Here is a 918,490-nt window from a genome sequence, read left to right on the forward strand (position 1 = left end):
GCAGGAGTTGCGGTACGCCCCCATGCCGAGATCGGGAGCCACGAGGCCGTGGGTGTGCAGCTCGGCGTTCTGCACGTAGATCGCCCCGGCATCGCCCCCGTTCCCCGCGTCGATGCGGTAGTCGGCGCCCGTGTCGAACCGGCCGCGGGCATCCCGCCGCACGTGCAGCCCGGCGAGGAACTCCGGCTCCGACGCTGAATACCCTGTCGCGAGCACGAGCCCGCTCGTCTCGAGCGTGAACTCTCGGTCCTGTTCCTGCTGGCGGAACCGCAACGCGTAGGCTGAGCCCTTCCACTCCGCCGATTCCAGGGCCGAGTTCGTCAACAGCTGTGTGGCGACAGGCCCCTCGAGGCTCTTCACGTACAGCAGGTCGTAGATCTCGTTGATCAGGTCTTCGTTGATGCCCTTGTACAGGTTCTTCTGCTGGGCGATCAGCTCGTCGCGCGTCTCGGTCGGCAGGGCCTGGAAATAGGCGCTGTACTCGGGCGAGGTCATCTCGAGCGTGAGCTTGGCGTACTCCAGCGGGAAGAACCTGCCCGAGCGGGTCACCCAGTTAAGCGAGTACCCGTGCGCGTCGATGTTCTGCAGCAGGTCGAAGTAGATCTCGGCGGCACTCTGGCCGCTGCCGACGATGGTGATGCTCGGCATCCGCTGCAGGTCAGCCTTGCGGGCCAGGTACTCGGCGTTGTGAAACACGGGGCCGGCCAGCCCTGCGCAGCTCGTGGGGATGGTGGGAGCCGTACCCGTGCCGAGCACCAGGCGGCGGGCGCGGAAGGTCTCTCCCCCGGCGAGGCGCACCCGGTACATGCCGTCGGTGTCGACCTCGACGGTCTCGACGGTGGCGCCGAACCGGAGGCTCGACAGACGGTCGGCCACCCACTGGCAGTACCGGTTGTACTCCGAGCGAATCGGATTAAAGTTCTCCCGGATGTAGAAGGAGTAGATGCGGCCTACCTGCTTGAGGTAGTTCAGGAACGAGAACGGCGAGGTGGGGTCGGCCATGGTCACGAGGTCGGCCATGAAAGGCACCTGCAGGGTGCTGCTCTCGAGCATCATGCCGGGGTGCCAGTCGAACCGGGCAGACCGCTCGAGGAAGAGGCCGTTGAGCTCGGCGAGGGGTTCGGTGAGAGCCGCCAGGCCGAGGTTGAATGGGCCGATGCCGATGGCGACGAAGTCGTAGGTCACGTGGTCGTCACCCCGGCGCTCAGACATGAGCCTGCTCCAGCTCGGACTGCATAAACCGGCTGCCCTGCCAACGGATGAGATCGAAGATCACTCGAAGGTCGCCCGGCGTCGTGTCCGCGTTCAGCAGCGTGACCTTGAGGTAGTGCTCCCCGTTCACCGTGGTGCCGGCGATCACGGCCTCGCCCGAATCGAAGATCGCCCGTCGCACCGCGAGGTTCATGCGGTCGATCAGGTCGTTTCGCGCCTCCGGCTGTTCCGGCAGGCCGGCGGGCACGTAGCGGAACACGAGGGTGCTCAGCACGGGCTCGACGACCACCTCGAAGTCGTCGGCGGCGCTCAGCTCCTGCCAGGTCGCCCGGGTGAGGTCGATGACAGTGTCGAGAAGGTCGCCGATGCCGTCGGCGCCCATCGTGCGCAGGGTGAGCCAGAGCTTGAGGGCATCGAAGCGGCGCGTGGTCTGGATGCTCTTGTCCACCTGGTTGGGCACCCTCAGGGAGGCGCTGCGGGGGTTGAGGTAGTCGGAGTGGTGCGTCACGTGGGAGAACATTGCGCCGTCGCGCAGCAGCAGGGCGCTCGAGCTCACCGGCTGGAAGAACGTCTTGTGGTAGTCCACGGTCACGGAGTCGGCTTTGTCGATCCCGTCGAGCAGGCCGCGGTGTCGGTGCGAGGTGAGGAGTCCCCCGCCGTAGGCCGCGTCCACGTGCAGCCACACGTCGTTCTCGCGGCAGGTGAGGGCGATGCGTTCGAGGGGGTCGACGCTGCCGAAGTCTGTCGTGCCGGCCGTGGCCACGACGGCCATCGGGATGTTGCCGCTCGCCAGGCAATCGGCAATGGCGGCGCGCAACGCGTGAACGTTCATGCGCCTGTCCGCGTCGACGGGCACTGAGACGACGGCCTCGTAGCCCAGCCCGAGCGTCGCCGCGGAGGTTCGAATGCTGAAGTGGCTCACGGCGGAACTGAAGATGCGCAGTCGGGAGAGCGTGTCGGGGAGGCGCACGTCGGCATCCGCTCCCTCGATCTGCAGTCTTTCGTGCACGCGGTTGCGGGCGATGAGCAGGGCCTGCAGGTTGGACTGGCTGCCACCGCTCGTGAAGATGCCGTCGGCCGCCGGGCCGAGACCGATGCGGTCGGCGGTCCACTGGATGAGGTGGCGCTCCATGAGCGTGGCGCCGACGCTCTGGTCCCAGGTATCCATGGAGGAGTTGACGGCCGAGAGGATGGCCTCGCCCACCAGGGCGGGAATGACGACAGGGCAGTTGAGATGGGCCGCGTACTTCACGTCGTGAAAGTACACGGCGTCGCGCAGGTACAGGCGCTCGACCTCCTCGAGGGCCGCGGCCGGGTCGGCCAAGGGCGCATCGAGGTCGACCGCGCCCACGCTCGCCTGCAGCGCCTGCGGGGTGATCCCTGTGAAGGGCCGAACTGTGCGACCGAGCTGGGCGCGCACGGCCGCGACTCCGGCGAGAACCTCACGCTCATACCTGTCCCTGTTTCGAGCGTTGAAGAGGTGTTTCGTGATCGTGGCGGCCCTGGACGGGTCGATTTCGTGCGCAACGGACACAGAGTTCTCCTTCGTGTGGATGGGCGACGAAACGCACCATCCCGCTAATAAGTTAGGACAGGCTTACCTTACTTATCTCCCCGAGTGGGCGTCAAATTGAGCGGTCACGCTCACCGCCGCCAGAGCCAGAAGAAGCTCCGACCGCCGCGGCATCCCCGCGCTGCGATCGCGTGCACCTGTGCACGAGCTCAGTAGGATTACCTGTCATGGTGCCATCCGTCGAACTCAAAATGCTGACCGCCAACGACCGTGAACTCATTGAGTACGCGCGACAGGTTATTGATGCGAACACGGACGCAGGTCCCGACGAAGATGGTGCGCACACCATGGGCGCCGCGGTGCGCGACGCCGACGGCCGCATGTTCGCCGGCGTCAATCTCTACCACTTCACGGGCGGTCCCTGCGCCGAGCTGGTTGCGCTGGGCACCGCACGGTCGAACGGTGCACGGAACATCACAACCATTGTCGCGGTGGGCAATCACGGCCGCGGTGTGGTCGGGCCGTGCGGGCGCGACAGGCAAGTACTCTTCGACTACCATCCCGGAATCCGGGTGCTGCTCCCCACGGCGGCGGGCCTGCGCGCGGCGACCATTGAGGCGCTCATGCCCTTCGCTGCCACGTGGACGATTGAAAACGGCACCCAGGAATTCGATGAAGCACGCTTCGCATAAGTAATCAACCCCATCCCGGCTCGCGACGACCAACACCGGGCCCTCCCGCCGGCCCACCCTCGCGCCTCGACCCTCCGCCGGTCGAGGCGCGAGGTACGAGCGATCGAGGCCACGCGAGACGCTCCTCAGACCCTAGTGCGGTCCGAGGGTCGGGTCGCGGGGTCTCGATCGCTCCTTCGTCGCGCCTCGACCAGCGGAAAAGGTTCTCCTCCACAGGTGAGAATCTTTGGGAGTTTTTCACAGAATGCCCCGATCAGGGCTGTTTAGGGCCCGTGAATGTCGGTGGTCGCTGGGAAAGTTAAGCCATGACCACTTCAACGGACCTTCTCGTGGAGAGTACGGCGGCACTCGCCGATACGTACTCTCACTCCTTGGGCGGTGGAGTCTGTTCGGAGGAGGAACCCAACGCAGGGTTGGACCTGCAGCGGATGACCGACGGGGGTTTGTTGGCCGTGTTGAACTCGAATTTCGAGGTGGTGAGACAGGCGCAGGCCCTTTTGGTTCGAGCAGCGGGTGAGCTGGACGACCGCTTCGACCACGACTCGGGCATCGCCGCCAGAACCGGGAACCGAAACGCCGCCGCCGCCCTCACCGATATCGGTCACATCTCGATGGCTGAGGCCGGGCGGTTGGTGAGGGTGGGGAAGGCGACGAAGCCCCGGATGAGCCTGATCGGTGAGCACCTGCCACCGGAGTACGCGGAGGTCGCCCGGGCAGTCAATGCCGGGGAGCTCACCGTGGATTCGGCGCTGTACATCACGGCGAACCTCGAGCAGGCCGCCCCTCGGGCCACGACCGAAGACCTCGACGCGGCGGAGAAAGAGCTGGTGGAGTTCGCGGTAACCAACCCGGTCGACTCGGTGCGGAAGCTGTCGATTCGCTACCGGGACGCCCTCGACGTGGACGGGGTGGAACCCCGTGAAGAGGTACTCGTGTCGCGGCGGGGGTTGAAGCGGATGGTGCTGCCCAACGGCATGAAACGCTACGTGCTCGACGCCGACCCGGTGTCAGCGGCGTACCTGGACACCGCGATCGACGGGATGACCAGCGCGGAACTGCGCAAACCCCGGTTTGAAGCCAAGGAAGATCCTGACGGGTGTGGTGACAACCACGACATCATCGGCGACGGCCGCACGATGCCGCAACTGAACTTCGATGCCTTCATCGACATCGTGCGTCACGCCCTCTCCTGCAAAGCGGGACTCGGGGCTCTCGATCACACGACGATCATCGTGAGGATGAGTCTCGAATCCCTGCAATCAGGGCTCGGTGAAGCCCAACTCGACGGGATCGAGCAGCCAATCTCCGCCGGAACGGCCCGAAGGATGGCGGCGGAGGCGTGTTTGATCCCGATGGTCCTCGGTGGCAAGAGCGAGGTGCTCGACTTCGGCCTCCGAAAACGGCTCTTTACGACGGCGCAGAAGCTCGCGGCCATCGAGAGGGACGGCGGGTGCGCCACGGCGGGCTGTAACAGGCCTCCGAGCTATGCGGAGGGTCATCACATTCGTTGGTACAAAGCGCATGACGGACCCACGAACCAAGCCAACTGCGTGATGCTCTGTAGTGCGTGCCATCATCGGATCCACCGCGAAGGCTGGGACGTGGTGGTCAGAGACAACGTGGTGTACTTCATCCCACCGGCCAGTGTCGATCCGAGGAGAACTCCGCGACGAGGCGGCCGACCACCGGTCCCGACACCGAAAGGACACGACGGACCCCACTACAAGCGGTGAGGGCCCGACCAGCGGCGAGGCAGGGTCTGGTAGCAAAGAGACACCTGCGCTAGCTCTCCCTTTCCGTTGGTCGAGCAGCGGGCCCGCTTTTGGCCCGCGCCCGCCGAGACCTCGTGAACTGGTCTCGCAAGTCACCTCACGAGGTCTCGATCGCTCCTTCGTCGCGCCTCGACCAGCGGGACGGACTCGACCAGCGGGAGGGACTCGACCAGCGTGGAGCGCGACGCGCCAGAACAGCCGATCATTCGTACCTGGGCTGCTAGGCCTCGCGGGGCCGCAGGTCGACGAGGGTGCGCACGGCGCTGACGAATGTAACCCCGAGGAGCACGAGGCCCGAGCCCACGCCGGAGATGAGAGCCACGGCATCCGCTTGATGAGTGGCAAAGCCGACCCCCAGTCCCGCGAGGCCCAACGCTGTCATGGCGACGCCGATCAGCAGGACGGCCGCGTTGTCACGCATCCACCACTGCGCGAGGGCGACAAAGTGAACCCCGACAACGAGGGCGATCCAGCCGAGCACTGCGGCGGGTTCCAGCAGGCGGATGATCGCGAGTCCTCCGAAGAGGGCGAGCGCCTCAAGCGCCACAACAATCAGAAAGAGCGTGTTAAATCTCGTCGGGTCGGGAGTCAGGGAACCGCTCCGGAGGGCACGCTGGGTGAGATAGAACCCGGCTGCGATGACCAGCGCCATCGCGGCTGCCGCCACGATTGCCCCAGGCGCCAAACTAGGGCCAACGGGCTGACATTGATGACGATGAAGACCACGCCGAAGGACGCACCGATCACATCGCCAACGTGAGTTCCCTGCGACCATGCTCTCATCGACACGATGTGCCTTTCGTCGAGTGCGCCTGACGGCGCCCTCCAAGCCTGCCTCATTCGCCTGCACGGCGGGAAGTATTAGCCGGCGGCGAGCTCGCCGGGGTGCGTGAAGCGCCAGCCGGCACCGGGGTCGGTCACGGGCCCATCGAGCACGAGCGGCACGGTGACGTCCTTGTCGCCCACGGAGAAGTCCACGTCGCCCACTGAGTCTCCCGCTGCGCCAATCTGGATACTCTTGGCCGTGATCGTGCCGGCAATCGGAGTGTCCGACCAGACGAGAGCGGAAGCCTGCTCCAGTGCCACGGCGTTAGTCGTCTGACCCCAGGGGGTCGTGTAGCTGCCGTAGACGGCGCCCTTCTCGGCAAGGGTGACGTTCTGGAAACCCGGCGTGACGCTCTCGATCAGGGCCGCGATGGACTCGTTCAGTTCGGAGTGCGTGTCACCGCCGAGGAGAACGCCCACCACGGTGACGGTTTCATCACCCACCTTCAGATCGGTGGAGAAGAGCAGGCACGCACCGGCAACATCCGTCGTGCCGGTCTTGATGCCGTCGACACCGCCGGTGCCGAGAAGCTTGTTGGTGTTCGTGATCCGGCCGATCGTGGGCAGCACGGCCGTGGGAAGAGACACGATCTCGGCAAGGGCGGGGTTTCCCACCACGAGTTTGGCCAGCTCAACGAGGTTCGCGGGGCTGCTCACGCTCTGCGACGAGATTCCGCTCGTGTCTGCCACCACAGTGTCGGTGAGGCCCTGGGCCGTCAGCCACGCATTCGCGGCGTCAAGGTACTCGCTTTCGGAGCCGTAGGCCCAGACCGCGAGCGAGGCGGCGTAGTTATTGGCCGACGGCAGCAGCATGGCTTCAAAGGCCTCCCGCTGGGTCAGCACCATGCCTGAGACGACGGGCGCGACCGATCCGTTCTCGGCGAGGGATTCGTAGTACAACGCGATGTCGGCGTCGGTGAAGGTGATATCGGGACCGTCCTCGTCGGCGCCGAGCGGCTTGGCGTCAAGAACCACGAGGGCCGTCACCATCTTGGCGATGCTCGCGATGGGAACGGACGCCTGATCGCCGTTGCTCGCGAGGACGCCCGGGAAGCCCACTGCCCCGATCGCACCGGCACCGAAGCCCGGCCACTGGGGGGCTGCCGCCGGCTGGGTGAGCGCCGCTGGTTCGGTGACTTCGGCCGCGGAAGCCGGCACTGGAGCCAGTCCGGTGGCGGCGAGGTAGCCGAACCCCATCAGGGCTACGAGCACGATTCCAAAGACGGCGAGGCGCCTCCGGCGGTAGATCACACGGCGGGTCGGCATTCGTCAATCCTATAGACGCGGGCGGCCCACGGGGCGCCGACGAGCGTTACGGGCGCAGAGCGTACAGGGCTACAGCACTCGCCGAGGCGACATTGAGGGAATCGACCCCGTGCAGCATGGGGATGGTCACCACGGTGTCCGCCGCCGCGAGGGCGTGGGTGCTGAGTCCGTCCCCCTCGGCGCCGAGCACGAGTGCGACGCGCTCCGGCGGGTCGACGGCGAAACGATCGAGTGACACCGCCTCGTCGCTGAGGGCGAGGGCAGCAAGATGGAAGCCCGCGGCGTGCAGGAGCGGCGCGGCCTCGTGCCACTCGGGCAGGCGCGTCCACGGCACCTGCAGGACTGTCCCCATGCTCACCCGCACGCTGCGGCGATAAAGAGGGTCGGCGCACCTGGGGGTGATGAGCACGGCGTCGGCGCCGAGCCCGGCCACCGAGCGAAAGATTGCCCCGACGTTCGTGTGGTCGACGATGTCCTCGAGGATCACGATGCGGCGCGCATTTGTGATGATGTCGGCGACCGACGCCAGCGCCGGGCGGTGCATCGCTGCAAGGGCGCCCCGGTGCAGGTTGTACCCGGTGAGTTTTTCCAGAACTTTGGCGGCCCCCACGTAAACCGGCACGTCCGGCCAGGCCTCCAACAGCCGCTCCGCGTCGGGAAGCCACTGTTCCTGCACCAGCAAGGATCTTGGACGATGGCCGGCCGCGATCGCCCGCCCGATCACCTTGGGTGACTCGGCGATGTAGAGACCGCCCGCTGGCTCGGAGACCCGCCGAAGGGCGACATCCGTCAGACGTGAATAGTCACTGAGGTCGGGCAGATCGAGGTCGGTGATGGGGATGATCTGCACGAGTGGAACGCCTTTCGAGGGGTGGTTGAGTCCAGCCTGACAGGTCAGGATTCAAATACCGAAAACAGACGAGTTTAGAATCGACATGAGGGCCCTGCACAGTGCCCGCAAGGATGGAGCAATCATGTCGGCCGATCTGCTCCCGCCCGCCACGACCCTGGCCGGCGAGACCCGCGACGTGAGCGACGACGTTCTGCTGTCCGTCGGCGATCTCGCGGATGCCGTCGTGGCCAACGACCAACTCGACGCCGTGGCCGCGATACTGCGAAATAAGCAGACCGTGGTGCTCACGGGAGCCGGTCTCAGCACCGATTCCGGAATCCCCGATTACCGGGGCGAAGGCGCACCGGTACGCAACCCCATGACATTTCAGACCTTCGCGAGCAACGAACGCGCCCGCAAGCGCTACTGGGCAGGCAGCCACCTGGGCTGGCGCCATTTTCGCGCCGCTCAGCCTAATCTCGGCCATGACTCGCTCGTGCTTCTGGAACAGTCGGGCATCGTCTCCGGCATCATCACCCAAAACGTCGACGGGCTCCATACCAGGGCCGGCTCCCGCCATGTCGTCGAGTTGCACGGCTCGATGGACCGGGTCATCTGCCTTGTCTGCGGGCAGGCCTTCGGACGCGACAGCGTGGCGGCCCGGCTCGAGGAAGCCAACCCGCTTCTCAACACGCCCGAGGCCGTGCGCCTTGCCCCGGACGGGGATGCCGACGTCGACGACATCGACGGCTTCAGCATTCCGGCGTGCACAGTCTGCGGCGGGATGCTGAAACCGAATGTGGTGTTCTTCGGTGAATTCGTGCCCGCCGAACGGTTCGCGGCCGCCCAGTCGCTCGTGCAGGGCGCCGACGCCCTCATCATCGCCGGCTCGTCGCTCGCGGTGAACTCCGGCATCCGCTTGCTCGAGCAGGCGCGCCGCCGCAAACTTCCCATCATCGTGATCAACCGCGGAGCGACCAAGGGCGACGGCCGCGCGGTGCTCAAGCTCGACGCGGGAACCTCGGAGACCCTGGCCGGGCTCGCCGACAGGCTGTGCCCATGATGTCACCGTCCGCGCGGCATCCGGCGACCACCCTGTCGATCGTGCGACACGGGCAGACCGAGTGGAACCGGCAGCAGCGCATTCAGGGCAGCACTGACATCCCCCTGAACTCGATCGGGCGCGCCCAGGCCGCCGAGACCGGGGTGAGGTTGCGCGAGCGCGAGTGGGATCTCGTCGTCAGCAGCCCGCTCGTGCGTGCCGAGGAGACGGCTCGCATCATCGCTGGTGAGCTCGGCCTGCCGCGGCCACGGGTTGACGACGGCTTCACCGAACGCCACCACGGAGACATGGAAGGACTCACCTTCGCCGAGCGACAGAAACGCTTTCCCGACGGAGTGTCTGTTCCCGGGCTTGAGACGCGCCAACAGGTGCTCGATCGAGTGCTTCCGGCGTTGGCCCGGCTCGCGGAGGGCTCCGAGGGACAGTCCATCCTGGTGATCAGCCACGGCGGAATCATCGGAACGCTGCTGAGGCATTTCACGTCAGGTGAGCGCCCGAGGCACAACGAAATCATCGCCAATGGTTCGGTGCACGACTTCGCCTTTCGCAACGGGCGCCTCGAACTGACCTACTTCGAGGCGACCCTGCGTGCGGTCAACGAGTCTTTTGACGTTCTCCGGTAGCACTGGCCTGTTCGGTCAGGGCGGCGAGAAGCCTCTCCGCTGACAAGTGCCAGGTGAAGCGGCCAGCCGCCGCAACGGAACGAGCGGAACGAGCGGCCCACTCCCCCGGCTCTGCCAGCCGTCGCACCGCCTCGACGAATGCGCCGGGGGCCGTCGGCTCGACGTACACGGCCGCGTCGCCGCCGATCTCGCGAAAGATCGGAATATCGCTGACGACGATCGGGATACCCACGCTCATCGCCTCCACGAGCGGAATGCCGAATCCCTCGTCGAGCGAGGCCGTCACCAGGGCAGTCGCCGATCGCAGCACGGCACCGTACTCCTCGTCGGTCACGCCATTATGAAAGATCAGCCGCGCCTGGGGCGCGAGGGTGCGCAGCCGGGCCTGTTCAGACTCCGACACTCGACTCATCAGGTGCAGTTCGTGTTCAGGAAGCTCGGCCACCGCCCGCACGAGAGTGTCGACATTCTTGTACGGCATAAAGGACCCCATGTACACCAGGCGCCCGGTTTCGGGAGTCCGACGGCGCACGGGCGGATCGCCCGCAGCATCCGGCGCATTGGGAACAACGATGACGGGTCGCGTCGTGAGGTGATGCGCGGCCATGAGCGCCCCCGTGGTCTCGGAAACCGTCACCACGGCATCGGCGCGGTTCAGCAGCATCCGTTGCGGCCACCACGACAGGTGATAGAGGCGCCACAGCAGTCGGATCGCCCCAGGAAACTCGCGCGGGGGCGTGCGATTGCGGTAGTAGATCAGGTCGTGCACTGTGAGCAACAAGCGATAGTTGCGGCCCCACGAGCCCATGGTCTGCATGGGGCTGAAGACGACGTCGGGGTTGAGTCTGTTCACCTGCATGGCGACAAATGGTTCACGGATGCTCGTTGGCGCGCTCACGAGCTGCCACGGCAGGGTGGGCAGCAGGTCGAGTTGGCGGTGGTCGCTGATCAACATGGTGAGCGGATGCAGCTTGGCCAGCTCGGTCACGAGCCCGGCCGTGTAGCGGCTGATACCGTCGTGCCGGTCGGTGCGGGTGTACCGGCAGTCGAACACGATCTTCATGCGGACTCCGGGAGCGAGAGAAAGCGACGCAGCTCCGCCGCAGCCGGTGCGGGCATTTCGTAGTGGATCAGGTGCCCCACGTCGTGGACGACCGCGAGCGTTGCCCGCGGAAAGAGCGTCTGCAAGCGGTGCTGGGCCGGCAGAGGGGTGATGTCGTCTTTGTCCGCTGCGATGAGCAGGGTGCGCTCAGGAATGTTCGCGGCGAATTCGCTGACGTCATGCCCGACGGATGCCGTGAAGGCGTCCAGAACCACGGTACGGTCGGCGAACGCCGAGAAGTACCGGTCGTGCTGGTTGTGGATCCAGCGCCGGAGTTGTGGCTCGTGGGTCTTGGTCATCGTCACACTCATGATGCGCACGATGACCCTGTTGCGCAGCAGGGCGAACCCCAGCCGTTCCGGCAGCGTCGCCGCCGCCCAGTAGTAGAACACCGCGAGCCGTGTCAGGACCCCGCGCGGCCCCGACAGCGCCGGCGCTGCGATGGGGTTGACGAGTACAACGTCGTCGGCGCGCAGCCCGCCGGCCAGAGCGGCCGACGCCACGATGGACCCAAAGGAGTGCCCCAGAATGACCAACCGGCCCGTGGGCGCGAGAACGCGAACGAATTCACGCAGCCACAGAGCATATCCGTCGAGGTCGTGACGGATGCCGACGAGCGGCTGGGACGCCCCAAACCCGGGCAAATCCGGCGACACGATTCGAGCCCCGGACAGGTGCGCCACGACCGGTTCGAGGCCGTGGTGGTCCCCGCGAAAGCCATGCACCATCACGATGGTCGTGGCCGAATCTAGATCGCCGTAATCCCACAGAGCCGTCGTGCTCCCGCACACGCTGAGCGTACGAGCCGTCACGGGGATCCGGTCGAGCAGGTCGGCGTAGGGCGAAGGAACGATCATCCGTGAAAGTTTATCCGGCCACTTGCGGTTCGTCTGGACAGACACCGAGTACCTGGTTCTAGACTCGGACTATTAACCGCTTTCACGGCGCCCGCCGTGGGCCGGGAGGAACTCCGTGAGCTTTACCGCACCGATCCAGCTGCCGGGGCTGACTCTGAATCCGCTCTGGTACCGCCGCTCAGTTTTCTACGAGGTGATGGTGCGGTCATTCGTTGACAGCAACGGGGACGGCTCAGGAGACCTGGCTGGGCTGGTTTCCAAGCTGGACTACCTGCAGTGGCTCGGAATCGACGCGATCTGGATCCCGCCATTCTTCACGTCGCCCTTACGTGACGGCGGCTACGACGTGGCCGACTACCGAACGATCCTGCCCGAGTTCGGCACGCTCGAGGAATTCAAGGACCTCGTGACGAAGGCTCACGAGCGCAACATGCGTGTCGTGATCGATCTTCCCCTGAATCACACCTCTGACCAGCACGATTGGTTCCAGCAGTCGAGGGAGGATCCCGAGGGCCCCTTCGGCGACTTCTACGTGTGGAGCGACACCGACGACAGGTACGCCAACATTCGCATCATCTTCACCGACACTGAGGAGTCGAACTGGGCTTTCGACCCGGTGCGGCGCCAATTCTTCTTCCACAGGTTCTTCTCGCACCAGCCCGACCTCAATTTCGAGAATCCAGCCGTGCACGAGGCCATCTTTGAGGTCGTCAGATTCTGGCTCGACCTCGGGGTCGACGGTTTTCGGCTGGACGCCATTCCGTATCTCTATGAGTCCGACGAAGGAAACGGCGAGGGCGAACCGCCCACGCACGAATTCATTCGGCGCCTGCGCGCCATGGTCGACAGGGACTACCCCGGCCGCGTCATGATCGCAGAAGCCAACCAGTGGCCGCGTGAGGTCGCCGCGTTCTTCGGCACCGAGGAAGAACCGGAATGCCATATGGCCTTCGATTTTCCCGTGATGCCTCGGATCTTTTACTCCCTGCGGTCGCAGCAGGCCAACGAACTCGTGCGCGTGCTCTCGGAGACCACGGACATTCCTGAAGGCTCCGGCTGGGGCGTCTTCCTGCGAAACCACGACGAGCTCACCCTCGAAATGGTGAGCGAGGAATACCGCCAGGCCATGTACGGCTGGTACGCGTACGACCCTAGGATGCGCGCGAACATCGGCATCCGTCGTCGTCTCGCTCCCCTGCTCGATAACTCCCGCTCCGAACTCGAACTGGCCCACGCCCTGCTGTTCGCCCTGCCCGGCAGCCCGTTTCTCTATTACGGCGACGAGATCGGTATGGGCGACAACATCTGGCTGCCCGACCGCGACAGCTCCCGCACGCCCATGCAGTGGACGCCCGACCGCAACGCCGGCTTCTCCGATGCCGACCCTGGCAAGCTCTACCTGCCGGTCGTGCAGTCACTCGTCTACAACTACACACAGACCAATGTCGAGACGCACCTCGCGCAATCCGGTTCCCTCCTGCACTGGATTCGCAACGTGATTCACGTGCGCAAGAGCCACCCGACTTTCGGCCTCGGCGCCATCAACGTACTCACGACGAACCACGAATCGGTCCTCGCCTTCACGCGAACCTATACCGGGTCGGGCAAAATGTTCGGCGACCAGCCAGAGACAGTACTCTGCGTCTTCAGTTTCTCGCACAACCCCGTGGCATTCCAGATCACCGAGCCTGAAATGAAGGGCACGCGCCTGTACGACCTGTTCGGCGGAGCCGTCTTTCCGACCTTCGATGAGGACGGCGGCCTCACCCTAACACTCGGCGCGCAAAGCTTCTACTGGCTGCACTGCGGTTAGCTGTACTGAGCGGTTAGCTGTACTGAGCCGTTAGCTGTACTGAGCGGTTAGCTGTACTGAGCGGTTAGCTGTACTGAGCGGTTAGCTGTACTGAGCGGTTAGCTGTACTGAGCGGTTAGCTGTACTGAGCGGTTAGCTGTACTGAGCCGTTAGCTGTACTGAGCCGTTAGCTGTACTGAGCGGTTAGCTGTACTGAGCGGTTAGCTGTACTGAGCGGTTAGCTGTACTGAGCCGTTAGCTGTACTGAGCCGTTAGCTGTACTGAGCCGTTAGCTGTACTGAGCCGTTAGCTGTACTGAGCCGTTAGCTGTACTGAGCCGTTAGCTGTACTGAGCCGTTAGCTGTACTGAGCCGTTAGCTGTACTGAGCCGTTAGCTGTACTGAGCCGTTAGCTGTACTGAGCCGTTAGCTGTACTGAGCCGTTAGCTGTACTGAGCCGTTAGCTGTACTGAGCCGTTAGCTGTACTGAGCCGTTAGCTGTACTGAGCCGTTAGCTGTACTGAGCGGTTAGCTGTACTGAGCGGTTAGCTGTACTGAGCGGTTAGCTGTACTGAGCCGTTAGCTGTACTGAGCGGTTAGCTGTACTGAGCCGTTAGCTGTACTGAGCCGTTAGCTGTACTGAGCCGTTAGCTGTACTGAGCCGTTAGCTGTACTGAGCCGTTAGAACACAGACTCGCCGGCCTTCTCCCTGGGGAACGAGCGAAGGTCGGCGTCCACTCCGAGGTTCAGCCGACTTCTATGAGCGTGCGCTCGATGCTTGCCAGACGCGTGTCCATGGCGTCAAGACGCGAGAGCAATTGTGCGTTGAGAGCGGCGCTCGCGGCCAGGGCGTCCCGAAGCTCGACGCCACCCGAAGCATCCGCTTGCCGGCGTCGAAGTTTGAAGTACTGGTCGAAGATGGAGTAGGTGATACCGCCGATGATCGCGACGATGGGAATCCAGTACACCGATAGTTCCATGAGTGATCCTTAATCGTGTCCGGCACCGGCAGCGCCGACAGCCTGGGTTATGGTTTCGATGTTCAGCGTGAGGTGGAACGGCACGAGCGAGACGTGCTTGAGGGCCGTGCCCTCGGAGGAAAGCTCCAAGGATGTGGTGACAAACCCGCTCGCCTCAAGCTTGGCCAGATGCATGTAGAGCAGCGCCCGGGACATGCCGACCCTACGCGCCAGTTCGCTGACGTGCACTCGGCCGCTCGTCAGCTCCGACAGGATCGTCATACGTTGCGGGCTCGCGATCGCAGCGAGAGTCGCACTCAGCTGTTCAACATTCACAACATTTCTCCTGACAGGTGTAACTATATTATTACACCCTGCAGAAAGCAACGCAAGCGACTAGCCGGCTCGGGGTCCGTCGCTGAGATTCAAGCGGGCGACGAGGAGGTCCGCGGGGGTCTCGGGGTCGGGTAAGGAAATGGCGAACTGGTTACCGCTGGTCAACTGCACGACGAGTCCGGGTCCCGTGCCCAAAATAAGCGCCGATCGTCCAGGCATGATGCGATAGCCCCAACCTCCCCACTGCATCGGTACCAGATCGTCAGCGAATACCGACTCGATGGCCTTTAGAGGAATCGCTTTGATGCGGATGCCCAGCCACGACACCACGCGCAGCCCACGTTCGTCGACGGTGACGTGAATCCGCACGAAGGCCAGAACGAAGACCAGCACGGCAGTGAGGATAACTACGGTCGACACGATCGCAACGGCTGAGCTGCCGGTGCGGATGGGTTCGTCCCATATGGGGATCAGGGTGACGGCTCCCGCGGCGACTATGACGAACGCTGCGACGCCCACAAACAGCCGACTAGTGATGGTGACCGCCCAGGGTCCGACCACGGCCGGGTCACTCATCGGGCGGGCAGTGTTCTTCGATCGCGGGATCTACTTCCAAGCTCATCTCGTTGGCGAATGCGCTAGGGAACCAATTTTGTCTGGGCCAATTCTCAACGAAAAACTCCCTCGACGGCGCCGGCTCGTTCACGATACCGAACGACGCGTAGCACGGCACGAGAAACTTCGTCAGGTAGTCGTAGACATACCCTAGCTGCGCCGCGGACATGGCAGACATGGGTTTCACCGGATGCTGGGCGTGGCAGATAAAGTTGCCCACGGCCTGCGCCTCGGTGGCGACGCTCGACCCGATGGAGGTCACCGGACCGTTCAGATCCGGACTGCTGCGGCCTTCGTCGATGGGCACCCCGTTGGCTTCGAAGCACTCTCGAAGCACCGAAACCGTGGTGTCCTTGTCGATGAACCCGACGAAGGTCGCCTCGGGGCGCACCGCATCCGGGTACGTACCGACGACAAGCGCCCAGCTCGCCTCGAGGTCTGCGACACGCATTTCCTCGATGCGCTCAGGCGTCAGCGGCTCCGGCGGCGGCGACGGGCCAAGGTCGGGCATCGGGAACGCCGTTGTTGTGCTCGTGGCTGCAGACCCGGCGCTATCGTGCGCCGGCACGGAAGCGCACCCAGACGCCAGAACTACCAGCCCAGCGGTGAACGCCCCGACGAGAATTGCCTGTGATCGTGCGCGTAATGTCATAGTTACCCCCACGGGGAGGTTAGCAGCACCGCCGTGCCGGGCGTCATGCACGGGCGGTGTCGGGGGTCGGCCGTAGGGTGGGGGTATGAGCAATTGGAGCGATCGACTCGCCGTTTTTGATTTGGAAACCACCGGCATCGAGGTGGAGACCTGCCGCATCGTGTCGGCTACCGTCGCGGTGCTCAATGCGGAGGGTGAGGTCGAGCAGAGAATCGATTGGCTCCTCGACCCTGGAATCGAGATTCCGGAGGGTGCCACGCACGTGCACGGCATCACCACAGAGCACGCAGCCCTCAACGGACAGAGCGCGGCGGAGGGCGTGGCTGAGATCGTCACGGCCCTGCGCGCCCACCTCGCCGAGGGACTTCCCGTCGTGGCGTACAACGCCCCCTACGACCTAACGCTGCTCAATCGCGAGGCCCGGCGCTACGGAATCGCCCCGCTGATTTCTCCCCGGCCCGTGATCGATCCGCTCGTGATCGACAAGGGCGTCGACAAGTACCGCAAGGGCAAGCGCACTCTCGCGATCACGTCTGCCTTCTACGGCGTGACCCTCGACGACGCTCACGACGCGGGAGCGGATGCCATAGCTGCCGGCCGGGTAGCCCAGGCGATCCACCGGGCGCACTCAAGCGCTCTCCCCACCACGCTCGAGGACCTGCACGCCGCGCAGGTGACCTGGTACCGCCAGCAGGCCGAAAGCTTTCAGGACTACATGCGCCGCGGCAGGGACCCCGAGTTCGTGGCCGACGTGCTCTGGCCGGAACGCTAGACCGAACGACGACACAAAAGGCGACCAACACAAAAGCGACCAGCACTGTGCTGGTCGCTTTTTGTCGTGCTGGGGGCAGGTGTTATTTGCCGAAGCCCTTGTAGCGGGAGTTGAACTTCTCCACGCGTCCGGCGGAGTCCATGATGCGCTGCTTGCCCGTGTAGAACGGGTGCGACTCGGAGGAGATTTCCACGTCGATGACCGGGTAGGTCGTGCCGTCTTCCCACTCGATGGTCTTCTTGCTGGAGACCGTTGAGCGGGTGAGGAACTTGGCGCCGGATGCGAGGTCGCGGAACACGACTGCTTCGTAAACGGGGTGGATGTCAGACTTCATGATTTCCTTATCGCACGTCAGGTGAACAGACTTGTAACTGGTCACAGTGCTATCTAGTTGGTGATGTGTACAAAACTGGCAGGCCAGATGGCCCTTGAAAACTTTAGCAGATGCCACGCAAGAGCGGGCGATCGTGCCGGCTGAATAGCGCTCAAGATGCTAAATCGCCCGGGCCGTGTAGCGGCCCTCTGCCTCCTGAAGGTCGATCGTGAGGTCGAATGTGGTGCTGAGCGCCTCGGCGGTCAGAGCCTCTGCGATCGGGCCGGCAGCCACGACAGTTCCGTTCTTGATGAGCAGAACGTGGGTGAACCCGAGCGGAATCTCTTCCACGTGGTGCGTGACCATGATGATGGCCGGGGAGTGCGGCTCCTTGGCGTAGCCGCTCAGCAGCTGGAGCAGTGCCTCCCGTGCGCCCAGATCGAGGCTCGCAGCAGGCTCGTCGAGAAGCAGAATTTCCGGATCGGTCATCACCGCTCGCGCGATCTGCACCCGCTTCTGCTCTCCGTCGCTCAGAGTGCCGAACTTGCGCTGAGCCAGATGATCGAGCTTCCACTCAACGAGAACGCGCTGCGCGCGGCGTTCGTCGATGTCTTCGTACTCTTCGTTCCAGCGGCCGGTGACCGAGTATGCGGCCGTCATGACGACATCGAGCACCTTTTCGCCAGCCGGCACACGGCGCGCCATCGCCGTGGAGGCGAATCCGATCCGGGGACGCAACTCAAACAGGTCCGTGCCGCCGAGCGGCTCCTCGAGCACTTCGGCTGTGCCGCTGGACGGGTGGATGATTGCGGCGGCGATCTGCAGGAGGGTGGTCTTTCCCGCACCATTGGGTCCGAGAATCACCCAGCGCTGATCGTCATCGACACTCCACTTCACTGAGTCGAGGATGGTTGTGCCAGCCCGGACGACGGATACGTCGGTGAATTGAAGAACGTTGACCATTAGGCCATGTTATCGGGCGCCGCCCGGTCGCCGAGCACGTCCGCGGCTCGGCGACCCTCGGTTACAGCAGTGAGGCGTATATCTCCCGGGTACGGGTGGCGATCTGTGCCCAGCCGAACTCACGCTCGGCCCGGAGCCGCCCTTGGCGGCCCATCTCTGCCGCCCGAACCGGGTCACTGACCACCTCGGTCAGAGTGCGCGCGAGATCCGCCACAAAGGCGTCAGGGTCGAGGGGCGTGCCTGTGCCGTCCGTCATCTGTTCGATGGGAACGAGGCGACCCGTCTCACCGTCAGCGACGACCTCGGGGATACCCCCCGTTGCCGTGCCCACGACAGCCAGGCCGCAGGCCATCGCCTCAAGGTTGACGATGCCGAGGGGTTCGTAAATCGACGGGCACACGAAGACGGTTCCCTGGGTGAGTACGGCCGAGAGCTCGTGCTGCGAGAGCAGGCGGTTGATCCACACCACTCCCGAGCGCTCCTTCTGCAGCGCTTCAACGCCCGCGGTCACCTCGGCCAGGATGCCCGGAGTATCCGGCGCCCCGGCGCACAGCACGAGCTGAACATCCGCAGGCAAGCCGGCGGCCGCCCGCAGCAGGTACGGGAGCCCCTTCTGACGGGTGATGCGACCCACGAATACCACGGACGGACCATCGGGATCGATCCCCAGGGATCGCACGAAGTCGAGATCTGCTGTGGGCTTCCAGCGCTCCAGGTCGATCCCGTTGTAGACCACGTGCACGCGAGCCTCATCGAGGGCAGGGTAGCTGCGCAGAATGTCGCGGCGCATTCCCCCGCTCACCGCGATCACAGCATCTGCTGCCTCAAAGGCGGTTTTTTCGATCCAGCTCGACACGCGATAACCGCCGCCCAGTTGTTCGGCCTTCCAGGGGCGGAGCGGCTCGAGGCTATGGGCGGTGACCACGTGAGGGACTCCGTGAAGTAGCTTGGCGAAGTGTCCCGCGCCATTGGCATACCAGGTGTGGGAGTGCACCAGATCGGCGCCTGAGACGTCCTGAGCCATCTGCAGGTCCACTCCCAGGGTGGCCAGCGTGGGGTTTGCCTCCGTCAGGGTGGACGGCACGGCGTATGCATGCGTATCGACATCCGTTCGCGGTCCACCGAAGCACCGCACCGTCACGTCGATGTCCTCTCGGAGCGCTCGCACGAGCTCCGTGACATGCACGCCTGCCCCGCCATAGATCTCGGGCGGGTATTCCTTGGTCAATAGATCCACTCGCATGCAGCAAAGCTAGCGCAGCCCGGGGCGTCACACTTGCACATGTGGCGCACGGACACAGGGCGTGGTGCCCTACTCTGTACACATGAAGGCCAAGAAGATCTTTGGAATAGTTCTCGCTGGTGGTGAGGGAAAGCGGCTGATGCCGCTGACCGAGGACCGCGCCAAGCCCGCCGTGCCTTTTGGCGGCCACTACCGTCTCATTGATTTTGCGCTGTCGAACCTGATCAATTCCGGGCTGACCCAGGTGGTTGTTCTCACCCAGTACAAGTCCCACAGTCTTGACCGGCACGTGTCCCAGACCTGGCACGTATCGGGCGGGCTCTCGAATTCGTACATCGCGTCGGTGCCTGCCCAGCAGCGCCTCGGTAAGCGCTGGTTCAGCGGTTCGGCCGATGCCATCCTGCAGAGCCTCAACCTGATTCACGATGAGAAGCCCGACATCGTTGTCGTCGTAGGTGCGGACCACGTGTACCGCATGGACTTCAGTCAGATGATCGACGCTCACATTGCGTCAGGAGCGCAGGCCACCGTCGCTGCAATTCGCCAGCCCATCGGCCTGGCGGACCAGTTCGGCGTGATCGAGGTCGACGCTGCCACACCCGACCGCATCTCCGAGTTCCGGGAAAAGCCCAAGAATGCCGTGGGACTTGCCGACGCTCCCCACGAGGTGTTCGCGTCCATGGGCAATTACGTCTTCAACACCGATGCGCTCATCGAAGCGGTACTCCGCGACGGAGAGCGCACGGACTCGAGCCACGACATGGGAGGGGACATCATTCCCGATTTCGTGGCCCGCGGCGAGGCCGGCGTCTACGATCTCCAGCGCAACGACGTGCCAGGGTCTACCGATCGGGACCGCTACTACTGGCGGGACGTGGGAACCATTGACTCGTTCTTCGAGGCGCATCAGGACCTGATCTCCGCCCTGCCCGTTTTCAACCTGTACAACCAGGAATGGCCGATCTTCAGCCAGCAGCTCAACTCCCCACCCGCGAAGTTCGTGCGCGACGCACGCGGTGCCCTCGGTACCATGATCGACTCCATAGTGTCCCTCGGCTGCGTCATTTCGGGTGCGCACATTGAGCGCAGCGTCCTCGGACCTTGGACGGTGATCGGCTCCGGTTCCGAAGTCGTGGACTCCATCGTCTTCGACAGAGTGCAAATTCTGGCGGGTGCCGTCGTGCACCGCGCTGTGCTCGACAAAGAGGTCGTCGTCGAGGCAGGCGCCACGATCGGCGTCGACAGGGCTCGCGACCTCGCGCGCGGCTTCAGCGTCACCGAATCGGGAATCACCGTGGTGGGCAAGGGCGTACGCGTACAACCGTGACAACCGCAACACGCTTTCTCGTCGTTCTTGACGTGGACTCCACGCTGATCCAAGATGAGGTCATCGAGCTGCTCGCCGACGCGGCAGGTTCTCGCGAACTCGTTGCCGACGTCACCGAGCGCGCCATGCTCGGTGAACTGGATTTTTCGGAGAGCTTGCGGGCGCGGGTGGAGACCCTACAGGGTCTCCCCGAGAGTGTCTTCGCCGACGTCGGCCGCCTCATCCGGCCGACGGACGGCGTGACTGAGCTCATCGCCGGCCTGCATTCCCACGGATGCCGGGTGGCCGCGGTGTCCGGCGGGTTCCACGAGCTGCTCGATCCCCTCGCGGCGCGCCTTCACCTCGATCATTGGCGCGCGAATCGACTCGAAGTCGTAGGCGGGCTGCTCACCGGCCGCGTGACCGGCGCCGTCATCGACGCCGAGGCGAAGGCCTCCGCTCTGCGGGAGTGGGCCACCCTCGAGGGCGTGCCCCTCACCCGCACCGTCGCTATCGGCGATGGAGCGAACGACCTCCGTATGATGGCCGTCGCCGGCCTCTCCATCGCCTTCAACGCCAAGCCCCGCGTGCGGGCCGCCGCCGACCTCGCCATCGACAGCTGCGACCTCAGCCAGGTGCTGCCCGTATTGGGCCTGCGCGGCTGAGGCCTCGCTGGCTGAGAACTACTGGGGGCTAGTGCCCCATGCCCAGGCCGCCATCAACGGGAATCACGGCACCCGAGATGTACCCCGCGTCGTCTCCTGCCAGCCACGTCACGACTCGAGCGACCTCGGTCGGGGTGGCGAACCGACCCGCCGGAATCGACTTCTTGTAGTCGGCCTGGGTCGCCGCCGGGAGTTCTGCCGTCATATCTGTCTCGATGAACCCCGGAGCTACGACGTTCGCCGTGATGCCCCGCGAACCCAGCTCCCGTGTGACCGAACGGGCGAGACCCACCAGGCCGCTCTTTGAGGCCGAGTAGTTCACCTGTCCGGCGGATCCGTACAGTCCCACGACACTGGAAATCAGCACGATGCGACCGAATTTCGACTTCAACATGCCCTTGGATGCGCGCTTGACTACACGGAAGGCACCGCTGAGATTGGTATCGATCACCGACGTGAAATCATCGTCGGACATTCGCATGAGCAGCATGTCCCTGGTGATGCCGGCATTGGCCACGACAACCTCGACCGCGCCGAGGGCAGCCTCGATCTCCGAGAAGGCGGCGTCGATGGAGGCCGCATCCGTCACATCTGCACGAACCGTCAGGCTGCCTTCTGGCCCCTGCCCCGAACGCGAGGTCACCGCGACTCGGTGGCCCTGCGCGAGAAATTCCTCCGCGATGGCGAAACCAATGCCGCGGTTGCCCCCGGTGACGAGAACAGTTCGTGTCATAGTCATGCAATTTCCTTCTCTGCTGGCGAGGCAATAGTTTCACCCGTTGATTCACAGCTTAAGGCGTCCCCGTAGTCACGTAGTGAGACGTAAACTAGACGTAGCGGACAGTCACCCGCTGTAGCGGAGCGCATCCCGACATGAAGCAGCAGTCGATCACCTCACTTCCCGTCTCCCCCGAGGCGGAACGTCGCAGCCGAATGATCAAATACTCGGTGGCCATGGGAATCCGGGTGATCTGTATCGTGCTCATGCTGTTCGTGCATGGTTGGTGGTTGCTTTTGTGTGCCATCGGGGCCATTGCTCTTCCCTACTTTGCCGTGATCGTCGCGAACGTGCACTCGTCGCCGAACGGAGCCCCGGTTCTGCGGCCCGGTGGGCTCGAAATCTACCGCGGCGACCCATCAGCGCATGAGCGCACCCCGGACGCTCAGTGATCGGACTGGGTGCCCCGCTCGAGTCCGCGACGTGTTCGCGTGCCGGGTGTCGCTCCGCTGCGCTGTGGCGCCTCGACTGGCGCAACCCGCGCATCCACAGCGAGGACAGAGTTAAGACGTGGCTCGCCTGTGACGATCATGTGGAGTATCTGCGTGAGTTCTTGACCACACGGGACTTCCCGCTCGCTGTACGCCCCCTCACCGAAACGGATGATCCCGCATGAACGGCTGGAAATTCGCGTTCACCCGGCGCTGGGCAGGCTATCTGGCCCTGACGATGCTGTTCGCCGCCGTGTGCGCCGGACTCGGCGTCTGGCAGCTGGCGCGACGCGACGAAGCGCTCTCCGAGTTGTCGAAGATCGACGCGAACTTTGATTCGTCCCCGATCCCTATCGCCGAGGCCCTACCCAGCCTCGACGCCTTCGCCGAGTCCCAGAAGTGGCTCCCGGTCACTATGACGGGCACGTACCTCGTGGAGGACGAACTCCTCGTGCGCAACCGCCCGCTCAACATCCGCCCCGGGTTTGAGGTGCTCACTCCCCTGCGCCTGGCCGATGGCACCGTCTTCGTTGTGGATCGTGGCTGGCTCCCGACCGGGGACCGGCAAGATGCACCGGATGTCGTGCCCGCCCCGCCGACGGGTCAGGTCACCGTCGTCGTGCGACTGAAGGCCGGTGAGCCCACCCTCAACAACCGAACTGCGAGCGGCAACCAGATTGCCACGATCAACCTGACGGATGTTGCCGGTCGCCTGGACACTCCCACCTACACCGGTGCCTACGGCCTCTTGGACTCGGAAAACCCTGCTCCCCTGGAGGATCGCCCCACCGCTGTCGTCAAACCGGTCAGGGACGAAGGTCCCCACCTGTCGTACGCGTTCCAGTGGTTCGTCTTCGGGCTGCTGGCCTTCGTCGGGCTGGGCTGGGCCCTGCGGGAAGAATACCGCTCGGTGAACGCCGAAGACCCCGCCGAACGCGAACGTGCCGACGAGCGGGCACGTCGCCGGGCTGCCAAGCCGCGCAACGACGCCGAGATCGAAGACGAGCTCCTCGACCGCCAGACGTAGCCCGCGCGCAACCGCGTCAAGAGATCGTCTCGCGGGGTCTCGACACGCTCGCTGGCGCTCCCTGCTCGACCAGCGCTTGGATCGAGCGTGTCGAGATCACTGGGGATGCTCGCCCTTCCGCTGGTCGAGCAGCTGGCGCTCACTGCTTGACCAGCGCTTGGATCGAGCTCGTCGGGGTCACTGGGGATGCTCGCCTCGTTGAGAGTGCGCGGCAGCGAGATGAGTCTCGCCAGGGCGCGCTCCGGCCGCTAGGAGAGCTCGATCAGATCGAGGTAGTCCTTGTTCCAGTGGTCTTCGGTGCCCTCGGGCATGATGAGCACGCGCTCGGGGTTGAGCGCCTGCACGGCGCCTTCATCGTGGCTGACCAGCACGACGGCGCCGGCGTAGTGTGCCAGGGCGTCGAGGATCTCCTCACGGCTCGCGGGGTCGAGGTTGTTAGTGGGCTCATCGAGAAGCAGCACGTTGGCGCCGGAGACCACGATCATGGCCAGCGCCAGACGGGTCTTCTCGCCGCCCGACAACACTCCGGCCGGCTTGTTTGAGTCGTCACCGGTGAACAGGAACGAGCCGAGAACTCGACGTGCTTCCATTTCGGTGATACTAGGCGACGACGACACCATGTTCTCGAGCACGGAGCGTTTCACGTCGATGGTTTCGTGCTCCTGCGCGTAATACCCGATGCGCAGCCCATGCCCTGGTTCGATGGTCCCGGTGTCCGGAATATCCACACCCGCGAGCATGCGCAGCAGGGTGGTCTTGCCGGCACCGTTGAGGCCGAGGATGACAACCTTGGACCCGCGGTCGATCGCGAGGTCGACGGCGGTGAAGATTTCGAGTGAACCGTAACTCTTCGACAGGTCGCGGGCCATGAGCGGGGTACGCCCACACGGCGAGGGCTCGGGGAAACGCAATTTGGCGACGCGTTCCACGGCACGCACGGCGTCCAGCCCCGAGAGGAGCTTCTCTGCCCGTGCGACCATCTGGTGTGCAGCAGCTGCCTTACTCGCCTTGGCGCCGAACTTGGCGGCCTGCAGCTGAAGCGTCGATGCCTTCTTCTCGGCGTTGGAGCGTTCCTTCTTGCGGCGATCGGCGTCGGCCGTGCGCTGCAGCAGGTAGTTCTTCCAGTTCATGTTGTAGATGTCGATCATCATGCGGTTGGCGTCGAGGTAGAAAACCCGGTTGACGGTCTCGCCGACCAACTCGATGTCGTGGCTGATGATGATGCAGCCGCCCTTGTAGTTCTTCACGAATTCCCGCAGCCACGCCACTGAATCCGCGTCGAGGTGGTTGGTGGGCTCGTCGAGAATCATCATTTCAGCGGCGGAAAAGAGAATCCGGGCCAGCTCGATGCGGCGCCGCTGGCCACCCGAGAGGGTGCTCAGCGGCTGGTCGAGAATGTGGTCGGGAAGTTTCAGGTTGCTCGCAATGGATGCAGCCTCAGCCTCTGCCGAGTAGCCGCCGAGGCCGTTGAATTCGTCGGTCAGCCGACCGTACTTCTTCATGGCCGCGGCGCTCACCTTGGGGTCGGCGCTGGCCATGGCAAGGCTGGACTCCTGCATGCCGAGGGCGATAGTTCCGAGACCGCGTGCGTCGAGAATTCGAGTGCGCGCCAGCATGCTGGGATCGCCGGCCCGGGGGTCCTGAGGCAGATAGCCGATCTCGCCGGAATGGCTGATCGACCCCTTGGTGGGATTGGTTTCGCCGGCCAGGGTCTTCGTCAGCGTGGTCTTTCCGGCGCCGTTGCGCCCGACGAGACCGATCTTGTCGCCGTGGGCGACACGGAAGTTCACGCCCTCCATGAGCACGCGAGCTCCAACGCGAATTTCGAGATCTTGCACGTTGAGCACAGCAATAGTCCGTTCAGGGGGGTGGTGGGAGTGTGTGGATCAAGTGGTCCAACTAACCAGTATATTTGCCTTCCACGCCGCCGCGCGTCCACTCCTCTACAGGAGGGCCCCGTGCAACGTCTTTTCCAGCCATTCCCGGTAGGCGGAGACGGACCAGCCCACCTCCAAAACGAGGGTCCGAAACGCCTGCGGATGCCCAATGGCCCAGATGGCCGCAGCGCTCTCGTGGTCGCTCAGCCCCGCCCGCAATCCCCGACGAACGCGCAACGCCGCCGCGACCTCGCTATAGCCGAGCAGCCGCGTGACGTCCTGCCGGCGGGCGAACTTCGCTACGTCAGGGTCGACGACGGCGGCCTCGTTCACAACACGCAGAACTCCCGCGGTGCGCTCGTTGACGACCGAGCACCACGCGGCCAGAATTCGGATGATTTCAGACGCGTTCCGGGCGCCGTCAATCTTGTCGCGCATGGACGCGGAAACCAGGTCAGGAGCATCGGACTGCGCGGCGACACGTTCCAGAATGGCGGCCAGAATCTCTGCCTTGGACCCGACTGAGTTGTAGATCGTCTGCACGGCGACGCCGGCCTCGGCCGCGATGTCTGCAATCGAGGTGGCGACATATCCGTTGTGCACCATCAAGCGACCGGCGGCCGAGACGATCTCTGTTCGCGTGGCATCCGCTTGCAGGGCCCGACGGGTGGGAACCTGATTATCATTCATGTCGCTAGAGTAGCATTCCAGTCGTTAGAATGAACTTATAGTACAGTCCCAGCCCGGGTCCGAGCGTCCTTAAGAGACAAAACCCCGTTTGCCAGGCAAACGGGGTCGTCCATCAGGAACTCTGACTACATCGAGAAGCCGAGGGCGCGCATCATGTCGCGTCCGTCATCGGTGATCTTGTCCGGGCCCCACGGCGGCATCCAGACCCAGTTGATGCGGAACTGGTCCACAACACCGTCGAGCGCCTCCGCCGTCTGCTCCTCGAGCACATCGGTCAAGGGGCAACCCGCCGACGTCAGGGTCATGTGGATGATGAGGGCGTCATTTTCGTCGTCCCAGCCCAGGTCGTAGATCAGTCCAAGATCCACGACGTTGATGCCGAGTTCCGGGTCCATGACGTCTTTGAGCGCCTCTTCGATTTCATCGAAGCGTGCCGGGCTGAGTGTCGAAACCATGCGTCTAGCCTACGTTCGAAGGCGTGAGAAAGCGATCGTAGCCTTCGTCCTCGAGACGGTCGGCGAGCTCCGGGCCGCCCTGTTCGGCGATACGGCCGTTGACGAACACGTGCACGAAGTCGGGCTTTATGTAACGCAGGATCCGGGTGTAGTGCGTGATGAGCAGCAGGCCAAGGCCCGTGTTCTCCTTGGCGCGGTTGACACCTTCGGAAACGATTTTCAGCGCGTCCACGTCGAGGCCTGAGTCGGTCTCGTCGAGGACGGCGAACTTGGGCTTCAGGAGTTCAAGCTGCAGAATCTCGTTGCGCTTCTTCTCGCCACCGGAGAAGCCCTCGTTGACGTTGCGCTCCGCGAAGGACTTGTCCATGCGAAGAGCGGCCATGGATTCGCGAACGTCCTTGATCCACTTGCGGATGGGCGGTGCCTCGCCCTCGATGGCCGTCTTGGCCGTGCGGAGGAAGTTGGTGACCGTGACGCCGGGAATCTCCACGGGGTACTGCATGGCGAGGAACAGGCCGGCACGAGCGCGCTCGTCGACGGTCATCGTGAGCACATCGGCACCGTCAAGGAGGATGGAACCGCTCTCGACCTTGTACTTGGGGTGCCCGGCGATTGTGTACGCGAGGGTGGACTTGCCGGATCCGTTCGGACCCATGATGGCGTGAATCTCGCCCTCGTTGATCACGAGGTCGACTCCGCGCAGAATCTGCGTAACGCCCTGGTCGGTCTGGACGCTGACGTGCAGGTCTTTGATCTCAAGAACTGACATGTGTGTAAGGTTCGCTTTCTGGTGTGAAGCTGAAAAGGAAAAGGGCACGGGGCCCGATTGTGAGGTCTAGACGGCCACGATGACGGAGGGGTCGATGTAGATGTCGCCGTCGATCAGGTCAACCTGATAAACGGGAACCGGCTCGTAGGCGGGAAGCGTGAGCGGCTTACCGGTTCGGAGCGAGAACATGGACCCGTGGGCCCAGCACTCCAGGGTCTCGCCCTCAACGAAACCCTCCGACAAGGAAATATCTCCGTGTGTGCAGGTGTCGCCGATGGCGAACACCCCGCCGTTCGCGTCGCGAACGAGTGCGATGGCGACACCGTCGATGTCGACCTTCACGGCCTGGTTGGGCTCCAGCTCGTCAAACGCACAAATCTTCGTGGCAGCCATGATTACTTTCCGTCCGTGCTGAGGAGTTCGGCCTCGATGGCCAGCAGCAGCCGCTGCTCAAGTTCCGGGGCGCCGATGCGCGCAACGATGTCCGTGAGAAATCCACGCACGACGAGTCGACGAGCCTCTTCCTCCGTGATGCCGCGTGACTGCAGGTAGAACAACTGCTCGTCATCGAACCGACCGGTCGCACTCGCGTGACCGGCCCCGACGATGTCACCGGTTTCGATCTCGAGGTTAGGAACCGAATCGGCGCGGGTGCCCTCGGTGAGAACCAGGTTGCGGTTCTGCTCGTAGCTGTCGGTTCCGGCGCCCTTGCTGCCGATCAGCACATCGCCGATCCAGACTGTGTGCGCACCGGTACCCTGCAGCGCTCCCTTGTAGTTGACGCGGCTGCGGCTGCGTGGCGCGTCGTGAAAGACGTACACCTGCTGCTCAAGGTGTTGCCCGGCGTCTGCGAAGTACAGGCCGAGCGCGTCGATGTCTGATCCGCTGCCGGCGAGGTGGATCGACGGGTTCACCCGCACGATTCGCCCTCCCAGCGAGACGACGACGTGCTTGAGGCGGGCGTCGCGGCCGACGGAGGCGAAGTGGTTGCTGAGGTGCACAGCCTCGTCATCCCATTCCTGAACGGTGACGACAGTGAGGTTCGCCGATTCACCGAGGATGATTTCGACGTTCTCGGTGAGACGAGCCTCTCCGGAGTTCTGCAGGATCACCGTGGCTTGGCTGAAGGGCTTGGCCTCGATGATGACGTGCGCGCCGCGCGGGCCGTTTCCGAGTGCGGAGCGGGTGACCGTGATCTCCTTGGGCTCCTCACCGGTGACGGTTACGGCGAGGGCCTTCTCGAAACTCGTCCAGGCGTTCGCCGAGGCGCGTTCCTCCGGCGAACCGGCCGAACCGATTCGGCTGTCGTCGCGATCGACCCAGTCGACGGTGACGTCGGCGTGTTCCGTGGACTCGACGGCGTACGACGAACCGTCTAGCCCCTCGGCAAGGAGGTCGGCGAACTTCGTGATCGGAATGTACTTCCAGACCGCTTCGCGACCGGTGACGGCCTCGAAGTCTGCCACGTCTGTGCTCTTGAATCGGGCGGAACGGGTCTGAACCGGAACGTAGCCGAAGCGTCCATCCGGGTTCTTGACGGCCGGTTCCGGTGTGGCTGCTGTGGGCATGGCTGTTGAAGCGCCTTGGGTTGGCGCGATAGCTGCGGACATTTAGCCGACAGATCCTTCCATGCCCATTTCAATGAGCTTGTTGAGTTCGAGGGCGTACTCCATTGGGAGCTCCCGGGCAATGGGTTCGATGAAGCCGCGCACGATCATGGCCATGGCCTCGTCTTCGGGCATACCGCGGCTCATCAGGTAGAACAGCTGCTCTTCGCTGACTCGCGACACTGTCGCCTCGTGGCCCAGCTGGACGTCGTCGACACGGATGTCGATGGAGGGGTACGTGTCGGAACGTGACTTCGTGTCGACGAGGAGCGCGTCGCACCGAACCGTGTTGGCCGAGTGGTGCGCGGTAGCGTCCATTCGAACCTCGCCGCGGTATCCGCTGCGTCCGCCGCCGCGAGCGATGGACTTGGAGACGATCGACGACTGGGTGTACGGGGCCATGTGGATCATCTTGGCGCCGGCGTCCTGGTGCTGGCCGGGGCCTGCGAAGGCCACCGACAGTGTTTCACCCTTGGCGTGCTCGCCCATCAGGTAGATGGACGGGTACTTCATGGTGACCTTGGAGCCGATGTTGCCATCGATCCACTCCATCGTCGCGCCTTCACCGGCGGTTGCCCGCTTGGTGACGAGGTTGTAGACGTTGTTGGACCAGTTCTGAATGGTCGTGTAGCGAACGCGCGCGTTCTTCTTCACGACGATCTCGACCACGGCGGAGTGCAGGGAGTCTGAGGAATAGATCGGGGCGGTGCAGCCCTCGATGTAGTGCACGTAGCTGCCCTCGTCGGCGATGATCAGCGTGCGCTCAAACTGGCCCATATTCTCAGTGTTGATGCGGAAGTAGGCCTGTAGCGGGATTTCGACGTGCACCCCTGGTGGCACATAGACGAAGGATCCGCCGGACCAGACCGCAGTGTTCAGCGCCGCGAATTTGTTGTCACCGGACGGGATGATCGTGCCGAAATACTCTTCGAAGAACTCCGGGTGTTCCTTGAGCGCCGTGTCGGTGTCCATGAAGATAACGCCCTGAGCTTCGAGCTCCTCGTTGATCTGGTGGTAAACGACTTCGGATTCGTACTGGGCAGCCACACCCGACACGAGGCGCTGACGCTCCGCCTCGGGGATTCCCAGCTTCTCATAGGTGTTCTTGATGTCGTCGGGCAGGTCTTCCCACGTTTGCGCCTGCTTCTCCGTGGAACGCACGAAGTACTTGATGTTGTCGAAGTCGATGCCCGACAGATCCGCTCCCCAGGTGGGCATGGGCTTGCGCTCGAACAGCTGCAGGGCCTTCAGGCGTCGCTGCAGCATCCAGTCCGGTTCGGACTTCAAATTGGAGATATCCGTGACGACCTCGGGGGAAACCCCTCGTCGGGCGGATGCCCCGGCCTTATCCGAGTCGGCCCATCCAAATTCGTAGGTACCCAACCCCTCGAGATCGGGGCGGTCTAGCAGAACATCCGACATACTTACCTCTTTCCTACCCACCACAACCCGGATATCAGTCCGGTCATTCCCCCGCTAGGCGGAATGGATGCGTGGACAGCTACATTGCGAACCTAGAATATTCACGGACCACGTTTTTTTCGTGAGCGGCCAATTGGCATGCACGACAAAACCGTGGAGACCCCGATTCTACAGGCTGCGCGTGTGGATTGTCGTGCTTGCCGGGGTATTCACATGCGCACATCTCGCGAAACGCACAACAGAAAGCTGAACCGGTGAGTCGGATATCTTCATGGTTGCCCTCGGTCGTCGACGGGCGTATCCGCGTCATTGCGTGGATCTATCTGTGGGCCCAGATCCTGCTCGTGGGAACTGGCGGGCTTGTGCGCCTGACGAGTTCAGGCCTAGGCTGCCCGACGTGGCCCAAGTGCACGGCCGATTCCCTGGTGAACACTCCCGAGATGGGGATCCACGGAGTTATCGAGTTCGGTAACCGTTTATTGGGCATCGCCCTGGGCGTCGTGGCCATCGTCGCATTTGTCGCGGTTGTGCGTCTTCGTCGGGATCGACCTGACCTCTTCCGGCTGACCCTGCTCGCTGGTCTCGGGATTCCGGCCCAGGCCGTGATCGGCGGTGTCAGCGTGCTCACGCAGCTTAACCCGTACGTTGTCGGCATACACTTCGTGATCTCGGTGGCCCTGGTGGGCCTGTGCACGGCCTTCCTCTACAGGGTCTACACGGGGAACGGCGCCCGCGTGCTCGTCGTGCCCCGCGGTTTCGCCGCGCTGGCGCACGTGACCAGTTTTGTGGTGCTTGTGACGATCCTGGTGGGAATCCTGACGACAGGGTCGGGACCGCACGCCGGTGACGCCGACGCGCCACGAAACGGTCTCGACTCCGAGTTCCTGCAGCATGTGCACAGCTGGCCTGCCTACCTGACTGTGATCCTGACACTCGCGCTGGTCGTTGTCGCGGTGCGCCGCCGACTCCACGTCGCGCGCTGGGTTGCCGTGCTCCTCGGCGTCGAGATCATTCAGGTCATTGTCGGCCTCGTGCAGTCCCACCTCGGCCTTCCCGCCCTCCTGGTGGGCATCCATATGGTTCTCGCCTGTGTTCTCGCCGCTGCCATGACCGCCGTCCTATTGGACATGAAGCAGGTCGTCGCCTCCCGGCCCGTCGAGGTTTCTCCGTCGCGAAATTCAACGTCGATCCCCGGCTAACCTGCCGAAAAAGTTTGGCTGAAATTCTCCGCGAAAAGCCGAACGGCATCCGCTGTCCCGGTGTATTCTCCATGCATGCATCTCGTCGAGAGGGCCGTTTGGGAACCGCCAGACGATGAAGCTCGTCTGGTGGAATTCGGACCGCCCATATTTGGGTTCGTGCCGCAACCTCGTTTGCAGGAGCGTGGGTGGAGTTGGTGCACGTCACACGGCGTCACCCTCGAAGCCGAGGCGCACTATTGGCTGGCCGATCGAACCGGTAATTTCTGGTTCGAGGATTCCCCGGGTGGCCCCGTAGGCATCGCCGAACTGCGCGGCTTCGTCTTCACCGATCGCCCAGGGTCAACGAATCGGGGCGGTGATCCGATTCGCGACGCCCTTAATCAGCACCTGCAGTACGTGGTGATGAACTATACGAAAAACCCGCACGAATTCGGATCCAAGGAATGGGCCGATCTGCACACGCGTCAACAGCATCAGGTGGAACAGTCCCTGGCCCAGAAGGCAGACCTGCCCGTTGACCACAAACTCTACCCGGCCATCGCCGTGACCGTTGCGGAGTTCCGGGCCACGACAGCCGCAATCAGTGGCCGCGTCGTGACAGTCGTCATCCACGAGTCCGACAACGACAAGATCGAGCCGGTGCTGACCAGGCGCCTGTGACCGCCCTCGCCTGGCGAGCGGCGCCCGCTACTCAGGGTCGGCTGGCTACTCAGGGTCGGCTGGCTACTCAGGATCGGAGATGAAGCCCTCACTCTTCATCCATTCGAAGGCCACCTCGGCCGGCTCCTGCCCGTCGACGTCCACCTTGCGGTTCAGGTCGCGCAGAACCGCATCGGTGAGGCTGGGAGAAATTTGGGCGAAGATGTCCTCAAGCTGAGGGTATTCCTTCAACGATTCCGTGAAGAACACCGGGGCGACGTTATAGGCCGGAAAAAAGCCAAGGTCGTCTTCGAGCACGGCCAGGTCCAGGGCATCGATGCGGCCATCGGTCGTGAAAACCTCGCCGAAGTTGCAGGCGCCGGTGTCCGTCGCACTGTAGATTGCCCCCGTGTCGTAGATACCCACATTGCCGTCGGGAACACCGTCGGCAGTTCCCCTGGCGAGCCCATAGTGCTCGAGCATGGGATTCAACCCGTCGGGGCGGGAGTTGAACTCGGCCTCAACACAAAACGTGCGCTCCTCAACGGGCAGCGTGGCGAGCTGAGACATGGAGGTGATGCCGCCGAGCTCGGTCACAGCTTCTGAGCGAACGGCCATGGCGTACGTGTTGTTCATCGGCGCCGGAGCACCCCACGTGACGCCGTTCTCGATGTCGATGTCGTACACGGCCTGCCACTGCTCTTGCTGGTTCGAAATCGTCTCCGTCTGGCCGAGGTACGTGAGCCAGGCCGTACCGGTGTATTCCCAGAGAATGTCTGCCTGGCCGGACAGAATCAGCTCGCGCGCCGGCTGACTCCCGGGCACGTTGCTGAGGTCGGTGACGGCGAAACCGGCAGCCGAGGCGGCGATCACGGCAATCTTGCCCAGAATGAGCTGCTCCGTGTAGTTCTTGCTTGTCACGGTGAGATCGGCGCCGTCGAGCCCGTCGATAGGCGTGATCGAGCCCGGACCGACGTCGGGCACGTACGACGTGGCCGGCTGCAGGCCGCATCCGGACAGCGCCAGGCCGGTGGCCGTCAGCGCGGCAGCGGCGAGGGAGAGGCGACGGACACGCGCGCCCGGTCGCAGAAGGTCGGCGAACATCTAAATTCCTTTCGGACGTGCGACATGCTCAACAACGCGACCGACCCAGTCGATCAGCAGCGCCAGCAGGGCCACGAGCACGGAACCAGTGACGAGCACCGAGGTGAGCTTGAGGTTCACTCCCGTGGTGATGAGAATGCCGAGGCCGCCGCCGTTGATGAAGGTGGCCAAAGCCGCGGTTCCCACCAGCAGCACCAGAGCCGTTCGAATGCCCGCGAGCATGACCGGCACGGCGAGGGGCAACTCGACCTTGAGAAGTACCGCCGAGGCGCTCATGCCCATGCCGCGACCCGCCTCGACCAGGCGAGCGTCCACCTGCTGCAGTCCCACCATAGTGTTGCGCAGCACCGGCAGTACGGCGTACAGAACGAGCGAGACCGTCGCGGCCCAGAAGCCAAAGCCCAGCCAGAACGCCAGAAGGACGACAACGCCCAGCGCCGGAGCGGCCTGACCGAAATTTGCGACCACAAGCACGGGGCCGGTGAGAAATCGCAGGGGCCGGCGGGTCAGGAGAATTCCCACGGGTATCGCCACCACGAGCACGATCAGGGCAGCCAGCAGCGTGAGCTGCAGGTGCTCCACGGTGTATCCCCACAGTGCTGCGGGGGCGAGGGTATTGAGCTCGACTGCCGAGAGGTCGGCCGTGAGCAACCACGCGACCAGGGCAGCCAGACCGACAACAATTCCGACGAGCTGGTAGACGAGTCCCCGCCAGGACAACCACACCAGTTGTGCCGGAGAAACCACGCCGGGATCGGACTCGTCCGTCAGCGCGGGAGCCGCACTCACGGCTGACCCGGTTCCTCGGCCACAATCGGCGACGGGAAGACGCCGGTGTTGAGTCCGACCGGAGCATCCGCCGACACCTCGGCGGCGGCGCCCTGCGCTTTGGTGATCGCCTCCATGATGGTGTTGACGTCGATCACGCCCTTGAACATGTCCCGCCTACCGGTGACCAGGGCTGCTCCCGCACTTGAAACAAGCATGGTGTCGAGAGCGTCGTTGAGCGTCGCGCGGTGGCCGACAACGGGGAGTTTCGGGTCCGGAGAGCTGTCGATGGTGTCGAGTCGAGCCAGCTGACGGCGGGAGAGCCACTGAATGGGCCGCTGGCGATCGTCGACGATGACGGCGTGACCGTGCCCGGCCGTCGTGACGCGGGACAACACTGCCGCGGCCTTCTCGCCCGGTTTGCCGACCACAGCTTCCGCCAGTCCGACCTCCGCCACCCTGGTCAGAGTGAGTTGCTTCAGACCGGCACCCGAGCCTATAAAATTCTCCACGAATTCGTTGGCCGGGTCGCCCAAAATCCGCTCGGGGGTGTCGTACTGCACGAGCTGGGCACCCTCGTTGAAAATGGCGATCCAGTCGCCGAGCTTGACGGCCTCGTCAAAGTCGTGAGTCACACACACGATGGTCTTCTGGAGCTCCTCCTGGATGCTGAGCAGCTCGTCCTGCAGACGCAACCGCGTGATCGGGTCCACTGCGCCGAAGGGTTCGTCCATGAGAAGAACCGGCGGGTCGGCGGCAAGCGCCCTGGCGACGCCCACGCGCTGCTGCTGGCCGCCGGAAAGTTCCTTGGGGTATCGATTGCGGTAGAGCGCGGGATCCAGAGAAACAAGTTCCAGGAGTTCGTCGACACGCGCCGCGATGCGCGCCCTGTCCCAACCGAGCATCTTGGGAACGATTCCGATATTGGTCGCCACGGTCATGTGGGGAAACAGACCGCCCGCCTGGATGACATAGCCGATGCCTCGGCGGAGTTCGTCACCGTTCATGTCTGTCACGTCGTCTCCGTCGACGACGATTCGGCCCTCTGACGGTTCGATCAACCGATTGATCATCTTGAGCGTCGTGGTCTTCCCGCATCCGGAGGGTCCGACGAGCATCACGATCTTTCCCGCAGGGATCTCCATCGTGAGGCCATCGACCGCCGGCTTGAGCTGTCCGGGGAAACGCTTGGTGACGTGGTCGAGCAGAATGCTCGCGCCGGTGACTTCCACGGGGAGCACGGTTTCGTTCACTGGTTCAAACACGGATACCTCGCGGAGTAGTGAGTCGACCGAGGCCGACAATGAGAAGGTCAAGAAGAAGAGCGAGCACGACGACGCCGATAACGCCCGTCCAGACGGACTCGAGGGAATTGGCACCCCCGAGACGGGACAGCCCCGAGAAGATGAAGCCCCCGAGCCCGGGGCCGAGGGAGTACGCGGCCACCGCAGCGATTCCCATCACCATCTGGGCCGAGACCCGGATACCGTTCAGGATGACGGGCCACGCAATGGGAAGTTCAACCTGCACCAGGGTACGGAAACGGCTCATCCCGATGCCGCGCGCCGACTCCACGATCGACGGCGCAACCCCGGACAGGCCGACCACGGCGTTTCGCAGGATCGGCAGGCTCGCGAAGAACGTCACGACGATGACCGCCGGCGCAACCCCGAACCCGATCGGCGCAATCAGCAGCCCGATGAACGCGAAAGACGGAATCGTGAGCCCGATGGCCGACACCGAGTTGGCTACCGACGTGAATGCGGTGCTCCGATACACGAGAGCTGCCACGAGAACGGCGATCACAGTCGCCAGAATCAGGCACTGCACCACCAGACTGAAGTGCTGCCAGCTGGAGAACAGGATCTGATCGAACCTGTCCCCGATGTAATCCAACACGTTCACACCCATTTCGCTTCGATGACAGATACGCCACCGTCACGTCAGCTGCAGCGAGGGCTCAATCTCACTCTATACGCTCCCCCAGATCTGGGGCTTGACAATTCCCTCAGGTTTGGTACGAGGCCTTCCTCAAGAAAGGCAGAGGATCCTGAACGGGCAACAGTTCCTAAAAAGGCAGCAGCGGATCGATGCCGACTGCCACGAACAGAAGGGTGAGATAGGCGATGGATCCGTGGAAGACCCGCATCGGCGACACGTGCTCGTGACGGATCGCGAGGTTGTAGAGGCGGTGGGTCTCGTAGATGAACCAGCCACCGGTCACGAGGGCCACAAAGGTGTACGTGAGCCCCATGCCCGCAATCGGAATCAGCAGCAGGGAACACGCCACGGTTGCCCACGCGTACAGAATGACCTGCAGCCCCACCTGCGCGCGACCGCGCACGACGGCGAGCATCGGCACGCCGGCGGCCTGGTAGTCGGCGCGGTACTTCATTGACAGCGGCCAGTAGTGCGGCGGCGTCCACAGGAAGATGATCATGAACAGGATTACAGGGGGCCACGACAGGTCGCCGGTGACGGCGGCCCAGCCGATCAGAACGGGCATGCAGCCGGCGATGCCGCCCCACACGATGTTCTGCGGCGTGCGCCGCTTGAGGATCATCGTGTAGAACACTACGTAAAGCAGGATGGCCCCGAAAGACAGCGCCGCGGCGAGCACGTTCGTGAAGATAGCAAGCCACGCGATCGATGCGACCCCGAGGGCGTAAGCAAAGACGAGCGCCTCGCGGTCGCTTAGTTCCCCGGTGACGAGAGGGCGGTTCTGCGTGCGGTGCATGACCCGATCAATGTCGCGATCGAGGTAACAGTTGAATGCCCCGGCGGATCCCGCGCTCAGCGCGCCACCGATCAACGTCGCCAGGACCAGCCACAGGTTCGGGATGCCCCGCTCCGCCAACAGCATGGTCGGTGCCGTCACGACCAGAAGCAACTCAACGACCCGCGGTTTAGTCAGCGAGAGATAGGCCTTGAGCGTGCGCTTCAGCGTACGCGGAGTTGTTTCCATGGTCTGAAGGGCGACGTCCATTAATCCTCGAATGCTAGGCAGTACCACCAATCTTAGGTCACCGGACGATCCTTGCCTGCAAATGACATGTCACGTCATTTCGAACGTGCCGAGGCATTCGTCCGTATACTGATAGTGCTCCCCACAGTGAAACAGTAGTTCGGTGAGCCCCCGGGTGGGAGATGGCCGCGTGTAGCAGGCCAACTCGCTGGGGGTGACATTTCGCATTCGGTTCCGCGACAGACATACGCAACGCCGCGGTGCGAGACGGTTTGCCGACAATTGCACAACTATTAAAGGATGGGTTGAGCTCAACCCGCCTTCGCTTCAATGAAGGGTTACGTGACGTGGCAGCTTTCCAATGGGATTCCGTTGACGATCAGGCGGTTAATACCGCGCGAATTCTTGCGGCGGATGCCGTGGAGAAGGTTGGGAACGGGCACCCCGGTACGGCCATGAGCCTCGCGCCCGCCGCCTACCTGCTCTTCCAGAAGGTGATGCGTCGCGATCCGGCCGACAACGATTGGCTTGGCCGGGACCGCTTTGTTCTCTCGGTGGGCCACAGCTCTTTGACCCAGTACATCCAGCTGTACCTCGGCGGCTACGGCCTCGAACTGGATGATCTCAAGGCCTTGCGCACCTGGGGATCCAGGACTCCTGGCCACCCGGAGTTCGGTCACACCGCCGGCGTTGAAATCACCACGGGACCGCTCGGCCAGGGGCTCGCCTCCGCCGTGGGCTTCGCCTACGCGTCACGCTTCGAGCGCGGATTGTTCGACCCTGACGCAGCCGTCGGCACGAGCCCCTTTGATCACTTCGTGTACGTGATTGCCGGCGACGGGGACCTGCAGGAGGGCATCACCTCGGAGGCATCTTCCCTCGCCGGACACCAGCAGCTCGGCAACCTGATTGCCATCTACGACAGCAACCAGATCTCAATCGAAGACGACACCAACATCGCCTTCACCGAGGACGTCGCCGCACGCTACGGCTCCTACAACTGGCACGTGCAGACGGTCGACTGGAAGAAGACCGGCGAATACGTTGAAGACGTCGCTGCCCTCAACGATGCCATTACGGCCGCGCAGGGTGTCACCGACAAGCCGTCCCTGATCATCCTCAAGACGATCATCGGCTGGCCGAGTCCCAATAAGCAGAACTCCGGCAAAATCCATGGTTCAGCGCTCGGGGCCGAAGAGCTCGCCGGCGTGAAGACGGTGCTCGGCTTCGACCCGGAGAAGACCTTCGATGTGTCCCCCGACGTCATCGCACACACCCGCCTTGCTCTCGAGCGTGGAGCTCAGCAGCACGCTGACTGGACCGTTCAGTTCGACGTGTGGGCCGCGGAGAACCCGGAACGCAAGGTCCTGCTGGACCGTATCCTCACCGGTGACCTTCCCGATGGCGTCGAAGAGGCACTCCCCGTCTTCCCGGCCGGAACGGCCGTGTCGACGCGTGCAGCGTCCGGCAAGGTGCTGGGCGCCCTCGGCCCGGTCATTCCGGAATTGTGGGGAGGCTCGGCCGACCTCGCCGAGTCGAACAACACCACGATCGCCGGTGCCGCGTCGTTCGTCCCCAGTGAGCACTCGACGGCGGCCTGGACCGGCAACAAGTACGGTCGCGTCCTCCACTTCGGCATTCGCGAACACGCGATGGCGGCGATCCTCAACGGCATCGTGTTGCACGGCAACACGCGGGCCTTCGGCGGAACGTTCCTGATCTTCAGCGACTATATGCGCCCGGCGGTGCGACTCGCAGCGCTCATGAAGGTTCCGTCGATCTTCGTCTGGACCCACGACTCGGTGGCTCTCGGCGAGGACGGTCCCACCCACCAGCCGATCGAACAGCTCGCCACCCTGCGCGCCATTCCGGGCCTCGACGTGGTTCGCCCCGGAGACGCGACCGAAACCGCCTGGGCCTGGAAGACGATCCTCGAGCGTCGCCAGGGTCCGGCCGGAATCGCCCTGACCCGTCAGAACATTCCGGTGTTTGAGCGTGGAGAGGGCGCGGCGTCCGGCGAGACCTTCGCCTCGGCCTCACACGTCGCCCAGGGCGCCTACGTGCTCGCTGAAGCACCGGGCGGGACGCCTGACGTTATTCTGATCGCCACCGGCTCCGAGGTGCAATTGGCTGTCGAAGCCCGCACCACACTCGCAGCCGACGGCATCAACGCCCGCGTAGTGTCCGCGCCCTGCCTTGAGTGGTTCGAGGAGCAGCCCGCGGAGTACCGCGAATCCGTTCTGCCGAAGAATGTCACCGCGCGGGTATCGATTGAAGCCGGAATCGCGTTGACTTGGAGTAGGTACGTGGGTGATCGCGGTCGCAGCATCTCGATCGAGCACTTCGGTGCGTCGGCCGACTACCAGACCCTCTTCCGCGAATTCGGAATCACCACCGAGGCCGTCGTGGCCGCGGCCAAGGAATCCATCGCGCACTAGACGCCAGTGTGATTCCCAGACTCACACGCAAGACACAAAACGCAAGACGCAAGACGCAAGACGCAAGAACAGAACAGCACCTCCTGGGCGAGGAATCCCTCGCCCAGGACGCACGACAGAGGAGATTTACGACACATGACTGAAATCACCACCCCCCTCGCCCAGCTTTCCGCCGCCGGCGTGAGCATTTGGCTCGACGACCTGTCCCGCGAACGAATCGTCTCAGGCGGGCTGCAGCAGCTCATCGACAACAGCAACGTGGTCGGCGTCACGACCAACCCCACGATCTTCGCCGGCGCCCTCGCCAACGGTGACGCCTACGCCACCCAGGTCGCCGCCCTCGCCGCCGCCGGCACGAGCGTTCCCGACGCAGTCTTCGAGATCACCACCGACGACGTCACCGCCGCGAGCGACATCTTTCGCCCCCTCTATCACAGCACCGGCGGGGTTGACGGCCGTGTGTCCATCGAGGTCGAGCCGGGCCTCGCCCGCGACGCCGCTGGAACCATCATTCAGGCCGCCCAACTGTGGGCCAAGGTCAACCGGCCGAACGCGATGATCAAGATTCCGGCCACCGTCGAGGGCCTCGAAGCCATCACCGCGACGATCGCCAGGGGCATCAGCGTCAACGTGACACTCATCTTCAGCCTCGAGCGTCACCGTCAGGTCATCAACGCCTACCTCACCGGGCTCGAGCAGGCCAAAGCCGCCGGACTGGATATTTCCACGATCCACTCCGTCGCCTCGTTCTTCGTCTCACGCGTCGACACCGAGATCAACAATCGCCTCGACGACATCGGAACGGATACGGCCCTCGCGCTCAAGAGCAAGGCCGGCGTCGCCAACGCCCAGCTCGCCTACGAGGTCTTCGAGCAGGCATTCAGCAGCGAACGCGCACTCGGGCTGATCAAGGCCGGCGCCAACAAGCAGCGCCCGTTGTGGGCCTCCACCGGGGTCAAGGATCCCACCCTGCCCGACACGCTGTATGTCACAGAGCTCGTCGCTCCGGAGGTCGTCAACACGATGCCCGAGAAGACTATGCTCGCCGCAGCAGACCACGCTGTCGTTCCCGCCGACTCGGTGACCGGCTCCTATGCTGCCGCCAACGCCGTGCTCGATGCCCTCGCGGCCGTCGGAGTGTCCTACACCGACGTGACGCGCGTTCTCGAAGAGGAAGGCGTCTCGAAGTTCGTCGTCTCCTGGAACGAACTGCTCGAGACGGTCGCGGGCGCACTCGCCGCAGCCGAGACCTCGGTCGTCCGTTGAGCTTCCGCATTTCCGTCAGCGGCTCCGCCGCCGACGCCGTTCGCAGAGTCGTGCCTACCCTCGTCGACGACCTTGTTGCCTCCGGCATCACAGCGCTCGACCCCGCCCTATGGGGTCCCGAAGCCGAAGCAGAGGCCGCCAAACGTCTCGGCTGGACAGAGTCCGTCTCGATTTCCCGGCCGCTCGTCGACGAGATCTCTGCACTCAGGGACACCCTGCGCGCCGCCGGAGTGACGCACATCGCCCTCGCCGGCATGGGAGGGTCCTCGCTCGCCCCCGAGGTCATCACGAACACTGCCGGTGCCTCACTGACCGTGCTCGACGCGACCGACCCCGGCCAAGTGCTCGCCGCGCTGGCGGACAACCTCGCGTCGACGGCACTCGTGGTTTCGTCGAAGTCGGGATCCACCGTTGAAACCGACAGCCAGCGTCGCGTGTTCGAGCGGGCCTTCCTGGCCGCCGGCATCGACCCGGCCGAACGCATCATTGTGGTGACAGACCCCGGATCGCCGCTCGAGGCATCCGCTCGGGAGGCCGGGTACAGGGTCTTCACTGCCGACCCCAACGTTGGCGGCCGCTACTCCGCGCTGACGGCGTTCGGACTCGTTCCGTCCGGACTCGCCGGTGTCGACATCGGAAAACTGCTCGATGAAGCCGACGCGATCTCCCTCGCGCTCGCAGTCGACACGCTCGACAACCCAGGACTCGTGCTCGGCGCCGCCATCGCTTCCGCCAGCCCGCGCCGGGACAAGCTCGCCATCGTGGCCGACGGAACCCACATTGTGGGCTTCGCCGACTGGGTTGAACAGCTCATCGCCGAGTCGACAGGAAAGCTCGGAACCGGAATCCTGCCGGTCGTTCTCGACCTCGATGCCCCGGAGCTGGCGGCCAACCTGCCTGACGTGCAATTGGTTCGCGTTGTTGCCGACGCCGGCCAGGAGATCTTTGTCGACCACGACGGCGCAGACGAGATTCGCGTCAGCGGAACCCTCGGCGCGCAGTTCCTGGTCTGGGAATATGCGACGGTTGTGGCGGGTCGCCTTCTGGGTATCAATCCGTTCGACCAGCCCGATGTGGAATCCGCCAAGATCGCCACCCGCGGTCTGCTGGACGAACGACCGGCGCCCGAGCCCGCAGCTTTCATCTCCGACGGCATCGAGGTACGTGGCACCCCTCACGTGATCGGGGCCGCGAGCGACCTCGCCTCGGCCATCGACGCCCTTCTGGAAGAGCTTGGACCGGACGGATACGTGGCCGTGCAGGCCTACGTCAACCGACTCGCTCTCCCCCAACTCGTCGAGATCCGCTCGAAACTCGCCACGCTCGCCAAACGACCGATCACCTTCGGCTGGGGCCCGCGTTTCCTGCACTCCACGGGCCAGTTCCACAAGGGCGGCACGGCGACGGGTGTCTTTTTGCAGATTCTGGCCACACCGCCGGAAGACCTGGACATTCCCGATCGCCCCTTCACGTTCGGTGAGCTCATCCAAGCCCAGGCCAGCGGTGACGCGAGCGTGTTGGCCGAGCACGGTCGCCCGGTGCTCACTCTCACGCTGACCGCACCGGACGCCAACCTCGCGACGCTCTTCCGAGCGCTCGACTAGTCCGGAACCTCCCTCCCCCACGCATTCGTCCCTTAGGAGCTGCATGTCCCCGGTGGAAATCACCCCGGAGTTTAATCCGTTGCGTTCACCCTCCGATTACCGTCTGAATCGCATTGCCGGGCCTTCAAGCCTCGTGATCTTCGGCGTGACCGGAGACCTGTCGCGGAAGAAGCTCATGCCCGCCGTCTACGACCTGGCCAATCGTGGCCTGCTCCCGCCCGGCTTTGCGCTGGTCGGGTTTGCACGCCGCGACTGGGACCATCAGGACTTCATGCAGGTCGTGCACGATTCAGTGAAGCAGTATGCCCGCACCGAATTCCACGAGGATGTGTGGGCTCAACTTGCCGAAGGCATCCGTTTCGTGCCCGGCACGTTCGACGATGACGACGCCTTCGAGGTGCTTAAGGACACGATCGCCCAGCTGGACCGCGAACGCGGAACAATGGGAAACCACGCCTTCTACCTCGCGATTCCCCCGAAAGCTTTCCCGCTCGTCACCGAGCAGCTACGCCGCTCTGGCCTTGCCGAGCAGAAGGATGGCCAGTGGCGTCGCGTCGTCATCGAGAAGCCGTTCGGCAGTGACCTGAAGACAGCGCGTGAGCTCAACGACGTCGTCGAATCTGTGTTTCCTCCGGACTCCGTGTTCCGGATTGACCACTACCTCGGCAAAGAGACGGTTCAGAACATCCTCGCGCTGCGCTTTGCGAACCAGATGTTCGAGCCGCTGTGGAATGCCAACCACGTGGAGCACGTGCAGATCACCATGGCCGAGGACATCGGAGTGGGCGGCCGGGCCGGGTACTACGACGGCATCGGCGCGGCACGCGATGTGATTCAGAATCACCTCCTGCAGCTTCTCGCGCTCACCGCGATGGAGGAACCCATCTCTTTCGAGGCCGCAGACCTGCGCGCCGAGAAGGAAAAGGTGCTGGCCTCCGTGCATCTACCAGAAGACCTCGGTCTCGGTACCGCGCGCGGGCAGTACACGGGCGGTTGGCAGGGCGGTGAGAAGGTTGTCGGTTTTCTCGACGAAGACGGCATGAACCCGGAGTCAATCACCGAGACCTACGCCGCCCTCCGCTTGACCATCGACAACCGTCGCTGGTCGGGTGTTCCCTTCTACCTGCGCGCTGGAAAGCGCCTCGGACGTCGTGTCACCGAAATTGCCGTGGTGTTCAAGCGCGCCCCGCAGTACCTCTTTGCCGAGAGCCAGACTGCCGAGCTCGGGCACAATGCACTGGTGATCCGCGTGCAGCCGGACGAGGGTGTCACCATCCGCTTCGGTTCGAAGGTGCCCGGCGTCGGCATGCAGGTGCGGGACGTCACAATGGACTTCGGTTACGGCCACGCCTTCACCGAGGCGAGCCCCGAGGCCTACGAACGCCTGATCCTGGACGTTCTGCTGGGTGATCCGCCGCTCTTCCCCCGCCACGAAGAGGTTGAACTCTCGTGGAAGATTCTTGACCCCATCGAGGAATACTGGGCAACCCAGGGCCAGCCCGAACAATACCGGCCCGGCACCTGGGGGCCCCCGTCCGCCGATGAGCTGCTGGGCCGCGACGGCCGTAAATGGAGACGCCCATGATCGTCGATCTGCCCGATACCACGACCGCCAAGATCTCCAAGGCGCTCGTACGGATACGCGAGGAGGGCGGCGCTGTCGCCCTCGGACGCGTGCTGACCCTTATCATCTCGTCGACCATGGGACACGAGGAGGAGGCCATCACCGCCGCCAACGACGCCTCACGCGAGCACCCCATGCGCGTGATCGTCGTCTCGACTGAGGGACCCGACACACCCCAGATCCAGACCACGCCCCGCGTGGACGCTGAAATTCGCGTCGGAGGCGACGCCGGGGCCAGTGAGGTCATCGTGCTTCGTGTGTACGGAGCTGCCGCCAGCGACCCCGAGAGTCTCGTGACGGGCCTCTTGCTCCCCGATGCCCCCGTGGTGGCTTGGTGGCCCGGGCTGGCACCCGAGGTTCCGGCCGACTCCCCTCTGGGACGGATCGCCTACCGACGGATTACGGACGCGTCGGCGCAGCCCGACCCGCAGGACGCTTTGCAGCGTCTGCGGACGAGCTACCGCCCCGGCGACACCGACTTCGCGTGGACACGTCTCACGCTCTGGCGCACCCAACTCGCCGCAGTACTCGACCAGCCGCCCTACGAGCCCGTCACGTCGATCCACGTCACGGGCGCCGCAGACTCACCCTCCACGACTCTGCTGGCCGCGTGGCTGCACATGCAGTTGAAGGCACCCGTCGGCTGTGAGCTCACATCGGGCCCGCACGCCAATGGCCTGTACGGAGTGAACCTGACACGCGCCGGCGGGGTCATCTCCCTCGAACGGGAGATACCCGGCATCGCCACTCTGATTCAACCTGGACAGCCCGTGCAGGACCTCTCACTGCGTCGCCGCAGTCTGCGGGACTGTCTGGCGGACGAGCTCCGCAGGCTCGATCCCGATGACCTGTATGGTGAGGTCATTACGCGCGGCCTTCCACTTCTGGAAGACGTGGTGAACTCAGAGACCGGAGTGCCAGCGTGACCAACGAACGACGAGTTCTGGTTCACCAGAACAAACAGGCTCTGGCCAGCTCTGTCGCGGCTCGATTCATCACCAAGATGGTGGACATCCTGCACGAGGAGGGTGAGGCTAATGTGATTCTCACGGGCGGCTCCGTGGGTATCGCGGTGCTGGCTGCCATCAACGAGTCTGCGGCCCGCGACACCATTGACTGGGCTCGAGTGAGTTTCTGGTGGGGTGATGAGCGCTGGGTTCCACGCGCTCACCCCGACCGCAATGAGGGCCAGGCGCGTACGGCGCTGTTGGATCATCTCGCCATTCCAGCCGCGAACATTCACCCCTTCTCCGCCTCGGATGAGGGACTCTCCCTCTCCGAGGGCGCCGAGCGCTACGCGGCTGACCTCGCCGAACTCGCTCCATTAGGAGCCCTGTTGCCGCGATTCGACATCGCGTTCCTCGGGGTGGGGCCAGACGGCCATGTGGCCTCACTCTTCCCACACGGCGCAGGCATCCGGGAGAACGAGGCGAGCGTCATCTCCGTGCTCAATTCGCCCAAGCCCCCGTCCAAACGGCTCTCCCTGACCCGCCCCGTTCTGAACTCCTCGGATCGGGTCTGGATGGTCCTGGCCGGTTCAGACAAGGCCTCCGCCCTCGGGCTCGCCCTGGCAGGTGCAAGCCGGGACGAAGTGCCCGCTGCCGGGATCAAGGGGCGAAAGCGCACGGTTTTCTTTGTTGACAACGAAGCCGCTGCCGAGGTTCCTGAGAGCCTCATCGCTCCATCGTACTGATCGTCCCAGACAGAAAAAGGCCCGACCACGAGGTGTGGTCGGGCCTTTTCTTTAGTTCGTGGGGCTCAGCTTGCCGCGGCGAACCCGCAACTGGTTGAGAGCCTCTTCGAGGAGCGACTCCGCCTCGTCTTCAGTTCGGCGTTCCTTCACGTAGGCCAGGTGAGTCTTGTAGGGCTCAAGCTTGACAACCGAAGGCGGGTTTTCTTTGTCACGACCGGCCGGCAGCCCTGACGACGGGCAATCGATGGTGACCGGGATTTCTTCGTCAGGCAACGTGGCCGCGAAGTACCGAACGGTTTCGTTGCCGAGGGCATCCCAGTAGGACACCTTGATGCGATCGGCGTGGAAACCACGGTCCTGCTCCCCCATGGGGCCAGCTCCCACCCGTGAACCACGAATTGCACTTCCGCCAGATGCCATTTTGTTCCTCCCATTGAACGATGTTGTACGTGCCCGACCGGAGCCGAGCCAAAAACCTGCCGGGCCTAAACGAACTTAAGCGCCGGTGTCGAACTTGGTGATCAGGCCGAGAACCACGATGCACGTGATCCAGAGCAACCCCAGGATGACCGTAATGCGGTTAAGGTTGCGCTCCGCAACACCGGACGCCCCGAGGTTCGACGTGACCCCGCCGCCGAACATGTCGGACAGCCCACCGCCCCGACCCTTGTGCAACAGAATGAGCATGGTGAGCAGGAGACTCGTAATTCCTACGAGGACCTGCAACACAACCTGGAGAATCTCCACACGAAACCTTTCACAAATGCGATGGGCGCAGTAAGTCCCACCAAGACTCTGGTAATTATAGCGCGACAAGAACACTGCGGGTGGCTCCCCCAAGGGAGGAGCCACCCGCGGGACTAACGGCCGACGTGCTTCTGGAACCGCACGATGCTGGAGAATTCGGCGATATCGAGGCTTGCGCCTCCCACGAGAGCGCCGTCCACATTGGGTTCGCGCATGTACGCCGCGATGTTGCCCGACTTGACCGACCCGCCGTAGAGGATTCGGGTTTTGTCTGCAACGTCCTGGCCGAGGGTCTCCTGCAGCACGGCGCGCAGCTGGGCAGCAACCTGCTCGGCCTGCTCAGGCGTTGCCGCCTGACCGGATCCGATTGCCCAGACCGGCTCATACGCCACAACGATGTCCGCGGCATTGGACACGTTCGCCAGTGCGGCGCGCAACTGGGCAACGGGAACTGCGCTCGGGCCGTGCAGTTCGAGATCCGCCGCGGTCTCCCCCACGCAGATGATCGGCACGAGGTTGTGCTTCAGTGCGGCCGCGATCTTGGCCGACACCTGCTCGTCGGTCTCGTTGTGAAGAGTGCGACGCTCCGAGTGGCCGATGATGACGTACTGGCACTCGAGCTTCGCCAGGAACGCGCCCGAAATCTCCCCGGTGAACGCGCCGGATTCCTGAGCCGACACATCCTGGGCGCCGAAAGCGAGGTCGAGCTTGTCGGCTGAAATAAGCGTCTGCACGGATCGAAGATCGGTGAACGGCGGGAAGACTGCAACCTCGACGGCCGTGAAGTCGTGCCCGGCGTCCTTGAGGTTCCAGGCCAGTTTCTGCACGAAGGCAATGGCCTGGAGGTGGTCCAGATTCATCTTCCAGTTGCCGGCGATGAGGGGCGTGCGTCGAGCCAAACCGTTAACTACCATCCGAGGACCTCCAGTCCTGGCAGGCGCTTGCCCTCGAGAAACTCGAGGCTCGCGCCGCCGCCGGTTGAAATGTGACCGAACTGGTCATCTGTGTATCCGAGGATGCGCACGGCCGCGGCGGAATCTCCGCCACCGACCACGCTGAGGCCGGACACCTCGGTGAGAGCCGCGGCAATCGTGCGGGTGCCTTCGGCGAATGCCGGGATCTCGAACACGCCCATCGGGCCGTTCCAGAAGACGGTCTTCGACGTGCGGATGATCTCCGCAAACGCTGCGGCCGTGTCCGGCCCAATGTCGAGGCCCAGCCCGGCTGCGCCGAACGGAGTGTGTTCGATCGCATCGGCGGCTGTAATGACGTGCTCCGCGTCCGCACCAAATTTCGATGCCACAACGACATCGGTCGGCAGAACAATCTTGACACCCAGACGGTCCGCCTCGGCGAGGTAACCGCGCACGGTGTCCAACTGGTCTGTTTCCAGCAGGCTGGCACCGACGGAGTGGCCCTGGGCCGCGAGGAAGGTGAAGAGCATTCCACCGCCGATCAGGAGCGAGTCGACGCGCGGGAGCAGGTGACCGATGACTCCGAGCTTGTCGGAGACCTTCGAGCCTCCGAGGACCACCGTGTAGGGCGCCTCCGGCTTTTCGGTGAGACGGTCGAGCACGTCGAGTTCTGCCGCGATGAGCAGACCCGCAGCGCTCGGCAGAATCGCCGCAAGGTCGTAGACGCTCGCCTGTTTGCGGTGCACGACACCGAAACCGTCGGAGACGAACGCGTCGCCGAAAGCCGCGAGCTGAGCCGCGAACGCTTCGCGTTCCGAGTCAACCTTGCTGGTCTCTCCGGGGTTGAACCGGAGGTTCTCCAACACGACGATGTCACCGTCCGCGAGCCGGGAGACAGCATCCGCTGCGGCCGAACCCACGGTATCCGCGGCGAAAGCCACGGGGCGTCCGACGAGCTCACTCAGCCGTGCCGCAACCGGGGCCAGGCTGTACTTGGCGTCGAAAGCTCCGTCAGGGCGCCCGAGGTGAGAGATGATCACCACGCGGGCGCCCTGGGCAAGCAGCGCCGTGAGGGTTGGCAGCGACGCCCGCACGCGGCCGTCGTCTGTGATCTGGGCGTCTTTCAACGGAACGTTCAGATCGAAGCGGACGATGACCCGCTTGCCCTGGAGCGCGCCCAGGGAGTCGATCGTGCGAAGTGTCACTGCGCGGCCGGCTAGAGGCGCTCGGCGACGAACTCGGTGAGGTCGACGAGGCGGTTCGAGTAGCCCCACTCGTTGTCGTACCAGGAGGCGACCTTGACCTGATCGCCGATGACCTTGGTGAGCCCGGCGTCGAAGATCGACGAGTGCGGGTCTCCGACGATGTCACTCGACACGATGGGATCCTCGGTATAGCTGAGGATGCCCTTCAGGGGGCCCTCGGCCGCGGCCTTGTACGCGGCGTTGACCTCGGCGACCGTGACGGGACGGGAGACCGTGACGGTGAGGTCGGTGATCGAACCGGTCGGGACCGGAACGCGCAGAGCGTAACCGTCAAGCTTGCCGACGAGCTCGGGGATGACGAGGCCGAGGGCCTTGGCGGCACCGGTGGACGTGGGAATGATGTTCGCGGCGGCGGCGCGGGCGCGGCGCAGGTCGCTGTGGGGGCCGTCCTGCAGGTTCTGGTCTGCGGTGTACGCGTGAACCGTGGTCATCAGGCCACGCTCGATGCCGAAGTTGTCCAGCAGCACCTTTGACAGGGGCGCGAGGCAGTTCGTGGTGCACGAGGCGTTGGAGATGATGTTGTGCAGGGCCGGGTCGTAGGTGCCCTCGTTCACACCGAGCACGAGAGTGGCAACGTCTGCTCCGGTTGCGGGCGCAGAAACGAGAACCTTCTGGGCACCGGCTTCGATGTGCTTCTGCGCATCGACGGCCTTGGTGAAGCGACCGGTGGATTCGATTACGATGTCGACGCCGAGTGCGCCCCAGGGCAAGTTGGCCGGGTCGCGCTCGGCCAGCACCTTGATCGGCTTGCCGTTGACGATGATGAGGTCGCCGTCCACCTCAACGGTGGCGTTCAAGCGTCCCCCGACGGAGTCGTACTTGAGCAGGTGCGCGAGGGAGGCAGGGTCAGACAGGTCGTTGACGGCGACAATTTCGATGTCGCTGCCCTTGGCCAAAGCTGCACGGAAATAGTTACGGCCGATGCGGCCGAATCCGTTGATGCCGATTTTGACGGTCACAAAAAACTCCTGGGGATACTGATGGCACACGCGGTGCCGTCGTCGGGTGGTTATGGGGGTGTAATTATGAGCTAACGAGCGATGGCGCCCCCACGGTGCGGGGACGCCGACTCGTTAAGAGGCCAGCACGCTACGAGAGTAGCAGGAGGCCGTTCGTCTTCTCACGAGCGACGGTGAAGCGCTCCTGCACGTTCGCCCAATTGGTGATGTTCCAGAACGCCTTGACGTAGTCTGCACGCACATTGCGGTAGTCGAGGTAGTAGGCGTGCTCCCAGACATCCAACATCAGCACGGGCACGATGCCGGCGGCGAAGTTGGACTGCTGGTCGAAGAACTGCTGCACGATCAGCTGCTGGCCGATGGAGTCCCAGGCGAGGACAGCCCAACCGGAGCCCTGCACGCCCAGCGCCGCCGCAGTGAAGTGTGCCTGGAACTTGTCGAAGGAACCGAAGAAATCATCGATCGCCGCCGCGAGCTCGCCGGTGGGCTTGTCTCCGCCATTCGGGGACAGGTTGGTCCAGAAGATCGAGTGGTTGACGTGGCCGCCGAGGTTGAAGGCGAGGTCCTTCTGCAGCTTGTTGACGTTGGCGAGGCTTCCGGAGTCGCGGGCTTCCTTGAGCTGCGCGAGTGCGGTGTTCGCTCCCGTCACGTAGGCCTGATGGTGCTTGCTGTGGTGCAGCTCCATAATGGCGCCGCTGATGCTGGGCTCAAGCGCCGAGTAGTCATAGTCGAGCTGGGGAAGGGTATATTCAGCCATTGCTTGTCTCCTCTTGAGTGATGCCTGCGGACGATTCCGCCGCAGGCGTTGTAAGCGACTTTTTCAGTCTAGTCAGGTGGTTTGTTCAGACTCTGAATGCGTCTTCAGACGTCATTTGGGGGACGCGTCATCCGGGTGCACGTCGTCGGGGTGCACGGGAAAAGGAACGTCAGTTCCGGGAATTCCCCTGTCGACAGCTTTCTTGTCCGCCATCGCGAGCAGCCGCCGAATGCGGCCGGCCACGGCGTCCTTCGTCATGGGCGGATCGGCGTGGTGGCCGAGCTCGTCCAGGCTCGAGTCGCGGAAGCTCAGGCGCAACTCGCCGGCGTACCGCAAGTGCTCGGGAATGTCCTCGCCAAGAATGTCCATGGCGCGCTGAACCCGTGCGCAGGCGGCAACTGCGGCCTCGGCCGACCGGCGGAGGTTGGCATCGTCGAAGTTGACCAGGCGGTTCGCGGTCGCGCGAACCTCCCGACGCTGACGCAGTTCCTCCCAGCTGAGCACTGTGTTCTGTGCACCCATGTGCACGAGCATCGCGCCGATGGCGTCGCCGTCGCGGATGACGACACGATGCACGCCACGAACTTCCCGTGCCTTGGCCGCGATGCCGAGTCGACCTGCTGCGCCGACGAGCGCCATTGCCGACTCGTTGCCGGGGCAGACGATCTCGAGGGCCGCAGAACGTCCAGGGTCGGTCAGGGTGCCATTGGCCAGAAACGCACCACGCCAAACGGCAGCGATTTCTTCCTTCGAACCCGTTGTCAGTCGATTCGGCAGGCCTCGGATCGGCCGTCGGCGGGCGTCGAGGAGCCCGGTCTGTCGAGCAAGGGTTTCGCCGCCCTCGATGACACGAACGAGGTAGTGATTCGTGCGTCGAAGTCCCGACGCCGCGATGACCTGAACATCGCTTCGAACCCCGTAGAGCTCGGCGAGGTCTTTCCGTACGCGACGGGCGAGGATCGCCGTATCAAGTTCCGACTCGATAGCGATGCGGCTGCTGATCAGGTGAAGTCCGCCGGAGAACCGGAGGATTGTTGCGAGCTCGGCCGCGCGTACGGTGGTTTTGGATACCTCAACGCGGGAGAGTTCGTCTTTAACGTCGGCGGTGAGTGCCAATCGTATTTCCATTCTGTTGTTCGGGCGGTGCTGGGGCGGCCGCTGGGTGACCAACGGCCGTGCGAGGCAGTGGCGCCCTTGCTTATTCGCGTCCGAGGTCGCGGTGTTTGATGTTCACCACAACGCCGGGAAGTTTTTCGAGCCGGGATCCGAGCTCCCTGGCCATGGCGACGGAACGGTGTTTACCGCCCGTGCACCCGATACCAATGGTCGCATGCCGTTTGTTCTCCCGCTGGTAACCGGCGAGCACGGGTTCCAACGCGGCGGCATAGCGATCGATGAATTCGCCTGCTCCTTCCTGGGCCAGCACGAAGTCACGCACCTCGGCGTCCTGCCCCGTGTGCCCTCTCAGTTCGGGGATCCAGAAGGGGTTCGGCAGGAATCGAGCATCGGCGACCATATCGACGTCCGTTGGAAGGCCATACTTGAAGCCGAAACTCATGATCGTGACCTGCACACCAGCCGTGCCTTCGGCCGCGAACAGCTCAGTTGTCGCCGTGGCAAGCTGGTGAACGTTGAGGTCCGACGTGTCAATGACGATATCACTGGACTCACGAACCACGAGGAGCCGGGCGCGCTCCGCCGAAATCCCATCAAGCAACGTTCCCTCGCCCTGCAGCGGATGCGGACGTCGCACGGACTCGAATCGACGCACGAGCACATCGTCCCGAGCCTCGAGGAAGACAACGCGAACCTGAATGCCACTGCGCAGGGACTGCACGGTCTCACGAAAATCTCCGAACAGGTCCCGGCCACGAATATCAACGACGGCTGCGATTTTCGGCAGGTTCGTGCCGGCGCGCTCAACCAGTTCCACGAGCGGCCGAAGCATTTGCGGGGGAAGATTGTCGACGACGTACCAGCCGAGATCCTCGAGCGCGTTCGCCACGGTCGAGCGTCCCGCCCCGGACATTCCCGTGACGATCAGCAGTTCCTGCTTGTCGGGATCCGTTGTCATTCTCAAATGCGCCTTCGGTCGAAGTTGATCAGACTCTCAAGCCTACCGATCAGGCGGGGCATTTATGCCCGCAGGTGGTGATGGATCGTGGCAGCGAGCTGCGGACCGACGCCCCGAACCTCCGAAATCGACTCCTCGGTGGCCTCTTTCAGCCGTGCAACGGATCCGAAATGCTGAAGCAGCACCTTGACCCGCGCGGGTCCGAGTCCAGGTATCTCACTCAGCACACTCGAAATATCCTTCTTGCGGCGGGCACGCTGGTGGGTGATGGCAAACCGGTGCGCCTCGTCACGAATACGTTGGATCAGAAAGAGGGCATCGCTGTTACGCGGGAGAATGACCGGGTAGTCGGAGTCGGGGAGCCAAATTTCTTCCAACCGCTTGGCAATCCCGCAGAGCTGGATGCCCGTGACGCCCGAATCGGCCAGCGCGCGCGCCGCGGCCGCTACCTGGGGCTGCCCGCCGTCCACGATGAGCAGATTGGGCTGATAGCGGAATTTCTTGCGCTTCTGTTCGATCTGCTCCAGTCCGGTCGGTGAAGCCGGGTCCGGTTGCTGCTCATCGGACTCCGCGCTCGGTGCGAGGTAGGCCAGGCGGCGCATCAGCGTTCGGTAGATGGAATCGGTGTCGTCGGTGGATTCCGGAATGCTGAAGCGGCGGTAGTCGTCTTTTCGCGGGAGTCCGTCTTCGAAGACCACCATCGACGCCACAATATTGGTGCCGCTCAGGTGGGAGACGTCGTAACACTCCATCCGCAGGGGAGCAGCGGGCATGCCCAGAGCCTCCTGGATGTCTTCCAGAGCCTTGGATCGCGCCACAAAGTCGGAGCTTCGCCGAGTCTTGTAGAGCATGAGGGCTTGCTTGGCATTCTGCGCCGCGGTCGCGAGCAGGGCGGCCTTCTCCCCGCGTTGCGCGGCCACGATGCGCACCTTGCGCTGCGAGATGCCGGCGAGCCAGGTTTCCATCGCCTCTGCGTCATCGGGCAGTTCCGGCACGATGATCTCGCGCGGCGGGACCGCGGCGCCGGTGTAGGCGGTCTGCATGACCGAGTCGATGAGGTCTCCGGTGGAGACATCGAGTTCCTTGTCGAGCATCCAACCGCGCACGCCCCTCACTCGACCGCCCCTCACGATGAACATCTGCACCGCTGCCGCCAGCTCATCCTGCTCGATCGCGAACAGGTCGATATCGACGGTGTCGCGGAGTACAACGGCGCTCTTCTCAAGGATGGCCGTGAGCGCCGTCACTTGGTCGCGGCGCTTGGCCGCGACCTCATAGTGTTGCTCCGCGGCGGCTTCCTTCATCTCGGCGGTGAGCTTGTTGATGAGCTTTCGGTCCTGCGATCCCATGAAGCTGACGAACTGGTCTACCCGCGCCCGGTGTTCCTCTACCGACACATTCTGCGAACACGGGCCGAAACAGCGGCCGATTTGGCTCGCAAAACAGGGTTTTCCACTCTGCATCGCCCGTTTGTAATTGGCGTTGTTGCACGTTCTGATCGGGAAGGCCTTGAGCATGAGCTCGATGGTCTGCTGCACCGCCCAAACCTGGGGGTACGGGCCGAAGTACCGTGCACCACGGATGCCGGCCGTGCGGGTCATCAGCGCCCGCGGAGCTTCGTCTGCGAGAGTCACCGCGAGATAGGGGTAAGACTTGTCGTCCTTGAATTTCACGTTGAACGGCGGATCGAACTCGTTGATCCAGGTCCACTCCAGTTGCAGGGCCTCGACCTCCGTGCCCACGACCGTCCATTCGAGAGCTGATGCGGTTGTGACCATGCGGCGGGTGCGCTCGTGGAGACTGTGGAGGGGCGCGAAATAGTTCGCCAGCCGGGCGCGCAGATTCTTCGCCTTGCCGACATAGAGCACGCGCCCGGAATCGTCGCTGAAACGATAGACGCCGGGGGTCGTGGGGATCTCGCCGGTCCTCGGGCGGTAGCTCAATACATCAGCCATGATGCTGGACGACGGGTCAACCCGCGGCCAGAACCTCCTTCAGGAACATGCCGGTGTGGCTCTTCTTGACCGTCGCCAGGTGCTCCGGTGTGCCGGTCGCGAGGATCCTACCGCCGCCGGAGCCTCCCTCTGGCCCCAGGTCGATGACCCAGTCCGAGGACTTGATGACGTCGAGGTTGTGCTCGATCACGATGACGGTGTTTCCCTTGTCGACGAGGCTATTCAGCACGAGAAGCAACTTGCGCACGTCTTCGAAGTGCAGTCCGGTGGTGGGTTCGTCGAGAACGTAGACGCTCCGGCCGTTGGAGCGGCGCTGCAGCTCGGTGGCGAGTTTCACTCGCTGCGCCTCTCCACCGGAGAGCGTCGTGGCACTCTGCCCGAGGCGAACATAGCCCAGGCCCACCTCGACCAGCGTCTTCAGGAATCGGTGGATCGACGAAATGGGCTCGAAAAAGTCGGCGGCCTCGCTGATGGGCATGTCGAGTACTTCGGCGATGTTCTTGCCCTTGTAGTGCACGGTGAGGGTGTCCCGGTTGTAGCGGTCTCCCCCACACACTTCGCAGGCGACATAGACGTCGGGCAGGAAGTTCATCTCGATCTTGATCGTGCCGTCTCCGGAACAAGCCTCGCAGCGGCCCCCCTTGACGTTGAAGCTGAACCGGCCGGGAAGGTATCCCCGGGCCTTCGATTCGATCGTCTCGGAAAACAGGGTACGGATCTTGTCGAAGACGCCCGTGTACGTGGCGGGGTTGGAACGCGGGGTGCGCCCGATCGGGGCCTGGTCCACATGGATGACCTTGTCGAGGTGGTCAAGGCCGGTGACCCGGGTGTGCTTGCCGGGCAGTTTTCGTGCTCCGTTGAGCCGGTTGGCGAGCACCCGGTACAGGATGTCGTTGACGAGGGATGATTTGCCCGAACCGCTCACGCCGGTCACGGCGGTGAAGGTGCCGAGCGGGAATGTCGCCGAGACCTTTTGCAGGTTGTTGGCCGAGGCCCCGGTTACGGTGATCACTCGTTCGGGATCGATCGGCCGACGTGTCGTGGGCGTCGCGATGGATTTGCGGCCCGCGAGGTAATCGCCGGTGAGGGAATTCTTGTTGGCGAGCAGGTTCTCGTACGACCCGGAGTGCACGACGTGGCCGCCGTTGACGCCGGCGCCCGGTCCAATGTCCACGATCCAGTCGGCGGTCTTGATGGTGTCTTCGTCGTGCTCGACCACAATGAGGGTGTTGCCGAGATCGCGCAGGGTGATCAACGTTTCGATCAGACGGCGGTTGTCTCGCTGATGCAGGCCGATACTGGGCTCGTCGAGCACGTAGAGCACGCCGGTGAGTCCAGAGCCGATCTGGGTCGCCAAGCGGATGCGCTGCGCCTCGCCGCCCGAGAGTGTGGCGGCTGCGCGGGCGAGGTTGAGGTAGTTGAGTCCTACCCGGATGAGGAAGTCGAGACGCGCGCGAATCTCGCGGAGCACCTGCGCGGCGATGGCCGCCTCCCGGTCGGTCAGGACGAGCTCGTCCATGAAGACGCGCGCGTCGCTCAGGCTGAGCGCACAGACGTCGGCGATGCTCGACCCGTACACCGTGACGGCGAGCACCTCCGGCTTGAGGCGTGTTCCGCCACAGACGTGACAGTCGACCTCCCGCAGGTATTCCGCCCAACGCTGGCGCTGGGTATCGCTCTCAGCCTGAAGGTACTGGCGCTCGATGTAGGGCACGACACCTTCGAAACCAGAGGTGTAGCTCATCTCGCGGCCGTAGCGGTTCTTCCACTTCACCCGCACCTCGAAGTTGTCACCGCGCATGACGGCGTTCTGAACCTCGGGAGTGAGACCTGACCACGGGGTGTCGAGAGAGAAGTCGAGGTCGCGAGCGAGCCCGTCGAGGAGCTTCTCGTAGTACTGGAACAGTCCCTTGCCCTGTGTTGTCCAGGGCAGCACGACGCCCTCGGCGATGCTGAGGTCGGGGTCGCCCAGCAACAGGTCTTCGTCGACAGACATGCGGGTGCCGAGGCCGGAGCACTCCGGGCAGGCGCCGAACGGAGCGTTGAACGAGAACGTGCGGGGCTCTATCTCGGTGAGCTGCACGGGGTGGTTGTTCGGGCACGACAGCTTCTCGGAATAGCTCTGCCACGCGGCATCGCCCTCACGGTCGATGAAGTTGATCTGCACGATGCCGTCGGTGAGCTTGAGAGCTGTTTCGAGGGAATCCGTCAGGCGGCTGAGCAGTTCCGGGCCGGCGACGAGGCGGTCCACGACAACTGAGATGTCATGCTTCTGTTGCTTCTTCAGGGCGGGTGGTTCGCTCAATTGGATTTGCGAGCCGTCGACGATAGCCCGGGAGTACCCCCCGCCGGCGAGTTCCTGGAAGAGATCGACGAATTCGCCCTTCTTCTGGGACACCACGGGGCTGACCACCTGGTACCGAACGCCAGCGTCCAGCTCCATGAGCTGGTCCGCGATCTGCTGCACGGTCTGCGACTGGATGACTTCACCGCAGACGGCGCAGTGGGGAACACCGATGCGTGCCCAGAGCAAGCGCATGTAGTCGTAGATTTCGGTGATGGTGCCCACCGTGGAGCGCGGGTTGCGGTTGGTGGACTTCTGGTCGATCGAGACAGCCGGGCTCAGGCCCTCGATGAAGTCGACGTCGGGGCGGTCGACCTGCCCGAGGAACTGGCGGGCGTAGGCCGAGAGAGATTCCACGTACCGACGCTGGCCCTCGGCGAAGATCGTGTCGAAGGCGAGCGACGATTTTCCGGAACCGGAGAGACCGGTGAACACGACGAGCGAGTCTCGAGGAATCTCGAGATCGACGTTGTGGAGATTGTGCACGCGGGCGCCGCGAACACTGAGCTTGGAACCGTTATTTACCTTCGTAATCGACACTCACTGAGTCTACGCAGCGCTGCTGACAGTCCCGTACAGGTATGGATCCTCCGGCGACCTGCCGAGTATGTATATACTCAGTAATTATTATTAGTTCGAATTGTCGGAGGCCGTATGTCCGTTCGCCAGAGTCTGCTCGCCATCCTCGATCAGGGACCGTGCTACGGCTACCAGTTGCGCGCCGAATTCGACCGGCGCACCGGGTCGACCTGGCCGCTCAACGTGGGCCAGATCTACAACACCCTCGACCGGCTCGAGCGGGACGGGCTGGTGCAGAAGGCAGATATCGACGCCGACGGTCAGAACTACGTGGAGATCACGGCTGCCGGACGCGCGGAGGTGGCCGAGTGGCTCGGCTCCCCCGTCGTGCGCACCATGGCCACCCGTGACGAACTCGCCATCAAGCTCGCGATCGCCGTCACACTGCCGGGCGTCGACATCTCTCGGGTCATCCAGGTGCAGCGCACCGCAACGATGCGTACCCTGCAGGAGCTGACCCGGACGAAGAATACGACTGCCGACCCTGAGTCTTCTGAGGAACTGGCGTGGTTACTCGTGATCGACTCCCTGATCTTCGCGGCAGAGGCCGAAGCGCGCTGGCTCGACCATTCGGAGAGCCGGCTCACTCGGGCGCGGGCCGCCGGCTTCGCTGCCCCGCTTCCACTCAACACCGACGTGCCCAAGCGCGGTCGCCCCGCGAAGACGGCGCAGCACAACGCATGACCGGCCGCGCAACAGAAGGTGACACGCTGCTGCAGCTCGACGGCGTGTCGATGCAGTACGGGCGCGGCGAGACCGCGATCACGGCGCTCTCGGGGGTTGACCTCACGGTACGGCGCGGTGAACTCGTGGCGGTGATGGGGGCATCCGGTTCGGGCAAATCGACCCTGCTCACCGTTGCCGGCGGGCTCACCCCGCCGACAGCCGGTGAAGTGATCGTGGAGGGTCATTGGCTGAGCCAGCTCTCCGCCAAGGAACTCGCCACGCTGCGTCGGCGAAGCCTCGGTTTCGTTTTTCAGGACTTCAACCTGATTCCCTCGCTCACCGCCCTTGAAAACGTGAGCCTGCCGCTCGAACTCGACGGATGGACCTCGAAGAAGGCGCGGCACCCCGCTCGGGATGCCCTCAACCTAGTCGAACTGGGTGACCGAGCCCACCATTATCCGTCCGACCTGTCGGGCGGCCAGCAGCAGCGGGTGGCGATCGCCCGGGCCGTCGTGGGCGGCCGGTCGTTGATCCTCGCCGACGAGCCCACCGGAGCCCTCGACAGCACCACCGGCGAACTCGTGCTGCGGATGCTGCGTTCCCGGGTGGATGCCGGCGCCGGCGGCATCCTGGTGACCCACGATGCCCGGCACGTGGCCTGGGCCGACCGAGTCGTCTTCCTGCGCGACGGACGAATCGTGGATGAGTCGCGCGCCTCCGCGGTGTCGAGCCTGCTGCCCGGGCCCTCGGCATGAGCCGCGAACGGGGCTCCCTCTCGGGCGGACGTTCTGGTGGGCGTTTCGGTGGGACAAGGATCGCGTTCCGGATCGCCCGTCGCATGGCCGGCCAGTCCCCCGGCCGCAGCGCCCTGGTTGTCCTCCTCGTCGCGATCCCCGTGCTCGGCATGGTGGGAATCACCACCGTCGTGGCGAGCAACGAGGCCACCCCCGCCGAGCACGCCGTTCTCGAGCTCGGGTCAACCGAGGCCCGGGTACGAATCGTGTCCGCTCCCCAAACGACTCTGACACAGAGCCCGCTGAACGACGCGTATTGGAACCACAGCAACGACGGTGTTATCACGGACGGTCCGTCCCCGGAATCCGCCCCGATGACCGCGGCATCGTTGTTTCCTGCGAGCACGCGACTGCTGTCGATCAGGTCGACGGCCGTCGTTGCCGAGACGAAAAACGGTCTCGGCTCCTTTCCGGCCGTACAGGGACAACCATGGGACCCCGCGTTCGCGGGAAAATGGAACGTCACGGCGGGTGCCGTGCCCACTCATGACGACGAGATCATGGTGACTCCCGCCACGCTCGACCGCCTCGGAACGGCGATCGGATCGACCGCAACGTTCACCGCGCCCACCGCCGGGGCGTTCACCATCGTGGGCACACTCCGCAGCGCCAGCCTTGACGACGCGGCTATCGCGTTCTACGGACTGCCCGGCGTCTTCGACGGCGCCCTGCCCGACGATTCCGACCTGATGACTGAGTGGTACCTGCCCGACACCGCCCTGACATGGACAGAGATCGGCGAACTCAACAAACAAGGAGCCACCGTGCTCTCGCGCGACGTGCTCCTCGACCCGCCACCCAGAGGAACCTATGACGAGGGCTTCGACCGGTATGGGTCTGCTTCAGGCACGATCAGCGTCTTCATCACACTGCTGGGCGGGTTTGCCCTGTTCGAGGTGGCTCTCCTCGCTGGTGCCGCCTTCACGGTAGGCGCCCGAACCCAACAACGCACGCTTGCTACTCTCGCCAGCACAGGCGGCGACCGTCGCCTGTTCTTTCGCGTCGTCTCCTATGGCGGCGTCATTCTCGGCACTCTCGGTGCAGCCGTGGGAACAGCGCTCGGCCTCGGTGCCGCGTGGCTGTTCATGTGGTTCTCGGCGAATGGCAGCGCTAGCCGGTATCCCGGCTTCCACCTCGATGTGATCTCCCTGCTGGTCATCGCAGCCGCCGCTGTTCTGGCCGGCTGGTGCGCGGCTGCGGTTCCGGCTCGCGCTGCCGGCAAGATCGATGTTCTGGCGGCGCTCCGGGGTGCCCAGCGACCGCCCAAACCCACGCGACGCCGCCCGATCGCCGGGATCGCCCTTTTCGTTCTGGGAGCGGTGGTCACTGTCGTCGGAGGCCTTGTGCAGGTCAACGCATATGCTCCCGTTTACCGGCAGGTATCGTCCAATGTGGGCATCGGGCTCATCATCGCCGGCCCGGTGCTCATGCAGATCGGTGCCGTGTTCATCGCTCCGCTTATTCTGCGATGGGCCACTCGGTCGGCGTCACGATTCGGCCCGGGTGCGAGGCTGGCAACCCGCGATGTCGCTCGCAACCCCGGTCGCAGCGTTCCCGCCCTTGCGGCCATCATGAGCTGTGTCTTCGTAGCCTCGTTCGCGATGAGCCTCGTGGCCACCTTCGAGGTGAATTCTACGAAGGGGTACAGCTTCTCGGCCCCCCTCCACACCGCTGTGGTGAACCTCAACGCGTACGTCGACACGCCACCCTACGGCTATGAACTGCAGCAGACGGGGCCCGAGGTCGTTGCCGCCTTGAACAGTAGTTTTCCGGCGCAGGGGGCGCGGCTCCTGAGCAGCGCAGCAGAACCACCCTCGGCCTATTTCTACTCCGAGGGTGAGTCGAATCCGGACGGCAGCGCTATCGCCCCGCCCGCCGACGCGCCCGTTTTTCCTTACCCCCGAATCGACCCAGAGACGGTGTGCCCCAGCGACGCCGGCCGTTACGGTGCGAGTCCGGCGGAGACGCCCACCGACATCCGCTGCCCCACTCCCTCCTACCTCGCCACCATGATGTCGGTCCGAGATGATCACATCTGGGTCGGCGACAGCGCCGACCTCGCCGCCATACTCGGCGAGCCGGTCTCCACGGAATCTTCGGCAACCCTGGCTGCGGGCGGCGCGGTCAGCACCTATGACCAGTACCTCGTTGACGGAACGATCACCCTCGACTGGAGGCCCACTCTCGACTCGGCGCAGGCTCCCCAACGCAGCACCACGCTGGCTGGAAGCGTGCAGAAACCCCAGCATCCACTGCCCTACGCGATCTTCATGCTCGAGTCCACGGCGGACGCGTTGAACATGGACCATCGGCCATCGCTGGTCATGAGCACCCTCGGCGCCGCGCCCACCGTGGCACAGACCGACTCTGTGACGGGGGCAGTCGCTGCGGTGTCTTCGTACCTTGAGGTGGAGGTGGAGGAGGGTCCGGAATTGTATGGGGCGGCCTGGAGCTGGGCGCTGCTCACCCTCACAACCATCATCGCCCTGGTCACAGCGACGATCACCATCGGGCTCGCCCGAGCGGACGGGCACCGAGACAACGCGGTGCTCACGTCGCTCGGGGCCTCACCCCGAGTACGGCGGGCGTTCGGCTTCTGGCAGGCGGTGGTGATCGTGGGCCTCGGCAGCGTCATCGGAGTGCTGCTCGGCCTGGTGCCGTCACTGGCTCTCTCGCTGACCCGCGACACGTCGGGACAGTCACTGCTGCCGTTCGCCCCGCCGTGGCTGCAACTGGCGCTGATCGTCGTGGCACTGCCGGTGGTCGTGGCGATCGGCGCGGCCCTCACCGCGAGCGGCAACCGCACCCGGTTCAGCAATCGGTCCGCGTTCGATTGACCCCCCGGCAGCATCCGCGGTCGTGGCACTCATCCCGCCGCCCGGCACTCGTCTGAACGGGTGCCGGGCGCGCAAACGAGTGCCGCGAGGGTGCGGGCCTACTGCAGGTGGCCGGCCTTCTCCATCTGGCGGAGTTCACGTTTGAGCTCGGAGAGTTCGTCACGGAGGCGCGCGGCCAGCTCGAACTTCAGTTCACCGGCGGCCTCGAGCATCTGGGAGTTGAGGTCGGCAATGATCGACTCGAGATCGTTCGCGCCGTTGGCGGCCAGCCCCACCCGGCGAGTGGTCGACGAGCCCTTGCGCCGGGCGTCACGCCCCGCCAGCAGCTCGGCGGTGTCGGCCTCCTCACGGGCGAGCACGTCGGTGATGTCGGCTATGCGCTTGCGCAGCGGGGTGGGGTCGATGCCATGCAGCGTGTTGTACGCGACCTGCTTCTCGCGCCGGCGGTCGGTCTCGTCGATAGCCTTCTCCATCGACGCGGTGAGCCGGTCGGCGTACATGTGCACCTCGCCCGACACGTTTCGGGCGGCGCGCCCGATGGTCTGGATGAGCGAAGTGGCAGAGCGGAGGAAGCCCTCCTTGTCGGCGTCGAGGATGGCCACGAGCGACACCTCCGGCAGGTCGAGCCCCTCACGCAGCAGGTTGATGCCCACAAGCACGTCGTAGATGCCCGCCCGCAGCTCCGTGAGCAACTCCACACGCCGGAGTGTGTCGACGTCGGAGTGCAGGTAGCGCACCCGAACCCCGGCCTCGGTGAGGAAGTCGGTGAGGTTCTCGGCCATCTTCTTGGTGAGGGTCGTCACCAGCACACGTTCGTTGCGCTCGGTGCGGATCTTGATCTGTTCGAGCAGATCGTCGATCTGGCCTGCGCTCGGCTTGACCACGATTTGCGGGTCGATCAGGCCGGTCGGGCGAATGATCTGCTCCACGATGCCGTCGGCGATTCCCATTTCATACTTGCCCGGCGTCGCGGACAGGTACACGGTCTGGCCGACCCGATTCTTGAACTCGTTGAATTTGAGCGGGCGGTTGTCGAGCGCACTGGGCAGCCGGAAACCGTGTTCAACCAGAGTGCGCTTGCGCGAGGAATCCCCCTCGTACATGGCGCCGATCTGTGGCACCGTCACGTGCGACTCATCGATCACCATCAGGAAGTCATCTGGGAAGTAGTCGAGCAGGCAGTGCGGGGCCTCCCCCGCCTGCCGGGCATCAATGTGCCGCGAGTAATTCTCAATGCCGGAGCAGAAGCCGATCTGCTCCATCATCTCGAGGTCGAACGTCGTGCGCATGCGCAGCCGCTGGGCCTCGAGCAGTTTGCCCTCGCGTTCGAGCTGTTCGAGACGTTCGGCGAGTTCTGTCTGGATGGTGCCGATCGCGCGCTGCATCACGTCGTTGCTCGCCACGTAGTGGGAGCCAGGAAAAACGGCCACGGAGTCGAGTTTGCGCACGATGTCCCCGGTCAGCGGGTGCAGGCTGTGCAGGGCCTCGATTTCGTCGCCGAACATCTCGATGCGAATGGCGAGCTCTTCGTACATCGGGATGATCTCGATCGTGTCGCCGCGCACGCGGAAGTTTCCGCGGGAGAAGTCCACGTCGTTGCGCTGGTACTGCATGGCGACGAACTTGCGCACGAGCCAGTCCCGGCTGACCTTCTGGCCCACCTGGAGGGCAACCATGGCCTCCATGTAGCCTTCCGGCGTGCCGAGGCCGTAGATGCACGACACCGTGGACACCACAATGACATCACGGCGGCTGAGCAGGGAGTTCGTGGTGGAGTGGCGCAGCCGCTCCACCTCCTCGTTGATCGAGGAGTCCTTCTCGATGAAGGTGTCGGTCTGCGGTACGTAGGCCTCCGGCTGGTAGTAGTCGTAGTACGACACGAAGTACTCGACCGCGTTGTTGGGCATCAGCTCGCGAAACTCATTCACGAGCTGGGCCGCGAGGGTCTTGTTGTGCGCGAGCACGAGCGTGGGCCGCTGCACCTGCTCGATGAGCCAGGCCGTGGTCGCCGACTTACCCGTACCCGTGGCACCGAGCAGAACGATGTCGGTTTCACCCGCGTTGATGCGGGCGGTGAGGTCGGCGATCGCGGAGGGCTGATCGCCGCTCGGGGTGTACTCGCTGACGACCTCGAACGGGTTGACTGAGCGCGTGGGTTCCATAGGGATATTCTACAAAACGCCACCGACAGCACGCCGTGCGCGCTCCCAGACTTCGTCGGCTTGAATCAGGGTCTGCTCGATCGTTCCCGTGTTGTCGATCACGACGTCGGCAATAGCCAGGCGTTCCTCATCGCTGGCCTGGGAGCGGATGCGAGCGGATGCTTCGGCGTGGCTGAGAGCGCGTTGGCTGACCATCCGTTCGATCCGGGTGTCTGCCTCGGCGTGCACGACGACGATGAGGTCGAAGGCCAGCCGGCGGTCCGCCGCCGCTTCAGCCAGCAGGGGCACGTCATACACCACGATGGCGTGCGGGTCTTTCGCTCCCGCCTCCTCGATGAGCTGCTGCGTGCGGCTCCACACCTGGGGGTGCGTGATGACGTTGAGACGTTCCCGACTCTCCGCGTCGGTGAAGATGATCGCGCCCAGGGCGGCCCGGTCCAGACTCCCGTCGGATGTCAGCACCGCGTTGCCGAACTCAGCGGCGATGGCGGCTAGTCCGGGTGTGCCGGGCGCTACAACCTCACGGGCGAGCAGGTCGGCGTCGATATGCACCGCTCCGCGTTCAGCGAGGCGTGCCGCGACGGTGCTCTTGCCCGACGCGATCCCGCCGGTGAGTGCAATGAGATACATCCGAGCAATGCTATCGGTCACTGACCGCGGGCAAAACCGGTAATTTTCGCGACACGCCGCGCAGGACGCCGTGGGGTTACCCCAGCCGGTTCGACACCGCGTGTCGCAGAATCACCGGTTGTGCGTACGGATGAGGAAAAAAACAGGCCGCACCCCAAGGGGTACGGCCTGTTTTCGTCGTGCGTGGTGCTGGTAGTGCTTCGGTGCTAGTTGCCGCCGGACAGCTTCTCGCGGAGGGCCGCGAGTGCTTCGTCGTCGGCGAGCGTGCCGGCGCCAGCCGACTCGCTCGAGAAGGCAGAGCCGGCCGGAGCGACGTCGCTGGGGGCAGCGATCTCGTCGTTCGCGGAAGCAACCTGCTTCTTGTGGGCTTCCCAGCGAGCCTGGGCTGCAGCGTAGTCCTGCTCCCACTTTTCGCGCTGCTCGTCGAAGCCTTCGCGCCACTCGTTGGTCTCGGAGTCGAAGCCTTCGGGGTACTTGTACTGACCCTTGTCGTCGTACTCGGTGAGCATTCCGTAGAGCGCCGGGTCGAACTCGGTGCCCTCGGGGTCGACACCATCGTTGGCCTGCTTGAGGCTCAACGAGATGCGGCGACGCTCGAGGTCGATGTCGATGACCTTGACAAAGACCTCGTCGCCGACAGAAACAACCTGCTCGGCGAGCTCGACGTGCTTGCCGGACAGCTCGCTGATGTGCACGAGACCCTCGATGCCCTCTGCAACGCGAACGAACGCGCCGAAGGGAACGAGCTTGGTGACCTTACCCGGTGCAACCTGGCCGATGGCGTGGGTGCGGGCGAATACCTGCCACGGGTCTTCCTGCGTTGCCTTGAGGGACAGCGAGACACGCTCGCGGTCAAGGTCAACCTCGAGGATCTCGACGGTGACTTCCTGACCGACCTCGACGACCTCGCTGGCGTGCTCAATGTGCTTCCAGCTGAGCTCGGAGACGTGAACCAGACCGTCAACGCCACCCAGGTCGACGAACGCACCGAAGTTGACGATCGACGAGACGACGCCCTTGCGGACCTGTCCCTTCTGGAGGTTGTTGAGGAACGTGGTGCGGCTCTCGGACTGAGTCTGCTCGAGCAGCGCACGACGCGACAGCACAACGTTGTTGCGGTTCTTGTCGAGTTCGAGGATCTTGGCCTCGATCTCCTGGCCCAGGTACGGGGTCAGGTCGCGAACGCGGCGAAGCTCGATGAGCGAAGCCGGCAGGAAGCCACGAAGTCCGATGTCAACGATGAGTCCACCCTTGACGACCTCGATGACCGAACCGGTGACAACACCGTCGGCCTCCTTGATCTTCTCAACATCGCCCCATGCACGCTCGTACTGAGCGCGCTTCTTCGAGAGGATGAGGCGGCCTTCTTTGTCTTCCTTCTGAAGAACGAGGGCCTCGACCAGGTCGCCGACCTTGACAACCTCGGAAGGGTCAACGTCGTGCTTGATGGAGAGTTCGCGGGAGGGGATGACACCCTCGGTCTTGTAGCCCACGTCGAGGAGAACCTCGTCGCGGTCGATCTTCACTACGGTGCCTTCGATGAGGTCGCCGTCGTTGAAGAATTTCAGAGTCTTTTCGACCGCGGCAAGAAAGTCTTCAGCAGATCCAATGTCGTTGATGGCGACCTGCTTGGGTGCCCGTTCGGTCGTTGCGATTGTCATGTAGTAGTTGCTCCAGGATGGGCATTAATTAGGCCACACGCGGCAAGAAAACTGATGTGATGCAAAATGGGTGTTCCGCGCGTGGCAGCGGATAGTTCGTCACAAACGTGACATTTCATCCTAGCTATCAGACGTGGTCCGGGGCAAGCCGAGCCGACCGCGCCGAACCGTGAATAATGGCGCGAAGCGCGGGTTCGAGGTGCGAATAGGAGAAGCGATAACCACTCTCGAGCAGTCGCTCCGGAATCACCCAGCGACTCTTCAGGACGAGTTCGGTCTCGGTTCGAATCATGGCCGTTCCGAACTCGAGCAGCCAGCGCGGTGCCGGCAGGCCTACGGGCACCCGCAGCAGCCGTCGGAGCGTGCGCATCACCGTGCGGTTATCAGAGACCTCAGGGGCAGAGAGATTAACGACGCCGTCGATCTCGGGATGTTCGGTAAGAAAGCGGATGGCGCCGCGCACGTCCTCGATGTGGATCCAGCTGAATCGTTGCCTGCCGTGTCGGGTACCTACCTCATGAAAGGTTCCCGCCGTCCGCCGCGCGGCGGAGGCGAACCAGCGACCGTCCAGGTGCGGCCCGCCGAGGCCAGCCTTCACCAGGCGCATGAGGGGGCGCAGGGCGCTTCCGTCGTCGAGGACGATCGCCATCCGCAGGGCCACACGTCGTGTGCCGGGCAGGTCGGCTCGGAAGAATTCCGCCTCCCAGGCGGTGGCAATAGACACTGAGAACCCCGCTCCGATATTTCCGGACGCCTCGGTCATCGCGCGGTCATCAGCATGCCGGTAGATCGTTGCCGTCGAGGAATTCAGCCAGACGGGGGGCGGTACGGCGCAGGCCTGCACCGCGGTTGCCAATTCCCGGGTGGTCTCCACACGCGAACGCAGGATCTCCGCTCTGTTGGCAGACGTGTACCGGCAGTTCACGCTCTTGCCGGCCAGGTTGATGAGCAGGTCGGCACCGTCGAGGAGGGTGGTGATGGCGGCGGTCTCTCCCCACGCCGCGTCCTGCCCCTGACGCCCGACAATGTCGACCACGTCGCCGTTCGCGCGGAACGTTTCGGCGAGGTATCGCCCGATGAAGCCGGAGCCACCGGCGATGACAATGCGCCTGCTCATGAGGGTGCCTCCCCGGGTTGAATCGAATACCGGAAAGATCCGACGTATTCGTACACCCTACCGACGAGCGGAAGGTCGACCGTGAGCCGCACACGCTGGCGGTCGGCGAGATCGTCGAAGCTCTCCCGGAGGTGGACCGTGGGCGCGCAGAAGCGCGGCACCGGCAGGCTCCGCCCGAAGAAGCGCACGGCGACCTGCGTGGAATCCAGATGCAGGGCCTCGTCGACGATACGGGCACGAAGACGCGTTTCCATGCGCCCGCTGCGCCCGAGGGTGTCGCGGAGACCCTCGGCATCCGTTGAGATGGAATCGACCATGTGCCGAGGGCCGGCCGCGAAATCGAAGCGCCGAACGGCCGCGACCAGGCCAGCTCCCGGCCGGTTGACCACGCGGAAAGCGACGTCGTGTTCCCAGACCGGGAACAGCACCCCCTCGCGGGCCAGCAGAGCCAGCAACGGCCAGAGCCACCGCCGAGGGGTCCCTACAGTGTCGAACGAGCCCCAACCGAGACCGTGGTGGCCAACGGGGATAGCCGAGAAGTAGGCGACCAAACGCGGATGCAGACCGGTGAGGTCGCCGCAGAGGGCAACCTCGTACGGCGAGCGACCGACCACTGGGCTAGTTCAGCAGGGCGGAGCGGAGGGTGTCGAGTCCGACCCCGCCGAGATTGAGCGCCCGGCGGTGGAAGTCCTTGATCGAGAAGGCGGCGCCTTCCCGGGCTGCCGCCTCGTCGCGAAGCTGCTCCCAGATGCGCTGTCCCACCTTGTATGACGGGGCCTGGCCGGGCCAGCCGAGGTACCGGTTGACCTCGAACTTCACGAAGCTGTCGTTCATGTTCACGTTCTGGCGCAGGAAGTCGAACGCGTAATCAGCGGTCCACACGCCCTTGCCATCGGGGCGCTTCTTGCCCAGATGCACTCCGATGTCCAGGACCACGCGAGCAGCGCGCATCCGCTGTCCATCGAGCATGCCGAGACGGTCGGCCGGGTCGTCGAGAAAGCCGAGCTGCTCCATCAGGCGCTCAGCGTAGAGCGCCCAGCCCTCGGCGTGGCCCGACGTTCCGGCGAGCTGGCGACGCCACGTGTTGAGTGTCGCGCGGTTGTAGACGGCCTGACCGATCTGCAGGTGGTGACCCGGAACACCCTCGTGGTACACGGTGGTGAGCTCACGCCAGGTGTCGAATTCGGTGATGCCGACGGGCACAGACCACCACATGCGGCCCGGGCGCGAGAAGTCGTCGGTGGGACCCGTGTAGTAGATTCCACCCTCCTGGGTGGGGGCGATCATGCACTCGATGGTCTTGATCTCGTCGGGGATGTCGAATTGGGTCTTCGAGAGCTCTGCGACGGCGTGGTCGCTCGTCTCCTGCATCCACTTCTGCAGGGCGGCCGTGCCGTGCAGCTTGCGGCTCGGGTCGGTGTCGAGAAAAGCGATGGCCTCGAGGACGCTCGCCCCGGGCTTGATCTGGTCGGCGATGCTCTCCTGCTCGGCCACCATGCGGCCGAGTTCTTCGATGCCCCAGTCGTAGGTTTCGTCGAGGTCGATCGTCGCGCCGAGAAACTGGCGCGATTGCAACGCATACAGGTCACGGCCGATGGCGTCCTCCTCGGTGGCTGCGGCGTCGAGTTCGCCCCCCAGGAAGTCACCGAGCTTGCGGTAGGCGGCCGCGGACACGCGCGCGCCGGCATTCAGGTCGTTCGCGAGCGAAGCGGGCAGGTTGCCGCTCTTCAGGCTGGCATCGGCCGCGAAGTGTGCAAAGAAGCCATCGTTGGCCTGGTGCCGTCGCACCTGCGCGAGTACCTCGCGAACCTGGCGCCGGGCTGGCGTGACCCCCTTCTCAATTCCCAGGCGAAGAGTCTCGATGTAGCCGTCGATCGCGGCCGGCACCGCGCCGAGGCGAGAGGAAATGTTCGACCAGTCTTCGACCGTGTCAGTGGGCATGAGGTCGAAGATGTCACGGATGCCCTGGGCCGGGGATGCGATGACGTTCAGGTCCCGCAGCTGCAACTCAGCATCGGAGCTCTCCACGTCGAGAGCAAGGGTACTCCGAAGGTCGGTCTTGGTCACCGTGTCCACGTCGTCTACGGCGGTGGCCGCATCCAGCAGGGTGATGACCTGTTGTGCCTCAGCGATGAAGCGCTCGTGGCCGGCCGGAGAGAAATCGCCGAAGCGTCCGTCTCCCTCCGTGCGGCCGATGTAGGTGCCCACCGTGGGGTCGAGATCGACGAGGGTATCAACCCACGCCTCGGCGATCTGGTCGATTGCCGTGGCAGTTCGCGCAGTGTCGTGTGTCATGGCTAGAGCCTAGGACACGCGACGAGGGCACCTGCGGAGGAATCCCCACGTTCGCGGTCTCTCTCGCAGGTCAGGGAGCCGCGCGCAGGCGGAATTCGCGGAGCCACGAGGGAATCTCCTCGGCCGGCAAGGGTCGTGAGAAGAGGTAGCCCTGGCAGAGGTGGGTGCCGATCCGTTGGAGCTCGACCATCTGCTCGACGGATTCGACCCCTTCGGCAATCACATCGAGATCGAGGGCGCGCGCGAGGCTCACAATGGCCTCGACGATCGACAGCGAGCGTGGGTCATGTCCGACCAGCGGGTCGATAAACGATTTGTCGATCTTCAGGGTCTGCACGGGCATCGTGCGGAGATAGCCGAGGGCGGCATACCCGGTACCGAAATCATCGACAGAGAGCTGAACCCCCAGGGCATGCAAGGCGTGCAGCGTGTCCAGCGCAGTCTCAAAATCGTGAATCACCATGGATTCGGTGATCTCGAGGTGTAACGAGTGCGGATCCAGCCCCGTCTTTGTCAGCACCTCGAGCACATTCCCCAGCAAACCGGGATCCCTGAGCTGCACAATCGACAGGTTCACGGCCATCGTCAGCCCGCGCCCGTGTTCCTCCATTTCCAGCCAGCGCATGGCTTGCGCGGCAGCCTCGCGCAGAACCCACTGCCCGATCGGAACGATCAAACCGCTCTCCTCCGCGATGGGGATGAAATCCATGGGAGGTATCAATCCCCGGGTGGGATGATGCCACCGAATAAGTGCTTCAAAACCGGAGACGTCTCGTGTGGAGAGTTCGATAATGGGCTGGTAAAAAACGCGGAGCTCCCCATTATCGAGGGCACGGGCGAGCTCGAGTTCGAGTTTGAATCGGTCGGACGATGCCTGATGGGTCTCTGCGGCGTAGAGACTGGATTGGCCGCGCCCCGAGGTCATCGCCTGGTACATGGCACTTTCAGAATTGCTCAGCACGTCAGCGACATTCTCGTGTCCCTCGGCCACGACGATTCCCACGCTGACGGTCATGAAGATGTCCCGCCCCTGGATGACGAACGGTTCCGTGTCGAGTCGCACGATCCGATCGACCAGCCGTTGGGTGTTTGGCCACGTGAGATTTTCACAGACGATCACGAATTCTCCGCCGCCGAAACGGGCCAGAATGTCGGTGGCGCGCACGATGGAGTGCATGCGTCTGACGAGCTCCAGCACGATGCGGTCGCCCACGGTGCGACCGTACGCATCGTTGATCTGCTTGAGCTTATCCAGGTCGAAGAACAGGACGCCGACCGGGCAGCCGGACACTCGGGCCCGGGCGAGGGAATCCTCCAAGGTCGACGCGAGCAGACGCCGGTTGGCGAGACCAGTGAGCGGATCATGCAGGGATTGAAACTCCAGAAGTTGCTCCGCCTGGCGTCGACCGGTGATGTTGCGCAGCTGGACGAACGAGGTCGGGGAGGCCGGATCCGCGTGCGGAACAGAGAAGATGGTTTCTTCCACCCACAGAATCTCCCCGCCCGGGCGAACGCAGCGGACCTCAGTCTGGGATCCTTCCGCCCCGACGAGCAGGCGCTGCGCTGGCCCGAGGGGGTCCTGGTCTAGGAAATCCGACAAGGAATGACCGAGGATTCCGTCCTGGTCGCGGCCCAGTAGCTCGCAGGTCGCGGGATTCACTCGCAGGAATCGTCCGGCCACGTCGACGATCGCCATGCCGATTAGCGATCGATCGAACCCCAGTTCACAATTAGCCTCGGCAAGGTTCAACTTGGCCACCGCGACGTGCATGTCCGTGACATCGAGCATGGTGCCGAGCACGCGCCACGGGGACCCGTCGAGCACGTAGCCCACGTTGGTGCGCGACCGCACCCAGCGAATTTCGCCAGAGGGCCGCACGATTCTGAACGCGATGTCCGTGGCAGTTCCGCCCACATTCACCTCGTCGATGGTGGCCTCGACCCGCTGCCGGTCCTCTGGATGCACCGCGGCGAGTACAAGGTCCGTGGACGGTTTCTGGTCGTCGGAGAAGCCGAAAATCCGTCGAAATCCCGCCGACCACTGTCGCTCGCCCGTCGCCACCTCAACCTCGAAACTGCCCGCATCACTCGACGATTCCACGAGGGCTGCCAGCATCCGAGAGGCCGTTTCGACTCGCTGGCGATCTGAAATATCCCGAATCGCGCTGGAGACGAGAACGCCTCCGGCCGTACTGAGGGGGCTGAGGCTCACCTCGACCGGGAATTCCGATCCGTTCTTGTGCTCGGCGTGAATAGACAGGGTGGATGCCATCGGCCGAAAATGCGGAGATTGCGCATACGCGTCGACATGTCTTTGATGGTGCCGCCTCAGGCGAGCCGGAATGAGCATTTCGATATTCTCACCGAGGAGTTCTTCCCGCGGATACCCGAACAGGCGCTCGGCCTGCGCATTCACGAGGACGATTTCGCCGTGTGAGTTCGTGACGACCATGGCGTCAGGGGCAGACTCGACCAGAAGGGGGATGTCCTGTGCGGACACGCTGCGGATCGGCGCGCCGGAGGGATCGGGCGGTGTCACGTGGGCAGTACCCTCTTCTGAATTCCCTGGCGACACGGCCTTGGTCCTTGTATTCCCCGGCGGTGACTGACCGGCAAACCGCGTGGTCTGCCGGCGTCAAACGCGCTGAAAATCACGTTACACGAGCAGGCGGTCTACCGGTATTTTTTCTGAATCAGTGCGCAGCGTCGTCCCAGTTGGCACCCCGGCCGACCTGCACGTCGAGCGGCACCAGCAGTTCGACTGCAGTGCTCATTCGGTGGGTCACCACATCCCGGAGCGCGTCCCACTCCCCAGGGGCCACGTCGAAAATCAACTCGTCATGGACCTGGAGCAACATGCTTGATTCCATGTTGTGCTGCCCGAGATCACTGGCAATTCCGTTCATGGCGATCTTCATGATGTCGGCGGCGGATCCCTGAATCGGAGCGTTGAGCGCGGCGCGTTCGGCGTTTTCCCGAAGCGCGCGGTTGGGGCTGTGCAACTCAGGGAACGGGCGACGTCGACCGAAGATCGTTTCGGTGTACCCATCGACCTTGGCCTGTTCGACCACGTGGCGCAGGTAGTCACGCACCGCCCCGAATCGGGCGAAGTAGTCGGTCATCAGCTGCTTCGCCTCCTTCGATTCGATGCGCAGCTGCTTCGACAGGCCGAAGGCGCTCAGCCCGTAGGCAAGCCCGTAGGACATCGCCTTGACCTTGCTGCGCATTTCGGAGGACACGTCTTCCGGAGCGACGCCGAAGATCCGCGAGCCAACGAAACGGTGCAGGTCCTCCCCCGCGTTGAACGCTTCGATGAGTCCGGCATCTTCCGACAGGTGCGCCATGATGCGCATCTCGATCTGCGAGTAGTCGGCCGTGAGTAGACATTCGCTGCCGGCGCCGGCCTGGAAGGCGGCACGGATGCGGCGACCCTCCTCCGTGCGCACGGGGATGTTCTGCAGGTTGGGGTCGGTCGATGAGATGCGACCTGTGGAGGATCCGATCTGCACGTAGGTGGTGTGGATGCGACCGGTCGGATCGATTGCCTTGTCCAGGGTTTCCACGATCTGGCGCAGCTTCGTGGCGTCGCGGTGTTTCAGGAGCAGGTCGAGGAACGGATGCGGGTTGCTCGCCTGCAGATCGGCGAGGGCACCGGCATCCGTTGAGAAGCCCGTCTTGTTCGAGCGGGTTTTCGGCATCTCCAGCTGAGTGAAGAGAACATCCTGCAGCTGCTTGGGGGAACCGAGATTGACCTCGCGGCCGATCTCCGCATAGGCGCTCGTGGCGAGCAGTGCGGTCTTCTCGCCCAACTCGTGGGACAGCGTTGATAGCTGGTCGTGGGAGACGGCAACGCCGGTGAGCTCCATGTCGACCAGGGCCATCAACGTGGGCATCTCGATGTCGGAGAGTACGCGGAGGGATCCCGAATCGAGTGTCTCGATCACGGCGGCCGCAACGCGCAGGGTGTACCAGGCCTGCATCGGCACGCCACCCCCGGCCGACTCATCCGGTACCAGCTGGTTGGGGTCTGTGACAGGAAGTTCTTCCTGGAGGTAGCGGCTGACAAGGTCGGCCAGGGTCTTGTCCGGTGCGCCCGGCCGCATGAGCCAGCCCGCCACGAGAGTATCGATGACAAGCCCGGCGAAGGCGACGCCGCTTCGACGCAGGGCCTTGATCTGGTTCTTCGCGTCGTGCATGATCTTGGGAGCGTCGCTGGCGAGCCAGGCTTCCACCGGCGCGTAGTCGGCGCGGCCAGCCTGCCACGGCAGGTTGATGGTCTCCGTGAGGCTGGACAGACCGAAGCCGATCGCCTTGCCCTCGTAGGTCTCGACGGTGAAGCCCAGCCCCGCAGGGGCGGCAGCCGTAGATCGCGCGATCCAGGCCGCGAGTTCCTCGTCTAGCAGGTCCTGCGCGGGGGGCGCGACGGGCGCTGCGGGAATCTCTTCCGCAGCCGGGCTCGATTCAGGTCCAGCGGATGCTGAAGGCGCCTCTGCGCCCTCGATCTTCAGAACCCTGTCAAGAAGGGTCTTGAACTCGAGGCGGGTGAAGACATCACGTACGGCATCCGCATTCATCGGCACGCGCGTGAGGTCGTTCGGACCGACAGGCAACTCCAAGGTCGTGATGAGGTGATTCAGGCGGCGATTGCGGATCGCGTTCTCCTTCTGCTCTCGCAGGTTGTTACCGACGACACCCTTGATTTCGTCTGCGTGCTCGAGGATTCCGTCGAGGCTGCCATACAGGCCAAGCCATTTAACCGCCGTCTTCTCGCCGACCTTGGAGACGCCGATCAGGTTGTCGCTCGTCTCTCCCACGAGGGCCGCGACATCCGGATACTGGCCGGGGTCCACGCCATAGCGCTCACGAACTCGTGCCGGGTCGTAGCGCGTGAGGGCAGATACACCCTGGCTGGCCGGGTACAGCAAGGTCACCTTGTCATTGACCAGCTGGATTGTGTCGCGGTCACCGGACACCACCAGCACGTCAAATCCCGCTTCGGCACCCCGCACCGACAGGGTCGCGAGGATATCGTCGGCCTCGAAATCCTCCTTGGTGATGGTCGTGATGTTCATGGCCGCAAGGGCTTCCTGCAGCAGGGGGATCTGGCCGAGGAATTCCACCGGAGTGGCATTGCGCGTGCCCTTGTACTCAGGGTACTCGCGGGTTCGGAAGGACGCGCGTGAGATGTCGAAGGCCACGGCGATGTGCGTGGGCTTTTCGTTGCGCAGCAGGCTCAACAGCATGGACAGGAAGCCATGAATGGCATTCGTGTGCTGCCCGTCCCGGGTCTGGAAGCTGTCCACGGGCAGGGCGAAGAACGCCCGAAACGCCAGGGAATGGCCATCGATGATCATGAGGGTAGGCTTTTCTGAATCCAACACGCTCCCAGCCTACAAGCGTCATCGGCCCGGAGCCTGGCACTACGACCAAAGGTGATCATGACAAATCGGACCGAAGACGCACTCGCCTGGGTGATGGAGCGCGGCTGCGGCGCCCTCGCCGACAAGATGGGGCTTGAATTCACCGAGTTCAGCGTTGATCGGGCTGTCGCACGGATGCCCGTGCACGGCAACACGCAGCCGGCCATGCTGCTGCACGGCGGCGCCTATGTCGTACTCGGGGAGTCTCTCGGATCGATGGCCGCAAACCTGCACGCCGGCGTCGGCAAGCTCGCCGTGGGAATCGAGATCAACGCCACGCACAATCGTTCGGCTACGGCAGGCTGGGTCACCGGGGTCTGCACGCCGATCCACCTCGGTCGTACCCTGACGACGCATGAAATCGTTGTGAGCGATGATCAGGGCCGACGCTGTTCCACGATCCGCATCACGAACCTGATCAAGGAAATGCCCGCCACAACCTAGCCCCGCACGGCTGAAAGGGCGGTTGGCCCCACCGATTCGGTGGGGCCGACCGCCCTTTCAGACCTCGAGCGGAGCGCTACTTCTTGGCGCTGAGCTGCTCGATGATGGCCTGTGACACATCGTGCATGGTGAGGCGACGATCCATCGACGCCTTCTGGATCCAACGGAATGCCTCTGGTTCGGTGAGCCCCATCTTCTCGTTGAGCAGGCCCTTGGCCCGGTCGACGAGCTTGCGGGTCTCAAAACGCTCCACGAGGTCGGCGACCTCTGCCTCGAGGGTGATGATCTGGCTGTAGCGCGACAGGGCGATCTCGATCGCCGGCAACAGGTCGTTCGGGGTGAAGGGCTTGACCACGTACGCGAGGGCTCCTGCCTCGGTCGCCCGTTCGACGAGCTCCTTCTGACTGAAGGCCGTGAGCAGCACGACGGGGGCGATGTGCTCCTTCGACAGGCGCTCGGCAGCGCTGATGCCGTCGAGTTGAGGCATCTTCACGTCCATGATGACGAGGTCGGGGCGAAGTTCCCGTGCAAGGGCCACCGCAGTCTCTCCGTCACCGGCTTCGCCGACAACTTCAAAGCCGTTGTCACGGAGAATTTCGACGATGTCGAGGCGGATAAGGGACTCATCCTCCGCGACGACAACGCGACGGGGAGGGGTGGGGGTGCTGTCTTGGTCGGTCACGACCAAAAGCCTACGGTATTCTGGAGCTGTAGATGTGAGCCGGTGTGGCGGAATGGCAGACGCGGAGCACTCAAAATGCTTTGTTCGAGAGGACGTGTGGGTTCGAGTCCCACCACCGGTACCGTGCAAAATACGTGAAACCCCCGATAAGACGGGGGTTTCACCTATTTAACGTGCCAGAGAATGTAGCCAGGACCGCGGCCACCACGTCGGATTGCGCCCGGGTCGGATCGAAAACGAGCCATTCGAGCCCCACCAGCAGTGTGGCGCCGAAGACTCCGCTGGCCATGAGATTGGTCGTTTGCGTGTCGGATTCGTCGGGCAGTGCCTCAGCGATGGCGACGGCGAATTCGGCCAGGGCCTGGTGCCGGAAGGCAAATGATGATTCCTGCCAGGACCGGTCCGTGCGGAACAGTTCACCGGCGATGACCTTGGCCAGAGCTGTGTTGGCGGCGATGCGCTCGAGCAGAGTGCCCACGAGCGCCTCGATGGCCTCCCACCCGCGTCGGCCCACGCGGGCCGAACGCAGGGCGTCGGTCAGACCGGACATGCCCTCGAGAAGCAGGCCTTCGAAGATCTTGTCCTTCGACGCGAAGTTGTAATACAGCGTGCCCTTAGCCACGCCCGCCCGCTCGGCCACATCATCCATGGTCGTACCTGTGATGCCGCGCTCGGCCGCCAAGGCGAGTGCCGCGTCCAATATGGTTCGTTTCGTGCCGGTTTCGCGGGGCATGTCGCCGTCTCCTTGATTCTGTACTGACTAGTCAGTATATTGGGCTGACGCCTTGGTGCACCGACGCACGTCTGATATTTCCGCAACGGGCGCACCATCCGCAATTCAGAAACAGGTCTCAGGCCCATGCGCGTCATCCTCACTTCGGTCACCAAGGGTTCCCACGATTCCTCGCTGCCGCCCACAAGCCTTGAATTCGCCAGCGGCACCGTCACACTCGCTCGAGCGGAGACCGAGCGCCGCCCTACAGTGCTGGGCCTGATTGCGAGTGGGCGCATGCGTGCGGATCGGGGCGCGGTCACGATCGACGGAGTCTCGGACTACTCGGAAATGCGCAACCGCATCGCCCTCGTCGACGCACCCGGAGTCTGCGAGCCCGCCGACGATGTCACCGTGGCCCGGGTCGTTGCCGAGGAACTCATGTTCGCCGGGCGTTCTAGCAGTCGGGCGAGCGTTCTCAGTGTCCTGGACAGCCTGGAACTGCGAGACGTCAGCCGCTCTGCCCTTGCTGACCTGGCCCCGAGCCGCCGCATCCGCTTGCTCACTGAGCTCGCGGTCGTGCGCGAGGGCGTCGAAGCGCTCGTGGTCTGTTCCCCCGATCGGCACGGGGGCGACCCGTTGGAGTGGTGGACACTGCTCGAGGGCCTGGCCACGCGGGGCTACGCCGTCCTCGCGATCGCAGGAGACGCCTCCGCACACGCCATCGGCGGCCTTCTGCGCGAAGGAGCGGATGCCCGATGAAAATTCTCGCAATGGTTCGCGCCGAGGTCGCGCGACTGACCTCCACGCTGATGTCCAGAATTGCTCTCGTCGCACTTCTCCTGGTTCCCGTGCTCTACGGAGGGCTCTATCTGTGGGCCAACCAAGACCCCTATGCGGGACTCGACCGGGTGCCGGTCGCTCTCGTGATGACCGATGCCGGCGCAGACGTCGAAGGCGCACCACACAACTACGGCGACGAGGTCGCTACGCAGCTCGTCGACGACGGCAGCTTTCAGTGGCACCGGGTTTCCGCTTCCACCGCGAAGGCCGGCGTTGCCGACTCGACGTACGACTTCAGCGTCACGATTCCGGCAGATTTCTCCACCGCCATTGTCTCGACCGCCGGCGACGCACCGCGCCAAGCAACGATCACGCTCTCGACCAACGACACGACGAGCTACCTGGCCTCAACGATCGGCAACCAGGCCGCCAAGACCCTCCGTGAGGCGATTGTGCAGAAGGTCAACGAGCAGGCCGCGTCGGGCTTCCTCATCGGTCTCTCTGACGTGCGGTCGAACCTCGTCACGGCGACTGACGGGGCTGCCCAGATGACGGACGGGGCTGACTCCGCGGGACGCGGAGCGGCCCAGCTCGCGGATGGGGCCGCACAGCTCGCCGCCGGGGCGCACAGCTTCACGGCCGGGCTCGACGAGCTCGCCGACGGCACGGGGAGAGTCTCCACTGGCGCCGACGACCTCGCCGGCGCGACCGAGGCCGTTGCCGCAGGGACCGCCAAGGTGTCCGACGGCGCGATAACGCTCGCGGAAGGCACCGAACGAGTCGCGAGCGGAACCGAAGAGGTGTCCCAGGGTGCTGGCACCATCTCGTCGGGACTCACCCGCCTCACGGCGGCGCAGTACGCGGCAGAGCAGGCCGGGTCGGCCACGTCAGATTCCCTCTCCACCGCGCGCGCCGACATCCGTTCCCAGCTCGAACAGGATGGCCTTATGACCTCGGAGATTGACTCGGTCGTGGCGCGTCTAGACGAGCCCACGGCCTCCCTTGCCGCCACCGGCACACTCCTGCAGGGCCTGGGAGTCCAGTCAGATCGCCTTCAGAAGGCCGGAGCGTCTCTCTCGGCGGGCGCAACCCAGGCGGCGTCGGGCGCGGCCCTGACGCAGGCCGGCGCCGTCACGCTGCGCAACGGTGCGACGCAGACAGCCGCTGGCGCATCCCAAACGTCGGAGGGCGCGCAGGCGCTCAGAGTCGGCTCGGCGGCCGCCCACACGGGCGCCGTGCAGGCGGCTGAAGGGGCCGGCGACGCCGAGTCCGGCGCCGTCAGTCTCGAAGCGGGCGCGCAGACCCTGCGTGAGGGCCTCGGCGAGCTCAAGTCCGGTGCCGCAGACCTTCGCGACGGGCTGCAGACCGGCGTCGACCAGATACCGGAGTCCGACTCCGGCTTGCGCGGCCTGCAAGGCGCGACGATCGCAGACCCCGTGGACCTCAACACCGCGGCCGTCACGTCGGCCGGCACGTACGGGGCCGGCCTCGCACCCTTCTTTGTCAGCCTGGCGGGTTGGATCGGCATCTACGCCCTCTTCCTGATCGTCAAGCCTGTCTCACGCCGCGCGATCACCGCCCTGCACTCGCCCATCAAGATCACCCTCGCCGGCTGGCTCACCCCAGGGCTGCTCGGCATGGTGCAAATGGCGGCTCTCTTCGCGATCGTGGCCGGGGTGCTGCACTTCACGGTGCACAATCCGGTGGGCACCTACGCCATGATGGGGCTGGCCGCCCTGACGTTCGCGGCGATTATCCTTGCACTCAACGTGTGGCTCGGCAGCGTCGGGCAGTTCATCGGGCTCGTACTGATGGTGGTGCAACTCGTCACGGCCGGGGGCACCTTCCCCTGGCAAACCCTGCCCGCTCCGTTGGATTGGCTGCACCATGTCGTTCCGATGAGTTATGCCGTGGACGGCATCCGCCAACTCATGTACGGAGGAAACCCGACAACGGCCTGGGCCGACGCGGGTGTGCTGCTGCTCTGGCTCGCGGGCGCGCTGGTGCTGACGGTGATCGGAGTGACGCGCATGACCCATTTCCGCACGCTGCGCGACTTACGGCCGAGCCTCATCGGCTAGCGTGCCGGACGGCCCGGGGTAGAAGGGAGGTCAGGCAGAAGAGCTCCTGTGACTTTCCCTGCGCCCTCCCGAAGTCCGGAGATTGGCTCGCGGGGTCTCGACTATGCGCCGCAGACGGGGCTGCTCGACCAGCGGAAGGGGGGAATGCCGTAGACGGCGTTCCTCGATCAGCGGAGGGGGCGCCGGGGATGGCGCACGAGAAAGGCCGCGGTCCGTGTCGAATCGACACGGACCGCGGCCTTCAGCATTCGGAGAACGAGGCGTCGGTTAGCTCTTCACGTAGGCCGGTGCGACCTCGTTGTGGGCGTCGCCGACACGGTGCACGCGAATGTCGTTGGTGGAACCGACGATTCCGGGAGGGGAACCGGAGATAACAACGACCTTGTCACCGATTTCGGCGAGGCCCTGACCGAGCAGGATATCGTCGACCTGACCGAACATGGCATCCGTGTGAGTCACCGGATCGACGAGGAACGTCTGCACGCCCCAGGTCAGGGCCAGGCGACGACGGATGCCGGGGTCGGGAGTGAAGGCAAGCATGGGGATCTTCGAGCGCAGCCGCGACATACGCCTGGCCGAATCTCCGGACTCCGTGAAGATGCAGAGGAATTTCGCGTCGACGAACTCGGCGACCTCGATCGCGGCGAGCGTGATGGCGCCACCCTGCGTGCGGGGACGGTTGGTGAGCTTTCCGATGCGCTCGAGTCCGTGAATCTCGGTGGATTCGACAATGCGCGCCATGGTCTGCACCGTGACAACGGGGTACTCCCCCACGCTGGTCTCGCCACTGAGCATCACGGCGTCCGCGCCATCGAGAACGGCGTTGGCGACGTCGGAAGTCTCCGCGCGGGTCGGAACCGGGCTCAGAATCATGGATTCGAGCATCTGTGTGGCCACGATGACCGGCTTGGCCATGCGGCGAGCGATCTCCACGGCCTGCTTCTGCACGATCGGGACGGCCTCGAGGGGCAGCTCCACGCCGAGGTCACCGCGGGCGACCATGATGGCGTCGAAGGCGTCGATGATCTCTTCGAGGTTCTCGACGGCCTGCGGCTTCTCGATCTTGGCAATGACGGGAACCCGGCGGCCTTCCTCCGCCATGATCTCGTGCACGCGCAGGATGTCCTCGGCGCTGCGCACGAAGGAGAGGGCGATGAGGTCTGTGCCGAGGCGAAGGCCCCAGCGCAGGTCCGCTTCGTCCTTCTCGGACAGGGCAGGCACGTTGACGGCGACGCCGGGCAGGTTGATGCCCTTGTTGTTCGACACCGGACCGGCGACGATCACCTTGGTGGTGACGACGACGCCATCCGTTTCGACGACCTGCACCTTGACCTTGCCATCGTCGATGAGCAGGAAATCGCCGGGGCTGACATCGTTCGGCAGGCCCTTGAACGTTGTTCCGGAGAGTTCCCTCGTGCCGAGAACGTCTTCGGTGGTGATCTTGAAGATGTCCCCGACGGCGAGGTCGTAGGGGCCGCCCTCGAACTTGCCGAGGCGGATCTTGGGACCCTGGAGGTCAACCATCACGGCGATGGCGCGACCAGAGTCGTTGGCTGCCTTGCGCACGTTGGCGTACACGCTCTCGTGCACCTGATAGTTTCCGTGGCTCAGGTTCATACGACAGACGTCAACGCCCGCGTCGATGAGCGCCCTGATCTGCTCGTAGCTGGCTGCTGCCGGCCCGAGGGTTGCGACGATTTTGGCGCGTCTCATGCTGGTGGATCTCCGGTTTCCGCGCCCGGGGGCGCATTGTGAATCTGTAGTGACGTGCGGGAGGACGAGGAACTAGAAGGAGAAGGAGTGGTCGGTGGGTTTAACCGGCGCCGGAAGGTGGGTTTCCCCTTCGAGGAAGGTGTCGACGGCGGCAGCCGCGGCGCGGCCCTCGGCGATCGCCCACACGATGAGGGACTGTCCGCGACCGGCGTCACCGGCCACGAATACACCCTCCCGGCTGGTCTGGTAGTCGCCGCCACGTTCGACAGTACCCCGCTCACTGAACGGAAGCTGCAGCTGGTGGCGAAGATCGTCTGACTCCGGACCGGTGAACCCGAGGGCCAGAAGAACGAGGTCGGCCGGGATCTCGCGCTCTGTGCCCGCCTTGGGCACCCGTCGGCCGTCGAGGTACTCGGTCTCGGCGATCCGAATGGCTCGCACCTCGCCCACGTCGTTGGCCAGAAATTCGACCGTCGACGCGAGGTACTCACGCGTGCCGCCCTCTTCGTGCGCGCTCGAGACCTCGAAGAGCGTGGGAGTGAGGGGCCACGGCTGAGTGTCCGGACGGCTGGTGCCGGGCTGCTTTCCGATCGCGAGGTTGGTAACGGATGCCGCGAGCTGGCGGTGGGCGGTTCCGATGCAGTCAGCGCCGGTGTCGCCGCCGCCGAGAACGACGACGTGCTTGCCCTCTGCCGTGATCTGGTCGGCGATTGCTCCACCGGCCCCGATCTTGTTCTGCTGCACGAGGTACTCCATAGCGAAGTGCACACCCGGCAGGTCACGCCCGGGAATGGGCAGGTCACGCGGAACCATGGCTCCCGTGGCGACCACGACGGCGTCGTAGCGGGCGCGCAGGTCGTCCCAGGTGATGTCCACACCGATGTTGACGCCCGCCCGGAAGCGTGTGCCCTCCGCTGTCATCTGCGCCAGGCGAAGCTCCAGGTGCTTCTTCTCCATCTTGAAGTCCGGAATGCCGTAGCGCAGCAGGCCGCCGATCCGGTCGTCACGCTCGAAGACGGCCACGGTGTGGCCGGCGCGGGTGAGCTGCTGGGCGGCGGCGAGGCCGGCCGGGCCGGATCCGACGACGGCGACGGTCTTGCCGGTGAGTCGTCCGGGAGGCTGCGGCTGTACCCAGCCCTTCGCGAAGGCCTGGTCGATGATGGACACCTCGACCTGCTTGATCGTGACGGCGGGCTGATTGATCGACAGCACACAGGACGATTCGCAGGGCGCGGGGCACAACCGCCCGGTGAACTCGGGGAAGTTGTTCGTGGCGTGCAGGCGCTCGATGGCCTGTCGGCCCTCGTCCCGCCAGACGAGGTCGTTCCACTCCGGAATGAGGTTGCCGAGTGGGCAGCCCTGATGGCAGAACGGAACGCCGCAGTCCATGCAGCGCCCGGCTTGGCGCTTGAGCACTGCAGAGTCACCCTGCTCGTACACCTCTTTCCAGTCCATCAGACGGATCGAGACCGGGCGACGCGCCGGAAGCTCACGCTCAGTGGCCTTAAGGAATCCCTTCGGATCAGCCATTGGTTACCTCCAAAATTCGGTTCCAGACAACATCGCCATCGGGGTCGAGACCCTCGTCGACGGCCGACTGCCGGGTTGCCAGTACGGCCGCGTAGTCGCGCGGCAGCACCTTGACAAATGTGTTCATGGTTTCTTCAAAGTTGGCCAGCATCCGCTCGGCCAGGGTCGACTGGGTCTGTGCGTAGTGCTGGGCAAGCAGGTCGCGAACGATCTCGCGGTCAGCGCTGCCCAGTGGCGACAGGGTGAGTTCTCCCGATTCGAGAGCCGACAGGTTCACACGGTCGGAGTTGAGGTCGTAGATGTACGCCGTACCACCAGACATGCCGGCGCCGAGGTTCCGGCCGGTGCTGCCGAGGATCACGGCAAGGCCACCTGTCATGTACTCGAGGGCGTGGTCGCCCACTCCCTCGACAACCGCGGTCGCTCCGGAGTTGCGGACCAGGAAACGTTCGCCGACCATCCCGCGAATGAACATGCTCCCCTGGGTCGCGCCGTAGCCGATGACGTTTCCGGCGATGACGTTCTCTTCGGCGGGGAACACACTGTTGCGGTCGGGAAGCACCACGATTTGGCCACCCGACAATCCCTTGCCCACGTAGTCGTTCGAGTCGCCCTCGAGACGCAGGGTGATGCCGCTGGGCAGGAACGCCCCGAAGGACTGCCCCGCCGAACCGCGCAGGGTCACCTCGATCGACCCGTTCGGAAGGCCGTGCTGGCCATGGCGCAGCGTCACCTCATGGCCGAGCATCGTGCCCACTGCGCGCTCCGTGTTGCGAATCGGCAGGTCAATGGTGACGTTTCCACCGTGGTCCAGCACGCTTTGGCTACGACGGATGAGCTCGTTGTCGAAGTGCAGTTCAAGCTCGTGTTCCTGGCCCCGCTGGTGCTGGCGGGGCTCGGATTCGGAGAAGTCCGGACCCACCAGGATGGGCGACAGGTCGAGTCCGGAGGCCTTCCAGTGTTTCAGCGCCCGGTTCACGTCGAGCAAGTCGCGGTGGCCGATGACCTCGTCGAGACTCCGATAGCCGAACTCGGCGAGGTATTCGCGGACCTCCTGCGCGATGAACTCGAAGAAGTTGATCACGTGTTCGGCTTTGCCCGTGAAGCGCTTGCGCAGCTCGGGGTTCTGCGTGGCCACGCCCACCGGGCAGGTGTCGAGGTGGCAGACACGCATCATGATGCAGCCCTCTACGACGAGGGGAGCGGATGCGAATCCGAACTCCTCTGCGCCGAGCAGTGCCCCGATAATGACATCGCGACCCGTCTTAAGTTGACCGTCGACCTGCACGACGACGCGACTGCGCATGCCGTTGAGCATGAGCGTCTGCTGCGTCTCGGCTAGGCCGAGTTCCCACGGCGTGCCCGCGTGCTTGAGCGAGTTGAGCGGGCTCGCGCCGGTGCCTCCGTCGTGACCGCTGATGAGGATCACGTCGGAGAGCGCCTTGGCCACGCCGGCCGCGACGGCGCCGATACCGGACTGGCTCACGAGCTTGGTGTGGATGCGGGCCTTGGGGTTGGCGCGCTTGAGGTCGAAAATGAGCTGTTTCAGGTCTTCGATCGAGTAGATGTCGTGGTGGGGCGGCGGCGAGATGAGTCCCACGCCCGCCGTCGCGTTGCGCGTGCGCGCGATCCAGGGGTACACCTTCGTCGGCGGCAACTGACCTCCCTCGCCGGGTTTGGCACCCTGTGCGAGCTTGATCTGGATGTCGTCGGCGTGTGTGAGGTACATGCTCGTCACGCCGAACCGCCCGGAGGCAACCTGCTTGACGGCGCTGCGGCGTGCCGGGTCGAGCAGGCGATCGAGGTCTTCACCGCCCTCGCCGGTGTTGGAGCGGCCGCCGAGTTTGTTCATGGCGATGGCCAGGGTTTCGTGCGCCTCTTGTGAGATCGACCCGTAACTCATTGCACCTGTGGAGAAGCGCTTCACGATGGAGGCGACGGATTCGACCTCGTCGAGGGGAACCGGACGGCGCGACCCCGTGTTGAACGTGAACATGCCACGCAGCGTCATGAGCGATTCGGACTGGTCGTCGACGAGCTTGGTGTACTCGCGGAAGATGTCGTAACGCCGCGTGCGCGTGGAATGCTGCAGCCGGAAGATCGTCTCCGGGTTGAAGAGGTGCGGGGCACCGTCGCGCCGCCACTGGTACTCACCGCCCGTGAGCAGTCGTTCGTGGGCCGTGACAGCTGCGTCCATCGGGTAGGCGATGGCGTGGCGCTGCAGGTTCTCCGCTGCAATCACCTCGATGCCGACGCCGCCGAGCTTGCTCGTGGTCCCGGTGAAGTACTGGTCGACGAAGTCTTGGCCCAGGCCGACGGCTTCGAACGCCTGGGCGCCGGCGTACGACGACACCGTGGAGATGCCCATCTTGGACATGATCTTCAGAACGCCCTTGCCGAGCGCCTTGATCACGTTGCTGACGGCCTTCTCGGGCGTGACGTTGGTGATCATGCCGCTGCGAACGAGGTTCTCGCACGTTTCCATCGCGAGGTAGGGATTGACAGCGGATGCGCCGTAGCCGATGAGCGTGGCCACGTGGTGCACTTCGCGAACGTCACCGGCCTCCACGACGATGCCGACCTTCATGCGGTTTTCGGTGCGGATGAGGTGGTGATGAACCGCCGCGATCATCAGCAGGGAGGGGATGGGCGCGAGGTCCTTATTGGAATCGCGATCGGACAGCACGATGAAAAGTGCACCGTCATCAATGGCTTCATCGACCTCGCGGCACAGCGCTTCCAGCCTGTTCGCGAGGGCGTCGGGACCTTCCTCGAAGCGGTAGAGGCCACGGATGGTCGTGGTCGTTCGGCTGCCGACGGCGGGATCGATGTGCTGGATCTTGGCGAGTTCGTCGTTGTCGATAACCGGAAAATCGAGAACCACCTGGCGGGCGTGTTCGGGTCCGGCGATGAGCAGGTTGCGTTCCGGCCCGAGCCCGAGTTTGAGCGAGGTGACGACCTCTTCCCGGATCGAGTCGAGCGGGGGGTTTGTCACCTGCGCGAACTGCTGCGCGAAGTAATCGAACATGAGTCGCGGCCGCTCGCTCAACACTGCGATCGGGGCATCGGATCCCATCGCTCCGAGGGGCTCCGCACCGGTGCGCGCCATCGGCGCGAGCAGGATGCGCACTTCTTCTTCGGTGTAGCCAAACGTGCGCTGGCGACGCACCACGGATGCCGGCGGGTGCACAATGTGCTCCCGTTCGGGCAGGTCCTTGAGATTGATGCGTCCGGCGTCGAGCCATTCACCCCACCGCTTGCTCGCGGACAACTCGTCCTTGATTTCGCCGTCTTCGATGATGCGTCCGGCGACGGTGTCGACGAGGAACATCTTGCCGGGGCGCAGACGCCCCTTACGCACGACGCGGGCTGGGTCGATGTCGAGCACACCGATCTCGCTCGCGAGTACGACGAGGCCGTCATCGGTAATGAGGTAGCGGCCGGGGCGCAGGCCGTTGCGGTCAAGCGTTGCACCCACCAGGGATCCGTCGGTGAAGACGATCGCAGCGGGGCCGTCCCACGGCTCCATGAGCATGGAGTGGTACTCGTAGAAGTCGCGGCGCTGCGCATCGAGTTCCGGCTGGTTTTCCCAGGCTTCCGGCATCATCATCATCACGGCGTGCGGCAGGGAGCGTCCGGAGAGGCTGAGAAGCTCCACGACCTCGTCGAAGGAGGCGGAGTCGCTCGCGCCGGGGGTGACAATTGGCAACAGGGGTGCGAGGTCGCCGAGTTCCAGAGACTCGAGCTGGGACTGTCGCGCGCTCATCCAGTTGCGGTTGCCCTGAACTGTGTTGATCTCGCCGTTGTGCGCGATCATGCGGAACGGCTGCGCGAGCGGCCACGACGGGAACGTGTTGGTGGAATAGCGGGAGTGCACAAGCGCGAGGGTCGACGCGAAACGTTCGTCGGACAGGTCGGGGTAAAAGGGCTCAAGTTGGAGAGACGTGACCATGCCCTTGTACACCAGGGTGCGGCAGGAGAGCGAGGGGAAATACAGCTCGAGTTCCCGCTCGGCGCGCTTGCGCAGACGGAAGGTCTGCCGGTCCAGGGCGATCCCACTCAGGTTCTCGCCCAGCTCAGTGGTGAGGGCGCTCTTGACAAAGAGCTGCTGGATGGCGGGCATAGCGGCGCGGGCAAGGTTGCCGAGCTCATCGGGACGCACCGGTACTTCACGCCAGCCGATGACGTCGAGGTTCTCCTCGCCGGCCTTGCGGTTGATCGCACGCTTGATGCTCGTGCGCGCGGTCGGATCCGTGGGCAGAAACACGTTTCCGACGGCATATTGCCCGACCGGGGGTAGATCGAAGTCAGTGACGGCGCGAAGGAACGCGTCGGGAATCTGAGTGATGATGCCGGCGCCATCGCCCGTACCGGCGTCGGAGCCGACGGCGCCGCGGTGTTCGAGGTTACGCAGCGCGTCGAGAGCGAGCGCGATGATGTCGTGGCCGGCGGTGCCGCGAAGGGTTGCCACCATGGCCAAACCGCAGGCATCGTGTTCCGCGGCCGGGTCGTACAGACCCTGCTTTTCGGGCACCATACTGAACTTGGAAGAGAGAGCTTTCTGCGTCATTGAGACCGTCCTCACGAAATGACTGGCAGGGAGGGACGACGCTGGCCCGCTGGAGGGAAAAAGACACGGTAACCCGGTCCGGGAAACGTACCGCGGACCGGGTGAGGCGGTTGCCTGGCTGGGTTACGTGGTGAAGAGGCGCTACCCGCGAGTGCTTGTGGCTGTGGGCGCGTTATGTGCATCGGACCCGTCGGCGTCATCGCCGTGATCCTCGAGGTCCGAATCAGTGTCTTGTGATTCTACCTCAGGGTCAGGTGCTTTCCATTCCCGGCCGGGTACGTAGACGTTCAGTTCCAGCCCGGGATGCGCGCGCCGCTGCACGAGGAAGATGATGATTCCGAGTGCAATGGCTGCGAAGGCGGCCCAGATATTCGTGCGAATACCGAAGAAGTACTCGCTCGGGTCGACGCGGATGGACTCGAAGAAGCTGCGGCCGACGCCGTACCAGATGAGGTAGACGGCGAACGCCTTGCCCCAGCGGAGGTTGATCCGACGCTCAAGCATGAGAATGACGATCACGCCGAGCACATTCCAGATCATCTCGTACAGGAACGTGGGGTGGAACAGGGTGTCAACCGGCAGTCCGACGGGGTATGCCGGGTTGGTCGACTCGATCTCGAGCCCCCACGGCAGAGTCGTCGGCAGACCGAAGAGCTCGTGGTTGAACCAGTTTCCGAGGCGGCCCGTGGCCTGGGCGATGAGCATGGCGGGCGCAACGGCGTCCACGAACGACCAGAAGCGGATACCAGACAGCCGGCAGCCGATCCACGCGCCAACGGCGCCACCGATCAGAGCCCCGAAGATGGCGTTCCCGCCGTTCCAGATCGCGAAGACCTCCCAGGGGTTTGCACCCTCGAAGAAATAATCATTCGGGTGGGTTAGCACGTGGTAGATGCGTGCTCCCACGATGCCGAGCGGTACCGCCCAGAGGATGATGTCGAGGACGACCCCCGGCTCACCTCCGCGCCTAGTGAGGCGATAGGAGGTCATGGCCGTGGCGAGAACGATTCCGGCCAGGATGCAGAGGGCATATGCGTGGATGCGGAACGGTCCCAGATCGGTGAAACTCCACTCGGGACTCGGGATGCTCAGAGGCATAGACAACTCAGTATTACCTTCCAGAAAGTGTGGATCACGCGACGAGCAGAAGCTGCCCGACCGTCAATTTATCTTAGATCGAGCGGATGTTTTGTGCGCCCTGTGACAGGGCATGGGCGAGTGCGCCCACGGCAGCGACTCCCCCGTCGGCGAGGGCCTTGACGAGGGCGGAACCCACGATGGCCCCGTCGGCGTAGGCGAGGATCTCGCGCACCTGCTCTGGCGTGGAGATCCCGAGGCCCACGCAGGCGCTCGTGCATCCCGCGGCACGCAGACGTTCGACAAGAATCTGCGCCGCCGAGTCCACGCCGGCGCGAGCGCCAGTCGTGCCCATCGTCGACACCGCGTAGACGAATCCACGGCTCGCCTCAATGGCCTGAACGAGCCTGGCGTCCGACGAGGAGGGTGCCGCCAGGAAGACGCGATCCAGCCCGGTCCGTTCACTCGCGGTCATCCAGTCGCCAGCCTCATCGGGAATGAGATCGGGCGTAATCAGTCCGGCGCCGCCGGCTGCCAGCAGGTCGTCCGCGAAGCGATCGACGCCGTACTGAACAACGGGATTCCAGTACGTCATGACGAGCACGGGTGCCTTCACCTGTGCGGTGATGGCCGCCACGGCTTCAAAGCCGTGGTGCAGGCGGAATCCGCCGGCAAGGGCGCGCTGGGTCGCCGTTTGGATGACGGGGCCGTCCATGACGGGATCGGAGTAGGGCAAGCCGAGCTCGATCACATCGACCCCGTTGGCCGCGAGGGCCACGGCCGCGTCGATGCTGTCGCTCAGAGTCGGGAACCCAACGGGAAGATATCCGATCAGGGCGCCGCTCCCGGCCTCGCGGCGCAGGGCGATCGTCGTCTCGACAGCGCTCGCCACGCCATTCGCTGCCGGGCTCGAAGTGTTGGTCATGACTGCGTCGCCCCTTCGTCGAGCAGCTCGAAGTACCGAGCTGCTGTTTCCATGTCCTTGTCGCCACGTCCGCTGAGATTCACCAGAATGGTGGCGTCGGGACCGAGCGTACGGCCGAGCTCGAGGGTACCGGCGAGGGCGTGCGCGGACTCGATGGCGGGGATGATCCCCTCCGTGCGGCTCAGCAGGCGTAAGGCCGACATGGCCGCATCGTCTGTGACGGGGAAGTAGGTTGCCCGCCCGATACTCGAAAGCCAGGAGTGTTCAGGGCCGACGCCCGGGTAATCGAGGCCCGCCGAGATGGAGTGGGACTCAACGGTCTGGCCATCTTCGTCCTGCAGCAGGAAACTGCGGGCGCCATGCAACACTCCGGGGCGACCCTTCGTGATGGTGGCCGCGTGGCGTGGTGTCTCGACGCCGTCTCCGGCCGCCTCATAGCCGTAGAGGGCCACGTCTGCGTCATCGAGGAAGGCGTGGAAAATGCCCATCGCGTTCGACCCGCCGCCGACACACGCCGTGACGGCATCCGGAAGGGCGCCGGTGAGGTCGAGGACCTGTTGGCGGGCCTCTTCACCGATGATCTTCTGGAAGTCGCGAACCATCGTGGGGAACGGATGCGGTCCGGCGACAGTTCCAAAGATGTAGTTCGTGGTTTCGACGTTCGTCACCCAGTCGCGCATGGCGTCGTTGATCGCATCCTTGAGGGTGCGTGAGCCGGTCTTGACCGGAACGACCTCGGCGCCGAGCAGGCGCATGCGCGCCACGTTCAAGGCCTGGCGTTCGGTGTCGACCTCACCCATGTAGACGACACATTCGAGCCCGAACAGGGCCGCAACGGTTGCCGTGGCCACCCCATGCTGACCGGCGCCGGTTTCGGCGATCACACGTGTCTTGCCGATGCGCTTGGTGAGCAGTGCTTGGCCGAGCGCGTTATTGAGCTTGTGTGAACCCGTGTGGTTGAGGTCTTCCCTCTTGAGGATGATGCGTGCACCGCCGGCGTGCTCGGCGAATCGAGGCACCTCCGTGATGATGGACGGCCGCCCGGTGTAATTGCGGTGCAGCTCCATGAGCTGGGCCGCGAATTCGGGGTCGTGCTTGGCAACGTCATATTCCGCGGTGAGCTCGTCGAGAGCTGCCACGAGGGATTCGGGAACGAAGCGTCCCCCGAATTCGCCGAAGTAGGGGCCGGACTGTGAACTGAGAGACATCTATACCGCCAAAAACTCAGAGAGGGTGCGGATGGGATCGCTCGTGACGAGCGCTTCGCCGACGAGCACGACGTCGGCGCCAGCGGCGCGATAGTGCGCCACGTCTGCGGCCGTCTTAACCGCAGATTCTGCGACCCGAACGACACCGGAGGGGATGCGGTCGGCCAGCGCCCCGAAGAGGTCCTGGTCGAGCGTGAAATCGGAGAGGTTGCGAGCATTGACGCCGACCAGGCTCGCACCGATGTCGAGGGCACGACCGACCTCGTCGGCGCTGTGCGTCTCGACGAGTGCGGTCATCCCCAGTTCGCGGATGAGTTCCTGCAACGACAACAACGTCTTCTGCTCCAATGCGGCCACGATGAGCAAGACCATGTCGGCTCCGGCCGCCCGGGCCTCGAATACCTGGTAGGCGGTGCCGATGAAGTCCTTGCGGAGCACGGGGATGGTCGCCGCGGCACGAACCTCTTCGAGGTCGGCGAGAGTGCCGAGAAAACGGCGCCCCTCGGTGAGCACACTAATGGCACTCGCTCCGCCGGTCTCGTAGGACACCGCCAGAGCTGCGGGGTCGAGAATGTCGGCCAACGCCCCACGGGACGGACTGGCGCGCTTGATCTCGGCGATGATCTTGACGCGATCAGCCGGCGCGAGGGCCGCGAGCGCGTCGAGGGCAGCAGGACGGGCCAGCGCATCGGCCTCGACCGTCGCGAGTGGTCGACTGAGGCGGCGTTGTTCGGCGTCGGAGACCGCGCCTGCCAGAAGCTCGGAGAGCACTCGGCTAGTGACCGTGGGGCGCTGCGGTCAGTTCTCCCACGCCGTAGCCGGCCTTGGCCATGACCCAGCCCACAATGGCTCCGACGATGAGCAGCGCGAAGGATGCCCACACGAGCCACACGAGCTCGAAGAAGAAGGCTGTTGTGCCGATGGTGAAGGCAAGCAACATGATGGTGACTGCGGTCCACGCCGCCGGTGAGTGGCCGTGGCCGGGGTCTGACACGTCGATGCTCATGAATCTCCTTTGTGCGGTGACGAACACTTCTATTCTAGCGGGCGGTCCCGGTTGTTCTCTGCGGTGGGGTCTTCGCCACGGCTGAGTTCGTCCCAGTCGACGACGGGGTCAGGGGTCTGGCTTTCGGCCGCGGGGTTTCCGCCCGCCGGTGCCATCCTCGTGGTCTGATAGCGGCTGGTGGGGCCGGGCCAGCGGCCCGACGTGACGATGATTCCCACGCCGGCCAGCAGCATCACAAACGACGCGCCGAGCGCCAGATACGGCCACGGCGTGGTTGTGGCCGCCTCGACTGCCGCGAGAATGGAGTCAGTGCCCGCAACGCCTGTTGCTGCGGTGACGACGGGCGAGCTGGCCAGGGCGGGGTTCGCGATGACCTGGATCGTGGACAGGAACACCGACACACCGATGAGCACCTCAAGGGCACCGAGCACCACACGCACAATGCGACCGGCGATGGCGAGGGCCCCTGCGAGGGCGAATCCGGCCAGGGCCAGAGCCGTGATCGCCGGGGAGGCCTCCGAACCGTCGACAGCGAGCCTGAGCGAGTCGGCGCCGGAGGCACTCACGACGGCATTCACCCACACCTGGGTCCACGCCAGGAGGGCGAGCGTGCTGGCCACCAGGACCACGAGGATGAACGTGAGCTTGATCCGGCGCGGGGAAGGTGGGCGCCGTGACGTTGCGGAGGGCACGAGTTAGAACACCCGCTTCATGGCATTGGCCACGGCCACGGCACGCAGGGGCGCGGCCGCCTTGTTCTGGGATTCCTGGTACTCCGATGCGGGGTCGGAATCGAGCACGAGCCCTCCCCCCGCCTGCACTCGCGCGACGCCGTCCTTGATGGTTGCGGTGCGGATGGCGATGGCGAGGTCGGCATCACCGGCGAAACCGAAGTACCCGACGACTCCGCCGTACACGCCACGCTGGGCGGGTTCGAGGGCATCGATGATTTCGAGGGCTCGCGGCTTGGGCGCGCCGGAGAGCGTTCCGGCCGGAAAGGCGGCCTTGAAGACATCGATGGCGGTCTTGTCGGGGAGCAGATCCCCCTCGACCGAGGACACCAGGTGCATGATGTGGCTGAAGCGTTCGATGCGCTTGAACTCGGTCACCTCAACTGAGCCGGCCCGACACACCTTCAACAGGTCGTTTCGGGCCAGGTCCACCAGCATCAGATGCTCGGCACCCTCCTTGGCATCCGCTGCCAGCTCTGCGGCGAAATCGGCGTCGGCCTCGGGAGTTGTGCCGCGCGGCTTCGATCCCGCGATCGGGTGGGTGAAAACACGACCGTTCTGCACCTTGACCAGCGCCTCCGGCGAGGAACCGACGATCGAGTACGGTTCGCCCGTCGACGACTCGAGGCTGAGCAAGTACATGTAGGGGCTCGGGTTCAGGCTGCGCAGCACCCTGTACACGTCGATGGGGTGCGCCGTGCATTCCTGGTCGAAACGCTGGGAGATAACGACCTGGAAGACGTCGCCGGCCACGATGTGTTCCTTGGCCGTGCCCACCGAGGCGAGGAAGTCCTCGCGGGTCGTGCGGTTCGTCGGGTAGGCCGGTGTTGCGAGGTCAACCTCGGCAAGCCAGGCCTCGCTAGGCGCCGCCAGCCGTGTCTGCAGTGCATCGAGTCGCACGTGAGCGGCGTCCCAGAGCTCGTCGGGCGTATTGGTGCCGTCGTTGAGCACGTTCGCGATGAGCTGCACAGTGCCGTACTTGTGATCGAGCACGACGAGGTCGGCCACGAAACTGAAGGATTGCCCGGGCACGTCATAGTCGGCCGGCGGCTGGTGCGGCAGGTTTTCGATCTGGCGGATGGCTTCCCAGCCGATGAATCCCACCAGGCCCCCGGTAAGCGGAGGGTGTTCGGGCAACCGCGGTGTCTGCCAGCGCTCGAAGAGATAATCGAGGGCGGCGAGGGGCGCGAGCGTCAGCGCGGAGCCGAGGGCGCGTTCGGCGGCCACGCCATAGTCGATCCAGCGGGTCTCGTCTCCCTCCTGGGTGAGCACGCCGAAGGACGACACCCCCACGAAGGAGAACCGAGACCAGATGCCGCCCTGTTCCGCGGATTCCAGCAAAAAGCTACCAGGCTGGCCTGCTGCGAGCTTGCGGTAAATGCCCACCGGAGTCTCTCCGTCGGCGAACAGCTCGCGGATGACCGGAATCACCCGGTGGGCCCCGATCAGGGCGCCGAATTGCTCATGAGTCGTTGAGCCGGCCGTGGGGCGATCGCCGCTCATTCGGTGGGCCTCTCCATCGTGACAACGTCGAGTTCGCGACCGTCGAAGCACGTGCGGGTGCCCGTGTGGCAGGCCACTCCCACCTGGTCGACCTTCACGAGAAGCGTGTCGTTGTCGCAGTCGAGGGCAGCTGAACGCACGTACTGCGCGTGACCGGATGTGTCGCCCTTGCGCCAGTACTCCTGACGGCTGCGGGACCAGAAGGTCACGCGCCCCTCTGTCACAGTGCGTCGCAGCGCCTCGCGGTTCATCCAGCCGAGCATAAGCACCTCGCCGGTGTCCCACTGTTGGATCACGGCGGGCAGCAGTCCCACGGAGTTGTACACCGCGGCGTCGAATCGGGGTTCGTCGGTCATGATCGCACCAGCATTCCGGCACTCGCCAGCTCTCGCTTGACGTCGCCTATCGTGAGTATCTCGTCGTGGAAAACGGATGCCGCGAGCACCGCGTCTGCGCCCGAGCGCACCGCAGGCGGAAAGTCTTCGACCCGGCCGGCGCCGCCGGAGGCGATGACGGGTACCCGGCTGTTCGCCCGCATCAGGGAAATCAGCTCGGTGTCGAAGCCCTGCTTCGTGCCGTCGGCGTCTATGGAGTTGATGAGCAGCTCCCCCGCGCCGAGCTCGATGGCCTCCCGCGCCCAGGCCACAGCGTCGATGTCGGTCTCGGTTCGCCCACCGTGCGTGGTCACGATGAAGCCGGACTCTGTGCGTTCGCTGCGCTTCACGTCGAGCGAGAGCACGATGACCTGCGCGCCGAAGCGGTCGGCGATCTCGGCGATAAGCACGGGGCGCGCGATGGCGGCGCTGTTGATCCCCACCTTGTCGGCACCGCTCGCTTGCAAACGCGACACGTCTTCGACGCTGCGGATGCCGCCGCCCACCGTGAGCGGGATAAAGACCTGCTCGGCGGTGGCGCGCACCACGTCGTAGGTCGTGGAGCGGTTGTCTACTGTTGCCGTGACGTCAAGGAACGTCAGTTCGTCGGCACCCTGCTCGAAGTAGAGCCGCGCAAGCTCGACCGGGTCGCCAGCGTCACGCAAGTTTTTGAAGTTGACACCCTTCACGACGCGGCCGTTAGCCACGTCGAGGCAGGGGATGACGCGAACGGAGAGACTCATGCTGACTCCAGCTGATTACAAACGGGCGTTGTGGATGGTCGTGACGAGGATGGCGCGGGCACCGAGAGCATAAAGGGAATCCATCACGTTGTTCATGTCGAGGCGGGCAATCATCACCCGCACGGCGACCCATTCCGGGTCGTGCAACGACGAGACGGTGGGCGATTCGATGCCGGGGGCCATCTCGCACGCCGCATCGAGCAGGCTGGAGGGGATGTCGTAGTCGAGCAGCACGTACTGGCGGGCCACGAGAACGCCCTGCAGGCGGCGCAGGAGGGTCGCGATGCCAGGCTTGTCGTTCTCCGAGCTGATCAGAACGGCCGTGGACTGCAGAATGACCGGCCCGAAGATTTCGAGGCCGGCCTTCTTCAGGGTCGTGCCGGTGGACACGACGTCGGCCACGGCATCCGCTACACCGAGCTGAACGGCGGATTCGACGGCGCCGTCGAGGGGAACGAGAGTCACCTTCACGTCGAAGCCAGCGAGGAACTTCTCCACGAGGCCCGGGTAGCTCGTGGCGACACGCAGGCCCGTGAGATCGGACAGCTCACGGAAGCGGCCGGCCGGCCCGGCGAAGCGGAATGTGGAGTCGCCGAAGTCGAGGCTCGCAATCTCGAGGGCGGTCGAGCCGGAGTCGAGCAGCAGGTCACGCCCGGTGATTCCCACGTCGAGGGCGCCGGAGCCCACGTAGGTAGCGATGTCGCGGGGACGCAGGTAGAAGAACTCCACCCCGTTGTTGGGGTCGGCGGCGACAAGGTCACGCGGGTCGCGGCGACCGCGGTAGCCGGCCTCCGACAGCATTTGGGCGGCGGTTTCGGCCAATGAGCCCTTATTAGGCACGGCAATTCTCAGCATGGCAACACTCTCTGGTCAACTAATGACGTGGTGATCTAAAGACGGTTTCGGATTCGGGTTCTGCACGGGGAGCGAATGGCTCACCTCAGTTCGCGGATCAGAGATGTCGGTAGACGTCGGCCGGGGTGAGGCCCTTCGCGATCAGGAGAACCTGAAGGTGGTACAGCAGCTGGGAGATCTCGGCCGCCGTTTCTTCGTCGCTCTGGAATTCCGCGGCCATCCATACCTCGGCGGCCTCTTCGACAATTTTCTTGCCGATGGCGTGCACGCCGGCATCGAGCTCACGCACGGTACCGGACCCCTCGGGGCGGGTCAGGGCCTTGTCGCTCAGCTCAGCAAAAAGGTCATCAAAAGTCTTCACTGCTCTAGGTTACTCGTGCCCGTGGTGGTGCCGGGCCGCGCTGGAGCGCAGCAGGGCGATCTGGGCGGCCGGATCGTCGGCGCCGAAGACACTCGAGCCGGCCACGAACGTGTCGGCTCCGGCGGCCGCGGCGATCTCAATGGTCTGCTCGGTGATGCCTCCGTCCACCTGCAACCACACGTCTAGACCACTGGATTTCACCGCCGCCGACAGGGTTTCGAGCTTCGGCATCGTCGACGCCATGAAGCTCTGGCCGCCGAAGCCGGGTTCGACGGTCATCACCAGAACCTGGTCGAATTCCGGCAGCAGCTCGAGGTACTGCTCCACGGGGGTGCCGGGCTTCAGGGCCAGGCCCGCGCGGGCGCCGATCGCGCGCAGCCTGCGGGCGAGCCCCGCGGCATCCGCTGCCGCTTCGGCGTGGAAGGTAACCGAGTACGCACCGACCTCCGCGTAGCCAGGCGCCCATTTGTCGGGGTCGTCGATCATGAGGTGGATGTCGAGCGGCAACGGCGAGACCTGCTGCAGCCGGTCGACCATGGCGAGGCCGAAGGTGAGGTTGGGCACGAAGTGGTTGTCCATGATGTCGACGTGCACGAGATCGGCGGTGCGAATGCGCCCGAGCTCTCGTTCGAAATTGGCGAAATCGGCGGCCAGGATGCTCGGATTGATGCGTATGGGCATGGTTTAAGCCTAGACGAACGGATGCCGCGGGTCTTGCGGCGCGACCTCACAGGGCGGACAGGCCCCCGCCGATGAGAGCCGCGCCGATCACCAGCAGCACCACGCTCATGATCGCGTCGTTGTGGCGAACCAACGTGACCCGCAGTTTCTCCATTCGGCCCCGTATCCGGTCGGGGGCTGCAAGAAAGGCGACCACGGGTGTGGCAACGCTCAGACACGCGATCGCCGTGTACGCGGCCCCCACGGCGAGAGTTGCGCCAAGCGGCAAACCCGCGCTGCCGATCGTGATGCCTGCCCCGACACCGAGAAGAAGCTCCTTCGGATTCGCCACCGACAGGGTTAGCGCCAGAAATGCGGCCCGTGTGGGCGAGCTGCCCTCGATCGCGCCCATCCAGCCGGGGAGGTCCACCTCGTCCGCTGACCGGGGTCTCCCCCGCCATTTCGCAACGGCGAGCACCATGAGCGCAGCCCCCACGACAAGGCGCAGCACGCCCACGAACGGTGAGCCGTCGTCGCTGCGTTCCACGAGATCACTCATCACCGCGAAAAGGCCCACGACGACGCCCACGCCCAGAAGCCGGCCAGCGAGGAATGTCAGGCCGGCGGACGAGCCGGCCGGGGACAACAGCACCAGCAGTACCGCGATGAGCGGCAGGGGGCTCAGTGCGACCGCCACGGCGACGGGAAGCGCCGCCCCAAAAGCATCGAGCATGGCCGCTACTCCGTGACTCGCTCGTGTGAGCGACGCTCCACGCGTCGCCGCTCGTCGTCGTGGGCCCCGCGGAGCAAATCGAGGACGGTGGCGGATGTGCGGTGGCCGGGATTCACGACGGCGATCCAGCCGAGCGCGCCGTAGACCGGGTGCGGCATGATGGCGTCGGTCGCGCTGTAGTCCCCCGGTGCGAAATCATGTGGCGTTTCGCCGGTGAGTTCGGTGAACTTCGCCCGCCCGACGTGTACGTTCACTCGCCATCGGTAGGGGTCATCGAGGTTGGACTGCTCGTCGCCGGGGTAATCCTTCGTGACGATCGTCGCGTACGGCTGCGCGTTCTGGGGCACCTTCCCGTCGGGCGCATAGTAGAAGAAGTGATCGCCCCAGGCGACTTCGGGGTACTCGCTCCCCGCAGTGGGTGCGAGGTCCAGCACGCCGTCGAACGCTTGGACTGTCTCCACGAGCTGGCTGATCTTCATGATCACTCGGCGTTGGTCGCTGGTTCGAAGACCACGATGGCCGTCTCCGTCGGGCGGCGGCGGGCATTCTCGTCGAGATTCTTGTCGAGCGACCTCCACCGGTCCCAGAGCGAGGCCCGTTCATCGCCCGACGCGGCGCGGGCCACGACAAGTCGGGAGTCGTCAGCGAGTTGAACCTCTGCGTGGGGATGTGCCTGAAGGTTCAACCACCAGGCGGGTTCGCCCTCGCCCCAGCCGTTCATCGCCATTGTCACAAGTTTCGGGCCGTCCTCGAAGTAGCCGAGGATCACGGACCGCTCCTGACCGCTGTGGCGTCCGATCGTTGTCACCCGCATGGTGCCCCAGCGCTCGGCGCTGGCGGGCCACAAGCCACGACGCCCGCCCGACACCCTGTAGATCGCACGGTGAACTTTCCAGGCGAGCACGATGAACCATCGGGGTGGCAGCCACGGAGTCCGGGTCTTCGTTTGCGGCCTGCGGCCGGGTGTCGACATGACGATTGCATCCCTTCACTGCGCGGATGGTGAGCAATCGTTCCGCTCGCGTGACTGTACAACCGTTGCATCCCATAGGACAGGGGCGAGGCACGGCGGGTCTGCGACACGGAGCCTAGGAATATCACGGATGGATCCTCAGGGGTCGCGCTTCCTGGGTACGGTCAATTTCGCCCCGAGCGAGCTCGACTCGCCGGAGGAACTTGAGCCGGCCGGTTTGTAAGTATGCCGCGCGGGGCATCCTTCGTGGCGCCCTAGGCGGGAAGGTTACGGCGCAGGCGCAGCACTCCGTCGGTGTGGGTGAACGGCGTTCCGTCGGCGCCGGTGGCCTCGCGGTCGACGAGCTCTTTCGTGACAACGGTCCACTGGCCCTCGGGGAGCTCAAGGAACGCGAGCACATCGTCAGGGGTCGGGAGCGGCTCGGCGTCGGCGCCGTGCGACGACCCCGACGGGAATGCCGCATGCCCGACGATGAGTAGCTGGCCACCGGGAGCGACGGCGGCGGCTGCCCGGCGCAAAATCTGTTCGCGCGGCAGCTCAACCGGAGACTGCAGGAACTGCGCCGCCACGAGGTCGAAGGTCGCGTCGGGGTTCCACGCGGCGAGATCCGCCTGCACGAAGCGGATGCGGTCGGCCAGCCCCGAGGCTGCGGCCCTGGCCTCGCCGCGGGCCAGCGCCGTGGCGGAGATGTCGACGGCCGTGACCTGCCAGCCGCCGTGAGCCAGCCAGAGCGCGTCGCCGCCTTCCCCACTGCCGAGGTCGAGGGCGGTGCCCGGCTCGAGCCCGCCGGCCTCGCGTTCGAGGGCTGCGTTGGCGTGCCCGCTCCACATCTGGCCCGTTTCGGCGCCGCGTTCGATGTAGCGTCGCTCCCAGAATGACGTCGGGTCTTCGGACGGGTCGACGTGCTGCTCGTTCCCCTGCTTGCGCTCATGCGGCTGGGCGTGGCCGTGCGGTTCGCCGTGGCTGTGTCGTTCGGGGGTCATGTTGGTCCATTCTTCCAGAGCCACGCGGATGTCGTCCGCCACGAGTTCGGCGTTGATCGCGACGGCTGCCGTGACGCCGGAGCCGGCCGCCACCGGAACGAGCGCGGCGGGGTTGGACGTGTTGCCTGCGGCCCAGACGCCGTCGACGCTCGTCTTTCCGGAGGCATCCGTTGTCGTCCAGAGGCCGGCGGGGGTGTCACCCTGTTCGGCACCGAGCTGGCGCAGCGGCTCGTCGAGGGCGACCATTCGCGGCTCGGCGAAGAGCACGTCGAGCTCGATGCGGGTGCCGTCGGCGAGTTCGAGGCCCGCGAAGGCTCCGTTCGCCGTCGTGACACCGATGACGACGCGGTCGTCCACGACGATGCCGCGCGCGTCGAGGGTGAGCCGATCGGGGTCAGGGATGGGGCCGGCCAGGCCTGAGAACACCGTCACTGTCGGCGAATACGCCCGGAGCATATGTGCCTTGTGCAACCCCCGCACGGATGTCGTGAGCACGCCGATTCTCGAACCGCGCGCCTCGTAGCCGTCACAGAACGGGCAGGCCACGACGCCGCGTCCCCAGTGTGCGGCCAGACCGGGGATGGGCGGCAGCTCGTCGTGGATGCCGGTCGCCACGAGGAGGCGACCGGCACGAATGCGAGCGCCGGTCTCGGTGACGAGTTCGAAGCCGTCCGCTGTCCTGCGCGTTTCGACCACGCGCGCGGCCTCGATCACTCCGCCAGCGGCCCACACCTCGCGGCGACCGTCGTCGACAAGGCTGAGCGGGGAGTAGCCGTCGCGACTGAGTACCCCGTGCATGTGCGGCGCCTCCCGGTTGCGCGGCTCCCCCGCGTCGAGCACGAGCACGCGTCGCTGGGCGCGCGCGACGATGAGCGCGGCGCTGAGACCGGCGGTGCCGCCGCCGATAATTGCAACGTCCCAGAGTGTGCTGGGCTGGTCATCCTGAGGTTTTGTCGTCATGCATACAGATTGATCCCGAACTAGAATAAGAGCAAGAATACATGCCGAATTAGCAAGAAGGGACTGGTCTTGGCCGACGCATCGCTCGACCTCATTGGATCACGCCTGAAAAGCTGGCGACAGAAGCGTGGCATGACCCTCGACGAGCTGTCGGCCGCGACCGACATCTCCGCAAGCACCATCTCCCGGCTCGAGTCGGGCAAGCGTGCGCCGAACCTCGAGCTCGTGGTGCCCATCGCCCGCGCCCTGCGACTTGAACTCGATGACCTGGTTCCCCGGTCGGTGCCGGACCCCCGCGTGCCACGGATTACGAAACGAGTAGGCGAGGTCACGTATGTCTCCCTGTCGCCCGATTCCTCGCCGGTTCAGACCTACAAGGTGACTCTTCCGGCCACACCTCCCGGAACGCTCGTCGTGCCGGAGCTTCGCGTCCACGACGGCTACGAGTGGCTGTACGTGCTCGATGGCAGGCTGAGGCTCGTGTTGGGTGAGCACGACGTCGTTCTTGGGCCCGGCGAGGCCGCGGAATTCGACACTCGCACGCCCCACTGGCTCGCTGCCTCTGGCATTGGTCCCGTGGACCTGCTGACCATCTTCAGCAAGGAGGGCAAGCGGATCCATCTGCGCGCCCGCCCGACGCCCAGCGGGAACAACAACTAGCTCGCGCCACGCGGATTCACGGGTACCGCGAATTGTTCATGTACTCCCTACTCACGCGTTAGGCCTACATTCGGGCAACAGCTGCCGTGTGCACTTCTTCAGAACGGGCACTCACTGACCTCGGAGAATGGGATGTTCCACGGGTCTGCGTAGGTGAGTGGCTTCGTGGTCAGCGTGGGTTCCGTCAGGGGGATGGTCGGTCGAATGCGGGTTTCGGGGTGAGTGGCATAGTGCCTGCCCGCCGGGCTGGTCCAGTTGAGGGTTCCGTCCTCGCCTTGGACCACTGACCAACCTGTTTCGTGTTTGACCCGGTGGCTGGGGCGGCACAGGGAGGAGAGGTTCGAGAAGACGGTCTCTCCGCCGTGTTCCCAGGCGATGGTGTGATCAATGTCGCAGGCGGCGGCTCGTCGGTTGCAGCCGACGGCACGGCACGTGCCGTCGCGTAGTCGCAGCCAGTTTTTCAGGTCTTCCGGGACCTTGTACTTCGTGCGTCCGAAGGAGAGGACAGCGCCGGTCTCCGGGTGAACGAGGATACGAGTGAAGCTGGTGGCCGTTCCGGCGAGGCGCCGGGCGGTCTCCGCGTCGATCGGCCCGAACCCTTCCAGGGTGCCGGGTTCCTCGCTCTGACCCAGCAGGGTGAGAACGGGGACGGTGACGAACACGCTCGCGCGGACGCCGGCACCGAGCCCGGTCTCTGTCACTCCTTTCAGGAGCAGGTCCGTGGCGGCGTCGGTGCGAAGCTGCGCGAGGGTGCGAGCTTCGTCGTGCACCTTCAGGTTCTTCGCCAAAGATTCGACCCGGTCGGCGATGGCGGCCGCATCTTCGTTGCTCAGCGTCATCTCGAGGTACCCCATACCGTCACGACCTGGGCCGACCCAGAAGTTCCGATCGGCAAGGGCCTTCTGGTGCCGGATAGCGATGGACTCCGGGTGAGTGAACTCCCGCACCTTCACGGCCTTCCTCCGCAGTTGCGGGACGGTGAGGGTTTCACTGTTGGTCAGGGCCTCGTCTTCGAAGGCCTTCCAAGCCTCCGGTGGCAGGGAGACGGCGTTCTCCATTACTACCTCGGCGTGGCGGTAGCTGATGTCACCGCGTCGGAGGGCATCTCGGGTGGCGGGGAGCCGGTGTTGCAGCAGGTCGCTTTCGAACATCAGATTGCGGGCGACACCGCTGGGCAGTTTCAGCAGGGCGGCCAGCTCAGCGACGAGGCCTTCGTGGGCGGCTTTCTGCGGCGACCACTCGGTGTCTCGTCGTCCCCGCGCGGTGAGGGGGAGTCCAGCCTCGGCCGTGGCGTCGGTCCACTGCCGGAGCTTGTCGATCACTTCCGCTCGAGCGGCCTGGGCGAAACAGACCATCCGATCGAAGCTCAGGATCGCGTCGAGGAGCAGGGTTTGAGTGTCGTCGGCGACGGCCTTCTCCTCCGCCAAGACGGCGAGGGCCTGATCGACTGGTTCGGGCGGGGTATTCCCCGCGGCCTCCTCCAAAGGAGGAACTTCATCGTTTTTCTCCATAAGATAATTATCCCACGAACCACAGACAGATTCGAGAAAACCTGAGCATTGTGGATAACTCATCCGAAGTTGATTCTTCCTTCCGCAGTCCGGGGAATGGCTCGCGGGGTCTCGACGGGCGCGGGCCAAAAGCGGGCCCGCTGCTCGACCAGCGAGGGGGGTGTGGCAGCCGAAAGGGCGGAGCGCGGCGAGGCGCGGCGAGGCGCGGCGAGGCGCGGCGAGGCGCGGAGCGCGGCGGAGCGCGGCGGAGCGCGGCGGAGCGCGGCGGAGCGCGGCGGAACGCGGCGGAACGCGGCGGAACGCGGCGGAACGCGGCGGAACGCGGCGGAACGCGGCGGAACGCGGCGGAACGCGGCGGAGCGCGGCGGAACGCGGCGGAACGCGGCGGAGCGCGGCGGAACGCGGCGGAACGCGGCGGAGCGCGGCGGAACGCGGCGGAACGCGGCGGAGCGCGGCGGAGCGCGGCGGAGCGCGGCGGAGCGCGGCGGAGCGCGGCGGAGCGCGGCGGAGCGCGGCGAGGGAGGCGGGAGCAGTGAGCGGGAGCGGTGAGCGGAAGGCGAGAGTCGAGAGCGGAAGGCGAGGCGGGAGGGGGAGAACGGGGGAACGGGGGAACGGGAGCGGGAGCGGTGAGCGGTTGTCAGGCCTCGGCCACCAGGGTGAAGTGCTCGACGACGGGAAACGGGTGTCGCCCGTCGCGTTGTTTGACGATGGCGGCGTCATCGTGAGTGACGATGGCCGGGTGTGAAAAGGCCCCGCCGGTGGATTTCGGCGGGGCTTTCATCGTGATGGTGACGTGGTGGTCGTCAGGGGTGACGCGACCTCATTCGCTGTTCTCGGTGATCGCCGATTGTGCGGCGGCCAGGTCGACGATTGCTTTGTCGGCGGCGTAGGTCGCGATCAGCGCGGCGACGGCGAGGTTGTTGACCGCCCGTGGATACCCCCTCGAGGCGAGGTGGATCGCTTGGATGGCGTCGTCGGAGAACAGCGGGTCTGACCGGCCAGCGAATTTGAGGTGTTGCCGGATGTAATCGGTTGTGTCGGCGGCATTCATCCCGGTGATTGTGTAGCATGTGGAAATGCGTTGATCCAATGCCGCGAGCACGGCAAGTTTCAGGCGGCGCCGCAGGGTGGGTTGGCCGATGAGGAGCATCGCGAAGTGCGACCCGGTATCCATTGCCACGTTCGTCAACATGCGTAACGATTCCAGGTCGGTGTTGGTGAGCAGGTGCGCTTCGTCGATGACGACGACGGGCAGGCGGGCTCGTTCGTCGAGTTCCCCGGCGAGTAGCGCCGCGGTTTGCGAGGACAGCACTCCGGAGAAAAACGCCGGGGTCCCGCCAAGCGCCGTGACGATCTGAGTGTGGATTCCACGCATCGTGATCGTCGGGTCGGGGATGTAGATGATCTGGTGCCGGGAGGGTTCCAACTGGGCCAGGGCCGCGCGGACGGCGACGGTTTTCCCGGCGCCGACTTCACCGCTGATCACGCCGAGCTGGCGTTGGCTGACGCACCAATCGATGCGGGCGATCGCTTCCCGGTGCGAGGGGTGCGGGTGCAAGGCCTGCGGCGGAATATCGCGGGCGAAGGGCATACGCGTGAAGCCGTAGTGCGATTGCAGGGTGTCGATACTCATCGGGCGGCCTCCGAAACTGTCGGCACGAAGACGACCTTCCTCGCCGCCGGGGTGGATGCTTTCACGAAACTAATCGGTTCCCCAGCCATCGTGCCCTTGTGCCGGGTCTCCACCAGGCGCAGGTAGTCAATGCCGGAGGCCGCATTCCGGGCACCGGTGTCGGCCTCGTCAGCCGCCGCGGTCGCGGCCTTCTTGTGAACGTGCCGGCGAATTTCACTCAGTACGGCGATGCCGGCCGGGACGCCGTTCCCGGCCGAGACGGTGATCAGCCCGGCGAGGTCGAAGGGGTCATAAACCAGCTCCACTCGTTTGCCGACGAGGAGCTGATCCACTTGATACGTGTTGGACTGCAACGACACCGTCGCGGACTTCGTCACCGTGCGGATCGCCGACCACTGGAACGCCTCCGCAATGACGGTTTTCTCCTTCCGCACCGGGCGTCGTCCCGCCCAGCCGGCATCCCAGCGCTGCACCGGTGTTTGCCCTGTCGTCGAATGCGTGGCCTGGTGATAGACCATCTCCACCCACGACGTGAACAGAGCATTCATCTCTTCCAGCGTGGTGACCATGCTGCCCACCCCGGCATCTACTACGCCGGTCGTGGTATCGACGGTGGTGATCTCGGTGAGGAACTGCGAGTTGACGGTGTTGAAGAACCGCTCGATCTTTCCGCGGCCCTGCGGCCGATACGGCTTCGAATGCGTCAACCGGATTCCGAGGCGCGCGCAGGTCCGCGAGAGCGACTCATCAACAAAAGCGCTTCCGTTATCGACGTAAATCGTCCCGGGAATTCCGCGCGCTTCCAACGCCGGGCGGAGGGCCGCGGTGAGGCGGACGGAGTCTTCGGCGTAAGCCCACCGGCCCGCCGTCACCATCCTGGAGTGGTCGTCGAGGAACGCGAACAGATACGTCTTCCGCCCATTGATCCGCGGCCCGTGCAACCCGTCACCGACCCATATTTCATTCGGGTAGTCCGCTTCAAACCGGCCGAAAACCTCCCGCACCCCGGTCGAAAGTTCCAGCGTGCGGAAGTGCCGCAGCAGCGTCGACTCCGACGGAGCATCACCGAGCGTGTCGATCATGATGCGCCGCACCTGCGCCGAGGTGCGGGCGGGCCGCTCCCTCTTCAACGTCGCCGCCAACGACAAGATCTGCGCCGGCGTCACCGCGCCCTGCGCCCGGCCTCGGGGTCTCAACGCGTCGAACCCTCCGCGCCGCCACTGCCTGATCCACCGATCAAGAGTGTCCTTGCTGACCGTCACCGTCCCGCCGAATGGACCCGGATGCACCAGCCCTGCCAGCGCTCGAACCATCGGGCCGCGCTGCCGCGTCGTCACACTGTCATCGGCGGCGTCCCGGATCAGGTGGTAACGAAACAGCGCGATCTTCTCCGTCCGTCCGCGGCGCACCGCCGAAGCAGACGGCGGTCCCGCCGGCGGCGGCGGGACGAGCAAAGCATCGGCTGGCTCCGCTGGGGAAGCCCGCGGCGAAACGGGGAGCAATGCCGGGGAAAGTGCGGGCATGAAGAGTCCTCTCAAACAGTGAACACACCCATCACAGGGATATGGCAGGCGCTCCTGCCACTGTTGCCGCCCACCACGGACGGCATAAGGGCCAGTTGGTGTTGGGGACCGCCGCCCACCAGCTCCGGCAAAAAAACAGCCCGTTGGTCTGAGCGATCGCCACCTGAACCCACGCCACCGTGACGGTCGCGACGAACCGGCGAGCCAGCCCCCGTGCATACGCCATCAACGCCGACAACGCCTCACCCGAAAAAGTCCCAGCAGGCCTTGGCCAGACGACCACCGCATCGGGAGCATCCCGCACCAACAACCCCGTGAACCGTTCACCCATCGCCGCGGCCGAAGCGGCGAAAGCACGCAACCAACCACGAACCGTCGAAACCGGTCTTCCGCAGTCCGCAGCGATCCTCCGATGACCCCAACCCAAAGCAGTCTTCGCCTCGATCGCCGCCGCAATCACCTCGGCGGTATCTGCTCGCCGCGCGGCCAACCGCACCTCCAGGAGCACATGCGTGCCCTGGCAGGCCGTGCACCGAGACCGACGCGGGCGAAGGCCCCGCGGCACCCAATCTGTGCCGAGGCCCTCACGGATCACACGCGCCCGAGCCCACCCCCACGGGCGCAAACGGCCACCACAATCGGGGCAGGCAACCCGCCCGACCCGAAGGTCCAACTCGACAACAACAGAATCATGACTTACCGTGAGCATCAGCGCGGCCTTACGCGTTAGAACGGCCCGGCGTGATCCTTCAAGATTGCACGCCGGGCCATTCGTCTATCCGGACATCGTCAGCCTGACGCCGCCGACAACCAGAAACCAAATCCAGGCGCACTAAACCCATCGTCACCGACCCCGACGCCTACGTCGTCACCCCACGAGACGCACAACAAACGGGTCGTAGAGGGGGTGCAGGAGGGTTCGCCATTCCTGGTACTGCGGCGACTCCCGGAAGCCGACGGTGTGGTCCTCGAGGCGCGCCCACTGCACGATCAGCAGATAGGTATGAGGCCGCTCAAGGCAGCGCGAGAGCGTCAGCCCCTCAAACCCCTGCATCGCTGAAATAATGAGTTTGGCCTGGGTGAAGGCGGCTTCGAAACCCTCCTCCTGTCCGGCACGGACAGGCGGGAGCGCGTGCTCAGTGATCATGGCTCAACTCTGGCAGCGCCGGGAACCTCAGCACCGGCGGGAATGCCGAGAGCCACAAAGTGTTCGTAGCGCTCCTGCCAGCTCAGCGCAGACGTGCCGTGCGGCCCCCCGGACTCGACACCGTTCACATAGCGCTCGAGTTCAGTGAGGCACACGTCCCAGCCCGCGGCATTGCGCGCAGCCTCGTTTTCGGCCTCCAGCACATTCGTGAGCACGCGGTCCACCTGCTGGTCTGAGACGGCACGCAGTTCGAACCGAAGTTCATTACCGCCCCACGTGAACGAGAGAAGGCGGGGTGGCTCGATGGCCAGAACGGTTCCCACACTGTTCGGCATATGCGGGTCCCCGGCAAATCCGACGACCCCACCCACCCGGGGCTCCACAGTCAGTTCGCTCGGAAACCACGTCCGGGACTGCTCGGGCTTGGTCAGGGCGTCCCACATTCGCACGACAGAATGCGGCAGCGCCCGCTCGATGCGAATGGCGGGGCGCCCGTCGTGGCTGATGAAAATCGTGGTCTCCATCAACCCACTATGCAGCTACTCAGTATGACGCTCAAGCAGGGTGATGAACATGGCGTCTGTGCCGTGACGGTGCGGCCAGAGCTGCACGCTCGACGGGTCCCCCGCGAGGTCGAGCTCGGAGCTGCTCAGCGACTGCACGACGGCCGCAGTGTCGAGGGCGCTCACCTTTCCGGCCCACTTCTTCAGGGCTGTCGCCACGATGCTACGCGTCTCCGCTGTGTGCGGCGAGCACGTGACGTAGGCGAGGATTCCGCCGGGCTTGAGGGCGCCGAGCGCGGCGTCGATGAGGCCGGACTGCAGACCGGCGAGCTCGGCGACATCCTTCGGCTGCTTGCGCCAACGTGCCTCCGGGCGGCGACGCAGGGCACCGAGGCCGGTGCAGGGCGCGTCCAGCAGGATGCGGTCGAATTCTTCAGGGTGCTTCTCGGCGATGCGGGTGCCGTCGAGCTCCCACACCGGTATTTTCTCGGGGATGGCAGCAAGTGCGTTCCGAACGAGCGTGGCACGGGCGGGCACGAGTTCGTTGGCGACCAACTCAGCGCCATGACTTCGCGCCTCCGCGGCGAGCAGGGCTGCCTTGCCGCCGGGGCCGGCGCACAGGTCAAGCCATCGCTCTCCCGGCTTCACGGCGCGGGCGCGGCTGAGGCTCAGGGCCGCGAGCTGCGAACCTTCGTCCTGCACCCGCACGCGCCCGCCTGCCGCACTCATCAGGTGGTACGGGTCTCCCCCGGCAAGAACGAAGCCGGTGGGCGAGAAAGCGTCGGGCTCGCCGAGTTTGTCGGTATCGTCCTTCGACGTGAGGCCGGGCAGCGCCACCATGTTGACCTTGGCCGGCACGTTGTCGGCCACGAGCAGCTCGACGAGTTCGTTCTCGCGGCCCTCATTGCGCAGCGACTGCCGAAAGGCCCTCACGACCCATGACGGATGCGAGTGCTCGGCAGCGAGGCGATCGTCGTCGTTCCCGGCATCGGCCAGCACCCGTTCGAGCCATTCCTCGGCGCTCGATCGCGAGATCGTGCGGAGCACACCGTTGGTGAAGCCGGTGGCGGAACGTGAGCCGACCTGCTTCGCGAGGGAGACGGATTCGTTGACGGCCGCGTGCGTGGCCACCCGGGTGGCGAGCAACTGGTGGGTGCCGAGGCGCAGTACATCGAGAATCGCCGGGTCGATCGCGGTTACGGCGCGTCCGGCCGCGAGGGCGATCACCCTGTCGTAGAGACCCTGCATACGAAGTGTGCCGTAGGTCAGCTCGGTGGCGAGGCCCGCATCCGCCGTGTTGAGCGCCGCCCGCTGGATGCGCGTGGGCAGCAGCAGGTTCGCGTAGGCATCGGATTCACGAACTGCGGCGATGACCTCGTAGGCCACGCGCCTGGCCGGCTGCACGAAGTCGGTCGGCGCGCCCCGGGGTGCTCGCGGCTCGCGGCTCTGCGGCTGACGACTCTGCGTATCACTCATGAGGCGACCACCTCCGTCGCTGCCAGGCCACGCCACCAGTCGAGTGCATTCATTGCTTTCTTTCCAGCCGGTTGCACGGAGACGAGCTCAAGGGCATCCGTCTGCGTGCCAATCAGCACATGCTTGTCGCGCTGCAGGATCGCGCCTGCGGGAATCTGTGCACCGTACGCCGGTGCCACCTCAAGAAGTTTAAGCCTCGCATCGTCAACGAGGGTAAATGCGCCGGGTTCCGGCGTGACCCCGCGAATCTGGTTGTATATCTCCACAGCGGGCCGGTTCCAGTCCACGCGGGCGTCGTCCATCGTGAGTTTGGGTGCGAGCGTCACCTCGCCGCTCTGCTCAACTGAACGCGCGGTGCCGGCAGCGAGCTCGTCAACCACCCGAACGAGCAGGTCCGCACCGCTGTGACTGAGGGACTCGAGAAGCATTCCCGAAGTGGAATGCGCTCCGACGGGCTGCGAGAAACTCCCGAAGACCGCTCCGGCGTCGAGTTCCCTCACGAGCTGAAAAACTGCCGCGCCGGTGTCGACGTCGCCAGACATCACCGCGCGCTGCACCGGAGACGCTCCACGCCAGCGGGGCAGCAGGGAGAAATGCAGGTTGATCCAGCCGAGCCGTGGGAGCGACAACAGCGGCTCGCGCACGATGCCGCCGTAGGCCACGATTACCCCGAGGTCGGGCCGCAGTGCCGCGATCTCGGCGGTCGCCTCATCCCCCAGTCGGTTGGTCTTGATCACGGAGTAACCGAGTTCCTCGGCGGTCCGGGCCACCGGAGAGGGCGTGAGCACGCGCTTGCGGCCGAGCGGGGCATCCGCTCGAGTGATCACGGCCTCGATTGTGTGCTCGGTCGCGGCCAGGGCCGTCAGGCTCGGGATCGCGACGTCGGGCGTACCCGCAAAAACAAGTTTCATTTACAGGAGCTCCGGGTCATCGAATCGAACTCTCAGTGTAGGCGTCTGCTGGAACGAGCCGGATTTAGTGGGGCGGCGACGCTTGGCCGCATTTCGTACCACGGATGCCTTGAGCGCGTGGGAGACGTCGTCACCCTTGGCGTACGCGAATCTTACAATGGCTCGAACCAGGGGCGCTTCCGCGTCGACTGGACCCAGCACGTCCACGCCGGGGTTCGTCCCCAGGTCCGTGAGGGCTGCGTCGACGTCGGCGGCAGTTCCAGTCACCGACGCCACACGCACCGCCGGTGGGAAACGCAGTTGGCGCCTGTCGGCGAGTTCCGAGCTCGCGAACGACTCAGGTTGCCAGGCGTTGAGGGCGCGGGCGAGAGCCCCGCCTACCCCCACCAGGACCACGGGAGCGCCGGGCGCCGCCAGGGCGGCCGCATTGGACCACCAGCGCAGGCAGTCCTCCCCCACCCGCAGGGACTCGCGGGCGAGCATCCGCTCGCCATCGAGAATGAGGATGGCGCGGTATCCCCCGGTGGGAATCGGTTCCGCACCACGCGTGGCGATCACGAGCGCGGGCTGTGCACCGAGGGTCTGCACCGAGTGTTCACCGTCCGCGATGATGATTCGGGCGCCGGGAAAGGCGCGCCCGAGCTCTTCCGCCGTGCGGCCCGTACCCATCGTGACGACTCGTAGTTTGTGGCCCTCGCAGTGCACACAGGTCCAGGCCGCGGCGAGTGCCCCACACCAGCGGCAGGCCGGCACTGCTCGGGCCGACGTGAGACCCAGCGGCCCCTGGCAGGTCGTGCAACGTGCGGCCTTCTTGCAGGTCTGGCAGGCGAGCATAGGCGCGTAGCCGGGACTGGCGACCTGCACGAGCACTGGGCCGTGCGTCAGCGCCTCCCTGGCGGCGTTCCAGGCCGCGGTCGGAATACGCGCTGCGCGCGCCTGCTGGTCGGATTCGGACTGGAAATCGGAGGGGATGATGCGCGGGTGACGGCTGGTCGCGGGGTGAACCTCTCCCAGCCAGCCGAGCTCGACGAGCCGTTGAGTCTCCACGCTGCGGGAGTGACTCAGCAGCACGAGACCGCAGTCGGCGGCCTCCCTGCGAACGAGGGCGGCGTCGCGTGCGTGCACGTAGGGGCTGAGTGGCTCGGCGTAGAGGGGGTCACCGTCATCAAAGAGGGCTATGAGCCCCAGGTTTGCCGCCGGAGCGTACACAGCCGACCGGTTGCCGAGAATGATGCGAGGAGCGGTGCCGAGGCAGGCGAGGAACGCCCGGTACCGGTCGGGGTTGCTTTGCCGGGCATCGACCCGGCTGACGGACCCCGCCGGAGCCAGCCGGTCGAGGGCCGCCTGCACCTGATCCTGGTCACGGAAGTCCGGCACGCAGAGAATCGCGGTCTTGCCGGTGGCGAGCGTGGCCACGCCGAGTTCGGCGAGCGTCAGCGCCCAGTGCCCGATGGTGCCGTGCCCGCTGGTACTGCTGTCAGCTAGCTCCACGAGCTCGGGGATGGCGGCCACGGCCACCCGCTGGCGTTCCACAATGACTGTGTCGAGCCGTCCCGTGGGGTAGCCGACGAAGGCGGGGGTGGCGAGGGACGCGCCGGTCGGTGCCGGTTGCCGTGGCTCGACAGGCTCGACAACCGGTCCAGAAACGACCAGCGAAGTCTGCGCTGCCAGCCAGGCCTTCTCGACGCGTACTTGGCGGGGCGGTACGGCCAAGCGGATGATATCGCTCGCGTTGCCCGCGGCCCTGTCAGCCGCTCGACGCGCGAGCGCCCAGACCTCGGGCATCAGCACCTGGGCCGAGGAGACCACGGCGTCCAACGGGCTCAACGTGCCGCTGAACTGGTCACTCGGCGCGGTCGCGGAGTCCACGACCTCGATCAGGTAACCGTCGATGATGCGCCCGCCCGAGCGGAATGGAACCCGCACCCGCACGCCGGGTAGCGCGGTTTCGGCGAGTTCCTCCGGGATGCGGTAGTCAAAGAGGTGATCGAGCTGCGGGAGGGGTGAGTCGATCAGTACACGGGCTACGAGGCCGGAACGCGTCATAATGCCTGCCTCACTCTTTCGGTTGCCGCGCCCCAGGATCGCCTCGCGAGGTCTCGATCGCTCCTTCGTCGCGCCTCGACCAACGGGAGACTACAGGCCGGCAGCGCTCCGCAGGTCGTCCACGCGGTCGAGGCGCTCCCAGGTGAAGTTGGGAAGTTCGCGACCGAAGTGCCCATAGGTGGCCGTCTGCTGGTAGATCGGTCGGAGCAGGTCGAGGGAGTTGATGATCGCAGCCGGCCGAAGGTCGAACACCTCGCGAATGGCCGCGGTGATCTCGTTGTCGGGCAGCACCCCAGTTCCGAACGTTTCCACGTACAGGCCAACCGGAGAGGCCTTACCGATCGCGTACGCGACCTGCACCTCGAGCCGTTCGGCAAGTCCGGCTGCCACGGCGTTCTTGGCCACCCAGCGCATGGCGTACGCGGCGGAGCGGTCAACCTTGGAGGGGTCCTTGCCGCTGAAGGCGCCGCCGCCGTGACGGCTGGATCCCCCATAGGTGTCAATGATGATCTTTCGGCCGGTGAGCCCGGCATCGCCCTGGGGTCCGCCGATTTCGAAGCGGCCAGTCGGGTTGATCAGAGTGGTGAGCGCCGACGAATCCAGGTCGATCAGGTCGAGGACCGGGCGAATGACGAGTTCGTCAACCTCGACGCGCAACTGCTCGGTGGACACCGACGGTGCATGCTGAGTGGACACCACGACGGTTTCGACGGTGCGCGGAATGATTCCGTCGTAGCCGATGGTGACCTGGGTCTTGCCGTCGGGGCGCAGGTAGTCAAGTTCACCGGACTTGCGCACGAGCGCGAGCCGCTCGGCGAGCCGGTGTGCGATCCAGATGGGAATCGGCATCAGCTCCGGCGTCTCGCGGGTGGCGTAGCCGAACATGATGCCCTGATCACCGGCGCCCTGACGGTCGTAATCGTCGAGGCTGGACTGCTCACGAGATTCGAAGGCGTTGTCCACGCCCTGAGCGATGTCGGGCGACTGGCCGCCGATTGAGATCTCAACGCCGCAGGAGCGACCGTCGAACCAGACGTCGGAGGAGTCGTAGCCGATATCGGTGATGCACTTTCGAACGATCGACGGTATCTCCACATAGGCCTCCGTCGTCACCTCGCCGGCAACGTGCACCAATCCCGTGGTGACGAGAGTTTCTACGGCCACGCGGCTGTGCGGATCTTCCGTGAGGAGAGCATCCAGGATGCTGTCCGAGATCTGGTCACAGATCTTGTCGGGGTGACCCTCGGTGACTGACTCGGAAGTGAAGAGGCGAAGATCGCTCATCTGGCCTGTCTCTGTAGATAGAAGTAAACGAAAGAAAGTGTGGGAGGTGATCTAGGCGATCACGTCAAGAATGCAATTGGCCACCGAGATTTTACTTCCGGAGGCCTCTTGTACTATAACTCCGAGGTGGTCCAGCATCAGTATCGTGTTGCCGTCTGTTGCGAACCCCTGGGTCCAGCCCACGCGGTTGACCACGAGGAAGTCGCAGCCCTTGCGCTCAATCTTGTCGCGTCCGAGAGCGAGCAGGCGGTCGGCATCCGCTTCGGTTTCCGCGGCGAACCCCACGATCACTTGGCCGGGCGTGCGGTGTTGCGCCAGGCCGGCGAGAATGTCCGGGTTTTTCACGAGCTCGAGGCTCAGCGTGTCACCGACGTCCTGCTTCTTGATCTTGCCCTCGCGAACGGAGTGCGGCCGATAGTCGGCGACGGCGGCCGCCATGATGATGACATCGGCCTCGCCCGCGGCCTCACGCATGGCCTGGTTGAGTTCCAGGGCGCTGCCCACCCTGGTTAGGCTCACACCGGTGGGTTCCGCCACTTCGAGGTTCGCCGCAACGAGGGTCACGCTGGCACCTCGGTCACGGGCTGCTTCCGCGAGGGCAACGCCCTGCTTGCCACTGGAACGGTTGCCGAGAAAGCGCACAGGGTCGAGTGGTTCGCGGGTACCGCCGGCACTGATCAGCACGCGACGCCCCGCAAGATCCTGGGCGGGTTTCTCCACGTACGTTCCATCGAGCACGGAGAGGGCCACGGCCACGATGGTGTCGGGTTCCTCCATGCGTCCGGCCCCGATGTCTTTTCCGGTGAGGCGCCCCACGCCCGGTCCCACCACGACGATGCCGCGCTCGCGCAGGATCTGCACATTGGCGACAGTAGCGGGGTTACTCCACATCTCTGTGTGCATGGCCGGGGCGATCACGAGCGGGGCGGTGCTGGCCAGAATGGTATTTCCCAGCAGGTCGTCGGCAAGGCCGGCCGCGAGCTTCGCGATGGTATTGGCGGTGGCTGGCGCTACCACGATGAGGTCGGCAGATTGGCCGATGGCCACGTGCCGCACCTCTGCGACTCCCTCGTAGAGTTCCGAGTAGACGGGATGCCGGGAGATGGCCTCGAGGGTCGGCTTGCCGATGAAGCGCAGCGCGGCCGTGGTGGCCACGACGTGCACGGAGTCCCCGTTCAACACAAAAGCGCGCACGATGTTGACGGCCTTGTATGCAGCGATGCCGCCGGTGATACCGACGACAACGGTGCGGGCTGTCTTCATCGTGCGCGCTTCCGCGGGCACGCTGCTACTCGACGATGGGACGAGAGGTGAGCTTGTCCTCGTTGATTTCGCGCAGGGCGACCGAGAGGGGCTTGTCGTCGACGGTGGAGTCAACGAGCGGTCCGACGTTGTCGAACAGGCTTCCTTCATGCAGGTCGGCGTAGTAGTCGTTGATCTGACGAGCGCGCTTGGACGCGAAGATCACGAGGGCGTACTTGGAATCGACCTTGGACAGCAGGTCGTCGATGGGCGGGTCAATGATGCCAGTGGGCTTGTTGGCCATTGATGTCACACTCCTTTTAGAGCAATTTCAGCTGGGAAATAAGAAAACGGGCGCTACGAGATTGGAGTCGCAGGGCGAACCTGCATCAAGTCTACGACCTCGCGGGCCGCTTCGGATGCGTCAGCGTTCACGATGCGGTAATCGAACTCCCCCTGGGCCGCCAATTCAAGCTTGGCGGTTTCCAATCGGCGGGCCTGTTCGGCGGGATCCTCGGTGCCGCGACCGATGAGCCTGCGCACCAATTCTTCCCACGTTGGCGGCAGCAGAAAGACCAGTCTCGCGTCCGGCATGGCCCGACGCACCGCCCGTGCCCCCTGAATGTCGATCTCGAGCAGCACGCTGTTTCCCGCGGCGATGGCTTCCTCGACGGGTCCACGCGGGGTGCCGTAGCGATAGGCGTTGTGCACAGTGGCCCATTCGAGAAGTTGTTCGGTCTCGATCATCCGGTCGAATTCCTCGTCTGACACGAAAAAGTAGCTCACGCCCTCGACCTCGCCGGGGCGGGGTGCCCGAGTCGTGGCAGAAACCGACAGGTGAACGTCGGGATAGTTGTCTCGGATGTAACCGGCGACAGTCCCCTTGCCCACGGCTGTCGGCCCGGCGAGCACGATCAATTTGGAGTCGGGCTGACCGTGCCTGGTCGTGGGGCGGTCGGACAGGAAGTCACGCAGCCTGTCGCGCTGGTGACGACCGAGGCCACCGAGGCGCTTGGACGGCGATATCTCGAGGCGGTGAATGATGCGCTGCATCTTGGTGACGCCGATCGCCGGGATGCTCACGAGCAGTTCCGTCACGCGGAGGCGACCTTCGACCCCGATGGGATCTTTAAGCGCCGCGCCGAGGACTTCGAGCGCGGTGCGCTCCCCCGAGGCGACCTGCGCCTTCACCTTGGCGCGCGCTCGGCGCGCGGCAACGGCGGCGCGCGATGCCGCGACCCTGTCGACTTCGGGCGGGGTGGGACGGTTTTCAGCCACGGACGGCTCCTACTTCAGTGACGCGGCGCTCAATTGCCTCCGCGAGCCGGACGGGACCGGCCGAAAGTACACTACGGGATTCACTCACGATAACGCCTCCGGCGTATTCGCCATATATCGAGATCAGATCCATAATATCCCCACCCTGGTGTCCAAAACCGGGTGCAAGCACGGGGGGCAGCCCCTGGGCGGGCGCAGCCGACGTATCGATGCCAAACAGGGCCAAATCGAGGGTTGCTCCGAGAACGACCCCGAAGGACCCCAGTGCGTCGGTCGTCGACCGCGCATTCCTCTCGGCGACGTCATCGAGCACGGCGCGGGCGACGCTGCGCCCGGCGTACTCTCCGTGGGCGACAACGGCCTGCTGGATCACAGCGGCCTCCGGGTTTGAGGTCGCCGCGAGCAGAAAGAGTCCCTTTCCATGCCGGGTGGCCACCTCGAAGGACAGGTCGAGAGATCCGACGCCCATGAACGGATTCACTGTGATGGCATCGACCTCGAGGCTCGAGCCCGGGGTGAGCCAGGCATCCGCATAGGCCTCGACGCTCGTGCCGAGGTCGCCGCGCTTCACATCGGCGATCACGAGCAGGCCTGCAGCGCGGGCATCGGCCAGCACGCGTTCGAGGGCGACGTACCCGGCCGAGCCGAATCTCTCAAAGAACGCGATCTGCGGTTTGACGATACCGGCCTGGCCGGCAGCCGCGGCGACGACCGTGCGCCCGAAGGACTCGGCACCCTCCGCGGAGTCGGGCAAGCCCCAGTCGGACAACAGCCAGGTGTGCGGGTCGATGCCCACACACAACTGGCCCCAATCGGTGAACGCCCGCGCGAGGCGATCACCGAACCTCAAGGTCGGCTCGGAATCGGCCGCGACAGGCCCCGGCGTCACAGCAGCGCCGAACGCTGATCGGCGTACTCCTGCAGCGAGGTCACCTCAAAGCCGCCGCGGATGGCGTCGATCGAGGCCACCGCCGCGCTGAGCTCAGCGATGGTCGTGAACAGCGGCAGGTCGCCGGCCACGGCCGCGGCGCGGATCTCATAGCCATCTGCCCGGGCGGTACGACCGCCCGGGGTGTTGATGACGATCTGCACCTCCTCGCCACGGATCAGCTCGACGATCGACACGTCGTCCTCGCCGGACTTCTCACTGAACTTGGTGACGACGCGGGCACGGATTCCGTTGCGCTGCAACACCTCGGCAGTGCCTTCGGTCGCAGCGATCTCGTAGCCCAGCTGCTGCAAGCGCAGCATCGGAAGGATGATCGCACGCTTGTCCCGGTCGGAGACCGACACGAAAACGGTTCCGCTCAACGGGATGCCGCCGTAGGCCGCGAGCTGGCTCTTGGCGAAGGCACGGGGGAAGTCGCGGTCGATCCCCATCACCTCGCCGGTGGAGCGCATCTCCGGGCCGAGGATGGAGTCCACGACGTTCCCCTCGGGGGTGCGGAACCTGTTGAACGGCAGTACGGCCTCCTTCACGGCGACCGGGGCTTCCATCGGCACTCGGGAGCCGTCGATTTCTGGCAGCTGGCCGGAGGCCTTGAGCTCGGCGATGGTCGTGCCCACCATGATGAGCGCGGCGGCCTTCGCGAGGGTGATGCCGAGGGCTTTGGCCACAAACGGCACCGTGCGAGATGCACGAGGGTTGGCTTCGAGCACGTAAAGCACCCCGGCGCCGATCGCGTACTGCACGTTGAGCAGCCCGCGAACGCCGATCCCCTTCGCGATTCCGAGGGTCGCCTCGCGAACCCTGTCGATCTCGGCGCGCCCGAGGGTCACCGGGGGCAGGGTGCAGCTCGAGTCACCGGAGTGGATTCCGGCTTCCTCGATGTGCTCCATGACACCGCCGATGTAGAGCTCGTGACCGTCATAGATCGCGTCGACGTCGATTTCGATCGCGTCGTCGAGGAACCGGTCGACGAGAAGCGGATGCGACGGGCCGATGATGCCCTGCCCTTCCATCCGGGCGAAGTAGTCGGCGAGGGACAGGGAATCGTAGACGATTTCCATACCTCGTCCGCCCAGCACATAGCTCGGGCGCACCAGCACAGGATAACCGATTTCTTCGGCGGCCTTCACTGCGCCGGCATAGTCGACCGCCACACCGTTGCGGGGAGCGAGGAGGCCGGCCGCATCGAGGATTCCCGAGAACAGTCCGCGTTCCTCGGCGAGGTCGATGGCATCCGGCGTCGTGCCGAGGATGGGAATACCCTCTGCCTCGAGGCCCTTGGCGAGACCCAGGGCGGTCTGACCGCCGAGCTGCACGACGACGCCCACGAGTTCGCCACTCTGGCTCTCGGCGTGGATCACCTCAAGCACGTCCTCCAGGGTCAGGGGCTCGAAATACAGGCGGTCAGAGGTGTCGTAGTCGGTCGAGACAGTCTCAGGGTTGCAGTTGATCATGATCGTCTCGTACCCGGCGTCGGAGAGAGCGAACGAAGCATGCACGCACGAGTAGTCGAACTCGACGCCCTGCCCGATACGGTTCGGACCGGAACCGAGGATGACGACCTTCTTGCGGTCGCTCGGAACGACCTCTGTCTCCTGGTCGTAACTGGAGTAGTGGTACGGAGTGAGGGCGGGGAACTCTCCCGCGCACGTGTCGACAGTCTTGAACACCGGACGCAGGCCGAGGATGTGACGCACTGTGCGCACATCCGCTTCCCCGAAACCACGGAGCTCGCCGATCTGGGCGTCCGAGAATCCGTGGTCCTTGGCATGCAACAGCACGTCACGGTCGAGGCGCTCTGCGCGGGAAACCGCGTCGGCCACCTCGTTGATGAGCACGATCTGATCGAGGAACCACGGGTCGATCTTGGTGGCCTCGAAGACCTGCACGATCGTGGCGCCCTTCCGAAGCGCCTGCTGCACTGTGACAATGCGGCCGTCCGTGGGGATTTCCGCCTCGATCAGCAGTTCGTCAACGGTGCGCGTCTCGACTCCCCAGTGAAAGGACGAGCCGCGCTTTTCAAGGGAGCGCAGCGCCTTCTGCAGGGCGGAGGAGAAGTTGCGACCGATCGCCATCGCCTCACCGACCGATTTCATGGTCGTGGTCAGTCGCGGGTCGGCGGCCGGGAACTTCTCGAACGCAAAGCGCGGAACCTTGACGACCACGTAGTCCAGCGTTGGCTCGAAGCTCGCCGGAGTGACGCCGGTGATGTCGTTCGGGATCTCGTCGAGGCGGTAGCCGAGGGCCAGCTTCGCGGCGATCTTGGCAATCGGGAATCCGGTCGCCTTGCTCGCGAGTGCCGAGGAGCGCGAGACGCGGGGGTTCATCTCGATGACGATGATGCGGCCGTCGGCCGGGTTGATGGCGAACTGGATGTTGCAGCCACCGGTGTCGACGCCGACGGCGCGGATGATGTCGATGCTGATGTCGCGCAGGTTCTGGTACTCGCGATCGGTCAGGGTGAGTGCCGGGGCGACCGTGATCGAGTCGCCGGTGTGCACGCCGACCGGGTCCACGTTCTCGATGGAGCAGACAACGACGGTGTTGTCGGCCGTGTCGCGCATCATTTCGAGCTCGTATTCCTTCCAGCCCAGAATGGACTCTTCGAGAAGCACCTCGCTCGTGGGGCTGTGGTGCAGGCCATCGCCGACGATCCGGCGCAACTCCACCTCGGTGTACGCGAAACCGCTGCCGAGCCCGCCCATGGTGAACGAGGGGCGCACGACGAGCGGGTAGCCGAGGTCGTCGGCGAACCCGACGGCCTCGTCTACGGTTCGGGCGATATGCGAGCGGGCGACGTCCGCGCCGGCGTCGAGAACGAGCTGCTTGAAGATCTGGCGGTCTTCGCCCTTCTGGATGGCCTCAAAGCTCGCGCCGATGAGCTCCACGTTGTACTTCTCGAGGATGCCACGCTCGTGCAGCTGGATCGCCGCGTTGAGTGCGGTCTGGCCGCCGAGGGTGGGCAGGATAGCGTCGGGACGCTCCTTGGCAATGATGGTTTCGAGGATCTCCGGGGTGATCGGCTCGATGTAGGTGGCATCGGCAAAGTCCGGGTCGGTCATGATCGTGGCCGGGTTCGAGTTCACAAGAATGACCCGCACGCCCTCGGCGCGCAGAACGCGGCAGGCCTGGGTTCCGGAGTAGTCGAACTCGCATGCCTGGCCGATCACGATCGGGCCTGATCCGATGACAAGGACACTGTTGATATCGTCGCGCTTGGGCATTACTTGCCGTCTCCTGCTCCGGCGGCCGCGTTTCGTTCGACCACCACGTCCCTGAACCGATCAAAAAGATAATTCGCGTCGTGCGGGCCGGCGGCGGCCTCCGGGTGGTACTGCACCGAGAACGCGGCAATGTCGAGGCAACGGATGCCTTCGACCACCTGGTCGTTCAGGCTGTAGTGGCTCACTTCGACCCGGCCGAACCCGGTGCGCGACTCGCTCACGCCCTCGATGGGCATGTCCACGGCAAAACCGTGGTTCTGCGAGGTAATCTCCACGCGGCCGGTGGCCTTGTCGAGAACCGGCTGGTTGATGCCACGGTGGCCGAACGGCAGCTTGTAGGTGCGGAAGCCGAGGGCGCGACCGAGAAGCTGGTTGCCGAAGCAGATTCCGAAGTACGGCACTCCGGCCCGAAGCACCTCCTGCAGCAGGGTGACGTGCGCGTCGGAAGCGGCCGGGTCCCCCGGGCCGTTCGAGAAGAACACTGCGGATGGCTTCAGGGAGAGCACGTGTTCCGCGGTGACGGACTGCGGCAGCACCAGTACCTCGAGGCCGCGCCGGGCCAGGTGGTCGAGAGTGGACTTCTTCACGCCCAGGTCGAGCACGGCGACTGAGCCGATGCGTTCCCCGACTGCGGGAATCGAGAACGGTTCGACGGTCGAGACCTCGTCGGAGAGGTTTTGACCCTTCATCTGGGCTCCCGAGCGCACGCGGTCGAGCTGCTCGCCGTCGGACAGCTCCAGTGTGTCGCCCGAGAAGATGCCTGAACGCATGGCGCCGGCCGAGCGGATGTGCCGGGTGATGGCGCGAGTGTCGACGCCGGAGATACCCACGATCCCGCCGCCCTCCAGGTCGGAGTCCAGGGTGCGCATTGCGCGGTAGTTCGAGGCGATGCGGGCGGGGTCCCGCACGACGAAGCCGGCGACCCAAATGCGCCGGGACTCCATGTCCTCGTCGTTTGCCCCCGTATTGCCGATGTGCGGGGCAGTCATGAGCACGATTTGACCGGCGTAGGACGGGTCCGTCAGGGTCTCCTGGTAGCCGGTCATGCCGGTGGCGAAGACGATCTCACCGAGGGTCTGGCCCTCGCTGCCGTAGGCGCGACCCTCGAACCGCTTGCCGTCTTCGAGTACGAGAACGGCCGGAGCCGTCCGTTTGATTGCCTTGTAGTCGGCGACTGAAAACACCACGCTACACCTCACTTTCGTCGCGGTCAGCGGGGCCGGTGGCCCCTGCTGCAATGGATCGGATCGCGTCGACCAGGCGGACGCGTTCACTCGGGTCAATGATTCTGAAGTAGCTGTCCACGGACCGGCCGGCCTCGGCCGGCGCATTGAGTCCAGGAGAGACTGGCGGCAGCTGCCAGCCGAGGAGCATGAGGCCGTCTTTCTCGACGACGCGGTCGATGGCCCAGGTGGCCGGCGTCAGGATGTCGATGGCACCGACGGGCACGAAGACCGACCTGGAACCGGTCAGATCGAGAGTGACCCCTGCGTCCGTCGCCGTAATTTCGGCGCGCGCCCGAAAGCCGAGGCCGGGGATGAACAGTCGCTCGAGCGGGGTGTCCCGAGGCGTCGTTGCGACGTAGTATCCGCGAGCGACTGCCAGCACCTTGCCCGGGGCGCTCGGAAACGGGTAGCCCGCCACAATGGCGGAATCGCGCTTGCTTCGCTTGCGCCAGCTGCGGTACATGAGCGTGAACACGCTCAACAGCACAACGACCACGATCACGGTGGGAAGAAGCCTATCCATGGTTGTGCTCCAGGCTCTCTGCGCGGGCGTTCTGCGCGACTTCGGCGGCGTCCAGAAGCACCCCGTCGAGCAGGGTCGCGTATCCGCGGTGGAAGGTGGCCCGAACGAGCCCGGGGAGGGTCATCGACAGGTACGGGGAGTTAACGCTCGTGCCCGACAGGTCGGCGCGGCCGAAGACTCGGGTCGCTGCGGGGTCGTACAGCGTGAGTTCAGCGGGGGCACCCTCGACGAGGCCCTGCCCCTGATTGGTCACCCGTCCGATGCGTGCGGGCGTATGGGACAGCACACGGGCGACGTCCGCCCAGCCCAGCAGCCCGTTCGACACAACGGATGCGTGCACGACCGACAGCGCGGACTCAAGCCCGACCATGCCGTTCGCGGCCGCATCCCACTCGCAGTCCTTCGACTCGATCGGGTGCGGGGCGTGGTCCGTGGCCACGATGTCGATCGTGCCGTCCGCGAGTCCGGCGCGCAGCGCTTCCACATCTTCGCGGCGGCGCAGCGGCGGGTTGACCTTGAAACGTGCGTCGTAGCCCACGACAAGGTCTTCGGTGAGCAGCAGGTGGTGCGGCGTGACCTCCGCCGTCACGTTGATGCCGCGGGCCTTGGCCCAGCGGATGACGTCGACAGAGCCGGCCGTCGAAACGTGGCACACGTGCAGGCGCGAACCCACGTGCTCGGCGAGCAGAACGTCGCGGGCGATGATGGATTCCTCGGCGACGGCCGGCCATCCCACGAGCCCGAGCTGGCCGGACAGTGCCCCCTCGTTCATCTGCGCCTTCTCGGTGAGGCGCGGCTCCTGGGAATGCTGGGCGATCACCCCGTCGAAGGCCTTGACGTATTCGAGCGCGCGCCGCATGAGCAGCGGGTCTGACACGCAGAAGCCGTCGTCGGAGAAAACGCGCACGCGCGCTCGACTCGTGGCCATGGCACCGATCTCGGCGAGCTGCTGTCCAGCGAGGCCCACCGTGACAGCGCCGATCGGCTGCACATCGACGTAGCCGGCACGCTCACCGAGGGCGAGCACCTGCTCGACAACCCCGGCCGTGTCCTGGGCCGGCGAGGTGTTGGCCATAGCGAAAACGCTGGTGAATCCGCCGCGGGCTGCGGCCTGGCTTCCGGTGAGCACGGTTTCGCTGTGCTCGTAGCCGGGCTCACGAAGATGGGCGTGTAGGTCGACCAATCCGGGTAGGGCCACTAGGCCCTCGGCGTCGATCACGGTCGCCCCGGCACTCGACAGGCCGGTTCCGAGCTGCTTCATACGGCCGTTGGCGAGCACGATGTCGGCGCGCGAACCCTCGGGCAGCGAAGCACCCCGAATCAGGTATGTCTGGGTCTTGCTCGACTCAGCGGGCATCATGAATCCTCTCGGTCACCGGACAACAGCAGGTAGAGCGCGGCCATGCGAACGGAAACACCATTGGCGACCTGCTCCAGCACGGTCGAGTTGACCGAGTCGGCAGCCGCTGACGATATTTCCAGCCCACGGTTCATCGGTCCGGGGTGCATCACAATGCTATCCGGGCGAAGCCGACTAAATCGCGCGTCGTCAAGCCCCCAAGCGCGGGAATACTCCCGGCTGTTCGGGAAAAACGCGGCACTCATGCGTTCGGCCTGAATCCTGAGCATCATCACCACATCCGGACCGCTGTCGATTGCCTCATCGAGGTCGAACCCGAACGTGGCCGGCCAGCCGGTGGTATCGGCCGGTAGCAGTGTGGGCGGCGCCACGAATGTGACCTCGGCGCCCAGGGTCGGCAGCAGCCACAGGTTGCTGCGTGCGACTCGTGAGTGCAGCACGTCACCGACGATCGTGACCCGCACGCCGTCCAACCCCTTCCCCCGCGACGCCGCGCCGTGGATCCGGCGCCGAATGGTGAAGGCGTCGAGCAGGGCCTGCGTGGGGTGCTCGTGGGTACCGTCCCCGGCGTTGATGATTCCGGCGTCGATCCATCCGCTCGCCGCGAGCACCTGGGGCGCTCCCGACGCCGGGTGCCGGATGACGACGCCGTCGGCGCCGATCGCGGCGAGAGTCTGCGCGGTGTCTTTCAGGCTCTCCCCCTTGGACACGCTCGAGCCCTTGGCGCTGAAGTTGATCACGTCGGCACTGAGCCGCTTGGCGGCGGCCTCAAAGGAAATGCGCGTTCTCGTGGAGTCTTCGAAGAAGAGATTCACGACCGTCTTGCCGCGCAGGGTCGGGAGCTTCTTCACTTCGCGCTGGGAGACATCCGCCATGTCCTCGGCGATGTCAAGCAGCTCGATGATACGGTCCCGGCCGAGATCACGGGTGGACAGCAGATGTCTCACTGGTCGCGCCCTCCTTCGATGGAGACGAATTCGTCACCGTCGGTCTCCTCGAGGTGCACATTGATGCGCTCCTCAGTGGAACTCGGCAGGTTGCGCCCCACGAAGTCGGCCCTGATCGGGAGCTCGCGGTGGCCGCGATCCACCAGGACGGCCAGCCGTACGATCTTTGGACGACCGTGGTCGCCGAGCGCGTCGAGCGCGGAGCGGATGGTGCGCCCCGAGTAGAGCACGTCGTCCACCAGCACGACCGTGGCACCATCGATGCTCCCTGGAACCTGCGTGCGCGACGGGGTTCTGGTGCGGGTGTGGGACAGGTCATCGCGGTAGAGCGTCACGTCGAGGGAGCCGACGCGCACGTGCGGTGCGGCAGGTTCGATGCGCGCTATCGTTTCCGCGATGCGGCGCGCGAGCACGACGCCCCTCGTGGGGATACCGAGGATGACGAGATTGTCAGGGCCCCGATTGGACTCCAGGATCTCGTGGGAGATTCGAGTCAACGCGCGGGTGATGTCAGCCTGAGTGAGCACAATGTGTTCCAACAGCCGACCTCCTTCCCCGTCTCACAGGACGGCTGTTAAAGGATGTCTAAGTAGGTCCAGCGTAGCGGAACCCGCCGGCCCCGCCGTTACCGGTCGAAGGCTGCGGCGACGAACTGCGCGAACTCGACCGAATCCGTGAGGCTGCCCTCGTATGGCACCCCGTCCACGAGCACGGTCGGGGTTCCGGAGATCGCCGGCAGGTCCGAGCCGGGAATGGGACCGGTCGTGGCCTGCTCGGTATTCGCCTGCGACCAGGTGGCGTACTCGCCGTCGGCCACACACTCGGCGATGCTCTCGCTGCCGGTTGACAGCGACACCAGTTCGTCGTCGCTGAGACCCGCAGAGTTTTCGGCCGGCTGGTTGGCGAACAGCGCCGCCAGATAGTCCAGGGTGGACGTGGGGTTCAGAGTCGCCTCACAGGTCAGCGCGGATGACGCACGCGTCGAGTAATCCGTGCCGGCCGACAATCGATCCAGGAACGTGAGCGAGTGCAGCCGCAGGGTGATCGCGCCATTGGTGGCGGCCAGTGCCAGGCTCGGACCGTTCGCTTCCTCAAACTGCTGGCAGTACGGGCACATCGGGTCGAAGTACACGTCAACCGTCACCGGCCCAGTGCCGACTGTCAGAAATCCGGCATCGAAGTCGGCCGTCCCGACCTGTCCGGTCGGGAGCGGCGCGGCAGTCTGGGAATCTCCGACCGAACCCGGCTGGGAGGCGGAGTTGTTCGCGGCGAACAGACCGCCGATCGTCGCCGCGAACGTGATAATCAGCACGATGACCAGTGCGACAATGGCCGTCTGTACCCAGCCGATGATGACTCCGGCCAAGGCGATGCCTCGACCGGACTCACCGCGAGCCTTGATCTGACCGAGGGCGATGTAGCCGGTGACGATACCGACAACGCCGATGAAGAATGACGACGCGAGGGCAACGATTGCCAGGCTGTTCGTCTTCGGCGCTTGTGCGAAGGCCGGTTCCTGCTGGTCTGGTGCGGTGCTGGTCATGAGCGTCCCTGCATGGAGAGGTTAGGCGGATGGAGCCGTCTGGGCGATCTTGCCGAGCAGTCCGTTGACAAAGCCCGCCGAGTCATCCGTTGACAAGATCTTGGCCGCTTCTACGGCCTCGTCGATCGCGACGGCGTGCGGCACTGCGTCGTTGTAGAGAATCTCCCAAATACCGATGCGCAGGATCGCGCGGTCGATATTCGGCATGCGCGCGAGCGACCAGCCCTGCGAGTAGGTTTCGATCAGTTCATCGATCTCCTCGCGGTGGTCGACGACACCGTCCACAAGTTCACGGGCGTAAAGCCAGGACGCCACTCGGGCCGGCTCGCTCGCCGCGCGCTGCGCCTCGGTGGCGAGCGACTCGGGAATGGTGATTTGGCGCACATCAGCGGCGTAGAGAATGTCGATGGCGCGCTTACGAGCCTTGGTACGGGCGCTCACTAGTTGACGCGACCGAGGTAGTCGCCGGTGCGGGTGTCGACCTTGACTTTGGTACCCATGTCGAGGAACAGCGGAACCTGAATCTGGAAACCCGTCTCGACGGTGGCAGGCTTAGTGCCGCCGGTGGAGCGGTCGCCCTGCAGGCCGGGCTCGGTATAGGTGATCTCGAGCACAACGGATGCCGGCAGCTCGACGTAGAGCGGGTTGCCATTGTGCAAGGCGACTGTTACGGCCTGACTCTCGAGCATGAAGTTGCTCGCGTCTCCAACGACGGCCGAGGACACGTGCAGCTGGTCGTAGTCTGCCACGTCCATGAAGACATAAGAGTCGCCGTCGGCGTACAGATATGTGAAGTCGCGACGGTCCACGTTCTCGGTCTCGATCTTGGCGCCGGCGTTGAACGTGCGATCGACGGTCTTGCCCGACACGACGTTCTTGAGCTTGGTGCGAACGAACGCACCACCCTTGCCCGGCTTGACGTGCTGGAACTCGATGACGGCCCAGAGCTGGCCGTCGATGTTGAGGACGACGCCGTTCTTGATATCAGCGGTAGATGCCATGGGAGGTTCAATCCGTTCAATTATAAAATCGTTCAATTGTTAAAGTGCGCGGCCGATTCGGCCTCAGGAGAGTCTACGCGACCGAGCCTCAGGCACCAAAGAGAGTGAAGTAATCAGCGCTCTCGAGTGACGTAATCCAGCGCGAGCCGGTACGAGTCAAACCCGAGGCCCGCAATCACGCCGGTGGCGATGGCGCTCACGACGCTCGTGTGCCGAAAGGTCTCCCGCGCGTGCGGGTTTGAAATATGTACCTCGATGAGCAGCAGTCCGGCCTTGGTCACCAGGGCCGCGGCATCCCGGAGGGCGTAGCTGTAGTGCGTAAACGCAGCCGGATTGATGATGACGGCCACGCCGGTGTCCACGGCTTCGTAGAGCCAGTGGATGAGTTCGGCCTCATCGTCGGTCTGGCGCACATCCACGGTCACGCCCTCGGGCGCCGAAGCACTGAGCAGCAAGCGGAGGTCCTCAAGATTGGCTGACCCGTAGACATCCGGTTCCCGGCTACCGAGTCGACCGAGATTGGGGCCATTCAAAACCAGAACTGTGCTCATGCTCCCAGCCTAGGGGCGACGTGGCCGTTATCCGTCGACGCCATCGGAGAGCACGCACACGCCGTCATCGTGGGCCACGAACATGCCGGTGATGGCCATGACCTTGCCGAAAGCAGTGCTGAGCTCCCTGGCCCAGGCCTGGTCCGGTGCGGTCAGGCCAGCGGACCCTGGGCGCTCCAGAGCGAGTATCACGCTGCCTCCAGGCCCTCTCTCGTTCAGCATGGCCCCAATTCCGGTCGCGAGGGGAGTCATGCCGCCCGGCTCCGGTCGAAGTGGGATGCCCTCGATCGGAATCAGGATGGGAAGCTGATGACCGTCAGCATCGAGGAGCATGAGCCAGAGCTGGTATCGAATTGCCCTGCCGACGAGTTCGAAGACCCGCTCTCGTGCCTGCTCGACGGTGTGGATCGGTAACGCATCGTGGAAGTTCAGTCGTGTCGTCATGCCACCAGAGTGGCGCGGTCTCGCTGGGCGTAAGAGTTATCCACAGGTCTTCTTGTCCTGATTTACTGTGAAAGATCCGGGGCCCTCCCGCGCGACACACGGGTGCCCATAGACTGGCGGTCTGGTGACCTCGTACGGTCGCCGCCGACGACCAGCGCAGATCGAAGGACTCGATGACCGGCCCATGGATTACGTCCGCGTCCAAAGCGAGTGCCGAGGAGCGGGTGGTCGAGAAGGCCCACGCATCCGCCGTGTCGGACAGGATCATAGGTGCCGGCGTTCGCAAACTTGTGCAGGACTCCTGGCAGCGGTCTCTCTCCCTCAGTCTGGATCCCACCAGCGTCGCGCCCGAGCCTTCACTCAGCGACGTGGAGCTGCGTGACCTGCGCAACCAGCATCCGCTTTCCGCCGTTCTCCCTGTCGTACACAACCTGCTGATCAGACACGCCTTTGATTCGAAGCTCATTGTTGCGATCGGCGATGAATCCGGCCGCCTGCTCTGGATCGACGGCGACCGCGTACTGCGCGTCAAGGTGGAGGAGATGCTGTTCGTCGAGGGAGCGGATTGGTCGGAACGGCGAGTCGGAACGAGCGCCCCCGGAACCGCCCTCGCTCTCAACCGGGGCATCCAGATACGGCGGGCCGAACACTTCAACCTGCTGGCGCATCCCTGGAGCTGCACGGCCGTGCCCATCCATGACCCGGATACGGGCAAGATCTTGGGGGTCATCGACATCACCGGAGGGGACGAGGCAGTCGCTCCCCAGACTCTTCCGCTCGTGGAGGCCGCGGTTGCGGCGATGGAAGCCGAACTGCGCATCCAACGCCTCGGGCTCGCCCCGCGCGGGTCAACGACGATACGGCCCACCCCGGTGATTGTGGCCGCTCCGCAACGCATCAGTGCCTCGGTGAGTCTGAACATTCTCGGCAGCGACAACGGACATCTCGAGGTGGGCAGCCTCTCCACCGACCTCAGCCCGCGGCATGCCGAGATTCTGGCCCTCCTCGCCTGGCACCGCGAGGGGCTTTCCGCCGATCGCCTCGCCCTTATGCTGAGCGACCAGGGAAATGCGGTCGACACTCTCAGGGCGGAAATGGTTCGAGTGCGAAAGGTGCTCGAACTCTTCTCCCCCAGAGTCGTCATCAGCTCACGCCCGTACCGGCTCGAGACGCCCCTGGAACTCGACGCGCAGCGCGTGCTGGCCTTCCTGGAACGCGGCGCTCACCGCGTGGCTATGGGCGCGTACCGTGGCCCCGTCTTGCCCAATTCTGTCGCCCCCGGCATCATCGAAATCCGCTCCGAGGTCAGTGCCCGCCTGCGGGAGGCCATGCTGACGGATGCCGCCGTTGACGTCTTGCTCGACTACGCGCGCTCCGAAGAGGCCACCTGGGACACCGAAGTCTGGCGCGCGTGTCTGGAGCTTCTCCCCGCGCGGTCCCCGAAGCGCGCCGCGGTGGTGGCCCGCCTTCAGCGCATCGACGACGAACTCAGTCCCTCGGTTCCCGCGCGCCGCCGCCCCTGATTCGCCTGTCCACACGACTCGCAACTTATCGCAACGTTTGTCTTCCTAGACTGACAACCAGGGCCGCGGAATGCGGTCCTCCCGACATCGTCGTCGAACTAGGAGTGTCATGACCGTATACGCAGCCCCCGGAACACCGGGCGCAAAGGTTAGCTTCAAGCCCCGCTATGAGAACTGGATCGGCGGAGAGTGGGTGGCACCCGTCAAGGGCGAGTATTTCGAAGACGTCACCCCCGTCAACGGCCGCCCGTTCACCGAGGTCGCCCGTGGTACGGCAGAAGACATCGAGCTTGCCCTCGATGCGGCTCACAAGGCCGCTCCGGCCTGGGGCAAGACCAGCGCCACCGAGCGCGCGGCCATCCTGAACCGCATCGCCGACAAGATCGACGCCAACCTCGAGCTGCTCGCAGTTGCCGAGTCCTGGGACAACGGCAAGCCCATCCGCGAGACCCTCAACGCGGACATTCCCCTCGCCGCCGACCACTTCCGCTATTTCGCGTCGGCAATTCGCAGTCAGGACGGCGACCACGCCCAGCTCGACGGCGACACAGTCTCCTACCAGTTCCATGAGCCGCTCGGCGTGGTCGGCCAGATCATCCCGTGGAACTTCCCCATCCTGATGGCAGTCTGGAAGCTCGCTCCCGCCCTCGCCGCCGGCAATACCGTTGTGCTCAAGCCGGCAGAGCAGACGCCGGCATCCATCCTCGTGCTGATCGAACTCATCGGCGACATCCTCCCCCCGGGAGTCGTGAACATCGTCAACGGTTTCGGCCTCGAGGCCGGCAAGCCACTCGCGTCATCCAAGCGCATCCGCAAGATCGCCTTCACGGGAGAGACGACCACGGGTCGTCTTATCCTGCAGTACGCCAGCGCTAACATCATTCCGTCCACCGTCGAGCTCGGCGGCAAGAGTGCGAACATCTTCTTCAAGGATGTCGCCCAGGAAAACGACGCCTTCTACAACAAGGCTCAGGAAGGCTTCGCGCTCTTCGCCTTCAACCAGGGCGAGGTGTGCACGGCTCCGAGCCGTGCCCTGCTGCACAAGCCGATCTACGACAGCTTCCTCAGCGACGCCGTCAAGCGCACGAGCCTCGCGATCCAAGGCAACCCGCTCGACACCGAGACCCAGGTCGGAGCGCAGGCCAGCAACGATCAGCTTGAGAAGATCCTGTCCTACATCGACATCGGAAAGAAGGAAGGCGCCAAACTCGCGCTCGGCGGCGAGCGTGCCGATCTGGGCGGTGACCTCAGCGGCGGCTACTACGTGCAGCCGACGGTTTTCGAGGGAAACAATAAGATGCGTATTTTCCAGGAGGAAATCTTCGGACCGGTTCTCGCTGTCACGAGTTTCGAGGACTACGACGACGCCATCTCCATTGCCAACGACACCATCTACGGACTCGGTGCCGGCGTCTGGTCCCGCAACGGAAACGTCGCCTACCGTGCCGGTCGCGACATTCAGGCCGGGCGCGTGTGGGTCAACAACTACCACGCCTATCCCGCCGGTGCCGCGTTCGGTGGCTATAAGAGCTCGGGAATCGGACGCGAGAACAACAAGCTCGCGCTCGATCACTACCAGCAGACCAAGAACCTGCTCGTGTCCTACTCCGAAGACGCACTGGGCTTCTTCTAAAGCCTGGCTTCATTGAGGCCGAACCTGCTTTTCCTGCCCGGGCTGCCTCACAGCAGCCCGGGCTACCGTGGGGGCTGTCAACGACGACTGTCGTTGACAGCCCCATTTTTCACCCGAGAAGGGCCTGCAATGTCAGTAACACTTGCCACGGAATCCGTCATGGCTCTCGTCACGATCGCCGGGGAGAGCCTCCCCCGAGTTGAGCTCGCACCGGTCGCCGTCGACCTACTCCGTAGTCTGTGGGATGAGCACGGCCCACTCATGTTCCACCAGTCCGGCGGCTGCTGCGACGGCAGCTCCCCCATGTGCTTCATGGCCGGCGAGTTCATCACATCAGACCAGGACGTGCTGCTCGGCCGCCTCGACATCGGCCCGGCCGGCGGGCCCGGCCAGGTCATCGACTTCTGGATGTCCGCCGAGCAATTCGCCTATTGGAGCCACACCTTTCTCACCGTGGACGTGGTGCCAGGACGAGGCAGCGGCTTCTCCGCCGAAGCTCCGCGTGGTGTGCGCTTTCTCATCCGGTCCCGCCTGATGGAGACCGAAGTACCTTTCGCCTAGCTCCCGATCGCCTGGTACGCCGAGAAGAGCAGCGACGCGTCCGGGCCCTCCATGATGGTGGGCTTGCCGATGTCATCGAGCACGACGAAGCGCAGCATCCCACTGCGGGTCTTCTTGTCGCGCTGCATCGTGGCGAGCAGGGTGGGCCAGCGACCGACCGGGTAGGTCGTCGGCAGGGTGAGGGACTCCAGAATACGTCGGTGCCGGTCGACGGCCTCGACCGAGAGCCGGCCGCTCAGCCCGGCGAGTTCGGCGGCGAACATCATTCCAACGCCGACGGCGGCTCCGTGGCGCCACCCGTACCGCTCGGCGTGCTCCACGGCATGGCCGAGGGTATGGCCGTAGTTGAGAATCTCCCGCAGGCCGGACTCCTTGAAGTCCTGCCCCACGATGCGGGCTTTCATCTCGATGGACAGTTCGATCAGCCGGCGAAATTCGGGCGTGGTCGGATCCGTGGCCACGTCAACGTCGGCCTCGATGATGTCGAGGATTTCCGGAACCTGAATGAAACCCGCCTTGACGATCTCGGCGAAGCCGGCCAGAATCTCGTTGCGGGGCAACTGCTCAAGAAGGTCAAGGTCGCAGATCACGGCGTTGGGTGCCCAGAAAGTTCCCACAAGGTTCTTGCCCTCGGCGGTATTGATTCCGTTCTTGCCACCCACGGCCGCGTCGACCATGCCGAGCACACTGGTGGGAATCTGCACGAGCTTGACGCCGCGCAGCCAGGTGGCGGCCACGAAACCGGCGAGGTCTGTCACAGCCCCGCCGCCGAGGCCGATCACGGCGTCGGTGCGACTGAAGTCGGCCTGACCCATGACCTGCCAGCAGAAGGCGGCTACTTCCACACGTTTGGCCGGCTCGGCGTCGGGCACCTCGGCGATCATCACCTCGTAGCTGCCGAGCAGGCTCTCACGCAGGGCCACGGCGCGGGCGCCGAGTGTGGACGTGTGCACGATGAGAACCTTGCGAACCTCGGTGCCCAGCTGTTCGGCCACGGAATTCACCAGGCCGCACCCAACGTACACCGGGTAGCTGTCGTCACCGGAAACCGTGATGACAATCGTTCCGGGCACGGTGGCCAGCGGCGCGGCGGCCCCAGGTACGTGCGTGGTCACTGCTGATGTGGCTGATTCGGTCATGATCTCTTTCTAACCCAGGTCACTATCTCATCGGCGATGGTGCTGATGGGACGGTGTGACGTGTCGAAGTGAATTGTGGAAAGGGCCTCGTAGATCGGGCGCCGCTGCGTGAAGATTCGTTCCCAGTCGGCGATTCCACCGCTGAGGAGTGGTCGCTTCTTGCCGCCGATACGCCTGCTCGCGGCGCGCGCGTTCACGCTGAGGTAGACCACAGTGTGCTCGGCCAGATCCGCCTGGGTGGCGGAGTCGAGCACGGCCCCGCCACCCAGCGACACGACACCCGTCTGGCTGAGGGCATCAGCGACGATTCCGCGCTCGATCACCCGAAAGTAGTCCTCGCCCTCGCGCGCGAAAATTTCGCTGATCGGTCCGTAGCGCGCCACGATGAGCTTGTCCGTGTCCACAAAGGGCACGCCGAGTCCACGTGCAGCCCGGCGGCCGATCTTGCTCTTCCCCGCTGCCATCGGGCCGATGAAGACGAGCGGATAGGGCGAACGCTCGTCGCCCGCGGGGATGTCTGCGGACATGGCTAGAGGGACGCGTCGCTCGACGCACCGGTCTTCAGGTTCACCGGAATATGCGCGAGGTAGGACTCCAGATTTCGACGCGTCTCGTCGATGGAGTCTCCCCCGAACTTCTCCAGCACTGAGTTGGCGAGCACGAGGGCGACCATCGCCTCGGCAACGACTCCAGCGGCCGGAACAGCGCACACGTCGGACCGCTGGTGGTGCGCGGGCGCCGCCTCGCTCGTGGCGACATCCACCGTGCGCAGCGCACGGGGAATGGTCGCGATGGGCTTCATGCCCGCCCGCACCCGCAGGACAGTTCCTGTGCTCATGCCGCCTTCGGTGCCGCCGGCCTTGTCGCTCGCGCGCTGGATGGCGCCGTCGGACTGAACAAGTTCGTCGTGCGCTTCCGAGCCGCGGCGAGTGGTGGTGAGGAAGCCATCGCCGACCTCCACCCCCTTAATCGCCTGAATTCCCATGAGAGCGGCAGCGAGCTGGGAGTCGAGTCGTCTGTCCCAGTGCACGAAGGAACCGAGGCCGGGCGGCAGATTGTAGGCGAGCACCTCGACGACTCCGCCCAGGGTGTCACCGTCGCGATGAGCCGAATCGACCTCGGCAACCATTCGAGCGGATGTCTCGGCGTCGAAGCAGCGCAGCAGGTCGGCGTCTAAGGCGTCCACGTCACTCGCCCGCGGAAGCGCAGCGCCGTCGGGTACGCGAACAGGGCCGATGGACAGCGTGTGGCTGACCAGCGTGATGCCCAGTTCGGCTAGGAAGGATCGCGCGATCGCGCCGAGCGCCACCCGCGCGGCTGTCTCGCGGGCGCTCGCCCGCTCCAGCACCGGACGTGCCTCATCGAAGCCATACTTCTGCATCCCGACCAGGTCTGCGTGGCCAGGACGAGGGCGGGTGAGCGGAGCCCCGCGACCGCGCGTCGTCGACCCGGCCGGCCCCTCCGCGGGCACATCGGCGCTCATCACGTCGACCCACTTGGGCCATTCCGAATTACCGATTCGCAGGGCGACCGGTCCACCGAGAGTGAGACCATGGCGCACGCCACCGGAGAGAGTGAGTTCGTCCTGTTCGAATTTCATGCGTGCACCCCGGCCGTAGCCCAGTTTGCGGCGCGCAAGATCGAGTCGGATCGCATCTAGTGTGACCGGGATTCCAGCGGGCAAACCCTCGACAATAGCGATGAGTTCGGGGCCGTGGGATTCTCCGGCGGTGAGCCAACGAAGCATGGTTCCTATCCTTCCACAGGGTCACGGCTGAGCACGCCGCGCATGGCAGCCAACACGTCGTCTTCGCCGGCCAGTGGAATAAGCGGGTCGCCAGAGACAAAGATCCTGTCCTGGATGAGGGCCTGGTGCAGCAGCATTCCGAGGCCGGAGATCACGGTGCCTCCGCTCTCCTGCCATGAGGTCGCCAAGGCGCTGGGCCACGGCGAATAGGCCACGTCGAAGAGCGGCACGTTGCGGCGCAGCTGCGGCGGAAATTCTCCCGAAAGGGCACTTCCGCCGGGAAGCGTGCTGATCACGAGGTCGCTCGTCGGGCGTGCACGCGCCAAGTCATCGAAGGCGGACACCGTGACAGTGAGTCCGAGGGTGCGACCCAGCTCGGTGAGTGGCAACGCCTTGGCGGTGTCTCTCACGATGACGTCGACTCCCTCTGCCCCCAGATCGGCCGCGGCCAAGAGCGCGGAACTAGCCGTGGCGCCGGCGCCGAGCAGGGTCACGTGCACCGCCCGCGTGAGGCCGTGCTCGGCCAGTGCGCGAACCAGACCCGCGACATCAGTGTTGAACCCCGCCAGGGTGCGACCGCCGGCTGCCGGCTTGATCAGCACAGTGTTGACCGCACCGGTCAGTGTGGCCACGCGATCCAGATCGTCGATGAGCGGCAAGACCTCGTGCTTGAGCGGCATGGTCAGGGACAACCCCAACCATTCAGGTCCGAGAACGTCAATGAAACTCGACAGCTCACCCGCCCGCACCTCATGCGCCTCGTAACGCCAGTTCAACCCCAATTCCCGATAGGCGGCCCGATGCAGCGCGGGTGACCGCGAATGCAGGATGGGGGAACCCAGAACCGCGAGTCGGCTCACGGCGAGTCGGCTACCCACGGTTCGCCCGCATCCAGTCCTGCCACGTGACGACGGCTGCCTCGTGTTCGGCGAGGGTGGTGGAGAACACAGTTTCACCGCTGTCCAGGTTCACCGTCACGAAGAACAGCCAGGGCCCGTCAGCGGGGTGGATTGCGGCATCGATGGCCAGATCACCGGGGTTTGAAATCGGACCGACCGGCAACCCCGGGTGAACGTACGTGTTGTACAGGTTCGACGCATCGGCGCGTTCGGCATCCGTTGTCGTGACGAGGTGAGTGTTGCCGGTGCCGTACGCCACTGTGGCGTCCGATTGCATCAGCCCACTCGACCACTGTGCGGGATCGTTTCGGTTGAGGAAGACACGAGAAACCTTGTAATAATCGTCGCGAAGACCCGCCTCACGCTGGATAAGGGAGGCCAGGACGATAGTGGACCACCGGTTCTCCACGGCAACGCCCGCGGCATCGAGCGCCTGAAACTGACGGTCGACGAGGGTCTGAAGGGCATCATCCGCGGAGATTCCCGGCACAAAGGTGTACGTCGCCGGAAACAGGAAGCCTTCCAGATTGGTGGCTTCGGCCGGCAGCCCGAAGGAACCGATGTCAGCGGCGGCGGCTTGCAGGTCGGCCAGCGGGATATCCGTGCCCTCGGTCATGAGCTGCAAGATATCGGCAGCAGCCGTCCCTTCGGGGATCTGCACCGTCTGCTCCAGCTTGTTGGCTGAATCCAGCAGGGCGTCGAGTGCTGAGCGTGAGCTCATCTGGGTCTTCAACTGGTAGGCACCCGGTTGGAATACAGGCTCGGGAGACTCCGTCAACAGTGTGGCGTAGAACGCATCGAAGCTCTGCACGACGTCCTGGCTCACGAGGGTCTGCGCGACATCGCTGCCCGTGTCACCATCGTGAATCATCACGATGACGTCCTCTTCCCCAGCGCCCGCGTAGTCGGCCGGACCCTGTACCGCGTTGATGAGCTGGGTTATCGGGCCCTGCAGCGCAAATGCTCCGGCGGCGAGGAGTGCGACGATCACCAGGAGCGCGATCAGACATCCCCAGGTACCCTTGCGGCTTTTCCGCTTTTCGCGCTGCGGCTCGGCCGCGAGTTCGGCACGGCGTCGCGTGCGCCCGGCCGCGCGCTGATGGGCCCGGTCGCCCGTGTGCGCCTCGTCAGATTCACTGTGTGAGGGTGCGAACAGGTTCGCGTCGCTCGCCGAGTCTGCCTCAGGCTCACGAATCGGCTCGACCGCGGAAGCATCGGGCTGGGCTGCAGGCTGGGATTCCGACTGAGGTTCCGACTGCGCTGAGGGTGACTGCGGCGCTTCGCCGCTGAGGGCGATCTGTTCGGCCTCTTCCTGCGCCTGCTGAGCCGCTCTCAGGGATCTGCGGGAGGGCAATGGCTGGTCTCCGGGAATGATCGGCACTGGTTAGGGCCTTCCGGTCAGGTCAACGGGCGAGCCGGCCGGCCTGCCCGATGAACGCTCGCTGTCGAGCGCATGCTGCAAAATTATAGTCGCGGCCACCTGATCGACGACCGGACGTTGAGTTTTGGCCGGCCGGCCCGATGCCCGCAAGGCGGACTGCGCAGAAACCGTCGAGAGCCTCTCGTCCACGAGCCTGACCGGAACGGCAACAGCGCGCGCAAGGATCTCGGCGAAGTCGGTGGCATCGTCGGTGGAAGCCGTGCGGTTTCCCGACAGAGCCAGAGGCAGTCCGACAATCACTTCGACGGCGTCGTATTCGCTCACGATCGCGACCAGGCGTGCCACGTCGGTCACACCCGCGTGGTCCCGACTCACTGTCTCCACGGGCATGGCGAGCATTCCGTGGTTGTCGCTGCGCGCGACCCCGATCCGAACCTTGCCGACGTCAACTCCGACGCGCACTCCCGACCGCATGACCTAGTGCGAGACGGTCGCGATGACCGCAGCCAAAGCCGCCGCGATGGCCTCGACGTTGGTGCCGCCGCCCTGGGCAAGGTCATCTTTTCCGCCGCCACCTCCACCGAGGATTCCGGCCACCTGCTTGGCCAGCGCGCCGGCCTTCTGCCCGGCATCGCGCGCGGCCTGGTTGGTCGCCACGATCACAACCGGCTTGTCTGCCACGATGGCGGCGAGAGCCACGACTGCGGGAGCGGCCCCCAGCCGCTCCCTCGTGGACGTCACCAGCAGGCGCACGTCATCGGCGGAATTCAACACGCCCAGGTTCTGGGCGACCACCGTCACGGCCCCAGCCCGAGACTGGCTGGCGACGAGGGCCGGCACCCTCTCGGTGAGAGCGCGGGATTCAAATGCCGCAATCTTCTTCTCTGCAGCCTTCAGGTTCTGCACGAGATCGCTGATGCGCTCCGGCAACTGCTCCCGCGGCGTCTTCAGGCTCGCGGTCAACTGCGACACGAGGGCACGTTCCGTCGCGAGGTCCCTGAAAGCTTCGAGGCCTACGAGGGCCTCGACGCGACGGTTCGTGGAACCCACGGACGCCTCGCTGGTGAGGTTGATCATGCCGATCTCGGCGCTGCTCGTGACGTGGGTGCCCGCGCAGAGCTCACGAGACCACGGTCCGCCGATATCAACGACGCGCACGCGGTCGCCATATTTCTCGCCGAAGAGCGCCATGGCGCCCAGCGCCTTCGCCTCAGCGAGGGGCAGCTCCCGGGTGGTGACGGGAAGATTGTCCCGGATGGCGTTGTTGGAGATTTCCTCGATCTCGCTGCGTGTCGCGAGCGAAAGCGCCTGGTTCCACGAGAAGTCGAGTCGGAAAAATCCCGCTTTGTTGTACGAACCGGACTGGTGCGCGTTAGGGCCGAGCACCTGTCGCAGGGCCGCGTGCAGCACGTGCGTGCCGGAATGCGCCTGCCGGGCACCGCGGCGCCAGTCCGGGTCGACGATGCTCGTGGCGTGGTCGTCCACACCGACCTCGCCGGATCGCACCATGACGGTGTGGCTGATGAGCCCCTTGACGGGCTTCTGCACATCGAGCACCTCGAGTTCGAAACCCGCGCCCACGATGAGGCCCCTGTCGGCGTCCTGGCCACCAGACTCCGCCCACAGCGCGGTCTCAGCGAGGATGACCTCAGCCGTTTCACCCGCGACGGCGCTCGTGACGGACACGCCGTCCACGATGAGGCCGAGAACGCTCGACTCGTGCTGCAGGGCGTCATAGCCGGTGAAGAGAGTCTCTCCCTCCGCACGAAACGGGCTGTACACCCCAAGATCGGCGAGGTGCGTTTTTTTGGATTTCGCGTCAGCCTTGGCCATGGTGCGCTGCTTCGTCATCAGAGCATCGAAGGCCTCACGATTGACGCTGAGGCCAGCCTCTTCCGCGATCTCGAGGGTGATCTCGATCGGGAAGCCATACGTGTCGTGAAGTAGGAACGCGGTCGGCCCGGCGAGCTCCGTCTTGTTCGCGGTCTTGGTCTTTGCCACGGCGAGGTCGAGCACCGCGCTGCCGCTCGCGAGGGTACGCAGGAAGGTCTCCTCCTCGGAGTAGGCGGCCTGGCTGATGCGGCCGAAATCCGTCTGCACTTCGGGGTAAGAGGAGCTCATGGCGTCGCGGGACGCCGGCAGCAACTCCGGCAGGCTCGTCGAGTCCACGCCGAGCAGGCGCATGGCCCGCACACTGCGGCGCAGCAATCGACGCAGGATGTATCCACGTCCTTCGTTGGACGGCATGACGCCGTCACTCATGAGCATGAGAGAGGAGCGCACGTGGTCGGCGACGATGCGCATGCGCACGTCGTCGTCATGGTTGGCGCCGTAACGGCGCCCGGAGAGCGCTGCTGCTCGATCGAGCACCGGGCGAACCTGATCGATCTCGTACATGTTCTCGACGCCCTGCTTGAGGAAGGCGACGCGCTCGAGTCCCATACCGGTGTCGATGTTCTTTTTCGGAAGGTCACCGAGAATCTGGAAATCGCTCTTTCCAGTGCTTTCCCCACGCAGGTACTGCATGAACACGAGGTTCCAAATTTCGACATAACGATCGTCGTCTGTCGCCGGGCCGCCGTCGGCGCCGTAAGCGGGACCGCGGTCGAAGAAGATCTCGGAGCAGGGGCCCGCAGGGCCGGGCTGACCGGTCGACCAGTAGTTGGATTCCATGCCGAGTCGCTGGATCCGGTTCTCCGGCACGCCAATCGCGCGCCAGTAACGAAATGCCTCGTCGTCGTCGAGGTAGATGGTGACCCACAAGTCCGATTCCCGGAAGCCGTACCCACCCTGGTTCTCCGGGGTGGTCAGCAGCTCCCAGGCGAAGCCGATGGCTTCCTCTTTAAAGTAGTCCCCAAACGAAAAGTTACCGTTCATCTGGAAGAACGTGCCGTGCCTCGGCGTCTTGCCGACCTCTTCGATGTCGTTCGTGCGGATGCACTTCTGCACACTCGTGGCACGAGTGTACGGCGCCGGCACCAGCCCGGTGAGGTAGGGAACGAACGGCACCATGCCCGCAACAGTGAACAGAAGAGTGGGGTCGTCACTGACCAGGGAGGCGGACGGCACAACTGTGTGTCCGCGATCGGCGAAGAAGTCGAGCCAGCGCCCGCGAATGTCGGCAGTCTGCATGGTGTCCGTAGCCTTGGTGGTTCGTGAATATCGAAAAGTCGTGGAGCGGATGCTCCCGGTTGTTATGGGCGCTCGACCTCGTCGGCATCGCCCAGGGCGGCGTGAAGCTCGGCTTCCCGCTGGCGGTACCCGTCTGAGATTGCCTCGCCGAACTCGCGCGCCTTGGCATCGAGGTCGGTGAAGAACTGCTTGCCCTGCTGCGATTTGTTCACCTCATGGGCGACAACGAAACCGGCGGCGACACCCACGACCAACCAGACGAAATTCTTCACTGTCATGCTCCCTCAACTTGGATGAACAACCTTCAGCGTATCGGTCTACGTTGCGTTGCGTCGGGACCTGGACGGCCTGCCGACACGAAAGGCGGCGCGCACCCCGGCCGAAAAACCGGCGAGTTTGATGAGCGGGCCGCCGACTGTCGCCGCAAACAGGGCGACGAGGGCGGAAATGTTGCCTGTGGCATCGGCCACATTGCTCGTGATCGTGTCGACTCGTGCCAGCTGCTTGCTCGTCTGCGCGATAGTCTCGGTGGTTTCCGAGAGGAGCGGAGTAACGCTCTGGCTCAACTCGTGGATGGCGCTGGTGGTCTCATCGAAAACGCGGCCGAGCTTCACGAGCGGAATGGCGATGACCGCCACGAGAATCGCGAATACCCCAGCGGCGATGAGCCCGGCAATATCTCCACCTGACATACCCGTACCAACCGTTTCCTGATCATGAGAATACAAAAGGGCGGATCACCCGGAGGTGGTCCGCCCTTTTCGCGTAGAGAACTACTGAGCGAGCTCAGGTTCTATCGAGCTGCACTGTGCTATCGAGCTGCGTAGTACTCAACAACGAGCTGAACTTCACACGTCACGGGGATCTCGATGCGCTTCGGGCTGCGCACGAGGCGGGCCTGCAGCTTGTCGAGCTCAACCTCGAGGTACGGGGGAAGCTTGGGCAACAGGTCCACGTGTCCGCCGGCGGCGGCAACCTGGAAGGGCTCCATGCCCTCGCTGCGAGCCTTGACGTGCATGAGCTGGCCCGGCTTCACTCGGAAGGAGGGCCGGTCAACGAGCTCTCCGTCAACGAGGATGTGACGGTGCACGATCATCTGGCGAGCCTGAGCCGTGGTGCGGGCGATCGCGGAGCGAACGAGGAGGGCATCGAGACGGGTCTCGAGGATCTCGACGAGGTTCTCACCGGTCAGTCCCTGACGACGACGAGCCTGCTCGAATGCAATCTTGAGCTGGGCCTCGCGGATGCCATACTGGGCACGTAAGCGCTGCTTCTCGCGCAGGCGGACGGCGTAGTCCGAGTCTGTCTTGCGCTTGGTGCGGCCGTGCTCACCCGGTGCATAGGGGCGCTTCTCGAGGAAGCGGGCTGCCTTCGGCGTGAGGGCAATGCCCAGCGCGCGCGACAGGCGGGTCTTACTGCGGGTACGTGACTTTGTAGACACGGTTTCCTTTCAATCGGACTCAACAAGGGAATACCAGGGCGGCTGCGCACACAGAGGTGGCAGGCGTCATGGGAGATCAGAGGATTGTGTGCCACGGGGACCTCGGCTACAGAGGAAAACCCATCCAAACCTGGAAACGGACGCAGCCGCATGCCGAAACCAGATTGTAGGCAGTGTTCAGATTAGCACAGTCTTGGGATGGGGCGGCGGAGGCGGGTTATCTGCTCCTCGCTCAGACATTGAGACTTTCCGGGGCCTCGCGCGAAGGACATGCGCGAGGCCCCGGAAAGCCTCAAAACTCACAACCCCGCGAACAACCCCGCGAACAACCCCCCTCCGCCGCAGGTTCAGTGCGGGAGTGTCCAGTTATTCGCCTCTGACTATTTTTCGGATTTTGTGGAGGCGGGCGGTGATTTCTCGCTCGTGGCCGTGTTCCGTCGGCGTGTAGTACCGAGTTGATTTCAGCTCGGTCGGGGGGTACTGCTGGGCGACCACGCCGAGGGCATCGTCGTGTGGGTAGCGGTAGCCCTGGCCGTGACCGAGGCGTTTGGCGCCAGGGTAGTGCGCGTCGCGCATGCCCTTAGGGACGCGGCCCATCTTGCCGGCGCGCACGTCGGCGATGGCGGCGTCGAGAGCCATGTACGCGGCGTTGGACTTCGGGGCGGTCGCGAGGTGCACGACGGCCTGGGCCAGAGGGATACGGCCTTCGGGCATTCCGATGAGCTGGACTGCGTCGGCTGCCGCGACGGCGATCAGGAGGGACTGCGGGTCGGCCATGCCGATGTCCTCCGACGCAAGGATGATGACGCGACGGCAGATATAGCGCGGGTCCTCACCGGCTTCGATCATGCGAGCGAGGTAGTGCAGGGCCGCGTCTACGTCACTGCCGCGCACAGACTTGATGAAGGCGCTGATCACGTCGTAGTGCTCGTCTCCGTTGCGGTCATAGCGCAGGAGGGCGCGGTCGACGGCGAGCGAGACGATGTCGGTGGTAATCACGGGCTTGCCGCTGGCGCCGGGCTCGAGGGTTGATTCGGCCGAAACGGATGCCGCCTCGAGCGCTGTCAGGGCGCGCCGGGCGTCACCGGAGGCGAGCCGGATGATCGCGCCGCGGGCTTCTGGGTCGAGTTCGAAGCGGTCGGCGAGGCCGCGTGGGTCGGTCACGGCACGGTCGACGACGATTCCGAGGTCGTCATCGCTGAGGACTTCGAGGGTGAGCAGGAGCGAGCGAGAGAGCAGCGGGGAGATGATCGAGAAGGACGGGTTCTCGGTGGTTGCTGCCACGAGGATGATCACGCCGTTCTCGACGCCGGGGAGCAAGGCATCCTGCTGGGCCTTGGAGAAGCGGTGGATCTCGTCAAGGAAGAGCACGGTGGACAACCCGTAGAGGTCCCGGCTGGTGCGCGCCTCCTCCATGACCTGGCGCACGTCGCGCACGCCCGCTGTCACGGCCGAGAGTTCGACGAAACGGCGTCCGGAGCTGTGCGCGATGGCCTGGGCGAGCGTGGTCTTGCCGGTGCCGGGCGGTCCCCAGAGTATGACGGACACGCTTCCGCGTTCCCCCGTCTTGTCGCTTGCGAGGCTGACCAGGGGAGAACCCGGCGTCAGCAGATGGCGCTGCCCGGCCACCTCGTCGAGGGTTTTGGGGCGCATTCTTACGGCGAGTGGCGTTGCGCCACTGCGCAGACCCGGTTGAGCATCCGACATTCCTCCAGCGTAGTTTGTGCGTAGAGTTCTACGAGGTCCGCGCAGACGTGCGCACCTGTTTACCTGTCTCCCGGAGGATCCCTGTGGCACAGAATTACAAGCACGAGCGCGAAGCACGTGAAGCTCGGGCACGCACGCGGGCCTACCAGGCTCGCCGCGAAGTCAACTCCCAGCAGCAGAAACGACGCCGCACGGACAACGTCATCGCCGGTGGGAGCCTCGTAGTTGTGCTCACGTTGCTCGTCGTGGCCCAGGTGCTCTACTTCAGCGGCGGCCCCGGCACACCGGAGCCCACAGACTCGGCGGCATCCGCTACACCAACGGCCACGCCGCCGACTGTCGCGAACAGCGGCGATGTGCCCCCGAGCGCGATCGCCGAAGGACGGTCGTGGGTCGGCGACCTGACGGTGAATGACGTCACCCTCGGGATCGAACTCGACGGTGCCGCTGCACCACAGGCCGTAGCTTCCACGATCTCCCTGGCCCAAAGCGGCTTCTATTCGGGCACGTCCTGCCATCGCCTCACGAACGGCGGATTTTTCGTGCTGCAGTGCGGAGATCCGTCCGGCGACGGCACCGGCGGGCCCGGCTATACCTACGGCCCAGTCGAGAACGCCCCGACCGACAATCTCTACCCGGCCGGCACCCTCGCCATGGCACGTCAGGGAGACAGCGCCTTCAGCATGGGCAGCCAATTCTTCATCGTGTACGAAGACACCACCATCGGTGCCGACACCGCCGGCGGGTATTCGGTCATCGGCACGGTCACCAGCGGCCTCGACCAGCTGAAGGCCGAGATTACGGATGCCGGCGTGGCCGATGGAGCCACCGACGGCGCCCCCGTGGTTCCCACGACGATTACCGGCATAACAGTTCAGTAGGATCACGCAAACTCGGCTCGAGCTTGCAATAGGCTTAGAGCAGTATGCATTGGTCCCCTCCGGGACCCACGACGAAAGCAGCAAGGTGAGCCTCTTGACTACGACAGATCAGCAACCATGGGGTCGCGTAGACGAAACCGGCACGGTTTACGTGCGTGAAGCGTCTGGCGAGCGTGCGGTCGGCCAGTATCCCGACGCGACTCCCGAGGAAGCACTCGCGTACTTCGAGCGTAAGTACGTGGAACTCAATGGACAGGTGACGCTGCTCGAGCAGCGCGCCAAGGGCGGTGCCCCCGCTGCGGATGTCGCCAAGTCCGTTGCCAACCTGACGACCGCGGTGGCCACAGCCAATGCCGTCGGAAACCTCGCCGCACTCGCCGAACGCCTGTCCGCCCTCGGCGGCGCCGTGACCGAACTCACCGAGCAGCAGGGGGTCGAGACGAAGGCTGCAGCAGCAGCGGCCGTGGCCGAACGCGCCGCTATTGTCGACGAGGCCGAGCGCCTGGCCGCGGAGGATCCGGCTAAGACCCAGTGGAAGCAGACCAGCGCCGCCCTCGACGCCCTGTTCGCCAAGTGGCAGGCGCACCAGCACGATGCCCCGCGCATTCCGAAGGGCGAGGCCAATGACCTCTGGAAGCGTTTCCGCGCGGCACGGACAACCATCGAGCAGAACCGCAAGGCCTTCTTCGCCGAGCTCGACAGCGCACACAAAGATGTGCGCACCCGTAAGCAGAACCTGATCGAGCAGGCCGAAGCGCTGGCCGACAAGGGTGCCGATGGGGTATCTGCGTACCGCAACCTGCTCGAGGAGTGGAAGAAGGCGGGACGCTCCGGCAAGAAACAGGACGACGCCATGTGGGCGAAATTCAAGGCCGCTGGAGACGTGCTGTACTCAGCGAAGTCAGAGGTCGAGGCTATCGACAACGAGGAGTACGACGCCAACCTCGTTGTCAAGCTCGAACTCGTCTCCGAGGCTGAAGCCCTGCTCACGGTGACGGACCGCGTCAAGGCTCGCGACGCCCTCAGCACCATCCAGCGCAAATGGGACGCCATCGGCAAGGTCCCCCGCGACCAGGTCAAGCCCATCGAAGACCGCCTGCGCAAGGTGGAAGCCGTGGTGCGAAAGCTCGACGAGGATCACTGGAAGCGCAACAACCCCGAGACGAAGGCTCGTACCGAGGGCCTCGCCGGCCAGCTGAACGATGCCATCGCCAAGCTCGAAGCCGAATTGGAAGCCGCCCATGCCGGCAAGGATACCGCCGCGATAACCGAGGCGACCGAGGCGCTGGAAGCCCGCAAGGCCTGGTTGAAGGCCATCGGCCAATAACGGCGGCCTCGCAGAAGCCACTCGGCAACCAGCCACTTTTCCACAGGCCGGTCGCAATGCCGTCTCTCCACAGATTCTGAGGTTTTACACCGAGAATCCTGGAGCGGCGGCATTCTTTGGTTATGAAAATTTCCGGGTTCACGAACTTAGGGTCGCTCAGCACGGCAAACCCCGCGTGCTCCCGCATGCCGGCAACGCTCTCCACCGCCGACCTGCCGCTCGCCGAGCTCATGTGCGCCCGGCTCGACGGCGAGGTTTACCCGCTGGGCGAGTGCTGGTGCCCGATCGACGAAATCGACTCGCCCAACCTTCGAGCCGCCTCCCTCGCTCCCCTGCTCCCCCGCCGGGCGATCATCGAACGACACAGCGCCGCGTGGGTTTACGATCTCTGCCCAGAACCCGCACAGCACGAATTCTGCGTGGACCTCGGAGCTCGGACACACGCCCAGCCGTCGCCGCGCAGGCACCTTCGGGAGGTGGTGTGCCCCACCGATGACACCGCGGAGCTGGGCGGCGTACGCGTGACAACACCGATTCGCACCGCCATCGACTTGGCCAGATGGGCGGCCCCGAATGCCGACGACCATCTCCTGCCGCTGCTGTTCGCCCTGCTGCGCTACGGCGGCTTCACCGACACGACTCAAGCCAGAGCCCGGTGTGAGGCGAGGTCGATACCTCATCGAGGCATTGCGCTCCGTCGGCTGGCCGCCGTCGAAACCCTGCTTCGAAGCGACTAGCCGTCGCTCACCCGATACACGTCGTAGACGGCGTCGATGCGGCGAACGGCGTTCAGAACGCGGTCGAGGTGCGTCGTGTCACCCATTTCAAACACGAACCGACTCAAAGCCAAACGGTCACTCGACGTGTTCACCGTCGCAGACAGAATGTTGACGTGGTGTTCGGACAACACGCGCGTCACGTCTGACAGCAGTCCCGAACGGTCCAGAGCCTCGATTTGAATGTGAACGAGAAAGAGGCTCTTCGATGTGGGGGCCCACTCCACGTCGATCATGCGTTCAGGTTCTTTCAGCAGGGACTGCACGTTGTGGCAATCCGCCTGATGCACTGACACGCCGGCTCCGCGCGTCACAAAACCCACGATCTTATCTCCGGGCACCGGAGTGCAGCACCGAGCGAGCTTGACAAGGATGTCGGGAGCGCCACGAACCAGCACACCGGAGTCGCTGGTGCGTGGGGCCTGCGTGTGACCGCGTGGGGCGACAGGAAAGTCGCTGACGTCGCTTTCCTCGATCGTCTGAACACTTGAGACGACCTTTTCGAGCACGGACTGTGTCGACACGTGCCCTTCGCCAACCGCCGCGTACAGGGCAGACACGTCTTCGTACTTCATGACCGCGGCGACTTCCGCGAAGGAATCCTGGTTCATCAGCTTTTGCAGTGGCAGATTCTGCTTGCGCATGGCACGTGCGATCGCATCGCGACCCTGCTCGATCGCCTCGTCTCGGCGCTCCTTCGTGAACCACTGCCGTATTTTGTTGCGCGCGCGCGGGCTCTTGACGAAGTTGAGCCAGTCCTTGCTGGGTCCCGAGTCCGGGTTCTTGGACGTGAAGACCTCGACGACGTCTCCAGTGTTCAGCGTGCTCTCGAGGGGCACGAGCCGACCGTTCACCTTCGACCCCATGGTTCGGTGACCGACTTCGGTGTGCACGGCGTAGGCGAAGTCAACCGGTGTCGCCCCGGCGGGCAGTCCGATGACGCGCCCTTTGGGCGTGAAGACGTAGACCTCTTTGGCCCCGATTTCGTAGCGCAAGGAATCCAGAAATTCCCCGGGGTCGGCGGTTTCGGCCTGCCAGTCCGAAATGTGGGCGAGCCATGCCATGTCGGTGTCGCTCTTGGGCCCGACGCCGGAGCTCTTGCCGTTGACCTGCTCCTTGTATTTCCAGTGCGCGGCCACCCCGAACTCGGCGCGTTGGTGCATTTCCTGGGTACGGATCTGGATCTCGACGGGTCGTCCGCTGGGACCCATGACTGTGGTGTGCAGTGACTGGTACAGGTTGAACTTGGGGGTCGCGATGTAGTCCTTGAAACGGCCCGGCAGGGGTGTCCAACGCGCGTGGATGGACCCGAGCACGGCGTAGCAGTCACGCACCGAGTTAACGAGGACGCGAATGCCGACCAGGTCGTAGATCTCGTCGAAATCTCGTCCGCGAACCACCATTTTTTGGTAAATGGAGTAGTACTGCTTCGGCCGGCCGGCAACCTTGCCGCGGATTCGAGCGGATTTAAGATCGTCATTGATGGTGTCTATGACGTTTTGAACGAATTCTTCACGCTGGGGGGTGCGCTGACGCACCAAGGATTCAATCTCGGCGTAGAGCTTGGGATAGAGCACGGCGAACGAGAGGTCTTCCAACTCCCACTTGATGGTCTGTATGCCGAGACGGTGCGCGAGGGGAGCGTAGATCTCCAGTGTTTCCGTGGCCTTGCGGACCGCAGACTCAGCGGGAACGAACCCCCACGTGCGGGCGTTGTGCAGACGGTCTGCAAGCTTGATGATCAGAACGCGGATGTCTTTTGACATTGCCACGATCATCTTGCGAACGGTCTCCGCCTGGGTCGAGTCACCGTACTTGACCTTGTCGAGCTTGGTGACACCGTCGACGAGCATGGCGATCTCGTCGCCGAAGTCACCTCGAAGTTCCTCGAGCGTGTACGACGTGTCCTCGACGGTGTCGTGGAGCAGAGCGGCGGCAATCGTCTTCGTGCCGATCCCGAGGTCCGCCAGAATTTGGGCCACGGCGACCGGATGTGTGATGTACGGCTCACCGCTGCGGCGTGTCTGGCCCTCGTGTGCACGTTCCGCCGTGGTGTAGGCCCGTTCGATGATCGACAGGTCGACCTTGGGATGGTGGAGACGCACGGTCTTGATCAGGGTGTCCACGGCGCCGACCGGCTGCGCACGGGAGAAGATGCGGGGCACAAGGCGGCGCAGTGACGCTGGGGACGGGGTCGTCGTCTCGGTCATCGTCACACCTCAATCCAGGGCTGGGTACATCAATTATGGCCGAACGACGACGTTTCGAGAAACGCGCCGTCCGGCCATCGGAGCACCCGCTACGCCGTCACCGACTCCGAACCGGCACTGGCCGATTGGGAACTAGTTGACTGAGCGCTCGCCTTGGCCGCCAACGCCTTCTTGTCGCGCTTGTGCGTTGCCGGTTCCCGGGTGCGCAACTGGGAGTACAACGGAGCCGCGATGAAGATGGTCGAGTAGGTGCCCACCAGGATACCGATCAGCAGGGCGAGCGAAATGTCCCGCAGGGTTCCGGCTCCGAGCACAAACGCACCAATGAACAGGATCGACGCCACCGGCAAGGCCGCGACGACAGAGGTGTTGATCGACCTGACAAGTGTCTGGTTCACGGCCAGATTGACGGAGTCCGCGAACGTTCGCCGGGAGCCAGGACCGTCCTCGCTGGTATTCTCGCGAATCTTGTCAAAGACCACCACGGTGTCGTACAGCGAGTAGCCGAGGATGGTCAGGAAACCGATGACGGCAGCCGGGGTGATCTCGAACCCAATGAGTCCGTAGATCCCGGCGGTGATGACCAGGTCGTGCAGCAGGGCCACCATGGCCGCAGCGGACATCTTCCAGGTGCGGAAGTAGATCGCCATCACGGTACCGGCGAGTACGAGGAAGACAACGAGGGCACGCAGGGCTTGCCCGGTGATGTCCGCGCCCCAGGACGGGCCGATGAAGGATGCGGCGACTTCTGTCTCCGGTACCTCGTAGGCAGTGGCGAGGGCGGCTCGCACGGCGCGGGTATCATCGCTGGTCAGCTGGTCGGTCTGCACCCGAACCTCGCTCGCTCCCACTGTGGACACCTTGGGCACGGCCTCCGGAACAATGCTCGCGATGGCATCCGTTGCGACGGTCTGATCCTGGTTGCTCACCTCCGAGATCACAAATTCGCTGCCACCGGTGAATTCGATACCGAAGACGAAACCGCCCCGGACGAACGGCCCGACGACCGAAATGAGGATCATCACGGCGGCAATCGTGTACCAGAGTTTGCGGCGCCCCACGATGTTGAACGAGCGTTCGCCCGTGTAGAGGTCATTTCCGAATTTCGCGAAGCTAGCCATCAGGAGTCCTTCCCATCGTTCGACGATTCAGTCGAGGATCCCACGAGCTCGGATGCCTTGCGCTCAGCAATGGTCTGTCTCTTGGCCGCTTCCTTACTTGAGGCCGAGGATTTGGTGCCCGGCACGGCGACGGAGGGCACAAATCGGGCGCGTCCGCGGTACACGGCACCCAGAGCCCGCGGGTCGAGCCCGCTGAGTGTGTGTCCCTCGTTGAAGAAGCGCGTTTTGGCGATGAGCTGCAGCATCGGGTGGGTGAACAGGCTCACGACGAGCAGGTCCACGATGGTGGTCAGACCGAGTGTCAGCGCGAATCCTCGCACGTTGCCGACGGCGAGCACGAACAGCACTGCGGCGGCGAGGAAGTTCACGACGTCGGAGGCGACGATAGTTCGGAAGGCACGCTTCCAGCCTGCCTCGACGGATGACTCGAGTCCTCGGCCGTCTCGCAGCTCATCCCTGACGCGCTCGAAGTACACGATGAAGGAGTCCGCCGTGATGCCGATGGCCACGATCAAACCGGCGACACCGGCAAGGGACAGCCGGTAGCCTTCACGCCACGACAGGATCGTGATGAGCAGATAGGTGATCACGCCGGCCACGACAAGCGACGCGACGGTGACCAGCCCGAGCAGACGGTATTGGGCAAGCGAGTACATCACCACGAGGATCAGGCCGATCAGACCCGCGATCAGACCGTTGACGAGCTGGGTGGAACCCAGAGTCGCACTGATCGTGTCCTGGCTCTGCACGGTGAAGCTGATCGGCAGTGCGCCGAACTTCAGCTGGTCGGCGAGTGCCTTGGACGATTCCTGGTCGAAGTTTCCGGTGATCTGGGGCTTGTCGGTCACACCCTGCACGCGTGGAGCCGTGATGACCTGACCGTCCAGAACAGCAGCGAACTGATTTTGCGGGGGCTGGAGAGCGATCAGTCGGCTGGAGACGCCGAGGAATTCGTCGGCTCCGCGTCCATTGAACTCAATGTTCACGACCCATTGGCCCGTTGGAGTTCCGCTCTGACCGACTTCCTGGCCGTTCGTCGCGTCGGAGATGTTGGCGCCGTCGACTTCGACGGGACCGAGGATGTATTTGGCAGAGCCGTCGGCCTCGCAGGTGATGAGGGGCTGGTCTGTGGGTGCCACGTTGTTCGTGTCGATCTTGGCGCAGTCGAAGGCCTCGTACTGGGCCTGGAGCGCCGGTGTGACGTTGTTGAGGTCACTGCCGTCCGTCGGTGCGACCTCAGGCGTGGTGGAGAGATTGGGATCGATCGTGGCTTCGGGCACTGGCGTGGCCGTGCCGTCCGCGCCGATGGCTGCTGTCGTCGGTGCCCCGGCAACTATGACGGGCCGGAATTCGAGTTTCGCGGATGACTCAATGCGGTTGATCGTCGCGTCGTCGGGCGTGCCCGGGATCGACACGACGATGTTCTGGCCACCCTGTGTGTTGATCTCAGATTCGGAGACGCCGGCCGAGTCGATGCGCTGGCGGATGATGGACACCGCCTGGTCGAGCTGTTCTTGGGTGACAGTCTCCCCCTCTGCGACCTGGGGCTCGAGGATGATCTGCGTGCCGCCCTCGAGGTCGAGGGCAAGCTTCGGGGCCCAAGAGCCGCTGCCGTTGAAAACACCGACGGCGTTGAAGGCAATGAGGCCGACAATCAGCACGCCAAGCCAGGTGAGGGAACGCCAGGCCTTCTTGGACGGGGACGACTTAGCCACCTAGGAACTCAGCTTTCTATGCTCGTGCCCACGCCGAAAGGCGTGGGCACGGTGAGGGGTGTGTTACGCGTCGCCCTTTTTGGGCTGGTTGTCAGTGTCGTCGCCATCGACGCGCTGCCCGAATTCGGGCTCGCCCATCGACTCGATCGAGGGGCTGTCCTGGAGGATGTCCTCGGCCGTCTCTGGCACAACCGGCTCAACCACACGCGCGATTGTCTGGCGGTGGATGTTGACGATAGTTCCGGGCGCGATCAGCAGCGCAACCTTGTTCTCTTCCTCGTCTATCGACACAATGGTGCCGTACATGCCGAAGTTGGTCATCACGTCTGCGCCGGCAACCATGGTGGCCTGCAGGGCTTCCTGATCACGCTTGCGCTTGCGACCGTTACGGAACATGAAAAATACGAGCATCGCCAAAACCGCGAGCATGACAAGAGTCAACGGATCCATAAAACTGTGAGACCTTCCGATTGCGGCCCGAGGGCCGAAGCTTGTGTGGGTGGCTCCTTAAGAGCCAACTTGAATTATAGGTCATCCAGCGTGAGGTCAACCTGAGGATTCCTCAAGCCGAAGTGACGCCACGCCTCGGCAGTGGCCACTCTCCCTCTCGGAGTGCGCGTGAGGAAGCCTATCCGCACGAGGAAGGGCTCGACGACAGCTTCGATGGTCTCGGATTCTTCACCCACCGAGACCGACAGTGTATTCAGGCCCACCGGGCCTCCCCCAAACCGCGTGAGAATAATCTTCATGACCTCACGGTCGAGGCGATCGAGCCCGATTTCATCGACGTCATACAGCTCGAGAGCCGCATGCACGGCTGCTAGATCGGCCCCGCCGCCGTGCACGAGGGCGTAGTCCCTCACACGTCGCAGCAGGCGATTGGCGACGCGCGGGGTACCCCGGCACCGTCCGGCGATCTCGGCTAGAGCGCGGGGTCCGATGTCGAGGTTGATCAGCTTCGCGGCTCTCGCGAGTACCTGCTCAAGTTCGCTATCGGCATAAAACTCTAGGTGGGCGGTGAATCCGAAACGGTCACGCAGCGGGTTTGGCAGCAAACCGGAACGAGTGGTCGCGCCCACAAGCGTGAACGGCGCCAGCTCGAGCGGCACGGATGTGGCCCCAGCTCCCTTGCCCACCATGATGTCGATTCGGAAGTCTTCCATCGCCAGGTACAGCATCTCCTCGGCAGAGCGAGCCATGCGATGGATCTCGTCGATAAAAAGCACCTCGCCCGGGATGAGGGAGGATAGTACGGCGGCTAGATCCCCGGCGTGCTGGATGGCCGGCCCGCTGGACATTCGCAGCGGACGATTGCCCTCGTAGGCGATGATCATGGCAAGCGTGGTCTTGCCCAGTCCGGGAGGTCCAGCAAGCAGAATGTGGTCTGGCGTGCGGTTCTGCATGGTGGCGGCGGTCAGCATGAGCTGAAGTTGCCCGCGCACCTTGTGCTGGCCAACGAACTCGCCGAGGCTCGCCGGGCGGAGGGCGCCCTCGAAGGCGAGTTCAGTCTCACTTTCCAGTGTGGGTTTGGTGAGCTCAACGCCCGGATCTGTCGTCATGAGCGATGTCCCGGATTCTGGGCCGGACCGAGCCGACCGAGGGCAAGTCGAAGCACGACAGCCACCGTGAGGGGAGCCGCTTCTGCCGTGTGCGAAGCCGAGTCAGCCGGAACGGCCAACTCCGTGAGTGTTTCCTCCACAGCCTCGGCCGCCACGCGTTCGGACCATCCGAGTCCAATGAGTGCTGCCTGCACGCTCGCGGCAACGGATGCCGATCCCGTCGGGCGCGAAGAAGCGGATGCCGTGGCCGTGACGGCAAGCTTGCCCGCCAGACTCAGAACGATGAGCTTGGCCGTCTTGGGTCCGATACCACTGACCTTGCGAAACACTCCATCGGCATCGTCGGCCACCGCTTGCGCGATCTGGTTGGGGGTGAGCACGCCGAGCACGCCGAGGGCTGACTTCGGGCCGACTCCGGTGACGCCGACGAGGAGTTCGAAGACGGAAAGCTCTTCCGGCGTGGGAAAACCGTACAGGGTTAGCGAGTCTTCCCGCACGATGAGCACTGTGAGCAGCCGCGCCTCGTCGTTCAACCGCAGCGACAGTGCCGTGGCCGGGGTGACCTGAACGCCGAGGCCCACTCCCCCGACTTCGATCACGACCGTCGAGCCGACGGCGGACAGGACGAGGCCACGTACAGAAGAGATCACCGCTTAAGACTACGGGGCACGACAGACACGGGCGTGCCCCGCTCCGCGGCGCGCCATGCCTTTTGTGCCGGAGTGAGGGGCCCCGCGGGCGACGCGGCCGCGGGGATCTTCGCGGGAGCGCTCGAGACGGCGCCCACGGCACCGGCGATGCCGGTGCGCCAGGCATGGCAAATTGCCAGGGCGAGGGCGTCCGCGGCATCCGCTGGCTGGGGAATTTCGGTGAGCCCGAGGATGCGGGCGACCATCGTGCCGACCTGCTTCTTGTCGGCCGATCCGTAGCCGGTGATCGCGGCCTTCACCTCACTGGGAGTATGCAGGGTGACGGGGAGCCCACGACGAGCCGCCAGCAGCAGGGCTACCCCACTGATCTGGGCGGTGCCCATGACGGTGCCCACGTTATTCTGCGCGAAAACGCGCTCGATCGCGACGAACTCGGGCCTGTGCCGATCGAGCATGTCCTCGATGCCCTCGCTGAGCAGCAACAGGCGCTTTTCGAGCGGCATGTCGATCGGACTGCGCACCACGGTGACGTCGACGAGCGTCGCCGAGCGATTTCCGGCAACGTCAACGACACCAACGCCGCACCGGGTGAGGCCCGGGTCGATCCCGAGCACCCGAACGGCCATCGGCGCTACTCCGAGTCGGCGTGAAGTTCGGCCTGAACGTTGGCGGGCAGATCGTAGTTGCTGTAAATGTTCTGCACGTCGTCGAGGTCCTCCATCGCGTCGATGAGGCGAAACACCTTCCGGGCGGTCTCGGCGTCGACTTCGACCTTGAGCGACGGGATGAACGCGATGTCCGCCGACTCGTAATCGATGCCCGCCGTCTGCAGCGCCGTGCGCGTGGCGACGAGGTCGTGTGCCTCGGAGAGAACCTCGAAGGATTCGCCGTCGTCGATGACTTCCTCGGCCCCGGCATCGAGCACGGCCAGGAGGATGTCGTCCTCGGTAATTCCGCCGGCCTTCTTGACCACGACAACTCCCTTGCGGTGGAAGTTATAGGCCACACTGCCCGGATCGGCCATGGCACCACCGTTGCGGGCCATGGTCGTGCGCACTTCGGCGGCCGCGCGGTTCTTGTTGTCGGTGAGGCATTCGATCATGATAGCGACACCGTGGGCCGCATAGCCCTCGTACATGATGGTCGTGTAGTCGACCTGCTCGCCCGACAGACCGGCACCGCGCTTGACTGCGCGGTCGATGTTGTCGTTGGGAACTGAAGTCTTCTTCGCCTTCTGAATCGCGTCGACCAGGGTGGGGTTACCAGAAAGGTCTGCGCCACCCATGCGCGCGGCCACTTCGATGTTCTTGATGAGTTTCGCGAAGGCTTTGGCCCGGCGAGAGTCGGTGACGGCCTTTTGGTGCTTCGTTGTGGCCCATTTGGAATGCCCGGACATGAATCTCCCGTTGTGTTGCTCGCTCGTTGTGACGTGAGGCTGGACTGCTGACTCTGGCACCGCAGTGCAACCCTTATTCTAGCCCGGGGTCATCGCTTCCTCCCGGAAGCGGTCGCCCGTAGCGGTCGCGTCGCGCTCAGGCGTTGCTGTCGGCGTGAATGAGTTTGCTGAGGGTGTGCAGGTTGCGAGTCGTGGTGGTATCGCGGTACTTCGGTTTTCCGCTCTTCTTGCTGAAGTGACTCTTCACGCCCACGGCCTTGCGAACCTCCCAATAGAGCACGCCGTGCCCCAGTTCGATTCGTTCGTCTGCGGCGTCGAGTTCACGGGCGTGGCCGGCGAGTTCGGTGAGCGCCGCGGGCTCGGACGCGAACATCACGTAGGGGTGCCAGCCGTCGCGTTCAGCGTCGAACGGGTAGGCGCGAATGATGCGGTCGAGACTTTCAGCCTCGACGAGAACGATGTACGCGTCGTAGTCGAATCGTTCGTGCAGCGCAGCCTCGATCAGAGCCTTGCGCTCGGCGATATCTGCGGCGAGGTCCTTCGGGTCCACGGGTTCGGTTCCGGTTCGAAACAGCACGTTGCCGCTTGCGAGAATCGTCTTCACCTCGGAGAACCCCAGCTCGCGAAAAAGGTCCGCCAGATCTGTCATGGCAATCGTGATGCCATTGACATTGATACCCCGTAGGAGCGCTACATACTTCGTCATCGTTGACTCATTTCCAAAAGCATCGTTGCCAAACCCTACCGACACAGCAGCCTAATGACGAAAAGCTGTGGCGCGAACCTTTCGGAGAAAGTATTCGTGGAAGCGGTATTCTCCGGTGATCTCGGGGTGGAACGAGGTGCCGAGAAGGTTTCCCTGTTCGACGGCGACACACCGACCATCCGAGAGTGTGGCCAGGGGTCGCGCGTTCGGGCCGACCGTTTCGACGACGGGGGCGCGAATGAAGACGGCGTGCACGGGTGCGAAACCGAGTTCCGGAACCTGCAGATCGGTCTCGAATGACGCGTTCTGTGACCCGAAGGCGTTCCGCCGCACGCTGATGTCCAGTCCGCCGATGCTCTTCTGACCCACGATGCCGTCGAGGACAGTGTCCGCGAGCATGATGAGGCCGGCGCACGTGCCGTACACCGGCAGGCCGGCGCGAACAGCGGCTTGCAGCGGGTCGAAGAGATCGAACATTCGGGCAAGTTTGTCCATCACGCTCGACTCGCCGCCCGGAATGACGAGCCCACTCACGCGGGCCAGCTCTTCGGGGCGACGAACGAGCTCGACTCTGGCACCGAGCGTGCGCAACACGTCGGCGTGCTCGCGAAAATCGCCTTGCAGGGCGAGCACGCCGACCGGTGAATCCTGGTTCATGACCGTGTCTTCCCGAGCGATGCCGAAGACCGACGCCTCACGAAGGAGCGAGCTACCAGCCACGCTCGGAGAGACGGTGCGGCGCGGCGAGGTCAGACACGTTGATTCCCACCATCGCTTCGCCGAGTCCGCGCGATACCTGGGCGATGACCTTGGCATCGTCATAGAACGCGACGGCCTTCACGATCGCTGCGGCACGCTGCTCAGGGTTACCGGACTTGAAGATTCCGGAGCCCACGAACACGCCGTCGGCGCCGAGCTGCATCATCATTGCGGCATCGGCAGGAGTCGCGACTCCACCGGCCGTGAACAGCACGACGGGGAGCTTGCCGGTGGCCGCGATCTCGGCAACGAGCTCGTAGGGCGCCTGCAGTTCCTTGGCGGCGACGTACAGCTCGTCCTTGCCCATGGACGACAGCCGTGCGATTTCCCCCTTGATCGTGCGGATGTGCTTGGTCGCCTCTGATACGTCACCGGTACCGGCCTCGCCCTTGGAGCGAATCATCGCGGCACCCTCGGTGATCCGTCGAAGCGCCTCCCCGAGGTTGGTCGCGCCACACACGAACGGCGTGGTGAAGTTCCACTTGTCAATGTGGTTCTTGTAGTCGGCCGGACTCAGTACCTCTGACTCGTCGATGTAGTCCACGTCGAGGGCCTCGAGAATCTGGGCTTCGACGAAGTGTCCGATGCGTGCCTTTGCCATCACCGGGATGTTGACCTCGGCGATGATGCTGTCGATCAGGTCAGGGTCGCTCATTCGGGCGACGCCTCCCTGCGAGCGGATGTCGGCGGGTACGCGCTCGAGGGCCATGACGGCGACGGCGCCGGCGTCTTCCGCGATGCGAGCCTGGGCAGCGGTGACGACGTCCATAATGACGCCGCCCTTGAGCATTTCGGCGAGTCCGCGCTTGACGCGGCTCGAGCCGAACTTTTCGGCGGAGGTGTTTTCAGTCATGATATTGATCCTATTCCTTGAGCTGAGTGCTTAAAGCCGGGCCGGGAGCGCCGAACGGGCGCCTCTCCCGGAATGGAGTTATTCAGTGCCGGGAGGCCAGGCCTCGGCCACTTCGCGGCGAGTTTCACCGAGGAGCTTCGGGATGGCTTTTGTTCCGGCGATGATCGGAAAGAAGTTGGAGTCGAGCGCCCACCGCGGCACGATGTGCTGGTGCAGGTGTTCGGCAATTCCGGCACCCGCGATGCGGCCCTGGTTCATACCGATATTGAAGCCATCACACTTTGAGACAGCTGTGAGTACCCGCATCGCGATCTGTGTCAGCGTGCCGATTTCAGCGATTTCTTCAGGGCTCGCTTCGTCGTACGTCGCGATGTGGCGATACGGACAGACGAGTAGGTGCCCGCTGTTGTACGGAAACAGGTTCAACAACACGTACGCGTGCGTGCCGCGGGCCACGATCAGGGCCTTCTCGTCGTCCATGTCCGGTGCGAGGCAGAACGGGCAATCGTCGGGATGCGGCTGCTGACCGTCCTGGATGTAGACCATGCGGTGCGGTGTCCAGAGCCGCTGGAAGGCATCCGGAACGGCGGCGAAGTCTGACGAGTTCTCGATTAACGGGTTGTCGAGCTCGAGGCTGTCCTCATGGCTCGCCTGTCCGGCGGTGCCGTCTGCATTCGTCATCTTAAGCCTTCTCCGCGGCCTGATGCGACTCGAGGGCAGACTCGGGGGATGTCGTCACCTGCGCACGGGTTTCGATCGCCTCCAGGATGCGTCGAATGGCATCCTCGACCGGAACTCCGTTCAGCTGAGTGCCGTCGCGGAAGCGAAAGCTGACGGCGTTGTTCGCCTGGTCTTCCTCCCCCACGATGAGTTGGAACGGCACCTTGGCCTTGGTGTGCGTGCGGATCTTCTTCTGCATGCGATCGTCGGAATGATCGACCTCTGCGCGAACGCCGGCGGCCTTCAGCGTGCCGATGACCTCGTCGAGGTACGCCCCGTACTGCTCGGAGACCGGAATGCCGACAACCTGCACGGGCGAGAGCCAGACCGGGAAGGCACCGGCATAGTGCTCCGTGAGCACCGCGAAGAAGCGCTCGATCGAACCGAACAGGGCCCGGTGAATCATCACGGGGCGCTGGCGTGTGCCGTCGTTTGCCGTGTACTCGAGGTCGAAACGCTCGGGAAGGTTGAAGTCGAGCTGGATGGTGGACATCTGCCAGGTGCGACCGATGGCATCCTTGGCCTGAACCGAGATCTTCGGTCCGTAGAAGGCGGCTCCACCGGGGTCGGCGACAAGGTCGAGTCCGGATGCTTCGGCGACCTGTCGCAGCGTCTCCGTCGCTTCGTCCCAGGCATCGTCGCTGCCGACGAACTTCTTCGGGTCTTTGGTAGACAGCTCGAGGTAGTAGTCCTCAAGGCCGTAGTCGGCGAGCAGCTGCAGCACGAAATTGAGAGTGCTGGTCAGCTCCTCCTTCATCCCTTCTTTGGTCGTGTAAATGTGGGCGTCGTCCTGGGTCATGCCGCGCACCCTGGTGAGGCCGTTGAGCACGCCAGACTTCTCATAGCGATAGACGGAACCGAATTCGAACAGGCGCATCGGCAGCTCGCGGTAGCTGCGACCGCTGGACTTGAAGATCAGGTTGTGGAACGGGCAGTTCATCGGCTTGAGGTAGTAGTCGACGCCCTGACGGGTCACATGGCCGGTCTCATCCCGTTCCTCGTCGAGGTGCATGGGAGGGAACATGCCCTCGCGGTACCAGTCGAGGTGGCCGGACGCCTCGAAGAGGGTCGACTTGGTGATGTGCGGAGAGTAGACGAAGTCATAGCCCGCTTCGGTGTGCCGCTGACGAGAGTAGTTTTCCATCTCCTGGCGGATGATGCCGCCCTTGGGATGGAAGACGGCCAGCCCGGATCCGATTTCTTCGGGAAAGCTGAAAAGATCGAGTTCGGCACCGAGCTTGCGATGGTCGCGCTTTGCGGCCTCCTCCTGGCGGGTTTGGAAGGCACGCAGCTCATCCTTCGTGGGCCAGGCGGTGCCGTAGATGCGCTGCAGCTGCGGGTTCTTCTCGGAGCCACGCCAGTACGCGGCGGCCAGGCGGGTGAGGGAGTAGCCGTTGCCGATCATGCGGGTGTTGGGCAGGTGGGGACCCCGGCAGAGGTCTTTCCACACCGTCTCCCCAGTTTTCGGGTCGACGTTGTCGTAGATCGTGAGTTCGGCACCGCCGACCTCAACCGCCTCATTGTCACCGGAATCGCTGGTCGAGCCTGTGGAGACGCCGCCCTTGAGGCCGATGAGTTCGAGCTTGTAGGGCTCGCCGGCGAGCTCGGAGCGGGCCTCGTCGTCCGTGACGACGCGCCGCACGAAGCGCTGTCCCTGGCGGATGATGCGGTCCATCGCCTTTTCCAGAGATTTCACGTCTTCCGGCGTGAACGGCACCGCAACATCGAAGTCGTAGTAGAAACCGTTTGTGACGGGCGGGCCGATGCCCAGGCGTGCGGCGGGGTTGACCGTCTGAACGGCCTGCGCCAGCACGTGGGCGGCCGAGTGGCGCAGAATGCTGAGTCCGTCGGGCGACCCGATCGTCACCGGTTCGACGACATCCGTCGTCTCCACCGTGGTGGCCAGATCCTTCAGCTCGCCGTTGACGCGCATGGCGACAACGGATCGGTCGGTGAATAGCGCGAAGCCGTCAACCACGTGTGTAACTCCCTGTTTATTGCGGACCCCTTAACTTTAGCGGCGCATGAGAGCGCGGCGGGCCAGCGGGTACAGCAGCGGGTACAGCAGCGGGTACAGCAGCGGCCCCCGCCGAAGCGGGCGCCGGGTACGAATCGACGGGGTCAGACGACGCGCGAATGATCCACGACAAAGTCGGGGCCCGGGAACACGATCGTCTCGTGGCCATCATCAAACCGCACCAGATACGGCGGCCCACCATCGGTGCCGCGAATCTCCCTCACCTCACCGTGCCGGTCGGGTGTTTCCACGGTTTTACCGCGGATGATTATTCGATCTCCCTGTGAAGCGCGCATGGCATCACCTCCTGGCGGCCAAGGTACGCCCGAGGTGAGCGGTGCACAAGGTGCAAACCGACCCGGTGCCGAGTCGCCAGGCCCTGGGTTTAGGGGCGCCAGACCATGAGAACGACCACTGCGACCAACAGAAGCGCGGCGATTCCCGAGCCCATCGCGATCCGCGAGTATGCGGCCACCTTCGTGGCGACCCCGGCACCCTCACGAGCGGTGAGTTCCTCGGCGGCGGACTGCAGGGCGGGGACAACGAGGAATAGGTTGATTGCGAGGGCGATGGCGTACAGCACGATGGACAGCCAGACCCAGGTAGCGGCAAAAACGTACCCGCCCATGCTGAGCGCCCCAAATCCGAGCACGGCGACGAGGAGGGAGAGGAGGCTAAAGATCGATACCGACTTGGCCAGAACTGCCACCGGGCCGGACTGGCCTGCTCGAACGAGCCGCATGGCGGTCATCGGCAGGATCGCCATCGGCCCGACGATAAAAACCGCGGCGACGATGTGCAGGGTGTTGATCAAAGTATCCATGCCCACAGGCTAGAGCACCGCGGCTACTCGCCCGTTCCTTCGATCAGCACAGGCGTCCATCAGCCCGGGATGTCGATGAGTACCTTGCCAATGACGGCGGCCTGCACGGCCGCGTGCGCGGCATCCGTTCGGTCGAGTGCGAACCTGTGCAGGGGCAGCCCTCCCGATTCACCGACGGAGAGCGCGCCGTCGGTGACGGCGGCACTCACGTCCGCCACTGCGCGCGCCTTTGAGACGGGATCCACCGTGTAGACGAGCACGAATTGGATGCGCGTGTTGGTGACCATGTGTGCCCTGATGGGCAGCGTCACCTGCGATCCCCCGTTGTCGGAGTAGATGGCGACGACCCCGTTCGGTGCCATCACGTTGGCCGTCCACTCGGAATTCTCCGCCGCGGCGACTTCCACCACAATGTCGACTCCGTTGGGAGCGAGGGCGCGCACGCTTGCGGCAGCATCTTGCGTACGATAGTGGACCACGTGATGCGCTCCCGCCGCCCGCACGAGCGCCTCTTTGGCAGCGCTGCTGACCGTCGTGATGACCGTCGCGCCGGCCCAACGGGCGAGCTGGATGGCTGCGTGCCCGACAGCTCCGGCTCCGCCTGCCACGAGCACCGTGACTCCACCGAGCGCGCCGGGCGCCAGCCGGTTCGAGCCGAGCGCAGAGATTGTGAGGCAACGGTGGGCAGTCAGGGCCGGGATTCCGAGGCTCGCCCCCAGATCGAAGGAAGCCTCGTCCGGTAGCGGCACAGTGTGGCTTGCCGGGAGCACCACGAACTGCTGGGCGGTGCCGTTGGCGCGCTGCCACGCTGCTTCCCAGATCCACACGCGCTGGCCAACGGCAAGTCCCTCGACGCCGGAGCCGATCGCGTCGATGATTCCGGCGCCGTCCTGGTTCGGAACGATCTCGGGGAAAGCGAGTGGTAGGCCGGGGGCTGCTCCCTGGCGCGACTTCCAATCCGTCGGGTTCACGCCGGAGACCCTCACGCTCACCCTAACTTCGCCGGCACCGGGTGTCGGGATCGGCCGTTCGACCACGTGAAGCACGCTCGGGCCTCCCGTGCGGGTGTAGATGACGGCCTGAGCCACGGGATCTGCTGCGTTCATTGACGTTGTCCTCGCCTCGATGTGGTGTTCACGATCCAGACTAGGCAACCGCCCTTAGTTTTCTGCGTCCCGCAGTCAGGATGGCGAGACCGGCGAGAAGCAGGCTGACCCCGATCACGGTCGCCACGCTGAAGTTTTCGTGCAGCACGACGATTCCGAGGATGGTTGCGGTCACGGGTTCGAGGAGCGTGATAGTGGCCACCCGGGCGGCAGGAAGGGACTGCAGTCCCTGCGCGAAGAATGTGTACGCAACCGCCGTTGTGATCACGGCGAGCCACAGCGCCGTGGCGAGCCCGGCCGGCTCGGTCAGCCAGGTGACATCGCTCACGACCAGGACGGGCAGCAGGCCGAGGGCGGCAATGCCGAAGGTCGCGCCCATCGTGCTCGCCGGATCCCACCCCCGGTCGAGCAGAGCCTTACTGCTCAGCGTGTACACGGCGTAGGAGGCACCGGCGGCAATCGATCCGGCCAGCCCCAGAGCCGTCAGCGACCCATCGAGACCGGAGAGGACCCCTGAGAGCACGAGGACTCCCGCGGCCGCGACGGCCGTGGCGACCGCCCACCGCCCGGTCGGACGTCGGCGCAACACGAGCCATTCCAACAGCCCGGTGAGTGCGGGTGCCGACCCGAGGGCAACGAGGGTGCCCACCGCGACACCGTTTTCGCCCGTGCCCAGGAAGAAGGCCGGCTGATAGGCAGCCACGCCCAGGGCGCCCGCGCAGACCAGCGCTACGGAGCCCCGCCTCGGCCACCGCACCACCCGTGCGTGGGAGGAAAGTTTAGAGCGTGGGCGCCAGATAGCGAGCATCGCGAGGATCGCTCCCCCGAGAACGATTCTGGCAGCGCCGAGGGACACGGCCGAGGCATCCGCTGCGCCCAGCGCCTGCGCCGTGCCCGTGGTACCGAAGCACACCGCTGCCGCAACCACGAGCCAGGTCGACAGGGCGACACCACGTGTTCGTTGCACAGGTCAACACTGGCACACGCGCGACTTTGTGTGCCAGCCGTCCAAGCCGAGGAAGACACCTTTTCGCTCTCCGAAGTCCGGAGATTGGCTCGCGGGGTCTACTAGGAGCGTGGGTCAGTAGTACCAAACTTTAAAACGCCGGTCGATTTCCCGGGCTTGGGGTGGTGGTCTGGGAAAATTGCTTATGAGCGATTCTGATGGCCTGTTCCCCGCGACGGAACTTGAGCACGTTGACGTGGTCGTGGATGACGGCGTTGAGGCTGGCGGTGGCGTGAACAAGCGGTTTCGGGCTTTCGAGCCGAATGCTGTGATGTTGGTGCCGCCGGATTTGGGTGAGTGGTTGCCGCAGAATCACCTTTCCCGTTTCATCGCGGACATCGTCGAAACTCAGCTGGATCTGAAGAAGTTCTATGCCTCTTACGCGAAGTCGAAGGGGCAGCCGCCGTATGACCCTCGGTTGATGGTCCGGGTGCTCCTTTACGGGTATTGCGTCGGGGTTCGTTCGTCACGCGAGTTGGAGCGGGTGTGCGTGGACGTGGTCGCGTTTCGCTGGTTGGCGGCGCAGCAGGCACCTGATTTTCGTTCCATCGCCCGGTTCCGCAAGCGCCATCTCTCCAGTCTGGGAAACGTGTTCTTGCAGGCATTGGAACTCTGCCGCGCGGCCGGAATGGTCTCACTCGGGCAGGTCGCGTTGGACGGCACGAAGGTGCGCGCGAATGCGTCCCGGCGCAAGGCGATGAGTTACGCCCGGTTGACGGAGAAGCAGAAGGTCCTCGCCGACGAGGTGTCTGCACTGCTGGCTGACGCGGACGCGATCGATGACGCGGAGGATGCTCGTTTCGGAAAGGACAAACGCGGTGATGAGTTGCCGCCGGAGCTTGCCCGGCGGGAGTCACGCTTGGTGAAACTGGCCGAAGCGCGCGCGGCCTTGGAGGCCGACGCGGCCGTCCGGGCGCGGAAAGAGGCCGAGAAGAAGGCCCGGGACAAGGGCGACGATGACGACATTGCTGCGCAGAAGGGTGATGATGCGGCGAAGAACGCGGTCGTGAGGCCGAAGGCTCAACGCAACTTCACCGACCCGGATTCACGGATCATGAAGACCGCCGACGGGTCGTTCCACTACGCCTACAACGCACAGGCCATCGTTGATGCCGACCATCAGATCATCGTCGCGACGACGCTGACGAATATTGGCGTGGATGTTGAACAGGTCGTGCCGCTGGTCGAGAAACTCCACGCCACGACCGGCGTCCTGCCCCGGCAGGTCCTGGCGGATGCCGGGTATTGTTCCGCAACAAATCTGGACTACGCGAAGACTGTTGAAGATGGCAGCGACGGCCGGACCGAGTTTTTCATCGCGACCGGCCGGGTCAAGCACGGCGAGCGTGTTCCTGAAGTTCCTCGGGGCCGGATCCCGGCCAATGCGACGCTGCGGGAACGCATGGCGCGGAAGCTCAAGACGAAGAAGGGCCGCGCGGTTTATGCGCGGCGCAAAGCGATCGTGGAGCCCGTGTTCGGTCAGATCCACACTCGGCAGGGCAAGTTTGTGTTGCTGCGCGGGTTGGAGCAAGCAGCGCACGAGTGGTATCTGATCGCGGCCTGCCACAACCTGATGAAGCTGCACACCATGCAAACCAAGGCGCTTCTGGCCACGCCGGCCGCGCTGATAGCTAGCCCGGCAACCTAAAGAGCAGGGCGGAACCGCCCTGACGGGCCGCGGCAACAACCTCGCCTGAACCACCAACGCGACCGTGGCCCTCTTTTCAATCGGCACAACCACAATCCCTGCGCCACAGGCCTTGATTGCCAGGCCAGCACCGCCCAACCCATCCCGAGGCTTGGACCCGTATTTCGCGGCACCAACCGTAAATAGGCGTTACTGACTCACGCTCCTAGGGAAATACGGCGCCTCTCCCCGTCTCGCGGCCGGGTCGAGTGTCGGTGGTGCCTGTCACACTTCTCTCATGACAACCCCTATTGAAGTTGTTTTCGTTGATCTGGCCGGGGCGTTAGCCCGGTCAGATACGTCCGCGAGAGCGTTCGCGGAGCTGTCCGACGACGGGTCGGAGAGCACCCACCGGGCCATCGCCCGCCACCTGCGTGAGGTCACCGCGGCCTACGCCCTCTCGGCGGCGAACATGGCCAACCGATCCGACTGGACACTCGGCAGGGAAGGACTGTCACGAAAGAAGGGCTACAACAGCCCCGAAGACTACGTACAAGCCCTCGGCGGCGGAGGCGGAGGCACCAAGGCGGATACCCGCCGCCTCATCGAGGCCGGCACCATGGCCACCGAAGCCGAAGCCGCCAGGGACAGGCAAGAGCAAGCCGATGTGCTGGCTCTCGAGCACCCGGAGGCCCCGCCGGTGGAGGTGCACCGGCCGTGGTTCGCTCCACTGGGCGACGCCGTCACCGACGGCACGCTCAGCGCCGAAGCCGCCACGGCCATTCGCCGGGGCTTGGGCGAGGTCGCGATTGGTGTCACCGAGGAGATGCTCGCTGACGCGGTCGTCGCCCTGATCGCCCAGTGCCGCATCCTCAACGCCGACCAGGCCGCGAAGGCCGCGAGGCACTGCCGGGACTCGATCGACGCCGCCGGGATCGCCTCCCGCGCCGACGCCATGCGAGCCCGGCAATACCTCCGAGTGTTCGACAAGCCCGACGGCATGCTTCACGGGAGCTTTGAGCTCGACCCGGAGAACGGGGCGTACTTCAAAGACTTCCTGCAGCAGGTCATCGGGCCCCGCACCGGCGGCCCGCGGTTTGTGGAGAAGGGTGAGAGGGAGCGGGCGCAGCGCATCATCGACGACCCGAGGTCCACCGACCAGATCGCCGCCGAATCCTTGATCGAGGTGATCAAGGTCGCCGCGGGTGCCGACCCCGGCACGATCTTCGGCCGCATTCGGCCCTCGGTGAAACTCGTGGTGACGGAAGCGCCGGCGCCCGCAACACCTTCCTCGGGGCTGGTGCTCGTTGGAGACGGGTTCATCGAAGGAACATCCGTCGCGGTGACCACGGCCACGATCGACAGGACGGTGTGCAACACGGGCTTCACCCCGGTGTTGTTCGGCCGCGACGGATCGCTGCTCGATGTCGGACGGGAGCAACGGCTCTTCACAACTGCGCAACGCGTGGCGCTGGCGCTTCGGGACGGCGGGTGCATGTGGAAGGACTGCCTGAAACCACCCAGCTTCTCCGAAGCCCACCACCTGCACCTCTGGAAGGCAGAAGGCGGACTCACCAACCTCGACGAAGGCATCCTGCTCTGCAGCCCCCATCATCTGAGGCTGCATAACGATGGGTGGAGGATCATCCGCATCGGAGCGGACTTCTGGCTGATCCCGCCGCCGGCCGCCGATCCCGCCCAAACCCCGATCCAACTGGTGAGTAAATCACCACTGAAGTTGGGGTCGCCACTCCGGCTCCAGGCATAACGGCACCGCAGCGGCATGAGACGCGAGCGTCCGGAGAGCGGCTCGCGCGATCTACTAGGGCAACGCGGCGCATTCCCCATCCCGCTGCCTCGCTCCTCGACCAGCGGAATGGTTGTGGGTACAAAAAAACCCCGGCTGACCGGGGGTTTTGTTGTGGGCGATACTGGGATCGAACCAGTGACCTCTTCCGTGTCAGGGAAGCGCGCTACCGCTGCGCCAATCGCCCATATCTTGACAGAACAAGAATGGAGGTGGATACGGGATTCGAACCCGTGTATACGGCTTTGCAGGCCGCTGCCTCGCCTCTCGGCCAATCCACCGTGTTGGGTTCACTCCAAATGAAGTGGAACCGGCCTTTCGGCCGATTCCATATCACTCGAGCGGATGACGAGATTCGAACTCGCGACCCTCACCTTGGCAAGGTGATGCGCTACCACTGCGCCACATCCGCACTGCTGTAAGCGTTTTTGCCTACTCGATGACTATAGCGGCTCGTTGCGACAGAATTCAAACTGAGACTCCATCGGCGTGTTGCGCATGACGAATCGAGCGTCGTCAGACGCCTCGATGTGCGCGGGACGCTCGGTCTGGGTTAGTATCAGATGTCGCAGTAGATCATGTTCGGTTTTGAGATGATCATATGGCTTCTGGGCGATTGGCGCAGCTGGTAGCGCGCTTCCTTCACACGGAAGAGGTCGTGGGTTCAAGTCCCGCATCGCCCACAGAGAGAAACCCCCGGTCATCCCGGGGGTTTTTGTGCCCGCTGACCCGCCCGAATGAATCGCCGACAGCGGATGCGCAAGACTGGGTGCATGGCCGATTTCACTGTGCGCGGCGGCGTCGGCCGCGTTGACGCCGAGATCGACATCAAGCGATCCAGGTTTTTGTGCCGCCTCGTGAGAATCGAAACCGAGGATGCTGCGCGTGCTGCTATCGACGACGCACGCAAGGAGCACTGGAGTGCGCGTCACCACTGCTCGGCTTTCGTACTCGGACCACATGAAGCACCCAACCAGGTGCGTCGTGGGAATGACGACGGTGAACCGTCGGGAACGGCCGGTCGGCCCATGCTCGAGGCGCTGTCCGGGCGCGGCTTCGTGGACTGCGTGGCCGTGGTCACCCGCTATTTCGGTGGCACCCTTCTCGGAGCCGGCGGCCTTGTGCGCGCCTACTCCGAGGCCGTTCTGACCGCAGTCGACGCGGCCCAGTCGCGGGGCCTGGTCGTGAAGCGCGAGCGCCGTGAACTATTCACGCTCGCCCTCGCCCACGCGGAGGCCGGGCGCATCGAAGCCGACTTGCGCCAACGCGGAGTCGTTATTCTGCGGACAGACTACGGGGCTGACGCTGTGCTGCATATCGCTGATGACGACGCCGCGCGACTCACCGCGGTGGTCGCCCAGATAACGGCCGGAAGGGCGGACCTGGAGACTCAAGGCCACGAATGGGTGGACGTCGAACTGTGATTCGGGTGTGGCCGCTCAGGCCGGCTAGGCAGCCACCAGGACCGCGGCATCTTTCAGGAGACGGCTTTTCGCCACGTGCTCGACCAGGATTGAAATGTATTGACGAACGGGCCTGCCAACGAACTGTGCATACTCAAATTCGACAAGGTTTTCGATTCGATCACGGGACACCAAGGGAAACTGTGCTTCCAGACGTTCAATCACCTTGAGGATGTTCTGCCGTTCGGTATGTGGGTCCATGGAGACATTGTCTAGCACGGTGCCCCGCGTGCATACCCCGATTACAGGTGCCCCCAAAAAAAACACACGCTCGTGGACGTGGTTACGGTAGCGCGGTCCTGGCTCCCTGGATAGGTCGTCGGGCACTCTGGGGCCATGGCTTGTCCGCCGTGGCCGACTGTCCCCGCAGCATGCGGTGGGAATTCAGCGATCCCCCATACGGTTGCCAGAGAGGAAGCAACCGAAGGAGACGCACATGTCACAGATCGCGATTATCGGCGGGCACGGAAAAGTAGCCCTCCACCTGGCCAGAATTCTTACCGGCACCGCTACCGGCAGTAGCACCGGCGCCGCCCACGCCGTCACCAGTTTCATTCGCAACCCGGACCACGCCGCCGCCGTCAGCGCCACCGGTGCGACTCCCCTATTGGCGGACGTGGAAACCCTCGCGGCGGAGGAACTCGCCGACAAACTCGCCGGATTCGATGCCCTTGTCTGGTCGGCCGGCGCCGGCGGCGGCAGCGAGGAGCGCACCTATGCCGTGGATCGCGACGCCGCGATCAGGTCCATGGACGCGGCCCGTCAAGCCGGGGTCAAACGCTACATCATGGTGTCATTCAAGGGATCCCGGGCGGACCACGGAGCGTCCCCTGACGACAGCATGTTTGCGTACTACGAGGCCAAGGCAGCGGCCGACGACTACCTGCGCGCGACGGACCTGTCCTGGACGATCCTGGGTCCGAGCAGTTTGAACCTCGACGCGGCGACGGGACTTATTTCCGTTGGCTCACACCTGCCGGCGGGAGAGACGTCGAGGGAGAACGTGGCCCTCGTTGCGGCCGCCGTGCTGGAGAACCCGGCCACGTCGGGACGCTTCATCGAGTTCAACGACGGTGACACGCCCATTGCCACGGCCATCATGGCCGGCTGACCCGTCACCGTTGACCGCGCTTTGCGCCCGGTCATACGATGGAACGCAGCCGGTTAGGCTCTGATTCGCGACGCGACCGATGGAGAGGTGACATGAGGCGCAAGAACCTAGTCATCCTCACCGTCGCCGTGACGACGGTTGTTCTGATGGGCGTCGGCTCCCTGGCCGCCGTGCACCGGAACGATTCGATCGTCGCCGCGCAACACGGCTACAACGTGGCACTCAGCGCCTACCACTCCGCTCAGGATGAGGCGTCCGCCGACCTGAAATCGAGCCAGGCGGCCATCGCGTCCGCCCGGGAGACACTTCAGACCAGCGCCGGGCACGTAGCCAGCGAAGAACCCCGAACGGCACTGGCGACCGCATTGACGGAAGCTGAAGCCCGATTGGTTGCTGAGGCCGACAGACTGTCCCTGGCAGAGCGCACGGCAGCATCCGCTCCCGAGTCCGACAGTTCCCTCTTTGCACCCGGTGACGGACTTACTCAGGCAGCCACCACGCTGTCACGCCTGTCGGTCAAAGCGGATTCTCCCACCATCGCCGAAACACTTGTCGCGCCGGAACAGGCCGTGCTCGACTCCATGGCGGCGTGGCGGAGCACCCTGTACACAAACCACGTGCAGGCGGTCGGGTGGATCCCGGAGTTGGACCAATGCCTGGGCTCCGTGGATATCACCGCCCACTATGCGGGCGTTGCCGCCATCGCGGAACACTGGTCGTGCGGCGGCAAGAATTTTCCCGACGATGCGGGGACCGTTATCGCGTTGACGGGGGTGCATTCCGGTATCTATCGCGTGGACGGCATCGTTGCAATGCTCAACAGCTCGAGGAACGGCGTGGGAGACCTGCCCCGGGGACACGACCTGCTGTACCAGACGTGCCAGAACGGCCAAGGTGCCACGATGTCATTCACCGCTCTCACCAAGATCGGCTGAATCCTCGGATGCGGTCGTCAATCTGAGGTGCCGAACCAGGTCGTGACCCCGGGCGAATAGAGCACCGAGTCCGGGGGGCGGTCGCTGAGACCGGGAAATCCCGCCACGGCAAGCAGGGTGTCGTCCAGGCGCACGAGATCCGCCCGGTAGAGCGCCCACATCTCGTGATGGTTGCGCAGCCGCACCGTGCGGCCGCGCACCCGCGTGAAGAGGGCCCACCGCGCCGTCAGGAACTCGGCCAGGGGATCCCCCACCAGCGCGTCGGTGCGCGGCCGCACCACGATCTCGGAATGTGCCGCGGCGGCCAAATGCCGCCGCGACGAATAGTGATATTCCCCGGCCGTGACCTGCAACCTTGTGGCAGACCACTTATACGGAATGGAGAACAGGGCGCGGGCCGCCAGCACCGCGGCCAGCCGACTCGCCTCGAGGGACACGAACACGACGCCACGCCGGCCGTATTCGTCCACGGCGTACAGACGCACGTTGACCTCGACGAAGTTGCCGAAATAGGGCACAGGCGGGCTACCGAGGAGCGTCGCGCGGTCGAGCACGAAGGGGATGAGCCCAACCCAGCTTGTTCCCTCGAACTCATCGGGCACGAGACCGGCCGGCAGGAGCGGGGCCACCTGCGCGGCGTTGACCCGCCAGTGCAAGAAGACGATCTGGGACCAGCGCTGGCTCGCCGACGCACGACCGGCCAGGGGCGGAGCGATGGCAGTGATCGGCTCAACCGCAGCATTCATTCGTGGGGCTCCCCAGCTCGACGTGACCTCACCGTAACGATACTCGGTGCCGATGCGCGAGGCTACGCCGAGGCCGGAGGCTGCGCCGAGGATACAGCCGTCATCCAGCGTTCCCGCAGGCGGCCTGTGTAAACATGAGCAGGCAAACAAACCGCTCCGGCGGCACAGACCCGCTCACGCGGCAACGACTGACACGAGGGGGGCGCATGACCGGTTCGACGGTACTTGACCTGTTCCTCATCGTTCTGCTTCTCGGTTCGCTCGTGAACGGCTACCGCAGCGGGCTGGTGCGCAGCCTCAGCGGCATCATCGGCGCGATCGCTGGCGGAATCGCCGCATTCTTCGTGGTGCCTCTCGTGGGCACCTGGATTCCCGCCCCGGAATGGCGCACACCGGCCGCGCTCGGCGCCGCCGTCATTCTCGTGGCGGTCGGCTTCTCGCTGGGCGCTTCCGTGGGCAATTCCATCGGACGAGTCGCCCACCGTTCCAAACTCGGCATCATCGACCGTCTGCTGGGCGCCGGCTTCAGCGCGGTCGCCTCCGCCCTCATCGCGTCAATGGTTGCCTTCAGTGTCGGCGCACTCGGTGTGCCTTACCTGTCGCCGGCGATCGCGTCCTCCAGCGTGATCAGTGGAATCGACAACCTCACACCCGATCCCGTCAAGAGCCTGCTGGCACAGCTCCGCTCCGCCGCGGTTCAAGAGGGTCTCCCACGCATCGTCGATGCCTTCTCCGGGCCCGCTCCCGCGACAGCGGATGCCGACACCAGCAGTCCCGCGTTGGCCGTCGCCGCGCAGTCAGTCATGCGCATCACCGGCACCGCCTACGCCTGCGGCCAGAGCCAGTCGGGAACGGGGTTCGTCGTCGCGCCGAATCGCGTCATCACAAACGCCCACGTCGTCGCCGGAGTAACAGAGCCCGTGATCGAATCTCCGGCCGGCGAGGCGCTGCCCGGGACCGTCGTGTACTTCGATTCCGTCAACGACCTCGCTGTCATCGCCGTGGACGGCCTAGAGGAACCCGCGCTGCCGCTGGGTGACGACCTCTCCGTCGGCAGCAGTGCGGTGGCCCACGGATATCCTTTCGGTGGTCCTTTCGTAGCTGACCCTGCGCGCGTGCTGTCGCTGGGCACCCTCAGCGTCGCTGATATCTACGGCCAGGATCCGACTCCGCGCCAGGTCTACACACTCGCGTCTGACGTGCAGCAGGGCGAGTCTGGCGGTCCCCTTCTCAGCGAATCCGGTGAGGTGACCGGCGTGATCTTCGCGAAGTCCGCAGACACCGACAACGTTGGATACGCCCTTGCCCTGGAGGAATTCGCACCGGTCGTCGCCGAGGCTCCCGGGCTCACCGCATCCGTTTCTTCGGGCACCTGCATCCGCGGCTGACGTCCGCACACGCTGTCGTCCGCACACGCTGACGTCCGCACACGCTGTCGTCCGCACACGCTGACGTCCGCACACAGAAAGGGCCTGCGGGATCTTTCGGTTGTTTCCCGGAAGATCCCGCAGGCCCTTGTCAGTGCGCTGAGCGGAACTAGACGCGGTCCAGTGCGTATCCTTCTTCGCCGTGCACGATGGTGTCGATGCCGGCCAGCTCGTCTTCGTTCTTGATGCGGAATCCGATCGTCTTCTCGATCACGAGGCCCAGCACGTAGGCGATCACGAAGGAGTAGATCAGAACTGTGAAGGCCGCAATGACCTGCGTCGCGAGCTGTCCGAGGTTTCCGCCCCCTGTGAAGAGGCCGGTGTCGATCGCGAAGAAGCCCAGGTACAGAGTACCGATGACACCTCCGACGAGGTGGATGCCCACAACGTCGAGGGAGTCGTCGAAGCCGAACTTGAACTTCATCTCGATGGCCATCGCGCAAACGGCACCGGCAATGAGACCGAGCAGTAGCGCCCAGCCGGGCTCGAGGTTGGCGCACGCCGGGGTGATGGCGACGAGGCCGGCGACGGCACCGGATGCAGCTCCGACGGACGTGGCCTTGCCGTCCTTGATCTTCTCGACGATCATCCAGCCGAGAATGGCAGCTGCGGTGGCACCGAAGGTGTTGACGACGATGATGCCCACGTTGGCCAGGCCGTTGAGCCACTCGGCACCGGCGTTGAAGCCGAACCAGCCGAACCAGAGAACGGCGGCACCGATGAGCACCAGCGGAACGTTGTGCGGCTTCGTGATGCCTTTCTGGAAGCCCACGCGCTTGCCGAGGACCAGGGCGAGTGCGAGTGCTGCCGCACCGGCGTTGATGTGCACTGCGGTACCGCCGGCGTAGTCGATGACGCCGGGGAGGCCGAGCGTGTTGCCGAGCTCCATGATCCAGCCACCGCCCCAGACCCAGGCCGCAACCGGGAAGTACACGAGCGTCGCCCAGACACCGGCGAAGATCATCCAGGAGCCGAATTTTGCCCGGTCGGCGACCGCACCGGAGATCAGTGCAACCGTGATGATCGCGAATGTCGCGCCGTAGGTTGCGCCCAGAAGGTCGGTATTGGCCGTTTCGCCCGTGGCGAGGGCGCTCAGCCCGAAGTCAGAGAACGGGTTGCCGGCGAATTGCATCGGCCCGTCAACGACGCTCATGTTGAACCCGTAGAGGATCCAGAGCACGCTGATCAGGCCCAATGCGCCAAAGCTCATCATCATCATGCTGACGACGCTCTTGGCCTTTACCAGTCCGCCGTAGAAGAACGCGACGCCCGGAGTCATAAACAGGACCAAGGCGGTAGCCATGATCCCCCATGCAATGCTTCCCGTATCCATAGATTGTCCTCACACTCTCGATTTGCAGGGTGTACCCCGAGGACTCACTGCTCGATGTGCCGCATCGGGTACTTTTTTAGTATCCGGCGAGGACGTTTCAACAAACGTTCCTATGTGTTTCGAGAATGTTACGCGATCGGCCAGCATGTTAAGACCGTGTTTCGGGCCGCAGGCTCTTCTAGTCGGCGTGGGGCGGTAATTCGCCCGTGGTCAGGGCTACCATCCGGGACTGTGACCGCTGGTACTTCTTGCGGTAGCCTCCGGACATCATCTCGGCGTCAAAGACCTCGTTGAGCGGGAGGCCGCTCGCGATGATGGGAATCTCGGCGTCGTACACGCGATCAATGAATGCCACGAGCCGCAGGGCATCCGTTTGGTCGGTGAGGAGGAAGACGTCGGTGAGGGCGATGATCTCCACGTCGCGAATCATCTTCACGTACTTGGACGGGTGCACCGTGCCGAGATGCCGCATGAGGGCTCCGAAGTTGTCTTCGGTGAAATTCGAGTGCCGTTTCTGCAACACCGTGACCATGTGCTCGAGATCTTCCTTCTCGACCGATGTCGCCTGGCCGGAGGCATTGCGACGACGGTAGTCGAGTCCGTCGATTCGCACAGTTTCAAAGTTCGACGACATGGCCTGGATCTCGCGCAGGAAGTCCGCCGCCGCGAACCGCCCCTCGCCGAGGGAGTTCGGCGGCGTGTTGGAGGTGGCGGCGACTCGAGTTCCGGTGGACACCAGCTCACCGAGCAGGCGCGTCATCACCATGGTGTCCCCCGGGTCGTCGAGCTCAAACTCGTCGATGCAGATCAGTTTGGCGCTCCGAAGCTGTGTGATGGTCTCCTGGTAACCCAGGGCCCCCACCAGCGCCGTGTACTCAATGAAGGTGCCAAAGTACTTGGGCCCGGGAGCCTCGTGCCAGAGCGCCGCGAGCAGATGGGTTTTGCCCACGCCGAAGCCACCGTCGAGGTAAATGCCCGGCAGTTCGGCCTTCACCTTGCGGCTGCGCGAGAAGAAACCACCGGGGCGCTGAACGCTCCACAAGGCACTGAAGGTGTGCAGCTTATCGACAGCACCGAGCTGCGAGGGGTAGTCGTGGTCCGGGCGGTAGGACTCGAAGGACGCGTGTTCGAACTGTGGCGGTGGAACCAATTCAGCGACGATCTCGGCTCCGGTGATCTCCGGAGACCGCTCGCCGAGCCGAGGCACCTGGGTGTGCGTGTGCTGTGCAGGCTGAAAGTGGTTCTGTGGCGTCATGGCGAAATACACTCCGAATGTGAACGGCGCCCACACCGCGTAGATTTAGCGGGGGGGCAGATGATAAGCCTAAACCGCGTCCACTGCCGGTCAGACGTCTACGCAGTCCCCCTTCTGGAGGTTTTATGTCCATCGCGCTCGATCCGACACCGAAATTCGCCGATTACGCCCACCCCGAACGATTGGTCTCCGCCGACTGGCTCCAGGCCAACCTCCGCACACCCGGACTCGTTGTCGTCGAGTCCGACGAAGATGTGCTCCTCTACGAAACCGGACACATCTCCGGCGCCGTCAAAATCGACTGGCACACAGATCTGAATGACCGGGTCACTCGTGACTTCATCGATGCCCCGACATTCGCAACCGTACTCGGCGACAAGGGCATTTCCCGCGATACGACAATCGTCATCTACGGCGACAAGAGCAACTGGTGGGCCGCCTACGCCCTCTGGGTGTTCACGCTCTTCGGTCATGAAGACGTGCGCCTGCTCGATGGCGGACGCGACAACTGGGTGGCAGGCGGCCGCGAGCTGACAACGGATGCCGCCACCATCACGCCCGCTGCCTACCCGGTCGTTGAGCGCAATGATGCTCCCATCAGGGCCTTCCGCGACGATGTGCTCGCACATTTCGGCAACCCCCTCATCGACGTGCGGTCCCCCGAGGAATACAGCGGAAGCCGCACCACCATGCCCGCATACCCCGAGGAGGGCGCCCTCCGCGGCGGACATATCCCGTCTGCGGCGTCTGTGCCGTGGGCTCGCGCGGCGGCGGCCGACTCCACATTCAAGACGCGCGCCGAACTTGACGCCATCTACAAGGGTGAAGCCGGACTCACGGAGGGCGACAACGTGATCGCCTACTGCCGCATCGGTGAGCGATCGAGCCACACCTGGTTTGTACTGACCCACCTGCTCGGTTTCGAAGGTGTGCGCAACTACGACGGTTCATGGACTGAGTGGGGAAATGCCGTGGGCGTGCCCATTGCACTCGGGACCGATCCGGGCGAGACTCCCCCGGCCCGCCGATGACTGAAAGCGCCCTTCCGACACAGCTGGCCGATATCCGGGAGGATTTTCTCGCTCTCGAACAGCGTGATCGACTCCTCTTGCTGCTGGAGTTCTCCAATGATCTGCCCGAGCTGCCCGAGCACTACAAGGACCACCCCGACCTTTTTGAGCGGGTGATCGAGTGCCAGTCGCCCGTGTTCATATTCGTGGAGGTCGATGAGGAAAAGAAGTTCCATCTCTATGCCACGGCCCCGCGGGAGTCGCCGACAACCCGGGGTTTCGCGTCGATTCTGGTTCAGGGCCTCGACGGGCTGACTCCCGAGCAGGTGCTTGCCGTTCCGGATGACTACCCGCAGTCGATTGGCCTCACCGAGGCCGTTTCGCCCCTGCGTATCCGTGGCATGTCTGCCCTGCTGGCGCGTTCCAAACGCCAGCTACGGGAACGAACAGCACCCTAGGAGCGTGGGTCAGTAGTACCAAACTTTAAAACGCCGGTCGATTTCCCGGGCTTGGGGTGGTGGTCTGGGAAAATTGCTTATGAGCGATTCTGATGGCCTGTTCCCCGCGACGGAACTTGAGCACGTTGACGTGGTCGTGGATGACGGCGTTGAGGCTGGCGGTGGCGTGAACAAGCGGTTTCGGGCTTTCGAGCCGAATGCTGTGATGTTGGTGCCGCCGGATTTGGGTGAGTGGTTGCCGCAGAATCACCTTTCCCGTTTCATCGCGGACATCGTCGAAACTCAGCTGGATCTGAAGAAGTTCTATGCCTCTTACGCGAAGTCGAAGGGGCAGCCGCCGTATGACCCTCGGTTGATGGTCCGGGTGCTCCTTTACGGGTATTGCGTCGGGGTTCGTTCGTCACGCGAGTTGGAGCGGGTGTGCGTGGACGTGGTCGCGTTTCGCTGGTTGGCGGCGCAGCAGGCACCTGATTTTCGTTCCATCGCCCGGTTCCGCAAGCGTCATCTCTCCAGTCTGGGAAACGTGTTCTTGCAGGCATTGGAACTCTGCCGCGCGGCCGGAATGGTCTCACTCGGGCAGGTCGCGTTGGACGGCACGAAGGTGCGCGCGAATGCGTCCCGGCGCAAGGCGATGAGTTACGCCCGGTTGACGGAGAAGCAGAAGGTCCTCGCCGACGAGGTGTCTGCACTGCTGGCTGACGCGGACGCGATCGATGACGCGGAGGATGCTCGTTTCGGAAAGGACAAACGCGGTGATGAGTTGCCGCCGGAGCTCGCGCGGCGGGAGTCACGCTTGGTGAAACTGGCCGAAGCGCGCGCTGGCTTGGAGGCCGACGCGGCCGTCCGGGCGCGGAAAGAGGCCGAGAAGAAGGCCCGGGACAAGGGCGACGATGACGACATTGCTGCGCAGAAGGGTGATGATGCGGCGAAGAACGCGGTCGTGAGGCCGAAGGCTCAACGCAACTTCACCGACCCGGATTCACGGATCATGAAGACCGCCGACGGGTCGTTCCACTACGCCTACAACGCACAGGCCATCGTTGATGCCGACCATCAGATCATCGTCGCGACGACGCTGACGAATATTGGCGTGGATGTTGAACAGGTCGTGCCGCTGGTCGAGAAACTCCACGCCACGACCGGCGTCCTGCCCCGGCAGGTCCTGGCGGATGCCGGGTATTGTTCCGCAACAAATCTGGACTACGCGAAGACTGTTGAAGATGGCAGCGACGGCCGGACCGAGTTTTTCATCGCGACCGGCCGGGTCAAGCACGGCGAGCGTGTTCCTGAAGTTCCTCGGGGCCGGATCCCGGCCAATGCGACGCTGCGGGAACGCATGGCGCGGAAGCTCAAGACGAAGAAGGGCCGCGCGGTTTATGCGCGGCGCAAAGCGATCGTGGAGCCCGTGTTCGGTCAGATCCACACTCGGCAGGGCAAGTTTGTGTTGCTGCGCGGGTTGGAGCAAGCAGCGCACGAGTGGTATCTGATCGCGGCCTGCCACAACCTGATGAAGCTGCACACCATGCAAACCAAGGCGCTTCTGGCCACGCCGGCCGCGCTGATAGCTAGCCCGGCAACCTAAAGAGCAGGGCGGAACCGCCCTGACGGGCCGCGGCAACAACCTCGCCTGAACCACCAACGCGACCGTGGCCCTCTTTTCAATCGGCACAACCACAATCCCTGCGCCACAGGCCTTGATTGCCAGGCCAGCACCGCCCAACCCATCCCGAGGCTTGGACCCGTATTTCGCGGCACCAACCGTAAATAGGCGTTACTGACTCACGCTCCTAGTCGGCTGCCCCTGGGCTGGCCGGACTCCGCAGCGAGAGCTTGGCCAGCCAGGTGGCGATCGCCGCGTTCCACCGATCGCGGTCATAATTCCACAGTTTCGTGTGCCTCGCCACGCCGAATGGTACGAACGTCACGATGTCGGTGCGGCTCGTGGCGAGGGCGCGCGATCCGGTCACCGGCACGAAGCCGTCGTCGTTGCTGTGCAGGAGCAACATGGGAAGTTCGAGCTCATCCGCCCGGGCCACGAAGTCGAGCCGGCGAAAGTCGATGGGGAACGCCTGACCCGTAATGAGTCCGCCCCAGCGTCCGCCCATCACACGCATCGACAACCGGGCGATCACGGCAGGAAGCCCCATCGCCACGCCCTGGAATGCCACGACATCGGCCCAGTCGATCACCGGTGATTCGAGCACGACCCCGCGCAACAGGCCACGGTGACGGCTGCGGGTGGCGGCTTGCAGTGCAATCGCTCCGCCCATCGACCACCCCATCAGAACCACCTGGCGCGCACCGCGACCCGCGGCAAAATCTATCGCCGCGTCCACGTCGAACCACTCAGTGTCACCGAGCGAATACCGTCCGTCCCCACTCTGGGGTGCCTCTGTGTCGTTCCGATAGGAGATGAGGAGAGAGTTGTACCCAGCTTCGCGAAAGACCGGAACAGCCCGCAGCGCCTCCGGCCGGGTCACGGCTCTGCCGTGCACCTGGATGACCCAGCGATCGCTGTGCTCCTCGGCCGGGATCAACCACGCCGGGGCCAGGGCCGAGACGACCGCACGAGAAGGAAGGTCCAGGGGAATCGTGACGTTTTCGAACGGGAAGCCGAGATCCTGGGGGCTGAGGTACAGCCATCCGCTCAATCGCCCCTTCACCCGGGGTGCCAGCGCCCCGTAATCAACACTGAGGATGCGCCTCGTAACTCCAGCGCCGTCTCGTGCCAGAAGCTGGCCGAGACGGGCATGCCCCGTATCTCCGGTGAAGAAGAAACTGTATTCACCGGGCAGTACCGAATCGGCATTCGCCTCAAGCGTGATCGTGCCAGCCGTCTCATCGACCGCCAGCACTGTCGTGTCGTCCTCACGTTTTCTCGGCGGCGTCACCACGGTCCGAGCCATCACGCCGGCTATGACAGCCCCGGCCGTTGCGGTGGCAATGCCCACAGCACTGGCAGCGATGCCCGCCATCGCCACACCGCGGAGAACACCGCTTCCGGACCCACTTTTGTCGCTCACGCACACCTCCGGCTCGTTCGGCGTGCCTCGCAGACAACACCCAGAAAAAACTCTAGTCTGCAGACGTGCCCGAAACTGAGGAATCGCTCCCGCCCGAGTTCGCAGCTGCCCTGCAGGCGATCCGTCGCGCCACGAGCCGAGCCGAACTCCTCGTCACCGAGATACCGGCTCCCGGACGACTGGCGCCGTATTCCATTGCGCTGTCCGCTGATATCAAACCGGTGCGCCACGGCAGCGACTCGGATCAAGGCACCGGCCGCTTCATTCTGCTCTACGACCCCGACGAGCCGGAGGGGTGGAACGGTCGCTTCCGGGTGGTGTGTTTCGCGCAGGCGCCGCTCGAGACCGAGATCGGCCTCGATCCGTTTCTCGCCGAGGTCACCTGGGCCTGGCTCGTGGACGCCCTGAGCACGCGGGGCGCCCGGTATACGGCAGCATCCGGCACGGCCACCAAAATCATCTCGTCGGGTTTCGGAGAACTCGCCCACCAGGGTGACGGCGCGCAGATCGAGCTCCGTGCCTCGTGGACGCCACTGGATCACAACCTGACCGCGCATGTGGAAGGGTGGGGCGAATTGCTCTGCATGATTGCGGGCCTCCCGCCCATGGGAGAAGGAGTGAGCACGCTCTCCACTCGCCGCGCCGCAGCCCGGCGAGCCGCCCGTGATGGAGGCTGATCATTCCAGCAGCAGACCAGGAATCACACCAGATCATGAATCACGCGAGACAATGATTCTCGCGAGACAATGAATACAGCACGCTCAAGGGTTGAGCACAGCGAGAAGCAGGGTATGAACTCGACACACAGCGTTATCGACACTCGAGAGGCCTACCTGGCCGCCACTGCTGACTTGGCAGCCGGGAACGGCCCCTTGGGGGTGGATGCGGAACGAGCGTCCGGTTTCACCTACTCACAACGTGCCTATTTGATTCAGATCTTTCGGCGCGGGGCTGGAACCTTTCTCTTCGACCCGCCCATGATCGGCGACTTCAGCGAACTCAACGCAGCCCTCGCCGACGAGGAGTGGATCCTGCATGCGGCCAGCCAGGACCTGGCCTGCCTCCGGGAGGTCGGCCTCAATCCCGGCCGCATTTTCGACACCGAACTCGCCGCCCGGCTGCTGGGCCTACCGCGGGTAGGCCTCGGCACCGTCGTCGAGGAGCTTCTGGGTATCCATCTCGCAAAGGAACACTCGGCCGCGAACTGGTCGACCCGTCCGCTCCCCGAATCCTGGCTCGTCTACGCGGCGCTGGACGTGGAACTACTCCCCGACCTGCGCGACCAGATGGTCGACTTGCTGGTGGAATCCGATAAGACGGACCTCGCAGCTCAGGAATTCCTGGCCGTTCTTGAGAAACCGGCCGCCGCGGCACGCGTCGATCCCTGGCGCCGCCTGTCGGGCATCCATTCCCTTCGTGGCCAGCGCAACCTGACGGCGGCGCGCGAACTTTGGATCGCCCGCGACGACCTCGCCCGAGAGTCCGATGTCTCACCCGGCCGGCTCGTGCCCGACGCCTCCATCATCGCAGCGGCCCGTGTGCTGCCGACGACCCGGCAGGCGCTGTCTGCCCTCCGGGAGTTCACGGGCCGCGCGAGCCGCAACGAGCTGGACCGCTGGTGGGCGGCCATCCAGGCCGCACAGACCAGCACCGATATGCCGCAATCCAAACCGCACACCGACACATTGCCCCCACCCCGGGCCTGGGCCGAACGCAACCCCGAAGCGGACACACGTTTCCGTGCAGCCCGCGCCGCCCTCACCGCGTTGACCGAAGAACGGTCCATTCCCCTCGAGAATCTGCTCACCCCGGACTACCTCCGGCGTGTGTGCTGGGCGCCGCCGATTCCCGCCGACGCGGCCTCCGTTGGTGAGGCCCTCGAGTCCCTCGGGGCACGTCCGTGGCAGATTGACGCGACTGCACAATTAATTGCAGATGCTTTTGTAGAAGTGCTACAAGTCGAGGACGAGGCAGAGGAATCCGAGTCGTAGGAACAATCAAACGATTCCGCTCTTAAATACTGCCCCTCTAGGATCGGTGGAGACCTGATCTGAATGATGGAGGCATTGTGGCCGAGAGAGCAGAAGTCGTCTTTGTGGATGGGGTTCGCACCCCGTTCGGACGCGCTGGCGAAAAAGGAATGTACTGGAACACCCGGGCCGATGACCTGGTGGTGAAAGCGATAATCGGTTTGATGGAACGCAATCCGGGAGTCCCAGGCGAGCGAGTGGACGATGTGGCCATAGCCGCGACTACCCAGACGGGTGACCAAGGCCTGACGCTCGGGCGCACGGCAGCGCTCCTCGCGGGCCTGCCGAAGTCTGTCCCCGGCTTCGCGATCGACCGAATGTGTGCCGGCGCCATGACGGCGGTGACCATGATGGGCGCGTCCATCGGCTTCGGTGCGTACGACCTCGCCATCGCCGGCGGAGTCGAACACATGGGGCGTCACCCCATGGGCTCCGGCGTTGACCCGAACCCCCGCTTCATGTCAGAGCGGCTCGTGGGAGAGGACGCCCTCATTATGGGCGCCACCGCGGAGCGTATCCACGACCGCTTTCCCGCGTACACGAAGGAACGGTCAGACCGCTACGCCCTGCGCAGTCAGCAGAAGGTGGCAGCGGCCTATGCGGCTGGCAACATCCAGGCCGACCTCATCCCGGTGGCCACCCGCAGTGATTCCGGCTGGGGCCTGGCCACCCAGGACGAGGCTCCGCGACCCGAAACGACCCTGGAAGGCCTCGCGGCCCTGCGCACCCCGTTTCGCGCCCACGGACGCATCACGGCCGGCAACGCGTCAGGGCTCAACGATGGCGCGTCCGCCTGCATCCTCGCCAGCGGCCAGACGGCCAAGGAACTCGGGCTCGGCGTCAAGATGACCATGGTGAGCTTCGCGTTCGCCGGGGTCGAGCCGGAGGTGATGGGCCTCGGCCCGGTTCCATCCACCGAAAAGGCTCTACGCAAGGCGGGACTCAGCATCACCGACATCGGCCTCTTCGAACTCAACGAGGCCTTTGCCGTTCAGGTGATCTCATTCCTCGACCACTTCGGCATCGACGATGACGACACCCGGGTGAACGAGTACGGTGGCGCGATCGCCATCGGGCATCCGCTCGCCTCGTCCGGCGTGCGTCTGATGAACCAACTCGCGCGTCAGTTCGAATCCCACCCTGAAGTTCGGTACGGCCTCACGTCCATGTGCATCGGCCTGGGACAGGGCGGAACCGTCATCTGGGAGAACCCGCACTTCAACACGAAGGGAGCGTCGCGATGACCAACTACAACACCCTCGATTTCTCACCCCTGCTCGACATCTCCGCCGACGAGGTCGTGACGCACTCTCTCGTGCGCGACGTGCCGCTCAGCGGTGGTCGGGTTCTCGCACTCGTCACCCTCGACAATGGGCGCGACCATACCCGTCCGAACACACTCGGCGCGATCTCACTGCTGGAATTCGCGACGACGATGGACGCGCTGAAGGCCCGAGCCGAGCGCGGTGAGATTCACGGCGTCGCCGTGACCGGGAAGCCGTTCATCCTGGCCGCCGGCGCCGACCTCAGCAAGGTGGCGGAGATCCCCTCCCTCGCCGTAGGCAAACTCCTCACCCAGCTGGGACACCATGCCTTCGGCAAACAGGCCGACCTCGGTGTTCCATCGTTTGTTTTCATCAACGGCCTGGCGCTCGGCGGCGGACTCGAAGTCGGACTGAACGCGACCTATCGCACGGTTGACGCGACGGTCCCCGCTATCGCTCTGCCCGAGGTCTTCCTCGGCCTGATCCCAGGATGGGGCGGATCGTATCTGCTGCCGAACCTGATCGGCATCGAGAATGCCCTCAAGGTCGTCATCGAGAACCCGCTGAAGAACAATCGCACCCTCACCGGAGCGGATGCCCTCAAGCTGGGCATCGCGGACGTCATGTTCCCGTCCGCGCGCTTCCTCGAGAAGTCCATCGCCTGGGCCGACGACGTCATCGCCGGCAGGGTCAAGGTCTCCCGTCCCAACGAGCCCGGCAAAATCGAACGCATCGTCAAGTGGGACGTTGCAGTCGGCATCGCCCGCAAGATGCTCGAGGGCCGAATTGGCACGGTCGCCCGTTCCCCCTACGTCGCGCTCGACTTGCTCCGGGCGGCGAAATCCGGAACACGCGACGAGGGCTTCGAACGGGAGGACGAGGCACTGGCCGAACTCATCTCGGGTGACCAGCTGCAGGCGAGCATTTATGCCTTCAACCTCGTGCAGAAGCGCGCCAAACGACCCGCCGGCGCTCCCGACAAGGGGCTCGCCCGTCCCATCACCAAGGTCGGTGTGATCGGCGCCGGCCTGATGGCCAGCCAGTTCGCCCTGTTGTTCGTGCGGCGACTCCGCGTGCCCGTTGTCATCACCGACCTCGACCAGGCCCGGGTCGACAAGGGCGTCGCGTACATCCACGGCGAGATCGCGCAGTTGGAAGGCAAGAAGCGCATCTCGCCCGACGAGGCCAACCGCTTGCGCCACCTCGTGACCGGCACGACCGACAAGGCCGACTTTGCGGACGCTGACTGGGTGATCGAAGCTGTTTTCGAGGAGCTCGGGGTCAAGCAGGATGTCTTCGCCGAGATCGAGAAGTACGTGTCTTCCGAGGCCGTGCTGGCCACGAACACGTCCTCGCTGTCCGTGGAACAGATCGGATCGAAGCTCGCTCACCCCGAGCGGCTTGTGGGCTTCCACTTCTTCAATCCGGTGGCCGTGATGCCGTTGATCGAAGTTGTGAACACGCCGTCGACCAATGCGAGCACCCTCTCCACTGCCATGGTCGTTGCCGGAAAGCTGCGCAAGAACGCCGTAATCACCCGCGACACCCCCGGGTTCGTGGTGAACCGGGTACTGGCGAAACTGCTCGGCGAGACCATGCACGCTGTAGATACCGGAACTCCTTTCGCGGTCGTGAACGGGGCTCTGGCCCCGTTCGGCCTGCCGATGAGCCCGTTCGAGCTCCTTGAGCTCGTGGGGCTCAAGGTGGGCGCACACGTGCTCGACACGCACCACGCCGCGTTCCCGGACCGCTTCTTCGAGAGCCAGAACCTGCACCGCCTGGCGGAGCACGGCAAGATCCTCGAACGTGACTCAAAGGGGAATGTCACCGGGTTCGACAAGGGCGCCGTCAAGATCGTTGCCGGAGGAACCACTCCGATGACCGCGGAGCAGATTCTCCGCCGCGTCGAGGACGGCCTCGCCGATGAAATCAAGCGGATGCTCGATGACGACGTGGTTCATGCCGCCGAAGACATCGACCTCTGTATGATCCTCGGCGCAGGCTGGCCCTTCCAGATGGGTGGAGCGACGCCGTACCTCGACCGGGTCGGCGCGAGCGAACGCGTCTTCGGGGCAACGTTCCACACTCCCGAGATCCGCGGCGTCGGGTCTAGCGTGGCCGCTTCGAACGTCGTCGGCTAGCGCCGCAACGGAATGGGGCCGTTCCGGACCGCTGCCCAGGGGCAGGGGTCCGGAGCGGCCCTTTTCTGTGACTGAACACGAGTCAGCAGGGATACCAAACGAGCGTGCCTCAGAGCACGAGCGTGCCGATGATCAGGACTCCCGCCACGGCCGCGAATACCGCGGCGAGGGCCAGAGAGCGGTTGATTCGTCGGCGGCTCACCGTCCCCTTGCGAAATCCTGCTCGGGACACCCGTTCGAGATTGGGAAAAAGCGCCGGTGACGGCGGGTCCTGTGGCGCCGGGCCTATCGGGTCGGTTGCAGTCGGCGTCGGCCGTCCATCATCCTTGCTGTTCTCCATGACTCAGGCTACCAACCCGGCCCGGAGCGCTACTCGCGGCGGGTCACCGAAATCGACCCGGTGTCGGTGTGATCGGCCGGCAGCGGACGGGCGTGCGGTATCTTGCTACCGAGAACCATGGCCACCACGTCTCGGGCGATGTGCTGGGGAGTGAGCCCAGCGGCCTCGAGAATCTCACCACGCGAGGCATGATCGATGAACTCGTCCGGAAGGCCCAGTTCGGTCACCGCCGTGTCGACACCGGCCGCACGCAGGTCCTGCCGAATCCTCGTGCCGATTCCACCGACCCGAATACCGTCTTCGATGGTGACAACGAGTCGATGGCCGCGCGCCAACTCGATGATGCTCGTGGGCACGGGCACGACCCAGCGGGGGTCGACAACGGTCGCCCCAATACCCTGGGCGGCGAGCCGATCGGCCACGTCGAGCCCCGTCGCGGCCATCGGCCCCACCGTCACGATGAGCACGTCCTGCTGGGTGGCCTCCTGCAGAATGTCTACGCCGTCCGCGAGCCGGCGAATCGGCTCGAATTCCACGCCGACGCTGCCCTTCGGATACCGCAGCACCGTGGGGCCATCCTCAACGAGCACGGCCTCCCCCAGCTCCTCGCGCAGTCGGATCGAGTCGCGGGGTGCGGCGAGGCGGATATTAGGAACGACCTGCAGAATCGCGAGATCCCACATGCCGTGGTGGCTCGGCCCGTCCGGTCCAGTCACGCCCGCGCGGTCGAGAACGAAGGTGACGCCCGCCTTGTGAAGGGCCACGTCCATCAGCACCTGGTCGAAGGCGCGGTTGATGAACGTGGCATAGAGGGCGACCACGGGGTGCAGGCCGCCAAAGGCCAGGCCGGCAGCGGATGTCACGGCGTGCTGCTCAGCGATCCCCACGTCATGCACCCGGTCGGGAAAACGCTCTGCCATCTTGTGCAGCCCGGTTGGCCGCAGCATCGCGGCCGTGATGCCCACCAAACGCTCGTTGTGCGTAGCGAGTTCAAGGAGCTCGTCGGCAAAGACCGAGGTCCAGGACGCCGCGCCCGGCTCGGCGAGGGACTCCCCGGTCTCCGGGTCGATCTGGCCGACGGCGTGAAACTGGTCGGCGACGTCCTGCACGGCGGGGTCGTAGCCCTTGCCCTTCTGCGTGATGGCATGAACGATGACGGGCGCGCCGTAATTCTTGGCCTGCGTCAGTGCCTCCCGCATGGCCTCCACATCGTGTCCGTCCACCGGTCCGATGTACTTGATGTCGAGGTTGGAGTAGAGCGCCTCGTTGTTCGTGACCTTGCTCAGGAAGCCATGCAGACCGCCGCGCACGCCACGGTAAACCGCGCGTCCAGGGGCACCGAGCTTGTCAAACACCTGGCGGCTGGCGTTGTAGGCGTCACGGTAGCTGGCCCTCGTGCGCACGGTGTTGAGGAAGCGGGCCATGCCGCCGATCGTCGGGGCGTAGGAACGACCGTTGTCGTTGACGACGATGATGAGTCGCCGCGTATTGTCATCGCTGATGTTGTTGAGCGCTTCCCAGGTCATACCACCCGTCAACGCGCCGTCACCCACCACGGCGACGACGTGGCGGTCGGTCTGGCCCGTCATCTCGAAGGCGCGGGAAATGCCGTCCGCCCAGGACAGCGAGCTCGATGCGTGCGAGCTCTCCACGATGTCGTGCACCGATTCGGAGCGCTGGGGATACCCGGCGATCCCTGCTGACAGTCGGAGCTTACTGAAGTCCTGGCGGCCCGTCAGGAGCTTGTGAACGTACGACTGGTGTCCGGTGTCGAAGACGATGGCATCCGCTGGGGAATTGAAGACTCGGTGGATGGCGATAGTCAGCTCGACAACTCCGAGGTTCGGACCGAGGTGGCCGCCCGTCTTCGACACCTCACGCACGAGGAAGTCACGGATCTCACCGGCCAGCTGCACGAGCTGGCTTCGAGAGAGTCCATCAAGGTCGCGAGGACCGGAAATCGTCTCCAGCAGAGTCATCCACTACACCTTTCGTCGTCGCGACATGCTCGCGATGTGCCTGGGGCCACACAAAGACAGGCGGCGCGCAGACTCGAATGAATTGAGTCTACGCGCCGCCCGAGGGGTGATGATTTGGTGCTATGCAACCAACGAGCGGAGCACGTACTGCAGAATTCCACCGTTGCGGTAATAGTCGGCCTCGCCCGGCGTGTCAATGCGCACGATGGCATCGAACTCGATGGTTGCCTTGCCTGCGGCCGAGTTCTCACTCGGAGTCGCCGTCACACGAACCGTCTTCGGTGTCGTGCCGTTGTTGAGCTCGTCAATCCCCGCAATGGACACAACCTCTGTGCCGTCGAGGCCCAGCGACGCCCAGCTCTCGCCAGCCGGGAACTGCAGCGGGACGACGCCCATACCGATGAGGTTCGAGCGGTGGATACGCTCAAAGCTCTCGGTGATGACAGCCTTGACGCCGAGGAGGCTCGTGCCCTTGGCCGCCCAGTCACGGGACGATCCGGAACCGTACTCCTTGCCACCGAAGATCACCAACGGCGTTCCGGCCGCGTGGTAGTTCTGCGCGGCGTCGTAGATGAACGCCTGCGGGCCGTCGGCCTGCGTGAAGTCGCGGGTGTAGCCGCCCTCCACGTTGTCGAGCAGCTGGTTACGCAGGCGGATGTTCGCGAAGGTTCCGCGGATCATGATCTCGTGGTTTCCACGACGCGAGCCGTAGGAGTTGAAGTCACCACGTGCCACACCGTGCTCGACCAGGTAGGCACCGGCCGGGCTGTCGGCCTTGATGTTACCGGCAGGGCTGATGTGGTCGGTCGTGACGGAGTCGCCGAGCTTGGCGAGAACGCGAGCTCCCACGATGTTGGTGACCGGGGTCGTCTCGAGCGTCATGCCGTCGAAGTACGGGGGCTTCCGCACATAGGTCGACTCGGTATCCCATTCGAACACCTCACTGTCCGGTGTCGGTAGCGCGCGCCAGCGCTCGTCGCCGGCGAAGACCTCTCCGTATTCCTTGGTGAACATGGCGGTGTCGATCGAGCTGTCGATCGTCGCCTGAACCTCGGCGGTGTCGGGCCAGATGTCCTTGAGGAACACGTCCTTGCCGTCGGTTCCTGTGCCCAAGGCGTCCTTTTCGAAGTCGAAGTTCATCGATCCGGCGAGGGCGTAGGCGATCACGAGCGGCGGGCTCGCGAGGTAGTTCATCTTGACGTCGGGGCTGATGCGACCCTCGAAGTTACGGTTTCCCGAGAGCACAGCGGTGACGGCGAGATCGTTGTCGTTGATCGCGGCTGACACCTCGTCGATCAGCGGACCGGTGTTACCGATGCAGACCGTGCAGCCGTAGCCGACCGTGTAGAAGCCAAGGGCTTCGAGGTCGCCCGTGAGGCCGGCCTTCTCGTAGTAGTCCGTGACGACCTTGGAACCCGGAGCCAGTGTGGTCTTGACCCACGGCTTGGACTTCAGGCCCTTCGCGACGGCGTTGCGGGCGAGGAGGCCCGCGGCGAGCATGACGCTCGGGTTGGACGTGTTGGTGCACGACGTGATTGCCGCGACGGCCACCGCTCCGTGGTCCAGCGTGTAGCTCGCACCATCCTTGGTGGTGATCGGGATGGGGCGTGAAACGGATGCCGGCGCGTGGCTCACGTGCTGGTGCGACACCTGGTGGGCGCTGATCTCGTCCTCGGCGGTGAACCCGATGGGGTCGGACGCCGGAAAAGTACCCTCTATTGCGGCATCCACGCGGGTCAGGTCCTGCGTCGCGTAGTTCTGCAGGTCCAGCTCGAACTGCGACTTCGCGAGGCTGAGCTCGACGCGATCCTGGGGGCGCTTCGGTCCGGCGATCGAGGGAACGACGGTGCCGAGGTCGATCTCGAGGTACTCGCTGAAGACGGGCTCCGTGTCCGCGTCGTGCCAGAGGCCCTGGAGCTTGGCGTACGCCTCGACGAGCGCGACCTGCTCCTCGCTGCGGCCGGTGAGGCGCAGGTAGCCCAGAGTCACATCGTCGATCGGGAACATGGCTGCTGTCGAGCCGAACTCGGGGCTCATGTTGCCGATGGTGGCGCGGTTCGCGAGCGGTACCTGGGCGACGCCCTCCCCGTAGAACTCGACGAACTTGCCGACGACGCCGTGCTTGCGCAGCATCTGCGTGATGGTGAGCACCACGTCGGTAGCCGTGACGCCGCTCGGGATCGAGCCCTTGAGCTTGAATCCGACAACCTTGGGGATGAGCATGGAGACGGGCTGGCCGAGCATGGCAGCCTCGGCTTCGATTCCGCCGACGCCCCAGCCGAGCACGCCCAGGCCGTTGACCATGGTGGTGTGGGAGTCGGTGCCGACGCAGGTGTCTGGGTAGGCCTGAAGCACACCGTTCACCTCGCGGGTCATCGTGACTCGCGCGAGGTACTCGATGTTGACCTGGTGCACGATTCCGGTTCCCGGCGGAACAACCTTGAAGTCGTCGAATGCGGTCTGGCCCCAGCGGAGGAACTGGTAGCGCTCGCTGTTGCGCTCGTACTCGATCTCGACGTTGCGCTCGAGGGCGTTGTCGCTGCCGAAGAGGTCCGCGATGACGGAGTGGTCGATGACGAGTTCAGCGGGCGCGAGCGGGTTGATCTTGTTCGGGTCGCCGCCGAGTTCCGCGACTGCCTCGCGCATGGTGGCGAGGTCGACGATGCAGGGCACGCCGGTGAAGTCCTGCATGATGACGCGGCCGGGGGTGAACTGAATCTCCGTGTTCGGCTCGCTCGTGGGCTCCCATTCGCCGAGTGCGCGGATGTGCGCCTCGGTGATGTTGGCGCCGTCTTCGGTGCGGAGAAGATTCTCCAAAAGCACCTTCAGGCTGTATGGCAGCTTCTCGTAGCCAGCGACCTTGTCAACGCGAAAGACTTCATAGTCCGTCGAACCGACGCGCAGGGTGTCTTTTGCTCCAAAACTGTTTACCGCAGTCACGATGCCCTCTCCTTCGTGGGAGCCGACGGGGTACCGACGGCAATCCTCAATCCTTGTGGCCGGACACACCATCGTGCCAGCAAGGTAAGCCTAACCAGCGCGTGCCGGGGCCAACCCGTTCCATCAAGAAAGTATCTTGATGTCGAGATAACTCTAGCAGGACAGAGACCCGTTAGACGGCCGTGTCAGCTTTGCGATACACCGATCGCACCATGAGCCAGGAAACGACCAACAGGGGCGCATACAGCGGCAGGCCCATGAGAAGTTTCGTGGTGGCCAGCAACTCAACGTTGTCGGCAAGATAGAGCGGAAGCTGCACGGCCAGACGAGCCAGAAACAGGCCCGTCCAGCACAGGGTGAGGATTGTCAGCACCCGACGTTTGGAAGGGTTCGCACGCCAGGCGATGCCGTCACCCATCAGAAAACCGACCGCAAGCCCCACAAGAGGCCACCCCACGAGCACTGAAATGAGCAGCGCAGCCCCGTACCCGGCGTTGGTATAAAGCCCCACCAGGAAGAAGTCGGACGCGCGGCCAGAGAATAGGGCGAGCGCCACGCTGATGCCTGTGCCGACGAGTCCGCCGATGGCCGGCGTCATGGTCTGCTTAGTGACGGCCCGCAGGGCCACGAAAATGAGCCCGAGCACGAGGGGTGCGATCAGGGCGGGAAGCAAGGTGCGAATCGGATCAGGTGACGCGTCGGCCGACGGATCGATCGTGAGCGTATAGGTAACCAGAAAGACCAGTCCGGGCAGCACCGCCTCAAAGAGACCCCGGACGCCGCCCATCGCGACCATCAGGGCTCGACCGCTGATCGGCTCCCCCTCTGCCGCCGAACTGAAGCCGGCTCGCCGCGCGGCCGCCGCCATGCCGTCGGCGAGAACACCCGATACCGAGGGCTGCGCGCCCTGCCCGTCAACATGCCCCGGCTGGTCAGGAACCGCAGCGGCAGAACCGGGAACGTCGGAATCGGGCGTGGCCGGATCGGGTTTCTGCGTCATGGGAATAGCCCTGTTCTGGGGGTCGGCTAGACGTCGACCGGAGCGGTCGCCCCGGAGGGTGTCGACGGCATACGAAGGGGAATCAGGTCGCGCGGGGGCATCGGAGTGGAGCCACGAACCACGACAATACTGCGGAACAGGTCCTCGACCTGCGCCGCGGCTTCCGGATCGATGGCACCCTCGCCGGCAATTACGCCGCGCAGGAACCATCGAGGGCCGTCGACGCCGATGAAACGTGCGAGTCGGCTGCTTCCGGCGGCGTCCTGTCCGGCCGCGACTGGAATCTCCGCGACAAGCTCCGGACCGAAAGGTCCTTCACGTGGCGTCGTCGTGCCCCCCTGTTTGCCGATCTGATCGGCGATCTGGTCACGAATTTCGTGCCACAGGCCGCTCGAGCGCGGTGCGGCGAACGGCTGCACCTGAAGGGTCGAGCCCGCGAAATCAAGCCCAATGGCGACGACACGCTTGCTGCCCTCTTCGATTTCCAGCCGCAGATGAAGGCCTTCCCGCGGGAGAATCTTGATGCCGCCGAGGTCGACGTACGGTCGCACAGGGTTGGCTTCGGCCTCGTCAAACGGCCCCTCGGTTTCGCGGTCTTCCGGCGCTGACTTGTCCTGGGGTTCCGGAAACTCGTCCGGGTTCACGATGTCGCTCATCGAGTGACTCCTGTCTGTTTGGATTGTGAGGAGGCCGAGTCCTCGGCGGCCGACAGGCCGGTCGAACCGAATCCTCCCTCGCCGCGCAGGCTGCCGGGCAACCTGTCAACGGGGATGAACGTGGCACGCACAACGGGCATGATGATCAGCTGGGCAATCCTGTCGCCCACGGCCACGCTGAAGGGTGCGATGAGATCAGTGTTGAGCAGAGTGACCTTGATTTCACCGCGATAGCCGGCATCCACCGTTCCCGGCGAATTCACGATCGTAATCCCGTGTCTGGCTGCGAGTCCGCTGCGAGGTACGACGAAGGCCGCAAAGCCGTCCGGGAGGGCGATGCTCACTCCGGTTCCTACGAGCGCCCGAGCCCCCGGTGCCACTATCAGGGCTTCTGCTGAGTGAAGGTCAGCTCCGGCATCACCGGGATGCGCATATTTGGGGAGGACGGATGCAGTGATCAGTACTTCGGTGCTTTGTGCCACGTGTCGAGGGTAGTCCAGAACTCTGATCGAATAGAGACATGCCTCAATACCGAGAAAAACTCTGGGCCTCTCCGTGGTCCTTCATCGTCACCGCACTTGTGATGCCGGCCAGCATCCTGGTGCTGGCCCCGATCTCCATGTTTGCCGGGTTCGTCACGGCGGCGGTGCTCTACGGCGGCTGTGTGACGCTGCTCATCATCGCGTCGCCGGTGGTCAAGGTGGAGGACGGTGTCATCACCGCAGGGCCGGCGACCATTTCCGTGGATCTCGTCGGCCAGGTCGAGCCTTTCAGCGGGCCGGAGGCCAGCCAGGAACGTGGCCCGCGCCTCGACGTGCGCGCGTGGATGCTGATTCGCGGCTGGGTGGACCCACTCGTGAAGATTCCGATCGTGGATGAAACTGACCCCGCACCGTACTGGCTGGTTTCCAGCCGGCACCCACAGAAGCTGGCCGCCGCGATCAATGAATCGCGACGACCTGCTGCAGGTTCTTAGGAGTCGCACTCCAGGCAGACGGTGCCGAGCTTGGTCTCGTGTCCCGCCTGCGAACGGTGCTTCACGAGGAAGCACTCAACACAGGTGAATTCGTCGGCCTGCGGAGGCAGGACGACGACATCGAGGTCCAGGTCGGACAAATCTGCACCTGGGAGGTCGAACCCGCCCGGGTTGTCGGAATCGTCGTTGTCGACGCTTCCCGACATCTTGTCGGGCACGCGTTCTTTGAGGGCCTCAATCGACTCAGAGTCGTCTTCGGTCTTCCGCGGTGCGTCGTAGTCGGTTGCCATGCCCATCCATTTCAGTAACGCCGATAAACGAAATCAGCGGGCACAGTTTGCAACAATCCGGGGGAAATAGCAACTCGCACGCCTCACTTTTCGGTCGGCACTGTCATCAACTTGCGGCACGCCCGGCGTATTCCCCGTAAAAAGCACCAAGACATGCGATTCTTGCAGCTAACGGTAATCGCGAGAGGGCTTGCGCCATGCAGGAATTGAAGGTCATTGGGGTTGAGAACGGTGCGCTGCTTGCAGCGTCAGAAGACGGCGACCGTTTTCGGATCGCCATCGACGAGGTTCTCCAGTCCAAGCTTCGTCAAACCCAGACGGAGGCGTCCACCGCGCCCAAGCTCTCACCCCGCGAGGTGCAGGCGCATATCCGGTCGGGAATGTCAGCGGAAGACGTGGCCGCGGTCACCGGAGCGTCACTGGACTACGTTCGCCGATTCGAGGGGCCCGTTGTGGCTGAACGCGAATACATGGTGTCCTGTGCCCTCAGCGTTCCGGTGCACACGGCAATAGACCCCGACCCTGTAGGTGAAGACGCCAACTTCGGCGGTGTCATCCGTGACCGTCTTGCGTCCCTCGGCGCCTCCAACGAACGCTGGGCCAGCTGGAAAGAGCCAGGCGCAGGCTGGATCATCAAATTGTCGTTCACCGCCGACGAAATCGACCACGACGCCCGTTGGGGCTTCGAACCCAAAAAGAACGCCCTGTCCCCCGTGGGCAACGAGGCGATCGCTCTGTCCCAGCAGGGGGAACTCAAGGGTTCACTCATCCCGCGACTGCGCGCCGTGGGGTCGGAAACAAGCAACTCCGATGTCTCCAGGTTCGACAGCGGGGCATTCACGTTCAAGGAGTCCCTCGCGGACGAGATCCTCAACGACACAGCGCCCATCGACCCCATCCCGTACGCTCGCAATCTAGATTCGCGCACGCTAGATTCACGCACCCTGGATTCACGCAACCTGAGCTCGTCCGAAGCTGTGTCCAAGGCCGCCATCAAGAGGGCGGCTGAACCGTCCGTGAGCATGAGTGAAACGGCTGATCTGCTTGAGTCCCTTCGCCGTCGACGGGGTGAACGCGAAGCTGCCGCCTCTGACGACGACGGATCGGCACGGTCGGCAGGCTCCAGTGGTCGCCGCCGCATCGAGCCCCCCGGAGAACCGACCGCATCTGACTCACGTTCCGCATCCAGCGCTGGGACCGGCGCTGGGTCGGCGAACGACGATGCGACGCCTCCCCGTCGGGGCGAGACCACCCAGAACATCTGGGCAAGCCAGTCAGCGAATCAGGCGGCAGCAAAGGCGCAGGCTCGCACCACTGGCAATCACGGCAAACGCGGTCGCGCATCCATGCCGAGCTGGGATGAAATAGTCTTCGGAGCACGGACGGACGACGATCTGGCGTAGCTGCACGTCCCTCGGCGCTGTAACCGGAGCGCTGTAACCGGAATCGCCCTAGACCGGCTGGTCACCCCGATGTAGAGTCATCTATAGAACACTTGTCCCCTTTACGATTTCAGTGAGATAGCGATTGCTCCATTGCAGACGGTCATGCGCCACTTAGATATGGGCATCTCACTGAAATCGTAAGGGGGACACTTGTTCTAATATGCTGATCGAGGTGATGGCTGGTGCCCCCGATGAATGAACCTGTCACGGTCTGGACGAGCGAGGCAGGGTCACCGGTGCGCGTAATGTGGCGCTCACGACGCTTTCGAGTCTCCGACACGCCGACCGCACTCGTCGGCACATCGGATTGGTGGAAGCCGTTCGAGCCGTACAGCTACGGGATAGGCCACCCGCCGCTTGATATTGCCGGCTGGCGATTTCAAGCGACGGCAGATGATGGGGAAACCCATGTCTTCGATGTGAGCCAAGACGACAGCATGGGCACAGAGAGCAGCATGGGCACAGACGGCATGGGCACAGACGGCGGAGAGAATCGGGGCGGCAACGCCGATGGCGGCCGTGACCCCGAATCGCGCAGCGCCGGCCGCCTGTGGCGGCTGGTGCGTATCTTCGACTAGAAGGAATCCCGGCCATGCTCACACCCGCATCCCCACACGCATCCACGCCCAAATCCACGCCAGCGGCCGCCACCATATCCGTGGCGGACCTGCGGCGGTGGCGCCTGAACAGCCAAAGCCTCGCTTCCGGAACAGCCGACGTGGTTGCCGGCGGAGTTGCCGGTGCCGTGGCTGCCACCCAACGGCTGCTGGCAGTGCAGGCCCAGGACTATCCCGCCAGCAAGTGGGCATTGGGGGCGCGCTCCCCCGGCACGACGGCCGCCCACGTGGAGGAGGCACTCAACACCGGGCTCATCGTGCGTTCCTGGCCCATGCGGGGTACCCTTCACCTCGTTCCGGCACATGACCTGCACTGGATGTTGCGACTCAGCACCCGACGGCTCGTCATCGGCGCGAAGACCCGCCAAGCACAACTCGGCCTGACAGAGCAGATTCTGGAAGCCGCACGAGCCCTCGCAGTCGATGCGCTGACCGGTGGCCGCGAACTGAGCCGGGCCGATTTTCTGGCGCTCCTCGAGTCCAGGGGAATTGACACCGGGGAACAACGCGGCTACCACCTGATCTGGTTTCTCGCCCAGACCGGGACGCTGTGCTGGGGTCGCCAGGTGGGAACGCAGCAGGTGCTGGTGTTGCTCGACGAATGGGTGCCCGATGCCCGGACACTCGAGGGAGACGAGGCCCTGGGTGAGTTCGCTTTGCGCTACTTCACCGGGCATGGTCCGGCGACCCTGGCGGATTTCGCCGGCTGGTCCCAGCTCACCCTGACCGACGCACGAATCGGTCTTGCCGTTGCTCGACAGGATCTGGTCGAGTTCAGCGTCGACGGGGTCAGCCATTTTCTCCTCGCCCGTTATGACACGGGCACGCGGCCGCGCCAGCGCAGCGCAATCATGCTCCTGCCCGGCTTCGATGAGTACTTCCTGGGTTATCGCGACCGAAGCGCCGTGATCGGACCCGCCGACGAACAGCGGGTGACCCCGGGAAAGAACGGGATCTTCCGCCCACTCGTCGTTTTCGAGGGACGCATCATCGGCACGTGGCGTAAGCGAGCATCCGCTGGCGCGATCCGAGTGACAGCCGAGCTGTTCCGTTCTTTCACCGGCCGGCAGCAGGCGGGCCTGAGGCGATGCGTTCTCGACTACGGTCGCTTTCTGGGCGTCGAGCCGATTCTTGTACCCGCTCCCGCGGCACCGTCCTGACAGGAACTGTCCCGGCGAACGCCGCGGCGGCAGGTTAGCCTAGAGAGTGCGAATTACGACAAACCTGCGGATCTCCCGGCGGCTACCCTTTCTGCAGACCATCAAGACGTCGGTGGCCGTGGCCCTCGCATGGCTCGCGTCCCAGTTGCTCCTGCCGAGCGACTTGCCGATATTCGCGGCCATCGCGGCCCTCCTCGTCGTGCAGCCGAGCGTGAACCAGACTCTGGGCCGGGCAATCGAGCGCACGTCGGGGGTCATCGGCGGGGTGATCATCGCGTCGACCATCGGCTTCTTCCTCGGCCAGTCGAGCTGGGTTGTACTCGCGACCGTCATCGTGAGCATCACGGTCGCGTGGGCCCTGCGGTTGTCTCCGGTGTCGGCGAGCCAGATCCCGATCAGTGCGATGCTCGTGCTCGCACTCGGCGCCACGACACCGGGCTACGCCCTGGATCGCATCTATGAAACGTTCATCGGCGCGGGCATCGCCCTCATCATCAACGCGGTCATCGTGCCGCCCGTTCTGATCAGGCCGGCGAGCGAAGCGGTCGGTCTGCTCGCGCGCGAGGTCGCGGAGACTTTCGACCGAATAGCCCACGCACTGCGCACACCCCAGCGCCCGGCGGACCTGATGGAGCTCATGATCAAAGCGCGCCTGCTTCGACCCATGTTGGAATCCGCCCACAAGGCAATCCTGCAGGCTGAGGAGAGCCTCATGCTCAACCCTCGCAAGGCGAAGCTTCGCAAGGCCCTCGACGCCGACCACGAAATGACCGAACGGCTGCCTACTCTCGTGACCCGCGCCATCGGCATGACGCGAGCCCTGCACGATCACTACGATGTGTCGCTACAGTACGAGCCGAGCGTACAGGCTTTCTCAGAGGAGCTGGCCCGTGCCGCGCACGACCTGCGGCTGTTGGCGCGCGTGGAGGGCGACACCACGGCAGTGCCGGAGGCACCGGCACCTGAGGTGCTCGCCCTGACTGCGCCCCTGCGCATCGTGACCCCGCACCCCGACCACTGGATCCTGATCGGCTCCCTCATGGAAGACCTTCGCCGTGTGCGCGAGGAGATCGTAGGCGATTAGCCGGGACCTACAGCACCTTGGAAAGAAAGTCCTGGGTGCGAACCTGCTGCGGGTTGCCGAATAGCTGCTCGGGGGTTCCTTCCTCCACGATCACGCCGTCGGCCATGAAGATCACACGGTCGGCGACCTCCCGCGCGAAGCCCATCTCATGGGTCACGACAACCATGGTCATGCCTTCACTGGCAAGATCCCGAATCACCTGCAGCACCTCTCCCACCATCTCGGGATCGAGGGCACTCGTGGCCTCATCAAACAGCATGATGTCAGGGTTCACGGCGAGCGACCTGGCGATGGCCACTCGTTGTTTCTGCCCACCCGAGAGCTGCGCGGGGCGCGCCTGGGCCTTGTCGCTGAGTCCGACTCGCTCCAACAGCCGTTCCGCGGTCGCACGAACCTCCTGCCGAGTGCCCTTTCGGAGCTCGACGGGGGCGAGCATGATGTTCTGCAATGCGGTCATGTGCGGAAACAGATTGAAGTGCTGGAAGACCATCCCGATGTGTTGGCGCACCTCGTTCAGGTTCACGTTCTTGTCCGTCAGGTCGTAGCCATCGACGACCACGGTGCCCGCCGTGATCTCGTCAAGTTTGTTGAGACAACGTAGGAAGGTTGACTTACCTGAACCCGAGGGGCCGATGACACAGACCACCTCGCCCTCCGCGATCTCCACGTCGAGTCCCTTGAGTACCTCGTTGGAGCCAAACGACTTGCGCAGGCCGCTCACTCTGATTTTGCTACTGACACTCGCGGGAGTGGTGGCACTGGTGCTCATTTGTTGAACCTCTTGTCGAGCTTGTTGGAGAGCGTGGTGAGAAGGGTGATGACCACGAAGTACAGCGCCGCCACGATCAGCAGCGTTTCACCGGTGCGGAAGTTTGCCGCGTAGATCTGCTGGCCCTGGTACGTGAGTTCGGCAAAGCCGATCACCGCCAAAAGCGAGGTGTCTTTGAGGGTCATCACGAACTGATTGATGAAGGAGGGAGTCATGATTTTCACGGCTTGCGGCAGCACAATGCGACGCATCGTCGTGATGTAGCCGAGGCCGAGGCTGCGCCCGGCTTCGGTCTGGCCGGGATCGACCGATTGGATGCCGCCGCGCACGATTTCGGTCATGTAGGCACCGGCATTGAGGCTCAGGGTGAGCACGCCCGCCGTCAACACATCGATCGACTGGCCCGTGAGCTGTGGCAGCCCGAAGTAGAAGAAGAACGCTTGCACGAGCAGGGGCGTGCCGCGAAAGATGCTCACGTACGTCGTGGCGATGGCCCGCAACACTCTGAAGGGCGACACCTTGAAGAATCCGAAGACAACACCGAGGACAAGAGCAATCAGGATCGAGAGCCCGGTGGCGAGCAGGGTAAGTCCGAGCCCTTTCATCAGGGCCGGCATGCTGTCGCTCAACAGACCGAAGAAACCTGTGGTGGAGGCCGACGCCGGCTGTTCCAAGTAGGTGTCCAGAATTCGCTGGTAATCACCGGTGGACTTGAGTTCGGCCAGCCCCGCATTGAACGCGGCCAGCAGCTCAGCATTCTGCCCCTTGTTGACGGCGAATCCGTACGAGCTGCCCTGTTCCTTCTCCGTCACCGACATCAGGCCGTTGTTCTGGTTGATGCCATAGGCGAGCACTGGGTAGTCGTCAAAGACGGCCACGGAGTTTCCCGCCTTGACGTCGTCGTACATGGTGGCAGAATCTGCCAGCGCCTTCACTGCGAAGCCGTACTGGTCCTTGATCGAGTTCGCGAAGGTCTCACCTTCGCTGCCACGCTTCGCGACGACGGTCTCGCCGCGGAGGTCGTCGTACCCGGTAATCGTGGTGTCACCCTCGGCCACAGCCATCTGCACGCCGGAGTCGAAATACGGGTCAGAGAAATCGAAAATCGCCTGGCGCTCGTCGGTGATCGACATTCCGGCAATGACGCCGTCCACCTGGTTGGACTGCAGCGCCTGCAGTGCGGCATCGAACCCCAGAGACTGGATCTCAACGCTGAAACCCTGCTGAGCGGCGATGTCGCGAATCAGATCCATGTCGATGCCGGTGAGTTCGCCGTCTTCACGGTATTCGAACGGCGCGAAGGTCGTATCCGTGGCGATGACGAAGGTCTGACCCGCCACATCCGCTCGCGGCGCAACGGCTGCCGCCGCACCTCCGACTCCGACAAACATTGCCAGGACGGCCAACAGGGCCGTCAGTCCAACGGCAAGCTTCCTCACCGAGAAAGTGTGGAACGTGTGCACAGTCGAATCGATTCTTTTGATGCGGCACCGGCCCGCAGAATTGCGGCCGGGCAGAAGGAAAAGGGAGTAGACGCCCCCTCCCCGCTCAAAAATCGTACCCCGCGGTGTGGCGGGCGCACAAAAGGGGCCCCGCCGAAGCGGAGCCCCTTGAGGAAACTGAAGTTACGCGTTGAGCGCGGCCTGCAGCTCGAGCGTGATGGTGACCTTGTCGCCGAGCAGCATGCCGCCGGTCTCGAGGGCCGCGTTGTAGGTGAGGCCGAAGTCTTCGCGGTTCACCTCGGTCTTGGCCGTCGCGCCGAACTTGTAGTTGCCGTAGGGGTCTCCGCCGAAGCCACCGAATTCGAGCTCGAAAGTGGCCGGCTTCGTGACGCCCTTGATGGTCAGGTTTCCGTCGACGAGGAACTCGCCCTTGACCTCGCGCAGGCCCGTCGACGCGAAGTCGATGGTCGGGTAGGTCTCGGCGTCGAAGAAGTCGCCGGTGCGCAGGTGGCCGTCGCGGTTTGCTTCGTTGGTGTTGATGGAAACGACCTTGGCGGACGCCGTGACGGTGCTCTCGAGCGGGTTCTCTCCGGTGACGAATGTCGCGTCGAAGTCGTCGAAGGTTCCCTTGACCTTGCTGATCATGATGTGGCGAATGCTGAATGTGACTGCGCTGTGCGCCTTGTCGATGGTCCAGGTGCCGGCCTTGTAGCCGGGGATGGTGATGGTGTCGCTCATGCGTTCTCCTCGAGGTTGTGGGCGCATGATTTGTCGCCCTCGGATACATGCAAGCGCATGGATGGTGCCATTATTCCGAAAAGTCCAAGAATTCATCAAACCGTTCCCTACGATCTCACACCCGACTGGCAATACACTCGGCAGCGAGAGGGGTGTGGCTCGTGAGCATCAACGACATTGCCGGGAACGCGGTCCTGATCGCGGCCGGAGGTCGGAGTATCCTGCTGCAGCTCGCTAATCCCGCCATCGGCCACGGCGTCGCCAATCACAGTGATTTCGCCACTCGGCCCCAGGACCGTCTCAACAACACGCTCAGTTTCGTCTACGCGATAGTTTTCGGCACCCCGGAGGAGGCGGCTGTGGCGACGCGTCGGGTGAATCACGCCCATGTGCCCGTGCATTCTCTCGGCACCGACACAACTCCCGCTTACAACGCGTTCACCCCGCAACTCCAGCTCTGGGTCGCAGCCACCCTGTACGACTCCGCCGTGCTGATGCACGAGCTGGTTTACGGTCCGCTGAGCGATGAGCTGGCAGATGAGTTTTATGACGAGTACCGCAAGCTGGGGGCCGCCCTGCAGGTGCCGGTCGCTCTGTGGCCCCCGACCCGGGCTGCATTCCGCGTGTATTGGAACGACAGCCTGGCTGCCCTGACAACGGATGCCGCCACCCGGGCCGTCGCCCACGAGCTGCTGCACACGCGGAAGGCCCCGCTCTGGATGCGCGCCGGGCTTCCCCTCGGTCGCCTCATGACGGCCGGGCTCCTGCCCGAGAGTGTGCGCGAGCTGTTCGACCTGCCGTGGTCGCCGACACGGCAGGTTCGCTTCGATCGGGTGCTGCGCCTGACGCGCGCGCTGTATCCCGCCCTCCCCCGAGGCATCCGTCACTGGCCCAAAAATCACTACCTGCGTACCCTGCGAGAGTCCATGCGCACCGCGGGCGTCCCTGCACTCGGGCGCGCTCGCTAGACTGGCGCTCTCTCAACACCGAGGTTTTCAATGACGCAACATTCGGCTTCCGACGCCCCCTCCGATCTCGACAGCATCGACCGGCAAATCATTGCCGAGCTCAGCCGCGACGCGCGGCTCTCGATGCGTGCTCTCGCCGTGCAGGTGCACATCTCACGGACCGCTGCCCACACGCGGGTGCACAGGCTCGTGACCCGGGGCGTGATCACGGGTTTCGGTGCCCAAACCGATCGCAAGTCCCTCGGCCTGCACGTGTCAGCACTCGTGGTGGTGAAGATCGGCGATGTGTCCTGGGGCGATATCGCAGCTCGACTCGCGGCGCTCCCCTACGTGGAGAAGGCACAGGCCGTGAGTGGAGACATCGATATCATCCTCACTGTCAACGCGCCGTCGCACGAGCTGCTCAGCCAGGCCATCCTGCGGGATATCCACAGCATGCCCGGTGTGGTTTCAACCAGGTCGCACCTGATCCTCGAAGAAATATCCGGCCATATGCCCGGAACCGTCCCGGACGTTTGGCGATAAAACAGTCGTAATTACTTTCCGTATGGCAGTGCTTCGACGTGCTTTTTGCCAATCGTTCACTTCTGTTCTGACGATGCTTCCCTCGGAGGGAACAGGGCGCACCATTGCGTCATGAGCCTCAATGTCGAGAGCACGCGGATCCCCACCGTGCTGGCACCCCCACCCCTCCGGTTGATCGATGACGCCGGCCATGCAGTCGATGACAGCCAGACCGGCGGCTTCGAACTGCCCTCCCACGAAACGCTGCTGAGCCTCTACCGGCAGATGGTCATCGCCCGCCGATTCGACGTGCAGGTCACCGCGCTCACCCGTCAAGGACGTCTCGCCACGTACCCCTCCGCGCTGGGCCAGGAGGCCTGCGAGATCGCGGCAGTGGCGTGCCTCGACGGCGGCGATTGGCTGTTCCCCACCTACCGGGACAGCATTGCCCTACTGACGCGGGGTGTGAAGCCGGAAAACATCCTCGCTTCCTTCCGTGGCGATTGGCACAGCGGCTATGACTACCACGAGCACCGCATCGCGCCCCAAGCCACCCCGCTCGCCACGCAGGCTCTGCATGCCGTGGGGTTAGCCACTGCTGCGAAGCTCAAGCGTGACAGCACAGTGGCGCTCACCCTTCTCGGCGACGGCGCCACGAGCGAGGGCGACGCGCACGAGGCGTTCAACTTCGCCGCTGTCTGGCAGGCACCCGTCGTTTTCCTGGTGCAGAACAACCAGTTCGCGATCAGCGTTCCCCTCGACAAGCAGATGGCGTGCCGCACCATCGCCGACAAGGCGATCGGCTACGGTATGCCTGGCTACTTCGTAGACGGCAACGACGTGGCCGCGATGTTCGCGGTGACCTCCGCGGCGGTCGACCATGCCCGCTCTGGCAAGGGGCCCACGTTGATCGAGGGCCTCACCTACCGCATCGAGGCGCACACCAACTCGGACGACCCGAGCCGGTACCGGAACGCCGCCGACGTCGACGTGTGGCGCGGCCGCGACCCGATCGAACGCCTCGAGAAATTCCTCGTCTCGGAGGGAGCACTCTCGGAGGCCGACCGTGCCTCCATCACCGAGGAGGCCGAAGACGTGGCCGCGGCCACTCGCGCGTGCATGACCGTCAAGGCCGTGGTCGACCCCCTCGAACTCTTCGACCATGTGTATGCGAACCCCCGCCCGGCCCTGGCCGAACAGCGGGCTGCCCTCGCCGAGGAATTAGCAGACGACGAGATGAGCGCTGAACGATGACCACACTGATACCCGGAATGGCCACCCGTACGCCGGAAACTCTCACCATGGCATCCGCCCTCAACGCCGCCATTCGTGACGCCATGGTGGAGGACCCCACCGTGGTGCTCTTCGGCGAAGACGTGGGTCCCCTCGGCGGAGTCTTTCGCGTGACCGACGGACTCTACGCCGAGTTCGGCGAAACCCGAGTGAGCGATTCGCCGCTCGCCGAGTCCGGAATCGTGGGCACCGCCATCGGCATGGCCATGTACGGCATGCGGCCCGTCGTCGAAATGCAATTCGACGCCTTCAGCTATCCGGCCTTTCAGCAGATCGTTTCGCATGTGGCGAAGATGCGTAACCGCACGCGAGGCAAGATACAGCTCCCGATCGTGATCCGCATCCCTTATGCGGGAGATATTGGCGGCGTCGAGCACCACTCCGACTCGTCAGAGGCCTATTGGACCTCGACTCCGGGCCTCACTGTCGTCTCCCCTTCGAACCCCGCCGACGCGTACTCCATGCTTCGCGAGGCCATCGCGAGCGATGACCCTGTGATCTTCATGGAGCCCAAGAGCCGGTACTGGAGCAAGGCCGAGCTCAGTCTGCCGGTGCAGACCGCTCCGATGACGAGCGCCGTCGTGGCGCGGGACGGCACCGATGTGACCCTGCTCGCCTACGGCCCTACAGTGAAAACGGCTCTCGCCACTGCCGTCCTCGGTGCCGCCGAGGGGCTGTCGATCGAGGTCATCGACCTGCGCAGCCTCTCCCCTTTCGACGATGCCACCGTGAGCGCGTCGCTCCGCAAGACCGGTCGCGTTGCCGTCGTTCACGAGGCCGCCCAGTTCGGCGGTTACGGCGCCGAAGTGGCCGCGAGACTCACCGAACGCAATTTCTTTTATCTGGCGGCGCCGATCCTGCGCATTACGGGATTCGACATCCCCTATCCCTCGCCCAAGCTCGAGGAGTATTTCCTGCCGACGCCCGACCGAATTCTGGCTGCGATCTCTCGCTGGGAGTGGAACTGATGCACAACGACTTTCTGCTGCCCGACCTCGGCGAAGGGCTCACCGAGGCCGAAATCGTCTCCTGGCTCGTGGCCCCCGGCGACACGATCCGCATCGACCAGCCCGTCGTCGAGGTGGAATCGGCCAAGTCCGTCGTGGAGTTGCCATCGCCGTTCGGTGGCATCGTCGAGAAGGTCTTCGGAGAGCCCGGCCAGACCATTCATGCCGGGCAGGTGCTGCTGACAGTATCGGATTCTGCCGAGAGCACCTCGACCGCTGCGCGCAGACCCGAAGCGGATGCCGCGGTGCCGGTCGACCCCGGAGAGAACACGGATACCACCGAATCCACGGAAACATCAGGGGCCGTGCTGATCGGCTACGGCACCACTGTGAGCACCCGGCCCGCCCGCAGGCCGCAGGTGGGCCGTTTCGGGTCACAGGCCGAGAGTCCAGTGACGGCGCCCCCGGCGCCGGCGATGACCGTGACGGCGGTACCGGCGGCGGTACCGGCGGCGGTACCTATTGCAGCGCCCTCCGATGCACCGTCACCGATCAGGCGCTCCCCTGTCGTGTCACCGCTGGTGCGCAGGCTCGCGCGGGAAAACGGTTTTGACGCGAGCCAGCTTCGTGGGAGCGGACGTGACGGGCTCGTCGTACGGGCCGACGTGGAAACCCGCGTGCGCGAGCTGAGCCCACAGACCATCCCGGTGCCCCCACCCACCACGGCCACTCTCGGTTCCGTCCCCGTGGCGATATCCGCTGGCGCTGCGGTGGAGAACGTGCGAATTCCCATCACCGGGCTGCGCAAGGTCGTGGCTCACCGGTTGGCCACCTCCCGCCGAGAGATTCCCGAAGCAACTATCTGGCTCGATGTCGACGCGACAGAGCTGTTTGTCGCTCGCGACCGACTGCTGACCGCGACTGGTGAGCGTTTCAGCGTCACCGCCCTCATCGCACGGTTCGTGCTGGCGGGCCTGCGACGTTATCCCCTGTTAAACTCCTCGGTCGACACGGCGAGCCAGGAGATTCTGCAGCACGGAGCGATAAACCTGGGAATTGCCGCACAGACCTCGCGCGGGCTCATGGTCCCCGTTGTGCACGGCGCTCACGCGATGACCACGCGGCAGTTGCGGGATTCTATTGCCGACCTCGTCGTTCATGCCGCAGACGGCACATTCGCCCCGGCGTCGCTTGCCGGCGGCACGTTCACGCTGAACAATTTCGGTGCCCTCGGCGTCGACGGGTCCGCTGCCATCATCAACCACCCCGAGGCCGCAATTCTCGGCATCGGGCGCATGATCGAGCGCCCGTGGGTCGTGAATCACGAGCTTGCCGTGCGCACGGTCGTGGAACTGTCGATGGTCTTCGACCATCGAGTCTGCGACGGCGGGACCGCGGCAGGGTTCCTCACCTTTGTGGCCCAATGCATCGAGAATCCCGTGGCACTCCTGGCAGAAGTCTGACCCGCCGGAGTCGGCGTCGGAATCGCAGGTTAACCTGCGATTCCGACGCACCCCGGCCCATGGATTCGTGACTGATCAACAGTATTGACACCCCTCGTTAAGGTGACATATATTCAATGTGTTACCCCGGACCCTGGTAGCGCGTCCACTCACCACAGCCAGGGAGTGCCATGTCCAGTACCATCAGCGCCCCCAGTCTCGTCAGAGACCCGACCGGGATCACGCCGTGACCGCCACCGAGAAGGAGCCGAGTTCCCCCGACGACCAGGTCGGCGGTCACCTTCTTCTCGAAAAAGTGGCGGCCGGTGACGCACTCGCCTTCGGCTCCCTCTATGACGCCTTCGTCGCCGAGACGTATGCCATCTGCCTGCGCAACCTGGCCAATCGGGCGGCCGCGGACCGGGGCATGGCCGCTGTCTGGACCTATATCTGGAGCCACGCCGCAGCCCTCAATCAACAGCCCGGTTCAACGAGATCCATCGTGCTGTCCACGGCGTGGGCCATCACGTCACAGCGCAGCCGCAGCCCCCTTCGTCGCCTGACCCGCAGATCCACCCAGACGCGCTAATTCCGGCCCCGGACCGCTAGGCCCCGCCCGCCGGAAGGAGGCCGAGGAACTGGACGGCGAGAATTAGGCACGCCAGGTTGACGGTGAAGAACACCCCCACCCAGATGATTCCGGGCAGATGTGTGAGCCGCGCCAGCTGGTCGGCGTCCGAGGCGCCTGCCGACCGGCGGTGACGCGACTGCTGCAGCTCGATCACGGTGCGTACGGCCCCGAGCAGGAGGAACGCGGTCAGGAGCAGTGCGAAAATGCTCTGCACACTGGGCGACCCGAACCATGACACCGTGAAAATCACAGTTCCAGTCACCGCGACGGACCAGAGGCCGAACCAATTACGAATCTGCACAAGCACCAACACGAGCGCCGCGAGCAGCGCCCAGAGCAGCCCGACGTCGTAGCCACGCCCCAGCAGCACGGCCGAGCCCAGCCCGAGCAGCGCCGGTGCCGGGTAGCCGGCGATCAGCGTGAAAACCATGCCGGGGCCTCGCGGTCGCCCGCGGCTCACCGTGAGGCCTGAGGTATCGGAGTGCAAGCGGATGCCGCTGAGCCGCCGACCGCTCAGTGTGGCGGCTGCACCGTGCCCGCCCTCGTGCACGATGGTGACGCCGTGCCGTGCAATCCGCCAGCTGCCTGGCACGAAGACGATGACAGCCGCCGCCACGATCGTGATCCACGCCGTACCAATCGGAAGCGGAGGGTGGGTTTCGATCATTCGTTCCCAAATCTCCTGCAGCACAGTCATACCCTCACCCTAGGCGGGCCGCAGCTAGAGAGGGATCCGCACGGCGCCCGTGCAGAAGTATCGGTCGTACGCATGGACTTTCGGCCCTACTGCTGGAACAACGGCCACGCGAGGATGAGTGAAGACCCCCGCACCGTGCGAGCGTGAGAATGAAAGGTCGGCCATGACGAACTCCCCGGTTCGAGTTTTCATCCTGGATGACCATGAACTCGTGCGTCGCGGCCTGCGCGAATTGCTCGAGGGTGAGGGCTTCGACGTCGTCGGAGAGGCCGGTCTGGCCCACGATGCCCTCCGTCTCATCCCGCTCGCCCGCCCCGACGTGGCCATCCTCGATGCCCGCCTGGCCGACGGCACGGGCATCGAGGTCTGCCGCACTCTCAGGTCGGGTGATCCGTCGTTCACGTGCCTGATCCTCACCAGCGACGGTGCCGAGCAGGCCCGACTCGGCGCGGCGCTAGCCGGCGCCGCCGGTTACGTGCTCAAGGAGATCTTCGGCACCGTGCTCATCGACCGAATCCATCGGGCTGCCGCAGGCGAGACCCTGTTCGACCCTCTTGTCGCCGGCAGGATCATCACCGACCTGACGACCACGAGCGCCCATGATTCTCCCCAGGCCCGGCTGACGGCACAGGAGCGCCGCGTACTCAGCCTGATGAGCAGCGGTATGACCAACCGCGAGGTGGGGAACAGCATGTTTCTGGCCGAAGCCACGGTCACAGGCTACGTGGCGTCCCTGCTGGAAAAACTTGGTTTTCAGCGTCGAAGCCGCCCTGCTGCCGCCGTGGCGATGGGCCCGGCCGGCCACCGTTCGTGACGATGGGCACCGGCGCCGACCACGACAAACGCGCTCCCTCGCCGAGCGCGCTCTTGACCTCGAACCGGCCACCGCACACGCGCGCCCGCTGACGAAGATTCTCAAGCCCGCTGCTGCGCACCGGGTCGCTGAATCCGCGGCCGTCGTCGACGATGAGCAACCTCACCCGGCCATGTTCAGCGTTCACGGAGATCTTGATCGTCGTTGCTCCCGAATGCCGGGTGACGTTGCTGAGGCCCTCAGTGATCACCGCGAGCAGATTTTCGCTCAGCGCCTCACCGAGGTCGGCGTCGATCGGCCCCGACAAGCGAATGTTGGGCGCGAATGTGAGGGAACGGGTGCCCTCGGCGATCACTTCAAGGATGCGGCTGCTCATCGTGGCGGACGTTTGCGAGGCTCCGCGCAGCGAGTAGATCGTGTCTCTCAACTCGTGAATGGTGCTGTCAAGCTCAACGGTGACCGCGGCGATCCGGTCGAGGGCCACGGGGTCATCGGTGAAGCGTCGCAGGCTCTGCATGCTGAGGCCTGCGGCGAAGAGCCGTTGAATGACCAGGTCATGCAGGTCACGGGCGATTCGGTCACGGTCCCCGAAGACGGCCTGCTGCTCTCGCATCCGGTGCACGTTGGCCAGCTCGAGCCCAAGCGCCACGTACGATCCGAACACAGCGCTCATCTCGACATCCGTCGGACTGAACGCGCCCGAACCGAGGGGCCGGGCCAGCAGGAGCACGCCCTGACCGACCCCTGGCGGGCCGAGGGCCACAAGCAGCGTTGGACCGAGCTCAGGCCACGCGCCGTTCTCTGCCGCAACTTCCGGGTCGATGACTTCACTGAGCAGGGGCAGAACCGTTGATTCCCCGGTGCTGCGCACCTCGGCGAGGGCACACGAACTCATGACAATGCTGCGACCGACGAGAGCGGATGCGCCGTCTCCGACACCCGCGGCGCAGAATACCTTTTCGGCTTCGTCGGTCGGCAATCCGATGAGGGCGAGGGAAGCCCCCGATTCGATCATGGCGCGTTGCGCCACGGTGTCGAGACCGCTTTCGCCGTCGTCGTCGAAGGACCGGAGCAGGTCGCGCGCCATATCGGCGCAGGCCTCAAGCCAGGCGCCCCGGCCACGAGCTTCCTCGAACAGCCGCGCGTTTTCGATGGCTACGCCCGCCGCCGCCGCCAGGGCAACTGCCAGCTCCTGGTCTTCAGGGGTGAAATCACCCCCGCCTTCTTTCTCGGTGAGGTAGAGATTGCCGAAGACCACGTCGCGCACTCGAACCGGAACGCCCAGGAACGACACCATTGGCGGGTGGTTCGCGGGAAAGCCCGCAGCGGATGGGTGTTGCCCGAGATCGTGGAGGCGAATCGGATGCGGTTCGCGAATCAGCAGGCCCAGGACCCCCTTGCCCACCGGCAGCGCTCCGACCTTTTCGATCGTCTGCTCGTCGAAGCCCACCGTGACAAAGTGGCTCAGGCTCTGGTCCGCCCCGATCACGCCGAGGGCACCGTACTGCGCCCGCAGTAGCGTGCACGCCGACTCGACAACGCGCTTCAGAACGGCCTCGAGGCTCAAGTCTTCAGCGATGGAGACAACCGCGCTCACGAGGCCGCGAATGCGCTCCTGGGTGAGCAGCAGCTCATCCGCTCGTGCCACGAACTCGCGCAACAGGTCTTCAATGCGCGTGCCGCTGGGGTGCAGCGCCGTCGAAAAGGGCGATTCGACCGGCTGATCTACCATGGCAAGCTTCCGTACCTTCGTCGAACCGCGGCACGATCGTCGCGCTGCGATGGGGCTGACACTTCCTGCCACTACCTTGGCATGGAAGTTGTACCCCCAGCGACGTTTCCCGCAACGGTGAAGCGCCGGTCAGGCAGAGGTCACTCCACTCGAACGGGAACCAGGCTCACCTGCGTGCGCTCACACCCCGTGCACCTGATCAGGTAGACCGGCAGCGAGGTTCGCTGGGAGTGCGCCGGATTGGGAGTCAGTCGAGCCTGTGAACGGCAGTACGGGCAGGTGAAAGTCATGAAAGCGCCTTTCTGATCATCGGCGTGGCGAGGCTCGCCACGGCACGCTCAAACGTGGAGAACACTGACCGTTCGCTGAGGCGGAAGTTCGAGACCTCGAAGGAATCGTCAAACCGCTCAATGAAACCGAAGATGGCTCGCGGGTCGCCCGCGGCAATGGTGCGATCACAGACCCGCCACTGCGTGCGGGACAGCTCGGTGACGCCGATCTCACGGCCTCGCGTGTCGACATCCGCACAGGAGCTGAGTCGATCTCGTGTCTGGGTCATGACTCTAGAATTGCGGGCCAACGGCGAGCGGGACAGGGCCTAAAGTCACCTCGTGTTGCCCCCTCGCCAAACATACCTGCAGCCGGTTTTTCTCAGGCCACCAAGAGGGCCTCCGCTAGGACGGAGCGGCCACTCGCGGCCGCTTTTTGCGTGCGAGGAAGGCGTCCATCCTGGCGAACTTCGCGGGCGACTCGAACAGGATCGCCTGCGCCGCGTTGTCGACAATAGGATGTGCCTCCGCCGGGGCGTGGAAGACCTCTTTCGCCAGCCGGGTGGCCAGGGGATCCTGCGCTCCAATGCGATCGGCGAGGGCGTGTGCGGCCGCGAGCAGATCCGCCGGTTCGTGAATTTCCGTGACGAGGTGCACCGCGAGCGCCTCCTCGGCTCCGAGGACGCGCCCGGCGAGGATGATTTGCTTTGCAACGGGTTCGCCGACGAGCTGTTGCAGCCGCCACAGGGCGCCGGCAGCCGGGAGAATTCCCAGCGCGGTCTCGGGGTTGCCGAGGCGCACCGTCGTCGATGCTATTCGGAAGTCCGCGGCGTAGGCCAATTCGGCTCCCCCACCAAGCGCCCAGCCATCGAGTGCAGCGATGACGGGCATGGGCAGGCGCGCAATGCGCGAAAAGAGGCCCGAGTTGATCCCCTTCAGGGCGTCGGCACTTCGACGCTCCCTCAGCTGCGCGATGTCGGCGCCAGAGGCGAAGACTCCGTTGCTGCCGGAGAGGATGAGCATGAGCGGATGCCGCTCAAGCTCATCGCACACGGCGTGCAGCTCATCGATCATGGTCTGGTCGATGGCATTGCGCACGTCAGGGCGATTCAGCTGCACATGCAGGCGATCGACACCGCGTTCGATGAGCAGAGTCGTTGGCGCGCCAGCCACGGGCTTAGAAGAAGTCATCGGGGGTGCCGGCCGCTTTGGTGACCTCGTCGGTGCCTACGCGGGCGGCGTTCAGTTTTGCCATGGCGACCCGGAGGCCGGACTCCATCTGGGCGGACCACACTTCGATCTCGCGACGAGCCACATCCGCCGCATCCGCCCGTGCCAGGGCCTTTTCCTTTTCGGCACGCTCGTTTTTGACCTGCTGGATACTCAGCGTGATGCCGTAGTACGCGGCCACCATGGAGGCGATGGGCGTGGCGATCACAGCGAGAGCGTTGATGCTCTCACTCGAGACGCCGACAATGATCATCACGATGAAGGCGAGGGCGAGGGCCCCCATACCCACGAGAACCACGAGGGCCATGTTCTGCGGCCTGACGCCCCTCACCACGGATGCCGCCGCCCCATCGCGAGGCGCGGTCGGCACCGTAGTTACCGAGGGCGTGAGAGTCGGCACCGCGCCGGTGGGTGGCCCTGCGGGCTGGCCGAGGTTGAGCACCTTCGTCTCGGCCTCAGACGGTGTGCGGGTGGGCTTCGCTGTGGGCAGGTCAGTCATGTAGTACTCCGTCATCCGTGTGGTGTCCGTCGCCCCATTGTGGTGCGCGGTGCGCAGTGGGTCAAGAAAGGGGCGGGTCGGATTCGCTCAGAAAGACACGCTTGTACGTGCGGCCGTCCGGCAGTTGCACAGTCTGGCTCGACAGCTTGCCGCGAGACACCTGCAGGTATACGGCCTGCGCGCTGACGCCCAGTCGCGCGGCGGCCTCGGCCACGGACAGCCCGGGCAAGTCTGTCGGCACGCTGCTCGGCCGTGCCGATCGCTTGCGCCCAGCCAGCAACCTTGCGGCAATCTCCTCGTCGGTGCCCGACCAACGCCAGCGCGCAGCGGCGGGCTTGAGCCCGGAGGCGTCGGCGATCTCGTCCCAGCCCACGCCCTCAGCCAGAGCCTCGCGCACGCTGGTGAGCGTCACCTGGTCGGCCTCGAGCTGGTGCAGCAGCCGACGAACGGCGCGCAACCGATCGAGAGGGGTCGATGCGGGAGCACGAGCACTGTCAGCCACGGCCAGCAGGCCAGCGAGTGCGTTGACCGAGGCGAGTGCGGCACGGGTCTCTGGGGCGAGAAAATCGTTCACAACGGAACGGACCATCTGGCGTGCCACCTTTCACAACGGGTGCATTCATCTTGTCAGACCGCGGGCGCCGTGCGGTTTCCTGCAATCTCGCAACCCTGCACAGGGAAGAGTTCTCTCGAGCACAAAGCCCTAGCCAGCACAGAGCCCTAGCCAGCACAAAGCCCTAGCCAGCACAGAGTTCTAGCCCGATGCGGAGCTGGCCGTATTGGCGCGGTGGGTGGCGGCGGGACGCCAGGTGCGGGTGGGGTCGAAGAGTACCGGGCCTCGCACCTCGGGTCGGCCTCGCACCATGCGGATTTCCCATCCGGAGGTGTCGATGGTGGCGTGGTGGTACCAGCAGAGCAAAGTTCCGTTGTCTATGTCGGTCTTTCCGTGGTGCTGCCACGGGATCACGTGGTGAACTTCGCACCACGCGGCCGCTACCGTGCACCCCGGTATGACACATCCGCCGTCCCTCGCGGCGATGGCCCGGCGCTGGGCGGTGGTGAAGAACCGCTTCTTTTCACCCAGCCGCAGTACCTCGCCGTCTTCGCCGAGGAACACGTTCTGGTAGCCGCCGGCGCACATCTTCTGCCTCACGGTGCGGAGTGAGATCGGCGCCTCGACCCCGTCGACCCACCCGACACCGGTCCCGCTCTTCAAATCTTTGGCGTTTACGTGCACCATCACCACGGGTGCCGCCCCTCCCATAGTGGGCGTCTTCGCGTCGCGCGCCTTCGACTCAAACACGCCCCGGAGGATGTCCGCTCGTTTCTCACCGCCGGTGCGCGGGTCGTCGAATTCTTCCGCCCCGGGAATCAGCTCCCCGGCCTCGATCAGGGCCTGCTGCTCTTCACTCGGAAACGCGGGAGCGGCGTGGGCCGAAAGGAACGTGTTGAAGATACCGTCCATGATGCCCTTGAGTTCCGGCGTCACCCCGCCCCGCAGCGGATACAGGCCGGCCTTGAACCGGCCAAACCCGACGGTGCTCTTCGCCGCCGTCGCATCGTCACTGGGGGCGGCGCCGTCGGGGTCGAGGCGGGCTTCCCATTCGTGGGCCTGCGCCCGGATCAGGTCGGCGGAGAACGCGATCCCCGCCCCCGGCAGTCCCTCGGTCTCGGGCGTGATCGCTCCCGTCGCCGACGCCACCAGCGCCCGCTCCGCGCGATCCAAAACCTCCGGAGCAACCCGCCGCGACAGCGGCTCGAGGGCCGTCACAATCACCTCCGCCGCATCCACCCCCAACTCACCCGACGCGAGCCCCTCGGCGACCGCCGGATGTTGCACCGGGATCTCCTGCCCGAGCAGCCCGCTGGCGGAGTGGGCCGCGCCGCTGACCAGGCCGCCGAGCCGCATCCGCCGCTTCGCTTCCGAACCCGAGATGCGTGTCACGGCGGTGATCAACTCGTACTTACCGCGGCACCCGTTCTTATACGCCAGCGACTCATGACCCAACGCCGAATCCGCCCGCGCCGCCACATCTGTCGCCGACGCCACCCTCGCCCCATCCGCCCGGCGCCCCAGCTTCTCCACCGCCGCCATCACGGCCAGAGCCTCATCCCCGGTGAACTGCTGGAAATTCACCTCCGCCAACGCAGCAGCTACCGAGGCGTCTGCCCTCTCCAGTAGGGCGACCACCTCGGAACCTGACTTCTGCATCGTTAACATGCCCCCATTCTCCCATTAATCGAACACAAAAGCGAGAAAAACTCACGAGTAGCATTTATAGAATCGTAATTTATTTCGACTAGTTCGAACCGCGAATCAGATGTTGCGGCCACGCGCGTCTACAGGCCACGTGGCGACGATCTGGCCCTCCCGCATCACCACATATGCGTCGGCGAGGTTCACGGCGTTGCAGACGTGGTTGGGCACGACACGCAGTCGGGTACCGGGAGCGCACTCGAGACCGGTGATCGTGACGTGGTGTTCGGAGATCGCCGACAGCCGAGCCTCGGGGTGGTCGAGCAGCCGGCCGAAGCCGGTGGAGAAGGCTCCGCGGTCGGCGGCGAGCGCCTTGCTTCCGGCGTCGGCCACCACGCGCTCGGGAGTGCGCGACACCACTGTCGCCAGCACCGTGAGCGCAATGGACTCTGGCGAACACGTGCCCAGTTCCCACTGCTGGGCGTCACCGAAGACATAGACGCCGGGCCGCAGGTCCGTGAGAACCGAGGCGTCCGCGAACTCGACCGACGGCGTTGAACCGCCGCTGACGATACGCGCCGTGATTCCCTCGCCTGCCAGGGCTGCCACGGCCGCTGCCAGCGCATGCATCTCATCCGCTGCGGCCGCCTGACGTTTCTCCGGGGAATAGCTGTGGCCGGGAAAGGTGAAGACCCCCACCACGTCGAGCCCCAGCCCGGCCGCGGCCGACGCCACGTGCCCGGCTTCAGCCGCGGACACCCCGCTGCGATGATGACCGGAATCGATCTCGACGAGCACCGAGAGGCGATTCGTGAGTCCCTCCGTGCCGCTGGCGAGTCTGGCGGCACCCTCCACGGAATCGATTCCAATCAGGAGGGGTGTGATCTGAAGAATCTCTCGCAGGCGCCGGGCCTTATCGTCGTCCAGCCAGAGCGGGTAGGCGATGAAGATGTCAGTCATGCCGGCCGTGGCAAAGACCTCCGCCTCGGAGATCGTCGCGACGGTAATGCCGATCGCCCCCGCAGCCACCTGCCGCCGCGCGATCTCCACGGATTTGTGCGTCTTCACGTGCGGGCGCAGGGCGAGCCCGGCGCGCGCCGCGAAAGCGGCCATACCGGCGATGTTGTCGTCGAGGCGCTCCTCATCGATGACGAGCGACGGGGTGGGAACGTTCTGAGCAGCGGTAGACACAGTTCCAGCCTACTGAGCACGTGACGTCACGCGCCCAGAGTCCTAACGCGCGCGAATCGGTCAGGACGGCCCGAGTACAACAACAGCGTGGCCGGCGAGCACAATCGATTCCGAGTCACGCCGCAAAACCGCGGTGCCGTCCGTTGCGAAGGCGATCAGCACGGGTCCAACACTCGCTGGCAGGGACTGCGGCGAGGCCCCAAAGTTGACCAGAATTCGAGTCTGGCCGCGCCGTAGCCGCAACCAGGCATCCGCTTCGCTGAATTCAACGGTGGTGCGGGTGAAACGGGGATCGGTCACATCTGGATTCGACCGGCGGACGGCGGCGAGGGCGCGATAAAACTCGAGAATGCGTGCGTGCAGCGGATGCGTGACCTCGTGCCAGTCGAGCTTGGAACGTTCGAACGTGGCGGGATCCTGTGGATCGGGCACCACGGACGGGTCCCAGCCCATGCGCGCGAACTCCGCGATGCGCCCCCGGGCCGTCGCCTCGCCGAGCTCGGGCTCGGGGTGCGAGGTGAAGAACTGCCAGGGCGTGCTCGCGCCCCATTCCTCCCCCATGAAGAGCATTGGAGTGTACGGTCCCAGCAGCGTGAGCGTGGCGGCGATGGCGAGCTGCCCGGCATCCAGTTGGGCGGCGAGTCGGTCGCCGACGGCACGGTTGCCGATCTGATCGTGGTTTTGGGAGGAGACGACGAGGCGCCAGGTCGGCATCCGCTCGGTGTCAATCGGTCGCCCGTGCACCCGTCCTCGAAAGCTTGAATAGGTTCCGTCGTGTAAGAACCCGGCCCTGAGCACTTTTGCGAGGGCGCCAAGAGGTTCAAAGTCCGCGTAATACCCCGTGGTCTCTCCCGTGAGAGCCACGTGAACGGCGTGGTGGAAGTCGTCGCTCCACTGCCCGTCGAGCCCGTAGCCGTTGGCCTCCCGCGGAGTGATGAGACGCGGGTCGTTGAGGTCGGATTCGGCCACGAGGCTGAGGGGTCGCCCGGTCGCCGCGCTGAGGGCGGCCACCTCCACGGCGAGTTCCTCGAGCAAGTGGATGGCGCGGTGGTCGCGGAGGGCGTGCACGGCGTCGAGGCGCAGCCCGTCCACGTGGTACTCGCCCAGCCACATCAGCGCATTGTCGATGATGTACCGGCGAACCGGCCCGGAGTCGGCGCCGTCGAGGTTGAGTGAGGATCCCCAGGTGGTACCGGCCTCCATGCTGAGGTAGGGACCGAACTGCGGCAGATAGTTGCCACTCGGGCCGAGGTGGTTGTACACGACGTCCTGGATCACGCCGATGTTGGCGGCGTGGCAGGCGTCGACGAACCGCTGGTAGGCCGCCGGCCCGCCGTACCCCTCGTGCACGGCGTACCAGAGCACACCGTCGTAGCCCCAGTTGTGCGCGCCGTTGAAGGCGTTCACCGGCAGAACTTCGATGAAGTCGACGCCGATCGATGCGAGGTGCGGCAACCGGGTGACGGCCGCGTCGAGCGTTCCCTCCGGTGTGAAGGTGCCCACGTGCATTTCGTAGATGGTGCTGCCGGCGAGCTGTCGCCCGGTCCAGCCCGTGTCGGCCCAGACATGGTCGGCCGGTTCGAAGGTGCGGGAGAGTTCGTGGACGCCCGACGGCTGGCGGCGAGAGCGCGGGTCGGGAAACGTTCCGCCGTCGTCGACGCGAAAACCGTAGTCCACGTCGAGGCTCGTCACGACGGATGCCCCCGGTCGCCACCAATCGTCATCGCCCCGTCGCATCTCGTGCGCGGTCTCCTGCCCATTCACGCGCAGCACGAGGTGCACCTCTCGCGCTGTCGGTGCCCACACCGCGAAGCGCTCGTCGATCATGATCTGGTCCCTTCGTGCGCCAAGAGGGCGACTGGGTAGCGTCCGAGCAGATCGGACACGGGCAACACGCCGCCCGGGAATCGTTCGCCGGTGAGAACGTTCACGTACGGGCGCTCGGCGAGCACAATCCTCGTGTCGCGCCAGCCTCCGGCGGATTCGAGGCCGACCGGCAGCCGGGTCGCCACCGTGACGGCCCCGCCGCGGTCGAAGGCAACCACGTGGTGCGCCGCTGCGCCGAATGCCGCCACGGGCGCGTACCGGGTGAAGAGACCGGGCCGGTCCCGGCGCAGGCGCAGCGCCCTTGTGGTGACAAGCAGCTTGGCGGCGCCGGTCTCGTCCACGGGCGGCAGCCATCCGCTGTCGACGCGCGCCAGGAAGTCGCGCCGCACATCGAAGTCGACCGCACGTCGATTGTCGGGGTCTACGAGCGACAGCTCCCAGAGTTCGCTGCCCTGGTACACGTCGGGCACGCCGGGCGCCGTGAGCTGCAGGAGCTTGGCTGCGAGGGAGTTGCTCCAGCCCGCCTGCCGCACGCGCCCGACGAACGCTGCGATCAGGCCGCGCAGGTCGTCGTCGTCATGGGTCGCCGTGACGAGGCGTCGCAGGGCCGTCTCGAAGGCTGCGTTCGGGGCAGTCCACGTGGTCGATGTGCCGGCCTCACGCGCGGCCTTCTCGGCGTATGCGCCGAGGCGTTCCGGCGAGATCGGCCAGGCCCCCACGACGGCCTGCCAGAACAGGTTCTCGAACGGCGGGTCATCGAGCGGTGCCGCGGCGCGAAGCACGTCGAGGGTTTGTTCCCACTCTGCCGGAATCTCCGCGAGCACGTCGAGGCGGGCCCGCACGTCTTCGCCGCGCTTGGTGTCGTGGGTCGACAGGGTGGTCATCGACGCGGGGAAGGCCGCCAGCCTGTGCTGCTGTCGACGGTGAAACTCCGTTGCGTCGATGGCGAATTCGTCGGGGTCGGCGCCCACCTCGTTGAGCGAGGTCAGCCGGCTGAAGCGGTAGTAGGCGGTGTCTTCGACGCCCTTGGCCATCACCATGCCCGAAGTCTGCTGGAAACGCACGGCAATCGGATGCCGCGGATCGAGCAGCGCGGGTAGCAGCCGGCCGATCTCTCTGCCGAGTTCGGGCCGGTGGCTCACGGCAAGCCGGGCGGATTCGTGCAGCTCGTGTGCGCCGAGTGGAAGGTACGACCGATAGACCGGAAAGCAGGCGAGCAGCTCTGCCAGAGCGTCCGCAGTGTCATCCGACGGCTCCTCCACGAGCCGGGCGAGCCGCAGCACCTCCGAGCGCAAGATACCGTCGGCGATCACGCGCTTGTTGTCGTGCACCAGGTCGGCCCACACCGGCGGCACACCGTGCAACCGGGCTTCCAGGGCGTCGAGGGTTTCCCGCCCGGCCGGGTCCACGAGAACGCGGTCGAATTCGGCGAGGGCGTCGTAGCCCGTGGTTCCGGCGACGGACCAGCTCGTGGGCAGTTGTTCGTCGCCCTCGAGGATCTTCTCCACGAGCACGTACGCGCCGCCCGTGGCCTCGCGCAGCCGGTCGAGGTAACGGCTCGGATCGGCGAGCCCGTCGGGGTGGTCGACCCGCAGGCCGTCCACGAGGCCCTCCCGCACCCAACGCACGATCTCGGCGTGCGATTCGTCGAACACCCAGGGAATCTCGGCGCGAAGTCCGGCGAGGCTGTTCACGGCGAAGAATCGACGATAGTTCAGTTCGGCGTCGGCTCGGCGCCAGTTCACGAGCTCGTAGTGCTGCCGCGCGTGGATGGTGGCAGCGGTTGCCCCGTCCGCCGCGGTGCCCGGCGCTATGGGGTACCGATTGTCGTAGTAGTGCAGCTCGTCGCCCACGAGCACGAGCCGGTCGAGCTCGTCGGGTGCGTCCCCGAGCACCGGAATGCGCAGTCTGCCGCCGCCGAAGGACCAGTCAACGTCGAAGGCCTCCGCGTAGCGCGAGCCTTCCCCGTGGCGCAGCAGGTCCCACCACCAGGAGTTCTGCGCCGGGGTGGCCACTCCCATGTGGTTCGGCACGATGTCGACGAGCACGCCCCGCCCCGCATCCGCCGCTGCCCTCGCCAGCCGGGCGAGGCCTGCCGTCCCCCCACGAAGAGGGTCGATGCGAGAGTGGTCGACCACGTCGTAGCCGTGGTCGGAGCCGGTCTCCGCCTGAAGCAGCGGCGAGAGATAGATCCAGTCCGCGCCGAGGCTCGTGGCGTATTCGACGACGCCCGCCGCCGCCACCAGGTCGAATGACTCGCGTATCTGCAGCCGGTAGGTCGAGACCGGAACTCTCACTGCACGAACCCGTGGCGGGTCTGCAGCGTGGGCAACGTGATCGTGCCCGTGAGACTCGCGAGCGAGGCGGCCACCGAGTGGTCGGGTGCCGAAACGGGCGGCGTATAGGCCCGGAGCACGACGAGGGACCGGGATGCGATCGTTTGGATGGCGCCCGCCGGCCGTGGAATCTCATCGGCTCCCTCCCCGGCGGTGTCAACCACGATTTCCCATTCCGCCGCGTATTCTTCGGGCGGCAGGGTGAATTCCACGTCGTCGGCATCGGCGTTGAAGCAGAGCAGGAAATTAACGTCGGTGATCTCGTGCCCACGAGCGTCGCGCTCACGGATGCCCTGTCCGTTGAGAAACTTGACCACCATGCGGGCGCGGTTTTCGTCCCAGTCCTCCGGCTGCATCTCTTCACCGTCGGCGTTGAGCCACACGATGTCGGGGAGCGACTCCCCCGCCACACGCCTGCCCGGACGCCCGTCGAAGAACCTGCTGCGGCGAAAAGTGGGGTGGTCACGTCGGAGGCGCGAGATGGCCGCCGTGAACTCGATCAGGGGCTGATCGGCCTCATCCCAGTGAATCCAGCTGATCGGCGAATCCTGCGCGTACGTGTTGTTATTGCCCGTCTGCGTGCGGCCGAGCTCGTCGCCATGCAGCAGCATGGGCACACCCTGGGACAGGAGGAGGGTGGCCAGGAAGTTGCGGTGCTGACGCGCACGGAGGGCGCGGACTTCCGGATCCGTCGTGGGACCCTCGACACCGGAATTCCAAGAGCGGTTGTGGGATTCGCCGTCCTGGTTGTCCTCGCCGTTGGCCTCGTTGTGCTTGTCGTTGTAGGACACCAGGTCGGCCAGGGTGAACCCGTCGTGGGCGGTGACGAAGTTGATCGATGCCACCGGCCGGCGGCCGGAATGTTCGTAGAGGTCGGCAGACCCGGCGATACGGCTCGCGAATTCGCCGAGCGTCGACGGCTCGCCGCGCCAGAAGTCGCGAACGGTATCCCGGTACTTGCCGTTCCATTCCGACCACTGGGACGGGAAATTCCCGACCTGATATCCACCGGGGCCCACGTCCCAAGGCTCGGCGATCAATTTCACCTGCGACACGATGGGGTCCTGCTGCACGAGCTCAAAGAAGGTGGACAACTTGTCGACGTCGTAGAGGTCCCGTGCCAAAGCCGAGGCCAGGTCGAATCGGAAGCCGTCGACGTGCATCTCCGTGGCCCAGTAACGCAGGGAGTCCATGATGAGCTGGAGCACGTGCGGATGCCGCACGTTGAGGGTGTTGCCGGTCCCCGTGTAGTCCATGTAGTACTGCTTGTCATCGTCCATCAGACGGTAGTAGGCCTCGTTGTCGATGCCCTTGAACGACAGGGTCGGACCGAGGTGGTTGCCCTCCGCGGTGTGGTTGTACACGACGTCCAGGATCACTTCAATGCCGGCGGCGTGCAGGCTGCGCACCATGCCCTTGAATTCCTGCACCTGCTGGCCCAGGTCGCCCGTGGACGAATACGTGTTGTGCGGGGCGAAAAACCCGATCGTGTTGTAACCCCAATAGTTGTTCAGGCCTTGGTCCACGAGCGTGCTGTCGTTGACGAACTGGTGCACGGGCATCAGCTCGACCGCCGTGACGCCGAGTTTTTGCAGGTGGTCGATAACGGAGGGGTGCGCCACGCCGGCGTAGGTTCCGCGCTGTGACTCTGGCACGGCCTGCTGCAGCTGGGTCAGGCCCTTCACATGCGCCTCGTAGATGAGAGTCTGGTTGTACGGCGTGCGCAACGGGCGGTCACCGGCCCAGTCGAAGAAGGGGTTCACGACCACGCCGAGCATCATATGAGAGCCGGAGTCATCGTCATTTCGGGAATCCGGGTCGCCGAAGTTGTAGGAGTACAGCGAAGGGTCCCAATCGATTGCGCCGCAGGTTGCTTTGGCGTAGGGATCCAGCAGTAATTTGTTCGGGTTGGCTCGGTTGCCCGCTGTGGAGTCCCCGTCGCCATAGACTCGGTAACCGTAGCGCTGGCCCGGCTGGGCAAGGGGCAGGTAGCAATGCCAGATATAGGCTGACGACTCGCGGATCTCGACGCGGGTCTCCACCCCCAGGTCGTCGATGAGACACAGCTCGACGCGGGTCGCTGCTTCGCTGAACAGAGCGAAGTTTGTTCCGCTCCCGTCAAACGTCGCGCCGAGCGGATAGGCGGTTCCTGGCCAGGTTTCCATGAGACTCCTCGAAATGGAGATCGGACGTGGGACACCCCTGGTGCCCTTCCAGTACGCTACCTCCTTCGGGACACATTCCCGACCGTGTCGCTATCTGGCGGGGGTGGCGGCGCGGCGGGAACGCCACCAGGCCAGCGCCCGGACGAGGATTCGCTTCATGAACGCGGCGACCCTGTGAGCGGCGGGAAACTCCGTGCCCAGGCAGGCCACACCGAGGAAGACGATCAGCCACCCCGGACCGGGCAACGGAATCAGGATCACGCCGACGACGATGATCACAGTGCCGAGCAGTGCGACGGCCAGGCGATAGATCCAGCGCAGGCTCGGATACTTGTCCACCCAGACGCGGCACCGACGCAGGAAGACCCGCAGCGGATGCCGGGATTGTGTCCCCTCGGCGACGGAGCGTTCGAGCTGGTCAGTCATGGGTTCAATCTAGGGGCTCAGTCTGGGAAATCACACGGTCTCACGCCGCGACCGCCAGACTGGACACGATACGACATCACCCCGTCGACAGGAGTCCTCATGACCGAACACGACCTCATTGCCCTGTGGGGCAAAGCGCGCTGGCACATCATCATCTCCCAGCTCGCGCCCACCTTCCTGCTCACCTCTCTGGTCGCGCTGTTGATGCTCGGTCTGGGAGACGCCGACCTCACCGTGCGCCTGGCCGCCGCAGGTATTCTGCTGGCCTCTGGCGTACTCGGCGCGCTCGTGCAGATCGGTACTGCCAGCGAGGGCCTCGCTATCGTCGCGGACCTGCGCACGGCGGGCACCACGTCGGCCCTGGCCAACCGCATCGTGGCGTCGGCGCCGTGGCTCAACGTGGTGCGGTTCCTCACCCCGACCGTCTTCGTGGTCGTCTACCTGGCGCTGCTCACGGCTCTGTTCCTGCCGCTCTGACGGGACGCCTGGGCCGCCCCCGGATGCTACTCGACTCCGTCGACGTACAGCCAGGCGCGGCCCAGGCGGATGAATCTGCTCGTCTCGTGCTGCCGCACCCGTTCGCCAGCAATGCGGCTGTAGGCGGTGAACTCGACTACGCCCTCGTTATCGAACGGCCCGCCCTGGTCCAGTCGGGTCCACACGGCCTCGGCGTCCAATTCGAGGGAACCTGGACGAGTCTGCGGATGCCATGTGGCCAGCAGGTGGGCGGAGTCACCCACGGCGAAGGCCGAGTAGCGCGAACGCATGAGCAGTTCGGCCGTCGGGGCCATCGCGTCGCCGGAATGGTACCGCTGGCAGCAGGCGGCATAGGTGTCGCCGCTGAGGCAGGGACACCGGGACGGGAGCGAAGAGGCCATCAGTCAAGTATCTCGCGAACGAGAAGCGGATGCTGTGCTCCATTTCCCACAGGAATGTTCCGTCGAGGCAATGTGGAAACTCATGTCGGAAGATTAGTGGACACGGCCCTAAGACTTAAAGCAAAAAACCCCGACCAAGTCGGGGTTTCTATGCTTTGGGTGGATCCGAGGGGATTCGAACCCCTGACCCCCTGCATGCCATGCAGGTGCGCTACCAGCTGCGCCACGGACCCGGATTGTTGTTTCGAATTGCCCCGAAACAACTTGTTTAGACTACTGCATAATTCGGCAGACGCGAAACCGAACTACTCGTGGGCCTCCGAAGAGGCGAGTTCGAGCGGTATTACCGGGCAGTCTTTCCAGAGGCGCTCGAGGGAATAGTACTCGCGCTCCTCTTCATGGAAGACGTGCACGACGAGGTCGCCGAAGTCAACGAGCACCCAGCGACCGGCGGCACGGCCCTCACGTCGCAGGGGCTTGTGTCCGGCCTCGATGAGCTTGTCCTCAATCTCGCCCGCAATGGCGATCACGTTGCGCTCTGAGCGCCCGGTGACAATGAGGAAGATGTCGGCAAGCGGCAGCGGGTTGGACACGTCGAGTGCGATCAGGTCCTCGCCGGCTTTGGACTCGGCTGCGGCGACGGCCACCTTGAGCAGTTCGCGAGAGTGGGCAGTTGCGGTCATTGAATAAATCCTTGGTGTTGAGACATCGTGAAATAAGTAATCGTACTGGTGAAAAGAACGGGTGATGCTAGAAAATTTGGAGGAGGTGTCCGACGAACAGCAGGGCGCCCACACTCACGGCGAGAGCGGCGGTGGAGACCACCAGCACGACAGGAAGGGAGACGCCACGTTTCTTGGGCGGTGTCATCACGTTGCGCGTCGACGCGTGCGTGCTGACCGCCCGACTGGCGCTGACCGGAGCGTTTTCGCCAGGTCCGAACTCATCGAGCTGGTCCATCATCTGGTCGACATCTGCCGAGTCGAAATGGTTGGGATGCTGACCAGTTTCGCCGAGGCTTCTCGGAAGGTCGAATGATCCCGTGATCAGGATCTCCCCGGTATTAGCCAGCGGTCCAGAAGTATTTCCCTGGTTGGGAATCGACGGCAGAATCAGCGCGTTCGTCGTGGTGGGGATTCCTCCGGCCCCCACGCCCAGGGACACGAGGTCGTCGAGAGACTGGGTGGGCCCTGCGGCGTCGACCACAGCGCTGTCGCCCGGGTCGATGGACCAGTGACCGACGGGAGGATGCAGGCTGGTCGATTCGGGCGTCGGCGGCGCAACCGGAATCTCAACTGATACCGGAATTGAAGCCGGCACTGCTGTCGAAACCGGCACCGGAGTCGAAGTGGCACGGGCCGTGTCGGCTGGGCGATCTTCGAACGCTTCCGCCTCGAGCTCCAGCGCATCCGCTGCCTCTGCGGCGTTGAGAGCGCGCAGCTCGCGTCGGGTGAGAGAACGTGTCGCAGTCGCCGGATCCACAGCAGACGCCGCACCGGCGTCACTGGCACGAGGTGCGAAGGCCGTCAGCGAGGGGGCTACCGCGGCGGGAGGCGTGGCGACCGCTGTTGCGGTCTGCTGGGCAGACTCGGCGGCGGCGGCCGACTTCGCGGCACTGCCCCGAAGCTTCTGCGTCGGACGGGGCTTGCGGACCGGCTCGGCTGCGGACTTGTCGGACTTGGGCTCTACGGGACCGTTCTCGCCAGCCGGAGGCACTGCAACGTCGGCAGTGGAGGGTTCAGCCGTCGGCGCGGTCTCAGCAGAATTCGCCTGCTCCAACGCCTGGGCCGCTTCGCGCGCCTGCCGTCGGGTCAGTGGCGGCTGGCTGTTGCCCAACGTCATACCACGCTCCGATACAGATGGTGCTTTGAGATGTACTGGACGACCCCATCGGGGACCAGATACCAGACCGGGAAGCCCCGTTTTACCCGTGCCCGGCAGTCAGTAGACGAAATGGCCAGAGCCGGGACCTCCAGCAAGCTTACGTCTTGGTTCGGCAATCCCGAAACGCTCAACTCATGTCCCGGACGACTCACAGCGACGAAGTGCGCGAGCTCCCAGAGCTCCCGCACGTCTTTCCAGCCCAGAATCTGGCTGATCGCGTCGGCACCCGTGATGAAAAACAGCTCGGCGTCCGGGCGTTCGGTGTGCAGATCGCGCAAGGTGTCGATCGTGTAGGTGGGTCCCTCGCGGGTGATGTCTACGCGGCTGGTGGTAAAGCGGGGGTTCGATGCCGTGGCGATCACCGTCATCAAGTAGCGGTGTTCACTCGGGGTTACCCCTGACTTTTGCCACGGTTCACCGGTGGGCACGAAAATGACTTCGTCGAGGTCAAAACTTTGCGCGACCTCGCTGGCCGCCACGAGGTGACCGTGGTGAATGGGGTCGAACGTGCCACCCATCACCCCGACGCGCGGGCGACGACGCTGCGTCATGCGGAACTGCTCACGTGGTGCCGTCGCCGGCTAGTGGCCGCTGTGACCGGAAACGCCGCCATGCGCGGCAGCATAAGCATCGGCCTTGGCGCTGTGACGGTTTGCCACGTCGCGGAAGCTCCACAGCACGACACCGAGGGCGATGAACAACACGAGGGCGACGGCCGGGTACGCCAGCAGGGGCAGGGGTAGCTCCACGTGACCGACTTCGGTCAGAACTGCGGTCACAAACGACATGGGTTCTCCATTCACACAAAAAGTAGGGCTTTCGCCACCGGCATTAGTCTAGTGCGGCCTAGGCTCGAACCTGGCCCGACCCACGCACGATCCACTTCGTGCTCGTGAGTTCTGTCAGGCCCATCGGCCCACGCGCATGCAATTTCTGCGTGGAAATGCCGACCTCGGCTCCGAAGCCGAACTCGGCTCCGTCCGTGAATCTCGTGGACGCGTTCACCATGACGGAAGCCGAATCCACCTCGTTCAGAAAACGTTCGGCGTTGCCGAGATCGTTGGTGATGATGGATTCAGTGTGGCCGGTGGAATAGCGACGGATGTGCGCGATCGCCTCCTCGAGGGAATCCACGATGCCCACGGAAACGTCGAGGCTCATGTACTCGGTGCTCCAGTCCTCGTCGGTGGCGGCCACGGCTGCGGGGTACAGCGCCCTCACTCGGGCGTCCGCGTGGAGGGTGACACCGGATTCCCTGAGCCGGTCGAGCACGCCGGGGAGTACGCGAGCGGCGGCGGCGCGGTGCACGAGCAGTGTTTCGAGAGCGTTGCACACGCTCGGACGCTGCACCTTGGAGTTGTGAACGATATCGATCGCCCACTGTTCGTTGGCGCTCTCATCGAGGAAGATGTGCACGACGCCCGAGCCCGTTTCGATGACGGGAACCTTGGCTTGGGTAACCACCGTGTTGATCAGGTTGGCGCTCCCCCGCGGAATCAGCACGTCGACGTAGCCGCGGGCCTGCATGAGTTCGGTTGCGCCAGCACGCCCGAACGGGTCGATCGTCTGCACGGCCTCGCGGGGAAGTCCCACGGAGGCGATCGCGTCCTGTACGAGCGCCACAAGCACACGATTGGTATTCTCGGCGGCCGAACCGCCGCGCAGCACCACGGCGTTGCCGCTCTTCAGGGCGAGCGCCGCAAGATCGACGGTCACGTTGGGCCGAGCTTCGTAAATGACACCAATCACGCCGAACGGCACGCGGACTTGACTGAGCTTGATGGCGTTGGGCATGGTGCTGCCTCGCACGACTTCACCCACAGGGTCGGTCAGAAGGGCAACCTGAGCCACCGCATCGGCGAGGGCCGCAACTCTGGACTCGTCCAGGGCGAGCCTGTCGAGCAGACCCGCGGTGAGGCCGTTCTCCGCGCCGGTGGCGAGGTCGTCACGGTTCGCCTCGAGAATCGACTCGACGTGCGCGCGAAGGTGGTCCGCGAGCGCACCGAGGGCCGCGTTCTTCAGCGCGGTCGGTGCGGAGGCGAGCACGATGGAGGCGCTGCGTGCGCTTTCGAGGATGGGGGTGAGCTGGACATCGGGAAGTACAGGCTGCAACATCCGCTCAGTTTACCAAACGCGGGCAAACGGCGCGGCGGCAGGCTCAAACCAGGTACCCACACCCCCGCCGCGCAGTGCCTCTGCCGCGAGCGTTGTGGCCGTCACGAGCACGCCCGTGCCTGCCGCAGCGGCCAGCCGTGCCGCCGAAACCTTGGTGCTGGCTCCCCCTGTGCCCACGCCGTTCACTGACGTCGAGCCGAATTCCATGCCCGGCAAGGAATCACCCGAGGCGACGTAGGAAACCCGCTCGGCTCCGGGCAGGTCGGGCGGCCGCGTGTAGAGGGCGTCCACGTCGCTGAGCAGGAGCAGTAGGTCCGCGCCGACCAGCGCGGCCACGAGGGCCGCCAGACGATCGTTGTCGCCGAAGCGGATCTCGTGGGTCGCCACCGTGTCGTTCTCGTTCACGATGGGCAGGATTCGCAGGTCGAGCAAACGGTCCATGGCACGCCGGGCGTTGCTGCGCGGCGTCGGGTTCTCGAGGTCGCCGGCGGTGAGGAGCACCTGGCCGGCGACGATGTCGTATCGATCCAGGCTGTTCTGGTACTGCGAGATGAGCAGACTCTGTCCCACGGAGGCTGCAGCCTGCTGGGTGGCCAGATCCGTGGGCCGGTCGCTCAGCCGCAGGTATGGCATCCCCGTGGCGATGGCGCCCGACGACACGAGCACCACTTCGGCGCCACGCGCATGGGCAGCCGCGAGGGCGTCGACGAGGGGTGCGATCTGGTGGGAGTTGTCACCGCTTATCGATGAGGACCCCACCTTGACGACGATGCGCGCCGCAGAAGATATCTGCTCACGCGACAGTGAATTCACGGCGGTAACGCCCTCCCGGCCCCGGATCAGCACGATTTGGCGGCCGTGGGAAGCCTACAGGAGGGCGCGCGCCCGGTGCACGACGGCGGGCCGGGGCGCACCCGGACACACGCTCGTCGTTCAGGACGGCGTCAGAGCAGCGCGCGCTCGTCTTCGCCGTCGACGGGCTCGAACCAGGTTCCCACGTGTTCGCCGCGCAGAGCCGCGCCGGCGAGCTCTGTCGACGTCACGAGCACCGCAGTGCCCGCGTTCGTGGCCAGGCGTGCGGCCACGACCTTGGTGCTCGCTCCCCCGGTGCCCACGCCAGTGGCTCCGCTCGAGCTGAACTCGAAGTCGGTCAGTGGGTCGTCGGCGGCGATCACGTCGAGCTTCTCCGCGCCGGGAAGGTGCGGGGGCTTGGTGTAAAGCGCATCCACGTCGCTCAGCATCACGAGCAGGTCGGCACTGATGAGCGTCGATACGAGAGCCGCAAGGCGGTCATTGCTACCGAACCGTAGGCCGTACACGGCAACCGTGTCGTTCTCGTTCACGACAGGCAGAATGCGCAGATCGAGCAGCCGGTTCAGTGCACGACGAGTGTTGCTCCGGTGCGGCTCGTTGAGCAGGTCACCCTCCGTGAGCAGAACGGTTCCCGCTGCGATCTCGTAGCGGTCGAGGCTCTCCTGATACCGGAAGATGAGCACGTTCTGGCCAACAGCCGCTGCCGCCTGCTGCGTTGCGACGTCATTGGGACGCTCTTCCAGATCCAGAAACGGCATGCCGGTGGCGACGGCCCCCGACGAGATGAGCACGACTTCAGTGCCTCGGCCGTAGGCCTCTGCCAGTGCGTCCACGAGTGGCGTGATCTGGTCAGAGTTGTCACCACTGATGGATGAGGAACCTACCTTGACCACGATGCGTTTCGCGGATGCGACCTGGTCCCGCTTTAAGCCAATCACTGCTAATCCTCTTTCGTCGTGCCGTTGGTTTCTGCTGGAGTGCCGCCGGAGCGCACGTCTTCGTTCTGTTCTTCTTCACCGGTCTGCCACATGCCGGCCTCGCGCTCGCGAACCATTTCGGCCCGAGCAGATGCCTTCGCGTCCATGCGCCCGAAGTAGGCCTCACGACGTTCGTTGCTCGTGCGGCGCTTGGATTCGTCAATGCGCGTGTCGGTGCCGCGCGGGGCCGTGATGAGTTCGGCCGTCGACGTGAGTGTGGGCTCCCAATCGAAGACCACACCGTGGCCGGGTCCGATGATCACGGTGGACCCGGCGATGGCGCCGGCCTTGTACAGCTCGTTTTCGACCCCGAGCTTCGCGAGACGGTCGGCGAGGAAGCCGATGGCTTCGTCATTGGTGAAGTCGGTCTGCTGGATCCAGCGTTCCGGCTTTGCGCCGAGAATGCGGTAGATGTTGCCGAACGATCCGCCCTCGACCCGCACTGTGAAGCCGCCATCGTCGACGGCCTTGGGGCGGATGATGATGCGCGGTTTGCGGGCCTCGGCCGCTGCGGTTTCGATGCGACCCTTTTCCACCGTCTCGGCCAGCGAGTAGCTCAGCTGCTTGAGACCCTCATGGGTGACGGAGGAGATTTCGAAGACGCGGTAACCGCGTGCCTCGAGGTCCGCCTTGACGAAGGCGGCGAGTTCGCGGCCTTCCGGAACATCGATCTTGTTCAGCGCGATGAGCTGGGCACGCTCAAGGAGCGGCTTCTGCCCCTCCGGAACGGGGTACGCGGAGAGTTCGCCCAGGATCACGTCAAGGTCGCTGATCGGGTCGCGGCCGGGTTCGAGCGTTGCGCAGTCGAGCACGTGCAGAAGCGCGGTGCACCGCTCCACGTGGCGCAGGAATTCGAGCCCCAGGCCCTTACCCTCGCTGGCGCCCTCGATCAGCCCAGGCACGTCGGCGATCGTGTAGCGGGTCTCGCCCGACTCCACGACACCGAGGTTCGGGTGCAGAGTAGTGAAGGGGTAGTCGGCGATCTTGGGCCGGGCCGCGGACATGGCCGCGATGAGGCTGGACTTGCCGGCGGACGGGTAACCCACGAGGGCCACGTCGGCGACTGTCTTCAACTCGAGATAGACCGAGCCCTCGAAGCCGAGGGTACCGAGCAGAGCGAAACCTGGCGCCTTGCGCTTGGTCGAGGCGAGCGCCGCGTTGCCGAGGCCGCCCTGTCCGCCGGGCGCGACGATGAGGCGCAGCCCTGGTTCGTTCATGTCGAGGAGCTCGTTGCCCTCTGCGTCTTTCACGACGGTGCCCAGCGGAACCATCAGTTCGCGCATCTCACCGTTGTAGCCGTTGCGGTGGTCGCCCATTCCGGGCCCACCATTGTCGGAACTCCGGTGAGGTGAACGGTGATAACCCAGCAGTGTCGTGGTGTTCGGGTCTGCGACGAGAACGAGGTCTCCGCCGCTGCCGCCGTTTCCTCCGTCAGGTCCGGCGAGAGGTTTGAACTTTTCGCGTTTTACCGAGACACAGCCGTTTCCTCCGTTACCCGCTCGCAAATGCAGCGTCACGTGGTCAACGAATGTCGCCATGAATGGCCCCTTTCAGGTGGCGCGAAATTTAAGTCTGGAAACACGTAAGGGCGGACCGAGGCCCGCCCTTACGTTCAAAGCTGGATGCCTACTCGGCAGCCACCACGATATTGATGACCTTGCGGCCACCCTTTGCTCCGAACTGAACGGAGCCGGCTTCGAGGGCGAAGAGAGTGTCGTCTCCGCCGCGGCCAACGTTGACGCCGGGGTGGAAGTGGGTGCCGCGCTGGCGAACGATGATCTCGCCCGCTCCGACAACCTGACCGCCGAAGCGCTTCACGCCGAGGCGCTGGGCATTGGAGTCACGACCGTTGCGAGTGGAACTCGCACCTTTTTTGTGTGCCATCTGTTCTTCTCCTGGCCTTAGACGATGCCGGTAACCTGAACGCGAGTGAGCTCCTGACGGTGCCCCTGACGCTTCTTGTACCCGGTCTTGTTCTTGAACTTCTGGATGACGATCTTCGGGCCGCGAAGGTCGTTGAGGACCTCGGCGGTGACCTTGATCTTGGCCAGCGACGTCGAGTCAGAGGTGATCTTGTCGCCGTCGACGAGAAGCACGGCGGCCAGCTCGACGTTGCCGTCCTTGTCAGCCTTGATTCGGTCCATCGTGACGATGGTACCGACCTCTACCTTCTCCTGCCGCCCTCCGGCGCGCACAACTGCGTAAACCACTTTACGTACCAATCTCTGGGAGGCCGCGAGGCCCCGATTCCTAATTACTGGAACAGTAATTACTGGAAAAATACTGCCTGAAAATATCAGGCTTGGAAATTTGCTGGGATGAACGGGCCGGGTTGGCCCATCGAAATCAGAAAACCGTGGTGATCATGTCGAAAATATTCAACGCACACCAAGGGATGACTTTACCTGATCCCACACCCGTGGTCAAACTGTAGCCACGGCGAGTCGCCGCAGAAAGCACTCGTAAACTTTCACCATGGCCGTACTTATTGACCAGCCTAGCTGGCCCGCGCATGGAACTGTTTGGTCGCACCTCGTAAGCGACCTCTCACTGGACGAATTACACGCCTTTGCACTCAGCCACGCCATCCCCCGTCGGAGCTTCGACCGTGACCACTACGACGTTCCTGCTGCCCGCTACGACGATCTGGTGGCGGCTGGCGCCCTGCCGGTGACCTATCGGGACCTAGTAACCCGATTGAGCGAGAGCGGCCTTCGGGTGAGCGGGAGGGAACGCCGCGGCCTCTGATTACGTCAGCGCCAGTACACGTCGAACCCGACGACGCTACGACGGATCTCACCGGTTTCGAGGCTGACGAACAGGGTCGTCGCCTCTTGGGCTTGCGCGTTCGCCGGATACTCGTCCGACGTGAGCACCTGGCGATTCGGCACGATCTGCACGGCCACGTACTGGTCGTTCGGCGACAGTCCGAAGCCCACGATAGACTCCTCGTCCGAGGCGGGCTCGTAGATCACTCTGCTCCGCACCTCGGGTCCCGTCCCCGTGACGAGCGTCAGCCTCTGCTGCACCTGGCCCGTCACCGGGTCGAATTCCGCCATCCGCTGCACGTAGCCGTCCCCTCCGGTGAGAAATCGCATCTCGTCGGTGTAGCGCGTTGTGCCGTCGACGGCCTGGGGAATGATCGCAGCCTCCGTGCCGGTGGACAGATCGAGCACGAACTGGGCGCTCTGGTCGGAGACCGCGATACGCAGCCCGTCCGGGGCCACAGCGGCCAGGCGGGAGTACTGGCCGATCGGAATCGGGTCTGCAGTTCCATCGCGGTTCGTGCGCGGATTGACCAGGAGCAGGGTCGTGTCGTAGAGCTGCGCGACCAGTTCGGTACGACCTGCCATAAACGACCAATCGACAACCTGCAGCGGCTCACCATCGAGACCGATCACCGGGTCAGCGACGCCTTGGCCGAGGTCGAGCATGAAGAGGACATTTTCGTAGCGCGGTCCCGGGGCATCGGCCGCACTCGTGAATCGGAATCCCAGCAGGTTGTCGGCCACCGCCCCGTGGAGATCCTCGATCTGCCCGATACCGGGAACCGTCAGCAGGGAAGCTGCACCGCCCTCGTCGACCAGGCTGAGCACGCTCGCCCCCGCGTCGTCCAGGGAGACCACTGCGAGCCGCTCCCCGAAGGGGACGAACTCCAGGATTCGATCGGCTTGGAAGGCCACGGCGCTGTCCGGGGACCCGATGGTCGTGCGCACAATGCGGTCCGGCCCGGCGTCGTCCCGACTCAGGTACAGGAGAGGCGGCTCTTCAGTGCGGAAGCCGCCCTCAAAAGTGGACGTGCGATCTGTCGCGACCCCCGTCACGTCCCGCACGCTCACGGTGTAGTGAGTGTCGTAGGCGAGGGGTTGAGCGAACGAAATCACGATAGAGTCGCCGCTTGTCTGCACGGAAAAGGGCCGGGCAGGGCTGAGCGTCACTTGGTTCGCGTCCACCTCGTTGATCGGCTGGTTGGCCGACAGCACCAGGCGGGCATTGGCTTCCGAGACCACCTCGGTGGCGTCGACGTCGAAGGCTGTCAATCGCGGGCCACTGAGCAGGTTCACGGCGACCAGAACGAGGCAGACGACGGTGAGTGCGGTTACGAGCACCATGAGGGTGCGTCGAAACCGGCGTGGGTCGGCGTGGGTGGAGACATCGGGGTCTGCCCCCGCAGGGTCCACCGCGACGGGGTCGGCTGCGCTAGTAGACATAGGGGTCGTTCGGCTCGTCGACGGGCAGGATCTCCGCGGGAGAGATGGCGAGTGGGTCTGTGCCCTGCACTGCCGGGCTCAGCAGCAGCGTTCCCGTGACCTGCACCCAGTCGTCAACGTCGTAGCTGGATTGCCACCCCGGAAGATAGACCGGCACCCCGATCGGCTGCGCGTCTACCGCACAGCAGGTCACGACGAATCGCGCCACATAAAACACGTTCTCCGGGTCACCCTGGTCTGGCGTGATGAAACCCACGACACGGGTGGTCTTGTCGGCGTAGAACGAGGGCTCAGAGGATTGGCCCAGCAGCGACACCCACTCCCGAATCGTCAGATCTTCGAAGTCCCCGGTGCCGATCAGGGCGGCGGCCGCGTCCTCACTACTGCCGAGCCCGCCCGAATTCACCTCGCGCTGCGTGGCGGTGGCCGCCGTGAGAGTGGTCGGCGGCACGACTATGGTGGCCACACCGATGACACCGAGCAGCACGATGCCTACTGCGGTGAGAGTCGTCTCCGCTCTGCCGGTCTGCTGCACCTCGAAGTCGCGGCGCCGCACGAATCCGGCGACAACGAGCACGAGCCCGATCGCTGCCATGACGAGTGTGAAGAGGAAATAGCGCGGATGGATATACAGCCCCAGTTGGCCGCTCATGCCCAGCCACAGCGTCGCCACGACCGCCACCAGGCTCAGCACTACGCCCTGCCAGCGCTCGGCCCAGTAGCGGATGTCTGTAGACCGGAGGCGAAAGGACCTATGCAACATAATTCACCAGCAATCCAATCGCGGCGCTCATCAGGCCGACTACCGTCGTGATTTGCACGAGGGTCCGGGTCGTGAAGGTCGTTCGCATCAGGGCGAGCATCTTGACGTCGATCATGGCTCCGAACGTGAGGAAGGCCACAATGCCCCCAGGCAGGAAGGTGCTCCCGAAGCTCAGCACAAAGAAGGCGTCCACGTTGGAACAGACCGCCACAATGAAGGCGAGGGCCATCATGGCGAGCACCGACCACACCGGATTACTTCCGAGGGCGAGCAACACCGAGCGGGGCACGAAGACCTGGGTGAGCGCCGCCACGAAGGAGCCGATGAAGAGGGCCGGCATGATCACCGACGTTTCACGGATGAAGATCTCGGTCGTGCGGCTCACCTTGCTACCGTGCTCGTGGTCGTGCGAACCGCCCGCCGGAATGGCACATGCCGCCGCGAACGCGGGCGTCAGAAGGCTCTCGGGATCGGGATGCCTGCTGTATAGCCAGCCCACCACATTGGCGATGAGGAAACCGCCCACCAGACGCGCCACGAGTATGCCGCTATCGAATCCGAAAGCCTGGTGAGTCGTAATGATCGTGATCGGGTTCAGAATGGGGGCGGCGAGGAGAAAGGTGATGGATTCCGGAACGGTGAAACCACCCCGCATGAACCCCCGGGCCAAGGGCACGTTACCGCACTCGCAGACCGGGAAGAACATTCCGAGCAGCGAGATGCACGCCCGTCGGGGCAGCGGCTGGCGGGGTAGATAGCGGGCCAGCACACCGTGAGGCAACCACACCTGCACAACGGACGAGAGAAGAATACCGAGCAGCACGAACGGAACGGACTCGATGATCACGCTCAGAGCGAGAGTCAATGTGTCCTGCGCGCGGTCGGGAAGGACCCAGGCGTCGAAGCCCTGGCTCAGGATACGAACCCCGAAGACCCCGATGACCAGGAGCAGGCCGATCACGAGACCGGTCGGCCAGGGCCTCGAGGCTCGCCGGGTTGGGTCTATCACGGGGCCGCGGTCTCTCGGACAACGAAACGGGTGGCTACTGTCACGGGGTCGTTCCCTGCTGGTCTCTGGCACCGCGCACACGGTTCCGGGGCAGACCGGAGCCGTGCACGCGTGTCGCTGGTGGGGCTAGTTCTTGGTGTCGCGTGCTGGCAGGACCACCGGTTGCACCGTCGACCCGCCTGCCGTGGTGACCCGCCGACTACGCGAGCGTCCCTGCCCGGGCTGCTTGGGCTCTGGGAGCGATTCCAAGACCGAGTCCAGCAGCTGGTCGGTGACCTGCTTGCTCGCCCGACGGTTGTTCCTCGAGGACTTCCGGATCGGGATGTCGAGGATCGCCACGGATTCCGAATCCAAACCGTCACCGACGGAGTGTGTCGCAGGCTCGAGCGCCGCCCCAGGCTCAGGAGTCAGTACAGGCTCAGGAGTCTGTACGGGCTCAGGAATCACGATGGACTCAGGGGTGATGACAGGTTGCTCATCGACGGCGGCCGGTGCCGCGGCCTTCATGGCCTCCGTGATCACGGGAATCGAGCCCGTGCGGGTGATCGTGCGGGCCGCTATCAGCGCGAGGGCGTTCTTGGCGTCTTCGGTGATTCCGTGCGTGCCATTGCCGGCCTTGACGGAATCGACTGAGCCTCCGCCATCGCGGGACCCGCCGGTGTTGCCGGCGTTTCCGGCGTTTCCGCTCGACGCGTGATGGGCACTGCCGTGACCGTTCTGACCGCCGTTTCCGCCGCCGTTTCCGCTGCCGTTCGACTTGCTGCGGGGACGGCGTTCCTGGGGAGGCTGCGCCGTCTGGCGGTGCTTGGTGACAGGGTCGTGGTGAATGATGATGCCCCGCCCGGCGCAGGCTTCGCAGTTTTCGCTGAAGGACTCGATGAGGCCGAGCCCGAGCTTCTTGCGGGTCATCTGCACGAGGCCCAGCGATGTGACCTCTGCCACCTGGTGCTTCGTCCGGTCGCGACTGAGACATTCGATCAGACGCCGTGATACGAGGTCTCGGTTGGACTCCAACACCATGTCGATGAAGTCCACGACGATGATCCCGCCGATATCACGCAATCTGAGCTGGCGCACGATTTCTTCGGCGGCCTCGAGGTTGTTCTTGGTGACTGTCTCCTCGAGGTTGCCGCCGGAGCCAACGAATTTTCCGGTGTTGACGTCGACAACAGTCATGGCCTCGGTGCGGTCGATCACGAGGGAGCCACCGGACGGCAGCCACACCTTGCGGTCCAGGGCCTTCTCGATCTGCTCCGAGATGCGGAACTCGTCGAAGGCGTCGGTCTCACCGGCGTGGTTCTCGACCCGTTCCACGAGGTCGGGAGCCACCTGACCGAGGTAGGTCTCAATGGTGCGGCGTGAGTCGTCACCGGACACCACCATGCGGGCGAAGTCCTCGTTGAACACGTCGCGCACGATCTTGATCAGCAGGTCGGGCTCGCTGTGAAGTTCTGCGGGGGCCGCGGCGGTCTCCACGAGCGCGGAGATGGCCGCCCACTGTGCGGTGAGGCGGTTGACGTCCACGGTGAGCTGCTCGTCAGTGGCCCCCTCGGCGGCGGTACGCACGATGACGCCCACGTTCTCAGGCAGCACCTCCTTGAGGATCTTCTTGAGACGCGCGCGTTCGGTGTCGGGCAGCTTGCGGCTGATGCCGTTCATCGATCCGTTGGGCACGTAGACGAGGTACCGGCCCGGCAACGAGACCTGGCTGGTCAGCCGAGCACCCTTGTGACCGATCGGGTCCTTGGTGACCTGCACGAGGACCTTGTCGCCGGGCTTGAGCGCGAGCTCGATGCGCCGGGGCTGATTGGCTGTTCCCGAGTTCTCGGCGGCCGCATCCCAATCGACCTCGCCGGAGTACAGCACGGCATTTCGACCGCGTCCGATGTCGACAAACGCAGCCTCCATGCTCGGCAGCACGTTTTGCACGCGACCGAGGTACACGTTTCCGATCAGGGACGCATCCTGATTCTTGGCAACATAGTGTTCCACCAGCACGCCGTCTTCCAGCACGCCGATCTGGATCTTGTTGTGTTTTGCGCGCACGACCATGAGCCGATCAACGGATTCACGACGGGCGAGAAACTCGGCCTCCGTGATGACAGGGCGACGGCGGCCGGCGTCGCGGCCGTCGCGGCGTCGCTGCTTCTTGGCCTCAAGGCGCGTGGAGCCCTTGATGCGCTGCGGCTCTGTGATGAGCTCGGGCTCGCGCGGGGCGCGCACCTTGACCACAGTGTTTGCGGGGTCGTCGGTCCCAGAGCGTCCTTCGTCACCCGTGCGGCGACGAGCACGCCGACGGACTGTCGTCGTCTCCTCGTAATCATCATCGTCGTGGCTGGTGGTGCCGCGATTGTCGTTGCGGTCGTCCTGACGGGTGCCCACGCGTGCGGGAAGCGGCTGAATGTCGGGAGCCTGGAACAGGAGCGATGTCGACGGGCGGCGCACGGGCGGCGCCGCGACGGCCTGTTGTGTGGGCGGTTCGACCTGCGAGGGATCGGGCTGCGATGGATCGGGCTGCCCTGTCGACGGGTCGGGAGAGACGATGTCGGTCACTGTGGTGTCCTGATTCTGCGCCAGCGCAAGTTCCGGCATCGTTGCCGGTGCCTGCTCGGTAGCGGGGTCGGTGGACGTGCTGAGCGCGTCCACGTTCTGACGTGTATGGGGGGACAGCTCCGGTTCGCTCGCTGCAGGTTCGGAAGGCGCCGTGCGTATTGTCGGCGTTTTCCGCGTGGCGCGGCGCGAGCCAAAGAGACCCCGGCGTTTCTTGTTTTCGTTTTCTTCCACCATTGCTGGTGTGCTCCTTGACCGGTGTAGGCGACCGCGCCACCCATCCGGCTACTCTCTCGTGCGACATTCTCGCCTGAGCGAACCTGCCGCGAATTTTTTTGACTGCGTGCGCAACCGGCTCTTGGCTCTGGTTGCTACTACCTTGGTCGTGCGACCAATCACTCTGGAACTGCGCGAAGTGTGTGCATCTGGGCAGGTACTGCCCAGCAAGACTAATCTGGCGTCTGCTTGAGCGCGGCTCAACGACTAAGTCCGATTATCGCATGTATTCACCAGGGAAGCGCGCGGGGCCCGTGACATAATCCGAGTGTGCCACTGCCAGAGCGACATCAGCGCCCCACGGGGCTAGCCATCTTCCTCATCATCGCCGGAGCCGTTGGCTTCGCTGCCGCTTTCGCGCTGACTCTTGACAAAGTGCACTTGTTGGAGGATTCCAACGCGCAGCTCTCCTGCAATTTCAGCGTCTTAATCGGCTGCAGCACGAATCTCTCGTCCTGGCAGGGCTCGCTCTTCGGCTTTCCGAACCCGCTGATCGGACTTGCTGCCTGGAGCGTTGTCATCACCATCGGCGCCGCCATCCTGGCCGGAGCGCGATTCGCGCGCTGGTTCTGGATCGGTTTCAACGTCGGAGTAACCGGGGCACTCATTTTTGTGATCTGGCTGATCGGGCAGAGCATCTTCGTGCTGGACGTGCTGTGCCCATGGTGCATGGTGACGTGGTCCGTGACGATTCCGAGTTTTCTCGCCGTCACGTTCTATAACCTGAAGACCGGACATATACCCGCTGCGGCATCCGTTCGGCGGGTTGCGGAACACGCCTATTCCTGGTTGTTCGTGATCACCATCGCGTGCTACATCGCGTTTGCAATCCTCGCCCAGGTGAACATGAACGTGCTGGCCAGACTTTAGGCCAGCACGCGCATGCTCTCTGGCTGCTCTACTCCGGTCGGGCCGTGGCTTAGTTGAACCACAGAGCGAGTTCGCGGGCGGCCGACTCCGGCGAGTCCGAACCGTGCACGAGGTTCTGCTGCACCTTGAGTCCCCAGTCGCGACCGAGATCGCCGCGGATTGTCCCCGGGGCGGCCGTTGTGGGATCGGTCGTGCCAGCCAGGGCACGGAAACCCTCGATGGCACGGTTTCCCGTGATGCGCAGCGCCACGATCGGACCGCTCTCCATGAATTCGACGAGCGGCTGGTAGAAGGGCTTGCCCTCGTGCTCGGCGTAGTGCGCCGCGAGCAGGCTGCGGTCTGCCTGTACGAGCTTCACATCGACGAGGGAATATCCCTTCGCCTCGATGCGTCGCAGGATTTCCCCCGTCAGGTTGCGCGCGACGCCGTCGGGCTTGATCAGGACGAGAGTTTCTTCGATCGGGTTCATGAGGGTTCCTTCTGGTTGTCTATCCGGGTGCCGTTGATCATGCAGTAGGCCCACATGGCGGCAAAGAGCGCGCCGACAAAAAACATGGCGGGTGTGATGAAGCCGGTGGCGATGACGATTGCCTGCAGTGCCCAGCCGACCGGGTACGACCAGCTGTAGCGCAGCAGACCGATCAGCGCGACGAGGGCGAGAACCAGCAGTGCTCCCCCACCGAGAGCTACGAACGGCGGTATCGAGCTCAGGCCGTAGGTCACGAGGGCCGCGAGGAACACGACAATGGTCTCGAATCCGAGCACGATCGACGCCAGCGAGCGCTTCACCGAACGAGGGCCGCCCCGGCGGGCCCGGGGAGCAGAGTCCTCGGGCTGCACGGAATCGGAATCGGTCACTTCGTCATCCATTCGCCAGCTTCGGCCAGCGTCAGGACCTCACCGACGAGAGTGATCGAGCCTGTCACGATCACCGCCCGCTTGGGCTTTTCGGCGGCCCATTCCCGGGCATCGTCGAGCGCTTGCGCGGGGTCGTCAAAACGGAAGGTGGTCTCTTCACTCGTGCACTCCGCGACCATGTCGGCCAGAGTATCAACCGAAACCGACCGTTCCGAGTTCGATTGGGTCACATGGAAGCGGGCCACGCGCGGCGCGAGCGCTTCGACGATTCCCCGCGCGTCCTTGTCGGCCAGGATTCCCACGACCGCGACAATCTCGTCAAAGTCGAAGTATTCCTGCAGCGCGGCGGCCAGGGCCGCCGCGCCGTGCGGGTTGTGGGCCGCATCGACGAGCACGGTGGGGTCGGTACCCACCAGCTGGAGGCGTCCGGGCGAGGTGGCCGTGCCGAGGCCTTCGGCGAGCAGGTCCCCGACGAGCGCTTGCGATCCGCCGCCCAGGAACGATTCGACGGCGGCGATCGCCAGTGTGGCGTTCTGTGCCTGGTGCGTGCCGTACAGCGGCAGGAAAATTTCGGAATACGTTCCGGCGATCCCCCGCACCGAGATGAGCTGGCCGCCGACGGCGACCTTGCTCTCCAGGAGTTCGAACGCCTCTCCTTCCACAGCCAGCGTCGACTCGGACAGTCCGGCGGCGCGCTCGATCTCCGAGCGTGCCGCGGTGAGCTGCGCCGCCGACACGACGGCGGCAGCCGGCTTAATCACTCCGGACTTCGTACGGGCGATCTCGGCAATGGTGTCGCCCAGGCGATTCATGTGGTCGAGGGCAATCGGAGTGAAGACGGCTACCTGGCCATCGGCGACGTTAGTGGAATCCCACTCGCCGCCCATACCCACTTCGATAACCGCAACGTCGACCGGAGCGTCGGCGAAGCAGGCGAAGGCCAACACGGTCAGGGCTTCGAAGAAGGTCAACGCGACGTCACCGGCGGCAAGGAGTTCAGAGTCCACCATGGCCAGGTACGGCTGAATATCCTGCCAGTTGGCGGCTAAGGTCTCGTCTCCGATGGGCTGGCCGTCTATCACAATCCGCTCGTTCAGCCGGACGAGGTGAGGGCTCGTCAGCAGTCCCGTGCGCAGACCGTAGGCACGCAGGATACTTTCGGCAATGCGACTCGTGCTGGTCTTTCCATTCGTACCAGCCACGTGAATGATCGGGTACGAGGTCTGCGGATCGCCCAGCAGGTCCATCACCCGTCGGGTGGGCTCCAGACGCGGCCGCGGAGCTGCCTCGCCCACACGCTGCAGGAGCGCCGCGAAAACGGCGTCACCGGCTTCGCGCGACACGTCGTCGGGCTCGGAGGGTTCGTTGAGCTCGCTCTGTTCCTCGGGTTCGCCGAGGTCGCCGAGGGAGGTGGCGTCGAAGTCGCCCGGTTCGGTGGAGTTCGCGTTCGGATCAGACATTGTCGACTCCGTTCACGCGGGCAACGGCCACCAGGACCGGTCCGCGGTTGACATAGTGGGCCGCTTCGAACCGCACGTAGTGCTCCACCGGGGCGCCGACGAAGGATTCCAGCCATTCCGACGGGATGGCCGTCGGCACCTCGCCCTGCGAGGGACGGTGGGTCGTCAAAGCGATCGCGAGGGTGTCCCCGGCCACGTTCACGTTCGGCGCGAGGTCAAAGACCGCCGCGTCGTCTTCGTCGAGGAAGACCAGGTTGAGGCGGATGCGGTCGCTCACGTCGAATCCGGCGGACTTTCGGGTGTCCTGCACGGCGCGGATCATGTCCCTGGCGAACCCTTCTGCCTCGAGCTCGGCCGTGGTGGCAGTGTCGAGGAGCACGAAGCCACCACCGGGAAGAAGCGCCAGAGCGGTGCCCGTGTCGCCGGCCGCTCCGGCCTGCAGCGACAGCTCGTACTCGCCCTCGGCCAGTTCGATACCGCCGGCGGTGACGACGCCGTCGGTTTCGTTCCAGTCGCCGGCCCGCGCGGCCTGGATGACCTGCTGCACGCGCTTGCCGAGTCGGGGGCCGGCCGCACGTGCGTTCACGACGAGGCGGCTGGTCACGCCGTAGTTCGCGGCGCTGTCATCGGCGAGTTCGACCAGGTCCACGGTCTTCACATTGAGTTCGCTGCGCAGAATGCCCTCGAACTCGGACAACGGCCCGGCGTGAGCGGTGACAACGGTCAAAGTGGCCAGCGGCAGGCGCACGCGCAGGGAAGCCTGTTTGCGCAACGACAGAACGGTGGAACTGATCAGCCGCACCTGGTCCATGGCCTCGACCAAATTATCGTCTGCCGGGAAGAGCTCGGCGTCGGGCCAGTCGGTGAGGTGCACGCTGCGGCCGCCGGTCAGACCCTGCCAGATGCGCTCTGTGACGAGCGGCAGCAGCGGGGCCGTGACCCGGCACACGGTCTCGAGCACTGTGTACAGGGTGTCGAACGCCTCTCCGTTCGAGACCCCGCCCCAGAACCTGTCGCGCGATCGTCGCACGTACCAGTTGGTGAGCACGTCGGTGAAGTCCCGCACGCGGGAGGTGGCCACAGTGCTGTCGAAGGCCTCGAGGTCGGCGGCGACGTCCACGATCAGGTCCCGCGTCTTGGCAAGCAGGTACCTGTCGAGCACGTCGGTTGAGTCCGTGCGCCACTTCGCGTCGTACCCCACGGAACCGTCGGCTCCCTCTGCACCGGAGGCGTTGGCGTAGAGCGAGAAGAAGTACCAGGTGCTCCAGAGCGGCAGCATGACCTGTCGGGCCGCTTCGCGGATTCCTTCCTCTGTGACGATGAGGTTGCCGCCGCGCAGCACAGACGAGCTCATCAGGAACCAACGCATGGCATCGGAACCGTCGCGGTCGAAGACCTCGTTGACGTCGGGGTAGTTGCGCAGTGACTTGCTCATCTTCTGGCCGTCATTGCCGAGGACGATGCCGTGGCTGACCACATTCTTGAACGCCGGGCGATCAAACAGCGCCGTCGACAGGACGTGCAGCAGGTAGAACCACCCGCGGGTCTGGCCGATGTACTCCACGATGAAGTCGGCCGGGTTGTGGCTGTCGAACCACTCGCGGTTTTCGAACGGGTAGTGCACCTGGGCGAAGGGCATCGAGCCGGAGTCAAACCAGACGTCGAGCACGTCTTCGATGCGTCGCATCGTGGACTGGCCCGTCGGGTCGTCCGGATTGGGACGCGTCAACGCATCGATGTACGGGCGGTGCAGGTCGGTGGGACGCACCCCGAAATCGGCCTCGAGCTCGTCGAGGGACCCGTACACGTCGATGCGCGGGTAGTCGGGGTTATCGCTCTTCCACACCGGAATGGGCGAGCCCCAGTACCGGTTACGGCTAATCGACCAGTCCCGGGCATTGCCGATCCACTTGCCGAACTGGCCGTCCTTGACGTTGTCGGGAACCCAGTTCACCTCCTGGTTGAGGTCGACCATGCGGTCGCGGAAATCGGTGACGCGAACGAACCAGCTTGAGACGGCCTTGTAGATGAGGGGGTTGCGGCAGCGCCAGCAGTGCGGGTACGAGTGCTCGTAGCTGGCCTGGCGAAGCAGGCGTCCCTGTGCCTTGATCATGGCCGTCAGCGGCTTGTTCGCGTCGGACCACAGCTGGCCGGCCACCTCGGTGACCTCGGCGAGAAACTTGCCGCCGTCGTCGAGCGACAGGATCACGGGGATGCCGTAGGCCTGGCAGACCGTCTGGTCCTCCTCGCCGTAAGCCGGAGCCTGGTGCACGAGTCCCGTGCCATCGGAGGTGGTGACGTAGTCGGCGACCACGAATTTCCAGGCGTTCTGGGTGCCCCAGACACTCTCGTCGGCGTAGTAGTCGAACAAACGGTCGTAGGAGACTCCCTCGAGCTCGCGACCGCTGACGGTGCGGGAGACGGCGGCTACGGCGTCCGCCGCCGCCTCGTAGCCGAGGTCCTTGGCGTAGTTGCCGACGAGGTCAATCGCGATGAGGTATTCCGCGCCCAAGACCTGGACATCTCCGAGCCCCGCGCCCTCGCGCAGCACCTCGGCGTCTGGCGTGCCGTTGGGTCCTGCGGGCACGACGGCGTACTCGATATCGGGGCCCACGGCGAGCGCGAGGTTAGTCGGCAGGGTCCAGGGCGTCGTCGTCCATGCGAGGGCGCGAACCGCGGTGAGGCCGAGGCTCTCCGCCTTGGCCCCCACGAGCGGAAAGGTGACCGTGACCGTCTGGTCCTGGCGCATCTTATAGACGTCGTCGTCCATGCGCAGCTCATGGTTCGACAGGGGTGTCTGGTCGCGCCAGCAGTAAGGAAGCACGCGGTACCCCTCGTAGGCGAGGCCTTTGGTGTGCAGCTCCTTGAAGGCCCAGATCACCGATTCCATGAAGGTGATGTCAAGGGTCTTGTAGTCGTTCTCGAAGTCCACCCAGCGCGCCTGCCGAGTAACGTACTCTTCCCAGTCCTTGGTGTATTCCAGCACGGAGTCGCGAGCGACCGCGTTGAACGCCGCCAGGCCCATCTTCTCGATCTCGCTCTTGTCGGTGATGCCGAGTTTGCGTTCGGCTTCGAGCTCGGCGGGGAGGCCGTGGGTGTCCCAACCGAAGCGCCGGTGTACCTGCTTGCCCCGCATCGTCTGAAACCTGGGAAAGAGGTCTTTCGCGTAGCCCGTGAGCAGGTGGCCGTAATGCGGCAGACCGTTTGCGAAAGGTGGCCCGTCGTAGAAGACCCACTCCGGGGCATCCGCTCGGTTGTCGATGGACGCCTGGAAGGTGCCGTCTTCCTTCCAGAAGGCGAGCACCTCAGACTCAAGCGCCGGGAAGCTCGGAGAAGGAACGATATCGGCACCGGGCACCCGCGAACTCTGCGGGTCCTGCGCTGCCGACGGATGCTGGGACTTGGGATACACGATGCTTCTCCTGGTGGGGACGGGTTGGGGTGCAACCCTGTGCCACGAGGACGAACGATTCGGGAGGGAATCGCCGCGGTACCACCTCGCTTGCCATTCACGGGCCGGGGTGATGAAGATTCCCGTGAATGACCGCTTGTTCAAAGGCTGTGACGGGCCCGACCCGTTCGGCTCTAGTGGGTCGTCTCCCGAAGATGACGACTGTTCTGCCGAAGACTCACCGGTGATGGCCGGATCATTGTCGTTCTGCAGTGATTCTACGGGACCTGTCCTGCGTCGTCCACCTCGGGCCTGCCGGGGAGCCGTTCGCATATCATAGACGTCGGTCCTATTTGCGTCTGTAGCCGATAGAGAAACAGCTTGTCCCGGCCGAACAAGTCGTGAGAGAGACACTATGCCCACTCGGAGCACCTTTCGTCGGAGCCCCCTTCTCCGAAGCCTCCGCGTCGTGGCGCCGCTGCTCGCCGTCGGACTCCTCGCCACTTCGTGTTCGTCAACGTCCGGGCAGAAGCCGGCCGGCGATCCGGTGAGCGGCGGCACCCTGACCTATGCCTCCGGCGATGCGGAGCCCACATGCCTCGACCCGCACGTGGGAGGCAATTACCCGCAGGGGCTCATCAGCGGGCAGTACCTCGAAGCGCTCGTGTCCCGCACCACCACGGGCACGGTCATCCCGTGGCTGGCGGACTCCTGGACAGTGAGTGATGACGGTCTGGCCTGGGACTTCACGCTCCGGGACGGAGTGTCCTTCACCGACGGCACGCCCTTCACCGCCGCGGCGGTGCAGGCGAACGTGGCGCACCTGCAGGACCCGGCGACAGGGTCGTCAACCGGGTATCTTGCCCTCGGCAAGGTCACCGGAACCGAGGCCGTGTCGCCCAGCGTCGTTCGCTTCGTGCTGAGCGAACCCGACAGCGCCCTGCTCGAGTCCCTGTCTCAACCGTGGCTCGCCATGGAATCCCCCACCGCCCTGCAGCGCAACCAGGACGAGAACTGCGCCGCGCCCGTGGGAACCGGACCCTTCATCGTGGAAAGCTGGGTGAAGCAGAGCGCGATCACCCTCGTTCGCAACGATGACTACTCGTCGCCGCCCCAGGACGCGAGCCACGAGGGGGTCGCCTACCTCGACGCTATCGTGTGGCGCTTCATACCCGACTCGGCCTCCCGCTACGCGGCCCTCCAGGCCGGCGAGGTCGACGTGATCGACAACGCCCAGCCGGACACGATCACGCAGGCCGAACTGACCAAGACCATCCAGCACATCGACGCCCCGCGCCCCGGCGCCTCAAACCGCATCGAGCTCAACTCGGGCAAGGCGCCCTTCAACGATCCCCTCGTTCGGGAGGCCTTCATCCGCTCCGCAAACGTGGACGATGCGGTGTCGAGCCTATTCATGGGAACGACCGATCGCTCCAACTCCGCCCTGTCGAGCGTGGAGGCCCGTGCGCTGCAACGCCCCGACCTCTTCGAATACAGCCCGGCCGCCGCCGACCAGCTGCTCGATGCCGCCGGCTGGACGTCCCGTGACTCGGAGGGCTACCGCGTGAAGGCAGGCGTTCGATTGTCCGTCGAGTTTCCCGTGAGCACGAACCAGTCCATCCCCGCCGAGCAATCCCTGTTCGAGCAGCTTCAGGCGACCGCGAAGGAAACCGGCTTTGAGGTGAACCTCGCCCCGATGGACCTGTCGAGCTGGTACGGCGCCCTCGCCGCCAACGAGTACGACGCCGTCAGCGCCCCCTACTCCAAGGTGGGCCCGGACGTGCTGCGGATCCTGTATCACTCGGACGGGATCACACCGGCGCCGAGCGGGTATTTCGCCAATCTCGCGCAGGTCGACGACCCCGCGATCGATGCCCTGCTCACCGAGGCTGCCCAGGTGTCTGACGCCGACCGGCGCGCGTCCCTCTACACCGACGCCCAGGAGCGCATCCTCAGCGGCTATTACATTTTGCCGCTGTACGATCAGCAGAATCATTTTCTGCTCAGCACCGCCGTCGAGGGGGCTCGCGCGCTTCCGACGGTGTCGACACCCACGTTTTATGACGCGTGGCTGAACCGATAGCGACGGGGCTGACGGGCCCGATCGATACGGCCGGGCGCGGCGCCGCACGACACGCACCGTGGCGACGTCTCGAGTGGAGACGTCTTCGGTGGCGACGGCTGCTGGGCAGTGTCCTCGGTGCCGTCGGCGTGCTGTGGGCGGTTGCGACACTGACGTTCTTCGCTGTCCGGCTGATTCCGGGCGACCCGGCGCAGGCCATCCTCGGCGGACCGGGATCACAGGCGTCGCCCGAAGCTCTCGCGGCCGTGCGGGCGGAGTACGGACTCGACCAACCGCTCGTCGCGCAGTACCTCGCGCAGCTGGGTCGGCTGGCCACGGGCGATCTCGGCAGGTCGTACGCCCTCAACATGGATGTCGCGCCGCTCGTGCTGGCCCAGCTCGGCGGAACGCTGGTGCTGGCGGCACTTTCCCTCGCGCTCGCTTGGCTGCTCGCTCTGAGCCTCGCACTCTGGTCCACTCGCGGCGGCCGGTTGGCGGCGCGAGTAGGGTCCGGGCTCGAAATCGTGGCCGCAGCGCTCCCACATTTCTGGCTCGCGACCTCCCTCATCGTGGTCTTCAGCATCTGGTGGGGCGTGCTGCCCCCCATCAGTACCGCGGGCCCCGCCGGCCTTGTGCTGCCCGTGGTGACCCTCGCCATTCCCCTCGCGGGCTTCCTCGGCCAGCTCATGCGCGAATCCCTGCTCACGGCCCTCGAATCGCCCTTCGTGCTTTCTGCCAGAGCCCGTGGAGAGAGCGAACGCGGCGTGCGGTGGATCCATGCACTTCGTCATGCCGCCCTACCCGCGATCAGCCTGTCCGGCTGGGCGTTCGGGTCGCTGATCAGCGGGGCCGTGGTGGTGGAAACCATCTTTGCCCGAGCGGGGCTCGGCCGCACCCTGCTCAACGCCGTCACGGTTCGAGACGTACCTGTCGTGGTCGGTGTGGTGATGATCGTGGCCGTCGGCTACATCCTGATGACCGTGGCGACCGACGCTGCCTCCCGAATCATCGACCCGAGAGAGCGACGATCATGAGCGAACTCGAAATTCGTGTCAGGATACCGCGGTCCGGCCACCGCAGACTCGGCGCGACAGAGGCAGCCACGGGCGTGCTCGCCCTGTTCGTCGTGGTCGCGGCCGTGGTGCCTCAACTCGTCGCACCTGGCAACCCGCTCGCCATCGACCCCCTGGGCGCCTTCCAGCCGCCGTCATGGCCGCATATCTTCGGCACCGACGAGTCGGGCAGAGACCTGTACACACGGGTGGTGCACGGCACGCGCGACTCCCTCACGATCGGGCTGGCCGCCACCGCGATCGGGCTGGGGCTGGGCGTTGTACTCGGCACGATCGCGGGACTCTCCGGCCGCCTAGTGGACTTCACGGTCAATCGTTTCCTCGAGGTGCTCTTCGCCTTTCCCGGACTCCTGCTGGCCCTCGTCTTCATTCTGGTGTTCGGCCCGGGGATCGCCACGGCCACCATCGCCGTGGGCCTGTCAACAGCCCCCGGGTATGCCCGCATCATCCGATCCCAGATCATCACCGTGCGCTCGTCGGCTTTCGTCGAGGCAGCCATCGTGCAGGGTCTCGGCCCCGGCCGCATCCTGGCCAGACACATCCTTCCCAATATCCTCACTCCCCTTCTCGTGCTCGGCACCCTGGGCATCGGGCAGGCGATCGTCTGGGCCGCGACGCTCAGCTATCTCGGCCTCGGTGCCGAGCCCCCGGCGGCAGAGTGGGGCGCCATGCTCTCGGCGGGGCGCACCTACATCACCTCTGCCTGGTGGATGAGCTTCTTTCCCGGCCTCTTCATCGTGCTCACCGCAGTGACGGCCACTGTGTTGGGCCGAAGCATCGAACGACGGATGCGCCACGCATGATGACCCAGACCGCGCTACCGTTATCGGTGCGCAACCTGAGCGTCACCTTCGGATCGACCCCGGTGGTGCGATCGGCTACCTTCGAGATCGCTGCCGGCGAATGCCTCGCCATCGTGGGCGAATCCGGCTCCGGTAAATCGGTGACGGCACGCAGCCTGCTGGGACTCGCCGGCGCGAGCGCACGCGTCAGCGCCGACGAGCTGTCTCTGGGCGGACGCTCGGTCCTCAACCTCTCGGAGGCCGCCTGGCGCAGGCGCCGCGGGCACGACGTGGGACTCGTGCTGCAGGACGCGCTTGTCTCCCTGGATCCGCTGCGCCCCATCGGCCGGGAAATCGGCGACTCCCTGCGCCTGCACACGACGATGAGCGCGGCGGCCCGAGGGCGCCGGGTACTCGAGCTACTTGACGCCGTTGGCCTGCCGGATCCGCACCTGCGCGTGCGGCAGCGCTCGGGCGAGCTCTCCGGAGGAGAACGCCAGCGCGCCCTCATCGCCGCGGCCATCGCCCTCGACCCACCGCTGCTCGTGGCCGACGAACCGACTACCGCGCTCGACGTGACAGTGCAGGCCCAGATCCTCACGCTGTTGGACGACATCAAGCGGCGGGGAACCGCCGTACTCCTGATTAGCCACGACCTCGCCGTGGTCAGTCGCATTGCTGACCGCGTGGCCGTGATGAGCGAGGGAACCCTCATCGAGACCGGGCCGACAGGGCTGGTTCTGCGGTCTCCTCGCAATGAACGAACCCGGAGAATGATTGCCGCCGTGCCGGCCGACAAGCCGCGTGGTACGCGGCTGGCCCCCGGGAGCCGGCCGCCGGCAACCCCCGCTTCCGCAGAACGCCCCACTTTCACCCCCGCCGACCGTGAGATCGTGCTCGCCGCGCGCGGGCTGGCCAAGGAGTTCACCCGGCCGGACGGCACCCGCACACGGGCGGTCGACGACGTGTCGTTCGAGCTGGAACGGGGCACGACTCTCGGAATCGTGGGAGAGTCCGGCTCAGGCAAGACCACGACCGCGCGGCTCCTGTTGGGCCTCGCGCGGCCCGACCGCGGGGATGTGCGCATGCTGGGGCAGGCATGGAGCACACTCAGCGAGAGTGCGCGACGGCCGCTGCGGGCATCCGTTGGTGCGGTCTATCAGGACGCCCTGAGTTCCTTCGATCCCCGCCACTCGGTGGCCGACATCCTGCGAGCGGCCACGGGCGAGAGCGGATGGCGGCGGGCCGGCTCGAGCGCGCGAATTCTCGAACTTCTCGACAGCGTGGGCCTCGCGCGGGGCGTGGCCGACCGGCGTCCGCTCCAGCTCTCCGGCGGCCAACGCCAGCGCGTGGGAATCGCCAGGGCCCTCGCCAGCCGCCCGCAGATACTCATTTGTGACGAACCCGTTTCTTCTCTGGATGTGAGCGTGCAGGCGCAGGTTCTCGACCTGCTCGACGAGGTGCAACGCGAGCTCGGTCTGAGTCTCGTGTTCATTTCGCACGATCTCGGCGTTGTGCAGCACATGAGCGATCGGGTGGCGGTGATGCAGTCCGGTCGTCTGCTCGAGATCGGAGACTCCCGTCGGGTTTTCACCCAGCCGACGCACCCGTACACGAGGCAACTCCTGGCGTCTGTGCCGCGGTTACCCTGACCGCGGTTGTGTCCTCCGATTTTGCTCCGTGCTTTCTGTCGATATTTCTATCGTGTAACGATACGTCCAGCCGCTTCTCAGGCGAGGCCGCGTACCGTTACACGCGGAGTCCCCCCACTCCGAACGATGCCCCGGCACCTTGACAGCCTCCCCCCAGGCGAGAGGTGTCGGGGTGCTTTCGTTGTGACCGAGGCTCGAACACGGCATCCGGTAGATTGAAGGGGCACACTCAGGCACCTCAACAAAGACACGGTGCCGCACATACCGAACCGGAGAGTCATGACCCACGCTGACCGCGTCCCCGAAAAGCCCGCCCTCGAAGGGCTCGAAGCCAAATGGGAGGCCAAGTGGGATGCCTCCGGCACCTACCGCTTCACCCGCGAATCCGCGAGCCGGGAGTCGATCTACTCGATCGACACGCCCCCGCCGACTGCCTCCGGCTCCCTTCACATCGGCCACGTTTTCTCGTACACCCACACCGATGTGGTCGCCCGCTTCCAGCGCATGCGCGGCAAGAACGTGTTCTACCCGATGGGCTGGGACGACAACGGCCTCCCCACCGAACGCCGCGTGCAGAACTACTACGGCGTGCGCTGCGACCCCACGCTTCCGTACATCGCTGACTTCGTTCCGCCGTTCGAGGGCGGCGACGGCAAGAGCACGAAGGCCGCCGACCAGGTTCCCATCGGCCGCCGCAACTTCATCGAACTGTGCGAGGTGCTCACCAAGGAAGACGAGAAGCAGTTCGAAGAACTGTGGCGTACCCTCGGCCTCAGCGTGGACTGGACCCAGACCTACCGCACCATCGGCCACGAGGCCCTCTTCACCTCGCAGCTCGCCTTCCTCGGCAACGTCGAGCGCGGCGAGGCCTACCAGGCCATGGCCCCGACCCTGTGGGACGTCACCTTCCGCACCGCTGTCGCCCAGGCCGAGCTCGAAGACAAGGAACAGCCGGCCGCCTACCACCGGGTGTCGTTCCACCAGCCCGACGGCCAGGTCATCGATATCGAGACAACGCGCCCCGAGCTCTTGCCTGCCTGCGTCGCCCTCGTGGCACACCCCGACGACGAGCGGTACAAGCATCTCTTCGGCACGACAGTGACCACCCCCGTCTTCGGCGTGGAGGTGCCCATCCTCGCGCACCATCTCGCCCAGAAGGACAAGGGCAGCGGAATCGCCATGATCTGCACCTTCGGCGACGTGACCGACGTGGTCTGGTGGAGAGAGCTCGACCTTCCCAATCGCGCCATTATGGGCTTCGACGGCCGCATCATCGCCGACGCACCCGACGTGATCACGTCAGAGACCGGCCTCGCCGCCTACGCGCAGCTCGCCGGCAAAACTGTGTTCGGCGCCAAGGCCGCCATGGTGACCCTGCTGCGCGAGAGCGGCGAGCTCGTTGGCGAGCCGAAGCCCATCGTGCACGCCGTGAAGTTCTTCGAGAAGGGCGACAAGCCCCTCGAAATCGTGTCGACCCGCCAGTGGTACATTCGCAACGGCGCCCGCGACGAGGCCCTGCGCGCCCGCCTGCTCAAGCACGGGTCCGACCTGCAGTGGCACCCCGAGTTCATGAAGGTGCGTTACGAGAACTGGGTCAACGGCCTCACCGGCGACTGGCTCATCTCCAGACAGCGGTTCTTCGGCGTGCCCCTTCCCGTCTGGTATCCCCTCGACGCCGACGCTAACCCGCTCTTCGACGCGCCCATCGTCGCGACTCGCGACCTGCTGCCCGTCGACCCGACCTCTGACGTTGCCCCCGGCTACACACCGGATCAGCGCGGTCAGGCCAACGGCTTCGTGGGCGAAGTCGACGTGATGGATACCTGGGCCACATCGTCCCTGACCCCCCAGCTGGCCGGCGGATGGGAACGCGACCCTGAACTGTTCGACCTCGTCTTCCCCTATTCCCTGCGCCCGCAGGGTCAGGACATCATTCGCACCTGGCTTTTTTCCACGCTCCTGCGCGCGGAGCAGCAGCACGGCAAGTCCCCCTGGCAGCACGCCGCCCTCTCCGGCTTCATCGTGGACCCCGACCGCAAGAAGATGTCGAAGTCCAAGGGCAACGTGGTTACGCCGGCCGACATGCTCGTCAAACACGGTTCCGATGCCGTGCGCTACTGGGCAGCTTCCTCTCGCCTCGGTACTGACGCGGCCTTCGACCCTCAAAACCCGACTCAGATCAAGATCGGCCGTCGCCTCGCGATCAAGATCCTGAACGCAAGCAAGTTCATCCTCGCCTTCGACGGCGCAGCAGATGCCGAAGTGACCGAGCCGCTCGACCAGAGCATGCTCGCCGGGCTCGCCCTTGTGGTGGGTCAGGCCACGAAGGCCTTCGAGAACTACGACCACGCGCGCGCACTCGAGGTGACCGAAAGCTTCTTCTGGACTTTCTGCGACGACTACCTCGAGCTCGTCAAGGAACGCTCGTATGGCGAACCCGATGCGCGCCAGGCTTCGGCCGTCGCTGCCCTGCGCACCGCGCTCTCGACGCTGCTTCGCCTTTTCGCTCCGTTCGTTCCGTTCGCCACCGAAGAAGCATGGTCGTGGTCTAACGAGGAATCGATCCACCAGGCGTCCTGGCCGGTGGTTTCCGAGCTCGTCTCCGACGACTCCGCCGCCCCCCACGGCAACATCGCGCTGCTGGATTTGGCCAGCCGAGCGTTGACCGGAATCCGGCGCGGGAAGACGGATGCGAAGGCCTCCCAGAAAACCGAGGTCGAGTCTGCTGTAATTAGGGGAACGGCACCAGAGGTCGGCCTGCTCGCGCTGGCCGCCGCTGATCTCAAAGCAGTTGGTCGGATCGATGAACTAGTTTTTGTTGAGGGCAGCGAGTTGGCTGTGACCGACATCGTGTTCGCCACCGTGTCGGAAAGTTAGGAGCACCGGATGTCAGTACAGGTACGCCCGCTGGGCGACAAGGATTTCTTTTCATGGCTGGGCCTGTTCGAGGGTTACAGCGAGTTCTACGAGAATGAGCTCACCGATGAGAAGGCTCTGCAGGTGTGGAGCTGGATCATTGACAAGAACCACCCGCTCACCGGCGCCGTCGCCGTGAACGACGACGGCGCCTTTGTGGGTCTTGCGCACTACCGACCCGTGCCGCAGACTCTGAGCGCCACGACCGGTTTGTACCTCGACGACCTGTTTGTGGCAGCGGACGCTCGCGGTGCCGGAGTGGGTCGCGCCATCATGGACTTCGTTAAGCGTTATGCCAAGGACCACAACCTCAGCCGCATCCGTTTGATCACTGCGGCGGACAACGCCACGGCACAGATCCTCTACGACCAGGTCGGTACGCGCACCGACTGGGTCACGTACGAGATCGCGGTCTAGACATGCAACTCGGAACGCGCTGGGCCTTGGGTGCTACGGTTCCCGCGGGCCTGCCCGACGTGGTTGAAATCGCCCTGCAGGCGGTCGAGGGCGACCTCGCCGCGGTGGAGGCCGATACCTCGAGCTGGCGCTGGACGCTGACCTGGCTGGAGGGCAAGCCGGTGATCGAGCTCGACGACGGCACCGTCATCCGCTACAACGCTCTGGAAGACAGCGCCACGATCACGCAGCCGATCGCGAGCGACGAAGACGAAGACGACTGGATCTAGCCCGAAATCCACTCCCACAGGGCGGCCGTTCCCAGGCCGCCGGCTATGCTCAGGGCCGCGAGGGACAGCTCCCCCGGCGTGGCGTCGGCACGGGCTTGCTGCAACAAGCGCAGCACGAGCAGGGCGCCGGATGCACCGTAGGGATGTCCGAAGGCGAGAGCCCCGCCCTGGCGGTTCGCGCGTTCCTCAGGCACCCCGATAAGATCGAGCGAGGCGAGCACCTGGCTCGCGAAGGCTTCGGTGAACTCGACCCGCTCCAGGGCATCCGCCGAAAGCCCCTGTCGACGCAGGAGGGCACGAGCCGCCTCACCGCCTGCGATCCCCAGCACGTTGGGATCGGTTCCCTGCGACAGGGCATCGACAAAGCCCAACACGCCATGCCATCCCCTGATCTCGGCAGTCGCACGATTAGTCACCAGCACCACCACGGCACCGTCGGCATCGGCACAGGCGTTTCCGGCCGTCACTGAACCCCCGGCGGAGAAGGCCGGACCGAAGCGCGCGAGCAGGGCGGGCGACAGAGTGCGGCGCGGGCCTTGATCTTCGCGAACCAGTCCGGCCGGGGTGACCACCGGCACGATTTCGTCGGCGAAGGCACCGGCATCCGTCGCCCGCGTTGCCCGCTCGTGGCTGCGGAGCGCGAAAGCGTCCTGACGGGCGCGGCTGACGGCGAAACGGGAAGCCACGGTGTCGGCCGCGACTCCCATGTCAGGGTCGCCGATCGAGTCGGGCGCGAAGCGGACGCGATCGAAGAAGTCCGGCGCGCCCGGTGTCGACGTCAGGCGGTTCGCGCGCAGCGGCGCGGTACTCGTGCTGTCGACGCCCCCGGCGAGGTAGGCCGTTCCTGCGCCTGCGGCGACCAGGCGGCACGCGAGCACTATGGCCTCGAGGCCGGAACCGCACTGCCTGTCGATGGTTTGGGCCGGCACTGTCACTGGCAGTCCGGCGAGGAGAGCCGCGAGGCGGGCCACGTTACCTCCACCGCCGACAGCGTTGCCGATGATCACGTCGTCGATGGAACGGGCATCGAGGCCGGAGTCCGCCACGACGGCCGCGAGAACGGGGGCGAGCAGCGCATCCGCCGTCACGCCGCGCAGAGCGCCATTCTTACGCGCGAAGGCCGTGCGCCGGCCGAGCACGACGACGGGATCGCGTGCCGGGTCCCGGGGCTCATTAGTCAAGGGGTCGCGCACGCGGGTCGCCCTCGTCGATCCAGTGGCGGAGCAGGCCGCGGCTCAGCTTGCCGACGCGGGAAAGCGGAAGTTCCGTCAGTAGGTAGTACCCCCGGGGGCGCAGGGCTGTGGGAAGCGCGGCTGCCGCGGCGCGCAGGGTAGCGGAACTCACGCGACTGTCAGCGAGAATGGCGGCCACGACGCGGGAGCCGCGCGCGGCATCCGTCGCCCCGGTGACGATGACGGTGCCGACGCCGGCAACTCCCTCGAGCGCTGCCTCCACCTGCTGCGGATAAACATTGTGACCGCCGGTCACGATCATGTCGCCCCGGCGTCCGAGGTGATGGAGCGTGCCATCGGCGGCGAGGAATCCCTGGTCGCCGACCGTGCACCACTCAGCATCGTGGCGGAATGCTCTCCCGTCGTCGCCCCAGATATACCCTCGGCTCACGAGCGGACTGCGCACGAAGATCGTTCCCGCCTGCTCGGGGCCCACATCGTGCCCGGCAGCGTCGCGGATGCAGACGGCAACTCCGGGGAACGGTCGTCCCACGTTGGTTTTTCCGACCACCGACGTCTCCCCCGGTCCTTGAGCGGAGGCGCTCACAAAGCTCAACTCGGCGGCACCGTAATACTCGTAGATCGTGGCACGCGGCGCCCAGTCGACGAGCAGGCGACGGGCGACGGGATCGAGTTTTGCGCCGCCGCTGACAATTTTCGTAATGGACGTTCCCACTATGTTCGACGCGGTGCCGCGCTCGGCGATCAGTTTCAAGGCCGAGGGAACGGCCACGAGCCGGGTCACGCCGCGGTCCCGGATACAGGCGAGGGCCTGGCCAACGTCAAAACCCGGCAATGAGATGACAGTTCCGCCCGCGTGAAGCGATTCCATCAGGGCGTAGAGGTTGAGTCCCGCCGAGAACACGCCGGGTACGAGAGTACGATCGTGCTCGGTCACGTCGAAGAAATCGACGCTGGTGTGCAGCGGCCACGATCCGCGGGTGCGGCTGAAGGCCTTGGGCAGGGAGGTGGTGCCCGAGGTGAAGCCGTAGAGAAAGACGGAGTCAGCGGGGCCGTCGCTGAGCCGCTCCCTCGTACCCGAGGTGGCCCGCGGGGACGACGGGGCGGGCTGGAAATCTTGGAGACGCCGTTCGACGGCGTGACGCTGCACGGACGGCCACGCCGCATCGAGCACCGCGCAGCTTCCGTTTCCCGAGAGGGCCGCTGTCAGCTCGATCACGAATTCGGTGCCGTTGGCCAGGCACAGCACGGAGAGCGCCGCCGTCTCCCCGACGCGGGCCGACGCCCGTGCCGCGAGATCGGCGTAGCTGAGCCGATCGGGGCCGACCTCCACGGCGAGTGCGGCCGGTCGCTCGACGGCCCAATGGGTGAGCTGGCTGAGGAAGGGCATCGGTGTGGGGGCTAAGCTCGCTCGATGGCCCGGTGAGTGCGGGTGTCGGTCACGTCGGTCATCTTCCGAGCCTAGGTGCAAGCGCCCAACTAGGGTGGAGACATGGTTGAAACCGCTAATCCCTTCGTGACCGCGAGCACGCTCCCCTACCAGCTACCCCCGTTCGCAGCGATCAGGGAGGAGCACTATCGCCCGGCATTCGAACTCGGTTTCACCGAGCAACTCGCCGAGATCGCGGCCATCACGACGACAACGGATGCCGCGACCTTCGAGAACACGATCGTGCCGCTCGAGCGCAGCGGCCGAATACTCGACCGCGTGGCCGCCGTCTTCTTCACGAAGAGTTCGTCGGATTCGAACGATTTCACGAATGCTGTCGAGGAAGAATTGGCGCCGCTCCTCGCCGCCCATGCGGATTCCATCCGGCTCGATCCTGCCCTGTACGCGCGGATCGCTGTGCTCCACGAGGCGAGGGCTTCCCTCGGACTCGACGCCGAAGCCGTGTATCTGATTGAACGGTATTTCGCGGAGTTCACGCTCGCGGGGGCCGGACTGTCCGACGCCGACAAGGCCACCCTGCGCGAGTACAACAAGCGCCTGTCGACGCTCACCACGCGCTTCGAGAAGAACCTACTCGCCGACACCAACGAACTCGCCGTGGTTGTCGACACGCTCGACGAGCTGGACGGACTCGCGTCTGGCGAAATCTCCGCGGCTGCGGCGGCCGCTACCGAGCGCGGTGTCGACGGCAAATACCTGATCACCCTGGTGCTGCCCACGTCGCACCCGTATCTCGCGGACCTCACGAATAGATCCGTGCGCGAACGCTTGCTGGCCGCATCGCGTGCACGCGGCATCCGTGGCGGCGACAACGACAACCGCTCCCTCGTCATCGAAATCACCCACCTGCGTGCCGTGCGCGCCCGACTGCTCGGCTTCGCCAGCCACGCGGCGTACGTGACGTCGGACGAGACAGCGAAGACCCCAGACGCCGTGGCGGACATGCTCGGGCGGCTCGCACCGGCGGCCGCCCGCAACGCACGGGTCGAGCAGGCAGACCTGCAGGCCTATGTGGCCTCCACCGGTGCGAACTTCGAGCTCGAGGCGTGGGACTGGGCGTTCTATACGGAAAAGGTGCGGCAGGAGAAGTTCGCCGTGGACAAGGCCGCCATGCGCCCGTACTTCGAGCTCGAGACCGTGCTGCACCAGGGCGTATTCTTCGCCGCAGAGAAGCTGTACGGCGTGACCTTCGAGGAACGGCCCGATCTCGCCGGGTGGCATCCGGAATCCCGTGTGTTCGAGGGGACCAACGCGGATGGCTCGCCGGTTGGCCTCTACGTCGGCGACTTCTACACCCGCGATTCCAAGCGCGGGGGCGCCTGGATGAACCCGCTCATCTCGCAGTCGACCCTGCTCGGAACCCCGACGGTGGTCTGCAACAACCTGAACGTGGCCAAGCCGGCCGCGGGCGAGGCTACCCTGCTGAGCTTCGACCAGGTCGTCACGCTTTTCCACGAGTTCGGACACGCCCTGCATGGCCTGTTTGCCCAGGTCACATACCCGAAGTTCGCCGGCACCAACGTGTACCGCGATTTCGTGGAGTTTCCCAGCCAGGTGAACGAGATGTGGATGCTTTGGCCGAAGGTGCTCGCGAACTTCGCCCGGCACTTCGAGACCGGTGACGCCATGCCGCAGGTCCTTGTGGATCGCATTCAGTCATCCGCTACGTTCAACGAGGGGTTCTCCACGAGCGAGTATCTCGCCGCGGCACTGCTCGACCAGGCCTGGCACCGTATCGACGCCGACACTGTCGTGACGGATGTCGCACAGTTTGAGGCTGCTGCACTTGCCGAGGTCGGTCTCGACAATCCGGCGGTTCCCACGCGCTATGCAAGCACCTATTTCGCGCATACCTTCTCGGGCGGCTACGATGCGGGCTACTACTCGTATATCTGGAGTGAGGTGCTCGATGCCGACACCGTGGAGTGGTTCCAGGAGAACGGCGGTCTCACCCGCGCGAACGGCGACCGTTTCCGCAGTCGCCTCCTTGGGGTGGGAGGCAGCAAGGACCCCCTCGAGGCCTACAGCGACTGGCGCGGGCGTTCCGCGAGCATTCAGCCTCTCCTCGACCGTCGCGGCCTGAACTAGTTGTACCGAGCCATCAGGTTGGTGACACGCGGTTGAGTCCGCAAGATTGGAGAACAGTCGGAAGGTCAGGGCCACAGCCGAACGGGGTCCACGCTGCCGGGACCGTAAAGGATTCTGCTGGCGTCTGGAGGCGTGGCGCCGCTGACGCGGTAGGCCCGCCGGACGGCACGCTCAACCTCAAGATGCACCTCGAGGGTGTCCATGCGAGTTCTGAGCACTCGACAGGCCAGCCAGAGTACGGTGCGGTCTGCGTCGGTCATCGCGGGGGAAGCGACATCCATGTTGAGCGAGAGGTAATCCGTGATCGCGAGGAGCGCCATACGGGCACTGGTCGTGGGAGATGAAGTTGTCATGCCCACACACTGGCACCGGGGCCGATACGTGATTCTTGATCTTCCATTTCTGTGCAGAGATCCCGAAAGCTCCGGGCTGTGTAGGAAGAATCCAGCGTTTACACGGCCTGCCTGCGCGTTCGGCCCCAGCCAAGCCAGAGCATCACGATGCCGCCCACAACGAGGCCCCAGAACGCCGACCCGATGCCGAGCACCGAGATGCCCGACGCGGTCACAAGAAACGTCGCGATGGCCGTGATGCGGTGGCGCGGTTCCTCCAGCGCGCCCGTGAGGCTCGACACGAGGGCGCCGAGCAGGGCAAGGCCCGCAACGGCGACGATGAGCACGGGCGGGGACGCCGCCACGAGCGCCGCCGCGAGCCCCGCGCACAGTCCGAGTATGAGGTAGCCCACGCCCGAAGAAACGGTAGCGATCCAGCGCTTGGCCGGGTCGCGGTGCGCCTCAGGGCTCGCCATCAGGGCGGCCGTGATCGCCGCGAGGTTGATACCGTGTGCACCGAAGGCGCTGCCCACGACTGTGGCCAGCCCGGAGGTCAGCAGCACCGGGCGAGGCGGGACCTGATACCCGAAGGTAGTCATCACGGCGAAGCCCGGCACGTTTTGACCCGCCATCGTCACAACGAACAGGGGAAGCCCGAGGCTCACGATAACGAGCGGGTCGAAGACCGGTGCAGTGAACACGAGAGCAGGGGCGGCCGTGGGGGCGGTCGCCCAATCGGTTCCCGCCGTCACCGCGATGCCAATTCCGGCCGCGACCATGGCTGCGGGTACCGCCCAGGACGGCGCGACTCTATAGAGCACCAACCACACCAAGATAACGGGAATGGCCAGCACCGGTTGCTCGATTGCCGCGGTGATCGGGGCGAGACAGATCGGGAAGAGAATGCCGGCGAGCATCGCACCAGCGAGCGGCTTGGGGATACTCGTGATGGCCCGGCTGAGCGCCGGCCAGAGTCCGCTCAGCACAATGAGAGCCCCGCACACCAGAAAGGCCCCGATTGCGGCCCCGAAGTCGTCCGTGACCGCACCGGCCGCCACGAGCAGGGCCGCGCCAGGTGTCGACCAGGCGAAAGAAATCGGCACCTTGAAGTACCAGGGCAGGGCGATGCAGACGGCACCGACCAGCACGCAGAGAGCGAGCAGGCCCGACGCAGCCTGGGCATCCGTTGCACCCACGGCGCGTAGCCCTGCGAGCACGAGAACGAAGGAACTCGCGAACCCGGTCACGGCCGCTACGATACCGGTCGCCACCGGTTGGAGAATTCCCCTCATTCCCGACCGCCTGGTCGCCGGTCGAACCACCGTTGGTCGAGGCGCGAGGCACGAGCGATCGAGACCCGGCGAGACAGTCCTGCAAGCCGAGCTCGGCAAGAGGATCGACTCGCGTGGTCTCGATCGCTCCTTCGTCGCGCCTCGACCGGCGGGACCGTAGCCAGCTCGACCAGCGGAGAACCTAGGCGGACTTGTCTTCGCGCAGTTCCGAGTGCAACACGAGGGTAGGCGCCGCGTTGTTCAACACGGAGTCGCGCGTGATGATGACCCTGGCCACGTCTTCACTCGACGGAACCTCAAACATGATCGGTCCGAGCACCTCTTCCATGATGGCGCGCAGTCCACGGGCTCCGGTCTTGCGGAGCACAGCGAGGTCGGCAATGGCCTCGAGTGCTGGCTGTTCGAAGTCGAGTTCGACCCCGTCGATTTCAAACATACGCTGGTACTGGCGCACGAGGGCGTTCTTCGGCACAGTCAGAATCTGCATGAGAGCGACCTGGTCAAGTTGAGTGACCGTTGTCACGACAGGCAGTCGACCGATGAACTCAGGAATCAGGCCGAATTTGTGCAGGTCTTCCGGGAGCACCTCGCTGAAGAGGTTCACGTCGTCGCCCTTGCTGTGCAGCGGGGCTCCGAAGCCGATCCCCTTCTTTCCGGCGCGGGAGGAGATGATGTCTTCGAGGCCGGCGAAGGCGCCGGCCACGATGAACAACACGTTGGTCGTGTCTACCTGGATAAATTCCTGATGCGGGTGCTTGCGCCCGCCCTGCGGCGGAACCGACGCGACAGTTCCTTCGAGAATCTTGAGCAGGGCCTGCTGCACGCCCTCACCAGACACATCGCGGGTGATCGACGGGTTCTCGGCCTTGCGGGCGATTTTGTCGATCTCGTCAATGTAGATGATGCCGGTCTCGGCGCGCTTTACGTCGTAGTCGGCGGCCTGGATGAGTTTGAGGAGGATGTTCTCCACGTCTTCACCGACGTAACCGGCCTCGGTCAGCGCCGTGGCGTCGGCAACGGCGAACGGAACGTTGAGTTTCTTGGCCAGGGTCTGGGCGAGGTAGGTCTTGCCGCAGCCCGTGGGCCCGATCAGAAGGATGTTGGACTTGGCGATCTCGACGTCGTCGTGGATCGCATCCGCTGCCGTGAGGGTTGCACGCGAGCGAACACGCTTGTAGTGGTTGTAGACGGCCACGGCGAGGGCGCGCTTGGCAGGCTCCTGACCGATGACGTATTCCTCGAGAAAACCGAAGATTTCCTTGGGCTTGGGGAGGTCGAACTCACTCGTTCCCTCTTCGGCGCCGGCCTCAGCGAGACGTTCCTCGATGATCTCGTTGCACAACTCGACGCATTCGTCGCAAATGTACACGCCAGGGCCCGCTATGAGCTGCTGCACCTGCTTCTGGCTCTTTCCGCAGAATGAGCACTTGAGCAGGTCGGCGCTTTCGCCTATTCTGGCCATGAGTCAGCCTCCTCCATCGGTATCGCTGCAATTGAGCCTAGCCTGTGCCCACGACACTTGCGCGCAGGTGAAACACAAAGCGAAACGGCGCGCCCCCGAAGGTGACGCGCCGTTCGCATGATTCTGAAGCGGATGCTATTTGACGAGCATCGGCAGGTTCTTGCGGCTGGTGAGAACCTGGTCGATCAGGCCGTAATCGAGAGCCTCTTTGGCATTGAGGATCTTGTCGCGGTCGATGTCCTTGTTGACCTGCTCAACACTCTTGTTGGAGTGGTGGGCGAGAGTTTCTTCCAACCAGACGCGCATACGCATGATCTCGGCGGCCTGAATCTCGATGTCCGACGCCTGTCCGCCACCCTGGCCACCCACGGAGGGCTGGTGGATGAGGATTCGGGCGTTCGGGAGCGCCAGGCGCTTGCCCGCCGTTCCTCCGGCAAGCAACACGGCGGCAGCAGATGCCGCCTGGCCGAGGCACACCGTCATCACGTGCGGACGAATGTACTGCATCGTGTCGTAGATCGCTGTCATGGCCGTGAACGAACCACCGGGCGAGTTGATGTACATCGTGATGTCGCGGTCGGGGTCCTGGCTCTCGAGCACGAGGAGCTGGGCCATGACATCGTCAGCCGAGGCGTCGTCGACCTGCACACCGAGGAAGATGATGCGGTCCTCGAAGAGCTTCGCGTAGGGGTCCTGACGCTTGTATCCGTATGCCGTGCGCTCTTCGAACGTCGGCAGGATGTAGCGGGACTCAGGCATGTTCTTGGTAGAGGCACCCATGGAGCTGTAGGCGTTCGAACCACCGAATGTGGGCATATTCATCATTATTTTTCCTGTTCGCTTCGGCGGACTACTTGGTCTCGGCGGTGGCTGTGCCGCCGCCGCCCGTGACGTCGGTCGCAGAGGCGCGCAGGTGGTCGACGAACCCGTACTCGAGGGCTTCCTGGGCGCTGAACCAGTTGTCGCGGTCACCGTCGGCGTTGATCTGCTCGACGGTCTTTCCGGTCTGCGACGCGGTGATCTCAGACAGACGCTGCTTCATGTCGAGGATGAGTCGAGCCTGAGTCTGGATGTCGGCAGCCGTGCCGCCGAATCCGCCGGAGGGCTGGTGCAAGAGCACGCGGGCGTTCGGCGTGATGTACCGCTTGCCCTTCGTGCCCGACGTGAGGAGCAGCTGGCCCATCGAGGCCGCCATTCCGATGCCCACAGTGACGATGTCGTTGGGTACGAACTGCATCGTGTCGTAGATCGCCATGCCGGCGGTAATGGAGCCGCCGGGAGAGTTGATGTACAGGAAGATGTCGCGCTTCGAGTCTTCTGCCGCAAGCAGCAGGATCTTGGCGCAGATCTCGTTGGCGTTTTCATCCCGAACCTCTGAGCCGAGCCAGATGATGCGGTCCTTCAGCAGTCGGTCAAAAACACCGGTGTTTGGTGTCGGGTCGGCCATTTCGCGCTCCGTTTCAGTTGTCGCTACCTGATAAATGTATCTGAGCAAGCCAGCGAAAACGGCCGTGTTCGCCCTCGGCAGATTGCACGTGCCCCACACGCCTCCCACCGCCGCAAAATCGACGGAGATCCCGTCCACAAACAGCCCTCTGGAGCCGTTTCAGCCCCAATTGGTCTGAAATCTCCGTCGATTTCGCAGGGAGAGGGGCGGACGGATGACGAAAGGGCCGGATGTCGCATGATATCCGGCCCTTTCTGCATACGAGGAGTGCTACTTGGCGGCAGCGTCCTCGGTCGGTGCCGCTTCTACGGCCTCGGCCGCGGCATCCGTCGTCTCGGTCTCGTCCGCGGCACCGATGATCGGAGCGGTGAACTCGGCGAGGTCAACGGGCTTGCCGTTGGAGTCGACGACCTCGGCCTTGCCCAGGGCGATGGCGAGGGCCTTGTTACGGGCAACCTCGGCCACCATCGACGGGATCTGACCGTTGGTGTTGAGCGTCTGCACGAACTCGCTCGGGTCCATTCCGTACTGGCTGGCGCCCTGGATCAGGTACTGCGTGAGCTCGTCCTGGCTCACCTTGACCTGCTCGGCTTCGGCGATCGTGTCGAGCAGGATCTGCTGACGGAACGTCTTCTCGCTGGCTTCGGTGACCTCGGCGCGGTGCACGTCGTCTTCGAGGCGGCTCTCGCCCTCGAGGTGACGGTTCACCTCGTCTTCGATGATCGCGGCGGGGAGCGGAACCTCGACGGACGCGAGGAGGCTCTCGATCAGACGCTCGCGCGCCTGGCCACCCTGGCCGAAGACCTTCGAGCGCTCAACCTGTGTCTTGAGGCTCTCGGTGAGCTCGGCGATGGTGTCGAACTCGCTGGCGATCTGGGCGAAGTCGTCGTCGGCGGCGGGAAGCTCTCGCTCCTTGACGGCGATGACGGTGATCGTGATCTCGGCGGTCTCACCCTCGTGGTCTCCGCCCATGAGGTCGGAGTTGAAGGTGGTGGTCTCGCCGGCGCTGAGGGAGTCAAGCGCCTCGTCGATGCCGGCGATCAAGTCGCCGGAGCCGACCTCGTAGGAGATGCCTGCCGCGGTGTCGACCTCGGTGCCGTCAATGGCGGCAATCAGGTCGATCTGGGCGAAGTCGCCGGTCTTGGCGGGACGCTCGACGGTGATGAGCGTGCCGAAGCGGCTGCGCAGCTTGTCGAGTTCCTCGGCGACCTCGTCGTCGTTCACCTCGACGGCGTCAACCGTGAGCTTGATGCCGTCGTAGGACGGGATCTCGATCTCGGGGCGAACATCGACCTCGATGGCCAGCAGAAGGTCTCCGGAGAAGTCCTTGTCACTGGGCCATTCGACGATGTCGGCCTCTGGACGACCGAGGGGACGCAGCTTGTGCTCCTCGACGGCCGTGCGGTAGAAACCGTCGAGGCCCTCGTTGACGGCGTGCTCAAGCACGGCCGACTTACCGACGCGCTGGTCGATGATGGGCGGCGGAACCTTGCCCTTGCGGAAACCGGGGATATTGATGTCCTCGGCAATGTGCCCGTAGGCGTGGGTGATGGCTGGCTTCAGCTCGTCGGGGCTCACCGTGATGGTGAGCTTCGCGCGCGTGGGGCTCAGTTTTTCGACCGTGGACTTCACTCGGGACTCTCCTGTGTATTGAAACGGTGTGCTGCGGGTAATGTCGGGGCGACAGGAATTGAACCTGCGACTTCTCGCCCCCAAAACGAGCGCTCTACCAAGCTGAGCTACGCCCCGGATCCTGTTCGACCCGTTGGTACTGAAATGCTGGGGAACCAAACTGCCCACAGGCAGATTGACCTCAGCCAGTCTAATGCACGGCTTTCGGCCGCATGCGCCCGCACTGGCATCCGCCACCCTGTTTCGTGTACTACGCTGTTCGAGTGCCCAACATTACGGGCCTGGGGATGTAGCTCAATGGTAGAGCCTCAGTTTTCCAAACTGATGGCGCGGGTTCGATTCCCGTCATCCCCTCCACATTCCGCGGCTAGAAGAACGCGTCAGCTATGTTCAGCGCCGCCGGTGTCATCAACACGATGAACAGCACCGGCAGGATGCAGAAGATCAGCGGGAACAGCACCTTCACGGGCACCTTCATAGCCTTCTCTTCGGCTGCCTGCCTGCGCTTGACGCGCATCTCCTGGGCCTGCACGCGCAGTACATCCGCGATGGCGATTCCATAGGCATCCGCTTGCACAACCGATCGGGCGAACCGGCGCAGATCCGGTGACGACGTGCGACCGGCCAGCTCGTGGTAGGCATCCCGGCGGCTGAGTCCCATGCTCATGTCTTGCAGCGTGCGGATCAGCTCCCCCGCGAGGGGACCCCTGCCCGAGGTTCCCACCTTCGCCATCGCTGCCTCGAAGCCCAGGCCCGCCTCGACCGAGATGGTCATCTGATCCAGGGTGTCGGGAAGTTCGAGTTGGATCTTCTCCTGACGTTCCTGCGCCCTGCTGTACAGCAGGAGGTCGGGAACGAAGAAGCACAGTGCCAGGAGGGCCGTGCCCAGCAGCAGGCGCACCGGCACGGGGTCTGCGGCGATCCACAGTCCCGCGAGCACCAGGCCCAGAACCGTGAGGATCGGCTTGACGAGGAGCATCCGTTCGATCGTCCACCCGACCGGCCGGCCCGCAAGGGCAAGCTGGCGTTCGAGAATATCGAGGTACGCGGGCGGGGCCAGCCTGCGAACCGCGAGTGCCAGCGTCTGGGTCATATTTCGCGGGACGTTACCCCCGGGAGCGGATGCTCTGAGCGGTCGCCCGGCGGCCACCAGGATGCCGACCAGGGCACCCGTGCCACTGGACACGGCCGCGGCGGCCAGAAGAGCGAGTGCATACATCGACATACTCCTAAAACTTGACTCTGACGGCGGCCATCATCCACATCGACCCCACCGCCATCAGGACAACGGCGACCACGAGGGCGACATAACCCCAGATGCTCACGAAGAAGCCGGCGAAATAGGTCGGCTGCGCCAGGAGAAGAAATAAGAACACTCCGACGGGCAGCAGCAGAAGCACCCAAGCTGACATCTTCCCTTCCGCGCTGAGCGCACTCACCTGGCGCCGGATCTGGTTGCGCTCGCGGATGGTGCGGCCCACCTGATCGAACACGTCGGAGAGCCTTCCGCCCACCTCCCGGTTGATGGCAATCGCCTGGGCGACCCACTGAAAGTCCTCGTTGCGCATACGCACGGCGGTGGCTTCCAGCGCGTCGGTGAGGTCCCTGCCGAGCCGCGTCTCGTTCACGACTCGCGCGAATTCCTGGCTTGACGGCTCCTCGGCCTCATGGGATACAGCGTCGATCACGCGCAGCAGGCTGTGCCCTGAACGGAGTCCGCCCGCCAGGAACATGAGGGTGTCGTCCAACTGGTTGGCGAATCTGGCCCGGCGTCGGCTCGTGCGCACAGAAAGCAGCACGGAGGCCCCCACCGGGGACAGTGCGGCGAACACACCCATCAGCACCACGGTGGCGACGACCCCCTGCGCAACCAGCATGCCACACCCGGCGAGAACCACGGCCGCACACAGCACCATCAGCATGAAGGAGGGCGGATTCATCCGAATATTCGCCTGTTCCAGGCGCGCCGCATCGAACGGGGTCGCGCGCCGACGGCTGATGACACCGTCGATCATGCTCACAGTGCGATCGGTCACGCGTGACAGCTGCGAGACGTGCACGGCGCCGACCGCGCGCCGTCTGGACAGCGACACCCGCGGTGCGGGTGGCCAGACGACAACGAAGACCACAACGAGCATGGCCAACAGAGCCAGCGCGTACCCCGCGTAGACGAGCATGTCGCTCACCTGACACCACGCCCCGGCGTCCGACCGGTGGCCACGGATCCGAAGATCTCCGGCGGAACATGAATCCCCAGGTCCTGGAACCGATCCGCGAAGCGCGGACGGATGCCTGTCGCCTGCGCGTGCCCGAGGAAACGCCCCCCAGGGTCGACGCCGGCGGCATAGTCGAAGGTGAAGGCATCCTGCAGGGTGACGATGTCGCCCTCCATCCCCTGCACCTCAGTGATGTGAGTCACGCGCCGAGTGCCGTCCTTGAGCCGCGAAATCTGCACGATAACGTCGACGGCCGATGTGATCTGCTCCCGCACTGCCCGGAGAGGCAGGTCCATGCCCGCCATCAGCACGAGCGTTTCCAGGCGTGCAATCGCGTCGCGGGGAGTATTGGCATGCACTGTCGAGAGTGACCCGTCGTGACCGGTGTTCATGGCCTGCAGCATGTCGAGGCTCTCGCCGCCACGACACTCTCCGATCACGATTCGGTCGGGGCGCATCCGCAGGGAGTTGCGCACGAGGTCACGAATGGTTATTTCCCCCTTGCCCTCGATATTCGACGGGCGTGCCTCGAGTCGAACGACGTGTCCCTGTTGGAGCTGCAGCTCCACCGCATCCTCGATCGTGACGATGCGCTCGTCGGCGGGGATGAAGGAGGACAGCACGTTGAGCAGTGTTGTCTTTCCGGTGCCGGTCCCCCCCGAGACGATGATGTTGAGGCGAGCCTTCACGCACGCCTCGAGCAGGGTGGCCATGTCGGCCGTCATCGTGCCGAACCCGATCAGGTCGGAGATCGTGAAAGGGTCCCTGGAGAACTTGCGAATGGTGAGCGCAGAGCCGTTGACGGCGAGCGGCGGGATGATCGCGTTCACCCTGGAGCCGTCGGCAAGTCGCGCATCGACCATGGGCGAGGACTCGTCGATGCGCCGCCCGACCTTCGTGACGATGCGTTCGATGACGCGGCGGAGCTGCTCCTCCGACGTGAAGCTCGCATCGCTATGCTGCAGGCGCCCGCCGCGTTCGACGAAGATCTGGTCTGGCCCGTTCACCATGATTTCAGTGATCTCCGGGTCGTCGAGCAGGGGCTCAAGCGGGCCGAATCCGAGCACGTCGGCATCGATTTCGCGAATCAGGCGCGCCCGTTCCTCCGAGGTCAGGGGAACCTGGTCCCGCGCGACGATCTCGACCAGCTCCGCACGGGCATACGAGTGCAGCTTCTCCTCTGTGAGGCTCGAGTCGTTCATGCGCGAGCCGATTCGCTCGAACAGCTCCTGGGCCGCTCGTTCCTTGAGCTCCGCGAGAGCGTGCCGCGGAGCCGTCGCCGCCGGCGGCTCGCCTGGCGGGCCGGACCGGGTCCCGATGGGCTTCGGCGTCGTTTCGATCGCTGACAGAACGGATGCCGATGGCGTGGCCTCTGCGGGTCGGGCGGCGAAATCCGAGTCGGCCGGACGCGTGCCCCGGCCCCGCAGGGCGTCCATGCGGTCGGTGAGTTTCATGGGCGGAACGTCCTCCTTTTCAGCAGACCGTGCGGGTTGACCGTGGGCCGGCCGACGCTCGGAAGCCCCCCGCACCGGGCGATGAGGGCGAGGAGCGCCCGTGCCGCCGGCGTTCGCGGGTTCGCCTCGATCACGGCGACACCGCGGTTCGTGCAGATCGCTACCGATCGCGACCGGGGAATGCTGACGTCCACGGCCATGCCGAGAGTGGCCTCCACGTCGACGCGCCCGATTCCGCTCTGGTTGTCGACGAGGTTCACGACGATATGGCGTGCGGGCGGCGTGATTCCCAGGCTCGTCAGCACGCCCAGCTCGGTGCCGAGGGCGCGCACGCTCGGTACAGCCTGGGCGCACACGGCAACGCCATCCGTGGCCCCCTCTATCATGGCCAATGTGTGCTCGCCCAGTCCCGGAGAGGTGTCCACGATGACGAATCGAAAGATCTCGCGCAGCTGGTCGATGAGGTGGGCCAGCTGCCGGCCCGTGACTCGGTCACCGTCGACGGGGGACGCGGCCCCGCATACTACGTAGAACCCGCCGGGGTGCAGGGTGAGCATCGTCTTGAGCAGCAGGGCATCCGCGGTGGGCGCCGGCCCGACCAGGTCCGGAAGGGTGTGGACCGGATGGAGGTCGAGCACGGTCGCCACATCGCCGAACTGCACGTCAGCGTCGACCAGCACGACAGCGAGCGGGGCGGCCCGGGCCAGGCCGACAGCGAGGTTCGCGGCGATCGTGCTCTTGCCCACGCCGCCCCGCGGCGAAAACACCGTGATCACGCGAGCGGATGTCGGTGTGTCGCTCGGCGCCCCGGCGGTTTCGTTCAGGACGACGGTGCTCACGGGAAGACGACGCCACCGTCGACCGAGCGCGATCCGGTCTCGTCGGCTTCCTCTGGTTCCAGCGTGAGCCAGACACTACCGAACTGCTGACCCCAGACCAGGGTTTCCACGTCGGCGGTACTGCGGGCCAGGGTGACCATGAGGGTGGCGACCGGATCCGTCGACGTGGCCGAGGCATCCGCTTCGCTCGCCCCAGGCGTGACCGACGTTCCCGGCTGCACCCTAAGAACAAGCACCTTGTGGAAGACCTGGCGCGTCACCGGCAGGTCCGTGCCGCTGCGGTCCACCGTGGCAGAGATCAGCACACCCACGGTGTCGCCGGCTACGATCTCGCCGCCGACCACGTTCTGCGCGGGGAGGGCAACTGTCACGGCCTGCATGCCCTGCGGCACCGGGACGCCGCCGCGCACGGTCCGGCTCGCCGGGTCGATGAACCGGCTCCCGAGCAGCTGCTCCCCCGGCATGAGGGCAACATCGCTCACGAGGCCGGTGAGGTCGGCCAGATCGCTCACCCGACCGGGCACGGCGGCAAGGGCTGGGATCTGCTTCACGGCCACGAGCTCGCCAAGGTCCGCGGCCGGTGTGCCCGCGGGGATCTCCGTCGTCACGACGAACGAGGGCACAAAGGCGGCACCGTCAGCGGCCCGGGCGTCGCCGCCGTTCACATAGCCGGTCAGGATGACCGCGCCGCCGAGGGCGATGACAATGGCAAGAAGGGCACCGAGGAGTCGGAATTTCATTGTGGTCCTATTTCGTGAGGCGGATTGCGGATGCGCCGAGGTCGGGTCCATCCAGGTCGGTGATCGAGCCGTCGAGGGAAACCCAGTCCACGAAGAAGCCCTGCACCCCCCGGCAGGACCCTGTGCAGCTCGGCGCCGATGGGTCGGCGTGGTATCGTCCGGAGGCACCGCCACCGGAGAAGTTCCACCCGGTGACAGTGAAGGCCGCGAACCCGTACACGTGGTACCAGGCGCCGGAGCCTGACCCGCCCGCGCCGTCGTAGACGGGGATCAGGATGGTCTGCCCCAGGAGGCCGGCAAGAGTCGAATCGCACGCGGCGAGATACTCGTTACCGGAGTCGGACGCGGTGCGTCCCACAGCGGAATCTACGAACATGCCACACTCACCCAGTGTGGGAACGAGCCAGCCGAAACCTCCGGGAACCGCCGCCCCCGACGGGGAGGTGCAGTTCGCCGTTGTGCCGAAGTCGAGAAGCACGCGGGCACCGCTGACATGACCGGGCACATCGCAGACAGACAGCGCGAGGGGCAGCGCCACCCGGGCAGCCCCCGGATAGCCCCATTCCGCCGTGGCCGCGGCTCGAACGGACGAGGAATCGTGCCCGATGAACGTGGCGAAGGGATGGCTGATGGTGGCGGCGCCAGTAGCCGCCACCCGCGTGCTCGTGGTGACGGTCACCGTGCGGGTTGCCGGAAAGGTCGGAGTGAGGGCGGTCGCTGCCCCGTCGTTCGCGTTCGCGTCGGCGTAACTCGACGCGATCGACGCCGCTTCGCCGCAGCCCACGCCCGCGCATTCCTGGGCGATCGCGAGGGCTGCGGCATCCGCGCCGTTCTGCAGCTGCGCCCGTTCAGCGTAGAGCGCGCCCACATCGAGAGCGATCGCCATGAAGCCGAGCAGCGGGATCAGCAGCAGGGCGAACATGACCGAGGACGAACCCTCGTCGCCGCGCAGGCGATGCATCACCCGCCGCATCGCATGGCCCCCGTTCCGCTGAGTGTGAGGTTGGGGCCGAACCAGCCGGTCATGAGGGCCACGTCGTAGGTGATTCGAACGTGCACGGTGTCTCCGGCCGCGCAGGTGGGGCTGGGGGTGATTGCGATCTGTGCGCCCGTGATGGCGGGGGTGACGGAGGGGGCGGCGGCGCTCGCCGCGGCGCGGGCGACGGCGGGGCTTTTCTCGATCGCCATCACCCTGGCGCCTTCGCGCGCGGCGTTGGTGAGTGAGATCTGCACGTTGTAGAGCCGGCTGAATTCCATCAGTCCGAATACGAGCAGCAGCAGCACCGGCAGCACAAGCGCGAATTCGAGGGCGGCGGCGCCACCGTCGTCGCGCAGGCGTCGGAGACGCAGCATGGGGTGCCCTTCGGGTGGAGTGGAACGGCGGAAGGCAGCGACCGTTCTTGCGGTCGCTGCCGTCCAACCGGGCAGAAATGCGGGTCGACTAGGCCGTCGTCTTGATCTTGGTTCCGACGACGTCGAACATCGCGTCGAGGTTTGTGCCGATCAGCGCGACCGCGGCGATGATCACGACGGCGATGAGGGAAACCATGAGGCCGTATTCCACCGCGGTGGCGCCCTCGTCTTCCGTGCGCATGCTGTTGATGAGTGCCTGGGCCTTGGTGAAGAGCTTCATGGTGCATTCCCGTTCTGTGTGGCGCCGGTAGTGGATGCCCGGTCGATAGGGAAAAGTTATGCCGCTCACGGAATACAGCCGTAGTCCCACTATGGGTGCCAGTGGTTTTTTGGGATCTGCGCCTGATCAGCTGAGGTATATTCACCTGATCAATGGGAAAAAATCGCCTATTTTAGTGAGGCATTCTCGTATGCAATCTGAGGAATACTCGAGGGATCTCAACGCCCTGTTTTACTGGGATGCGGGGTGCTCCGGTCTCCGTGCTCATGGTCGCTCCCGGGCTGAACGATCGGCCCGCGTGGCGTGCCGGCCGCGCGCCCGTCAACTCTTCCCTGGTTCTACGGAGGTCACCTGGGGCGATTCTCGCGCCCTCTATACAGAACTGTCCACCCCCACAAGACGGGCGGCGGATCGCCGGCCGTCAGTGGCTGTGCGCCGTGTCGAAAACCCGGGGACCGCTCCCGATCGAGCCCGGTGCGCTCTGCGCCGCGGGCGGGCTGCCGGCCGTTTCGCCAGGCTCGACCACGACAAATTGACCCATCATGCCGGCGTCTTCGTGCGCGAGCATGTGGCAGTGGTACATGTATGGGAAGTCGGGATCGGTGTCGGAACCGAACTGCATGATGAGTTCATAGCGAGTGCCGGGCTCGAGGTAGATGGTGTCTTTCCATCCCGACAGTTCGGGAGGTGGCGGCCCACTTCCCACCCGCAAAATCTGGAACTGCACGGCGTGTACATGAAAGTTGTGCGGCATCGGCATCGTGTTCTCCACGGTCCAGACCTCTGTAGAGTCGGCCGTAATGGTCTCGTCAATGCGTCCCATATCCATCAGGCGGTTGTTGATGTTCATGCCGTTGAGTACGAAGGACCGTTGCTGGCTCGCGTCACTCTGAGCGAGCCTGTCTGCGGGCACCAGGGCGTCGGGCACGGTTCCGACGGCGGCGAGCGCATCTGCCGCGCGCAGCTCGAGAACGTCGAGCGTGTCTGCGCCGGCATTCTGCTCGTTCACACGGGCCGAGAGACCGAGTTCCGGCGGGGTGGACTGAAGTGTCACGGTCTCTCCAGGCACCATGTTCACGAGAACCTCCGCCCGCTCCCCCGGTGACAGGCGGATGCCGTCCATCGGCGCAGGCGCCTCCAGCAGGCCGCCGTCGGTCGCGATCAGGTCGAAGGCACGGGAATCGTCGAAGCCGAAGTTGTAGACCCGCGAACTGGAGGCGTTGAGCAGCCGCAACCGCACAACATCCGTCGTCACGTCCTGGTACGGACCGAGCGTGCCGTTCACGAGCACCTGGTCGCCGAGCGGGCCGATGTAGCCGCGCACGTCGGTGGCGATTTGACCGGCGTCATCGAAGCGGCGGTCCTGAACCATGACGGGGATGTCGTCAACTCCGTACTCGGCGGGCAGGTTCAGGGCCCGCTCCGCGTCGTCGTGCAGAATGATCATGCCGGCGAGCCCCATTTCCACCTGGTGCTCCGTCTCACCGTTGGCGTGCGGGTGATACCAGAGGGTGGCGGCGGGCTGCTCGATGGTGAAGTCGGGGTGCCAGCTGTCTCCGGGTGCCACGAGCTGGTGCGGGCCACCGTCCATGCGGGCCGGCAGGTGCATGCCGTGCCAGTGCACCGTGGTGGCCTCCGCGAGGTCATTGGTGACGTTTATCTGCACGTGCTCGCCCCGGTCGGCCACAATCGTGGGCCCCAGATAGCTCTGCCCGTACCCCCAGGTGTCAGTGTCGACTCCGCTGCTGAACTCAGTCGACCCGGCCTGGGCGGTGAGATCGAAGGAGCGGGTGCCATCGGCGTCGACGGTCGAGGGGGCGAGCGGAGGAATGAGCAGGGGGTTCGCGAAGTCCACCGTGCCGACGGTGTTCATCACGCCGGCACCAGGGTCGCCGGCACACCCGGCCAGGGTCAGGGCGATCGCGGCCAGTCCGGCCACGGTGATGGCGGTCGATCGCGGGCGGCGCGTGCGAGCGTTCACCGTCATAGCGCATTGTGGGTGAATCGGCCGGCGAGCAGGGTGGCGGCCACCGGCATCCGCCTCACGTCGTCGACGGATGCCGTGAGCGGGTCGATCTCGCACACCGCGAGGTCGGCCGCATCGGCGACGGCGATGCGGTGACGCCCACGAGCGGATGCTGCAAGTCCGGCCTGCCGGCTAATGGACTGCTCGGGATGCCACGGCTGCCGCCCATCGCGGCTGCGACCGACGGCGGCTGCGAGGGCGACCCACGGGTCGAGCGGGGCAACCGGGGCGTCGGAGCCGAGGGCGAGGGTGGCCCCGGCGCGCAGCAGGCTCGCGAGTGGGAAGGCCCGCTCGGTGCGGCCCGCCCAGTAGTGGTCGGCCACGTCGCGGTCGTCCATTGCGTGCTCTGGCTGCACGCTCGCCACGATACCGAGGCTGGCGAAGCGCGCTACATCGGCGTCGGCGAGCAACTGCGCGTGCTCGATGCTGCCCCGACACCCGATGGCTTCGAAGGCGTCGAGGGCGAGACGGTTGGCGTGGTCGCCGATGGCATGCACGGCCGGTGTCAGTCCCGCGCGCGAGGCCGTGAGCATGCGCTCGAGCAGTTCGTTCTGCGGCACTGTCAGCAGCCCGTGACCGGAACCGTTCGGGTAGTCCTCGAAGCAATACGCCGTGCGGGTGTTGAGGGAGCCGTCGGTGATCACCTTGTACGGGCCCACACGCAAGAGCCCGCCGGTGCCCGGCACCGGGTCGCCGGAGCGCAGGCCCAGCCCAATTGCCCGATCAAGATGCTGGCTGTACACACCGAAATCCACTCGCAGAGAGTCGAACCCGCTCGCGAATCGCCTCGTCCAGGGGTCGAGGTTCCAGGTCATCTCGAGGTCGACGACGCCCACCACGCCACGCCCCGCTGCCGCACGAGCGGCATCGTGCACCCAGGCATCTGTCTGGGCGTCGGAAACTGTGTCGAGTGCCCGCACCACGTCGAAGGCCTGCTCTTCCTGCAGCAGCCCCGTGGGGTGCCCGGCAAAGCCGTAGCGCACCAGGGCCGCCGAGTTGAGCCAGCAGCTGTGCAGGTCGCCGCTGATGAGCACGACGGGGGTCGAACCCGACACAGCGTCGAGCACTCCCCTCGTGGGCTCGTCGTTCCACAGCCCATCGCGAAAGCCCGAACCGACGAATGTCTCCGCCCCCTCGACACACGGCTGTGCCACAGCGGATGCCGACAGCATCCGTTCGCCCACCATGACGGCCGCCTCCGCCGCGCTGGCCGCGCGGGAAAGATCGAGCCTGCGAGCAGTCTGCGCCCATTGGGTGAAGTGCACGTGGTTGTCCCAGAGTCCGGGGATGATCCACCGTTCGCCCAGCTGCACCGTGTGGTCGGCCCGTTCGGTGGGCGCGATGTACCCGATACGGGAGATCTGACCGTCGACGACCTGAACGTCGACGATGTCGTCGCTGCCGGGCAGGCGCGCGCCGCGCAGAATCAGGCTTGGCATGACGGGCACCAGTAAAGTTTGCGGGCGGACATTTCTTCGATCACGATGTGGGTTCCGCAGACGCGGCAGGGCAGCCCCTCGCGCTTGTACACCCAGTGCCTGTCGGCTCTGTTCTTCATGGCGCTCACGTAGTCGGAACGACCGAGGTCGTCCATGGTCATCATCTGACCGGTTTCGACACCGATGTGCAGGAGGTGGGCCCAATCCTGCCAGAGGGCTCGAACGGCTTCGTCGCTCAGCACCTTGCCTGGGGTGTGAGGATTGATGCCGGCTCGAAAGAGCATCTCGGCTCGATAGACGTTACCGATGCCGCTGACCACGGCCTGGTCCATCAGCAGACGGCCGATCGGGGTGGGCTTGCGCCGAATCACGCTCGTGAAACGTTCCTCGGCCTCCGGGCCGCTGTCGAGTTCGGGATCCGGCCCGAGTCGGTTCATGGCCACGAGGGTCTGGGCGGGGTTGAGCACCACGCAGGCTGTGGGGCCGCGGAGGTCGGCGCACACGGTGTCGGTGAGCAGGCGCACCCGCACCTGGCCGATCGGCTCTGGCGGAAATGTCTCGAGGTGGTTGAGTTCCTTTTCCTGCTCGGACATTCGCACCCTGGTGCGCCGCGGCGCGCCGATGCTGTGCAGCGAGTTCTCGCCGGCCGTGTCGAGCACGGCCTCGTCGAGGATCGTTCCCCGCTGGTTGGTCTGGCCCATGCGGCCGTTCGCCGAGGCGATCGTGGCGTCGAGCAACAGGTCGCCCGTGAAATCCCAGGCGCCGTAGAGGCCCAGATGGATGCGCAGCCAGAGGTCGTGGTCGAACTCGAGGAACATCTGCTTGCCGATGGCGCGGGCATCCGTCAGGGTGCGCCCGTTGAGAACGGCCGCGCCCTCCACGAAACGCCCCTGCGGCGACGACAGCCGAACGGTGTGGCCGACAAAGTTGCGTTGGAACTGGCGCGTGATGCGGTGGACGGAATGACCCTCAGGCACGGTTAGTGTACGACGCCCTTGCCCGCGATGTCCCCGGTGGTTTCGTACTCGGCCAGCTGATTGATGCGGCGCGCGTGGCGCTCTTCGTCGGAGAACGGCTCGGCGATGAAGGCATCGATGAAGTCCGTCGCCTCTTCGATGGTGTGCTCGCGCGCGCCGATCGATATCACGTTGGCGTCGTTGTGCTCTCGGGCGAGACGCGCGGTGCTGAGATTCCAGACGAGCGCGGCGCGCGCGCCGGTTACCTTGTTGGCCGCCATCTGCTCGCCGTTGCCCGAGCCGCCGAACACCACGCCGAGGGCTTCGATGCCCTGTTCCCGGTCGTTGACCACGGCCTGCGCGGCATTGATGCAGAAGGCCGGGTAGTCGTCGAGCGCGTCATAGCTCGTGGGCCCGTGGTCGATGACCTCGTGGCCTGCGGCGCGCAGGTGCTTGATCAGGTGATTGCTGAGGTCCAGACCGGCGTGGTCCGTGGCGATATGGATGCGCATAAGAGCAGTCTATTTACGTACGGGGCACAGCGGCGACGGGGGTGAGGTCGAAATTCGGTTCGCGGGTGCGGCTGCGCTTCAACTCAAAGAATCCGTCGAAGCTCGCGGCGGCGACGATTCCGTCCCAGAGGGCGAGTGCCTGGTCTCCCATCGGGGCCGGGGAGATGACGGGGCCGAAGAAGGCCACCCCGTTGATGTCGATCACGGGCGTGCCCACGTCTTGTCCCACCCGGTTGATGCCGTCGAAGTGACTCGCGCGCATCTGAGCGTCGAATTCCACGGAGTCTGCGTGGGCGGCGAAGTCCGCCGGCAGGCCGGCTGCGGCGAGCGCGAGAGGAATCACTTCATCGGGATTCGTGTTACCGCCAAGGTGGATCTCGGCGCCGAGAGCGTCGTACAGGGCCTTGACCATCGGCTGCCCGTGCAGCTCCTGTGCCGCCTGGGCAAGTCGGGTGTACTTGAGGGCCCTCGGGAAGAAGGCGCGATATTCCTCGCTCACGTCCTGGTCTTCGTTGAGCACGGCGAGGCTCATGACGCGCCACTCCACATCGAGGTCACGCAGGCGGGCGACTTCGTCCACCCAGCGGGAGGTCATCCAGGCCCAGGGGCACGAGGGGTCGAACCAAAATTTCACGGAATCAGCCATAGCCACAGCCTAGGCGCAGAATCTGAGTGGGGGTCGATTAGGCGTCTACCCCCCACGCAGGTAGTGTGGACAGGTCAAAAAAATCTGTCACGTGCAGTACAGCTCTACGTCGCAAGCAATTGATCTCCATGGGAGAAACCCAAATGCCCACAGACCGAAGTAAGTCCACATTGAAATCCGGTGCCACCAGCACCGCTGGAAAGTTCACTAAGCCGCTTCTCAGGCGCCGCCTCAAGGTTTCCGACGTCAACGTCGTCGACAAGCCCATCATGAAGCGCGCCCTCGGCGGCACCATTGTCGGTAACACGATGGAGTGGTACGACGTGGGTATCTTCGGATACCTCATCACGACAATGGGGCCGGTATTTCTACCCGAAGCCGACACATCCGTTCAAACTCTCTTCCTTCTCGGCACTTTCGCAGCAACCTTCTTCGCCCGCCCGCTCGGCGGCGTGTTCTTCGGCTGGCTCGGAGACCGAATCGGCCGCCAGAAGGTGCTCGCCACGACCCTCATTCTGATGGCAGCGTCCACGTTCGCCGTGGGCCTGCTGCCTGGCTATGCTCAGGTCGGCGTGTGGGCGGCCGTGCTGCTCGTGTTCGTGAAGCTCGTGCAGGGATTCTCCACCGGTGGCGAGTACGCCGGCGCGACCACCTTCGTGAGCGAGCATGCCCCCGACAGCCAGCGCGGCTACTTCGCGAGCTTCCTCGATATGGGAAGCTACCTCGGCTTCGCTATCGGTGCGGCGCTCGTGTCCATCTTGCAGGTCACTCTCGGTCAGGACGTCATGCAGGACTGGGGCTGGCGCCTGCCGTTCCTCGTGGCAGGTCCACTCGGCATCATCGCTATCTACTTCAGGATGAAGATCGACGAGTCCCCCGCCTTCCAGGCCACGCTCGACGCCCAGGAAGAAGCTAACAAAAACCCTGTCGGCGCCACGGCGGCGACCCCCAAGGGACCGCTCGCCATTTTCAAGGCGTACTGGCGCAACATCATCATTGCGATGATCCTCGTCGCCGCAGCGAACACCGTAGGCTATGCCCTCACCTCGTACATGCCCACGTACCTCACCGAGAACAAGGGATACGACGAACTGCACGGAACGGCGCTGACCATCCCGATCCTGGTGGCGATGGCGCTGTGCATCCCGCTCGCCGGCAAACTATCAGACCGGGTCGGACGTCGTCCAGTGCTGTGGATCGGTGCCATCAGCACGGTTGTGTTGGCGTACCCGGCGTTCCTGCTCATCGGTGTCGGTTCGATCAGTGCCACGCTCTTCGGCCTCGCTCTCATCGCATTCCCGGTCACGTTCTATGTGTCCAACCTGGCGAGCGCGCTGCCGGCGCTGTTCCCGACCGCGAGCCGTTACGGAGCGATGGGTATCTCCTACAACTTCGCGGTGGCCATCTTCGGCGGAACAACGCCGTTCATCATTGCGGCACTTATCGTGTCGACCGGCAACGACATGATGCCGGCCTATTACCTGATGGGCACCTCTCTCATCGGCGCGATCGCGATCTTCTTCCTGAAGGAATCGGCGAACCGGCCGCTTCCCGGCTCCATGCCGAGCGTGAACACCGACGAAGAGGCGGTCGACCTCGTGCGTGACCAGGATGACAACCCGCTGCTGGATCACGATGAGATGCCGTACGACGCGACGTACGAGCCGCCCACGTCGTCTATTCCCGTCCAGGAACCGGCCAAGGTCTAAGCCCCCAGGTCTAAACACCGCGCGTCTTGCGACAAAACGGATGGTCGTCTCCACCTCACCCCGTGGAAACGGCTGTCCGTTTTCTTCGTGAAGCGCTCTCAGCCTGCCCACGTAGAATTCTCTGATGATCACTGCGCCTGACACCGTACCGACTGCCACCCCCGCGGGTGTGGACGAGACGGTCGCCGACGGTGCCGTGACGGTCGCCGACGGTGCCGTGAAGGAGTTCGCCGATTTTCCCGGCCTAGACCCGCACGACATGGCCGTCACCCTCCGCGTCCTCGCGTCCCTCAGCGACGTTGACCCCGAAGATCCCGACTTCGTGACCGTGCGCCAGGCCACCGCGAAGATGTTCAAGTCCGTGAAGATGGCGCGAAGGGGCGAGAAGCGCGCGGCCATCAAGGAGGCAGACCGAGAAGTGATCGCGGCGACGGCTACCGGCGCCCCCACGCGCATCGACGACGAGACCCGCGGGGCCCAGCTTTCCCTCGGCACGACGGCACCCTCCGCCGGGGAGCTGCTGGTGCCGCGAGCCTGCTACATCTGTAAGCAGAAGTACACCCTTGTCGATGCGTTCTACCACCAGCTCTGCCCGAGCTGCGCGCTCATGAGCCACGCCAAACGTGATGCCCGCACGGACCTCACCGGCAAGCGCGCCCTGCTCACCGGCGGGCGCGCCAAGATCGGAATGTACATCGCTTTGCGTCTGCTGCGTGACGGAGCTCACACGACAGTCACCACGCGCTTTCCGCGCGATGCCGTTCGCCGATTCGCCGCGATGCCCGACTCGAAGGATTGGCTGCACCGGCTCCGCATCGTCGGCATCGACCTGCGCGACCCGGCCCAGGTGATCGCCCTCGCCGATTCGGTTGCTGCTCAGGGCCCGCTCGACATCCTGATCAACAACGCGGCGCAGACCGTTCGACGTTCGCGCGGCTCGTACTCCCCCCTCGTGGAAGCCGAAGACTCTCCTCTGCCCGACGGTCCGCTGCCGGAGATAGTGTCGTTCGGTCACACAAACGACGCGCATCCTCTCGCCCTCGCTGCCTCGGTCTCGGGGCACCCTCTTCTCGCCGCGGCCGCTGGTGCGGGCGCCCTGACAGCGGATGACTTCACCCGGCTAGCCCTTGCGGCCGGGTCGAGTTCCCTGGAAAAGCTCGCTGCCGGCACCGCGATCGACGCGGGCGGGCTCGTTCCAGACCTGCACGAGGTGAACAGCTGGACGGCGAACGTTCAAGACGTGGACCCGCTTGAGATGCTCGAGGTTCAGCTGTGCAATACGACCGCGCCATTCCTGCTGGTGAGCCGGCTGCGGGCGTCGCTCACGGCATCCGCTGCCCGCCGAACCTATATCGTCAACGTGTCGGCGATGGAGGGTGTGTTCGGCCGCGGGTACAAGGGACCCGGCCACCCACACACCAACATGGCCAAGGCGGCGCTCAACATGCTCACCCGCACGAGCGCGAAGGAGATGCTCGACGACGGCATTCTCATGACGAGCGTGGATACCGGTTGGATCACGGACGAACGGCCGCACCCCACCAAGATCCGCCTCGCCGAGGAGGGCTTTCATGCCCCGCTTGACCTTGTGGACGGCGCGGCGCGGGTATATGACCCGATTGTGCGCGGCGAGGCCGGCGAAGACCTGTGCGGCGTCTTCCTGAAGGACTACCAGTCCGGCGCCTGGTAGCTAGGCTGTCGGCATGGCCACAGTTATTCTCGTGCGGCACGGCCGCACCACCGCGAATGCCACGGGCATGCTGGCCGGGCGTACCGCTGGCGTGGTGCTCGACCAGGTCGGGCGCGAACAGGCCACGACCACGGGTCTGCGTCTGGCCACGGTTCCCGTCGTCGCACTTGTCTCGAGCCCGCTCGAACGTTGCCTCGAGACATCCCAGCTGATCCTCGATCGCCAGACCGGCATTCTCACGACCACTCTTGAGCCGAACCTCACGGAGTGTGACTACGGCCAGTGGCAAGGGCGTGCCCTCGGTGAGCTCGCCAAGGAGAAGCTCTGGTCCGTCGTGCAGTCCCAACCGTCGGCTGCGGTATTCCCCGGCGGCGAGTCACTGGCGGCGATGCAGGCTCGGTCTGTCGCCGCGATCAGGCGTCTCGACGCGGCGTTCGAGGCCGAGCACGGGCCCGGCGCCGTGTGGGTGGCGGTGAGCCACGGCGACATCATCAAATCAATCGTGGCCGACGCGCTCGGCATGCACCTCGACCTCTTCCAGCGGATTAATATCGGGCCCGCGTCGGTGTCGATCGTGCAGTACGGAACCAGCCGACCGACGGTACACGCCACCAACACGGACGCGGGCGACCTCTCGTGGCTGCGTTCGACCGCCCCGTTGACGGACGCGCCCGTGGGTGGCGGGGCAGGTACTCAGGTGCCGGACACCGCACACTCGTAAAATATCCCCATGCCCACAATCGTCCATAAGTTCGCCTGGCCCGATCGAGTCGTGGTCGGCACCGTCGGTCAACCAGGGTCACGCAAGTTCTACCTGCAGGTTCGCACCCGATCCGACATCGTCAGCATCGCCCTGGAGAAAGAGCAATCGGCTCTGCTGGCCGAAAAGATCGATGAGATCCTCGACCAGCTCATGAATCACGAGGGCAATCCGCTAAGCATTCCGGCCACGACACCTGTCGAACTCGTTGACAACGACCCGCTCGAGCAGCCCGTCGACGAGCAGTTCCGGACCGGAGCCCTCAGCCTGGGCTGGGATCCCTCGACGGCGCAGGTCGTGATCGAGGCGTATCCCCTCGTGGAGTCAGAGGAAGACGCCCCCGACACCGACCCAACCGAACCGGTGGAAATGCTGCTGGTGCGACTTCCGGTCGGTACTGCACGAGCATTTGCCAAGCGCACCCGGGAGATAGTGGGCGCCGGCCGCCCGATGTGCCCCTATTGCGGTGACCCGATGGACCCGGACGGTCACGCCTGCATTCTCGGCGAACACTGATGGCGCGGGAGGCCGACCTTGATGTGACTGAACTCACCCTCAGGGGCCGCATCACCACGGCCTCCAACGCGACCTTCCTCGGGAGCATCGGTGACACAGCGGTCGTCTACAAGCCCATAGCCGGGGAACGGCCCCTGTGGGATTTTCCCGACGGAAACCTCGCGCGTCGGGAGGCCGCCGCATACCTCGTGTCTCAGGCCTTCGGCTGGAATGTGGTTCCCCGCACGTGGTTGCGCAACGGCCCGCGGGGCTTCGGAATGGTGCAACTCTGGAAGGAACCCGACCCGGAGCAGGACGCTGTGGATCTCGTCGACGCGGAGGATATGCCCGACGCGGGGTGGCGCCATGTGCTCGACGGCACGGACGAAAACGGTCGCACGGTCTCACTCATTCACGAGGACTCGCTTGCCCTCCGGCGGATGGCCGTCTTCGACATCGTCGTCAACAACGCCGACCGCAAGGGCGCCCACATCCTGCCGATGCCGGACGGACACCGCCACGGTGTCGACCACGGCCTCACCTTCCACGTCGATCACAAGCTGCGCACGGTGCTCTGGGGCTGGCTCGGCGACGCTCTCACTTCCGACGAGATCGCCGGTATCGACCGCGTGCGCGCGCAGCTCTGTGGCGAGCTCGGTCACACCCTCGCGGAACTGCTGACGCCCGGTGAGATCGACGCCGTGGCGACTCGCTGTGACAGATTGCTCTCCGAAGGGACGTTCCCGGCTCCCGAAGGCGACATGCCCGCCGTACCCTGGCCGATCTTCTAGTCCGACAGTCCCTCGTGGAAGCCGTCGCGTGACAGCCCGAAGGGGAAAAATACCGAGGTCCACGCTTGGCATAGTGGGACTCGTTATGGCGTCACTGCTTCGTCTGATGCGCGGGCGTGGCGTGCGCGTCGACCAGTCGCGTCGATGCCGGTTGCTTCTTCGGCCACACTGTGTGCCCGAGGGCCCACAGCACTTCGATCGAAAGGACCAGGAGGAATACGCTGTTCAGCTCATTGAGCGGGCTGGTTCTGGACTCGGCGTCGACGACCACCGTCAAAAGCCAGATGGTTCCCCAAGCCACGGCTACGGCCAGTGCCGTGCGCGCGACATCCTTCCAACACTCGATGGCATAACCTCGCCCGTGAAGCTTGATCGGCTGCGGTCCGTTTGCGAAACGGTGGGCGAAGTGGCGGTCCGCCCACGTGATCATTTTATGCCCGTAGGCCACGGAGAAGCCGAGGTAGATTGCGGCGATCCCGTGGAAGATGGTCGCCGTCGCCCCCGATGTGAGGTCTATGGCTGTGACCACGAGCAGGATGACATCGACCACCGGGGTCGTGGCCAGCAAGGCCACTCCGGTCTTCTTCAGACGCAGCACATATCGGGCGATCAGGCCCAGCACGATCAGAACCCAGAAACCGACTTCGCAGGCGATAATGATGGCAATGATCATGCATCTCCCTGTCGATACGCTGTCCCCTCAGATGAAATTAGCACAGTCGTGCTAATTTCGGATCATGTCGAGAGAAACCTACCGGGACGCTCGCAAAGTGCAGCTCGCTCAGGCGGTGTGGCAGGTCATCCTTGACCGGGGAATCAGCGCCGTCTCCGTCCGCGCTGTCGCGAACGAGGCCGGCGTTGTGGTGGGCTCGTTACGTCATGTTTTCCCGACCCGGACTGAACTCCTGCAGTTCTCCGCCGAGCTCATGGTGCAGCGCGCCACCGATCGTGTTCTCACTGTTCGCGAAGGCTCGGACCCAGCGAAGTATGCGCTCGAGGTCCTCAAGAACTTCCTGCCTCTTACCGCTGATAGTCGCGCGGAACTCGAGGTCAATATCGCGCTGATCGCGGAAAGCCCCGCGCTGCCGCAACTCGTTGCCATCAGGAATCGCGCCTACCAAGAACTGGGGAACGCCTGCCTTCGACTGACCGAGAAGTTGGCCTGCAGACCCAGCGACCCCGCACTGGTAGAGACCGCGCGCCATCTCCACGCCGTTCTCGATGGCCTTGCCATTCATCTCCTCATGGAACCGCCCGACAACGACAGCACCTGGGCAACCGAGATTCTCAAGAACGAACTCGCACGCATCAGCAGAAATCCCTGATCTACCCTTACGTCGGAATCACACGCGATCAGTGCACACCAATCACCGGCAAGTCCCCTAACCCGGGCAGTGCCCCGCAGCAGAGAAGGCCACTGAGACAGATCACGGCTGATCCACGCAACTGGCCGGATCTTGGCAGCAACGCCCGTGATGACGGCGACACAGCCGGGGCAAGGCCAGGCTGGTTCACACCAGTCGAACGTGAGCACCTCGCCGTTCTGCATCTCTCAGACCTGTCCCATCGCGTGGTCCTCGGTTCCCTCCTCGCTCCAGGTTTCACACAGAAGCGCGCCGAAGGATCGCTCTGACCGTGCTGTCGAGGCCCGTGAGCGAATGAGCCAGAGTCGTCTCGGGATAAGACCGGGCACCATTCCAGTCGGAGGCCACGAGGGATGTCCCGACAAACCAATGCCGATTTCGGACTTCGCCATTCACCTTCAAGACGATGCGGCCAGCGGTCGGTAGAGGGCTTCCAGACTTGTCGACGGTTTCGGGCCGAGACGAGATGCTGAGTTCGGCCGCCTGCGGATGCGCCTCGAAATCGCCGTCGTCGAAGGTCGTGAAGCTCTGGTGAGCCTGCCCGTCGATAAGCATGCGGCGGATCACCATCCACTCGGCGTAACTGGGCACGCAATCTCGCGCAAAGCGATTGTCACGAGCAATATCAACCCTGACGTCCTCACCGTGTTCCACGTAAGAGGATGATGTCCAACCGAACGCGTCCTGGTCGAACTCGATGTGGCTCTCGTTGTGCACGAGAGCGCCACCAGGAACCTGAAAGCAGGTGACCGTTGTCAGGGTGCGATCAGACAGCTCCCGGACTATGGCGCCGACCGGGACGCCATCGATGTGGAAGCTTTCAAAGCTGAAGAGCATCCCTCACCCTATCGAGCAGGAAGCGCTGCTCACCACTCCGACGTTTCAGCGCAGAACTGCGAGGGAGGAGTGAAGGTGTGGGCAAGCAGTCGCTCAGCAGCCGAATCCTTTGACATGGGTGGCAAAAAGCCCGAACTGGGCAGTCCCGCGAGGGAGCTCGGTGATTACCTGCCTACCCGCCAAACGAGGGCTGGCACAGAATGCGAACTCATAGTATTACGCGTCACTGCCCGGCTGAGCCACATCCGGTCTAGGCACCGAGGGCTCCTGAAAGAGGGAGTAGTGAGATGACTTCAACTCAATTGACTGAGACTGACACCATGCGTGGGGTCGGCGGCGCGCTGTTCGCCAAAACTCTCATGATCATCGGCGGCTTCTTTTGGGCTCTCGAGGGTCTCGCCGGCATTTTCAACGGCAACATCTTTCGTCCCGTCGCCAACTACTACGACATCAGTGGCACAACGTGGGGCTGGGTGCACCTCTCATTCGGCATTCTCGTACTCCTCGCCGGTTTCGCCGTTATCGTGGGTCAAACGTGGGCACGGGTCACCGGGATCATCCTCGTGTCCATCTCGGCGATCCTGAATTTCGTCTTTATTCCTTGGGCTCCGTTCTGGGCGATCACGATCGTCGCGTTCGACATTTGGATCATCCACGCGCTGGCGGTGTACCGGCCGCTGAGCAGGGACACCGACTAGCGGAATCGCGGATTGGCAACGTGGGCAGCGATGACGACCCTGGCAGATTTATCCCGGTCCCGAAAGCTACAGCTACAGCGCGCAGTCCTTGGTTTCGGCGACGGGAATGCTCCACGGGTCTGCGTAGGTGAGTGGCTTCGCGGGTGGTGCCGGTTCCATCAGGGGGATGGTCGGTCGGATGCGGGTTTCGGGGTGGGTGGCGTAGTGCCTGCCCGCCGGGCTGGTCCACTGGAGGGTTCCGTTGTCGCCCTGGGCCACTGACCATCCTGTTTCGTGTTTGCCCCGGTGGCTCGGGCGGCACAGGCTGGAGAGATTCGAGAAGACGGTTTCTCCGCCGTGTTCCCAGGCGATGGTGTGATCAATGTCGCAGGCGGCGGCTCGTCGGTTGCACCCGGGTCCCCCGGTGGTCGAGCCTGTCGAGACCCCGTCGCGTAGTCGCAGCCAGTTCTTCAGGTCGTCCGGGACCTTGTACTTCGTGCGTCCGAAGGAGAGAACCGCTCCGGTCTCCGGGTGAACGAGGATACGAGTGAAGCTGGTGGCCGTTCCGGCGAGGCGCCGGGCGGTCTCCGCGTCGATCGGCCCGAACCCTTCCAGGGTGCCGGGTTCCTCGCTCTGACCCAGCAGGGTGAGAACGGGGACGGTGACGAACACGCTCGCGCGGACGCCGGCACCGAGCCCGGTCTCTGTCACTCCTTTCAGGAGCAGGTCCGTGGCGGCGTCGGTGCGAAGCTGCGCGAGGGTGCGAGCTTCGTCGTGCACCTTCAGGTTCTTCGCCAAAGATTCGACCCGGTCCGCGATGGCGGCCGCATCTTCGTTGCTCAGCGTCATCTCCAGGTACCCCATACCGTCACGACCTGGGCCGACCCAGAAGTTCCGGTCAGCGAGGGCCTTCTGGTGCCGGATAGCGATGGACTCCGGGTGAGTGAACTCCCGCACCTTCACGGCCTTCCTCCGCAGTTGCGGGACGGTGAGGGTTTCACTGTTGGTCAGGGCCTCGTCTTCGAAGGCCTTCCAGGCCTCCGGTGGCAGGGAGACGGCGTTCTCCATTACTACCTCGGCGTGGCGGTAGCTGATGTCACCGCGGCGGAGGGCATCTCGGGTGGCGGGGAGCCGGTGTTGCAGCAGGTCGCTTTCGAACATCAGGTTTCGGGCGACACCGCTGGGCAGTTTCAGCAGGGCGGCCAGCTCAGCGACGAGGCCTTCGTGGGCGGCTTTCTGCGGCGACCACTCGGTGTCGCGTCGTCCCCGCGCGGTGAGGGGGAGTCCAGCCTCGGCCGTGGCGTCGGTCCACTGCCGGAGCTTGTCGATCACTTCGGCTCGAGCGGCCTGGGCGAAACAGACCATCCGATCGAAGCTGAGGATTGCGTCGAGGAGCAGGGTTTGAGTGTCGTCGGCGACGGCCTTTTCCTCCGCCAAGACGGCGAGGGTCTGGTCGACTGGTTCGGGCGGGTTACTACCCGCGGCGTCCTCCAAAGGAGGAACTTCATCGTTGTTCTCCATAGCATTATTATCCCACGAACCAGAGACAGATCCCCTTTACGATTTCAGTGAGATAGCGATTGCTCCATTGCAGACGGTCATGCGCCACTTAGATATGGGCATCTCACTGAAATCGTAAGGGGGAGACAGATTCGATAAATACTCACAGTTGTGTATAACTTATTCGAAGGTGATTCTTGCTTCCGCAGTCCGGGGAATGGCTCGCGGGGTCTCGACGGGCGCGGGCCAAAAGCGGGCCCGCTGCTCGACCAGCGAAAGGGGCGACCAGTGGAAGCGGGTGACCAACGGAGTGGGGCGACCGGCGAGAAGGACGCGTGACCTGCGGGAAGGAGGGGAACTGCGGGAAGGCGGGGTGACCGGCGGGAAGGCGGGGTGACCGGCGGAAAGGGGGGCGTGACCTGCGGGAAGGAGGGGAACTTCGGAAAGGCGGGGTGACCGGCGGAAAGGGGGTAGCTACGGATCAGTGGGGCGCAGGGGTGAGCCAGTGGATGCTACGGCCGTGCGGCTGCGTGAAGGCCACGGGTGTGCCGTCGAGGGCCAGCACGAAGTCAGACCTCGCGACGGGCGGTTCGGTCAGGCGTTCCAGCACGCCGGGCACGACCCCCTGCCCCTCGTTCGACAGCCATCGCGCCGGCAGACCGGCCATAGTTTCGGCAAACCGACCGCGCTCCAGCTCGTCGAGGTACGCGAGCACGGCCGTGTGGAACACCACAACTGTTGCCTCTGCTGGCGCCTGGGCGACGAGCGCTGTCACCTGCTCGTTCAGGTCACCGCGCACGATCCGCACCGGCTCACCTCTGGCCACTTTAACCGCGGCAAGGAGGCGCTCCCGCCTGTCCGCGTGTTCCGGCCAGATCAGCGCGGTAAGCCAATCCACGTCGTGCTGCCGAGTCACATCGAGTGGATTCAGATCGATGCCGGCGCGCCACACCACCTCCGGTAGTGCAGCGGGCAGCGGAACCGGGCCCGACGCCTCACACTCAAGAACGACGGGGCTCTGGCCTGCCGCTGGGTGCAGCATCCGCTTCACGGGACCCGCGGCAAAGACGTAGCGATAGCTGTAACTGTCGGGATGCAGGCAGAGGCCAGCGGATGCGCCCACCTCGATGAGCGCGAGCGGCCCCTGGAGCTGAGCGAGGGCCGGGAGCAAAACAGCGCAGCGCGCGGCCTCGTTGGTCTGGGTCGCGTGCGACAGGCACGTCTCTTCGACTCTGGCCCAGTTCGCGGCGAGCCAGGTTGCGAACGCCGGGTAGTCCCCCACCTCGGCGCCGCAGAATCGGGCCGCGCTGAGAACGAGGTTCGGTTGCCGCTTGGGTGCCGGCAGGCTGTCGATCAGGCCGATAACAGTCGGGTCGCCCGCGACACCCAGAGCCCACGCCTCGTAGCAGGCACTCATGCCGGTGGCCTCCACCTCCGCAAACTGGCGGTAGCGCTCAGAAGTTGATGCTTTCGGATCGGTGCTGCTTCTCATGGCACCAGCGTAATCACGGATAGGCTGGTCGTTCGTGCAATGGCGCCACGAGCGCCTCACAATCGTGAAACCGAAATGGAGAACCTGTTGCCAGGAGAAAACCTCACCCGCGTCGAGGCCCAGGAGCGCGCAGCGCTTGTCACCGTCCACAGCTACGACGTGACCCTCGACCTCACAACCGGCCCGGAACTCTTCGCGAGCACCACGACCGTGAAGTTCGCCGCCACCGCCGGTGCCTCCACCTTCATCGATGCGATCACGCACACAGTACACAGCGTGACCCTCAACGGCGTCTCCCTCGACCCGGCAGCCGTGAGCGACGGCATCCGCATTCAGCTGTCCGATCTCGCCGCCGAGAACGAGCTCACGGTTGTGGCCGACGCCATTTACACGAACACCGGCGAGGGCCTGCACCGCTTCGTCGACCCTGTGGACAATGAGGTCTACCTCTACAGCCAGTTCGAGGTGCCCGACTCCCGGCGCGTTTTCACGGTTTTCGAGCAGCCGAACCTGAAGGCCACGTTTAAGTTCACGGTCACCGCACCCGGCGCCTGGCAGGTCATCTCCAACTCCACGACGCCCGAGCCGACGGATGCCGAAAACGGCAACAAGACGTGGGCATTCGAGCCCACCCACACGATTTCGAGCTACATCACGGCCCTCGTGGCCGGGCCGTACGCCGTGACGCGCAGTGAGCTCACGTCGAGCGACGGCCGCGTCATTCCCCTCGGCCTGTTCAGCCGCAAGAGCCTCTTCGAGTACCTCGACGCCGACTACATCTTTGAGAAGACGGTTCAGGGCTTCGCCTACTTTGAAGAGAAATTCGGCTACCCGTACCCGTTCGACAAATACGACCAGATGTTCGTGCCGGAGTTCAATGCGGGCGCGATGGAGAACGCTGGCGCGGTCACATTCACCGAGACCTATATCTTCCGCTCCAAGGTGACCGACGCCATCAAGGAACGTCGCGTCGTCACCATTTTGCACGAGCTCGCGCACATGTGGTTCGGCGACCTCGTCACCATGACCTGGTGGAACGACCTGTGGCTCAATGAGAGCTTCGCCGAGTGGGCGTCAACGATCGCCACCGCAGAGGCCACCGAGTGGACCGAAGCCTGGACAACGTTCGCGGTGATGGAGAAGAGCTGGGCCTACAAGCAGGACCAGCTTCCCTCCACACACCCCGTGGTCGCCACGATCCGAGACCTCGACGACGTGCTCGTGAACTTCGACGGCATCACCTACGCCAAGGGCGGCTCTGTACTGAAGCAGCTTGCCGCCTGGGTGGGCATTGAGGCCTTCTTCGCCGGCGTCGCCTCGTACTTCCAGAAGCACCAGTGGGGCAACACCGAGCTGCGTGACCTGCTCGTCGAGCTCGAGACCGCCAGCGGCCGCGACCTCAGCGGCTGGGCGGGCCTGTGGCTCGAGACCTCCGGCGTGAACACTCTGCGCCCCGAGATCACCGTGGACGACGCGGGCATCATCACCGGCTTCGCCGTGCTGCAAACCGCGGCCGCCGACTACCCCACCATTCGCCCGCACCGCCTCGCGATCGGGTTCTACAACCTCGATGCCGCGTCGAAGCTCGTACGTACCCACCGTGTCGAGCTCGACGTTGACGGCGCTCGAACGGATGTTGCCGAGCTGGTCGGTCAGGCCCGTCCCGATCTCGTGCTGCTCAACGACGACGACCTGACCTACGCGAAGATCCGTCTCGACGACGCCTCGCAGACCGTTGCCCTCGAACACCTCGCCGCGATCGAAAGCCCGCTCGCCCGGGCACTCGTGTGGGGCTCCGTCTGGGACGCCACCCGCGACGCCGAAACCAGCGCCCGCGACTTTGTGCGCCTCGTGCTGAACAACGTGGCCACCGAAACCGAGTCGACCACCCTGCGCACGGTGCTCGGCCAGGTCGTGCTCACCGCGTCGTACTACGTGGCAGAGCCGCACCGTGCCGCCGTCGTCACCGAGGTCGGGGATGCGCTGTGGGCACTCGCCCAGGGCGCCACGGCCGGCAGCGATGCCCAGTTCCAGTTCGTGAAGTTCTTCGCATCCGTTGCCCAGACACCCGCGCAGCTCGACACCGTCGCAGGCCTTCACTCGGGCACGACGGTTCTCGACGGCCTCACCGTCGACACCGACCTCGCGTGGGAGCTGCTCACCGCCCTCGTGGCGGGTGGCCGCGCAGAAACGACCGAGATCGATGAGGCGCTCGCAAACGACAACACGGCGACGGGCGCCCAGTCGGCGGCTCTCGCTCGAGCCGCGATTCCCACCGCAGAGGCGAAGCAGGCCGCGTGGTCGTCGCTCATCGACGTGGACACGGCCGCGACCACCATCGTGCGCACTACGTCGGCCGGTTTCCTGCGCGTGAACGACGCGTCGCTTCTCGCGCCGTTCGAGGCGAAGTACTTCGACATGCTGCAGTCGGTATGGGAAGCACGCAGCTTCTCCATCGGCGAGAAGCTCGTGATCGGCCTGTACCCCTCACCGCTCAACAGCCAGGCGCTCGCCGATGCGACCCGGGCGTGGCTCGACGCGAACGCCGAACCGGCCGCCCTGCGCCGCCTCGTGGTGGAGAACCTCGCCGGCGTGGAGCGCTCGCTCGCCGTGCAGGCGCGCGACGCCGAGTAACTCCCGGCAGCAGGCCTGAGGCCCTCGTGAACGCTCCCAGTGAGCGCCCACGGGGGCCTCAGGCTTTGTGGAGGGTACGTCTGCGTAGACTGGCCTCACTATGAATTGGGATACTTTCTGGGCCGGTGTGGCCAGCTTCTTTGCAACCGAACCATGGGCAAGCATCTGGCAGAAGTCCATCGCCATCGTGGGAATCATCCTGCTCGCGCTCGTGCTGCGCTGGGTCCTCACCCGCGTGATCGACCGCGTGGTGCAACAAATCGTCTCCGGGGTCAAGAAGAACCAGAAGGTCGACGATACCCAGGCGCTCAACGTATCGCCGCTCGCGGCCGTACGGGTGGTGCAGCGATCCCGAACCCTCGGCGCCGTGCTGACCAACATCGTCAACGTCTTCCTCCTCATCGTGTCGATGCTGCTCATCGTCACCACGCTCAACCCTGACATTCTCGGTTCTTTTGCCCTGCTCACGGCCGCGCTCGGTGCCGGCCTCGGTTTCGGCGCCCAGAACATCGTGAAGGACATCCTCAACGGGCTGTTCATGGTGGTGGAGGACCAGATCGGCGTGGGCGACATTGTCGACGTGGGATTCGCGTCCGGTGTCGTGGAGACAGTCGGCATCCGTATCACCCAGGTACGTGACGTGGACGGCACCCTCTGGTTCGTGCGCAACGGGGAAATCCTGCGCGTGGGCAACATGTCTCAGGGCTGGGCACGGGTCATCATCGACCTCGCCATCCCCTACTCCTCCGACGTGGAGGCCGTGCAGACCGAGCTTCTGCGGGTGGCGACGGCCCTGGCCTCGAGCCGCAAGTGGCGCGCGTTCATTCTGGAGAAGCCTGAGATCTGGGGCCTCGAGTCCATCTCGGCCGAGGCCCTTGTCACCCGCCTCGTCGTTAAGACCCGGGTCTCGGCCAAGTGGGACTTCGCCCGTGACCTGCGCCTGCACATGAAGAAGGCCCTCGACGGGGTGGGGATCTCCCTCACCCCGCTCAACAGCGTGATCATGACAGGGTCCGACGGCGCGATCGACGCCTCGATCGTTCCGGACGCCAACACTGTCGACGCCGCCGAGGAGGCCGCCGCCGCTGTTCCGGACGCTGTCGCCGACGTACGCACCGCACCGGTGCCCGTCAAGCGTGGCCCGCGCGCCCCGCGCAAGCCCAAGGGCACGCTTGCTGAAAAGCCCGTGACCCAGCCGGTTCCGAAGCCGCCGGCCAAGGCGCCACCCCGCGCACCCGCGAAACCCCTCCCCACGGCACATACCGCACCAGATCCCCAGACACGAAGTCAGGACAGCAACGATGACTAACGACGCAGCAGGAGTTCACCTCCGCGACGGCGAGAACGGCGCCGCGGTCATCCGGACGTTCTATGACGAGGTCGGGGGGCGGGTCTTTTTCGAGAAGCTCGTTCACGAGTTCTATCGGGGCGTCGCCACCGACCCCGTGCTCAAGCCAATGTACCCGGAAGAAGACCTTGGCCCGGCCGAGCATCGCCTGGTGATGTTCCTGGAGCAGTTCTGGGGCGGCCCCGGCACGTACAGCGAACAGCGCGGCCACCCGCGACTGCGGCAGCGCCACCAGCCCTTCAAGGTGAACCCGGATGCACGCGACCGCTGGCTCGGCCACATGCGCGTGGCCGTAGACCTCGCGGAGCTGCCACCGCTGCAGCGTGAGACACTCTGGGACTACCTCGAGCGGGCCGCCCACGCAATGGTCAACACCTTCGACGAGTAGCGCTAATCGGCAACGAGAAGGGCCCCGCAGCGCGGGGCCCTTCTGTCGTGCACGTGCCTGACGAGAGCTAGGTCAGCGGCGCCGTCTGCGCCACGATGACGGCGGCGGTCTCCTGGCCCACGCGGATGGCTCCATCGACGTGTTGGAAGCCCTTTCCCGCCATGTCGCTGCACGCGAAGGAGATCGGCCCGACGGGAGTGCGCAGGTCGGCGCCGTAACGCGCGAGGCCGCCGAGGTCGAAGCTCGCAGCGTAGGCGCCCCTGGTCCATTCCTCGGTGCCCCAGTCGCTCTCGTAATACACGACGGGGTTCATTGCCTGCTCCCCGTAGTAATGAGAAAGTGACTCGAGAATGCGCGTCTTGCGCTCCTGGGCTGTGAGGGCGAAGACACCGTCGGCGTTTTCGTCAGACACGAAGCCGACCAGAGTTCCCCTGGGGTCTTCGAAGTTGGTGTTGTCGTAGGCCTCGTGCACCAGCTCGTACGGGCTGAATGCGGTGCCGGAGAGGCCGTCAGCGCGCCAAAACGGCGTCTCGTAGACGGCGTGCACCTTGATGACGAAACCCATCGACAGGTGCTGGTGCAGTTGGTGCTGACGGCGCGGCAGGGGCGGGTCGAAGCTGATCCGGCTGATCAGCACGGGCGGAACCGCCACGATAACGAACCGGGCATGCACCTCAAGGTCGTCGGTCACGGCCACGACGCCCTCATCGTTCGATCGGATGCTGCGCACCGGCTGCCCGAGGTGCACATCCGCCCCGAGCCGCTCGGCGAGAAGTAGCGGCACCTGCTGCAGGCCGCCGACCACGCGTTCGTCGAGGATGAAATCGGCGTCGACGAGGTTACTGAACGACCCGGCGCTTGCGGCCATGTGCAGCGCTTGCAGGGTGGAGAAGGCGTGCGCAGGCTTGGTGAGCATGGCACCGGCGATGAACATGCCGATGTTGTCGCGGGCCTCCTGATCGTCTGTCTCGGCTTCGAGCCAGGCGCTGAACGACACTGCGTCCAGCTCGGCCGCGCGCGGGTGCTCCCACGGACGGTCGGGGTCCATCTCCGCCACGAGAACGTCGAGCTTTTCGATGAGCGTCACGATGGCCAGCTCCGTCGCTGCGGGCACCGGAAAGATTTCGCCTTCGAAGCGTGTCACGGCCCCGGCTTTGTTCACATAGATGCTCTTCCCCTCGCGGTACCGCGGGTAGGTTGCGAGCCCGAGTTGCGCCAGCGTGTCCTTGAGCGCGGTCTGGTCCGGCGACACCCACTGGCCGCCGATCTCGAGCATGGCACCGTCAACGTCGTCGGTCCACAGGCGGCCGCCGACCCGATCGCGGGCTTCAAGCACGGCCACTGTGAGCCCGGCGGCCACGAGGTCACTCGCTGCGGTGAGTCCGGATGCGCCGGCACCGATGATGACGACGTCGCGTTCGATCTTTGTCATGATTTCTCCTGTGGGATGAGCGTGTACTTGGTGGACAGGTATTCATGGATGCCCTCGAGCCCGCCTTCGCGGCCGAGACCCGACTGCTTGACGCCTCCGAAGGGTGCCGCCGCGTTGGACACAAGCCCCGTGTTGAGCCCCATCATTCCGGTGTCCAGCTGGTCGATCATACGCTGGCCGCGCTTGAGGTCTTGTGTGAATACATAGCTGATGAGCCCGTACTCAGTCGCGTTGGCCATCCGCACAGCTTCGGCCTCGTCGGCGAACGTGATGATACCCAGCACCGGACCGAAGATCTCCTGGCTGAGCAGGGCACTCTGCGAGCTGAGGTTGCTGAGCACAGTCGGCTCGAAGAACGACCCGACACCCTGCGGGCGAGAACCGCCGGCGCGGAGCACGGCTCCACGGTCGAGGGCATCCTGCACGAGGGCCTGCGTGTTGCGCACCGCCGTCTCGTTGATGAGCGGCCCGATGTTCACGCCGGTCTCTGTGCCTCGGCCCACGCGCAGCGCGGCCACCCGATCGGTGAGTCGCTGGGCGAACTCTTCCGCCACCGACTCGTGCACGATGAAGCGGTTGGCGGCTGTGCAGGCCTGCCCCATGTTTCGAAATTTGGCGAGCATCGCCCCCTCGATGGCGAGGTCGAGATCGGCATCGGCGAAGACCAGGAACGGCGCGTTGCCGCCGAGCTCCATCGAGGTTCGGAGCACTCCCTCTGCCGACTGAGCGATGAGCTTTCGGCCCACGGCCGTCGACCCGGTGAAACTTAACTTGCGCAGGCGCGGGTCCGCGATGATGGGAGCCGAAACGGCCTGGGAGTTCGACGTCGTAATCACGTTCACCACCCCGGCCGGCACCCCGGCGTCTTCGAGCAGCTGCACGAAGAGCAGCGTGGTGAGCGGAGTGAGCTCGGCGGGTTTCACCACGACGGTGCAGCCCGCGGCGAGTGCCGGAGCGATCTTCCGCGTGGCCATGGCGAGAGGAAAGTTCCACGGTGTGATCAGGAAGCATGGGCCAACGGGTCGCTGGGTGACCACCATGGTTCCGGTGCCCTCCGGCGTGTGCCCGTAGCGGCCGGAGATGCGCACGGCCTCTTCGCCGAACCAGCGCAGGAATTCGCCGCCGTAGGTGACCTCGCCGTTGGCTTCAGCGAGGGGCTTTCCCATTTCGAGCGTCATCAACAGGGCGAAGTCGTTGCGGCGTTCCTGCAGCAAGTCGAAGGCGCGCCGCAGGATCTCTCCGCGCACTCGGGCGGGAGTGCCCGCCCACTTCTCGGCCGCCGCAACTGCGGCATCGAGCGCGCGCATGCCATCCGCCGGGCTCGCGTCGGCGATGCTCGTGAGCACGTCTCCGGTGGCCGGATCGATCACGTCCAGCAGGTCACCACTCCCCTGCTCCCAGACACCATCGATGTAGAGGCCGGCGGGTACGCGGGCCAGCAGTTCCGCCTCGCGGGCGGAGCGGGTCGTCACGCCGATCACAGTGCACCCAGGGCGTCGGTGACGACCTGCAGACCTTCGAGCAGCAGGTGGTCCGGAATACTCAAGGGCGGCAGGAAGCGGATGACGTTGCCGTAGGTACCGCAGGTCAGCACGACGACGCCCCGGGCATGGGCCGCCGCCGCGACTCGGCCGGTGAGCTGGGCGTCCGGTTCCCCGGTGGAGGGGTCGACCAGTTCGATGGCCATCATTGCGCCGCGTCCGCGCACGTCCCCGACTCTGGCGTCGGCGAGCTGGAGGGCTCCGAGGCACTCCGTCATGATCGCGCCGATCTCGCGGGCACGGCCCACGAGATTGTCGCTCTCGTAGCTCTCGATCGTAGCGAGCGCCGCAGCGCAAGCGAGCGGGTTGCCGCCATACGTTCCGCCGATGCCTCCGGGCTGCGGGGCATCCATGATGTCGGCGCGTCCCGTGACGGCGGAGAGCGGGAGCCCTCCGGCGATTCCCTTGGCGAGCACGATCAGGTCTGGCACGATGCCCTCGTGATTGCTCGCGAACATGTCGCCCGTGCGGGCGAAGCCGGTCTGAACCTCATCGGCGATGAACACCACATTGTTGGCGCGGCACCAGTCCACGAGGGTAGGTAGAAAGCCGGGGGCCGGCACGATGAAGCCGCCCTCGCCCTGGATGGGCTCGAGGATGATGGCGGCCATGTTGCCCCCGCCGACCTGCTTCTCCATCTGCAGGATCGCCCGCTTGGCGGCTTCCACGCCACTGAGTCCGCCGTCGCGGTAGGGGTACGACATCGGCGCCCGGTAGACCTCCGGGGCGAAAGGCCCGAAACCATCCTTGTACGGAATGTTCTTGGCGGTGAGCGCCATGGTGAGCGTGGTGCGACCGTGGTAGGCGTGGTCGAAGGCGACGACGGCCTGCTTGCCGGTGAAGGCCCGGGCGAACTTGACCGCGTTCTCCACGGCCTCAGCGCCGGAGTTGAACAGTGCCGTGCGCTTCAGGTGGTCGCCGGGCGTGAGGCGGTTGAGTGCCTCCGCGACCTCGATGTAGGAGTCGTAGGGAGACACCGTGAAACACGTATGGGTGAACTGGGCCAGCTGGGCCGCCACAGCGGCCACAACCCGCGGAGCACTGTTTCCGACGCCGGTGACGGCGATGCCGGATCCGAGGTCGATGAGGGAGTTTCCGTCGGCGTCGATGAGCACACCACCGCCAGCGGCCACGATGTAGGCCGGGAGGGCCACACCGACGCCGGCCGACACGGCCGCGGTCTTGCGCGCGCTCAGCGCCTGGGATTTCGGTCCGGGAATGGCGGTGACGAGGCGACGTACCTGGGCCAGGGACGGGCCGCCGAGCGGTGCGTCGGTGTCAGAAACACGGGGAAGGTCAACGGTTGTCATGGCAGCTCCTAGCGGTAGACCGGTAACGCGTGGCACTCCCGGCCACGACGCCAATGCGCTCAGGTTAGGCCGCGGGCCGCTGGGCAGGGCGGGCCGTGACGTATAGTCTGAGCACTAATATTCACCATCGCGTACACCGTGCGCTCGTCCGATGAAGGGCCGCCGTGCTTCCCACCCTGCGCCGTCTGCTGGGGCGACCCGATCTCGCCCTCACACTCCTCACCCCGGATGGGCAGCTCCCTGCCGGCACGGTCGACCGGGTCGTCGAGTGGGTACACAGCTCCGACCTGCTCGACCCGACTCCGTTTCTCTCGGCGGGCCAAATGCTGCTCACGACCGGCACCCAATTCGCCTCCGACACAACCGAGGATGCCGCCTACCGCGAGTACGCACACAGGCTCGCCGCCCACGGGCTGGTGGGGCTCGGGTTCGGTACGGAGGTCATCCGCGACGGTACGCCAGAGCCGCTCGTGGCCGCTTGCCTCGCCGAGGGCCTCCCCTTGGTGGAAGTTCCCTACGCCACACCCTTCATCGCGGTCGCTCGCACGGCAGGGGATCTGATCGCAGAGGACCGTTATGCCCGCAATATCTGGGCGCTGAGCGCTCAGCGTGCAATTTCGCTCGCGGCCCTCCGCCCCGACGGGCTGAGCGCCACGCTGAGTGAGCTCTCCCGCCAACTCAATCACTGGGTTGCGTTGTTTGACGCGAGCGGCACGCTCACCAGGGTGTTCCCTCGCGACGCGTTTGCCGGCGCATCCGCTGCCTCGTTCCCCACCGTTGCCGCCGAGGCGACGAGCCTGCTGCGCCGGGGCCAGCGGTCAAGCGTCACGATCCCCATCGGCGAGGATACCCTCACGCTTCAGACCCTTGGCCGACGAGATCAACTGCGCGGGGTGCTCGCCCTCGGTGGGGCCAGCCAGCTTGACCAGGCCGGACAGGGTGTTGTCACCAGCGTGATCGCGCTCGCCGGGCTGGCGCTCGAGCAGAACAATGCCCTGGACCGCGCGCGCAGGCACCTGAGAGCGGGCCTCTGGCACAGCCTGCTCAACGGAGACACCGATCTCGTGGCCAGCATCTCGGCCGAGATGTGGGGCCCACTACCCGGAGGACTCGTGCGCATTGCGGTCATTGACGCTCCCCCGGAACGACTCGACACGATCACCGAGTTCCTGGAGATTCGAGCGGAGGACCAACCGGGGAGGCTCTTCTTCGCTCACCACAACGGGCGAGTGTCCCTGTGTCTCGATCGCACTGGGGAGCCGGTGCTGCACGAACTTGTCGCATCCTTCGGCGTGCACATCGGTTTGTCAGACCCCAGCGACTACGGAACTCTGCCGTCCGCGCTCAGCCAGGCGCTGCGTGCGCTCGAGCGAGCGAATGAGGGGCCGCCCGCCGTCGTGGAATTCGACCTCATCTCCAGGCAGGGTGTTCTGGCGTTTCTGGCCCGAACTGATGCCCGCGACGTGGGCCGCGCGACTCTCACTCCGATCACGCGATTCGACGCCGCGCATGGCACCGATCTTCTCGGCACGATGAGGGTGTGGCTGGAGCACAACGCGGAGTACGCCGCGGCGGCTGCGGCCTTGGGGATTCATCGACACACAATGCGCAGTCATATGCGCCAGGCGGAGCAACTTCTCGGGCGAGACCTCTCCTCGTTTCCGGCCCGCGCCGACATCTGGGCCGCGCTGCTGGCCGCCGGGCCTCAGCCGAGTGAGGTCTGACGGCGCACGAGAATGTGCCCGCGACTCGTGCTCAGCCGGGTCCAGGGCCCGACGGAAAACAGCCGCACCGGTTCCGTCTCGGGAAGAAATCCGAGGCTGAAGGCGGCAAACGCCGCGCCCGCCGGCACGACGCCTGCTCCGTCGACCGGTCGGCCCCAGACCTCGGAGCGCACCCGGTGCACGATCTGCTCCCCTGTGCCGGCAGGGATGACGGACGCGACCTCGTCGATTCCGGCGCGCGCGGCGGCAACGAGGGCCGCGGCATCCGCTTCACCCTGCGACTGCCAGCCGCTCTTCGGTGGCGAGATTCCGGCCCAGGACGCGCGACCGGTTTCGATCGGCACGGCCACGACAACAGGGGCCGACCGATCGGCAACAGTGGAGGACAACCGGGCGACGCGGTCGAGAAGCGACCGCACGGTAACGACGACGTCGAGGGGGGTACCGCCGGAGGTAGGTGCGGCAAGCGCAAAGGTGCGCAGGCCGAGAACTGTCGCGCTCGAGTCGAGCAGGCCCTTCGGGTAAAGCACGGCCGTGTAGACCATTAGTACCGAACCGGACACGATCAGCCGAACGGAACCGTCATCGACACGCATCGCACGGGACAAAAAGACTTGGAGGTCGTCGAGGGACAGGGAATCCGGGAGAGAAAATTGCTGGCTCATCTCCTCCTAAACTAGCAAGGTCCGACTAAACCCATGACCGCCTCGCGGCGCACGCCTGAGGAGGCCCCCTTGCAGAAGCCCATGGAAGGCCTGCTGGCCGCGCTGGATCTCACGGACACGGGCGCCCGCACAAACGAGGACATCTTCACGGGACCGTCGCAGTGGATGCCGCTTGGCCGCGTTTTCGGTGGACAGGTGCTGGCGCAGTCCTTAGTGGCTGCCATGCGCACGGTGCCCGATGATCGCCACGTGCACTCCATGCACGGCTACTTTCTGCGTCCCGGCGACGTGAACCACCCCATCACGTTCTCGGTGGAGCGAATCCACGACGGGCGGTCGTTCTCAACCCGGCGTACGCAGTGCTACCAGAACGGACTTCCGATTCTGTCGATGATCGCTTCCTTCCAGGACGAAGACGAAGGACTCGAACACCACATCCAGATGCCGACGGATATTCCGGATCCGGAGTCCCTCCCGACCGCCGCCGACGCCCTCCGACACATCGACCATTCCGTTGCCCGCTACTGGGCCAGTGAACGTCCCTTCGACATGCGTCATGTGCCATCGCCGATCTATCTGACGGTAAAGGGTGAACACACCTCTCGGCAGGCTGTGTGGATGAAAACGTTCGGCAAACTGCCCGATGACCCGGACCTGCACCGCGCGGCGCTCGCCTACGCGAGCGACTACTCAATCATGGAGCCCGTGCTGCGCCGCCACGGCACGGCCTGGTCGACTCCGGGGCTCAAGGTCGCGAGCCTGGATCACGCAATGTGGTGGCATCGGTTCGGGCGGGTCGACGAGTGGGTGCTGTACGTGCAGGATTCCCCCTCCGCCCAGGGCGGGCGCGGTCTCTCCACTGGCAGCATCTTCAGTCGGGACGGCCTATTGCTGGCGACGGTTGCCCAGGAAGGCATGCTCCGTGTTCCCAGCAATGAGGAGTAAGAATTCACTATGACTCCTGCGCGCAATCTGAGCCGTCGTTCCGTGATCGTCTGGGGTGGTGCAGGCGCGGCGGCGGCGGCCACGGTCGCCCTCGTCGGGTGCAGCACAGGGCCGTCGACAGACACTACGACGTCGAATGAGCCGCCCACCGAGATCGCCCAGCTTGCGGACATTCCCGTGGGTGGATCGATCGTCGTGATGCTGGCCGGCAAGCAGGTGGTGCTATCGCAACCCGAATCGGGCACGGTGAAGGCCTTCAGCGCGGTCTGCCCGCATCAGGGCTGCATCGTGGCGCCCCAGGAGAAGGAACTCGATTGCCCGTGCCACGGTTCCCGCTTCGATGCCGCGACCGGCGAGGTGCTCGAGGGCCCGGCCACGAGCGCGCTGTCGCCAGTTGAGGTGACCGTGGCCGGGACATCCGTCATGTCGGCCTAGCGGCACGCCCTCTCGTGGGCGTGCACCGTCAACGGCGCGCGAAGACGATCGGTGCGTCGAGGTACGGCGTCCAGGCCGCACGCTCCACATCGTTGATGCGCCGCGGACGCTCGCTCGCGGCATCCACGAGCACAATCGTGGTGTTGGCGCGGGCGTACAACTTCTCTTCGCCGTTTCCCGCCGGGCTCCACACCTCGTAGCACACGTCGAGGCTTGCTCCCCCGAGCTTGCCGATCCAGAGTCGCACGTCGATCGGGTCGCGCAGGTACGGGATCGGCGCCAGGTACTCGATTTCCTGGCGCCCGATCAGCGTGAGCGTCGCCGCGCCGGGGCGGCCGTCCAAAACCGCGGTGCTCGCTCCGACGGCTGTCGAACCCGTGTCGTCGTTCACCCAGAACGCGATGATGCGGGCCTCTTCGAGCAGGCGCAGCATCTCCGCGTTGTTGACGTGACCGTACGCATCCAGGTCCGACCAGCGCAGCCGAATCGGGACGTGCAGTTTCACCGGCGCTCCCGATCTAGTCGCGCGTGAGCTTGCGATAGGCGGAACGGTGCGGCTTGGCCGCATCCGGGCCCAAGCGCTCGATCTTGTTCTGCTCGTACGACTCGAAGTTGCCCTCGAACCAGTACCAGTTGGAGGGATCCTCGTCGGTGCCTTCGTAGGAGAGGATGTGCGTGGCGACGCGGTCCAGGAACCACCGGTCGTGTGTGATGACCACGGCGCAGCCGGGGAACTCCAGGAGCGCGTTCTCGAGCGATCCCAGCGTTTCCACATCCAGGTCGTTAGTGGGCTCATCGAGGAGCAGCAGGTTGCCGCCCTGCTTGAGCGTCAAAGCAAGGTTGAGACGGTTGCGCTCTCCACCGGACAGCACACCGGCCTTCTTCTGCTGGTCGGGCCCCTTGAACCCAAATGTGGAGACATACGCGCGCGAGGGGATCTCGGTCTTGCCCACCTGAATGTAGTCCTGGCCGTCGGAGACGACCTCCCACAGGGTCTTGTTCGGGTCGATGCCCCCGCGGTCCTGATCGACGTACGAGATGTTGACGGTGTCACCGATCTTCAGATCGCCGCTGTCGAGCGGCTCCTTGCCCACGATGGTCTTGAACAGTGTGGTCTTACCTACACCGTTCGGGCCGATGATTCCCACGATGCCGTTGCGCGGCAGGGTGAAGCTCAAGTTGTCGATCAGCACGCGGCCGTCGAACCCCTTCTTGAGCTTCTTGGCGTCGATCACCTGGGCGCCGAGCCGTGGCCCGACGGGGATCTGGATTTCTTCGAAGTCGAGCTTGCGCGTGCTCTCGGCCGCCGCGGCCATTTCTTCGTAGCGGGCCAGGCGAGCCTTCGACTTCACCTGACGACCCTTGGCGTTGGAGCGCACCCACTCGAGTTCGTCGGCGAGACGGCGAGACAGCTTGGCGTCCTTCTTGCCTTGGACGAGCAGACGCTCCTGCTTCTTCTCCAGGTACGTCGAGTAGTTACCCTCGTACGGGTAGAGGTGGCCGCGGTCGATTTCGGCGATCCACTCGGCCACGTGGTCGAGAAAGTACCTGTCGTGAGTCACGGCGAGAACGGCACCCGTGTACTTGGCGAGGTGCTGCTCGAGCCACAGAACGCTTTCGGCATCGAGGTGGTTAGTTGGTTCGTCGAGCAGCAACAGGTCGGGCTTCTGCAGCAGCAGTTTGCACAGCGCCACGCGGCGCTTCTCTCCACCGGAGAGGTTGGCAACGGATGCGTCCCCCGGCGGCGTGCGCAGGGCGTCCATCGCCTGCTCGAGCTGGGAGTCGAGGTCCCAGGCGTCGGCGGCGTCGATGGCCTCCTGCAGGTGGCCCATCTCTTCGAGCAGGCTGTCGAAGTCAGCATCGGGCTCTCCGAGCGCGAGGCTGATCTCGTTGAAGCGGTCGACCTTGTCCTTGATCGGGCCGACGCCCTCCTGCACGTTCTCGAGAACAGTCTTGCTCTCGTCGAGCTGGGGCTCCTGCATCAGGATGCCCACGCTGTATCCCGGAGACAGGCGCGCCTCTCCGTTGCTGGGGGTGTCGAGGCCCGCCATGATCTTGAGGATTGTGGATTTTCCGGCACCGTTAGGTCCCACCACGCCAATCTTGGCGCCGGGGAAGAACGACATGGTGACGTCGTCGAGAATGAGCTTCTCTCCGATCGCCTTTCGAGCGCGGACCATTGAGTAAATAAATTCGGCCATAGTGTTTACCAGTCTATTTGGCGCGTGACACTCAGAAGACACGTTCCGGAGCCCAGTATCGGGGCGACCATGCTGTGATAACCACCTGAAGCCGGCCCGTACTGCCCGATGAGGCACTCCCCGTTGAACTGCACGGAGAATTGCACGAAGTCGGCAGCGAGGTCCACGTGCGTGCGATCGAACGTGAGCTGCATGGCGGACTTGTCGAACCCGCCCGCCACCAAGGCGTCAATGTACGCGCGCCCGTCGGCCGGATTCGTGGCAGCAACCGCATTCGCAATCGAATCGAAGTAGCCGAGGTTAGCGCTCGCGCTCAGTTCCGGCTGCAGTGCTGGCGGCGGCGGAGGCGTTGCGGTAGCCGATGCGGACGGCGATGCGGTGTCGGTGGCCGTGGGGCTGGGTTCGCCCGCACCGGCCGTGCAGCCCGCGAGGGGTATGGCCAGTAAGACGACGGCGATCCCGGCGAACAACCGGTGACGGCGAACGGATGCTGGCATGCGCATGGGCGCCCTTCCACGTCCACGTCTGTGGGCGTGCTACGAGTCTAGGGCGGCAGGGCTGTGCTCCACCGTGGAGGTGCCGTCAGGTGCTACGACCCGGGGTGAACTGCTCGTGCCGATCTGGTCACCCCGGGTCGCACACACCGAGTGTGCCCCCGGCAGACAGAACCTGCCCACGGGCATCCGTTTTGGTGGACAACCGCGCTCGCGAGGGGTCGTGGAGGACTAACCGATGATGTACTCGGCGTAGGACTTGCGAATCTTGTTGACCTTCGGCACGGCGACGGCCATGCAGTAGCCCTGGCCGGGGTTCTTGGTGAAGAAGTCCTGGTGGTAGTCCTCGGCGTCGTGGTACACCCCGAGAGGCTCGATGGTCGTGACGATGCCGCTCCCCCACCACTCCGTGGCGCGCGTCCGGGCGGTTTCGAAGAGCTGCTTCTGCTCGGTGTCCGCGTAGAACATGGCCGAACGGTACTGGGTGCCCGTGTCGTTTCCCTGGCGGTTCAGCTGGGTCGGGTCGTGCAGGGTGAAGAACACGTCGAGGATGACGCTTGCCGGGATGACCTCGGGGTCGAATGTCACGGCCACGGCTTCAGCGTGTCCGGTTCGCCCCGTGCAGACGGCCTCGTAGCTCGGGTGGGCCGTTGCGCCGCCCGTATACCCCGATACCACGCTGCTCACTCCGCGTAGAACCCGATACACAGCGTCGAGACACCAGAAACACCCACCAGCGATCACAAAAGTTTGCACGCACCTAGAGTAACTCCATGAGCTTTGTCGCCGCTGAAAACCGATACTCCGCCATGCCGTACCGCCGAACAGGGCGGAGCGGGCTGAAACTGCCCAGCATTTCACTGGGGCTGTGGCACAATTTCGGCCACGAACGCCCGGTCGACACCCAACGCTCCATCGTGCGCCGCGCCTTCGATCTGGGCATCACTCACTTCGACCTGGCCAACAACTACGGGCCTCCCCCCGGTGCTGCCGAAACGAATTTCGGCCGGATCTTCGCCCAGGACTTCCGCGCTCACCGCGACGAGATGGTCATTTCGAGCAAGGCTGGCTATGACATGTGGGAGGGTCCCTACGGCGAGTGGGGCTCCCGCAAGTACATGCTGTCCTCCCTGAACGCGAGCCTCGGCCGTCTCGGCGTGGACTACGTCGATATCTTCTACTCGCACCGCCCCGATCCGAACACCCCCATCGAGGAGACCATGGGTGCACTCGCCACGGCCGTCAAACAGGGAAAGGCCCTGTACGCTGGCATCTCCAACTACGACCCGGCGCAAACTCGGGCTGCGGCCGCCGCGCTCGCGGAGCACGGTGTGCCGCTGTTGATCCACCAGCCGCGCTATTCAATGTTCGACCGTCACATCGAAGACGGCCTGTTTCCAGTACTCGACGAACTCGGCGTGGGCAGCATTGTCTTCTCCCCGCTCGCTCAAGGGCTGCTCACCGACCGCTACCTGGACGGATCGGTTCCCGCCGGCTCCCGCATCGCCACGAGCCGCTTCCTCTCCGAGAAGGCGCTTTCCGAGACGTACCTGGGTCGGGTGCGTGCCCTCACCGACATCGCAACGGCCCGCAACCAGACGTTGGCCCAGCTGGCCGTCACCTGGATTCTGCGTCAGAGCCAGGTGACGAGCGTGCTCGTCGGTGCGAGCAGTGTGTGGCAGCTCGAGCAGAACGTGGCGGCCCTCGGGGCACCGGACCTCAGCGCAGAGGAGATCGCGGCCATCGAGCCGCACGCCGTGCACGGCACCTCCCTCTGAGTCGCGTCGGTCCAGTGTCAGTGCCCCTTCGTAGAGTCAGCTGTACCACTCGCGGGCGGCTGACTCTTGGAGGACACCATGTTCGAACCCGTTCTTGCCTCGGTTGCAACGGCGACCGTTCGCGGCCTGAGCCTCGTTCCCGTGAAGGCAGGCCTCTGGAGGGTCGCCAACCGGTCGGGCACGATTCTCGGTCACATCGAACGCCAGTCGGATGCCGACGGCGACCGTTTCGCGGCGCGACGCCTGGTTTTCGCATCCCGAATGGTGGACCTCGGCGTGTTCTGCCGCATGGACGACGCGGCAGACTGCTTCCGGTGCTAAGCGGGTTCACTGTCGAGAATATTTGCCATGTGAGAAGGCACGCCGAAGCCTTGCACAGAATCGTGATCTTGCGCAGGTAAAGTGCGGCTCATGGAATTGTGGAATAAGTTCGTTACCTGGCTCACGGCCGTTAGCACCGAGCCCGTTGTTTTCAGCGCCTTGGTGTTCCTTCTCTCGATCGTCGCGGCAAGCGTGATCACCGCGCTGATCTTTCGCGCGACCCTTCGACGGATGCTTGACCAGCGCGACCGCGAGATCCGCACGGCCGCCATCGCGACGCTCGTTGATGCCGCAACGGAGGCATCTGTCTGGAATTCGCTGACACCGCAGGAACAGGTCATGAGCGACCGCGCCGTGGGGCAGGCCGACATCCAGGTACGTCTGCTGCCCGTGAAGGGTTCCGGGGTTGCCGCAAATTGGTCGGCTCATCAGCTCGCCGAACTCAAGCGCACGTCCGCCACCTTCGGTTACCAACTCGAGCCAGCGCTCCTCGAGTTTCGCGACCGTCTGATCGACTGGCAGAAGCGGCCGGCGCGTGCACGCAAGATCTTCCAGGGCGATCTGGACCGATGGATTCTGCAGAATTCGCACTCCGATAAGAGCCTGCTCGCCGAGCAGGATGCTTGGGTGGCGCAGCAGCACCATGACCAGTACACCTCGTCAGCTGCCACGCCGAAGTCCCGTGGCTACGAACCGATCACCGCGGCACCGCTGAGCGACGGCTCGACCGGAGTTCCCACCGCGGCCTACACACCGCCGACTGGCGCGGCCTCGACGGAGACGCAGCGCTTGCTCGACGATGTTGACGCACTCGCCGTGCGCCCCGACCCGATGAGCCGCCCCACACAGGCGCCCACGGCCTAGCCCGGCTTCATCGCGCCTCGAGCAGCGAGACCGCCGGACGAAACCACGCGAGACGAATCACGGTCCCGACCAGCGCTCATGTGCTCGATTCAGCGAACCAGAGACGTCGCGTGCCACCAGTCATCGAAGAGCGACGGTGGCACGCGGCGTTTGTGCTCAGTGGCGAAGTACCGAGCCTCGATGGCCTCGGCGGTCGCGGACGCGACGTTCTTGCCCTCGAGGAAGTCGTCGATGGCCTCGTAGGTGAGACCGAGATTTGCCTCGTCGGTCTGGCCGGGGTTGTGATCGAGCAGATCTGCTGTCGGCAGCTTGAGATACAGGTGCTCCGGAGCGCTGAGCTCGACTAGGAGCGCCCTGCCCTGACGCTTTGTCAGCCCCGAAAGCGGAAGCACGTCGGCTCCGCCGTCGCCGTATTTCGTGAAAAAGCCCGTGACGGCCTCGGCGGCGTGGTCCGTGCCCACGACGAGCAATCCGTTCTGTCCGGCGAGCGCGAACTGCGCAATCATGCGGGACCGAGCTTTCACGTTGCCCTTGTTGAAGTCAGACATAGAGCCACCCGTGCTGCGCGCGTATTCCTGCTCGAAACCGACGACGGCCTGCTCGATGTTGAAGGTCACAGCGGATGTCGGCTGGATGAACTCCAGAGCCAACTGAGCATCCTCTTCGTCACGTTGCACGGCATACGGCAACCGAACGGCCATGAACGAGGCATCGCGCCCTTCGGCTGCCAGCTCCGCGACGGCCAGGCTGCACAGCCGACCGGCCAGAGAGGAATCCTGTCCCCCGCTGATACCGAGTACGAGTCCCCGTGCACCGGAGGACAGGAGGTAGTCCTTGAGAAAAGTGACCCGCCGGCGAATTTCGGAGGCCGGGTCAATGGTGGATGAGACGTGGAGCTCCGCGATGATTCGCGCCTGAAGTTCTCGCATATTTCAATCTACCAAAGCAGGGCACTACCGCGCGGCCCCTGTTCCCCTCGCGCGTCGCGCGCTGGTCGGCTGGGCCTCTGCAGGGCTACACTCCGCTCATGACACAACAACAGCCGTTCACGGTCATTCGCATATACCCCGACTTCGAACTTCGCCACTATCCCAAATATGTGCTGGTGCAGGCCGCAATCGAAAGCAATTTCGCCACCGGCGCGAACCTCGGGTTCCGTCCGCTCTTCCGCTTCATTACGGGCGACAATGCGACGTCGACAAAGTACTCCATGACGGCGCCGGTGATTCAGGAGGAGAAGGGGGCCACCTCCCAAGTCGTGAGCTTCGTCCTACCGGATGGAGTGGACGAAGCCACAGTTCCGCTCCCTCGGGACGGCACTGTCACGATCACGCGGGTAGCGCCCCACGAGGCCGCCGTCCAGGCATTCTCCGGCGGCTGGAAGGAAAAACGAGTCAGGGAGCGTGCCTCTCGTCTACTCATCGCCGTTCGGCGAGAAGGGCTTTCGCCCCGCGGCACGCCGTACTTCGCTCGCTTTGATCCACCCTGGAAGCCCGGATTTCTCAAGCACAACGAGGTTCTCGTGCGCCTGGATTCGACAGAGTGAGCCGCACTCTGCGATGGGCGTGGAGTCTGGTGCCCCCGGTTGGAATCGAACCAACGACAAGCGGATTAGAAGGCCGCTGCTCTATCCACTGAGCTACGGGGGCAGGAACGTTCAAGATTACCGCAGTCGGCGGCCGTCCGGTGTCACAGCGCCTTGGCGGCCGCAACGAGCACTTGGGCGAGGGACGGAACGCCGGCGGCTCGAAAGACCTCGGTGCCGTCCTCCTTGGAGATGATCACCGTCGGTGTGTTGCGAATCTGACTCGCCTCGGCCTCGTCGCCGTGGGCAGCCACATCGAGTTCGATCACGGTGGCATTGGGCAGCAGACGATGGGCTTCGGCCAGCACAGCGCGGGTCTGAGCACACGGCTCGCAAAATGCCGCCGAAAAAAACGTGAACTGCATGAAATTACGCCTCCTGCAAATTGGGCAAGACCATGCCTGCCCCCGTCAGTTTACGAGCTTTGGCCGGCGCATTCGGGTGCGCGGTTAGACTTGTCCCATGATAAAAAGCAAGGACCGGCTGGTTTGGATCGACTGTGAAATGACCGGTCTCGACCTGGACACAGACGAATTGGTCGAAATCGCCGTCGTCATCACCGATTACGACTTGAACGTTCTGGATCCGGGTCTCGACATCATTATCAAGCCCGACGCATCCGCTTTGGAGAACATGGGCGACTTCGTGCGCAACATGCACACCACGTCGGGCCTGATCGAGGAGATCCCGAACGGCGTGAGCGCGGCCGAGGCCGAGTTCCAGGTGATCGAATACATTCTGAAATTCATTCCCGAAGACCAGAAGGCTCCGCTCGCCGGAAACTCCATCGGAACGGACCGGGCTTTTCTCACGCGCTACATGCCGCGGCTCGACAAGCACCTGCACTATCGCAACGTAGATGTCTCGTCGATCAAGGAGCTGGCACGCCGCTGGTACCCCCGTGTGTACTTCAACGCGCCGACAAAAGACGGCGGACACCGCGCCCTCGCAGATATTCTCGAATCCATTCGCGAGCTCGCGTACTACCGTCAAACCGTGTTTGTAGCCGATCCTGGACCCTCCAGCGACGAGGCAAAAACCCAATCTGAGGACGTTGTGCAAAACTTCGGCGCTCAGGTGTAATAGAATTCATGAGTTGCCCTTCTTCGCAAGAGGAAGGGACGCATGGTGGGTATAGCTCAGTTGGCAGAGCGCCTGGTTGTGGTCCAGGAGGTCGCGGGTTCAATCCCCGTTACTCACCCCAATGTTTTAGAAGAAGCTGTGCTTCTGAGCGGTTCGAGGCGGATGCTGCAGCTCGACGCGTCCGAATTCGAACGTCTCGTGGTGGACGAGCTCGATCTCCTGCCGGACGATATGGTCGACGGCCTCGACAATGTGATCTTCGTAGTCGAGGACCGGCCCGAAGACGGCACGCTCGATATTCTCGGCCTCTACGACGGAGTCGCCCTCACCGAACGCGGTCAGTACGGATTCGGCGAGATGCCCGACCGGATCGTGGTGTACCGGGAACCGCTGCTGGCGATCTGCGAAGACATGGACGAGCTGCGCGACCAGATACACGTCACCCTGGTGCACGAGATCGCGCACTTCTACGGCATTGACGACGACAGGCTGCACGAACTCGGCTGGGGTTAGACACCTGCGGGTTAGCCTTGGCGCATGAGCAGATTTCGTCCAGGCAGATTCATCGGCGTGCTGCTCGGAACCGTGGCCATTCTCGCGGTCGGCGTCTACGGGCCCGCCACACTGCTCGGCCCCCTTCCCGCGGCCACGGTGACGCTGCTTCCCCCACCCGCCGCCGAAGCAAACGTGAGCCCGCCGGCGCTTCCCGTGGCGGGCACGAGTGCCGTCGCGGCGCTGACGGTGAACGATTCCGGCACCATTGAAGCGCCGACCGCAGCGCTGCCGCCCATTGCTACCGGTGGAAGCGCCGAACCGCTGCCCCTCGCCTCCATCGCCAAGGTCATCACGGCCCTCGTCGTGCTGGACGCCAAGCCTCTCGCCGCCGGTGAAGCCGGGCCCGCTGTCACGCTCACGACGGCTGACTATCAGGGCTATCTCGACTACACCGCGAACGGTGCGCGTGCCGTGACGGTTTTCCAGGGAGAAGTGTGGAGCGAGCAGGAGCTGCTGCAGGCGATGCTGCTCGGCTCGAGCAACAACCACGCCGACACGATCGCCCGCTGGGCCTTCGGGTCGGTCGATGCGTATGTGACGGCCGCCAACACCTGGCTCACGAAGCAGGGTTTCGAAGACACCAGTGTCGCCGACGCGACAGGCCTCGACGATGCGAGCGTCGGCACAGGCGCAGATCTTGCCACCGTCGCCGGCTTGGCCGCCGGAAGCCCGGTGATCTCCGAGATTCTCGAGAATCCGGCATCCGCTCTCGCCGGCCGACGCGGTGTGGACAACACCACGGCGTACCTGCCGGAAGAGGGCATCACGGGTATTTCCCGCAGCTACACGGATGCCGCGGGTGTCTGTTTCCTGTTCACCGCCCGGATCGTGGACGGGGACCAAACCTTCGCCTTCTCTGGCGCGATCGTGGGCGAGCCGGACTACGACACGCTTGATGCTGATCTGCTGGCCCTGATGGCCAGCGCACGTGACGGAGTGGGCGACCTCCCCGTCCTCAAGCAGGGCGACAAATACGTGAGGTTCGACACCGCCTGGGGCCCATCGGCTGCGGGAGTTGTGGGCGTGTCCAAGACCCGTTACGCCTGGCAGGCCGCCACGCCGACCGAACCTGATATCACCCTCGACCCCGTTGTCAGCGGACGTGAAGGCAAGGTCGTGGGCCGCATCGCCGTTACGGGAACCGCCGGTGAGGCGTCATCCGCTCTCGAGCTGGACAGCACGATCAGCGCCCCAGGGCCGGGCTGGCGCCTGACTCACCCGATCCCGCTCATCACGGCCCTGATCGATTCCCGCGGCTAAACCTCGCGCTCAGCGCGCCTTCAGCCGAATCGTGGCGCGCGATTGCGGGACCTCGCGAAGGCAGTACTCGGCCCAGTCGGATTGCCACTGGTCCCAGTGCGCCCGAAACAGCTCGCCGTCACGGGTGAGGGCGCGGTGCTTGCGCAGCGCGTCGTCGGCATCGAGCCACACACGAACGTCGCTGAGCGCCTCCGCTCCAGCAAACAGGGAGCCGCAGCCCTCCACGATCAGGGGCCGGTCACGGTCAACGGATGTCCACTCCGCAGGTTGCTCGGTGGCCCAGTCGAAACGCTGCCAGGCCGCGGGCAAGCCGAGGCTGCGGGGCACGAGAACCTGGGTACGCAGGTGTGTGATCGCGGCCTGCAGCCCCTGCCAGCCGGGATAGATGTCGTCAAGACGCACCAGAGACGGTGCGCGCGTTGTCGGCCAGTCTCGCCGCACGGCGTCGGCGAGCGTGCTCTTCCCCGCGCCGCTCGGGCCGTCGATGAGTACAACGGAGTTTGTGGGTGCGGCCGCGATTCGTCGCAGCACGGGCGCCAGCAGATCAGGCGAGGACAAAGCTCCACGTTCCCGCCCACACCGCGACCGCGATGGCCGTGCCCGCGATCAGAAACCCAAGGCCGACCAGCGCAGCGTCGGCGGCACCGAAAACCGATACCCGAGCCCAGGTGCGGGGCTCGTTCGAACCGAATCCGCGGGCCTCCATCGCCGTGGCCAGCTTGCTGCCCCGCCGCACCGAGATCACCAGCAGCGCGAAGGCCGGACCGATGAAGCGGCGAAACGCCCCGGCGACTCCCCCACCGTCGCCCACGCCGCGGGCGCGCCGTGCGAGTGTGAGGGAATGCCAGTCCTCGATGAACATCCCCACGAGTCGCAGGCCGGCCAGGCCGCCGAGCACGAATCGCGCCGGCAACTTCAGCACCTGAGCGAGGCCGTCGGCGAGGTCAGTGGGGTCGGTCGTGGCCAGGAGAACGATCCCCGGCAGACCGATGGCCAGCACGCGCAGTCCGATCGCCAGTCCAAGGGCCAGCGAACCGTCGGTCACGCTGACGAAGCCGAACTGCCACAGGGTCGCACCCGAATCCTGGCCATAGAGCACCGTTGTGACGGATGCCATCGGTGCCGCGATCCACACCGGCGCCGTGCGCAGCCAGAACTGCCGCGCGCTCAGGCCGCACCAAAACAGGAGGATGGCCTCGAGAACAAGTGCCACTCCGGCCGAAATCCAGTCGATCGAGAGGAGCAAGGCACAACTCACGATCAGGGCGACAGCCAGTTTCGCCACCGGATTCAAGCGTGCGACCGCGCTCGGACGGATCGCGGGAGTGAGTAAGCTCATCAGGCTGTCACCAGGCTGCCCGCCGTGGTAGCCCCGAGCACGTAGTTAACGTCGGCGAGCACTTCGACGAACTGTTCGTCGTGCGTCACAGCCACGAGCGCAGTTCCCTCATCGAGCAGTTCGGCGAGCAGCAGCACGAGTTCTTGCCAGGTACGGGAGTCCTGGCCGAACGTGGGCTCGTCGAGCACGAGAATACGCGGCCGGGTGGCCAAAACAGTCGCCACCGACAGGCGTCGCTTTTCTCCGCCGGAGAGGGTGAACGGGTTGGCCTCGGCGAGGTGGTCGAGCCGCAGCCGTTGCATCAGCTCGTCCACCCGCGCCCCCTGCTCGGCGGCGCCGATGCCCAACGCGCGCGGCCCGATCAGCAGGTCGTCCCGCACGGTTGCCGCAAGAAATTGGTGCTCGGGGTCCTGAAACACGGTGCCAATACGGGTGAGCAGTTGCCTGGACTTCCACCTAAAGGGCTCGGTGCCGATTCCCTGGGCCAGGCTATCGTCGGCGCTCAGCTCACCGCCGGCGGGTGCGAGCAAACCGGCGAGCGTGAGGGCGAGGGTGGATTTCCCGGCGCCGTTCGGTCCAGTGACAGCGGTGGCCCGGCCGGCATGAAGGTCAAGGGTCAGGTCGCTCGCGACGACCGAGGCTTTACGCCGCGCGAACGGGATACGGCCAACCGCAAGTCCGCGGGCTCGCAGCAACAGCTCGGGCGTCGACGTCGCCGGTCTCGCCGCGCGAGCGGGTGCCCGCAGCGCCACGTGCGGCACCCACACGCCCGCACGGGAGAGCCGCTCGCCTTCCTGGGCGAGCACCTGTTCCGTCGGCCCGTCGGCGAGCACGCCCCCTGCAGGGTCGAGCACGATCACCCTGTCGACCACGTGCTGCCACACTGCCACCCGATGCTCGATCACCACGAGAGTTGCTCCCGACCTGTCGAGCCCGCGCACCACGGCGTCGCGCACCTCGATCACGCCTGACGGATCCAGGTTGGCGGTCGGCTCATCGAGAAGCAACAGTCCGGGCGCCATGGCGAGAACGCCGGCCAGCGCCAGCCGCTGCTTCTGCCCGCCACTGAGAGCGGATGTGGGATGGTCAAGCGGCAGGTCGAGGCCCACGGCGGCGAGGGCCGCGCGCACCCGGGGCCAGATCTCCCCCCGGGGCACGGCGAGGTTCTCGCAGCCGAACGCCACGTCGTCGCCGATGCGGGCGAGCACGACCTGGGAATCCGGGTCCTGCAGCACGAGACCGACGCGGCCGCGGGCATCCGCTGCTCGTCGCCCGTCGATGAGCAGCTCACCACTGGAGTCGCCGTCTTCCTCGTCGCCGAGAACGCCGGCGAGGGCGTGCATGAGGGTGCTCTTGCCGGCGCCGCTCGGGCCGAGCAGGAGCACGCGCTCCCCCGGGGCGATATCGAGGTCGAGCGCTGACACGGCAGGTCGGCTGCGTCCTGCGTGCCGCCAGCCCCACCCGCGCGCTATGATGTGCGCCGGGACGAGTCGGCCTGATTCGGTAATGTGTGCGGGCATCCGCTGTTACTGGGCTGCTGCGGCGGCGGACTGCGCATTTCGCCCGCTGGCAAAGCGGCTGAGAGCGCCGGTTCGTGCGAGTCCGCGCACGGCCAGCCAGGACAGCAGTCCCGCGAGCACCGTGCCGGAGACTACAGCCGAGACAAAGTAGACAGCCTTGGGTCCGAAGTCGAGTGCTGCGGCGCTCGAAAACGTTGTGTCGAGCAGGCCGACCGCGATTCCGGCACCGGCACCGGTGAGCAGTGCGACTCCGAGCCGGAAGTTGGCATAGAGGAACAGGGCCAGCACGAGCTCGGCTCCAAGGCCTTGTACCACACCCCAGATCAGCGCGGAGAATCCCCACTGAGTTCCGATCAGCATCGAGACGACTGCGGCAATCACCTCGGTGTAGAGGGCCGCTCCCGGCTTGCGGATGACGAGTCCGCCCAGCACCCCGGCGAACAGCCAGCCGCCGGCCAGAATCCCCTCAAGGCCGGGCGTGAACGCGAGCAGTGCGCTGAGCGGCGACCAGGCGAGGCCCCAAGCCCAGAAGATGACGCCGCAGGCCACGCCGATGACGCTTGCCACGACGATGTCAACGACGCGCCACCGAAAGTTGCGGGGCGTGCGAGGCGCGGATGTTTTCGAGCCCAGGAGGGTGGGTGTTGCGTGCATAGGTCGTGCCCTTTCCGTGGATGCACGCGTGCGAGGACGCGTGCAGGTGTGGGGCACGGGTACGAGAAGTCTCCCTGCGTCGGCATGATCCGCATCAGGTTCGACGGTCGAAGCTCTACAGCTTCCTCTCAGCCCGGTTCACCGGACTCCCGTGTTCGCCCTCAGTCTAGCTCAGCGCTTAGACTCACGGAATGGGGTCTTGGTCATGAGCATGCTTGTCGTGCTCGGCGCGGCCGCGCTCATGCTCGTCCTGCTGCGTGCGTCTCTGATGCGCCGTCGCCGAATAGCCCAGGGTCTCCCGGTGCACGGACCGTGGCATTGGCCCCGAAACTGGCGCCTCCGTCGGCCACGCTGGTTGCGCGCTCGCGGGTGACCCCGCTCGCGGCCTACTTCTTGAGGGCGCGAATGAGGTGGGAGAGTGCCCGGCCCGAGACGAGGATGAACGGCACCGCCACAGCCAGAAGTGCAATCACGTTCGGCTCGAAACGAGCTGTGCCGGCCGACTTCACGTAGGCGCCGATCGGCAGGGAGGCCCCACCCCCGCCACCACCGGAACCCTGATCGCCGGCGTCTCCGCCGCCGAAGCCATACCAGGCGAGGGCCACCGGAATCAGGGTCACACCGTCGATCTGCACCGGATCCCCATAGGCCGCCTTGACACCGGCGGAACGGAACGTGTCTGCGAGCTTTTCGGGGAGGCTAGTCATGCGATCAGGCTACCCTCTCATCACTGTTCACGCTGATCACTTTTCGAGCGCAGGCTTGATCAGCGAGGCCGGGCCCACCATGCCCCGGCCGAACCTGGCCGTCACGGTATCGACGGCGAGCTCAGCGCCGCGCCAGTCTTCGTCGGGGTCCCAGAGCGCGAGGCCCTGACTGTTGGCGTCGGAGAGTTGCTCCATGCGCACACCGATCAACCGAACGCGGATCCCCTGTGCGGCGAGAACCTCGAACGCGGCAACCGCCTCGTCGTAGATGCGCCGACCCACGTTCGTCGATTCTGCGAGTGTGCGAGATCGGGTGACGGTGCTGAAATCCGTGTAACGCAGCTTGAGCACCACGCGACGGCCCACGAGGCCACCCTGTCGAAGGCGCACGGCCACGGCATGGGACTGTCGCAGCAGTTCGCTGCGCAACGCCGCAGCATCCGTCACATCATGTTCGAAGGTGACCTCGTGCCCGACGCTCTTCTCCTCGCGCTCGATTGTGACCGAGCGCGGGTCACGCGCCCAGGACAGATCGTGCAACTTGCGCCCGGAGGCCTCACCGAGGGCCCTCTGCAGCACCGGCAGTGGGGTCTGGGCGATGTCGCCGATCGTGCGCAGGCCCAGTCGTACGAGTGCCTCCTCTGTCGTGGCCCCCACGCCCCACATGGCCTTCACGGGGAGCGGATGCAAGAAGGCGAGAGTGTGTTCCGCTGGCACGACGAGCAGGCCGTTGGGTTTGGCCAGGCCGGATGCCAGTTTGGCGATGAACTTCGTGGACGCGGCACCCACCGAACACACCAGGCCCGTTTCGGCGAAAACCCGGGCTCGGATCTGCTCCCCAATGTCCGCCGGCGAACCGTGCAACCGACGCGCACCCGCCACGTCGAGGAAGGCCTCGTCGATGCCCAGCCGCTCCACAAGCGGGGTCACATCGTCGAAGATGCTCATGACGAGATCGGAATAGTGCTTGTAGGCGCTCATGTGCGGCTCGAGTACCACTGCCGCCGGACACTTGCGCAGGGCAAGCGCCATCGGCATGGCCGAGTTCACGCCGTAGCGGCGGGCGATGTAATTGGCGGCCGTCACCACGGACCGCCCGGAGCGGTGCCCGACGATCACAGGCTGGTTGGCGAATTCCGGGTGGTCGAGTAGCTCGACGGACACGAAGAACGCATCAAGGTCGATGTGCAGGATCGTGGCTGTGGAGTCGTCGACCGGTGTGGTCGTGACCTGCCGCTCGCTGCCGTCCTGCTTACCCATGCAAAAACTCTAACCCGGGGTGCCGCCCCTCGTGTAGCGCAGGAAGCGGTAGTCGAGCCCAGTTTCCGACGTACGCCACCCACTGTGCGGGTCGGTGTAGTCGACGACCCATCCGGATTGGATTTTCGGGGCAGTCGTGTCGCCCGCGAAGTCCTCGTTAATCTCGGTCACCTCGAGCGCGTCGGCCTGGTTCAGCGCCTGGTCGAAGACCTCCCTGCCCCCGATCACCCAGATCTCCTGCCCGTTGGCGGCGACGAGAGCGTCATCGAGGGCATGTACGACGACTGTGCCCATCGAATTCCAGCCCAAGGATCGGGTGAGCACTATATTCAGCCGCCCTGGAAGCGGTCGAAACCGTTCGGGAAGCGACTCCCACGTCTTCCGCCCCATAATCACCGCTCCGCCCGCGGTAAGCGCCCGAAAGCGCGCGAGATCCTCAGGCAGCCGCCACGGAAGCACGCCGCCCGCGCCGATAACGCGGTTGCGGCTCTGCGCCCACACGAGCGTGACCGTCACCTCGCCCTCACGGATTCGACGGAGATTTCGATCGTTTTCGACCGGTTGCGCACCGGACGGGCAGGTTTCGGCCGAATTCTCCGTCGAATTAGCAGGGATGTCACGGTGCAGACCTACGCGAGGGTCGTGCCGAAGGCGAGACCGAGCAGGTAGGTGACGCCGGCTGCCGCGAGTCCGATGGCGAGCTGGCGCAACGCGCGTCTAAGGGGCGGGCCGCCCGAGAGCAGACCCACGACGGCTCCGGTGGCCAGCAGTGCGATTCCCACGAGCACCGTCGCGAGGGCGATCGCGGGCAGGCCGCTCATGCCGAACAGGTAGGGAAGCACGGGCAGCAGGGCACCGGAGGCGAAGAAACAGAAACTCGACGACGCGGCCCCGATGCCGGTTCCGATGGCCTCGTGCTCGTCGACAGTCGGCATCACCGCGCGGGTGTCGGCGGCCTCGAAGGGATTCGTGGCGACCTCGGCCGTGCGCAGTACCTGCTTGGCGTGCAGTTCGGCCTTTTCGGGCGACATACCCCGTGCCCGGTATACCAGAGTCAGCTCGTTGGCCTCGAGGTCGAGCCGCGTGAGCACGCTCTTCTCCGTGGGCGTGGGGCTCGACGCCTCGAGCAGCTCGCGCTGCGAACGCACAGAGACGTATTCGCCCGCTCCCATCGACAGCGCGCCGGCCAGCAGGCCGGCGAGGCCCGTGAACAGGATCGTGGCGGCCGGAACACCGGTGGCACCGATTCCGAGCACGAGGGCCAGGTTGCTGACGAGCCCATCGTTGACGCCGAAGACGGCCGCACGGAAACTGCCGGAGAGGCGCTTGCGGCCGCGGGCGGCGAGCCCACGCACGACCTCCTCGTGGATACTCTCATCGGCGGCCATAGCGCCGGTCGCGTCATGGTCTTTGTTGTACGGCGAGCGTGATTCGGCACGCTGGGCAAGGGCGAGCACGAACACCGATCCGAAACGGCGGGCCAGGAAACCCAGCATTCGGGTGCGCAGGGCGCCGTTCTTTTTCGGTCCCACCTGGTCTCCGAGCAGCCGGCGCCAGTGTGCCTCGTGCCGGCCTTCCGCCTCGGCGAGGCTCAGCAGGATGGCGCGTTCCTCGCCCGCCCGCCGAGCCGCGAGATCGCGGTAGACCGCGGCTTCGGCAAGTTCGTCGGCCAGGTACTGACGCCATCGACGGATGTCCGCGGGCGTCGGCTCTCGCCGCGTTTCCACATCGTTCATGACGCGGGTGCCACCTCCAGGAAGCCCTGCGGTATCTTGGCGGAGTCATGCGGGCCGGATCCGTCGAGGCCATAGAACGGTTCCTCGAACGCCACTTCCCAGACCGCTTCGCGCACGGTGGTCGGCACATAGAACGACGACCCGGTCAGCTCTCCCGGTGCCACGATCACGCCAATCGGGTCTTCCACGAGAGACTCCGGGAAACGGGTTCGATCGAGGCGAACGATCACCTGCACTCCCACGCCGAAGGTCACGGGCGCCGCCTCGGGATCGCGTTTCTTCCACATGTCTATTCGCCCGATTCCACCGGCTCGACGGACCCGGCGCGCTCCAGAACGAGTTCGCGCACACGAGCGGCGTCGGCCTGGCCCTTCATGGCCTTCATGACCGCGCCAATCACGGCGCCGGCGGCCTGCACCTTGCCGTCGCGGATCTTGGCGAGCACATCGGGCTGGCTCAGCAGTGCCGAGTCGATTGCCGCAATCAGGGCGCCATCATCGGAGACAACAGCCAGGCCGCGGCTCTCAACGACCTCGGCCGGTGTACCCTCGCCGGCGATGACCCCCTCGAGCACCTGGCGGGCCAGGCGGTCGGTGAGCGTTCCGGCCTCGACGAGTTCGATCAGGGCGGCGAGCTGGGCCGGCTGCACGAGCGAATCGGCTGCGACGCCCGCGGCGTTGGCGAGACGGGCGATTTCACCTGTCCACCACTTGCGCGCGGACTGGGCGGATGCGCCGGCGGCGACGGTCGCCTCGACGGCGTCCATCAGGTCCGAGTTCACGACGTCCTGGAACTCGAGGTTGGCGAAGCCCCACGCCGCCTGCAAGCGCTTGCGGCGAGCGGCCGGAGGCTCGGGCAGGGTGAGTCGAAGTTCTTCGACCCACTCGCGCGACGGCGCCATAGGCACGAGGTCGGGCTCCGGGAAGTAGCGGTAGTCATCCGCGTCGCTCTTGGGACGCCCTGCCGAGGTGACGCCGGTGTCTTCGTGCCAGTGGCGGGTCTCTTGCGTGATGGTTCCGCCGGCGTGAAGCACGGCCGCCTGGCGCTGGATCTCGTAGCGAACCGCGCGCTCGACCGAGCGCAGCGAGTTGACATTCTTCGTCTCGGTGCGCGTGCCGAGAAGGTTGGAGCCGCGCGGACGCAGCGACACGTTGGCGTCGCAGCGGATGTTGCCCTCTTCCATCCGCGCGTTGCTCACGCCAAGGGCTTTCGCGATCTCACGCACGGCGGCCACGTAGGTACGCCCGATTTCCGGGGCATCATGCTCGGCACCCTCAATCATCTGCGTGACGATCTCCACGAGCGGCACGCCCCCGCGGTTGTAGTCCACGAGCGAGTAGTCGGCGCCCTGGATGCGGCCCGTGGCCCCGCCTTTGTGGGTGAGCTTGCCGGCGTCGTCCTCCATGTGCGCACGTTCGATCTCGACCGTGACGATGCGTCCGCTTTCGAGTTCGATGGTCAGCGACCCGTCGTGGCAGATCGGGTCGTCGTACTGGCTCGTTTGGAAGTTCTTCGCGGTGTCGGGGTAGAAGTAGTTCTTGCGTGCGAAACGAGAGTGTTCGGCGATCTCGCAGCCGAGGGCGAGGCCCAAGCGGATGCTGGATTCAATCGCCTTCTGGTTCACCTGCGGAAGTCCGCCCGGCAGGCCGAGGCAGGTCGGGCAGGTGTTCGTGTTGGCGCCGGAACCGAACTCGTTGGCGCACCCGCAGAACATCTTGGTCTTGGTGTTGAGCTCGACGTGCACCTCGAAGCCGAGCACCGGCTCGAACAGCTCGAGGGCCTTGTCGAAGTCCATCAATGCGGCCTTCTTCATCAGACGGCTCCCTCTGTGATCGCTGAAAATGCGGTGCTCGACGCGAGCGCCGGTGCCTGGTCGAGCATGGTGTGGCCCCATGACGCCTCGAGCAGCTGCTCGATGGCGGCGCCGACAGTGTAGAGGCGGGCATCCGCTTTGGCCGGTGCCATGATCTGCAAGCCGACGGGCAGGCCGTCCTCGGGGGCGAGGCCGATCGGCAGGCTCATACCGGGCACTCCCGCGAGGTTGGCGGGAATGGTCGTCACATCGTTGAGGTACATCGCCATTGGGTCGTCGAGCTTCTCGCCGAACTTGAAGGCCGTGGTGGGCGCGCTCGGCGACACGAGAACGTCGACCTGGGCGAAGGCCGCCTCGAAGTCGCGCTGGATGAGCGTGCGCACCTTCTGGGCGCTGCCGTAGTACGCGTCGTAGTAGCCGGTGCTCAGGGCGTAGGTGCCGAGGATAATGCGGCGCTTGACCTCGGGGCCGAATCCGGCCTCGCGAGTGGCGGCCATCACGCGCTCGCTCGTGAGCGAGCCTTCGGCCGGGTTAACGCGGATGCCGAAGCGCACCGAGTCGAAGCGGGCGAGGTTGCTCGACGCCTCCGCGGGCAGGATCAGGTAGTACGCGGCGACCGCGTACTCGAAGTTCGGGGCGGATACCTCCACGATCTCCGCGCCGGCGGCCGACATCAGCGCAAGGGTCTCGGTGAAGCGCTGGCTGACGCCGGCCTGGAAGCCGTCGCCGGAAAGCTCTTTGATCACTCCGACGCGCACGCCCTTGAGCGCACCGTCTGCCAGGCCCGCGCGCGCGGCAGCGGCCATGGACGGCCAGCTGTCGGAGAGCGACGTGGAGTCGAGCGGGTCGTGTCCGCCGATCACGTCGTGAAGCAGCGCGGAGTCATACACCGTGCGTGACACGGGGCCGACCTGGTCGAGCGAGGACGCGAGGGCGATCGCGCCGTAGCGGGACACTCCGCCGTAGGTGGGCTTCACGCCGACGGATCCGGTGACGGCTGCGGGCTGACGAATGGAGCCCCCGGTGTCGCTTCCGAGGGCGAGCGGTGCCTCGTAGGCGCTCACGGCCGCGGCAGAGCCGCCGCCGGAGCCGCCGGGAATCCGGTCGCGGTCCCAGGGGTTGCGAGTCACGCCGTAGGCGGAGTGTTCCGTGGAGGAACCCATCGCGAACTCGTCCATGTTGGTCTTGCCGAGGGGAACCAGGCCGGCCGCGCGGAGTCGGGCCACGACGGTCGCGTCGTAGGGCGGAATCCAGCCCTCAAGAATCTTTGACCCGGCGGTGGTGGGCATGTCCTGCGTGGCGAGCACGTCCTTGATGGCGATCGGCACACCGGCGAGGGGGCCGAGCGCCTCGCCGGCCGCGCGCTGCGCGTCGATGCGGGCGGCCGTGGCCAGGGCGGCATCGCCGGCGACATGCAGGAACGCATGCAGGTCGGTGTCGACGGCAGCGATGCGGTCGAGGTGGGCACGCGTGGCCTCCACGGAGCTGACCGAACCGTCGGCGAGCAGCGTGCTGAGGTCGGCGGCCGAGAGCTTGATGAGGTCTGCCATGGTTACTCTCCGTCCAGGATTGCGGGCACGCGGAACTTGTCGCCGTCACGGTCGGGAGCACCCGACAGCGCCTGCTCGATGGTGAGCGAGGGCACCACGACGTCAGGGCGGAAGACATTGGTCAGCGGCAGGGGGTGGCTCGTGGCGGGGATGTCAGCCGTGGCGACCTGTGACACCTTCTCGACGGAGGCGACGATCTGGCCCAGGTCGTGGGTGAGATTCGTGATCTCCTCGGGGCTGAGGTCGATCCGGGCAAGGCTTGCCAAGTGGGCAACCTGCTCGGCCGTGATTTCAGACATGGAACTCCGATTGCTAATAGACGTGGATGCCTAATTCTATTCGGAGGCGTTGGTGACCAGCGCCGCGTTGTTCGTTCCGATCAGCGCCATATTGCGCAGGGACTCGCTCCCAGCAGTGAAATAGTCGTTGTGACCCCACGATTTGCTGAGCTCCCGACCGGTCACGGTGTCGGTGCCGCCGTCAACGGCAAGCGTGCGCGCCCCGTACGATGTCGCACCGGGGTCACTCCCGAAGAATCCGCTGTTAACGGCCGGATCCCAGTCCGCTTCTCCCACGTAGACGTTGCCGTCGGCGACGTCGAGCCTGTCGATGGATTGGGCGGAGCTGCCGGGAGACCCCACCATCACGAGCGCATCCACCTCGACAGACCCTCGTGAGAGAGCCTCGAGGGATACCAGCGTTCCGTAAGAATGTGCGAACACCGACAGGAAGGGCTGACTATCCCCTCGACTCGAACGGATACCGTTCCACGAGTCTTCGAGAAAATCGGCACCGACCTCAGCGCGGTCGAGCCCACCCACGCTGAACAGGCTTGGCGTTTCGTAACCGATCCACGCAATGGTCGCGATGCTCGGAACTGACGTGTGGTGTGCCGCCGCCTGCTCGCGCAGCACGTTCTTCTGCTCGGCGTAGAGGTCCTCTGCGGTGTGTGACCAGTTCACGAGTTGCTCCTGCACGCCGTAGTTCATGCCCGGCACGAGGTAGCTCACGAAGTCTGCGGTGTCCGGGTTGCCCAGGGCGATCGCGGCTCGCCCCCCGTCGGCGAGGTCCAAAAGCACGAGGGTGCGGGCCGGTGCCGCACAGGGAGGCAGAAGCGCCTGCTGAATCTGCTTCATGATCGAGAGCTCGCGGTTCAGGGTGGAACGGGACGACCTCTCTTGCACCTCGGTCAGCTTGCTGGTCGCCGAGGAGACCGCATCCCCCAGATATCGCAGGTTGGCCTGACCGCGTTCCACGAGCGGCACGCCATCGAGGTTTCCGACCAACTGGGGAACATCTGTCGCGAGTTCGGCCCGCGCGGCCGCGTCAAGCCCCTGCCACCAGCCGGTCACGGCAGCGGCAGCCGGCGGCGACGTCAGGATTGTGTCGATGTGTGTCGGGTGGGCCGCTACAAAGGCCACGAGTTCCGCCGGTGTCAGCCTCGCCAGGCCGTCAAGAGCGGCGATTCCGGTTGCGGGACGTGCGGCGAGGACTTCACCGTCAACGCTCACCGACACTCGTGACTCGGTCGAGACCTGGCGCCAGAGCGGAACCGCACGGGGGTCGACACCCTGATCCGGGGTGATGGCGCCGGACGCGCTCTGTAAGCTCACTGAAACGATTTCCGGCGCACCGAGAGTCTCGTTCGCGCCCCCGAGGGCCAGCGAAATGAGAACCGTCACCATGTCGTACAGCGTTACATCCCCTCGCCCATGCCGCTGCTCCGTGCCGCCCACCGGCCGCACTTATATATATCGATATCAGCATACTGGCGACTCGGGCAGAAAAAGTAGCCCACCTCCCTCTATCTGGTTGCCGAGCGCCTAATATCTGCTCCTTCCAGTCGTACCGAACAGATGTGAGGGCGTCTACGTGACGCCCTCAGGAATGGCTTCGAGCCGACGCGGAATGGTTGAATGGAGTCAATTCGGCTCGAACTCGCCTGAAATTGTCTCACGCGGGCGCCGTACCGGGGCCGAGGGGGCAATGCGATGGTGGGGCTGCGTCTCAACGTACCGTTTCGTCGGTTCTGGCTCGCGTCGACGGTCTCCGATTTCGGGAGCTACCTCACAACCCTCGCCCTCTCCGTGCTTGTGCTTCTGACTCTCGGAGGGTCGCCGCTCGACCAGGGGATGGTCAACGCGGGTCGCTGGGCACCGTATCTTCTGTTCGGGCTGTTCGCGGGAGTGTGGGTCGACCGGTTTCGGCGCAGGCTTGTCCTCGTCGTCGGCGATGTCGGACGCGGCGTGCTGCTCACGACAGTGTGCCTGCTCGCTTTGGCCGGGGTGCTCACGGTTCCGGTGCTCGTCGGTCTGATTTTTGCGTTCGGTGTGCTCGCTCTGCTCAGCGATGCCGCGCATCAGTCATTTCTGCCGCAGCTGGTGCCGCGGGCCACCCTGGTGCGTGCGAATTTCCGACTGCAGCAGAGCGAGACAGCGGCGCAGCTCAGCGGTAGCGCCGTTGCCGGGGCGCTCATCGCCGCCATAACAGCCCCATTCGCCCTTCTCATCGACGCGCTCACGTACTTCTTTTCCGGATGGGTTCTGCTGTCGCTGCGCCAGGTCGAGTCGAACCGGCATCCCCCGCGCGCGGCAACATCGACCGTGTCTCGAATCAGCGAAGGCCTGCGTTGGGTCTATGGACATCCCCGCCTCGGCCCGCTGGCAATCGGTTCCCCCATCTGGTTCATCGGCTCGGCCGTGCTGGGCACGGCACTCCCCGCACTTGTTCTGCTCGAGCTGGGGCTGGGAGCTCTCGGACTCGGCCTGATCCTCGGCTGTGCGGGGGTCGGAACGGTCATCGGCTTGTCGTTGTCGCTGATATTGGATCAGCGGTTCGGAACCGGACGAGTGATGGTGAGTATGCGCCTGCTGCAGCCTGTCGCGGTCGCCGGGATAGCGCTGTCGCCGACCATGGCGGCAGGTAAGTCGATTTCGTCCGGTGCGGTCGGCCCGAATCCCGCCGACTGGCCAGCCAGTCTGTGGCTTGCGGTGGCCGCCGTGGCAGTCGGACAGTTCGTATTCGGGCTCGCGATGGGTGTCGAGGGACCGCTCGAAGTCAGCTACCGGCAAGCGGTCACACCCGACCGGCTTCTGGCACGCATGAGCGCGACGATGCGATCGGTCAATCGGGGCATGATCGTGGTCGGGGCGATCCTCGGTGGCGCACTGGCAACGGCGGCGGGCGCAGGCGCGGCACTCTGGTCGGCCGTCGTGTTGATGGTCGTGGCCGGTCTCGTGCTTGCCTTCTCGAAGTTCCGCACGGCCCGGATCGAGCACGATGCTCTCTCCGACGTCGAGGCTCTGGCCTGACAGCGGGGCGAACGTCACCGTCGCTTCGGCCTGGCGACAGATCGGCGGCGTCGCGGTTCAGCGGTAGTGCTGCTCGCCGCGCGCGGCCTTCTCCACCACGTCACGGATTCGTGCCGCCCTCACCGAGGGCGTCTTGATGCTGCCGAGACGAAAGTAGATGCGGAACCGATCGACGCGCGTGAGGCTGGCGACGTACGCAGCCGCCACCGGGTCGGCATCGAGAGCCTCCTGCAGGTCAGGCGGAGCGACGGCATCCTTCTGCCGATAGGCGGCGTCCCAACGGCCATCCGCTTGAGCTCGTTCAATCTCCGCCACTCCGGCTGGACGCATGCGGCCCTCCTCGATGAGGCGCGCCGCGTGTTCACGGTTGATCTGCGACCACGGGCTGTTCTTGCGGCGAGGCGTGAAGCCCGTGAGCGTGTAGTCGTCGTCGAGGCGGTTCGTCTGGCCATCGATCCACCCGTAGCAGAGAGCCACGTGCAGGGCCTCCGACCAGGTCATTCCGGGCGCAGAGGAACTCTTCTTGCGGAGTTTCAGTCGCACGCCGCCCACATCAGGCCGGTCGGCCAAGTAGGCTTCCCACTCCTCGACTGTGACGTCAAGCACGATTCTGTCTGCCATCCCAACCATGAAATCATCATACGGACTGGGGCGCTGAGCGTCTTCAGGCAGCCGGGCGCTCCCCCGGTGATTGGACCGGCTCACTCTGGCTTCGCTGGACAATCGCACTGCCGCTCGGCCATGATCAGACTCATGGGGGAAGCACCAGGCACGAAACAAGGAAACGCCTCGGGCGGCATTGGGCTCAGGCAGGCGGCACCTCGGGACCGCCGGAGGGTCTCGCCGTGACGAGGTTCCGCGGTGCCGGCATGGCGGCCCTCGCGGTTGCACTGGCGCTTGTCGTCGCCGCCTGTGCGCCGGCACCCGGAGAGCAGGATGATTCGAGATCGAATCCGCCGCCCCCGACCGATTCGGGAAACGGCAGGGAATCCGCTGCCATTGCATTGGTCGACATCTGGCGCGTGTCAGGCGCCGCAGACGAGGAAGTCGACACCTGGTTGCGCCTCGACGTGCCGGAGTTTCAGCTCTGGCGAGACTGCGGCATGATTCAGGGCTCGTGGCGAGCCACGGGGAGCCTCTTCCTGGCCTCCACGTACGGTGCCAGCGGCGAGTGCGCTACCGGAACCACACTGCCCCGTGTGCCCTGGCTCGAGTCCGTCTCGGGGTATCGTGCGGCTGGTGAGGGGTGGGAACTCCACGATCCGCAAGGCACGACGCTCGCGACGCTGACCCGCGATGGTGCCCCGGATCCGATCCCGACCGCCGCAGATTTCTACACCGAACCGCCCGTGATCACAGACGCGACTCGGGAGGCTTTGCGACAGCCAGTTCCTCTGGCGGGCAGCCTCACTCCTGCCTCACCCGAAGACCTCGCCGCACGGTGGGTCCCGGAGTCCGACAGCGGCACAACCGATGCGCATGTGGTCTTCGAAGCGGATGGCACGTGGACAGGATCCGACGGCTGCAACGGTGGACAGGGCCGATGGGTCGCCGATGGAGCGGGTGCGCTGCTGACGACGTCCGGCGTGTCCACGCTGATGTCGTGCGACGGTGCCCCCGTGCCGTATTGGGTGACCCAGGCCAGTTGGGCCGTCTTCGACGACGGATGGCTGCGCCTGCTCGACATGCACGGCTCGGAGCTTGGCCGACTCCAGCAGGACTAGACGTTGTGGATCGTGGCTGGTGGTCTCACGACTGGCTCCACAACCGCACGGGTAGCGGGGTCGGTGGCGTAGTGCGATGCCAGACAGGGATGACATGTGGTCGTTCGAGACACGCACCGGGCCGGTCGGTGATCGGACGTGCCGCACGCTCTCCTGTGGTGTGGCAGTGTTGGTAGAGGAAGTCAACCAGGGGAAGGACCTGCTGATGGACTTGGGAACGGTAATTCTGATCGCCATTTTGGCGGCCGTGCTGATAAGTGTCGTTGTCACCCTGCTGCGCCGCGAACGCTTGACGCGTCGCCTGTCGCATCACAACGGTCCTGAACACGGTCACGATCAGACCACCGCCCGGGCGACCGCTCAAGCGGCGCACATGGGTCGGGGCGGCGGCTGGCCTCAGGGCTGAGACAACCTCCCGGTACTGTCGTCCGGTTCACTCGGCGGGCGGCTCGGGGACGGGCGGGAGCCCGGCCGGACCCTCCGTCACCAGGATGCGAAACTCCTCGGCGTCGAGGATGCGGAGGCCCAGCGTCTCCGCCTTGGCGAGTTTGGAGCCTGCACCCGGGCCCGCAGCCACGAAGTCGGTGTTCTTCGACACGCTCGACGCGCTCTTGCCGCCGGCTGCGATGATGGCTTCCTGAGCGCCCTCGCGTGTGAAGCCCTCGAGCGAGCCCGTGGCGACCACTGTCAGGCCGGAGAGCACTCCCCCTGCGGCGACGGCAGCGCCAGGTCCCGGATGGCCGGGAGTCTCGAATTGCACGCCCGCAGCGGTCCACTGCTCGATGATGTCACCGTGCCAGTCCACCTGGAACCAATCCAGCACCGCGTCGGCGATGATTCCGCCGACGCCGTCGACCTCGGCCAGCTCTTCGCGGGTTGCCGCGCGGATGGCAGAGAGCGAGCCGAAGTGGTTGGCGAGGGCCCGTGCAGCAACGGGACCGACGTGACGGATGTTGAGACTCACCAGAATGCGCCACAGGGGCTTGGTCTTCGCCTTGTCAATCTCGACGAGAAGCTTGAGCGCACTCGCGGCCGGTTGAGGGCCGGTGAGCCCCCGCTTTTTCTCGGCGGCTGTGGGATTGCGTTGGAAAGGCATCCGCTGTTTGGCCGTGCCGACGTCGTCTTCCTTGGGCAGGCCCGTTTCGGCGTCGCGCACGATCACCTGGATCGGCAACAGATCGGCGAGTTCGAGGTCGAAGAGGCCGGCCTCTGTCGGCAGGGGCGGCTCGATCGGAACCGTCGGCTGAGTGAGGGCCGCCGCCGCCACCTCTCCGAGTACTTCGATGTCGAGGCCGCCCCGGCTTCCGATGTGCTCGACGCGGCCGCGCACCTGGGCTGGGCAGCTGCGCGCATTGGGGCAGCGCAGGTCAATGTCCCCCTCCTTGGCGGGAGCGAGAGGCGTACCGCACTCGGGGCAGTTGACGGGCATCACGAATTCGCGCTCGGTGCCGTCGCGCAACTCCACCACGGGGCCGAGCACCTCGGGAATAACGTCCCCGGCTTTGCGCAGCACGATGGTATCGCCGATGAGAACACCCTTGGCACGCACCACGTCCTGGTTGTGCAGGGTGGCCTGACGCACTTCGGAACCGGCGACGCGCACCTTGTCCATCACGGCGAACGGCGTGGCCCGCCCGGTGCGCCCGACACTCACGACGATATCGCGCAGCTTTGTGTTGACCTGCTCCGGCGGGTACTTGTACGCGATCGCCCAGCGGGGCGCGCGGTTCGTCGCTCCGAGCTCGGCGTGCAGCTCGAGTTCGTCGATCTTGATGACAATGCCGTCGATTTCGTGCGAGACACTCGCCCGGTGCTCGCCGTAGTACTCGATGAAGGCCGCGGCCTCCACGGCGTTCGAAGTCACACGGAAGTATTCGCTCGTGGGCAGTCCCCAGCCGGCGAGAATTCCGTAGACCTCCGACTGCTCGCTCGCGGCCGGGCGCTCCCAGGCGCCGATGCCGTGCACGAGCATACGCAGCCGCCCGAGCCTGGCCTTCATAAGCCGCAACTGCGCGGGTGTCTTGGTCGCGGCCTTCTGCCGAAGCGATCCGCTTGCGGCGTTGCGAGCGTTGGCGAACACGCGTTCGCCCGCCTCTACCTGCTGGGCGTTGAGCTCGGCGAAGGACTTCACCGGAAAGAAGACTTCACCGCGCACCTCCATGAGCTCAGGATGGCCGGTTCCGGCCAGACGTTTGGGGATGCCGGGCACGAACTCGATGTTCTCGGTGACGTCTTCGCCGACCACCCCGTCGCCGCGCGTGGCGGCGGTCAGGAGAACGCCGTTCTCGTAGCGCAGGTTGATCGCGAGGCCGTCGATTTTGAGCTCGCACAGGTAATGGACCGGGCGCCCGGAATCGCGCTCGACCTTCTCGGCCCACTCGAGGAATTCCGGTACCGAGAACACGTTGTCGAGGCTCAGCATCCGCTCGGCATGGTGAACGGGGTCGAAAAGCGTCGTCTCCGCGCGTCCCCCCACGGTCTGGGTGGGGCTGTCCTGGCTCTGCAGCTCCGGAAACAGCCGTTCAAGCTCTTCGAGACGCCGAACGAGTTCGTCGTACTCGGCGTCAGAGATCGCCGGCTCGTTGCGACCGTAATACGCGTCCCGGGCCCCGAGGATTCGTTCGGTCAGACTTGCTGCTTCATCGGCCGCAGCGGGCAACGATTCGTCGGCGTGCAGCGATGCTGTGACGGGCTCAGTCATGCGTCAATTCCGCCATGATTCGATTCGGGCGTCAAGCGTCTGTGACGGCGGAAACCGGCACCGCGCTGACCGTGCGGTCAATCGTGCACTGGCCGAGCACCCGCGTGCCCATGTACACGACGGCGGTCTGGCCGGGCGCCACACCGGTGAGCGGCTCGTGCGGACGGATCATGAATTCGACGCGCTCGCCGTCACGAACCACTTGGGCCACGGCAGCAACGGGGTCGGCGTGGGCACGAATCTGCACGTGGCATTCAAAGGGAACCTCGGGGTTCAGCGGAGCGAGCCCCGCCCAGGTGTAGCTGTCCCCGGCGATTTCCTTTACCGCGAGCGCCTCCTTCGGGCCCACAACGACGGTGTTCGTGATCGGGCGAACCTCAAGCACGAAGCGTGGCTTCCCGTCCGCCGCTGGCGTGCCGATGGAAAGGCCCTTGCGCTGTCCCACGGTGAAGGCCACCGCGCCCTCGTGCTCGCCAAGTTTCTTGCCCTCGCGGTCGAGGATATCGCCGGTCGCCGGAGCCACACGCTCGGCGAGCCAGCCGCGGGTGTCACCGTCGGGGATGAAGCAGATGTCGTAGGAGTCAGGCTTGTTCGCCACCGAGAAGCCGCGCTCCGCGGCCTCTGCACGCACCTCGGCCTTGGATGGTGTCGCCCCGAGCGGGAACATGGAGTGCTGCACCTGATCGGCCGTGAGAACGCCGAGCACGTAGGACTGATCCTTGGCCCACGCCGCGGCCCTGTGCAGTTCCTTATTGCCGTCGGCGTCGAGGACGATGCTCGCATAGTGGCCCGTGCACACGGCGTCGAACCCGAGGTCGATGGCTTTTTCGAGCAGGGCGGCGAACTTGATCTTTTCGTTGCAGCGCATGCAGGGGTTCGGGGTTCGCCCGGCGGCGTATTCGGCGATGAAATCGTCGACAACGTCGAGCTTGAAGCGCTCGGAGAAATCCCACACGTAGTACGGGATTCCGATGATGTTCGCGGCCCGCTGGGCGTCCATCGAGTCCTCGACGGTGCAGCAGCCGCGGCTTCCGGTGCGCAGCGTTCCGGGCATGCGACTGAGGGCCAGGTGAACCCCGACCACCTCATGCCCTGCCTCGACCGCGCGGGCTGCTGCCACGGCGGAATCTACACCGCCACTCATTGCTGCTAAAACCTTCACCGGTCAAGTGTAATCAACGTAGGTGCCGCAGGCGAACTAGCTTCCCGGAACCCGGTCGGCCATTCCGGCACGCGCGGCCTGAGCGTGGGCGGCCGGCAGCGCCGCAAGCAGCGCGTCCACGTCGGCATCCGTCGAGGTGTGCCCGAGCGTGATGCGCAGGGCCCCACGCGACTCAACCTCCGAGCGAGCCATGGCCCGCAAGACGTGCGACGGCTCCGGCACACCGGCCTGGCAGGCCGACCCCGTCGACACTGAGATTCCCGCCGCGTCAAGCAAGAACAACAGCGAATCGCCCTCGCACCCCGGAAAGCTGAAGTGCGCGTTGCCGGGCAGCCGGCCGCCCCGGCTCGTGTCTCCGTTCACGATGACGGACGGCACAAGGCGCGTCACCCCCGCGATCACCCGGTCACGCAAAGCCGCGAGCCTCAGGTTCTCGCCGTCCAGCCCGGCACCGAATGCGGATGCCGCCACCGCGAACGACACCGCGGCCGCGACATCCTGGGTGCCGCTGCGCACCTGGCGCTGCTGTCCCCCACCATGCAACAGCGGAACGACTGTGGTCTTGCGCCCGAGGATGAGGGCGCCGATTCCCACCGGGCCGCCGATCTTGTGCGCCGACACGCTCACGGCACTCACCCCGGCGCGGCCGAGTGCCCTGAAATCCAGCGGAAGGTGCCCGTAAGCGGACACGGCGTCCACGTGAACCGGGATTCCATGCGCCGCGGCGAGCGCCGCGATCTCGGCGACAGGCTGGATGGTACCCACCTCGTTGTTGGCGGCTATCACCGTGACCAGTGCCACGTCGAGGGGGTTCCGCGCGATCGCCGCGTCGAGGGCGTTCAGATCAATTCGACCCAGGGCGTCAAGTGGAATCCACTCGACTACAGCGCCGTCGTGCTGGCGAAGCCACTCCACGCTGTCGAGAGTGGCGTGGTGTTCCCCCTCGGCCACCAGTATGCGCGGGCGGGGCGCCCTGGCCCAGAAGAGGCCCTTGAGGGCGAGGTTGATCGCCTCGGTGCCGCTCCCGGTGAAAACGACCTCTATCGGGTCGGAGCCCACGCTCGCCGCCACACGCTCGCGCGCTTCCTCGAGCATCCGCTTCGCGTTCTGGCCCTGACTGTGAACGGATGCCGGATTGCCCACGACTCCCATGGCGTCGGCGCAGGCGCTGATCGCGCCCGGCAGCATGGGCGTTGTGGCCGCGTGGTCGAGGTAAACGACCATCGGGTGCCTCTTTTCTACTCTGGATGTGTCGGCGCCAGCCCGCCTTGGTCGGAACGCGCTCTCACACTGATTACTCTAGATTGCATGACTCACGCCGATCCTCTGCGCAATCTCGGCGTACGAATCACCTCCACGGGCGGTGAGCTGCGCGTCTGGTCACAGAACGCAGACGCCATTGACCTGTGTATTTTCGATGACACCGACCCCAACTGGATCATCAAAAGCATTCCCATGACCAAAGACATCCACGATGTGTGGTCGGCAAAGTCCCGCACTCTGTCTCGCGGTCGCCGTTACGGTATCCGCGTGTCCGGTCCCGCCGGTGCGCGGAATTCGTTCCACCCTGAAACAACTCTCCTCGAACCGTACTCGCGTGGCCTGGTGCGCGTAGGCGCCGACCGCTGGCAGTCCTCCGTCGTGGACGACAGCTTCGACTGGGCGGACTCCCGCAAACCCGCCATCCCGCTAGACCACACTGTGGTCTATGAGGCCCACGTGCGCGGCATCAGCCGTCTCAACAAGAAGATCCCGGCCGCACTGCGCGGAACATACGCCGGCCTGGCCCACGAAGCGACGATCGCCTATCTCAAGGACCTCGGCGTCACGTCGGTCGAGCTGTTGCCGGTGCAGGCTTTTGTCTCCGAGCAGCGGCTGATCAAACAGGGCCTCATCAATTACTGGGGTTACAACACCCTCAACTTCTTCTCACCCCACGCCGACTACGCCACCCAGGCCGCGCAGTCCGGGGGGCCGGAGGCCGTGCTGCGCGAGTTCAAGGGCATGGTCAAGCTTCTCCATGATGCCGGGCTCGAAGTGATCATGGACGTTGTGTACAACCACACCGCCGAGGAAGGCCCGAACGGGCCGGTCACGAGCCTGCGGGGCATCGACAACTCGGAGTATTACCGCCAGACCGCCGCGGGCGAGTACATCGACGTCACCGGATGCGGCAACACCGTGAACTTCGGTCACGACGTTCCACGTCGCCTGGTGATGGATTCCCTCCGCTACTGGGCCAACGAGGTGCAGATCGACGGGTTCCGGTTCGACCTCGCCGTAACCCTGGGACGCGACGAGGGTGTCGTCTACGACCCTGAGCATCCGCTACTCACAGGTATACGCGACGACCCGGAACTCGCGGGAGTCAAACTCATCGCGGAGCCCTGGGACGTGGGTCAGGGCGGTTGGCAGACGGGCAACTTCGCCACGGGCTGGTCGGAGTGGAATGACCGCTACCGCGACCGGATGCGAGACTTTTGGTTGAGCGACATTCGCAGTATGCGCTATTCGGGCTCGGCGGGCAGCGGCATCGGCCGCTTCGCGACCCGCGTGGCCGGATCGTCGAATACCTTCTCGACCGACCGGGGACCACTCGCCTCGCTAAACTTCATCACCGCTCACGACGGCTTCACTCTGGCCGATCTCACCGCCTACGACACGAAGCACAACCTCGGAAACGGGGAGTCCAATCGCGACGGCACCGGCAACAACAACTCCTTCAACCACGGCGTGGAAGGTCCGACCCGGGACGTAGCGATCCTGAAGACCCGTCGCAAGGCCATGCGCAACCTGCTCGGCACCCTGCTGCTGTCTGCCGGAATACCCATGATCACCGCCGGTGACGAGTTCGGCCGCAGTCAGCGGGGCAACAACAACGCCTATTGCCAGGACAGTGAGCTCACCTGGTTGAACTGGGACTTCGACGATTGGCAACAGGACCTGCACCGAGTGAGCCGGCGCCTGCTCGAGCTGCGACGCGAGAACCCCGCCCTGCGCCCGGTGCGCTTTGGCCGTTTCGGCGAGACCACGCTCAGCGCAAGCCAGCTCGACTGGTACAACGCTGCCGGCGAGTCGATGTCGCACGATGACTGGAACTCCCCGGAAGCTCGCACCCTGCAGTACATGGCCGCGAGCACACCGGAGCACGAGGACTTCAACCGCATCCTGCTAGTAGTGCATGCCCGCGAGCAGGACGCCACGGTCACGCTGCCCCAGCATGAGGGCGTCGGCGCCTATACACTGCTGTGGGATTCCAGCCACGACGACCTGCGTGACGCCGTCATCGAGCACAAGCCCGGCACGACGCTGCACATGACGGGCGCTTCGATGCAGCTGCTGCGGGCGCACAACACAATCACGTCGCCGCCCCGTAAGCGCAAGGGCAAGCGCTGAGGAGGGCCGGGCCATCGGCCCGGCCCTCCTCAGCTCGGTTCCGTCTGGCCTACGTGGCGATCGCGACGAGTCCCATCTCCGCGGGACTGATGAGCAGCGCATTTCGCGGCACGACCCGCACTGTGTACCCGAAGGCCCCCGCCCGGTCCAGCTCCACGGTGCCCGTGAACAGGTTCGGTGCCCCTCCGGCCGCCGCCTCGACCATATCAGCGAGGTCGGGCGCCGCAGCGGGCAGGAGCGCCTGGCTCTCGGTGTCGCGCAGCTCGTCGCCGCCGAGGCTCTTGCCGTAGACGACCTCCACCGTCACATCCGAGGGGAGCAGCCCGTTGAGTTGCACGTGGGCGCGCAGGTGCAGCTCGTCGCCCACCTGGGGCACGGCGCTTACTCCCCCGGACTCGACGTGGGTCACGGCCACTGCCGGCCACTTGGACACGACCTTGCCCTTCCAGGCAGCCAGTTCGCGGGCGGCACGGTAGTTGTGCTTGGACATGAGGCCCTCATAGTGGCCCGCAGGACGATAGAGCCGTTCCACATATTGCCGAACCATGCGGTCGGCGCTGAGCTCCGGGGAGAGCGTGGCGAGGGTATGCCGAATGTTGCCGACCCACCGCTCGGGCACGTCGTCAGAGTTGCGCTCGTAGAACGTGGGCGCCACTTGGTGCTCAATGAGGTCGTAGAGAGCTTCCGCCTCGAGACGATCGCGTTCCGCAGCGTCGCCGGCGGCATCCGCTGACGGAATTGCCCAGCCGTTCTTGCCGTCGTAGTATTCGGGCCACCAGCCGTCGAGTATCGACAGGTTGAGCGCGCCGTTGAGGGCGGCCTTCATGCCCGACGTGCCGCAGGCTTCGAGCGGACGCAGTGGGTTGTTGAGCCACACGTCCGTGCCCGGGTACATCAGCTGCGCCATGGCGATGTTGTAGTCGGGCAGAAACGCGATCCGGGTGCGCAACTCGGGGTCGGCGGCGAACTGCACGATCTTCTGGATGAGCCGCTTGCCCTCCTCGTCGGCCGGGTGCGACTTGCCGGCAATCACGATCTGGATCGGTCGGTCGGGGTTCAGCAGCAGGGCGCGCAGCCGTTCCGGGTCGTGCAGCATGAGCGTGAGCCGCTTGTACGTGGGCACCCGGCGGGCGAATCCGATGGTGAGCACATTCGGGTCGAAGACCCGGCCGATCCAGGCCGGCGGCAGGCCACCTGGATTCTGATCGCGCCAGGCGTTCGTGAGGCGCCGGCGGGCATCCTCGACGAACTGCAGCCGCATCTGCCCGCGCACCGACCAGAGGTCTTGGTCGGAGACCTCGGGAGATCGCCAATTGGCGGTGGAGGTGTCGCTCGTTCCGAGCCGGTTCTGGGCGAGGGCCATCAGTGCGGGATCGGTCCAGCTCGGCGCGTGCACCCCGTTGGTGATGGACCCGATCGGCACCTCGGCGGCATCGAACCCGGGCCAGAGCCCGCTGAACATTCGACGGCTGACCTCGCCGTGCAGGGTCGACACGCCGTTTGCGTGCTGACCGAGCCGCAGCCCCATGATGGCCATGTTGAAAACATCGGGCGACCCGCCCTCATAGCTCTCCGCGCCAAGCGCGAGCAGGTCGTCCACGGCGACACCGGGAAGTAGGTCGGTTTCGAAGTACCGGCGCACGAGCCCGCGCTCGAATCGGTCGATTCCGGCGCCCACCGGTGTGTGAGTCGTGAAGACGGTGCCCGCGCGGGCCACCTGCAGAGCCTCCTGAAAGCTCAATCCCTCTCCGATCAGGCTCGAAATACGCTCGAAGCCGAGGAACCCAGCGTGACCCTCGTTGGTGTGGAAGACCTCGGGTTCAGGGTGTCCGCTCAGGGTGCTCCAGAGCTTCACGGCCCTGGCGCCGCCGATTCCGAGCAGCAGCTCCTGCAGCAGGCGGTGCTCTCCGCCCCCGCCGTACAGACGGTCCGTCACGAGCCGCAGGTCGTCCGGGTTCTGGGGAATGTCTGTATCCAGCAGCAGCAAGCGGATGCGGCCGACCTTGGCCTGCCAGACGCGTGCGTGCAGCGTGCGGTCGTCGGGCAGAGCAAGCGAGACCTGCACGGCGGAGCCGTCGGCCCGGCGCAAAACCGAGAGCGGCAGCCCGTCGGGATCGAGCAGGGGGTAGCTCTCCATCTGCCAGCCGTCGGGTGAGATCGCCTGGCTAAAGTAGCCAGCGCGATAAAACAGCCCCACGCCAACAAGGGGAACTCCGAGATCGGAGGCGCTCTTCAGGTGATCCCCGGCCAGGATGCCGAGGCCGCCGGAATACTGCGGCAGTGCCGCGGCGATGCCGAACTCCGGCGAGAAGTAGGCGATGGCCGCCGGCTTCTCCCCCGTGAGTCCCTGGTACCAGCGCGGCTTCTCGAGGTAGTTTCGCAGGTCACCGCGAATCGCGTGCACGCGCGCAACATAGTCGGCGTCCCCGGCCAGGTCGGACAGGCGCCCCGGATCCACGGCACCGAGCAGAGCAACGGGATCGGTGCCGATCTCGCGCCACAGTTCTGGGGCGATGTGTTCGAAGAGTTGACGGGTGGGCTCGTGCCAGGACCAGCGCAAGTTGCCGGCAAGCTCTTCTAGAGCAGCGAGCGCCTCGGGCAGCACGGCACGGACGGTAAATTTACGTATCGCCTTCACGAGTTACACCATAGGCGCGCAGTGTGTCCGTTGTGTAACCGATGCGGGCACAATCGCCAATTTTTCACGCTACGGTCATGGTGTGGCTAAGACAGTAGGATCCAAAGACCTTCCGAAGGCGGCACCGACCCGCATCGGTCGCATTCCCGTGCTCGATCTCTCCCCCCAGCTGAATGACAATCTGTGGCCTGCGCGAGCCTTCGCCGGCGAGGTGGTTCCGTTCGGTGCCACCGCCTTCAGGGAAGGGCATGACCTTATCGGTGTGTCCCTGCATCTGGTTGCACCGGACGGCACCGAGACTGTACACCCCATGGATCTCGGGGCACCGGGCACCGACCGGTGGGAAGTTCGGGTGCCCCTGCAGCACCAGGGAGACTGGCGCTACAGAGTGCGCGCTTACGCCGACGACTTCGCGACCTGGGAGCACAACGCCGGCATAAAGATTCCGGCCGGCATCGACGTGGATCTGATGTTCCTGATCGGGGACCAGCTGCTGACCTCGGCGGGAACGGATAAGTCACGCACCGCCCCAGAACGCCGGGCTCTTCTGGCCGCGGCCAAGACATTGTCCGATGCGAAGAAGCCGATCGCGCTGCGTCTCGCCGCCCTCGAGTCCGAGAAGCTGCGGGCAGCGCTTCGGGCCCGCCCGATCGCGAGTCTCGACTCGTTCTCGGCGGAACGCACCGTCATCGTTGAGCGAACGCGCGCCGGCGTGGGCTCCTGGTACGAGTTCTTCCCGCGCTCCGAGGGCGCCATCCAGGCCGCTGATGGGTCCTGGTCCAGCGGCACATTCCGCACCGCCGCCAAACGCTTGCCCCAGGTGGCCGCGATGGGTTTCGACGTGCTCTACCTCCCGCCAATCCATCCGATCGGAACGGCTTTCCGCAAGGGGCCTAACAATTCGCTCACAGTCGGTCCGAACGATCCGGGGTCGCCCTGGGCCATCGGTTCGGCCGACGGCGGCCACGATGCCATCCACCCTGACCTCGGCACTGTCGCCGATTTCAGCTATTTCCTCGGTCGTGCCCGCAAGGTGGGGCTGGACGTGGCCCTCGACTTCGCGCTACAGGCTTCTCCCGACCACCCCTGGGTCGCCGAGCATCCCGAATGGTTCACGACGCTGCCCGACGGCACGATCGCTTATGCCGAGAATCCGCCCAAAAAGTATCAGGACATCTACCCGATCAACTTCGACAACGATCCGGCGGGGATTCGCGCGGAAGCGCTGCGCATTCTCCGGCACTGGATCACCCTCGGCGTCACCATCTTCCGCGTCGACAATCCCCACACGAAGCCGCTTGATTTCTGGGAATGGCTCATCCGCGAGGTCAACGCAGAGCACCCGGATGTCGTCTTCCTCGCCGAGGCCTTCACCCGCCCGGCGCTGATGCAGGCTCTGGGCAAGGTGGGGTTCCAGCAGTCGTACACGTACTTCACGTGGCGCAACACGAAGACCGAACTTGAGGAGTTCCTGCACGGCCTGGCCACCGAGACGGCGGATTTTCTGCGCCCGAACCTCTTCGTAAACACCCCAGACATCCTCACGGAGTACCTGCAATTCGGCGGACCGGCTGCCTTCAAGATACGCGCGGCCCTCGCTGCCATGGCCGCACCCACCTGGGGTATGTACGCCGGATTCGAGCTCTGTGAAAATGTTGCGCGCGTGGGCGCGGAGGAGAACATTGACAACGAGAAGTATGAGTACAGACCACGGGATTGGGCCGCGGCCGAAGCCCGCGGTGCGTCGCTGGCGCCCTACGTGACGAGACTCAACCACATCCGCTCGGAGCACCCGGCGCTGCGGCAGTTGCGCAACCTCGACATTCACGCGAGCGACGACGACTCCATTCTGGTCTTCAGCAAGTACCTGCCGGCCGGGTTCACGGGAACGGGCGCGGATGATGCGATCATCGTCGTGGCGAACGTGGACCCGCATTCCGTTCGTGAAACCACCGTGCACCTCGACGTGACGCGCTTTGGCCTCGAGCCGGGTGCCACCTACGACGTGAACGATCTCATCACCGGTGCGACCTACACCTGGTCCGCGGACAATTTCGTTCGACTCGACGCATTCACCGAACCGGTACACATCCTGCGGGTGTTGGGCCAGAAGCCAGGAAAGGCACGCGCATGACCGAGCAGCCCCAGGACAGCAAGAAGACAGCAGCCAAGGCTGCCCCCGCCAAGGCCAAGGCCCCTACGTCGAAGGTGCCCGCCAAGAAGGGCAAGAAGACCGCCCTCAAGACTGTGGACCCCACCTTCGTGGCCCCGCACATTCTCGAGTCCATCGCGGCCGGAACCTACTACAACCCGCACGAGGTCCTCGGACAGCACGGAATCGAACAGGCCGGCGTCACCGACCCGGTCACCGTCATCCGTGCCCTTCGCCCCCTCGCCACGGAGGTGCTGGCCGTTCTCTCGACGGGAGCGCACGTGGAACTAGTCCATATCGGGCACGGCGTTTGGCAGGGCATCAGCACTGTCGGTTTTCAGGACTACACCCTCGAGGCCCGCTATGAAACGGCACCGGCGTGGATCGCGGACGACCCCTACCGCTTCCTGCCGACTATCGGCGAGTTGGACCTGCACCTGATTGGTGAGGGCCGCCACGAGCGCCTGTGGGACGTGCTGGGCGCACACTACGGTGAGCGCCAGGGGGTGCACGCCGCAGTTTCAGGCACCGCATTCGCTGTGTGGGCGCCGAACGCCCGCGCGGCCCGAGTGATCGGCGACTTCAACGGCTGGGGCGGTGCCACTTACACGATGCGCAACATGGGCAGCACGGGCGTATGGGAGCTTTTCATTCCAGGGCTCGAACTGGGATCGAACTACAAGTTTGAGCTGCTGACGCACTCGGGCGCGTGGATACAGAAGGCCGACCCGATGGCGCAGTACGCCGAGGTACCGCCAATGACAGCCTCTGTCGTGACCCAGTCCTCTTACGTGTGGGCTGACAACGCGTGGATGACAGCGCGCGCCGCGACAGACCCGCACGACCGCCCGATGAGCGTCTACGAGATGCACGTGGGCTCCTGGCGTCCGGGGCTCAGCTACCGCGACCTCGCGGATGAACTCATCGGATACCTTAATGAGCTTGCCTACACGCATGTGGAATTCATGCCCCTCGCCGAGCATCCCTTCGGCGGTTCCTGGGGCTACCAGGTCACGGGCTACTACGCCGCGACCAGCCGTTACGGCACCCCCGATGACCTGCGCTACCTGATCGATCGGCTGCACCAGGCCGACATCGGCGTGATCATGGATTGGGTTCCCGGCCACTTTCCCAAGGACGACTTCGCCCTCGGCCGTTTCGACGGCCAGGCGCTCTACGAGCACGCCGACCCGCGCCGCGGGGAGCAGAACGACTGGGGAACCTACGTATTCGACTTCGGTCGCCCCCAGGTACGCAACTTCCTTGTGGCGAATGCCCTGTTCTGGCTTGAGGAATTCCACATCGACGCCCTGCGAGTCGACGCCGTCGCGTCCATGCTCTATCTGGACTACTCGCGCGAAGACGGCGAGTGGGAGCCCAACCAGTACGGCGGCAACGAGAACCTGGAAGCCATCAGCATGCTTCAGGAGATCACGGCCACCGCGTACAAGCGCAACCCCGGGGCCATCATGATCGCCGAAGAATCGACCAACTGGGGCGGCGTCACCGCAGCCACCTCCGGCGGTGGGCTGGGATTCGGCTTCAAATGGAACATGGGCTGGATGCACGACTCCCTCGAGTACATGCACGTGGACCCGATGTACCGGTCGTACCACCACAATGACATCACCTTCTCATTCGTGTACGCCTTTAGCGAGAATTTCCTGCTCCCCATCAGCCACGACGAGGTCGTTCACGGAAAGGGCTCGCTGATCAGCCGCATGCCCGGCGACTCTTGGCAGCAGCTCGCGAACGTTCGCGTGTACCTCGCTTTCATGTGGGCACACCCGGGAAAGCAACTGCTGTTCATGGGCCAGGAATTCGGGCAGCGCTCCGAGTGGAGCGAAGACCGCGGCCTGGACTGGTGGATGCTCGACCAGCCGGCCCACCGTGGCCTGTTCAACCTCGTGGGGTCCCTCAACCGGGTATACCGGGCGAACGCGAGTCTGTGGGCCCGTGACAACGAGCCAGGCGGGTTCGACGTGATCGATGCCGGCGCGCATCAACAGAACGTGGTCTCGTTCCTGCGCTGGGACAACGACGGCCAGCCGATAGCGTGCTTCTTCAACTTCGCCGGCCAGCCGCATGTCGACTACAGGGTTGGCCTGCCCTTCGCCGGCCAGTGGGACGAGATTCTGAACACGGATGCCGCCGAGTTCGGTGGATCCGGAGTGGGCAACTTCGGTGGCGTGCACGCCGGCAACGAGCCGTGGGGCGGTCGTCCGGCATCGGCCAATGTGACCCTGCCGCCGCTCGCCGGCCTCTGGCTCAAACTGCGCCGGTAGCAGCTCGCCCGCTCACAGACGAGAAGCCGGTCACCCACACGGGGTGCCGGCTTCTCGGATCTGGAGTAAGTGCACTGGGAATCAGTACCGTACTGAATCAGTACAGGAGCGCGGTCAGACGCTTGCGGGTGGGTGCTACGCGGGGGTCTTCCAGGCCGACGACCTCGAAGAGCTCGAGGATACGCTCACGGATGGTGTTGCGACCGGCCGGATCCTGGGCAGGGAAGAGCGTGAGCAGACGATCGAAGGCGTCCTCCACGTGTCCGCCTGACAGGTCTAGGTCAGCTACGAGCAGCTGGGCATCGAGATCCTGCGGGGCTGACGCAGCTCCCCCGCGAATGTCGTCAAGGGTTTTACCCTGCAGACGACCGAGGAGACTCGCCTGTGCCAGCCCGGCGACAGCCATGGTGTCGTTGGGGTTTTGGGCCAGGGCCGTGCGGTATTCCGCTCGAGCAGTCTCGTAGTCACCGCGCTCAATGGCCTCGTAGGCCTCGACGTGGTGCGGTGGCAGCGGCTCCTCGACCGGCTCGGCTTCTGCTGCCGGTGAGTCAGCGACCTGCGCGCTACCCGTGACGCCCTGTTCCGCCGCGACTTCCAGCAGGCGTGCGAGAACCTCGCGAATTTGCGCCTCCGGCAGCGCGCCGTTGAAGAGCTGCACGGGCTGGCCGCCGATCACGGCGGCGACCGTGGGAATGGACTGTGCCTGAAAGGCCTGCGACAGCTGGGGGTTGGAATCCACGTCGACCTTGGCGAGCACGAATTTGCCCGCATACTCCGTGACGAGTCTTTCGAGTACCGGCGTGAGCTGTTTGCATGGCTCGCACCACTCCGCCCACAGATCCACCAGCACCGGAACCGTATTCGACAGCTCCAGTAGCTCACCGAAGTTCGCGTCAGTACCGTCGAGCACGAGGGCCGGAACCGGCACGGTTGCGCCTGGCGTTGCAGACGATCCGGTCCCGGCTGCACCGGACGTCGGTGCCGCCGGGCGATTCACGAGCGACGACAGGTCGACGGCACCGCGCAGATTGGATCCGGAAGGGGGCATAGGGGTCATGGAAGCTCCGCAGATGAGATTATTCCCTGGGTACTCCCCAGGAGAGTGATTTTGTCTGTCGACCCTACCGCGGGCACATAGAACAGAAGTTGGTCGCTGAGGATGTTCTGAATGCCCTTCGCGGAGGACGTGATTCCGGACAGCGCCTTGCTCGAAGCGCCGCTGGGGTTCACGGTGGCTTCACCCGAAACCACGGTGACAGTCTCGGTTTCATTGACGTTGACGGCCACGATCGCGCCCGAATCATTCGTGGCAAGCGCCACCGTGCGCCCGGGACCGGCCGCCGTGGCGAAGGCCAGGGTGGCCGTGACTGCCAGTTCTGCCGTGCGGTCCGTGCGGCTCTTCACGAATTGCGAGAGGAACTCGTCGCCTTCGGTCTGGAATAGTGCATACGACGCACTCGCTTCACCCTGCAGCAGAACATCGGCGTACGCCGTGGCGACCTGATCCGGCGGGAGCATGAGCAGCTTGCTGTCGGGCGCGATCGCCGGCGCGCCGATTGTGGCGGGTGCGACGTGCGGCGGCTGAGCGTTGGCTTCCAACCCAATCATGTACTCCACAAGATAATTCGCCCTGGGCGATTCCTGCCTGAGGATCAGGGTCGTAGGGGGAACGGTCTTATCGTCCTCCTGGATGATCGCCAACACCACGCGCGGCCAGGACTCCGATTGCTGCGGCAGGGTTACCGAGAGCGGCGGTGTGCCGATGATCGGCGGAGCGGCCACTGCCGGATCGACAGCTCGAATCTTGTAGTTGGTCAGTCGCTGTTCCAACGCCGTACCGGTGAACCGAGTGGCGATGGAGTCGGCATTCAGAGTGGCGTCGGCCTCTGTCGTCAACGTGCCGATGTCAGTCACGATCCGTTCCAGCTGAGGAACGGTGACGGCGGCGGGCGGAACTTCAGTTGCCGTGTCGGCCTCGTCCGTGGATTCCGGTGTGGGCGTGGGGGTCGACGAGACAGTACTTCCCGCAGTGACCGGCGCGGCAGGCCAGAAGTCCGCGGAACACCCACTGAGAAGCAGCCCGGACACCAGAAGCATAGGAACGACAGCGATCATCGGCCGGCGGGATCCAGTGATGTCCCCGGCTTTGAGTGCCTTCGGTAGGGGAACGCGCGGCAGCCGCGGCATTCGTGGACCACGCGGCAGATTGCGGCGCGGACGCCGGGAGCGCCTCAGGTGGAGCAATGCCAGGATGTAGAGCACGAGGCCGAGAAAGAGCAGTGCGGCCCCGCCCACGAGAAGTGGGCCGGCCCACGGAGTGGAGTTGTCTGCGGCCCAGGACAGCGTGATGTCGCCCGGCGCGGGTGCCGTTCCATCAGAGGCGACGAGTACCGAAATCCCCTCGGGGAGATTCAGGGTGTGGGTGAGCGACGACGTGCCGCTGAACTCTTCGAGCCACAGGTCAGAACCGGCGGGATTCGTGACGGTCTCAGCGACCGGAGTCGCGCTAGAGCCATCGGCGTTGGTGCTCTCGGGCGTGACGACGGCGTCTGTGACGACGGACGTCAGGTCCTGACCGGTTTCCCCGGCGCTCACCACAGCGTGCGCGTCGTTGCCGATCCAGGCTTCAATGTCTGCGGTTCGCCCGTAGGCAAGGAAAGTTGTTTCTGCACCGCTGACGCGAATCGTCTGGTTGCCCGGGAACGATGCGAGCGCACTCGAGTCGATCACCGTATACGGGGTTGCGCCCTCAACGGTCGCACTCAGCGAACTGGTCGCGGGTTCGAGAAAGACGGTCCGCTGCGCAATGCCGAGACCGATCATCACGGCCGCGAGAACGAATGCCACGATGGCAAGAACAAATCGCACGTATCATCCTTCCGTGTTGCCAATCGGTCAGTGTGGGCACGCCCACACTACTTCCGAGTCCGATCGCAACAGACACGAATTTCCACGATACTTGGTCCTCCTGACAGCTGCCTAATAGTGCGCAGATTGCACTGTTTGTGTGGTGCACCCACGATTCATGGAGGCAGACTAAAGTTGCATCGGCCTCCCGGACTCGCGTCGCGCCCGACTCCAGTCACGTGGAAGCCCCATTTTTTGAGGAGAAACCGTGCCCAACGACGAATCTGACTTCACCCAGGTCTTCCGTGGCTACGACAAAGACGAGGTAGCCAAGGCCCTGCAGGGGCTCCGTCGCGACCTGATCAAAGCCAACACCCACAGCGCGGAATCCAGCAAGGAAGTGCGGCGCCTGTCCGCCCAGATCGACGACCTCAACGCCACAATCGACGAGGTCGGAAGCCCGACGTTCTCAGGTCTCGGCGCAAAACTCGAGAACACCCTTCGGGTGGCGGAGGAACAGTCCATCCGCGTCATCGCCCAGGCCGATAACGACGCCGCGCGGTTGCGAACCTCGACGGCCATCGAGATCGAGAATCTTCGGCGCGAGTCTGCGGAGCAAGCGGCCCGAACGCTCTCGGACGCGGATATTCGCGCCCGTCGCGTTCTCGACGATGTACGTGTGGAGGCGGACGATCTGGTGGCCCGCACCCAGGACGACTACGCCCAGCTGACGCAGGACGCCCGCAACGAGGCGACACTCGTTCGCGGCGCGGCGGCCTCCGAAGCGGCCGAGACGCGTTCCACTCTCACGCGCGAGGTGGCTGCCATCCGAACCGCCGCAGATCGTGACGCGGCCGATGTGCGCCTCGCCGCCCAGCAGGAGGCGACGGAGGCGCACGAAGTCGCCGCAGGCCTGAGCGAAGAAACTGAGCTGGCCCGGGCAACCGTCGCACTGGAGATAGACCAGCAGCGCGCCGACGTGGCCCGCGAAACCGAACAGGCCCGCATAGAACTGGCGGACGAAACATCGCGTGCGCGCATCACGCTGGCTCAGCAGACTGAGCAGGCGCAGGTCGAGCTGGCCGACGAAATCGACCGGGCCCGAACCGCCCTGAAGAACGAGCTCGACGACCTGCGCGCGGCATCCGCTGCCGAACGACAGCGCGCTGTCACCGAGCTCGAACGCGACATCTCCCAGCAGCGCACGGCCCTCGCCACAGAAACGGCTGCCGCTCGCGCCGACCTCGCTGCGGATATCGAGCAGGGAAATACCGCCTTCGTGCGCACCGACTCGGAGAACCGCTCCGAGCTGGCGACCGAACGTGAGCGGGCGCAGCGCGAGCTGGACGCTCACATCGCGCTGTCCCGGCAGCACACAGATGCAGAGGCGGCCCGGCTGGCGCAGGACGTCGCCCAGGCCCGCGCGGACCTCGACGTGGAGCTGACGACCCTGCATGACGACTGCGAGCAAGACCTGCTGTCGCGACACCACACGGCCGCGGCACAGGCCGCGGCCCTACAGGAAGACGCCTCGCGCCAGCTCGCCGACACCACCGCGCGGCTGTCGGAGCTTCGCGCCCTCAACGACCAACTGGACACCGGAGCCCGCACGGAAGCCCGAGCGCTCAAGCAGGAGTCTGATGAAGCCGCCACCGCCATTGTTCGCACGGCTACGGAGAAGGCAGCCGCGATCCTTGCCGACGCCGACGCGCGGGCGAAAAGGCTACTTTCCGACGCAGAAGGCCGACTCGCCCAGATAAGGATTGAGCGCGACGCGGTAGCAGGCTACTTTGAGAGCCTGCGCAGCGTGTTGACACAAGCGGAGACCATGGCCAGCGACGACGAAGCGACAGGCAGCTCCACAGACAGCGCCACGACGAACAACGCCAGAACGAACAGCGACAGAACACCTAGTGAAAAATAAGTGACCAGAGGAGCCCACCGGTGAAGATTCAAAACGCGTTCCGCTTTGGACTCGTCGGCACACTCGGCGTCGGTCTCGGGCTCCTCATCATCACCTCGGTGATCACGCTCCAAACGATCATCACGTACATCGGGGCTGCACTGTTTCTCGCTCTGGGCCTCGACCCTGCCGTGTCATGGCTGGGTAAGCGGAAGTTCCCGCGCTGGGCTGCGATCCTCACGGTGCTGGTCGCCGTCGTGGGCATTCTGACGGCCGTCGTCTTTGCGATCGTGCCTATCATCGTGGATCAGGTCGCCAAGCTCTCCAAAATCGTCCCCGACCTGATCAAGGCCGCGAACTCGCCATCATTCATCGAGGACGTACAGAAAAACTTTCCCACGCTGGACATTCCCGTGATCGTGAAATCCATCACGGACTTCCTAGGAGGGAACGTTCAGGAGATCACGACAACGATCGTGCAGTCGGGCCTGGCGCTGATGAGCGGGCTGTTCGGCGGCCTCATCATCCTGATCCTGACGCTGTATTTCACGGCCAACCTGAACAGCATGAAACGCGCCACATACCAGCTGGTTCCGGCGTCCAAACGAGAGCGCTTCACCGACCTGAGCGAGCAGATCTCCCAGTCGGTGGGCAAGTACGTTGTCGGGCAGGTGGGGCTGGCTGCGTGTAACGGCGTGCTCAGCTTCATCTTCCTGTCCATCATCGGAGCGCCATTTCCAGCGCTCCTCGCCTTCATTGCGTTCCTGTTCTCCCTGGTACCGCTCGTCGGCACGATCACCGGTTCCGTCATCATCGTGGCCATGTGCCTGATCCCGGGCATTGGCAGCTCGACACTCACGGCTCTCGTGGCAGCCATTTACTACCTGATCTACATGCAGGTGGAGGCATACGTTCTGAGTCCGAACATCATGAAGAGAGCCGTCTCAGTGCCCGGTGCCGTCGTGGTGATCGCCGCTCTCGCGGGCGGGTCACTCCTGGGCATCCTCGGCGCCCTGATAGCGATTCCCGTGGCCGCATCCGCCATCCTCATTGTGAAGCAGGTCGTCATCCCCCGGCAGAACGAGCTCTAGCCGGCTGTCGTCACGAGCGCCATTCGGTCGGCAGCGGAAGCGCCGCCGGGTTGACGACGGCCACGATCTCGTCGAGAACGCGCCGGGTCATGTTTTCGCCCACCCAGAGGTGCTTGCCACCCTCGACCGCAATTAACCGCGTCTCGGGCACGACCGCGAAACGCTCACGGGCCTCGGCCGGCTGCAGGTAGTCGTCGTGCTCGGGGATGATGGCCACGAGACGGCGGTCCTGGTGGGCCCACGCGGCCAGCTCGACATCCGTTGCCCGGTGCAGGGGTGGAGACAGCAGGATGGCACCCTGAATCGGGTGTTCGAGTCCGTATTTGAGGGCAAGCTCGGTGCCGAAGGACCAGCCCACGAGCCAGGGGTTGGGCAGTCCCCGGGTGGCGACGAAGTCCATGGCCGCGGCCACGTCGGCGCGCTCCCCCATGCCGTCGTCGAAGCTGCCGTCGCTCGTGCCGCGGGGCGACGTGGTGCCCCGCGTGTTGAAGCGCAAGACAGCGAGTCCGGCAAGGGCCGGAAGGCGTCCTGCGGCCTTGCGAAGAATGTGAGAGTCCATGAAGCCACCGGCCGTGGGCAGCGGATGGAGCGTCACGAGTGTGGCGATCGGCGCCCGGTCGATCGGCGTGGCCAACTCACCGACGAGGGTGAGTCCGTCACTCGTCGTGAGTTCGATATGTTCCCGAGTCGCGGGCAGTTCGACCGACCCTCGAATTTCGATCGGGTTCAGGGCTGATGCGTGATCCATGTGGACTCCTTGGCCGTACGGACTCTGCCGGAAAACGGCTATGTGATCTTCCAGCAGTGAGTGTGCCAGTGACGGCGGTTTGAGATGTCGGCGGCATCACCCAGAACTCCGTCGGCGCGCCAGGCGACGACATGCGCCGTTCCCGGTTCGACGGGCAGCGAGCAGCCAGGACACAGGTAGGTCTTCAGGGACTGCTTCGCGGGCACCGGCTGGACGTGCCAGAGGCCGTCCCTGCGCACCTCGCTGCGGCGCCAGCCGTCGAGCAGGCGGCCGAGGCCCGTGTCGTCCTCGTCGTCGCGAACCGGTGGCTTGCGGCCACGGGGTCGATTGCTGCGGGCCATGAGCTCAGTCTACGGCCGTGTCCGAGCGTGCTCAGAAACGGGGCGGACTTAATACCAGCCGGAGGCCTGTGATTTGGACCAGGCGCCGCACGGGCTGCCGTAGCGGTCAACGATGTAGCCCAGGCCCCACTCGATCTGGGTCGCGGGGTTGGTTTCCCAGTCAGCGCCGGCAGAGCCCATCTTCGACCCTGGCAGCGATTGCGGAATGCCGTAGGCACCGCTTGAGCTGTTCATTGCGTTGACGCGCCATCCGGACTCCTTCTGCCAGAGCGAAACGAGGCAGCTGTACTGGTCTTCGCCCCAGCCTCGGGCCTGGACGGCACCGTAGGCGTAGGCCTTGGCCGTGCCGGGGTCCGGAACGGCGGCTGACGGGGCCGTGAAGCTCTTGGCGGCCTCCGGTTCCGCCACAGGCGTCACGGGCACGGGTTCGGGCTTCACAATCGCCGTCACCGTGTACCCCTCGCGGGTGACGGTGTTGGTGTACGCACCCTCGACGGAGACGGTCTGCGGCGGGGCGTCGGCGTAACGATCGCCGGCCGGCTCGACACCGGCCACCTGGAAGTACGGGGACGCGGTCGCGCCGGAATACGGATCCACAACTGTCACGAGCACGAAGGCACACGCCGCGACGAAACCGAACAGGAAGTGAGACACCCTGACGGGCTTACGGGTTCTCCGAACGGCTGCCCTGGTCGAAACTCTGACGGGGTCGATAACGCTCAGATGCCTGCCCATATGGTAGTCACCCTAGCCGACGATTTGGTAACGACCAAATAACGGCCGAGGGTTTACGCCGACGTGTTGCTGCGCGGAGCCCGGTCAGCTGTCATCGAACGGCCAGCATCACGTCGATCACACCGTCGAGAACGACATCCACCTGCGCCTCCCGGTAGCCGCCACGTTCGGCGCGGAACACGGCGGTGCGAACCTCGTCGACGCTCATCGAGCGGCCGTCCCGCAAATACTTCACGATCTTGTTGCTGAAGCGGTCCACGTCCGACTTCTTGTAACCGACACTGAGAAAACTTGTGCGGGCGAAACGATGCCCCGGCGCCCGACTCAGCCGGGCCACGAGAACATCCGTGGCCGAACGAGCCTCCAGCAGCCACGCCTGTTCACCCATCGCGCCGAGTGCGCGTTCACGTTCCCGCGCTGCGAAGGCGTCCTCAAGCCGTTCCAGGGCCGCGTCCACGTGCTGGGGCGAATACCCGCCCTTCTGCATGGAGAAAGCCGTGTGACGGATGCTGGCGGCCGTAAGCGGCACGGAATCGTCGTTGGCGTCGTAGGCCTGCCGAGCGGACGCGAGAAAGTCTTCGACCTGCTCGAGGCTGTATCCGAGGGTCTTCTTGGCTGATCGCGGAAAAGTTGTGCTCACCGAGTCATTCTCCCTTAACCACGCCGCGAGCCGAAAACAGCCGGTTCACGCGAAGACCAGATATAGGGCGTAGGCCGCGCAAGCGGAAGGCAGGATGGAGTCCAGCCGGTCCAGGAATCCGCCATGCCCCGGAAGCCAGGAACTCATGTCCTTGATGCCCAGATCTCGTTTGATGAGAGATTCGGCCAAGTCGCCGAAGGTTGCCGTGAACACGATAATGCCACCGAAGATGATGCCGAACCACCAGGGCTGGTCCAGCATGAACAGGGCAAGCAGAATGCCGGCCATAGTGCAGATCAGGGCGGCGCCGAGGAATCCTTCCCAGGTTTTCTTGGGGCTGATCGTCGGCGCGAGCGGATGCTTGCCGAAATTCAGGCCGCTGACGTACGCCCCCGTGTCGGCAGAGATCACCAGCAGCAGGAACGCGAGGGTCCACCACTGTCCCCCGGGCTGGGCGACGAGGAGCACGGCGAAGCTGGCTAGGAACACGACATAGACCTGGATGAGAACCCCGGCACCCATGTCGCCAAGTACGGCGCGGGCCGGTGCCCGATGAGCGGGGAGAACCGCCAAAGCGATCCGCCAGAGTGCGATCACCAGGATTCCGGCCAGAGTCGCCAGCCATTGGCCCGTGGGACCGAAATAGAAGGCCGCCGGCACCACACTGACAGCGGCAATCACAACGGGGATGCGCGGCACATTCCGTCCGGCATGACGCAACGCCTGGGCAAGCTCGAAGGACGTGAATCCGATGATCACGCCCGCAAAGATCATGAAAAGATCCTTGACGAAAATAAGGCTCACGAGCATGGCGCCACCGAGCACGAGTCCGATGAGAACGGCCAGGATCAGGTTGCGTCCAGTGCGGGCCTCGATACGCTCGCTCGTGGCGTCGAGGCTGGCGCGGGTGGCTTGCACCTGACGCTCGAAATCGGCCTTTGTTGACTGCACCTGACGCTCAAAGTCCGCCCTGGTGGACTTGACCTGCGCCCGAAACTCGGCGCGACTAACGCCGTGCCCACGCTTCGGTGGTCGATGGCTGCCCGGCTGGTCCGTCATGTGAGAACGCTTCCTAGATCTCGAGCAGTTCGGCTTCCTTGCGCTTGAAGGCATCGTCGATGCCGTCAACATGGCTCTTCGTGATGAGCTCAAGTTCCTTTTCGGCACGGCCCACTTCGTCGTCGCCGACCTCGCTCTTCAGCGCGTCGAGTTCGTCCTTGGCCTTGCGCCGAATGTTGCGCACGGAGATGCGCGCATCCTCTGCCTTGGCCTTCACAATCTTGACGAATTCCTTACGACGCTCTGTCGTGAGTTCGGGCAGAGTAGCGCGGATGGTGACGCCGTCATTTCCGACGTTGGCACCCAGGTTCGGAGTGTCTCGAATGGCAATCTCGATGTCGCGCAGTGCACTCTTGTCGTACGGGGCGATCAGGAGCGTGCGCGCCTCCTGGTTTTGCAGTGAGGCGAGCTGTTCGAGCGGCGTCGCGGTTCCGTAATAATTCACCAGGATCTTAGCGAACATTTGAGGGTTCGCCCGTCCGGTACGCACGGTTCCGAAGTCGTCTCTGGCGGCTTCAAGTGCCTTCTGCATACGCGCAGTGGCATCGGACAGTACATCCGCAATCACGGTGACTCCTTCTTCGGTGGTAAGGGAATTCTAGTTTGAGACGCGGGTACCGAGATCGGCACCCAGAATAGCAGCGGTCACGTTGCCATCGGGTGCCATACCGAAGACCTGCATCGGCATGTTGTTGTCCATGCACAGGCTGAAGGCGGTCGAATCGACGACCTTCAGGCCCTTCTGCAGGGCTTCCTGATACGTGATCTGGTCGATCTTGTGCGCGTCGGGGTTGGAACGGGGATCATCCGAATAGACACCGTCTACGCCGTTCTTGGCCACGAGCACGACGTCAGCGGCGATCTCGAGGGCGCGCTGCGCGGCGACGGTGTCTGTGGAGAAGTACGGCAGACCGGCGCCGGCGCCGAAGATGACGACACGTCCCTTTTGCAGGTGCCGCTCGGCGCGGCGTGGAATGTACGGTTCGGCCACCTGCGTCATCGCGATCGCGGACTGAACACGCGTTTCTGCGCCGGCCTGCTCGAGGAAGTCCTGCAGCGCCAAGGCATTCATCACGGTGCCGAGCATCCCCATGTAGTCTGCGCGTTCCCGGTCCATACCGCGCTGGGAAAGCTCTGCGCCGCGGAAGAAGTTACCGCCGCCGACGACAATGGCGACTTCGACCTGCTTGGCGCCCTCGGCGATTTCTCGTGCCAGTGAGCTGACAACGTCTGGATTCACTCCTACGGCCCCGCCGCCGAAAGCTTCTCCGGAAAGTTTGAGGAGGACCCTGCGCTTTTTACCCGTGTCGATCATGTGGTGCGAGACCTTCCGTACGATGTCTGTCAAATCTACCGGGTGTACCTGGAGGGCACACACAAACGGAGACCGGATCGCTTGCGCAATCCGGTCTCCGTCAGTTGTTGTTAGGCGCCGACCTTGAACCGGGCAAAGCCCGAAACGGTCAGTTTGGCGTCTGCGAGAACCTTGCTCACAGAAACCTTGTTGTCTTTTGCGTAGTCCTGCTCGAGCAGGGCGACCTGCTTGAGGTAGGCCTTGACGCGTCCCTCGACGATCTTCGGGAGAGCCGCTTCCGGCTTGCCCTCGTTCTTCGAGATCTCAGTGACGATCTTGCGCTCGGTCTCCACGAGGTCAGCGGGAACATCGCTCGCCGCGAGGTACTCGGGGTTGGCGAACGAGATGTGCTGCGCGATGGAGCGAGCCGTCTCGGCGTCGTCTCCCGAGTAGCCCAACACAACGCCGACCTGTGGGGGCAGGTCCTTGCTGGTCTTGTGCAGGTAGATCGAGAACAGCTCACCGTTGACGGCTGAAACCCGGCGAAGTTCGAACTTCTCGCCGATGATTGCGGCTTCGCCGTCGATGAGGTCTGCGACGGTCTGCGTGCCACTGGTGGCAGCAAGGCCTTCGTCGACCGTGGTTGCGCCAGCGGCGGCGATCGCGTCGAGAACCTTGTCGGCGAGGGCGACGAACTTGCCGCCCTTGGCGACGAAGTCCGTCTCGCAGGCGAGCTCGATCATGTAAGCGGTGGTGCCGAGTTCCTTGGCTGCGACGAGGCCTTCAGAGGTGGAGCGGTCAGCGCGCTTGGCGTTGCCCTTTGCACCCTTGAGACGCAGGATCTCGATGGCCTTGTCCATGTCACCGTCGGCTTCAACGAGCGCGTTCTTGGTGTCGACCATTCCGGTGCCGAGGTTCTCGCGGAGAGCCTTGACGTCTTCGAGTGTGAAGTTTGCCATACCGGATTCCCTACTTGTTCTCGTCTGCGGCGACTGCAACGGCAGCCGCAACATCGGCGTCGCCGACGGCGTCAGCGATGGTGACTGCGGGCTCGGCAGCAACGGGCTCAGCAGCGGCTTCGACGACAACGGCCTCATCGGCTGCTACGTCGACGACGACTGCTTCGTCAGAACCCTTGAGGAGCTCAGCTTCCCACGCGGCGAGGGGCTCGACTTCGGCCTCCGGCTTGGCGTGACGCTGAATGAGGCCCTCGGCTGCGGCGTCCGCGATGATGCGGGTGAGCAGGCCAACGGAACGGATGGCGTCGTCGTTGCCCGGGATCGGGTACTGAACGTCATCGGGGTCGCAGTTGGTGTCGAGGATGGCGATCACGGGGATGCCAAGCTTGCGTGCCTCGTCAATGGCGAGGTGCTCCTTGTTGGTGTCGACAACCCACAACGCGGAAGGCGTCTTGGTGAGGTTGCGGATTCCGCCGAGGCTCTTGTGAAGCTTGACGAGCTCGCGCTTCTTGATGAGCATTTCCTTCTTGGTGAACCCGCTCTTGGCGGTGTCCTCGAAGTCGAGCTCTTCGAGCTCTTTCATGCGAGCCAGACGCTTGGAAACGGTCTGGAAGTTGGTGAGGAGTCCACCGAGCCAGCGCTGGTTGACGTAGGGCTGGCCTACGCGCGTCGCCTGCTCCGAGATGGATTCCTGTGCCTGCTTCTTCGTTCCGACGAAGAGGATGGTGCCGCCGTGGGCAACCGTCTCCTTGACGAAGTCGTAGGCCTTGTCAACGAACCCGAGCGACTGCTGCAGGTCGATGATGTAGATGCCGGAACGCTCGGTGAAGATGAAGCGCTTCATCTTCGGGTTCCAACGGCGGGTCTGGTGCCCGAAGTGCACGCCGCTGTCGAGCAGCTGGCGAATGGTTACGACGGCCATGAGCCGTTCTCCTTGTCCGGCGCGCGTGCGTGACAGCACGAAACGCCAATCGGTTTGTGCGAGGATCGGTCGATCTTCGCTCCTGGTGCCCGGCACACGCCCGCCCCTGCCTTCTCACAAGCGGGGACCGATGGGACATGGCGGCCTGGTGGGCACGCGTAGTCAGCGCACGAGGCGCTGCTTGGAGTAGCTTATCACCCGTTCCCGGCGAACAGCGCGCGCTTCTCGTCCTCCACAGGCGACGGCACCGGCGCCCACCGCACGAATCCCGGCGGCAGCGACTGGCAGGCGCCGCCTGGCGTGCATAGTGTGCGACATGTTCACACGCTTACTCTGGTCAAAGTCGTGCCGGACCGTCGCCCTGGTGCCCCTTATCCTCGCGGTAACGGGGGCGGCCGTGCCGACCACATGGACGTGGCCGATATCGGCGCCGCACCACGTGGGGGCAGGCTATGTCGCGCCTCTGACCCCGTACTCGGCGGGCCATCGTGGCATTGACCTCTTGGCGGAAGCCGGCACACCGGTGTTTGCCCCCGACGATGGCGTCATATCCTTCGTCGGCCACGTCGTGGACCGGCCGGTGATCTCGATCTCCCCGGGAGATGGCTTGATTGCGAGCCTTGAACCAGTGGAGGCGCTCGTCATTCTCGGCGAGCATGTGGCCAAGGGACAGCAGATTGGGGTTGTCGCGACCGGCGGTCACTGCGCCGAGGTCTGCCTGCACATCGGCGTGCGTACACACGGGTTCTACGTGTCACCCCTCACGTACCTGGGGGGTGTTCAACGTGCGATCTTGCTTTCGGTGCCCTGAAGGCTCAGGCACGGGGATGGGCAAGCCGATAACTCTGTTTGAGCCGCTCGGCCGAGACGTGGGTGTAGATCTGCGTCGTTCCGAGGCTCACGTGGCCCAGCAGCTCCTGCACGGCGCGAAGGTCGGCGCCACCGTCGAGAAGGTGCGTGGCCATGGTGTGGCGCAGCGCGTGCGGGCCGGCGGGACCGTTGCCTGGCACTTCGCCGAGCAGCGCCGCGACGAGCCGGTAGACCCCGCGCACACCGAGGCGCTGTCGCCGCGACCCAATAAAAAGAGCGACCGGTTCCTGAGTCGGCGCTTGCGGCAGAACCGCCCCGACGCTGGTCGGGGCGGCGGACAGCAGTGGGCGCGCCGACCGGAGGTATTCCACGATCGCCCTGTGGGCCGGCACCCCGAATGGAACGACGCGTTCTTTGGCGCCCTTGCCGGTGACGCGCACGGTGAGGCGGTCCAGGTCCACGTCGGCAACGTTGAGGCCCACGAGCTCGGAGACTCGGAGGCCGGATGCATAGAGCATCTCCACGACCGCCAGATCACGCACTGCTCCGGCGGCGCCTCCCGAGGCACGCACCTCAAGAGCCTCCAACAGCAGTTGCATCTGACCCCGATTGATCACTCGGGGCAGTGTTCGTCCGGGCTTTGGCGTGCGCAGGCGCACGCCTGGATCGTTCGTGCTGCCGCCCGTGCGCGCGAGCCAAGCTGTGAAGCTTCTGGCGGACGCGGATCGTCGCGCGAGGGTGGCGCGGGCCAGTCCTGCCTGCGTTCCCACCCACAGCCACTCGCGCAGCAGTTCCAGGGTCAGATCGCGGGTGTCGTCGATGAACCGATCGGCGGCAAACACGGCGAGCTGGCCGAGGTCGGTGCGGTAGGCGCGCACAGTGTGCGTGGAGTAGCCGCGCTCGACCGCAAGAAAAACCAGAAAATCCTCGACGGCTGCGGTGAGATGCACGCGTTCAGTCTCCACTGCATGGACCGATTCACCTGCACCCACGCCCATCCCCACTCCGGGTATCTCTCCGCGGGGTGTCATGACGAATGTCGGGAGAACTTCTCGGCGCGTTCCTCGGGCGGGAGCCCCTCGATCACGTCAAGATACGCGGCCGGGAAGTGCGTAGCGGCGGCGAAGTCACCGATGGGAACCGCGGAGTGCACGACCTGGTCGGCGTAGACGTGTACGAGAGCCAGGGACTGCCCCCCGTCGACGCCGGTGAGCTCCCGTTCCGGTGCGCTGAGATCCATCGTGTAGCAGGTCGCCGCGGCGACCGACACGGGGATGCCAGCGAAGAGACCGTGCGTCGAATAATGCAGATGACCACCGAGGATTCCCCGGATGTCCGATCCGCGCACGACGTCCGCGAGCCTCGACTGCTCGCGCAGCTCAAGCACGCTCATCAGCGCAAGTGGGGTCGGGACAGGCGGATGATGCAGAGCCAGCACCGTGCCGTTCGGTGCCGGCTCGCGCAGTTCTCTGGCCAGCCAGTCGAGCTGAGCCGGCGACAGCTCACCGTGGTGATAGCCCGGAACGCTCGTGTCAATGGCGATTATGCGCAGACCGTTGACCATGGTGACACGATCGATCGGCTCGTCGGAGGTGGCGCTCGTCGGCTCTCGAAGCAGCTCGGTGCGAAAGGGCTCGCGCTTGTCGTGGTTACCCATCACCCAGATCACGTGCGCGCCCCAGGCCGCGGCAGCCGATTCCACGATGTCTCGCACGCGCCGGTACGCCTGGTCTTCCCCCCTGTCGGCCACGTCGCCGGTGATGACGAGAGCGTCAGGCCGCAGACCGGATCGGTCGAGTTGGGCGAGCGCGCGGTACACCGTCGAGTCGGTGTCGATAGTGCCGTACAGCAAGGCCCGGTCGCCGAGGAAATGTGTGTCGCTCAGATGAACGATCAGGTGTGTGGCGGGCGCGTGCTGGCCCAGCTGAACGGCTGACATGGCGTCCCTTCGTCGGTTGCACCAGACTACGTGCTGCCGCCGACTCAGACCTCGTAGTACCCTGTGCAGCGGTGAACGGGAGGTTTACCATGGCGCCATGACAGCCGGACCGCACGCCTACGAGCCCGCACTCGAGCGGGCCAAGACCCATGCCCTGGAGTGGCTCACATCCCTTCAGAGCCGCCCGGTTGGGCCCCAACAGGATGCCGACGAACTCGCGGCTGTTTTCGGACGCCCCTGGCGCCGTCTCCCACCGACCCCGCGGTGGTGATCGACGAGCTCGCGGGCTGTGCAGGGCCCGGTTTGATGGCCATGCCGTCAGGTCGCTTCTTCGGCTGGGTCATCGGCGGCACGCTACCGGCAGCTCTCGGCGCCGATTGGCTCGTGAGCGCCTGGGACCAGAACTCGGGCCTGAGATTCGCCACCCCGGCCATGGCGGCGGCAGAGGAGGCCGCGGCCGGCTGGCTTCTCGACCTACTGGGGCTGCCGCTCACGGCCGATGTCGGTTTCACGACCGGGGCAACCATGGCCAATTTCGTCGGCCTGGCATCCGGTCGGCAGCGGGTGCTCGAACGCGCCGGATGGGATCTGCCGAAGGTCGGGCTCTTCGGAGCGCCCCGGGTGAGGGTCTTCGTCGGTGAGGAGCGACACGGAGTGATCGACCTTGCTCTGCGATACCTCGGCCTCGGCGCGCCGACGGTGATTCCCGTCGACGCGCAGGGACGGCTTGAGTCGGAGGCCCTCTCACAGGCGATGACCGAGGTGGACGGTCCCGCAATCGTGTGTCTGCAGGCCGGCAACCTGCATTCGGGAGCATTCGATCCCATCGCCAAAGCGGTGCGGATCGCGCACACTCACGGCGCCTGGGTGCACGTCGACGGCGCTTTCGGCCTCTGGGCGGCCGTGAGCCCGTCGCACCGGGTATACCTCGACGGCCTGAACACGGCCGATTCCTGGGCGACGGACGCCCACAAAACCCTCAACGTGCCCTACGACTGCGGGGTTGCGATCGTCTCTCGGCCCGAGGTCATGCGCGCGGTGTTCGGCCTGCACACGAACTACCTGATCCAGGCCGAGGGCGGGCCTGGCGACCCGTTTGAGAAGGTGCCCGAGCTCTCCCGTCGGGCCCGGGGCGTGCCGGTGTGGGCGGCACTTCGCTCGCTGGGCCGTTCGGGTACCGTCGAGCTCGTGGAGGGGCTGGCTGCCCACGCGCGTGCCCTCGCGGACGGACTGGCGGACATGCCGGGAGTGGACGTTGTCAACGATGTCGTGTTCACTCAGGTCTGCGTGGCCTTCGGGAGCGACTCGCGCACCCGGCAGGTCACGGCCCGCCTCATGGCAGACGGCACCGCTTGGATGTCAGGGTCCCGTTGGCACAACCGCGACGTGCTGCGTATCTCGGTGAGCAACTGGTCGACCGACGCCGCCGATGTCGCCGCTTCCCTCGCCGCCGTCGAACGCGCCTGCGGGGAGTGACCCGCAGTTCAGGTGGCACGCAGCCAACCGGTTTCGCGCTCGCGGACCGAACCTTCCAGATCGAGGGCGCCGAGGGCCCCGCGCACGCCAGTGGACGACAGGCCCGAGCGCCGCGCGATCTCCGTGACGCTCCGTGGCGAGCGACCACTGAGCGCGTCGAATACTCGGATCTGGTCGCTCGTGCGACCGCCCCCGCCCGCGAAAGTGTCGGTCCCGTCGCTTGCCGTGAAATCGAGGGGCACCTGCACGGTGCGCTCGCCCACGAGCTCGGCCATCTCGGCCGGTGTGGTAACGCAGACGGCATCAAATTCACGGATCAGCCGATGGCAGCCCGCCGAGGTCGGTGAGGTGACCGGGCCGGGGACGGCCCCGAGCGGACGCCCGAGTGCGGCGGCATGTCCGGCAGTGTTGAGTGATCCCGAGCGCACCCCGCTTCGAGCACGATCGTCGCAAGGCTCGACGCGGCAATGAGTCTGTTGCGCTGCAGAAAACGCCATTTTGTGGGTGCCGCACCGCAGGGCAGCTCAGACACCACCGCTCCGTCGGCGGCGATGCGACTCAGGAGTGCGTCATGGCCGCTGGGATAAAAGCGATCCACTCCCCCTGCGAGGAACGCCACCGTGAGCCCGTCGCTCGCGAGGGCCGCCCGGTGCGCCATGCCGTCGATGCCGTAGGCCGCTCCAGACACGATGGTGAATCCCCGGTCGACGAGTCCCGCGGCGGCCTCCATGGCCACGTGTTCGCCGTAGCCTGTCGCCGCCCGCGCGCCAACGAGCGCGACCGAATTGGCGAGCCCCGTGAGGGCCGCCGGCCTGCCACGCCACCACAGCGCGAGGGGGGCATGCGCACCAAGATCGTCAAGTTGCAGCGGCCACAGCTCGTCGTGCGGCAGCAACAGCCCCGCTCCGACACGATGAGCCTGTTGCAGGGAACGCACGACCTCTGTGGAGCTCAGCCGTGGGCGCCACCGGAGCAGGCCCTGCTCGAGGCCGCCGCCGAGTTCGTCTTCGGCATCGTCGAATCCGTGCTGACGCAGGAGTTCGGCGAGCCGGGCGGGTGTCCAGGATTCCACTACCGCCGTCAGCGCGTCCCGGGCGCCGAGACTGCCCACGAGCACGCCAGCCAGACCGTCACCCGGTTCGACTATGCCGCTCCACGCGGCGCGAGCGAAGACATCCGCTGCCGCCGCCACAGAATCGAGCCCGGTCTCCGCGCCGCCGCGCACACCCTCGGCGAGCGCACACAATTGTGCTTCAGTCATGCCGTACATGTTCATGCTGTCATTCCCTTTCTCAGGTAGAGCGCGAGTCCTACGTGTTCGGGACCGGGGCGACCGGCTCCTTCAAGGTCCGCGATGGACCAGGCCACTCTCAACACCCGGTCGAAGCCGCGCATGGTGATTCCGCCGCGCTCAAGGGCGCGTTCCAGCGCGGCGGTGGCTTTCGGGTCGAGGCGTACCTGCGGACCTCGCAGCCAAGGGCCGGGAACCTGGGAGTTGAGCTGCCAGGGAGTGTGCCGGAGGCGTTCCGCGGCGGCCGCGCGCGCGTGCACGACTCGGGCACGCGCCTGCTCGCTGGTGATACGCACGGTATCGGATGCGAGCCGCAGCTGGGCGGCAGTGATGCGCGTGACACCGAGCTGGATGTCAATCCGGTCCAGAAGCGGCCCCGAAATACGCGCCAGGTATCGGCGACGGGCGTTCGGCGGGCATGCGCATTCGAGGTCGCTGGCTCCGTACTGCCCGCACGGGCAGGGGTTGGCCGCCATCACAAGCTGGAATCGGGCCGGAAAGTGCGCGGTCGCGTTGGCGCGGTGAATGCTGATGACGCCAGACTCAAGTGGTTGCCGCAGGGCATCCAGCACTGGCGCGGCGAACTCGGGCGCTTCGTCGAGAAAGAGCACCCCATGGGAGGCGCGCGCGGCGGCCCCGGGCCTGATCTGCCCCGTACCGCCGCCGACCATGGCCGCGGCGGTGATCGTGTGGTGCGGAGCTTCAAGCGGCGGGCGCGTGACGAGCGCGTGGCCGAGCCCGCGACCGGTCAGAGACCGCATGGAACTCACCTCCAGTGAGGCCGCCGCGTCGAGGTCGGGCAGGAGGCTCGGTAGACGGGCCGCGAGCATCGTCTTGCCCGCCCCGGGAGGCCCGAGCATGAAGACATGGTGGCCACCGGCCGCGGCGACCTGCAGGGCGAGGATGGCATCGTCGTTTGCGATCACATCCACGAGGTCCAGAGACGGACCGGCGTCGTCCGAGTCGTTGGTCGGCAGGATCACCTCGACCTCGCGCGGCTGCAAGGGTGCGCCATGCCAGATCGCGGCGTCTCGCAGCGAGGCGACAGCAATGACTCGCACACCCGGCACGAGCGCGGCCTCGGCGGCGTTCCCGGCGGGCACCATCACGGTGCCGTGCCCGAGCCGCACCGCTGCCACGACCCCCGGGAGGAGGCCCGGAGTGGGCCGCAGCCTGCCGTCGAGGGCCAGCTCCCCGAAGTGAACCACGGACGCGACGGATTCTGCCGATACGACCCTGTCGGCCGCGAGGCAGGCGAGGGCGATGGCAAGGTCGAACCCCGCCCCGTGCTTCGGCAACGCGGCGGGAGAGAGCGCGATCGTCAAACGGTGGTTGGTCAGCGGGCAGCCCGAGTTCGTGGCCGCGGCCCGCACACGCTGCGTCGCCTGGGAGAGGGCCGCATCGGGGAGCCCGATAATGGTCATGGCTGGCAGCTGTGCGGAGATGTCGGCCTCCACTTCGACCATCGCGCCGGTCAGGCCGAGCAGGGCAACCGCGTGAGTGCGAGCGAGCGGCATCAGAACACGCCCCGCAGGTGTTCGAGGACCGGTTCCTGGCCTCGGACCGCGATGACCGCCACGGCGTCCACTCGAATCCGCTCTGGCCACACCTGCGCCTGGGCGCACCACAGGCCGGCCAACCGCCTCATGCGCGTGAGCTTCTCGGGGGTGATGGCTTCGAACGGATGCCCGTAGCTGGTGCTGCTGCGCGTCTTGACCTCGACGAAGACCACCTGCTGCGCCCGCTCGACGATCAGGTCAACCTCGCCGTCGGCGCACCTCCAGTTGCGCTCCACGATGCGGTATCCGGCGTCCACCAGGTAGCGGGCAGCGCAGTCTTCGCCGTACCTGCCGAGTTCGTCTTTGTGTGCCACGAGTGCCTCCGGACACCACAGTGGCCTCCAGCTGCAATCGGCGACGGCTCACCGCGAACATCCGTGCATTGCTGCCCCCGTCGACCTGTTGGGGAGGAGGAAGCAGTCCACGACGAGTCACAGCCCCAGCGTCGCCAACTCCGTGTCCATGCGCTCGGCCAGTGCCCGGTAGCCGGCGTCGTTGGGGTGCAGGCCGTCGCTCGCCATCCACTCGGGGTGGCCCTCGATCCAATTCGAGGCGCCCGGGATGTAGTCAGCGTCGATGACGGCGGCGGCATCCTTCACCCAACCGATGATCGTGTCGACCGACTCCGGCCGGTCATCGGTATACCAGAACGGTTCCACCACGATGAAGCGCGCCTGCGGAAGTTCCGCCTTGAGGGTCGTGAAATCCTCCGTGATCGCCGACTTGATCTCGGCGGAGCGTGCCGGCATCGAGAAATTGTCGTTGAGCCCCATGGTCACGAAGACGATGTCGGGCTTCGAGTCGATCACCTGCTGCACCACACCTGTTCCGGGCGCGCCCTGACGGTTATTGACGAACCCGAGGCCGTTGACGCTGGGGTTCACCTCGTTCCAACCGCGTTCAACGGAGACCGTCGTGGACCAGCGCAGCGAGGGATCGGAGGCACCCGTGCCAAGAGTGTAGGAGTCCCCGTAGAAGGCGACGGTCTGTCCGCCAGCAAATTGCTCCACGGGAGAAGGCAGTGACGGAGCTGCCATCGATGCCACGAGCGCCACGAGCCCGGCGACAGCAGCAGTGATGGCGCCGGCGGTGATCCAAGTGCGCGTGCGACGTTTCATAGCTGTGGTTCGTAACTCGTGGTGACTTCGCTTGGTCGAATCAGCGCACCAGAATTGGCGTCGAACTCGTGGGGGCGGCGAAGCGGGCATCCGTTTCACGGACCACTCGAAGCACGTTCTGCCCGGCAAGCGCCGCAAGTTCCTCTGCCGTCCAGCCGCGGAGGGCGAGTTCGGTGAGCAGCCCCGGGTAACCGTCGACCCCCTCAAGGCCGATCGGAAATTCCTCGGTGCCGTCGAAGTCACCGCCCAGGCCGATGTGGCGGATTCCCGCAACACGTCGGGCGTGCTCCACGTGATTGGCCACGTCGGAAATAGTGACGCGCGGGGCAGGCCCGGTCATCGCCCCCTCGGCCCACGCCGCATAGTCCGCGGACAGGAACTGCGGAACGAAGGTGACCATGAGCACTCCCCCATTGGCCGCGAGACGGCGGAGCACGTCGTCGGGCACGTTGCGCGGGTGGTCATGCAGGGCAGAGCACGAGCTGTGGCTGAAGATCACGGGCGAGTCCGTGGTGTCGAGGGCGGCGTGCATGGTGGCCGGCGAGACGTGGGACAGGTCCACGAGCATGCCGAGCCGGTTGAGCTCCCGCACGTAGTCGACTCCGCGGGCGGTGAGGCCATCGTGCTCGGCGGCATCCGTTGCCGAATCGGCCCACGAGGTGTTGTGCACGTGAGTGAGGGTGAGGTAGCGCACTCCGAGCCGGGCCAGCACGCGCAGCACCGCCGGAGAATCGTTGAGGCAGTGGGCTCCCTCAGCCCCCAAGAGCGAAGCGATCAGGCCGTTCGCCCGCGCCTCTTCGATGTCGGCCGCGCTGCGGGCGAGCATGAAGGTGTCGGGGTAGCGGCCTGCGAGCCGGTGCACCCAGTCGATCTGCTCCAGCGTGCCCTGCACTGCTTCCGCGCCAGCCAGCTTGTCGTTCACGTACACCGACCAAAACTGGCCGACTACCCGGCCTGTGCGCAGCCGAGCGATGTCGGTATCCGTGCTGAGCCCTGCCTCGAGGCCCTCCACCGAATAGTCGCGGGTGTCCCGGCATTCCCACGCCCAGTCGTTGTGACCGTCGATGACGCTCGACAGTTTCAAGGCCGCCTCGACGACGGCTGCGGCTGACGCTGCGGAGATGGATGCGGCGGTGGAGGTCATGCGAAAACGGTATCAGCCGCCCCGCCGCCAACCGGTAGTCTGGCGCTGAACGAGGGGGTTCGCAGTGCGACGACGAACGTCAGGCATCGGTGAAGGGTGTGACGATTGCGCCGACTTCGTGTGGGGCGGGGGCGCGCCGTGAACTCAGTCCCTGCTCGAAACGGGATGCTCCGGGGACCGTCCGCATATCGCCTCTATTGGGTGGCGATGGGAGCAGCTGCCATTTTTATGGTCGCCATGGTCATCCTCATCATCACCCTGATCGTGGGGAACGGCTTCCTGCAATCCGATACTCTGGCCGCCAACACATTCTGGGTCGCCTGGTTCTGTACCATGATGCTGTTCCCGGCTGGACTGGGCTGGACCCAAATCGTCGGGACCCGGGAGGTCGGGGCCGGGTACACCACGCTCGGGGCTTTCGAGTATGTGGAACGTCGAGATCCGCACACCGGCAGGGTCCTCCGGGCAGGCGGGGCTGCTATCCCTCCGGGCACTTTTACTCTCAAACACGCCCGGGCCTACGCCGCCGCCCACCCGGTCATTCCTGCGATCGACGAGCTGCCAGTCCTCCAGCGCACACGCGAGGAAACGGCTTCACCCCGGGTGAGCAGCCTGCTGCGCGCTCCGAAAGTCGCTTTCAGCCCGTGGCGCAGGGGGATCGTCGTTATCGGGGCACTCCTACTTCCCTACGTCCTCTATCTCGCTATCTCCGCGGCCGCAGGCGTCCTGCTCCAACTTCTCTGGATGGTCATGATGGGTGCTCTCCCTCTCGTGATCATGTTCGCCACCATGAGCAGCATCGTTCGCTCCCAGATTGCGGCTGTGCACGACCTCTACCCGTCGGCGTTGCTGGTGCCGGGGATGAGTTCCGACGAGCTGCGCTCCACTGCACGGGCCATGCATCTCTCGCCGCTGCCGATTCGCACCTTGATCCTCTGGGCGATTGACGAGAGTGGAGTCGGCCTGTGGCAGGGCGGGGCCACCCCGGTACGCGCGTTCCACCTGACCTGGGCGGACATCGCCGAGGTTGCGACCACAACCGTGCCCAACCCGAATAGCCGTCCCCGGTCCGCGATCACCTTTAACGTCGACGGCTCCAGCGGCAGAACTTACCGCCTCCCCTTCCACGTCTCCGGGTGGCTCGATGCCTTCCCGGAGTTTGAGCACGTCAACATCACCACGGTTGCCGACATCAACAGGAGATTCTTCACCACTGCACCACGCTGACGCCTCGACGATCCAGTGTGCTGCAGCCACTCCTCCCGCCGCTCTCAGGCCATCGTGAACAGCCGCCGCACGACGCGGCCCTCGGCGAGGGCATCGAGGCTCTCGTTCAGGTCGCACAGCGGCCGGGTATCAGTGTGCAGGAGCTCCACAGGCAGCCTGCCTGCCCGCCACATGTCGAGGTATGCGGGGATGTCGCGACTCGGCACGGAGTCTCCCATGTAGCAGCCGAGGAGCCGACGCCCCATGCCGGCGAATTGCAGGGCCGAGGTCGTGATCGTCTGATCCGGATGGGGCAACCCGACAGACACAAGGGCACCACCTCGGGTGAGGAGGGCGAGGCACGCTTCCATGACCCGGGAGTTGCCCACGGCCTCGATCGCGAGGTCGACGCCGTCGCCGGCGTGCTCCGCAACGAGAGCGACAGCCTGGTCTGGTGTCCCGGCTGCAGTGGCCCCGCAGCGCAGTGCAAGATCCTGCTTGTCGGGCAGCGGGTCGATCGCGATGATCGTCGTGCCGGCGACCTGCGCGGCCGCCATCACGGCCATCAGGCCGACCGCGCCGAGCCCGAACACGATCACGGACTGGCCGGCGGCGAGCTGGCCCGTGTTGAGCACCGCCCCGATACCGGTCAGCGCGGCGCAGCCGAACATGGCGGCCACATCGAAGGGCACGTCCCGCTCGATCACCACGGCCGATTCGCGCGCCACGACGGCGTACTGCGAGAAGGCCGACACTCCGAGGTGATGATTGACGCGCTCGCCGGTCTCGGAGCGAAGCACAGCGTCGCCATGCAACAGGTCGCCCGTATTATTCGAGGCCGCTCCCCGGTGGCAGAGCGCGGGCCGCCCGGCTAGGCAGGCCCGGCATCCTCCGCAACTCGGCACAAAAACGAGTACCACGTGGTCGCCCACGTGCACGTCGTCGACGTCAGCCCCGAGGGCGGCGATGGTTCCGGCCGCCTCGTGTCCGAGGGCCATCGGCAGCGGACGGATGCGGGACGCATCGATCACGGACAGATCCGAGTGGCACAGACTGGCGCGTTCGACCTTCACCAGCACTTCACCGGCCCGCGGCGACGGCACCGGGAGACGCTCCAGGGTGAGGGGCGCACTCTCGGAATAGGGCCAAGACAAACCACTGGTACGAAGAAGTGCGCTGAGCATCGTTGCTGTCGTCATACCATCCAACCTAGCCGCGGCCGCGCCGCGCCGGTTCCGCGGCGTACGCTCGGGACATGACTTTTCGCGATGCCAGTGTCGATTTCGGGATGCGCATGACGAACGGCGTACACCGTGCCCTGCTCGCAGTTTCGGGCGGACGGCTCGGGTGGACCATCGGCCCGATGCCGGCAGTCGAATTGCACACCATAGGCCGTTCCAGCGGTGAGCGACGGTCGACAATGCTGACGGCGCCGGTGCACGGTGAGGGCCGTTACGTGCTCGTGGCCTCCAAAGGCGGAGACGACCGCAATCCCAACTGGTACCTCAACCTCGTGGCACACCCCGAGGTGGAATTGACGATCAGGGGTGAGACACTTCCGATGCGGGCACGAACCGCAACACCTGCCGAGAAAGCTGACCTCTGGCCGAAGATCGTGGCCGCTTACTCCGGGTACGCGGCCTACCAGACCAGGACCACCCGGGATATTCCCGTGGTCATCTGCGAGCCCCGCTGACGCGCAGTCGGTCGAACCGCCGCGAAGGCGGGTGGTGCGTCGGATGCACCAGGCGCAACCCACGAACCACCCGCCCTCACGACACGATGACGCTTAGATGACGGCGGCGAGTTCCTCGGCAACGGCCTGGGGGTAGGCGGGTGCCTGGACTCCGGCCATCTCCTCGAGCACGCGGATGACCTGGCAGCTGTAGCCGAACTCGTTGTCGTACCAGACATAGAGGATGACCTTGTTGCCGGTGGCAATCGTGGCGAGCCCATCGACGATACCTGCACGGCGCGAGCCGAGGAAGTCGCTTGAGACGACCTCCGGCGAGTCGATGTAGTCGATCTGCTTGTGCAGCTCGGAGTGCAGCGACATGGTCCGCAGGTACGTGTTGACCTCATCCTTGTCTGTGCCGTTCTCGAGGGTGAGGTTCAGGATCGCCATCGACACGTCAGGCGTGGGAACGCGAATGGCGTTTCCGGTGAGCTTTCCGGCGAGTTCGGGCAACGCCTTGGCGACGGCCTTCGCGGCTCCCGTCTCCGTGATCACCATGTTGAGGGCGGCCGAGCGTCCGCGGCGATCGCCCGAGTGGAAGTTATCGATCAGATTCTGGTCGTTGGTGAACGAGTGCACAGTCTCGACGTGACCGTCGATGATGCCGAAGCGATCGTTGATGGCCTTGAGCACCGGGGAGATGGCGTTCGTGGTGCAGGAGGCCGCCGTGACAATCAGGTCGTCGGCGGTGATCGAGCTGTGGTTGATGCCGTGCACGATGTTCTTGAGCGCGCCCTTTCCGGGTGCGGTCAGCAAGACGCGGGCGACTCCGGGGCACTTCAGGTGCTGGGACAGCCCCTCAGCGTCGCGCCAGCGTCCCGTGTTGTCGACGACGACGGCGTTGTGGATGCCGTACTCGGTGTAGTCGACGGATGCCGGATCGCTTGAGTAGATGACCTGGATGAGCGTGCCGTTGGCGAGGATGGTGTTGTTCTCTTCGTCGACGGTGATCGTGCCCTCGAACGGACCGTGCACCGAATCGCGGCGCAGCAGGCTCGCGCGCTTGACCAGGTCGTTCGCCGATCCCTTGCGCACGACGATGGCACGCAGGCGGAGGCTCTGGCCGCCGCCTGCGTGTTCGATCAGGATTCTGGCCAGCAGACGGCCGATTCGACCGAATCCATACAGGATCACGTCAGTGCTCGTGCGCTCATCCAGTCCGTGGCGGTCGACGATGTCGGCCAGTTCGATGCGCAGGAATTCCTCGAGCGAGTGCTCCTCGGCGTCTTGCCGGTACGCGACCGCGAGCCGGGCAAGGTCGATCGAGGCGGCCCCGAGGTTGAGACGCACGAGGGTCTGCAGAACCGGCAGCGTCTCTTCGAGCGGAAGCTCGACATCCGCTATGTGCCGGGCGAAGCGATGAGCTTTGAGCAGGCCGATGACCGACTTGTTGATCAAGCCGCGACCGTACACACTCGTCACGACATTGTTGTCGCGATACAGACGACCGATCAGGGGAATCATCGCCTCAGCGAGTGCCTCCCGATCGATCCACAGTTGACGGGCACGATCTGTTGGCTGATTCACAGGCTGCTTTCCTAAACCATCGTTGGTTTTCCGCCGCACGGGTGGAGACGGATTGGTACTTATTCGTCGAGCGCCAATTCTTTCGGGAGCTCAAATTCCTTGGAGGCGAGTTCTTCCACATTGACGTCTTTGAATGTGAGCACACGCACCGATTTCACAAAGCGATCCGAGCGGTAGACATCCCAGACCCAGACGTCCTTCATGTTCAGTTCGAAGTAAAAATCGTGTTCAGTGTCGCGGCGCACGAGGTCGACTTCGTTCGCCAGGTAGAAGCGCCGTTCCGTTTCAACAACGTACTGGAACTGGCCAACCACGTCTCGATATTCGCGGTACAGGGCCAACTCGACCTCGCGGTCGTAGTCCTCAAACTCGTCTTCTTCCATGGTGAGCCAATCTTACGCCGAGTTTTTGAGCCACGATTTGCGGTGTAGGGCAGTCGCGCCCAACCGCCCGATGGCGCTCATATGCTCCGCACTTCCGTATCCCTTGTTGCCCGACCAGCCGTAGCCGGGAGAAACGGCATCCGCTTCGATCATCAGTCGGTCCCTGTGCACCTTCGCGATGACGGATGCCGCGGCAACAGACCCGCAATCGCGGTCCGCCTTGACCCGCGTGACGACCTGCAGCGGTGTCTTCAAGGCCTTGTTGAGCCAGTCATCACAGCCATCGAGCAGCACGACGCTGCCCGAGACGTTCACCCCCGCGGCGTACAGCTCGGCAAGGGCGCGTTTTCCGGCGAGGCCGAGACAGGCGATGATTCCGAGCTCGTCGATCTCCTGAGCGGATGCGAGACCGATCGCCGAATGCATCGCCCAGGCGCTTGCGAGTGGTGCGAGCAGCTCTCTTTTGGGCTCACTGAGCATTTTTGAGTCGCGTAATCCGGCCGGAATGGGGGTAACACTCCCATCGATTGCGACGAATCCCACGCCCACCGGACCGGCGAGGGCACCGCGCCCGACCTCGTCGCACCCGATCACGAACCGGGCCCCGCCTGCGAGCAACGCCAATTCCACGTCGAGGTGAGGGTCGGAGACGCCCACCTACTGGGCCGCGTCTTCGACGCCGCGGAAGACGTCAGGATAGTCATCAAGCCAGGCCCACCGCGCGAGGGGCCAGCTGATCACGAGCGCACGCCCAACGACGTTGTCGATCGGAACATAGCCCTTGCCGGGTGTTTCCCCGTTGTAGCGGGAGTCCTTCGAGTTGTACCGATTGTCGCCCATCATCCACAGGGAGTCTGCGGGAATGACGACGTCGAAGTCATCCTTGGAGACCTTGGTTTCGCCCTGCGGCAGCAGCACGTACGGCTCGGCGAGCGGCACGTCGTTGACGCTCATCTGGCCGAGTGCATTGCAGCAGACGACGTGGTCGCCGGGAAGCCCGATGACGCGCTTAATGAGGTGATCGTTGCTGTCCGGCGCGGAAAGTCCGACAACCGACATGAGCCAGTCGGCACTAGCAACGATGGGGTTCTGCTGTACCTCCTGCTGCGGAGGCAACCAGCCACCCGGATCACGGAACACGACAACATCGCCGTGATCGATCGGTATGAAGCGCGGTTCGAGCTGGTTCACGATGATGCGGTCATAGACCTGCAGGGTGTTTTCCATCGACCCCGAGGGGATGTAAAACGATCTGATCAAGAACGTCTTGATCAGGAAGGAGATGAGGAGCGCGACCACGAAGATGATGATCAGGTCGCGGATGAACAGCAAGACGCTCTGCTTTTTGGTTTTCTTCTGACCGGGTCGTGCGCGTAATCGTGATCCCATGCGAGTCGATCGCGTGGGCACCGCTTCTTCTGTCATTAAACCGCCTGAGCTCCCGATCAGTTTACGTGATGGGGAGCTCAGGGCAGAATCCGGTGAACCGGGGCTAGCTGGTGAGAGTTAGCGCTTTTCCTTGATCTTGGCCTTCTTGCCGCGCAGGTCGCGCAGGAAGTACAGCTTGGCGCGACGAACGTCTCCGCGGGTGACGACCTCGATGTGGTCGATGACCGGGGAGTGCACCGGGAAGGTACGCTCGACGCCGATCTGGAAGCTGACCTTGCGCACGCAGAAGGTCTCGCGCACGCCTTCGCCGGAACGGCCAATGACGATGCCCTGGAAGACCTGGATACGAGAGCGGGTGCCTTCAATAATGTTTACGTGAACCTTGACGGTGTCGCCGGCGCGGAACGCGGGGATGTCCTTCTTGAGGGAAGGAGCATCCACGAAGTCGAGAATATGCATAGTTTGTCGCTCTCTGTATCCGCCACAGGTCGAACACGGTTTGTGCGGGGAACGCGTAACGCGAAACACCCGCAACCGGTAGGTAGGTTTGTGTCGATTAGTAGCAGCTCCCCTGTGGCAGAGACTTGCCGCGGCACAATCGCCTATTCTGTCATAATCCCGGGCGAGTCGCAACGCAGCGCCCAGCCCACGCCCGCGCTATGACTGGTCGTTGGGCTTCTCACGGATGACGATGACCTCTGGATCAACCGCGCGCCCGAAGGGAGGCGGCGCGGGATTGACCCGGTCTGGGCGCGGCGGCACACGAGCACCCTGCATCGGCGGCACAAAGGCGCCGGCTCCAGCGGCGGTCTTTTCGATCAGGTCGACCATGGCACGAACCCTCTTGCGGGCCGCGTCGAACAGGGCCCAGACGGCGTACCAGAACGCTCCGATACCCACGACCACCACGAGCACGGAGAGCCAGCCGGAGGAATTCTCTGAGAAACCAAGGGTGATGATCAGAAGGTGCCACACACCCAGCACGCCGACGTCGAGCCACGACAGCGCCCGTTCCTCACGTACTTCGCGGCGGGCATAGACGAGACCACTCACGGCGAGAAGGCCAAGCCCGAGCAGCACGGCGCCGAAGAAGATGCCGAGAACGGCCCACCCTCCGGTCCCGAAGATCGACGATCCGATCAGGAGCCACAGTGGGAGCACGATAACGGCAGGAAACTGCCAACGAAAGAAGGTGCGGCGTATGAACACCCCTCCAGAGTATCGATGGTGCCTGTACGACCGCTAGACGTTCGCTGTGGGCTGACGGACCTAGATCAGGAGGCGGGCGGCAGAAGATCGGGCCGCACGCGGGCGGTGCGTTCGAGCTGCTGCTCGCGGCGCCAGGCTGCGATGGCTCCATGATTGCCGCTCAGAAGAACCGGCGGCACCGGGAGTCCGCGCCACTCGGAGGGCTTGGTGTAGCTGGGGTATTCCAGCAGGCCGTCTTCATGGGATTCCTCCACGAGACTCTGCGGGTTGCCGACGACGCCGGGAATGAGGCGCCCGACGGCTTCGATCATGGCCATCACAGCCACCTCTCCCCCGTTGAGCACGTAGTCGCCGAGGCTGATCAGGCGCACGCGACCGCGCGTGGCGTAGTGGTCGACGACCCGCTGGTCGATGCCTTCGTAGCGGCCGCAGCCGAACACGAGGTGCGATTCCTCGGCGAGTTCCCGGGCGGTGGCCTGGCTGAACTGCTCACCTGCGGGCGAGGGAAAGATGATGACGGGACCAGCCTCGGCATCCGCTGTTTCGGCGGGGAGGGGAGGGCCGAGGATCGCGTCGAGGGCGTCGCCCCAGGGTTCCGGCTTCATCACCATGCCGGCACCGCCGCCGTAGGGGGTGTCGTCGACCGTGCGGTGGCGGTCGTGAGTGTGGTCGCGCAGGTTGTGCACGCCGAGTTCGATCAGACCCGACTGCCGAGCCTTGCCGAGAAGGGACAGATCCAGCACATCGAAGAACTCGGGAAAAATCGTGACGATATCAATGCGCATCCTTGAATTCTAGACGGCGACCTCGATGAAGCCGCCCACGATGCGGGTCTGGAACGTACGGAGGAACAGGTTCGGATCGGTGAAGCATTCGCCCGTGCCGAGGTCGTAGACCTCCTTGTGCAGGGGCGAGGCTATCGTGGGCCGGTCACCCCTGGACCCGACGATGCCACGGGCCATCACGTAGGCGTCGGTGTGGGGGTCGCGGTGGCAGACCGCGTAAACCTCGGAGGGCGAGAGCAGGAAGAGGGCGATCTGTTTCATGCGCACGAGAGCGGCCTCGCCCCACGACGGCTCGAGGTCGGTCACGGCGCAGGCGCGCTCCCAAACCGGGGCGGGCTGTGCGACTGTGTCCGTCGCGGTGCCAGAGAGTGTCATGGTCATGTCGCGCTCCTTCTCGGTGGTGTGTCCCTCACGCTAGGCGGGGCGTATTTCCACGAGCAGCGTCGAATGTTTCGCCGGGGTGAAACCCGCCTCACACCGGTTCCGGCAGTCTGTGGGGGTTTTGTTCTCTCGGGGATACATAAGCGACACGACGGAGAAACTGCTGCGCCGTACGCTCGGCATCAGCCCTGAAAGGATGCCGATGACTTCTTCGACCAGCCCCACCCCCCAGGCCGTCCAGCGTCGCGTGATCGTGATCGGTGGCGGTCCGGCAGCACACCGCCTCACCGACGCGCTCCACTCCCGCGACACGGAGCACACGCTCTCCGTCGTGGTGATGGCCGAGGAAGCGCACCTTCCGTACGACCGCGTGGCGCTCAGCCAGCGGCTCGCCGGAGCCGTTGACCTTACTCTGGAGCCGAGCGGAGTCTGGGATACCGAACACATAGCGCTTCGCGTCGGCGAACGCGCCTCGGCGATCGACCGGGCGGCGCAGACCGTGACGACGGCCTCCGGCGAGGTCGTCAGGTATGACAACCTCGTGCTCGCCACCGGGTCGAGCGCCCCCGTGCCGGAGATGCCGGGTTCCGCCCACATCCGTGTGTACCGCACCGTCGACGATGTGGACGCCCTCGTCGCCGAACTCGCTGCCCTGACAAAGTCGCTCGGTCGCGCGCCGAAAGTGGTCGTAGCCGGCGGCGGGCTGCTCGGCCTCGAGGCGGCCGGCGGGCTTCACAGGCTCGGTGCCGAAGCGGCCATCGTGCACTCCGGTGGCTGGCTCATGTCCGCGCAGCTCGACGAAGGCGGCGGACAAGCCCTCGGCCGGCTCATCGCCGCCCAGGGCATTGAGCTGCACCTCGGAACCCGCGCCCGCACCATCCTCACGAATGATGACGACACCGCCGTCACCGGCCTGCAGCTCGGCAACAGCAGGACCATCCCGGCCGACATGGTGATCTACGCGATCGGAATCTCGCCGCGAGACGAGCTTGCCCGCGCGGCCGGGCTCGGCATCGGCACCCGCGGCGGCGTCAGCATCGGTGACGATTGCCGAACGAGCGACCCGAGAATCTGGGCCATCGGCGAGGTGGCGAGCTGGAACGACCGCTGCGTGGGACTGGTGGCCCCGGCCAACGCGATGGCCGAGGTCGTGGCCGACCGACTGCTCGGCGGCGAGGCGCTTTTCACCACCGTGGACGACGCGACGAAGCTCAAGCTCTCCGGCGTCGACGTGGCGAGCTTTGGTGACGCCCTCGGCACCACGCCGGGCGCACTCGAAATCGTCTATGCCGACCCCGCACGTGGCCTGTACCAAAAACTTGTCGTGTCCGACGATGCCAGGACCCTGCTCGGCGGCATCTTCGTGGGCGACGCTACCCCCTATTCCTCGCTGCGTCCGATGGTGGGCCGTGAACTCAGCAGCGAACCCGCCGCGTACCTCTCCGCCGCCGGCGCGGAAGCCCCGGCCGGCGACGACCTACCTGACGACGCCCTGGTGTGTTCCTGCAATATGGTGACCGCGGGAGCGGTTCGGGTGGCTGTGCGGGGCGACGAGCACACCGACGCGTGCACCGAGCTGGGCGCCCTGAAGACGTGCACGCGCGCGGGAACCCAGTGCGGTTCGTGCGTCCCGCTCGTGAAGAAGCTGCTCGAGGCCGAGCTGATCGCCTCCGGCCAGACCGTGTCCCGCGCCCTGTGCGAGCACTTCGAACTGAGCCGCCAGGAACTCTTCGAATCGGTACGCGTGCTCGGCCTCACCTCGAGCGACGAGATCTTCACCCGGTTCGGCACGGGACGCGGCTGCGACGTGTGCAAGCCAGCGGTCGGTTCCATCCTCGCGAGCCAGAACACCGCGTACATCCTCGACGCCGGGCGAGGCACCCTCCAGGACACGAACGACCGGGCCATGGCCAACATGCAGAAGGACGGCACGTACTCAGTGGTTCCCCGCATCCCCGGCGGCGAGATCACGCCCACCAAGCTTGCGGTGATCGCGAAAGTCGCACTCGACTTCGACCTCTACACCAAGATCACCGGCGGCCAGCGCATCGACCTGTTCGGCGCACGCCTCGAGCAACTCCCCGAGATCTGGCGCATCCTCGTGGATGCCGGCTTCGAATCGGGGCAGGCCTACGGCAAGGCCCTGCGCAACGTGAAGTCATGCGTCGGTTCCACCTGGTGCCGCTTCGGCGTTCAGGATGCCGTGGGGCTCGCCATCCGCCTCGAGCTGCGTTATCGGGGGCTGCGGGCACCTCACAAGTTCAAGTTCGGTGTCTCGGGCTGCGCGAGGGAATGCGCGGAAGCACGGGCCAAAGACGTAGGGATCATCGCCTCCGACAACGGCTGGAACATGTACGTGGGTGGAAATGGCGGCTTCCAGCCCGCCCACGGCCAGCTGCTCGCGACCGACCTCGACGAGGCCACGCTAATCAGCTACATCGACCGTTACATGATGTATTACATCCGCACGGCTGACCGCATGCAGCGCACCGCCCGGTGGATGGAAGACCTCGACGGCGGCCTCGAGCACGTGCGCGATGTGGTGATCAACGATTCCCTCGGGCTGGCCGCGGAACTCGAGGAGGCAATGGCCGCTCACGTAGACAACTATGAAGACGAATGGGCCGCAACCCTCGCCGATCCGGAGCGCCTGCGCCGTTTCCGCTCCTTCGTCAATGCCCCCACCCAAGCCGACCCGAGTATCGCGCTCGTCAGCGAACGTGACCAAATACGTCCTGCGACTCCCGAAGAGCGGGCCGATTCAAGTACGGTGATTCTCAGTGGAAGCCGTATTCCATTTCGAGGAGAATAAGTGATGAACGCCCCTGATTCAGGAACGCCCGGACGGGTAACGCTCGTCGGCGGCGGCCCAGGGTCGGCCGGGTTGCTCACTGTCGCCGCCGTGCGGGCGCTGCTCGAAGCCGAGGTCGTGCTCTACGACCGCCTCGCGCCGACGGACGATCTCCCCACGCTCGCACCCAACGCCCGGTTGATCGACGTGGGCAAGTTGCCCGGCAACCACGCCATCTCCCAGTGCGACATTGAGAAACTCATTGTGAGCCACGCCCTCCAGGGCTCCCGGGTGGTGCGTCTGAAGGGCGGTGACCCCTACATCTTCGGCCGCGGCAGCGAGGAAGTACTCGCCTGCCACACCCACGGGATCCCCGTGACCGTGATATCGGGCGTGACGAGCGCCATCGCGGTGCCAGCGGCCGCCGGTATCCCGCTCACACACCGCGGTATGAGCCACGCCTTCACCGTAGTCTCCGGACACGCGCCCCTCACCGACCGTGAGTTGGAAGGCCTCGTGCTGCTCGGCAGCACAATAGTGGTTCTCATGGGCGTCGGCACGCTGCCGACGCTCACGCAGGGCCTGCTCCGTCACGGTATGACCGCCGAGATGCCCGTCGCGATCATCGAGCGCGGCTTCAGCGCCACCCAACGCACCACGATCGCCAACCTCGGAACGATCCTCGGCGAAGCTGCGCGCGCGAGCGTCGCCTCTCCCGCCGTGCTCGTGATCGGCGAGGTCGTGCGTCTCGCCTTCACGGGTGACACCAGTGCCGAAGACCTGATCAGCCGAGCCGGCGAGTTCGCGGCGACCAGCTGATGTCCTCAGGCACGACAGGCACACCGAACACCACCGGGCACCCGAACCACTCTGACAAGGCCGGACCTGCCGAACCATCCGAGCTGTCCACCGCCGCGTTCCAGCCCAACCAGCTCGAGGGCTTTCGGATCGGCGTCACGAGCGACCGTCGCTCCAGTGACCTCATCGACGCCTTCGAGCGTCGCGGCGCCCGCGTCGTTCACGCGCCGACCCTGCGCATCGCGCACTCGCAGCAGGACGGTCCGCTGCTGGACGATACCCGGGTGATGATCGCCGCCAGACCCGACGTTCTGCTCGCCACCACGGGCTACGGCGTACGCCGCTGGTTCGAGGTGGCCGAGGCCGACGGGCTCGGGCACGCCCTCACGGAGGCGCTCGCCGATACAAAGATTCTCGTGCGCGGTCCGAAGGCGCGCGGCGGCATCCGTGCCACCGGCCTCAACGACTCGGGTATGAGCGACTCCGAAACGACAGCATCCCTCGTGACGAAGGTGCTGGAAGATTTCCCGCCTGGGCTCACCATCGGCATCCAGGTGCACGGTTTCACCGACGAGGCCCAGCTGGACCGGCTGCGCGCGGTGCACAAGCGTGTCCTGATCGTGGCCCCGTACCGCTGGATCGCCGTTGACGACACCGACGAACGCGTGTACAAGCTCGTCGAAGCCATCTGCGCCCGCCAGCTCGACTGCGTCACCTTCACCAGCGCACCCTCTGTCCATGCGCTCTTCGGCGCGGCCGAAGGCATGGGCATGTATCCCCAGCTCGTCGCCGCGCTCCAGACGCAGGTCGTGGCCGGGGCAGTCGGGCCCGTCACCGCGGCGCCGCTCGAATCCGCCGGCATCGTTCCAATCCAGCCCACCCGTTTTCGCATGGGCGCTCTCATCAGGTTGGTCTGTGAGCACCTCGAGCAGAACGCGATCGTGCGCGTCGACACGCAGAACGGACCGCTCGCCCTGCGGGGCTCCATCGTGGAGATCGGCGGGGATCGCATTCCCCTGCCGCCGACCGCCCTGGCCATCATGCGGGCGCTCGTCACGGCCCGCGGCGCCGTGGTGTCTCGCGAAGCGTTGACGCTCGCACTGGCCGCGCCCTCCGACGACCACGCCATGGAGGTGTCACTGAGCCGCCTGCGGCAGACCCTCGGAGTTCCCGGGCTCGTCGCCACCGTCGTGAAGCGCGGATACCGCCTCAACGTGTAGCGGCGCGGGCACAAAAAATCGCCCACCGCACGAGCATGCGACGGGCGATTCCTCGGTATCTAGGCCTTGAGGTCTTCGCCAGGGGCGTCGTCGACAACGACGTTCGCGGCATCCGCTTCCGCCGCAACTTCAGTCTCAGCTGGCGCCGGCTCGATCTCGTCGGGCTCCTCGGGCAGCTCTTCGAGCAGTCCAGGGGGCGGCGTGATCGTGACCGTGCCGGACTTCACGTCGACGACCGGAACTATAGCCTTGACGAAGGGGATCATCACGTCGCCGCCTGGCGTTTTGACGATCAGCAGGTCCTGGGCGGGCATGTGCTCGAGGCGGGAGATCGTGCCGATCTTCTCGCCGTCGCGCATCACGGCGAGGCCGATCAGCTGGTGGTCGTACCAGGCGTCTTCCTCGTCGGACTGCTCCGCGGCATCTGACTCGATCCAGAGGATCGCCTTGGCGAGGCCTTCTGCGGTCGTGCGGTCGGGAACATCCTTGAAGAAGCCGACGGCGTGCTGGTTGTACCAGCGCAGTTCGACGAGTTCGAGGGTCTTCCCGTGCCACGGGGTGCCGGTGGGCACCTGGAGGGTGAACACGGCACCCGGGACAAAACGTCGTCCCGGGTCGTCCGTGAACAGTTCAAGCTTGATCGCTCCCTTGAGCCCGTGGGCCTTCGTGAGTCGCCCCACCCGAAGCTGATTGCGTGTTTGCGTGCCGTCGTCGACCGAGTTCATGGGCGGGCCCTAGAAATCGATGTCGACGACGTCAACGCGAACGCGCCGGCCATCGGCCAGAGCTGCCACGAGGGTGCGCAGGGCCTTGGCCGTGCGACCAGCACGGCCAATGACCCGGCCGAGGTCTTCGGGGTTCACACGAACCTCGAGCACCTCGCCTCGCGGCGAGTTCTTTTCAGCAACATGCACATCGTCCGGGTGATCTACGATTCCCTTGACGAGGTGCTCAAGTGCGGGAGCGAGCAAGATTTACGCCTTGGTCTCGTCGGTTGCCTCTGCGGCAGCCTCGGTGGTTTCTTCGACCTTGGCAACAGGCTTCTCAGCCTTGGGCTTCAGAACCGGCTTCTTCTTCTCGTCGGCGACGAAGGGAGCCTTCGGCTCCTTGATCTTGACGGTGTTCTTGGCGTTCTTGTCACCCTTGAAGATGCCCCAGTCGCCCGTGAGCTTCAGGAGGGCAGCAACCTGCTCGGTCGGCTGTGCGCCGACGCTGAGCCAGTACTGCGCACGCTCGGACTTGACCTCGATGACCGAGGGCTCCTGCGTGGGGTGGTAGATGCCGATCTCTTCGATGACACGGCCATCGCGCTTGGTGCGCGAGTCGGCAACGACGATGCGGTAGTACGGTGCACGGATCTTGCCCATGCGCTTCAGACGGATTTTGACAGCCACAATTCTCCAGTGTTAATTCGATGATTGGCGAACCATAGGCCGTGAGCGTGGGGGCACACTCGGCATAAGCTCTAAAGGATCTTCCTACACCGGGATAGAGGGCGGGGCATAGTGATCTCGACTGATCATTCTGCCAGACATTGCCCGCTTTGTGATAATCGTAAGATGACGTGTACGTTCCGGCGCGTCTGAAGGAGCAAGAGTGGCACTCGAATTCGCCCGATCGGGCCGATCGACCGTGGGCATCGAATGGGAGATCGCTCTCGTCGACCGCACCACGGGCGATCTTGTCTCGATCGCCGACGAGGTGCTCGACGCCCTCAGCACGTCCGACGGGGCCAAGCACCCCACCATCACGGGTGAGTTACTGCTCAACACCATTGAGGTCGTCTCAGGCGTGCACAACACTGTGGCGGGGGCCGTAGCGGATGTCGCTGGCCAGGTGGCCGAGGTACGCGCCGTCGTCGCGCCGCGTGGCGTCGATCCCATCTGTAGCGGCTCACATCCGTTCGGGCAGTGGTTCAACCAGACCGTCACGGACAAGGACAGATACCACAAGCTCATTGACCGCACCCAGTGGTGGGGCCGCAACATGATGATCTGGGGCATCCACGTGCACGTGGGCATCGAAGACAAGAGCAAGGTCATGCCCATTCTGAACGGCATGCTCACGTATATCCCGCACCTGCAGGCCCTCTCGGCCTCAAGCCCATACTGGGCGGGCGTGGAGACCGGGTACGCCTCGAACCGTGCCCTGATGTTCCAGCAGTTGCCCACCGCGGGCATCCCCTGGGACCTGCCCGACTGGGAAGCCTGGGAAAGCTACGTCGACGACATGACGGTCACGGGCATCATCGACGACGTGACCGAGGTGCGCTGGGACATCCGTCCGGCCCCGCGCTGGGGCACGATCGAGGTGCGGGTCTGCGACGGCGTGTCGACCACGCAGGAGCTCGGTGCGATCGCGGCCTTCATCCAGTGCCTCGTGGACTGGATGTCGACCACCCTCGACTCCGGAAAGAGCGTGCCCACCATGCAGCCGTGGTTCGTGCGCGAGAACAAGTGGCGCGCCGCGCGCTACGGGCTCGACGCCGAGATCATCCTCGACGCGGCCGGAGCCGAACGGCTCGTCACCGACGACGTGCGTCGCCTCATCGACACGCTCACCCCCACCGCGGAGCGGCTGGGGTGCCTGGACGAGCTGCTCGCGCTGCACGACATCATCGACAACGGCGGCAGTTACCAGCGCCAGCTCCGGGTGGCAGCAAATGCCGACGGCAGCCTGCCCGCCGTCGTGGCCGCGCTCAGCCGCGAACTCGAGCACGGCCTCGGAGTCTAGGCTTCGATTCGCTCAGGTCGCGGGGACGGGCGCCAGCACGTTCTTGGAGTCGCGCCAGGCCAGCCAGTCCACGGCGTGCGTCAGGTCGTAGTCGGGCCCAGAGACACCGATCGTGAACAGGCGAGCGCCGAGGTCGTAGAGCTCCTCCGCCTGGGCGACCGTGCGGCCACGGAGTTCCACGGAAATCTCGATCTCCGACATGTCCCGACCTACCCTCTCGCACCACTCGCCGAGCACACCGAGCTTGTGCTCGAGCACCGTCGGGTCGGCGAACGAGTGCCAGATGTCCGCATGCTGCGCCACGATGCGCAGGGTCTTCTTCTCGCCTCCCCCGCCGATGAGCACAGGGATCTTGCGCGTGGGCGCCGGGTTGATCGTCGCCCAGCGCGCCTCGATGCGGTTGAGACTGTCGTCGAGGGCGTTGAGACGCGTGCCTGGAGTACCGAACTCGTAGCCGTACTCGTCGTAGTCGCGCTCGAACCAGCCGGCACCGGTGCCGAAAATGAAGCGGCCGCCGCTGATGTGATCAATGGTGCGAGCCATATCGGCCTGCAGGTCTGCGTTGCGATAGCTGTTGCAGTTCACGAGCGCGCCGATTTCGATGGTCGACGTCTGCTCGGCCCAAGCAGAAAGGATCGTCCACGATTCGAAGTGCAGGCCGTCCGGTTCACCGCTCAACGGAAAGAAATGGTCCCAGTTGAAGGCCACGTCGGCGCCCAGTCCCTCGACGGCCTCCACCGTCTCGCGGATCTTCGAGTAAGAGGCGTGCTGCGGAGCAATCTGCACACCAAGGCGAACGGGCGTGAAAAGTGGCACAAGGAATCCTTACGTAGAGGGCGCTGTGGTCGACGTCGTGACCTGTTTGCGTGGCTCCTGGCCGGCCTTGAGGGCAATGGTCTCGCCGGCGGCGTCTTGCAAAACCAGAGTGTCGCCGTCGACCGACGCCGAGGTGGCGTTGGAGAAATAGGTCGGCAGGGCCTTACCCTCACAGCCGATGAGCGTGCTCGGCCCGGCTGTCGTGGTGAGGGTTCCATCGGCTGCGAGCTCCCAGGTGCCACGCACCACATTGCATCCGTCGGAGGCCACCCACGTGCCGTCGTCGACGACAGTGAGGAACGGCTCGGTCGGCAGGGTCTCGGCGGGGTCCACCAGCCAGGTGCCCACGATGGTCGAGGAGGTGCCCGCCGAGCCTGTGGGGCTCGAGCTGGAGCCCGGCGAGCCCCCTGTTGCACAGGCTGCCAGCAGGGCCAGCGCGCCGAGTCCTAGCAGGCAGCTACCGATCACGGACGCGAGGCGCCCCGGGCGGATTGTCGTGGATGCAGGCATGTGACTGACCTCCATTGGTCGGGCAGAGCGGGGGCGGAGCTGCTTGTGCGGTCGAGTTTAGCGCCCCAACATCTTCTGCAGGGCGGCCATTTCTTCCTCGCTCGGTCCGCCGGCCTTGCCCTTTCCAGGCTGTGCGCCGCCGAGCCCGAACCCGGACCCACCGCCGGACGAGGCCTCGATCGCGGGCTTCTCCCCCGCGGCCAGAGCTGCCAAGGCGGCGTTCTCTGCGGCGCGCTTGGCCGGGTTACCAGACTTCGAGCCCTTCTTCTTCTGCTGCACCTTGGCCTTGCCGCCGTAGCCGGCGCCCGGGATCGGGCCCATGCCGGGAATGTTGGGCATGCCGCCCTTGGCGACGGTCTTCATCATCTTGGCGGCCTGCTCGAAGCGCTGTACGAGCTGGTTGACCTCGGTGACTGTGGACCCCGAGCCCTTGGCGATGCGGAGGCGCCGAGACCCGTTGAGGAGCTTCGGCGTGGTGCGTTCGACCTTGGTCATGGACTGGATGATGGCCTCGGTGCGCACGATCTCGCGCTCGTCGAAATTCTCGAGCTGCTGCTTCATGGCGCCGGCTCCGGGGAGCATGCTCATCATCTTCTTGATCGAGCCCATGTTGCGCAGCTGCTGCATCTGGCCGAGGAAGTCGTCGAGGGTGAAGGTGTCTGTCGCGAATTTCTCGGCGACCTTGCGCGCCTCGTCTTCGTCGAAGGCGCCCTGCGCCTGCTCGATGAGGGTGAGGATGTCACCGAGGTCGAGGATGCGGCCGGCCATGCGGTCGGGGTGGAACGGTTCGAAGTCGTCAAGACCCTCGCCGGTGGACGCGAACATGATCGGTCGGCCGGTAAGTGAGGCCACCGACAGAGCCGCGCCACCGCGGGCGTCACCGTCGAGCTTGGTCAGCACGACGCCGGTGAAATCGACGCCGTCCTGGAAAGCCTTCGCCGTGGCGACGGCGTCCTGGCCGATCATCGCGTCGATCACGAAGAGCACTTCGTCGGGATCGGTGGCACGACGGATGTCGGCTGCCTGCTTCATCATTTCGGCGTCGACACCGAGGCGTCCTGCCGTGTCGATGATGACCACGTCATGAAGCTTCTGCTGGGCGAACTTGACGCCGTCGCGGGCGACCTTGACCGGGTCACCCACCCCGTTGCCGGGCTGCGGTGCGTAAACGGCGACGCCGGCCTGCTTGGCGACGACCTCGAGCTGGGTGACGGCGTTGGGGCGCTGGAGGTCGGCGGCCACGAGCACTGGAGTGTGGCCGTCTTTGGCGAGCCACTTCGCGAGCTTGCCGGCGAGGGTGGTCTTACCGGCACCCTGCAGGCCCGCGAGCATGATGATGGTCGGCGGCTTCTTCGCGAACTCGAGGCGACGCTGCTGGCCACCCAGAATCGTGACGAGTTCGTCGTTGACGATCTGCACGACCTGCTGTGCCGGGTTGAGCGCCTTGTTGACCTCGTCACCGAGGGCACGCTCGCGCACGCGTCCGGTGAAGTCTTTGACGACCTCGAGGGCAACGTCGGCGTCGAGGAGCGCGCGCCGAATTTCGCGAACCGTGCCGTCAACATCCGCTGCACTGAGCTTGCCCTTGGTGCGGAGATTCTTGAACGTCTCGGCCAGGCGATCTGAGAGGTTTCCAAAAGTAGCCATGATGCATTCAGTTTACGGGATGGCGGGCTCTCCCGAATCAGCGTGGCATGCTGTCATGCAGCCCCCAATCGTGATCAACGCCTGTCAGGAGATTGCATGTCCGTTGTCGTTATCGCCACCCTTGTCCCGAAGCCCGGTCGCGTTCAGGATGCCCTCGACGCATTTGCCGGCGCCTCGCCTCTCGTACACCAGGAAGAGGGCTGCGAACTGTACGCTCTGCACACGGACCAGGCCACGCTGATCATGGTGGAACGCTGGAGCACGCCCGACGATCTCGCCGCCCACGCGACCGGTGCCGCGATGGCCAAACTCAACCGGTTGATGGGCGACGCACTCACCGCACCGCCCGAGGTGACGATCGTCGCGAACGTGCCACTCGGCGACCCGCTTCTCGGCACCATCCAGTAGCGCCACGTCCCACCTCGTGCTGGCAAAAGCTGCACGCGCGGCCGGTATCGCGGCCGCGCGTGCAGGTTTAGGGCGCACGAGGTGCCGCACGAGCAGGTTTAGGGCGCACGAACCGCGGTGCGGCCCCTTCGCAGTCGTGAGATAGCTAGTTTTCGATCGAGATCTGCACCGTGTCGCCGTTGATGTCGATCGCGACGATGAGCAGCGAGTCGGTGTCGTCGGGGCTGATGGAGTACTCGAGCAGGGCGAAGTGCTCGTCGCCGCCGGTGTGGTGCGGGTGGAATCCGACGCGCTGCAGGCGCAGCGAGCGCAGGAAGTCGATCTGCTGGTCGCCGGAGTCCCAGATGATGGCATCGGCGAGCGCCTCCGGGTCCATCTCTTCTACGTGCTGGTCGATGTAGGTCGAGGTGGGGGTGGCCTTCGTGGTGAGCTCGGCCACGAGAGACTCGCGGGCGGCCGAATCGAGGTCTTCGATGTTGTTGATCATCGCAGCGGCAATGTCGAGGGCCTCGCTCGTGACCGAGTCCTCGTCGGGCGAGCTGAGGTCGATCTCGATGTCCTGGTCGCCGAGTTCAGCTGTCTCCGACCAGTAGACCTCGCCGGCGTCGTCGCTGCCGAGAATCCCGAAGAAATCGTGCTCCATGGTCATGTCGTCCTCTTTCTAGAATTCGTGAATGGTCTGGGCCATCGGTCAGCCGATGAGTTTCTGGGCGAAGACGTGCGGGGTGAAGCCGGTGAGGTCGTTGATGCCCTCGCCCTGCCCCACGAGCTTGATCGGGATTCCGGTGCGCTCCTGCACGGCGAGCACGAAACCCCCGCGGGCCGAGCCGTCGAGCTTTGTGAGCACGAGTCCCGTTACCCCGGCGTGCTGGATGAAGGCCTCCGCCTGCGCGAGCCCATTCTGCCCCGTTGTGGCGTCGAGCACGAGGAGCACCTCGGCGATCGGCGCCTGCTTTTCGACCACCCGGCGAATCTTAGTGAGCTCGTCCATCAGCCCGCCCTTGGTGTGTAGGCGTCCGGCGGTGTCAATGATGACAATTTCGATGCCCTCGTTCTTGGCCTTCTCCACGGTCTGAAAGGCAACGGATGCTGGATCCTGCCCGACCATCTGCGGCTTCACGATCTGCGCCCCGGCGCGCTCTGCCCACGTGGCGAGCTGGTCCACAGCCCCGGCCCGGAAGGTATCGGCCGCGCCCACGATCACGCTTCGCCCGTAGGTGTTCAGGAACTTGGCGAACTTGCCGATGGTCGTGGTCTTGCCCACGCCGTTGACTCCCACGACGAGCACGACTGCCGGGCGTTCGCTCAGGGTAAGCGTGGAGTCGAGGAGGGACAGCCGTTCCTCGATGCCTTCCCGCAGCATCCGCTGCAGGTCTTTGGGGTCCGTCGTGTTGTATTTGGCCACCTTTGCGCGCAACTCCGCCACGACGACCTCGGTGACGTTTGGTCCAAAGTCGGCCTTGATCAGGGCGTCTTCGAGGTCTTCCCAGGTCTCGCCGTCGATCGTTTTCTTCGCGAACATGCCGCGCAGAGCGCCGGAAAGTGACCAGGGGGTGCGTTCTGCCATACCTCTAGCCTAGGGCGCGGACGGCCCCGGTACCGTGCAGCTGCCGCATGACTACCGAGCTCCCGATCGACGTTCGCAACCGTGACCGCTCAGAGGAGGTCCGGGCCGGGGTGCACTGCCGCCCGACACGAGCGGGTCCACGGCCCCTTGCGGGCACAGCGAACGAGCACCGGGAACCATGCAGGAAGGCCCCCGCACCACCATCGGTGCGGGGACCTCCCTCCTGCGCTACCTGGTGGTTGCCCGCGTCGTCAGCCAGGCTCCCGTACCGATGTCGGTGACCGCGGCGATTCGGATCGTGTAGTCGGTCTTACCCGTCAACCCGGCGATCTTCACGCTCGTGGCGGTGCTCACACCGTCGCCCACCGTGGTCCAGTGCGTTCCGTCGGCGGACGTCTTGATCACGTAATCGGTGATCGGGAAACCGCCATCAGTGATGGGTGCCGTCCAATTCACCTGTACCGACTTGCCCAGCACCTTGACGACAGCTCCGCGGGGCGCGGAGGGCGGTGAGGCTGTCGACGCTTCGACCGGCGTGGAGTAGGCGCCGAGCCCCGACGCTGATGTCGCTCGGACCCGCACCTGATACTGCGTAGCCGGGGTGAGTCCGGTGATCGTGGCACCGGGGGTGGCCGTCACGTTGTCGAAGAATCTCGTCCACTCCTGGGTCCCGGCGACTCGATACTGCACCCTGTAGTCGGAGACGGGGCTGGTACCCGCAGCGGACGGCGCCTCCCAGTCCGCACCAATCGTGGTGCCGTTCACTGGCGTGAGTGATACCTCGGTCGGGGAACCTGGAACCACAGTGGGCTCGGGGTCCGGTCCTGGGTCTGTACCCGGGTCCGTCACGGAGAGATTGGCGAACGGAACCTTCACGACTGATGTCGCGAGGTCGACCGTCGACGGCGCTGTGCCGAGCACGTTCCACAGTTCGACTTTCACTGTTCCGCCGACCAGTGCGCCGAATTCGCCCTCGACGCTGTCAAAGGCAGCGTCCGTGGTGTACCGCTCGTAGCCGGGCACCGGATCGGTTGGGAAGTAGTTAAACTTCTCGATCCGATCGAAGGTGCCATCTCCCGTCAGATCGTAGGAGACCCTGAGCCGAGTTCCGTTGCCGACGCCCAGGGTGTCGATCCCAATATCGAACGCGGTGCGGCTTCCTGCAAACGTGCCGGTCAGGTTCTTGGCGGTGAGAACCAGGCCAGTGGAAGGGTCACCGACGGCGTCGGGGCCAGACCGGGGGGCGAGTGTTGCGGTCTCGGCCGTGCCGGCCTGGGTTGCCAGGGAGCCCTTGTTCGTGAGGAACAGGTCTGTCTGGGTTGCCGCCGGAGGAGTCGGCGGCTCCGTTGGCGGCACCTCGGTACCGCTCGGGGCTCCGCCGCCGCTCCACACCTGCGCGCCGGACGTCACCGTCTTGCCCGTGGGGACATCGAGCACGGAGCCGTCGGTGAAGGTCACCTTGATCGGCGCCTGGGTGATATTGCTGGCCACGTAGGTCTTAGCGCCATCCTTGGTGAACACCGCTGCCATCGGATTATCGGCCTGCACAGCCGTGTCCAGAGTTCCCAGGGCCGCCAGGTTGGCGATCCAGTGGTAGGTGTGCGCCCGACTCTCGCCCTCCTCCACGGGGTACTCACGGTCGTTGTCGAGCTTCGCGAGTGCCGCCGGACCGTCGCCGAGCGCAAGGTACGACCAGAGGATGTCCTGCCACACCGTCGGATTCCCGCCGTTGACGTCAACCATCTCGCTGTAGTTCTCGACGACATCGGTGGGTCGCAGTCCCAGGTATAGATGCCCGCCCGTGATCGGCAGAGTGTTGATGCCCTGGATCATCTCGGCCTCCGCGCTGAACCAGGTCGAGTACGTGCCCCCGTCACCCCAGATCATTCCCGCGGTGCTGTGCCCGAATGAATCCGGCATGGCGCCGGATTCGTCGAACCAGTACTGCTGAATCGCGGCGGTCTGCGTGGCGTAGAGGTAGATGCCGGCGTCGCGCGTGGCGGTGTCCCCGGTCGCGGTTCCCCACTGGATCAGGCCGTTGGCGAAGTTCTGCCCCTCGGAGCTCGACTCCTGGTTGTTGCCGGCGCCGAAGGCACCGTGACCGGAAGCCCAGTCGTGACCGGCGTAGATGTCGAAGTCCCGAAGGTATGGGTAACGCTTTTCTGTTCGGTCGAAGTTGTTTGCGTCCGCGATCAGCTCGTCGACCATGCCGCCGTACGCCGCCTGTGAAGCCCAGGCGGGGTCGAATCTCGCCAGTGTCGCCGCGGCGACGACGAAGTAGCCGTAGTGGAAGTGGTGATCGTTGAGCTCTTTGTCGGAACCGTACGACGCCGGGTAGCCGATCAGGGTGCCCCAGTTCTCGTTGTAGGCGAACAGTTGTGCGGTCTCGCCCGGCGAGGCCGTGAACCAGTTGGAGAGCGTGTCCCTGATCTGGGCCAGCGCAGTATCGCGCACGGCAGTGCGGTCGAGCTGATCGGCGATCTCAACGATCCGAGCGGCTCGTCCGAGCGCCTTGCCTGTCCAATACGTGTCGTCCTTCACCATGGCCATCGGGTCCGCTGCAACCTGGTCGAGCAGCGCGTCCAGACGGGCATTCGCGTCACCTGTTGCCGTTGCGACCGAGGGAATCTCGGGCAGCACGCCAGTGAACGGGGTGGCCGTCGTGAAGGACGTGGCACCGACGAGCGTGATCATGTCACCCCGGGCGGAGACATAGGTGAGGTCAGACGTGACACCCGGGGTGGGACCATCACCCGTCACGCCGTCGAGGTAAACGCTCTGATGTGGATACAGCGCGAGCACGGTGCCCTCGTTGGTTCCCTCTATCGGTGTCGTCTCGGCGGAGTAAGTGGTGCGCACCAGACTCGTGGCCTCGTTGTAGTCGTAGTCGGCGCGCGTGCCGACTACCTTGGCGTACGCATAGGGAGCGTAGGCATCCACGACGGCGGTGCGTGCCGCATCGGTGTCGGCGGGAGAGGTCGGCAGGGTGGCGACGGACAGATAGCCCTTGCCGCCGAGGTCGCTCGTGAGAGTCGTGCCGGTCACCGACCAGGTGGACCCGGTGGGCGCATAGGCGATGTAGTCGGCGCCGCCGGACGAGAAGCCGATCTGCTCGCCATCCTTCAGCCACACGCGCAGATCGGAACCGGCGGACACGACCGCGTCGCCGCCGTCGATGTCGAACCAGCTGAACGGTAGGCCGTGGCCGATGGTGGCGGTCATCGTGCGGGTGCCGTCACTCCAGGATGGAGTGACAGTCCAGTCGCTCCAGTCGGCGACGTTGACCACGGGCGCGTTGAGACCGGCGATGCCGACCACAACGTCCTCGGCATAGGGATAGTGGAATTCACCGACACCACCCGGTGTGCCGGACATGACCGGGTCGCGGGTGGTGGAGAAACCGAGGCCTGACGCCTGCGGGAGGTAGGAGGACGGGTGGGCGTGCAACGGCTCGCTGTAGGCGCAGTTGTACTTCTTGAAGACGAGCGACGACCACCAGTCGTTGGTCGGCACCGCTCCTTCCGGGGCGGTGTCGGTGAGGAACGCGCGGGCGTTCGTCGCGAGAGGATCGCAGCCCTCGGGAGCGGGTCCGACGGCATCCGTCGTGTAGCTGCCTGCTCCCACCGGCATGGTCTCGGCGTGGGCCACACCGGCCGCGCCGAGACCGCTCAGAAGCACGGCTGCCGCGGTCATGACGGCCAGGTGTCGGGTCCCGGACTTGCGCCCTTTTCGCCTCCCCCGGCTGTGCAGTGGTGCGCTGACGTGATCGCTGGTACTCATCTGGTCCCCTTGCGCTAACCGGGCCGCCGCATTGCGACACCGGAGGCGTGCGTTCCACTGTCCTACGTGCAGGCCAATGAGAGCGCTCTCTTGAACCCTAGAGGCCCGAACGAGGAAAGCGCAAGCAGATTGTGAGAGCGCTCTCAATTCGCTTCTGACAGCGGTGGATTTCGGTAAACCTCGCACCATGAGCCGACAGAGGCAGACGGGGCGACATATTCGGTCACACGTGCGGCCCGACCCGGCAGAATGGAGGGGTGACGGTTCACCCTTCCCCCGCGCTCGTCGGCATCGCTCACGGCACGTCCTCCTCGGACGGCCGCACGGCGGTGGCCGGCCTGATGCGCGCGGTCGCGGCCGCGCGACCGGAGCTGACCGTGGCTCTGGGATTCGTGGACGTGCAGCATCCGGACACCCCCGAAACCCTGGCAGCGCTGGAACCGCGCCTTCCGGCCGTCGTGGTGCCGCTGCTACTCTCCGCCGGATACCACGTGCACGTCGACCTCACGGATGCCGTGGCCGCCGAGACCGAACGACCGGTCGTGCTCGGTCCCGCTCTCGGCCCCGACGACCGATTGATCGCCCTGCTGCGGCACAGACTCGACGAATCCGGTCTCGCCGCGGACGACGTCGTCGTGCTGGCGGTGGCAGGGTCAAGTGACATCAGAGCCGTAGCAGACTGCCGGGTCGTGGCCGAAGGGCTCGCCGCGGCATCCGGTCGTCCCATCGCCCTCGGGTTCCTCTCCGCCGCCCGACCGCCGCTGGCCTGTACGGTCACACGGACGAGGATCGAAAACCCTGGGCGCCGAATCGTGGTGAGCAGTTACCTGCTGGCACCGGGGTACTTTCAGGGACTGGTCGAGAAGGCCGGGGCGGATGTCACGACTCGTCCGTTACTCGTGCCCGACGAACCGGCATCGCAATTTCTTGTCGACGTGGTGATCAGCCGGTATCTCAGCGCAGTCTGAAAGCCAGTGCGGTCTGAGTGGCAGCGCTGGAGGAGGACTTCCGATTCGGCTCGGAATCCGACCTCGCCCCGCCAGCACTCCTCTTTCGGCAACAGGCGAGGGCTTCACCTTACGCCCGGGCGACGGCCCGCACCGCTGTGTGACGCCGCGCTACCTTGCGTGACAGGGCGTGACCGCGGCCGTGGCGGGCCCGCCGCGCTCTCGGTAGCTTTCTTCTATCGCAAAAGGGTGTTTTCGGTGTATCCGGGCTCGCCCATGGAGAGGAGCCACCGTGTCGCAGAGCGTGACGGAAACCACCCCGGCGCGTCCCCCGCGCCCGGCATCGCGGCCGAACGGCCAGTGGCTTGTGGACGGCACGACCCCGCTCAACGGCAACGAAAAGTGGAAGCAGGTCGACAACGGCATCGCCGTACGGGAACGCATCGAACGGATCTACTCGAAAGAGGGCTTCGATTCCATCGACGGCACCGACCTCCACGGCCGGTTCCGCTGGTGGGGCCTGTACACCCAGCGCAAACCGGGCATCGACGGCGGCAAGACGGCCACTCTTGAGCCGCACGAGCTGGAAGACCGCTATTTCATGTTGCGCGTGCGCATCGACGGCGGGCAGCTCACCACAGAGCAACTGCGCGTGATCGGCAATATCTCCCGCGACTTCGGCCGCGACACCGCCGACCTCACGGACCGTCAGAACGTGCAGTTCCACTGGATCCGCATCGAGGACATGCCCGAAATTTGGAGGCGCCTCGAAGCCGTGGGACTGGAGACCACCCAGGCGTGCGGCGACGTGCCGCGCGTGTTCCTCGGCTCTCCGGTGGCCGGCATCGCCGCTGACGAGCTCATCGACCCGACCGACGCCATCGCAGACATCGCGCACAAGTTTCTGGGCACCGACGAGTTCGCGAACCTGCCCCGCAAGTTCAAGACCGCGATCACCGGCCACCCCAGCCAGGACGTCGTGCACGAGATCAACGACATCGGCCTCGTCGCCGTCGAGCACCCCGACCTCGGCGTGGGTTACGACCTCTGGGTGGGCGGCGCCCTCTCCACCACGCCCCGGCTCGCCGAACGCCTCGGTGCCTTCGTGGCGCCGGGCCAGGTCACCGAGGTGTGGCGCGGCGTCGTGTCCATCTTCCGCGATTACGGCTACCGGCGCCTGCGCGGCAAGGCACGCCTCAAATTTCTGCTGAACGAATGGGGAACCGAGAAGTTCCGCCGTGTTCTTGAAGACGAGTACCTGGGTTACGCCCTCGCCGACGGCCCGGCCGCCCCCCGCCCCACCGCGCAGGGCGACCACGTGGGCGTGCACAAGCAGAAGGACGGCCGCTTCTACATCGGTGTCGCCCCCCTCGTGGGCCGCGTCGCCGGCCCGCTGCTCACCGGCCTCGCCGACCTGCTCGAAGCGCACGGTTCGTACCGCCTGCGCACCACCCCGCACCAGAAGCTCGTGCTACTGGATATTGCCGAAGAGCACGTCGAAGAGCTCATCACAGCCCTCGACAAGCTCGGGCTCGCCGCCCGTCCCAGCCTGTTCCGCCGCTCGACGATCGCCTGCACCGGCATCGAATTCTGCAAACTCGCGATCGTGGAAACCAAGCAGACCGCAACGGATGCCATCGCCTCACTCGAGACACGGCTCGCCGGCATCGACGTGCCCCAGCCGATCAGCCTGCACGTCAACGGATGCCCCAACTCCTGCGCGCGCATCCAGACCGCGGACATCGGCCTGAAAGGACAGCTGCTGCCCGACGGCAACGGCGGCCAGACCCCCGGATTCCAGGTGCACCTCGGCGGAGGGCTCGCCTCGCCGAACCGCGACGAGGCCGGACTCGGCCGCACCGTGCGCGGCCTCAAGGTCACGGCCGACGACCTCGCCGACTACGTGGAGCGTATCGTGCTCCGGTTCCTCGCCGACCGCACCATCAACGAGACCTTCGCCGAATGGTCACACCGCGCCGAGGAAGGAGCACTGCAGTGAGCCCCGCAGTGAATATCAACGCAACCAGCATCACCGCACGTGCCGCGACCGTGATTCCCCCGACTCGCGCGCTGCCAGAGCGCCGCCCTGCATCCGTTCTGCACGCCCTCGCCGAACAGGGAACTGCCGAACTCGGCGCCCTCGACCACGAGGCCACCGCCGACGAGGTCGTGGCCTGGGTTGCTCGCAATTTCCGCGCCGACTCCGTCGCCGTGGCCTGCTCTATGGCCGACGCTGTTCTCCCCGCCCTCGTGGCGAAACAGCTGCCCGGGGTTGACGTACTCTTCCTGGATACCGGCTACCACTTCGCCGAGACCTACGAAACGCGCGACGCTGTCGCCGCGGCCCTGGATGTCACCATCGTCGATGTGCTGCCGCTGACAAGCGTTCCCGAGCAGGACACGAAACACGGCGCCGAACTGTTCGCCCGCGACCCGAACCTCTGCTGCGCGATGCGCAAGGTCGAGCCGCTGCAACGATCCCTCGGGGGGTACGAACTCTGGTTCACGGGTGTGCGCCGCGATGAAGCACCGACCCGCGCCAACACTCCGCTCATCACGTGGGACGAACGCAACGGCCTCGTGAAAGTGAACCCTGTCGCGGCGTGGACCTACGACGAGCTGATCGACTACGCCACCCTGCAGCACGTGCCGGTCAATGTGCTTCTGTCGCAGGGATACCCCTCCATCGGTTGCGCCCCCTGCACGAAACCCGTCGCGGCGGGCGCCGATCCGCGTTCCGGCCGCTGGGCCACCCTCGAGAAGACAGAATGCGGGCTCCACCTATGACGACTGAGATTGTTTCACCACCAACTTCACACCGTCTCTCCGAGCTCGACGTGCTCGAGAGTGAGGCGATCCACATCATTCGTGAGGTCGTCTCGGAGTTCGAACGCCCTGTGCTGCTGTTCAGTGGCGGCAAAGACTCGGTTGTGGTGCTGCACCTCGCCGCGAAGGCGTTCTGGCCGGGCAAGATTCCGTTCTCACTGCTACACGTCGACACCGGCCACAACTTCCCTGAGGTGCTCGAGTTTCGCGACAAGACCGTTGCCGCGCACGGAGTGCGCCTCACGGTCGCCAGGGTCGAGGATTACATCGCCGACGGCCGTCTTGCCGAACGCGCCGACGGCACCCGCAACCCGCTGCAGACCCTGCCGCTGCTCGATGCGATCGCGGCCGGTCGGCACGACGCTGTCTTCGGGGGCGCCCGACGCGACGAGGACAAGGCCCGCGCCAAGGAGCGCATCCTCTCCCTGCGCGACGAATTCGGCCAGTGGGACCCGCGCAACCAGCGCCCCGAACTATGGAACCTGTACAACGGCCGACACACAGTCGGCCAGCACGTGCGCGCCTTCCCGATCAGCAATTGGACCGAACTCAACGTCTGGCGCTACATCGAACGCGAAAACATCGCGCTCCCCCCGTTGTACTACGCGCACGAGCGTGAGGTCTACCGCCGCGACAACATGTGGCGTGCCGTCAGCCCGGTCAGCCTGCCACGCACCGATGAAACCGTCGAGACGCGAACGGTGCGGTACCGCACCGTGGGCGATATGAGCTGCACCGGCGCAGTCGCCTCGGCGGCGGCATCCGTCGCCGATGTCGTGCGTGAGGTCGGCGTCAGTACCATCACGGAACGTGGCGCCACTCGGGCCGACGACCGCATCTCGGAGGCCGCCATGGAAGACCGCAAGAAGGAAGGCTACTTCTGATGCGCGCGCCCCTCTCTGCTGTCGGCGTCGCCTTGGCCGCAACTCTCCTCCTGAGCGGATGCTCCGGTGCGGCCTCCGCCGGAGGCGCGACCGGACCGGCCGACGAACTGCGTCTCGGCTACTTTGACAACCTGACCCAGGCCCCGGCCCTGGTCGGCATTCAGCAAGGAATCTTTGCCGATGCCCTCGGTGAGACCGCCCTGAACGCCCAGGCCTTCGGCGCGGGCCCGGCCGCCATCGAGGCGCTCAGCGCAGGCGCGATCGATGCCGCGTACGTCGGTCCGAGCCCGGCCGTGAACACCTTTGTGCAGAGCAAGGGGCAGAGCGCAGTGATCGTGGCGGGTGCCACCATCGGCGGCGCCGCCCTGGTCGTGCGCGACGGCATCGACTCCCCCGCCGACCTCGCCGGCACGACCCTTGCCTCCCCGCAGCTCGGCAACACGCAGGACGTCGCCCTGCGCTCCTGGCTCGAGGACGAGGGGTACGCAACCAGTACGACCGGCGGCGGCGACGTGACTGTCACACCGACCGACACCGCCCGCGCGCTCACCCTGCTGCAGAGCGGGCAGATCGACGGCGCCTGGCTGCCCGAACCGTGGGTGTCGCGTCTGGTCCTGGAAGCGGATGCGCACGTGCTCGTCGAAGAGGCGGACCTCTGGCCCAACGGCGAGTTTCCCACCACCGTGTTGCTCGTCGGCGCCGATTTCAACCGCGACCACCCGGAAACGGTGCGGGCGCTCCTGGAAGGGCACACGGCCTCCGTCGCCTGGCTGAACGAGAACACGGCCGAGGCCGCGGGCGTGATCAACAAAAAGCTGGCCGCAGATACCGGAAAACCGCTCTCCGACGCCGTCATCGACAGAGCTCTCGGCGGCTTGCACTTCACCAATGACCCCCTGGCCGGCACTTTTGAGGTTTCGCTGCAGAAGGCGGTCGCCGCAGGCATCGCGAAAGACGGCGACCTTAATGGCCTGTTCGACCTGACCCAGCTCAACGGCATTCTCGCCGCAGCGCACGGCGCGCCCGTTTCGGCCGCCGGACTCGGAACGGAGTAATCACATGACTCTTACCATTGACACCCAGGGCAGCGCCGCCGAAGTGAGCGCCACCGCAGCAGCCGTCGCTGCCCCCGAAGGCACCCTGTTTCGCTTTGCGACGGCAGGCTCGGTCGACGACGGCAAGTCCACCCTGGTGGGCCGGCTGCTGCACGACTCGAAGGCGATCCTCGCCGATCAGCTTGAGGCCGTCACCCGCACGTCAACCGAGCGCGGCTTCGGCGGCGAGAGCGGCGGCATCGACTTCGCCCTGCTGACCGACGGCCTGCGCGCCGAACGCGAGCAGGGCATCACCATCGACGTGGCCTACCGCTACTTCGCAACGCCCGCCCGCTCGTTCATTCTCGCCGATTGCCCCGGCCACGTGCAGTACACCCGCAACATGGTCACCGGCGCCACCACAGCGGACGCCGTCATTATGCTCATCGATGCCCGCAAAGGTGTGCTGGAGCAGACACGCCGGCATCTCAGTGTCGTCGCCCTGCTTCGCGTGCCGCACGTGATCGTCGCTGTCAACAAGATCGACCTGCTGGGGTACGACGAGGCCGCGTACCGCGACGTAGAGACGAGCGTTCGCCTGGTCACGGCCGAACTCGGCCTCGGTTCTGACTCGCGTGCCGAGGTGCACGTCATTCCCGTTTCGGCTCTGATCGGCGACAATGTCGTTGACCGCTCGAAGCGCACCCCCTGGTATGCCGGGCCGAGTCTGCTGGAGCTTCTCGAAACCCTCACGGTGATCGATGACCTCGACGAGTCCGGACGCGCCACAGAGGCGTTCCGCCTGCCGGTTCAACTCGTCCTGCGCCCTCAGGGCGCGGTGGTGGTTGCCCCCGAACTCTCCGATGCCTACCGCGACTACCGGGCCTATGCCGGGCAGGTCGCGAGCGGCAGCATCAAGGTCGGCGATACCGTGAGCGTCGAGCCCGGCGGCGGCACCAGCACAGTCACCGGAATCGACTTTGCCGGGGTCGCCCTCGAGGAGGCCTTCGCACCGCAGTCCATCGCCCTGCGACTGGCCGATGACCTCGACATTGCCCGGGGCGCCGTGATCGCTGCCGTCGATACCCTGCCGCCGGTCACTCGCACCCTCGAAGCCGACCTGTTCTGGCTCGACCCACGCCCGCTCGCCCCGGGCGCCCGCGTACTCGTGAAGTTCGGCACGACGGTGGTGCAAGCCCTGATCAGCGAGGTCACCGGCCGGCTCGACCTCACGACGCTGGGCGTGGAACCGGCCACCGGCCTGGCCGTGAACGACATCGGGCAGGCCAGCATCCGCCTCTCTCGTGATCTGCCAGTGGAACCCTACGCGCACAACCGCCGCTCCGGCGCGTTCCTGGTGATTCATCCGCAGGACGGCGCAACCCTCGCGGCCGGAATCGTCACCGCCCCCGGTGAGCCCACCCGCGCCGGCGACGGTTCGGGCGCCGGCTCGGACGTGTCACCGTGACCTCCCCCGGAAGTACGTCGGTCGTGACCGCCCCTGTGCACGCGTCGCGGGCCGGGGAGCCGAACACTCAGTCGAGCGCGATCACCATTGATGGTCTCGGTAAGCGGTACGGCACTGGTCCGCTCGTGCTCGACGGCATCACCCTGACCATCGAGGCGGGCCAGTTCGTCTGCCTGCTCGGGGCAAGCGGATGCGGCAAGTCCACGTTGCTGAACATCATTGCCGGCCTGGAGAAGCCGACAGAGGGCGCCGTCACCGTGGCAAGCGGCAAGGCCGCCGTCATGTTCCAGGATGCAGCGCTCTTTCCCTGGCTGACAGCCGGCCGCAACGTGGAGCTCGCCCTGAAACTGCGCGGGGTTCCGCGCAAGGACCGCCGTGCCGCCGCGCTCGAACTCCTTGACCTGGTCAACCTGGCCGATGCAGCCGACAAACGCCCGCACGAGCTCTCGGGCGGCATGCGGCAGCGGGTGGCACTGGCGCGTTCGCTCGCTCAGGACCGCAAGGTGCTGCTCATGGACGAACCCTTCGCAGCCCTCGACGCCATCACCCGCGACCTTCTGCACGAGGAACTCGAACGGGTTTGGCGCCAGACCGGCCGCACCATCGTCTTCGTCACCCACAACGTGAGGGAGGCCGCCCGGCTGGGCCAACGCATCCTGCTGATGTCGTCTCGCCCGGGCCGAATCGTGAACGAGTGGACCATCGACGAAACCGGGTCACGCCGCATCGAATCCCCCGAGGTCGCCCGCCTGGGTGACGAAATAACCGACCAGCTGCGAGAGGAGATCCGCCGCAATGCCGCTTAACGCCCGAATCAACGATGCTGAACCGCGCATCTCCGACCCCGGCCACGACGAACTGCGGCGCCTGGAAGCGGGCCTGGACTCTCTGCAGGCCGTGCCCGAAACGCCCCGCGGCGCCTTTCGCCGCACCCTGGATGGTGTCATACCGCCGATTCTGCTTCTCCTCGCGCTGGTCGCGACCTGGCAGGTCTACATTCTGATCGCCCGACCCCGACCCGACCTCATTCCCGGGCCCGCGGACGTGTTCGGCGCCCTGATCAGCGCCTGGGACAGTGACCGCCTGCAGGTCGCGGTGGCCACGAGCCTCGAGCGCGGTGGCCTCGGCTTTCTGATCGCGGTCGCCATCGGCACCCCATTGGGGCTGCTGCTAGCCGAATGCCGTCCGGTACGACGGGCGGTCGGCCCGCTGTTGTCCGGCCTACAGGTGCTCCCCTCTGTCGCCTGGGTACCCGCCGCGATCATCTGGTTCGGCCTCACCGACGCCACGGTGTACTTCGTCATACTGATGGGCGCCGTACCCTCGATCGCCAACGGGCTCGTCTCCGGCGTCGACCAGATTCCGCCGCAGCTGCGACGCGTCGGCACGGTGCTGGGCGCCTCGCGCTTCGAGATGGCCACCCTCGTGGTGCTACCAGCCGCGCTGCCCGGCTATTTCTCAGGTCTGAAACAGGGCTGGGCCTTCGCGTGGCGTTCACTGATGGCCGCCGAGATCATCGTGATCGGCGGGGACATCGGCTTCGGTCTCGGTTCCATGCTGCACCAGAGCCGCGAGCTCGCCGACCTCTCCGGCGTGCTCGCCACGATCCTGGTGATTCTGTTCGTCGGCATCCTGGTGGAGCTCGTTATCTTCGCTCCGATTGAGCGTCGCCTTCTGCGTCGCCGCGGTCTCATGGCCGCTGGCCTGCGCTGACCCCGCGCATTCCCTTTTCTTCTGTTTCATCCTGAAAGGCGTGTCATGACCCCCTCTCCCTCTGCCCTGCGCGTGGCCATCATCGGCGCCGGACCAGCCGGAATCTACGCCGGCAACATTCTCAACAACGCCGTACGCGACGCCGGCGGCGAGGTGGCCATTGACCTGTTCGACTCCCTGCCCGCGCCCTACGGCCTGATCCGCTATGGCGTGGCACCGGATCACCCGCGCATTAAGGGCATCGTGAATTCCCTGCACGAGATGCTCGATACCGGCAACATCCGCTTCATCGGCAATGTCGCCTACGGCGTCGACCTGAGCCTCGCCGACCTGCAGGCTCGCTACCACGCCGTGATCTTCGCGACCGGGGCCATCCGCGACGCCCCGCTCGCCGTGCCGGGAATCGACCTGCCCGGATCGTACGGCGCGGCCGACTTCGTGTCCTGGTACGACGGGCACCCCGATGTTGCCCGCAGCTGGCCCCTCGATGCCACCGACGTGGCCGTGATCGGCAACGGCAACGTAGCCCTCGACGTGGCGCGCGTGCTCGTGAAGCACCCTGAAGACCTGCTCAGCACTGATATTCCCGACAACGTATATGCCGGGCTGGCGGGCTCTCCCGTGACCGACGTGCACGTCTTCGGCCGCCGCGGGCCCGCCGAGGTGAAGTTCACGCCGATCGAGCTGCGCGAACTCGCGCAGGTGCCCGACGTCGACGTGATCGTTTACGAGGAAGACTTCGTCTTCGACGAGCACACCCTCGCGCTCGCCACTTCGAACAACCAGGTGCGGGTGATGACGCGCACGCTGCAGGGCTGGCTCACCGTGGCGCCCACCGGCGCCTCGCGCCGCCTGCACCTGCACTTCCTGCATGCCCCGGTCGAGATCTACGGAGACGGCCGCGTCGAGGGCATGCGGTTCGAGCGCACCACTCCCTCCGGCGACGGTGGTGTTCGCGGCACCGGCGTGATCATGGACTATCCAGTGCAGGCCGTGTACCGCGCCGTCGGCTACCACGGCAGCCGCCTGCCCGGACTGCCCTTCGATGACGCACGCGGCGTCATCCCCAACGACGGTGGGCGCGTGCTCGCTGCCGACGGCTCGGCCATCACCGGCGTGTATGCCACGGGGTGGATCAAGCGCGGTCCCGTGGGCCTGATCGGCCACACCAAAGGCGATGCACTCGAGACAATCACCCGGCTCGTCGACGACGCGCCGGGGCTCTCGGCACCCACGGCAGAATCCGAGGGGGACGACGACGCGATCCTTACCCTGCTGACGGATCGCGGCATCCGCTTCACGACCTGGCCCGGCTGGCTGGTGCTCGACGCCCACGAAAGGGCCCTCGGCGAGTCGCACAGTGCGCTGCGCGAGCGGGTGAAGGTCGTCGACCGCGACGAGCAGGCCGCCATCTCACGCGCGGGCGTCACGGTGCTCTCGTGACGTATGTGATCGCGCTGCCGTGCGTCGACGTGAAAGACCGTGCCTGCATCGATGAGTGCCCGGTCGATTGCATCTACGAGGGCGAGCGCTCGCTCTACATCCACCCCGACGAGTGCGTCGACTGCGGCGCCTGCGAACCGGTCTGCCCGGTCGAGGCCATCTACTACGAAGACGACCTGCCCGAGCAGTGGGCCGACTACTACAAGGCCAACGTCGAATTCTTCGACGACATCGGCTCCCCGGGCGGAGCCGCCAAGGTGGGCGTGCTCGCCAAGGACCACCCGGTCATCTCCGTGCTGCCGCCCCAGGGCGTGGCCGGTGAATGACGACGTCCGGAGCGAGGAGCGCTACGACTGCGTCGTGATCGGAGCCGGCCCGGCCGGGCTTTCCGCGGCCCTCAACCTGACGCGAGCCCGCATGCGCGTGCTCGTCGTCGACAGCGACCGTCCGAGGCACGCCGCCACCCTGGTGTCGCACGGTTTTCTCACCCGCGACGGCGTGCCACCGCACGAACTGCGCCGGCTCGCCCGTGAAGAAGTTGAACGCTATCCCGAGGCAGAGGTGCTGCAGCGGTGCTCGGTGGCCTCCATCGACGTCGAAGCGGATGCCGACGCCCCGGCCCTACGCTTCGTCACGCGGATCACGGGGCGCACTCCCTCACTCTCTCGCAGTGTGCGCAGCCGCACTGTGCTCGTGGCGACCGGACTGCGCGAGACCCTGCCCGATGTGCCGGGACTCCGAGGCTTCTATGGCATGAGCTTGTTCAGCTGCGTTGCCTGCGATGGCTACGAGATGGGTAGCCGTCCGCTCGCGCTGATCGGCGAAACTGATGACCTGTTCCGCCGCGCCCTGCTCGTGGCGCAGTGGAGTCCTCAGGTGACGGTGTTCACGAACGGCGTTGCTCGCCTGACACCTAACGAGGAGACTGACCTCGGCGATCGCGGCATCCGGGTGGAGCGACGCGCCATTGACGAACTTGAAGGTGATCGCGGACAGCTCACGGCAGTGCGGCTGCGGGGCGGGGAACGCGTGGCCGTGACCGGTGGATTCGTGCGTCCGGTCTGGCACCCCATTGTGGATTTTCTGGCCTCCCTGAACCTCGACATCGACGGCTCGGGCCACCTCATCACAGATCGTGACGGCCGTACGAGCCTGCCTGGCATGTATGCGGCCGGAGACGTGACGGCTCCGGGGCCGCAACAGCTCATCGTGGCGGCGGGAGCGGGTGCCCGCTCGGCCGCCAGCATCACCCACGACCTGCTCGGTGTGGCCGCCGGCTGAGCCCGCTCGAACGGTCAGGCCAATTCTGTCGTCGGTTCGAGCGGTTCGAGCGTGACCACGGCCAGAAATCCCCGGCCGAGCACCTCTGGGGCGGGTTCGTCTCCCCGAACAGCGTCGAGAGTTCCGAGTTCTGTGCTGTCACCGGCACCGCTCGCCACGACGGCGTTGCCCTGCAGCAGAATACCGAACTGGTCAGCGAAAATGGGATGCGCCCGTGTTTTGGACAGCTCAACGATCGACAGGTAGGCCTTAACAGCACTGCGTCGTGACATCACGTTTAGGTCGCGGGTCGCGCCGACCGGCAGCATGCAGCTCGTGGCGCTGTCTCCGGAAAACCTGAAGGGACGGTACCTCTCCATGGCATGCTCGACACCGTCCACGGTGAGCACGAGGAGGTCTCCGTCGATCAGGGTCAGTATGCGGTCGACGCCCGGAAATGCCGAGAAATCTCCGGCCGCGTCCACGTCGGCGATGCTGATACGCCAGTCGAAGTCCGGCGCCCCGATGGGGAAGGACGCGACCTCCCGTGTGCTGCCGCCCCCGTTGCGCCACGAAGCTGGCTTGAGGTCTCGATACCGAATGATCTCCATGGGATGAACGCTACGCTACTGCGATTGCGGGCGGTGCTCCCCACGGGTCAAACGACGGCCACGGTCTCACGTCCCACGCGCTGGCCGACGACGGCCGAGACGCCGTCCTGTCGCATCGACACACCGTAGAGGGCATCCGCTATCTCCATGGTGCGCTTTTGATGAGTGATGACAATGAGCTGGCTGCTTTCGCGCAGGTCTTCGAAGATCGTGAGCAGGCGGCCGAGGTTCGCGTCATCGAGGGCGGCTTCCACCTCGTCCATGATGTAGAACGGGCTCGGTCGTGCCTTGAAGATGGCGATGAGCAGGGCCACGGCAGCGAGGGAGCGTTCTCCGCCTGACAGCAGGGAAAGACGTTCGATCTTCTTGCCGGCGGGCTTGACCGAGACCTCGATTCCGGTGGTGAGCAGGGCATCCGGGTCGGTGAGCCAGATGCTGCCGCTCCCCCCGGGAAAGAGCACCGGGAACACCTCCGCGAAGGCGGCCCTGGTGTCGTCGAAGGCGTCAGCGAAGATCGTCTGCATCTTGCCGTCGATCTCCTCGATGATCGTGAGCAGGTCGGTGCGGGTGTTTGTGAGGTCGGTGAGCTGCTCGGTGAGAAATTTATGGCGTTGCTCAAGTGCTGCGAACTCCTCAAGCGCGAGCGGATTCACCCGACCCAATTGGGCGAGCTTGCGCTCGGCTGCGATGAATCGACGCTGCTGTTGCTCGCGCTCGAAGGGCATCGCAGCTGCCTCGCCATCACCCCCTGCCGTCGGGTCGGGCGGGATGAGTTCCGCCGGCCCGTACTCGGCCACGAGAACGGTCTCGACCAGGCCGAGCTCGCTGCCCGCTCGCTCAAGCAGCCCGGTGAGCTGAAGCTTCTTCTCGTAGATCTGCAGCTCAAGGCCGTGCACGTTCTCGGTCACGGCCTGGAGACGATCGCGTAGTGCGCTCTCCCCCTGACGCAGCTTCTGCAGCTCTGCACTCTGGCTCGTGCGTTCCGCCTCTGCGGCCGTGAGGCACCGCCTGGCCTCGCTCAAAGAACGTTCAACCGCCGCAAGCACTGCGGGAAGTTGCTCGGCGACGCCGGAAGCTGCGTCTATCTGGCGGCGACGAATGACCGCCAGCCTCGCTGCCTTGTCGGCTGCAGCCTGATCCGCCTCCAGCTGGCGGGCGAGCGACCGGGCCCGGGACTCGCTCGATCGTACGCGTTCCCGGGCGGTGTCGACCCGCAGCCTGGCCTCCACTTCGGTTTCCCGCAGAGATTCGAGTTCCTGGTTCACGGCGTCCCGTGCCGTGACGTCGAGCAACGGGCGTGCGCGTGATCGTGCCGCCGCGAGATCGGCGGCAGCGGCCGCCGCAGTCGTTTCGACCTCGACCACGGCGTTCGTCGCGAGATCGAGTGCCTTCTGCAGGCGCTCGAGATCGGCGCGACTGGCCTCGACCTGCACGGTTGCTCGGTTCACGCGGTCGACCTGGCGGGTCTGCTCTGCCTCGTGCGCCCGCAAGGCGGTGCGAGCGGCTGCAGTCTGGTCCTGGAAGGCCGTCAGGAGAGTCCGTTGCTCCGCGAGGTCGAATCGAGTCTTTTCCACGAGCGACGTGACGGCGGTGAGTTTCTCGGCCGCTGTGTCCCGTTCGGCCACCAACTCCAGCGTGCTGCGAGCGGCACCGGTGCCCCCCTGGAGCACCCAGGCTGACAGCACCTCGCCAGCCTTCGTGATCACTGTGGCGCCGGTCTCAAGGCTCACGGTGTGAGCGGTCTCGAGGTCGTCGGCGATGAGTCTGTTCTCCAGAAGACGAAGAACGCCCCAGGGGGCGTCGACGACAGACGAAGCCTGCACGACTCCGGGCGGGAGCTGTTCGATTATCGGCGCGTTCTCGGAGCCGCCGGCTGGACCGGCAACGACCAACGCCACCCGGCCCAGGTCATCCGTGGTCGCCCGCACGATGGCGTCATAAGCCGAGGCCCTGTCATCGGCCAGAACCGCATCGGTAAGGGACCCGAGGGACGCGGCGATCGCGGCCTCGAAACCAGGGAGTACTCGAACGTGCTCGGCGACGCCGCCCCGGATTCCGGCGAGTCGCGCTCGCACGAGCGCCGACGAGCCGTCTTTTTGGTCGAGCGCGAGCGAGAATGCACCACGTCGGGCCTCCTGGGTGTCACGTTCACGCTCGTGCGTGTGAAGCTCGTCGCGAAGCCGCTCAACCTCAGCCTGGGTGGCCCGAACGGCAGCCTGCGCCAGCTCGAACCGCTCGGCATGCGCTGGCCCGTCAGCGCTCGCCCCGGCGACGTCGCCGCCATCGGTTGTGCCACCCTCGGCTGCAGGGTCCTGAGCCGCCTCAGTCTCGGCGAGGAGTGCCTCCGCCTGCACACGGCGTTCTGCTGCCGCATTGCGAGCGTTCTGCTGCCGCAGCACTTCGCCGCGCACCGCGGCCAGACGGGAAGCCGCGGCCTCACTTCGACCCGTGAGCTTCGAGATCTCAAGGTCATGCCCTGAAACGAGCACGGCTTGGGCAGCGACCTCGTCGTTAGCGGCATCCAGGCGGCCGCGAGCGCCGGCGCTCGCGGCCCGCGCGGCGTCCCACGCGGCGTCCGCTGCCTCGATCTTGTCGCGAAGTCGGGCGGTGTCGGCTTCCGCAGACTCGACGTCGGCGGACGTCACGCTCGGGCCGGTGTGGGTGGACTCGGACTGGGAGCCGAGCAGTGCGAGCCGCTGATTCGCGAGGGTGAACAGCCCGCGCAAGCGTTCCTGCGCCGACTCCAATCCGAAGCTCGTGCGCCGGGCACGGTCGACCTCATCGCCGACCTGCGCGGCCTCCAGGCGTTGCACTCGCTGCTCGGTGTGTGAAAGCTGTTCCTGCAGCACGAGGCGCTCGGAGTGACGTTCGCTCTCTGTTCGGCCGTGCCGGTCGAGCGCAGTGCGCAGCGTGACGACCTCGTCGGCGAGCAGCCGGGCGCGAGCGTCACGCAAGACTGCCGCGATCGACTGTGCCTCCCGGGCTATCTCGGCCTGCCGGCCGAGCGGCTTCAGCTGGCGGCGAATTTCACCGGCGAGATCGCTCAACCGGGTGAGGTTGGTCTGCATGCCCTCAAGCTTGCGCAGGGTCTTTTCCTTGCGCCTGCGGTGCTTGAGTATTCCGGCAGCCTCTTCGATGAATCCACGTCGTTCCTCTGGACTGGCCCGCAAGACGGCATCGAGTTGGCCCTGGCCCACGATGACGTGCATCTCACGGCCGAGGCCAGAGTCGCTGAGGAGTTCCTGCACATCGAGGAGGCGGCAGTTACGGCCGTTGATCGCATACTCGCTTGCGCCATTGCGAAAGAGAGTGCGAGAGATGGTGACCTCAGAATAGTCGATGGGGAGGGCACCGTCTGAGTTGTCGATCGTGAGGATGACGGCCGCCCGGCCGAGCGGGCCCCTCGTCGACGTGCCGGCGAAGATCACGTCTTCCATCTTTCCGCCGCGAAGGGTCTTAACGCCCTGCTCACCCATCACCCAGGCGAGGGCGTCGACGACATTGGACTTTCCCGAACCGTTCGGCCCCACGACACACGTGACTCCGGGCTCGAACGCAAACGTGGTGGACTGCGCGAACGACTTGAAACCCTTGAGGGTGAGGCTTTTCAAGTACACGTTCTCACCTTTCCGCTTGGTGCGCACGCACAGCCGTCTCGGCAGCACGTTCTCCTGAGGATTAACGGTACTCGACTCCACCGACACATACCGTTAGGCTGCGCACGGTCTTCCGCACGCAAACGGGTCGGGCTACTGTCGGCGGTAGGACGGCCCACCACACCTCGATCGACGAACTCACCATTCCGCCCGCCCTCGGCACGCCCGGCTGGCCCGACTTCGTGGCAGCGACAGCCGTACGCAACGCCGTCGAAACCGAAGGCTACGACACGACCGAACTCAACTTCTCAGCAGAAGAGGTGCTGCCGATCTGGCTCAATCAGGCGCACGAACCCATGCGTCTGTTTGCCGCCCGGGTGGATGGTGCAGTCGTGGCGCGAGCAGTTTACGAGACCCTGCTCGACCCCAACGTTCCCTTTGCGTGGCTGACCGTGCAGGTATTGCCCGAGTTTCGTCGTCGCGGCCTGGGCACAGCACTTGCCGACCGCCTCGAATCACTTGCCCGTGACGAGCACCGACACACTCAGGTCACCTATGCCGTATCGCGTGAGGGCCCCGGCGACCGGCTACCGAGCCCGACGGGGTTTGGCTCCGTGCCGCTGGCCAACCCCGAAGTCCGATTTCTGCTGAGGCGGGGGTACGCGTTAGAACAGGTGGAACGCGGTAGCCGCTTGGCCCTGCCCGTCGACGTCACGGATTTGGCCCGACTACTGGTGGATTGCGCGCCCGTCGCGGGCACCGACTACAGCCTTCAGTTTTGGAGCGGCCCGACACCGTCGCGTTGGCTCAGAGACATGGCGCTCCTGCATACCCGAATGAGCACGGATGCCCCGACCGCCGGCCTGGAGGAACCCGAGGATGTCTACACGATCGAGCGGCTCCAAACCGTGGAGAACCTCGCGGCGACCGGTCCACGCACCATACTCACCGCGGTCGTCGTGCACGCACCCACCGGCCGTCTGGCCGGTTTCACCCAGCTGTCGGTTCCGACAGAGGTCGACAGGCCCGTTGCGCAGGAAGACACCCTCGTTCTTCGCGAACACAGGGGGCACCGCCTGGGCATGCTGCTGAAAATTGCCAACCTGCAGCAACTCGCCCGGCTGCACCCTGGGCATCCGTCGGTGATCACGTTCAACGCCGAGGAGAACCGACACATGCTCGACGTCAATGAGGCCATCGGTTTCGGTCCGATCGGTTACGAGGGCGCCTGGAAGCGCATCGAAAAGTAGCCGCTGCCTAGGCGAAGACAACCTGGCAGGCAGGGCAGAAGTGACTGCCGCGGTTCATGAACGAGTGCCGCACGAGAACGGTCCCACACCGGGAGCACGGCGCGCCCTGCCGACCGTATACCTCAAGACTGTGCGCAAAATAGCCGGCCTGCCCGTTCACATTCACATACTGGGCGTCGAAACTCGTGCCTCCTTCGACGAGCGCACGGCGCAGGATGGAGCGCAGGGCCGCAAGCAGAGAGTCACCCTGTGCCCCGTTGAGGGACGCTGTGGGCTGTGCGTAGTGCAATCGGGCCGCGAACAGCGCCTCATCGGCGTAGATGTTACCGATTCCGCTGATGAGAGTCTGGTCGAGCAAGGCCCGTTTGATTCCGGTCTTCCTGCGGCTGAGGCCGGCGAGGAACGTCTCGTCTGAGAAAGCCGGGTCAATGGGGTCGCGCGCGATGTGAGCAACCTGCGATGGCAACAGTGCAGTCCATTCCCCCCGGCCCTGCCCCGAATATCCGGCGGCGAAGCCGTCAACTGTTGGCTTCATGGTATCGACGGCCATGCTGCCGAAGACCCGTTGGTCCACGAAGTTGAGCCACAACTCACTGGGACCCGTTCGATCCACGGCCGTTCGATCCACTGCCAAGCGGATGCGCAGGTGGCGGTCGTCCGCGGTCCCTGGGTCCCGCAGGAGCACCTGACCGCTCATCCCGAGGTGGATCACGAGAGCACGCCCGTTGTCGAGCGGCAGCCAGAGAAACTTGCCGCGTCGCACGGCGCCCAGAATACGGTGGCCCACGAGGAGGTCGGTGAAGTCACCTGCGGCGGCATCGTGCCGACGCAGGGAGCGTGCGTCGAAGATTTCGACGCCCGAAACGACCGCTCCCGCGACGGCGGGTTCGACGCCGGCGCGCACCACCTCGACTTCGGGAAGTTCGGGCATACCGAAAGTCCGCCTCAGCCGGCGGAGAGCAGAGCGAAGGCCGCGCGGGCGGCAGCCATTTCGGCGTATTTCTTGCTCGTGCCGTCACCGTGGGCCGACACCGAACCGGTCAGTGTCACCGTGGCCACGAAAGTCTTAGCGTGGTCGGGACCGCTCTCCGTCACCGAGTACACCGGAGCGCCCACGCTGCGTGTCGCAGCGAGCTCCTGCAGACTGGTCTTGGGGTCCATCAATACCCCGAAGTGGTCGGGATCCGCCATGAACGGTTCCATGAGTCTCAACACGAAGGCCGTGGCGACATCTCCGCCACGGTCCAAGTACACCGCACCGATGAGCGCTTCGACGGTGTCAGCCAGAATGGACGATTTGTCGTTGCCGCCGGTGAGGATCTCGCCCCGGCCCAGCCGCACGTATTCGCCAAGCCCGAGGCCCCGAGCAATTTCCGCCAAGGCTGCGCTCGACACGAGGCTGGCCCGGCGCTTGGCCAGGTCACCCTCGTCGAGGTGCGGGTACGTGCGATACAGCATGACCGTGACGGCCTGCCCCAAAATCGAGTCGCCCAGAAATTCCAGGCGTTCGTTCGTGGGGATGGCACCATTTTCGTAGGCGAATGAGCGGTGCGTCAGCGCCAACTCAAGCAGTCCTGCATCAAGTTCTACGCCGAGGGTCGCCACGAGGGGCGACCGCTCGGCTTCCGGGTTCGTCATGATGCGACGAGTTCCAGTAGGGGATTAAACGTCGGCGACCTTGCGACCCTTGTATTCCATGAACAGGGCGGTGCCGGCGGAGTCGGTGACGACCTTCGCGCGGTGGGGAAGGCTGTAGGTGACCTTGCCGTTTTCCATGGTCTTCACCAGGGTGGGCGCGGTGGCCTTCCACTGCGAACGACGGGAGTGGGTGTTGGATCGCGACTGCTTGCGCTTCGGAACTGCCATGACTACTTCTCTTCTCTATGCGTTTCAGCATGGATGTCGTCATCCGTGCTGATGTCTGTGGAAGCTTGGAATCCCGCAAGCGCAGACCACCGGGGATCACGCGCCTCTGTCGGTTCGAGTTCCGGTGATTCAGTCAGCAACTCGCCGGTCTCACTATCAAGACCCGCACAGTCACGCCGACATAGTGGCTGGAACGGCAGTGACATAACCACTGCGTCCCTGACGAGAGATTCAATGTCGATATGGTCGTCGACAATCTCAAACTCAAAAGCTTCATCCTGAGGATAGCCGAAAAGCTCGGCAAACTCGACTCGGACGCGGAATTCGATGTCGCGCAGGCATCGCCCGCACTCTCCAGAGGCCGTGCCCACGACCGTGATGGTCGCCAGGATGCCTTCGTGCATGGCTTCGAGGCGAAGATCCGTGGCGAGCGTCGAGCCCGTTTTGACCGCTACGAGGCCCGCACCGAGGTCTTCGGGTACGACAATGTCGAGGTGACGCTCGTGCATGGTGCCCGGGCGATTGATGAGGTCTCGTACGTCTACCGTGTACGGCGTCTTTTTGAACTTGGTCACCAGCCCCATTCTACGCGTTTCGCGGGGAGCGTCCGTTCAGCCGCAGCCATACGCCCCGGATGAGGGATTTCGGCCAGAGGAGTGCCCACAGTCGGTCACGGCGCGTCGAGCCTGCCCGGATCGCGGCGGTCACCTCGCCGAGGCGCTCACCCGTCTCGGCGCTGGGACCCGGCTCAGGTGGGTCTTCTGCGCCACGGCGCGCGAACCGGGCACGCTCCACCTCAACGAGCAGAGCCTCAAGCACAGTGGCGGCCGTCGAACCGTTGCCCAGCAGGGGGGTCAGCCGCGCCGCAAACTCGCGCGGGGTCTCGGTGTCCGCGGTGTCGAGGTGATGATCCACGGCAACGTCGGCCACCTCAGTCCAGGCGGCCTGACTCGCCTCGCGACGGGTGAGGGCGCCCGAGCGGATGCGCCGGCGGCGGCCGACGCGCTGCATCGCCCGAGCGGCCGCCGGCACCAGCATCAGGAGTACGAGTGCCAGCGACACCAGTCCGGCCCGACCGAGAACACTGGCCGATTCCGCCGTGGCCGATGATGCGTCCCCCGGAAGTGGCACGTCGCCGGCGAGGGGATCCGGCCCCGTACGTGGCGCCGTGGTGCCCGCGGCCTGCCCTGGTAGCTCCGTCGGCGTCTCAACGGCGGTCGGCGCCTCGTAGTTGGGCACGGTCCCCCGACCCGGTGTCGGCTCGAATGGAACCCAACCCACACCCACGAAATACAGCTCCGGCCAGGCATGAAGGTCGTGGGAGTCCACGAGATACTGCCCGAGCCCCTGTTCGAGATCCTGCGATTTGACGCCGGGCAGGTAGCCGAGTGAGATTCGGGAGGGAATACCGAGTGCGCGCGCCATGGTGGCCATCGCCGAGGCGAAGTGCACGCAGTATCCGCGCTTCGTGTCGAGGAAGACGCCCACCACGTCGACGCCGCCGCCGTCGTAACCCTGCTCCACCGGACTCTCCGTGTCGTAGGCGAAGGCGCTGCTGTTGAGGTAGCCCTGAAGCGCCACAGCGGCGTCGTAGTCCGAGGCGGCGCCGGCGGTGACCTCCGCGGCCGTGCTCGCGATGATGTCGGGCATCTGCGTCGGCAGCTCGAGGTTGGGCGAGAGCCCTCTGGGATACTCACGGCCCGATGCCCGAAGTTGTTCGGCGGTGGGCTGCACGTCCAACGACGTCGCGGTATATTCCTGACCCAGGGTCGAGATGTCGTCGCTGGCGATGGCGCGCGTTCGGGTGTCCCAGTGCCAGCTTCCCCTGAGCCCCTCCACACCAACCGTTCGGGCAGGCACGGGGAGCCATCGAGTGTTCACGCCGTCGATCACAACGGATGTCTGCGCATCCGTGGTCGCCACATCATCGGCAAGTCCGGGCGGTCGGTCGATGCTCCCCACCAAGTTGGTCTTCTCCGCCCCGTCGATGCGGGCCGTCCACGTGGAGCCGACGAAGGAGTCGAGAGTGAGGAGAGTGAAATACGAGCGTTGTTCGGCCGTCGACGTGTAGTGCAGCACGGGGCCGGGTTCCCGCCGCCGCAGGTCCTGGCCCAGGTTGATCATGGGGCTCACGCCGCTGCCGAAGAGCAAGGCGTTCGAGCCTTGGCGACCCTCAGCCGTTCCCGTGAGGCCGGGAGTCGTCAGGCCGATCACCAGGGACAGCACAATGGCCACCGCGCCCACGGAGACCGTGCCCCAGAGCGGTGAAGACTGGCGACGGAGCGATGACACGAAAACCCGCGCCGTGGAGCCGGCCGCGGAGGCCACAGCATCGAGCGACCGGCGACGCCTCACGTCCACGCGCAGAACCACCAAATAGGCGATGGCGGTCAGCGTGAGGATGATCACGTTGGCCGGACCCGACTGGATGACTCCAGGTACGAGCAGGGGCACCAGTACGAGAGCTCCCGCGAGGGCCGGCGCGCGAAACGTCACGGCCACTACGTACATCACGGCGGCGATCAGGCCCGCCCCGGCCGCCAGCAGAAAGAGGATGCCGCCCGTGACCTCCGCGGGCACGCTCTGCTGCGCGATCGAGTCCGCCCCGCTCCGGACCAGGCCATCGAGGACCCCCACCGATTCCGGGGTGGGAATCAGCCAGAGCAGCCCGGTGCCGCCACCGAAGAACAGCGTCAGGGCACCGACCAGCACCGTCAGGGACGCAATGGGGACGAGCGCCCGCGCCAGGCCGACGCGCCGAAACAACGCGGCGCTCACGAGCACCAGGGCGGCCGTCAGCGCCATCAGCCACCACCACCACGAACCACGCAGCAGCGGTCCAAGGGCTCCGCAGGCGACCGTCAGCAGCAGGAGCAGGCTGAGGATGAGCGGCCATTCGGTGGCGGCCGGGAGCGGGCGGGAGGGCCTTCGGCCGCGCGCAGAGGGCACGGCCGCGGGCGTCGAAGCGGGGCTACGCGGGCGGGCGACGGATGCGACGGCGGCGGGATCAGACATCGTCGGTTTCACCGTCCCGGCGAGCAAGGGCGTTCTCCCAGGCGGCGGGGATTTCCCGTGCGCTGCGTAACGAAATGCACTGCCAGCCGGAATCCCGGAGCAGTGCCCGGGCGGGCAGCCCGACCGATTCGAGCACGAACGCGACCGCAGGTTCGCACCGTCCGCGCATGCCGGCGAGCTCAGCGGCATCCGCCTCCGAAGCGCTCCAGAGCACGGCGAATGTCGGGAGACGGCCACCGCCGGAGTCAGTGGAGCCGGCCTGGGCCGTTCGCGGCCCGTCCGCGACGCTCGCACGGGCGACCGGTTCGAGGTTGGCTAAGCCCTCTAGAAGCTGCCGCTCTCCCCCTGGTGCGCGACAGACCAGGGGCGCGTCGCCGCGCAGACCGCCGCGGTTCTGGGTGGAACCGGCGACGAGCTGGCTCGGCCCGGTTTCGACGAGTTGAACTTTGAGTCCCGCATCGAGAAGGTGCACACCGATGGACGCCACGAGCTCGATGGCGAGTTCGAAGCCCCCCGCGACGCCGCGGCTCCGACCCGGCTCCGCGCGACCCGACCCACTGACGCCCGGGGTCGTGGTGGCGAGAATGATGCGAGCTTCGGGGTTGCTGCGCTGTTCCTCCTGACGAACCATGATCTCGCCGTGGCGCGCCGTGGCGGGCCAATTGACCCGTCTCAGGGGATCGCCAGGGCGGTATTCGCGGGCAATCAGCTCGTCGGACATCGGATTCAGCGACCGCAAGAGATCCCTCACGGTCCCGTCGCCCCTCGTGACCGCACCACCGGATCGAGGCAACGGGGTCACCTGGGGGGTCACGACCAGGTCGTGTGGTTGCCCGATGGGGTGTTCTCGAAGGGCGAAGCCGAAGGGGTCTTTCCGGCCGATCACCAGCGGACCGAAGGGGAAGACTCCGCGTCTGCGAGGTGTGACAGTGTATTCGAGACGCACGGAATCCGGCCCGGTATCCGGTCCTGGCCGATGGCGATCCAAGGCAGGCAGCCCGAGCCCAGGCTTCTTCGAGGAATCACCCTCGAGACCGTGTGAATCCCGCCAGGACGCCCCATCAAGCGGGCGCATCGACAGGTTTCGAAGCTCCAGCACCACCAGCGCCTCACTTCCGGCCGGCACGATCGGTGGCCGGAACGACCGCGCCACCCCGACTTCTCCAGGCCGGATCGCCACGTAGCCGAGAGCGACCAGGGGCGCGACCACGAGCAGGCAGGCCACCACGAAGAGGTCTTGCTGATTGATCCACAGCGCGAGGGCCGCGAGGGTGGCGCCCAGAACCACACAGGTCCAGCCCCGGGGGGTCAGCCGGGGAGCCCAGGACGGTAGCACGATGCGCCGCATTCCGTGATCCGGTCAGGCAGGTTCCGGTGTGCCGAGCGACGCCCGAGCCCCGGGAACCGCGGTCGTCGCCAGGATTCTCCGGATCACCTCTTCGATGAGCGGCCCACTGTCCTGGTGGTGGTGCCCCAGCGCCCGGCTGGTGGGCACAAGGCGGTGCCCCAGAACTGCCACGGCAAGGGAATCGATATCGTCGGGAAGCACATACTCGCGCCCGAACAGCGCCGCCTGCGCCTTGGCCGCCCTGATCAGTTGCAGGGTCGCTCTGGGGCTCGCTCCGAGCCGCAAATCGCGGTCTTCGCGTGTTGCGCGCACGATGGTCACGGCGTATTCCTTGACGACAGCGGATGCGAAAACGCCCCGCGCCGCCCACATCATCCTGTTGAGTTCCTCCCCGGAGACAACCGCGTCGATCAGGGCCAGGGGGCTCTCGGTGTCCCGCGAATCCAGCATGGCCAATTCGGACTCCGTGTCGGGGTAGCCCATGGAAATGCGGGCCATGAAGCGGTCACGCTGCGCCTCGGGGAGAGCATAGGTGCCCTCCATTTCGATCGGGTTCTGTGTGGCCATCACGGTGAACGGCAGTGCGAGCTGATAGGTCGTTCCGTCCACGGTGACCTGCCGCTCCTCCATGCACTCCAGCAATGCCGATTGAGTCTTCGGGCTCGCCCTATTGATTTCATCGCCGATCACGATGTTGGCGAACACCGGGCCGGGTTTAAATTCGAAACGGCGGTCGGCTTGGTTGTACACGGCGACGCCCGTCACATCGGAGGGGAGCAGGTCGGGCGTGAACTGGATGCGACTCACGGAGCAGTCGACTGAGCGGGCCAGCGCCTTGGCGAGCATGGTTTTGCCGACTCCCGGCACATCCTCGATCAGGAGGTGTCCCTCGGCCAGCAGCACTGTGAGCGCTGTGAAGACCGCCACGTGCTTTCCGTCGAGCACTTTCTCGACATTGCGCACAATCGCGCGGCCGGCGGCCTGCACCTCGGCGAGGGAGAGCGGAGGCACCTCCGTGCCGGATGTGTCTTCCTCATGACCGTGACCCACTCCAGTGTTCGACGCCGAAACGGGAACGAGGGGGGTGGGCAACCGAGCTGAGGAAGGGGTCATACCGTGGCTTTCTGCAGGTAGTCGGCCACGACCCGGGGAACATAGGGTGAGACATCGCCGCCCAGGGCTGCCACCTGGCGAACAAGTGAACTCGACACGTGCGCGTTGGCCGGATTCGGCAGCAGGAAAACGGTTTCGACGGCTGCCAAATTGCGATTGACTATCGCCATCGGAGTTTCGTACGTCACATCGATCTGCGATCGCACGCCCTTGACGAGAACACTCGCCCCCACGTCGAGGCAGTAGTCAACGAGCAGACCGACGCTCCACGATGCCACAACGATATTGGTCGGCAGCCCCGCCTCGGCAATGGCCCGCTCGAGAAGCGAAACGCGCTGACTGATCGGCAGCAGAGCAGATTTGTCGGGGTTGTGCACGACGAGAACATGGAGCTCATCGAACAGGCCGGCGGCACGATCGATCACATCCAGGTGACCAAGGGTGACGGGGTCAAATGAACCGGGTACGACGGCGATCCTGCGCATACAAACACCCTAGCGCCCTCTGGTTGCCGGGGTAAGCGCCCGCCTGTCCTGGAGTGCAGCGCTCAGCTTTTGCTCAGCCAGGTGCGCTCTGACTCGTCGAGCCGACGCCGAACGGCTTCCCGCAGCGCGGGCTGGGTGCGCAGCCCCGGATCTCCCGTCACGAGAGAGAATGCCGCCGCGCGCGCCGCCGCGATGATCTCGCCGTCGACGGCCACCCGCAGCAACCGCAGGCTGGACATGCCACCGGATTGCAGGTCGCCGAGCACGTCGCCCTCCTGCCTCAAGCGCAGGTCGAGATCGGCCAGCACGAAACCGTCCAGGGTGCCCTGCACGGCATCAATGCGCTCGCGGGCGGTCGAGCCGAGCGCCGCGTTGGTCACGAGCACGCAGAGCCCCGGAATACCGCCCCGGCCGACCCGGCCACGCAACTGGTGCAGCTGGGAGACCCCGAATCTGTCGGCATCCAACACGACCATGGCGGAGGCGTTCGGCACGTCGACGCCCACTTCAATGACTGTTGTGGCCACAAGCACATCTATCTCCCCGGCGGCAAAGGCCCTCATGGTGAGGTCTTTCTCCTCGCTCGTCATGCGCCCGTGCAGAGCCTCCAGACGATAGGTCGAGAGACCGGGCAGCTGCCGCAGGTTGGCGAGGGTCGTTTCCACATCGATGAGGGGTTTGGCGCTGGTCTCCGGGGGCGGGGCCGGCGCGGCACCTGGCTCTTCCTCTTCGGGCTCCTTGGGCGCGATCGCGGGGCACACGACAAAGCCCTGCCTGCCGAGTGCGAGCTCAACGGCGAGCCGCTTCCACACCTCCCAGAACCATTCCGGGTGTTCGTCGAGCGGAACAACGACGGTCTGGATCGGCTGGCGCCCGGTAGGCAGAATCTTGATCGTGCTCACGCTCAGGTCGCCGAAAACTGTCATCGCGATGGTGCGCGGAATGGGCGTAGCCGTGAGCACGAGCACGTGCGGGGGCAGGTCGCCCTTGAGCCGCAGGGTTTCCCGCTGGTCGACGCCGAACCTGTGTTGTTCGTCGATCACGATGAGCCCGAGGTCGAAGAAGGTCACGTTGTCGCTGAGCAGGGCGTGCGTACCGATGACGATGCGGGAGTGCCCTGACACGACGCGCAGCAGTGCCTTGCGCTTCTCGGCGGCGGAAAGCTTGCCGGTGAGGAGGGTGGGCATGAGTTCCGCTGCGAGGTCCGGGCCGAGCATAGCCACGATTGAGCGCACGTGCTGGCCGGCGAGCACTTCGGTGGGGGCCAGCAGGGCAGCCTGTCCCCCGCTGTCGGCCACAGCCAGCATGGCTCGCACGGCCACGACGGTCTTACCCGAACCAACCTCGCCCTGCAGGAGCCGGTTCATGGGGTTGGGCTGGCCCATGTCGAAGGCGATCTCGGCCGCAGTGATTTCCTGGTCAACGGTGAGAACGAAGGGCAGAGCTGCGTCGAAGCGCTCGAGGAACCCACCGGGCGCGGGCACCCGTGGTGTGGTGAGTTGCTCCCTCGCCAGGCTGTGTTTCTGCGCGAGGGCCGCCTGAAGGACCCATGCTTCGGTGAAGCGCAGCGTGGCCTGGGCGCCCCGCCATTGCTCGTTGTCCTCGGGATGGTGAATGAGCACGAGGGCGTCGCGGTGGGCCAGCAGCCCCTGTTCCACCCGAAGTTCCTCGGGCACGGGGTCGGGCACGTCTCCGAGACCCTGCAAGGCGAGCTCGACGGATGCCTCGATCGTCATACTCGAGACGCTCGCGGTGGCGGGATAGATCGGAACGACTTCGCGCAGCATCCGTCTGGCTTTGGGATCGACCTCGGCCGCCTCCGCGGCCTCGATTTCGGCCTCGAAGGTGCGGTAGTCGGGGTGCGCGAGCTGGAGCGTGCCCTTGTAGTTGGTCACCCGTCCGGCGAAGATGCCACGCACACCCGGCCGGAGGTCGGTCAGCCGCCAGTCCATGCGCCGTTTACCGAAGAACGTGAGGGCGAGGATGCCCCGGCCGTCCGAGATTTTCGCGGAGACGATCCAGCCAGGCCGGCCCTTCATAGGGCTCTGAGACGACGCGAGCACCTCGGCTACGATCGTGACGTGTTCGTTCAGCGGCAACTCGCTCAGCGGGGCGAGCTCGCCGCGCTGGGCATAGCGACGGGGGTAGTGTCCGAGCAGGTCGGCGACGTTGGCCATGCCGAAGGCCTTACCGAGGGCCGTGGCGGTGGCCTGTCCCACCACGGTCACCAAGGGCGTGTCGAGGGTAAACGTGCCCGCCGCCGGGCTGAGGAGCTGCCGAGGCGCATGGCGAGCAGGGTCAGCAGGATCAGCAGGCCCTGGGTCAGCAGGCCCTGGGTCAGCTGGGTCGCTCGAACCGGTCATGCTTCAATCGTAGGCGCGACCACCGACACTAGGCTTAACCGGACATGACGCGAATAATCTCCGGGTTTGCCGGCTCCCTCACCCTGACCGTGCCCAAGTCCGGCACGCGCCCCACAAGCGACCGCGTTCGGGAGGCGATCTTCTCAGCCCTCGACGCCCGCGACGCCCTCGGCGGCATGCGCGTACTCGACCTGTATGCAGGGTCGGGTGCCCTCGGCCTCGAGGCCGCCAGCCGCGGAGCACGCGTGGTCACACTCGTGGAAAACGCCTTCGCTGCGGCCCAGATGTGCCGCAAGAACGCCGAAGCGGTGCAGCGCTCGGCCCCCAAGGGCACCGACCTCAAGATTCGGGTCACGGCCCAGGCCGTGCAGTCCTTTCTCGCTGCCACGCCAGACGGATTCGACGTGGTCTTCATCGACCCGCCCTACGACCTCGGCGAAACCGAACTCACCGCCAGCCTCGCGGCCCTCGCGCCCCTGCTCGCCGATGATGCACTGATCATCGTGGAGCGCAGTTCGCGCTCCCCCGAACCCCACTGGGGAACAGCGCTCGAACTCGAGCGCCGCAAGGACTACGGCGACACGACGGTCTGGTACGCCGGCACCACCCCGGCCTGAGCCGTACCTCCCGCCAGTCAGCCGACGGAGCCGTCCCAGCCGCGATACGGGTCCCAGCCACCCTGCGCATGCGGCTCACCATCGACCGACACCGACCCGGCATCCGCTGTGACCAACCCGAGCGCCCGGAAGCCTTCGGGAAGGACAGCCTCTGGCGGGAAGGTCGCCAGCAGACCGTGGTCTTCCCCGCCGCCCAGCGCCACGTCGATCCGCTCGCCGAGCGCGGTCGAACGAAAGTCGATGCCCACGCCGCTCGCCCGGGCGATACGCCCGGCGTCCAGGGCGAGGCCGTCTGACACATCGAGCATTGCCGTGGCCCCGGCCAGGGCTGCGGCCGGACCGCACTCAAGCGGCGGCACTGGCCTCAACTGGGCCGCGACCGCGTCGGGGTGCTGCGCCCTGAGTGCCGCAGCCCGACCCGCATCCGGAACTCCCTCGGCGTCGACGCCGAGCCTGAACAGCAGTTCGAGGCCGAGCCCCGCTTCTCCGAGCCGCCCCGCGAGCGCCACAACGTCTCCCACGCGCGCGCCGGAGCGTGTCACGGGCTCGCGCCCCTCGAGATCGCCGAAGGCCGTGACAGCGAGCGTCAGGGCATCCGAGGCCGACAGATCGCCGCCGACAACGCCGCAGCCGGGGGCAAGCGCCTCGCAGCATTCGCGCAAGCCGTCGGCGATGCCTTCCAACACCGACACGGGCGTTGACGGAGGAGCGGCGATCGCCACCACCAGCGCGGTCCCACGTGCCCCCATCGCCGCGACATCCGACAGGTTCGTGGCTGCCGCCTTCCAGCCCAGGTCGTTGGGCGTCGACCAGGCCAGACGAAAGTCCGGGCCCTGAATCATCATGTCGGTCGTCACGACGAATCGCCCATCGGGCGCCGCGAGCACGGCGGCATCATCCCCGGGGCCGAGAAGCTGAGCCGACGAGGTGGGAAGCCGGGGGAAGATTCGCTCGAGTACGGCGATTTCGCTCACATCGTTGAGCGTTTCGGGAGAACGGGCGCTCGCGTCGGCAGGAGTCTTCATGCTTCAAACGGTAGCCTGAAGTTGATGAATCCCCGATCCTTGGCACTGCGCTCCGCCGCCGCCGCTTCAGTTCTGCTCGGCACGCTCCTGCTTTCTGGTTGCGCCCCCGCTGTTCCGCTCGAACCCGCCGCCGATGCCACCAACCCCGCCTGCGCCGACGTGATCGTGCACCTGCCCGAATCCATCGCGGACCAGCCTTCCCGCGAGACGAACGCGCAGGCAACCGGAGCGTGGGGTGACCCGGCCGCGGTGCTGCTGCACTGCGGGGTCACCGTGCCCGGCCCCACCACGCTGCCGTGCCTGAACATCAACGGCATCGACTGGATCGAGGACGACTCCGACGCGCCTCGCTACCGCTACACGACCTACGGCCGGGATCCCGCGATCGAGATCGTCATCGACTCGGAGAAGGTCAGTGGTACAACCGCTCTCGTGGATATCGCGAGCGCCGTCTCCGGCGTACCCGCCACCTCCCAGTGCCTCGGCGCCGAAGACATTCCGCTTCCCACCGACGCCCCGTAGTCGTTCGCTAGGAGCCGTGACGGGCGTGCGCGAGCGCCACGTCGATGAGCTCGTCGATGAGCTCCGGGTAGCTGAAGCCGCTCGCGAGCCAGCAGCTCGGGAACATCGAGATGGGCGTGAACCCCGGCATGGTGTTTATCTCGTTGATCACCCAGCCGTGAGCCGTGAGAAAGAAATCCACCCGGGCGAGGCCGGCGCCGCCGATCGAGTCGAACGCGTGAATCGCCAGACGGCGCATCACCGCGAGCTCCGCATCGCCGAGGACGGCCGGGCACACGAGGTCGATGCCGGGCGCGCCCAGGTACTTGGCCTCGAAATCATAGAATTCGCGTCCGGTGACCACGACTTCACCGGCAACGGATGCTCGTGCCGACTCCCCCGGACGCCCCTGCAACACCGCCACCTCAAGTTCACGGCCAACGAGCTCGGCCTCGATGAGCACCTTGCTGTCTTCCGCAAGGGCCACGGCCATCGCCTCGGCCAGTTGGTCAGCACTGGACACCTTGCTGACGCCCACGCTCGAACCTGCGCGTGCAGGCTTCACGAAGACCGGAGCGCCGAGCTCTTCAAGCGCGGCGTAGGCCATGCCAGGGGCTTCTGCCCACTCATCCGCTGTCATCGTGCGCCAGGGCGCCACCGGCAGTGACGCCTGCTGGAAGACGGTCTTGGTGAAGTGTTTGTCCATGCCCAGCGACGAGGCGAGTACTCCCGACCCCACATAGGGCAGGCCGATAAGTTCGAGCATGCCCTGAATCGTGCCGTCTTCACCGAACGGCCCGTGCAGGATGGGAAAGACCAGGTCGACGGCGCCCAAGTAACGGGTGCCGAGGGCATCCGTCACCGTCAGCTCGCGGGTGTCCGTGCTGTCCGGCCAACGGACGCGGCTGCCGTTGTCGGCGACAGCGGGCAGCGCCTGGGCATCGAGGGCGAACTTCGCCGGGTCGTCGTCTTCGAGTACGAATGCACCGGAGCGCGTGATGCCCACAGGGATGACGTTGTAGCGTTCCCGGTCAATCGCGCCGAGAACTCCGCCCGCCGTCGCGCAGCTGATCGAATGTTCGCTTGAACGCCCCCCAAAGAGCAGCACTACCGTGAGCTTGTCCATCGTCAATCGTCCTTTCGCCCTGCGGTTCGCTGGAGTCGGTGGTGAGGTGAGGCGCAATGTCACGCGGATTCAGCGTGCCGTCGAGAACCTGGCGAACCTGTTCGACGATCGGCATGGCGACGCCCTTGGCACGCGCCAGCTCCAGGATCGGCTTCACAGATGCGAGACCCTCTGTGGTCTGCTGCATCTGCTTCACGACGTCGTGGATGCTGTAGCCCTGTCCGAGCAGTCGACCGGCCGTATTATTGCGGGACAGTGGTGACTGGCAGGTGGCGATAAGGTCGCCCAGGCCTGCCAAGCCGGCCAGTGTCTCGGGGTGGGCACCAAACGCCACCGCGAAGTCGGTCATCTCCACGAGGCCGCGGGTGATGATCGATGCTTTGGTGTTTTCGCCGAAACCGACCCCGTCGACGATCCCGATAGCCACGGCGATGAGGTTCTTCAACACGCCGCCGAATTCGGTGCCGATCACGTCGGTGTTCACGTACGACCGGAAATATCGGTTCGTGGCGAGCTTGGCAACAGCCTGAGCCGTTTCGAGGCTGCTCGACGAGACAACCGCCCCCGTGGGCTGTTCCTTCGCTATTTCAAGCGCGAGGTTCGGCCCGGAAATCGCGGCGATGCGTTCGGGGGAAATAGGCAGCACCTGTTCGATGACAGTGCTCATACGCATCCCGGTGGAACGCTCGACGCCCTTCATGAGCGACACTATCGTCACGTTCGGCGCCAGATAGGGTTCGGCCGCGATCAGGTTTTCCCGCAGGGACTGACTCGGTACCGACACGAAAACGTACTCCGCCCCGGCGAGGGCCAGGTCGAGCCGCGACGTGGCCCGCAGGCCGACGGGCAGGTTCACTCCCGGCAGGTAATCGCTGTTGCGGCGCGCCTCCGAGATCTCGCGGGCCAGTTCGGGGCGACGTGCCCAGAGCACAACGTCGGCGCCGCCGTCCACAAGAATCTTGGCGAAGGTGGTGCCCCAACTACCGGCTCCGAGTACGGCAACGCGGGTGCCGGGCACGATCTTAGGCTTCAAAACGACCGGTCTCTTTCTGATTGTGTTCCGCAGGGTTCCAGCGTTTGACCGGTGCCTTCTCGGCTCGCAGATCTTCGAGCAGACCGGTGATGGCTTCCATCACCACGGCAGTTGCTTCGTTGAGCGTGGCCGTGTCGAGGCTGCGTCCCCGGAAGGCACTGAGGTCCACCGGGTCGCCTATTTTTACAGAGATGGTCTTGCGGGGGAAGAAGCTGATCTTCTTTGAGTAGCGTTCCATGACGTGCTGGGTACCCCAGTGAGCCGCGGGCACGATGGGGATGTCCTGCTCGAGTGCGATGCGCACCGCGCCGGTCTTGCCCCGCATAGGCCACATGTCGGGGTCACGCGTGAGCGTGCCCTCCGGGTAGACGACGACCATCTGCCCGCGCTCCACAAGAAGTTGGGCGGCCTTGACCGGTCCGCTTCCGCGGACAGAACCGCCCCGCTGCACGGGAATCTGGCCGGAGCGGCGCAGAACGGCACCCACGATCGGAATCTCGAAAACTGATGCCTTGGCCAGGAACCGAGGCAGGCGACCGAGCTTCCAGGACACGACTCCCATCACCACGGGGTCGATCTCGCTGTAGTGGTTCGGCGCGAGCACGAACGCCCCGGTGCGAGGAAACTTGTCGGCGTCCACGATGCGAAACCGCGCTGCCAGGTTCATGACCGGCAACAGGATGGCGGCAAGAATCCAGAACGCCGAGGGCCGGCTCTTCTCCGAACGGAAATGCCTCGGCGGGTTCGCGGAATTCGAATGATTCTCTTCTGGACTTTTTTGGTCTGACACAGACCCATTATCCTTCGAGATCGAAGTCCGCCCCCAAAAGCCGCAGTTTGGTGATGAAATTCTCGTAACCACGGCTGATGATTCCCACGTTGCTGACTGTCGACGTGCCCTCGGCACTCAACGCAGCGATGAGGTGGCTGAAGCCGCCGCGCAGGTCGGGAACGACAATGTCGGCCCCGTGCAGCTTGGTCGGGCCCGTGATCACGGCCGAGTGATTGAAGTTGCGCTGGCCAAAACGGCAGGGGTGCCCGCCGAGGCACTCGCGGTGGATCTGGATGGTCGCGCCCATCTCCACGAGAGCGTCTACGAAGCCGAAGCGCTGCTCATAGACCGTCTCGTGCACGATCGATGTTCCGTGCGCCTTCGTGAGGGCGATGACGAGAGGCTGCTGCCAGTCCGTCATGAAGCCGGGGTGCACATCCGTTTCGATGATCACGGGCTTGAGGTCGCCGCCGGGGTGGTAGAAGCGGATGCCGTCGTCGTGGATCTCGAATGCCCCACCGACCTTGCGGAAGACGTTGAGGAAGGTGAGCATCTCGGACTGGCGCGCGCCGCCGACGAAAATGTCGCCGTCGGTGGCGAGGGCCGCAGCGGCCCAGCTGGCTGCCTCGTTGCGGTCGAACAGCGCGCGGTGACGGTAACCTTCGAGGCGCTCAACGCCTTCAATGCGGATGACACGGTCGGTGTCGACCGTGATGATCGCACCCATCTTCTGCAGGATATTGATGAGATCCATGATCTCTGGCTCGATCGCGGCACCCTTGAGCTCTGTGATGCCCTCGGCCCGAACCGCGGTCAGCAACACCTGCTCCGTGGCTCCGACGCTCGGGTACGGGAGCTCGACCTTGGTGCCCTTGAGGCCGTTCGGCGCAGACATCCGAATGCCGTTGGGCTGCTTCTCCACGACGGCGCCGAACTTGCGCAGCACGTCCAGGTGGAAGTCGATCGGTCGGTCGCCGATTCGGCATCCGCCCAGGTCGGGGATGAAAGCCTCGCCGAGGCGGTGCAGCAGCGGCCCACAGAACAGGATCGGGATGCGCGAGGAGCCGGCGTGCGCGTCGATCGCGGCGAAGTGCGCGCTCTCCACGTCCACCGGGTCAAGGATCAGGTCGCCGGGCTCGTCGCCCTCTGTCACCTTCACGCCGTGAACCTCGAGCAGGCCGCGCACGATGCGCACGTCGCTGATGTTGGGCACATCCTGGAGCAGGCTCGGGGTCTCCCCGAGCAGGGCAGCGACCATGGCCTTCGTGACCAGGTTCTTGGCACCCTTGACCTCGATGCGACCCACCAGGGGGATACCGCCACGAATCGTGATCTTGTCGGCCGTCAGCCCCACGGCCGCGCCGTGATTCTGGGCGCTACCGCGATTCTGGTCGTCGGACGTCGGCTTCGCATCATTAGTCAGAGTGCTCAAGAATTACCTGCCTTGTGGAGAAAGTACGGGGAGAGTGCGGGGCAGCCACGTCTCCCGCTTCGATTCGAATTTTGCAATTCGCGCTTCGTCGCGCAGGGTCAGCCCGATGTCGTCAAGACCTTCGAGCAGCCGCCATCTAGTGTAATCATCGATCACAAACAAGACTGTGAGATCGCCGACACGCACCGTTTTTGAGACGAGGTCGACGGTGAGTTCGATTCCCGGATCTGCCTCGATCAGGTTCCACAGGGTCTCGGCATCCGCCTCGGTCACCTGTGCTGCGAGAAAGCCCTGCTTACCGGCATTTCCACGAAAGATGTCACCGAAACGAGGGCTCAGCACCACGTCGAAACCGAAATCCCGAAGTGCCCACACGGCGTGTTCACGCGAGGAACCGATACCGAAATCCGGCCCCGCTACGAGAACACGCCCGTTCTTATATTCCTTCTTATTGAGCACGAAATCGGGATCGGTGCGCCACGCGGCAAAGAGCGCGTCTTCAAATCCTGTGCGGGTGACCCGTTTGAGATAGACGGCCGGGATGATGGCGTCGGTGTCGACGTTTGACCGACGAAGCGGTACGGCAACGCCCGTTACAGTTGTGAACTTTTCCATGGTTATTTGTCTCCATCCTGCTGCTGTGCAAGGTCCCAGGGGCTCGAGAGGGTGCCGCGAATGGCCGTCGCGGCGGCGACGAGCGGAGACACCAGGTGGGTGCGTCCACCTTTGCCCTGCCGGCCCTCGAAGTTGCGATTGCTGGTCGAGGCGCAGCGTTCCCCCGGCGCCAGCTGATCCGGATTCATGCCGAGGCACATCGAGCATCCGGCGAAACGCCACTCCGCACCGAAATCCAGGAAGATCTTGTCGAGGCCCTCGGCCTCGGCTTCGATGCGCACGCGTGCGGATCCGGGAACGACGAGCATCCGCACTCCGTCAGCGATCGTGTGCCCCCGAAGCACCTCTGCAGCGGCACGCAGGTCCTCGACCCGGCTGTTCGTGCACGAGCCGAGGAAAACCGTGTCAACGTGGATATCCTTCATCGCGGTTCCCGCGGCGAGGTCCATGTATTCGAGCGCGCGTTCCGCCGCCGAGCGTTCGTTGGCATCTTTCATGTCGCACGGGTCAGGAACCGCGCCGCTCAGCGACACGCCCTGCCCGGGGTTCGTGCCCCAGGTGACGAACGGTTCGAGTGCGGAGGCATCGATGACGACCTCCGCGTCGAACATGGCCCCGGCGTCCGTCGCAAGCGTGTCCCAGTAGGCGACGGCGTCGTCCCAGTCGGATCCGCTGGGCGCGTGGGCGCGTCCCTTGAGGTACTCGTAGGTCGTTTGGTCTGGCGCGACCATGCCCGCCCGGGCGCCGGCCTCGATCGACATGTTGCAGATCGTCATACGGCCCTCCATAGACAGGGAACGAATGGCTTCGCCGCGATACTCGAGCACGTAGCCCTGTCCCCCGCCGGTGCCGATCTGGGCGATGACGGCGAGAATCACGTCCTTCGCCGTGACGCCGGGGCGCAGGGCGCCGTTCACCGTGATCGCCATGGTCCTGAACGGGTTCAGAGACAGGGTCTGGGTAGCCATCACGTGCTCGACCTCGCTCGTGCCGATGCCGAGTGCCATTGCACCGAAGGCGCCGTGAGTCGAGGTGTGGGAGTCTCCGCACACGACTGTGATGCCGGGCTGGGTCAGGCCCAGCTGCGGACCGACCACGTGCACGATGCCCTGTTCGATGTCGCCGAGGGAATGCAAACGAACGCCGTACTCCTCGCAGTTGCGACGCAGCGTTTCGATCTGAGTGCGGCTGGTGAGGTCGGCGATCGGTCGGTCAATGGCCAGCGTAGGCGTGTTGTGATCCTCGGTGGCGATCGTCAGATCGGGTCGCCGCAACGGACGGTTCGCCAGTCGCAGTCCGTCGAATGCCTGCGGGCTGGTCACTTCGTGAAGCAGGTGCAGGTCTATGTAAATCAGGTCTGGCGTGCCGTCTTCGCCCTTGACCACGAGGTGCTTGTCCCACACCTTTTCGGCCAGGGTACGGGGCGTCGCCATCGTTGTGCGTGAGTCATTCGTCATGTGTGCGTCTTCCTCAGAAATAGGTAGCAGCCAACGCTGAACGCCGCGACGAGGAAGGCCTCAGAGTTGGGTCTCGTCGCGGCACAGAAGAAGAAGTCGAGCTGCCAGCATTCTTTGAGGGTAACACCTCGGCCGGGGTCACGCCTCGTAGTCGGCCTCGACGAAGACCACGCTCACGTTGTCGTGGCCACCCCGTTCGAGGGCTTCGTCCACGAGAATATCGGCCAGGCCGCGGGGGTCGCTGTCGCTCGGCCGGTGGGATCGCAACACCTCGGCAATCTCGCGTTCGTCCAGTTCTTTGGTGAGGCCGTCGGAGCAAATCAGGAACGCATGACGGCCGATGGCCGGGAGGAGCCACACGTCGGCGTCGACGAACTCGTCGGCGCCGATCGCCCGAGTGATCACGTTGCGTTCCGGATGCTTTTCGGCCTCTTCGGCTGTGATCAGGCCGGCGTCGACCATCTCCTGCACCGCGGAGTGGTCCACGCTGAGCTGGGCGAGTTCACCGTCCTGCCAGGTGTAAATGCGGGAGTCACCGACGTTGAACGCCATCCAGTGATAGCCCACGTCATCCCCGGCGTCGACGAGGGCCACGCCCGCGAGGGTCGTGCCGGAGACGGCCGCGCCGTAGTCCCCGACACCGCTCAGGTCTCGAACGGCGTCGTTTGACGAATGGATCGCATCGAGGATGCGCTCGGGTGTCGATGGAACGTCCCGCTCAATGTGCTCGTCGAACACGCGCACGACTGTCTGGCTTGCCACGTCGCCCTGGGCGTGGCCTCCCATGCCGTCGGCCACGAGGAAAACCGGAGACTGCGCCATGACGCTGTCTTCCTGGATCTTGCGCACCAGGCCGACTTCGCTGCGAACGCTGAATCGACAGCGAGCGATTCCACCCTGCAGGTTCATCTCACTCACACCGCTCACCGGAATGTGCACCGTACCGCTCCCAACCTGACCCGCATCCTTCTCGCTCTGTACGCGAAAGTCATGTCGCGCCGTGTGGGGCAACGCAACCTACCGTACCAAGCCGCGAACCGGTTCTAGCTCTCGACCTTGTCGGAGATTTCCTCGGCAAGCGTGTGGCCGCGCTTGTGGGCGTCATAGCGCGCCTTGATCAGGCTCGCTATCGTCGCGACCGCCATCGACCCGATGATCACGCCCAGCGACGTCCACGTGCCGATCTCTGGCGCCCAGGCCACGCCCTCACCACCATTGATGAAGGGCAGTTCGTTGGTGTGCAGGGCGTGGAGCACGAGCTTCACGCCGATGAAGGCGAGGATGACGGCAATGCCGTACTTGAGGTATTCGAGTCGTTCCAGCAGCCCGCCGAGCAGGAAATACAGCTGGCGAAGGCCCATGAGGGCGAACACATTGGCAGTGAAGACGATGAACGGGCTCTGCGTGATACCGAAGATGGCGGGAATCGAGTCGAGGGCGAAAATCAGGTCTGTCGTGCCGATTGCCAGGAAGACGATGAGCATCGGCGTGAAGATCTTCTTGCCGTCGACGAGCGTGCGGATCTTGGATCCGTCGTACTCCGAAGAGATGCTGATTCGTCGGCGAAGCAAGCGGATGAATCCATTTTCGGTGCCCTCGTCCTCGTCTTCCTTCGCGAGAGCCTGTTTGATCGCCGTGTACAGCAGGAATGCGCCGAAGATGTAGAAGATCCAGCTGAAGTTTTCGATGAGCTGCGCGCCGAGCAGAATAAAGATCCCGCGCAGCACCAGTGCGATGATGATTCCCACCATCAGCACTTCCTGCTGGTACTTCCTCGGCACCGAGAACCTCGCCATGATGATAACGAAGACGAAGAGGTTGTCGATGCTCAGGCTGTATTCCGTGAGCCAGCCCGCCAGGAATTGCCCGGCATTTTCGGCGTCGCCGAGCACGAGCATGAGCAGGGCGAAGATCAGGGCAAGTCCCACGTAGAACGCCACCCACAGGCTGGCCTCGCGCATGGACGGCACGTGGGGACGCTTGTAGACGAGCAGCAGGTCCCCGAGGAGGATGAGCGACAATACGACGAGTGATCCGACTTCGAACCAAAGGGGCAGGGCGAGTTCCAACAGGGGGCCTTTCACTGTGACGGGGTGCTGCACTGTCTTTCGTAGCACCGTCAGGGGTGCTGCGCAGCTGTGAACCCGAAAGTCTCTCCCGCGCCACAACTTCCGGAGGAGTAGGGCACCACCACGACCGGGGCTTCGACGATGGAGCCCGTATTGACGATCGCAACATGGATCCCATTCCGGGCTCCTAGGGATACTCCCTTTCGCTGTGAAAATTCTATCAGGACCCCGCTCATTCGGTCAGCCGCGGGAACGCGATTACACTCGTCACAACGTCAGGAATGTCGCTACCGCGCGCGTTCGACGGTTCAACGATGAACGAAAGGCCACAAGCCCGTGCTCGCACTCTTTAAACCATCCGGCGCGCCGGGGCTCGAACTTGCCGAACGGCCCGAACCCAACACAGGCGAGGCCGACGTCAAAATCCGCGTGCTACGCACTGGCATCTGCGGGACGGACCTGCACATTGAAGCCTGGGATGCCTGGGCCGCTGGCACGATCACACCTCCCATCATTCCCGGACACGAGTTCTACGGCGAGGTGGTCGAGATCGGTGCGCGCGTGCGCGACGTGCAGGTGGGTGCCATGGTCTCGGGCGAGGGGCATATCGTGTGCGGTACGTGCCGAAACTGCCGCGCGGGGCGGCGTCAGATGTGTATCCGTACCCTCAGCGTCGGCGTTAACCGCGATGGCGCCTTTGCCGAGTATGTGGTAATTCCCGAGTCGAATGTGTGGGTGCACCACAACGGGATCGACCCGGACCTCGGCGCGATTTTCGACCCGTTCGGCAACGCCGTGCACACGGCATTGAGTTTTCCGCTGGTCGGCGAGGATGTGCTTATCACGGGCGCAGGTCCCATCGGACTCATGGCGGCAGCCGTCGCCCGCCACGTGGGCGCGCGTTTCGTCGTGGTCACCGATGTCTCTGAGCCGCGTCTTGAGCTGGCCCGGCGCATGGGCGCAGACCTCGGCGTGAATGTTTCCCGCACGCGGATCGCCGAAGCACAGGCCATCCTGGGCATGCGCGAGGGCTTCGACGTCGGCTTTGAGATGTCGGGCCACCCGGGCGCCCTGCCCGAAATGGTCACCAATCTGAATCACGGCGGGCGCGTCGCGATGCTTGGGCTGCCGAGCCAATCCATCGATCTGGATTGGGCCCGCGTGGTTACTCACATGATCACGATCAAGGGCATTTATGGCCGCGAGATGTACGAGACCTGGGTGGCGATGAGCACGATGCTCCAGTCAAGCGAGCGCCTACGCGCGGCACTCTCGCTCGTGATTACCGACCGCTTCCCCGCCACACGGTGGGAGGAGGGCTTCGCCGCAGCCCGCGCCGGAAGCGGCGGGAAGGTCGTTCTCGACTGGAGCGGCATATGACGCCCTCCCCCACAGACCCCGCACCATCCCACTACTTGCAAGGAGTCTTATGTACGGCACGATGAAGGCCCAGCTGCAGCAGTCCCTCGATGAGATTCGCGAGGCCGGCCTCTTCAAGAACGAGCGTCAGCTGGGTTCCGCGCAGTCGGCGCACATTATGACGGGCGGCGTGGACGTGTTGAACTTCTGCGCGAACAACTACCTCGGCCTGGCCAATCACCCCGACATCATCTCCTCCGCGCAGAACGCCATGGACGACTGGGGCTTCGGTCTCGCGAGCGTGAGGTTCATCTGCGGCACCCAGGAGCTGCACGTCGAGCTCGAACAGCGGATGTCCGCGTTCCTCGGAACCGAAGACACCATTCTCTTCTCCTCCTGCTTCGATGCCAACGGCGGCATCTTCGAGACTCTGTTCGGGGCCGAAGACGCCATCATCAGCGACGAACTCAACCATGCGTCCATCATCGACGGCATCCGACTCTGCAAGGCGGCCCGCTACCGATACAAGAACCGCGACATGGTTGACCTCGAGGCGCAGCTCGTGGCGGCCCAAGGTGCACGGCAACGCATCATCGTGACCGACGGCGTCTTCTCGATGGACGGCTACCTCGCGCCCCTCGCCGCCATCTGCGACCTCGCCGATCGATACGGCGCTCTGGTGATGGTGGACGATTCCCATGCTGTGGGTTTCATCGGCGAGAACGGGCGGGGCACGCCGGAACTCGCCGGGGTGGAACGGCGCGTGGACGTCACCACGGGAACATTCGGCAAGGCCCTCGGCGGGGCCTCCGGCGGGTACGTCAGTGGGCATACCGAAATCGTGGCCCTCCTGCGCCAGCGTGCGCGGCCCTATCTGTTCTCCAATACCGTGGCTCCGGCCGTCGTCGCCGGCACGCTCGCGGCCCTCGACCTCGTTTCCGCGGGCGCCGACCGGCGGGCGCGTCTCCAGCAGAACGCTGCACTGTTTCGCGAGCGGATGACGGAGGAAGGCTTCGATCTCCTCGACGGGGAACACCCCATCGTTCCCGTGATGTTCGGTGACGCCTCTCTCGCCGCGGGTGTGGCCGAGCGCATGCTGGCGGAAGGCGTCTACGTGACCGCGTTCAGCTTTCCAGTCGTCCCCCGTGGCCAGGCTCGTATTCGGGTGCAGCTGTCGGCCGCCCATTCCAGTGACGATGTGGAGACCTGCGTGCGTGCGTTCGTCGCCGCCGTGAGCTAGGTACAGCTAGGCGCCCAGGAAACAGAAAACCCCCGACTCGTCGGGGGTTTTCTGTTGTGTAACGGGTGGTGCTGAAACAGAGTGACCCCAGCGGGATTCGAACCCGCGTTACCGCCGTGAGAGGGCGATGTCCTAGGCCGCTAAACGATGGGGCCGTTTTTGCAACTTTATGAGTATGCCATACGAAAGACGGCACAACCAAACCGAGACTGCCCCCAGACGAAAATAGCGCGCTCCATGTTGCGTCCCAGCCGGAATGGGTATTAGCTCGGGGCATGAAACTGACCAAGCTCGAGCATGCCGCACTCATCCTCGAGCTGTCGGGACAGAAGCTCTTTGTCGATCCCGGATCGTTCACAACCGCCCTCACGGATACGGCCGGAACCGCGGCCATAGTGATCACCCACGAGCACGCCGACCACTGGACACCGGAGCAACTGCGCCGAGTTCTCGAGCTGAACGCCGATGTGCCCATCTTCGCCCCGGCGGGCGTCGCCGCAGCGGCCGCCGCCGTGTGCGACGCGAAGATCACGATCGTGCGCGACGGGGACTCCATCGACGTCGGGCCGTTCGCGCTGCGCTTCTTCGGTCGGCATCACGCGGTGATCCATGAGTCACTTGCGATCGTCGATAATGTCGGTGTTCTGATCAACGAGGAACTGTACTACGGCGGTGATTCGTTTACGATCCCGCAGGGCGTCACGGTATCCACCCTCGCTGTTCCTGCTGGTGCACCCTGGTTGAAGATCAGCGAAGTCATCGACTTCGTACTCGCCGTGAAGCCACTCCGAAGCTTTCCGACGCACGAGATGGTGCTCTCCCGCGCCGGCAAAGACCTGTCCAACGCGCGCATCAAGGCTGCCACCGAGCAGGGAGGCGGCGATTTTTTCCCACTTGAGCCCGGTGATTCCCTGGACCTCTAGCGAGAATTGGCCACGATCCCCAGCTAATTTGCAGCTACTGCAAATTAGAGTGCAGTTACTGCAAATTGTCGCTGCCTGCGACGGCAGATGACGACGAATGGGGCACAATGCCAGCCGACTGGGTAATCGACGCACGCGACCTGGAGAAATCCTACGGGTCGGGTTCGAGCCGCTTTGACGCGTTGAAAGGAGTCTCGCTGCAGGTCGCCACGGGCGAGACAGTCGCAATCGTCGGGAAAAGCGGATCGGGCAAGTCGACCCTGATGCACCTGCTCGCCCTGCTCGACGCACCAGACAAAGGCACTCTGCAGGTAGCGGGGAAAGACGCCCAGGCCCTGTCGAAGCGCGCCGTGAACGAGCTGCGCAACAAGGAGTTCGGCTTCGTGTTTCAGCAGTTCTTCCTCACGCCCAACGTCAGCGTTCTTGACAACGTGATCCTGCCGCTCAAGATCGCCGGCATCGGCACCAAGGCGCGTCGCCTGCGTGGCCTCGAAGTGCTCCAGCAACTGGAACTCGAGGACAAGGCCGGCAAGAAGGCGACGACGCTCTCCGGCGGGCAGAAGCAGCGTGTCGTGATCGGCCGCGCCCTCGTCAACAACCCCCGCGTTATTTTCGCCGACGAGCCCACCGGAAACCTGGACTCGACCACCGGCCGCACCGTCGAAGATATCCTGTTCGACCTCAATCGCAAGCAGGGCATCACCCTCGTGATCGTCACTCACGACGAGGATCTCGCGGCGCGCTGCGACAGGCAGGTCTACATTCGTGACGGCCTCATCGTGAAGGAAACTCGCTCCGACGCATCCGCTGAAACACCCGGCGCCAAGCACTCCCTGTCGCCGATCGCCGCAGAATTGAACCCCGCCGGAGGCGTGGCATGAGAGCCAAAGACCTGGTCGCTTCAGCGATCTCCAATACGTTCCGCAGCAAGTTGCGCACCACGCTCACGGTGCTGGCCATCTTCGTCGGCGCCTTCACCCTCACCCTGACCAACGCGGTCGGCGCCGGAGTGTCCCAGTACGTCGACGCGCAGGTGGGCTCGCTCGGCGCACCTGACGTCTTCATCGTGACGCCGAATGCGGATGTCGCTGCTGCGGGCGATGGACCCACGGAGTATGACCCGAGCACGTCGGGCGCCGCCGCCGGCGGATTCGGCGGCCCGGGGGCCACGAGCGCGCTCTCGGATGCCAACCTCACGACCATCGGCGACACGGCGGGAATCGAATCGGTTGATCCCATTCGATCCGTTGCACCGGACTACGTGGCCTACGACGACGGCACCAAATTCGAGTTCACGATCAATCCGGCTTCTGCCGTGGCGACGGCGGAGCTGAGCGGCGGCGACCAGTTGGACCAGGCCGCATCCCAGATGCAGATCGTGCTGCCCGACACCTACGTGGACTCGTTGGGGTTCGACTCGACGAACGACGCGGTCGGCTCGACCGTGCAGATCGGGATCACTGACGTTCTCGGGGCGGCACACACCATCGACGCGACAGTGGTCGGGTTGTCCGTCGAGAGCCTGCTCGCCTCCGGCGCCGGCGCCAACGAGGCCCTGATCGCCGAGCTCGCCTCGGTACAGTCCGCAGGCATCGACACCGGGGCCAACCGATACGGTGCCGCCATCGCGAAGTTCGACATCTCGCTGCCCGCCGAGGACGTGCTTGCCTTGCAGGCCACCCTGAGCGATGCGGGATTCACGGCGAGCACCGTGGCGGACCAGCTCGGCGCCGTGCAGACTGTCATCAACGGCATTGTCGGTGTGCTCAACGCCTTCGCGGTGATCGCCCTAATTGCGGCCGCATTCGGCATTATCAATACCTTGCTGATGAGCGTGCAGGAACGCACCAGGGAGATCGGCCTGATGAAGGCCATGGGCATGAGCGGCGGGAAGGTTTACGCGCTGTTCAGCCTCGAGGCCATCGTGATCGGTTTCTTGGGAAGTGCGCTCGGGGCCGGAGTGGCAATCGGCCTCGGCTCGATCCTTAGCAGCGTGCTCTCCAACGGATTCCTATCCGGACTGCCCGGACTGAATATCCTGCTTTTTGAACCGGCTTCGGTCGCCTTCGTCATCGCCCTGGTGATGCTCATCGCGTTCCTCTCTGGCACGCTGCCCGCCCAACGAGCCGCCAAGCAGAACCCGATCGAATCGCTGCGGTACGAATAATGCCCGGCCAGAACGCGACAGAGCAACTGAGCGGCCGCGAGCTCAAGCATCAGGAAACGTCGCTCCGCATCGAGCGCAGCGCCGTCGGACTGGTGCTGAAGCACGGTTTCGACGGAGTGACCGTTGACATGATCTGCGAGGAGAGCGGCATCTCCCAGCGCACGTTCTTCAACTACTACAAGACGAAGGATGCCGCAGTGATCGGGGACGAACCGCCGAAGATCGATGAGGCCCAGGCCCGGGCATTCATCGCGACGGACGGCCCGGACCTGCTCGCCGAGGTGCTGGAGCTCGTCGTGTCGAGCTCCCTCGCCGGCAGCCCGGACGAGAAACTTCTCACCGATCGCCTGCGGCTGTTCGAGCAGAACCCTCAGTTGCTGCTCAAGCAGATGGATCGGATGAATCGGATCACGACCGAGCTCTCCGAACTTATCTACCTGAGGATCAAACGGGAGGCCGGACCGGCGACGTCGGAGACAGACCTCCGCGACAAGGCTGACCTGCTCACACACTCGATGCTCGGAGTCATGCGTTACATGGCGACCAGGTGGATCTCGACCGACGGGGCCAACAGCGCCGATACGCTGGAGCACACCTCACGCCTCCTTCGCGTCACCCTGCGCACGTTGTGACCCGGACCGCGTGTTCCTGCCTGCCTCAGCTCGCGGCGACGAGCTGGGGCAGGCGCCGGTCCCAGGCGGCGATCCACTCCACAAGCGCCGAGGCGGGCATGGGCCGGGCAATGAAGTAGCCCTGGGCCAGGTCGCACTTAGTGCGACGCACGAGGTCCCAATCCTCGAGATCCTCGACTCCCTCGGCCACAACCTCCATCCCGAGCTCGCGGCCGAGGTTGAGGCTCGCGCTGTACATGGCCAGGGCTGTATTGTCGCGCGAGGCGCCGTGCACGAAGCTCTGGTCGATCTTGAGTTCGTCGAACGGAATCTGCCGCAGCTGGGTGAGCGAGGAGTTGCCCGTTCCAAAATCGTCGATCGACAATCGGAATCGCTTGAGGCGCAACCGCGTCAGGATCTCAAGCGGAGCACGCTGGTCGAGCAGCAGTCGGCTCTCGGTGACTTCCAGCACCACGTCTTGCGGCGCGACTCCCGCGCTCAGAACCGCGTCGGAGACAACATCAGCGAAGGTCACCGACGAGAAGCTGTCCATTGAGAGGTTGACGGCTACCTTGAGGCGGAGCCCCTTCTCCTGCCATGCATGGGCCTGGCGCATGGCGGAGCTCAAAACCACGCGAGTGAGGTCGTTGATCAGGCCGTTCTCTTCGGCGAGGGCGATGAACCGGTCGGGGAACACCAGCCCGTCAACGGGGTGCTGCCAGCGCACCAGAGTCTCTACACCGGACACCGCTCCGGTTTGCACGTTGACCTTGGGCTGATAGTAGTTCACCAGTTCGCCGTTGGCGATGGCGCTGCGCAGTTCGGCCGGGCCGTACGGTTCGATCTCGGCGTTCGGAGCGACGGCGGGTTTCCAACGCCCCGTCATCTCTTCCAAGTCCACGATGGACACGGGTTTGTTCAGGTGCCCCAGCACTGAGATGTGGTGCGCGCGCACGAGGTAGACGGCCGTTTGGAGCACTCGTTCGTCTTCACCGCTGACCAGAATGACGCTGCCGGTGTAATCGTGGTCAACGAGTTTGCGCACAAGCTCGATGCCGTCCATCCCCGGCATATTGAGGTCGAGAAGGATGAGCTCGGGCGGGCGCGGACCGTCGACCAGCTCGAGTGCGGCCGCGCCGCTTTCCCGTGCGACAACGTCGGTGAAACCAAGCCCGGCCAGCATGTGCGTGAGCAGTTTGTGTATGAACGGTTCGTCGTCGACCACCAGAATCCGAATCGCAGAATTACTCATTCGCACCGAGTTTCTCTGACGGGCCGACAGCGGTCTGTGCGGCGTGGGGACTGAACTCAGTATGCGCTGGCGTCGACGATTGGCGCAATTCATCGATGGCCGTGTTCACCGCATCGATCTCAGCCTCAAATTTCGGCAAAAGCCCCATCAGCGTCTCCATGTCGTTGGCCCGGCCTCCCACTTCGAGGAGGGAGCACAGGGTGCCGAGGCGGATGGCTCCCACCGCTCGCGCGGACGACTTGAGCTTGTGCGCCTGCGCGCCGGCCGAAACTGCCTCGCGCATGAGGCATGCCGTGACGAGTTCGTGGGCAATCGCGACGGTGCTGGATTGAAACATCTCCAGAAAATCAAGCAGAACCGCCGGATCATTGCCCACGAGTCCTTCCAAAACGCTGATCACCACCGCCGGGCCGTCGGTTCCGGCGGCATCTGTGGACTCCAGCAGCCCCTCGTCAGCGGACGGTGCCGACAGCGGTGCCGCTGACCCCGTTTGCCGCAGGTCGGCCAGGAGTGCGTCGATCGCCGCATACAATTCCTGATACCGCAGGGGTTTGGTAATGTAACCGTCGCACCCGGCAAGTCGTGACTTTTCCTGATCGGACTTCATCGCCATCGCCGTCAAAGCGATAACCGGAATTGCGGAAGTAGCCGGATTGGCTTTGAGAATTGACGTAGCCGTGAGCCCGTCCATGCCCGGCAGCTGGATGTCCATCAGGATGAGGTCGGGGTGTTCCGACACCGCAAGAGCGAGGCCGACTTCGGCGTCCACAGCCGCCATCACGGAGTGCCCAGCCCGACTCAGTAGGAGCGTTGCGAGCTTCAGGTTGGCAGGGTTGTCTTCAACGATCAGGATTCGTGCCATGTGCCGAGCCTTTCGCTGTTAGTGGAGGGCGCTTTTGACTTCTGCCATGAACGTCGCGCGACTGAACCCAGCCTTATCGATGACTCGAATATCTTGATCGTGAGCGCCCGTGAGGGCCACCCTTTCCTCGTCCGAGAGCTGGCGCGCCGTGATCACCAGAATCGGGATGGACGACGTTGCCGAATTCCGACGAAGCGTTCTCACGACGTCCAGGCCGCCGAGGTCCGGCATCATCAGGTCGAGCAGAATCAGGTCGGGCCGCACGCGTTGCGCCAGAGTGATTCCCTCGCCGCCGCCGTACGCGCGCACCACGGCATACTCCGAGGCGGGCAGATATGTTGTAATCAACTCGACGGCACGTGGATCATCGTCAACGATCAGTACGGTGCGAGTCAGCTTTTCTTCGGGCTGCAGCCCGAGAATACTCAGGGTGTTCTTGAGCTCAGACCGGCTCAAGGGCTTTTCCAGAACGGCAGCGACTCCGCGCGTCAGGGCGAGCCGGCTGTCCGCGAGGCCGGCAATAATCACGACGGGAACACTAGCGGCGGACTTGTCGTCACGCAAACGTTTGAGGCACGTCCACCCATCCATGCCCGGCAATCCGATGTCCAGGGTGATCATGCTGAGCGATTGCTGGGGCGCGAGCAGCACCGCCTCCTCGCCGCTTGACGCAACGATCACCCTGAAACCCTCCGCCTCGAGCAGGAGCCGCACCAGATCGGCGGATTGTTCGTCGTCTTCGACAACAAGCGCTGTGGGACGCACGCTGCCCACCGGGTAACTGGCCGGCCCCGAGGTGGGCGTGGGCACAATGACCTTGGGCGCAGGCGGAGTTCCGAGCCGCGTACCCGACTCGTGCAGGGGCACCCACACGGCAAAGCGCGCGCCCTCACCCTCCGCGCTCGACACCGCCACGGTGCCGCCATACAGCTCGGCAAGTTGCTTCACCATGGCCAGGCCGAGACCAGTGCCCTCGAACTTGCGGGCCAGTCCGCTGTCGATCTGGCTGAAGGCCTGAAAGAGCTTGCCCATGTTCACCTCCGAGATACCGATGCCGGTGTCCTCGACGGAGATTTCCAGAAAGTGGTTGAAGTCGCTTTTGGCGAGGGGGAAGCTGTGCACCGGCCAACCGCCCGAGAGAGTTCCCACGACCGTCCGGGACACCCGCCGTGCCCGCAGGGTAACCCGCGCGCCGGGCGAACTGAACTTTACGGCGTTCGAGAGCAGGTTGTACACGATCTGCTTGGTCTTGCGCGGGTCCAGGTTGGGAACCCCGAGCTCATCTCCCGCCTCGATCTCGAGCTGGATCCGATGAGCGGCGGCCTTTTCGCGCACGATCGACAGGCTGTTCATGAGCAGGCTCTTGAGGTCCACCGGCTCGAGTTCGAGGTGCATCATGCCGGCCTCGACCTTGGAGAGGTCAAGGATGTCGTTGATGAGCGAAAGCAGGTGCTGCCCGCTCGTGAAGATGTCGCCGATGTACTCATTCTGGGTGTCCGTCATCTCCCCCATCAGGCCGTCTTTGAGCGCCTCCGAGAAGCCGATTATGGCGTTCAAGGGGGTGCGCAGCTCATGGGACATGGTGGCGAGAAACTCGGATTTCATGCGGCTCGCATGTTCGAGCTCCACGTTCTGCCCCTGAAGGGCTCGCTCGAAGCGACGGCGCTCGGTGATATCGCGCGCTGCGGCAATGATGCCCTGCAGCTTGCGGTCCCGATCATGGAACGTTGCCGCATTGTAGGAGACCACGGTCTCCTCGCCGTTGAGAGCGCGAACCGTGAGCTCGTAGTCGCTGACCTTGTTCTCGGCGAGCACACGTCTGATGGCGGCATCCGCTCGCACGGGGTCGGTGAAGAAGTTGCGGCAGGGAGCCCCGATCAGCTCGTCTCTGGTACGCCCGGTCAGCGACACCATCTGCTGGTTCACGTCCGAGATGATGCCCTGCGGGTCGAGGGCCATCAGCGCGTCGACGTTGGATTCGATCAGCGAACGGGTGTAGAACTGCTGATCGCGCAGTCGCTGGTCGAGCAGGGCCTGGGTCGCTTCCACCTGTTTGCGCGCCGTGTTGTCGGTGCCGATGAGCAGATACCCGATGATTTTTCCCTCGGGATCGCGCAGGGCCGTCACCGAGACGATGGCGGGAAACCTGCTGCCGTCCTGACGCACGTAGGTGAGTTCGTAGATGTCTTCAATGCCACGGGAGGCCTTGAACACCAAGGCCTCAAAGCCCGGTGTGATGGGGGTGTCCAACTCCAGGCTGAGCTCCGACGCCCGCATGATGAGTTCCTGGGGGTCCGAGATATCCGCAGGCGTGATGCGGTTGACCACGTCGAGGGCGGAGTAGCCCAGCATGCGCTCGGCGCCCACGTTGAAGATCTGGATCACCCCGCGTGCATCCGTCGCGATGCTCGAAAAGTTCGCACTGTTGAAAATGGCGCTCTGCAGCGCACCGGCCTGCAAAAGTTCTTCCTCAGCGAGTTTTCTCGCGGTGTTGTCTGTGCCGATCAGCAGGTACCCGATGATCGTGTCAGCCGCGTCGCGGAGGGCCGTCACCGACACCATCGCGGGAAAGCGCGTGCCGTCTTTGCGCACGTAGGTCAATTCGTAGATGTCTTCAATACCCCGCGAGGCCTTGAATACCAGGGCCTCGAAACCCTTGGTGATCGGCGTGTCAAGCTCGGTGCTGAGCTCCTCGGCGCGCATGATCAGTTCCTGCGGGTCGGAGATGTCTGCCGGTGTGATCTTATTCACGACCTCGTCGGCTGTGTAGCCGAGCATGCGTTCGGCCCCCACGTTGAAGATCTGAATCACGCCATCGGCATCCGTCGCAATGCTCGAAAAATTCGCACTGTTGAAGATGGCGTTCTGCAGGGCCCCCCGCCGCACATCATCGCCGGAATCCGACGTGCCTCGTGTCGGGGAGGTGATCTCTGACTCGGTCCCGGTTGTTGCGGACTTGATATTCATTGCGAGACCTTCCGTGAGCGACAGGACAGACATCTGAGTTCCAAAAGTAAGGAAAGCTCACGTTCTGCAACCCAGGCTCGCAGGGAGGCGAACCGACGGGAAGCACGACTGTTTCCCCTACGTATTTTTATAGCACGAATCGACCCATTTTGACCCCCATTTGAGGGTGCAATCCTGCCTCTGCGGTATTGCTAGCTACTCTGCCAATCGGGCTTGTTCGCCCAGGCGTACCGATAGTACGAACGGTTCTCGAGCCGTGCCGCGGCCTCCTCGTCGATGACCACCGTCACGTGCGGATGCAGGGCGATAACCGAACCGGGCTTGCTCGCCGACAGCGGCCCCTCGACCGCAGCAGCGATGGCCTCCGCTTTACCTGCCCCGAACGCCAGAAGCACGAGGTGTCGGGCCCGCAGGATGGTGCCGAGCCCCTGGGTGATGCAGTGCAGGGGCACGTCCTCGGGCGACGCGAAGAATCGCGCATTGTCGCGGCGGGTTTCCGGCGTTAGGGTCTTCACCCGCGTCTGCGAGGCGAAGGATGATCCCGGTTCGTTGAACCCCAGGTGCCCGGTGCCGCCGATGCCGAGAATCTGAAGGTCCACTCCCCCGGCCGCAACGATCGCACGCTCGTAATCGGCACCGGCGGTCTGCAGAGTGAGCGGGTTCCCGTTGGGCACGTGCACGTGCCCCGCCGTCAGACCGAGAGGCACGACGACGTCACGGGTAATCACGGCTCGGTAGCTTTCGGGATGCCCGGGTGGCAGACCCACATACTCGTCCAGAGAGAATCCGCGCACGCCCGACACGTCGAGCGGATGCGCTTGCAGCGAGCGAGCGAGGCTCTGATAGACGGGCAGTGGTGTCGACCCCGTGGCTAGCCCCAGCACGGCGTCGGCCCGCCGCTCGATGAGCGCTCGGATTGTCTGGGCGACAAGGTCCCCCGCCGCAGACGCGCTGCCGACAATGACTACTTCGGCCACGATACGTTCTCGACGTGATGATTAATCATGATACTAGAGTACCAGATGCAATCATTAGCAATCACATGATGATCGAAAGCGCGCTCGTCGACTCCGCGTTGCACGACGCCGGTGCGTCCGGGCCGTCGCGCCACCCTCCAGGGCTAGCATCGGGGCATGGCCGCACCGAAAACCCGCCCCACGAACCAAGATGTGACCGCGTTCCTCGACGGCGTGGAGCCCCCACGCCGGCGAGTGGAAGGCCACGCGCTCCGAGCCCTAATGGAGCGCGTGACCCAGCAACCCGGGGTCATGTGGGGTCCGACGATGGTCGGATTCGGCTCAACGCTGTACACGAACACCCTGGGCACACACACCTGGTTCGACGTGGGATTCTCACCCCGCAAGCCAGCCATGACGATCTACGGCGTCCACAACGGCTACGAGCCGGTCAATCCGCTGCTCACGCAGCTGGGGCCGCACACCACAGGCAAGTCCTGCCTCTACGTGAATCGGCTCGAAGACATCGACCTCGACGTGCTTGAGCGTCTCATCAGCGACGCGTGGAAGTCCGTGAACGGCTGACGACCCGTGGCCGAATTTCAGAGCACCCCCGACTCCTGAGGCGGGAGTTCCTTCACCGAGTGAGCAGGATGGCACCGCAGAACATGATTGTCGCCAAAAGAGGGAAGAGCCAGTTGGTGAGCATCACGAACACCCGTCGGCCACGGACGCTGGCCGACGGCCGGGTGGGTATGGGTTCTGTAATGTCGTCCAGAGTGCCGCGTCGCAGCGTCTGAATCGTGTTCCACGCTGACAGCAGAACCATGGCGATTCCGCTGCTCAGCAGCCACGGTAGCGGGTCGAGACTGAGCCATGCATCCGCCGCTGTGTCCGGCGTCAGAGCTGACAACAGGAATCCGAAGCCTGCGCCGATGGCGATGAGGAGACCAAGCAGCCAGGGCCGACGGATCGCTGCCAGAAGGTAGAGCGGCAAGAGGGCGACGAGCCCGCCGAGCCCCGCAGCAAGCACCAGTTGTGCGGGAGTAATCAGGAGCGGCTCATCCTGTATCCACGCACCGAGGGCTTGAACGAAAAGCAAGAAGGCGAGCAACCCACACATCGACGTCCACAGCCCCCTGGTCACCCAGTCGCGTCCTGACCCGCGGGGCAAATCGAGCGACGCGGTGTAGGCACGCGCAGGTCCGAAGGTGTCTTCTGCACTCTGACCTGTGTCGATGACGAGTTCGCGGGTACTGGCGACGGCGTCGCCGATCGCGTGCCCGAAGACATCGCGCATGCGAAGCTCCACGACGAGCTCATCGAACCACTTTTTGTCTGACGAGGTGAGATTCATGCGGTGTTCCCCTTACCGGGCCCTCTGGCTCCGAGATAGCTCGTGCTGACATCGGTGAAGCGCGTCCAGTCGGCGCGTAGTCGATCGAGTTCGGCGCGGCCCTGTTCGGTGATGGCGAAGTATTTTCGTCCGGGCCCGGCCTGGCCGGGACGCCACTCGGTGACGACCAGGCCGGCGGTCTCATATCGAGTCAACAGCGGATAGAGGGTGCCGCCCTTCATCGCGCCGAGACCGTGCCGCTCAAGTTCCCGAATGATGGCGTATCCGTAGGAGGGACCCCCTTCAAGCGCCCGCAGCGCCAGAAAACCAAGCGTCGCCCGCAGCCAATCACTCGGCCACTGAGCGCCTGGCCATGCAGGGCCGTCCTGACTGGTTGCGTTCATAACTAGATTGTGTCTCTAAGTAGTTCGTGTGTCAAAAGCCTGCGAACTCTGATCGATTCCATCCCGAACGGCGACAGACCTCTCAGCCCTGTTCATGAACCCAACCTAGGTAGTTCCTCCACGACGGCATCGAAGCTGAGCGCCTTGCGCAGCACGGCCATTTCTGTCGCAAGCTCAGACCATGCCACGCGCATTGCAGGCCCCAGAGGCGGAGCCACGGCACCGGCAAGTCCGGCCAGGACCACCATCGTGACGCCCGGCCACGCCGCGAAGGCACCGATCGCCAGCGCGAAGAGCACCCTGCCGAAAGCCATCGTGAGGAGCAGCAACACCGGTCTGCGCACGTGCCAATCGATGAGTCGCGCCCGAAGAGGCGCCAGAAATGAGGCCGTGACGCCATCCGCAGCGCGTACACGGTCGCTCGGGAGCGGGTGGTTCCAGCTGGGCGATCGATACCGCGTTTCGACCCTTGAGGGCGGTCTGGTCCTGCGTGATTACTACACCGGGAATCATGGACGCAGCTTCCTATACCGCGCCACGCAGGTCCGCCGGAATACCGCCGCCGCGGAGTGTGCACTGGCGAGTTCAGCGATACACGAGGACGGCCTCGTTAGTGGCCTCCGCCGAGGTTGCCCGCGAGGCGGGCGTGCAGCAGGGTACTGGCTTCGTTGAGTCCTTCGATGACCACGTGCTTGCCTTGGCGTTGGTATTTGTTCGTGATGGCGTCGAGAGTGGCGACGGTGGAGGCGTCCCAGATGTGCGAGCCGGACATCTCGATGACGATTCGTTCTGGGTCGTCGGCATATTCGAATTGGGTCATCATGTCGTTGCTGGAGGCGAAGAAGAGCGCGCCGGTGACCGTGTAGTACGCCGTCGGTGTTTCCCCAGCGATGTCGGTGACGCTGCGTTCCACCTTGGCGAGATGGGCCACGCGGCGGGCGAAGGCGACCATGGCGATGATCACGCCGACGACAACGCCAATAGCGAGGTTGTGGGTGATGACGATCACGATGACGGTGGCGACCATGACCGTGGTCTCGCTCTTGGGCATCCGCTTCAACGTCGACAGGCGGATGCTGTGCCAGTCAAAGGTGAGGACGGCAACGATGATCATGACCGACACGAGCGCGGCCATGGGAACGATGGCGAGCACGTCGCCGAGGCCGAGGACGAGGACGAGCAGAAAGATGCCGGCCAGGAACGTGGAGATGCGGGTGCGGGCTCCGGAGGCTTTGACATTGATCATGGTCTGGCCGATCATGGCACAACCGCCCATCCCGCCGAAGAAGCCGCTCATGATGTTCGCGACGCCCTGGCCCCAGGCCTCGCGGGTCTTGTTGGAGTGGGTGTCGGTGACCTCGTCGACAATCTTCGCGGCCATGAGGGATTCCAGGATGCCGACCAAAGCCATCCCGAGGGCGAAGGGCGCGATGATCGTGAATGTCTCCCACGTCTGGGGCACGCTCGGCAACAAGAGTTCGGGCAGGGACTTCGGAAGCTCACCCTGGTCGCCGATCGTCGGCACGTTGATGGCCATCAGAACGGTCACGACCGTGATGACCACGATCGCCACCAGCGGCGCGGGGACAACCTTGGTGATGCGCGGCATGAAGATCATGATGAGCAGGCCGCCGGCGACGAGCGGGTAGACCAGGAACGGAACGCCGAGCAGCTGCGGCAGCTGAGACGTGAAGATCAAGATCGCGAGCGCGTTCACGAAGCCGACCATCACACTGCGCGGAATAAACCGCATCAGCTTGGCAACGCCGATCACGCTGAGGATGATTTGGAATGCTCCGGCGAGGATGACCGTGGCAATGAAGTACTCCATCCCGTAGTCCCGGGCAACGGGTGCGATGACCAGGGCCACGGCGCCGGTGGCGGCCGTGATCATGGCCGGGCGCCCGCCGACGAAGGCGATCGTGACGGCCATGACGAAGGAGGAGAACAACCCCACGCGTGGGTCGACGCCGGCGATGATCGAGAACGCGATGGCTTCAGGGATGAGGGCTAACGCGACGACGAGACCGGCGAGGACCTCGCGGGTGAGGATGCGCGGTGTTCTCAGAGCGGTCAGCACGGACGGTTCGGCTTTGTAACGATTGACCTTGGGTAGGGGGGATTTTTCGGCAATAGCCATAGGTAACTCCGGTAACGGGCCCTCTCACGGGAGGGCCAAAGGACGATGTCTGTGGGCGCTTCGATGCGCGGATCCAGCCCTGTCGTGTTCGACAATGGGGGTGGGGTGTTGGCGTGCAGGTTTCTGTCGGCCAGAACTGCAACACTACCCTAACGTTAGAGTTAAGTTGAAAGAGGTATTGCCATGGACGCAGAAGCCCCCGCCGTCACGATGCACATTGGCGAGCTCGCCGAGAAGACCGGCCTCTCGCTGCGCACCATCCGTCACTACGACGAGGTCGGACTCCTCAAGCCCACTGGCCGCACCGATGGCGGCTTCCGTCTCTACACGCACCAGGACTTCAGCCGGCTGATGCTGATTCGACGCATGAAGCCCCTGGGCTTCCCCCTCGAGGAGATGACAGATTTACTGCGCGTGATCGACGCGCTCAGTAGCAGTGACAGCACATCGGCGGTCGACTCTGATGTTCGCCGGGAACTCGACACCTTCATCACGGAGGCCGACAAGCGCCGAGCGAAGCTGCAGGAGCAGCTGGCCATGGCCGACGAGTTTCTGTCACTGTTGCGCGAACAATAAGTCCCGACCGGGATCACGCTCAAGCAGCGTTTCCGGTCGGCGGCGAAAGGAATCCTCAACCGGTACCGTCACAAACGACGCGCCGCCAGCTGAACCGGACTCCTTTCCGCTGCCTCTCAAGCTGGTGGGGCGCTTCGCGCCATCGTGGGAGAGGGATCTACGCTGCACTTCCCTGGTCGACCGGGCAGACGTGCGCGGCAACGGACCCTACCGCGCGTCCGTCACAGTCAGTTCATTGCTGTCAGCGACAATGCGCCCGTCCCCGTGAGTTCGCCCGCATTGACGGGCCTGCCGGATACTGCGAGCAGCAAAGAAGTTGCGGCACCGCGCACTTCTTTGCCGTCACCTTCATCGAAGACCGTATCGGTGGCGATAAGGCGCAGCCCCACAAGGCGTTCCTTACCCCCACCGAGTTTGACGCTGGTCTTCGCTTGATACCCAAGCGCAGTTGCCACTTCGGCGACCGGGTACTGATAGTCAATTCCGAGAGGACGCCGGATGTCTTCTCCATGCACGAATATCTCAACCCACCGAGTGGCTAAAGGTGCGGGGGCGCTTGTTGTGCGGCTGCGAACCTCCTGGAAGGTGGCCAGGGTCTGAGCGGGATCGGTGGACCGCTCCCGAGCAATCCCCATGGCGTTGATTCGATCAAAATTGAAGCCGGCGGCAATCATCCTGCCGATAAAACCCAGGCGAGTGCACTTGGCATCATCGACGAGGTGCGCCAATACGGCATGAACATCCCACCCGGGGCACAAGGACGGTGTTGTCCACTCATCCGGATTCGATGCCTCCAGATCTCGAATCAATGCGTCACGTTCCTTGTGCACTATCGTCCAGATCTCATTCACAGAGCCCCCTCGGCTAGTTCTATGAGTCACGAGTCATTCAGTTAACACTATCGGGTCGGCCGAGATCGGACCCCGACAGGAGCGGTTGTCGATGCTGCAGCCGTGAGCAGAGCGACGACGCCTTGCTCATGCGGCACTTCGGCCTGCGCCGGATGCCACCCAGCGAGATCCCGGTTGGCGGCGACACGAGTGAGACGCCCCTGCTCCCGTAGGCGATCAATCTTGGCCCGACCGCGGTCCCAACGGTCGATCAGGACTGAGCTTCCGGGAGCTCAAGGAACATCAGCGGCCGTTTGGCCAAAGCACGTAGGAATGGATCCGTGCCGGCGGCATCCCACGCCGCGGAACTCACTAGGGGTTGAGGTCCCGGCCCAGCAGCCCACCGGCAACGCGAACGACTTCGTACAGCTGGCCGCGAGGCGGATTGCCAACGATCAGCCGATGTCGGCATCGGAGTACTTGGTACGGAGCGTTTTGATCAGGTCGGGAAACTCCGGCACGTCCGGGGCAGGTATCTGTCCGTGAAACATGGCTTCCATGACGTGCGCATCGATTCTGCCGCCGAGCAACGCGGAGACGGTGTAGCCGCCGAAGGAGAACCCGGCCGCACCGATCCTGGAGAGGTCAATGTTCTGCTCGGCCACGAGGGGGTCGATGAGGAGCGTGATGTCCCGTGCTCGCTCCCAGGCGAACGCGAACCCTTCGGGGAGGTATTCGTCGTTGTAGCTATTACCCGGGTGATCGACCGACGCAACGAGGAATCCCGCGTCGTTCAGCGGTTTCGCCAACCAGTCCAGGTCTTCTCCGGCTCCGCCAGTGCCGTGCGAAAGTACGACGACCGGTGCCGGGGTTGGCCTCCTCGATGGCCAGATGGGCGTTCTCACGGCTGAGGACGCTGTGGACGGGCATCAGAACGACCGACATTTCGATCAGCGAAGCAGGCGAGCTCGATCACATCTGCCGGTGCCCGACCGCGATTGCCAGCCATCCCGTTTCCCTGCCAGAGCGGCGATCCCAACGTGAACGCCGTTTCGGCTGGGTGTGCAATAATCTGCGTATAAATGCAGATAGGAATAGGTGCGGATTCGAACCCGAGGGTGAATACGTCGAACTGGCCGTCGAGGTTTTCGCGATGCTGGCCGATGCCACCCGCATCCGCATCATTCTCGCCCTCCGCGATGCCGAACTTCCCGTGAATCAGTTGGCCGAAACGGTCAACAAATCCCAGGCTGCCGTGTCACAGCACCTCGCAAAACTGCGCCTCGCCCGCATCGTCACCACACGACGTGACGGTACTCGGGTCTTCTACCGGTTGGCCAACGAGCATGCGCGCCAGCTGGTTTCGGACGCCATCTTCCAGGCCCAGCACGCCCTCGAAGGCGTACCCGCTCACCACCGCTCACCACTCACTCATACAGTGTCAGATCAGGACGGTATCGACCGTGCTTGATGTACTGCGCAACACGGCATACCGAAAACTGTTCAGCGCGCAGGTGGTGGCACTGATCGGAACGGGGATGCTCACCGTTGCGCTGGGTTTGCTGGCGTTCGATCTGGCCGGTGGCGACGCCGGCATCGTCCTGGGCATTGCACTGACAATCAAGATGGTCGCCTATGTCGGGGTCGCTCCGATCATGTCGGCGCTCACCAACCACATTTCCCGCAAGACGCTGCTCGTGTCCTCCGACGTGCTCCGGGCCGCCGTCGCGGTCTCCCTGCCCTTCGTCACCGAGGCCTGGCAGATCTACATCCTCATCTTCGTGCTCCAGGCCGCATCCGCGACGTTCACCCCCGCGTTCCAGGCGCTGATCCCCGAAGTACTGCCCCGAGAAAGCCACTACACCCGGGCCCTGTCGCTGTCGCGCCTCGCCTACGACCTGGAATCCCTGCTGAGCCCCATCCTGGCCGCTGCCCTGCTGACCGTGATCAGTTATCACTCCCTTTTCGTGGGAACCGTTTTCGGTTTCATGGCTTCGGCGGCCCTGGTGCTGTCCACGACGCTACCGGTGATGCGGGCATCCGCTGCCGCACCGTTCTTGGACCGTCTCACTCGTGGGGTGCGGGTCTTCTGGCGAACCCCGCCGCTTCGTGCCCTCCTTGCGATGAACATGGTCGTGGCCGCATCCACCGCGATGATCATCGTGAACACGGTCGTGATCGTGCAGACCGCCTTGGGGCGCAGCCCGGTGGACTACGCCATCGCGTTGGCCTGCTACGGATTCGGTTCCATGCTCGTGGCGCTGGCCCTGCCGGGGATTCTGGAACGCTATTCCGATCGGGCCGTGATGCTGATCGGATGCAGCGTCCTCCCCCTCGGCCTCGTCGCCGTCGCCGTCGCGCTCCTGAGCCCGGATGCCCCTGCGGCCTGGCCCGCCCTGCTCACGGTCTGGTTCGTGCTCGGCGCCGCCACCGCACTCGTTCTCACTCCCTCGGCCCGGATCCTGCGCCGCCATTCCGACGACACGAACCGCCCCGCGGTTTTTGCGGCCCAGTTCTCCCTCTCGCACGCCTGCTTCATCCTGACCTACCCACTCGCGGGCATCCTCGGCGCAACCCTCGGACTGGCTCCGACCGCATTCGTGCTGGCAGCCGTCGCCCTCACCGCCGGAATCATCGCGGCACAGATATGGAAGCGCCCCACTCCCGCCGCCCCCCTAACCGTCCCGAATCCCAGCCCGCAGCCGAGCGATCGGCGACGCGACCCGTCGAACGTAGACTGAGCGGATGCGTGCGCACAATCGGCCCATGGGCACCGCGGCAGCAACCACCTTCACCCGGTCGGATCTCGCACCCGGCATGCTCGCGGCGCTGACGCTCCTGGCGGGATTGGCACTTCTGGCCAGCGACGGCTTCACCATCATTCGCTCGTTTGTCAGCATCCTCGCGCTCATCCTCTGCGTCTTCGTGATCCAAGCGAAGACGTGGTGGTGGCTCATCGCGCTCGCGCCCATCGCAGTCCTGTGGAACCCGGTCGCCGTCATCCCGTGGGAGGGCCAAGGCTGGGCGGTCGTGCGCTGGTATTTCAACCGCAAACATTTCACCCACTAGCCCTTCAATCACTGGCTTTTCACGCCCCGCAACCGCAACGGCCGGAAAAATCGGCCAGTTCTCCTGCGTGCGTTGACACGCCGGCGCAGGTGGCGAGCACCCACCGACTCGGGAGGCATTCGGCGGGCACCCAGCACCATGGCATACCCCTAGAGGTATATTTAGACTACGAGGCACGAAGAAGGGAATCACATCATGATGTGGGGCACTGGAAGTATGGGTTGGTCCTGGGGGTTCGGGCTGCTGGCTCTGGCAGGAATCGCAATTCTTGTGTACGTCGTCATCCGCCTATCTACCAAAAACGCTGGCAGCGACCCCGCGTCGTCCCTGACCCCGTCGCCTGGCCCAACCAGCGCGCGGAAGATTCTCGACGAGCGATTCGCGCGCGGGGAATTGACGGCCGAGCAGTACCGAGAACAGATCCGGGTGCTCGGCGAAGACCGATGATGGTCGACATCAGCCGACGAAACGCTCTCATTCTCGGCGGAGTCGGCATTGGCGGTGTAGCCCTCGGCGGGACAGGCTTCGTCCTGAATCAAAAATCGGCAACCACTCAAACTACGGGAGCTGCGTCTGGGGCTGCCCTTGTCCTGCCCACCGAGCTGCGCAGCTCCAATGGAGTTCTCACGGTGGCCTTGGAATCGTCACCACAGCGAATCCGTCTTGGGGGCCGAGATGTGCATGCGCTCACCTACAACGGAGGCCTTCCCGGTCCCACCCTGCGCGTTCGGGGCGGGGACATTCTCAATGTCAGCCTCCGCAACGGCCTGACCGATGCGACTAACCTCCACGTACACGGCCTCCATGTGTCCCCAGAAGACAACAGCGACAACATGTTTGTCATGATCAACGCCGGCGATTCCTTCGACTACTCCTACGCGATACCCGCAGATCACCCTCCGGGTGTGTATTGGTATCACCCGCACCACCACGGATATGTCGCCGACCAAGTGTTTGGAGGCCTCTATGGCGCCATTATCGTGGAAGACCCCGACGAGATACCCGCCACGCGGGAGCGCCTGCTCGTCATCTCCGACATCACCTTCGATTCCACCGGCACCATTTCAGGGGCCACCGAGATGGAAAAGATGTCGGGTCGAGAAGGCGAGCTCGTGCTCGTCAACGGACAACACACTCCCGAACTGAGCGCTCGTCCCGGCGAACGTGAACGGTGGCGCGTCATCAATGCGTGCACCTCGCGCTACGTGCAGCTTCGCCTCGATGGGCAGCAAGTGACCCTCCTCGGAATCGACTCCGGCCGGTTTGAATCACCGCAGGACGTGGAGGAGGTGATCCTGGCCCCGGGTAACCGTGCCGATCTCCTAGTGACCTCTCGCGCTGGCACCTCCACGCTTCGCACCCTTCCCTACAACCGGGGCACGTCCGGCGCAATGATGGGTGGTAGTGCGTCCAATTCTGCCCAAGTCGATCTGGCGACGTTCACCGTCGCCGGAGCAGACGTCGCAGCATTCGCTGCCGTACCCGATCAACCTGTACCAGCTGACCTCCGGTCGGCGACCGTGTCCGCTCGTCGCGAGTTGGTATTCGCCATGGGGATGGGTGGTGGCATGAGCGGCGGAATGATGTCCGCCACAATCAACGGCCAAGCCTTTGACGCCACCCGCATCGACACCTCCGTGCAATTCGACAGCGTCGAAGAGTGGATGCTTACCAACAGCAGCAGCCTCGACCATCCCCTGCACCTGCATGTTTGGCCGATGCAGATTATCGCGCAAGATGGCCAGCCCGTTGATTCAGTGATCTGGCAGGACGTCGTGAACATACCAGCGCGCAGCACCGTGCGCGTGCGGATCGCCTTCAACGATTTCAGCGGGCGCACGGTCTACCACTGTCACATCCTTGACCACGAGGACGCCGGAATGATGGGCATCGTTCAAGCACTCTGACCATGACTGCCAGGCCTGTTCGGGGCGGGACACATCGTGAAGTTGATGTGCGAGTGGCCGGGACGCGATTGCGTACCGGCCACTCGTTTCGCTGATCGCGGGTTAGTCCTGTGTGCCGTCTTCAACCGCGACACCGTTGATGTCATCGCTGGTGTCTTCGGTTTCGGACTCCGTGCCTGACGCGGTGCCGGATTCGGTGCCGGATTCGGTGCCGGTGTCGTCGGCGGTTTCGCCGTCGTTCGTTCCGTCTTCGACCTCGTTCTGAACGTTGTCCGTGTCGACTGCCGTAGTGGCGGGTTCCACGGTCGAGGTGGACGACGAGGGTTTGGCGGGAGTGGCCTGGGCGCCGGCGGTGAGGGTGATGCCGCCGACGAGCGCCAGGGCCAGGGCTACGGCTGCGCCGCCAGCGATTTTCGTCTTCTTCTGCATTGTGTGCCTTTCGTAGTGGGCTCCGCGGCTGCGGGGCCATACTTCCAAGCTAGGGAGGGGCACGTGAGATGAGCGTGAGAGCCTGTGCGTCCCTGGCGGGTTAGGGGCGTAGTGGAAGTTTGACCGTGACGGTCGTTCCGACGCCCAGCTGCGAGGTCAGCGTTACACGCCCGTCGTGGGCTTGGATAATTTGCTGCACCAGGCTGAGACCGAGACCGTGCCCGGGCTGGGATCGTGCCTGGTCGGATCGCCAGAACCGGTTGAAGGCGTGCTTGAGGTCGTTTTTGTCCATGCCCATGCCGGTGTCACGCACTGTAAAGCTGCACGTACCGTCGACGACGTCGGTGCCTACGGTGACGACACCCGATACTGGGGTGAACTTCAGCGCATTGTCAATAACATTGGCAATCGCTCGAGCGAGCAGCGCCGGGGATCCCACAACAACCGTGGGTGGCCCCAGGTGAACGTCCAACCGGGCGACATCCTCCGGGCTAAGCGATCGCGCGGCGGCGTCGAGCCGGACAAGCTCGTTCAGGTCGACACGTTCGTACGTTCTCTTCAGCTCAGGTCCCCCTCCCCTGGACAGCAGGAGGAGGTCATTGGTGAGTTGGGTAAGGCCGCCGACGGCTTCCAGCGCGGTGTGCATCGCCTGCTCGTACTCGGCCGGTGTGCGGGTGCTCAGCAGGGCCAGTTCGAGTTCGCCCTGAATGATGCTCAGCGGGCTGCGCATCTCGTGGGAGGCGCCGTCGACGAAACGTTGCTGCAGCCCGTAGCTTTTCTGTAACGGTGCGAGGGCTGTTCGGGCCATGGCATAGCTGGCGAGAGGGATCAGCACGAGGAGTGCGGCGTAGAGTACGAGCAGGCCGGTGCGGAGGTTGGCGAAGCCCTGTTCGGCGGCGTTGAGGGCGCTGGCGCTGTCAGATTCGGCGGCGTCGAAGTCGAAGGTTCCGGTGACGAAGGTGTAAGTGCCGACCGCGAACGCGGCGAACAGCACCAGTTGCACGATCGTGTAGGTGAGGGTGAGGCGTACCAGCGCGCAGCGAAACATCAGCTGTCCGCGGCAATCAGATAGCCGGCCCCGCGACGGGTCTGAATGATGTCCGGCTCCCCGGGCAAGGTCAGTTTTTGCCGCAGGTAGCGGATGTAGGTCTGCACCACGTTGCTGAACCCCTCGTAGTTGCTGTCCCAGGCGTGGTCGATCAGCTCGCTCGTGCTGATGATCGCGCCGGCGTTGCGCATCAGGTATTCCAGCACGGCGAATTCCTTTGCCGTGAGCACGATGCTGCGTCCAGCACGCTGGGCGGTACGTGTGGCCGGGTCGAGGGTGACTCCCTGGGCATGCAGCAGGGGCGCGAAGGCGCGTGGTGAACGACGCAGCAGCGCCCGCACCCGGGCCAGCAACTCGACCAGGTGGAACGGTTTGACGATGTAGTCGTCGGCCCCGGCGTCCAGGCCCTCCACCTTGGTGCGCATCGAGTCCAAGGCGGTGAGCATCAATACCGGTACGTCGCGGTTGATCAAGCGGATGCGTCGGCACACGTCCATCCCGCCGCCCGGCAACCCCGGCAGCATCAGGTCGAGAACGACGAGATCGTAGCTGTCGATCTCGAACGCCTGAACCCCGTCGGGCGCGGTGTGAGCGACGTCGACGGCATAGCCGGATTCGGTGAGGGTACGACGGATGACGTCCGCGATGCGGACGTCATCCTCGACGACGAGGAGCCTCACACGCTGCCCATCATGGGATGGGCGGCCGGGTGGTAGTCGGCCTGTTCACCGGTTCCTTCTCCCTTGGCTGCGGTGCCGTTGGCGATCTGCACACCATCGGCGCTGACCTGCATCGCGAAGTCGACCTGCCCTCCGGGTCCAAACCTCGACGTCGGCTCATCGATGAACAACACGGCTGGCCCGTGCAAAAACGGCCTGGTCGATTCCCACGCGCTGGCGCATGCCCTTGCTGAAGGTCCCACCCGCTGGTTGTCATGATGGGTGAAATCCAGAATGGTCAAAACGTCGCGAAGCCGGATCGAACGATGAAGACTCTGCGTGCTGGCGACGAACCATGAAGGCACGGATGACGACCGGCACCACGGAGAGCACGACGATGCCGATCAACACGAGATCGATGTAGCGTGCGGCAAAGTCGGCGACGCCCGGAATACGAGCCAGTCCGAATCCCAGAAGCACCACCCCGGTCGTCCACAACACGGCACCAACGATGTTGAACAGGGTGAACACCCGCCGGGGCATCTTGCCGACGCCTGCGGCGACGGGAGCAAAGGTTCGCACAACCGGTACGAACCGGGCGATGGTCACGGCTGCCGGGCCGAAACGGTCAAAGAAGCCCTGCGTCCGGGTGACGCTCGCTCGACTGAACAGGCCGGAGTCACGCCTTTCGAAAATGCGTGGACCGGATATTCGCCCGTTGAGGTAGCCGAGCTGGTCACCCAGCGCGGCCGAGACGGCGACGGCCGGGATCACGATCCAGATCGGCTGGCTGATCACCCCGCTGAGAGTGAGCACGCCGGTGAAGAACAGCAGGGTATCGCCGGGCAGGAAGAACCCGACGAGCAGGCCCGTCTCCACGAACACGATCGCGCACACGACGACGAGGCCCCAGACCCCGGCACCCGCGATCACCGACTGCGGATCCAGAAAACCGGAGGTAGGGAATGCAGTGCTGATCGTGACGTTCATGCTGAAAGGTCCTTCTCTCAAGTTATCTGAAGATGGGCTGGGCAGCCGTTTCGGCGCTGAGTGGTTTAGACAGCGGCCGTCAGCTATGCATCTGAGGTTGAGTGTTCGTGGTGCGGGCGCGACGGGTGAGCACGACCACCAGGACGAGAATGACGGTCAGGAATAGCACGCTGGTTCCTGTGGTCCCGAGTCCGAGGCCGCCGTCGGCGAGGGGCTGAGAGAGCAAGTCACCAGTGGATGCGCCGAGCGGGCGGGTGAGGATGTATGCGATCCAGAAGGCGAGCACGGCGTTCAGGTGGAAGACGAAGTACGCCACGGCGACCAGCGCGATTGCGGCGGCAAAGACGAGCAGCGCGACGAAGAAGCCCAGGTTGAGTCCCTCTGCGACGAGGTCACCCGCCGCAGTGCCCAGGGCGAACGTGAACAACACGGCCAACCAGTAGAACGACTCCCGACGAGTCGTGAAGATCGAGTGGATGGACAGTGTCTTCTCCGAGATTGCCCAGACGGTGAAGGTCGCCGCCAACGCGATGGCGAAGACGACCGTCGTCACCCACAGGGGCACACCGAGACTGTCCGTAAGGTTATCGGTGATCAGAGTTCCGACAACGCTGATGAGCACCACGGCTAGCCAGTAGACCGCGGGGGTATATTTGTGCAGCTTGAACTGCACAATTAGCGCGGCGACCAGCAGGACCGCCATGATGACCGACGTGATCGTTAGGCCCAGGCCCAGGTCAACGTTGAGGAAGTCCGCGGCGGTCTCCCCCACCGTGGTTGCGAGGACCTTGATCACCCAAAAGATGAGGGTGACCTCGGGCACCTTGGTCAGGAGGTTCCGGACGGGCGAGACGGCTGTGGAGCGTGGTGACGTCGTGGACATGTGTTCCTCCTGGGCTGGGGTCGGTACTACCAGCGAACACGGTGGTGTCTAAGACTTCTCACAGAAGCGAGCGCTCCCCGCCCAAGATCGACAGCTACTTGCCAGAGAGTGACGGTCTACTCGGCGGCGAAGGGGCAGGATCAGGCCTGCCTCGAGCGAGGAAGGGTAAGCCTGATCGCGGTGCCCGCGACGGAGCTGTCGACGACGTGCACGGTTCCGCCGTAGCGCACCGCAATTTCGCGCACCAGGGACAGGCCGATACCGAACCCGGTGCGGGCATGTCCGCCACTGTCCACGGCCGCGCCGGAGTGGGCGAACCGATCGAAGATGCGCGCGGGATCGATGCCCTGGATGCCGGGGCCACGATCCCGCACGGTGACCGTCACCATCTTCTTGGTCACGGCGACGCCGACCGTGATGATCGAGCCGCTGGGGGCGAAGCGCACCGCATTGTCCAGTAGGGCGACCACGCACCGGGTGATGCTGGAGGCGGGCACGCGCACCGGCGCAGGCTGGGTCGCATCTATTTCGATGGTGATGTGTTGGTCGACGGCGATGAGTACCAGGGATTGCACGGCGTCGTCGACGGCAGCGACCAGGTCGGTGACGTCCGTGTCGTGCGCGGCGGCGCCGCCGATTTCGGCCGACTCGAGCAGGTCGTTGACGATGTGGATGAGGTCCTTCGCATCACCGCGTAGCTCCGCCACGACCGAGGACGACGGGTCGCCGGCGGGGAGGGTGCGTTGCAGAATTTGCAGGCGGGCGTCAAGCACCGCAAGGGGGGTGCGGAGTTCATGGCTGGCGTCGGCGACAAACGCCCGTTGGAGGCGCAGCACGTCGCCGAGCGGTTCCACGGCGCGGCGAGTGACCAGCCAGCTCAACACCCCCGCCAGAATGATCAATGCCACGCCCAACACCGCGGCGGCCCACAGCAGGTTGACGGCGCTGACCTGCAGGTTGTCGGTGTCGGGCACCGGTTCGAACAGCTCACCGGGCGAGATCTCGGAGAGGATGTAGACGAAGACAGCCACGATGACCACCGCAACAACCGCAGCGCACGCGACCGCGATTCGGGTACCGACGAGGAGGGAAGCGCGACGGACGGCGAGGGTGTCGCTGTCAACGATTCGGTTGGCGCTGTGGGTCATGGTTGTCCCAGGCGGTAGCCCGCACCGCGCACGGTGAGGACGATGTCCGTGTCGGTCTTCCGCCGAAGATAGTGCACGTAGGTATCCACCGTTCCGGCGGTATCCGCAGCGCTGAACACGGTCTGCAGGATCTGCTGGCGGGAGAACGTGCGTTGCGGAGCATCCGCCAATAGCTTAAGTAGCTCGTTCTCCTTAACCGTGAGCAAGATGCGGCCGTCGTACGGGGAATAGATGGTGCGACTGTCGGGATAGTATTCCCACCCGCCCACCAGCAGCGTGCGACCCTCACCGGTGAAGACCCGACGGATGGCGCGGAGCCGGGCGAAGAGTTCGTCAAATTCGAACGGTTTGACCAGGTAGTCGTTGGCACCGATATCGAGCCCGGCCACCTTGTCCCCGGTCGTCCCCAGTGCGGTGAGGAGCAGGATCGGGGTGGTGATAAGTTTTCGGCGGAGCGCTTGAACGATTCCGAGGCCGTCCAGGGTGGGCAGGCGCCGGTCGATGACCATCACCTCGAACTCGCTCGTCAGGCCAGCGGCCAAGCCCTCGCCGCCATCGGCGACCAGCGTGACATCGTAGATTTCTGAGAGCACATCCCGGATCATCGAGCCAAGCTTGGCATCGTCCTCGATCAGCAGCAGCCGGGCGCGAGCGGTGCTCTCAGCGGACATTCCAGACTCCTCCGTGCACGGGTCCGACGTGGAGGTCGGATCGACGTTGGCTCCAGTGTGCCAGTAGTAGCGTCCATGCGGCGTTGACCAGCGCCACGGCGGCAATGGAGTACGCGATCGATGCGACCACATCTGACGGATAGTGCACGCCCAAGTAGACGCGGGATGCTGCCGTGGCGAGCACCACCACGGCACCCGTTACCTTCACATACGGATACAGCCGGTTGCCGGCAGCGACGACGATGACCCCGAGCAGGAAGCTGGCCGCGAAACTGGTGTGTCCGCTGGGATAGCTGAGGCCACCGGGCAGAGTGGAAGTCCACTGAACAGGGCCGACTCCCCCGTTCGCCTCGGTGGGTCGATGCTTGTCTAGGAGCGTGGGTCAGTAGTACCAAACTTTAAAACGCCGGTCGATTTCCCGGGCTTGGGGTGGTGGTCTGGGAAAATTGCTTATGAGCGATTCTGATGGCCTGTTCCCCGCGACGGAACTTGAGCACGTTGACGTGGTCGTGGATGACGGCGTTGAGGCTGGCGGTGGCGTGAACAAGCGGTTTCGGGCTTTCGAGCCGAATGCTGTGATGTTGGTGCCGCCGGATTTGGGTGAGTGGTTGCCGCAGAATCACCTTTCCCGTTTCATCGCGGACATCGTCGAAACTCAGCTGGATCTGAAGAAGTTCTATGCCTCTTACGCGAAGTCGAAGGGGCAGCCGCCGTATGACCCTCGGTTGATGGTCCGGGTGCTCCTTTACGGGTATTGCGTCGGGGTTCGTTCGTCACGCGAGTTGGAGCGGGTGTGCGTGGACGTGGTCGCGTTTCGCTGGTTGGCGGCGCAGCAGGCACCTGATTTTCGTTCCATCGCCCGGTTCCGAAAACGCCACCTCTCCAGTCTGGGAAACGTGTTCTTGCAGGCATTGGAACTCTGCCGCGCGGCCGGAATGGTCTCACTCGGGCAGGTCGCGTTGGACGGCACGAAGGTGCGCGCGAATGCGTCCCGGCGCAAGGCGATGAGTTACGCCCGGTTGACGGAGAAGCAGAAGGTCCTCGCCGACGAGGTGTCTGCACTGCTGGCTGACGCGGACGCGATCGATGACGCGGAGGATGCTCGTTTCGGAAAGGACAAACGCGGTGATGAGTTGCCGCCGGAGCTTGCCCGGCGGGAGTCACGCTTGGTGAAACTGGCCGAAGCGCGCGCTGGCTTGGAGGCCGACGCGGCCGTCCGGGCGCGGAAAGAGGCCGAGAAGAAGGCCCGGGACAAGGGCGACGATGACGACATTGCTGCGCAGAAGGGTGATGATGCGGCGAAGAACGCGGTCGTGAGGCCGAAGGCTCAACGCAACTTCACCGACCCGGATTCACGGATCATGAAGACCGCCGACGGGTCGTTCCACTACGCCTACAACGCACAGGCCATCGTTGATGCCGACCATCAGATCATCGTCGCGACGACGCTGACGAATATTGGCGTGGATGTTGAACAGGTCGTGCCGCTGGTCGAGAAACTCCACGCCACGACCGGCGTCCTGCCCCGGCAGGTCCTGGCGGATGCCGGGTATTGTTCCGCAACAAATCTGGACTACGCGAAGACTGTTGAAGATGGCAGCGACGGCCGGACCGAGTTTTTCATCGCGACCGGCCGGGTCAAGCACGGCGAGCGTGTTCCTGAAGTTCCTCGGGGCCGGATCCCGGCCAATGCGACGCTGCGGGAACGCATGGCGCGGAAGCTCAAGACGAAGAAGGGCCGCGCGGTTTATGCGCGGCGCAAAGCGATCGTGGAGCCCGTGTTCGGTCAGATCCACACTCGGCAGGGCAAGTTTGTGTTGCTGCGCGGGTTGGAGCAAGCAGCGCACGAGTGGTATCTGATCGCGGCCTGCCACAACCTGATGAAGCTGCACACCATGCAAACCAAGGCGCTTCTGGCCACGCCGGCCGCGCTGATAGCTAGCCCGGCAACCTAAAGAGCAGGGCGGAACCGCCCTGACGGGCCGCGGCAACAACCTCGCCTGAACCACCAACGCGACCGTGGCCCTCTTTTCAATCGGCACAACCACAATCCCTGCGCCACAGGCCTTGATTGCCAGGCCAGCACCGCCCAACCCATCCCGAGGCTTGGACCCGTATTTCGCGGCACCAACCGTAAATAGGCGTTACTGACTCACGCTCCTAGGCTGGCGTGCGCAGTACCAAGCGTGATCGAAGGACCACGAAGAGCGCAACGCTACGTCGCCGCCGACCTCATATTCACCGAAATATTCATCACCGTGCTCCTCACCTGGGACCTCATCTCAACGCTGACGCTCGCGCTTGCCGTGGCCGGCCACGAAGACCCCACTGTCATCGTGGCGCTCAATGACCTGCGGCTCGTCCGCGAAAAGCCCTGGCCCAAAGCCTTCATTGCGAATCGCGACACCCGTGGTCAAGACATGTGACGAATCGATCGCGCAGCTTATGCGAGTGTCAGGCCGAGGGTTTCAAACCGGCAAGTCGGAGCACGGCGGAGAGCCCTTCGGGTGTTCCCGGCCACTGTCGCGTGACCGCAGCGCTGCCCGCCCGACGAGTTGCGAATCGCAGAGCGATCGCGACGACGATCGCGTCGTCGGCGTATCCGAGAACGGGTATGAAATCTGGAATAAGGTCGATCGGCGATAACAGGTAGAGCAAGAGAACCGCGAGCCAGATTCGAACCCCGATTGGCACGGTGCGATCGGCTGCGAGGCGTTGGAGGAGTCGGGCGACGTCGGGCGCGAGGCGCAGGAGATCACGAATTGACGCACCGCCAGGATGCCGCCGTTGTTCGAGCCAGAGAACCAGAACGAGCGACAGCCACAGCACCAGCATTCCGCCGAGCACGCTGAAGGCGATTTCCCACCAAGTCGTCATGATCTGGCACCGATTCTGATTGAACTGTCGAGCCAGCCGTTTGGGTTCCCCGAAGCCTCCGCGACGGACCGCGCGAAGGCGAACACGATGACGCCGATGAGGTTCCATCCCAGCGTGATTCGTTCGAGGGATTTCCCTCTCAGAAGGCGCTTCGCTGCATGATCTGTGAACGTCATCTCCGCATTCTCGCAGTCCACGCGCGGATTCGACCGATGACAGCACGGCCGCGGTTGCGATTGCGGTTGCGGTTGCGCAGTAGCAAGGCGCAACGACCGTTCTCCCCGAGCGGCCGCGACGTCTGCTACCGACGGCGCCCCGCCTCACAATCCGAGCACGTTGCTCGCCCCGGCACCATCCACGCAGAAGGATAAACATCGCGTACCCGACCAGCTTCGCCATTGCCGCCTCCAGATGTCTCGCAGCTGTCCCTGCCGACCGGAATCCTACGACCAGGCAAAAACACACGTTGCGAGACACGCCGGCTCTCCCCCGGCGCCGGGCAACGGTTCCCGCATCCCCGCCGCCGCGCGGATGTCCAGTGCGTTTATCTGCGAAATCGCGTAACGCCATTCTGTCTCGTCAAGGTGTCTCGCATCCCACGGCTTTCGAGATTTAACTCTTGTCAGTGTCGGAGGCCCAACCTACACTCGCTGTATCGAATAGACGTTCGATATCGAGGGGTTGGAGACGCAGATGCAGCAGGGCTTTCCGCACCTCCACGTCGCCTCCGCATGCTCCCCGCACTACGGCGTGACCATGCCCGTAGCACTCGTCGCCCAGGGAGCGGCCGCCGGCAGCGACTTTCTCGCCCTCACTAACACGGACGGGCTCTACGACGCCGTGAAGCACGTGCGCGCCTGCCCATCCGCGGGCATTCGGCCGGGCCCGGGCGCCGACCTCGCGGTGCACGATGACGAGCACCGACCCCTTGGCCGGGTGACCGTGCTCGCCCGCGCCGGGCACGGCCGCGGATACGCCGCACTCTGCCGGGCCGTCAGCTCCGCGCACCAGACCGGCCGAATGCCGAGCATCGACCGACGCCAGCTCGCCACCTGGGCCGAGGGCCACACCCTCACCGTGCTGCTCTGCCCGCTCTCTGACGTCCCCCTCGCGGTCGAACGCCGAGACAGCCTTGACGCCACCGCCGCACTGGGCGCCTGGCTCCGTGTCATGCCGATCGGCTCGGTCACCCTCGAGGTCGCCTGCCATCTCGCGCCGACCGGCCAGCGAGGTTCGGTGGCCGCAGCCACACGGATGCTGGGCCTTTCGGAGGACACCGGAACCACCGCCATCCTCTCTAATGCTGTGCGCTACGGCGAGCCCGAAGACGCGGCCACCGCGGATCTCGCCGACGCGACCCGCCTGCTCAGAGCGCTGGCCCAACTGACCGAACCGCAGGCGAACGGGCAGGCCTGGCTGAAAGACAGCGTCCACATGCGCCGGGTCGCGCGGATGGTCGTCGACGCCGGCGCCCGCAATCCCGGCGCCCTCGACCTGCTGTTTCGCACCACCCAGGAACTCGCGGACCGGTGCGCCCTGGACCCGGCCGAAGATCTCGGGCTCGGCACGCCACGGATGCCCGAGGCCTCCATCATCGATGTGGTCGGCGACCCCGTCGCCGAGCTCTGGCGCCGAGCTCTGGCGCCGAGCTCGGCACGGCATCGACGACCGCTACGCCGGCACCACCCTCATCGACGCCGCCCCACCGAGCTGGCCCATAAGATGGAAACCGTCGAGCACCTCGCGTTCGCCGCGTACTTCTTGACCGTCGCCCGCGTCACCTACCTGATCCGCGGCATGGGCGTGCGCGTGCAGGCCCGCGGCTCCGGAGTCGGCTCCGCGCTGAAATATGCCCTGCGCACCTCGTCGGTCGAACCCATCGAAAACGGCCTGATCTGGGAGCGCTTCCTCTCCCCCGAACGTCAAACCCTTCCCGACATCGACCTCTTGACGTCGAGTTCGCCCGGCGCCACGACATCTACCGCGAAGTGTTCCAGACTTTCGGCGCCGACCGCGTCTCGCTCATGTCGATGACCAACGCCTACCGCGGCCGCGGCGCAGTGCGGGACGCCGGCCTCGCGCTCGGCATGCCCGAAGAGCAGGTCGCGGCGATCGCCAAGCAGATGTGGCGCTTCAACGCCCGCGACTTCCGCCAGGCCGTCGAGGAGAAACCCGAACTCGCGGAACTCGCCGCGCAAGTGCGGGAGTCCCCGCAGCTGGACCAGCTGGTGCACCTGACCGAAAAGCTGGACCGGCTCCCCCGCCACATCAGCGTGCACCCCTGCGGCGTCATCCTCTCCGACGCGTCGCTCCTTGACCGCACCCCGGTGCAACGCTCCGGGATGGGACTGCCGATATCGCAGTTCGACAAGCACGACATGGACCCGATGGGCCTGATCAAACTCGACATCCTCGGCGTGCGCATGCACAGGCCATGGCCCACGCCATCCAAGAGCACCGGAAACTCAACGGCGAAACCATCGACCACGACCGAATCCCCCTCGAAGACGAACCCACCTACGAGATGCTGCGCACCACGCGCACCCTGGGCGTCTTCCAGCTCGAATCCCCCGGCCAAATGGAACTGATCGGCAAACTCCAACCCGAAACGTTCAACGACCTGACCGTGGAAATCAGCCTGTTCCGCCCCGGCCCCATTCAAGCCAACATGCCCCTGCAATACCTCAAAGCCCGCCACGGCGAAACCATCGCCGACCACATGCACCCCCGTTTCAAACCGTTCCTCGCCGAAACCAACGGCGTCGTCGTCTTCCACGAACAGGTCATGCGACTCTTCGACGAACTCACCGGCAGCGGCATGGGAAAAGCGGATGTCTTCCGTCGGCACCTCGGAAAATTCGCCGACCTCGCCGACATCGAGACGTACGTTCGTGAGCAGGCAGCCACCCGCGGGTTCACGGCATCCGTCATCGACCGGGCCTGGAAAGTGCTGTCGGGTTTTGGCAGTTTCGGCTTCGCCAAAGCCCACGGCGCGGCGTTTGCCCGCACCACGTATGAGAGCGCCTGGCTGAAAAGGCACCACCCGGCGACGTTCTTCGCCGGGCTGCTCACCCACGACCCCGGCACGTGGCCCAAAGACCTGATCGTCGCCATAGCCCGCAACCTCGGCGTGCCCATCCTCGGCCTCGACGTTCAACCATCGGCTTTGGACTACCGGGTCGAGCAGTTGGGTGATGGCCGGCTGGGCATCCGTCTTGCCTTGCCCGAGCTCGCCGGCTCGAGCTCGGTGGAGCGCCACCGGATCGCGGAGCACCAACCGTTCTCGTCTTTGCAGGACTTTCGCGACCGGGTGCGGCCGCGCCGGCGCACGTTCGAAGCCCTCGCCCGGGTTGGGGCCCTGGACTCGCTCATCGGCTACGACCGTGGCCGGCGCGGCGACCTGCTCGCGCACATCCAGGGTCTTGGTGGCCGCGCTCTGCCCGTCGCAGCCGACCAACTCGCCTTCGACATCGAGCTGCCCCTGCCCGACTCCGACCGCTCGGCCACCGCCCTCGACCTGCGCGGCATCAGCCAAACGGATGTCGAACACGCGTCAGGTAACCGCTAGGGAGCCGCTGCTGACGCGATGGATCGTTCGATCACGTTTGAGCCCACGATCAAAGACACTCGCTGTGCGGAGGTTTCGCCGGTCTAACCCGCGGTTGAGAAAAGGCAAAGGCCAACCCCGTTGGAGCCTGCAGGGACTAGCCGTGGCCCACGGTCAGGCGTTGCGGGCTATTTCCGCCGCAAGGTCATGGAGCTGGCGCGCGAGGTCGGCGGCCTGCGCGGCGAGCTCTGCGCGGCCGGGCTTCTCCCCGGCGGCCGGGGCGGGTTCGGGCGCCGGAACGGGCGCCGGCTCACCAGATCGGCCCGCTCGTTGGCCCGCACCAGGTTCGTCAGTGCCGACCACGTCGAGGTCGAAAACCACCCGATCGGCGCGATGCCAGGTGGAGAACATCTCGATGGGAACTCCGTTCTCATCGAGGCTCGTACCCTCGAGCAGCAGCAGCGGCTCTCCCACGCTGATCTGCAACAATTCGGCGAGGGCCTTTGTGGCCGCCACCGCACGCACCTGACGGCGCCCGGACACGATCGACACGCCCAGGCGAGAGCGCAAAACGGCGTGCAGGGACGCATCCGTGAGTTCGGCCCTTGTCAGGTTCGCACCTAACGCCCGCGGCACCCAGGTGTGGATGACGGCAAGCGGCCCGCTCCCGGCGGATCGCAGGCGACGGATGCCCACAACCTCGGCCCCGCCCAGGGCAGCCGATGCAGCGGCGTTTTCCTCAGGACCGAGCGCAAGCACGGCCGTGAATACATCGGCGCCCTCCGCCGAAATCTGCGCGGATAGTCCCGACATGCGCTGCACCAGCCGATGGTGCTCCCCCCGCGGAGACACCACGCTGCCGCGACCGCGTCCGCGCTGCACCAGCCCCTGCGCGCTGAGCGCGGCGAGCGCCTGCCGAACAACAGACCGAGAAACGGAGAATCGCTCCTGCAGCTCCGCCTCGGTCGGCAGCTGCGACCCGGGAGGCAACGCACCACTGAGGATATGCGAGCGGACGACCGCCCCCACCTGGCTGTGCAACGGGGTACCGTTCGCGGAATCTACTGAACCGGCGGGAACCTCATCTAGCCACATCGTTCCATCGTAAGCCGGGGTGCGCCCGGAGCCGAGCGGCCTACCGGGCGCCGCCTCGGCATCCGCTGGCCCGATCATCACGATCAGGCAGCCTGCGCGGTCTTCCAGACGTGGTCCCACCCCGGCGCGAGCTCTGCGGCGCGCTCAAGCGACAGCACCAGGCTGGCCTCGCGGGCGATGCCCTTGCCCGCGATGTCAAACGCGGTGCCGTGGTCGACCGAGACGCGCACGACGGGCAGTCCCACCGTGATATTCACACCGTCATCACCGTAAACGGCTTTGAACGGCGCGTGACCCTGGTCGTGGTAGCAAACCACCGCGAGGTTGTACTTGCCGCGAACAGCCGCCGGAATGAGCGCATCGCCAGGCAGTGGGCCCTCGACGTTCAGTCCGCGGGCCCGAGCCATTGCCACGGCCGGTGCCAGGATGTCGGCATCTTCGTCGCCGAAGAGACGGTTCTCCCCTGCATGCGGGTTCAGGCCGGCAAGACCGATGATTTCGTCCGGCTTGCCCATGGACTTTGCGAATGCCCCGGCCAATTCGAGCACGCTGAGGGTGCGCTCCACCGTGATGTTTTCGATCGCCTGGCGCATGGACACGTGCGTGGTGAGGTGGAAGAAATACAGGTCTCCGGCCGAGAGCACCAGGGAAAAGTTCTTCACGCCGAATTCGTGGGCGAGCAGTTCGGTGTGTCCGGGCCAGTTGTGGCCGCCCTCGTGCATGGCCGCCTTGTTCAGCGGGGCGGTCACGATTCCCTGCACCTCGCCGGCCCGGGCGAGCCGGCAGGCCTCCACCACGAATCGGTAGGAGGCGTCGCCGGCGGCGGCGCTCAGCACGCCCTGTTGCACGTTTTCCAACGAGGGTCCGGTCTGCAACAACTCGATCGTTCCCGGCACGTTGCGGGCCTCGGCGACGGTCTTGATCACTCGAATGGCCGCCGGGTCGCCGCCCACGTTGAGCACGCCCCGGCGCATCGCCGCCTCGTCGCCGATCACGACCGGGATGCACCGGGTGCGAACATCATCGTGGCCGAGGAGCGACTTGGCGGTGATTTCGGGACCGATTCCGGCCACGTCTCCGATGGTGACGGCAAGGATGGGAAGGGTCATGGCTGTACTCCTGTGTTCGGGTCGACTGGGGGGCTGAGCACGTGGTCAGCCAGAAGTTCGGGAAGAATATCGGAAATCGATGCGGCGGCGCCGAAGCCGCCGGCTTTGGTGACCACAGTGAGGCCATCGGCCAGTCCACCTTCGATCAGGCCCACCGGGATACCCTCCCGGATCGCATCCGTCACCATGATGGCGCTGGCCGCAAACCGGTCCAGCACGGCCCGGGCGCCCTCGCCGCCCATGAGCACGACGGCGCCCACGGGCCGGTGGGCGAACACTGCGGCCGTGATGATCGCCAGCCCCTCGGCGATGACGACGGCCGCCGTCGCGGTTGACGTCGGTGCTGGCGTCGGTCTCGGCGTGCTTCCGGCGTCGACAGCGGATGCCGCGGGCCGCTCGGACGGCGTCGCCACGATCACGACCGCGGGAAGATCCGGCGCAGAGGCCAGTTCCGCGGCGATCCATTCACCGATCGCACCGGGCGTGAGCAGCACGGCGAGGCTGGGTGCAAACGTGCGCACGTGCTCGGTCGACGTGTTCTCGACCAGATGGTCGTACTGGGATCGGGACATATCGTGCAGGGAGCTGACGACGACAATCACTCGTTCCGCCTGCTGACGCGGCTGCGCAACCGCCACGGCGAGGTCGGGACGCCACACCTGCGAGAGGGCCACGGCGAGCCCGGCGCTGCCTGCCGGTACGACCTCGGCGCCGAGCACGGCGACGGCTTCGGCAAGAGCCAGCAGGTCGGCATCCGTCTGGGCATCGACGGTGATCACGCGCGTCAGATTCTGCCCGGCGGCGCGAAGCTGTTCGGCGTGATCTGCCGCGCTGCCCGCGTCGAGGGTGACGTGCACGCTTCCGGGCACCAACTCACGCAGCAGATTGGTGGTGACGGGAGTCACGGGATCGATACCGATCGCCGTCGTCTCCACCCCTTTGCCGTTGACAAGCACCCGACCGTTCAGCACTGTGCGTCCCATCGCCGGGTAGGCCGGGCAGGCCACGGCGAAGGCCCCGGGGTGCCGGAGTTGCCAGGTCTTCAGCGCACCCACAATCTGCGCGTGAGCCGAACCGCGCATGGTCGAATCGATCTTCAGCAGGAGCCGATTCACCCCGCCTGCGGCGAGAGCCTCCACGGCGTCCGCGGTACTGCGGCAGGCCAGCGGCGCGGGCTGCGCGCGGGCGTCGGACACCACGGCGATCACGGCGCCGTGACGAAGAACCTGGCTGTCGGGCGGCGTCAATGCCAACCGGGTGTGCCATCCGTCCCGGGCAAACTGCACCGCGGAGTCGCCGCCGCCGGTGAGGTCATCGGCCACGATCCCGACCGAGATGTGGTGAGCATCGCGGCGGTTCGCTGAGACGTCAAGCGAGTGCCGGTCTCCTGTGCTGTCGTCGGTGGCGCCCCTCGATGGCACGGAGTCAGTCATGGTCACGAATGCTCGACCGTGCGGGCGGGCACGTTGTCGCCCGTGGATTCGGATTCGGATTCGGGTGCCCTGGCGGCGAGGCCACCTTCGCGCTTGAGCACCCAGGTAGCCAGCAGCGGCGCGAACACCGCGGTGACGAGCACGGCGGAAGCGACCTGGGCGGTGGCGACCTCAACGTAGGGAGCGAACGTGGGGTCGGCGAGGGCGATGATGGCCGGCGTGGCGATGGCATTGCCGGCCGTGGTGGCCGACGCAATGCCGATACCGGACTTGTTGCCGCGACGGAGGATGAACCTGTAGCCGAGGTAGGCGAGCAGTCCGGTGAACAGGGTGGCGACGACGCCCACGACAATGCCGGAGAGCCCGCCAGAGAGCACATTCTGCAGGTTGATGCCGGTACCGAGGGCGAAGGCGAAGAACGGAATGATCATGTTGGGGATCGGGCGCATCACCTCGGTCCACTTCTGGTCGAGGTTACCCACGATAATGCCGATCAACAGCGGAATGACGGCGGCCAGCAGCAGCTGGAACGGGATATTGGCCAGGCCGGCGACGCCGAGGAAGAGCATCGAAAAGAAGGGACCGTCGTTGATGGCGGAAGCCATGTAGGCGCCGCGATCCCGGGCATCCCCGTACCGACCGGTGAAGGCGAGCCACAGTCCGCCGTTGCTGTTGTCCATGGTCACCAGCAGAGCCAGGATCGAGACGCCCAAGATTCCGTCGAGTCCAACAACCTGGGCGAGCAGCACCACGACAGTGGCCGGGAGAATCGACTTGCACAGCAGCAGCACGCCCGATGTGGCGAGTACCGGCCCGGACGTCTTGAGGGTGATCTGCATGCCGGTCGCGAAGATCAGCAGGCCGATCAGGGGAAGAGCGCTGGCCTGGAACAACGCCGTGGTGAAGTTACCCATGGTGAGGAAGCCGGGAAAGAACGTGCCGACGACGGAACCCAGAATGAGCGGGATGAGCATGAGTCCGCCGGGAATGCGGTTCATGCCGTCAAACAGGGGCACTCGGCTGGCGATTCTGGATTCGGCTACCATGGCGAATCTCCTTAGTTAGGGGCAACGATGCCCATCGATGATGCGAAGTCACATTCAGTACACACAAGATGTGTACGTACACAATGTACCTACTCTATCTGGTGAGGGTGCCCTGTCAAGGATGAATGAAGTCCGTACACCGAAACGGGCCCGTCACCGGAAGGATGTTCCAGTGACGACCCCGTCGGGCACAGCGTGTGTTCGACCGGTACGGCCGATCAGCTCCAGAGCGCCGCGCGCACCACCGCGAGTTCAGCACGAGCCGCAAGCGCCTCCTGCATCGTGACCGCCCGGAATCGGGTGGCCGTGCCCGGCGCGCTGCGAGCGAGCAGGTCCATGTCGGCACTGATCACCGTGGCCACCATGGCATAGCCGCCTCCCGAGACGGCATCCCGGTGCAGCACGATGGGCTCCTTGCCGCCGGGGATCTGGATGGATCCCACCGCATACCCGGCATCGACGATGTTCGACGGGTCGGATCCGGCGCCGAACGGCTGCTCACGCGGCTTCCATTCCACGTCTGGTCCGGAATAGCGCAGCCCCATCCGGTCGGCAACCGGCGTGAGCTTCCAGGTGGCCGAGAGGAAGGTCTCGAGCCCCGCCGTGGTGAGGCGGTGATCGTAGAGGCCCACCATCACCCGCACGTCGAGCTCCTTCGGGTACACCGGACGCAGCTGGGGAGCGATCACAACCCGACGTGCGCCCGTGACCGGAACTCCCACCGGAAGCCGGTCCCCCGCTCGCAGCGCCCGGCCCTCGAAACCGCCGACCGCGCCCAGCACGTAGGTGCAGCGGCTGCCGAGTACGACGGGCACATCGACGCCGCCGGCAACCGCCACGTAGTAGCGGGTTCCGCCCTTGATGATGCCGAACGACAGCACGTCATCGGCGGCCAGTTCGAGGCGGGCGTACTGCTCGCGCAGCTCGCCGTTCACGAACACGTCCACCGGGGCCCCCGTCACGACCACGACCGCCGGCTCCGATGTTCGCAGCTTCGGCCCGAGATAGGTGCACTCGAGCACCGCCTCCTGCGCAGTGTTGCCCGCCACGGCGTTGGCCATCTCAGCGGCGAGCTGGTCCATTGATCCGCCCTGCGGAATGCCCACGCTGTAGTAGCCGGAGCGCCCGGCGTCCTGCACGGTGGTGGAGAGTCCGGGTTCCAGAATGTCAAACGCCATCGAGGGCCTCCAAGATGTGTCGGTTGTGGGCGACCGGATCGGCGAGTGCCTGTTGCAGGTCGAAGACGACGGATGCCTGCCGATACACGTAGGTTCCGGCCTCCACTTCGATCTGGATCCGCTCGTATTCCGCCTCGTCGATCGGCTTGAATTTCACGATGTCGCCCGGCTTAAAGAACACCATGAAGTCGGCGAAGTCGGTGAGCTTCTGGTGCGGGTCGAAGATGGGCGCGGCCGCGATGCCGAACATTTGGTAGCCGCCGGCGCCGCGCACGGAGTAGATGCACGCAAAGCAGCCGCCGTGGCCCACGGTGAGCGCGGGCGTGTCGGTGCGAGGGCTCAAGTATTTGGGGACCTCGAGCTGTTCAGGCTGCGGCACGATCTGGAACATGAACGGCAGGCCGGCCACGAACCCCACCATGGAGACCAGCCACGGCGACGAATGGTGGCGTTCGATGAATTCGGCCGCCGACGCCAGGTTGTTCTCCTCGGCCGCGAAGTCGAGGTCGTTGCCGTCGGGTCGCTGGTGCCCCTTGCGGAACCGCGCGCCGGTTGCCCCGGTGTACGGGTCGTCGTACCAGACGGGCACCTCCACGACCCGGGTGGCGAGGGTGGGGTGGGACAGGCCTTCCACCGCGCGCTCGATACGGCGCATCCGCTCTTCCAGCTGGGCATGGGGCAGAACGTCGGGATCGAAGCGGATGAGCAGGCTCGCGTTGGCGGGACAGATGTCGATCACACCGTCCACCTCTTCCGCCGTGAGGTGTCCGGCCATGGCGTTCGCCGTGAAGTTCGCTGCGAGGCTCATGGCCTCATCGATTTCCACGAACAGGAATTCGTCGCCGCCCCAGGTGTAGCGAGCGGGGTTCGTGAGGGTGACGGTGTCGCTCATACGAGCGCCCCCAACAGCTCGGGGGTCGTTTCGATGAAGGTGGAATGGTGATCGACCGTGAGCAGCTCGGGCCTCTCGAGCAGCGCGGCGAGGAGGGGAAGCGTGGTCTTCACGCCGTCGATCGCCACCTCGCCGAGGGCGCGTGCCGACCGGGCCACGCACTGCTCCCGCGTGGAATCCCAGACCACGAGCTTGGCCAGCAGCGAGTCGTAGTACGGCGCCACCGTCGAGCCGGTCACAACGCCGGAGTCAACCCGCACGCCCGGTCCACCGGGCCAATCCACTCGGGCCAGGGTGCCCGGGCTCGGCAGAAAGCCGTTCGCCGGGTCCTCCGCGTTGATACGGAATTCGAACGCGTGCCCGCGAAATTTCACCTGCTCCTGGCTGAGACGCAGCCGACCGCCGGCGGCAACGAGCAGCTGCTCCCGCACCAGGTCGAGTCCGGTGATCATCTCCGTCACCGGATGCTCCACCTGCAGGCGCGTGTTCATCTCGATGAACGCCGCCTCCTGCGTCTCGGGGTCGTAGAGGAATTCCACCGTGCCGAGGCCGCGGTAGTTGCATTGACGTGCAAGCTCCACCGAAGAGGCACGGATGCGTTCGCGCACCTCATCGGGCAGCCGGGGCGCCGGGGCCTCTTCTACGATCTTCTGCTGGCGACGCTGCATTGAGCAGTCCCGATCACCGAGGTGAATCACGTTCTCGCCGTCGCCGAGCACCTGCACCTCAACGTGGCGGGCGCGCGCCACGAACCGTTCGAGGTACACGTCGGCACTGCCGAACGCGGCGAGCGCCTCGGCCTGGGCCACCTCAACGGTCGACGCAAGATCCTCGGCCGCCTGCACGAGACGGATGCCGCGACCGCCGCCGCCGGCTGAGGCCTTGACCACGAGGGGGTAGCCAATGGCCGCCGCCTCCACGAGCAGGTCGTCACCGGGGGTCACGGTTCCCCGGCTGCCACGCAGGGTGGGCACGCCGGCGTCGTCGGCCGCGCGGCGAGCGCGGGCCTTGTTGCCCATCATCTCGATGGACTCCGGCGACGGGCCGACCCAGAGCAGGCCGGCATCCGTCACCGCGCGGGCGAAGTCGGCATTCTCGGACAGGAAGCCGTACCCGGGGTGGAGGACGTCACATCCGCTGTCGATGGCGGCCTGCAGCACGGCCTGCTGATTGAGGTAGCTCTTTCCGGCCGAGGCCGGACCGATGATGACGAACTCGTCGGCCAGCGTGGCCGCGTAGGAACCGGCATCGGGAGCACTCGCCCCCACCACGGTGCGAACACCAAGTTCGCGGGCGGCACGGATGACTCGAACGGCGATCTCGCCGCGGTTGGCGATGAAGAGTTTCTGCATGCTCAAGCCTCCGTGATGGTGGCGATCACGTCACCGGGGTCGACCGTTCCGGTGTCGTCGACGCTGAAACTCACCAGAGTGCCGGCGACATCGCTGCGCACCTCGGAGAACTGCTTCATGATCTCGACCATGCCGAGGGTCTGGCCCACGGTGATGATGTCACCGGGAACGGCAAAGGCCGGCTTGTCCGGGCTGGGGCTGCGGTAGAAGATGCCGGGGAGGGGGGAAAGAATGTCGGCCACGAGTGGTCCTTTCGAGGTGCGGGATCAGGAGAGGGAAGTGAGGGTGTCGCGCACGGCGGCCGCGACGGCAACGGAGTTGGGGGCATCGGAGTGCACACAGATGCTGTCGAACTCGAAGGTGAGGAGAGTGCCGTCAACCGCTTCGACCACGCCGTCGGTGAGCGCACGGCGCACACGTTCAGCAGCCGCGGCCGGATCGGTCGGCTCCGGCCGACGCTGGATGAGCAGTTCGCCGGCGGGCCCGTAGTTGAGGTCCACATAGAGTTCGCTCACGAACTCGACGCCGCGCTCGCGGCACACCGCTTCATGCTGGGTGCCGGCGAGGCCGTAGAAGGGAACCCCGTAGAGCAACGCCACATTCGCCGCCGCATGCATGAGCTCGGCGTCGCGGGACAGCATGCCGTAGAGCGAGCCGTGCGGTTTGAGGTGATTGAGCTTCAGACCGAACCGGCGCAAAGAGCCGGTGAGCGCCCCCACCTGGTAGAGGATGAGGTTTTCGACCTCGTTGGGAGTGAGTTTCATCTCACGGCGACCGAATCCCACGAGGTCGGGAAGGCCCGGATGCGCGCCCACGGCGAGTCCGTGCTCGGCGGCGGCCTCCACGGTAGCCACCAGGGTGTCGGGATCTCCGGAGTGGAAGCCGCAGGCCACGTTGGCCACGTCGACGCTCGTCATGAGCTGGAGGTCGTTGCCGAACGAGTGCAGTCCGAGCGATTCCCCCAGGTCGGAATTGATGGTGACCGTGCGGGTCGGCGTGCGGATGGGGAGGTTCGTCATATCAGGAGCCGATCGTGTTGTTCGAGGGATAACTCTGGAGCAGTCGGTGCCGTGCCAGCCTAAGGCCGACATCCGTGACCTGCGCCGCGAGGGAGCCCGGTTCGTCGGTGACGGCCCGCGCCTCCAACTGCTGAAGGAGCCGGGGCAGACCTCCTGCGAGCACGGCCGTCCAGATGTCTGCCACGGTATGGCAGAGCGTGGTCGCCCCGGTGGGACCGGTCACGGTCCACCCCCCAGCCAGCGCTGTCGTTCGGGGCGTGCCCGGGACCCCTGTCGTGAGGGAATTCACGGTGTGGGCCACGAGCATCCGCTTTCTGAGCGTCTGTTCGTCGCCCATGACCGGGTCGGGGTAAACGGTTGAGCCGCAGGCTCCGCACATTGTGTGATCCTTCGTTGCTGGTGGGGTTCTACTGCATGACGTCGCCGGAATTGGGTCCCAGCGTCTGGCCAACAAAGAGGTTGCCGCCGGGTTCACTCGCCAGGAGCACCGCCGTAGGAGCGACCTCCTCCGGCTGGCCGAATCTGCCCAGCGGCAGTTCGGCCCGCTTGGCGATCTTCCAGTCTTCGGAGATGCCGTCCACGAGCGGCGTCTCGATCGGGCCCGGTGCGATGCTGTTCACGAGCACGTTGTCGCCTGCCACTTCGAGCGCGAGGGACTTGGTGAGGGCCACGACTCCGGCCTTGGCCGCCGCGTAGTGACTGAGCCCGGTTCCGCCCTTCGTGGCCAGCTGGGAGGCGATGTTGATGATGCGGCCCCATTTCTGTTCGCGCATCTCCCCCACCACCTCTCGGCAGCACAGGAACACACCGGTGAGGTCCACCGACAGCGTTTCGTTCCACATGGCGAGCGTCATGTTCTGCAGCGGCGACTCGGTGAGCAGCCCGGCGCTGTTCACCAGCACGTCGATCGTGCCCAGCCGGGCGCGTGCCTCGGCGAAAGCGACCCGCACGCTGTCCTCCTTGGACACGTCGACGCGGATCACCTCCGCGCCGGTGCCGGAGCGATCCAGCACGATCACCCGGTCGCCGTTGGCGCGGAAGGCATCGGCGATTGCGGCTCCGATTCCGCTGTTGCCGCCGGTGACGACGACCCCACGGCCGTCCGTCGCGCGATGACGCTGCTTCCGCTCGATCATGTCTTGTCCTTTTCCTGCTTGTTTTAGTGCGCGTGTTGATGAGCGCGTGTGTGGTTCTTACGCGCGCATCTTCACGGTGAGTCCGCCGTCGACGATGATCGACTGCCCGGTGACGTACCCGGCATCCGCCGAGGTGAGGAACGAGATCACGCTCGCCACCTCGGCCGCGGTGCCGACTCGACCCCAGGGAATGTCTCCACCCGCGCGGGTGAGGCCGTCCGGGCCCAGCGAATTCACCGGGTCGAGCGACTGAGGGGTCTCGATCAGACCGGGAATCACCGCGTTGGCGCGGATGCCCTGGGGTCCGAGCTCCACGGCCACGCTGCGGATGAGGCCGAGAACACCGGCCTTCGCCGCGGCATAGTGCGCGTGCCCTTCCCAGCCGTACACGGCACCGGCGATGGACGAAACAGCCACCATCGATCCCCCCGCGCTCATGCGTTCGGCCCCGGCGCGCAGCGTGCGCAGCACCCCGGTGAGGTCCACGTCGAGCATGTCGGTCCAGCGCGTATCGGTCATCTCGCTGAGGGGCGAGTTTCGCAGGATCCCCGCGTTGGCCACGGCGTAGTCGAGGCGGCCATACTCCGTGATCGCCCGCTGGGCGAAGGCGTCGACGGATGCCGTGCTGCGCACGTCCACCTCGTGGACGACGGCTTGGCCACCGGCATCGGTCACCAGAGCCAAGGTCTCTTCCGGATCGTGCGGGTCTCCGGGAAAGGTCCCGATGATGCTGCGCACGCCCCGCCCGGCGTAATGAACGGCGAGCGCTCGGCCGATACCGCTCGCCGCCCCGGTGATGATGGCTACCGAAGCGTCAGACAAGCTCGGACTCCAACCGGCCTTCCGGCTCGACGGCAAGGGTGACCTCGGCCATCGGCTTGGCAGCGAACATGAGCAGACCCGAGATGAGGGTGCCGAGCGCTCCCACCCACAGGGCGGCGGTTCCGGTGTTGGCGCCTGCCGCGACAGCGGTGAACAGGGCGCCACCGATGACAATTCCGGGCTGGCTCATTGCGCCGATGAACGCCGTGCCCGTGGCCCGGCAGCTCACCGGGTAGCACTCCGCCATGAAGTACTGAATAGCCGCGTACGGGCCAACGAGGAAGAAGAGGCCGGCGCCGAAGCTGGCCACAATGGTGACCGGGTTGTCGGCGAGAGGACTCAACATGATGGTGAAGGCGACCGAGGCGAGGATCCAGCCGGTGATGATGGTTCGCTTGCGACCGATCTTGTCGCCGAGCCAGCCGTGGAACACGTAGCCGAAGTAGGCAAGCGCGTTGATGATGATCAGCATCCAGAAGGCGTCGGAGAGTTCTACGCCCTTGGCGTTTTTCAGCACGGAGCTGCCCAGGATGCTGAAGATCATGATGCCCATGAAGTTAAAGATCCAGGCGAGCGAGAAGACGATGGTATTGCGGCGCAGGTTGGGAGCCCAGATGAGCTTGAGCGGTGCGGTAGAGGAGTGCTCCACGCCGTAGGACCCGGCGAGCAGGTGGGCTTCCTCGGTGCGTCCGGCCTTGTCGAGGCGGGCTAGTTCGCTGTGCAGCTCGAACTGCGGGGTTTCCTTGAGCTTGCGGGCGATGACCCACACGATCAGGATGGCGGGAATCGTGGCCATCACGTAGAGCGCGCGCCAGCCGAGGGTGGGCAGGAATGCAAGGGCGAGTGCACTCGCGAGCAGGAATCCGAGCGGCCAGCCACCCTGGATGAAGGAGTAGCTGAAGCCGGGGCGCTTCTTCTTCTTTTCGTCTTCGGTGACCTGGTACACCTCGTTCATGTAGGTGGCGTTGACGGCCTGCTCCGAGAAGCCGAGGCCGCCGAAGGAGCGCACGATCACCAGCAGGAAGCTGCTGAAGAATGCCATGCCCACGGGGATGATGGCGGTCAGGCCGGAGACGATGGCGGTGCCGCCCACGGTCACCATCATGCCCTTGCGTCGGCCGAGACGGTCGATGACCGGACCGATCCCGAAGCAGACGATCGCCGTTCCCACGGCGATCCAGGTGTTGACCGCGTAGGCTTCCGGCGCGGTCCAGCCGAATGATTCCTGCATGGCGGGCAGCAGCGTTCCGAAGAGTCCGTAGTCAAAGACCGCCACTGTCCATGCCAACAGCGCCAATATGGTGGCGGTGCGAGTCTGTTTCACGGTGAACGACGGGAAGCGACGCTTCTCGTTGGGGGCGGGGACCGTCAGATCGAGGGTGGGGGGTTTCTTCAGTTTCATGCGGAGGTGACCTTTCTCGGGGAACGTGCGAGGAATGAATCGGCAATCTGGTCGAAGGTGTTCCAGCTGACGCCTTCGTAGGAGTTGAAGTGCTCAATCAGGCGCTCGAGCATGAGCAGCACCTGCGGGCGTCCGGAGACGTCGGGGTGGATGGTCATGGTGAAGACCGCCTGGTCCATTTCGCGGTAGACCCAGTCGAACTGGTCTTTCCACATCTGCTCGATGTCGCGGGGGTTCACGAAACCGTGCGAGTTCGGTGAGGCCTTGATGAACATCATCGGCGGCAGGTCATCGAGGTACCAGTTGGCCGGAATCTCTACCAGGTCGGTCTCCGTGCCGCGGATGAGAGGTTCCATCCAGGTCTGGGCGTCCTTGGCGTAGTCGATCTTCTTCCAGCTGTCGCCGACCCGCACGTAGTAGGGCTCGAAGTCCTTGTGCATGAGCGAGTGGTCGTACTTGATGCCACGCTCCAGCAGGATCTCGTTGGTCACAGAGGAGAACTCCCACCACGGCGCGACGTATCCCGTGGGACGCTTGCCCGAAACGCTCTCGATGAGGTCAATCGAGCGGTCGAGGATGGAGGTTTCCTGTTCCCGCGTCATGGCGATCGGGTTCTCGTGGGAGTACCCGTGCACGCCGATTTCGTGGCCGGCGGCCACGATCATCTTCGTGAGTTCGGGGAAGGTCTCGATCGAGTGTCCCGGTACGAACCAGGTCGCCGGCAGGTCGTACTTGTCGAACAGACGGATGAGCCGGGGTCCCCCGACCTCGCCGCTGAACATGCCTCGGGAGATGTCGCACGGGGAATCCTCACCGCCGTAGGAACCGAGCATGCCGGCAACGGCGTCGACGTCGACTCCGAATGCGATCTGGATGTCTTTCTTCATGAATGTGCCTTTCGCGTGGGGAAAACGAGCTGAAAAGTAAAAGGGGAACCCTACTGGGCGCCGTGGCTGCGCAGGGCACCGTAACGGGCGAAAGCCTGTGCCACGGCGGCGGCGTCTCGTCCGAGGTGAAGCAGCAGACTCAGCAGGATCATGGACTGTGAGGGCCGCAGCAGGCCCGACGGGATCGCTCCCGCCGAAACCAGGTCCCGTCCGCCGCCCGCGCCGTACACGGGAACGACCGGGCCGGCGCTCACACGAGTGCTGATCACGACGACCGTGCCGCTCTTCGTCGCTTCGGCGACTGCTTGGCACAGGGCGTGGTTGGCGTTGCCGCTGCCCGTCGCCTGCAACACGATGCCACGCGCCCCGGCGGCAACGGATGCCCTGAGCAGGGTGCCGTCTGCCCCCGGGTATGCCGAGACCACGTCGACCCGATGGGACTCGTCGCTCGCGACGACGGGCAGCGGCAGCGGCGGGAAACGCTCTTCGCGGGAGCTGATGGTGACGCGGCCGGCCGCGGTGACGAGCCCGACCCGACCGAAATCCGGGTTGGCGAACGCATCGAGGGCGAATGTCTGGGCTTTGCGCACGCCCTGGATGGGGAAGATCTCTCCCGCAAACGCGATGAGCACTCCGTGGCCGGCCGCTTCGGGCGCCCCGGCGACCGCGATGGCCTTCGCAAGGTTCCCGGGCCCGTCGGGTTCCACGGCATCGGCGGACTTCTGCGCGCCGGTGAAGACCACCGGGCTCACGCTGTCGTGGATGAGGTCCGCCAGATAGGCCGTCTCCTCCATGGTGTCGGTGCCGTGCGTGACAACGATGCCGCGTACCGTCGGATCGGCCAGCGCAGTCGCGATCTGAGCACAGATCGTGGTCATGTCGGCGAAGGTCAGCAGGTAGGACCCCTCGCAGGCCACGTCGACGACCCGCACGGGATAGCCGGGATCGGCCTCGAGACTGGCGATGAGTTGGGCACCGGTATCTGCGGCAATGACGGCGCCCTCGTCAGCGGTACGAGCCCGCGACGAGATGGTGCCGCCGGTTGCCAGCAGCACGACGTGGGTGCCCTCGCGATTTGTCATTTCTTCTCCGATGAACTGAACCCAAACGATTGGGTTCTGTGTGAAAGCGTAATAACCCAAGGTTTCGGCCAAGTGCGCGCTTCGTTGCGAATATGTAAATCGTGAGACTGGAACAAAACACTTCTTACCCAATCGTTTGGGTAGGAAGGTGTTCACACTCTAGAATGAATCCCGAGGGCGCGTCAAGCATTTCTTTGCAGCCCCCTTTCCCGGGTATGCGAATCTGGAGACGGCAACATGACAAACCGAAAGCCGCGTCCCGCAGCTGTCACCCTGAAGGACCTGGCCGCCGAGCTCGGCCTGCATCCATCCACGGTTTCCCGGATCCTGCATGCGGAAGGCGACACCGCACGCGGCGCCGCGGCGCCGGCCACCGCACAGCGCGTGCGCGACCTGGCCCGCGCGGTGGGTTACTCCCCCGATCCACAGGCGAAGAGCCTTCGGACGCGCCAAACACATCTGCTCGGGGTCATCGTTCCCCGACTCTCAGACCTCGTACTGGCCGTGATGTACGAGGGCATCGAAGAAGCAGCGGACGCCGCCGGTTACTCCACGTTCGTGATGAACTCTCTCGACAACGCTGAAATGCAGCGCCGCAAAACCGACATCATGCTCTCCCGGCGGGTCGACGGACTAATCTTCGGGGACGCCCACCTCGACGGCGACATCCTCACCGAGCTCGCGGAGCAGAACGTGAAATTCGTGCTCATGAACCGAGCGGTCCAGGGCTTTCCGTCGGCCACCTGCGATGACGCGCTTGGTGGCACGCTGGTCGCGCAACACTTGTGGGACAGAGGCCATCGCGTGGTTTCAGTCATCGCCGGAGAGCCCTACGCCAGCACCGCCGTCGATCGCACAAGTGGATTTGTCACGCGATGGAAGGCCCTGGGCGGCGAGATCCCGGAGGCTGCACTCGTGTGGTCCCGCTTTGACACGATTGGGGGGCGCATTGCGGCCGAAACCATCCTCAGCGACGTCGCGCACAAGCCCAGTGCCATCTTCGCGGTGAACGACTTCGCGGCCATCGGCGCCATGGGGGCCGCCACCGAACACGGTCTTCTCGTCGGTCGAGACCTGGCCATCGTAGGCTTCAACGACACCTCTCTTGCCGCCCAACTTCCCATTAGCCTTTCGTCAGTGCGGTCTCCCATGACGGAAATAGGCCGCACCGCCGTGCAGATGCTCCTTGCCACGATCAACGGTGGCCCTGTCGAGTCCGTTCGTCTTGCGCCGACGCTGGTAGTGCGCGAAAGCAGTGCATTCCAACGAACCTAACTGGCCGTGGCGATGATCGTTGAAAGCCGAGAATCAGAAATTCTGGCCGGTGGCCTCCAACAGCATCGCGGGGCTCAGGAAGTCCGTTGAGGCGGCAGCGGGGCTCGTCGTGGGCTCCAATATCCCCCAAGAGCTTGGTCGCGATCGCGATCAGTGTGTTCATCTGAACCTCGAATGAGAGCGCCTGGCTGCTCACCCACGACCTCGGCATGTGGCCCAAAGACCTGATCGTCGCCGAAGCCCGCAACCTCGGCGTCCCCGTCCTCGGCCTCGACGTTCAAACATCCACGTTGGACTACCGCGTCGAGCAGCTCGGTGACGGGAGGATCGTCATCCGCCTCGCCCTGCACGAACTCGGCGTCACCCCCGCGTCGGAACTGATCAACCTGCCCGGCGGCAGCGATGTGCTCATTGCCGGGGTGCGCCGCGCCACCCATACCCCGCCCATGCGCAGCGGCAAACGCGTCGTGTTCCTCTCCCTCGATGACGGCAGCGTGCCGGTGTCGAATGTGGTGTTCTTCCACGACGCTCAGGCGGCGATTGGGGCTCCGGTCTTTCATACCCACTACGTATTGATCCGCGGGCGAACCAGGCGAATTGGCGCCAGCGGAGTCTCTGCCACCGGCGAAGGGCTGTGGGATCTGCTCGACGTGGCCAAGACCGTCCGCGCCCGTCAGGCCAGGGAACGGGAAGAGGCGCAAGTCGTGGTCGAGGCAGAGGCCGCGGACAACGTCATCCAGATGTGGAGGCGGAGGGCGTGAGCTTCTCGAGCGGTGGGTGAACGATGCGCACCTCCTGGGCGAATTCAATCGCCGAGGAGGACTCATGACCACGATCCCAGACCCATCTCCGCTGCTGACGCAGCCAGCGAGTCGATGCGCACTCTCGCACACGCGACCCGCACTCTTGATGATCCACGCCAGACCTACGATGTGCTCGGCAACCTGATCGCGGCCGTTCGTTCGCTTGGTCAGGTGCTCGACCAGGTCGCATCCGTTCATCTCGATCACCGCGACTTGGCGTTCACCGATGTGGGCGACAGCGCGGCCGGCGCGGCTCACGCAGACCAGGCCACTGCGGCGCTGCGCGGCCCAGCAGCTGAGCTCCATCGAAAATGCTCTGGATGCCGCATCCCGGCACTCAGGACGAATCGCCTGGCACCACGAGGTCGCGCCGAGGAAACCGGACCGGACCGGAGCGAGCGAGCGACCTGCGAGCAGGCTTGAGAGTGAACGCCAGGTCCATAGCAACCACCATGAGGCGGCGCGACGAGGACTCTCGGTCTGATCGTGCCTGGCGGTTGGGCCGCCAGTGCGAAGCGGGCAGCAGCGTTCTAGTGTTCTGCGGGTGGGTGTTCGGCCACGCAGAAGAGGTTGCCCTCCACATCGGCAAGAGTGGTCCACTGCACGTGCGGGTATTCGTCCAGGACATCCCATTCGAAGACGGCACCGAGACTGATGAGACGCGCGACCTCGGCCTGTCGTGACTCCCAAGGGACAGTTAGGTCCAGGTGGGATGCCTGATGTTCGGGGCGTTTAGCGGTCAAGGGTTGGAAGAACATCGCGAAACCTCCGGGGCCGACAGGTGGCAGATAGACACTGTTCCCACCGGGAGAAGGCATAGCGCCGGTGACAGACGCCCAAAACTTGGCCAGCGTGGTTGGATTCTGAGCTTCCAGGTTGATCGCACCGAGGCTGATCTGATGAGTGGTCATTTGCGCCACAGTATCAAGCCCCGCTGGCAGCCTCCACCCATGTATCTTGGCGGTGCAGCACCACCTGAGACAGGATTTCTTATCCCCTGCCGTCATTTTCGTCCCAGCTTGCGGCGACGCAGCACCGACGTGCCTTTCCCCACAAACTGGCACTGACATGGAGGACCGATCTTTGAGCCAAGACCCGCACTCCGCAGCGGCGCCCGCCAGCGTCTGGTTGGCCGACGACCTCGCCCGAGAACGTGGTCGAGTCGAAATGTTCAACTCGACCCGTCCCGGCGGTCTAGATGGCTGGACCATGGACCTCAATCGGTCAGCAGCAGGTCCCCGCACTCGGGAACGAGAACGTCGTTCACGCTGAATTCGTAGGTCTCGATGGTGGAGATCTCGACCGTTCCCGACCGCCGCTTGTCATCCAGGAACACCGCCGCCGCGTCCGCGATCGTCGAGTACGCATCCAACGAGACCCCGGTGCTTCCATTCCGGATCAGATCGGCCTGCTCCTGCAGCGCCCGGCGAGCCTCCACCTCGGTGCCGCGTGCTGCTTTCAGTCGGTGCAGGGCCCCGACCTCGTCGCGCATCCGCGCATTCGCTTCGACGCGCCCGTTCGCCAGGACGACGATGCGAATGATTCCGATTTCGCTGGCGCGCGTCCGCCGTCTAGGCATGCAGGGCCAGACCCTCGAACCAGGCGAGAACCTCGTTGCGAAGGTACCTCACGTGTCGACCCATTCGCCGATATGGGGGCCCGGTGCGAGTCTGCCGCCACTCTTAGAGCGTGCGTGGCGAGACCTGCAACAGCTCGGCTACCTGCTCCGCAGTCATGATGTGAGCGTCGTTGTCTGTCATGACAAAGAGGTGCGACGCGTCATTCCGTCGTCGGCCGCAGCTACCCGTAGTTGGCCGGGCTAACCGTGGCCGCTGTTGCCGCAAGGGCGTTGGGGAATCGTTTTTGGCACCCAAAGTGGCACCTTTGGCCAATAAGCCTGTGTCTGTTAACAAGAAATGCCCCTGGTTTCCGCGGAAACTCAGGGGCTAAAGCTGGGGTACCTGGACTCGAACCAAGAACAACTGAACCAGAATCAGCCGTGTTGCCAATTACACCATACCCCAATGCCTAATCCGAAGATCGGGCCGAGATCAACCCTAACCTACGCAGGCCCTTGACAACAAAACGGCGGACAGCTCGGCGTGTTCGATGCCGGGCTGCCCGCCAGTGGGTGGCTAGTCTGCGCTCGTGCCCACGACCTGTGCCAGTCGATCGAGACGCGCGAGGGTTTCCGCCTGGCCCAGGATTTCCATGGATTCGAACAGCGGCGGCGACACCTTGCGACCGGAGACGGCCACTCTGAGCGGGCCAAAGGCCACCCGGGGCTTCAGGGCGAGGCCGTCGAGGAGGGTCCCGTTGAGCACTGTGTGCACGCGATCCGTGGCCCAGTCTGGCTCGGGAATGGCACGCAGCGCCGTGCTCGACGCGGCGAGGATCTCCGCGGCGGTCTGCGGAAGCGACTTGAGGGCATCCGCTTCGTGCACAAGGTTCTCCCCAGTGACGAAGAGGAAGCCGAGCATCGCGGGCGCCTCGCCGAGAAGCGCGATGCGCTCCTGGATGAGCGGTGCGGCCTGCGCGAGAACAGCCCGGTCGGCGTCGCTAGCCGGCTCGCTGAGCACGTCCGCTGCAGCAAGGTAGGGGACGACGCGTTCGGCGAAGTCCGCGGCCTCGAGCAGGCGAATCTGGTCGCCGTTGATCGACTCGGCCTTCTTCTGGTCGAAGCGCGCCGGATTCGGGTTGACGTCTTTCACGTCGAATTTGGCGACAAGCTCCTCGATCGAGAACACGTCGCGATCGTGCGAGATCGACCAGCCGAGCAGGGCCAAGTAGTTCAGCAGGCCCTCGGGGATGAAACCGCGGTCGCGGTGGTGGAACAGGTTCGACTCCGGCTCGCGCTTGCTCATCTTCTTGTTCTTGTCACCGAGAACGAAGGGCAGGTGACCGAAGCGCGGCACGAAGGTTGTCACGCCAATGTCGATCAGGGCGTGGTACAGCGCAATCTGGCGGGGTGTCGACGAGAGCAAATCTTCACCGCGCAACACGTGGGTGACGCCCATCAGCGCGTCGTCCACGGGGTTGACGAAGGGATAGAGCGGATGCCCGTTGGGCCGCACGACCACGAAGTCGCTGAACGATCCGGCTGGGAACGTGATCTCGCCGCGCACGAGATCATCGAACGACAGTTCGGTGTCGGGCACCCGCAGTCGGAGGGCAGGAGAGCGTCCGTCCGCTCGGTAGGCCGCCTTCTGCTCGGCGCTCAGGTCGCGCTCAAAGTTGTCATAGCCCATTTTCGGGTCGCGGCCGAGCGACACGTTGCGCGCCTCGATCTCTTCGCCGGTGGCGAAGCTCTCGTAGATATGACCGGAGGCCGTGAGCTGCGCAATGACGTCGCGGTAGATGTCGTAGCGCTCGGACTGGCGGTACGGTCCGTGAGGGCCGCCCACCTCGACGCCCTCATCCCAGTCGAGGCGCAACCAGCGCAGCCCCTCGATGATCTGGCCGTAGCTTTCCTCGCTGTCGCGGGCGGCGTCGGTGTCTTCAATACGGAAGATCATCTTGCCGCCGGTGTGGCGCGCGTAAGCCCAGTTGAACATGGCCGTGCGGATGAGTCCCACGTGCGGAGTTCCGGTGGGCGAGGGGCAGAACCGCACTCGAACGTCGGTTCCGGTGGCGGTGGAGAAGGGGTGTGCAGTGATCTCAGACATTACTGTCGATTCTAGTTGAGGCCACCACTGCGGCCAGGGACGCGAGGGTGGCAGCGAGGGCGGGGATGCGCTCAGCGCCGGACGCCGTGACCGCGTGCACTGTGCGATGGTCGAGGCTTGTCGTGGGTCGGATTGCCACGCCCGGCCGGGAGCCTACCGACTCAATGGCGAGGACGGGCAGAATCGCCACACCGATGCCGTTCTCCACCAATCCGAAGACCGCCGCCACATTGTCGGTTTCGCACGCGATGCGAGGTATGAAACCGTTACGGACGCAGAGTTCCAGGAGGTGCCCACGGCATCGTGGACAGCCGGCGATCCAGTCCTCCTCGGCCAAATCGGCGAGGTCAACGGCCGCCCCGGAGGCGGCGGAGTGGTGCGACGGCAGTACGACCCGAATCTCCTCGCGCCGAAGTTCCGTCACGCGCAGCCCGTGGGCGCTCTCGCCGTGCGGGTCCGCAACGTCGCCTGGATAGCTGAAGGTGAGCGCGAGGTCGACGCTGTTGTCACGCACGAGGGCCACGGCTTCGGGAGGCTCTGCCTCCCGGTACGTGACGGCGATCCCCGGATGCAGAGCTCGCATGCGCGCCAGAACACTCGGCACAATGGCCGCCGAGGCCGAGGGGAATGCGGCGATCCGCACCCGCCCCGAACGCAGGCCGGCCAGTTCCGCGAGCTCCCCGGCGGCGGCATCGAGCGCAGTCTCCACGGCCAGCGAGTGACGCGCCAGCACCATGCCGGCCTCTGTCAACCGCACCCCGCGACCGACGCGCTCAATCACCGGCATTCCCAGTCGACTCTCGAGGCGGGCGAGCTGTTGGCTGACCGCGGGCTGGCTGAAGCCGAGGGCGACGGCCGCGGCGGTGATCGAGCCGGTCTCGAGCACCGATCTCACGACTCGCAGTACCTGGGCATCCAGTTGATTGCGGCTGGGGGCAGGTGGCTGGGACATGCGCTAAGAATAACCTCTGCTTATGCATTTCATTCATTATTGGCCATTGATGAATGTATCTGGCTCCGACAGGCTGACTCCATGACCACCGCAGACGCTTCACCCTTCGGCAATTCGTTGAGCGTGGCCGAGGCCCGCGCGCAGTTCGCCGGGGCACGCGGCTACCTCGCGGCCTGCACCCTGGGTCTGCCGTCAGCGGGGACGCTGGCCGCGATGCGCGCCGACAGCGAGAGCTGGGCGCGCGGGGAGGCCTGCGCGGCCGAGTACGGTGCGGTCGTCGAGCGCGTTCGCACGAGCTACGCGGCCCTGGTCGGCGTCTCGCCCGACACCGTCGCCATCGGCTCGCAGACATCCGTCATCGCCGGAATGGTCGCCGCGAGCGTTCCCGACGGCGCCGAGGTGCTGTGCGTCGACGGGGACTTCAGCTCGATGGTCTTCCCATTCCTGGCGCAGGCGTACCGCGGAGTCACGGTTCGCCACGTGCCCCTGGCCCAGCTGGCGGATAGCGTCGATGCCAACACGTGGCTCGTCGCGTTCTCCCTCGTGCAATCCGCGACCGGCGCCATCGCAGACGCCGGCGCGATTGGCGCCGCCGCCCGCACCCACAAAACATTCACGCTGTGCGACACGACGCAGGCCGCCGGGTGGATGCCCGTTGACGCATCCGCCTTTGATGCCACGATTTGCCACAGCTACAAGTGGCTATGCGCGCCCCGCGGGGTCGCGTTCCTCACAGTGGCGGCGGCGTTCGGCGTGCTCCTGCGCCCGGTGCAGGCCGGCTGGTATGCCGGCGAGGACGTATGGGCATCCTGCTACGGCCCCGACATGACCCTGGCTGCGGATGCCCGTCGTTTCGACGTGTCCCCCGCCTGGCCCTCGTGGGTGGGCGCCGAACCCGCCCTTGAGCTGTTTCGCCGCCTCGACCTCGCCGCCGTGCGAGACCACAGTGTCCGCCTCGCCGACGCCCTGGGCGCGGGAATGGGAATCGAGCCGCAGGGCCAAGCCATCCTGAGCTGGCCAGACCCGGATGGAGCGGACCTGCGGCGTCTCGGCGCCGCAGGTCTCACCGCCTCCGGGCGGGCAGGACGGGCCCGGGTGGCCTTCCACGTGTGGAACGACGAGGAGGACGTCTCGCTCGCTCTGGCCGCGCTCCGCCGCTGAGCCGCTGAGCCGGGCGGCGGCCCGCACAGCACACTACCCTCGTTCCGAGGGGGAACGAGGGCAGTGTCTGTGAACGAACGCCCGATTAGACGCGCGTGGGGACCGCAGCCAGGATCTTAGACGCCAGCTCACCGGAGGACGCCGGGTTCTGGCCGGTGTAGAGGTTGCGGTCGATCTCCGTGTGCGGGACCCATGCGGCTCCGGCGACGAAGTTGGCTCCCAGTTCAACCAGGCGACTCTGCACGAGCCACGGCGCCTTCGGAGCGAGGCCGCCGAGCGTCTCCTCCTCGTTCGTGAAGCCCGTCATCCGGTATCCGGTGAACGGCCAGCTGCCGTCTTCGCGCACCGCGGCGAGCATGGCGGCCGGAGCGTGGCACACGACGCCGAGGACGCGGCCCGAGACAAGGGCTTCGGTCATGATGCGTCCGGAGACGGCGTCGACGGCGAGGTCTTCCATCGGTCCGTGTCCGCCAGGGTAGAAGACCACGTCGTAGTCGGCGACCGTGATGTCCGCGATAGACCGAGGGTGGTTGAGGTCGCTGCTAATGGCCTTGAGGTAGGCCGCGATGACGGCGAGGCGATCTTCGCTGCCGACCGCCTGCGCCGACAGACTGCCCGCATCGACGGTGGGGGCGATGCCCTTCGGCGTCGCGATGGTGATGTCCCAGTCGGCCTCGCTAAAGAGACGGTGTGGTTCGGCCAGCTCTTCGGCCCAGTACCCGGTCGGGTGCAGGGTGCCGTCGTTGAGGGTCCAGTGATCAGCGGCGCTGACAACAAAGAGGACGGAGTGCATTTTTCTCCAGAGTGTACGTGTGGTCGGAATCAGTGGATGTGAGAGTGGAGACGTTCAGGCGACGGTGCGGACTACCATCTTGCCGGTGTTCTCGCCGCGCAGGAGCCCGAGGAAGGCCTCGACGGCGTGGTCGATCCCGTCGACGACGGTCTCATCGAAGACGATCTCGCCTGACGCAAGCCAGCCCGCCATTTCGGCGGAGAACTCCGGGAAGTGGTGCACGTAGTTGCCCACGATGAAGCCCTTGAGCGTCAGCCCACGGCCGACAATGTTCACCATGTTGCGGGGGCCTGGGGTTGCCTCGGTGTTGTTGTACGTGGAGATCGCGCCGCAGAGCGCGGCGCGCCCGCCGTTGTTCAAGGTGGCGAGGGCGGCCTCGAGGTGCTCTCCTCCCACGTTGTCGAAGTAAACGTCGATGCCGTCGGGAGCTACGGCGGCGAGCTGCCCGGCAATGTCACCGTCCCGGTAGTTGAAAGCGGCGTCGAAGCCGTACTTCTGGGTCAGCAGGGCTACTTTGTCGGGCGAACCGGCGGATCCGATGACGCGCTTCGCGCCCTTCAGCCGAGCGATCTGGCCGACCATGCTGCCCACCGCCCCGGCGGCGCCGGAGACGAATACGGTGTCACCCGCCTTGAACGCGGCGACATCGAGCAGGCCGACGTAAGCCGTGAGGGCGGTCATGCCAAGCACGCCGAGGTAAGCGGAAAGGGGCACGCCGGAAAGCTCCGGCACGACGCGGAAGCCGGCGGCACCCTCCTGAACCCGATCGCGCCAACCGAACTGGTGCACCACGACATCGCCGACCTTGATCGTATCCGAGGCTGATGCAACGACGCGGCCGACGGCGCCGCCGGTCATGGCCTCACCCAGGACGTAGGGCGGAGCGTACGACTTGACGTCGTTCATCCGGCCCCGCATGTACGGGTCGACGGACACGAACTCGTTGGTGACCCGCACCTCCCCGGGGGCCAGCTCGGGAAGGTCGACGGAGACCGTGCGGAAGTCGCGCGCCGTGGGCCAGCCGACCGGACGAGTCACGAGCTGGATCTGGGTACTGACGGTTGATTCGGTCAAGGCTGGCTCCCTGCTAGTTTTGAACTGATCGGTTTACAATATACTGAAACGATCAGTCTACAAAACCTGAGGGGACAACATGGGGCGAATACAGAGCTTCGACGCAGACACTGTCGTTCGCGCCGCGCGCGACTTGTTCTGGGACCGCGGTTACGACAGGGCCTCACTGTCAGACCTCGAGGGAGCGACCGGCCTCAACCGGTCAAGCCTCTACAACGCTTTCGGCAACAAGCGCGGCCTGTTCGACGCCGCCGTGCAGGACTACCTCGACTCGGTGATCCGGCCACGACTGGCCGTGCTGCAGAGCGCCGCCCCCAACGAAAGCGCCCTGCTGGAGTATTTCGAGGGACTGCGCCGCACTGTCGCCACCCTGCCGAAGGACTCGCCGCGCCGGGGCTGCCTGCTGGTGAATTGCGCGGCCGGCCTGGCCGGGCACGACGACCCCACCCGCGCTGTCATCGAGGACTACAGGGCCGAACTCGCCGCCGCGCTGCGTTTCGCGATCGTGTCGGCAGGGCTGGGCGCCGAAGCGGATCCGGCCGCGCTCGAAGCTAGGGTACGCACCCTCGCGTCGCTGTCGGTGAGCGCCATGCTGATCTCGCGCGTGAATCGCGACGAAGCCGTGGCCCTGCTGGCTACCGCCGGCGCCCACATCAACGAGTGGGTGGGCCCCCGCGCCTGACTCAGGCCGCGCGCACCGAGTTCACGAGCACGCCGACACCGGGAATTTCGATCTGCACGGCGTCGCCGGCCACGATGGTTCCCGAGCTGCCTGGGGCTCCGGTGAGGATCACGTCGCCGGGCAGCAACGTGAAGAGGCTCGACGCGAAGGCCACGACCTCGGCCACGGTGTGTTCCATCACGCCGGCCGAGCTGTTCTGAAATTGCCCGTCGTTGATTCGCCCGTGAATGACCGTCGTTTCCGGGTCGAACTCGGTGTCGATGACAGGCCCCAGCGGGCAGAAGGAATCGAAAGCGGATGCCGTGGCGGCCTGCTCGGGCAGCAGCTCGAGGTCACGGGCGGTGACGTCGGCCGCCACCGTGTAGCCGAACACCTTGCTCGCTGCATCCGCTACCGTCACGTCTTTGGCGAACGTACCGATGATGATCGCGAGGGCTCCCGTCACTGTGATGTCGCTCGACTGGCCCGGCAGCACAATGGGATCGCCCGGGCCGACAACGGAGGTGTTGGGCTTGAGCACAAACGACGGCCTCGCGTTTTCGAGGCCGGACCCCTCCCGCAGGGCGATGATCTTGGAGCGGGGTATCACCGGCGCGAGCAGCTTCACGTCGACGAGTTCGACGCGCTCGCCCGTGGGATCGTACCCGGCGAACATCGGGTCGCTTTTCAGCACCACCAGCTCATCGTCGTCGACGATGCCGAAGGCAATCGCTCCTTCGTGGCTGAAACGCGCAATCTTCATACTGTCCGTTCGAAAGGCTCGACGCTCAAGCGTCAAGGCGGGTGAGCCAGCCGTGCCGGTCGGGCACACGGCCGTACTGAATGTCGGTGAGCTCCTGGCGGAGAGCCATCGTGATGTCTCCGGCCGGGGCATCGGGGTCTCCAATGCTAACGCCCTTGCCCTTGAGCTGGCTGATCGGCGTGACCACGGCGGCGGTTCCACAGGCGAAGACCTCGGAAATTTCACCCGATTCGACGCCGAGACGCCACTCCTCCAGGGTCACCTCGCGCTCCTCCACGGTCATGCCGCGGTCCCGGGCGAGCTGCATGATGCTGTCGCGTGTGACGCCCTCCAGGATTGAGCCGGTGAGACGGGGAGTCACGAGGGTGTCGGTTCCGCGCACGAAGAACACGTTCATGCCGCCGAGCTCGTCGATGTGACTGCCGGTTTCACCGTCGAGGAAGAGCACCTGCGCGCATCCGTTTTCGTAGGCTTCCATCTGCGGCAGAAGCGACGCCGCATAGTTGCCACCGCACTTGGCCGCACCTGTACCGCCACGGCCGGCGCGCGAGTACTCGGTCGACAGCCAGATCTTCACGGGCGCGACGCCGTCGGCGAAGTAGGCGCCGGCCGGGCTCGCAATCACGTAATAGCCCACGCGGTGCGCAGCGCGCACACCCAGGAAACTCTCGTTGGCGATCATGAAGGGGCGCAGGTACAGGCTGGTCTCCGGAGCTGAGGGGATCCAGGCCTTGTCCACGGCCACCATCTGCTTGATCGACTCGACGAAGTCGGCTACCGAGAGCTCTGGTAGGGCCAAACGGCGGGCCGAACGCTGCATGCGTTCGGCGTTCTTCTCGGGCCGGAATGTCCAGATCGAACCGTCCGCGTGGCGATATGCTTTGAGGCCCTCGAAGATCTCCTGTCCGTAGTGCAGCACCGACGAGGCCGGGTCGAGCTGGAGCGGCCCATAGGCGGTGACCCGTGCGTCGTGCCAGCCGGCTTCGATTGTCCAGTCGATCGTCACCATGTGGTCGGTGAAGTGCTTACCGAATCCGGGATCGGCGAGGATCGCCTCTCGCTCGGTCTCGGCGCGCTGCTCGGTAGAGGGTACGAGAGCGAACTTCAGGGAGTAGGGGGCAGAAACGGTGTCGGTCATGAAAGTCCTTCGAGTGTCAGAAGGCCCACGATGGCATCGCCGACGCTGGCGGTGCTGCGGGGCCCGGAGGCTGAGCCGGTGGTGGTGCGGGCAACGACATCGGCTGTGACGGCCGCGTTCACCCGAGCTGCGGCATCCGTGAGGCCGAAGTGATCGAGCATCAGGGCGACCGAGAGAATGGCTGCGGTCGGGTCGGCGAGTTGCTGGCCCGCAATGTCGGGCGCCGAGCCGTGCACGGGCTCGAACATGCTCGGGAATCGCCCCTCCGGATTGATGTTTCCGGAGGCGGCGAGGCCGATACCCCCGCTGATGGCGGCGGCCAGATCGGTGAGAATGTCGCCGAACAGGTTGTCGGTGACGATCACATCCAATCTACTCGGGTTGGACACGAGAAATATCGTCGCGGCATCAACGTGCAGGTAGTCGACCGTGACCTCGGGGAACTCTGAGGCGAGGGCGTTCACGGTGCGCTGCCAGAGACTGCCGGCGAAGACGAGCACGTTGGTCTTGTGCACGAGAGTCAGGTTCTTACGCGCCCTTCCGGCTGCTACTCCGAAGGCGTAACGCACGACCCGCTCCACGCCGAAGGCGGTGTTGACGGATACCTCATTGGCAACCTCGTTCGGCGTGCCTTGGCGGATCGCGCCGCCGTTGCCCACGTAGGGCCCTTCAGTACCCTCGCGGATCACGACGAAGTCGACGTTACCGGGCGCGGAGAGCGGACTCGGCACGCCAGGAAAGAGCACGGTCGGGCGCAGGTTCACGTAGTGGTCGAGCGAGAAACGTAGCCCGAGCAACAGGCCGCGTTCGATGTTGGCATTGGCCAGCCGGGGATCCCCCGGTACTCCCCCGACGGCACCGAGCAGGATCGCGTCGTGGGCGGCGATCGCCGCCAGGTCCTCGGCGGTGAGCACGTCGCCCGTTTCGAGGAACCTCGCGGCGCCCAGGGAAAAGGGCGTCTTCTCAAACTTCACGTTTTCGGAAGCCGTCGCGGCATCGAGAACCTTCACGGCCTCGGCAATGACTTCGGGTCCGATTCCGTCTCCGGGAATGACTGCGAGCTTGATGGTGCGCGACATATAACTCCGAGCGTCTGATGAATCCTGTACTCAAACCCTACTGCCGCCCAAGTTGTGTCTAGGCTATACAGAAGCTCAAACCATTTAGAAAGCGGGCATCATGAGTATCGGACTGGGTATTTTTCTCTTCGTCGTCGGCGCTGTGCTCGTGTGGGCGCTGAATGTGAGCGTCACATGGATCGACCTGGACTTCGTCGGTTACATCATGATGGGTGCCGGCGCGATCATCTTCGTGATCGGGCTGATCTACATGTTCCGCAAGCACTCCACGGTCAGCACGGTTCGCACGATCGCCGACCCGGCCAATGGCCAGCAGGTCACGCGCAAGGAAAACTCAGTCGACGGGCTCTGACCAGGAGTCCTGGCCAGAGTCTTTTAGCGCGCGCGCCTAAGGCTCACTGCGGCAACGACGACGGCGGTGAGCACGAGCGCAACGCCGATCCAAGCACTGAGCCCCACACCGCTGTCGAACGCGTGCCGCGCAGATGAGAGCAGCTGGGCTGCGGCATCCGCTGGAAGCGCTGACGCCACGGCAACGGCACCGCCGAGGGTCTCCCCTGCGGCATGCTGCTGCGCCACCGTGAGCGAATCGGGCAGGCTCACGGCCGCCCGGTAGGACGCCGTGAGGATCGTGCCGAGAACAGCCGTACCCAGAACGGCGCCCAGCTCGTAGGCGGTCTCGGAGACAGCGGATGCCGCACCGGCCTTGTCTTTCGGCGCGCTCGCCACGATCAGCTCGTTTGACACGGTCTCCGCCGCACCGATGCCCACGCCGAGCAGCAGAAAAGCGATGGCGATTCCGGGGGCATCGATCTGTCCGTTGCTCAACGCGATCATGGCGAATCCGCCCGCTGACACGAGCAGGGCCGGCGGAACGACCCGCGACGGACGAACCCGCCGGGCAATCGGCACAACCACAAGGCCGGCGATTATCATGGCGATCAGACCCGGCACCAGAACGAGACCGGCAGTGAGCGGCGAGAGGCCAAGTACGAGCTGCAGGTGCTGGGAGACGAAGAACAAGCAGCCCACGAGCGCCGTGACGCTCAGCAGATTGACGACGACGGCACCGCCGAATGCGCCGTTGCGGAACAAGCTCATGTCGAGCATTGGCACGGGCAGACGCAGTTGCCGGCGCACGAAGAGCGCACCGATCCCGAGGCCGATCGCGAGGGGCAGGATCGAGAGCACCGTAATTCCGTCGTGCGCCACAGCCTTGATGCCATACACGACCGGAAGCATGGTGGCGAGCGAGAGCACAATGCTCGTCACGTCGATACGACCGGGGTGCGGGTCACGTGATTCGGGCACCAACAGGGGCGCGAGCACGAGCAGCGGCACGAGGAGCGGCACCGCCAGCAGGAAGACCGATCCCCAGGCGAAATTCTCGAGCAGGATTCCTCCCACCACCGGGCCGAGCGCGCTTCCGGCGGCGAATCCTGTCGCCCAGATGGCAATGGCGAGACGGCGCTGGTCCCTGTCCAGAAAAATGGAACGGAGCAGCGACAGCGTCGACGGCATGAGCATGGCGCCGAAGAAGCCCAGGGCGGCCCGGGCCACGATCAGCCACTCGATCGTCGGCGAGAACGCCGCTCCAATCGAGACGAGGCCGAATCCCGCTGAACCCACGAGGAGCAGGCGACGCCGGCCAATCCGGTCGCCCAGGCTTCCCATCGTCACGAGCAAACCGGCCAGAACGAGCGGGTAGATGTCGACCATCCACAGCAGTTGGGTTCCGGTGGGCCGAGTGTCCAGGGAGATGGCTGGCAGCGCGAAGTTCAGCACTGTGTTGTCGATCGAAACCAGCAGAACCGGGAGCATGAGCACGGCGAGTGCCCACCATCGTCGCGCATCCGCCGTCACCCTACCGACGCCCCGTGAGGGAGACGGGTGAATTGTACGGGCTGAGGTGACGGATGACACGATCTGGCTCTCTTCTGATCTGGCCGAGCGAAGAGCCGGGCACGTGCCAACTGTACCGTCTGGACGGTATAGTTGTCCAATGACACCAATCCCGGTTGGCTACCATGGCGTGATGCCCACTGCATCGTCGCCTGCCGCCTCCTCCCGCTCCGCATCGTCAACAATGGAGCGGCTCCTCGATGCCTTCGAGGAACTCCTCACTGACGGCGGCGAACGTTCGGCCACGCTCGGTGCCGTCGCGGCGGCGGCGGGAGTCTCCAAAGGCGGCCTGCTCTACCACTTCGCGTCGAAAGACGCCCTTATCGATGCCCAGCTGGCCCGGCTCGAAGTGCGGGCCGCGGAGGACACCGAGAATATCCGCACCGCACCCGCTGGGCCGGTGGACTATCTCATCCGCAGTTCGGTGAACATGGGGAGCCCTCTGGACCGATCCTTCATAGCCACGACGCGCCTGGCTCAGGGGCGTCACGAGCAGGCTATCGAAACTCTTGAGACCATCCGGAGGAAGTGGTTAACCGTCATCGAAGACAGTGTGGGAGACCACGACACGGCAGTGGCCATCATGCTGGTTAGCGACGGCCTGTACGGCAACTCGTCGCTGGCCGGGATGCCCTCCGCCCCCGCCGTCGAGGCGGGGGCGGAGGGCATGGACCGGCTACTCACCGTTATCGCACGGCTCTATACCCGCGTCGGGTAGTCCGACGTTCGCCTACTCCGTGAGGTCGATCTCCACCATGATCTCGGCCGAAATGGCCTCGCGCACGGAGGCCAGCAGCCCGGCCGGCACCTCGGAGTCGACGGTCAGCACGCTCAGCGCCTTGCCGCCCGCTTCGTGGCGCGCGATCTGCATGCCGGCGATGTTGATCTCGGCGGCGCCGAATTCGCGGCCGTAGACAGCAACGATTCCCGGGCGGTCCGTGTAGAGCATCACGATCAGGTTCTTCGCGAAGGGAACCTCCACGTCGTAGCCGTTGATCTCGACGATCTTCTCGATCTGCTTCGTGCCAGTGAGGGTTCCCGAAACCGACACCTGCGATCCATCGGCGAGAGCGCCACGCAGGGTGATGATGTTACGGTACTCCGGCGATTCCGGGTCGGTGAGCAGGCGCACGGTCACGCCACGCTGTTCGGCGAGCAGCGGCGCGTTCACATACGAGACGGTTTCACTCACGACGTTCGTGAAGATCCCCTTGAGCGCGGCGAGCTTGAGAACGCTCACGTCGAACTCGACGAGTTCGCCTCGAACCTCGATGTCGACGCTCGTGAGCGGGCTGTGCGCCGCGATGCCCGAGAACACCTGGCCGAGCTTTTCAACGAGGGGAATGCCCGGTCGCACGTACGGGTCGATGACGCCGCCGGCAACGTTGACAGCGTCGGGAACGAGCTCGCCGGAGAGAGCGAGGCGCACGGACTTGGCCACTGAAACGCCGGCCTTCTCCTGTGCCTCGTCGGTGGAGGCACCGAGGTGCGGTGTCGTGATGATGTTCTCGAGCCCGAGCAGGCGAGAATCGGTGGGCGGTTCGCTCACGAAGACGTCGAGTCCGGCACCGGCGATGGTTCCCGCCGTCAGAGCGTCGAAGAGCGCGTCCTCATCGATCAGTCCACCGCGAGCCACGTTGATGACGAAGGCCGTCGGCTTCATGAGGGCGAGCTGCTCTGCCCCGATCATGCCAGTGGTCTCCGGCGTCTTCGGCATGTGAATGGTGACGAAGTCGGACTTCTGAAGGAGTTCCTCGAGAGACACCGGAGTAACGCCGAGCTGCTGGGCGCGTGCCGACGTGATGTAGGGATCGTAGGCGATCACGTTTGTGCCGAAGGCCTGCATTCGTGCCGTGATGAGCGCGCCGATACGGCCGAGCCCGATGATGCCGATGGTCTTCTCGTAGAGTTCGACGCCGGTGTACTTGGAACGCTTCCACTGGCCGTCGGCCAGCGCGCCGCTCGCGGCCGGGATGTGACGGGCCAGGCTCAGAATGTGGCCAACCGTCAGCTCGGCGGCCGAGATGATGTTGGATGTCGGGGCGTTGACCACCATGACACCGGCCGCGGTCGCGGCCTTGATATCCACGTTGTCGAGGCCTACGCCCGCTCGGGCGATGACCTTCAGCATTGGTGCAGCCTTGATGGCCTCGGCATCCATTTTCGTGGCAGAACGAACCAGAACGGCGTGCGCGGTGGCCAACTCGGCGAAAAGCGCGGAGCGATCCGTGCCATCGACGTGGTGGATGTCAAAGTCGGGCCCGAGGGCATCGACAGTGGCGGGGGAAAGTTCTTCGGCGATCACAACTACGGGCTTCGACACTAAATCGGTTCCTTAGAATGCATAGATTGGTTGTTGGCGCGACCAAGGGCACCAAACACAGTCAGCCTACTGGCTGCAGAATAGGCGGATGAGCACCATGACGTTTCTTGACCTTCAGTTCGCCCTGCGAATCCTGCTTGCCATCGTCTTCATCGGCGCCGGCATCACGCACTTCCGGCCGGCCGTGCAGCGCACCATGGCGGCCATGATCCCGCCACGGCTGCGCGTCGCCGGGCCGGCCAATCCACGGAATCTCGTGATCTTCACCGGTGTCTGCGAGATCGCCGGTGGGCTCGGGCTGCTGGTGCCCGCCACGGCAGCGCTGGCCGGCGTCGCCCTCATCGTCTTTCTCGCGGCTGTCTTTCCCGCCAATGCCTACGCGGCCGCCCACAAAAAGCGTTTCGGCCGGGTGGCGATCCCCTTCTGGCCGCGGCTGATCGCCCAGCTCGTGCTGATGGCGCTCATCGTGCTCGCGATTCTCTAAACGAGCAGACGCCCCAACCCCATGACGAAGACGTCGAGGGACAGGGCAGCGGATGCGCACAGGCCCACGCCGTAGAGCAGCACCTGCCCGAGCGGGGCTCGGGCGCGTCCGAGCCAGAACGCGCCGGCGAAAAGCACGACGGGAACGATGATGGCCCCGATGAGCACGACCCAGCCGAAGGCGCTGAATTGCGTGTCGAGGCTCTGCACAGTGCTCAGGAGGCCCACGAGGTTTCCGACGGCCTCCCACACGTCGTAGGCATAGAACAGCCCGAAGAGCACCGCAATTGTCACTGCCAGCCAGGCAGGAGTGCGTCGCCGGGTTGCGAGGGCCGTCTCGGTGACGTCGGTCATGCGTTCCCTCCCAGGAGCAGGGGCAGCGGCGCGAGCACGACGACCCCGATCAGCAACCATGTCAGGCGCAGGCGCGGCCGGTCGTTGGTGAGCCAGAACGATGTTGCGAACCACACGATCGGGGCCGCGACGGCGAGCCAGGTTCCGAGCGAGAACATGAAGGTGGCGACGGGATCAGTGCTGGCCGGGGTGACGATCCTGCCTGCTCCGATGAACCAGCCGATCGTGTAGAGCAGGTAGACCCCGGCCAGAATCCCCATGAACACCAGAGCGGCTGAACCGGCGAAGTCGGGAGCGGCCGCATCCGATGTCCTCGGCTCTTCGGCATCCGGTTCTGTGACTGCCGCGTGGGTATTCTCAACCTGCTCGGTGGAGTGCGGGATCGACCAGCCTTCGACCAACTGCGGCTCGACGGACCCGGGCGTGAGCGTGGGGTCGTCGTCACCGCCCCAGCTCAACGCGTCGTTGTCCCGGTTGGATGTCATTGCTCCAGAATATCCCACCCTCATCCGTACCGGGTCGAGTGAGCGCTGCTAGCCGAAAAGCGGCTTGACCGCCGTGATCAACTGCTGGATCCCGAGCGCGATGAAGAGCAGTGCACAGACGCTGAGCGCAATGTTCGTGGGCAGCTTGTTTTTCCACTCGACAGGGATCCGTTTCCCATTGAGCAGCCCCAGCAGGGTGATCGCGAGGAAGGGCATGAAGAGCGAGCCGAGCACACCGTAGGCGAGGATGAGTCCGATCGGCTGGCCGAGCAGGAACAGGATCATCGGTGGAAAAGTGAGCCAGAGCAGGTAGAACTTGAAGTACTTGCCACCCACGCGCGTGTCGGGGTGGCCCGAGGCCTTGCCTCGCATGTTGCCCCAGAAATCCGCGAACATCAGGCTCACGCCGTTCCACACGCCGATGATCGACGAGAAGGATGCCGCCCAGAATCCGACAAGGAACCCGGTTCCCACCACGACGCCGTACTTGTCATTGAGAACCGTCGACAGGTCGACGAGGCCTTTGTCTCCAGCACTCAGGGTGATGCCGGCCGCACTGACGACCTCGGCGCCGACCACGAGCATGGCGATCACGAAGATACCGGTCATGACGTACGCCATACGGTTGTCGATGCGCATGACCTTCATCCAGCGCGGCGTCGACCAGCCTTTTTCTCGCAGCCAGTAACCGTAGGCCGCAAGCGTGATGGTGCCGCCCACGCCGCCGGCCAGTGCGAGCGTGTAGAGCACACCGCCTTCGGGAATGATGGGCACGAGACCGGCGATCATAGCCGGGAAGTCGGGAACGGCGATGACCGCGAGCCCGACGACTGTGACGAACATGATGCCTACGAGCACCGCCGTGATCTTCTCGAAGATGGCGTAGCGGCCGAACCACACCATGGTGAGGCCGGCGAGTCCCATGAGAATGGCCCACACGGGAAGTGGCAGGGCAGGGAAGAGAGCGGCGAGGGGAAGGGCCGCAGACGACATCGCTGTGGCACCGTAGACGAAGCCCCAGAGCATGATGTACGGCCCGAAGTACCAGGTGGTCCATTTGCCGAGCGACCGCCAGCCCTCGAAGATCGTCTTACCCGTTGCGAGGGTGTAGCGTCCAGCGCCTTCGACGAGCACGATCTTCAGAACGACGCCCAGGATGACGGCCCACAGCAGGCCGTAACCGTAGCGCGAACCGGCCACGAGCGTCGCGACCATGTCGGCCGCGCCCACTCCGGTGGCGGCAACCACCAGTCCCGGACCGACTATTTTCCATTTCGGAGCGGGTCCATCGCTGAGAGCCGGATCGGCGACAGCAAGGCCGTCTCCGGAATTATTGTGTGAACTCATGGTGCGGCTGTTCCTGACGGCATTGTGAGGCGGATGGCCCCCCACCGCTGCAGGTGTGGCAATGCTGTGCATCCGGGCACAGGACCTCGGCACGGACCGAATCCGTGCACTGGCGCCAGTCTACGTGCACAATTTTGGGGCCGAGTTCGCTCTGGTCGAGCCCGCGCCCCCCTGCGCCGTCAACCCACCAGGGTGAAGGCCCCCGATCGGGACACTCCGTCGTAGCCACCCTCGGGCGGCGGGAGGGCGAAGAGCGCGCCGATGGTCGGCGCGACGTCAACCGTGCGGGCGGGGTCCGAGAGCACTCTCCTCGGCCCCACCCGGTCGCTGCCACCCGTGATGAAGAACGGGATTGGCTCGGTCGCCGGATGCCCGTGATTACCGGGTATCGGGTTCGCCACAACGGTCGGATCGGAGAACCGCCACCCCGCTCGGCAATAGACCACGAGGTCGCCCGCCTCCACCCCCAAGCGCAACTCCGAGGGATCGGCGATGGACAACACCCCGGGATGCGCCAGGACAAGATCACGCACGGAGGCGAGCGCTGCGGTGCGAGTTTCCGCAGCACCGACCCAGTACAGCAGGTCGGCCCCGCCATTCTGTCCAATCACAATGTTGTCGCGAAGCTCGGGCTGGCCCGAGAGAATCTGGTCCACTGAGATGACGTTGGTCGGAATCGACCAGTCCATCGAGTGGTCGGCGAGGACTATCAGCACACTGCTCGACCACCGGTCGGTGGCAACGAGATGATCGACGAATCGCCCCACCTGATGGTCCGCAGAGGCCAGCGCGGCCGTGCGTGCCGCGCGCAGCGTGGTGCCCGTCACGTCGGAATGACCCACCCTGTCGACGTCGCCCAAGTTCGTGAAGACCAGGTCGGGATCGGCGGAGTCAACCATGGCGATCAGAGCGTCCATGGTGAACTGATCCGGGGCGTGGTCGGTGATAGGGACGAGGGGTGATGGCTCCCACCGATAAGTGGCCCGTTCACCGAAGATGCCGAACAGGTATGCCTTACTCAACACGGACCCCGTGGTTCGACCGGTTTCCCGGAGTCGTTCGAGCAGAGTTGGGAATCGGAGATCGGTCGGCCGATCAAGGTCGCGCACGACGCCCTCCGCCCTGTCGTAGACGGCGTTCGCCGAAACTCCGGAGCGGTCGGGGCGCACGCCCGTCATCATCATCACGTGGTTCGGGATAGTCTCCATGATCGGCAGCGACCTGGCCGCGGGAAAATTCGTTCCCCCAGTGCGTAGCTCGTGCAACCGAGGGGTGAGGTGTGTGGTGATCTCATCGGGCCTGCACCCGTCGACAACCAGCACGTACACCCGCGTGCGAGACCCCGGCACGGCCTCCGCTGTTGCTGCAGTCGGCGCCACGGCCCACACCGCGCCGGGAGCGGCAGACAACAGCACAGCGGCGCCCGTCCCGATGGCGATCCTCAGGAATTGACGACGATCCGTTGCCGCCGACCCCGCGCCGGGCAGCGGCGTCACAGCCCCGCTCCCCGGTCCGCTCCGACGCGTTCCGTGACCGAACGGGTTCCGGCCAGCACCTGCCACGAAGTTGAGAGTGCACTAGTCGATGCCGGGCTCGTGCGCTCCGCGAGCACGTACCAGTCCATCGTCACGGCGGCGGGTGTGATATCCAGAACGGAGTACCCATGCGAGTCGAAGTCGAGGTACTTGACGTGTGGATTCGCTATCTTGAAGGCCTCTTCCACGGCGACCGATGCCGTTCCCGCCGGCACGCCGAGGATGTCATCCAGGTTGTCGCTGGTCACAGACGTGCAGACGAGCTCGGCGGCGACGGATGCCCCGGTCGTCGGGTACGTCAGCGGATCCGCTGGCACGTCGCAGGCCCACCCGGAGTGGATGTCACCGGTCAGGAATACGGCGTCCACAATGGCGTGGTCGCGCAAATGGCCGACCACCCGGCTTCGGTCCGCCGTGTACCCGTCCCACTGATCGACGTTGTAGGGTACTCCGTCGATCGTTGTGGCGCCCAGGAGCTTCTGGGCGCCGCCGATCTGGGCGGCCGACAGCGTGGAGGGAAAGCGCACTGGTGTGATCATGACGGGGTTACCCACGAGCTTCCACTGGGTGGTCGCGGCTGAGAGGCCATCGAGCAGCCAATCCATCTGAGCGGCCCCCGTGATGGTGCGCTCGGGGCTGGAAACGGACGGATCGGCAACGCTCGCGGCCTGTTGACTGCGGTAGGTGCGCAGATCGAGCATCGAGACGCTGGCGAGCGTGCCGAAGGAGAAACGACGGTACAGCTGGCCGCGGGGTTCAAAACGCACGGGCATCCACTCGGCGTAGGCCTGTTGGGAAGCGGCCTGCCGCGCGCTCCACGCGCCCTCCACGCCCTCCGTGTGATTCTCCGCTCCCCCTGACCATGCGTCGTTGGCGAACTCGTGGTCATCCCACGTCACGATGAACCCTACTGCAGCGTGCAGGGCCTGCAGATCGGGGTCCTGCTTGTACTGCGCGTGGCGACGGCGATAGTGCTCCAACGTGGTCATCTCGATCGCGGGATCGTGAGGTCGCACGACCACGTCGCGCGCCTGGTACTCGCCTGGCGCGTATTCGTACAGGTAGTCGCCGAGGTGCAGAACCACGTCGAGGTCGCCACGGTCCGCCAAATGCCGGTAGGCGGTGAAATAACCGGCCTGCAGGTTGGCGCACGAGACGATGCCGATACGGAGACGGTCGATGCGGGTGTCTGCCGCGGGGGCGGTGCGGGTGCGGCCCGTGGCCGATTGCGCCCCGGCACACCGGAATCGATACCAGTAGTTCGTGCCCGGATTCAGGCCCGCCACGGCAACCTTGACGGTGTGGTCACGTTCCGGGCCGGTCGGCGTCTGCCCTCGTGCGGTGATGCGCTGGAACCCCGAGTCCTCCGCGACCTCCCAGTCCACGGCCACGGCAGGCCCTACTCCGGAACCGGGGATCGCTGCGAGGGTCGGCGTCACCCGGGTCCACAGCAGCACGCCGTCGGGAAGGGGATCACCGGATGCCACACCGTGGTGGAATCCGGTGGAATCCCGTCCCGTCAGTGTCGCCGCACGGGCCGGGCCGTTGCCCGCTGACGCGGTCGCGGCGCCCGCAAGGATGAATACGCCGGCGGAAAACAGGTCGCGTCGGGTGAAAGAATTCATGCCCCCAGTATGGGGGGCTCCGTGGTTTCCCCCTGACGAACGAAGCCTTTGTTCACCGGCTGTTCAGCTCGCTCTGACCTCGAATTTCCCGACAAACGAAGAAGACCCAGCCGAGGATTCCGACGAGGCAGATCCGTTCGGCGAGCCCGAGCATGCCCGGGGCCGCCACGATGGTCAGGCCGAGAAAAGCGAGGCCGGCCAGGCCCACGGCGGTAAAACCGACTGCAGCGCCGCGGCCGCCGGACAGCGATCCGCTGCGCCAGAGCCATCCCGTCAGCGTCGTGATTCCCGCCAAAGCCGCCAGGAATCCGACGGTCGCGACAGTGAGATGTACGGCTCCCGCAGCCGTGTGGGCGACCAGTCCTGCTTCACCATCGGGGTGAACGTCCGTGGGGAAAAAGGCGAGCACGGCCGAACACAGTCCGCCGAACCCGAACAACACCAGCCCCGATCGGCGCAGCGGTCCGCCTCCGGTCAGCCCTGCGAGCGCCCCTACGGCACACGCGGAGGTCACGGCCCTGCCCAGAAAGTTGACGTTCATGATCCACCCGAATGGGCCGACGGCGAGGTTGCTTTCAGCGTCGCTTATCGGGCTGTAGTGCGGGGGAAGGAATTGCAACACGGTATCGACGACCGCGTACCCGGCCGCACCGATCATGGCGGCCGTGGCGTATGTTCGTCGGCTGATTCTCGGCACGGACAACCTTTCCGGGATGACCTTCCCGTTCCTTAAAAGAAAGGACGGGACCGATCTCGTGAATCGGCCCCGCCCCTGTGGTTGTGCTGGCTAGCGGGCTGCTTCGCCGTCTACGTAGTCGTCGTCGTTCGATGCGTTCCAGGAGAAGAGCTTGCGCAGCTCGCGGCCGGTGGCCTCGATCGGGTGCTCTTCGCCCTTCTTGCGCAGCGCGAGGAACTCGGGTGCTCCGGCGTCCTGGTCCTTGATGAAGCGCTCGGCGAACGCGCCGTTCTGGATGTCGGCGAGAACGGCCTTCATGTTCTCCTTGACGCTGGGGTCGATGACGCGGGGGCCGGAGACGTAGTCGCCGTACTCTGCCGTGTCGGAGACGCTCCAGCGCTGCTTGGCGATGCCGCCCTCCCACATAAGGTCCACGATGAGCTTGAGTTCGTGCAGAACCTCGAAGTAGGCCACCTGCGGCTGGTAGCCGGCCTCGGTGAGAACCTCGAAGCCGTACTGGATGAGCTGCGAGGCGCCGCCGCAGAGAACTGCCTGCTCGCCGAAGAGGTCGGTCTCGGTCTCTTCGGTGAACGTGGTCTTGATGCCGGCGGCACGCAGGCCACCGATCGCTTTGGCGTAGCTGAGCGTGAGCGGCCAGGCGTTGCCGGACGCATCCTTCTCGACGGCGACGATCACGGGAACGCCGCGACCGGCTTCGAACTCGCGGCGCACGGTGTGCCCAGGTCCCTTGGGAGCGACCATGACGACGTCGACGCCCTCGGGAGCCTCGATGTAACCGAAGCGGATGTTGAAACCGTGTCCGAAGACGAGAGCCTTGCCGTCAGCGAGGTTGGGGAGCACGTCGTCGGCGTAGAGGTGGCGCTGAACCTGGTCGGGAGCGAGGATGACAATGACGTCGGCCCAGGCCGCGGCATCCGCTGTGCTGAGCACGGAGAATCCGGCCTCTTCGGCCTTCGCGATGGACTTCGAGCCGGCCTTCAGACCGATTTTGACCTCGACACCCGAGTCGCGCAGGTTCTGCGCGTGGGCGTGTCCCTGTGAGCCGTAGCCAATGACGGCCACCTTCTTGCCCTGGATGATCGACAGGTCGGCGTCTTTGTCGTAGTAAATCTCAGACACGTGTGGTTCTCCTTGTGGTGTTGGTCGTTTTGCGTGAAGCAGGGTCAGTTTTTGAAGACTCGTTCGGTGATGGATTTGGAACCGCGGCCGATCGCGAGGAGGCCCGACTGGGCGAGCTCGCGAATGCCGTACGGCTCCAACACCCGAAGCAGGGCCTGGGTCTTGCCGGTGTCACCCGTGACCTCGATCACGATGGCATCCGTCGACACGTCGACAACGCGGGCTCTGAACAGGGTGACGGCTTCGAGCACCTGGGAACGCGTGACGTTGTCGACGCGCACCTTGATGAGCAGGTGCTCGCGCTGAACGGATTGCGAGAAGTCCAGCTCGACGATCTTGATGACGTTGATGAGCTTGTTGAGCTGCTTCGTCACCTGTTCGAGCGGAACGTCTTCGACGTCGACGGCGATCGTGATGCGGGACAGGCCCTTGATCTCGCTGTGGCCAACGGCGAGGCTCTCGATGTTGAAACCCCGGCGAGCGAACAGACCTGCCACTCGGGTGAGGAGGCCGGGCTTGTCTTCGACGAGCAGGCTCAGAACGTGACTCGTCATGGTTATTCGTCTCCCCAGGTCGGTGCGTGCTCTTTGGCGTACTGCACATAGCTGTTGCTGACGCCTTGCGGCACCATCGGCCAGACCATGGCATCCCGGCTGACCACGAAGTCGATCACAACGGGGCGGTCATTGGTGGCGAGGGCGAGCTTGATCGCGTCATCGACCTGGTCGGCGCTCGTGACACGAATGCCGAGGGCACCGTAGGCGTCAGCCAGCTTCACGAAGTCGGGCACCATCGCGGTGCCGTGTCCGGTGTTCAGATCGGTGAACGAGTGACGTCCGTCGTAGAACAGGGACTGCCACTGCCGCACCATGCCGAGCGACGAGTTATTGATGATCGCGACCTTGATCGGGATGTTATTGATCGTGCAGGTGGCCAGCTCCTGGTTGGTCATCTGGAAACATCCGTCGCCGTCGATCGACCAGACCACACGGTCGGGGTTGGCGACCTTGGCGCCCATAGCTGCCGGAACCGAGTAACCCATCGTTCCTGCGCCGCCCGAGTTCAGCCACGAGTTGGGACGTTCGTACTTGATGTACTGGGCCGCCCACATCTGATGCTGGCCCACCCCGGCGGCATAGACGGCTTCCGGCCCCGTAAGTTCGCCGATGCGTTTGATCACGAACTGCGGTGCGAGCAGTCCGTCGGCCGGTTCCGAATAGCCGAGCGGGAATTCTTCCCGCAGGCCATTGAGGTAGGTCCACCACTCGGTGGTGTTCCGCTCGGTTCCCGCCGCGGCCTCGGTGTAGGCAACGGTCAGGTCAGCGATGACGTCCTTGGCATCGCCGACAATGGGCACATCGGCCATTCGGATCTTGGAGATCTCCGCCGGGTCAACGTCAACGTGTACGATCTTCGCGTTCGGCGCGAATTCCGAAATCTTGCCGGTCACCCGGTCATCGAAACGAGCCCCGAGGGAGATGATGAGGTCCGCCTCCTGCAGTGCCAACACTGCCGGCACGGTTCCGTGCATTCCCGGCATCCCCAAATGCTGCTTGTGAGAGTCGGGGAACGCCCCCCGGGCCATCAGGGTCGTCACGACCGGCACGCCCGTCTTCTCCGCAAGCTCGAGCAGCTCGGCAGAAGCGTGCGCCCGGATGACGCCGCCGCCAACGTACAGCACTGGCTTGCTGGCCGACGCCAACAGTGCCGCGGCAGCCTGTACCTGCTTGCCGTGCGCTTTCGTGATCGGTCGGTAGCCCGGCAAGTCGAGCTTCGGCGGCCAGATGAACGGCGCGACGTTCTGCTGGGCGTCCTTGGTGATGTCCACGAGCACGGGGCCGGGACGACCGGTCGACGCGATGTGGTACGCAGCGGCGATGGCCGCCGGGATGTCCTCTGGCACGCGAACGAGGAAGGAATGCTTGGTGATCGGCATCGTGATTCCCACGATGTCAGCCTCCTGAAAGGCATCCGTTCCCATCGACGTGGAGAAGACCTGACCGGTGATGCAGACGATCGGTACCGAGTCCATGTAGGCGTCGGCGATGGCCGTCACGAGGTTCGTCGCCCCGGGACCTGACGTCGCAATCGCGACCCCCACACGGCCCGTGGACGAGGCATAACCCTGCGCGGCGTGGCCGGCACCCTGCTCATGGCGAACCAGGATGTGCCGGATTTTGGTCTGCGTCATCAGCTCGTCGTAGAGCGGGATGACAGCGCCACCGGGAATGCCGAAAACGTCCGTCACACCGAGAAGTTCGAGCGTGCGGATGATCGCGCCCGACCCCGTGAGCATCTCGGGTTCGCTGTCGGACCCCACGTTCGACAGCGAAGCGGTGGGCAGTGGAGCAGAGGGCACGGGAGAGGATTCCGTGGTCATAAGAGGTCTAGTCCCTACGTCGGTAACGAATAGTGAAACTGATTAGCCCGTGATGGCACCTTCGGCGGCGGAGTGCACGAGTTTTGCGTACTTCGCGAGTACGCCACGGGTGTAGCGGGGAGGCAGCGGTGCCCAGCCGTTGCGGCGGGCGTCCAGCTCTGCAGTAGCGACCAGTAGGTCAAGCGTGCGAGCTGCGATATCGACCCGTATCAGATCACCATCGCGCACGAAGGCGATGGGACCTGCGTCCACCGCTTCGGGTGCTATGTGGCCGATGCACAGTCCGGTTGTGCCGCCTGAGAATCGTCCGTCCGTTAATAGTAGTACATCCTTGCCGAGCCCGGCACCCTTGATGGCGGCGGTGATCGACAGCATCTCCCGCATACCCGGCCCCCCCTTGGGGCCTTCGTAGCGGATGACGACGACGTCGCCCTTGTGGATTTGTCCCTCGGTGAGAGCATCCATCGCGGCGCGCTCGCGTTCGAACACCCGGGCAGGACCCTCAAAGATCGAGGCGTCGAAACCGGCGGTCTTCACGACGGCGCCTTCCGGGGCGAACGAGCCCTTCAGAATCGTAATTCCGCCGCTCGCGTGGATCGGGTTGTCGAGGGTGCGTAGCACCTCACCGTCGAGGGCGGGCGGGTCGATTTCGGCGAGGTTCTCTGCCACGGTCTTGCCCGTCACGGTGAGGGCGTCTCCATGGATGAGGCCGGCCTCGAGCAGCGCGCGCATCACGGCAGGCACACCGCCCTGGCGGTCGACGTCGTTCATCACGTACTTGCCGAACGGCTTGAGGTCTCCGATGTGCGGCACCTTGTCGCCGATGCGGTTGAAGTCGTCGAGATCGAGTTCGACCTCCGCCTCGCGGGCGATCGCGAGCAGGTGCAGCACGACGTTGGTAGAGCCGCCGAAGGCCATCGCGACGGCGATCGCATTCTCGAAGGCCTTGCGGGTGAGGATGTCGCGGGCGGTGATGCCCAGGCGAAGCATATTGACGACGGCCTCGCCCGAGCGGTGCGCGAAATAATCCCGGCGACGGTCAGCGGAAGCCGGCGAGGCCGAGCCCGGCAGGCTCATGCCGAGGGCCTCGGCAACACTCGCCATCGTGTTGGCTGTGTACATGCCGCCGCAGGCACCCTCGCCGGGAGCGAAGGCGCACTCGATGCGCTTGGCATCTTCGACGCTCATCCGGCCGGCCTTCACCGCACCGACCGCTTCGAAGGAATCGATGATGGTGATGGCTTTTTCGGTGCCGTCCGACAGCTTCACCCAGCCGGGAGCGATCGAACCGGCGTAGAGGAACACACTTGCGAGGTCCAGGCGCGCGGCGGCCATCAGCATGCCGGGCAGGGACTTGTCGCAGCCCGCCAGCAGCACGGAACCGTCGAGGCGTTCGGCCTGCATGACGACCTCGACGGAGTCGGCGATGACCTCCCGGGAGACGAGGGAGAAGTGCATGCCCTCGTGGCCCATAGAGATACCGTCGGAGACTGAGATCGTGCCGAACTGCAGCGGGTAACCCCCTCCGGAGTGCACGCCCTCCTTGGCCGCCTGGGCGAGCCGGTCGAGCGACAGGTTGCACGGCGTGATCTCGTTCCAGGAGCTGGCGATACCGATCTGCGGTTTGTCCCAGTCGTCGTCTCCCATACCGACGGCACGAAGCATTCCACGCGAGGTGGTGGCTTCGATCCCGTCGGTAACGTCGCGGCTACGGGGCTTCAGATCGATCTCAGACATAGTCAGAGTCTAGGACAAACGGGCACGTCACCGATTCGTCGCCTCGCGAGCTTCCGCCACCAGGGTGAGCAGTTGTGTGACTTCGGCCGGGCTGCGAACCCGGTAGCCGGCGAGCGTCGGACCGAGGCCGATTTTCACTCCCACGTCCTTGTCGCGAAGAACGGCGAAGGCGTCTTCGTCGGTGACGTCGTCACCCGCGTAGAGCATACGGTCGGCTCCAGTGTGTGCACGCAGCAGTTCAATGGCCTGACCCTTGGTGACGGAGCGCACCGAGAATTCCAGCACGTTCTTGCCATCACGCACGGTGAGTCCTGGAAGCTCTTCACCCAGTTGACGCCGTGCCTCAGATTGCGCGGCCACGGCTCCCTCCGCGCTCGCCAGCCGGGTGTGCAGGGCGATGCCGGCCGGCTTGCGCTCAACGGATGTGCCGTCGACCGATTCGGAGATGGCTTCCAGAATGCGCCCCAGGGTGTCGAGCTGCTGCAGTTCCTCCGAGACCAAATTGAGTTCGATACCCGGGGTGTCGAGCTGAATTTCGATACCATGCGATCCCGTCAACAGCACGCCGTTCTGAGGATCGGCGACGTGCCGGAGACTCACGAGCGCCCGTCCGGAGACGAAGGCAACACGAACGCCCGGCAGGTCGAGCAGTCGCTGCACGGCTTCCCGGGTGCCGGCGATGGCCCTGGCATCATCCGGCTTGTCGACGTGAGGGGCGAGAGTGCCGTCGAAGTCCAGTGCGACGAGCAACGTATCGGCGGTCACAAGCTCGTGGATGCTGGTGCGCAGATCGTCCGGCATCCCGGCTTGGACGGCCGCTCCCCCGGTGAGAGCGCGCAGGAAGGATGCCGACCAGGCTGCCACGTCGCGGTCGAAGACTTTGCGACGTAGGGAACGCATGCGGCGGGTGCGATCGCGACGGGGCATCTCGACGGCCGTCACGATCGCATCCTTCGTGCCCTCGATGTCGTGGGGGTTGATGAGGATGGCCTGTTTGAGTTCGTCGGCCGCGCCGGCGAACTCACTGAGCACGAGCACCCCGTCGCCGTCGAAGCGCACGGCCACGTACTCCTTCGCCACGAGGTTCATGCCATCGCGCAGGGCCGTGACGAGCATCACGTCCGCCGCGAGGTACATGGCGACCATTTCTTCGCGGGGGTAGCCGTGGTGGTGGTAGCTGATGGCCGTGTGGCTGATGGTCGAGAAATCGCCGTTCAACCGTCCGACGGCGAGTTCGATCTCGTCGCGCAGGGCCATGTACGTTCCGACCCGTTCTCGAGACGGGCTGGCGATCTGCACGAGCGTGACGTCTTCGACGCTCAGTCGTCCGTCGGCGAGGAGCTCGCCGAAGGCCTTGATCCGATGCCCGATGCCCTTGGTGTAGTCGAGCCGGTCGACACCCAACATCAGGGTCTTGGGATTGCCGAGGTCGTCCCTGATCTGGCGGGCCCTGGCCTGCACTTCAGGTCGACGGGCAATCTCCTCGTAACCAGCGGCATCAATGGAAATGGGAAAATGCTTGGCGACCACACGGCGCGTGCCCCCGTCTTCCGCGGGCACATCGATGACGACGCCTCTGGTGGGAAATCCGAACAGACGCCGCACGGCCTGAGAGAAATTGCCGGCGTCGGCTACTCGCTGAAAGCCGATGACATCCGCGCCGAGAAGCCCATGCAGTATCTGTTTGCGCCACGGCAGCTGGGCATAAATGCCATAGGGCGGAAACGGGATGTGGTTGAAGAATCCGATCACGAGGTCGGGGCGAGCATCGCGCAGCATCCGCGGCACGAGCTGAAGTTGATAGTCGTGCACCCACACTGTCGCGCCAGGGGCGGCCGCCCTCATCGCCGCGTCCGCGAAACGGCGGTTGACAGCGACGTAGGCGTCCCACGTTTCACGGTGAAAACTCGGCGGGGCGATCACGTCATGGTAGAGCGGCCAGAGCGTGTCGTTGGAGAATCCCTCGTAGTATTCCTCCAGCTCCTGCTCGCTCAGCCGCACTGGGATCAGCGACATTCCGTCGTTCTCAAACGGCTCGAAATGCCGGTCTGCCACCCCTGGCCAGCCCACCCAGGCCCCGCCGGACGTGCGCATAAGCGGTTCCAGAGCCGTGACCAGACCTCCGGGAGATGTGCGCCACGCGGTGGTGCCGTCTGCGGCTTCGTCGAAGTCCACCGGGAGTCGGTTGGACACGACCACAAAGGTGAAGGTGCCGACGGGAGCGCTGGGGGCGGTGGCGGCTGGCTGGGCGATGTCGGCTGAGGGAGAAATGAGGCGTCCGTTCCGGGTGCACCCGAGGTGCACGCCTGTGCTGCATTCGACAGGATATCAGGATGCCCGTGAATGGCTGATGGGGAGGGCGTTTGAGATCGACTCGGCGAGGGAGAGCATCTCCCGGCGTGCGATGACGGAGGGGATTCACCGCGAAGGGTCAGGGCGGGTACTGTTGGCGCCGGAGGCCCTCATGCGAAAGTTCATTTTCAGTAGTGCCATGATCGGCGTGCTTGCCGGCGGATGGAACACCCTTCAGGCGACCCGTAACGGTCCCCGCGACTGGCGTCTGGTGATGTTGTGGCTCGGGTGGGCGCTCAGCGCCGCCGTTGCCGTCGGCACCGTGATCGAAGACGCAAATAAACGTCGAATTGAGGAATGACCCGCTGAGTTTCGGCGTGTCCGGCCGGGGAGAACAGTGCTTGTCGTCGAGACTATCTCTAGAGCAGTGTTCCGCCTGAAAGGGGCTTCAGATGTTTGGTCGTCGACGTCGTGTCGCAGCCGCAATTCCGGCACCCGCGCCCGAGCTGAGTGACGAGCAAATTCTGCAACTCCTGCACGGCAAACTCGCTGACCTGGTCGGCGTCAACGGGCTGTGGACTCTCGTGCCCCGCCGCTCCGACGACACTGACGTGATTTTTCACGGCCTGAAGTCCGAACAGATCGCGACGGATCTGGCGCTCACGCTGCGTGCGGCCAAGGCGGCTCTCGGCAGCGCACCCGCCGACGTGGTTGTGGCAGCGCCGGCCAAGCGGCCGTCGAAGGTCCGTGCAGCCACTGTGCTGGTCGATACCGCTGTGCCTATCGATACCGTTATCGAGCCCACGGCACTCTCGTGGACTCCCGGTCCGATCTCCGTCTGGGCGGAACCCGAACGCGCGACCGTCACCGGTCCGGTTCAGGTGCCCGTCCAGGCAGGCGCAGCCCAGGCTAAACTCGTCGCCTGAGGCACTCGCCCTGCACCCCTGACATCATGGTCTGATGGCACTCAACATCGAGGACTACGCCCTCATCAGCGACTGCCATACGGCCGCGCTCGTGGGGTGTGACGGCAGCATCGATTGGCTCTGCCTGCCGCGGTACGATTCCGCCTCGATGTTCGGCGCCCTGCTCGGCACCGAGGACCACGGTCGTTGGATGCTCGCCCCCACCGATGCGAACGCCACCTGCACGCGCTCGTACGTGGACGAAACGTTTATCCTGTCCACCGTCTGGACCACCAAGGACGGCAGCGTCGAGGTTCTCGATTTCATGCCCCACGGCGACAAGCGAGCCGACCTCGTGCGCCGGGTTCGAGGGATCACCGGGACCGTACATATGCAACAGGACCTGCGCATGCGATTCGGCTATGGCTCGACCATCCCCTGGGTGCGGCAGCTCAGGAATGAAGATGTTCACGGGCTGATCGCCGTGGCGGGTCCTGACGCAGTCGTCATCCGGGGCCCACGGCTGCACGCCGCTGATCATCGGCACTCGTCGACTTTCACTGTCTCCACGGATGAAATCGTCGACATCGAGATGACCTGGTATCGCTCGGAGCGGAGCATACCCCCTGCAGTCGACATCGACGCGGTGCTGAAAGCAACGGCCGAATGGTGGACCGGCTGGGCTGTCTGCTGTACCCACCAGGGCCCGTACCACGACGCGGTTGTGCGCTCCATGCTCGTGCTGCGGGCACTGACGCACGAGGACACCGGCGGCATCGTGGCCGCAGCGACGACCTCGCTTCCGGAGGAATTCGGTGGCTCCCGCAACTGGGACTACCGCTACGTGTGGCTTCGCGACGCGTCGCTCACCCTCGAAGTTCTGCTGTCACACGGCTACGAAAACGAGGCAGAAGGCTGGCGGGCCTGGCTGCTGCGCGCGATCGCCGGCGACCCGAACGACGTTCAAATCATGTACGGGCTCTCGGGCGAACGGGATCTGCCCGAGCGTGAACTCACGAGTCTGCCCGGTTACCGGGGAGCCGGCCCGGTACGTGTGGGCAACGGCGCCGTCAGCCAGTTTCAGTCGGACGTCATCGGTGAGGTCATGGTGGCCCTTCACGCCGCCCGGATCGCCGGGGTCGGCGAGACTGAATTCTCCTGGCCTCTGCAACGTTCCCTGATGCATTTTCTCGAGGAGAATTGGCGCCGCCCCGACCAGGGCATCTGGGAGGTCCGCGGACCGGCCCGGGAGTTCACGCACTCCAGGGTGATGGTGTGGGCAGCGTTCGACCGCGCGGTGCGGGGAATCACCGAGTTCGGTCTGGACGGCCCGCTGGAAAAGTGGACAGCCCTGCGCGATGAGGTGCGGCGCGACATCGAACTCCGGGGCTTCAGCACGGCGCGCAACAGTTACACGCAATCGTTCGGCGGCACTGAAGTGGATGCCTCCCTCCTTGTCCTCGCGCAGGTGGGCTTTTGCGAGCCCACCGATGCGCGCATGCTGGGCACGGTTGCGGCGATCGAGGCCGACCTCATGCGGGACGGGCTGCTTCTGCGCTACCGCACCGCAGCATCCGTCGACGGGCTTTCGCCGGGTGAGCATCCGTTCCTCGCGTGTTCCTTCTGGCTCGTGGAGCAATACGCCCTGTCAGATCGACTCGACGACGCGACGACACTGATGAACAGGCTCGTGGGGTTCGTCAACGACGTGGGCCTGCTGTCGGAGGAATACGACGTCACCAACGGACATCAGGCCGGAAACACGCCGCAGGCCCTGTCTCATCTCGCGCTCGTTCGGGCGTCCGGCGCGATCGTCGCGGGCACGGCCTCACCGCTTCGCGCCCTCGTGCACTGAGCGACCGCCGTACAACCTTGTCGGCGTTTCTTTGTAGGTTCTCTCCGGAAAACCCGCACCGGCGAATCCTAGATTAAGAATCATGTCAACACACACTCTCCCCGCCCGCGATCTCGCACAGATCGCGATCTTCGCCGCCCTCATTGCCGCCCTCGGACTGCCGGGTGCCCTCGCGATCGGCGCGGTCGCGGTTCCCATCACGTTCCAGACTCTCGGAGTCATGCTGGCCGGCGCCGTACTTGGCGCCCGCAAGGGCTTTCTAGCTGTGCTGCTCTTTCTCGCGCTCACGGCGGCCGGCCTCCCCCTGCTATCGGGCGGGCGCGGCGGCCTGGTCTGGTTCACCACGAGCCCCTCGGCTGGCTACCTCTATGGCTGGCTCCTCGGCGTGTTCGTGATCGGGTACCTCACCAGTCGGCTGCTGCCGAGGTACCCCTTCTGGCCGGCCCTCGGCGCGACCACACTCGGGGGAATTCTGGCCATTTACCTGCTCGGCATACCGGTGACGGCCTTCAATCTCGGACTCCCGCTCTGGGTGGCCGTCGTCGACAGCGCCAAATTCCTGCCCGGAGACGTCATCAAGGTTGTCGTCACGGTTCTTGTGGCGGGCCAGGTGCACCGTGCCTACCCGGGACTCATCACGGGCCGCCCCCGGCCCAGCGCCACAGCAGATACCGCCGCAGTGCCGTCCGCCGCGACGACGGCCGAGTAGACCGTGGGCACGATCTCCTTTGACGATGTGTGCCACTCTTTCGGCGATCGATCCGTGCTACGCGGAATCAACCTGACGCTCACTGAACACCGCATCGGAATCGTCGGCGCCAACGGGTCGGGAAAGTCCACCCTCGCCCGCATGATCAACGGGCTCGTCGTCCCCACGTCGGGCACCGTCACGGTGGACGGTCTCAACGTGGCGCGCCTGGGCAAAGATGTGCGCAAACGCGTGGGCTTCGTCTTCACCAACCCCGACAATCAGATCGTGATGCCCACCGTGCAGGAAGACGTGGCCTTCACCCTGCGTCGCCGCGGACTCACGAGCGAGCAGATCGCCGAGCGCACCGCGGCGGCCCTCGAGCGTTTCGGCCTCAGCGCCCACGCCGAGCATCCGGCGCACCGGCTCTCGGGCGGCCAGAAGCAGCTGCTCGCCCTCGCGGCCGTGCTGGTCTCAGAACCCGCCATCGTCGTGGCCGACGAACCGACCACCCTTCTCGACGCCCGCAATGCCCGACGCATTTCCGAGCTGTTGCAGACCCTGGGCCAGCAGGTAATCATGGTGACACACCACCTCGAGCTCCTCGAAGCCTTCGACAGGGTGATCGTGATCGAAGACGGCCACGTCTTGGCCGACGGTCCCCCCTCCGATGCCCTGTCGGCATATCGGGCGCTCGTGTCGTGATCGGTCTCTACAGCCCCGGAGACTCGATCGTGCATCGGACTCCCGCCCTGCTCAAGCTGCTGCTGCTTTCGATCGCCGTGGTGGTCATCAGCTCGTCTGGCAGTTTGATCATGCTGGGCGTCGCGGGCGCCGGAGTGGTGACCCTCTTTCTCCTGGCCCGGGTGCCGGTGGGCGCAGCCGCAGCCCAGGTTGTTCCCATCCTGTGGCTACTCGCCATCGCGGTGCCCGTGCAAGGACTCCTGGCGGGGTGGGTCGTGGCCGGACTGATGGCCGGCCGCCTAGTACTTGCCGTGGCCCTCGCCGCGCTGTTCACCCTCACGACCACGGTGACCGCGGTGCTCGAGGCATTCGAGAAAGTACTCAAGCCCTTCGGCCGTTGGATAGATTCCGAGCGGATCGGCCTGCTCGTGGCCCTGACCATCCGCTGTATCCCCCTGGTCACGGACATCGTGAAGGAGGTGCTCGAGGCACGGAAAGCGCGCGGAACCCGCGGAAACTTGCTCGCGCTCGCGGTGCCCGTGGTTGTGCGCTCCCTCTACGCCGCCGACGCGCTCGGAGAAGCCCTCGCGGCGCGCGGACTCGACGACTGACCGGCGTTTTCAGCCCGCTCATAGCCACAACGTGCGAGTGTTGGTGTAGACATCCTTCGCGTAGAAAGAATCCTGTGTCAAAAAAAATTCCCGCACTCCTGACCATCCTCGGCCTCTCCGTGGTCCTCACTGCCTGCAGTGGCGGGGGCACCCCCGCCAGTACGACAAGCGCCGACCCTGCCTCGGCCACGGCCAATTGCACGGAGGCCGGCGAGACATCAGATGCGATTTCCGTGACCGGCGACTTCGGTGTTGAACCCGTGGTCACGTTCGATTCCCCCCTGCAAACGACCGCCACCGAGCGCACTGTTTCCATCACGGGAGACGGCGAGTCGAAGACAAAGGCCGGATCGGTCGTGCAGGTCTCGTTCACCGCCTTCAACGGCGCAACGGGCGAGCAGGTCGACTCGACGGGCTATGGTACAGACGCCTCCAACGTGTCCCTCACCGTCGCCGACAGCTACGTTCCCGGCCTGGTTCGTGCGGTGAACTGCTCGGTGGTCGGTGACCGTGTCGTCGCTGTCATGCCGCCCGCCGATGGATTCGGCGACCAGGGGTGGACCGATCTGGGCCTCGGGGCCGACGACTCGATGGTCTTCGTGATTGACATCAACGGCATCCAGGCCGAGAGGGCAACCGGAGTCGACCAGCCTGCCGAGGCCGGCCTGCCCACGGTCGAGCTTGCCAAGAACGGCGAGCCCACGATCACGATCCCCGACGCCGACGCGCCGAGCGATCTGAAGATCTCCACGCTCAAGAAGGGTGACGGCACTGTCGTCGCCGCCGGCGACACTGTGGCCGTGGAGTACACGGGTGTCGTCTGGGCCACCGGCGATCCCTTTGACTCCTCGTGGGACGTCGCCGGACCGGCCTCGTTCGCCACTGACCAGGTTGTCACCGGCTTCGGCGATGCCCTCGTGGGACAGACGGTTGGATCCCAGGTTCTCGCGGTCATTCCTCCGGCTCAGGGCTACGGTGAGGCTGGAAACAGCCAGGCCGGCATCTCGGGAACAGACACCCTCGTCTTCGTCGTCGACGTCCTCGGAACCGGCCCGACGCCCGCGGCCTAGCCGTTCCTGAGTGCCGATTCAGGCGTGGATGTCGCGGTCGTGACAGGGTAGGGGGAACACTTCTACCCAGAAAGAGGCTACTCACCTGACATCCACGCTGGAATCCACACCCTCCGCCCTTCCCGCCATGACGACACCGACGCCCCCTCCCACGACAATGGCCGCCTATGTCGCCAAACCGACCGGGGCCCTCGCGGCCGTCGTGACCGCCCTGCGCGCCAAGCTCGACATCGGGCTACCGGAGACGTCCACGGAACTGTGGCACGGACATCCGGTGTGGATGGATGATGGAGTTCCCGTGGCGGGTTTCAAGGCGTACCCGACCTTCGTCACTGTCTTGTTCTGGCGCGGCCAGGCCATAGTCGACGGTTCCGGCAAGCTCAACGCGAGCGGCTCCGCCGAAATGGCCGAGTTCAAGTTGCGCAGCATCGACGACCTCGATGAGGCACTCTTCGACGGCTGGATCCAGCAGGTTCGCGAGCTCGAAGCCGCGTAGAGCCTGCGCACACAGAACGGCCCGCGTCTCCTGACGCGGGCCGTTCTGTGTGCGCAGGAGCGACTAGCTGGTGAGGCCGTCGACGTACTCCTGGTTGTCTTCGATCCACTGCGCGACGATCGGCGCGTAGTCCTGGCCGTCATAGTCGACGAACATGACCTCCTCAAGCGAGTAGAGCGTGTCGAGGTCCATCTCGAAGTTACCGATCCACTCGGCGGCCTGCGGGAAGTCGGTCGTGAAGTCCGTGCTGCCGTAGGAGTGAATGCTCTCGATGTTCTCGAGGGTGCCCTCGGGGTCCTCGAGGTTCTTGATCGGGAAAGCGCCGTAAGCCCAGTGCGGCTCCCACAGCGTGACGACAATGTTATCGCCGTTGTCGGTCGCACTGGTGAGCTCGGAGAGCATGCCCGCCGTGGACGAGGTGACGTTTTCCAGGCCTTCGAGGCCGTAGGTCGGGATGACCCGCTCTTCCATGGCTTGGTTGAGGCCCGAGCCTGGCTCGATGCCGATGATCTTGTTGGAGAACAGGTCGGCGTTGTCAGCGAGTTCGGCGAGCGAATCGATGGGGGCATCGGCATTCACCGCGACGGTGAGCTTGGATTCGGTGTTCCACGCGCCGAGGTCAACGATGTCATCGCCGTATTCTTCGAGGTAGGACGCGTGCGTGTCAGGCAGCCAGATGTCCATACTGAGGTCGTAGCTGCCGGTCGACAGCCCCGAGTACACGGGGGCTTCAGCGGCGTACTCGAGCTCGACGTTGTAGCCCTTCTCATCGAGGATGGCCTTCCACAGCTCGGAGACGACGATGCCCTCGTCCCAGCCGTTGAATACGGCGAGGCTCATGTCAGCCTTGTCGCCGTTGGAGACTGCGGCAGTCTCGGTGGACGCGCATCCGCTGAGTGCGAGGAGCGAAACGGCTCCCACGGCGATAAGGGATTTGGTACGGGTTTTCATGTGATTTCCATTCTCGACACCCACGCGGGGCGCCAGGGTTGGCTCTTGGTGCTGACGGCCGATCTGAGTGCTGTGACAGCCGCCGATGGACACGGGCGCTCGCGCCCGTGAGTGTGTGGGGCCTAGACGCTGGCCCGTTCGGGTGTGACGACCGCCGCGGTTTCCACCGGAGCGGATGCCGGCGGAGCGGATGCCGGCGGAGTGGATGCCGGCGGAGTGGATGAGCCGGTGCTGCCCTTGCGCGCCGCGATGAAGCGGCCGAGGGGCGTGCTGCCGGTGCCGAGCGCGGCGGTAACCCGGTCGAGGAAAATCGCGAGGATCACAACGGCCAGCCCGGCCTCCGAACCCAGCACGATGTCAATCCGGCTGAGGCTCGTCATGATCTCAGCGCCGAGTGCTCCGGCGCCGACCATTCCCGCGATGACAACCATCGACAGGGACAGCATGATCACCTGGTTGATGCCGGCCATGATCGTGGGGAGGGCGAGCGGCAGCTGGATCTGACGCAGGATGCGGCCTGGTGAAGCGCCGAAGGCGGATCCCGCTTCAACGACCTCCGGGTCGACCCCACGGATACCCAGCTCTGTCAGGCGCACCCCTGGCGCCATGGCGAAGATGATGGTCGCCACGATTCCCGGCACCTCGCCAACACCGAAGAACAGCAGAGCCGGAATGAGAAAGACGAAGGCGGGCATCGTCTGCAGGAAATCGAGGACCGGACGAATGATGCTCGAGGCCGTCTTCGACTTGGCTGCCAAGATGCCGAGCGGGATACTCATCGCCAGGGCGATCACACTCGCCACGAGCACGAGGGAGAGCGTGGCCATGGCGTTTTCCCATTGGTTCATGCCGACGATCAACAGGAGCCCGGCTATGGTCCCCAGAAAGAATTTCCACCCGCGAACCGCATACGCCAGGACCGCTGCGAGGAGGATGATCAGCCAGAACGGCGGGGTCACCAACAGATAGTCGACGATCTCGAAGGCACCGGCAAAGGTGAACCGAATGAAGTCGAAGAAGAAGCCGAAGTGTTGGGTGACGAAGTCAAACACGACTTCGACCCAGGTGCCCAGGGGAATTCGGAAGTCGTTCACGCGTCGGCTCCTTCCGGCGCGGTTTCGCGCAGGGTGTCGGTGATCAGGCTGTCGGAAATCGTGGCGGGCGGCTCGATCACGGCCTGCTCCCCGGTGGCCGTTGAAACATTTCCGAGCGCCGCCAGCAGCGTGACCCGCGGGATGACGCCGAGCAGGCGGTTTTTCACGTCCACGACGGCTATAGGCAGGTCGCTCTCGACCGAGGGTTCCACAAGATCGACGAGCGGGCTGTCGGGCGACACCGCGATGGCGTCGTCACGGATGATCGGGCGCAGGTCGCTGTGTCCGGCCTTCACCTGCTTGAGTACATCTCGGTCGCGCACGATCCCGGCGAAGGTGCGGTCCCGATTCACGACGAACGTGACGGATGTCTGCAGGTCGCGCATCGCGCGCAGCGCCGCGCGGGGCCCGGCCGTGATGGTCACGACGGAGCGCACTGGCTCCATGACGCTCGCAGCGGTGAGCACCCTGGCGCGGTCGACGTCCTGCACGAACTGGGCCACGTAGTCGTTGGCGGGGTCTGTGAGAATCTCCTCAGGGGTGCCGATCTGCACAATGCGGCCGTCGCGCATGACGGCGATGCGGTCACCGAGGAACATGGCCTCGTTGAGGTCGTGGGTGATGAAGATGATCGTCTTGCCGAGGGCAGCCTGCAACTCGATGAGCTGCTCCTGCATTTCGCGTCGAATGAGCGGGTCGAGGGCGCTGAAGGCCTCGTCCATCAGGAGCACGTCGGTGTCGGCAGCGAGGGCGCGGCCGAGGCCGACCCTCTGCTGCATTCCACCCGAGAGCTCCGAAGGCAGGTTGTCTGCCCACCCCGAGAGCCCGACGAGGTCGATGATTGTACGAGCTTTCGCGAGGCGTTCGGCCCGAGGCATGCCTTGGATCTCGAGTCCGTAGGCGACGTTGTCGATCACGGTGCGGTGAGGCAGCAGAGCGAAATGCTGGAAGACCATGGAGACGCTCGTTCTGCGAACCGCCCGCAGTTCGGCGGCGGAGATGCCCGTGATATTGGTGTCCCCCACGGTCACGCTTCCGGAGGTGGCCTCCCACAGTCCGTTGAGCATGCGGATGAGGGTCGACTTGCCGGAACCCGAGAGCCCCATGACAACGAAGATCTCGCCGCGCTTCACCTCGAAGGACGCGTCGATGACGGCCGCGACCCCGAGGTGAGAGACCTCGGCGCGGCTCTTGCCGGCGACAAGCTTCTTCACGATCTCGTTCGGACGGCGTCCGAACGCTTTGTACAGATTCTCTGCCTTCACGGCAATGGTTTCGGTCACTGTTCTCCGGCGCACTCCGACCTCGAACTGTGTCGACGGATCGGGTACTCGCTCATGTCGAACGGGTGGGCGGTGACCGGCCGCGCGCCGTTTCGTGGGCGTGGGCTTGGACCGATCATGGGATCGCGTCCGTCAGGGCCGCACCATACGGTCAGGCAATTTCATCCCGGATGTCGGTGATGCCCCGTGCCTGCTCGCGTTCTGGTGAAGGTTGTAAGACCGTGATCTATCGTAGCACAACGAAATTTTGGTGAACCGAAAGAACGGGTGCCGCGGGGAAAAGTATTCCCGGCGGCACCCGTGCGTGATCGTGGTCTAGCGGTTATGCACCCACGGGGGCCGGCTTGCGGTTCTCGGCGAGCACCGCGGCGTCGGTGTCGACGGGGGCCTGGAATCCGTGGTGCGCCACCATCGTTGTCTCATCGAACGGATCCTGTTTGGACAAAACCCGGTCCACCCGGGGGCGATCGATTTCCTTGGTCCAGGTTCCGATCAGCACGGTGGCCACGGCATTGCCGGTGAAGTTGGTCAGGGCGCGCGCCTCCGACATGAAGCGGTCGATCCCCACGATGAAGCCGACACCGCCCACGAGGTCGGGGGCGTGTGACTGCAGTCCCGCCGCGAGCGTGGCCAGTCCGGCCCCTGACACGCCAGCCGCGCCCTTGGAGGCGATGATCATGAAGACGAGCAGACCGATCTGCTCGCCGAGGCTCATCGGCTTGCCCATCGCGGTGGAGATGAAGATCGACGCCATGGTGAGGTAGATCGCGGTGCCGTCGAGGTTGAACGAGTAACCCACCGGCACGGTCACACCCACGACGGGCTTCGAGACACCGAGGTGCTCCATCTTCGCGATGAGGCGGGGAAGCGCTGCCTCTGAAGACGAGGTCGACACGATAAGCAGGTACTCGCGGCCCAGGTAGCGCATGAGCTTGAAGATGTTGACGCCCGTGACGATCTTCAGCAGCCCGCCGAGGATGATCACGATGAACAGGATGCACGTCGCGTAGAAGGCTGCCATAAGCGTGAAGAGGCTCACAATGGCCTGGATCCCGGTCGACCCCACGACAGCGGCGATGGCTCCGAAGGCGCCGATCGGGGCGAGCCACATCACCATGATCAGGATGCGGAAGACCAGGGCCTGCACATGGGCGATGCCTGTGAGGATCGGCACACCGGCCGGGCCCATGCGCTGCAGGGCGAAGCCGGCGATGAGGGCAACGAGCAGGGTCTGCAGGATACTGCCCGAGGTGAGCGAGGACACGAGCGTGGTGGGGATGATGCCCATCAGGAAGCTGGTCTCCTCAGCCGCCGGTGGCACGTAGCTCGCGTCGGACAGGTCGAGCCCTGAGCCGGGGTGCACGAAGTTTCCGACGACCAGGCCGATGCCCAGCGCGAAGGTCGACATGATCACGAAGTAGCCGAGGGCGAGCCCGCCGACCTTGCCCACTGTGGCGGCCTTGGCGATCGAGCCGATGCCCAGAATGATCGTGCAGAAGATGACAGGGGCGATCATCATCTTGATGAGGTTGACGAACGCGTCCCCCATCGGCTTGAGCTTCACGGCGAAGCCGTCTTCCCCGCCCCACACCAGTCCCACGACGATGCCGAGCAGAACAGCCACGATGACGGCCATGTAGAGGTAGTGCGAGCGGTCGATCCGCTTGCGCGGTTTCGCTATGCGGGTGGATGACGCAAACGCCATGTCAGACTCCTTTGTCCTGGTTTCACTCCGGGCCCGGCTGGGGCTCGTGCTGGTCTTGATTGGATCTCACACTGGTCGACACGGCGCGATTCGTCGCCCTTGCGGTCATACTGTTCACGGACCTCTTTGTGGTTCATCACGCGAAAGGCACCATCTGTGAGCGGCGAATGGAGCATTGCCCGCCGGCTGCTTGTAGCCCATGCCCTGTCGATTGTCGTGCTCACGGGCTTCGTCGGCACGGCGCTCTTCATCGATGCGCGTGATCACAGCTTTGACGAAACCGAGGAGCGGATGCTGTCGATCGCGACCACGATCGCCGACAGTCCCCTCACACTCACCGCCGCATCCGCTGCCGATCCCACAGCCCTCCTACAGTCCTACTCACTCCAGGTCACCCAGGACGCCGGCCTCGACTTCATCACGATCATGGCCCCTGACCGCACGCGCTGGACGCACCCGAATCCGGCCGAACTCGGCGGCGAGTACATCGGCGCGATCCAGCCGGCACTCGACGGAACGCCCTTCACGGAGATCAGCACGGGAACTCTCGGCCCGTCCGTGCGGGCCGTCGTACCGGCGGTCGACGAGGGCGGTACTGTCGTGGCACTCGTTGCCGCGGGCGTCACCACGAGCAACGTGACAATCGCCCTGAACGCCCGGCTGCCGGCGCTGCTCGCCCTCGCCCTCGCGCTGCTGGCAGCGGGCTCCCTCATGTCGGTGCTGCTCGGCCGATACCTGCAGCGGGTGACGCTCGGCTGGGGTCCCGAACACCTCGCCCAGCTCTTCGTCTACTACGACTCCGTGCTGCACTCGGTACGCGAGGGCCTCGTACTCGTGGACCTCGGCGGAAAGCTCGTGCTCTACAACGACCAGGCGGCGCGCCTGCTCGGCATTCCCCCGCGGGAACAACACCGGCCCAACGAGACGCCGTCGCTGGACAAACTGAACCTGCCGCCGGCTCTCGGCGAACTCTTCCGCAGCGGCCGGCCGACCCACGACGAAGTCTTCCTCACGCAGACGCGCGTGCTCGTGGTCAATCAGGAACCGGCCGTCGCCTCGCCCACCTCGAGCAGGAATAAGCCCTCGATCATCGGGCACGTGGCCACGATTCGAGACCACACCGACCTGCAAACCCTCGGGAGCGAGCTGCAGTCCATGCGCACGCTCTCTGACGCGCTCCGCGCCCAAACGCACGAACATTCAAACCGGCTGCACACAATAGTCTCCCTTCTGGAGCTCGGCCGCACCGAGGAGGCGCTCTCCTACGCGACCGCGGACCTCGAGCTCAGCCAGCAGCTCACCGACGAAATGGTCAGCTCGGTCGACGAGCCGGTGATCAGCGCCCTCATCATGGGCAAGTCCGCGCAGGCCAACGAGCTGGGCATCGTGCTCACGGTCACGGCGTCGGGCACCATCTCCGACTCCGGGCTGTCCGTTCAGGACCTCGTGACCGTTCTCGGCAACCTGATCGACAATGCCCTCGACGCCGCGGCATCCGCTCCCCCGCCGCGCCGGGTACAACTCGCCGTCAGCCGCACTTCCGAGACCGTAGTGATCGAGGTCGCCGACAGCGGGCCGGGGGTCGAAGCGGATGCCGCTGAGCGCGTTCTGCAGCTCGGCTACAGTACGAAGGAGCACGCCGGCTACGGACGGGGGCTTGGCCTCGCTCTGGTGCGGCAGGCCGTCACCCGCCTCGGCGGCACCTTGGAGATCGGGCGCAGGGACGGGGCAGTCTTCACGGTCACCATCCCCACCGTCCCCACGACCGCGGCGGAGGAGGTGCGGCGCTCGTGACCCAGGACATTCGCGTTCTCGTGGTCGAAGACGAAGCCCTCACGGCTGAGGCGCATGCCGCCTACGTGGGCCGGATCGAGGGCTTCGTGCTCGTCGGCACCGCAGCCACCGGGCAGAGCGCCCTGCGCATGCTCACGGCCGCCGCGCAGTCGGGCACCCCGATCGACCTTGTGTTGATGGACATGAACCTCCCCGATCTGCACGGACTCGACGTGAGCCGGCGCATCCGTTCGGCCGGGCTGGCGACCGACATCATCGCCATCACCGCCGTGCGCGAGCTGCACGCGGTACGGGGCGCGATCGCGGCGGGTGTCGTGCAATACCTGATCAAGCCATTCACGTACGCCACGTTCGCGAAGAAGCTCGTGAGTTATCGGGACTTTCGCCGGCAACTCGGGTCGGCGTCGAGCGTGACGACGCAGTCCGACCTGGACCAGGCCTTCGCGAGCCTGCGCTCCCCCACCGATGTGCCGCGCCCCAAAGGGCTCGCGGATGACACCCTGCACAGCGTGACCGAGTTTCTGCGGCAGCAGAGCTCGCCCCTGTCGGCGACGGAGGTAGCCGAGCCTCTCGGCATGTCTCGCGTTACCGCGCGCCGCTATCTTGAGTTTCTCGCCGATACCGGCCCCGTGGTGCGCGCGCCCCGGTTCGGCACTCCCGGCCGTCCCGAAAACGAATACTCCTGGCGCAGGCCCTGACCGGTTCGGCGAGCTCCGCCGGTCAAGGCGCGACCGACGACTCTGGACGGGCCTCGAGGGCACAAAAAAACCGCATGTCCGAAGACATGCGGGATTTTCGTGGATGGTGCACCCCCCCGGACTTGAACCGGGAACCCACTGATTAAGAGTCAGTTGCTCTGCCAATTGAGCTAGAGGTGCATGATATTTCTGCAGGGCGACCTGCGGGAACGTTCAACAATAACACCACGAAAGCGCTCTGCGCCAATCGAGGCGCCTCCCGCGTGTCACGCCTCGGAATTACTATCCTTGAGAGCGTGACCGAGCCCCGAATTGCGCCCCCCACTCACCGCTTCGCCGACGACCTCGAGCTGGCCCTGGCCCTCGCCGATGCGGCAGACTCCATCTCCCGCGCGCGTTTCACCGCCCTCGACCTCGTGGTGACCACGAAACCCGATCGCACTCCGGTCACGGATGCCGACCAGGCCGTGGAGCGTGCCATCCGCTCCCTGCTCGCGGAGCACCGTCCCGCCGACGGCATTCTCGGCGAGGAATTCGGTACGGAGGGCTCGACAGAACGCCAGTGGATCATCGACCCTATCGACGGCACGGCGGGCTTCATGCGCGGAATCCCGATCTGGGCCACTCTCATCGCCCTCGCCGTCGACGGCGTTCCCGTGCTCGGCGTCGTGAGCTCCCCCGCGCTCGGCAAGCGCTGGTGGGCGAGCCTCGGCGGCGGCGCGTGGTCGAGCGACGAGCGGATGCCCGATGCCGCGCCTGCCCGCCTACGCGTGTCCGGAGTCGATGCCCTGGCCGACGCCTCTCTCAGCTACAACAGCATCCAGCAGTGGGACGAGGCCGGGCACCTCGACTCCCTCGTGGCACTCTCCCGCCAGGTCTGGCGCACCCGTGCCTACGGGGACATGTGGTCCTACATGCTCCTCGCCGAGGGGCACCTCGACATCGCCGGAGAGTTCGACCTCAAGCCCTACGACATGGCCGCCCTCGCGCCCATCGTGCAGGAGGCCGGCGGGGTGTTCAGCTCCGTCGACGGCCAGTCCGGGGTGTGGCACGGCAGCGCCCTGGCCACGAACGGGCTGCTCCACGTTGCAACCCTGGCGGTTCTCAACCCTTGACCAGGCTCGCGGCACTCGTTTGGCCAGCAGACACGTGTTCAGACGAGTGCCCACCCACGAAAGAAGTGCCGCGACGGCCGCGACACACCAGCAGAACGCCTACTGGATCTCCGGACGCTTGCGTGCGTCCCGCGCGCTGCGTCGACGTTCGCGCCAGACCCTGGGATTGATCAGAAAGATCGGTTTGGGGATGCGCAGGGCATAGCCGGTGGGCAGCACCCAGCCGTAGCGACGGGCCAGCAGCGACAGCACGGCACCACTGAGAATCGCGACGGCCGTTCCGAGGGCCACGTACCCGAGCTTGCTCAAGATCACCATTTCGGTGCTCGCAAGCACCGCGCTCGTGGCGTACAGCGTGTTGCCGCCGAAGATCGTGGGAACCTTGAGCAGCATGACGTCGCGCACCATGCCGCCGCCGACGGCGGTGATGATGCCGAGTAGGATCGCCGGCATCCAGCCCAGATCTGCCTCGAGCGCCTTCTGCGCGCCCACGGCAGACCAACAGCCCACCGCCAGGGCGTCCAGAAGCACGAGCGCGCGCCTCGACCAGCGCCCGTTGAACGTCACGAAGTAGGCGATGACCCCGCCGAGCACGGCTGTCATGAGATAGGCGGTGTCGGTGAGCGCGGCAGGCGGGCCTTGCTGCAGCAGGGTGTCCCGAATCATTCCGCCACCAAGGCCCGACATGATGGCGAGCACCACGAAACCGACGATATCGAGGCGGGCCGAACGCGCGGCGACGCCCCCGAGAACGGCGTTGGCGAGGACCCCGGCGAGGTCGACGAATCGGATTACCTCGAAAATCGCCTCTGAGTCCAACGTCACTTGCCCCATTCTCCCGCATTCAACGGCCCTCCAAGGTCGCGCCTAGTCTGAAGACATGCGAATCACTGCATTTTCGGACGTCTGCCTGCGGGTGGTCATGCTCTTGACGGCCGAACCGGGGCTGCTCACGAGCCGCATCATCGCCGAGCGCGTCGGCACCCCGTACAACCACGTGAGCAAGGCGATCATCCGAGTTCGTGAGCTCGGGCTCGTCGAGGTGGAGCGCGGTCGCAGTGGCGGCGTGCGCATCAGCCCGGCCGGCCGAACCGCTACGGTGGGCTGGCTCTTGCGCCAGCTCGATGACCGTCGCGATCTCGCGGGCTGCGAAACCCATGCCGGGCCGTGTCCACTCCTGGCGGGCTGCGGGCTGCGCGGCGCGTTGCGTCAGGCGCGGGAGGCGTTCTACGCCCAACTCGACGGGGCCGTGATCGCCGATATGGCCCCCCGCCGTCACTCCGGCCCGGTGCCACTCACTCTCTCCCGCACTGCACCCGGGCCTTAAGACCCTGATTTCTACGCAATGTAGAAGATTGAACAATAACTCGCATGTCAAATGCTACTTTTGCATTGTCCCCACAATGAAGGAGTCCATATGCTTTCGGTCCAATCGGTTCCCATCATCGAAGCCACCCTCCCCACGGTCGGTGAGCGGATGCCCGCCATCGCCAGGAATTTCTACCACCGCATGCTCACCGCGCACCCTGAGTTGTTCGACGGGCTGTTCAGCCGGTCCAACCAGAAGAACGGCACCCAGCAACAGGCCCTCGCCGCCAGCGTCGCCATGTTCGCCACCCACCTGCTCAAGAACCCTGACAGCGCTCCGGAGATCATGCTCTCCCGCATCGCCCACAAGCATGTCTCCCTTGGCATCCGCCCCGAGCAGTACGACATCGTCTACAAGTACCTCTTCGAGGCCATCGCCGACGAACTCAGCGACGTGATCTCCGCCGAGATCGCCGCCGCCTGGACCGAGGTGTACTGGCTGATGGCCCACGCCCTCATCAAGCAGGAAAACGGACTCTACGCGGGCCTCGCGAGCGACCAGGCTCTCGCCCCCTGGACAGTCATCAAGAAGGAGAAGGCCGGAACGGATGCCATCACCTTCACCCTGGTACCGGCCGACGACACCCCGGTGTCCGATTCGAAGCCCGGTCAGTACGTGGGAGTGACCGTGAAGATGCCCGACGGCATCCACCAGGTGCGCCAGTACACACTCTCCGCAGGAACCGGAAGCGACGTGCGCGTCTTCACGACCAAGCTCGACGCCGACGGCGAAGTCTCCCCCGCACTGCACCGCGACGTGCAGGTTGGCGACCAGCTCACGCTCTCGCACCCCTGTGGCGACGTGACCCTGAACGAGGAAGACGGACCACTCATCCTGGCCTCTGCCGGCATCGGCTGCACGCCCAGCGCCTCGATCCTCCGTTCCCTGGCCGAAGCCGACTCCACCCGCGAGGTGCTCGTGCTGCACGCCGAGAGCACCCTCGAACGCTGGGCTCTGCGGGACCAGATGCGCACCGATGTCGCCCACCTGGGCTCGGCCACGATGCAGCTCTGGCTCGAGAAGCCCACGGAGGAGTCCCACGCGGGCTTTATGTCACTGGACGGCGTCACCATTCCGAAGAACGCTTCCATGTACCTCTGCGGGCCGCTGCCGTTCATGCGCAAGATCCGCTCGCAGGCCCTCGCCTCCGGTGTGCCTGCCCAGCGCATCCACTACGAAGTCTTCGGCCCCGACCTGTGGCTCGCCGGCGCCGACGCCGACGCCTGAGTCTCGGCACGTCACCCTCTCGCCAAGCCCACTCGGCGATAGGGTGACGGTGTGGACACTTCGAGCGGCCGTGAGATTGAACTGAAGTTTGACGTGGACGACTCCGCGGAGGTGTCGGGGTTGCAGAACCTGCCCGGGGTCGCCGGGGTAGAACATCCCCGCGAGCACCACCTTGAGGCCGTCTACTTCGATACCAGCGACCTCGTGCTGGCGGCGCACCACGTGACTCTGCGCCGCCGCGCTGGGGGCGACGACGCCGGCTGGCACCTGAAACTTCCGATCGGCGACAGCGAGCGCCAGGAGATTCACGCCCCGCTCGCCGGGGAATCTCTCGTGGTTCCCGACGCTCTCGCCCGTCTCGTGCGGGTGCACGTGCGCGACCGCGCCCTCGTGGCCGTCGCGCTGGTGCGCACCCGGCGCGTCGTTCACCGCCTCTTCGGCCCCGACGGCGAGGCCCTCGCCGATGTCTGCGACGACCGCGTCGAAGCCGATCGACTCGTGCCTGAACCCGCGCACACCTCGTGGCGCGAATGGGAACTCGAGCTGATCGTCGCGCCGGTGGACCTGCTCGAGGCCGGCCGGCAGCTGTTCCACTCCCTCGGCATCCGCTCCTCGGCGCACGCGTCCAAGCTCGCCAGAGCCCTCGGCGACCGATTTCCGATCGAGCCCGCGCCCGCGCCTGTCGCCACCCGTTCCGGCGCTGTCGCCACGGTGCTGCTCGCCTATGCCCACGAACAGATCGGTGCCCTCACGGCGCAGGATCCCCGTGTTCGCGACGACAAGCCCGATGCCGTGCACAAGATGCGCGTGGCCACCCGACGCCTGCGCTCGGCACTCGCGACCTACGGTGACCTCCTCGCCGACGAGGAGGGGACCACGCACCTGCGCCGCGAGTTGCGCTGGCTGGCGGGCGTGTTGGGCGAGGCTCGCGACGAACACGTGCAGCAGGAACGCCTCGGCGCGCTCATCACCTCGGAACCGCACGAGCTGCTGCTCGGCCCCGTGGCCGAGCGGGTCGCCGGCCAGTTCGCCGTGCAGGCCTCCGCTGCGCGCCAGACCCTCCTCGACGTACTCGACCACGCACGGTACTACCGGCTGCTCGACGACCTCGACGCCTGGCTCGCGGCCCCGCGTTTCACCAACGTGGCCTATCGCTCGGCGCGCAAGGTCGTTCCCGAACTGCTCGAGCACGACTGGAAGGACTTGTGGGCGGCCGTGCGTGCCGTGGCCCATGCCCCAGTTGGGCGCGAACACGATTTGGCCCTGCACGAGGTGCGCAAGCGAGCGAAGCGGCTGCGCTACGCCGCCGAAACGGCACTTCCCATCGCCCGTAAGAGCTCCCGGCGCCTCGCCCTAAGCGCCCAAGAGCTGCAGACCATCCTCGGCGAGCACCAGGACAGCGTGATCGCCCGGGACCTGTTGCTGCACCGCAGCGCGGTGGAGGCGTACCTCCACGGCGAGAACACGTTCACCTATGGACGCTTGCACGCGAAGGAAGAGGCCACAGGAGCGGATGCCGAAGCCCGCTTCCGCAGGGCGTGGAAGGACTTTCCGCGCCCCGAATAGCGCGCGCCACGAACGTCAGTGCAGTGTGATCGTGCCGGTCGCGCCGTTGACGGTGACCAAGCGTCCTGTCTGGATGCGACGTCCCCACCCGGTCGGCGCGGCGAAGGGGCCACCGACGGCCGAAACACGGCCTCCAGAAGGGCCGACGTGGCTCCGATGTGGCCGGCGACGCGAAGGATCCGCCGCAGCACGGGCCACCTCGAACGCGAGGTGACCGAGAAACGCGGGTCGGTATGCAGGTTCGCGAGAACGACCGCGGAGCGCGCCTCCATGACCCCGAGCAGGCGGCCGGAAATGTCACGCTCGGCGCGGCCGCGGATCACGGCCGTCACGTCCACGAAGAGGCGCTGCCCGAATACCACCGAGGTGTGTCTCAAGGCTCGTCGTCCCACGGGGTTCCGTCGAGGTCACCGCGCAGGGTGCCGGTGGCCTCGTCAACGGCCGTGCCCACAGTGCTGGCGAACCGCTCCGGGGGAAACCGTGCGCTCATCCCATATGAGTGAAGCCGGTCTTTTACCGGCCCTTTCATCTCGGCGAAGATCAGGGTGACGCCGCGGGAAGCCAAAAAGTCGTCGAGCTCGACGAGCTCGTCCACGGCTGTCGTGTCAATTTCTGTGATCGGTTCGGCGGCAAGTATCACCGTGCGCACGTCGCTTCCGGCGGCAGTGACGGTGGCCCGCACGTAGTCGTCGAAGATGCCGCCGTTGGCGAAGAACAGCGGGGCGTCGAAGCGCACGATCACAATGCCGGGCAGGCGTTCACCCTCGGGGTGTCTGGACAGATCGTGATAACCGCGCAGGCCGTGCACGCGCCCGAGTTCCGCGCGATAGGGTCGCCATGCGTGGCTGACGAAGGCGCCCAGCGACAGGATGATCGCCACCCCGATGCCCTGGATCACTCCCACCACGAGCACGCCCACGAAGGCCGCGAGGGAGAGCAGGGCATCGACCCGGCTCATCCTGACGAGGGCAAGGAAACCCTTCGCGTCCACGAGCCCGGCCGCGGCCACGATCACGACCGCGGCGATGGCGGCCGACGGCAGGTAACCCGTCAGACCGGGTGCGAGCAGCATGAACACGACGATGAGCAGCGCCCCGACCACGCTGGTCAGCTGGGTGCGGGCCCCGGCGCGCTCCGCGACGGGCGTGCGGGACGAGGAGGCGGAAATGGGAAAGCCACCGAGCAGCCCGCCAGCAATGTTCGAGAGACCGATGGCAGACATCTCCTGGCTGCCGTCGACGCTTTCGCCTCTGCGGGCGGCGAAGGTGCGCGACAGCACGGCGGTGTCGGCGAAGGCGATCAGGGAGATTCCGAACGCGGGAAGCACGAGACCGGCAACGTCGGACCATTGCAACCCGCCGAGGGCCGGCGCCGGGAGTCCCTGCGGCAGCGCCCCCACCACCGGCAGTTCGTTCTCTAGGCCGAAAATCGCCGTCAGCGCTGTCGCCCCGACGACCGCAGCGAGAACACCAGGAATGCGGGTCTTGCGCCACGACAACACGATGATCACGAGCAGCGACCCCAGACCGATCAGCATCGCGGTCTCGTCGACTTCACCGCCCGTGATGCCGCCGACAATGGCCACCACGCGCTCGAACGGTGACTCCGCGTCGACGGAAAAACCCAGCAGCGCGGGAACCTGGGAAATGATCACGAGCAGGGCGAGCGCGTTCAGGTAGCCCACGCGAATGGGCTTGGATAGCAGGTCTGTCACAAAGCCCAGGCGCAGCAGGCCGCCGACCAACAGGATCAGTCCGACCATGATCGCCAGCAGGCCGGCGAGGGCGACGGCGCGAGCGGTGTCGCCGAGTGCGAGGGGCAGGATCGCGACGGCGATGATGGGCGCCAGGGCAGAGTCCGGGCCGAGCACCAGTATTCGCGACGGTCCGAAGATGGCGTAGGCGAGCACCGGAATGATCGTGGCGTACAGTCCCGCCTCGGGTGGGAGGCCCGCGACCTCGGCGTAGCCGATGCCGACCGGGATCAGAAGCGTTGTGAGCACGACGCCGGCTCGGAGATCCGGCACGAGCCACGCACGACGGTAGCCGAGCGCCGTATCGATTCCCGGGACCCATCCGCGTAGCAACTTGCCAGCCATGGCGTTCCTCTCCGGGCCGGTCGACTCGCGCCAGAATACCAGTGCCCCGCCCCCTGCCGGTCGAGGCGTGAGAAACGAACGAAACCTACTCGCTGGTCGAGGCGCGACGAAGGAGCGCCTGGACCGAGACCCATCCGCCGGTCGAGGCGCGACGAAGGAACGCCTGGACCGAGACCCATCCGCCGGTCGAGGCGCGACGAAGGAGCGATCGAGTGAGTATTTGATGCCTTGAGAGCCACCCGATCGTGCGGTTCAGAGCCACCGTTCGTGCGGAAGAGAGCCAGTGGTGGTCCGGCTGGGAGCCACTGGCTCTCTTCGCCGGTTCGTTAGGCGCTGGTGAGGGCCGCTTGCTCTCTCATGTTGTAGGTGCCGGTCTCGACCCAGACAGTGTTGTGGATGATGCGGTCCATGATCGCGTCGGCGTGAACCCCGGAGCCGAGTCGCTGGTGCCAGTCCTTCTGCTGATACTGGGTGCAGAACACCGTCGAGCTCTCGCCATAGCGACGTTCCATCAGCTCAAGCAGCATGCCGCGCATCGATTCCGTCGGGCGGTCAAGCAACCATTCATCAATGACGAGCAGGGTGAAGGAAGCATATTTGCGCAAGAACTTCCCGCTGCCGCCGGTGGTGTCTTGGGCGGCCACCCAGGCTTCCTCGAGGTCGGGCATGCGGACGTAATGAGCGCGGATGCGATGCTCGCAAGCGCGTTTGGCGATCGCGCAGCCCAAATACGACTTCCCCGATCCGGTGAACCCCTGAAACACAACGTTCTGCTGCCGGGCAACGAACGAACACGTCCCGAGCTGGGCCAGCAGCTGCCGGTTCAAGCCCCGCTCGTCGAGCAGGTCGATGCGGCGGAGATCCGCGTTGGGATAACGCAACCCCGCCCGCCGGATCAGCCCGGCGACCTTCGAGTGCGTGAAGGCGGAGTAGGCGTCATCGACGACCAACCGGACCCGCTCTTCAAACGACAAACTGATGCTCAGCGTCTCGTCTTGGGTGTCGATCGCCGCGAGCAACTCGCCAGCATTCATCTCCCGCAGCTTGCGCTTGGTCTCTGTGTCCAGCGGACTCATCGGGTGCCTCCGGCGTAGTAGGCGCTGCCGCGGACGTAGCCACCGTCATCGGGTTCCGGCTTGTCAGGGACGTGGCCAGTTTTGTCTTGTCCGGTGTCGAGGATCGGCCGAAGGTGCGCATACCTCGGCGAGCGGATCGGACCTCGCAAGGCCAGTGCGCAGGCGGCCTCGACCCGAGTCGGCGAGAACCGGCGTGACAGCCGCAACACTGCCAACGCCGGGTCGTAACCGGCCTCCTCGATCGACGCAGCTTCAAAGATCTTCCCGATCACTGTGACCGTGGCAGGTCCCATCCGGGCCGCCCACTCGTCGATCCGGGTCCGATCCCAGGCCTGAAAGCTGCGGCCCTCGGGCAGGTCCGCGTCGTTTGTCTGATGCTGGTTCGTCGTGCTTGCTGGCAGCAGCAGGTGACTGGTCAAGCGTTCGTCGTTGCGATAGACCTCCAGCATCGTGTCCGTGACGCGAAGGTCGACCTGAGCGCCGATGTGGCGGAACGGAACGGAGTAGAAGTTCCTCGCCCAGACCACGTGAGCGTTCTTGTTCACTTTGCGCTTGTAGGTCCACGTGCTGATCTCGAACGGGGCCGCCGGTAACGGTTGCATCAACGGCTTCTCCTCGGCGGTGAAGACACTCAACCGGGACCCGTCCCGTTTCTGGAACGGCTGGCGGTTGTAAGCATCGATTTGCTCGTAGATCCGGACCCGCAGCTCGGGCAGGGATGTGAACTGCTCCTGCCTGAGGCTAGCGATGACCCAGGTCGCGACATGCGAAACTGTGTTCTCAACGCTCGCCTTGTCCTTAGGTGCCCGGACGCGGCCCGGCAGCACCGCGGCAGAGTAGTGCGCAGCCATCTCACGGTAGGCGTCGTTGAGAACGACCTCTCCCTCTCGAGGGTGAGAGATCACCCCAGTCTTCAGGTTGTCGGGGACCAGGCGCGGGACGCTGCCGCCGAAGAAGGAAAACATCGCCACGTGGGCGCGCAGCCACGACTCCTGCCGCATATCCAACGTGGCCTCCACGAAGGCGTATCGGCTGAACGGCAGGCACGCGACGAACAAATACACCTTTGAGATCTCGCCCGTCGTCGGGTCCAGCAGCTGCATCGTGGGCCCAGACCAGTCAACCTCGATGCTGCGGCCGGCCTTGTGACCCACGCGCGACGTCGCGCCCGAGACGGCAGCGAAGTCGCCATAGAGCCGACAGAACCGGTCATAGCTCATCACCGCCTGCGCCTGACCCGATGTGTCGACGTACTCTTGGTGCAGCAGCTTCAACGTCACCCCGACCCGGGCTAGTTCGGTGTGCACCCGCCCCCAATCCGGCTGCGCGAACACGGACTCGTGCACTCCACGGCCGGGAAACAACACCGTATAGACCTCGGCCTCCGGCATCTCCTCGACGTCGTCCCAGCCGAGGCCGAGCCTGTCCGCCGTCTCGAGCACGGTCTGGACGCTATTGCGGGCGATGCCCTGCGCCGACGCGATCGCTCTGCCCGACAAGCCTTGGTTGCGTAACTGCAAGACGAGTTTCGCCTTGATCTTCCGTACCATTACCGGTACTCCTTCCACCACGTGGCCCTCACGTGATGGAAGGAGCTTTTCAGGTGGCTCTCAACAACACCAACTGTGGCTCTGAACGACACGATTCATGGTTTGGTACAGCGGCCTTCACAGGCACCACCCCCGGCTCCCTCGGAAGCCAATATTCAATCGAGACCTCGTGAGGTGATCTTCGTGCGCGGCGTGCGCTGGCAATAATGTCTCGCGAGGTCTCGATCGCTCGTACCTCGCGCCTCGACCAGCGGAGGCGAGGTCTCGATCGCTCGTACCTCGTACCTCGACCAGCGGAGGCAGGGCCTCGATCGTTCGTACCGCGGGATGTTCGCCTCAGGAGAAACGGCGGGCCGGCGACGACCGGTCTGTTCGGTCGTCGCCGGGTGGCCGTTATCGCGTGTAGTGCGGCCCGTCGTGTCCTTTCGGTGTCGGGACCGGTGGTCGGCCGCCTCTGCGCGGCGTTCTCCTCGGATCGACACTGGCCGGAGGGATGAAGTACACCACGTTATCCTTCACGACCACGTCCCAGCCTTCGCGGTGGATCCGATGATGGCACGCACTACACAGCATCACGCAGTTGGCTTGATTTGTCGGTCCGTCATGCGCTTTGTACCAACGAATGTGATGCCCCTCCGCATAGCTCGGCGGCCGGTTACAGCCAGCCGTGGCGCACCCGCCGTCCCTCTCGACGGCCGCGAGCTTCTGCGCCGTCGTAAAGAGCCGTTTTCGGAGGCCGAAGTCGAAAACCTCGCTCTTCCCGCCGAGGACCATCGGGATCAAACACGCCTCCGCCGCCATCCTTCGGGCCGTTCCGGCGGAGATCGGCTGTTCAACCCCATCCAGTTGCGCTTCACCGAGGCCGGTTTGTAGGGATTCGAGGGTCATCCTGACGATGATCGTCGTGTGATCCAGCGCCCCGAGCCCTTCCTTGCAGGAGAGAGCGTGACGCACGATGTCGACGAAGGCATCGAAGTTCAGTTGCGGCATTGTTCGGCCGTCGCCGATGATCTCGTGGTTGTCGCCACACCCGTCAGGATCTTCCTTGGCTTCAAACCTGGGTTTGCGCAGTTCCGCGCTGGTCATCCCGTCGATCGCGGTGTCCAGGTACGCCGCTGACACCGGGTCCGCATCGAGCACGTAGCGTTTCATGCCGTTGGGCAGCACCAGCCGATTCAACCCCCGCCGCGACACCAGCACCTCCTCCCGCGGTTCGACCCCGTCCACGTCGAGGGCGTCCCGGTACCGAATCGACAGCTTCCGCACCGAATCCACCGGGTTGGTCACCGCGAACTCCACCAACTCCTTCTCCGCCGCGTCGAGGTCTTCGGTCGTGGCCCGAGGGGCGGCCTGCTCGAGGTTCGCCGTGATGTACAGCGCCGAATCCACGGTGAGCTCCCCGGCATTGACTGCCCGGGCGACCTCCGCGTACTCCGGTGGCAGGTGCTCCCCGATCAGGCTCATCCGCGGCTTCGTCGCCTTCCCCACCCTCACCAACCGCCCGGCCTCAGCCATCGAGATGTGACCGATATCGGTGAGGGCGGCGGCGGCGTTTCGGTTCCCGGTTCTGGCGGCGATGCCCGAGTCGTGGTCGAAGCGGTCGTCCAGCTCACCCGCTGCTCGAACCAAAAGGGCCTGCGCCTGTCTCACCACCTCGAAATTCGAGTTCAACACGGCCAACAAACCCCCGTCGGTCATCCGCTGCAGGTCCAACCCTGCGTCGGGTTCCTCCTCCGAACAGACTCCACCACCCAAGGAGTGAGAGTACGTATCGGCGAGTGCCGCCGTACTCTCCACGAGAAGGTCCGTTGAAGTGGTCATGGCCCAATTTTCCCAGCGACCACCGACATTCACGGGCCCTAAACAGCCCTGATCGGGGCATTCTGTGGAAAACTCCCAAAGATTCTCACCTGTGGAGGAGAAGCACGGAGTTAGGTTCGGCGTGCTTGCCCGAAGGACAGTCGGCCCGAGCCGTGTGCCGATCGAGCACGCAAAAGGCCCGAAACCTTTCGGTTTCGGGCCTTTTGTACTCGAATGCGTGTGACAACCACGATGGTGGAGATGCGGGGAATTGAACCCCGGTCCACTGTTGTGGTCATATGCCTTCTACGGGTGTATCCAGTGAAGTCGCTTTCTCGGCCCCGGAATTTGCCACTGGCATCTACTCCGACAGGCCCAGCCTTCGTTTAAGTCCCTCTACACCCCGTGGCTCAATGTAGAAGCAATCTCTCTAAATGGCGTCAGGGTCCGGGTAGAGAGCATTCCCGGCCTGACGGTCTCTATGCGGTTCTACTTAGGCCGCGAGGGCGAAAGCGGAACGCGAGACAGTGCTGTTTGATTTGGCACTTATTGTTTTGCAGAGATCGTTTACGAGATAACTCTGCATCCTCGACCCGCTTCTCATAATTGCGCAAACAATGTCGAAACCGATCATCCCCATGGTGGGGTGGTTGTCACACGCTGTTGAGTTGTTGTGGAACATCTGCATCTTGTGCAGTCCCTCATTCTACAACAGAACAGGGCCTGAGCAAATTAGTCCCCGAGGTTGCGGCGGGCGGACATGGCGCGGTCGGATTCGCGTTTGTCCTGGCGTTCCCTCAGAGTCTGTCGCTTGTCGAACTCTTTCTTGCCCTTGGCGACGGCAATTTCCACTTTGGCCCGGCCGTTGAGGAAGTAGATACGCAACGGAATGAGGGTGTATCCGCCCTCTTTGGTCTTGTGGCTGATCTTCACGATTTCCTGCTTGTGGAGCAGTAACTTGCGTTTGCGGCGTGGCGGATGATTCGTCCAGGTGCCGGCCGTGTACTCCGGAATGTGCACTGCGTCGAGCCACATCTCGCCGCCCTCAATGAAGGCATAGCCGTCAATCAGCGACGCTCGCCCCGCCCGCAGGGACTTCACCTCTGTGCCGCTCAAGACCATGCCGGCCTCGTAGGTGTCACCGATGGAATAGTCGTGGCGCGCCTTACGATTCGACGCTACGACCTTCTCGCCAGTTTCCCTGGGCACAGAACTCTCCAATATCTTGAGCCACCCGATCGTGCACCGGGCAGCCCATCAGTCTAGCGCGCACGCCTGACGGGTGAAATTTAGACCTTGAGGTAACGCGTGATCGCGAAATTGGCAGAGAAAGCCGCGAGCACCGCGCCGACCACCAACAGAATCGGCACCACAATGAGCGCGTCGTCCATGCCCACGAGCGCGAACCCGGTGAGTCTCGCTCCCAGATAGCCCTGCACGAAGAAGTTCACGATGGCCACGATCGCGCCACCCGCCAGCAGCGACCCGAGCAGAGCCGCAAAAACACCCTCAAGAATGAACGGCGTCTGAATGAATCTGTTCGAGGCCCCCACGAGTCTCATGATGCCCAACTCGCGCCGTCTAGAGAAGGCCGACAAGCGGATGGTCGTGGCAATCAGCAGGGCAGCCGCCACGAGCATGAGCCCCGCGATGCCAATTGCCGTGTAGCTGGCCACGTTGAGCACCGAGAAGATCTGATCCAGATACTTGCGCTGATCGGCGACATTCTCGACCCCGGCCACCCCCGACAGGCTCTCCACGAGCACATCGGATTGGGACGGATCCTTCAGATTCACCCAGAAGGTCTGGTTGAGCTGGTCCGCCGTCACGTAGTCGGCAACGGGGTTGCCGGCGAACTGCGTCTGGAAGTTCTCGAACGCCTGCTCATGGGTTTCGAAGTAGTACCTGTCAACGAACGGCGCGAGGGTGGGCGAGGTCAGCTGTGCCTCCACTGTGTTGATCTGCTCCTCGGTGGCCTCACCGCCCGTGCACGTCTCACCGGAAGACACATCGGTGCACATGTAGATGCCCACCTGAGCTTTCTCGTACCAGAAGTTCTTCATCTGGCCGATCTGCATCTGCATCAACACCGCGGCGCCCACGAAGGTGAGCGAGATAAAGGTAACGAGCACGACTGAGACGACCATCGAGGCATTGCGCCGCAGGCCATTGGCGGCCTCGGAGAGTACGAGTGCAAGTCTCATCGGGTGGGGCCCACGTTCTGCTCGCCGGTTTGGTCTGGTTTCTCGCCCGGGGCCCGAAGCCCGAGCTTCTCCGCCAGGGTGAGCTGTTCGGGCGCATCGTGCTGCGTGACAGGGATCACGGGGCGCGTCATGGTCGGACCGGTGTCCGCGTCCGATTCGGCCTCCGGCTCGGGGGCCGGCGGAGCGTAGGGAGATCGTGCAGGCGGCATACCGGAATCCGACACGGGAGCGCTGCGGGGAGCCGCAACGGATTCCGGTGCGAGCGCGGCCGGAACGGCCGACTTCGAATCTGCGGGGGCGGTCGCCGACACGGGGGCCGGCACGGGCGCCGGCGGAAAGGTGAGCGGCTGGTTCGGATCAGATTCCGAAACTATCGTGCGGGCGGGCGGGCGGAAGGCCGGCGTGGGCGGTGCGTGCTCCAGAGGAACCTCGACAGCTTCTGCGGGAGACGCGGCGGCGGCCGGGGCTCCGGTAATGACGGGGATCGACGCCGTTGCGTACCCACCCTGTCGTTCGTCACGCACGATTGTGCCGTTGACGAGTTCGATCACACGACGCTGCATCTTGTCGACGATTCCGGCCTCGTGTGTGGCCATGATCACCGTGGTACCCCCGGCGTTGATGCTCGCCAGCAAGGCCATAATCTCTGCGCTCGTGGTGGGATCAAGGTTTCCAGTGGGCTCGTCGGCCAACAGAATCTGCGGCTTGTTCACAATGGCACGGGCGATGGCGACACGTTGCTGCTCACCGCCCGAGAGCTCGTGCGGCAGTCGCTGAGCCTTTTCGGCGAGCCCCACCATCTTGAGGGTGTCGGGAACGGCCTCCTGGATGAATCCGCGGGACTTACCGATCACCTGGAGGCTGAACGCCACGTTGTCAAAGACTGTCTTGTTCGGCAGCAGACGGAAGTCTTGGAACACCACGCCGAGATTCCGACGAAAGTACGGCACCTTGCGGTTGGAGATCGACCTCAGGTCATGGCCCAGCACGTGGATGCTGCCACTCGTGGGCTTCTCTTCCTTCAATACGAGACGCAAGCAACTCGATTTTCCCGAGCCGGAAGCGCCGACCAAGAACACGAATTCGCCGCGTAAAATCTCGACGTCGATGGAGTTCAGCGCCGGTCGGGTTGTACCGGGATACTTCTTGGTGATGTGATCAAATCGAATCATGGCCTTTTGAGCCTAAGCAGGCATCCTGAAATTCGCTACAGCGACATACCCAAACCCGGCGGATGGGCAGCAGAAGCCGCGACTAGTTGTACCCAGCCATGACGTTGGTGACTTAAGGGGTTGAAAAAGGAAGGACCTCCGGTGCTTAGTGGAGATGTTCAACGTCTCACTTCACAACGGAGGTCCTCGTGTCACACATTAACGCCAAGTTGACCGTTCGCGGAAGGGCTCTTTTGGTCGAAAGGGTGCTCGGTGGTCGTCCGGCCGCGCACGTCGCCAAAGAGCTCGGCATCTCCCGCCAGTGCGCGTATCGGTGGGTGCGCCGGTACTGTTCGGAGGGTGAAGCCGGCCTCAGAGACCGGTCCTCACGGCCGCACTCGATGCCCACCCAGACGAGCCCCGAACGTGAGGCAGCGGTCCTCGAGGCCCGCGGCCGGCTGCGCACGGGCCCGGTCCGCATCGCCGCCGATACGGGCGTTCCCGCGCGGACCGTCTCGAGAGTCCTCGCTCGTCATAACGTCCCCGCGCTCTGGGAATGCGACCCGCTGACCGGCGAACGGATCCGCGCTACCCGCGCCACAGCCAACCGGTATGAACGCGCCCGCCCCGGCGAAATGCTCCATATCGACGTGAAGAAGCTCGGGCGTATCGCCGAAGGCGGCGGCTGGCGGGCCCAACCCGGACAGACCAGGGCCAACCACACAGCCGGTCACGTGCGCGTCGGCTACGACTACGTGCACGCCGTCATCGACGATCACACCCGCCTCGCCTACGCCGAAGTGCACCCCGACGAAAAGGGCACCACCGCGGCCGGCGTTCTCCTGCGCGCTGCGGCATTCTTCGCCAGCTGCGGCATCCCCAAAATCGAACGAGTCCTCTCCGACAACGCCTTCGCCTACCGAAACTCCCAAGCGTTCAAAGACGCCGTCGCGACCCTCGGTGCGCAGCAACGCTTCATCAAACCGCACTGCCCCTGGACCAACGGCAAGGTCGAACGCTTCAACCGCACCCTGCAAACCGAGTGGGCCTACCGCCAGGTGTTCACCAGCAGCGCCCAACGCACCCAAGCCCTTGACCCCTGGCTCAACTACTACAACACTGAACGCAGCCACACCGGCATCGGAACCACCCCGCTCAAACGAGTGTCACCAACCTGATGGCTCGGTACAACTAGTCCTGCGGAGCCTTCTTGCGCCAGCGGATTCCAGCGGAGATGAATCCATCGAGGTCGCCGTCGAAGACGTTGCTGGGGTTGTTGACCTCGTACTCGGTGCGCAGGTCTTTCACCATTTGATAGGGCGCGAGCACGTAGCTGCGCATCTGGTCGCCCCAGCTGGCCGTGATGTTGCCGGCCAGTTCCTTCTTCGTGGCCGCTTCCTTCTCGCGCTGGAGCAGGAGCAGGCGTGATTGCAACACCCGCATGGCCGCCGCGCGGTTCTGGATCTGACTCTTCTCGTTCTGGCAGCTCACCACCGTTCCGGTGGGCAGGTGGGTGATGCGCACGGCGGAGTCGGTGGTGTTCACAGACTGGCCGCCGGGGCCGCTCGATCGGAACACGTCAACGCGGATGTCGTTGTCGGGAACCTCGATGGATTCGGTCTGCTCAATCAGGGGCACCACCTCGACGGCGGCGAAAGACGTTTGGCGTTTCCCGGCCGAGTTGAAGGGGCTCATGCGCACGAGGCGGTGGGTGCCGGCCTCGACACTAAGCGTTCCGAAGGCGTATTCGGCATCGACCTCGAAGGTCGCCGACTTGATCCCGGCTTCCTCGGCGTAGCTGATGTCGAGAACGCTCGTGCGATAGTTGTGCTGTTCCGCGTAGCGCAGGTACATGCGCAGCAGCATCTCGGCGAAGTCTGCGGCATCCACTCCCCCGGCACCGGCACGAATGGTGATCACGGCGTTGCGCTCGTCGAATTCGCCGTTGAGCAGCGTTTGCACCTCCAGGGCACCGAGCAGCTTCTGCAGGCTCGCGAGTTCGGCAGCGGCCTCATCGGCGGACTCCTGGTCGCCCTCACCGTCGTTGGCCATGCCCACGAGCACCTCGAGGTCGTCCAGGCGAGACTCGATGCTCTCGACCTTCGCGAGCTCCGACTGGCGGTGGCTGAGCGCGCTCGTCACCTGCTGGGCATGCTCGGTGTCGTCCCACAGGTCGGGCATGCCAGCCTGGCCGCTGAGGTCTTCGATGTCCGATTTCAGGCGTTCGATATCAATCACCGACCGAATGTCACCAAACGTGGCCCGCAACGCGGCGATCTGCTCCGAATAATCCAAGTCAATCATGTCGGAGTCCAGCCTACCCGGCCCGGTTGTTGCGCTCGGGTGGCGCGGGCAGGCGTAGCATCGAAATCCATGACTGATTCCGCGCGCCCCTTCAGCCTGCGGTCGGTTGCCCTCGCAGCTTTTCTGCCAACCCTGCTCTTCTCCATCGGAGAAGGCGCCATTATTCCCTTGATTCCGCTGGTCGCCAATGACCTGGGGGCGACGCTGGCGATAGCCGGATTCATCTCCGCCATGATCATGCTTGGCGAACTCGTCGGCGATATTCCCAGCGGGTTCATCGTCTCCCGAATCGGCGAGCGCAATTCCATGCTCTGGGCGTCGCTGCTCACCATCATCGCCGTGCTGATCTGCGTCGCGGCCCCGAACCCGTTCGTGCTCGGCGTAGGCATCTTCATCATCGGCATTGCCACCGCCGTCTTCGCCCTCGCCCGCCACGCCTTCATGGCCAGCTACGTGCCGCTCGTGTATCGGGCACGGGCCCTGTCAACGCTCGGCGGCGTATTTCGGGCCGGCTGGTTCATCGGGCCGATCCTGTCGGCCGGCCTGATCTTCGTCACCGGAAGCACGCAGTCGGCATTCTGGTTGTTCATTGTGTGCTGTATCGCGGCGGCCACCATTCTGCTGCTGCTGCCCGACCCCGCCGGCACCTTCGGCGCGCGGCCCTCTGCGTCGGAGAGCACCGATTCCACCACAGCGGATGCCGCGCCGCTCGTGCGTGCCCCGGGCATCTTCGCGACCATTCGTGACAACCGCGAGGTGCTCGTGCGACTCGGCACCGGAGCCGCCCTCGTCGGCGCCATGCGGGCCAGCCGCACCGTGATGCTGCCGCTCTGGGCCGTGAGTATCGGCATCAGCGCGCCCCAGACCGCGCTCATCATCGGTATCGCCGGCGGCATCGACTTCGCGCTCTTCTACGTGAGCGGCCAGATTATGGACCGTTTCGGTCGCATGTGGAGCGCCATTCCGTCGATGATCGGCCTCGGCGCCGGGCACCTCGTGCTCGCGCTCACCCACGATCTGCCCGCGAACGTGGAGTGGTTCATTGCAATCGCCATGTTCCTCTCCCTCGGGAACGGCATCGGGAGTGGTCTCCTGATGACGCTTGGCGCCGATCTGGCACCCGCGACGAGTCCGGCCGCCTTCCTCGGAGCGTGGCGTTTCACGGCGGATGCCGGCAGCGCGGCCGCCCCCCTCGCCGTCGCGGGAGTGACAGGGCTGGTCTCGCTGTCCCTGGCCAGCGGCATCATGGGGGTATTCGGACTCATAGGGGCCATACTGCTGTATCGGTACATTCCGCGTTATGCGCCGTTCCGACCCCGCTAGGTTTGCTCCGAAACCGATAGGCACCACTCATGCTCGCGATCCACACCGATAGATTACTGCTTCGACCGTTCGTCGGCGATGACGCCGACTTCGTCTTCGACGTGTACTCCCGTTGGGAAGTGCAGCGCTACATCGGTGCCGTTCCGCGGGTGATGGCTTCCCTGTCGGAGGCCTTCGACCGCATCCATGCCTGGCAGCAGCTCGACGACGGGGTGCACGGCGTGTGGGCCGTCGCTGAAGCGGACAGCGGCAAGCTCCTCGGCACCGTACTGCTCAAGTTCATCCCCGCGTCGGGCAGCGACCTGACCGTTCTTCCCAGCGGCGACACCGAGATCGGGTGGCACTTCCATCCCGACGCGTGGGGCAAGGGGTGCGCGAGCGAAGCGGCATCCGCTGTGTTGCGGCACGCCTTCTCGCAGGGGCTGCGGAGGGTTGTCGCCGTGACCAATCCACTCAACCTCGCCTCGCAGCGGGTGTGCGAGCGCATCGGAATGTCGCATGAGGGGCTCACCGATGCCTACTACAACGCCCGGTGCGAACTGTTCGTCGGCTCGGCGGCCTAGGGCGGGAAGCCTCCGCCGGGAATGTTCCACGCCCCTCAACTGTTGTCCCGATCATGCCTCTCATCGGAGAATACGAAGCCAGCACCGCCCAGTGGGTACGTGACCAGGTCAACCTGTACGAAAGTTCAGGCGGGACAGACGGAACCACGCTGCGCGGCATGCCCGTGATTGTGTTGACGACCCTCGGAGTCAAGAGCGGCAAGCTCCGCAAGGCACCGCTCATGCGCGTGGAGCATGAGGGCCGGTACGCGGCGATCGCCTCTCTCGGCGGAAGCCCCAAGAACCCGGGCTGGTACGCCAACGTGGTCGCGCATTCGCTCGTGGAACTGCAGGACGGCACCGAGCGCTGGGACATGATCGCCCGCGAGGTGACCGGCGATGAGAAGGCTGTGTGGTGGGAACGTGCCGTCGCGGCATTCCCCGACTACGCGGACTACCAGACCAATACCGATCGCGTTATTCCAGTCTTCGTGCTCGAACCCGTTCCCGCCGCCTAGGGTGGCGCGGACAGGTACCCGCGGTCCGTCTATTGACGCGCTGACGCTCGACGACCTCAGCGACAATGACGGTTCGGAACTGCGGAACGGTGACAGCGTGGAGGCGCAACTGTTCAGCGGATGTGATCTGAGCGGCCGCGACCTCACGGGCGCGTCTTTCACGGAGTGCGAATTCACCGGTGTCACCTTCACCGAGACAAAGCTGCGTGGGGCGACGTTCTCGGAGTGCCTCGCCACCGATCTGCACGCGCCGGTCTTCAGCGCACCGCGGTCCACGTGGCGCGACGTGCGGATCGACCACGCCCGGCTGGGCTCGGTCGAGGCATACGACGCCCAACTGCGCGGGGTGCACATCGATGGGTCGAAGCTCGACTTCGTGAACCTGCGCAACTCCACGCTGACCGATGTTCTCATCTCGAACTGCATCATCGACGAACTCGACCTCGGCAGCGCCACGGTCCAGCGCCTCGAGCTGCAGAACTGCCGCATCGGCACTCTCGACGTGACCGGAGCGAAGCTCAAGGACGTGGACCTGCGCTCGAGTGATTTCGGGGCTATTCACGGCTTGGAAGGCCTGCGCGGAGCGACGATCGACGACGCGCAGCTCTCGCTCCTCGCCCCCCTGCTCGCCGCCCACCTCGGCATCCGTGTGGAGTAAGGCCCAGCCCGAGACTAGGGGATGGCGGTGGCGGTGAGTTCGAGGTCGGAGCGGGGACGATCGCGCTGGGTGGCAATGGCAGCTCCCGCGGCCACGCAGACAACGAGAATGGCGATCTGCTGCTGAAGCGTAAAGGTTTCGCCGAGCACAAGCGCGCCAAAACCAGCAGCGATGACCGGGCCGAAGCTCGTGATGATGGAGTAGAGCCGCGGGGTGATCCGGCGGAGGATGTAGGTATCGACCGTGTAGGGAAAGGCCGACGACAACACCCCGATCACGGCCAGCAGGCCGATGACTCCCCAGTTGAGGACTGAGAAGTCGACGGTGAACAGGGCGAGCGGCACGACGAGTGCGAGACTCATTAGGCTCGCGATCGTGATTCCTTCCAGACCGGGAAAATCCCCAGCCACGCGTCTCGTCAACAGAATGTAGGCCGCCCACGAGGCCGCGGCGGTGAGCGCCAGCACAATGCCCAGCACGCTCAGGGATCCGTCGGACCAGGTGAGCAGGAACACTCCCCCGGCCGCCGCAGTCGCGCAGACAAAGTCAAGCGGCCTGCGTGACGTGGCCAGGGCAAGTCCGAACGGCCCGAGGAATTCGATCGTGGCGGCGATACCCAGGCCGAGTAAACCTACTGCCATATAAAAGGTGACATTCATGACAGCGAGCACGACACCGAGGGCGAGGGCCGGCCAGACCCTGCGCCAGGTGATCGTGGACAGTTTCGGCCGATAGAACGGCAGTATGACGCAGACCATGACAATCTGCCTGGCGGCCACCACGACGGGTGACCCGACAACCGGGATCATCAGGCCAGCCAGACTCGACCCGAAGTTGATGCTGACTTCGGTTGCCAGCTGCGCCCCTGCGCCATTCAATCGGTCCCGCTTGGTGCTCACGACGCTCCCCTCGGCACCGTAAAGGTGCGCTTTCGAGGGTACCGGCTGCGGCATCCGCTCTCGTACCGGTCACTGCGGTCGGGGCAAGCAGGTCAGTCGGGCAGTGGAATGAAGTGATATTCGCTGGTGAGGTGTTCTTTCTTGCAGATGCCGCAGTAGAGAACGCCAGAGTTGCGCATCGCCAGCACACGAGACGAGCACTGGATCACCTTGGGACCACAGCACGGTGAAATCACCATGAAGCCACCGGGCTCTTGGGGATCGTGACCGCTCAGTCCCCGATCATGATGAACCCCTTCACAGGGAAAATTAGTGTCAAATTCGAGCAGCTCGACAATTTCAACGTCGAGTACTGCATCTAGTAGCGCATCCATGGGCGGAACGGTCCATCCGAGAAGGAGGTGGAGCCGCATACGGGACGCTTCACCCGACGGCGACTGCACCGGATGAACGACGAGAAAACCGTCGGTACACCAACCGGGGTCCGGGGCTGGACGAAAACTGGAGCACCTCGCCGAATAAAAAAAGCCGCCTACAGAGTAAGCGGCTTTCGATGACGACTACGTGTTCTGTGTACTATACACCACGATTCTCAAAATTGTTACCACATCACAGAGCGTGCCACGGCGGTGACTGTCACCGGCAGACCGGAGGGAATGACGAGGGTCAGAACGGGCGGACTCCACCAGGCGCTCAACGTCACCGTGGCGCTATGGCCGTCGGCGGAGAACGCGTCGTCGACGCTCAATCCCTCGAAGGACTCATGGGGAAGCGCCAGATACTCGGTCACGGCGGCCCCGACATCGGCCTGGTTCAGTGCCCGGTCGACGTCACTGGGCTCTCGCCCCACCGTGCCGAATTCGAAGGCCTCGGATCCGGCGAGCGCGGCGCCGTCCGCGAGCGTGAAGAGTCGCTTGCGCTCGAGGTAGAGCGAAGTGGCAGCGACCACCACGAGAATCAGTACCAGCGACAGGAAACCATAGAAGATCGTGAGCAACAGGGTAGAGCCCTCGTCACGTGCTAGCGGATGGCGGTTCGGTGCGTCGGGGTGCGGTGCCTCGCCAGTCACTGTGTGGCCCAGAATCGCGACACGATTTGAGTTGCGGTGGCCTGCAGCGGCACACTCGCCGCTCCCTGCAACGAAAGCACGTCCGGCACGAGCGGCAGGACGACGCTCAAGCGCACCCGTACGGTGACCGCGCTCTGCCTCGTCAGGCATCCGGTGGTCGGCGCCGTGCAATCGATGTCCACCTGGGCTGCGCCCGGCGTGAAGCCGTAGTCGGCAAGGGCGAAGTACACCGCACGCTCGGCACGCGCAGCGGCGGTTGCCTCGTCAGGGGATTGCACGTAGACCCGCGCGGCCTGGCGTGCGGCGCCTTCCACGGCGAGGGATCCGCCCTGTATCGCCGACATCGCTACGACGAGGTAGACCAGGGGAACGAGCAGGATCAGCCCGGCCGTGATGAATTCAAGCGACGCCGAGCCGCCGTCTTTCTGCGGGTCCGGGGCCCGTGTCAGGCGTGCCCTAGTCCAGAGTCTCCCGTGAGGCATGGCCCTCTACCTCCAATCCCCGGTCAACTCCGAACAGTCCCAGCAGGGGAAGCGGCGTCACGACCCGCACCTGAACGCTGGGGAACCCGCCTTCCGCACCGTAGCTTGCGGTCACATCGTGGGCGTAGGCCGGACCAACGGCGGTCGTGATGAGGTCCCGCGTACGTTCGGCACCCTCCGACAGCCCGCTGTCGGCCAGCGAGGCGAATCGCGCGCCTTCCGCCGCGGCATCCAGAACTGTGTTGCGCACGTGCAGGGCGAGTGCAAGTTGCATCACCGCGAGGGTCAGCACGGTGAGCAAGGACACCACCATCACGAATTCGGCCACTGCGGAACCGCGCTCCTCCATCACGCGCACGCCCACCAAACGCATACGAAGTATGTCTGTAATGGTCACGATGCACCGGAGACACAGCCTCAGATTCCGCTGACCCGGGCGATGGCCTGCTGGAAAACGCCGCTGAGAGCGGGGCCGGCGAGTCCCCAAATAATGATGACCAGCCCGGCCGTCATCAGGGTAATCAAGACCCAGCCGGGCACGTCACCCGTTTCGTCGTTCCAGCGGTCAATTGCGCGGCGAGTGGAGAGAGTCATGGTGTGCTGCTTTCGAGTGGGGTGTTCAGAAACCGGCCTGGAGAACCACCAGGCCGGGAAATATGGCGAAGAGAATCGTCATAGGCAGAATCAGGAAGACCAGCGGCACAAACCAAGCAATAAGATACTTATATGACCTCGACGCGAATCACCTCCACCACGGGCACTGCTCCCCTTGAGCTCAGCGTCAACGGCGCCACCGTTCACATCCACGCAGAAGACGGAAGCGGGCAGGTCTACGTGATCGCCGAGCTCATCGCAGCGTTGCGAGTTGCAGCGTGAAGGCCGGGATTTACGCCCGCATCAGTCAAGACATAGCGGGCACCGAACTCGGTGTGACACGCCAACAGGACGACTGCCGAGCCGAAGCCACACGTCGCGGATGGGAAATCGCGCGCACGTACGTCGACAACGACATCAGTGCAACCCGCTCGAAAGTTCGTCCCGAATATCAGCGGATGCTCGACGATGTGGCAAGTGGCTTGATCGATGCACTCGTCGTCTGGGATATCGACCGCTTGACCAGAACGCCGCGAGAGCTCGAAGACGTTATCGACCTCGCAGACAAGTTCGGGCTCGCGCTCGCCAATGTCGGCGGTGATATCGACCTGTCGACCTCAGACGGGCGCATGATGGCACGAATCAAGGGCACGCTTGCGCGGCGTGAGGTTGAGCAGATGTCCAAGCGTCTCAAGCGCAAGTTTCAGGAGAAGGCCGAGAAGGGCGAACCTCACGGTTACAGCCCCTACGGATTCCGGCGTGTTCCAACGCTCGACGCGGGCGGCAACATCGTCGGGAACATTGGCCGTGACGAGGTTGACGAGTTCGAGGGTGGGATCATACGCGAGGCCGCGCGCCGAATTCTCGATCACGAATCCCTCCGGTCTGTCGTGATGGACTTCAACGAGCGCGACATTCACGGACCCAAGGCGATCGCCTGGAACTCTACGATCCTGCGCCAAATCCTCATGCGCCCAGCCAATGCGGGCCTGCGCCAATACCAGGGCAAGGTGATCGGGAAGGCGACCACCGAAGCAATCTATCCCGAGGCGACATACAGCGAACTCGTGGCACTGCTCACCGACCCATCGCGCAAATCGAACCACGCCGGCCCCGGGTACAAGTACCTTCTCAGCGGCGTTGCCATTTGCGGGCTCTGTGGTGGACTCATGCGCCGCCAAATGGGCAAAACGGTAGTCAGTAAGCGGACGGGCAATTCGAAGCGCCAGCCCGCGTCCTACAACTGCGCGATGTGCTTCAAGGTGCGCCGCAAGCAGGACGACGTGGACGCGCTCGTGACAGGGGTGATCATTGCCCGACTGTCGATGCCGGACGCCATTGATATGTTCGCGGTAAATGACACCGCTACGGCCCAGAAATCCCTTGCAGAGATGAACGCCATCGATGCCAAGCTGGATATCGCCGCGGATCAATTCGCCGAAGACATCATCACGGCCGCGCAACTCAAGCGGATCACGGCACGTTTGCGCGCTGCCAGGGTGACCGCCAACCGGTCATTCAGGGCAGCCCAACCTCAGACCACGGTAGCTAGCCTCGTCGGCGGTGACGTTGCCGGCAAATGGGCGGAACTCCCTCTCGACGCCCAGCGCGCGGTCGTGCTCGATCTCGTTTCCGTAAAGATCATGCCATCCGGCAGCGGCAAAGCATTCGATCCAGACGACATCGTTGTCCAATGGAACGACCACAAGAACTTAGCTGCGGTTGACCCGCAGTTATGAAAGTGCCCCCGTGCTGGTCCAACAGCGCGAGGGCGAGATCCGCAACACCAACTAGAGGAATACGAACCATGGACACACTAACCGGAAACAATGTGGGGGGAACCACCATGAACACAATTAACATGCCCGAAGGCACGATCCCATTCGCGTGCTCCATCGAAGGATGTGTCGGGCCTACCTATGACCCGGAGAGTCACGCGGAGGCAGATGCCCTATTGAATCTGCATAACGCCGTTGCCTACGAGAACGACCTGCTCGAGGTCACCCCGGCCATGTTCACCGCGACCGAGGGCAGATGGATACTCTCGGTGGAAATCGCCAACGAGATGACGCCGGCAGAAGCGATCGCAGCCGCCGACGAATTGCATCGTCAGGCCGAACGAGTGCAGGCGCTGAACGATGCCGTGGAAGCTCAGGCATGGTTTGACACACACCCGAATCCGCTCGGCGAATCGGTGTCCAGCGTCATGTACGAATTCCGGGACCGGCGCGCAGCGCTGATGATCATCGTGGCGCGGTGCTCACTGCTACCAGCGCTTCCGATCATCACCGCCTAACGCACGCTCGACAACGCCCCGACCTGCGAGAGTGGGCCGGGGCACCACAAAGGGGGGTCCCCCCGTTGACACCACCGCGGTAGCTTGAATCACCAAGTCGCTGTAGCTCAGTGGATAGAGCGAACGTTTTCTAAGCGTGCTGTCGGAGGTTCGAATCCTCCCAGCGACACCAAGATCGACACTGAAGGAACCACATGCCAAACAACCACTCCAGCCAGCCGAACCAGAAGCCCACGATATCGGCTGACCCCGAAGCAACATTCGTCTCGATCTACTGCCTAGACGTGTCCCACGACGGCGAGAAGGTGCCGGTCCGTACGTTCCGACCGTTCGGCGTCACGGAGATTGACGGCGAACAGGTTGTGCAGTGGGCCGAATCCCGACCGGGTTACCAGTCCAACGCGAGTGACACTCTAGCTCCGCTCAAGGGGCACGCTACGCAATTCCTGCGCGGCAACGAGTACCTACCCGAGGTCAGTGCGCAGCAGTCGCCCGAGGGTGTCGAGCGTTCGCGAATCAGCCTGGTCTGCCCCAGACATTCGGCACCTCGCCTAGTTCGCCGCGCCGAGGCTCTGGACCCGATCTTTTCCAAGCTGGCGCAGTTCAGGATCTCTGAGATCGAGCTGGGCCTCTTCATTCGGCGAGTTGGCAAGTAGCTTGCGATCAAGGTGCTAGAGTGTAAGCGAACCAAGGCGGGCGTCTGATCGGCCTAAAGTTCTAAACACAGCCTCCCAGCAGAGGAAGATTCTCCCTGCTCGGAGGCTTTCTCATTTCCACCTCAACGATAGGCCGCGCACGAGTCGCGTCCCTCTCCCGCTCACGATCATCTGACGATCCTGATCTCATCGAAGCGCGGCGCGAACTCGCAGCCGCGAACCTAACCGCGTACATTACGCGCGTGGTGGCGGCTGCACCGCCTTTCACCCCTGAACAGCGCGAACGACTCACCTCGCTTCTGCGACCCATCGGCGGTGCAGCGGCATGAGCGCAGAAAAAAACCGGCCCGCGGGAACGGGACCGGCTGAAATTCTCGCTGGCGGCTCGAATACCTCAATCGTATCGGCAGAACCCGCCATACCCGTAGAACCCACGGGCTTGATCGGCTGCACTGTCGAGAAGCCCCTCGACGCAGCCTTATGGCGCTTGCGCTCCGGCGAGATCGGCCTCGAAGACCTCACACCAGGCCTAGCGGGATTCTGCACCCTGAGCCACGCGGATGGGTACGCGGCGGGATTCACGGCGGGTGTGGCATCTGTCGCAGTCGAATTGCGGCAGGCCATTTCAGATCGTGACCGGTATTACCGCGCGGCATTCGCTCCTATGCAGCCAATCAAGCCCGGCCCGTCATACGCTGAGCTCGAGAAGCGCCGCCACACGTTCGCAGGGGTGGCCGAATGAGCGCGCCGGTCGCGTTCTCAGACGGTTCGACGGTTCACGACGGCTCTAGCGGTTCAATACTGGGGTCTACCTTGACCGGCGTCAGGACCTGGCTCGCTCGATTCATCTCCGTTCCCGACGACATCGACCTCGACCTACTCGCACTCTGGGCCGCACACACTCACGTTGCGCTCGAGACGTACTCGACACCGCGCCTGGTCCTCGACTCCACGATGCCGGGGAGCGGCAAGACTACCGTCCTCGAGCACATGCAGCGTCTCTGCTACGCGCCCATTCAGGCAGCGTCGATCTCATCCCCGGCGCTGCTCGCCCGAATGCTTTCCAAAGGGATTAGAACGATCCTGATTGACGAGGTAGACCGCTCACTCGACCCGAAGAAACCCGGCGTTGAAGACCTTATAGCCATTCTCAACAGCGGGTACAAGCGCGGCGCCACTCGCCCAGTGCTCGTACCGGTCAAGGGCGGGGACTGGGACGTTGCGGAGATGTCCACCTACGCGCCCGTAGCGATGGCGGGCAACTCTCCCCACCTGCCCGACGACACTCGCTCACGCTCTATTCGCGTGCTGCTCATGCCTGATCTCTACGGAGTTGTTGAGTCCTCCGACTGGGAAGAGATTGAGCCGGATGCACGCGACCACGCCGAAGCACTCGCCAACGCGATGGAGAGCGCACGCGAGTTCATCCGCACGGTGCGCCCTGCCCTGCCCGAGGGTTGCGTCGGTCGCATGAAGGAGAAGTGGAACCCGTTGATGCGTGTGGCTGCTGCTGCTGGCGGCACATGGCCGGTCGTCGTGACGCAGCTAATCGAGCGTGACATTCAAGAAGTCGAGATGGAACGAGAAGAAGGCCTGATGAAACTCCCACCCCAGATGGTCATGCTCATGGATCTCTACGCAGCATGGCCCGAGGACGAGCATTTCGTGAACGCGAACGAGCTCGTGCGCCGCCTCATCCAGCGCAACCCCGACTACTGGGACACGGCGAGCGCCTACGGCCGGGCCCTCACCGTGCAGCGACTCGGCAGGACTCTCGTGCAGATCAAGATCAGGTCCTCGAAGAACTCGCGGGACCAGCGCGGATATGCCCGCGCCGACTTCCTCAAGTCCTGGCGACAGTCCGGCATCATCCCCCGTATTGAACCGGTGGAACCGTCTGGAAGCGGAGAAGCGTCTGCCAATACCCCTGTATTCGAACCGGTGGAACCGTCGCAGACCGTCGAACCGGCTACAGCCCGCACCATCTGCCGCGTCTGCTCCGCTCCCCTGCTCGCTCCAGCATCACGCGCCGCGGGGATCTGTGGGAAGCGCAACCCCGAGCACGATGCCGAGCGGGTCGCAGCATGAGCCGCGCAACGGACGCCTACACGCGCCTTCAGGAAGCCATGACCACAACCGATCCCGAGTGCCAGCGTGACGAGCGATTCATCCGCGATGACCAGGCACCCGGTGAACTCGCGCCGCTCTGCCGAGCATGCCCCCTGTATGACCTCTGCGCCGAATACGCCGAACTTGCGCGCCCCATCGGCGGCATCTGGGCAGGCAAGCGCTACAACCGCAGCACGACCACGAAAGCGAAGTCATGAGCCCGAGAATCCTGAATCGCCACCTCTGCGGCGCCACTCACACCAGCATCCGGAGCTTCATCGTCTGCTCCTTCCCGCGTGCAGTGGTTCGAGGGTCGGGGAAGTTCGGCGTCATCATCAAGTGCAGGGCCGTCGAGGTCATGCAATTCACGACGGTAGCCGAAGCCGTCGAGGCCAAGCGACTGCTGGATGTCGTGAGTTGCGCCGCAGGGTGCCGGCGTGAACACGAGGTCGTGCAGTTCAATCCGAACTCCTCGCACCCAGGGAGTCCGAGTTGAACGCGCGACCTCCGACCGCGTACGTGCATACGGGAACGATGGTCATCATGCCCGCGCGCATCGCCGCGATGCTCGAACGACATGCACGCCTCGATGAGTTGCGGATCTCGGCTCGCGGTGTCGACGCCGAGTTCGATGCCGTCATGGTCGCGTTCCACATTGCAGCGACGGAGTGGCGCACTACCGCACTCGGTAGGACTCAAGCGCCGAAGCCGGAAGCGGGCCCACTATCGGAATGGGTCAGCACCGCAGAAGCGGGGTCAGCCCTCCACATCACCACGCGCGCCGTCGTCCTCGCAATCTCTGAAGGACGAATACGCGCAAACAAAGTCAGCGGGAACTGGCGCATCGCACGCGAAGACCTCGAACACCACAAAGCCGCACGAGCGGCCTGAACATTGGATCAGCACATGAGCATCAACTACACCCCCACCGCCGAAGCCATCAGCCGCCGAGACGCCGAAGACCGCGCCAGCCGCATCCACGACCAGGACGAAGCCGTTGCCCTGCTCAAGAGTGCCGACCGGAACAGTGACCGTGGACTCGGCTTCGCCATCCGCAGGCGCGCCACCATGTTCTCGTGGGACCTCACCGGGCAGACCAACGGCACCCTTGCCAACGACCTGAACACCGAGTTCCGCGCGATCGTCACGGCACACAAGGCCTACGGTCAGGGCATCCGCCAGGACCTCGACGCCCGCGCCGTGAGCGCCGAGTATGCGAAGGACCTCATGGAAGCCGGGGACTTTGCGCACCGCCTCGACACCGTACTCGAGCGCGCCGTCACCAACCGTGATCAGGCGGTGAAGTCATTCGAGGGCACCATCGCCGCGATCACCACACCCACCGGAACAGCAGAACAGCAGCTTCTCGTTGAGATCCGCGCCGGTCGTGTGTGGGACCGCCTCACCCGTGAGCTCGACGTGATCAAGGACCCGGCCAGCGCCATGAGCCTGATCACCACGCGCATCCTCACCGCCGACCCTGCCGAGCTGTCCGTCATCGTCAGTGACGCACCGTCGTACCTCATCGGTCGTGGCCTGCCCAACGCCAAGACCAGCATCGTCGCCACGCTGGCACAGAGCCACCCCGCAGTGTCCAAGGCCTATGACCGCATGAACGCCGCCGAGCGCCTGCTCATCGGTGCGCGGTCCAACCACCGCCGCCTCACCTCGCGCATTGTCGCTGTCCCGAGCAGCTACAAGGTCGAGCCCGCCGGCACGGAACTCAAGCGCTCGAGCAGCTACACCGACCTCACCCTCATCAAGTAATAGCCCGATGCGCGTCTGTTCAGTGAGTGGCTGCCCAAAAATCTACGAGGGCACCAAGTCCCGCTGCCCCCTGCACACCAAGGCAGGTGACCGGGCACGAGGTACCACCAAAGAGCGGGGTTATTCGGGCGCCGGTCACCGCGGGTTTCGTGACGCCATTCTCGAACGTGATCCGATTTGCGTAATTTGCAAGGCTGCTGAAAGTTCAGTCGCTGATCATTACCCGCTGAGTCGTCGCGATCTCGTTGACGCAGGCATGGATCCTAACGATCCCTCGAATGGTCGCGGCTTATGCAAAACCGACCATGACCGTGAGACGGCACGAGCTCAGCCCGGAGGTTGGAATGACCGAGGCTAAGCACTCTTGGACAGCGACCCGAGGGCGTCAGTCAGGCACAAGGCCCGTGGCGGGACCCTCTCTCCGCTTCTCTAAGGCGCGACCGACGGAGAGGGCTGCCCGGTCACGATGCGTACGGAGCCCCCAATTGTCCCCCACCTCGACACCCCGAAAGGCACCCATTGACCAAGCCCGCGACTGAGACCGCGACGAAGCTCTTGCCCGACCCCCCAACCGTGCTCGGCGATCGTGGCCGCACGCTTTGGGCACAGATCCATGAGACCTACGAATTCGACCCGCAAGACACCAACCTCGTGATCGAGGTGTGCCGCACCCTCGACACGATCGACACGCTCGCCGCGGCCATTGCTGCGGATGGGGTCATGGTCACTGGCTCTCAGGGCCAGCTCGTCATGAACGGGGCGGTCGGTGAACTCCGTCAGCAGCAGGCTGCGTATGCCCGTCTCGTGACGATGTTGAACCTGAATGCCGCGGCGACTGGTTCGGCTTTGATCACGGCGACTTCTGCCAGTGCATCCGCTGCGGCGAATGCTCGTTGGTCCAAGGTCGCTCAGGCTAAGCGGGCCAATCGTGGCTAGGCTCCGTTCCGCTTCTGCTGCCACTGTCGCCGCCGGCTACACCCCGGCCGAGCTGCTCGATCCCCGTCATGCCGTCTGGACCAACCCGAAGCACGCCGCGCAGTGGATGGAAGATCACCACCTGAATTCGAGCGTGGCACGGATGCGGGATCTCCCCGGCCCGCTGAACCGTCACGGGCACGCCGCGCAGCAGTGGGCACACGCCCAAGGCCTAACCACGCGCTACCCCGGCGGCGGTGTCGGCATCGACTGGCACCAGGTCAACGCGGCCGGCATTAATTGGGCAAGCGGCGCACGAATCATGGAAAAGCTCGAACATGCGGGCGTCACCATCACCAAAGACAACGACACGAACGGATCTTGAAATGACCACATCGAACCTCGATTTCAACAGCATCACCGGTAAGAAAGGGATCGACCAGGCGCGCGCTTTGCGAATGGTCTTGGCGGTCCTAGAGAACGACTGCACGCAATCCGTTTCGGTGGCTGATGAGGTGTACCGGGATGAGCGCGGGTCGGAACTTGCTACGTGGGAGCTGGTGGTGTCGCTTGCAGCAGGACTAGCCGGTGTGTGGGAACGACGCGCCGACGGCGAGGCGACCATCGACGCCATTCGAGAAGGACTCATGATCCACGCCGAAGGGAAGTCAGTCCATGAGTGACCGGACTGTAAGGGTCAGCCTCACGGCGAACGTGGCTGGCTATCTCGCAGCCATGGAGAAGGCGAGGAAGTCCACCGATAACGTCGGCAAGTCTTCCGCAGAAGTCAAAACGAAGTTCGAAGCGCAGAACGCCGCCATGGCCCAGCTCGGCGCCGGCATGGCCACTGCGGGTGTTGTTGCTGCGGCGAGTGTCGCTCTCGCGGTAGCCAAGTTCGCTGAATTCGATCAGGCCATGTCGAACGTCAGCGCTGCCACGCACGAGACAACCGAGAATATGGATCTACTTCGCGATGCTGCTCTCGACGCTGGCGGGCGCACGGTGTTCTCTGCCACGGAGGCCGCGAACGCGATCGAGGAACTGGGCAAGGCGGGACTGAGCACGCAGGACATTCTCGGGGGTGCGTTGAATGGTGCTCTCGACCTCGCTGCGGCGGGCGGTCTCGGTGTCGCGGATGCCGCAGGTATCGCGGCCGTGGCTCTGAAGACCTTCAAGCTCGAGGGCACGGATATGTCTCACGTCGCGGATCTGCTCGCGGCCGGCGCTGGCAAGGCCATGGGTGATGTGACAGATCTCTCAGCGGCTCTCTCGCAGTCCGGGCAGGTCGCATCCTCCACGGGGCTGAGCATCGAGGAAACCACGGCCACGCTGTCCGCATTCGCCGCTCAGGGGCTTTTGGGCTCCGATGCGGGCACGAGCTTCAAGAGCATGTTGCAGCGCCTCACGCCGCAGTCTGCGGAAGCTGCGGCGGCAATGAAGACTCTCGGCATCGATGCGTATGACGCGGGTGGCAACTTCATTGGAATGGCGAAGTTCGCGGGTGTTCTCCAGACGGCTTTGAAAGACAAGACCGTCGAAGAACGCAACGCGGCCATGGCTACGATCTTCGGTTCCGATGCCGTGCGCGCTGCCACAGTCCTCTACTCCGAGGGCGAGAAGGGCATTTCGAAGTGGACTGAAGCTGTCGATGATCAGGGATACGCTGCAGAGACGGCACGAGCCCGCCTCGACAACCTCAGGGGCGACGTGGAGGCGCTGGGAGGCGCTTTCGACACGGCTCTCATTCAGTCCGGGTCAGCGGCCAATGACTCGCTACGCGCGCTCGTGCAGACGGGCACCACTGCCGTAGACATGTTCAACAGCGCTCCCCCAATCGTGCAGGAGGCTAGTCTCGCACTCGGTGTCGCTACGGCGGCGATCGGGCTCACGGGGGGCGCGTTCATGCTCGGTGTTCCCAAGATCGTCGCGTTCCGGGATGGCATGGCGGCGCTGAACCTCACAATGGGCCGGACCGCCCTCGCGGGGGGCGCTGTCGGTCTGGGAATCACTGCCCTTGCAATGATCATCGGAGGGGTGGCAACGGCACAGGCAGACGCCAAGGCCAAGGCAATCGCGTACGGCGACACCCTCGACGCTGTGAGTAACAAGATCTCTGCCAGCACGCGCGAAATGGTCAAGGCCAACCTCGCCGCCGATATCAGCATCATGGGGATTGGGACAGGTTCATCCGCCTATGACGCTGCGGAAAAGATCGGGCTGGGGCTCGACCTCATCACCAACGCTGCCAGCGGCAATATCGACGCCATGAATGAGCTTCTGCCGCTCCTGAACAAGGACACGTCATCCGGAGCATTCAAGAACCTCATGAAAGAGACGGGGCTGAATGCGATCGAACTGACACGGGCGATCAACGATGTCACCAACGGCGTCAAGGGTGAAAGCGCAAGCATCGAGGACGCCATTCGAGTGGCCCAGCAGAAGCAGAGCGTGGACCAGGCAACGGTCACGGCTGCGGATGGTGTTGCGTCGGCGACGCTCACTGCCGCCGACGCGTACCTCGCAGCCAGCGACACAGCTTCCGGACTTCAGTCAACTCTCATGGACCTCATCAACTCCATGAACGAGCTCAACGGTGTCGGGCAGGATGCGTCTAGCGCGAACATGGCCTATCAGGAATCGCTCGACGCAGTTGACGCCCAGATAGCCGAGGTCACGGCCGGGACCGATGGTTACGTGCGAACCCTCGACATCGGCACCGAGGCGGGACGATCGAACCGGGCCATGCTGGACGACCTCGCGGCCAGCAGCCAGGACGCGGCGCAGAAGCAGTTCGACCTCGACAGCAACACGGCCAACTACAGGACCACGCTCGAGGCCGGTCACCAGGCCGTTGTAGATCGCGCCATAGCCCTCGGTGCGAACGCCGACGAGGCCAACCGAATCGCGGACGAGATCTCGAAGATTCCGACAGAATCAGCGTGGAAGATGATCGCGGATACGTCCGACGCTAACCGTACGATTGACGACTTTATCGCAGCTATGGGCCGCAGGGTCGGAACGATCAACTTCCGTGCGCAGCTTCCCGACCTCAACGGGGCCGTGTCGGGCAGCGGGCGCATGGGCACCTTCGCCACGGGAGGATTCACGGGCATCGGTGGCAAGTACGAGCCGGCAGGAATCGTCCACAAGCAAGAGTTTGTCTCAACTGCCGAGGCCACCGCGATCCCCTCGAACCGAGCCATGCTCGAATTCATGAACAACGGAGGGAGGGCTCAGGGTTACTCAGGCGGCGGCTACGTTACCGGCCAGAACGTGCAGTACGTGAACAACAACAACGGAGGCAACTCCACGGTTCACGTCAACCCGCAGGTGTCCCTCGCTGGTGCAACGATCACGGCCGTCATGGACGGCCGACCTATCACGCTGATGATTCAAGACCAGATTGTCAGCGCCAATCAGTCCCGTGACGCGAAGTTCCGTCGCGGGTAGTCGAACCCCGATGAACGCCCCGCTGTCTTCGGACGGCGGGGCGTTTCTGCGTTCTGCCGTCTAGGGTTGCTCCATGAACGATCTTCTCCCCTTCTCCGCGCCGCCACCCATCGCCTATTCAATAGCTGATGCTGCCCGAGCCGTAGGCATGAGCCAAGAGGCGTTCAAGAAGTACCTCGTGTCTGGTGACATCACCCGCAGGTACCCGAACTCGAAGCCGATCGTGCTCCACTCCGATCTGGTCGAGTGGGCCGGCCTGCTCCCCGTCGACAAGCCGCTACCTAAGTAGGTTTCGTCGGCGCGTCTGCCAAGCTGGGCACCCAAAGAGAACGGATGTCACATGATCATTCAAGCCGGAATCCAATCCGATGAGTTAGCCGTCGAGGCTGCCCTGCTCAACCAAACCCACATCGGGCTCGCGTTCGGAGCGAACATGGATAACGGCACGGTGACGTATGGTCGCATCGCAGCATTCAACATCGATGCCGAGTATGTCACCGTATATCTAGCAGGGGTCGGCGCGGGAGAGGATTACTCGTGCATCAACCTGAAGCACACCGAAAAACTCCACTTCAGCCGCTATACGCGTGAAAACCAACTCACGGGAACCCTGGAACGGATCGAGAAGAATACCGAGAAGAGCCGCTAGAACCTCCCACAAATGCCCTCGATGTCCTCACGAATGCCGAGGGTACTCAAATCGGAGTACCCACCCCGTGATTTGTCGCCCGGGTCAAATCATCTCCACGCGTGGGGGTCATCACCACAACTGGCAGCCGGGAGGTCCGTCAGCGATTCTGACTGAACTCGAAGGCCTGCGAAAGTGTGGCCCTGAGGTCCACGGTTCAGTTGTGTACTTCAGGGACACGGGTCACCAAGCATCCGCGGATTCTGAGTACCCCTTGCACTCGTGGCCCTCGTGCCCACGAGTGTCCTGACCGCTTGAGGGGTCACTCTACGCGACCCCCCTTAGATTCTGATCGAGGGGTATGCAAACTTCGCACCCCCTCAGGGGTTACCACTTTGTGGAACCCCTCTCAACCCTGGCCCGCATGCCCTCGTAGACAGCTCGACGCGGTGGAGATGGTGCGCCGGTCCGAGCGAGCGCTGGGGCTGGCGATTCGGGAGGGGCAGTTCCGTGGGGAGATAACGCGTCGTGGACAAGGCGGAGGGGTTGGGCCTGGAGCCACATCTCGTTCAGACCATGATCTGGCTCGGGTCACGGACTTCGCATCCATAAACGAGCTCAGCGGGAATAGCGCCGGTATCTACGACCTCACCGACCACGTGACCGAAGAGGAGTTCGAAGTGAGCCTATCGATCGCGAGGGAGGAGGGCCACGGTTGCCAGCACCATGTTCGCGGCCCCGGGCATATGGTCACCAGCATCATGTTCGTGACCTCACGCAGATGATCCCGCGACCATTCCGGCGACCTTACCGAATTGGTGGCTCAGCAAGTTAGGCACGTCCCCAACATGGTCGGCACGACCGCCAGGGACCCGCCAAAGGGCGTCCACTGCATGGACTCCCTTTGAGCCGATGAACTACTCAGCGCGCAGGGCATACTCATGTCGCATTAAAAGAGTTTTAATTAGGTATTGACAGGCACGAGCATGGCGACCTCTTTCTGACCGGCCACCTCGAGCAAGGCTCGCTTCGCCTGATCTCGCGCGTCCTGAGCCTGAGCACGCAGTACCTCGGCCAGCGGAGACCCGCGGTCGAGTGCGCCGGTGACCTGGTCCACCAAACGGGTGACCTCGGGCAGGTCGAGGTCGTGGGCCAGGGACTTCAGCGCTTCCGCGAGCGGCACCCCCGTGCGCACCTCGGCGACAACGCCCGCGAACTCCCGCGACAACTCACCCGAGCTCGTGCCAGCGACCCGCCGCAAGGAGTCAAGGATGCCCTCCCCCGCAGACAGACACAGGGTGAGGAACTCCAGAATCGTCGGCAGCTCGCTGCGCATGCGGGCCAGCCGCGCGGTTGCGGCGCGCTGCAACAACCACTCGCGGGCGAGGGTTCCGCCGATCCCCAGCAACAAGGGCAGCGCAAGCTGCAGCACGAGCGGTAGCGAGCGGACCGCGGGGATCGACGCGGTCAGCACCACCCCGGCGGCCAGAGATACGAGACCCCAGACAAGTTGGCCCGAGCGGAATTCATCGACGGTTCGGCTGGAACCGGACTGTCGCATCCGCTTCTCGATGGTATCTGAACCGCCCAGAACGCTCGATAGCGCGCGCTTCATCCAGCCGAATGCCGGCGCACAGAGCGTGCCCAAGACGGGGAGAGGGCTCACGGACACCCGCCCCATGAACGACCGCGCCTCCGCTGACACATCCAGGATGTAAGGCGCCACCCGGTCTGCCAAACGCGGCCGACGCAGCCGCGGTGTCAGGCTCACGAGCGACCACAATCCCAGGCCCAGAGTGGTGCCCAGAAGAACCGCCCACCCGAGCGACGCGGTCATCGACGGCACCCGATGGGGTCATCTCTGGTCGGACGCTGATCGGTCATGGATGCACTATGCCCCGATTACGCTGGCCCCAGCGAGTTATCCACAGGGCACGTATGCAAGATGGCACCCCGTTCGGGGACGAGCCCGTTCCAACGCCGGCGTCTGCCCCTAAGGATTCCAGCCGAGCCTGCGGCTCAACTCCCGGGAGGCGTAGTCAAGGGCGTCGAGGATCGAGTCCTGAACGGGTGCCAGTGCCGGGCCGGGCAGGGCGGCCGCGGCCCGGGTGCTGTAGGCATGGGTGACAGCGATGGCCGCCACGATGCGGCCGGTGCGGTCCCGCACGGGCTTGGCGATGGATGTGAGGCCATCCGTCACCTCACCGAACTCGCGGGCGAAGCCCTGTCGCCGCACCACATCCAGCTGGTGCCCGAATTCGGCGTGCGTGCGCGGCCCCCTGCCCGTGCGCTGGATGAAGGCGTAATTGGGCGGAAAGAGGGCCTGCAACTGATCGTGCCCGAGGCCGGCCAGGATCATACGACCGGATGCCGTCAGGTGCGTCGGCAGGCGCACATCCTTCTGGGTGACCAGCGGCGTACGCGCGGGGGCCGTCTGTTCGTGGATGTAGAGCGTCTCCTGGCCGTGCACAACCGCGAGGTGCGCAGACTCCCCGAGCGCCGCGACCAGCCGCTCCAGCACCGGCCGGCCGAAGCGGGCCAACGGCACCTGAATACCGAACGCCTGTCCGATTTCCAGCGCGGCAAGACCGAGGGCGTAGGACTTCTCCTCCGGCAGGTGGGTGACATAGCCGAGGGCGCGCATTCCGCGCAGCAGTCGAAAGAGCGAGGAACGTGGTGCGCCGACCGCCTGAGCGATCTGCGCAGCCGAGACAGGGTTCGCTTGGGTGGCGAGATAGCTCAGGACGAGAAGGGGACGAAGCGGGCTGTCGGTGGTCATGGGGCTCTGCTTTCCGGGCGGAATCTCATATCTGAGACTGCATCCGCCGCGGTTCCATTGTCCCTGATCCGAGTTCGGGGTTCGATGGATCTAGGCAGAAGTGCGCGGCGGCATCCGTCACTCCTATCGACGAAGACGTCAGGAGACGACGATGACAGTGACCACCGAAGCCCCGATTACGCGAACACCGCCGATGTGGAAGCTTTTTGTCTACAGCGGCATCGGGGCGTTCATGTTTTTCGTGCCGCTGACCATCAGCGGCACGAGCACGATCATGCTTGACCACATCGTCACCTTCCTCCAGGCGAACATCGGCCCTGCGCTGCCGTACTACGCGCTCGCCATCATCGTGGCCGGCGCCGGCTACCCCTTCGTGACGGGGAGTTGGAAGAAGTCCGCCGTCGAGGTCGTGTTCTCGCTGTTCAAGGTTGTCGGCATGGTCGTGGGCGTGATGATGGTGTTCAGAGTCGGCCCCGCGTGGCTGTTCGAGCCGGACATGGGCCCGTTCCTGTTCGAGAAGCTGGTGATTCCCGTCGGCTTGCTCGTGCCCATCGGAGCCGTTTTCCTGGCGTTGCTGGTGAGCTACGGTCTGCTGGAATTCATCGGTGTCATGGTGCAGCGGGTGATGCGCCCGATTTGGAAGACTCCAGGCCGCAGCGCGATCGACGCCGTCGCCTCCTTCGTCGGCAGCTACTCGCTGGGATTGCTCATTACAAACCGGGTCTACAAGGAGGGCAAGTACACGGCCAGGGAATCCGCGATCATCGCCACCGGGTTCTCCACGGTTTCGGCGACCTTCATGGTCATCGTGGCCAAGACCCTCGACCTGATGGGTCAGTGGACGGCCTACTTCTGGGTGACGTTTCTGGTCACGTTCCTGGTCACGGCCGTGACTGTGCGCATCTGGCCGCTGAACAGCATCCCGGATACCTATCACCCCGACGCCGTTCCGCAGCCCGAGGAGGTAGTCACGGGCAGAAGGCTGTCGGTTGCCTGGGCACAGGCACAGGGTGCGGTCGCGGCGGCTCCTTCGCTCGGCGCCAATGTCTGGCGCAACGTGCGCGACGGGCTGCTGATGGCCATGGCCATCCTGCCTTCCATTCTCTCGATCGGGTTGCTCGGACTCGTGCTCGCCACGTACACGCCGGTATTCGACTGGCTCGGCTACCTCTTCTATCCCTTCACGTGGGCGCTGCAACTGCCCGAGCCGATGCTCGTGGCTAAGGCGAGCGCCGTGGGCGTGGCCGAGATGTTCCTGCCGGCACTGCTCGCGGCCGAGGCGGTTCCGGTGGTGAAGTTCGTGGTCGGCGTCGTGTCGGTCTCCGGAATCATCTTCTTCTCCGCTCTGGTGCCCTGCATCATGGCCACGGACATTCCGATTCCCGTATGGAAGCTTCTGGTCATTTGGTTCCAACGCGTGGTGCTGACACTGGTGATTGTGACTCCGATCGCGTTCTTGCTGTTCTGAGCGCCCCGCGTCCTGGCCCGGAGCGCGTGCGCCGGGACCGGGCGACTCATAGGCGGATGCCGCCTTTGAGCGTACGATGTGCGCCGACGGCGATTGCGGGAGGTGAACGATATGAAACTCGCACCCTGGCTCGTCGCGGCCGCTCTCGCAGCGACCCTGGGACCGTGCCTCAGCGCCTGTACGAGTATCGAGCCCACCGGTGGCCGGGCCACGTCCACTTCTCGATCGGGCGAATCCAGGGCCAATGCCGCCCGGAATTCCGACCTGACCTTCAGCGAGCCGAAGTTCAAGTCGCTCGAGCAGGGCACGCTCGTGGGCGAGACCGAAACCGGAGTCATCGATGTCACCAACAACTCGGACACGGATGTCGACATCGGGTCGATGAACGTCCTTCGCGCCAAGGGCGGCACCGCCGATGCGGCGAGCGACTTCAGCGTCGTCGGCGATTCCTGCCAGGGCCTCATCCCCGCCCACGGATCCTGCACAATCACCGTCGATTACACGCCAACTGAAGTCGGAACTGCCAGCGCTGTGCTGCAACTCTGGCTTCCGGACAGTAACTCGGTTCTCGATATTCCGGTCACGCGAACGGGGATGATCACCACCCCGGTCCAATCCACGCCCCGCGCGACGGATTCGACGGACACGACAGAGGCCCCGACCGGCGACCCGACGACATCCCCCTCGCCCGAGGACTGATCGCGACCACCCCCAAAGAGTCATTTGACGGTTGCTGTGTGGGCAGATAGGTTTCTCCCATGACCTCTATGTCACCGCCCGGACCGCTCGACGCCCTCCGGGTGGTGGCGCATCCGCTTCGCTTGCGCCTGCTGTCACTCCTCACGGGTGAGAGCCTCAGTGCTTCCGAGGCGGCACGCGCCCTCGGCGAGACGCAGGCGAACGTCTGCTACCACCTGCGCCGGCTGGCCCAGGCCGGCCTGGTCGATCTCGTCGAGGAAACCCGCGTGCGCGGTGGCGCTGCGAAGCGGTACCGTCACAACCCGCTCAGCGGGTCGACCCTGGTAGCAGGCGCTGACGACGCGACCACGGCGCTGCTCGGCACGCTCTCCGGTGAACTCGCCCGCCGTTCGACCCTCGCCACGGGCGCGCAGCTCGCGTTCACAGATGCCGAGGTGTGGGTCTCCCCGGACGCCTGGGCCCGAATCCAATCACTCGCCCGAGAACTCGGCACGCTCGTGCACGACGAAGCGCGGGCCCGCGACGCCGGGCTCATCCATCTCGGCGCCACTCTCGCAGTCTTTCCCATGCGGGCGACGACGGCGATGTCATGACCCGGGCAGGCGCCTACCGGGATGTCTTCCTGCTACCCGGTGCCGCCCGGGTGTTCCTACCGGCTCTGGTCGGTCGGCTCTCGTTTGCGATGGTCACTCTCGCCCTGCTCTTCGCCGTGCAGTCCAGCACCGGTTCCTTCGCGCTCGCCGGAGCAGCGACCGGTGCGTTCGGACTGGCCAACGTGCTGGCCTCGCCATATCGGGCACGACTTGTGGATCGGCGGGGACAGCGCGTCATTCTGAGGGCGCTCGTGGTCGCGTACGCGATCGGGCTCTGCGCTCTTGCGGCTCTCACCGCCACACCAGATGCTGGCGGCTGGGCCGTCGTCCTGCTGGCCGCCGCCACGGGACTCTTCCCGCCGCCGCTCGGCGCAGCGATGCGAGTGGTGTGGGGCAGGATCTGCCCGACGCCCGCGCTGCGTATTCGGGCCTACAGCGTGGACGCCGTCTGTGAGGAGCTGCTCTTCACGACGGGGCCACTGCTCGCCGCCGGCATCATCACGATCTGGTCGGCGCCAGCGGCCCTCCTGCTGACCGCCGGAGTCGCCATCGTCGGCACGGTCGGTATGACGAGCAGCACCGCCTCCCTCGCCCAGCCCACCGTCACGGTCGCCCCGCCGGTGCACGCCCGCCCCCTGCGACAACGCAGTTTCTTTGCCGTGCTGGTGGCCCTGCTCGGGGTCGGGGTCGTTCTCGGGGTCGTCGAGGTCGCGGCTCCCGCCTTCGCCGATTCCCTGGGTTCCGTGGGCTTGGCCGGCGTGCTGCTGGCAGCCTTCGCCACCGGTAGCGCATTCGGCGGGCTGCTCTACGGTCACCGCGACTGGAGTGGGCCACTCTCCCGCCGCCTGATCGCCCTGGGGCTGGGCATGGCGCTGTTCTGCGCCCTGCTCGCGCTTGCTCCGAGTGTGGTCTTCGTGGGTTTCGGCCTCGCCGCGGTGGGATTCTTCCTGGCACCTTCCCTGATTACCGGCTACCTCCTGGCCGACAGCCTCACCGGCCCCGAGGTTCGCACCGAGGCCGCGAGTTGGATCAACACCGCCGTCAACACGGGTGCCGCACTGGCCGCCGCCGGCGCGGGGCTGGCCGTCGACACGTCATCCACGACGGCTGCCTTCCTGTTGGGTGCGGGCGGAGCGCTCGCCTGCTTGACCGCGGCGGCCCCCATTCTGGTGAAGCGAGGCTTCCCCGCGCCCTCCCCCGCGCGTTCAGGAGAACCAGCGTCGCTCCTCCGGCAAACGCCCGAGGGCGATCATCACCCGATAGGCCACAACGGAGACCACGAGCCCCCCGACGATGACACCGACACCGGCCGGGGTGTTGTACGCGAAGGCAGCCTCCGGCCTGGTCGCGAGCAGAGCCAGAATGATCCACGGTGCCGCGACCCCGAGCCTGGCCGCATTCACGATCCACGATTGCCGGGCCTCGACCTCTGAGCGGATGGCGGCATCCTGCCGAAGCCACGCGGCCAGGTTTCGCAGAACCAGCGTCACATCGCTACCGCCCACCTCCCTGGCCATACGCAGGGTTTCCAGAATGCGGTCGGCGATCGGATCCGCCAGCCCACGCTTGAGCTCGTCCAGGCAATAGGTGAAGTTGCCCGTGGCTCGATACTCGCGTTCGAATTGAGCGAACGCGCTGCGGATCGGAGCCGGCCCCGAGATGGCAAGACTGCTGACGCTGTCGGGCAGCGCGAGCCCGGACCGCAGGGCCGAGACGAGGTGATCGACCACGTCGGGCCACACCGTGCGGTTGGCCCGACGCCGCGCTCTCGCACGCCACGACACGATCAGGCCCGGCAGGACTGCACCGACGAGGGCTGCAACCACCGTGAGCGCACTTACAGCGAAGATTCCCTGAACCAGTCCGGCCGCTCCCAGACCCACCGTGACGGAGGCGGCGGCAAAGACGCCCACCGGCACCGACCCGAGGCCGGCCTGAGCGAGGTGCGCACGCATTCGTCCAGGGAGGGTGGGGCTGCCACTCCGAGGCTTCGTGCCGGCCGGCCACAGGAGCGGCGACACGACGAGCAGAAGACCCGCACCGAGCAGGCAGCCAAGCACTAGCGTCATGCGGAGCCCTGCCTCAGAATCGTCGCGGGATCGAGGCCGCTGGCCCGGAACTTGGCGAGCTTGGTGGGGTGCCCTCCGGTCGGTTCGAGGTGCCCGTGCGTCGAGAGGAACAACGGGCTGGCCTCGATCATCGCCCCGGAGAGCAGACCGCTCGGTGCAATGATCTCTGTCACCCGGCGGTGCCCATGTCGATCGATCTCGCAGTGCACGACGATGTCGATGCACCCCGCCACGGTGGGCAACACAAAAGATGAGTCAATATTGCGACCGGCCAGTAGGGGAAGGGTCGAGAGTTTGGCGAGAGCGTCACGGGCACTGTTCGCGTGAATCGAGCACATGCCAGGCAGCCCGCTGTTCAGGGCAATGAGCAGGTCGAGGCTCTCCGCCTCCCGCACCTCGCCCACGATCAGGCGGTCCGGCCGCATGCGCAGGGATTCCTTGATGAGGCGCCGCAGCGTGATCTCGCCAGTGCCCTCGAGACTCGGCTGCCGGCACTGCATGGCCACCACGTCGCGAGAGCTCAGATCGAGTTCGAAGGTCTCCTCCACCGTGACGATGCGTTCCGTCGGCCGGGTCGCCGACAGGAGGGCGTTGAGCATCGTGGTCTTACCCGTCTGGGTTGCACCAGACACCAGAATGTTTTGACCGCTCAGCACGCAAATGCGCAGGAACTCCGCCGCCTGGCCGGTGAGCGAGCCGAGGGCCACGAGTTGAGTCAAATCGTGGATGCGTCGGGTGAATTTGCGAATATTCACCGCCCAGTACTTTCGCGTGATGTCTGGTATCACCACGTGCAGCCGAGACCCGTCGGGCAAGGACGCGTCAACGAACGGACTCGACAGGTCGACACGGCGACCGGATGCCTGCAGCATCCGTTCGACCAGGTCGCGCACTTCGCGTTCGGTGAGCATCATGCTGGTGAGCTCGGGAACGCCGTCCCGCGCCACGAAAACCCGTTCCGGTCCGTTGATCCAGACTTCTTCGACGTCGGGATCGTCGAGGTAGGGCTGCAGCGCGCCGAACCCGGTCAGCGATGCGACTACCTCACGAGTCGCCTGGTGCTCGTCGGGGATCAGCGGCATCGACCCACCGAGGGCACGTTCGGTGTAGCGTCTCACCTCGTCGCGCACGTATTGTTCCGCGAGCACATTATCCGCGGCCAGGTCGACGCCATCGCGGCGCACACGCAGTCGTACCTGCTCGGTAATAATTCGAACGGCCTCAGTCATGGCTGAATGATGCCCTGATTTCTACAATCCCGTCAAAGTTATCCACAGGTGCCCGTTCGACCGGGAGCCGTGCTGTCAGTCGTTGGCCGCCGGATCCGACGCCGCGTCGACCAGCCAGTCGGCCAGGTACCGGGCAAAGGAACTCCGAACCAGGATCTCGATAGCCCCTCTCTCTCTCGCGAGCAGCACGACGATTGTCTGGGCGAGGTGGCTCTGCAGAGCGCTTCCGTCGGGGAATGCGTCAGGGTGCATATCGATCGCCGTGCCCTTGGCCAGCAGCCCGGCGGCATCTCCGGTGACGAGCACGGAGACACGCTGGCCTGACTGGTCCACGATGGCAGCACGCGTACCGGCCAGGACACGGCGGAGGCGCTCTTCGAGCCCGGGGCCCCCACGTGTCGCCGGATCGGTGCTGGTGTCGATGACGAGCCACTCATCGGGACCGAGCCAAACAACCGACGCCACCTCGCTCGAGGAAAACGTGCAGGCCCGTGTGGGCAAGGCCTGGCCCAGCTCGGTGGCGACGAGGTGCACCTCGTCCGCGGCCAGGCGCAGGTTGAGGTGTCGCGCAAGCGGCAGGGAGCGAATCTGTGTCACCGAATTCGATACGGCCGCAAACGCCCCGGCATGGCCGTCCAGCGGATTGCGCGCCACGAGGGTATCCAGTTGAGTGTCATCCATCACGTCGGACTCCTTCAGGGTCAAATAGCACGTGGCTCCCCAGCGTCACCGGTACGAGCCGGCCGTCGACGACCGCATTGAGCCTCTCGCCGTGCCGGGAATGGCCTCCGTTCACGAAGGCCAGCGCGAAGGTGCGCCCCAACGCGGCGCTCCGGTAGCTCGACGAGACGAATCCGTGCATCGGAACGGGCACCTGCTGCAGGGAATCCGCCACGACCAACTGTGTTCCCTCCGGCAGGAGGGTTTTGGGATCATCGGGCAGTACCCCGACCAGCTGCGGACGGGTGGGATCGTTGTTGGCGATCCGGGCGAACGATCTCTTACCGATGAAATCAAGCTTCTTCTTGGAGACAACCCAGGACATGCCGAGGTCCTGCGGCGTCATCGTTCCGTCCGTGTCCTGCCCGATGATCGGGTAGCCCTTCTCCGCCCGCAGAACATGCATGGTTTCGGTGCCGTAGGGAGTCAGGTCGTGCCACTGGCCCGCATCGTAGATGCGCTCCCAGAGGGCCAGCCCGTACCAGCTCATCGCGCTCACCTCGTAGGCCAGTTCGCCGGAGAAACTCACGCGCGCAAGCCGGACCGGCACACCGTCCAACTCCGTGTCACGCCAGGTCATGAACGGAAAGGCCTCGTTGGACGTGTCCACATCGGGAAACAGCCCTCCAATGAGACTCCGTGACTTCGGCCCCACCACCGGAAATGTCACCCACTGTTCGGTGACCGACGCGAGGTGCACCCGAAGATGCGGCCATTCAGTTTGCAGCCACTCCTCCATCCAGTCCAGTACTTTTGCTGCGCCACCCGTCGTCGTGTACACGAGGAAGCGGTCGTCCGCCAGGCGCAGCACTGTCCCGTCGTCGATCACCATGCCGTCGACGCCACACATCACGCCGTACCGAATAGAACCCACCTTGAGGGAGCTCATCAAATTTGTGTAGAGCATGTCGAGAAACGCGCCCGCGTCCGCTCCCTGCACATCGATCTTGCCGAGCGTCGTGCCATCGAGCATGCCGACACCCGAGCGCACCGCGCTGCATTCACGCAGCACGGCCGCCGCCATGTCCTCACTGGCCTTCGGGTAGAACCAGGGCCGCCTCCACTGCCCCACGTCCTCGAACCGCGCGCCGTGTTCGACATGCCAGTCGTGCACACTGGTCACGCGAACGGGGTCGAACAGGTCCCCGCGGTTTCGTCCGGCCAGCGTCGCGAAGGCCACGGGTGTGTACGGCGGGCGGAATTTTGTTGTACCCAGCTCCGCGATGGGCCGCCCGAGGAGGACCGCCGCGATTCCGGAGGCGATGACACCGGAGGTCTTCCCCTGATCGTGTGCGGTCCCGATCGTGGTGTATCGCTTGATGTGCTCGACAGAGTGCATGCCCGCTCCGATGGCACGAGAGATATCGGCCACGGTCGCGTCCCGTTGCAGGTCGACGAAGTGCGTGTGCAGAGTCGCCGCCGGTCCGGACGGCACAAACCAGAGCACGAGCCCCGGCCGCGCGTCGCTGTCACCGGATTCGCTGCCCCTGGCCACGACGGGCTCTCCCGCCCCACCCCCGAGCTCGTCCACCAGACCCTCGGCAACCACGCGCGCGTCGTTCAACACATCGGTCAGGGAGAAATGTCCGCCGGCCGATCCCACCACGGCCAGGCCTCTCACCGGCGAACTCGGGAGAAAAGCCCCGAGCGCGGCGACGTAGGCCAGGCTGCCACCGGCCTGGCTGTAGAGATGGACGGCGGGGTTCCAGCCGCCGCTGACCAGGAGGGTATCCGCTGCCACCCGAGTGGACACGCCGACATGCCCTTCCCCGAGGGGCGCGAACGACACTCCGCAGACGCGATCGTCGCCATCCGTCCCCGTCACGACGCTGCCCGGGTGCACCGGAATGCCGCGTTCGGCCGCGCCATCCAGCCACTCCGCCGCGATCACCCGCCGGGCATCGATGATGCCCACGACCGGCACGCCGGAATCGTGCAGCTCGAATGCTGCCGTGTAGGCGCTGTCGTTCGTGGTGAAGACGCACGCGGCGCTGCCGACGCGAACGGCGTAACGGTTGAGGAACGTGCGCGCCGCATGGGCGAGCATGATCCCCGGCCTGTCGTTGTCTGCAAACACCACGGGACGTTCGTGCGCCCCGGTCGCGACAACGGTCTGCAACGCCCGGATGCGACACACTCTCTGGCGAAGGGACCCGGATGGCGAATCCGTGCCGAGGTGATCCGTGCGTCGCTGCACGGCGAGCGCCAGCCCGTCGTCGTAGACACCGAACACCGTCGTCCGCTGCAGGTGCGTGACCCGGTCGTTACCGCGGAGTTCCTCCACCAGTCGTTCTGCCCAGAGCGGTCCCGGCACGTCGTTGATCAGTTGTCGGCTGCCCAGCAGGCTTCCCCCTGCCTCAGACTGTTCGTCCACGAGGGCCACTCGGAGGCCCGCACGGGCGGCCGTGATCGCCGCGACCAGCCCGGCCGGCCCTGATCCGACAACGAGCACGTCCACGTGCAGATGCACAGAGTCGTAGCGGGCGGGGTCGACCACGTCGGCCAGTTTTCCTTGGCCGGGCACGCCGTGGGCCACCAACCCCGGGCAGAGCTCCGTGGTAGCCGCAAGCTGCATGGGATCGGGAAACGGAGCGTCAATCTGCACGACACCGCTGGGGTCTTCGGCGCCTGCGGCGGCGATCCCGCGGCTTCGTCCGAATTTAATGCTGCTGGTGACGGAATGCACTCCAGCCGCAAGCAATGCCGAGCCGAGGGTGTCGCCCCGGTATCCCTGCAACTGGACCCCGTTGTAGAGAAACGGGATGACGACGCCGCGTTCGACTCGACCGCCGTCGGGTGCTCGGAATGGCTGGCTCATGGAATCACCGGCGCTTTCTCATCGAGTGCGTAGACGGCCAGGAAGCGATACGTTGTCGTGTCCCGCACCGCGTTGAACCAGCGTCGACACCCGGCCGAGTGCATCCAGCGTTCCCGGAAGGCGCCCTTCGTGTTGTCGCGGAAGAAGACGTAGTGCGCCCACTGCTCATCCGACAGGTCGAGGGAGTTCTCCGGATAGGGCACATGGGCCTGGCCTCCGTAGGAGAAGTCGACCTCTTCGCGTGGGCCACACCACGGGCATTCAATGAGCTGCATGGGAATCCTTCTGGTCTGGTGAGCTTTAGTGGGCGACGGCGGCTGCGCCGTGCTCGTCGACGAGGTGGCCCGTCACAAACCGGTCGAGGCCGAACGGCTTGACCAATTCGTGCGGCGAGCCGGTGGCGATGGTGTGGGCGAACACATCGCCGACCCCGGGGGTAGCTTTGAACCCGCCTGTGCCCCACCCGCAGTTCAGGAACAGGTTTTCGTAGGGTGTCAGACCGACGATGGGAGAGGCATCCGGTGTCACGTCCACGACTCCGCCCCAGGTGCGCAGCAGGTGTGCGCGGGCGAAAACGGGGAAGAGTTCGACCGCCGCGGCCATCTGGCGCTCGATGATGTGGAAGGACCCGCGCTGACCGTACCCGGTATAGGCATCGACACCGGCGCCCATCACCAGCTCGCCCTTATGGGCCTGGGAAACGTAGACGTGCACGGCGTTTGACATCACGATCGTGGGGTGGACCGGTTCGAGCAGCTCAGAAACCAGCGCCTGCAAGGGATGACTCTGGATGGGAACGCGGATGCCGAGGGTGTCGGTCAGGGTAGACGTGTGGCCCGCCGCCGCGAGTGCCACGCTGCCGGCCCCGATGTCGCCGCGGTTGGTGCGAACACCCACCACGCGATCACCCTCCGTCAGAAATCCGGTGACTTCGGTGTCTTGAATGAGATGCACACCCGCTTGGCTGACGCGACGGGCGAACGCCCAGCCCACGTAGTCGTGCTTGGCGATGCCGGCCCGCGGCTGGTAGGTGGCCCCGAGTATGGGGTAGCGAATGTCAGAGGAGATGTTCACAATGGGGCACAACTCCCGAACTCTCTCGGTGTCCACCCATTCGGCGTCGATCCCGTTGAGCTTGTTTGCCTCCACCCTGCGGTGCGAGTCACGCACGTCCTGCTGGGTGTGTGCGAGGTTGAGCACGCCGCGCTGGCTGAACAGAATGGGGTAGTCCAGGTCTTCCTCGAGCCCTTCCCACAGCTTGAGCGAGTGCTCATAGATGGCCGCGCTGGCGTCCCACAGGTAGTTGGACCGAATCAGGGTGGTGTTCCGGGCCATGTTGCCTCCCGCCAGCCATCCCCGCTCGATCACGGCGATGTTGGTAATGCCGTGATTTTTCACCAGGTAATGGGCCGTGGCCAGCCCATGCCCACCGCCACCGACGATCACCACGTCGTAGTTGCGCTTGGGAATGGGGTTCTCCCAGAGGAAGTCCGGGTGCTCCGGCAGTTCGGATCCCGGTGTGGCGGGCTGTCCAGCCGTCTTCGCGACCACGTGGGGTCCCTTCTGTCATCCAACTGATATATCAGGCTTGCGTCGAATAGTATGGGCTCCTCCGGCACGGTGTCAACACGCCGTCGTCATCCGAGCAGAGGGGCCACCATGGCAGGCAACACGGAGGTTCGGCCCCACGATGCGGCCGGCTCACTCGCCGATCGCGCGTACGCGGTACTGCGTGATCGCCTCATCGTGCTGGACATCGCCCCAGGCTCTCCCATCAACGACGAACGCGTCGGCACAGAGTTGGGCCTGGGCCGCACGCCGGTTCGAGAGGCACTGAAGCGCCTCGAAGCCGATCATCTGGTGGCCGCGTATTCCCGGCGCGGCACATTCGCGACACCGGTCGACATCACCGATCTGGCCGAAATTTCGGAGATACGCGAACGCCTGGAGCCCCTCGCTGCTTCCCGGGCCGCCCGATTGGCGAGCCCTGCGACCCGCGCCGAGTTGCGTGCCCTCGCCGACACGCTGGAAGAGCGGGGACTCCAGTCGGGCGACCCACGGGACGCGATGCGCTATGACATGCAGGTGCACCGCAGCATCTACAGCGCTTCCGGCAGCCGCCACCTCGAGGACACTCTCGTTCGTTACGACAATCTGGCAACGCGCATCTGGTGCGTGGTACTCGACCGGCTTCCCTCCGTGAGCGAGCACGTGGTGGAGCACATCCACTTGCTGCGGCTCATAGCGGATGGCCATGCCGACGCCGCAGAGGCGGCAGCGCGGCAGCACGTCGTGGAATTCGAAAGACTCATCCGCAGCGTGCTCTGACCTCCAGCGCGCCCTGAACTTCAGCCGAGGAATCCGTTCCACGAGTCCACCATGTTTCGGGCAGATCAGCGTTTCGCGCCAATTGGCCCGATCCGGCCTTTTTGCTTGACAGCACTGCAGATATCGCGACATTCTGTTGCGTACTACGAAGCTTGTTGTCATTACTGCGATCAGGACCCATCTATGCGAATTTGTTCCTTGGCCGACCTTGCGCCGGGTGTAGCCCTGCGGGTCGACACCGTGAGTCCCCCGATCGCCGTCTTCCATACGGAGGACGGCGAAGTCTTCGCGGTCGACGACACGTGTACGCATCAGGACGCCTCCCTCACGGACGGCTGGTTGGAGGGGTGCGAGGTGGAGTGCCCGCTGCACGCCTCCCGGTTCGACCTGCGCACGGGACGAGTTGACGCTCCCCCGGCCAAGCGCGGCATTCGCACGCATGCCGTTACGATCACCGACGGGGATGTCCATGTGCTGATCTCAGCGGCCGAACCCAACCTGCCTCCCGGCGTTTCGTACTGAGGCGCGGCGCACCAGGTGAGCACGGATCACGCCGGAACCGCCGCGAGCGGTCTGAAGTCGGTCACGATCGTCGGGGCGAGTCTCGCCGGCCACGCCAGCGCCCGGGCGCTCCGGGCTCAGGGCTTCGACGGGCGCATCACCATGATCGGCGACGAGGTGCACCGCCCCTATGACCGACCACCCCTCTCCAAGGAGTTCCTGACCGGCAGGGCGACCCTCGAGGACCTGGCGCTGGAAGCCGACGACGAGCAACTCGACGTCGAGTGGATCCTCGGCACGCGCGCGCTCAGCCTGGATTGCCCGGAACGCCTCGTCACCCTGTCGACCGGCCAGAGCGTGCGCTCTGACGCCGTCATGATCGCGACCGGGTCCGTTGCCCGCCGATTCGACCGGATGATCGACGGTGTGCATACTCTCCGAACCGTCGAGGACGCCGTGGCCCTGCGCGCCGACCTGGTACCCGGTGCGCGACTCGTCGTGGCCGGGTCCGGGTTCATCGGTCTCGAAGTCGCCTCCGCAGCCCGCGCTCTCGGCGTCGACGTCACCGTGCTCGGATCCTCGCAGTGGCCGCTCTCTCGGACATTCGGCGACACAGTCGCCGCCACCGTTCAACGCCTTCAGGAGAGCCGGGGTGTGCGAGTGCGAAACAACGTCATCGTCGACGCCGTGCTGGGAACCGACCGGGTCACCGGCGTTCGGCTGTCGACCGGCGAGCAGATCGACGCCGACGTGGTCGTTCTCGGTATCGGGTCCCGTCCGGCGGTGGGTTGGCTGGGCGAGTCCGGTCTCGACGTGCGCGCTGGCGTCGTTTGCGACGAATTCGGGGCAACTGCGGCTCCAGGCATCCTGGCCGTCGGTGACTGCGCAGCCTGGTTCGACCCGATTCGCGGGCGCGCCCACCGGATCGAACACTGGACTGATTCCCGAGATCGTCCCTCCATCAGCGTTGCTCGGTTGCTCTCGGGGAGAACGCCCCGGCAGGGGCTGCGCCCCAGCTATCTCTGGTCTGACCAGTGCGGCTCCCGCATTCAGTTCGCCGGGCGCCTGCTCGGCGGCGAAGAGCTCACCATCGAGGCGGGAGGCGTGGAGACCGGCGACCTCCTGATGGTCTACCGGCGAGGAGGGAACCCCGTTGCCGCTGTCGGTTTCAACCAGACTCGCCTGATGGCGCAGTGGCGCAAAAGTCTCACCGTGTCGGCAGCATCCGTCTCGCCCCCGGCTACCGTTCCGGTGGCCGAACCCCTTTCTCAACCTTTCGGAGCGTGAATCCACCATGATCATTGACCAGTTAGCCACCCCGCTGCCCGGCTCCCTGCTGTCGACCTTGCCGGGATCGGCGTACACGGATGCCGCGATCTTCGCGAGCGAACAGGAGAAGATCTTCGAGAAGATGTGGTTCTGCGCCGTGCGAGCCAGTGACGTGGCCGTTCCCGGAGCCTTCAGAACCATCGCTGTCGGGCGGGAGTCCGTCATCGTGAGCCGCAACCGCAAGGGAAAGGCCCGCGCCTTCTTCAACGTGTGCCGACACCGGGGCATGCAGATCTGCTCGGGGGAAGACAGCGCCGGCAGACGCACCTTCCAGTGCGGATATCACGCGTGGACGTACGACCTGGACGGTGTTCTCATCGCCGCGCCTAACCTCACCAAGATGCCCGACGTGGATCGCGCGGACCACGGCTTGCGCCGCGTCGCGGTGCGGGAGTGGCTCGGCTACATCTGGGTCTGCGTCGCCGACGAGCCGCCATCCTTTGACGAGACGGTTCTCGGCGAAGTGGTCGATCGCTTGGGTGAGGTGTCGAACCTGGACAGGTATGCCGTTGACACGCTCGCCATCGGGCGACGGATCGTCTACGACGTGAAGGCCAATTGGAAGCTCATCATCGAGAACTTCATGGAGTGCTATCACTGCGCTACGATCCATCCGGAGCTCACCGAGGTGCTCCCGGAATTCGCCGACGGTCTCGCTGCCCAGGCCTTCGTCAACCACGGCGCCGAGTTCGGCGCTGAGATCAAGGGATTCACCATCGATGGTTCCGTCGGACACGACCTGTTGCCGGGCGTGGGCGCCGATCAGGCCCGCAAGTACTACGCGATCACCGTGAAACCGCAGGTGTTCATCAATATGGTGCCCGACCACATCATCTTCCACCGCATGTACCCGGTTTCACCGGACCACACCATCGTGGAATGCGATTGGCTCTACCTGCCCGGCGTGGTCGAGAGCGGGCAAGACCTCACGGCGTCTGTCGAACTGTTCCACAGGGTGAACAGCCAGGACTTTGACGCGTGCGAGCGCACCCAGCCCGCCATGTCGTCGCGCGTCTATCGCGATGGAGGTGTCTTGGTGCCAGCTGAACACCACATAGCTCTCTTCCACGTGTGGCAGCAGCGGATGCTCACGACGTGATTCAGCCGCGGTAGCCCATGAGCGCACTCACGCTGTCGGCGGCGGCCACCACGTCGAGAGCGTGTTCGGCCATGACCTCCGCCGACCACCGATAGGCCGGGCCGGATGCCGAAAGTGCGCCGATGACGGTACCGTTCGCTCCGAAGATGGGCGCTGCAATCGCATTGAGGCCGTCTTCGAGCTCACCCAGGGTCGTCGCCCAGCCCTCGGCCCTGACGCGGTCGAGTTCGGTCCGCAGCAGGGTGGGGTCTGTGATCGTGTGCTCCGTGAAGCGAGCGAAGCCAGACTCAAGACCGACCGCCGGTGCGAGGTGCGGCCATGCCAAGAGCACCTTCCCAGAGCTCGTCGCGTGCAGGGGGGTGCGTCGACCGACCCAGCTATCCACCCTGACTGCCCCCGTACCCTCTGCCTGGTAGACATTGACCGCGCTATCGCCCTGCCGAACGGCCACATTGACGGTTTCGCCAATTAGGGCCGACAGCGCGGTGCACGCGTCCACGCCCTGTGTCGAGATCTCGAGGGTGCCGGTGACGGCTTCGGCCAGCCTCAGGATGTTCAACCCGAGGCGATACCGTCCACGTGCGCCCGCGAGCTCGACCATACCCCGAAGTTCCAGCACCGCCAGCAGGCGGGAGATCGTCGACCGATGCACGCCCACGATGTTCGCGACCTCAGACACGCTGGCATCGCCCGCGCGCGCGATGATCTCAAGAACGGTGACGGCCCGATCGACGGACTGGGCTCCAGTATTCTCGCCCGCCGTGACGGGCGAGGCGCTGGCGTCGTCACCTTCTCTGTCATTGCTCACGCCCCCATCTTTTCACCGAAAGCGCCTGGGATTCTCACGACACGTTCACGTCGACTCCGCACGCTTCGGGTCGTCCACTCTCGGCTAGCGAAAGACGACCGTCCGATTGCCGTTCGGGAAGACCCGCCGCTCGCTGTGCCATTGCACCGCACGCGACAGCACCTGGGTCTCGACGTCACGTCCGGCAGCGACCAGCTCGTCGGGTCCCAGGTTGTGATCCACCCGTACGACATCCTGCTCGATGATGGGGCCCTCGTCGAGGTCGTCGTTGATGTAATGCGCGGTCGCACCGATCAACTTCACGCCGCGGTCATGCGCCTGGTGGTAGGGCTTGGCCCCCTTGAAGCTCGGCAGGAATGAGTGATGGATGTTGATGGCACGCCCGGACAACGCGTGACTGGTCTCCGGCGAGAGCACTTGCATATACCTGGCGAGCACGACCAAGTCGATATCGTGTTCGGCGATCACATCGAGCAGCGCGGCCTCGGCGTGCACCTTCGTGTCCCGGGTAACCGGCAGGTGCAGGTACTCGATGCCGTAGCTCTGCACCAGCGCCGCGTGATCGGGATGGTTAGACACGACAACGGGCACATCGATATTCAGGGTGCCCATGTTGTGGCGGAAGAGCAGATCGTTCAGGCAATGCCCGAATCGACTCACCATGATGAGGGTGCGCGTGCGGGTCGCGCTGTCCACCAGGTCGAAGGTCATCTTGTTTCGGGCCGCCACGTCAGCAAAGGCGGCCACGAGACCGTCGACGGAGGGCACGGCGCCGACGAAGTCGAACTGAATCCGCATGAAGAACCGACCCGTCCGTCGGTCATCCAGCTGGTGACTGCTCATGATGTTGGCGCCGAATTCGTTCAGGAAACGCGACACGTCATAGACCAGGCCGGGGCCGTCCTGGCAGGAAAGGGTCAGGATGTACTCTCGACCGGGTTCGCGGAGATGAGGCATGGCGTCCTTACGATCGTCGTATGATGCATGATACGCAACATGACGCAACATGCGCAACGTTTTCGTGCAGATGGCCGAACGCCGCACGATAGAATCGTGCCCATGGCCACCGATGACGCCCTCAAAGCCAGCCTCGTCCAGTCGGTCGACCGAGCATTGGACATCCTGGCGATGCTCGCCACAGACGGAGAATTGGGCGTGACCGAAATGTCGCGCACCCTCGATGTGCACAAGTCCACGGTGTCGCGTCTGGTCGCCACCCTGGAACACCATGGCCTCGTGGAACAGCTGTCAGACCGCGGCCGGTACCAGCTCGGACTCGGACTCGTTCGGCTGGCAGGAGCCGCGAGCGGGCGACTCGACCTGGTCACCGAAAGCCGCGCCCTGATCCGTGAGCTTGCGACACAGACCGGAGAGACCGTCAATCTCGTCAGCCTGTCGGGGCTGGAAACGCTCTACCTCGATCAGGCCTCTGGTGGATCCGCCCTGCAGATTCACAACTGGCTCGGCAAACGCAATCCGGTCTACGCAACGGCGAACGGCAGGGCGCTCCTCGCGTGGCGCGAGACGGCGGAGATTGATCGCCTTCTCGGCGGCCTCCTCGACACCGACGGAGCCTTTGCTCCCCTCACCAGCCACACCGTGACAGACCCGGCCGCCCTTAGCGCCGAGTTGGCCCGCGTGCGAGAACTCGGTTACGCCGTCGTTGTGGACGAGCTCGAGCTGGGCCTCACCGCGATCGCCGCCCCGATCCATGGCACCGACGGAACCGTGATCGCCTCCCTGTCGGTCTCCGGCCCGAGCTTTCGCCTCGTGGCCGAGCGGGTCGAGACAACTGCGGCCCTTCTGGTCGCAGCAGCAGCGAGAATTTCCTCGCGCATGAGGCACTTCCCGTTTGCCCCCTGACACCACCGCGGACCGCGACGCGGTCACCCCGGCGGCGAACCGCTGATATATGTCGGTGGCGTTAAGACTCCATGCCAGGCGTCACGAAAACTCAGATAGTCCTTGACCTGAACCCCGTGTGACCACCACGATGTTGCTTAGGAAGCAACATGATGCGACATATGCAACAAGTCGCGTTCTCAACCGAGGGAATGAGTGGAACATGGTGAAGAAGGCGCTGGGCGGGCCATCCGTTGTCATCATCGGGGGTGGTGTCGTGGGCGCGTCGGTCGCCGACGAGCTCACCCTCCTCGGCTACACCAACGTCACCGTCGTCGACGCGGGGCCGCTGCCGGCAACCGGGGGCTCGAGTTCGCATGCCCCCGGCGTGGTCTTTCAAACTAACGGCACTCAGGTCATGACGGAATTCGCTCAGTACACCGTCCAGAAATTCGGGTCTCTCCAGTGGCAGGGTGATCCGTGCTACCTGCCGGTGGGCGGGCTCGAGATTGCCACCACTCCCGAGCGAGCCGCCGAGCTGACCCGACGATTCGGATACGCCGAAGCCTGGGGCGTCGAGGGCGCCCGACTGCTCGACGCCGCCGAAACGGTTTCGACCTGGGACCTCCTGGACCGGGACACGGTGCACGGAGGGCTCTTCGTTCCGGGGGACGGTATCGCCAAATCCGTCCGCGCCATCGCGGCACAGTTGCACAGGGCGGTGTCCCGCGGGGCAACGGTTCTCGATCGACATGAGGTCGTCGGCATCACCCAACTCGCCGGACGGGTCACGGGAGTGGATACCGATCAGGGGCATCTCGCCGCCGACATCGTGGTGTGCTGCGCCGGCATCTGGGGCCCCAAAATCGCCGCCATGGTGGGGCAGCGCCTTGCGCTGACACCGCTCGCACACCAGTTCGCCTGGACCGGCGGAATAGCCCCGCTTGCCGCCCGCACGACCGAGGCCGTGCGCCCCGTGCTCCGCCACCAGGACGCTGCCCTGTACTACCGGGAAAACGGCACCGGACTCGGCATCGGCTCCTACCGACACCGCGCCATGCCCGTGGAGGTCGATGACCTCACCCACTGGAACGAAACGGGAACAGAGCCATCGGTGCTCCCATTCACGCCGGAAGACTTCGAGTTCGCGCTTGAAGAAACGGCACGAATTCTGCCCTCGACACGGGGCATCGAACTGGCCACACCGTTCAATGGAGTCTTCTCCTTCACCGTCGACAACATGCCGCTCATGGGCCCGCATGCCACCCTCGATGGATTCTGGTTCGCAGAGGCCGTCTGGGTCACGCACTCGGCCGGAGTCGGAAAAGCCATGGCCGAATGGATCGTCAACGGGCGCTGCAGCTCATTTGACCTGCACGCCTGCGACATCAACCGATTTGAGAATTTCCAACTCGGTCCGGCGTTCGTTGCGGCGACCGATTCACGCAATTTCATCGAGGTCTATGACATCATCCACCCGCTCAAGCCTCGTGAGCACTCCCGCATGATGCGCACGTCACCCTTTTACCCTCGCCAATACGAGCTGGGCGGCGCATTCCTGGAGGCCAACGGGTGGGAACGGCCGCACTGGTACGCCGCGAACGACGCCCTACTCACGAGCGACCGCAACACAGGCTGGAATGTACCGGAGCCCGACGCCTGGGCGGGGCAGCACTGGTCGCCCACCATCGCGGCCGAGGCGATGATCACTCGAACGGATGTGGCGCTCTACGATATGACAGCGTTGAAGCGGCTCGAAGTGAGCGGTCCTGGCGCCACCGAATTTCTGCAGGGAATCGTCACCGGAAACGTGGCACGTGCAGTCGGGTCCGTCACCTACTGCCTGATGCTCGACGATGCCGGCAAAATCCACTCCGATATCACCGTGGCTCGGCTTGGTGACGAACTGTACCAGGTGGGGGCGAACGGGGCGATCGACCTCCATTGGCTGCGCCGCAGCATTCCGGAAGGCTCCGCCGTGCAGGTGCGGGACACGACTCCGGGTACCTGCTGCATCGGAATTTGGGGTCCGAAGGCACGTCTCGTGCTGGAGTCGCTCACCGATGCCGATTTCTCGAACGCCGGCTTCAAATACTTCACCGCGCAGCAGGCGTACCTCGGACTGGTTGAGGTCACGGCCATGCGCCTGTCCTACGTTGGCGAACTCGGCTGGGAACTCTACTGTTCCGCCGACCAGGGCCTCGCCCTCTGGGATTTGCTGATGGAAGCCGGAGCAGAGCACGGCATCATTGCAGCGGGACGCGGCGCATTCAATGCCCTACGGCTGGAAAAGGGCTATCGCTCGTTCGGGTCGGACATGAACTCCGGCCACTCGCCGGCCGAGGCCGGACTGGAATTCGCAGTACGGATGGCCAAGCCGGAATTCGTCGGCAAGAACGCCTTGGTCGCTGCGCCAGGGCCCTCCCAGCGACTCTGTCTCCTGCTGATTGACGATGAGAACGGAATCGTTCTGGGCTCGGAGCCGGTGTACTACGAGGGCGTTGCCGTGGGGTACGTCACCTCGGCCGCGTACGGCTACACTCTCGGCACTCCACTGGCCTATGCCTGGCTGCCCACCGGGGTGGGCGAGCCAGGCACGAGCGTTGACATCGGGTACTTCGGACGAAGAATTGCGGCGACCGTAGCCGTCGAGCCCGCCTTCGACCCTGAGGGCCTTCGCATCCGCTGCTGACCGGACTGCCTCGCCGGGCTCGTGGGGCCGGCTGGCTAGCGCGCCGACCAGCCGCCGTCCATGGTGTAGCTCGATCCTGTCACCATGGCGGCGTGGTCGGAGGCCAGCCAAGCCACGAGCGACCCGACCTCAGCCGGTTCCACGAGTCGCTTGATAGCCGCCTCGGTCAGCATGATCCTACTGAGCACCTCGGATTTGGGGATCCCGTGAGCGAGGGCTTGATCGGCGATCTGCTTCTCGACCAAGGCCGTGCGAACGTATCCGGGGCTCACGCAGTTGCTCGTCACCCCGTGTTCGCCACCCTCGAGAGCCGTCACCTTCGATAGTCCCTCTAGCCCGTGCTTGGCCGATACGTACGCGGCTTTGAAGGGAGAGGCCCGAAGGCCGTGCACGGACGACACGTTGATGATTCGGCCGAAGTTCCGCTCATACATCTGCGGGAGCGCGGCACGGATCAGGAGGAACGGCGCTTCGAGCATCAAGGCGAGGATGCGGCGAAAATCCGCCGGGTCGAAGTCCTGAATGGGATTGATTCTCTGGATCCCCGCGTTGTTTACGAGAATGTCAACCCCGTCCATCGCCGCGGCCAGGCCTTGCTCGGCGAGTTCCTGGGTGTCGAGGAGGTTGACGGCCCAGCTCGAACCCTCAACCTCCTCGGCGAGCGCTGCGGCACCGTGCGAGTCCATGTCCGCGACAATCACGTGTGCGCCCTGCCCGGCGAGCGCGCGGGCAACGGCGGCTCCGATACCGCTCGCTCCCCCGGTGACCATGGCGCGCTTGCCCTCGAGCGATCGGCCGACCGACATCTCACGCGTCTGGGAACCGGCGGCCGCGTGTGACTCGTGCAGTGTGGTGGTCATGAGTTGTCCTTCGAGGTGCGTTGTGTTGTCGCGGACACGGTATCTATTTCAGGGCCGGTGCGGGGTCGAGGCCGTGCTTGCGTGCGTCGACGGCATCGACTTCACGCAGGGACACGCCCTTGGTCTCCTTGAGCGTGACGACCGCCACGACCGTGATGGCACACGCGATCATGATGTAGATCGCGACGGGCACCCAAGAGTTGTACTTTTGCAGCAGAGCAGCTGCGATGATCGGCGCCATCGAACCGGCGAGGATGGAGGTGACCTGGTAGCCCAGGGACACACCCGAGTAGCGCATGCGTGTCGGGAACATCTCGCTCATGATGGCCGGCTGGCCGGCGTACATGAGGGCGTGGAAGCACAGGCCCACCGTGATGGCCAGGACGATCAGCACCGGGTTCAGTGTGTCGAACATGGGGAACGCGAAGAAGGCCCACGTCGACCCGAGCACGGCGCCGGCGAGATAGACGGGCTTGCGACCGAGGGCATCTGAGAGACGCCCGACCTGTGGGATCACGAGGAAATGCACGACGTGCGCAATGAGCAGGGCGAGAAGCAGCTGGCTGGTGTCGTACTGGTGCACCACCACGAGGTAGACGATGGAGAAACTGACGATGATGTAGTACAAGATGTTCTCGGCGAAACGCAGGCCCATGGCTCCGAGGATGCCCTTCGGGTACTTGCGTACGACTTCGAGCACACCGTAGTTGACGGCCTTGTCTGCCTCGACCTGCGCACGAGCCTCGAGGAAGATCGGGGCTTCGCTCACGTGGGTGCGGATGTAGTAGCCGATGATCACGATGATCGCCGAGAGCCAGAAGGCCACGCGCCAGCCCCAGCTGAGGAACTGGTCGGCGGGAAGCAAAGTACTCATGGTCAGCAGTACGAGGGTGGCCAGCAGGTTGCCGACCGGGACAGCGGCCTGGGGCCAGCTCGACCAGAAGCCACGCGACTTGTTCGGGCTGTGCTCGGCGACAAGCAGAACGGCGCCACCCCACTCGCCTCCGACGGCGAATCCCTGAATGAACCGCAGCGCCACCAGAAGGGCCGGGGCCCAGTATCCGATGGTGTCAAATCCCGGCAGGCAACCCATGAGGAACGTGGCGACACCGACCATGACAATCGTGACCTGCAGGGTGTGCTTGCGGCCGAGGCGGTCGCCGATCTGACCGAAGACGATGCCGCCGAGCGGGCGGGCGATGAATCCGACGGCGTAGGTGACGAACGCCGCGATGATGCCGTCGAGTTCGCTGCCCGCGTTCGGGAAGAAAACATGGCCAAAGACCAGGCTTGCCGCAGTGGCGTACAGGAAGAATTCGTACCACTCGACAACGGTGCCCACCATGGAGGCGGCGACGACCTTCTTCAGGCCGGAGGTCTCGGTGACCGCCCCCTGTTGCTTTCCCGTCTTTCCGGGCTCTGCGGCCCCGACTCGCTCATTGACGCTCATGTTTGGTCTCCTTCAGTGTCTTCTCTGACACTCTCTGGACTAGCAGCTCGACTCAGAAGCCGGGCTAGTACGCGGTGAGGTGATGGCGGCTGCTGCTGCAGCGGATGCCTTCACTGAGTATTCCTGTGCAATCGTCCTGCATCAAGAACCACTTCGACACACACCGTGTGCATAATTGCAGATATGACACATCCGACCGGCTCGCTCTCCGCTCCACCGCCGAACTCCGACGACCTGCTGGTGCTGCTCGCCGTGGCGCGCACGGGTCGATTCACGCTTGCTGCGGAGAGCCTCGGCCTCAACCACACGACGGTCTCTCGCCGCATCACCGCGCTGGAGAAGGCCCTCGACGGCCGGGTGCTGTCCAAGACAGTCGGGGGGTGGGAACTCACCGACCTCGGGAGTCGGGCGGTGGAAGCGGCCGAAAACGTGGAGTCCGCCGTCGCCCTGTTGCGTGGCCCTCCCGGGGCCGCACCCCAGCTCTCCGGCGTGGTGCGGCTCTCGGCCACAGACGGGTTCAGCGCGTATATAGCCGCGCCCGCCATAGCCGCCTTGCAACGCTCCAACCCGATGTTGCGGGTGGAGATCGTTACGGTGACCCGTCGCGCACTGCAACACCGCTCGGGCCTCGACATCGAGGTTGTCGTCGGCGAGCCGCAGGTGCACCGGGCTGAGGCCTTCCGGCTCGGCTATTACATGCTCGGAATGTACGCGTCGCGGGGCTATCTGGCCGAGCACGGCATGCCACGGGACATGATTGAGCTGTGCACGCATCCGCTCGTGTATTTCGTCGATTCCATGCTGCAGGTCGACGATCTCGATGCCCCCCGCCGGCTGGTGCCCGAAATGCGGGATTCCATCAGCTCGACGAATGTGTTCGTGCACGTCGAAGCGACAAGGGCGGGTGCCGGTATCGGCTTTCTGCCGTGTTTCATGGCGGATCGCCACGCCGACCTGGTGCGACTACTCCCCAGCGAGTTCAAGGAGCAGCTCCCCTATTGGATGGTGCTTCGACCCGACTCGCTGCGCCAACCCGCCGTTGCGGCGGTCGTGGCCGCCCTGCGAGCACAGACTGCGGCATACGGACACGCGCTCATGGGCCAACCCGCGGCATAAGGACAGCAGACTCGCGCAATGAAAGTAGACTGAGTGCTGCACTCGCGGGAGTGGTGGAATTGGTAGACACGCAGGATTTAGGATCCTGTGCTTTCGAGCGTGGGGGTTCAAGTCCCCTCTCCCGCACCAGGCCGGAACCCCCGGGAACGGGGGCGGCAACGCGGTCAATTTTCGGTCAAACGCGGTATTCTGTGCCACAGCACCGCTGTCATCCGGCCGCCGCCAACTGGAGCAATCAACCGTGATTCATACCGCCCTGATTCCCTGGCTCGATCCGACCCAGATCATCAACTCCGCCGGGCCGTGGGCGCTTCTGGTCGTCTGCGCGATCGTGTTCGCCGAGACCGGCCTGCTGGTGGGGTTCCTGCTTCCTGGCGATACGCTGCTCATCATCACGGGCCTGCTGGCGTTTCCCGCCGCCGGAGTGATCACCCTCGACATCTGGTGGGTCGCGCTCGCCATCGGTTTCGCCGCCTTCGTTGGAGGGGAGGTCGGCTACGTAATCGGGCGAAAGTTCGGACCTCATGTGTTTGAACGCAAGGAATCGGGCCTGTTCAGCATCAGGAATGTCGAGCGGACGAATGCCTTCTTTGTGCGGTTCGGCGGCGTCGCCGTGATCGTGGCCCGATTTGTACCGATCGTGCGAACCTTCGCACCGGTCGCCGCCGGCGTAGGCCGCATGGACTACCGGAAGTACTCGCTGTATAACCTGATCGGCGCGCTTCTCTGGGGCACCGGCCTCACCTTCGCGGGTTACTTCCTCGGGTATATTCCGCCCGTGGCCGACTTCGTCACGAGCTACATCGACCTGATTCTGCTCGGTGCCGTCGTGATCACCCTGATTCCCACCGTCTACCACTACGTGCAGTCCAGCGTGAGGTCTCGACGTGCCGCTCGGACCCGCCCGCCCACGCACGGCAGCCTCGTATTGGATCCGGAGACGTTTACGACGAACCACGACGGTCGACACGAGGCGTAGAACCTCAGGGGTGCAGGTGTTCGTGACCGTGCTCGGCGTGCTCGGCCGGTTCGAGCTGAAACGTTGAATGCTCCACATCAAAGTGCTGCGCAAGGCAGTCCGACAACTCGTGGAGCAGCGCGGCGGCTCCCCCGTTGACGAGCACCGCCGGTTCCACGACGATATGGGCCGTGAAAACGTGTGCCCCACTCGTGATCGCCCAGACGTGCACGTCATGCACGGCGACAACGCCGGCGGTTTCCGTGAGGTGTCGTCGAATCTCGGCCACGTCAGTGTCGGCCGGAGCCGACTCGCTGAAGACCCGCACGACATCGCGCAGGAGAAAGAAGGCTCGCGGCATGATCATGGCAGCGATGACAAGCGACGCAATCGCATCCGCTGGCGCATATCCGGTGAGCAGGATGACTGTCGCGGCGACGATGACGGCGATCGAACCGAGAGTGTCGCCGAGAACCTCGAGATAGGCCCCGCGCATGTTGATCGAACCACCGGCCGCGGGGCGCAGCAGTAGCAAGGCAGCCACATTGGCCACGAGGCCGATCAGCGCGACCACGAGCATCGGGCCCGCCAGAACCTCGGTGGCAACGGGATGGATCAGCCGGGACACGGCCCCCACCACGACGAACACACCGATAGCAACCAGAATGAGGCCGTTGATCAGCGCACCGAAAACCTCGGCCCTCTGATACCCGAAAGTTTGTCGGTCCGTGGCCGGCCGTGCCGCCACGATGGTTGCGGCCAGCGCCACCAGGAGGCCGACGAGATCGGAGAGCATGTGACCGGCGTCTGCCAGCAGGGCCAGGGAACCCGTGACCATGGCACCGATGGCCTCCACGATCAAGACCAGCCCGATGATTCCGATGGCCAGGGTCAATCGGGTGCGGTTCGAGCCCGCGTCGTGAGCGTGATCGTGACCCATTCCTCCACGTTAGGGGCGTCGCCGGACTAAAACCAGCCGGCGCCCCAATTGGGAATGAGTGGCGTTCTCACGAGGCTAGGGAGCGCCTAGAACCTCGCGAACCAGGGGCAGCAGGGATTCAAAAGCGATGGCGCGGTGACTAACCTGATTCTTCACGTGGGCAGAGAGCTCGGCCGCTGAAATGGCGTAGCCGTCGGGTAGGAAGATCGGGTCATAGCCGAAGCCGTTGGCACCATTAGGCTCGTGCAGCAGCTGTCCTGGCCATTCGCCCACCACCGTTCGCTCCGTTCCATCCGGAAGCACCAGGGCCGCGGCGCAGGTGAAGTGCGCGCCCCGGTGGTCGTCCGCGATGTCACTGACCTGCCAGAGCAGCAGCCGAAGATTCTCCTCGGCATCCTTGCTCGGCCCGGCCCAGCGAGCGGAGAAGATTCCCGGGGAACCTCCGAGCACATCGACGCAGATACCGGAATCGTCGGCGATGGCAGGCAGCCCAGTGTGGGCGGCGGCCGCGCGCGCCTTGATCAGGGCATTTTCCGTGAAGGTCGCGCCGTTTTCGACGGGTTCCGGCCCGTCGTATGCGAGAACCTCCACCCCGACCAGCTGCGGGGCGAGAATACGCCGCAGCTCATCGACCTTGTGCTGGTTGTGGGTCGCCAGAACGATTTGCACGGTCTCAGGCCTCCAATGCAGCGTTCTGGAATTCCGTCAGGGTTATCGCGCCAGCCAAGGCAAGATCGAGCAGGGTGTCCAGTTCGCTTCGATCGAAGGGCGCGGCCTCCGCCGTCCCCTGTACCTCGACGAATTTTCCACGTCCGGTGACGACAACATTCATGTCGGTGTCGGCCCGGACGTCCTCGGTATATGCCAGGTCGAGCATAGGCACGCCCCCGATGATTCCGACAGAGACCGCCGACACGCTGTCGGTGAGCGGCTGAGCCTTCTGCGCGATGAATTTCTTGTCACGACCCCACGCAAGGGCGTCCGCAAGCGCGACGTAGGCTCCGGTGATGGCGGCCGTGCGCGTGCCACCATCCGCTTGCAACACATCGCAGTCGAGAACTATCGTATTCTCACCGAGTGCCTTCATATCGACGACGGCCCGTAGGCTGCGACCCACCAGGCGGCTGATCTCGTGTGTTCGTCCGCCCACCTTGCCCTTGACCGATTCGCGGTCCATCCGGGAGTTCGTGGACCGGGGAAGCATCGAGTACTCTGCGGTCACCCACCCCTTGCCCTTACCCGCCATCCAGCGCGGTACACCGTTCGTGAACGACGCAGTGCAGAGCACCCGGGTGCGCCCATAGGAGATCAGGGCCGAGCCCTCGGCCTGCTCACTCCAACCCCGTTCGATCGTGATGGGTCGCAGTTCGTCGTTGGTACGTCCGTCGATGCGCAAAGTGTCGGTCACGGGTGCTCCTTGGGGATGGATGTGTGCTGGAGTGCGGCGAACTCGTTGAGGTCGCTGAGGCTGAGGGAACCCGTCTCGATCAGGTTGACCCTGGAAATCTCAGGGCCGAGCAATCGGTGGGCGAGGTGCAGGAAGTCTTCGGCACTCGCGCCGGTGGCCTCATAGCGATAGGTCGGCGCCGTGCGGCTGTGCCGCTCCAGGCCCTGGCTGACGAGCACACGATAGACGTCGTTCGCGGTTTCGGTGTCGCTCGATACCAGGGTCACCGAATCGCCCATGACGTAGGAAATTGCCCCTCGAAGGAATGGATAGTGCGTGCAACCGAGCACAAGGGTGTCAATGTCCGCCTCGCGCAGTGGCGCCAAGTACTCCGCGGCCACCTCCAGGACTTCCGCACCAGACGTCACACCGGCCTCCACGAACTCCACGAACCGGGGACAGGCCTGACTGAACAGCCTGATGTGCGTCGCCGCGGCGAATGCGTCGTTGTAGGCGCGCGAGTTGACGGTGCCGGATGTTCCGATCACCCCGACGCGATGGTTGCGTGTCGTGGCCACGGCACGTCGGACGGCTGGCTGGATGACCTCGATGACGGGCACGGTGTAGCGCTCTCGCGCATCCCGCAACATGGCTGCCGACGCGGTGTTGCACGCGATCACGATCAGCTTGACCTCTTGTGCGACAAGGTCGTCGAGGACGTCCAAGGCGAATCCGCGCACGTCCGCGATCTTCTTTGGCCCGTAGGGAGAGTGGGCGGTATCGCCGATATAGAGCAGGGATTCGTTGGGCAACTGGTCCTTGATCGCGCGGGCGACCGTGAGGCCACCCACTCCGGAGTCAAAGATTCCAATCGGTGCGTCAGTCACAGGGATCAAGCCTAGTCGCCGCATGGCGTCTCGCGCGGCAGGGAGGCGGATAGGCTCTTGGCGTGACCCAGTCCTCAGCATTCCGCACCGACCGCTACGAGCTCACGATGGTCGACGCCGCCATCAACAGTGGGCGCGCCAATCTGGAATGCATGTTTGAGGCCTTCGCACGACGTCTGCCCACGGGGCGGCGCTATGGAATCGTCGGCGGAACCGGGCGTCTCCTGGAGCTCATTCGGCAATTCCGCTTCGGCGACGCCGAACTCACTTGGCTCGAGGACAATGCCGTCGTGCGTCGTCCCACCCTCGATTTTCTTGCCGACTATTCTTTCACCGGGAGTATCTGGGGTTACCGGGAGGGCGACGCCTATTTTCCAGGCTCGCCCCTCCTGCAGGTCGAGAGCAGCTTCGCCGAAGGTGTCGTGCTGGAGACGATCATTCTCAGCGTGCTGAACTACGACACATCCGTGGCCAGCGCGGCCGCTCGCATGGTATCCGTGAGCCTGGGGCGACCCATCGCCGAAATGGGATCACGCCGAACAGGTGAGTACTCGGCCGTGGCCGCGGCGCGCGCGGCGTACATCGCCGGCTTTGCGTCCACAAGCAGCCTGGAGGCGGGACGAACCTGGGGAATCCCCACGATGGGAACGGCCGCCCACTCCTTCGTGCTGCTCCACAACAGCGAGGAAGAGGCCTTCCGCGCCCAGGTCGACGCCTTCGGAGCCGACACGACCCTGCTCGTGGACACCTACGATGTGCCGCGAGGAATCGCCCTCGCCGTGGCCGTGGCCGGCCCCCAACTCGGTGCGATCCGCATCGACTCGGGAGATCTGCCCACCGTTGTGGCCGCAGCACGCGCCCAACTCGATGCCCTCGGCGCTGTCAACACCACGATTACCGTCACGAGCGACCTGGACGAGTTTGCGATCGCTGCCCTGTCGGCCTCACCGGTCGACGCATTCGGTGTCGGAACATCGGTAGTCACCGGCTCCGGCGAGCCCGCTGCCGGACTCGTCTACAAGCTCGTCGCCCACAAGGGCCCCGCCGCCGAGTGGATCTCCGTCGCGAAGACCTCCGCCTCCAAGGTGTCTATCGGAGGCCGGAAGAACGCCGTGCGACGGCTCGACGAGTTCGGCACGGCACAGGAAGAAATCGTGCTGCTCGGGGCTGGCCCCTCCGCCGAGGTACTCGCCCCACTCACCGATGGTGGGGCGCCGGCTACCGAACGACCGCTTCTGGTTCCGCTGATCACGGACGGTGTCTTCGACGAAGGCTTCATGGGACCGGAGGGTACCTCGCGTGCGCGTGCACACAACGCCACTGCCATGCAGGAACTGCCCATCGAGGCGTTCAGGCTCGGCCGCGGTGAAGCGGTCATCCCGACGACCTATCGGTAGATCGGCACCGCGGGTTATCGGCGGAACGGGTTATCGGCGGAACGGGTTATCGGCAGAATCGGAGCGGGCACGCTTCTACTGGTCTTTCATCTTGTCGTAGATGCCCTTGCAGGTCGGGCACACCGGGAATTTCTCCGGGTCGCGGCCCGGAAGCCACTTCTTGCCGCAGAGGGCTTTGACCGGCTTGCCGGTGATGGCCGACTCGAGGATCTTGTCTTTGGGTACGTAGTGAGAGAACCGCTCGTGGTCGCCGGGCTCGATCTGCTCCTGATTGAGCAGTTCCTCCAACTCGCGATCGAGAGTGGAGATGCCACCGCCGGGCTGGCCGGGCTCTGCGATGCTCGCGCGGAAGATGTCATTCATGATTCCAGTGTAGGCCGTGGCCGGTTCAGGCGCGCAGGGCCGACGCGAGCATGTCGGGACCGCGTCGCTCGAACGTGCGCCCGCCGACCCACACACCGACGATCACGGCAAGCAGACCGACGCCCACACCCGTGGTGAGGGCCAGCATGTGCCACATGGGATCTTCCCTGAAGCCAAGGACTGCGCACGCAGCCGCCGGAACGGTCAACACGATGGGACCCAGGAAAGCGAGACTCTGCGTGAACGCCGACGACTCGGATGCCTGCGGCTGGGCAAAGGGGCTGTCGCCGGGCTTCGTCACCGGGTATGGCATCCGGCTTGACGTGAAACTCGAGAATCCCAGACCGGTCAAGAAGAGGCACGTGCTGACGCCCAGCATGGACGGCAAAACCACCCAGTCCTCGTACACATAGATGCTGAGAGCTGAGCCGAGTCCGATCAGTGGGATTCCCAGTGCCAAGGCTGGAAGGAGTCGGCCAATCCGGTCTGCGAATCCACGCGTTCCGGAAGCCACGTGCAACCAGATAGCTGTGCTGTCATAGGCGACATCGTTGTGCACCGCCCAACCCAGAAAGAGGCACATCAGCGGCACCGGAATCAGGGCCAGCCAGTGCAGGGGCACACCCGCGATGGCCAACGGCAGCACCGCGAGGATCGGCACGAAGGGGATCATGATGAGGGAGACCCAGTATCGGGAATCCCGGGCCCAATAGGTGAAACTGCGTGCGGCGATCACACCGATCGCGTTGTGGGGCAGGCGATCGAACCAGCCCAGCCCGCCCTGGTGCCGTGCGACGGCAGCGCGCCCGGGTGTCACGAGCATGCGGGCGACCGTGGCCTGCCACGCCACCCAGAGCAGGAAAACCGTGGCGCCCGCGATGAGTAGCTTCAGCACGGCCGGGGCCCAGAAGCCTGTCGCGGCGTCTCCGGCCACGGCCGACGAGGCACCGAGGGGCGTCCAGCTCAGAATGGTGCCCAGCTCCCCCAACAGCCCCCGGCCACTGCGACCCCAGTTCGTGTTCAGCACGAGTAGAACGATGGGGGCCAAGACCACGAGCAAGACGATGCCACCGACCCCGGTGAACTCACGAGAACGCCGAGTGGCCAGCAACAGGGCACCCCAGGCCATGCTGAGCCTGGCGAGAATCACACATGTCGCGAGGGTGAACGCGGCGGCGACGAGCGCCAGCATGGTCTCGAGCACCCCTCGTGACCAGGTCACGACAGTTCCCAATAACACGAGGGTGAGGGTGACTGCGGGAACGCCGAGGAGCCCGGCTAGCAGGAGGCCGAACGACAACTCGCGATTCGCCAACCCGAGCAACGCGAACTTTCGGGGTTCCATGCTGTCCTCAGTGCCCAGTATCAGCGGCAAGACGAAGAATCCCAGCACGATGATCGAACCGGCGACGGTCAGGGCATCGCGAATAAGTGTGACATCACCGGCAAGGCGAAGGCCGACCAGCGCCACCACGAGCACGACTGCCATGGCCGTCGCGTAGGCCAATCCCGCGAGAACACCCACCACCTGCGCAGGGCTTCGTTTGAAATGATTGGACAGCAGTCGCAGCTTTAGTCCGAGAAACTGTGCAACCACTCCATCCCCTCCGCAACCTTGTGTCCGCCCGCCAACTCGACAAACCGATCTTCCAGGGTCTTCTCGCCCCTGACCTCGTCAATTGTGCCGGAGGCCAGAACCGCACCGTGAACGATAATCGCAACGCTGTCACACACGCGTTGGATCATGTCCATACCGTGGCTCGACAGCACGACTGTTCCCCCGGCTGCCACGTATTTCTGGAGAATTTCGGTCACGGTGACGGCCGAGACAGGATCAACAGATTCAAAGGGCTCATCGAGCACAAGCAACCGCGGCGAATGGATCATGGCGCACGCCAGCGCGATCTTCTTCGTCATCCCCGCCGAGTAATCGGCGACCAGCCGGTTCAGGGCATCGTCGAGACCGAACGCGCTCACCAGGTCTTGGGACCTCTTGCGCACGGTGTCGTTGTCGAGTCCACGAAGAATTCCGGAGTAGTAGAGCAGCTGCGCGCCGGTCAGCCGGTCGAAGAGGCGAAGTCGATCAGGAAGAACGCCGATGACGCGTTTGGCTTCGCGCGGCTTGCGCCAGACGTCGAGGCCATTGACTGCAACAGATCCACCGTCGGGACGCAACAGCCCGGTGATCATGGACAGCGTTGTGGTCTTCCCCGCTCCGTTCGGTCCGACGATGCCATAAAAAGAACCGGCGCGAACCTCAAGGTCGATCCCTGACACGGCAATGTTCTGGCCGAAGCGTTTGGAGAGCCCCACCGCGGAAAGCACAACGGGTGACGTCGAAACGGTGCGGGACGGTGCGGGCGAGGTCGACGTGCGGGCGCTGGTGGACCGCGGCTGACGTGCCGCACTGGGCCGGGTCGTGAGCTGTTCTGCAGTACCGACCGACGCCCACGTCTCCGCGACGGAAGACGTCGGCGCGGCGCTGGCCGGCATGGCAACCGCCGGCGCGGCAGCAATCGTCGGCACAACCGCCTCCAGCGATGCAGAGGTCTTTTCTGCAGTCGCCGACTGCTCAGAACTGACAGGTCCGCTCGGCGTCGCAGTCCGAACGGATGCCGGCACTGACTCTAAGGCGTCGATGGCGCTCTGCGGACCCACCCCGCTCACAGACGTCTCGGAGGTCTGCGTTCCCTCGGCCGACGGGGCCGCTGCGGAAATAACCTTCGACGCGCCAGCCAGCTGGACGGCGAGCTTCGTTGCCGCCGCGCGCGCAGTTGCGGTCTTGGTTGCAGCGGTCTTTGCCGCCGCCGCCTTGACGGCAGCGGCCCGGGTAGCTGCGGCCTTAGTCGCCGCGGCTGACCGCGCGGCACTCGTGCCCGTCGTGCCGGTCTTCACTGCCGCCGGTTTCGCGGCCGCCGGTTTCGCTGTTCTGGACTGCGCGGGAGTGCGCGCGGGTGCGGAAGCCTTCTTGGCCTCGGAGGTCGCCGAGCCGGACACGTCTGCGGCGTCGGAGACAGCCGCCGCGCCCGTTGACGTGCGCGGTGCAGCAACCTTCTTGACCCCTGCCGGTTTACGTTGGCTGGGCGCGGCGGCCGATCGTGTTGTCGCTGATTCAGGGGCCGCAGATCCAGCCGGCTTCGCCCTCGCCGCCGTCGTACGGGCTGCGGCCGGTTTGCGCACCGGGGACGTGCGCACGGTGGCCGGTTTCGCGGTCACACGGGCGGAATCCGCGATAAAGGGAGAAGAAACAGCCGGATCAACTGCGCCAGTGCGCGCGTCTGACGGCTGCCCGTCGGGCTCTGAGTTCGGCGGCGCAGTGGTCACCCCGCTAACCTACCAAGGTCAATCTGACAGAGCGGTGTCAGCACGCAATTGTCCGAAATAAGACGGAGAAAAAGGTCGCCGGAATGTCACAAATCGGCCGCAGGTTGGCGCACTATTCCCCATTCTGAGGCTAAACAGTTATGGTGAGACTGGCATAACGGTGTGTCTTGACAGAAACTTGTGGGTGAACCCTAAGCAAACTCTCTACGAAAAGAGCTACTTGGACGACGCCCAATCCACTCTTGAGGAGATAATCGTGACTACCCAGATAGTTATTCTCGCGGCCGGAATGGGCAGCCGACTCGGTCGCTCGCTTCCGAAGCCGCTGACCGAACTCAGCGACGGTCGCACGATCATGCAGCAGCAGTTCGACAACATCGATCACGCCTTCGGCAAAGCCGCCCAGGTCACCATCGTCGTCGGCTACAAGCTAGAGCACATCATCGAGGCATTCCCGCAGGCTTCCTTCGTATACAACGAGGAGTACGACCAGACGAACACGTCGAAGAGCCTGCTCCGTGCCCTGCAGGCATCGGCGACCGGTGGCGTGTTGTGGATGAACGGCGACGTCGTTTTCGATCCCGCGATTCTCGACCGTGCCGCCGCCATGATGGCCCGCGACCAGTCGTTCGTGACAGTAAACACCGACAAGGTCTCCGACGAAGAGGTCAAGTACACGACAAGCGCCGAGGGCTACATCAAGGAACTCTCCAAGACCGTGAAGAACGGGCTTGGCGAGGCCGTTGGCATCAACTACGTTTCCAGCGCCGACAAGGCAGTTCTCATGCGCCAACTGACGAAGGTCGGCGACCAGGACTACTTCGAGCGTGGCATCGAGCTCGCGATCGAGCAGAACAGCATGCTCGTAGAGCCGGTCAACATCTCCGACTTTTACGCCGTCGAGGTGGACTTCGCCGAAGACCTCGAGCGTGCCAACCTGTTCGTTTAGGCACGGTTTGACTCGTGAGCTGATGCGCCGTGAACCGGCGGTCGCATTCGCTCACCTACGATAGATCGCGTGAGTAGTTTCGCCCGAGTGCGTCCGCAACAGCGCACCCCGTTTGCGCGTTATTGGCATTCCCTGTGGCTGTTGACCCGGCGTGACCTGCGCGTTCGATATTCAACGTCCGTTCTTGGATACTTCTGGTCCATCCTGGACCCGCTGGTAATGGCCGGAATTTACTGGTTCGTCTTCACCCAGGTGTTTCAGCGAGACGTCGGCGCAACGCCCTATATCGTCTTCCTGCTCTCCGCCCTCCTGCCGTGGATGTGGTTCAACGGAGCCATCTCAGACTGCACACGCGCCTTTCTGCGCGAGGCCAAGCTCATCCGCTCGACACGGATACCCCGCACGATCTGGGTCAATCGCCTCGTGTTGTCCAAGGGCATCGAGTTCCTCGCGTCGATACCCGTCCTGGTGCTGTTCGCGATCGTCTACGGCGCGGAACTCAATGCCGACGCGCTGTTCTTTCCCCTGGCCATCCTGCTGCAGGCCTCACTCACGGCGGGTGTCGGGCTGCTGATTGCTCCGCTCGTGGTGTTCTTCCGTGATCTGGAACGGGCCGTCAAGCTCATCCTGCGGTTTCTCTTCTACGCGTCGCCGATCATCTACAGCACCGCGGACCTGCCGGCCAACCTGCATTTCTGGGCGGCCTTCAATCCCCTCAGCGGAATCTTCAGCCTGTACCGGTCCGCGTTCTTCCCCGAGCAGCTGGACTGGTTCGCGGTGTCGATGAGCGCGATCCTGTCCCTGGCCTTCCTCGCCGTTGGGCTGTTCGTCTTCTCGCGCACCGAGCGCGCCGTGCTGAAGGAGATCTAGTGCCCTCGACAGCCAACACGGCGCCCGCAGCCGCGCCGGTCATCTCGCTGACGGATGTGGGCATCCGCTTCCGCCGTAACCGCCGGGGACGCCGAAACTTCAAGGATCTCTTCGCCGCGCGCAGTCGTCGGAGCCGCCCCGGGGAATTCTGGGCCCTGCAGCACGTGTCGTTCACCGTGCATCGTGGCGAGGCAATCGGCGTCGTCGGACGCAACGGCCAGGGCAAGTCCACACTCCTGAAACTCGTGACGGGTGTCGTACTTCCCGATGAGGGCGTCGTGCACGTCACCGAAGGAGTGGCTCCACTCATCGAGATCACCGGTGGTTTCGTCGACGATCTCAGCGTGCGCGACAACGTGTACCTCACCGCGGGGCTGCACGGCATGACCCGCAAGCAGGTCGATGCCCGCTTCAACGAGATCATCGAATTCGCCGAGATCGCAGATTTCATCGACACGCCCTACAAACATCTCTCCAGCGGGATGAAGGTGCGTATCGCCTTCGCCGTCATCTCACGACTCGAGGAACCCATCATTCTGGTCGATGAGGTGCTCGCCGTGGGCGACAAGGCGTTTCGAGAAAAATGCTATCGGCGCATCGAGGAACTGCTGGCCGGGGGGCGCACACTCTTCATCGTCTCCCACAACGAGCGCGACCTGCGACGCTTCTGCACCCGTGCGCTCTACCTCGACAAGGGCACGCTTGTGCTCGACGGGCCCATTCAGGACGTGCTGGTGCGCTACAACGCCGAGTACGGGATCAAGCCTGCCTGAGGCACTCCGACCGAGCGGCCGGGCGGCAGCCGCCCCGCGCCAAAACCCTCGAGCAGTTCGCTGAGGTCAAGCTGGAGCACCGTCGCGAGGCGAATCAGGGTATGGAATGTCGGGTTACCGTGGCCGCGATCGATTCGCGCATAGTTGGAAACATTCAGCCCCGCCGCCAGGGCCACCGCCTCCTGATTGAGGGACAGGGCGAGGCGTCGCTCGCGAAGTCGAAGGCCCAAGAGTCGGCTGGCTTCGGAAGTGACATCAGGCATACGTACTGTTTAGTCGACCCGCCCTGCCTTTACCAGACCCCGCGTGGGGCACGTAAGCTCGAATATGACACTGAAGGAGATCTGCCGTGGCCAGGACCCCCGCACCACTCGCATCCTCAACTGGAGGGAGTCCGCAGGGCGGGCAACTTCCCGCCGGCTTCGTGCGCGGTTTTGATCGTCTGCTGGCGATTCACCGGCCCGTGGTACTTGCGCACATCCGCGCGATCCGTCGGCACAACCCTCGCGCAACCCCGGACGAGATCGTGCGTGTGCTCGAGCGTCGCTATCTCACGGCCGTCACGACTGGCGGGGCTTTCGTGGGTGCCACCGCCGTTATCCCGGGGGTTGGCACCGGCATCACCCTCGCCCTCTCCGGCGTGGAAACGGCCGGGTTTCTGGAAGCCACCGCCCTATTCGCCCAGTCAGTGAGCGAAGTGCACGGGCTCACCATCGATGACCCGGAGCGAGCCAGAGCACTGGTGATGACCATGATGCTTGGCACTGAAGGATCCGACCTCGTGCGCCAGCTCGCGGGTCAATTCACGGGCGGGGGTACTGCCCGCACCGCATACTGGGGTGAACTCATCACGACAAGCCTTCCGCGCACTATTCTCGGACCGCTCACCGACAAGCTCAAGGCGGTCTTCATCCGACAATTCGCCGCAAAGGGGGGCGTGAGCCTGCTCGGCAAGGCACTGCCCTTCGGGGTCGGAGCTGTCATCGGCGGAACGGGCAACCACCTGCTCGGTAAACGAGTCGTGCACTCGTCACGACTCGCGTTCGGGCCCGCTCCCCTGATTCTGGGCCCGGAACTCGAACCCACCATTCGTCTGGCCGTGGTGCGGCCCAGGCTCGCGGGCTCGGCCTCGGAGCGCGCCTCACGTTCCCTGGCCAGAATCAGTTCCGGCACCCGAGCGATGCTCCCCCGTGGGCGGCGCGGCACACAGTCAGTCTCTGACGACGATCCCGCAGAATCCGAACCTGGCCGGAGTTTAGACTAGGACCGGAGTTCAGACTAGGCCGGAGTTCAGACTCAGCCGGAGTTCAGACTCAGCCGGAGTTCAGACTCAGCCACAGATCGGACTAGTCGTCTGTCGCGCGCCGCTCAGACTCATGCGAGGCCCGCTCAGCCAGATCCCGGTCCGCCAGGTCCCGGGTGGCGTCGGACTGGTCATAGACGTCGTCGCCGGCGTGTATGGCGGCATGGCGCTTCCATTCGTGCATGAGGCCGTCCACCACCGAGTGAAACCGTGCCGTGGACGAGCCCGGCGTCGTGTCTCCGAAGTAATGGTGGACCCACGCGTCGAGTCGAGCGGACGCCGTTCGGTTGTTCGCCAGGGCGCGTAGCACCCGCGGAATCTCCGAAGCGTCGGAAGCTTCGAGCCATTCGCAGTCCGACAGATACCCGCTCGTGTCGATGAGCGCCGCCGGGTTGACGGGACGGGTGATCATGAGCGGTTTTCCCGCCGCGAGCCGGTCGTAGACCATGGCCGAAATGTCAACGATGGCCACGTCGGCCGCCGACAGCTGCCAGCCGAGATCGGGACCGGTATCGAAAATGTGGTGTGCGGCAGGGTCTCGAGCGTTCGCCGCGGACAGCGCCGCAATGATGCGCTTGTTCGCCACGGCGTATTCATGGTCGACGACTCCGCTTCTCGGGTGCGGTCGATAGATGACCCGGTGCTCCCCGGTGCCCAGCAGCGCGGTGACGAGGGCGACGCCGTGCGTCGCCACCGATCCATACGCCGCGGCCGGACGGTCGCCCTCCCATGTGGGAGCGTAGAGCACGACCTGTCGCTCGTCGGGTGTGTACGGGAGCGGCCCGGAGAAGTGGTCAGCCTGCGGGCGCCCGATGGAAATGGCTCGCTTGTCGAAGTCGTAGTCCCACAGCACGCGGTTCAAACGAGCGAGGGCCGCTTCGCCGGCTACGAGGGAGTAGTCGTAGGCCTTGAACTGGTTCGTCACCATATACATCTTGTCGCTCTCACCATGATTGATGAAGACGTGCCACATGCGCCCGTAACGCATCATCTGGAAGTTACGCGGGTTCTGATTGATATAGAACACGATGCGAATGTTTTGCTCCGCAATGACGTGTTCCAGGTCTGACACCCGTCTCACGTAGGTCACCGGCAGGGGCGATTCCTGCATGAGCCTCAGAGTTCCGCCGCCGGTACGGCTCAACACCAGAACCGGCCAGGTCTCCGCGAGCTTCACGAGTGGTTTGTACCACTGGCGCAACTGGTACATGTTCACGGGCCCGTCGGCGAAGTACACCGCGATTGTGAAGTGATTCTTCGGAAGCGTATCCAGTGCGGCCAGCCGGCCCGTGAGCAACTTCTGCGCTTTGCGTGACGCCGAGACGTCCCTGACCAACTTGAATGCGCGCCTGACGTCCTTCTGAATACCCACGTCTTAAGCCTACCCTTTGGGCGTCTCAGACAAGTGGCGGGCGCCCGGCCACCGACATCCGCCACACGGTTCGTGCCGACAGCACTCGACGCTCCCCCGGGTCGCTGCGCCACCCCTCGCGCCAGCCGCCGAACCACGCCCGGAGCGCGGCACGGTCCCGCGACCACCGCACGATCTGAATGAGGGTCCAGGATCCCACGTACACCGGCACGAGCACGGCGGGCAGGTTACGGCGCGCCAGCCAGACCCTGTTCCGGGCGTTGAGACGGTAGTACTCAGAATGCCTGGTGGGGTGCATGAAGGGGTGATTGGCCTCCAAATCCCCCGCATACCAGGCCCTCAGGCCCTGGTCCCAGACCCGCCAGGCGAGCTCGATACCCTCGTGGGCGTAGAAGAACGGTTCGGCCCAGCCTCCGGTGGCATCGAAAACGGCTCGCGGCAGCAACACAGCCCCTTCCCACACCGAGAACACGGCGCCGGACTCGGTCGCCTCACCCTTGCGAATGCGGGGTATCCAGCGCCGCGGCGACGCCAGGCCCGTCGGATCCACCACACGGGGTTGAAGCAGCCCAATCGACGGATCCGCGCGCAACTTGTCGATGGCCTCGCGCAGGAAGAACGGATCGGGGATGCTCGCGTCATCGTCGAGAAAGAACAGGAACTCGCCGCTCACCTGAGAGACGCCACGGTTTCGGCCGGCGGGGATACCGAGATTGGTGGGCAGCCCGAGAGTCCTCACGTGGCTCGGCAGGTCGATGGGTTGCCAACCGTTTCCCACACAGACCACGTCGAGGTGCACGCCCTCCTGAGCCAGCAGGCTGCGGATACCACGCGCAAGGTCGTGCGGCCGCGTGCCCTGCGTGAGCACGACGACGCCGACCGTGGGGATGGACGAACCGACGCGGCCGACGCTCGACTCAGGAACGGACACGCTTCGAACCCATGATGGCTACGAAATGCCCAATCAACGACAGGAAGGCCAAGGGAACCAAAACGACGAGCAGCACGCGGTCGACCAGCGGCTCACCGAATATCAAACCGAACAGGGCAGCAGCGAAGATTACCATGGTGAGCTCAACCGAGTGATACAGGCGGTGGAAGGGCAGGAACCGGGCAAGGCGGCGTACGCGCTTCAGCAGGCTCGAGGTGGGCGTCTTTTCGCCCTGTGTGTCGGCCAGTTTGGTCAGGCCGGCATTGGCCCGCGCCACATGTACCATGTCGTTCAGAGCTTTATTGAGCACGATAATCAGGGCCAGGAGCAGGGCGAGGCTGGTCCAGAGGAAGTCGGCCGGAGCGTCAATGGGATACGCTGCGGCGCGAAATCCCAGAGCGATCGGAATGAGCGATTCCGTGGAGTAATGGCCCACCTTGTCGAGGAAAACCCCCGCGGGGGACGATGTGCGGCGCCACCGGGCCACCTCACCGTCGCAGCAATCGATCAGCATCTGCAGCTGTCCGAGAATCAGGGCAAGCAGCGCGCCCCAGATCCCCGGAATAAGCAGCGCAGCCGCGGTCGACCACCCAACGAGGATCATCAGACCGGTCACCCCGTTGGCGGAGATGCGGGTCTTCAGGAGCATCCAGGTGACGTACGGCGAGAGATCACGTAGGTACAGGCTGGCGGTCCAGTGTTCCGCATTGGCCCGCAGGCGCACCTCTGGCGGCTGCGCCACCCGGCGCAACTCGGCGATCGACGCAGGCCGCGCGGATCCGGGTGAAGCTTGCGTCATGGTTATCTTCCCGTGTGTGCCGTGATGTTGCTGGTGAGCTTGAGAAACCCGAGGACAAAGCCGATGCCCCAGCAGAAATGAATGCACGGCAAGACTACGAGAAAGTTTAGGACCGCACGAAACCCGTCTGGACGGGCCACCACGATCGTGGCCCCGACCACGATCGCGAGGTATCCAGCGGGCAGGAGGAAGCCGATCAACAGCCACGGTGTGGTGCCCCAGAGTGCCTGACCGACACCGGCCAGGCCGAGCAGAACGCCCACAGTCACTCCGAGCACCATCACGGGCGGAATAAAGTAGCGGATGCCGTTGGCCGCGGGATACCGGCGCGCGAGTTCTCCGCGCCACAGGCCCGTTGAGAGCATCTGACGGCCCAGCTTCGCGAGGCTCGGCCGCGGGCGGTAGAGCACCCGAAGCCGAGGAGTGAACCAGACCGTGCCCCCGGCCTCGCGCAGGCGACGGTTGAGGTCCCAGTCCTGGCCGCGTTTGACGCCCTCGTCGAAGAGGCCCACCGCGAGAATGCTCTCGGTGCGGAAGCAGCCGAGGTACACAGTTTCCGCCGTACCCTCCTTGCCCCCCACGTGGTGCGGCGTGCCGCCGAGGCCGATGCGCGTGCCGTAGGCGCGCGCGACGGCCTTCTCGAACGGGCTCACGCCCCGGGCATCCATGATGCCCCCCACGTTGTCGGCGGCGGTACGTTCCAGCGTCTCCACCGCGAGTCGGGCGTAGTCCGGCGGAAGAACTGAGTGGGCATCCACCCGAATAACGACCGCATACTTCGAGGCCCGAATGGCGGTGTTGAGCCCGGCCGGGGTGGATCCCACCTCATTGGGCACGATCCGAATGCGGCTATCGACTGCGGCCATTTCTTCCACCAGCTCGGTCGTGCCGTCGATACTCGGCCCGAGGGCGAGCGTGACCTCGAAGGGCCCGGTATAGTCCTGCTGCAGCAGACTGACGACGGCGGCCCGCACATGCGTCACCTCGTTGAGCACGGGCATCACATACGAGACCCCCGGCAGGAGTTGGTCACCACTTTGGCGCACGCGGCTGGCCCACTTTCCGGTAGTTGGGTAGGCGACCGAGCCTAGCATTGCGTCCCTCACGCTGGACCCGCGCACAGCGAAGGCGCCCCCGGGCAATCCGAGGGCGCCTTCATTCTGCGCGGGAAGAAGTGTCGCGGGTCAGCTCGAAAGCTCGCCCACGGTCACGGAGACCGTGGTGGACTGGCCGTCACGCACATACGTGAGGTCTGCCGTTCCTCCGGCCGGCAGCACGCGCACCTGCGCGGTGAGGTCGTTGGGATCCGTGATGGGCACACCGTTGAAATTAGTGACGATGTCGCCAGCCCTCAGTCCCGCCTTCTCGGCGGCTCCGCCCGAGGAGATCTCCATAATCAGGGCTCCCACTGTCGTGCTGGCGGAGTCGCTTGCTGCGGACTGAACGCTTGCCCCGAGCAGCCCGTGGCTTGCCTTGCCGTCGGCGATGATTTCCTGGGAGATGCGCTCGGCGAAGTTGGAGGGAATGGAGAAGCCCACGCCGATGCTGCCGGCGGCCGAAGCGGCACCGCTGCCGCCCGCATTCGCAATCGCCACGTTGATGCCAATCAGCTCGCCCTTGCTGTTTAGCAGGGCGCCACCGGAGTTGCCGGGATTGATCGCGGCATCCGTCTGGATGACGGGCAGGGAGATGCTCCCCGTGGCCTGCGGCGCCGCCTGCTGCGTGCCGTCCTGGTTGGGAATGTCGAAGTTCCAGAAATCAAACGGGTTCGCGCCCTCGCCCTGGTCGGGCATGGTCTGGTCCGGGGTGGACGGCGCGGCCGAGGAAGCCACCGTAATGCTGCGGTTCAGCGCGCTCACAATGCCGTTGGTAACGGTTCCCGCGAGGCCGAGCGGCGAACCGATGGCGATGGCAGTGTCGCCGACGTTGAGCTTCGAGGAATCTGCCCACTGAATGGGGGTCAGGCCGGAGGCATCTGTGAGCTTGATGACCGCGAGGTCTGAGACCGGATCCGTGCCCACTACCGTGGCCGCATATAACGTGCCGTCATTGGCCTTGACCTGAATCGCGGCGTCTCCCACGGCTCCGTCCAGGGTGACCACGTGCGTGTTCGTGAGAACGTAGCCATCTTCACTGAGGATGACGCCGGAGCCGGTGCCGCCGTCTTGCCCGCTAGTGACCTCGATCGTAACGACGCTCGGTGAGGCTTTGGCCGCCACGGCGGTGATCTCGTTAACGCTGTCGGTGTTGTTCACGACGACGTTGCTCGCACCCTGGGATTGGTTGGACGGCACACTCGAACTCTGGTTCGAGTCGGCGAGGGCGTAGATACCGGCGCCGGATGCCCCACCGACGAGCGCGGCGATGGCGAGCGCCGCGATCAGTCCAATGCTGCTGCGGCGTTTGGCCGAATCCTTGGCCAGGGTGGGTCCGACGGGGGCCGTCTGGTTTCCGTCGGCGGTCGCATAGTCCTGGGTGGGTGTCCCTGTCACGGGGCGGCCGAATGCATCCGTCGGGTAGGCCGCCGTTGACGTGGCATCCGACGCGCTCGCGGCAGGACCGGCGGGCGGGCTAGGGTACACGGCCGGCGCTGTCGGGTACACGGCCGGCGCGGCTTCGACGGGCTGGGCGTCGACGGGCAGCACCGGATTCTCGACGACAGGCGGGAAGGCCTCTACGACCGGCGGAGGTGTCTCCAGCTGGCCGGAGTCTTCTGCGGCGCGCGGCGCAGCGGCGGCCTCTCCGGAACCGTTCACCGAGAAAGAAGCGGTCTCGTCGTGGGGTTCGGGCGCGGGACCGGAATCCTGGTTTTTGTCAGTCATGGGGTGCTCCTTCCAAGCAATGTCAGCTTTGCGCCCAAACCTGAACGTTTGATATGGACAGGCTGGGAGCCATCAATGACCTGACCGCCAGTTTCTCACGAAGACGATGTCGTAGTTTGGAACACATGGGGATTCCACGATGACTATTTCGGGTGCCTGGCGCCGCACGGCAGCCGGCGCAGGACTTCTCGCCGCAGACGGCAGCGTGGCGGCGAGCGTTTTTGCGGAAATGAGCGCGCTTGCGGTGCGGACCGGCGCAATCAATCTGGGCCAGGGGTTTCCCGATGAGGACGGGCCTGAGGAGGTGCTCGAGGCGGCACGGCGAGCGATCACCGACGGCGAGAACCAGTACCCGCCCGGGCGGGGAACACCCGGCCTCCGTGCGGCGATCAGCCGTCACCAGCACAGGTTCTACGGCCTGCGCGTCGACCCTGACACCGAAGTGCTCGTGACGGCGGGCGCCACCGAGGCACTGGCTGCGACGATCCTTGCCCTGCTGGAACCCGGTGACGAGGTCGTCACGTTCGAGCCGTTCTACGACGCGTACGGCGGCCTGATCTCCCTCGCCGGCGGCGTTCATCGCACCGTGCCGCTGCGCGCCCCGATTTCCAACCGGATCTCGATGTTCTCCGCGACACCGTGACCGACCGCACCCGGCTCATCATCGTGAACGATCCGCACAACCCGACCGGAACTGTGCTTGCCAGGGGCACGCTCGAGTTGATCGTGCAACTCGCACACCGACACGATGCCGTCATCGTTACCGATGAGGTCTACGAGCATCTGACCTTCGATGTGCCGCACATCCCAATCAGCACCCTTGCCGGTGCTGCCGAACGAACCATCACCATCTCGTCAGCGGGCAAGACGTTCAGCCTCACGGGGTGGAAGGTAGGGTGGCTCACCGCTCCGCCCGCCCTCGTCACGGCGATCCTCTCGGTCAAGCAGTTCCTCACCTACGTGAACGGTGCCCCGTTTCAGCCGGCCATCGCCATCGGCTTCGATCTGCCGGACGCCTTCTACTCAACGGCGGCCGCAGAACTCCGGGCCAAGCGTGATGTTCTCGCGCGCGGGTTGACCGCCGCCGGCTTCGGCATCCGATTGCCTGCGGGGTCGTATTTCATCGTCGCCGACGCGACCAGTCTCGGGTTCTCCGACGGGGCAGAATTCTGCCGAGTCCTCCCCGAGCTCGCGGGGGTCGTCGCCGTACCGGTGACGGCTTTCTGCTCGCCTCGCTACCGTGCGGACTACGCCCCGCTCGTGCGTTTCGCCTACTGCAAGAAGGTCGACGTGCTCGAGCGGGCCGCGGCCGCGCTGTCGGTGCTCTCGGCGCGCGCTTCCTAGGCTCGAACGAGGACGGGGTAGTCCGTGTAGCCCTCGGGGCCGTCACCATAGAACGTCGCGGCGTTCGGCTCATTCAGCGGCAGGTCTTCCTGCCAGCGGTAGGCGAGGTCGGGATTCGCAATCGCGGGACGGCCCACCACGACGGCCTCGGCGTGTCCGTCGTTCAGGAGGTCCAGGGCTTCTGCGCGCGTCGTCATGGCGCCGAATCCGCTGTTGACCAGAACAGGCCCGGCAAAGCGACGGCGAAGGTTCTGCACGAGCGTTCCGGTGGGCTCTGCATGCAGCACGCTGAGGTAGGCGAGGCCGAGCGGAGCGAGGGCGTCAACCAGCGCGCCATAGGTGTCAACGACATCGGCCGATTCGGTCTCCAGAGCATCCTGGATGTTGTGCTCCGGAGAGATGCGCAGTCCCACGCGGCCGGCACCGATGGCATCCGCCACCGCCGTCACGACCTCGATGACGAAACGGGCGCGGTGCGCCGGCGAGCCGCCGAAGGCATCCTCCCGCTGGTTGGACGCTGGGGAGAGGAATTCGTGAAGCAGGTAGCCGTTGGCCCCGTGGATCTCCACGCCGTCAAGTCCCGCCGCGATGGCATTGCGCGACGCCTGCACGAACTCTTCGATCACGCCAGCGAGCTCCTCCGCGTTCAGAGCATGCGGCACCGGATAGGGTAACTTGCCCTCGTACGTTCGCGTCTCGCCGGCGATGGCGATGGCGCTCGGACCCACGACCTGGCGTCCTCCGGTCGTGGCCTCATGGGTCACCCGGCCTGCATGCATGACCTGGGCGACAATCTGTCCGCCGGCCGCGTGTACGCCGTCGGCAACGCGCCGCCAGCCTTCGATCTGCTCGGTGGTGACGAGTCCAGGCTGGCCGGGAAAGCCCTGACCGGCGTGGCTCGGGTAGGTGCCCTCTGTGACGATGAGGCCGAGCGTGGCCCGCTGGGCGTAGTGTTCAGCCACCATCTCTCCGGGAATACCGGCCGCCCCGGATCGGGTGCGCGTCAGGGGGGCCATGACGAGGCGGTTGTTCAGGCGCAGCTCGCCGAGGTTCATCGGGGAAAACAATTTCACTGGTCGCTCTTTCCGTTGTCGTCTCGGTGACAACGGGCACCCTGCGCGGAGTATTCCTCCCTGAGAATCCCCTCGACGCGCTCGAGGGGAAAGAAGGGGGTGTCGGCCAATCCATGCGGCCCCGCGCGACGAACCACAGTTATGACCACCGTCCTCACTCGTCGCCCGGGCCGCCACGCTGCGCCGAAAGCGGCTGTCATGGCGGAGCAGTACAGCCCATTCGCGCTCGAGACGGATGCACGTTATTTCGGCCTCACCACGAGCTCGATGCGGCTCGGCGTCGGCACAGTCTCCGTGCGACACGGACGACGCACCGGCAGCGACACCGCGACCATCCTGCTCCATGGCGCGGCCGGCTCGTGGACGACGTGGACACCCCTGATCTCCGCAGCGGATGCCCGGAGCGCGCCGGAATCGACACAGCGGGCCGCCCTCCCGACGCTGACAGACCTTATCATTCCCGATCTGCCGGGCTGGGGGGACAGCCCGCTTCCCGCCGATGCCGCACGGTTGACCATCGAAACGATGGCCGACACCGTTGCCGACGTGGCCCGCGCACTGGGCTACCGCCGCTGGATTGTCATCGGCCACTCGATGGGCGGGCTGATCGCCCTGCAGCTCGCGGCCGCCGAGTCGCGGGAGACGGTGTCGGTCGGCCTCGTCTCGGCCACAACCTTCTCTGTGATCCAGAGCGTTCGTCATCCGCTGGCCGGATTCGGTTTGCTCCCCGGCTATACCTCCCTGCTGCAGGTTATGCGGCTGCTGCGCGTCACCGGCACAGCCGGACGCGCATTCGTGGCCGGACTCGCCAGGGTTTCGCTGCTGCGTCCTCTGGTGGCACCACTGTTCCGTCACCCGGCGCGCATTCACCGGAGCGTGATCGACGCTCTCGGTCACGAGGTCCGACCCGCCGGCTTCAGCATCGCGTCGGAGCGGGCGGGAACGTACGACGCGGCGGGCGCCTGGGCGCGCATCCGCTGTCCCGTGCGAGCGAGCCACGGCGACTGGGACGTCTTCGTTGCCCCAAGCGATGCACTCCTCCTGCATGAAGTGCTCGCGGATTTCAGCATCGCGACGATCCCGGACACTGGACATTTCGGCCATATCGAACGGCCGTACGACGTTCTGCAGGCCCTGGCCGTCTAGGAGCGTGGGTCAGTAACACCAAAGTTTAAAACGCCGGTCGATTTCCCGGGCTTGGGGTGTTGGTCTGGGAAAATTGCGTATGAGCGATTCTGATGGCCTCTTCCCCGCGACGGAACTTGAGCACGTTGACGTGGTCGTGGATGACGGTGTTGAGGCGGGGGCCGGTGTGAACAAACGGTTCCGGGCATTTGAGCCGGCGGCGGTGATGTTGGTGCCGCCGTCGTTGGATGAGTGGTTGCCGCAGAATCACCTGTCTCGGTTCATCGCGGATATCGTTGAAACTCAGCTGGATCTGAAGAAGTTCTACGCCTCTTACGCGAAGTCGAAGGGGCAGCCGCCCTATGACCCACGGTTGATGGTCCGGGTGCTCCTTTACGGGTATTGTGTCGGAGTTCGCTCGTCACGGGAGTTGGAGCGGGTGTGCGTGGACGTGGTCGCGTTTCGCTGGTTGGCGGCGCAGCAGGCACCTGATTTTCGTTCCATCGCCCGGTTCCGAAAACGCCACCTCTCCAGTCTGGGGAACGTGTTCTTGCAGGCGTTGGAACTGTGCCGTGCGGCCGGAATGGTCTCGCTCGGGCAGGTCGCGTTGGACGGCACGAAAGTGCGCGCGAATGCCTCTCGGCGCAAGGCGATGAGTTACGCCCGCCTGACGGAGAAGCAGAAAGTCCTCGCCGACGAAGTCTCTGCGCTGCTGGCGGAGGCGGACGCGATCGATGACGCGGAGGACGCTCGTTTCGGAAAGGACAAACGCGGTGATGAGTTGCCGCCGGAGCTTGCCCGGCGGGAGTCACGCTTGGTGAAACTGGCCGAAGCGCGCGCTGGCTTGGAGGCAGCTGCAGCGGCGCGGGCGCGGAAAGACGCGGAGAAGAAGGCCAGGGACAAGGGCGACGATGACGATACTGTGGCGCAGAAGGGTGACGACGCGGCGAAGAACGCCGTTGTTGCTCCGAAGGCTCAACGCAACTTCACCGACCCGGATTCACGGATCATGAAGACCGCCGACGGATCGTTCCACTACGCCTACAACGCACAGGCCATCGTTGATGCCGACCATCAGATCATCGTCGCGACGACGCTGACGAATATTGGCGTGGATGTTGAACAGGTCGTGCCGCTGGTCGAGAAACTCCACGCCACGACCGGCGTCCTGCCCCGGCAGGTCCTGGCGGATGCCGGGTATTGTTCCGCAACAAATCTGGACTACGCGAAGACTGTTGAAGATGGCAGCGACGGCCGGACCGAGTTTTTCATCGCGACCGGCCGGGTCAAGCACGGCGAGCGTGTTCCTGAAGTTCCTCGGGGCCGGATCCCGGCCAATGCGACGCTGCGGGAACGCATGGCGCGGAAGCTCAAGACGAAGAAAGGCCGCGCCGTTTATGCGCGGCGCAAAGCGATCGTGGAGCCCGTGTTCGGTCAGATCCACACTCGGCAAGGCAAATTCGTGTTGCTGCGCGGGTTGGAGCAAGCCGCCCACGAATGGGACCTGATCGCGGCCTGCCACAACCTGATGAAGCTACACACCATGCAAACTAAAGCGCTGCTGGCCGCGCCAAGCGCCCTAACAGCCCGAACGGCCACCTAAACATCAAGGCGGGACTGCCCCGGCGGGCGGCAACGGCCCCGGCCTGCGCCGTCAACGCAGCACTGGCCCTATTTTCAGTCGGCACACGAACAACGCCAACCCGAACGACTCAACCACCGGACAAGAAACCCCCGACCGCACAGACGGTCCTGAACGGCAATTCCTCACACCAAGGTCGAATAGGCGTTACTGACACACGCTCCTAGGCCATTTACTGTCCGGGCCCGCAGAAGGTTGGCATTCGCTTGATCCTGGCCCCCAAACAGAGCACACTTAAGGCCCCGGCAAAAATGCTGTGTCAGCGCCGCTTGCACCGTTCCGGCCCTTGAGCGATGACAGAAAGCGACACCATGGGTTCCTTGACCTACGACCGGGTAGTGGTCGAATTCGACGATCGCGTGCTCGCGCACCTACAACTCGTGATCATCCAGAAGTTGCGACGTGGGGAGAGCTTCCTGCTGTCCTGGCGGGATGCCGCTGTCGTCGGGGACGGGCGCAGTTCGGCTTGGCTGCATCCGGCGATTCCGCTCTACTTCAAGTTCGCCGGAGGACACCCGCCCAGCATCAATCCGAATTGGGTGGCCCAGCTCACCCGGTCCGCGAACAGCTCTCAGGGACTGATCGTGACGGGCGAGGAGAACGTCAACGCCGAGCCCGACAAGGCTCTCCGCTTCGAACCGTCCACCAACATCCGAACGGCCGCCCCCTCGCGGGCGACGAAAGCCACACTGCGCTAGGCCTCCGGCAGTTCGACCCGGTCAAGGGCCACCACACCGAAGCGCCGCTGAGAGAGGGCCGGATTGATCGCGCGCACAGAGGAGATCCGTGCCCGGCTGATCCAGGCCACCGCGACGTCGGACGTTTCGCCGATCGTGGCGATCTCGACCCCCATGGGGTCGACGACCATACTCTGACCCACCCCAATCGGCGGTGCCTGGTCGGCGGCGACCACATAGATGGTGTTCTCGAGAGCGCGGGCCGTCAGCAGGGTGCGCCACTGCTGTTCCTTGAGCGGCCCCCGCATCCATTCGGCGGGAACGAGCACAACATCGGCGCCGGCATCAACGAGCCGTCTCGTGACCTCTGGAAAGCGGATGTCGTAACAGGTTTGCAGCCCCACCGTCAGGCCCTGCACGTCAAAGGTCTGTGGGGACTCAATCGCCCCGGCCTGGACACGTGCCGATTCCTGCTCCCCGAAGGCGTCGTAGAGGTGCAGCTTTCGATAGGTCGCTAGGAGTCGGCCGTCGGGACTCAGCGCCACAACGGTGTTCGCGAAGCGCTCCGCTTCATCGGTCACCTCGAGCATGCCCGCAACCACGAAAACCCCAAGATCGATGGCGAGGTCGCGCAGAGCCGAAACGAAGGGACCTTCTAGACTTTGCGCGGCTCCCGCTGAAGCTTCACCGAGCGGCACCTCGCAAAAGGACGAGTATTCGGGAAACACGACGACGGACGCACCACGGCGCGCCGCCCGTGCTGCGAGCACGCGCATGTCGGCAAGGTTTGCCGCTTCATCGGTTCCCGGACGGAATTGCGCGACGGCAAATCCCACGTCCGCTCCAGTTGCTGCCGTGCCGTCATCGCCCATTCGGCCAGCCTAGTCTTCGTGCCGGCATCATCGGTCGACGCGAACCCCGCGTTGTACCCCCTGCGCGTGCTGTGGGGCCTCGCCCGCTACGCCTCCGCGGGCGAGGCCCCACAGCACGCGCAGGGACCAGCCGAACAGCACGACGAGGAGCGCATTGCGCACCGTCAGAAGGAGCACGGCGAAGAGGGCTCCATCGATCAGGGGCAGGTAGAAGACCGGAAACACCAGGGTTGTCAGGACGGCGATGATGATCATGAGGTAGGCCGGAACGCGCCAACGCCACCCATCCTGGGCCACGCCCAGGGCTATGATCGGCGCGATCCACAACATGTATTGCGGAGAGCCGACCTTGTTGAAGACGACGAAGGCACCGACCAGGGCGAGAGCGCTGACGAGCAGCAAGGCGTGGGAATCCTTCGTTCGACGGTGCGCGACCAGCGTCAGCGTGAAAATCACCAGAATGGCGGCGAACATCAGCGGCGTCATCAGCGCTGCTGTCACTGACGTTCCCGGTCCACTGACCTCCCGCGTGGCGATAGCGACATTTTCGTAGATCGTCGTCTGTCGATGGCCGATCGCCGCAAGCCACACCCACGGTGTGGTGACGGGAGCTTCCAACTGCAGCGCGCGATCGGATTGCATGGTCACAAAGCCGGAGAGGAACTGGATTCCGCCGGTCGCCCAGACGAAGGCCGCTACGCAGGCCGTGACGGTTGCCCCGGTGAGGATGACGGTGATGCGCCGACGGGACACGGCGACCACGGCCAGAACCACAGCGGCGGGCCAGACCTTGATCCAGGTTGCGATGCTCAGGAGGATTCCGGCCAGTACCGGACGGGTGGAGAGGAAGACCAACCCGGCGATAACCAAGGGCGCCGTCAACCCTTCCAGCCGCAGCAGCCCGACCGGGCTGAGGACGAAGCTCAGCAGGAGCCACAACCAAGCTGCCTGGTAGCCACTCCGACGGCGGCCACCGGAGGTCAGCGAGAGCACCGCGACGGCGTTGAGCGCAACTGTCATCAGAAACCAGAGGAGTTGATAGAGCAGCGGGCCGGCCACTCCCGCGAGGGCGATCGGCAAGAGGGCACCAATCGGATAGACCCACTCCACGCTGATGCCCTGCCAGACCTCGTGGTTCAGACCCAGTTCGGCCCAGATACGGTACAGCGGCAGATCTCCGAGAACCCGGCCGGTCAGAATCGTGGGAAGCAGTGCGAAGAGAAAGACCGTGTGCAGCGTGATGAACCCCACGAGGAGGCTACGCGGATTCTGCAGACGCAGTCTTCGCGCGGGTGTCAAGGCCTTCAGGGCCGCACTGTCCAGCCGATCAACAATGAAACTCATGCAACTCACCTCAGCGTCGTTACGGCACCCGGGGGCGATTATTCCGGCAGTCTAGCCCCGGTTCCGATACCCGGACGGGGGCTTCACCGCCGGCAGGAGCGTGAATATCGTGTGGAAATGAGATTCACAACCGCGCGCCTGAAACTCCGCAGATCATGAGGATTCGCTGAACCAGCAGGGATTCTCAGTTGGACAGACCATACTTGTGAATCGCACCACCATCATCGAAATGACGAGGTAGTTTCATGGCCAACACTCTGGTGATCATTCCGACATACAACGAATGTGAAAACATCCCGCTCATTGTGGCGCGGGTGCGCGCCAGCGTTCCGGCCGCCCATGTGCTCGTGGTCGACGATTCCTCGCCGGACGGCACCGGCGTCTTGGCCGACGAGCTATCCGCGGCAGATGCCGCCGTGCACGTTCTGCATCGACACGACAAAACGGGCCTCGGTGCCGCCTACCTCGACGGCTTCGGCTGGGGACTCTCACACGGATACGACCAGCTCGTTCAACTTGACGCGGACGGTTCGCACCTCCCGGAGCAACTCCCAGATCTTCTGGCTGCGGCCGCGACTGCCGATGTCGTGATGGGTTCACGGTGGGTTCCCGGTGGCGCCGTGAAGAACTGGCCCTGGCACCGCCGCGCGTTGTCTCGGGGCGGATCAATCTACTCACGGGCGCTGCTCCGACTCCCGCAACGTGACGTCACGGGCGGATTCCGGGTGTACTCCGCGCATGCGCTCGACAGCATGAAGCTCTCGAGCGTCGAGAGTCTCGGCTACTGCTTTCAGATCGACATGCTCTTGCACGCCGTTCGTGCCCGACTCACGGTCGTGGAGGTTCCGATCACCTTCGTGGAACGCACGCTGGGTTCATCGAAGATGAGCGGACGCATCGTCATCGAGGCGATGGGAAGAGTCACCCTGTGGGGCATGACTGGCATGGGCGTGCGGCGCGCTCGCGCCGTCACAGAGACATCCCTGCAAAAAGGCTAGCGATCCTTCCACTTAAGGTCATTGTGACTATATACTGGCCATTCTAGTTAGAGTCACTTTGACCTTTACCTCTGGATACCGATGCCCGCCTCACCCGCGCAACGAAACCCTGGCGCCACGCTTGCCGTGTCGACGGTTATTTTCGCACTGCGTCCGGACGCCAACTCCGGCATGAAGATGCTCTGGCTTCCCCTGGTGCGCCGCACGAGGGAACCGCACCGGAATCAGTGGGCGCTCCCTGGTGGTTGGCTGCCCGATGCGGAGGAACTCGCCGCCGCCGCCGCGCGTACCCTGCACGAGACGACAGCCCTCGCGCCGACCTACCTCGAACAGTTGTACACGTTCGGCGATCTCAACCGTTCCCCCGGCAACCGGGTCGTCTCGATCGTCTATTGGGCACTCGTGCAGTCCGATGAGGCAGCGCGCGCGGCCGAAGGTGACAACGTGCGCTGGTTCGCCGCCGACCGACTGCCTCCCCTCGCCTTCGACCACAACCGCATCGTGGAATACGCCCTCTGGCGCCTGCGCACAAAGGTGGAATATTCGCGTATCGCCCATGCTTTCCTGGGCGACACCTTCACTCTCACCCAACTGCGCGAGGTGCACGAGGCCGTGCTTCGAAAGCCCCTCGACCCCGCCAACTTTCGCCGGTCCGTCGAATCCTCCGGCACGTTGATCGATACCGGCCGACAGGTCGCCGGCGCCCGACATCGCCCGGCCCGCCTCTACCGCTACAACGATTCCGAGTCCCACCCGAACCAGGGACCGTCCGGCAGCCCCAATTCACTCACAGCGACACTCGAGCATGCGCCACAGGAACATCCAGGAGAACCCCATGACGATCCCATCGGTTGACCGCACAATTCAGCTCATCAGCACCGGAGCGGCGTCGGGCAGCACCTGCAGCCCCGATCTGGTCACCGCTCCGTGGGAATTCGACGCGGCAGCACCCGGCTACGGCCCCGGTTCATCGATGGGCGACGTGATCCCGACCGGGTCACCGAGACAGGGGGAATTGCCCGAAACCTATCGCCGCGCGACGCCCGAGGAGCTGGCTGCGCGCATCCGCTCGGCCAAAGCCACCCTCGGTGACAGGGTCGTCATTCTCGGGCATTTCTATCAGCGTGACGAGGTTCTGCAGCACGCCGATTTCGTGGGCGACTCCTTCCAGCTCGCGCAGGCCACGAAGAGTCGGCCTGAGGCTGAAGCGATAGTTTTCTGCGGCGTGCATTTCATGGCGGAGACCGCCGACCTCCTCTCCGGGCCGGAGCAGGCCGTCATTCTGCCGAACCTGGCCGCCGGATGCTCGATGGCCGACATGGCCGACCTCGACTCCGTCACGGAGTGCTGGGAACAGCTCGAAGACCTCTACGGCACCCAGGCGGATGCCTCCGGACGGGTCCCCGTCATTCCCGTCACCTACATGAACTCCTCCGCGGCGCTCAAGGCCTTCTGCGGCGAACACGGTGGAATCGTCTGCACGAGCTCGAACGCGCAGACCGTACTTGGGTGGGCCTTCGAGCGGGGGCAGCGCGTGCTGTTCTTTCCCGACCAGCACCTGGGACGCAACACGGCCAAGGCCATGGGCGTCCCTCTGGAGCAGATGCCGATGTGGAACCCGCGCAAGCCGCTCGGCGGCAGCACGGCGACCGAGCTCGACGACGCCAGGGTCATCCTGTGGCACGGCTTCTGCAGCGTGCACCGCCGCTTCACCGTGGACCAGATTACCCAGGCGCGTCAGACCCATCCCGGCGTGAACGTGATCGTGCACCCGGAGTGCCCGATGGCCGTCGTCGACGCGGCCGATTCCGCCGGCTCCACAGACTTCATCGGCAAAGCCATCGCGGCGGCGCCCGCCGGATCGACATTCGCGATCGGCACCGAGATCAACCTCGTGCAGCGCCTCGCGGCCCAGCACCCCGAGCACACCATCTTCTGCCTCGACCCGGTGATCTGCCCCTGCTCAACCATGTACCGCATTCACGCCGGTTATCTGGCCTGGGTGCTTGAGGGACTCGTGGGAGTCGATGGCCGCGCGCCCGAGGTGCTGAATCGAATCCAGGTTCCCGCGAGCGACGCGGTCCACGCCGAGGTTGCCCTGGAGCGCATGCTCGCCGCCAGGCCGCCGGCCGCCGCACCCGTTCTGGTCGGACAGGCCTGACATGTCATCAGTGATCGTGGTCGGTAGCGGCCTGGCCGGTCTCACTGCTGCGGTACGGGCAACGGATGCCGGACACCGGGTGACCCTGGTGACCAAGGCCACACTTCCGGAAAGCAATACCCGCTACGCTCAGGGCGGCATTGCGGCCGCGCTCTTTCCGGACGACTCCGTGGCCGCCCACGTGCTCGATACCCTGCGAGCCGGAGCCGGCCTGTGCGACGCCGACGCCGTTGAGGTACTGTGCGCCGAAGGCCCGGCCCGAGTGCGGGATCTCATCCGGTTCGGGGTGGACTTCGACCACGACGAGTCCGGCATCGCCAGGGGCCTCGAAGCGGCGCACTCCCGATCGAGAGTGCTGCACTCGGGCGGCGACGCCACCGGAGCGGCCATTCAGAGGGCTCTGGTGGCCACGGTTCGGCAGCGCGCGCGACGCACGAGCCCACGGCCGGAGATATATTCCGAAACGGGAATCATCATCCTCGAGCACACCATGCTCATTGACCTGATCGTTCACGCCGGCACCGTAACGGGGGTGACGGTACTCGGGCCTGAAGATGGCGCGCGCTCGCTCGAAGCTGACGCCGTGATTCTGGCCACCGGCGGCGCGGGGACGCTCTTCAAGTACACGACCAATCCGACCGTCGCCACCGGCGACGGCGTTGCCGCAGCATGGCGCGCAGGGGCTGCGGTGGCGGATCTGGAGTTCTATCAGTTCCACCCGACCGCCCTCGCTGTTCCGGGCACACCGCTCGTGTCAGAAGCGGTCCGGGGAGAGGGGGCGGTACTGCGCAATCGACGTGGCGAGCGTTTTATGCTCGGAACCCCCGGGGCCGAACTCGCCCCGCGCGACGTTGTGGCTCGCGCGATTGCACGCGAGATGGCTGCCCAAGACGGTGACCCCGTACTCCTGGACGCGACAGCCCTCGGCCGTGACCTGCTCGAGACACGTTTTCCCACCATCACCGCGGCGTGCCGCACCGCCGGCCTGGATTGGGCCGTCGACCCCATTCCCGTGGCGCCCGCCGCCCACTATTGGATGGGCGGCGTGACCACCGACGTGTGGGGCCGCACCAGCCTGCCGGGGCTCTTCGCCGCCGGCGAGGTCGCCCGCTCGGGTGCCCACGGCGCCAACCGGCTGGCCTCCAACTCCCTGCTCGAGGCCGCGGTCTTCGCCGACCGTGCCGTGCGCGCCCTGGCTTTTCCCCGCGCCGAACTCGACGGAGATTCTGCCGACCACGCTGGCGTTTCTGATCCAGTACCCGGAGTGTCGCCCGCATTCTCCGTCGATTTCGCGGAGGGATTTTCACGGGGAAAACTGCAAAGTGTGATGTGGGACGCGGCTGGGGTACATCGATCCGGCGCGGGGCTCGCCGCGGCCGCGGAGACCCTCGCCGGCTGGACCTCGCCCGACCCGGCGCACGCCGCGGGGCTGACGGTTCGGCAGCTCGAAGACCGCAATCTGCTCGACCTCGCCCGGCTGGCCGTCACCTCTGCGCTCGCCCGCACCGAATCCCGCGGGGCCCACCATCGCGACGACTACCCTCACGTCCGACCGGACCTGGCCCGGTCTGTCGCCTGGACCCAGCCCACAGGCCTACCCCGTACCACGGCCAAGGAGGCCATCGCATGCTGACCGCGCACTCGATAGATACCGTCGTCCAGGCCGCCCTGACCGAGGATGCCCCATGGGGCGACCTCACCTCAGAGGTTCTGATCCCCCGCGATGCCGTCGCCACGGCGCGGCTCCAGGCCCGGGAGTCCGGCGTATTCAGCGGCGGGCAGGTCTTCGCCGCGGCTTTCCGCCTAACCGACCCGAGCATCACGGTCGACCTTCTCGTCGCAGACGGCACTCCCTTCGCGGCGGGGAGCGTGCTCGCCGAGGTGAGCGGACCGGCCCGGGGCGTGTTGCAGGCCGAACGAATCGGCCTCAATTTCGTGCAGCGGATGAGCGGCATCGCCACCCTGACCGCACGCTATGTCGCCGAGGCGGCCGGCACGCGAGCCCGCATCGTGGACACCCGCAAGACCACGCCCGGCCTGCGCGCCCTCGAACGTTCCGCAGTTCGTGATGGCGGCGGACACAACCACCGTTTCAGCCTCTCCGACACCGTCATGGCGAAGGACAATCACCTGGCCGTGCTGGCGGCCGGCCCGCTCGGCCTCACGGCGGCCCTGCTCGACGTGCGCAGCCGTCTCTCGCACACCACCCACTTCGAGGTCGAGGTCGACCGGCTCGACCAAGTTGAAGACGTGCTCGCCGCCGGGATCGACACGATCATGCTCGACAACTTCAGCCCCGCGGATCTGCGCGCCGGCGTCTACCTCGTAGCCGGACGCGCCCTGGTCGAGGCCAGCGGCGGAGTGTCACTCGAGACCGTCGCCGACATCGCGGCATCCGGTGTGGACATCATCTCGGTGGGCGCCCTCACCCACAGCGTTCGTTCCCTCGACCTCGGTCTCGACGTCGTGGTGAACACCGAAGGCTGAGGCGGGCCGTGATCTACCTCGACAACGCGGCCACGACCCCCGTGCGGCGGGAAGCGCTCGAAGCCATGTGGCCGTTCCTAACCGGCGCATTCGGCAATCCGTCGAGCCATCACCGAGTCGGCGAGGCCGCAGCGGCCGCCCTGCTGCAGGCGCGGCGCAGCGTCGCCCTCTCTCTCGGCTGCCGACCCGGCGACGTGGTCTTCACGAGCGGCGGCACGGAAGCAGACAATCTCGCGATCAAGGGTCTTGCGCTCGGCGCGCTCCCGGCGGCCTCGTTCGGTGGGCACGTGATCACGACAACGATCGAGCACGAGGCCGTGCTCGAATCCTGCGACTACCTGCGGCGCCGCCACGGTTTCGAGATCACCTACCTGCACACGGATGCGGAGGGCCGCGTGCCCGCCGACGACCTCCGTGCGGCAATCCGCCCCGAAACCCGGCTCGTCTCCGTGCACTACGCCAACAACGAGGTCGGAACCGTCCAGCCGATTGCCCAGCTCGCCGCCATCGCCCGGGCTGCCCGGGTGCCCTTCCACACCGACGCCGTCCAGGCCGGCGGCTGGCTTCCGCTAGATGTGAACGTGCTCGGAGTGGACGCGCTGAGCCTGTCCGGTCACAAGCTCGGCGCTCCCCCCGGCGTCGGCGCGCTGTTCGTGCGCGGTCGCCTGCCGCTTGAGCCGCTGCTCCACGGCGGCGGGCAGGAACGGGGCAAACGCAGCGGCACCGAGAACGTCGCCGGCGCGGTGGCCTGTGCCACGGCCCTGGCACTGGTCACTACGGAACGCGTCGAAGCTGCTCAGCGGATCACTCTGCTTCGCAACGATTTCATCGCCGCGGTCCTCCTGGATACCCCCGCGGCGCGCCTGACCGGCCACCCCACGGATCGGCTCCCCGGAACTGCATCGTTCGTCTTTCCCGGAACCAGCGGTGAGGCGGTGCTCCTCGAATTGGAACGACGCGGCATCGTGTGTTCAAGCGGGTCCGCCTGTGCTGCCGGCAGCGATGACGCCAGCCATGTATTGACCGGCATGGGCTTCAGCGACGAGGTCGCCCGCACGGCGGTGCGATTCACACTAGCGGCCAGTACGACGGCGGAAGACACCGCCGAGGCAGCGGCATCCGTTGGGGCCGCCGTCGAGGCCGTTGCGGGGCTCGGCCGCTGAACCAGGGCTACAGCCAGCTCGGCGCCGTCGGGCTGTCGTGCCGGTTTGAGGTGACAGCCGAACCGGAACGGCCGCAGGCCCACCGGGTCAGCGCCGCCAGGTCACCGGTCACGACGTGCGGGTAGGCCGCCGCCTGGTCGCCATAGACGCCCCCTGCCGGCGACTCGAGCCGCAGACCGCTGATCTCACCGCGCACGGACCAGGACTCCACAACGTCGCCGAGAATGCGTTCGAGCACGGCTCCGGGGACGTCGCTGAAGTCCGCTGTCGTGTTAAGGTCCACGGCGTGCACCCACACTTCTCGGGTGCGTATCCAGATGGTCTCTGACACGGGAACCACGCGCCCCTGGGCCGTCTGGACCACTCCCGCCCAATTCTCCCCGGGAAGGTTCGTCCAGGCACTATCCAAAAGCATCCCCGAATGGAGGCAGAGTTTTCGCAACCCGTCGGGCTCGAATGCGGCGCCCGAGTCAATCTCTTCGTTTCGGGCTTCGCAGCTGGCATACATGGGCGTCTCCACGCCGGTTTCGGCCCAGGATACGAGGCGCGCGATCGCCAAGGCGTTGTAACCCACGTGCGCCGCCACGTGACGCCGGCTCCAGCCTGGCAGCAGCGAAGGGCCGTCCAGTTCGGCGTCGGAAAGCCCATTCAGCTCTCCGTCGAAGAAGGCCGTTCCGTGGCGGACCGTTTTCAGCATGTCATCGGTGCTCATGGTGCCACGCTATCGGAACACGCCCGACGCTCGGGATTAACGAGAGCTGGCCCGGAACCAGTGGTCCCGGGCCTTTCTTTTATTCTCTGTTGCGGGGGCAGGATTTGAACCTACGACCTCTGGGTTATGAGCCCAGCGAGCTACCGAACTGCTCCACCCCGCGACGCTGACCGCTCTTCGGCAATCATCCTACGAAACAGCCTAGTCGCACTGACTTTTCTCGATCCAGCTATGTTCGTTGGTGTATTTAGTTTAGCCCACTCCGACCGGATCTGTGGACGGCCCAGCAGGCGTGAGCCCGGCGACTATCCTCGACCCGGCTGCGCGAACCATCCGAACTAGCCAGGGGGCTAAACGAGGAAAGGCCCGGAACCATTGGTTCCAGGCCTTTCACTACTTTTCTGTTGCGGGGGCAGGATTTGAACCTACGACCTCTGGGTTATGAGCCCAGCGAGCTACCGAACTGCTCCACCCCGCGCTACAAGTACAAATTTAGCACACCCTGAAAGTCTGCGTGACCACTAGCCACTCCTAAGCTCAAATTTATGCCGGTTGGGTATTAAATAACAAGGGCCCCGCACCCGAAATCGGGGCGAGGCTCTTGTTATTCGCTCTGCGAGCAGTACCTGTGCGCGCTACTCCCCCAGCAGGGCGAGCATCTTCGCGATCGCATCAGACAACTTCGCGTCGGCCACACCGAAGGCCGCGAAGTCGCCGGACGCCAGTGCCGCCTGCTTTTCGCTGAGGGCCGTGTTGGCCGTGGCGAGAAGCGACTTGAGCCCGGCATCCGTTGCCGGGTCACCGGTCGTGGTCGTCGGGGCTTCCGTGGTGGTCTCGCCGTCTGTCGGGCTCGTCGTCGACGTGTCCGTCTCCGTCACGGGTACGACAGTGTCGCCGGCTGCGGCACCGGAGTCTCCGCCGAACAGCACGTCCAGGGCGCTGTCGAGGGTGTCCTCGAATGCGATCTGGTCGCCGAAGGCGACGAGGACCTTCTGGAGCAGCGGGTAGCTCGTCTCACCCGTTGACTGCACGTAGACCGGCTGCACGTAGAGCAACCCGCCGCCGACCGGGAGGGTCAACAGGTTACCGTTGAGCACGGTCGAGGAACCCTGGCGAAGCAGGTTGAGCTCGGTCGACACCGTCGGGTCGGCGTTAAACACGTTCTGCACCTGGCCGGGGCCGGGAACAGTGCCATCCTTCGGCAGCGTGAGCAGCCTCATCTTGCCGTATCCCTCGGCACGTTCTCCATCGGAGGCGCCGGCATCGGCGTCAACGGCGAGGTAGCCGTAGAGCACGTTTCGACTCGATGCTCCCGTGGCTTCAGGCTGGAACGTCGTGTACAGCGAGTACGACGGGGCGTCCTGCCCGGGTACCTGCATCGTGAGGTAGTACGGGGGCTGCAGGGTGGGGTTCGACGCGGGCGAGTCCGGGTCGTTCGGGGAGATCCAGGCGTCGTCCTTGGAATAGAACGAACCGGGGTCTGTGACGTGGTACTGGCCCAGGATCGCTCGCTGCACCTTGAAGAGGTCCGCCGGGTAGCGAACGTGGCTCATCAGGTCGCCGCTCATCTCGCTCATCGGCTTGACGGTCGACGGGAAGATCTTCTGCCAGGTCTCGAGCAGGGGCTCCTCGTCGTCCCAAGCGTAGAGGGTGACCTCTCCGCTGTACGCGTCAACGGTGGCCTTGACCGAGTTGCGCATGTAGTTGATGCTGTCGAGCGCGAACGGCTGCGGCGGGGTTTCGGTGTCGGTGATCGCGTCGCTCAGGCTGACCGGGGTCGAGTACGGGTAGTTCGCACTCGTGGTGTAGCCGTCCACGATCCACTTGACCCGACCGTCAACGACGGAGGGGTAGGCGTCGGAGTCGAGGGTGAGGTAGGGCGCAACCTTCTGCACACGCGTGATCGGGTCACGGTCGTACAGAATCTGCGACTCCTCGTTGACCGCGTTGGCCAAGAAGATTTGCTCCGACTGGAACTTGAGTGCGTAGATCAGCTGTTTGAACGGGTTGTCAAGCTTCGGTCCGCCGTCGCCGCTGAACGTGGTGTAGGTCTGGCCGGCGCCTTCGGTTCCCGACGGGTAGTCGAGTTCGATCGGGTCCTGGCCCTCCGGGGCTCCGACAATGGAGTATTCGGGCGACGTCTCACCGAAGTAGATGCGTGGTTCGAAGTCGCCGAGGGCCCCAGAGGTCGGGATGCCAGACTCCAGGAACACGGGCTGGCCGTCGGCGGAACGTTGGTTGCCGTAGGCCGCGACAACACCGTAGCCGTGGGTGTAGATGGTCTTGGAGTTGACCCAGGTGTTACCGGCGTTCAACCCGTCGAGGTTGAGGTCACGCACCGCGACGACGGTGTCCTGGGACTTGCCGTCGATCATGTAGCGGTCCACGTCGAGGTTGGACGGGAACTGGTAGTACTGGCGGAACTGCTCGAGCTGGCCGAACGAGTCGCTCACGAGGGCCGGGTCGAGAATGCGGATATTTGCGGTGGTCGTGGCGTCTTCCCGCAACGCGCCGGGCTCTGCGGTCGTCGAGGCGTTGTACGGGATCTCTTCCACGCCAGCCAGATCGTAGGCGTCGCGGGTGAGGTTGATGTTCTTCTCGATGTAGGGGGCCTCAAGCGCACGAGCACTGGGGTCGACCTGGAAGCGCTGCACGACCCAGGGGTAGAGCGATCCGATCAGCAGACTCGACACGATCAGGAGCGCGGTGCCGATGATCGGCAGGCGCCAGCGACCGATTACGGCGGTCAGTAAGAAGAGCAGGGCGACGACGGCAGCGATGCCGGCGAGGATGGCACGGCTCGGGATCGTGGCGAAGACGTCGGTATAGCTGGCACCGGTGAGGATGCTGCCCTGGTTGGTCAGGGTCGAGTACTGGTCCGTCCAGATACTGACAGCCTGCAGGAGCAGGTAAAGTCCGGCGGTAACGGCAATCTGCACGCGGGCGGCCTTCGAGATGATGATCTCGCGTCCGCTCACCCTGATGGACCCGTACAGGTAGCTCGTAGCAAGGGCGACGAGGGCAGAGATGAGCACAACCGCCGACGCGAATCCGAGTGCCGCCTGGTAGAACGGCAGGTCGAAGAGGTAGAAGGAGATGTCGAAACCGAACTGCGGGTCGGTGCGACCGACTTCACTGCGGTTCAGCCACATCAGCACAACCTGCCACTGCGTGGCAGCGGCGACACCGGCGAAGAGGCCGAGCAGCGCAGGGATGCCATACATCGCGAGACGGCGCAGCGGCTCGATGACCTGCTGGTAGCGATCAAGCTGGGAATTGAGCTTCGCGTACACCGGACGCATCCGGTAAGCGATCTGGATGCTAATCCAGACGGGAACGCCCATCGCGATGAAGCCGACCAGGAAGAGCACCGCGGTCGCGATCCACTGGGTCGTCAATACGTTGAGGAACCCCAGTTGGTCAAACCACAGCACATCGGTATACAGTCCAGCAAAGATAAAGAACAGGATCACCAACCCCGCCACTATCGCTGCCGTGATGGCAAGCGGGGTTCGGCTCCGTCGGGGAGCGCTGTCGGGTGAAGATGTCACGAATTGGCCTCATGCTCTGTCAGATCAGGGACTCTCCCATCTTAGTAAATCCAACTCCGGGTCAACACCGAAATAGGCCCTGAGCAGGACTCACATCATTTTGACGGGCAGGAAGGCAGGCCGCTCGTGTCCGCTCCGGTTCGAACCGCGTCGAGTGCCGTGATGGCTTCGTCGAGGGTTTTCACAGAGAAGACCGTGAGGCCGTCCGGCACGTGGCCCGTCACCTCGTCGCAATTGTCTGCCGGGGCCAGAAACCACTCCGCGCCGGCGTCCCGTGCCCCGTAAAGCTTCTGCTGGATGCCGCCGATCGGGCCCACGTCGCCGGCCTGGTCGATCGTTCCGGTCCCCGCGACGTGGGCGCCACCCTGGAGAGAATCCGGGGTGAGCTTGTCGATAATGCCCAGAGCGAACATCATTCCGGCACTCGGGCCGCCGACCCTGTCGAGTTCGAGTTCGACGGTGAAGGGAAACTGATAGGTCGTTGTCACATTGATGCCGAGCACGACGCTCCCGGCGTTCTCGATCGGCGTGACCTCGATGGTCTGGGGCGTACCGTCGCGCAGGACGTCCACGGCGACGGGCGCGTCGATGCCGGCGATCTGCAGCGCGGCCCGCAACTCCGATATGTTTCCGACTGCCGTGCCGTCGACCGCGGTGATGATGTCGCCGTCCTGCAGCAGTCCCTCTGCCGGGGACCCGTCGGGGAGGCTCACGACGGAGACCGTCGTGGGGTAGTCGTAGTCGAGGTGGGTGAGCGCCGCAGCGATCGCATCCTGCTGCGAATTCACCATCGCGGCCTGGTTCTGGGAGTCGCGTTGCTCGGTGGTCACGTCATCGGGGAAGACCTGGTCAACCGGAATGACGGCCTGGCTCGGATCGAGCCAGGCCGTGGCAACGGCGAGCCAGCTCGGCCTGGTTTCCCGGTTGCCGAAGACCGACACTGTGAGCAGGTCGAGGTTGCCCTCTGTCGGGTACACGGTCTCGTCGGGAATCGAGATGAGCGGGGTCTCGACGTCGTCGGCGTTGGGCGCCGTGCCGAGGGTGTTGTAGACGGGACCTGGTTCCTCGATCACGTACGGGGACGGCACAACGCCCAGGGCGATGCCGGCAACGAGGGCGACCCCGAGGATCGCCCATCCCTTCACGCCCCCGCGACGGCGGGGTTCGCCGGTGCGCTCGCTCGGCTGTTCGGTGAAAAGCGCCACCGCGTTACTTCCATCCTTGTGTCGGGTCGTGCTCTGTGTCGGCTCGTGCCGGGCTGTTCGCGACAGGCGGACAGCGCAACCCTCTACCTTAGGTCTATTCCCAGCTCCGGCGGGGTTCTCGCACTAGCGTAGAAGTACGTAACTGAGAGGTGCCTGAAGTGGCTGAAGACTCCCGACCCGATGAAGGTCAGAACCCCGAAGACGAGTTCCGCGACATGCTGCGTGACATTCTGTCGGGCAAGTCGTCGATCGATCCGAGCCAGTTGGCCGGAGCCGCGGGATTGGCCGGGGACCCGGCCAGCCTGGCCGCGTTGATGAGCCAGCTGCAGGGCGCCCTGAATAACAGCGCTGGCGGTGACGGCGTGAACTGGGAGATCGCTCTCACCCAAGGCCAGGAGCGTGCGGCCGCGGGCCAGCTCAGCCCGACGACCGAACAACAGGCCCAGCTCACGCAGGCCTTCCACATTGCCGCCCTGTGGCTTGACGACGTGATCTCCGTGGCCGAACTCACGGTGGAACCTCGTCTGATGACCCGGCGCGAATGGGTGACCGGCACGATGTCGCTGTGGACCCAGCTGGCCGAGCCAGTGGCCACAAGCATCTCCGACTCTCTCACCCGCGTGCTCACCGACCAGGCACCTGAAGAGCTGCAGAGCATGATCGCCAACGCCAGCCAGATCGTGCGCAGCATCGGCGGCACCCTGTTCGCCATGCAGCTGGGCCAGGTCGTCGGCCAGCTCGCGAGCGAGGTCGTGTCTGGCGGCGACGTGGGCATCCCCCTGCTCGGCGAGCAACAGGCCGCTCTGCTCCCGCAAAACGTCGCCGCATTCGGCGAGGGCCTCGACGTTCCGGCAGACCAGGTACAGATTTACCTGGCCGTGCGCGAGCTCGCGCACGCGCGACTCTTCCGCCACGCTCGCTGGCTGCGGCTTCACCTGATCAGCTCGATCACCGAATTCGCCCGCGGGATCACCATCGACTCGAGCCGGCTCGAAGACCTGGCCGCTGGCTTCGATCCGGCCAACCCCGAAGAACTTCGCCAGGCGATGGTGGACGGATCCCTCATCCCGCCTAAATCCGAGGCGCAGCTGCAGGCCCTCGGACGCCTCGAAACCATGCTCGCGCTCATTGAGGGGTGGGTCGACGTGGTGACCGTCGAGGCCACCAGCCGGCTGCCCAAGGCCGACGCCATCGCCGAGACCGTGAAGCGGCGCCGGGCCTCCGGCGGTCCGGCCGAGTCGGCATTCGCCACCCTCGTGGGGCTGGAACTGCGGCCGCGACGCCTGCGAGAGGCGGCGGCCATGTGGCAGGCCGTGACGGATGCCGTGGGCAACGAGGCGAGGGACGCCCTGTGGGCGCATCCCGACATCGTGCCAACCTCGGACGACATCGACGACCCCCAGGCACTGGTGGCCCGGCTCACAAGCGCCGCTCAGGGCGTCACACCAGAGCTCGACGAGATGGATAAGGCCCTCGAAGACCTGCTCAGGGACGACGGAACGGCACGCCCGATCGAGGAGTAAGCGAGCGCGCGAGAACAGGCGGGTTGTGATGCCGAGCGGCACCGCAACCCGCCTGCAACGTTTCCGCAACGTTGCCCGCCCTACTGTTCTGGGAACGGACAGAGACGTCCCAACCGAAGGAGCCAGGTCATGACTATTTACGCGCAGCCCACTCAGGACGGTGCAACAGACGAGTTCAAAGCTCGTTATAAGTCAACTCGCACACCCACAACAATGCAGGCGGCAGTCGTCAAGGAATTCGGACAGGACCTCACAATCGATGAGGTCGCCGTCCCGCAGCCCGGCCCCGGCCAGGCACTCGTCAAGCTCATCAGCTCCGGTGTCTGCCACACCGACCTGCACGCCGTCGAAGGCGACTGGCCGGTGAAGCCGAGCCCACCTTTCATTCCCGGCCACGAGGGAGTCGGCGAGGTCGTAGCCCTCGGCGACGGCGTCACCAACCTCGAAGTCGGCGAGCGCGTCGGCAACGCATGGCTCTGGTCCGCCTGCGGCAGCTGCCAGTATTGCCGTACCGGCTGGGAAACCCTGTGTGAGACCCAGCAGAACGGCGGCTACAGCGTCAACGGCTCGTTCGGCCAGTACATGCTCGTGGACGCCCGGTTCGCCGTGAAGATCCCCGCCGGGTCCGACCCGATTGAGATCGCTCCCGTGCTGTGCGCCGGCGTCACGGTGTACAAGGGCCTCAAGATGACCGAGGCCCGCCCGGGCCAGTGGGTTGTCATCTCCGGCATCGGTGGCCTCGGACACATTGCCGTCCAGTACGCCAAGGCCATGGGCCTGCGCGTGGCGGCAGTCGACATCGCCGACGACAAGCTCGCCCTGGCCAAGAAGCATGGCGCCGAAATCGTGGTGAACGCCCTCAACGAGGACCCGATCGCGGCCATCCAGAAGGCGACCGGCGGAGCACACGGCGTTCTCGTGACCGCTGTGCATCCGGCGGCGTTCGGTCAGGCCATTGGCATGACCCGTCGCGGCGGCACCATCGTCTTCAACGGCCTGCCGCCGGGAGACTTCCCCGCACCGATCTTCGACATCGTGCTCAAGGGCCTCACCATCCGCGGCTCGATCGTGGGCACCCGGCAGGACATGGAGGAAGCCCTCGCGTTCTATGCTCGCGGTGAGATCCACCCGACCGTCACCACGCGCAAGCTCGGCGAGGTCAATGAGGTGCTCGAGGAGATGAAGCGCGGCAAAATCGACGGCCGCGTCGTTATCGAGTACTAGGACAGTCCGAAAGCCCCTGATCTACCAAAACGCCCCCGTTGTGTCGTGAGTCCCACCACACAACGGGGGCGTTTGTGTATCCGCGTGAACGTGGGGCTGTGGATAACTCCCGGGACGGAGACGTCGGGTGCATCATCGCTCCATGGTGATTCAGCTGAACCCACTCCTCCCGGTTGTCTGGCGAACTCCCGACACCGTCCAGGTAGGCATCGACAACCCCGTCGTCATCGTCACGGGAGTGACGGCCGGTCTCGAAGCCGTGCTGTGGGCGCTTCAGTCGGGACTGCCGAGGTCGGGAGCCATCCTCATCGGCACCGAGGCCGGCGCATCCGTCGCGGCCGTCGAACGGCTCATCGACGAGCTGGCCCCAGCACTGCGAACGTCCGTGCCGCGTCACGGTGACGAGATCGGTCCTGTCGTGGTCGACACAGTGCTGGTGGACGGAGCCGGACCGACATCAGAGCGACTTCGTGGGTTGCTGCATGACCTGGGCGTGCCGGTTGGCACGGCGCCCGACACGGCTTCGGGCGACGACCCGGCACTCGCCGTCTTGATCGGCCACTACGTTCTCGAACCGGCCAGGCACACGCGCTGGCTGCGCCGCGACGTACCGCAACTGCCCGTGGTATTCAGCGACACCGAAGTTCGCATCGGCCCGCTCGTGGAACCGGGCAGCGGCCCCTGTCTCCTGTGCGTCGACCTCCACCACCGGGATCGGGACCCGGCCTGGCCCGCCCTGGCCACCCAACTCCTGCGCCGGCGCGCCGAGACGGAGACCTCGACACTGGCCGCCGAGGTGGCGGCACGCACGGGTCTGCTCGTGCTCGAGCGCCTGATCTCGGGCGCGTCGATCCTGACGGGAACCACTGAGTTCCCGGCTGCCTCCGCCGAGGCCTACTCGCTCGTGATCAACGCCGTCACCCGTGCCGTCACGCGCCGCGCACACCGCCCGCACGTGCGGTGCGGCTGCCGATCTCTGTCAGAAACCGAGATCGCTCTCGGCCCGAGCGCTGTTGCTGCCCGAGCCTGGACCAGCTGAGCGCGAGGCGTTTGCGGGCACGGGTGATGCCGACATACAGCAGACGTCGTTCCTCATCAATCTGATCGAAGGTGCTCGCGTAGCTGATCGGCACGAGTCCTTCGCTCAGCCCGATGACGAACACCACGTCCCATTCAAGCCCCTTTGCCGAATGCATCGTGGCGAGTGTGACGGCCGAGACCGTCGGCTCGTGCTGGCCGGCCTGGCGTTCCATGAGCTCGTCGGTGAAGGCGCGGAAAGTGGTTCCGGGTGCGGCCTGGTCCACGAGCCCCATGATGGCGTTGAGCGATTCCCACCGGTCGCGCACTGCGCCGCGTGTCTCCGGCGCGGTTTGGCTCCAGCCCAGAGACCGAAGCACGTCACTGACGGATTTGAACAGTGGCTCGCCCATGATCGAAACGGATGCCGCCCGCAGGCTCATCACGGCCTGCTTGACCTCCTGCAGATCGAAGAACCGTTTCGCTCCCCGAATCTGGTAGCTGACGCCGACATCGCCGAGCGCCGTTTCGAGCAGGGCTGCCTGCACGTTCACTCGAAAGAGCACGGCGATGTCCTCAGGCTTGGCACCACCCTCGATCAGCTCGACGATGTGCTGGGCAACCCCCCTGGCCTCGGCCATATCGCTGGCATAGTCATGCACCTGCGGATCGACGCCGACCTCCGCGGATGCCGCATGCAGGGTGAGCGCGCCGGGACGCCCGCGCATGAGCTGATTGGCCGCCGCGACGATCGGCGGCGTGGACCGGTAGTTCTGTTCCAGGCGCACGACAGTCGCGTCTTCGTAGCGTTTGGGGAAATCGAGCAGATAGTCGCTGCGGGCGCCCGCAAAGGAGTAGATCGTCTGGCTGGCGTCGCCCACCACGCACAGGTCTCGTCGGTCGCCCAGCCACAGGGCCAGCAGGTCGTGCTGCAGGGGCGAGACGTCCTGATATTCGTCGACGACAAAAAATCGATACTGCTCCCGCACCTGCAGGGCCACGGAGGGCTCCGCCTCGATCATGCCGGCCATGGCCAGTAGCACGTCTTCGAAATCGATCTGCTTGCGCTCGTCCTTGAGCCGTTCATAGGTCTGCTGCATGGCTACAACCTGCTCGAGGTCGAGCCGGCCAGGAAGGCTGCGACTGGCGATTCCCGCCGCATACTGGTCGATCCCCAACCCTGATGTCTTACGCCATTCGATCTCGGCTGCGAGGTCGCGCAGCGTGGCCGTGTCGAGTTTGAGGTGCAGGGCCTCGGCAGCGTGTCCCAGCAGGCGGCCCTTTCCGTCCAGAATTCGCGGGGCCACCCCTCCCACGACATGCGGCCAGAAGTAGTTGAGTTGCGACATTGCCGCCGCATGGAAGGTGCGGGCGGCGACCCCGCCGGCGCCGAGTTGGCGCAATCGTCCGCGGAGTTCGGCTGCGGCCCGGGACGTGAACGTGAGGGCCATCACCCTGTTGGGTGCGTAGGCACCGGTCATCACTCCGTACGCGATGCGGTGCGTGATGGCCCGGGTCTTGCCGGTGCCGGCACCGGCAAGCATGCAGACCGGACCGATGAGGGCCTCGGCGGCGACGCGCTGTTGATCGTCGAGTCCGGCGAGCAGCGACGCAGCGGTGATCGTCACGGCAACCGGGATTCCGCCCGCGAAGCGGGCGTCCCCGTGAGCCATTGTTCAATCATGGCGTGGGCGATTGAGGACGCCCCCGGCAGAATCAGCCACTCGGCGGCATCCCGCAGGTCCTGCCTGCTGAACCAGCGCAGGTCGAGGATTTCCTCGCCGTCGGGCAGCAGGTCCGCCGCGGCCTGATCGTCGGCCAGCCGGGCCGTGAAGCCGCACATGATCGACGCCGGGAAGGGCCAGGGTTGGGATCCGAGATACACGGGGTCGGTCACGCGCAGTCCGGATTCCTCAAACATCTCCCGCACCACGGCCGCCTCGAGCGGCTCGCCCGGCTCCACAAAGCCGGCCAGGAGCGAAAACCTGTTGTTCTCCCACAGGGCGTTTGAACCGAGCAGAAGGCGGTCCTCACTATCGGTGATGAGCACGATGACGGCGGGGTCGGTGCGCGGAAAGACCTGGTTTCCACAGGCCGGGCACCGGCGCACCCAGCCGGCATCCTCGATCGTGGTGGCAGCCCCGCAGCGTGGACAGAAAGCGTGTGAGTCGTGCCAATTCACCACGCCGAGCGCCTCGGTGAAGAGTCCGGCATCTCGATCGCTCAGGTCGGTGACCACGGCACGCAACCCCGCCCAGCGCGCTTCATTCGGCTCGAGGGCGGCGGCTTCCTCGTCACTCAGCACGGCGGCAACGAGTCGGGTGCCGACCGGCTCCGCCGATTCGGGAGAGAGCGACCGGCCCAGGTACACCCGGAGCGCCGTCACGGGAACACGATGGGTCGGCACGAGCTCTAGCCGGGGCGACGACGACCTGGTTAGAACCTCGGAAACGGGTGGCCACTCGAGCAACGCCTTGCCGTGCCACAGCACGAGAACGCGCGTGTCGGCATCCGCCCCGAGATCGTGCAGCAGGCCCGGTGTGGCACGAACTGTGTGATCGCGGTCGACGGCGTGGCGCGACAGCGGCAGCCGCGTCGTGAATCTGAACGACATGGGTGATTTCTCCGGGCTTTGGCGCATGGAAATTTTGTGCGGGCGTGGCGAACAGGCTCACCACAGGCAAGTCGACCTAACCTAGGAGGCATGGCCAGATCCCCTCTCACTCTAGCCGCGTTGGCCACGTCCGCCGTCTCGGGGCTCGACGTCGCCCAGGCGCGTCGACACAGCGCCGGCGCGCACGGAATGTTCGACTCGGCGCTCATCGTCACTGCCGACAACCGCACGCTGATAATTCGCGTACCCAACAGCCAATCCGCCGAAACTGAACAGTCCGCCGACCTCGTGGCGCTGCGCGCGCTTACCGCGGGCAATCGCAGCAGACTCCCTTTCGACGTTCCCGAATTCGTGGGGCAGACCCCGATCGCCGGAACGCGCGCCATCGTATACGAACTCTTGGCCGGCGACACCTTCGACGCGGATGCCCTCACCGGGCACGAGGGTGTGGCAGGGTCGATCGGGCGCGGCATAGCCGCCATCCATGGCCTCCCCACGGCATTCGTGGGAACCGCGGGGCTGCCCCAGCAGAGCGCAGAGCAGTGCCGCACGTCCACGATCGAGATCATCGATCAGGCGGCGAACACCGGCTATCTGCCCGCCGCCCTGCTGCGTCGCTGGGAACAAGCCACGGATGACGACGCCCTCTGGCAGTTCGCGCCGACGGTCGTGCACGGCTCGATGTCGGCGGATTCGCTGCTCATCACGGACGATTCAGTGTCCGGTGTGCTCGGCTGGTCCGGCCTGTGCGTGGGCGACCCCGCGCGTGACCTGCACTGGCTGCTCTCCGCCCGGGGGGAAGCAGCCGAAACGGCGATCTCCGCGTACACGGCTGCCCGGCAGAGCGGTGATACCCGCATCACGCAACGCGCCCTGCTCTACGCCGAGCTTGAGCTGGCCCGCTGGCTGCTGCACGGTACATCGACTCGCAACCAGTCCATCGTGGACGATGCGGTGGTGATGCTTGACGGCCTGGTCGAGACAGTGCACAGTCACACGATGCACCCGCTCTCTCCCGCGACCGGTCCTGTGCTCGATGTGGCCGACGTCGAGAGCATGCTCGACCAAACGCCCAGACGCGCACGAGACCGCACCGGCGCCCAGCCCCGCGACAACTCGATGCACACCGACAGCTACAATTTCTCCGACCTGCAGTCGGGCGAGTTCAATAGCGTTGAGGCTCACGACACCGCTCAGTCGCCGGTGCCGGCAGACCCCACGGACGACGCAACCGGACCGATTCCCCTTCCCGACTCGGTCACCGAGGACCACGCCCGCAGAAGATCTGCCTCCGAATAGAGCCGGTCGGGGGCCACGATGATGTCGTCCGCCACGAAATAGAACACCGCAGTGACGAGATCAGGATCGATCCCTTTCCAGCGGGCATAGGCGAGGCGGTAGAGCGCGAGCTGGGTCTGCTTGAGTTCCAGATCGGCGGCGTCTGTGGGTGCGCGCCCGGTCTTCCAGTCCACGACCTGGTAGCCCGTCTCGGTGCGGTAGACCGCGTCAAGCTTGCACACGAAAACCTGCCCGGCGAGCGGATGATGGATCTCGATCTCGACCTCTTCCGGCCGGCGGTCGCCCCACGGAGACCGTTCGAAAGTGGCCTTCAACCGCTCGAGCGCCTGCTCCTCGGCGTGCGTCCAGTCCACGGGCGGGGTGCCCGCGTCGTCCGTGTCTCCGGCGGCCAGATCGAGGCCGTCGATTTCGTCATTCCCCGCGTCGATGACGTCGCCGCGGGCCGATGCCCCTCCGCGCTGTTCGACCCAGGAGTGAAAAAGGGTACCGAGGCGCGTCGCCCGGTAGGGACGCTCCGGCATTGGGCGGCGCAAGCGAGCCGCGACCCCGGCAGGGTCGTCGACATAGTCCTTGAATCTGGACGCCGGTATTCGCGTGGGCAGCGGGGCTTCGTCGGTGCCGGCGAGTCGAAGCGATCGTTCCCGGAGTAGGAGCGTGACGATGTGCGACCAGCGGTTCTCTCGAGCCAGATCTGTTTCGGCTGCCTCGCGAACACGATCCGCCGCGGCCTCCACAATTTGTCGCCGCACGCCCAGAGGGTCGAACGGCCACACCTCTGCGCCACTCTGCGTGTCCTCGGGTTTCTCGGTCACGTCGCTCGTCTCGGGGATCGGGGCGATCAGCCCGGCCGCGGCCAACTCCAGCAGGTATCGGCTCGGTGCGCGCTGGGTCGTGCCCAGGCCCCAAAATGATCCTGTCAACAGCAGCTCGCTCTGCGAGCGCGTCGTCGCCACGTAGATGAGCCGTCGTTCCTCGTCGTCATGACGGGCCGCAAGCTCCGCCTTATACAGGGTGAATGCCTGGTCGTAAGACAGCTGGGTCTCGTGCTCGCGCCACTCGAGCTGCGGAAGCTCCGTACGGTCGCCGCGGAAGACGTACGGGAGTTCGCCGAAGCGCATCCACCCTGACGAGTCCCGGCTCTGGGCGGGCAGGCTCTTTTCGGTGAGGTTGGGAATCGCGCAGTAATCCCATTCCAGCCCTTTGGCACCGTGGATGGTCAGGAGTTGCACAGTGCCTTTCTCGGCTGCCTCGAGGCGGGGGCCCATATCGTCGGACTGTGCGGCGCGACCCAGCCAGCGCAGAAAATTGCCGAGGGTGCCCTGTTCGTCGCTGTCAAGGAACCCGGACACCGTGTCATGGAAAGCGTAGAGGTTGGCGAGACCCAGCCCGTTCGATTCATTCGCCACCAACTCGATGTCAAGCAGGAGCTCCTGTTCGATCAGCCTCACAAAGTCGAGAAGAGGCAGTCCGGCCCGCGAGCGCAACCAGGCGAGTTGGCGCCCCGCCGCCCGCAGTCGCGTGCGGCCGATGTCGGTGAACGCGGCGAACTGGCCGTGCATCTCCGGGGCAGCTGCCAGGAAATCGAGCGCGTCGACGAGAGAACTCCCCTCGTCGACGCCCACGGATGCCCGCATCTTGTCGGTCAGTTCCTGGGGCACCGCCTGTTGCGCCCAGTCATGGGCCGCGAGCCAGCGCGCCACCCCGGCGAGCGCCGCGAGGTCGCGTACGCCGATTCGGTACCGTCCGCCGCTCAGCAGGCGCACGAGTTCGCTTCCGGCCGCTGGGTCGTGGATGACACGTAGCGCGCTGACGACATCGGCCACCTCCGGAGTGGACAACAAACCGCCGAGGCCGAGAACGTGCGCGCGGACGCCGTGCTCGCGCAGCACCTCCGCGAAGAATTCCATGTCTCGGCGGGCCCGAAAGAGCATCGCGCCGGACCTGTGGCTGCCGGCCGGCATCCGCTGCGCAAACCACTCGGCTGCGGCCCGCGCCTCCTCGGCCATGGTTTCGGCCATCACTGCCTCTACCCGGCCCTGTGCCTTTCCGGCAGGAATCGTGAGCGTCTCGACCTGGATACCGTCAGGGCGCGCGCGAAGGGCTTCGCTCAGGGGGGCAACCAGGGCGTTAGCAGCGTCGAGCACCGTCACCGGATTACGCCAGGTGACCGAGAGGCTCATGGCGGGCGCGGCCCGGTTGGATGTTCCGGCGAAGTCCTGGGAAAAGCCGAGCAGGTTGGCCGAACTGGCGCCGCGCCATCCGTAGATGGACTGGTGCGGGTCACCCACAGCCATCACGGGGTGTCTGGCGAAGAGAGTGTGCAGCAGCTCGGTCTGTAACACGGAGGTATCCTGGTACTCGTCCAGCAGCACGACCCGATAGTTATCGCGGTACCGCGCCACGACGGAGTCGACCTTTTGGCATACCTGCAGGGCCAGGGCCACCTGGTCGGAGAACTCGATCAGGCCGAGGCGTCGCTTCTCATCGCTGTAGCGGGCAGCGAGGTCGGCGAGGACCGCGAGCGGGAGGACGGCCGCGAGCGAATCGACGACGGAACTGTACGGAATCTTCTTTCGCGGATTGCCGTACGGCAGATCGGTGAGGTAGTCGAAGCCGACGGCGAGCGCTCCCAGGTCGTGGGGCACCCTGGGTTCTCCGCGACGGAAATCGGGCGGGTTTTCGGCGAGGGCCCGGCTCAGTGAGAGCACAGCGTCGGTCACAGCGTCGACGTTCTTGCCGAACGGCACCAAACGAGCATCTCCGTGCTCGACCACGACGCGGCGGGCGAGGAGCCACGCAGAAGTCTCGGTGAGCAGCACAGACTCGGGTTCGCGGCCGAGGAGGAGCGCGTTGTCGGTGAAGAGCCGACTCGCGAAGGAGTTGTACGTGGACACACTCGGAGTGTTGAACAGATCCCCGGCGTCGGCCACCTCCGCCAGAGGCGCGTCGGCGCCAGGCACGTCGGCGCCGAGAGCCTCCGCGCTCGGCAGCAGTCCCGCGGCGTCGAGCTCGAGAATGCGCCGGTTGATGCGCTCGGACAGTTCCCCGGCAGCCTTGCGCGTAAACGTGAGGCCGAGCACCTGATCGGCGCGGACGTGGCCGTTCGCGAGCAACCACAGCACCCGGTTGGCCATGGTCTCGGTCTTGCCGCTGCCAGCGCCGGCGACCACCAGCGTGGGGGCGAGGGGAGCCTCGATCACGGCCTGCTGTTCACGGGTGGGGGCGGGCAGGCCGAGCGTGCCCGCGATCTGGAGTGCGGAGACGGGTGGTCGGGTGGGACGTGCCTGGTTCATGTACTGACCTGCTTGATGACGTGGATGCGGCACGAGCCGTGCGAACGGGGGTCGAGGCAGTGCGAACTGATCTCGGCCAGAAAGGTGGCTCCGCCCATGCCGGTCGCATCGGCGATCACCCTGCTACGAAAGGCCTCGATTTCGTCGGGACTGAACGCGGGCTGGGTGGGATTGCGGTAGTTCTGCTTGGCGGTGCCGGAGGATACGATCACGAGCCGCGCGCCGGCGAGGGGTGTGTCGTGCGGGATGCCGGCGATCGCTCCCTCGGCGAAGGCCAGTTGATAGGCCCCGAGCTGCGGATGTTCGACGACCCCTGCGTCGCTCGTGGGGTCCCCCCTACCGGTCTTCAAGTCAACGATGACCGCCCGGCCGTCACTCAGGCGTTCCACCCGGTCGATCGTGCCCGAGAGCACGGCGCCGTTCACGTCGAGTTGGAAGGTGCCTTCCGCGCTCAGGAGCTCGCCCCCTGTGTGCTCGAAGTCGAGCAGATAGGAGGCGAGACGGTCGGTGAGCGCCCGCGCTTCGACCTTCTGCACGCGGGACTGCCACTCGGCGTCGAACTGAAGCTCGTCCCACCGCGCCTCGACGCCCTGCCAGAGGGCTTGCGGGGTGCGGTCGGTGGCGTCTTCCATCACCTTGTGAATGATGGTGCCCAGGTTCGCCGCGGTGTTTGAGTTGCCGCCGCCGACTTGGCCGATGAGCCAGTGCAGCGGGCAGGTCTCGAACGCTGCCATTCTCGACGGGGACACGCGCACGGGCTTGTCGCCGGCCTCTGGATCGTTGAGCGGACGCTCCGTGCTCGGCTCGGAGAGTCCGTACCACTGCGTGACAGCAGCCCCGGGAACGTTTTCGGCGGCGAGCCTCGCCAGCGTGGCCGCGGCATCCGCTGACCGGATTGCGGACTGTGCACCTGACCGGGTCAGGTCCGCACGAAGCCGACCGGCCAACCCACGCAGGGACAGCGGATAGCGACTCAGGTCCTCGGGGTCGCCCGACGGAGCGTCGGGCACCGGCAGCAGGCGCAGGAAGGCCGAGGGTTCGTATTCCTCGTTGCGGATGCACGTGACGAGCAACTCGCCGCGGGCGCGGCTCGCGGCCTGCGCAAACATACGCAATTCGTCGTGCAGCACCTCGAGGCGGGCGTCCCCTCCGGGCAGGCTTCCGCCGGACGCCAGCGCCCCGAGGTCGCCGGCGCCGAGCAGTGAACCTCGGATACGCAGGTCGGGCCAGACATTCTGCTGAACGCCCGCGAGCACCACAACCTCGAAGTCGCGGTTGATCGTGCCGCTCGGAGTCGATATCGTGACGGCGTCGCCCAGTGCACGGGGCGCGAGAGTGTCCTCCGGCACGTCAGTGTCGACCAGATGCTCGAGAAACAGCACAGGTGGCGCCCCTGGGGTGCGCTCCACGTAGCGTTGGGCCGCCGAAAACAACGCGACGACGGCATCCAGATTGTGATGTGCCTCGTCGGCGACAATGCCCGTTCCGGTGGACTCTTCCTTCCATTCCCGGGCCAGGCCGCTGCGCTGCCACAGACCCCACAGCAATTCCTCGATGGTGGCGCCGGCCCTGTGCTCAATGGATGCCTGTCGCAGGCTTTCGGCGCAGCTCGCGGCCCGCCGTGCGGTGCGGTTGTCGATGCCGGCCAGCAGGCCGGGATCGGTGAAGACGGCGGCCAGCAATTCGTCGGAACTGCGGTAGCCATGCCCCGACGGACTCGAGTCCGGCCCTGTGGAGTCCCGCTCTGTGGAGTCCGGCTCTCCCGAGTTCGGCTCTGTGGAGTTCGGCTCTCCCGAGTCCGGCTCTCCCGAGTCCGGCCGGCCGAGTTCCTGCTGCCGAAGCGCCGCCCGAAGGCGACGAAGCGTAATGGGATCGAGCCCGCCAAGGGGCCCGCGTAGCAGCTCCGTGGCGGTCTCAGCGCCCAGCGCACGACGGCCGAGAGTCACCTCAAGCGCCAGGATGAACGCCCGCACCGCGTAGTCATCGCGCAGGGCGGTCTGCGCCGTCGCCACCTGGGTGGGCACTTCGAGGGCCGCGAGTCCTCGGGAGAGCGCCGGCACGAGCGAGCCGCTGCGCACGATCACGGCCATCTGACCCCAGGGCACCTCCCCCATCACGTGGCGTTCCCGGAGTCGCCTGGCGATCACGGCGAGTTGCTCCGCCTGGCTGTCCACAATGACGGTGTGCACGCCGTCATCGGCCGTCTCACCTCGGCCCGCCGACGTGGGGGCCTCGCCCGTCGAGGCACTAACGGAATGGGCACTCGAGGCCGCGCGGTGGGTTCCCGCCGCCGCGGTTCCGATGCGGTGCGTGATCTCGCGCACCACCTCGCGGACGGCGCTGCCATGCCGGTAGACGGTACCCAGTATGAGCGGGCGTTCGACCGGGGCGTTGAGGTAGGAGCCCAGACGGCCGAGCGTGTGCGGGTGGGCACCGTGGAAGGATCCCGTTGTGATGTCGGGATCGCCGAACGCGACTACGGAGACTCCCCTGGCCACGAATTGGGCGAGCAGACCGAGTGTTGCCTGGGTGGTTTCCTGTGCGTCGTCCAGCACGATGAGGCGGATGCCGGCGAGCGTTCCGAGCAACTCCGCACCTGCCACACCGGCCGGTGCACGTGCAACGACCGCCGCCGCGTACCGAGCAAGCTCCGTCGAATCGTACTGCCCGGGCCGTGTCTGGTCTTTGATGTCTTCGTAACCGCGAATGAACTCGGCCGCGGCCACCCACTCCGGGCGTTCCGCCGTTCGACCGAGCCGCGCCAGCTCCCCCGGGGTTACCCCGTATTCCACGGCACGCATCATGAGGTCCCGCAACTCCGTGCGGAATCCGCGCAGTCGCCGTACGTCCCCGCCGAGAACCTCCGGCCACACCGGCACCTGAGGATCGATGGCCTGAGCCTGGTCGGTCTCATGCCCCGCCAGGAGTTCCGCGATGATCTGGTCCTGCTCACCGCCCGTGAGCAGCGTGGGCGCCGGCCGACCGGCGGCGGCCTCGGCGCCGCGAACGATCTGAAAAGCCACCGAATTGGCGCTGCGGGCGAGAGGGCCGTTCGTCGGTATGCCCAGCCGGAGACCCAGCCTGTCTCGCAGGGTCGTGGCCCCCGTCCGCGTGGGCACAAGCACGAGCACCTGCCCCGGCGCGTATCCGCGCAGCAGGATTCGGTCCGCGACGAGTTCGATGAGGGTGCTGGTCTTACCCGTGCCGGGAGCACCGATCACAGCGCACGACGCGCCGTCAGGCAGATCCACGGCGGCGCGCTGGGTTTCGTCGAGCACGACGGTTGCCGGTCCGAGGTTCGAGGGGCTCGTTCGGGCATCGATGACGTCGGCCAGAGGGGAGGTGTTCACAATTCCACGGTATCGGGTTGCGCCGACAGTGAACGGTGTCGGGCGGGCGTGCCGTTCTGTCGTAACCTGACGGTTAAGCAACGAAAGGCTCATCTGGTGGATATCCGCATTGGCATCTTCAACTCTCCCCGTGAGATTGGTTTCGAGACCTCACAGCCCGCAAACGAGATCGAGGAAACTGTCGCGGCCGCACTCGCCGCTCAGACCGGGTTTCTGAAGCTCAGCGACGACAAGGGCAAGGTGTACATCATTCCGACAGTGGGCCTCGCCTACGTCGAGCTCGGTTCCGAGCAGTCGCGCCACGTCGGCTTCGTCGCCTAAGCGCTCATGGAATTGCTGTTCGTGGCTCTCGGCGGCGCACTGCTGGGACTCGCGGCCCGCTACCTCCTGCCCGGGCGGTCGACCATGGGTGTTGTGTTGATTCCCGCGCTCGCCATGCTGGTCGCATCGGCGGTCTGGGTGGCGCTCACCTGGCTCGGCTGGAAATGGGACGCTGGAGCGATCTGGTGGGTGTCCCTCGGGGCCGCCGCTGCGGCATCCGTCGTGGCGCAGCTCGTACTCGCGCGGCGTCGCACGCGTGCCGACAGCACGCTGCTGCACGCCCTTATGAAGACGGGCGCGCCCGGCAACGCCTGAGCAGAATGGAACACGTGGCGAAATCGAACCGTGGGCGTACGCGAAAGCGGGCGCCCATTTTCGTGAGAACGCTGTCCGGGGGTCCACTGTGTGTGAGCCGGCGCCGACGGACCACTCAGGCCGTGAGGCCGAGGCCGTCCATGCGCCGGGTGTGCGCCGCGATGAGCTCCGTGAAGACAGGTTCGATGCGAGAATCGGCCGAGGCCGGCACATCGCAGTCGGGCATGGCGGATCGAGCGATGAGAAGCGTGTCCCCGACGAGGCGCCGTCCCCACATGGCGAGCCGTGACCCGAGGGCTGGATCCGCTGTGATGGCCGCCTGAAGTTCGTGCACGAGGACGTCCGTGCCCGAGTCCTCGCCGAGCATCTGCGCGACGCGCGGCCCCACGTCACGCGGCAGCCCGTCGGAGAGCCGAATGAAGAAGTCTTCGAGCAGGCCGCCGCCCAGGTAGCAGCTCAGTAAAAGCTCATGCCAATCCGAACCCTGGGTCTGCTGCCGGAATCGATCGAGCGACGGCACGAACGGGGCCATGACAGCGTCGGGTTCGTGACCTCGGCGTCGAATCTCGGTGATGAGGCCGTGGTGCTTGGAGAGCGCTCGGCCGGCGGCGGCGCTCAGCCCCTCCTTGGACGCGAGGTTCGGAGCCGTGGCGACGGCGCGGGCGAGGCTTTCGAAGACGCCCAACTCGCAGTAGGCGGCCTGACCGAGGTAGTGCATGAGGTCGGGTGCGAGGGCCCCGATGTCGACCTTGACGCTCGACTGTGACACACCCCGGGCATTGAGCCGGGGTGCCTCCACGCGCTGCGGGCGCCGACCGATCCACGTGACCACGAACCCCAGCATACGACCGCGCGCCTCTGGCCGCGGAACACACCGCACAGTAAGGTGGAAATACGTCACCGGCAAGGATCGGTGACCGGTGCCCGAGACAGAAGACGAGCGCACCCCCGTTCTAGTTAATGACAGGCATATATTCGTGACGTTCTCCGAACTCAATATTGATCAGGACATGGTCGACTCCCTTGCAGCCAAGGGCATCCTCGAACCGTTCCCCATCCAACTGCAGACCATCCCGCTCGCCCTCTCCGGTCAGGACATCATCGGTCAGGCCAAGACCGGCACCGGCAAGACCTTCGGTTTCGGTCTCCCGCTGATTCAGCGTCTGGGCCTGCACCCCGAGCCCGGCGTTCAGGCGCTCGTGGTCGTCCCGACCCGCGAGCTCTGCGTGCAGGTCTCAGAGGACCTCGAACTCGCCGCTCGAAACCGCGCCACGAAGATCGTGTCGATTTACGGCGGCAAGGCCTATGAGGGGCAGATCGAGCAGCTCAAGGCCGGCGCCCAGATCGTGGTCGGCACGCCCGGGCGTCTGCTCGACCTCGCGAGCCAGCGCCTGCTGAGCTTCGCAAACGTGCGCGAGATGGTGCTTGACGAAGCAGACAAAATGCTCGACCTCGGATTCCTGTCCGACATCGAGAAGCTTTTCGCGCAGACTCCGGCGGACCGCCACACGATGCTGTTCTCGGCGACGATGCCGGGCCCGATCGTGGCCCTGGCCCGCCGTTTCATGAACCGCCCCATTCACATTCGGGCCACCGATCCCGATGAGGGTCTCATGCAGGCCAACATCGAGCACCTCGTCTACCGTGCACACAGCATGGACAAGGACGAGGTCATCGGCCGCATCCTCATGGCAGAGGGACGCGGCAAGACCATCATCTTCACGCGCACCAAGCGCGCGGCGGCCAAGCTCGTCGAAGAGCTCGGTGACCGCGGATTCAATGCCACGGCCGTGCACGGCGACCTGAACCAGGAACAGCGCGAACGCGCGATGGCGTCGTTCAAGTCGGGCAAGAAGGACATCCTGATCGCAACGGATGTCGCCGCCCGCGGCATCGACGTGGAAGACGTCACCCATGTGATCAACCACACGATCCCCGAAGATGACAAGGCGTACCTTCACCGCGTCGGGCGCACAGGGCGCGCGGGCAAAACCGGCATCGCTGTGACGTTCGTGGACTGGGACGACATGCACAAGTGGTCGCTCATCAACAAGGCCCTCGACTTCGGCCAGCCCGAGCCGATGGAAACGTATTCCTCCTCACCGCACCTCTACACCGACCTGAAGATTCCGGAAGGGTCCAAGGGACGCCTGCGCGCGACGCCGGTGAAAGACGTCGCCACCGGTACCGGCTCTCCGCGTTCAGGCTCCGCGCGTTCGGAGTCCGGTCGCTCCGGCTCGGGTCGCACCGGATCGCGCTCCGGCTCCAGCCGCCCCGAATCAGGTCGAACGAAGACTCCCCACACTGACGTCGCACCGGCCGCTGACGGCGATCGTCCGCCCCGCAGCCGTTCTCGCACGCGCGTCGGCACCACCACCAACCCGGACGCCCCGGCGGCGACGCCGGCCGCGGGCACGCACGACGGAGGCGGCGCCGAGCACCACGACGGCAACAACGCCCCGCTGCGCCGCAGCCGCACGCGCCGCCGCTCGCCCCAGTCGGGCGGACCCGGCCAGGTCTGACCGCTAGCTGACGCGCACCGCTGCTGAGGCAGTCGTGCGCGTCAGCGGTGCACGGCTCTCCGCGGGGGCCCGCCCCTGGCTCGTAGCATCAGCCGTAAATCGGTGCGGAACCTCTGCCCTGCTCGACGATGCGGTCAAGAACCTCGGGCGTGGTGGTGTTCTCCCCCAGACGGTTAGGCTTTCCCGTGCCGTGGTAATCACTCGAGCCCGTGACGAAGAGCCCGTATTTTTCCGCGAGCTCGGCCAACCGGGCCGTCGCAGCCGGCTGGTTTTCCCGATGCCCCAACTCAAGTCCGAAGAGCCCGGCCTCTGCCAACCTGGCCAGCCGCTTCTCCGGAACCACATCCGCGACGCCGCGCGTGGCGGGATGGGCAATCACGGGCACTCCCCCGGCCGCGCGCACCAACTCGATGGCGCGCAGCGGGTCGGGGGCGTAATGCGGCTGATAGTAGCCGGACTTCCAGTGCAGGATGCCGGCAAAGGCGTCGCTGCGCGTCACGGCGTGTCCGCGGGCCACGAGCGCGTCGGCGATATGCGGTCGCCCCACCGTGGCATCCGGAGTGGTTTGGGCGAGCACATCGTCCCAGGTGAGCGCGTAGTCAAAGCCGATGCGCTGCACCATCTGCTCGGCCCTGGTCAGGCGTGCCGACCGAATACGGGCCGTTTCCGCGACGATTCCGGCATCCGTTGGATCAAAGAGATAAGCCAGGAGGTGAACGCTGGCGTAGTCCACCCGGGTGCTGAACTCCATGCCGGGAATGAGCGTCAGCGCCTCGAGGCGAGCGACCCGGGCCGCTTCCTCCCACCCAGCGGTCGAGTCGTGGTCGGTGAGCGCGACGGTGCCGAGCCCGGCGGCCTTCGCCGCTCGCATGAGCTGGGCGGGCGTTTCGGTGCCGTCTGAGACGCTCGAGTGCGTGTGCAAATCGATGGGACCACGACGCTGACGGACGACTGACATAGCCCCATGCTAGTTGGCGGCTCCACACGGGCGAGGCGACGGGCACTCTTTCAGTCTGCTGACCTAGGCTTATCAACCTATGTTCTCGCGAATCGTACGTTCCCTGCTGGTGATCGGGGTCGCCGCTACCCTCACAGTTCTCGCGTGGCCTCAGGCCTTCGGGCTGCAGAACAGCTGGGTCGTGGCCCACGCCGTATCGCTGCGCGGGCTCGCCGTGGTCGGAGCCGGAGCGCTCGTGATCGTACTCCTCGTGCTGTCCAGCATCCGTCCCCTGCGCCGGCTGATGACGGCATTCGTCGTACTGACCGTGCTATTCGGCGCGTTCAACGCCTCAGTCGTGCTTGCCCGGGGTGTGGGAGCGGATGCCGCGGCGCGGGCCGAACCGACCGCCGAATCCGTGACGGTGCTCAGCTGGAACACCCTGGGCGATGCTCCGGGTACCGCCGCGATCGCCGCACTCGCCCTCGAAGAGGGCGCCGACGTGGTAACCCTGCCGGAAACGACCAAGGAGACGGGCATCGCGGTGGCCGAGGCGATGCGGGCCGGCGGGCGGCCCATGTGGGTGCACACCCTGGCCTTCGACCAGATATCGAAGGCGCGTTCCACCACCCTCTTGATCAGTCCGGACCTCGGCGATTACACGGTGTCCAACTCCGCCGGATCCGGCCCGCCCGGCAACACAAATGTGCTCCCGACTGTCGTGGCAAGCCCCAGCGACGGCGTCGGCCCCACCATCGTGGCCGTTCACGCCGTGTCCCCGATCCAGTTCGAGATGCCGAACTGGCGCTCCGACCTGGATTGGCTCGCCGACCAGTGCCGCGGCGACAACGTGATCATGGCCGGTGACTTCAACGCCACGACAGATCACATGAGCGGACGATCCTCGACCGGCGATGCCGTGCTCGGCGCGTGCCACGACGCGGCCCTGGCTGCGGGCTCCGGTGGGCTCGGCACTTGGCCGACGAAGCTCCCGGCCGTGCTGGGCAGCCCAATTGACCACATCATGACCACCCCGAACTGGACGGTCCAGAACATGAGAGTCATCGAATCCCTCGACGCCGCCGGCAGCGATCACCGCCCCATCGTCGCCACCATCACCGCCGCCCCCGAATAGCGACGACGTCGGGCCACGCCCTCAGGGGACAATGCGACAATGGTGCATGGCCGATTCCACCGCACCAGCGATCACCCCGCCCACCCGCTCCAACGAGAACCGGTCCACAACACCGGGCTCGAAGGGCTTCACCGACTTCATTTCCTCCGGCTGGGCTGAGCGAGTCGATGTTCTGCCGCCCGCGCGCGAGCAGGCCGCATTCGCCGCTGCCCGCCGCGAACGCCTCTCCGCGCAATACCCGGGCCAACGGCTGGTCATCCCGGCCGGGCGTCTGAAGCAGCGCTCGAACGACACCGACTATGCATTCCGCGCACACTCCGCCTTCGCGCATCTCACCGGTTGGGGCAGCGATTCAGAGCCCGGAGCCGTACTCGTGCTCGAACCCACAGCTTCCGGCCACGAGGCCACCGTCTATTTCCGCGAACGCGCGGGCAGAGACTCCGATGAGTTCTATGCCAACCCGGACATCGGGGAATTCTGGATCGGCCCCCGCCCGTCAATCGCGCAGGTCGCGAGCGACCTCGCCGTCTCCGTGCGGGGAATCGCTGACCTCGCTGAGGTGTTCGCCGCCGTCGACAGTGAAACCCTCGTCCTGCGCGAAGCAGACCCGACGATCACCCTCGAGATTGACGAGGGACGCCTGCGTTTCGCGGCCGAGAAGGTGCTCGGCACTGACGCGATCAACAGCCCCTTCAGCCTGGAGGTCAATGGTGAGCACGAGGTCGACGACGATCTCGCCCGGGCCGTCTCCGAGCTTCGCCTCGTCAAAGACGCCTGGGAGATCAACCAGATGCGCCTCGCCGTCGCGGCCACCGCGCGCGGCTTCGACGACGTGGTTCGTGACCTGAAGAATTCCAGTGCCCACGCCCGCGGCGAACGCCTCGTGGAGGGCGTCTTCAACACCCGCGCTCGCAGTGACGGGAACACCGTCGGCTACGACACCATAGCGGCGTCCGGGCCGCACGCGTGCATTCTGCACTGGACGCGCAATGACGGTCCCGTCACCCCCGGAGACATAATTCTTCTCGACGCCGGCGTGGAGCTTGACAGCTACTACACCGCCGACATCACGCGCACCCTGCCCGTGAACGGCACCTTCTCGGCAACGCAGCGCCTTGTCTATGAGGCCGTACGCGAGGCAGCGGATGCCGCCCTCGCCGTGGCCGTGCCCGGAGCGATCTTCCGGGACGTGCATGCCGCTGCGATGACCGTCATCGCCCGCCGCACCGCCGAGTGGGGCATGCTCCCGGTCACGGCCGAGGAGGCGTTGCTTCCCGAAAATGGGCATCACCGCCGCTACATGGTGCACGGCACGAGCCACCACCTCGGCCTCGACGTGCACGACTGCGCCAAGGCCCGCCGGGACCTGTACATGGACGGCGTTCTCGAGCCCGGAATGGTCTTCACAATCGAGCCCGGGCTGTACTTCCAGTCCGACGACCTCACGGTACCGGCGAAATTCCGAGGCATCGGCGTGCGCATTGAAGACGACATTCTGGTGACAGAGGCCGGCGCTGAGAACCTGTCCGCCCACATCCCCCGCTCCGCGGACGACGTCGAAACCTGGATCGCCGGACTGCGAGCCTGACCGGCGGTCCCCCGCGCCGCCGCCCTAAACCGGTGACAACGGCGACGCGCCGGGTGGATCGCCTCAGCCACCGCACACGGCGTGTCCTGAAAAAGTACAGTTTTACGGGGCGGACGGGCGGGCGCGTGCGGTGTCGCTAGAGCGAGGACGGACCGGACGGGGGCTCTGACGGATGCCGTGGGGCCGGGCCCGCGGCCGCGTCGCCCTGGCCGGCCAGCAGGTTGCGCGCCCGGTTCACAAGCGCAACCTCGACGATAACCTGGTAATTGCCTGCGATGACCTGCATCGTGGACGTGAAGTCCCGTCGGCTCCGCTTCACGGTGTAGCTCACAAGACCGAAGAGCATGCCGAAGCCGGAGCCGATCAGCAGCGCGGCGAACACGAACGGCAGGCTCGAGCCCGTGGGGTCGAAGACTAAAAATAAGATCCCGAAGAAGATTCCGAGCCAGGCTCCGGAAGCGGCCCCGGCGAGGGCCACACGACCGTAGGTGAGCTTGCCCGTGACCCGCTCAACGCTCTTGAGGTCATTGCCCACAATGGAAAGCTGCTTCACCGGAAAGTCGGCCTTGGCGAGAGTGTCGACCGCGGCCTGTGCCTCGGCGTACGTTTCGTAGGTGGCCAACACTTCTCCCCGTGGCAGGGACGGTGGAAGGGCACGACCACGGGCACCGAAGGGGCTCTGATTGCTCATGGCGCCATTCTTCCACGGACCGCGCGCGCATGTAGGGACACTTGACGCGCTTGTGGGAGTGTGTGAGAGTAGCTGTTATCGATTACAGCAATCGATTACAGCTAGGAGAGTTCGATGGCGAACATACAGGACGTGGCGCGCGCAGCAGGTGTTTCGACCGCATCTGTATCCCGTTTCCTCTCCGGAAAGACCGTGCGTTCAGGTGAGGCCATCGGCCGGGCCGTTCGCGAACTCGGCTACTCACCGAGCGTCGTCGCCCGTACGCTGAAATCCGGACGGCACGATTCGCTCGGCGTCATTGTTCCCGACATCACGAACCCGTTCTTTGCCGGCCTCGTCAAAGGAATAGACGACGTGGCCCGCCCGGCCGGCTTTCAACTCATCCTCGGCAACAGCGACGAGGATCCGGAGCAAGAAAATTCCCTTTTGGAATCTTTCGTGCCACGCACCGACGGCATCATCATCGCTCCCCTGGTCGAGGAAGATCGATCCGTCCTCGGTCTGGACGGGCAGTCCCTTCCCGTTGTGCTCGTCGACCGCCAGCTCAGCATCGAGACGGGATTCGACCGTGTCGTGGCCGACAATGTGGCGGGATCGCGCCTCGCAGTGGACCACCTGACGTCTCTCGGACACTCAGCCATCGCGTTCATCAGTGGGCCCCCGACGTCCTCGCCCGGACGGTCACGACGAGACGGATTTCTCCGGTCCATGTCTGCCCACGGCCTCGCCGTTCGCGACGATTATCTGAGACTCGGCGACTTTCGCGAGGAGAGTGGGTTCCACGGAATGCGGGCACTGTGGAGCCTCACCGACCGGCCGACGGCCGTTTTTGTGGCGAACAACCTGATGGCAATCGGCGCGCTCAAGGCGCTCAACGACCTCGGTGTGCGCGTGCCAGAGGATGTGTCCGTGATCAGCTTCGACGATTTGTCCTTCGCTTCTCTGCTCAATCCGCCCCTGACCGTAATCGGACGAGATGAGCGCGAGCAGGGCCGCATTGCCGCCCGGCTTCTGCTTCGGCGATTGACCGGCGACCCCGCGGCACCAGCCGAGAAGGTCACCGTGCCCGTCGAGCTTGTGATCCGGCGTTCAACCTCCTCCCCCCGATCCCCGAACCGGAAGTGACCACAATGAAACAGACAGAACCGGGTTCTGCTGCACCGGGCGTTATCGTCGTCGGCAGCATCACCGCCGACATCACGACCTTCTCGGAGCGACTCCCGGAACCGGGAGAAACCCTGCTCGGGACCGCCGTCACCCTCGCTCTGGGGGGCAAGGGGGCCAACCAGGCCGTTGCCGCGGCCTTGGCCGGGGCGAACTCCTTTCTGGTCGGCTGCGTCGGTACTGATCTTTTCAGTTCTCTCGTGCTGACCGGCCTCACCGGTTACGGCGTGGACATCACAGAGGTTCGCGACGTCAACGACTCCACCGGAGTCGCCCACATCCGCGTAGACGCGTCCGGCGAGAATGACATCGTCATTGTTCCGATGGCAAACTCTCACCTCGGGGCGGAACAGGTGGACGCGGCGTTCGTCTCGCTCGCGGGTCGGGCTTCCGTCCTCCTTACCCAGCTTGAGGTTCCGGCCAGCGTGACCATGCACGCGATTCGCGCCGGAAGTGCGGCGGGGCTCACCGTGCTTCTTGACCCGGCACCGGCGACCGCGCTCGACCCGGGCATCTGGCCGTTCGTTGACATCGTCACCCCGAACGAGACAGAGGCTAGGATTCTCACCGGAATCGCCGTGGTCGACGAGACGAGCGCGGAGGAAGCCGGACGTTGGTTCTGCGACAGAGGCGTTCGCTCCGCCCTCATCACGCTGGCCTCCGTGGGCGCCGTGCTCGTCACGACCGACGATGTCGTGCGCTTTCCCGCATTCCCCGTGACGGCCGTCGACACCACAGCGGCCGGGGATGCCTTCGCCGGCTATCTCGGTGCCGCCCTCGCCGACGGACTCTCCCTGGCCGACGCCATTCGGCGCGCGATGGCGGCCGGCGCCCTCACCGTGACCCGACGCGGAGCGTCGCCGAGCCTTCCATCGCGATCCGACGTCGAGGAGCTGCTCGCGGACCACTCGTCAGCGTCGTCGCTAACCCCGCTTCAGCACTCGCATAACTAGAAGGACCTACTCATGAGACGCAATGGCGCAACGCTCAATGGCCAACTTTCCCGAATTATCTCCGAAACCGGTCACACAGACCTCATCGTCGTATCGGACGCCGGACTCCCCATTCCGAAGAACGTCGAACGGGTAGACCTCGCTTATCGCCCCGGCGCGCCGGGCTTCCTCGATGTCCTCGATACCGTGCTGGGCGAATTGGTCGTCGAGCGAGTCACCTTGGCGAGCGAGATCGCCGAGACCAGCCCGGCTGTCCTTGCGGAGCTGCACGGCCGCTTCGATCCGCTCGGGATTCCGATCGAACTCATGCCGCACGTCGACTTCAAGCGGCTCTCCCTCGGCGCGCGAGCCGCTGTGCGATCGGGTGAATTCACGCCCTATGCCAACGTCATCCTGCACGCCGGCGTGGCGTACTAACGGCCCGCGCATGATTCTTCAACTCACCAACATTCACAAGAGCTTCGGAGACGTCGAAGTTCTCACCGGCGTCGACCTCACCGTGCGCGGCGGCGAGGTCGTTGCCCTCGTCGGGGAGAACGGTGCCGGCAAGTCCACGCTGACCCGCATCATCTCGGGAGCGCACTCCCCGGACCGTGGCACCATCAGCATCGACGGCGCACCCGTCGATCTGAAGGTTCCCCAGGACGCCATGAACCAAGGCATTCAGGTGATTTACCAAGAGTTCCTCCACAACATTTTTCCCCACCTGAGCGTGGCCGAAAACCTCTTCACCCTGGACGACACGTCCGAATTCGGCCGGTTCTTTGTCAATAAGCGACGCATGCTGGACCGCGCGCGAGAGCTGATGCAGCGCATTGGCCTGACCATAGACCCGACCGCACCGGCAGAATCGCTCTCCGTCGCCGAACTGCAGATGCTCGAGATCGCAAAGTCAATGGGTCATTCAAGCCGCATGCTCATCCTCGATGAGCCCACCGCCGCTCTGGACGAGAGGGAGTCCGAACGGCTCTTTGAGCAGATCGAGACGCTGCGCAGCGCGGGCCTGTGCATCATCTATATCTCCCACCGCCTCGAAGAGGTGTTCCGTATCTGTGACCGTGTCGTCGTCTTGCGCAACGGCGCGGTCACCCTGGAGGGCCCGACAGCGGCGCTGAGCGAACGCGACGTTGTCACGGCCATGGTGGGTAAGACCATCGACGACTTTTACCCCAAGGCGCGCCACGCCAGCGAGGAAGTTGTGCTTTCGGTAGTTGATGCCGCGAGCCCGGGCCACTTCGGCGGCGTCAGTCTGACTGTTCGTGCCGGCGAGGTTCTCGGTATTGGAGGCGTTCTCGGCTGCGGGAAGGGGAGTGTGCTACGTGCGCTCTTCGGACTCCTGCCGCTGTCGGAGGGCTCGGTGACGATAGGCGCTCGGAAGGTCGTGCTGTCAACTCCGCGGCGGGCGATTGCGGAAGGAGTCGCCTACGTCACTCCCGACCGGCAGGGTGAGGGACTCTGCATGCAGCAGTCGGTCACGGCCAACATCGCCCTCGCCGCACTGGATCGGTTCTCTCCGACCGGCTTTGTCGACGGTCGAAGCGAACGGGCCGGCACTGCCGGTCTCATCGACAACCTGCAGATTCGCACTGCCTCTGCAGAAGCCGAAGTGGGCAAGCTGTCGGGAGGAAACCAGCAAAAGGTGCTCTTTGGCCGCTGGATCCTCACGAGTCCACGAGTCCTCCTCATGGAGGAACCCACCCGAGGCGTCGACGTGGGCGCTAAGGCGGAAATCTACCGCATCATCAACGAGCAGGCCGCGGCGGGTGTGGCCATCATTCTCGTGTCTTCGGATCTTCCCGAGCTCGTCGCGATGTCGGACCGCGTCGCCGTTATGCGCCAGGGCCGAATCGCCACGGAACTGTCGGGCGCGGATCTGACCCAGCAAAAAGTACTTGAATTCGCATTGGAGAGTGCCGCGTGAACCCCCAGACCCTCCTGTCCACCATTGGCCGGCTGAGCCGGGAGCTCCGGGCGGTGTGGATGCTGCTCTTCGTCTCCCTGCTCCTCTTCATCGCTACCCCGCTCTTTCTCACCGGCCCCAACCTGCTCAACGTGCTCCTCGCGGCGTCCGTCACCGTGCTGTTGGCGGCCGGCCAGACCTATGTGATTATCGTGGGGGAAATCGATCTCTCGGTAGGGGCGACACTCGGACTTTCCGCCGCTGTCACCGCCCTCACTCTGCAGACCCAACCGTTCCTGGTGGGGCTGATCGTGGGACTCGGAGTGGGCGCGGCGGCTGGTGCCCTCAACGGCCTGCTGGTGACGAAGTTGCGAATGCCCTCATTCATCGCGACGCTCGGGTCGATGTCGGTACTGGCCGGGCTCACGCTGTACATCACCAGGGGCAACCCTGTCGCCATTCGAAATGGTACTTTCCTCGATCTCGGACAGGCCAAACCCTTCGGAGTGCCGATGCCTGTGTGGATCATTCTCGCCGTGATCGTTGTTTTCAGCGTGATCCTGGCCCGCACCCGGTTCGGCCGACACGTCTACGCGACCGGCGACAACGCCGAGGCCGCCCGCCTCTCCGGCATCAACGTTCACCGTGTGAAGATTCTCGCCTTCGTGATCAGCGGAGCGCTGTCCTCTGTGGCGGGGTTCATCCTCGCCGCTCGATTGGGCGCGGCCCAGCCGACCGCAGGGTCGGGGCTGGAACTGGCCGCGATCGCGGCCGTCATTATTGGCGGCACAAGTCTGGCCGGCGGCCGCGGAGCCCTCATCGGCACCTTCATCGGTGCGATCCTGCTGGGTGTCATCGACAATGGCCTCAATCTGCTGAACATCTCACCCTTCCTTCAGGGTGTCGTCAAGGGTCTCGTCATCCTGTTTGCCGTGTTCCTTGACCGAAATTCCGAGCTGATCCGCGGCCTCTGGCGACTGATGTCGTCACTTCGCCGGCCGAAGGGCCCGCTACCCGGGTCGTCGGACTTGACAATGCCCTCCGAGGCCAAATGCTCCTCGTCCGCGTAATACGGTCCCGAAATTTCCCCCCCCTCCCCACAGCACAACCGACAACGGAGTCATCATGAATTGGAAGAAACAGTCTCTCGCCGTCATCGCCGCCGGGGCCATCGCCCTGAGCCTGACAGCCTGCAACCGGGGCGACGGTACCGCAAGCGCGGACGGCGCGACGGCGCAGTCCGCCGCCCTCGTCATCAGCACCCTGAACAACCCCTTCTTCGTCTCCGTGGCTGCCGGCGCGAAGGCGCAGGCAGCCGAACTCGGCATGACCCTCGACATCCAGAACGCCAACAACGTTGACCAGACTGCACTGGACATGACGACCACCGCTCTGACCAAGCAGCCCGACGTGCTGATCATCGACCCGATCGGAAGCGAATCCGGCGCCAGCATGACGCGGCAGGCGAACCAGTCGGGCGCGCCGGTCGTCGCCTTCGACCGCCAACCGGCCTCGGGTGATCTCGCCAGCTTCATCGGCTACGACGCTATCGCCGCCGGTAGGGCCGGGGCGAAGTCGCTCGGCGAAGCCCTCGGCGGAACCGGCACTGTCGTGGAAATCCAGGGGATCCTGGGTACAAATGTGGCCCAGGACCGCAGCCAAGGGTTCACGGAGGGAATCGCCGAGTTCCCCGGCATCACGGTTGTCGCCGTGCAGTCTGCTGACTTCGACCGGGGCAAGGCTCTCGACGTTATGACGGATATCCTTCAGGCGAACCCCGGTATCGCCGGCGTCTATGCCGCGAATGACGAGATGGCTCTCGGAGTCGTGGCGGCGCTCGACGCCCAAGGGCTCGCGGGCACGGTCAAGGTCGTAGGCAACGACGGTATCGCCGACGCGCTCACCGCGATCGCGGCCGGAACGATGTATTCGACGAACGCCGAGTCGCCTTTCGCGCTCGGAAAGTCGGTCGTCTCGATTGCGAGCAAGGTCGCGAGCGGCGAGACCGTGGAGGAGAAAACGGTGCTCACCGGCCGCCTCGTCACGGAGGCCGGGATCGCGGACTTCTGCTCCTATCTGAGCGATGAGGGCGATACTGATACCTGCGCCACACTCAAGTAGGCGTATCGGGGGTTCGGGGCCGGTGATCAGGCGCACAGAGGCTACATTTGTAGTGTGAATGCCACGAGAGTTTTTGTTGCCCGTTTGGCCGGGTGCACCGTCTTCGACCCCGCGGGCGACCGCGTGGGCAAGGTGCGCGATGTTCTGGTGGTGTACCGAAAGAGTCATCCGCCGCGCGTCGTGGGGCTGATCGTCGAGATTCCGGGAAAACGCCGGGTGTTCGTGTCGATCGGCCGGGTGTCGAGCATCGGCTCGGGCCAGATCATCACCACGGGCCTCATCAACGTTCGCCGCTTCGAGCAGCGCGGCGGTGAGGTACGTGTGATCGCCGAGTTGCTCGGCCGCAAGGTGACCTTCAACGACGGCACCGGCGACGCAACCATCGAGGACGTGGCGATCAAGGAGACCACCGAATCCGAGTGGGAGATCAGTCAGCTCTTCGTGCGGCGACCCAAGACGAGCGCGTCGCCGTTCGCCAAGGGAGTCACGACCTTCGCGACCTGGCCGGAAATCCACGAGAAGACCACCGCGGGCGAGGCACAATCCGCTGAGCAACTGATCGCAACGTACTCCGAGCTGAAACCCGCCGACCTCGCGAATACTCTGCTCGATCTGCCCCGCGAGCGGATGTTCGAAGTGGCCAGCGAGCTGCCCGACAACCGACTCGCGGACGCTCTCGAGGAAATGCCGGAGAGCGACCAGGTGGGAATCCTGACAAGCCTCGGCGACGCCCGCGCTGCCGACGTGCTCGACCAGATGCAACCCGACGATGCCGCCGACCTCATCGCCCAACTCCCCGAGGAACGCGGCGAACAGCTCCTCGACCTGATGGAGCCCGAAGAGGCGGAAGACGTTCGCTTTCTGCTGAGCTACGCGCCCGACACGGCCGGCGGGCTCATGACGACCGAGCCGGTGATCGTGTCGGCCGACGCCACCGTGGCGGAGGGGCTCGCCCGCATCCGTCGTCACGATCTGGCCCCCGCACTCGGCGCCGCGATTTGCGTGACCCTGCCGCCGTACGAGGCGCCGACAGGTCGGTTCCTCGGCATGGTGCATTTTCAGCGGATGCTGCGCTACCCGCCGCACGAACGCCTCGGCACGCTGCTCGACCAGGGTCTCGACCCCGTCACGGCGAACACCTCGGCGGCGGAGGTGTCCCGTATCCTCGCGAGCTATGACCTCGTCTCGGTACCCGTGGTCGACGACAACCACCGCCTCGTCGGCGTCGTCACGATCGATGACGTGCTCGACTATCTGCTGCCCGACGATTGGCGCAGCCAGGACAGCGACGACGACATCGGCCGCAGGGCCGCCGCCCGGAACGACTTGAAGACGGGGAGTATTCCGCTGCCCGGGACACGGAGGGCTGCTCATGGCGCGAGCTAACCGGTCTGACCTGCGCCTCGACGCGCCCAAAGGCCTGCGCACCAAGACCCTGGGCGGACGCCGCAATGCCCAGAGCAGCGACCGCTTCGGGCGGTTCACAGAGGCGATCGCCCGCGGGATGGGCACGCCCTGGTTTCTGCTCGGCCTCACGTTTTTCGCGGTGGCCTGGATCGCCTGGAACACACTGGCGCCCGAAAGCTGGCGCTTCGACTCCATCTCACTCGGATTCATCGCCCTCACCCTGGTGTTGTCGATGCAGGCCTCGTACGCCGCCCCGATGATTCTGCTGGCGCAGAACCGTCAGGACGACCGGGATCGTGTGCAGTTCGAGCAGGACCGACAGCGCGCCGAACGCACGCTCGCTGACACTGAATACTTGGCTCGGGAGGTCGTGGCCCTGCGCATCGCCATTAAGGATCTGGTCTCCAAGGACTTCATCAAGAGCGAGCTGCGCACGCTGCTCGAAACCCTTGACCAGCGCCAGAGCGGGCAGGACGAGGACGACGACGAGCCGGCTCGCACGTCTCGGGGACACCGCGCCGTTGACTGAGCCGCTCACCGATTCATCAGCTGCCACAACGGGCACCGAGGCGCTCGTTCTCCGGGCGCTCGCGGGCGTGACCGACCCTGAGATCCGCAAACCCATCACTGACCTCGACATGGTGGCCGGCGTCAGCGTGGCCGAGGACGGCCACGTGAGCGTCGGCATCCGTCTCACCATTGCCGGCTGCCCAGCTGCCCAGCGCATCGAGAGCGATGTGCTCGCTGCGGCGGAGTCGGTGGTCGGCGCGGGCCGGGCCAGCGTCGACGTGGCGATCATGACCCGCGAACAGCGGGACGCCCTCACTGAAAAACTGCGAGGTGGAAAGGCTGCGCGCGTGATCCAGTTCGGCCCGGACTCGCTCACCCGCGTGTACGCGATCACCAGCGGCAAGGGAGGGGTGGGCAAGTCCACGATCACCGCCAATCTGGCCGTTGCCCTCGCCCGGCAGGGCCTGCGCGTGGGCATCGTCGACGCCGATGTGCACGGCTTCTCGATTCCGGGTCTGTTGGGTCTCGTGCAGAACGGCCTCGCGGTGAAGCCCACCCAGGTGGGCGACATGATCCTGCCGCCGATCAGCCACGACGTGAAGGTCATCTCGATCGGCATGTTCGTCGACGATGCCTCCGTTGCCGTGGCCTGGCGCGGACCGATGCTGCACCGCACCATCTCGCAGTTCCTCACCGACGTGTATTTCGGGGACCTTGACATCCTGCTGCTCGACCTGCCGCCGGGCACCGGCGACGTGGCGATCACAGTGGGCCAGTTGCTGCCGCACGCCGAGGTCATCGTGGTGACCACGCCCCAGCCTGCCGCGGCCGACGTGGCCGAGCGCAGCGGCGTCGTGGCACGTCAGACCGGCCAGAAAGTCTACGGGGTGATCGAGAACATGAGCGGCCTCACGCAGGCCGACGGAAGCGTGTTGGAGCTCTTCGGTTCTGGGGGCGGGGCAGAGGTCGCCCGGCGGCTGTCGATCGGTCAGGACTCCCCCGTGCCGGTGCTGGCCCAGGTTCCGCTGAGCGTCGCGCTGCGCGGCGGCGGCGACGACGGCATGCCCGTTGTTCTCGCGGACCCCGCCGACGCCGCGGCCGTGGCCATCACGGCTGTCGCCACCAGGCTGGCCACGCGCGCCCGCGGCCTCTCGGGCCGCAGCCTCGGCATCACCCCGCTGTAACGTCCGCCGCCCGGCCTACGGTGGCCAAATCAGGAAACCGACGCCTCGGGCCGGCCCGCGTGCCCGCAGACGCCGGCCGTCGTCGATTCCGCGACCGGGATTTCCTGAATTCGCCACGGACAGGGCCCGAGGCGGCGACTTAGACTGGCGATATGTCGCATTCTTTGCTCGATCCCCGGGCCATTTCCGCCCTCGATAGCGGCATCACCGCCTCGTCTACCGAGACCGTGCCCGTTCTGGCGTCGTTCACGGGCGAGGTGCTGCACGCCTTGCCAATGAGCCTGCCACGGGATGTGACGGATGCCTATGCTCGCGCTCGCCGCGCCCAAGTCGCCTGGGCCAGGGCCGGGTTCGCACACCGCCGCCGCGTGCTGCTCAGAGCCCACGACCTGCTGCTCGAGCGCCGCGAACTGCTGCTCGATGCCCTGCAGACCGAGACGGGTAAGACCCGTGGCCAGGCGTTCGAGGAAGTGTTCCAGGCCGCGAGCGTCACCCGCTACAACGCCGTCACCGCCCGGCGGGTGTTGAGCGGAGATCGCCGGCGAGCCGGGATTCCCCTCGTGGTGACCACACGCGTGCGCTACCGCCCCAAGGGCGTCGCCGGCGTGATCACCCCGTGGAACTACCCGCTGAGTCTCGCCGCCATGGATGTCGTGCCGGCACTGGCCGCAGGCTGTGGCGTCGTGCAGAAGGCCGACAATCAGGGCGCCCTCAGTATCCTGGCCCTGCGCGGGGCGTTCATCGAGGCAGGCGTGCCGGCCGCTCTCTGGGCCGTCGTCACGGGCGATGGGCCACAGATCGGCGGCGCTGTCACGAATGGTGCGGACTACGTGTGCTTCACGGGTTCGACGGCCACCGGCATCCGCGTGGCACAGCAGGCCGCCGAGAACCTCACCGGAGCGTCGCTCGAGCTCGGCGGCAAGAACGCGCTGATCGTGCTCGATGACGTCGACGCCCGTCGGGCTGCGGCCGACGCAGCCTACGCGTGCTTCTCGTCCCTCGGCCAGCTGTGCGTGTCGACCGAGCGCATTTACGTGGAACGCGCCGTGGCCGGGCCGTTCCTGCGTGAATTCGTGGCCGCCACCGTCCGGCTCACCCTCGGCGCTACCTTCGACTACTCGACTGATGTCGGTTCCCTCAGCACGCAGGCCCAGCTGGACCGGGTGGAGGAGCATGTGGCCGACGCCGTGGCGCACGGGGCCACAGTCCTTGCCGGCGGCAGGGCGCGCCCCGACCTCGGTCCCTATTTCTACGAACCCACGGTGCTCACCGGGGTCACTCCCGCGATGGCGTGCTTCGCCGGCGAGACGTTCGGCCCTGTCGTGCGGGTGTCGATCGTGGAGTCGGAGCGCGAGGCGATCGCAGCGGCCAACGACTCGGAATTCGGCCTGAACGCATCCGTATTCTCGGGTTCTGCGCGCCGCGGCCTGCGGGTCGCGGCGCGGCTCGAGGCTGGGAGCGTGAACGTGAACGAGGGGTACCGGGGGTCGTTCTCCTCGGTGGATGCGCCGATGGGCGGCGTGAAGCGCTCCGGGCTCGGCCGGCGTAACGGCCCTGAAGGCCTGCTGCGCTTCGTGAACCCCGTCACCATCAGCCGGGCGACGGGCGTGCTGCAGCTACCCCGGACCAGCCACGAGTTCGAGGCCCTCGCCGGCCCGCTGGTGCTCCTGACACGGGTGCTAAAGGGCCTGCGACGGCGATGACCCGTGGTCGGTCGACGGCGACGGCTCTCCCTTGGCTTTGGTTTTGGCTGTGATCAGGGTGGCCGCGTAGTCGGGAACCGCGTTCATCTCCTCCCGGGGCGGCCGCTCGTAGTCGGACGCCTTGGGCCGCCGAGGAATGTGCACCTTGGGCGGCTCGGTGCGCTCGTAAGGCACAAGCGAGAGGAGGTGGCTGATCACGTTGAGGCGTGAGGCCCGCTTGTCCTCGCTCTCCACGACCCACCAGGGTGCCTCGGGGATGTCGGTGTGCACGAACATGTCGTCCTTGGCACGGGAGTACTCCACCCACTTGGTGATCGACAGAACATCGGTTTCCGACAGCTTCCACCGACGCATCGGGTCCTTCTGTCGTGAACGGAACCGCCGTTCCTGCTCCCGGTCGGAGACCGAGAACCAGTACTTGACCACGAGGATGCCCTCTTCGACGAGCATGCGCTCGAAAATGGGTGCCTGGTGCAAGAACCGGTGGTACTGGTCGCTGGTGCAGTAGCCCATGACGCGTTCAACGCCCGCCCGGTTGTACCAGGAGCGGTCCATGAGCACGATTTCCCCGGCGGCCGGAAGATGCTCGATATACCGCTGAAAGTACCACTGCGTGCGTTCCCGATCGGTCGGCATCGGCAGCGCCACGATGCGAGCGATACGGGGATTGAGATATTCAGTGACCCTCTTGATCGCGGATCCCTTGCCGGCGGCGTCACGGCCCTCGAAGATCACCACGATGCGCGCGCCGGACACCTTGACCCACTGCTGCATCGTGACGAGTTCGGCCTGCAATCGGCTGAGCTCATGTTCGTAGGCGGCCTTGGGAACTCGAACCGCCTTCGGTGCCTTGGTCGTCATTGACGCTGCCCTTCACTCGATGCCACGCCTGGTGAGATCCTTCGGTTCGTACGTGGGCAGCCAGGCCAACAGGTCGGGCAGCCACCATTGAACGGTACCGCTCACGAAGAGGGACGTCACGACCGCCACGGTCGACAGACTGAAGGAATCGGCCCACCCCTCCCGCGAGAGCAGCCCGGCGCACACCAGGCCGGCCGCCCAGCCCGCAAGAAGCCCCTGCGCGAGCCACGACAGCACCGCCACCAGTGTCGTCGGCACGAGACGCGGCTGGGCGGGGTGCCAACCGGCTTGCCATCCCCAGTTCGTGATCAGGGAGATCAAGCCGGCGGTCGCCGCGAGAAGCACCACCGTTTCTGAACCCGAGACGACCGCGGTGATCCCCCCGCCTAATGCGCGCGAGCACAGCGGCACGATCAGTAGCAGCACCACAGCGAAGGCGCTGACCACGGCGTCCCGGCCTCGATACCCGGAGTTCGCGGGCACGGTTCGAATCCGGTATGCCGCCAAGAGGAACGCCCCCGCGCCCGACAGCACGAGCATCGTAGCCGCGGCCATTCCCCCAGCATCAGAGACACCGACGGCGACCGTCACGAAGACCGTACCGCCGGCCATCAACACGCACCACCACATGACCGCCCGGCGGTATTGCGTCCGAACCTCGGTTTGCCGGACCCCCTCGCCGCCATCCAGCTCGGCGACAATGTCGCCGATTGCACGCCACTGCCTCGATGCATGCACGAAACGGAGTAGTGCCAGGAGAACACAGGCCGTCGTCAGAAGGATCAGGAGCGTCCACCAGCCGGGAGCATCTCGGCCTTCGGCGGCCGACGAGAGTGTGAGACCTCCGCCGAGCACGGCTGCCACCAGCAGCGCCCGCGGCGGGTCGAGCACCAGGGGTACAAGCACCGCGATCGGACGTGCCACAACGAGAATCAGGTGCATCCACCACGGGGTGCCCCATCGTCCCAGGGAACGAAACGCGACCCGGAGTGCCTGCGAGCCAACTGCCGCACGATAGCCGGGCTCGAGGTTTCGCAGGGAGTCCGCCCCTCTGCGCAGGGCCGCCCGAACCTCGTCCGGTGCGATGTTGGGAGCCACCCTGGGTTCCCCGTCGGCGTCGGTGCGGGCGGCTGTCGGCGCTGTATTCCGCCCGAGCGGCGCCCACTCTGCTTTCTGCGCCGCGGCCTGCAGAAGGATCTGGTCCTGCACGAGCAGCACAGGATCGCTGCCTGGATCCTTCGCCCGCGTGAGTGGCGCGTCGACCGGCAGGGACCCGAGGAAACGCACGACTCCGGCGCCGGCGTCGAGGCGTCCCCACCACCAGTCGTTGAGACGCCACTCGGCGCTCAGGAAGCCCGAGAGGTTGAGATAGCGCGCGCCGTTGAGTTTAGAGGCTGCCCTCAGCTCGGTCTGGCTGAGCAGCGCATCGATAACCGGTGCCTGGAGCTGGCTCTGTGGAAGTGACAGTGCGGAGCGGAGGCCCCGTCGCAGTTGGCCCCGCATGAGGCTGGCGAATTCTCCGTAGTGGGCGGGAACTTCGTCAGCCGACACCTCCCAGAAGTCCAGGGTGAGTAGGGACTCGCGTACACCCCTGGCCGCCGTGAACGCTGAGGTGTCGAGGGAATCGAGCCCGGGGCGTGCGGAAATTCCACGCCAGGGCGACTGCTCCCATTCGCTGCTCGCCGGAATCAGGGTGTTCACTGCCGGCACATGCCGGAGCAGCGTGACAACAGCATCGAGTGTCGTCCAGTGCGGCAGCGGCGATTCGGGCCGTAGCCAGCGAGTGCTGACTGCGCGCGCGAGGACGTCGGCCGGCGTCCCGATCGGAAGGGCGTTGGCGACGGCCACCACACCGGCCAGAATCTCGTCTCTGAGACGGTCGGCGGCCCCGAGCACCGCGTAGACGGCGAGACGCACGTCTCCGAGCGTCGCGTACGGCTCGCAGTCCAGGTCTATGTCCGTGCTGCCGGTCTGCTCGAACTGGGAACGCTCCAAGGTTTGGATCCACGACAGTATGTTGAGCGAGGCAGCGCACAGGGCCTCCGGCCCGGCACAGACTTCGCTTCGCCTCAGCTCGGACTCGGTCGCGTTCTCCGCACTGGCTCCGTAGAGATCATGAAGCTCGCTCTCGAGCGACGTCAGCCGACGGCGTTCGAGCGCCGTGACCACAGATCGGGTGGGCAGGTCGGTGCCCAGCTGCCACACCGCCGGGTCCAGCAGAACACGCGTGAGCAGGTCGAGGTCGGTCGAGGACCGGAAGCGCACGTAGGCACGGAGCGCATCGACGACAGCGACTTCGGAGAGGTCGTCTACCAGCACTGACAGGCCCTGGTCCCGCCCCTGGGCGAGGAGGAGTTCCCGCCGAAAGTCGTCGACGTTTTGCCCCTCCTCGTCGCCCGATTCCCGGCCAAAACTGATGGCAAGGGCCCCGACGGCGACGCCGAGAACGAGCGACAGCCTGTCGCTTCGGGGCGTCAGGGGCGGGTCCGTCGCGAGATCGCGCGGCGGGTAGTCTCCGCTGTAGGGCTCAGGCACGTGCGGGCGCACGGATGCGGGCCCTTCGGGATTGAGGTACATCAACGCGCGCCGGGAGTGCACGTCGGAGGGCATTGCGCGTATGGCGCGAAACGCCCGGTCGATGGGGATGTTGTCGGTCAGGCCGCCGTCGATCACCCGGTACGGAACGTCGTCGGCCGTTCTGTGCGCATGAAAGGCAAAGGTCATATCGATGCGGTCGTCCGCGGGCGCGGTTGCATCGGACGCGACAGACGAGATGAGCGCCGGCTCAAAGCCGCCGGGAACTGACGACGTCGACCGGGCCGCATAGGCCAGACGGGCAAGGCTCTCGACTCGCCCGAGTGATCGCGCCGCCGGAATTCCCCTCCGGTATTCCCGGGCCTGGGCCGCCTGCTCGGCCGTCGGATCCTGCTCGGGATCACACGGATGGGCCGCGCCGACGAAATGGAAGTGCCCCCGACCTTCCCGCGTTCCCCGATCGGGGCCGTCTTCCCTGTCGAGAATCGTGGCGGACAGGTCAACAACGATCCGATCCGCGCGGTGCAGTTCGTTTCCCGCCGCGAACCCGAGATCGTAGTACGCCGCGATGGCGGTGTTGACGGCTGGCGCGAAGTACTCATCGCCCCGCAGCGGAGCGTTGACGGGGCTGAGTCCGGGCTTCTGCAGAAACCGCCAAATCGCTCCCGCGTTAGCCCAGGTGTGCAGCATCTCATCGGGAGCCGCCCCGGTTCGCTGGGCCGCCGCATAGATGACGGAGTTCAGGCCCCCGGCGCTCGCACCGGCCAGCACGTCGAATTCGACCCGGTCGAAGCCGCGATCGGCCAGCATCCGGGCGTATACGCTCGCACGCGAGACGACGTTCTCGTTGAGCACGTGGTCGGGAGTGGCGGAATGCGGGTCGGCGACGAGCATGTACGCGGCAACCCCCTCTACGTCGGCCACCAAGCGCAGCCTGCGCAAAATATCCAGCTCGGCCACCGTACCGCCGATCCACACCGCAAGGCTGACTCCACCCTTCATCGCGAGAGCGAGCCGCAGGGTTCGGCCGAAGGGACGGGGCCGGGCGTCATCGAAGAAAAGAGGAACGAGGTCGGGAGCAGGCTCGTCCTGGTGCAGCCGCAGCCGCACGGCGAATCCTGCCGGTTCGGTCATCTGCAGCCCGATTCTCTGGAGCGCTCACGTCACGTGACTGGCAGCCTACCGCCCGCGCCGCGCCAGCCGCCGATTTAGCCCCGGAACGGAACCACCTCGGTGATCTCGACGTGCACCGTCGCTCCAGTGGGTGCCAGGTAGGAGGCGGTGTCGCCCGTGTGCTTGCCGATGATCGCCACGCCCAGGGGTGAGGTCGGGGAGTACACATCGAGGCCGGTCTCCCCGTCCGCGTTCATCAGCTCGCGTGATCCGAGCAGGAATGTCTCGGGATCGCCGCCGACAAATCGAACGGTGATCTGCATGCCCGGCTCCACGAGCCCGTCGTCGGGCTTCTCCCCCAGTTCGGCGTGCTTCAGCAAGCGCTCCAGCTCGCGGATACGCAGATCGCTGCCCTGACCCTTCTCGGATTCCGGGCTCACCGCCAATGCGAGTTCCGCCAGTTCCGCGCGCAGCCGCTCGAGGGCCTTCGGCGTGACCCAGAACGTTTCTTCGGCAGCACCAGACATGACAAATCCCTCCACAAACCCAAAAAAATCCTCCAGACATGGGTGTCTGGCGGATTGATCAATGTCCCATCAAAAGCCCGCCGGGTCAAATCCTTCGAGATGACCACACCGAGACGCTGCCGGTCGGGCGTGAGGGACACGACGGGCACGATCGCAGCAACGTACGAGGATCGGCCTGCGAGGTCTCGATCGCTCCTTCGTCGCGCCTCGACCAGCGAATTAACTGATCAGCGGGGCGGGGGTCGGGCTAGGTCGCCTCGGCGTCGTAGGGAGCTGGCGCGACTGCGGCGGGGGTCAGCGGGGTCAGCGCGGCTCCGCCGGCGGCCGCACCGAGCAGCGAAGCTGCCGCGGGGCTCGCCCGGCCGATGGTGGCCGATTGTGCCTTGAGGGGTTCTTCCTCGGTGAGGGCTTCCCGAATGATACGGCGCGGGTCGTACTGGCGCGGATCCAGTTTCTTCCAGTCCAGCTCGTCGAACTCAGGGCCCATCTCGTCACGGATGCGGTCTTTGGCACCGTTGGCCATGTCCCGCAACTGCCTGACAAGACGTCCCAACTGGGCGGCGTAGTGCGGTAACTTCTCTGGTCCGAGCAGGAAGACGGCGATGATCCCGATGATGAGGATCTTCTCAAACGTCAAACCGAACATATACCCAGAATATCGCTCGGCGAGGCATCCACCGACCACAGCCACCTCGGCCATAGTCTTGACCTATTCATCAACTGGAGTGAACCGTGTCTGACATTGTATTGAACTGGAAATTCTCCGACGATTCTGTCGTGGAGTCCGAAGCCGTCGCCAAGGCCCGGCAGCAGTCCCTCGAGCTCGGCATCGACGCCATCGCGCCAGCAGTGGGGGCCCAGGCCGCTGTCATCGCGGCCGCGACCGGCGCGCGCAGCATCCTGGAGGTCGGCACGGGCGCCGGAGTCTCCGGCCTGTGGCTGCTTCGCGGCGCACCCGGTGCCATGCTCACCTCGATCGACACCGAGGTCGACCACCTGCAGCATGCGAAGGCGAATTTTCTGGAGGCGAAGGTCCCCGCGAACCGAGTTCGCCTCATCACGGGCAAGGCAGCGGATGTGCTGCCGCGAATGAACGAGAACTCCTACGACATCGTCTTCATCGACGCCGACCCGCAGTCGGTCATCGAGTATGTCGAGCACGGTTTGCGGCTTGCCCGTCCGGGTGGAACCGTTCTCGTGGCGCACGCCCTGTGGCGCGGCCGCGTGGCCGACCCCGCCAAGCGCGACGACGTCGCCACGGGCTTCCGCACCCTGCTCACCGAGATCGGGTCGTCTAACGCCGTAATCAGCGCCCTCTCCCCAGTGGGCGACGGGCTGCTGCAGATCACCAAACTGCGCGCGTAGCGGCATCCGCTCCGCGACAGCGGGTACAAAAACGGCTGCACGCCCCTGTCGCAACAGGGAACGTGCAGCCATTCAGGCAAGTGAGGCTACTTGACTGCGTTCACAACTCCGGCGAGCGCGTCGTGAAGTTCTTTGGCCTCGGCGTCGTTCACGGAGACGACGAGTCGCCCTCCACCTTCGAGCGGTACACGCACGATGATCAGGCGCCCCTCTTTTACAGCCTCCATTGGCCCGTCTCCGGTCCGTGGCTTCATGGCCGCCATGAACTCCCCTTCCATTCGTCTTTGTATATCCATTATCGACCATGGAGGCCCGAGACGTAAATTACGGCACGCTCGATGACGAGTTAAGGCGGCGTCCAGTCCTGGCCGTCGACGCCCCAGCAGATCAGGAGCCAGCCCCACTGGCCGGCGATGCACAGCAGCACGACGCCGATCCGGTAAAGGGGATGCCGCGGCACGGCCACCGCGCCGAGCAGCGGAAACAGCGGCATCAGCAGCCGAAACGTGCTCGACTGTGGAAAGAAGACGGCCAGCAGGTAGAGCGCGTAGCTCGCCGCCCAGAACCGAAGATCTCCACCGAGGCGGCGCACCGCTGGGGTGAACAAGAACAGTGCGAAGGCGATGATCAACGCCACCACGACGACGGGGCCGCCGGTCGCGCCGAGCCACCACGTGCCGCTCTGGAACCAGGCCACGAAGGGAACAAGCTCCTGATAGCCGACGTACGGGGCGCGCCAGGACAACTCCGTGTCGGTGTACGCCGTGATGCTGCCCGTGGCAATCCACGCCGCGATCGGCCAGGCAAGACCCATCACGCCGCTATACACGGCGACAGAGGCCGCGAGAACGCGCTCGCGCATCGGGAACGGATCCTTCGCGCGCGTCACGAACCTGTAGATCACGTGCAGCGACATGGCCAGCGCGAAGGCGAGCCCGCTCGGCCGGGTGAGCGCCATCACTGCGATCACCGGAAACAGCAGCGCGTACCGACGCTCGAGCAGCAGGTACAGCGCGAGCGTCAGGAAGAACAGGTACATCGACTCGGCGTAACCGAACTGCAGCAGGGGCGACAGCGGCGCCACGCAGAACAGCACGACCGAAAACAGCGCTGTGGACGAGTCGAGAACCCGGTTCATCAACCTGTAAAACATCAGCGCCGTCGCGAGGCTGAACGCCACCGAGACGAAAACGGCAACCGGCGCCCACTCCTGACCGCTCACAACCATCAGCAGGCGCGCCACCACCGGGTAGCCGGGCATGAACGCCCACGCGTTCTCGCCGATCTGCCCGGCATCGGTGAGCGGCAGCACGGAGGGGTAGCCGTACAGGGCCACAATGTTGTACCAGCGGCCGTCCCACATGTTCGCAAAGTCAACGTAGCTCGGGCTGGCGCCGGTCCACGCATTCGGGCCCTGCACGCGCGCGAGCACGAGCACGAGGGTGGTCGTGACCACTCGGGAGAGCGCCCAGATCAGGAGCACGCGAGCCCACCACGGCGTGAGCCGGTAGCGCGCCAGAGCGCGCGGCGGCATCCGCTCTACTAGCCGCGCCGACGGGGCACGCTTCACCGAACGGATGCCGCGAGCCACGCCCGCAGGCCGGCCTCGCAGGCGGTGATCTGCTCCACGGCCACGCGCTCGTCGTCGGCGTGTGCCTTGAGCGGGTCGCCCGGACCGTAGTTCACAGCCGGCACACCGAGCGCCGAAAAGCGGGCGACATCGGTCCAGCCGTACTTGGGCATGGCTTCGCCGCCGACGGCGTCGAGAAACTGCCGGGCCAGCGGCGCATCGAGTCCCGGTCGAGCCCCCTCTGCCTTGTCGACGACCAGAACGTCGTAGCCGGCGAAGAGCTCGCGCAGGTGGGCCTCGGCCTCGTCGGCGGTGCGGCTCGGGGCGAACCGGTAGTTCACGTGCACCATGCACTCGTCGGGAATGACGTTACCGGCGACTCCGCCGCTGATGCCGACGGCGTTGAGGCCCTCTCGGTAGACGAGCCCCTCGACCTCAACCTCACGCGGCTGGTAGGCGGCGAGCAGGTCGAGGATGGGTCCGGCCTTGTGGATGGCATTCTCGCCCACCCAGGCGCGCGCGGAGTGGGCGCGCAGCCCGAAGGTGCGCACTTCCACGCGTAGATTGCCGTTGCAGCCGCCCTCAACTCGACTGTTGGTCGGTTCGCCGAGAATCGCGAAGTCGCCCTCGAACAGGTCGGGCCGATTGCGGGCCAGCCGGCCGAGGCCGTTGAGGTCGTCGGAGACCTCCTCGTGGTCGTACCACATCCAGGTGAGGTCGACTCCTGGCTCGGTGAGTTCGGCGGCGAGCTTGAGCTGCACAGCCACGCCGGCCTTCATGTCCACGGTGCCGCGGCCCCAGAGGTAGTCGACGCCGTCGATCGTCTCGAAGCGAGTGGGCAGGTTGTCGTTAAGCGGCACGGTGTCGATGTGGCCTGCGATCACGACCCGCTGGGCGCGGCCGAGGTTCGTGCGGGCCACCACGGTGTCGCCGTCGCGGATGATCTCGAGGTGCTCATAGCCGCCGAGCGCGTGCTCGATCGCGTCGGCGAGGACCGTCTCGTTGCCAGACACCGACTCAATGTCGCAGATCTGACGGGTGAGGTCGATGGAGGATCCGACGAGGTTCAGGGGCGCGAGTTTCGAGGCTGTAGGAGGCACCCTACTAATCTAGAGGAATGGGTAATGCTGTTTCTTCTGAGTCTTCGTCCGCACAGGCCTGGGGCTACGGCCTCGCCACGATCGCGTCGGACGGGACCGTGCTCGACACCTGGTTTCCCTCCCCCACGCTCGGCGAGCTGCCGGCCAACCGCGACCGCTGGATCATGCCGGCTGAGTTGAGCGAGGCCGCCGGCCCCGACGACCGCCGCGCGGTGCGCCTCGAGGCCGTCACCGTGGAGATCGACCTGCAGGCGCCTGTCGCCGGCACCTCGGACGCCTACCTGCGCCTGCACCTGCTGTCCCACCTGCTCGTGGCACCGAACAGCATCAACCTCGACGGCATCTTTGGCCACCTGCCCTCTGTGGTGTGGACGAACGCCGGCCCCATGCTCCCCGCCGACTTCGCCCGCCTGCGCCCCTCGCTGCAGCGGGCCGGCATCCAGGCCAGCGGCCTCGACAAGTTCCCTCCACTGCTGGACTACGTGATGCCGGTCGGCGTGCGGATAGCGGATGCCTCGCGCGTTCGCCTGGGCGCCCACCTGGCCCCCGGCACCACGGTGATGCACGAGGGCTTCGTTAACTTCAACGCCGGCACGCTCGGCTCGTCCATGGTCGAGGGACGCATCTCCCAGGGCGTCGTGGTGGGCGAGGGCTCCGACATCGGCGGCGGCGCCTCCATCATGGGCACGCTCTCCGGCGGCGGCACGCAGCGCGTGTCGATCGGCGCCCGCGCCCTGCTCGGCGCCAACTCGGGCGTGGGCATCGCGATCGGCGATGACACCGTGGTGGAGGCCGGCCTGTACGTGACGGCCGGCACGAAGGTCGTTCTGGTGGGTTCGCCCGTCGGCAACGACGGCACGGCCCGCACTGTGAAGGCCGTCGAGCTGAGCGGCGTGCCTAACCTGCTGTTCCGCCGCAATTCCATTTCCGGCGCCGTCGAGGTGCTCGCCCGCACCGGCACCGGCATCGTGCTCAACGAGGCGCTGCACGCGTAACCGTTACCCCCGCGGCATCCGCTTACCGGTAGCATCCGGAATACAGACAATCACGAGGGAGTGATGTGGGCACCGACGCACCCAGAAGCAAACGACACCGCAGGCTGAGCCGCCTGTTTGCCGCTCTGGGCGTGCTGCTCACCCTCGCCCTGATCGCATCGGGCGTCGGCGTATGGACAGTGCACCGGTCGTTCCCGATGCTCGCCGGGGAGATAGCCATTCCGGGGCTCGAGTCGCAGGTCACCGTCATGCGCGACGAGGCAGGCATCCCCTCGATCACGGCGAAGACCTCCGGCGACCTGTTTCTGGCCCAGGGCTACGTGCACGCGCAGGATCGTTTCTGGGAGATGGATTTTCGTCGTCACGTGACGGCCGGCCGGCTGTCGGAGCTGTTCGGCGACAGCCAGGTGGGTACCGACACGTTCGTGCGCACGCTCGGCTGGCGTGCGGTCGCCGAGGCCGAGGTAGCGTTGCTGGACCCTGAGACCCTCGGCTACTTTCAGGCGTACGCCGACGGCGTAAACGCCTACCTCGACACCCATCGGGGCGCCGGCCTCTCGCTTGAATACGCCGTGCTGGCCCTGCAGAACCCCGGGTACGAGCCGGAACCGTGGACGCCGGCCGACTCGGTGGCCTGGCTGAAGGCGATGGCCTGGGACCTGCGCTCCAACCTCGTCGACGAGATCGACCGCGCGCTGCTCACGACCGACTACACGCCCGCCGAGATCGCCGAGCTGCATCCGGCCTACCCCTATGCCACCCATCCCACGATCACGGACGGCCCTCCCGCGGCCGACACGGGCGCTGCGACGGCCGCGCCTGCGTCAGCGGATGCGGCGAGGCCGGCCGCCGAGGTCCCGGTCACCTCGGCCGCGTACCGCGACGCCCTCTCGTCTCTGCGCACCTCCCTCGCGTCGGTTCCCGAGCTGCTCGGCCCGGCGGGCGGCGACATCGGCTCCAACTCCTGGGTTGTCTCCGGTGCGCTCACCGACACCGGCGCACCGCTGCTGGCCAACGATCCGCATCTCGGGCCGGCGCTGCCGTCGGTCTGGTACCAGGTGGGGCTGCGCTGCAGCACGGTCAGCGCGGAGTGCCCCTTCGACGTGGCCGGCTACAGCTTCTCCGGGCTGCCCGGCGTGGTGATCGGCCACAACTCCCGCATCGCCTGGGGCTTCACCAACCTCGCCCCGGACGTCGCCGACCTCTACGTGGAGAAGGTGACCGGGGACACCTACGAGTACGACGGCGTGGCGAAGCCGCTCCTCGTGCGCAGTGAGAAGATCACCGTGGCCGGTGGGGCCGCTGTGAAGATCACGATCCGCTCCACCGATCACGGCCCGATCGTGAGCGGCCTCACCGGAACCGAGTTTCCCGCCATCGCGAGCGATTACCCGGCCGCCGCCGATATGCCGCCACAGGCCGAGCCAGCGGATGCCGCCACCCCCGCCACCACGTACGAGCTATCCCTGCAGTGGACGGCCCTCAGTCCCGGCCGCACGGCATCCGCCATCTTCGCGCTCAATCGCGCGAGCAACTGGGACAGCTTCCGGGCGGCTGCTGCGAACTTCGACGTGCCATCGCAGAACCTGGTCTACGCCGATGTGGACGGCAACATTGGCTACCAGGCCCCCGGGGTCGTGCCGATCCGCACCACCGGTGACGGCACGGTGCCCGTTCCGGGATGGACGAGCGAGTACGGCTGGAACGGGTACATCCCCTTCGATGCGCTGCCGCAGGTCTTCAATCCACCGAGCGGCTACATTGTGGCGGCGAACAACGCGGCCGTTGGCTCCGAGTACCCCTACCTGATTACGGCAGATTGGGACCTCGGCTACCGTGCCGCCCAGATCACGAAGCGCCTCACCACCCAGATCGCGGCCGGCACCCCGCTCACGAGCGCGGCGATGAGCGAGATCCAGGCGGACGACTTCAGCGCGATCGCCGAGGAGCTGGTACCGGCCCTGCAGGCCGTCACCGTGACCGGCAAGGCCCTCGAAGCGCAGAAGCTGTTCGAGGGCTGGGACTACACGGTCGGGGCCGACAGCGCGGCCGCCGGCTACTTCAACATCGTCTGGCACACGCTGTTGGCAGAAATGTTTGATGCCAAGCTTCCCGACGGCGCCGGCATGACGGGAGGAGACCGATCGTTCGCCGTGGTGACGAACCTGCTCGCCCAGCCGGATTCGCCGTGGTGGGCCAACGAGCGTACCGGAACGGTCGGGCAGACGAAGATGCTCGCCCGGGTGCTCGAGGAGGCTGCGAACGAGGGGGTCGACCGGATGGGATCTGACACTGCCGAGTGGCAGTGGGGCCGCATCCACACGCTCACACTCACCAACCAGAGCCTCGGAGAATCGGGCGTGGCCCCGATCGAGTGGTTGTTCAACCGAGGGCCGTACCGACTCGGCGGCGGATCGGCGGTCGTGAACGCCAACGGCTCTGATGCCACCGTGTCCGGATACGCCGTCGACTGGGTGCCGTCCATGCGGCAGGTGATCGACCTGGGCGACTTCGACAGGTCCACGTGGATCAACCTCACCGGGGCATCCGGTCACGCGTTCCATCCGAACTATGTCGACCAGGCGCCGCTCTGGCAAAACCACGAGACCCGACCGTGGCTCTTCACACCCGCCGCGCTCACGACCGCCGCCACCGACACCCTCACGCTGTCGCCGGGTTAACGCACGAATCGCCCTGCCCGCAGGGCGATTCGTTGAAATTGACTTAGCGCTGCGGGAAGTCCCGCGCGCCGGACCCCACGTACAGCTGCTGTGGGCGACCGATTTTGGTGGCCGGGTCTTCGTTCATCTCGCGCCAGTGCGCCACCCAGCCGGGCAGGCGCCCAATCGCGAACAGCACCGTAAACATGCGGGTGGGGAAGCCCATGGCCTTGTAGATCACGCCGGTGTAGAAGTCGACGTTGGGGTAGAGCTTGCGCTCCTTGAAGTAGTCGTCGCTGAGCGCGAGGTGTTCGAGTTCCTGTGCGATGTCGAGCAGGTCGTCCTTGATACCGAGGGCGGCGAGTACTTCGTGGGCGCTCTCCTTCACGAGGGTGGCGCGCGGGTCGAAATTCTTGTAGACCCGGTGGCCGAAGCCCATGAGCTTCACGCCCTGTTCCTTGTTCTTCACACGCTCAACGTACTTTTCGACGCCTTCGCCGGAAGCCTTGATCTCGCCGAGCATCTTGAGCACGGCCTCGTTCGCGCCACCGTGCAGCGGGCCGAAGAGGGCGTTGATTCCGGAGGAGACCGACGCGAACAGGTTCGCCTCCGTGGAGCCGACGAGGCGCACCGTGGAAGTGGACGCGTTCTGCTCGTGGTCTTCGTGCAGCATGAGCAGGCGCTCGAGCGCCTGGCTCACGACGGGGTTGACCTCGTACGGCTCGGCGAGGTTACCGAAGTTGAGCTTGAGGAAATTGTCGACGAAGCTCAGCGAGTTGTCGGGGTACAGGAAGGCCTGGCCGATGCTCTTCTTGTGGGCGTAGGCGGCCATCACGGGAAGCTTGGCGAGCAGGCGGATCGTGGAAATCTCGACCTGCTCCGGGTCCTTCGGATCGAGTGAATCCTGGTAGAACGTCGACAACGCAGACACGCCGGAGGCCAGCACGCTCATCGGGTGGGCCTTGTGCGGCAGAGAATCGAAGAAGCGACGCATGTCTTCGTGCAGAAGGGTGTGGTGACGGATGCGGTCGTCGAAGTTCTCGAGTTCGAGCTGCGTGGGCAGCTCGCCGTAGATGAGAAGCCAGGCCGTCTCGAGGAAGCTCGAGTTCTTGGCGATCTGCTCGATGGGATACCCGCGATAGCGCAGGATGCCCTGCTCGCCGTCAATGTAGGTGATCGCGGAGCGGGTGGCCGCCGTGTTCACGAACCCGTAGTCGATCGTGGTGAGGCTGGTCTTCTTGGTCAGCGTCGAGATGTCGATGCTCGAAGCGCCATCGGAGCTCGACACGATGGGAAACTCCGCCGTGCCCCCCGGGTAGGTAAGAGTGGCCGTCTGCGGTTCCACAACAGCTGCGTGCTGTGGTTCGCTGGATATCGTTTGCTGCGCGACGTTGGTCACGGAGCCTCCCTGAGTCTCGCTGCGTATGGTGCCGGGCGTTCGCCACGGCATATATATGCGCCCGGCAAACTCGTTCCGACTACAGCCTAAAGGGCGGGGCCGCCTACTGTTGCATCCGCTAAGAGTTCGGGTGTTTCGTTATCGATGTTCCACAGGCCCGTGTGCAAGGGGTGGAACGGGGCGTGTCCGCACCCCGCCCACGCGGCATCAGCCGCGCAAGCGTGCGGCCGCTGCGGCGATGCGCTCGTCGGTCGCGGTGAGGGAAAAGCGCACGTGATCGGCGAAGAAATCGCCGTAGAACGGACCGGGGCCGGCGAGGATTCCGAGGTCGGCGAGCTTCGCAATCGATTCCCAGGCGGGCCGGCCCTCTGTCGCCCAGAGGTAGAGCCCGGCCTCACTTCGGTCGATGCGGAAGCCGGCACCTTCGAGCGCGGGCTTGAGCGTTGCCCGGCGGGCCCTGTAGCGTTCACGCTGCACTGATACGTGCTCGTCGTCGCCGAGGGCGGCGATCATGGCCGCCTGAAGGGGCGCCGGCAACATCAGCCCCGCGTGTTTGCGCACCGTGAGCAAGCGCGCCAGCACGTCCGCGTCACCGGCAGCGAAAGCGGCCCGGTATCCGGCCATGTTCGACTGCTTGCTAAGGGAGTAGATCGCGATCACATTGGCGAGCGATCCGTCGATCACGCGCGGGTCGAGGATGCTGGGGATCGACTCGGTGTCCCAGGGGGCGTCCCAGCCCAGCTCGGCATAGCACTCGTCACTCACGATCACGGCACGGAGTTCGCGGGCGCGTGCCACGGCCGCACGAAGTTCGTCGATGGACAGCACTCTGCCGTCGGGATTGCCCGGGCTGTTCAACCAGATCAGCCTGGTGCTTTCCGGCCAGTCGGTGGGATCATCGGAGGCCAGCGCAGCGGCCCCCGCGATGCCGGCCCCGATCGCGTAGGTGGGATAGGCGGCACGCGGGTGCACAATGGTGTCGCCCTCGCCCAGGCCGATCATGAAGGGCAGGAGGGCTACGAGCTCCTTCGAGCCGATCGTGGGGAGCACGTTCTTCTCGGTGAGGTTCGTCACTCCGCGACGGCGCGCGTACCACGCCACGATGGCCCGTTGCAGCTCGGGCGTGCCGGCGGTTTGCGGGTAGGCGTGAGCATCCGTTGCCCGGGCGAGAGCCTCGCGGATCACGGCAGGCGTCTCATCGGCCGGTGACCCTATAGATAGGTCGACGATGCCGTCCGGATGCGCCTTGGCACGCGCCATGAAGGGAACCATCTGGTCCCACGGATAGTCGGGCAGCGGCTTCAGCACGAGGAGCTAGTGCTGAACCTGGGGAGGCAGCACCGAGATGACCGGGTGGTCCTTGGCGAGCACGCCGACCTTGGCCGCTCCTCCTGGGGAGCCGATGTCGTCGAAGAATTCGACGTTGGCCTTGTAGTAGTCGGCCCACTGCTCGGGCAGGTCGTCTTCGTAGTAGATGGCCTCGACCGGGCAGACCGGTTCGCAGGCGCCGCAGTCGACGCACTCGTCGGGGTGGATGTAGAGCGAGCGCTCGCCCTCGTAGATGCAATCGACCGGGCATTCGTCGATGCAGGCACGGTCTTTCACGTCGACGCACGGCAAGGCAATCACATACGTCACTTGATTTAGTTCCCTTCGAGAGCAGGCTTTCATTCTACGCCGGTTCGACCTTCCGGCCGATTCAGCGGATGCTCACCTCCGGGTCGGGATTTTCGGCCAGGCCAGCACCAACGCGGCCACGAGGGCCGGAACGACGGTCCACAGCGTTCCCGTGAGGCCGGCCGGAACCAGCACAGACCCCCCGGCCCCGCGCAGGGAGAGCAGAAAGATCGTGATGAGCAGCCCGGTCGCGGCCAGGAGCGCGACAGTGCGATTTCCGAGCACGAGACGCAGGCCCACGAGCAGGGCGCTGACCGCCACGAGGGCGAGGATCAGCCCGACCGGGATGGTAACGGGACCGATCACCGCGGCGGACTGGTGCGCGAGGGTGCCCAGCACACCGAAGGTCACGCCGGCGAGCACACCGAGGACGCCGGCGAGCACGCGGTTCAGCATCGTGGTCGGCACCTCGGCGGCCTGCAGGGTGCGCGGCGGGTCGAGGCGGGCAAAGGCCTCCGACCCGGAGACCGGCGCCGTCGGCCCTCCCGCCACGGTCACGGCCGTCCCCTCGACCTGCCACCGCGACGGAAAGTGCGCGAGCGCCCGCAGCTTCTGCTCAAGGTGGTCGCTCACGTCGATCGCCACGAGCCGCTGCACGGCAGCGTCCGCCACTCGTCGGCACAGGAAGACCGGCAGGCGGGCGGCGTGCGCTGCAGCCGTCGCATCGAGTCGCAGCGCGTCACTCACAGTGCCGATCACGACTGCCGTCGCCCATTCCTCGGCCAGCGCTTCCGTGAGCGCGTCGGCGAGGCCGCGCTCCGCAGCGGATGCCGCTGGCAGCCCGCGCCACCGAGTCACTCCGAGTTCGCCCAGCGCGGCTGTCACCGTCGCACCGACGGCAGGCGCGAGGCTTCCGTCTGACTCGGCATCCGCTTCATAGAGCACGAGCGAGGTCGCCCCGTCGCCGTTCAGGCGAGCGATGGTGCCTCCGGTCAGCCAGGATTCGTCGCCGGGGTGACCGTGCACGAACACGATGCTTTCGCCGCTGCCGGACATGACCATGGGACCCACTGCACTTCCTGTGAAAGATACATTCACCTCACAGAATCATAACTAGACATGGGCGGGTTCACCGGTCTAGAGTCGGGAAAGGTAAGGTTAGCCTTACCAAAATCTTTGTCTCTCTCGCCTCTCTATTTTTTTGGACGTGACGTGCTCGGTAACTACCTGATCGGTTTGCGCGAAGGGCTCGAAGCCGCCCTGATCGTGACCATTCTCATTGCCTACATCGTCAAAATCGACCGAAAAGACGTGCTGCCGCGTATCTGGCTCGGCGTTGGCCTGGCCGTGCTGCTGGCCCTCGGCATCGGCGCGCTTCTCACCTTCGGCACCTACGGCCTGTCGTTCACGGCGCAGGAAATCATCGGGGGCGTTCTCTCCATCATCGCCACCGCGCTCGTGACGTGGATGGTGTTTTGGATGCTGCGCACCGCACGAGACCTCAAGGGTCACCTGCAGGGCAACATCGACAGGCACCTCGTGGGCTCGGGCATCGGCCTCGTTCTCGTGGCGTTCCTGGCCGTGGGCCGCGAAGGCATCGAGACGGCAGTCTTCCTCTGGGCGGCCGTGCAGGCGAGCGGGTCCAACGCCCTTCCGCTCCTCGGCGCGGGGCTCGGCATCCTCACCGCCATTGCCCTCGGCTGGTTGATCTACTCCGGCATGCTGCGCATCAACCTGTCCCGCTTCTTCACCTGGACCGGCGCGATTCTCATCGTCGTCGCCGCCGGCGTGCTGTCCTACGGAGTGCACGACCTGCAGGAGGCCGGCGTGCTGCCGGGACTGAACAGCCTCGCGTTCAACGTGAGCGCGGCGGTGCCGCCGGGCAGTTGGTATGGCACGCTGCTCAAGGGCACACTCAACTTCTCTCCCGCCACCACCTGGCTCGAGTTGACGGCCTGGCTCGGCTACGTCCTGCCCACCCTCACTCTCTTCATCGTGAAGAGCCGGCGAGGACGCGCGCAGCGCGTTGCCGCACCGGTGCCGGCACCGGCGCCGGCCCCCGTTCTCGCCCACTGATCGCTCCCACAGCCCTCCCCGTCTCGAAGGATTCCCATGCGCGCCCGTGCCCCCCGCAACGCCCTGAACTTCACCGCGCTTTGCGCCCTCGGTGCCGTCGCGGCCCTCGCCCTGAGCGGATGCGTCGCCAACGCACCGAAGACCACCCACGAGAAACTCACGGTCGACAGCTCGGCGACCGATTGCACGGTCTCGGCCGACACCGCGCCCGCCGGAACGGTGAGCTTCACGGTGACGAACTCCGGTGACGAGGTCACCGAGTTCTACCTGCTCGGCGAGGATGGCCTCACCATCAAGGGAGAGGCCGAGAACATCGGTCCTGGCCTGAGCCGCGAGCTCGTCGTGCAGATCTCGGCCGGCAGCTACTTCACGGCCTGCAAGCCGGGGATGACCGGAGACGGCGTGGGCAAGGCCGAATTCACGGTGACGAAGTCCGACGCCGCAGCGAAGCCGAACGCCGACCTCGCGGCCCAGATCGACACGGCCAACACAAACTACGCTTCCTATGTGAAAGACCAGGTCGACCAGCTCGCCACGGGAACGGACGCCTTCACCGCCGCCTACGTGGCGGGTGACGATGACGCCGCACGCGCCCTCTACGCCCCGACCCGGGCACACTGGGAGCGCGTGGAGACTATCGCGGAGTCCTTCGGCGACCTCGACCCGAAGCTCGACCTGCGCGAAGCCGACCTCGAAGAGGGCCAGGAATGGACGGGCTGGCACGCCATCGAGAAAGACCTCTGGCCTGCGGAAGCCGAGGCCGGCTTCGCCGCGTACACTTCGGAGAAGCGCCAACACCTCACTGGTCTTCTCGTGGCCGACACGGCCACTCTTAAGGAGAAGGTGCAGGGCCTGTCCTTCACGCTGTCACAGCAGACCAACGGCGCGATCGGCCTGCTCGACGAGGTCGCCTCCGGCAAGGTCACGGGCGAGGAGGAATTCTGGTCGCACACCGATCTCTGGGACTTCCAAGCCAACGTCGACGGCGCGGCGGTGCTGTATGCCGGCGTGCGCGACCTACTCGTGCAGGAAGATCCCGACCTGGCCCAGTCTCTCGACAGCGAGTTCGCCGCCCTGCAGGTGCTGCTCGATGCCCAGCGAATCGGCGACGGCTTCACCCTCTACACCGACCTCACGCCCGCCAAGATCCGGGCCCTAGCCGACCAGGTGAATGCGCTCGGCGAGCCGCTCAACCAGCTCACGTCCGCGCTCGTGCTGTGATCCTCCGCAAGAAGAAGCCCGCTGCCGGAGCGCCTGAACCCCAGTCGGAACCCACCCCGACCCGCGGCCTGACCAGGCGCGGACTGCTGGGCCTGGCGGGTGCAGGCGCGGCGGGAATCGGCCTGGGCGTCGCGGGCGACCGCGTCGTGGCCACGGCGGTGGGGGCATCCGTTTCGGATGATTCCGCCCAGTACCCCTTCTACGGCAACCACCAGGCCGGCATCGTGACGCCGGCGCAGGACCGCCTTCACTTCGCCGCATTCGACATGGCCGCCGGCGCCACCCGCGCCGACCTGATCGACCTGCTCCGCGACTGGAGCGTCGCCGCGGCCGCGCTCACCGCCGGGCGCGACGTGGGCGAGTTCGGGGCGGTCAGCGGCCCCTACGACGCTCCGCCGCAGGACACCGGGGAGGCGCAGGGCCTGCCGCCGGCCGGGCTGACCATCACCTTCGGCTTCGGCCCGTCGCTGTTCGAAACAGCGGATGCCGTGGACCGCTTCGGCATCGCGGCCCGTCGTCCCGCAGACCTCACGCGGCTCCCGCATTTTCCCGGCGATGCCCTCGAAGACGCGTTCAGCGACGGCGACCTGTGCATCCAGGCCTGCGCGAACGATCCGCAGGTGGCCGTGCACGCCATCCGCAACCTCTCCCGCATCGCGTTCGGCCGCGCCGTCATCCGCTGGTCACAGCTGGGTTTCGGACGCACCTCGAGCACGAGCACAACGCAGTCCACGCCGCGCAACCTGTTCGGCTTCAAAGACGGCACGGCGAACATCAAGGCCGAGCAGCCGGCCGTCGTAAACGAGCACGTCTGGGTGCCCTCAGGCAGCGACCAGTCCTGGCTCGCCGGCGGCTCCTATCTCGTGGCGCGGCGCATCCGCATGACGATTGAGACCTGGGACCGCACGATCATGCGGGAGCAGGAGACCGTCTTCGGCCGTACCAAGGGCGAGGGTGCGCCCCTGTCTGGCGGCACGGAGTTCACCGAACCCGACTTCGATCTGACGGGTGGCGAGGGCGAACCCCTGATCGCCGCGGCCTCACACGTGAGGCTAGCCCACCCGGCCCAGAACGCCGGCGCCCAGCTGTTGCGCCGCGGGTACAACTTCGTTGACGGCAATGACGACCTCGGCCGTCTGGAAGCCGGGCTGTTCTTCATCAGCTTCCAGCGTGCTCCGAAGCAGTTCACCACGGTGCAGCTGAACCTCGCCAAGCACGACAGCATGAACGAGTACGTGCGGCACGTGGGCAGCGCCCTCTTCGTGGTGCCGGCCGGCGCCCGCGCCGGGAGCTATGTCGGCGCCCCGCTCTTCTCCTGACCGCCACGCCCCCCTACCGCACGGGGCCCGGGCCCCGAACTACGGCCCAGTCTATGAACTGGGCCCAGGTTCATAAAGTGGGCCCGGCTTCCGCCCCGGGTTGGCGCCCCGCCCGACTCGACTAGAGCGGCGTGACCGTGTAGAGGATGCCGTCGCTGTTGGCGACCACGACCACGCGGTAGGTGTCGTTCTTCATGGCGACGACGCCGGAGCTCTCACTGGAGGCGCTCTTGTCGGCCACGAAGCCGGCGCCTTCCAGTTGGGTGCGCGCGTCGGCAAGCGGATCCGTCGAGGTCGCGTCGATCGTGACGACCCACCCCTGCTTGTCACTCGTTGATGTGCCGGCCCCGAAGAGGATCGTGCCGTCGATCACGGGAACCTCGCTCGGCCAGCCCGCGGGAAGCTGCCCACCGAGACTCACGTTACCGCCCGTCGCATCGGTCACGGCGGTGTTCACCGCGCCGCCGACGGCATCACAGCCAGCCAACAGGGGAACGAAGCCGAGCGCCGCGATCAGGGCAAGAGTTACCGTCCGGACCCGGGGTGATGTCGTCATGAGTTCATTGTCCCCCGAAACACGAGAACCCGCAGCCGGTGGCTGCGGGTTCTCGTGGTGAGGCGGGTGCGGTTTAGTTGCCGTCCATCTTCTTGACGCGCGAGACCTGGCGCGAGCGAGCCGCGGCGGTCAGCTCGACCTTGCGGATGCGCACTGCGGCGGGGGTGACCTCGACGCACTCGTCTTCACGGGCGAATTCGAGGCACTGCTCGAGCGAGAGAACCTTGGGCGGCGTCATCGACTCGAACGTGTCGGAGCTGGACTGACGCATGTTGGTCAGTTTCTTTTCCTTGGTGATGTTCACGTCCATGTCGTCGGCGCGCGAGTTCTCGCCGATGACCATGCCTTCGTAGACCTCGGAGGTAGGCTGCACGAAGAACGACATGCGCTCCTGCAGGTTGATGATCGCGAACGGGGTGACCGCACCAGAACGGTCGGCCACGATGGAACCGTTCGTGCGGGTGTTGATCGTACCGGCCCAGGGCTCGTAGCCGTGCAGGATCGCGTTGGCGATACCGGTACCGCGGGTGTCCGTGAGGAACTGGGTACGGAAGCCGATCAGGCCGCGCGACGGAACGATGAATTCCATGCGAACCCAGCCGGTGCCATGGTTCGCCATGTTTTCCATGCGACCCTTGCGAGCGGCGAGCAGCTGCGTGATCGCACCGAGGTACTCCTCGGGTGCGTCGATGGTGAGGTGCTCGAAGGGCTCGTGCACCTTTCCGTCGATGCGCTTCACAACCACCTGCGGCTTGCCGACGGTAAGCTCGAAGCCTTCGCGGCGCATCTGCTCGACCAGGATGGCGAGGGCCAGTTCTCCACGGCCCTGCACCTCCCAGGCGTCCGGGCGTCCGATGTCGACGACCTTGAGCGAGACGTTACCGACGAGCTCACGGTCCAGGCGGTCCTTCACCATGCGGGCGGTGAGCTTGTGGCCGCGGATCTTGCCCATGAGCGGCGAGGTGTTGGTTCCGATGGTCATCGAGATGGCCGGGTCGTCGACCGTGATGGTCGGCAGGGGGCGCACGTCGTCGGGGTCGGCGAGGGTCTCACCGATGGTGATGTTGTCGATACCGGCAACGGCCACGATGTCGCCGGGGCCGGCGCTCTCGGTCGGGTAGCGGTCGAGAGCCTTGGTGATCAGCAGCTCGGTGATCTTCACGTTGGAGACGGTGCCGTCCTGCTGCACCCAGGCCACGGTCTGGCCCTTCTTGATGGTGCCCTGGAAGATGCGCAGCAGTGCGAGGCGGCCGAGGAACGGCGAGGCGTCGAGGTTGGTGACGTGCGCCTGGAGGGGGTGCTCGTCATCGTACGTCGGTGCCGGGATGTGCTTGAGAATCGCGTCGAAGAGCGGCTCAAGGTCGTCGTTGTCGGGCAGCGTGCCGTCGTCGGGCTTGTTCCAGCTCGCGGCGCCGTTGCGGCCTGACGCGTAGACGACGGGTACGTCGAGCACGGCGTCGAGGTCGAGGTCAGGGAAGTCGTCGGCCATGTCGCTCGCGAGACCGATGAGCAGGTCCTGGCTCTCGGCCACAACCTCGTCGATGCGCGCGTCGGGACGGTCGGTCTTGTTGACCAGCAGGATGACGGGCAGCTTGGCTTCAAGCGCCTTGCGCAGCACAAATCGCGTCTGCGGCAGCGGGCCCTCGCTCGCGTCCACGAGGAGAACGACACCGTCGACCATGGACAGGCCGCGCTCGACCTCGCCACCGAAGTCGGCGTGGCCGGGGGTGTCGATCACGTTGATCGTGATGGGACCCTCGTGGGCGTGGATGCCCTTATACGAAACCGCCGTGTTCTTGGCGAGAATCGTGATGCCCTTTTCGCGCTCGAGCTCGTTCGAGTCCATGGCGCGCTCTTCGACCTTGGCATGGTCGGAAAACGAGTCAGTCTGCTTGAGCATCGCGTCGACCAGCGTCGTCTTGCCGTGGTCAACGTGAGCGACGATGGCAACATTTCGGAGGTTATTGCGCGTGGCAATCGCCATAAAAGTAGATCCTTACGAAGAATGAATGCCGCAGAGTGACGCTGGCGACGAAGAGTGGATGTGCGGGGCCACAGTTAGACCCAAGGAATCATCCTACCGTATTCACGAGGGGCCCCGCTGGGAGCCTATTCTCGATCGGCTCCGCCTTCCGCAGCGGCCAGCAGGGCCAGGCGCAACTCTCTCCGGTCGCGTTGCGTGTCCGGGTCCGGTACCGGGATTGCGGCGATCAATCGCTGCGTGTAAGGGTCCTTAGGAGCACGGAGCACCTCGTCGCGGGTTCCGGTTTCCACGATTCGGCCGTAGTGCATCACCGCGATGCGATCGGCCATGATGTCGACGACGGCCAAGTCGTGACTGATGAACAAGCAGGCGAACTTCATCTCGGCCTGCAGTTCCTTGAGGAGTTCAAGAACAGTCGCCTGCACCGACACGTCGAGGGCAGAGGTCGGCTCGTCGGCAACCAGCAAGAGCGGACTCAGACTCAGCGCGCGTGCGATTCCAACGCGTTGCTTCTGTCCGCCGGACAGTTCGTGGGGATAACGGTTCCGATAGGACCTGGGCAGGCGCACGCTGTCGAGCAGCTCTTCGATTCGCAGACCGAGGGCCTTGCCCTTCGATTCGCCCGCCAGCTTGAGTGGCTCCCCAATGCTGTCCCCGATCGACAGCCGCGGGTTCAGCGAGGAGGACGGGTCTTGGAAAACGATGCCGACCCGGCGGCGCAGCCCCTGCAGGTCCTTTCGAGTGGCTTTCGTGATGTCCCGACCCGTCACGATCAGCGAGCCCTCGACGATGGGCTGCAGGCCCACCGCGGCACGGCCTATCGTGGTCTTGCCGGAGCCCGACTCCCCCACGAGCCCCAACACTTCACCGGAGCGGATGCTGAGGGACACGCCGTCGACGGCGCGGAAGGCCTTGATCTTGCCGCGCTTTCCGAACTCCACGGCGATGTCGTCCATCTGCAGCACGGCATCACCCGCACCGACAGGTTCGGGCGCAGTCGCCCGCTCTGTGGCGGTGGCCGGGCCGAGCTCAAGCGCCTCGGCAAGGGCGGCTGTCACGTCGATCGCGCCCGTGGCATCCGCTGCACCAAAGCCGAAGCCAAGGCGAGGTACGGCCGCGAGCAAGGCCTTGGTGTACTCGTGCTGTGGGTTCAGGAAGATCTGGTGCACCTCCCCTGCCTCGACGATCTCGCCGTCCTTCATGACCACGATGTCGTCTGCGAGGTCGGCGACGACGCCCATGTCGTGGGTGATGAGCAGCACGGCGCTGTTGAGCTTGTTTCGCAGGTCGCGCAGCAGCTCGAGAATTTCGGCCTGAACCGTCACGTCGAGAGCGGTGGTGGGCTCGTCGGCGATCAGCAGCATCGGGTCGCAGGAGAGCGCCTGAGCAATCATGGCGCGCTGTCGCTGGCCGCCGGAGAGCTGATGGGGGTAGGAGTTGTACGCCTTTTCCGGATCCGGCAGTTCCACCATGCTGAGGAGTTCGAGAGCGCGGGCTCGCGCATCGATCGGGCGCATCCCCGTGTGCACTCGCAGGGTTTCCACAATCTGGAAGCCGATTGTGAAGACGGGGTTGAGGGCCGTCATGGGCTCCTGGAAGATCGCAGCCACCTTCTCGCCGCGCACCTGGCGCATCCGGCCGGCGGTAAGGCCACGCAGTTCCTGGCCATCGAGCTTGATGCTGCCCGTCACTCTGCTGTTGCGGGGAAGCAGGTCGAGGATTGCCATCGAACTCGCACTCTTGCCCGAGCCGGATTCGCCGACGACGGCCAGGATCTGGCCGCGCCGGATGGAGTAGGTGAGGTTCTTCGCCGCCGGAACCCAGTCTCGCTCCACGCCGAATTCAACGCCGACGTTGATCATTTCGAGTACCGGAACCGCGCTCTGGGCCGTCTGGTCAGGCATGTGTGGCTCTCCCTGCAATCATTGGAAAATGACTCATCGTGCATCGGAGCCTGAAATCATCGGCTCGAGATTCAATAGGACTGTGTGTGTCGTGGTGTGGGCCGTGGCGGGAATCATGCTCCTGAGCGCCTTCTTCGGCGGCGGCGAAGCCACGCTGCGGTCCGCCCCGACGATTGCCCTGCTCGCCTACGCCGGCTGGGTGGTGCTGTGGCGGCCGAACCTGGTGATCACCGACGAGCACGTGTCGCTGCGCAACGTCGTGACCACCGTTGTGGTGCCGTGGTCCGCGCTCATTCAGGTGGACACCCGATTCGCGCTGACGCTCGTGACGCCGGGTCACCGTTACTCCGCCTGGGTCGCACCAGCCCCTGGAGCGCTCACGTCCCAGCGGATGGCCCGCCGCTCCCGCAAGGCGGAGAACGAGAATCCCCTGGAACGTTCCAGCGACGGTCGCAGCCTTCCCGGCGAACTCCGCGGCAGCGAATCCGGAGACGCGGCCCGCCGCGTTCGGGCGCGCTGGGACGCCCTGATTGAGGCCGGCGCCGTTCAGACGGGTACCGCCGACACGACTCCGGTCACCCGAACGATGCATGTGACTGTTCTCGGCGTGCTGGCGGCGCTCCTCGGTCTCAGCCTGACGGCCGCGCTGATCTAGCAACGCCGCGACACACACAGTCATGCGAGGGCCTTGTTCGCGCGGCGCGGACGGAAGCGACGCTGACGCGGGTCGAAGGCGTCGCGCAGCCCGTCTCCGATGAAGTTCACGCACAGCGCGAGCGTGATGATGAACACACCGGGCCACCAGAACAGCCACGGCCGCGTCGCGAACGACGACTGGTTGTCGCTGATCAGGCGCCCGAGGGATACGTCGGGCGGCCGCACGCCGAGCCCTAGGAACCCGAGGGCGACTTCGAGCAGGATGGCGCCCGCCATCAGCAGCGTTGCCGCCACAATCACGACACCGATCGCGTTGGGCAGAATGTGTTTGAAGATAATCCGCAGGTCCGAGGCGCCAGCGACCCGGGCCGCCTCCACGTATTCGCGCTCACGCAGGGTGAAGAATTCGCCGCGCACCAGCCGGGCCAGAGTCGTCCAGGTGAAGAAGCCGAGCAGGATCGCCAGGATGACAGGGCCGTCGATCGCGCCGCCGAGCCGGCTCGCGATAGCTCCAACGAGAGCACCGACCACGATCACCGGAATGATGATGATGAGGTCCGTGAAACGCATCAGGATGGCGTCGACCACGCCGCGGTAGTAGCCGGCGACGGCGCCGATGACGGTGCCGATCACGGTCGCGAGGATCCCCACGATCAACATCACCGTGAGTGAGTTCTGGATGCCTCGCATGGTCATGGCGAAGTAGTCTTTGCCGATGCGGTCCTGCCCGAATGGGTGGTCGCCGAGGAAAAGTCCTTCACCGCCCAGCCAGCGGGGCACGACAGACATGGTCGGGGCTCCGCCGTCGACCAGCGGGTTGAGCTGGTTGTAACTGAGGTGCCACCACCCCGACAACGGTCCGATGCCCACTGCAGACGACGACAGCACCGCGATGAATGCCACGATGGCGATGGAGACAAGGGCGATCTTATGCTCGACGAAACGGCCCAGAACGAGACGGGTCTGGCTGCGCCCGGCCTCGTCAGACTTTGTGGCACCCGCGTCGGGTGTCGGGCTCTGGCTGGCCACGGGCTGGTGCTGGCTCATCAGTGCGTCCTTACTCTCGGGTCAAGCGCCGCGTAGGACAGGTCAGCCACGAGGTTGGCAATCAGCGCGACCACTGAGATCACGACGAAGTAGGCCATGACCGGATTCGGGTCGACGTTGTTGAGCGATCGAATGAAGAGTTGGCCCATACCGCTGATGGCGAAGACCTGCTCGGTGATGATCGCCCCGCCGATGATTGCGCCGATATCGGCCGCGACGAGGGTGGCGAGGGGGATGAGGGCGTTGCGGAAGGCGTGCCGCACGATGACGGTTCGTTCGTCAAGTCCCTTGGCGCGCGCGGTGCGGATGTAGTCCTGGTCGAGAACGTCGAGCATTCCCGATCTCACATACCGGGTGTACCCGGCGAGGGAGATCAGGGTCAACGAAATGGTCGGCAACAGGAAATGGGTGAAGGTGTCGATGCCCATGATCCAGATGTCGCCCTCGAGCGTCGGCGTGCTTGATCCGACGGTGGCGATGGGACGGCCGCCGATCGCACGGTTGCCCGCGTACTCGGCCCAGGACTGCATGAATCGGTCGATCAGCAGAAGCCCGCCGGAGAGCACAGCGGTGATCGCGCCGATGCGCATGTTCACCGTGCGGTCGTCGCCGCCGACGAGCCACCCGCTGGCCAGTCCCACGGCCAGGGTGGCCAGGGCGAGAATGCAAATCGTTCCCCAGCTCGAGATGTCGAGCAGGCTCTGGAGGGTGAAGTAGGCCACGATCGCGAAGCCGGCATTGAGCAGAGCCGTGATCATGGCACGCGGGTCCTTGAAACCGGCGATGAGGGCCGTCACGAGGATTCCGGTCCCGATGGCTGAGACCGCAATCATGACAGGGCCCAACCCGGGGTTGCGGAACCAGTCGGTCTCGTTGAAGAACACGAGCAGCGCAGCTGTTGCCAGCCCGGAGATCACGAAGATTCCCCCTCGCCGACGTACGGGCCCCGCCACCATGGCCTGCCAGATGATGCCGGCCACGACCGCGATGACCGCGATCGTCGGGTAGGTGATCACCGGCGCCGCAAGAAAGTCGTTGAAGCCGATCGCGAGGAATTCCTTGAGCAGCACGGCGATCCAGAACGCCGGCATGGAGAACAACAGAAAGATGATGAAGGTGACGGAGTAGTCGAATCCGGTGTTGTGGCGCAGGGCGGAGACGATGCCGATGGTGATTCCGAAGATGATGGCGAGAACCGTGGCGCCCGTGATCAGCTGGATCGTGGAGTTGAGGGCGAGCGGTATCAGCTCGGTCACCTGCTGGTTGAAGATGTTCACGCCGAGGTCGCAGGCATTCGCGAAGGGGATCAGGCACTGGGCGGTGCCGCCCAGCCAGCCGAAGTAGCGCAAGGGAATGGGCACGTCGAGGTTGAGCTGGTCGGAGCGCAACTGAATGAGCTGGTCCCGGTTGGGGTCACGGCTCCCGCGCAGTTCCTCGAGCGGGTCACCCGAGATGGCTGTCAGCACGTACATGATGAATGACGCTCCGAGTAGGAGCAGGGCGGAGACGAAAATTCGCCTGGTGATAAAGCTCAACATTGCTCTCAGGAACCTCGCTTGGCCGTGGGACTCGCGACATCATTGTCGACGAGTCGGTCTTCGCATGCTTAGGGGTCGTACCAGTAATACCGGTGCGCCGGGGATTCTGAGATCCCCGGCGCACCGGTACCGGCCTTGTTGTTCAGCCGACTAGCTGCGGCTGGCTAGGAGACCATGGTCCAGTCCCAGAAGTTCCAGATCGGGCCAGTCTGCCAGGGGCTGTACTCGACGCCGTCAACATTCGGACCAGACGCGATCACGCCGGGCGAGATGAAGAGGGGAAGACCAAAGCCACCCTCCCAGAGCAGTTGCTCAACCTGCACCTGCAGCTCGACCTGGGTGGCCGAATCAGTGGTGCGAACGAGTTCGTCCATCAGGGCATCCGCTTCGGGGTTGCTGAACTTGCCGAAGTTGCTGTCCGCTTCGGAGTCGAAGAGCTGGGGCACGCCGAGCACTCCGGCACCGACAGTGCTCCAACCGAAGATGAAGGCGTCCCAGGTCTCGGGGAGCGACAGGGCCTCACCCCACTGGTCGGCCGGGAGTCCGCCGTCGACGACGGTGATTCCGGCTTCGGCCGCAGAGGCCTGAATGGCGAGGAATGCGTCGACCCGGTTCGGGTTGGCGTTGTTGTAGGCGACGCGAACGCTCGGGGTGGCGCCGGCGAGCAGGGCGGTGGCCCCGGCAACGTCAACCACGTCATAGGCGTCAGACCCGTTCGTCGACGTTGCTTCGTCGTAGCCATCCACGCCCGGGAAGAAGATCTGCGAGTTGAGCAGGCTGGCTTCAGGGTCGAGCGGACGAATGAGCGCGTCGAGGATCTGCTCACGCGGGATCGTCTTGAGGAATGCCTCACGCACGCTGGCCTCACCGAACACACCGGCGGGGTCGAAGTTCAGGTCGATGTGGTCGTAGCTGCCGGTGTCGCCGGTCATCACGTTCACTCCGGTGAGTGCCTCGAGGGACGACAGTGTGTCTGCAGACGCCTGCGGGTTGATGATGTCAACCTCACCGTTCTGCAGCGCCTGCACCTGGGCGTTCGCGTCGGCGATGAACCGAACAACCACCTGGTCGATGCCGTCGGGTGCGAGGTCGCCCGTGTAGGACTCGTTCACGGCCATGGTGACCGACTGTCCGGAATCCCAGGACGATACGATGAACGGTCCTGAGGAGAGGTACAGCGAGGCGTCGCTCGGCAGTGAAGCCGTCACGAATCCGCTGTTCCAGACATCCGCTACGGCACGCAGGTCGGCGTTCGTCTCGGCCGGAGCGTCAACATTGCCTTCCGTGGCGCTCTCGAAGAGCGCGACGAGGGAATCGGGCTCGAGACCCGCCTTTTCGGCGACGACGTGAGCGGGAACGCTCATCGGGGAGAAAAGAGTCCAGTCGGCGTAGGGGCCGCTGTAGGTCGTAGTGATCGAGCGACCATCGTCGCCCACCTCGGGCAGCGCGATCTGGTCGAGACCGGAGGTGCTGCCGGCCGGAGTGAAGTAGGTCGTGCCCACGGTGCCTTCGGCGTCGGCGTCGTCGTAGTAGCCCGACGTGGCGGCCCAGCCGAGCAGCAGGTCGTCGGCGTCGATCGCTTCGCCGTCGGACCAGGTGACACCCTCGTTCACGGTGTATTTGATGGACAGCGGGTCGTCCGAGAGCTTTTCGACGGTGCCGAAGCTCTCGTCGTACACCACGGAGGCGGTGTCATCCAGACGGAAGAAGTCCCCCTGCGTGAAGTATTCAATCTGGTTGTTGATGTCAACGTTGCCGTCAGCAGTGCCCGTGTTGAATGAGCTGAGCTCGTTCACCTCGGCAATGCGAACGGTTCCGCCCTCGGAGGCCGCAGGCCCCGTATCGGTCGTCGTGCAGGCCGTGAGAACGAGCGCTGACACGCCGAGCAGCGCCCCGGCGGCAGCCAGTCGCTTCACTCGTGGAGTTGAAATGTACAAATGTTCCTCCTGTGCAAGATGTACAAGGGGCGACAACACAATCTCAAGCGCCGTCGCCAAGGTGGTTACCCCGACACTAGGCGCAGGGAGTAACCCCAGACCAAAAGTCCACGAAACGTTACACGTTGGTAACTAAATTACTGAATAATAGTGAGATATGCTCAAGTTCTGCCAGAAAAGGCAACACTATGCTCAAATGAGCACAGTGAAGAGGTGACTTTCGCGTTATGATCACCGCGTGGGCCGGGCATACCGCGCTCCCGGCGGATGCGCCCCATCCGGGGCGCTCGGAGCCGTTACCGGGAGTCGTCGACAGTCCAGTCGGGCAAATTCCACAGCAGCTGGGGCGCCAGGATAGATGGCGCCACGCCCGTGACCCGATCGCTGTGCGCCGTGACGATCGGAAGATCGAAGAGCGGCAGCCCATAGGCGTTGTCCCACAGCAGCGTGTCCAGTCGCTGCTGCAAGTCGATCTGGGTGGCCGGGTCCAGCTCGACGCCCAATGCCGCGGTGACGGCATCGACCTCGGGGTTGGAAAAATACGAGAAGTTGTTGCTCCCGCCGGTGCGGAAGGTGTCGCTCGTTGCCGACACGGCCAGGGACGGAGTCGACCATCCGAACAGCGCGGCGTCGTAGTGGTTGGCCGCCCCCAGCAGTTCGCGCCAGTCTGGGTCGCCGCAGTCGGTCACGACGAAGCCCGCCTGGGCCGCCGAGGCCGCGATGAGCGTGAACTCCTGGACCCGCCGAGGATTACTGGATTCGTACAGCACGCAGACCTCGGGCGCTGACACCCCCGCGGCGGCCAGCAGGGCCCGAGCACCCGGCACGTCCACGTCGGCATATGCTCGAGATCCGTTCTGTTTCACGGACTCGGCGTAGCCCGGGGTTCCGGGCACAAGGACCTGAGAGTCACGCGGCACTGCCGGGTCGCCGGCGACCGGCGTCACCAGTTCGTCGACCATCTGCTGCCGGGGCACAACCCTCAGAAACGCCTGGCGCACTCGGAGATCGTCGAACACGCCACTCTTCGACTGTGCCGCCTGCACATCGATGTGCTCGTACGTGCCGCCGGATCCTGACAAGGAGGTCACGTTCTCCAGTGCCTCGAGGGAATCCGCCACGGCGGCCGTCGCCGGGGTGGAGAGCACGTCGACCTCCCCCGTGCCGAGGGCCTGAACGGCGGCGAGGGGGTCGCCGATGCGTCTCAGCACCACGGTTTCGATCGAGGGCTTGCGAGCGCCGGTGTACTCGGGATTCGCGGTGAGGGTAACGGATTCTCCCGCCTCGATTCCCGAAATCGTATACGGACCGGTGCTGAGCATGAGCTCGGTATCCGCCGGCATTTCGGTGAAGTTGAACCCGGAGTTCCACACCGAGGCGACTCTGGACAGCGGCCCCGTGTCGCCGGACGTGATGGCCGAGCTCACGGCCTTCTTGGACTCAGCGCTGTCGGTGAGGCCCAGGGCCTTCTGACCCACGACATGCGCGGGCAGTGCGGCCGGGAACACGAGTTCCCAGTCCGCATAGGGAGCCGAATAAACCATCGTGATCGAGCGGTTGTCATCGCTCACGGTGGGCAGGTCGTGAACGAGCCCCAGGCCTGAGTCGGGTTGCGCGCCGGAATCGAAATACACAGTGTCTGCGGGCAGGTCCCCTTTGATCTCGTGGGTTTGGGCGTCGGCGAGGGCCCCTGGCACGTATCCGGGGGTATCACGGGCCCGAGAGTTCGCCACCCAGTTGAGCAGCAGGTCGGCGGCGTCCACCGCCGTGCCGTCCGACCATTTCACGCCCGAATTCACGGTGTACTTCACGGTGAGGGGATCGGTGGAGACGCGTTCGTAATGTCCGAACGATTCGTCCCGCACCACGGCCGGCGTATCGTCCACCGAGAAGAACCAGTCGTTCGTCAGGGAACCGACACCCAGATTGGCCGTTGAATTGCCGTAGGTCGTCGCCGGATTGCTCGAGTCGAAGGCCTCATCGACGGCGACCGTGAGGGTGGTGCCCTTGTCCAATCCGGATTCGGCCGTCGAGGCCGTGCACCCGGTCAGCAGCAGACCGGCGGCAACGACCCAGGCGACCGTGGATCTGATTCTCATTGCTCAAAACCATACCCGGTGCCGGCTGGGAATTGAGGATCGCTCGCGCGTTACCCCTCCGCGCCCGCCGCCAGGACACTGCGCCGGAGTTCTCGACGAGCCCGCTGTTCGACAGGGTCGGGAAGGGGAACCGCCGCCAGCAATCGCTGGGTGTACGGATGTTTCGGGTAGCGCAGAATCTCATCCCGCGTGCCGGTCTCGACGATGAGTCCGTGGTGCATGACGGCGATTCGATCCGCCAGCACGTCTATGACCGCAAGGTCGTGCGTGATGAACAGGCAGGCGAACTGCATCTCGATCTGCAGGGCCTGCATGAGATCGAGAACGCGGGCCTGCACAGACACGTCGAGGGCGCTCGTCGGCTCATCGGCGATGAGAACGCGAGGCTTCAACGACAGGGCCCGCGCTATGCCCACCCGCTGCTTCTGGCCACCCGACAGCTCGTGGGGAAAACGTCCGCGATAGTTGCGGGGCAGCTCGACGCTGTCGAGCAGCCGCTCCACCTGCACGTTGAGCGCGGCCCCGCGCAGCCCCTGGGCCAGGCGCAGGGGCTCCCCGATACTGTCGCCGATCGGCATCCGTGGATTCAACGACGAAGACGGATCCTGAAAAACTATGCCGACGCTCTTGTGCAGCGTTCTGATCTCGTCGCGGGAGGCTGCGGAGATGTCCTGCCCGGCTACGATGAGCCGGCCGGCCGTAATCGGCAGCAGTCCGATCGCCGCACGACCAAGAGTGGTCTTGCCCGATCCCGACTCACCGACCAGCCCGAGTACCTCACCCTCCCGCACCACGAGGGTGACCGCGTCGGCCGCACGGAAGGCCGGAACGCGCCCGTGTTTGGGATAGTCAATCGAGACGTGTTCGAAGTTCACCACCACCTCGCGCTCGTCGCGCGCGGCGGCGGACGCTGCCTGCGCGGCCAGGCGCTCGTTCACCTGGATCCGCTCCGAGAGGGCCTCATCCACGAGTACGTCGGTGCCCACGGCGAGGGCAGCCGTCGTGTCGATCGTCTCGTCGCCCCGCTGACCCAGATGCGGCACGGCCTTCAGGAGCGCGATCGTGTAGGGATGTGCGGGCGCGGAGAAGACCTGCTCCACTGTGCCTCGCTCCACGATCAGGCCCCGACGCATCACGGCGATATCGTCGGCCAGGTCGGCGACCACGCCCATGTCGTGGGTGATCAGCAGGATGGCACTGTCGAGGCGGTCGCGCAGACTCCGGAGCAGGTCAAGAATTTCGGCCTGCACTGTCACGTCGAGTGCGGTGGTTGGTTCGTCGGCGATCAGCAGTTGCGGGTCGCACGAGATCGATTGGGCGATCATCACCCGCTGCAGCTGCCCACCGGAAAGCTGGTGGGGAAATGAGTTGAAGGCCTTGTTCGGATCGGGCAATTCCACCATGCCCAGCAGCTCGAGGGAGCGGACCTTCGCCTCGTGCGGCGACATGCCGAAGTGAGCGCGCAGAGTCTCCATGATCTGGAAGCCGATCGTGTAGACCGGGTTCAGGGCCGTCATCGGCTCTTGGAAGATCATCGCGATCTGCCCGCCGCGCACCTTACGCATCTGAGCCGGCTTGAGCCCGAGCAACTCTCGGCCGTCGAGCTTCGCGCTGCCGGTGATTCGGCTGTTCTCGGGCAACAGATCGAGGATGGCCATGGAACTCGCACTCTTGCCCGAGCCTGACTCCCCCACGATCGCGAGCACCTTGCCGCGTTCAATCGAGTAGGTGAGCTTGATGGCCGCGGGGATCCAGACGTTGTCCACCCCGAAGTCGACGCTCAGGTCGGTGACCTCGAGCACGAGAGCGGATGTCTTCTTCGCTTCGGGAAGCTGGCCGATCGACTGGTTCGTCATGCTCTTCCGTTCCCTCGTTCGGTGGGTTGCAGAGGCACGACTCCTGCTGCGACGATGTCGTCATGAAACCGGCAGCGGATCCCGACGCGTACGTCTCTCGCTTCAATCGCGCGCTTGCGGCACTCGTGTGGGTGCTCTGCGCGGCGTCGGCCGTGGCGCTGTCGATCACCGGGCAGGAGCTCTATCTGATTCCCACCGGCTTCATCGTCCTGCTTGGCTGGGTGTTCCTGTGGGCACCCTCCGTTCGAGTCAGTGACGCCGCTGTCACGGTGCGAAACCCTCTGCGCGCGATCGTGATCCCCTGGCAGGCACTCATCCAGGTGGACACGAAGTTTTCGCTCACCCTGTACACACCCGGGCGATCGTGGCCCGTGTGGGTGGCCCCCGCCCCGGGCCGAGGTGCCGTTCGCCGGGCCAACCGCGCCGGGACATCCGTTGACCGCACGCCGTTCATGACCGTGGAACCACGCCCCGGGGACCTTCCCGGAACGGAGTCGGGCGACGCCGCGCAGCTCGTTCGGGACCGCTGGAGCCGACTGCAGGCGAGCGGCGTGATCGAAGCCGGTGTCGCGGAGCACACGCCTGTCGAGATCGTGCCGCAACGCGGGGCGCTGATCGCCCTTGCCGTGTTCGGCGTGGGCACCGTGGCCGCCATTCTGCTCGGTTAGGCCCGCCACCCGACTCACGGCTTCTCCTCCCCGGGCTCCGGGATACTCTCCTGCATCAGGCGGAGCTTGAAGCGCCGGTGTCGCGGGTCGAAAGCGTCGCGCAAGCCGTCGCCGACGAAGTTCACGAGCAGGGCCAGCGACACTATGAACACCCCCGGCCACCAGAACAGCCACGGTCTGGTCTGAAAGGCCGATTGGTTGGAACTGATCAGCAGCCCCAGCGACACATCGGGAGAGCGGATGCCGTAGCCCAGAAAGCTCAGTGCGGTCTCGAGCAGGATCGCCGAGGCCATGATGAGGGTCGCCGACACGATCACGACTCCCATGGCGTTGGGCAGGATGTGCTTGAAAATGATACGGCGATCCGAGGCGCCGGCCACCCGGGCCGCTTCCACGAAGGCCCGCTCTCGCAGGGACAGGAACTCGCCGCGCACGAGCCGCGCGATCCCCATCCAGGAGAAGAAGCCGAGCATGATCGCCAGCACTGGAGCGCCGAGCCCGCCGAACCAGTGACCGACGACTGACCCGATCACGAGGGCGGGAATCACGATGAACACGTCGGTGATGCGCATGAGCGTTGCGTCGACCCAGCCGCGGTAGTACCCGGCAACCGCCCCCACAACCACCCCGAGAATCGTGGCGATGAGGCCAAGCACCACCATCACGAGCGCGGAGTTCTGGATGCCGCGCATCGTCATGGCGAAGTAGTCCTTGCCGATGCGATCCTGGCCGAACGGATGCTCACCGAGCGTCACACCGTCACCTCCGAGCCACCTCGGCACGACTGACAACGTGGGGTCTCCCCCGTTCACCTGCGGGTTGAGTTCCCGGTAGCCATATTTCCACCAGCCGGGAATGGGACCCACCCCGATGGCTGAGATGGAAAAGACCACAATCAGCACGATGAGGATCACCGACACGACGGCCACGCGATTGGCCGTGAACCGGCGCCAGATGAGTCGCCCCTGGCTCACCGGCGGGGTGCTGGGAACGGGCTGATCTGGAGCGATGACAGGTTCGAGCGAATTCGACATCAGCGGATCCTCACCCTCGGATCAAGACCGGCGTAGGCAAGGTCGGCGAGAAAGTTGAAAAGGATGGCCATCGCTGCGATCACCACGAAGTAGCCCATGACCGGGTTGACATCCCCACGGCGCAACCCGGCGTTGAAGAGGTACCCCATGCCGGGAATCGCAAACACTGTCTCGGTGATGATCGCGCCACCCAGCAGTGCCCCCACGTCGAACGCGATCAGGGTCGTGATGGGGATCAGCATGTTGCGGAACGCGTGCCGCATGATCACGGTGCGTTCAGGGATGCCCTTGGCTCGCGCGGTGCGCACGTAGTCGAGGCTGAGCACCTCCAGCATGCCCGCGCGGGAATATCTTGTGTAGCCGGCGAAGGAGATCAGCAACAGCGCAATCGTCGGCAGGGCGAGGTGGGTGTACGTGTCCAGTCCGGTCAGCCAGACGTCGCCCGAGAGCCCCGGCGTCGACGATCCCACGGTCGCGATCGGCCGACCATTGGTGGCGGCAGCCAGGGCGCCCCACGACTGCATGAAGCGGTCCAGCAAGACCACACCGCCCGAGAGCACGGCGGTGATCACGCCCACCCGCATGTTCTGGCCCCTGTCGTAGCCGCCCACCAGAAACCCGCTGATCAGCCCGACAGCGATCGTGGCCAGGGCCAGAATGAGCAGTGTCCCAGCCGACGACACGTCGAACAGCGGCTGCAGCACGAAGTAGGCGATGATCGCGAGTGCCCCGTTGATTCCGGCCGTCAGGAGGGCGCGGCGGTTGTGCAGGCCGGCCGCGAGCGAGGTCGTTCCGAGAGCGATCGCCGCAATCAACACGGTCACGGTGACGGGTCCAAGGCCAGGGTCATGAAACCAGTTCGTAGCGAGCATGACGAGCAGGATGCCCACGGTCATGCCGCCGGAGAGGCCGAAGACGATCAGCCGTCGACGTCGGTCGCCACCGAGGAGAGACTGCAGGATGACGCCGACGATGATTCCGATCACCGCGAGGGCGACGCCGCTGATCACGGGGTCGCGCAAAAAATCGTTGAAGCCGATGGCGACGAACTCCTTCAAGAGCACTGCCACGAGGAAGGCTGGAAGCGAGTAGAGGAAGAAACTGATGAAGGTCACGGTGTTGTCGAGGCCGCTGTACTGGCGAAGGGCTGTCACGATGCCGATCATCACGCCCAGTACGATGGCGAGCACGAGGGCGAGTGTGACGAGCTGGACCGTCGAGGCAAGGGCCTGCGGCAGGATGTCCACCACGAGCGCGTTCGAGATCGTGGAGCCGAGGTCACAGGAATTCGCGAAGGGAATCACGCAGCGGGCGACCCCGCCGAGCCAGAGAATCCAGCGCAGCGGCGGAGGCACGTCAAGGTCCAGCAGCTGGATGCGCGCGTTGATGAGCTGCACCTTGTTGGGCGAATTGCTGTCGCGAAGGTCCTGCAGCGGGTCGGCGGAATAGGCCACCATCATGTACATCAAGAATGAGGCCGCAACGAGAATGAGCACAGAGACGAGTAGCCGTCTCACGATGAAACTCACCATGGGTTCTGACCTCACTGCACTGTTCGGCGGAAGCGATGGGGGGTGGGCCGGGTTCCCGGGGAACCCGGCCCACCTGGTGATGTAGTGCTTCGGGTACTACTGGCTGACGGACCACTCCCAGAAGTTCCAGAAGGGACCGTTCTGGGTGCCCGTGAATTCCACGCCGTCCACGCGCTTGGACACACCGAACACACCGGGCAGCTGGAAGAGCGGCAGGCCATAGGCATCCGCGAACGTCTGCTTGTCGATGTTCATCTCCAGCTCCACGAGGGCATCGGGGTCGAGCGTCGTCTGCGTCTTGAGCGCGTCAGCGTTGGTGCCCGTGTAGTTGTTGTAGTTGCCGCCGCCCTGGCTGGAGAAGATCTGCGGCAGGGCGCTGGTTCCGGCGCCCGGACTGATCCAGCCGAACAGGGAGGCGTCATAGTCGCCGCCCGGCAACAGCTTGCTCCAGTCGGGCGACCCGGCGTCGGCGATCGTGAAGCCGGCCTTGGCCGCCGACTCCTGAATCGCCTGGAACTCGTCCACCCGATTCGGGTTGTTCGTGTTGTAGAGGATGCGAATCGTGGGCGTCGCCCCAGCGAGCAGTTCCTTGGCCCCGTCGATGTCCACATCCGCGTAGGCGCTGGAACCGTTGTTCGCCACCGAATCCGCGTACGGGTCGTTCGCCGGAACCCAGATCTGCGAGTTCAGCACCTCGGCATCGGGATTGACCGGCGTCACGATGGAGTCCAGAATCTGCTGGCGCGGGATTGTCTTCAGAAAGGCCTGGCGAACACTCAGGTCGGCAAAGACGGCCGAGCCGAAGTTCAGGTCGAGGTGATCATACGACAGCTGGTCTCCGGTGAGAACGTCGGCACCCGAATTCTCCAGGGCCGTGAGCGTGTCAGCGGACGCCTGCGGGTTGATGATATCCACCTCGCCGTTCTGAAGCGCCGTCACCTGGGCGTTCGCATCCGGAATGATGCGGAAGATGATCTTGTCGACCTTCGGTGTCATTCCGCCCACGTAGTAGCTGTTGCGCTCCATGGTGAGGGATTGTCCGGGCGTCCAGTCCGAGACCACGAAGGCTCCGCTCGACACGAGGATGTCAGGGTCGGTCGGGAACGCCGTCACGTCGTAGCCGGTGTTCACCCACGAGGCCGCGGCCTGCAGGGTGGCATCCGGGGCTGCGGGGGCAGCCGGATCCCCCGCCGGCAGGGATTCGAGAAGGGCCGTCAGATCCGCCGCCGACTCCAGGCCGGCCTTCTGGGCAACAATGTGCGCGGGCTGCGCGATCGGGTTCACCAGCTCCCAGTCCACGTATGGCGTGTCGTACTCGAGAGTGATTGTTGTGTTGTCGTCGGAGACCGTGGGGTACGCGGTAGCGTCGAGGCCCGCCGTGCTAGCCGCAATCGTGAAGTACTGCGTTCCGCCACTTACCTCACCGGAGGTCTCGTCGAAGGTAGCGCTGTCGTAGTAGCCGGATTGGATGGCCCAGCCGAGCACCATGTCATCCGCTGTGACGGGTTCGCCGTCTGACCACTTGTTATCTTTGTTGAGGGTGTATTTCACCGTGAGGGGGTCGTCGGAGGTCTTCTCATAGGTGCCGAACTTCTCGTCGTGCACGATCTTGAGCTCATTGCTGATGTAGGAGAAGCCCGAGCCGTAGGACCCGTTGAGATAGGCCACCTGCCCATTAGTGTCAAGGTTTCCCTGCGGCGTCTGCGAGTTGAACGAGGTGAAGTCGTTGACGACGGCAACTGTTACCGTGCCGCCGCTCGCGGCCGTTGAGGTGGACGTGCTTCCGGTCGTGGTGCATGCGGTCAGGGCGATCGCGGCGATGCCGACGATGGCCACCCCGCTGAGCGCCCTGCGGACAGATTTTCCTCTGACTGGCAATGTTCCTCCTTGCGAAGTGAACCCGACCTGGCGTTCATAGCGCCCGTGTCGAGCGTGGATACGCTTGACAATAGAGAGGTAGCGCCACAAAAGCTAATAAATCCTCATTTTTGTTACCGAGCGGTGATCAAATCAAAAAAGCGCGGACGAGCGGCACACTGTGTGCCGCTCGTCCGCGCCGTTTGGATGTTGCTCCTAGCGTCCGAACTCGAAATTCGCTCCGGGGATGGCCTCGAGCAGTTCCTGCGTGTAGGCCTGCTGGGGGTTGTCGAAAACATCGTCGGTACTCGACGCCTCCACGATGCGGCCCTTCTGCATGACGCAGACGTTGTCGGCCACCAGCCGCACCACCGCGAGGTCGTGGGTGATGAACAGGTACGTCAGGCCCAGTTCCGCCTGCAGCTCGGTCAGCAGGTTCAGCACCTGACCCTGCACGAGCACGTCGAGGGCTGAAACGGCCTCGTCGAGCACGAGTACGTCGGGCTTGAGAGCCAACGCGCGTGCGATCGCGATGCGCTGACGCTGGCCGCCGGACAGTTCGCTGGGATAGCGGAACTGCGTGGCAGCCGGGAGCGACACCTGGTCGAGAAGCTCCAGCACGCGAGCCTGGCGCTCCTTCTTGGTGCCGATGTTGTGCGCCAAGAGTGGTTCCGCGATGGTATTACCCACGTTGTACTGCGGGTCCAGCGAGCCGTACGGGTCCTGGAACACCGGCTGCACGCGCCGGCGGAACTTCAGAAGCTCCTTACCCTTGAGGCCGGCCACATCCTGGCCGTCGAAGGAGATACTGCCGCTCGTGATGGTCTCGAGCTGCAGGATCAGCTTGGCAACGGTGGACTTGCCCGAGCCGGACTCCCCCACGATGGCCGTGGTGGTGCCCTTCTTCACGCCGAACGACACGTCGTTGACCGCGAGCAGCTCGTTGTACTTCAGCCCCTTGGTGCGGATGCGATAGAGCTTGGAGATCGCCTCCACCGAGATCAGGTCCTTGGTCGGAGCCGACTGCTCGCGCAACGCCGCCCGGTCGATGAGCCCGGTGTCGAGGGAACCCGGGGAGTAGATCGGCTGACCAGACTCTTCGGGGTGCTTCTTCGACTGAATACGGCGCGAGGCCAGGCTGGGTGCCGCCGCCACCAGGCGCTGGGTGTACGGATGCTGGGGGTTTGCCAGGATCACCTGTGACGGCCCGGACTCGACGACCTTGCCCTTGTACATCACGACGAGCTGTTCGGCCCGCTCCGCGGCGAGGCCGAGGTCGTGCGTGATGAACAGTACCGAGGTGCCGTAGTCACGGGTGAGGGTGCCGAGGTGATCAAGGATCTGCCGCTGCACAGTCACGTCGAGAGCCGACGTCGGCTCGTCGGCGATCAGTAGCTTGGGACGTGCCGACAGGCCGATCCCGATCAGCACACGCTGGCGCATACCGCCGGAGAACTGGTGCGGATACTGCTTGAGGCGATCTTCGGCGTCGCTGAGCCCGGCCTCCTTCAGCACCTCGATGGTGCGCTTGCGCGCCTCCTTGCCCCGAAGGCCGCTGTTGGACTTCACGGCCTCCTCAACCTGGTATCCGATGTTCCACACGGGGTTCAGGTTGCTCATCGGGTCCTGCGGCACATAGCCGATCTGCCGACCGCGAACGGCCTGCATTTCTTTCGCGCTCAGCTTGGTGAGGTCTCGTCCTTCGAACAGAATCGAGCCCGCGGTCACCTGACCTGTTCCGGCCAGCAGGTTGATGATCGCCTGCGCAGTCGTGGTCTTGCCGGAGCCGGACTCTCCCACGATGGCGAGAGTCTGGCCCGCGTGCAGGGTGAGGCTGACGCCGCGCACCGCTGGCACGACGCCGCGCTGAGTGCGGAATCCTACCTCGAGGTCGCGGATCTGAAGCAGGGGGGCGTTCTCGTTGGAGACGCTCTGCATCACGGTTTCATTTGCTAGTTGAGTCATCGGCGTGCCCTCGCTTGGGGATCAAGTGCATCTCGAACGACGTCGCCGAGCATGAGGAAGGCGAGCACGGTCACCGACAGCGCTGCTGCCGGGTACATGAGCACCTGGGGGGCCGTACGGATGCTGGTCTGCGCCTGGCTGATGTCGTTGCCCCAGCTCATGACGTTCGGGTCGAGGCCAATGCCGAGGAAGGACAGCGTGGCCTCGGCGACGATGAACGTTCCGAGAGAGATCGTCGCCACCACGATCACGGGTGCGATGGCGTTGGGCACGACGTGACGCAGCAGAATCTTGAACTTGGACACACCGAGGGCAACGGACGCCGTGACGTAGTCAGAGTTCCGTGCGCTCAGCACTGCGCCACGCATGATGCGCGCCACCTGCGGCCAGGCAAAGATCGACATCACGAGCGCGATGGTGACCGGGGTGCGTTCCGGCAAGACCGACAGCAGCACGATAGCGCCGAGTACGGTCGGCACCGCGAAGAAGATGTCTCCGACCCGGGAAACGACGGCGTCAAGAAAGCCGCCGTAGTAGCCGGCCAGTGCGCCGATGATGATGCCCGTCACGGTCACGAGGATCGTGGCGAGCAGGCCGACGATGACGGAGGCCTGGGCACCGAAAATCACCCTGGCGTACACGTCACAGCCTTGGCGAGTGAAACCGAACGGGTGACCGGCCTCCGGCTCGCCGTTGCTGTTGCCAAGAAGGCAGTCAGTCGGTGACGCCGACGAAAACAGTCCCGGTAGGAAGGCGACGGCCAGAATCAGCACGATCAGCACGGAGGAAATCCAGAACGTCGGTCGACGCCGCATGGAATCCCACGCATCCGACCATGTGCTGCGGGCCTTCTGCGTTTCGTCCAGCCGGTCGACGGCCGCGATCGGGGTGTCTTCGAGGGCGGCCACGTAGTGCGGCTGCGCCTCCAAATTGTTACTTGGCATAGCGAATCCTCGGGTCCAGGGCTGCGTAAAGCAGGTCCACGAGCAGGTTGGCCAGCACGAAGATCACGACCATCACGGCGATGAACGACACCACTGTCGGTCCTTCACCGAGCTTGATCGCGTCGTAGACGGTGCCGCCCACTCCGTTGATGTTGAAGATGCCCTCGGTGACGATGGCACCTACCATGAGAGACCCGATGTCGACGCCCAGAAAGGTGACGACGGGCACGAGCGAGTTGCGCAAAACATGCACGCTCACGACGCGCGGCCGGGACAGCCCCTTTGCTGTCGCCGTACGAACGAAGTCCGCGTTCAGGTTGTCTGACACGCTCGCCCGGGTGAGACGCACGATGTACGCGAACGACACGGAAGCCAGCACGAGAGCCGGCAGGATCAGCTCATCGAGCGGCGCTGCTCCACTGACCGTCGTGCGCGCCCACCCGAGTTGGATGCCGAACACGAATTGGAGTACGAAGCCGATCACGAAGGTCGGCACGCTGATCAGCAGCAGGCTGACCACGAGAGCGCTGGCGTCGAAGAGCTTGCCCTTGCGGAGTCCGGCAACGAGGCCCACCAGAATGCCTGCGACGGCTTCGAAGAACAGGGCCAACATGGCGAGACGGAAGGTGATGGGGAAGGCCGACGCCATCACGTCGGACACCGAACGGCCCGAGAATGTGGTCCCCAGGTCGCCCTGGAAGAAGTTGCCGATGTAAATGAAGTACTGAACGATCAGAGGCTTGTCGAGGTTGTACTCGGCACGAAGCTGGGCGATGACGCCCGGCGAGACCGGTCGGTCACCGAACAGGGCGGCGATGGGATCCCCGGGAAGGGAAAAAACCATGAAGTAGATCAGGAAGGTGGCTCCGAAAAAAACCGGGATCATCTGAAGAAGACGTTTACCGGTGTACCAGAGCATCAGGTTCCCACAATGGAACGTATATGCATGAACATCACAATCACTTAGAGAGAGAAAAAGTCTAACCAACCAAATACCCGGGGGCTCACGCCCCCGGGTACTTGAACATTAGGTAATTCTTACGGCTGCTACTTAGTTCTTGGTGATCTCGTGGTACAGCGGCACGGAGTCCCAACCGAATTCGACGTTGCTGACGGTGTCAGCGTTCCACACCGCGGTGACGTTCGAGTACCACAGCGGGATGGTCGGGAGGTCCTTGAGCAGAACTTCCTGAGCGGCGACGTACTTGGCCGTGGCGTCGTCGACGCTCGACGCGGCAGCGCCTTCCTTTAGCAGGCCGTCGAACTCTTCGCTGCTGTAGCCTTCGTAGTTCGATCCGGCACCGGTCTGGTACAGCGGGGCGAGGAAGTTGTACATCGACGGGTAGTCTGCCTGCCAGCCGGCGCGGGTTGCCCCGGTCAGCGTTCCGGCGGAGCGGTCATCGAGTGCAGCTGCGAAGGTCGGGTACGGCTTACCGACTGCTTCGATGCCGAGCGTGTTCTTGACGCTGTTGACAACGGCGTCGACCCAGGCCTGGTGGCCACCATCGGAGTTGTACGCGATGTCGAAGGTACCCGTGTACGGGGAGATCGCATCGGCTTCAGCCCACTTGGCAACGGCTTCTTCGGGGTTGTAGTCGAGAACCTCTGAGCCCTCGAGGGAATCGGAGTAGCCGTCGATCACCGGGGAGGTGAAGTCGGTGGCCGGGGTACGGGTGCCCTGGAAGATGACATCGGTGATCTCGGCACGGTCGATGGCCATCGAGATGGCAGCACGACGCAGCTCGCCTTCCTCGCCACTCCAGTGTTCGAGGTAGTACGGCATGTTGAATGCCTGGAAGATCGCGGCCGGATCGTTGACGTTGCTGTCCGGGAAATCGGTCTTGTAGGTCGCGAAAGCGGAGTCCGGCACGGCGTCGAGAACGTCGAGGTCGCCGCCCTGCACGGCGGCGTAGGCGCCATCCTGCGAGGCGAAGAAGATGATGTTCAGTCCGTCGTTGGCCGGCGTGCGCACACCTGCGTAGTCCGGGTTCGTCACGAGGTCGATCTGAACGTCGTGCTGCCAGGCGCCCTCACTCGCGAGCTCATAGGGACCGTTGCCGATCGGGTTCTCGCCGAATGCGGCCATATCCTCGTACGCGACGGTCGGCAGCGGCGAGAAGGCAGTATAGCCGAGGCGAAGCGGGTAGTCTGCCTCGGCGGCGGCGAGCTCGACCGTGAAGGTCGTGTCGTCGATGACCGTCAGTCCGCTCATGGACTCGGCGAGCGGGTCGCCGACCTGAAGCACGTTGCCGTCTTCGTCGACGGCTCCGGTCGGGTCGTCCATGGTGTTCTGCACGTCGGAGTAGCCGACGATGTTGTCGAAAAAGTACGACGTGGACTGCGCGTTGTCGTACAGCGCACCGTAGTTCCACGCGTCCACGAAGGACTGCGCCGTGACGGCCTCATCGTTGGTGAACTTCCAGCCGTCGTTCAGCGTCACGGTCCAGGTCGTGGCGTCATCGGACTCGATCGACTGCGCGACCTCGTTCTCGATCTCGCCCGTTGCACTATAGGAAACCAGTCCGGCGAAGATCGATGTGATGATCTTGCCACCACCGACCTCGGTGGTGTTGGTCGGGATGAGCGGCATCTGCGGCTCGTTACCGTTGGTCGTGATGATTCCGCCACCGGCTGTGCCTGCATCGTTGGATGCACCCGAGCAGCCGGAAAGCGTCAGCGCTCCCACGGCGGCAATGGCGATCGCGACGACGCCAAGTCTCTTGATTCTCAATTTTCCTCCAGTGAAAAGGTGAACGCCGGGCGCAGTTTGTAACGGCACCGGCGTACTCGTTAGTTTCGACACTAATTGGGGCATTGACCAAACCCGCCATCGGTGTCGTAACCGTTACCTACGCGAAACAATTGGCGCAGGTAATCTGCGTGAAATCGGCCGATCTTATGCAATTTGTGCAAGAAACGACTCTTTTAGAACAATCTCTTCACGTCATGCCCGTTGTACTGCCGCATGCTGTGACCCTGACACTGGCATTATGGGTTCATGATCGAATCATCCGGCGGCCTGCGGAAAGCCCGCGTGTATTGGGAGGTCGGCATTGTTCTCGGGCTCTCGCTCGGCGCATCCGCTGTGTATTCGGTCGTGTCCATCGTTGCTCGGCTCACCGACACCACTCCACTCGCCGACCAGTCGGCGACGCTCAACGGCTCGCAGTCACCGCGGGAATGGCTCGACTTCACGTACCAGTTTCTGGGCATCGGATTCGGGCTGGTGGCCGTCGCCCTCGTGCTGTACCTGCTCTGGCTTCCCGGTACCAATCCCTTCCGGCTGATCGGCTTCGACCTCACCCAGCCGGGCAGGGACCTGCGGCGCGGTCTGGGGCTGTTACTCGTGATCGGCATCCCGGGGCTCGCGCTCTACCTCGCCGGTCGGGCCTTCGGCTTCACCGTTGCCGTCGTTCCCGCGCCCATCGACACCTTCTGGTGGACCATTCCGATTCTGGTCTTTTCGGCACTGCGCAGCGCCCTCGTGGAGGAGATCATCGTGGTGGGCTACCTGTTCACCAGGCTGCGCCAGCTCGGCTGGTCGACCTGGACGATCATTCTCTCCTCGGCCGTGCTGCGCGGCAGTTACCACCTGTACCAGGGCATCGGCCCGTTCTTCGGCAATGTCGCGATGGGTGTCGTCTTCGGCTGGTGCTACAACCGCTGGGGCCGCACGATGCCCCTGGTGATCACGCACTGGCTGCTCGACATTCTGTCGTTCGTCGGCTATCCCCTCGCGCTCGCCTGGTGGCCGGGGCTGCTCGCCCCGGCCAACTGAATTAACTCAGAGCGCACAAGTCGAGACCACGCAAGCCGGGTCTAAGAGTCGGCTTGCGTGGTCTCGATACGCGCGCCAGCGCGCATTACTCGACCAGCGGGATGGGCGCGAGGCGCCGGGCTACTCCTCGAAGGCCTCGGGTGGTGGGCAGGCGCACACGAGGTTGCGGTCCCCGTAGGCATTGTCGATGCGGCGGACCGGCGGCCAGTACTTGTGGCTAACCAGGGAGCGCAGCGGGTACACGGCGGTAGCACGGTCGTAGGCATGTTCCCACTCCCCCTCGATCACCGCTTGCGCGGTGTGCGGGGCGTTGTGCAGCGGGTTGTCGTCGGCCGGCCAGACACCGGCGGCGACGGCATCCGCTTCCGCGTGGATGGCCAGCATCGCGTCGATGAAGCGGTCGATCTCCCCAAGGTCTTCGCTTTCGGTGGGCTCGACCATGAGCGTTCCCGCCACCGGGAAGCTCATCGTGGGCGAGTGGAAGCCGTAGTCGATGAGGCGCTTGGCCACGTCGTCCACGGTCACCCCTGTTGCCGCGGTTAACGGACGCAGGTCGAGGATGCACTCGTGCGCCACAAGACCGTTGTCGCCTGAATAGAGCAGTGGGAAGGCGCCCGAGAGCCGCTTGGCCACGTAGTTGGCTGCGAGAACGGCCGCGCCGGTGGCCTGCCTGAGGCCGTCGGCGCCCATCATGCGCACGTAGGACCAGGAGATGGGCAGGATGCTCGGGCTGCCGTAGGGCGCGGCCGAGACCGGCCCGCCCTCGTGACGAACCGTGCCCGGCGTGCCGTCTGCGGCGAGCAGGTAGTGCTCGTCGCTCTGGGCAAGCGGATGTCCAGGGAGGAACGGTGCCAAGTGGGCCTTGGCCGCCACCGGGCCGACGCCCGGTCCGCCGCCGCCGTGCGGGATACAGAACGTCTTGTGCAGGTTGAGGTGCGACACGTCGCCGCCGAAGTCGCCGTAGCGAGCGAAACCGAGCAGGGCGTTCAGGTTGGCACCGTCGACGTACACCTGTCCGCCGGCGTCGTGCACGGCGCGACAGATGGTCGCGACCTCGTGCTCGTACACACCGTGGGTGGACGGGTAGGTGATCATGAGCGCGGAGAGGTCGTCGGCGTGCTCGGCGATCTTGGTGTGCAGGTCGTCGAGGTCCACGTTGCCGAGGTCGTCACACGCCACCACGACAACACGCATGCCGGCGAGGGCAGCGGATGCTGCGTTGGTGCCGTGGGCGCTCGACGGGATCAGGCACACCGTGCGTGCACCCTCGCCGCGTGAGCCGTGGTAGGCGCTGATCGCGAGGAGCCCGGCGAGTTCGCCCTGGCTGCCGGCGTTCGGCTGAAGCGACACTGACTCGTAACCCGTGACGTCGCTCAGCCAGGTTTCGAGCTGGCGAACGAGCTGCAGGTAGCCCTCCACGTCGGCGCGCGGCGCGAAGGGGTGCAGCCCGGCGAACTCGGGCCAGCTCACGGCCTCCATCTCGCTCGCGGCGTTGAGCTTCATGGTGCAGGAACCCAGCGGGATCATGCCGCGGTCAAGCGCGTAGTCAGCGTCGGCGAGGCGCTTCAGGTAGCGCATCATGCTCGTCTCCGAGCGGTGCGTGTTGAAGACAGGGTGCTCGAGGTACGGGCTCGTGCGCGCCAGCTCGGCGGGCAGTCCCTCGGTGGCCACATCGAAGTCCACGTGCCCGAAGGCATCGCTGCCGCCGAACGCCTGCACGATGTGCCCGAGGTCGGCGAGAGTCGTCGTCTCGTCGACCGACAGACCCACGGTGTCGGCGTCGACGAGGCGCAGGTTGTAGCCGCCGTTCGCGGCGCGGTCCACGAGAGTCGCGGCGGTTCCGGGTGCGGACACCTGGATGGTGTCGAAGAAGCTGTCGCTCACGGCGGGGAAGCCGGCGGCGCCGAGCGCGGCGGCCAACTGGCCCGCGCGCTCGTGCACTTGGGCGGCGATCGCTTTCAGGCCCTCAGGCCCGTGGTACACGGCGTACATTCCGGCCATCACGGCGAGGAGCACCTGCGCGGTGCAGATGTTGGACGTCGCCTTGTCACGGCGGATGTGTTGCTCGCGCACCTGCAGCGCGAGACGGTAGGCGGGGTGGCCAGTGGCGTCGACGCTCACGCCCACAAGCCGCCCGGGCAGCTGTCGCTCGAGTCCCTTGCGCACGGCCATGTAGCCGGCGTGCGGGCCTCCGAAGCCCATCGGCACACCGAAGCGCTGGCTCGTGCCTACGGCCACGTCGGCGCCGAGATCGCCCGGCGAGGCGATCAGCGTCAGGGCGAGCAGGTCGGCGGCCACGACGGCGAGGGCCTTCTGCTCGTGGGCGAGGGCGATCACGCCCGCCGGGTTCCAGATCCGACCGGATGCCGCGGGGTACTGCACGAAGATACCGAAGTACTCCCCCAGCTCGGCCGCGGTGGTCTCCTCGTTCAGGGGCAGCACGGCGAGCTCGATGCCGAGCGCGTGCGCCCGGTTCGCGAGCAGCGCATGGGTCTGCGGCAGGGCGTCGGCGTCCACGATGAAGCGGCGGCTGGCGCCCTTCGAGGCGCGGCGGGCGAGGAGCATGCCCTCCACGACGGCGGTGGACTCGTCGAGCATCGAGGCATTTGCGGTGTTCAGCCCGGTGAGGTCGGCGATCATCGTCTGGAAGTTGATGAGCGCCTCGAGGCGACCCTGGGAGATCTCGGGCTGGTAAGGAGTGTAGGCCGTGTACCAGCTGGGGTTTTCGAACACATTGCGCTTGATCACGGCGGGCGTGAACGTGTCGTAGTAGCCGAGTCCGATCATCGACCGCTTCACTGTATTGCGGGCGGCGAGCAGCCGAAGCTCGGCGATGGCTTCCGGCTCCGTCGCGGCAGGAGGGAGGGCGTTGTCGCCCTCGGTGCGGAAGAGGTCTGAGTGGATCGCGCCCGGAATGGCCGCGGCCACGAGGTCTTCGACGCTGTCGTAGCCGAGGGTGGCGAGCATGTGCGCCTGCGCGGGCGCATCCGTTCCGATGTGGCGCTGGGCAAACGCCGGCGAGCCGGACGTCTGCTGCGTGGAACTGTCTTTCACGATGAGAGTCTCCATGGATTATTCGCCGGTAAGGGCGGAGTACTCCGCGAAGGTGAGGAGAGGGGGCAGCTCCGTGAACGTGATCTTGAGCAACCACCCCTCGCCGAACGGGTCGCTGTTGACGAGCTCAGGGGCGTCGACCACGGCGGAGTTGACGGCCGTGACGGTGCCGTTGACCGGGGCGAACAGCTCTCCGACGGACTTGGTGGACTCGATCTCGCCCACGACGGTTCCGCTGGTGACGGCGCTGCCCACGTCGGGGAGTTCGACGAAGACCACGTCACCGAGCTTCTCGGCGGCGTAATCGCTGATGCCGACGGTGGCGATGTCGCCCTCGACGAGCACCCACTCGTGCTCGGCGGTGTACTGGAGTTCGGATTTGTCAGTCATGGGAAACCTTTCGAAGAGAGAAGGAACTACTTCTTGCGCGAGTAAAAGGGGAGAGAGGCGACGGTGGCGGGAATGCGGGTGCCCCGCACGTCCATGTAGACCTCTGTGCCGAGACGGGCCAAGGCAGGCGTGACGTAGGCCATGGCAATGGGATAACCGAGGGTCGGCGAGAGGGCACCGCTGGTGATTTCGCCCGCTGGTTCGGTCGCATCCGTGCTGGAGTAGATACCGTAGCCGGCGCGGCCGGCCCGCTTGCCCTGCGCGATCAGGCCGACGAGCACTGGCGCCGTGGCGCTCGGGCCTTCCTCGCTCGCGGCCCGGCCGATGAAGTCGGTGTCTTTCGCGAGGTTAACGACGCGACCGAGTCCGGCCTGGGCCGGAAAGGTGCTGAGGCTGAGCTCGTGGCCGTACAGCGGCATGCCGGCCTCGAGTCGAAGCGTGTCGCGGCTTGCGAGCCCGGCGGGCACGAGACCGTGCGCCTCTCCGGCGGAGACGATGGCCTCCCAGAGCGCGAGCGCCTGGGCTACCGGCACGTACACCTCGAAGCCGTCTTCGCCCGTGTAACCGGTGCGAGCGATGAACAGCGATGTTCCGTTAAATGCGCCGTTCATTGCCCGGTAGTAACGCAGGGTGATCATGTCGCCGCCGGCCGCGAAGCCCGCGGTTTTGTTGAGGATCGTGCGGGCGTTCGGCCCCTGCACCGCGATGAGCGCCACGTCGTCGCTCTCATCGACGACTGTCACGTCGAAGCGAGCCGCGCGGGCCTGCATTGCTGCGACGGCCGGGAATCTGTTTCCGGCGTTGGCGACAACCAGGTACTCGGCGTCGCCGAGGCGGTACACGACGACGTCGTCGATGATGCCGCCTGCCTCGTTGAGCAGCAGGCTGTACTTGGCCTGCATCAGGGCGATGGCGGAGAGCTGACCGGCGAAGGCGTAGTCGAGGTACGTTCCGGCATCGGGGCCGGTGACGCGGATCTCCGCCATGTGGGAGAGATCGAAGATGCCGGCGGTGGTGCGCACAGCGTGGTGCTCGGCGAGATCGCTCGAATACCGCACGGGCATTTGCCAACCGGCAAAGTCGGTGAAGCTGGCGCCGAGTTCGACGTGAGCCTGGTGCAGGGGTGAGAATCGCGCTTCCGCGTGGGGGTCGACCGAGGTCATGAGTTCTCCGGGACAAGCCGGCCGAAGCCGAACGAGAGCACCGAGGCTCGGTTGAGCCTCGTGGGAACTCCCCCTCTGTCGTCTTAAAGCCTGAGAGCTTCACCATGCCGGCGGGGCATGACTTTCACCTTGGGCGGAACTGACGGCGTATCGCTTCGCTCAATTCACTTTTCAGAGTGGCCAGTTCGATGCGGTACGCGTACCTGAGAGATTGTCGGGGAGGATTGCTCCTTCGGTGTTCGCTCGTCTTGCGACGTCGAACTCTCCCGCATCGACCTTGATGGCCCAGTATTCAATTCTGGATGTTGTAAACAAGCCTAGCGCCCACGCCCTCACGGACGCGACCGATGATAATATTCGCGCGACAGACGCCCCAGGTGACGGAGGCATTCCTATGGATGGGCTGCGCAAACCGTTCTTCATCGCCGCGATCATTGTCGCGGCCCTGGTCGTATTCGCCGAACTTGGCCTTTCCTTCTTCGTCATCAATGCCGCCGTCATCCCACCCGATGCCGGGGCAGCTCAGGACCTCGGAGTGCCCGCCGGCGTCGAGGCTGTTAATGCCGCCAACGGCTCCGATCCGCCGGGATCGGGAATCGCCTTTCTGGCGCTGATCGACGGCCTCGTGCTCTTCACCGTGGGCATGCTCGGCTTGAGCCTGGTCATGCCCCTGCGCCTCTACGGCCGGGTGCAGGGGATCGTGACCCTGGTCGTGTCTTTCCTATGGGTCATCATGTGTTTTCTGCTGCTGATCGTGGGGCTCATTCAGCTGTTTCTGATGATCGGGCTGTTGGTCGCCGTCCCATTCGGCACGGTGGTCTACTTGGCCATCTGGGGCTCGTTCCCGGAGGGAGCCGCGGCCGCCGTTCTCGGGGCGATCCTGTTCCTCAAGATCGCTTTCGGAGTGTTGCTTATCGTGGCGCAGCCCCGATTCCTCAGGGTCACGGGACTGGTGGTCCTCGTTCTGCTGTCGGTCGTACTGCAGCTTGTTCTCGGGTTCATCCACGGCTTCCTGCCGGGAATCGTCGTCGCCATCGGCGATCAGTTCTGGGCCCTGGTCACGGGCGTCGTCGCACTCGTGTGGGCACTCATCATGCTGATCGTCTCCATTCCCGCGATCGTCAAGGCGATCAAAGCGAGCGAATCCGCTACTGATTGATGTCGATTCCGTTCAGGTTGGGCAGTATCTCACCGGTGTCGAACTTCTCCAGGAACTGCTTTTCCTCGAAGAAGACGCAGGCGGTCGGATTGAAAATGCAGAAGTCGTCGACGATAACACCGCCCCCGGTGGCCTGCGGAGCGACATACTCGAAGATGGCCACACCGAGCTGTGAGCCCCCGCTCTCGACGAGGAGTGGCACCTGGCCGGCCTGCGCCGCGGGCGGCGTGCTGAATGTCACCTGCGTGTCGCTCACCTTCGTGGTCGACACGCTCGTCTCCCCCACGGTGACGATAGTCGACTCACCGAATTGACCGGTCAGCAAGACGATAGTGCCTCCCTCCACACCGCCCTGCGATGGAGTGAAAGACGTGAGCGCAGGCGTGACCTCGGGCGGACGGGTAAGGATAAAGGCCGTCACTCCGCCGCCGATGATCACCACGGCCGCAACAACGGCCACGATCCACCAGGGGAACTTCCTCACCACCACGGGCGCGACCTCCGGCACCACGAGCTGCACGACGAATCCGAGCTCGGCGTAATCTTCGGGGGCCTCGTCCGCGCTGTAGGGAATGAGCTTCACTTGGTAGGTGCCGGGCAGCGCCCCTGTCGTGTCGAAGGCGACCTCGTATTGCACTGTGGCCCCGGGATCGATCGTGCGCAGCGGCTCCTCGATCGTTGCGCCTGTCGAGCCGGGAAGGCTGTTCGGCACACCCACGGGGAATGCCCCCAGCACCACGCGCTCGGGCGCGGCCGAGGCATTCGTCACCGATGCGGTGAGCGTTCCTTTTCCGTCGGTCAGCGCAACGGTTTGCGAGCTGAGCGTCATGGCCAGTTTCTTCATGGGGTCCTCCTCGGGGAATCCAGAAACTTCAGATGCGCAACGTGGATGCTACTCCTGAGCGTCATATCGGGCTCACTTGCAGGATGCAGGCATCAAATCCCGGACAGTCGAAGGTCAGGGAACCACCGGAGCGGCCAACGGTGAGGTCCGTCGAGTCACCCTGCTCCAGCTTCTGGGCGGCATCCGTTCCCTCGATGAGCATGCTCACGGTGACCTCTCCCGGCGCTGACAGCACGGTGAGCCTTGCCCTTTTCGTCACCGGTCCGAGGTCGAATGTGCCGCCGAATTCCGCAATCGTGAAGGTGCAGGTCTGCTGCACCTGGATGAGCTGCCCGCTGATGGCACAGTCCCCGTTGCTCAACACCAGATCGGTGGTCTCAAGGGCCGCGACCGGACCGATGCCGGCCAGCCCTGACACCGTGGACCCACCCGCCGGGCGGTCGCCTCTGCCGAACCCCACACCCATCAGGAAGAGCACCAGCACCAGGCCGGCAACCGCGCAGGCGATGATAATCGGCTTGCGATTACTCTCGCTCATGGCTGCTCCCGTCTGACAGGCTCGGCGGTGCGGAGTCGACCACGAGATCGTGCGTGATGTGGGCCGGCTTCATGACGCCGACAATCCGGTGCACTAGGTCGACCTGGCCAGCGGCATCCGCGGGGATATGCACGACCACGTGAAAGGCCCCGGGATCGTCGACAACGCCGAAACCGCCGACGCCCGTAGCGAGTTGCAGAAATCTGGCGAGTCCGGCGGGTGTGCCGCGGCGGGCCGACAGGTCTGCGGCATTGGCGACGAGGTCTCGCTGCCGAGCCGGGTCGACCCCGGATCCGCCGGGCGTCGGACCCGTCAGCCAATCGAGGTCCACCCAGCTGGCGAGGTAGGGCACGAGCTGCTCCGGGGCCCGGTACGGGTGCACGAGAGTGTCGACCGCATCGAGCACGTCAAGAACCGGCGTCTGCAAGTCTGCCGTGACGGCGATCAGCGCCCGCAACGGCGCACTCCGCACGGCGGACACCTGAAAGACCTCCGGCAGGATGCCGAGGAGCAGGGCCTCGGATGGCTCGGTTTCGGGCAACACAGGCCTAGGCATTGGCGCGCACCACCTCGATGCGATGTTCCCCCGAACAGAACAGCCAGGTCGGCGGCAGGGTGATGAAGGTATCGACGTTTCTGGCCGTGCAGGTGCTCCAGGTGTCGGCTTCATCCGTCGAGCGGAAGATTCCCTCCGGCCCGGCGCCGAGCACGAGCGGCACGCCGTCGGCACCCAGGGCACCCGAAACCGACCGCACCGGTTGGAACCTCGCCCGGTCCCGAAGAGGCAGGCCGCAGTTGACATCACGCTGGTCCCAGACGCGTTTCTGCCCCGCCGAAAGCGGCAGCCGCAACACTCCACCACTCTGAGTGGCGGCGTAGGCGGCGTCACCCGTCACATGCACGCCCCAGCAACTGCCGCCGCCCCACCCCGCGCCCAGTTCTTCCCACGAGGCCATCAGGGCAGCATCGAACGTGGTGCGGGCGAGGTCATCGATGCGCAGCCGAGCGCACCCGGTGCCCGTACCCTCCGGCACCGCGCGACCCAGCCACAGGTACGTGGCTGGACCGTCGTATTGCACGGCCAGGCAGCGGATGTCTTCCCCCGCCGCGCGCACGCGCTTGAAGGATTCCGGTGCGCCCGCCGTGGGTGACATCCACACTCCGGCGGCAGCCTCCGCCGTGATGATGACCCCGGTCTGGCCGCGCACATCGGTGAACGAATCGATGGCATAGAAGCCGCGGTCCGGCTGCGCCGGATCGACGAGGTTCTGCACCGGGATGGCGCCCTCGTTGTGAGCGAGCTCATAGAGGCCCTTTTCTCCGGCGAGCAGGAGCACCGGGCTGCCGAGCCGGTCCACCCAGGCGAGATCGGCGAGCGTGAACCCGAGTTCTGCGCGTCGCAGCCAACTCTCACCGAGGTCGTCGCTCACATAGACGCGTGAGCCGTCGCCGGCATCCGTTGCCACGGCGACCATGCCCGGATGCGTGGTAGATGCGCCCTGCCCCACCCGGAAAGGAACTATCGCGCGCACGTCTTCTCCCGCGAACTGCGCACAGGCCTCCCAGCCGTCCCCGAAGTTGGTGGTGCGAAAGAGAGTGTCGCCTTGGGCGACAAACCACGTGCCGGTCTGGCCTTCGGCCTGGATGAGGGAGGTCGCGTCGGTGTCGGGCACCTTGTCCAGTTCGAGCCGCACGCGTTCCACGTACTGCACGCCGGGCTCGGATTCCTCCATTGCCCGGTAGAGGTTGGAAGCACGCAGCGCGCGCCCGAACCCGAAACCGAAGCCGATGCCGCCCGCGCTGCCTGCCGTTCCGTTGGGAAGCGGGTTGATCGCCTCGCCCAGTCTGCGCACGATCCTCTCCCTGACCGCGACCGGATCCTCGTCGGGACGAACGACCACCCTCGCGTCGACGAGCACTTGCTTGTAGAGGGCCCAGCGGACCACGGGGGTGGCGCCGATGGTCGCGCGATCGCGAAGGTAGCGGTCGACCTCGGCCCGCACGTTGTCGCGAGCCTGCGCTCCGAGTTGGTCGAGGGAGATTCCCCCATTAGTTCGGTTGCCGAGGGGAATCTGCGGCACGAGAACGACCTCAACCTCACCCGGACTCGCAAAAGCCCACACCTCGCGCCTCGTGAGGGCATGAGCCCGCGCAACCCCGCCATGCCTGGCGGCAAGCACCTCGTAGTCGCGGCCGGTCACCGCTCGATCTCGGGACTGAAAGTCCTGCGGCGCCCTGCGCAACGCATCCTCGAGTGGCTCCTGATCGCGGCCTCCGGTCGCGGGCGCAGGGTTGCTCACCCGAAGACCCGGAAGGGAGCTGCGCAGAACGGTCAGGGTGCCCGCCGCAACGTTTCCACGCTCGCCTCCACCGCTTCGAAACCAGGCTCGCACCTGGGCACCGGGTGCGGGAACGGCTGGAACCGGTGCAATGAATTGATCTCGAGCATCGGTTCCGCCCGCTGCCCGCTCGCTCCACCAAGCGAAAATGACGGTGCCAGAAGATCGGTCGACGCGCACCACGGGCTCGCCGTCCTCTGCGTCCGCGAAGGCCTCGACCTCGCGGCAAAAACGGAAGGGCATTCCGTCCACAAGCACCGCTTCGCCGCTGGCGAGCGGCGACCCGGAGGGGAACTCAATTCCGATGCTCAGCCCCGGTCCCGCGACCGCCGGCGAGCTGGGCAGGGTAAAGATCTGACCGGGTCGCCCCGTGCCGACCCCGAGGAGGACGGCCTCGACCGGCGTCGAATCCGCCGCTTCGACGGTGACGCTCGTCGCTCCGGCTGCGAGCACCGTGTCGGCGAGGGTACTGAATACCGGCAGCGCGACACCGGGCACTCCAGGCGGCGGGCTCACCTGTGTGCCGCGCGGGATCAGCACTTCCGGCCCGTCCCCGGCGGCGCGGGTGAACTCGAGAGTGACCGTGGCCGCGCTCGGCGGGTACACGGCGGTACCCAGCAGATTGAGGTAGACGGCATAAAGCTTTTCAGGCACCCGATTGAGGCGATACATAAGCAGGTCGGTGAGGTGGGCGAAGGCTTCCACGAGCACGATGCCCGGGTCATGCACCGAGAGATCGGTCCACTCCGGATCCAGCTGGCGAATACGGTCGCGTGCACTGTCGATGAGCTCGACGAAGGTGCGGTCGTCGAGATTGGGCACAGGAATGCTCATGCGGAGCCTCTCTCGGTCGTTCGATCGGCCGTTCCCGGTGCCTGTCCCGACACGGGCACGCCCACGGCCAGCTCGTCCTCGTGCTGGGTGGCTTTGACCCGATACCGCAGGCGCACCTCGAGCAGGGCCGGGTCTTCCGGTGCCCGAGCCGCATCCAGTGAGAGAACCGTCACCCGTGGTTCCCAGCGTTGCAGGGCACTTGACACGTAGTGGATGGCGAGTCCGGCGGTTGTGTCGTCGGCCGCAGCGAAGGCCAGCCGGAACAGGTGGCAGCCGTAGTTCGGTCGGTTAACCCGCTCGCCGGGCCGGGTGCTCAAGAGAAGAAGCACGGCCTGGCGCACTGAGGCGTCTTCCGTGACGGTGGCGAGGCGGCCGTCAGGAGTGAGGCTGAAACCCGGAGGTCCCGCGGACGCATCGAAATCGGGATGCACGAGCGCGATGGCACGGTATCGGGGCGCGCTCATGTCGACGCCCCCACCAATTGCTCGCCCGGCGAGCGCACCGTGTACTTCACGGCGCCGGGCGGTGTGCCGTCGGTGTACCCCTCCACGGAATCCAGACAAATGGCATGGCCACCGATGCGCAGGAACGTCGAGTATCCCTTGTGCACCACCAGCGTGTGCGTGCACGGCTTAATATTGACGCCGATGTTAGGGCACCCGTTGATATCCCGTCCCTGCGGGTCGTTCTCGACGAGCACGGGGGATGCGAGGATTGTGACCCACTCCTGCGATGGCACATTCTTCACGACGCCGTCATGGCCGCAGCGCACCACTCCCTTTTCAACGAGAACCTTCATGTCGCCTCCTCGAAATCCACGGTCTTGGCGCGCACCTTCATCGCATGGCCTGGCGCCTCGATCGTGAGGTCGGTCGCGGAATGCAGGCTGAAAAGATCCGGTCCGAGCGACACAGACGACCCGTGGCCGTCTTCCAGACGGATGCTGTGGTCGTCGCCATCGAGAACGACCCGCTGCCCGTCCGCGGTCGCCACGGTGAAGCGTCGACCCCGAGTGCCGGCCAGGTCCGTGTCGGGAACCTTCTCGGGCCCGAAGAGCCCGCCGAGAACAACGGCGTCGGCCGGATCCGCTGCGACCAGAAGTACCAGCACGGTGTCACCGGTGTTCGGGAGCAGGACGGCGCCCTTGCCGGTCCCCGCGCCCTGGGTGAGCACCGGTGCCCAGCCCGTGGTGACCTGCGGGTAACATGCGAGATCCACCTGCACCCGCGCACGCTGCTCGGGGTCTTCGACGTCGACGACGAGGCCCAGGGTCGTCACGTCAGCCGGGCGAGAGGTCGCCGGGGTGGCCGGAAACGCGGGCGGTCTCGTCGACACCGTGGTCTCGTATCCGCTGCCCTGCACGGAGTGCACAACGTCACACACCGTGTACGTGCCCTCGAGGCTGGCCGTGACCCCGCTGATCTTCACTCGTCCGCCCACACGGATGCGCGGATCGCCCTCGGCCACGAAGACGCCGGTGATCTCGCCCGCTGCCCGCACGTCGAGCTCTGCCTGCGCGAGGTCCGCGGCCGCCGAGTCGTCGACGAGGGTGTCGTTCTGGCGCAGCAAGGCGCCCCCGCCTCCCACGCTCTGTGGCGCAGCATCGGCTCGCACCCCTGCCCGGGCCCGATTGTCGTCTGCCTCGCCGTGCACGATGGCCGCAGAATCAGGATTCCAGCCCGTCACCGAGGCGCTCAGGAATGCGGGTTCCTGGCTGATCTCCAGCTCCGCAGAGTGAAGGGTGGTGCCGAGAACAAGCTCCACGGGCTCTCCCTCCCCCTCGAGCCCCACGAGCCGCAGGGCTGACTCATCGACGACCGGGTACAGGCCCGCGCGGCGGCTCGCCTGAACGAGCAGGCTCAGGTCGGAACATGCCAGTTGGTAGGTGCGCGCGGGGCGGCCGGTCCCGCCGACGACGCTGAGCCCGGTTCCAGCGCACAGGGCCACCGCGAGACCGTTCAGGTCAACGTCTGCGTGCACCCTGGTGAACTGACGTTTTCGCAGCCGGTGCAGGGCGTCGTAGGCGCGCACCCGTATCTCCTCAGAGAGGTCGGCCCCGTAGCTGTGCTCGACCACGGTCACCTCCCCCACGAACAACGCGCGTCGTACCCCGACGACCTCGACCCGCAGTGCGTCGCCGGGTGCCGGGTCAACCCGGCGGCCCGCGTCGAGGGTCAGCCACGTGATGCTGCACCGGGTCGGCTGCGCCAGTGCGGCGTGCACTTCGATCGAGGAAACGGATGCAGCTTCGGCCGCGGTCAGCCGGTCGCGTCCGAGGGTGATGATAATTTCCGGGAGTCCCTGCACCTCTGTCATCGGGGCTTCTCTCCGAGCGGCGGGATCGACAGTCGTCCCGCGAAGTGCAGGGGGTCGTCCACGTTGCTGAATTCGAGGATCTGCTTCACGAGCAGCGGCGTGCCGTAGGTCAGCATCGAGATGATCCCGTATTCGCGGGTCGGGGTCAGCGGCCGCGGCGGCGCCCCCTCCGGGGCGTCGGGAACCAGGGTTTCGAAGCTGCCGTCACCCTGCACGGCCACGGTGTCCACCGGAGGTGCCGTGAGGTCGACGACCGGAAGTCTCTGGGCGAGCTCGTAATTCTCGCCGCCCTCGTCATCGGCGCTTTGGCCAACCCGCACGAAGACGAGCCGCATCCAAGAACGCAGAGGGGAACCATCCGCTGCAAACCTGTCGAAGCGCTCGGCGACCTCCGTCACGATACCGGGCATGTCCCACGCGCGCCCCCACAGAAAGTGCACCCCGGGCGGCCGGCGCTTCTTGTCGACCTCTGTCGAGTTTTCGGCGAGCTTCCAGATGGGGCGGGTCATTTGACGCACGTCTGTCACCCGCTGGTTGGACGGAGCGAGGTCAACGTCGAAGAGCAGGTCGAGCCGCAGCTCGGTGTGGCCGCCTCCGGTGAACAACAGCGGGTCGTCGGCGAGGCCGGCGCCGGTGAGACGGCCGCCCGCCGAACGCCGAGGCTCGACACCGGCCGTGCGCGACATGACCACGGTTTCCGGGTTGAGCAGGCAGCCAAAGTGCTCCCCGGTGTTGTCGATGAGAAACGCCACCCGTTCCATGTCACACCAGGGACTCTTCGACGGCCAGCCGCCGGGCGCGCGCGATGCGTCTCACAACGGCTTCGGTGTTCGGCCGGTCCTGAGGCGTCGGGCGGGCAGTGGCGAGTTCGGGCCACGGGTGCGGGCTCGCCGCGGCGACGGCAGTACGGGCCGGCCACGCCGAGTGCAACGCGACCGGCGACAGACCCTGCCGGACTTGCTCGACGCTGCGGTGAGCTGGGGATTCGGCCCGAGAGGCAATCGCGGGGGCAGGAATCGATGCTCTCACCGTCGGTGCCGGCACGAATACCGGCCGGTGTGCGATATCCCGCCCACGCAGGTGCAGAGCGGGCGCCACGTCGCTTCGGATTGGCTGCCTCACCCTCCTGAGGAGGCTTGTGCGGTCGTGCACGCCGTCCACGGGCACCGGACGAGGCTCCGCGGCGGCACGCGCGACGGGCGCAGTCGCGGGACCAGGCTCGGCGACAACGGATGCCCCCGGCTGGCGCCCCGGCGCCGCAACGCCATTCCGGCTGGAGCCCTGCTCCGCTGCGGCACGTTCGGGCCGCGGTCGTGCGGCGCTGGCGCGGTCGGTGACATCACGGGAGCCCGTAGCTGTCTCCAAATCGGGACTGTCGCTAGAGTGCGACACCCCTCGCGCGGCACCCGGGCGGGTCGCCGCTGGTCGAATACTCAATCGGGCAATCCCCGGGGCGAGCGGCCACTGCCTCAGAGACTCCACAGGAGAGACGGTGTCCGGTTCCGGGTTTGCACCGGACAGCAGGCCCGGCGGCCGGTCATGATCGGCGACACGTTGCGGGGTCGCGTTCGGTTCGGCGTCGACGTCTCGTGCCGAACGCGCATCGGCTCGCAGGACCGCTCGGGCGCTCGGGCGCCGAACCCGGGAGGCCGCTCCCGGCGCAGGACTCTCCCCCACACCCGGTCTAGCACCGTGACCCGCGACATCGCCCACGGGCAAGCCAGGGGTCGGGCTCGGCGTCACCGTCGCCGCGAGTGCCTGGCTGTGCAGCCCGGCCTCGCGGACTCGGCGAAGCCAATGCTCCGGCACCCCGTCGACCGTGCTCATCCAAGACAGGTCAGGGTCGGGCCCACCGGCCGGCGCGTCGACCAGCCCCACGGCATCCGTCGCCCTACCGCCACCGTGCGCGAGCGGAGGACTCAGGGCGTCGCCGAGCGCTGGCGCCGAGTCGACCAATCCTGCCAGCGCGCGCAGGCCCGCGCCGAGGCGTCTACGCAGCAGGCGGGGTCGCGGGAGCATCGTCGAGCTTCAGCTGGTCGTAGGCGAGGCTGAGCGATTCGATCGCCAGTTCTTTGCCGAGGGCATCCAGCGGAGCACCGGACCATTCACACGGCCAGGCACCGATCAGGTTCCAGCGCCTCACCTCGGCCGATCCGGCGTCGTTGAGCATGGCGAGCGACACGTTGCGGCGCTCGACTGTGCCGTCAACGGCCTTGAAGAGCCACTGCAGCAACTCCTTGGAATCGGTCATGCCGTAGCGCAGGGTGACCGGCGGGTACTCGACCGGACCTGGCATCGTGCGCACGGCCGCGTGTTCACCGCCTTCCCGCCACAGCAGGCGTGGAATCACGATTCCGAGACCGTCCACGCGAGTGAAGTGGCCCTGCACCACGCTTTGGATCACGAGTTTGAAGTTGTACGCACGGTAGGGGTCGACCACGTTTCCCGGTTGCGCCTGCGGGGGTGGGGTGGCTGCTGTTGCTGCTGCATCGGACATGTCACGCTCCCAGGTTTTCGATCTCGGTGGTGTCCACCGACTGCATGAGTTTGAACACGATGAACTCGGCCGGTTTCACGGGCGCGAGCCCGATAATCGTGACGACCCGGCCGGCGTCCCGCACTTCTGGCGGGTTCGTCTCGGCGTCGCACTTCACGAAAAACGCCTGCTGCGGCGTGGTTCCGAACAGGGCGCCGTCGTGCCAGACGTTCGTGAGGAAGTTGCCGATGTCCCGTCGCAGCGAGCGCCACAGCTCGTCTTTGTTGGGCTCGAAGACGGCCCAGCGGGTGCCGTCCTCGATGGACTCCTTGATCATGTTGGTCAGCCGCCGCACCGGCACATACCGATACTCGCTCGCCTCGGGGGCCTTGGTCCGGGCACCCCACACCCGGATGCCCTCCCCGGGGAAATAGCGGATGCAGTTGACCCCGGCGGGGTTCAGCACCTCCTGCTCGCCTCGGCTGATGCGCTGCCGAAGATCGAGCGCACCCTGGATCGGCTCGTTGGCGGGTGCCTTGTGCACCCCACGACTGCTGTCGACCCTGGCCCAGACCCCGGCGATATGGCCCGACGGTGGTTGGGTGACTCTGAGTCCGGACACCGGGTCGAGCACGACAAGCCACGGTACATAGAACGCTGCGTAGCCGCCGGGCGACTCCGGCGGGCCCAGGGCGAGCTCAGTGTCGTCCGTCTTGCTTGTTCCTTTGGGCGCGGATGGGGCATCCGCTGCGCCCCCGGTCTTTGTCGGCACGCCCGAGGTCGCCACCCGGGTGAGCGCCGATACGTCGGGGCCCCAATCTTCGACGCCGTCGAGGATCGCCACGCGGTCCTGCCGCAGCGGATGCTCGCAGTGCTCAAGCAGGGCCGCGTAGGAGTCGGCGTCCACGTAGCCCGGAGCCGCCACAATGGAGATGTCGTCGACCTTCTCGAAGTTACGCAGGCCGGTCGGGTGGGTCGCCGTGCCGAGCAAGGTGCCGTTCGCACCGATGTTCACCACATAGCACCGGCCGCCGCCGTTGTTGAAGAAGCCGTACACGGCGTTAGAGAGCGGCGTGCCCCCAGTTGCCGTTCCCACATAGGTGTCGACGAACTGGGTCCAGTTGTCAAGCACCACGGTCTCGTCGACCTTGGCGGAGGCATCCGGTGCAATGCCCACGAACCCGGCGATGCTCGAGTTCACCTGCCCGATGGCGCGGGCTCCACTCGGGACCTCCTGCACGTACACGCCCGGAGCAAGATAGTTGGGCATGCTGTTCTCCTTTCATTGCTTGAGGTTTCTCTTCAGGTGGGCGCCCAGGTCAGCACGAGGGCGGGATCGACGGGTGCGGTCACGAGGCGGGTGACGCCCCGAAACTCCACGGTGAATTGCTGGACCGCCTCGAGGCTCGACAGCAGGGTGAACCGCCCTGTCGTATCGCTCGCAACCGAGACCGACGACGCTCGAGAGCGGATGCTGACGCCAGCGATTCCTCGCCCGTCCGGCCCGACCACCACCCCGCTCAGCCGCCGGCCCACCATCGTCGTGACGTGCACGGGCTCGAGGATGGCCGGCCCGCTCGGCTCGGTCAGCCGCAGGGTGACGGGGACCCGCACCAGGAAACCCAGGCCCGCGGCCGAGGAGGCCTCCGGCGTGAGCGGCGCCACCGAATACCTGGAGGTGTTTTCCACTGCCGTGAGCATCTGCTCCGCGTTTTCGAGGCTGCGCGGCCCCGTACACGAGACTGCGGCGGAGAGCTCAAGGTCGAGCACCGGGCCGTCGCGCCGGGAGCGGCCGATTCGTTCGAGGGTCAGGACCCTCACGATGACGGGGTCCGTCGGCACAGCGTCTGTCGACCCCGGGCCGCCGCCGTCGGAAACCCCTACGGAATCGGGGGCGACAGCTTCGGCGAGTACCGAGACAAGGGCAGACAGGGACGAGCGAACAACGCTCACGCTGACCTCGCTTCCCCGAGTGCCGACCGGAAGATGCAAACACCATACCCCCGTCGCCGCCAGGTGTCACCGGATGGGTGCCCAGTGACGGGCAGACCGCGCCGCGCGGGAGTACTATCGCGTCGAGGTTCACTCGTCCGTCTGAGATGTAAGGACGCAACATGATTGCGCTCATGGAACCAGAGTCCGCACCCACGCGACACTCGCGCAAGCACGCAGCTCCGTCAGTTCGGGACTTGCATCGTGTGTGACGTTCCCCCGCGCCGACTCCGGCCATCACTTCACCCATCCAGAATCATGCTGGCTGTGTTGGCCGTGGCCTTGGTCGTAGCGGGCATGTTGCTGAGAGACCCCGGCAGCCCTGGGGTGCTAGGGCTCGGGCTTCTGGGCCTCGGGCTCATCGGCCTCGGGGCTGCGGTGCTCGTGGCAGCGGTGATGTTTCCCGTCATCAAGGAGTTCGAGTTCGGGTTTCCCAGCGGTGTCAAGATCATGGCCGCCGTCCATGATCGCGAGGAAGATCTGCGCGCCGCTTTTGCGAAGCAGCGAGGCGACCTCGGTCTCTACACCCAGCTGATGTGCGACGATCCCGCCGTGGCCGCACGCCTTCTCGAGGCGGCCTGGGAAAAAACGGCCTCGCTGTGGCGCGGCCCCGTGACCGACGATCTGCGAACCTTCGTGCTCTGCGAGTTTGTTGAACTTCTCACTGCTCACTCCCGGTGGACCCCATCCGATGATCCCGATGGCACCCGCGCGGCCCCCAACGTCTCGGCCCCGCTGGCGTCTCTCCCCCTCGCCGAGCGGGTGGTCGTCGTGCTGCGCGAGTTCGCCGGACTGCCTCTCGCCCAGATCGCCACCCTGACGGAGCGGCCCCTCGACGACATCTCCAAGGACCTGCGATCCGCCCGGCGCCGAGTCGCGCTCATCACGGTTTCGGACGACGAACTATGAACGCGCAGACGCGCCGATATCTCCTGGCGCGAGCACAGGAAGCCAGTGAAGAGTTCCCCGCCGCGATCGAACAGCCTCTCTCCCTGGGCCTGCACCGATACCGCGCTCGCCTCCTACGGGTCTTCGCTGCGAGCGCCGTGCTGGCGGTGATCGTACTCGGCGTCGTGATCTCGGTGCATCCGACCACCGTCGCGGCTCTGGAAACCCTGTTCCCGGCGTCGTCGACCTCCGAGGCGACCCTGGTTGAGATCTCAGTGACCCCCGGCGACCTCACAGTGCAGATTGGCGAGCAAGGTCAGCTCACGGCACAAGGCCGCTACAGCGACGACACCACTGTCGACCTGAAAGCCGAGGTGAAGTGGACCTCGGCAGACCCGGATGTGGTCGGGGTCGACGACAGCGGGCTCATTGCGGCGATGAACCCCGGCGCCTCCGTGATCACCGCCACGCTGGGCACGATCCAGGGTTCCTCAGCCGTCACAGTTCTCGCCCCAGGCGCACCGCCCCCCGCGGCTCCAGAGGACGCGGATCCCAGTGGCCCCAAGACCCAAACAGGCATCACGATCATCCCCGAGAGCGTGACCCTCGCTCCGCAGGAGACCCAGCAATTGGAAATTCTTGCCACCTTCAGCGATGACACAACAGCGGCCGTCACGGGCACCCCGCAATGGTCCACCGACAACATGAGGATCGCCCGGGTCGATGAGGCAGGTCTGCTGACGGCAGGCCCGTTCGGCGAAAAAGCACAGGCGTTTACCCCAATCGCTCCGTCGGCAACCACAACGGTTCGGGCAGAACTCGACGGTTTCACCGCAGACCCGGTGTCCGTCACCGTCGATCCCCTGAAAAATTTCACCCTCACAGTGTCCGGGGTCGTCCGTGACCTCCTCCCAGGCGAAACGCTTCAGCTCACGGCCACTCTGTCGGATGGCAAGCAGGAATTCGACGTCACCGACAACCGCGACACCTCGTGGACGTGCGGCCCCGAAGAAGTCGCTGAGGTCGACACGTCCGGCGCCGTGACGGCCAACGCGGCGGGCACCGCGGTCATCACCGCTTCCTGGCGCAGCCTGAATGGCCAAGCCACCGTCGACGTGACTGCGCCCCCCAAGATCCCGGTTCCCGATACTGTGCCCGACCCTCTTCCCAAAGCGCCCGTCGACGCTGACGATCCAGTCGTCCCGATTTCCTGACCACGCTCGTCCCAGGACGTGATCACGGTCGACGGCGTCGGTATTCGGGCGCACATCCTCACACAGGCATATGCTGTCGCGACAACCCTCGACCGCGCAAGGACGCATTTCCCATGACAACAACACCCTCTGTGCCAGGCCGACGTGAAATCCGTGCGGGCGGCTCGCGGTGGCGTCAACACCGCAGGGGCGCGCGCCGTGTGTAAGGTGCCGGCTCGCCGCTGGCGGGCGGCGATCCAGCCTTCCCGTGTCACCCTGGCCCTGTTGTCACTGGCCCTGATCGTCATGGGCACTCTCATCCACGATCTGACGGGGCTCCTGCTGCTCGGGCTGGGAGCCGTCGCCCTACTGGCAGCCGTCGTGTTTCCCGTCATCCGAGGCGTGGAATTCGGCTTCCCCACCGGGGTACGAATCTCGGCCGGACTCAGGGACCGTGAGCAGGAACTCCAGGCCGCATTCCAGGCCCAGCGAGGGGATCTCGGGCTGTACACCCAGCTCATCTGCGACGATCCGGCGCTGGCCAGCGAGTTGCTGGAGGCCGCGTGGGCGCGCACTGCCGCCGTGTGGCGCGGACCCGTAACGCCGGAACTGCGCACGTACGTGCTGTGTGAATTCGTTCACGTGGCCACGGTGCACGCCCGCTGGAGGGTGACAGAGGCAGGTACCGGGCCCTCGCCTCACACCGCCGCTGTCGCGGGGGGCGCGCTCTCGGCGCTCCCCCTGCCGGCGAGAATCTCCGTGGTGCTCCGGGAATTCGCCGATCTGCCCACGGCCCAGATCTCGTCGCTGACGGGGCGTCCGCTTGCCGAGGTGGTCAGTGATCTGGTGAAGTCCGAAACCGTGCTGGCGAGGTTCGCCTCAACCGGTGACGACTCATGAACACCCACCTGCGACGGCGCCTGCTGGCCGATGCCGCCGTGAATTCGCACGCGAACCCGGCGCACGTCGACCGGGCGCTGCAGTACGGCAACAGCCGGTATCGCCGCCGCGTCGCATCCGTTTACGCCGTCACCCTTACGGTATCGGCAATCCTGATGCTCGCCCTGGTTGCGGTTCATCCGGCGGCCTACGCCGTGCTGAACAGTCTGGGGGCCGATTCGACAACAACAGCGCCCCTGCCCACGGCGACGAACCTATCGGACACCCCGAACTCCAACATCGTGCTCGCGAGCATTAGCATCGTGCCGGGTGCGGTGACCCTCGCTGCGGGCGAAACGGCCCAGCTCTCCGTGGTCGGCAATTTCAGCGACGGGGCCAGTGGCCCCGTGTCAGGCGTTGCCACCTGGCAGTCTGACAACGATACGATCGCGATCATCACCACCGAGGGCGTCGTCACCGCCCTTGTGCCGGACCAGAATGCCACCATCACGGCGTCGCTGGGCGGGTTCACCGACACGACGACGGTGATCGTGGCGGCGAAGGTTCTCACCCGAATCAGCATCCGCTCCGTGCAATCGAGCTACAACAGCTTCCAGAAGGACCTCGAAACCGACAGCCAAGCCGGCCTGCCGGTGGGCGGCGAAGCGGCGCTGGTCGCGGACGGAGCATACAGCGACGGAACATCCGGCGCGCTGGCGGGCGTCACCTGGGCTTCCGACGAAACTGGCATCGCGACGATCGGTGCCGACGGAACGCTGCGCGCCGTCGCCGCGGGCACCGCCCAGGTCACGGCGTCGCTACAGGGTGTCGTGGGCACCGTCACCATCGATGTCAGCGAAGCCAACGTCGTGGACTGAGCCGAAAGCCCCTACCGCCCGCGAACGCGCACCGCTACCGTCGAGGGGAGCACGAGGGTTTGAGAGAAGGGACACACCATGACGCAAGCTGGAACGGCCGGGCGCACCGGCGCTTCGCCATTCGCTGCACCGCTCGATCAGAACGCCATCGAAGTGACCGATGTCACCAAGCGCTTTGGCACGAACCTAGCGTTGAAGGGCGTGAGCTTCACGGTCGCCCGCGGCAGCGTCTTCGGCGTCATCGGCCCGAACGGGGCCGGCAAGACCACCCTCATGCGCACCCTCCTCGACATCATCCGGGCCACGTCTGGGCGCGCGGCCGTTCTCGGAACGGACTCGCGCAATGCCGGCCCGGAACTACGCAGACGCATCGGTTATCTGCCCGGCGACCTCGTGCTGGAGGGGCGCGTCAGCGGAGCGCGCCTACTGAAGCACTACGCGGACATCTCTGGTCCTGTGCGGGAGGGGCGGATCGAGCAACTCGCAGACCGCCTCAAGCTCGACCTGAATCGGCCCGTGCGCAACCTCTCCAAGGGGAACAAGCAGAAGCTCGGCGTCATTCAGGCCTTCATGCACGAACCGGAGTTGCTCGTTCTCGACGAGCCGACTAGCGGCCTCGATCCGCTCATGCAGCAGGAATTTCTGGGTCTGGTGCAGGAGGCGAGCGAGGCCGGCCAGACCGTGTTCCTGTCCTCGCATGTGATCAGCGAGATCCAGCAAGCCGCGGATGAGGTCGCGATTCTGCGCGACGGTCGAATCGTGACGATTGCGAGCGTGGAGGAGCTGCGGAACTCCGCTATCCGGCACCTGCGCATGAGCGCGACGGGCCTCGGCACTGCGCAACTCGCCGCGAGGTTAGGCGGGCTGCCCGGCCTCGGCGACCTCGATTGCACTCTCACCGCCACCGGGGCCACCGAAGCGACCGCCACCCTTCGCGGGGATCTCCAGCCCTTCGTGCAGGCCATCGGCACGCTGACCCTCACGGACCTTGTGCTTGAAGAACCGGACCTCGAAGAATCCGTACTCAAGCTGTATTCCTCACCGGAGGTCGACTCATGACCCAGCCTGTGCTGCGGCCACGCCCCCTCCGCGCGATTCCCACCGTGCAACGGGCTCGCTTCCCCCTCTTCAGCAAGGTCTTCAGCGACAGCTGGCGCTCGCTACTCGCCTGGAGCCTGGGCCTCGTGGCCGCCGCCTCGCTGTACCTGCCCATCTATCCGAGCATGGGCGGCAGCGCCCAGATGCAGGACCTCATCGACACCCTGCCGAAGGAGCTCGTGCGGAGCCTCAACTACGACCAGATCGGCACGGGCCCCGGGTATGCCCAAGCCACGATCTTCGGGCTGATCGCCTACCTACTGCTCGGCATCGCCGTCATCAGCTGGGGGGCCGCGGCCCTCGGCGGTGACGAGGAGTCCGGACAACTCGAGCTGACTCTCGCGCATGCAGTCACCCGAGTGCAGGTTGCCGTGGCGCGCTTCGCGGCCCTCGCCGTGAAGGTCCTTGCGCTGTCTCTCTTTCTGGGCGCGCTCGTGCTGTTCTGGAATTCCCCAGCCCAACTCGACATCGACGCCGTCAACCTGCTCGGCACCTGCCTGCTGTTCGCCGGGCTCATCCTGCTCAGCGGAACCGCGGCGCTCCTCTGCGGCGCAGTGGGTGGTCGACGTGTCTGGGGAGTTGGCGGCGGCGCCTTCGTGGCCGTGCTGGGGTATGTGCTCAACGCCCTAGGCAACCAGAGCGCCGACCTGGAGTGGCTGCACGCACTGTCGCCCTACAACTGGGTGTTCGGCCACAACCCGCTCTCTAACGGAGCCGATTGGGCAACAGTGGGTCTCTTGTTCGCCGCGTCGGTCGTGCTCGCCGTCGCCACGGCCCTCGTTGTGCGGCAGCGCGATGTGGGAGTGTAACCGAATCATCCGCTCAGAACGCGTACCCTTGACGGGTGACCGCGACTTTCGCGGAACCCTGAAAGGCCACTCGTGGACACCATCCAGCTCCAGCACTTCGCCGCCGTCGCGGAGGTGTTGAATTTCACTCACGCGGCCAAGAAGCTGAACGTGCCCCGCATGACCGTAAGCCTGTCCGTGAAGAATCTCGAGGCCGAACTCGGCTACGCCCTCTTCGACCGCAGCACGGATGTGACCCGGCTCACGAAGGCCGGCGTGGCCCTGCTCTCCGACATCCACTACGAGGCCGAAAAGAACGCCCCGCCGCCCCGTCCGCCTGGCGGCAAGGCCAAGGCGTCCAAAGGCAAGGGCCGCACGCCCGCCGTCAAGGGAGTTCCGCGGGTCGGCAAGAAGCGCCAGTCCCGCTAGCTTCTCCGAACCCCGGGCGCTCGCCCTATAACCGGAGTATTCTCGAACACACCGTGTCGAACGGCCACTCGACGCGGCCTGTCGCGAGAAACCGGTTCTACGAGGCGGCCCGGCGGGCGCTACAGCTCGGTGACCCGGCCGGCCTCCACAAAGAAGTGGCGGTCCGTGTGCACGTTGGCGAGCATCCGTCGGTCGTGGGTCACGAGAAGCAGCGTTCCCTCGTAGGACTCGAGGGCCTGTTCGAGCTGCTCGATCGCAGCTAGGTCGAGGTGGTTGGTGGGCTCGTCGAGCACGAGCAGGTTTATTCCCCGGGCTTGCAGCAGGGCGAGTCCAGCACGCGTGCGCTCGCCCGGCGAGAGCTCATCGACGGGCCGGTTCACGTGGTCGGCCTTGAGTCCGAACTTGGCCAGCAGGGTGCGGACTTCGGCCGGCGACAGGTCGGGAACGAGCTCTTCGAAGCTCACTGCCAGCGGTTCGGCGCCAGCGAGCAGGGTACGGGCCTGGTCGATCTCACCGATCCGTACGCTCGCGCCGAGGCTGGCCGTGCCCTCGGTGGGCGTTGCCCGGCCGAGGAGGGCACGCAGCAGCGTGGTCTTGCCGGCACCGTTGGGGCCGGTGATGCCGATCCGCTCGCCTGCGTTCACCTGCAGCGACACGGGACCGAGTACGAAGCCGCCCTGGCGCACCACGACGTTGGAGAGCGTCGACACGACGGCGCTCGAACGCGGTGCGGCCCCGATGGTGAACTCGAGCTGCCACTCCTTGCGGGGCTCCTCCACCTCTTCCATGCGCGCGATTCGGCTCTCCATCTGGCGCACCTTCTGGCCCTGCTTCTCGCTCGATTCCGCCGATGCCTTGCGACGGATCTTGTCGTTGTCGGGGGCCTTCTTCATGGCGTTCCGCACGCCCTGGCTCGACCATTCGCGCTGAGTTCTGGCCCGACCCACGAGGTCGGCTTTCTTCGCCGCGAACTCGTCGAACTCTTCTCGCTTATGTCGCCTGGCCGTCTCTCGCTCCTCCAGGTAGGAGTCGTAGCCGCCGCCGAACACGCGGTTGGCGTTCTGGGCGAGGTCAAGTTCGAGCACGCGGGTGACAGAGCGGGCGAGGAATTCACGGTCGTGGCTCACGAGAACGACGCCGCCACGCAGCCCGCGCACGAAGGCCTCGAGCCGCTCGAGTCCATCGAGGTCGAGGTCGTTGGTGGGTTCGTCGAGCAACACGATGTCGAAGCGCGACAACAGCAGTGCGGCGAGCCCCACCCTCGCCGCCTGGCCGCCCGAGAGCGATGTCATCAGGGCGTCACCCGCCACATCGGATCCGAGCGCCAGCCCCAGCTCGGCGAGCACGACGGGCAGCCGGTCGTCGAGGTCGGCCGCACCGCTCGCGAGCCAACGGTCGAGCGCCGCGGAGTAGATGTCGGCCGGATCCTGGCCGTCGGCACGCGCCGAGGTGTCGCCGAGAGCGGACGCCGCGGCATCCATTTCGCGCGTGGCCTCGGCACAGCCGGTTCTCCGGGCGATGAAGGCCGAAACCGTCTCTCCGGCAAGGCGTTCGTGCTCCTGTGGCAACCAGCCGATGAAGGCATCCGTCGGCACGAGGCTCACGGTTCCCTCCTGCGGCCGCAGGATTCCGGCGAGCAGCCGCAACAGCGTAGATTTTCCCGCGCCGTTCACGCCCACGACGCCGATGACGTCGCCGGGCGCGACCGTCAGGTCGAGGGAGTCAAAGAGTGTGCGGTGCGCGTACCCGCCGGCCAGGCCTTTGGCCACGAGTGTTCCGGTCATTCATCAATGATCTCATTGCCCGGTGCCCGCGGTGCCCGTGCTGTCATTGCCACTCGTCGCCGAGGGTCGCCAATGCCGAGACTGTGAGGTCGATGACGGCGGTGAGAAGCGCCTCGGCCGTCGAAGCCTGCAGCAGGGCGACCTGATCGAGTGGCCCAACCGGTGCAATCGCGGCGAGTTGCCAGATGGCGGCCACCGGGTCATGGGACAGCTCAACGTCCGCGGCCCACTGCTGGTCCACGAATTCGCTCGCCCGGGCGAGTGCCCGGCGCACGGTCTTCTCGGCCTCCTCACGCAGGGGCAGCAGGCTGTCGTCCCACTCCAGGTCGGCTACCTCCCGCACTCGGGCAAGCGGATGCGGGTCTTCCGCGAGCCATTCGACCACCTCGATGCGTCGATCACCCTGTGCGATCAGGGCCACAACGTTCTCGTCGGCCCCGACCTGAGTAATCCGGGCGACGGTGCCGTAGCGAAAACGGTGTTCCCCGCCGCCGACCTCCTGCCCCCGCTCGATCAGCACCACGCCGAATTCCGCAGGTTCCGCCTGCAGCACCCGGGCCAGCATCACGAGGTAGCGTTCCTCGAACACCCGCAGCTGGATGGGCATAAAGGGGAACAGCACGGATCCCAGCGGGAACATCGGCAAGTCGGTCACGTCAGGCGCGCCCTTCCGTCAGACTGCGAGTCAGTTCAAGGGATGCGAGCGGCACATTGAGGAATTCCACGAGCGGCGCGATCACCCGGAAGCGTTCGACTACCGTGTCGAGAAATTCCGCGCCCTCGCTGGTGATTCCCGGCAGGTGCGCCGTGAGGGCCCAGCGCCGATTTCGGAGCAGGTCGGCCGCGGGGTGGTCGGCCGGGAAGCCTCGCGGCGCGCGCAGGAGCGGATCCCCGTCGAGGGGCTCGAACAGACCCGAGCGATCGCCGTCGCTGAGCAGGCCACGCAGCTCCCGCTCGTGGCTGACGATATGGTCGCGGATCGCCGACAGTTGCTCAGGCCGGGGGCTGTAGGCCCCGCCCGCAATCATGAGCGAGCGAGCGCCAACCTGCAGGAAAAACCCCGCGCCACCGGCAATGCCCTGCCGCGGCCAGTGCGCGGCCATGTGGGACTTGTAGGGGCTCTTATCCTTCGAAAACCGCACATCGCGGTAGATGCGAAGCATCGCCTTGGCGGGTGGACGCACGTAGTCGGGGGCAAAGTCGGCCAGTCGATCGTTGACTGCGGCGGCCACCTCGAGCATGCGCGATTTGAGCTCGCTTTCGTAGGTCGGCTTGTGCTCGGCGAACCACTCCCGATCGTTGTGGTGTTCGAGTTCATCAAGAAAATCGAGGGCGGCCGCAGAGAAACGCACGTTCGTGATGGAGACCATTTGGTCTTGAACTTACACCCGAATAGCCGAGTCGTTCCTGTACGAACGGGCCCATTGACGAGGCCGTGGAACGGGGCAACACTGACCCTCGAACGAGTCAATCCGCCCGGTTCGTACCGGTCTGCACCGCACCTTCACACGAGGGATGAGCCCATGCGCACACCTGTCCGACGCAGAATGATCTGCTCCGCCATCCTCAGTGGAGCATTGGTCTGGGGCCTCCTTCCCGCCGTTCCGGCAGCCACGGCCGTGGACTTCTGCGCCACTCCCCTCGAGAACCCCGTCGCCTGCGAGAACTCGAAGCCCGGCTCCCCTGCATCGCAGTGGGACGTTTCAGGTTCGGGCAGCGCTGCCATCCAAGGCTTCTCGACCGACATGAGCGTCAACCTCGGCGGCCGAATCGGCTTCAAGGTCGACACAACCGCGGCGGCATTCCGTATCGATATCTACCGGCTGGGCTTCTACGGCGGTTCCGGCGCGCGTTCGATAACGACACTGTCGAGCACTGTCGCCCGCGACCAGCCCAATTGCCTGAGCAACTCGTCCACGGGACTCGTCGACTGCGGAAACTGGAGCGAATCGGCTTCCTGGACGGTGCCGGCCACGGCAGTCTCGGGTGTGTACATCGCGCGGCTCGTGCGCACCGACGGAACCTCGGGCGCGAGCCACATCGTCTTCGTGGTGCGCGACGACGCCAGCACATCGGACCTGCTCTTCCAGACCTCGGACACGACCTGGCAGGCCTATAACCAGTACGGCGGCAATAGTCTCTACACGGGTTCCCCGGTCGGGCGAGCGTACAAGGTCAGCTACAACCGACCGGTCACGACGCGCGGCACCGGCGCGGAGGACGCCGTGTTCAACGCCGAGTACCCGATGATCCGCTGGATCGAAGCGAACGGGTACAACGTGAGCTACACGTCCGGAGTCGACAGCGACCGCCGCGGGGCACTCATCCGCAACCACAAGACATTTCTCTCGGTGGGCCACGACGAGTATTGGTCGGGCCAGCAGCGTACCCAGGTGGAAGCTGCCCGCAGCGCGGGCGTCAACCTGGCATTCTTCAGCGGGAACGAGGTGTTCTGGAAGACCCGATGGGAGTCCTCGATCGACGGCTCCGGCACCACCTACCGCACGCTCGTGACCTATAAAGAGACCCAGGCGAACGCCAAGATCGACCCGAACAGCGCCTGGACGGGCACGTGGCGAGACCCTCGATTCAGCCCGCCGGCCGACGGCGGTCGGCCGGAGAACGCCCTCACGGGAACGTCGTTCACGGCCAACTGCTGCACCACGCAGATGAAGGTGTCCGGCGCCTTCAAGAACCTGCGGTTCTGGCGCAACACCCGCGTCGCGGCGCTCGCGGCCGGCGCCACGACCCAGCTGGGCACCAACACCCTCGGCTATGAGTGGGACGGCGACCCCGACAACGGTGCCCGCCCCGCCGGCCTCGTGCCGATGTCGTCCACCACGGTCGGAGGGATGGATGTGCTTCAGGACTACGGCTCGACATATGCCACGGGCACGGCCATCCATGCCCTCACGCTGTATCGGGCCGCGAGCGGCGCACTCGTCTTCGGCGCCGGAACCGTACAGTGGTCCTGGGGTCTCGACGGCAGCCATGATCGAGGTTCCAGCACCCCGGACACCGCCATGGGCCAGGCTACGGTGAACCTCTTCGCCGACATGGGCGCCCAGCCGGCCACCATCAAGTCGGGTCTCAGCGCGGCGCTGGCGTCGACAGACACGACACCCCCGACATCGGCCATTTCCTCGCCCGCGGCCGGATCCGTGCCGGCCAGCACCACGATTTCTGTCTCCGGAACCGCAGCAGACACCGGCGGCGTGGTCGGGGCGGTGGAAGTGTCCACGGACGGCGGGGGCAGCTGGCATCGGGCGAGCGGCACGAGCGCTTGGACGTACAGCTGGCGCACGCCGTCGTCGGGGTCGGCCACGATTCTCAGCCGTGCAAGCGACGACAGCGGGAGCGTGCAGACGTCGCCCACGTCACGCACCGTCACGGTCGCTTCGACGACCCCGATGCCCTGCCCGTGCTCGCTCTGGGCAAGTTCCACGGTCCCTACCGTGTTGTCGGACTCCGACAGGAGCGCGGTGGAACTCGGCGTGCGCTTCCGCTCGGACAGAGCCGGCTCGATCACCGGAATCCGCTTCTATAAGGGAAGCGCGAACACCGGAACCCACCTCGGCCGGCTCTGGACCACGGGCGGCACCCAGCTGGCGTCTGCAACGTTCAGCGGTGAGACCTCGAGCGGCTGGCAGCAGGTGAACTTCGCCACCCCCGTTCCTGTCACCGCCGGCACAACCTACATTGCGTCGTACTACGCCCCTGTTGCCGCCTACTCCGCCGACACCGGCTTCTTCGCGATAACCGGCGTCGACCAGGGGCCGTTGCACGCCCCCTCCGACGCGTCCGGAAGCGCCAACGGCGTCTACCGTTACGGCTCGGGCGGAGGCTTCCCCACGAGCACGTACCAGTCCACGAACTACTGGGTAGACGTAGTGTTCGCCGGCTGACGCCGAGCCCGCAGGCGCCGGGTCGAGTGTCGGTGGTGCCTGTCACACTTCTCTCATGACAACCCCTATTGAAGTTGTTTTCGTTGATCTGGCCGGGGCGTTAGCCCGGTCAGATACGTCCGCGAAAGCGTTCGCGGAGCTGTCCGACGACGGGTCGGAGAGCACCCACCGGGCCATCGCCCGCCACCTACGTGAAGTCACCGCGGCCTACGCCCTCTCGGCGGCGAACATGGCCAACCGATCCGACTGGACACTCGGCAGAGAAGGACTGTCACGAAAGAAGGGATACAACAGCCCCGAAGACTACGTACAAGCCCTCGGCGGAGGAGGAGGTGGCACCAAGGCAGACACCCGCCGCCTCATCGAGGCCGGCACCATGGCCACCGAAGCCGAAGCCGCCAGGGACAGGCAGGACGAGGCCGACCAACAGGCCCTCGAGCACCCGGAGGCCCCGCCGGTGGAGGTGCACCGGCCCTGGTTCGCTCCACTGGGCGACGCAGTCACCGACGGCACGCTCAGCGCCGAAGCCGCCACGGCCATTCGCCGGGGCCTCGGAGAACCGGCCATCGGTGTCACGGAGGAGATGCTGGCCGAAGCAGTTGCGCATCTCCTTACCGAGTGCCGCACTGTAAACGCCGACCAGGCCGCGAAGGCGGCCCGGCACTGCCGGGACTCGATTGACGCCGCCGGGATCGCCTCCCGCGCCGACGCCATGCGAGCCCGGCAATACCTGCGGGCCGGCACTGGATAGGTACAGTGACAAGCCCGACGGCATGCTCCACGGCAGCTTTGAGCTCGATCCGGAGAACGGGGCGTACTTCAAGGACTTCCTGCAGCAGGTCATCGGTCCGCGCACCGGAGGACCCCGCTTCGTGGAGAAGGGCGAGAAGGAACGAGCGCAACGCATCATCGACGACCCCCGCTCAACCGACCAGATCGCCGCCGAATCACTCATCGAGGCCATCAAGGTCGCAGCCGGCGCCGACCCGGGCACAATCTTCGGCCGCATTCGGCCGTCTGTGAAGCTCGTGGTGATGGAGGCACCGGCGCCCGCAACACCTTCCTCGGCGCTGGAGTTCCTTGGAGACGGATTCATCGAAGGAACCTCGAATGCGGCGACCGCCGCCACGATCGACAGGGCCCTGTGCGACACCGGATTCACCCCGGTGCTGTTCGGCCGCGACGGATCGGTGCTCGACGTCGGACGGGAGCAACGGCTCTTTACGCAGCCGCAACGCGTGGCGTTGGCGCTTCGGGACGGCGGGTGCATGTGGAAGGACTGCCTGAAACCACCCAGCTTCTCCGAAGCACACCACCTGCACCAGTGGAAGGCCGACGGCGGACTCACCAACCTCGAGGACGGCATCCTGCTCTGCAGCCCCCACCACCTCCGCCTGCACAACGAAATCTCGACAGGCTCGATCCAAGCGGGTGGAAGATCATCCGCCTCGGCCAAGACTTCTGGTTGGTCCCACCGCCCGCCACCGATCCCGCCCAAACCCCCATCCACCTAGTCAGCAAATCGCCACTGAAGTTGGGGTCGCCGCTCCGGCTCCCGGCCTGAACGACACGCGGCGCACCTGCAGTGAGATGGGACGTCCGGAGAACGACCCGCGCGGTCGAGCGCTTGGATCGAGCCTGAGCGCGGATAGAATCTGTGGTATGACCGTGCCGCGTTTTTTGTTCGCCGACCAGCTGGGTCCGCACTATGACGACGGCGGAAGCATCGTGCTCGTCGAGGCCGCGGCCGTGCTCGGGCGGCGCACCTATCACCGAGCCAAGGCCCACCTGATACTGAGCGCCCTACGCCATCGGGCACGCGAGCTCGGCGATCGCGTGGAATTTCTGCGCACTGAGCACTACCGGGACGTGCTCACCGGCCGTGACCTGGAGGTGATCAACCCGACCTCCTGGGGTTCACGCGCTCTCGTGAACGAGCTGGGGGCTACCGTGTTACCCAGCCGGGGATTCGTGACGAGCGAAGAGGATTTTGCGCGATGGGCGGACGGGCGCCCCGCGTCACGGCTCGTGATGGAGCAGTTTTATCGCGCCGTGCGCACGTCGTCCGGCGTGCTCATGCGCGGGCCGGAGCCGGAGGGCGGCCGCTTTAACTTCGACCACGACAACCGTCAGCCGCCGCCGAAGGGGGCTGTCAGCCTCGGTCTGCCTGATCCGTGGGCTCCCGTCGAAGACGACATCGACGCCGAGGTGCGTCGGGACCTGGACCGGCTCGTTATCGAGGGGCGCGTGCACCTGATCGGCGACGACGGCCCGCGCCGATTCGCCGCCACCCGCGCGGAGGCACTTGCCGCCCTGCAGGATTTCATCGACACCCGGTTGTCCGACTTCGGGCCGTTCGAAGACGCCTCTCTATTGGGCGACAGCGACATGGCCCATTCCCGGCTGAGCGTGCCCTTGAACCTCGGTCTGCTGCACCCTCAGGAGGTGATCGACGCAGTCGTTGCCGCCTACCATGAGGGCGGTGCGCCGCTGGCGAGCGTCGAGGCGGTGGTGCGCCAGATCATGGGGTGGCGAGACTGGGTCTGGCACCTGTATTGGCATCTGGGCCCCAACTATGTCGCCGAGAGCAATTTCCTCTCGGCCAACGAGCCGCTGCCCGAGGCATTCCTCACGCTGGACGGCAGCGCAGTGGAGGCGCGCTGCCTCAGCCATGTGCTCGACGAGGTTTCCCGCACCGGCTGGGCTCACCATATTCAGCGGCTGATGATTCTCGGAAACTGGTCACTGCAGCGCGGCTATCAACCGGCGGCGCTCTCGGACTGGTTCATCAACGCCTTTGTCGACGGCACGCCCTGGGTGATGCCGGCAAACGTGGTGGGCATGTCCCAGCATGCCGATGGCGGAATGGTCGCGACGAAGCCGTACGCTTCGGGCGGGGCGTACATTGCCAAGATGACGGACTTCTGTGGCAGCTGTCGGTTCAATCCCAAGGTTCGCCTTGGACCCCAGGCCTGCCCGTTCACGGCCGGGTACTGGGCATTCCTCGACCGGGTTGAGCCCCGCATCCGCAGCAATCACCGCATGAGTCAACCGCTGGCTGGCCTGCGACGGTTGGTCGACCGCGAAGCTGTCGTCGCTCAGGAGCGCGAACGCACGCACTGGTAGCGCACGTCTAAGGCAACGTGGCCGGTGCGGACAATTAGGCGGCGGTGATGCCGAAGCTTTTGAGCTTGCGGTAAAGCGAGGAGCGCGCTATGCCGAGGGCCTGCGCGGTGAGCACCCGGTTACCGTCGGCCTCGTGCAGGGCGTTCACAATGAGGTCTCGCTCCCCGGCCTCCATGGGTGAAAGAAGACGGCGAGCGCCGCTGTGGCAATAGCCCGGCAAGTCTTCGGACTGGATCTCCCCGACGGGCCGCTTCACGAGGGCGGACTCGAGGGCCTCCTCGAGCTGGCGGATGTTGCGCGGCCAGGTGTAGCGGCACAGGACGCGCATCGCGGCGGCCCCGATGGTGACACCGCGCGGTCCGGTCAGGGTGGCCAACACACGGGTGGCGATCTGCGGCAGGTCATCAAGGCGGTGACGGAGCGGTGCGACCGTGACTGATGCATCGAATCGCGCCAGCAGTTCGGCGAACGGCAGCCCGGGGTCGAGCGTGGGTCCGGTGACCGTTGCGGCTACCGTCACCGGCCAGCGACTCGCGGCGAGCGCAACCAGAAAACGATCGAGGCCCTCCGCCGCCTCTGCGGTGAGGTGGTCGATGTTGGTGAACACGTAGAGCATTGGCCCCGACTCCGCGTGCAGCCCGGCATCGGCCGCGGGGAACGTCAGGGTATTCGCGGTCACGTCTTCGGCAGCCCACACCCTGCTGCGTCCCGCGGGGACGACGCGGTGATAGAGATCCACGATCAGGGAGAGCTTGCCGCTGCCTGACTCCCCCATCACGAGCAGCGTCTTCCGTTGGCGCAGCGCGTCGACGATTGCAGTCGCGGTGCGCTTGCCGAGAAGCGAGCGGTCAACGCCGTCGACGGCTGGATCCTCGACGGCTGCGTCGATGCTTGTCACAGGGGCTGCAGCGCGCGCCGGCGCCGCAGCAGCCTCTGAGACGATGTCGACGATCATCACGATGCCCGCCACGTTGTCTCCCACTCCCACCCGGGTACCCCGGATGTGCACGACCTTGCCCGAGAGCAGCTCGATCTGGTCGACCGGGGCGCCGCGGCCCATCGCGAGGTAGCGGCCGTGCTCGTGGATCGCCCATTGTTCGGCGGGTTCGAACAGGCTCTGCGCCACGGCGTTGCCCATCACCATCGTGCCGCCGATCGCCATCACGGCTCCGCGGCTGCGGGCATCCATTCGTACGTAGGCTTCGAACAGCGCCTGCTGGCGTTGGCTGCGATCCACGAGCAGATTGCGTTCGATTTCGTGGGCGGCCGACCGCACAAGCGAGCGCATCAGGGGGCTGGAGTCCTGGCTCAGGCAGCTGATATCGAGAACGCCCTCCACTCGTCCGGTCAGCGGGTCGTGAATCGGGCTCCCCGCGCAGGCGAAAGGCTGCAGGTGCTCGGTGAAGTGCTCAGGGCCCACGATGTAGAGCGACTGGCCAGACTCGATCACAGTGCCGATGCCGTTGGTCCCCACCGCGCCCTCGGCATAGTTGAAACCAGGGGCGAGTGAGACCTGGTCGAGCAGGGTTCCGATGGTCTTGTTGGTCTCCGAACGGCTGAGGATACGCGCGCGCGCATCGGTGAGCACGATGCTCAGCGGCATCTGGGCCATGTCGTCGCTCAGCCGGGCGATGACCGGTTTGGAGCAGCGCACCAGGCGCCCGGTCAGGTCGAGGTCGCTGTGGAAAACAGCCTGCGCGGTGGCCGCGTTGACGCCGGCCGAGAAGGAACGCTGCCAGGACGCGGCGACCACGCCGGCTACGTCTCCGGCGATCACCCCTGGCGCGGCGGGCGTATCGGCCGGCCCGAAGCGAAGAAAATCGGCGCGCGCCGCAGCAATCCTTAAACGCCGAGCGGCGGTTTCGGGCATATCGACTCCTTTGTGGACTCTGCAAGCATGCCCCTTGGATGGCCGAGAGCGCTAGCCAACGGGTGTCCCAATGTGGGACACGCTGCCGGTTACGGCCTGGGGCACGCTGGAGTCCGCGGCCCCTTCGAGAGCCGCCGGGTCATTCCACACCAACGCAAAGGAGCGCTCATGGAACGTTTGATCAATATCGACAACGGCGGCACACTCACGGACATCGTGGTGGGAAGCGGAACGGATTTCACGTTCACGAAAACCCTCACAACACCCGTCGACCTGTCGCAGTGCCTCTTCGACGCCATGACTAAGGCGTCGACTCAGCTGTTCGGCGAGCCCAACCTCGCCGAACTGCTCCACTCCACCCGCCACATCCGCTACTCGTCGACGCAGGGCACCAACGCTCTCGTCGAACGCAAGGGACCGCTGATCGGACTCATCACCGATGATCCCGAACTCGCAGCCACCCTGCGGGCCACCGAAAAGTCGGCTGGCCTCTTCGACGACCTCATCGGCGGACGGATCGCGGTCGTCTCCACCACCGGCTCGCTGGACGAGCTCGCAAGCGAACTCGTTCTGGAGATCAACCGGCTGACCACCGCCGGCGCCGAACGCCTCGTTGTGGCCGCGAGCAGCCTCGAACGCGAGCACCTCTACAAACGCACGATGCTCAAGAACTTTCCGCGACACCTGCTCGGCTCCGTTCCCATCCTGTTCTCCAGGGAATTCGCCTCCGACACGTCGAGGGACCGCCAGATCTGGTCGGGGATCCTCAACTCGTTCCTGCACCCCACAGTCGAGCGCTTTCTCTACAGCGCCGAGCACCGCCTGCGTGCGTACAAGGTGAAGAACCCGCTCTTGATCTACCGCAACGACGGCGCCTCTTCCCGCGTCGCCAAGTCGGTGGCCCTCAAGACGTACTCCTCCGGACCCCGCGGCGGACTTGAAGGGACCCGCGCCCTCGCCGAGGCCTACGGCCTCACCAACGTGCTGATGATCGACGTCGGCGGCACCACGACCGACGTGGGCGTCGTGAACGACGCCACGATTTCGGTGGACCGCCGCGGCTCGATCCAGGGTGTCGACATCTCCTACGAAATGAGCAACGTGCATTCCACCGGTGTGGGCGGCAGCTCGATCATCGCCGTGCACGACGGCGCGATCACCGTGGGACCCGAGAGCGTGGGCGCCGCTCCCGGCCCCGCATGCTTCGGGTTCGGCGGCACCCAGGCCACCATCACCGACGTCAACCTGCTGCTCGGCGTGCTCGATCCCGAGACCTACCTGAACGGCGAAATGGCACTCGACGCCGAACGGTCCCGCGCCGTGATCACCAGGACCGTGGCCGAGCCACTCGGAATCACCCTCGAGGAGGCCCTCGTGCGCATGGAAGAAACCTACTCACAGCGCCTCGCGCAGTCCTTCGCCGGTCTCGTGCTCCCGACCGGCGAAACGACCCTGGCTGCGTTCGGCGGCGGCGGACCGATGAGCGCGTGCAGCGCCGCCCAGATCGCCGGTGTTCACCACGTCCTGGTACCGCGCCTCGCCGCGGTGTTCTCCGCCTATGGCATCAGCTTCTCCGACATCGCCCAGACGTATGAAACCGACGTCACCGGCTTCACGCCCGAGGCCATCGAGGCCGCGAAGCAGACGATGACAGCGGATGCCGGCCGGGACATGTTCCAGGAAGGTCACGAGCTCAGCGCCTGCGACCTCGATTGGAAGGACATCTGCGAGGACGGCAGCGAGATCCTGTCACTGACGGCCACATTCCGCCTGCCGCACCCGACGCTCACGGGCGGTTCCCCCGCCGACGCGACCGTCGCCGTGGCGAGTGGAACACGCCAGGTGCGCTCGGGCGCCGACCAGATCGACACTGTGTCGGTCTACCAGCTCGACGAGCAGGCACCGGGGGCCGCGGCAGCCGGTCCGGCCATCGTCGAAGGCCCGTTCTTCACCGCCCGGGTTCCCCTGGGCTGGAGTCTGAAGATTTCCACGGCCGGCGACCTGCAGCTGACCGACATCCGCTGAATCTCCCAACCCATTTTGTTTCCCCAGAAAGGTAAGAACACAATGCGCGTTCCCATGACGGAGTACCTCTTTATAGACCTCGACACCGAACGGTGGATCTGCCGCGTCTGCGCTCACGATTTCGGCGATGCCCGCGGCAACTACAAGGAGGGAACCCTGGTCTACGACCGGGACCCTCGCGAGATCCATCCCCCGGTCATCGACCCGGAGAAGTACGAGTTCACGTTCTCCCCCGACCCGACGTTCTGCCGCATCCTGGAGTTCTACTGCCCCACCTGCGGCACCCAGATTGAGGCCGAATACCTGCCGCCAGGGCACCCGCCCACCGTCGACATGCTCTGGGACATCGATTCCCTCCGCGAGAAGTGGGAAGCCCACGGCGGCAACCCTGAAGAGGTCGTGAACTACGGTCCCGGCGAGAACGCCGTCACTGACCTGAGCGCTCGTTTCGACTCCGTCGGCGGCCACTCGCACGCACATAGCGGCACCACCACGACTGAAGGGCACTGACCGTGAAACGCATATCGGTAGACATCGGCGGCACGTTCAGTGACTGCTTCTTCGTGTGGGACGACATCTACATCGAGTCGAAGGCTCTCACGACGCACCACAACCTGGCGCTGGGCTTCAACGAGGCTCTCGATCGGGCCTGCGACCGGGCCGGGATCTCACGGGAAACCGCGCTCAAAGAGGTCGACTCCGTGCGCTACGCCACGACCCTCGGCACCAACGCCCTGATCGAGGGCAAGGGGCCGCGGGTGGCGGCCATCGTCACCCACGGCTTCGAAGACACGATTCCGCTGTCCCGGGGCCGCGGCTACGGCGAGGGCCTCGACGGTGTAAAGCAGGGCGACATGCCCGACGCCCAACGCCCAGACCCGCTCGTGCCGCGCCGCCTCATCCGCTCGGTCAAGGAACGCATCGACTCGGTCGGCGAGGTGCTCGTGCCGCTGATGTACGACGACGTGCGCACCCAGGTGCGCGATCTCGTGAACAACGGTGCCGAGGCGATCGTGATCGCTCTGACCAATGCCACCGAGAATTCGGTGCACGAAGACCGCATCCTCGAGATCATCCTCGAGGAGTACCCCACTCACGAGCTCGGCTCAATCCCCGTGCTGCTCAGCAGCCAGGTGTCTGGGCGCAAGGGCGAGTACGTGCGGGCCATGGCCACGATCGTGGACGCGTTCCTGCACGAGACCATGTTCCACGCCCTCAACCAGCTGTCCAACAACCTGCGTGACTCGGGTTATGAGAAGCCGATGCTCGTGATCCACAACTCGGGCGGCATGGCGCAGCCCAACTCGACGGATGCCCTGCAGACGATTCACTCCGGACCGATCGCCGGTGTCGGCGCGGCCCAGCACCTCTCCGAGAGCACCGGGCTCGGCGACGTGGTGTCGATGGACATGGGCGGCACCTCGTTTGACATCGGACTCGTGCCGGAGGGCGGCGTGCGACACTACGACTTCCAGCCCACCATCGGCCGCTGGATGGTCTCGGCGCCGATGATCCACCTCAACACCCTCGGCGCGGGCGGTGGATCGATCGCCGCGTACAACCGGATTCACCACGCCATTCAGATCGGACCGGAGTCCGCCGGCTCCGACCCGGGCCCGGCCTGCTACGACCGCGGTGGCCTGCGCCCCACTGTCACCGACGCCGACCTGGTGCTCGGCTATCTCGATCCTGACAACTACGCGAACGGCCACATCAAGCTCAACAAGAAGCGGTCGATCTACGTGATCGACGAGACGCTCTCCGACGAGCTCGACCTCGACGCGGTCGAGGTCGCCAAGGTGATCAAGAAGACCGTCGACGAGCAGATGGCTATCGGCATTGAGAAGGAGCTGCGCTCGCGCGGCGGACTGATCGAGGACTACACGATGCTCGCCTACGGCGGCAACGGCCCCCTGCACGCCTGCGGAATCGCGGCGAGCGCGGGTATCAGCCGCATCCTGTTTCCGCCGTTCGCGTCCGTGTTTTCCGCTCTCGGCGCCGGCAACATGCGGCCGCTGCACATCCACGAGCGCAGCGCCTACGTCGTGCTGTACGAGGCCATCAAGCGCAGCCTCTACAACAAGTACGAGGCCCTCAACGGCTACATCGCCGAACTCGAGGAAAAGGGCGCCGAGGACCTCGTGCGCCAGGGTTACGACAGAGCGGATGTTCGCTACCGGCTCGAGATGGACATGCGCTACGGCAATCAGCTCGTCACCACCGCCGTGGCATTCGATATCAACCGCGTCAACGGCGTCGCCGACGTGCTGCACCTCATCAAGACGTTCTCGGAGATCTTCGGCGAGCGTTACGGCGAGGGCACCCAGGCGCCCGAGGCCGGCATCCGCGTGCAGACCATTCGGGTGGCGTCCTACATCGAGGGTGAGGTGATTGCGTTCGAGTCGATCGAAACCGGTGGCGAGAAGACCAAGCCGGCGCCGGTCACCCACCGCAAAGTGCACTTCACGAGCATCACCGGGGCAGTCGACACCCCCGTCTACGACGCCGATGCCCTCAAGCACGAGTACGTCATCCACGGACCGGCGATCGTGACCACGGAAAACACCACCTACCTGGTGGAACCGGGTTGGCGCCTCGAACCGACAGTGCAGGGGGCCGTATGGCTGCTGAGCGACTGACCACCCCCTTCACTTTTTCTTCAGCGAACGCAAGCAAAGGAGCTTGAGCACAATGACACTGACAACAGACGAATTCGTACCGGCCGGCCAGCAGGACGACGATTCCCGCGGCAATGATTCCCAGGAGCTCACCACCCAGGAGCAGCAGTGGGTCGACAAGTTCATGGATGAGACCACCCTCTTCCTCGGACCAGACCCGGCAATCATGCGCCACCACGAGATCATGCCCAGAACGGCATACGAAGAGGAATGCATCAGCCAGGGCATCAACCCGCTCGAGATCGACCGCATCCGCAAGCGCCTCGCCGGCGCCCTCGACGAAGCCTTCGAGATGTGTGAGAGCATGGGCGCCGCCCCCGGCGCCAAATGGGCCGATCTGTCCTGCGCCGTGTATACCGCGGAGGGCGACGTGACGTATCTCTCCAACCGCGGCGTCATCGCCTTCTCTGCGGTGCTGCACCACCCCATCCGCTACATCATGAAGAACTGGAAAGACGAGCCCACCGTCGGCATCAACGAGGGTGACGGCTTCTTCCACAACGACTCCCGCTTCGGCATGGTGCACAACACCGACCAGTCGATGCTCGTGCCCGTGATTCGCGGCGGAATCATAATCGCCTGGGTGGGCGCCACCATCCACGAGGGAGAGAACGGCGCCTGCGAACCGGGCGGCATGCCGTCGGGCTCGGAGACACCGTTCGATGACGGGCTGCGCGCCTCCCCGATCAAGATCGTGGAGAAGGGGCACCTGCGCCGCGACCTGCTCACCTTCCTGCAGCACTCCACCCGCGACCCCAAGCTCATGCTCGCCGATATCAAGGTGAAGATGGGCGCCGTCAAGCGCATCATGGACACCGTCGACCGCCTGATCGACGAGGTCGGCCAGGAAACCTTCGTGGCGTCCCTTCGCGTCACCGTGGAGGACGTGGAGACCGAGGTGAAGCGCCGCATCGGCGAACTGCCCGACGGCACTGTCACTTTCAACCAGTTCGTGGACTCCACCCTCAAGGAGAACATCCTGATCAAGTTCGCCTGCAAGATCACCATCAAGGGCGAACGCATGATCGTCGACCTCACCGGAACGGGCCCCGAGATCCTGAACCGGGCCATCAACTCTCCGCTCGCGTCGACCAAGTCGTTTATGGCCCAGGCGATCTTGTCGTACTGGTGGCCGGATCTGCCCCGCTCGACCGGTGCCCTGTCGCCGATCGAGGTCATCACCGAGGAACACAGCTGGGCGGATGCGGGCTACGACGCTCCGGTCGGACAGTCGCTGCAGGCGTCCTTCCGCGGTTTCTCGGCCCTGCAGACGGCCTTCGCGAAGATGCAGTTCTCGTCCCCCCAGAAGTACTCGAACGTGGTCGCCCCCTGGTTCAACCAGATCAACGACTTCCTCTGGGGTGGCACCACGCAGAACGGCGAGCAGGTGGGCAACCTGTGCGCCGACCTCAACGGCATGGGCGGCGGCGCGAAGGCGTTCCGCGACGGTGAAGACGCCGTGGCTCCGCTGTTCTGCGCGATGGCCGACATCGGCGAGCAGGAGGTGATGGAAGAAGAGGTTCCGTTCCTGCAGCTCGTGAGCAAGCGTATGGTGCGCGACAACCAGGGCTTCGGCAAGTTCCGCGGTGGCATGGGCTACGAGATGATCGTGGCCTCGCGCGGCACGCCGAGCTGGGGGTTCATGACCGTGACGAGCGGCTCGAAGTTCTCCTCGGTCCCCGGCATGTTCGGCGGTTACGGCTGCCCCGTCTACCCGCTCGCCATGGTCAAGGGCATCAACATCTACGACATCATCCAGAAGGATCCCACCCAGTTCAACCTGTCGATGGAACGCGTGATGAACGAGCAGCCCTTCGAGGGCGGCGACTACCAGTCCGCGCACATGGGACTGCAGTTCGACGTGGCCAAGGAGGGCGAGCTGTATATGATCGCCCAGGGCGCCGGCGGTGGCTACGGCGACGTGCTCGAACGCGACCCTGAGCTCGTGGTGACCGACCTTGAGCTCGACCGGATCTCGGCCCACACGGCGTCGACGATGTACGGCGTGGTCTGGGAGCCCGAGACCTACGTGGTGCACGAGCAGGCCACGATCGAACTCCGCGCCCAGATGCGCCAGGACCGCATCAACCGCGGTACCCCCTACAAGGAATTCATCCAGGAATTCGTGAAGGAGGAGCCGCCGGCCGAGCTGTTGTACTTCGGCTCATGGGGCCAAGACAACGACGAGGAACTGTTGGCGACCCACTGGGGCGGACTTGAGCCCGAGCGGGTGAAGGGCAAGCTCGAGGACCTGCCGCTCATCATGGTTCCCGACCGCCGGGTGCTGAAGATCAGCAAGCTTGAGGCGCGCGTACGCGAACTCGAAGAGAAATACGGCGAAGTGGTCGAGCACAAGTCCTGACCTTGACTTGATCCGTGGCTGCGGGACCGTCTCCTTACGGTCCCGCAGTCACGGGTCGAACTACGTGAACCAACGACAGGAGACACCGTGACCACCTCGCTGACCAACGTCATCGCCCGGCCGCCCACTGGGCGCGCCCGCGCCGTGCTGCTCGATAGCCATGACTACGCCCAGGCCGTGCTGCTGCAGGGCAAACCGGTGCCATGGCTCGAGCCGATGGCGTACTCCAACTTCTTCGGACAGGCCCAGGCACTGCTCAAGTCGGATGTCGCCTTGCTCAGCCTCGACCGCCTGTACGCCCATCAGCTTGCGGCCAACCCCCACCTCCAGTCGGCGATGAGCGCCAAGACTCGCACCGGTTACGCGCTGCGCACCCTGCTCGCCGACCCCGACGTTCTCTCGTACGTCACGGAATTCGCCGCGACCTTCAGCCAGACGCAGCGCGCGCCGATCGTGCTGCAGATTCCGTCTCCCATGCAGTGGCTCGCCCGTACACACCACTTCTCCGGCACAACGGATGTCTCCGGTCTCGATGCCGACGACGGCGAGAACGCGTCGATGTACGTGGCGGATTGGCTGCGCAGCTTCGCGGGCCTGAACATCGCGGGCGTGCTGATGGACGCCCGCACGCTGCCCGGCGCGGGCAACACTGCCCCGGTTTCCCTCGACACGTATTCACCCATCGCCAACGTCACGGAGCACTACCGGTGGACTCTGGCGCTGCGCACCGCGGGCGCCATCGACGTGCATGGGGCATCCGCTTCGGGCGCCATCATCCGTGCAGACTTCTGGCTGGAGGAGGGCCATTCCCTGCCAGACGGCGACTTCCTCCTCGGCGAGATTCCTGCCGGGGCGGTGCCGGAGGAGGTACTCAATCGAATCCTCGCGCTGATCTGAGGGCTACCCTCGCGTCGGCTGCTCAGTCGCGCCCGGGATCAGGCGCTCGACGCGCAGGCGGTTGAAGAGTTCCGTGAAGGAACGTTCGGTGCGCCGATAGCCGAGGAAGCCGGCCTCCCGGCTCTTGCTCATGTCGGTCATCACCTCGATGTTGCGGCCAAGGTCGCCGTCGGTGTGCCACCAGGATGCGAGGCGTGTGCTGTCGGGCTCGATCAGGTCGTATTTCTCCGCGATCGAGCGCCACTCACTCTCGGCGTCGGCCATCTGCGTATCCAACGGCCGCGGTTCCCCCACGAACCCTTCGGGCTCAACCCCGAAGTAGGCGGCGAGGCGCGGCCACATGGAACGCCAACGGAAAATGTCGCCGTTCGCGATGTTGTAGGCCTGGTTTTCCACGCCGGGAGTGCTGGCGGCCCACACCATCTGGTCGGCGAGCAGGCCGGCATCCGTCATGTCGGTCACCCCGTTCCACTGGGTCTCCGATCCCGGAAAGATGAACGGGCGATTGAATTCGCGGCTGATGGTCGCCTGCACGGCAATCGTGGACCCCATATTCATAGCGTTGCCCACGGCGTGCCCCACCACGGTGTGGGCGCGGTGTACTGACCAGGCGAACCCCTGGCGCGCGGCTGCGGCCCACAGCTCGTCTTCCTGGGCATAGTAGAAGTTGTTGACCGGCAGTCGCGGTTCTTCCTCGTGGAAGGGCGTGTCGGCCATTTCGCCGGCCGCGTAGGCCTCGAACGGGCCCAGGTAGTGCTTGAGCCCGGTCATCAGGGCGACGTGCTCGACTCTGGTGTGCTTCAGCGCTGCGAGCAGGTCGCGGAGCATTCCCGCGTTCACGTCGATGTTGGCGGCCTCGGTCTCTTGCCGGGACCACGCGGTGAAGAACACGTGGGTGGGGTGCTCGTCGCGCAGGGCGCGCTCCAGGTCCGTGGCAGATCGCAGGTCGGCCTGGACGTGGGTGGTTCCCTCAACTGCGGCACCGGCAGATCGGGACAGGGTCGTGACCGGCCATCCGTCGACCAGGAGCCGATCACGCACGGCGGAACCGGCTATTCCGGTCGCCCCTACGACGAGCGCACGGTGGGGCAGAGAAGAGGGAGTGGAAACGATGGGTGGATCCTTCTGTCGGGGGCGGGGACGAAGTGGATGCTTCATGCCACTGTCGATATATAACGCCTTGCGACGTCGCGTATTCCACGTTCGTGTTCGCAGAGCGGGGTTCAGGCTGGCCACGTCCTGGCCTTACCGCCCCGATGCTCTAACGCGGCAGGCGCCCCCACACGAAGTACGTGATGGGGCCGACGAAGTTGACGGCGATGACACCCGCCCAGATGGCTTTGCGGCCGCGCACCGAAGCCGCCGGTCGCCGGGCCAGATCGTTCCAGGCCGCGGCCGCCAAGGTGAGCTGCACAGCCGTCCCCATGATGGTCGCGGTCTTGTGAGCCGGATCGAGATCGCGGAAACTCTGTACCTTCTTCATGCGTTCCTCCACTGCCGGCGCCGGTGTGCCCCCCAGTATCGTCAGGTGCCGGGCTGCGCACAAGGGCCCGGTCGAACGGTCATCCGTTCAGCCGAGCCCTGATGCGATTGCCGATGGTTACTGTGCGTTGCCCGCAGGCTTGGCTGCCGAGGTTACCTCGCGCGCGTCCTCCATGGACAGTTCGTCCAGGGCGAACGCCGAGTCATCGGCGAACGACTTGATGCGGGCTACACGGTAGATGATGAGGCCGTAGAGGCACTTGGCCAGAATGTCGGCCACGGAGTAACCGATCTGCTTGCCGACCCAGGCGTCTGCACCGTCCGCACCGATTGCGGGCAGGAGGTAGGCGATCGGATACACGCCCCAGGTCGCCAGGAGCAGCACGCGCAATCGGCTGATTGTCTTGCGCACAGCCGGCGGCTGGCGGTCGAGAGATTTCGTCAGCTCGACGAACAGGACCCAGAGGATGTAGACGAACGGGATGGTGGAGAGGAACCCGAAGATGCCGCGGGTGAGGTTGTCACCGCTGATCTCACCCGGGTAGCCGAGTGCGATCATCAGAGCGGATGCCGGGATGAGCCGAACCAGCAGACTGGTTTGCATCTTCCGGGCAAGGGCCAGAACGGCGATGAGCTCAAGCAGGAGCAGCGGCACCGTCAAGAGCCAGTCGACATAGCGGTAGCCCTCGTTGAATCCGGCGCCGGCCGCCTGCGTATACATGCCCTTGCCGCCGACGGCATCCGTCACAAAGGCTTCCGTGAACGAATTGAAGATGCGGAAGTAGTGATACGCCGCGATACCGCAGACGATCGCGGCCACCGTGATGGCTTGGCGGTAGCGCGGGAGAATCCGCTTCAGGCTGATGATGAGAAATACTGATGTGAACAGCTGTGCGGCGATGACGAGCGAGAAAATGTTGTAAACGGTGTCGTATTGTGACTGGGTGAGGGAATCAGGTATCACGATGTCCTTCTGCGAACGAGAATGTTACGGCGGATGGGAGAGTGTGATGTGCGGTGAGTGGATGGTTACCTGAAATTGCTTTCAGTTATCTGTGATCTTACGCCGAGCTATCCTCAGTTAACCCTCTTTCCCCCCGGTCAGGGGGGCAATTTTGTTTACTTTTCCCCACCCCGACAGGACGACAAAAGGACCCCTCGTGACCTCTCCCTCGCTCGGCATGGCGACAGGACACATCCCCGCTCAGAGGCGTGTCGTGAAGGTACTGGTCGCCGGGCAGATTCTCGGCGGAATCGGAATGGGCGCCACCCTCTCACTGGGCGCCCTGCTGGCCGCCGAGCTGTCCGGCTCCAGTGCGTGGTCGGGCATGGCGGCCACGATGAGCACCCTGGGAGCAGCCCTCGTGGCGGTACCTCTGGCCCGATTGGCGCAGGCCCGCGGCAGACGCGTCTCTCTCTCAACCGGTGCCCTAACAGCCGGTACCGGTGCCGTACTCGCCATCACAGCGGTTACCGTGAACTCCTTCCCGCTGCTCCTGCTCGCCCTGATGCTTCTAGGCGCGGGCTCCGCCACCAACTTGCAGGCGCGATTTGCCGCCACGGACCTCGCCAATCCGCGATTCCGCGCCCGGGATCTCTCTCTCGTCGTCTGGTCGACGACCATCGGGGCCGTGCTCGGCCCCAACCTGTTCGGCCCCGGCGAAGTCGTCGGCGCCGCCCTCGGGCTCCCACCCCTGACGGGCGCGTTCGTTTTCTCGCTGCTCGCCACCGTCGCCGCAGCCCTCGTCTATTCGCTCGGGCTGCGTCCGGATCCCCTGCTCACCGCGCTCGCAGGGCGCGCAGCGTCGGCGCCAGCCGGTCCCCCGCGGGGCGGCCTCGCCATCGTGCGGACAAATTCTCTTGCCCGCTATGCCGTGGTGGTGATCGCGCTGAGTCACATGACCATGGTGGCGCTGATGTCCATGGCGCCCATTCATCTCCGAGACCACGGCGCGACCCTCACCATCGTCGGCCTCACCATCAGCCTGCACGTGGCAGGCATGTACGCCCTGTCGCCCATTTTCGGCTGGCTCTCCGACCGGATCGGCCGGCTTCCCGTTATTCTGGGCGGACAGGCGCTCCTCCTGATTGCTTTGACCATCGCTTGGCGCAGCGACGGGTCCCAGACAACCATGACGTACAGTCTCATCTTTCTCGGTCTCGGCTGGTCGGCATCCGTCGTGGCCGGCTCGGCCCTTGTGTCCGAAGCCGTCGGAGTGCACGACCGCGCCGGCCTGCAGGGGTTCTCAGACCTGTCAATGAACGCGGCGGGCGCGCTCGGCGGAGCGCTGGCCGGCCCACTGCTGATCAGCGTGGGCTACTCCGGCCTGGGCGTCACAGCCATGGTGCTGGTGGCGGTTGTCGTCGCGTCGTCTCTAGCGCGACTCGCGTCTCGACGCGTCTGAACCCCGGGACGTCAGTCCCGAACGTTGGACGCCTGGCCGCGAGAATTCTTGGTTCCCTTGACCGCCTCACGCAGGAAGATCATGGGCAAGAAGAACGTTGCCAGAGCCGTCACCAGCCAGACGATCAGCGTGCCCAGAATCCATGTCTGCCAGCCCGTGATGACCAGACCATTCGAGATGAGCGAGGCGATCAGCAGGGCGGCAAACGTCGACAACAGGCCGACCCCGCCCAGGAAGGCCGGTGCGTTTCTCGCCGTCATCTTGGTCATGAACGGCGCCAGAATGCTCTGCACTCCGGCGAAGATCAGCACCGTCACAAGGAATCCCTGCCAGGTGAGAACGAAGTCTTGAAGAAGCAGAGAGGCTACCCAGAGGCCGAGAGCCGCCGAACCGACAAAGATTGCTGCCCGAATAAGAAAGCGGATCATGGCTGACTTCCTTCCTTGCAACGTGGATGCGGCCGAAAAACCCGCCGCGATTACGCGGCCAGAATACTGCGGCTGCGCACTCTTCGCCATGGGCGGGTGTTCTCCGACACAGGGTGCAGCACTTCTCCTCGGTCGACGAGTACGTCGCGTCGTTTCCGACGGATGTCCAGACCGCGCTTCTGGAGATTCGTCGGGTGATCCGAAGGGCGCAGCGAGCTAGGCCTTCTTCGCTGCGGCTTTGACTGCCTGTTTCGTCGCGCGAACCCGGGCAAGCGTCTCGGCATCCACGATGTCGGCGACAGAACGGAAGCACCCGTCTTCTCCGTAGGCGCCTGCGGCTTCTCGCCAGCCCGGAGCCGTGAGGTCGCGCTGCTTGCCCAGCAGGGCCAGAAAGATCCTGGCCTTCTGCTCACCGAATCCGGGCAGAGCCTTCAGCCGGCGGAGGATCTCCGCGCCGTCAGGCGAACCGTCCGTCCAGAGGGAGGCGGTGTTCCCATTCCAGTCGCTCACGATGGCCTCGGCGACGGCCTGGGTTCGCGCCGCCATCGACCCCGGGTACCGGTGCACGGCGGGTGACGTGCGGAATACCTCAGCGAAGGCATCCGCTTCGAAGTCGGCGATCGCCTTCGGCTCCAGAGTACCGATCCGGTCGCGAATCTTCGCTGGCCCGGCGAAAGCGGTCTCCATGGCTACCTGCTGGTCGAGGAGCATTCCCACCAGGAGGGCAAACGGATCTTCGCTCAGGAGGGTGTCGGCGGCGTCATCGCCCGTGATGTGCAGCGTCATGGACCAAGAATACCCGGGATTGATCGAGAGGGTTCGAGGAGCCCTCCCCGGGCATTGCGTTACGGACAGATAAAGCTTGCTGGAAATCCGCTCCCTTGTGCCGTTCTCTGCGGCAGGATGGGGCTATGGATATACCAGCGATACCCCTGCTGCGCGTTCGCAATCTTGCCGTCTCCTTCCGCACGACGGCGGGGGAGGTCGACGCGGTGCGCGGTGTGTCCTTTGATATACCGCAGGGCGAGACCCTGGCGATCGTGGGTGAGTCCGGTTCCGGCAAGTCGACAACGGCCATGGCCATCATCGGGCTGCTGCCCGCAAACGGGCGAGTGACCGGCGGGAGCATCGAGTTCAACGGCCGGGAGTTGATCGGTCTTCCCGAATCGGAGATGCGCGGTATCCGCGGTGCCGCTATCGGGCTGGTGCCTCAAGACCCGATGTCGAACCTGAATCCGGTCTCCCGCATCGGGACCCAGGTCGCCGAAACCCTGCTCGTGCATGGCAAGGCGACGCGCAAGAACGTGCAGGCGCGCGTTATCGAAACCCTCGCAGCAGCGGGACTGCCGAATGCTGCAGAACGCGCGCGGCAGTATCCCCACGAATTCTCCGGTGGCATGCGCCAGCGGGCCCTCATCGCCATCGCGCTGGCCTGCGCTCCGCGCCTGCTCATCGCCGATGAGCCGACGAGCGCCCTCGACGTGACAGTGCAGCGAACCATTCTGGATCAGATCGACCGGATGACTGCAGAGTTGGGCTCGAGCGTGCTGCTCATCACGCACGACCTCGGACTCGCGGCCGAACGCGCGTCACAGTTGGTGGTCATGCACCGCGGACTTGTGGTCGAGACGGGCCCGGCTGCGCAGCTGCTGCGCGATCCCCAGCACGAGTACACCCGCGCGCTGGTCGCCGCAGCACCGAGCGTTGCAGCCATTCGCGCCCAGTCCGGAGCACTGCGCGCCGTGGCGCGGCTTGCGGAGGCTCCGGCCGGCACCCGCGCCGCACCCGACAACATCGTCGAAGTGCGGGGACTCACGAAGAATTATCCAGTTCGCGGGCAACGTGAACCGTTCGTCGCCGTCGACAACGTCTCCTTCGATATTCCGCGCGGGCAGACCGTTGCCATTGTCGGTGAGTCCGGTTCCGGCAAGACGACGACGGCACGGATGCTGCTGCGCGTCTTCGATCCGACCTCCGGGTCGATCGCGTTCAACGGCCAGGACGTCGCCCAACTCACCAAGAAGGCGTTGCGCGATTTTCGAGAACGGGTGCAACCGATATTCCAGGACCCGTATTCCTCGCTGAACCCGTCGTTCACGATCGGACGAATCATCGAAGAACCCCTCGTGGCCTACAAGCGAGGCTCACAAGCGGAACGTCGCGCCCGAGTGACGGACCTGCTCGATCAGGTGGCGCTTCCCACGAGCATGCTGCGCCGCTACCCGAGCGAGCTGTCGGGCGGCCAGCGTCAACGGGTCGCCATTGCCCGGGCCATCGCCCTCAACCCCGACCTCATTGTCTGTGACGAACCTGTCTCCGCCCTCGACGTGCTCGTGCAGGCGCAGATTCTTGACCTGCTCGGGGAACTACAGAACCGCCTCGGACTCAGCTACCTGTTCATCTCGCACGACCTGGCCGTCGTGCGACTGATCAGCGATCAGGTGTGCGTCATGAAAGACGGAGCGATCGTTGAAGCAGCGCCGTCTGAGGAGCTGTTCAGCGACCCCCAGCATCCGTACACTCGCATGTTGCTGTCCTCCATCCCGGGCAACGAGCTGCAGATCGCCTGACGCGGCCGGGACCGGATGACTAGGCGCGGCGGCCTCGCGGGTCCAGGGACTCCCGCAGTGCTTCCCCGAAGAGGGTGAAGCCCAGGGCCGTTATCGCAATGCAGATACCGGGCAGGAAGGCCAACTGGGGCGCGATTGCCAGGTCGTTCTGCGCGTAGGTCAACATGCGGCCCCATTCGGCGGTTTCCGGTCGCCCGCCACCGAGGCCGAGGAACGACAGAGCGGCCGCATCGATCACGGCCGTGGCCAGACTCAACGTGCCCTGCACCACGACAGGTCCGAGGCTGTTGGGAAGCACATGGCTCATGGTGACGGTGCGGCGGCTCAGTCCGAGCGTTTGGGCTGCGAGCACGTAGTCAGCGGTGCGCTGCTGCAACATCGACGACCGCAGCAATCGCGCGAAAATGGGCACCTGACTGGCCCCGATGGCGATCATGATCGCGAGCGGCCCCTGGCCGAGCACGGCGGCGATGCTCACGGCGAGGAGCAGGTTCGGCACCGATAGCAGAATATCGACGAGCCGCATGAGAACGTTGTCTACCCAGCCGCCGAATGCCCCGGCGACGATGCCGATGAGCATCCCGCCGGCGAGCCCGAGCGCGGTGGACACGAGCCCGATGACCAATGACGCCCGGGCGCCCCAGATCAGTTTGGACAAGACGTCGCCGCCGAAGCGGTCGAGTCCAAGAGGGTAGCCAGGCACCTCTCCGATTCCGGGGATGCGGGTGGGGCGGATCTCGCGCTGCCCGGGAAGATCCTCACCGCCGTACGGCGCTAGCCAGGGCGCGAGCAACGCGACGAGCACGAAGAGCAACACGATGATCGCACCGGCGACGGCCTGAGGATTGCGGCGGAGCCGTTGGAAGGCATCCGCCCACAGGCTGGAACCGTGGTCGGCTCTGTCACGCTTCGGCGGTTGCGGAGCGCCGCCTGCGACGGAAGGAGGGATCACCGAGCTCATTGCACACGCACCCTGGGGTCGATAAGACTGTAACTGAGGTCCACGAGCAGATTGATCACGGCATAGAGCACCGCGATGAAGAGGATGAATCCCTGCAAGACAGGAAAGTCCCTCGAGAAAATTGCTTGAGCAAGAAACCGCCCAATGCCGCTGAACGCGAAGACAGTTTCGGTCAGCACCGCCCCCGAAATCAACAGTCCCAGCTGCAGGCCGATGGTCGTGACGACCGGAAGAAGCGCGTTTCGCAACACGAAGCGGTCCCGGATGGTGCGCTCGAGAATCCCCTTCGCGCGCGCCGTTCGCACGTAGTCGGCGCTGGCAACTTCGAGCACGGATGCCCGGGTGATGCGCACGATGATGGCCAGCGGGATGGTGCCCAGCGCGATGCCCGGCAGGATCAGATGCATGAATGCGTCCCAGGCCGCGTCATATTCGGCGGTCAGCAGGCCGTCAAGCACCCAAAAGCCGGTGAAGTGCGTGGCGTCGATGCGCGAGTCCTGTCTCCCATCCGGGGGAAACCATCCCAACTGCACCGCGAACACCCACTTGAGAATAAAAGCGAGGAAGAACACCGGGATCGTGATGCCGATCAGGCTCACCACCACGGATACGTGGTCCGCTGCCTTGCCGTAGTACTTCGCCGCGATGTAGCCGAGGGGCACACCGATCCCGATGGCGAAGATGAGAGCCACGAGGGTGAGCTCGATGGTGGCGGGAAACCGCAGGGCGAACTCATCGAGAACAGGACGCCCGGTCTCAATGGACACCCCGAAGTCACCCGTCAGGATGCGCTTCATGTAGGTCAGGTACTGCTCCACCACGGGCTCGTTGAACCCATAGAGCTCGTTGATCTCGGCGATTGCCTCCGGTGTGGCACGCTCGCCGAGGAGCGCGGTGGCCGGACCGCCGGGGAGGCTGCGCACCCACAGGAACAAGAGCAGGGACAACCCGAACAGTGTGGGAATCACCAAAGCGATTCGTTTTGCGATAACGCGGAGCACAACAACCTTCCGAACCTCGTGGGGAGGGTGCCGAAGCACTCTCCCCACGACCAGAACAACCGACTCAGATGAGAACTGTGGCGGCGCCTACTTGGTGAGCACGATCATGTTGAAGACCTCGTCGTTGACCGGGCTGACGGGGTAGCTTTCCACCCGGTCCGAGAACGCGAGCGACGGTGCGGGGTGAGCGAGAGGAATGGCCGGGATGAATTCGGCGATGGTCTCGTTGATGACTTCGTACATCGGAACCTGCTCCTCCAGGCTGCTGATGCCGCGAGCCTCGGTGAGCGCGGCGAACAACTCGGGATTGTCGAAACCGAATTCGAGGGAGGACGTGCCGAAGAACACTCCCACGAAGTTGTCGGTGTCGTTGTAATCGCCCGTCCAGCCGAGAAGGTGGATGCCGTGGTTCTCCGAGCCCTGGATACGGTCCAGGTAGTCGGGGCTCCACGCGTTCGGCTGCGGGTCGATCGTGATGCCGATCGCTCCCAGCTGGGCGCTGATGTTGGTGAAGACCTCTTCCGGGGTCGGCATGTAGGGCCGCGAGACTCCGGTCGGGTAGTTGAACTGCAACGTGAAGCCGTCGGGGTAGCCGGCGTCGGCGAGGAGTTGCTTGGCAGCTTCCTGGTCGTAGTCATATGTCGTTACGTCGTCGTTGTAGCCGGCGACAACGGGCGGTATGAACTGGGTGGCCAGCTGCGTGCCTTCCGGAAGCGTCTGGTCGATCAGCTGCTGCTTGTCGATGGCCAGGGAGATTGCTTCACGCACCCGCACGTCCTGAAGCTCAGGTACTGACTGGTTGATTCCAAGGTAGAGGATCGTGAACGGGTCGCGCGGAACGATCTGGAATCCCGCTGTCTCGAGGGCGACGGTGTCTGCCGGAGCGACGAGGTCGTATCCGTCGATGCTGCCGGCCTCGAGCGACTGGCGACGAGCCTGCGGGTCATCGATCACGCGGAAGATGATCGACTGAACGTCACCCTGCTCGCCCCAATAGTCGGAGTATGCGCTGAGCTCAAGCTGTGAACCGATCTCCCACGAGTCGAAGGCAAAAGGCCCCGTTCCCGTGGGGTGGCCCTGCGCGTACTCGCTCAACGCCGGGGCTTCCTCCGACCCGCCGATGTCGTCGGCGGCGAATTCCTCGAGCGCGGTGGGGCTCTGCATGGAGAAGGCCGGCAGCGACAGGGCCGCGATGAAGCCGGCGAAGGGCTGGGCGAGAGTCACGGTGACCTCGCCGGTATCTCCTGTGCTGCAGCTGTCGTAGACAGCACCTTCGGGGTTATCGGCGTAGGCACGGAACAGGTTGCCGTAGTAGTACGCCACGCTCGGGCTCTGGGCGATCCCGGTGAAGTTGAACCAGCGATCGAAGTTGAAGCAGACGGCCTCGGCATCAAAATCGGTGCCGTCGTGGAAGGTCACGCCCTCCTTGAGCGCGAACGTGTACGACAGGCCGTCGTCCGACTGGTCCCAAGACTCGGCCAGGAGGGGTGCGGGGTCGGCGGTGCCCGGGGCGACACCGACCAGGCCTTCAAAGATCTGCCGTGAGACGCGGAAGGATTCGCCGTCGCTGGCGAATGCAGGATCGAGGCTGGCAGGGTCGCTGGACGCGGCGAAGACGAATGTGCTGTCGACATCGCCCGCCGCGGTATCGTCCCGGTCGCTCTGTACACAGCCCGTAAGAAATAGTGCGGACGCCACGACTGTGGCCGTGGCCATCAGCCCCCGACGCCGAGTCTCCATTGTGAACACGTGAATTTTCTACCCCCTAGTGAAATGCCACGATGCGTGACAACTAAACTCGCGAACCGCCACCATTGGCGAACCGACTTAGGTTGAGGCTATGCGCAAGTTGTTTCGAAAGCATTACCTCCCCCCGAATGTGGCATAACGTTTCGACAACGGTCCCGAAAAACAAGAGTGCCGATCAGAGGCATTTTGCCCCCGTCTTCCTGGCCCTCACCGCGCTCTCACCGTCCCTTTCCGCCACCTTCTCCTGCCCTCCTCCTCTCTCGCGTCGCGCTGGCAAAACCGGCTTATGCGACCGGTATACCGCTGGCGCGAGCAGGTTTCGGGCGCCCGACGCAGCGAGCGCCGCCTCCCCCTGCCACGACTTGGGTCTCGTCTAGTCGGGGATGATCCGCTTGCCGAAGCTCACGGCCTCATCGGCCGCGTAACCGAGCGCCCGATAGAAGGCGATGGCGCGTTCATTGCCGGCCCTGATCTGGAGGTTGACTTTGGGGCAGCCGCGTTTCAGGAGCAGCCGCTCGACCTCACCCATCAGCCGCCGGCCGAAGCCCGCCCCCTGATGTTCGGGAGACACGGCAAGGTAGTTGACCCACCCTCGGTGCCCGTCGTAACCCGCCATAATGCTGCCCATAACGGCATCCTGAACAGTACCCACGAGGAAAAGCTCAGGTTGTACGGCGAGCTTGCGCTCAATGTCCACGAGGGGGTTATTCTGGGGCCGCGTGAGGCCACAGTCCGTCCACAACTGCACGACGGCATCGGTATCGGCGGCGTTGAACGGGCGCATGATCATGGTGACCAGTCTCGCAGCCGGCCGGCAGCTCGCTATCCGTGCGCCCGGCGACGCCACCAACGCCGGAGAGCCGCCCATGCACCGGTCGACCACAGCGCCCAGACGACGAGAAGCGGTTGGAAAAGCAAGCGGATGAAGCGATCCCGATCGGTGTTGAGCCCGAACGCATCGGTGCCGGTCGTAAACTGCGAGATGTTTCCGGGAAAGATGATGATGAAGAAGCCCGCGACGACCAACCCCACGAGCACACGATGCTTCGCGAGGACGAGCAGGGCGATGCCGAGGGCGATCTCAACAGCTCCAGAACCGAGAACGACCAGGTCTGGTTGCAGCGGCACCCACGCCGGTACCTGCGCCTGAAACGACTCCCTGGCGACTGTCAAGTGGGTGATTCCGGCGAAGCCCAAGGCCAGCCCGAGAGCGATGCGCCCGACGGTGCGGAGGATGGACGCGCGTCCGGCCTTCTGGGGATCCTGCGACGCCTGCTGAGTCATTCTCACACGCTAACACCCGCGAAACAGGCCGCCCAATGACATGGGCGAGCCCGTGCGCGACGCGTGACGACTCTCGGTTGATTTGATATTCTGGGCTCATGTGCCGGAACATCTATACGCTGCATAATTTCGAGCCAGCCGCCACCGACGATGAGGTGCATGCGGCTGCCCTGCAGTTCGTGCGCAAGATCACCGGATCCACGAAGCCGTCGAACGCTAATGCAGCGGCTTTTGATCGCGCCGTTGAGGAGATCGCACACACCTCGCGGCATCTGCTTGAGGACCTGGTGAGCGCGGCACCTCCCAAGAACCGTGAAGTCGAAGCGGAGAAGGCCAAAGCCCGCTCCGCGAAACGGTTCGCAGCCGCTTGATTTGGAAGAGGCTGGACACGAGCCCGCGACGCCGGTAGCCGGACGAGGCTGGCTCGGGGCAGGATCGCCTACGCCTGAGGACGCCGCCAATCCGTCGCCAGAAGTCCAACTACCCAGTCGTCTTCCCTGGCACGGCGCCCCGTGGCGCCAAGCCGCAGGACGCCTTCGACGTGAAACCCGCGCGTCACGGCGAGGCCTATCGCTCATCACGGACGAACCGACCAGCCAACTTGATACAGCCACCCCGCTCGGGTCGCGCTCCCCATCTACGACCTCGCGCCTGACGTCGCTTTACTCCCTGCCGTCCTCAAGCGGGATGAGCATGGTGCGGAACGGACCGGCAACGGCGTGCAGATCCCAGATGCGATCGGCGACGCCGTCGATGCCGTTGGCGAGCTGAAGCTGTGGGATGCCGCCAGGAATCACCAGTTGATTGACACGGATGCCTTCAGTGTCGAGGGCATCGTGGAGCATCTCGCCGTAGGCGCTCTCGGCCGGGAAAGCGACCGATGTGCCGGCGAAGTCGGCGCGGGCCTTCACCGACGTTCCGCCATTGATCATGATGATGCTGCCGCTGCCTGCCTGCCGCATCGCGGGGAGCACCGCACGCACCGCGTGGATGAGTCCGAGGGCCGAGAACTGCAGTGCTTCCAACGCCAGCTCGGGAGTCATCTCCAGCACCGGCTTCAGGTAGTCGCGCGACGGCAGCGGGCTATATTGCAGCGCGGTGATCGGCCCGAGCTCTGCCGCGGCACGCGCAAGGGCAGCTTCGAGCGTCGCCGGAATGCGGACATCCGCGGCGTAGGCACTCGCGGTGAAGCCGGCAGCTGTGAGGTCGGCTGCCAGAGCGTCGAGTTTCGACTGGTTCCTGGCGATCAGGGCAATTGAGAAGCCTTCGCGCCCGAACCTGCGCGCAACGGCTGCGCCGAGTCCAGGTCCGGCTCCGATGATGGCGATGACGGGCACGATGGTCTCCTTCGTTTGATGCCGCTGTGACGACTATCGCGACAAGCTTGAGCCTAAACGTTGAACCTGAACTCCACCACGTTCCGTCACAGGGAGGCGCCGCGCGTCTCAACGACGGACACTGGCGACGGGATGCTCGCACAGGGAAGGGACTTCGACTTCGCCGCGAACGGGAACGCCGACCCCGCCACGACTCATGTATGTACGAACGAACGACCGTCCATGACCCTCAGGCGGCTTCGAGGACGAAGAAGATGAAGGACAGGAACGCTGTCCTCTCGCCGTTGAGGATGCGCGGTGGAAGGAGCTCGTCTGGTGCATCCGGAGAAGGCGCTGGTTCGCTCACTGTGGCGACAACGTATCCCGCCGACGTGAAGGCATCGAACATCGCGTGAAGTGGCCGGTGCCAGAACGTCAGGACCGCAGGCTTGCCACTGAACTCGTAATCCTCCGAGTACTGCCGGATGGCGAAGTAGTCCTCGGTTGGCTGGGTGATCACGTTGACCGTGGGGTGATTGACCGACAGGATCAGGCGACCGCCCGGCTTCAGCACGCGCCGAAGTTCGGCAAGCGGGGCTGACCAGTCCTCCAGATAGTGAAAGACCAAGGAGGAGACGACGTCATCGAAGGAGTCATCGGCGAAAGGCAGGGGCTGACTGAGGTCGGCCACAGAGAGGTCCACGGTCGAGCCCAAACGCTGTCGTGCCAGTTCGAGCATCGCCGGGCTGGCGTCGAACCCCGTCATGATGGCGCCCTTCGCGCTCAATGCCGCGGACAGGGGCCCGGAGCCGCATCCTGCGTCCAAGACCCGGCGGCCGTTCACGTTGCCGGCGAGCGCGATCATCGCCGGCCGTTCGTAATGGGCGTTGAGAAGGCAGGACTCGTTCTCCGCCGAGTAGCTATCGGCGAAACCCTCATAATGGTCGGGTTTCATGATTCCCTTCTATCGGTCAACACGCATGGTCCGTGCGGTCGGCCCGCTTCCAACAAGCTGGGTGTCGCGCGACCTTCTTTCTCCATCCGCTCAACCTATCCCGCGCACCCAACCGCTGGCTTGGGTCGCCCGAGATGACCGACACGCTCCGCCTCTGCTACTCGGGGCTGACTCCTGGCCAGGTAGGTTTCGAGCTGCGCGTGCAATTTGAGGAACCCCTCGTCTGAGCGCGGGCGGAACCACCTGTTGAATTGTGCCGGGAGAAGCAGCACGCCGCTGCTGGGGCTGCCCGACGGGGAAATCAGGTGCAGGTCGATGGCTCGCAGATAGCGCCATCTCACCCTGGCAATCGACACCCCAACGGCGTCGACACGTGACCACGGAATCGTCGCCACGTTGTTGCGCTTCCCCCAGAACTGATCCCACACTCGGAGCCCATCCTCATCAACCGTGACGACTGCACGGAATGTGACGTCGTTCCAGGACGTCAGAACGGACTCGGGGTCGGCGCAGGCGATTTGCGAGGATACCTGACCCGATTTGAAGACCACGAATGTAGCATTCGGATGCTCACCTTCGAGTTCGGCGTGCAGCCGCAGCGCAGCTCTGTCGGCCAACGGATGCGTCACGGCAGCAGCGAGAAGGACCACCAAAGCGAGACATGCCAAGACCGCCGTCCCCACGAACCACACGAACTCATTGGGTGATGCGAAAACAACCGAAACGGCGGCGCCGCAGTAAATTCCGGCGGCCAGCACCGTCCCGGCAACCACAGTCCACCGCCACGAGGCGGACCGGAGAGAACCATCCGGTTTCAGATGTCCGGCGACGGGTACGCGGCGATACGGTCGCCGCTTGATTCCACGGTTGGACCTGTCCCTGAGATCGAAGTACACCCTGGGCGGAAGACAAAGCGCTAGACAAACAGCCAACGTGGCGCCCAACCACTTCGGAGGACTACCGACGAACATCACTGCGGCGCCGATGAGCAGGAGTATCCCGACAATCCCGCTCCAGACCGCCATGATGAATTCGCTACGATCCCGGCGCGCCCACAACGCGAGTGCTGCTCGAATTTCCCCCCACGTTCTCGTGCGTGCCATGAGGCTCATACTATCGATCACGACGATTCAAGCCTTGGGTCCCTTCGCCGCCTCACGGTCGAAGCGAGCGCGCGCTGTGGCCAATTCAGGAAAATCATCCGGTCTGCGACACACTCGACCCAGAAATCCAGCCTGACGGCGCCTCGGGAGTTGGATCTCCTGAGTTGGCCACCACACCCACGGACCTTCCTGAGCCGAGGCAGTTACCCGGCGTCAGGGTCGAGCGCAGCCCGAGCTTGGCAGACCATCGGTGCGAGCGACCTCTGCCAGGCCGGTAGATCCACGGTCGATCTGGTCGTACTGATGGATGATGAAGTTTCGGTTCGCGACGGCCAACGCCCATTCGATCCCATCGGGGGCGAGCACATCGAGCCGCATCATTCGATTTGCGGCCTCGCCGAGCTTCATCATCAGCGAGTCCCCTGCCTCCTGCAGAAGTCAATCAGCGAGAAACGCATCCTTGCCACGCTCGACAACCTCCGCGGACCGATCGAGCCAGCCATCGATGTGCAGCAGCTCCGTGGCAGTCTTGCGATCCACTAAAGCAACACCGCGTCTCGCCGAATGTCGTCGTGCAGGGCGGCATTGAGTCCGCGGTAAGAGATGAGGCCCCCTTACGATTTCAGTGAGATGCCCATATCTAAGTGGCGCATGACCGTCTGCAATGGAGCAATCGCTATCTCACTGAAATCGTAAAGGGGAGATGAGGTCGATTTCCCGGTCGAGTATCTGTTCGATCAGTCGCTTGAACCTGATAAACGCGAAAGAGGACGTGCCTGGCGGCGCGTCCACGAGAAGGTCGATATCTGAGTCCTGGCGAGCCTCGCCCCGCGCCACCGAGCCGAACACCGCGAGCCGCAGGTAGCCACATTCCACCGCCAGCGCTTTGAGCACGGGGGAGCCGCATCCAGCAATTCTTCGGGACGAACGATCTCAAGGTCGGGCGCGTTCCTGAGTTGCTGGCGGACCGCCGGCTGCGAGATGCCCAACGCGTCGCCGATCTGCTGCTGACTCATCCCCGTGGCGACCATCGCGCGAAGAGCGATGACACGACGCAACCGCGCGCCATCCTCATCGCGCCGGGCATCCCGATACTCCGCCACCAGGGTCATAAGACAATCTTATTCCCCACGATTCACCCCGTCGAGCCACTAATAATGACTCTTCCCGGCCTTCGATGCGGCCTAGTGAATCCACGATACGCCAAGAAAAAAGCGGTGACCGGCACGGGCGCCGATCACCGCCTCAAGTCCTGTACGCGACTCAGCTAAACATTAAACCTGAACTCCACCACGTCTCCGTCTTGCATGACGTATTCCTTGCCCTCGATGCGAGCCTTGCCCTTGGAGCGGGCCTCGGCGATCGAGCCGGCCTCCATGAGGTCTTCGAAGGAGAAGATTTCGGCCTTGATGAAACCCTTCTGGAAGTCGGTGTGAATCACACCGGCGGCCTGCGGGGCGGTCCAGCCCTTGTGGATGGTCCAGGCGCGGCACTCTTTCGGACCGGCCGTGAGGTAGGTCTGCAGGCCGAGGGTATCGAAGCCGATGCGGGCGAGCTGATCGAGCCCGCTCTCGGCCTGGCCCGTGGAGGCGAGCATCTCGGCGGCGTCTTCCGCGTCGAGCTCGCTAAGCTCTGACTCGAGCTTCGCGTCGAGGAACACCGCGTTCGCGGGGGCGACAAGAGCCGCGAGGGTGTCGAGCTTGGCCTGGTCCTGCAGCACGGCCTCGTCGACGTTGAAGACGTAGATGAACGGCTTGGCCGTCAGCAGACCGAGTTCGCGGATGGGCTCGATGTCGAGCTTGGCAGCGGACAGCGGCTGGCCGGCATCGAGGATCGCCTGCGCCTTGAGGGCGGTCTCGAGAACGAGCGGCGCCAGCTTGCGGCCCTTGACCTCCTTCTCGAAGCGCAGCACGGCTTTCTCAAGGGTCTGGAGGTCGGCGAGGATCAGCTCGGTGTTGATGGTCTCCATGTCACCCGCCGGGTTGACGGCGCCGTCGACGTGCACCACGTCGGGGTCAGCGAATCCGCGAATGACCTGGGCGATGGCATCCGCTTCACGGATGTTCGCGAGGAACTTGTTGCCGAGCCCCTCCCCCTCACTGGCGCCGCGCACGATGCCGGCGATGTCGACGAATGACACGGGCGCGGGCAGCAGGGTCTTGCTGCCGTAGATCGTGGCGAGCGCCGCGAGGCGAGAGTCGGGAAGGTTGACAATCCCCACGTTCGGCTCGATCGTGGCGAACGGGTAGTTCGCCGCCAGCACGTTGTTCTTGGTGAGGGCGTTGAAGAGGGTTGACTTGCCAACATTGGGCAGTCCGACGATTGCAATAGTAAGAGCCACGAGAGACCATTCTACCGGCTGCGTCGCGCGGGCCCTGTCGGTGGCGCATGAGAGCATTGCACCGTGCTGAACTTCACCGCAATCGACTTTGAAACCGCTAACTCGTCCGGCGCCTCGGCGTGCTCGGTGGGGCTCGTCAAGGTGCGCGACGGTGTGGTCATCGACAAGATCTACTGGCTCATCAAGCCGCCGACCGGACACGATGCCTTTCTCTCGTGGAACATGAAGATCCACGGGATTCATCCATCGGATGTGATCGGTGCCGACTCATGGGCCAGGCAGCTTCCCAAGCTGGTCGCGTTTGCCGGCGGCGACACCCTCGTGGCCCACAACGCCAGCTTCGACCTGGGTGTCATCAAGACGGCATCCACCGTGACCGGGCAACCGATTCCTAACTTCAGCTATCTCTGCAGTCTGCAGGTGGCCCGTCGCACGTACCACCTCGACTCGTATCGACTACCCCTGGCCGCCATGGCGGCGGGCTTCGACGATTTCGACCACCACAACGCTCTAGCGGATGCCGAGGCGTGCGCCGCAATTATCATCCACTCGGCAGCGCGACACGAGGCGGCCACGCTCGAGCAGCTGGCCCACATCACCCGGGTGAAGATGGGGGCCATCGGGCCCATCGCCATCCGCGAGCGAGCCGCCACCCACGGGCCGATGGCGCTGAACTGAGCGGAGCGCACGCCCCGACAGCCCCCGGCTCAACTGCCTGACGTGTGACCCTCGGACGGGCTGAAATCGCCCGGTCGCCGCACCGCTAGGATCGGCCCCGAACCGCGCAGAACTGGCACGTTGTCAGGCGTGCGTGCCGGAGGAACATGAACCATGTCCTGGATGCCGATGTCGTCATTCTCGGCGCGGGCTGCGCCGGACTCTCCCTGGCCAGTCGCCTCGCGCAAGCCCACAGCGCGGTGCGAGTCGTGCTGGTCGATCCCCGCACGAGCTACCAGGACGATCGCAGCTGGTGCTTCTGGCGCCCGGACCACCACGACCTCTCCGATCTCGTCTCGGCCCGCTGGTCGGCGTGGCGGTTCTCGGATGCCACCGACCGCGCGGCCCTGCACCGGGTTGCAGGCCTGAGCTATCAATACATCCGCAGCATCGACTTCTATACCCGCGCCCGCGAGCAGATTGCCGCCGCGCCGAGCATCGATCTTCGGTTGGGAGTGGCGGGCGGCGCGATCAGCGTCGTCGGCGACCATCTGCTGGTGCAGACGACCCACGGCCCCCTGCTGGCCCGTGACGTGATCGACACCAGACCTCGGCAGCAGGGCGCCATCGTGTACCAGAGCTTTGTCGGGGTCGAGCTGCACAGCACAGCACCCCATGGCCTGGATCCGGCGGAAGTCACCCTGATGGGCTCGATGGCAGCGGATGCGATCGGACTGCGTTTCGTCTACGCCCTGCCCCTCGATCAGCACCGCGTGATACTCGAATGGACCCGGTTTGGCGCAACGCCAACCCCCCGGGCGCAGCTGCTCGCCGAACTCGACACTGTGGTGAACGCGCACTCGCTCGGCGACGCCACCCGGGTGCGAACGGAGGGCGGCGTGCTGGCCATGGGGCTGGTTCCCGACTCCCAACCGACTCTCCCGGGCGTCGTGTTCGCCGGCAATGCCGGCGGCGCGCTGCGCGCCGCCTCGGGTTACGGATTCCTGCGAATGCAACGCTGGGCGCAGGCCTGCGCCGATCGGCTGATCGCGGGAGTACCGGCCGTGGGGCATCCGCCGGAGCCGTGGGCGAGAGCGACCCTGGACCGACTCTTCCTCCAGGCCATTCGTCGACACCCCGAGCGAACCGCGGAGTACTTCCTCGCACTCGCCGAGGGCGTTCCCCCTGCCAGCCTGCTGAGATTTCTCAGCGATGGCGCCCGAACATCCGACTACGCGCGCATCATCGGTAGCCTGCCCAAGCGTCCGTTCATCGCTGAGATCGGTCGACGAACCATCTACTCGCCGCCACCGGCGACGCTGCGTCCCGCTGCAGCGATGCCGGCGGCCGGCTCGCTGCCGCCGCGAGTCACCCTCACCCGAAGCGAGGCGGCCTCGTGACCGGCAGCACTGCCACCGGTCGCGTCACGAGCCGCACGGTCCCCGCAGAGACCATGGTTTTCTGCTCTCTCGCGCTTGTCGTGCTGGTCGTCGTCGCACTGCGCCTGCCGCTTCCGCCCTTACTGGTGCAGATCGGGGTGATGGGTATCCTGGTCGCCGTTCTCGGGCTTCCGCACGGAGCCCTCGATCCATTGATCGCCCGCCGCGCCGGACTGTGGGGAACACCGGCCGGGTTCGTCGGCTTCAACCTCCTGTACATAGCCGTGGTGATCGCCGTGGTGGGGTTGTGGCTGCTCGCGCCACCGCTGAGCCTCGTGGTTTTCCTGCTGGTCTCTGCCATGCATTTCGGGTCGGACTGGAACTCGCACCATGCACCGTGGCTGCGGTTCCTCAGTGGTTTCGGACTGCTGACCCTGCCGGCGTTGGCCCACGAGGCCGACGTGTCCGCCGCCTACACCCTGCTCGCCGGGTCTGGTGGCGGGCTGGTCGCCCAGATCCAGGCCGACCTCGGCCTCCTCGCCATCGCGGGCATGCTCGCCGGGGCCATCGTCGCCGCGCGTCGCCGCCCCCACGAATCGGTGGAGATCATCCTGGCCGGGGCCCTCGCGCTCCTGGCCCCTCCCCTGATCTTTTTCACGCTGTATTTTTGCGCCCTGCACAGCTTTCGGCACCTCAAAGCCGGCCTGCGCGCCGAGCGCGGCGGGGGTCGGTTGGCGGTGGCCATCACCGCCGTTTACACGGCGGCACCGCTCCTCGTCGTCGGCTATCTGCTCGTCACCTTCACGTCTGCGGCCAACCTCGCCTCCGACGTGCTGCAGGTGGTTTTCATCGGTTTGGCAGGCCTCACCGTTCCACACATGATGGTGGTCACGTTCGAGAAGTACCGTCTGGCCCGGCCTGTGGGCCCACCGAAACCGGGACATGCCGCTCTCTCTGCGGCGCAGCGGGCGCCCTCACCCTGATTGTCGGTGGCCGCTGACAGACTTGAACCATGGAAACGGTTCTCACTCTGATTGTCGGCCTCATCGTGGGCGGAGCCCTCGGGGCTCTCGCCACCGCCGCGCTTCTGCGGCGCCGCGTAGCACCGTGGCAGCGCGACTCGGAGGACAGCGCCGGCGCCGAGGCTCCCGAGATCATCGAAGCGCGCCATCAGGTGGCCATCGCCGAGGTGCGCTCCCGGGAGGCCACCGTGCAGGCGCTTCTTCGAGAAGAACTCGCCGCGCAAAACGCCACAGTCGACGGGCTCCGAACCCAGGTAACGGATGCCCGGCAGCAGTATCGCGAATTGATCGAGCGCCAGCACGCCGACCAGTCCGCCCGTGCGCAGCGTGACGAAGGCGAAAGCCGGGTGCTTCAGGCGCTCGCCCCCGTAACCGACAGCCTGCAGCAGATGCAGAAGAAGGTGGCGGAGCTCGAGGCGCAGCGCAGCCTGCAGCACGGCGAGCTGAGCTCGCAACTGCGTTCGGCCACCGAGGCTGAGGAACGGCTGCGCAGCACCGCCGAAACACTGGCCTCGGCCCTGCACGCCAATAACACCCGGGGAGTCTGGGGAGAAACGCAGCTGCGAAGCGTGGTGGAAGCGGCCGGACTGATCGAACGCGTCGACTTCGACCTGCAGTCGAGCATCACGTCTGACGCCGGGGCCGGCCGTCCCGACATGGTTGTGCACCTCCCCGGCGGCAAAAACATCGCCGTCGATGCGAAAGTGCCGTTCACGGCATTTCTGGAGGCTAGCCAGATTCCGCGCACGGCAACCGGGGTCGAGGGCGCCCAACGCGGCGTACACATGAAAGCCCACGTGAAAGCGGTGCGCGATCACATCACGACGCTCGGCAGCAAGGCCTATTGGCAGGGCCTCGACGCCTCACCGGAGATCGTCATCGCCTTCATCCCGAGTGAATCCCTCGTGTCGTCTGCGCTCGAAGCAGACCCGTCACTCATGGAATTCGCATTCAGCAAACGCGTGGCCCTCGCCTCACCCGTCACCCTGTGGTCGGTTCTGAAGACAGTGGCATTCAGCTGGCAGCAGGACGTTCTTACGCACGACGCCAAGGTGCTCTTCGACCTGAGCCGGGAGCTGTACACCCGGCTGAACACGACGGCGACCCACATCGAGAAGCTCGGACGGTCGATCGAACGCACGGTCAAGGATTACAACGGCTTCGTCGGCTCCATGGAGCGCCAGGTTTTGCCCACTGCGCGCAAGTTGAACGCCCTCGATGAGTCGAAGGTACTGGCTCCGCTCGCCACAATCGACGAGACTCCGCGCGCACTCACGGCGTATGAGTTCGTTGCGGAACTCGAGGCAGCAGACCTCGATTCGGCTCACCTCAGTTCAGGCGAACTCAGTGCAGCTGAACTCAGTGCAGCTGAACTCGATTTTCGGAGCTGACGCCGCACCACAGTCATCACACAGCCCGCCGCACGTCGACCAGGGTCGCAGTACGGCGGGCCAGGTTGAGCTCAGTGCACGCCTAGAGCCACTTCTCCGCGAGGTGCTCGGCGATCACGCGGCGAGCCGTACCCGAACGAGAGCGCAGCACGATGCTCTCGGTGCGGATCATCGGGCCCTTGCGACGAACACCGTCGACGAGTCCACCGTCGGTCACGCCGGTGGCCACGAAAAACGTGTTGTTTCCGCTGACCATGTCGTCGAGTTCCAGCAGCTTGTCCACGTCGAGCCCCGCCGCAACGCCGCCGGCGCGCTCCGCGTCGTCCTTCGGGGCGAGACGCCCCTGCATGTAGCCCCCCAGGGCCTTGAGCGCACAGGCCGTCGTGATGCCCTCGGGGCTGCCGCCGATGCCCACGCACATGTCGATGCGGGTCTCGTAGCGGGCCGCGTTGATTCCGCCGGCCACGTCACCGTCGAGCATGAGGCGCGTGCCGGCACCCGCGGTGCGGATCGCGTCGATGAGGCCGGCGTGACGGGGGCGGTCGAGCACGGCGACGGTCATTTCGCCGACCGGCTTGTTCATGGCCTTGGCCAACTCACGCAGGTTGTCGCCGATGGACTGGTCGAGGCTGACGACTCCGCGGCCGGCCCCTCCGGTGACGATCTTGTCCATGTAGAAAATCGACGAGGCATCCAGCATCGTGCCCCGGTCGGACACGGCGATCACGGACACCGCGTTCTGCCGACCGGCGGCCGTGAGGCTCGTACCGTCGATCGGGTCGACGGCGATGTCGCAGGCCGGGCCGCGACCGTTGCCGACTCGTTCGCCGTTGAAGAGCATCGGGGCTTCGTCTTTTTCGCCCTCACCGATCACGATGAGTCCGTCGAAGTTGACGGTGCCGAGGAAGACGCGCATGGCGTCTACGGCTGCTTTGTCGGCGGCGTTCTTGTCTCCGCGGCCGATGAAGGGCACAGCACGAATGGCTGCGGCCTCGGTTGCGCGCACGAGTTCCATGGCGAGGTTGCGGTCGGGGTGCTGGTAGAGGGTGGCGGTCTCAGTGCTGTTCACGGAAGGTCCTCCCGGACGTTGTTCGACATGGGTGTTGGCGGATGCACGGTGGATCGCGCGGATTGTCCGCCCGAGCCACCCTATCGCGACCGGTGCGGGGAATCGGGTCCACCTTCCGGCCCGCAGCGCACACGGCCCGCTCAGGCTCCAGCAGCGCCGACCAGAATCCAGAGCAGGCCGACAATGAGGAAGCCGGCGACCCCGAGCGCAGTTGTCAGTACGGTCCATGTGCGGAGTCCGTCGGTGACGCTCAACCCGAGATATCGCGTGACCACCCAGAAGCCGGAGTCGTTGACGTGTGACAGGCCGAGGGAGCCGAAGGCGATGGAGAGCGTGATGAGCGCAACCTGAACGGGGGAATAATCCGAGGACGCAACCGTCTCGGCAACCAGTCCCGCGGTCGTGAGGATCGCGACGGTCGCCGATCCCTGGGAGACGCGCAAGACGAGCGCGATGAGAAAGGCGAGAACCAGAACGGGCAGCCCCGTGGCCGCGAGGGTGTCGGACAGCGCGGTGCCGACGCCGCTTTCTGTCAGCACGCGGGCGAATGCGCCACCGGCCCCGGTGACCAGGATGACGATCGCCGCGGGAGGTAACGCGGCCTCGAGTACCTCCCCTGTGTGGGAGAGCGACCACCCTCGACGCACAGTGAGCAGGTAGAACGCGAGAGCCAGTGCGACCAACAGCGCGAAGACTGGATTGCCGATGAATGCGAACAGCGGGCGAAGGCCACTCTCGACGGGCAGCAGGGTCGATGCGACCGTTCCGGACATGATCAGAACGAGAGGAACCAGAATGAGCGTGAGGATAGTTCCCGCCGTAGGCGGCGCTTCCGTTCTCGTCAACGTTCCGACTCGGCCAGAGCCGCCGCCCGAACCGTTCGGGGGCGTCCCTGCGGAGTCGCCGGATTCGGACGCGCCGAACAGCGCGAACTGCTTCGCGGTGGCGGGCAGCATGACGAAATCACGACGGTTGAGCCACTTGGCTACGAAGTGGGCGAGCAGGCCCAGGGGAAGCGCGATCGCGAGCCCGAGGATGGTGACCCACCCGAGGTCGGTGCCGAGGAGTGCTGATCCACCCACGATTCCGGGATGCGGCGGCACGGCAACGTGCACGGTCAACATGATGGCCGCCACCGGCAGGCCGAACTTGACCGGGTTGAGTCCGGCGATCTTCGAGAAGCCGTAGATGATCGGCACCAGAATAATGAAGCCCACGTCGAAGAAGACGGGAATCGCCAGCACGAGCGCCGAGGCGGTGAGGGCGGCAGCGACGCGCTTCGGCCCGAGCAGGGTCGTGAAGCGCCCGGCCAGGCTGGCCGCACCTCCGGACACCTCTATCAAGCGTCCGAGCATGGCGCCGAGGGCCACCAGAATGGCCACGGTTCCGAGGGTCCCGCCCATTCCCGCCACGATGGTGGGAATGATGCCCAGCCGCTCGGGGGCGTCGGCGGTCGCCGGGATCGTGGCGAGCGGGATACCGGCGGCGAGCGCCACCAGGATGCTCACGAGAAGCAGGGCAACGAATGCCTGCACCTTGAATTTGATGATGAGCACGAGCAGCAGGGCGATTCCTGCGGTGGCGATGCCTAACAGTACGGCGGTTTCCATCGGTGTCTCCTTTGACGAACGAGCTGAATGTGACCATCGAGCTGAATGCGGATGGTTTGGTTGGAACTGCCTGGCGCGAGCCCTGAGTGGCTAGACCGCGGCGCGGGGAGCGATCACGCGAATCACGGCGGAGTCATCGTGCGCAGCCAGGCCGCCGGCTTGCCCGAGGAGATAGACCTGCTCGGCCGCCGCCGCCACGGGCGTTGCGAGGCCGAAACCACGCGCAGCCGCAGTCACGATGCCCATGTCCTTCACGAAGATGTCGAGTCGGCTGAGCACCTCCGCTCCGTCTTCTGTGTAGGCATCGAGCATGCGCGGCCCCCGGTTGGCGAGCATGAAGGAGCCGGCGGCACCTGCCGAGAGCGTGGCGAGAGTGCTCTCCACGTTGAGCCCGAGTGCTTCCGCAAGCGCGAGCGCCTCGGCGGCAACGGCAATATGCACGCCGCAAAGCAGCTGGTTGACGGTCTTGAAGGCCTGGCCGTCTCCAGCCTTGTCACCGATCACGCTGAGGGTCGAGGCGAGCAGGTCCAACACGGGCCTGGCCTGTTCGCGGGCGCTCGGCTCCGCACCGACCACGATGAGCAGGTCGCCCAGGCCCGCACGCACCGGTCCGCCGCTGAGCGGCGCGTCCACGAGTTGCACGCCACTCTCGGCGAGTCGGCCAGCGACCGAGACGACGTCATCGATTCCGACCGTGCTGGTCATGATGACGACGGCGCCGGGCATGAGCACGTCGGCGATGCCAGCGTCTCCGAACAGAACCTCGCGCAGTTGCTGGCCATTTCGCACCGCGAGCAACACGGCGTTCACGCCTTCGGCCGCACCTCGGGCCGAGTCGAACGGCGTGATGCCGGCATCCGCGGCCAGGGCCAGGCGAGCCGGGGCGATATCGAAGCCGTGCACGGTCAGCTCGGAGGCCAGCCTGGTCGCCATAGGCAGTCCCATCGCCCCCAGACCGAGGACGGCGACCCGATAGGAAGAAGGTGTGGCTGCGGGCGTGGATATGGTCATCGGTGGGCTCCGGTCTCTGCGGCATCGCTGCACGCGTTGGTCTGTGCGGTGGCGCTCAAGGTTGCGACCACCTGGGCGAGCGAGTCGTCGTCGCCGACGTTGCCGGCAAAAACTATGTAGGGAATACCGGCCGCCGGACCGTCCACGGGCTCCCAGAGAGAGACGATTCCCGGCAGCATGGGCCCGCGAACGATGGCACGACGGATGCCGAGGCCCTCGCTCGCCACATCGCTGGAGGTTATGCCGCCCTTGGCGATGACGAACCGCGGTGAACGCACCGCCAGAGCACCCCGTACGACGGTGACCACCGCCGCGGAAACGCGGCGGGAGATATCGAGGCTCGCAGCCGGATCATCCGCTTTCAGCAGCAGCCGACTCGTGTGAAGAATCACGTCTCCGGTGCGCAGCTGCCCGGCGACCCGGGCGACGACTGTCTCGAGATAGGCGGCCGCGTCGGATTCGTCGATGGCCCGGGCAACGTCGAGTTCGATTGTTGTCGCGCTCGGTCGCGCGGCCACGAGGGCAGCAAGCTGACGAGTGGTCACGCCCACGTGGGAGCCGACAACGATGAGCCCGCCCCCCGGTGCCGGATCGGCACCGTGATAGACCTCGGCCGCCGTCAGGGGTGCGCGACTCTCTTGGCCGATCCGGGCACGAACGAACGGCGGACCCACGCGGTAGAGCAGCTTCTTACCGGTGTCCTCGGCCAGATGCAGTCCGAGCGCAAGCAAACGGAGGTCGTCTTCGGTCACGGCGTCGGCACAAATCGGTGTCGCCCTGGTGGCGGGCGCAATGGCGGCAGCAATGGCCGCCGCTCCCGACCGGATGATGGTGAGGTCGAGCACAATGACGTCGGCGGCACGAACACGTCCGCCGGTCTTCTCCTGCACGTAGCCGGGAAGGTCTGAGTGCACGAAGCCAAACGTGGAATCTCGGGCGAACTCCGTCTCGGCCACGGGGGTCAGTCCGTCGGCCAGGCGCATGTAGTGCACTCCGCCGATCGTTACGCGGTCAGCGTCGGGGAAGGCCGGGACCATGACCACACCATCGATCGCCACACCGCTCGTCGAGAGGAGTTCCTCGGCGATGACATCGGTTTCAAGAGGGTAGTGGCCGCGCAGCGTGGAATCACTTCGACTGACGAACCCGATGGATCGACCAGTGCGTTCCGCTGCGGCAACAGCGTTCCGCACAATTTCACGGTTTCGGGCCGCGGCCGTGTCGGCGTCGAGGCTGCGCGTGTTGGTGAGCACGTAGAGGGCCGCGGCCCCCTGTCCGAACGCCCACTCGAAGTCGTTCGGTGCCCAGCTCGTCAGCACCGGAAGATCGGACACCGACTGGGTTCCCGTGGGATCGTCGTCGAGAACAACGAGGATGCGACGGGTCTCGGCTACGCGCTCAGCGACCTCGGCAGCCGACACGCGCACGTCAGCGGGATAGGCGGCGAGGATTTGGCGTTCGTCCATGGTCTCGATACTCCTTTGTAAGCCACTGCCAGATGTCAGCTGTCAGACAGCTTACAGACTGAAACAATGAAGTCAAGAGTTCGCCGGGCTCAGCTAACGGGAACGCAGCACGAACGTGCGCAGATCCGCAAGCGTCTGATCCATGTGGCTGTCCATCGCCATGCGACTTGCTTCCGGATCGCCGGCGCCGAGCGCGGTCAACACGCTCGAGTGTTGCTCGATTGCGTGGGTCTGAATCTCGGTTACCCGGGAGGTTTCGGTGCGCCGCTCGGCCATCTCGCGAGTGAGCGGCTCGAACAGTACTCCGAGAATCACGTTGCCAGACGCGTGCAGAATGATGTCGTGGAATGCGAGATCGGCGCGAACAAAAGCGTCGACATCACCACGTTCGTGCGCGTCCCGCATGTGATCGAGTTCGCTCGAGAGTGCGTGCAGGTCTTCCGCGGTGCACCGACTTGCGGCGAGAGCCGCCGCCCCCGTCTCAAACATGCGCCGCACCTCGAGGAGTTGTACGGCTACGTCAACATCGCTCGTGCCAGCCGCAGCCATGCGCAGCACGGCAGCGAGGGAGGTCCATCGGGACACCGGGTTCACGAAGCTGCCGGTTCCTGAGACGACGCGCACAACACCCATGGCCTGGAGAGTCTTCATCGCTTCTCGCACCGTCATGCGGCTCACGTCGTGGGTGTCGCCAATGTCCGCCTCGCTGGGAAGCCCAGCATCGATTGCGAGGGAGCCCCGAATAATTTGGTCGAGCAGGTCGTCGGCAACGACGCTGACGAGGGATTTACGTGCCACGGAACCTCCATCAGATAGCTGTTGTCCGACATTCGGACCGGGTTCCATTGTGCCCCGTCTCCGCAGAGTCGTGCGGCCACGGGCAATTCCGTGCAGCGGAAACGTGGAGACGATGCGCCACGGTCGTCGCTAGACTTGCCCCGAAACCCGCACACTTTCGAGGAGATGTTATGCCCATCGCAACCCCCGACCAGTACGCCGAGATGCTGGACAAAGCCAAGACCAAGGGATTCGCCTACCCGGCGTTCAACGTGTCTTCGTCACAGAGCATCAACGCAGTCCTCCAGGGACTCACCGAAGCCGGCTCTGACGGCATCATTCAGGTCACGACCGGCGGCGCAGACTACTTCGCCGGCCACACCGTGAAGAACCGCGCCGCTGGGGCACTCGCCTTCGCGCGCTTTGCCACCGAGGTCGCCGCCAACTACCCCGTCACGGTTGCGCTGCACACCGACCACTGCCCCAAGGGCGCCCTCGATGACTTCGTGATGCCGCTCATCGTCGCTTCAGAGGCCGAGGTAGCCGCTGGCGGAAACCCGATCTTCCAGTCGCACATGTGGGATGGCTCGGCCATCGCGCTGGACGAGAACCTGGACATCGCCCAAGAGGTGCTGAAGCGCACCCGCGGCATCAATGCCATCCTCGAAGTCGAGATCGGCGCCGTGGGTGGAGAGGAAGACGGCGTGCAGGCCGACATCAACGAAAACCTGTACACGACCCTTGACGACGCCGTCAAGATGGTCGAGGCCCTCGGCCTCGGCGAGCAGGGACGCTACATGGCTGCTCTCACGTTCGGTAACGTGCACGGCGTCTACAAGCCCGGCAACGTGAAACTGCGTCCGGAGCTGCTCCGGGAGATCCAGGACGGCCTCGCGGCCAAGTTCGGTCTCGCCGCCCTGCCGCTCGACCTCGTCTTCCACGGCGGTTCGGGCTCCACTGATGCCGAGATCGCCGAGGCTGTCGCCAACGGTGTCGTGAAGATGAACATCGACACCGACACCCAGTACGCTTTCACGCGCTCGATCGCTGACTACATGCTCAAGAACTACGACAGCGTGGTGAAGGTGGACGGCGAAGTGGGCAACAAGAAGGTCTACGACCCTCGCGCCTGGGGCAAGGTGGCCGAGTCGGCCATGGCCGCACGCGTCGTGCAGTCGACCCAGCAGCTGGGCTCCGCAGGCCACTCGAACAGCTAGCCTTAAGCACAAGCACCATTCGGCACGCCGTCCACCCCGGTCGGCCCGTGAAAGGTTTTCAGCGTGACCAGCGACAGCACTCCGGACCAGACTCCCCGCGATCGACGGCCTCGGCCGCAGTTCGGGGAACTCGCTCCGGAGGGCTGGGTCTGGGAACCGCCGAAAGACCCGCAGGCGAGTGAACGGGTGACCCCGGACGTTTCATCGGCGGGGGCCGCCCTGCCGCCGGCCCCACACCCGGCCCCCGCCTCCCCGGCCGGCACCCCGGCCAGCACCCCCACGGGCGGTGCCTGGGCCGGGCCGCCGGCACTCGGCACCCGCACCGTTCCCGGCTGGGACCGACCCGTGACCCTGGGGCTGCTCGTACTCGGCCTCTTCGGCACCTTCGTCGCGATTTCGATTCTGAATTCGCTCCCGCAGGCCATCCAGATGATGTACACGCAGGAGGACCTCGGCACCTACGCCGCTGCCGCCACTGTCGAAGGCACCCTGATGGGCGGCGCCGTGGCCCAGGCCGCGCTGTGGGCGGCTACCGCGGCGCTCTCCATCAGGCTTCTCATCCGCGGCCACCGCGGGTTCTACGTGCCGCTGATCGGCGGCTTCCTGTCGCTCATCCTGATCTTCATCTTCATGGGCGTCGTGCTCTCCGGGGACGCCACGCTTCTGAACTCCATCGCCAGCTCCCCGCGCTAACGGAAGCGATCCGGCGGGGCACCAACCGAAGGCCTATTGTGCGGACTCTGCCCGGCCACCGATGGCACGGGCATCCGTGTTGCCGTTGAGGTCCTTGCGCAGCTCCTTGGGCAGCGAGAAGATCAGGTCTTCCTGGGCCGTCTTGACGGGCTCAACGTCGTTGTACCCGGCGTCGGCGAGGGCCTGAAGAAGTTCATCCACGAGTTCCTCTGGGACGGATGCCCCACTCGTGACGCCCACTGTGCGCACGCCGTCGAGCCACTCCTGCTTGACCTCGCTGGCGAAGTCCACCCGATAGGCGGCCTTGGCACCGTACTCGAGCGCCACCTCCACGAGGCGCACCGAGTTGGACGAGTTGGCGGACCCCACCACGATCACGAGGTCGGAGTCGGTGGCGACCTTCTTGATGGCCACCTGCCGGTTCTGCGTGGCGTAGCAGATGTCGTCACTCGGCGGGTCCTGCAGGTTCGGGAAGCGGGCGCGCAGACGGCGCACCGTCTCCATGGTCTCGTCGACACTGAGCGTGGTCTGCGAGAGCCAGACGACCCGGTCGGGGTCGCGCACGACAACTGTGTCGGCCTCGTCGGGACTCCCGACGAGTGTCGTGTGCTCGGGGGCCTCCCCCGCAGTGCCCTCGACCTCCTCATGGCCTTCGTGGCCGATGAGCAGAATCTGAAAGTCGTCGCGGGCGAAGCGCACGGCTTCGCGGTGCACCTTTGTCACGAGCGGGCACGTGGCATCGATGGCCTGCAGCCCGCGGGCCGCGGCGGCGTCAACCACGGCCGGTGACACGCCGTGCGCGCTGAAGACAATGTGGGCGCCGCGGGGAACTTCGTCGACTTCCTCGACAAAGATTGCACCCTTGTTCTCCAGCTCGGAGACCACGTGGATGTTGTGCACGATCTGCTTGCGCACGTAGACGGGGGCGCCGTAATGCTCCAGCGCCTTCTCCACGGCGATGACCGCCCGGTCGACGCCGGCGCAGTACCCGCGCGGGGCGGCGAGCAGCACCCGCTTGTGTCCGACGACGGGGGTATCCTTGAGCCTGTTGCGCGCGCTCGGAATCCGAGGCATGCCGAGGCCGACTGAGGGCTGCTGCGTGGTGCTCTGCTTTGTACTAGTGGTCACCGCACCAGTCTAGGCGCGACGACTGGACACACCGTGGGAGGAATGCGCTTGACAAATCCAAGCACGACGACGAACAACAACACGCCCGCCGCCGGGCCGGGAACGGCCCCGGCCACCGTCGAGACGCCGTGGCCCGTGGCGCTGCTCTCCAATAAGATTCGCGGCTACATCGAACGCCTCGGCACTGTGTGGGTCGAAGGCGAAGTCACCCAATGGGGCGCGAGCGGCGGAAACGTGTATGGCAAGCTCAAAGACCTCTCCGAAGACGCCACCGTGAGCTTCACCATCTGGTCGTCGGTTCGCTCCCGCCTCACCGGCGACTTCGCTCAGGGCGACCGTGTCGTCGCCCTCGTCAAGCCGAGCTACTGGGTCAAGGGCGGCACGCTCACCATGCAGGTCTTCGAGCTGCGTCACGTGGGTCTCGGCGACCTGCTCGAACGGCTCGAACGGCTGCGCAAGCAGTTGGCCGGCGAGGGGCTCTTCGACGCCTCGCGCAAGAAGCCACTCCCGTTCCTGCCGCACTGCATCGGCCTCGTCACGGGCAAAGACTCGGACGCCGAGAAAGACGTCATCCGCAACGCCCAGCTGCGCTGGCCGGCCGTCACCTTCCGAGTCGCCCACGCGATCGTGCAGGGCGACCGCGCCGCGGGCGAAATCGTGTCGGCCATCCAGCGACTCGACGCCGACCCGGAGGTTGACGTCATCATCGTCGCCCGCGGTGGCGGTGACTTCCAAAACTTGCTCGCATTCAGCGACGAAGGAGTCGTGCGGGCCGCCGCTGCCTGCTCGACCCCGCTCGTGAGCGCCATCGGGCACGAGGCCGACCGTCCGCTCCTCGACGAGGTCGCGGACCTTCGGGCTTCGACGCCGACGGATGCCGCGAAGCGCGTCGTGCCCGACGTCACGGACGAGCTCAACCGCGTGCAACAGGCCAAGGCTCGCCTCAGTACCCGGCTCACCGGCATTCTCTCGCAGGAGGTCGACCGACTCACCCAGCTGCGGTCCCGGCCGGTCCTCGCCGGCACCGACTGGATCATCGATTCCCGGTCGGAAGACCTCACCCGCTACGTGGCCAGGGGCGCGGAGCTCGTGGAGCGCACCGTGGAGCGCGCGGCCAGTGTGGTCCTCGACCTGCGGTCGCAGTTGCGCGCCCTGTCTCCCCAGGGCACCCTCGACCGCGGCTACGCCATCGTTCAGCTCGATACCGGCCACGTACTCCACACCCCCGAACAGGCTCGGGCGGGTACCCCTCTGCTGATCACGCTCGCGCGCGGCACCGTGAACGCCACCGCCACCGAGTCGGCGCCCGACGTCGCACCGACGAAATAGAATGGATTCCATGACCCAGTCGGCGAAAGACCAGAGCTTTCAGGAGCTCAGCTACGAACAGGCTCGGGACGAACTCGTCCGCGTCGTGAACCAGCTCGAGCAGGGTTCGAACACCCTCGAAGACTCGCTCGCCCTGTGGGAACGCGGCGAAGCGCTCGCCCGGCGCTGCGAAGACTGGCTGATCGGCGCGAAGGCCCGTCTCGATGCGGCTCGTGCCGGTCAGGTCACCGCCGCATCCGCTGACGAAGCCGGAAAATGACCAAAGCACCGCGCGCGCCCCGAGTGGTCGCCGAGCTCGGGCGCCCGGAGACCCCACAGGAAACTGCCGACCGCAAGGCCGAGAATTCCCGCAAGTACCGGGCACGCAAGACCATCAACAACCTCGTGCTGTCGCTTCTCGTCACCGTCGCCGCGGTCCTGATGATTGTTCTCCTCGTACCGCGCAACGACCAGCCGATCGACAGGGCCGTGGACTTCACCACGATCGCCGCCCAGCTGCAACCGACGATCGACGAGCCGCTCGTCGTGCCGGTTCTGCCCGAAGGCTGGACCGCGAACTCGGCCGAGTGGCGTTCCGGAAGCACTGTCGCCGTGCCCTCCTGGTATATCGGCTTGGTGACGGCGAACAACCAGTTCATCGGATTCAGCCAGGCCGTCGACGCGAACCCCACCTGGCGGGCCCAGCAGGTGAAGTCAGAGGCCCCCGTCGACACCGTCACGATCGACGGCGTCACCTGGGACGTGTACCGCAACTCGGCTCCCGAGGCCGATCGGGGCAACTTCGATCAGGCCCTCATTACGACGGCTGGGGCGAGCACCTACGCGCTCATCGGCACCGCCTCCACGGAGGATTTCGAGACCATCGCCCGCCAGATGGCCCCCGCCATCAGCGCCAACCAATAGCCGTGCCAACCAATAGCCGTGCCAACCAGCAGCCGTGCGAACAAGTGCCAACAAGTGAGTGAGCCCATGAGCGACCGCCTGACCCCACCCGCAGCCTGGGCCGAAATGCGCGACGGCAACGAGCGCTTCGTTGCCGGCGACCCCCGCCACCGCCAGGACGTCGATCGTCGGGCCGAGCTGTCCGACAAGCAGACCCCGCACGCTGCCCTCTTCGGCTGCAGTGACTCCCGACTCGCGGCCGAGATCATCTTCGACCAGGGACTCGGCGACCTATTCGTCGTGCGCAACGCCGGTCAGATCATCTCCGAAACGGTGCTCGGTTCGCTCGAATACGCGGTCGAAGTGCTCCACGTGCCCCTCATCGTCGTTCTCGGTCACGACCAGTGCGGTGCCGTTCGCGCCGCCATCGATTCGCAGGCCGAAGACGCCCCCCTCCTCCCGGTTCACATCAGCAACATCATCGAGAAGATCGTGCCAGCCGTGCGCCGCGTGAGCCAGGCAGCGGATGCCGACTACGTCGACCGAGCCACGATCGACGCCGGCGTCGTTGGCCGGGAACACCTGCGCGATACAGTCGCGGAGCTGCTCGAGAAGTCCGAGGTGATCAGCGAAGCGATCGCAGCCGGTACATTGGCTATCGTCGGCGCAAATTACCGACTGCTCGTCGGCAATGCCGACCCGCACATCATCGTCGGCGTGATTTAACACCCGCGTCTCTCCAGTTTTCACAATCGCGCACCGAAGCGCACAGCACCAAACTCAATGAGCACCGAAAGGTAATGCATACAGTGGTGGACACCTCCGTAAACGCCGGCTACCGGATCGAACACGACACGATGGGCGAGGTCCGCGTTCCAACGGATGCGCTCTACGGCCCCCAGACGCAGCGCGCCGTCGAGAACTTCCCCATCTCCGGCGCCGGACTCGAATCGGCGCAGATCGCCGCCCTCGCCCGCATCAAGAAGTCCGCTGCCCTCGCGAACGCGCAGCTCGGCGTTCTCGACCGGGACATCGCCGACGCGATCGCCGCGGCAGCCGATGAGGTCACCACGGGCCGCTACGACAGCGAGTTCCCGATCGACGTCTACCAGACCGGCAGCGGCACCTCCTCGAACATGAACATGAACGAGGTCATCGCGACTCTCGCGACGCGCAGCCTCGGCCGCCCGGTGCACCCGAACGACCACGTGAACGCGAGCCAGTCCTCCAACGACGTCTTTCCCACGTCGGTTCACATCGCCGTCACGAGCGCCCTCATCGACGAGCTCATCCCGTCCCTCGACCACCTCGCCGTTTCCCTCGAGGCCAAGGCGGAACTGTGGAAGGGCGCGGTCAAGGCCGGTCGCACCCACCTGATGGATGCCACCCCCGTCACGCTCGGCCAGGAGTTCGGTGGCTACGCCCGCCAGATGCGTCTCGGCATCGAGCGCGTGCGCTCGGCACTCCCCCGCGTCGCCGAAGTACCCCTCGGCGGCACCGCCGTCGGCACCGGCATCAACACCCCCGCCGGCTTCCCGCAGCTCGTCATCGAGCTGCTCGTCACCGAAACCGAGCTGCCCATCACGGAGGCACGCGACCACTTCGAGGCGCAGGCGAACCGTGACGGCCTCGTTGACGCATCCGGTGCCCTCCGCACCATCGCCGTGAGCCTCACCAAGATCTGCAACGACCTGCGCTGGATGGGCTCTGGCCCCAACACGGGCTTCGGCGAGCTCAACATCCCCGACCTGCAGCCTGGATCCTCCATCATGCCCGGCAAGGTCAACCCGGTCATCCCGGAAGCCGTGCTCATGGTGTGCTCGCGTGTCATCGGCAACGACGCCACCATCGCCTGGTCCGGCGCCTCGGGTTCCTTCGAGCTCAACGTGGCCATCCCCGTGATGGGCACCGCGCTGCTCGAGTCGATCCGCCTGCTCACGAACGCCACTCGCGTTCTCGCCGACAAGACTGTCGACGGCCTTGAGGCCAACCTCGAGCACGCTCGCGCCCTGGCCGAGAAGTCCCCCTCGATCGTCACGCCCCTCAACCGGGTCATTGGCTACGAGGCTGCCGCCAAGGTCGCCAAGAAGGCCGTGGCCGAAGGCCTCACCGTGCGCGAGAGCGTCATCGCCCTCGGTCATGTGGAGCGCGGCGAGCTCACCCTCGCCGAGCTCGACGTGGCCCTCGACGTCCTGAGCATGACCCGTCCCCCCCAAAAGAAGTAACACCCCCCGTCGGACCAGAAACGCCCACCCCTCCCCCTCGAGCCGCCGCCTTCCCGAAAGGGAGCGGCGGCGGAGGGTGAAGTGCGGGGTGTCGAGTTATGAGAATTCCCCGGCAGGGTCCGAGCGCTTCATTCGGACCCCGCCGGGGAATTCTCATTGTCTGAGCTGAGGAGCGGTTTACCCGCCGCCGACGCGGTTTACCCGCCACCGACGCAGAACCCGCTGAAGTGGACTAAATCTCGTTCCCTTCCAGCATTTCCGTAACCAGTGCCGCAATCGCACTACGCTCAGACCGCGTCAACGTCATGTGCGCAAACAGCGGATGTCCCTTGAGCGTCTCGATCACCGACGCCACGCCGTCGAATCGCCCGACGCGAAGGTTGTCGCGCTGCGCCACGTCGTGGGTCAGCACCACGCGCGAATTCTGCCCGATGCGACTCAGCACCGTCAGCAGCACGTTGCGTTCCAGCGACTGCGCCTCGTCCACGATCACGAAGGCGTCGTGCAGCGACCGCCCGCGAATGTGGGTGAGGGGAAGCACCTCCAGGATTCCGCGCTCCATCACCTCCTCGAGCACGTTCTCGGACACGAGGGCACCGAGCGTGTCGAAGACCGCCTGCCCCCAGGGTCCCATTTTCTCGCTCTGGTCTCCCGGCAGGAACCCCAGCTCCTGACCGCCCACGGCGTAGAGGGGCCGGAAAACCATGATCTTGCGGTACTGCTGGCGCTCCAGCACAGCTTCGAGGCCCGCGCAGAGCGCGAGCGCGCTCTTTCCGGTACCGGCACGGCCGCCGAGTGACAGGATGCCGATTTCAGGGTCGAGCAGCAGGTCGATCGCAAGGCGTTGTTCGGCCGAACGTCCGTGCAGCCCGAACAGCTCACGGTCGCCGCGCACGAGTTTGACCTCGCCCTTGCCTGTCACGCGGCCCAGGGCCGAGCCGCGGTCGGAGTGGATGACGAGCCCGGTGTTGATAGGCATGTCCTGAACTAGTCGGGTGGTCAGCGTCTCCTTGTCGTACAGTTCGCTGATCTGATTGGAGCCGAGCGTGATCTCGTCCATGCCGGTCCAGCCGGAGTCCACGGCCAGCTCGTGCCGGTATTCGTCGGCGGCCAGGCCGAGCGAGGCGGCCTTGACACGCAGCGGCAGGTCCTTGGAGACGACGGTGACGGCCACGCCCTCCTTGGCGAGGTTCAGGGCCACCGCCAGAATGCGCGAGTCGTTGTCGCCGAGTTGCATGCCCGACGGGAGCACAGACATGTTCGAGTGGTTGAGTTCGACTCGAAGGGTACCCCCCTCTCCGACCGGGATGGGAAAGTCCAGGCGTTCGTGCTTGAGGCGCAGATCGTCGAGGTTGCGCAGGGCTTGCCTCGCGAAGTACCCGATCTCCGGGTCGTTGCGCTTGGCCTCAAGCTCGGAAATCACCACCACTGGCAGAACGACCGCATGTTCTGCGAAGCGGAAGATCGCCTTCGGATCGGAGAGCAAAACCGATGTGTCGAGAACGTAGGTGCGTTCTATTTGCTCCGTGGAGTTCTCCACGTGATCGGAAGACTGGTACTCGGTTCGATTAGCGATCATAACCACTCCCACCATGCGTCAAACTGGACGCGATCTTAACTTGGCGAGCGGCCACGAGCATTATTCGAGGCGTACAGGTGGCCGTCTCGATCAGGTCTCATACCTGATGAATCCGACGGTACGACCCCGCGCGCCGAAAGGGAATACGACACGCCATTTCGAAACCAGACGTTCACATACTTGGCATCTGACCATGCCACTTGTCAGTACGTGGCAGCCGTCGAATACGAGGTGAGCGCCCCCCGCAACATGTCGAGGGTGTCGTTCGACAGTGCGGCATGCACGCTCAACCGCACGGTGCCGCCACGGGTGGTCACCGTGACTCCGTGGTTATGCAGGCTCGCCTGCAGCAGTGTGAGCTGTTCCGGGGGTGGCTCCAGCACGACGATGCCTGCGCGTTCGCGTTCGTCACGTGACGACACGACGGGCACAGCGTACTCGTCGGCGAGGTCAATGATCTGGGTCACATTCTCCGCGACGGCCGTTTCAATCCCCGCGATTCCCACCGAAGCAAGGTCTTCGAGGGCCGCCGAGAACCTGGCTTCCGCGATCGGGTCCCCGTTGCCCACGCGGAAGGCCGCGGCGCTCTGGCTCGGCGGCAGCACCTCGTCCCACGGCTCGTCAACGTCCGTTCCCACGTAGCCGGAGAAAACCGGCACAAGGGTATCGACCGCTCGGTCACTCAGCGCAAGGAATCCGGTTCCCCAGCCCGCTCGGATCCATTTCTGCCCTCCGGATGCGACAACGTCGGCGACAGCGAAGGGCGCGTCCACGACGCCGAAGCCCTGGATCGCGTCGACGATCAGCAAGCGGTCGCCGATCACCTGGCGGATGCCGTCCAGGTCGGCGCGATGCCCGGTTCTGGCATCCACGAGACTGACGACCACGGCGGAGATGGCAGTCGTGAGCTGGGATTTGATCAGCCCCGGAGTCACCCGGTCCCCCTCGGTTTCCAGCCAGACTGGCGACACCACATGCAGTGCCTCGGCGGCTCGGGCGGCCGCAAACGGCGCGCTGGGAAAGTCGCCAGGGGAAACCAGCACGCCGCCGGTGAGACCGAAGATGGCCTGCATGAGGCCCGACGTCGTATTGGGTTGCATGGCGACCTGGTCAGGCCGAAACCCGGTCACGGCGGCCACGGCCTCGCGGGCGCGAGCATCCTGCCCGCGGAGGTTATCGAGGCTACCGAACCGGGCGTGGGAGAGCACGTCGAACTGGCCGAGCATCTCTGCCGCGACCGCGGTCGACACGGGACCGACCCGCGCGTAGTCGAGGTACCCCGGCTCTTCGGTGAAGCCGTCTGTGAAGCGTGTCAGGGCTGTCATGCGCGCACCTTTCGGTCAGTCGTCGGCGGCACAGAACTCACCACGACTCAGCCGCCGAATCGGCGATGGCGTCGGGCGAAGTCGCGCAGCGCCCGCAGAAAATCGACCTGTCGAAGGTCAGGGCCGAGGGCTTCCACAAAGTAGAACTCGCTGTGTGCGCTCTGCCACAGCATGAAGTCACTCAATCGCTGCTCGCCGGACGTGCGAATGACGAGATCCGGGTCCGGCTGGCCGCCCGTGTACAGGTGCTGACCGATCAGTTCCGGGGTAAGGGTCTCGGCCAGGTCCTCAAGGGTGCCGCCGTGCGCATGGTGGGTTGCCACGATGCTGCGCATCGCATCCGTGATCTCGGTTCGGCCGCCATAACCGACGGCAAGGTTGATGTGGAGCCCCTGCTTGCCCGCCGTGCGGGTTTGAGCGGCGTCCAGTGCCGCCGTGAGCGGCTCGGGAAGGCCCACCTGCGACCCCACCTGCTGCACGCGCCAATCGCGGTAATGCGACAGTTCCTCGGCCAGCTCGGCAATGATCTCGATGAGGTCGGCGAGTTCGTCGCTCGGGCGCTGGGTGAGATTGTCGGACGACAACAGATACAGCGTGACGACCGAGATGCCGAGATCATCACACCATTCGAGGAACTCGCGCATCTTCGCCGCCCCCGCCCGGTGGCCGTGCGCGGCCGAATCGAAGCCCAGTTGTTTGGCCCAGCGGCGGTTGCCATCAATGATCATGGCGACGTGGCGGGGCATGTGCGCCGTCGTTAGCCCGCGCCGCAGACGCCGTTCGTACAAGCGATAGAGGAGTCCGCGAAAGGAGGGAGGCTGGCGATTCTGCACACGATTACGCTAGTCCTATCCGGGGGGATTCTCGGCAACGGCCGCCCAGGTTGTCGTAGTCTGGCTTCATGGCTCCCCCGCACTCCAGGCCCAATCTGCCGCTCATCGATGCAGCGGATGCGCATCCGGAAGACGTGAAACCCACTTGGCGCGGCTGGATTCATGCCGGAACCTTCCCCGTGACGATAGTCGCGGGAATTGTTTTACTCGTTGTCGCCGAGGGTCCGGCAGCCAAGTGGAGTTCGGCCGTTTTCGTGCTCAGCTCCATGCTGCTGTTCGGAAATTCGGCGCTCTATCACCGCTTCAACTGGAAGCCCCGCACCCGAATCCTGCTCAAACGTATTGATCACGCGAACATTTTTCTGCTCATCGCCGGCTCGTACACGCCGATCACGGTGCTCGCCCTGCCGCCCGAGAAATCGATCATACTGCTGACTATCGTCTGGACAGGAGCCCTTCTGGGCATCGCGTTCCGGGTCTTCTGGATCCACGCGCCCCGCTGGCTCTACGTGCCGCTCTATCTGCTGCTCGGCTATGGTGCACTCATCTTCATAGTGGACTTCTTCGACGCCAACGCCGTGATGATGACCCTGATCCTGATCGGCGGGCTCTGCTACACCGTGGGTGCGGTCATCTACGCCCTCAAGAAGCCGAATCCCGTTCCCGGCGTCTTCGGGTTCCACGAGATCTTCCATACCCTCACGGTGTTGGCGTTCCTCTGCCACTTCGTCGCCATCACGATCATCGCCACACACCCGCTGTACCCGTAGGTACCCGTCAGGGCAGTGCCCGGTAGCCGGGCTGGCGCTACTCCGGCTTGGTGTCGGCATCCCTTTCGGCCATTTCAGCCTGCAGACGTGCCTTGATTTCTTCCCGATACGTTGTGCGGCGGACGCGTTTCACCATGTCCAGCCCCAGGAACACTGTTGCCACTCCGACGAAGGCTATGGCGAAGAAGCCGACGACGCCGGGGGTCACCGTGTTCGGATCGGGCTCACCCGGGGTCTGGGTGGCCATCATGAAGCCGAGGTGCACAATCAGCGAAGTCATGAGGTGCTCTCCACGCCGGCGAAAAGGTCGGATTCGGGCATAACGGTTTCTACTTTCGATTCAATGAGTTGGAAGTCTTCGAAGGGCCACGCTTCGCGCACAAGGTCATTCGGCCAGAAGAAAAAGCTGCTGTCGGGCGAGACTTGGCTGGCATGCGAACGCAACGCAGCGTCGCGCGCGTCCAGAAAGTCGCCGACCGGCACGTGTGTCGTGGCGAGCTTCGGGTAGTCCTTCATGCGCTCGCGGGCAGCTTCGAGCGGCTCCAGAAGATCCGAATCGGGTTCGATCACACTGAGCGCAAGATACATGGCGTCGATACGCTCGAGGTTGAAAATGCGATCGTAGTAGAGCTTGTCGACCTGCCACGGCTCTCCGGAGTTCGGGAACTGAGTCGGGTCAGCTGCGGCCTGGTAGGCGGCCAAGGACACTTCGTGGCAGCGGATGTGATCGGGATGCGGGTACCCGCCGTTTTCGTCGTAGGTGACGAGCACCTGGGGACGAAACTCGCGAATGATGTTCACGAGTGGTTCGGTCGAGATCTCCAGCGGTATGCCGGCGAACGAATCGGCGGGCACTGAGCCGTCATCGTTCATGCCGGAGTCGACATAGCCGAGCCAGCGATGCTGCACCCCGAGGTGCTGCTGAGCGCCCTGCATTTCCAAGCGACGAAGCCCGGTCAGGTCGCGTTCGGCCATCGCATGCCCCTCGAGGGCTGGGTTGAGAATGCTTCCGCGTTCGCCGCCGGTGCAGCTCACGACGAGCACCTCCACGCCGATACCGCTGTAGTAGGCATACGTCGCCGCACCCTTGCTCGACTCGTCGTCGGGATGTGCGTGCACTGCCAAAAGTCGTAGCGTCACCATACTCCTCAGGAATGCCGGATAACCTTAGGTTCTAGCCTAATCGTTGAGCCGGGAGTGTGAAATCGCAGTGTCCCTGAAGCAGGAGTCCGTGAAGCAGGAGCCGGTAGACAAGGAGTCCGTGAATCGGGAGCCCGGGCTTGGCGACCTTGAATCCAGGTACGGCCGCACGCCGGCCACCCGCAGGCGGGACCGGCGTCTGCTCTGGGGGCTCGGCGGCGTCTTCGCGCTGGTCCTCGTGGCGTGGGTCGTCTGGACCGGCCTCGACGGCACCTCGGAGAAGATCGAGGCGCGCGACACCCGTCACACGATCATCGACGAGCACAGCGTGAGCGTGACGTTCGAGGTGTCCATGCCCGTCAACTCCCCCGCGAGTTGCGCTGTGCAATCGCTCAACGAGAGCTTCACCGTCGTAGGGTGGAAGGTCATCGACCTGGCCCCTTCGGAACTCTACACGCGTTCCTTCACCGAGGTTGTACACACCACCGAACTCAGCAACACGGGTTTGATTTACAAGTGCTGGCTGACCTAAAATGGGCTATTCGCCCTGACACAGTTGGGGCGTCGACTATATCTGCGGCTCCAGCACTGCAGCCGGAAACCCCTACAGCCGGAACCACTGCAGCCGGAACCACTGCAGCCGAGCACAACAAAGGAGATCACCCGTGACTACCGACACAACGGTCACCTGGCTTACCCAGGAGGCGCACGACCGTCTCGCGACCGAACTGGCCAACCTCAGCACCCTCGGGCGCGACGACATCGCCAAGAAGATCGAATCGGCGCGGGAAGAGGGCGACCTCAAGGAAAACGCCGGCTACCACGCCGCGAAAGAAGAGCAGGGCAAGATGGAGGCGCGCATCCGCACGCTCACCGTGCTGCTGCGCCATGCCGAGGTAGGACACGCGCCGGAGAGCACCGGCGTCGTCGTGCCCGGCACTGTCATCACGGCCACCATTGCGGGCGACCCGAGCCGTTTCCTCATTGGGAGCCGTGAAATCGGCGGCAGTAGCGACCTCGACGTGTTCAGCGAGCAGAGCCCTCTCGGAGCGGCCATTCTCGGGCTGAAAATCGGCGCGAAGACAAGTTACACGACTCCGAGCGGCAAGCAAATCGCCGTGGAGATCTCGAACGTCGAAACCTTCACCGGCTAACACGCCATACGCCTTCAGTCGATGTGCGGGTCGAACCCGGCCTCTCGCAGGGCTGCCACCACTTCTTCACGGTGCTCAGGCCCGCGGGTCTCGACGCTCACGTCGAGTTCCACCTCACTGAGCTGCAGGCCCACGCCATGGCGGGTGTGCAGCACTTCAATCACGTTCGCGTGCACCTCGGCGAGCAACTGCGAGACCCGAGCGAGCTGGCCCGGACGATCCGGCAGCATGATGCGCAGGGTGAGGTAGCGACCCGAAGCCGCGAGACCGTGGCTGATGACGCGCTGCATCAGCAAGGGGTCGATGTTGCCACCGGAGAGTATCGCCACCGTGGGACCGGCGGCCCTGATCTTGCCGGCAAGGATTGCCGCCACGGCCACGGCACCGGCCGGCTCGACCACGAGCTTGGCCCGCTCCAGCAGCACCAGCAGGGCACGTGCGGTGTCGTCCTCGCTCACGGTGACCACTTCGTCGACGGTTTCTCGAATGATCTCAAAGTTGAGCAGGCCCGGCTTGGCCACGGCGATGCCGTCCGCGATGGTCGGCAGGATAGAGATGGCCACCGGTTCACCCGCTGCCAGCGACGGAGGGTAGGCGGCCGCATTCTCTGCCTGCACGCCTATCACTCGGATCCGACGTCCGTCTCGCGCGGCGGCCTGCTTGAGAACGCTCGCGACCCCGGAGAGCAGGCCGCCGCCCCCGATGGGTACGACGACGGTTTCGAGGTCGGGAACCTGATCGAGTATTTCGAGGCCCAGGGTACCCTGGCCAGCCACGACATCCGCGTGGTCGAAGGGCGGAATCAGGATGGCACCCGTCTCGCGGGCGTATTCGGCTGCGGCGAGGAGCGGTTCCGTCACGGTGTGACCGCGCAGAATCACATCGGCCCCGTAGGCCCGGGTGGCTTGCAGTTTGGGCAGCGCCACGCCGACGGGCATGAAGATGGTGGCCTTGATGCCGAGCTCTCGCGCTGCAAATGCTACGCCCTGGGCGTGGTTGCCGGCCGAGGCGGCGACCACTCCGTGGGAGCGTTCCTCTGCGGTGAGCTTGGAGAGGCGGTTGTAGGCGCCGCGAATTTTATAGGAGCCTGTGCGCTGCAGGTTTTCACACTTGAGGTGCACAGGGGCTCCGAGCAGATCGGCCAGGTAACGCGAACTTTCCATCGGGGTGACATCGGCCACGCGCGAGACGACGAGTCGGGCGGCCTCAAAATCGGCCAGGCTCGGGCCTGTGAGGGTTGTCTCTGTCATAGTCAATGCTTTCCTTGGTTGATCTGAAGTGAGCGCCTGCGAAAACCGGGCCGTTGCGGCACGGTGCGCCAGAGCGTGGACGTTGTCGCAGTGGATTCCATTCCGCTGCGCCAACTGCCACCGGAAATATACGACGTCATCACGTTGAGTACAGCTGCAATCGGAACGGCGAAGAGCGCTCCGGGAATACCGGCGAGCAACGCCCCCGCGGCGACCACCAGCACCACGCCGAGAGGATGCACCTTGACGGCGGTCCCCATGATCAGCGGCTGCAACACGTGCCCTTCGAGCTGCTGTACCAGCAGGACGACGCCGAGCATCAGCAGCGCCGTTACCCAGTTGTTGAAGATGAGCGCGATCACAACGGCCACCGCACCGGTCGCGACGGCACCGACGATGGGGATGAAGGAGCCGAGGAAGACCAGGATGCCGATCGGTATCGCCATCGGCACGCCAAGCAATGCCGCGCCGAGCCCGATTCCCACGGCGTCGATGGATGCCACCAGAATTTGCACCTTTGCGAAGTTGCCGAGGGTCGTCCAGCCGGCGATGCCGGCGCCGTCCACGGCGGCCTGAGCTCGTTTGGGGAAGAGCCGAACGATCCACGCCCAGATGGTCTTGCCGTCAATCAGGATGAAGAGCAGGCTGAAGAGCGCGAGGAGAAGCCCGGTGAGCAGATGCCCGAGCGTCGTCCCCACCGAGAGCGCCCCGCTGATGAACACTTGGCTGTCGTTCTGCAACGATGTCCACGCCTGCTGCAGGTAGTTGTTGATATCGGTGTTGCTGAGGTTGAATGGGGCACCGTTGAGAAACAGTTTGAACGACGAGTAGGAATCGCTCAGTCGAGAGCTCAGCCCGGCCGTTCCCTCCGCGATCTGTGTCGTGGCGAGCGTGATAAGGCCCCCCACGATCACCAGCGTGCCGATCATGGCCGTCGCAACCGCGAGGCCCTTGGGCCAGCGGTGGCGCATGAGAAACGCCACGAACGGCACGAGGAGCGCCGAGACCAGCACCGCGACCAGCACGGGAATCACGATCAGGCGCAATTGGATGATCAGTAGGATCAGTCCGGCGATGGCCGCGGCAATAACCAGCAACCGCCAGGACCACGCGCCCGCCAGACGAATACCGGGGGGGATGTTCTCATCCACCCCGTTACGGGGCGCGCTGTGTACCGGCAGGACCACGGATTCCGGCTCCGGCCGTACGCGGATTCGGGGCCGTTTGCCCGCACTCGATTTGCCAGAAAATTCTGTCACCCGATCAGTCTAGGACTGCCTGGGGCCCCACCGGCTCGACCGACACGGGTGCTCCCGTCAACCTCAGGAAGACCCGGTCTCCCACTGTCGGGTGAACGCGCGCACCGTGCTGGAGGAAGACCAGGCTGTCGTCTGCCAGCTGCACGCTGGTGCGGCGGAGGGAACCGAGAAAACTCGACAAGACAACCCTCCCGGGAATACCCTCTGGGGCAAATTCGATGTCCTCTGGCCGTACCGAAACGCGCACCGGCCCGTCGGGCTGGGCCGGGTCGATGAGGGGAAGCCGAACACCGAGGAGTTCCGCAAACCCGTGCCTGACGACACCGTCGATTCGGTTGCTCAGGCCCACGAAATCGGCGATGAACGCCGAAGCGGGGCGTGTGTAGAGTTCCTCCGGCGTGCCGACCTGTTCGATCGTGCCGGACTGCATCACGGCCACCCTGTCGGCCACGGCAAGCGCCTCATCCTGGTCGTGAGTCACGAAGAGCGTCGTGATGCCCAGGCTGGTTTGGATGCGACGGATTTCTTCCCGCAATTGCACTCGCACCTTGGCGTCGAGCGCCGAAAGCGGCTCGTCGAGCAGCAGCACGCGCGGCTCGGTGACGAGCGCCCTCGCGAGGGCCACACGCTGCTGCTGGCCACCGGAAAGCTGGTGGGCGAAACGCTGCGAGTGCTCGGCCAACCCGACGAGCTCGAGTGCGGCCTCGGCCCTGGCTCGGCGTTCACCCGGCTTGATGCCGCGCATCCGGAGGCCGAATTCCACGTTCGCTCCCGCACTCAGGTGGGGGAAGAGCGAGTAGGACTGGAATACCATCCCCATGTCCCGCTTGCTCGTGGGGAGCACAGAGACGTCCTCGTCGTTGATGCGGATCGTTCCTTCGCTAATGGTTTCGAGGCCGGCGAGAACGCGCAGCGCCGTGGTCTTGCCGCTGCCACTGGGGCCGAGGAGCGCCACGAATTCCCCGGCGTGCAGGGTGAGATCGAAGCCCGCCAGTGCACGCACACCGGCAAACTGCTTCACGACGCCGGAGAATTCGACGACTGTTCCGGTGCGAGTCTCATCGCGGGTTGCGGGGGGAGCCTTGATCATGTGGTGCCTTTCACAGAGCGAACGCGCGGGCCGGACCCGAGCTTGCCGATGAGCAACAGCAGCCCGAATGCGAAGATCAGGGCGAGCAGAGACAGAATGACGGCCGTGTACGGGTCGGTCTTGCTCACCACCACGAGTGCGGTTTGCAGGTTGATGCGGTTGAGAAGGGAGGCGATCGTGAACTCGCCGAGCACGACGGCGACGGCGATGAACGCCCCCGCCAGGATTCCCCGGCGCAGATTAGGCACCAGCACGTGGACGAGCACACTCAGCCAACTGGCGCCCAGGGTGCGGGCCGCCTCGGTGAGAGTCTTCACGTCGACGCCGTCGATATTGGATTGAATCGCCCGATACGCGAAAGGCAGCACGGTGATGCCGTAGGCGAACGCGAGAGTCCACACGCCGCTGCCGAACAGACGGGCCATCACCGCGTAAACCGGGGCGAGGCCGACCACGAGAACAATAGCCGGAATGGTGATCGGCAGAATACAGATGAATTCGAGCGCGCGGCGAAGTTGCGGAAAGCGGATGTGCACGAGCAGCATCGTGGGAACGAGCAGCAGGAGCACGATCGCGACGGTGCCGATGGCGAGCGCGAGGGAATTGCCGAGTGCGGTGAGTACCGAACGGTAGGGTCCCGCGAATCCGCTCTCAAACAGCGTGGTCCACCTCGAGAAGTCGTGCCCGCCGTCGAGACCCTTTCGCAGCGTGAACTCCACCATGGCCACGATGGGTATCGCGAAGATGAGCCCGATGGCACCGAGAATAGCCGTTCGCGTGACGCGGCTGGGCGCGTGCGCGACTCCGCCGGCGATGCTCAGGCCTCCGGCCCGACGAGCGCGGGCCGTCATCGCTGCCACCGGGCGGCTCGCGACTGCAGCAGGGCGTAGCAGGTCATGACCACCGCCATCACGAGAATCATGCCGAGCGCGAGCGCACCGGCCAGATTCTCTCGACCGAGCAGCGTCTCGCTCGTGAGGGCGGCACGAATCTGCAGGGGCACGATCTGAGATCCCTGGCTGACGAGCGCGGCCGCCGTGGCGTAGGAGGAAAAGGCATTGGCGAAGAGCAGAAGCAGACTCCCGAGGAACGACGGAGCTAGAACCGGAAACGCGATGCGCAGCCAGTACGTGCCAGACCCGCCGCCGAGGGTGGCGTTGGCTTCAGCCCACTGTGGCTTGAGCGCCTGGAGCGCCGGCATGAAGGTGATGATCATCAGCGGTACCTGAAAGTAGATGTACGGCAGGATCAGGCCTGGTGTCTCATAAAGCCAGACCCCATTCTCAAAGATGTCGATGCCGAAAGTGTCTCCCAGATACACCGTGATCATGCCCTGGATGCCGATGGTCGCGACGAAGGCGAAGGCCAGCATGACGCCCCCGAACTGCGCGAGCACGCCACTGAGCGAGTCGATGGTCACGCGAAGCGCGCCATCGGGGCGCGTGCCCAGCAGGGCGTAGCACGCAATGGCGCCGACGACGGCCCCGATGACGGCCGTCAGTGCCGACAACCAGAATGAATTCGTGAAGGTCGTGAGCACGACAGGGTCGCCGAGGGCCACCACCGTTGACAGGGTGAACGCGCCGGTCGAGTCGAAGAACCCCGTTCCAATCGCGATGAGGGTCGGTACGGCAAGGAAGAGAAACACGTAAACCGCAAACGGCAGCAGCCCCCAGGCTGCTGCCGTCTGGCGGAACCTACTGGACAGCTGCCGCCCACTCCGCGCCGAGCAGGGTCGCGGCATCCGCGCTTTGCTGTTCCGTCGGTACCACGGTCGTCTCCGGCGTCTCCGGCAGGGCGTCGAAGAGGGCGGTGTCGATGGTGCCCGCCTCCTGCATGGCCTCGGCACGAGCCGGACGCGCGCCGCCGGCAAGCCACAGGTTCTGCGCTTCGTCGCTGTAGAGGAATTCCTGCCACAGACGCGCCGCCGCCGGGTGCGGGGCATCAACGTTGATGGCCTGGTTGTAGTAGCCGGCGTAGCCGGCTCCGGGGAACACAACGACCTCCCAGTTGCGCTGGCCCTCGAGGGTCTTGCCGTAGCCCACGTTGAGGTAGTCCCAGTCGAATACGACGGGCGTCTCACCGGAGGCAATCGTGGCCGGGGTCGGGTCGACCTTCAGAAAGTTGCCCGCGGCATTGAGCTCAGAGAAGAAGTCGATTCCGGGCTGGAAGTCGTCGACTGAGCCGCCATTCTGCACGCTCGCGAGGCCCACGGCCGCGAACGCGGCTCCGGCCTGGGTCGGGTCGCCGTTGATCGAGACCTTGCCTTTGTACTCGGCTCCGAGCAGATCCGACAGTTCCGTCGGCGCGGGCACGGCATCCGGGTCGTAACCGACGGCCATGTATCCGCCGTAATCACCGACGTACAGGCCGCTCTCCTCTTTGAGAGCATCGGGAATGTCGTCCCAGGTCGCGACCTTGTATGGCGCGAACCTGTCGGTGCTGGAGAGGGCGACAGCAAGTCCGAGGTCGAAGACGTCAGGGGCTGTGTCCTGACCCTTGAGGTTGTCGGCCGCCTGGATCTCCTCGGCACTCGAGCCGTCGGGAGAGGCCTCCGTCAGCGTGATCTCCGGGTACTTCTGCGCGAAGAGGTCGAGCACCGCACCGTAGTTGGCCCAGTTGCGGGGCAGGGCGATCACGTTGAGCGCCCCTTCGGCCTTGGCCGCCGTTTCCAGGGCGGCGAGATCACCGAAGGCGGTCAGGCTCGTCGCGGTGGCGGCATCGACACCGCCGCCAGTTGGTGCCGGGGTACTACTGCACGCTGACATCGAAAGAGCGAGCGTGGCCGCGATGGCGAGGGACATGGTCAGCGTGCGTTTAATGGACAAGTTTCCTCCGTTGTAGCCCCCATTGGCTGGTGCACAGCCGATTGGTGAGCGGGACCGAAGCAACAGAGCAAGATGAACTGTGCTGATCACGGTCATGCTACGAAGCGCAGGTGGCCGCACCGGGCCCTCGTGCTGAACACGGCATGAACGGCTGGTGTCAGCGGCGGCTAGGGTCAGAAGGATGGTCCAGTCAGTCTCCCCCGCTCTCGCCCGCCGTGTTGCCCTCGCCGCGCAGGGATTCGGCTCCCGGCCCGCGAACGCGACTCCCGGCATCCGTCAGCTGGGCACCATGGTGGACCGCCTCGGGCTGCTGCAGATCGACTCGGTGAACGTCTTCGAGCGCAGCCACTACATGCCGGCCTTCAGCCGCTTCGGTGCCTACGACAAGGCCCAGCTCGACCGGCTCACCTCCGGTACAGCGCCCCGCCTCACCGAATACTGGGCCCACGAGGCCTCCTACCTGCCCCTCGAGGCCTGGCCGCTCTTCCGCTGGCGAATGCAGGCCTTCCGCGACCGCTCCGCCCGAGCCACCGACGATTGGTCCCACGGCAACCGGCCGATGCTCGACTGGCTGCTCGCCGAGCTAGCCGCGAACGGCCCAATGCGGGCGAGCGATGTGGAGCACGACGCGAACAAGCGCAGCGGCCCCTGGTGGGGTTGGTCGGACGTGAAAACCGGCCTTGAAACCCTCTTCCGGTGGGGAGACGTGGCTGCGGCCGGGCGCACCCGGTTCGAGCGCGTCTACGGCCTCCCCGAGCAGGTCTACCCGGCCGCCCTCCTCGACAGAACCGTCTCCAGAACGGATGCCCACCGCGAGCTGGTCAGCCGCTCGGCCCGCTCCCACGGCATCGGCACAGCCAAGGACTTCGCGGACTACTATCGGCTCAAGACTCCCCCGACACTCGCCGCCATCCGAGACCTCGAAGACTCGGGCGAGCTGCTCCCCGTTGAGGTGCCCGGCTGGGGTAAGAACAACACTCCCGGCCCGGCTTGGCTGCACCGCGACGCTCGTCTCCCCCGGCGCATGGACGCGGCCACCATCCTCTCCCCGTTCGATCCCGTGGTCTGGGAGCGAGCCCGAGCCCTGCGCCTCTACAACTTCCACTACCGCATCGAGATCTATACCCCGGAGCCCAAGCGCATCTTCGGCTACTACTCGCTACCCATCCTGCTTGGCGACACCATCGTGGGCCGCGTCGACCTGAAGAACGACCGCCAGAACTCAGTCCTCCGAGTGCAGTCCGCCTGGCTAGAACCCGGCGCCCCCGCCGACACCGCCGCCCGCCTGGCCCCCGTCCTCCGCGCCGCCGCCCTCTGGCAAGGTCTGGGCGAGATACACGTCGCGACCAAAGGTACTTTAGCCCCCGCACTAGAAGTGGAGTTGCGGTGACGGGCTATTCGCGGGGTGTCGAAATCTCGACAAGCTCGATCAAGGGTTCAAGTGTCTGAGCTGAGGAGCGAGTAACCCGTCACCGCAACGGCCGACTCTTTAGAACTTCCTCCCCATGGAATTCAACCGCTCGATCCGATCCGCGATCGGCGGGTGCGTGGCAAACAGCTTCGCCATCGCGCCGGGCTTGAGCGGATCCGCGATCCACAGGTGCGCCATCGAGGTGTTCTGCTTCTTCATCGGCCGGCCGTACTCGCCGAGCTTGTTCAGGGCGCTCGCGAGCGCGTCCGGATGCCGAGTAGTGAGCGCGCCGGTCGCATCCGCCAGGTACTCGCGCTGCCTCGAGACGGCCAGCTGCACCATCGTGGCGATCAGCGGAGCCACGACCATGGCGACGAGGCCGAAGACCATCACGACGGGGTTGCCATTGTTGTTATTGCCGCGGCCGAAGAAGGCCATACGCAGGAACATATCGGAGATGAAGCCGATGGCCACGACGAGCCCGAAGACCACCATAGACACCCGAATGTCGTAGTTGCGTACGTGACCCATCTCGTGGGCCATCACGCCCTCAAGCTCCGAGTCGTCCATGATGTCGAGCAGGCCGGTTGTCGCGGCGACGATGGCGTGCTGTGGGTCACGTCCCGTTGCGAAGGCGTTCGGAGCGGGGTCGTTGATGATGTAGACCTCGGGCATAGGCATGCCGGTCGCGATTGACAGGTTCTCGACCGTGCGCCAGAGCCGGGGGTTGTCGGACTTGCTCGTGAGCTTCACGCCACCGCTCATCGCAATGGCCTGTCGGCCCGCAGCGAAGTACTGGATGACCACGTACAGGCCCGCGATCACCACGACAGCGATGAAGAGGCCATAGCTGTTCCGAGGGCCGTACACAGCGTTCGCCAGCCACCCGAGGCCCGCGATGATCGCGAAGAAGAAGATCATGATGAAGACGGTGTTGCGTTTGTTTTTCGCAATCGCGCTATACATCTGCGCTCCCGACTAGAACTGCACGCGAGGCGGCTCCGCAATCGCTGCGGAGTCGGCCACCTCGAAGAAGTCACGTTCACTGAAGCCCAGGTTTCGGGCGAAGAGGTGGTTCGGGAAGACCTGGATCTTCGTGTTGAATTCGCGCACGCCACCGTTGTAGAACCGACGTGAGGCCTGAATCTTATCCTCGGTGTCGACGAGCTCACCCTGAAGCTGCAGGTAGTTCTGGCTCGCCTGCAGCTGCGGGTAGGCCTCGGCCACTGCGAAGATGCTCTTCAGCGCTGTCTGCATGTGATTCTCGGCCGCGGAGGCGTCGGCCGGACCCTGGGCCGACAGCGTCTCTGCACGCGCCTTCGTGACGTTCTCGAAGACCGACTTCTCGTGCGCCGCATAGCCCTTGACCGCTTCGATCAGGTTCGGAATGAGGTCGGCACGCCGCTTCAGCTGAACGGTGATGTCGCTCCAGGCCTCGTCGACGCGAACCTTGAAGGTCACGAGTGAGTTGTACGTCGCCCAGAGGTAGATGCCAGCGATGGCAACGATGACAACGACGATCAGGACCGGGATGAGCCAATTCATGGCAGCGTCTCCTTGTAATTTGGGCACGGAAACACGATATTAAGAGCCCCCGAGCGGTGCACCCCCATAGTAGCCAAGTGTTCTGAGGCTCCCCTCCGCTTCTCATAACACTCCAAGCTAAGTCGGAGGGTGCTCCCACCGATCCGATTGTCACCTAATCGGCGCGTGACACGCCCTTGACGTGCCCCGCCGTTTGGCGAAGAGTTCACCCATGACCATTCCCTCCGACACCGCCATCTCTGTGCTGGAGCTGCACGTGCGCCGAGGAAAGCGTCCGGTGCTGCACGGGCTGAACCTCGACGTGCCGCGCGGCCAGGTCGTGGGCCTGCTCGGCCCGAGCGGATGCGGCAAGACCACGCTGATGCGGGCGATCGTGGGCGTGCAGGTCGTGCAATCCGGACGTGTGACCGTGCTCGGGGAACCAGCGGGGTCCCCGCCGCTCCGCCGCCGGGTGGGCTACGTCACGCAGGACGCAAGCGTGTACGACGACCTCACTGTGCGGCAGAACCTCCAGTATTTCCGAGCCGTGGCGGGGGCTCCCCGCACCGACGTCGAGCGGGTCATCGCCCTCACCGACCTCGGCGCACAGGGCGGCCAGCTGGCTGGATCCCTGTCTGGCGGCCAACGCAGCAGAGTCTCACTCGCCGGAGCCCTGCTCGGATCCCCCGACTTGCTTGTGCTCGACGAGCCGACGGTCGGGCTTGACCCGGTTCTGCGCGTGGAGTTGTGGTCACTGTTCCACCGACTGGCAGCCGGGGGAACAAGCCTTCTCGTCTCGAGCCACGTCATGGACGAGGCCACGCGCTGCGACCGACTCCTGCTGATGCGCGACGGCGAGATCCTTGCCGACGACACGCCGAGTGCCCTGCTCGCAGCCACTGCAACCGCCGACATGGAGCAGGCGTTCCTTGTGCTGATCGGGCGACATCCGCTCACACACGGTTCTGAAGAGGGCGTCGGCTCATGACGCCCGCCCGCACGCTCGCCACTGCCGGTCGCATTCTCACCCAGATTCGCCACGATCCGAGAACCATTGTGCTGCTTCTCGTGGTGCCGAGCCTGCTGATCGGGCTCATCGCCTGGATCTTCTCCGACACGTCGACCTTCGAGACCGTCGGACCGGCCATGATCGCCCTGTTCCCTTTCATCGTGATGTTCTTGGTGACGAGCATCACGACCCTGCGCGAACGCCGTACCGGAACCTTGGAGCGCCTGCTCTCAATGCCGTTGGGAAAGGGCGATCTGATCCTCGGTTATACACTCGCTTTCGGCCTGCTCGCGACGCTGCAGTCCGCCGTGGCGGTGGGCTTCGCGGTGGGCGTGTGCGGCCTCGAGATTGTGGGGTCGTTGTGGCTGCTGCTCGCCGTGGCCGTAGCGGATGCCGTGCTCGGCACGGCCCTGGGACTGCTCGCGAGCGCCTTCGCCCGCACCGAATTCCAGGTCGTACAGTTCATGCCACTGTTGGTCTTTCCGCAGATTTTGCTCGGGGGTATTTTCCTGCCGCGGGACCAACTGCCGGATGTGCTTCAAGCAATCAGCGATTGGCTGCCGCTTTCCCACGCGATCGACGCCCTGCGGGCCGTGGCCACCGGCTCGGAAGACGACGCGTATGTGCTCGGCGAGCTGCTGATCATCGGCGCCTGGATCGTGGGCGCCGTGGTGCTCGGCTCGATCACCTTGCGCCGCCGCACCCCCTAGCTCTCAGCGGGCGGCGAGGACCTTCTGGAGCCAGCGGTAGGAGTCCTTAGGAGTGCGGGTGGTCATCCCGTCTGAAAACGACACGTGCACGAGGCCGTAGCGCTGCGTATAGCCGGCCGACCATTCGAAGCCGTCGAGCAACGATCGTACGAAGAACCCGCGCAGGTCCACCCCCGCGGCCGCCCCGCCCGGGCGCACCGCATTCACGGCCGCCTGCAGGTGCTCGGCGACGTAGTCGATGCGCAGCGGATCGTGCACGGCCCCGCGCTCGTCGGCCTGGTCGGAGAAGCCGGCCCCGAGCGTCGTGACGTACACCGGCGGGAGGACATCGCCGTAGCGGGTCTGCAGCTCGGCGAGCGCCACACCGAGGTACTCCGGGGCGTTCACGTGCCCGGCCCCGGTGACGGGGAACTCCCGGAACGCGGTGGGATGGAAGGGAAACGCCGGCGCGACGGGGGCCGGATCGTCCCGGCTCACGATACGGCCCGTTCCCGCGGCGATCCGGGTCGGTTCCATATAGCTCAAGCCGTAGAAATCGAGCGGCTGGTGAATAACGGCGAGGTCGGCGGGGTCGGCTTCGAGCAGACCGCGCAGCTCGACGGCGAAGGGCTCGAGCGGGTCGGGATACCGGCCGAGCAGCACTGGATCGGCGAAGATCCGGTTGTGCAGCAGGTCGGAGAGCGCGGCGTACGAGCGGTCCTGTTCCCGGTCGGTCAGCGACTCGACCGGGGAATGGGCGTTGGAGAGGCCGATCCGGCCACGGACATCCGCTGCCCGAAGCCCCTGCACGGCGAGGCCGTGCGCGAGCAGCTGGTGGTGTGCGGCCGGCAGAGCGTCGAAGAGCAGGGAACGGCCCGGCGCCTGGGTGCCGAGCGCGTAGCCGTTCAACATAACCGTGGCGGGCTCCTCGAGCGTCACCCACGAGTCGATCCGATCCCCGAGCGCCTCCCCCACCGCGTGGGCATAGTCGCCGAAGCGACCGGCTGTGTCCCGGTTCAGCCAGCCTCCGCGCAGAGCGGTCGGGGTGTCCCAGTGCGAGAGCGTGGCCATCGGGCTGATGCCGTGGGCCAGGAGCGCGTCGAGCAACTGGTCGTAGAAGGCGAGGCCGTTGCGGTGGAGTGCGCCGCGTCCGTCGGGCTGCAAGCGCGGCCACGCGAGCGAGAATCGGTAGGCGTCGACCCCGAGTTCCCGCAGCAGGGTGGCGTCTTCAGCGAACTTGGCCAGGTGGTCGGCACCGATGGACGCGTTCGACCCGTCCACGATTCGGCCAGCTCCGGCGGTGAAGGTGTCCCACACCGAGTCGCCACGACCCCCGTCGCGCGCGGCGCCCTCGACCTGGAAGGCCGACGACGACACTCCCATCACGAATCCGTCGGGCAGAAAATCGCCCAACTCGCTCGCGCGGTGCGGCCAGTCGCGCTGCTCTGACGCGGTTCGCTTCGCGCGGGTGGGTGTGGCGCGGGTGGGGTTCGCGGGGGTGCGAGGAATCATGGTCACGGGCCGAGGACTCTTTCCAGATAGCTGTTGGTGAAGCGGCGCTCCGGGTCGAGCCTGTCACGAACCGCGAGAAAGTCGTCGAAATGCGGGTACCGGCCCCGCAGCGCGTCGGCCTTCTGGTAGTGAAGTTTTCCCCAGTGCGGGCGCCCGCCGTAGCCGATCATGATCTGCTCGACCGCACGGAAGTACTCCTCCGGGTCTTCGCGCACGTAACGGTGCACCGAGACGTAGCCAGTGTCCCGACCGTAGGCCGGCGACAGCCAGAGGTCGTCGGCCGCGGCAGACCGCACCTCGATCGGAAAGGAGATCCGCCATCCACGTGCCTCGATGAACCGGCGCACCGCGCGCACGGCCTCGGGCACCCGGTCACGGGGCAGGGCGTATTCCATCTCACGGAAGCGCACGGCGCGGTTGGTGGCGAAAACGCGCGTGGAGGCATCCGTGAATTGACGGTTGCCCGTGGAGCGCGCCGACAGCCGGGCGAGCGACGGCACGAGCGCGGGCAGGGCCGTTCCCACCGCGCACACGCCTCGGTAAACCCCGTTTGCCAGCAGTTCATTGTCGATCCACCGGGACACGCGGTGCGCCCGGGCAGCCGGCCGGGGTTCAACCACTCGCGTGTTGGTTTTTGTCAGTGCCGTGTCGGTGTGCGGGAACCAGAAGAACTCGAAGTGATCGTGCGTCCGTGATCGCCGCACGAAGTCCTCAAGCACGGCATCGAGCGGTTCTGATCTCTGATCGGAATGAAGCTGGAAGCGGGGAACGCACTGGATAGTGACGTCCACGATGATGCCGAGGGCCCCGAGACCGAGGCGCACGGCAGGGAGTATCTCGGTGTTCTCCGTGTCGCTCACCCGCAGGAGCGTGCCGTCGGCGGTTACGAGAGTAAGCCCCGTCACCTGACTCGCCAGGCCGACAAAGCCCCCGCCCGTTCCGTGCGTGCCGGTGGAAATCGCCCCGGCGACCGTCTGTCGGTCGATGTCGCCGAGGTTCGCCAGAGCGAGGCCGTGGTCGTCGAGAAGGCGGCCCAGCCTGTGCAGGGGCAGCCCCGCCGCCACTGTCACCCGGGCGGCGGGCACATCGATCTCGATCAGGCCCCCGAGGTCGTAAAGATCGAGCTGCACACCGGGTGCCACAGCGATGCCGGTGAAGCTGTGACCCGTTCCGACCGCTTTTATTCTCAGGCCAGCACGGATCGCGGCCCGAACGGAGCGCTGCACTGCGCCCACTGTCGCCGGCCGCTCGACGCGCACTGGGCGCACCGACTCGGTGCGCGCCCAGTTGCGCCAGGGGGGCTGCCGGAGAATCATTGAAAACCCTCGTCCACTGGCCGCAGAATGATCCCGTTCATCGCCGCCTACTCATCTGAAAAACCGTCCGTCGGTAGGCTTCGCGTCTGAAACCGGTAATGTTACGTGGCAGATTGACTTTGAGCGTCTCGCCCCGTCAAATAGGGTTGTGGGCCCTGTCACTTCAGCCAAACTTATCGCCTCTCCGGTGTCGTCGGCGCGACAACGGATGCGCCGCGCTGCCCTTCTCTGCCTGATCACCTTCGCGACTTCCCTTATTGCCGTTTCCGCACCCCTGCAGGCTCCGGCCGCTTCCGCCATGACGCCGGCGACAACCGAGGCCGTCGAACCGGCCCCTGAAGCCACGCCGAGCGCGGACCCCGTGGCCGCGCCCACACTAGACAGTCCCTCCCCCGGCATCTTCATCGGAAAGTCGACCACGACAGTATCTGGAACGCGTGATGCCTCCTCGGAGGTGCAATTGCTGTCCCCCTCCGGCGGGGATCCGCTGTGCATCATCGCCCCGGACGGCAGCACTACCTGGAGCTGCTCGAATGCCCGGTTGCCGAACTCCTCTGCCGTCACGCTGCGCGTCGTCGTCAGCGGCAATCCGACTCTGTTCGATGAAATCACTGTCGCTGTGCTCGGCGCCCCCACTGTCACGGGCGGCCCCACCGGCCAGGGCTCGTCGAACGGCCTCGTTCGCGGCACGGGCTACCCCGGCGCATCCGTCACGGCCTCAGTCGCGAACGGCATCTCGTGCACCTCGCAGGCGGACGGTTCCGGCGCGTGGGCGTGCCACCTGGACGGCCTGGAGTCCAGCGGAAACCGGGAGGTCACGGCGAGCCAGCTGACGGGCTACAGCAGCCCGTCATCATCGAACTCGAGCGCCGGAGTGATGATCTCCTTCGACCTCGACCGGCCCGACGCGCCCGTCATCACGTCGCCTGGCCGCGGTGCCCAGATTCCCGTCGCCGGCACGACGTACACGGGCACGGGTGAAAGCGGCGCCACCGTGACCGTCTTCGCCGGACCGTATTCGGTGTGTTCGGCCCCGGTGACCAACGGAGCCTGGAGTTGCTCAGCCGGCGGAGTAGCCGCCGGGTCGTACTCCCTTGTCGCCGTGCAGCAGGACGTCGCCGGCAACGTGAGCGCCGGCAGCGCAGCCGTCACCGTCACCTACGTGCAGCCGTCGACTCCGTCCCCGTCCCAGAGCACACCTCCCACCGCTGGCGGGTCGGCCACCACAGACCCCACCGCCAGCTCCGAGCCGTCGGCCTCGGCGACGGCGGACGCCGTACCCCCCGTCGCGGTGCCCGGACCCACCGCATCCGCTTCGAGCGAACCTCCGAGCGCCTCCGGGTTCGGCGCGGGACCCTGGAACTACCCCACACGCTTCACCACGGCTGTGACCTCGCCGTGGGCAAGCGCTTCATTCCCGTGGTTGCAGGCCGTTCTCCTCGCGCTCGGAGCTGTGGTGCTGTTGGCAATTCCGTCCCGGCTGCTCGCCGGCACCATCTCCCGGGCACGCGGCGGACGCCCGCTCTGGGGCGCCACCTCGATCGCGGGACGCAACCGCGCCCGGGATGAGTTTGAGACGGCACCGACCGTGCAGTGGAACCGCTGGCTGCTCGGCGGCGCGGCACTCGTGGCGGCCGCGACCCTCGTGATGCTGTCGGGGCCCGTCATCTCCCAGCCCGCGTACCTGCGCCTACTTCTTGCCGTGGTCGTGGCGCTTCTGCTCGTCAACCTCGCGGCCGCACTCGTGCCACTGCTGTGGAGTTCCCGCGTCATGCACATCGACGCGACCATAACCTTCCTGCCCCGCTACCTGGTGCTCGTCGCGGTGGCGGCCATCGGATCCCGCGTGCTCGACATCCATCCCGCTCTCTTGTTCGGGCTGTTGGGCAGTGTCACCGTGGCCGCGGGGCCGACCCTGGCCCAACGGGGGCAACTCGCCTCAGTGCGCGCCGCAAGCCTCGTGATGCTGGCCATCGTCGGCTGGTTCGGCCTGGGCCTGCTCCCCCCGGCTACCGGATTTCTGACTGCCTTCTTCGCCGAGGTAGCGAACACAGTCGTGCTCGCGGCGATCGGCTCGGCTGTCCTCGTGCTCGTTCCCATCGGCCGCACCAGCGGCCGGAGTGTGCTGGCCTGGTCCCCGCCGGTGTGGGCGGGCCTGATGGTCGTGTCGTTCACACTGCTGTTCGCCGTGCTGTCGCCCGTGATCGAGGTGTGGCAGTCGGCGGGAACCGTGCCGCTGCTGTGGGTGGCTGCGGGAGTGTTTGCCGCGCTGAGCGCCGGCGCCTGGGCCTGGCAACGCTTCGTGGCTCCGGCGGGCCTCTGACGCGCGCTATCGTTCAGGAGTGCGCTTAGGAGTCCTCGACGTCGGGTCGAACACCGTCCATCTGCTGGTTGTCGACGCCCATACGGGCGCTCCCCCGCTGCCCATGGCCTCGGATAAGGCTGTTCTGCGGCTGATGAGGTACATCACGCCCGATGGTGCGATCAACGACGAGGGCGTGGCCGCAGTGCTCACGTCGGTGCAAAATGCCGCCGATTTCGCGAGCCGCCACAACATTGACGAGCTCTTGCCGTTCGCGACATCCGCTCTGCGCGAGGCCACCAACGGGCCCGAGTTGCTGGAACGGGTCGAGCGCGAGACCGGTGTGGCATTGCAGGTGCTGTCCGGGGAAGACGAAGCCAGACTCACCTTTCTGGCCGTGCGCCGCTGGTACGGCTGGTCGGCCGAAAACATTCTGCTCTTTGATATCGGCGGCGGGTCGCTCGAGATCGCAGCCGGAGCGAACGAGATTCCCGAGGTCGCCCTCTCCCTGCCGCTCGGCGCGGGACGCACCACGATTGGTTTTCTGCACCACGATCCGCCCCTGCCAGACGAGGTGAACGCACTGCGCGTGCACGCCGCATCAGTGCTCAAGGACGCCGTGGGCGCCTTTGCCGCCCTTCCTGCCCCGCACCACATCGTGGGGTCGTCCAAGGCCATCCGTTCCCTGGCCCGGCTGGCGGGCTCCACGTCGGACGGCGTCGGGTCCGGCGACCGCCTGCGGCTCGGCCGTGCTCAGCTCAATGATTGGGTGCCTCGCCTCGCGCGCATTCCAGCGGATGCCCGACCGGCGCTGCCTGGAATCACCGCCGACCGCACCTTTCAGATCGTGGCCGGCGGAATCGTTCTGGGCGAGGCAATGGCAGCCTTCAAGGCCGACGAGCTTGAGGTCTCTCCATGGGCCCTGCGCGAGGGAATCATCCTGCGGTACCTCGACCGCCTTACCTAGCCCCGTTCCGGGGGCGCGACTAAGCTTTCAAGCTCTCGCACTGAAAGGGACCCCCGATGGCAACCAGCAAGATCTTCATCAACCTTCCCGTGGCTGACCTCGAGGCCTCGAAGGCCTTCTTCACGGCCTTGGGATACACGATCAATCCCCTGTTCACCGATGAGAACGCGGCGAGCGTCGTCATGTCAGACAGCATTTACGCGATGCTGCTCGTGAAGCCGTTCTTCGCCACCTTCACCGACAAATCACTCATCGACCCCAAATCAGAGGTGCAGGTGCTCAACTGTCTGGTGCTCGACAGCAGGAACGAGGTCGACGAATGGGCAGAGAAGGCCCTGGCAGCGGGCGGCGCAGAGCCACGTACCACCCAGGACTACGGCTTCATGTACACGCGGGACATCGAGGACCTCGACGGTCACATCTGGGAAGTCACCTGGATGGATCCTGAGGTCGCCAAGAACGGCCCACCCGCCATGTCGTCAGGCCGTCCGACCGGTCGGACCTAGGCTACTCGCACGTCGATCTCGCCGGGTTCGGCTGCCTCGCTGCCGAAGACGAGGTAGCGGTTCGCGATCTTGTCGCTGAAGAAGCGGTCGTGGCTGACCACGACGACGGCGCCGGGAAAATGCATGAGAGCCCGCTCCATCACCTGCGTGCTCGACATGTCGAGGTGGTTGGTGGGCTCATCGAGCAACAGCACCGAGGCGCCTGACAACAGGCACTGGGCCATGGCCACGCGGGCGCGCTGACCACCAGACAGGTTTCCGATCTTCTGTTTGAGGTCGGCTTCGGAGAACTGGAACATCGCCAGGAAACGGTTCACTGACTTGCGGGTCGCGGTGAGCGCGAGGCTGTCTGGCATGGCGTTGACGGCGTGGCTCACCGTGTCGGTGTCGTCCAGTTCGTCGAGCACCTGGTTGTAGGACACAACGCCGGCACCGGATGCCCAGGTCACATCCCCGAAATCGGCCTGCTCTTCGCCGGTCAGCACCCGCAGCAGGCTCGTCTTTCCGCTGCCGTTAGGGCCGAGAACGACGATGCGGTTGCCACGCCGAATCTCAAAGGTCAAACCGCTGAACAGCAACTTGTCGCCGTAGGACTTGCCGAGGTTGTCCACCCGACACAGGGCGTCCTTCACGTGCAGGGAACCGTAGATCTCGGTGATGATCTGGTCGACGGGGCGAGGGGTGCGGGACTTCTTGATGTGGGCGAGCTTGTTGCCGAGGCCCCGGCTCTCGGCCTTCGCTGCCTCGCGACGATCGGAGATTCCCTCGGCTTCGAAGGCCAACAGCTCGGACTCGTGCACAAACTGCGCCTCGAGCGTCTTGAGGCGGAACTGCTTCTGCACCACGTACTCTCCGAAATTGCCGGGGTACTCGTGCAGGTGATAGTTCTCGAGTTCGATGATGCGAGTGACCACGGCGTCGAGGAATTTACGGTCGTGCGAGACCACGATGGCGGCGCCCGTGAAATCGCGAAACCACGCTTCGAGCCATTCGACGCCAGCCACGTCAAGGAAGTTGGTGGGCTCATCGAGCAGCAGCACGTCTGGCGCTTCGAGCACGATCTTGGCGAGGGCCGCGCGGTTGCGCCAACCGCCGGACAGTTCGTCGATGGCACACACCCGGTGCGCCTCGTTGAACCCGAGCGTGGAGAGCGCGGTGTCGATATGGCGCTTGTAATCCCAGCCATCGAGCCGGTCCATCTCCTCAAAGAGCTCCGACTGGCGAATGATCAGCCGGTCGAGTTGGTCGCCCACGGAGGAATCGGTCGCGATGCTCGTGTCGATCGCAGCCAGCTCGGCTTCGATCGCCTTGACCTCGACGAACAGGGCGTCGAGGACTTCGGTGATCGTGGACTGGCCGTTCAGCTCCGAGAACTGCGAGAAGTAGCCGATGCGCACGCCGGCTTCCAGCGTGACAGTTCCGGTGTCTGGCGTGACCTGCTCGAGGACGAGCTTGAGCATCGTCGACTTGCCGGACCCGTTCTTTCCGATCAGGCCCACCCGGTCTTTCGGTTCGAGGCGAAAGAACGCCTCGCGAAGAATCTGGGTGTTCTCAAAACCGACGCTGACGTCGTTCAGCCTGATCAGGCTCATGGGTGGTTCCTTTCGGGCAGGGTGTTGCGCTGCCGTGAAGCGTGCTGTCTACTCAGGAAATGCACCGCATTTCCCCATTCCTCGGCGGAGCGAAGCGCCCGACGAGATAGATCGCCGAATCCGTGGGAACAGCGCGACTCCGGCCGCGCCAGCGGTCCCGGGGACGGTTCCGGGCGTTCCTCACAAGAATACGGGAGGCGCACAGGCAAGGCGAACTCCTGCTCAATGACAGTGATCGGTCGACCATGCCTGTCAGCTCAGCCCTATCAGCTCAGCCCTGTCAGCTCAGCCCTGTCAGCTCAGCGTCTACGCAAGAGATCGCCGTCTACTCGTCCGAGTTTGACATCACCACTGAAACCGGAGGTTCTCCCTTTTTCAACCCCGAACTGTCACCAACCTGTCGGCTCAATACAGCTCGAAGGGGCTGTCGTTGATTTCGGTGGCGGGGATACTCCAGGGGTCTGCGCAGGCGCGAGGCTTCGTGGTCAGCGTGGGTTCCATCAGTGGGATCGTCGGTCGGATGCGGGTTTCGGGGTGAGTGACATAGTGCCTGCCCGCCGGGCTGGTCCAGTTGAGGGTTCCGTCCTCGCCTTGGACCACTGACCAACCTGTTTCGTGTTTCACCCGGTGGCTCGGGCGGCACAGGCTGGAGAGGTTCGAGAAGACGGTCTCTCCGCCGTGTTCCCAGGCGATGGTGTGATCAATGTCGCAGGCGGCGGCTCGTCGGTTGCAGCCGACGGCACGGCACGTGCCGTCGCGTAGTCGCAGCCAGTTCTTCAGGTCGTCCGGGACCTTGTACTTCGTGCGTCCGAAGGAGAGAACAGCTCCCGTCTCGGGGTGGACGAGGATGCGAGTGAAGCTGGTGGCCGTTCCGGCCAGGCGCCGGGCGGTCTCCGCGTCGATCGGCCCGAACCCCTCCAGCGTGCCCGGCTCCTCGCTCTGACCCAGCAGGGTGAGAACGGGGACGGTGACGAATACGTTCGCGCGGACTCCGGCACCGAGCCCGGTCTCGGTCACTCCTTTCAGGAGCAGGTCCGTGGCGGCGTCGGTACGAAGCTGCGCGAGAGTGCGGGTTTCGTCGTGCACCTTCAGGTTCTTCGCCAAAGATTCGACCCGGTCCGCGATGGCGGCCGCATCTTCGTTGCTCAGCGTCATCTCCAGGTACCCCATCCCGTCACGACCGGGACTGACCCAGAAGTTCCGGTCAGCGAGGGCCTTCTGGTGCCGCACGGCGATGGACTCCGGGTGAGTGAACTCCCGCACCTTCACGGCCTTCTTCCGCAATTGCGGGACGGTGAGGGTTTCACTGTTGCGGAGAGCCTCGTCTTCGAAGGCCTTCCAAGCCTCCGGTGGCAGGCTGACGGCGTTCTCGATGATGGTTTGGGCGTGGCGGTAGCTGATGTCACCGCGGCGGAGGGCGTCTCGGGTGGCGGGGAGCCGGTGTTGCAGCAGGTCGCTTTCGAACATCAGATTGCGGGCGACACCGCTGGGCAGTTTCAGCAGGGCAGCCAGCTCAGCGACGAGGCCTTCGTGGGCGGCTTTCTGCGGTGACCACTCGGTGTCCCGTCGTCCCCGCGCGGTGAGGGGAAGTCCAGCCTCGGCCGTGGCGTCGGTCCACTGCCGGAGCCTGTCGATCACTTCCGCTCGAGCGGCCTGGGCGAAACAGACCATCCGATCGAAGCTGAGTATCGCGTCGAGGAGCAGGGTTTGAGTGTCGTCGGCGACGGCCTTCTCCTCCGCCAAGACGGCGAGGGTCTGGTCGACTGGTTCGGGCGGGTTACTACCCGCGGCCTCCTCCAAAGGAGGAACTTCATCGTTGTTCTCCATAAGATAATTATCCCACGAACCACAGACAGATTCGAGAAATACTCAGGGTTGTGGATAACTTGATCGAAGAAGTTTGCGCCCTCCCGAAGTCTGAGCATTGGCTTGCGGGGTCTCGATACGCGCCGTAGACGGCGCTACTCGACCAGCGGAATGGGGGGCGCGCAAAGGCGGCGCAGGGCGCAGGGCGCGAAGCGCAGGGCGCAAGGCGCAGGGCGCGAAGCGCAGGGCGCAAGGCGCAGGGCGCAAGGCGCGCGGCGCGGCGCAGTTGTGCGGGTGGTGCCCCCGCTGGGATTTGAACCCAGACTTTAACGATTTTAAGTCGTTCGCCTCTGCCGATTGGGCTACGGGGGCGCGTTCGAAACTCTCGAACGCTTCTAGCGTATGCGCTGCTGCGCCTGTGCTGCTACTTAGCGGCGGTTGCCTCTGCGGCGGCACGCTCGGCGACGACCTCTTCAACCACGGCGTCGGTCGCGGGATCCGCAGCCAGAGTGTCCTTCACGACGGGCTTGGCCGCCGCCTTGACCGTGGGCTTACGCGGAGCACGAGGGGCACGGGGCGCCCGCGCTGCGGGGGCCGCGACAACGGGAGCCTCAACGGGAGGCTTCGGACGAGAGGCGAATTCCTCGAACACCGCACGAGGCGTCTGCACCGCGTTGAGGGAGACAATGTCGCGTCCGAGGAAGAAGTTGTTCACCCAACCCCATACGACGCGCAATTTACGCTCCCAGCTCGGCATGGCCAGGCCGTGGTAACCACGGTGCGCGAACCAGGCGGGCATTCCCGTGATGGCGAACTTGCCGGACTGGAAGACACCGATTCCCACACCGAGGCCTGCAACGGCTCCGAGGTTCTTGTGGTTGTACTGCTTCGGGCCTTCGCCGCGCAGCACCGCCACGATGTTCTCGGCCAGGAGCTTTCCCTGGCGAACGGCGTGCTGGGCGTTGGGCACACAATTGCCGCCCACGCCGCCTCCGCTGAGGTCGGGCACGCAGCTGACGTCACCGGCAGCCCAGGCGTCCAGAACGATGTCGTCTTCCGTGCCCACGCGAAGGTCGGCCCGGGTCTGAACCCGACCGCGCTCTTCGATGGGAAGGTCGGTGTGACGCACGATCGTGGGGTTGGCCATCACGCCGGCGGTCCAGACGATGAGGTCGGTTGCGAAGGTCTCGCCTGTGGACAGCTCGATGACGCCATCGACGGCGCTGGAGAGCTGCGTGTCCAGGTGAATCTGGGCTCCGCGGGAAGCCAGGTTTTCGATGACCCAGAGGCTCGTCTTGAGCGACACCTCTGGCATGATGCGGCCCATGGCCTCGATGAGGTGGAAGTTGACCTCGTCGAAGCTGATCTCCGGGTAGGAGGTGAGCAGCGAGGTCGCGAAGGACCGCAGCTCGGCGAAGACCTCGATGCCGGCGAATCCGCCGCCGACCACGACGAACGTGAGCAGACGCTCGCGCTCGGGACCTTCCGGCAGACCCGCGGCCTTGTCGAAGTTGCTGAGCACGCGGTCGCGAATGGCGACGGCCTCCTCGATCGTCTTGAGGCCGATGGCCTGGTCTGCGACGCCCGGGATCGGGAACGTGCGCGACACGGCGCCGGCGGTGACCACGACGATGTCGTACGCAAACTCCCACGGCTCGCCGATGGAGGGTGTGATGGTCGCGGTCTTTTCGGCGTGGTTCACGTGAGTGACCTTGGCCGTGATGACGTTGGTCTTCTTCAGGTGGCGACGGTGGGCGACCACGGCGTGCCGGGGTTCAATCGAACCGGCCGCGACCTCTGGGAGGAAGGGCTGGTACGTCATGTACGGCAGCGGGTCAACCATGGTGACCTCCGCTTCACCGGATCGCAGCCACTTCTCGAGCTTCCAGGCCGTGTAAAAACCGGCGTAGCCGCCACCAACAATGAGAATTTTGGGCACGATGAGAGGGCCTCCTACATGATTTGTTTGCGCAAGTACTGACTACTTGCGGCGAATTCGCTTGAAATGCCGAGTGGCGCCTATGCCTAGCAATCCTATTAGGATACCAAATCCCACGAGCACGGCGAGCGGCAGGCTGATGTAGGTCAAGGTGAGTTGGCTGGGCAGCCATGCCGAGGCAATATTTTGGGCGGGCAGAGCCGGGTCCTGTGACGGAACCGTGGGCGCAACGACTGAAGGTGTCTCTGTGGGCTGCACCTCGATCTCGGCCCGGCGATGCAGGTGAATCCACTCCTGGAGCAGTTCAGTCGGGGTCTGGCCCGTCGACGCCGGCACTCGGGCGTTCAGCGCCGCACTCGCGTCGATGAGTCCGTTTCCGTAGATCGGACTCGGCGTCGTCTGGCCGTTCGGGTTGGCCGATTCGATCACGCGATTCATCACCCCGGCCGCGTCGAGGTCTGGGTAGGCGGCCCGCACGAGGGCCACCAGCCCCGACACGAGCGGCGCGGCGGCGCTCGTGCCCTCCCAAAGCACATATCCCCCACCCGGAATGGCACCCACCAGTTGCTCGCTCGGCGCGGCCACTGAAATCGTGATGCCCTGGGAGGAAGCGTCGAAGCTTGCCGTCTTTTCACGGTCCACACCGGCCACTGTCAGCACACCGGGGATTGTGGCGGGCGCGCCGACTTCGGTCGTGCCGCTCCCCCGGTTGCCTGCGGCGGCAACAACCACGACATCGTTCTCGAAGGCGTACAGGAAAGCGTCGTCCCAGCTTTCCGGCCAGAACAGGGTATTGCGCGTGAGCGACATGTTGATGACGTCGGCGCCATTGTCGACGGCCCAGCGGATGCCTTCGGCGATCTGGTCGTCGTTGCTCACTGTGGACGAGGAATCGCCGAAGGCCACGGAGACGGAGAGAAGGTTCGCTTCGGGTGCGACGCCGATCATTCCCGTGCCCTCGCCTGTTCCCCGACCGGCGAGGAGTGACGCAACCATGGTGCCGTGTCCACTGTCTTGTTTGTCGCTGCCCACCGGGGTTTGACCGCGGGAGGAGCCCAGGCCCGAGACATCCGTTCCCCCGACGACCGCTGAGGCCAGCTCGGCGACGGTGCTGTCGATTCCCGTGTCGATGACCGCGATCGTGACCCCTGCTCCACGGGTGGTGTTCCAGGCCTCGGCGAACCCGTAGTCGCCCAGCCAGTACTCGAGGTCGCGAATCTGGTCGGCTCGGGCGGGCGGAGCGTCCAGAACAACGGAACCACCCACGACGGCCACGGCGAGCAGCACTCCGAGGCCCGCGCCGAACCGCCGCCAGCCGCGCGTACCTCGGGAGTTCTGTGTCACTCGGGAGTTCTGTGTCACTCGGGAGTTCGGTGTCACTCGGGAGTTCGGTGTCACTCGGGAGTTCGGTGTCACTCGGGAGTTCGGTGTCACTCGGTAACCGAATCCGCCGCCGAATAGTCCATGCACTCGCAGACGGCGGGTGTCCAGGTGCAGCGCGCGAGCGCGAGGTCGCCGATCGGGTTGACGCCAGGGCCGGCGGCCAGGGAATGGGCGGCAAGGGCATGCAGGCACTTGACCCGCTCGGGCATGCCCCCTGAGGAGATTCCGGCAACCTCCGGTACGTCGCCGAGCACGGCGCGATCGGCGAGAAAGCTCTCGTGGGCGGCCCGATAGGCGGCGCGCACGCCCTCATCGTCGGAGAGAAGCTGGTTGTATTCGTTCATCACCTGGGTGGCCTCGAGCTGCGAGATTGCCGCAGTGGCTGCGGGGTGGCAGAGGTAGTACAGGGTGGGGAACGGAGTGCCGTCGGCGAGTCTCGGTGCTGTGGCCACTACCGTGGGCGCTCCGCAGATGCACCGCGCGGCGATGCCGACCACGTTGCGGGCCGGTCGTCCCAGCTGGGCCGAAACCACGGCGATGTCCTCGTTGGTGAAAGGGTCGAACGGGGGTCTGGTCATTCTGCTGCCGCCTTCGGTGCAAGACCGGCCGTCATCGCCGACGCGAACAGGGATCCCAGCCAATCGATTTTGGTGTCTTGAATATTGGTGCTCACGGGTGCCGTCTCACTCGCATCGGTAACCGGAACGGGCAGGTCGTTGATCACGAGAAAACTGATGTCGCCCGGCTGAACGTAGGAGAGTCGGTCCCGCGCCTGGGTCGTGATGTAGGTGCGGTCGTTCCACCGCTCCCGCTCGGACTTGAGCTGGTCCACCTCGGTCTGCTGCTCGGAGACCTCGGCGTTCAACGCGCTGATCTGCTGGCGCTGTTCGGCATAGGTGCGCAGGCTTGGCGCGAGCACCACCACGGCCAGCACCAGGATGACCATCATCACGAGGGAGAAGCCTGAGAAGTGGATGCCGCGCAGCCAACCCCCGACGGGCGTTTCGGCCGGTCCGGTGGCCGGGAGCTTCCGATCGGTGGACTTGCTTCCCACGGGGGCTCCCTTCGTCGTGCTCATCTTCTGGTTCACTGTGCTCAATCGGTGAAGAAAAATGGGGCTCTCGAACCGGCGTGGCCGAATCGAGAGCCCCGGCAGGTTAGGCGCTGAAGCGCGGGAAAGCGGAACGTCCCGCGTAGACGGCGGCCTCGCCGAGCTCTTCTTCGATGCGCAGCAGCTGGTTGTACTTGGCCACGCGCTCGCTGCGGGCCGGAGCTCCGGTCTTGATCTGACCGGCGTCCGTCGCCACCGCGAGGTCGGCGATGAAAGTGTCTTCGGTTTCACCCGAACGGTGAGAGATGATGGCAGTGTAGCCGGCGCGCTGCGCCATCGACACGGCATCCATCGTCTCGGTGAGCGTACCGATCTGGTTGACCTTCACCAGGATCGAGTTCGCGGCCTTCAGCTCGAGGCCCTTGGCCAGACGTGCCGGGTTCGTCACGAACAGGTCGTCGCCGACGATCTGCACCTTGTCGCCGAGCTCCTGCGTGAGGTGCACGTAGCCGTCCCAGTCGTCTTCCTCCAGCGGGTCTTCGATCGAGACCAGCGGATAGGCGGCAACGAGCTCGGCGTAGTAGGCCGACAGCTCCTGCGCCGAGAGCTTCTTGCCCTCGAACCTGTACACCCCGTCTGAGAAGAATTCGCTCGCCGCGCAGTCGAGGGCGAGGGCGATGTCTTTTCCGGGAACGTAACCGGCAATTTCGATGGCTTCGACGATGAGGTCGAGGGCAGCGCGGTTGCTCGGCAGGTTGGGAGCGAATCCACCCTCGTCGCCGAGGCCGGTGGAGAGGCCCTTGGACTGCAGCAGACCCTTGAGCGCGTGGTACGTCTCGACGCCCCAGCGCAGGCCCTCGCTGAACGACTCGGCACCGAGGGGAACGATCATGAACTCCTGGATGTCCACGTCGTTGTCGGCGTGCGACCCGCCATTGATGATGTTCATCAGCGGCACGGGCAGGGTGTGCGCGTTCGGGCCGCCGAGGTAGCGGAACAGCGGCAGCCCGGCCGAGCTGGCGGCGGCCTTAGCCACGGCGAGGCTCACGCCGAGGATGGCGTTGGCGCCGAGGCGCTCCTTGTTATCGGTGCCGTCGGTCTCGTTGAGAACCATGTCGACGATGCGCTGGTCGCTCGCGTCGATGTCTTCGACGGCCAGGCCCAGCTCCTCGATGACGGAATCGACGGCGTTGAGAACGCCCTTGCCGAGGTAACGGGCCTTGTCGCCGTCGCGCAGCTCGTACGCCTCAAACACTCCGGTGGACGCTCCGGACGGAACGGCGGCGCGGCTGACGGTGCCGTCGTCCAACAGAACCTCGACCTCGATGGTGGGGTTGCCTCGGGAATCGAGAATTTCGCGTGCGTCTACTGCCTCAATCAGGGCCACAACTGTCTCCTAAATCTGGGGGGTGGTGGTGCGTGATACATCGGTCAGTCTAACCAAACCCTGTGACACCGAACTGTGCTGCTCTGATCAGGCGCCGAGCGCCTTGAACTCGAGTTCGGCAGCGGTCGTGGTGTCGTCGGTGACAAAGGCAAAACGGCCGAAACCGGCCTCGGCGGCGCGGTCGAGCAGGGCCTTGAGATTCTTGGTTCGGCGTTCGAGGCGCACGCGCAGGCCGTCGGCCACGAGCGCGGTCTTGAGCTGCACGAGGTGGGCCGGATCCGCGTCGGCGCTGTGCACGAGCACAACGGCGTCGGCAGCGGATGCGGCGTCGCGGCCCAGCAGGTCGACGATGCGTTCGAAGCCGATCGAGAATCCGCACGCCGGCACGTCCGTGCCGAGGAAACGCCCGATCATGCCGTCATATCGACCGCCGCCGCCGAGCGAGTACCCGAGGGTGGGGTGCGAGATCTCGAAGATCGTGCCGGTGTAATAACCCATGCCCCGAACCAGGGTGGGATCGAAGACAAGGTCGACCCGAGGCATGGCCGCGCGCAGGGCGAGCAGATCGGCGAATGCCGCCTGGTCGAGCCACTCCGGTACGTCGGAGCCGAGGTCCCAACCCGAGCCCCCGAGTGTGTGCAATGTGTCGGCTATTCCCGCCGTGTCGATGCCGAGGCCGCCGAGCTCGGTGACCACACCGTCGACGCCGATCTTGTCGAGCTTATCGATCGTGATGAGGGCGCGTTCGGTGAGGTCGGCCGCGACGCCCCAGTGACCGAGCATGGTCGACAGGATTCGGCGGTCGTTGATGCGGATGGAGCAGCCGACAAGCCCCAGCGTGTCGAGGGTTGCCGCGGTCGCCGTGATCAACTCGATCTCGGCGAGCGAACCGGCTTCTCCGATGATGTCAATGTCGCACTGCACGAACTGGCGGTAGCGACCCTTCTGCGGCCGCTCCGCGCGCCACACCGGTGCGATCTGAATGGAGCGAAAGACGGTGGGCAGCTCGGCCCGGTGCGTGGCATAGAAGCGCGCAAGCGGAACTGTGAGGTCGAAACGCAGTCCCAGGTCGGCGAGGGACAGCAGGTCGTCCTGCTCGACGGCGGCCGCGACATCCGTCGCCTTTAGGCCACGCTTCATCACAGCGAAGGCCAGCTTCTCGTTGTCGCCGCCGAGGCCCGAGTGCAGGCGTGCAGAGTCCTCCATCACCGGGGTCTCGATTTCGTCGAACCCGTGGGCGGAGAAGCTCTGACGGATCACCCCGAGCGCGTGCTCCCGTACGGCCTTGTCGGCGGGGAGGAAGTCACGCATGCCACGGGGAGGAGTTACAGGTGTTGCCATGCCCTAATTCTGTCAGGTCGGTGGTGAGGCCCGAAGCGGGTCAGCCGCGAGGAAGGGCGATGATGCCCGCATCGAAGGCGTCCACGTCGGCCGCGCGCTCGGAGTTCGGCGTCATGGCGGCCTCCGCCCCACGGATCTCCCCCTGCAGATCTCGCAGCGCGGTGCGAAGCGCCCTCTCGGCATCGAGGCCCTTCGTCCTAGCTGTTGCGACGATGGCGAGCAGCAGCGGACCCAGCTCATCCTCGCTGTCCATCGCGAGCGGAAAGCCGCCGTCAGGTTCGATCAGGCCGATCTTCTCCGCACGCCCCAGAACCTTGTCCGCCAGGGCGAGGGCTGGCATACCAAGGGGAATACCGTCGAGCACGCTCGTGCGCTCCGGCTTCTCCTCCGCCTTGAAGCCGTCCCAGGCCGCCGACACATCGGCGGCGGTGTCGAGCTTGAGATCGCCGAAGACGTGCGGATGCCGGCCGATCATCTTCGCGTTCATGTGAGCCGCGACATCCTGAATGTCGAAATCCTCACCCGCGGTGTTCGCCGCGAGGTCGGAGTGGAAAAGCACCTGGTAGAGAACGTCGCCGAGCTCCTCTAGTAGGTCATCACGACTGCCGGACTCGATCGCCTCCACGAGTTCGTGGGACTCCTCCACCAGGTACTGCACGAGCGACTCGTGCGACTGATCGGCGTCCCAAGCGCAGCCACCCGGCGCCCGCAGCCGGGCCACTGTGGCGATGAGGGTGTCGAGTGAACTGGCGGCTTCTGTCACGGTGAATCTCCTTCTTCCCTGCAATCGTAAGCTTCCCGGCCCGCCCGCGCTCCATGTTCGCTCAGAAGGGTCTGGTATTCTCGATAGCGGTGAGCCGGGAAGTCTGGTCGGCAGTTCAATTTATAGCGCCGAAAAATTTGAGGATCTACTCGTGCCCACATCTTCACCTGTTCCCATTTCTCCCTCCGATCGTCCCGATGGCACCGGCGCCGTGCTGCGTCGCGGCAGCCACTCTGAGTTCGTTCGTATTTCCGGCATCCTGCGCAAGGAGACCGTCGGCGGCGCCATCCTGCTGGTCGCGACCATCGCCGCCCTCGTCATGTCGAACACCCCGTTGTTCGCCGACTGGTACTTCGCCTTCCGTGACCTCAAAGTGGGCTACGAGCCCTGGCACCTCGAGCTGAGCCTCGGCGCCTGGGCGGCCGACGGCTTCCTCGCCATCTTCTTCTTCCTCGCCGGGCTTGAGCTCAAGCGCGAATTCGTGGCCGGTGACCTGCGCAGCGTCAACCGCGCGATCGTTCCCGTGGCCGCGGCCATGGGTGGCGTCATCGTTCCCGCCGTCTTCTACACCCTGATCAACCTGAACAGCGGCTCTGATGCCCTGCGCGGCTGGGCGATCCCCACGGCAACGGACATCGCCTTCGCCCTAGCCGTGCTGGCCGTCATCGGCAGTAAACTCCCCGCGGCCCTGCGCATCTTCCTGCTGACCCTCGCTGTCGTCGACGACCTGCTAGCCATTGCGATCATCGCGTTCTTCTACACCACCGACATCGCCTTCGTGCCTCTGCTGCTCGCGATCGTTCCGCTCGCCCTCTACTGGATCCTCGCCCACAAGTTCTCCTACTTCTTCGGCACCAAGGCCCTCGCTGCCTGGGTGATCCTGCTGCCGATCGGTTTCGTGGTCTGGGCGCTCGTGCACGCTTCCGGCGTGCACGCGACGGTGGCCGGCGTACTGCTCGGCTTCGCCATCCCCGTGCTGCGCAGCCAGCGCGGCGGCGGCCCCGATGCCGGCCCCGGCCTCGCGGAAACCCTCGAGCACCGCATCCGCCCGCTGTCGTCGGGGTTCGCCATCCCGGTCTTCGCGTTCTTCTCCGCCGGAGTCGCAATCGGCAGTGTCGAGGGCTTCACTCAGGCCATCACAGACCCGGTCTCGATAGGCATCATCGTGGCGCTCGTGGTCGGCAAGCCGGTCGGTGTGTTGCTCGCGACCATCATCGTGACCAAGACTACGAAGGCGGCGCTCGATCCCGACCTGGCCTGGATCGACGTGGCGGGAGTGGCCCTGCTCGCAGGCGTGGGCTTCACAGTTTCCCTGCTGATCAGCGAGCTCGGCTTCGGCCAGGGCAGTCCGCACGATGACCATGCAAAGGTCGCCATCCTGGTGGGCTCGCTGCTCGCCGCCCTCGCCGCCACGGTTATTCTTCGCGGGCGCAACCGGCACTACGGCCGCATCGCCGAGAAGGAAGCCATCGACGCTGACAACGACGGCGTGCCCGACGTGTACCAGACCCAGAAGCAGGCCGAGAAGTAGGCAGAACCATTCACGAGAGAAGCCCCGTCGCTCACCGAGCGGCGGGGCTTCTCTCGTCATCGAACGTTAGGTGGCCGGAACGGCGGCCTCCACCGGCCTCGGGAAGATCGCGCCGAGCAGCGTGTCGGTCCAGGCGATCAGCGTCGCGTCATCGACAGGCCCGCTCGTTCGTGGGTCGGTGCTCGTGCGGGGCAGCGGCACGATGAGTGCCCCGCTGGCCGGCGTGTATTTCGCGCCGGGGTACATCCGCCGCAGCCGAATCTGAATAGAATCGGCCAGATCAGCGGATGCGATGCGCAGGTTGGATCCCATGGCCACAACCTCGCTGAGCCCGGTCTGCTGGGCGTGCCAGCGCAAGCGGGACACTGCCACGAGGTTCTGCACCGGCACGGGAGGCTCTCCGTAGCGATCGGTGAGTTCATCGAGCACCAGGTCGATCTGGTCGGCCGTAGCCGTGGGCGAACTCGCGCTCGAGAGTTTCTGGTACGCCTCGAGCCGTAGGCGCTCGCTGTCGACGAAGTCGTGGGGAATATGGGCGTCCACGGGCAGTTCGAGCCGCAGTTCGGTCTGCCCCTCCGCCACATCACCACGGAAGGCGCTCACGGCCTCGCCGATCATGCGCAGGTAGAGGTCGAACCCCACACCTGCGATGTGCCCGGCCTGTTCGCCGCCCAGCAGGTTGCCCGCGCCACGGATCTCGAGGTCTTTCAACGCCACCTGCATGCCCGCGCCGAGCTCGTTGTTCGCCGCGATCGTCGAGAGGCGATCGTGCGCGGTCTCGGAGAGCGGCTTGTTGCCGTCGTAGAGGAAGTACGCGTAGGCACGCTCACGCCCACGCCCGACCCGTCCGCGCAGCTGGTGCAGCTGGCTCAGACCGAACTTGTCGGCGCGGTCGATGATGATCGTGTTCGCATTCGCGATGTCGAGGCCGGTCTCGATGATCGTCGTCGACACCAGGATGTCGAACTTGCGCTCCCAGAAGTCCCCTACCACCTGCTCGAGCTGCGCCTCCGGCAGCTGGCCGTGCGCCACGGCAATGCGCGCTTCCGGCACGAGTTCGGCGAGTTGCGCGGCGACGCGGTTGATGCTCGTCACCCGGTTGTGCACGAAGAAGATCTGGCCCTCGCGAAGTAGCTCGCGACGGATGGCGGCGCCCACCTGCCGCTCGGAGTAAGGCCCCACGAAGGTCAGAATGGGGTGGCGGTCCTCCGGCGGCGTCGCGAGCGTCGACATCTCCCGAATACCGGTGACGGCCATCTCGAGGGACCGCGGAATGGGCGTCGCGCTCATCGCGAGGATGTCCACGTTGGTCTTGAGCTTCTTCAGGGCGTCCTTGTGCTCCACCCCGAAACGCTGCTCCTCGTCGATGATGACAAGCCCGAGGTCTTTAAAGATGATCGACGGCGACAGCAGCCGGTGGGTGCCGATCACCACATCGACGGTTCCGTCGAGCATTCCCGCGATGGTCTCGCGGGATTCCTTCTCGGTCTGAAAGCGCGACAGGGCACGGAGGTGCACCGGGAAGCCGGCGAAGCGCTCCTTGAAGGTCTCCATGTGCTGGCTCACGAGCAGCGTCGTGGGCACGAGCATCGCCACCTGCTTACCGTCCTGGATGGCCTTGAATGCGGCCCGCACGGCGACCTCGGTCTTGCCGAATCCCACGTCGCCCGAGAGCAGGCGGTCCATCGGGATGGGCCGCTCCATGTCGGCCTTGACCTCGTCGATCGTGGTCAGCTGGTCGGGAGTCTCCACGAACGGGAAGGCCTCCTCGAGCTCGCGCTGCCAGGGGGTGTCCGGCGCGAACGCGTGGCCCTTGCTCGCCATGCGTGCCGAGTACAGTTTGACGAGCTCCACGGCGATGTCTCGCACGGCCTTGCGGGCCTTCGTCTTTGCCGAGGACCAGTCGCTGCCGCCCATCTTGCTCAGCGCCGGCGCCTCGCCGCCGACGTAGCGGGACACGAGATCGAGCTGGTCGGTGGGCACGTAGAGCTTGTCGCCAGGGTGCCCCCGCTTCGACGGCGCGTACTCGAGTACGAGGTACTCACGCGTGGTCTTGATCGGGTTGCGCCCGCCGCTCGACACCTCCCGCTGGGTCAGCTCGAGGAAGCGTCCGATGCCGTGCGTCTGGTGCACAACGTGGTCGCCAGCCTTCAGCTGAAGCGGGTCGACGACGTTCTTGCGCCGACTCGCGAGCTTCTTTACCTGCCGGGCGTCGTAGCCCGCGGTGCGCCCGTAAAACTCGGACTCGCTGATCAGCGTCAGTTTGGTCTGCGCGAGTTCGAAGCCGTGGTCGACACCGGCCTTGAGCAGGTAGGCGATACCCGGTTCTGGCTCGTTCGGCCACATGTCCACCACCCGGGCCGGCAACTCGTGCTCGGCGAGCACCTGCGCCGCACGTTCCACGAGGCCGGTGCCCTGCGCCACGATACCCACGGTCCAGCCGTCTTTCAGCCTCGCGGACACGTGGCCGACGGCACCCTCCACGTTGCCCTGGAAGCTCGGCACGGCCTCGGCCTCAATACGGATGCTGAGCATGGAGTCGATGTCGGTGGCCGCCGGCCCGGCCTGGAAGGAGCTCAGCGTCCACCACGAGTGACCGGATGCCGGTGCTCCCGGACGCGTGTGCGTGACGGATTCCCGCAGCCGGCCCAGAGTGAGAAAGTCCCCCGATTCGAGGTCGATCGGGGAATCGGCGCCCGCGGTGGCGGCGCTCCACGCCGCCCCGAGAAACTCGCGGTTCGTTTCGGCGAGGCTGATCGCGCGGCTCGCCACGCGTTCGGGTGAGATCACGGCGACAGCCGCTCGGGCCGGCAGGTAGTGCGTCACAGGAACGAGCCTGTCGACGAGCGCCGGGGCGAGGCTTTCCATGCCCTCCACCGGGATGCCCTCTGCGATCTTGGCGAGCATGCCGGAGAGGCTCGGAAACTCGTGCTCCATCTCGCGGGCGCGTTGCCGCACCGCGGGGCTCAGCAGTAGTTCGCGGCTCGGCGGCAGACTCACGACGTCGACAGGTTCCGGTAGCGAACGCTGGTCGGCCACGGAGAATTGGCGGATCTGCTCCACCTCATCGCCGAAGAATTCAATGCGGAACGGATGCGAGGCAACCGGAGGGAACACGTCGAGGATTCCGCCGCGCACGGCGAACTCGCCGCGCCGGGTGACCATGTCGACGCGGGCGTAGGCCACGCCCACGAGCTGCAGGGCAATGGCGGCAAGGTCGTGGCCCCGCGCCGACACCCGAAGTTCGATGGGCTCGTAGTCGGTGAGGTTGTCGGCAACGGGCTGCAACGCCGCCCGCACCGAGGCCACGACGATAAGCGGCCGGCGGTCACCGACGGGGGTCTCTTCCCACTCGCGCATGCGACGAAGCGCGTGTAACCGGTTGCCCACGATCTCGGCGCTCGGACTCAGCCTTTCGTGCGGCAGGGTTTCCCAGGCCGGAAAATCGATGATCTCGGCGTCACAAGCGAAGCAGGCGAGGTTGTCGCGCAACGCCTCGGACTCGCGACCGGTCGCTGTGATCACGAACAGAGCCTGCGCCTCGTCGCCACGTTGCTCGAGCAGGGCGGCTAACAGGGGCGCCCGAAGGCCCTCCGTGAGCGAGAAATCGGCGTCCCTGCTCGCATACGCGAGGGCGCTATCGAACGTGGAGGCGCGCTTGAGCGCAGCGATTAAGCCCTGAAGGATCACCGGTCGAGTCTACGCACCCCCGCTGACAGCCGCATCAAAGCACCCGCCGGCGAGGCCCCGCCGGTCAAGGCGCGACAAAGGAGCGATCGAGACCCCGCCGGTCGAGGCGCGACAAAGGAGCGATCGAGACCCCGCCGGTCGAGGCGCGACAAAGGAGCGATCGAGACCCCGCGAGCTGGCCCTCAGACCGCACACGGGCCTGAGGAATGTCTCACCAGGCCTCGATCGCTGGCGCCTCGCGCCTCGACCAGCGGGTTGTTCGCGCCTCAGCGCGAGGAGCGGGAAGGGTGGCGCTCAGGAGGGGGCGTGGAACCGTTGCTGGGCGGCGGTGAGACCGTCGCTCGCGATGTACTCAATCGCGTCCGCGGCATCCGTCAAGATGTTGGGCAGAACGGAGCGCTCAGCCGACGTGAAGTCGTGGAGCACAAAATCCGCAGCGGGCTGCCGGCCAGGAGGACGGCCGATGCCCATGCGCACGCGAATGAAGTCACCCGTGCCCGTGGCGGCGATGATATCTCGCAGGCCGTTGTGGCCGCCGTGGCCGCCACCCACCTTGAGCTTGAGGGTGTCGAACGGGATATCGAGGTCGTCGTGCACAACGATGAGGTGCGACGGCTCGAGCGAGTAGAAGCGCAGGAGCGCGGCAACCGGGCGGCCAGACACGTTCATGAACGTATTCGGTTTGGCCAGCACGAGCTTCGGGCCTCCGGGGGCGCTGCGGCCTTCGGCGACCGATGCGGCGGTCTTATGGTTCTTGAAATTGGCGCGCAGGCCATCGGCCAGCTGCGCGAGCACCATATGGCCGACATTGTGGCGATTACCGGAGTAGTCGGGCCCGGGGTTACCGAGCCCGACTACGAGCCAGAGATTCTCGTCCAGTGGAATCCTCCGCTTACGACGGAACCAGAAGGGAATGACTACGCGGCGGGGGTTGCGGCGGCGGCGGCGACCTCGGTCTCGGCCTCTTCCTCGTCCTCGCCACGCGGCGTGTGCACGTAGACCACGAGGGTGTCGGGCTCGGAGATGAGCACGGCGCCCTCAGGCAGCGTGACGTCGGACGCGTGGATCTGGGCGCCGTCTTCGAGGCCCTCGATCGACACGCTGACGTTCTCGGGGATGTCGGTTGCCTCGACCTCGAGCAGCAGGGTCTTGGTGTCGAAGTCGGCCATCGTGCCGGGGAAGGACTCGCCGGCCATGTGCACCTGAACCTCAACCTGAACCTTCTCGCCCTTACGGACGACGATGAGGTCGATGTGCTCGATGATCGCGAGAACCGGGTCCTTCTGAACGTCCTTCACCAGAACGAGCTGGCTCTTTCCGTTGATGTCGAGGTCGAGGATCGCGTTCGCGCGGCGGAGCAGCAGGCCGATGCGGTGCGCGGGAAGCGACACGTGCACGGGCTCGGTGCCGTGGCCGTAGATGACGGCGGGGATCATGCCCAGCACGCGCAGCTTGCGGGCCGCACCCTTGCCGAACTTCTCGCGCAGGTCAACCTGAACCTTGTTGATCTCTTTAGCCATGGTGCATCTCCTTGCGGACCCGTGGGCCCTGGTCGTTGTCTAATGCTGCGTCGTCGCGTAGTGGCGCGTCGTTCTTTGATGCCGTGTCAACTCGAACGCATGTCAGCGTGAGGAAAAGCTCAAAGTCTCGTCCGCCGCGTCGATAACGGATGCCTGTGGCCCGGTTTCCCGGGAAGGCGGCATCCCTCGCCGAAGTTCAGTTATTAACTTTACACGTTTCGTCGGCCCCGCGCAGCTCGGGCGTGTCGCGCACCGGGTCAGGGGACGTTTCACCGAACCGTTGTGCCCGACTCGGCGTCGAGCAGCCCCAACTCGTCTCGGGTGGGCAGCCCCTCCCAATCGCCGACGGCCGCGACCGCGAACGCCGCGGTGACGGTGCCCCGTCGGAGCGCAGATACCGGATCCAGGTCGTCGAGAACTCCCGACAGAAAGCCCGCGGTGAAGGCGTCCCCCGCGCCAATCGTGTCGCGAACGGCAATCTGGAGGGCCGGGGCGTCGTACCCGATTCCGTGCCGCCACAGGGTCGCGCCACGTGCTCCGCGTTTGATCACCAGATGCGCCACACCCTCCGCCGCGAGTTCCTGCCTGATGTGGTCTTCTTCGCCCGAACCCACGAGGGCGAGCTCGTCCTCGGACGCAATGACGATATCGACCTGGCGCGCCAGGGCGCGCAACACGGGGCCGGCCTCGCCCGGCGTCCACAGCTTCGAACGGTAGTTGATGTCCAGGCTGATCAGGCTGCCGGCCGCGCGCGCCAGCCGAATCGCCTCCCGCACGCAGTCGGCGGCCCCGGCGGACAGGGCCGGCGTTATTCCGCTCAGGTGGAGAACGCGCGGGGCGTCCGTGAGGGCGGCCGTCGCGTCCGACGCCGTGAGGGCCGACCCCGCCGAACCGGACCGGTAGTAGCTGACCCTGGAGATGTCGGAGACCCGGCGTTCCGCGAGCATAAGCCCGGTCGAGCGTGCCGAATCCGTCGCGACGGTGTCAACGACGACGCGTTCGGCCCGCAGGGTGCGCAGAATGAATTCACCCACTTCATCAGCGCCCACCCGACCTGCCCAGCGCACCGAGTGTCCCAACCGTGCCAACCCGATGGCCACGTTGGATTCGGCACCCGCCATTGTCATGGTGAGAAAGCCCCCCAGCCGCAGCGGAGTGTCGGTTCGAAGGCTCACCATGGTCTCGCCCAGGGTGACGACGTCTGGTCCCGTCACGCGGGCACACGCCCTGCTGCCGCGGCGACGGCCAGGAAATCCGTCGCACGACCGCGCAGGGCATCGAGATCCCCACCGCGGGCAGCGTCGCCCAGCAACGGGCTTCCGACCCCGACCGCGACGGCGCCACAGCGGAGGTACTCGACCATCACGGAGGCGTCCACCCCGCCCACCGGAACGAAGGGCACCGCAGGCAACGGATCGCGCAGCGCTCGCAGGTACGCTGGTCCACCCGATGACGAGGGGAACAGCTTGACCGCCGTCGCGCCGAGATCCAGCGCCGCCACGACCTCCGTGGGAGTCAGGGCGCCCGCCAACACGGCAATTCCGCGCTCCGCAGACTCGGCCACCGCCACAGTCACGGCCGGCGTCACCATGAACTGCGCGCCGACATCGGCGGCCTGCGCGACGTGCTGCCGAGTGAGCACAGTCCCGGCGCCGATGACAGCCTCCGGCGGCGCCAGCCGAACGATCTCCTCGATCACCCGCAGCGCATCCGTTGTCACCAGTGACACTTCCACAAAGCGCACGCCCGATTCGAGCAACACGAGGGAGGCCCGAATTGCGGCCGCCGGGTCGTGGCCCCGCACTATCGCCAGCAGGCGTTCGCTGGCGAGCCCGGCGAGGAACTCCTCAGCCGCAGGCCTCACCATTCCGCTACCCCGCCGTCACGGTGGCGCCAGATCGGCGTTCGCCAGGAGTGTCCGCGGGCGTCGGCGGCCCTGACTGCTGCCTCATCGACCTCAATTCCCAGGCCGGCGTTGGCCAGAAGCTCGATGTGGCCGTCCACGAAGCGAAACGGGGCCTTGTCGATCACATAGTCGAGCACTTCGGCTCCCTGGTTGTAGTGAATTCCGATGCTCTGCTCCTGGATGAGGAAGTTCGGCGTGGCGAAGCCCACTTGTAGGCAGGCCGCGAGAGCGATGGGACCGAGGGGGCAGTGTGGCGCGAGCTGCACGTCAAAGGTCTCGGCGAGCGCCGCGATTCGACGCACCTCTGAGATGCCGCCGGCATGGGACAGGTCCGGTTGGGCCACTGCGATGCCGGCCTGGAGAACGGGCAGGAAGTCCTGCCTGGTGTAGAGCCGTTCCCCCGTGGCGACGGGAATCGACGTGGCCTGGGCGAGCTGTCCGATCAGGTGCGAGTTTTCGGGAGCCACCGGCTCCTCGATGAAGAAGGGACGCAGGGGTTCGAGCAGCGGCGCGATCCGGCGCGAATTGGCCAGCGTGAAACGCCCGTGGAAATCGACGGCCACGTCGCGGTACGGTCCGAGAACCTCGCGGGCCGCGGCGACCCTGTCGAGCACGCCGTCGATTTCGGCGACTGTCCCCAACCGCGACATGACTCCGGAGGCATTCATCTTGACGGCCGTCAGACCCACGTCGAGTTGAGCCTGAATGGCGTCGGCGATACCGCTCGGATCGTCACCGCCCACCCAGCCGTACATCCGGATGCGATCGCGCACCGCTCCGCCGAGCAGGTCGTAGACCGGCACGCCCAGAATCTTGCCCTTGATATCCCACAGCGCCTGGTCGATGCCGGCGACAGCGCTGCCGAAAACCGGACCGCCGCGATAGAAGCCGCTCTTCGTGAGCACCTGCCAGTGGTCTTCGATTCGGGACGCGTCCTGCCCCACGAGGTACTCCGCGAACTGGTCGACGACCGCCCGCACAGCATCAGCGTGACCTTCCAGGCTGGCTTCGCCCCAGCCCACGGCACCCGCATCAGTTTCGAGCCGCACAAAGAGCCACCGCGGGGCAACCAGAAAGGTCTCAACTCGCGAAATCACCGACATGGCGCTATCCCTTCGTGGCCCCGGCCGTGAGGCCGGAGACGATGTACTTCTGGGTGAACAGGGCGATCACCATGATGGGAACTGTCACGACGACGGCCGCCGACATGAGGCTGCCCCAGTCGATGCTGGCGTACGAGACGAAGTTGAAGATGGCCACTGGCAGCGTCTTCGTGTTGGCCCCGGACAACACCAGCGCGAACATGAAGTTGTTCCACGAAAAGATGAACGAGAGGATGCCGGCCGTCGCCAGACCCGGAATCGACAAGGGCAGCGTAATGCGGGCAAAAGCCCCGATCGGAGTGAGCCCGTCGACCTGCGCCTGCTCCTCGAGTTCGAGTGGCATCGAGTCGAAATAGCTGATCATGATGTAAACGATCAGCGGGAGCGCCACAAACATGTGTGACAGTATCAGCACGCCGAAGCCACCCACCATGCGCATGTTGGCGAAGATGAAGTACCACGGCACGAGCAGGCTGACGCCGGGGATGATGCGGGCCATCAGCACCACCATCGCCGAGCGATGCATAGTGAATCGGCTCATCGCATAGGCAGCCGGCACCCCCAGCAGCAGCGAGAGCACGGTGGACGCGAACGCCACCCAGAAACTATTGAAGATGAAGACGAAGTAGTTGTTGCGGCTGAGCACGTTCTCGTAGTTGTCCAGCGTGGGCGTGAAGAAGAAGGTCTTGCTGGCATCGTAAATGTCGACGTTCGTCTTGAAGGAGGCAACCGCCATCCAGACGAGGGGCGCGATGAACAGCAGCACGACGAGAGTCAGCGCCACGACGCGGAACGCTGGATACGCGCGTGGTTTGCGCCGCCGACGATCCGTCGGCCGCGCGGGCTGTGTGGGCACGAGGGGGGCGTCGGACGCACTTACGGGCGCCTCGCGCAGTGTGTCAGCCATCAGCGATCTGCCTTTCTGCGATAGGTGACGAGCCACATGATCGCAATGATGAGGAGGAAGAACAGGACCAGCACCGTGGAGGCGATCCCGTAGTCGTTGTAATCGAAGCTGAGACCGTACGCGTAGACGTTGAGAGTCTCAACCTCGTGGAAGGAACCACCACCCTTGCCTTTAGTGGCATAGAGGATGTCGAAGGTCTTCAGCGCATCGATCCCGCGCAAAACGATGGCAACGATGACAGTGGCCCGAAGCAGCGGGAGCGTGACGAACCAGAATCGCTGCCAGGCATTCGCTCCGTCGATGCGCGCGGCCTCGTCGGGTTCCTCCGACAGGGAGGTGAGCCCCGCGAGCAGGATCAGCACGATCATCGGCGTCCACTGCCAGATGTCGACGAACATCAGCGTGGGGAGGGCGGTGTACTGGCCAGACAACCAGGGTTGAGACGGAATTCCCACCCAGTTCAAAACCTGGTTGGCGAAACCGATGTTCGGGTCGAAGATGAGCCGCCACATCATGCCGACCGCCACTGGCGTCGCAACCAGGGGCAGCAGAATGGCCACACGCACCCATTTCTCTCCCTTGAAGGGGCGCCACAGCAGCAGCGCTATGCACATTCCCAGCACCATCTCGACAGCCAGGGCTCCCCCGGTGAAAATGAAGGTGCGAGCGACCGCGGGCCAGAACCTGTCGAAATCGGCAAAGACCTCGACGTAGTTGGCCAGTCCCACGAAATCGGACGCCGCGCGCACCGACCCCTTCGAGTCCGTGACGCTCAGATACAGCGTCCAGACCAGGGGAATGGCGATGAGCAGCCCCACGAAGATCATGGCGGGAGCGGCGAAGAGCCACTTCCGATGGCGGTTTGCCCAGGCGGAATACGACTTCCACACGGTGGGCCTGATGCTGACCGAAGTGGTCATCGTTCACCTCACGCTTGTTACACGAACAAAACCGGGGGACGGATGCCGGGCGGCCGCGCGAGAGCGGCCGTCCGGCATCCGTCAGAGGACGACCTACTCGTCGTCGAGGAGGCTCTGGAATGCCTCGTTGGCGGCATCGGCGGCGGCATCGGAGTCGCCGCCGGTGATGGCGACCACGATCGGATCGCCCACGATTTCACGAGCCTCCGGAACGCTGATGACGAGCGGCCGGTCGTGACCGACGCCATTTTCGGTGCTCGCGGCGATCGCGGCGGCAAGGTCGGCCGGATACGTCGTGACACCTTCGGGGTTCTCCCACACCGACGTGCGGGCGCTTGGCACTCCGTCTTTCTGGATCTCCAGGGTCATGTCCTGGCTGGTGGCCCATTCAATGAACTTCCAGGCGTTGGACTGGTTCTGGGAGGACTCGTTCACGCCGAGCGCCCAGGACGGGATGTTGTAGGCCTTCGAACCGTCCGATCCGGCGGGCATCGGAGCGAATCCGACGGTGTCGGAGACCTTGGACGTGGCGGGATCCGTGGCGTTCTTGTAGAGGCTGTCGGCCTCGGTGTAGAGGCCAGCCTGACCCTGGGTGAAGATGGCCATCGCTTCGGTCCAGCTCATGTCTGTGCTGACGTTGTCAGGCCCGTAGTCCCTGATCAGACCGCCGTAGAAGGCGTAGGCCGCCTTTGCCTCATCGCTGTCCACGGCAGCGTTGCCGTCCTCGTCGATGAAGTCGCCGCCGAAGCTATAGAGGAAGCTGGAGAACTGGGTCACGGCAGCCGATTTTTCGGTCCGCGCCACGAAGCCCGCGACACCGGGGTTCTGCTCCTTGATGGCTTTCGCCGCGGCCTCGAGCTCGTCCATGGTCTGCGGCACGCCCAAGCCGGCCTTCTCGAGCAGGTCCTTACGGTAGTACAACACTTCCTGCTCGGTGATGATCGGCACGCCGACCACCTGGTCGTCGAAGGTTGTGGTGCCCACGGGACCGGGCTGGAAGTCGGCCCAGTCCCAGTCTGCGTTCGACTCGACGTCGTCGGTCAGGTCGGCGAAGTAGCCGTTCTGGGCAAATTGCTTGCCCTCCTGCAGGGGGCGATACATCATCACGTCCAGATCGGCCGATCCGGCGTTCAATTTGACGTTGTACTGCGCGGACAGCTGATCTTCGCCGTACTGGCTCAATTCCACCGTGAGCCCGGTGGCCTCCTCGAATTCCGGGATCTTCTCCTTGATGATGTCGGTCCACACGTGGTTGACCAGAGTCACCTGCACCGTCGTGGACGCTTCGTCGGTGCCGGCCGCCCCCGCGCTGCACGAGGTCAACAGCCCAGCGGCCATAAATGTGGCTGCGGCCAGGGCCGCTGATCGAACAACTGAATGACGCTTCACTGTGTCCCCACTCTCAAGAACGGGTGCTTCGTCGCACCGGCTCCAACGGATGCATCTTTACATCTGTCTCTACTCCGTGATGTTAGTAAATAAAACATACGTATTCAATAAAACTTACCTAACGATATGATCAATAGCATGACGTCGAACGACACGACCCCGACGAGCCTGCATGCGCGCATCGTGGAGCTGCTGGGGCTGGCCGTGACATCGGGCGCGCTCGCCGAGGCATCCGTTTTGCGCATCGACGAACTGGAGGAACGCTACGGCGCCTCACGTTCGGTGGTGCGGGAGGCCGTCCGCGTGCTCGCGGCGATGGGAATGCTCTCCTCGCGACGCCGGGTGGGCATTCAGGTGCTGCCCGCCGCCGACTGGAACCTGTACGACCCGCAGGTGATTCGGTGGCGGCTGGCCTCCCCCGAGCGAATCGCCCAGTTGCGGTCCCTCACTGAACTCCGTAGCGCCATCGAGCCTGAGGCGGCGCGACTGGCCGCGACGAGGGCCCCGTTGACGAACGCGAGTGCCCTGATGGGGCTCGCCGGTCGGCTCTGGGCCGCCGGACAGAGCGATGACGAGCAGGAGTTCCTGCTTCTCGACATTGAATTCCATCGCCTCGTCCTGTCGAGCTCCGGCAATGAAATGTTTGCCAAGCTGAACACGCTCGTGGCCGAAGTTCTCACCGGCCGCACGCACTATGGGCTGATCCCCCATCACCCAGCCACCGAAGCGCTGCAGCTTCATGTGGATGTGGCGAGCGCGATCCAACGCGGCGACGGGGACGCCGCCCACGCGGCGATGCTCAGCATCATGGACAGCGCATTCACCGAGATGAGCTCGATCTGGGAGGACGGCCCCTCCTGAGCCGATAGGGTCTGAAGATGCCTTCGAGTCTGCACAACCGTGTCGTCGACGCGGTCGGTCGGCCGATCGTCGACGGGCGAACTCCCGCCGGTACCATCATGCTTTCCGACGACATCGTGCGCCACCAAGGCGTGAGCCGGTCGGTGGCACGGGAGGCCGTGCGGGTGCTCGCCGCCATGGGCCTCGTGGAATCCATCAAGCGCGTGGGTATCCGCGTGCTGCCGCAGTCCCGCTGGAACGCCTTCGACCCCACGGTGATTCGGTGGCGACTCAGCGGCACGGGCCTCGGAGCCCAACTGCGCTCGCTCAGCGAGCTGCGGGCATCCGTTGAACCGATGGCCGCGGAACTGGCCGCCCAGCACGCCCCGCCGGCCATCGCCGCCGAGCTGATGACCGTAGCGGCACAGATGAAGACCGTGGGCCGCTCCGGCGACCTCGATCGATTCCTCGAACTCGACATCCACTTTCACCGCCTCGTGCTGCACGGCTCGGGGAACGAGATGTTCGCCAAGCTCGATGAGGTGATTGCGGCCGTGCTGTCGGGCCGAACCGACGTGGGCCTCATGCCACAGAAGCCGCACGAAACCGCCCTGCAGTGGCACGTCGACGTAGCCGACGCCATCCAGGGCGGCGACCCGCAGCGGGCACGCGAGTCGATGGAACTCATCATGCGACGCACGATCGCGGAGGTCGAGCCGACCTGGGTCGATACGCCCCGGGTCTACTTCCCCTAGCGCGACCGCCGGCCGAGGCGCGACGGGGCGGACTGGGGCGGGCTCAGAAGAGTAGGAGCACCTTGCCCGAACGCGAGGAGTCGCGGGCCACATCGAACGCTTCGAGGCCGTCGGCCGCGGCGAATTCGTGCGTGACGATTCCCTCCACACCGAGCGTGCCGTCGGCCAGGGCCTCGAGCACCAGGTCCATCTCACCGTTGAACCGGAACGAACCCACGAGTTCGAGCTCGCGGGTGATGGCCAGGGAGATCAGCGCCGGCTGCTCCCCCGAGGGCAGCAGCCCGACCATGACCACGCGGCCGCCGCGGCGCGCGCCATGAACTGCCGAGGCCAGACCGCGTGCGCTTCCCGACGATTCGAAGCAGATGTCGGCCTGCACTGACGCGATGGCGTCGGCATCCGTTGCGCGCAGCGTCGTGCCGGCTCCCACCCGGCCGGCTGTCGCCAGCGGCAGATCGTGCATATCGGTGACGGTGATTTCGGCGGCCCCGGCGCGCGCCAGCACCGCCACGATGAGAAGGCCGATCGGGCCCGCGCCGACCACGAGCACGCGTTTACCCGCTACATCCCCCGCTCGGGACACGGCATGCCAGGCCACACTCGCGGGCTCTGCGAGGGCGGCATCCCGCAGCGAGAGCCCGGTCGGGAGCGGCCGCAGCATTGTGGCGGGCACGACGATGTGGCGTGCGAAGACGCCCTCGGTGTGCGGAAACCGCGCGGCACTGCCCAGATACGTGCAGCCCGGCGACAGATTGGGGCGGTCCAGCGGATACGCCGAGCCGTCACCTTTCCCCGGAGTGGCCGGGTGCACCGCCACGAGCGTGCCGACGGCACAGCCGCTGCCGTCGGCGGCAGCCCGAACGACGGTGCCCACCACCTCGTGGCCGAGTCGCATGGGCGCCTTCAGGATCGATTCGCCCGCCGCGCCGTGCTGCCAGTAGTGCAGGTCGGAACCGCAGATACCGCCATAGGCGACCTGCACCACGACGTCTGAGGGCCCGGGAACGTCGAGGGGGACGGTCTCGACGCGCAGGTCGCCGGCCGCGTGGGCGACGACCGCATTGGTGTGCGTGGGAAGTGTCATTCGTGCCTCTTTCAGAGCCGGTGCCAGCGTGATTAGACCACGACGGTCATGCCGCCGTCGATGAAGATGACCTGTCCGTTGACGAAGTCGGAGGCGTCGCCGGCGAGCCACAGGGCCGGCCCGATCAGGTCAGCCGGTGTTCCCCAGCGGTTCGCGGGCGTGCGGCCGAGGATCCAGTCGTTGAACGCCTCGTCGTCGACGAGTTTCTGGGTCATTTCGGTGTGGATGTACCCCGGCGCTATGGCGTTGACCTGCAGCCCGTGCCGGGCCCACTCCGCCGTCATCGCTCGCGTGAGGTTGCGCAGTCCACCCTTCGACACCGTGTACGGGGCGATAGTGGGACGTGCCAGGTCGGCCTGCACCGACGCGACGTTGATGATCTTGCCCCGTCCGCGCGCAATCATGTGCCGGGCCACCTCCCGCCCCACCAGGAACGCGCTCGTGAGGTTCGTGTCCATAACGCGTTGCCAGTCCGCGACGTCGAGATCGAGCAGCGGAACGCGATGCTGCACCCCGGCGTTGTTCACGAGGATGCGCAGGGGCCCGACCGTCGACTCAATCCAGTCGATCCCCGCGGCGACGGCCTCGGCATCCGTCACGTCGAAGGCCCGAAAAAACACGCGGTCGGCCCCAAACCCCGCGGCTAAGTCAGCGTGCGCGGCGGAAAGTCTGTCGACGTTCACACCGTTGAGCACGACAACGGCGCCGGCCTGCACGAGACCCTCGGCGATGGACCGCCCGATTCCGCGGCTCGAACCGGTGATGAGGGCGACCCGTCCGGACAGATCGAAGGCCGACAGGTTGCCGAGCGCGGGACCGACGGGAGTCATGGCTTAGAGCATCCCGGCGACGAGGTAGATCGCGAGCGCGATCACGAAGCCGACGATTCCGACGAGGGCCTGTCCAACCGTCCACGTCTTGAGGGTGGTCTTGGTGTCCATCTCAAAGAACCGGCTGACGAGCCAGAAACCTGAGTCGTTGACGTGTCCGGCGAAGACCGAGCCAGCGGCCAGGGCAAGCACGATAGCGGCGAGTTCCACCGGATTGAAGGTGGTGTTCGACATGACGACGGGCTGCAGCAGCGCGGCCGCCGTGGTGAGGGCCACCGTCGCCGAGCCCTGCGCGATACGCACAACGGCCGCGATGACGAAGCCGGCCACGATCACCGGAAGACCGACGGCGTCGAGAGAATCGGCGATCGCGTTGCCGATACCGCTGGCCCGCAGCACGCCACCGAACATTCCACCGGCGCCGGTGATCAGAATGACAGAGGACACCGGGCCGAGTGCGCTGTCCACGACGGCCTCGATGAGGTTTCCGGACTTGTGCTTCTGCACTCCGAGCAAAATCATCGCGAGCAGCACCGTGATGAGCAGAGCAACCGGTGTTTCGCCGAGGGTACGCAGAATCTGCACCCAGGTGTCACCGAGGGAGACAAGTCCCGCGGTGGCGGCCATGTTGAGGCCCGTGTTGAGGAAAATCAACCCGATCGGCAGCAACAACAGGGTGAGCACGGTGCCGACCTTGGGCGTCGACTCGAATTCCTTGAACGAATCGGAGGTGCCGCGCAGGATGGACGGCACGGGAATGTTGTACTTTCGGCCGACGTAGCCGCCGAACAGGTGACCGACGACGTACCAGGTGGGCAGTGCGACGAGCAGGCCGAAGATCAGCACGAGGCCCACATCGGCGCCGAGCAGGCCCGTGGCTGCCACGGGTCCCGGGTGCGGCGGCACGAAGATGTGCATGACAGAGAAGGCGACGGCCGAAGGGAACGCGTAGCCAAGGAACGAGCCGCCGAGGCGACGCGCCACCGCAAAGATGATCGGCAGCATGACCACGAGGCCGGCGACGAAGAAGATCGGGAAGCCGAGCATGAGCGATGCCACGGCCAGGGCGAGCGGCGCGCGCTTCTCCCCGAACCGACTAATGAGGGCCTCGGTGAGCACCTGCGCGCCACCACTGGTCTCGAGCATGCGACCGAGCATGGCCCCCAGTCCCACGAGCAGGGCCACCCCGGCGAGGGTGCTGCCGAAGCCGAGTAGCAGGGTGGGCATGAGGCTCGCGGTCGGAATCCCCGTCGCCACAGCAGTGAGCAGGCTCACGATGATGAGCGAAAGGAAGGCGTGCACCTTGAACTTCATAATGAGCACGAGAAGCAGGGCGATCGCCGCGGCAGCAATGCCGAGCAGCGCGGGTGTGGACAACACCCAGTTCATGTCAAGATCGGTCATCAGCGAACTATCTCTTTCTTATTTCTGGAACGATTTATTTCAGGTACTGCAGTGCAAGACCGACGATGCCGTCGGGAGTATTCGCGAGGTTGACCCGCAGGCCGGCCTCATCTGCGCCGAGCGGTTCGAGCGTGGCGAACTGCGAGTCGAGCAGGGCGGGAGGCATGTATTCATGGTTGCGATGCGTGAGACGCTCGGCGATGAGGGCCTGGTCGCCGTAGAGCTCCACAAACACGAGCGTCGGCACGATGCCGCGCATCAGGTCGCGGTAGCCGTGCTTGAGAGCGGAGCACGCCACCACCAGGGGATCGCCCGACTCGACGGACTCGCGGATGCGCTCGGCGATGCGCGTCAACCAGGGCAGGCGGTCCTCGTCCGTGAGCGGATGCCCCGAGGCCATTTTCGCGCGTGCCTCCGCGCTGTGCAGGTCGTCGCCGTCTTCGAAGGGCATTCCGAGGGCCTCGGCCAGGTGACGGCCCACCGTCGATTTTCCGCAGCCCTGCACGCCCATCACGACGATCGGCTGTTGAGGTGCGGGCGCAGCCCGTGCGGGCTCAGCCGCTGCGGGCCGAGAGGTCAGGATTTCATCAGTCATTGATGCGCTTTCGCTTGGTCGGCCGTTGTTTCATGCTCCATTGCCTTACTACATCGGACTTTTTGCGTTTCCTGCGCAATAAATCTGATTATAGGAGCCAAGGTTACTCTTTATGTCTGCCGAGTCAACTGCACTGGCCCCGAGGTATGGGACGCAGTACCCAGCGACTAGCCTTGAGAATGGTCTGGAGATCACAGCCCCAAAGGAGCAAACGTGTCAGTATCCGGTGCAACACAGGCAAACATTGGCGTAGTCGGCCTGGCGGTGATGGGCTCGAACCTCGCCCGCAACCTCGCCAGCCGTGAGGGGAACACTGTCGCCGTGTTCAACCGCTCTCCGGAGCGCACCCGGCTGCTCACCCAGGAGCACCCGGAGGCCGGTTTCGTGGCCTCGGAGACCATTGCCGACTTCGTCGCCTCGCTGTCCACGCCGCGCACCGCGATCATCATGGTGCAGGCCGGCGCCGGCACTGATGCCGTCATCTCACAACTGTCCGACCTGTTCGAGCCCGGAGACATCATTGTGGACGGCGGCAACGCTGACTTCACCGACACCATCCGTCGCGAGAAGGCCGTGAGCGCCACCGGCATCAACTTCGTGGGCGCCGGCATCTCCGGCGGCGAAGAGGGCGCACTCAAGGGCCCCAGCATCATGCCCGGGGGCTCGGTCGAGGCGTACAAGACCCTCGGCCCCATTCTCGAATCCATTGCTGCCGTCGTCGACGGCGTGCCCTGCGTCACGCACGTGGGAACGGATGGCGCGGGTCACTTCGTCAAAATGATCCACAACGGCATCGAATACGCCGACATGCAGCTGATCAGCGAGGCCTATGACCTGCTGCGCCGGGTAGGCGGACACTCCCCCGCGGCCATCGCCGATGTGTTCGCCGACTGGAAGACCGGCGAGCTCGACAGCTACCTGATCGAGATCACCGCCGAGATCCTGCGTCAGGTTGACGCGAAGACCGGCAAGCCGTTCGTCGACATCGTGCTCGACGAGGCCGGCTCCAAGGGCACCGGCGTGTGGACCGTGCAGAACGCGCTCGACCTCGGCGTTCCCGTCGGCGGCATCGCGGAGGCCGTCTTTGCCCGCGCGGTGTCGAGCCACCCCGAGCAGCGCGTTCCTTTCCGCGCCGTCGTCACCGCCCGCCCCGAGATCGCCATCGTGGGCCACACCTTCCAGGAAGACGTGCGCCAGGCGCTCTACGCCTCGAAGATCGTCGCGTACGCGCAGGGCTTCGACGCCATCGCGGCCGGGGCGAAGAAGTACAACTGGAACATCGACATGGGGGCAACGGCCACCATCTGGCGCGGCGGCTGCATCATTCGCGCCCAGTTCCTGAACCGCATCGTGGACGCTTACGCGAAGGACGCCGCGCTGCCCACCCTGCTCATCGACCCGTACTTCGCCGAGGCCGTGGCGAACGGCGAGGCGGCCTGGCGCCGCATCGTGTCGACCGCCGCGCTCTCTGGCGTGCCGGTTCCCGGCTTCGCCGCCTCGCTCAGCTACTTCGACTCGCTCGCGAGCGAGCGCCTGCCGGCCGCACTCGTGCAGGGCCAGCGCGACTTCTTCGGCGCACACACCTACAAGCGCGTCGATCTGCCCGGCACTTTCCACACCCTGTGGTCGGGCGACCGCACCGAGATCGAGTCAGAGGGCAGCACCCACTAACACCATCCCGGCTCCTCGAATTCGGCGGAGATTTCACGCGAAAAAGCAGTTTCCCACCCGGAACCGGGCTTTTCGCGAGAAATCTCCGTCGTTTTTGTCGGGGTGGGAGCGGAGGTTCGTCTGAAAGAATGAGGGTGACCATGAGTGACAACTACCCCGAGCTCTCCGGCTACGAGCCGCACGACAGTAAACGACCGCTTCGCAGCCGGCACCTGACGCGGCTGATGCGGATCGTCGTGGTGCTCGGGCTGCTCGCGCTCGTCGTTCCGGGAGTGCTCACCACCATGCGCGTGGCCAGCACGACAGCGGCCAACGCCTGCATCGTCGACGTAGCCCGCTATTACCCTTTTGCTTCAAGCTCCGACGCGCGGTTCGAGTTCACCGGCCCCGGCGGCCTGGGGTGGCAGTGCTACGCGATCGATCGGAACGAGCGCGAGACATTCGTCACCCCACTCGGGCTCATTCCCTCCGCCCCGCAGTCCGGTTCGCCCGGCCGCGCGATCTAAGGCGCAGCCACCGCCTCTGGACCCACCGCCTCTGGACAAGGTGTGGGGCCGGTGGCACAATACTGAGCAAAACGCGGGTCGATTCGCCCTGATCCCGGCCCGCTGAACATGTGACTCTCAACTCAGCAGGTGCCAGTGAGCCCCGAAGGGGGTGCCCGTGTGAACGGTTCCGTCGGTTCGGAATACGTGGACGCCGTTGTCGTGGGCTCAGGCTTCGGCGCATCCGTCGCTGCATTCAAACTCGCCTCGGCCGGCGAGTCGGTGGTCGTGCTTGAGCGCGGAAAACGCTACGGCCCCGGCGATTTTGCCCGAACCCCCGCTCAGATGGGTCGCAACTTCTGGGACCCAGGCTCAGGCCTTTACGGCCTCTTCGACGCCTGGACGTTCCGGGGGCTCGAAGGCATCGTCTCGAGCGGCCTCGGCGGCGGCTCACTCATCTACGCGAACGTGCTGTTACGCAAGGACGAGAAGTGGTTCGTGCGCGAGTCGCCCGTACCCGGCGGCGGCTACGAACACTGGCCTTTCAGCCGCCAGGACCTCGACTCGCACTACACGAACGCCGAGACGATGCTGGGCGCCACTAAGTATCCCTACACCGACACTCCCAAGACCCTCGCCATGGAGCAGGCCGCCGCCGATCTCCACCTGACCATCGACCGGCCGCCCATCGCCGTGACCTTTGCTCCCACCCGCCTCGCTGATCCCGCGCCCAACCTGCAGATACCCGAGCCCGCGTACGGCAACCTGCATGAGAAACGCCGCGTCACGTGCACCCTCTGCGGCGAGTGTGACATCGGCTGCAACACCGGGGCGAAGAACACTCTTGACCACAACTACCTGTCCGCCGCACGTCACCACACGGCAGACCTGCGCACGCTGCACGAGGTGCGCGGGTTCCGCCCCCTCGACGGCGGCGGCTACGAGGTGCGCTACGTCGTGCACGACGCCGACACTCCCGGCGTGCGGCCGTCCTACACCCTGCCGGTACACAGCATCCGGTGTCGCCGGCTCATCCTGGGCGCCGGCACCTTCGGCTCCACCCTGCTCCTGCTGCGCAACCGATCGTCGCTTCCGGGCATCAGCCCACTGCTCGGCACCCGGTTCAGCGGCAACGGCGACCTGCTCACCCTGCTGTTGAATGCCAAAACGGATGCCGGCAGCGTACGCCCGATCACCGGCGACCGAGGTCCGGTGATCACGACGGCCATCCGGGTGCCCGATACTCTCGACGGCGGCGGAGCCTCCGGGCGCGGCTTCTACATCGAGGATGCCGGCTACCCGGGCTTCCTCAACTGGCTGCTCGAGACGGCCCAGCTGCCCGAGGTCTTCTCCCGCACGGGCTCCGTGGCGTGGCAGCTGCTCCTGAACCGACTGTTCCACGGCCAGCGCTCCAATATTTCGAAGGACCTCGCTGCAGCCCTCGGCGATGGGCACGCCTCGGCGAGCTCACTGCCCCTACTCGGCATGGGCCGGGACGTGCCAGACGGCCTGATGACACTCAATCAGGGACGTCTTGAGATCGACTGGACGCTCGCCACCTCGCGACAGTACTTCGATCGGATGCGGTCGACCATGGAGCAGATCGGCGGGGCGCTGCACGCCCAGTTCCAGGACAACCCGCTCTGGTGGGCCAAGCGCGTCATCACCGTGCACCCGCTCGGCGGCGTGCCAGCCGGCCAGCAGATCGAAGAGGGCGTCGTGGATCAGTTCGGTGAGGTCTTCGGCTACCCTGGCCTGTTCGTGCTCGACGGCGCCGCCATGCCCGGCCCGGTGGGCGCCAACCCCTCACTGACGATCGCGGCGTTCTCCGACCGGGCCTGCGAACACATGCTCGAGGCGGGCTCTGCGGCATCCGCTGCCGGCTCGCACACGCCGAGCGCCGACGTGGCACCCCCCGCCCCGGTGCCCGTTCCCGCAGCTCCTCCGGCGCCGGCGCCCGGAGCGACCAGCGTGAGCTTCACGGAGCGGATGCGCGGACCCGCCACGCTCGGCGTGACCGACCCGGCACGGGGAGCGCTCACGGGCAGGGCCCGCCGTCACGAGCTCATGTTCACGCTCACCATCACCGCGCCGAACGCGGCGGCGTTCGTGCGTGATCCCGTTCATGCGGCGAGCGCCTCCGGGTATGTCATGTTCGACGTTCTCGGCGGGAGGCTGGACGTGGAGCAGGGCTGGTTCAACCTGTTTGTGCACCCCGCGGGCTCCGCCGGGCGACGGATGCTGTACCGCCTGTGGTTGCGGGACGTGGCCGGTAACGCCTTCACCCTGCTGGGCTACAAGGAAGTCTCCAACCGGGCCGGCTTCACCCCCTGGACGGACACCACCACCCTATTCACCCACGTGCTCGAGGGACACCTCGCGCCACCCGACCCTGTCACCGACGCCGCCGGCCAGAGCTCGTTCACCGCCCCGACCCAGGGCGTGCGCGCGGCCGGTATCCTGCGCATCTCGCCGCTCGCCTTCGCCCAGCAACTGACCACGTTCCGCACCGCCGGCCCGGCCGGCGCCCGTGCGCTCCGCTCCTACGGCACACTGTTTCTCGGTGAACTCGCCCGCGTGTACCTGTTCGCGAAGAGGTCATTGGACACCAACTGATGAAACGCGCCGAACTCGCCCGCCATGACAAGGAACTCGGGTTTGTGCCCCGAGACGCCGTGCGCTGGCTCGCCCCCGGCCAGCTCTTCCGCACCGCCGTACAGGTTGCCCTCGCCGAGATTTTCGCCAACTACGGCGACAAACGCGAGCTGCAGGAGGTGTTCTCGAAGGAACCCCTGCGACTCAAGGAACGGCCGCGAGGCGACCTGTGGATTGACTACACGGCAGATCTGGGCGACGGATTCGACTCGACGGCCACCGTGGCCGCCCTGCTGAGCGAGAACCACCTCACCGTGCAACGGCCAGGGGACGACGGATCGACGACGCTGCCCCGCGGACACCTGCTCGTGCTCGGCGGTGACGAGGTGTATCCCACGGCCTCGGCGCTCGGGTACGAAGACCGAACGCTGGGCCCGTACGCCGCTGCTCTCCCCGCCGATGCCGACCTGCCGCGGGGCAACCGTAAGCCGAGCCTGCTCGCCCTGCCGGGAAATCACGACTGGTACGACGGCCTCTCGGCATTCCTGCGCATTTTCACGAGGCCGCACAAGATCGGTGCCCGGCACACCATTCAAACGCGCAGCTACTTCGCCCTGCGCCTCGGGCACGGCTGGTGGCTCGCCGGACTCGACAGCCAGCTCGGCGAATACATCGACGAACCGCAGCTGAACTACTTTCGCGAACGACTCACCAACAAACTGTGCCCCGGCGACGCCATCATTCTGTGCACAGCCTCACCCACCTGGGTGCACACGAAGACCAAAGACCCGAACGCCTTCAACCAACTGCACTACTTCGATAAGTATTTTCTGCGCAACCGCTACGATCCCGACGAGGGCACCCTCAAGCCCACCGGCGCCCACGTACGGCTGTGGTTGAGTGGTGATTCTCACCATTACACCCGCTATGAACAGGTGCTGCCCGACGACGACCCGCACCTGCCAGAACGCTCCGACGACCGCGACCCGCGCGCGACCCAGTTCATCACCTGCGGCCTGGGCGGGGCCTTCCTGTCGTCCACGCACCGCCTGCCGAGCGAGCTCACGCTGCCATCACCCCTGTCGCGCATGAACGGCACAGACGACCATCCAACGCAGTTCCGCCGGGGTCCGAGCACGTATCCGGACCCGGTGAGTTCCCGCGCCCTCAGCGGTCGCATCGCCAATCCCTTCAGCAGGTTCTGGCTGGGCTGGCGTAATCTCTCCTTCACTCCCCTGCTCGGCACGCTGCACCTGCTGCTGTTTCTCCCGCTCGTCTGGCTGTTCGGTGTCACCGAACTGACCGGGATCGCCGACGTCAGCGGCTCGGACCGGTGGGGATTGCTCGGTATCCTGGCCGGCGTGGCCGTGCTGCTGCTCGTGGCGTCGACAGTGGCAGCGTTCGCGAAGCGCGGCCTCGTGCTCGCCGCGGTCGGGTTGCAACTCGGTGTGCTCGGGCTGCTGGCGGTCGCGACGATTGCGATCCCGTGGCCGTCCGGTTGGCCGGGCGCCCTCGTGGTGGGCTGCGCGGCTGCCCTCGCGTGGATCGGCGGCGCCCTGCTCGGCACCGAGATGTTTGCGCTCTTCACCCTGACCCAACACAACGGTGAGATCTTCGCCTGGCAGATGTCGAGCCAGGCGGTCGACGATCACAAGGGCTTCCTACGCTTGCGACTGCACCGCAACGGGGACCTCGAGGTCTTCCCCGTGGTTATCGACAGGGTCTGCCGCGACTGGACCCTCGTCGACGCCCCCGGCTTGCAGAAACGCCCGGTGCCGCAGACCCCCCTTGCTCCCCGTCTGCTGGAACCACCGATACTCATCTCCCGCAAAGGATCGGCGTCATGAAGACTATGACCATCACCCGCTCTGATCACTCCACCGAGGTGATACCGCTCACCGCGCCGGACGGCGCCCCGCTGTCGCTCGTGCACGTGGGCATCCGTTCGGAGGTCGGACGTGGACCCACGCGCGGTCCGGTGATGCTCGTGCACGGCGCCGGCGTGCGCGCCGAGCTGTTTCGGCCACCGCTGAAACGCACACTCGTGGACGCGCTGCTCGACGACGGCTGGGACGTGTGGATGTTCAATTGGCGGGCATCGATCGACTTCGACCCGCTGCCGTGGACCCTCGACGACGCCGCCGTGTACGACTATCCGACCGCCATCGCGCATATCCTGGCGGCCACCGGGGCCGATACCCTGAAGGCGGTCGTGCACTGCCAGGGTTCCACGTCGTTCATGATGGCCGTGGTGGCCGGGCTGCTGCCGGAGGTCGACACCGTGATCAGCAATTCGGTGTCGCTACACCCAGTCGTTCCGGCCTTCTCGAGGTTCAAGATCACCCGGCTCGCCCCGGTCGTGGAGCACTTCAGCCCGGTGCTGAACACGGCCTGGGGTTACAAGTCGAACGGATACTTCTCCCGCGTCGTGCGGGGTGTGGTGCGGGCCACCCACCCCGAGTGCGACAACACCGTGTGCCGCATGGTGAGCTTCACCTACGGCAGCGGACACCCCGCGCTCTGGGCGCACCGCAACCTCGACGCGGCCACCCACGACTGGATCACCGGGGAGTTCGCCGAGTCGCCGATGACGTTCTTCGAGCAGATGAAGGACTGCCTCGCCGCCGGGCACCTCGTGCACTCCGGCGTGCACCCCGAGCTGCCCGCGAATCTCGTGGCCGAGGCCCCGAAGACTGATGCCCGCTTCGTGTTTCTGACCGGAAACGACAACCGCTGCTTTCTGCCGATCAGCCAGCGCCGCAGTTACGAGTTTTTCAACCGGCATCGTCCAGGCAAGGATGCCTTCCATTTCATACCCGGCTACGGACACCTCGATGTGATCTTCGGGGCCAACGCGTGGCGGGACACCTACCCGATCATCCAGAGGGAGCTCACACTATGAACGCCGTCACCGAGATACTGCGCTGGGCCCTGAACCGGCTGCCGTCCCCCGTTCCCGCGCGACAGAACCGGCTCGCCGGGCAACACGCGCTCGTGGACGGTATCCCGTACACGATGCCCGTCAACTCCGACGACTCGCCAGTGCTGATGGCAGCGTTCCCGATCAGTCGCGCCGCCGCAGCCCGCCTACTTCCCGGCAAAGAACTGCATCCCGTCGACATCGGCTGGGGCCGGGGCCTCCTCGTGGTGACCGTGGTCAACTACCTGAAAACCGACATCGGCAAATACATCGAATACTCCCTCGCGATCGCCGTGACCCACGGGCGGCGCCCCGCCGTTCCGATGCTGCCGGGCCTGATGATGAAGACCTACGGCACCGGCCAGTACGTCGTCGACCTGCCGGTGAGCAGCGAGATCTCGGTGAAGGGCGGAAAAGGAATCTGGGGAATGCCCAAGCACCAGGCGAACCTCGACTTTCTCGTCACAAAGAAGAAGGTCTCGGCGATGTACGTTCAGGACGGTCAGCACGGCTGCACCATTGATATCAAGCGCCCGCCGCACCTGGCCCTGCCGCTCAAGCTCGCAGCGGTCAACTACTGCACCTTCCGCGGCCAGCTCATGAAGTCCTCGATCTACTTCGAGGCCGAAGCGGATGTCGCTTTCGGCCGCCGCGCCAAGGCCAAGCTTGTCTTCGGCGATGCCCCGGGCGTCGCGCCACTCAAGACGCTGCACGTGGGCCGCAAGCCGCTCTTCACCGCCTACATGCCGAAGGCACATGGGGTTCTCGACGATCACTACGAGGGCTGGTTCCTCACCGCGGACACGAGCGACCTCGCGGCATCCGCTCACCGCGGCGACAGCCTCGACAGCGTGGTGCACCTCACCAACAGCGAGCAGTGGCTCGAGCCGCCCCGACAGCCGAATCATGGGGCTCGGCCCACCGAGGTGGAGATGTGATCGGCTGGCTGCTGCTGGTCACTGCGCTGTACTTTCTGTTCGGCGCCACCCTATACATGGGCACGATGTGGGTGCTCAAGTTCTTCTTGTACCCCACCTGGCGCGGCCTGACGCCCGAGACCGAGCCCGTGCACTTCGGGATTCCCACCCTCGCGGCCACGAAATTCTTCACCGTCGTCGTGCCGCCCATGTTGCTGGCCGGCATCATCCTCGTGGTGAGCGAATGGGGCAGCCCTCGAGTCTGGCTCGCCTGGCTGTGCGTGGCCGGCATTATTTACCTGACCTTCATCGGGCAGGTGCTCATCATCCCGATCAATAAGAAGATCCGCGGCGGGGAGTACGCCGACGTGGCCGAGCTTCGCACCCTCCTGCTGCGCTGGATGTGGCTCAATGACCTGCGATTCTACGGCTCCACCGTGCTCTGGCTCGTGGTGGTCGCCTACCTCGTGGTCAAGGGATCGCTCGGGGAGGCTTTCGCATGAACGAGTGGCGGGCCGTGGTCGAGGACTGGCTGCGACGGCATCCGCTGCGGGCCGTGCTCGTGGCGTTGGCCGGGATCACCGCGCTCACCGGCCTCGCCGAGATCCTCGCGCCGGCCACGCTGCTCTCCCTGCTCGGCGCCGAGCCGGCCCCGCTCGCGACGCAGCTGTTCGCGACGGTCGGCCTGTTCATGATGGTGGTCGGCGGACTTCTCACCCAGTCCCTGCTTCGACGTACCCCCCACCGCGACGTGGTCTTCTGGTCGGGCTTGCAGAAGGCCGGTGCCGTCGTGGCCGTGACCGTGGGCGTTCTCAACGGGGTCTTCGGGCCGATCGCCTTGCTCGTGGCCGCCTTCGACCTCGCCACGGCCGTGCTGCTCTTCCTCTACTGGAAGCGTTTGCAGGGCCGGATCGTCTCCCAACGTCCCACCACTCCGCAGCGAAACGACGACCGATCATGAAGCGCTCGCTTGTGCTCGCCGGCGGCGGAATGCGCGTGGCGTGGCAGACCGGCGTCGTGAAGGCCCTCGCCGAGGAAGGTCTGGCCTTCGACCACATCGACGGCACGAGCGGCGGCATCCTCACGACGGCCATGCTGCTGTCCGGCCTGACCCCCGACGAGATGGTGCGGCGCTGGAGCGCCCTGACAGTCTCGAACTTCTCCTCGGGCCTCCCCCTGCCGGATTATCTGAAGGGCCCCTGGTCGATGCCAGCGTTCGGCGACGCAGACGGCATCCGCGACAAGGTTTTCCCGGCCCTCGGTATCGATCCCGCGCTCATTCGCACGTCCTCCCGCGAGGGCACCTTCAACGTGGCCGACTTCACGCACAAGCAGTCGATCGCCTTCGACGCCCGCTCGATCGACGTCGAGCTGCTCGCCGCAGGCATGTCGCTGCCCATTTTCATGACGCCGCTGCGCCGGGACGGCGTGGTCTACACGGATGCGGTGTGGATCCGCGACGCCAACGTGTCGGAGGCCCTCCGCCGCGGCGCCGACGAGATCTGGCTCGTCTGGTGCATCGGCAACACCGGCTATTGGGGCGACGGTCCGCTCGAGCAATACGTGCACATGATCGAGATGAGCGCCACCGGCGCCCTGCTCGCCGACTTCGCCGAGGCCGCCGCCGCCGGGCGCGACTTCGTGCTGCATGTCGTGAAGCCCACCCACCCGCTGCCGCTTGACCCCGAGTACTTCGTGGGTCGCATCAGCAGCGACTCGCTCATGGCGATGGGCTACCGCGACGCCCGCCGCTACCTCTCCACTATGACGGCCACGGGCGTGCCAGCGGATGCGACGTGTACTGCCATGGCGGAGCCGGCCCCAGGCATCCGCTACGTGGAAAACCTCGCGGCCGAGGTGGCCGGCTCGGAGCTGACCCTCGCCCTGACCGTCGGCCTGCCCCTGCCCGGCGAACCCGGCACGCCCGAGCTCGCCGGCTTCATCGACTACGAACCGTGGGGAGCCCGCGCGTTCCTCGCCGACGGGTGTGTCCACATCGACGGCCCGCGCATCACCTACTCGGCCCGCGTTCTGCACGACGGCGCCTGGCTCGACCTCACGGCACGCCGCGACCTCACCGACAACCCCGGCTGGGATGCATTCGGCGACGCGAATACGGTCGCCCTCACCATGCGCGGCGCCACCACAGACATCTCCGCAGACCTGCACCTCGGCATCGGCGGTCTGGCCCGCCTCGTGGCCGGCGCCGAGCCTGTCGCTACCCACGGGCTCATCGCCAGGGCCGACGCCATCCGCCGAGTCCTCACAGAGGTCCTCGGCCGCGCCTGACACCTCGCTGCTCATCCCCATCCCGCTGGTCGAGCAGCGGGCCCGCTCTTGGCCCGCGCCCGTCGAGACCTCGTGACCCGGTCTCGCAACTCGGCTCACGAGGTCTCGACACGCTCGCAAGCTCGCTGCTCGACCAGCGGAGGGGGGAAGACCGCCAGACACACGCCACACTCGCGCACGCCCGCGCACTCCCATCCCGCTGGTCGAGCAGCGGGCCCGCACTTGGCCCGCGCCCGTCGAGACCCCGTGACCCGGCCTCGCAACTCGGCTCACGAGGTCTCGACACGCTCGCAAGCTCGCTGCTCGACCAGCGGAGGGGGGAAGACCGCCAGACACACGCCACACTCGCGCACGCCCGGCCCTCGAGCGACACACCGAACTGGAACCTATGCGGCGCCGTCGAACATCGACGTGACGGATCCCTCGTCGAACACCTCGTGAATGGCGCGAGCCAACAGCGGGGCGATCGGCAGGATCGTGAGCGTGGGGAAGCGCTTCTCTTCGGGGATCGGCAGCGTGTCGGTGACGACGACGGCCGAGATCGCCGGGTTCTGCAACATGTCCACTGCGGGGTCGCTGAACACGGCGTGCGTGGCGGCGACGACGACGCCGATGGCGCCGGCTTCGCGCAGGGCCTCAGCGGCGAGGGCAATGGTGCGTCCGGTGTCGATCATGTCGTCAACGAGCAGGCACACGCGGCCTTCGACCTGGCCGACGATCTCGTGCACGGAGACGCGGTTGGGCACGAGAGGGTCGCGGCGCTTGTGGATGATGGCCAGCGGCACGCCGAGGCGGTCGCTCCAGATGTCGGCGACACGCACGCGGCCCATATCGGGCGAGACGATCGTGAGGGTGGCGGGGTCGAGCTTCTCACGGAAGTGTTCGAGGAGCACCGGCATGGCGAAGAGGTGGTCGACGGGGCCGTCGAAGAAGCCCTGGATCTGGGCCGCGTGCAGGTCGATGGACATGATGCGGTCGGCGCCGGCCACCTTGAACAGGTCGGCAACGAGGCGGGCCGAGATCGGCTCGCGGCCGCGGCCCTTCTTGTCCTGGCGGGAGTACGGGTAGAACGGGGCCACGACGGTGATGCGCTTGGCGGAGGCGCGCTTCAGGGCGTCCACCATGATCAGCTGTTCCATCAACCACTCGTTGATCGGGGCTGTGTGGGACTGGATGACGAAGGCATCCGAGCCGCGTACGCTCTGGTCGAAGCGGGCGTAGAGCTCGCCGTTCGCGAAGGTGCGCGCGTCGGTGTGCAAAAGTTCCGAACCAAGCTCCGTGGCGATATCGATGGCGAGCTGTGGATGTGCCCGCCCCGAAACCAATACAAGTCGCTTATCGCCGCTGGTCTTGATTTCAGACACTTATTCTCCGCTCTCGGTGGTGCTGGGGCTCTCGGTGGTGCTGGGGCTCTCGGTGGTGCTGGTGCTCTCGGTGGTGCTGGTGCTCTCAGCGGTGCTCAGGCTGTCGGCCGCGGCCGCGTCGGCGGCCGTGCCGGGGCGGTTGGCGTGAACCCAGCAGTCCATGTTGCGTTGCGGAGCCACGTTGATGGCCAGCGCCCCCGCCGGAACGTTCTTTCGAACGACCGTGCCAGCCCCCGTGTATGCTCCATCGCCAATTGTAATCGGCGCGACGAAGACGTTGTGTGACCCCGTGCGCACGTGCGAGCCAATGTTCGAGTGGTGCTTGGCCACACCGTCGTAATTGGCGAAGATGGTTCCGGCACCGATGTTCGAGCCCTCACCGACGACGGCGTCGCCCACGTAACTGAGGTGCGGCACCTTGCTGCCGGCGCCGATCGTGGCGTTCTTGGTCTCCACAAAAGCGCCGATCTTGCCGTCTGCGCCGAGCAGCGTGCCGGGGCGCAGGTACGAGAACGGGCCAACGGATGCCCCGGCGGCGATCACGGCGAGTGTCGCGTCGGTGCGCTTCACAACGGCGTTCTCACCCACCTCGCAGTCGCGCAAAGTGGTGTCCGGGCCGATGATCGCGCCGGTCTCAACCACGGTCGCGCCCTGAATCTGGGTGCCGGGAAGAATCGTCACATCCGGCGCGAGGGTGGCCTTGAGGTCGATCCACGTGGTGGCCGGGTCCTGGATGGTCACTCCCGAGAGCTGCCATCCGCGCACGATGCGCTGGTTGAGGGTCAGAGCAGCTTCGCTCAACTGGGCGCGGTCGTTGATGCCGGCGACGAGCCAGGCATCCGCTACCGGAACGGCGGTGACCTCGGCGCCCGCACGGCGCAGCAGACCGATCACGTCGGTGAGGTATTTCTCGCCCTGCACGTTCTCGGTGGTGAGCTCGGCCAGCTGCGCGCGGAGCGCGGCCAAACCGAACAGGTACACGCCCGCGTTGATCTCAGTGATCGCGCGTTCGGTGTCGTCGGCATCTTTCTGTTCGACGATGCGGTCGAAGTCGCCTGCGGCGGAGCGCACGATGCGTCCGTAGCCCGTCGAGTCGTCCGGATGCGCCGAGAGCACGGTTCCGGCGGCGGCGCTTGCGCGGTGGGCGTCGATGAACGTGGCCAGCGTGGCGGCGTCGAGAAGGGGAACGTCGCCGTTGATGATCAGAACGTCACCGTCGAAGTCGGTGGGGAGTGCATCCACTGCCTGCTCCACGGCACGGCCTGTACCGGGAATCTCGTCCTGGTCGACGATGATGCTCTCGGGCAGGTCCTCGGCCACGAGAGCGGCGAGGCGGTCCCGCTCGTGGCGCACCACGGTGATGACGTGAGCGGCGTCGAGCGCGCGCGCCGTGGCGAGCACGTGGCTCACGATCGGCTGGCCGGCGAGCGGATGCAGCAGCTTCGGGAGGCTGGACTTCATTCGGGTGCCCTGGCCGGCGGCGAGCACAATGATGGCGAGGTGGGCGTCTGTCACGGGGGTCCTCTTTACGTAATTGCGTACTCAATGAGTGCTCCGCCGCCAGGACTCGAACCTAGACCTAACAGCTCCAAAGGCTGTCGTGCTGCCATTACACCACGGCGGAAAGCGCCGACCAAGAGCCGACGACACCTTCAAGTGTGCCAGATCCCAGCGGCCTGCACGCTCCCTTGCTCCCTCGCACGGGATAATGGAGCAATGCCTGGCCATGATGAAGTCGACCGAATTGTAGATTCCTGGTTACGCGAACGTCCGGATCTTGATTTCGCCCCTCTCCAGGTACTCTCCCGCGTGGCCCGACTCGCCAAGCATCTCGATCGCGCCAGACGCACCGCGTTCTCCCGCTCCGAGCTGCAATCGTGGGAGTTCGATGTGCTCTCCGCCCTGCGCCGGGCAGGCTCGCCCTATGAGCTCAGCCCCAAGTCGCTGCTCCAGCAGACGTTGGTGTCGAGCGGAACAATGACGAACCGCATCAACGGGCTCGTGGAGCGCGGACTTGTCACGCGCCACACCGATCCGCACGATGGGCGCGGCATCCTGGTGGGCATGACGCCCGCAGGGCTCACCCGAGTCGATGCCGCGATCACCCGCCTCGTCGACGCAGAGGCCGAGTTGCTCGGCACCCTGACCACGAGCGAGCAGGACCGGCTGTCGAACCTGCTTCGCAAGCTCAGCCTCAACTTCGACTGACTGCCCGACCCGCCTCAGTCTCGCCCGCCCTCGCTGGTCGAGCAGCGCCGTCTACGGCGCGTGTCGAGACCCCGCACGCCAATCCTCAGACCCGCCTGACCGTTCTTCTTCGAAAGACCGCCCTGACTATGACTGCACAGACGACGAACAGAGCTCCGCTCGCCAGGAACGGAGCAGACAGCCCCGCCGACGCGGCAAGCAAACCGCCGAGAACCGCTCCCACGGTAAGGCCGACGAGACCCAACACCTTGCTCGAAGCATTCACACGCCCGCGCAGGGCGTCGGGAACGAGGCGTTGCCGCAGCGAACTCACGCAAATACCCCACACAACGGCGTGCAGGATGTACACCGCAAGCAGCACGGCCGCGAGCCAGACCGACTCAACAACGGCGAGGGCGAACATCGACACGGCTCCGAGCGCAAGGCTGGCGGCAATCGTGCCGCCGTAGCCGAGCCGAGCCCGCAGGGCGGCCGTGCCGAGCGACCCGACGAGTCCGCCCAGCGCCGACACCGCGAGAATGGCCCCGTACCCGGCGGAATCCAGCCCGAGCGTCTGCTGCGAGTACAGCACCAGCACCGAGAAGGGCATCATGTAGGCCACGCTCGCGAGGCCGCCAACCACGGCCAGCCAGCCCAGCAGGCGATGCCCGCGCAGCCAGACTGCACCGTCGAGCGCCTCTCGATACACCGACCGGCGCGGGAGCAGCGGCCGGCCGGCGCCTCCACCTGCTCGTCTTGACAGGGCCAGGAAGAATATGCCCGCCGCGGCATAGAAGCCACCGGCTGCGAAGACCGGTAGCGCGGCGGCGGCCGCGAACAGGAGACCGCCGAGCGGCGGACCCACGAATTCGTCGGCCACGAGCTGTGCCGCGGACACGCGGCCGTTGGCCCGGTCGAGCTGACGACCGGGCACGATCGACGGCAGGATCGAGAGTGCGGCGTTATCCGCTGCCGTTTCCAGTACGCCGATTCCAGCAAACACGACGTACAGCAGGGTCAGCGAGCCGTTCCCCGTCGCGAACAGCACAGCCAGCGTGAGCAGGAGCACGGCCCTGGCCGCATTCGTGACCCACAGAATGGTGCGTCGGTCGAGACGATCCACGTAGACCCCGACCGGAACCACCACGAGCAGTCTGACGGCAGAGTAGACGGCGGCGAGCCCCGCGATGAGAAGGGCGTCGCTGGTCAGGGACGTGGCCAGCAGCGGAATCGCCACAAACACAATGCCGTCGCTGAGATTGCCCGCGGCATTTCCCGCCCACAGTCGCCTGAATCCCCGCCCGAGCCCCATGCTCACACCCTAGCTGCGCCCTCCATCTGCCCAGCGTCGGGGCCGCACTCGGTGCCATCGCTGTTCCCGGCACATAGCTCCTGCAGATTCTGGGCTGGCCACTAATCGGTCCCGGAATCACGCGGCCGTCTGGCCAGACCGTGCCGATCTGCAGGAGTTATGCGCGAGTCAGGACGGTAGGAGCACGATCTTGCCGATGTGGCGGCGGGTCAGAAATTCGCTCTGGGCTTCCGCGATCTCGGTGAGGTCGAAGGTGCTGCTGATCTGCGGGTGCAGACTCCCGCTGCGCGCGAGGTCGACGAGGCGACGAAAGTGCACGCGGGTGTGCATGGACGACCCGATCAGCTGCACGTTGTGCAGGTACAGGCGACGCAGGTCGAAGTCGATCACCGGCCCCGCCACGGCGCCCGCGATGACCCACCGTCCTCCGGTGCGCAGGAGGGGCATGAGGGTCGACACTCCGGCGCCGCCCGCGATATCAGCCACCACGTGAAGCCCGTCGGGCACGGCAGCGGCGACCTGCGCGGCCACGTCCCCCGAATCCCGGTTGACGACAACGGATGCTCCCGCCTCCATGACGGCGCCGCCCTTCGCCCCGCTCGTGATCGCCACGACGCGAGCGCCCAGCGCCGCTGCGAGCTGCACGAGGGCGAGTCCCACGCCGCCTGACGCCCCGGTGACCAGCACGGTTTCCCCTGCCCGCAGGTGCGCCCGATCGAGCATGGCCCGTGCTGTTCCGAACGCCACGGGGAGGCAGGCCAGCTGCGCGTCCGACAGGGGCGACGCCGTCACGTCGTGGGCATGGCTCGCGGTGACGGCCACGTACTGCGCGAACCCGCCGTCCGCTTCGCTGCCGAGGTAGCCGACCGGCGTGGCATCGTCGTCGTCGGCCCCGTAGATCGCCGGGTCTACGAGCACCCGCCGCCCGATCAGGCCGTCGGACACGCCGGCGCCGACCTCCGCCACAGTGCCCGCCACGTCTCCGCCCTGGATACGCGGAAACGCGAACTCACCGAGCCAGCCCGCCTTCGCGTCGGGGTCGTTGGGCAGCCCGTAGGCTCCCTCCCTGGTCCAGATATCGGTGTTGTTCACTGCGGCGGCGGTCACCCGCACGAGCACCTCGCCGGGCCGGGGCTTCGGCCGGGGCCAGTCGCGCCGCACCTCGAGCACGTCGGGTGCCCCAAACCTGGTGAGCACGGCCGCCGTCATCGTGTCTGTCATTCGTCAAGTCTGACCGCACCCGCAGAGAAAGCCAAAGGTTGGCCCGCACGGGAAGGCACAACTGAGCATGCACCGATCAGGAGAACACCTACCCCGCCTCTGTGCCGACCGCCCCGGTGGCGATTTCAGAAGATCGGCCACGCCCGGGCGTAACTTCCGCACTGGTCCGCGAGCTAGGGCATCCGCTCGGGCCGGATTTCCTGAATTCGCCACAGGAAGATCGCGCGAAGAATGCCGCGCGCGGGCTACTGCGGGCCGGCGTCGAGGGCCGCCTCGAGGCGCTCGACCTTGCCGGTGAGCTCACCGACGTGGCCGGGACGGATGTCGGCCTTCAGAACGAGGGAGACCCGCGGCCCGAAGGCACCGACTGCCTCGGTGGCCGCCTTGACCACGGCGAAGACCTCGTCCCAGTCGCCCTCGATGGTGAAGTTAGGGGTTATCGTAGGTTTATGAGAGTTATTGGCTACACCCGCCTGTCGAGGGCCTCCCGCGAGGAAAGCACGTCAATCGTGCGACAGCGCGAGATCATTCGGAAAACGTGCGACGCCCGCGAGTTCGAGCTTGTCGAGATTGTCGAGGACGTCGACGTCTCCGCAACACGCTCCCGACTGGACCGGCCCGGCCTCAACGAGGTCCGCCGACGCATAGCCGCAGGCGAGGCTGATGCCGTCATGGTCTGGCGACTGGACCGGCTGGTCCGCTCGGTCGTCGACGTTGGCGTATTGCTCGACGACGGCCTCCAGATTATCTCGGCGACGGAGAACCTAGACACGACCTCAATTATGGGTCGGGCGATGATCGAGATTCTTCAAGTGTTCGCGAGCATGGAAGCTAAAACAATAGGCATCCGCGTCTCGGCGTCCCAAGCGCACCTGCGGCAGATCGGTCGCTGGCCCGGTGGCGTCCGCCCCTACGGCTACCGTTCAGTGCTTCACCCCGACGGAGTGGGTCGGGCACTGGAGCCCGACCCCGACGAGTCCGCCATCGTCCGGCGAATGGCCGACGAGGTCCTCGGTGGGTCCTCCGTGTACGCCGTCGCTCAACGATTGAACATCGAGGGAATCGCTCCGCGCCGCTCGGCAACCTGGAGCCCCACGTCGATTCAGCGCATTCTCCGCTCCGACTCGGCTCTCGGGCGAGTGAAGATCAACGGCGAGCTACTGCGCGACGATGTGGGCCTCCCCGTCACAGCCTGGACGCCGTTACTGGCTCTCAGCGAAGTCGAGCGCCTCCGCGAAATCACAGATTGGACCCCCACGCCGGGACGTTCCGCCGAAACAAAGGAGGGGCTTCGCAAGAGAGCCACGCGCCTACTATCTGGCCTACTCGCTTGCCCGGGCTGCGGCGGTCCCCTCGTCGTCAAAAGCCGCAAAGGTTCGACCGGCAAGCCAATCTATGCGTGCCAGGCCGCCGCCCGAGGCCAAGTCTGCTCGCGGGGCGTCGCCGTGGAGTGCGAGCGCGTCGAGGGCGAGGTCACGCGCCAGTTCCTCGCCGTCGTCGGCACCTTCGGAGTCGTCGAGGCTCGTTCCTCCATCCGCGAGGTTGCGGGCCTAGCGGGCGTCGAGGAAGCGATCAGAGATACAACCGAGCGCCTCCGCACGGCGGACGCCGACCTCCCAGTCCTATTCGAACGCCTGATGCTGCAACGTGCAGAGCGCGAGAGATTGGCAGCACTGCCCACGGAGCCAGTCGTCGAAATGGTAGACACTGGCGAGACCTTCGCCGAAGCATGGGCGCGCGAGGACATCACTGGTCGGCGGCGGGTTCTTCGCACCTCCGGCGTCGAGATCAATCTCGCCCCAGCCGCGCGCCGGGGCTATTGGGACCCGACGCGGGTAACCCTCGACTTCGCCGCCCAAGAGCGTGCTGCCGCCGAACGTGAACACTAGGCAGACCTGCGCAGGAGGCTAAGCGCCCCAACGCGCCCACGAAGAACCTCTCCATGCCCCCACAAGGCCTCACTGGGGTCGTAAAGCGATGTTTGGCCCTACACGGCACTCATGCATGTTTGAGCGACGAATGCGCCCATTGCCTGCGTGTGACCCCTCAAGCACAGAGCGACGCCGGTGACGCCGACCGGTGACGAAGTGACGGAACTTGCGTCACTTCCCTATTCCAGTATAAAGAGCTCTCTCTCTTCTAAAGAATAGTGAAGTGACGTTAGAACCGTCACTTCGTCACCGGAATGCACCCGAGCGCCCACGAGGCATGCGGCGAGCGCCGCCGCTCGAGCCCAGTGCGCGTCTAGCAGAGCCCGAGGCCCGCGTCGATCACGGGGGAAATGTCGATTTTGAGTCCATCAACGTCGGGGTCCGCTGCCCACATTGGCGAGATGTCCGGCAAGTCCGTGTGGTCGCGTGCAGTGCCATTCACGGCGTACTCGGTCCCGTCCGGCGTGTCGAGAGTGACAAGCTGGAGAGATCGCCCGTCGACGGTCTTCTCTTCGCACCGGACGACGACGTAGGGCGTAGTCAGCGGCCAGTCGTCGCCAAAGTCAATACTGACGAGGAGGCCAGGGTCATCCTCGACATTGGCGGGCACGTCGACCGGAGTGGCGGGTGCGGCAGGCGCGTAGTCGGCGCAGACTCCAGTCTGCGGCTCGCCAAGCGCGTCACCGGGTGATGTGACGATGACGTAACCAGCCACGGCTCCCGCCGCGATATCACCCGACCCGCCGCCTGGACCCCAGTTCCGATCTACGCATACCTCTGTGCCGTCTACGACGACGCCGACAAAGGTCATGCCCTCCCAGATCGGCGCGTCAGGTAGCTCGTCCTTGACCAGTCGTTCGGCTTGGGCGATCCGTTCAGAGTCGCTGAGCGACGACGTCTCAACCGTTGGCGCCGCAGAAGCGCTCTCTCGCGCGGGCTCCGGAGAAGCGGAGCACCCTGCGAGCAGTACAACGGCGGCGAGCGCCCAAATGGATACTGCTGATCGGTTGACTATGGGCATGATCAGACCCTATCGAACCGCCAAGGCCGGGTGTTCCGGTGCCAAGTCGCTTGCACGCTTCGTCTTGGCCGTACAGGTTTGCTTGCAAAGGTGTACGGCTTAAGATTGTGGCATGACGAAAACGCCCGATCCCGCCCCTCTCGCGCTGCTCTACGTTCGGGTATCGACTGGTCGACAAGCGAAGACCGGGCACAGCGTCGACAGCCAGCCCATCATCCTGCGAACCGCCGCCGAGAAGGCCGGATACGTCGTCGAAGTCATCACGGAAACCGGATCAGGGCGCAATGCGGCACGCCCGGCGCTCGCCGAAGCCATGAGCCGCCTCAAGTCTGGCAAGGCTCAGGCTCTCTACGCCGTCGATATCGACCGGCTCGCCCGAAGCACTCAGCATCTTCTTGAAATCGCTACCGCGTCGACCAAACAGGGGTGGCGGCTCGTGGTCACTACAACGGACGTGGATACCTCGACCCCCGCTGGAGTCATGTTCTTCACCATGTGCGCCGCGTTCGCCCAGTACGAGTCCGGCATGATTTCGCAGCGCGTGAAGCGCCAACACGAGGCGCGCCGAGACCGGGGCGTCGTCTGGGGCAAGGACGAGGGTCGGCGTTCGGCGCTACCCGCCGCGACCGTGGCACGCATTCTCAGCCTCCGCGCCGAGGGTCGGACCTTGCAAGCAATCGCCGACACGCTCACCGGTGAAAACGTGTCCACGGCGGCGGGTGGCAAGTGGTATCCCTCAACCGTCGCCAAGACCTTGAACAGCCCGGCCAACCGCCCGACTCTCGCCGCCTGACCCTGTGGCGTTGCTGCGCTCGCCGTGGCCTTGCGTTGGAGGGGTGGGGAGGCACCCCCGGGGTGGTGTGTGTGATCAACTCTTTGTAGGCCGTTTCGGCGCTGGAATCCTGCCAAGTTAGCGGCTGGTTTCCTGCCAAAAGAGCGCTAAGAATCAGGCCAGGCAATTCCCCGCCAAGACGTTGGTTTGGGGAATGCGCCGAGACAGTGATCACCGGTGGCCGAGGCCCTTCTCCCGTGCGCGGAGACATGGGCCCGCCACCCCAGATATGTTCCTTACGGCGTAGCTACTGCCAAGCGGTCGCGCCGGAAGGAACAGAAAGCAGATGACGGTACCCATGTCCGTGCAAGAAAATATCAGAACTCTCGACTCCCACGGAATCGCGGGCCGAGAGATCGCCCGCCGACTGGGCGTCAGCCGCGACGCGGTAACGAAATACACCGGCCAGCTGGACTACTCGCCCAAGCCACCGTCGCCGGTGCCTCGGCCGGCCGGGTCGGTGTTGACAGGGTTCGAAGACACCATTGAGTTGTGGTTGGGCGAGGACCAGCGCCGGCCGCGCAAGCAACGCCACACGGCCAAGCGCGTCTTTGACCGCCTCGTCGTCGAGCAGGGCTACTTCGGCAGTTATTCGCCGGTGCAACGCTTCGTCGCTAAATGGAAGACCCGCCACCGCCAGGCCGGGGAGGGATTCACCGAACTGGTCTGGCCGGCCGGCACGGCGCAGGTCGATTTTGGGCAGGCCGAGGCCATCATCGCGGGGGTCCGGCAGGTCCTACATATCTTCGTCGTCACGTTCCCGTTCTCGAACATGCGCTTCGTGCAGGCTTACCGGGGCGAAACATCCGAGTGTGTCTGCCACGGCCTGCGGACTGTGTTTGATCACATCGGTGCGGCACCTCGGCACTTGGTCTTTGACAACGCGACCGGGATCGGGCGGAGAGTGGGGGCCAAGGTCGTCGAGACGAAACTGTTCAGCGCATTCAAACTGCATTACCGCTCGGAGTCTCGGTACTGCAACCCGTACTCCGGCAATGAGAAAGGCAACGTGGAGAACGCGGTCGGGTTCCTCCGCCGGAACCTGATGGTCCCCGAGCCGGAGGCGGCCACGTTGCAGGGCCTCAACGACGTGTTGTTGGCGCGGTGCCTGGCGTTGGCTTCGACGGTGCACTATCGCAAGGGCCTGCCCGTGGGTGAGCTCTTTACCCAGGACGTCGCCGCGAGTCTCGCGCTGCCCGGGGTCGGGTTTGACCCGGTGCGTTATGAGTCCCGCACCGCCGACAAGACCGGGAACCTCCTCATCGACGGGAACACCTATGCGGCCGGGTCTTCCTTCCATAGCCGCACCCTGACAGTGGGGTTACGACACGATGTGGTCGAGATCCTCGATGAGCAGGCCACGCCGGTGCGGTCATTCCCTCGGGCGTTCGGACGACAGACCGAGACGATCTTCGAACCCGCGTCGCTGCTGCCGTTGCTGGTGACCAAGCCCGGCGCTTGGGGTCACTCCCAACTGCGCCCCCTGGTCCCAGATCCGGTGCGGCAGTGGCTCGATACGGCCACCGCCACCAACCGGCGGCGACTCCTCAGCGCCGTGGATGCCGCCAGCGGTTCGGCCGGTTTCGACGCCGCAATCGGCGCCGCCGACATGCTGATCCAGCGTGGGGACACCCCCGATATCGCCGCGCTGAGCATGCTCGCCCGGCGCCTCGCCGACGGCACGGCCCCGGCGGCGGAGAACGTGGACCTTAGCGTTTATGACATCTTCACCGCCGACGCCTTCACCACCGTGAACACGCTGACAGGAGAGATCGCATGAGCCTGATCACCGTTCAAAACATCATCGAGACCGGCCGGCAGGCCTCCCTGACCAATACCGTGCTGGCCGAGTGGGCCGAGAAAGGCACCCCGAAGCAACGCGAATACCTGCACGGAATGCTCACGGCCGAGCACGAATCCCGCCAAGCATCTCGCCGCCAACGACTGCTGACAGCGGCCCGGTTGCCGGCGTTGAAGTCACTCACGGGTTTTGACTACTCGAGCGTGAAGTTCCCCGAGGACTACGGCCGTGACGAGCTGACCTCGCTGGATTTCATCGACCGGGCCGAGGACCTTGTCTTCTACGGTGACGTCGGCACCGGGAAAACCCACCTCGCCAGCGCGCTGGTCGCCGCCGCCTGCCGCGAGGGAATCCCGGCACGTTTCTTCACCACCTCGTCGCTGGTGATGCAGCTGCGCCGCGCCAAAGACGAAGGGCGCCTCGATCGGGAGCTGGCCTCCATAGCCAAAAATCGGCTCGTGGTGATTGACGAATTTGGCTACTTACCAATCGATACCGAAGGCGCCCGGCTCCTGTTCCAGGTCATTGCGGACGGTTATGAAAAAAGAAGCCTGGCCATAACCACAAATTTGGAATTCTCCCGCTGGGGAACCGTGTTCGGCGACGACAACATGGCCGCTGCCGTCATCGACCGCATCGTGCACCACGGCCGGCTCCTGCAATTTCGTGGCGAGTCCTACCGAGTTAAACACGCCCTCATGAAATAACCCCCGCACCACCCCAGCCGACGGCCGCGCTGGCCGAGAATGCTGGAACGACGCCGAAAACCGGCCATTCTGACCACCGTGCTCAACTGGCCGGAAACCACGCCGCACTGGCAGGTTTTTAATCGCTCAAATGGCCGGCTTCAAGTTGACAAAACACAGGTGGGGAGTCTTCTCGTACCGAGGCGGCAGGGCGTCTCGCTGTGCGCGTGAGTCTGGAGGCTTGGGTCGTTCACGTCCGGCGTTGGGCTCCGCAACCTGCAATCCCTCCTGCCCGAGCCAAGCGCGCCGAAATGGACCAACGGTTCCACGACGTCGCCAATTTCATCGCCCATTCGCACGACGCCCCCACCGCTGAGCCACCGTTGAGCATGAGAGGCACTATTGGAAGAGTCCGAAGTCCGCAAGCGATACGCTCCGAACATGGGCAAACTCAGCGCGAATCTATTTGGCATCAGGCTAGACGACACGATCGTCTCGCGCATGAAAGCCCTTCTGGAGAACGTAGTCCTCACAGAAGTGCAAAAAATGGATATTCCAACGGGCCGCGCGTGGGTTGAAACAACCGCTGAAGGGTGGCGGGAGTACTACTCGCTTATGGCTGACCGACTTGAGTCAATCCTCGAGAATGGATCGGCAAAGGGCACCATCCGCGCGGAGGTATCCCAGCAAACTCTGCACGGCCGAACATGGTCTGCTGGGCCTGCGAATCCCCATCTTGATTGGCGGACACCTAGGCCCGACGCCAATCTCGACAAGTTCTCACCGGATTACGAAGGAATCACATTCGAGTTCGCGGAAAATGGCTTCATCATAAATCTAGGCATGAGGAATAGAACCGGTATCGTCGGCCCCGTCACTCTGACTTCGACTAGTGGAGGCCTGACACAGATCGTTATCGACGATCCCGACAATAACAGCGAAGCGATCCTGTCCGCGGTCGAAGAGCTTGTGCTGAGCTATCGCGTCCCGGAAGCCCCACCAGAGCCAGCGTCGTTCAGGGTCTTTATGGGTCATGGTGGGGATACCCAATGGAAGACCCTCAAGCTGGCTTTGGAAGCCACTCACGGTTTCGCCGTCGAGGCCTTCGAGTCAGAGGACCGAACATCGACGGCCACAGTGGACACCGTCGTCAACATGATTAGGTCAGCCAACGCCGCAGTAGTTGTGATGACTGGAGCCGACACCATGCTCGACGGAACCGTCCGAGCTCGTGAGAATGTCATCCACGAACTTGGCCTTTGCCAGGGAATTCTTGGCGTCCACAGCACCATCATCGTCTTGGAAAATGGCGTCACGGAGTTATCCAACATCGCCGGAATAACGCAAGTCCGATTCCCGAAGAACGACGTCATGAGTTCGGCACTTGCTGTCGCGGGAGCTCTTGAAAATCGAAAGAGAAACGCCTGACCTGATCACGCCCGCTGCCGCTATCGGCCGCGTCCCCCCGAGACGCCACCGCGGCGCTAAGTGGCGAGCGCGAAACACGGGCAGAATGGGCACATGCTAGTAGCCTTCTCAGTTGCCCCCAGCGGTACCGGACGCGTCGACGGCTCCGTTCACGATGCCGTTGCCGCCGCCGTGCGCATTGTTCGAGAGTCCGGTCTCCCCAACCATACAGACTCGATGTTTACGACCATCGAGGGCGACTGGCCCGAAGTGTTCGAGGTCATCCGGCGGGCGACCGAAGCCGTCGGCGAGTACGGCTCGCGGGTCTCGCTTGTACTGAAAGCCGACATTCGACCGGGCTTCTCAGGGGAAATGAACGGGAAGATTGAACGCCTAGAGCAGGCTCTCGGCGACAACTAGCTTGTTTACACGCCTGAGCGCACAATAACCCCTGGCAGTGCGGGTGCGAATCGCCGCAGGCGAGGCAGACGCCGCCATGGTGTGGCGCCGAACTAACAACGTGCAGTCCGCCGTCGACGTCGAAACCCTCCCTGACGACGGTATTGCTTTTCGCAGAGACGGCGAGCCCCCATCGTTTCGATCTGGCACGTGATCGAACGCGCGAGAGACTGACGTCGGCGGCTACTCGTCCTGGTTCGAGGCGCTATCCGATGCGCCGGACGCCCCCGAGGGACCAGTCTGAGGCTCAGAGACAAAATTCATCGGGACAGCACTCTCGCGAATTTCACGTTGGATACCCGCGCTTCCGAGCAGAACCTTTTCGTCTGCCTTGTCGACTTGTTCACTCATTATTTGCTCCTATCGCTCGTTACTTTGGAACGCCGATCCACTCGACGACGCATTTGTCCGATATTGAAACCCAGAGACCCTGCGAATTCTCCAGCTTGCTGAGGAACTCACCTTTCGCGCCCATGCGCCATTGTGACTCGATGAAGATATCGCGAGGTTGTGGGTATGTCGACATCAACGACTTTCGGGAGTACCAGCCGCCGTAGTAGACGCCGTTCTCCAGACGAACGCGAACGAATCGGCCACTCCCCATCGTCAACGCATTGTTATCCCAGGCAGAAGGCACCGATCGAAAGTTGCTCAGCAGGACCACTTTCTTGCGCTGCTTTCCCTTATTCGTCGTTCTTTGGGTTCCGTCCGATTCCGTGCTTGAGGCGACCCGCAGCGAGAGTAAAACTGGGACCAGTGCAGGCACACCGACAAGAAGCCCTAATGCCAGCAGAGTCGGCCAGAAGGGCTCGCTGAGGAGTTGCGCACCGCTGTCTTGAAAAGACTCAACTACTAAGCGACCGAAAACAAGTAGATAAACTGCGTCGAACAGTACGCCTACGAAGAGTGCCTCGAGTATCCGCGCACCGGCACTCGTGTCCACGGCCCGGTGGCCACGCAACGCAACTCTGACTGTCCCGAAAGCGATGCCTGGAACAATAAAGAATACGAAGAGGGACAGCTGAGCAAGTGACTCCGGAACTGTCAATCTTCACCGTCCCACTCTGGGGAACGAGTATTTCACGCGAGCGGGCCGACCGCGGTAGACCACCCGTCGCTCGAGTTCCCTCTCCACGCCGCGGACCCGCGATACCCAACGCCCACTCCGTTGAGCCTCGGGCCAACGTGATCTAGCCCTGCGGCGAGTCTTTCGCTCTGATTGTAAAAGTCAGAGAACGGCGGTAAAACCCATCTCCACAACTCGCTCCCACTTGAATCGAAGATGCGCAGCTCCCAGTCACCTAGAGTGCTTTTCTTGGTCACGGTAGCTCGCACCGCGTTCGGATAACTCATGCCCATACGCAGAGCGTACCGGCACGGGCCAGCGTTGTCCTCCCTTTCAACTCATGGGTGGTTCATCTCCCGTTCCCTCTCTACCCTGGCCTTGACCCCGGAGAGAGTGGACCCGGGTAAAGGCCATCCAACGGGCGACCCAAGACATCGTCGAGTATGGCTCGCGGTCTCGCTGGTACTCAAGGCCGATATTCGACGGGACTTCTCGGGGGAAATGACCGGGAGGTTGAACGCCTAGAGCGGGCTCGGGGCGACAACTAGAGCGTTTACACGGCTCAGGGCTATGTCCCCTAGCGGTACTTATGCGCCCTCGATCGTGGTGAACATGGAGTCGGTGTGGTTGGGCAGGCCGGAGTCGCGCACCACCTTGACGGCGGCGGCCACGGCGTTGTGCACGGAGCCGGCGTCGTCCTGCGCGCCGGAGGGGGCAACCGAGAATGCAACGAGCATGAGAACTCCTAGGTCTGAAGCGAATTGGTCAGCGAACGTTCGCCCCTGCGATCGTACGACCACAGCTCACGCACCGCCCAGCCGAGCAGCACGAATTCCAGAAGGTTGCGCACTGAGAGTACGAATACGAGCGTGGGATCGGCCACGAGCAGCCAATCATAGAAATACGGGTAGACCAGTTGGGTCAGGGCTGCGATCACGAGCGCGAGCGTCGCGGGCGTACGCCACGCCGCACCGTGCCAGACGAGTCCGAGGATGATCGGTGCCGCAAGCCAGGCCATGAACTGCGGCGAGCCCACCTTATTGAAGGCGATGAGAGTCACGGTGAGTGCGAGTACGAGCGGCGGGAACACCGTGACAAACGCCGCGCCCGCCCGCGTCGCCCGCGCGCCCAGCAGCACCACGCAGATCGCCATGAGCGCCATCAGCGGTGTCATGAGAGCGCTCGCGACGTCGACTCCGGGGCCGGCCACCTGAAAAGTCAGAATGTCCCTGTCGTAGTAGAGCGAACTGGCGGGCACCCGCAACGCGGTGAGCCACATCCAGAATCCGGCCACCGGCGCCTCGATCTGGATTCCGCGCGCGGTCTGCGCCGTCACGAAGCTGACGACGTTGCGACCGCTGCCGAGAACCAGGGCGACCACGACGATGCCGAGGCTGATCGCGGAGGCGAGCAGCAGCATCCGCCAGCGCTGCGGCCACACCACAAAAAGCGCGGCAATCACGGCGGCGGGCCAGATTTTCACCCAGGTGGCGAGAACAAGCAGCGCCGTTCCCCAGAACGGCCGACTGCCGAGCCACAGCAGGCCGATGATCGTCACCGGCACCGTGATGGAATCGATGCGAGCGAGCGCGATCGGTCCGAGCAGAAGTTGGAACAGCAGCCACCACCACGCGACGCGAACGCGATGCGGGTGCAGTCCGCGCACAAGCATGAAGAATGCTGCCGCGTCGCACAGGGTCACGAGCAGAAACCACGTGTACAGATACAGCGCATCGCCGAGCGCGAGGGCGGCGCTGATCGGCAGCATGGCGAGAATCGGGTACACGAAGGGGGCATCGATTCCCACAATCGTTCCGTTGCGCAGTCCGTCGGCCCAGCCGCGATACACCACGGCCACGTCGCCGAGCGGGTTTCCGGGCCCATACAGCGCAAGCAGCACGATGACGACGTGAACCAGGACGAACGCGCCCCACAGCAGGGGCGCTCGCTGGGAGGGGGGTCGTGACACGTGCTTACTGTAGCCGCACAGCGCCCCCGCGAGGCCTAGTGCTTGCCCTCCGCCGCAACCGCAAGCAGTGCCCGCATCACGGTGGGCACGGCTTCTGCCACGTCGAGCGCGGTGATCGGCCCGCCGGCGGATGCGAGTTCCGCCGCGCGGGCATGCACAAGCGCCGCGGTCGCGGCGAGGGCCGCGAGGGCGTCGGTATCCGTTTCGATGCGGGCGGAGTTCGTGGCCAGCAGGGCGCCGAGGATACCCCCGAGCACGTCCCCGGAACCGGCCGTCGACAGCCACGCCGGAGAGCCGGAGACCGTGAGCCTGGCTCCGGTAGGAGACGCGATGCGCGTGACGCTGCCCTTGAGCAGCACCGTGACGCCGAGCAGGCGCGCGGCGCGAACGGCGGCCTCGGCAGGAGCGGCCGCGATCTGCTCCGCGGTGGTCTGTTTGGCCTTCGGCAGGCCGTTCAGCAGGGCCGCGAGTTCACGGTAGTGCGGGGTGATCACGACCTGGCTGGCGGCCTCCGCTTCAGGCAGGCGCAGCCTGTCAAGCACCCCGGCGTCGCAGACCGTTGGCAGGCCCGCGGCGAGCGCCTCGTCAAGCTCGCGCGTCACCTCGGCCCCGCGCGTGGCTGCGTTGATTCCGGACCCGAGCAGCCAGGCCTGTACCCGACCGGACACCAGCACGACTTCGGGGCGGCGCTGCAGCACGAGCGTGCCCGCCCTGCCAGGACCGAGGTAGCGCACCATGCCCACCCCCGTGCGGGCCGCGGCCTCGACGCCGAGCACGGCCGCACCGGGGTAATCCTTCGATCCGGTCATCACTCCGAGCACGCCGCGGGTGTACTTGTCGTCCGCCGGTCCCGGCACGCGGATCCACCCGCGCGCCTGCTCGGTGTTCCATTCCAGCCATCCCCGGGGTTTTGCCATGTGCCCACGATAGATTGTTTCCATCAAAGTCGATGAACCCATTTGTTCACACCCGGGGGAAACACGTGTCCGCTCTCTTCGAACCTCTCACCGTGCGCGGGGTCACCATGCGCAACCGCCTCTGGGCGGCTCCCATGTGCCAGTACGCCATCGAGAACCGCGACGGCGCTCCCGCTGACTGGCACCTGATGCATCTGGGCTCCCTCGCCACGGGAGGCGCCGGCCTCGTGATCGCCGAAGCGACCGCGGTGAGCCCCGAAGGGCGCATCTCCGACAAAGACACCGGCCTCTGGAATGACGAGCAGGGCGAAGCCTGGGCGCACATCGTCGAATTCATGCACACTCAGGGTGTGCGCGCGGGCATCCAGCTCTCCCACGCCGGCCGCAAAGCATCCGTCTGGCCCGCCTGGGGCACCGACCGACGCGGCACCATGTCGCCGGTCGACGGCGGGTGGCCCACCCTATCGGCTTCGGCCCTTCCCTTCACCGGTTACGCCACCCCCACCGCCCTCGGCTTCTCGGGCATCAAGCAGGTCGTCGCCGACTTCCGGGCAGCCGCACGCCGGGCCGTCGACGCCGGCTTCGACGTGATCGAGATCCACGGCGCCCACGGATACCTCGTGCACCAATTTCTCTCGCCGCTGAGCAACCAGCGCACCGACGAATTCGGCGGGTCGCTCGAAAACCGCGCGCGCCTGCTCATCCGCATCATCGTGGCCGTGCGGCAGGAGATCGGCGAGGAGCGGGCGCTCTTCGTGCGATTCTCTGCCACGGACTATGCAGCGGGCGGCTGGGACGAAGAACAAACAGCCACTGTCGCGGGTTGGGCCGCCGCCGCCGGGGCCGACTTCTTCGACATCTCGACCGGAGGCAATGTGGCAGGCGCGACCATTCCGCTCTCGCCCGGCTATCAGGTGCCGTTCGCGCGCTTTGTGAAGGAGCAAGCGGATGTAGCGGTCAGCGCCGTCGGGCTCATCACGTCTGCGGAGCAGGCGGAACAGATCGTGGCCTCCGGCAGCGCCGACGCCGTCATGCTCGCGCGCGAACTGATGCGCAACCCGCGTTTCCCGCTGCAGGCCGCGCACGAGCTCGGCGTCGACCTCGACTACTGGCCGCCACAGTACGCCCGCGCCCGCTGGCCCGCCGAGCCGGTGCGCTAGACGCGGCACGTCAGTCGCGGCGGGTGGCGTCCTGCACTTCGCCCACGAGCTCCTCGATGATGTCCTCGAGAAAGAGCACCCCGGTGGTCTCACCCAGTTCGGTGAACGACCGGGAGAGGTGCGCGCCCGAGCGGCGCATGGTCGCGAGAGCGTCTTCCAGGTCGGTCTCTTCAAAGATCGACACCAGCTGACGGATGCGCTTGCCGGGAATCGGGTCTTTGTACACCTCGGATTCCAGGTCGAGCACATCCTTCAGGTGCACGTAACCGGTGGGATCGCCAGCCTCGTTCACGAGCACGAACCGCGAGAATCCGTGACGCGTCACGGCTTTCTCCACGTCCGCGGGCGTCGCCGTCTCCGGCAAGCTGATGATGCCGGCCATCGGCACGGCCACGTCTCTCACCTTGCGGGTGGTGAATTCGAAGGTCGCGGTGAGGGCGCCGGTGCCGTCGAAGAGCACACCCTCCTTGGTGGACTGCGTGATGATCGTGGCGACCTCATCGAGTGTGTACGTGCTCGTGGCCTCATTTTTGGGCTGCACGCCGAACAGCCGCAGCACGCCGTTGGCGGTGGCGTTGAGCGCCACGATCACCGGCGAGAAGATGCGGCCTATGAACACGAGCGGCGGGGCCAGGATCAGCACCGCCTGGTCGGGAACGGAGAACGACAGGTTCTTCGGCACCATTTCGCCGAACACCACGTGCAGGTACGACACGAGCACGAGGGCAATGAGGAATGCAATCGTGCTGATGACCTCCGGCGAGAGCCCGGTGAGCCCCAGGGGGACCTCGAGCAGGTGGTGAATCGCCGGCTCCGAAACGTTCAGGATGAGCAGTGAGCACACCGTAATGCCCAACTGCGTGGTGGCGAGCATGAGCGTGGCGTGTTCCATCGCCCACAACGCCGTCTTGGCACTGCGTTTGCCCGCTTCCGCGAGCGGTTCGATCTGCGAGCGTCGCGCGGAGATCACGGCGAATTCGGCGCCCACGAAGAAGGCGTTGGCGGCGAGAAGCACCACGAGCCAGGCTATTCCTGCCCAATCACTCATGGTTTCTTCACCTCGCTCGTCATGTCGGTTTCAGTATCGGTTTCGGTCTCCGGGGTGAATCTCAGCCGATCGATACGCCGCCCGTCCAGTCGTTCCACGCGCAGGGTGCCCCCGTCGATCGGCACAGTGTCTCCCACCGCTGGCAGGCGTCCGAGCTCGCTCATCACGAATCCGGCCACGGTTTCGAACGGTCCGTCATCGGGCACCCGCAGCCCTGCCCGCTCGAGCAGTTCGTCGGGCCGAAGCATTCCGGGAAAGGTCAGCGAATCCGGGGACCGCACAACGCCCGCGCGGGTGCGGTCGTGTTCGTCGGCCACCTCGCCCACGATCTCCTCCACGAGGTCTTCGAGAGTGGCCACGCCCGCCGTTCCACCGTATTCATCCACGACAATGGCCATCTGGTAGCCGCGGCCGCGCAGTTCGCTGAGCAGGCCGTCGAGTTTCATGGTTTCGGGAACCCGAACGGCCTCGGTTTGCAGTCCCGAGACCGGCACGGTGGCGCGGCGATTGCGCGGCACGGCCACGGCCTGTTTGACGTGCACGATACCCACGACATCGTCGGCGCTCTCGTCGATCACCGGAAAACGGGAGTAGCCGGTCTGGCGGGTGAGGTCGATTACGGCCTGGGCGGATGCCGTTCGCGAGATGACGGCCACACGCGGGCGGGGCGTCATGACGTCGGAGGCGGTGTGGCCCGAGAACAGCAGCGTGCGGTGCAGCAGCGTCGCGGTGTCTTTTTCCAGCAAGCCGGCGCTGGCCGAACGCCGCACGAGCGAGGACAACTCCTCGGCGGAGCGGGCCCCCGAGAGCTCTTCCTTGGGTTCGATGCCCATTGCACGCAGCAGCCCGTTCGCGCTCCCGTTGAGCACGAGAACGGCGGGCTTGAACACCATCGTGAACACGGTCTGGGCCGGAATCACAAGCTTCGCGGTCTGCACCGGCAGCGCGAGGGCGAAATTCTTCGGCACGAGCTCGCCGATGATCATCGACAGCAGGGTAGCCACCACCACGGCGGCGGTCGTGGCGATCGCCGGAACAGCGGATGCCGGCAGCCCGGCACTCGTGAGCGGCCCTGTCAGCAGCGTGGTGATCGCCGGCTGCATGGTGTACCCGGTGAGCAGGGTGGTGAGGGTGATGCCGAGCTGTGCGCTCGACAGGTGCGTCGACGTGATCTTGAGCGCCGAGATGGTGAGGCCGAGGCGGGTCTCGCCGCGATCCCGGCGAGCCTCGAGTTCCGTACGGTCGAGGTTGACCAGGGCAAACTCACTTGCCACGAACAGTCCGGTGCCAATGGTCAGCAGCAGGCCGAACCCGAGCATGACCCACTCAAACATGGCCACCACCGGCGTTCAGCAGGGCTAGCGGCGAACGTTTATGACTGCGTGATTGTGCCGTTGGGGGGTCGTCCATTATTCCTCCCACTATAGCGGAAGGCCCTGCACCGAGCGGGTGCGGCGCACCTACCAGGAGACCGGAAGTGCCTTGCCTTCGTCGTAGCCGGCCGCGGACTGCAGTCCGACTCTGGCCTTCTCGTGGAAGTCGCTCACCGAGGTCGCCCCGGCGTAGGTGAAGGAGCTGCGCACGCCCGATGTGATCATGTCGAGCAGGTCTTCTACGGAAGGACGCAGCGGGTCGAGGTAGATCTTCGAGCTCGAGATCCCCTCGGCAAAGAGGGTTTTGCGGGCGAGCTCGTAGGCGTCGAGACGGTCGAACCGCCCCTGCACGGCCTTGGTCGAGGCCATTCCCCAGCTTTCCTTGTAGAGCCGGCCGGCGGCATCCGCTTGGAGGGTTCCCGGCGCCTCAGTGGTCCCGGCGAACCAGGAACCGATCATGACGGATGCCGCGCCGGCGGCGAGCGCGAGCGCCACGTCCCGGGGGTAGCGCACGCCGCCGTCCGCCCATACGTGCGCGCCGAGTTCGGCGGCCGCGGCGGCGGTTTCGAGCACTGCGGAGAATTGTGGACGCCCGACCGCCGTCATCATGCGGGTCGTGCACATGGCTCCGGGGCCCACTCCCACTTTCACAATGGTGGCCCCGGCTGTGACGAGGTCGCGCACGGCCTCTGCCGTCACCACATTCCCGCCCACGATCGGCAGCCCGAGGTTCAGATCGGCCACGGTCTTGAGAGCGTTGATCATGCCGTCCTGGTGGCCATGGGCGGTGTCGATCACGAGCACGTCGACGCCAGCTGCCGCCAGCGCCCGGGCCTTCGCGGCGACATCTCCGTTGATTCCGATAGCGGCGGCCACCTTGAGTCGGCCGTGCGCGTCGACGGCTGCGTCGTAGAGCGTGGAGCGCAGGGCGCTCTTTCGGCTGAGGGTGCCGACGACCAACCCGTGGTGCAGCACTGGAGCGAAGTCCAGGTCGGCTTCGGTCATCAAATCGAAGGCGCGACGGGGTCCGTCCACGTCGTCGGCGTCGAGGGCTGCCATCGAGCCGTGCAGCAAGTCCCCGAGGACAGCGTCACCGAGCGCGGTGCGAAGGCGCGAGGCCACGATGCAGCCGAGGTACTCGCCCGTGCTGTCATGGATCAGGATTCCCTGGCCGTCCACGGGCGGAACCTGCCGCAGCGCCATTTCGACGGTGTCGTCTGGGCCGAAAACGAACGGGGTGTCGAATCGTACGGATTGGGCCTTCACCCAGCGAATGGCTTCGTCGAGGTCCTGCAGGTGCATGTCCTGGGGAAGAACTCCGAGGCCGCCCCTGCGGGCGAGGGTGGCCGCGAGCCGGGGGCCGGTGACCGAGTTCATGTTCGACGAGACGATGGGGAGAGTGGCCCCAGTGCCGTCCCCCGGAGCGAGGGACACGTCCATGCGACTGTGAATCGCCGACTGCCCTGGCACGAGAAAAACATCGGAGTACGTCAGGTCGCTGGTGGGAGTCGTTCCATAGAACCGCATACCAGAACGCTATCCCCTGGCGGGGGTGATCGCGGCCGCTGGTTATGGGATTAGGCTTGATGCGCAGACCGACCCGGCGACGTCTTCGCCAGGGACATCCAACATCAACGCGGAGAGTGGGCGATCGGACGGTGTCAAGCCAGGTAACCGGTGGAGCTTCAGACGAAAAAACGTCAGGCGAATTCGGAGCGAACGAGTGGCTCGTAGACGAGCTGTACGAACGATATCTCGTCGATAAAGATTCAGTTGACGAGTCCTGGTGGCCCGTGCTGGAAAGCTACCACCAGACAGCAAATGGTCCCGCGTCCGAGACGACGCCGGAACAGGCCCCAGCGGCACAGGCGCCGGCAGCAGCAGCGCCTGCAGCAGCAGCAGCACCGCAGGCGGCCCCCGCGGCAGCCCCGACAGCCCCCGCACAGCCCACGGCGCGCACCACCTCCCTTGCACCGAAGCCCGTTCCGGTTCCCGCCGACGCGCCTGTGACGAGCCCGATGCAGGTCGTAGCGGATGCCACGACCCCCGTCGTGGAAGACAAGATCACACCCTTGCGCGGCATGGGCAAGGCCCTCGCCGCGAACATGGCCACGAGCCTCACCGTGCCGACCGCGACGAGCGTGCGCACCATTCCGGCGAAGTTGCTCATCGACAACCGCATTGTCATGAACAACCACATGAAGCGTGCTCGCGGCGGAAAGGTGTCGTTCACGCACCTCATTGGCTGGGCCCTGATCCGTGCGCTCAAGATGTTCCCGAGCCAGAACGTCTACTACGACGAGGTCAACGGCAAGCCCTCCGTGATCGCCCCCGCCCACGTGGGCATGGGCCTCGCAATCGACATGCCGAAACCCGACGGCACGCGTGCCCTGCTGGTTCCCACCATCAAGCGCGCCGACACGATGACCTTCGGTGAGTTCCTCACCGCCTACGAAGACCTCGTGGCCCGCGCTCGCCTGAACAAGCTCACAGCGGATGACTTCGCCGGAGCGACGCTGTCGCTCACCAACCCGGGCGGCATCGGCACAGTGCACTCCGTGCCGCGCCTCATGAAGGGCCAGGGCTGCATCATCGGCGCCGGCGCCCTCGACTACCCGGCCGAGTTCCAGGGCGCGAGCGTCAAGACGCTCACCAACCTGGCCATCTCGAAGACCATCACCCTCACGAGTACCTATGACCACCGCGTCATCCAGGGCGCCGGTTCCGGTGAGTTCCTCAAGATCGTGCATGAGCTGCTCATCGGCCAGCACAACTTCTACGAGGACATCTTCTCGGCTCTGCGCATCCCGTACGAGCCCATCCACTGGGCACCAGACATCAGCGTGGACCTCGCGAGCGCCGTCGACAAGACCGCCCGCGTGCAGGAGCTCATCAACTCGTTCCGGGTGCGCGGCCACCTGATGGCCGACATCGACCCTCTCGAGTACAAGCAGCGCTCGCACCCCGACCTCGACATCGCCAACCACGGCCTCACCTTCTGGGACCTCGACCGGTCCTTCGTGACCGGCGGCTTCGGCGACAAACGCCTCATGCTGCTGCGGGACATCCTCGGTGTGCTCCGCGACTCGTACTGCCGCACGACCGGCATCGAGTACATGCACATCCAGGATCCGGCCCAGCGCAAGTGGGTGCAGGAGAAGATCGAGAAGAGCTACGTCAAGCCGAGTCACCTCGAGCAGATGCGTATTCTCGGCAAGCTCAACGAGGCAGAGGCCTTCGAGACCTTCCTGCAGACCAAGTACGTGGGCCAGAAGCGCTTCAGCCTCGAAGGCGGCGAGTGCACGATCCCGCTGCTCGACTCCATCCTGCAGAGCGCAGCGGAACAGGGCCTCGACGAGGTCGCCATCGGCATGGCGCACCGCGGTCGCCTGAACGTGCTCACGAACATCGCCGGAAAGACCTACGGCGAAATCTTCCGTGAGTTCGAGGGCACGCAGGACCCCCGGACCGTGCATGGCTCCGGCGACGTGAAGTACCACCTCGGCACCACGGGCACATTCCGCGGCGAAGACGGTGCGGAGATCCCGGTGTCCCTCGCCGCGAACCCCAGCCACCTCGAGGCTGGCGACGGCGTGCTCGAGGGCATTGTGCGCGCCAAGCAGGACCGCAAGCCGATCGGAACGTTCTCCACACTGCCGATCCTGATCCACGGCGACGCGGCAATGGCCGGCCAGGGCGTTGTGCTCGAGACGCTGCAGATGTCCCAGCTCCGCGGCTACCGCGTGGGCGGCACCATCCACATCGTTGTGAACAACCAGCTCGGCTTCACGACGACGCCCGGCGACGCTCGCTCCTCCGTGTACTCCACTGATGTCGCCAAGACCATCCAGGCGCCCATCCTGCACGTGAACGGCGACGACCCCGAAGCCGTGGTGCGCGCCGCCGAGTTCGCGTTCGCGTACCGCCAGGAGTTCAAGCGTGACGTGGTCATCGACCTCATCTGCTACCGCCGCCGTGGCCACAACGAGGGCGACGACCCCTCGATGACGCAGCCGCTCATGTACAACCTGATCGAGGCCAAGCGCTCCGTTCGCAAGTTGTACACCGAGGCTCTCGTCGGACGTGGCGACATCACCGAGGAGGAATACGAGGCCGCCCACCGCGACTTCCAGGACCGCCTCGAACGCGCCTTCATGGAGACCCACGCCGCGCAGACCGCATCGATCCCCATCATCACCCCGGAGATCGCCGCGAAGGCGCATGCCGAGAAGCGCGCGATCGACGAGGAGGCTGCTGCCGGGGAGCCGGCCACGACCGGCGTCGCCGAGTCCGTGATCCACCTCATCGGTGACGCGTTCAACAACAAGCCCGCCGGCTTCACCGTTCACAACAAACTGCAGCAGCTGCTGCAGAAGCGCCTCGATATGAGTCGCAACGGCAACATCGACTGGAGCTTCGGTGAGCTTCTCGCCCTGGGTTCCCTCCTGCTCGAAGGTACGCCGGTTCGTTTTGCCGGCCAGGATGCCCGCCGCGGCACGTTCGTGCAGCGCCACGCCGTGCTGCACGACCGCGTCAACGGCCAGGAATGGCTGCCGCTGGCCAACCTCAAAGACAACCAGGCGCGCTTCTGGATCTACGACACCCTGCTGAGCGAGTACGCGGCGATGGGCTTCGAGTATGGCTACTCCGTGGAACGCGCCGACGCGCTCGTTCTGTGGGAGGCCCAGTTCGGCGACTTCGCCAATGGCGCGCAGACCATCATCGACGAGTTCGTGTCGTCCGCCGAGCAGAAGTGGGGCCAGCGGTCATCCGTTGTCTTGCTTCTCCCGCACGGCTACGAGGGTCAAGGCCCCGACCACTCTTCGGCCCGCATCGAGCGCTTCCTGCAGCTGTGCGCAGAGAACAACATGACGGTCGCCCGTCCGTCGACGCCCGCGTCGTACTTCCACCTGCTGCGCCGCCAGGCGTACATGCGCCCGCGCCGTCCGCTCGTGGTCTTCACCCCGAAGTCGATGCTGCGCCTGCGCGGTGCCACGAGCTCGGTGGCCGACCTCACGAGCGGCAAGTTCGAGCCGGTCATCGACGATGCCCGCATCAGCGACAAGGGCGCGGTCAAGCGTGTTCTGTTCCTCGCCGGCAAGCTGTACTACGACCTGTTGAACGACCTCGAGAAGAACCCGAACCCGGAGATCGCGCTCGTGCGTGTGGAGCAGTACTACCCGCTCCCCGGCGTCGAGCTCAAGCACGTGGCTGACCAGTACCCGAACGCCGAACTCGCCTGGGTGCAGGACGAGCCGGAGAACCAGGGTGCCTGGCCGTTCTTCTACCTTGAGACGAACAAGCTGGGCCCGCGCCCGGTACGTCTGTTCTCGCGGGCGGCGTCGGCCTCACCGGCCGCGGGTTCCGCGAAGCGTCATGCCACGGAGCAGGCAGCGTTGATCCACGACGCGCTGACCCTGTAGGCATCCGCTTCCTCCGCCTACAAGACAGCCCCTCCCGCGAACTTCGGTTCGAGGGAGGGGCTGTCTCGTTGCTCCCCTGCAAAATCGACGGAGAGTTCGGAGGTTTCGAGCGGGGATCCCGGCGATTCACGGGCCCAAGACCCGGAATCTCCGTCGATTTCGCGAGGCCGACGGCTGGCGGAGCGGCTAGTGGGTGGACTGGATCGAGCGCAGGCGCAGCAAAACCTGGTCGCGCAGGTCTTCTGGGGTCGTTTCCTTGCACGCGCGCTGCACGGCATCCGTCAGGGTGAGTCCCACGAGGTGCTCGCTGCTGCAGTCGGTGCAGGTCTCGAGGTGCTCCCGAATGTCCGCGGCCTCTTCCTTGCGCAGTTCGTTGTGCAGGTATTCCTCGAGTTCAGCCTTGGCCCGCTCGCATCCACAATCGGTCATGATTTTGTCCTCCCGGACTTCAGGCTCGGGCCGGTGCTGAGTCCTCGTTCACTCGCATACTCGGCCAACAGCTCGCGAAGCAGACGCCGGCCACGGTGCAGGCGACTCATCACGGTGCCAATGGGTGTTTTCATGATTTCGGCGATCTCCTGATAGGAGAAGCCCTCGACGTCGGCGAAGTACACGGCCAGCCTGAAATCCTCAGGGATCGACTGCAGGGCGTCCTTGACGGCACTGTCGGGCAGGTGGTCGATGGCCTCGGCCTCGGCCGAGCGTCCCGACATGGCCGTGGTCGACTCCGCGCCGCCCATCTGCCAGTCCTCGAGTTCGTCGATGGTGCCCTGGTACGGCTCGCGCTGCTTCTTGCGATACGCGTTGATGAACGTGTTCGTCAGGATGCGGTAGAGCCACGCCTTGAGGTTCGTGCCCTGTTCGTACTGCGCGAAGGCGGCGAAAGCCTTTACGAAGGTCTCCTGCACGAGGTCCTGCGCATCAGACGGATTACGCGTCATGCGCATGGCCGCCGCGTAGAGCTGGTCGATAAAGGGAAGGGCCTGCTCTTCGAACAGGTTTCGGTTCTTTTCGCGCGCTTCATCCGGCGTTTCCACCGGAGGGGTGCCCACGGGCGTGTCTGAAGTCATCACCGGCAATTGTAAGCCGTTGAGTGTGAGACTGCTGGGTCGCTCCAGGAGCGTCGACACCGCCATAGAATCCTTCCGTCACGTCATATCCCGACTATTCTGATAACCGATGTTGATCTCGAGATATTCCAAGCCGGAGTTTGACCCTTACGGCGACAATGTTCCCGTCGAAACGGATGCCTGGTGGCCGGCCCCCACGGCGTCCGGCCCCTTGGCGTGCACGGTCTCCCTCCCCGGGTCGAAGTCACTCACCAACCGGGAGCTCGTGCTGGCTGCTCTGGCGGACGGCCCGTCGCTCCTGCGCGCCCCCCTGCACTCGCGTGACAGCGACCTGATGGTCGATGCGCTGCGCCAACTCGGCACCACCATCGAGAAGGTCCCAGGTGCCGGCTCCTTCGGCCCCGACCTGCGCATCGTCCCCGGCGAATTGCTCGGCTCCACCACCGTGGACTGCGGCCTCGCCGGAACCGTCATGCGTTTTCTGCCGCCGCTGGCGGCGCTGGCGCTCGGCCCCACGACGTTCGACGGTGACGCCGGCGCCCGCCGCCGCCCCATGTCGACCATGATCACCGCCCTGCGCGACCTCGGCGCCGACATCAACGACGACGGCCGCCGCGCCCTGCCCTTCACCGTGCACGGCCGCGGCGCCCTTCCCGGCGGCGAGGTCACGATCGACGCCGGAGCCTCAAGCCAGTTCGTCTCCGGCCTGTTGCTCGCCGCGTCCCGCTTCGAGAACGGACTGCACCTGCGCCATTCCGGCGAGCGCCTGCCGAGCCTGCCGCACATCGAAATGACCATTGCCACCCTCGCGGCACGCGGCGTCACTGTGCAGAGTCCCGCTGTGGGCGAGTGGATAGTCGAGCCCGGCCCCATCGCGGGTGCGGAGGTCGACATCGAGCCTGACCTCTCGAACGCGGCACCGTTCCTCGCGGCGGCCCTCGTGGCCGGCGGCAGCGTCACCATCTCCGGCTGGCCCACCAGCACCACCCAGGTCGGCGCCGATCTCCAGACGCTGCTCCCGCTCTTCGGCGCCACGGTCACCCTCGTGGGCGATCGCCTCACGGTGAGCGCGGGCAGCGGCATCCGCGGCGTTGAACTGGATCTCTCGACCGGTGGAGAACTCGCTCCCACGCTCGTGGCCCTCGCGGCCCTCGCAGATTCACCGAGCACGATCACCGGCATCGGGCACCTGCGCCACCACGAGTCGAACCGGCTCGAGGCCCTCGCCACCGAGATCAACCGGCTGGGCGGCAACGTCACCGAGCTGCCCGACGGCCTGCACATCGTGCCGCAGCCGCTCACCGGTGGCGAATGGCTCAGCTACGACGATCACCGGATGGCCACGGCCGGCGCCCTGATCGGGCTCGCCGTTCCCGGCGTGTTCGTGGAGAACATCGCGACCACCGCCAAGACCCTCCCCCAGTTTCCCGAGCTCTGGCACGGCATGATCCCGGAGGCCACGCTCTAGATGCCGGCACGCGACGCGGACGGCCAGGCCGACACCTGGTGGTCGACGCCCGACGAAGACGAACCGCAGTACGACGAGTCTGACGTGCGCGTGCGCGCCGGGCGCAAGGGCACGAAGCCGCGCTCGAAGACCCGGCCGCAGCACGAGAACGCCCTCACCGGGCGCATCCTCACGGTCGATCGCGGGCGGTACACCGTGATGCTCGACGAGAACCTGCCCAGCGAGCGGCGCGTCACCGCGGCACGCGCGAGCGAACTGCGCAAGAAGGCGGTCGTCAACGGCGATCGCGTGGACATCGTGGGCAACACCTCTGGCGACGAGGGCACCCTCGCGCGCATCGTGCGCATCGTCGACCGCGACACTCTGCTGCGCCGGAGCGCGGACGACACCGACGCCGTGGAGCGGGTGATCGTGGCCAATGCCGACCAGATGCTGATCGTGGTCGCCGCCGCCAACCCTGAGCCACGCATCCGCCTGGTGGATCGCTACCTCGTGGCCGCCTACGACGCCGGGGTCTCCCCCATTCTCTGCATCACCAAGACCGACCTGGCCGACCCGGCCGAGTTCCTGGCCAACTTCGCCGGCCTCGACCTGCCCGTGTTCCAGAGCAGCGAGGGCGAGATGCCCATCGAAGCCATCTCTGCGGCTCTGGTGGGCCACGACACTGTTTTCGTGGGGCACTCCGGCGTGGGCAAGTCCACCCTCGTGAACGCGCTCGTGCCCGGCACCAACCGGGCCATCGGCGTAGTCAACACCGTCACCGGGCGCGGCCGGCACACGTCCTCGTCCACGGTGTCACTGCGGCTCGAAACTGATGCCGGCCGCGGCTGGGTGATCGATACCCCCGGCGTGCGGTCCTTCGGTCTCGGCCACATCGACACCGACAACATTCTGAAGGCATTCACCGACCTCGCCACCATCGCCGAGCGTTGCCCGCGCGGCTGCACCCACCTGCCCAATTCGCCCGACTGCGCCATCATCGAGGCCGTCGCCGCCGGGGAACTCGGCGAGACCGGTCGTGTGCGCCTCGATTCCCTGCAACGCCTGCTCGCCACCTTCGCGCCCGCCCGCTGACGGGCGGCGACATACTGGAGACATGAGTTCTACTTCGAGCGCGGCCGCCATCTTCCCAGGGCTCGTGCCGGAACTTCTCGTCACCGACCTCGAGGCGAGCCTCGCGTTCTGGGTAGGACTATGCGGTTTCGACGTACTCTACGACCGGCCGGCCGAGCGGTTCGCCTACCTCCAGCTCGGTTCGGCGCAGCTCATGCTCGAGCAGGTCGGGGTGAGCCGCAACTGGGTGACGGGCGCGCTCGAGGCACCGCTCGGCCGCGGGGTGAACTTCCAGATCTCAGTTCCGGCGATCGAACCCGTGGTCGAACGCCTTGCTCACGCGGGCTGGCCGCTCTTCATGGCCCCGGAGACCACGTGGTACGAGACCGGCCCCACACGATCCGGCGTCAGCCAGTTCTTGGTGCAGGACCCCGACGGGTACCTGCTGCGCCTCACCACTCCCCACGGCGTGCGTGCTTAGCCGGTCCCGCCTTCGCGGCACGGGCCTCGCGGCGCTTCTGGCGCTGGCAACGGCCCTCACCGGCTGCAGCCTGATCGAGCCTCCGCCGCCCGACAACGTCGTGAACTCCGTGAACCGCGCCGTCGACGCCATCCGCGCGACCGACGGGGTCGACGAGGTGTCCGCCACGATTTCACGTCGAGAACATGTGGCCGTGCCCCTGAACGAACTCTGGACGGCGAGCATCGAGGTACGCGCCGAAGCGGATGTCGCGGGCTTCGGGCCGCTCGCCGAGGCCGTTGAGCGCCACGTCGAATCCGCTCGCGACATCGTGTTGGCGACGGCAACCGTGCGGTTGCCCGCAGACGACGCCGGCGCCGAGGTCGCGCTCGACGTCCCCTCCGGCGCGGCCGGCGACATTGCCGACGCGACCGTCTCCCTGCGGCAGATCGAGCACGCCACGACGGTGCACGTGGAGAGCCACCAGTCCCTGGCCACAGTCACGGTGAACTCGCCAGAGGCCCTGATCCAGGCGATCGCCGACCTGCGCGCTCTCCCCTCATTCGGGCAGGGCGCGCTGACCGCCGTCACCGTCGAAGCAACGGCGCCCTCAGGCGGCACCAGGCGTCTGACCACATCGGCACTCTCACCGTCCGCCGATCTCCTACCGTTCCTCGGCGAACTTGCCCCCCGCGCCGATATCGGCGCTTTCTTCTACAACGGGCAGCGCGCCGATGAACCGATCGGCGAAGCATCCGTCTGGCGCCCCTCGTTGCGTGTGGAGGCCACCTCCCCGCGGAGCGCACGAACGATTACGGGGCTCCTCACCGGGCTCGAGCCGGCAGTGGCGAGTGAATCCGGCGTGCCCCGCGCGTCGTTCTCGGTGTATACGCCGGCCGACGGGAGCGCGTTCGAGCGGAGCGGCTTCTTGGGACTCGCACTGGATTCGCCGGCGCCCGACGACTACGTCGATGCCCCGCGGGCGGACGCCACCGACGCCGACCTGTACGGCGGCCTCCCGGAGACCACCGACGCGGACCGGGGAGAATCGCCGGACGCGATGTCCCTCGATCCGGCGGCCGCGGCGCTTCAGCTCGGGTCCGACCTGCGGCGGGTGACGGCGCTCCTCGAGGAGGCCGGCGACACCGCCGGTATTCGCGGTCCGGCAACCGTCGAGGTCTCGGCGTGCGACAGCGGTGTGGGCCAGCACGTGCGCGGGTACGTGATACTGCCGATCTTCGAGATCGTCGACAGCCCCATGGCACCCTTCGACGCCGTCAGACGGTCCTGGAACCGCCAGGGATTCATCACAACCGACCGGGCGATGGGCACCGACCTGTATACCCAGCAGGACCCGTCAGATTCCCTGCGGGATCTCACGATCCGCGGCACGTCAGCGGGGCTGTCCCTCAGCGCGACGTCAACCTGCGTCGTCTCCGGCTGAGGCGCGGCGGCGTGCCCGCGAGCGGCTAGCGTGGAGTCATGACGGATTCCACACGGCTCGCGGCCGGCGACACGGCCCCCCAGTTCACCCTGACCGACCAGGATGGCGCACCCGTTTCGCTCGCCGACTTTGCCGGCAGCAACGTGGTCGTGTACTTCTACCCGGCCGCGATGACCCCGGGCTGCACGAAGCAAGCCTGCGACTTTCGCGACAACCTCGGTTCCCTGAAGTCCGCGGGCTACCAGGTGCTCGGCCTGTCGAAAGACACCCCCGCCAAGCTCAAGAAGTTCCAAGAGCACGACACCGTGAATTTTCCACTGCTCAGCGACACCGAACTAGACGTGCACCGCGCGTACGGGGCCTGGGGCGAGAAGAACCTCTACGGCAAGGTCGTGACGGGCGTGCTGCGCTCCACGTTCGTGATCGACGAGGCCGGAATCATCCAGCTCGCCCTCTACAACGTGAAGGCCACCGGCCATGTGGCGAGCCTGCGCAAGAAGCTCGGCCTCGACGCCTGATCGGGGCTCGCGGCTACTCGGTGGGGTGGCTCGTGGCCGCCACGATCTTCGGTGTGAAGGCGAGAACGATCACGACGAGCGACGGCAGCAGCAGCGCCCAGCCCACGTCCGGCCGGGCATACAGCCCTTGGAAGCAGCCGACGGCAACCATGATCTGCACGAGCTGCCAGGTGACGGCGCCGCCGCGGATCCAGGGACGCCGCCGCACCGCACCGATGGTGATCGCGCTCACCCAGACCGCCGCAATCACGGCGAGTGCGAGTATGGCCAGTCCTCCACCGAGCGATGCCGGGCGCTGCGTGAGCAGCTCGATCACGAGCCAGCCGGCCACCAGCCAGAGCACCACCGCTTCGAGGGCCAGGAGCGCCACGAAGACGACCATTCCGGGCACGCGAACCAGCTCGCGCGCCTCGGCCCGCAGGCGCGTCCACGGGTGCTGATCTGGTTCTTCTCGCTGACTCACAGGTATATTCCATCCAAAACTATTGATTTGACACCCCTATTATGGGACGATATTTGAGGTCCGGTTGACGCTCACAGGGACGTGAGCTTATCTAGCGTGTTTAGATCTGAGCTTTTCCTGCAACGGACCATACCCTGCAACTCTGGCCAATCGGCCGTGCACCCCGCAATAAAGGAGCATCTCTATGGACTGGCGCGATAAAGCTGCCTGCCTCACCGCCGACCCGGAACTTTTCTTTCCGGTTGGAAACACCGGCCCCGCGGTGGACCAGATCGAAAAGGCAAAGTCGGTGTGTGCACGTTGCAACGTCACCGAGGTCTGCCTCCAGTACGCACTTGAGACCGGTCAGGACTCTGGAGTCTGGGGCGGCCTCAGCGAAGACGAGCGTCGTGCCCTCAAGCGCCGCGCCGCACGCGCCCGTCGGGCGTCCTAAGCCGCCAGACACGTTCCGCACGAGCCTGCAGCCTCCGGATATTACCGGCTGGCCGCAGGCTCTTGTTGTATCCGCCGGGGTTGCGCCCGGCCGGCGCCAGCGTGGGCCACCGCTCTGGCGCCGCGCTATCGCCCCAGCGCCAGCGCGCGGCCGTACCAGTAGCGCCCGCGCCACAACCCGGCCGCCGGAGCAACCGAGACGCGACGCGCAGACGGGCATGGCTTCAGGTTTCCCGCATGAAGCGCAGCGGGATCTCGATGGTGACTTCGGTACCGCTGCCCATCATGGTGTGCCAGTCGATCGTGCCGCCAAGCTCCCCTTGGATGAGAGTGCGTACGATCTGGGTGCCGAGCCCGGAGCCCACCTTGCCCTCCGGCAGTCCCGAACCGGTGTCGCGTACCATCACGGTGAGCGTTTCCTCATTGCGCTGCGCCTCGATCGACACCTCGCCCTCGCGCCCGGCGAGGCCGTGCTCCACGGCATTGGTCACCAACTCGGTGAGCACGAGCGCGAGCGGCGTGGCATAGGCGCTCGGCAGGGTACCGAAGCTGCCCGATGACTTCGGGTGAACCGTGGTGTTGTGAGCGGATGCCACCTCCACGGTGAGCAGGAGCACGCGCTCAAAGACAGCGTCGAAGTCCACGATCTGGCTCAGTCCCTCTGAGAGGGTGTCGTGCACGACCGCGATGGCGGCGACCCGTCGCATGGCCTGGGTCAGCGCCTCGCGCGCACGGTCGGACTGGGTCCGGCGAGCCTGGATACGCAGCAGCGACGCGACGGTCTGCAGGTTGTTCTTCACCCGGTGGTGGATCTCCCGGATCGTCGCATCCTTTGTGATGAGCTCGCGTTCCTGGTGCCGCAGCTCCGTCACGTCGCGACACAGCACGATGGCGCCGATGCGTTCACCACGATTGCGAATCGGGATCGCGCGCAGGGACACCGTCACGCCACGGGCCTCGATGTCGGTGCGCCACGGCGCGCGCCCCGTGACAACGAGCGGCAGCGACTCGTCAACCACGGCCGTGCCGGTACCGGCCAGCAGGCTCGTGGTGACTTCGGCGAGAGACTCGCCCTCGAGTTCGTCCTCGAATCCCATTCGGTTGAAGGCCGACAGGGCGTTCGGGCTGGCAAAGGTCGTTATCCCGTCGACGTCGACGCGAATGAGCCCGTCGGAGGCGCGGGGTGCCCCGCGCCTGGGCCCCGTGGGTGCGCCCAGGTCGGGAAAGTCGCCAGAGGCGATCATGTCGAAGAGATCGCTCGCGCAATCGTTGAACGTGAGTTCCTGACGGCTCGGCGAACGAGCCTCGCTGAGGTTGGTGTGCCGGGTCAGCACGGCGATGGGAACGGGCGCCACCTGGGTACCGGAGACGCTCAGGCGACGCAGCACTGGAATCGCGCGCACCCGCGTGGGGGTTTCCTCGTACCAGTCGGGGGCCGTGGTATCCACGATCTTCGCGGTCTCGAAGGCTTCTGTCACCTGGGTGCGCCACTCCACCTTGATGTTCTGCCCCACGAAGTCGCGGTAGAAGAGGGTTGCGGCGCTGGAGGGGCGGGCGTGAGCGACCGCGACAAAGCTACCGCTCTCGGTCGGCACCCACACGACGATGTCGGCGAAGGCAAGATCGGCCAGCAGCTGGCCATCCGCAACCAGCATATGCAGCCAGTCCACGTCCTCAGCGCTGCTGCGGCCCTGGGCAAGTACGAGTTCACTTAGCGTCGACACGATTTACAGCCTAGGCCAGCGGATGCCCCACAAATGCCGTCTGGGCACGCAGGGTGGGCCATCATGGGAGCATGAGCGAGAAACCTGCCCGGACCGATCGAACCCTGCTCGTGATTGTCGGAGCCGTCGTCATCATCGTGATCGTTGCCTTGGCCGTCGTGTTTTCCCGCGGGGCCCCGCAGCAGCTCGACGGTGCAACACCGGAGGGCACCGTGCAGCGCTACGCGACGGCGCTGCTGGAGGGGGACGAGGCTACCGCTGCCCTCTATCTCAGCCCCGCCGCCCTCGCCTCGTGCGAGAGGACCGATCGCTCATCCACCGGCCGCGTCAGCGTCAGCCTTGTGTCAACGACGGTGCGCGACGATACGGCCGACGTCACGGTCTCCATCACGACCTCGTACGAGGGTGGGCCGTTCGGGTCGTCCGACTACGAGACCGAGGGAGTGGTCGACCTGGTCAAGACCGACGGCGCCTGGCGTATCGACAGCGCCCCCTGGGAACTCACCGTGTGCCCGAACCCGAAGGTGGACAAATGATTCTCAGCATCGTCGTCATCGGTCTGATTCTCCTGATCGGCGCCGGCATTGTCATCGGCGTTCGCGCATCATCCCGAGTCGATCAGGCTGGTCCCGTCACGACGGCCCAGCCCACGGCACGCCGCGTTGTCGTCTTCGTCCTGCTGTTCGCCCTGGTAGTGATCGCCGCGATCGGGCTCAGCGGACTGCTCGGCCGATTGCTCGACTCCGGCAGCACGCTGGCCTCGAACGACGTGTCAGGACTCGCCCTCTCCCTCGCGTTCACTCTGATCGCCGGTCCGTTCGCCGCGGTGCTCTGGTGGGTGCAGTGGCGCCGGATCGGCGGCTCCGAGCGGGACTCGGTAGCCTGGGGCCTCTATGTGGCAGCGATGAGCACCGTTTCGCTTGTCACGTTCAGCATCGCGTTCCTCGCCGCCGCAGCCGTACTGGTGCGCGGCGACGGTCAACCGCGCGTGCTCGCCACGGGGGTCGTGTGGGCCGGCGTGTGGGCCTGGCATCGATGGATGAGCGGGAACGCGCACAAGAGCCCCACGCAGCTGGTCACTCTCGCACCGGTGCTCGGATGGGTCTTCGGGCTGGTACTCGGCCTCGGCGGTGCCATCACAGCTCTGGGTTCACTCATCGACGCTGCAGTGAGCACCCTCACATCGAGCGCCTTCGTTGGGGAGCCGTGGTGGTATTCCACACTGCAGGCCCTCATCTGGTGCCTCGGCGGCGTGGCTATCTGGTGGTGGCACTGGATCCACGACGACGCCCGCGGCCTGCGCGGTGGCCTGGCCGACGTGGCCCTCGTCGTCGTCGGCATCGCCGTGGCCTGCGCCGTCACACTCTCCGGGGCTGTCCTGACGCTCTTCGTGCTCCTTCGCCTGGCCTTCGACCGATCGGAGCCGGTGACACTCCTGCTCGAGCCGCTCAGCGTGGCTGTCGGAGCGGCGGGCTTCGGAGCCCTCGTCTGGCAGTACCACCGCGGGCGGAGCCGCCTGCGCTCACCCTCGACTCAGCTTGCCGCCCGCCTCGTCACCTCCGGCGCGGGGCTCATCACAGCGGCCTCAGGCCTGGGAGTGATCGTCAACGCCCTCCTCGCGAGCCTCGTCCCAGTTTTCGTCGCCTCCGATGCCCGCACTCTGCTGCTCGCAGGTATCAGCGCGCTCGTGGTGGGCGGTCCGGTGTGGTGGCTGGCGTGGAATCCGGCTGCGGCCGTCGATACCGCAGAAGCTGGCAACACTGGCCGCAGGCTCTACCTCATTCTGGTGTTCGGCGTGAGCGCCGTGGTGGCGATCATTACCCTGATTGTGATCGGCTATCGCCTCTTCGAATTCGTTCTCGGAGACACGACAGGGGCGAGCGTCATCGAGCGGGTCAGGGCACCGCTCGGCCTACTCGTGGCCACCGGACTGGTCGCGGGCTATCACTTCGCCGTCTGGCGCCGGGACAGATCGACTGCGCCGCCCAAACCGGAGCGCCCGATCGGCCGGATCATCCTCGTCACGAGCGCCGAGTCGGGGCCCGTGCCACAGGCCATCACCCACGTGACCGGTGCCCCCGTCACGGTCTGGCGGCGTTCGGGCCCGGCGAGCGCGGCAGAACCCACTGCTGACGAGCTCAGCGCCGCCCTCGCCGGCATTCAGGCGAGCCGAGTGCTCGTCATCACCGGCACGAACGGCCAAGTGGAGGTCATCTCGCTGCAGGACTGACGCTCGCTGCAGGACTGACGAGCGAAGCGGGTCCAGTGTGGGGCGCCTCGTGCACCAACCGGGCGATGTCGCGCTTAACGGCGTTGAACTCCGGCGACGTCACGTCTCGGTCGGCGCCGAGAGAGACATCCACGATGTGCCGGATGTGCCCGGGCACACCGTGGGCCGCTCCCCCCGTCATCACGACGACACGATCGGCCAGGAACACCGCTTCCTCAATGCTGTGGGTGACGAACACAACGGTCGTTCGGGTTTCCCGGCGGATGCGCGCGAGCTCGACCTGCAGGTCGCCGCGGGTCAGGGCATCCAGGGCACCGAAAGGCTCGTCCATGAGGAGCACGGCGGGGTCGTTGGCGAGCACACGGGCGAGGGCCACGCGCTGCTGCATGCCCCCCGAGAGCTCCCCGGGGTAGCGGTCCGCAACCCTGGTGAGGCCCACCATCAGCAGGAAGCGCTCACTGATGACAGTGGCGTCCACGCGGGCGACTCGGTGCTGCCGCGGCCCGTACATCACGTTTTCCCGCACCGTGAGCCAGGGAAAGAGTCCGTAGTCCTGAAACACGACCCCGCGATCGGAGCCGGGACCGGTGACGGGAATTCCGCCCACGCTCACGGTGCCCGACGTCGGTTTCTCGAAACCGGCCAGGATACGCAGCAGCGTGCTCTTACCGCATCCGCTCGCACCCACCACGGCGACGAACTCACCAGACGCCACCTCCAGGTTCAGGTCGGTCATCGCCGTGACCGCGCCGCCGGCCGTGTGATAGCTCTTGCACAGGTTGCCCACCCGGATGTCCGAGAGCGGGCGGGCACTGGTCGCGTTCACAGATTCTCCGGTCCTGTCAGCAGGGGACGCCCGCGGAACGCGAGCCGCAGGGTCCAGACCAGAACCCGATCGGACAGGAAGCCGGCGAGGCCGATGCAGATCATGCCGACGACGACGAGGTCGGTGCGCACGATGTCGCGCGCGAGGCTGATGGTGGCACCGAGACCGACCCGAACGCCCGCTGTCTCACCGAGCACGAGCACCACCCACGCCAGCCCGAGCCCGATCCGGAGTCCATTCACGATCGCCGGCACGGACGCCGGGATCACGACAGTGTAGAGAATACGAAACGGCGAGCTGCCGAGCATCTGCGCGGCCTCGATCAGCCGGGGTGCAACCTGCCGGGCACCGCTGATGGTTCCGAGCACGATGGGGAAGAACGCCGACAGGGTGATGAGGAAGATCGTGGCCTGGTCGCCGATACCGATCAACAGAGCCACGAGCGGCACCCAGGCGGTGGCTGGAATCGGGCGCAGCAGGCTGATTGTGGCGTCGAACAGGGAGTTGACCGTGTAGTAGCGGCCCATGAAGATGCCCAGGGGGATGGCGATCACGGCTGCGAGCAGAAAGCCACCCGCCACTCGGGCGAGGCTCGCGCCGAGATTCACCCAGAGCTGCCCGCTGAAGGCGTCGTTCCGCACCCCGCCGACGGCGAAGTCCACGAGAGTCGTTGCGACATCCGTCGGGTAAGGCAGAAATCCCATTCGGATGCCGAACGGCAGCTCCCAGGCATTGGACACACCGAAGTGCCACAGCACGAGCAACAGCACCGGAACGGGCACCCCGAGCAGCGCCGTCGTGAACCACGTGCGGCGTAACCGGGTGCGGGGAGGCCGAATCACCAGCAGACTCACGGCGTCGGGAGACCGTCCACGAACCTGGCGTCTGCGAGATCGTCAGCGGCCGGCGCGGACTCGATCAGGCCGAGGTCCTTCATTTCCGTGGCGAGCACCCCGAGCTGTCCCACGTATTCCGCCGACAGGTCCGACCGAAGCCAGAAGTTGTCGAGGGCCGTGCTGAAAATCTTCTGGTCGCCGCCGAAGGTCGTGACCATCTCGGTCAGCCAGACATCCTGGTTGTCCACCATGTAGTCGACGGTCTTACGGTGCGTGTCGACGACACTCTGCACGAGCTCCGGATCGGAGGTGATCAGCGCTCCGGTCGTGACCAGGCCGATGTTCACCCTGCCGATCGGCGTGGAGTAGGCGTCGGCAATGAGGTGTCCGCCATTCTGCAACGCGATGGAGGCACCGATCTCCACTCCGAAGAAGGCGTCGATGCTGCCGGTTTTAAAGGCATTGGCCATATCGGGCACAGGGACCACGACGAGGTCGAGATCGGCGGGGTCAATCCCGGCGTCCACAAGCACGAGGCGCAGGGCCACTTCCTGTGCGCTGCCCTGGATGTAGCCCACGGTCTTGCCCACGAGGTCGTCGAGGCTGGTGATCGAGTCGTTGCCGACGAAGCCGCTTCCGCCGTCGGCCGCCGCCGCGACGATCGTGAGGTCCCTGCCCTGGGCGATCGAGGAAATCGTGGGCGTGACACCGGTCACAGCGAAGTCCACGGAGCCGCTGACGAGCGCGTCGTTGAGGGCCGGAGTTGTATCGAGGGCGATCACGTCGAAGACCACGCCCTCCGGCGCGAAATCCTGATAAAGGAACGGCTGATAGAAGTGCGGTTGGCCCCGCAGAGTGCCAATCGTGATGGTGGTCGTGTCGGTGCTTGACGCCGACGCCGCACAACCAACGAGGCCCAGGCCAATTGTGGAAAGAAGTGTTCCCACGAGTACCACTGTTCTCATTCTGGACATCAACGTGTGCCTTCCCGCTGAGTCACGGTGCCGCCGGCACCGAGTCCTCGAAGTATGGCGCAGCGCTGTTTCGGGCAAGTTTCGGGCATTCGGGGGTGTGGGGGCCTCGGCCGCTCAGAAGTCCGCGGCCCCGGAGGCGCGCGGCCGCACAGTCTGGGGCCTGAAGAACGGGGCCGCCCGCCGCGCCCGCCGCGGGGCCTCGACGGGTGCGACCACGAGAGCTGCCATGACAAACCGACGGATGCTGGCCCTCGCCGGAGATTTCGCTGCGGTATCGCGCAGCGTGCGTCCGGTCAGCACAGCCGCGTCGAGTGCCTCGGAGTCCTGGGGGACCAGCACCGGGGACTCGATCGCGCCGAAGCGGCGAAGCGCCCCGATCACCTGCCCGGCCGGGTCGAGTCCGACCGCGCTGGCCCGCACCCGATTCATCAGAACGCTCACGGGTGTGTCGGTGATGATGTCCGTGAGGTCTGTCCAGGAACGCAGGAACCGGGCCATCCCCACCGGATCGGCAAGCCCGACGGCCACGACATGATCGGCGGAGGCCAACGCCGTCACCGTGGCGGCATTGCGCCGCGGCGCAAACAGGTCGCTCGACAGTTCCTCGTCGCTCTCGAGGTTGAACCCGGTATCGATCACGACGTAGTCTGCCCATTGCCGAAGCGCCTCGATGGTTCTCTTCACCCGATCAGCTGACAACTCGGGCCAGCGCGAGGGCCGGCCGATTCCGGTGAGCACCCAGAACGGGCCCTGGGGCGAGTTGTAGCGCTGAGCGATGCGCTCGAATTCGGACTGGGTCAGGCTGTCCGAGCCCGCCAGCCGGCAGGCCGCGGCGAAACCGGGCGCCTCGTCGAGCATGCCCAGGCTCGCCGCCACCGAGCCGCTGTAGGTGTCGGCATCGGCCAGAACCACCGAGTGGCCGCAGGCTGCTATCTCGGCGGCGATGTTGATGGCGAGCGTCGTACGCCCCGGCGCGCCGGTGGGGCCCCAGACGGCCACAACTGTGCTCGATCGCCGGGCGCCAACCGAGCGATTTCGGTCGCCGACGCGCAGCGGAACGACGACCCCGGCATGCACGAGCGCGTCGATCTCGGGCCAGCCCACAGCGCCGTCGATCACCTCAAGCAGCCCGAGGGTGGCCGCGTACCGGCGGTCCCGATCTGTGGCGGCCAGGGCGATCACGCGAATGCCCCTCGTATCGCACGCGGCGATGACCTCATGGTTCAGGGTCTCCCGCTTCGCGCTCACGATCACGACGTCGACTCGCAATCCCGGTAGGGCCAGCAGGAGTTCAGCGGCCGATCGCAGCTGGGCCGGGATCGAGTGACCGTGCTCGACGATGTCGACGAGTAGACGCTCTTCGGTGTGACGCTCGACGACGAGCGCGATCGCAGCCACGTTTACTTCGCCCCTGCCACGGGCGCATCGACGGCCACCACCGAGACCGCATCGCCGTTCGCCACGGATTCGAGCACGGCCCCAACCATGCCCTTTGGCAGGAGAATCTCCACAGACTGGCCGTCAGTCGTTGCCATCAGACCCGTGTCCGCGATGATACGCACCACAGAGGCGGCCGGCACCAGCACGCCCGGTGGGGCAAACTGCGAGCTGCCCGTCTTCTTCGCGGCCCACACATCGACAGCGGAGCCGGCGACAACCGACGCCGCGAGCGTCGGCCGAACAGACACGACAATGCTCGTCACCGACTCCCCAGCCCTGGTGCCGACGGCGCCGAGGGGAATCAGCTCTCCGGCCTGCACGGTGCGGGTCACCAGCAGGCCTTCTCGAGGCAGGCGGGCCGGAGTCACGTAGCGAGCCTCCGAGCCGCCGAGGCGCACATGTTCGAGGTTCACGTCTCCCACATCGATGTGGTCACCCACCACGAGCGTCGATCGGGCCACATACACGCCGCTCGTGCGATCTGCCGTCGTAACAATGGCGGCAACCCCCACGACGGATGCCACGACGAGCGCGATTCCGATGGCGAAGCGGGGGTCAAACCACGATCTGGTTCGCGTGCTCTTCTCGGCCAATTTCTTCATGCGCTTCCTCACGTGTGACCTGCCCATTGACTGGCTCGCTCCATGGTGCCCGGGTTTTCTTGGGCGAGCGAGTTATCCACAGGGCAGTTATCCACAGCAGCCACCTTTCCGACCCAAACACCCCGGCAGGGCGCATAATCGACGCATGGACGATTCCGCGCCAGCCAAAGACCTGGGCCGTTTTCTGACCCTGGCCGACACAGCAGAAATCCTGGCGATCACGCCAGCCGAGGCGCTCGACCTCGTGCGCACGAACGAGCTTCCGGCGATTCGTATCGGCTCGTCCCACGCCTGGCGCGTGGAGAGGGTGGTGCTGGAATCCTACATCGACGTGAAATACGAGGAAGCCCGACGCCGGGCGCTCTGGGAGCAGTCCGATTTCGCGAGTATTGCCGAATTCTCCGGCGGGCGCCTGAGGCGGGCGCGGCCTATGGACCCGCCGCAGCCGACGGGCTGAATGGCTGGAGCCACCCCCGTGTCGCCTCAGTCGAGGGTGACGAGCAGGATGTGTGCCAGCGGAACGACTCGGTACTGGTAGACGTCCGGCGTACGACGAAGCGTTCCCGGCGGGTGCACGGCGAGATCGAGGTGGTCCCGTCCTACGCGGTCGATCGTGCCGTTCACCATCCCGGCCGGCATACGCAGTTCGATCGCGGCGCGACGGCGGCACAGGTCTCGCAGCACGAAAGGCAGCCCGATCCGCTCGGACAGCCGAGATGCCGACGGGGACTCTGCCTCGTCGCCGAGCGACCGTTCCATCTGGTGCGCCGTCAACACGATCCCTGCGATGGCCGAGAAGGGCAGCACACACTGCGGGGTTGCCCGGTCAGAGCGGCGCATACCCGCCCCGCTCTCGCGTTGTTGCCGGTGCGCAGCGTCCCCGGGTGGCTCGCGAGACTCGTCGGGGCCGATCAGGTCGGCGGCGAGCCAGTCGCGCCCCAGGGTTGTGGGACGCACGACGATGGCGTCTCCGCTGCTGAGTTCCACCCGGAAGACGGCGGGGCCGGTCGGGCCGAGCGTCAGGCTCACGAGCCGCGTGCGGATGGTCAGCCGCCCCAGCCGCTGCCTTTCCTCTTCGGCGCGCAGGTCACGCTCCTCGGCGTTCAACTCGCGTTCGAGCTGAACTTCGAGGTCGTCAAATAAATTGTCCCAGCGCACATGTCGAAACTAGCCCGGCCCACGCGTTGGCGTGGGGTTATCCACAGGCCATAAAAACGCTGGACACCGGGCTGCGTCGCTGGTTGAGTGAGCACCCGTACACCCACGCCCCGCAGCTGTACCCGTCGCTTCATCCCCGGCACGATTCTCACATCGGAGTTGACATGAGTCTCGCAGCACACGTTCACCACTCGGAGCAGGAGGCCCCGCTCTGGGAAGCACTCGGCATGCCCGACCCTGCACCGATGGCCAGGAATCTGGCCCGCTGCGCTGTCGAAGCCCTGGCTGGAGCGCGCGAGCCCGAAGAACTGGCACGCTGGGTCACGGATGCGGTCTATCACCGCATCCTGCACCGAGCATTGATCTCAGCACGCGCGCGGGCGATGACCGGACGGCCCGCGGGGCGCCCCGTGATCGGCATGGGCAGTGTGTGGTTGTGCGAGCCCCGTCCTGGCATCGTCGAAGCCAGTGTCGTTGTGCACACCTCGAAGCGAGTGCTCGCCGTCGCCCTGCGCATCGAAGCCACCGGTACACGCTGGCGAGCGAGCGTGATCGGAGTCCTGTAAAGTTTCGGCTCGCGCGGCTACCGGACGACGTGAAAAGGCCGCCGTTGCCTCCCGCCCAGCGGGAGACAACGGCGGCCACGTGGCAGTGCGGCGGAATTACTTGTTCTTGCCCTGCTGGCGACGCTCCGCACGGTTCACGGGAGCGGCCTGTTCGTCCTTTTGGCCGAACGCGCCTCTCTGGGCCGGTGCGGCGTCGGCGGCCGACTCGGGGGCAGAAGCTTCCGTGGCGACGCGGCGGGCTCGGTCGGTTGCGGCCTGCTGGATCTGACCGCGCTGGTTGCGAACCTCGACTCCGCCCGAATCGCTCGGGGCTGTGTAGCTGAGCTTGGTATCAGCCTGGTCGGCCGGTGCGAGTCCCTTCGCCGCCACAATCGGGGCTGCCACAGCACCGGGGCCCTGGCTCACCTCGACGTCGAGATTGAACAGGAAACCGACGGTCTCTTCACGAATCTGGCCCATCATCTGCTGGAACATGGCGAAGCCCTCGCGCTGGTATTCCACCAGCGGGTCCCGCTGGGCCATGGCGCGCAGTCCGATGCCGTCTTTCAGGTAGTCCATCTCATAGAGGTGGTCGCGCCAGCGGCGGTCGATGACCGACAAAACCACGCGGCGTTCGAGCTCGCGCATGGCTGGCGAGCCCAGGGACTCCTCACGACGCTTGTACGCCATCTTGGCGTCGGAGAGAATCTCGCGGCGCATGAAGTCGCGGTTGATCCGGCCCTTGTCACCGGCTTCGGACACGACCTCGTCGATCGTCAGACCAACGGGGTAGAGCGTCTTCAGCTCGACCCACATGGCGTCGAAGTCCCAGTCGTCGCCGTTTCCCTCGCCCGTGTGCACGTCAAGCACCTCGTCGATGACATTCTCCAGGAATTTCTGGGTGCGTTCGTGCAGGTCGTCGCCTTCGAGAATGTGGCGACGATCGCCGTAGATGGCCTCGCGCTGGCGGTTGAGCACGTCGTCGTATTTGAGCACGTTCTTGCGAATTTCAGCGTTCCGGCCCTCGACCTGCGACTGCGCGCTGCGGATGGCGCGGCTCACCACTTTGGACTCAATGGCCATGTCCTCCGGGACGCCCTGGCGGCCCATCAGGCTTTCGGCGGCTCCCGCGTTGAACAGGCGCATCAGGTCGTCGGTGAGCGAGAGGTAGAACCGGCTCTCGCCCGGGTCACCCTGACGTCCGCTGCGTCCGCGGAGCTGGTTGTCGATGCGCCGTGATTCGTGGCGCTCCGTGCCGAGCACGTAGAGACCGCCGGCCGCGATAACCTTCTCGGCTTCCTCGTGCACCGTGGCCTTCACTGCGGTGAACACCTCGTCCCAGGCGGTCTCATATTCCTCCGGGGTCTCCACAGGGCTCAGGCCCTTGGCGTTCATGTCAGCGACGGCGATGAACTCGGCGTTGCCGCCGAGCATCACGTCGGTGCCTCGACCGGCCATGTTGGTGGCGACCGTCACCGAGCCGAGCCGACCGGCCTGGGCGACAATGGCGGCCTCACGGGCGTGGTTCTTGGCGTTGAGCACTTCGTGCCGCACGCCCTTCTTGGCGAGCAGGCGTGAGAGGTATTCGCTCTTCTCGACGCTCGTTGTGCCCACGAGCACCGGCTGACCCTTTTCGTGGCGTACCACGATGTCCTCAACCACCTGATTGAACTTGGCCTCCTCATTCTTGTAGATGAGGTCGGACTGGTCGATGCGCTGCATCGGCTTGTTGGTGGGGATCGAGACGACACCGAGCTTGTAGGTGCTCATGAATTCGGCGGCCTCGGTCTCGGCCGTACCGGTCATTCCCGAGATCTTCTTGTACAGGCGGAAGTAATTCTGCAGGGTCACCGTGGCAAGCGTCTGGTTCTCGGCCTTGACCGCCACGCCCTCCTTGGCCTCGATCGCCTGGTGGATACCCTCGTTGTAGCGGCGTCCCATCAGGATGCGACCGGTGTGCTCGTCAACGATGAGCACCTCGCCGTTCATCACGACGTAGTCCTTGTCTTTCTTGAACAGGGCGTTGGCCTTGATGGCGTTGTTCAGGAACGAGATCAGCGGGGTGTTCGCCGACTCGTAGAGGTTGTCGATGCCGAGATAGTCCTCGACCTTTTCGATACCGGGCTCGAGCACACCGATGGTGCGCTTCTTCTCGTCAACTTCGAAGTCCTCGTCGGGCACGAGGCGCTTGGCCAGGCTGGCGAATTCGGTGAACCACCGGTTCGCTTCGCCGGATGCCGGACCGGAGATGATCAGCGGGGTCCGTGCCTCGTCAATGAGGATCGAGTCGACCTCGTCGACGATGGCAAAGTAGTGCCCGCGCTGCACCATGTCGGATGCCTGCCACGCCATGTTGTCGCGCAGGTAGTCAAATCCGAACTCGTTGTTCGTGCCGTACGTGATATCGGCCTCGTACATTTCACGGCGCTGGGGCGGTGTCTGACCCGACAGGATGCACCCTGTCGTCATGCCGAGAGCACGGAAAACGCGGCCCATCAGCTCGCTCTGGTAGCTCGCCAGGTAGTCGTTGACCGTGATGACATGCACCCCACGGCTCGTGATGGCGTTGAGGTACGCCGCCGTGGTCGCGACGAGGGTCTTGCCCTCACCGGTCTTCATCTCGGCGATGTTTCCGAGATGAAGAGCGGCTCCACCCATCAGCTGAACGTCGAAGTGACGAAGCCCCAGGGTACGGGTACTCGCCTCACGCACCGCCGCGAAGGCCTCTGGCAGCAAATCGTCGAGCGATTCGCCGGCAGAGTACCGTTCGCGAAGGGTGACGGTCTCGTTCTTGAGCTCGTCATCGGTGAGGTGGCTGAAGTCTTCCTCCAGCGCGTTGATGGCCTTCGCGTAGTTTTCCAGGCGCCGAAGAACGCGCCCTTCGCCTACACGAAGAACCTTTTCCAAAATTGAGGCCACGAATGCACTCCATATAGTCGTCACGGCACTTGCATGCACCTGGTGAGAAACGGCGCAGGCAAGCACCTGTCGTCCGGCCGGACGCCGAGGCCGACCTAGCCGGCAACTATAGCAATGCTACTTGGTCAGTTGCCGCGAACGCCGGCAGCCGCCGGGGCCTCCCGCAATTCCTCAGCGGAATCGTCGAGTTCGATGACTCCGTAGTCCCAGCCCTTGCGACGGTAGACGACGCTCGGCCTCTTCGTCTCGGCGTCCTGAAACAGGTAGAAGTCGTGCCCGACGAGTTCCATGAAGTAGAGAGCATCGTCAACCGTCATCGGTGCCGCCGCGAAAACCTTACGGCGGATGACCACGGGGCAGTAATCTTCTTCGACTTCGACCTCCGCTTCTGCCTCGACGGCCGGGGCCGCGACGATCGGGATGGCACCTGTCCGCACCCGTTCCAGCGTTTCGCCCGATGCCGGAACGATGTCAATAACGCTGAAGGCGACGGATGACGCCTCCTGCAGTGATGTCGGTCGGTGGGCACCCCCACGGTGCACCTTCTTGCGGTCCTTCGCGCGACGAACCCGCTCGAGCAATCGCCCCAGTGCGATGTCGAAAGCCGCGTACTTGTCTGAGCCGTCCGCTTCGGCTCGCACCAGGGGACCTTTACCGATCAGAGTCAGTTCGACCCGATCTTTTCCGGCAGCCGCACCATTCTTCTCGTGGTGACGGCTGACCTTGATCTCCAGTGCGAGAGCCTTATCGGCGAGACCGGCAATCTTTTCGGCCTTCTCCGTGGCGTATTCCCGAAAGCGATCAGTGATCCCTAGGTTTCGTCCAACGATGTTAGTTTCCATGACGACCTCCTGATCTGGCGGATCGCCCGGTATGTGGGCGATCATTGCGCGCCTGTGTCTCCCACCGTAGCCGCGCAAACTGGATATGTCACAGCTTTTGTCAACGAGTTTTGGCTGAACGGTGCGTGGACGGAAGAAGACGCCGTCTTTCCGCGAGTGCGGCCATCCCAGCAACCACTCCCCCGGCCGCCAACACGGCGCGGCGAGCCTCGAGAAGCGTGGCCCCTGTCGTCAACACGTCGTCCACGATGATGCAGTGAAACCCGACGAGGGGCCGAACGGCCGTGAGCGATCCGCGGCGGTTGTCGCTCCGGGCGGCCCGGTCGAGTCCCACCTGGTCCACGGACGCACGAACCGGGCGCAGCGCCCGCGTGGGCGCCAACCCGGCACGCCTGAGCAGCAGCTCCACAGGGTGGTATCCGCGCACCCGCCAGGCGCGCCGTGACGACGGGACAACCACGATGTGTAGGTCCGCCATGGCGGATGCCGGCACCGAGTGGAGTGCGGCAGCCACCGCCACGCGCAGGGGCACGGCCAACGCCGCTGCGGCATCAATCCGCCCGCCGTCTTTGAACGCGCCGATCACCCGCCTGACCGCCCCGGAGTAGTCGAGTGCGCACCACACGGCGATCCCGTCGCGGGTGGCTTCGTGCGCATCGGCCTGCAGCGCCGCCCGGCAGGTGAGGCACAGTGCCCGGTCCGGCGCTCCGCACCCGCTGCACTCCGTGGGCATGAGCGCCGCCCAGGCGTCGAGCAGCGCCCGGCGCAGTGCCGCAGCGCTCAGAGGCTCAGGTGACATGCACTCATGATGGCCGCGCTCGCACATCCGCTGGCGGCTCGTGCCCAAACTGTGCGCCCAGGCCGCCGCGACAGAGGTGTTGAGGAGGCGCCTACCCGGTAATGCCCTGCTGGGTGGCGAGGAGCGAGACCTCGTCGAGGCGTTTCTGCCAACCCACCCCGCGCTGCACATGCAGGCCGCCACTCGAGGTGAGGGCGCGCAGGTCGCGCAGCGAGTTGCTGCCCGCGAGCGCCACGGCGTCGGGTGGCGACTCGAGTTCGCTTCGCACGCCACCGATCTCCTGAGCCGTGATCTGTCTCGTGCCGTCAGCGATGGTGCTGAGCGACGCCACGCTGAGTTCGTCGATCCAGGCCGCGTCGAGAGGAGCACCGATGTCGCCCGTCAGCTGCAACGGTGCTCCGAGCTCGACCGGCACCCCGTCCTGGCGCTTGATCCCCGCCACGGCCATCCGTGCTTCGGCGCCGATCGTGTACACCACCAGCAGTCGGGTGCCATCGCGGGACACCTTCATCGTCTGGATAGAGGTGGCCTCTGGCCACGGGGTCAGCACCGGGATCGCCTCGGTCGTCGACCCGAAAACCAGAAGTTCGCTCGGACGGCTCGCCGGCACGGACCAGCTGTACCCCTCACTGTCGAGGGACGGCGCGATCAGTCCCGGCCGCGAATCGACCAGGGTGGGTTCATTGCCGGCTCGCACTCGATAGACGCCGTCGGGAGTCAGCACCACCGCCACCCGCTGCCCTGACCCCAGGGTGACGGCCGTGGGATTCAGAGCGACGACGGCATCGCTGATACCGTCCACCGGCGTGACGGTCTGCCCGCTGGCAGCGAGAAAACCGAACGCGCCATCGCGCAGAATCAGCGCCCTCGCGTCAACGCGGGGGTTGACGGCCAGATCGCCCGCACCCAGATCCTGGATGTTCTGAGCATTCTGGTCGATCGTGATTTCCACCTGCATTCCGGCAGGCAGGCTGGCTGTGAGCTGTGCCTTCATCCGCTGCAGGGTGAGGCGGTCGGCATTGAGCGCCTCGGTGTTGAGATCGACCATGGCGTCACGACCAACAACCTGCACGGCATCCGCCGTCAGGGCAGTGCCCTCCGGGAAGGTCGTTGCGACGGCCCCGACGAGCCAGGCGCTCGGACCGCTCAACACGGCGTTGACGATCTTCGTGGGAGCGGATGCCCCACGCGGGAACCAGCGCAGGTCAGGCACGAGCGTGCGGAATCCGGGGTCGAAAAAGTACAGTGACGAGGCGCTGAACACGTCGTTGAACGTTGTCTCGTCGATGACGGTGCCGTTCGGTGCCGCGCTGATGCGCCACTGGCCATCAACCTGGCGGAACTGGTAGTCGAGGGTGACGGGGATGGGATCGACCTCGCGGAACTCTCCCCTCGCGCTCACCTCCGCCGTCGGAGTCAGCGTCACCTCGATGTTCTGCGCGTCGATCTCGGTCGCGACGCGCCCGGCGCCGTCATCCACCGTGACGCCGGCCGTGGGATCCCAGGAGGAGCTGAAATCACTCGTGAGAAACTCCCGGGCGATGGCGTAGTTGCTCTCCGGGCTCGACGCGGCGTCGACGAAGCCCAGCAGGATGGACTGCGCGCTGGCGTCTTTCTGTGGCCGCGACGGGAGAAAAACCTGCGCCGGACTTTCGTCGATGATGTCGGGCTGTCCCGCCCGCACACCGCCCTCACGCGGGATTCCCGCACAGCCGCTGAGTACGAGGGCTGCTGTCAGCACTGTGACGACAGCGCGGCCCGCTCGGGTCATGAGCGCGCGGCTACGCATGGGTGTCCTCCGTCATGCCGTGGTTCGGTCCGAGTTCGCCGAGCGCCTCCGTGGCGTCGACCGGGGGCAGCGGGATCGGGGACACCGTGAGCGTCGCCCCGGCGAGCCGTGGGAGGGTGAGCCGAAAACAGGCGCCGTGGCCGGGCGTCGACCAGACCTGGAGCCAACCGCCGTGCACCGTGGCGTCTTCGCGGGCGATAGACAGGCCCAGCCCCGTGCCGCCGATTGTTCTCTTTCGGCTCGGGTCGGCGCGCCAGAAACGGTCGAACACGTGCGCCACCTCGGACTGGCTCATCCCCATGCCATAGTCCCGCACGGCGATCGCCACCGAATCCGCGTTGCTGTCCACCGAGATGACAACGGGCTTGCCGTCCCCGTGCTCGATGGCGTTGCCGACGAGATTGTGCAGGATACGACGGATGCGACGTGGATCGACGTCCGCGTTCAGGTACCCGCCCGGGGCCACCAGCCGCAGGTCTGTTCCCTTGGACTCCGCCAGGGCGCGCAGCCCGTCGATGGCGTCCTCGGCAAGGTGCACGAGGTTCGTCGGCTCGCTCTCGAGCTCGACAGAGCCGGCGTCGTACCGGCTGATTTCCAGCAGATCGCTCAGCAGCACCTCGAAGCGTTCGACCTGGGTGTGCAGGAGTTCGGCCGTGCGGCCGGTAGCCGGCGGAAAACTCGCTCGCTGGTCGTACAGCACATCGCCGGCCAGCCTAATTGTCGTGAGCGGCGTGCGCAGCTCGTGGGACACGTCCGACACGAATCGCTGTTGCACCTCCGAGAGGTCGGCGAGTTTCTGGATCTGACTCTGCAGGCTATCGGCCATGCCGTTGAACGAGCGGGCAAGCGTGGCGATGACGTCCTGGCCCTTCTCGGGGATGCGCACCTCGAGATCTCCCGAGGCGAGCTTTTCGCTCGTCTCGGCGGCGACACGAATCGGGGTCACGACAAACCGCACGATCACCCAGCTCACACCACCGATCAGGAGCACGAGGGCTAGCCCGGCGAAGCCCAGAGTCTGCTGAACGAACAGCAGGGTGGACTCGGCGTCCTGCAGGCTGTACCCGATGTAGAGCTCGTACGTTCCCGCGACGGGAACGGTCATCTGCGAGCCCACGACAATTCCGGGGATGCTGGTGCCGGTGTCGTCCGTCAGCGTGACGGACTGCCAGAATTGTTCGTCGGAACTGGCCTGCACGGACCGGCGCAGCTCGTTGGAGACGACGCCGCCAGAGTCGCCGAATGTCGAGGAGTCCTGCGGGGCCACCGTCGATGATTCCTGGTTGGGTACCCGGAGCACGGCGATCAATCGGCTCGACGACGCGGCGGTTATAGATGTGCGCGCCGAACCGAGCAGGGCCTGCACCTGCACGCGGTCGACGGCGTCGGAGGCATCCAGGATCCCCTGAGCGGTGTTCGTCGCCCGGTTGGAATCGAGCAGCACCTGGCTCAGGCGCGACTGAAACAGATCGTTGCCGATGCTGGCCGACATATACACGCCCACGACAAGGATTGCGGCCCCGGAGAGCAGCACGGAGATCGTTACGGTGCGAAAGTGCAGTGAGGCGCGCCACGACGTGGAGACCGCCCCCGGCCAGGAACGCCAGTATCTCCAATTGCGCCAGCGCAGCCGTGAGCGCCACGTCACATCCGCTCCCGATCGAAGTGCCATCTGGCGCTAGCCCACCGCGCCGGCCCGATAGCCGACACCGCGAACCGTCATCACGATCTTGGGGTTGTCGGGATCTTCCTCAACCTTGGCGCGCAGCCGCTGCACGTGCACATTGACCAGCCTGGTGTCGGCCTTGTAGTGGTATCCCCACACCTGTTCGAGCAGCATCTCGCGGGTGAAAACCTGCTGGGGCTTGGAGGCAAGCGCGAGAAGGAGATCGAATTCGAGCGGTGTGAGGTTGATGGTCTGGCTGCCCCGCCGGACCTCGTGACCGGCCGCGTCCACGACGACGTCGCCGATCTGCAGGCTGACGGTCGAGGGCGCCGGGGCCGGCCGCAGTCTGGTGCGGATGCGCGCGACGAGTTCCTTGGGATTGAACGGCTTCACCATGTAGTCATCGGCGCCCGACTCGAGTCCGCGCACAACGTCCGTCGTGTCGGTTCGCGCCGTCAGCATGATGATCGGCGTGCCTGATTCGGCACGGATCAGACTACAAACCTCGATGCCGTCAAGGCCGGGCAGCATGAGGTCGAGCAGCACGAGGTCCGGTTTGACCGTGCGGAAGGCCTCGAGGGCCAGCGCCCCGTCCGCGCAGAAGCTCGGTTCGAACCCCTCGTTGTGCAAGACGATGCCGATCATCTCGGACAGGGCGGTATCGTCGTCGACAACCAAAATTCGTGCAGTCATATTTCTCTCTTTGCCATTCATCGTGCTCTGCCATCCAGCGTGCACCGTGTCGTGCTTCGACGTATGATGTCGCCCCGTCACGCTACGTATTGCCCGGTGAGTAGTGCATTCACTGCGTCAAGAATAGTCGAGACAGGCTGTAAGCGCGCGAGCGGTCGAGGTGTGCCAGCATTGAAGACGTGACAGACCGACAAAACTGGAGCCCACCGACCTTCGGCGTGTCCGGAGGTGCCCACGAGGAACCCCCGTATGGCCCGCCCGGTTCGGGACCACAACCGGCCGCGACGCCTCCGGCCTGGACGCCGCCACCCCGGCCCGGCCTCATTCCGCTTCGCCCCCTGGCCTTCGGCACTCTCCTCTTCGCGCCCTTCACCGTGCTGCGACGCAATCCCCGGGCCACCTTCGGCAGCGCCCTGCTCGTGCAGGCCGCCGTGGCCCTCATGACGTTCCTCGTGGTGGGACTCGTCACGTTCTGGGCGCTCGGCCGAATCGACAGCGCGCCGCTCGACGAACAGGGCGAGGTCGAGGCCGGCGCTCTCGTCACAATCGTGCTTTCTGCCCTCGTGCCGCTCGCTCTCAGCGTGATCGCGTCCGCCCTGCTGCAGGGGGTGATCGTCACTGAGGTCGCAAGAGCAACGCTCGGTGAGAAACTGCGTCTCGGCCAGCTCTGGCGCACAGTTGCCCCCCGACTCTGGACGCTCGTGCTCTGGACCCTCCTCCTGGGCGCGGTCTCGCTCATCGCGGTGGGCGTGCTGACTGTCATCGTGGTACTTTTCGTGGTCGTCGCCGGCGGGACCGGGATTGCGGTGGGTATCGGCATCGCGATTGTCGGTTCGCTCGGCCTCGTCGTGGCCGGAGTCTGGCTGTATACCAAGACCAGCGTCGTTCCCAGCCTCATCGTGCTCGAACGCCGGGGACTGTGGGCCGCCGTTCGACGGTCCTGGTCGCTGACGGGAGGGTACTTCTGGCGCACCTTCGGAGTTCAGGCCCTCGTCGCCCTGATCGTGAGCACGGTCGTGCAGATCGTGACGACCCCGTTCACTCTCGTCGCCGGCTGGCTGTTGTCGCTCGTCGACCCGAACGCCGCCGTCGACGCCTACATCCCGGCCATCATCAGCTATATCATCGTCATCTGCGTGTCCCTCGTGTTCGGCGCGATCGCCGCCGTGGTGCAGTCGGCGACGATCGCCCTGATCTACATCGACCTCCGCATGCGCAAGGAAGGCCTCGATCTCGAACTCGCGCGCTTCGTCGAGTCCGGGCAGTCGGGCGGGCGTGTCACGGACCCGTATCTCGTCGCCGATCGCGGCGCCACTCCCACAGCATGACGATTCTGTCCGTTCCCGTCGTGCCCGACGCCCCAGAGGCGCAGCGCTGGTTGCAGGAAGAACTCGCGAAGCCCCCGTACGAAGCCGCACGGCCCACCTGGTTCGACCGGCTGTCCCAGGCCTTCTTCGATTGGCTCGGCTCGCTGCAGGCGCCCGGCGGGAGCAGTTGGAGCGGCTGGGTCCCTCTGCTCGTGGTCGTTCTGCTGCTGGCCGCCGGGGTGGCCGCGTGGCTCATCTACGGCTCGCCGCGCCGCAATCGCCGGGCGCGGGCCGCGGTCGAGATGTTCGGGACGAACGATCGGCGCAGCGCGGACGACATGCGCCGGGCCGCGCAGTCCGCCGCCCAGTCAGCACACTGGAGCCTCGCGAGCGAGGAGATCTTTCGCGCCCTCGCGGCGGACCTGTTCGAACGCACCATCCTCACGGTCACCCCGGGCACGACGGCGCACGGCTTTGCCGAGCGAGCCGCATCCGCCTTCCCGACAGCGGGTACCCGGCTTCGAGAGGCGGCCGATGTGTTCGACCGCGTACGCTACCTCGGTGTCGCCGGCGCGGAGAGCGACTATCGCACCCTGGCCGCGCTGGAAGGCGACCTGCGGGGCCAGACGCCCACGACCCTCGAATCGCTGTCGCAAGCGGTGCGCCCGTGAGGCGCCTCACCGAGGCGAGCGGTACGCATCCGCTGTCTTCGGGCGACGCCTCCCGCAACGCCCCGTCGATCACCCCGACCCTGCGCACGTCTGTGCGCCGCTCGCTGTTCTGGGTTGTCGCGGGCGTCGGCGTGCTCATCGTCGCTCTCGTCTCGGCGGCCGTCCTCGGCGGGCAGTCCGCCGGGCGCCCGCTCGCCTCCGACAGCGCGGCGCCCACCGGAGGCCAGGCGCTCGCCGAGGTGCTCCGGCAACAGGGCGTCACGGTCGTGCCGGTGGACAGCCTCACCGAAGCACGCGCCGCCCTGTCGGCAGCGGATGACGCCACTGTGTTCTTCTCGGACGCGGACGGGTTTCTGGATGCACAGGGACTCACCGAGCTGGCCACGCTCGCTCCGCGCACCGTCGTGGCGGCTCCCGATTTTCTCGCCCTGCAATCCCTCGCCCCCGAGGTGGGTTTCGGCGGCGTCGGAAACAAGTCCCCGGTGCCGGCCGACTGCACCCTGCCGGCCGCTCTGCGGGCAGGTTCGCTCTCGCCCGACGGGGACACCCTGCGGATCCCCGCCGGATCGGCCGGCTCCGCAACCCTGACCGGATGTTTTCCCAGCGACGACGGAGCCTACTCCGTGGTCGACCGCGTCGAGGGCGGCCGAGACGTGACTCTTGTCGGCGACGCCGCCGTGTTCAGCAACGACCAGATTGCCACCTACGGCAACGCCGCCTTGGCGCTCAACCTGGTTGGCGCGAGCGACACTGTGGTGTGGTATCTGCCGACCCTGGCCGATGTGGCCCGCACCGGTGTGCCGTCGATGGGCGAGCTGACGCCTGGTTGGCTGACGCCCACGCTCCTGCTGCTCGGCCTCGTTTTCGCGGCCGCCGCCATCTGGCGCGGGCGTCGCTTCGGACCGTTGGTAGCCGAAAACCTCCCCGTGACGGTCAAAGCGAGCGAAACCATGGAGGGGCGCGCGCGCCTGTACGCCCGCGGCAACACCCGGCTGCGCGCCCTCGACGCGCTCCGCATCGGTGCGACCCAGCGACTCGCCGTCATGGTCGGACTCGGCAGGGGTGCCGGGCTCAGTGAGATAGTGCTCGCCGTCGCGGCCCGCACCGGCGTACCCAGCGACCAGGTTCGTGCTGTGCTCGTGCAGGAGCAGCCGGTGGGCGACTCAGATCTCATGCGGCTGTCCGCCCGACTCGAACAACTCGAACGAGACACCCGCGCCGCAACCCACACTGTCGTGCGCAACCCCTCGACACCGAACGACACCGCGCCACACGGCAGAATGGACTCATGATCACTCCCGACATCGACACCAGCACCGATTCGCTGCGCCAGTCCCTCACCCGGGTTCGCGCCGAGGTCGGCAAAGCTGTTGTAGGCCAGGACGGCGCCGTGACGGGCCTCATCATCGCACTGCTGGCGCGCGGCCATGTGCTGCTCGAGGGGGTGCCCGGTGTCGCCAAGACGCTCCTGGTGCGCACACTCAGCCACGCTCTCAGCCTCGACACCAAGCGCATCCAGTTCACGCCGGACCTGATGCCCGGGGATGTGACGGGTTCGCTCATCTACGATGCCAAGTCCGGGGAGTTCGAGTTTCGCGCGGGTCCCGTGTTCACGAACATTCTGCTCGCCGACGAGATCAACCGCACACCGCCCAAGACGCAGTCGGCTTTGCTCGAGGCCATGGAGGAGCGCCAAGTCAGTGTCGACGGGGCGTCCCGGGAACTCCCCCGCCCCTTCATCGTGGCCGCGACCATGAACCCCATCGAATACGAGGGCACGTATACGCTTCCGGAGGCGCAGCTCGACCGGTTCCTGCTCAAGCTCGTGCTCGACGTGCCGGGCAGGGACGAAGAGGTCGAGGTGCTTCGACGCCACGCGGCGGGTTTCAATCCGCGCGACCTATCCGGAGCCGGTGTGACACCCGTGCTGGGAGCAGCCGAGCTTGCGGCGGCACAGGCGGCGGTCGCATCCGTCGGCTCGAGCGCCGACTTGCTGGCGTACATCGTGGACCTGGCGCGCGCCACGCGTAACAGCCCGTCTGTGCGGCTTGGGGTGAGCCCGCGAGGCACGACTGCCCTCCTCGCCGCGACGAAGGCCTGGGCGTGGCTGAGCGGCTACGATTCGATCACCCCCGACCACGTGCAGGCCATGGTGCTCCCGGTCTGGCGTCATCGCATTGTGCTGCAGCCGGAGGCCGAGCTCGAGGGCGTGTCGGTGGATGCCATCCTGCGGGCCGTGCTCCAGCAGGTGCAGGTACCGATCTAGGCCTGCCCATGACATTCACCGGTCGTTTCGTCGCCCTGCTCGCTCTCGGCATGATTCCCGTCGTGCTCTTGGGCGGCACAATCCCTCGCGCCTTTGCCGTGCTCGGGCTGTGGCTGCTCATCGTCGTGCTGCTCGGGAGCCTCGACCTGATTCTCGCGGCGTCGCCGCGCAACGTGGTGCTCGAACGCTCGCTGCCGGCCCGGGTGCGCCTGGGCGAAACGGTGACAAGCCAACTCGCCATCACCAACACCGGAACCCGCCGGCTGCAGGCCGTGGTGCGGGATGCCTGGCAGCCCTCGGCCGGTGCCGGCAACAACCGCAGTGTGGTGTCGATCCTCCCGCGGGAGAGGCGCCTCGTGCTGCTCACCCTCACACCGTTTCGACGCGGCGAGCGTCGCACCCGCCAGGTGACAGTGCGCGCCAGGGGCCCGTTGGGCCTCTGGACTCGTCAGGCCACACTCAGCGCGCCGGGAATCATCCGGGTGCTCCCGCCGTTCCGTTCCCGCAAACACTTGCCTTCACGCATCCGTCGGCTCAAGGAGCTCGATGGACGCACGAGCGTCATGGTGCGTGGTCCCGGTACCGAGTTCGACTCCCTGCGCGAATACGTTCGCGGGGACGACGTGCGTTCCATCGACTGGCGGGCGACTGCGCGCCGCAACGACGTGATGGTGCGCACCTGGCGCCCGGAACGAGACCGCCGCGTCGTGATTGTCATCGATACCGGCCGTACGTCCGCAGCCCGGATCGACGACGAGCCACGCCTCGACACCGCCTTCGAGGCCAGTCTGCTCCTCGCTGCCCTGGCGGAGCCGGCCGGGGACAGGGTTGACGTCCTCGCGTTCGACCGCCGCGTGCGCGCACGCGTGCAGGGAGCAAAAGGCGCCGCCCTGCTCTCGCGCATGGTCGACGCCATGGCCCTGATCGAGCCGGAACTCATCGAAACCGACTGGGCGGCCGTGCCGGCGCAGGTGCGCGGCATTACCGGACAACACGCCCTCGTCGTGATCATCACCTCCATCGATGCGGCGGGGGCGTCCACGGCTCTGCTGTCGATGCTGCCGCAACTCACTCAGCGCCACACCGTGGTCGTGGCCTCCGTCACCGACCCTGCGGCACTGCAGGCCGCTCGAGAGCGAGGATCCATCGACGAGGTGTATCGCGCGGCGGCGGCCGAGCGGGCCCTGCTCGACGTGGCACGGGTATCCGCTGCCATCCGACAACTTGGCGGCGACGTTGTCACCGCCTCCCCCGCGGACCTGCCGCCCGCCCTCGCGGACCGCTACATCCTGCTCAAGGCGGCCGGGCGCCTCTAGTCAGCTCGAGTAGATTCGGGTGCTGCCAGCCTCGAACTCGCCCAGATCTCCCGTCTCACCCAGCCGCGTCGCGCGTCGTCCCACCACGATCATGTAAAACAGGAAGGCCACCAGACCCAGCGACCCAATGCCGATCTTGATCGGCCAGGGCCACGGGGCCGGGGTAACGAAACCTTCGATGATTCCCGACACCAGCAGCACAATCACCAGACCGATGGCGACGGAGAAGAGTGCACGACCGTCTTCCGCGAGGGCCTGGCCTCGGGTTCGCGCACCCGGGGCAATCCAGGCCCAAAAGATGCGCAACCCCGCCGCGGCTGCCACGAAAATCGCCGTCAACTCGAGCTGCCCATGTGGGGCGATGTACAGGAAGAACACGTCGCCCTTGTCGTAGGAGAACATCACAGCGGCTGTCATTCCGAGCCCCTGGGCATTCTGAAACAGCACGAACGGAACATACACACCCACGATGCCGAACGCGATGCACTGCGCGGCGATAAAGGCATTGTTCGTCCACACCAAGCCGGTGAACGAGGCGGCCGGATTGGACGAGTAGTAACCCACGAAATCCTCATTGGCGACCTGCGCCAACTGCTCCTCAGTGCCCATGTTCGCGAGAACCTGGGGATTGCCGAGAGCCCACACCGCGTACAGGGCGGCAACCACGATTGTGAATAGCGCCACGGCGAGGGTCAGCCAGCGGAGTCGGTACAGGGCGGCCGGAAGCTGCAGCACGAAGAACCGGGGCAGCATCGACAGCAGATTCGCGCTCGTTCCCGTGAAACGCAACCGTGCCCTGGACAATCCCACGGATAACCGATCACCCTGCACCGTCGACCCCGCAGTGGTCTTCATGGCCGAAAGCTGCGTGGCGCCGGCCTGATACCGCTCGATGAGTTCATCGGATTCGGCGCCCGAAAGCTGCCGCCGGGAGCCAAGCTCCGTCAGGCGGTCCCATTCTTTCTTGTGTGCTGCCGTGTAGGCGTCAAGATCCATCTGCTTCAATAGTAGACATGGTGCAGTCGGTGCAGAACACAGATCCGGTGTCGTCCGAAGCGGATGCGTCGCCCACCGATGAACTTCTCACGGGCGAAGCGGTGGCCCTCGACGTGCGTCCGGCTAACCTCATCCTGCGGGGCGCCGGCGCCATCATCGATGCGATCACCTACCTCCTCTTCTTCCTCCTCATGCTGTTCCTGTCTTTTGTCGTGTTCGGAACCACCGACCAGGCACTCATACAGGCGCTGACCGTCGCCGCTCTCGTGATGGCCATCGTGATCACCCCGATGATCGTCGAGACCGCCACCCGAGGCAGGTCCCTCGGCAAACTCGCCATCGGTGCCCGCATCGTACGCACCGACGGCGGCGCCATCTCCCTCCGCCACGCCTTCATACGTGCGCTCACCGGTGTCCTCGAGATCTTCATGACGCTCGGCGGACTCGCAGCGACCGTTGCCCTGCTCAACAGCCGCAGCCAGCGTTTCGGAGACCTCCTCGCCGGCACCTACAGCCAGCACGAGCGAGTGCCGCAGCACAAGGTTCCCGTCCTCGGCGTTCCAGGCCCGCTCCATGAGTGGTCGAAGACCGTGGACATCGCACGCCTGCCGGACGCCCTCGGGCGTCGCGTGGCCCAGTTCCTCCGCCAAGCCGACCGGCTGACGCCCGAGTCGCGCCAACGACTCGCTGTCTCCCTGGCAACCGAGGTGGAGCCCTTCGTCTCCCCCCTCCCCACGGCACCTGCCGAGCCGTTCCTGCAGGCCGTGGCCGCCGTGCGCCGCGACCGCGAGTATGCAGCGCTCCTGCTTGAGCAGGAACGCCTGTCGCGCCTCGCACCGGTGCTGCACGGTCTTCCCCACCAGTTCCCGAACCGCTAGCCAGGCGGGGTCGAACCCCACACGCTGGTCATGCCCGTCGAGCTGAGGAGGCGCTTCGCGCCATCGGGGGATGCGGAATGCGTCGCGATTTCCCCCCTCCGCTGGTCGAGGAACGCCGTCTACGGCGTGTCTCGAGACCCCGCGAGCCGAATCTGAGAGTCGGCTTGCGCGGTCTCGAGCCGCTCGTGCCTCGCTCCTCGACCAACGGGATGGGGAACACGATGCGCTTCCCTCGTAGGCCTCGTGTGCCGGTCTCGCAAGGTGGCTCGCGAGGTCCAGCGGTAGGGGGGTTAACGCAGGAAAGCCACCCCGTGGGGTGGCTTTCTGCTTGTTTCTAAGTTAAGTCCGGCGGTGTCCTACTCTCCCACAGGGTCCCCCCTGCAGTACCATCGGCGCAAAGAGTCTTAGCTTCCGGGTTCGGAATGTGACCGGGCGTTTCCCTCTTGCTATAGCCGCCGAAACATCTTTCGATGGTTCGAACAAACTCATACAAATAGTATTTAGTTGTTGTTCTCGACCGTACATCGAGAACCACATAGTGGACGCATAGCAGCTTCTTCAAACTGAGTGTTATCAAATTATCGGCTTATTAGTACCGGTCAGCTTCATGGGTCTTTAGTCCCCACTTCCACATCCGGCCTATCAACGCAGTAGTCTAGCTGCGAGCCTCTCCCCCTAAGGGATGGAAATCTCATCTCGAAGCCGGCTTCCCGCTTAGATGCTTTCAGCGGTTATCCGTTCCGAACGTAGCTAATCAGCGGTGCTCCTGGCGGAACAACTGACACACCAGAGGTTCGTCCATCCCGGTCCTCTCGTACTAGGGATAGATCTTCTCAAATTTCCTGCGCGCGCAGCGGATAGGGACCGAACTGTCTCACGACGTTCTAAACCCAGCTCGCGTACCGCTTTAATGGGCGAACAGCCCAACCCTTGGGACCTACTCCAGCCCCAGGATGCGACGAGCCGACATCGAGGTGCCAAACCATGCCGTCGATATGGACTCTTGGGCAAGATCAGCCTGTTATCCCCGAGGTACCTTTTATCCGTTGAGCGACAGCGCTTCCACAAGCCACTGCCGGATCACTAGTCCCGACTTTCGTCCCTGCTCGACTTGTCAGTCTCACAGTCAAGCTCCCTTGTGCACTTACACTCGACACCTGATTACCAACCAGGTTGAGGGAACCTTTGGGCGCCTCCGTTACTTTTTAGGAGGCAACCGCCCCAGTTAAACTACCCACCAGGCACTGTCCCTGAACCGGATCACGGTTCGAAGTTAGGTATCCAATATGACCAGAGTGGTATTTCAACGATGACTCCACCTGAACTAGCGTCCAAGCTTCACAGTCTCCCACCTATCCTACACAAGCCACACCGAACACCAATACCAAGCTGTAGTAAAGGTCACGGGGTCTTTCCGTCCTGCTGCGCGTAACGAGCATCTTTACTCGTAATGCAATTTCGCCGAGTTCGCGGTTGAGACAGCTGGGAAGTCGTTACGCCATTCGTGCAGGTCGGAACTTACCCGACAAGGAATTTCGCTACCTTAGGATGGTTATAGTTACCACCGCCGTTTACTGGGGCTTAAATTCTCAGCTTCGCCTTGCGGCTAACCGTTCCTCTTAACCTTCCAGCACCGGGCAGGCGTCAGTCCGTATACATCGTCTTGCGACTTAGCACGGACCTGTGTTTTTAGTAAACAGTCGCTTCCCACTGGTCTCTGCGGCCTTCGAACGCTCCCGGAGCTAGTCCGTTCACGCCTCAGGCCCCCCTTCTCCCGAAGTTACGGGGGCATTTTGCCGAGTTCCTTAACCACGATTCTCTCGATCTCCTTAGTATTCTCTACCTGATCACCTGAGTCGGTTTGGGGTACGGGTGACTAAAACCTCGCGTCGATGCTTTTCTTGGCAGCATAGGATCACTGATTTCACCCTTACGGGCTACCCATCGGGTCTCAGGCATCATGAACGACGGATTTGCCTATCGTTCGCCCTACATCCTTAGACCGGGTCAACCATCGCCCGGCTCAGCTACCTTCCTGCGTCACACCTGTTAATACGCTAACCGCACCAGCATAGGGTCGCACGCTAGGCCCCACGCTTCACCCCGAAGGGATCCATCTAGGGGATTCAGATGCTTAGCATTACTGGATTAGCTTGGGCGGTTTTTCGTCAGTACGGGAATATCAACCCGTTGTCCATCGACTACGCCTGTCGGCCTCGCCTTAGGTCCCGACTTACCCAGGGCGGATTAGCCTGGCCCTGGAACCCTTGATCTTTCGGAGGACGGGTTTCTCACCCGTCTTTCGCTACTCATGCCTGCATTCTCACTCGTGTAGCCTCCACGGCTGGTTTACACCGCCGCTTCGCTGGCCACACGACGCTCTCCTACCCATCAACACGGCTGAACCAACCACACAAGGTGGCGGCTTACCAAAAATATCAATGCCACAACTTCGGTGGCGTGCTTGAGCCCCGTTACATTGTCGGCGCGGAATCACTTGACCAGTGAGCTATTACGCACTCTTTCAAGGGTGGCTGCTTCTAAGCCAACCTCCTGGTTGTCTGTGCAACTCCACATCCTTTCCCACTTAGCACGCGCTTTGGGACCTTAGTTGGTGGTCTGGGTTGTTTCCCTCTCGACGATGAAGCTTATCCCCCACCGTCTCACTGCTGCGCTCTCACTTACCGGCATTCGGAGTTTGGCTGACGTCAGTAAGCTTTTGGGCCCCATCGGCCATCCAGTAGCTCTACCTCCGGCAAGAAACACGCAACGCTGCACCTAAATGCATTTCGGAGAGAACCAGCTATCACGAAGTTTGATTGGCCTTTCACCCCTATCCACAGCTCATCCCCTCCATTTTCAACTGAAGTGGGTTCGGTCCTCCACGACGTCTTACCGTCGCTTCAACCTGGCCATGGATAGATCACTTCGCTTCGGGTCTAGGACATGCGACTGAATCGCCCTATTCAGACTCGCTTTCGCTACGCATTCCCCTCTCGGGTTAAGCTCGCCACATATCACTAACTCGCAGGCTCATTCTTCAAAAGGCACGCTGTCACAGCAACAAGGCTGCTCCAACGGTTTGTAAGCAAACGGTTTCAGGTACTATTTCACTCCCCTCCCGGGGTACTTTTCACCTTTCCCTCACGGTACTTGTTCACTATCGGTCATGTAGGAGTATTTAGGCTTATCAGGTGGTCCTGACAGATTCACACGGGATTTCTCGGGCCCCGTGCTACTTGGGATACTTCTCGAGTGATTGCTGCATTTCGACTACGGGGTTCGCACCCTCTATGACCAGGCTTTCAATCCTGTTCGTCTATACAACGTTCTAACCCTCACCGCCTCGGTAGAGACAGCAGAAAAGTCCCGCAACCCCGACCATGCAACGCCTACCGGCTATCACACATGATCGGTTTAGCCTCATCCGGGTTCGCTCGCCACTACTAACGGAATCACTATTGTTTTCTCTTCCTGTGGGTACTGAGATGTTTCACTTCCCCACGTTCCCTCTACCCGCCCTATATATTCAGGCGGGAGTCACCAGGTCACCTCACGGGCCTGGCGGGGTTTCCCCATTCGGACATCCTCGGATCACAGTTCGTTTATCAACTCCCCGAGGCTTATCGCAGATTACTACGTCCTTCTTCGGCTCTACATGCCAAGGCATTCACCGTTTGCTCTTAAAAATTTGAAATCACATGAGTTTGAATCGATTAAGTACCCTGAATAAATTCAGAGTCGAAATTGACCAATGATCTAATTGCTTAGATCTTTGTAATTTGTCGTATAAATACGATCAAATTTAAGATGCTCGCGTCCACTGTGTAGTTCTCAAAGTACGGGCGGTACCCCTCCACGCCGGCAAGTGATGCCAACGAAAAAAGGTCCAGAGGAAAAGTCCAACACACACCAAAGTGCGTGATGTTCCGGTCCCTCAGGACCCAACAGCGTGCATATGCGATTCTCCCTGACCCCCACTTTTCCAACCCCCGAAGGAGCGTACCGAGTGAAGACCAGTCGTCTTCGCATCAATGTCAATGTTCCACCCATGAGCGCCATCCAAACCGTTCGGCCTGGTATGACTGGCAATCGTATTCCGCTGTATACAGACGGGACTGCACGTGCTCCTTAGAAAGGAGGTGATCCAGCCGCACCTTCCGGTACGGCTACCTTGTTACGACTTAGTCCTAATCACCGATCCCACCTTCGACAGCTCCTTCCCCAAGGGGTTAGGCCACCGGCTTCGGGTGTTACCGACTTTCATGACTTGACGGGCGGTGTGTACAAGGCCCGGGAACGTATTCACCGCAGCGTTGCTGATCTGCGATTACTAGCGACTCCGACTTCATGAGGTCGAGTTGCAGACCTCAATCCGAACTGAGACCGGCTTTTTGGGATTCGCTCCACCTTGCGGTATCGCAGCCCTTTGTACCGGCCATTGTAGCATGCGTGAAGCCCAAGACATAAGGGGCATGATGATTTGACGTCATCCCCACCTTCCTCCGAGTTGACCCCGGCAGTATCCCATGAGTTCCCACCATTACGTGCTGGCAACATAGGACGAGGGTTGCGCTCGTTGCGGGACTTAACCCAACATCTCACGACACGAGCTGACGACAACCATGCACCACCTGTATACCGACCTTGCGGGGCGACTGTTTCCAGCCGTTTCCGGTATATGTCAAGCCTTGGTAAGGTTCTTCGCGTTGCATCGAATTAATCCGCATGCTCCGCCGCTTGTGCGGGCCCCCGTCAATTCCTTTGAGTTTTAGCCTTGCGGCCGTACTCCCCAGGCGGGGAACTTAATGCGTTAGCTGCGACACGGAGACCGTGGAATGGTCCCCACATCTAGTTCCCAACGTTTACGGCATGGACTACCAGGGTATCTAATCCTGTTCGCTCCCCATGCTTTCGCTCCTCAGCGTCAGTTACGGCCCAGAGATCTGCCTTCGCCATTGGTGTTCCTCCTGATATCTGCGCATTCCACCGCTACACCAGGAATTCCAATCTCCCCTACCGCACTCTAGTCTGCCCGTACCCACTGCAGGCCCGAGGTTGAGCCTCGGGTTTTCACAGCAGACGCGACAAACCGCCTACGAGCTCTTTACGCCCAATAATTCCGGACAACGCTTGCACCCTACGTATTACCGCGGCTGCTGGCACGTAGTTAGCCGGTGCTTTTTCTGCAGGTACCGTCACTCCCAGGAAAACCCAGTCGCTTCTTCCCTACTAAAAGAGGTTTACAACCCGAAGGCCTTCGTCCCTCACGCGGCGTTGCTGCATCAGGCTTGCGCCCATTGTGCAATATTCCCCACTGCTGCCTCCCGTAGGAGTCTGGGCCGTGTCTCAGTCCCAGTGTGGCCGGTCACCCTCTCAGGCCGGCTACCCGTCGTCGCCTTGGTGAGCCATTACCTCACCAACTAGCTGATAGGCCGCGAGCTCATCCTTGACCAAAATTCTTTCCACCCCCAGAGATGCCTCCAAAGGTCGTATCCGGTATTAGCTACAGTTTCCCGCAGTTATCCCAGAGTCAAGGGCAGATTGCTCACGTGTTACTCACCCGTTCGCCACTGATCAAAGAAGCAAGCTCCTCATCACCGTTCGACTTGCATGTGTTAAGCACGCCGCCAGCGTTCGTCCTGAGCCAGGATCAAACTCTCCATAAATGTTTGAATAGCTCCCGAATCCATATAAATACAAACACGGTGCCCATCTAGTGCAATAACCAGCCGGAATAGGCCAAGAAACTGCAAGTTTGAAACTGACAGAACAAATCATTACTGACTTGCTTTGTTTGTTTGCGTGATCGAAACCACGACTTTCAATTGTTATTCCAAAGGAATCTCAATGGCTGCTACCCGCTAGAAACGGGACCACAACCACGAGGTTTTTGGCATTTGACATTGTGCACGCTGTTGAGTTCTCAAGGATCGGACGCACCCAGCCGCCGGCCGTTTCAGGCTGTCGCTCTGGGGCAACTTATCTAACTTACCCATCCGGTGAATGGCTGTCAAATCGAGTAATTCGCGCGATTTGAGCGTGCCGAGGCACGCTGCAAATCCCACGACTCTGATGATCAAACCATCGAGATGGGAAGAGTTATATTCTAGACCCTCAGACGACGCACTTGCAAGAAGAAGTGCGACCGGATGTCAGGCCTAGAGGTGGTCCCGCTTGAGGCCGGAGAGCTAAGCAGCTTTCCGCACCTGTGGGGTACGTGTAAACAATACGGTCGCTCGCCCACCCCGTCAAAGCGCCCTCCGCGCCGGGCGTGTCGCTTCCCAGCACGCGAGCCAACTCTCCAGCTGGGCTCACGAGGTCTGCGAGGGAAACGCAGCCTGTATCCCCATCCCGCTGGTCGAGGAGCGAGGCTCGAGCGGCTCGAGACCGCCCAAGCCAACTCTCAGACCCGGCTTGCGCGGTCTCGATCGCTCCTTCGTCGCGCCTCGACCAGCGAGGGGATACCAGGGATACGCCAAGGCAGTCTCGACACGCGCGCCAGCGCGCACTCCTCGACCAGCGGGAGGCCGAAACCGCTGGTCGAGGCGCGAGAACGCGAGGGAACCGCCGGTTGAGGCGGCAAGCGGGCTGGGGTCGGCAGGGCGGGCGGTTCAGTAGCGGTAGTGGTCTACCTTGTACGGACCCTCGACGGGGATACCAAGGTATGCCGCCTGTTCGGGACTCAGTACCGTGAGTTCCACTCCGAGCGCGTCGAGGTGCAGGCGGGCCACCTTTTCGTCGAGGTACTTCGGCAGCACGTACACACCCACCGGGTACTTCTCCGTAAAGCAGTACAGCTCGATCTGGGCGAGCACCTGGTTGGTGAACGAGTTGCTCATCACAAACGAGGGGTGGCCGGTGGCGTTTCCGAGGTTCATCAGGCGCCCCTCGGACAGAACGAGGATGCTGCGCCCGCTCGGCAGACGCCATTCGTCGACCTGCGGCTTAATCTGCACCTTCGTCGCCCCCGGAAGCACTTCGAGCGCTGCCATGTCGATTTCGTTGTCGAAGTGACCCACGTTGGCGATGATGGCCAGGTGCTTCATGCGCAGCATGTGCTCGGTGCGGATCACGTTGAAGTTGCCCGTGCCGCTGACGAAAATATCCACGTCTTCGACGACCGACTCGAGCTTGGCCACCTGGAATCCGTCCATCGCGGCCTGCAGCGCGTTGATCGGGTCAATCTCGCTCACGATCACGCGAGCTCCCTGGCCCTTGAGCGCCTCGGCGGCCCCCTTACCTACGTCGCCGTAGCCGGCCACGAACACCACCTTGCCGCCGATCAGCACATCGGTGGCCCGGTTCAGACCGTCGGGCAGCGAGTGGCGAATGCCGTACTTGTTGTCGAACTTCGACTTGGTGACGGAGTCGTTCACGTTGATGGCGGGGAACAGCAGCGACTTGTCGGCAAAGAGTTCGTACAGCCGGTGCACCCCCGTCGTGGTCTCCTCTGTGACGCCGAGCAGGTCAGCGGCGACCTTGGTCCACCGGTCAGCGGATGCCGCGAGCGACACCCGCAGGGCGGCCAGAATGACGCCGTACTCGTGGCTGTCGCCGGCCGAGTCTGCCGGAACGGTCTTCGCCTGCTCGAATTCGCGGCCCTTGTGCACGAGCATCGTGGCGTCTCCTCCGTCATCGAGGATGAGGTTGGGTCCGGTCCAGGTCTCCCCGGCGGCCTTCGCTTCGGCGCTCCAGTCGAAGATCTGAGTGGTGCACCACCAGTATTCCTCGAGGGTCTCGCCCTTCCACGCGAACACTGGAACGCCCGCAGGGGCATCCACTGTTCCGGTTGGGCCCACGGCGATGGCGGCCGCGGCGTCGTCCTGGGTGGAGAAGATGTTGCAGCTCGCCCAGCGCACCTGTGCGCCGAGGGCCACGAGGGTCTCGATCAACACGGCGGTTTGCACAGTCATGTGAAGCGACCCCGCAATGCGTGCGCCGGCGAGCGGCTTCGAATCGCCGAACTCGGTGCGGAGGGCCATCAGGCCGGGCATCTCGTTTTCGGCGAGGCGCAGCTGGTGCCGACCAGCCTCCGCGAGCGACAGATCGGCGATCTTGTAGGTGAAGGCGGCGGATGTGGACGGCGGGGCTACAGTCATGCGCCCCATCTTGCCATTCCTGCCTGCCGTTGGCCTGCGGATTCGGCCCGAATCGGCCCTAGTCCGTGGACTCTTCAGCGCTCGCGTCGCCGAAGACGCGGTGACGCACGAGCTGCCAGCCCTGCGGCGCGGCCGTTCGCGCGGCGTGCCGGGCACAGAGATCGAAGCTGTGCGGGTCCCGGTCGAACGAGAGCGGGCCGAGAACGGCCATGGAATCGGCATAGTCGAACGTGAGCGTCGCCACGGATGGCTCGCCACAGGCGATTCTTGAGCACGGCCGGATTTCCATCTGTCTGAAGGGTATCAGCGGCCGCTCCGGAAGTAGGATTGGCGCATGTCCAGATCGCGCCGTTCCGCCGTACCCGCGCCCACGGTTCGCGGCCGCGGGCGCGACCGCCACGGACGCGGCGCACGAAGTTCGGTGGCCGGGCCGTTTCTGCCGCCACTGCGCACGCGCATCGATCTCTTCGACATGACGGTCGCGTCAACCGTTGAATATCTGCGGGGAGTCTGGCCCGATGACCTCGCCGACGTGACCTTCGAGGTCGCGGCAGGTCCGCACTCGGTTGTCGCCGGCGTGGGGGTCGAGCGCTGGATGGTCTCGCCGGCGTCACGCCGGATCGTCTTCTACCGCCTGCCGATCCAGCGGCTGTCTCGTCTGCACCGGAACGACGAACTCCATCAGCGCATGATCATCGAGACCTGCGTGTTCCGTGGCGTCGCCGAGCTGCTCGGCAAGGATCCGTGGGAACTCGCCCCGGATCGCTTTCGGCACTTCTAGCGCTCCTCTTAAGCGCTCCCGGTCCTCTCATTGTGAAGGGGGCCTTTTTTAATGCCCGTTTGGTAACGGAACGGTAACAGGTTGGTGGGTTTCCAAACCTTTTCGAGGGTGGAACCGAACACCAGTCAGACCTCATCACCACCCCACACCATCACAGCACACAGACAAGGAATCCCTCATCATGCGTACATTCGCCAAGTCCACCATCGGTTTCGCTTCCGCCGGAATTCTGATGGCCGTCCTCGCCGGTTGCTCAACCGACGCCGCGACCACGTCCTCCTCCAGCGCCCCGAGCTCCTCGAGCTCCAGCTCCGCTACCCCCGAGGCCCCCCTCGCATCCATCCCCAGCCTCTCCGGAGTCGACACGGCCGTTCTCCTGGACGCCGACTTCGCCGCCGCACTCGGAACCCTCGGCCTGACGCCGGGCGTCATCGGAGGCGCCACCCTCGAAGAGGGCAGCCTGCACTTCCCCATCACCGGCGGAAACGTTGACTACTACGACCCGAACGGCACCGTGCGCCCCTACGTACAGGGCACCCTCGAGCACGAAGGCTCCGGCTTCTCCCTCACCGCCGGCGACACCGTCGTCGAACTGACCAACTTCACCATCGACCCCGGCACCTCGGAGCTCTTCGGTGACGTGGCCGTGAACGGCGAGTCCGCCGCCACCCAGGTCAAGGTCTTCGACCTCTACGGCGGAACCCTGAAGCCCCTCCAGATGGACGGCGACAACGCCATCCTCACCGGCACCACCGTCCACATCTCCGCCGACGCCGCCGGCCTGCTGAACACCACGTTCGGAACCGACGCCGTCGCCGACCAGCTCCTCGTCGGCATCGCCACCATCACGGTCGCCACGAAGTAACAGCCCTCACCTCACAACAAAAACGGGCCCGTCGCACACGCGACGGGCCCGCTTCTGCGCACCCGGGCATCTGTGCGCCCGCGCCATAACTCCTGCAAATCGGCACACCCCGCACAGACGGCCGCGTGGTTCCGGGCGCTGAACCCGGCCTGGCCCACAATCTGCAGGAGTTATGCCACCGGGGTCGGAAGAGCCGGCGTAGGGCGGGCGCCCGGCTGGATGCCAGCAAGCACCCGCTACTCTCGTGGTGAGCACCCCGGCCCCGATTGCGAGGACGAATTCCCTATGACGAAAGCCTCACGCCGGTTCGGTAGCCAACGCGTAGCGGATGCCGCGCTCCTGGGCACGATCGCGCTGCTGGTCTCCGTCGCATTCTCCTGGGTACCCTCGGTGTGGTTCGACGAAGCCGCCACAATCACCTCGGCCACGCGCAGTTGGAGCGATCTGGCCCACCTGCTCGAATCCGTCGACCTCGTGCACGGCCTGTACTACGCCGGCATGCACGTGTGGTTCGACATCGTGCCCTACTCCCCCTTCACCCTGCGCCTGCCATCCGCCATCTTCACCGGGCTCGCCGCCGGAATGCTTACCTTCCTCACGAGTTCGATCACGAACCGGCGCACGGCTGTGCTCGCCGGCCTCGCGTTCACCCTCTTGCCACGGGTCACCTGGTCCGGCGCGGAAGGCCGCTCGTTCGCGCTCGGCACGGCCCTCGCCGTGCTGATGACCCTGGTCTTCGTGGCCGCCTGGCGTCGAGGGCGCGAGCGCCGACGCATCCGCACCCTCTGGTGGGCGGTCTACGGAGTGCTCGCCGTGCTCGGCACCGGGGTCTTCCTCTACCTCGCCCTGCTCGTGGTGGCGCACGGAGTGACCGCCGCATGGACCCGTCTCGCCCAGGCCGACAGCGCCATCGAGGGGCCGGGCTCACGCACAGCCAGCGCCGGACTGCTCGGCTGGCTCGGGGCGTCCGTCGCCGCCGCCGTGATTCTCGTGCCGTTCGTACTCACGGTCTCAGGCCAGAGCCAGCAGGTGAGCTGGATTCCGCCGATCACCGCACAGACGCTCAACGACATCGTGGTGTGGCAGTGGTTCGCCCTCAATCCCGCCTTCGCCGTGGCCGGCTGGGCGCTCGTACTCACGGGCGGGACCGTGCTTGTGCGCCGGTCGCGTCGCACACCGGTGATCCCCGAGGCGCCCCTGGCACCGAGCCTGCTCGCGATCGCCGTGCCGTGGATCGTGGTTCCCACCCTCGGGCTGATTGTGGCCTCACTGCTGGTGTCCCCGCTGTATTCCCCGCGCTACCTCACCTTCGGCGCGCCGGCGGTGGCCCTGCTGATGGGCGTGGCGCTCGCCTCCATTCGCCGCAACTGGCTCACCGTGGTGGCGGTGGCCGCGCTCGTAGCGCTGGCCGCGCCGCAATACGTTGCGCAGCGGATGCCCGAGGCCAAGCAGAATTCCTCGTGGCACGAGGTCGCAACTCTCGTGGCAACCGAGCGAGCGAAGCACCCGGTCGAGAAAAGCGCCGTGATCTTCGGGCCGGTGCGGCAGCATCCGGCCGCAACGACGCGCATCATTTCACTGTCATACCCGGAGGCCTTCGCGGGGATGGTGGACGTGAAACTCAAGACGCCCGCGGCCGAGGCCGGCACGCTCTGGGAGAAGCAGTATCCGATCGCTGAGGTGACGAACCGGTTCGACGGTGTCGACGAGGTCTGGCTCGTCACTAGCGACAAGCAAGACTGGCGACCGAGCATCACCGCGAAGCTCGGCGCGCTCGGCTATGACCTGGACACCGAGTGGAACCTCACCGGCGTCAATGTTCTGCGCTACGAGCGCTGAACCGGCCGCGACGCACGATCACGCACCCGGGCAATGAGGCGTCCGGGTTGCCGCAGCAGTCGCCCCGTGGCGCCGGGGCCAGCGCGGCGCAGCGACACCGCCACGATCACGATCACGGCGAGCGCCATCGAAGCCTGCGTCACGGCGAGCGAGGGCTCGAGCAACCGCAGGCTCAGCGCGAGGGGCACCATGAGCCACTCCCATCGTCCGCTCAGCGCGATGAACGGCAGCAGCAACAGCGCGTACCAGGGGTAGCGCGGGCTCAGGATGAGCAGCGTGCTGCCGATCATCACGAGCTGCCCCACCCATGGCGCGTCGGGATCGGTCTTCAGAAACACCAGCAGCGCGATGATCGCGAGCAGCGCTCCTGCTACCCAGATCGCCGCAGAGCCCGGCGCAAACAGCGAGATCAGCGCGAACCGCGAGCCATCCTGGTAGCCCTCCTCTGTGAGGTACCCCGGCAGGTAGCCGAGCACACCGATGCCCGTGGCCAACACGTACGGCACGTACAGCAGCGCGAACGTGACAACGGATGCGATGATCACCTTCCAACCACGGCGTCGCAGCATGGCTGGTGCGGCAATCACCGGTATGAGCTTCGTGGCAATGGCCACGCCGAGCATGATGCCGCCCCGCCACTGCTTGCCGGAGCTCACGAGGAACGCGGCGGCGAGGGTGAACACCACGCCGAGCATGTCCACGTGCGAATTGTTCACGGCTTCCGTGGCCACGAGCGGACACCACGCCCACAGGGCGGCATGGCGCAGATCGATACCGCGCCGCTTCATGCCGACCAACAGCATCACCGTGGTGCCGACGCTCAGCAGTAGGCCGGCGAGTTGCAGCGGCCAGTACTGCGGTGTGGGGCCGGTGACCGCGCGCACGCCGGCGAAGAAGATCTCACTCGCCGGCGGGTAGATGGTGGGTACGTTCGTGCGGTTGAGGGCCGAGCAGAACAGCTCGTCGGTCTGGTCGGTGCGTGCGCGCTGGATGCGCTCTCCCCGGCACACCGCGTCGCCGCGCTTGTTGATCACGGGCTCCGGAAACAGCCAGTCGGGGCGCAGCGAATCGAGTCGCTCATCCGTGGGCGGGTAGGCGTACGGCGAGATGCCGGCGTTCTGCACGATGCCATCCCAGGCGTAGCGTGCGGAGTCGGTGCTCGTGTTCGGCGGACCCACCAGGGCGGCACCGCCGAGAACCACGGATCCGGCGAGCACGAGCACGACGATCGCGCGGCCCTTCACCCCACGCAGGGCCAGCAGTGACAGCGCAAAGAGCAGCCACAGCAGGCCCGTGCACACCACGAGGGCGGTGGAGTCCGGGTCGGGCTGAAAATTGTCATAGCTGAGAACTGTGTACCCGGTGAGGGCCGTGCTCAGGAGCAGGAGCAGGGAGACCAGAACGATTCGCACTGTTCCATCCTCCCCGACTCTGTGCCCAACCGACGACCCGCACCCCGAGACTCGTTCGCTGTCACCCAACCGTAATAATTATCTGTCCCCGGAAGAGGCCGGTCAGTGGTGGAATTGACCTATGCGGCGATTGATGTACGAGGCCCAGCGAGCGTTGGCATCGCCGGTGCGAAACCCCCGAATGGCGACTGTCATCGGTCGTCTTCTGGGCGCCGCTTTCCTGATCTGTTTCGGAACCGGCTTGTACAGTCACTTTCTGCAGAATCCGCTGCCGGGCATGCACTTCGCCACCCGGCCGGCCTACCTATACCAGTTCACGCAGGGCCTGCACATCATCGCCGGCATCGCGTGTTTCCCCCTGCTGCTGGCCAAGCTCTACATCGTGTTCCCGGCGCTCTTCGCCTGGCCGCCGGTCAAGGGTTTCCTCAACTTTCTCGAGCGCGCCACGATCGCCCTTTTCGTGGGCGCGAGCCTCGTGCAGATCACCATCGGCCTGCTCAACACCTACCAGTGGTACCCGTGGCCGTTCCCGTTCCGCCAGGTGCACTTCGCGCTCGGCTGGGTGCTCATCGGCCTGCTCGCCATCCATATCGGGGTGAAGCTGCCGCTCATCACCCGTTACTGGCGCAAGGCCGCGGACGGCAGCGAACCCGATCACCTCGCCGAGGCCGCGCACCCCGACCGGTCGAAGAACCCCGAAGAGGTGCGCCTCTGGGGCACCACCCGTCCGGGCGGCATCACCGGTCGTCTGCTCGACTACATCGACGCGACCCCGCAGAAGACCAAGCGGGTCAGCCGCCGAGGCTTCCTCACCACAGTGGCCGTGAGCGTCACCGCCGTCGTGGGCCTCACCGCCGGCCAGACCTTCGCCCCCCTCGACGCCGCCAACGTGTTCGGTCCGCGCAAGAAGGGCGTCGGCCAGCAGGGCGTTCCCGTGAACCGCACCTCTAAGCAGGCCAAGGTAGCTGATGCCGCGATGGCGACCGACTGGGCCCTGACACTCGTGTATGCGGGGACCGAGACCACGTTCAGCCGTGCCGAGCTGCAGGCCATGCCCCAGACCGAGGTGCGGCTTCCGATCGCGTGCGTCGAGGGCTGGAGCCAGATGGCCACCTGGCGCGGCGTGCGCATGATGGACCTCGCCGACGTCGTGGGAGCGGAAGCCGAAACGTCGTTCCGGCTGATCAGTCTCGAGGAGCGCGGCAGCTTCAGCAAGACCCAGATGGGCTACGAGTACGTGCGCGATCCGCTCACCCTGGTGGCGCTCGAACTCAATGGGGAAACCCTGGACCTCGAGCACGGCTACCCCGCCCGCATGATCGCTCCCGGCCGTCCGGGCGTACTCCAAACCAAATGGCTCAGCCGAATCGAGGCGATCTCCGCATGAGCGACACCAGCATGAGCGAGTCTGCAACTCCCCTCGCCGAACCGACAGAGGTCGGCGACACCCGCGTGATGCGCGGCATCCGTCTCGGTCTGATTCTCCTGGGCGCGGCGCTACTCGCGTGGGGCGCCTACGTGATGTTCGACACCGTGCGCGCCACGCGCATCCCCGGGGTGGCGCTGTGGATCATCGCGGCAATCATTCTGCACGACGCCATCCTCGCGCCGATCGTGTTCATGCTCGGTACCCTGATCAGCCGCGCCGGCCACCGTTTCGGCGGTACCGTCGTCGTGGTGATCGAGGGATTCGTCGTGGTGGGGTCGATCATGGCGCTCATTGTGGTGCCGGCCATGATCGCCACCAACTTCAGGCCGGACAACCCCACGGTGTTGCCGTTGAACTATGGGGTCAACCTGGCTGTGTTCTTCGTGGTGCTGGCCGTGCTGGCCGCCGGGTTGGCCGTGTGGCTCTACTCGCGCACGAAGCGCACGAACGAGCGGCCCGACACGCGCCACTCCTGAGCCGAACGAAGTCCGGCTGCGGTCGCGTGCGACCGAAGCGCGCCCGCGCCGATCTCGGCCCACGGGAACGGCTCGCTGCGACGCCCCTCGGCGTCTTCGAGAGTGCCCTCGTAACTCAGGTCATGGTCGGGGTCGCCGCTCACCTCGACCACGAGCGCGCCGCCGGAGGCAAGCAGCGCGGCGCAACGCTCCATCATCGCGCGGGGGTCGCCGCCGATTCCGATATTGCCGTCCACGAGCAGCAGGGTCTCCCATTCGCCCTCGAGCGGCATCGACGCGAAGACCGAACGGTTGAGCACGGTCAGGCCGGCCGCAACGGCGATGCGCACGGCGGTCGCGGACACGTCGACACCCACAGCGGCGAGCCCGAGGCTCATTGCTGCGCGCACCATTCGCCCGGGGCCGCAGCCGATGTCGAGCACCGGTCCGCTCGCGCCCACGAGCAGGGACAGATCGGTGGCATCCGCGTCGGCGCTCCAGCGGGCGGCATTCATCGGAGAGGAGCCGGAGCCCTCCTCTGAGCGGATGCCGTGCAGGTAGAGCACATTCGAAGCGCCGAGAAGCGCCGTGGCGTAGGGCTCGGCTCCGCCGGCGCCGAAGGTGGCGGGCGCGAGCGGCTGGTATTCACGAGCGGACGTGAGCGTCATGAGCGGGGTCCCTTCGGAACGGCGGAGTGTGTGGCGAGCTCGGCGGCGAGCTGGGCGGCAAGCGTCATGGCGAACAGGCCATGCGGAGCCTCGGCCGCAACGCGGTGGGCGTCGTCGATCGTGTCCACATCAACGAGGGGAGGCAGTGTGCGCACGGTGAGGCCGGCATCCGTCAGTCGGGCGAGTTGCACGGCGCCGGTGTCGTCCTGGCTCATCGGCACGCCGCGAATGAGGTCGCCGCGTGGGGTACGCATGGCCAGCGCCCAGAAGCCGCCGTCTTCGGCGAGGCCGAGCCAGGCATCCACTGGGGAAGCCCCGTCGGCGTCGTCCTCCGCGAAGACGGGGGCGAGCAGCGCGGCGGTCACCTGCGGGGTGTCCATGCCGATGAGCACTGTGGGTTCGGTGAAGCTGTCGAAGATGGCGCCGAGTCGTTCGTCGAGGCCGCCGCCCACCTGCGGCAGGATTTCCCAGCCCACGGCCGCGGGGGGCGGAACGACACCGTCATAGGCGAGAACCCGGCGGGTGGCGGGCAGGTGCATGACGGCACGCAGCGTGTCGTGGAGGCTGGCCGCGGCAAGCTCAGCGGCCTGTTCGAGGCTCAGCGGCGGGTGCAGCCGGGTCTTCACCCGGCCAGGCAGGCATTCCTTGGCGATAACCACAAGAATTGTCATCAGCGCACCTCTCGCAGCAGTTTCGACATGTCGTGAATGGCGGTGATGGTGCCACGGATGGTGCCGGTCACCTTACTGCGACCGACGCGGGGAGAGTAGGGGGTGTCGACCTCGCGGATGCGCCAGTCGGCATCGGCCGCGCGCAGGAACATCTCCAGCGGATAACCGCTGCGTCGGTCCTGGAGGTCGAGGGAAAGCAGCGCCTCGCGCCGCGCGGCCCGCATGGGGCCCAAATCATGAATGCTCACACCTGTTGTTCGGCGCAGTCGCCAAGAAAGAGTGGTATTTGCTATTCGCGCATGCAGGGGCCACGATCCGGCGGTCGTGGGTCGGCGGCGTCCGAGCATCAAATCGTCGGTTCCGGCCTCGACCGGATCGACGAGAAGCGGAAGAAACCGCGGATCCATCGAGGCGTCGGCGTCGCAGAACGCCGTGATGGGGGCGGTCGAGGCCAGCAGCCCTGCGTGCGCCGCGGCACCAAACCCTCGCCGCGCTTCGTGCACCACTAGTGCACCGTGCGCCAGAGCTACCTCTGCGGATCCGTCGGTCGACCCATTGTCGACCACGATCGCCCGATAGCCCTCCGGCAGCCGGGACAGCACCCACGGCAGCGCGCCTGCCTCGTTCAGGCACGGAAACACAACATCTACCCGCGTCTGAGTCATAGACCGACTGTAGGCGGGCAAATATGTTGAAAGCCTGCCAGACACGTTACGGGTCGCTGAAAGTTCACAAGCGGCGCGCGGAACACTCACATATCCTGAGAAGGTGGCACCTTCCCAATACTTCGCAACACCGCGCGCCGACGCGCTGGCCGGCCGGCGAATCCTCGTGATCGACGACGACCAGATGGTCTCCGAGGTCGTGTGCCGATATCTGCTCGCGGCCGACTTCGTGGTGGACCAGGCCCCCGACGGCCTCAGCGGCCTGCGGCAGGCCGAGGCGGAACGGCCCGACCTCGTGATCCTCGACCGTATGCTGCCCCACATCGACGGTCTCGAGGTGTGCCGCCGCATTCGGGCCAACTGGGCCGTGCCCATCATCATGCTGACCGCCCTCGGCGAAGAGGAAGACCGCATCGAGGGGCTCGAAGCGGGGGCCGACGACTACCTCACGAAACCGTTCTCTCCGCGCGAGCTGGTCTTGCGGGTGCAGTCTGTGTTGCGCCGGAGCGGCGTCGAGCACATCCCCGAGGGTGTCATCGCTGCGGGTGAGTTTTCGCTCGATCTGTCCGCACACGAGGTGCGGTTGCGC

The 918,490-nt window shown here is 65.2% G+C and carries 840 protein-coding genes, 19 tRNA genes, 3 rRNA genes, 1 other RNA gene, 9 pseudogenes and 2 riboswitches (2 of these 874 cut by a window edge); of the genes and pseudogenes, 324 read left to right on the forward strand and 548 right to left on the reverse strand.

Features of this window, described 5'->3' with window-relative positions; genetic code table 11:
* Positions 1–1,212, reverse strand: partial view of a lysine N(6)-hydroxylase/L-ornithine N(5)-oxygenase family protein gene (locus BJ997_RS08845; protein WP_183323389.1) — the 5' portion only. The gene continues 135 nt to the left of window position 1, outside the view; 1,212 of the gene's 1,347 nt are visible here — the first part of the coding sequence; the start codon lies at positions 1,210–1,212; its stop codon lies off the left edge, out of view.
* Positions 1,205–2,746 (reverse strand): pyridoxal phosphate-dependent decarboxylase family protein, encoded by a 1,542-nt coding sequence (locus tag BJ997_RS08850; RefSeq protein WP_035840019.1) that lies wholly within the window; start codon positions 2,744–2,746, stop codon positions 1,205–1,207. Before BJ997_RS08850 ends, BJ997_RS08845 begins: the two co-directional genes overlap by 8 nt.
* A gap of 206 nt (positions 2,747–2,952) precedes the next feature.
* Here BJ997_RS08850 and BJ997_RS08855 point away from each other — a divergent pair, with 206 nt between their 5' ends.
* A complete protein-coding gene (locus tag BJ997_RS08855) occupies positions 2,953–3,417 on the forward strand; it encodes a cytidine/deoxycytidylate deaminase family protein (RefSeq protein WP_084141754.1) in 465 nt (154 codons plus the stop codon).
* A gap of 305 nt (positions 3,418–3,722) precedes the next feature.
* A complete protein-coding gene (locus BJ997_RS08860) occupies positions 3,723–5,150 on the forward strand; it encodes an HNH endonuclease signature motif containing protein (protein WP_183323391.1) in 1,428 nt (475 codons plus the stop codon).
* A gap of 259 nt (positions 5,151–5,409) precedes the next feature.
* Here the strand turns inward: BJ997_RS08860 and BJ997_RS08865 are convergent, their stop codons facing one another.
* The 3 genes from BJ997_RS08865 to BJ997_RS08875 all read right to left on the reverse strand — a co-directional run bounded on the left by BJ997_RS08865 (position 5,410) and on the right by BJ997_RS08875 (position 8,130).
* Positions 5,410–5,856, reverse strand: a complete 447-nt coding sequence (locus BJ997_RS08865) for a hypothetical protein (RefSeq protein ID WP_152602370.1) — start codon at positions 5,854–5,856, stop codon at positions 5,410–5,412.
* Between the two features lie 194 nt (positions 5,857–6,050).
* Entirely contained in the window at positions 6,051–7,280 is a 1,230-nt protein-coding gene (locus BJ997_RS08870) for a D-alanyl-D-alanine carboxypeptidase family protein (protein WP_221243945.1), read from the reverse strand.
* Positions 7,281–7,326: 46 nt separating this feature from the next.
* Entirely contained in the window at positions 7,327–8,130 is an 804-nt protein-coding gene (locus BJ997_RS08875) for a TrmH family RNA methyltransferase (RefSeq protein WP_183323393.1), read from the reverse strand.
* Positions 8,131–8,254: 124 nt separating this feature from the next.
* Between BJ997_RS08875 and BJ997_RS08880 the strand changes: the two genes are divergently transcribed.
* Positions 8,255–9,175 carry a Sir2 family NAD-dependent protein deacetylase gene (locus BJ997_RS08880; protein WP_084141801.1) on the forward strand — a complete coding sequence of 307 codons (921 nt, stop codon included), beginning with the start codon at positions 8,255–8,257 and terminating at the stop codon, positions 9,173–9,175.
* A complete protein-coding gene (locus BJ997_RS08885; RefSeq protein ID WP_236629168.1) occupies positions 9,172–9,798 on the forward strand; it encodes a histidine phosphatase family protein in 627 nt (208 codons plus the stop codon). The genes BJ997_RS08880 and BJ997_RS08885 overlap by 4 nt, the downstream gene beginning before the upstream one ends.
* Here BJ997_RS08885 and BJ997_RS08890 read toward each other — a convergent pair.
* The gene (locus BJ997_RS08890; protein ID WP_035840474.1) at positions 9,770–10,861 is read right to left on the reverse strand and encodes a glycosyltransferase family 4 protein; all 1,092 of its coding nucleotides are present in this window, start codon (positions 10,859–10,861) and stop codon (positions 9,770–9,772) included. The genes BJ997_RS08885 and BJ997_RS08890 overlap by 29 nt on opposite strands.
* Positions 10,858–11,757 carry an alpha/beta fold hydrolase gene (locus tag BJ997_RS08895; protein WP_035840473.1) on the reverse strand — a complete coding sequence of 300 codons (900 nt, stop codon included), beginning with the start codon at positions 11,755–11,757 and terminating at the stop codon, positions 10,858–10,860. Before BJ997_RS08895 ends, BJ997_RS08890 begins: the two co-directional genes overlap by 4 nt.
* 115 nt (positions 11,758–11,872) lie before the next feature.
* On the opposite strand from BJ997_RS08895, the gene treS reads away from it, so the two are divergent.
* On the forward strand, positions 11,873–13,570 hold the full coding sequence (gene treS / locus BJ997_RS08900; RefSeq protein WP_035840472.1) for a maltose alpha-D-glucosyltransferase: 1,698 nt from the start codon (positions 11,873–11,875) through the stop codon (positions 13,568–13,570).
* A 724-nt stretch (positions 13,571–14,294) separates the two neighbouring features.
* On the opposite strand, the gene BJ997_RS08905 is transcribed toward treS, so the two are convergent.
* The 4 genes from BJ997_RS08905 to BJ997_RS08920 are packed head-to-tail and all read right to left on the reverse strand — an operon-like array spanning position 14,295 to position 16,026.
* Entirely contained in the window at positions 14,295–14,528 is a 234-nt protein-coding gene (locus BJ997_RS08905) for a hypothetical protein (RefSeq protein WP_035835918.1), read from the reverse strand.
* Between the two features lie 9 nt (positions 14,529–14,537).
* Positions 14,538–14,843 (reverse strand): ArsR/SmtB family transcription factor, encoded by a 306-nt coding sequence (locus tag BJ997_RS08910; protein ID WP_035835919.1) that lies wholly within the window; start codon positions 14,841–14,843, stop codon positions 14,538–14,540.
* A 60-nt stretch (positions 14,844–14,903) separates the two neighbouring features.
* Positions 14,904–15,419 (reverse strand): hypothetical protein, encoded by a 516-nt coding sequence (locus BJ997_RS08915; RefSeq protein WP_052542072.1) that lies wholly within the window; start codon positions 15,417–15,419, stop codon positions 14,904–14,906.
* Positions 15,412–16,026 (reverse strand): hypothetical protein, encoded by a 615-nt coding sequence (locus tag BJ997_RS08920; protein WP_152602115.1) that lies wholly within the window; start codon positions 16,024–16,026, stop codon positions 15,412–15,414. The genes BJ997_RS08915 and BJ997_RS08920 overlap by 8 nt, the downstream gene beginning before the upstream one ends.
* Positions 16,027–16,195: 169 nt before the next feature.
* On the opposite strand from BJ997_RS08920, the gene BJ997_RS08925 reads away from it, so the two are divergent.
* Complete coding sequence (locus tag BJ997_RS08925; RefSeq protein ID WP_035835921.1) at positions 16,196–16,882, forward strand: exonuclease domain-containing protein; 687 nt, start codon at positions 16,196–16,198, stop codon at positions 16,880–16,882.
* 82 nt (positions 16,883–16,964) lie between these two features.
* Here BJ997_RS08925 and BJ997_RS08930 read toward each other — a convergent pair whose 3' ends face one another.
* The 3 genes from BJ997_RS08930 to glgA form a co-directional block, all read right to left on the reverse strand.
* Positions 16,965–17,216, reverse strand: a complete 252-nt coding sequence (locus BJ997_RS08930; RefSeq protein ID WP_035835922.1) for a type B 50S ribosomal protein L31 — start codon at positions 17,214–17,216, stop codon at positions 16,965–16,967.
* Between the two features lie 159 nt (positions 17,217–17,375).
* On the reverse strand, positions 17,376–18,158 hold the full coding sequence (locus tag BJ997_RS08935) for an ABC transporter ATP-binding protein (protein ID WP_035835923.1): 783 nt from the start codon (positions 18,156–18,158) through the stop codon (positions 17,376–17,378).
* Between the two features lie 61 nt (positions 18,159–18,219).
* Positions 18,220–19,401 (reverse strand): glycogen synthase, encoded by a 1,182-nt coding sequence (glgA, locus tag BJ997_RS08940; RefSeq protein ID WP_035835924.1) that lies wholly within the window; start codon positions 19,399–19,401, stop codon positions 18,220–18,222.
* Between the two features lie 82 nt (positions 19,402–19,483).
* On the opposite strand from glgA, the gene glgC reads away from it, so the two are divergent.
* Together glgC and serB are read left to right on the forward strand one after the other, a co-directional pair.
* Positions 19,484–20,728 (forward strand): glucose-1-phosphate adenylyltransferase, encoded by a 1,245-nt coding sequence (gene glgC / locus BJ997_RS08945; RefSeq protein ID WP_035835926.1) that lies wholly within the window; start codon positions 19,484–19,486, stop codon positions 20,726–20,728.
* Positions 20,725–21,372 carry a phosphoserine phosphatase SerB gene (gene serB, locus BJ997_RS08950; RefSeq protein WP_035835927.1) on the forward strand — a complete coding sequence of 216 codons (648 nt, stop codon included), beginning with the start codon at positions 20,725–20,727 and terminating at the stop codon, positions 21,370–21,372. The genes glgC and serB overlap by 4 nt, the downstream gene beginning before the upstream one ends.
* A gap of 28 nt (positions 21,373–21,400) precedes the next feature.
* Here the strand turns inward: serB and fabG are convergent, their stop codons facing one another.
* Positions 21,401–22,111, reverse strand: a complete 711-nt coding sequence (fabG, locus tag BJ997_RS08955) for a 3-oxoacyl-ACP reductase FabG (protein ID WP_035835928.1) — start codon at positions 22,109–22,111, stop codon at positions 21,401–21,403.
* Between the two features lie 134 nt (positions 22,112–22,245).
* On the opposite strand from fabG, the gene BJ997_RS08960 reads away from it, so the two are divergent.
* Together BJ997_RS08960 and BJ997_RS08965 are read left to right on the forward strand one after the other, a co-directional pair.
* Positions 22,246–22,542 carry a DUF3099 domain-containing protein gene (locus BJ997_RS08960; protein ID WP_035835929.1) on the forward strand — a complete coding sequence of 99 codons (297 nt, stop codon included), beginning with the start codon at positions 22,246–22,248 and terminating at the stop codon, positions 22,540–22,542.
* Between the two features lie 220 nt (positions 22,543–22,762).
* Positions 22,763–23,608: an SURF1 family cytochrome oxidase biogenesis protein gene (locus BJ997_RS08965; RefSeq protein WP_035835930.1), complete on the forward strand. Its 846-nt coding sequence runs from the start codon at positions 22,763–22,765 to the stop codon at positions 23,606–23,608.
* Positions 23,609–23,856: 248 nt separating this feature from the next.
* Here BJ997_RS08965 and BJ997_RS08970 read toward each other — a convergent pair whose 3' ends face one another.
* From BJ997_RS08970 to sufB, 7 genes are all read right to left on the reverse strand, one after another.
* On the reverse strand, positions 23,857–25,455 hold the full coding sequence (locus BJ997_RS08970) for an ABC-F family ATP-binding cassette domain-containing protein (protein ID WP_035835931.1): 1,599 nt from the start codon (positions 25,453–25,455) through the stop codon (positions 23,857–23,859).
* Positions 25,456–25,551: 96 nt separating this feature from the next.
* Positions 25,552–26,175, reverse strand: a complete 624-nt coding sequence (locus BJ997_RS08975) for a TetR/AcrR family transcriptional regulator (protein WP_035835932.1) — start codon at positions 26,173–26,175, stop codon at positions 25,552–25,554.
* 125 nt (positions 26,176–26,300) lie between these two features.
* Positions 26,301–26,630, reverse strand: coding sequence for a metal-sulfur cluster assembly factor (locus BJ997_RS08980; protein ID WP_035835933.1), 330 nt, complete (start codon positions 26,628–26,630; stop codon positions 26,301–26,303).
* Between the two features lie 4 nt (positions 26,631–26,634).
* A complete protein-coding gene (gene sufC, locus BJ997_RS08985; RefSeq protein ID WP_035835934.1) occupies positions 26,635–27,399 on the reverse strand; it encodes a Fe-S cluster assembly ATPase SufC in 765 nt (254 codons plus the stop codon).
* A 66-nt stretch (positions 27,400–27,465) separates the two neighbouring features.
* Positions 27,466–27,792 (reverse strand): non-heme iron oxygenase ferredoxin subunit, encoded by a 327-nt coding sequence (locus BJ997_RS08990; protein ID WP_035835935.1) that lies wholly within the window; start codon positions 27,790–27,792, stop codon positions 27,466–27,468.
* A 2-nt stretch (positions 27,793–27,794) separates the two neighbouring features.
* Positions 27,795–28,967, reverse strand: a complete 1,173-nt coding sequence (gene sufD, locus BJ997_RS08995; RefSeq protein WP_035835936.1) for a Fe-S cluster assembly protein SufD — start codon at positions 28,965–28,967, stop codon at positions 27,795–27,797.
* A 42-nt stretch (positions 28,968–29,009) separates the two neighbouring features.
* Positions 29,010–30,428: a Fe-S cluster assembly protein SufB gene (gene sufB / locus BJ997_RS09000; RefSeq protein WP_035835937.1), complete on the reverse strand. Its 1,419-nt coding sequence runs from the start codon at positions 30,426–30,428 to the stop codon at positions 29,010–29,012.
* 254 nt (positions 30,429–30,682) lie between these two features.
* Here sufB and BJ997_RS09005 point away from each other — a divergent pair, with 254 nt between their 5' ends.
* Both BJ997_RS09005 and BJ997_RS09010 read left to right on the forward strand, forming a co-directional pair.
* On the forward strand, positions 30,683–31,627 hold the full coding sequence (locus tag BJ997_RS09005) for a COX15/CtaA family protein (protein WP_052542073.1): 945 nt from the start codon (positions 30,683–30,685) through the stop codon (positions 31,625–31,627).
* A 75-nt stretch (positions 31,628–31,702) separates the two neighbouring features.
* Positions 31,703–32,290, forward strand: a complete 588-nt coding sequence (locus tag BJ997_RS09010; RefSeq protein ID WP_152602116.1) for a hypothetical protein — start codon at positions 31,703–31,705, stop codon at positions 32,288–32,290.
* A gap of 63 nt (positions 32,291–32,353) precedes the next feature.
* Here the strand turns inward: BJ997_RS09010 and BJ997_RS09015 are convergent, their stop codons facing one another.
* The 5 genes from BJ997_RS09015 to BJ997_RS09035 form a co-directional block, all read right to left on the reverse strand.
* Positions 32,354–33,373, reverse strand: a complete 1,020-nt coding sequence (locus tag BJ997_RS09015; RefSeq protein ID WP_035835940.1) for a glycine betaine ABC transporter substrate-binding protein — start codon at positions 33,371–33,373, stop codon at positions 32,354–32,356.
* Positions 33,374–34,093 carry an ABC transporter permease gene (locus BJ997_RS09020; RefSeq protein ID WP_236628866.1) on the reverse strand — a complete coding sequence of 240 codons (720 nt, stop codon included), beginning with the start codon at positions 34,091–34,093 and terminating at the stop codon, positions 33,374–33,376.
* Positions 34,094–34,158: 65 nt separating this feature from the next.
* The gene (locus BJ997_RS09025) at positions 34,159–35,406 is read right to left on the reverse strand and encodes an ATP-binding cassette domain-containing protein (RefSeq protein ID WP_236628865.1); all 1,248 of its coding nucleotides are present in this window, start codon (positions 35,404–35,406) and stop codon (positions 34,159–34,161) included.
* On the reverse strand, positions 35,399–36,040 hold the full coding sequence (locus BJ997_RS09030; RefSeq protein WP_035835966.1) for an ABC transporter permease: 642 nt from the start codon (positions 36,038–36,040) through the stop codon (positions 35,399–35,401). The genes BJ997_RS09025 and BJ997_RS09030 overlap by 8 nt, the downstream gene beginning before the upstream one ends.
* A gap of 169 nt (positions 36,041–36,209) precedes the next feature.
* Positions 36,210–37,127 (reverse strand): heme o synthase, encoded by a 918-nt coding sequence (locus BJ997_RS09035; RefSeq protein ID WP_035835942.1) that lies wholly within the window; start codon positions 37,125–37,127, stop codon positions 36,210–36,212.
* Positions 37,128–37,453: 326 nt separating this feature from the next.
* Between BJ997_RS09035 and tkt the strand changes: the two genes are divergently transcribed.
* From tkt to pgl, 6 genes are all read left to right on the forward strand, one after another.
* Positions 37,454–39,544, forward strand: a complete 2,091-nt coding sequence (gene tkt / locus BJ997_RS09040; protein ID WP_035835943.1) for a transketolase — start codon at positions 37,454–37,456, stop codon at positions 39,542–39,544.
* 135 nt (positions 39,545–39,679) lie between these two features.
* Positions 39,680–40,810 (forward strand): transaldolase, encoded by a 1,131-nt coding sequence (gene tal, locus BJ997_RS09045; protein ID WP_035835944.1) that lies wholly within the window; start codon positions 39,680–39,682, stop codon positions 40,808–40,810.
* On the forward strand, positions 40,807–42,414 hold the full coding sequence (locus BJ997_RS09050; protein WP_035835945.1) for a glucose-6-phosphate isomerase: 1,608 nt from the start codon (positions 40,807–40,809) through the stop codon (positions 42,412–42,414). Before tal ends, BJ997_RS09050 begins: the two co-directional genes overlap by 4 nt.
* 43 nt (positions 42,415–42,457) lie before the next feature.
* Positions 42,458–43,999 carry a glucose-6-phosphate dehydrogenase gene (zwf, locus tag BJ997_RS09055; RefSeq protein ID WP_035835946.1) on the forward strand — a complete coding sequence of 514 codons (1,542 nt, stop codon included), beginning with the start codon at positions 42,458–42,460 and terminating at the stop codon, positions 43,997–43,999.
* Complete coding sequence (locus BJ997_RS09060; RefSeq protein ID WP_035835947.1) at positions 43,996–44,964, forward strand: glucose-6-phosphate dehydrogenase assembly protein OpcA; 969 nt, start codon at positions 43,996–43,998, stop codon at positions 44,962–44,964. Before zwf ends, BJ997_RS09060 begins: the two co-directional genes overlap by 4 nt.
* Positions 44,961–45,731, forward strand: coding sequence for a 6-phosphogluconolactonase (gene pgl, locus BJ997_RS09065; protein WP_035835948.1), 771 nt, complete (start codon positions 44,961–44,963; stop codon positions 45,729–45,731). Before BJ997_RS09060 ends, pgl begins: the two co-directional genes overlap by 4 nt.
* A 51-nt stretch (positions 45,732–45,782) precedes the next feature.
* Here pgl and BJ997_RS09070 read toward each other — a convergent pair whose 3' ends face one another.
* The 10 genes from BJ997_RS09070 to uvrA all read right to left on the reverse strand — a co-directional run bounded on the left by BJ997_RS09070 (position 45,783) and on the right by uvrA (position 57,286).
* Positions 45,783–46,151, reverse strand: a complete 369-nt coding sequence (locus BJ997_RS09070; protein ID WP_035835949.1) for an RNA polymerase-binding protein RbpA — start codon at positions 46,149–46,151, stop codon at positions 45,783–45,785.
* A gap of 75 nt (positions 46,152–46,226) precedes the next feature.
* Positions 46,227–46,478: a preprotein translocase subunit SecG gene (gene secG, locus BJ997_RS09075; protein WP_035835950.1), complete on the reverse strand. Its 252-nt coding sequence runs from the start codon at positions 46,476–46,478 to the stop codon at positions 46,227–46,229.
* Between the two features lie 113 nt (positions 46,479–46,591).
* Entirely contained in the window at positions 46,592–47,392 is an 801-nt protein-coding gene (gene tpiA / locus BJ997_RS09080) for a triose-phosphate isomerase (RefSeq protein ID WP_035835951.1), read from the reverse strand.
* Entirely contained in the window at positions 47,386–48,597 is a 1,212-nt protein-coding gene (locus tag BJ997_RS09085; protein WP_035835952.1) for a phosphoglycerate kinase, read from the reverse strand. The genes tpiA and BJ997_RS09085 overlap by 7 nt, the downstream gene beginning before the upstream one ends.
* 11 nt (positions 48,598–48,608) lie before the next feature.
* Complete coding sequence (gap, locus tag BJ997_RS09090) at positions 48,609–49,616, reverse strand: type I glyceraldehyde-3-phosphate dehydrogenase (protein ID WP_035835953.1); 1,008 nt, start codon at positions 49,614–49,616, stop codon at positions 48,609–48,611.
* A gap of 130 nt (positions 49,617–49,746) precedes the next feature.
* Positions 49,747–50,373: a superoxide dismutase gene (locus tag BJ997_RS09095; RefSeq protein WP_035835954.1), complete on the reverse strand. Its 627-nt coding sequence runs from the start codon at positions 50,371–50,373 to the stop codon at positions 49,747–49,749.
* 111 nt (positions 50,374–50,484) lie between these two features.
* Positions 50,485–51,489 carry a DNA-binding protein WhiA gene (gene whiA, locus BJ997_RS09100; RefSeq protein ID WP_035835955.1) on the reverse strand — a complete coding sequence of 335 codons (1,005 nt, stop codon included), beginning with the start codon at positions 51,487–51,489 and terminating at the stop codon, positions 50,485–50,487.
* 82 nt (positions 51,490–51,571) lie between these two features.
* Positions 51,572–52,447 carry an RNase adapter RapZ gene (rapZ, locus tag BJ997_RS09105; RefSeq protein ID WP_035835956.1) on the reverse strand — a complete coding sequence of 292 codons (876 nt, stop codon included), beginning with the start codon at positions 52,445–52,447 and terminating at the stop codon, positions 51,572–51,574.
* 62 nt (positions 52,448–52,509) lie between these two features.
* Positions 52,510–54,402: an excinuclease ABC subunit UvrC gene (gene uvrC, locus BJ997_RS09110; protein WP_035835957.1), complete on the reverse strand. Its 1,893-nt coding sequence runs from the start codon at positions 54,400–54,402 to the stop codon at positions 52,510–52,512.
* Between the two features lie 16 nt (positions 54,403–54,418).
* Positions 54,419–57,286 carry an excinuclease ABC subunit UvrA gene (gene uvrA, locus BJ997_RS09115; protein WP_183323395.1) on the reverse strand — a complete coding sequence of 956 codons (2,868 nt, stop codon included), beginning with the start codon at positions 57,284–57,286 and terminating at the stop codon, positions 54,419–54,421.
* Between the two features lie 114 nt (positions 57,287–57,400).
* Here uvrA and BJ997_RS09120 point away from each other — a divergent pair, with 114 nt between their 5' ends.
* From BJ997_RS09120 to BJ997_RS09130, 3 genes are all read left to right on the forward strand, one after another.
* Entirely contained in the window at positions 57,401–58,009 is a 609-nt protein-coding gene (locus tag BJ997_RS09120) for a PadR family transcriptional regulator (protein WP_035835958.1), read from the forward strand.
* Complete coding sequence (locus BJ997_RS09125) at positions 58,006–58,746, forward strand: ABC transporter ATP-binding protein (RefSeq protein WP_035835959.1); 741 nt, start codon at positions 58,006–58,008, stop codon at positions 58,744–58,746. Before BJ997_RS09120 ends, BJ997_RS09125 begins: the two co-directional genes overlap by 4 nt.
* Before the next feature lie 83 nt (positions 58,747–58,829).
* Positions 58,830–61,622, forward strand: a complete 2,793-nt coding sequence (locus BJ997_RS09130; protein ID WP_183323397.1) for an FtsX-like permease family protein — start codon at positions 58,830–58,832, stop codon at positions 61,620–61,622.
* A 98-nt stretch (positions 61,623–61,720) separates the two neighbouring features.
* Here the strand turns inward: BJ997_RS09130 and uvrB are convergent, their stop codons facing one another.
* The 8 genes from uvrB to polA all read right to left on the reverse strand — a co-directional run bounded on the left by uvrB (position 61,721) and on the right by polA (position 74,868).
* Positions 61,721–63,784 (reverse strand): excinuclease ABC subunit UvrB, encoded by a 2,064-nt coding sequence (uvrB, locus tag BJ997_RS09135; protein WP_183323399.1) that lies wholly within the window; start codon positions 63,782–63,784, stop codon positions 61,721–61,723.
* Positions 63,785–63,793: 9 nt separating this feature from the next.
* Positions 63,794–64,414, reverse strand: coding sequence for a dephospho-CoA kinase (coaE, locus tag BJ997_RS09140; protein ID WP_035836462.1), 621 nt, complete (start codon positions 64,412–64,414; stop codon positions 63,794–63,796).
* A 206-nt stretch (positions 64,415–64,620) separates the two neighbouring features.
* The gene (gene rpsA / locus BJ997_RS09145; RefSeq protein WP_035836463.1) at positions 64,621–66,075 is read right to left on the reverse strand and encodes a 30S ribosomal protein S1; all 1,455 of its coding nucleotides are present in this window, start codon (positions 66,073–66,075) and stop codon (positions 64,621–64,623) included.
* A 127-nt stretch (positions 66,076–66,202) separates the two neighbouring features.
* Positions 66,203–67,192, reverse strand: coding sequence for an epimerase (locus BJ997_RS09150; protein ID WP_035836464.1), 990 nt, complete (start codon positions 67,190–67,192; stop codon positions 66,203–66,205).
* Positions 67,189–67,806, reverse strand: a complete 618-nt coding sequence (locus BJ997_RS09155; protein WP_035836465.1) for a DUF4166 domain-containing protein — start codon at positions 67,804–67,806, stop codon at positions 67,189–67,191. Before BJ997_RS09155 ends, BJ997_RS09150 begins: the two co-directional genes overlap by 4 nt.
* Positions 67,807–67,810: 4 nt before the next feature.
* Entirely contained in the window at positions 67,811–69,487 is a 1,677-nt protein-coding gene (locus tag BJ997_RS09160; protein WP_183323401.1) for a DUF885 domain-containing protein, read from the reverse strand.
* 70 nt (positions 69,488–69,557) lie between these two features.
* Positions 69,558–72,026 (reverse strand): sensor domain-containing protein, encoded by a 2,469-nt coding sequence (locus tag BJ997_RS09165; RefSeq protein WP_035836466.1) that lies wholly within the window; start codon positions 72,024–72,026, stop codon positions 69,558–69,560.
* Positions 72,027–72,180: 154 nt separating this feature from the next.
* Positions 72,181–74,868, reverse strand: coding sequence for a DNA polymerase I (gene polA / locus BJ997_RS09170; RefSeq protein ID WP_035836467.1), 2,688 nt, complete (start codon positions 74,866–74,868; stop codon positions 72,181–72,183).
* 57 nt (positions 74,869–74,925) lie between these two features.
* Between polA and BJ997_RS09175 the strand changes: the two genes are divergently transcribed.
* Positions 74,926–75,351 carry a hotdog fold thioesterase gene (locus BJ997_RS09175; RefSeq protein ID WP_035836468.1) on the forward strand — a complete coding sequence of 142 codons (426 nt, stop codon included), beginning with the start codon at positions 74,926–74,928 and terminating at the stop codon, positions 75,349–75,351.
* A gap of 76 nt (positions 75,352–75,427) precedes the next feature.
* On the opposite strand, the gene BJ997_RS09180 is transcribed toward BJ997_RS09175, so the two are convergent.
* Positions 75,428–76,033, reverse strand: coding sequence for an ANTAR domain-containing response regulator (locus BJ997_RS09180; protein WP_035879545.1), 606 nt, complete (start codon positions 76,031–76,033; stop codon positions 75,428–75,430).
* 38 nt (positions 76,034–76,071) lie between these two features.
* Here BJ997_RS09180 and BJ997_RS09185 point away from each other — a divergent pair.
* Positions 76,072–76,154 (forward strand) — tRNA-Leu (locus BJ997_RS09185).
* A 39-nt stretch (positions 76,155–76,193) separates the two neighbouring features.
* On the opposite strand, the gene BJ997_RS09190 is transcribed toward BJ997_RS09185, so the two are convergent.
* Positions 76,194–76,766 (reverse strand): TetR/AcrR family transcriptional regulator, encoded by a 573-nt coding sequence (locus tag BJ997_RS09190; RefSeq protein ID WP_035836469.1) that lies wholly within the window; start codon positions 76,764–76,766, stop codon positions 76,194–76,196.
* 126 nt (positions 76,767–76,892) lie between these two features.
* On the opposite strand from BJ997_RS09190, the gene BJ997_RS09195 reads away from it, so the two are divergent.
* Positions 76,893–77,507, forward strand: a complete 615-nt coding sequence (locus tag BJ997_RS09195; protein ID WP_052542198.1) for a hypothetical protein — start codon at positions 76,893–76,895, stop codon at positions 77,505–77,507.
* The gene (locus BJ997_RS09200) at positions 77,504–79,609 is read left to right on the forward strand and encodes a YhgE/Pip domain-containing protein (protein WP_035836470.1); all 2,106 of its coding nucleotides are present in this window, start codon (positions 77,504–77,506) and stop codon (positions 79,607–79,609) included. The genes BJ997_RS09195 and BJ997_RS09200 overlap by 4 nt, the downstream gene beginning before the upstream one ends.
* Before the next feature lie 267 nt (positions 79,610–79,876).
* On the opposite strand, the gene pyk is transcribed toward BJ997_RS09200, so the two are convergent.
* The 19 genes from pyk to BJ997_RS09295 all read right to left on the reverse strand — a co-directional run bounded on the left by pyk (position 79,877) and on the right by BJ997_RS09295 (position 100,514).
* On the reverse strand, positions 79,877–81,322 hold the full coding sequence (pyk, locus tag BJ997_RS09205; protein WP_035836471.1) for a pyruvate kinase: 1,446 nt from the start codon (positions 81,320–81,322) through the stop codon (positions 79,877–79,879).
* A gap of 72 nt (positions 81,323–81,394) precedes the next feature.
* Positions 81,395–82,852, reverse strand: coding sequence for a glutamate synthase subunit beta (locus BJ997_RS09210; RefSeq protein WP_035836472.1), 1,458 nt, complete (start codon positions 82,850–82,852; stop codon positions 81,395–81,397).
* Positions 82,845–87,422 (reverse strand): glutamate synthase large subunit, encoded by a 4,578-nt coding sequence (gene gltB, locus BJ997_RS09215; RefSeq protein WP_052542199.1) that lies wholly within the window; start codon positions 87,420–87,422, stop codon positions 82,845–82,847. Before gltB ends, BJ997_RS09210 begins: the two co-directional genes overlap by 8 nt.
* Before the next feature lie 141 nt (positions 87,423–87,563).
* Entirely contained in the window at positions 87,564–88,520 is a 957-nt protein-coding gene (gene lgt / locus BJ997_RS09220) for a prolipoprotein diacylglyceryl transferase (protein WP_035836474.1), read from the reverse strand.
* Positions 88,521–88,593: 73 nt separating this feature from the next.
* A complete protein-coding gene (gene trpA, locus BJ997_RS09225; protein ID WP_052542200.1) occupies positions 88,594–89,424 on the reverse strand; it encodes a tryptophan synthase subunit alpha in 831 nt (276 codons plus the stop codon).
* Positions 89,421–90,632: a tryptophan synthase subunit beta gene (trpB, locus tag BJ997_RS09230; RefSeq protein WP_035836475.1), complete on the reverse strand. Its 1,212-nt coding sequence runs from the start codon at positions 90,630–90,632 to the stop codon at positions 89,421–89,423. Before trpB ends, trpA begins: the two co-directional genes overlap by 4 nt.
* Positions 90,633–91,403 carry an indole-3-glycerol phosphate synthase TrpC gene (gene trpC / locus BJ997_RS09235; RefSeq protein ID WP_035836476.1) on the reverse strand — a complete coding sequence of 257 codons (771 nt, stop codon included), beginning with the start codon at positions 91,401–91,403 and terminating at the stop codon, positions 90,633–90,635. It abuts the gene before it with no gap.
* A 4-nt stretch (positions 91,404–91,407) separates the two neighbouring features.
* Entirely contained in the window at positions 91,408–91,638 is a 231-nt protein-coding gene (locus BJ997_RS09240; protein ID WP_035836477.1) for a DUF6704 family protein, read from the reverse strand.
* A 29-nt stretch (positions 91,639–91,667) separates the two neighbouring features.
* On the reverse strand, positions 91,668–92,330 hold the full coding sequence (locus BJ997_RS09245; protein WP_052542201.1) for a Trp biosynthesis-associated membrane protein: 663 nt from the start codon (positions 92,328–92,330) through the stop codon (positions 91,668–91,670).
* A gap of 3 nt (positions 92,331–92,333) precedes the next feature.
* A complete protein-coding gene (locus tag BJ997_RS09250; RefSeq protein ID WP_183323403.1) occupies positions 92,334–93,872 on the reverse strand; it encodes an anthranilate synthase component I in 1,539 nt (512 codons plus the stop codon).
* A complete protein-coding gene (hisI, locus tag BJ997_RS09255; protein ID WP_035836478.1) occupies positions 93,869–94,228 on the reverse strand; it encodes a phosphoribosyl-AMP cyclohydrolase in 360 nt (119 codons plus the stop codon). Before hisI ends, BJ997_RS09250 begins: the two co-directional genes overlap by 4 nt.
* Positions 94,225–94,989, reverse strand: a complete 765-nt coding sequence (hisF, locus tag BJ997_RS09260) for an imidazole glycerol phosphate synthase subunit HisF (RefSeq protein ID WP_035836479.1) — start codon at positions 94,987–94,989, stop codon at positions 94,225–94,227. The genes hisI and hisF overlap by 4 nt, the downstream gene beginning before the upstream one ends.
* Before the next feature lie 15 nt (positions 94,990–95,004).
* Entirely contained in the window at positions 95,005–95,844 is an 840-nt protein-coding gene (hisG, locus tag BJ997_RS09265; protein ID WP_035836481.1) for an ATP phosphoribosyltransferase, read from the reverse strand.
* Between the two features lie 97 nt (positions 95,845–95,941).
* A complete protein-coding gene (locus tag BJ997_RS09270; protein WP_035836482.1) occupies positions 95,942–96,205 on the reverse strand; it encodes a phosphoribosyl-ATP diphosphatase in 264 nt (87 codons plus the stop codon).
* Positions 96,206–96,214: 9 nt separating this feature from the next.
* Positions 96,215–96,886: a ribulose-phosphate 3-epimerase gene (gene rpe, locus BJ997_RS09275; protein ID WP_035836483.1), complete on the reverse strand. Its 672-nt coding sequence runs from the start codon at positions 96,884–96,886 to the stop codon at positions 96,215–96,217.
* Between the two features lie 46 nt (positions 96,887–96,932).
* Positions 96,933–97,598: a GAP family protein gene (locus BJ997_RS09280; protein WP_035836484.1), complete on the reverse strand. Its 666-nt coding sequence runs from the start codon at positions 97,596–97,598 to the stop codon at positions 96,933–96,935.
* 5 nt (positions 97,599–97,603) lie between these two features.
* Positions 97,604–98,077 (reverse strand): DUF6194 family protein, encoded by a 474-nt coding sequence (locus BJ997_RS09285; protein WP_035836490.1) that lies wholly within the window; start codon positions 98,075–98,077, stop codon positions 97,604–97,606.
* Between the two features lie 2 nt (positions 98,078–98,079).
* Positions 98,080–98,571, reverse strand: coding sequence for a nitroreductase/quinone reductase family protein (locus tag BJ997_RS09290; RefSeq protein WP_052542202.1), 492 nt, complete (start codon positions 98,569–98,571; stop codon positions 98,080–98,082).
* Positions 98,572–98,825: 254 nt separating this feature from the next.
* Positions 98,826–100,514: an FAD-dependent oxidoreductase gene (locus BJ997_RS09295; protein WP_035836485.1), complete on the reverse strand. Its 1,689-nt coding sequence runs from the start codon at positions 100,512–100,514 to the stop codon at positions 98,826–98,828.
* A gap of 69 nt (positions 100,515–100,583) precedes the next feature.
* On the opposite strand from BJ997_RS09295, the gene BJ997_RS09300 reads away from it, so the two are divergent.
* Complete coding sequence (locus BJ997_RS09300; RefSeq protein WP_236628934.1) at positions 100,584–101,174, forward strand: helix-turn-helix domain-containing protein; 591 nt, start codon at positions 100,584–100,586, stop codon at positions 101,172–101,174.
* Between the two features lie 98 nt (positions 101,175–101,272).
* On the opposite strand, the gene BJ997_RS09305 is transcribed toward BJ997_RS09300, so the two are convergent.
* The 4 genes from BJ997_RS09305 to BJ997_RS09320 all read right to left on the reverse strand — a co-directional run bounded on the left by BJ997_RS09305 (position 101,273) and on the right by BJ997_RS09320 (position 105,841).
* Positions 101,273–102,685, reverse strand: coding sequence for an HNH endonuclease (locus tag BJ997_RS09305; RefSeq protein ID WP_183323405.1), 1,413 nt, complete (start codon positions 102,683–102,685; stop codon positions 101,273–101,275).
* Between the two features lie 637 nt (positions 102,686–103,322).
* Entirely contained in the window at positions 103,323–103,466 is a 144-nt protein-coding gene (locus BJ997_RS09310) for a hypothetical protein (protein WP_183323407.1), read from the reverse strand.
* A 39-nt stretch (positions 103,467–103,505) separates the two neighbouring features.
* Complete coding sequence (locus BJ997_RS09315) at positions 103,506–104,318, reverse strand: ExeA family protein (RefSeq protein WP_183323330.1); 813 nt, start codon at positions 104,316–104,318, stop codon at positions 103,506–103,508.
* Positions 104,315–105,841 carry a DDE-type integrase/transposase/recombinase gene (locus BJ997_RS09320; protein ID WP_221243938.1) on the reverse strand — a complete coding sequence of 509 codons (1,527 nt, stop codon included), beginning with the start codon at positions 105,839–105,841 and terminating at the stop codon, positions 104,315–104,317. Before BJ997_RS09320 ends, BJ997_RS09315 begins: the two co-directional genes overlap by 4 nt.
* Before the next feature lie 179 nt (positions 105,842–106,020).
* Here BJ997_RS09320 and BJ997_RS21210 point away from each other — a divergent pair, with 179 nt between their 5' ends.
* Positions 106,021–106,257: a hypothetical protein gene (locus BJ997_RS21210; protein WP_035840832.1), complete on the forward strand. Its 237-nt coding sequence runs from the start codon at positions 106,021–106,023 to the stop codon at positions 106,255–106,257.
* 452 nt (positions 106,258–106,709) lie between these two features.
* On the opposite strand, the gene BJ997_RS09330 is transcribed toward BJ997_RS21210, so the two are convergent.
* From BJ997_RS09330 to BJ997_RS09425, 21 genes are all read right to left on the reverse strand, one after another.
* Complete coding sequence (locus BJ997_RS09330) at positions 106,710–106,988, reverse strand: antibiotic biosynthesis monooxygenase family protein (protein WP_183323409.1); 279 nt, start codon at positions 106,986–106,988, stop codon at positions 106,710–106,712.
* Positions 106,985–107,512, reverse strand: a complete 528-nt coding sequence (locus BJ997_RS09335; RefSeq protein WP_035835744.1) for an SRPBCC domain-containing protein — start codon at positions 107,510–107,512, stop codon at positions 106,985–106,987. Before BJ997_RS09335 ends, BJ997_RS09330 begins: the two co-directional genes overlap by 4 nt.
* Positions 107,513–107,527: 15 nt before the next feature.
* Positions 107,528–108,967, reverse strand: coding sequence for an RsmB/NOP family class I SAM-dependent RNA methyltransferase (locus BJ997_RS09340; protein WP_084141103.1), 1,440 nt, complete (start codon positions 108,965–108,967; stop codon positions 107,528–107,530).
* Entirely contained in the window at positions 108,964–109,878 is a 915-nt protein-coding gene (gene fmt / locus BJ997_RS09345; protein ID WP_035835745.1) for a methionyl-tRNA formyltransferase, read from the reverse strand. Before fmt ends, BJ997_RS09340 begins: the two co-directional genes overlap by 4 nt.
* Positions 109,879–111,924 carry a primosomal protein N' family DNA-binding protein gene (locus BJ997_RS09350; protein ID WP_035835747.1) on the reverse strand — a complete coding sequence of 682 codons (2,046 nt, stop codon included), beginning with the start codon at positions 111,922–111,924 and terminating at the stop codon, positions 109,879–109,881.
* Between the two features lie 90 nt (positions 111,925–112,014).
* Positions 112,015–113,208, reverse strand: coding sequence for a methionine adenosyltransferase (metK, locus tag BJ997_RS09355; protein ID WP_035835748.1), 1,194 nt, complete (start codon positions 113,206–113,208; stop codon positions 112,015–112,017).
* A 51-nt stretch (positions 113,209–113,259) separates the two neighbouring features.
* Positions 113,260–114,471: a bifunctional phosphopantothenoylcysteine decarboxylase/phosphopantothenate--cysteine ligase CoaBC gene (gene coaBC / locus BJ997_RS09360; protein WP_035835749.1), complete on the reverse strand. Its 1,212-nt coding sequence runs from the start codon at positions 114,469–114,471 to the stop codon at positions 113,260–113,262.
* Between the two features lie 25 nt (positions 114,472–114,496).
* The gene (gene rpoZ / locus BJ997_RS09365) at positions 114,497–114,754 is read right to left on the reverse strand and encodes a DNA-directed RNA polymerase subunit omega (protein WP_035835750.1); all 258 of its coding nucleotides are present in this window, start codon (positions 114,752–114,754) and stop codon (positions 114,497–114,499) included.
* A gap of 53 nt (positions 114,755–114,807) precedes the next feature.
* Positions 114,808–115,728 carry a guanylate kinase gene (gmk, locus tag BJ997_RS09370; protein ID WP_035835751.1) on the reverse strand — a complete coding sequence of 307 codons (921 nt, stop codon included), beginning with the start codon at positions 115,726–115,728 and terminating at the stop codon, positions 114,808–114,810.
* Positions 115,721–116,617 carry an orotidine-5'-phosphate decarboxylase gene (gene pyrF, locus BJ997_RS09375; protein WP_236628852.1) on the reverse strand — a complete coding sequence of 299 codons (897 nt, stop codon included), beginning with the start codon at positions 116,615–116,617 and terminating at the stop codon, positions 115,721–115,723. Before pyrF ends, gmk begins: the two co-directional genes overlap by 8 nt.
* Positions 116,614–119,901 carry a carbamoyl-phosphate synthase large subunit gene (gene carB / locus BJ997_RS09380; protein ID WP_035835752.1) on the reverse strand — a complete coding sequence of 1,096 codons (3,288 nt, stop codon included), beginning with the start codon at positions 119,899–119,901 and terminating at the stop codon, positions 116,614–116,616. The genes pyrF and carB overlap by 4 nt, the downstream gene beginning before the upstream one ends.
* Positions 119,901–121,088 (reverse strand): glutamine-hydrolyzing carbamoyl-phosphate synthase small subunit, encoded by a 1,188-nt coding sequence (gene carA / locus BJ997_RS09385; protein ID WP_236628854.1) that lies wholly within the window; start codon positions 121,086–121,088, stop codon positions 119,901–119,903. Before carA ends, carB begins: the two co-directional genes overlap by 1 nt.
* A gap of 1 nt (position 121,089) precedes the next feature.
* Positions 121,090–121,650, reverse strand: coding sequence for a PH-like domain-containing protein (locus BJ997_RS21455; RefSeq protein WP_035835753.1), 561 nt, complete (start codon positions 121,648–121,650; stop codon positions 121,090–121,092).
* Positions 121,643–123,007, reverse strand: a complete 1,365-nt coding sequence (locus BJ997_RS09390; RefSeq protein ID WP_035835755.1) for a dihydroorotase — start codon at positions 123,005–123,007, stop codon at positions 121,643–121,645. The genes BJ997_RS21455 and BJ997_RS09390 overlap by 8 nt, the downstream gene beginning before the upstream one ends.
* Positions 123,007–123,957 carry an aspartate carbamoyltransferase catalytic subunit gene (locus BJ997_RS09395; RefSeq protein WP_035835756.1) on the reverse strand — a complete coding sequence of 317 codons (951 nt, stop codon included), beginning with the start codon at positions 123,955–123,957 and terminating at the stop codon, positions 123,007–123,009. Before BJ997_RS09395 ends, BJ997_RS09390 begins: the two co-directional genes overlap by 1 nt.
* Positions 123,954–124,499, reverse strand: a complete 546-nt coding sequence (pyrR, locus tag BJ997_RS09400; protein ID WP_035835757.1) for a bifunctional pyr operon transcriptional regulator/uracil phosphoribosyltransferase PyrR — start codon at positions 124,497–124,499, stop codon at positions 123,954–123,956. Before pyrR ends, BJ997_RS09395 begins: the two co-directional genes overlap by 4 nt.
* Positions 124,500–124,582: 83 nt before the next feature.
* Positions 124,583–125,500, reverse strand: a complete 918-nt coding sequence (locus BJ997_RS09405) for a thioredoxin domain-containing protein (RefSeq protein ID WP_052542054.1) — start codon at positions 125,498–125,500, stop codon at positions 124,583–124,585.
* Positions 125,501–125,521: 21 nt separating this feature from the next.
* Complete coding sequence (gene nusB, locus BJ997_RS09410) at positions 125,522–125,941, reverse strand: transcription antitermination factor NusB (RefSeq protein WP_035835759.1); 420 nt, start codon at positions 125,939–125,941, stop codon at positions 125,522–125,524.
* Positions 125,941–126,501: an elongation factor P gene (gene efp, locus BJ997_RS09415; RefSeq protein WP_035835760.1), complete on the reverse strand. Its 561-nt coding sequence runs from the start codon at positions 126,499–126,501 to the stop codon at positions 125,941–125,943. Before efp ends, nusB begins: the two co-directional genes overlap by 1 nt.
* A gap of 113 nt (positions 126,502–126,614) precedes the next feature.
* Positions 126,615–127,052, reverse strand: coding sequence for a type II 3-dehydroquinate dehydratase (locus tag BJ997_RS09420; protein WP_035835761.1), 438 nt, complete (start codon positions 127,050–127,052; stop codon positions 126,615–126,617).
* A 27-nt stretch (positions 127,053–127,079) separates the two neighbouring features.
* Positions 127,080–127,496, reverse strand: a complete 417-nt coding sequence (locus tag BJ997_RS09425) for a hypothetical protein (RefSeq protein WP_052542056.1) — start codon at positions 127,494–127,496, stop codon at positions 127,080–127,082.
* A gap of 173 nt (positions 127,497–127,669) precedes the next feature.
* Here BJ997_RS09425 and BJ997_RS09430 point away from each other — a divergent pair, with 173 nt between their 5' ends.
* From BJ997_RS09430 to BJ997_RS09440, 3 genes are all read left to right on the forward strand, one after another.
* Positions 127,670–129,019 (forward strand): GAF domain-containing protein, encoded by a 1,350-nt coding sequence (locus tag BJ997_RS09430; protein WP_084141100.1) that lies wholly within the window; start codon positions 127,670–127,672, stop codon positions 129,017–129,019.
* A gap of 109 nt (positions 129,020–129,128) precedes the next feature.
* On the forward strand, positions 129,129–130,652 hold the full coding sequence (exaC, locus tag BJ997_RS09435) for an acetaldehyde dehydrogenase ExaC (RefSeq protein WP_035835762.1): 1,524 nt from the start codon (positions 129,129–129,131) through the stop codon (positions 130,650–130,652).
* Between the two features lie 129 nt (positions 130,653–130,781).
* Positions 130,782–131,213: a DUF779 domain-containing protein gene (locus BJ997_RS09440; protein ID WP_035835763.1), complete on the forward strand. Its 432-nt coding sequence runs from the start codon at positions 130,782–130,784 to the stop codon at positions 131,211–131,213.
* Here BJ997_RS09440 and aroB read toward each other — a convergent pair.
* The 11 genes from aroB to BJ997_RS09495 form a co-directional block, all read right to left on the reverse strand.
* Entirely contained in the window at positions 131,210–132,352 is a 1,143-nt protein-coding gene (aroB, locus tag BJ997_RS09445; RefSeq protein ID WP_084141101.1) for a 3-dehydroquinate synthase, read from the reverse strand. The genes BJ997_RS09440 and aroB overlap by 4 nt on opposite strands.
* Complete coding sequence (locus tag BJ997_RS09450; RefSeq protein WP_035835764.1) at positions 132,349–132,879, reverse strand: shikimate kinase; 531 nt, start codon at positions 132,877–132,879, stop codon at positions 132,349–132,351. The genes aroB and BJ997_RS09450 overlap by 4 nt, the downstream gene beginning before the upstream one ends.
* Positions 132,880–132,881: 2 nt before the next feature.
* The gene (aroC, locus tag BJ997_RS09455) at positions 132,882–134,099 is read right to left on the reverse strand and encodes a chorismate synthase (RefSeq protein WP_035835765.1); all 1,218 of its coding nucleotides are present in this window, start codon (positions 134,097–134,099) and stop codon (positions 132,882–132,884) included.
* A gap of 5 nt (positions 134,100–134,104) precedes the next feature.
* On the reverse strand, positions 134,105–134,959 hold the full coding sequence (locus tag BJ997_RS09460) for a shikimate dehydrogenase (protein ID WP_236628856.1): 855 nt from the start codon (positions 134,957–134,959) through the stop codon (positions 134,105–134,107).
* Positions 134,960–134,969: 10 nt separating this feature from the next.
* The gene (gene mltG / locus BJ997_RS09465; protein WP_221243950.1) at positions 134,970–136,352 is read right to left on the reverse strand and encodes an endolytic transglycosylase MltG; all 1,383 of its coding nucleotides are present in this window, start codon (positions 136,350–136,352) and stop codon (positions 134,970–134,972) included.
* Positions 136,353–136,382: 30 nt separating this feature from the next.
* A complete protein-coding gene (gene ruvX / locus BJ997_RS09470) occupies positions 136,383–136,853 on the reverse strand; it encodes a Holliday junction resolvase RuvX (RefSeq protein WP_183323411.1) in 471 nt (156 codons plus the stop codon).
* Positions 136,854–136,856: 3 nt separating this feature from the next.
* A complete protein-coding gene (gene alaS / locus BJ997_RS09475; RefSeq protein WP_035835770.1) occupies positions 136,857–139,511 on the reverse strand; it encodes an alanine--tRNA ligase in 2,655 nt (884 codons plus the stop codon).
* Positions 139,512–139,573: 62 nt separating this feature from the next.
* On the reverse strand, positions 139,574–139,789 hold the full coding sequence (locus BJ997_RS09480; RefSeq protein WP_221243951.1) for a hypothetical protein: 216 nt from the start codon (positions 139,787–139,789) through the stop codon (positions 139,574–139,576).
* Between the two features lie 39 nt (positions 139,790–139,828).
* Positions 139,829–140,203 carry a DUF948 domain-containing protein gene (locus tag BJ997_RS09485; RefSeq protein WP_035835772.1) on the reverse strand — a complete coding sequence of 125 codons (375 nt, stop codon included), beginning with the start codon at positions 140,201–140,203 and terminating at the stop codon, positions 139,829–139,831.
* A gap of 119 nt (positions 140,204–140,322) precedes the next feature.
* Positions 140,323–140,952 carry a 30S ribosomal protein S4 gene (gene rpsD, locus BJ997_RS09490; RefSeq protein ID WP_035835773.1) on the reverse strand — a complete coding sequence of 210 codons (630 nt, stop codon included), beginning with the start codon at positions 140,950–140,952 and terminating at the stop codon, positions 140,323–140,325.
* A 366-nt stretch (positions 140,953–141,318) separates the two neighbouring features.
* Positions 141,319–142,659 carry a replication-associated recombination protein A gene (locus BJ997_RS09495; protein ID WP_084141102.1) on the reverse strand — a complete coding sequence of 447 codons (1,341 nt, stop codon included), beginning with the start codon at positions 142,657–142,659 and terminating at the stop codon, positions 141,319–141,321.
* Positions 142,660–142,742: 83 nt separating this feature from the next.
* Between BJ997_RS09495 and BJ997_RS09500 the strand changes: the two genes are divergently transcribed.
* The 3 genes from BJ997_RS09500 to BJ997_RS09510 all read left to right on the forward strand — a co-directional run bounded on the left by BJ997_RS09500 (position 142,743) and on the right by BJ997_RS09510 (position 145,604).
* The gene (locus tag BJ997_RS09500) at positions 142,743–143,540 is read left to right on the forward strand and encodes a peptidylprolyl isomerase (RefSeq protein ID WP_035835775.1); all 798 of its coding nucleotides are present in this window, start codon (positions 142,743–142,745) and stop codon (positions 143,538–143,540) included.
* Between the two features lie 94 nt (positions 143,541–143,634).
* Positions 143,635–144,867: a DUF349 domain-containing protein gene (locus BJ997_RS09505; protein WP_152602107.1), complete on the forward strand. Its 1,233-nt coding sequence runs from the start codon at positions 143,635–143,637 to the stop codon at positions 144,865–144,867.
* A gap of 122 nt (positions 144,868–144,989) precedes the next feature.
* On the forward strand, positions 144,990–145,604 hold the full coding sequence (locus BJ997_RS09510) for a hypothetical protein (protein WP_052542057.1): 615 nt from the start codon (positions 144,990–144,992) through the stop codon (positions 145,602–145,604).
* Here the strand turns inward: BJ997_RS09510 and BJ997_RS09515 are convergent.
* The 17 genes from BJ997_RS09515 to BJ997_RS09595 form a co-directional block, all read right to left on the reverse strand.
* Positions 145,601–147,853 (reverse strand): RelA/SpoT family protein, encoded by a 2,253-nt coding sequence (locus tag BJ997_RS09515; RefSeq protein ID WP_035835777.1) that lies wholly within the window; start codon positions 147,851–147,853, stop codon positions 145,601–145,603. The genes BJ997_RS09510 and BJ997_RS09515 overlap by 4 nt on opposite strands.
* Positions 147,854–147,942: 89 nt before the next feature.
* Complete coding sequence (secF, locus tag BJ997_RS09520; protein ID WP_035835778.1) at positions 147,943–148,974, reverse strand: protein translocase subunit SecF; 1,032 nt, start codon at positions 148,972–148,974, stop codon at positions 147,943–147,945.
* On the reverse strand, positions 148,974–150,689 hold the full coding sequence (secD, locus tag BJ997_RS09525) for a protein translocase subunit SecD (RefSeq protein ID WP_035835779.1): 1,716 nt from the start codon (positions 150,687–150,689) through the stop codon (positions 148,974–148,976). The genes secF and secD overlap by 1 nt, the downstream gene beginning before the upstream one ends.
* Positions 150,690–150,752: 63 nt before the next feature.
* Entirely contained in the window at positions 150,753–151,118 is a 366-nt protein-coding gene (locus BJ997_RS09530; protein ID WP_236628857.1) for a preprotein translocase subunit YajC, read from the reverse strand.
* Positions 151,119–151,213: 95 nt separating this feature from the next.
* The gene (ruvB, locus tag BJ997_RS09535) at positions 151,214–152,248 is read right to left on the reverse strand and encodes a Holliday junction branch migration DNA helicase RuvB (protein WP_035835780.1); all 1,035 of its coding nucleotides are present in this window, start codon (positions 152,246–152,248) and stop codon (positions 151,214–151,216) included.
* Positions 152,245–152,898 carry a Holliday junction branch migration protein RuvA gene (ruvA, locus tag BJ997_RS09540; protein ID WP_035835781.1) on the reverse strand — a complete coding sequence of 218 codons (654 nt, stop codon included), beginning with the start codon at positions 152,896–152,898 and terminating at the stop codon, positions 152,245–152,247. Before ruvA ends, ruvB begins: the two co-directional genes overlap by 4 nt.
* A complete protein-coding gene (gene ruvC / locus BJ997_RS09545) occupies positions 152,895–153,524 on the reverse strand; it encodes a crossover junction endodeoxyribonuclease RuvC (protein WP_035835782.1) in 630 nt (209 codons plus the stop codon). The genes ruvA and ruvC overlap by 4 nt, the downstream gene beginning before the upstream one ends.
* Positions 153,525–153,529: 5 nt before the next feature.
* The gene (locus tag BJ997_RS09550; protein WP_035835783.1) at positions 153,530–154,294 is read right to left on the reverse strand and encodes a YebC/PmpR family DNA-binding transcriptional regulator; all 765 of its coding nucleotides are present in this window, start codon (positions 154,292–154,294) and stop codon (positions 153,530–153,532) included.
* A 136-nt stretch (positions 154,295–154,430) separates the two neighbouring features.
* Positions 154,431–155,000 (reverse strand): DUF1697 domain-containing protein, encoded by a 570-nt coding sequence (locus BJ997_RS09555; protein WP_035835784.1) that lies wholly within the window; start codon positions 154,998–155,000, stop codon positions 154,431–154,433.
* A 51-nt stretch (positions 155,001–155,051) separates the two neighbouring features.
* On the reverse strand, positions 155,052–155,657 hold the full coding sequence (gene pdxT, locus BJ997_RS09560; RefSeq protein ID WP_035835785.1) for a pyridoxal 5'-phosphate synthase glutaminase subunit PdxT: 606 nt from the start codon (positions 155,655–155,657) through the stop codon (positions 155,052–155,054).
* Positions 155,658–155,709: 52 nt separating this feature from the next.
* Positions 155,710–156,612, reverse strand: coding sequence for a pyridoxal 5'-phosphate synthase lyase subunit PdxS (gene pdxS, locus BJ997_RS09565; protein WP_183323413.1), 903 nt, complete (start codon positions 156,610–156,612; stop codon positions 155,710–155,712).
* Positions 156,613–156,690: 78 nt separating this feature from the next.
* Positions 156,691–157,293 (reverse strand): HIT family protein, encoded by a 603-nt coding sequence (locus tag BJ997_RS09570; RefSeq protein WP_052542763.1) that lies wholly within the window; start codon positions 157,291–157,293, stop codon positions 156,691–156,693.
* Between the two features lies 1 nt (position 157,294).
* Positions 157,295–159,310, reverse strand: coding sequence for a threonine--tRNA ligase (gene thrS, locus BJ997_RS09575; protein WP_035840372.1), 2,016 nt, complete (start codon positions 159,308–159,310; stop codon positions 157,295–157,297).
* Between the two features lie 143 nt (positions 159,311–159,453).
* On the reverse strand, positions 159,454–159,645 hold the full coding sequence (locus BJ997_RS09580; RefSeq protein WP_084141792.1) for a DUF1918 domain-containing protein: 192 nt from the start codon (positions 159,643–159,645) through the stop codon (positions 159,454–159,456).
* 89 nt (positions 159,646–159,734) lie between these two features.
* Positions 159,735–160,172: a DUF2269 family protein gene (locus BJ997_RS09585; protein ID WP_035840375.1), complete on the reverse strand. Its 438-nt coding sequence runs from the start codon at positions 160,170–160,172 to the stop codon at positions 159,735–159,737.
* A 59-nt stretch (positions 160,173–160,231) separates the two neighbouring features.
* On the reverse strand, positions 160,232–161,278 hold the full coding sequence (locus tag BJ997_RS09590) for an NADPH:quinone reductase (RefSeq protein WP_035840378.1): 1,047 nt from the start codon (positions 161,276–161,278) through the stop codon (positions 160,232–160,234).
* A gap of 40 nt (positions 161,279–161,318) precedes the next feature.
* On the reverse strand, positions 161,319–162,245 hold the full coding sequence (locus tag BJ997_RS09595; protein WP_052542765.1) for a DMT family transporter: 927 nt from the start codon (positions 162,243–162,245) through the stop codon (positions 161,319–161,321).
* 271 nt (positions 162,246–162,516) lie between these two features.
* On the opposite strand from BJ997_RS09595, the gene BJ997_RS09600 reads away from it, so the two are divergent.
* Both BJ997_RS09600 and BJ997_RS09605 read left to right on the forward strand, forming a co-directional pair.
* Positions 162,517–163,932, forward strand: coding sequence for an IS1182 family transposase (locus BJ997_RS09600; RefSeq protein WP_420827196.1), 1,416 nt, complete (start codon positions 162,517–162,519; stop codon positions 163,930–163,932).
* Positions 163,933–164,209: 277 nt separating this feature from the next.
* Positions 164,210–165,679, forward strand: a complete 1,470-nt coding sequence (locus BJ997_RS09605; protein ID WP_183323415.1) for an HNH endonuclease signature motif containing protein — start codon at positions 164,210–164,212, stop codon at positions 165,677–165,679.
* 154 nt (positions 165,680–165,833) lie between these two features.
* On the opposite strand, the gene BJ997_RS09610 is transcribed toward BJ997_RS09605, so the two are convergent.
* From BJ997_RS09610 to BJ997_RS09620, 3 genes are all read right to left on the reverse strand, one after another.
* A tRNA-Val gene (locus tag BJ997_RS09610) sits at positions 165,834–165,905 on the reverse strand.
* Between the two features lie 20 nt (positions 165,906–165,925).
* A tRNA-Cys gene (locus BJ997_RS09615) sits at positions 165,926–165,999 on the reverse strand.
* A gap of 59 nt (positions 166,000–166,058) precedes the next feature.
* Positions 166,059–166,130, reverse strand: a tRNA-Gly gene (locus BJ997_RS09620).
* Between the two features lie 198 nt (positions 166,131–166,328).
* Here BJ997_RS09620 and BJ997_RS09625 point away from each other — a divergent pair.
* Positions 166,329–166,401: transfer RNA gene (locus tag BJ997_RS09625), tRNA-Val, on the forward strand.
* A 90-nt stretch (positions 166,402–166,491) separates the two neighbouring features.
* Positions 166,492–167,142 (forward strand): IMPACT family protein, encoded by a 651-nt coding sequence (locus BJ997_RS09630; protein WP_035839926.1) that lies wholly within the window; start codon positions 166,492–166,494, stop codon positions 167,140–167,142.
* A 24-nt stretch (positions 167,143–167,166) separates the two neighbouring features.
* Here BJ997_RS09630 and BJ997_RS09635 read toward each other — a convergent pair whose 3' ends face one another.
* Positions 167,167–167,382 (reverse strand): three-helix bundle dimerization domain-containing protein, encoded by a 216-nt coding sequence (locus tag BJ997_RS09635; RefSeq protein ID WP_035839929.1) that lies wholly within the window; start codon positions 167,380–167,382, stop codon positions 167,167–167,169.
* 235 nt (positions 167,383–167,617) lie between these two features.
* Here BJ997_RS09635 and BJ997_RS09640 point away from each other — a divergent pair, with 235 nt between their 5' ends.
* A complete protein-coding gene (locus BJ997_RS09640; protein ID WP_035839935.1) occupies positions 167,618–168,292 on the forward strand; it encodes an SDR family oxidoreductase in 675 nt (224 codons plus the stop codon).
* 92 nt (positions 168,293–168,384) lie between these two features.
* Complete coding sequence (locus tag BJ997_RS09645) at positions 168,385–169,227, forward strand: hypothetical protein (protein ID WP_035839938.1); 843 nt, start codon at positions 168,385–168,387, stop codon at positions 169,225–169,227.
* A gap of 17 nt (positions 169,228–169,244) precedes the next feature.
* Here the strand turns inward: BJ997_RS09645 and BJ997_RS09650 are convergent, their stop codons facing one another.
* The gene (locus tag BJ997_RS09650; RefSeq protein WP_035839941.1) at positions 169,245–169,973 is read right to left on the reverse strand and encodes a YqjF family protein; all 729 of its coding nucleotides are present in this window, start codon (positions 169,971–169,973) and stop codon (positions 169,245–169,247) included.
* A gap of 206 nt (positions 169,974–170,179) precedes the next feature.
* Between BJ997_RS09650 and BJ997_RS09655 the strand changes: the two genes are divergently transcribed.
* Positions 170,180–171,361 carry a MarP family serine protease gene (locus BJ997_RS09655; protein ID WP_035839944.1) on the forward strand — a complete coding sequence of 394 codons (1,182 nt, stop codon included), beginning with the start codon at positions 170,180–170,182 and terminating at the stop codon, positions 171,359–171,361.
* 148 nt (positions 171,362–171,509) lie between these two features.
* Here BJ997_RS09655 and BJ997_RS09660 read toward each other — a convergent pair whose 3' ends face one another.
* Together BJ997_RS09660 and zapE are read right to left on the reverse strand one after the other, a co-directional pair.
* Positions 171,510–172,733, reverse strand: coding sequence for an ammonium transporter (locus BJ997_RS09660; RefSeq protein ID WP_035839947.1), 1,224 nt, complete (start codon positions 172,731–172,733; stop codon positions 171,510–171,512).
* A 178-nt stretch (positions 172,734–172,911) separates the two neighbouring features.
* Positions 172,912–173,988, reverse strand: coding sequence for a cell division protein ZapE (gene zapE, locus BJ997_RS09665; RefSeq protein WP_052542706.1), 1,077 nt, complete (start codon positions 173,986–173,988; stop codon positions 172,912–172,914).
* Between the two features lie 125 nt (positions 173,989–174,113).
* Between zapE and BJ997_RS09670 the strand changes: the two genes are divergently transcribed.
* The 3 genes from BJ997_RS09670 (at position 174,114) to BJ997_RS09680 (ending at position 177,038) form a co-directional block, all read left to right on the forward strand.
* Complete coding sequence (locus BJ997_RS09670) at positions 174,114–175,019, forward strand: sulfurtransferase (protein ID WP_035839950.1); 906 nt, start codon at positions 174,114–174,116, stop codon at positions 175,017–175,019.
* Entirely contained in the window at positions 175,016–175,456 is a 441-nt protein-coding gene (locus BJ997_RS09675) for a SufE family protein (RefSeq protein WP_183323417.1), read from the forward strand. The genes BJ997_RS09670 and BJ997_RS09675 overlap by 4 nt, the downstream gene beginning before the upstream one ends.
* A gap of 166 nt (positions 175,457–175,622) precedes the next feature.
* Positions 175,623–177,038 (forward strand): IS1182 family transposase, encoded by a 1,416-nt coding sequence (locus tag BJ997_RS09680; RefSeq protein ID WP_420827197.1) that lies wholly within the window; start codon positions 175,623–175,625, stop codon positions 177,036–177,038.
* 205 nt (positions 177,039–177,243) lie between these two features.
* On the opposite strand, the gene BJ997_RS09685 is transcribed toward BJ997_RS09680, so the two are convergent.
* Positions 177,244–178,479 carry an alpha/beta fold hydrolase gene (locus tag BJ997_RS09685; RefSeq protein WP_183323418.1) on the reverse strand — a complete coding sequence of 412 codons (1,236 nt, stop codon included), beginning with the start codon at positions 178,477–178,479 and terminating at the stop codon, positions 177,244–177,246.
* Between the two features lie 65 nt (positions 178,480–178,544).
* Between BJ997_RS09685 and BJ997_RS09690 the strand changes: the two genes are divergently transcribed.
* The 4 genes from BJ997_RS09690 to BJ997_RS09705 all read left to right on the forward strand — a co-directional run bounded on the left by BJ997_RS09690 (position 178,545) and on the right by BJ997_RS09705 (position 183,915).
* On the forward strand, positions 178,545–179,156 hold the full coding sequence (locus tag BJ997_RS09690; protein ID WP_035836726.1) for a DUF3000 domain-containing protein: 612 nt from the start codon (positions 178,545–178,547) through the stop codon (positions 179,154–179,156).
* A 114-nt stretch (positions 179,157–179,270) separates the two neighbouring features.
* On the forward strand, positions 179,271–180,470 hold the full coding sequence (locus BJ997_RS09695) for an HRDC domain-containing protein (protein ID WP_035836727.1): 1,200 nt from the start codon (positions 179,271–179,273) through the stop codon (positions 180,468–180,470).
* A 77-nt stretch (positions 180,471–180,547) separates the two neighbouring features.
* A complete protein-coding gene (locus BJ997_RS09700) occupies positions 180,548–181,753 on the forward strand; it encodes a thiolase family protein (protein ID WP_035836728.1) in 1,206 nt (401 codons plus the stop codon).
* Positions 181,750–183,915, forward strand: coding sequence for a 3-hydroxyacyl-CoA dehydrogenase NAD-binding domain-containing protein (locus BJ997_RS09705; RefSeq protein WP_035836729.1), 2,166 nt, complete (start codon positions 181,750–181,752; stop codon positions 183,913–183,915). Before BJ997_RS09700 ends, BJ997_RS09705 begins: the two co-directional genes overlap by 4 nt.
* 369 nt (positions 183,916–184,284) lie before the next feature.
* Here BJ997_RS09705 and dxs read toward each other — a convergent pair whose 3' ends face one another.
* From dxs to dut, 5 genes are all read right to left on the reverse strand, one after another.
* Positions 184,285–186,234: a 1-deoxy-D-xylulose-5-phosphate synthase gene (gene dxs, locus BJ997_RS09710; RefSeq protein ID WP_035836730.1), complete on the reverse strand. Its 1,950-nt coding sequence runs from the start codon at positions 186,232–186,234 to the stop codon at positions 184,285–184,287.
* Positions 186,235–186,354: 120 nt separating this feature from the next.
* Positions 186,355–189,174 carry an aconitate hydratase AcnA gene (gene acnA, locus BJ997_RS09715; protein ID WP_035836731.1) on the reverse strand — a complete coding sequence of 940 codons (2,820 nt, stop codon included), beginning with the start codon at positions 189,172–189,174 and terminating at the stop codon, positions 186,355–186,357.
* A 172-nt stretch (positions 189,175–189,346) separates the two neighbouring features.
* A complete protein-coding gene (locus BJ997_RS09720; protein ID WP_035836732.1) occupies positions 189,347–190,174 on the reverse strand; it encodes a DUF3159 domain-containing protein in 828 nt (275 codons plus the stop codon).
* 26 nt (positions 190,175–190,200) lie between these two features.
* Positions 190,201–190,830, reverse strand: a complete 630-nt coding sequence (locus tag BJ997_RS09725) for a DUF3710 domain-containing protein (RefSeq protein WP_035836733.1) — start codon at positions 190,828–190,830, stop codon at positions 190,201–190,203.
* Complete coding sequence (gene dut, locus BJ997_RS09730; protein ID WP_052542259.1) at positions 190,827–191,312, reverse strand: dUTP diphosphatase; 486 nt, start codon at positions 191,310–191,312, stop codon at positions 190,827–190,829. The genes BJ997_RS09725 and dut overlap by 4 nt, the downstream gene beginning before the upstream one ends.
* Before the next feature lie 38 nt (positions 191,313–191,350).
* Here dut and BJ997_RS09735 point away from each other — a divergent pair, with 38 nt between their 5' ends.
* Positions 191,351–191,806 carry a DUF3093 domain-containing protein gene (locus BJ997_RS09735; RefSeq protein WP_035836734.1) on the forward strand — a complete coding sequence of 152 codons (456 nt, stop codon included), beginning with the start codon at positions 191,351–191,353 and terminating at the stop codon, positions 191,804–191,806.
* Here BJ997_RS09735 and BJ997_RS09740 read toward each other — a convergent pair.
* The gene (locus BJ997_RS09740) at positions 191,803–192,096 is read right to left on the reverse strand and encodes a DUF4193 domain-containing protein (RefSeq protein WP_035836756.1); all 294 of its coding nucleotides are present in this window, start codon (positions 192,094–192,096) and stop codon (positions 191,803–191,805) included. The two genes, BJ997_RS09735 and BJ997_RS09740, sit on opposite strands and share 4 nt — an antisense overlap.
* 197 nt (positions 192,097–192,293) lie before the next feature.
* Between BJ997_RS09740 and sepH the strand changes: the two genes are divergently transcribed.
* The 4 genes from sepH (at position 192,294) to BJ997_RS09760 (ending at position 196,402) form a co-directional block, all read left to right on the forward strand.
* Positions 192,294–193,499 carry a septation protein SepH gene (gene sepH, locus BJ997_RS09745; protein WP_035836736.1) on the forward strand — a complete coding sequence of 402 codons (1,206 nt, stop codon included), beginning with the start codon at positions 192,294–192,296 and terminating at the stop codon, positions 193,497–193,499.
* A 233-nt stretch (positions 193,500–193,732) separates the two neighbouring features.
* Positions 193,733–194,119, forward strand: coding sequence for a hypothetical protein (locus tag BJ997_RS09750; RefSeq protein WP_183323420.1), 387 nt, complete (start codon positions 193,733–193,735; stop codon positions 194,117–194,119).
* Positions 194,120–194,133: 14 nt separating this feature from the next.
* Positions 194,134–195,318: a winged helix DNA-binding domain-containing protein gene (locus BJ997_RS09755; protein WP_052542260.1), complete on the forward strand. Its 1,185-nt coding sequence runs from the start codon at positions 194,134–194,136 to the stop codon at positions 195,316–195,318.
* A 46-nt stretch (positions 195,319–195,364) separates the two neighbouring features.
* The gene (locus BJ997_RS09760; protein WP_035836737.1) at positions 195,365–196,402 is read left to right on the forward strand and encodes an FUSC family protein; all 1,038 of its coding nucleotides are present in this window, start codon (positions 195,365–195,367) and stop codon (positions 196,400–196,402) included.
* A 7-nt stretch (positions 196,403–196,409) separates the two neighbouring features.
* On the opposite strand, the gene BJ997_RS09765 is transcribed toward BJ997_RS09760, so the two are convergent.
* From BJ997_RS09765 to BJ997_RS09775, 3 genes are all read right to left on the reverse strand, one after another.
* Positions 196,410–197,171 (reverse strand): amino acid ABC transporter ATP-binding protein, encoded by a 762-nt coding sequence (locus BJ997_RS09765; RefSeq protein ID WP_035836738.1) that lies wholly within the window; start codon positions 197,169–197,171, stop codon positions 196,410–196,412.
* The gene (locus BJ997_RS09770; protein WP_052542261.1) at positions 197,168–198,562 is read right to left on the reverse strand and encodes an amino acid ABC transporter substrate-binding protein/permease; all 1,395 of its coding nucleotides are present in this window, start codon (positions 198,560–198,562) and stop codon (positions 197,168–197,170) included. The genes BJ997_RS09765 and BJ997_RS09770 overlap by 4 nt, the downstream gene beginning before the upstream one ends.
* A 234-nt stretch (positions 198,563–198,796) precedes the next feature.
* A complete protein-coding gene (locus tag BJ997_RS09775) occupies positions 198,797–199,351 on the reverse strand; it encodes a YceI family protein (protein ID WP_035836739.1) in 555 nt (184 codons plus the stop codon).
* A 161-nt stretch (positions 199,352–199,512) separates the two neighbouring features.
* Here BJ997_RS09775 and BJ997_RS09780 point away from each other — a divergent pair, with 161 nt between their 5' ends.
* The 6 genes from BJ997_RS09780 (at position 199,513) to BJ997_RS09805 (ending at position 205,094) form a co-directional block, all read left to right on the forward strand.
* Positions 199,513–200,319, forward strand: a complete 807-nt coding sequence (locus BJ997_RS09780; RefSeq protein ID WP_035836760.1) for an oxygenase MpaB family protein — start codon at positions 199,513–199,515, stop codon at positions 200,317–200,319.
* Between the two features lie 30 nt (positions 200,320–200,349).
* Positions 200,350–200,844, forward strand: a complete 495-nt coding sequence (locus tag BJ997_RS09785; RefSeq protein ID WP_035836741.1) for an Lrp/AsnC family transcriptional regulator — start codon at positions 200,350–200,352, stop codon at positions 200,842–200,844.
* 111 nt (positions 200,845–200,955) lie between these two features.
* A complete protein-coding gene (gene pdhA / locus BJ997_RS09790) occupies positions 200,956–202,077 on the forward strand; it encodes a pyruvate dehydrogenase (acetyl-transferring) E1 component subunit alpha (RefSeq protein ID WP_035836742.1) in 1,122 nt (373 codons plus the stop codon).
* Positions 202,074–203,084, forward strand: a complete 1,011-nt coding sequence (locus BJ997_RS09795; RefSeq protein WP_183323422.1) for an alpha-ketoacid dehydrogenase subunit beta — start codon at positions 202,074–202,076, stop codon at positions 203,082–203,084. The genes pdhA and BJ997_RS09795 overlap by 4 nt, the downstream gene beginning before the upstream one ends.
* Positions 203,084–204,526, forward strand: a complete 1,443-nt coding sequence (locus BJ997_RS09800) for a dihydrolipoamide acetyltransferase family protein (protein WP_035836743.1) — start codon at positions 203,084–203,086, stop codon at positions 204,524–204,526. Before BJ997_RS09795 ends, BJ997_RS09800 begins: the two co-directional genes overlap by 1 nt.
* Positions 204,527–204,752: 226 nt before the next feature.
* Positions 204,753–205,094: a hypothetical protein gene (locus BJ997_RS09805; RefSeq protein WP_035836744.1), complete on the forward strand. Its 342-nt coding sequence runs from the start codon at positions 204,753–204,755 to the stop codon at positions 205,092–205,094.
* A gap of 16 nt (positions 205,095–205,110) precedes the next feature.
* On the opposite strand, the gene BJ997_RS09810 is transcribed toward BJ997_RS09805, so the two are convergent.
* Positions 205,111–205,833 (reverse strand): M50 family metallopeptidase, encoded by a 723-nt coding sequence (locus tag BJ997_RS09810; RefSeq protein WP_035836746.1) that lies wholly within the window; start codon positions 205,831–205,833, stop codon positions 205,111–205,113.
* 163 nt (positions 205,834–205,996) lie between these two features.
* Between BJ997_RS09810 and BJ997_RS09815 the strand changes: the two genes are divergently transcribed.
* A complete protein-coding gene (locus BJ997_RS09815) occupies positions 205,997–206,647 on the forward strand; it encodes a response regulator (protein ID WP_035836747.1) in 651 nt (216 codons plus the stop codon).
* Here BJ997_RS09815 and BJ997_RS09820 read toward each other — a convergent pair.
* From BJ997_RS09820 to BJ997_RS09865, 11 genes are all read right to left on the reverse strand, one after another.
* Positions 206,547–208,379 carry a sensor histidine kinase gene (locus tag BJ997_RS09820; RefSeq protein ID WP_084141224.1) on the reverse strand — a complete coding sequence of 611 codons (1,833 nt, stop codon included), beginning with the start codon at positions 208,377–208,379 and terminating at the stop codon, positions 206,547–206,549. The genes BJ997_RS09815 and BJ997_RS09820 overlap by 101 nt on opposite strands.
* Positions 208,380–208,665: 286 nt before the next feature.
* Complete coding sequence (locus tag BJ997_RS09825; RefSeq protein ID WP_035836748.1) at positions 208,666–208,938, reverse strand: hypothetical protein; 273 nt, start codon at positions 208,936–208,938, stop codon at positions 208,666–208,668.
* 115 nt (positions 208,939–209,053) lie between these two features.
* Positions 209,054–209,839, reverse strand: coding sequence for an enoyl-CoA hydratase/isomerase family protein (locus tag BJ997_RS09830; RefSeq protein WP_035836749.1), 786 nt, complete (start codon positions 209,837–209,839; stop codon positions 209,054–209,056).
* Complete coding sequence (locus BJ997_RS09835) at positions 209,826–210,377, reverse strand: hypothetical protein (RefSeq protein WP_152602189.1); 552 nt, start codon at positions 210,375–210,377, stop codon at positions 209,826–209,828. The genes BJ997_RS09830 and BJ997_RS09835 overlap by 14 nt, the downstream gene beginning before the upstream one ends.
* A 61-nt stretch (positions 210,378–210,438) precedes the next feature.
* Positions 210,439–210,966, reverse strand: a complete 528-nt coding sequence (locus tag BJ997_RS09840) for a hypothetical protein (RefSeq protein WP_035836752.1) — start codon at positions 210,964–210,966, stop codon at positions 210,439–210,441.
* 165 nt (positions 210,967–211,131) lie between these two features.
* The gene (locus tag BJ997_RS09845) at positions 211,132–212,598 is read right to left on the reverse strand and encodes an HNH endonuclease signature motif containing protein (protein WP_183323424.1); all 1,467 of its coding nucleotides are present in this window, start codon (positions 212,596–212,598) and stop codon (positions 211,132–211,134) included.
* Between the two features lie 96 nt (positions 212,599–212,694).
* Positions 212,695–213,765 carry an alanine racemase gene (locus tag BJ997_RS09850; RefSeq protein ID WP_035836716.1) on the reverse strand — a complete coding sequence of 357 codons (1,071 nt, stop codon included), beginning with the start codon at positions 213,763–213,765 and terminating at the stop codon, positions 212,695–212,697.
* Between the two features lie 60 nt (positions 213,766–213,825).
* Positions 213,826–215,592 (reverse strand): malto-oligosyltrehalose trehalohydrolase, encoded by a 1,767-nt coding sequence (treZ, locus tag BJ997_RS09855; protein ID WP_035836715.1) that lies wholly within the window; start codon positions 215,590–215,592, stop codon positions 213,826–213,828.
* Positions 215,589–217,889 carry a malto-oligosyltrehalose synthase gene (gene treY / locus BJ997_RS21460; RefSeq protein ID WP_035836714.1) on the reverse strand — a complete coding sequence of 767 codons (2,301 nt, stop codon included), beginning with the start codon at positions 217,887–217,889 and terminating at the stop codon, positions 215,589–215,591. The genes treZ and treY overlap by 4 nt, the downstream gene beginning before the upstream one ends.
* A complete protein-coding gene (gene glgX, locus BJ997_RS09860; protein ID WP_052542256.1) occupies positions 217,886–220,093 on the reverse strand; it encodes a glycogen debranching protein GlgX in 2,208 nt (735 codons plus the stop codon). The genes treY and glgX (BJ997_RS09860) overlap by 4 nt, the downstream gene beginning before the upstream one ends.
* A 90-nt stretch (positions 220,094–220,183) precedes the next feature.
* Positions 220,184–220,519 (reverse strand): TIGR02611 family protein, encoded by a 336-nt coding sequence (locus BJ997_RS09865; RefSeq protein WP_035836713.1) that lies wholly within the window; start codon positions 220,517–220,519, stop codon positions 220,184–220,186.
* Between the two features lie 99 nt (positions 220,520–220,618).
* On the opposite strand from BJ997_RS09865, the gene BJ997_RS09870 reads away from it, so the two are divergent.
* Entirely contained in the window at positions 220,619–220,996 is a 378-nt protein-coding gene (locus BJ997_RS09870) for a hypothetical protein (RefSeq protein ID WP_035836712.1), read from the forward strand.
* A gap of 26 nt (positions 220,997–221,022) precedes the next feature.
* Here BJ997_RS09870 and BJ997_RS09875 read toward each other — a convergent pair whose 3' ends face one another.
* The 12 genes from BJ997_RS09875 to rplU all read right to left on the reverse strand — a co-directional run bounded on the left by BJ997_RS09875 (position 221,023) and on the right by rplU (position 229,396).
* On the reverse strand, positions 221,023–221,397 hold the full coding sequence (locus BJ997_RS09875; RefSeq protein ID WP_035836711.1) for a YchJ family protein: 375 nt from the start codon (positions 221,395–221,397) through the stop codon (positions 221,023–221,025).
* A gap of 160 nt (positions 221,398–221,557) precedes the next feature.
* A tRNA-Ala gene (locus BJ997_RS09880) sits at positions 221,558–221,630 on the reverse strand.
* Between the two features lie 72 nt (positions 221,631–221,702).
* Positions 221,703–222,080, reverse strand: a complete 378-nt coding sequence (gene rsfS, locus BJ997_RS09885; protein WP_035836710.1) for a ribosome silencing factor — start codon at positions 222,078–222,080, stop codon at positions 221,703–221,705.
* A 67-nt stretch (positions 222,081–222,147) separates the two neighbouring features.
* Positions 222,148–223,239, reverse strand: a complete 1,092-nt coding sequence (locus BJ997_RS09890) for a hypothetical protein (RefSeq protein WP_052542255.1) — start codon at positions 223,237–223,239, stop codon at positions 222,148–222,150.
* Positions 223,236–223,832, reverse strand: a complete 597-nt coding sequence (gene nadD / locus BJ997_RS09895) for a nicotinate-nucleotide adenylyltransferase (RefSeq protein WP_035836709.1) — start codon at positions 223,830–223,832, stop codon at positions 223,236–223,238. The genes BJ997_RS09890 and nadD overlap by 4 nt, the downstream gene beginning before the upstream one ends.
* A gap of 30 nt (positions 223,833–223,862) precedes the next feature.
* Complete coding sequence (locus BJ997_RS09900) at positions 223,863–224,069, reverse strand: hypothetical protein (RefSeq protein ID WP_035836708.1); 207 nt, start codon at positions 224,067–224,069, stop codon at positions 223,863–223,865.
* Between the two features lie 58 nt (positions 224,070–224,127).
* Positions 224,128–225,396, reverse strand: coding sequence for a glutamate-5-semialdehyde dehydrogenase (locus BJ997_RS09905; RefSeq protein ID WP_035836707.1), 1,269 nt, complete (start codon positions 225,394–225,396; stop codon positions 224,128–224,130).
* A gap of 9 nt (positions 225,397–225,405) precedes the next feature.
* Positions 225,406–226,209, reverse strand: coding sequence for a glutamate 5-kinase (gene proB, locus BJ997_RS09910; RefSeq protein WP_035836723.1), 804 nt, complete (start codon positions 226,207–226,209; stop codon positions 225,406–225,408).
* Between the two features lie 131 nt (positions 226,210–226,340).
* Complete coding sequence (proB, locus tag BJ997_RS09915; protein WP_035836706.1) at positions 226,341–227,147, reverse strand: glutamate 5-kinase; 807 nt, start codon at positions 227,145–227,147, stop codon at positions 226,341–226,343.
* Between the two features lie 2 nt (positions 227,148–227,149).
* Positions 227,150–228,724 carry a GTPase ObgE gene (obgE, locus tag BJ997_RS09920; RefSeq protein WP_052542254.1) on the reverse strand — a complete coding sequence of 525 codons (1,575 nt, stop codon included), beginning with the start codon at positions 228,722–228,724 and terminating at the stop codon, positions 227,150–227,152.
* A gap of 88 nt (positions 228,725–228,812) precedes the next feature.
* Positions 228,813–229,070 carry a 50S ribosomal protein L27 gene (gene rpmA / locus BJ997_RS09925; protein ID WP_035836705.1) on the reverse strand — a complete coding sequence of 86 codons (258 nt, stop codon included), beginning with the start codon at positions 229,068–229,070 and terminating at the stop codon, positions 228,813–228,815.
* A 17-nt stretch (positions 229,071–229,087) separates the two neighbouring features.
* A complete protein-coding gene (gene rplU, locus BJ997_RS09930) occupies positions 229,088–229,396 on the reverse strand; it encodes a 50S ribosomal protein L21 (protein ID WP_035836704.1) in 309 nt (102 codons plus the stop codon).
* A 265-nt stretch (positions 229,397–229,661) separates the two neighbouring features.
* Between rplU and BJ997_RS09935 the strand changes: the two genes are divergently transcribed.
* Positions 229,662–229,934 (forward strand): DUF4031 domain-containing protein, encoded by a 273-nt coding sequence (locus BJ997_RS09935; RefSeq protein WP_035836703.1) that lies wholly within the window; start codon positions 229,662–229,664, stop codon positions 229,932–229,934.
* Positions 229,935–229,939: 5 nt separating this feature from the next.
* Here BJ997_RS09935 and BJ997_RS09940 read toward each other — a convergent pair whose 3' ends face one another.
* The 4 genes from BJ997_RS09940 to BJ997_RS09955 all read right to left on the reverse strand — a co-directional run bounded on the left by BJ997_RS09940 (position 229,940) and on the right by BJ997_RS09955 (position 235,956).
* Positions 229,940–231,397 carry a hypothetical protein gene (locus BJ997_RS09940; protein ID WP_152602187.1) on the reverse strand — a complete coding sequence of 486 codons (1,458 nt, stop codon included), beginning with the start codon at positions 231,395–231,397 and terminating at the stop codon, positions 229,940–229,942.
* On the reverse strand, positions 231,387–232,160 hold the full coding sequence (locus tag BJ997_RS09945) for a TIGR03943 family putative permease subunit (protein ID WP_084141219.1): 774 nt from the start codon (positions 232,158–232,160) through the stop codon (positions 231,387–231,389). The genes BJ997_RS09940 and BJ997_RS09945 overlap by 11 nt, the downstream gene beginning before the upstream one ends.
* Complete coding sequence (locus BJ997_RS09950; RefSeq protein ID WP_152602186.1) at positions 232,150–233,169, reverse strand: permease; 1,020 nt, start codon at positions 233,167–233,169, stop codon at positions 232,150–232,152. Before BJ997_RS09950 ends, BJ997_RS09945 begins: the two co-directional genes overlap by 11 nt.
* 126 nt (positions 233,170–233,295) lie before the next feature.
* Complete coding sequence (locus BJ997_RS09955) at positions 233,296–235,956, reverse strand: Rne/Rng family ribonuclease (protein WP_052542253.1); 2,661 nt, start codon at positions 235,954–235,956, stop codon at positions 233,296–233,298.
* Between the two features lie 309 nt (positions 235,957–236,265).
* Here BJ997_RS09955 and BJ997_RS09960 point away from each other — a divergent pair, with 309 nt between their 5' ends.
* Positions 236,266–236,865 carry a vitamin K epoxide reductase family protein gene (locus BJ997_RS09960; RefSeq protein ID WP_035836700.1) on the forward strand — a complete coding sequence of 200 codons (600 nt, stop codon included), beginning with the start codon at positions 236,266–236,268 and terminating at the stop codon, positions 236,863–236,865.
* Between the two features lie 49 nt (positions 236,866–236,914).
* On the opposite strand, the gene ndk is transcribed toward BJ997_RS09960, so the two are convergent.
* From ndk to ileS, 4 genes are read right to left on the reverse strand one after another with little or no spacing between them, the layout of a single operon-like run.
* Positions 236,915–237,334: a nucleoside-diphosphate kinase gene (gene ndk, locus BJ997_RS09965; protein WP_035836699.1), complete on the reverse strand. Its 420-nt coding sequence runs from the start codon at positions 237,332–237,334 to the stop codon at positions 236,915–236,917.
* On the reverse strand, positions 237,331–237,723 hold the full coding sequence (locus BJ997_RS09970; protein WP_236628957.1) for a DUF4233 domain-containing protein: 393 nt from the start codon (positions 237,721–237,723) through the stop codon (positions 237,331–237,333). Before BJ997_RS09970 ends, ndk begins: the two co-directional genes overlap by 4 nt.
* Complete coding sequence (locus tag BJ997_RS09975; RefSeq protein ID WP_084141218.1) at positions 237,720–239,183, reverse strand: bifunctional folylpolyglutamate synthase/dihydrofolate synthase; 1,464 nt, start codon at positions 239,181–239,183, stop codon at positions 237,720–237,722. The genes BJ997_RS09970 and BJ997_RS09975 overlap by 4 nt, the downstream gene beginning before the upstream one ends.
* Positions 239,176–242,541, reverse strand: a complete 3,366-nt coding sequence (ileS, locus tag BJ997_RS09980) for an isoleucine--tRNA ligase (RefSeq protein WP_236628959.1) — start codon at positions 242,539–242,541, stop codon at positions 239,176–239,178. Before ileS ends, BJ997_RS09975 begins: the two co-directional genes overlap by 8 nt.
* Positions 242,542–242,989: 448 nt before the next feature.
* Here ileS and BJ997_RS09985 point away from each other — a divergent pair, with 448 nt between their 5' ends.
* The 7 genes from BJ997_RS09985 (at position 242,990) to BJ997_RS10015 (ending at position 251,745) form a co-directional block, all read left to right on the forward strand.
* On the forward strand, positions 242,990–244,657 hold the full coding sequence (locus BJ997_RS09985) for an ABC transporter substrate-binding protein (RefSeq protein WP_035836697.1): 1,668 nt from the start codon (positions 242,990–242,992) through the stop codon (positions 244,655–244,657).
* Positions 244,658–244,755: 98 nt separating this feature from the next.
* On the forward strand, positions 244,756–245,670 hold the full coding sequence (locus BJ997_RS09990) for an ABC transporter permease (protein ID WP_035836717.1): 915 nt from the start codon (positions 244,756–244,758) through the stop codon (positions 245,668–245,670).
* Complete coding sequence (locus tag BJ997_RS09995) at positions 245,667–246,512, forward strand: ABC transporter permease (RefSeq protein WP_035836696.1); 846 nt, start codon at positions 245,667–245,669, stop codon at positions 246,510–246,512. Before BJ997_RS09990 ends, BJ997_RS09995 begins: the two co-directional genes overlap by 4 nt.
* Positions 246,509–248,143 carry an ABC transporter ATP-binding protein gene (locus BJ997_RS10000; protein ID WP_338080924.1) on the forward strand — a complete coding sequence of 545 codons (1,635 nt, stop codon included), beginning with the start codon at positions 246,509–246,511 and terminating at the stop codon, positions 248,141–248,143. The genes BJ997_RS09995 and BJ997_RS10000 overlap by 4 nt, the downstream gene beginning before the upstream one ends.
* 279 nt (positions 248,144–248,422) lie before the next feature.
* Positions 248,423–251,020: a valine--tRNA ligase gene (gene valS, locus BJ997_RS10005; RefSeq protein WP_035836247.1), complete on the forward strand. Its 2,598-nt coding sequence runs from the start codon at positions 248,423–248,425 to the stop codon at positions 251,018–251,020.
* Positions 251,021–251,029: 9 nt separating this feature from the next.
* Positions 251,030–251,476 (forward strand): GNAT family N-acetyltransferase, encoded by a 447-nt coding sequence (locus BJ997_RS10010; RefSeq protein WP_035836246.1) that lies wholly within the window; start codon positions 251,030–251,032, stop codon positions 251,474–251,476.
* A 2-nt stretch (positions 251,477–251,478) separates the two neighbouring features.
* Positions 251,479–251,745: a hypothetical protein gene (locus tag BJ997_RS10015; protein ID WP_035836245.1), complete on the forward strand. Its 267-nt coding sequence runs from the start codon at positions 251,479–251,481 to the stop codon at positions 251,743–251,745.
* Here BJ997_RS10015 and BJ997_RS10020 read toward each other — a convergent pair.
* Positions 251,742–252,938 carry a thiolase family protein gene (locus BJ997_RS10020; RefSeq protein WP_236628916.1) on the reverse strand — a complete coding sequence of 399 codons (1,197 nt, stop codon included), beginning with the start codon at positions 252,936–252,938 and terminating at the stop codon, positions 251,742–251,744. The genes BJ997_RS10015 and BJ997_RS10020 overlap by 4 nt on opposite strands.
* Positions 252,919–254,328 (reverse strand): class I adenylate-forming enzyme family protein, encoded by a 1,410-nt coding sequence (locus tag BJ997_RS10025; RefSeq protein ID WP_035836244.1) that lies wholly within the window; start codon positions 254,326–254,328, stop codon positions 252,919–252,921. The genes BJ997_RS10020 and BJ997_RS10025 overlap by 20 nt, the downstream gene beginning before the upstream one ends.
* Positions 254,329–254,430: 102 nt before the next feature.
* Between BJ997_RS10025 and BJ997_RS10030 the strand changes: the two genes are divergently transcribed.
* The gene (locus BJ997_RS10030) at positions 254,431–256,476 is read left to right on the forward strand and encodes a M3 family metallopeptidase (RefSeq protein ID WP_035836243.1); all 2,046 of its coding nucleotides are present in this window, start codon (positions 254,431–254,433) and stop codon (positions 256,474–256,476) included.
* Positions 256,477–256,541: 65 nt separating this feature from the next.
* On the opposite strand, the gene BJ997_RS10035 is transcribed toward BJ997_RS10030, so the two are convergent.
* The 7 genes from BJ997_RS10035 to BJ997_RS10065 form a co-directional block, all read right to left on the reverse strand.
* Positions 256,542–256,829 (reverse strand): hypothetical protein, encoded by a 288-nt coding sequence (locus BJ997_RS10035; RefSeq protein WP_152602137.1) that lies wholly within the window; start codon positions 256,827–256,829, stop codon positions 256,542–256,544.
* Positions 256,830–256,927: 98 nt separating this feature from the next.
* Positions 256,928–258,079: a benzoate/H(+) symporter BenE family transporter gene (locus BJ997_RS10040; RefSeq protein WP_338080925.1), complete on the reverse strand. Its 1,152-nt coding sequence runs from the start codon at positions 258,077–258,079 to the stop codon at positions 256,928–256,930.
* A 202-nt stretch (positions 258,080–258,281) separates the two neighbouring features.
* Positions 258,282–259,562 carry an ATP-dependent Clp protease ATP-binding subunit ClpX gene (clpX, locus tag BJ997_RS10045; protein WP_035836239.1) on the reverse strand — a complete coding sequence of 427 codons (1,281 nt, stop codon included), beginning with the start codon at positions 259,560–259,562 and terminating at the stop codon, positions 258,282–258,284.
* A 135-nt stretch (positions 259,563–259,697) separates the two neighbouring features.
* Positions 259,698–260,384, reverse strand: coding sequence for an ATP-dependent Clp protease proteolytic subunit (locus tag BJ997_RS10050; RefSeq protein WP_035836259.1), 687 nt, complete (start codon positions 260,382–260,384; stop codon positions 259,698–259,700).
* A gap of 28 nt (positions 260,385–260,412) precedes the next feature.
* A complete protein-coding gene (locus BJ997_RS10055) occupies positions 260,413–261,009 on the reverse strand; it encodes an ATP-dependent Clp protease proteolytic subunit (RefSeq protein WP_035836258.1) in 597 nt (198 codons plus the stop codon).
* 270 nt (positions 261,010–261,279) lie between these two features.
* Complete coding sequence (gene tig / locus BJ997_RS10060; RefSeq protein WP_035836238.1) at positions 261,280–262,641, reverse strand: trigger factor; 1,362 nt, start codon at positions 262,639–262,641, stop codon at positions 261,280–261,282.
* A gap of 43 nt (positions 262,642–262,684) precedes the next feature.
* A tRNA-Pro gene (locus BJ997_RS10065) sits at positions 262,685–262,758 on the reverse strand.
* A 166-nt stretch (positions 262,759–262,924) separates the two neighbouring features.
* Here BJ997_RS10065 and BJ997_RS10070 point away from each other — a divergent pair.
* Positions 262,925–262,998, forward strand: a tRNA-Gly gene (locus tag BJ997_RS10070).
* Positions 262,999–263,008: 10 nt separating this feature from the next.
* Here BJ997_RS10070 and BJ997_RS10075 read toward each other — a convergent pair.
* From BJ997_RS10075 to BJ997_RS10135, 13 genes are all read right to left on the reverse strand, one after another.
* A complete protein-coding gene (locus BJ997_RS10075; RefSeq protein ID WP_052542148.1) occupies positions 263,009–263,860 on the reverse strand; it encodes a type II secretion system F family protein in 852 nt (283 codons plus the stop codon).
* A gap of 10 nt (positions 263,861–263,870) precedes the next feature.
* Positions 263,871–264,818, reverse strand: coding sequence for a type II secretion system F family protein (locus BJ997_RS10080; protein WP_035836256.1), 948 nt, complete (start codon positions 264,816–264,818; stop codon positions 263,871–263,873).
* A 5-nt stretch (positions 264,819–264,823) separates the two neighbouring features.
* Positions 264,824–266,311, reverse strand: a complete 1,488-nt coding sequence (locus BJ997_RS10085) for a TadA family conjugal transfer-associated ATPase (protein ID WP_035836236.1) — start codon at positions 266,309–266,311, stop codon at positions 264,824–264,826.
* Positions 266,308–267,150 (reverse strand): CpaE/TadZ family protein, encoded by an 843-nt coding sequence (locus BJ997_RS10090; RefSeq protein ID WP_052542146.1) that lies wholly within the window; start codon positions 267,148–267,150, stop codon positions 266,308–266,310. Before BJ997_RS10090 ends, BJ997_RS10085 begins: the two co-directional genes overlap by 4 nt.
* Positions 267,147–267,890, reverse strand: coding sequence for a Flp pilus assembly protein CpaB (gene cpaB, locus BJ997_RS10095; RefSeq protein WP_035836235.1), 744 nt, complete (start codon positions 267,888–267,890; stop codon positions 267,147–267,149). Before cpaB ends, BJ997_RS10090 begins: the two co-directional genes overlap by 4 nt.
* 7 nt (positions 267,891–267,897) lie before the next feature.
* Positions 267,898–268,851: a TadE/TadG family type IV pilus assembly protein gene (locus BJ997_RS10100; protein ID WP_160175858.1), complete on the reverse strand. Its 954-nt coding sequence runs from the start codon at positions 268,849–268,851 to the stop codon at positions 267,898–267,900.
* Positions 268,851–269,243, reverse strand: a complete 393-nt coding sequence (locus tag BJ997_RS10105) for a TadE/TadG family type IV pilus assembly protein (protein WP_035836232.1) — start codon at positions 269,241–269,243, stop codon at positions 268,851–268,853. Before BJ997_RS10105 ends, BJ997_RS10100 begins: the two co-directional genes overlap by 1 nt.
* An 88-nt stretch (positions 269,244–269,331) precedes the next feature.
* Complete coding sequence (locus BJ997_RS10110) at positions 269,332–269,592, reverse strand: Flp family type IVb pilin (protein ID WP_236628914.1); 261 nt, start codon at positions 269,590–269,592, stop codon at positions 269,332–269,334.
* Between the two features lie 352 nt (positions 269,593–269,944).
* Complete coding sequence (locus BJ997_RS10115; RefSeq protein ID WP_035836229.1) at positions 269,945–271,510, reverse strand: multicopper oxidase family protein; 1,566 nt, start codon at positions 271,508–271,510, stop codon at positions 269,945–269,947.
* Positions 271,507–272,988 (reverse strand): amidohydrolase, encoded by a 1,482-nt coding sequence (locus BJ997_RS10120; protein WP_035836228.1) that lies wholly within the window; start codon positions 272,986–272,988, stop codon positions 271,507–271,509. The genes BJ997_RS10115 and BJ997_RS10120 overlap by 4 nt, the downstream gene beginning before the upstream one ends.
* Entirely contained in the window at positions 272,976–273,965 is a 990-nt protein-coding gene (locus tag BJ997_RS10125; RefSeq protein ID WP_035836227.1) for an Fpg/Nei family DNA glycosylase, read from the reverse strand. The genes BJ997_RS10120 and BJ997_RS10125 overlap by 13 nt, the downstream gene beginning before the upstream one ends.
* A 2-nt stretch (positions 273,966–273,967) precedes the next feature.
* The gene (locus BJ997_RS10130; RefSeq protein WP_035836225.1) at positions 273,968–274,456 is read right to left on the reverse strand and encodes a ribose-5-phosphate isomerase; all 489 of its coding nucleotides are present in this window, start codon (positions 274,454–274,456) and stop codon (positions 273,968–273,970) included.
* Between the two features lie 13 nt (positions 274,457–274,469).
* Positions 274,470–275,102, reverse strand: a complete 633-nt coding sequence (locus BJ997_RS10135; RefSeq protein ID WP_035836224.1) for a mycothiol-dependent nitroreductase Rv2466c family protein — start codon at positions 275,100–275,102, stop codon at positions 274,470–274,472.
* Positions 275,103–275,245: 143 nt separating this feature from the next.
* Between BJ997_RS10135 and BJ997_RS10140 the strand changes: the two genes are divergently transcribed.
* The 5 genes from BJ997_RS10140 to BJ997_RS10160 all read left to right on the forward strand — a co-directional run bounded on the left by BJ997_RS10140 (position 275,246) and on the right by BJ997_RS10160 (position 280,547).
* Complete coding sequence (locus tag BJ997_RS10140) at positions 275,246–276,811, forward strand: MFS transporter (protein WP_052542145.1); 1,566 nt, start codon at positions 275,246–275,248, stop codon at positions 276,809–276,811.
* Positions 276,812–277,070: 259 nt separating this feature from the next.
* Complete coding sequence (locus tag BJ997_RS10145) at positions 277,071–278,501, forward strand: SDR family oxidoreductase (protein ID WP_052542149.1); 1,431 nt, start codon at positions 277,071–277,073, stop codon at positions 278,499–278,501.
* A 13-nt stretch (positions 278,502–278,514) separates the two neighbouring features.
* Positions 278,515–279,222, forward strand: a complete 708-nt coding sequence (locus BJ997_RS10150) for a histidine phosphatase family protein (RefSeq protein ID WP_035836223.1) — start codon at positions 278,515–278,517, stop codon at positions 279,220–279,222.
* A gap of 9 nt (positions 279,223–279,231) precedes the next feature.
* A complete protein-coding gene (locus BJ997_RS10155) occupies positions 279,232–279,777 on the forward strand; it encodes a DUF3090 domain-containing protein (protein WP_035836222.1) in 546 nt (181 codons plus the stop codon).
* On the forward strand, positions 279,777–280,547 hold the full coding sequence (locus BJ997_RS10160; protein ID WP_035836221.1) for an SCO1664 family protein: 771 nt from the start codon (positions 279,777–279,779) through the stop codon (positions 280,545–280,547). The genes BJ997_RS10155 and BJ997_RS10160 overlap by 1 nt, the downstream gene beginning before the upstream one ends.
* 91 nt (positions 280,548–280,638) lie before the next feature.
* On the opposite strand, the gene BJ997_RS10165 is transcribed toward BJ997_RS10160, so the two are convergent.
* Positions 280,639–281,220 carry a hypothetical protein gene (locus BJ997_RS10165; RefSeq protein ID WP_035836220.1) on the reverse strand — a complete coding sequence of 194 codons (582 nt, stop codon included), beginning with the start codon at positions 281,218–281,220 and terminating at the stop codon, positions 280,639–280,641.
* A 64-nt stretch (positions 281,221–281,284) separates the two neighbouring features.
* Here BJ997_RS10165 and BJ997_RS10170 point away from each other — a divergent pair, with 64 nt between their 5' ends.
* On the forward strand, positions 281,285–281,872 hold the full coding sequence (locus BJ997_RS10170) for a TetR/AcrR family transcriptional regulator (protein WP_035836219.1): 588 nt from the start codon (positions 281,285–281,287) through the stop codon (positions 281,870–281,872).
* Positions 281,873–282,148: 276 nt separating this feature from the next.
* Here the strand turns inward: BJ997_RS10170 and BJ997_RS10175 are convergent, their stop codons facing one another.
* On the reverse strand, positions 282,149–282,748 hold the full coding sequence (locus BJ997_RS10175) for a hypothetical protein (protein ID WP_035836218.1): 600 nt from the start codon (positions 282,746–282,748) through the stop codon (positions 282,149–282,151).
* A 287-nt stretch (positions 282,749–283,035) separates the two neighbouring features.
* Here BJ997_RS10175 and BJ997_RS10180 point away from each other — a divergent pair, with 287 nt between their 5' ends.
* Positions 283,036–283,446, forward strand: a complete 411-nt coding sequence (locus tag BJ997_RS10180) for a DUF7144 family membrane protein (RefSeq protein ID WP_152602135.1) — start codon at positions 283,036–283,038, stop codon at positions 283,444–283,446.
* A gap of 72 nt (positions 283,447–283,518) precedes the next feature.
* Here BJ997_RS10180 and BJ997_RS10185 read toward each other — a convergent pair whose 3' ends face one another.
* Together BJ997_RS10185 and BJ997_RS10190 are read right to left on the reverse strand one after the other, a co-directional pair.
* Entirely contained in the window at positions 283,519–284,946 is a 1,428-nt protein-coding gene (locus BJ997_RS10185; protein ID WP_052542143.1) for an HNH endonuclease signature motif containing protein, read from the reverse strand.
* 460 nt (positions 284,947–285,406) lie between these two features.
* Positions 285,407–286,417, reverse strand: coding sequence for a DUF2332 domain-containing protein (locus BJ997_RS10190; RefSeq protein WP_035836217.1), 1,011 nt, complete (start codon positions 286,415–286,417; stop codon positions 285,407–285,409).
* Positions 286,418–286,504: 87 nt separating this feature from the next.
* On the opposite strand from BJ997_RS10190, the gene pepN reads away from it, so the two are divergent.
* From pepN to BJ997_RS10205, 3 genes are all read left to right on the forward strand, one after another.
* A complete protein-coding gene (gene pepN / locus BJ997_RS10195) occupies positions 286,505–289,051 on the forward strand; it encodes an aminopeptidase N (RefSeq protein WP_035836250.1) in 2,547 nt (848 codons plus the stop codon).
* Positions 289,052–289,151: 100 nt separating this feature from the next.
* Positions 289,152–290,360 (forward strand): mechanosensitive ion channel family protein, encoded by a 1,209-nt coding sequence (locus BJ997_RS10200; RefSeq protein ID WP_084141153.1) that lies wholly within the window; start codon positions 289,152–289,154, stop codon positions 290,358–290,360.
* On the forward strand, positions 290,353–290,787 hold the full coding sequence (locus BJ997_RS10205) for a globin (RefSeq protein ID WP_084141152.1): 435 nt from the start codon (positions 290,353–290,355) through the stop codon (positions 290,785–290,787). Before BJ997_RS10200 ends, BJ997_RS10205 begins: the two co-directional genes overlap by 8 nt.
* A 67-nt stretch (positions 290,788–290,854) precedes the next feature.
* Here the strand turns inward: BJ997_RS10205 and BJ997_RS10210 are convergent, their stop codons facing one another.
* The 3 genes from BJ997_RS10210 to gabT are packed head-to-tail and all read right to left on the reverse strand — an operon-like array spanning position 290,855 to position 295,070.
* Complete coding sequence (locus BJ997_RS10210; RefSeq protein WP_035836216.1) at positions 290,855–292,219, reverse strand: flavin monoamine oxidase family protein; 1,365 nt, start codon at positions 292,217–292,219, stop codon at positions 290,855–290,857.
* Positions 292,216–293,700 carry an NAD-dependent succinate-semialdehyde dehydrogenase gene (locus tag BJ997_RS10215; protein WP_420827179.1) on the reverse strand — a complete coding sequence of 495 codons (1,485 nt, stop codon included), beginning with the start codon at positions 293,698–293,700 and terminating at the stop codon, positions 292,216–292,218. Before BJ997_RS10215 ends, BJ997_RS10210 begins: the two co-directional genes overlap by 4 nt.
* On the reverse strand, positions 293,697–295,070 hold the full coding sequence (gene gabT, locus BJ997_RS10220) for a 4-aminobutyrate--2-oxoglutarate transaminase (RefSeq protein ID WP_035836792.1): 1,374 nt from the start codon (positions 295,068–295,070) through the stop codon (positions 293,697–293,699). Before gabT ends, BJ997_RS10215 begins: the two co-directional genes overlap by 4 nt.
* 164 nt (positions 295,071–295,234) lie before the next feature.
* On the opposite strand from gabT, the gene BJ997_RS10225 reads away from it, so the two are divergent.
* Positions 295,235–296,794 (forward strand): PucR family transcriptional regulator, encoded by a 1,560-nt coding sequence (locus BJ997_RS10225; RefSeq protein WP_035836791.1) that lies wholly within the window; start codon positions 295,235–295,237, stop codon positions 296,792–296,794.
* On the opposite strand, the gene BJ997_RS10230 is transcribed toward BJ997_RS10225, so the two are convergent.
* A complete protein-coding gene (locus tag BJ997_RS10230; RefSeq protein ID WP_035836790.1) occupies positions 296,776–297,459 on the reverse strand; it encodes a DUF8185 domain-containing protein in 684 nt (227 codons plus the stop codon). The two genes, BJ997_RS10225 and BJ997_RS10230, sit on opposite strands and share 19 nt — an antisense overlap.
* 33 nt (positions 297,460–297,492) lie before the next feature.
* Here BJ997_RS10230 and BJ997_RS10235 point away from each other — a divergent pair, with 33 nt between their 5' ends.
* Together BJ997_RS10235 and BJ997_RS10240 are read left to right on the forward strand one after the other, a co-directional pair.
* Entirely contained in the window at positions 297,493–298,404 is a 912-nt protein-coding gene (locus BJ997_RS10235; RefSeq protein WP_183323430.1) for an acyl-CoA thioesterase, read from the forward strand.
* A gap of 9 nt (positions 298,405–298,413) precedes the next feature.
* On the forward strand, positions 298,414–298,839 hold the full coding sequence (locus BJ997_RS10240; protein ID WP_035836788.1) for a Rieske (2Fe-2S) protein: 426 nt from the start codon (positions 298,414–298,416) through the stop codon (positions 298,837–298,839).
* Positions 298,840–298,867: 28 nt separating this feature from the next.
* Here BJ997_RS10240 and BJ997_RS10245 read toward each other — a convergent pair whose 3' ends face one another.
* The 4 genes from BJ997_RS10245 to msrA form a co-directional block, all read right to left on the reverse strand.
* The gene (locus tag BJ997_RS10245; protein WP_035836787.1) at positions 298,868–299,344 is read right to left on the reverse strand and encodes an acyl-CoA thioesterase; all 477 of its coding nucleotides are present in this window, start codon (positions 299,342–299,344) and stop codon (positions 298,868–298,870) included.
* Between the two features lie 13 nt (positions 299,345–299,357).
* Positions 299,358–301,040: an energy-dependent translational throttle protein EttA gene (ettA, locus tag BJ997_RS10250; protein WP_035836786.1), complete on the reverse strand. Its 1,683-nt coding sequence runs from the start codon at positions 301,038–301,040 to the stop codon at positions 299,358–299,360.
* Positions 301,041–301,045: 5 nt separating this feature from the next.
* The gene (locus BJ997_RS10255) at positions 301,046–301,543 is read right to left on the reverse strand and encodes a DUF6993 domain-containing protein (RefSeq protein WP_236628961.1); all 498 of its coding nucleotides are present in this window, start codon (positions 301,541–301,543) and stop codon (positions 301,046–301,048) included.
* 222 nt (positions 301,544–301,765) lie between these two features.
* Positions 301,766–302,290 carry a peptide-methionine (S)-S-oxide reductase MsrA gene (gene msrA / locus BJ997_RS10260; RefSeq protein ID WP_035836785.1) on the reverse strand — a complete coding sequence of 175 codons (525 nt, stop codon included), beginning with the start codon at positions 302,288–302,290 and terminating at the stop codon, positions 301,766–301,768.
* A gap of 17 nt (positions 302,291–302,307) precedes the next feature.
* Between msrA and BJ997_RS10265 the strand changes: the two genes are divergently transcribed.
* The 3 genes from BJ997_RS10265 (at position 302,308) to BJ997_RS10275 (ending at position 304,497) form a co-directional block, all read left to right on the forward strand.
* A complete protein-coding gene (locus BJ997_RS10265; RefSeq protein ID WP_035836784.1) occupies positions 302,308–303,312 on the forward strand; it encodes an aldo/keto reductase in 1,005 nt (334 codons plus the stop codon).
* A 78-nt stretch (positions 303,313–303,390) separates the two neighbouring features.
* The gene (locus BJ997_RS10270; RefSeq protein ID WP_035836783.1) at positions 303,391–303,633 is read left to right on the forward strand and encodes a hypothetical protein; all 243 of its coding nucleotides are present in this window, start codon (positions 303,391–303,393) and stop codon (positions 303,631–303,633) included.
* Positions 303,634–303,723: 90 nt separating this feature from the next.
* Entirely contained in the window at positions 303,724–304,497 is a 774-nt protein-coding gene (locus tag BJ997_RS10275; RefSeq protein ID WP_152602194.1) for a hypothetical protein, read from the forward strand.
* Positions 304,498–304,586: 89 nt separating this feature from the next.
* On the opposite strand, the gene nadE is transcribed toward BJ997_RS10275, so the two are convergent.
* Positions 304,587–305,426 (reverse strand): ammonia-dependent NAD(+) synthetase, encoded by an 840-nt coding sequence (nadE, locus tag BJ997_RS10280; RefSeq protein WP_035836782.1) that lies wholly within the window; start codon positions 305,424–305,426, stop codon positions 304,587–304,589.
* A 98-nt stretch (positions 305,427–305,524) separates the two neighbouring features.
* Between nadE and BJ997_RS10285 the strand changes: the two genes are divergently transcribed.
* Positions 305,525–306,043 carry an SOUL family heme-binding protein gene (locus BJ997_RS10285; RefSeq protein ID WP_035836781.1) on the forward strand — a complete coding sequence of 173 codons (519 nt, stop codon included), beginning with the start codon at positions 305,525–305,527 and terminating at the stop codon, positions 306,041–306,043.
* Positions 306,044–306,070: 27 nt separating this feature from the next.
* On the opposite strand, the gene BJ997_RS10290 is transcribed toward BJ997_RS10285, so the two are convergent.
* A tRNA-Arg gene (locus BJ997_RS10290) sits at positions 306,071–306,146 on the reverse strand.
* A gap of 40 nt (positions 306,147–306,186) precedes the next feature.
* Positions 306,187–306,447 carry a thioredoxin family protein gene (locus BJ997_RS10295; protein ID WP_052542266.1) on the reverse strand — a complete coding sequence of 87 codons (261 nt, stop codon included), beginning with the start codon at positions 306,445–306,447 and terminating at the stop codon, positions 306,187–306,189.
* 97 nt (positions 306,448–306,544) lie between these two features.
* On the opposite strand from BJ997_RS10295, the gene orn reads away from it, so the two are divergent.
* From orn to BJ997_RS10315, 4 genes are all read left to right on the forward strand, one after another.
* Positions 306,545–307,165: an oligoribonuclease gene (gene orn, locus BJ997_RS10300; protein WP_035836779.1), complete on the forward strand. Its 621-nt coding sequence runs from the start codon at positions 306,545–306,547 to the stop codon at positions 307,163–307,165.
* A gap of 45 nt (positions 307,166–307,210) precedes the next feature.
* A tRNA-His gene (locus tag BJ997_RS10305) sits at positions 307,211–307,286 on the forward strand.
* Between the two features lie 17 nt (positions 307,287–307,303).
* Positions 307,304–307,678: a metallopeptidase family protein gene (locus tag BJ997_RS10310; RefSeq protein WP_152602193.1), complete on the forward strand. Its 375-nt coding sequence runs from the start codon at positions 307,304–307,306 to the stop codon at positions 307,676–307,678.
* A gap of 24 nt (positions 307,679–307,702) precedes the next feature.
* Entirely contained in the window at positions 307,703–308,980 is a 1,278-nt protein-coding gene (locus BJ997_RS10315) for a D-alanyl-D-alanine carboxypeptidase family protein (protein WP_035836777.1), read from the forward strand.
* Positions 308,981–308,989: 9 nt separating this feature from the next.
* Here the strand turns inward: BJ997_RS10315 and BJ997_RS10320 are convergent, their stop codons facing one another.
* The 4 genes from BJ997_RS10320 to BJ997_RS10335 are packed head-to-tail and all read right to left on the reverse strand — an operon-like array spanning position 308,990 to position 312,493.
* Entirely contained in the window at positions 308,990–309,538 is a 549-nt protein-coding gene (locus BJ997_RS10320) for a nucleoside/nucleotide kinase family protein (RefSeq protein WP_052542265.1), read from the reverse strand.
* The gene (locus tag BJ997_RS10325; protein ID WP_035836776.1) at positions 309,525–310,319 is read right to left on the reverse strand and encodes an energy-coupling factor transporter transmembrane component T family protein; all 795 of its coding nucleotides are present in this window, start codon (positions 310,317–310,319) and stop codon (positions 309,525–309,527) included. Before BJ997_RS10325 ends, BJ997_RS10320 begins: the two co-directional genes overlap by 14 nt.
* Positions 310,319–311,839: an ABC transporter ATP-binding protein gene (locus BJ997_RS10330; protein ID WP_084141227.1), complete on the reverse strand. Its 1,521-nt coding sequence runs from the start codon at positions 311,837–311,839 to the stop codon at positions 310,319–310,321. The genes BJ997_RS10325 and BJ997_RS10330 overlap by 1 nt, the downstream gene beginning before the upstream one ends.
* Positions 311,840–311,845: 6 nt before the next feature.
* Positions 311,846–312,493, reverse strand: a complete 648-nt coding sequence (locus BJ997_RS10335) for an ECF transporter S component (protein ID WP_035836774.1) — start codon at positions 312,491–312,493, stop codon at positions 311,846–311,848.
* Positions 312,494–312,698: 205 nt separating this feature from the next.
* Here BJ997_RS10335 and BJ997_RS10340 point away from each other — a divergent pair, with 205 nt between their 5' ends.
* Positions 312,699–312,866, forward strand: a complete 168-nt coding sequence (locus BJ997_RS10340) for a hypothetical protein (RefSeq protein ID WP_160175875.1) — start codon at positions 312,699–312,701, stop codon at positions 312,864–312,866.
* Between the two features lie 13 nt (positions 312,867–312,879).
* Here BJ997_RS10340 and BJ997_RS10345 read toward each other — a convergent pair whose 3' ends face one another.
* The 9 genes from BJ997_RS10345 to BJ997_RS10385 all read right to left on the reverse strand — a co-directional run bounded on the left by BJ997_RS10345 (position 312,880) and on the right by BJ997_RS10385 (position 321,244).
* Positions 312,880–313,200, reverse strand: a complete 321-nt coding sequence (locus BJ997_RS10345) for a hypothetical protein (RefSeq protein ID WP_035836773.1) — start codon at positions 313,198–313,200, stop codon at positions 312,880–312,882.
* A gap of 36 nt (positions 313,201–313,236) precedes the next feature.
* Positions 313,237–314,460 carry a DNA polymerase IV gene (dinB, locus tag BJ997_RS10350; RefSeq protein WP_035836772.1) on the reverse strand — a complete coding sequence of 408 codons (1,224 nt, stop codon included), beginning with the start codon at positions 314,458–314,460 and terminating at the stop codon, positions 313,237–313,239.
* 9 nt (positions 314,461–314,469) lie between these two features.
* Positions 314,470–314,976, reverse strand: a complete 507-nt coding sequence (locus BJ997_RS10355) for a dihydrofolate reductase (protein WP_035836771.1) — start codon at positions 314,974–314,976, stop codon at positions 314,470–314,472.
* Positions 314,977–315,089: 113 nt separating this feature from the next.
* A complete protein-coding gene (locus tag BJ997_RS10360) occupies positions 315,090–316,196 on the reverse strand; it encodes a VIT1/CCC1 transporter family protein (protein ID WP_035836770.1) in 1,107 nt (368 codons plus the stop codon).
* Positions 316,193–316,483: a hypothetical protein gene (locus BJ997_RS10365; protein WP_035836769.1), complete on the reverse strand. Its 291-nt coding sequence runs from the start codon at positions 316,481–316,483 to the stop codon at positions 316,193–316,195. Before BJ997_RS10365 ends, BJ997_RS10360 begins: the two co-directional genes overlap by 4 nt.
* 2 nt (positions 316,484–316,485) lie before the next feature.
* Positions 316,486–318,009 carry an Asp-tRNA(Asn)/Glu-tRNA(Gln) amidotransferase subunit GatB gene (gene gatB, locus BJ997_RS10370; RefSeq protein ID WP_035836768.1) on the reverse strand — a complete coding sequence of 508 codons (1,524 nt, stop codon included), beginning with the start codon at positions 318,007–318,009 and terminating at the stop codon, positions 316,486–316,488.
* Entirely contained in the window at positions 318,009–319,559 is a 1,551-nt protein-coding gene (gene gatA / locus BJ997_RS10375) for an Asp-tRNA(Asn)/Glu-tRNA(Gln) amidotransferase subunit GatA (protein ID WP_035836767.1), read from the reverse strand. Before gatA ends, gatB begins: the two co-directional genes overlap by 1 nt.
* A gap of 2 nt (positions 319,560–319,561) precedes the next feature.
* Positions 319,562–319,858 carry an Asp-tRNA(Asn)/Glu-tRNA(Gln) amidotransferase subunit GatC gene (gatC, locus tag BJ997_RS10380; protein WP_035836766.1) on the reverse strand — a complete coding sequence of 99 codons (297 nt, stop codon included), beginning with the start codon at positions 319,856–319,858 and terminating at the stop codon, positions 319,562–319,564.
* Positions 319,859–319,894: 36 nt separating this feature from the next.
* Complete coding sequence (locus BJ997_RS10385) at positions 319,895–321,244, reverse strand: alpha/beta hydrolase (RefSeq protein ID WP_052542264.1); 1,350 nt, start codon at positions 321,242–321,244, stop codon at positions 319,895–319,897.
* A gap of 306 nt (positions 321,245–321,550) precedes the next feature.
* Here BJ997_RS10385 and BJ997_RS10390 point away from each other — a divergent pair, with 306 nt between their 5' ends.
* Positions 321,551–322,870, forward strand: a complete 1,320-nt coding sequence (locus tag BJ997_RS10390; protein WP_183323434.1) for an MFS transporter — start codon at positions 321,551–321,553, stop codon at positions 322,868–322,870.
* A gap of 57 nt (positions 322,871–322,927) precedes the next feature.
* On the opposite strand, the gene BJ997_RS10395 is transcribed toward BJ997_RS10390, so the two are convergent.
* The gene (locus tag BJ997_RS10395) at positions 322,928–323,500 is read right to left on the reverse strand and encodes a YdeI/OmpD-associated family protein (RefSeq protein WP_035836765.1); all 573 of its coding nucleotides are present in this window, start codon (positions 323,498–323,500) and stop codon (positions 322,928–322,930) included.
* Between the two features lie 215 nt (positions 323,501–323,715).
* Here BJ997_RS10395 and BJ997_RS10400 point away from each other — a divergent pair, with 215 nt between their 5' ends.
* On the forward strand, positions 323,716–324,594 hold the full coding sequence (locus BJ997_RS10400; RefSeq protein WP_152602191.1) for an META domain-containing protein: 879 nt from the start codon (positions 323,716–323,718) through the stop codon (positions 324,592–324,594).
* Positions 324,595–324,688: 94 nt separating this feature from the next.
* A complete protein-coding gene (locus BJ997_RS10405; RefSeq protein WP_152602190.1) occupies positions 324,689–325,000 on the forward strand; it encodes a hypothetical protein in 312 nt (103 codons plus the stop codon).
* A gap of 27 nt (positions 325,001–325,027) precedes the next feature.
* Here the strand turns inward: BJ997_RS10405 and ligA are convergent, their stop codons facing one another.
* From ligA to BJ997_RS10420, 3 genes are read right to left on the reverse strand one after another with little or no spacing between them, the layout of a single operon-like run.
* Complete coding sequence (gene ligA / locus BJ997_RS10410) at positions 325,028–327,295, reverse strand: NAD-dependent DNA ligase LigA (protein ID WP_183323436.1); 2,268 nt, start codon at positions 327,293–327,295, stop codon at positions 325,028–325,030.
* 31 nt (positions 327,296–327,326) lie between these two features.
* Positions 327,327–328,457, reverse strand: coding sequence for a tRNA 2-thiouridine(34) synthase MnmA (gene mnmA / locus BJ997_RS10415; RefSeq protein WP_268871382.1), 1,131 nt, complete (start codon positions 328,455–328,457; stop codon positions 327,327–327,329).
* A 36-nt stretch (positions 328,458–328,493) separates the two neighbouring features.
* Positions 328,494–329,681, reverse strand: coding sequence for a cysteine desulfurase family protein (locus tag BJ997_RS10420; protein ID WP_035836903.1), 1,188 nt, complete (start codon positions 329,679–329,681; stop codon positions 328,494–328,496).
* 84 nt (positions 329,682–329,765) lie between these two features.
* Here BJ997_RS10420 and glgX (BJ997_RS10425) point away from each other — a divergent pair, with 84 nt between their 5' ends.
* Complete coding sequence (gene glgX, locus BJ997_RS10425; protein ID WP_052542289.1) at positions 329,766–331,853, forward strand: glycogen debranching protein GlgX; 2,088 nt, start codon at positions 329,766–329,768, stop codon at positions 331,851–331,853.
* 49 nt (positions 331,854–331,902) lie between these two features.
* Here glgX (BJ997_RS10425) and glgP read toward each other — a convergent pair whose 3' ends face one another.
* Positions 331,903–334,491 carry an alpha-glucan family phosphorylase gene (gene glgP, locus BJ997_RS10430; protein ID WP_035836904.1) on the reverse strand — a complete coding sequence of 863 codons (2,589 nt, stop codon included), beginning with the start codon at positions 334,489–334,491 and terminating at the stop codon, positions 331,903–331,905.
* Positions 334,492–334,573: 82 nt separating this feature from the next.
* Between glgP and BJ997_RS10435 the strand changes: the two genes are divergently transcribed.
* Both BJ997_RS10435 and glgB read left to right on the forward strand, forming a co-directional pair.
* The gene (locus tag BJ997_RS10435) at positions 334,574–336,625 is read left to right on the forward strand and encodes an alpha-1,4-glucan--maltose-1-phosphate maltosyltransferase (protein ID WP_084141237.1); all 2,052 of its coding nucleotides are present in this window, start codon (positions 334,574–334,576) and stop codon (positions 336,623–336,625) included.
* Positions 336,622–338,928, forward strand: a complete 2,307-nt coding sequence (gene glgB / locus BJ997_RS10440) for a 1,4-alpha-glucan branching protein GlgB (RefSeq protein ID WP_084141238.1) — start codon at positions 336,622–336,624, stop codon at positions 338,926–338,928. The genes BJ997_RS10435 and glgB overlap by 4 nt, the downstream gene beginning before the upstream one ends.
* Positions 338,929–339,025: 97 nt before the next feature.
* On the opposite strand, the gene BJ997_RS10445 is transcribed toward glgB, so the two are convergent.
* Together BJ997_RS10445 and BJ997_RS10450 are read right to left on the reverse strand one after the other, a co-directional pair.
* Positions 339,026–339,985 carry a tetratricopeptide repeat protein gene (locus BJ997_RS10445; RefSeq protein ID WP_035836905.1) on the reverse strand — a complete coding sequence of 320 codons (960 nt, stop codon included), beginning with the start codon at positions 339,983–339,985 and terminating at the stop codon, positions 339,026–339,028.
* On the reverse strand, positions 339,982–341,796 hold the full coding sequence (locus BJ997_RS10450; protein ID WP_035836906.1) for a DUF8094 domain-containing protein: 1,815 nt from the start codon (positions 341,794–341,796) through the stop codon (positions 339,982–339,984). The genes BJ997_RS10445 and BJ997_RS10450 overlap by 4 nt, the downstream gene beginning before the upstream one ends.
* 247 nt (positions 341,797–342,043) lie before the next feature.
* On the opposite strand from BJ997_RS10450, the gene BJ997_RS10455 reads away from it, so the two are divergent.
* Together BJ997_RS10455 and BJ997_RS10460 are read left to right on the forward strand one after the other, a co-directional pair.
* The gene (locus tag BJ997_RS10455; protein ID WP_035836907.1) at positions 342,044–343,699 is read left to right on the forward strand and encodes a coiled-coil domain-containing protein; all 1,656 of its coding nucleotides are present in this window, start codon (positions 342,044–342,046) and stop codon (positions 343,697–343,699) included.
* A gap of 20 nt (positions 343,700–343,719) precedes the next feature.
* Positions 343,720–344,769, forward strand: a complete 1,050-nt coding sequence (locus tag BJ997_RS10460) for an AI-2E family transporter (protein WP_035836908.1) — start codon at positions 343,720–343,722, stop codon at positions 344,767–344,769.
* A gap of 10 nt (positions 344,770–344,779) precedes the next feature.
* Here the strand turns inward: BJ997_RS10460 and BJ997_RS10465 are convergent, their stop codons facing one another.
* From BJ997_RS10465 to rpsB, 9 genes are all read right to left on the reverse strand, one after another.
* Positions 344,780–345,517 (reverse strand): alpha/beta hydrolase, encoded by a 738-nt coding sequence (locus BJ997_RS10465; RefSeq protein ID WP_035836909.1) that lies wholly within the window; start codon positions 345,515–345,517, stop codon positions 344,780–344,782.
* Between the two features lie 38 nt (positions 345,518–345,555).
* On the reverse strand, positions 345,556–345,858 hold the full coding sequence (locus tag BJ997_RS10470) for a hypothetical protein (RefSeq protein ID WP_035836910.1): 303 nt from the start codon (positions 345,856–345,858) through the stop codon (positions 345,556–345,558).
* 48 nt (positions 345,859–345,906) lie between these two features.
* Positions 345,907–346,512, reverse strand: coding sequence for an aggregation-promoting factor C-terminal-like domain-containing protein (locus tag BJ997_RS10475; protein ID WP_236628995.1), 606 nt, complete (start codon positions 346,510–346,512; stop codon positions 345,907–345,909).
* Positions 346,513–346,684: 172 nt separating this feature from the next.
* Positions 346,685–347,233, reverse strand: coding sequence for a DivIVA domain-containing protein (locus tag BJ997_RS10480; RefSeq protein WP_035836912.1), 549 nt, complete (start codon positions 347,231–347,233; stop codon positions 346,685–346,687).
* Between the two features lie 45 nt (positions 347,234–347,278).
* Complete coding sequence (locus BJ997_RS10485; RefSeq protein ID WP_084141239.1) at positions 347,279–348,292, reverse strand: phosphatidate cytidylyltransferase; 1,014 nt, start codon at positions 348,290–348,292, stop codon at positions 347,279–347,281.
* Positions 348,293–348,305: 13 nt separating this feature from the next.
* Complete coding sequence (frr, locus tag BJ997_RS10490) at positions 348,306–348,860, reverse strand: ribosome recycling factor (protein ID WP_035836913.1); 555 nt, start codon at positions 348,858–348,860, stop codon at positions 348,306–348,308.
* 30 nt (positions 348,861–348,890) lie between these two features.
* Positions 348,891–349,607 (reverse strand): UMP kinase, encoded by a 717-nt coding sequence (gene pyrH, locus BJ997_RS10495; RefSeq protein ID WP_035836914.1) that lies wholly within the window; start codon positions 349,605–349,607, stop codon positions 348,891–348,893.
* A 110-nt stretch (positions 349,608–349,717) separates the two neighbouring features.
* Complete coding sequence (gene tsf, locus BJ997_RS10500; protein ID WP_035836915.1) at positions 349,718–350,545, reverse strand: translation elongation factor Ts; 828 nt, start codon at positions 350,543–350,545, stop codon at positions 349,718–349,720.
* Positions 350,546–350,555: 10 nt separating this feature from the next.
* On the reverse strand, positions 350,556–351,467 hold the full coding sequence (gene rpsB, locus BJ997_RS10505; protein ID WP_035836923.1) for a 30S ribosomal protein S2: 912 nt from the start codon (positions 351,465–351,467) through the stop codon (positions 350,556–350,558).
* 316 nt (positions 351,468–351,783) lie between these two features.
* Here rpsB and BJ997_RS10510 point away from each other — a divergent pair, with 316 nt between their 5' ends.
* Complete coding sequence (locus BJ997_RS10510; RefSeq protein WP_084141240.1) at positions 351,784–352,278, forward strand: M23 family metallopeptidase; 495 nt, start codon at positions 351,784–351,786, stop codon at positions 352,276–352,278.
* A gap of 4 nt (positions 352,279–352,282) precedes the next feature.
* Here BJ997_RS10510 and BJ997_RS10515 read toward each other — a convergent pair whose 3' ends face one another.
* Positions 352,283–353,227 carry a tyrosine recombinase XerC gene (locus BJ997_RS10515; protein ID WP_035836925.1) on the reverse strand — a complete coding sequence of 315 codons (945 nt, stop codon included), beginning with the start codon at positions 353,225–353,227 and terminating at the stop codon, positions 352,283–352,285.
* Positions 353,228–353,304: 77 nt separating this feature from the next.
* The gene (locus BJ997_RS10520; protein WP_035836916.1) at positions 353,305–354,216 is read right to left on the reverse strand and encodes a phosphodiesterase; all 912 of its coding nucleotides are present in this window, start codon (positions 354,214–354,216) and stop codon (positions 353,305–353,307) included.
* A 97-nt stretch (positions 354,217–354,313) separates the two neighbouring features.
* Here BJ997_RS10520 and BJ997_RS10525 point away from each other — a divergent pair.
* Positions 354,314–355,692, forward strand: a pseudogene (locus BJ997_RS10525) (pyridoxal phosphate-dependent decarboxylase family protein).
* 8 nt (positions 355,693–355,700) lie between these two features.
* On the opposite strand, the gene BJ997_RS22100 reads toward BJ997_RS10525, so the two are convergent.
* From BJ997_RS22100 to BJ997_RS10550, 6 genes and pseudogenes are all read right to left on the reverse strand, one after another.
* Entirely contained in the window at positions 355,701–355,967 is a 267-nt protein-coding gene (locus BJ997_RS22100) for a DprA-like winged helix domain-containing protein (protein ID WP_244962764.1), read from the reverse strand.
* Positions 355,968–356,015: 48 nt separating this feature from the next.
* Positions 356,016–356,968: pseudogene (gene dprA / locus BJ997_RS21475) on the reverse strand (DNA-processing protein DprA); the annotation flags it as partial.
* Entirely contained in the window at positions 356,965–358,500 is a 1,536-nt protein-coding gene (locus BJ997_RS10535) for a YifB family Mg chelatase-like AAA ATPase (protein ID WP_183323438.1), read from the reverse strand. The pseudogene dprA and the gene BJ997_RS10535, both read right to left, overlap by 4 nt.
* Positions 358,500–358,856, reverse strand: a complete 357-nt coding sequence (locus tag BJ997_RS10540) for a YraN family protein (protein ID WP_183323440.1) — start codon at positions 358,854–358,856, stop codon at positions 358,500–358,502. The genes BJ997_RS10535 and BJ997_RS10540 overlap by 1 nt, the downstream gene beginning before the upstream one ends.
* A gap of 117 nt (positions 358,857–358,973) precedes the next feature.
* Positions 358,974–359,660, reverse strand: a complete 687-nt coding sequence (locus BJ997_RS10545) for an SGNH/GDSL hydrolase family protein (protein WP_052541924.1) — start codon at positions 359,658–359,660, stop codon at positions 358,974–358,976.
* 40 nt (positions 359,661–359,700) lie between these two features.
* Positions 359,701–360,804 carry a dipeptidase gene (locus tag BJ997_RS10550; protein ID WP_052541925.1) on the reverse strand — a complete coding sequence of 368 codons (1,104 nt, stop codon included), beginning with the start codon at positions 360,802–360,804 and terminating at the stop codon, positions 359,701–359,703.
* Positions 360,805–361,005: 201 nt separating this feature from the next.
* Between BJ997_RS10550 and BJ997_RS10555 the strand changes: the two genes are divergently transcribed.
* Positions 361,006–362,031 carry a hypothetical protein gene (locus BJ997_RS10555; RefSeq protein WP_183323442.1) on the forward strand — a complete coding sequence of 342 codons (1,026 nt, stop codon included), beginning with the start codon at positions 361,006–361,008 and terminating at the stop codon, positions 362,029–362,031.
* A 44-nt stretch (positions 362,032–362,075) separates the two neighbouring features.
* Here BJ997_RS10555 and BJ997_RS10560 read toward each other — a convergent pair whose 3' ends face one another.
* Positions 362,076–363,209 (reverse strand): alcohol dehydrogenase catalytic domain-containing protein, encoded by a 1,134-nt coding sequence (locus BJ997_RS10560; protein ID WP_420827180.1) that lies wholly within the window; start codon positions 363,207–363,209, stop codon positions 362,076–362,078.
* Between the two features lie 56 nt (positions 363,210–363,265).
* Here BJ997_RS10560 and BJ997_RS10565 point away from each other — a divergent pair, with 56 nt between their 5' ends.
* The gene (locus BJ997_RS10565) at positions 363,266–363,706 is read left to right on the forward strand and encodes a nitroreductase family deazaflavin-dependent oxidoreductase (protein ID WP_035835097.1); all 441 of its coding nucleotides are present in this window, start codon (positions 363,266–363,268) and stop codon (positions 363,704–363,706) included.
* A gap of 93 nt (positions 363,707–363,799) precedes the next feature.
* Here BJ997_RS10565 and BJ997_RS10570 read toward each other — a convergent pair whose 3' ends face one another.
* From BJ997_RS10570 to nirD, 8 genes are all read right to left on the reverse strand, one after another.
* A complete protein-coding gene (locus tag BJ997_RS10570) occupies positions 363,800–365,272 on the reverse strand; it encodes a glyceraldehyde-3-phosphate dehydrogenase (protein WP_084141020.1) in 1,473 nt (490 codons plus the stop codon).
* A gap of 59 nt (positions 365,273–365,331) precedes the next feature.
* Entirely contained in the window at positions 365,332–365,655 is a 324-nt protein-coding gene (locus BJ997_RS10575) for a DUF2469 family protein (protein ID WP_035835098.1), read from the reverse strand.
* A gap of 12 nt (positions 365,656–365,667) precedes the next feature.
* Complete coding sequence (locus tag BJ997_RS10580) at positions 365,668–366,312, reverse strand: ribonuclease HII (protein ID WP_035835099.1); 645 nt, start codon at positions 366,310–366,312, stop codon at positions 365,668–365,670.
* Positions 366,313–367,080 carry a signal peptidase I gene (lepB, locus tag BJ997_RS10585; RefSeq protein ID WP_244962585.1) on the reverse strand — a complete coding sequence of 256 codons (768 nt, stop codon included), beginning with the start codon at positions 367,078–367,080 and terminating at the stop codon, positions 366,313–366,315.
* An 81-nt stretch (positions 367,081–367,161) separates the two neighbouring features.
* Complete coding sequence (gene rplS / locus BJ997_RS10590; protein WP_035835100.1) at positions 367,162–367,503, reverse strand: 50S ribosomal protein L19; 342 nt, start codon at positions 367,501–367,503, stop codon at positions 367,162–367,164.
* Positions 367,504–367,701: 198 nt separating this feature from the next.
* Positions 367,702–368,253, reverse strand: a complete 552-nt coding sequence (locus tag BJ997_RS10595) for a hypothetical protein (RefSeq protein WP_052541926.1) — start codon at positions 368,251–368,253, stop codon at positions 367,702–367,704.
* Between the two features lie 65 nt (positions 368,254–368,318).
* Positions 368,319–369,038: a tRNA (guanosine(37)-N1)-methyltransferase TrmD gene (gene trmD / locus BJ997_RS10600; RefSeq protein WP_035835101.1), complete on the reverse strand. Its 720-nt coding sequence runs from the start codon at positions 369,036–369,038 to the stop codon at positions 368,319–368,321.
* 9 nt (positions 369,039–369,047) lie between these two features.
* On the reverse strand, positions 369,048–369,419 hold the full coding sequence (nirD, locus tag BJ997_RS10605) for a nitrite reductase small subunit NirD (protein ID WP_035835102.1): 372 nt from the start codon (positions 369,417–369,419) through the stop codon (positions 369,048–369,050).
* A gap of 202 nt (positions 369,420–369,621) precedes the next feature.
* Between nirD and nirB the strand changes: the two genes are divergently transcribed.
* From nirB to BJ997_RS10620, 3 genes are read left to right on the forward strand one after another with little or no spacing between them, the layout of a single operon-like run.
* Entirely contained in the window at positions 369,622–372,231 is a 2,610-nt protein-coding gene (gene nirB / locus BJ997_RS10610; protein WP_035835103.1) for a nitrite reductase large subunit NirB, read from the forward strand.
* 3 nt (positions 372,232–372,234) lie between these two features.
* On the forward strand, positions 372,235–373,029 hold the full coding sequence (gene cobA / locus BJ997_RS10615) for a uroporphyrinogen-III C-methyltransferase (RefSeq protein WP_084141035.1): 795 nt from the start codon (positions 372,235–372,237) through the stop codon (positions 373,027–373,029).
* Positions 373,029–374,228, forward strand: a complete 1,200-nt coding sequence (locus BJ997_RS10620) for a uroporphyrinogen-III synthase (RefSeq protein WP_084141021.1) — start codon at positions 373,029–373,031, stop codon at positions 374,226–374,228. The genes cobA and BJ997_RS10620 overlap by 1 nt, the downstream gene beginning before the upstream one ends.
* Before the next feature lie 59 nt (positions 374,229–374,287).
* Here BJ997_RS10620 and rimM read toward each other — a convergent pair whose 3' ends face one another.
* Genes rimM through rpsP form a run of 3 tightly spaced genes read right to left on the reverse strand, consistent with a single transcriptional unit; the run spans position 374,288 to position 375,622 of the window.
* Complete coding sequence (gene rimM / locus BJ997_RS10625; protein ID WP_035835104.1) at positions 374,288–374,953, reverse strand: ribosome maturation factor RimM; 666 nt, start codon at positions 374,951–374,953, stop codon at positions 374,288–374,290.
* A gap of 9 nt (positions 374,954–374,962) precedes the next feature.
* Positions 374,963–375,199 carry an RNA-binding protein gene (locus tag BJ997_RS10630; protein ID WP_035835105.1) on the reverse strand — a complete coding sequence of 79 codons (237 nt, stop codon included), beginning with the start codon at positions 375,197–375,199 and terminating at the stop codon, positions 374,963–374,965.
* Between the two features lie 3 nt (positions 375,200–375,202).
* Positions 375,203–375,622, reverse strand: a complete 420-nt coding sequence (gene rpsP / locus BJ997_RS10635) for a 30S ribosomal protein S16 (RefSeq protein WP_035835106.1) — start codon at positions 375,620–375,622, stop codon at positions 375,203–375,205.
* 202 nt (positions 375,623–375,824) lie between these two features.
* Between rpsP and BJ997_RS10640 the strand changes: the two genes are divergently transcribed.
* The gene (locus tag BJ997_RS10640) at positions 375,825–376,961 is read left to right on the forward strand and encodes a glutamate--cysteine ligase (protein ID WP_035835108.1); all 1,137 of its coding nucleotides are present in this window, start codon (positions 375,825–375,827) and stop codon (positions 376,959–376,961) included.
* Positions 376,962–376,973: 12 nt separating this feature from the next.
* On the opposite strand, the gene BJ997_RS10645 is transcribed toward BJ997_RS10640, so the two are convergent.
* The 3 genes from BJ997_RS10645 to ffh are packed head-to-tail and all read right to left on the reverse strand — an operon-like array spanning position 376,974 to position 379,934.
* Positions 376,974–377,777 carry an LLM class F420-dependent oxidoreductase gene (locus BJ997_RS10645; protein ID WP_035835109.1) on the reverse strand — a complete coding sequence of 268 codons (804 nt, stop codon included), beginning with the start codon at positions 377,775–377,777 and terminating at the stop codon, positions 376,974–376,976.
* Positions 377,778–377,786: 9 nt separating this feature from the next.
* Complete coding sequence (locus tag BJ997_RS10650) at positions 377,787–378,287, reverse strand: META domain-containing protein (protein WP_035835110.1); 501 nt, start codon at positions 378,285–378,287, stop codon at positions 377,787–377,789.
* Between the two features lie 57 nt (positions 378,288–378,344).
* A complete protein-coding gene (gene ffh / locus BJ997_RS10655) occupies positions 378,345–379,934 on the reverse strand; it encodes a signal recognition particle protein (protein WP_035835111.1) in 1,590 nt (529 codons plus the stop codon).
* Positions 379,935–380,030: 96 nt separating this feature from the next.
* Between ffh and BJ997_RS10660 the strand changes: the two genes are divergently transcribed.
* Positions 380,031–380,342 (forward strand): putative quinol monooxygenase, encoded by a 312-nt coding sequence (locus BJ997_RS10660; RefSeq protein ID WP_035835113.1) that lies wholly within the window; start codon positions 380,031–380,033, stop codon positions 380,340–380,342.
* 145 nt (positions 380,343–380,487) lie between these two features.
* Here BJ997_RS10660 and BJ997_RS10665 read toward each other — a convergent pair whose 3' ends face one another.
* The 3 genes from BJ997_RS10665 to BJ997_RS10675 form a co-directional block, all read right to left on the reverse strand.
* Positions 380,488–380,991, reverse strand: a complete 504-nt coding sequence (locus BJ997_RS10665; RefSeq protein ID WP_035835114.1) for a DUF2004 domain-containing protein — start codon at positions 380,989–380,991, stop codon at positions 380,488–380,490.
* A 42-nt stretch (positions 380,992–381,033) separates the two neighbouring features.
* Positions 381,034–381,909 carry a signal recognition particle-docking protein FtsY gene (gene ftsY / locus BJ997_RS10670; protein ID WP_035835115.1) on the reverse strand — a complete coding sequence of 292 codons (876 nt, stop codon included), beginning with the start codon at positions 381,907–381,909 and terminating at the stop codon, positions 381,034–381,036.
* Positions 381,910–382,137: 228 nt separating this feature from the next.
* Positions 382,138–385,689, reverse strand: coding sequence for a glycosyl hydrolase (locus tag BJ997_RS10675; RefSeq protein ID WP_084141023.1), 3,552 nt, complete (start codon positions 385,687–385,689; stop codon positions 382,138–382,140).
* A 257-nt stretch (positions 385,690–385,946) separates the two neighbouring features.
* Between BJ997_RS10675 and BJ997_RS10680 the strand changes: the two genes are divergently transcribed.
* From BJ997_RS10680 to BJ997_RS10730, 11 genes are all read left to right on the forward strand, one after another.
* Positions 385,947–386,657, forward strand: a complete 711-nt coding sequence (locus BJ997_RS10680) for a sirohydrochlorin chelatase (RefSeq protein ID WP_035835116.1) — start codon at positions 385,947–385,949, stop codon at positions 386,655–386,657.
* 271 nt (positions 386,658–386,928) lie between these two features.
* Positions 386,929–388,635 (forward strand): nitrite/sulfite reductase, encoded by a 1,707-nt coding sequence (locus BJ997_RS10685; protein WP_084141024.1) that lies wholly within the window; start codon positions 386,929–386,931, stop codon positions 388,633–388,635.
* Positions 388,599–389,423 (forward strand): phosphoadenylyl-sulfate reductase, encoded by an 825-nt coding sequence (locus BJ997_RS10690; protein ID WP_084141025.1) that lies wholly within the window; start codon positions 388,599–388,601, stop codon positions 389,421–389,423. Before BJ997_RS10685 ends, BJ997_RS10690 begins: the two co-directional genes overlap by 37 nt.
* Complete coding sequence (cysD, locus tag BJ997_RS10695) at positions 389,420–390,346, forward strand: sulfate adenylyltransferase subunit CysD (protein WP_035835119.1); 927 nt, start codon at positions 389,420–389,422, stop codon at positions 390,344–390,346. Before BJ997_RS10690 ends, cysD begins: the two co-directional genes overlap by 4 nt.
* Positions 390,346–391,401 carry an ABC transporter substrate-binding protein gene (locus BJ997_RS10700; protein ID WP_035835121.1) on the forward strand — a complete coding sequence of 352 codons (1,056 nt, stop codon included), beginning with the start codon at positions 390,346–390,348 and terminating at the stop codon, positions 391,399–391,401. Before cysD ends, BJ997_RS10700 begins: the two co-directional genes overlap by 1 nt.
* Positions 391,402–391,405: 4 nt before the next feature.
* Positions 391,406–392,848, forward strand: coding sequence for a sulfate adenylyltransferase subunit 1 (locus BJ997_RS10705; RefSeq protein WP_084141026.1), 1,443 nt, complete (start codon positions 391,406–391,408; stop codon positions 392,846–392,848).
* A 23-nt stretch (positions 392,849–392,871) separates the two neighbouring features.
* A complete protein-coding gene (locus BJ997_RS10710; RefSeq protein WP_236628755.1) occupies positions 392,872–393,654 on the forward strand; it encodes an ABC transporter ATP-binding protein in 783 nt (260 codons plus the stop codon).
* The gene (locus BJ997_RS10715; RefSeq protein ID WP_052541928.1) at positions 393,644–394,561 is read left to right on the forward strand and encodes an ABC transporter permease; all 918 of its coding nucleotides are present in this window, start codon (positions 393,644–393,646) and stop codon (positions 394,559–394,561) included. The genes BJ997_RS10710 and BJ997_RS10715 overlap by 11 nt, the downstream gene beginning before the upstream one ends.
* Before the next feature lie 45 nt (positions 394,562–394,606).
* A complete protein-coding gene (locus BJ997_RS10720) occupies positions 394,607–396,004 on the forward strand; it encodes an FAD-dependent oxidoreductase (protein WP_035835123.1) in 1,398 nt (465 codons plus the stop codon).
* Complete coding sequence (fdxA, locus tag BJ997_RS10725) at positions 396,001–396,330, forward strand: ferredoxin (protein ID WP_035835125.1); 330 nt, start codon at positions 396,001–396,003, stop codon at positions 396,328–396,330. Before BJ997_RS10720 ends, fdxA (BJ997_RS10725) begins: the two co-directional genes overlap by 4 nt.
* Entirely contained in the window at positions 396,323–397,285 is a 963-nt protein-coding gene (locus BJ997_RS10730; RefSeq protein WP_035835126.1) for an NAD(P)/FAD-dependent oxidoreductase, read from the forward strand. Before fdxA (BJ997_RS10725) ends, BJ997_RS10730 begins: the two co-directional genes overlap by 8 nt.
* 14 nt (positions 397,286–397,299) lie before the next feature.
* On the opposite strand, the gene BJ997_RS10735 is transcribed toward BJ997_RS10730, so the two are convergent.
* Both BJ997_RS10735 and smc read right to left on the reverse strand, forming a co-directional pair.
* On the reverse strand, positions 397,300–397,875 hold the full coding sequence (locus tag BJ997_RS10735; RefSeq protein ID WP_035835127.1) for a HutD/Ves family protein: 576 nt from the start codon (positions 397,873–397,875) through the stop codon (positions 397,300–397,302).
* A gap of 47 nt (positions 397,876–397,922) precedes the next feature.
* The gene (gene smc, locus BJ997_RS10740; protein ID WP_035835173.1) at positions 397,923–401,492 is read right to left on the reverse strand and encodes a chromosome segregation protein SMC; all 3,570 of its coding nucleotides are present in this window, start codon (positions 401,490–401,492) and stop codon (positions 397,923–397,925) included.
* 221 nt (positions 401,493–401,713) lie between these two features.
* Here smc and BJ997_RS10745 point away from each other — a divergent pair, with 221 nt between their 5' ends.
* A complete protein-coding gene (locus tag BJ997_RS10745) occupies positions 401,714–402,721 on the forward strand; it encodes a GNAT family N-acetyltransferase (protein ID WP_052541929.1) in 1,008 nt (335 codons plus the stop codon).
* A 7-nt stretch (positions 402,722–402,728) separates the two neighbouring features.
* On the opposite strand, the gene mutM is transcribed toward BJ997_RS10745, so the two are convergent.
* From mutM to BJ997_RS10790, 9 genes are all read right to left on the reverse strand, one after another.
* Entirely contained in the window at positions 402,729–403,652 is a 924-nt protein-coding gene (gene mutM, locus BJ997_RS10750) for a bifunctional DNA-formamidopyrimidine glycosylase/DNA-(apurinic or apyrimidinic site) lyase (RefSeq protein ID WP_035835130.1), read from the reverse strand.
* 14 nt (positions 403,653–403,666) lie between these two features.
* Positions 403,667–404,359 (reverse strand): ribonuclease III, encoded by a 693-nt coding sequence (gene rnc / locus BJ997_RS10755; protein WP_035835131.1) that lies wholly within the window; start codon positions 404,357–404,359, stop codon positions 403,667–403,669.
* A 24-nt stretch (positions 404,360–404,383) separates the two neighbouring features.
* A complete protein-coding gene (gene rpmF / locus BJ997_RS10760) occupies positions 404,384–404,587 on the reverse strand; it encodes a 50S ribosomal protein L32 (RefSeq protein ID WP_035835133.1) in 204 nt (67 codons plus the stop codon).
* Between the two features lie 2 nt (positions 404,588–404,589).
* Complete coding sequence (locus BJ997_RS10765; RefSeq protein ID WP_052541930.1) at positions 404,590–405,171, reverse strand: YceD family protein; 582 nt, start codon at positions 405,169–405,171, stop codon at positions 404,590–404,592.
* 1 nt (position 405,172) lies between these two features.
* Entirely contained in the window at positions 405,173–407,602 is a 2,430-nt protein-coding gene (locus BJ997_RS10770) for a transglutaminase TgpA family protein (RefSeq protein WP_035835135.1), read from the reverse strand.
* Positions 407,595–408,950, reverse strand: coding sequence for a DUF58 domain-containing protein (locus tag BJ997_RS10775; RefSeq protein ID WP_052541931.1), 1,356 nt, complete (start codon positions 408,948–408,950; stop codon positions 407,595–407,597). Before BJ997_RS10775 ends, BJ997_RS10770 begins: the two co-directional genes overlap by 8 nt.
* A 12-nt stretch (positions 408,951–408,962) precedes the next feature.
* Positions 408,963–410,063 (reverse strand): AAA family ATPase, encoded by a 1,101-nt coding sequence (locus tag BJ997_RS10780; RefSeq protein ID WP_084141028.1) that lies wholly within the window; start codon positions 410,061–410,063, stop codon positions 408,963–408,965.
* Positions 410,060–410,548, reverse strand: a complete 489-nt coding sequence (coaD, locus tag BJ997_RS10785; RefSeq protein ID WP_035835138.1) for a pantetheine-phosphate adenylyltransferase — start codon at positions 410,546–410,548, stop codon at positions 410,060–410,062. Before coaD ends, BJ997_RS10780 begins: the two co-directional genes overlap by 4 nt.
* Positions 410,549–410,610: 62 nt before the next feature.
* Positions 410,611–412,911, reverse strand: coding sequence for an ATP-dependent DNA helicase RecG (locus BJ997_RS10790; RefSeq protein ID WP_084141029.1), 2,301 nt, complete (start codon positions 412,909–412,911; stop codon positions 410,611–410,613).
* 44 nt (positions 412,912–412,955) lie between these two features.
* Here BJ997_RS10790 and rsmD point away from each other — a divergent pair, with 44 nt between their 5' ends.
* On the forward strand, positions 412,956–413,528 hold the full coding sequence (rsmD, locus tag BJ997_RS10795) for a 16S rRNA (guanine(966)-N(2))-methyltransferase RsmD (protein WP_035835140.1): 573 nt from the start codon (positions 412,956–412,958) through the stop codon (positions 413,526–413,528).
* A gap of 17 nt (positions 413,529–413,545) precedes the next feature.
* On the opposite strand, the gene thiL is transcribed toward rsmD, so the two are convergent.
* Positions 413,546–414,553: a thiamine-phosphate kinase gene (gene thiL / locus BJ997_RS10800; RefSeq protein ID WP_183323444.1), complete on the reverse strand. Its 1,008-nt coding sequence runs from the start codon at positions 414,551–414,553 to the stop codon at positions 413,546–413,548.
* Positions 414,554–414,577: 24 nt separating this feature from the next.
* On the opposite strand from thiL, the gene BJ997_RS10805 reads away from it, so the two are divergent.
* Positions 414,578–415,075: a DUF3515 domain-containing protein gene (locus tag BJ997_RS10805; protein WP_035835141.1), complete on the forward strand. Its 498-nt coding sequence runs from the start codon at positions 414,578–414,580 to the stop codon at positions 415,073–415,075.
* Between the two features lie 7 nt (positions 415,076–415,082).
* Here the strand turns inward: BJ997_RS10805 and BJ997_RS10810 are convergent, their stop codons facing one another.
* From BJ997_RS10810 to BJ997_RS10845, 8 genes are all read right to left on the reverse strand, one after another.
* A complete protein-coding gene (locus BJ997_RS10810) occupies positions 415,083–416,180 on the reverse strand; it encodes a D-alanine--D-alanine ligase family protein (RefSeq protein WP_035835143.1) in 1,098 nt (365 codons plus the stop codon).
* Positions 416,086–417,198, reverse strand: a complete 1,113-nt coding sequence (locus BJ997_RS10815; RefSeq protein ID WP_420827181.1) for an NAD(P)H-dependent glycerol-3-phosphate dehydrogenase — start codon at positions 417,196–417,198, stop codon at positions 416,086–416,088. The genes BJ997_RS10810 and BJ997_RS10815 overlap by 95 nt, the downstream gene beginning before the upstream one ends.
* A gap of 4 nt (positions 417,199–417,202) precedes the next feature.
* Positions 417,203–418,003 (reverse strand): lysophospholipid acyltransferase family protein, encoded by an 801-nt coding sequence (locus BJ997_RS10820; RefSeq protein WP_052541932.1) that lies wholly within the window; start codon positions 418,001–418,003, stop codon positions 417,203–417,205.
* A gap of 7 nt (positions 418,004–418,010) precedes the next feature.
* Positions 418,011–419,339 (reverse strand): UDP-N-acetylglucosamine 1-carboxyvinyltransferase, encoded by a 1,329-nt coding sequence (murA, locus tag BJ997_RS10825; protein ID WP_035835177.1) that lies wholly within the window; start codon positions 419,337–419,339, stop codon positions 418,011–418,013.
* A gap of 81 nt (positions 419,340–419,420) precedes the next feature.
* Complete coding sequence (gene leuD / locus BJ997_RS10830; protein ID WP_035835146.1) at positions 419,421–420,032, reverse strand: 3-isopropylmalate dehydratase small subunit; 612 nt, start codon at positions 420,030–420,032, stop codon at positions 419,421–419,423.
* Positions 420,033–420,034: 2 nt separating this feature from the next.
* Positions 420,035–421,465 (reverse strand): 3-isopropylmalate dehydratase large subunit, encoded by a 1,431-nt coding sequence (gene leuC, locus BJ997_RS10835; protein WP_035835178.1) that lies wholly within the window; start codon positions 421,463–421,465, stop codon positions 420,035–420,037.
* A gap of 162 nt (positions 421,466–421,627) precedes the next feature.
* The gene (locus BJ997_RS10840) at positions 421,628–422,428 is read right to left on the reverse strand and encodes a PP2C family protein-serine/threonine phosphatase (RefSeq protein ID WP_236628761.1); all 801 of its coding nucleotides are present in this window, start codon (positions 422,426–422,428) and stop codon (positions 421,628–421,630) included.
* 104 nt (positions 422,429–422,532) lie between these two features.
* Complete coding sequence (locus tag BJ997_RS10845) at positions 422,533–423,558, reverse strand: TerC family protein (protein ID WP_052541933.1); 1,026 nt, start codon at positions 423,556–423,558, stop codon at positions 422,533–422,535.
* Positions 423,559–423,894: 336 nt separating this feature from the next.
* Between BJ997_RS10845 and tdh the strand changes: the two genes are divergently transcribed.
* On the forward strand, positions 423,895–424,938 hold the full coding sequence (gene tdh, locus BJ997_RS10850; protein ID WP_035835148.1) for an L-threonine 3-dehydrogenase: 1,044 nt from the start codon (positions 423,895–423,897) through the stop codon (positions 424,936–424,938).
* 49 nt (positions 424,939–424,987) lie between these two features.
* Entirely contained in the window at positions 424,988–426,157 is a 1,170-nt protein-coding gene (locus BJ997_RS10855; protein ID WP_035835149.1) for a glycine C-acetyltransferase, read from the forward strand.
* An 82-nt stretch (positions 426,158–426,239) separates the two neighbouring features.
* On the opposite strand, the gene BJ997_RS10860 is transcribed toward BJ997_RS10855, so the two are convergent.
* Positions 426,240–426,312: transfer RNA gene (locus BJ997_RS10860), tRNA-Glu, on the reverse strand.
* A 120-nt stretch (positions 426,313–426,432) separates the two neighbouring features.
* On the opposite strand from BJ997_RS10860, the gene BJ997_RS10865 reads away from it, so the two are divergent.
* The 4 genes from BJ997_RS10865 to BJ997_RS10880 all read left to right on the forward strand — a co-directional run bounded on the left by BJ997_RS10865 (position 426,433) and on the right by BJ997_RS10880 (position 429,879).
* Positions 426,433–427,080 (forward strand): MBL fold metallo-hydrolase, encoded by a 648-nt coding sequence (locus BJ997_RS10865; protein WP_035835150.1) that lies wholly within the window; start codon positions 426,433–426,435, stop codon positions 427,078–427,080.
* Between the two features lie 107 nt (positions 427,081–427,187).
* On the forward strand, positions 427,188–427,961 hold the full coding sequence (locus tag BJ997_RS10870; RefSeq protein ID WP_084141031.1) for an ABC transporter ATP-binding protein: 774 nt from the start codon (positions 427,188–427,190) through the stop codon (positions 427,959–427,961).
* Positions 427,958–429,247: an ABC transporter permease gene (locus BJ997_RS10875; protein WP_183323447.1), complete on the forward strand. Its 1,290-nt coding sequence runs from the start codon at positions 427,958–427,960 to the stop codon at positions 429,245–429,247. Before BJ997_RS10870 ends, BJ997_RS10875 begins: the two co-directional genes overlap by 4 nt.
* Positions 429,247–429,879 carry a TetR family transcriptional regulator gene (locus BJ997_RS10880; RefSeq protein WP_052541934.1) on the forward strand — a complete coding sequence of 211 codons (633 nt, stop codon included), beginning with the start codon at positions 429,247–429,249 and terminating at the stop codon, positions 429,877–429,879. The genes BJ997_RS10875 and BJ997_RS10880 overlap by 1 nt, the downstream gene beginning before the upstream one ends.
* A 25-nt stretch (positions 429,880–429,904) precedes the next feature.
* Here BJ997_RS10880 and BJ997_RS10885 read toward each other — a convergent pair whose 3' ends face one another.
* From BJ997_RS10885 to BJ997_RS10900, 4 genes are all read right to left on the reverse strand, one after another.
* Positions 429,905–431,110 carry an EAL domain-containing response regulator gene (locus tag BJ997_RS10885; RefSeq protein WP_035835151.1) on the reverse strand — a complete coding sequence of 402 codons (1,206 nt, stop codon included), beginning with the start codon at positions 431,108–431,110 and terminating at the stop codon, positions 429,905–429,907.
* Positions 431,103–431,972, reverse strand: coding sequence for a response regulator (locus tag BJ997_RS10890; RefSeq protein ID WP_084141032.1), 870 nt, complete (start codon positions 431,970–431,972; stop codon positions 431,103–431,105). The genes BJ997_RS10885 and BJ997_RS10890 overlap by 8 nt, the downstream gene beginning before the upstream one ends.
* A gap of 18 nt (positions 431,973–431,990) precedes the next feature.
* Positions 431,991–434,939, reverse strand: coding sequence for a PAS domain-containing hybrid sensor histidine kinase/response regulator (locus BJ997_RS10895; RefSeq protein WP_152602062.1), 2,949 nt, complete (start codon positions 434,937–434,939; stop codon positions 431,991–431,993).
* Between the two features lie 191 nt (positions 434,940–435,130).
* On the reverse strand, positions 435,131–435,916 hold the full coding sequence (locus BJ997_RS10900; protein WP_035835152.1) for a glucosamine-6-phosphate deaminase: 786 nt from the start codon (positions 435,914–435,916) through the stop codon (positions 435,131–435,133).
* Positions 435,917–436,072: 156 nt separating this feature from the next.
* Between BJ997_RS10900 and BJ997_RS10905 the strand changes: the two genes are divergently transcribed.
* Positions 436,073–436,480, forward strand: coding sequence for a DUF1801 domain-containing protein (locus BJ997_RS10905; RefSeq protein WP_035835154.1), 408 nt, complete (start codon positions 436,073–436,075; stop codon positions 436,478–436,480).
* 52 nt (positions 436,481–436,532) lie between these two features.
* Here the strand turns inward: BJ997_RS10905 and BJ997_RS10910 are convergent, their stop codons facing one another.
* The 4 genes from BJ997_RS10910 to BJ997_RS10925 form a co-directional block, all read right to left on the reverse strand.
* On the reverse strand, positions 436,533–437,252 hold the full coding sequence (locus BJ997_RS10910) for a hypothetical protein (protein ID WP_035835155.1): 720 nt from the start codon (positions 437,250–437,252) through the stop codon (positions 436,533–436,535).
* Positions 437,249–437,635 carry a PadR family transcriptional regulator gene (locus tag BJ997_RS10915; protein ID WP_183323449.1) on the reverse strand — a complete coding sequence of 129 codons (387 nt, stop codon included), beginning with the start codon at positions 437,633–437,635 and terminating at the stop codon, positions 437,249–437,251. Before BJ997_RS10915 ends, BJ997_RS10910 begins: the two co-directional genes overlap by 4 nt.
* A gap of 92 nt (positions 437,636–437,727) precedes the next feature.
* Positions 437,728–437,979, reverse strand: a complete 252-nt coding sequence (locus BJ997_RS10920; RefSeq protein WP_183323450.1) for a hypothetical protein — start codon at positions 437,977–437,979, stop codon at positions 437,728–437,730.
* A gap of 266 nt (positions 437,980–438,245) precedes the next feature.
* Positions 438,246–439,775: a SulP family inorganic anion transporter gene (locus BJ997_RS10925; RefSeq protein ID WP_035839374.1), complete on the reverse strand. Its 1,530-nt coding sequence runs from the start codon at positions 439,773–439,775 to the stop codon at positions 438,246–438,248.
* A gap of 183 nt (positions 439,776–439,958) precedes the next feature.
* Here BJ997_RS10925 and BJ997_RS10930 point away from each other — a divergent pair, with 183 nt between their 5' ends.
* Positions 439,959–440,351 (forward strand): MerR family transcriptional regulator, encoded by a 393-nt coding sequence (locus BJ997_RS10930; RefSeq protein ID WP_035839371.1) that lies wholly within the window; start codon positions 439,959–439,961, stop codon positions 440,349–440,351.
* A gap of 227 nt (positions 440,352–440,578) precedes the next feature.
* Here BJ997_RS10930 and BJ997_RS10935 read toward each other — a convergent pair whose 3' ends face one another.
* Together BJ997_RS10935 and BJ997_RS10940 are read right to left on the reverse strand one after the other, a co-directional pair.
* Complete coding sequence (locus tag BJ997_RS10935) at positions 440,579–441,202, reverse strand: maleylpyruvate isomerase family mycothiol-dependent enzyme (RefSeq protein ID WP_052542624.1); 624 nt, start codon at positions 441,200–441,202, stop codon at positions 440,579–440,581.
* A gap of 434 nt (positions 441,203–441,636) precedes the next feature.
* Positions 441,637–442,086 carry an alpha/beta hydrolase family protein gene (locus BJ997_RS10940; RefSeq protein ID WP_084141662.1) on the reverse strand — a complete coding sequence of 150 codons (450 nt, stop codon included), beginning with the start codon at positions 442,084–442,086 and terminating at the stop codon, positions 441,637–441,639.
* A gap of 173 nt (positions 442,087–442,259) precedes the next feature.
* Between BJ997_RS10940 and BJ997_RS21480 the strand changes: the two genes are divergently transcribed.
* The 4 genes from BJ997_RS21480 (at position 442,260) to BJ997_RS10960 (ending at position 446,157) form a co-directional block, all read left to right on the forward strand.
* Positions 442,260–442,652: an ArsR/SmtB family transcription factor gene (locus tag BJ997_RS21480; RefSeq protein WP_052542625.1), complete on the forward strand. Its 393-nt coding sequence runs from the start codon at positions 442,260–442,262 to the stop codon at positions 442,650–442,652.
* Positions 442,645–443,922 (forward strand): MFS transporter, encoded by a 1,278-nt coding sequence (locus tag BJ997_RS10950; protein ID WP_052542622.1) that lies wholly within the window; start codon positions 442,645–442,647, stop codon positions 443,920–443,922. Before BJ997_RS21480 ends, BJ997_RS10950 begins: the two co-directional genes overlap by 8 nt.
* 4 nt (positions 443,923–443,926) lie before the next feature.
* On the forward strand, positions 443,927–444,250 hold the full coding sequence (locus tag BJ997_RS10955) for a DUF6804 family protein (RefSeq protein ID WP_152602333.1): 324 nt from the start codon (positions 443,927–443,929) through the stop codon (positions 444,248–444,250).
* Between the two features lie 443 nt (positions 444,251–444,693).
* Entirely contained in the window at positions 444,694–446,157 is a 1,464-nt protein-coding gene (locus tag BJ997_RS10960; protein ID WP_338042595.1) for a multicopper oxidase family protein, read from the forward strand.
* A gap of 102 nt (positions 446,158–446,259) precedes the next feature.
* Here BJ997_RS10960 and BJ997_RS10965 read toward each other — a convergent pair whose 3' ends face one another.
* The 9 genes and pseudogenes from BJ997_RS10965 to BJ997_RS11005 form a co-directional block, all read right to left on the reverse strand.
* Positions 446,260–446,586, reverse strand: a complete 327-nt coding sequence (locus BJ997_RS10965; protein ID WP_035839362.1) for a hypothetical protein — start codon at positions 446,584–446,586, stop codon at positions 446,260–446,262.
* Positions 446,587–446,686: 100 nt separating this feature from the next.
* Positions 446,687–447,634 (reverse strand): sensor histidine kinase, encoded by a 948-nt coding sequence (locus BJ997_RS10970; RefSeq protein ID WP_035839360.1) that lies wholly within the window; start codon positions 447,632–447,634, stop codon positions 446,687–446,689.
* The gene (locus tag BJ997_RS21935; protein ID WP_035839359.1) at positions 447,634–448,314 is read right to left on the reverse strand and encodes a response regulator transcription factor; all 681 of its coding nucleotides are present in this window, start codon (positions 448,312–448,314) and stop codon (positions 447,634–447,636) included. The genes BJ997_RS10970 and BJ997_RS21935 overlap by 1 nt, the downstream gene beginning before the upstream one ends.
* A complete protein-coding gene (locus BJ997_RS10980) occupies positions 448,311–448,487 on the reverse strand; it encodes a hypothetical protein (protein WP_183323451.1) in 177 nt (58 codons plus the stop codon). The genes BJ997_RS21935 and BJ997_RS10980 overlap by 4 nt, the downstream gene beginning before the upstream one ends.
* Positions 448,488–448,566: 79 nt before the next feature.
* Complete coding sequence (locus tag BJ997_RS10985; RefSeq protein ID WP_052542621.1) at positions 448,567–449,283, reverse strand: DedA family protein; 717 nt, start codon at positions 449,281–449,283, stop codon at positions 448,567–448,569.
* Positions 449,284–449,362: 79 nt separating this feature from the next.
* On the reverse strand, positions 449,363–450,166 hold the full coding sequence (locus BJ997_RS10990) for a COG4705 family protein (protein WP_035839357.1): 804 nt from the start codon (positions 450,164–450,166) through the stop codon (positions 449,363–449,365).
* 140 nt (positions 450,167–450,306) lie between these two features.
* Positions 450,307–451,314: a sensor histidine kinase gene (locus tag BJ997_RS10995; RefSeq protein WP_052542620.1), complete on the reverse strand. Its 1,008-nt coding sequence runs from the start codon at positions 451,312–451,314 to the stop codon at positions 450,307–450,309.
* Positions 451,311–451,985, reverse strand: coding sequence for a response regulator transcription factor (locus BJ997_RS11000; protein ID WP_035839354.1), 675 nt, complete (start codon positions 451,983–451,985; stop codon positions 451,311–451,313). Before BJ997_RS11000 ends, BJ997_RS10995 begins: the two co-directional genes overlap by 4 nt.
* Positions 451,975–452,343: pseudogene (locus BJ997_RS11005) on the reverse strand (phosphatase PAP2 family protein); the annotation flags it as partial. The pseudogene BJ997_RS11005 and the gene BJ997_RS11000, both read right to left, overlap by 11 nt.
* A gap of 181 nt (positions 452,344–452,524) precedes the next feature.
* Between BJ997_RS11005 and BJ997_RS11010 the strand changes: the two are divergent.
* Together BJ997_RS11010 and BJ997_RS11015 are read left to right on the forward strand one after the other, a co-directional pair.
* On the forward strand, positions 452,525–453,940 hold the full coding sequence (locus BJ997_RS11010; protein ID WP_420827197.1) for an IS1182 family transposase: 1,416 nt from the start codon (positions 452,525–452,527) through the stop codon (positions 453,938–453,940).
* Between the two features lie 231 nt (positions 453,941–454,171).
* Entirely contained in the window at positions 454,172–454,411 is a 240-nt protein-coding gene (locus BJ997_RS11015; RefSeq protein WP_052542109.1) for a hypothetical protein, read from the forward strand.
* Between the two features lie 28 nt (positions 454,412–454,439).
* On the opposite strand, the gene BJ997_RS11020 is transcribed toward BJ997_RS11015, so the two are convergent.
* Positions 454,440–454,862 carry a YkvA family protein gene (locus BJ997_RS11020; protein ID WP_035836088.1) on the reverse strand — a complete coding sequence of 141 codons (423 nt, stop codon included), beginning with the start codon at positions 454,860–454,862 and terminating at the stop codon, positions 454,440–454,442.
* The gene (locus BJ997_RS11025) at positions 454,859–455,038 is read right to left on the reverse strand and encodes a hypothetical protein (protein ID WP_035836087.1); all 180 of its coding nucleotides are present in this window, start codon (positions 455,036–455,038) and stop codon (positions 454,859–454,861) included. The genes BJ997_RS11020 and BJ997_RS11025 overlap by 4 nt, the downstream gene beginning before the upstream one ends.
* A gap of 517 nt (positions 455,039–455,555) precedes the next feature.
* Between BJ997_RS11025 and BJ997_RS11030 the strand changes: the two genes are divergently transcribed.
* The 3 genes and pseudogenes from BJ997_RS11030 to BJ997_RS11035 all read left to right on the forward strand — a co-directional run bounded on the left by BJ997_RS11030 (position 455,556) and on the right by BJ997_RS11035 (position 458,430).
* Entirely contained in the window at positions 455,556–456,896 is a 1,341-nt protein-coding gene (locus BJ997_RS11030; protein ID WP_052542108.1) for a PHP domain-containing protein, read from the forward strand.
* Positions 456,851–457,219: pseudogene (locus BJ997_RS21770) on the forward strand (DNA polymerase III subunit alpha); the annotation flags it as partial. The gene BJ997_RS11030 and the pseudogene BJ997_RS21770, both read left to right, overlap by 46 nt.
* Positions 457,220–457,296: 77 nt before the next feature.
* Positions 457,297–458,430, forward strand: coding sequence for a helix-hairpin-helix domain-containing protein (locus BJ997_RS11035; RefSeq protein ID WP_084141133.1), 1,134 nt, complete (start codon positions 457,297–457,299; stop codon positions 458,428–458,430).
* A gap of 153 nt (positions 458,431–458,583) precedes the next feature.
* Here the strand turns inward: BJ997_RS11035 and BJ997_RS21775 are convergent, their stop codons facing one another.
* From BJ997_RS21775 to BJ997_RS11110, 15 genes are all read right to left on the reverse strand, one after another.
* Positions 458,584–459,582: a GntR family transcriptional regulator gene (locus tag BJ997_RS21775; RefSeq protein WP_276512211.1), complete on the reverse strand. Its 999-nt coding sequence runs from the start codon at positions 459,580–459,582 to the stop codon at positions 458,584–458,586.
* Between the two features lie 5 nt (positions 459,583–459,587).
* Complete coding sequence (gene pdxA, locus BJ997_RS11045; RefSeq protein WP_035836086.1) at positions 459,588–460,613, reverse strand: 4-hydroxythreonine-4-phosphate dehydrogenase PdxA; 1,026 nt, start codon at positions 460,611–460,613, stop codon at positions 459,588–459,590.
* On the reverse strand, positions 460,610–462,046 hold the full coding sequence (locus BJ997_RS11050; RefSeq protein WP_052542104.1) for a four-carbon acid sugar kinase family protein: 1,437 nt from the start codon (positions 462,044–462,046) through the stop codon (positions 460,610–460,612). Before BJ997_RS11050 ends, pdxA begins: the two co-directional genes overlap by 4 nt.
* Before the next feature lie 2 nt (positions 462,047–462,048).
* Positions 462,049–463,092, reverse strand: a complete 1,044-nt coding sequence (locus tag BJ997_RS11055) for a 2-keto-3-deoxygluconate permease (RefSeq protein ID WP_052542103.1) — start codon at positions 463,090–463,092, stop codon at positions 462,049–462,051.
* 218 nt (positions 463,093–463,310) lie between these two features.
* Entirely contained in the window at positions 463,311–464,270 is a 960-nt protein-coding gene (locus tag BJ997_RS11060; RefSeq protein ID WP_035836085.1) for a 5-oxoprolinase subunit C family protein, read from the reverse strand.
* On the reverse strand, positions 464,260–465,162 hold the full coding sequence (locus tag BJ997_RS11065) for a 5-oxoprolinase subunit B family protein (protein WP_035836084.1): 903 nt from the start codon (positions 465,160–465,162) through the stop codon (positions 464,260–464,262). The genes BJ997_RS11060 and BJ997_RS11065 overlap by 11 nt, the downstream gene beginning before the upstream one ends.
* On the reverse strand, positions 465,159–466,514 hold the full coding sequence (locus BJ997_RS11070) for an acetyl-CoA carboxylase biotin carboxylase subunit (protein ID WP_035836083.1): 1,356 nt from the start codon (positions 466,512–466,514) through the stop codon (positions 465,159–465,161). The genes BJ997_RS11065 and BJ997_RS11070 overlap by 4 nt, the downstream gene beginning before the upstream one ends.
* Before the next feature lie 2 nt (positions 466,515–466,516).
* A complete protein-coding gene (locus BJ997_RS11075; protein WP_035836082.1) occupies positions 466,517–466,756 on the reverse strand; it encodes an acetyl-CoA carboxylase in 240 nt (79 codons plus the stop codon).
* Positions 466,757–466,780: 24 nt separating this feature from the next.
* Entirely contained in the window at positions 466,781–467,533 is a 753-nt protein-coding gene (gene pxpA / locus BJ997_RS11080) for a 5-oxoprolinase subunit PxpA (RefSeq protein WP_052542102.1), read from the reverse strand.
* A gap of 1 nt (position 467,534) precedes the next feature.
* Entirely contained in the window at positions 467,535–467,912 is a 378-nt protein-coding gene (locus BJ997_RS11085; RefSeq protein ID WP_035836081.1) for a hypothetical protein, read from the reverse strand.
* Between the two features lie 28 nt (positions 467,913–467,940).
* Entirely contained in the window at positions 467,941–468,669 is a 729-nt protein-coding gene (locus BJ997_RS11090) for an SDR family NAD(P)-dependent oxidoreductase (protein ID WP_035836080.1), read from the reverse strand.
* Between the two features lie 57 nt (positions 468,670–468,726).
* Complete coding sequence (locus tag BJ997_RS11095; protein WP_035836079.1) at positions 468,727–469,491, reverse strand: SDR family NAD(P)-dependent oxidoreductase; 765 nt, start codon at positions 469,489–469,491, stop codon at positions 468,727–468,729.
* Entirely contained in the window at positions 469,484–470,893 is a 1,410-nt protein-coding gene (locus BJ997_RS11100) for an MFS transporter (protein ID WP_052542101.1), read from the reverse strand. The genes BJ997_RS11095 and BJ997_RS11100 overlap by 8 nt, the downstream gene beginning before the upstream one ends.
* Positions 470,890–471,780, reverse strand: coding sequence for a polysaccharide deacetylase family protein (locus BJ997_RS11105; protein ID WP_035836078.1), 891 nt, complete (start codon positions 471,778–471,780; stop codon positions 470,890–470,892). The genes BJ997_RS11100 and BJ997_RS11105 overlap by 4 nt, the downstream gene beginning before the upstream one ends.
* Before the next feature lie 50 nt (positions 471,781–471,830).
* Complete coding sequence (locus tag BJ997_RS11110) at positions 471,831–472,862, reverse strand: asparaginase (protein ID WP_035836092.1); 1,032 nt, start codon at positions 472,860–472,862, stop codon at positions 471,831–471,833.
* Positions 472,863–473,099: 237 nt separating this feature from the next.
* Between BJ997_RS11110 and BJ997_RS11115 the strand changes: the two genes are divergently transcribed.
* From BJ997_RS11115 to BJ997_RS11125, 3 genes are all read left to right on the forward strand, one after another.
* Entirely contained in the window at positions 473,100–474,137 is a 1,038-nt protein-coding gene (locus BJ997_RS11115) for a LacI family DNA-binding transcriptional regulator (protein ID WP_035836077.1), read from the forward strand.
* Between the two features lie 209 nt (positions 474,138–474,346).
* Positions 474,347–474,898: a hypothetical protein gene (locus BJ997_RS11120; RefSeq protein ID WP_035836076.1), complete on the forward strand. Its 552-nt coding sequence runs from the start codon at positions 474,347–474,349 to the stop codon at positions 474,896–474,898.
* A gap of 114 nt (positions 474,899–475,012) precedes the next feature.
* Complete coding sequence (locus tag BJ997_RS11125; RefSeq protein WP_052542100.1) at positions 475,013–475,363, forward strand: hypothetical protein; 351 nt, start codon at positions 475,013–475,015, stop codon at positions 475,361–475,363.
* Positions 475,364–475,470: 107 nt separating this feature from the next.
* Here BJ997_RS11125 and BJ997_RS11130 read toward each other — a convergent pair whose 3' ends face one another.
* The 5 genes from BJ997_RS11130 to BJ997_RS11150 all read right to left on the reverse strand — a co-directional run bounded on the left by BJ997_RS11130 (position 475,471) and on the right by BJ997_RS11150 (position 479,557).
* Positions 475,471–475,851 carry a VOC family protein gene (locus BJ997_RS11130; protein WP_035836075.1) on the reverse strand — a complete coding sequence of 127 codons (381 nt, stop codon included), beginning with the start codon at positions 475,849–475,851 and terminating at the stop codon, positions 475,471–475,473.
* 305 nt (positions 475,852–476,156) lie between these two features.
* Positions 476,157–476,519, reverse strand: a complete 363-nt coding sequence (locus tag BJ997_RS11135; protein ID WP_035836074.1) for a hypothetical protein — start codon at positions 476,517–476,519, stop codon at positions 476,157–476,159.
* 373 nt (positions 476,520–476,892) lie between these two features.
* Positions 476,893–476,964: transfer RNA gene (locus BJ997_RS11140), tRNA-Gln, on the reverse strand.
* 111 nt (positions 476,965–477,075) lie between these two features.
* Positions 477,076–478,605 (reverse strand): glutamate--tRNA ligase, encoded by a 1,530-nt coding sequence (gene gltX / locus BJ997_RS11145; protein ID WP_035836073.1) that lies wholly within the window; start codon positions 478,603–478,605, stop codon positions 477,076–477,078.
* Entirely contained in the window at positions 478,598–479,557 is a 960-nt protein-coding gene (locus BJ997_RS11150; RefSeq protein WP_035836072.1) for a LysR family transcriptional regulator, read from the reverse strand. Before BJ997_RS11150 ends, gltX begins: the two co-directional genes overlap by 8 nt.
* Positions 479,558–479,638: 81 nt before the next feature.
* On the opposite strand from BJ997_RS11150, the gene BJ997_RS11155 reads away from it, so the two are divergent.
* Positions 479,639–480,718, forward strand: a complete 1,080-nt coding sequence (locus BJ997_RS11155; RefSeq protein WP_035836071.1) for an aminotransferase class V-fold PLP-dependent enzyme — start codon at positions 479,639–479,641, stop codon at positions 480,716–480,718.
* Between the two features lie 85 nt (positions 480,719–480,803).
* On the opposite strand, the gene BJ997_RS11160 is transcribed toward BJ997_RS11155, so the two are convergent.
* Together BJ997_RS11160 and BJ997_RS11165 are read right to left on the reverse strand one after the other, a co-directional pair.
* On the reverse strand, positions 480,804–481,511 hold the full coding sequence (locus BJ997_RS11160) for a type 1 glutamine amidotransferase domain-containing protein (RefSeq protein WP_035836070.1): 708 nt from the start codon (positions 481,509–481,511) through the stop codon (positions 480,804–480,806).
* 54 nt (positions 481,512–481,565) lie between these two features.
* Positions 481,566–482,585, reverse strand: coding sequence for an NADP-dependent oxidoreductase (locus BJ997_RS11165; protein WP_035836069.1), 1,020 nt, complete (start codon positions 482,583–482,585; stop codon positions 481,566–481,568).
* Between the two features lie 79 nt (positions 482,586–482,664).
* Here BJ997_RS11165 and BJ997_RS11170 point away from each other — a divergent pair, with 79 nt between their 5' ends.
* A complete protein-coding gene (locus BJ997_RS11170; RefSeq protein WP_035836068.1) occupies positions 482,665–483,267 on the forward strand; it encodes a TetR/AcrR family transcriptional regulator in 603 nt (200 codons plus the stop codon).
* 1 nt (position 483,268) lies between these two features.
* On the opposite strand, the gene BJ997_RS11175 is transcribed toward BJ997_RS11170, so the two are convergent.
* From BJ997_RS11175 to BJ997_RS11185, 3 genes are read right to left on the reverse strand one after another with little or no spacing between them, the layout of a single operon-like run.
* Positions 483,269–484,009, reverse strand: a complete 741-nt coding sequence (locus BJ997_RS11175) for a fumarylacetoacetate hydrolase family protein (protein WP_035836067.1) — start codon at positions 484,007–484,009, stop codon at positions 483,269–483,271.
* Positions 484,010–484,034: 25 nt separating this feature from the next.
* Complete coding sequence (locus BJ997_RS11180) at positions 484,035–485,147, reverse strand: branched-chain amino acid aminotransferase (protein WP_035836066.1); 1,113 nt, start codon at positions 485,145–485,147, stop codon at positions 484,035–484,037.
* Positions 485,144–486,226: a 3-isopropylmalate dehydrogenase gene (locus tag BJ997_RS11185; RefSeq protein ID WP_035836065.1), complete on the reverse strand. Its 1,083-nt coding sequence runs from the start codon at positions 486,224–486,226 to the stop codon at positions 485,144–485,146. Before BJ997_RS11185 ends, BJ997_RS11180 begins: the two co-directional genes overlap by 4 nt.
* Positions 486,227–486,326: 100 nt before the next feature.
* On the opposite strand from BJ997_RS11185, the gene BJ997_RS11190 reads away from it, so the two are divergent.
* Entirely contained in the window at positions 486,327–486,578 is a 252-nt protein-coding gene (locus BJ997_RS11190) for a DUF6458 family protein (protein WP_035836064.1), read from the forward strand.
* A 23-nt stretch (positions 486,579–486,601) separates the two neighbouring features.
* Here the strand turns inward: BJ997_RS11190 and BJ997_RS11195 are convergent, their stop codons facing one another.
* The gene (locus BJ997_RS11195; RefSeq protein WP_152602127.1) at positions 486,602–488,047 is read right to left on the reverse strand and encodes an MFS transporter; all 1,446 of its coding nucleotides are present in this window, start codon (positions 488,045–488,047) and stop codon (positions 486,602–486,604) included.
* Between the two features lie 214 nt (positions 488,048–488,261).
* Between BJ997_RS11195 and BJ997_RS21780 the strand changes: the two genes are divergently transcribed.
* Positions 488,262–488,846, forward strand: coding sequence for a TetR/AcrR family transcriptional regulator (locus BJ997_RS21780; RefSeq protein ID WP_276512152.1), 585 nt, complete (start codon positions 488,262–488,264; stop codon positions 488,844–488,846).
* 12 nt (positions 488,847–488,858) lie between these two features.
* Here the strand turns inward: BJ997_RS21780 and serA are convergent, their stop codons facing one another.
* Positions 488,859–490,451, reverse strand: coding sequence for a phosphoglycerate dehydrogenase (gene serA / locus BJ997_RS11205; RefSeq protein ID WP_035836062.1), 1,593 nt, complete (start codon positions 490,449–490,451; stop codon positions 488,859–488,861).
* An 88-nt stretch (positions 490,452–490,539) separates the two neighbouring features.
* Here serA and BJ997_RS11210 point away from each other — a divergent pair, with 88 nt between their 5' ends.
* A complete protein-coding gene (locus BJ997_RS11210; protein WP_035836061.1) occupies positions 490,540–490,935 on the forward strand; it encodes a DoxX family protein in 396 nt (131 codons plus the stop codon).
* Here BJ997_RS11210 and BJ997_RS11215 read toward each other — a convergent pair.
* The 11 genes from BJ997_RS11215 to BJ997_RS11265 form a co-directional block, all read right to left on the reverse strand.
* On the reverse strand, positions 490,932–491,288 hold the full coding sequence (locus tag BJ997_RS11215; RefSeq protein WP_052542098.1) for a hypothetical protein: 357 nt from the start codon (positions 491,286–491,288) through the stop codon (positions 490,932–490,934). The genes BJ997_RS11210 and BJ997_RS11215 overlap by 4 nt on opposite strands.
* Positions 491,285–491,773 carry a hypothetical protein gene (locus tag BJ997_RS11220; protein ID WP_035836060.1) on the reverse strand — a complete coding sequence of 163 codons (489 nt, stop codon included), beginning with the start codon at positions 491,771–491,773 and terminating at the stop codon, positions 491,285–491,287. The genes BJ997_RS11215 and BJ997_RS11220 overlap by 4 nt, the downstream gene beginning before the upstream one ends.
* Positions 491,774–491,821: 48 nt before the next feature.
* Entirely contained in the window at positions 491,822–493,120 is a 1,299-nt protein-coding gene (locus tag BJ997_RS11225) for an Nramp family divalent metal transporter (protein ID WP_035836059.1), read from the reverse strand.
* A gap of 179 nt (positions 493,121–493,299) precedes the next feature.
* The gene (locus tag BJ997_RS11230; RefSeq protein WP_236628878.1) at positions 493,300–494,616 is read right to left on the reverse strand and encodes an alkaline phosphatase family protein; all 1,317 of its coding nucleotides are present in this window, start codon (positions 494,614–494,616) and stop codon (positions 493,300–493,302) included.
* Positions 494,613–496,280, reverse strand: coding sequence for an alkaline phosphatase D family protein (locus BJ997_RS11235; protein ID WP_035836058.1), 1,668 nt, complete (start codon positions 496,278–496,280; stop codon positions 494,613–494,615). The genes BJ997_RS11230 and BJ997_RS11235 overlap by 4 nt, the downstream gene beginning before the upstream one ends.
* A gap of 52 nt (positions 496,281–496,332) precedes the next feature.
* A complete protein-coding gene (locus BJ997_RS11240) occupies positions 496,333–496,977 on the reverse strand; it encodes a DUF998 domain-containing protein (protein ID WP_152602125.1) in 645 nt (214 codons plus the stop codon).
* A 90-nt stretch (positions 496,978–497,067) separates the two neighbouring features.
* A complete protein-coding gene (gene ilvC / locus BJ997_RS11245; RefSeq protein WP_084141132.1) occupies positions 497,068–498,138 on the reverse strand; it encodes a ketol-acid reductoisomerase in 1,071 nt (356 codons plus the stop codon).
* A gap of 2 nt (positions 498,139–498,140) precedes the next feature.
* The gene (gene ilvN / locus BJ997_RS11250; RefSeq protein ID WP_183323453.1) at positions 498,141–498,650 is read right to left on the reverse strand and encodes an acetolactate synthase small subunit; all 510 of its coding nucleotides are present in this window, start codon (positions 498,648–498,650) and stop codon (positions 498,141–498,143) included.
* Between the two features lie 2 nt (positions 498,651–498,652).
* Positions 498,653–500,392 carry an acetolactate synthase large subunit gene (locus tag BJ997_RS11255; RefSeq protein ID WP_236628880.1) on the reverse strand — a complete coding sequence of 580 codons (1,740 nt, stop codon included), beginning with the start codon at positions 500,390–500,392 and terminating at the stop codon, positions 498,653–498,655.
* A gap of 126 nt (positions 500,393–500,518) precedes the next feature.
* Entirely contained in the window at positions 500,519–502,213 is a 1,695-nt protein-coding gene (gene ilvD, locus BJ997_RS11260) for a dihydroxy-acid dehydratase (protein ID WP_183323455.1), read from the reverse strand.
* 27 nt (positions 502,214–502,240) lie between these two features.
* Positions 502,241–504,466: a bifunctional alpha,alpha-trehalose-phosphate synthase (UDP-forming)/trehalose-phosphatase gene (locus tag BJ997_RS11265; RefSeq protein ID WP_052542438.1), complete on the reverse strand. Its 2,226-nt coding sequence runs from the start codon at positions 504,464–504,466 to the stop codon at positions 502,241–502,243.
* Positions 504,467–504,677: 211 nt separating this feature from the next.
* On the opposite strand from BJ997_RS11265, the gene BJ997_RS11270 reads away from it, so the two are divergent.
* The 8 genes from BJ997_RS11270 (at position 504,678) to BJ997_RS11305 (ending at position 510,814) form a co-directional block, all read left to right on the forward strand.
* Entirely contained in the window at positions 504,678–504,866 is a 189-nt protein-coding gene (locus tag BJ997_RS11270) for a hypothetical protein (RefSeq protein WP_035837770.1), read from the forward strand.
* 91 nt (positions 504,867–504,957) lie between these two features.
* On the forward strand, positions 504,958–505,431 hold the full coding sequence (locus tag BJ997_RS11275; protein ID WP_035837748.1) for a hypothetical protein: 474 nt from the start codon (positions 504,958–504,960) through the stop codon (positions 505,429–505,431).
* A 34-nt stretch (positions 505,432–505,465) separates the two neighbouring features.
* Entirely contained in the window at positions 505,466–507,265 is a 1,800-nt protein-coding gene (locus BJ997_RS11280; protein ID WP_035837750.1) for a glycoside hydrolase family 15 protein, read from the forward strand.
* Positions 507,266–507,347: 82 nt separating this feature from the next.
* Complete coding sequence (locus tag BJ997_RS11285; RefSeq protein ID WP_084141374.1) at positions 507,348–507,974, forward strand: biotin transporter BioY; 627 nt, start codon at positions 507,348–507,350, stop codon at positions 507,972–507,974.
* A gap of 54 nt (positions 507,975–508,028) precedes the next feature.
* On the forward strand, positions 508,029–508,658 hold the full coding sequence (locus BJ997_RS11290) for an energy-coupling factor ABC transporter ATP-binding protein (protein ID WP_338080926.1): 630 nt from the start codon (positions 508,029–508,031) through the stop codon (positions 508,656–508,658).
* A complete protein-coding gene (locus BJ997_RS11295) occupies positions 508,655–509,248 on the forward strand; it encodes a CbiQ family ECF transporter T component (protein ID WP_035837754.1) in 594 nt (197 codons plus the stop codon). Before BJ997_RS11290 ends, BJ997_RS11295 begins: the two co-directional genes overlap by 4 nt.
* A gap of 74 nt (positions 509,249–509,322) precedes the next feature.
* Positions 509,323–510,318, forward strand: a complete 996-nt coding sequence (locus tag BJ997_RS11300) for an FKBP-type peptidyl-prolyl cis-trans isomerase (protein ID WP_052542434.1) — start codon at positions 509,323–509,325, stop codon at positions 510,316–510,318.
* A 127-nt stretch (positions 510,319–510,445) separates the two neighbouring features.
* Complete coding sequence (locus BJ997_RS11305) at positions 510,446–510,814, forward strand: DUF1801 domain-containing protein (protein ID WP_035837756.1); 369 nt, start codon at positions 510,446–510,448, stop codon at positions 510,812–510,814.
* A gap of 63 nt (positions 510,815–510,877) precedes the next feature.
* Here BJ997_RS11305 and BJ997_RS11310 read toward each other — a convergent pair whose 3' ends face one another.
* From BJ997_RS11310 to BJ997_RS11325, 4 genes are all read right to left on the reverse strand, one after another.
* On the reverse strand, positions 510,878–511,765 hold the full coding sequence (locus BJ997_RS11310) for a glycine betaine ABC transporter substrate-binding protein (RefSeq protein ID WP_052542436.1): 888 nt from the start codon (positions 511,763–511,765) through the stop codon (positions 510,878–510,880).
* 122 nt (positions 511,766–511,887) lie between these two features.
* The gene (locus BJ997_RS11315) at positions 511,888–512,859 is read right to left on the reverse strand and encodes an ABC transporter permease (protein WP_084141376.1); all 972 of its coding nucleotides are present in this window, start codon (positions 512,857–512,859) and stop codon (positions 511,888–511,890) included.
* Positions 512,856–514,142: a quaternary amine ABC transporter ATP-binding protein gene (locus tag BJ997_RS11320; protein WP_035837758.1), complete on the reverse strand. Its 1,287-nt coding sequence runs from the start codon at positions 514,140–514,142 to the stop codon at positions 512,856–512,858. Before BJ997_RS11320 ends, BJ997_RS11315 begins: the two co-directional genes overlap by 4 nt.
* A gap of 322 nt (positions 514,143–514,464) precedes the next feature.
* Positions 514,465–515,847 (reverse strand): cation:dicarboxylate symporter family transporter, encoded by a 1,383-nt coding sequence (locus BJ997_RS11325; protein ID WP_035837760.1) that lies wholly within the window; start codon positions 515,845–515,847, stop codon positions 514,465–514,467.
* Between the two features lie 156 nt (positions 515,848–516,003).
* Here BJ997_RS11325 and BJ997_RS11330 point away from each other — a divergent pair, with 156 nt between their 5' ends.
* Together BJ997_RS11330 and BJ997_RS11335 are read left to right on the forward strand one after the other, a co-directional pair.
* Positions 516,004–517,641 (forward strand): sensor histidine kinase, encoded by a 1,638-nt coding sequence (locus tag BJ997_RS11330; RefSeq protein WP_035837762.1) that lies wholly within the window; start codon positions 516,004–516,006, stop codon positions 517,639–517,641.
* Complete coding sequence (locus BJ997_RS11335; RefSeq protein ID WP_035837764.1) at positions 517,638–518,339, forward strand: response regulator; 702 nt, start codon at positions 517,638–517,640, stop codon at positions 518,337–518,339. The genes BJ997_RS11330 and BJ997_RS11335 overlap by 4 nt, the downstream gene beginning before the upstream one ends.
* A gap of 104 nt (positions 518,340–518,443) precedes the next feature.
* Here the strand turns inward: BJ997_RS11335 and BJ997_RS11340 are convergent.
* Positions 518,444–518,519 (reverse strand) — tRNA-Lys (locus BJ997_RS11340).
* Positions 518,520–518,635: 116 nt separating this feature from the next.
* Between BJ997_RS11340 and BJ997_RS11345 the strand changes: the two genes are divergently transcribed.
* A complete protein-coding gene (locus BJ997_RS11345) occupies positions 518,636–519,454 on the forward strand; it encodes an inositol monophosphatase family protein (protein WP_236629052.1) in 819 nt (272 codons plus the stop codon).
* Between the two features lie 99 nt (positions 519,455–519,553).
* On the opposite strand, the gene BJ997_RS11350 is transcribed toward BJ997_RS11345, so the two are convergent.
* Positions 519,554–520,279 (reverse strand): trimeric intracellular cation channel family protein, encoded by a 726-nt coding sequence (locus BJ997_RS11350; RefSeq protein WP_236629053.1) that lies wholly within the window; start codon positions 520,277–520,279, stop codon positions 519,554–519,556.
* 55 nt (positions 520,280–520,334) lie between these two features.
* On the opposite strand from BJ997_RS11350, the gene BJ997_RS11355 reads away from it, so the two are divergent.
* From BJ997_RS11355 to BJ997_RS11365, 3 genes are all read left to right on the forward strand, one after another.
* The gene (locus BJ997_RS11355) at positions 520,335–520,781 is read left to right on the forward strand and encodes an RrF2 family transcriptional regulator (protein WP_084141378.1); all 447 of its coding nucleotides are present in this window, start codon (positions 520,335–520,337) and stop codon (positions 520,779–520,781) included.
* 90 nt (positions 520,782–520,871) lie between these two features.
* Positions 520,872–522,050 carry a globin domain-containing protein gene (locus BJ997_RS11360; protein WP_035837766.1) on the forward strand — a complete coding sequence of 393 codons (1,179 nt, stop codon included), beginning with the start codon at positions 520,872–520,874 and terminating at the stop codon, positions 522,048–522,050.
* A gap of 51 nt (positions 522,051–522,101) precedes the next feature.
* Positions 522,102–523,616, forward strand: coding sequence for a CYTH and CHAD domain-containing protein (locus tag BJ997_RS11365; protein WP_035837768.1), 1,515 nt, complete (start codon positions 522,102–522,104; stop codon positions 523,614–523,616).
* 373 nt (positions 523,617–523,989) lie between these two features.
* Here BJ997_RS11365 and BJ997_RS11370 read toward each other — a convergent pair whose 3' ends face one another.
* The 8 genes from BJ997_RS11370 to ftsE all read right to left on the reverse strand — a co-directional run bounded on the left by BJ997_RS11370 (position 523,990) and on the right by ftsE (position 533,516).
* Positions 523,990–525,714 (reverse strand): SulP family inorganic anion transporter, encoded by a 1,725-nt coding sequence (locus BJ997_RS11370; RefSeq protein ID WP_183323457.1) that lies wholly within the window; start codon positions 525,712–525,714, stop codon positions 523,990–523,992.
* A gap of 326 nt (positions 525,715–526,040) precedes the next feature.
* On the reverse strand, positions 526,041–526,790 hold the full coding sequence (locus BJ997_RS11375) for an ATP-binding protein (RefSeq protein ID WP_035840942.1): 750 nt from the start codon (positions 526,788–526,790) through the stop codon (positions 526,041–526,043).
* A complete protein-coding gene (istA, locus tag BJ997_RS11380) occupies positions 526,787–528,340 on the reverse strand; it encodes an IS21 family transposase (RefSeq protein ID WP_183323206.1) in 1,554 nt (517 codons plus the stop codon). Before istA (BJ997_RS11380) ends, BJ997_RS11375 begins: the two co-directional genes overlap by 4 nt.
* 393 nt (positions 528,341–528,733) lie before the next feature.
* Entirely contained in the window at positions 528,734–530,161 is a 1,428-nt protein-coding gene (locus BJ997_RS11385) for an HNH endonuclease signature motif containing protein (RefSeq protein WP_183323459.1), read from the reverse strand.
* 232 nt (positions 530,162–530,393) lie between these two features.
* Positions 530,394–530,778: a transfer-messenger RNA gene (gene ssrA, locus BJ997_RS11390) on the reverse strand.
* A 94-nt stretch (positions 530,779–530,872) separates the two neighbouring features.
* Positions 530,873–531,349 (reverse strand): SsrA-binding protein SmpB, encoded by a 477-nt coding sequence (gene smpB / locus BJ997_RS11395; protein ID WP_035840727.1) that lies wholly within the window; start codon positions 531,347–531,349, stop codon positions 530,873–530,875.
* 80 nt (positions 531,350–531,429) lie between these two features.
* Positions 531,430–532,344, reverse strand: coding sequence for a permease-like cell division protein FtsX (ftsX, locus tag BJ997_RS11400; protein ID WP_035840730.1), 915 nt, complete (start codon positions 532,342–532,344; stop codon positions 531,430–531,432).
* Positions 532,341–533,516: a cell division ATP-binding protein FtsE gene (ftsE, locus tag BJ997_RS11405; RefSeq protein WP_035840733.1), complete on the reverse strand. Its 1,176-nt coding sequence runs from the start codon at positions 533,514–533,516 to the stop codon at positions 532,341–532,343. The genes ftsX and ftsE overlap by 4 nt, the downstream gene beginning before the upstream one ends.
* Positions 533,517–533,704: 188 nt before the next feature.
* Between ftsE and BJ997_RS11410 the strand changes: the two genes are divergently transcribed.
* Positions 533,705–534,673 carry an IS481 family transposase gene (locus BJ997_RS11410; RefSeq protein WP_183323461.1) on the forward strand — a complete coding sequence of 323 codons (969 nt, stop codon included), beginning with the start codon at positions 533,705–533,707 and terminating at the stop codon, positions 534,671–534,673.
* A 13-nt stretch (positions 534,674–534,686) separates the two neighbouring features.
* On the opposite strand, the gene prfB is transcribed toward BJ997_RS11410, so the two are convergent.
* On the reverse strand, positions 534,687–535,799 hold the full coding sequence (prfB, locus tag BJ997_RS11415; protein WP_035839750.1) for a peptide chain release factor 2: 1,113 nt from the start codon (positions 535,797–535,799) through the stop codon (positions 534,687–534,689).
* A 69-nt stretch (positions 535,800–535,868) separates the two neighbouring features.
* On the opposite strand from prfB, the gene BJ997_RS11420 reads away from it, so the two are divergent.
* From BJ997_RS11420 to BJ997_RS11435, 4 genes are read left to right on the forward strand one after another with little or no spacing between them, the layout of a single operon-like run.
* Complete coding sequence (locus BJ997_RS11420) at positions 535,869–537,122, forward strand: MFS transporter (RefSeq protein ID WP_035839747.1); 1,254 nt, start codon at positions 535,869–535,871, stop codon at positions 537,120–537,122.
* A 29-nt stretch (positions 537,123–537,151) separates the two neighbouring features.
* A complete protein-coding gene (locus BJ997_RS11425; RefSeq protein ID WP_035839744.1) occupies positions 537,152–537,685 on the forward strand; it encodes a GNAT family N-acetyltransferase in 534 nt (177 codons plus the stop codon).
* Between the two features lie 53 nt (positions 537,686–537,738).
* Complete coding sequence (locus BJ997_RS11430; protein ID WP_035839742.1) at positions 537,739–538,182, forward strand: nitroreductase family deazaflavin-dependent oxidoreductase; 444 nt, start codon at positions 537,739–537,741, stop codon at positions 538,180–538,182.
* A 1-nt stretch (position 538,183) separates the two neighbouring features.
* On the forward strand, positions 538,184–538,840 hold the full coding sequence (locus BJ997_RS11435) for a pentapeptide repeat-containing protein (protein ID WP_035839740.1): 657 nt from the start codon (positions 538,184–538,186) through the stop codon (positions 538,838–538,840).
* 14 nt (positions 538,841–538,854) lie between these two features.
* Here the strand turns inward: BJ997_RS11435 and BJ997_RS11440 are convergent, their stop codons facing one another.
* The 6 genes from BJ997_RS11440 to BJ997_RS11465 all read right to left on the reverse strand — a co-directional run bounded on the left by BJ997_RS11440 (position 538,855) and on the right by BJ997_RS11465 (position 541,884).
* On the reverse strand, positions 538,855–539,739 hold the full coding sequence (locus BJ997_RS11440; protein ID WP_035839763.1) for an EamA family transporter: 885 nt from the start codon (positions 539,737–539,739) through the stop codon (positions 538,855–538,857).
* 92 nt (positions 539,740–539,831) lie between these two features.
* Complete coding sequence (locus tag BJ997_RS11445; protein ID WP_152602344.1) at positions 539,832–540,113, reverse strand: hypothetical protein; 282 nt, start codon at positions 540,111–540,113, stop codon at positions 539,832–539,834.
* A 227-nt stretch (positions 540,114–540,340) separates the two neighbouring features.
* Entirely contained in the window at positions 540,341–540,808 is a 468-nt protein-coding gene (locus tag BJ997_RS11450) for a pilus assembly protein TadG-related protein (RefSeq protein WP_052542681.1), read from the reverse strand.
* Complete coding sequence (locus BJ997_RS11455; RefSeq protein ID WP_035839738.1) at positions 540,805–541,290, reverse strand: hypothetical protein; 486 nt, start codon at positions 541,288–541,290, stop codon at positions 540,805–540,807. Before BJ997_RS11455 ends, BJ997_RS11450 begins: the two co-directional genes overlap by 4 nt.
* A complete protein-coding gene (locus BJ997_RS11460) occupies positions 541,265–541,687 on the reverse strand; it encodes a TadE/TadG family type IV pilus assembly protein (protein ID WP_338042599.1) in 423 nt (140 codons plus the stop codon). Before BJ997_RS11460 ends, BJ997_RS11455 begins: the two co-directional genes overlap by 26 nt.
* A 20-nt stretch (positions 541,688–541,707) precedes the next feature.
* Positions 541,708–541,884 (reverse strand): hypothetical protein, encoded by a 177-nt coding sequence (locus BJ997_RS11465; RefSeq protein WP_169743183.1) that lies wholly within the window; start codon positions 541,882–541,884, stop codon positions 541,708–541,710.
* 132 nt (positions 541,885–542,016) lie between these two features.
* Between BJ997_RS11465 and BJ997_RS11470 the strand changes: the two genes are divergently transcribed.
* From BJ997_RS11470 to BJ997_RS11505, 8 genes are all read left to right on the forward strand, one after another.
* Complete coding sequence (locus BJ997_RS11470; RefSeq protein ID WP_160175921.1) at positions 542,017–542,166, forward strand: hypothetical protein; 150 nt, start codon at positions 542,017–542,019, stop codon at positions 542,164–542,166.
* Positions 542,163–543,623, forward strand: coding sequence for a recombinase family protein (locus tag BJ997_RS21785; protein ID WP_035839736.1), 1,461 nt, complete (start codon positions 542,163–542,165; stop codon positions 543,621–543,623). The genes BJ997_RS11470 and BJ997_RS21785 overlap by 4 nt, the downstream gene beginning before the upstream one ends.
* A gap of 107 nt (positions 543,624–543,730) precedes the next feature.
* Complete coding sequence (locus BJ997_RS11480) at positions 543,731–544,180, forward strand: hypothetical protein (protein WP_152602343.1); 450 nt, start codon at positions 543,731–543,733, stop codon at positions 544,178–544,180.
* A 96-nt stretch (positions 544,181–544,276) separates the two neighbouring features.
* Positions 544,277–544,352 (forward strand) — tRNA-Arg (locus tag BJ997_RS11485).
* Positions 544,353–544,374: 22 nt separating this feature from the next.
* Positions 544,375–544,836 (forward strand): hypothetical protein, encoded by a 462-nt coding sequence (locus tag BJ997_RS11490; RefSeq protein WP_035839732.1) that lies wholly within the window; start codon positions 544,375–544,377, stop codon positions 544,834–544,836.
* Between the two features lie 325 nt (positions 544,837–545,161).
* Positions 545,162–545,578, forward strand: coding sequence for a hypothetical protein (locus tag BJ997_RS11495; RefSeq protein WP_035839730.1), 417 nt, complete (start codon positions 545,162–545,164; stop codon positions 545,576–545,578).
* Between the two features lie 71 nt (positions 545,579–545,649).
* Positions 545,650–546,924 carry a DUF3631 domain-containing protein gene (locus BJ997_RS11500; protein ID WP_244962587.1) on the forward strand — a complete coding sequence of 425 codons (1,275 nt, stop codon included), beginning with the start codon at positions 545,650–545,652 and terminating at the stop codon, positions 546,922–546,924.
* Positions 546,921–547,163, forward strand: a complete 243-nt coding sequence (locus BJ997_RS11505) for a hypothetical protein (protein WP_035837280.1) — start codon at positions 546,921–546,923, stop codon at positions 547,161–547,163. The genes BJ997_RS11500 and BJ997_RS11505 overlap by 4 nt, the downstream gene beginning before the upstream one ends.
* Here the strand turns inward: BJ997_RS11505 and BJ997_RS11510 are convergent.
* On the reverse strand, positions 547,127–547,423 hold the full coding sequence (locus BJ997_RS11510; protein WP_152602236.1) for a hypothetical protein: 297 nt from the start codon (positions 547,421–547,423) through the stop codon (positions 547,127–547,129). The genes BJ997_RS11505 and BJ997_RS11510 overlap by 37 nt on opposite strands.
* Positions 547,424–547,437: 14 nt before the next feature.
* Here BJ997_RS11510 and BJ997_RS11515 point away from each other — a divergent pair, with 14 nt between their 5' ends.
* The 8 genes from BJ997_RS11515 (at position 547,438) to BJ997_RS11550 (ending at position 553,726) form a co-directional block, all read left to right on the forward strand.
* Positions 547,438–547,836: a helix-turn-helix domain-containing protein gene (locus BJ997_RS11515; RefSeq protein ID WP_152602235.1), complete on the forward strand. Its 399-nt coding sequence runs from the start codon at positions 547,438–547,440 to the stop codon at positions 547,834–547,836.
* A gap of 15 nt (positions 547,837–547,851) precedes the next feature.
* Positions 547,852–548,712, forward strand: coding sequence for a hypothetical protein (locus tag BJ997_RS11520; protein WP_035837277.1), 861 nt, complete (start codon positions 547,852–547,854; stop codon positions 548,710–548,712).
* Positions 548,713–549,231: 519 nt separating this feature from the next.
* Complete coding sequence (locus BJ997_RS11525) at positions 549,232–549,648, forward strand: P27 family phage terminase small subunit (protein ID WP_052542370.1); 417 nt, start codon at positions 549,232–549,234, stop codon at positions 549,646–549,648.
* Positions 549,641–550,012 carry a hypothetical protein gene (locus tag BJ997_RS11530; protein WP_183323464.1) on the forward strand — a complete coding sequence of 124 codons (372 nt, stop codon included), beginning with the start codon at positions 549,641–549,643 and terminating at the stop codon, positions 550,010–550,012. The genes BJ997_RS11525 and BJ997_RS11530 overlap by 8 nt, the downstream gene beginning before the upstream one ends.
* A gap of 1 nt (position 550,013) precedes the next feature.
* Positions 550,014–550,310: a hypothetical protein gene (locus BJ997_RS11535; RefSeq protein ID WP_035837275.1), complete on the forward strand. Its 297-nt coding sequence runs from the start codon at positions 550,014–550,016 to the stop codon at positions 550,308–550,310.
* Complete coding sequence (locus BJ997_RS21940) at positions 550,303–553,077, forward strand: phage tail tape measure protein (RefSeq protein WP_035837274.1); 2,775 nt, start codon at positions 550,303–550,305, stop codon at positions 553,075–553,077. The genes BJ997_RS11535 and BJ997_RS21940 overlap by 8 nt, the downstream gene beginning before the upstream one ends.
* Before the next feature lie 73 nt (positions 553,078–553,150).
* Positions 553,151–553,366, forward strand: a complete 216-nt coding sequence (locus tag BJ997_RS11545) for a hypothetical protein (RefSeq protein WP_152602233.1) — start codon at positions 553,151–553,153, stop codon at positions 553,364–553,366.
* Positions 553,367–553,417: 51 nt separating this feature from the next.
* The gene (locus tag BJ997_RS11550; protein ID WP_035837273.1) at positions 553,418–553,726 is read left to right on the forward strand and encodes a hypothetical protein; all 309 of its coding nucleotides are present in this window, start codon (positions 553,418–553,420) and stop codon (positions 553,724–553,726) included.
* Positions 553,727–554,669: 943 nt separating this feature from the next.
* Here BJ997_RS11550 and BJ997_RS11555 read toward each other — a convergent pair.
* Positions 554,670–555,542 carry a type II secretion system F family protein gene (locus BJ997_RS11555; protein WP_035837272.1) on the reverse strand — a complete coding sequence of 291 codons (873 nt, stop codon included), beginning with the start codon at positions 555,540–555,542 and terminating at the stop codon, positions 554,670–554,672.
* A gap of 156 nt (positions 555,543–555,698) precedes the next feature.
* Positions 555,699–556,484, reverse strand: a complete 786-nt coding sequence (locus tag BJ997_RS11560) for an IclR family transcriptional regulator (RefSeq protein ID WP_035837271.1) — start codon at positions 556,482–556,484, stop codon at positions 555,699–555,701.
* A 151-nt stretch (positions 556,485–556,635) separates the two neighbouring features.
* Here BJ997_RS11560 and BJ997_RS11565 point away from each other — a divergent pair, with 151 nt between their 5' ends.
* The 4 genes and pseudogenes from BJ997_RS11565 to BJ997_RS21945 all read left to right on the forward strand — a co-directional run.
* Positions 556,636–557,952, forward strand: a complete 1,317-nt coding sequence (locus BJ997_RS11565) for a YjiH family protein (protein ID WP_035837270.1) — start codon at positions 556,636–556,638, stop codon at positions 557,950–557,952.
* Positions 557,953–558,063: 111 nt separating this feature from the next.
* Positions 558,064–558,651, forward strand: a complete 588-nt coding sequence (locus BJ997_RS11570) for a hypothetical protein (protein WP_035837269.1) — start codon at positions 558,064–558,066, stop codon at positions 558,649–558,651.
* 59 nt (positions 558,652–558,710) lie between these two features.
* Positions 558,711–559,244 carry a winged helix-turn-helix domain-containing protein gene (locus tag BJ997_RS11575; protein ID WP_236629030.1) on the forward strand — a complete coding sequence of 178 codons (534 nt, stop codon included), beginning with the start codon at positions 558,711–558,713 and terminating at the stop codon, positions 559,242–559,244.
* A pseudogene (locus BJ997_RS21945) lies at positions 559,241–560,395 on the forward strand (MFS transporter); the annotation flags it as partial. The gene BJ997_RS11575 and the pseudogene BJ997_RS21945, both read left to right, overlap by 4 nt.
* A 54-nt stretch (positions 560,396–560,449) precedes the next feature.
* Here BJ997_RS21945 and BJ997_RS11580 read toward each other — a convergent pair.
* The 6 genes from BJ997_RS11580 to BJ997_RS11605 form a co-directional block, all read right to left on the reverse strand.
* Positions 560,450–561,313: a type II secretion system F family protein gene (locus BJ997_RS11580; protein WP_035837268.1), complete on the reverse strand. Its 864-nt coding sequence runs from the start codon at positions 561,311–561,313 to the stop codon at positions 560,450–560,452.
* On the reverse strand, positions 561,310–562,542 hold the full coding sequence (locus BJ997_RS11585; protein WP_183323466.1) for a TadA family conjugal transfer-associated ATPase: 1,233 nt from the start codon (positions 562,540–562,542) through the stop codon (positions 561,310–561,312). Before BJ997_RS11585 ends, BJ997_RS11580 begins: the two co-directional genes overlap by 4 nt.
* Before the next feature lie 75 nt (positions 562,543–562,617).
* Positions 562,618–563,223: a sarcosine oxidase subunit gamma gene (locus tag BJ997_RS11590; RefSeq protein WP_035837267.1), complete on the reverse strand. Its 606-nt coding sequence runs from the start codon at positions 563,221–563,223 to the stop codon at positions 562,618–562,620.
* Positions 563,216–566,080, reverse strand: a complete 2,865-nt coding sequence (locus BJ997_RS11595; protein WP_035837266.1) for an FAD-dependent oxidoreductase — start codon at positions 566,078–566,080, stop codon at positions 563,216–563,218. Before BJ997_RS11595 ends, BJ997_RS11590 begins: the two co-directional genes overlap by 8 nt.
* On the reverse strand, positions 566,077–566,355 hold the full coding sequence (locus tag BJ997_RS11600; RefSeq protein WP_035837265.1) for a sarcosine oxidase subunit delta: 279 nt from the start codon (positions 566,353–566,355) through the stop codon (positions 566,077–566,079). Before BJ997_RS11600 ends, BJ997_RS11595 begins: the two co-directional genes overlap by 4 nt.
* 25 nt (positions 566,356–566,380) lie before the next feature.
* Positions 566,381–567,631 (reverse strand): sarcosine oxidase subunit beta family protein, encoded by a 1,251-nt coding sequence (locus BJ997_RS11605; RefSeq protein ID WP_035837264.1) that lies wholly within the window; start codon positions 567,629–567,631, stop codon positions 566,381–566,383.
* Positions 567,632–567,739: 108 nt separating this feature from the next.
* Between BJ997_RS11605 and BJ997_RS11610 the strand changes: the two genes are divergently transcribed.
* From BJ997_RS11610 to BJ997_RS11625, 4 genes are all read left to right on the forward strand, one after another.
* The gene (locus BJ997_RS11610; protein WP_035837263.1) at positions 567,740–568,408 is read left to right on the forward strand and encodes a GntR family transcriptional regulator; all 669 of its coding nucleotides are present in this window, start codon (positions 567,740–567,742) and stop codon (positions 568,406–568,408) included.
* 183 nt (positions 568,409–568,591) lie between these two features.
* On the forward strand, positions 568,592–568,930 hold the full coding sequence (locus BJ997_RS11615) for a bifunctional 3-phenylpropionate/cinnamic acid dioxygenase ferredoxin subunit (protein WP_035837262.1): 339 nt from the start codon (positions 568,592–568,594) through the stop codon (positions 568,928–568,930).
* 15 nt (positions 568,931–568,945) lie between these two features.
* Positions 568,946–570,196 carry an NAD(P)/FAD-dependent oxidoreductase gene (locus BJ997_RS11620; RefSeq protein WP_236629029.1) on the forward strand — a complete coding sequence of 417 codons (1,251 nt, stop codon included), beginning with the start codon at positions 568,946–568,948 and terminating at the stop codon, positions 570,194–570,196.
* A 7-nt stretch (positions 570,197–570,203) separates the two neighbouring features.
* Positions 570,204–571,337 carry an aromatic ring-hydroxylating oxygenase subunit alpha gene (locus BJ997_RS11625; protein ID WP_035837261.1) on the forward strand — a complete coding sequence of 378 codons (1,134 nt, stop codon included), beginning with the start codon at positions 570,204–570,206 and terminating at the stop codon, positions 571,335–571,337.
* Position 571,338: 1 nt separating this feature from the next.
* On the opposite strand, the gene BJ997_RS11630 is transcribed toward BJ997_RS11625, so the two are convergent.
* Positions 571,339–572,145 (reverse strand): IclR family transcriptional regulator, encoded by an 807-nt coding sequence (locus BJ997_RS11630; protein ID WP_035837260.1) that lies wholly within the window; start codon positions 572,143–572,145, stop codon positions 571,339–571,341.
* A gap of 84 nt (positions 572,146–572,229) precedes the next feature.
* Positions 572,230–573,102: a formyltetrahydrofolate deformylase gene (gene purU, locus BJ997_RS11635; protein WP_035837282.1), complete on the reverse strand. Its 873-nt coding sequence runs from the start codon at positions 573,100–573,102 to the stop codon at positions 572,230–572,232.
* A gap of 102 nt (positions 573,103–573,204) precedes the next feature.
* Between purU and BJ997_RS11640 the strand changes: the two genes are divergently transcribed.
* Together BJ997_RS11640 and BJ997_RS11645 are read left to right on the forward strand one after the other, a co-directional pair.
* A complete protein-coding gene (locus BJ997_RS11640) occupies positions 573,205–574,008 on the forward strand; it encodes an IclR family transcriptional regulator (protein WP_035837259.1) in 804 nt (267 codons plus the stop codon).
* Positions 574,009–574,210: 202 nt separating this feature from the next.
* On the forward strand, positions 574,211–576,679 hold the full coding sequence (locus BJ997_RS11645; RefSeq protein ID WP_183323468.1) for a GcvT family protein: 2,469 nt from the start codon (positions 574,211–574,213) through the stop codon (positions 576,677–576,679).
* 35 nt (positions 576,680–576,714) lie between these two features.
* Here BJ997_RS11645 and BJ997_RS11650 read toward each other — a convergent pair whose 3' ends face one another.
* Positions 576,715–577,485, reverse strand: a complete 771-nt coding sequence (locus BJ997_RS11650) for a 3-hydroxybutyrate dehydrogenase (RefSeq protein ID WP_035840715.1) — start codon at positions 577,483–577,485, stop codon at positions 576,715–576,717.
* 97 nt (positions 577,486–577,582) lie between these two features.
* Positions 577,583–578,989 carry an MFS transporter gene (locus tag BJ997_RS11655; RefSeq protein ID WP_035840713.1) on the reverse strand — a complete coding sequence of 469 codons (1,407 nt, stop codon included), beginning with the start codon at positions 578,987–578,989 and terminating at the stop codon, positions 577,583–577,585.
* Between the two features lie 183 nt (positions 578,990–579,172).
* Between BJ997_RS11655 and BJ997_RS11660 the strand changes: the two genes are divergently transcribed.
* From BJ997_RS11660 to BJ997_RS11670, 3 genes are all read left to right on the forward strand, one after another.
* Positions 579,173–580,105 (forward strand): LysR family transcriptional regulator, encoded by a 933-nt coding sequence (locus tag BJ997_RS11660; RefSeq protein WP_183323469.1) that lies wholly within the window; start codon positions 579,173–579,175, stop codon positions 580,103–580,105.
* Between the two features lie 44 nt (positions 580,106–580,149).
* Positions 580,150–580,234: transfer RNA gene (locus BJ997_RS11665), tRNA-Leu, on the forward strand.
* 115 nt (positions 580,235–580,349) lie between these two features.
* Positions 580,350–581,084, forward strand: a complete 735-nt coding sequence (locus tag BJ997_RS11670; protein ID WP_183323794.1) for a DedA family protein — start codon at positions 580,350–580,352, stop codon at positions 581,082–581,084.
* A gap of 4 nt (positions 581,085–581,088) precedes the next feature.
* On the opposite strand, the gene BJ997_RS11675 is transcribed toward BJ997_RS11670, so the two are convergent.
* The 4 genes from BJ997_RS11675 to murI form a co-directional block, all read right to left on the reverse strand.
* Entirely contained in the window at positions 581,089–582,003 is a 915-nt protein-coding gene (locus BJ997_RS11675) for a cation diffusion facilitator family transporter (RefSeq protein WP_035837918.1), read from the reverse strand.
* Positions 582,004–582,078: 75 nt separating this feature from the next.
* Entirely contained in the window at positions 582,079–582,672 is a 594-nt protein-coding gene (gene rdgB, locus BJ997_RS11680) for an RdgB/HAM1 family non-canonical purine NTP pyrophosphatase (RefSeq protein WP_035837919.1), read from the reverse strand.
* A 4-nt stretch (positions 582,673–582,676) separates the two neighbouring features.
* The gene (rph, locus tag BJ997_RS11685; RefSeq protein WP_035837921.1) at positions 582,677–583,411 is read right to left on the reverse strand and encodes a ribonuclease PH; all 735 of its coding nucleotides are present in this window, start codon (positions 583,409–583,411) and stop codon (positions 582,677–582,679) included.
* Complete coding sequence (gene murI, locus BJ997_RS11690; protein ID WP_035837923.1) at positions 583,408–584,277, reverse strand: glutamate racemase; 870 nt, start codon at positions 584,275–584,277, stop codon at positions 583,408–583,410. The genes rph and murI overlap by 4 nt, the downstream gene beginning before the upstream one ends.
* 62 nt (positions 584,278–584,339) lie before the next feature.
* Here murI and BJ997_RS11695 point away from each other — a divergent pair, with 62 nt between their 5' ends.
* Complete coding sequence (locus BJ997_RS11695; protein WP_035837925.1) at positions 584,340–585,674, forward strand: nicotinate phosphoribosyltransferase; 1,335 nt, start codon at positions 584,340–584,342, stop codon at positions 585,672–585,674.
* 75 nt (positions 585,675–585,749) lie between these two features.
* Here BJ997_RS11695 and BJ997_RS11700 read toward each other — a convergent pair whose 3' ends face one another.
* From BJ997_RS11700 to BJ997_RS11710, 3 genes are read right to left on the reverse strand one after another with little or no spacing between them, the layout of a single operon-like run.
* Complete coding sequence (locus BJ997_RS11700; protein WP_035837927.1) at positions 585,750–586,037, reverse strand: DUF3039 domain-containing protein; 288 nt, start codon at positions 586,035–586,037, stop codon at positions 585,750–585,752.
* 25 nt (positions 586,038–586,062) lie between these two features.
* Positions 586,063–587,634: a hypothetical protein gene (locus BJ997_RS11705; RefSeq protein WP_152602276.1), complete on the reverse strand. Its 1,572-nt coding sequence runs from the start codon at positions 587,632–587,634 to the stop codon at positions 586,063–586,065.
* Positions 587,610–588,362 (reverse strand): ABC transporter ATP-binding protein, encoded by a 753-nt coding sequence (locus tag BJ997_RS11710; protein ID WP_035837944.1) that lies wholly within the window; start codon positions 588,360–588,362, stop codon positions 587,610–587,612. Before BJ997_RS11710 ends, BJ997_RS11705 begins: the two co-directional genes overlap by 25 nt.
* Before the next feature lie 94 nt (positions 588,363–588,456).
* Here BJ997_RS11710 and BJ997_RS11715 point away from each other — a divergent pair, with 94 nt between their 5' ends.
* The 4 genes from BJ997_RS11715 (at position 588,457) to BJ997_RS11730 (ending at position 591,953) form a co-directional block, all read left to right on the forward strand.
* Entirely contained in the window at positions 588,457–589,422 is a 966-nt protein-coding gene (locus BJ997_RS11715; protein ID WP_169743178.1) for a hypothetical protein, read from the forward strand.
* A gap of 195 nt (positions 589,423–589,617) precedes the next feature.
* The gene (locus BJ997_RS11720; protein ID WP_035837946.1) at positions 589,618–590,310 is read left to right on the forward strand and encodes a phosphocholine cytidylyltransferase family protein; all 693 of its coding nucleotides are present in this window, start codon (positions 589,618–589,620) and stop codon (positions 590,308–590,310) included.
* Between the two features lie 69 nt (positions 590,311–590,379).
* Positions 590,380–591,180, forward strand: a complete 801-nt coding sequence (locus tag BJ997_RS11725; RefSeq protein WP_236629065.1) for an ABC transporter permease — start codon at positions 590,380–590,382, stop codon at positions 591,178–591,180.
* Positions 591,180–591,953 (forward strand): ABC transporter ATP-binding protein, encoded by a 774-nt coding sequence (locus BJ997_RS11730; RefSeq protein ID WP_052542461.1) that lies wholly within the window; start codon positions 591,180–591,182, stop codon positions 591,951–591,953. The genes BJ997_RS11725 and BJ997_RS11730 overlap by 1 nt, the downstream gene beginning before the upstream one ends.
* On the opposite strand, the gene BJ997_RS11735 is transcribed toward BJ997_RS11730, so the two are convergent.
* Complete coding sequence (locus tag BJ997_RS11735; protein WP_052542462.1) at positions 591,920–592,216, reverse strand: helix-turn-helix domain-containing protein; 297 nt, start codon at positions 592,214–592,216, stop codon at positions 591,920–591,922. The genes BJ997_RS11730 and BJ997_RS11735 overlap by 34 nt on opposite strands.
* An 86-nt stretch (positions 592,217–592,302) precedes the next feature.
* Between BJ997_RS11735 and BJ997_RS11740 the strand changes: the two genes are divergently transcribed.
* Positions 592,303–593,217 carry a hypothetical protein gene (locus BJ997_RS11740; protein WP_084141406.1) on the forward strand — a complete coding sequence of 305 codons (915 nt, stop codon included), beginning with the start codon at positions 592,303–592,305 and terminating at the stop codon, positions 593,215–593,217.
* An 82-nt stretch (positions 593,218–593,299) separates the two neighbouring features.
* On the opposite strand, the gene BJ997_RS11745 is transcribed toward BJ997_RS11740, so the two are convergent.
* The 5 genes from BJ997_RS11745 to BJ997_RS11765 form a co-directional block, all read right to left on the reverse strand.
* Positions 593,300–594,628 (reverse strand): hypothetical protein, encoded by a 1,329-nt coding sequence (locus tag BJ997_RS11745; RefSeq protein ID WP_052542464.1) that lies wholly within the window; start codon positions 594,626–594,628, stop codon positions 593,300–593,302.
* A 25-nt stretch (positions 594,629–594,653) separates the two neighbouring features.
* Positions 594,654–595,559: a glycosyltransferase family 2 protein gene (locus BJ997_RS11750; protein ID WP_052542465.1), complete on the reverse strand. Its 906-nt coding sequence runs from the start codon at positions 595,557–595,559 to the stop codon at positions 594,654–594,656.
* Positions 595,546–596,358 carry a CDP-alcohol phosphatidyltransferase family protein gene (locus BJ997_RS11755; protein WP_035837932.1) on the reverse strand — a complete coding sequence of 271 codons (813 nt, stop codon included), beginning with the start codon at positions 596,356–596,358 and terminating at the stop codon, positions 595,546–595,548. Before BJ997_RS11755 ends, BJ997_RS11750 begins: the two co-directional genes overlap by 14 nt.
* Positions 596,359–596,360: 2 nt before the next feature.
* A complete protein-coding gene (locus tag BJ997_RS11760; RefSeq protein WP_052542467.1) occupies positions 596,361–597,359 on the reverse strand; it encodes a glycosyltransferase family 2 protein in 999 nt (332 codons plus the stop codon).
* Positions 597,360–597,542: 183 nt separating this feature from the next.
* Positions 597,543–599,180 carry a S1C family serine protease gene (locus tag BJ997_RS11765; protein ID WP_035837935.1) on the reverse strand — a complete coding sequence of 546 codons (1,638 nt, stop codon included), beginning with the start codon at positions 599,178–599,180 and terminating at the stop codon, positions 597,543–597,545.
* 139 nt (positions 599,181–599,319) lie between these two features.
* Here BJ997_RS11765 and BJ997_RS11770 point away from each other — a divergent pair.
* Positions 599,320–600,524: pseudogene (locus BJ997_RS11770) on the forward strand (aminotransferase class I/II-fold pyridoxal phosphate-dependent enzyme).
* Here the strand turns inward: BJ997_RS11770 and BJ997_RS11775 are convergent.
* Positions 600,521–601,597 (reverse strand): alkene reductase, encoded by a 1,077-nt coding sequence (locus BJ997_RS11775; RefSeq protein ID WP_035837937.1) that lies wholly within the window; start codon positions 601,595–601,597, stop codon positions 600,521–600,523. The pseudogene BJ997_RS11770 and the gene BJ997_RS11775 sit on opposite strands and share 4 nt — an antisense overlap.
* Positions 601,598–601,795: 198 nt before the next feature.
* On the opposite strand from BJ997_RS11775, the gene BJ997_RS11780 reads away from it, so the two are divergent.
* The 3 genes from BJ997_RS11780 (at position 601,796) to BJ997_RS11790 (ending at position 605,062) form a co-directional block, all read left to right on the forward strand.
* Positions 601,796–602,743, forward strand: a complete 948-nt coding sequence (locus tag BJ997_RS11780; RefSeq protein ID WP_160175899.1) for an alpha/beta fold hydrolase — start codon at positions 601,796–601,798, stop codon at positions 602,741–602,743.
* A gap of 166 nt (positions 602,744–602,909) precedes the next feature.
* Positions 602,910–604,325 carry an IS1182 family transposase gene (locus BJ997_RS11785; RefSeq protein ID WP_152602377.1) on the forward strand — a complete coding sequence of 472 codons (1,416 nt, stop codon included), beginning with the start codon at positions 602,910–602,912 and terminating at the stop codon, positions 604,323–604,325.
* Positions 604,326–604,657: 332 nt separating this feature from the next.
* On the forward strand, positions 604,658–605,062 hold the full coding sequence (locus BJ997_RS11790) for a DUF7882 family protein (RefSeq protein ID WP_338042543.1): 405 nt from the start codon (positions 604,658–604,660) through the stop codon (positions 605,060–605,062).
* Here the strand turns inward: BJ997_RS11790 and BJ997_RS11795 are convergent.
* Together BJ997_RS11795 and BJ997_RS11800 are read right to left on the reverse strand one after the other, a co-directional pair.
* Positions 605,059–605,913, reverse strand: coding sequence for a carbon-nitrogen hydrolase family protein (locus tag BJ997_RS11795; RefSeq protein WP_052541887.1), 855 nt, complete (start codon positions 605,911–605,913; stop codon positions 605,059–605,061). The two genes, BJ997_RS11790 and BJ997_RS11795, sit on opposite strands and share 4 nt — an antisense overlap.
* A gap of 27 nt (positions 605,914–605,940) precedes the next feature.
* A complete protein-coding gene (locus tag BJ997_RS11800; RefSeq protein WP_052541886.1) occupies positions 605,941–607,257 on the reverse strand; it encodes a glycosyltransferase 87 family protein in 1,317 nt (438 codons plus the stop codon).
* 245 nt (positions 607,258–607,502) lie between these two features.
* Between BJ997_RS11800 and BJ997_RS11805 the strand changes: the two genes are divergently transcribed.
* The 6 genes from BJ997_RS11805 (at position 607,503) to BJ997_RS11830 (ending at position 614,066) form a co-directional block, all read left to right on the forward strand.
* On the forward strand, positions 607,503–608,255 hold the full coding sequence (locus tag BJ997_RS11805; RefSeq protein ID WP_035834860.1) for a polyprenol monophosphomannose synthase: 753 nt from the start codon (positions 607,503–607,505) through the stop codon (positions 608,253–608,255).
* Between the two features lie 81 nt (positions 608,256–608,336).
* Entirely contained in the window at positions 608,337–609,110 is a 774-nt protein-coding gene (locus BJ997_RS11810; RefSeq protein ID WP_084140997.1) for an NUDIX hydrolase, read from the forward strand.
* A complete protein-coding gene (gene nadA / locus BJ997_RS11815; RefSeq protein WP_035834859.1) occupies positions 609,091–610,416 on the forward strand; it encodes a quinolinate synthase NadA in 1,326 nt (441 codons plus the stop codon). The genes BJ997_RS11810 and nadA overlap by 20 nt, the downstream gene beginning before the upstream one ends.
* Before the next feature lies 1 nt (position 610,417).
* Positions 610,418–612,049, forward strand: coding sequence for an L-aspartate oxidase (nadB, locus tag BJ997_RS11820; protein ID WP_052541885.1), 1,632 nt, complete (start codon positions 610,418–610,420; stop codon positions 612,047–612,049).
* Positions 612,043–612,903: a carboxylating nicotinate-nucleotide diphosphorylase gene (gene nadC / locus BJ997_RS11825; RefSeq protein ID WP_035834857.1), complete on the forward strand. Its 861-nt coding sequence runs from the start codon at positions 612,043–612,045 to the stop codon at positions 612,901–612,903. Before nadB ends, nadC begins: the two co-directional genes overlap by 7 nt.
* An 8-nt stretch (positions 612,904–612,911) precedes the next feature.
* Positions 612,912–614,066 (forward strand): cysteine desulfurase family protein, encoded by a 1,155-nt coding sequence (locus tag BJ997_RS11830; protein WP_035834855.1) that lies wholly within the window; start codon positions 612,912–612,914, stop codon positions 614,064–614,066.
* A 7-nt stretch (positions 614,067–614,073) separates the two neighbouring features.
* On the opposite strand, the gene BJ997_RS11835 is transcribed toward BJ997_RS11830, so the two are convergent.
* The 5 genes from BJ997_RS11835 to BJ997_RS21950 form a co-directional block, all read right to left on the reverse strand.
* Positions 614,074–614,778 carry a maleylpyruvate isomerase family mycothiol-dependent enzyme gene (locus BJ997_RS11835; RefSeq protein ID WP_035834854.1) on the reverse strand — a complete coding sequence of 235 codons (705 nt, stop codon included), beginning with the start codon at positions 614,776–614,778 and terminating at the stop codon, positions 614,074–614,076.
* An 89-nt stretch (positions 614,779–614,867) separates the two neighbouring features.
* Positions 614,868–614,941: transfer RNA gene (locus BJ997_RS11840), tRNA-Met, on the reverse strand.
* 241 nt (positions 614,942–615,182) lie between these two features.
* A tRNA-Met gene (locus BJ997_RS11845) sits at positions 615,183–615,256 on the reverse strand.
* A 157-nt stretch (positions 615,257–615,413) separates the two neighbouring features.
* Complete coding sequence (locus BJ997_RS11850) at positions 615,414–618,329, reverse strand: UPF0182 family membrane protein (RefSeq protein ID WP_236628710.1); 2,916 nt, start codon at positions 618,327–618,329, stop codon at positions 615,414–615,416.
* A 95-nt stretch (positions 618,330–618,424) separates the two neighbouring features.
* Positions 618,425–619,534: a YlbL family protein gene (locus BJ997_RS21950; RefSeq protein WP_035834853.1), complete on the reverse strand. Its 1,110-nt coding sequence runs from the start codon at positions 619,532–619,534 to the stop codon at positions 618,425–618,427.
* 158 nt (positions 619,535–619,692) lie between these two features.
* On the opposite strand from BJ997_RS21950, the gene BJ997_RS11860 reads away from it, so the two are divergent.
* The 3 genes from BJ997_RS11860 to BJ997_RS11870 all read left to right on the forward strand — a co-directional run bounded on the left by BJ997_RS11860 (position 619,693) and on the right by BJ997_RS11870 (position 623,320).
* Entirely contained in the window at positions 619,693–621,057 is a 1,365-nt protein-coding gene (locus BJ997_RS11860; RefSeq protein WP_035834852.1) for a zinc-dependent metalloprotease, read from the forward strand.
* Positions 621,058–621,270: 213 nt separating this feature from the next.
* Positions 621,271–622,281: an alcohol dehydrogenase AdhP gene (gene adhP, locus BJ997_RS11865; RefSeq protein ID WP_183323798.1), complete on the forward strand. Its 1,011-nt coding sequence runs from the start codon at positions 621,271–621,273 to the stop codon at positions 622,279–622,281.
* 142 nt (positions 622,282–622,423) lie between these two features.
* Positions 622,424–623,320: a hypothetical protein gene (locus BJ997_RS11870; protein WP_152602053.1), complete on the forward strand. Its 897-nt coding sequence runs from the start codon at positions 622,424–622,426 to the stop codon at positions 623,318–623,320.
* Here BJ997_RS11870 and BJ997_RS11875 read toward each other — a convergent pair.
* A complete protein-coding gene (locus tag BJ997_RS11875; RefSeq protein ID WP_084140996.1) occupies positions 623,211–624,971 on the reverse strand; it encodes an ATP-dependent helicase in 1,761 nt (586 codons plus the stop codon). The two genes, BJ997_RS11870 and BJ997_RS11875, sit on opposite strands and share 110 nt — an antisense overlap.
* Positions 624,923–625,912: an NAD(+) diphosphatase gene (nudC, locus tag BJ997_RS11880; RefSeq protein ID WP_035834850.1), complete on the reverse strand. Its 990-nt coding sequence runs from the start codon at positions 625,910–625,912 to the stop codon at positions 624,923–624,925. Before nudC ends, BJ997_RS11875 begins: the two co-directional genes overlap by 49 nt.
* A gap of 90 nt (positions 625,913–626,002) precedes the next feature.
* On the opposite strand from nudC, the gene BJ997_RS11885 reads away from it, so the two are divergent.
* The gene (locus BJ997_RS11885) at positions 626,003–627,211 is read left to right on the forward strand and encodes a phosphotransferase (protein ID WP_183323471.1); all 1,209 of its coding nucleotides are present in this window, start codon (positions 626,003–626,005) and stop codon (positions 627,209–627,211) included.
* Here the strand turns inward: BJ997_RS11885 and BJ997_RS11890 are convergent.
* Positions 627,106–630,504 (reverse strand): ATP-dependent DNA helicase, encoded by a 3,399-nt coding sequence (locus BJ997_RS11890; RefSeq protein ID WP_183323473.1) that lies wholly within the window; start codon positions 630,502–630,504, stop codon positions 627,106–627,108. The two genes, BJ997_RS11885 and BJ997_RS11890, sit on opposite strands and share 106 nt — an antisense overlap.
* On the reverse strand, positions 630,501–633,854 hold the full coding sequence (locus BJ997_RS11895; protein ID WP_183323475.1) for a PD-(D/E)XK nuclease family protein: 3,354 nt from the start codon (positions 633,852–633,854) through the stop codon (positions 630,501–630,503). Before BJ997_RS11895 ends, BJ997_RS11890 begins: the two co-directional genes overlap by 4 nt.
* Positions 633,855–633,950: 96 nt before the next feature.
* On the opposite strand from BJ997_RS11895, the gene BJ997_RS11900 reads away from it, so the two are divergent.
* Together BJ997_RS11900 and BJ997_RS11905 are read left to right on the forward strand one after the other, a co-directional pair.
* Positions 633,951–634,175: a DUF3107 domain-containing protein gene (locus BJ997_RS11900; RefSeq protein WP_035834849.1), complete on the forward strand. Its 225-nt coding sequence runs from the start codon at positions 633,951–633,953 to the stop codon at positions 634,173–634,175.
* Positions 634,176–634,181: 6 nt separating this feature from the next.
* Entirely contained in the window at positions 634,182–634,490 is a 309-nt protein-coding gene (locus BJ997_RS11905) for a hypothetical protein (RefSeq protein WP_035834846.1), read from the forward strand.
* A gap of 115 nt (positions 634,491–634,605) precedes the next feature.
* On the opposite strand, the gene BJ997_RS11910 is transcribed toward BJ997_RS11905, so the two are convergent.
* The gene (locus BJ997_RS11910) at positions 634,606–635,322 is read right to left on the reverse strand and encodes a ferritin-like fold-containing protein (RefSeq protein WP_035834879.1); all 717 of its coding nucleotides are present in this window, start codon (positions 635,320–635,322) and stop codon (positions 634,606–634,608) included.
* 145 nt (positions 635,323–635,467) lie between these two features.
* Between BJ997_RS11910 and BJ997_RS11915 the strand changes: the two genes are divergently transcribed.
* Complete coding sequence (locus tag BJ997_RS11915) at positions 635,468–637,012, forward strand: DEAD/DEAH box helicase (RefSeq protein WP_035834844.1); 1,545 nt, start codon at positions 635,468–635,470, stop codon at positions 637,010–637,012.
* An 88-nt stretch (positions 637,013–637,100) separates the two neighbouring features.
* Here BJ997_RS11915 and BJ997_RS11920 read toward each other — a convergent pair whose 3' ends face one another.
* A complete protein-coding gene (locus BJ997_RS11920) occupies positions 637,101–637,970 on the reverse strand; it encodes a PHP domain-containing protein (RefSeq protein WP_035834842.1) in 870 nt (289 codons plus the stop codon).
* A 79-nt stretch (positions 637,971–638,049) separates the two neighbouring features.
* Here BJ997_RS11920 and BJ997_RS11925 point away from each other — a divergent pair, with 79 nt between their 5' ends.
* Positions 638,050–639,084 (forward strand): endonuclease/exonuclease/phosphatase family protein, encoded by a 1,035-nt coding sequence (locus tag BJ997_RS11925; protein WP_035834841.1) that lies wholly within the window; start codon positions 638,050–638,052, stop codon positions 639,082–639,084.
* Between the two features lie 46 nt (positions 639,085–639,130).
* Entirely contained in the window at positions 639,131–640,672 is a 1,542-nt protein-coding gene (locus BJ997_RS11930) for an aminopeptidase P family protein (RefSeq protein WP_035834839.1), read from the forward strand.
* Positions 640,673–640,808: 136 nt separating this feature from the next.
* Here BJ997_RS11930 and BJ997_RS11935 read toward each other — a convergent pair whose 3' ends face one another.
* Positions 640,809–641,363 carry a YflT domain-containing protein gene (locus tag BJ997_RS11935; protein WP_052541882.1) on the reverse strand — a complete coding sequence of 185 codons (555 nt, stop codon included), beginning with the start codon at positions 641,361–641,363 and terminating at the stop codon, positions 640,809–640,811.
* A 114-nt stretch (positions 641,364–641,477) separates the two neighbouring features.
* Between BJ997_RS11935 and BJ997_RS11940 the strand changes: the two genes are divergently transcribed.
* The 10 genes from BJ997_RS11940 (at position 641,478) to BJ997_RS11985 (ending at position 652,305) form a co-directional block, all read left to right on the forward strand.
* Complete coding sequence (locus BJ997_RS11940) at positions 641,478–642,488, forward strand: LacI family DNA-binding transcriptional regulator (RefSeq protein WP_035834837.1); 1,011 nt, start codon at positions 641,478–641,480, stop codon at positions 642,486–642,488.
* A 5-nt stretch (positions 642,489–642,493) separates the two neighbouring features.
* On the forward strand, positions 642,494–643,480 hold the full coding sequence (locus tag BJ997_RS11945; RefSeq protein WP_035834836.1) for a ribokinase: 987 nt from the start codon (positions 642,494–642,496) through the stop codon (positions 643,478–643,480).
* A gap of 12 nt (positions 643,481–643,492) precedes the next feature.
* Positions 643,493–643,897, forward strand: a complete 405-nt coding sequence (gene rbsD, locus BJ997_RS11950) for a D-ribose pyranase (RefSeq protein WP_035834834.1) — start codon at positions 643,493–643,495, stop codon at positions 643,895–643,897.
* A gap of 10 nt (positions 643,898–643,907) precedes the next feature.
* Positions 643,908–645,401 (forward strand): sugar ABC transporter ATP-binding protein, encoded by a 1,494-nt coding sequence (locus BJ997_RS11955; RefSeq protein ID WP_035834833.1) that lies wholly within the window; start codon positions 643,908–643,910, stop codon positions 645,399–645,401.
* Complete coding sequence (locus BJ997_RS11960; RefSeq protein ID WP_201771685.1) at positions 645,398–646,450, forward strand: ABC transporter permease; 1,053 nt, start codon at positions 645,398–645,400, stop codon at positions 646,448–646,450. The genes BJ997_RS11955 and BJ997_RS11960 overlap by 4 nt, the downstream gene beginning before the upstream one ends.
* Positions 646,451–646,505: 55 nt before the next feature.
* On the forward strand, positions 646,506–647,501 hold the full coding sequence (locus BJ997_RS11965) for a sugar ABC transporter substrate-binding protein (protein WP_052541881.1): 996 nt from the start codon (positions 646,506–646,508) through the stop codon (positions 647,499–647,501).
* Positions 647,502–647,555: 54 nt separating this feature from the next.
* Positions 647,556–648,887, forward strand: a complete 1,332-nt coding sequence (locus tag BJ997_RS11970; RefSeq protein WP_035834832.1) for a magnesium transporter MgtE N-terminal domain-containing protein — start codon at positions 647,556–647,558, stop codon at positions 648,885–648,887.
* A complete protein-coding gene (locus tag BJ997_RS11975) occupies positions 648,874–649,437 on the forward strand; it encodes a DUF1003 domain-containing protein (RefSeq protein WP_183323477.1) in 564 nt (187 codons plus the stop codon). The genes BJ997_RS11970 and BJ997_RS11975 overlap by 14 nt, the downstream gene beginning before the upstream one ends.
* Complete coding sequence (locus BJ997_RS11980) at positions 649,430–650,602, forward strand: P-loop NTPase (protein ID WP_035834830.1); 1,173 nt, start codon at positions 649,430–649,432, stop codon at positions 650,600–650,602. The genes BJ997_RS11975 and BJ997_RS11980 overlap by 8 nt, the downstream gene beginning before the upstream one ends.
* A gap of 152 nt (positions 650,603–650,754) precedes the next feature.
* Positions 650,755–652,305: a succinic semialdehyde dehydrogenase gene (locus BJ997_RS11985; protein WP_183323479.1), complete on the forward strand. Its 1,551-nt coding sequence runs from the start codon at positions 650,755–650,757 to the stop codon at positions 652,303–652,305.
* Here the strand turns inward: BJ997_RS11985 and ppk2 are convergent.
* The 4 genes from ppk2 to BJ997_RS12005 form a co-directional block, all read right to left on the reverse strand.
* A complete protein-coding gene (ppk2, locus tag BJ997_RS11990) occupies positions 652,282–653,166 on the reverse strand; it encodes a polyphosphate kinase 2 (RefSeq protein ID WP_052541880.1) in 885 nt (294 codons plus the stop codon). The two genes, BJ997_RS11985 and ppk2, sit on opposite strands and share 24 nt — an antisense overlap.
* A gap of 12 nt (positions 653,167–653,178) precedes the next feature.
* Entirely contained in the window at positions 653,179–656,835 is a 3,657-nt protein-coding gene (locus BJ997_RS11995; RefSeq protein ID WP_035834829.1) for a DUF3376 domain-containing protein, read from the reverse strand.
* Between the two features lie 74 nt (positions 656,836–656,909).
* On the reverse strand, positions 656,910–657,341 hold the full coding sequence (locus BJ997_RS12000; RefSeq protein ID WP_035834828.1) for a GreA/GreB family elongation factor: 432 nt from the start codon (positions 657,339–657,341) through the stop codon (positions 656,910–656,912).
* Positions 657,342–657,588: 247 nt separating this feature from the next.
* Positions 657,589–657,987, reverse strand: a complete 399-nt coding sequence (locus BJ997_RS12005; protein WP_035834872.1) for a twin-arginine translocase TatA/TatE family subunit — start codon at positions 657,985–657,987, stop codon at positions 657,589–657,591.
* Positions 657,988–658,073: 86 nt separating this feature from the next.
* Between BJ997_RS12005 and BJ997_RS12010 the strand changes: the two genes are divergently transcribed.
* Positions 658,074–658,706 carry an O-methyltransferase gene (locus BJ997_RS12010; protein ID WP_035834826.1) on the forward strand — a complete coding sequence of 211 codons (633 nt, stop codon included), beginning with the start codon at positions 658,074–658,076 and terminating at the stop codon, positions 658,704–658,706.
* 86 nt (positions 658,707–658,792) lie between these two features.
* On the opposite strand, the gene BJ997_RS12015 is transcribed toward BJ997_RS12010, so the two are convergent.
* The 3 genes from BJ997_RS12015 to dapE all read right to left on the reverse strand — a co-directional run bounded on the left by BJ997_RS12015 (position 658,793) and on the right by dapE (position 661,376).
* On the reverse strand, positions 658,793–658,969 hold the full coding sequence (locus BJ997_RS12015) for a DUF3117 domain-containing protein (RefSeq protein WP_081882276.1): 177 nt from the start codon (positions 658,967–658,969) through the stop codon (positions 658,793–658,795).
* An 83-nt stretch (positions 658,970–659,052) separates the two neighbouring features.
* Positions 659,053–660,240, reverse strand: coding sequence for a hypothetical protein (locus BJ997_RS12020; protein ID WP_052541879.1), 1,188 nt, complete (start codon positions 660,238–660,240; stop codon positions 659,053–659,055).
* A gap of 32 nt (positions 660,241–660,272) precedes the next feature.
* A complete protein-coding gene (gene dapE, locus BJ997_RS12025; RefSeq protein WP_035834825.1) occupies positions 660,273–661,376 on the reverse strand; it encodes a succinyl-diaminopimelate desuccinylase in 1,104 nt (367 codons plus the stop codon).
* A gap of 17 nt (positions 661,377–661,393) precedes the next feature.
* On the opposite strand from dapE, the gene dapD reads away from it, so the two are divergent.
* Both dapD and BJ997_RS12035 read left to right on the forward strand, forming a co-directional pair.
* Positions 661,394–662,371 carry a 2,3,4,5-tetrahydropyridine-2,6-dicarboxylate N-succinyltransferase gene (dapD, locus tag BJ997_RS12030; protein WP_035834820.1) on the forward strand — a complete coding sequence of 326 codons (978 nt, stop codon included), beginning with the start codon at positions 661,394–661,396 and terminating at the stop codon, positions 662,369–662,371.
* A 65-nt stretch (positions 662,372–662,436) separates the two neighbouring features.
* The gene (locus BJ997_RS12035; RefSeq protein ID WP_035834819.1) at positions 662,437–665,052 is read left to right on the forward strand and encodes a penicillin acylase family protein; all 2,616 of its coding nucleotides are present in this window, start codon (positions 662,437–662,439) and stop codon (positions 665,050–665,052) included.
* A gap of 43 nt (positions 665,053–665,095) precedes the next feature.
* On the opposite strand, the gene BJ997_RS12040 is transcribed toward BJ997_RS12035, so the two are convergent.
* The 4 genes from BJ997_RS12040 to BJ997_RS21535 all read right to left on the reverse strand — a co-directional run bounded on the left by BJ997_RS12040 (position 665,096) and on the right by BJ997_RS21535 (position 669,118).
* Complete coding sequence (locus BJ997_RS12040) at positions 665,096–666,406, reverse strand: citrate synthase (RefSeq protein ID WP_236628719.1); 1,311 nt, start codon at positions 666,404–666,406, stop codon at positions 665,096–665,098.
* A 231-nt stretch (positions 666,407–666,637) separates the two neighbouring features.
* The gene (dapC, locus tag BJ997_RS12045) at positions 666,638–667,738 is read right to left on the reverse strand and encodes a succinyldiaminopimelate transaminase (RefSeq protein WP_035834818.1); all 1,101 of its coding nucleotides are present in this window, start codon (positions 667,736–667,738) and stop codon (positions 666,638–666,640) included.
* Positions 667,739–667,744: 6 nt separating this feature from the next.
* Complete coding sequence (fdxA, locus tag BJ997_RS12050; RefSeq protein WP_035834817.1) at positions 667,745–668,068, reverse strand: ferredoxin; 324 nt, start codon at positions 668,066–668,068, stop codon at positions 667,745–667,747.
* 72 nt (positions 668,069–668,140) lie between these two features.
* Positions 668,141–669,118: a PIG-L deacetylase family protein gene (locus tag BJ997_RS21535; protein ID WP_236628707.1), complete on the reverse strand. Its 978-nt coding sequence runs from the start codon at positions 669,116–669,118 to the stop codon at positions 668,141–668,143.
* A 141-nt stretch (positions 669,119–669,259) separates the two neighbouring features.
* Here BJ997_RS21535 and efeU point away from each other — a divergent pair, with 141 nt between their 5' ends.
* The 3 genes from efeU to efeB are packed head-to-tail and all read left to right on the forward strand — an operon-like array spanning position 669,260 to position 672,663.
* Entirely contained in the window at positions 669,260–670,123 is an 864-nt protein-coding gene (gene efeU / locus BJ997_RS12060; RefSeq protein WP_035834864.1) for an iron uptake transporter permease EfeU, read from the forward strand.
* A 36-nt stretch (positions 670,124–670,159) separates the two neighbouring features.
* Positions 670,160–671,344, forward strand: coding sequence for an iron uptake system protein EfeO (efeO, locus tag BJ997_RS12065; RefSeq protein ID WP_052541877.1), 1,185 nt, complete (start codon positions 670,160–670,162; stop codon positions 671,342–671,344).
* Complete coding sequence (gene efeB, locus BJ997_RS12070) at positions 671,344–672,663, forward strand: iron uptake transporter deferrochelatase/peroxidase subunit (protein WP_052541889.1); 1,320 nt, start codon at positions 671,344–671,346, stop codon at positions 672,661–672,663. The genes efeO and efeB overlap by 1 nt, the downstream gene beginning before the upstream one ends.
* Before the next feature lie 121 nt (positions 672,664–672,784).
* Here efeB and BJ997_RS12075 read toward each other — a convergent pair whose 3' ends face one another.
* The 3 genes from BJ997_RS12075 to BJ997_RS12085 all read right to left on the reverse strand — a co-directional run bounded on the left by BJ997_RS12075 (position 672,785) and on the right by BJ997_RS12085 (position 677,107).
* Positions 672,785–673,219, reverse strand: a complete 435-nt coding sequence (locus BJ997_RS12075) for a hypothetical protein (RefSeq protein WP_035834816.1) — start codon at positions 673,217–673,219, stop codon at positions 672,785–672,787.
* Positions 673,220–673,292: 73 nt separating this feature from the next.
* On the reverse strand, positions 673,293–675,203 hold the full coding sequence (gene typA, locus BJ997_RS12080) for a translational GTPase TypA (RefSeq protein WP_035834815.1): 1,911 nt from the start codon (positions 675,201–675,203) through the stop codon (positions 673,293–673,295).
* 125 nt (positions 675,204–675,328) lie between these two features.
* The gene (locus tag BJ997_RS12085; protein ID WP_035834814.1) at positions 675,329–677,107 is read right to left on the reverse strand and encodes an ABC transporter ATP-binding protein; all 1,779 of its coding nucleotides are present in this window, start codon (positions 677,105–677,107) and stop codon (positions 675,329–675,331) included.
* A 28-nt stretch (positions 677,108–677,135) separates the two neighbouring features.
* On the opposite strand from BJ997_RS12085, the gene BJ997_RS12090 reads away from it, so the two are divergent.
* Complete coding sequence (locus BJ997_RS12090) at positions 677,136–677,762, forward strand: PH domain-containing protein (protein ID WP_035834813.1); 627 nt, start codon at positions 677,136–677,138, stop codon at positions 677,760–677,762.
* Positions 677,763–677,782: 20 nt separating this feature from the next.
* Here the strand turns inward: BJ997_RS12090 and BJ997_RS12095 are convergent, their stop codons facing one another.
* The 5 genes from BJ997_RS12095 to BJ997_RS12115 form a co-directional block, all read right to left on the reverse strand.
* Positions 677,783–678,811 (reverse strand): ABC transporter permease, encoded by a 1,029-nt coding sequence (locus BJ997_RS12095; RefSeq protein WP_035834812.1) that lies wholly within the window; start codon positions 678,809–678,811, stop codon positions 677,783–677,785.
* Positions 678,811–680,349, reverse strand: coding sequence for an ABC transporter permease (locus tag BJ997_RS12100; protein WP_035834811.1), 1,539 nt, complete (start codon positions 680,347–680,349; stop codon positions 678,811–678,813). Before BJ997_RS12100 ends, BJ997_RS12095 begins: the two co-directional genes overlap by 1 nt.
* Before the next feature lie 164 nt (positions 680,350–680,513).
* On the reverse strand, positions 680,514–682,265 hold the full coding sequence (locus BJ997_RS12105; protein ID WP_152602051.1) for an ABC transporter family substrate-binding protein: 1,752 nt from the start codon (positions 682,263–682,265) through the stop codon (positions 680,514–680,516).
* A 317-nt stretch (positions 682,266–682,582) separates the two neighbouring features.
* Entirely contained in the window at positions 682,583–684,385 is a 1,803-nt protein-coding gene (locus BJ997_RS12110; RefSeq protein WP_035834807.1) for an ABC transporter family substrate-binding protein, read from the reverse strand.
* Positions 684,386–684,435: 50 nt separating this feature from the next.
* The gene (locus BJ997_RS12115) at positions 684,436–686,241 is read right to left on the reverse strand and encodes a dipeptide ABC transporter ATP-binding protein (RefSeq protein ID WP_052541875.1); all 1,806 of its coding nucleotides are present in this window, start codon (positions 686,239–686,241) and stop codon (positions 684,436–684,438) included.
* A 62-nt stretch (positions 686,242–686,303) separates the two neighbouring features.
* Here BJ997_RS12115 and BJ997_RS12120 point away from each other — a divergent pair, with 62 nt between their 5' ends.
* Entirely contained in the window at positions 686,304–686,909 is a 606-nt protein-coding gene (locus tag BJ997_RS12120) for a PH domain-containing protein (RefSeq protein WP_035834805.1), read from the forward strand.
* 14 nt (positions 686,910–686,923) lie between these two features.
* On the opposite strand, the gene BJ997_RS12125 is transcribed toward BJ997_RS12120, so the two are convergent.
* The 7 genes from BJ997_RS12125 to BJ997_RS12155 all read right to left on the reverse strand — a co-directional run bounded on the left by BJ997_RS12125 (position 686,924) and on the right by BJ997_RS12155 (position 696,972).
* Positions 686,924–687,943 carry an ABC transporter permease gene (locus tag BJ997_RS12125; RefSeq protein ID WP_035834803.1) on the reverse strand — a complete coding sequence of 340 codons (1,020 nt, stop codon included), beginning with the start codon at positions 687,941–687,943 and terminating at the stop codon, positions 686,924–686,926.
* The gene (locus tag BJ997_RS12130) at positions 687,943–689,475 is read right to left on the reverse strand and encodes an ABC transporter permease (RefSeq protein ID WP_035834801.1); all 1,533 of its coding nucleotides are present in this window, start codon (positions 689,473–689,475) and stop codon (positions 687,943–687,945) included. Before BJ997_RS12130 ends, BJ997_RS12125 begins: the two co-directional genes overlap by 1 nt.
* A gap of 96 nt (positions 689,476–689,571) precedes the next feature.
* Complete coding sequence (locus tag BJ997_RS12135; protein ID WP_035834800.1) at positions 689,572–691,353, reverse strand: ABC transporter family substrate-binding protein; 1,782 nt, start codon at positions 691,351–691,353, stop codon at positions 689,572–689,574.
* A gap of 195 nt (positions 691,354–691,548) precedes the next feature.
* Positions 691,549–693,297 carry an ABC transporter ATP-binding protein gene (locus tag BJ997_RS12140; RefSeq protein WP_052541874.1) on the reverse strand — a complete coding sequence of 583 codons (1,749 nt, stop codon included), beginning with the start codon at positions 693,295–693,297 and terminating at the stop codon, positions 691,549–691,551.
* Positions 693,294–694,241, reverse strand: a complete 948-nt coding sequence (locus tag BJ997_RS12145) for an ABC transporter permease (RefSeq protein WP_183323482.1) — start codon at positions 694,239–694,241, stop codon at positions 693,294–693,296. The genes BJ997_RS12140 and BJ997_RS12145 overlap by 4 nt, the downstream gene beginning before the upstream one ends.
* Positions 694,231–695,160 carry an ABC transporter permease gene (locus tag BJ997_RS12150; RefSeq protein WP_035834793.1) on the reverse strand — a complete coding sequence of 310 codons (930 nt, stop codon included), beginning with the start codon at positions 695,158–695,160 and terminating at the stop codon, positions 694,231–694,233. Before BJ997_RS12150 ends, BJ997_RS12145 begins: the two co-directional genes overlap by 11 nt.
* A 132-nt stretch (positions 695,161–695,292) precedes the next feature.
* A complete protein-coding gene (locus tag BJ997_RS12155; RefSeq protein WP_035834792.1) occupies positions 695,293–696,972 on the reverse strand; it encodes a peptide ABC transporter substrate-binding protein in 1,680 nt (559 codons plus the stop codon).
* 267 nt (positions 696,973–697,239) lie between these two features.
* On the opposite strand from BJ997_RS12155, the gene BJ997_RS12160 reads away from it, so the two are divergent.
* Complete coding sequence (locus tag BJ997_RS12160; protein ID WP_035834790.1) at positions 697,240–698,019, forward strand: CPBP family intramembrane glutamic endopeptidase; 780 nt, start codon at positions 697,240–697,242, stop codon at positions 698,017–698,019.
* A 120-nt stretch (positions 698,020–698,139) separates the two neighbouring features.
* On the opposite strand, the gene gcvP is transcribed toward BJ997_RS12160, so the two are convergent.
* The 3 genes from gcvP to gcvT are packed head-to-tail and all read right to left on the reverse strand — an operon-like array spanning position 698,140 to position 702,626.
* Positions 698,140–701,088 (reverse strand): aminomethyl-transferring glycine dehydrogenase, encoded by a 2,949-nt coding sequence (gene gcvP / locus BJ997_RS12165; protein WP_183323484.1) that lies wholly within the window; start codon positions 701,086–701,088, stop codon positions 698,140–698,142.
* 3 nt (positions 701,089–701,091) lie between these two features.
* Complete coding sequence (gcvH, locus tag BJ997_RS12170) at positions 701,092–701,463, reverse strand: glycine cleavage system protein GcvH (RefSeq protein ID WP_035837447.1); 372 nt, start codon at positions 701,461–701,463, stop codon at positions 701,092–701,094.
* 26 nt (positions 701,464–701,489) lie between these two features.
* Complete coding sequence (gcvT, locus tag BJ997_RS12175; protein WP_035837445.1) at positions 701,490–702,626, reverse strand: glycine cleavage system aminomethyltransferase GcvT; 1,137 nt, start codon at positions 702,624–702,626, stop codon at positions 701,490–701,492.
* A gap of 68 nt (positions 702,627–702,694) precedes the next feature.
* Positions 702,695–702,806, reverse strand: a riboswitch (glycine riboswitch).
* A 1-nt stretch (position 702,807) separates the two neighbouring features.
* Positions 702,808–702,905, reverse strand: a riboswitch (glycine riboswitch).
* Positions 702,906–703,020: 115 nt separating this feature from the next.
* Between gcvT and BJ997_RS12180 the strand changes: the two genes are divergently transcribed.
* On the forward strand, positions 703,021–703,785 hold the full coding sequence (locus tag BJ997_RS12180; RefSeq protein WP_035837443.1) for a hypothetical protein: 765 nt from the start codon (positions 703,021–703,023) through the stop codon (positions 703,783–703,785).
* Here BJ997_RS12180 and BJ997_RS12185 read toward each other — a convergent pair.
* From BJ997_RS12185 to BJ997_RS12240, 12 genes are all read right to left on the reverse strand, one after another.
* The gene (locus tag BJ997_RS12185) at positions 703,775–704,629 is read right to left on the reverse strand and encodes an IPT/TIG domain-containing protein (protein ID WP_035837441.1); all 855 of its coding nucleotides are present in this window, start codon (positions 704,627–704,629) and stop codon (positions 703,775–703,777) included. The genes BJ997_RS12180 and BJ997_RS12185 overlap by 11 nt on opposite strands.
* Before the next feature lie 61 nt (positions 704,630–704,690).
* Positions 704,691–705,167 (reverse strand): hypothetical protein, encoded by a 477-nt coding sequence (locus tag BJ997_RS12190; RefSeq protein ID WP_035837439.1) that lies wholly within the window; start codon positions 705,165–705,167, stop codon positions 704,691–704,693.
* The gene (locus BJ997_RS12195) at positions 705,154–705,723 is read right to left on the reverse strand and encodes a phage tail protein (protein ID WP_183323486.1); all 570 of its coding nucleotides are present in this window, start codon (positions 705,721–705,723) and stop codon (positions 705,154–705,156) included. Before BJ997_RS12195 ends, BJ997_RS12190 begins: the two co-directional genes overlap by 14 nt.
* Positions 705,716–708,340 (reverse strand): baseplate J/gp47 family protein, encoded by a 2,625-nt coding sequence (locus BJ997_RS12200; protein ID WP_035837437.1) that lies wholly within the window; start codon positions 708,338–708,340, stop codon positions 705,716–705,718. Before BJ997_RS12200 ends, BJ997_RS12195 begins: the two co-directional genes overlap by 8 nt.
* Positions 708,337–708,804, reverse strand: coding sequence for a GPW/gp25 family protein (locus BJ997_RS12205; RefSeq protein WP_052542392.1), 468 nt, complete (start codon positions 708,802–708,804; stop codon positions 708,337–708,339). The genes BJ997_RS12200 and BJ997_RS12205 overlap by 4 nt, the downstream gene beginning before the upstream one ends.
* Complete coding sequence (locus BJ997_RS12210; RefSeq protein ID WP_035837435.1) at positions 708,801–709,139, reverse strand: hypothetical protein; 339 nt, start codon at positions 709,137–709,139, stop codon at positions 708,801–708,803. Before BJ997_RS12210 ends, BJ997_RS12205 begins: the two co-directional genes overlap by 4 nt.
* Positions 709,136–710,656 carry a phage baseplate assembly protein V gene (locus BJ997_RS12215; protein ID WP_052542391.1) on the reverse strand — a complete coding sequence of 507 codons (1,521 nt, stop codon included), beginning with the start codon at positions 710,654–710,656 and terminating at the stop codon, positions 709,136–709,138. The genes BJ997_RS12210 and BJ997_RS12215 overlap by 4 nt, the downstream gene beginning before the upstream one ends.
* On the reverse strand, positions 710,653–711,417 hold the full coding sequence (locus tag BJ997_RS12220) for a CIS tube protein (protein ID WP_035837433.1): 765 nt from the start codon (positions 711,415–711,417) through the stop codon (positions 710,653–710,655). The genes BJ997_RS12215 and BJ997_RS12220 overlap by 4 nt, the downstream gene beginning before the upstream one ends.
* 1 nt (position 711,418) lies before the next feature.
* Positions 711,419–712,675 carry a hypothetical protein gene (locus BJ997_RS12225; RefSeq protein WP_152602249.1) on the reverse strand — a complete coding sequence of 419 codons (1,257 nt, stop codon included), beginning with the start codon at positions 712,673–712,675 and terminating at the stop codon, positions 711,419–711,421.
* On the reverse strand, positions 712,647–713,153 hold the full coding sequence (locus tag BJ997_RS12230; RefSeq protein WP_035837430.1) for a phage tail protein: 507 nt from the start codon (positions 713,151–713,153) through the stop codon (positions 712,647–712,649). Before BJ997_RS12230 ends, BJ997_RS12225 begins: the two co-directional genes overlap by 29 nt.
* A 1-nt stretch (position 713,154) precedes the next feature.
* On the reverse strand, positions 713,155–714,402 hold the full coding sequence (locus BJ997_RS12235; protein ID WP_035837428.1) for a phage tail sheath family protein: 1,248 nt from the start codon (positions 714,400–714,402) through the stop codon (positions 713,155–713,157).
* A gap of 32 nt (positions 714,403–714,434) precedes the next feature.
* Positions 714,435–715,085 (reverse strand): hypothetical protein, encoded by a 651-nt coding sequence (locus tag BJ997_RS12240; protein ID WP_152602248.1) that lies wholly within the window; start codon positions 715,083–715,085, stop codon positions 714,435–714,437.
* Positions 715,086–715,382: 297 nt separating this feature from the next.
* On the opposite strand from BJ997_RS12240, the gene BJ997_RS12245 reads away from it, so the two are divergent.
* The 7 genes from BJ997_RS12245 to BJ997_RS21795 all read left to right on the forward strand — a co-directional run bounded on the left by BJ997_RS12245 (position 715,383) and on the right by BJ997_RS21795 (position 721,277).
* Positions 715,383–716,033, forward strand: coding sequence for a hypothetical protein (locus tag BJ997_RS12245; RefSeq protein ID WP_035837426.1), 651 nt, complete (start codon positions 715,383–715,385; stop codon positions 716,031–716,033).
* The gene (locus BJ997_RS12250; protein WP_052542389.1) at positions 716,030–717,226 is read left to right on the forward strand and encodes an Ig-like domain-containing protein; all 1,197 of its coding nucleotides are present in this window, start codon (positions 716,030–716,032) and stop codon (positions 717,224–717,226) included. Before BJ997_RS12245 ends, BJ997_RS12250 begins: the two co-directional genes overlap by 4 nt.
* A 198-nt stretch (positions 717,227–717,424) precedes the next feature.
* The gene (locus BJ997_RS12255; protein WP_183323488.1) at positions 717,425–718,105 is read left to right on the forward strand and encodes a hypothetical protein; all 681 of its coding nucleotides are present in this window, start codon (positions 717,425–717,427) and stop codon (positions 718,103–718,105) included.
* Positions 718,102–718,962: an Ig-like domain-containing protein gene (locus tag BJ997_RS12260; RefSeq protein ID WP_035837422.1), complete on the forward strand. Its 861-nt coding sequence runs from the start codon at positions 718,102–718,104 to the stop codon at positions 718,960–718,962. The genes BJ997_RS12255 and BJ997_RS12260 overlap by 4 nt, the downstream gene beginning before the upstream one ends.
* Before the next feature lie 78 nt (positions 718,963–719,040).
* Positions 719,041–720,021, forward strand: a complete 981-nt coding sequence (locus BJ997_RS12265) for an ABC transporter ATP-binding protein (protein ID WP_084141327.1) — start codon at positions 719,041–719,043, stop codon at positions 720,019–720,021.
* Positions 720,018–720,869: an ABC transporter permease subunit gene (locus tag BJ997_RS12270; protein WP_084141325.1), complete on the forward strand. Its 852-nt coding sequence runs from the start codon at positions 720,018–720,020 to the stop codon at positions 720,867–720,869. Before BJ997_RS12265 ends, BJ997_RS12270 begins: the two co-directional genes overlap by 4 nt.
* Positions 720,870–720,941: 72 nt before the next feature.
* Complete coding sequence (locus BJ997_RS21795) at positions 720,942–721,277, forward strand: helix-turn-helix domain-containing protein (protein WP_035837421.1); 336 nt, start codon at positions 720,942–720,944, stop codon at positions 721,275–721,277.
* 119 nt (positions 721,278–721,396) lie between these two features.
* Here the strand turns inward: BJ997_RS21795 and BJ997_RS12280 are convergent, their stop codons facing one another.
* From BJ997_RS12280 to BJ997_RS12290, 3 genes are read right to left on the reverse strand one after another with little or no spacing between them, the layout of a single operon-like run.
* Positions 721,397–723,061 (reverse strand): ABC-F family ATP-binding cassette domain-containing protein, encoded by a 1,665-nt coding sequence (locus BJ997_RS12280; RefSeq protein ID WP_035837419.1) that lies wholly within the window; start codon positions 723,059–723,061, stop codon positions 721,397–721,399.
* Between the two features lie 43 nt (positions 723,062–723,104).
* The gene (locus BJ997_RS12285) at positions 723,105–723,716 is read right to left on the reverse strand and encodes an LON peptidase substrate-binding domain-containing protein (protein WP_152602246.1); all 612 of its coding nucleotides are present in this window, start codon (positions 723,714–723,716) and stop codon (positions 723,105–723,107) included.
* A gap of 1 nt (position 723,717) precedes the next feature.
* Positions 723,718–724,431, reverse strand: coding sequence for a DUF2461 domain-containing protein (locus BJ997_RS12290; RefSeq protein WP_035837417.1), 714 nt, complete (start codon positions 724,429–724,431; stop codon positions 723,718–723,720).
* A gap of 153 nt (positions 724,432–724,584) precedes the next feature.
* On the opposite strand from BJ997_RS12290, the gene BJ997_RS12295 reads away from it, so the two are divergent.
* The 4 genes from BJ997_RS12295 to BJ997_RS12310 all read left to right on the forward strand — a co-directional run bounded on the left by BJ997_RS12295 (position 724,585) and on the right by BJ997_RS12310 (position 730,092).
* Positions 724,585–726,966 (forward strand): N,N-dimethylformamidase beta subunit family domain-containing protein, encoded by a 2,382-nt coding sequence (locus tag BJ997_RS12295; protein WP_084141323.1) that lies wholly within the window; start codon positions 724,585–724,587, stop codon positions 726,964–726,966.
* A gap of 55 nt (positions 726,967–727,021) precedes the next feature.
* Entirely contained in the window at positions 727,022–727,717 is a 696-nt protein-coding gene (locus tag BJ997_RS12300) for a hypothetical protein (protein WP_035841156.1), read from the forward strand.
* Between the two features lie 22 nt (positions 727,718–727,739).
* Positions 727,740–728,480, forward strand: coding sequence for an HNH endonuclease signature motif containing protein (locus BJ997_RS12305; RefSeq protein ID WP_183323491.1), 741 nt, complete (start codon positions 727,740–727,742; stop codon positions 728,478–728,480).
* Positions 728,481–728,628: 148 nt separating this feature from the next.
* Positions 728,629–730,092 (forward strand): cryptochrome/photolyase family protein, encoded by a 1,464-nt coding sequence (locus BJ997_RS12310; RefSeq protein ID WP_035838924.1) that lies wholly within the window; start codon positions 728,629–728,631, stop codon positions 730,090–730,092.
* 34 nt (positions 730,093–730,126) lie between these two features.
* On the opposite strand, the gene BJ997_RS12315 is transcribed toward BJ997_RS12310, so the two are convergent.
* Complete coding sequence (locus BJ997_RS12315; RefSeq protein WP_035838926.1) at positions 730,127–731,962, reverse strand: sigma-54-dependent Fis family transcriptional regulator; 1,836 nt, start codon at positions 731,960–731,962, stop codon at positions 730,127–730,129.
* A 168-nt stretch (positions 731,963–732,130) separates the two neighbouring features.
* On the opposite strand from BJ997_RS12315, the gene BJ997_RS12320 reads away from it, so the two are divergent.
* The 5 genes from BJ997_RS12320 (at position 732,131) to BJ997_RS12340 (ending at position 739,924) form a co-directional block, all read left to right on the forward strand.
* On the forward strand, positions 732,131–733,987 hold the full coding sequence (locus BJ997_RS12320; RefSeq protein WP_035838929.1) for a hydantoinase/oxoprolinase family protein: 1,857 nt from the start codon (positions 732,131–732,133) through the stop codon (positions 733,985–733,987).
* 42 nt (positions 733,988–734,029) lie between these two features.
* Positions 734,030–734,497: an acetone carboxylase subunit gamma gene (locus BJ997_RS12325; protein WP_035838931.1), complete on the forward strand. Its 468-nt coding sequence runs from the start codon at positions 734,030–734,032 to the stop codon at positions 734,495–734,497.
* 2 nt (positions 734,498–734,499) lie between these two features.
* Complete coding sequence (locus BJ997_RS12330) at positions 734,500–736,626, forward strand: hydantoinase/oxoprolinase family protein (protein WP_035838933.1); 2,127 nt, start codon at positions 734,500–734,502, stop codon at positions 736,624–736,626.
* Positions 736,627–736,678: 52 nt separating this feature from the next.
* Entirely contained in the window at positions 736,679–739,027 is a 2,349-nt protein-coding gene (locus tag BJ997_RS12335; protein WP_035838935.1) for a hydantoinase B/oxoprolinase family protein, read from the forward strand.
* Positions 739,028–739,114: 87 nt separating this feature from the next.
* Positions 739,115–739,924, forward strand: coding sequence for a hypothetical protein (locus tag BJ997_RS12340; RefSeq protein ID WP_035838938.1), 810 nt, complete (start codon positions 739,115–739,117; stop codon positions 739,922–739,924).
* A 3-nt stretch (positions 739,925–739,927) separates the two neighbouring features.
* Here the strand turns inward: BJ997_RS12340 and BJ997_RS12345 are convergent, their stop codons facing one another.
* From BJ997_RS12345 to BJ997_RS12355, 3 genes are all read right to left on the reverse strand, one after another.
* On the reverse strand, positions 739,928–741,082 hold the full coding sequence (locus tag BJ997_RS12345) for an SDR family oxidoreductase (RefSeq protein ID WP_084141582.1): 1,155 nt from the start codon (positions 741,080–741,082) through the stop codon (positions 739,928–739,930).
* Between the two features lie 103 nt (positions 741,083–741,185).
* Positions 741,186–741,407, reverse strand: coding sequence for a PLDc N-terminal domain-containing protein (locus BJ997_RS12350; RefSeq protein WP_035838941.1), 222 nt, complete (start codon positions 741,405–741,407; stop codon positions 741,186–741,188).
* A gap of 117 nt (positions 741,408–741,524) precedes the next feature.
* Positions 741,525–742,370 (reverse strand): bacteriorhodopsin-like, encoded by an 846-nt coding sequence (locus tag BJ997_RS12355; protein ID WP_084141585.1) that lies wholly within the window; start codon positions 742,368–742,370, stop codon positions 741,525–741,527.
* Positions 742,371–742,587: 217 nt separating this feature from the next.
* Between BJ997_RS12355 and BJ997_RS12360 the strand changes: the two genes are divergently transcribed.
* Entirely contained in the window at positions 742,588–743,811 is a 1,224-nt protein-coding gene (locus tag BJ997_RS12360; RefSeq protein WP_183323800.1) for an MFS transporter, read from the forward strand.
* A gap of 11 nt (positions 743,812–743,822) precedes the next feature.
* Here BJ997_RS12360 and BJ997_RS12365 read toward each other — a convergent pair whose 3' ends face one another.
* Positions 743,823–744,239: a phage holin family protein gene (locus BJ997_RS12365; protein ID WP_035840845.1), complete on the reverse strand. Its 417-nt coding sequence runs from the start codon at positions 744,237–744,239 to the stop codon at positions 743,823–743,825.
* A 216-nt stretch (positions 744,240–744,455) separates the two neighbouring features.
* Positions 744,456–745,025, reverse strand: coding sequence for an HhH-GPD-type base excision DNA repair protein (locus BJ997_RS12370; protein ID WP_035840843.1), 570 nt, complete (start codon positions 745,023–745,025; stop codon positions 744,456–744,458).
* 125 nt (positions 745,026–745,150) lie between these two features.
* Between BJ997_RS12370 and BJ997_RS12375 the strand changes: the two genes are divergently transcribed.
* On the forward strand, positions 745,151–746,809 hold the full coding sequence (locus BJ997_RS12375; RefSeq protein WP_183323493.1) for an ABC transporter ATP-binding protein: 1,659 nt from the start codon (positions 745,151–745,153) through the stop codon (positions 746,807–746,809).
* Positions 746,810–746,828: 19 nt separating this feature from the next.
* On the opposite strand, the gene BJ997_RS12380 is transcribed toward BJ997_RS12375, so the two are convergent.
* From BJ997_RS12380 to BJ997_RS12400, 5 genes are all read right to left on the reverse strand, one after another.
* Positions 746,829–747,770, reverse strand: a complete 942-nt coding sequence (locus BJ997_RS12380) for an ABC transporter permease (protein WP_035838489.1) — start codon at positions 747,768–747,770, stop codon at positions 746,829–746,831.
* Positions 747,767–748,771 (reverse strand): ABC transporter permease, encoded by a 1,005-nt coding sequence (locus BJ997_RS12385; RefSeq protein ID WP_035838491.1) that lies wholly within the window; start codon positions 748,769–748,771, stop codon positions 747,767–747,769. Before BJ997_RS12385 ends, BJ997_RS12380 begins: the two co-directional genes overlap by 4 nt.
* 87 nt (positions 748,772–748,858) lie before the next feature.
* A complete protein-coding gene (locus BJ997_RS12390) occupies positions 748,859–750,511 on the reverse strand; it encodes an ABC transporter substrate-binding protein (RefSeq protein WP_035838492.1) in 1,653 nt (550 codons plus the stop codon).
* Between the two features lie 382 nt (positions 750,512–750,893).
* A complete protein-coding gene (locus BJ997_RS12395; RefSeq protein WP_035838499.1) occupies positions 750,894–751,310 on the reverse strand; it encodes a GNAT family acetyltransferase in 417 nt (138 codons plus the stop codon).
* A 32-nt stretch (positions 751,311–751,342) separates the two neighbouring features.
* On the reverse strand, positions 751,343–751,804 hold the full coding sequence (locus BJ997_RS12400) for a DoxX family protein (protein ID WP_035838501.1): 462 nt from the start codon (positions 751,802–751,804) through the stop codon (positions 751,343–751,345).
* Between the two features lie 98 nt (positions 751,805–751,902).
* Here BJ997_RS12400 and BJ997_RS12405 point away from each other — a divergent pair, with 98 nt between their 5' ends.
* The gene (locus BJ997_RS12405) at positions 751,903–752,175 is read left to right on the forward strand and encodes a DUF2277 domain-containing protein (protein WP_035838503.1); all 273 of its coding nucleotides are present in this window, start codon (positions 751,903–751,905) and stop codon (positions 752,173–752,175) included.
* 291 nt (positions 752,176–752,466) lie between these two features.
* Here the strand turns inward: BJ997_RS12405 and BJ997_RS12410 are convergent, their stop codons facing one another.
* The 7 genes and pseudogenes from BJ997_RS12410 to ychF form a co-directional block, all read right to left on the reverse strand.
* Positions 752,467–753,141: an SDR family NAD(P)-dependent oxidoreductase gene (locus BJ997_RS12410; RefSeq protein WP_035838505.1), complete on the reverse strand. Its 675-nt coding sequence runs from the start codon at positions 753,139–753,141 to the stop codon at positions 752,467–752,469.
* Positions 753,142–753,370: 229 nt separating this feature from the next.
* Complete coding sequence (locus BJ997_RS12415; RefSeq protein ID WP_035838506.1) at positions 753,371–754,075, reverse strand: class I SAM-dependent methyltransferase; 705 nt, start codon at positions 754,073–754,075, stop codon at positions 753,371–753,373.
* A gap of 95 nt (positions 754,076–754,170) precedes the next feature.
* The gene (locus tag BJ997_RS12420; protein ID WP_152602307.1) at positions 754,171–754,848 is read right to left on the reverse strand and encodes a hypothetical protein; all 678 of its coding nucleotides are present in this window, start codon (positions 754,846–754,848) and stop codon (positions 754,171–754,173) included.
* A gap of 543 nt (positions 754,849–755,391) precedes the next feature.
* Positions 755,392–755,589 (reverse strand): ribonuclease HepT family protein, encoded by a 198-nt coding sequence (locus BJ997_RS12425; RefSeq protein WP_035838509.1) that lies wholly within the window; start codon positions 755,587–755,589, stop codon positions 755,392–755,394.
* A 270-nt stretch (positions 755,590–755,859) separates the two neighbouring features.
* Positions 755,860–756,072: a nucleotidyltransferase family protein gene (locus BJ997_RS21545; protein WP_052542538.1), complete on the reverse strand. Its 213-nt coding sequence runs from the start codon at positions 756,070–756,072 to the stop codon at positions 755,860–755,862.
* 101 nt (positions 756,073–756,173) lie between these two features.
* Positions 756,174–756,290, reverse strand: a pseudogene (locus tag BJ997_RS22105) (nucleotidyltransferase domain-containing protein); the annotation flags it as partial.
* Between the two features lie 155 nt (positions 756,291–756,445).
* Positions 756,446–757,519: a redox-regulated ATPase YchF gene (ychF, locus tag BJ997_RS12435; RefSeq protein ID WP_035838521.1), complete on the reverse strand. Its 1,074-nt coding sequence runs from the start codon at positions 757,517–757,519 to the stop codon at positions 756,446–756,448.
* 63 nt (positions 757,520–757,582) lie between these two features.
* Between ychF and BJ997_RS12440 the strand changes: the two genes are divergently transcribed.
* The 4 genes from BJ997_RS12440 (at position 757,583) to BJ997_RS12455 (ending at position 761,968) form a co-directional block, all read left to right on the forward strand.
* Positions 757,583–758,197: an exonuclease domain-containing protein gene (locus BJ997_RS12440; protein WP_035838511.1), complete on the forward strand. Its 615-nt coding sequence runs from the start codon at positions 757,583–757,585 to the stop codon at positions 758,195–758,197.
* Positions 758,198–758,343: 146 nt separating this feature from the next.
* The gene (locus BJ997_RS12445; RefSeq protein ID WP_035838513.1) at positions 758,344–759,576 is read left to right on the forward strand and encodes a lycopene cyclase family protein; all 1,233 of its coding nucleotides are present in this window, start codon (positions 758,344–758,346) and stop codon (positions 759,574–759,576) included.
* A complete protein-coding gene (locus BJ997_RS12450; protein ID WP_035838514.1) occupies positions 759,573–760,538 on the forward strand; it encodes a Brp/Blh family beta-carotene 15,15'-dioxygenase in 966 nt (321 codons plus the stop codon). Before BJ997_RS12445 ends, BJ997_RS12450 begins: the two co-directional genes overlap by 4 nt.
* Before the next feature lie 29 nt (positions 760,539–760,567).
* Positions 760,568–761,968, forward strand: coding sequence for a DNA recombination protein RmuC (locus BJ997_RS12455; RefSeq protein ID WP_084141536.1), 1,401 nt, complete (start codon positions 760,568–760,570; stop codon positions 761,966–761,968).
* Positions 761,969–762,050: 82 nt separating this feature from the next.
* Here BJ997_RS12455 and glpX read toward each other — a convergent pair whose 3' ends face one another.
* The 5 genes from glpX to BJ997_RS12480 all read right to left on the reverse strand — a co-directional run bounded on the left by glpX (position 762,051) and on the right by BJ997_RS12480 (position 767,922).
* Positions 762,051–762,983 (reverse strand): class II fructose-bisphosphatase, encoded by a 933-nt coding sequence (gene glpX / locus BJ997_RS12460; protein WP_052542539.1) that lies wholly within the window; start codon positions 762,981–762,983, stop codon positions 762,051–762,053.
* A gap of 194 nt (positions 762,984–763,177) precedes the next feature.
* Positions 763,178–764,647, reverse strand: a complete 1,470-nt coding sequence (locus BJ997_RS12465; RefSeq protein ID WP_183323495.1) for a GntP family transporter — start codon at positions 764,645–764,647, stop codon at positions 763,178–763,180.
* Between the two features lie 90 nt (positions 764,648–764,737).
* A complete protein-coding gene (locus tag BJ997_RS12470; protein WP_035834994.1) occupies positions 764,738–765,658 on the reverse strand; it encodes an NAD(P)-dependent oxidoreductase in 921 nt (306 codons plus the stop codon).
* Complete coding sequence (locus BJ997_RS12475) at positions 765,655–767,124, reverse strand: four-carbon acid sugar kinase family protein (RefSeq protein ID WP_052541901.1); 1,470 nt, start codon at positions 767,122–767,124, stop codon at positions 765,655–765,657. Before BJ997_RS12475 ends, BJ997_RS12470 begins: the two co-directional genes overlap by 4 nt.
* A 93-nt stretch (positions 767,125–767,217) precedes the next feature.
* Positions 767,218–767,922 carry a FadR/GntR family transcriptional regulator gene (locus BJ997_RS12480; RefSeq protein ID WP_035834995.1) on the reverse strand — a complete coding sequence of 235 codons (705 nt, stop codon included), beginning with the start codon at positions 767,920–767,922 and terminating at the stop codon, positions 767,218–767,220.
* Positions 767,923–768,092: 170 nt separating this feature from the next.
* Here BJ997_RS12480 and fbaA point away from each other — a divergent pair, with 170 nt between their 5' ends.
* Together fbaA and BJ997_RS12490 are read left to right on the forward strand one after the other, a co-directional pair.
* Positions 768,093–769,118: a class II fructose-bisphosphate aldolase gene (fbaA, locus tag BJ997_RS12485; RefSeq protein WP_035834996.1), complete on the forward strand. Its 1,026-nt coding sequence runs from the start codon at positions 768,093–768,095 to the stop codon at positions 769,116–769,118.
* Positions 769,119–769,181: 63 nt separating this feature from the next.
* Complete coding sequence (locus BJ997_RS12490) at positions 769,182–769,811, forward strand: DUF6264 family protein (protein ID WP_035834997.1); 630 nt, start codon at positions 769,182–769,184, stop codon at positions 769,809–769,811.
* 33 nt (positions 769,812–769,844) lie between these two features.
* Here the strand turns inward: BJ997_RS12490 and BJ997_RS12495 are convergent, their stop codons facing one another.
* Positions 769,845–770,885: a 4-hydroxy-3-methylbut-2-enyl diphosphate reductase gene (locus BJ997_RS12495; protein WP_035835060.1), complete on the reverse strand. Its 1,041-nt coding sequence runs from the start codon at positions 770,883–770,885 to the stop codon at positions 769,845–769,847.
* A gap of 96 nt (positions 770,886–770,981) precedes the next feature.
* On the opposite strand from BJ997_RS12495, the gene xseA reads away from it, so the two are divergent.
* From xseA to BJ997_RS12520, 5 genes are all read left to right on the forward strand, one after another.
* Complete coding sequence (gene xseA / locus BJ997_RS12500; protein ID WP_035834998.1) at positions 770,982–772,268, forward strand: exodeoxyribonuclease VII large subunit; 1,287 nt, start codon at positions 770,982–770,984, stop codon at positions 772,266–772,268.
* A 1-nt stretch (position 772,269) separates the two neighbouring features.
* Positions 772,270–772,527: an exodeoxyribonuclease VII small subunit gene (locus tag BJ997_RS12505; protein ID WP_420827182.1), complete on the forward strand. Its 258-nt coding sequence runs from the start codon at positions 772,270–772,272 to the stop codon at positions 772,525–772,527.
* Entirely contained in the window at positions 772,524–773,171 is a 648-nt protein-coding gene (locus BJ997_RS12510; protein ID WP_035834999.1) for a DUF4245 domain-containing protein, read from the forward strand. Before BJ997_RS12505 ends, BJ997_RS12510 begins: the two co-directional genes overlap by 4 nt.
* 66 nt (positions 773,172–773,237) lie before the next feature.
* The gene (locus BJ997_RS12515; protein WP_035835000.1) at positions 773,238–773,876 is read left to right on the forward strand and encodes a carbonic anhydrase; all 639 of its coding nucleotides are present in this window, start codon (positions 773,238–773,240) and stop codon (positions 773,874–773,876) included.
* Positions 773,877–773,950: 74 nt separating this feature from the next.
* Positions 773,951–775,375 carry a class II fumarate hydratase gene (locus tag BJ997_RS12520; protein WP_052541903.1) on the forward strand — a complete coding sequence of 475 codons (1,425 nt, stop codon included), beginning with the start codon at positions 773,951–773,953 and terminating at the stop codon, positions 775,373–775,375.
* A 232-nt stretch (positions 775,376–775,607) separates the two neighbouring features.
* Here BJ997_RS12520 and BJ997_RS12525 read toward each other — a convergent pair whose 3' ends face one another.
* From BJ997_RS12525 to BJ997_RS12535, 3 genes are all read right to left on the reverse strand, one after another.
* Positions 775,608–776,954, reverse strand: a complete 1,347-nt coding sequence (locus BJ997_RS12525; protein ID WP_052541904.1) for a PhoH family protein — start codon at positions 776,952–776,954, stop codon at positions 775,608–775,610.
* A gap of 203 nt (positions 776,955–777,157) precedes the next feature.
* Entirely contained in the window at positions 777,158–778,279 is a 1,122-nt protein-coding gene (locus tag BJ997_RS12530) for an aminotransferase class V-fold PLP-dependent enzyme (protein WP_035835001.1), read from the reverse strand.
* Between the two features lie 47 nt (positions 778,280–778,326).
* Positions 778,327–779,112 carry an isoprenyl transferase gene (locus BJ997_RS12535; protein WP_035835002.1) on the reverse strand — a complete coding sequence of 262 codons (786 nt, stop codon included), beginning with the start codon at positions 779,110–779,112 and terminating at the stop codon, positions 778,327–778,329.
* A 68-nt stretch (positions 779,113–779,180) separates the two neighbouring features.
* Here BJ997_RS12535 and trhA point away from each other — a divergent pair, with 68 nt between their 5' ends.
* Positions 779,181–779,882, forward strand: a complete 702-nt coding sequence (gene trhA, locus BJ997_RS12540) for a PAQR family membrane homeostasis protein TrhA (protein ID WP_035835003.1) — start codon at positions 779,181–779,183, stop codon at positions 779,880–779,882.
* A gap of 37 nt (positions 779,883–779,919) precedes the next feature.
* Here the strand turns inward: trhA and BJ997_RS12545 are convergent, their stop codons facing one another.
* Together BJ997_RS12545 and mca are read right to left on the reverse strand one after the other, a co-directional pair.
* Positions 779,920–780,162, reverse strand: coding sequence for a hypothetical protein (locus BJ997_RS12545; RefSeq protein WP_035835005.1), 243 nt, complete (start codon positions 780,160–780,162; stop codon positions 779,920–779,922).
* Positions 780,159–781,025, reverse strand: a complete 867-nt coding sequence (mca, locus tag BJ997_RS12550; protein WP_183323499.1) for a mycothiol conjugate amidase Mca — start codon at positions 781,023–781,025, stop codon at positions 780,159–780,161. The genes BJ997_RS12545 and mca overlap by 4 nt, the downstream gene beginning before the upstream one ends.
* A 67-nt stretch (positions 781,026–781,092) precedes the next feature.
* Here mca and BJ997_RS12555 point away from each other — a divergent pair, with 67 nt between their 5' ends.
* Positions 781,093–781,554, forward strand: coding sequence for a DUF4307 domain-containing protein (locus tag BJ997_RS12555; RefSeq protein WP_052541905.1), 462 nt, complete (start codon positions 781,093–781,095; stop codon positions 781,552–781,554).
* 133 nt (positions 781,555–781,687) lie between these two features.
* A complete protein-coding gene (gene greA, locus BJ997_RS12560; RefSeq protein WP_035835007.1) occupies positions 781,688–782,176 on the forward strand; it encodes a transcription elongation factor GreA in 489 nt (162 codons plus the stop codon).
* Positions 782,177–782,190: 14 nt separating this feature from the next.
* Here greA and ilvA read toward each other — a convergent pair whose 3' ends face one another.
* The 6 genes from ilvA to BJ997_RS12590 are packed head-to-tail and all read right to left on the reverse strand — an operon-like array spanning position 782,191 to position 788,579.
* The gene (gene ilvA / locus BJ997_RS12565; RefSeq protein WP_035835009.1) at positions 782,191–783,426 is read right to left on the reverse strand and encodes a threonine ammonia-lyase; all 1,236 of its coding nucleotides are present in this window, start codon (positions 783,424–783,426) and stop codon (positions 782,191–782,193) included.
* 2 nt (positions 783,427–783,428) lie between these two features.
* Entirely contained in the window at positions 783,429–784,685 is a 1,257-nt protein-coding gene (locus tag BJ997_RS12570) for an AI-2E family transporter (RefSeq protein ID WP_236628735.1), read from the reverse strand.
* Positions 784,686–784,689: 4 nt separating this feature from the next.
* Complete coding sequence (locus BJ997_RS12575; RefSeq protein WP_035835011.1) at positions 784,690–785,775, reverse strand: ABC transporter ATP-binding protein; 1,086 nt, start codon at positions 785,773–785,775, stop codon at positions 784,690–784,692.
* Complete coding sequence (locus tag BJ997_RS12580; RefSeq protein WP_052541906.1) at positions 785,772–786,626, reverse strand: ABC transporter permease; 855 nt, start codon at positions 786,624–786,626, stop codon at positions 785,772–785,774. The genes BJ997_RS12575 and BJ997_RS12580 overlap by 4 nt, the downstream gene beginning before the upstream one ends.
* The gene (locus tag BJ997_RS12585; RefSeq protein ID WP_052541907.1) at positions 786,623–787,519 is read right to left on the reverse strand and encodes an ABC transporter permease; all 897 of its coding nucleotides are present in this window, start codon (positions 787,517–787,519) and stop codon (positions 786,623–786,625) included. The genes BJ997_RS12580 and BJ997_RS12585 overlap by 4 nt, the downstream gene beginning before the upstream one ends.
* A complete protein-coding gene (locus BJ997_RS12590) occupies positions 787,473–788,579 on the reverse strand; it encodes an ABC transporter substrate-binding protein (protein WP_035835013.1) in 1,107 nt (368 codons plus the stop codon). Before BJ997_RS12590 ends, BJ997_RS12585 begins: the two co-directional genes overlap by 47 nt.
* A 205-nt stretch (positions 788,580–788,784) precedes the next feature.
* Between BJ997_RS12590 and BJ997_RS12595 the strand changes: the two genes are divergently transcribed.
* Positions 788,785–789,993 (forward strand): winged helix-turn-helix domain-containing protein, encoded by a 1,209-nt coding sequence (locus BJ997_RS12595; protein ID WP_035835014.1) that lies wholly within the window; start codon positions 788,785–788,787, stop codon positions 789,991–789,993.
* Positions 789,994–790,092: 99 nt separating this feature from the next.
* Here BJ997_RS12595 and BJ997_RS12600 read toward each other — a convergent pair whose 3' ends face one another.
* Together BJ997_RS12600 and BJ997_RS12605 are read right to left on the reverse strand one after the other, a co-directional pair.
* The gene (locus tag BJ997_RS12600) at positions 790,093–790,980 is read right to left on the reverse strand and encodes a M48 family metalloprotease (RefSeq protein WP_035835018.1); all 888 of its coding nucleotides are present in this window, start codon (positions 790,978–790,980) and stop codon (positions 790,093–790,095) included.
* A 12-nt stretch (positions 790,981–790,992) separates the two neighbouring features.
* Positions 790,993–791,559, reverse strand: a complete 567-nt coding sequence (locus BJ997_RS12605) for a LemA family protein (protein WP_035835020.1) — start codon at positions 791,557–791,559, stop codon at positions 790,993–790,995.
* 211 nt (positions 791,560–791,770) lie between these two features.
* Between BJ997_RS12605 and BJ997_RS12610 the strand changes: the two genes are divergently transcribed.
* Both BJ997_RS12610 and BJ997_RS12615 read left to right on the forward strand, forming a co-directional pair.
* The gene (locus tag BJ997_RS12610; protein WP_052541908.1) at positions 791,771–792,526 is read left to right on the forward strand and encodes an ABC transporter ATP-binding protein; all 756 of its coding nucleotides are present in this window, start codon (positions 791,771–791,773) and stop codon (positions 792,524–792,526) included.
* Positions 792,523–793,257 carry an ABC transporter permease gene (locus BJ997_RS12615; RefSeq protein ID WP_035835022.1) on the forward strand — a complete coding sequence of 245 codons (735 nt, stop codon included), beginning with the start codon at positions 792,523–792,525 and terminating at the stop codon, positions 793,255–793,257. Before BJ997_RS12610 ends, BJ997_RS12615 begins: the two co-directional genes overlap by 4 nt.
* Positions 793,258–793,260: 3 nt before the next feature.
* Here the strand turns inward: BJ997_RS12615 and BJ997_RS12620 are convergent, their stop codons facing one another.
* Together BJ997_RS12620 and BJ997_RS12625 are read right to left on the reverse strand one after the other, a co-directional pair.
* Complete coding sequence (locus tag BJ997_RS12620; RefSeq protein ID WP_084141011.1) at positions 793,261–794,748, reverse strand: glycoside hydrolase family 1 protein; 1,488 nt, start codon at positions 794,746–794,748, stop codon at positions 793,261–793,263.
* A gap of 2 nt (positions 794,749–794,750) precedes the next feature.
* A complete protein-coding gene (locus BJ997_RS12625; protein WP_183323501.1) occupies positions 794,751–796,064 on the reverse strand; it encodes a D-arabinono-1,4-lactone oxidase in 1,314 nt (437 codons plus the stop codon).
* Positions 796,065–796,362: 298 nt separating this feature from the next.
* Between BJ997_RS12625 and BJ997_RS12630 the strand changes: the two genes are divergently transcribed.
* The 3 genes from BJ997_RS12630 to BJ997_RS12640 are packed head-to-tail and all read left to right on the forward strand — an operon-like array spanning position 796,363 to position 799,839.
* Positions 796,363–798,387: an Ig-like domain-containing protein gene (locus tag BJ997_RS12630; RefSeq protein ID WP_221243963.1), complete on the forward strand. Its 2,025-nt coding sequence runs from the start codon at positions 796,363–796,365 to the stop codon at positions 798,385–798,387.
* 19 nt (positions 798,388–798,406) lie between these two features.
* The gene (locus BJ997_RS12635) at positions 798,407–799,333 is read left to right on the forward strand and encodes a Ppx/GppA phosphatase family protein (protein ID WP_035835025.1); all 927 of its coding nucleotides are present in this window, start codon (positions 798,407–798,409) and stop codon (positions 799,331–799,333) included.
* Positions 799,334–799,389: 56 nt separating this feature from the next.
* The gene (locus BJ997_RS12640) at positions 799,390–799,839 is read left to right on the forward strand and encodes a VOC family protein (RefSeq protein ID WP_052541909.1); all 450 of its coding nucleotides are present in this window, start codon (positions 799,390–799,392) and stop codon (positions 799,837–799,839) included.
* Here BJ997_RS12640 and BJ997_RS12645 read toward each other — a convergent pair.
* The 10 genes from BJ997_RS12645 to BJ997_RS12690 form a co-directional block, all read right to left on the reverse strand.
* The gene (locus BJ997_RS12645; protein WP_035835026.1) at positions 799,836–801,431 is read right to left on the reverse strand and encodes an ABC-F family ATP-binding cassette domain-containing protein; all 1,596 of its coding nucleotides are present in this window, start codon (positions 801,429–801,431) and stop codon (positions 799,836–799,838) included. The two genes, BJ997_RS12640 and BJ997_RS12645, sit on opposite strands and share 4 nt — an antisense overlap.
* 405 nt (positions 801,432–801,836) lie before the next feature.
* Positions 801,837–803,258, reverse strand: a complete 1,422-nt coding sequence (locus BJ997_RS12650) for an HNH endonuclease signature motif containing protein (RefSeq protein WP_052541910.1) — start codon at positions 803,256–803,258, stop codon at positions 801,837–801,839.
* A 274-nt stretch (positions 803,259–803,532) separates the two neighbouring features.
* Positions 803,533–803,609, reverse strand: a tRNA-Leu gene (locus BJ997_RS12655).
* Positions 803,610–803,661: 52 nt separating this feature from the next.
* Positions 803,662–805,176 carry an NAD(P)/FAD-dependent oxidoreductase gene (locus BJ997_RS12660; protein ID WP_084141012.1) on the reverse strand — a complete coding sequence of 505 codons (1,515 nt, stop codon included), beginning with the start codon at positions 805,174–805,176 and terminating at the stop codon, positions 803,662–803,664.
* Between the two features lie 42 nt (positions 805,177–805,218).
* The gene (locus BJ997_RS12665; protein ID WP_035835027.1) at positions 805,219–806,520 is read right to left on the reverse strand and encodes a S8 family serine peptidase; all 1,302 of its coding nucleotides are present in this window, start codon (positions 806,518–806,520) and stop codon (positions 805,219–805,221) included.
* 86 nt (positions 806,521–806,606) lie between these two features.
* Positions 806,607–807,137 carry a DUF501 domain-containing protein gene (locus tag BJ997_RS12670; protein WP_035835028.1) on the reverse strand — a complete coding sequence of 177 codons (531 nt, stop codon included), beginning with the start codon at positions 807,135–807,137 and terminating at the stop codon, positions 806,607–806,609.
* A complete protein-coding gene (locus BJ997_RS12675) occupies positions 807,134–807,613 on the reverse strand; it encodes an FtsB family cell division protein (protein ID WP_035835075.1) in 480 nt (159 codons plus the stop codon). Before BJ997_RS12675 ends, BJ997_RS12670 begins: the two co-directional genes overlap by 4 nt.
* Positions 807,614–807,716: 103 nt before the next feature.
* Positions 807,717–808,997 (reverse strand): phosphopyruvate hydratase, encoded by a 1,281-nt coding sequence (gene eno / locus BJ997_RS12680; protein WP_035835029.1) that lies wholly within the window; start codon positions 808,995–808,997, stop codon positions 807,717–807,719.
* 87 nt (positions 808,998–809,084) lie between these two features.
* Positions 809,085–810,338, reverse strand: a complete 1,254-nt coding sequence (gene hisS, locus BJ997_RS12685) for a histidine--tRNA ligase (protein ID WP_035835030.1) — start codon at positions 810,336–810,338, stop codon at positions 809,085–809,087.
* A 40-nt stretch (positions 810,339–810,378) separates the two neighbouring features.
* On the reverse strand, positions 810,379–811,101 hold the full coding sequence (locus BJ997_RS12690) for a nucleoside triphosphate pyrophosphohydrolase (protein WP_084141019.1): 723 nt from the start codon (positions 811,099–811,101) through the stop codon (positions 810,379–810,381).
* Between the two features lie 151 nt (positions 811,102–811,252).
* Here BJ997_RS12690 and nhaA point away from each other — a divergent pair, with 151 nt between their 5' ends.
* Complete coding sequence (nhaA, locus tag BJ997_RS12695; RefSeq protein WP_420827183.1) at positions 811,253–812,632, forward strand: Na+/H+ antiporter NhaA; 1,380 nt, start codon at positions 811,253–811,255, stop codon at positions 812,630–812,632.
* A gap of 66 nt (positions 812,633–812,698) precedes the next feature.
* On the opposite strand, the gene mfd is transcribed toward nhaA, so the two are convergent.
* The 9 genes from mfd to BJ997_RS12740 all read right to left on the reverse strand — a co-directional run bounded on the left by mfd (position 812,699) and on the right by BJ997_RS12740 (position 824,067).
* The gene (gene mfd, locus BJ997_RS12700; RefSeq protein WP_035835032.1) at positions 812,699–816,322 is read right to left on the reverse strand and encodes a transcription-repair coupling factor; all 3,624 of its coding nucleotides are present in this window, start codon (positions 816,320–816,322) and stop codon (positions 812,699–812,701) included.
* Between the two features lie 294 nt (positions 816,323–816,616).
* Positions 816,617–817,201 carry an aminoacyl-tRNA hydrolase gene (gene pth / locus BJ997_RS12705; protein ID WP_084141014.1) on the reverse strand — a complete coding sequence of 195 codons (585 nt, stop codon included), beginning with the start codon at positions 817,199–817,201 and terminating at the stop codon, positions 816,617–816,619.
* 38 nt (positions 817,202–817,239) lie between these two features.
* Positions 817,240–817,842 carry a 50S ribosomal protein L25/general stress protein Ctc gene (locus tag BJ997_RS12710; protein ID WP_035835034.1) on the reverse strand — a complete coding sequence of 201 codons (603 nt, stop codon included), beginning with the start codon at positions 817,840–817,842 and terminating at the stop codon, positions 817,240–817,242.
* A 269-nt stretch (positions 817,843–818,111) separates the two neighbouring features.
* Positions 818,112–819,056 carry a sugar kinase gene (locus BJ997_RS12715; protein ID WP_035835035.1) on the reverse strand — a complete coding sequence of 315 codons (945 nt, stop codon included), beginning with the start codon at positions 819,054–819,056 and terminating at the stop codon, positions 818,112–818,114.
* Positions 819,053–819,709, reverse strand: a complete 657-nt coding sequence (locus BJ997_RS12720) for a bifunctional 4-hydroxy-2-oxoglutarate aldolase/2-dehydro-3-deoxy-phosphogluconate aldolase (RefSeq protein WP_052541911.1) — start codon at positions 819,707–819,709, stop codon at positions 819,053–819,055. Before BJ997_RS12720 ends, BJ997_RS12715 begins: the two co-directional genes overlap by 4 nt.
* On the reverse strand, positions 819,703–820,851 hold the full coding sequence (gene dgoD, locus BJ997_RS12725) for a galactonate dehydratase (protein ID WP_035835036.1): 1,149 nt from the start codon (positions 820,849–820,851) through the stop codon (positions 819,703–819,705). The genes BJ997_RS12720 and dgoD overlap by 7 nt, the downstream gene beginning before the upstream one ends.
* A gap of 4 nt (positions 820,852–820,855) precedes the next feature.
* On the reverse strand, positions 820,856–821,758 hold the full coding sequence (locus BJ997_RS12730; protein ID WP_084141015.1) for a carbohydrate ABC transporter permease: 903 nt from the start codon (positions 821,756–821,758) through the stop codon (positions 820,856–820,858).
* Positions 821,758–822,678 (reverse strand): carbohydrate ABC transporter permease, encoded by a 921-nt coding sequence (locus BJ997_RS12735; RefSeq protein WP_084141016.1) that lies wholly within the window; start codon positions 822,676–822,678, stop codon positions 821,758–821,760. Before BJ997_RS12735 ends, BJ997_RS12730 begins: the two co-directional genes overlap by 1 nt.
* A gap of 93 nt (positions 822,679–822,771) precedes the next feature.
* Positions 822,772–824,067: an ABC transporter substrate-binding protein gene (locus tag BJ997_RS12740; protein WP_035835038.1), complete on the reverse strand. Its 1,296-nt coding sequence runs from the start codon at positions 824,065–824,067 to the stop codon at positions 822,772–822,774.
* Between the two features lie 138 nt (positions 824,068–824,205).
* On the opposite strand from BJ997_RS12740, the gene BJ997_RS12745 reads away from it, so the two are divergent.
* Together BJ997_RS12745 and BJ997_RS12750 are read left to right on the forward strand one after the other, a co-directional pair.
* Positions 824,206–824,928, forward strand: coding sequence for a FadR/GntR family transcriptional regulator (locus BJ997_RS12745; protein ID WP_035835082.1), 723 nt, complete (start codon positions 824,206–824,208; stop codon positions 824,926–824,928).
* A gap of 17 nt (positions 824,929–824,945) precedes the next feature.
* The gene (locus BJ997_RS12750; RefSeq protein WP_035835039.1) at positions 824,946–825,662 is read left to right on the forward strand and encodes a FadR/GntR family transcriptional regulator; all 717 of its coding nucleotides are present in this window, start codon (positions 824,946–824,948) and stop codon (positions 825,660–825,662) included.
* A 43-nt stretch (positions 825,663–825,705) separates the two neighbouring features.
* On the opposite strand, the gene BJ997_RS12755 is transcribed toward BJ997_RS12750, so the two are convergent.
* The 4 genes from BJ997_RS12755 to BJ997_RS12770 are packed head-to-tail and all read right to left on the reverse strand — an operon-like array spanning position 825,706 to position 829,575.
* Entirely contained in the window at positions 825,706–826,746 is a 1,041-nt protein-coding gene (locus BJ997_RS12755; protein ID WP_035835040.1) for an L-idonate 5-dehydrogenase, read from the reverse strand.
* Between the two features lie 32 nt (positions 826,747–826,778).
* Positions 826,779–827,576: an SDR family oxidoreductase gene (locus BJ997_RS12760; protein WP_035835041.1), complete on the reverse strand. Its 798-nt coding sequence runs from the start codon at positions 827,574–827,576 to the stop codon at positions 826,779–826,781.
* A gap of 3 nt (positions 827,577–827,579) precedes the next feature.
* Positions 827,580–828,980, reverse strand: coding sequence for a GntP family permease (locus BJ997_RS12765; protein WP_052541913.1), 1,401 nt, complete (start codon positions 828,978–828,980; stop codon positions 827,580–827,582).
* A gap of 34 nt (positions 828,981–829,014) precedes the next feature.
* Positions 829,015–829,575 (reverse strand): gluconokinase, encoded by a 561-nt coding sequence (locus BJ997_RS12770; protein WP_236628738.1) that lies wholly within the window; start codon positions 829,573–829,575, stop codon positions 829,015–829,017.
* 267 nt (positions 829,576–829,842) lie between these two features.
* Here BJ997_RS12770 and gndA point away from each other — a divergent pair, with 267 nt between their 5' ends.
* The 9 genes from gndA to BJ997_RS12815 all read left to right on the forward strand — a co-directional run bounded on the left by gndA (position 829,843) and on the right by BJ997_RS12815 (position 840,452).
* Positions 829,843–831,246, forward strand: a complete 1,404-nt coding sequence (gene gndA, locus BJ997_RS12775; protein WP_052541914.1) for an NADP-dependent phosphogluconate dehydrogenase — start codon at positions 829,843–829,845, stop codon at positions 831,244–831,246.
* A gap of 140 nt (positions 831,247–831,386) precedes the next feature.
* Positions 831,387–831,752, forward strand: coding sequence for a hypothetical protein (locus BJ997_RS12780; protein WP_152602059.1), 366 nt, complete (start codon positions 831,387–831,389; stop codon positions 831,750–831,752).
* 159 nt (positions 831,753–831,911) lie between these two features.
* On the forward strand, positions 831,912–834,347 hold the full coding sequence (locus tag BJ997_RS21955) for a GMC oxidoreductase (RefSeq protein WP_035835046.1): 2,436 nt from the start codon (positions 831,912–831,914) through the stop codon (positions 834,345–834,347).
* Complete coding sequence (locus BJ997_RS12790; protein WP_035835048.1) at positions 834,347–836,173, forward strand: hypothetical protein; 1,827 nt, start codon at positions 834,347–834,349, stop codon at positions 836,171–836,173. The genes BJ997_RS21955 and BJ997_RS12790 overlap by 1 nt, the downstream gene beginning before the upstream one ends.
* A complete protein-coding gene (locus tag BJ997_RS12795) occupies positions 836,170–837,228 on the forward strand; it encodes an alpha/beta fold hydrolase (RefSeq protein WP_035835050.1) in 1,059 nt (352 codons plus the stop codon). Before BJ997_RS12790 ends, BJ997_RS12795 begins: the two co-directional genes overlap by 4 nt.
* A complete protein-coding gene (locus BJ997_RS12800; RefSeq protein WP_052541916.1) occupies positions 837,225–838,184 on the forward strand; it encodes an acetoacetate decarboxylase family protein in 960 nt (319 codons plus the stop codon). The genes BJ997_RS12795 and BJ997_RS12800 overlap by 4 nt, the downstream gene beginning before the upstream one ends.
* Positions 838,181–838,666, forward strand: coding sequence for a DUF1772 domain-containing protein (locus BJ997_RS12805; RefSeq protein WP_236628740.1), 486 nt, complete (start codon positions 838,181–838,183; stop codon positions 838,664–838,666). Before BJ997_RS12800 ends, BJ997_RS12805 begins: the two co-directional genes overlap by 4 nt.
* The gene (locus tag BJ997_RS12810) at positions 838,663–839,124 is read left to right on the forward strand and encodes a hypothetical protein (protein WP_052541917.1); all 462 of its coding nucleotides are present in this window, start codon (positions 838,663–838,665) and stop codon (positions 839,122–839,124) included. Before BJ997_RS12805 ends, BJ997_RS12810 begins: the two co-directional genes overlap by 4 nt.
* Positions 839,121–840,452 carry a patatin-like phospholipase family protein gene (locus BJ997_RS12815; protein ID WP_035835051.1) on the forward strand — a complete coding sequence of 444 codons (1,332 nt, stop codon included), beginning with the start codon at positions 839,121–839,123 and terminating at the stop codon, positions 840,450–840,452. Before BJ997_RS12810 ends, BJ997_RS12815 begins: the two co-directional genes overlap by 4 nt.
* Before the next feature lie 386 nt (positions 840,453–840,838).
* Here the strand turns inward: BJ997_RS12815 and BJ997_RS12820 are convergent, their stop codons facing one another.
* The 3 genes from BJ997_RS12820 to BJ997_RS12830 form a co-directional block, all read right to left on the reverse strand.
* The gene (locus BJ997_RS12820) at positions 840,839–841,816 is read right to left on the reverse strand and encodes a ribose-phosphate diphosphokinase (protein WP_035835053.1); all 978 of its coding nucleotides are present in this window, start codon (positions 841,814–841,816) and stop codon (positions 840,839–840,841) included.
* On the reverse strand, positions 841,817–843,331 hold the full coding sequence (glmU, locus tag BJ997_RS12825) for a bifunctional UDP-N-acetylglucosamine diphosphorylase/glucosamine-1-phosphate N-acetyltransferase GlmU (RefSeq protein WP_052541918.1): 1,515 nt from the start codon (positions 843,329–843,331) through the stop codon (positions 841,817–841,819).
* A gap of 37 nt (positions 843,332–843,368) precedes the next feature.
* A tRNA-Gln gene (locus BJ997_RS12830) sits at positions 843,369–843,440 on the reverse strand.
* A 92-nt stretch (positions 843,441–843,532) separates the two neighbouring features.
* On the opposite strand from BJ997_RS12830, the gene BJ997_RS12835 reads away from it, so the two are divergent.
* Positions 843,533–844,024 (forward strand): MarR family winged helix-turn-helix transcriptional regulator, encoded by a 492-nt coding sequence (locus BJ997_RS12835; protein ID WP_035835054.1) that lies wholly within the window; start codon positions 843,533–843,535, stop codon positions 844,022–844,024.
* Between the two features lie 85 nt (positions 844,025–844,109).
* Here the strand turns inward: BJ997_RS12835 and BJ997_RS12840 are convergent, their stop codons facing one another.
* The 3 genes and pseudogenes from BJ997_RS12840 to BJ997_RS12850 all read right to left on the reverse strand — a co-directional run.
* Positions 844,110–845,315: an MFS transporter gene (locus BJ997_RS12840; RefSeq protein WP_052541919.1), complete on the reverse strand. Its 1,206-nt coding sequence runs from the start codon at positions 845,313–845,315 to the stop codon at positions 844,110–844,112.
* A 168-nt stretch (positions 845,316–845,483) separates the two neighbouring features.
* Positions 845,484–846,536 carry a zinc-binding dehydrogenase gene (locus BJ997_RS12845; protein ID WP_201771687.1) on the reverse strand — a complete coding sequence of 351 codons (1,053 nt, stop codon included), beginning with the start codon at positions 846,534–846,536 and terminating at the stop codon, positions 845,484–845,486.
* 245 nt (positions 846,537–846,781) lie between these two features.
* Positions 846,782–846,961 (reverse strand): annotated as a pseudogene (locus BJ997_RS12850) (thiamine-binding protein); the annotation flags it as partial.
* 24 nt (positions 846,962–846,985) lie between these two features.
* Here BJ997_RS12850 and BJ997_RS12855 point away from each other — a divergent pair.
* Entirely contained in the window at positions 846,986–848,425 is a 1,440-nt protein-coding gene (locus BJ997_RS12855) for a recombinase family protein (RefSeq protein ID WP_035835056.1), read from the forward strand.
* Positions 848,426–848,780: 355 nt separating this feature from the next.
* Here BJ997_RS12855 and BJ997_RS12860 read toward each other — a convergent pair whose 3' ends face one another.
* Positions 848,781–849,488, reverse strand: coding sequence for a DUF2511 domain-containing protein (locus BJ997_RS12860; protein ID WP_035835057.1), 708 nt, complete (start codon positions 849,486–849,488; stop codon positions 848,781–848,783).
* 112 nt (positions 849,489–849,600) lie between these two features.
* On the opposite strand from BJ997_RS12860, the gene BJ997_RS12865 reads away from it, so the two are divergent.
* From BJ997_RS12865 to BJ997_RS12885, 5 genes are all read left to right on the forward strand, one after another.
* Positions 849,601–850,281: a recombinase family protein gene (locus BJ997_RS12865; protein WP_052541920.1), complete on the forward strand. Its 681-nt coding sequence runs from the start codon at positions 849,601–849,603 to the stop codon at positions 850,279–850,281.
* Between the two features lie 337 nt (positions 850,282–850,618).
* Positions 850,619–852,100, forward strand: coding sequence for an IS21 family transposase (istA, locus tag BJ997_RS12870; RefSeq protein WP_084141842.1), 1,482 nt, complete (start codon positions 850,619–850,621; stop codon positions 852,098–852,100).
* A complete protein-coding gene (gene istB / locus BJ997_RS12875) occupies positions 852,097–852,828 on the forward strand; it encodes an IS21-like element helper ATPase IstB (protein WP_183323340.1) in 732 nt (243 codons plus the stop codon). The genes istA (BJ997_RS12870) and istB overlap by 4 nt, the downstream gene beginning before the upstream one ends.
* 420 nt (positions 852,829–853,248) lie before the next feature.
* Positions 853,249–854,235, forward strand: a complete 987-nt coding sequence (locus BJ997_RS12880; RefSeq protein WP_052542306.1) for a TIR domain-containing protein — start codon at positions 853,249–853,251, stop codon at positions 854,233–854,235.
* A gap of 93 nt (positions 854,236–854,328) precedes the next feature.
* Positions 854,329–854,634: a thiamine-binding protein gene (locus BJ997_RS12885; RefSeq protein WP_035836991.1), complete on the forward strand. Its 306-nt coding sequence runs from the start codon at positions 854,329–854,331 to the stop codon at positions 854,632–854,634.
* Positions 854,635–855,043: 409 nt separating this feature from the next.
* Here the strand turns inward: BJ997_RS12885 and BJ997_RS12890 are convergent, their stop codons facing one another.
* The 4 genes and pseudogenes from BJ997_RS12890 to BJ997_RS12905 all read right to left on the reverse strand — a co-directional run bounded on the left by BJ997_RS12890 (position 855,044) and on the right by BJ997_RS12905 (position 858,625).
* Positions 855,044–855,721, reverse strand: a complete 678-nt coding sequence (locus BJ997_RS12890; RefSeq protein ID WP_183323503.1) for a DUF6338 family protein — start codon at positions 855,719–855,721, stop codon at positions 855,044–855,046.
* 611 nt (positions 855,722–856,332) lie between these two features.
* Positions 856,333–856,476: pseudogene (locus BJ997_RS12895) on the reverse strand (thiamine-binding protein); the annotation flags it as partial.
* A gap of 8 nt (positions 856,477–856,484) precedes the next feature.
* On the reverse strand, positions 856,485–857,708 hold the full coding sequence (locus tag BJ997_RS12900) for a glycosyltransferase 87 family protein (protein ID WP_052542308.1): 1,224 nt from the start codon (positions 857,706–857,708) through the stop codon (positions 856,485–856,487).
* Positions 857,709–857,743: 35 nt separating this feature from the next.
* Positions 857,744–858,625, reverse strand: a complete 882-nt coding sequence (locus BJ997_RS12905; protein ID WP_052542309.1) for an ADP-dependent NAD(P)H-hydrate dehydratase — start codon at positions 858,623–858,625, stop codon at positions 857,744–857,746.
* A 65-nt stretch (positions 858,626–858,690) separates the two neighbouring features.
* Between BJ997_RS12905 and BJ997_RS12910 the strand changes: the two genes are divergently transcribed.
* Entirely contained in the window at positions 858,691–859,785 is a 1,095-nt protein-coding gene (locus BJ997_RS12910) for an NADH:flavin oxidoreductase/NADH oxidase (RefSeq protein ID WP_035837014.1), read from the forward strand.
* A gap of 10 nt (positions 859,786–859,795) precedes the next feature.
* On the opposite strand, the gene BJ997_RS12915 is transcribed toward BJ997_RS12910, so the two are convergent.
* The 3 genes from BJ997_RS12915 to guaB1 form a co-directional block, all read right to left on the reverse strand.
* Positions 859,796–860,833: a hemolysin family protein gene (locus tag BJ997_RS12915; protein ID WP_035836994.1), complete on the reverse strand. Its 1,038-nt coding sequence runs from the start codon at positions 860,831–860,833 to the stop codon at positions 859,796–859,798.
* A complete protein-coding gene (locus BJ997_RS12920; RefSeq protein WP_035837015.1) occupies positions 860,830–862,167 on the reverse strand; it encodes a hemolysin family protein in 1,338 nt (445 codons plus the stop codon). The genes BJ997_RS12915 and BJ997_RS12920 overlap by 4 nt, the downstream gene beginning before the upstream one ends.
* A 126-nt stretch (positions 862,168–862,293) precedes the next feature.
* Entirely contained in the window at positions 862,294–863,733 is a 1,440-nt protein-coding gene (gene guaB1 / locus BJ997_RS12925) for a GMP reductase (RefSeq protein ID WP_035836995.1), read from the reverse strand.
* A gap of 131 nt (positions 863,734–863,864) precedes the next feature.
* Here guaB1 and BJ997_RS12930 point away from each other — a divergent pair, with 131 nt between their 5' ends.
* Positions 863,865–867,629: a multifunctional oxoglutarate decarboxylase/oxoglutarate dehydrogenase thiamine pyrophosphate-binding subunit/dihydrolipoyllysine-residue succinyltransferase subunit gene (locus BJ997_RS12930; RefSeq protein ID WP_183323505.1), complete on the forward strand. Its 3,765-nt coding sequence runs from the start codon at positions 863,865–863,867 to the stop codon at positions 867,627–867,629.
* Positions 867,630–867,815: 186 nt separating this feature from the next.
* On the opposite strand, the gene BJ997_RS12935 is transcribed toward BJ997_RS12930, so the two are convergent.
* Both BJ997_RS12935 and BJ997_RS12940 read right to left on the reverse strand, forming a co-directional pair.
* Complete coding sequence (locus tag BJ997_RS12935) at positions 867,816–868,058, reverse strand: zf-HC2 domain-containing protein (RefSeq protein ID WP_035836997.1); 243 nt, start codon at positions 868,056–868,058, stop codon at positions 867,816–867,818.
* Positions 868,055–868,699 carry a sigma-70 family RNA polymerase sigma factor gene (locus BJ997_RS12940; RefSeq protein ID WP_052542313.1) on the reverse strand — a complete coding sequence of 215 codons (645 nt, stop codon included), beginning with the start codon at positions 868,697–868,699 and terminating at the stop codon, positions 868,055–868,057. The genes BJ997_RS12935 and BJ997_RS12940 overlap by 4 nt, the downstream gene beginning before the upstream one ends.
* Positions 868,700–868,808: 109 nt before the next feature.
* Here BJ997_RS12940 and aroA point away from each other — a divergent pair, with 109 nt between their 5' ends.
* Genes aroA through bcp form a run of 5 tightly spaced genes read left to right on the forward strand, consistent with a single transcriptional unit; the run spans position 868,809 to position 873,642 of the window.
* Positions 868,809–870,167, forward strand: a complete 1,359-nt coding sequence (gene aroA, locus BJ997_RS12945; protein ID WP_035836999.1) for a 3-phosphoshikimate 1-carboxyvinyltransferase — start codon at positions 868,809–868,811, stop codon at positions 870,165–870,167.
* Positions 870,168–871,241, forward strand: a complete 1,074-nt coding sequence (gene rsgA / locus BJ997_RS12950; RefSeq protein WP_035837001.1) for a ribosome small subunit-dependent GTPase A — start codon at positions 870,168–870,170, stop codon at positions 871,239–871,241.
* Positions 871,242–871,263: 22 nt separating this feature from the next.
* Complete coding sequence (locus BJ997_RS12955) at positions 871,264–871,701, forward strand: bleomycin resistance protein (RefSeq protein WP_035837002.1); 438 nt, start codon at positions 871,264–871,266, stop codon at positions 871,699–871,701.
* A complete protein-coding gene (locus BJ997_RS12960) occupies positions 871,694–873,124 on the forward strand; it encodes a hypothetical protein (protein ID WP_035837003.1) in 1,431 nt (476 codons plus the stop codon). Before BJ997_RS12955 ends, BJ997_RS12960 begins: the two co-directional genes overlap by 8 nt.
* Positions 873,125–873,162: 38 nt before the next feature.
* The gene (gene bcp, locus BJ997_RS12965) at positions 873,163–873,642 is read left to right on the forward strand and encodes a thioredoxin-dependent thiol peroxidase (protein ID WP_035837004.1); all 480 of its coding nucleotides are present in this window, start codon (positions 873,163–873,165) and stop codon (positions 873,640–873,642) included.
* A 13-nt stretch (positions 873,643–873,655) separates the two neighbouring features.
* Here the strand turns inward: bcp and BJ997_RS12970 are convergent, their stop codons facing one another.
* Positions 873,656–874,105: a hypothetical protein gene (locus tag BJ997_RS12970; protein WP_152602210.1), complete on the reverse strand. Its 450-nt coding sequence runs from the start codon at positions 874,103–874,105 to the stop codon at positions 873,656–873,658.
* Positions 874,106–874,289: 184 nt separating this feature from the next.
* Between BJ997_RS12970 and BJ997_RS12975 the strand changes: the two genes are divergently transcribed.
* A complete protein-coding gene (locus BJ997_RS12975; protein WP_035837005.1) occupies positions 874,290–874,538 on the forward strand; it encodes a WhiB family transcriptional regulator in 249 nt (82 codons plus the stop codon).
* A gap of 223 nt (positions 874,539–874,761) precedes the next feature.
* Here BJ997_RS12975 and BJ997_RS12980 read toward each other — a convergent pair whose 3' ends face one another.
* Positions 874,762–876,261 carry a histidine kinase N-terminal domain-containing protein gene (locus tag BJ997_RS12980; protein ID WP_183323507.1) on the reverse strand — a complete coding sequence of 500 codons (1,500 nt, stop codon included), beginning with the start codon at positions 876,259–876,261 and terminating at the stop codon, positions 874,762–874,764.
* Positions 876,262–876,332: 71 nt separating this feature from the next.
* On the opposite strand from BJ997_RS12980, the gene BJ997_RS12985 reads away from it, so the two are divergent.
* On the forward strand, positions 876,333–876,797 hold the full coding sequence (locus tag BJ997_RS12985) for an LpqB family beta-propeller domain-containing protein (protein ID WP_035837006.1): 465 nt from the start codon (positions 876,333–876,335) through the stop codon (positions 876,795–876,797).
* Positions 876,794–878,491, forward strand: a complete 1,698-nt coding sequence (locus BJ997_RS12990) for a DUF5671 domain-containing protein (RefSeq protein WP_221243965.1) — start codon at positions 876,794–876,796, stop codon at positions 878,489–878,491. Before BJ997_RS12985 ends, BJ997_RS12990 begins: the two co-directional genes overlap by 4 nt.
* On the opposite strand, the gene BJ997_RS12995 is transcribed toward BJ997_RS12990, so the two are convergent.
* From BJ997_RS12995 to BJ997_RS13015, 5 genes are all read right to left on the reverse strand, one after another.
* Positions 878,472–879,317, reverse strand: a complete 846-nt coding sequence (locus BJ997_RS12995) for an ATP-binding cassette domain-containing protein (RefSeq protein WP_052542315.1) — start codon at positions 879,315–879,317, stop codon at positions 878,472–878,474. The genes BJ997_RS12990 and BJ997_RS12995 overlap by 20 nt on opposite strands.
* Positions 879,314–880,171 carry an ABC transporter permease subunit gene (locus BJ997_RS13000; RefSeq protein WP_221243966.1) on the reverse strand — a complete coding sequence of 286 codons (858 nt, stop codon included), beginning with the start codon at positions 880,169–880,171 and terminating at the stop codon, positions 879,314–879,316. Before BJ997_RS13000 ends, BJ997_RS12995 begins: the two co-directional genes overlap by 4 nt.
* Positions 880,168–881,100, reverse strand: a complete 933-nt coding sequence (locus BJ997_RS13005; protein WP_160175883.1) for an ABC transporter substrate-binding protein — start codon at positions 881,098–881,100, stop codon at positions 880,168–880,170. The genes BJ997_RS13000 and BJ997_RS13005 overlap by 4 nt, the downstream gene beginning before the upstream one ends.
* A 141-nt stretch (positions 881,101–881,241) precedes the next feature.
* Positions 881,242–882,525 carry a CpaE/TadZ family protein gene (locus BJ997_RS13010; protein WP_052542311.1) on the reverse strand — a complete coding sequence of 428 codons (1,284 nt, stop codon included), beginning with the start codon at positions 882,523–882,525 and terminating at the stop codon, positions 881,242–881,244.
* Between the two features lie 2 nt (positions 882,526–882,527).
* Positions 882,528–883,169, reverse strand: a complete 642-nt coding sequence (locus BJ997_RS13015) for a hypothetical protein (protein WP_035837008.1) — start codon at positions 883,167–883,169, stop codon at positions 882,528–882,530.
* A gap of 145 nt (positions 883,170–883,314) precedes the next feature.
* Between BJ997_RS13015 and BJ997_RS13020 the strand changes: the two genes are divergently transcribed.
* Complete coding sequence (locus BJ997_RS13020; protein WP_052542312.1) at positions 883,315–883,626, forward strand: helix-turn-helix domain-containing protein; 312 nt, start codon at positions 883,315–883,317, stop codon at positions 883,624–883,626.
* A gap of 26 nt (positions 883,627–883,652) precedes the next feature.
* Here the strand turns inward: BJ997_RS13020 and BJ997_RS13025 are convergent, their stop codons facing one another.
* Positions 883,653–884,327 carry a hypothetical protein gene (locus BJ997_RS13025; protein WP_183323509.1) on the reverse strand — a complete coding sequence of 225 codons (675 nt, stop codon included), beginning with the start codon at positions 884,325–884,327 and terminating at the stop codon, positions 883,653–883,655.
* A 164-nt stretch (positions 884,328–884,491) separates the two neighbouring features.
* Between BJ997_RS13025 and BJ997_RS13030 the strand changes: the two genes are divergently transcribed.
* The gene (locus BJ997_RS13030) at positions 884,492–884,893 is read left to right on the forward strand and encodes an Rv3235 family protein (RefSeq protein WP_052542558.1); all 402 of its coding nucleotides are present in this window, start codon (positions 884,492–884,494) and stop codon (positions 884,891–884,893) included.
* 96 nt (positions 884,894–884,989) lie between these two features.
* Here BJ997_RS13030 and secA read toward each other — a convergent pair whose 3' ends face one another.
* From secA to mtrA, 6 genes are all read right to left on the reverse strand, one after another.
* Positions 884,990–887,791, reverse strand: coding sequence for a preprotein translocase subunit SecA (gene secA / locus BJ997_RS13035; protein ID WP_035838768.1), 2,802 nt, complete (start codon positions 887,789–887,791; stop codon positions 884,990–884,992).
* A gap of 125 nt (positions 887,792–887,916) precedes the next feature.
* Entirely contained in the window at positions 887,917–888,633 is a 717-nt protein-coding gene (gene hpf, locus BJ997_RS13040; protein WP_035838784.1) for a ribosome hibernation-promoting factor, HPF/YfiA family, read from the reverse strand.
* Positions 888,634–888,733: 100 nt separating this feature from the next.
* On the reverse strand, positions 888,734–889,432 hold the full coding sequence (locus BJ997_RS13045) for a ComF family protein (RefSeq protein ID WP_052542559.1): 699 nt from the start codon (positions 889,430–889,432) through the stop codon (positions 888,734–888,736).
* Between the two features lie 91 nt (positions 889,433–889,523).
* On the reverse strand, positions 889,524–891,221 hold the full coding sequence (locus BJ997_RS13050) for an LpqB family beta-propeller domain-containing protein (protein ID WP_183323511.1): 1,698 nt from the start codon (positions 891,219–891,221) through the stop codon (positions 889,524–889,526).
* The gene (gene mtrB / locus BJ997_RS13055; RefSeq protein WP_084141567.1) at positions 891,214–892,893 is read right to left on the reverse strand and encodes an MtrAB system histidine kinase MtrB; all 1,680 of its coding nucleotides are present in this window, start codon (positions 892,891–892,893) and stop codon (positions 891,214–891,216) included. The genes BJ997_RS13050 and mtrB overlap by 8 nt, the downstream gene beginning before the upstream one ends.
* A 6-nt stretch (positions 892,894–892,899) precedes the next feature.
* Complete coding sequence (gene mtrA, locus BJ997_RS13060) at positions 892,900–893,580, reverse strand: MtrAB system response regulator MtrA (protein ID WP_035838771.1); 681 nt, start codon at positions 893,578–893,580, stop codon at positions 892,900–892,902.
* 179 nt (positions 893,581–893,759) lie between these two features.
* On the opposite strand from mtrA, the gene BJ997_RS13065 reads away from it, so the two are divergent.
* The 5 genes from BJ997_RS13065 to BJ997_RS13085 are packed head-to-tail and all read left to right on the forward strand — an operon-like array spanning position 893,760 to position 899,140.
* Positions 893,760–894,908 carry a DUF7847 domain-containing protein gene (locus tag BJ997_RS13065; RefSeq protein ID WP_052542562.1) on the forward strand — a complete coding sequence of 383 codons (1,149 nt, stop codon included), beginning with the start codon at positions 893,760–893,762 and terminating at the stop codon, positions 894,906–894,908.
* Positions 894,905–895,558, forward strand: coding sequence for a DUF4129 domain-containing protein (locus BJ997_RS13070; RefSeq protein WP_052542563.1), 654 nt, complete (start codon positions 894,905–894,907; stop codon positions 895,556–895,558). Before BJ997_RS13065 ends, BJ997_RS13070 begins: the two co-directional genes overlap by 4 nt.
* On the forward strand, positions 895,555–896,850 hold the full coding sequence (locus tag BJ997_RS13075; RefSeq protein ID WP_052542564.1) for a DUF4350 domain-containing protein: 1,296 nt from the start codon (positions 895,555–895,557) through the stop codon (positions 896,848–896,850). The genes BJ997_RS13070 and BJ997_RS13075 overlap by 4 nt, the downstream gene beginning before the upstream one ends.
* Positions 896,847–897,824: an AAA family ATPase gene (locus BJ997_RS13080; RefSeq protein ID WP_035838774.1), complete on the forward strand. Its 978-nt coding sequence runs from the start codon at positions 896,847–896,849 to the stop codon at positions 897,822–897,824. Before BJ997_RS13075 ends, BJ997_RS13080 begins: the two co-directional genes overlap by 4 nt.
* Positions 897,825–897,832: 8 nt before the next feature.
* Positions 897,833–899,140 carry a DUF58 domain-containing protein gene (locus BJ997_RS13085; protein WP_035838777.1) on the forward strand — a complete coding sequence of 436 codons (1,308 nt, stop codon included), beginning with the start codon at positions 897,833–897,835 and terminating at the stop codon, positions 899,138–899,140.
* On the opposite strand, the gene BJ997_RS13090 is transcribed toward BJ997_RS13085, so the two are convergent.
* Positions 899,141–900,136, reverse strand: a complete 996-nt coding sequence (locus tag BJ997_RS13090; RefSeq protein ID WP_035838779.1) for a stage II sporulation protein M — start codon at positions 900,134–900,136, stop codon at positions 899,141–899,143. It abuts the gene before it with no gap.
* Between the two features lie 29 nt (positions 900,137–900,165).
* Here BJ997_RS13090 and BJ997_RS13095 point away from each other — a divergent pair, with 29 nt between their 5' ends.
* The gene (locus BJ997_RS13095) at positions 900,166–901,014 is read left to right on the forward strand and encodes an RDD family protein (RefSeq protein ID WP_236629094.1); all 849 of its coding nucleotides are present in this window, start codon (positions 900,166–900,168) and stop codon (positions 901,012–901,014) included.
* A 343-nt stretch (positions 901,015–901,357) separates the two neighbouring features.
* Here the strand turns inward: BJ997_RS13095 and rrf are convergent.
* The 5 genes from rrf to BJ997_RS13120 all read right to left on the reverse strand — a co-directional run bounded on the left by rrf (position 901,358) and on the right by BJ997_RS13120 (position 909,405).
* Positions 901,358–901,474 (reverse strand): 5S ribosomal RNA (gene rrf, locus BJ997_RS13100).
* Positions 901,475–901,583: 109 nt separating this feature from the next.
* Positions 901,584–904,711, reverse strand: a 23S ribosomal RNA gene (locus BJ997_RS13105).
* Between the two features lie 438 nt (positions 904,712–905,149).
* A 16S ribosomal RNA gene (locus tag BJ997_RS13110) occupies positions 905,150–906,683 on the reverse strand.
* Together the 16S, 23S and 5S rRNA genes form the textbook arrangement of a ribosomal RNA operon.
* A gap of 945 nt (positions 906,684–907,628) precedes the next feature.
* Entirely contained in the window at positions 907,629–909,116 is a 1,488-nt protein-coding gene (gene ahcY / locus BJ997_RS13115; RefSeq protein ID WP_035840798.1) for an adenosylhomocysteinase, read from the reverse strand.
* Positions 909,117–909,174: 58 nt separating this feature from the next.
* Positions 909,175–909,405, reverse strand: coding sequence for a DUF3499 family protein (locus BJ997_RS13120; RefSeq protein WP_052542837.1), 231 nt, complete (start codon positions 909,403–909,405; stop codon positions 909,175–909,177).
* 45 nt (positions 909,406–909,450) lie between these two features.
* Here BJ997_RS13120 and BJ997_RS13125 point away from each other — a divergent pair, with 45 nt between their 5' ends.
* From BJ997_RS13125 to BJ997_RS13135, 3 genes are all read left to right on the forward strand, one after another.
* Positions 909,451–909,897: a metallopeptidase family protein gene (locus BJ997_RS13125; RefSeq protein WP_035840794.1), complete on the forward strand. Its 447-nt coding sequence runs from the start codon at positions 909,451–909,453 to the stop codon at positions 909,895–909,897.
* A 181-nt stretch (positions 909,898–910,078) separates the two neighbouring features.
* Positions 910,079–910,762, forward strand: coding sequence for a hypothetical protein (locus BJ997_RS13130; RefSeq protein ID WP_183323513.1), 684 nt, complete (start codon positions 910,079–910,081; stop codon positions 910,760–910,762).
* A gap of 285 nt (positions 910,763–911,047) precedes the next feature.
* On the forward strand, positions 911,048–912,601 hold the full coding sequence (locus BJ997_RS13135) for a glycosyltransferase family 39 protein (RefSeq protein ID WP_183323515.1): 1,554 nt from the start codon (positions 911,048–911,050) through the stop codon (positions 912,599–912,601).
* On the opposite strand, the gene BJ997_RS13140 is transcribed toward BJ997_RS13135, so the two are convergent.
* On the reverse strand, positions 912,589–914,013 hold the full coding sequence (locus BJ997_RS13140; protein ID WP_035839704.1) for a glycosyltransferase family 87 protein: 1,425 nt from the start codon (positions 914,011–914,013) through the stop codon (positions 912,589–912,591). The two genes, BJ997_RS13135 and BJ997_RS13140, sit on opposite strands and share 13 nt — an antisense overlap.
* Before the next feature lie 181 nt (positions 914,014–914,194).
* On the opposite strand from BJ997_RS13140, the gene BJ997_RS13145 reads away from it, so the two are divergent.
* Both BJ997_RS13145 and BJ997_RS13150 read left to right on the forward strand, forming a co-directional pair.
* Complete coding sequence (locus BJ997_RS13145; RefSeq protein WP_236629118.1) at positions 914,195–915,400, forward strand: molybdopterin-dependent oxidoreductase; 1,206 nt, start codon at positions 914,195–914,197, stop codon at positions 915,398–915,400.
* Positions 915,397–915,918 carry a hypothetical protein gene (locus tag BJ997_RS13150; RefSeq protein ID WP_052542673.1) on the forward strand — a complete coding sequence of 174 codons (522 nt, stop codon included), beginning with the start codon at positions 915,397–915,399 and terminating at the stop codon, positions 915,916–915,918. The genes BJ997_RS13145 and BJ997_RS13150 overlap by 4 nt, the downstream gene beginning before the upstream one ends.
* Here BJ997_RS13150 and BJ997_RS13155 read toward each other — a convergent pair.
* Genes BJ997_RS13155 through BJ997_RS13165 form a run of 3 tightly spaced genes read right to left on the reverse strand, consistent with a single transcriptional unit; the run spans position 915,867 to position 917,901 of the window.
* The gene (locus BJ997_RS13155) at positions 915,867–916,565 is read right to left on the reverse strand and encodes a class I SAM-dependent methyltransferase (RefSeq protein ID WP_052542670.1); all 699 of its coding nucleotides are present in this window, start codon (positions 916,563–916,565) and stop codon (positions 915,867–915,869) included. The two genes, BJ997_RS13150 and BJ997_RS13155, sit on opposite strands and share 52 nt — an antisense overlap.
* On the reverse strand, positions 916,562–917,236 hold the full coding sequence (locus BJ997_RS13160) for a TIGR04282 family arsenosugar biosynthesis glycosyltransferase (RefSeq protein WP_052542669.1): 675 nt from the start codon (positions 917,234–917,236) through the stop codon (positions 916,562–916,564). The genes BJ997_RS13155 and BJ997_RS13160 overlap by 4 nt, the downstream gene beginning before the upstream one ends.
* On the reverse strand, positions 917,236–917,901 hold the full coding sequence (locus BJ997_RS13165) for a glycosyltransferase family 2 protein (RefSeq protein WP_035839698.1): 666 nt from the start codon (positions 917,899–917,901) through the stop codon (positions 917,236–917,238). Before BJ997_RS13165 ends, BJ997_RS13160 begins: the two co-directional genes overlap by 1 nt.
* A gap of 103 nt (positions 917,902–918,004) precedes the next feature.
* Between BJ997_RS13165 and BJ997_RS13170 the strand changes: the two genes are divergently transcribed.
* Positions 918,005–918,490: the 5' portion of a response regulator transcription factor gene (locus BJ997_RS13170; RefSeq protein WP_236629117.1), read on the forward strand. Its footprint extends 306 nt past the window's final position; 486 of the gene's 792 nt are visible here — the first part of the coding sequence; its start codon is at positions 918,005–918,007; its stop codon lies off the right edge, out of view.

The organism is Cryobacterium roopkundense (assembly GCF_014200405.1).
Classification (GTDB): domain Bacteria; phylum Actinomycetota; class Actinomycetes; order Actinomycetales; family Microbacteriaceae; genus Cryobacterium; species Cryobacterium roopkundense.

What these genes read in the sequence shown, in the direction of transcription:
- BJ997_RS09795 (WP_183323422.1), top strand. Translation starts at nt 202,074, where the DNA reads ATGACCACACTGATACCCGGAATGGCCACCCGTACGCCGGAAACTCTC.
- nudC (WP_035834850.1), bottom strand. Translation starts at nt 625,912, where the DNA reads ATGTCGTTCAGATTCACGACGCGGCTGCCGCTGTCGCGCCACGCCGTC.
- BJ997_RS12525 (WP_052541904.1), bottom strand. Translation starts at nt 776,954, where the DNA reads ATGATCGCTAATCGAACCGAGTACCAGTCTTCCGATCACGTGGAGAAC.
- BJ997_RS11090 (WP_035836080.1), bottom strand. Translation starts at nt 468,669, where the DNA reads ATGATCGAGCGGAAGCAGCGTCATCGCGCGACGGACGGCCGTGGGGTC.
- BJ997_RS11885 (WP_183323471.1), top strand. Translation starts at nt 626,003, where the DNA reads ATGGCCAGATCCCCTCTCACTCTAGCCGCGTTGGCCACGTCCGCCGTC.
- BJ997_RS09645 (WP_035839938.1), top strand. Translation starts at nt 168,385, where the DNA reads ATGAGGCGCAAGAACCTAGTCATCCTCACCGTCGCCGTGACGACGGTT.
- typA (WP_035834815.1), bottom strand. Translation starts at nt 675,203, where the DNA reads ATGGCGATTGCCACGCGCAATAACCTCCGAAATGTTGCCATCGTCGCT.
- BJ997_RS10790 (WP_084141029.1), bottom strand. Translation starts at nt 412,911, where the DNA reads ATGACCGGTTCGAGCGACCCAGCTGACCCAGGGCCTGCTGACCCAGGG.
- hisF (WP_035836479.1), bottom strand. Translation starts at nt 94,989, where the DNA reads ATGAGTCTCTCCGTTCGCGTCATCCCCTGCCTCGACGTGGCTAACGGC.
- istA (WP_084141842.1), top strand. Translation starts at nt 850,619, where the DNA reads ATGTCCGTGCAAGAAAATATCAGAACTCTCGACTCCCACGGAATCGCG.
- BJ997_RS12585 (WP_052541907.1), bottom strand. Translation starts at nt 787,519, where the DNA reads ATGCCGCGACCCTGCTCGGCGCGGAGTGGGCGGCAGCTGTCCAGTAGG.
- BJ997_RS10115 (WP_035836229.1), bottom strand. Translation starts at nt 271,510, where the DNA reads ATGACGGTGAACGCTCGCACGCGCCGCCCGCGATCGACCGCCATCACC.
- BJ997_RS10330 (WP_084141227.1), bottom strand. Translation starts at nt 311,839, where the DNA reads ATGCCCGCACACATTACCGAATCAGGCCGACTCGTCCCGGCGCACATC.
- BJ997_RS10205 (WP_084141152.1), top strand. Translation starts at nt 290,353, where the DNA reads ATGACTAACGACGCAGCAGGAGTTCACCTCCGCGACGGCGAGAACGGC.
- BJ997_RS21940 (WP_035837274.1), top strand. Translation starts at nt 550,303, where the DNA reads ATGAGTGACCGGACTGTAAGGGTCAGCCTCACGGCGAACGTGGCTGGC.
- exaC (WP_035835762.1), top strand. Translation starts at nt 129,129, where the DNA reads ATGACCGTATACGCAGCCCCCGGAACACCGGGCGCAAAGGTTAGCTTC.
- BJ997_RS10870 (WP_084141031.1), top strand. Translation starts at nt 427,188, where the DNA reads ATGCCAGCCGACTGGGTAATCGACGCACGCGACCTGGAGAAATCCTAC.
- BJ997_RS09845 (WP_183323424.1), bottom strand. Translation starts at nt 212,598, where the DNA reads ATGTTAACGATGCAGAAGTCAGGTTCCGAGGTGGTCGCCCTACTGGAG.
- BJ997_RS12545 (WP_035835005.1), bottom strand. Translation starts at nt 780,162, where the DNA reads ATGACTTCGCTGATTGTGCACCTCGGCTTCATGATGGCCACCCAGACC.
- BJ997_RS11185 (WP_035836065.1), bottom strand. Translation starts at nt 486,226, where the DNA reads ATGTCGCGCACCATCAAGCTCGCAGTCATTCCCGGAGACGGAATCGGA.
- BJ997_RS09825 (WP_035836748.1), bottom strand. Translation starts at nt 208,938, where the DNA reads ATGACCCAGACACGAGATCGACTCAGCTCCTGTGCGGATGTCGACACG.
- BJ997_RS09870 (WP_035836712.1), top strand. Translation starts at nt 220,619, where the DNA reads ATGACCGAACACGACCTCATTGCCCTGTGGGGCAAAGCGCGCTGGCAC.
- BJ997_RS12250 (WP_052542389.1), top strand. Translation starts at nt 716,030, where the DNA reads ATGAACGCGCAGACGCGCCGATATCTCCTGGCGCGAGCACAGGAAGCC.
- BJ997_RS12130 (WP_035834801.1), bottom strand. Translation starts at nt 689,475, where the DNA reads ATGGTGAGTTTCATCGTGAGACGGCTACTCGTCTCTGTGCTCATTCTC.
- BJ997_RS09695 (WP_035836727.1), top strand. Translation starts at nt 179,271, where the DNA reads ATGAACTCGACACACAGCGTTATCGACACTCGAGAGGCCTACCTGGCC.
- alaS (WP_035835770.1), bottom strand. Translation starts at nt 139,511, where the DNA reads ATGCAGACTGCCGACATTCGCGGGCGCTGGCTCGACTTCTTCGCCGAT.
- prfB (WP_035839750.1), bottom strand. Translation starts at nt 535,799, where the DNA reads ATGATTGACTTGGATTATTCGGAGCAGATCGCCGCGTTGCGGGCCACG.
- rpoZ (WP_035835750.1), bottom strand. Translation starts at nt 114,754, where the DNA reads ATGGCCAACAAGCCCACTGGCATCATTGACCCGCCCATCGACGACCTG.
- BJ997_RS08990 (WP_035835935.1), bottom strand. Translation starts at nt 27,792, where the DNA reads ATGGCTGCCACGAAGATTTGTGCGTTTGACGAGCTGGAGCCCAACCAG.
- BJ997_RS10275 (WP_152602194.1), top strand. Translation starts at nt 303,724, where the DNA reads ATGGAATTGTGGAATAAGTTCGTTACCTGGCTCACGGCCGTTAGCACC.
- BJ997_RS11800 (WP_052541886.1), bottom strand. Translation starts at nt 607,257, where the DNA reads ATGAGTTTCATTGTTGATCGGCTGGACAGTGCGGCCCTGAAGGCCTTG.
- BJ997_RS12195 (WP_183323486.1), bottom strand. Translation starts at nt 705,723, where the DNA reads ATGCCTAGGCCTGTGTTGCCCGAAACCGAGCCATCCGAGGCCCTGCTC.
- BJ997_RS09280 (WP_035836484.1), bottom strand. Translation starts at nt 97,598, where the DNA reads ATGCTCGATGCTTTTGGGGCGGCGCTTCCCGTCGCCGTGGCGGTCGCA.
- BJ997_RS12185 (WP_035837441.1), bottom strand. Translation starts at nt 704,629, where the DNA reads ATGAAGAAACTGGCCATGACGCTCAGCTCGCAAACCGTTGCGCTGACC.
- BJ997_RS12085 (WP_035834814.1), bottom strand. Translation starts at nt 677,107, where the DNA reads ATGCCTGACCAGACGGCCCAGAGCGCGGTTCCGGTACTCGAAATGATC.
- fabG (WP_035835928.1), bottom strand. Translation starts at nt 22,111, where the DNA reads ATGACTATGACACGAACTGTTCTCGTCACCGGGGGCAACCGCGGCATT.
- lgt (WP_035836474.1), bottom strand. Translation starts at nt 88,520, where the DNA reads ATGCCTCTGAGCATCCCGAGTCCCGAGTGGAGTTTCACCGATCTGGGA.
- BJ997_RS09200 (WP_035836470.1), top strand. Translation starts at nt 77,504, where the DNA reads ATGAAAATTCTCGCAATGGTTCGCGCCGAGGTCGCGCGACTGACCTCC.
- BJ997_RS10890 (WP_084141032.1), bottom strand. Translation starts at nt 431,972, where the DNA reads ATGGCACGAATCCTGATCGTTGAAGACAACCCTGCCAACCTGAAGCTC.
- BJ997_RS11920 (WP_035834842.1), bottom strand. Translation starts at nt 637,970, where the DNA reads ATGTCAGTCGTCCGTCAGCGTCGTGGTCCCATCGATTTGCACACGCAC.
- BJ997_RS10930 (WP_035839371.1), top strand. Translation starts at nt 439,959, where the DNA reads ATGGACGCAGAAGCCCCCGCCGTCACGATGCACATTGGCGAGCTCGCC.
- BJ997_RS12300 (WP_035841156.1), top strand. Translation starts at nt 727,022, where the DNA reads ATGACAACCCCTATTGAAGTTGTTTTCGTTGATCTGGCCGGGGCGTTA.
- pdxS (WP_183323413.1), bottom strand. Translation starts at nt 156,612, where the DNA reads ATGACTGAAAACACCTCCGCCGAAAAGTTCGGCTCGAGCCGCGTCAAG.
- glgX (WP_052542256.1), bottom strand. Translation starts at nt 220,093, where the DNA reads ATGGAAACCTGGCCAGGAACCGCCTATCCGCTCGGCGCGACGTTTGAC.
- BJ997_RS09890 (WP_052542255.1), bottom strand. Translation starts at nt 223,239, where the DNA reads ATGACGTTGGGCAACAGCCAGCCGCCACTGACCCGACGGCAGGCGCGC.
- BJ997_RS09590 (WP_035840378.1), bottom strand. Translation starts at nt 161,278, where the DNA reads ATGAACGCAGCAGATCCCGTGGCTCAGGCCGTCATCTACACCCGCACG.
- BJ997_RS11105 (WP_035836078.1), bottom strand. Translation starts at nt 471,780, where the DNA reads ATGAAGAAAGACATCCAGATCGCATTCGGAGTCGACGTCGACGCCGTT.
- BJ997_RS10720 (WP_035835123.1), top strand. Translation starts at nt 394,607, where the DNA reads ATGACCCCCTCTCCCTCTGCCCTGCGCGTGGCCATCATCGGCGCCGGA.
- BJ997_RS12505 (WP_420827182.1), top strand. Translation starts at nt 772,270, where the DNA reads ATGGATTCCATGACCCAGTCGGCGAAAGACCAGAGCTTTCAGGAGCTC.
- BJ997_RS12475 (WP_052541901.1), bottom strand. Translation starts at nt 767,124, where the DNA reads ATGGACGAACGCCAAATCCTCGCCGCCTATCCCGCTGACGTGCGCGTG.
- BJ997_RS11810 (WP_084140997.1), top strand. Translation starts at nt 608,337, where the DNA reads ATGCCCGCCTCACCCGCGCAACGAAACCCTGGCGCCACGCTTGCCGTG.
- hisG (WP_035836481.1), bottom strand. Translation starts at nt 95,844, where the DNA reads ATGCTGAGAATTGCCGTGCCTAATAAGGGCTCATTGGCCGAAACCGCC.
- gltX (WP_035836073.1), bottom strand. Translation starts at nt 478,605, where the DNA reads ATGTCTGAGATCACTGCACACCCCTTCTCCACCGCCACCGGAACCGAC.
- BJ997_RS09125 (WP_035835959.1), top strand. Translation starts at nt 58,006, where the DNA reads ATGACCGGCCGCGCAACAGAAGGTGACACGCTGCTGCAGCTCGACGGC.
- BJ997_RS09810 (WP_035836746.1), bottom strand. Translation starts at nt 205,833, where the DNA reads ATGACTGTGCTGCAGGAGATTTGGGAACGAATGATCGAAACCCACCCT.
- BJ997_RS12795 (WP_035835050.1), top strand. Translation starts at nt 836,170, where the DNA reads ATGAAGACTATGACCATCACCCGCTCTGATCACTCCACCGAGGTGATA.
- BJ997_RS09335 (WP_035835744.1), bottom strand. Translation starts at nt 107,512, where the DNA reads ATGGAGACCACGATTTTCATCAGCCACGACGGGCGCCCCGCCATTCGC.
- BJ997_RS09630 (WP_035839926.1), top strand. Translation starts at nt 166,492, where the DNA reads ATGGCCGATTTCACTGTGCGCGGCGGCGTCGGCCGCGTTGACGCCGAG.
- BJ997_RS10700 (WP_035835121.1), top strand. Translation starts at nt 390,346, where the DNA reads ATGCGCGCGCCCCTCTCTGCTGTCGGCGTCGCCTTGGCCGCAACTCTC.
- BJ997_RS11285 (WP_084141374.1), top strand. Translation starts at nt 507,348, where the DNA reads ATGTCAACACACACTCTCCCCGCCCGCGATCTCGCACAGATCGCGATC.
- BJ997_RS11600 (WP_035837265.1), bottom strand. Translation starts at nt 566,355, where the DNA reads ATGCAGCTCATTGAATGCCCGTGGTGTGGCCCACGCGAAGAGGTCGAC.
- BJ997_RS11640 (WP_035837259.1), top strand. Translation starts at nt 573,205, where the DNA reads ATGGCCACCGATGACGCCCTCAAAGCCAGCCTCGTCCAGTCGGTCGAC.
- BJ997_RS08935 (WP_035835923.1), bottom strand. Translation starts at nt 18,158, where the DNA reads ATGGTCAACGTTCTTCAATTCACCGACGTATCCGTCGTCCGGGCTGGC.
- BJ997_RS12005 (WP_035834872.1), bottom strand. Translation starts at nt 657,987, where the DNA reads ATGTTCGGTTTGACGTTTGAGAAGATCCTCATCATCGGGATCATCGCC.
- BJ997_RS09510 (WP_052542057.1), top strand. Translation starts at nt 144,990, where the DNA reads ATGAAAATTTCCGGGTTCACGAACTTAGGGTCGCTCAGCACGGCAAAC.
- BJ997_RS09635 (WP_035839929.1), bottom strand. Translation starts at nt 167,382, where the DNA reads ATGGACCCACATACCGAACGGCAGAACATCCTCAAGGTGATTGAACGT.
- BJ997_RS09835 (WP_152602189.1), bottom strand. Translation starts at nt 210,377, where the DNA reads ATGACTGACCTGCCCACAGCGAAGCCCACCCGCACACCGTCTGAGGCC.
- BJ997_RS12075 (WP_035834816.1), bottom strand. Translation starts at nt 673,219, where the DNA reads ATGACGACATCACCCCGGGTCCGGACGGTAACTCTTGCCCTGATCGCG.
- BJ997_RS11150 (WP_035836072.1), bottom strand. Translation starts at nt 479,557, where the DNA reads ATGTCCCAGCCACCTGCCCCCAGCCGCAATCAACTGGATGCCCAGGTA.
- BJ997_RS09070 (WP_035835949.1), bottom strand. Translation starts at nt 46,151, where the DNA reads ATGGCATCTGGCGGAAGTGCAATTCGTGGTTCACGGGTGGGAGCTGGC.
- rsmD (WP_035835140.1), top strand. Translation starts at nt 412,956, where the DNA reads ATGACGCGAATAATCTCCGGGTTTGCCGGCTCCCTCACCCTGACCGTG.
- coaD (WP_035835138.1), bottom strand. Translation starts at nt 410,548, where the DNA reads ATGCGCAGGATCGCCGTCGTACCCGGTTCATTTGACCCCGTCACCCTT.
- zwf (WP_035835946.1), top strand. Translation starts at nt 42,458, where the DNA reads ATGTCCCCGGTGGAAATCACCCCGGAGTTTAATCCGTTGCGTTCACCC.
- sufC (WP_035835934.1), bottom strand. Translation starts at nt 27,399, where the DNA reads ATGTCAGTTCTTGAGATCAAAGACCTGCACGTCAGCGTCCAGACCGAC.
- BJ997_RS12815 (WP_035835051.1), top strand. Translation starts at nt 839,121, where the DNA reads ATGAAGCGCTCGCTTGTGCTCGCCGGCGGCGGAATGCGCGTGGCGTGG.
- ftsE (WP_035840733.1), bottom strand. Translation starts at nt 533,516, where the DNA reads ATGATTCGATTTGATCACATCACCAAGAAGTATCCCGGTACAACCCGA.
- nadB (WP_052541885.1), top strand. Translation starts at nt 610,418, where the DNA reads ATGTCATCAGTGATCGTGGTCGGTAGCGGCCTGGCCGGTCTCACTGCT.
- BJ997_RS12210 (WP_035837435.1), bottom strand. Translation starts at nt 709,139, where the DNA reads ATGAAGGTTCTCGTTGAAAAGGGAGTGGTGCGCTGCGGCCATGACGGC.
- BJ997_RS12260 (WP_035837422.1), top strand. Translation starts at nt 718,102, where the DNA reads ATGAACACCCACCTGCGACGGCGCCTGCTGGCCGATGCCGCCGTGAAT.
- BJ997_RS08860 (WP_183323391.1), top strand. Translation starts at nt 3,723, where the DNA reads ATGACCACTTCAACGGACCTTCTCGTGGAGAGTACGGCGGCACTCGCC.
- BJ997_RS09295 (WP_035836485.1), bottom strand. Translation starts at nt 100,514, where the DNA reads ATGACGACAAAACCTCAGGATGACCAGCCCAGCACACTCTGGGACGTT.
- BJ997_RS09740 (WP_035836756.1), bottom strand. Translation starts at nt 192,096, where the DNA reads ATGGCAACCGACTACGACGCACCGCGGAAGACCGAAGACGACTCTGAG.
- BJ997_RS10970 (WP_035839360.1), bottom strand. Translation starts at nt 447,634, where the DNA reads ATGTTTCGCTGCGCGCTGGTACGCCTCACCCTCACCTACACGATCGTG.
- BJ997_RS09120 (WP_035835958.1), top strand. Translation starts at nt 57,401, where the DNA reads ATGTCCGTTCGCCAGAGTCTGCTCGCCATCCTCGATCAGGGACCGTGC.
- dapD (WP_035834820.1), top strand. Translation starts at nt 661,394, where the DNA reads ATGGGTAATGCTGTTTCTTCTGAGTCTTCGTCCGCACAGGCCTGGGGC.
- BJ997_RS08895 (WP_035840473.1), bottom strand. Translation starts at nt 11,757, where the DNA reads ATGATCGTTCCTTCGCCCTACGCCGACCTGCTCGACCGGATCCCCGTG.
- BJ997_RS09650 (WP_035839941.1), bottom strand. Translation starts at nt 169,973, where the DNA reads ATGAATGCTGCGGTTGAGCCGATCACTGCCATCGCTCCGCCCCTGGCC.
- BJ997_RS10325 (WP_035836776.1), bottom strand. Translation starts at nt 310,319, where the DNA reads ATGAGCTTACTCACTCCCGCGATCCGTCCGAGCGCGGTCGCACGCTTG.
- BJ997_RS12270 (WP_084141325.1), top strand. Translation starts at nt 720,018, where the DNA reads ATGACCCAGCCTGTGCTGCGGCCACGCCCCCTCCGCGCGATTCCCACC.
- BJ997_RS10075 (WP_052542148.1), bottom strand. Translation starts at nt 263,860, where the DNA reads ATGTATGCACTCGCTCTTCTGGCCGCCGCGGCCGTGTCCAGTGGCACG.
- BJ997_RS12315 (WP_035838926.1), bottom strand. Translation starts at nt 731,962, where the DNA reads ATGCCCGAAACCGCCGCTCGGCGTTTAAGGATTGCTGCGGCGCGCGCC.
- BJ997_RS12465 (WP_183323495.1), bottom strand. Translation starts at nt 764,647, where the DNA reads ATGGAAACCGCCGTACTGTTAGGCATCGCCACCGCAGGAATCGCCCTG.
- BJ997_RS10335 (WP_035836774.1), bottom strand. Translation starts at nt 312,493, where the DNA reads ATGCACGCAACACCCACCCTCCTGGGCTCGAAAACATCCGCGCCTCGC.
- BJ997_RS10295 (WP_052542266.1), bottom strand. Translation starts at nt 306,447, where the DNA reads ATGCAGTTCACGTTTTTTTCGGCGGCATTTTGCGAGCCGTGTGCTCAG.
- glgB (WP_084141238.1), top strand. Translation starts at nt 336,622, where the DNA reads ATGACCGAGCAGCCCCAGGACAGCAAGAAGACAGCAGCCAAGGCTGCC.
- BJ997_RS09440 (WP_035835763.1), top strand. Translation starts at nt 130,782, where the DNA reads ATGTCAGTAACACTTGCCACGGAATCCGTCATGGCTCTCGTCACGATC.
- BJ997_RS10960 (WP_338042595.1), top strand. Translation starts at nt 444,694, where the DNA reads ATGATGGTCGACATCAGCCGACGAAACGCTCTCATTCTCGGCGGAGTC.
- glgA (WP_035835924.1), bottom strand. Translation starts at nt 19,401, where the DNA reads ATGCGAGTGGATCTATTGACCAAGGAATACCCGCCCGAGATCTATGGC.
- BJ997_RS11995 (WP_035834829.1), bottom strand. Translation starts at nt 656,835, where the DNA reads ATGACCGAACCGGCAGGATTCGCCGTGCGGCTGCGGCTGCACCAGGAC.
- BJ997_RS12730 (WP_084141015.1), bottom strand. Translation starts at nt 821,758, where the DNA reads ATGGCTGACACACTGCGCGAGGCGCCCGTAAGTGCGTCCGACGCCCCC.
- BJ997_RS12235 (WP_035837428.1), bottom strand. Translation starts at nt 714,402, where the DNA reads ATGCCCAACTATCTTGCTCCGGGCGTGTACGTGCAGGAGGTCCCGAGT.
- BJ997_RS11560 (WP_035837271.1), bottom strand. Translation starts at nt 556,484, where the DNA reads ATGACCACCGACAGCCCGCTTCGTCCCCTTCTCGTCCTGAGCTATCTC.
- BJ997_RS09945 (WP_084141219.1), bottom strand. Translation starts at nt 232,160, where the DNA reads ATGTTGCATAGGTCCTTTCGCCTCCGGTCTACAGACATCCGCTACTGG.
- BJ997_RS12640 (WP_052541909.1), top strand. Translation starts at nt 799,390, where the DNA reads ATGGCAACCAGCAAGATCTTCATCAACCTTCCCGTGGCTGACCTCGAG.
- BJ997_RS11765 (WP_035837935.1), bottom strand. Translation starts at nt 599,180, where the DNA reads ATGACTGACAAAAACCAGGATTCCGGTCCCGCGCCCGAACCCCACGAC.
- BJ997_RS12575 (WP_035835011.1), bottom strand. Translation starts at nt 785,775, where the DNA reads ATGATCAAGGCTCCCCCCGCAACCCGCGATGAGACTCGCACCGGAACA.
- BJ997_RS11110 (WP_035836092.1), bottom strand. Translation starts at nt 472,862, where the DNA reads ATGACAAATCGCGAGGGCACCCACGTCGTGCTGCTGGCAACCGGCGGC.
- BJ997_RS10035 (WP_152602137.1), bottom strand. Translation starts at nt 256,829, where the DNA reads ATGACAACTTCATCTCCCACGACCAGTGCCCGTATGGCGCTCCTCGCG.
- BJ997_RS11180 (WP_035836066.1), bottom strand. Translation starts at nt 485,147, where the DNA reads ATGACCGACACCGTTTCTGCCCCCTACTCCCTGAAGTTCGCTCTCGTA.
- BJ997_RS10565 (WP_035835097.1), top strand. Translation starts at nt 363,266, where the DNA reads ATGACTTTTCGCGATGCCAGTGTCGATTTCGGGATGCGCATGACGAAC.
- glgX (WP_052542289.1), top strand. Translation starts at nt 329,766, where the DNA reads ATGACTCACGCCGATCCTCTGCGCAATCTCGGCGTACGAATCACCTCC.
- BJ997_RS12630 (WP_221243963.1), top strand. Translation starts at nt 796,363, where the DNA reads ATGACGCCGGCGACAACCGAGGCCGTCGAACCGGCCCCTGAAGCCACG.
- ligA (WP_183323436.1), bottom strand. Translation starts at nt 327,295, where the DNA reads ATGACTGAGCCCGTCACAGCATCGCTGCACGCCGACGAATCGTTGCCC.
- BJ997_RS10385 (WP_052542264.1), bottom strand. Translation starts at nt 321,244, where the DNA reads ATGGTGACGGTTCTCATTTCGCTGGCCCTCGGGGGCGCGAACGAGACT.
- BJ997_RS12530 (WP_035835001.1), bottom strand. Translation starts at nt 778,279, where the DNA reads ATGACAGCCCTGACACGCTTCACAGACGGCTTCACCGAAGAGCCGGGG.
- BJ997_RS10150 (WP_035836223.1), top strand. Translation starts at nt 278,515, where the DNA reads ATGGCCACAGTTATTCTCGTGCGGCACGGCCGCACCACCGCGAATGCC.
- BJ997_RS09210 (WP_035836472.1), bottom strand. Translation starts at nt 82,852, where the DNA reads ATGGCTGATCCGAAGGGATTCCTTAAGGCCACTGAGCGTGAGCTTCCG.
- BJ997_RS11310 (WP_052542436.1), bottom strand. Translation starts at nt 511,765, where the DNA reads ATGAAAACCCGTACCAAATCCCTTATCGCCGTGGGAGCCGTTTCGCTC.
- BJ997_RS11210 (WP_035836061.1), top strand. Translation starts at nt 490,540, where the DNA reads ATGAGCACCATGACGTTTCTTGACCTTCAGTTCGCCCTGCGAATCCTG.
- BJ997_RS11445 (WP_152602344.1), bottom strand. Translation starts at nt 540,113, where the DNA reads ATGGATGCGCTACTAGATGCAGTACTCGACGTTGAAATTGTCGAGCTG.
- BJ997_RS12780 (WP_152602059.1), top strand. Translation starts at nt 831,387, where the DNA reads ATGAGTGACAACTACCCCGAGCTCTCCGGCTACGAGCCGCACGACAGT.
- fbaA (WP_035834996.1), top strand. Translation starts at nt 768,093, where the DNA reads ATGCCCATCGCAACCCCCGACCAGTACGCCGAGATGCTGGACAAAGCC.
- BJ997_RS11355 (WP_084141378.1), top strand. Translation starts at nt 520,335, where the DNA reads ATGCGAATCACTGCATTTTCGGACGTCTGCCTGCGGGTGGTCATGCTC.
- BJ997_RS12360 (WP_183323800.1), top strand. Translation starts at nt 742,588, where the DNA reads ATGGCGACAGGACACATCCCCGCTCAGAGGCGTGTCGTGAAGGTACTG.
- BJ997_RS12400 (WP_035838501.1), bottom strand. Translation starts at nt 751,804, where the DNA reads ATGACTCAGCAGGCGTCGCAGGATCCCCAGAAGGCCGGACGCGCGTCC.
- BJ997_RS12200 (WP_035837437.1), bottom strand. Translation starts at nt 708,340, where the DNA reads ATGAGCATTCCTGTGCCCAATCTCGACGACCGCACCTTCGTCGAGCTC.
- BJ997_RS12520 (WP_052541903.1), top strand. Translation starts at nt 773,951, where the DNA reads ATGCATACAGTGGTGGACACCTCCGTAAACGCCGGCTACCGGATCGAA.
- aroC (WP_035835765.1), bottom strand. Translation starts at nt 134,099, where the DNA reads ATGCTTCGTTGGCTCACCGCCGGAGAATCCCACGGCCCCGAACTCATC.
- gcvT (WP_035837445.1), bottom strand. Translation starts at nt 702,626, where the DNA reads ATGACCTCGGTCGACCCCCACGCGGAAGCGCGATTCTCACCCCTGCAC.
- BJ997_RS11650 (WP_035840715.1), bottom strand. Translation starts at nt 577,485, where the DNA reads ATGTCGGTCGGCCGATCGCTCGAGGGCAAGCGCGCCATGGTCACCGGG.
- BJ997_RS11085 (WP_035836081.1), bottom strand. Translation starts at nt 467,912, where the DNA reads ATGTGCGGAGCCTGCGGCTCAACCGTTTACCCCGACCCGGTCATGGGC.
- BJ997_RS12305 (WP_183323491.1), top strand. Translation starts at nt 727,740, where the DNA reads ATGCTCCACGGCAGCTTTGAGCTCGATCCGGAGAACGGGGCGTACTTC.
- BJ997_RS09405 (WP_052542054.1), bottom strand. Translation starts at nt 125,500, where the DNA reads ATGACCAGCACCGCACCAGACCAGCAGGAACCGGCCTTCGCACAAGCG.
- tsf (WP_035836915.1), bottom strand. Translation starts at nt 350,545, where the DNA reads ATGGCAAACTTCACACTCGAAGACGTCAAGGCTCTCCGCGAGAACCTC.
- BJ997_RS12515 (WP_035835000.1), top strand. Translation starts at nt 773,238, where the DNA reads ATGAGCGACCGCCTGACCCCACCCGCAGCCTGGGCCGAAATGCGCGAC.
- BJ997_RS11590 (WP_035837267.1), bottom strand. Translation starts at nt 563,223, where the DNA reads ATGGATGACACTCAACTGGATACCCTCGTGGCGCGCAATCCGCTGGAC.
- tpiA (WP_035835951.1), bottom strand. Translation starts at nt 47,392, where the DNA reads ATGGTAGTTAACGGTTTGGCTCGACGCACGCCCCTCATCGCCGGCAAC.
- mca (WP_183323499.1), bottom strand. Translation starts at nt 781,025, where the DNA reads ATGGTGACGCTACGACTTTTGGCAGTGCACGCACATCCCGACGACGAG.
- BJ997_RS09240 (WP_035836477.1), bottom strand. Translation starts at nt 91,638, where the DNA reads ATGAGCATCGACGTGTCAGACCCCGGCCACGGCCACTCACCGGCGGCG.
- BJ997_RS12600 (WP_035835018.1), bottom strand. Translation starts at nt 790,980, where the DNA reads ATGTATAGCGCGATTGCGAAAAACAAACGCAACACCGTCTTCATCATG.
- ruvX (WP_183323411.1), bottom strand. Translation starts at nt 136,853, where the DNA reads ATGCGGTCGGGAGTGCGCGTCGGAGTTGACGTCGGCAAGGTTCGGATC.
- BJ997_RS09310 (WP_183323407.1), bottom strand. Translation starts at nt 103,466, where the DNA reads ATGAAAGCCCCGCCGAAATCCACCGGCGGGGCCTTTTCACACCCGGCC.
- BJ997_RS11935 (WP_052541882.1), bottom strand. Translation starts at nt 641,363, where the DNA reads ATGAGCAATCAGAGCCCCTTCGGTGCCCGTGGTCGTGCCCTTCCACCG.
- BJ997_RS12770 (WP_236628738.1), bottom strand. Translation starts at nt 829,575, where the DNA reads ATGACTGATGAAATCCTGACCTCTCGGCCCGCAGCGGCTGAGCCCGCA.
- BJ997_RS10015 (WP_035836245.1), top strand. Translation starts at nt 251,479, where the DNA reads ATGCAACTCGGAACGCGCTGGGCCTTGGGTGCTACGGTTCCCGCGGGC.
- BJ997_RS09150 (WP_035836464.1), bottom strand. Translation starts at nt 67,192, where the DNA reads ATGAGCAGGCGCATTGTCATCGCCGGTGGCTCCGGCTTCATCGGGCGA.
- BJ997_RS10050 (WP_035836259.1), bottom strand. Translation starts at nt 260,384, where the DNA reads ATGAATATGCCCACATTCGGTGGTTCGAACGCCTACAGCTCCATGGGT.
- BJ997_RS10925 (WP_035839374.1), bottom strand. Translation starts at nt 439,775, where the DNA reads ATGGCTATTGCCGAAAAATCCCCCCTACCCAAGGTCAATCGTTACAAA.
- BJ997_RS11425 (WP_035839744.1), top strand. Translation starts at nt 537,152, where the DNA reads ATGCTCGCGATCCACACCGATAGATTACTGCTTCGACCGTTCGTCGGC.
- BJ997_RS09250 (WP_183323403.1), bottom strand. Translation starts at nt 93,872, where the DNA reads ATGAGCGGCGATCGCCCCACGGCCGGCTCAACGACTCATGAGCAATTC.
- mtrB (WP_084141567.1), bottom strand. Translation starts at nt 892,893, where the DNA reads ATGGCACTTCGATCGGGAGCGGATGTGACGTGGCGCTCACGGCTGCGC.
- BJ997_RS11275 (WP_035837748.1), top strand. Translation starts at nt 504,958, where the DNA reads ATGTTTGGTCGTCGACGTCGTGTCGCAGCCGCAATTCCGGCACCCGCG.
- BJ997_RS11580 (WP_035837268.1), bottom strand. Translation starts at nt 561,313, where the DNA reads ATGACGCTAGTGCTTGGCTGCCTGCTCGGTGCGGGTCTTCTGCTCGTC.
- BJ997_RS12975 (WP_035837005.1), top strand. Translation starts at nt 874,290, where the DNA reads ATGGACTGGCGCGATAAAGCTGCCTGCCTCACCGCCGACCCGGAACTT.
- BJ997_RS11305 (WP_035837756.1), top strand. Translation starts at nt 510,446, where the DNA reads ATGACGACACCGACGCCCCCTCCCACGACAATGGCCGCCTATGTCGCC.
- BJ997_RS10535 (WP_183323438.1), bottom strand. Translation starts at nt 358,500, where the DNA reads ATGCCGCTCGCTCGCACTCACGCGGTTGCCCTGCTCGGCCTGACCGGC.
- sufB (WP_035835937.1), bottom strand. Translation starts at nt 30,428, where the DNA reads ATGTCGGATGTTCTGCTAGACCGCCCCGATCTCGAGGGGTTGGGTACC.
- dinB (WP_035836772.1), bottom strand. Translation starts at nt 314,460, where the DNA reads ATGGGTAAGCAGGACGGCAGCGAGCGGCAGGTCACGACCACACCGGTC.
- BJ997_RS09815 (WP_035836747.1), top strand. Translation starts at nt 205,997, where the DNA reads ATGACGAACTCCCCGGTTCGAGTTTTCATCCTGGATGACCATGAACTC.
- BJ997_RS11615 (WP_035837262.1), top strand. Translation starts at nt 568,592, where the DNA reads ATGCGAATTTGTTCCTTGGCCGACCTTGCGCCGGGTGTAGCCCTGCGG.
- BJ997_RS09640 (WP_035839935.1), top strand. Translation starts at nt 167,618, where the DNA reads ATGTCACAGATCGCGATTATCGGCGGGCACGGAAAAGTAGCCCTCCAC.
- BJ997_RS12760 (WP_035835041.1), bottom strand. Translation starts at nt 827,576, where the DNA reads ATGACTCCCGTCGGTCCCGCGCTCGGCAACCTGTCGGCCTTCGATCTG.
- BJ997_RS09800 (WP_035836743.1), top strand. Translation starts at nt 203,084, where the DNA reads ATGCACAACGACTTTCTGCTGCCCGACCTCGGCGAAGGGCTCACCGAG.
- pxpA (WP_052542102.1), bottom strand. Translation starts at nt 467,533, where the DNA reads ATGACGAACCTCCCCATCCGCACGCCGACCCGCACGGTCACCATCAAT.
- ftsY (WP_035835115.1), bottom strand. Translation starts at nt 381,909, where the DNA reads ATGGCAGAACGCACCCCCTGGTCACTTTCCGGCGCTCTGCGCGGCATG.
- gatA (WP_035836767.1), bottom strand. Translation starts at nt 319,559, where the DNA reads ATGGCAGACCTCATCAAGCTCTCGGCCGCCGACCTCAGCACGCTGCTC.
- BJ997_RS10230 (WP_035836790.1), bottom strand. Translation starts at nt 297,459, where the DNA reads ATGAGCCAGCAATTTTCTCTCCCGGATTCCCTGTCCCTCGACGACCTC.
- BJ997_RS10405 (WP_152602190.1), top strand. Translation starts at nt 324,689, where the DNA reads ATGTGGTCGTTCGAGACACGCACCGGGCCGGTCGGTGATCGGACGTGC.
- BJ997_RS12190 (WP_035837439.1), bottom strand. Translation starts at nt 705,167, where the DNA reads ATGAGCGAGAGTAATCGCAAGCCGATTATCATCGCCTGCGCGGTTGCC.
- BJ997_RS11055 (WP_052542103.1), bottom strand. Translation starts at nt 463,092, where the DNA reads ATGGTAGCCGAATCCAGAATCGCCAGCCGAGTGCCCCTGTTTGACGGC.
- uvrC (WP_035835957.1), bottom strand. Translation starts at nt 54,402, where the DNA reads ATGGCTGATGTATTGAGCTACCGCCCGAGGACCGGCGAGATCCCCACG.
- BJ997_RS12215 (WP_052542391.1), bottom strand. Translation starts at nt 710,656, where the DNA reads ATGACAGAGGTGCAGGGACTCCCGGAAATTATCATCACCCTCGGACGC.
- BJ997_RS11940 (WP_035834837.1), top strand. Translation starts at nt 641,478, where the DNA reads ATGGCGAACATACAGGACGTGGCGCGCGCAGCAGGTGTTTCGACCGCA.
- BJ997_RS10985 (WP_052542621.1), bottom strand. Translation starts at nt 449,283, where the DNA reads ATGAACGTCACGATCAGCACTGCATTCCCTACCTCCGGTTTTCTGGAT.
- orn (WP_035836779.1), top strand. Translation starts at nt 306,545, where the DNA reads ATGATAAAAAGCAAGGACCGGCTGGTTTGGATCGACTGTGAAATGACC.
- BJ997_RS10910 (WP_035835155.1), bottom strand. Translation starts at nt 437,252, where the DNA reads ATGAATCTCACCTCGTCAGACAAAAAGTGGTTCGATGAGCTCGTCGTG.
- BJ997_RS09705 (WP_035836729.1), top strand. Translation starts at nt 181,750, where the DNA reads ATGACCAACTACAACACCCTCGATTTCTCACCCCTGCTCGACATCTCC.
- BJ997_RS12790 (WP_035835048.1), top strand. Translation starts at nt 834,347, where the DNA reads ATGAAACGCGCCGAACTCGCCCGCCATGACAAGGAACTCGGGTTTGTG.
- BJ997_RS12395 (WP_035838499.1), bottom strand. Translation starts at nt 751,310, where the DNA reads ATGATCATGCGCCCGTTCAACGCCGCCGATACCGATGCCGTCGTGCAG.
- BJ997_RS09330 (WP_183323409.1), bottom strand. Translation starts at nt 106,988, where the DNA reads ATGATCACTGAGCACGCGCTCCCGCCTGTCCGTGCCGGACAGGAGGAG.
- gndA (WP_052541914.1), top strand. Translation starts at nt 829,843, where the DNA reads ATGGGCTCGAACCTCGCCCGCAACCTCGCCAGCCGTGAGGGGAACACT.
- BJ997_RS12735 (WP_084141016.1), bottom strand. Translation starts at nt 822,678, where the DNA reads ATGACCACTTCGGTCAGCATCAGGCCCACCGTGTGGAAGTCGTATTCC.
- BJ997_RS12150 (WP_035834793.1), bottom strand. Translation starts at nt 695,160, where the DNA reads ATGCTCTGGTACACCGGTAAACGTCTTCTTCAGATGATCCCGGTTTTT.
- BJ997_RS10885 (WP_035835151.1), bottom strand. Translation starts at nt 431,110, where the DNA reads ATGAGTAATTCTGCGATTCGGATTCTGGTGGTCGACGACGAACCGTTC.
- BJ997_RS13120 (WP_052542837.1), bottom strand. Translation starts at nt 909,405, where the DNA reads ATGGAAATCCGGCCGTGCTCAAGAATCGCCTGTGGCGAGCCATCCGTG.
- BJ997_RS11280 (WP_035837750.1), top strand. Translation starts at nt 505,466, where the DNA reads ATGGCACTCAACATCGAGGACTACGCCCTCATCAGCGACTGCCATACG.
- BJ997_RS09955 (WP_052542253.1), bottom strand. Translation starts at nt 235,956, where the DNA reads ATGGTGGAAGAAAACGAAAACAAGAAACGCCGGGGTCTCTTTGGCTCG.
- BJ997_RS09830 (WP_035836749.1), bottom strand. Translation starts at nt 209,839, where the DNA reads ATGACTTCTTCTAAGCCCGTGGCTGGCGCGCCAACGACTCTGCTCATC.
- BJ997_RS13020 (WP_052542312.1), top strand. Translation starts at nt 883,315, where the DNA reads ATGGACGATTCCGCGCCAGCCAAAGACCTGGGCCGTTTTCTGACCCTG.
- ettA (WP_035836786.1), bottom strand. Translation starts at nt 301,040, where the DNA reads ATGGCCGAATTTATTTACTCAATGGTCCGCGCTCGAAAGGCGATCGGA.
- rpsB (WP_035836923.1), bottom strand. Translation starts at nt 351,467, where the DNA reads ATGGCCGTCGTAACCATTCGCCAGCTGCTCGACAGCGGCGTGCACTTC.
- BJ997_RS12470 (WP_035834994.1), bottom strand. Translation starts at nt 765,658, where the DNA reads ATGACCATATCCACGCCCGCAGCCACACCTTCTTCCTATCGGGTCGCC.
- BJ997_RS12595 (WP_035835014.1), top strand. Translation starts at nt 788,785, where the DNA reads ATGGTCCAGTCAGTCTCCCCCGCTCTCGCCCGCCGTGTTGCCCTCGCC.
- nirB (WP_035835103.1), top strand. Translation starts at nt 369,622, where the DNA reads ATGACTTCTTCGACCAGCCCCACCCCCCAGGCCGTCCAGCGTCGCGTG.
- BJ997_RS12920 (WP_035837015.1), bottom strand. Translation starts at nt 862,167, where the DNA reads ATGTTTGAGTGGGTCATGCTCGGGTTCGGCCTGCTGCTGACCATTGGC.
- ilvA (WP_035835009.1), bottom strand. Translation starts at nt 783,426, where the DNA reads ATGACAGAGACAACCCTCACAGGCCCGAGCCTGGCCGATTTTGAGGCC.
- BJ997_RS12230 (WP_035837430.1), bottom strand. Translation starts at nt 713,153, where the DNA reads ATGTCCGATGCAGCAGCAACAGCAGCCACCCCACCCCCGCAGGCGCAA.
- BJ997_RS10160 (WP_035836221.1), top strand. Translation starts at nt 279,777, where the DNA reads ATGGCGCGGGAGGCCGACCTTGATGTGACTGAACTCACCCTCAGGGGC.
- BJ997_RS10030 (WP_035836243.1), top strand. Translation starts at nt 254,431, where the DNA reads ATGGTTGAAACCGCTAATCCCTTCGTGACCGCGAGCACGCTCCCCTAC.
- BJ997_RS11190 (WP_035836064.1), top strand. Translation starts at nt 486,327, where the DNA reads ATGAGTATCGGACTGGGTATTTTTCTCTTCGTCGTCGGCGCTGTGCTC.
- ruvC (WP_035835782.1), bottom strand. Translation starts at nt 153,524, where the DNA reads ATGGCCGTTCGGGTGCTCGGGATCGACCCGGGCCTCACCCGGTGCGGC.
- BJ997_RS11890 (WP_183323473.1), bottom strand. Translation starts at nt 630,504, where the DNA reads ATGAACCAGGCACGTCCCACCCGACCACCCGTCTCCGCACTCCAGATC.
- istB (WP_183323340.1), top strand. Translation starts at nt 852,097, where the DNA reads ATGAGCCTGATCACCGTTCAAAACATCATCGAGACCGGCCGGCAGGCC.
- BJ997_RS12205 (WP_052542392.1), bottom strand. Translation starts at nt 708,804, where the DNA reads ATGAGCGCGCCCCGATACCGTGCCATCGCGCTCGTGCATCCCGATTTC.
- BJ997_RS11595 (WP_035837266.1), bottom strand. Translation starts at nt 566,080, where the DNA reads ATGAGCCAGCCATTCCGAGCACCCGACGGCGGTCGAGTCGAACGCGGC.
- cysD (WP_035835119.1), top strand. Translation starts at nt 389,420, where the DNA reads ATGACGACTGAGATTGTTTCACCACCAACTTCACACCGTCTCTCCGAG.
- BJ997_RS11795 (WP_052541887.1), bottom strand. Translation starts at nt 605,913, where the DNA reads ATGGGCGATGACGGCACGGCAGCAACTGGAGCGGACGTGGGATTTGCC.
- ruvB (WP_035835780.1), bottom strand. Translation starts at nt 152,248, where the DNA reads ATGACGACAGATCCGGGCGTTGAGCTCACCAAACCCACACTGGAAAGT.
- pdhA (WP_035836742.1), top strand. Translation starts at nt 200,956, where the DNA reads ATGAGCCTCAATGTCGAGAGCACGCGGATCCCCACCGTGCTGGCACCC.
- pdxT (WP_035835785.1), bottom strand. Translation starts at nt 155,657, where the DNA reads ATGAACCAGGATTCACCGGTCGGCGTGCTCGCCCTGCAAGGCGATTTT.
- BJ997_RS09010 (WP_152602116.1), top strand. Translation starts at nt 31,703, where the DNA reads ATGCATCTCGTCGAGAGGGCCGTTTGGGAACCGCCAGACGATGAAGCT.
- BJ997_RS09570 (WP_052542763.1), bottom strand. Translation starts at nt 157,293, where the DNA reads ATGACGAATGCAGACGGCACCGCCGGACAGGCGAGCCATGAGGACAGC.
- BJ997_RS09725 (WP_035836733.1), bottom strand. Translation starts at nt 190,830, where the DNA reads ATGAGCGACATCGTGAACCCGGACGAGTTTCCGGAACCCCAGGACAAG.
- pyrH (WP_035836914.1), bottom strand. Translation starts at nt 349,607, where the DNA reads ATGATCGACACGGGTAAAAAGCGCAGGGTCCTCCTCAAACTTTCCGGA.
- BJ997_RS09515 (WP_035835777.1), bottom strand. Translation starts at nt 147,853, where the DNA reads ATGACCGAGACGACGACCCCGTCCCCAGCGTCACTGCGCCGCCTTGTG.
- BJ997_RS09995 (WP_035836696.1), top strand. Translation starts at nt 245,667, where the DNA reads ATGAGCGAACTCGAAATTCGTGTCAGGATACCGCGGTCCGGCCACCGC.
- BJ997_RS11375 (WP_035840942.1), bottom strand. Translation starts at nt 526,790, where the DNA reads ATGAGTCCGCTGGACACAGAGACCAAGCGCAAGCTGCGGGAGATGAAT.
- BJ997_RS11470 (WP_160175921.1), top strand. Translation starts at nt 542,017, where the DNA reads ATGACCTCGACGCGAATCACCTCCACCACGGGCACTGCTCCCCTTGAG.
- BJ997_RS09530 (WP_236628857.1), bottom strand. Translation starts at nt 151,118, where the DNA reads ATGCTCGCGGTTTTGGCGATGCTCGTATTTTTCATGTTCCGTAACGGT.
- BJ997_RS10775 (WP_052541931.1), bottom strand. Translation starts at nt 408,950, where the DNA reads ATGCGGCGCATCGTGCTACCGTCCTGGGCTCCCCGGCTGACCCCCCGG.
- BJ997_RS11780 (WP_160175899.1), top strand. Translation starts at nt 601,796, where the DNA reads ATGGCGGAGCAGTACAGCCCATTCGCGCTCGAGACGGATGCACGTTAT.
- BJ997_RS11020 (WP_035836088.1), bottom strand. Translation starts at nt 454,862, where the DNA reads ATGACGACTTGGTGGGAAATCGCCTTCAGCGTGCTCGGCGGAATGCTG.
- gcvH (WP_035837447.1), bottom strand. Translation starts at nt 701,463, where the DNA reads ATGACTGACAAATCCGAACTCCAGTACACCGCCGAGCACGAGTGGGTG.
- BJ997_RS13125 (WP_035840794.1), top strand. Translation starts at nt 909,451, where the DNA reads ATGTCCAGATCGCGCCGTTCCGCCGTACCCGCGCCCACGGTTCGCGGC.
- BJ997_RS12990 (WP_221243965.1), top strand. Translation starts at nt 876,794, where the DNA reads ATGATTCTCAGCATCGTCGTCATCGGTCTGATTCTCCTGATCGGCGCC.
- BJ997_RS10420 (WP_035836903.1), bottom strand. Translation starts at nt 329,681, where the DNA reads ATGGTCGTTTACCTCGACCACGCGGCCACAACGCCCATGCTGCCGGGC.
- BJ997_RS11255 (WP_236628880.1), bottom strand. Translation starts at nt 500,392, where the DNA reads ATGCTCACGGGGTCGGGCGCGATCATCCGCACGCTCGAACTTCTCGGT.
- valS (WP_035836247.1), top strand. Translation starts at nt 248,423, where the DNA reads ATGACCCACGCTGACCGCGTCCCCGAAAAGCCCGCCCTCGAAGGGCTC.
- ilvN (WP_183323453.1), bottom strand. Translation starts at nt 498,650, where the DNA reads ATGACGAGTCACGTTCTGAGCCTGCTCGTCGAAGACAAGCCCGGCCTC.
- BJ997_RS13015 (WP_035837008.1), bottom strand. Translation starts at nt 883,169, where the DNA reads ATGAAGAAATTGGCCGAGAAGAGCACGCGAACCAGATCGTGGTTTGAC.
- BJ997_RS12625 (WP_183323501.1), bottom strand. Translation starts at nt 796,064, where the DNA reads ATGATTCTCCGGCAGCCCCCCTGGCGCAACTGGGCGCGCACCGAGTCG.
- BJ997_RS12985 (WP_035837006.1), top strand. Translation starts at nt 876,333, where the DNA reads ATGAGCGAGAAACCTGCCCGGACCGATCGAACCCTGCTCGTGATTGTC.
- BJ997_RS21775 (WP_276512211.1), bottom strand. Translation starts at nt 459,582, where the DNA reads ATGATCGGGCCAGCGGATGCCGAGGCGGCGCCCGGTAGGCCGCTCGGC.
- rpmA (WP_035836705.1), bottom strand. Translation starts at nt 229,070, where the DNA reads ATGGCACACAAAAAAGGTGCGAGTTCCACTCGCAACGGTCGTGACTCC.
- BJ997_RS11550 (WP_035837273.1), top strand. Translation starts at nt 553,418, where the DNA reads ATGATCATTCAAGCCGGAATCCAATCCGATGAGTTAGCCGTCGAGGCT.
- BJ997_RS11975 (WP_183323477.1), top strand. Translation starts at nt 648,874, where the DNA reads ATGGCGCGAGCTAACCGGTCTGACCTGCGCCTCGACGCGCCCAAAGGC.
- BJ997_RS10510 (WP_084141240.1), top strand. Translation starts at nt 351,784, where the DNA reads ATGTTCACACGCTTACTCTGGTCAAAGTCGTGCCGGACCGTCGCCCTG.
- BJ997_RS11455 (WP_035839738.1), bottom strand. Translation starts at nt 541,290, where the DNA reads ATGCCTCACGGGAGACTCTGGACTAGGGCACGCCTGACACGGGCCCCG.
- BJ997_RS13150 (WP_052542673.1), top strand. Translation starts at nt 915,397, where the DNA reads ATGAGCGACACCAGCATGAGCGAGTCTGCAACTCCCCTCGCCGAACCG.
- BJ997_RS12120 (WP_035834805.1), top strand. Translation starts at nt 686,304, where the DNA reads ATGAAACCGGCAGCGGATCCCGACGCGTACGTCTCTCGCTTCAATCGC.
- pyk (WP_035836471.1), bottom strand. Translation starts at nt 81,322, where the DNA reads ATGAGACGCGCCAAAATCGTCGCAACCCTCGGGCCGGCAGCAGCCAGC.
- BJ997_RS10345 (WP_035836773.1), bottom strand. Translation starts at nt 313,200, where the DNA reads ATGACTAGCCTCCCCGAAAAGCTCGCAGACACGTTCCGTTCCGCCGGT.
- BJ997_RS10140 (WP_052542145.1), top strand. Translation starts at nt 275,246, where the DNA reads ATGCCCACAGACCGAAGTAAGTCCACATTGAAATCCGGTGCCACCAGC.
- BJ997_RS09935 (WP_035836703.1), top strand. Translation starts at nt 229,662, where the DNA reads ATGGCCGTACTTATTGACCAGCCTAGCTGGCCCGCGCATGGAACTGTT.
- BJ997_RS08960 (WP_035835929.1), top strand. Translation starts at nt 22,246, where the DNA reads ATGAAGCAGCAGTCGATCACCTCACTTCCCGTCTCCCCCGAGGCGGAA.
- BJ997_RS09015 (WP_035835940.1), bottom strand. Translation starts at nt 33,373, where the DNA reads ATGTTCGCCGACCTTCTGCGACCGGGCGCGCGTGTCCGTCGCCTCTCC.
- BJ997_RS10055 (WP_035836258.1), bottom strand. Translation starts at nt 261,009, where the DNA reads ATGGCCGACCCGACACCAAACACCGGTGTTTTTGACCGACTGCTGAAG.
- BJ997_RS12860 (WP_035835057.1), bottom strand. Translation starts at nt 849,488, where the DNA reads ATGCCCATAGTCAACCGATCAGCAGTATCCATTTGGGCGCTCGCCGCC.
- trpB (WP_035836475.1), bottom strand. Translation starts at nt 90,632, where the DNA reads ATGTCTCTCAGTTCACAGTCCGGCCCCTACTTCGGCGAATTCGGGGGA.
- BJ997_RS12320 (WP_035838929.1), top strand. Translation starts at nt 732,131, where the DNA reads ATGGAACGTTTGATCAATATCGACAACGGCGGCACACTCACGGACATC.
- BJ997_RS11675 (WP_035837918.1), bottom strand. Translation starts at nt 582,003, where the DNA reads ATGGGTCACGATCACGCTCACGACGCGGGCTCGAACCGCACCCGATTG.
- BJ997_RS11955 (WP_035834833.1), top strand. Translation starts at nt 643,908, where the DNA reads ATGATTCTTCAACTCACCAACATTCACAAGAGCTTCGGAGACGTCGAA.
- BJ997_RS10105 (WP_035836232.1), bottom strand. Translation starts at nt 269,243, where the DNA reads ATGCTGCGTCTCCGACGCCTGCGCGACGACGGTGGCGCCGCCGCCCTC.
- BJ997_RS11700 (WP_035837927.1), bottom strand. Translation starts at nt 586,037, where the DNA reads ATGAATGACATCTTCCGCGCGAGCATCGCAGAGCCCGGCCAGCCCGGC.
- BJ997_RS10210 (WP_035836216.1), bottom strand. Translation starts at nt 292,219, where the DNA reads ATGACAAAGATCGAACGCGACGTCGTCATCATCGGTGCCGGCGCATCC.
- BJ997_RS11735 (WP_052542462.1), bottom strand. Translation starts at nt 592,216, where the DNA reads ATGCCTGATGTCACTTCCGAAGCCAGCCGACTCTTGGGCCTTCGACTT.
- leuD (WP_035835146.1), bottom strand. Translation starts at nt 420,032, where the DNA reads ATGGAAAAGTTCACAACTGTAACGGGCGTTGCCGTACCGCTTCGTCGG.
- ppk2 (WP_052541880.1), bottom strand. Translation starts at nt 653,166, where the DNA reads ATGACGACCAAGGCACCGAAGGCGGTTCGAGTTCCCAAGGCCGCCTAC.
- BJ997_RS12750 (WP_035835039.1), top strand. Translation starts at nt 824,946, where the DNA reads ATGCCTTCGAGTCTGCACAACCGTGTCGTCGACGCGGTCGGTCGGCCG.
- BJ997_RS10550 (WP_052541925.1), bottom strand. Translation starts at nt 360,804, where the DNA reads ATGACCTCCACCGCCGCATCCATCTCCGCAGCGTCAGCCGCAGCCGTC.
- BJ997_RS11790 (WP_338042543.1), top strand. Translation starts at nt 604,658, where the DNA reads ATGACAGAAAGCGACACCATGGGTTCCTTGACCTACGACCGGGTAGTG.
- metK (WP_035835748.1), bottom strand. Translation starts at nt 113,208, where the DNA reads ATGAGCGATCTTCGCCTCTTCACTTCCGAGTCAGTCACCGAGGGTCAC.
- BJ997_RS10895 (WP_152602062.1), bottom strand. Translation starts at nt 434,939, where the DNA reads ATGAATATCAAGTCCGCAACAACCGGGACCGAGTCAGAGATCACCTCC.
- mtrA (WP_035838771.1), bottom strand. Translation starts at nt 893,580, where the DNA reads ATGACTGCACGAATTTTGGTTGTCGACGACGATACCGCCCTGTCCGAG.
- BJ997_RS09320 (WP_221243938.1), bottom strand. Translation starts at nt 105,841, where the DNA reads ATGCCCGCACTTTCCCCGGCATTGCTCCCCGTTTCGCCGCGGGCTTCC.
- BJ997_RS12380 (WP_035838489.1), bottom strand. Translation starts at nt 747,770, where the DNA reads ATGAGCTCGGTGATCCCTCCTTCCGTCGCAGGCGGCGCTCCGCAACCG.
- BJ997_RS11545 (WP_152602233.1), top strand. Translation starts at nt 553,151, where the DNA reads ATGAACGATCTTCTCCCCTTCTCCGCGCCGCCACCCATCGCCTATTCA.
- BJ997_RS09160 (WP_183323401.1), bottom strand. Translation starts at nt 69,487, where the DNA reads ATGACACACGACACTGCGCGAACTGCCACGGCAATCGACCAGATCGCC.
- BJ997_RS12310 (WP_035838924.1), top strand. Translation starts at nt 728,629, where the DNA reads ATGACCGTGCCGCGTTTTTTGTTCGCCGACCAGCTGGGTCCGCACTAT.
- BJ997_RS11195 (WP_152602127.1), bottom strand. Translation starts at nt 488,047, where the DNA reads ATGCTCCCGGTTCTGCTGGTTTCGATCGACAACACAGTGCTGAACTTC.
- BJ997_RS08915 (WP_052542072.1), bottom strand. Translation starts at nt 15,419, where the DNA reads ATGAGTGACCCGGCCGTGGTCGGACCCTGGGCGGTCACCATCACTAGT.
- BJ997_RS11215 (WP_052542098.1), bottom strand. Translation starts at nt 491,288, where the DNA reads ATGACCGACGTCACCGAGACGGCCCTCGCAACCCGGCGACGCACTCCT.
- BJ997_RS11985 (WP_183323479.1), top strand. Translation starts at nt 650,755, where the DNA reads ATGTCGCATTCTTTGCTCGATCCCCGGGCCATTTCCGCCCTCGATAGC.
- BJ997_RS11065 (WP_035836084.1), bottom strand. Translation starts at nt 465,162, where the DNA reads ATGAGCGACACCGTCACCCTCACGAACCCCGCTCGCTACACCTGGGGC.
- BJ997_RS11535 (WP_035837275.1), top strand. Translation starts at nt 550,014, where the DNA reads ATGACCACATCGAACCTCGATTTCAACAGCATCACCGGTAAGAAAGGG.
- BJ997_RS09985 (WP_035836697.1), top strand. Translation starts at nt 242,990, where the DNA reads ATGCCCACTCGGAGCACCTTTCGTCGGAGCCCCCTTCTCCGAAGCCTC.
- BJ997_RS11610 (WP_035837263.1), top strand. Translation starts at nt 567,740, where the DNA reads ATGGCAGGCAACACGGAGGTTCGGCCCCACGATGCGGCCGGCTCACTC.
- BJ997_RS12495 (WP_035835060.1), bottom strand. Translation starts at nt 770,885, where the DNA reads ATGCCTCGGATTCCGAGCGCGCGCAACAGGCTCAAGGATACCCCCGTC.
- carB (WP_035835752.1), bottom strand. Translation starts at nt 119,901, where the DNA reads ATGCCCAAGCGCGACGATATCAACAGTGTCCTTGTCATCGGATCAGGC.
- BJ997_RS09720 (WP_035836732.1), bottom strand. Translation starts at nt 190,174, where the DNA reads ATGACGCAGAAACCCGATCCGGCCACGCCCGATTCCGACGTTCCCGGT.
- BJ997_RS11925 (WP_035834841.1), top strand. Translation starts at nt 638,050, where the DNA reads ATGTTCTCGCGAATCGTACGTTCCCTGCTGGTGATCGGGGTCGCCGCT.
- BJ997_RS12855 (WP_035835056.1), top strand. Translation starts at nt 846,986, where the DNA reads ATGAGAGTTATTGGCTACACCCGCCTGTCGAGGGCCTCCCGCGAGGAA.
- BJ997_RS12650 (WP_052541910.1), bottom strand. Translation starts at nt 803,258, where the DNA reads ATGGAGAACAACGATGAAGTTCCTCCTTTGGAGGAGGCCGCGGGTAGT.
- leuC (WP_035835178.1), bottom strand. Translation starts at nt 421,465, where the DNA reads ATGGCGACGCCCCGTACCCTGGCCGAAAAGGTGTGGGACAAGCACCTC.
- BJ997_RS10905 (WP_035835154.1), top strand. Translation starts at nt 436,073, where the DNA reads ATGGCCGCACCGAAAACCCGCCCCACGAACCAAGATGTGACCGCGTTC.
- xseA (WP_035834998.1), top strand. Translation starts at nt 770,982, where the DNA reads ATGCGCTTGACAAATCCAAGCACGACGACGAACAACAACACGCCCGCC.
- BJ997_RS11480 (WP_152602343.1), top strand. Translation starts at nt 543,731, where the DNA reads ATGAACACAATTAACATGCCCGAAGGCACGATCCCATTCGCGTGCTCC.
- BJ997_RS08885 (WP_236629168.1), top strand. Translation starts at nt 9,172, where the DNA reads ATGATGTCACCGTCCGCGCGGCATCCGGCGACCACCCTGTCGATCGTG.
- BJ997_RS10465 (WP_035836909.1), bottom strand. Translation starts at nt 345,517, where the DNA reads ATGGATCACGCATCAGCCCTGAACCCGATCGAAATTCGAGGGTCGGTC.
- BJ997_RS10340 (WP_160175875.1), top strand. Translation starts at nt 312,699, where the DNA reads ATGAGCATGCTTGTCGTGCTCGGCGCGGCCGCGCTCATGCTCGTCCTG.
- rapZ (WP_035835956.1), bottom strand. Translation starts at nt 52,447, where the DNA reads ATGACAACGGATCCCGACAAGCAGGAACTGCTGATCGTCACGGGAATG.
- dgoD (WP_035835036.1), bottom strand. Translation starts at nt 820,851, where the DNA reads ATGTCGGTGATTTCGCGAGTTGAGACCTTTCTGGTTGCCCCGCGGTGG.
- efp (WP_035835760.1), bottom strand. Translation starts at nt 126,501, where the DNA reads ATGGCATCTACCGCTGATATCAAGAACGGCGTCGTCCTCAACATCGAC.
- BJ997_RS09605 (WP_183323415.1), top strand. Translation starts at nt 164,210, where the DNA reads ATGACAACCCCTATTGAAGTTGTTTTCGTTGATCTGGCCGGGGCGTTA.
- BJ997_RS09450 (WP_035835764.1), bottom strand. Translation starts at nt 132,879, where the DNA reads ATGTCCGCAGACATCCCCGCGGGCGACGAGCGTTCGCCCTATCCGCTC.
- BJ997_RS11465 (WP_169743183.1), bottom strand. Translation starts at nt 541,884, where the DNA reads ATGACTCTCTCCACTCGCCGCGCAATTGACCGCTGGAACGACGAAACG.
- BJ997_RS08890 (WP_035840474.1), bottom strand. Translation starts at nt 10,861, where the DNA reads ATGAAGATCGTGTTCGACTGCCGGTACACCCGCACCGACCGGCACGAC.
- BJ997_RS12180 (WP_035837443.1), top strand. Translation starts at nt 703,021, where the DNA reads ATGGATGGGCTGCGCAAACCGTTCTTCATCGCCGCGATCATTGTCGCG.
- rbsD (WP_035834834.1), top strand. Translation starts at nt 643,493, where the DNA reads ATGAGACGCAATGGCGCAACGCTCAATGGCCAACTTTCCCGAATTATC.
- BJ997_RS11490 (WP_035839732.1), top strand. Translation starts at nt 544,375, where the DNA reads ATGCCAAACAACCACTCCAGCCAGCCGAACCAGAAGCCCACGATATCG.
- BJ997_RS11115 (WP_035836077.1), top strand. Translation starts at nt 473,100, where the DNA reads ATGACAAACCGAAAGCCGCGTCCCGCAGCTGTCACCCTGAAGGACCTG.
- BJ997_RS10765 (WP_052541930.1), bottom strand. Translation starts at nt 405,171, where the DNA reads ATGGGGCTGGTGACCAAGTTCAAAAAGACGCCGTACACGGTAGACGTA.
- BJ997_RS09775 (WP_035836739.1), bottom strand. Translation starts at nt 199,351, where the DNA reads ATGAGCGACACCATCACCATCCCCGGCTACAAGGCCGGCACCTGGACC.
- BJ997_RS10270 (WP_035836783.1), top strand. Translation starts at nt 303,391, where the DNA reads ATGTTCGAACCCGTTCTTGCCTCGGTTGCAACGGCGACCGTTCGCGGC.
- BJ997_RS13045 (WP_052542559.1), bottom strand. Translation starts at nt 889,432, where the DNA reads ATGTCACCTGAGCCTCTGAGCGCTGCGGCACTGCGCCGGGCGCTGCTC.
- trpA (WP_052542200.1), bottom strand. Translation starts at nt 89,424, where the DNA reads ATGACCAACACTTCGAGCCCGGCAGCGAATGGCGTGGCGAGCGCTGTC.
- BJ997_RS09875 (WP_035836711.1), bottom strand. Translation starts at nt 221,397, where the DNA reads ATGGCCTCTTCGCTCCCGTCCCGGTGTCCCTGCCTCAGCGGCGACACC.
- nadE (WP_035836782.1), bottom strand. Translation starts at nt 305,426, where the DNA reads ATGCGAGAACTTCAGGCGCGAATCATCGCGGAGCTCCACGTCTCATCC.
- BJ997_RS11930 (WP_035834839.1), top strand. Translation starts at nt 639,131, where the DNA reads ATGGCCGATTCCACCGCACCAGCGATCACCCCGCCCACCCGCTCCAAC.
- BJ997_RS12020 (WP_052541879.1), bottom strand. Translation starts at nt 660,240, where the DNA reads ATGCCGCCGCGCGCTCTGGCGCGCTACCGGCTCACGCCGTGGTGGGCT.
- gcvP (WP_183323484.1), bottom strand. Translation starts at nt 701,088, where the DNA reads ATGGAGACTCTCATCGTGAAAGACAGTTCCACGCAGCAGACGTCCGGC.
- BJ997_RS10000 (WP_338080924.1), top strand. Translation starts at nt 246,509, where the DNA reads ATGATGACCCAGACCGCGCTACCGTTATCGGTGCGCAACCTGAGCGTC.
- BJ997_RS13135 (WP_183323515.1), top strand. Translation starts at nt 911,048, where the DNA reads ATGACGAAAGCCTCACGCCGGTTCGGTAGCCAACGCGTAGCGGATGCC.
- BJ997_RS13070 (WP_052542563.1), top strand. Translation starts at nt 894,905, where the DNA reads ATGACGATTCTGTCCGTTCCCGTCGTGCCCGACGCCCCAGAGGCGCAG.
- BJ997_RS10735 (WP_035835127.1), bottom strand. Translation starts at nt 397,875, where the DNA reads ATGGAGATCATTCGGTATCGAGACCTCAAGCCAGCTTCGTGGCGCAAC.
- BJ997_RS12015 (WP_081882276.1), bottom strand. Translation starts at nt 658,969, where the DNA reads ATGGCGGCCATGAAGCCACGGACCGGAGACGGGCCAATGGAGGCTGTA.
- BJ997_RS10395 (WP_035836765.1), bottom strand. Translation starts at nt 323,500, where the DNA reads ATGGTTGGGATGGCAGACAGAATCGTGCTTGACGTCACAGTCGAGGAG.
- BJ997_RS12350 (WP_035838941.1), bottom strand. Translation starts at nt 741,407, where the DNA reads ATGAAGAAGGTACAGAGTTTCCGCGATCTCGATCCGGCTCACAAGACC.
- BJ997_RS13160 (WP_052542669.1), bottom strand. Translation starts at nt 917,236, where the DNA reads ATGACAATTCTTGTGGTTATCGCCAAGGAATGCCTGCCTGGCCGGGTG.
- BJ997_RS08880 (WP_084141801.1), top strand. Translation starts at nt 8,255, where the DNA reads ATGTCGGCCGATCTGCTCCCGCCCGCCACGACCCTGGCCGGCGAGACC.
- BJ997_RS12915 (WP_035836994.1), bottom strand. Translation starts at nt 860,833, where the DNA reads ATGAGTGATTGGGCAGGAATAGCCTGGCTCGTGGTGCTTCTCGCCGCC.
- BJ997_RS09290 (WP_052542202.1), bottom strand. Translation starts at nt 98,571, where the DNA reads ATGTCGACACCCGGCCGCAGGCCGCAAACGAAGACCCGGACTCCGTGG.
- BJ997_RS10915 (WP_183323449.1), bottom strand. Translation starts at nt 437,635, where the DNA reads ATGAACGCAACCAGTCAGGACGGCCCTGCATGGCCAGGCGCTCAGTGG.
- BJ997_RS13050 (WP_183323511.1), bottom strand. Translation starts at nt 891,221, where the DNA reads ATGCGTAGCCGCGCGCTCATGACCCGAGCGGGCCGCGCTGTCGTCACA.
- BJ997_RS13165 (WP_035839698.1), bottom strand. Translation starts at nt 917,901, where the DNA reads ATGACTCAGACGCGGGTAGATGTTGTGTTTCCGTGCCTGAACGAGGCA.
- BJ997_RS09130 (WP_183323397.1), top strand. Translation starts at nt 58,830, where the DNA reads ATGGCCGGCCAGTCCCCCGGCCGCAGCGCCCTGGTTGTCCTCCTCGTC.
- BJ997_RS09315 (WP_183323330.1), bottom strand. Translation starts at nt 104,318, where the DNA reads ATGAGTATCGACACCCTGCAATCGCACTACGGCTTCACGCGTATGCCC.
- BJ997_RS11225 (WP_035836059.1), bottom strand. Translation starts at nt 493,120, where the DNA reads ATGAGTTCACACAATAATTCCGGAGACGGCCTTGCTGTCGCCGATCCG.
- BJ997_RS08905 (WP_035835918.1), bottom strand. Translation starts at nt 14,528, where the DNA reads ATGGAACTATCGGTGTACTGGATTCCCATCGTCGCGATCATCGGCGGT.
- BJ997_RS09285 (WP_035836490.1), bottom strand. Translation starts at nt 98,077, where the DNA reads ATGAAGATCAGCCAGCTCGTGGAGACAGTCCAAGCGTTCGACGGCGTG.
- BJ997_RS11030 (WP_052542108.1), top strand. Translation starts at nt 455,556, where the DNA reads ATGCAGCAGGGCTTTCCGCACCTCCACGTCGCCTCCGCATGCTCCCCG.
- aroB (WP_084141101.1), bottom strand. Translation starts at nt 132,352, where the DNA reads ATGACCGAATCAGCCACATCAGCAGTGACCACGCACGTACCTGGGGCC.
- BJ997_RS11905 (WP_035834846.1), top strand. Translation starts at nt 634,182, where the DNA reads ATGGAATTGCTGTTCGTGGCTCTCGGCGGCGCACTGCTGGGACTCGCG.
- efeO (WP_052541877.1), top strand. Translation starts at nt 670,160, where the DNA reads ATGCGCGCCCGTGCCCCCCGCAACGCCCTGAACTTCACCGCGCTTTGC.
- clpX (WP_035836239.1), bottom strand. Translation starts at nt 259,562, where the DNA reads ATGGCCAGAATAGGCGAAAGCGCCGACCTGCTCAAGTGCTCATTCTGC.
- BJ997_RS11035 (WP_084141133.1), top strand. Translation starts at nt 457,297, where the DNA reads ATGGCCCACGCCATCCAAGAGCACCGGAAACTCAACGGCGAAACCATC.
- uvrB (WP_183323399.1), bottom strand. Translation starts at nt 63,784, where the DNA reads ATGGAACCCACGCGCTCAGTCAACCCGTTCGAGGTCGTCAGCGAGTAC.
- mutM (WP_035835130.1), bottom strand. Translation starts at nt 403,652, where the DNA reads ATGCCCGAACTTCCCGAAGTCGAGGTGGTGCGCGCCGGCGTCGAACCC.
- BJ997_RS12225 (WP_152602249.1), bottom strand. Translation starts at nt 712,675, where the DNA reads ATGCTCCCGCGACCCCGCCTGCTGCGTAGACGCCTCGGCGCGGGCCTG.
- BJ997_RS10170 (WP_035836219.1), top strand. Translation starts at nt 281,285, where the DNA reads ATGTCGAGAGAAACCTACCGGGACGCTCGCAAAGTGCAGCTCGCTCAG.
- hisS (WP_035835030.1), bottom strand. Translation starts at nt 810,338, where the DNA reads ATGGCAACACCTGTAACTCCTCCCCGTGGCATGCGTGACTTCCTCCCC.
- BJ997_RS12220 (WP_035837433.1), bottom strand. Translation starts at nt 711,417, where the DNA reads ATGGAACGGGTGGCGTTTCTCATCGACAACACCGGGGAGCACTTTGGC.
- BJ997_RS10470 (WP_035836910.1), bottom strand. Translation starts at nt 345,858, where the DNA reads ATGGCCCGCAGCAATCGACCCCGTGGCCGCAAGCCACCGGTTCGCGAC.
- BJ997_RS08965 (WP_035835930.1), top strand. Translation starts at nt 22,763, where the DNA reads ATGAACGGCTGGAAATTCGCGTTCACCCGGCGCTGGGCAGGCTATCTG.
- BJ997_RS10360 (WP_035836770.1), bottom strand. Translation starts at nt 316,196, where the DNA reads ATGAACGATGTGGAAACGCGGCGAGAGCCGACGCCCGCGGACATCCGT.
- BJ997_RS12280 (WP_035837419.1), bottom strand. Translation starts at nt 723,061, where the DNA reads ATGACCGGAACACTCGTGGCCAAAGGCCTGGCCGGCGGGTACGCGCAC.
- BJ997_RS11870 (WP_152602053.1), top strand. Translation starts at nt 622,424, where the DNA reads ATGGTGATTCAGCTGAACCCACTCCTCCCGGTTGTCTGGCGAACTCCC.
- BJ997_RS11645 (WP_183323468.1), top strand. Translation starts at nt 574,211, where the DNA reads ATGGTGAAGAAGGCGCTGGGCGGGCCATCCGTTGTCATCATCGGGGGT.
- BJ997_RS09660 (WP_035839947.1), bottom strand. Translation starts at nt 172,733, where the DNA reads ATGGATACGGGAAGCATTGCATGGGGGATCATGGCTACCGCCTTGGTC.
- ndk (WP_035836699.1), bottom strand. Translation starts at nt 237,334, where the DNA reads ATGAACCCGATCGAAGAAACTCTCGTCCTGATCAAGCCCGACGGCGTC.
- thiL (WP_183323444.1), bottom strand. Translation starts at nt 414,553, where the DNA reads ATGAAGACTCCTGCCGACGCGAGCGCCCGTTCTCCCGAAACGCTCAAC.
- BJ997_RS09390 (WP_035835755.1), bottom strand. Translation starts at nt 123,007, where the DNA reads ATGCCCGCTGAGTCGAGCAAGACCCAGACATACCTGATTCGGGGTGCT.
- BJ997_RS10650 (WP_035835110.1), bottom strand. Translation starts at nt 378,287, where the DNA reads ATGCCTGCATCCACGACAATCCGCCCGGGGCGCCTCGCGTCCGTGATC.
- purU (WP_035837282.1), bottom strand. Translation starts at nt 573,102, where the DNA reads ATGCCTCATCTCCGCGAACCCGGTCGAGAGTACATCCTGACCCTTTCC.
- BJ997_RS12245 (WP_035837426.1), top strand. Translation starts at nt 715,383, where the DNA reads ATGCTGGCTGTGTTGGCCGTGGCCTTGGTCGTAGCGGGCATGTTGCTG.
- BJ997_RS11495 (WP_035839730.1), top strand. Translation starts at nt 545,162, where the DNA reads ATGAGCGCAGAAAAAAACCGGCCCGCGGGAACGGGACCGGCTGAAATT.
- BJ997_RS12325 (WP_035838931.1), top strand. Translation starts at nt 734,030, where the DNA reads ATGCGCGTTCCCATGACGGAGTACCTCTTTATAGACCTCGACACCGAA.
- BJ997_RS11060 (WP_035836085.1), bottom strand. Translation starts at nt 464,270, where the DNA reads ATGGCGTTTGACATTCTGGAACCCGGACTCTCCACCACCGTGCAGGAC.
- BJ997_RS21780 (WP_276512152.1), top strand. Translation starts at nt 488,262, where the DNA reads ATGCCCACTGCATCGTCGCCTGCCGCCTCCTCCCGCTCCGCATCGTCA.
- BJ997_RS12955 (WP_035837002.1), top strand. Translation starts at nt 871,264, where the DNA reads ATGAGTTCTACTTCGAGCGCGGCCGCCATCTTCCCAGGGCTCGTGCCG.
- BJ997_RS09195 (WP_052542198.1), top strand. Translation starts at nt 76,893, where the DNA reads ATGCGCGTCATCCTCACTTCGGTCACCAAGGGTTCCCACGATTCCTCG.
- BJ997_RS09765 (WP_035836738.1), bottom strand. Translation starts at nt 197,171, where the DNA reads ATGAGCACCAGTGCCACCACTCCCGCGAGTGTCAGTAGCAAAATCAGA.
- BJ997_RS12115 (WP_052541875.1), bottom strand. Translation starts at nt 686,241, where the DNA reads ATGACGAACCAGTCGATCGGCCAGCTTCCCGAAGCGAAGAAGACATCC.
- pdxA (WP_035836086.1), bottom strand. Translation starts at nt 460,613, where the DNA reads ATGACCCTTCCCATCCTTGCCGTCACCATCGGAGACGTGGCCGGAATC.
- BJ997_RS11505 (WP_035837280.1), top strand. Translation starts at nt 546,921, where the DNA reads ATGAGCCGCGCAACGGACGCCTACACGCGCCTTCAGGAAGCCATGACC.
- BJ997_RS12720 (WP_052541911.1), bottom strand. Translation starts at nt 819,709, where the DNA reads ATGGTGAGGCCTGCGGCTGAGGAGTTCCTCGCCGGGCTCGCCAGCGAA.
- rpsA (WP_035836463.1), bottom strand. Translation starts at nt 66,075, where the DNA reads ATGACAATCGCAACGACCGAACGGGCACCCAAGCAGGTCGCCATCAAC.
- BJ997_RS10865 (WP_035835150.1), top strand. Translation starts at nt 426,433, where the DNA reads ATGAAACTGACCAAGCTCGAGCATGCCGCACTCATCCTCGAGCTGTCG.
- BJ997_RS12880 (WP_052542306.1), top strand. Translation starts at nt 853,249, where the DNA reads ATGGGCAAACTCAGCGCGAATCTATTTGGCATCAGGCTAGACGACACG.
- guaB1 (WP_035836995.1), bottom strand. Translation starts at nt 863,733, where the DNA reads ATGCGGTTCTATGGAACGACTCCCACCAGCGACCTGACGTACTCCGAT.
- BJ997_RS21455 (WP_035835753.1), bottom strand. Translation starts at nt 121,650, where the DNA reads ATGGATAGGCTTCTTCCCACCGTGATCGTGGTCGTTGTGCTGTTGAGC.
- BJ997_RS12445 (WP_035838513.1), top strand. Translation starts at nt 758,344, where the DNA reads ATGAACCATGTCCTGGATGCCGATGTCGTCATTCTCGGCGCGGGCTGC.
- BJ997_RS12590 (WP_035835013.1), bottom strand. Translation starts at nt 788,579, where the DNA reads ATGTCCCTCGCCATCGCGGCCACGCTCGCTCTTTCGATGTCAGCGTGC.
- fmt (WP_035835745.1), bottom strand. Translation starts at nt 109,878, where the DNA reads ATGAAACTTGTTTTTGCGGGTACGCCCGACGTCGCGATCCCGAGCCTG.
- BJ997_RS10690 (WP_084141025.1), top strand. Translation starts at nt 388,599, where the DNA reads ATGGTCACACCGCGCCGAGGAAGGAGCACTGCAGTGAGCCCCGCAGTG.
- ahcY (WP_035840798.1), bottom strand. Translation starts at nt 909,116, where the DNA reads ATGACTGTAGCCCCGCCGTCCACATCCGCCGCCTTCACCTACAAGATC.
- BJ997_RS10675 (WP_084141023.1), bottom strand. Translation starts at nt 385,689, where the DNA reads ATGAGTACCAGCGATCACGTCAGCGCACCACTGCACAGCCGGGGGAGG.
- BJ997_RS10810 (WP_035835143.1), bottom strand. Translation starts at nt 416,180, where the DNA reads ATGGACAAGCTCACGGTAGTGCTGCTCTTTGGGGGGCGTTCAAGCGAA.
- BJ997_RS11160 (WP_035836070.1), bottom strand. Translation starts at nt 481,511, where the DNA reads ATGCACTCCGTCCTCTTTGTTGTCAGCGCCGCTGATCACTGGACCCTC.
- BJ997_RS11570 (WP_035837269.1), top strand. Translation starts at nt 558,064, where the DNA reads ATGAAACTCGCACCCTGGCTCGTCGCGGCCGCTCTCGCAGCGACCCTG.
- rnc (WP_035835131.1), bottom strand. Translation starts at nt 404,359, where the DNA reads ATGACGAACCCGGAAGCCGAGCGGTCGCCCCTCGTGGCGACCCTCGGC.
- BJ997_RS11325 (WP_035837760.1), bottom strand. Translation starts at nt 515,847, where the DNA reads ATGGCGTTTGCGTCATCCACCCGCATAGCGAAACCGCGCAAGCGGATC.
- coaBC (WP_035835749.1), bottom strand. Translation starts at nt 114,471, where the DNA reads ATGAAGACAGCCCGCACCGTTGTCGTCGGTATCACCGGCGGCATCGCT.
- BJ997_RS12370 (WP_035840843.1), bottom strand. Translation starts at nt 745,025, where the DNA reads ATGACGCTGCACATCACGGGCGATGACGCCGCCGACACCCTCCTGAGC.
- BJ997_RS12095 (WP_035834812.1), bottom strand. Translation starts at nt 678,811, where the DNA reads ATGAGCCAGCACCAGCCCGTGGCCAGCCAGAGCCCGACACCCGACGCG.
- BJ997_RS13155 (WP_052542670.1), bottom strand. Translation starts at nt 916,565, where the DNA reads ATGACGCTCACGTCCGCTCGTGAATACCAGCCGCTCGCGCCCGCCACC.
- BJ997_RS12425 (WP_035838509.1), bottom strand. Translation starts at nt 755,589, where the DNA reads ATGATGAAGCTCGGCGAGGCCGCAAATCGAATGATGCGGCTCGATGTG.
- BJ997_RS10190 (WP_035836217.1), bottom strand. Translation starts at nt 286,417, where the DNA reads ATGAGAAGCAGCACCGATCCGAAAGCATCAACTTCTGAGCGCTACCGC.
- coaE (WP_035836462.1), bottom strand. Translation starts at nt 64,414, where the DNA reads ATGTATCTCATTGCACTCACCGGCGGGATCGCGTCGGGCAAGAGCACC.
- BJ997_RS12935 (WP_035836997.1), bottom strand. Translation starts at nt 868,058, where the DNA reads ATGACCGATTGTGGATGCGAGCGGGCCAAGGCTGAACTCGAGGAATAC.
- BJ997_RS10255 (WP_236628961.1), bottom strand. Translation starts at nt 301,543, where the DNA reads ATGCGCATGCCAGCATCCGTTCGCCGTCACCGGTTGTTCGCCGGGATC.
- BJ997_RS10705 (WP_084141026.1), top strand. Translation starts at nt 391,406, where the DNA reads ATGACTCTTACCATTGACACCCAGGGCAGCGCCGCCGAAGTGAGCGCC.
- zapE (WP_052542706.1), bottom strand. Translation starts at nt 173,988, where the DNA reads ATGACGCCACAGAACCACTTTCAGCCTGCACAGCACACGCACACCCAG.
- BJ997_RS09735 (WP_035836734.1), top strand. Translation starts at nt 191,351, where the DNA reads ATGCCTCAATACCGAGAAAAACTCTGGGCCTCTCCGTGGTCCTTCATC.
- BJ997_RS09340 (WP_084141103.1), bottom strand. Translation starts at nt 108,967, where the DNA reads ATGAGTGATACGCAGAGTCGTCAGCCGCAGAGCCGCGAGCCGCGAGCA.
- BJ997_RS12110 (WP_035834807.1), bottom strand. Translation starts at nt 684,385, where the DNA reads ATGAGAATCAGATCCACGGTCGCCTGGGTCGTTGCCGCCGGTCTGCTG.
- sepH (WP_035836736.1), top strand. Translation starts at nt 192,294, where the DNA reads ATGCAGGAATTGAAGGTCATTGGGGTTGAGAACGGTGCGCTGCTTGCA.
- BJ997_RS09190 (WP_035836469.1), bottom strand. Translation starts at nt 76,766, where the DNA reads ATGCCCCGCGAAACCGGCACGAAACGAACCATATTGGACGCGGCACTC.
- dxs (WP_035836730.1), bottom strand. Translation starts at nt 186,234, where the DNA reads ATGACTCTGCTGGAGACGATTTCCGGTCCTCGCGACCTTGATGGACTC.
- adhP (WP_183323798.1), top strand. Translation starts at nt 621,271, where the DNA reads ATGCAGGCGGCAGTCGTCAAGGAATTCGGACAGGACCTCACAATCGAT.
- BJ997_RS10100 (WP_160175858.1), bottom strand. Translation starts at nt 268,851, where the DNA reads ATGCATCGCCTGCGCGGCGACGAGGGTTCGTCCTCGGTCATGTTCGCC.
- nadA (WP_035834859.1), top strand. Translation starts at nt 609,091, where the DNA reads ATGACGATCCCATCGGTTGACCGCACAATTCAGCTCATCAGCACCGGA.
- BJ997_RS11755 (WP_035837932.1), bottom strand. Translation starts at nt 596,358, where the DNA reads ATGACGCAAGCTTCACCCGGATCCGCGCGGCCTGCGTCGATCGCCGAG.
- BJ997_RS10235 (WP_183323430.1), top strand. Translation starts at nt 297,493, where the DNA reads ATGACCGCCTCGCGGCGCACGCCTGAGGAGGCCCCCTTGCAGAAGCCC.
- BJ997_RS09555 (WP_035835784.1), bottom strand. Translation starts at nt 155,000, where the DNA reads ATGACGAAGTATGTAGCGCTCCTACGGGGTATCAATGTCAATGGCATC.
- BJ997_RS11945 (WP_035834836.1), top strand. Translation starts at nt 642,494, where the DNA reads ATGAAACAGACAGAACCGGGTTCTGCTGCACCGGGCGTTATCGTCGTC.
- BJ997_RS11135 (WP_035836074.1), bottom strand. Translation starts at nt 476,519, where the DNA reads ATGCCTAGACGGCGGACGCGCGCCAGCGAAATCGGAATCATTCGCATC.
- BJ997_RS09420 (WP_035835761.1), bottom strand. Translation starts at nt 127,052, where the DNA reads ATGAGCACAGTTCTGGTTTTGAATGGCCCCAATCTCGGTCGACTCGGT.
- BJ997_RS10135 (WP_035836224.1), bottom strand. Translation starts at nt 275,102, where the DNA reads ATGGCTGATTCCGTGAAATTTTGGTTCGACCCCTCGTGCCCCTGGGCC.
- BJ997_RS09305 (WP_183323405.1), bottom strand. Translation starts at nt 102,685, where the DNA reads ATGGAGAAAAACGATGAAGTTCCTCCTTTGGAGGAGGCCGCGGGGAAT.
- BJ997_RS09755 (WP_052542260.1), top strand. Translation starts at nt 194,134, where the DNA reads ATGCTCACACCCGCATCCCCACACGCATCCACGCCCAAATCCACGCCA.
- BJ997_RS10285 (WP_035836781.1), top strand. Translation starts at nt 305,525, where the DNA reads ATGACACAACAACAGCCGTTCACGGTCATTCGCATATACCCCGACTTC.
- BJ997_RS10180 (WP_152602135.1), top strand. Translation starts at nt 283,036, where the DNA reads ATGACTTCAACTCAATTGACTGAGACTGACACCATGCGTGGGGTCGGC.
- BJ997_RS10620 (WP_084141021.1), top strand. Translation starts at nt 373,029, where the DNA reads ATGTCCTCAGGCACGACAGGCACACCGAACACCACCGGGCACCCGAAC.
- glgC (WP_035835926.1), top strand. Translation starts at nt 19,484, where the DNA reads ATGAAGGCCAAGAAGATCTTTGGAATAGTTCTCGCTGGTGGTGAGGGA.
- BJ997_RS10545 (WP_052541924.1), bottom strand. Translation starts at nt 359,660, where the DNA reads ATGAAACGTCGCACGCGCACTTGGATCACCGCCGGCGCCATCACTGCT.
- BJ997_RS09585 (WP_035840375.1), bottom strand. Translation starts at nt 160,172, where the DNA reads ATGGATACTTTGATCAACACCCTGCACATCGTCGCCGCGGTTTTTATC.
- BJ997_RS11585 (WP_183323466.1), bottom strand. Translation starts at nt 562,542, where the DNA reads ATGACTGAGGCCGTTCGAATTATTACCGAGCAGGTACGACTGCGTGTG.
- BJ997_RS10485 (WP_084141239.1), bottom strand. Translation starts at nt 348,292, where the DNA reads ATGACGGACCAGCCGGGCAGCCATCGACCACCGAAGCGTGGGCACGGC.
- BJ997_RS09675 (WP_183323417.1), top strand. Translation starts at nt 175,016, where the DNA reads ATGACTGAAAGCGCCCTTCCGACACAGCTGGCCGATATCCGGGAGGAT.
- BJ997_RS13085 (WP_035838777.1), top strand. Translation starts at nt 897,833, where the DNA reads ATGACATTCACCGGTCGTTTCGTCGCCCTGCTCGCTCTCGGCATGATT.
- hpf (WP_035838784.1), bottom strand. Translation starts at nt 888,633, where the DNA reads ATGGAAACTAACATCGTTGGACGAAACCTAGGGATCACTGATCGCTTT.
- rpe (WP_035836483.1), bottom strand. Translation starts at nt 96,886, where the DNA reads ATGCCCATACGCATCAATCCGAGCATCCTGGCCGCCGATTTCGCCAAT.
- BJ997_RS11655 (WP_035840713.1), bottom strand. Translation starts at nt 578,989, where the DNA reads ATGAGCGTCAATGAGCGAGTCGGGGCCGCAGAGCCCGGAAAGACGGGA.
- BJ997_RS11270 (WP_035837770.1), top strand. Translation starts at nt 504,678, where the DNA reads ATGCGAAAGTTCATTTTCAGTAGTGCCATGATCGGCGTGCTTGCCGGC.
- BJ997_RS12840 (WP_052541919.1), bottom strand. Translation starts at nt 845,315, where the DNA reads ATGGGGCTCGGGCGGGGATTCAGGCGACTGTGGGCGGGAAATGCCGCG.
- BJ997_RS08930 (WP_035835922.1), bottom strand. Translation starts at nt 17,216, where the DNA reads ATGAAGTCTGACATCCACCCCGTTTACGAAGCAGTCGTGTTCCGCGAC.
- BJ997_RS09480 (WP_221243951.1), bottom strand. Translation starts at nt 139,789, where the DNA reads ATGACAGTGAAGAATTTCGTCTGGTTGGTCGTGGGTGTCGCCGCCGGT.
- BJ997_RS12415 (WP_035838506.1), bottom strand. Translation starts at nt 754,075, where the DNA reads ATGAAACCCGACCATTATGAGGGTTTCGCCGATAGCTACTCGGCGGAG.
- BJ997_RS12845 (WP_201771687.1), bottom strand. Translation starts at nt 846,536, where the DNA reads ATGACAGACACGATGACGGCGGCCGTGCTCACCAGGTTTGGGGCACCC.
- BJ997_RS12835 (WP_035835054.1), top strand. Translation starts at nt 843,533, where the DNA reads ATGCCTGGCCATGATGAAGTCGACCGAATTGTAGATTCCTGGTTACGC.
- BJ997_RS12885 (WP_035836991.1), top strand. Translation starts at nt 854,329, where the DNA reads ATGCTAGTAGCCTTCTCAGTTGCCCCCAGCGGTACCGGACGCGTCGAC.
- istA (WP_183323206.1), bottom strand. Translation starts at nt 528,340, where the DNA reads ATGGTACGGAAGATCAAGGCGAAACTCGTCTTGCAGTTACGCAACCAA.
- gatC (WP_035836766.1), bottom strand. Translation starts at nt 319,858, where the DNA reads ATGTCTGAAATCACGGCCGAGCAGGTTGCCCACTTGGCAAGCCTTGCC.
- BJ997_RS10130 (WP_035836225.1), bottom strand. Translation starts at nt 274,456, where the DNA reads ATGCGCATCCATATCGCCACGGACCACGCCGGTCTGGACCTCAGCAAT.
- BJ997_RS12940 (WP_052542313.1), bottom strand. Translation starts at nt 868,699, where the DNA reads ATGACTTCAGACACGCCCGTGGGCACCCCTCCGGTGGAAACGCCGGAT.
- BJ997_RS10120 (WP_035836228.1), bottom strand. Translation starts at nt 272,988, where the DNA reads ATGCCAAGCCTGATTCTGCGCGGCGCGCGCCTGCCCGGCAGCGACGAC.
- gabT (WP_035836792.1), bottom strand. Translation starts at nt 295,070, where the DNA reads ATGACAACCGTTGACCTTCCCCGTGTTTCTGACACCGACGCACCGCTC.
- gatB (WP_035836768.1), bottom strand. Translation starts at nt 318,009, where the DNA reads ATGAAGAAGGCCGCATTGATGGACTTCGACAAGGCCCTCGAGCTGTTC.
- BJ997_RS12125 (WP_035834803.1), bottom strand. Translation starts at nt 687,943, where the DNA reads ATGTCGAATTCGCTCGAACCTGTCATCGCTCCAGATCAGCCCGTTCCC.
- BJ997_RS12800 (WP_052541916.1), top strand. Translation starts at nt 837,225, where the DNA reads ATGAACGCCGTCACCGAGATACTGCGCTGGGCCCTGAACCGGCTGCCG.
- BJ997_RS11360 (WP_035837766.1), top strand. Translation starts at nt 520,872, where the DNA reads ATGCTTTCGGTCCAATCGGTTCCCATCATCGAAGCCACCCTCCCCACG.
- nadD (WP_035836709.1), bottom strand. Translation starts at nt 223,832, where the DNA reads ATGACGCAGCGTCGTCGCCCGCGCGTCGGGGTGATGGGTGGCACGTTC.
- gltB (WP_052542199.1), bottom strand. Translation starts at nt 87,422, where the DNA reads ATGACGCAGAAAGCTCTCTCTTCCAAGTTCAGTATGGTGCCCGAAAAG.
- nadC (WP_035834857.1), top strand. Translation starts at nt 612,043, where the DNA reads ATGCTGACCGCGCACTCGATAGATACCGTCGTCCAGGCCGCCCTGACC.
- sufD (WP_035835936.1), bottom strand. Translation starts at nt 28,967, where the DNA reads ATGCCCACAGCAGCCACACCGGAACCGGCCGTCAAGAACCCGGATGGA.
- BJ997_RS10955 (WP_152602333.1), top strand. Translation starts at nt 443,927, where the DNA reads ATGCGTGCGCACAATCGGCCCATGGGCACCGCGGCAGCAACCACCTTC.
- BJ997_RS12335 (WP_035838935.1), top strand. Translation starts at nt 736,679, where the DNA reads ATGACACTGACAACAGACGAATTCGTACCGGCCGGCCAGCAGGACGAC.
- BJ997_RS10315 (WP_035836777.1), top strand. Translation starts at nt 307,703, where the DNA reads ATGAGCAGATTTCGTCCAGGCAGATTCATCGGCGTGCTGCTCGGAACC.
- ilvD (WP_183323455.1), bottom strand. Translation starts at nt 502,213, where the DNA reads ATGTCTGAGATCGATCTGAAGCCCCGTAGCCGCGACGTTACCGACGGG.
- BJ997_RS11875 (WP_084140996.1), bottom strand. Translation starts at nt 624,971, where the DNA reads ATGGCTCACGGGGACGCCCGCTTCGCGGGCGGAATCCCGGTTGCCGTG.
- BJ997_RS11555 (WP_035837272.1), bottom strand. Translation starts at nt 555,542, where the DNA reads ATGACCGCGTCGCTCGGGTGGGCGGTTCTTCTGGGCACCACTCTGGGC.
- BJ997_RS10365 (WP_035836769.1), bottom strand. Translation starts at nt 316,483, where the DNA reads ATGTGGAAGAAACGCGATCCCGAGGCGGCGCCCGTGACCTTCGGCGTG.
- BJ997_RS08975 (WP_035835932.1), bottom strand. Translation starts at nt 26,175, where the DNA reads ATGAATGATAATCAGGTTCCCACCCGTCGGGCCCTGCAAGCGGATGCC.
- BJ997_RS12615 (WP_035835022.1), top strand. Translation starts at nt 792,523, where the DNA reads ATGACGCCCGCCCGCACGCTCGCCACTGCCGGTCGCATTCTCACCCAG.
- BJ997_RS08855 (WP_084141754.1), top strand. Translation starts at nt 2,953, where the DNA reads ATGGTGCCATCCGTCGAACTCAAAATGCTGACCGCCAACGACCGTGAA.
- BJ997_RS11025 (WP_035836087.1), bottom strand. Translation starts at nt 455,038, where the DNA reads ATGACGTTCACAGATCATGCAGCGAAGCGCCTTCTGAGAGGGAAATCC.
- BJ997_RS10185 (WP_052542143.1), bottom strand. Translation starts at nt 284,946, where the DNA reads ATGGAGAACAACGATGAAGTTCCTCCTTTGGAGGACGCCGCGGGTAGT.
- BJ997_RS10025 (WP_035836244.1), bottom strand. Translation starts at nt 254,328, where the DNA reads ATGCCCTTCCTCAGCCAGCTCACCCATTGGGCCGTCGAGCGACCGGCC.
- BJ997_RS10445 (WP_035836905.1), bottom strand. Translation starts at nt 339,985, where the DNA reads ATGACCCCTATGCCCCCTTCCGGATCCAATCTGCGCGGTGCCGTCGAC.
- BJ997_RS12295 (WP_084141323.1), top strand. Translation starts at nt 724,585, where the DNA reads ATGCGCACACCTGTCCGACGCAGAATGATCTGCTCCGCCATCCTCAGT.
- BJ997_RS12620 (WP_084141011.1), bottom strand. Translation starts at nt 794,748, where the DNA reads ATGATTCCTCGCACCCCCGCGAACCCCACCCGCGCCACACCCACCCGC.
- BJ997_RS10965 (WP_035839362.1), bottom strand. Translation starts at nt 446,586, where the DNA reads ATGCAGAAGAAGACGAAAATCGCTGGCGGCGCAGCCGTAGCCCTGGCC.
- BJ997_RS10665 (WP_035835114.1), bottom strand. Translation starts at nt 380,991, where the DNA reads ATGACCATGGAGCACGATTTCTTCGGGATTCTCGGCAGCGACGACGCC.
- BJ997_RS12455 (WP_084141536.1), top strand. Translation starts at nt 760,568, where the DNA reads ATGGAAACGGTTCTCACTCTGATTGTCGGCCTCATCGTGGGCGGAGCC.
- BJ997_RS12140 (WP_052541874.1), bottom strand. Translation starts at nt 693,297, where the DNA reads ATGACTCAACTAGCAAATGAAACCGTGATGCAGAGCGTCTCCAACGAG.
- BJ997_RS10560 (WP_420827180.1), bottom strand. Translation starts at nt 363,209, where the DNA reads ATGACGACAGCAACGATGCTCAGCGCACTTCTTCGTACCAGTGGTTTG.
- BJ997_RS11170 (WP_035836068.1), top strand. Translation starts at nt 482,665, where the DNA reads ATGGGGCGAATACAGAGCTTCGACGCAGACACTGTCGTTCGCGCCGCG.
- BJ997_RS22100 (WP_244962764.1), bottom strand. Translation starts at nt 355,967, where the DNA reads ATGGCCGAGCTCGTGGGCGAGCGCACCGTGCAGGTGCCCCTCGATTTC.
- BJ997_RS11420 (WP_035839747.1), top strand. Translation starts at nt 535,869, where the DNA reads ATGACTGATTCCGCGCGCCCCTTCAGCCTGCGGTCGGTTGCCCTCGCA.
- BJ997_RS12765 (WP_052541913.1), bottom strand. Translation starts at nt 828,980, where the DNA reads ATGACCGATCTTGACATGAACTGGGTGTTGTCCACACCCGCGCTGCTC.
- BJ997_RS09580 (WP_084141792.1), bottom strand. Translation starts at nt 159,645, where the DNA reads ATGCGCGCTTCACAGGGAGATCGAATAATCATCCGCGGTAAAACCGTG.
- secF (WP_035835778.1), bottom strand. Translation starts at nt 148,974, where the DNA reads ATGGCTAGCTTCGCGAAATTCGGAAATGACCTCTACACGGGCGAACGC.
- rplS (WP_035835100.1), bottom strand. Translation starts at nt 367,503, where the DNA reads ATGCATATTCTCGACTTCGTGGATGCTCCTTCCCTCAAGAAGGACATC.
- BJ997_RS12405 (WP_035838503.1), top strand. Translation starts at nt 751,903, where the DNA reads ATGTGCCGGAACATCTATACGCTGCATAATTTCGAGCCAGCCGCCACC.
- BJ997_RS08980 (WP_035835933.1), bottom strand. Translation starts at nt 26,630, where the DNA reads ATGGTTTCGACACTCAGCCCGGCACGCTTCGATGAAATCGAAGAGGCG.
- BJ997_RS10780 (WP_084141028.1), bottom strand. Translation starts at nt 410,063, where the DNA reads ATGACCCCTTCCTCAGCTCGGTTGCCCACCCCCCTCGTTCCCGTTTCG.
- BJ997_RS11235 (WP_035836058.1), bottom strand. Translation starts at nt 496,280, where the DNA reads ATGAATTCTTTCACCCGACGCGACCTGTTTTCCGCCGGCGTATTCATC.
- bcp (WP_035837004.1), top strand. Translation starts at nt 873,163, where the DNA reads ATGACGGATTCCACACGGCTCGCGGCCGGCGACACGGCCCCCCAGTTC.
- BJ997_RS10575 (WP_035835098.1), bottom strand. Translation starts at nt 365,655, where the DNA reads ATGGAAGAAGACGAGTTTGAGGACTACGACCGCGAGGTCGAGTTGGCC.
- BJ997_RS12000 (WP_035834828.1), bottom strand. Translation starts at nt 657,341, where the DNA reads ATGTCTGGTGCTGCCGAAGAAACGTTCTGGGTCACGCCGAAGGCCCTC.
- BJ997_RS11155 (WP_035836071.1), top strand. Translation starts at nt 479,639, where the DNA reads ATGACCACCGCAGACGCTTCACCCTTCGGCAATTCGTTGAGCGTGGCC.
- BJ997_RS12390 (WP_035838492.1), bottom strand. Translation starts at nt 750,511, where the DNA reads ATGGAGACTCGGCGTCGGGGGCTGATGGCCACGGCCACAGTCGTGGCG.
- cobA (WP_084141035.1), top strand. Translation starts at nt 372,235, where the DNA reads ATGAACGCCCCTGATTCAGGAACGCCCGGACGGGTAACGCTCGTCGGC.
- BJ997_RS12145 (WP_183323482.1), bottom strand. Translation starts at nt 694,241, where the DNA reads ATGCCAAGTAACAATTTGGAGGCGCAGCCGCACTACGTGGCCGCCCTC.
- BJ997_RS09425 (WP_052542056.1), bottom strand. Translation starts at nt 127,496, where the DNA reads ATGACGACACGACTGAACTTCCACGATGCGTTACCGATCCACACCGTC.
- BJ997_RS10155 (WP_035836222.1), top strand. Translation starts at nt 279,232, where the DNA reads ATGCCCACAATCGTCCATAAGTTCGCCTGGCCCGATCGAGTCGTGGTC.
- BJ997_RS10010 (WP_035836246.1), top strand. Translation starts at nt 251,030, where the DNA reads ATGTCAGTACAGGTACGCCCGCTGGGCGACAAGGATTTCTTTTCATGG.
- BJ997_RS12905 (WP_052542309.1), bottom strand. Translation starts at nt 858,625, where the DNA reads ATGGCAAAACCCCGGGGATGGCTGGAATGGAACACCGAGCAGGCGCGC.
- BJ997_RS12160 (WP_035834790.1), top strand. Translation starts at nt 697,240, where the DNA reads ATGATCGAATCATCCGGCGGCCTGCGGAAAGCCCGCGTGTATTGGGAG.
- BJ997_RS10805 (WP_035835141.1), top strand. Translation starts at nt 414,578, where the DNA reads ATGAATCCCCGATCCTTGGCACTGCGCTCCGCCGCCGCCGCTTCAGTT.
- BJ997_RS13145 (WP_236629118.1), top strand. Translation starts at nt 914,195, where the DNA reads ATGGCGACTGTCATCGGTCGTCTTCTGGGCGCCGCTTTCCTGATCTGT.
- BJ997_RS13130 (WP_183323513.1), top strand. Translation starts at nt 910,079, where the DNA reads ATGCGTACATTCGCCAAGTCCACCATCGGTTTCGCTTCCGCCGGAATT.
- BJ997_RS12810 (WP_052541917.1), top strand. Translation starts at nt 838,663, where the DNA reads ATGAACGAGTGGCGGGCCGTGGTCGAGGACTGGCTGCGACGGCATCCG.
- nirD (WP_035835102.1), bottom strand. Translation starts at nt 369,419, where the DNA reads ATGACCATGACACTCTCTGGCACCGCGACGGACACAGTCGCACAGCCC.
- BJ997_RS10715 (WP_052541928.1), top strand. Translation starts at nt 393,644, where the DNA reads ATGCCGCTTAACGCCCGAATCAACGATGCTGAACCGCGCATCTCCGAC.
- BJ997_RS10200 (WP_084141153.1), top strand. Translation starts at nt 289,152, where the DNA reads ATGAATTGGGATACTTTCTGGGCCGGTGTGGCCAGCTTCTTTGCAACC.
- BJ997_RS11965 (WP_052541881.1), top strand. Translation starts at nt 646,506, where the DNA reads ATGAATTGGAAGAAACAGTCTCTCGCCGTCATCGCCGCCGGGGCCATC.
- BJ997_RS10165 (WP_035836220.1), bottom strand. Translation starts at nt 281,220, where the DNA reads ATGATCATTGCCATCATTATCGCCTGCGAAGTCGGTTTCTGGGTTCTG.
- trmD (WP_035835101.1), bottom strand. Translation starts at nt 369,038, where the DNA reads ATGCGCATTGATATCGTCACGATTTTTCCCGAGTTCTTCGATGTGCTG.
- BJ997_RS09655 (WP_035839944.1), top strand. Translation starts at nt 170,180, where the DNA reads ATGACCGGTTCGACGGTACTTGACCTGTTCCTCATCGTTCTGCTTCTC.
- BJ997_RS09750 (WP_183323420.1), top strand. Translation starts at nt 193,733, where the DNA reads ATGAATGAACCTGTCACGGTCTGGACGAGCGAGGCAGGGTCACCGGTG.
- BJ997_RS12670 (WP_035835028.1), bottom strand. Translation starts at nt 807,137, where the DNA reads ATGACCAGACCCCCGTTCGACCCTTTCACCAACGAGGACATCGCCGTG.
- BJ997_RS09670 (WP_035839950.1), top strand. Translation starts at nt 174,114, where the DNA reads ATGTCCATCGCGCTCGATCCGACACCGAAATTCGCCGATTACGCCCAC.
- BJ997_RS11520 (WP_035837277.1), top strand. Translation starts at nt 547,852, where the DNA reads ATGAGCATCAACTACACCCCCACCGCCGAAGCCATCAGCCGCCGAGAC.
- BJ997_RS12375 (WP_183323493.1), top strand. Translation starts at nt 745,151, where the DNA reads ATGGATATACCAGCGATACCCCTGCTGCGCGTTCGCAATCTTGCCGTC.
- BJ997_RS11100 (WP_052542101.1), bottom strand. Translation starts at nt 470,893, where the DNA reads ATGAAACTGAAGAAACCCCCCACCCTCGATCTGACGGTCCCCGCCCCC.
- BJ997_RS10875 (WP_183323447.1), top strand. Translation starts at nt 427,958, where the DNA reads ATGAGAGCCAAAGACCTGGTCGCTTCAGCGATCTCCAATACGTTCCGC.
- glpX (WP_052542539.1), bottom strand. Translation starts at nt 762,983, where the DNA reads ATGGAACTCGTGCGCGCAACCGAGGCCGCAGCCATTCGTGCTGTGCCC.
- BJ997_RS11120 (WP_035836076.1), top strand. Translation starts at nt 474,347, where the DNA reads ATGTGGCCCAAAGACCTGATCGTCGCCGAAGCCCGCAACCTCGGCGTC.
- BJ997_RS12290 (WP_035837417.1), bottom strand. Translation starts at nt 724,431, where the DNA reads ATGGTCTCCATCACGAACGTGCGTTTCTCTGCGGCCGCCCTCGATTTT.
- BJ997_RS12645 (WP_035835026.1), bottom strand. Translation starts at nt 801,431, where the DNA reads ATGAGCCTGATCAGGCTGAACGACGTCAGCGTCGGTTTTGAGAACACC.
- cpaB (WP_035836235.1), bottom strand. Translation starts at nt 267,890, where the DNA reads ATGAAATTCCGACTCCTCGGTGCCCTTCTTGCCATTGTCATCGCCCTC.
- BJ997_RS10770 (WP_035835135.1), bottom strand. Translation starts at nt 407,602, where the DNA reads ATGTCTGATCCCGCCGCCGTCGCATCCGTCGCCCGCCCGCGTAGCCCC.
- BJ997_RS10080 (WP_035836256.1), bottom strand. Translation starts at nt 264,818, where the DNA reads ATGCTCGTCTACGCGGGGTACGCGCTGGCTCTGTTGGCCATGCTCGTT.
- BJ997_RS09785 (WP_035836741.1), top strand. Translation starts at nt 200,350, where the DNA reads ATGACGCAACATTCGGCTTCCGACGCCCCCTCCGATCTCGACAGCATC.
- BJ997_RS09820 (WP_084141224.1), bottom strand. Translation starts at nt 208,379, where the DNA reads ATGGTAGATCAGCCGGTCGAATCGCCCTTTTCGACGGCGCTGCACCCC.
- BJ997_RS08925 (WP_035835921.1), top strand. Translation starts at nt 16,196, where the DNA reads ATGAGCAATTGGAGCGATCGACTCGCCGTTTTTGATTTGGAAACCACC.
- BJ997_RS12265 (WP_084141327.1), top strand. Translation starts at nt 719,041, where the DNA reads ATGACGCAAGCTGGAACGGCCGGGCGCACCGGCGCTTCGCCATTCGCT.
- BJ997_RS11220 (WP_035836060.1), bottom strand. Translation starts at nt 491,773, where the DNA reads ATGACATCCAACCGGGACAACGACGCGTTGAGCTGGGGCGGTGACGAC.
- BJ997_RS10855 (WP_035835149.1), top strand. Translation starts at nt 424,988, where the DNA reads ATGTACGGCACGATGAAGGCCCAGCTGCAGCAGTCCCTCGATGAGATT.
- rpmF (WP_035835133.1), bottom strand. Translation starts at nt 404,587, where the DNA reads ATGGCAGTTCCGAAGCGCAAGCAGTCGCGATCCAACACCCACTCCCGT.
- BJ997_RS09035 (WP_035835942.1), bottom strand. Translation starts at nt 37,127, where the DNA reads ATGGACGTCGCCCTTCAGACCATGGAAACAACTCCGCGTACGCTGAAG.
- BJ997_RS09175 (WP_035836468.1), top strand. Translation starts at nt 74,926, where the DNA reads ATGACAAATCGGACCGAAGACGCACTCGCCTGGGTGATGGAGCGCGGC.
- BJ997_RS11660 (WP_183323469.1), top strand. Translation starts at nt 579,173, where the DNA reads ATGACACATCCGACCGGCTCGCTCTCCGCTCCACCGCCGAACTCCGAC.
- BJ997_RS09940 (WP_152602187.1), bottom strand. Translation starts at nt 231,397, where the DNA reads ATGTCTACTAGCGCAGCCGACCCCGTCGCGGTGGACCCTGCGGGGGCA.
- rimM (WP_035835104.1), bottom strand. Translation starts at nt 374,953, where the DNA reads ATGAACTCGGTCGACGACGGCACGCAAACACGCAATCAGCTTCGGGTG.
- BJ997_RS12605 (WP_035835020.1), bottom strand. Translation starts at nt 791,559, where the DNA reads ATGAATTGGCTCATCCCGGTCCTGATCGTCGTTGTCATCGTTGCCATC.
- BJ997_RS09095 (WP_035835954.1), bottom strand. Translation starts at nt 50,373, where the DNA reads ATGGCTGAATATACCCTTCCCCAGCTCGACTATGACTACTCGGCGCTT.
- BJ997_RS12745 (WP_035835082.1), top strand. Translation starts at nt 824,206, where the DNA reads ATGACGTCGAACGACACGACCCCGACGAGCCTGCATGCGCGCATCGTG.
- ffh (WP_035835111.1), bottom strand. Translation starts at nt 379,934, where the DNA reads ATGGCTACTTTTGGAAACCTCTCAGATCGCCTGGCCGAGACGTTCAAG.
- BJ997_RS11175 (WP_035836067.1), bottom strand. Translation starts at nt 484,009, where the DNA reads ATGAAGATTGCGCGTTTCAGCCACGAAGGAGCGATTGCCTTCGGCATC.
- trhA (WP_035835003.1), top strand. Translation starts at nt 779,181, where the DNA reads ATGGCTCCCCCGCACTCCAGGCCCAATCTGCCGCTCATCGATGCAGCG.
- BJ997_RS12710 (WP_035835034.1), bottom strand. Translation starts at nt 817,842, where the DNA reads ATGGCTAAAGAGATCAACAAGGTTCAGGTTGACCTGCGCGAGAAGTTC.
- BJ997_RS12580 (WP_052541906.1), bottom strand. Translation starts at nt 786,626, where the DNA reads ATGACGGCCCGCGCTCGTCGGGCCGGAGGCCTGAGCATCGCCGGCGGA.
- BJ997_RS11125 (WP_052542100.1), top strand. Translation starts at nt 475,013, where the DNA reads ATGCGCACTCTCGCACACGCGACCCGCACTCTTGATGATCCACGCCAG.
- BJ997_RS11130 (WP_035836075.1), bottom strand. Translation starts at nt 475,851, where the DNA reads ATGACCACTCATCAGATCAGCCTCGGTGCGATCAACCTGGAAGCTCAG.
- BJ997_RS11430 (WP_035839742.1), top strand. Translation starts at nt 537,739, where the DNA reads ATGCCTCTCATCGGAGAATACGAAGCCAGCACCGCCCAGTGGGTACGT.
- BJ997_RS10085 (WP_035836236.1), bottom strand. Translation starts at nt 266,311, where the DNA reads ATGAAACTCACCGACCGCATGGACGCCCTGCGGGGCCGGGGCACGCGT.
- BJ997_RS12100 (WP_035834811.1), bottom strand. Translation starts at nt 680,349, where the DNA reads ATGTTGAGCTTTATCACCAGGCGAATTTTCGTCTCCGCCCTGCTCCTA.
- BJ997_RS11565 (WP_035837270.1), top strand. Translation starts at nt 556,636, where the DNA reads ATGACAGTGACCACCGAAGCCCCGATTACGCGAACACCGCCGATGTGG.
- BJ997_RS11760 (WP_052542467.1), bottom strand. Translation starts at nt 597,359, where the DNA reads ATGCCCGTGCTCAACGAGGTGACGCATGTGCGGGCCGCCGTCGTCAGT.
- obgE (WP_052542254.1), bottom strand. Translation starts at nt 228,724, where the DNA reads ATGGCGACATTCGTTGACCACGTGACGCTGCATTTGCGAGCGGGTAAC.
- BJ997_RS09485 (WP_035835772.1), bottom strand. Translation starts at nt 140,203, where the DNA reads ATGTCAGGTGGAGATATTGCCGGGCTCATCGCCGCTGGGGTATTCGCG.
- BJ997_RS09900 (WP_035836708.1), bottom strand. Translation starts at nt 224,069, where the DNA reads ATGTCGTTTGTGACCGCAGTTCTGACCGAAGTCGGTCACGTGGAGCTA.
- BJ997_RS09975 (WP_084141218.1), bottom strand. Translation starts at nt 239,183, where the DNA reads ATGTCTGATCCGAACGCGAACTCCACCGAACCGGGCGACTTCGACGCC.
- BJ997_RS09905 (WP_035836707.1), bottom strand. Translation starts at nt 225,396, where the DNA reads ATGTTGCAGCCTGTACTTCCCGATGTCCAGCTCACCCCCATCCTCGAA.
- BJ997_RS09060 (WP_035835947.1), top strand. Translation starts at nt 43,996, where the DNA reads ATGATCGTCGATCTGCCCGATACCACGACCGCCAAGATCTCCAAGGCG.
- BJ997_RS09495 (WP_084141102.1), bottom strand. Translation starts at nt 142,659, where the DNA reads ATGTCGGATGCTCAACCGGGTCTGCGCAGTGGCGCAACGCCACTCGCC.
- BJ997_RS11370 (WP_183323457.1), bottom strand. Translation starts at nt 525,714, where the DNA reads ATGGCTGGCAAGTTGCTACGCGGATGGGTCCCGGGAATCGATACGGCG.
- BJ997_RS09865 (WP_035836713.1), bottom strand. Translation starts at nt 220,519, where the DNA reads ATGACTGACCAGCTCGAACGCTCCGTCGCCGAGGGGACACAATCCCGG.
- tal (WP_035835944.1), top strand. Translation starts at nt 39,680, where the DNA reads ATGACTGAAATCACCACCCCCCTCGCCCAGCTTTCCGCCGCCGGCGTG.
- BJ997_RS10145 (WP_052542149.1), top strand. Translation starts at nt 277,071, where the DNA reads ATGGCCGTCACCCTCCGCGTCCTCGCGTCCCTCAGCGACGTTGACCCC.
- BJ997_RS09840 (WP_035836752.1), bottom strand. Translation starts at nt 210,966, where the DNA reads ATGGTCCGTTCCGTTGTGAACGATTTTCTCGCCCCAGAGACCCGTGCC.
- BJ997_RS11385 (WP_183323459.1), bottom strand. Translation starts at nt 530,161, where the DNA reads ATGACCACTTCAACGGACCTTCTCGTGGAGAGTACGGCGGCACTCGCC.
- BJ997_RS12090 (WP_035834813.1), top strand. Translation starts at nt 677,136, where the DNA reads ATGACTCATCGTGCATCGGAGCCTGAAATCATCGGCTCGAGATTCAAT.
- BJ997_RS12755 (WP_035835040.1), bottom strand. Translation starts at nt 826,746, where the DNA reads ATGACACTTCCCACGCACACCAATGCGGTCGTCGCCCACGCGGCCGGC.
- treZ (WP_035836715.1), bottom strand. Translation starts at nt 215,592, where the DNA reads ATGATCGACGAGCGCTTCGCGGTGTGGGCACCGACAGCGCGAGAGGTG.
- BJ997_RS10390 (WP_183323434.1), top strand. Translation starts at nt 321,551, where the DNA reads ATGGTGGGGCTGCGTCTCAACGTACCGTTTCGTCGGTTCTGGCTCGCG.
- BJ997_RS13030 (WP_052542558.1), top strand. Translation starts at nt 884,492, where the DNA reads ATGAGTCTCGCAGCACACGTTCACCACTCGGAGCAGGAGGCCCCGCTC.
- rsfS (WP_035836710.1), bottom strand. Translation starts at nt 222,080, where the DNA reads ATGACCGCAACTGCCCACTCTCGCGAACTGCTCAAGGTGGCCGTCGCC.
- BJ997_RS08870 (WP_221243945.1), bottom strand. Translation starts at nt 7,280, where the DNA reads ATGCCGACCCGCCGTGTGATCTACCGCCGGAGGCGCCTCGCCGTCTTT.
- BJ997_RS11575 (WP_236629030.1), top strand. Translation starts at nt 558,711, where the DNA reads ATGACCTCTATGTCACCGCCCGGACCGCTCGACGCCCTCCGGGTGGTG.
- BJ997_RS10265 (WP_035836784.1), top strand. Translation starts at nt 302,308, where the DNA reads ATGAGCTTTGTCGCCGCTGAAAACCGATACTCCGCCATGCCGTACCGC.
- hisI (WP_035836478.1), bottom strand. Translation starts at nt 94,228, where the DNA reads ATGACCGACGAACCCCGATTCGACGCCGCGGTGTACAACTCCGTGGGA.
- BJ997_RS13080 (WP_035838774.1), top strand. Translation starts at nt 896,847, where the DNA reads ATGATCACTCCCGACATCGACACCAGCACCGATTCGCTGCGCCAGTCC.
- BJ997_RS10520 (WP_035836916.1), bottom strand. Translation starts at nt 354,216, where the DNA reads ATGTCAGCCGTTCAGCTGGGCCAGCACGCGCCCGCCACACACCTGATC.
- BJ997_RS11625 (WP_035837261.1), top strand. Translation starts at nt 570,204, where the DNA reads ATGATCATTGACCAGTTAGCCACCCCGCTGCCCGGCTCCCTGCTGTCG.
- BJ997_RS11070 (WP_035836083.1), bottom strand. Translation starts at nt 466,514, where the DNA reads ATGCAGAAACTCTTCATCGCCAACCGCGGCGAGATCGCCGTTCGAGTC.
- BJ997_RS11000 (WP_035839354.1), bottom strand. Translation starts at nt 451,985, where the DNA reads ATGTCCGCTGAGAGCACCGCTCGCGCCCGGCTGCTGCTGATCGAGGAC.
- rsgA (WP_035837001.1), top strand. Translation starts at nt 870,168, where the DNA reads ATGCCGGCACGCGACGCGGACGGCCAGGCCGACACCTGGTGGTCGACG.
- BJ997_RS12345 (WP_084141582.1), bottom strand. Translation starts at nt 741,082, where the DNA reads ATGAAGCATCCACTTCGTCCCCGCCCCCGACAGAAGGATCCACCCATC.
- BJ997_RS12510 (WP_035834999.1), top strand. Translation starts at nt 772,524, where the DNA reads ATGACCAAAGCACCGCGCGCGCCCCGAGTGGTCGCCGAGCTCGGGCGC.
- BJ997_RS11835 (WP_035834854.1), bottom strand. Translation starts at nt 614,778, where the DNA reads ATGAGCACCGATGACATGCTGAAAACGGTCCGCCACGGAACGGCCTTC.
- BJ997_RS10175 (WP_035836218.1), bottom strand. Translation starts at nt 282,748, where the DNA reads ATGCTCTTCAGCTTTGAAAGCTTCCACATCGATGGCGTCCCGGTCGGC.
- BJ997_RS10990 (WP_035839357.1), bottom strand. Translation starts at nt 450,166, where the DNA reads ATGTCCACGACGTCACCACGCTCCACAGCCGTCTCGCCCGTCCGGAAC.
- BJ997_RS09430 (WP_084141100.1), top strand. Translation starts at nt 127,670, where the DNA reads ATGACCGGCCCATGGATTACGTCCGCGTCCAAAGCGAGTGCCGAGGAG.
- ftsX (WP_035840730.1), bottom strand. Translation starts at nt 532,344, where the DNA reads ATGAGACTTGCACTCGTACTCTCCGAGGCCGCCAATGGCCTGCGGCGC.
- BJ997_RS11805 (WP_035834860.1), top strand. Translation starts at nt 607,503, where the DNA reads ATGGCCAACACTCTGGTGATCATTCCGACATACAACGAATGTGAAAAC.
- BJ997_RS12365 (WP_035840845.1), bottom strand. Translation starts at nt 744,239, where the DNA reads ATGATCCGCTTTCTTATTCGGGCAGCAATCTTTGTCGGTTCGGCGGCT.
- BJ997_RS10240 (WP_035836788.1), top strand. Translation starts at nt 298,414, where the DNA reads ATGACTCCTGCGCGCAATCTGAGCCGTCGTTCCGTGATCGTCTGGGGT.
- BJ997_RS09770 (WP_052542261.1), bottom strand. Translation starts at nt 198,562, where the DNA reads ATGTTTGTCGGAGTCGGAGGTGCGGCGGCAGCCGTTGCGCCGCGAGCG.
- lepB (WP_244962585.1), bottom strand. Translation starts at nt 367,080, where the DNA reads ATGACAGAAGAAGCGGTGCCCACGCGATCGACTCGCATGGGATCACGA.
- BJ997_RS10995 (WP_052542620.1), bottom strand. Translation starts at nt 451,314, where the DNA reads ATGACCCACAGCGCCAACCGAATCGTTGACAGCGACACCCTCGCCGTC.
- BJ997_RS10880 (WP_052541934.1), top strand. Translation starts at nt 429,247, where the DNA reads ATGCCCGGCCAGAACGCGACAGAGCAACTGAGCGGCCGCGAGCTCAAG.
- BJ997_RS13090 (WP_035838779.1), bottom strand. Translation starts at nt 900,136, where the DNA reads ATGGATCTTGACGCCTACACGGCAGCACACAAGAAAGAATGGGACCGC.
- BJ997_RS12610 (WP_052541908.1), top strand. Translation starts at nt 791,771, where the DNA reads ATGACCATTCCCTCCGACACCGCCATCTCTGTGCTGGAGCTGCACGTG.
- BJ997_RS10660 (WP_035835113.1), top strand. Translation starts at nt 380,031, where the DNA reads ATGTCCGTTGTCGTTATCGCCACCCTTGTCCCGAAGCCCGGTCGCGTT.
- BJ997_RS11050 (WP_052542104.1), bottom strand. Translation starts at nt 462,046, where the DNA reads ATGACTGACTCCGTGCCATCGAGGGGCGCCACCGACGACAGCACAGGA.
- BJ997_RS12865 (WP_052541920.1), top strand. Translation starts at nt 849,601, where the DNA reads ATGACGAAAACGCCCGATCCCGCCCCTCTCGCGCTGCTCTACGTTCGG.
- aroA (WP_035836999.1), top strand. Translation starts at nt 868,809, where the DNA reads ATGTTGATCTCGAGATATTCCAAGCCGGAGTTTGACCCTTACGGCGAC.
- BJ997_RS09550 (WP_035835783.1), bottom strand. Translation starts at nt 154,294, where the DNA reads ATGTCCGGGCATTCCAAATGGGCCACAACGAAGCACCAAAAGGCCGTC.
- BJ997_RS09350 (WP_035835747.1), bottom strand. Translation starts at nt 111,924, where the DNA reads ATGACGCGTTCCGGCCTCGTAGCCCGTGTACTGATCGACTCACCCCTC.